The organism is Paraburkholderia sp. 32 (genome assembly GCF_050435345.1).
GTDB classification, from domain to species: Bacteria; Pseudomonadota; Gammaproteobacteria; order Burkholderiales; family Burkholderiaceae; genus Paraburkholderia; species Paraburkholderia tuberum.
Map to the genome: position 1 here is coordinate 1,544,783 of NZ_JBNDKD010000001.1, position 922,746 is coordinate 2,467,528.

The window sequence follows — 922,746 nt, forward strand, 5'->3', positions numbered from 1 at the left end:
GACGATGCCGCCCACCACCGCATCGCGCCACAGCACCCGAGCGTCGGGCAGAAACTTGAGCAGTCCGGCGAACGCGAAGATCAGCACGAACAGCCCGACGCCGAGCTGCAGCAGATTGCCGATTACGACATACGGCGAGTCGCCCCACAGCCAGTTGCCGATAAAGACGATCACCGTATCGAGCACCAGCGACACGATCAGCAGGAACGCGACGCCGAGCACGAGCCCGAACGAAATCAATCGCACCCGCACCAGCGCGAGCCAGCTGGAAGTGCGCGGCCCGCTGTACGGCCACACTATATTGAGCGCGCTGTTCAGCGACGAGAACGTCGCCGACGCGCCGATCGCCAGCAGCGAGAACGAGATGATCGTCGCGATGCCGCCTTTGGCGCCCGCGTGATGCGCGTTCTCGACGATCGTCTGCACGCCGGCCGCGGCCTGGTCGCCGATCAGGCCGTTGATGTGGCCGAACAGCTCGCCGCGCGCGGCCGCCGGGCCGAAGAACCAGCCGGCCACCGCGAGCACCATCACGAGCGTCGGCGCGAGCGAAAACGCCGCATAGAACGCGATGCTCGCCGCCAACGCAGGACAGCGGTTCTCCGCGAACTGCCGCAGTGCGCCCATCGCCCAATTGGCCTGATGACGCGCGGCCTGCTGGAGGTTCTCGCGAGAGAGCGTGTCGATGTCCATGATCGTGTCTGAATCGTGAGGGCGCCTTCAGGGTGTTTGCTTCATTGCCTTTCGCAAACCTCGTGCCCGTCACTATACAAGTTAAGCGGCGCGCTGCATGGCCTGCGTTCATGGCCTGTTTTGCGGCCCGTTTTGCGGCCCGTTTCGCGGCCGCCCGCGCGTACCGCTAGAATGCAGCGGGTTAATGTCACCTTTCCGCTCATCATGCATTCGCACGAACTCGTACAGCAACTGGACGTCATCGAGCGCGACCAGTGGAGCGCGCATCTGCCCGCGCACGTCATCGAACAATTGCCGGCGCGCGGGATCACGGTGTTCGCCGTCACCGACGACGCCTCCGACACCGCCGCATTCAGCGCTCGCTACGGCTTCGGTCTCGAAGACTGCGCGAACACGATCGTGATCCGCTACAGGAAAGAGGGTGGCGAGCACTATGCGGCGCTCGTGTCGCTCGGCTCGCGGCGGCTCGACGTCAACGGCGCGGTGAAGGCCGCGCTCGGCGCACAGCGGCTGTCATTCGCGAAGCGCGAGGCGGCGGTCGAGCATAGCCAGATGGAGTTCGGCGCAATTACCGGGTTCGGTCTGCCGGCCGACTGGCGCATCCTCGTTGACGCCGCCGTGATGGAGCGTGCGCAGATCGTGATGGGCGCCGGCGTGCGCGCGGCCAAGCTGCTGATGTCGCCCGACGTGCTGCGGCAATGGCCGCGCTGCGAGGTGGCGGCGCTGACCCTGCCTGCGGACGGAAACCCGCAACCTTGAAGCCGCACTGAAGTTTTCTTCCGTCGCGCCGTTAATCCCGACAACGACATGAAACGTTTGCGGCGTCCGTTCGCGCGGACAGCCGCCGACCACGACAAGGGATACGGAAGATGGAACGGTTTCGCCTGAAAGTGCGGCTGTGGCTCGCGCTCGCGGTGATGTGCATGGGCATTCTGGCGATCGGCCTGTGGGGGGCGTTCACGACACGAGACACGATGATCGCCGATCGCGAGGGCGAGCTGAAAAACGTGGTCAGCATCGCGTACAGCGTGCTCGATCGCTACAACGCGCTCGTCGCGGCCGGCACGATGCCGCTCGCCGATGCGCAGCGCGCCGCGATGGACGACCTGCGCGCAATGCGCTACGACGGTGCCGGCGGCTATCTCGTGCTCGAAGACAGCCAGGCGCACGTGCTGATGCATGCCACGCGCGCCGATCTCGTCGGCAAGGACATGACCAACGTCACCGATCCGGACGGCCGCCACGTGTTCAAGGAAGGTTCCGAGCAAACGCAGCGCGAAGGCGAGGCCTTCGTTCATCTGCAGTTCCCGAAGCCCGGCACCGACAGGCTTGCGCCGAAGATCAACTACATGCGGCTTTACAAGCCGTGGGACTGGACCATCGTCACCGGCGTCTTCACGGACGACATCGACGGCGTGTTCTACCGCACCCTCGTGCAATACCTGATCGCGGCGGTGGTGCTTTGCGCACTCGTGTCGCTGGTGATCGGCGTGATTCTGCGCAGCATTCTGCGTCAGCTTGGCGGCGAACCGGCGTACGCGCTGCAGATCGCGTCGCGTATCGCGGACGGCGACCTCGACGTGGTCGTCGACGCGAAGGCCGGCGACAGCACGAGCCTGCTCGCCGCGATGAAACGGATGCAGCAGCGTCTCGCGCAGGCGATCGAGCAGATTCGCGCCGGCGCGACGCTGATTTCGTCGGTGTCGAACGAGATCGCCGCGGGCAATTCGGACCTGTCGCGCCGCACCGAGCAGCAGGCGGCCGCGCTCGGCGAGACCGCGTCGAGCATGGAGCAGATCACCGCGACCGTGCGTCAGAACGCCGACAACGCGAAGCAGGCGAGCCAGCTCTCGCACAACGCGTCGGAGACCGCGGCGCGCGGCGGCGCGGTGGTCGGTCAGGTGATCGACACGATGCGCGGGATTTCACAGTCGTCGCACCGGATCGGCGACATCATCGGCGTGATCGAAGGGATTGCGTTCCAAACCAATATTCTCGCGTTGAACGCGGCCGTCGAGGCGGCGCGCGCGGGCGAGGAGGGCCGCGGTTTCGCGGTGGTCGCGGGCGAAGTGCGCACGCTCGCGCAACGCAGCGCGGCGGCCGCGAAGGAGATCAAGGCGCTGATCGAGGAATCGGCCGCGCAGATCGCGGGCGGTTCGGAGCACGTCGGACGCGCGGGTGACACGATGCAGGAAGTCGTGCAGGCGGTACGTCGTGTCAACGACATCATGGGCGAGATCAGCGCGGCGTCGGCCGAGCAGACCTCGGGCATCGAGCAGGTCAACATCGCGGTCGCGAGCATGGATCAGACGACGCAGCAGAATGCGGCGCTCGTCGAGGAGGCGAGCGCGGCGGCCGATGTGCTGAAGACGCAGACCGGGCAGTTGTCGGCGGCGATCGCGGTGTTCCGGTTGCCCGAGCAGCGCTAAGGCACCAGGCCGCGTTGTCGACGCGCGCGAGAATTCACCGCACGCGGGCTCGCAACGCGGTGCGTGTCTCACGCCAGGCCGATCCCCGCGCGGCTCAACAATTGGCGGTTGCGCTCCGACAGATTCTTCATGCGCAATTGCTTGCCCGCCTTGCGATAGCGCTCGGCCAGACCCTGCAACGCGGCGAGCGCCGAATGATCGGCGAGCAGCAGGTGACTGCAATCGACGGTCACGCTCGCCGGGTCGCGCGCCGGATCGAACAGCTCGTGAAAGCGCGTCGTCGACGCGAAAAACAGCGTGCCGCGCGGCACATAGGTCTTATGGCCCGCTCGATCCTCGGCATGCGTGTGAATTTCGCGCGCGTGCTGCCACGCGAAGTTGAGCGCGGCGATCACGATGCCGCACATCACCGCGATCGCGAGATCGGCAAACACCGTGATGACCGTGACCGCGACGATCACGAGCGCGTCGTTGCGCGGCACCTTGCCGAGCACGCGCAGCGATCCCCACGCGAAGGTTTGCTGCGCGACCACGAACATCACGCCCACCAGCGCCGCGAGCGGAATTCGCTCGATCAGCGGCGACAGGAACAGGATGTACAGCAGGATCATCACGCCGCTGACGATTCCCGACAGCCGCGAGCGTCCCCCCGAATTCAGGTTGATCATGGTCTGGCCGATCATCGCGCAACCGCCCATGCCGCCGAACAGCCCCGATGCGATGTTCGCCGCGCCGAGCGCGACGCATTCGCGATTCGGCTGACCGCGCGTTTCGGTGATTTCGTCGGTCAGGTTGAACGTCAGCAGCGTTTCGAGCAGACCGACGATCGCGATCAGCACGGCGTACGGCAGGATGATGCGAAGCGTCGCGAGATCGAGCGGCACGTCGGGCAGATGCAGCGTCGGCAGATTGCCGGCGACATGCGCCATGTCGCCGAGCGTGCGCGTCGGCAGATGCAGCAGCTGCGTGAAAAGGCCGATGCCGAGAATGGCCACGAGCGCCGGCGGCACGGCTCGCGTAAGTCGCGGCAGCAGATAGACGATCGCCATCGTCAGCGCGACGAGCGCGCACATCGTCGCGAGCGCGCTGCCGTGCAGCCAGGCTTCGCCGTGCGGCGTGACCGTTTTGAAGTGAGCGAGCTGCGCGGTCGCGATGACGATCGCGAGTCCGTTGACGAAGCCGAGCATGACCGGATGCGGCACCATGCGGATCAGTTTGCCGAGCCGCAATATGCCGAACAGCATCATCAGGAGGCCGCTCAGGATCACGGTCGCAAGCAGATACTGCGCGCCGTGCTCGACGACGAGCGCGACGATCACGACGGCCATCGAGCCCGCCGCGCCCGAAATCATGCCGGGACGTCCGCCAAATAGCGCGGTGACGGTGCAGATAAAGAATGCGCCGTACAGACCCATCAACGGATTCAGATGGGCGACGAGCGCAAAGGCGATGCATTCGGGCACCAGCGCGAACGACGAGGTCAAGCCTGCGAGCACGTTGCTGCGAATGCCGGACAGCCAGGCGGGCCGACCGCAAGCGGGACTAGCGGTGTTCATGTTCTACGAGGTGGCGCGCGAGCGCAATGCTGAGGCTTGTATGGGCTGCGCTGGACTGGCGTGGCAACGCGCGGCTGCGCGAAGGATTGCGTCCGCTGGGCGCGGACGGTTGACGAAAGGCGTGGATTCTACCGTAGCGCGACGAGCGGCGCTGGCGAAGCGGGCGGGAACGCTATGGCCCGAACGCGCGGCGCGGATCTGTCATGCGATCGCGCGACGCGCTCGCACCACAAATCCGCAAGAGGGAAAGCTCCGCTCGGATACTCAGATAATCAGCCGCGACACCTTCGTGCCCTCGAGCGACACGCCGGCCATCAAGCCGCCGTTGGTCAGCACGAAAGCCTGCACCGGGCTCGTCGCGGTCGACGAATCGACCGCGCCGTTCGCGCCGACTTTCAGCACGGCGACGGTCGCATTCGCGCCGACTGCCCAGCCCTGGCTGTGCATGAATTCGTCGAGCGCTTCCTGCGTCATGAACAGAAACACGAGCGCCTTCGACTGTGCGCCGATCTGCAACCCGAACGAGCCCGCGACCGTGCTGTAGTAGCCGACCGTGCGGCCGCCGATGCGCATCGCCCCTTCACCATACTGTCCGCCGACCCAGAAGCCGGCCGAGATCACCGATGGAAACACCAGCACGCCGCGCGCTTTCGCGACGAGCTCACGCGCCCCGTCGACGTTTTCGTAGAGACGCGCGAGCGTCGAGTCGACGCCGGCGTTGATCGTGTCGCGCTTGCCGGCGTTGGCAGACGGCGATGCGTTCGAGGACGGCGAAGTCGTCGTGCAACCGGTGAGGCTCAGGCCTGCGACGGCCAATGCAGCGCTGCCGGTCATGATGAATTGTCGTCTGCGCATGACGGTTTTCCTTTGCGTTTCTCACGCGTGTTGTACGTTTTGGAAGAGTGCGGCGAGTCGCCTGCTTTGCTTTGTTCTCATTTGCACGCTGGAGGTTCCGTGCGCGTGGTCATCGCAGCCGGGCGGCGGCGTGCCGCGACGTTCGCATCGCGGACATCCACCGCTCAAACAGCAGGTAGCGTGCCCAATGGCCGCGCCGCCTTGCGCGAGAGCGGCGCGGCCATTGCAGTTCGGGTTTTTGCGCCGCTTTCCGTCACGCGTCGTCGCTACGCCGTTGGGCGAATGTTCTGGTTATGGCGGAACAGGTTGCGCGGATCGTAGCGGTTCTTCACGGCGACGAGCCGCTCATAGTTGGGCCCATAGGCATCCGCGATACGGCCGCCTTCCTCCTGCGTCATGAAGTTGACGTACACGCTGCCTAGCGCAAAGGGGCGCGCCGCGTCGAAAAAGTCGCGCGCCCATTTGACACAGCGCTCGTCGTCGCGCGCATCGTCCCAGCGGCCGTGCACGTTCATCGCGTATTGCGTCTCGCGACTTGGGTAAGCGGTCGCATCGACCGCCACGCGCTGCGTTTGCGCGCCGATCAAGCCGAAGAAAATTTCGCATTGCGCGGACGGCAGTGTGTCGATCGCACGGATCAGCGCGTCGATCAGTCCATCGTCGATGGTGGCGAGGTTGTGCGACTTCCAGTAGTTGCGCGCGCCCGGCGTGAGCAGCGGATCGAAGGCCTGTTGCCAAACTTCATAAGGCATCGGACCGAGATGTTCGCCGAGCGGCTTGCCGAAGCCGCGCACGGCTTCCACCGCGGCTGGGCCTTTTTCGACCGGCCCGTTGTAGCACATCGCGAACACCAGCACGGGTTGGCCGTGCACGTCGGGCGGCAGGAACGGCAGCGGTGGCGCGAGCCGCGCGACGGCCCAGACGGCCAGCTCGTCGGGCATCGCGGGCACGGCATCGCGGTATTTGATCAGCGCTTCCTTCGCGTCGGCGAGCGGCAACACGACGAGGCCGCCGTACACGAGCGGGCCGACCTCATGCAGCGCGAACTCGAATAGCGTAACGACGCCGAAATTGCCGCCGCCGCCGCGAATCGCCCAGAACAGATCGTCGTGCGAAGTGGCGCTCAGGCGGCGCAATTCACCGTCCGCGGTGACGATGTCGGCCGCGACGAGGTTGTCGACCGTCATGCCGTAGCGGCGGCTCAACCAGCCGAAGCCGCCGCCGAGCGTCAGACCCGCGACGCCGGTCGTCGAGTTGATGCCGAGCGGCGTCGCGAGTCCGAATGCCTGCGCTTCGTGATCGAGATCGTGCAGCGTCGCGCCCGGTTCGACATAGGCGCGCCGCGCTTCCGGGTCGATGCGCACCGATTTCATCGTGGACAGATCGAGCACGAGGCCGTCGTCGCACACAGCGCTACCGCCGATGTTGTGGCCGCCGCCGCGAATTGCGAGCGGCAGTCCGTTGTCACGCGCGAAGGCGACGCCGCGGCGCACGTCGGCAACACCCGCGCAGCGCAGGATCATCGCGGGAGAACGGTCGATCATTGCGTTCCAGATGCTGCGCGCCGTGTCGAAGCCCGGCGTGTCGGGCAGCAGAAGCTGACCGCGAAGTCCGGATTTGAATTCGTCGACCGCGCTGCTGGAGATAGTAACCATGTTGTACCTCGTCGAAGAGGGGGAGGCGCTCGCAGAACGCTGCTCCGCAGACCAACCAAAAATGCGGGCGGTGAATGAAAGCGGATTGAGAGGTTCGGCTGCGTGCAGTAAACGGGGCGACGCGTCGAAGTCAAACAAAGGTTTACCCGCGTTCGTGGGCGATTCCGCGCGGTGGCTCGCGGGGACAGGCTTTTGCGGGCAGGGCAACGACGATACGCGGCGGTACTGCCGAAGATGGTGGGAATGCTCCGGGAAAAGCGTGCGCGCTGATGTGTTGGTTATCCGACGCGCTGGTGGTTGTGCCACGACACTTTGCATATGGGCGTGGCTCGTGATCGCGTGCGACCGAGGCACACGTTCGACGACTGTGCGAGGTAGCGCACATGGCGACAGCGATTTTCGCGACGCACGCGCATTGCCCGACGACGCGTAATGTTTCGCACGCGCGTTTCGGTGATTTTCATTGCATTGTCTATTGGGTTGCTCTCATTGGGTTTTTCCTATTTCTATTTTTATGTGCGAATGGCCACACGAATAAAACCAATGATGTGTAAATGGTCGGTATTTGTCCGATAAAACCAAAGGCTAATTTTCGTTTTTCTGATCAGATTGCATTGGGCGCGAGATTTTTTAACTTCCTGTCTGAAGAATGTGGAGTAGCGGATTTGGCGGGCGGATCGTCGTTTAACGCCGCCTGACGGGCCGTATCGGCAATATCGCATTGCGTGGTCTAGCGCACGGTCGAGCGATTGCGCTGCGAATAACTTCAACGTCCATCAAGCCTCGCTGTGCTGCTCTCACGATCACGTGCGCGCACGGCCAGCCGATTCTCTCGAAGCACGCCAAATCGGACCGGGGATTTTCCGTGAGAGAAGTGTTTAGTGCGAACGCATTTTTAATTCGCATAAAGCGAAGCTGCGCAAAGGCTTTGACTTTTCGTTTTTTTGACGAGCGGAGATTCACTCGTTAATTGGACCGGTCTTTTTGGTGAAATAATTCGGAGAGTGAAATGAAGAAGCAAAGCGGGGACGCGTGGATATTGGGAACGCGACGGGCGGCTTTGGCGGTCGCGGTCAGTCTTTATGCGGCGATGGCGGGTGCGCAGACGAATTCGGGGAGCACCGCCGCGCCGGCAACGAATCCCGCAGTGATGGTGCTCGCCGAGGCTAGCGTGAACGGCGGATGTCCGTCGGGCGGCGGGCCGGGCTGCACGTCGCAGGGATTCGGGCAGCTCGGGGCGGGCGCCTTCGGCGTCGCGGCGGCGGGGCTCGGCCCGACATCGCCCACCGGCTCGCCGGCGGGCAACGGGACGTCCTCGACGGGCACGGGCGCGGGAAGCGGTGGCGGGAATAGCTCGGCTAATTCCGGCCCGGGCGGGGTGGGCTCGGGAAATACCGGCGGCAACAACGGCAATGGCGGTGCCGGCGACAACGGTAACGGCGGCGCGGGTAGCGGTGGTGGCGGGAATGGCTCGGGGAATGGCGGCACGGGCGGCGATGGCGGCGGTACCGGAGGCGGTGATAACGGCGGGGACGGTGGTGGGGATGGTGGTCATGGTCATGGTCATGGTCATGGTCATGGTCATGGGCATGGTCATGGCCACGGCGGTGATGGTGACGGCGATGGCGGCCATGGTCATGGCCACGGCGGTGATGGTGACGGCGATGGCGGCCATGGTCATGGCCACGGCGGTGATGGTGACGGCGATGGCGGCCATGGTCATGGCCACGGCGGTGATGGTGACGGCGACGGCGGCCATGGCCATGGGCACGGCGGCGATGGTGACGGCGATGGCGGCCATGGTCATGGTCACGCTGGCGATGGTGACGGCGATGGCGGCCATGGTCATGGCCACGGTGGTGACGGTGACGGCGATGGCGGCCATGGTCATGGCCGCGGTGGTGACGGTGACGGCGATGGCGGTCACGGTCACGGTCATGGTCACGCTGGCGATGGTGACGGCGACGGCGGCCATGGACATGGCCACGGCGGTGATGGTGACGGCGACGGCGGCCATGGACATGGCCACGGCGGTGATGGTGACGGCGACGGCGGCCATGGACATGGCCACGGTGGCGATGGTGACGGCGACGGCGGCCATGGACATGGCCACGGCGGTGATGGTGACGGCGACGGCGGCCATGGACATGGCCACGGTGGCGATGGTGACGGCGATGGCGGTCACGGTCATGGTCACGCTGGCGATGGTGACGGCGATGGCGGTCACGGTCATGGTCACGCTGGCGATGGTGACGGCGATGGCGGCCATGGCCATGGGCACGGCGGTGATGGTGCCGGCGATGGCGGTCATGGCCATGGACAAGGTGGTGATGGTGATGGCGGTCGTGGCCACGGTGACGGCGGCCGCGGCGATGGCGGCCACGGCGCCAGCGGTCATGGCGATGGCGGTCATGGCGACGGCGGTCATGGCGACGGCGGCCACGGTGACGGCGGTCACGGTGACGGCGGTCACGGTAACGGCGGTCATGGTGACAGCGGTCACGGTGACGGCGGCCACGGTGACGGCGGTCATGGTGACGGCGGCCACGGCAGCAGCGGTGGCGAAGGCAAAGGCGGTTCCGGCAACGGTGGCCATGGCGGTGAAGGCGGTGGCGGCCAGGGCAACGGCGGCTCCGGACACGGCGGCCATGGCGGTGAAGGCGGCGGCCAGGGCAACGGCGGTTCCGGCAACGGCGGCCGTGGCGGTGAAGGCGGTGGCGGCCAGGGCAACGGCGGCTACGGCCACGGCGGCCATGGTGGTGAAGGCGGCGGCCAGGGCAAAGGCGGTTCCGGCAACGGTGGCCATGGCGGTGAAGGCGGTGGCGGCCAGGGCAACGGCGGCTACGGCCACGGCGGCCATGGTGGTGAAGGCGGCGGCCAGGGCAACGGCGGTTCCGGCAACGGTGGCCATGGCGGTGAAGGCGGTGGCGGCCAGGGCAACGGCGGCTCCGGACACGGCGGCCATGGTGGTGAAGGCGGCGGCCAGGGCAACGGCGGTTCCGGCAACGGCGGCCATGGCGGTGAAGGCGGCGGTGGCCAGGGCAACGGCGGCTCCGGCAACGGAGGCCACGGTGGCCGTGGCGGCAACGGCGGCAACGGCGGCAACGGCGGCAACGGCGGCAACGGCGGCGGTCAAGGCAGCGGCGGCCACGGTGGCGGCTACGGCGCCGGTGGCTCCGGCAATGGTGGCCACGGCGGCGGCAACCACTAACCAGTGGCAGGAGTCCCGCGAACCTTGCGGGGCTCCCGAGGGTGGAGGCCGGCGCCGCCCGGCCTCCACACCGACCGCGCTCGCGCGCCGCGGGGAGTTTGCAGCGAAAGAGCCAGCAAAAAACCCAGAAGTGGACGGCCCCCGTCGTCCACTCAACTCCTCAACTCGATCACTCTCTGCTGTACCACCAGAAAAACCCTCTCCCCCAGAACGCGCCCCGTCTCACGCGCGCCTCCGGTAAAACTACCGAACGCCGGCAGCACCCCCGATCGATCCCAAAGCGAAAGCACGGCACACGCACTGAATCGGTCCGCGTCGCGATCCGGAAAGACCGGATGCACATGCCCCGCTAGCACATACGCGTGATCGACCGCATGCGGGCGCTGGCACAGCGCCCAGGCCCCGATATGCCACGGCTCGCGCACGGACTCGACATCCAACGTAAGCGGTAACGCACCGGCATGCCGATCGTGATTGCCCTCGACGAGCACCACGCGCCTCGACGCATGCCGCGCGCGCCACGCGTGCAACGCATCGAGCGTGAGCGTCGACAGCGACTCGCGCGCATGCAGCAGATCGCCGAGAAACACCAGCGTCGCCGGCTCGAACTCGGTGATCAGACGTTCGATCCGCAGCAAATTCTCCGCGGTCGAACCCGTCGGCACTGGAATGCCGCGCGCGCGAAACACCGCATCCTTGCCGAAATGCGCATCGGGATAAAAAGCGCGCGCAGCGCCGGATCGAAACACGCGCGCAAGCTCGACAGCACGAGAGGTCGTCCGCCGACGTCGATCGCGAGCGAGGTCGGCTTCATCGTTGCGCCGCCCGTTCGAGCTCGGCCAGCATTCGCTCGACGCGATCGGCGAGCTTCTCGGTGCTGACTTTTTCGCGCAGGCGTCCGACGATCAACGGAAACGCGAACGGGGTCGGCTTCTTGGGCCGCGTGAGCGCGACGCGGTTCGCGGTCATTCGTTCGAGCGCAATACGAATGAATGCGCCGCACGTCGAGTTCCTGCAGCAGTACTTCGGTATCGGCCTGGCCCAGCAGCAGATTGCCGCGATCGTGCTGACGAAAGATCTGGTAGAAAAGCCCGCTCGATGCCTGCCATTGCCGCGCGCTCTTCTGCTGTCCCGGATGCGCCTGAAACACGAGTCCCGACACTCGTGCAATCTCGCGAAAACGTCGCAGGGGGAGTTCGGACGAATTGAGGCTCGCAAGAATGTCGTGATCGAGTTCGTCAGGTGAAAGCAGGCCATTCTCTAATTGCGCGGCCCAATCGAAAGCCTGCGCGCACAGCGATTCGAAACCGTAGTCGTTGATCGAAATCGAAAACGTGCCGGGCTTGTCGCGCGCGACTCGCCACGCGAGCAGAGCGCCAACTCCGATATGCGCAATGCGTCCCGCGAACGGATAGCAGAAGAAGTGGTGACCCTCGCGCGATTTGAGCAGCTCGACGACGAGTACGCCCGGCTCGGGCAACGCCGACCACTTCTGCTGCAATTCGAGCAGCGGCCGCACCGCGCGCAATTCCGGTTCGTCGTAGATGCCGTCGGCGGCGCGCGCGAGCATCGTCAATGTGGCGTCGGCGAGCTCGGACGATAGCGGCATGCGGCTACCGGCCCATTGCAGCGTCGCGCCGCCGCCTTCGACGAAACCCAGCGTCCAGTCGAACTCCTGCTGCGTCAGATCACGATATGCATAGGTATGCAGAAGTTCATCGTACAGCTCGAGCGCGTCGAAGCCACCGCCGATCGCAACGGTGACGAGGTGCTGCACCAGCACGTCGAACGGCTTTTGCGGCGTATCGCGGCTTTCGATCTGCCGCTTGTCGACGGCTTCACGCGCGGCCGCCGCTTCGATCAATTCGAGCGCATGCGTCGGCACGATCGTCACGCGAGACGGCAAACCGGGCGCATGTCCCGAGCGGCCCGCGCGCTGCATCAAGCGCGCGACGCCTTTTGGCGAGCCGATCTGGAACACGCGTTCCACCGGCAGAAAATCGACGCCGAGGTCGAGACTAGACGTACACACGACAACCTTTAGCAAGCCGTTCTTCAACCCACGTTCGACCCACTCGCGTACCTGCTGATCGAGCGAGCCGTGATGCAGCACGATCACTCCGGCCCACTCGGGGCGCGCCTCGAGCAGCGCCTGGTACCACACCTCGCATTGCGAGCGCGTGTTCGTGACGACGAGCGACGTGCGTGCTTCGTCGATCGCGCGCGCGACCGCATCGACCTGCCGCATGCCCATATGACCGCCCCACGGAAAGCGCTCGATCGTGTCGGGAATGATCGTGTCGACGATCAGTGCTTTCGGCAGCGCGCCGTGCACGCTGACGCGCGGCGTCGCGACCGGCGCGAGCAGTACCTCGGTCGCGAACGACAGATTGCCGAGCGTCGCCGACAGCCCCCACACCTGCAAGCCGGGCCGCCAATGGGTGAGACGCGCGAGCGCGAGTTTGTCGGCGAACGGGCGGCGCGCGTCGTCAGGTGAATACGAGGGGAACGGTAGCGGTTCGAACGCGGGTTCGCGCGCATCGAGCCGCGCGTGTTGCGCGCGGCTGCGCGGAATCCGGCGCGGCCTTGGCGCGCGAACGCGCTCGTCGGAAGGGGCTGGCGCTGCGGAGAGATCGTAAGCGGGGTCGTCGGAATGGGCCGGCTCGGTCATCGAAAACGCTCTCAACAAGTGTGGCGGATTCGCTCGCCGGCGACTCGCGCCGGACGTTCATGTGGACCGCGGGGTCGCGCGACGGTTCAGCGAGGTTGCTGATGGGCGCGCAACGACCCGCGGCATCGGGCAATATGTGGGAGCCTCGGCCGACACCCGATCCGTTACAATCAAACGGACTACCCCACTGGAGATTCGCTTTGAAATCACTCGTTGCTTTGCTGGCCGCAGCCGTTCTGTCCTCGACCGCGATGGCTGCCGCGCCGACCACGGAGAAGCTGCCGTCCGGCGTCATCGTCGAACATCTGACGCAAGGCACGGGCCCGCAACCGTCCGCGACCGACGTGGTAAAGGTCAACTATCGCGGCACGCTGCCCAACGGCACCGAATTCGATAGCTCGGCCAAGCATGGCGGGCCGGCCACGTTCCCGCTCAATCGCGTGATTCCGTGCTGGACGCAAGGCGTGCAGAAGATGAAAGTCGGCGGCAAGGCGCGACTCACGTGCCCGGCGGCGACCGCATACGGCGATCGCGGCGTCGGCCCGATTCCGCCGAATACCGATCTGACCTTCGAAGTCGAACTGGTCGACATCGTCAAATAAAGCACGCGAGCGGCGCTAAAGATGCACTGACACCCGAGCCTCGCTGCGCCAATCGCAGCGAGGTTTTTTTATGGGCGCCGAATGGCCTGCCAGGGGATTCACCATGAAACGTGACAAAAGTAGCGTGCAGGTGGCCAGCATTGGTTTTACCGGCAAGAGCGCCCAGAAATTCTTCAGTTTGCTGAAGGACGCCCATGTGCGCACGGTGCTCGACGTTCGCCTCAACAACACGTCGCAACTGGCGGGTTTTGCGAAAAAACAAGATCTGCCTTACTTTCTCGACCAGTTGTGCAATGCGGCGTACGTGGAAATACCGGAACTGGCTCCCGAGCCGGACCTGCTCAAACGCTACCAGGGCAAGCAATTGAGCTGGGAGAACTTTCGGGAGGAATATTTCGACCTCATCGCGCGCCGCCGCGTGGAAAGTAATCTGGATATCGCGCTATTCGAATCGGGTTGCCTGCTTTGCAGTGAACATTTACCACATCATTGCCACCGGATGTTTGCGCTCGAGTATCTGAACCAGCACTGGAATAGTCGTCTTTCCGTTACACATTTGACCTGACCGGCGCCGATCGGGTCGGGTTACGTTTTTCCGCCTCATTGGCCGGCGGCTTTTCGTGCCGGCAGGTTACATCTCGCCGGCTGCGCCCGCGTTTCCTTCAGTAGCCCGAATGGTTGCGTGGCGCGAAACGTGGAAAAGCGCGTCCAGTACGCATGTTTTTTCAATGCGTGTGCCGCTCGCTCGTCTACTATCTACTCACGCGCAGCTCCCTCTATTCGTCTCGCCCTATCGCGGGCCACGAACCGGCCGTGATTATGCGCGCCAGGAGCGCTTGCCATGAACATCGACTTTCATTACGGCGTGGTCTACATTGCCGCGCGCGTCGGCGGCATGACGGCCGGCGATGCGCAAACCATCGCGCATGCCTGCCAATATGTCGACGACGCAACGACGAGCGGAATACTGCGGTTCAAAGGCGGCGAGACATTCGAGCGATTCGCGACCGCGCACAAGTTGTTCGATTACGCCAATACCGAGAACGACCAGAACCGGCTCGTGTGGACGCCGTTCCATTTTCTGCCGGCTGGCGAGGGTGAAAGTCTCGAGGAAAAGGCGGTCTGCCGGCCCGACAGTGAAGTGGCGCGCGAAGTCGTGCGGCGCGCGATCCGGCAGCGCGATTCGGAGACCGCGTTGCACCGGCTCGGCGTGACGCTTCATACCTATGTCGATACGTGGGCGCACCAGGGATTCGCGGGCATCGAAAGCCCGTGGAATCGCGTGCATCTTCTCGAGGCACAGGATTGCACGCGCAAAGGCTGGCTCGCGAGCCTCGAACTAGCGGTCGCGCATCTGATCGAGCATGTCGAGGAGGACGTTCTGACGATCGCGTTGCCGGTCGGCCACGGCGCCGCGTTGCATTATCCCGACCAGCCATGGGCGCGCTGGCATTACATCGACGGCCGCAATCACTTCATCTCGCGACATAATTTGCCGGATTTCGTGCAGGCGGCGGACATGAGTTGTCGTGTCGTGCGAGCTTATCTGGCCGGGACGCGAAGATTTCGAAAACCATCCAGGCATGCCGGACGACGTTAAAGACGCACTGACCCGGCTGCTCGATACGAACCGCGAACCCGACGACAACCTGCGTCTGAGAACCGTTTGCGAATGGGTGAATGCAGGCCGTATTCCAGGTTTGAAAGAACCCGTGCCCGGCTATATCGCCAAAGGACAAGGATCGTGGAAGTACCAGGCCACCGGTTTGTTGTGCGATGACGACACCGGGGACAGACCGGAGTGGACGACCGCCTTCGAGAAGAGCGACTACCGGCTCTTTCACGACGCGGTCAAACAGCACCGTTTCGTGACCACTCAGGAGATCTTGCCCGCGCGCGGATTACGCATTGCCTAAGTGATCGGAGCAGGGCGCGTGCGAACGTTTGCGGCGGCGCCCGTATTCTCCAGTCACTGCATTCGGGCTTGCTGATGCGGCGCAGCCTGAGCCGCCGCCTGCTGTTCTTCGGCGTGCTTTTTGGCCATATGCCGTCCGACGATACAGCCGCCGACCGCGCCGACCACCGCATGATGTCCCGCGTAGTGCCCGGCGACGCCGCCCACTACCGCTCCTTTCAGGCAACCGGCCGCGTTCGCGGTGCCGGCCATTGCCAACGAGACTGCCATTGCCCCGAGGGCGATCTGAATAAAACCAGCTTTCATTGCAAGTACCATCGTGTTTGAGTGGATCGGAATTAGGGTGGCCCGGCGTCCATTTCAATAGCCGCCGCGAGCATGGCGGCTGACAAAGGACTCTCTATTGGCCATACGTCCGCCGCTGGGCACGGAGACGAAGTGTAAATGGACTTGGCCGGTACAGGAGCAACAGGTGCTGCAAGATCGTAACGGCACGTTACCGGAGCCGGGGCCGTGTCTTTGCACGCGTCGTCAGTGGCGTTTCGCGCATGCTTGAATCCGTTCGCTATAGCGGGCCACGAAAAAAGACCGTTTTCAAATAAAAAGTGGACTACTCTCCTTTGAATATCCAAAGGCCTGGCTATAGTAGAAGCGACTAATGCCAGAAAGCACGGCGGCGCCCCTTTCTGTCGCCGATGCGGATGACGGGGAAACACAAATGACGCCATCGAATGCAGCGATCTATCAGACCAGGACTTGCACGCCGGAGTCGTTGCGCACGCTCGCGAGCTTTCTCGAATTGGCGCTCGACGAGGGAAAAAGCGTGGTCGTGATGCGGATCGGCAAGCAGGCGCGCAGCGTTTATGTCGGAAATCCATCCGGGGCATTGGAGGATTTAACGGATTCCGGCGTCGTCGATGCTTTCCAGGCAGATGAAATGCTGGTACTGACCCGCCTGGGCCTGAACCGGATAACGGCGGACGGTCAACACTACCGCTTCATACGGAGTGTGAGGTACATTGCCGATCGCCAGGTCGTCGTTTTTACACCTATCTGAGTGGTCGTGGAACCGAAATGAAAAAGAAGAATCAGGAGGGAAGGAAAAGGAAGAAAGCTTCGATGACCCGGTAAAAAACCTGAAAGCTTCGTTATTTGAACGCCGCATCGGTGCTCGTATCGATGTATTGAAGCTCGGGATAGGTCAATACACTGCCTTTCTTCCGTCATTCATGGCATAGTTCGACGATTACCACATAAGGAGCAATCAAATGCCTTCGTTAGAGCAAATCCAAGCCAAGCTTAAGAAGCTCCAGGAGCAAGCTGACGTTCTCATTGCCAGAAAAGCACAAGCCGCGGTCGACCAGATTCGCGAATTGATGCTCAAGCACGGTCTCACGACTGCCGATATCGAAGCACAGGCGAAGGCACGACGTGCCGCGCAAGGTCTGAATGGCAATCCGGCGGGTCGCGGAAGACCTGCGGGCGCGAGCAAAGCCGCCAGGTCGGCGACCCCGGCGAAGTATCGCGACCACAAAACCGGCGCGACCTGGACGGGGCACGGCCGCGCGCCTGGCTGGATCGCCGGCGTGAAGGACCGCACGGCGTTCCTGATCGACGCTGCGAGCGCAAGCAAGCCCGCGGCTGCTCCCGCCGCGAAGGGCGGCAAAGGACAGCCGAAAGGCGCCCAGCCGCCGAAGTACCTGAATCCGAAAACCGGCGCGACCTGGAGCGGCCGCGGTCCGGCGCCGGCATGGCTCGCGGCCGTCAAGGACCGCAGCAAATTCCTGATCGATGGCGCGAGCATGGCTGCCGCTCCGAAAGCGGCGAAAACGGCGGCAAAGAGCAGCCAGGCGAAAGCGACCGCGAGTGCGGTAGGCAAGAAGACCGCGGCGAAAAAAGCAACGCGCAAGACGGCCGTGAAAAAGACCGCAGCCAGAAAGGCAACTCCGGCAAGCCGGAAAGCCGCGGTGAAGAAGACCGCCGGCCGCAAAAGCGTTGTGAAGGCGGCAAGAAAAGCACCGGCGCGCAAGGCTGCTGCAAAGAGTACGGCCGCACCCGTCGCGGCGGCTCCCCAAACGCCAGAGACGCAAGCAAGCGCGTAATAGCCGTGGAGTCGTGAAGTAGATGGTTAGCACGTTCGATGCACCCCGGCAGGAAGATCAGGTCTTCCTGCTGGACTCCGCTCCTCGTCCGGCAGCCGATGCCGCCGAACCATTCATCGTCGCCAGCGATCGCCGCGTGATCCTCACTTATCCGATCGCGGAGTCGGACTTTGAACGGTTCGGGCCATTCGATCCCGACGACGATCCTTTTTGCGCGGTGCTGTTCGCCGACTCCATCTTTCACCGTCTCGGGCCGCCGGGCGGTGACGATCTCGCCATTCATCCGCTCGCGGCCCAAGGTCTCGTCGGCTGCGCGGTGCATGAAGTCGTCAATTCGTCGTTGTGCGCCGAGATTGCCGCCGTGGCGACAGACTCCGTCGCCATTGCTCCCGAGGCACCGGCGCGGCGGCATTTCGTCATTACGTTTCAGGCATCGACGTTCGAATGCGTGGCGTCGGACTATACGGTCATCGGCGTATTCGGCGCGGGCGAAATCGCAAGCCGCGAGGCGTTTGCATTGGTCAGATAAAGCATTGGAACCAGAAAGCAAGGCGCGGTCCTGATCCGGGCACGCGCCGTGCATGACGTGCTGATAGTGAAAGCCAGGCACGAGTGCGGCATTCCCCCGTCGGATGCGGGAGTCGTATGCCGTGACCCGCCGCCTGCCATCGAGGCCACGCATGCTGACCATTTCTATTACCGCATTCGTCACGCTCGTGATCGTTCTCCTGATCGCCAATCTGTCGAGCGGCGAGAAGAAAATAGAACACAGAATCGAGCGGCTTTATAAGAGCGAAGATCCGCAATTCCTTCGTTCGATGGGTTTATTGCTCGGTCCACCCGTGGTGCCGGGTAATCGCTTCGAGATGCTGCTCAACGGCGACCAGATCTTTCCGTCGATGCTCGAGGGCATTCGGTCGGCGCGCGAAACCATCACATTTGAAACGTTCATTTACTGGTCTGGCGAGATCGGCGGACAGATTGCGCGTGCGCTGGCCGATAAGGCGCGCGAAGGTGTCGCCGTGCATGTACTGCTCGACTGGGTCGGTTCGTCGAAAATGGATCGGCACTATCTGCAACTGCTGCGGGAGGCCGGCGCCGAAGTGGTCAGGTATCACAAGCCGCATTGGACCGGACTCGGTCGCATGAACGACCGTACGCACCGCAAACTATTGGTGATCGACGGCCGGATCGGTTTTACCGGCGGGGTCGGCATAGCGCCGGAGTGGACTGGCAATGCGCAGGACGAAAAGCATTGGCGCGATACGCATTTTCGCGTGACGGGTCCAGTGGTCGGCCATATGCAGGCCGTGTTCATGGACAACTGGATCAAGGCGACCAGCAGCGTATTGCACGGTCCCGAGTATTTTCCGCACATCGATGCCGAGCCGAAAGGAGCGGGCCAGGGTCTCGCGCATATGTTCAGCAGTTCGCCGTCGGGCGGCAGTGACGACATGCAGTTGATGTATCTGATGGCCATCACCGCCGCCACGCGCAGTTTGCAGCTTGCGAGCGCGTACTTCGTGCCCGACAAGCTCACCATCAACGCGATCGTCGAAGCCGCGAAACGCGGCGTGAAAGTACAGATCGTCACGCCGGGCAAACGCATCGACACGCACACGGTGCGCGAAGCGTCGCGTGCGTGTTGGGGCGATCTACTGAAAGCGGGCGTCGAGATCTACGAGTACCAGCCGACCATGTTCCATTGCAAGTTGCTGGTAGTCGACGAGTATATGGTGTCGGTCGGCTCGACGAACTTCGATAGCCGCTCGTTCAAGCTGAACGACGAAGCGAACCTGAACATCTACGACCGTGATTTCGCCACGCAGCAGACCGCCGCGTTCGACGACGACATCGCGAAGTCGAAGCGCGTCACGCTCGAAGCATGGACGCGGCGTTCGTTCACCGAGAAGCTCGTCGAAAAATTCGTGCGGCTACTGGACACGCAGCTTTGAATGCCGGTGCGAACGAGACGAAGCGCCGACGGATCAGTGAACGGCGCTGCTCAGATACGCCTCGACGTCGGGGCGCACTGCTCGCTTGCCGTTGCGGCGTTCAACGGCAGCCACATCGACGAGGCGCGCCTTTGCGTGTTGATACGCATTGGCAAAGCCGCGCAGTTGTTGCGTGACCGGACGGTCGTCGAGCCGGCGTCGTGTGAGCGTTTGCGCGATGCTGCGTTCGATCAGCGCCAACTGGTGTCGATATAGTCGATGCACCGCTCACGGCAGCGCGAGGATATTGCACCAGCGCATCGAGATTGGGCGTGTTGATTTCGCCGCCGAACGCGTGGATGTCGGAGTAGCCGAGACTACCGCGCTAATTGCCCGGATTGAGCACGGGCTTGTCCGGGTCCGCCTGGGTGCGGTAAGGCAACTGCGCGGCGTGAGGATCGGTGATCGTGTTGTCGATCACGCGCTCGACGTCCGCCGTTTTGGCGAGTTCGGTGAGGAAAGTCTTCTTGTCGAAGCCCGGCGCGACGCAGCCTTCGACGTAGATAAAGCGGCGTTGCAGCGTGAGCCATAGCGTCGATTGCTCGCGCCAGTGCGTCGCGACGTTCAGATTCGCGAGACGCCGTTGCACGCTCTCGGCGATTTCCGCGTCGTACAGATACGCGTTCGGCAAACGGCAACGGCCTTCGATCCAGCAGCTATTGCCGCGTTCGATTCTGTAATGGCTCTCGTCGAGCCATTCCTTTTCGGTTTCGAATGGGCCAAGCGGAGTTGGGCAATCGGCGATCGCTTTGGATATCTGCAGGAATGGATCGTGGCCGCGATTGACGCGCGCCGGTTCGCCATCAACGCGAGCCGTGGCCACGCAAAACATCAGACCGGCAAGACTCAGTTCGAACACGCGCTTCATGCCGTGGTCGCTCCAGGTGTGGACCGCTCATTATCGCGCGCCCGCGAACCTCAACGCTTGTTGCGCCGGTTCTCGACCGCGAACTTGATCAACTCGGCCTGTCCTTCGATATCGAGCTTGCGCTTCAGATTCAGCCGATGCGTCTCCACGGTTCGCACCGACAGATCGTTGCGCTGCGCGATCTGCTTGCTCGACAGTCCCTCGGCAAGCGCATCGAGAATGTCGCGCTCGCGCGGCGTCAAGCGTTCGACCGGCGATTGCGTTGCCGACGCCTGGATCAGTCGAGCACCGATCTCCGCGCTGAAGAACGTCTTGCCGTCGAGTACCGCGCCGATCGCCTGAATGATTTCGAGCGCCGGCGAATCCTTCAGAACGTAGCCGCTCGCGCCCGCGCGCACCGCCTGCGTCACGTATTCGAGGTTGTCGTGCATCGATAGCATCAGCACACGAATCGCCGGAAAGCGCTCGTGAAAGAGGCCCGCCAACGCAATGCCGTTCATGCCGCTTTTCATGCCGACATCCATCAGCGCCAGATGCGGCGCCTGTCGTTCGGCCAGCGCGAGCGCTTGCTGCGCGTCGCCCGCTTCGCCGACCACTTCGAAGTGGCGCACTGCTTCGAGCCGTGCGCGCAGACCGTCGCGCACGAGCGGATGATCGTCGACGAGCAGCAGACGCGCGATGGAAGGAGAGGTCGTGTCGCTCATGATGAGAGTTCCTGCAGGGACGGCACCGTTGCATGCGTCGTGGGCAGCGGCACGCGCGCGGCGACGACGGTGTGCCCCGGCTGCGAGTTCAGCGACAGCGTGCCGCCGAGCGCTTCGAGCCGTTCGCGCATGTTGCGCAGGCCGACACCTTCACGTCCGCCGACGAATGCTTCGGTCACGTCGAAGCCGCGGCCGTTGTCGGAGATCGTCAGCGTGACCGCATCGCGCGAAACCTCGAGCGCAAGCGCCGCGCTCGACGCCTGCGCATGTCGCACGATGTTCGTCAGCGCTTCCTGGGCGATGCGAAACAGCACGGTGTTGACCGTGTCGGGCAACGTGGCGGCATGCGTATGCGCGATCTGCGTGAAGCCGATCGCGATGCCGGACTCGTCGCCGAGTTCGCGCGTCAGTTGTTCGAGGGCGGCCGCGACACCGAGATCGTCGAGCATGGACGGACGCAGCGCATGTGAAATGCGCCGGACTTCGCGCAGCGTATCGCCGAGCCGCGTGAGTCCGGTGGACAGGGCGGCCTCGGCGGCGGGCACGCGTGCGTCGCCGCGTTCGAGCCGCGCGAGCGCCGATTCGAGCAGCAGCTTCACGGACACCATCATCTGGCTGATGCCGTCGTGCAATTCGCGCGACAGGCGCGCTCGCTCGTTTTCCTGCGACTCGACGACCTGCTGCGCGAGCCGCTTCAGCTTCGCGTCGGCACTGCGATATTCGGTCACGTTCAGCACGAGTGCGCACAGCGCAATGACCGCGAGGCCGGCCACCGCGATCGCGTCGATCCACTTCATCGTGCGATCGATATTGGCCGCGGCCTCCCCGTCGATGTGCGCGAGCGTCGTGTCGACGTCGTCGAGATAGATGCCGGTGCCGAGCATCCAGCCCCAGCGTTCGAGCGGCACCACGTAGCCGAGTTTCGACTCCTCCTTGCCGGTCGACGGCCGATGCCACAGATAGCGCACATAGCCGCCGCCGCGCGCGGCTGCGGCGAGTAGCTGCTGGATCGTCGGCGTGCCCTGGCTATCGCGCAACGACCACAGATCCCGACCCACCAGATCCGGCTCGCGCGGATGCATCAGCGTGCGGCCGTGCAGGTCGTACACGAAGAAGTAGCCGTCCTCGCCGAAATTCATCTTTTCGAGCACCGCGAGCGCACGCGTGCGCAGCAGCGCGTCGTCGCGTGCGTTGTCGCCGCCGGCCTCGTAGAGTGGCGCGATCGCAGTCGTCGCGAGTTCGACGTAGTGCTTGAGCTCGATCTCCTTACTCGCCATGTACGCGGCCTGGGTGGTCGCGTGCTGCCGCTCGGCGAGTGCGGTCGCTTCGCGGCGCACGCCCGTCTCGATGCTGGCGATCGACGCCAGAAAGGGCACGATCGCGAGCAGCACAATCTTTGCTTTGAGTTTCATCGTTGAAAAAAGCCAGTCAACGGGCTACGTAATATTACGTAGACGGCTTACGTAGTTGCGCGCTTGAAAGCAAGCGCGCGAAGGCGAATACTACATGCCCGTCGCATGCCGCGCCGCGCGAGGCCTGGCGCTCGAGTGTGCGACGTTCCCCGATTTTCCGCCTGACCTCAGGCAACCGGGCATTTGCGCGTCGGGCCACGAGCCATCGCGCGCGCTGTCGATAATACTCAGGAGACGTTCGTGGAGACCTCCCCCTCGGCCGGCCGTTCATGGCTCTGGCTCATTTTGCTGATCCCTTATATCGCGCTGCTGTGGCTGCCGTTCTATAACGACACGCATCCGCCGCTCGCGGGCTTTCCGTTCTTCTACTGGTATCAGTTTCTGTGGGTGCCGTTGACCTCGCTGCTGATTTACATCGTGTATCGAGGTCTCAAATGAGCGATCTGAATCCTGTGAACCCGGTTGCGATGACGGTCTTCATCGCGTTCTTCGTGCTCGTCACGGTGATCGGCTTTTTTGCCGCGCGCTGGAAACGCGGCGATCTGACTCAACTGCACGAGTGGGGTCTCGGCGGACGGCAGTTCGGCACGGTCATTTCGTGGTTCCTCGTCGGCGGCGATTTCTATACCGCCTATACGGTGATCGCGGTGCCCGCGCTCGTTTATTCGGTGGGCGCGTATGGCTTCTTCGCGCTGCCGTACACGATCATCGTTTATCCGTTCGTGTTCGCAGTGATGCCGAAGCTGTGGAAGGTTGCGCATGCGAAGAACCACATCACCGCGGCCGACTACGTGCACGGCGAGTACGGCGGCAAGTGGTTCCCGGCGGCCATCGCGCTGACCGGCATCGTCGCGACGATGCCGTATATCGCGCTGCAGCTGGTGGGCATGCAGGTCGTGATTAAGGGGCTCGGCGTCAGCGGCGAATTGCCGTTGATCGTCGCGTTCGTGATCCTCGCGCTCTATACGTATGCAAGCGGCCTGCGCGCGCCGGCGATGATCGCGTTCGTCAAGGACATCATGATCTATATCGTCGTGATCGCGGCGGTATGGCTGATTCCGGTGAAGCTCGGCGGCTATGGGCACGTGTTCGCACTGGCCGATGCGCACTTCCAGGCGAAGGGCGGCGCGACCGGTATCCTGCTGAAGCCGAATCAGTACACGGCGTTCGCATCGCTCGCGCTCGGTTCGGCGCTCGCCGCGTTCATGTATCCGCATACGATGACGGCGGTGCTGTCGTCGGCGTCGGCAAAGACGGTGCGCAAGAACGCGATCTTCCTGCCTGCGTACACGGTGCTGCTCGGCCTGATCGCGCTGCTCGGCTATATGGCGATCGCCGCCGGCGTGAACGTGAAGTCGGCAAGCGACGTGGTGCCGACCCTGTTCGGCACGCTGTTCCCGTCGTGGTTCGTCGGTTTCGCGGCTGCCGCGATTGCGATCAGCGCGCTGGTGCCGGCCGCGATCATGTCGATCGGCGCGGCGAATCTGTTCACGCGTAATCTGTGGCGTCCGCTGGTGTCGCCGAACATCTCGCCCGAGGCGGAGGCAGCCAATGCGAAGATCGTTTCGCTGGTCGTCAAGTTCGGGGCGCTGCTGTTCATCGTGTTCCTGCCGACGCAGTATGCGATCGATCTGCAACTGCTCGGCGGCGTGTGGATTCTGCAGATTTTCCCGGCCATCGTGTTCACGCTGTACACGCGCCGTCTGAACACGCCGGGTCTGTTCGTCGGCTGGCTCGTCGGTATCGTGCTCGGCACGGGCCTCGCGATTTCGCAAGGGCTCAAGCCGGTGTATGGCCTGCATTTCGGGCACGAGAACTATCCGCTGTATATCGGCCTGATCGCGCTCGTCGCGAATATCGTCGTGAGCTTCGCGGTGTCGGCAGTGTCGCCGCGACGGGCTGCCGTGACGGCCTGATCGACGGTTGTCCGGCTCGATGAAGAACGCCGCGGGGCTGTTGGCCCGCGGCGTTTTTTATTGCTTCGACGGCTGGCGGCTTGGTTGGAGGCGTGCCATGAGGGTGGCTTTAGCCTGAGATGACGATAATTGCGCGATGAAAGCGGAGATTTCGAGCGGGCCTCAGACCATCCGGCTAAAACCGCTCGACTCGAAACGGCCGCGGATCGACCAGCGTCTGCTCGCCGGTCATCATCTCGGCGATCAACCGCCCCGTCACCGGTCCGAGCGTCAGACCATGATGCGCATGGCCGAACGCGAACCACAGTCCCTGATGTTTCGTCGCGGGCCCGATGATCGGCATCATGTCCGGCGTGCACGGGCGGCGTCCCATCCACGGTTCGGCATCCAGACGTTCGCCGAGCGGAAACAGCGTGCGCGCGATCGGCTCGACCGCGTCGAGTTGCACCGGCGTCTTGGCCGCCTCGGGTCGCGCGATTTCGGCGCCCGTGGTCAAACGGATGCCGCGCGCCATCGGCGCGAGCACATAGCCGTGTTCGACGTCGAGAATCGGATGGTTCAACCGCGCGCTCCGACGCGGCGCGTAGTGCATGTGATAGCCGCGCTTGACCGCGAGCGGCAGCCGATACCCGAGCCGCGTGCTCGCGCGATCCGACCACGGTCCGAGCGCGATCACCGCCGACTCGGCCGTGATCGCCCCGTCCCGCGTCTCGACCTGCCAGCCTTCACGCAGCGTATCGGCATCGCCGATGAAGAACCGTCCGCCGAGCGCTTCGAAGTACCGCGCGTATGCGGTGACGAGCGCGTTCGGATCGCTGACCGAATCGGATTGCGGATAGCGCAGTCCGCCTTGCAGACGCTTGTCGAGATCGGGTTCGAGCTGTTGCAGGCGCGGCGCGTCGAGCGTTTCGAACTCGACGCCGTACTCGCGATGCCACTGTTCGGCGAGGGTGGTTTCGGCGTCGCGCGCGGCGGCATGGCGAAACACCTTGATCCAGCCGATCGGCCGCAGCAGCGCGCTGGCACCGGCGTCCGCGGCAAGCGCGCGATGTTCGCTGACACAATGCTCGATCAGCGTCGCGTACGATTTCGCGATTTCCGCGTGCTTCGCCGGATGCGAGTTGCGCCAGTAGCGCCACAGGAACGGCGCAACCTGCAGCATCGCGTCGGCGTGATAGCGCACGTCGGGCGACTGGTTGCGCGCGTAGCGCAGCAGGGTGCCGAGCCCGCGCGGAAACGCGTACGGATAGACGCCTTCGCGCTGGATCAGCCCGGCGTTGCCGAACGAGGTCTCGTTGCCCGCCTGCTTACGGTCGATCAGCGCAACCGCGCGGCCGCGTTTCTGCAGATGCACGGCGACGCACACCCCGACAATGCCGGCGCCGAGCACCACGGTATCGAATTTCATGCTCCCTGTCCGCCTTGCGTGTGTTCTGTGTGTTGTCGACGCTCCGCCGTGTTCCAGTTCGCAGCGAGGCGCCAGCTTTCATCTTATACAGGGATAGGTCCGCTTCGCTATTGGCAAAAAAGCCGCGCTCGGGAAAACGCCCGAATGCCAGGTTCGATCGGGCAAAACCGTGTCTTTCGACGCACGATCGAGCGGGCGACTTCGGACTCGCTGGCGTCAGCGTGTAGACTGCTGACTTTTTTGCGTCCGGTGGTATGTTGCAAGCCCCTCAGCGCAGCGCCCTCACTGGGCCTGCGCTCGTTCGCTTACTGGCCCGTCTCGCCGAGGCCGACGTCGCCGAATCGCGACAATCGCTGGCGGATCGGCTGAGCCAGTGGCTCGGCTGGACCGACGCGATCGCGTTGTCGTCGGCGCTGGATGGCAAGCCGCCGTCCGTCGCTGGTGGCGCGCGCGCGTTCGGCCGTGCGGAAGAGGAAGAGTGCGCGTGCGTGCGCCGCTCGCTGGTGAGCGCAATCGCGAGCGATAGCGTGCTCGCCGGCTCACGGCGGCGTGGCCCGTCGCCGTCGTCCGCCCGGATGTCGGCGCCGCGCGTGGCGGTCGACACGCAGGCCGACTACGCGGTGTTCCGACAGCGCTATCTCGCGCTTCAGCAGTCGATGGAAACGGCGATCGGCACGTTGCGTGGCCGGCTGCGCGCGCTGCTGGCGACGCAGGCGCCGTCGCTCGCGCGGCTCGCGGTCGTCGATGCGGTGATGGAGCGTGCGCTCGGCGAGCGCGAGCGGAGTTTGCTCGGCGCGGTGCCCGGGTTGCTCGGCGGGCACTTCGAGCGCTTGCGCGAGGGTGAGAAGCGGAGGTTGGCGGAGGCGGAAGCAGCGGCCGAAGTTGCCGCCGATGCCGATCCCACGCGGCAGCAGTCGGCCGAAGTCGAAGCCGGCGCTGCAGCCATGCAGCTGGAAGCAGCCTTGGCTCACGTCAAAGCAAGCACCGCAGCCACGCGGCTCGCCAGGTCGACCGATGGCGGCAACGCTGCCGTGCCGCTCGCGTCCGAGGCGTGGCTCGACGTCTTCCGCAAGGACATGCAGAGCGTTTTGCTGGCCGAGCTGGAGGTTCGTTTTCAACCGGTCGAAGGGCTGCTCGCGGCTCTTCGTGCCTGCTAACTGGGACCCCATGTCCAGATATCGTATCGATCTCGTTGTATTTCTCGCGGGGCTCTCCGCGGCGTGCTGGATCGCCGTCGGTTATGCCGTTTCCAATCCGCTCGCGTTCGTCGTCACGCTGCTGATCGGCGTCTTCTACGTGCTAGGCGCGCTCGAATTGCGCCGCTATGGTCAGGCGACCGCCACGCTGACAGGCGCGCTCGCCGCGTTGTCCGGACCACCGCCGAGCCTCGCCGCGTTTCTCGAACCTGTCCATCCGAGTCTGCGCAATAGCGTGCGGCTGCGCGTCGAAGGCGAGCGCGTCGCGTTGCCGGGACCGGCGCTGACGCCGTATCTGGTCGGTCTGCTAGTGCTGCTCGGCATGCTCGGCACGCTGCTCGGCATGGTGATGACGCTGCGCGGCACCGGCCTTGCGCTGGAGAGCGCGAGCGACCTGCAGGCGATCCGCGCATCGCTGGCCGCGCCGGTCAAGGGGCTGGGCTTCGCGTTCGGCACGTCGATCGCGGGTGTCGCGACGTCCGCGATGCTCGGGCTGCTGTCCGCGCTGTCCCGCCGCGAGCGGCTCGAAGCGGCGCAACAGCTCGACGCGAAGATCGCGACGACTTTGCGCGTCTACTCGCAGAGCCATCAGCGCGAAGAAAGCTTCCGGCTGCTGCAACGCCAGGCCGAAGCGACGCCGCTGCTGGTCGAACGTCTGCAGACGATGATGAGCGCGCTCGAACAGCAGAGCGCCGCGTCGAACGAGCGGCAGATCGCGAGCCTCGACGCGTTTTACGGCCGCACCGAAGCCGCCTATCTGCGGCTCGCCGGTGTGATCGAGCAGTCGCTGAAGGACAGCGTGGCCGGCAGCGCGCAGGCCGCCGGCAAGGCCCTGCAGCCGGTCGTCGAAGCGACGATGGCCGGCCTCTCGCGCGAAACCGCCGCGTTGCACGACGCGGTCACCCAGGCCGTGCAGCGCCAGCTCGACGGCATGTCGAGCGGCTTCGCGGCGACCAGCGCGAACGTCGCCGAGATTTGCCACAGCGCGCTCGCCCGACATCGGCAGGCGAGCGACGAGTTGGCCGCGCAACAGCGCGCTTCGGTCGAACGCGTTGCCGAAGCGTTCGAACAGCGCTCGCTCGCGCTGCTCGACGGCGTATCCGCGCGGCTCGAAGCGACGGCGAGCGGCATGTCGCAGGCCTGGGGCGACGCGTTGGCTCAGCAGCAAAGCGCGGGCGACAAACTCGCCGCCAACAACGAACAGGCGTTGGCGCGCGCCGCCGCGACGTTCGAGCAGCATGCCGCGGCGTTGCTGAGCGCGGTCGGTAGCTCGCATGCGAACTTGCAGACCGAACTGAGCGCGCGCGACGAGCAGCGTTTGGGCGCATGGGCCGAGGCGCTCGACGCGATGGGTGCGAAGCTCAGCGAACAATGGCAGCAGAGGGGTGCGCAAGCCGCCAGCCATCAGCAGCAGATCTGCGACGCGCTTGCGCAAACGGCACGCGATATCTCCATGCAGACGCAAACGCATGCCAGCGCGACGATCGCGGAAATCGATCGACTGGTTCAAGCCGCGGCTGAAGCACCGAAGGCGGCGACAAACCTGCAAGCCGAACTCGCCGCGCGCGACGAACAGCGCTTCGCGGCATGGACCGAAGCGCTCGCCGCGATGACCGCAAAGCTCGACGAACAATGGCAGCAAACAGGTTCGCAAACCGCGACCCGTCAGCAGCAAATCTGCGACGCACTCGCGCAAACCGCACGCGATATCTCCACGCAGACGCAAACGCATGCCAGCGCGACGATCGCCGAAATCGGGCGCCTCGTGCAAGCGGCGTCGGAAGCGCCGAAGGCCGCTGCCGAAGTCGTCGCGGAGCTGCGCCAGAAGCTCTCCGACAGCATGGTCCGCGACACCGCGATGCTCGAAGAGCGCAGTCGCCTGCTCGCCACGCTGGAGACGCTGCTCGACGCAGTCACCCACGCGTCGACCGAGCAACGCACGGCCGTCGATGCCTTGGTCTCGACGTCGGCGGGTCTGCTCGAACGCGTCGGCAATCGCTTCACCGAACACCTCGAGCACGAGACCGGCAAGCTCGGCACGGTCGCCGCGCAGGTCACCGGTAGCGCGGTCGAAGTCGCGAGCCTCGGCGAAGCATTCGGCGTGGCCGTGCACACCTTCGGCGAAGCGAACGACAAGCTCGTCGCACATCTCGAACGCATCGAAGCAGCGCTCGACAAATCGCTCGCGCGCAGCGACGAACAGCTCGCCTACTACGTCGCGCAGGCGCGTGACGTAGTCGACCTCAGCGTGATGTCGCAGAAGCAGATCGTCGAAGACCTGCAGTTGCTGGCCGCGCAGCGCGCGAGCGCCGGAGCCGACGCGGTATGAGCGAGGACATCGACGGCGGCGTGGAAACCTCCGCGCCGATCTGGGCCGCGTTCGGCGATCTGATGTCGGTGCTGGTCGGCGCGTTCGTGCTGATTCTGGTCAGCGTGATCGGCGTGCAGCTCGAACTGTCGAGCAAGCTCGAGCAGGAGGTCAAGCAGCGCCAGGCTGAAACGCAGCGCCGCAAGACGCTCGAACAGGCACTCGCGGGACCGCTCGCGGCGGGGCGCGTGACGCTCGTCAATGGGCGCATCGGCATTAGCGGCAACGTGCTGTTCGCGCTGAACTCCGCCCAACTGCAGCCTGAGGGTCGCGCGCTGCTGAAGAGTCTCGCCGGGCCGCTGTCCGCGTATCTGCGCGCGAGCGATCAGATCCTGATGGTCAGCGGCTTCACCGACGATCAACGCCTGCGCGAAGGCAATCGACGCTTCGCCGATAACTGGGAGCTGTCGGCGCAGCGCGCGTTGACAGTTACGCGCACGCTGATCGACGAGGGCGTGTCGGCGTCGTCGGTGTTTGCGGCGGCGTTCGGCTCGGAGCAGCCGGTCAGTTCGAATGCCGACGAACCCGGCCGCGCGAAAAACCGCCGCGTCGAAATCGCGCCGGTGCCGCGGCCGTCGAGTGCGGCGGCAGCGGAGAAGTCCGGTGCTTGACGATGCGATCCACGCGGCTCGCGCGAGGCTCGATGCATGGCGCGCGAGCGGCGCGGCTCGGCTCGATCCGGTGCGCTTTCATCTGCTCGACGCGCTTACGCGGCGCGCGGCACAGCACAGCGGCGAGCCGCGACGAGTGCTCGAGCAACGATTGGCAGGACTGCTGGCCGACTATACGGCCGAGGTCGAGCGTGCCGCTGCGGACGAGAGCGCGTCGCAAGCCACGTCCGGTGAAGCCAACGCGGCCAACGACGCCACGCTCGCGGCGCTGATCGAACGCCTCGCCCGCCACCACGCGCGCGCCGATGCTCCGCACGCCGCCGCCTATCCCGATCTGCCCGCAGTCGACTACTTCCGCGAAGTCTGGTCCAAACTGCGCACCGAAAAGCAGTTGCGCCAGTCGCTCGCGCAGGTGCCAGGCAACGCGGGGCCGCTCAATTCGAGCAGCCTCGTACATCGCGCGCTGTCGTTGATGCGCGAGCTGTCGCCGGAATATCTGAAGCAATTTCTGTCGTATGTCGATACGCTGTCGTGGCTCGAGCAGATGAACGGCGGCGCACCGCTCGAGAAGGAAGCGCCGCGCGGCGCGACGACCGGCAAGGGCGTTCGCAAGAAGGTGCGCTGATAGGCGCGCTGATGCGCTAACGGCGGTTGGAATTTGCGTGCGCCAAGCCGCCGAAGCGTTCAGTCGAAGTCGAACACATCGAAAATCGAGCGCTTCTTTTGATAGCCGCGATGTTCGTCGCGACGCTCCTCGTAACGCTGCCGCTCGCTTTCCAGGGCACGCTCGCCGCGCCGCGAGCCGTCGCCGTCATCCTGCGCAATCAACTTGTCCAGTTCGCCGCGATCGAGCCATACGCCTCGGCAGTCCGGACAGTAATCGATTTCGATCGAGCGGCGCTCGGTCATCAGCAGATCGGTCGTTTTGCAGACTGGGCATTTCATCACGGCATCACTCCTCGCTGCTTGCCAGACGTTTCGTTTTCGCGCGCCGCGCGAGCATGTTCATCGCCTCGACGAACGCGGAAAACGCCATCGCCGCATAGATATACGCCTTCGGAACGTGCGAGCCGAAACCATCGGCGATCAGTGTCATGCCGATCACGAGCAGGAAGCTCAGCGCCAGCATCACGATGGTCGGATTGCGATCGATGAAGCGCGCGAGCGGCTGCGCCGCGAACAGCATCACCATGATCGACACGATCACCGCGACGAACATGATCGGCAGGTGCTCGGTCATGCCGACCGCGGTGATGATGCTGTCGACGGAAAACACGAGGTCGAGCAGGATGATCTGGCCGATCGCGGCCGCCAAGGTCAACTGCACGGTCGAGCTGGTTTTCGCGGCGAGTTCGTCAGCGGGGATCATGTGCTGACGGATTTCGGTGGTCGCCTTCCACACGAGGAACAGGCCGCCGCCGACGAGGATCAGATCGCGCCACGAAAAGCCATGATCGAACAGCGTGAACGCGACCGCGGTCAGCTTCGTGATCCACGCGATGGTGCTGAGCAGAAGCAGCCGCATCACCAGCGCGAGCAGGAGCCCGATGCGCTGCGCGCGCGGGCGTTGCGCTTCCGGCAAGCGGTTGCTGAGGATCGAAATGAAGATCAGGTTATCGATGCCGAGCACGATCTCCATCACGATCAGCGTGACGAGCGCGGCCCACGCGGCGGGATCGGCAACGAGTGCGAACAGGGAGTCCATGAGGTGGCGGAATCGAGTGCGCCGCGAGCGGCGGAACCGCCATCATGGGCTTATTCGCGGTTCGAATGAACCAGTGATAACCTGAACGACGTTTCGGATTTTTCGAAGTATCGGATTAGCATGCTCAACTATCGTCACCTGTACTACTTCTGGATCGTCGTGAAGGAGGGCGGCTTTGCGCGCGCGGCCGGGCGGCTCGACATGGCCGTGCAAACGATCAGCGCGCAGGTGCGCGAGCTCGAGAAAGCGCTTGGGCGCCAGCTGTTGAAGCCGGCCGGGCGCGGCGTCGCGATGACCGAGGCCGGCGAGCAGGCGTTCGATCGCGCGGAGCAAATCTTCCAGCTGGGCGAGGCGTTGCTCGACGAGATGCGCGAAGCGAGCGGCGCGGACTCGGTGCGGCTCGCGGTTGGGCTGTCGGATGGGATTTCCAAGCTCGCCGCGCATGCGTTGCTCGCGCCGGTGCTGGCCACGCCGTCGCTCAGGCTGCTGTGTCACGAGGGGGAGCCCGCGCAGCTGTTGTCGGAGCTTGCGCTGCATCGGCTCGATCTGGTGCTCGCCTGTCAGCCGGCGCCGCACGGCGCGGATCTGCGCGTGCTGAGCCAGCGCGTCGCGGGCTCGCCGGTCGACTGGTACGGGCCCGCGCAGGTCGTGCGCAAGTCGGCGCGCGACGGCTTTCCGCTCTGTCTCGCTGACCTGCCCGTGCTGCTGCCGACCCGTCACGGCGCGCTGCGCGCGCGGCTCGACCGATGGTTCGAGTCTCAGGGAATCAGGCCGCGCGTCGTCGGCGAATTCGAGGACAGCGCGTTGATGGCGGTGTTCGCGGCGCGCGGGCTCGGCGTGTTTCCGCTCGCCGAGCTCGGCGCCGAAGATCTCACGTTATCGAGGGGCTTGCGCTGGCTCGGCCGCGCGGACGGCGTGATCGAGGAGATTCACGCAATCCGCTCGCGACGCGGCCAGCATCATGCGCTCGCGTCGCAGGTGATCGCGGCGGCGCAGTCGTGAGGGCATCGCACTGTCGCGGCGCGCCACGCCTGCGCCGCGCGAGATCAGAACGCGTGACGCATGCCCACCGTGACCGCGACCCGCGATTCGTCGACGACGGCGGCAGCGTGTTGAGAGTCGCGTGCGACAACACCGAATCGGCCGGCGGGCCCTGCGCGTACGAAAGGCCGAAGCCGTACGAGCGGTGGTTCGCGAAGTTGCCGGCCTTGTTGCCGAACGAGTACATCGTCTCGAACGTGAGACCGTGGTAAAGCGAAATCGGGGCAAATACGCGCCCATCTGTGGGAATTTGCGCACATCGTGTAGAGACGCGTAAGCGTCGTCAAGGGCGACGAGCCGCCCTGGCCGTTTCATCGACACATGGCATAGTGATTGAACCCATCATCACCGGAGGCCGGCATGCGCATCCAGACATCCTTTCTTTTCGACCTCGACGGCACGCTCGTCGACAGCGTCTATCAGCACGTGCTGGCGTGGAAAGAGGCGCTCGACAGCGAAGGTATCCCGCTGTCCGTCTGGCGTATCCATCGCAAGATCGGCATGAGCGGTGGGCTGTTCACGGACCAGTTGCTGCGTGAGACACACGGCGAGATCAGCGTCGAACGCGCCGAACGGCTGCGGCACGCGCATGCGGCCGCCTATCAGCGGATGCGCGCCCAGGTCTGTCCGCTGCCGGGCGCGCGCGAACTGCTCGACGCGCTGACCCAGGGCGGCACGCCGTGGGCTGTCGCGACGAGCGGGCGGATGGAAACCGCCGCGCTGAATCTGGCGGCGCTCGGCGTCGATCCGGCAAAGGCGGTCGTCGTCACGCGCGACGACGTCAAATACGCGAAGCCCGATCCCGACCTGTTCCTCGCCGCGGCCGAGCGGCTCGGCGTATCGATCGAGCACACGGTCGTGGTCGGCGACAGCATCTGGGACATGCTTGCGGCCCGCCGCTGCCGCTCGCTCGGTGTCGGCCTGCTGTCGGGTGGCTATGGCACCGAGGAACTGGAGCGCGCGGGGGCGTTGCGCGTCTACGACGATCCGGCCGATCTGCTCGCGCACCTCGACGAGGTGGCGTCGCGGCCGTGAGCGCCGCGTCGCTCAGGGTTTGATGATGGGCGGCTCCGCGGCGGGCTGCGTCGGTCCCACCTTCGACGATTCGCGGACCAGCCGATCGGTCATCGCCGACGCGACCGGATTCGTGCCGCGGCCGCTACCCGCGCCAGCCCCCGGGGGATTGGCAGACTGCAACGGCACGGTGACGCCGGACGGCATCGGCAGCGACGGGTCGGGTTTCGCCGATTCCTTGACCAGTTGGTCCGTCAGCATCGCGGCGACCGGGTTGGCGCCATTCGGGTGCGTGTCGTCGCGCCGGCGGGCATGGGTCTGGTCGATGCGCGGCCCGTACTGCGGCCTCGGTTGAGCCTTTTGCTGTGCGTACGACTGCGACATCGAGGGGGCGTGCGCGCCTGCGGCCGGATTGGCCGCGGGCGGCGCCGCGTTATCGATGCGGCCGCTCGCGGTCTGGCTCGACTGGGGCGTGACGCTCGGCACGGGCGCGGCCGCTGTGGCGGGCAGGGACGGGGCGGGGGCGGGGGCGGGGGCGGGCGCCGCAGCAGGTGCCTGAGCGGCTCCCGGAGCCGGAGTGGCCGACTCCATCTGCGGCAGCGCCGATTGCGGCGCGGGCGGGCTCACGGGTTGCGCAGGCCTCACGCTGGCGCCAGCGGCACGCGTCGCATCGGTCTGCGGTTCCGATTCCACCGCGCCGGTGACGCTGCGGGTCACCGCGCCGGTCACGGCCGGCGCCTGATCGTCCCTGGGGTACAGCAGATAACCGGCGACGCCCGCATCGACCACGAGCAGCCCGACTATCATCATCTTGCCGGTATTCGTCATATCTAAGCGACAACCATTAAGCAACTGCGATTGACTGATGATAAACGACCATTTCGACATCGACGCTTCTTGTCGGCATATTGCGGCGCGTCACGATGATTGATGTCCGAACGGACCTGGCACGAACGGCGCGCGCTTGCCGGTAAAGCCATTCGCCGGCACGACGGAAGCGGACATTTTTTCCGCATGCCGCGATTTTCTTTTTCGACCAATTAGTCCCCCGCAATTGCGCGGCCGGCGCCTGCAGGAATGCGATTTAAGTTGTGCCGCCAATGCGTGGAGCCTGTACTATACGAACCAATGCAGACGACCGGCAGCCACGGTTCGATTATCCGACGTGTGAAAGCGACTTGCAGCGACTGGCTCGCAGCGCACATGCCGGCAGGCCCGCGCCAGGCTGCGGCACCCGAGACGCGCGAACAGCGACGGCAGACGGTCACCGGTAGTAGCGACAAGAACCCATTGATCATGCGGACCCGCGGGCGAGGCATCGCCCGGCATTCCTTGGGCAGTCGTTTGGCGAAACGTCAGATCGACCGACCGGTCGGTCGGGGGCATTCGCGGCGGCGTGAGAAACACGTGAAGATATGAACAACTTTATTCGACCTCCCGTTTTTTATCCGTCCACAGTGGTTTTCGTCGACGACAACGACAGCTACCTCGACGCGCTCCGCCGTTTCTTCCCGGGCACCTACACGAACCTGTTTTTCACGCGTCCGCAAGCGGCCCTCAACTATATCCGCCAGCACGCACGCGAGAATTCGCTCGAATTCGCGGCAGCGTCGGCGTGTCTGAGCGAACCGGGCGTCGAGCGCTTCGTCGAGACCTCGGCGGAGCGCGACATCGTCGCGCAGCCGTCGCGCTTCGAGGAAGTGGCGGCGGTCGTCGTCGACTACGACATGCCGGGCATCGGCGGCGTCGAGTTTTTGTCGTCGATCTCGCACCTGCGTTGCGCGAAGGTATTGCTCACCGGCGTCGCCGATGAAACCGTCGCGGTGAAGGCCTTCAACGCCGGCATCGTCGACCTGTACCTGCGCAAGACCGACGCGGATTCGGCCAATCGCCTCACGCACTTCCTGAAGGACGCCAAAAGCCGCCATTGCGCGGAGTCGGGCTGGCTCGCGCTCGGCGAAAACGGCATGACCTACTGCGATCCGCGCACGCGCAAGATGATCGACGAAGTGGTGGCCGCTCAGGGCATCGTCGAGTATTACTGGCGGCCCGAGCAGAACGTGATCCTGATGTTCGACGCCGCGGGCAACCCGAGCGTGTTCGTCGCGTGGGCCGAGAACGACTGGATCTCGCAGGGCGAGATCGTCGCCGACGAGGGTGGCCCGTCCGACCTGCTGCGCCAGCTCGCCACGCGCGAGGTAATGCCGCTGTTCTGGCCGGACCTCGCGTATCGTGGCGGCATGAAGTTCCGGTCGCTGATGCCCCAAAGCATTCCTGGCTGGGACGACGCGTTCTTCGGCTGGACCCCCATAGAGCCGGCCGAGGTCGGCCTCGATCTGGTCACGTTCGCGCAGTGGCGCGGCGACCGCCATCGCTGAGCCGCGATAACGCGCCGGGCGCGGCGGTGCATATCGCCGCGCTAATGGCGTGCGTTTTCGCGGAGAAATTCGCATACAGCCCTGTGCATGGCCTGCACGCCGGGGCTTGTTTCAAGCGCGCGCCAGCATCCATGCACGAGCCCCGTGCCGACCAGCAGCCGGGCATCTCCACCAGCTTCGCGAATCCGCTCGACGAACACGCGCGCGTCGTCGCGTAGGGGGTCGTGCTCGGCGCCGATGGCCAGCGTCGGCGGCAGCCCGTCGAAGCGGGTTGCGGCGAGCGGGATCGTCCACGCGGGGCCGGGCGTTGGGTCGGCTTCCTCTCCTTTTCCCCAGTAAGCGTCGCGAAACTTATGCACGTCCGCGAGCGTCAGCATCGGCGCATCGGACTCGGTGTCGCGCGCGGGCAATTGCGGCTCGGTGCCGAGCATCGGATAGACGAGCGCGATGCCGCGCACCCCGCTCGCACATTCGTCACGCAGGCGTAGCGCGACGCTTGCCGCGAGCGTGCCGCCGGCGCTATCGCCCGCGAGTTGCAATGCGGCGCGCTCTGGGAGGTCGAACGGCAGGCGGTGGTTCAACGCGGCACGCGTGATCTCGAGGCAGTCGTCGTGCGCGGCCGGCGCGCGATGCTCAGGCGCGAGCCGGTAGTCGACCGCGATCACGTCGAGGCCGGTGTCGGCGGCGAGGCGCGCCGTCACCATCTGATGACTGTTCAGCGAGCCGAGCACGAAGCCGCCGCCATGAAAATACAGCACCGTGCCGCGGATCGTGCCGTGTTCGCTTGCCTTCGCTGGATGCCGGTAGAGCCGTAGCGGGATCGCATGGCCCGCGTCGGTGCGAAAGCTTGCGTCCCGTGTGGTGAGTTCGCTGGGCAGTGGCGGCGTCAACGTCGCGGCGTAGCGGTCATACAGCTCGCGCTGCTCGTGCGGCGTCATCGCCGCGTGATGCGACGGATAGAGCGCGCTCGCTCGTTCGATAAAGGCGGCGATTTCCGGCTCGAGCATGGTCACTCCGTTTGAGTAGTGTTTCCCGTTTGCGCTGCGCATGGCAAAGCGATCACACGTCCCGCGAAACGCGCCGGCGGCAATGCCGCATGGGCTTGCGCGAGTTCGTGTACGCGCGCTTTGACGTCCGGATCGAAAGCAACGCCGCGCGGTCCGCTGGTATCGACGTGCAGCAGCATCTGCTCGCCCGCGGCGACGGGGCCGGTGCGTTGGCTTTGCGTCGTGTCCAGCGCAAACATTTCGACATACACGTGAATACGTTTCGCGTCGTAGCCGAGCACGCGCATGTCGACACGCACCTGCGTGCCTTGTTTGATTTCATGCAGATAGTTGAGATGCGCCTCGAGCGTGTAGATCGATCGATGCCGCTCTTTGCGCACCGCATCGGGCAGGCCGATCAGATCGATCAGCCCGTCGACCGCGAGACTGAAGATCAGCAGGTAGAACGCGTCGCGCATGTGGCCGTTGTAATCGACCCATTCGGCGCGCACGCCGTCGCGGTAAGAGGGCAGGGCAACGGGATGCGACATGAGCGTCTACCTCCTCGATCGAATGCGATGGCTGCGGCGCGTCGTTGGGCGTTATCAGTGTAGTGCATCGCGTTGAGGCTGCGCCGGAACGTTGTGGCCTCGAATTGTGGCCGCTATGGCAACAGTGAATTCATGGTTCAGGGCTTACTACGTGGCTCGACCGGCTTCTAAACTGCCTTAACCGCTGCGGATGGCCGATGGTCGCACCAGGCTCCGCGGCAATCGCATGAAGCCATCTCGGGAGGTTGGAAATCATGAAGTCCATCAGGTCGCTGATCGAAGCAGGGGCTATCGCCGCTCTCGTTGCCGCGCCGCTCGCGGCATTTGCCCAGTCGAATCCGGCCGATCAGCCGCTCGCGCGCGCTCAGGTCCGCACCGAACTGATTCAGCTCGAAAAGGCCGGTCATGATCCGTCCAATGCGAACGTGATCGACTATCCGGCCAATATCCAGGCGGCCGAAGCAAAGGTCGCGGCGCAAAACCAGGCTGCGCAGAATAGCGGCTACGGTGCGCCGTCGAATGGCTCGTCGCAGCGCAGTGGCCGCACCGATTTCGCGCCGACTTCGTATTCCGTGCCGGTGGTGAATTACACGCGTTGATTGCAGCGTGTACAACTAACGTCACTTGCGAAGTGCAGCAACGCGACACCGTCGAATCTGACGATTGGCGCGATCGACAGCACGGGCTGAGGCTTCAGTTCACCGTTCGTCGTGAGCCCGACGGGCGCGGGCACCGACCAGCAGCGCATCCTCGGTGCGGGCGCGACCTACGATTTCGGCTTCGTCAACCTGCTCGTCAGCGCCGAAAGGCGAGCGAGACGATGCCGCACGACACGAGCGCGATGCCGGGCGCGGCGAGCGGCTTCAGCACCTCGCCCGCGAACACGAGTGCGCCGACGAACACGAGCAGCGGCGAAAGACCGCGCGCAATCGGATAGACCTGACCGAAATCGCCGCTTCTGTACGCGCGAATCAGCGCGAGCAGATAGCCCCATTCGAGCACTGCCGACGCAACGATATACGGCCACGCGGCCACGCGGCCACGCGGTCACGCGGTCACGGTCAGCACCGGCAGCGGCAGCAACAAGGCTGGAATGGCGTTTTGAATCCGGCTGCTCAGTGCCGCGCGCGCGAACGCGCGCCATCCTCAGATCACCCGTTCACGCAGCCACGCCGAGCCGAGATCGATCACCGTCACGACCACGATCACCATGATCATCACCGCGGCCGTCTGCGCATAGTTGAACGAGCGGATCGCTTCGTACAGCACGACGCCGATGCCGCCCGCGCCGACCATGCCGACCACCATCGCCGAGCGCACGTTCGACTCGAAGCGATACAGCGCGTACGAGATCCACAGCGGCAGCACTTGCGGCAGCACCGCATAGACAATTTCGTCGAGGCGCGTCGCGCCGGTTGCGCGCACGCCTTCGGCCGGGCGCGGATCGATCGCCTCGACCGCTTCTGCGAACAGTTTGGCGAGCACGCCCGTCGTATGCACCCACAGCGCGAGCACGCCGGCGAACGGCCCGAGGCCGACCGCGACGATGAACAGCATCGCGAAGACCATCTCGTTGATCGCGCGGCATGCGTCCATCAGGCGGCGCATCGGCTGCACGACCCACTGCGGCGCGAGATTGTGCGCTGACATCAGGCCGCAAGGCACCGCGCAGACGAGGGAGAGCGCGGTACCCCAGATCGCGACCGCCAGCGTCACGTACATCTCGTGCACGTAGCTGCGCCACTCGGTGAAGTCGGGCGGGAAGAAGTCCGCGGCGAACTGGCCCATGTTGGCCGAGTCGCTGAGCAGATCGAGCGGCCGCATGTCGGCGCCGTGCCATGCGCCGCCGAGCACCGCGAGCACCGCGATCCAGCCGAGCAACGACCACCAGCTGCGCTTGCCGGCACGATCTTTATCTTGCGCCGTCCGCGCGGCGGCCGCTTCGCTCGCGCGCGCGGGCGACGTGCTCAGATCGGCGGAGTTCATTGCTTCGACTGTGCGTTGCTGAGCGCGCTCAGCTTCGCGTCGAGAGCGGCCAATTGCGTCTTGCGGTCGCTATCGGACAGATGCGCATCGTTCTCGATCTTCTGCTTCTGCTGGAACAGCACGATCTCGCGAATCGGCAGCAGTTGCCGATCCGACGATGCCTCGAAGCCGCTGTACTCGGTGATGCCGGCCATCACCGCTTTTTCGTGCAAATCGGTTTTCGCGTAGTTCAGGAAGAACTTGCGCAGCTTGTCCTTCGTCGCTTCCGGCAGATCCTTGCGCCACACGAGCGGGTCCGAAGGAATCAGCGGCGAGGTCCACAGCACGCGCACCTGCGCGAACTTGTCCGGATGCTCGCGCTTGAGCGTTTCCATCATCATGCTGTTGTTGGTCGCGATGTCGATCTTGTTGTTGACGACGGCCAGCAGATTCGCTTCGTGGCTCGACGGCAGCACGCTCTTGAACGACGTGTAGACCGGCGCGTTGTGCTTCGCGAACAGGTAGTAGCCAGGCACCAGCGTGCCCGACGTCGAGTTCGGATCGCCGAACCCGAGCGTCACGCTCTTCGTGTCCTTGAACACGTCGTCGAGCGTCTTGAAGCGGCTGTTCACGTTGGTGATCAGCAGCGAGTAGTAGCCGCTGTCGCCGTTCGCGTGCTGCGCTTTCGCGAATACTTCGCCACCCGAACGATCGACGGCTTCGATCGCCGACGCGTTGCCGAAATAGCCGACCTGCACCTTGTTGAAGCGCATGCCTTCGATGATGCCCGCGTAATCGGTCGCGAAGAATGCCTTCACGTTCAGGCCGGTCTGTTTCTTCATGTCATCGATCAGCGGTTCCCAGCGTTGCTTGAGCACCGCCGACGAATCGGTCGAGATGATCCCGAGGTTGATGTCCTCGGCGTGGGCCGCGGTGATGCAGGCAAAAGCGGCAGCGCCGGCCGCGAGCGTGATCAGGGAGCGCAGGAATTTCATCGGTTGAGATCCGGTTGAGTGGACGGAGAGAATCAAAAGCGCGCGACAGCGTGCGCGGTTCAGTTCGACGGCGCGGCGTTCAACGCGAACGCGTAGCGCGCGGCGGCGGTGTCGGGGGCGTCAGGCTCGTCGTGAGTTTCGTCTGCGTCGTGCGTCGCGTCGTCGAGCAGTTCGCGCGCATCGCCGCCGTAGAGTTTCTTTAGCAGCGCCGGTGTCAGCGCACTGGAAGGGCCGTCGTAGACCACCTTGCCGCGACGCAGCGCGACCGTGCGCGGGCAGTACTGCAGCGCGATGTCGACCTGATGCAGCGACACCAGCACCGTGATCCGGTGCTCGACGTTCAGCGCTTGCAGCATGTCCATCACGCGGCGCGACGACTCGGGATCGAGCGAGGCAATCGGCTCGTCGGCGAGCACGATTTGCGCACGTTGCACGAGCGCCCGTGCGAGCGCGGCACGTTGCTGTTGACCGCCCGACAGGTTCGCGGCCCGTTCGCGCGCATATTCGCCGATCCCGACCTCGTGCAGCGCGGCCCGCGACAGCGCGCGTTCCGCGCGCGGGAAGCGGCCGGAGAGACTCCGCCACCGCGGCAGGCGCGCGAGCGCGCCGATCAGCACGTTGGTTTCGACCGACAGCCGGTTCACCAGATTGAACTGCTGGAACACGAAGCCGATGTCGCGGCGAATGCTGCGCACCTCGCGCACGATGCGGCCGTTCTGCTGGATCGGCCGGCCGAGAATCTCGATTTGCGACGGCTGCGCGTCCGACGCGGTAAAGCCCGCGATATGCCGCAGCAACGTCGATTTTCCCGAGCCGGACGCGCCGATCAGCGCGACCATTTCACCGGGCGCGACGCGCAGATCGATTTCGTCGAGCGCTTTGCGGCCGTTACCGAACGTCTTGCTCAAACGCTCGATTCGAATAGCTTCTCGGATCGCTTCCATCTGTATTCCCTCTTGCATCCGGCCACTGCCGGCAGGTGTGGGCACATTCTAGGAAGCGACTGTGACGGTTGAGTGAAGGCATCGCAACGTCTAGACGACTACATCTTTGTGCGTCGCGTTTTCCGCTGTGTCATGTGTCGTCAGGATGGCAAAACGAAGTCATTGCGAAGTCAGTGATTCGAACGGAAAGTGACATACGGATGACACGATTCGCGTGCACACGTGCGCGCTCGCGCGTGCCGACACACAGCCAGGCTATAGTGCGGGTTTTCCGGCCGTCCTTAATAATCCCGACACTCCGGTCACGCCGTCATGCCGACTCCTTTGAGCTTTCTTCCGGACAGTTTTGCCGAATATGAAGATCTCAAGTCGATACTCGACCAGGGCAGGGCGAGCTTCGAAATCCGCGCGGTCTGCGAGACCGAGGTACGCGGCCGGCGCTTTTCCGTCTACACCGCGAGCATCGGTTCATCCGATCCGCTCGCGCCAGCCATTGGCTTTTTCGGCGGGATTCACGGGCTCGAGCGAATCGGCTCGCAACTCGTCCTCGACTATATGCGCGCGTTGCTCGCTCGGCTCGAATGGGACGAATTGCTGGTGCGGCAATTGCAGTCCATCCGGCTGATCTTTTTACCGATCGCGAATCCCGGCGGCATGTGGGCAGCGACGCGCGCGAATCCGCGCGGCGTCGACCTGATGCGCAACGCACCGCAAGACGCCGACGCGCGCGTGCCGCTGCTGGCGGGCGGCCAGCGGGTCGGCGCGTGGTTGCCCTGGTATCGCGGCCGCGCGGGCGAGCCGATGGAGGTCGAGGCGGCCGCGCTGCTGCATGTCGTCGAGACGCAGCTCGCCGCGCGGCCGTTGAGCATCGCGCTCGATTGCCATTCCGGCTACGGCTGGAGCGACAGCATCTGGTTTCCGTACGCCCGAACCCGCCGGCAGATGCCGCATCTGCCCGAAATGTACGTGTTGAAGAGCATGTTCGAACACGCGCATCCGCATCACGGCTACACGTTCGAGCCGCAAAGCCATCAGTATCTGCTGCACGGCGACCTGTGGGACTACGCGTATGACCGCACGCCGGCGCCGAACGTCTTTCTGCCGATGACGCTCGAACTCGGCTCGTGGCTGTGGATCAAGAAAAACCCGCGGCAGTTGTTTTCGCGGCAGGGCATGTTCAATCCGGTCATGGAGCATCGCACCGCGCGCGTGCTGCGGCGCCATGCGAACCTGTTCGACTTCCTCGCGCGCGCGGCGTTTTCGGCGCAGCGCTGGCTGCCGCAAGGCAACCGTCGCGAGCAGTTGCTGCAAAGCGCGCTCGATCACTGGTACGGGCCGGATCGCGTATGAGCACATGGATTTTGCTGCGCGGACTGACGCGGGAAACGCGGCATTGGGGGCGCTTGCCGGCGGCGTTGCGCGAAACCCTGGGTCAAATTTCGAGCGATCGCTTGCGCGATGCAACCCCAGCCGCAACGAGCACGACCGGCTTGCGTTTGCTGCTGCTCGATCTGCCTGGCAACGGTGAATACGTGCGGCGGCGCGCGCCCGCGAGCGTCGCGGGCATGGTCGCATTCGTGCGGCAGGCAGCGCTCGAAACGGGTGTGCCGGGCCCCTACAACGTGCTCGCGATGTCGCTCGGCGGCATGGTCGCGACCCACTGGGCACAGCGTCATCCCGGCGAGATCGAACGGCTCGTGCTGATCAATACGAGCATGCGGCCATTCAGCCGCATGCACGAGCGGCTGCGGCCGTCGGCGTGGCCTGGTCTGCTCGGCGTCGCGGCGCATTGGAGCGATGCCGCCGATGCCGAGAGCGGCATCCATCGACTCACGTGCAATAACCTCCGCACCTTGGGCGCGGATCTCGCTGCCTGGACCGCGATTCGCCGCAGCGCGCGGGTGAGCCGCGCGAATGCGCTGCGGCAATTGTGGGCGGCCGCGTGCTTTAGCGCGACGCCCGCCGCGCCGGAGTGTGCACTGCTGATTCTGTCGTCGGATGCCGATGGGCTCGTCAACCCGGTCTGTTCGGCGAAGCTCGCGGCGGCGTGGGGCGCGCCGCATCGCAAGCATCCGTGGGCCGGCCACGATCTACCGCATGACGATCCCGCGTGGACGGCCGCGCAGATTCGCGCGTGGCTCACCCAGCGCGCCGAGAATAGCGATGCGGCCGCGCCGGCACCGGCGCCCGCAAAGCCCGAGCGTTGAGCCGCGCACGGCGTTGCCGCGCCGCAGCGATGCTAGATGCTATGTGGGAGGGCGGCGATTCTTCGACGACCGGTCAGCGGGTATTACCTGACTGCGCGAAACGGCCGTATCGCGTACGGCAGGCGCATAATTCCAAGTCAGACGTTGCCTGCGAATCACGCGATACTCACCATTGCCGCCAGCCAGGGGAGTCGATCATGCAAGCAAAGAACGAAGAAGCCGTCACACACCTGCTGAACGATGTTGTCGAATTCGCGCGGGGGCGGTTGTCGGAGCCGGCCTTCAATATCGTCGAACCCTTCCTGCGGCATTACTACGATTTCGTCGACGCGGGCGATCTGCAAAGCCGCTCGATCGCCGATCTGTACGGCGCGGCGCTGGCCCACTGGCAGACCGCGCAGCGCTTCGTGCCGGGCGAGCAGCGGCTGCGCGTGTATAACCCGATCCTCGAACAGCATGGCTGGCATTCCGATCACACGGTGATCGAAATCGTCAACGACGACATGCCGTTCCTCGTCGATTCGGTCTCGATGTCGGTCAACCGGCATCGGCTCGCGCTGCATTCGGTCGTCCATCCGGTATTTCGGGTCTGGCGCGCGCCGGACGGCAGCATCGCGCGCGTGAGCCAAGGTGCCGAAGAAGCCGGCGATACGCGCTCGCATCTGACCTCGTGCATCCATTTCGAGGTCGATCGTTGTGGCGATGCCGCAAAACTCGATGCGTTGCGCGACGACATCGCGCGCGTGCTCGGCGACGTGCGCGCGGCGGTCGAGGATTGGCCGAAGATCATCGAACGCGCGAAGCAGACCATTCAAGATATGAAGGTGCGCGAAAGCGGTCCCGAGGGCGTCGAAGCGCGCGCGTTCGTCGAATGGATGGTCGCCGATCATTTCACGTTCCTCGGCCACCGTGATTACGAACTGGTGCAGCACGACGGCGGCTACGGTTTGCGGGCGGTCGCGGGCTCCGGTCTCGGCATTCTGCGCGATGCGCAGCAGCCGGGCGGCGCGGCGGAAGTCACGCCGTTGCCGCCGGCGGCCACGGAGATCATCTCCGGGTCGTCGCCGATCTTTCTGACCAAGGCCAATTCGCGCGCCACGGTGCACCGGCCCGGCTATCTCGACTATGTCGGCATCAAGCTGAGCGGCGCCGATGGCAAGGTGACGGGCGAGCGGCGCTTCATCGGCCTGTATACGTCGACCGCTTATTTCGTGTCGGCCGCGGAGATTCCGATCGTGAGGCGCAAATGCGCAAATATCGTCAGACGCGCCGCATTCCTGCCGAAAGGTCATCTGGCGAAATCGCTGGTGACGGTGCTCGAGACCTATCCGCGCGACGAATTGTTCCAGGCCGACGAGGACCAGCTGTACGACACCGCCCTCGGCGTGCTGCGTTTGCAGGAGCATCAGCGCACGCGGCTGTTCGTGCGGCGCGATCGCTTCGATCGCTTCGTATCGTGCCTCGTGTTCGTGTCGCGCGACAAGTACAACACCGATCTGCGGCAGCGCATCGCGAACCTGCTCGCCGACGCATTCAATGGTGAGAACGTCGAATTCACGCCGCTGCTGTCGGAGTCGACGCTCGCGCGAATTCATTTCGTCGTCCATGCCAAGGCGGGCGGCATGCCGAGCGTCGACACACGCGAGCTCGAAGCGCGCCTCGTGCAGGTCGCGCGACGCTGGCAGGACGATCTGGCCGACGCATTGCTCGACGCGTACGGAGAAGAGCAGGGCAACCGTTTGCTGCAGCACTACGCCGATTCGTTCCCGGCCGGCTATCGCGACGACTATCCGGCGCGCACGGCCGTGCGCGATATCGAACTGATCGAGCGCGTGCAGGGCAGCGAGCGGCTCGCGATGAACCTGTACAGGCCGATCGAATCGGGACCGCGCGCGTTCCGTTTCAAGGTGTATCGCGCGGGGCTGCCGATCGCACTGTCGCGCAGCTTGCCGATGCTCGAACATCTGGGCGTGCGCGTCGACGAAGAGCGGCCTTATCTGATCGAGGCGCCCGGTGCGATGCCCGCGTGGATCCACGACTTCGGCCTCGAACTCGCGGACGATACCGAGTTCGACATCGAGCGGGTCAAGGATCTGTTCGAACAGGCGTTCGAGCAGGTGTGGACCGGCACGATCGAAAGCGACGACTTCAACCGCCTCGTGCTGCGCGCGCAGCTCAATGCACGCGAGGTGACGATTCTGCGCGCTTACGCGAAGTATTTGCGGCAAGTCGGTTCGACGTTCAGCGACGCGTATATCGAACGCGCGGTGACCGGCAATCCGGCGATTGCGCGCATGCTCGTCGACCTGTTCATCGCGCGCTTCGATCCGGCGCTCGGCGCGGTACGCGAGGCCCGCGTCAACGCTTGTCTGGAGACGATCGACAGCGCGCTCGACCAGGTGCCTAATCTCGACGAAGACCGCATCCTGCGGCAGTTCCTCGGCGTGATCAAGGCGACCAAGCGCACCAACTACTACCGCCATGACGCTCTGGGCCAACCGAAGCCGTATCTGTCGTTCAAGTTCGATCCCGCCCAGGTGCCCGGCTTGCCCGAGCCGAAACCGATGTTCGAGATCTGGGTCTATTCGCCGCGCGTCGAGGGCGTCCATCTGCGAGGCGGGCGCGTCGCGCGCGGCGGCCTGCGCTGGTCTGATCGGCGCGAGGATTTCCGCACGGAAGTGCTCGGCCTGATGAAGGCGCAGATGGTGAAGAACGTGGTGATCGTGCCGGTCGGCTCGAAGGGCGGCTTCGTCGTCAAGAATCCGCCGCCGCAGAGCGAGCGCGATGCGTGGATGCGCGAAGGCGTCGCGTGCTATCAGACCTTCCTGCGCGGCTTGCTCGACGTGACCGACAATCTGGCGAGCACCGACGTCGTGCCACCGCCTGACGTGGTGCGCCACGATCCCGACGACCCGTATCTGGTCGTCGCCGCCGACAAGGGCACGGCCACGTTTTCCGACTACGCTAATGCGATCTCGCAGGAATACGGTTTCTGGCTCGACGACGCGTTCGCGTCGGGCGGCTCGGTCGGCTATGACCACAAGAAGATGGGCATCACCGCGCGCGGCGCGTGGGAGTCGGTCAAGCGGCACTTCCGCGAAATCGGCGTCGACACGCAGAGCGAGGACTTCACGGTGGTCGGTGTCGGCGACATGTCGGGCGACGTGTTCGGCAACGGCATGCTGCTGTCGCCGCATATCAAGCTGCTCGCCGCGTTCGATCACCGCCATATCTTTCTCGATCCGAATCCCGATCCCGCGGCGAGCATGGCGGAGCGCGCGCGGCTCTTCATGCTCGACCGTTCGAGCTGGGCCGATTACGATCCGTCGCTGATCTCGGCCGGCGGCGGCGTGTTCCCGCGCAGCGCAAAGACGATTCCGCTATCGACGGCGGTGCAGGCGGCGCTCGGGATCAGCGCGGCGGCGCTCTCGCCGGCCGAGCTGATGCGCGTGATTCTGCAGGCGCCGGTCGATCTGCTTTACAACGGCGGCATCGGCACCTATGCGAAGGCGAGCCGCGAGACCAATCAGCAGGCGGGCGATCGCGCGAACGACGCGATCCGCGTGAACGGCGCGGATCTGCGCTGCAAGGTCGTGGCCGAGGGCGGCAATCTCGGCTTGACGCAACTCGGGCGCATCGAGTTCGCGCAGCGCGGCGGCCGCATCAATACCGATGCGATCGATAATTCGGCCGGTGTCGATTGCTCGGATCACGAGGTCAACATCAAGATTCTGCTGGGCCTCGTCGTCGCCGACGGCGAGATGACGGAGAAGCAGCGCAATGCGTTGCTTGCCGAAATGACCGACGAAGTCGGTCTGCTCGTGCTGACGGACAACTACTATCAGACCCAGGCTTTGTCGATCGCGGGCCGTTTTGGCGTGGAGCTGCTCGATGCCGAAGCGCGCCTGATGCGCTATCTGGAGAAGGCGGGGCGGCTCAATCGCGTGATCGAGTTTCTGCCCACCGACGAGGACATCGCCGAGCGCGCGGCCGCGAAGCAGGGACTGACGACACCCGAGCGCGCGGTGCTGCTCGCGTACAGCAAGATGTGGCTCTATGACGCGCTGCTCGAATCGTCGATGCCGGAAGATCCGCTCGTCAGCGATATGTTGATCGAGTACTTTCCGAAACCTCTGCAGCAGCGTTTCCGCGAACCGATGCAGCGCCATCCGCTGCGCCGTGAAATCCTCGCGACGCATCTGACCAATGCGCTCGTGAATCGCGTCGGCTGCGAGTTCGTGCATCGGCTGATGGAGGAGACCGATGCAGAGCCCGGCGACATCGTGCGCGCGTGCATCATGGCGCGCGACGTGTTCGATCTCGATCAGATCTGGCGCAGCATCGACGCGCTCGACAACCGCGTTCCCGACGACGTGCAGGCACGCATGTTCGCGGAGGTCGCGCGGCTCGTCGAACGTTCGGCGCTGTGGTTCCTGCGGCATCTGCAAACGGGCGCGGCCGGCGACGACGTGACCGGCCTGCTCGCGCGCTGTCGCGACGCCGCGCAGCGTCTCGCGCCACAATGGCCGACGCTGTTGCCTGGTGCGGACCTCGAAGCGTTGTCGGAGCGGCAACGGGTGTTCGTCGATGCGGGTGTCGATAGCGATCTCGCGGTGCGGATCGCGAGCGGCGAGGTGTCGGCCGCTCTGCTCGATATCGCCGAAGTCGCGTCGACGTGCGGGCGCAATCTCGAACAGGTCGCGGGCGTCTACTTCGCGCTCGGCACGTTGCTGAATTACAGCTGGATCAGCGAGCGCGCCGCCTCGTTGCCGGCGCCGACGCATTGGGACATGCTCGCGCGCGCATCGGCGCTCGCCGAACTCGCGCGGCTCAAGCGCGCGCTGACCACGAGCGCATTGGCCGGCGCGACCGATGCATCGACGCCCGATTCGCTGGTGCAAGCGTGGCGCGACAAACGCGCGGCACAGCTCGAGCGTTATACGCGTCTGCTGACCGATCTGCGCGCGACGGGCGGCGCGAGTCTTTCGGTGCTGCTGGTTGTCGTACGGGAGATGGCGGCGCTCGAGAGGGCGTGAGCCGCACGAATGGTGCAAAGGACGCCTGGGGAACTGGCGGCACGACGGCACATCAGGTCCGATTCCTGCGACCGGGTGTGTCGTTGTCATCCATAATATCGAGTACTTGCCGATCACTTCGCTCGTGCAATACCCAACAATACCCAGCCCACTCACCGACCGCCGCCAGCAGATGAAAGAAGAATCGCCGAAAGCCATTTTCTACGCACTCGCCGCCAACTTCGGCATCGCCGTCTGCAAGTTCGCCGCGGCGGCGTTCACCGGCTCCGGATCGATGTTCGCCGAAGCGATTCACTCCACCGCCGACTGCGGCAATCAACTGCTGCTGCTATTCGGACTGCGCGAAGCGCGCAAGCCGGTGAGCCCTTTGCATCCGATGGGTAGCGGTCGCGAAATCAACTTCTATTCGCTGCTGGTTGCGTTGCTGCTGTTTTTCGTCGGCGGTGCGTTTTCGGTGTATGAGGGCGTGCATCGACTGATTGCGCGCGAGCCGTTGCAATATGCGTTCGTCGCGTTGGCGGTGCTCGGTGTGTCGGTGGTGCTCGAATCGCTATCGTTGTGGGGCGCGGTCAAGGAGATTCGCAAGACGCATCCGGATAAAAATCTGTGGCACTGGTTTCGCGAGACGCGCGAATCGGATCTGCTGGTCGTGGCCGGCGAAGATATCGCCGCGCTATTCGGTCTCGCGATCGCCTTCGTCGCGGTGCTATCGACGATGGTGACCGGCAGCCCCGTGTATGACGCGCTCGGCTCGGTGGGGATCGGTTTTCTGCTGATGACGATCGCGTGGCTCGTCGCGCGGGAAGTGAAGTCGATGCTCGTCGGCGAATCGGCGAGCCCGGAAGTGCGCAGCGCCATCGACGCGCATCTGCGCGCGCGTCCCGAGATTCGCGGCATCATCAACTTGATCACGCTGCAGTGGGGGCGTCACGTGGTGGTGGCGGTGCAGGCGGAAATGATCGACTACGCGAGCGGCCGCGCGATGGTCGATGCGATCAACGTCATCGAGGCCGATCTGCAGGCCACGTTTCCTCAGGTGCGCTGGGTGTTCTTCGAACCGGATGTGCCGCGCAATTAAAGAAGACTTCTCCACTCGGGCATGAATCGGGTCCGTGAACCCCGCGGACGAGCGGAGGCGAGAGGAGGCGAAGCGACGTGCGCTGCAATCGCGGGTCATTCCGCCCGTCCCGACTGGATGCCAGTACGCTTCACAGCGTTTATTTGAACCCCGCCACCGCATGCGGCACATACAGCTCTTCGAGCCGGCGAACTTCGTCGTCACTGAGCTTCAACGAGAGCGCCGCGACCGCATCGTCGAGATGATGCAGTTTGGTAGCACCGACAATCGGCGCGGTAATCGGCTTCTTCTGCAGCACCCACGCTAGCGCAACCTGCGCGCGCGGCACGTCGCGTTCTTTCGCGATCTCGCTGACCCGCTCGACGATACGCCGATCCGCTTCCTGCGTGTGCGCGTACAGCGTGCGGCCGAATTCATCGGTTTCCGAGCGCGCGCTTTCGGTGTCCCAGTCGCGCGTCAAGCGTCCGCGGGCAAGCGGACTCCACGGAATCACGCCGATGCCTTCGCTTTCGCACAGCGGCAGCATTTCGCGCTCTTCCTCGCGGTACAGCAGATTCACGTAGTTCTGCATCGTCACGAAGCGCGTCCAGCCATTGCGCTCAGCCACCTGCAGCGCCTTGGCAAACTGCCATGCGTACATCGACGACGCGCCGAGATAGCGCGCCTTGCCGGCTTTCACGACATCGTGCAGCGCTTCCATCGTTTCTTCGATTGGCGTGCCGTAGTCCCAGCGATGGATCTGATACAGGTCGACATAGTCGGTACCGAGCCGCCGCAGGCTGTTATCGATCTCCGCCATGATCGCCTTGCGCGACAGCCCCGCGCCGTTCGGGCCCGGATGCATGCGGCTATTGACCTTGGTGGCGAGCACGATCTCATCGCGCTTCGCAAAGTCCTTCAGCGCACGGCCGACGATTTCCTCGCTGGTGCCGTCCGAATAGACGTTGGCCGTGTCGAAGAAGTTGATGCCGTGATCGAGCGCCTGCTTGATGAAAGGCCGCGCGGCTTCGTCGTCGAGCGACCAGGGGTGCGTGCCGCGCGAGGGTACGCCATAACTCATACAGCCGAGACAGAGACGCGATACATCGAGGCCGGTGCGGCCGAGTTTCACATAATCCATCGTGTTGCTCCTATAGTGAAGCGCACAAACCCGCTGCGAGGGAAGGATATTCGATTATAGGGAAACGACGGCAAGCGCGTCGTCACAGGCCGCACCCGCTTTCGATCGCTTCAATGCGAATGCGCCCGCGAAGCCACTTCGCGGGCGCATGACGCCGAGTGCCGTGAACGACAGCCAACGCTCAATGCTGTATCGGGCGATACGGTGTCCACACGGGCGTGTCGGTATTCCAGTTGTCGAGTTCCGATGGTGTCATGATGTGCTCCTCGATGGAGAGGCGCGCAGTTTTGCGCCGCAAGCGCGCCGGGTTCTGAATCAACTTCTTCTAACTCGTTACTGGCCCTTCGCAACGCGCGTCACTTCGCCGTTCGTTCCTTCCTGCAACGCGATGCGCGCGGCTTGCGTCTGGCCGATCAGGCCTTTGTCCGGATACGAGGTGCGATTCAGTGAGGGCAGCGAGCCGTCGCGATACGCGGCGACCAGTTCGGCCTTGACCTCGGTGCGTGTCTTCGTGCTCGCGCTCGGCGCCGGTTGCGTGTCATACGTTCCCGCGCGGCCGATACCGCCGCCGCCTTGCGCAAATGCCGGAACGCTGACGAGCAGCGACAGAGCGAGGCCCGCCAACAGATTGCGTTTCATGATTCACTCCTGTCGATTCATTGGCAGCGCGATGGCGCTGCGACAGGGTGAAATGTAGACGTCGACGCGGTGTGGATAAATCGCGGTTTTGCGAAATGAATTGTCGCGATTCGGGAACAATCGCGAGCGAGGCTTCACCGGGGCCGTGCAATTGCACGGTTGCCGCGGCATTGGCGCCGCGGCTGGAATTCACTGTTTCACTTCGCGTACTTCATGCGACCCATTCGGTCATCACCGGCGTGTCGAGTGCCGGCGCGGACTCGCGCTGCTCGAATGTGCGCTTCGTGCAGGTGGCGTCGAGAGTGCCGCGTCCGCTCAGCAATGGGCAACGATCGAACAGCTCCGCGATCCAGTCTACGAAAACGCGGACTTTCGGCGACAGATGACGACTGTGCGGATAGACTGCCGAAATCGGCATCGGCAAGGGTTTCAAGTCCGGCAGTACTTCGACGAGCTGACCCGAGCCCAGATGCGGCAGCACCATGAAGCGCGCCGGCTGAATCAGGCCAAAGCCTTCGAGTCCGCAGGTCACGTAGGCATCCGCGTCGTTGACCGACACGATGCTTTTCATCTTCACTTCCACTTCGTTGCCGTTCACCAGGAACGCCCAGTCGAGCGTGCGTCCCGTGCGGCTCGAGAAGTAGTTGACGGCTTTGTGATTGTCGAGATCTTCGAGCGAAGCGGGCACGCCCGCGCGCTTGATGTAGTCGGGCGACGCGCAGGTCACGCCCTCGAACAGACCGATGCGGCGCGCGACCAGCGACGAATCCTGCAACGCGCCGACACGCACCACGCAATCGACACCTTCTTGCAGCAGATCGACGGGCCGGTCGGTCAGGCCCAGTTGCAGATCGATGTCCGGATAGCGCGTGTGGAATTCGCACAGCGACGGAATGACGAGCAGACGGCCAATCGAGCCCGGCATGTCGATGCGTAGCTTGCCGTGCGGCTTCTTGTTGCCGCTCTGGAAACTCGCCTCGGTCTCTTCGACATCCGCGAGGATGCGCACGCAGCGCTCGTAGTACGCGGCGCCATCGGGCGTCAGCGACAGACGGCGGGTGGTCCGGTGCATCAGCCGCGTGCCGAGAAACGCTTCGAGGTTCTGAATAATCGTAGTAACCGATGCGCGCGGCAGGTCGAGCGTTTCCGCTGCGCGGGTAAAGCTGTTGGTGTCGACGACGCGCGTGAACACTTGCATGGCCTGAAGCCGGTCCATTGCAAACCTCCAGAAGGGGCTGGTGCACAGGCGGGAATGGAGTCCGCGAAAACAATCGCATCGGGATTGTTCAAAGGCACCGAATTGTGTTGCCGGATTATAGGCATTTATTTGCGAGTCTGCCGAACCCACAATTCGCACCATTGAAGTTCTATGCGCATTTGCGCGGCTCGACATGGATGCATTCAAATCGCCGTACTCGCCTTTTTCCACCGGCGTTTCCGCCGAAGACACTGGCGCTGAGGCCAATGACGCAACGCTTGAAGTCACCGACGTGGATATCGATGGGTACGCTCAACCCATTACGTTGCGCCTGTATCGGCTGACGAAAAAAACCGCGTTGCCGGTACTGCTTTATTTTCACGGCGGCGGTTTTACGAAGGGTTCGATCGAGTGCGCGGACTTCGCCGCGCGGTATTTCGCAGAACACTTACCGGCGCTCGTGGTGTCGGTCGGCTATTCGCTCGCGCCGCGGTTTCCGTTTCCAGCCGCGCCGGAAGACGCGCATCGCGCGGCGCTGTGGGTGCAGACGCGAGCGCGGGCATTTGGTGGCAATAGCAGAAAGATCGGCGTGGCGGGCCACGACGCGGGCGGCCAACTCGCCAATTGTCTCGCGTTCATCGCGCGCGATCGTAACGACGTGCCGATCAGCGCGCAGGCGCTGTTCGGCCCGATGCTGGATCCGAGCCTGACGCGGCTCGGCGACGAGCAGCGGCTCGGTTCGGACATCACCGCGCGCGAGTGCGCCGCGTGTTATCGCGCGTATCTGCCGCAAGCGTCTCAGCGCATGCATCCGTATGCGGCGCCGCTCGAATCGTCGCGGCTCGCCGGCTTGCCGGCCACGCTGATCGCGACCGCGCAGAACGACGTGCTGCACGTCGAGGCCGAGAAGTATGCAAGCAATCTGATCGACGCGGGCGTACAGACCCAGGTGGTGCGCTTTCCGAGCGTGTCGCACGCGGCGCTCGCCGATCATCCGCCCGCTTTGCAGGAAGCGGTGCGCTTTTTCCAGTGGCGCTTCGACGCGCGCGCTCATCGATAAACAGAAATTCAATCAACGATACCGGGAGCTACACATGACTATCCTTCCTCTTTCCCGCCGCCGCGTGGCGTTAGCCGCCGTGGTCGTCGTCGTCCTTGCCGGGCTTGGCACGTTCGGCGCGATTCGTGTCGATGCGAGCTCGCCGGCCGCACCCACCATCGTGCCGGAAGTAGACGTGGCGACCGTCGTGCAGAAGACGATCACCGACTGGCAGTCTTATTCGGGCCGTCTCGAAGCCGTGCAGAAAGTGGACGTGCGTTCGCAGGTGCCGGGCACGATCGTGTCAGTCAACTTCAAGGACGGCGCGCTCGTGAAGCAGGGCGACACGCTGTTCGTGATCGATCCGCGTCCGTACGCGGCCGAAGTCGATCGCGCGCAAGCGCAGCTCGCGGCCGCGCAGGCACGCACCGGCTACACGCAAAGCGACTGGGAACGCGCGCAACGGCTGATCGTCGACAACGCGATCGCCAAACGCGACTACGACGAGAAGCAGAACGCCGCGCGCGAGGCGAGCGCGAACCTGAAGGCCGCGCAAGCCGCGCTGGAAACCGCGCGCATCAATCTCGGCTACACGAAGATCGTCGCGCCGGTGTCGGGCCGCGTGTCGCGCGCGGAGATCACGGTCGGCAACGTGGTGTCGGCGGGCGCCAGTTCGGTGCCGCTGACGACGCTCGTCTCGGTGTCGCCGATCTACGCGTCGTTCGACGCGGACGAGCAGACCTACCTGCAATACCTGAGCCGCGCGAAGGACGGCAGCAAGGTGCCGGTCGAACTCGGTCTCGCCGATGAATCCGGCTACTCGCGCAGCGGCACGATCGAGTCGGTCGACAACCGGCTCGACACGTCGTCGGGCACGATCCGCGTGCGCGCGAAGTTCGACAACGCGGACGGCACGCTGATTCCGGGCCTCTACGCGCGCCTCAAGGTGGGGGGCAGCGCACCGCATCCGGCGCTGTTGATCGACGATGCCGCGGTCGGCACCGACCAGGACAAGAAGTTCGTGCTGGTCGTCGATCAGGGCAACCACGTCGTTTATCGCGGGATCACGACGGGTTCGATGCAAGGCAATCTGCGCGTCGTCAAGGACGGCTTGAAGCCGGGCGACCGCATTGTCGTCAACGGCGTTCAGCGTGTGCGTCCCGGCGATACGGTCCGAGCGCACATGGTGCCGATGACGACCGACGACGACCCGAACAGCGCAGCGCTCGCGCAGTCGCGTGCCAAGGCCGAGGCCGGCGCGAAAGGCAATTCGTGAGCCGCATGCTCCAACGCGCATGCTCCAACGTTAAGAGCTTCCAATGAACATATCCAAATTCTTCATCGATCGCCCGATCTTCGCAGGCGTGCTATCGGTATTGATCCTGCTCGGGGGCATCATCTCGCTGTTCAAGCTGCCCATTTCCGAGTATCCGGAAGTGGTGCCGCCTTCGGTGGTGGTGCACGCGCAGTATCCGGGCGCGAATCCGAAGGTGATCGCCGAGGCGGTCGCCGCGCCGCTCGAAGAGCAGATCAATGGTGTCGAGAACATGTTGTACATGCAGTCGCAGGCGAATAGCGACGGCAATCTGACGCTGACCGTCACGTTCAAGCTCGGCACCAATCCCGACCTCGCGACGCAGCTCGTGCAGAACCGCGTCAATCAGGCGCTGCCGCGTCTGCCGGAAGACGTGCAGCGGCTCGGCGTGACGACGATCAAGAGTTCGCCGACGCTGACGATGGTCGTGCACCTGATCTCGCCGAACGATCGCTACGACATGACGTATCTGCGCAATTACGCGCTGCTCAACGTGAAGGATCGGCTCGCGCGGATTCAGGGCGTCGGCGAAGTGCAGCTGTGGGGCTCGGGCGATTACGCAATGCGTATCTGGCTCGATCCGCAGAAAGTCGCGCAACGCGGTCTCACGGCGACCGAAGTCGTCAACGCGATCCGCGAGCAGAACATCCAGGTCGCGGCCGGTGTGATCGGTGCGTCGCCGTCGGTACCGGGCACGCAATTGCAGTTGTCGGTGAATGCGCGCGGCCGTTTGAGGACCGAGGGCGAATTCGGCGACATCATCGTGAAGACCGCGCCCGACGGCGGCGTGACCTATCTGCGCGATATCGCCCGGATCGAGCTCGCGGCGTCGGAATATGGTCTGCGTTCGCTGCTCGACAACAAGCCCGCGGTTGCGCTCGCGATCAATCAGGCGCCGGGTGCGAACTCGCTCGCGATTTCAGAGCAGGTGCGCGCGGCGATGAAGGAACTCGCCGAAGACATGCCGGCCGGCGTCGAATACCGGATCGTCTACGACCCGACGCAGTTCGTGCGTTCGAGTATCGAGGCGGTGATCCATACGCTGCTCGAAGCGATTGCGCTGGTCGTGATCGTCGTGATCGTGTTCCTGCAGACGTGGCGCGCGTCGATCATTCCGTTGATCGCGGTGCCGGTGTCGATCGTCGGCACGTTCTCGCTGCTGCTTGCGTTCGGCTTCTCGATCAACGCGTTGTCGTTGTTCGGCATGGTGCTCGCGATCGGCATCGTGGTCGACGATGCGATCGTCGTGGTGGAGAACGTCGAGCGCAACATCGAAAGCGGGCTCAGTGCGCGCGAGGCGACCTACAAGGCGATGCGCGAAGTGAGCGGGCCGATCATCGCGATTGCGCTGACGCTCGTCGCCGTGTTCGTGCCGCTCGCGTTCATGACGGGTCTCACGGGCCAGTTCTACAAGCAGTTCGCGATGACCATCGCGATCTCGACGGTGATCTCGGCGTTCAATTCGCTGACGCTGTCGCCGGCGTTGTCCGCGCTGCTGCTGCGCAGCCACGGCGAGAAGGAAGACTGGCTGACGCGTGTGATGAACCGTGTGCTCGGCGGCTTCTTCAAGCGTTTCAACAAGGTCTTTCATCGTGGTTCGGAAGCCTACGGCCGTGGTGTGACCGGCGTGCTGCGCCGCAAGGGCGCGATGCTCGCGGTGTACGCAATCCTCATCGGTGCAACCGTATTGGTGGCGCGGGTCGTGCCGGGCGGCTTCGTGCCCGCGCAGGACAAGGAGTATCTGATCGCGTTCGCGCAGTTGCCGAACGGTGCGTCGCTCGATCGCACGGAAAAGGTGATCCGCGATATGAGCGCGATCGCGCTGAAGCAGCCGGGCGTCGAAAGCGCGGTGGCCTTCCCTGGTCTGTCGGTGAATGGCTTCACGAATAGTTCGAGCGCGGGCATCGTGTTCGTCACGCTGAAGCCGTTCAAGGAGCGCGGCAACAAGAAGCTCTCGGCAGGCGCGATTGCCGGTGCGCTGAACCAGCAGTACGGCGCGATCAAGGACTCGTTCGTCGCGGTGTTCCCGCCGCCGCCGGTGCTCGGGCTCGGCACGCTCGGCGGCTTCAAGATGCAGCTCGAAGATCACGGCGCGCTCGGTTACGCGGAACTCAACAAGGCTGCCGAAGCATTCGTGAAGCGCGCGGCGCAAACGCCCGAACTTGGGCCGACCTTCTCCAGCTATCAGATCAACGTGCCGCAGCTGAACGTCGATCTCGATCGCGTGAAGGCGAAGCAGCTCGGCGTGCCGGTCACGGACGTGTTCGACACGATGCAGATCTATCTGGGCTCGCTGTACGTGAACGACTTCAACCGCTTCGGTCGCGTGTATCAGGTGCGCGTGCAGGCGGATGCGCCGTTCCGTCAACGCGCCGACGACATCCTGCAACTGAAGACGCGCAACGCGGCGGGCGAGATGGTGCCGTTGTCGTCGCTCGTCACGGTGACGCCGACCTACGGACCGGAGATGGTGGTGCGCTACAACGGCTACACGGCGGCCGACATCAACGGCGGCCCGGCGCCCGGCTTTTCGTCGGGACAGGCGCAGGCCGCGGCCGAACGCGTGGCCGCCGAGGTGCTGCCGCGCGGCGTGAAGCTCGAGTGGACCGACCTCACGTATCAGCAGATCCTCGCCGGCAACGCGGGCATGTGGGTGTTCCCGATCAGCGTGCTGCTGGTGTTCCTCGTGCTCGCCGCGCTGTACGAAAGCCTGACGCTGCCGCTCGCCGTGATCCTGATCGTGCCGATGAGCGTGCTGTCCGCGCTGACCGGCGTGTGGCTCACCGGTGGTGACAACAACATCTTCACGCAGATCGGTTTGATGGTACTGGTGGGCTTGTCCGCGAAGAACGCGATCCTGATCGTCGAGTTTGCGCGTGAGCTCGAACACGACGGACGCAGTCCGCTGCAGGCCGCGATCGAAGCGAGCCGTCTGCGTCTGCGGCCGATTCTGATGACGTCGATCGCCTTCATCATGGGCGTGGTGCCGCTGGTGTTGTCGAGCGGCGCGGGCTCGGAGATGCGTCACGCGATGGGCGTCGCGGTGTTCTTCGGCATGCTCGGCGTCACGCTGTTCGGCCTGATGCTGACGCCGGTGTTCTATGTGGTGCTGCGCTCGCTCGCGGGCGGGACGATTCACGTCGCGCAGAAGGATGCGCCGCGCTACGGCGCGCCCGTTACGGACGCCTGAGGAGAAACAACAATGAAACGCTTTGAATCTCGCTTTGACTCTTTGCGCGGATGGGGCCGCGCGGCCGCGAGCGGTCTGCTGATCGCCCTGCTGGCCGCTTGTTCGGTCGAGCCGACGTACAAGCGTCCCGACGTCGATACGCCGGCGGCGTTCAAGGAAGCGCCCGCGATGGCGACGTCGGCTGAGGCGGCGTCGGGCGTGGCGGCTGGTTCGGCCGCGCCGGCGCAAAACACCGGCACGTGGAAGCCGGCCCAGCCCGCCGACGACGCCCTGCGTGGCGAATGGTGGAAGGTGTTCGGCGACCCGCAGCTCGACGCGCTCGAAGAGCAGGCCGCCGCCGCGAACCAGGACCTGAAGGCCGCAGCCGCGCGCGTGCAGCAGGCGCGCGCGGTCACGCAGGCGGCGAAGTCCGACTGGTTCCCGAAGCTCGACGCGGGCTTCGGCCCGACCCGGGAGCGTGCGTCGGCGGCGTCGCAATTCCTGCCGGACAGCGCGGGCGGCACGACCGGCACGATCTGGCGCGCGCAGGTCGGTGCGTCGTATGAGGCCGATCTGTTCGGGCGGGTCAGCTCGAATGTGAACGCGTCGCGCTCGGACGAGCAGCAGAGCGAAGCGCTGTTTCGCTCGGTGCAGCTGTCGTTGCAGGCCGATGTCGCGCAGAACTACTTCCAGTTGCGCGAGCTCGACACCGACCAGGATCTGTATCGCCGCACCGTCGCGTTGCGCGAGGACACGCTGAAGCTCGTCGAGCGGCGCTTCAAGGAAGGCGATATCAGCGAGCTGGATCTGTCGCGCTCGCGCAACGAGCTCGCGAGCGCGCGTGCCGATGCGGTCGGCGTCGCGCGGCAACGGGCGGCCTCGGAGCATAGCCTCGCGATTCTGCTCGGCAAGCCGCCCGCCGATTTCTCGTTCGCGGAACAACCGCTCGCGCCGGTGGCGGTGCGCGTGCCGCCGGGTTTGCCGTCGGCGCTGCTCGAACGCAGGCCGGACATCGCGGCAGCCGAACGCGCGATGCAGGCAGCGAATGCGCGCGTCGGGCTCGCGAAGTCGGCGTTTTTCCCGAAGCTCGACATCACGGGCGCGTTCGGCTTTGAATCGGCGACGCTCGGCGATCTGTTCATGTGGTCGAGCCGCGCGTTCATCCTCGGTCCGTTCGCGGGTACCGCGCTGACGGTGCCGATCTTCGACGGCGGCCGCCGCAAGGCCAATCTCGCGCAGGCCCGTTCGAAGTACGACGAGGACGTCGCGCAATATCGCCAGCAGGTGCTCGTGGCGTTCCGTGAAGTCGAGGACAATCTTGCCGATCTGCGCTTGCTCGACGATCAGATGCGCGAGCAGAACGACGCGGTCGATGCGTCGCAGCGCGCGGCGCATCTCTCGCGCACGCAGTACACGGAGGGCGCGGTCAGCTATCTCGACGTGATCGATGGCGAGCGGCAGGTGCTGCAGTCGCAATTGCAGGCGAGCCATCTGGCGGGCACGCAGGCGGTCGCGACCGTGAATCTGATTCGCGCGCTCGGTGGCGGTTGGGGCGATGTGACGGCGGGGGATACGGCGGTGGGGGCGGCGCCGGTGCCGGTTGGTGCTTCCGGCGGCGCGGCGGCTTCGCTGGCTGCGGCTTCCGGCTCTGCGGCCGGAGCCGCATCGGTTTCAGCGCAGCAGCAGGTGGCGAAGCGCTGAATTCCTAAGCCTGTTGGCAAGCGCTTCATCGACCTCATCAACGACGCTTGGCATTATCGGCGCGACGGTGATGCCGCATAACCTGTATCTGCACTCGTCGATCGTGCAGACCCGCGCGGTGAAGCGCGATCCGGCCAGCATCCGCTCGGCGATCGGCATGTCACGCATCGACACGATCGCATCGCTCGTGATCGCGGCGCTGATCAACATGGCGATCCTGATTCTCGCGGCCGCCGCGTTTTGCGCGACGGGCCACGACCAGGTCACGCAGATCTTCATCACGCGAGCGCTCGCGCTGATCCCGGCGCTGATCGGTGTGCGGATGCTCGGCAATGGCGCGGTTGGCCAACTGCTCGTCGCGAGTCAGGTCGTGCTGAGCCTGCAACTGCCGTTCGCGCTGTATCCGCTGATCCGCATGACGAGCGGCCGATCGCTGATGGGCGAATTCGCCAACACGCTGCCGACGCGCCTGCTCGTGTGGACGCTGTTTGTTGCGATCAGTGCGGCGAATCTGTGGCTCGTTGCCCAGACGGTGGGGCTGGCCGGTTGATCTGAACGACCGGTATTCGGCACGCCGGTTTGCCCGGCGCTAAGGCGAAAAAAATCCGCGCAGTTCAATCACTGCGCGGAATCATGTGAGCTTCGGTTTGAATCGGGTCGAGCGCGTCTCGCGACGGCGAATCGATCGGTCAAGCGGCCTGCGCAACCTGCGCCGCATCGAGCGCTTCCCGGCGCGCGGCTGCTGCCTTCTTCGTCTTGCCGGCACGCGACGGCGGCTGGCAGGCGCCGCACACGACGTTGTGCTGCAGGTCGTGCTTGTGCGCGACGAACTTGCCGGTACAGCGGCAGCATCTGGTCAACTGCAGGATGTCGGCGTCGAAGAAACGCACGAGCGTCCACGCGCGCGTCAGATCGAGCACCGGCTCGGTTTCGCTGTGCTGACAGTGTTCGAGATACAGCCGATAGCCCTTGGTCAGCGCATCCAGATGCGAGCAGCGCGCTTCGTTCTTGAGGAACAGGTACGTGTTGTAGAACAGCGACGCGTGAATGTTCGCGAGCCACGTCATGTACCAGTCCGCCGAGAACGGCAGCATGCCCTTGGGCGGCGATACGCCCTTGACCTCGCGATACAGGCGGATCATACGGTCGCGCGACAGCGTCAACTCGCTCTCGAGCACCTGCATGCGGGCGCCGAGCTCGATCAGTGCGATCGCGCGAAATACTTCCTGTGCATCTTCGGTCAGGCTTCGCTTGAGCATTGCAGTCACCTCGATCAGGCAAATTGCTCGGCGGGCTGGCCTGCAAGCAGGATCGCCGTGTGAGTCGGTGCAACTGCGGTGTGCTTCGTCGTTTGCGTCAACGCCGACAGCATCGCGTGGTCGTTGAAGCGGAAGAAGCACAAAAGCTGGTCGGAAGCGGCCAGCTTGACGATTTGCGCGAGCGACAGCCCGGCAAGCAAGTCAGCCAGTTCCGACGACAGTCCCAGCCGGAACATTCCGACCGGTTTGTCCTCGCGCAACATGCGTTGCGCGAGCATGATGTAAGACAAGTTGATCTCGCGGATTGAATCCAGCGTCTCGCTGCTACGGTCCATTTTGTCTGTTTCCGAAGCCCCGAATTACTATGTCGGCTTTGCGCCGTTATGTCTTTTCTGCCTCGCCGGCAACGTGACCTCCGGCTACATGTTGCTACTTGCTACAGCCAGCGAACATTTGATACAAGACGTTACATTTCGTAACAGCTCGGGACGAATTGTATGAAGGCTAAAAGCAGAAATCAATCCTTTCTCAAAAAAATATCTCAAAAAGCTACATCATTTTTCGGTAAGTTTTTCACGCCATTGTAATGAATGATGCCAAGTGAATTTATAGCCTTTCGACACTGGCCTCTAATCCATGAAAACCCTTGCTGGATGGGAATCCTACGCGATTGTCCGAGACGTGCGTCCGCACCGCGCGGCGATCGGTAAATTTGTTTTGGATTAGAAAGGAACAGAAAGCGATGGAATGGACGGTAATAAATACTCGTGCTGGGGGACGCGTGAGGGGCGGATGGAGCCTGTAACCGTATGAAGCGTCCCCCGTTACAAACTACGCAAACGAGGGCGGGATTTGTAACGGCTCGATGAGGAAGGGCAGCCGGTCTGTCGCACGCGTTCGACCCCGAGACCGAACAGCGGTCACAGACGCGTACCGATCACGTTGCGGACGGAGGCTGCGAGAAGCCAGTGCCGTGCAGGCTGTCTGACACGATGTCGGTGCAATAAGACGACATTACAACGTTGACGAGGCGCCGGGAATGGCCGCAAGGAGGCGTCGTCAATGATTCCCGGGGGCGCTACGCCAGGAATCGCGCCATCAGATCCTCGTCATGGAACACCCCGTCGACGTTCAAGGCGCCGACTTCGCACGGCTTTGTCCGAACGAAGCGGGGTGCGCCTTCAGCCCGCGCAGACGAAGCTGGAAATAGGCGTCCCGGTCGGCGGGTCCGAGTTGGCGGATCAGCAGGGTGTCGGCGTTGACGGACATCTCACTTATTCGTGGTGAGTGGAGTGGCGGTACGCGAGCGGCTAGCCGCGCTGATGTTCGGCAAATTCGCGCAGCGCCGACGCGGTTTGCCGATCCGCCGGAAAGAACGCCTCGATGGCGAGTTCCGACAGCGTAACGTCCACGGGCGTGCCGAACACCGTGGTGGTGCTGAAAAACGACAGCACGCCAAGCGGCGTACGCAGCCGCAATGGCACGGCGATCTGGTTGAGGACTGCATCGTCCAGCGTCGAGGCGTCTGCATACGGCGGCGCGGGGTAGCCGGCCAGTTCGTCGCGCAGTGCGCTCAGCGTGTCGTCGCCGCTGACGTCGATCTGCCGTTGCAGGCGGCCCAGCACATGCTCGCGCCACGCATGCCAGTTGACGATCGACGCCGCAATGCCTTGCGGATGCAGACTCAGGCGCAGTGCGTTGACCGGTGGCTTCAACAGTTTCGGGACTCGCGCCGCTCAACAACGGCGCAATCGCATTGTTGGTCGCGACGATGGTCCAGTGCCGGTCGATCGCGAGGGCCGGGTAGGGCTCATGTCCTCTGAGCACCAGTTCGACGGCTTCGCGTGCGGCGGCGAGCTGCGGGTCGGAGAGGGGACGTTCGCGAAACAGCGGCGCGTAACCGGCCGCGACGAGCAGAGCATTGCGCGCGCGCAACGGCACGTCGAGGCGCTCGGCGAGATGCATGACCATTTCCCGGCTCGGTAGCGCGCGCCCCGATTCGACAAAGCTCAGATGGCGGGTCGAAATGTCAGCCTCCGTGGCGAGCAGCAACTGGCTCATGCGCCGCCGCTGCCGCCATTCGCGGAGAAGTTCGCCGACCGCCCGAGTGCCGATCGGCGCGGATGATGGAGCCGCTTGTGCAATAGAGAGTGTGTTCATGCCACCGATCATAGTCAAAGCGTGCAAGCAATCGATTACCTGAGAGGTAATGCCCCGCCAATTTCAGTCAACGAGACGGGTGCCCGGCTCAGGCGGCAGCCAGGCGCAACGGCACGGCGGTGAATTTGACGCCGATCGCACTCGCCAGTTTGAGGACCGTGTCCATGCGTGGCTTGGAGCCGGGCGCGAGTGTCTTGTAGAGGCTCTCGCGCCCCAGGCCCGCTGCCGCGGCGATCTTCGTGATGCCGCGTGCCTTGGCGATATCCGCGATGGCGGCGAGCAGCAGATCGGAGTCGCCTTCGTCGAGGGCGGCGTTCAGATAGGCCGCGACCATTTCGTCGTTGTCGAGGTACTTCGATGCATCGAAGCGTGCCGTTTTGATCTTGCTCATGACCGTTCCTTTCTGATGGTTGTCCACATTGCTCCGGCATGCCTGATATCCGCCTGCTGCGTGGACTTGTTACCCCCGCAGAGCAGCAGATACATCATGCGTTCCTCGCGCGCGTAGTAGACCCGGTAACCCGGCCCGCAATCGATGCGCATCTCGAACACGCCGTTTTCCAGCAACTTCGCGTCGCCGAAAAGCCCGCGTTCCGCGCGGCGGATCCGCACGAGAATTTGCGCCTTCGCCTTGATGTCGGTGAGGCCGTGAAGCCAACGGTCGAACTCTTCGGTGCAGTTGATCGTGTACACGCGCGGTGTTTCGATCTGCGGATGATTGTATCTCCGGGGATACGGTCGTGCAAGCGAGAAAAGCGTCTCGATAAAGCGGTCCAAGCGGCCCTCCTGTTCATTGCATTGCCCGCCTCGCGATGTCGTCGGCGGGCTTCGATGAGTCACTTGAGGTTAGCGGTGCGAAGGTTTTTTGACGACTCGGCCGAATGACCTATTTGGCGAGAAAAACAGTGAAAGGCGCTGCGTGACAGCGAAGGCTGCATCCGCTTGATTACCTCTCACGTAATCGACGCAATGCACGCGAGCCGTCAATCTTCATTCCGAGCCCGCCGCATGCGATGCGTATGCCGCGCGAAGTGCTCAGTCCTGTCAATCGAGGAGTTCGAGATGAATGCGCATACCGATTTGATCGACCGTTATTTCGATACCTGGAACGAGACCGATGGCGCGCGTCGTCGCGAGTTGATCGCGGCAACGTGGAGCGCCGATGCCGACTATCGCGACCCGCTGCTGGCGGGCGCGGGCCACGATGGCATCGACGCCATGATCCGCGCGGTGCATGAGCGTTTTCCGCATCACACGTTTCGCCGTACGACCGACGTCGACGGCTTCGCGAATCGCCTGCGCTTCTCGTGGGCACTGACGACCCCCGCGGGCGAGGCGATCGTGAAGGGCTCGGACTTCGGCGTGGTGGACGCGCATGGGCGTCTGCAAGCGGTCACCGGTTTTCTCGACGAAACCCCCGGCGCCGCTTGAGGCGTCTTTCACGGAGACGATCATGCATGAGCCCGCCGCTGCCAAGCCCGTACAAGTCCATCTCGCGTTGCTGCGCGTCGCGGCCGCGCTCGATGCGTTATCGAGCGCGATCGCCGGTTTCGCGCTGCTCGGCGGCGCGCGGGCGTTCATGTTCATCGCACTGCTCGGTTGGCGCGAGCCGGTGCTCGGCGGCGCGGGGCTCGTGCTGCTCGCTCTGGTCGGATGGCTGCGCTGGCAATGCGGTGCGAGCGCAGCGCCGCAAGACGTCCGGCGCGCTTGCTACAATCGATCGTCGTGCGGATGAAGCGTGACACGCATCGTCTTGCGCAAAGCTCACGACCTCACCCCCTCAGCATGTTCCCAACCGAACGACCTGGAGACCCCGTGCTGAAAAATCTGGACCCGCTACTGAACGCCGATATCCTGCACGCGCTGCGCTCGATGGGCCACGGCGACGAACTCGTGATCTGCGACGCCAACTTCCCGGCCGACGCCGTCGCGCGCGATACCGTGCTCGGCAAGCCGCTGCGTCTCGACGGCGTCAGTTCGCCGCGCGCGATCCGCGCGGTGTTGTCGGTGCTGCCGCTCGACACCTTTATCGAGCATCCCGCGTCGCGCATGGAAGTGGTTGGCGAGCCGCACACGATTCCCGCGGTGCAGCGCGAAGCGCAAGCCGAGGTCAACGCGGGCGAGGGGCGCGAGGTGCCCTTCGTGTCGATCGAGCGGTTCGCGTTTTACGAGCGTGCGCGCCAGGCATACTGTGTGATCGCGACGGGCGAGGAGCGCGGCTACGGCTGCTTCGTATTCACGAAGGGCGTGTTGCTCGCGCCGGACGCGCCACGCGTATAGTCGCTACCACCTTTCTCGATTCATCACGACAAACCCATGAGCTTCCAGCTAGCCAGTCTCGATCATCTCGTTCTGAACGTCGCCGACGTCGAAGTGAGCGCGGCGTGGTACGCGCGGATGCTCGGCATGCAACGCACCGAGTTCGCGTCGCGCACCGGCACGCGCGTGGCGATGAACTACGGTAATCAGAAGATCAATCTGCGTCCCGCGTCGGCCGATACCGTCGCCTGGTTCACGTCGCGCGAGGTGGTGCCGGGCACCGCGGACCTGTGCTTCGTGACCACCGCAAGCCCGGACGACGTCAAGGCGCACTGGCTTGCGCAAGGCGTCGCTATCGAGGCGGGGCCGGTGGAGCGCGACGGCGCGCGCGGCAAGATGACCTCGGTGTATTGCCGCGACCCGGACGGCAACCTGATCGAGGTCGCCACGTATCCGTCAGCTTGAGCGGGCTTGGAAATCGCGGCCATTGCTCATATGCTCAGGGGCGAGGCGGGGAACTGAGCCCGTCCATTCGGGTCTGCTGCTTATTCATTACAGGAGTCCCCCCATGTCGCGTCCCGTCGATTTCGGCATTATTTTCATCGCCCGTCTTGCGCTTTCCGTGCTGTTCCTGTGGAGCGGGGTGATGAAACTGCTGGGCTATGCGGGCTTCGTCGGCTACCTGCATTCGAAAGGCGTGCCGTTCGTGCAGATCGCCGCGCCGATCGCAACCGCGATCGAGGTGCTCGGCGGCCTGCTGCTCGTGGTCGGCTTCAAGGTACGGCCGCTCGCGCTGGTCATGGCGGCGTATACGGTCGCGACGGCGGTGCTCGGCCACGACTTCTGGAATATCACCGACCCGGCCTTGCAGCACGACATGGTGATTCATTTCTGGAAGAACATCGGAATCGCGGGCGGTTTCCTGCTGCTGTTCGTTACCGGCGCGGGGCGTCTGAGCATCGACAACGCGCGCGCGCCGCGCGGCGGACTCGGCGGCCTGTAAAGCGGGCTGTAAAGCGTGAGCGCGCGCAGTCGGCGCGGCCCGCATCCTGCTACACAGCAGGATTTCCAACCCGCGCCAATCATGGGAGCAGATGATGATTCAGAACTTCGAGCAAATGATCGGCGGCAAGCTCACGCAACTGTGCGCGAGTCTCGGCGAAGGGCCGACGCCGCATCGTGTGATCATCAGCCTCGCCGAGTCGGCGAAGACGCTGGTGGTTCTGGATGCGTCCGGATTCATCGGCACGCTGAAGGCGGACATCGAGGACCCGGAAAAGCTGCTCGCGGATGCGATCGCCAAAGCGCGCAGCGAAGGCCTGATCGAGCGCGCAATCGCTACCGGCACGATTCAGGAGGCGTCGCTGTAGGCGCCTGCATTACACACCGCTTACTTACTCGCGGCGCTCGCGCCGCGCGCAGACGATGCCGCCGCGTGCGGCTCCGGATGCACGAAACACGCGAGCACGAGACCCAGCACCAGCAGTCCCACTGAAATAGCCGTCGCCGCTTGCATCCCCGGCACGATCTGCGTCGCGGCCGCACCGCCCGCGAGCGCGCCGAAGGCCGCCACACCCACCGCGCCGCCGGCCTGGCGCGCCGTGTTCAATACCGCCGACGCCGTGCCCGCGCGCCGCGCTTCGGTCGATGCGAGCACCGCCGTGGTCATCGCCGGCACCGCGAGTCCCATACCCGACGGAATCAGCAAAAACGGCAGCAGCAGGCCAATCAGCGGCGTCTCGGCGTCGACGAGATGCAGCAGGCCATAGCCGAGACCAGCCGTGATCGCGCCGAGGATCATCGGCACGCGCACTCCCAGGCGGCCGATCACCCAGCCGCTCGCGACGTTCGAGAGCAGGAAACCGCCCGTCAGCGGCAGGAACGCGAGGCCCGCCTGCAACGGTGTGTAGCCGCGCACGCGCTGCAGGTAAAGGCTCAGCACGAACACCATGCCGTAATAGGTCAGATTCACGCAGATGCCGAACAGCACTGCCGCGCTGAACGTGCGCGTGCCGAACAGCGACAGCGGCAGCATCGGGCGCGCGACGCGCGCTTCGACGAACACGAACGCACCCGCCGCCAGCAGCGCCAGCACGAAGCCGCCGGCGACCAGCGGATGCGCGAGCCCGAGCGGCCGCCATTCGATCACCGCGGCGACGAACGCGGTTAGCGCGACGATCGCGAGACACTGGCCGCCGAGATCGATGCCGCGTGGCGTCGCGCCGGTGTTGCCGCGAGCGGCGGCCGGGACGCCGCCTTGCGAGGTTTGCGGACGCGGAATCCACAGCAGTGTCGCGAGCAGGCCGGCCGCGCAGATCGGTAGATTGACGAGAAAGATGCTGCGCCAGCCGAACGCGGCGATCAGCAGGCCGCCAGCCACCGGCCCGGCCGCGATCGAAATCGCGCCGGAGGCGGTCCACAGGCCGACCGCGCGTGCCCGCAGCTTCGGTTCGTGGCCGAACGACTGATTGAGCAGCGCGAGCGAATTCGGCAGCATCGCTGCCGCGCCGATGCCTTGCACCGCGCGCGCGGCGATCAGCATCGGGGCATCGAGCGCGAGCCCGCAGGCCAGCGACGCGAGCGCGAACAGCACGATTCCGCACGCATACATGCGCCGCGCGCCGAAGCGGTCGCCGAGCGCGCCGGCCGACAGCATCAGCACCGCAAACGCGAGCGTGTATGCATCGACGACCCATTGCAGGCCCGCGACGTTCGCGTGCAGGTCCGCGCCGATTCGTGGCAACGCGATGTTGACGATGGTCACGTCGAGTTGCGTGACCACGAAGCCGACGCTGACGGTCGCGAGAACGCGACCGAGGGCGGGCGAAAAGGAGGGTGTGGATGAGTTCATGACTGCATCGTAAGCCCGATGCAGCGCGCCACGTTTCGGCGTGGCGTGAAGTATGGATGTCGCCGGATCAACGCGCCCGCGGCACATCCTTGATGAACAGCGCGGTCAGCGCGCCCAGCACGCAGATCGCCGCGACGTACAGCGGCGCGGCCAGCGGGTTCGACTTCATCATCAGCGATACGGCGATCGGCGTCAGACCGCCGAACACCGCATACGCGACGTTGTACGAGAACGAGATGCCCGAGAAGCGCACCACCGGCGGGAATCCGCGGACCATCACGAGCGGAATCGCGCCGATCACGCCGACGAAAAGTCCGGCCAGTGCATACAGCGGCAAGAGCAGGGACGTATCGACGGCCAACTGGCGAAACATCACGTAGTACGTGATCGCAAGCGCAACACCGCCGACGAAAATCGTGCGACCCGCGCCAATGCGTCCGGCGATCGAACCCGCCACCACGCAGCCGATCGTCAGGCACAGCGTCGCGACACAGTTCGCGAGCAGCGCGGTGGCCGGCTCGATGTGAAATTGCTTTTGCAGCAGCGTCGGCGTCATCAGGATCACGACGACGATCGCCGCCGACAGCATCCAGGTGAGCAGCATCGACACGATCACCGCGCGGCCGTGATCGCGCAGCACGGCCTTCAGCGGCACTTCCGCGGCGATCGCCTTGCGTTGCTTCAGTTCGGCGAACACCGGCGTCTCGTGCAGCCAGCGGCGCAGATAGACCGAGAACATACCGAACACGCCGCCGATGAGGAACGGAACACGCCACGCATATTCGGAAATATCGGCCGGCGTGAAATGGCGATTGACCGCCGACGCAATCAGCGAGCCGAGCAGAATGCCCGCCGTGAGGCCGGCCGTCAGCGTGCCGCACGCATAGCCGACGTGCCGCCCGGGCACATGCTCTGCGACGAACACCCATGCGCCCGGGACTTCGCCGCCGACCGCCGCGCCCTGCATCACGCGGAACAGCAATAGCAGCACCGGCGCGAGCACGCCGATGCTCGCGTAGGTGGGCATCAGGCCCATCAGCAGCGTCGGCACCGACATCAGCAGCACGCTCAGCGTGAACATGCGCTTGCGGCCGAACAGGTCGCCGAAGTGCGCCATGATGACGCCGCCGAGCGGCCGCGCCAGATAACCGGCCGCGAAAATGCCGAAGGTCTGCACCTGACGCAGCCAGTCCGGCATCGCCGCCGGGAAGAACAGCTGGCCGATCGCCGGCGCGAAGAAAACGAAGATGATGAAGTCGTAGAACTCGAGCGCTCCGCCGAGCGCGGCGAGACCGAGTGTCTTGTAATCGCTGTGCCCAAGCGGGCGGGGGGTGACAGCCTGCGCTCCACCCAGATTTGTCGCTTGCATTGCCATGTCTTTGATGAATTGTGAGCCACGCGGGAGACGCGTGGACATACGGCGGTCGTCGGGCGAGAAGTGCGGCAGGCGCTGGGTAGAGCACGGGACACGGGCGCGCCGTCCGGATAGGGCGGGCGCGCTGGCGACGGAGGCCGGCGCGGATTTTACAGGATGGAAGCGGAAGTCCTGCGGGAGCGCCCAGTTGGGCGAAGAAAGCGGCGGAAAATCGGAATGCTCCGAAGGGAGGGACCGGGGTGCGGCTCGGAGAATGGCCTGCATGTCCTTGTCGAGAGTCCTGCTGGCCGGAGTTTGTTTTGATCTGACAGGAGGCCTGATTTGACGGTCGAGCCGGTATTTGTTACCGAAACGGTTACTCGCTGGTGGCGCGTCGGAAGCCTGATTTGACAGACGGCCTGTGTGCCGGCCTCAAGACCATTCCTGGGCAATCGCTTACTGGACCACCCAAGGCCACGATGCTCCGTTGCAGGGGAGCGGCGCACGTACAACGGAACAATGGTCGTGTCTAATCAAGCCAGGTACGAGAAAACTTGCAATTTGCAAATTTGCTAACTAGTTTACCCGTAGCAGGCCTCAGACTTGTGTGAGCTCCGGAGACGTTCCTCTTACGCAAAGGATCGTCGGGGGGCGATTGGAGACAGGTTATGGAAAACGAGCGCGGGAAAAAGGAGTTTCGGTATCCTAATGAGGTCCTTTTGACGACAAATTCGTCAAGAGCCAGAAGGCCGACGACTGCAACAATCCGGGACGCTGGGCGCCAGGCGACGCAACCGCGACGCGCGCACACTATTTCACTGAGAAGCAACTTCGCGAGGCAACATCGCTATTAGCAATATTCTCCAAACCCCGCGCTGAGTACTCCTGGCCGTTCGGCGCGAAGACCTGCTAGGCGATGTCACTATCGACAGTGGCTTGAGTCAAGAGAAACGTTGCTAGAGCGGAGAAGTCGGGTGTCGATCCGCTAATTGTTCTTGCGCGGAACCACAAGGAATAGCGTTCTTCAGAGGAGTCGCTCGGTGATGGTCAACTCATCAATTGAGCGCTTTCGCCCGCAGACTGCTGACTTGACCATCTGTAGCAACGATTGGTCCGTTGCACGAGGGGTTCGATCGAAGACGGGAAATGACGGACGAGCCTGCAGAAATCGATCTAGGACCATTAAGGAAAATATTGCGAATCGGTCATTTTCCATGGTCGCGATGTCCCTGCGTGCGTTTATAGCGTTTTTCGTCTAGCAGCCGAAGCGCATCGGCCGCACATCAGGACGAGCCACGATCATCCCTCATCTGACCTTGGTTTATGGAAAATCGAGATGGCACCGAAGCTGAAATCAGAGTCCGAACTCAATACGCTTGAGGGCGCGGAACATTTTGCGTACGACACCTCGGTGCCGTATCACCGTCTGGACGAGACATCGATAAAGGCGGTGATGGATCGCAAAAATCTACCGGAAATCGGTAGAAGCCTGGTTACGGACATCCGCAATACACAGCCCCATTTCGCCCCGCAGGGCTCGTATGTTTTGGGCAACATCGTGGGCACTTATCCATCGCGTCTCATGCGGCTGCTCCTCCAGTTCGCGAGCTTTGGTGTCCAGTATCTAGCTCTGCTTATGCTCGAAAGCCCCATATTCAATCCACGTCTTATCGAGATTTGGAATAACGTGAGCATTCCCGGCGTACAACATAAAAGGACAAAGCGCGGACATCGCGTAACTGCGCTCTGTATCGAGCCAAGTGACATTTATTTCTTCGAGTACAGAACTGTCATAACGCTGCTGCGTCACACAAACCTCTATAAACGGGTAGATGGAAAATGGGACTCACCGAGACTACGCGAGGCAGCTGCGCAATATGGAATAGGCTATCGTCTTGTTACCGACGAACATCTCGGACGATACACAGTCGGAAACCTGAGTTATCTGTCGAAGGTGTATTTCGATACCTATCGCGCAGCATCAGATGAAATTCTCCTGTTTATCCTAGACATTGTGCAGAACAAGCGAGTCGTCGATTGTCGTGACCTTTATCAGTTAGGAATAGACGGCGAGGCAATTCGGTGCTTTGTGGCTCGGCAACTAGCCTACTATCCCATCAACGAAGAAGACCTGACGCTCGATATTGCCTTCCTTTACGCAACTCGGGAGGACTATCTCTCGCACCGGGCCGAGAGGGAGAGGCAGGGGGCAGTGCACCCGCTATCAATCAGACGCAGGCGTCCGACGACGGGCGAAGGATTTACATGGAGAGCACGCCTGTGGAAGGTTGAGGATGACGATGGGAGCATTCTGCGATTGAGTTCGAAGGGCCTTGACGACGAATTCGTCACCAGCCAGGAGGCCGACGAACACACCAATAGCGGACGCTGGGCGCTTGACGACTCAACAGCGATGCGCATATACGATTTGAGTGCGAAGCAACTTCGCGAAGGTATGTTGCTATTGGCATTATTCTCAGAAAATCGAGCTGAATATATCTGGCCGTTCGGCGCAAAGAGCCGCCAACCGATGTCATTGTCGACGGTGGCTCGGATCAAGAGAAAGCTTGCCAAAGCGCAGGAGTCGGGGGTCGATCCACTGATCGTGCTTGCGCGGAACCACAATGGAAATAGAACGAGCCAGACCCATGGGGAGAGACCAGTTTGGGATCGGGTGCTGGATGAGCATTTTACAACTCCTAATGGCCTGACAGTCGCCGCAATCATTGGGCCATACCGCAAAGGGTGCAGTGCTGCCGGCGCTTCGCCCGTCACTGAAAAGACAATACGAGATCGAATCCATGAGTTGAAAAAATACGACGTCATTGTTACGCGAAAGGGTAAACACATAGCCTATCGGTATCGAGGGCATGTTCCATTAGATAAGGTTAATCTCGTATCGAAAGGGAGGCTACCTGGTGAGGTCGGACATATCGACAGCACTCCGTTTCCCAACGTGACGTTGAACATGTTCACAGGTCTACCAGCGGCACGCAGGTCGACTTGGACAGTCATGCGAGATTCCTTTAACGACGAGAGCATTGAATCCCTGCTCTACTACGGAGCCCCTTCCTATAAGGCGATTTTTAGATTGATTGTGAATCTCGTCAAGCGCCGCGAGAAGCTCCCTCAGTATCTGGTCGTGGACGGCGGCCCGGAACATATAAAAGAGCAGTGGAGGACGGTTCTTGGAAGTTACGGAGTCGTGGTTCTGGACAGGAGCGGGAAACAGCCGCATACAGGGCAGCCGGCCGAGACCGGCTTTGGAACGAAAACGCGGGAGCTGTTGAGAAATCTTCCTGGCTACCGGGACGATAACGATGACTATCGTGCGCTTCCGAAAGATTTCCGCCCGCACAGCACCGCGTTACTCACTTTGGCCGATTTTCGCCGACGACTGGAAAGCGACTGCGATATCCGAAGAGGATTCCCCTCCACGAAGACGGGAGGGGAGTCTATTTCCCAGAACGCCGAAAGACTGGAGTTTCGGAAGGGCAGCGTTTGGTGTGACGTGAAATACACAGAACGATTTCGTTGGCTCATGATGCCTCTCGTCTCAAATCCTAGCGGAAAACTGACCGTGCAGGCCGGGGGTTATGTCGAACACGAGAGAGTGACTTATGCGGACAATAAGCTGATGAATGTTGTGGGACAAAAAGTCCTGGTCCATGAGGACCCCGACAACATAGGTCATGTTTTCATATTTATCGATGTAGGTCCCATTCATGAATGGGTTGAAGCGAAGTCGCTCTGGTATGAAAAACTCAGGTTCTTTACCGATGACGAACGTGACGAATACCAGGAGCATCGTAGACGTGTCGGCAAGAGTCCGCAAATGCAGGAGGCGCTGGCGGACGGGTTGACCGATTGGCGTAATACACCTACCGGTGCCGAGGCCTACGTCACCTGGAGCGAAAGTCGCGACATTAGCGTTCCTCGTGATTTCTTGATCGAGCATAAGGTCCTCGCGCCTGATGGTACCAATAACGTGGGACCGGCCGCCCACGCGCGCCGATCTCACGCGCAAGCCGCACCTTCCAGAGCAACGCAAGCCGCTGACACAGAAGCGCAATCCGCGACCGCGAAAGGGAACGGGACTGCTGGTAGAAACTCGGATGTTTCCCCCGCGTCGCGTCCCGCTGCTCCGACTACGCCACCACCGCAGCTGTCATCACCGCCCGCTAGTCCTGCGTCGGTCCGCGTACGCAAGATCAGACGGCTTGATGATTTCTGAAGCAGACGCGCAACTGCGTTTACCCGCAGAGGAGTATGCGATGAGAGACATTCGCGAGCTGATGAAACAGCGGCCAAAAGTCCCAAAGGAGATCAGGGAGCGGCTCAGAACCATACGCGATGATTGGGTCAAAAATCACCCCAAGTTTAAGAAAGCACATGAAGAGTTGGTCGTTCACACAGCGATACCAAACAAGCGTCGAATAGCGCTGATTATTGGACCTACCTCCGTTGGCAAGAGCACTCTTATGCGAGAGCGCGACGCTGAGCTGGTGCAGGAGGCGATTGATGACGGACGGCCGGTTCGCGGGTCGGCATACACGGAATTGAACCCACCCAACAACGGAAAAATCGAGGTCAATGCCCTATATACGGACGTCTGTAATCACTTTCTCCTGGAACTGGTTGACTACAAAATTGAATACAAGCCGCTGAAGGAAGGCGCGCCAGATGTTCGTGTAAACGGAGGTCAGAAGGCGACCCGAGCCGGTATGCTTTCGAGTATGGCAAAAGCCGCTCACGGTCTTCATCCCGCGATTTTTCTTGACGATGCGAGTTCGTGGGCGCTGCTGCTGAAGGCCGGTCGAGCAGTAGAAGCACCGTTTGTCTTCAATGAGATTGCAACGAAAACGAAGCAGACCGTCGTTGTGTCGGGTGGGCCGGAAGTAGCGTGCTTCCAGTGGATGACAGGCCAGATGGCTGCGAGATTCAGGCCGATATGGATGCCGCCGTACTACTGCGATAACGAAACAGATTGCGATGACTTTGCATCTCTTCTTTTTACGCTGGAAGAGGAGTTGGGTGCGGATCTGATCGTTCCGGGGACACTTCAAGGCGACAATGCCGATGAAATCATGCGGCTTACGTGGGGAACATTTGGCATAGCAATTGATGTCATTCTCGTTTGCGTGTTGGCATCGCAAATCGAAAGAAAAGTACTCGACTGGCCGATGTTGCATACTGACCTTCTCGAAAATTTCGACGCCCGTCGGCTTACGATGGAGACGGAGCATCGGTTCTTTCATGCTGCGCAAGACGAAGATCGTCGCGCAGAATATCTGGGATATCTGGCGCACTTCCAGAAGAGGCGTAAACAGGAAGTTGCCGGCGAAGTATCAATGCCAGAAATGTTCTATGGCTCGCCTTCCAGTGATGCCGTCTGCGATCCAATGGTATCCGAAAAACCAAAGAACGCACCGGGGTCGTTAGGCTCTGCAGATAGTTCATCTGCAGAGGCGCCGCAAAGAGGCGGGAAGGGCGGTAGGAGAGGTGGCCGCAAGCCAAAACGTCCCGCGCTCCAGGAGGATGCACAATGACGGTCCCGTCTCCGAATCCAAGGCGAGTGGGGACCTTTGAGTGCGAGTCGTTCAGCAGCTATCTCCACAGATGGGCCGAATTGCTTAATGTGTCAACAACGATCCTTATCAGGCATATTCTTAGACCGGCCGTGGATGCCATCGTCGGTCGTGCTTCATTTCCCAACGGACCACATCTTCAGGTCGATTTGGAGACAGGTACCGTTGAGCCATGGGTTCGCGCGACGGAGGAATTAACCGGGCGAAACTCTTTGTCCCAGATGACCTTGCGACATATGTCGAGCCTGTTTTTGAAAAGCCGGAAGGCTCGACGGTGTTACTTCTGGTGCCCACATTGTCTCGAGGAATTCGCGGGCGAAAATGTAAGTGGGGCCGGTCCTTTTGAGCAGGCGGCTTTCTCGCCTTTGATATGGCGAGTGCCTGAGTACTCTACCTGTATCCGGCACGAAGTCCGCATGCTGCGATGCTGTCCATATTGCGGTTGCGAGAAGGTTGCCGTTCTTTGGGCATTCGGCCGGGTAGGATGTTGTAGCAATTGTCGCAGTTGGCTTGGTCAGCCTGTTAGTGGAGATAGTCGGACTATTGATACGGAGGAGGTTTTGCGTTCTGTGTGCATATCCGAATGCTTTGACTTGCTTCGTTTTACAGGTAAAAACCTTGAGAATGTACTGTCATTTTTCCATGATGTTTGGCACGAGGGGCTCGACGAACGTACGGATGTTCTAACCGAAATTTTAGGCCTTAAAGATGTAACGACAAGAAAGCGCTGTGCGGTCTCTGGAAAATTCACTATGGAGGACTGTTATCGAATAGCGTGTGTCGCGCGTCTGAGTGTGACTGACTTAATGGCACACAGGCCACTTCCGCAAAACCTTGGCTTTTTGCTTACCGAGGCGACTGCAAGACTCCACGGGGGGCAACAGGAGACTGACCGTGATGTCAGATTGTGCGCTTTGGTCAAATCAGTTTTGGAGCGCGAACGGTCAAAGAGGGGGGCGCCTTCGCTATACAGTGTCGAGCTATTGACAGATATGCGAAAAACCACTTTGCAGAGGTTGGAGCCCAGTCTGATTACAAAGGTCGCTCGAGACTCAGTTCAACTACGTGCAATGACGCCTCTTCGGGAGGAGAGGATTCGGAGTGCGATGGACGAGCTTATCTTCGCCGGCGAATTTCCATCAGAAGAAAGGATGACGGAGGTAGGTGTGAAGGTGTTTGGTTCTGTGGATCATCGCGTTTTTAGGCAGGAGCGCATGCGTCACGGCCTTCCAATGGGTATCGGTCTGAAGCCTGCCCTTGCTCGAAAGGCGATGGAAGCCGAGATGGCTCGAATGATTAAGGAACGAACCAAAAGTTAAGGAAGGTCTGCACAACCCTCTTTGCAAGCGTTATCTTTCACATCCAGCGCGGCCTCTGCGTTCAGATCTTTGCTGGCGAGTCAATCGCCGGGGCTTTTTTCGCGCGCCGGAGCGCTTCAACCAGACATACGGACTTTATCGGCTCGGTGTTTCAAGCTTTGCGCAAAGCTCTACGCGCCATCCATAAATTGCCCAAAGCAAACAGCGTAGTGATCTGGGCGGTGTTCTTCATCAAACCACGATAGCGGGTCTTCATGTAACCGAACTGCCGCTTGAGGATGCGAAACGGGTGTTCGACCTTGGCTCGAATACCCGCCTTCAGGCGTTCGATCTGATCGTATATCGCGTCCACCGAATCACTCAGATCCAGTTTCCTGCGCTTTGCCGGTCGCATTGCAACATGCCAACGAACCGCGTCAGCCTCACAACGCTTTTCGATACCCTGATATCCGGCGTCCGCGTACACATCCGTTTCTTTACCATGCAGCAATGCCTGGGCTACGTTGATGTCGTGAACATTGGCCGCCGTTCCGATGACCGTATGGACCAGGCCCGAGTCGGCGTCCACGCCGATATGCATCTTCATCCCGAAGTACCAGTTGCCACCTTTCCGCGTTGATTGCATTTCCGGATCACGCGTGCCGGAGCCATTCTTTGTCGAACTGGGCGCGGCAATCAGAGTGGCGTCGACTGCCGATCCAGCCTTGAGCATCAGGTCTTTCTCCGTCAGGATTTCATTGACCAGCGCCAGCATTTGCACCGCCAGTCCGTGCGTTTCCAGCAGATGGCGGAACCGGAGAATCGTGCTTTTATCCGGCAAGCGAACCATCCCGCCGTCGAGACCCGCGAACTCGCGATACAGCGGAACGTCATAGAGTGCCTCTTCCATGGCAGGGTCTGACAGACCGAACCATTGCTGCATGAAATGAATCTGCAACATCGTTGCAATCGGGAACGGCGGCCGACCGGTTTTGCCCGTGGGATAGTGCGGCTCAATCAGCGCAATCAGCTTCAACCAGGGCACAACACGTCGCATCTCATCGAGAAATTCCCGTTTGCGCGTGCGCTTCGTTGACAGATCCAGACCAAGACCAAGTTGCGTCATCACACTGCTCCTCACCTAATTCGCTCTGTTTCCCGGATAGCTCAGCAGCAACGCAATGCCAGGACTTTTGCAGACCTTCCTTAACAAAAATGCGCGCCAGACGCGGAATGCGCTACAAGGGGAAGGCGGTACACGCAGATCGCGCGCAAACCATGTCGGAATTACAACCTGCTGGAGGCTCCATGTCCGGGCAGAGCTGTTGCTCAGAACCAACGCAGGCCCCTCAACCCCTCTGTTGAGCGCAGCACCTACGGGCGACGTCGTGCAGTGTTGATCGTCGACGACATCGGCATGGCAACGATCAAGTAGGACCTTTCGGCAACCGTATCTTGCTGGTCTGCGGGAGACATAGCGATAGGTAGGTGGCTTCGACGTAGGTACGAGAACCGGGTACTTCGACCCGAGTCGGCCCTGTCAGGTTTTGACCGCGCGGGGTGCGGCTCTCTTCCGTTTCAGAGGATCACGCTTTTCCGACGCGCCGGTCTCTGCCAACCCTGGGTTCATCACATCGCGGCGCGGGCGGCCTATTGGCCGGCGAGGACCTATCCGTTTTCCAGTGCGCGGCGCAAGCTGATCTGGCCCTTTGCGCCTTTTATCGCGAGTGATGATGCCTAGGTCAACTGGATTAGCCACATCTTTAAAAGGGACGGTCTCAAAGGTGACGCGGCACACAGGAGCCTCCCTGTCGCGTGTGTTCGCTTGCATTGCTGCAATGCACCGCAAAAAGAAGGAGAACTGGAACGATCCCCGATGGATTTTGGAGTAGAGCGATCCAGGATTCTCATGGAGGCCCGTCAAGGCAAGAAGCTCGGACAGATCTTCGATTGTCACACCGAGCTTATCCATCTGCTCTTTTAGTACGCGGCGTGCTTCATCATGAAAGTCAGTGGGCATGAAGTTCCTCGCTCAACTCGATCACGTCAGGACCCTTTATGTCAAAAGCTCGCGCGGCCCACCTTTAACAAATATATCGGTTAAGCGAGTTGATGCGGGGCTTTCGTGAACGACCTGATTGATCGATCGTCTAGGCTTGGTGTTGTTGCTGACATGAGGTAAAAATTACAACGGCAAACGCGTCACCCAGTGAAAGGCCCTCGGACGGTCCGCCTTGGTCCAAGAACTGTCACCGTCGGTGGCGCAAAAGCATTCAAAACCAATGACGCGCACATTGAGAGCCGGGAATATTTACAATTCAGCGCTCTAGCGGTGGGCGGCCGCAAACAGACGGGACGCCGATGAACAGGAGTTACGCAATTAAAGTTATCAAATAATTGAAAACAACCGCGCGCGACCTCCTGTTTGTAAACATTCGCGCCGAACTTGTCAATGACACCTTGGGTCCGACAACAGACATATCCGTGGGGAGGCAGGGAAAGAAAACTATGGAACGCCAACGATCAGCACTGCTTATTAGACTTGCACTGTCGATTCTCGATCAGGTCGCGATGCTGAACACTCACTGAATATTGAAAACCACATCGGCTGCCTGAAATTTATTGTTGCCGCTGAAAAGGGATGCTGTGCCGCACAATGCGTCCCAGCTAGCAGGATGATCAATTGAGTCTGAACTGCGAAGTGCGTGTTTTATAGTAAGGTATACCCCGATTGAATGATGTGTGTTTTATAGTAAGTTTTCTCCTGTGTTGCGTCTGATTTGGTCCGCCGAAGGAGGCTCAAATGAAACTGCATATCGTGTCGGACCTTCACATGCACCATATGTGTGACAGCAAACCGGACGCTAGGGTCCAACCTCTTGACGCAGATGTATTGATTCTGGCGGGCGATATCGACCGCATTGAGCATGTCCAGCAGCGGTATGCAGCTTGGCCTTACGACGTAGTCTACGTAAGGGGCAACCATGACACATACTTCGCTTGTTACGAATACGCAATCTCGAAGGCTGTAGAAGCCGCTCAAGAGACGGCTCGGTTCAAAATTCTTGAACGCCGAAGCGTCACATACTCGGACGTGCGAATTCTCGGCTGCTGTTTATGGACGGACTTTTGCCTTCTTGGGCGGCCCGAAGACGCACTCGTGCTGAACGCCTTTTCCGGAAGTGACTACAAAGCCACTGTCCGCACTGATGGGAAGCGCCTGACTCCGGAGGACACAGCATTAGAGCATCGACTCTCGGTTGAATGGTTGGACCGGACACTCAAGGAGCGATTCACGGGCGCTACTGTGGTGGTGACCCACCACGCACCACATGAGCGGTCTCTTGACCCGCAATATGGAGTCAACAGTTTTAGCACCGCATTCGCTAGCGATCTGAGTCGCTTGATGCGAAGAGTGTCCCTGTGGATTCATGGGCATATCCATTACTCGTCCGACTACAAAGTGAAGGGTTGTCGAATCATATGCAACCCCGCAGGACCCGCGTCCAACCCGAACCCCAGGTTTTCCCCAGACCTGATCGTGACAGTCTGACTCGCGCCTTCTGCGCATTCGAGGAGCTCAACCATGTGGCGCATGAAGATAGCAGGTTACGGCACCGGACGTATCGAACAGCTCTCGAGTTTCGCGGCGAGGGCGGCTGAAGAATGCAATGTGTTGTTCAGCGATCTCTATCGCTACGAGTTGTTCCCTCGGTTCGGACGCGTAGCACCAAACCCATCACGCATTTTCGTTCCAGGAAGGATTGTCATTGAGGCAGCCGGAAGCGTTGCAAGGCAATGGGCCGAGGCGTTGAGTGCACTGACCGGAGTCTCCGGACTCGAGCTGTGCACTGCGCTGCCATACGACGGACTTCTAACCGCGCATCGCCGATTCATCACAGAGCGGCGTCGCTGGTGTCCGGAGTGCCTCGAAGAGATGGCTGAGGGCACTGGTCCGGTTTACGAGCCGCTTGCCTGGAGATTATGTGAGTTTTCTTGTTGCCCACGCCACGACGCCGGACTGGTCGATACCTGCCCGCGATGCGGTCGGTCCGAACAAACGTCCCTGGTATCCAACTCAAGGGTCGCTTGCTGTAGATATTGCGGAACATGGCTTGGGCGATCGGCCAGTGCCGAGACTTCGCGGATCAAACAGTCAGAAATCGCCCGGGCGAAGATGTGCGAACAGTTCCTGCTGCTACCGCAACACTTGGCCATGGGAGAGTCAATCGCCTCTTCCAAGGTGGCGATCAGTGCGCTTCGCGCAAGTTTCTTCGGTGGGAGTGGCTCCAAAATGGCGCGAAGCATTGGAGTACCACCTGCGCATGTGAATGCATACGCGAGGGGTGATTGCCTCGCGGCACTAGACATATTTCTTCGAATTGCCCTCGTGACGAGCACCAGTATGCGCGACATCTTTGTAACGCGCGAATTCGAGGCGACTAACGTTGTTCTTCGGGAAGAGTCGTTTCCTGTTCGAACGATCAAACCAAAGACAGCGCAGGTATCCAGAGCCGCTGTGCGGGAATTGTGCTCCTCAATCGATGGCGGCGGACCAATCTCTGTCAGAGAGGCAGCAAGGCGAGCGAACATCGACCCATCAAATATTCGACGCTGGCATGCGGCCCTGACGCAACGCGCGTCTGCGCTGTACGAGCGCAGAGTCGCTACCGAAGCTCAAGCTAGAAAAGACGCTTTCGTCGACAAAGTCTTGATGGTAGTCCGGGAGCGCAAGATGTCCGGCGCTTCGACCCCAACGACAAGGGAAATGAGGGTGATTTTCGGACGAGGGGCAACCTTAAACCCATGGAAGCGAGATGTAATTGCAGAATGCGTCGCTGCGCAGTTTGCGACCTTCGGGAGGGTTGCAGCCAGCTAGCTGGATTCGAGGGGGCACTATGCGCGAGTCGAAGAAACGTCGGGTGCCGAACGGCCAGGCCAGCCTGAGTATTTCTGAGGTTGCACTGATGTTGGGTTGCGACCAGAGATACGTGGAATTGATGGTTGCGCAGGAAAGACTGAGGCCTGACCTTGAGTCAGGCTGTGCTACGCGTGTCGAACTTGAATCCGTGATAGAGATGCGTCGGCAGAGCTGGCATGAAATTGAGCGGGTTGTCGTGCAGGTCATTCGAGCGTTCGAACAGGAATCGGTCGCGAACCTTCTTGCCGAGTACGATGAGCTGCATTCCGAACGAAGCGCTCGTCCGGTACGAACTGCAAAAAGCAGAAAGACTTAAGGCGCTGTTCCACGGATGGACGCGCCTTATCATGGGTCTAAAAATCGGAGGCGCTTTCCTCATGTTGGAGGAGTCAGAATGAGTATCTATCGCGGGGACCCTGTCGAGGAAGAACCAGAGATTTTCCTGGAGTGTTGGTCGCTGCGGCGCACTGACGAAGGGGCGGTCCACTTCGTTGGATTCAACGGTCATGCACATGATGGTCGTGTGCGAGTACGAAGATTATCGAGATCGATCCAACGCGCCGCACTGGCGTGAGGAAAGTGGCTGCATCGGCGGGCGTGCGCATCATTCCAGTCATCCTTGACCGCGAATGCTTTTTCCAGGAGCGAAAATGCGAAGCGTTTTATTTCTCGATATTGACGGTGTGCTCCATCGCGGCGTTGCGCGCCGGTCCGGCACGGGTGTAGTGAGTAGTGCGCCAGGTCATATAGAGCTGTTCGAATATGCTCCGGTGCTCGAGAATTTGCTATGCCCGTATCCCAACGTCGAGATTGTAGTTTCCAGTGATTGGTCGCTGGTAATGGGATTGGAATTTACGCGTAACGCGATTCCCTCACCGCAGCTGCGCGAACGCATCATAGCCGCGACGTCTGACGGATGCACCTTTGACTGGGGGCTATGGCCCATGCTTTCGCGAGGCGATCAGGTGCTCGACTATGTCAAAAGGAATGCACCGCTCCGATGGTTGGCAGTCGATGACCGCTCGGACGGCTTCGAAGCGTTTCGTGATCAGCTTGTTCACTGCCAGACTGAGGTAGGACTCGGGGATCCTGTCATGGTAGAACAGTTTCGCCGCCGGCTCGCGCAGTATTTCGCAGACTCGCCTAAGTGCGATAGGAGTGAGTGAGGCGACTGTGGAGAAAAAGGAGCCTCGCAGGCCTGATAGGCAGAACGTAGCTGCGAAGCGCAAGAAAAGTCTGCGAAAAGAACTCAACGACGCTATTGACGCAGGTCTTGAACCCCTCATTGATGTGATAACCCCGCGCTGGTTCGTAGCCGTGGTGACTATGTCGAGCGCAGAGCTCGGCCGAGCGTTCAAATGTGCGTTGAGAGACGAGCTATACGAAGCTCGGCGCCGGATAAAGTCACTTAAATAGTAAGCGGGTGCCATACAAGTGGAGATGCGATGAGTCTATATATACATCCGCCAGGAGAGGGCTCAGAGGTTGTCTATCTGGAGCACTGGTCGATACGCGAATTCGAGAACGGGAAAAGGTTTTTTGTCGGATTCAGCCGAGAGTCTCGGGATGGTCGCGTAAGTACCGAGATTGTGGAGCTAGACGGGGTCGCCCGTAGAGGACGCACTGCGAGCGGTCGAATTTATGAACTCGTCGGTTTGAGTGGACACAGCGGAGATGCCGAGTACGTCTTCAATCGTGTCTCAAAGATTATCGGTGACGGCGGCGCGTGGCGCAACGTAACTGCTGAGTTGGTCCCCGATTGCGACGTAAGAGGCGGGGATGTTACCGACGGTTTTTCGCTCGAGGCCGCCGCCCAATTCTTGGGCGTGTCACGTTCGTTCGTCAGAAGCCTCATTGAGGACGACAAGCTTCCGTGTCGCATCGAGAAGATCGGTCATCGACGGATTCGACGCATACCGGCGGTGCCCCTGCATGCGTATCGAGAGAAAATGCGTGCGGAACAAAAAGGGGCACTACAGCAACTTATGGAAGCATCGGAGCGCGCGGGTCTCTACGACGCTGAGTTCGAGGATATCCCGAAGCGCCAACGGAATGGAAACGAAAAGGAATAAGGAGTTTTGTCACCCCGGACGAAGCCTGACCTTCGCGTCGATTCCCCGAAGCGTGGCGCATCCGACTCGAACCGATCCACATGCCGAGCTAAGGCGTATCTCGCTACGCCCGGCGCGCTAGAATATTCGCTAATTCCACCAAGACCAAACGGCGATGTTCGAAGTTACCCCAGATGACATTCAGCGACTGAACGACACCGATCTACGTGAGCTTGTTGCTCTGCTTTGTGAAGCCGAGCTTGCTGCGCAGGGTCTCTCGACGGCGGCGGTAACGTGGGGAGGAAGTCAGACGGCGGCCGATGGCGGATTGGATGCGCGGGTGGATCTGGCTGCGCAGCGCTTAGTAGAAGGGTACATTCCGCGACCGGCTACCGGTTTTCAGGTCAAGAAGCCGGATATGCCACGCGCCGCGATTCTCAAGGAAATGCGGCCGAACGCCATAATCCGGCCCGTCATCCAGGAGCTTGCTGACTCGGCAGGAGCCTATGTAATAGTGAGTTCGCAAGGCTCAACGGCTGACGTTGCCTTATGCAGCCGGCGCGAGGCGATGCGCGACGCACTTTCGGATGCGCCGAATTCGGAGAACTTGCACACTGACTTCTACGATCGTCGGCGCGTAGCAAGCTGGGTTCAATGCCATCCAGGACTGATCGCCTGGGTCCGCCAGAAGGTGGGGCGTGCGCTTAAGGGCTGGCGTCCCTATGGTGAATGGAGCGGCGCAGGTGAGGGAACGGAGGCGGAATACCTGCTGGATTCGAAACTTCGCGTGCATCCCGGCTGGCAGCAGAATTCCCCGGCCACTTCCGTCGATGACGCGATGGACACGCTTCGCGACGAACTCAGGAGCCCGGGAAGCATTGTGCGGTTGGTCGGCCTATCGGGCGTCGGGAAAACTAGGTTTGTTCAGGCGTTGTTCGATGCCCGCGTCGGCGAACGTGCGCTCTCGCCTTCACTGGCCGTTTACACGAACCTTTCGGACGACCCGGACCCGCAGCCGACGGCAATGGCAACTAATCTGATAGCAAGGCGGGCACGCGCTGTTCTGATCGTGGATAACTGCCCCCCTACGTTGCATCGTTCGCTCACTGAACTCTGCCGTGGTCCAGATAGCACGGTTAGCGTGCTCACGGTCGAGTATGACGTTCGCGATGATCAGCCCGAGGGCACACACGTCGTGAGCCTTGACACCTCGTCACTCGAACTCATTGGCAAGCTCGTACAGCGTCGGTACCCGCATTTGTCACTGGTGGACGCTCGAACCATTGCGGACGCTTCAGGCGGTAACGCCAGAATTGCGGTTGCCCTCGCCGAGACGGTTGGGCAGTCGGGCAGCATCACTGGGCTGTCGAGCGACGAACTTTTCGAACGGCTCTTCTGGCAACGACATAAGCTAGATGACACCCTGTTGCTCGCGGGGCAGGCCTGCTCGCTTGTGTATTCATTTGACGGTGAGAACCTCGACGGGGAAAACGCTGCCTTATCTCGCATCGCGTCACTTGTCGGCCAAACCGCCTTGATGTTGTACCGGCATGTTGGAGAGCTTCTCCGACGCGATCTCGTCCAGCAGCGAGGTGTTTGGCGAGCTGTGCTACCACACGCGCTCGCGAATCGCCTTGCAGCGCGTGCGCTTGAGGATATTCCGTATTCGCTGCTTGAGAAGACGCTAGTTGAGAGCGGCGACGAACATCTGGTGCGCTCGTTCTCTCGACGCCTGTCCTACCTGACAAGCGATCCGAAAGCCATTGAGATCGTCCGCAAGTGGCTGAGCGATGGCGGGTTGCTTGGCGACGTTACAGCTTTTAGTCCGCTTCAAACTGCGATGTTCAAGAACGTCGCGCCAGTCGATCCTGAGGCAACGCTCAAAGCGCTTGAACGCGCGACTTACGTTGGGCAGCAGGTCGCTCCTGACGTTTGGGTCGAAAATGCAGGGTTGTTGCGTTCCTTGGCATACGACGCACCTCTGTTCGGTCGAAGTGTCGCGATGCTGGCGCGTGCTGCGGCCGAAGGCCGCGATTCGCACAAAGCCGAGGAGGTAGGGAAGTCGTTTGCCTCGTTGTTCACGATTCATCTATCCGGAACACACGCTTCCATATCCCAGCGTCTTAGCGTGATCGAGCGGTTGTTGAAATCCGGTGAGAAGAAGCCCGTGGCACTGGGCATGGACGCACTTGGAAAGATACTGGTTGCAGACTACTTTACCTCTTCGAGACACTATGATTTCGGTGCGAGATCTCGAGACTTCGGCCACTCCGCAGATACTGTCGAGGAGGTTCAGTTGTGGTATCGCGCCGCACTGGCTCTCATCGAGAGGCTGGCGCTGGAGGAGAATGCCCTACGCGACGAACTTCGCGCGCTTGTCGCTGGCAACTTCCGAGGTCTGTGGGCGCACGCCGGGATGTTCGATGAACTGGAGCAGTTGAGTCGGAAATTTGCGGACGACGGATTTTGGCAAGATGGTTGGGCCGCTTGCATGCGCACCCTCAGCCTGGATGGCGAACAGCTTCGTATCGACATTGTCACCCGGCTGCGAGCCTTGGAAGAAGAGTTGCGCCCGCGCACGCTTATCGAACGTGTCCGTGCAGTGGTGTTTGAAGAAGTTTCGGGCGGTCTTGACCTCGAAGACATGTGCGTTGGGCAGGAGTCGGCTAACGAGTTTGAACGACTTGGAGCACTGGCTCGCGAGCTTGGCGTGATGGTCGCGTCTGATGACAATGCGTTTGCTGCGCTCGCGCCTGACTTCCTTTCAGGCGGGAGCCAGGCATGGAGTTTTGGCTCTGGCCTGGCTGCCGGGTCTGCAGATCCGGTCGCAACATGGTCGCGTATCGAAGGAGCGCTATCGCGAGCTTCGTCGCAGCAGTCAAACGCCCAAGTGTTGCGTGGCTATGTCGCCGAACTCTGGAAGACGAATCGAGATACAGCACAACGGATTCTGGATTCAGCCTACGAACATCCCGATCTTCAGCCTGTCTTCGTTCAGTTGCAGACCTCCATGCAACTGGATGAGAGGGGCGCCGCGAGACTGGTCGGTGCCGTCAGGGCGGAAATGAGCCCTATTTCGCAGTTCAGCTACCTGAAATTCGGCGGGGTGGCGGCGCAGTTGCCGGTGGACGCGCTGAAGGAATTGTTGCTTGTGATTGCCGCTGTGCCCGGTGGGTGGGAGGTGGCCGTGGAAATCCTGAACATGCGGATTTTCGCTAACGTCTCCGAGAAGCGCGCACTAGAGCGGGGAATCTTGGAGACCGCCTACGAACTCATGGCGGCGGCGACGTTTGTGTCGACAAATCGCAAGCGACTTGATTATGAACTAGCAGAGATTGCGAAAAGCTGTCTGGCGAGCGCTGATGCAGCGGGTGTCGCTGCGAGCCTTGCGGCAAAATTGAGGCAGGCAGGCGTCAACCACGTAATCGATTGGTCTGGACATGCAGACCTTCTATGTGTGTTGCTGGAGTTTCACGCGATTACTGTACTAGACGCTCTGTTCGACGGCCTTGAGGAAGATAGGTGGGTCGATACGTTCGAATTTCTTGTCGGCCACCGACGTAACCCTCTCGACGTAGTGCCACCTCAAGTTCTGGTTGAATGGTGTGACGCAGCTCCCGCTACCCGATACAAAATTGCCGCATCGCTCGTCCGGTTTTCGAGTCGTGCCGAGGCGAGTGGCCAGTTCGTCTGGTCCGAACAGGCCATCGCACTCCTAGAGGGCGTCAAAGACAAGAGGGCGGTCCTGGAGGCGTTCATCGCGAGGTTACGCCCCCGAAGCTGCAGCGGCTCACGTGCGGTACTTATTGAGGCGAATACTCAACTGCTGGATACCTTTGAACTTCACTTGTTGCCGGAGATGCGGTCATATGCCTCGGCAGAAAAGGCGCGCTTATTGGAGGACGCGGCTCGCGAACGGGCATGGGAGGCGGAGCACGACCGTCAGCGCGACGAGCGCTTCGAACCGTAGCCTCGCGGCAGAGACCATAGGTTTCGGGTCGGGAGGAGCGTCGACCGATTCGAGGTAAATCGGCACCTCATTCCAGTGTTCCCAATGTGAGTGATTTCGCCGTTTTAGGTTAGCACTTAGAGATTTGGCACTCATTTTTTCGCTGCGCTACCTGGGGGGCTACATGTTCTGACGAGCGAGTGGCGATGTCAGCAAGCGCGACGAAGTGGTGTGCGAGGCGCACATACAAGCCTCCATCTCACAACTTCGAAGACCTCTCAACGCTCTTAGTGATTGCAAGGAAACGTTCGCTGAGGCACGGACGTCAAAGTTCAATCCCAGCTATATATGATTATTGGGTTCAGATATCTTGACGCATCGCGGCGCACATTACTCGAAGGGCGTTATGTCATCGCGTTGTCGACCCCGTGCAAGTCGGGCGGCGAGCTCCAGGCTCCCCGAGTTGTGAACGGCTAGTCGAAGACAGTCTTTTCGGCACCATCTGCATGTGAGGTCTCCTGTTAGCGGAGGTTTGCTAATGAATGCCTGCGCAAGAGCGGTCGTCGCGGCCGCGATGCTCGCAAGTACCATCGGGAGGACGGCGAAAGCGGAAGATCCGTGGACCGTCTACGTCGTCAACGCAACGCCGCCGGTCGAGAGCGCGATCAAGCGCCTCATCACGCGCTGGAGGAGCGGGCCTGTGGGTGCACTTTCATCTGTCAGTTCATTAGATACAACAACGTTCTGCGCACGCCTAAAGGAATCGTCGCTTGCTCTCTATGTGGCGTCAGCATCGGTGTACAAAGGCTGCTATTCAGATGTATCTCTGCTTAGCGCGTTCGATTTTCCCTATTCGACCCGCGACTGGCGCACAAAAATCAGCATTGCGGACGGCCCGGTTGGGGCTGCGTACGCCGAGGGTCTTGGTAAGACCGGTGTACGTGTAATGGCGTTTTGGTCGGGAGAGCCCAGTGTCATTGTTTCCAGTGCACCGATCAAAGAATTGAAGGATTTCAAGGGGATGTCTCTGTACGTCCCCCAAAGCTTCTCCAGTCAGATCTTCGCTTCGACCTCGGGCGCAAAGGGCATTCCGAGCCCGGCGCTCGACAGGTTCAAGCTTCTAGGTTCGCCTTCGAATCTCGTAGCCACTCAGGTACCGTTAGGACTCTATGCAAACGCGCCGCAGCAGACTCGCAAGAGTGTACTGATTTCTGATACTTCGTTCGACCCAGTTGTCGTCGCTACCCCTGAGAAAGCGTGGGAATCACTACCGCCGGTAAAGCAGGGGCAACTCGAAGGTGTTATGCGTGAAGTCACAGAGGTGCAGCGCAGCGATGCAAGAGATTTCGAGGATGCTAACATTTTGACGCTACAGAAGCGTGGAACAGCTTTCTCAGAGTTATCGCGCGAAGAGCTCGCCATATTCAAGCTGCAGCCGCAAGAACTCATCCTGAACAAGGCGGCCGCGACATTTTCAGGCGCGTTGGATGAGGTCAGGCAGGCAAGCCTTGCACAAGCCGGAGGCCATGACCAGTCAACATACGCACATGTTTTTTTCGTAACAAACCGAGGTTTGAGCGACAAATTTCGTTCGCCAACAACGAGCAAAGCGCTGACTTATGGACAAGCAGACGTCGAGCTTGCTTATACCACACCGAATTTTGTCGCGAATACAGCAAACGGGGTTATCCGCTTCCTGTCCAGCGGTGGCGAACCGGTCAAAATAGACTGGAGCAAGGTTTCCGGCTCGCCGTTCGACGATAGCCTATTTGCAGTAAAACATCAGCTGCCGTCCACCGCGCCGCTGATCTTCGTCCATGGGTTCGCCAACAATTTTAATGATGCACTGCAAGGTGCCGCCTGGATTGCATGGAATTCGAAGCGGCCAGTCATAGTCTTCTCGTGGGCGTCGGAGGGCCACGTAACTCCCGCTGCATATCACGCCGACCAGAAGGCCGCTGATAAAGCGCAGGACGGGCTCGCTCAGTTTTTGAAGCAGGTGGCAAATGGCGCCAACGGGCAGACGGATGTTGATATCGTTGTGCACAGCATGGGGGCGCGTGTGCTTCTTGGTGCGCTGGACAAGCTCGCGACGAACAGCACTCAAGCCAAGCAACCGAGATTTCGACAACTCCTCCTGGTTGCCCCAGACGTCGCCCAAACACAGTTGCATGGCGATTGGCCGAAGCTCTATAGCTACTTTGAGAGGGTGGGCACGCTGTACTCTTCTGACCACGACCGCGCTTTGATTATCTCCAGAAAGGTTATGAATGAGCGAAATGAGCCACGTGCGGGATTGGCACCACCGCACGAGATAGAGGAAAATATGGAATCTGTGTTCGTGGGACACGACGAGTTCTCGGCGACCGGTCATTCCTATCTCACAGCGAACGGACCTCCCGCGACTGACATCATGGAACTGCTTCGCTATGCGACTCAGGCAATTGATCGCACGGGGATTGAGGCCGCTCCGAATGAAGCTGGCTACTACATTTTGCGGTCGGTCAAGATCCCGTAGCCTACGTACCCGTGGGGCGGAAGCACGCGGTTTAGTCGGCCCCGCTGGGTTCCAGTCAAAGAAGTCGTGGCAGCGTGTACGTCGCTGCAATCTTTGGCGCAAGGAAACGTCAAGTCCAAGTGAAATCGGCCCTTGCAACGGAAAGCTCGAACATGAGCTTCGCGAAACAGCGGCCGATTGGCCACCTGCTATATCAAAAATCGGTCACTCTTCCTGTTGAGCCGTCGCCGCGCCATTGATATGCTCAACGACTGCCGACGGCGCTGCGGTATTCGTCTCAACGTTCTTCGCCCGTGCATTCTTGGTCACCGCCTTCTTTGCGGATACTTTCTTTGCTGCCGCCTTCTTCGCGACCGTCTTTTTCGCCGTCACCTTCTCTGAGGCTGGTGCAGCGCGAACGGCCTTCTTTACGGCAGTCGCAGCCTTCGTTGTCGACGTCTTCGTCGTCGCGTTCTTAGCTGCAGCTCTCTTCGCGGTGGCTTTGCCTGACGAAATCGATGAGTTGGTCAAATCGCCAGTTTCTGCAATCAAAAACTTGGTGCGGTCCTTCGCAGTCGCAATCCACGCGGGGGCACGTCCACGCCCACTCCACGTCGCACCGCTCTTGGGATTACGGTACAGGGGTGGTTGTGAGCCTCGCACATAGTTTCCAACCTTGGCAACCGCCTTCAACTTCTTGGCTGGCGCGCTTGAACTGGCGGCGATCTCAAATTTGGTTCGGTCCTTTGCGCCAGCAATCCATGCAGGTGCGCGACCATGTCCTGACCAGGTTGCACCGGTCTTCGGATCGCGGTATTTAGCCGCTGCGGCGCTGCGCGCATTCGTAGGGTTAGCGCTCGGTTTGCGGCCACGCTTTTTCCCGACGGGTGCCTCAATGTCAGAAATCACAAGACCGTGTTGTTCCATCAAGTCACGAATCTTTTTGATAACACCTGAATTTTGCTTTGCAGCTACCGATGCCGCTTGGGCCTCAAGCTTTGCGATTCGTGCTCGAATGCTTTCGAGGTTTGCCATAGTTATCTCGTTAAAAGTTGATTGCCGCACTATGCCACAGTCATCGAAGAGCGTGGGTGTTACTTGAGCAATCTTATGCCAACAAATTGAAAACTCGTCGTCCCACTCATTACAGATTCTTCTTTCGAGACCATGATGGAGGTTGTCCTATCGGAAAACTACCTCATTGCCATTTCTTATGCATTTAAGAATCTGCTTGCGCGCGTCGCCAGGACGCGCGCATGGCAGGGTTAAAACTCTTTGACGCGACGCCATCGTTCCAGCCGACAAAACGTATCTGAGAGAGCAATAAAACTGGTCGCAATACCTGTTTCCTCTAACAGAAGTAGGAAACAGGATGTCCGAAAGCAACACCGCAAAACTTTATACCGCCGACCTCTTCGCCGGAGTCGGCGGATTCCGATTGGCGCTCGAGTCAGTCCACGGTACGCCGTTCGAATTCAGTCTAAGTTGCCAATGGGAGCCGTCGACGCGGGTCCAGCACGCGAGCATGGTCTACCAGAAGCACTGGGCAGGGGGAGTTCATCTCAATGACGATATCCGGTCGGTTTTGTCGTCCGAAGAGGGGCGCGCGCTGGTGAGGGATTCCAAAATTGACGTCATCTGTGCGGGATTTCCATGTCAAGACTATTCAGTCGCAAAGCCGCTATCGCACTCACAAGGGCTTGCTGGCAAGAAGGGCGCGTTGTGGTGGTCCATCGCACAACTCCTGCAGCAGCGGAACGACGACAATCGCCCTGTCCAGTATTTGGTGCTCGAAAACGTCGACCGACTGACTTCGAGCCCCGCTGGCAGCCGAGGGCGGGATTTCGCGGTGATTTTGTCGACGCTCAGGGCGTTGGGCTACGCGGCTGAGTGGCGTGTGCTCAACTCAGCGGAATACGGTGACGCACAGCGCCGCAAGCGCATTTATATCTGTGCATATCACGAGTCTACGGGGATTTACCAGAAGCTGCGTACGGCCGCGTCGATGTCAGGGCGAACGCCGCTCCCTCAAACTTTACTATACAGCGCATTCCCATGTAATTTGATGAACGCTTTGGACGCCATGCAACCTGCGTTGTCGGTCCTCCCGGAACCGCTGAACGAACAGTTAGCCTACCGGCCTCTCTCAAACGGGCGCTCGCGCTTTGGCAATATTGGCCTGATGCTCGAAGGGGCTGTTTACACGTGCGCTGCAAAGGCTGCCTCCATCACGGATTTCACGCAGTTCACGGGACACCACGACGCGCTCACGCTGGGTGATGTAGTCAGGCAGACTGGCCCGGTTCCGTCTGCGTTCTATATCAAGCCGGAGGACGAGTCGCGCTGGCTTCACGCAAAAGCTGCAAAAGTCGCGCCTCGGAATGCGAATGGCTTCGAGTACAACTATTCCGAGGGAGCGATGAGTTTCCCGGATTCGCTCGACCGGCCAAGTCGGACAATCATTACGTCGGAAGGGGGTACTACGCCGTCGCGTACAAAGCACTCAGTGCGAGACTCTTCCGGACAACTTCGACGCCTCACTCCGGAGGAGCTTGAGAGCTTGAACGGGTTTCCGCGCGGCTTTACAGAACTTCATGGTGTCAGTGATGCCACTCGAGCCCGGTTGATGGGTAACGCGCTCGTCGTGTCGATGATTCGCCGGATTGGTGAGGCCTTGAACTCAGAGCATCAGAAGTGCCTCTGCATTCGGTCGGTGTAGCGCGGCAATACTGCGGGCAACTGGGCAAACGGGATAACTGCCAAATCGCCGTGAGCCTGTCGATTGCGACGCAACGCGGGAGCCTGCCAATTGCCTGGCAGTTGTACGTCCCCAAGGAATGGATTGACGACTGGGAACGAGCGCGTCGTGCGGGCATTGCCGGTGATCTCACCTTCGAGTCCAAGCCACACATTGCGCTGGCCCAACCTCGCGAGACGATAGCATCCGACGTTGCACCGGGCGTCGTGCTGGCCGAGGCCGGGTACGGCGACGAAACCGCTTTGCGGGAGGCTGTAACTGGAGTGGGTTTGTTGTACGCAGTAGGGATCCGGCCGGGCACCTCAGTGTGGGCACCCGGTACGGCGCCGCTTCCGCCCAAACCCTGGAGCGGGCGCGGCAAGCCACCGACATTGTTGCGCCGTGCGCCCGACCACGAGCCGATCGCCGTGAAGGAACTGGCCATGCAATTGCCCATGAACGCCTGGCATCCGTAACCTGGCGCGAAGGCAGCAACGCAGCACTTTCCTCACGCTTTGCCGCCGTACGGGTTCGTCCCGCACATCGCGACTACTGGCGAAGCACCGTTTGCGACGAAGAATGGCTGCTTATTGAATGGCCCGATGGCAATACGGAGCCGCTCAAATACTTTCTCGCTGCCGCCCCCAAGGACGCAGCACTTGAGCAGCTTGGGTTCGTGACCAAAATGCGCAGGCGCATCGAGCGCGACTATCAGGACCTGAAACAGGAGTTCGGGCTTGGTCGTTATGAAGGGTGAGGCTGGCGTGGCTTTCATCACCACGCCACACAGAGTAACGCTGCGTATGGTTTTCTGATGGCTCAGCGACTCCGAATGCAATCAGATGGACGCGATAAAAAAACTTCCCTGAACGCGCGCTGCTTGCCCTTCCCCGGATTACATCCCCCGGGGTAGTCCAGCGGGCTCAACGCCACATTCCTGATTTCATCACTACTTTGCGCATCCTGCCTGGACTGAGGCTCATGCAACGATGGCTCCGGTGCACGGCGATAGGGCGCGCAACTAATTATGTGACACAGTAAGACTAGGCGGCGTTGCCGGTCCCGTCGAGCTCGCCGGGCCCACCCGGAATACGCTCTCGCTGCCTGCCATCGCCCTCGACGAAGCACCGCTTGTGGGAAATGTGCTGCGCGGAGTCGCCCCCGGTGACCGTGCTCGGCACGATGCGATGGAATTAAGCCAAGAGGAGTTACGTCAGATCATTGCGGGTGTGAACTATCGCGGCGACAGCGCTCACTTTACCGTGAAGGATTCCAGTGCGGGATTTGCCGGTTCTAACGCCGAACGCTTGCTTGATGCATCTTTCTGCGACGAAGCCGAATGGCATAAGCATCGGACTATCAGTTAGCGCCTGTGATCGTAGAAGCTCATGGCGGCTCATTGTTGCCAGCAAAATGCGGCGAGGGGGCGCGAGGTCCGGGTTCGGGGTCCGATGCCCAAACCGACTTTCAGAAGACGATTCAGGCTCGTATCCTGCAGAAGTATCAAATCCAACACTATAGACTCATAGACACGGCAGTCATCGAGGGCTACTTTGATGCTTTGAAGAGAGCAGTGCGGTATTCAAGGTTGCTGCGAAGCGACATTTCTTGGGCTGACCTGGAGCTGATGGTTGCTCCGGTGCTTCATGCGAGTACGCGATGACAACACGGCTACTTGTGTCCGTGGTCGACGACGACGAATCGGTACGTGAGGCTCTCCCTGATCTGGTACGAGAATTAGGGTTCGATTCGCGTGCGTTCGCGTCGGCGGAGGCGTTTCTAGATTCGGATTCCCTGGTGCAAACAGATTGCCTGATTCTGGATTTGATGATGCCAGGAATGGGTGGTCACGGCTTAGCAATCAAACTGAAGGAGCAGGGTTTTCAAATTCCGATCATTTTTATAACCGCTAACCGTACCGAAGCCGCGCGCGCTCAGATAGCTGGCAGCGGAGGGATAGCACGTCTTTACAAACCTTTCAGCGACGCCGAACTCTCGGATGCGCTAGTGCTGGCTGCCAAGGGATGCAGGAAGGTCTAGATTCTTGTGATTTGGAGAGGATCATGAACAGGATGTTGACAGGCGGACAAAGTGTACTGTCGTCCCGGCCCCAGACACCGCCGCCGACGGTGTACGTAGTGGATGACGATATTGCCATTCGAGAGTCGATTGAATCGCTCCTTAACGATGACGGATTCACAGTAAAGAGCTTCGTCAGTGCGAGCGCATTCCTTGAGCATCCTTACGTCTTTGGACCTGGATGCCTGTTGCTGGACATCGTTCTTCCAGGATTAAACGGCTTGGAGCTGCAGAAGTCGCTTGCTATGGAGCGGCCAGAAATGCCGATTATTTTTATCACGGGGTTGGGAGATGCTCCGACCGTTGTTAAGGCGATGAAGGCGGGCGCAGTCGAGTTTTTAACGAAGCCGTTCGACGATGTCACGCTACTTGGGGCGATCAGAGCTGCCATCGAGCGTAGCAAGACTATGGTACGGAGCGAGAGGCGAAAAGCGACCATTCGGGGACGATATCGTGAACTCACCCGTCGCGAGCGGGAGGTATTCCTGCTCGTCCTTGAGGGATTGTTAAATCGAGAAGTTGGTGAAATCTTAGGAATTAGCGAAATTACGGTAAAAGCGCATCGTGGTCAGGTAATGAGAAAGATGGAAGCCGATTCTCTTGCGGAACTGGTCCAGATGGCGGGAGATGCTGGGATATCGAAAGAGGAGGTTGCTTTTTGGCGCGAACCGGCTCACACATAAGAGCGTAAGCCGGCTAAAGAAATTTAACATAGCGATGCGGTACCGCTTGTGCTGTCTGGTTGATGACGATCTAAGGCCCCGCACCATTGTGGACCACATAATCGCCGATACTAATACAATGAGCGATGCCTCAAAGCGTTTCTGCATCGGCACCATCCGATAGACGGCGCTATTTTTTGGACTTCTAGTGGGAGCATTTGGCCTGAATTCTCCTTTCTGGGCTGCGCGACGTCCTATTGGCTTTCCACGTTGGACCACCCCAAGGAGCTCGAAACGCGCTGGGAATCCTCCGGAGAAGTCAAAGTTGAGAGTCCGCCGAAAGAATGCTCAACGGCGGATTCCAGTCGCGATGCCAAGCCCCACTTATGCCACTCCACACGACCACGGTGTCATATAGCGCTGCCGAGTTCAGGAGTTTCTGCCTCGCCGCGTCGCCAACGCCATCGAGTTCGAGATCTGTCGGAGCATTCCCGGTTGCAGGAGCTACACATCCCGGTAGGTCAGGCTCGTCGACAAGCGCGATGTCGCCACCTACGGCTTTCATTTTGTCCACCGCATCGGCGCGCCGGGCAACGTTAGCCGTCTTAATGTCGCGAGTTTTTGTTATCACGATTGCCGCGCGGCCGACAGACGAATTAGCAGCATTCTGTGTCAGCTAGTCTCCGGCATTGAGCTGCATGAATTTCGCCATAATCGAATTGGCAGTTGCAAGATTGATCCCGCGCATCGAGAGTTGATTGAGTTCGGTGTCTGGTAGCGGACGCAGATAATCTTCTTTCGCTTTCACCTGCTCAATCCATGAGCGTGTGACCACCGGAACGAGAGTGCGTTCACCTTCCGTCAGGTGTTCGATGTTGTGACCTTGGGCAGAAAAGCGTCCCACGCCTTGAGCGCCGGGAACATGCGGCAGCGAAGGCGGGTTGCCGTAAATTCTAGCGATCGCTTACGACGGGTCTACAAGATTGCGTCCGGTACATTTCGATACTTTGGTCCAATTGCACTGGGCGTGAACCCAGAGCTTAATAGGTTCAACAGCGTCGACTGCTGATGTCGACGGAGCTGTAAGGCCGCTAGTGTCCTGAGCTAGAAGTTCGCATGGAGGGCCTGCAAGATGGTACCCGCCGAAATGTCTTTGCATTGTCTTATCGAGAAATGGTTTGGGCCGACTTCGGCGATGCCAGTTCGTATAACCAGAGTCAGTCGAAACTCTACTAAAAGACGGTGCGTACGCGTCGAACGACCCCCGGTCTCCATAGTTTTCTTCCGTCATGGTGACGGTAACTGGTACCTGTTTCCACCTCCGGCTGAACGTCCAGCGATGCGCGTTTCGCTATTTGCGGCGTGAGTGAGATATCGGCGGGGCAAGAATGTGTCGGGGTTTCACGTGCAGGGCTTTTTTCATTCTCGCATCCAGTGAGGAGAATAACTGTAAGGGCAACGAAGCTGCTCTCGCGATAACAATGAACTTTTAACTCATGACACGTGAGCGTTGCTCGAGCACCGTTTGGACCGATGGCGCCCAAATAGACGCAGTGGAGCCCCAAAACGAGTGGGGGAGAATACGTTGCCACCTGAGATAGCAACAGCAGCGAGGCGAACGCGGAAAGGTACCCCCCAATCAAGCCATCGAGTTTCGGCGAGAACGCGAAAATCTGGCATGTGAACCAGGTGTCTTGATCTCTCGGCAGGCTCTGGAATACGGGCTCAATACGAACCTGTTGTTCGGATCGCGTCGTGCCCATCAAGCAGGACAGTATGAGCCGCGTACCAAGATTACCGCGAGAGAGTGCCTTCTTCGGTATTTGAGCAATCCTACGATCATGCTCGCTCAAGGCCTCCGCCGCGACTGGGAGGAGCGGCGATCTTACTTCTTCGAAGACATGGTCACAACGATGCACTTGTGAAGGACGGGACGGTAAATTGAAAAATTGCTCCACGAGGTAAATTAGCACTCGCCCACAGCCTGCCACAATGTGCATCGACAATCGATTGGCAGATCGATAGCCCCATTCCTAGACCTGAAGGCTTCGTAGTGTAAAAGGGAGTGAAGAGCTGTTCGAAGCTTTGAGGTGCAAAGCCTGTCCCTGAATCAGATACTGATACGAGCACGTGGTCAGCATCTGCTTTGTGTGCGCTAATACTCAACTGGCGATCGTCGTCGCTTACGTTCCTCACTGCCTCAAGCGCGTTGATAGTCAAGTTAAGAAGAACCTGCTGCAACTCAACGCGATCTCCCTCAATTAATGGCAAGTCTTCTCCGAACGTCGTCTTGACTGAAGCACCACTCTTGACTGCTTCCATCTGGATTAGTTCGACTACCTCGCTGATTGCGTCTGCGATGTTTACCATTTCCTTTCGATGAGGGGCCTTTTTGACAAGCTCGTGAACACGGCTAATCACATTGCCTGCCCGCTTACTGTCCCTGAGCATGCGGTTGATTGTTTGTCGAGCTGCCTCGAGGTCAGGAGGCTGCGCACTGAGTTTCCGCAATGCCGTGTTACCGTTTATCACAGTGGCGGTTATTGGTTGGTTCACTTCGTGAGCAATTGAAGCCGCAAGTTGTCCCATCGTAGCGACGCGGTTGGCGTGCGCCAACTCCGCAAGTACGTCTCGGTACCGCTGCTCATTGTGGCGTGCTTCTTCTTCTGCACGTTTGCGTTCAGTGAGATCAAGCACAAAGGCGATACATTCGTTTCGACTCGCCTCGAAGGTCGCAAAACCAACTATAACCGGCACACGGCTACCATCCTTCTTCATGAACTCGTCTTCAAAAGGCTGGACCGACCCTGATTTCCGAACGTCACTGAAGGCCCGTTCGTTGGCTTCGATCCGCTCCAACGGCGTGAGATCTCGCCAGCACATATGTCCCGAAGCCATATCCTCGCGATCGTACCCCACAATCTGGAGAAACGCGTCATTTGCCTCGAGCATGATTCCGCTTGTATCCCATACACAAATTCCGATGATGTTGGCGTCAACAAGACGGCGAATCTTCGATTCGCGTTCTGCGAGATCACGATACAGACGGGCATTTTCAAGCGCGATTGCAGCTTGCGAAACCACCAGCTTCAGTATGGCGATCCGTGATGGACTGAACACATGGGCGGTCAAACTATTTTCGAGATATAGCGCGCCAATTAGTTTTCCTTGGTTCATCAGTGGGAGACATAAAATCGAACGGGCGCTATGTTGGCAGATGTAAGGATCTGTAGCGAACGGAGACTCTGCTGACGCATCATCGAAGATCACGCTCTCCTTGGTCCGTAAAACATGAAATAAGACCGATTCAGGCAGCAGCGTCGCGCTCAAGGAGATATCCCGTAACTCTAGGCTGATTTCGCTTCCACCGGTGGTCGCCTGCGCTGCAACCCAATGTTCGCTGCGCTCGCATAATATCAACAGACCACGCTCGGCGCCGGCTTGCTCGAGAGCTGTACTCATAACCATACCGATCAGCTTTTCTAGCACTAATTCGCTCGAAACGGCCTGCGATACCTTCATCACGGTCGCTACGTCTAGGTGTTCAACTGGTGTCGCAATCGTGCTTGTCGGCGCCGTTGCGGACAGCTGTGTTCTAAGGTATGGGTAATCTCCTTCAAGTTGTCGAACTTTGCCGTCAGCGCGCCATCGCTGATATCCGTAATGGGCATCGCGTAAGTAGACACGAGCAATTTTTTCGAGGCCGAGATCTGCATAAAAACGCGCCGCTACTTCGTTCGCGAGGGATTCGTTGTGAAGAAATCCGCTTTGTTGCGCAGAGCGGATAGCCTCGTCGAAAAGCAACTCGGCGTCGGCAATGCGATTCTCAATGCGGGCAATCTCGGCACCCACCAACGCAGCACGGTCCGCGAAGTTCTCGGCGCAGTTCTGGGCCCAGATTTGCAATTGCCCGTGATGCGCGACAATCTCCCTCAACTGTTGCGCGCGCTCTTCAATTGGAGCAAGTCGCCATCGAGCGGCTAGAGCCAGGGCGCGATAGAAGTGGTATTCGACCTCCTCGAGGAAGCATGTGGAGCTCCAGAGCAGCGGCTGTGCTTTCGTGGCGGCGTCGATTGCCGCCGCATAGTCACCAGCGACATAGCGTGCTTGTAGCTTTCGAATCCAATACCAACACGCAGCGAGCGCGAATTCGGAGTTTTCCGATAAGCGGCGCTCGTTCGTGACTTCGTCGAACTGTCCATCGTCAAGGTGACCGAATTTTGACGTTAGGCCACGCAGCATGCGGATTAGCGCCAGCTGCGTGGAAATCAAATCAATTACCAAGCCGAACTTCACTTTTCGCGCGAACGCAAGACCGTGTTCAACTTCCTGCTGTGCGTCAATCAGAGGTTCTCCAGCGAAAATAAGATTCGATCCTCGATCGTTGCCTGTATAGGCCGCATACTGGAGGTCACCGATGCGGTTCGCTGCCTCGAATGCGCGGTCCTGCACGGCACGGCAGGTGCGCACGTGCTGCATCCAGCGCAGCACGAAGGTGGCAAAGGCAAGATACGTACTTGGTGCGAAACGCTTGAAACCCCGCTTTTCAACGAGGTCATAGCCCAACTGACCGTATTGGAATCCGGCGCGGTAGTCACCAAAACGCGGACCGGCGATTCTGTTGAGCATGACGTATGACAGACAAGAAGCATCACAGTTGCCGTGCTCGATACTAAGGCTGACTGCCTTGCAATTCACCATCGCAGCTAAGTTCGCATCTGTGAACATGGCTGGCGCAGAAAGCTTGCTCAGCACCTCGACAGTCGCGAGGGGAATCGCGCCTTCCATCAACGGCAAATTGATCAGATCTTTAATGGCTCGGCCGGCAATTAAAGAGCCAATTCGATCGTATTCACGTCGCACCTCCTCGTCACCCGGATGTGGTAACCAATCTATACCTACACGTCGCAAATACCCGAGGCACGCTGCAACGGCGCGCCCGCTCTCGTCTAGGGTCGTGCAGACGTCCGCATGGAGGCACGCGATACTTGCTTGTTCGATGGTGGCAATTGCCCTTTTCGATAGCGACTTTAATCGCTCGTCAGCGGCTCTCGGATTGCCGGTTAAGAGCTCGCAGGCCGCGCGATTGAGTTCGAGAGCAAACATCAGTTCATGCTGGGTGTCCCACCCCTCATCTGCGAGGAGTTCTGCGCCGGCGGCGAGGTAACCGAGTGCGAAGGTGTAAGCCGTTGACGCTCGCGCTCGCTCGCCTGCGAGCAGGTTGAATCTGGCCAGTTGCTCCCGCTCTTCGCGGTCCTCAATCAGTTGTGCGCCGCGATTGAGTTGGCCTACGATTTCGAAGATTGCTTCCTCTCGCTGCACCGGCGGCGTTGCTGCGGCGAGCAGTCGTCCGGTTCTCAGATGGGCCTCGGCGCGCAACTCTCGGGGAATCAGTGAGTAAGCGGCCTCCCGAATTCGGTCGTGAGCAAATCTATAAATATCGCCTCGGCGTTCAACCAATTCCTGCAAGATCGGTTCCCACAACGCCTCATGAACCCGGGCTTCGTGGATATCAAGGACCGTTGAAAGCGTATGGATGGATGCGGCACTGCCTAGGCAGGCAAGCTGCTGTAATGCGCGCTGCGCCTCGACTGGCAAGCGGCCTAGCTTTCCCAACATTAACGCAACGACGTTATCCGTGTAGCACTTGGCATGGATACGATCCGAATCCCATTGCCAGTGTCCCGTATCATGATCAAACGTAAGCAAATCCTCGTCGGCGAGCACATGAAGGAACTGGATAGCGAAGAATGGATTGCCTGCAGTCTTTCCTTGTATCAATTGTGCCAGTGGTTCGACATGTACCGGCTCGCTGTGAATAGCGTCAGCAATTAGTTGTCGTAGATGTGTAATAGTGAGCGGAGATAGCGTTATATCACTAACCTTGACGCCTCTCGAACGGATCAGCTGAAGCTTCTCTAAGAGGGGGTGCCTGATACCGACTTCACTGTCACGGTATGCGCCGATCACTAACAAGTAATGCAGGTCCAGGTTGGTCAACAGGTCCGCAAGCAAGTCAAGAGTTGCAGTGTCGAGCCAATGCAAATCGTCGAGAAAAAGCGCAAGTGGATGTTCGGCTCGAGCAAAAACACCGATGAAACGCCGGAACACCTCCCTGAAGCGGCGCTGCACTTGCTGCGCGCCTAGTTCCGGAAGTGGTGGTGGCTCGCCAATGATCAACTTCAGTTCCGGCACCAGATCGGTCACCAATCGGGCGTTGACATCCAGGGCCGTCAAAAACGCAGCTCGCCAGTCTTCCAGCTGCGTGTCGGGCAGGCCAAGAAGTGGTCTTATCAAGCCTTGAAATGCCTGCGCTAGCGTCGAATACGGGATTTCTCGTTTGTATTGATCGAACTTTCCGGCGGCGAAAAGGCCACGTGGCGGCACTAGCGTTCTGTGCAGCTCGTTAACAACTGAGGACTTTCCGATACCAGCATAGCCGGACACAAGCACCAACTCCGGCACACCGCTGCTGACCACCCGATCGAACGCGCCAAGCAGAATATCGACTTCACGCTCCCTCCCATAGAGCTTCTCATGGACTAACAATCGGTCGGGAGTGTCGCGCTCGCCCAGCGGGAAGGTCTCAATACGGCCTTGATACTGCCACATGGTGAGACACTTCAGCAGATCGTGCTCGACGCCTGCCGCCGTCTGGTAGCGGTCTTCCGGCGTCTTGGCCAGCAGCTTCATTATGATGTGGGAAACTGCGGCAGGAACTCCGTCGAAGCGCGTGCTAGGTGGAACCGGCCTCCTAGCTATATGGCAGTGGATCCACTCCATCGAGTCGATTGCAGAAAACGGGAGAGCGCCCGTCGACATCTGATAGAGCGTAACGCCAAAGGCATACAGGTCGCTACGTGAATCGATTGAGCGATTCATCCGGCCGGTCTGTTCGGGCGCCATATATGCCAGTGTGCCGGAAATGGTCTCGAGTGGATCAGGTGATTTGCGCTCACGCGGCAACCGCGAGGCGAGTCCGAAACCGGTTAGCCGCGCATGGCCGTCGACGCAATCCACCAAAATATGAGCCGGCTTCAGGTCTTTATGTACGAGACCGCGCTGGTGCAGTCGGTTTATCGTTGCAGCAACGCTTACGGCGATGCACAAAAATCGATGGATCTGCACAGGTGCATCGAGCATTTGCGCGAGTGGCATACCGCCTGGATCATCATATACGAGCGTGACAGGACCGCCTTGGCTCAGCAACTCAAGCGGACGGACCGCCCAATCATTGTCGAGCTCGCCACGCAGATCGTACTCGTGATTGAAGCGGTCAAGGCACGCGGGTGATGGGTGTTCGGCAGTGGGCCATGCAAACAACGCGGGTTGACAATCGCTGTTGCGCGAATAATAGCCTCGACCGAGGGCGCGCTCACCATCGTCCCACAGGATCTGGACCTTATTATCCATCGATGCTGGGGCTCCATTGGGACGAAGCATTACTACCTACCGCGACGGGGCAACATCTCGTCGCCGGTTTTGACGACATGTACGCCAATCCATACGACCCGACGCGACCGCTAAGGCGATGCGGACCACGTCCCGGAGACATGCGAGCACGCTTGCTTCAGTATATACAAACCGCGAACACGTGCTCTGCGTCGTCAATCGAGATGTGGTCGACCGAGCGCAACTGTTCTATCGGTTTTTGACTTGTGCAACAGACTAAATCAGTGGATTATGGGTGAAATCCATGCATCATCTAACCGCTAAATCTTATCGACTGCAAACGGGTCATCGCCGCGTGTACCCATGTCATACGCGAAAGCGCGCTAGATTGCCAGACCGACCGACGACAGAAGCCTTGCCGGGTCTAATATCACATGAATATGAAGGTGAGAGCGTGATTTTCCGTCTGACGCGAGTTCTTTCCCGTACAGCTAGGCCATAAGCGACGCCGGCTGGGCGTGGTTCGGGAGATGATTGCAGTGATTCGGCTGTCTGTTACGTTGGCTGCCGGTCCACGCGTAAGCCAACAGCATCAGCGCGACGAGCTCCGATGCTCGCCTGAAGCATAAAAACCTGCCACTGGCGAAGTCGCTGGCGCCCCGCAGGCGCGAGCTCCTCGTCGAACCGACTTCGCTTGCCTTTGACAAACTGTTGGTCGAGCTCAATCCAGTCGCGGTAGCCATATATCCGAGCAGTGACTGCATATGCGCAGGCGAGGGTAGCTGATGTAACTGGGCTTGAGCGAAACTCGGACCAGCGAGAGGCATCAGCCGTTGAAGGCGCGGTATTGGCTTTTCGTACCGCTAGGTAGCCACTGTGAATCAGCGCAAACTCGTCGCTTTCGCGCTCCGGTAGCGGCGCGCTATGATCCCAGCCGCTGAAATCGACCGGAGCTAAAGGGCGACGCGGATTGGCCGATAAACAGGGTATGAGCCAAACACGCACAGACTGGAATCGGGTGAACGTGGAACTGCAAGCCGTGGCGCGAGCTCTCGGATTGCGTACTCCCGTTCGAGGAATGAACATGTCGGAGGCGACAGGTGAATTTGAATCGTCTCTTCGTGTGCCGACAGACGAGCACATCACGCGGGAGACGATTGCTGATCTGCTCAGACTCCTAGGGAAGACCGAATCGAAGAAGGCGCACTGATCCTTGGCCGCAGTACGTCCTCTGGCACGAAGCACCTGGCTGGATGCTTCGCGCTCGAGTTGGCGCAGTTACGACCTGTCAACGCGCGCCGTCTGCGCGACTGAGGTCGTCTCCGAGCGTGAAGAGCGCACCTTCGATGCGTCGAAGGTCATCATCTCCTGCGCACCATGCGGCGCCTGGCGCGTCCCTGGCGGCCGCGACGACCCAGTTTGCCATTAGATTTACGCGCGCCCATTCGCCCGAACCATACGGGCCGTCCGTGAGCCGACCGAAGTTGTACGGTCCAGCGGGCGGATTCCTGAGTCTGCCGCTACCTTCGCGGGAAGCCCATCGGAAACGAAGTTTCTCAAGGACAAGGCCGGGCCGCTCATTCTCTGGCTTGCGCTCAAGGAACTTGCGCGCCAAACATCCCAAGCCGTCACCAACGCGCCCGTCGTAAATGAGGTGCTCGGGAAGCGCGATTACAGGCCCTAACAAAATGAGTCCGGGGGCTTTTTACTTTCGACGAGTCCTGTTAGCTTGATCGTTGTTTCGACGACGAAAAGGAAATGGCCAAACCCATATTCGACGACGAACTTTGGGCACTCGTCAAACCTTTGCTGCCGCCCCCCAAACCACGGCGCACTCGATATCCGGGGCGTAAGCCGCTCGACGATCGAGCTGTGCTCACGGGCATTCTTTTCATCCGGCAAACGGGCCTGCGTTGGGACCTGCTGCCACGCGAGATGGGCTGTGGCAGCGGCATGAGCTGCTGGCGCCGCCTGTGAGACTGGCAGGCAGCCGGGGTGTGGGACCGATTGCACGCAATTCTGCTTGCGCGGTTACGTGCAGCCGACCAGATCGACTGGGCTCGGGTCATCGTCGACTCATCGTCAATCCGCACCGTGGGCGCAGGTCAAAAACGGGACTGAATCCCACCGACTGCGCGCGATCCGGTTCAAAACGCCACCTCATTACCGAAGCGCAGGGCATCCCGCTCGCGGTGATCTTGACCGGCGCCAATCGCAATGACGTCGCCTAGTTACATGCGTTGGTCGACGCCATCCCGCCCATTGGCAGCAAGCGGGGCCGGCCACTATCGAAACCTGCGGTCGTCCAAGGCGACAGGGTTATCACCACGACAAATCCCGCCGCCCGCTACACGCAGCTGGCATCGCCACTGAAATAGCACGCCGAGGCGAGCCTCGCGGCAGCGGCCTTGGCAACGCGTTGGGTTGTGGAACGAATCGTCGCATGGCTACATAACTTCCGACGACTGCGCATCCGCTTTGAACGCCTCGCATCTATTCACGAAGCTTTCATGAAAATAGCCTGCTGCATCATCTGCTGGTGATGACTGAAGAACTCACTTTGTTAGCCCCTCTTAGTCCAACCTGCGTTCATTTTTGACCAGGGCACACCGTCTTCGTGCGTCCTCGAGAACACGTACAGATTCGGACAGACGGAACTCAATGCCTCCCCGCCGTTGTTGAGCACGTTTAGGAGTTGAGGTCCTAACTCGACTGCTGAGTTCATGTCCGGGACGTAGCTCCGACTCCCCTCGCGGAACGCTCAATGCATCGATCTACGGGCACGCGGTATGGGTGACTTCCATCGCGTTTTCATGCTGCTCGCAAGCTATCGCGGTGCAGTTCGCGCTCGGTGACGCCGTCAAGCTCTAGTTTGTTTCCGAAATTGTCACGTCGGTCGCCACAGCTTTTGCCCAGGAAATCGTGACGTAGCGTGACCCGGTACCGGCAGTACTGAGGGGAGGTGCTATCTCGAGTATGGTGTCGCCCTCAAATCTATCTATCAATAGATAAATAGATTTAACGCGGAAAGTTGTTTTTTTTGGTCGCAATGTCTACGCATGAGTAGATAGACAGCGCGATTGTGTATTGACACTGAATCAAGGAACTCCAACGTGCAGATCGAAAAAGTTCTCTACCGGGCTCACGCCCTTGCAACTGGAGGTCGGGACGGCCAAGTAGTCGTGCCCGCGAGCGGCCTCCAATTCAAGCTGACCACGCCTCGCGAACTGGGCGACGCCGGAGGTCAAGGCGCGAATCCCGAGCAACTCTTCGCGGCCGGCTATAGCGCCTGCTTCCTGGGTGCGATGAAGTTTGTCGCGGCGCGCGACAAGATCGCAATCTCGCCGGATGTTTCGGTTGAAGAGAGTGTCGGCATTGGCGTCATTCCCAACGGCTTCGGCATTGAAGTCGAACTGAAGATCTCGTTGCCCGGCATAGCACGCGATGCGGCACAAGCCCTTGTCGACAAGGCTCACGTCGTTTGCCCGTATTCGAATGCCACGCGCGGCAACATCGATGTAACGCTCACCATTGCTTAACCACTCTGACTAACCGAGGAAAGATCATGAAATCGCTCAAGCCGCTTACCATTGCCGTCCTGCTCGCAGCTCACACTGTCTTTGCCACAGCTGCTGCACCGACGACATCGCCGGGCCCGGACCAGACCACTGCAAACTTTCTCCATGCTTTGAACAGCGGCAAGGGTCCTGCAATCAATACGCTGCCGCCGGCCAAAACGCGTCAGGTACTGGTCGACGCGCAGGACAGCGTCAAGGTCGACCTTTCGGGCATTGACGTGTCGAATCGTACGATCGAAGAAGATGGCATCGGCGTACCGATCACGATCGTGCGCCCTGCAGGCGCGAGCGGCACGCTGCCCGTCTTCATGTTCTTCCACGGCGGCGGTTGGATTCTCGGCGACTTCCAGACACACGAGCGCCTCGTGCGCGATCTCGTCGTGCAATCTGGCGCCGTCGCGGTCTTCGCGAACTACACACCGTCGCCTGAAGCCCGTTACCCTGTTGCCATCAACCAGGCGTACGCTGCGACGAAGTGGATCGCAGAGCATGGCAGTGAAATCGGCGTCGATGGCGCACGGCTCGCCGTGGTCGGCAACAGCGTCGGCGGCAATATGGCAGCTGTCATCAGTCTGATGGCAAAGGACAAGCAAGGACCGAACATTCGCTTCCAGGGACTGATGTGGCCAGTCACCGACGCGAACTTCAATGACGCATCCTACCTCGCGTACAAGAATGGCCATTTCCTGACGCGCGATATGATGGAATGGTTCTGGAATGCTTATACGACAGATCCTGCGCAACGCGCGCAGATCTATGCTTCTCCGCTGCGCGCTTCGGAGGAAGAACTCAAGGGCTTGCCGCCCGCGTTAATCCAGGTCGCGCAATTCGATGTGCTGCGCGATGAAGGCGAGGCTTACGGCAAGAAACTCGACGCAGCAGGCAATGATGTCTCGACGGTCCGCTACAACGGCACGATTCACGACTTCGGCTTGCTCAATGTACTGGCCAATGATGTTCCGACAAAAGCTGCGACGAAACAGCTCGCTGATCAGTTGAAGCTTCGTCTGCAGTAAGCTCGGCAACGCGTATTCCGTGCGGCACATGTCGTACCGCACGGAAGTTGACAATTGGTTGCCTGTTTATGTCCTCATGAAGCGCGGAGCTCGCAAAGAAGACGACGTTGAACAGCAACGCGCCGATTATATGCGCCCCATGAAGCGGCGGGGAATCGCAAGGATTAGCGCGGCAGCACAAAAGAGTGTGAGGGCGAGCAGGGCCACGCCGATTTCAGTGCTTCCGGTCAACCCCTTCAGATACCCCATGATCGACGGCCCGACGAAGCCTGCTATTGCCGCGCCGATGTTCACGAGGCCTGCGCCGCCCGCAGTCGCCTCCCCGCCAAGAATGCGCGAGGGTAGGCTCCAGAACATCGCGAGTGTACTCATGATGCCGGCCACGCCGACAGTCAGGCAAGCGACCGCCAATACAGGATGCGTATGCATGCTCACGCTAGCCAGCAAAGCCACGCCGCCCACGATCACAGGCGCGGCGGTATGCCAGCGACGCTCGCCGCTGCGCACAGAATGCTGCGCGTTCAACAACATCGCCACTGAAGCGACGAGATAGGGAACGGCACTGATCATGCCGATTTCGAAGTTGCTAAGTGCTCCGAGCGCCTTGATCATAGTGGGCATCCAGAAAATCAGCCCATAGTTGCCCACGTTATAGAGGAACGAGGTCGCGAACAGTAGCCATAGCGTGGATTCGCGAAGTGCGGCATGGAGATTGACGCGCTTGCCATCGGCTTCACTGGCCATTTCCTCATGTACCATGCGTTTCTCGGCGCCGTTGAGCCAATGGGCATCGTCAATGCGTTCAGTTACCGTGGCCAGCAGATAGAGACCAAGTAACACCGCAGGCAGCCCTTCAATGAGAAACATCCATTGCCAGCCGCGCAGTCCGAAGCCGCCGTGAGTCGCGTCCATGATCCAGCCGGAGAGCGGGCCGCCGATAACCACGCCAAGCGGCATCGCGAGAAACAGCAGCGCCATTACCCGCGAAAGCCTCCGCGACGGAAACCAGACGCTAAAGTACGCGATCACGGCGGGAAAGAAGCTCGCTTCAGTTACACCGAGCAAGAACCTCAGCGCATAGAATGTGGTCTGGTCACGGGTGGCGAGCATCGCGATGGAGACGAGGCCCCACGCGATCATCGAACCGGCGATACATTTTTTCACGCCGATGGCGCGCACAAGCCAGCCGGCAGGAATCTGCAGCAGCAGATAGCCAACAAAGAAGAGTCCAGCGCCCACACCATATGCAGCATCGGACAGTTGCAGATCGGTCACCATTTGCAACTTCGCGAATCCGACGTTGACGCGATCGAGATAGCCAAAAAAATAGCAGACCAGGATGAGCGGAATGATGCGCAGCGTAAGCTTGTTGTAGAGCGCATCGATGTTTTCGACGATATCAGTGTCGGGCGTGGTGGCCGCTCCCGTATGGTTTGCGGTGCTAGTGGTCGTTATCATGTTTGTCTCCGCCAGGTAAAGTCGAAGGCTCGAGTCAGGCGTGCTCGGGCGAGGTGAACGAAGCGGACATGTTTGCTTTTACGGCATACATCATGTCCTGCGAACGGCGGAGCGCGCGGCCGGGGCGCGAGCCGGTGGGCTGTGCATGTGTCAATACGGCACGACCGTTCACGAACACATGAGCGATGCCTTCCGGGCGCAGTGTCGGCTCGGCGAAAGTTGCGCGGTCTATTACGCGCTCCGGATCGAACACAACGAGGTCAGCGTAATTCCCCACAACGAGATGGCCCCTTCCTTCAATACCAAACTGCTCTGCGGTGAGGCCCGTCATCTTGCGCACAGCTGTTTCGAGCGGAAACAGGCTTCGCGTTCGTGAGAATTCGCCCAGCACACGCGGGAACGTGCCCCACAGGCGCGGATGTGGGCGCGTATCGTTGGGCAGGCCGTCGGAGCCCACCATCGTCATCTCGTGCCGAAAGATGCGCTCGACGTCGCGCTCGTCCATGACGAAATAGATGGCGCCCGCTGGGCTCAGCGCCTCGATCGTAGAATCGACGGAACCTCCGAACATCGGCAGCAGTTCGTGGAAATCCCGTCCTGCAAGTTCCGGATGCGGCTTCGACCACGCGAGCATTACCCGTGATGACTGGTGGATACGATCCGCGCGCAGCATGGTCGATGTAGCTGGATAGGGATGGCAGTCGAGACACAAGGGCTGTTGCGTCCGCTGAACATCGATGCGTGCGAGCGTCTGTCTCGAACGGCCGTGATTCTCCTTGCCAGCAACCTTGTGATGCGAGAGGACAACTCGCACGTCGAGCGCGCGCCCAATAGCGAATGCTTCCTCTAGCGAATCCATGATCTGCGCGGTCTCGTCGCGCAGGTGCGTGGCAAACACGCCACCGGTTTCACGAAGTGGTGCGAACACATCGATGAGTTCCTGCTGGGTCGCGGCGGCAGCGGGCGGATAAAAGGTCCCTGACGACACGCCGTACGCGCCGGCGGCCATCGATTCGCGCACGTCGGCGGCCATCGCTGCAATTTCCTGCGCGTTGGCCTCCCGGCGCAGATCCGCCATGTGGCGCACACGTAGCGTGGAGTGGCCGACCAGCGGTACCGTGTTGACGGCGGCCGGCTCGGCATCGAGCGCGTCCAGATACGCAGCGAAGGAGGGGAAACGAAACGCTTGCCAGGCGCCCAGCAGATCGAGCGGCTGCGGCACTTCGCGGTCTGCGCACAACGGCGCGAGGCTGATACCGCAATTGCCTGCGATCACTGTAGTCACGCCCTGACAGATCTTCGGCTCGACGCTCGGGTCGCTCAGTACGAACGCGTCGTCGTGTGTATGGCTGTCGATGAAACCGGGCGCGACGATCTGCCCTTGGGCATCAATCACTGTGTCGGCTGTGTCGCGTGAGAGATCGCCGATCGCGGCGATGCGTTCACCGAGTACGCCGAGATCGGCGCTGTAACGCGCAGCGCCCGTGCCGTCGATAAGCTCGCCGTGGCGAAGGATGACGTCGTAATGCATGGAAGCTCCTGGCTCCCGCAGCACGATTGCGGCGGGGTGTGCCGGGCCGCGTGTCAGCCGCGCGCTGGATGCCGCGTACGAGCCCGATCAGTCATGCTCGTATCGTCGTTGGCCAAATTGCACGCGTCCAATGCCAGTTTGCTCGCTATTCATGCGCAATCGCTATCAACGTTGGCTGCTGCATCGCATCAATCTACGTCACGATGGCCTTCAGAAGACCACATAGATCGCTGGCCATGCTCGACATTGAGACCGTGCGATGACGTACTATGCCGACCGTCCTCGCGATGGCTGGGCTCGCAAGTGGCACAGCGCACACATCGGGTGAAGCAAGCGCGCCCGCTTTCCCGACCGCGCTCTCTGGCAGAATTGCGCAACCCACGCCAGCAGCCACTAGTGCAGCCACACAGGAAATGTGCTCGACTTCGTAGAACCAGCGTAGTCGCACCGACTCCTGGGCCATGAGCATCTCGAGCAGCAGGCGATTGCCGCTATCGCGCCCACCGATCACGAGCCTCGCGTGGCGCAGATCACCGAGCGTGAGCTGCCCAGCTTTTGCCAGAGGGTCTTCGCGATGCACTGCGAGTACGTAGCGATCCTCGAAAAGTGGCTCGAATTCGAGGTCTTCGTCGTCGCCGGGATGCAGGCTTACGCCGAACTCCGCAAGGCCTGCGCGTACCTGCGAGAGCACGAAATCGTGATTGCCATCGAGTATTTGCACGCCGATATGCGGATATTTGAGCGCGTAGCGCCGCAGCACGTCGGGCAGCAAGCGCGCTACCACGGTGGGAATGCTCGATACGCGCACCTTCCCGTAGCGCTTTTCCGCGATCTCCTGAATGGACGTAAGCATCATGCCGAGCTGCGCGATCTGCTCGCGCGCCATCGGCAGGAATTGTCGACCTACGCCGGTGAGTGCGACGCTGCGCGTGGTGCGGTGAAAGAGTTCGACGCCCAGAGCTTGCTCGAGCTTCTGGATGCGCCGGGACAGGCCTGGCTGGGTGAGGTGCAGCTTTTCTGCCGCACGATGAAACGTGCCGAGCTCCGCGACGGCGACGAAGGCTTCGAGTTCAGAGTTTTCCACTTTCATAGCGCTTTGGCATCAATTCCAAACTGGATGGCATTGGACACCGTATTTTGATCAACGGAATATTCTCGCCGAAAAACAATCCATACGGTGGATTTGCCATAGCAAAGCACACGCACGACAGTCGATCATTTTTCAAACCTGCGAGACCACAATTGGACGAAAGTATTGATTTTTCAACGACAACTTGAGAATTCAACCTAACTCGTCCGCTTTCGGATCGCAGTGTTAGTGTCGAAGACAAATCTGAGTGCAGCGACGACGGCTGCGAGAATGCGGTGCGAGTTTTTGCCGTCACGACGGTTACGATGCTGGCGAAATTTGTTACAGTGACGATGCGTTGACTCGTGAAGTTGAAGATAAACAGAACGAGAAATGCCGGATCGCCTCGCAGATTGCAGCGATCCAACGCCGCCATGTACGCATGCAGGCATCAGCCGGGTGTCTGGCGGCCTCGCTCAACAATCCGTCGAAGACAACGGTATCCCGAATGGCATCGGCAAGGCAGCTAGCTCAGGCCGGACAAACGTTTGGCGGACATCAACGTTCCTCCGCATGACATGCTACTTTTGCGTCTAGATTGAGCGCTGGGCTCATTTCAGGACAGGGGAAGCAGTAACGATGGAGGCAATCGTGCCGAAAGCATACCGGTTGCTTCGCCAGCGAGTCGAAACGTCGTGGATATCAGTTCAAGTATGATCCAGGTGATCGCAACTGTCCTGGTATGGTCAGAAGCAGAATGTTGAACGGGCACATTGTGGGGCCCAGTGTCAGTAGCGGTCGATTTTGTGGTGATGCCATGAAAACGATTTCTACACCTGCCAGTCCTCCTATGTCGACTCACGCGCCTGAGATCTGCTCCGCAGAACAGCATGCGGACCAGGATTGTCTATTCAGACGCTGGTGATACCCGCACCGACGATAAAATCTAAAGAAACGGCTAGTTTCTCAGAACAATGTCGTGTGGATGATGCTAGGAAGACCGGGACGAAAACCAAAAATCACTAGTATCAGCGGGAACATAACCGATCGCTGCAAATGACCGTGCAATGCTGAAAGAGCGCTCTGCACCGGAAGGATTGACTGGCGCGAGATTGATCGCGAGAAGTTCAGCGAGCTCGTTATACTCATGCCGTCCCCCGGATGCGGGCCGTCAGCAACTTGAGTCCGCGATGTACACCCACCTTTACTGCGGACTCGGATAAACCAGTCAATTGTGCCGTCTCTGCCACCGACATGCCCTGCAGCTTCACATGGACAATCGGCAAGCGCTGCTTCTCCGGGAGGTGCTCAAGCAGTTTTCCGATGTCGCGCCGTGCTTCGGATGGCTCGATATCGGAGACTGTGAAAATTCCAAGATGATCATCGAGAGGGTCGTTCAAAGATTCGTGACGAGCGTACGCCCTGAAAAAATCCATTAGCTTATAGCGTGCGATAGCATGCACCCACGCCGTCAACGGCATCTGTGATCTATAAGTGTGTCGTGCGTTATGCACGGCCAGTAAGATCTCCTGGACCAGATCTTCGACATCGTCTTGTAGCAGCGGGATCCGGTTGCGAAGATAAGCCCGCAAGTGGCGTGTTAGCTGATTCAAAAAATCTCTGTAAGCGGTTTCAACGCCGTCCAGTCCACCGATGAATGACTCTCTCAGGCGGGCTTCCATAGTATGCAAGATGACATCCTCGATCTCAAATTCTAACCACCGGAGCTATCTTTGTTCGATTATTTTATAATAATCAAAAGAAGATCTATCCACAGCACGAAGATTATACGCATACGCCACAAAACGAGGGCTTGCTGAGTCAAATTTTTTAGAGAGCGGTTCGGAAATTTCTCTATTTATCCGCCGGAGGATGGACGGGGGAGTTCCAATCATTTCGCACCGACGAAGTAGCGACAATGCGGTAGCCAATCGCGAGAGCGCGGTAGCAATACTAGGCCGGAAACTTGCTCGCAAAGTACTGTACGAGCATCGAGTGTCAGTCGCACTGAGCGGCCTGCTCGTGTCGCTGGTTGGACGCCTGATCGATTTCCACGGCGGGCGTGAATCCCCACGCGCCACTGCGCACGTCGCTGCAGTGATCGTTGATGGACTGGATTTGGCTGCTGATCCAGATGCAGAGACCCGGCCTGTAAGCAAATTCGAACAGGTTCCTGCTAGCCCAAAAAGCACAAGAAGCAGTCCCAGCAGTATTGGGTTGTGCCCTGTGGCACGATCAAATCATACCGAGAAGTAGCTGTAGATGATAAAAGTGCCGGTCTGTGCAAGCACAGTTGTGATTAGCGTTAACACAACGCGACTATCTGTAAGAGTGAAAGACGCTTTCGAAGTGAAATGGCTGGAGGCAGCGGGACCTCAGGCAACATAGCCCAGATACCGACAAAAGCGAGCGAACCAAGCGCGGCGACAAAAACCATTGTCCACTGCCACGAAGCCAATCCTCATAACAGCACCGATGGGCGCACCCAATGCGGTTGCCGTAGTCAGGCCAGCTACGATGAGCGACATTGCAAATCCGCGACGCTCCGGTGGCACCAGCATTGTGCTGGTACCACCAGCAGTAGGGGAAAACGCCGCTGCACCAAGACCAGCTAGCACTCGAGTCGCTAAAGCGAAACCGAGATTCGGAGCCACGATGGTTGCCAGATTGGCGACTACAAAAAGTCCAATACCTGTTAGCAGCAGTCTCTTCCGTGGTACCCCTGCAGCTAGTGCTGCGATTGTGGGGCCCGTCAAAGTGTAGGTCAACGCATACGCCGTGATCAGCTGACCGACAGCGCCAATACTTGCATGAAAGGAAAGCGCAAGCTCAGGCAGGATTCCTGCAAAAACAAAGCTATCTGTGCCTAACGCGAACATCCACTAGCGCGAGAGTTAGGAGACGACGGTCCATAATTTATCCATTGATGAAGATTTCGGAAACAGTCACTTCGTAGGAATATACGAATCTTAGTTGCATTATGCAACGGACTATCGTGGGAAACAGTTCCTCGAAAAATGGATAGATGGCGTGAAGCGAATCAACATACCGATCGCCGCCCTTGATAGCGCCACACGCGGGGTGATGCATCACTGGCAGCATCCTCGGCCGTTCATCGAGTGTGATATCAAATGTGTTTTTTTTATCCCACCACTTGATCGACAATTTTCCAGAAAACCAGACCAGCTTCCCGCCAATTCCAGCTTTGAACAAGGCACGTTGCCTTTGTTGTCAGAGGAGAATGCTCGAAACCGGATCGGAGATGGATTACGGTCGTGAGCATGCGTGCAAAGGAGGTAGCCAGCTACACACACTGGATAGGGCCGATCATGCTAAATGTGTTAGGTTGATTGCGTGCGGTCGATTACGCCATAGGTTGGGCGCATGCGCAATGTACGTAGGTATCGCTTTCCAGATTCGCTCCGCTCCAAAGTTGCGCTGGTTGAAAGGAGTGACGCAGCACACTTGCGTAGTCGTTAAGCAAATCGCAACGATCTGGCCCTGACGGCATGGACGTCCGACGAAGGCGACGTTATCCCCCCGGGGGAGGGGCGCGAATGTGACCGCGTCTCAAAAGGAATCGTGGACACGGTACCGAATTCACGGAAGTCAAGGGCCCTCGGAAGTATCGCCGATACACCGTGGAGCCGAAACACTAGATCGTCAAAGAGATGCTGTCCAGTGGACGTCCGATGGCGGAGGTTGACCGCAGCGATGATGTGCAGATTGTGGAATGCGTTCCGATTTAGCAGAGCGTACAGAGCGGGGCACGGCCGCAAAGAACCAGCTTGATCCATGAGAAATTATGGTTCTCGAGGAATGACGGATACCTACGCCTTTAGTCCAATCAAATAAATATTCGCGGGCGCAGTCTGGTGTGGCGAGAACAGAGGGATTGACCTCTGTCAGCGCTGTTGTGAGAGAGAACATAGGCGGAAACGCCTAAAGCGGCAAACCAGAGAGCGGCTGCTTGTCGCCAAAGTGCGTATCTTCGCTTGCAGAGATTGTGGACAACCCGGGGGGACGGTGGTCTCACGCTTACTTACACTGCACACGCGTGAGCTTCGTGTATATAGACGGCCTTTGCGGCTACGATCTCGACCTCAACAAGGAATTCCGAACGCACCAGAGCCGGCACAATCTGAAGCATGAATGCAGGTTCATAACCTTGCAGGAAATCCGCCCGAACCATTGCATATTCACGGATGTACTCTTCACTGGTGAGCGTGGTCGTCACCTTGACGATGTCCCGTATGCTCAGCCCCGAAGAATCGAGTAACGCAATGATGTTGTTCCACGCCTGTCTCGATTGGCCGACAATGTTGTCGGAAATGGTTCCATCGAGGGTAAGCCCCGGTGTACCCGCTGTGTAAAGCCAGCGTTGATTCGGCTGGACTTCAACAGCGTCGCTGTAAGCACCGATTTGGCTCGCAACGCCAATCTTGTGAAGTGTGTGTGACATGTTTGCATCTCGTGTGGGTTGATCGACAACGTTGTTCGGATAAAGTACGGCTCGTGGGAAAAGATCCCTCTTTAATACAGCAGGCCGCGAAATTTTTGGATCGAAGTCGCTAGGCCCTGACATCGCTGGCGGAAGCAACCGGCCTCGTGATTCGCGCTGTCCGTTCCATTGAGCGCTGCGTATGGAAATCAGTGAAAACGCAGGACTCAACTCGTCGGCCATCTCGCAAGACGCCGCCGCCAGCTTGGCGACGACAACCGTGAACTCGGCTTCCTCCGGTCGGCTAGCGATTTTCGAAATTCGTGACATATTGAAGCCGGCACAACATGGCTGGATGAGGGGCGCGTCGTGACAAGGGGATGGTAGGGACCACGCAAACGAAATTCGCTTATACTCTAGCTCAATTTGAGGTGAACGTGCGTAATCCTGTTGAGAGCGTGCAGAAAATTCGTGAGGTACATGGACTTGCGCTACAGGCCAAATGCAGAGCGCTAGACGCGGCAAACGGCACTTCGTGATACCTGCTTCAAAATCAGAAGATAGAGTGCGGCAGCGAGAGGTTTCCAGGTTTGATAGGACGGCTGCTCTGATGAAAAGATCTTCGTCCGAATTGAACGGTCGTCTGAACAAGACTAGGCGCATCAGAGCTTCCGCGCGTTTGACAATTTGTGTTATCTCAGCACTTTCCCAATATCTTTACAATTTACGACCCCGACGACGGCGGCGGCGACGCAGCTACGTTTACTTGAATATAGGTACATTGACATGCCGGTTATCACCATAGAAGGGCAGCCGCTGCACTATCAGATACGAGGCACGGGATTTCCTGTGCTGCTTGGGCACAGCTACTTGTGGGATTCATCGATGTGGGCACCCCAGATCGATGCGTTATCGGCCTCATTTCAGACTATTGCACCGGACCTCTGGGGGCACGGACGGTCCGGACAGATGCCTGCAGACACGCGCACGCTCGGTGATCTAGCGGGTCACGTGATCAAACTCCTCGACGCCCTCGATATCAAGCGATGCGCGGTCGTTGGTCTGTCGGTCGGCGGCATGTGGGGAGCTGAACTCGCTTTGCTGCAACCGGATCGGGTGCGTGCCCTTGTCATGATGGATACCGATCTCGGGGCCGAGCCTGACACAACTCGCGCGCGCTATTTTCAGATGCTCGACACAATCGAGACGCTCGGTAAAATTCCTCCACCGATGATCGATGCGATCGTGCCGTTGTTCTTTCGACCGGAAGCTGCTCTGGATGGCGATGTGCCGGTTTCATTTCGAGATGCGCTTGCACGGTTCTCCCCTGCTCAGCTGCGGCAGTCGATTGTTCCGCTGGGACGATTGATCTTTAGCAGGCCTGATGCGGTTTCTCGCCTTGCAAGTCTGGATAGCGTCCGTACCCTTCTGATGTGTGGTGCGCTCGATTTCACCCGCACGCCGGCCGAAACGATTCGGATGGCGGAAGTGATTGGATGTCAGCATGTGCTCGTGCCGGACGCGGGCCACATCTCAAATCTTGAGAATGTAGAGTTCGTTACGAACAACTTACTTCAATGGCTCAAGCAGCGTACCGATGAAAATCGGTAGCTGAAAAATCTCTTTTTGACATGAGTGAGTGCATGCTGGCAAGCGATGACACTTCGCAGTTATCCCTGATAAAGTAGCTCGTCCTGTTGACCAGCATGATTGAGACAGAAAGCCCACTATTGCAGTGAGCCTTCTGTCTTTTTAGTGCTCGCACAGAGGCGTCTCCCAGTAGAAAGTCTGGCCGATCTGGATGAGATCTCTGCTGGTGCCTTCGAGGAAACATCGGCCTCGTCGCCTGGAAAGCCCCCGACGTTCATGAAGCTGGTTACAGCATCGTCTCACGTTCACGCGATATCCCTTTCGGGGTATGGACCAATTTAAAAAAATCGTGATCGACGAAGATGCTCAAAAAATTCTTGGAGATGACATCTCACACAGGCCGTCGCTGCGCTCCTTAAATCTACGTTGGAGATACGCATATTGGGGGGACGATCTTGTCGCATTTGATAGAGCCGGCAACTTGGCATCGCTGCTAATCTAACAGCGGTGAAATATGCTCTAGCTACAGCTACGTAAGCGGTGACTGTAGCTCGGAGAGTGACATTGTGAATAGGAATACATATGTATCATCACGCAATTCTGCAGTGTTCGCAGGCGTTCCTTTCGACCGAGACCTTAATTGACAAGGCCGAGCGATACGCCGATCAAAAGAAATTTGATGTTAGTGTGCTACTGCATAGTCGTTTGGCTCCGGACATGGCACCGTTTATCTATCAGATTCAAAGCGCGTCAGACTATCTTAAGGCTGGGGCCGCATGGCTATCTGGCCAGACGCCGCCACGTTTCGAAGACAACGAACGGACGATTGATGAAGTACGCTCCCGCATTCGCAGAACGGTAGAGTTTGTGCAAGGTGTGGCGCCGGAGCTCTATGCTAGCGCGCCCGAGCAGCGTGTGAAAGTTTCATGGGTGCCGAACAAGGTCATCGAAGGGCAAAATTATCTGTTACAGATAACAATACCTAACGTCTATTTTCACATTGCAATGGCTTATGCGATTTTGCGCAAAGACGGCGTTGACGTCGGGAAACTGGATTTTCTCGGACCGATGAGCTTTGTAGAGCCCTGATCGAGCTCAAAAGACCAATCGTTGATCATGTTTGCTCAAAAACCCACCGTAGCCGTGACCTCTCCGCATCGAGTGTCATAGCATCTGCGCAGGCTGAACAACTCTTACCAGTGCGGAGGTCCGCGTCCAGCTGGAGCAGCGTGAAAAAGCAGGGCATACCTGGAAAACGATCAGACGGCGTATCCCACCAATATACAGGCCGCCCAAGCAAAACTTGATGCGTCTCATGCAAATGGTGGTTATGGAGGCACACCATCAAGCGGACAGACAAGCGTCGGCGCGTCCTGGCGAGCCAATGCTCTCAACCAAAGCCCATCCCCCTCAAGCAAACTTTTACGCGAGATGGAAATGGCGCTTGGCCTTTCTGGGTGGTCTGGGATACGAACGCGAAGGCTGGATGCAGCATCGTGTTCGGTCGATTCGGGCAGGTACCCCGGCGAGATTTTTCAGGCGGCGCCGGATACGCAGCAAGCACGCGCCGAGGATGGGTTTGAGTGGCGTTGTTGCGTAAATCAGGCGTAGAGACAACATGACCTCTGTGCTTTCAATCTCAGGCGATACGGACGGACTGCGGGCGAGCGAGGGCTACCATGCGGTTGAGGACACCTGCACGAATCGACACCTCGGTTGCCTGCGAGCCGGTCTGCCGCGCCCACAGGCAGGGACCCGTGAGCACCTTGAGCCGGTACATCAAGGTCTCGGCCAGCGAGCGCCGGTGGTAGCCGGTTGCCTGCTTCCATTCGCGCCTGCTGCTGCGCTCGATCGCATCGATAGCGGCATTGCGCCAAGCGGCACCGGGCGTGCTGGCAGGCCACGGTCTCGCTCCCTCACGTGGCGGAATCGATGGGATCGCGCCGCGCGCGGCGATCTGCGCGTGGCACGGCCTGGTGTCGTAGGCGCCGTCGCCACCGATGGTATCGATCAGCACGTCAGCCGGAATCTGGTCGAGCAGTTCGGGCAACACTTCGCCATCGCCTTCGTCCTGATGCGTCATCAGCGCGGCGCATATCTGGCCGGTGTTCGCGTTCATCGCGAGATGCACCATGCGCCATGTCCGGCGCTTCGAATAGACGACTTGAGTCCCCCGATTTCAGCCGTCTCGTGCATTCCCCGAAGGGAGGGCGGCGTTCATACCATCTATATGAACGCGTCCCGTTTGCAACAGTTTTCGTGTGCTTCGACAGACAGGATGGGCTGCAGCTCTATATCCGGCCTTGTTGCAGCCGAGATTGCCGCTGCGGGCCCCTATGAAATTCGCTGACTCGCACCTCATTCTCCTAGCGAGCTAGTAGCTCGTGATGGTATTCAGGTTTAGCGAGTCCCGGTCCTACCTGGCTTGTCATCACACTCGATTGCTGCGCAACCTTTCGACGTTCACCCTGTGTTAAACGTTGATCTTCAAAGTGGCACCCACCGGTCAGGCCGGCTTCACGCTCACGTAATCCCTTTGGTACGGCCGGTCATGGGCCAGTACTGCCCACATCGTCCGCGCCATCCTGTTGGCCAATGCGACGATCACCACGTTCGGCGGTCGGCGCTTTTTCATCTGCTCGACCCACTCACCGGGCTCTTTCGCATGCGTCAGCACGCTTCGTGCGCCGTGGATCAGTAGCGTGCGCAGATATCTTAGAACGCTGAGCCCTGCGGTCGACGACCGGCGAGTTTAGCGGAGCAAAACTCCTTGCTGCAAGCGTTTGCAGGGGGAAAATACGGCCTCGCTGCATGATATCTTTCGTCATGGTGTATTTGCGCATCTACAAGCCTGAGGTGATCATGCGGGCTGTCGCTTTCACATGACTTGAGGATGAAAGGTCAAAAATGAACTGTCGCTCGCTGATCGCGGTTTTCGGGACGGCGCCAAATGATCGCTACGCATGGAGCGCAGTTTCCGCGATGCTGGGCGTTGCGGAAGGATTGACGATGCATGACGCCGCTAGGTTCTCTTCGTCGCGACTGCAATGGACATCGGAATTCGGTCGTCCAGTAATACCTTTTGACAGTCATGTTTAGGAGTTGCTGCCAAGCCTCAGGGCGAAAAAACGGCGAAGCATGCGCCGGACGATTTAATTACGAATCTTTTCGGGGAAAAGCGCAGAGGCAGGCGTAGAAAAAAGGGCGCTTTCCGTTCCTATTGTGTCAGTACGCAGACGTTCGTGCCTTTAGCTATCCGCGAAGTGAACATTTCAACATACTTGCCGACGCACTAACAGGTTGCGTGTACTGGCTGTGCAAGTTGATAGCTTATCGGACAACGAATATCACGTCGGCTGATGACTCGCCGTTGAGCATCAAGATCTAGGCGACTGATCACCCAGCACATAGTCGATAGAAAACAGGCCCGGCCCCCAGGCTGCAATGGCAAGCGCCATCCCCACCCACGTCAGATGGATCGGCCAACCGTCCGGCACCGTCAGTTCGACGATGCAAGTCATCAGAATCAGGCCGACTGCGGCGAACCGGGTCCCGAGACCGAGCACGAGCAGTACCGGGAAAGTCACTTCACCGCAGCCGGATAGGAACGCAATAACCGCTGGATGAGGAAACGGATAAGGACCGCCTGGCAGATGCAACTGAAACTCCTGTGTGAACAGATCAATCGCGGTGTCACTGAGATGCAGAAATCCGTGCCATTTCAGAATCCCTGACTTCCAGAAAGGCACCGCCAGTGCAAACCGCAGTACAAGCTGAGCGAGCCACGGTTGTGCCAGCCTCTGGATCAACCTCTTCGTCATTCCGACTATTGCCGTGAGCGCGGCTGGAAACGCCAGTTTTATGCTTTGTTGTTCCGACATTCTGGTCAATCTCCGTGTTGAATGCCGGTAAGCGCACCGGCTGAAAGCATCCCTGCCAGGTTGGCCTGGATATCGAAGGAGGGTGTCTCCTGAAGTGCTGCTGCAACCGCTTCGCCTAGTGTTGCTCTGTCGAGAAGCAGAGCGAGGAAGGTTGCGCCACCCTGCGGAAGCCGGGAAACCAGCACGTCCTGCTCGGGTCGCGTCACTAGTGCGTCCTCCGCTTCACTTGAGCAAAGAGAAGTAACGGGACCTTCGCTGCGGTTCATCGCAAAGATCGACACGGCAGGGTAAGCCGATCGCACGATCTGCGCAGAAGGATGCGGTTTGAATCGTGCCTCAGCCAGACGCGCTGGGTCGACTTCCGCTAATGCCTCTGCCGTAAGGACAGGCAAGTCGGCCGCGTGATACGCATCCAGCCACGCGCGCTCAATGCGCGCAGTGTCTGCAAGCCACGGCATTTCGCGAGCATATTCATAAGTTTCAATGAATTCAGGGAAGTTTCGGCCATACTCGAACAGTAGCGGCGAAGTAGGCGGCCTGGCTCGGATATGAAATCGAGCCATCGCCCTGAAAAAATCGACGCCAGTGATACGCTGAATAGACGGGTAGATCGAGACCAGCGCATCGATAAGACTGACAGTGACGTTGTTGCGATAAACGTTGTAACGCTTGATTGCTCGCTTGCCGGGCGCGGCAATTACGTCTTCAGGAGTCGCTATCGATGGGTCCATCAATCCCATTGCAAACACGGTGGCGAACTGTCCTGAAGGATCATCAACCTGCACGACCAATCTCCTGGCTGCACAAGGTCATTTGTTCCGTCATGATTCTCCGTGCCGACAGCGCCTGATCGCGTAGGACTGACCACGCGGGGAGATTGCTGTCCCACTCTACCAATGTTGGCCTTGGGCCAATCCGGCCGACGATGTCTCGATAAAGGTGCCAGACCGAGTCCGAGATGACGCAGTCGTGACTATCAACTAGCAACATTTCGTCTTCGTCGTCGCGTTGTTCACTATGTCCCGCGAGATGGATTTCTCCCACACGCTCAAGCGGGAGCTCATCGAGGTACGTTTCGGCGGAAAACCTATGATTGACTGCCGAAACGAAAACGTTATTGATGTCCAGCAACAGACCGCAGCCAGTACGTTGCACAACTTCTCGAATGAACTCACTTTCGCTCATCGTGGACGACGCGAATGCTATATATGTCGACGGGTTCTCGAGAAGAATAGGGCGCCTGATTGCGTCTTGAACCTGGTCAATGTGTTCACAAACGGTATCGAGTGTCGCTTTCGTGTACGGCAAAGGCAGGAGATCGTTGAAGAATGCGCCACCGTGCGACGACCACGCCAGATGCTCGGACACCAGGACTGGCTCATAACGTATCACCAATTCCCGAAAACGCGCGAGATGCCTCGCATCCAGACGCGAAGGTGCGCCAATCGACATGCACACACCGTGAATGGAGAGCGGATACGCCTCCCGGACAGTCGCTAGTGTCCGATGCGGCGGGCCGCCGCCACCCATATAGTTTTCAGCGTGAACTTCGAAAAACCCATCTTCGAACCCATCCGCTAGAATCGCGGGAAGATGCTCATGCTTGAAACTTGTTCCGACGACCACCAGCGTATCAAGCGATATACCATGGGAACGGCGAGTCTCGTAGGCCGCCGGAGTCTTGACGAAAGCGTTCATGCCAATTCCCATTGCACCGTTCGATAAATTAGGACTTCAGCGGCGTGAGCGAACCGTGGCCGCCGCCAGGCACTTGAATGCTTGCGCACGTGCCACCTTGGACAAACTTCCACGAGTTACCTTGGAAATCCATCGCGGACGTCCCTTGACATGTCGTACCGGGGCCGGCGGCGCAATCGTTTTGTCCCTTCAATGCGACGCCGTAGCATTTTTCTTTGTGGGCAGCGACGGCAGCTTTAGCCTCAGCTGTCGTAAGCGGCGCTGCATGAGCGGCCGATGCAAGCAGACTCGCAACAACGCCGGCGAGGAGGGTAGAACTGACAGTGGTCTTCGTGGTCATCAAATTTCTCCGAGTTTGGGATGGAAGGTATCCGTTCTGGATACTGTTACTAATTCGCGGATCGCCGGGATCTGGTTACAGCCAAGCGGAAAAAATTTCGACCGAAGCTTCTAGCAGACCCCATTGATCTCCGTACATGATGATCTGGATTCTTCCTGTGTTGCCTTTCAAATACGGTAGGTTGCACTGTGTTCCCATTTGCGATATGGAGTACGTGTATAAACCTTTACTCACCGGATGGTCGAGATAGCGACGTCGTGCAGACGCTGACGTTATAGGGACTTTCGATTCTCGATCCCATAGGCTGCGCTGGGCAGAGATCAGGTATATCGATTACACGTCGTTCCGCGCGCGAAGTCGAACGGCGGCATAGGATAATCATGGAATGGCGCTTCGGGACCATTTGCATCAACTGGTTGCGCAATATGGGGCAGATATGATGCGCTATAAGGCGATCGTCGCTGTAGATGGGCTCGAAAATCGGCTGATAATCCAAGGTGTTCACATGGTGGTGAACGCTGATTTGGGATCGAATTGGGCGCTCGATGAACCGAGAGAGTCACGTTTCGTGTTCATCGGCCGAAATCTGCCGTTGCCGTCAATCGAGCGCACGCTTGAGCAATGCGCAACCGTTGATAAACTTGCGAAAGAACAAGTTTAAGTCGTCGGGAATCTACGTCAGACGGGATTGATAACACCGACGGTCGACGTAGAACCATAAGAGCACCAATCTCTGGTGTTCGCGCATGGCGGTGCGGTGCACCGCCATGCGTGCTATGCCAAAGTTATACTGAGCTATGAAACCCGTCGCGCAACGCAAAGTACCTCGGATTATAGGCATCAAGAATTGCTGTCGCCCTCTCATTGGGCGATCCGTAGACATCCAGTCCGATCTGGCGACAGGCCTGACTAAATCTCTCCGCAAACGTCGCGCCAAAGGTAGTCGCATGCGCAATCACTGCTTCTGAGTTGCGATAGCGTTCGTAGGTGTGGCAGATCGTATCGTCGGAGTTGAAATACCAGTCGTAGTCCAGCGTGCCGGGCTCCTGTCGACTCGATACGATGAGCTCACGAACGAGTGCTCGAAATTCCTCATGCTTGCCGGGAAGAATTTCGACTTCTATGCGCCAGAACGTTTCGTCCGGCTGTCGAGCAGAATTCGAAGATGCCTCTGACATAGTGTTCTCGCCTTTCGGATTAGTAGATTGTCTTCCTTACTCAATTTAGGGCTTGAGTATCGCTTTTCCGCTGTATTTCTCTGCGACAGAGATAGCGGCCAGATGCTGTTCAAAGCTGTATTCGCCCGCCACGGGAAACGTTAAGTCGCCGGCCGCGACCAAGGGAACAAGCTCTTCGTACATAGCCGAAACTTTTGTGGAATCTGGCGCGCGGAAGTAATTAAAAATCCAAAAGCCCCGGATAGTTTGATTGAAAAACAGAAGGCGAGGCCCCGATGCCGTGAAAGGCTGTCCGCTCATTCCGCTCCAGACCACGACCGTACCGTATAGCGTCACCGCGTTGAGCAGGTTTTGCGTGGCCGTATCACCCACGCCGTCCAGCCCCAGGACGATTTTCGCGTTTCCAGTTGCAGAAGAAACGCGTTCTGCGAGATCGGGCCCATCAACGAGTACGATGTCTCCGCCCAGCGCTTCAATTTCGCTGACAACTTCGGCTCGCCGCACTACGTTCACGGTCCTGATATTTTTTGCTTTTGCAATAGCGATGACAGCACGGCCTACCGACGAGTTTGCAGCGTTCTGGATGATCCAATCACCGGGTTTAAGCTGGACAAATTGCGTCAAGATCAAATACGCTGTTGCGGGATTTATGCCTAGCATGGCGAGCTGATTCACATCCGCCTGCGGCAGCGGGCTCAGCCAGGTGGCGCTCGTTTTACCCGCTCAACCCATGACGGTGCGAAAGGCGGGACCAACACCCGATCTCCTTCCTTCAGGTGCTTAACTTTGCTTCCTGCAGCGGAAACCCGCCCGACGCCCTGGATGCCAAGAATATGGGGGAGAGGAGGGAGATTCCCGTAAATTCCAGCGATCATGTAGAGATCTGATGGTTCAACCGGCGCGGCTTCGACGTCAATGACGATTTCGTCTGGCGCTGCTGCACCGACGTCCGGTACGTCGACGAGTTTTACCACGTCAGCGGGCGTACCGTATCCCGTTAGCTGAATGCTTTTCATCTCAAAACTCCTTTGCTGTTGAGGACAACGAGCGCACCGCCTTGTTCATTGAGGCGCTGCAATTTCAAACCCACGAAGCGACTATTTGCTAATGTGGCTCGCCCATTTCTTGCATTTTGGGGATCCCGGAACCCATCCAAGGCTGCGGACGAATACAGTCTTGTCGGCATGCCAGACACTTTGTGTCAGTTCACTTTCAGCGTATTGAGGTGTTCCATGCGGATGTCTGCGACGAGCTTGGCTTGAATCGGGGCGATGGCGGCATTGGCAGCGATGGCACCGAAGTCCGGTCCAACGACGACGCGCGCGAGCGATATGCGACGACGCTATCAGTAATTACATGATCTGTTGATTAGGGCAGTTGAGGCAGGTCGCCTGCTCTTTGTTCAACGGCATGCCAATAGTATTACGCCACATCGCGCAACAACCGACAATTAGACTAAGGGATCGCTTTTTCGAACTAAACACGGGACATCGATCCCGGGCCAAGGCGCAATGGTTCTTTTAGCGAATAGCCGGAATTTGCTCAACCCAGCTCAGCAAGTGAACCAATCTTGAAATAGCATTGCGAGAGATACGCGACCACTCAGTTTTCGGCGATCGGCAGTGAGGCAGGCGACTGGTTGTATTGAGAAATGAGTGCGCTCTGACGAATCAGCAGCACCGCAACAACGCATCGCCGACGCAGTCACGGTCGATCGCAAGATCCAGTATTCATGAAAAACTGATGAACCCGCACATCATGTGTTCCTACACAGCAAGAAGTATCTGCTAAAAAGACAACATCAATGACAGCGGCCAACATTGCCAACGTGGAGCAGGGGCAGCAGTCGGTGGTGCCCCCAGAAAGTGCCTTCAAACGCTATTCGGCGCGGAACCCAGCGTCGATTTCAGGGCGTGAAATGTGAGCAACCGTGTTGACCAATGTCTTGGCGGCTGCGGCTAGCGCAATGGCCACCATGGCACGATGATCAAAACCAGCAGCTTTCACTGCCATGATATCGCTGTCGGATACCTGAGTTCGGTTGGTAGCGATTGCTGCGGCAAACCGACGGACTGATTCTAGCTTTGGATCTGCGATTGAACCACACCGTGGCCTCTCCAAGTTCACCAAATAGCGCGGTGCCTTGAGCGGTGTCCAGAGTCTTGGCGAGAAACGCCCGGATGATTCCGGCGATCTCATCAAGATGCGTTTCCAGCGGGAAGTGACCTGCATCGACAAGATGAATTTCGGCAGCCGGGATATCGCAGCGATAGGCCTCGGCGCCGGCGGGCAGGAAGAACGGATCGTTTCTTCCCCACACTGCCAGAGTGGGCGGGCGATGAGTACGTAAGTATTCATGGAACTGAGGATATGCGGCTACGTTTGACTTGTAGTCTCCAAACAGGTCGAGCTGGATTTCCGCATTCGCTGGCCGGTCAAGGAAAATGCTGGTCGAGCGTATAAGTTTCGGGGGCGATCAGGGATACATCTGCTTCACCGTACGTATATTGCCATGACGTCGTTTCGGCCCTAAGGAATGCGCGCGGATTGTTCCGATTCGCCTCATTCGCAGCCTCCCAGTAAGCACGGATGGGATTCCAGCCGTCGCTGAGGCCGTCTTCATATGCGTTTCCGTTTTGCGAAATAAGGGCGGTCATTCTCTCAGGCCGCGAGATAGCAAGGCGAAAACCCACCGGCGCGCCGTAGTCAAACACATAAAGCGCATAACGCTTCAATTCAATTGCATCAGTGAAATCTTCGATGACCTCGGCGAGATGGTCGAAGGTGTGGTCGAACACTTTCGCGTCCGGCGCAGAAGAAAACCCGGAACCGGGTAGATCTGGAGCGACCACGCGATATTTGTCTGCCAGCCGGGCTATCAATCCACGATATTGATGGCTGGATGTCGGAAAGGCTTTGTCGCAATACGGGATCTGCTAAGCTGAAGGCCCGAGGACGAACGATCTGATCGATGAAGCAGAGCTTGAGTCCGGCTGTAGCGAAGGTGCTCAAGCGTCTGCACTATCCGCTTGATGTCATTCTTCTGTGCGTGCGCTGGTACGTTGCGTATCCGTTAAGTCTGCGCCACCTCGAGCAGATGATGGCCGAGCGGGGCATTTCGGTTGACCATTCGACCGTGCATCGCTGGGCGCTCAAACTGTTGCCGGTGCTGGAGAAAGCGTTCCGGCGCTGCAAGCGGGCAGTCGGCAAGAGCTGGCGTATGGAAGAAACGAACATTCGGGTCAGGGGCGAATGGAAATATCTGTATCGCGCCGTGGACAAGACTGGCAACACGATCGATTTCCTGCTGCGAGCCCATCGTGACAAGATTGCGGCCCGGCGCTACTTCGAAAAGGCAATCGCGCAGAACGGCGAGCTGGAGACCGTGACGATTGATAAGAGCGGATCAAATCTGGCGGCGCTACAGGCGCTCAATGTTGAACGTGAGACGCCGATCAGGATCCGCCAGAAGAAGTACCTGAACAATGTCATCGAGCAGGATCACCGTGCCATCAAGCGTCGCACCCGGCCGATGCTGGGGTTCAAGAGTTTTCGATGTGCACGCATCATACTCGGCGGCATCGAGTTCATGCACATGATCGTCAAAGCCCAGATGAAAGACGGCGGCATCGCGCTAACTCCCGCCCAGCAGTTCTACTCGTTGGCTGCATAAGTATTCCTCATCATCTCGGATTTGTTTGACTCGACTTCCTTATCGCGACAAAACCCTTTCCGCGCCTTCCCCCGCTCGCACTGAAGTGCTCGATTTTGCCATTGGCAATCACTGGTGGTCGACAGAAATCCCTTAATAGTATCTTTGAATGTGTAATTCGTCAGAGCGTCCATTCGCTCGAGCGCAAGTCCAGACAACATACCCGCACATTTTGCGCTTGTCTCATGACGATCTACGACGACAACAACATGTACCGCAGCCGGTAACGCATCCACGAGTTGGCCACAGCGTAGGAGTGCGACGTTCGCTGCGGCTGTTCCGTCTTAGAAACAACGTATTCGAGACTGGTTTCATCGTATTTCAAATCTTCGAAGGCGCGGCATGTCGTCGCGCCCACACCGCACAAATACAATCAGTTCTTCGACTGGTCCACCAGCTTGTTCTTGGCGATCCACGGCATCATCGCGCGCAGCTTCGCACCAACCTGTTCGATCTGATGCTCAGCCGTCAGGCGTCGGCGCGATTGCAGCGTCGGCGCGCCAGCCTTGTTTTCGATGATGAAGCTCTTTGCGTACTCGCCGGTCTGAATGTCGGTCAACACTGCCTTCATCGCCTTCTTTGTTTCGGCCGTAACGATACGCGGACCCGATACGTACTCGCCGTATTCGGCGTTGTTCGAGATTGAGTAATTCATGTTGGCGATGCCGCCTTCATAGATCAGGTCGACGATCAGCTTCAGTTCATGCAGGCATTCGAAGTACGCCATTTCCGGTGCGTAGCCGGCTTCCACCAGCGTTTCGAAGCCGGCCTTGATCAGGTCGATCGTACCGCCGCATAGCACAGCCTGTTCGCCGAATAGGTCAGTTTCGGTCTCTTCGCGAAAGTTCGTCTCGATAATACCGGCACGGCCACCGCCATTCGCTGCAGCGTATGACAGGGCAATGTCACGTGCTGCCCCCGACCTGTCCTGCGCTACAGCGACCAGATGGGGCACGCCGCCACCTTGCGTGTATGTACTGCGCACCGTGTGACCGGGAGCCTTCGGGGCGATCATGATGACGTCGAGGTCAGCACGCGGGATTACTTGGCCGTAGTGCACGTTGAAGCCGTGCGCGAAAGCCAGCGCCGCACCTTGCTTGGCGTTGGCGTGCACTTCCTTTGTGTACACGTCCGCGACGTGCTCGTCCGGCAGCAGCATCATGACGATGTCTGCGCCCTTCACCGCGTCGGCCACTTCCTTTACCTCCAGGCCAGCGCTTTCAGCCTTATTCCATGATGCGCCGCCCTTGCGCAGACCCACCGTCACACTCACGCCGCTTTCCTTCAGATTAAGCGCGTGAGCATGGCCTTGCGAGCCATAGCCTATGATAGTCACTTGCTTGCTCTTGATGAGTGAAACGTTTGCGTCTTTTTCGTAGAAAACTTTCATTTTCGATTCCTTAAGCAATATCGCGATGCTCGCTTGCGGCTTCGATAGCCGTGTCGAGCTGGACCAGTTCCATTAGCTAACTTCTTATAATTCGTAAAAAGGGGCTTGCTGGTTACAGAGGGATGAAAACTTTCGACGACGATCGGATGTGCTACATACACACCTCGGTGTTTGGGGCTCAATCGCAATCGAGTCGCCGACAGGTCCATCGCTCGTCGTGAACAGAAGTCGACTGGATGTCTGCCACTCCTGTCCGCATCCCGGTGCAAGGCCACTATCGTGCCCTCAAGCTAACAGCAAGAAAAAGCCGTTTTTCGTGCGGCTACGTGACGTAGCATTCATGCGGCGTGTAGAAGTGCGACGCATGAGCGCTGGCTTGCCGGCCCAAGCGGCTTGCGAAAGGACCACTGGTCGCGGCCGCAACGTCACGCATCTCAACAGGGACAACCAGTTGCCTTGCAAAACCAATCTGCATGTGCAGATTTGTGCATCTTGAAACGAACGGTGCATGCTTGGTACGGGGAATTCGCAGGTTCAATTCGAGTAGCTCGGATTCGCTGGGCGAGGTAAACATCGTTGCGCTTATAGTGATCGGTGGGGTAATCCGAAGATAGGCCAGCTGTGGTGATTGCCTGCGTTGGACGGAGATGATCGAGCCATATTTCCTCTTCCCGCCCACACCTAGAAAATTACAAGTAGCCTAGCATTCGCTATAGCGAACGACTGGCCGAAGCGGGCATCGAGCCCTCGGTTGGTAGCCGTGGCGACAGTTACGACAACGCACTGGCCGAGACAATCAACGGTTTGTACAAGGCCGAACTGATTCATCGCCGGACCTGGAAAACACGGGAGCCCGTCGAGTTGGCAACGCTGGAATGGGTGGCCTGGTTCAATCATCATCGATTGATGGGGCCACTCGGCTACATCCCGCCTGCCGAAGCTGAGGCAAACTACTATCGAGAACTTGAAACACCGGTCGCCGAAACCGCATTAACTTAAACCAACCAGCCTCAAGATTCCCGGGGCGGTTCAGACCGAGTCAGCCATTTGTTTCCCCACGACGTGAAGCGACGATTTGGTCACTCAGCACATGACCCACGGCATATACTGAACGCAATTCTTTGGGTCGTCATGCGGCGTGAAAAGTGGCACCGATTGCCGGCCTGCTTTCCGCCATCGCAGACGTGCTATATCAAATGGTTGCAATGGGAGCGCTCAGGTCTTATGGCGAGGGTACTCGATGCACTAGAAGACGCAGAGAACCGTGATGATCAATAACGTCATGGCCGTCGGGCAAGCCTTACGATTGCGGAGCACATGAATTGATTGGAAGTGGAGATCGGTCGTATGATTCTCCACTTTTATCTGCTGGTAGGTCGACAGCGTAAGCCAGAACTCGTATTGCACTCTAGCAAACATGTTCGGGCGTGGACAAAAGTTCCGTCAACTTGTGCCCATGACGGGCGATGACGCTCGGCGCAGAAATGCGCATACTCCAGCCGCGTCGCGATGCTTGTTTCGCTGCACCGGTGTTTGAGAGCCAGAGTTGCTCTCTCCACCGGGGCGCTATCTCGGAGAATCGCCTAACTTTCAATTTGGCTTAAAATGTTTGCCATTCTGCAGCTTCATCGGTGTTCTCAACTGCCGTCGTCTTGTCAGCGATGATGGTCGGAGCCGTCTTTCTCGTTGCTGAGCGGGAGATGGGCGCAGGGTAGGCGAGCGGTGCCGACAGAAGAGTTTTCCTCGACTTTGCAATTTGTACTGTCGTCGAAGACTCTGGGGCAGTCTTGAGTACGGCCACCGCACTTTGCAAGGCTTGTGCCTGTTCAGTCATCGATTGAGCTGCGGCTGAGGCTTCTTCAACCAACGCTGCATTTTGCTGGGTCACCTGATCCATCTGAATGACCGCCTGGTTGACCTGTTCGATACCCGTGCGCTGCTCTTCCGAGGCCGACGATATTTCGCCGATAATGTCGGCAACGCGTTTAACAGACTCAACGACTTCATTGATCGTGCTGCCAGCTTCTTCAACGAGCTTTGAGCCAGCGTTCGCCCGGCTTACCGATTCGCCGATCAGCTCCTTAATTTCTTTGGCTGCCGTCGCGCTTCGCTGGGCGAGAGTGCGTACCTCGCCTGCTACCACGGCAAAACCGCGTCCCTGTTCGCCGGCACGGGCAGCTTCGACTGCTGCGTTAAGCGCAAGGATATTGGTTTGGAATGCAATCCCTTCAATCACCGCGATGATCTCACCAACCTTGCTGGAGCTGTCGGAGATCCCATGCATCGTGTCAACCACCAGCCCGACCACCTCTCCGCCACGTAGCGCTACCTCAGACGCGGTATTCGCCAGCGTGGTAGCCTGCCTCGCATTATCCGCGTTCTGTCGGACGGTAGCCGTAAGCTCTTCCATGCTCGAAGCGGTTTCTTCCAGAGAAGCAGCCTGTTCTTCCGTACGCTGGGACAGGTCGGTGTTGCCCGTTGCGATTTGACGCGACGCAACGCTGACCGAGGTGGCCGAGAGCCCGACGTCGGCGACAACCTCCGCGACGCGAGCGAGCAATGCGTTGAATGCAGTGGCAGTAAGTCCGATCTCGTCCATTCGGACGACCTTCGCCCTACAGGTCAGGTCCAGTGATTGGCTTACTTGCTGTAAGGTCCGCTGGATGCCATTCAGGCCAGAGTTGATTGAGCGATAAAGCCGTAGACCCATAGTGCCACTAACCAGCAGTGCCAGCGCAATGCAGCTAAGCAACAGCCACAAGGCCTGTGAATATGCGTCGTCATTCGCAGCACGCAGATCATTGCTGAGCTTGCGATTATAGTCGATATGACTATTCAAAACTGCGTTCAGCTTAGCTCCATCGCGCGCCATATCGATGGTCAGCGACACTCTCGCGTCATTGAGGTCGCCACTTCGCACCTTCGCCTGGAAGCCTTGTAGGGTCGCCCGGAAGGCGGTCAGATTTGTCTTGTCGGTCTCGAGCATCTGACGGTCAGTGTCGTTCGAGACGTCGTCTCGCCCGTAGGTTGCAATATGCTGATCGATGCTTTTATTTAGTTCGTCAATGCTCTGTTGAGTTGTTGTCCTGCCGACGTCATCAGCAACCAGGAAGTACCGTGCGGACAACCGGGCGAGGTCGCTTGCCTCAAGTTTGACCTCGTTCAATTCCGTGATGCTCGGGAGAATGTTTTCCTGAACATACTCGAAGCGTTGCTGTGCTAGATAGATCCACCAAAGCCCGGTACACCCGACTAGAATGAGAGCGAGCAGAGTGATGGATAGCGTGAGAAGCAGGCGTCTGGAAAGGGTCATAGGGGATGTCCGTGGGTGACAATATCCTTTATCGACAAAATTTTTCTCAGATTTAGCTTGCGGAAGGGATTTATTCGCAGCCAAGGAAAATTTAACATTGGCCAACTTACAGGTTATGTCGCTGGCGTACGGCGATAAAACTATGTTGTATTAGAATAAAACAACAAAATATTTAAAAATTGAGATTTAATTTCAATTAAATCGAAGAATAACGATCGTTGCCCACGGCCGTTTCGCAATTTTTGGCGGCCGGATGAGTAGTCGCCGCCGCACGATTCTTTGGATGACGAAATGACAGCAATCTCACATGAAAATGCGGTATCGTTAGCGGCTCCACCCATCGCAGCAGACCGTTGACCCTGCGTTAAAAATGTTCCAGATAATCTCACGCCAATGCGATCCAGTTTTCTATCAACTTCTTGCCGACAGCTACATCCGGTTGGTAGGTCGTCCTCTCCTGCCGCAGGACATGCCGGCAAACGAGGCTGCCGAATGGCTATACGCAAGTGCACCTTTCACAGTGCTTGCGCACAACACCGATTCGGATCCAGTCTTTATCTACGCAAATCTGGCCGCTCAACGGCGCTTCGGATATGACTGGGACGAAATCACACGACTACCGTCCCGACTGTCAGCTGAGGCCCCGAATCGTGAGGAGCGGCAAGCATTCCTGTCCCGTGTACAGCTACGCGGCTACGAAGAAGGCTACCGAGGTGTGCGAGTAACGAAGACAGGGCAACGTTTCATGATCGAGGAAGCCACGCTTTGGCAGCTTCTCGATTCAACCGGTAAGCTGCACGGCCAGGCAGTTATCGTTCCGCGCACCCTAGACCTATGACATTTTGTGCGTCGTTGGCCCTCTGCACCAGAAGCAGCCGGACGAGAGTCCGGTGAGCCTTCGGGAAGCTGGTACTGCGCGTGCGAAGGTAATACCAGACGAACTTCAAAAATAGCCGAGAGCTCGACTGGACGAGCGGAGCGTAAAACCTGCGTAGCATTTGACGAGAACGAAACAAGCTGAACGGTGATTGGCGATCGCTCCCGCTTGCGCGTCCGGAACGTTTTCAATCGGCGTACTCAGAACATCTCTCGCAAATTAGTTATAGCTCTCGATGTGTCAAAAGGTAGGCTCCAACGTCAATCGGATTGATGGATGTCAGACGAACAGGTAAATATGATCGACCGCTCCTCGATTCAAGTTTACGCCTAGTTACGGCGTTGTTGCAGAAATCAGGCTGCTTCGCGGGGTCTTGACGTTTACGCGCAACGCTCGGGTTGACCAGGATGTTAACTTCACTTCGAACTGCGTAGATTCTTGCTTTTTTCGCCGAGAAGATGCGCAAGGACAAACGCAAGGCAAGCGAGCCCAAAGGGGCGTACCGCGTCAGGAACTGGCGAGAATACAACGCCGGTTTGATCGCGAGAGGCGACGTGACCATGTGGATTGATGAAAGCGTACTGACGCAGGTATCCGAGGCTGGCCCGACCAGGCGCGGCCGACCGCATGTTTACAGTGATGCGGCGATCCAGATGCTGCTCGGCCTCAAGCAGGTTTTTCAGCTGCCGCTGCGCGCTCTGCAGGGCTTCGCGATCAGCTGGGCAAACTCGCCTACCCGGGCTTGCCGGTACCGAATTACACGACCTTGAGCCGTCGCGCACAGATGCTGTGGGTTGTACTGCCCATTCAGCGCCCCGATGCTCCCTTGCACCTGGTGATCGACAGCACTGGACTGAAGGTGTACGGCGAAGGCGAGTGGAAGGTGCGCAAGCACGGCTATTCGAAGCGCCGGACATGGCGCAAGGTGCATCTCGCGATGAACGCGAACACCGGCTAGATATGCGCCGCGCTGATGACGCATCAGGACGAAGGCGATGGCGAAGTGTTGCCCGAACTGCTCGACCAGATTCCGGCTGACGTGCTGATCGATACCATCGGTGGCGACGGCGCCTACGACACCAGGCCGTGCCACGCGCAGATCGCCGCGCGCGGCGCGATCCCATCGATTCCGCCACGTGAGGGAGCGAGACCGTGGCCTGCCAGCACGCCCGGTGCCGCTTGGCGCAATGCCGCTATCGATGCGATCGAGCGCAGCAGCAGGCGCGAATGGAAGCAGGCAACCGGCTACCACCGGCGCTCGCTGGCCGAGACCTTGATGTACCGGCTCAAGGTGCTCACGGGTCCCTGCCTGTGGGCGCGGCAGACCGGCTCGCAGGCAACCGAGGTGTCGATTCGTGCAGGTGTCCTCAACCGCATGGTAGCCCTCGCTCGCCCGCAGTCCGTCCGTATCGCCTGAGATTGAAAGCACAGAGGTCATGTTGTCTCTACGCCTGATTTACGCAACAACGCCCATATGCTTGCATCGCTCTTGCGTGGTGACACCAAGATATCAATGCGTTATCTGGCGGCCATCTGTTTCAAGAGATTCGTGCAAGCATTGACTTCCCGTAGCACAGCTTTGTGATGCTCGGGGGCAGAAATCGGCCGTCCATGAAGGCCATCATTTGCTCGACGCTGGCCCAGAACCTTGAAGTAATTTGAAAGCACCGCTCAGGTATCGACGGCGGCAGTGTGACATTCGTCAAATTGGTAATATGATTTTGCATGGCCTTCACGGTCGCTTTTAGCAGCTCTTTATCGAGCATTGGCTACTTTTTTCCACTATCGGCTCGCGCCTCGGATATTTACGTGACGAAAAAACGTCTGCCGCGATTAACCGCGAACCTTTGGTTTATTGTCGACCGTCTCAAATATGCCGACTTCCGGACTGCAGCACCGCTACAACGACGGTACCAGTTCGTTAAATTGATGTACAGCGGAAGGAGCTGTTTGGGTACATTCTGACGAACTCGCACCGAAGCATTGATTGAACAGTCCTGCAGCCCATTCGACAAATACCCGAACTCTCCCAACAAGGTGCCTGTCAGGCGCATATTGAACAGAAATCGGAACTGGTAATGGCTTCCACTGCGGCAAAACTTCCACCAACCGGGCTTCATCCAGATGGCGTTGAACGAGAAACTTGGGCGCCTGAATGAGGCCGGCGCCTGCGAGCCCGCATGCCACATACGCTTCGATGTCACTTAACGACAGCGAGCTCTTCATCCTTATTTCTTCGGGCGCACCGTCAATAACAAAATTGTGGGCGACGACACGAGCTGCGATGCTCGATTGGTAGTACACAGCAGTGTGATTCTGTAATTCGTCAAGATCCGTGGGTTTACCGTAACGTTCGAGGTAATCAGGGCTTGCGACAGTAAGCATCCTTGCCTCGGCTAACGGTCTATGCCTGGAATTGGTATCGTGTAGATATCCCGAGCAGATAGCGCAGTCCACGGTTGACTGTGCAAGATTCATCGGTCTGTCAATGAAGCCGATGGTTAGATCGATATCGGGATAGCGACTTTTGAATTCCATAATTCGCGGCGCAACAATCAAGCGACCGATCGAGCCAGGCATATCGACCCTCAGCAATCCTTTCGGCCCACGGCCCGTTTTTACCAGCGCATCTTCACATTCCCGTATATCGGAAAGAATGCGAACACAGTGCTCGTAATACTGCGCTCCTTCTGGCGTTAGACTAAGCCGACGAGTGGTGCGTTGCAGCAGGTTAACCTTGAGATGTGCCTCGAGGTTCTTGATCGTGATCGTAGCAGATGCCCTAGGCATGCCGAGCGCATCCGCAGCCCGTGAAAAGCTGTTCATCTCGACAATCTTGAGGAAAGTCTGCATTGCCTGAAGCCGATCCATGCCACTCCTTGATTGATACCAAATCCACGCGCACGGAGCTCTAGCGTCACGATTGCTAGGCGCCGATTATTCGAAATCAATGTAACTATTCTGGATTATAACCACTTATCAGATTTGGCGTAGGACAGCCCAGCCGGCGGTTCGCTACCGAAAGATTCGAGTGAGATCGTGACCGTCGAGATGCGACGTTGGGCGAAAAGCAGGCTGGATAGACCAGTGGAGATCCGATCCCATATGTGAGACCTTGTAACGCTCCGTCGTGGTCTGAAACTGTGGCTGGAAGCAAGCTCCGCCTTGGACATCGACCGCCGCGAGGGTTGCGGAGAGGGCGGCAGCCCGACCGTATTTCGATAACTAACGTCCGAAGCTTTGATCGCGGAGACGGCGCCCAAGTATCACCACACGGGCGCGGCCGTAAATACCTTCCGGTCCCTTGAATTTCTGTGCAGTTGCACAGATAAGCGCGAACGGTTACTTGAAGATGGCCTTTGTTATGCGGCGGCGGCTCGTGACTTTTTCGCGGGGAAAAGGGAGATCAGCTCCGTCGCTGCTGCACTAAGAATCTGGCGGGATAACTTGGGATCTGCAACCGCGCGAGCCAACCCAATCGCGCCGATATAAGTGCTATAGATCAGTATCGCTTTCGCCCGGAGGTTTCCCTCGGTGCCCTCTGGCATCTGTTTTTCAAGAAGGGCAAGACTGGCCTCCAGACGCTGCGCATAAATCGCTTTCGCATCGTCGGTTGTTCGGGCGGTGTCGTTGACCAGCAAAGCTAGGGGACACCCGCTTTCAAGTTCATCCCGATGCGCTTCCGAGAGATACGTTTGGATACTTTTCTTCAGGGTTGGTTGCGCCGTCAACACGGAATGGTCCATTTCTTCGCAGGCAGCAGCCAGTGCCTCAACGACGAGGTCGTCACGTGACGCAAAATGCTTGTAAAAGCCGCCGACCGTTAAGCCGGCCTCGCTCATGATATCCGCAACGCTGATGGCTTCCAGGTCTAGTTCACGAAAGCGACGCGACGCCCACTATCCGCTGGTGCGTCTCGGCCTTTTCGGCTTGGGAATACCCCATAATTTGCTCTCCTCGACAAAAATTGTGATAGAGAAACATAATAATCCACATGACGCGTTTTCGTTAGCCAGCAATCACATCATTTGCAGCTGCCGGTTCTCACGACGCAGCTTCGTCAGCTCCTGCCGTTCGGCCGTGGTCAGCCCGTCATGACGCACACCAGCGTCACGATCGGCCTGCGCGACCCAGTTGTAGATGGTCTGCGCCGTCGGCTCGAACTCTTTTTCCAGGTCTTCCGGTCTGCGCCCGGCCCTCACCAGCTCGACCATGTGCGCCCGGAACTCTGCCGGGTATGGCGTACGATGTCTGCCCATTTTCGGCACCTCCTTCTCCAAAGAATAGGTGTCCGTTTTGCCGGGTCAATTTCACAGCAGGCGCGCCAGCATCCGTGCACCGGCAAATGGGAACTCCAGATGCAGTTCGTCGATCCGTCGCATCAGACGCTGATCGACTTCGCTGACAGGCCGCGCCCGGTAATACGCGCTCGATCTCGCGATACCAACAAGCCGGACTTGCTGCGAAACCGGCAACGCATGGCCACGGTCAATCATCGCTTTGCGCTCAGCAATCCCGCCTTGGTGAGCGCACCGCGTAAAAAATCATTTTCCAGGCTGAGTTGGCCGATCTTGGCGTGCAGGGTCTTCACGTCCACCGGTGGCTCGCTCGACACCGGGCCGGCCGCACCGAACACGTCAGCCGCACGCTCCTGCAACTGCCGTTTCCATTCCGTGATCTGGTTCGGATGCAAATCGAACTGCTGCGCCAGTTCGGCGAGCGTGCGGTCGCCCTTGACTGCCGCCAGGGCCACTTTCGCTTTGAACGCCGCTGAGTGCGTGCGTCGGGTTCGTTTCGTCATTTCCTCGGTTCCTTTGCCTGCATTATCGCTGGCTCAGGCCCCGGCCGTTCCACTTATCCCGCTGTCCGATTTTGCGCGACCAACTCTCTGCGCAGTGGCCCGAATTACCGGAAGAAGGGGCTGCGGCGACTGTTGCTGGATATTCTGCGGGGACGCGTCGTCCGCCTGGTGCTAGTCACGCAGGATCGGCTGCCAGAAGCGTGCTCTAGGTCCTGCAAAGACCGTGGGGATGTATTGAACTCATTCCGAACAGACGGAACAGCCCTGGTACCACCAATCGCGAGCTACGCCAGGCGGTCGCGCGACTTCTGATACCTTCGTGCAATGGACGGTCTGTTCACACAGTGACAATATGCGTCTATCAAAGTGGCATCCATAAGGATGCGTCACTTCAGGGTATGTCATTTGAAATGAAGGCGCAACGCATTGACGGAGGCAGCTGTGACTGTAGAACGTCGTCTCAAGATAACTAAGGTCACTCCGAACTACTGGTCTGTGTTGATCAACAATCCGCCAATCAATCTCTATGATCCAGAGATGTTTGCGGAGATCAATGTGTTGCTTGATGAACTGGAACGCGATAAGGATGTCCAGGTCATCGTGCTCGAGAGCGCCAATCCAGATTTTTGGGTCGCGCACTATGACTTCAATCGCGCTGATGTGATGCCGGACATGCCTGGTGCGGCGCCATATACCGAATGGCCACATATGGTGGCCCGTTTTGCACAGCAGCGAGTACTAAGTGTGGCAAAACTTCGTGGTCGGCTACGTGGCCAAGGTTCTGAGCTCGCGCTGGCGTGCGACATTCGGTTTGCATCAAAAGAAAAGACAATCCTTGGGCAACCTGAGGTCGGTGTCGGAGTAGTCCCTGGCGGCGGGGGCACTGAATGGCTTGCCACGCTCGTGGGTCGCTCGCGTGCGCTCGAGATTGTCTGTGGGGGCGATGACTTTGACGCGGACACGGCCGAACGATACGGTTGGATAAATCGATCTATCCCAGACGCCGAGCTTGACGCCTTTGTCGATAGGTTCGCGCGCCGCGTGGGTGGCTTCTTGAAGCGCCCGCTGGAGTTGGCAAAGAAGATTGTAAATGCGCAAGCAGTCTATCCCAACGAAGCCCAGCTTTGGAGCGGCACGCATGCGTTCCTGGGGACAACCGTCTGGCCAGAGAGTCAAGCGCGTCTCAAGCGGTTAATTGAGCTCGGATTCATGCAGCCGGGTGACATGGAAATGAACATGGGTGAACGTATCGCGCGTGAAGCCGATTTTAGTGATCTCCCCAGAAGCTGATGGTGGCGCTCGTCGAACATTGCATGTGCTGCTGCAACTATTTAACCGCTCTTATCGGGTTGCAGCAGTGCATGGCAAGATCGCTTGGTTGAGCAGGGTGAAGATTGAGCAGCCTATATTTTGAACGATCGCTACAGAAATCGATGCGGCACGAAATGTAAGGCCCTCTGCCCGCTTGTACTGGCAAGGGTCACAGAGAATTACTGGCTGGCCCCAACTAACTTGTAAGGTTGAAAGGAAACATCATGTCCAAGACGATTCTCATCACAGGCACGTCCAACGGCTTCGGCAATGACATTGCCAAAACTCTGGCTGCGGCCGGTCATCGTGTTTTCGCAACGATGCGCGATCTCAATGGCCGGCATAGCGAGGCTGCCCGAGATCTGAACTCGAAAGGTATCGAGACGATTGAACTCGACGTGACAGATGACGCGAGCGTTGATGCGGCGTTCAAGACGCTGTTCGATAAGACGGGGGGCATGCTGGATGTCCTGATCAACAATGCTGGTATCGCCGCTGGCGGGATTCAGGAGACATTCACTCCGGAACAAACGCGTGCAATGTTCGATGTCAACGTGTTCGGCATCCAGCGTGTGGTGCGCGCAGCGCTGCCGAGCATGCATAAGGTGAAAGCTGGTCTCATCGTCAATATTGGGTCCATTCTCGGTCGCGTGACGCTGCCGTTCTTCGCGTTGTATGGTGCATCGAAGCACGCAGTCGAAGCAGTGACGGAAGGTTACCGCTACGAGCTTTCGCAACAAGGCATTGATGTCGTGCTGATCCAGCCGGGTCCGTATCCGACGAAGCTGTACACGGCAATTCAAAAGCCGGCCGACGTCGGTCGTGCCGAAAGCTACGGTGATCTCCCCAAGCTTCAGACGGGTTTTGAGGAATTCCTGGGTGGTCTCTTCAGCTCTGAAGGCGCGCCCGATCCGCACGACGTCGCCAAGGCGATTGTCGAGTTGGTTGCGCAACCTAATGGCCAACGTCCCAACCGTGTCGTCGTCGGGCTGGACTTTGGTGCTATCGCTGTCAATACGGCGATTCAGCCGCTTCAAGCAAAGCTCGTCACGGACATCGGTATGCAACATCTCGATGCGCTGAAAAGCAACTGACGCTGAAATGACGTAGATGGACGCCAGGGCGGATGCCATAGCCATCTGTCCTGGCGGGTGGTTTAGATCGCTCGTCGTCGTGGACCCGTGAAGTGGAAGATGTATGACTCGTGATGTAACGGTCATCAGGCCATACGGGAAAAATGCGCAATGCGATGCCCAACGTAAGCAAAACTAGCAGGACGAGCAATGCTCTTTCGCTCCCCAGGCGACGCGCGAAACCGGGGGCGAGCGGCCCGAAGAGTCCAAAGCAAAGCGATGGCAAGGTAGTGAACAAGCTGGCGCCAGTGGGGGAGAGCCGTGTGTAGCGAACTGCCTCAAGCAGAATCGGGCCAACACTTGTAATAGGGGTTCGCAGCGAGAAAGCAATCAGGAAAAGGCTCACTGCCAATGCTACGCTGCGGGCGTGGGTACGCTGCTGCAGCGTACTACCGCCGGAGGTTTTGGCCGCGTCAACGCTATCACGCGTGGCTGCCGCTATCGTGGAAGCCGAGTGATGGGGCGGAGAAGGTTCGGTCGCTTTCATCAAGGGGGAGTGCCGCAGGATTGATGCGTTCAGATTCTGTCGAATGTATTAACGGTCAAACCAGCTACCGGACGCAACCGACCAGAAGACGGTGACGCCGTAGACAAACATCGCGGCAGCACCTATCGAGAAGAACAATGTTAGCGAGCCAGTGAGAGCAAGGGCAATCGACCCGACTCCGATATACAGTGCGAGTCGTAGCGCCCCTCCGATAAGCGGCCACTTTAGACGACCAGCGCCTTGTGCTGCGAAATACAGCGAAAAGCCAAGCCCCATGAAGCCATAGAATGGCCCAACGATACGCAGATAGGTTGAACCGGTATGTAGCATCTGTTCGTCCGTTCCGAACAAGCTCAACCAGGCATGAGGCCAGATGGCGGCAGTTACGCCAACGAGTTCCGATAGTGCAGCGGCCATCGCTCCGCCGACCATCCCGATGCGTCGGGAGCGTTCAAGATGCCCAGCGCCAATATTTGCGCCTACAAGAGCAACCATAGGTGCTCCAAGGCCAAAGCAGAGGGGCATCAGCAGGTACTCCAGGCGGGCAGCCGTTGCGTAACCAGCGAGGGCGGCTGTTCCAGCGTGAGCGCTGATTATGGCACTCACGAGTGCGATGAGTGAATTCGTCAGAATTGGGTTCAAGCAGGCGAGTCCGCCGACGGTCAAGATACGACGCATCGGGGCCCATTGAATCCTGCCGCGTTGGAGCGTCGCCGCATTTCGGCCGCTCGCACAGTACCAACCAAGAAGGAGCGCTCCGGCCGCATAGTACGCGATGAGCGCCCACGCGCCACCCGCTACGCCTAGATGTGGGAACGGTCCGAAGCCAAATATCAGAGCTGGTGAAAGCGGAATCAGGAGTACCGCTCCCCCGCAAATCACAGTACCAGGGACGATCATGTTGCCCGTCCCTCGTATGACGCTCGCGAAGGCGTTCATTGCCCACATCAGAGGCAGGCCGGCCAGCATTACGTGCCCGTAGGTAGTCGCTGCATCCAGTGCAGGCCCATGGGCGCCGAGCATATGGAAGAGCGGCCAAATGAAGGCTAGGAAGATGACGGAAAAGACGATGCCAATAGCAGCGTTGAGAGCTACGGCGTGAGGAGCAGTTTCTCGACGAGCTCGGCGTCTCCTGCGCCCAGCGCGCGTGCGACGGACGATGAGATACCCCCGCCCATTGCACCTTGCGACATATTCTGCATGAGCATCAAAATTGGTACCACGACGGCGATGCCGGCGAGAACGTCAGTTCCGAGCTTTGCAAGAAACCATGTCTCGACGAGACCAGTCGATGATTGCGCCAGCATCATCAGCATATTTGACCATCCCATGCTTGCTAGCAAGGGTGCGATCGGTGCCTCAAGCATGACCCGCAGGCGCGCGTTGCCGGAAAGTGATGCGGCGGATGCAGCCTGCGGGGGTACGGTGATCATCGTGCCTCGATCGATGAGGAAGAGTAATCAGGATTATGAACACAATTCCAGATTCGCGTGTCCGTTCATATATCAATATTTTCAAATAGCTTTCCATTCTGAGGGGGCATTCTTTTGCTATGTGATCTGCTCCTATCTTGTCATTGGATCTAATTGCATGACAGGGCGTTAGCTTGCGATGCGAGGGCCCCCCGTTGACTTTCAGACCTTCGTCGGAGACGTAGCTGGCAGCGTAGCTACAATAGAAGCAGGCCATAGTAGACACTTCTCTCCGACGACGACCGAGATGTTTCATGGGTTGAGGTCTGACGATGCCCTGCTTTTCAATTCGCGTGGCTCGGGGGCGCCGCAACCAATGTGTGAAATTGCCAAGGTACGTAGCTAGATTCCACGCTAGCGTGTCATAAGTCGGATCTTCGTCATGTGCGCGCGCGAGCCGCTTCCAGATCCAGTTCTCGGTCGACGCTTAACAGCCTCTCGCAGGGCGTAGACTTCTCATAATTGTGTATATACACAAAATTATGTGCATATATTTCCCATTGTTCATGCGGGTTCTCTGCAATTGGACCATCGCGTTGCGCGACATCAAGGAGTACATCTGCTATGGTCGATGTCTGATGAGACGGGATTATGACTGAACGCTACATGTGTAGTTACTCAAAGCGGGGTGCTTCAGATGGATTGCCACGGCGATTCGGGAAGATAGGGGGATCAGTAGTGGGGAAGAGCGAAGTGGATGTAGTAATTAGTTACCCATGTTAAACGAAGTGATGAAAATGATACGACTATGAGAAATCAAGTAAACAGACTGAGGACCGGTCAGGAGGTCGATGACCAACAGGATTACTCGGAGTACACGGACTTTATTGACAGGAGCGTATGCGATTTGGCGGAGTCGAAGATTGTTTTGGCCATTTCGACCGGAAGAAACGTAGAGCAGGCGCGATTGCGAGTCTATGGACAAGATTCGAGCGCGACGCTCGTAGCGATGGCCGTAGTGGATGGGGTCTTGGTTGACGAAATTGTGGGGCCGGTAGCATGTTACGAAATCATGGCTAAAGTTTTGGACGTGGATGATTTTGAATTTAAAAATTGTTTCCATATGAAAAACAATCGAAATGACGATTTGTAAGCCTAAGAAACCGTCAAGATGCTAGGCGCTGGTATCGTGAATTGCTTTGCGCTGTGGCGGAACGAAACAACTACGGAAGTACTTGCTGGACATTCAACACCTGAAGCAAATGGAGAAGCATCAATGCGATATATCCGACCTGACCGCGAGAATCCGGCTGTGCGCCAGCGTGACATGTACGATAGGTGGCCGCAACAAAATGTGAATGGACCATTTAATTCTTGGGCCGATCGACTGTATTTGCCGAGCGAACAGATACCATGGGGAGCTATCTTCAATTCAGTGGGAAGCTTCCTGAGCGCATCGATGCACTCGCGGCACTTATGACGGCGAAGCCTCCCTTGGCGTGGTCTCAGCTGCGAAGCTGAATGCCGAAATCCGACCGGTCATGCTCGAATACAAATGAATCGCATGGTGATTCTGCAATTCATCTGGGTCGCGGGATCACCGTGTCGGGCAAGATACGCAGGACTGACGGCTGTTAGCATATCGATTTGGGCTAGTGGCTATGCAATCCACAGTTGTTTGGGCAAGGTTTGCCTGCTCATCTGCGAAACTGATCGCGAGATCAATGTCGGGATATCGATTCCTGAATTCCACAACCTAAGGAGCGACAATATGGCGGCCGGTTGCGCTAGGCATATCAACCCGCAGTTGGCCCCCGTGGATCTCTGCCGACGGTCGTTAATGTAGATTCACTTTCTTCGATTTCTAACAGGATGCGAGTGCATAGCTCATAGTACTGAGCTCCTTCTAGGGTGAGGTGCAATCGACGAGTGGTCCGCTCTATCAGATTAACCTTGAGACGAGCTTCTTGATTCTTGATCGTGGTCGTGGCAGACGCACGAGGCATGCCAAGCGCGTCTGCAGCTCAAGAGAAGCTGCTCATCTCGACGACCGTGATGAAGATACGCATTGCCTGAAGCCGTTCCATACCATTTCCTAGATGATGCTAGGTCTACATCTCTGATTATCCTGTCGCATTGATGTGGCTCATTGTTTAGACCCAATCGAATTGATTCTGGACTATAACCACTTATCAGAATGCCTGGGATGGTGTGGTCTCGGCGACAGCGCGTCACATGGAGAGGACAGGCCCGTTCTCGACTGCGCATTGACAGTTCGTAACCCGAGTGGAGGTTAGAGACGCGGACCGGGGTGCACGGCTGCAAGGCTGGTTCGCCGTTGCATCGGCTGATGTGTTGGTAGGTGGCAGCGCGGGGTATCGGGGACGAGGATCGTTCTGATCAGAAGCGACGCGGGAGAGCCTTTCTGCACCGAATTACGGCGTACTGGTTGACGAAACGCACTCGATGGCTATGAAAAAGCCTTTCTGTGTAGTTACACAGAAAGGCTGGCAATTTTGCCCTCCAAAACGCCTTCGGGCTAGGCTGTGGCGGATTCCGGTTTTTTCACTGGGAAGAGGGATATCAACTCGGCTGCAACGCTGCTGAGAATCTGGCGTGACAGCTTGGGATCTGGAACGGCTCTAGACAGGCCCAATGCGCCGATATAAGCGCTATAAATCAATATCGCCTTCGCGCGACGGTTGCCTTTCGTTCCTTCCGGAATCTGGCTTTCAAGAAGTTTCAGGCTGCGTTCAAGGCGTTGAGTATAGACCTCACGGACGTCATCACTGCTGCGTGCTGCATCATTAACAAGCGCAGACAACGGACAGCCGCTATCGATCTCATCGCGATGTTCTTCTGACAGATACGCCTGAATGCTTTTTTTCAGCGTCGGCTGACTTGTCAAAACCGACCTGTCCATCTCTTGGCACGCGGCGGCCAGCGCTTCCACCACGAGTTCATCACGTGCTGCAAAGTGCTTGTAGAAACCGCCAACCGTCAGCCCTGCTTCTTTCATGATGTCTGCGACGCTGACTCCTTCCAGACCGAGCTCGCGGAAGCGCCGAGCAGCAACGTCGACTATTCGTTGGTGGCTCTCGGCCTTTTCCGCTTGGGAATAGCCCATGATGCATCCTCTCTTATGCGAAGATTGCTGTAGAAAATGACCGTAATCCACATTGTGGACAAGATTTTTGCTGGCTAGCAATAATGTAACAGTTTCGCGGCGGTCAAATGATAATTAGGGGCATATCATCACGCGATTTGCGCCAGTAAGTATTATAAGTGGTTGAGCAAAAGGCCTTCACGCTTTCACAAGGGTGAGGGTTTTCGGGAGGCCTTTGAGGCCTTAAGCCGTGACAGTCTCGGCTTTTGCCACGGTGTTCCGAAAGATGAGGCGACGGGATTGATGGCAGACATGCAACAAATGAAACCATCAAGTGGTTGGTTATGATTGCGGTGCTACAGGCCGCTGTCGATGACGACCACGTCGGAAAGTGCTTGAATTGCGCCTAGCTTGCTTGGGGTTGCAGGTATTTCACTGCACTCCGCGCTGACTGGATCGCCGCGAGTCAGCGCCTTCTTGTAGACACGCCGCGCTTTGCTGGAACGTTCGGTTCAGTGTTCGTTGGCATGCGTCAGGACATTTCTTGACTAGTCTGCTCCGGCGCTCCAGGTAGGGCGTCGGTGACTGAAAGACAAGGCGGATTCAACCGGTCGATGCAATAGTTTGCTGGAACCGTTCAGCCGGCGTTTCGTAATTCAGTGTCTTCCTCGGACGCTCATTCAGCCTCCTTGCCACAGCGTTGAATTTGGCCTGCGAGTAGACCGACAGGTCGATGCCTTTCGGGAAGTACTGTCTCAGCAGGCCGTTGGTATTTTCATTCGAACCGCGTTGCCAGGGGTGTTTCGGATCGCAGAAGTACACGGCGATGTCAGTGGCAATGGTGAACTGCTTGTGGTTCGCCATCTCTGTTCCCCGATCCCAGGTAAGCGATTTATAGAGTTCGTGCGGGGGCTTGCTGGCATGTTTGATCAGCGCATTGACTACCGTCTCACTGTCCTTGCTGGTGATCTTCACCAGCATTACATAACGCGTCTGGCGCTCTACAAGTGTTGCAATCTGGCTACCGCCACTGCCACACAGGAGACCGCCTTCCCAGTGTCCCGGCACCGCGCGGTCTTCCACTGTGGCAGGCCGTTCGCTGATTGATATCGCGTCGCGGATCCTGCCGTGATCGTCCGTCTTCTGCGTGTGATGCCGCGAGCGACGCATGGCTCGGGTGCGCCGTAAATGTTCCAGCAGCTCTTTCTTCAGGTCACCCCGTGCCTGAATGAAGAGACTGCGGTAGATCGTCTCGTGTGACACGTGGTGATCCTTGTCGCGCGGCCAGGCGCGTTTTAGCCATCCAGCAATCTGCTGAGGCGACCACTGCAACTGGAGCTTGTCGGCAACGATATGAGCCAGCACCCGATGCCTGACAAGTTTGCAGACCTTGGGCCGGGCGCCCGTTCCCATGCAAGCTGGGCCGCATCGCTCGCCCTGTAGCCTTTCTCTCCACTGTTGCGCTTGACCTCGCGACAGATCGTGGAAGGCGATCGCGACAGTCGCCGTGCGATTGACTGAATCGAGTCGCCCGCCACGAGGCCTCTTGAGGTCTCCTCGGGCTCAGCAAGTGTTAGCGCCAGCCTCGATCGTCGTCGTGGCGCGGGCTGGATTCCTCCAGTTTGCGCCAGAATTCCCTCTACCGACGAATGATTGCGATCAAAAAGCTCGGCGATATGCTGCAGCGACTCGCCTGCGCGCCACCGCTCCCACATCAACGCTTTCTGGGCCTCGCTGTAATAGATCCGGCGTCGCTGTTTCATCTGCAACACTCCCACTGCCTGAGCAGCTTCTAGTGTGTTGCATCCACCGGTTGAATCCGCCAATCGAAGCAGACGTTGGGAAGCTTGGATTGCTCGAACAATCCTTCAATTTCGGCTTCCGCCGAGGAGATGCAGGCAGCAGATGAATCTAACCTTTGCCTGCCGTCGTCGGTGAGTTGAAACAGCAGCCGCTTTTTATGTGCAGGGTCGGCCGTCGCCCGGAGGAGCTGCTGCTTTATCAAGGGCTGCAGCGTCCGTTGTACAGCGGACCGTTCCGCCATCAGGTCGTTCGTCACGTCTTGGAGCGTAACGGGGCCGAGCCGTCCAACCGCTTCAAGGATTCCATGTTGGCTGGCACTAAGGGAGACGTTCGCCAAGTGTCTATTGTATACGCGCGATATGTAGCGGGCTGTGCGCATGAAGACCAAGCCGTGTGTTTCATCCTTTAGCATTTTCTACCGCCAATCAAATATGTAACCAAGAGCGTACGAAGCTCGAAAGCACAGTGCGCACAGAGTGCATACTGTGTTCGTTGAAGCCTCGAGTAAATCGAGTGAGAAACGTCTATGAAGTCCCTGCTTTGAAGGCAGAGACTTCGTCGGGCCTTTCGATATTTAGCCGACTAAACTCTCCGGTGACGCAGAGTGCGGCTCATCCTGCGTGACTTGCACCACGTGTCTTGCAATCTGCGTTGAAGACGCGTTCTGTAGATGCTGGATTTTTCGCCAACTTTGCGGCCGGACGTCGTGGCCGGGCAACCAGCTCACCACCGCAATTTGGACATATGCCCCCTAGCACATTTTCCGTGCAATCACGGCAAAATGTGCATTCAAATGAGCAAATTCGTGCATCTGGCGATTCGGGCGGTAGGTCCTTGTCGCAACACTCGCACCCAGGGCGGAGTTGTAGCATGTTCGCGCTCCTCAACCAAGAATCGATTTATCTTCAAAACAACGACAACTATTACTCATTCTCTTAACGCGACTGGAGATGAGTCGTTCGTGACGTATTAGCGTGACGCATGTCTAGGGCCCTGCGTCTGATCTAGTATTCATCACGCCATGCCAGAATGCCTCGTATCGAAACCGGTAGTCGGCTAGTACGTCAGAATCCGGGTGAAAAAGCGAGATCCTCAGTTCAGGGGAAGATTGGCGAATAGACCCTGAATTTCAGAATAGGGCAGACCGTTGCTAAGGTTCCCGGACTGTCCGTGTTGTAGGAAGTCCTCCGCAAGTGTCTTCGCTTGAGCAAGAATGATTTGCGAAATCGCTCCTCCTGCGCTTAGTCTGCGAACTCCGAGTTTCCCGAGCGTCGCAGCGTCTGCGAGACCAGGAATTGCCATAACATTTAGCGGCAAACGAATCGTTTTGACTACTGCTTCGATGTCAGACGGAGCTTGGATCGCAGGAAGGAACAAACCGTCTGCACCTGCTGATGTGTACAGTTCACTGCGCGCAATCGACTCTGCGGATTGCTTCGGCTTCTCTACGAGGTTCGCCAGAAACACGTCGCAACGTGCATTGATGAAGAGATCTGCTCCAGAATTCACAACTGCGCTATGGATTGCTTCGATTTTCGACGCGAGGAGCGAGGGGGCATCCGATCCATCTTCGATGTTGATGCCTGCAATGCCGAGGTCAACCAGTTGCATTACGTTTTCTGCAACGGTTGCGGCGTCATCGGAATAGCCATTTTCAATGTCGACTGAAAGAGGAACCTTCAGCACTCGAATGATTCGCCTGACAGAGGCGATAACTTCCTGCATCGGCAGCTGCCGGCCGTCCTGATAGCCCAGTGCCCATGCGAAACCAGCGCTTGTTGTCGCTATTGCCGTCGCTCCAAGAGACTCGACGAGCCGAGCACTCCCAGCATCCCAGACGTTCGGTAGTCGAAGAGGCGTTGTGTTGTCGTGCAACTTACGGAATTCGTCAACGATAGACATACTTTTCTCCCTGCGTCGAAATTGAGAGGATTACGTCGCTGCTATGCTTGTTGCGTCGTGAACCCGTAGCTGATTCCTGCACGGCATGTAACGAGTTCAAATGTGGTGATAGTGGAAATCATTGCGCCGAGGCTAGAAGCCAATCTATGGCTGCCGACGCATAAGGAGATACCGGCAATTACGCCACGTCACATCACATTTAACAATTAGACTAAGGTATCAATTCCTCATGTTCCGGCCGCATTACGTCGTTTCAGTCACCACTATTGGCTGTAAGGCGAACGATGTTTCAGCAAGGTTAAGGCTGCAGTCCAGCCTCCCAACACGTCTTAAGTTAACGAGTGTCTTGGGCACGAGGTGCTACTTATGCCGCGACAGCGCTCTTAACGGCCGTGGCTTTTGCGACAGCGTTAATCCGATGGCTGGCTAGCTCTGAGATGCCGAGTGCGACGACGACCAAGGCGCTGGCCAGATAGCCCAAGTTATGGCTCCCGATGACTGGGATCATTGCTGCACCGACGGCACCCGCAATTGACACGCCAACATATGTCGCCGACGTGTTCAGGCCAACAAGTACAGCGGTCATCGGAGGATTCAGGCTAGCGAGGCGGTACTGCTGCGGTACAAGTACGCCCCAGCAACAGGCTCCCCAAATGGTGACCACAATCGCCGCGCTCCAGAGGTGCCCGCTGGTCAACGGCATTGTGAGGATAGTGGCCGCTACTGCGATGAGCATCCCGACGACAACCCTACGGGAACCGATCTTGTCTAGCACGCGACCAGTCATCAGATTCGAGACGGTCCCAGCCAGGCCCCAAAGCACAAGCAGTCCGCCCATTACAGTCGGGTTGTTATGCGTAGCATGTTCAAAAACGACCGAGAAGTAACAGAAGATGATGAAGGTACCAATCTGAGCTAGCACTGTGGTGGCTAACGTCAGTCCAACACGTGCGTCGGCGAGTGGTGCAAGGCGCTTGGATAGCGAGATAGCCGGCGGCGGTGCAACGTCTGGCATGAACATCCAGATTCCGATGAAAGCAGCACTGCCTAGCGCTGCTACAAAGACCATCGTCCAGTGCCAGCTTGCTAGACCTCCAATGATGGCGCCCATAGGAGAACCGAGCGCGGTGGCCGTAGTCAGCCCTGCCACGATAATGGACAGAGCGTATCCGCGACGTTCGGGTGCGACAAGCATTGCGCCCGTGCCGCTGGCTGTTGGCGAAAATGCTGCTGCGCCGACGCCAGCCAGGATGCGAGTCACGATCGCGATACCGAGCGTCGGTGCGACAATCGTCGCAAGATTGGCAACGACGAAGAGTCCGATGCCAGTGAGGAGCAGGCGTTTGCGGGACACTTCTGCCGCGAGCGCGGCGATCGTTGGGCCCAGCAGGGCGTAGGTCAAAGCATAGGCGGTGATTAGCTGACCAGCTGCCCCGATGCTCGTATGAAACGAATGTGAAATTTCCGGCAGGATGCCGGCGAAAACGAAGCTGTCAGTGCCCAGCGCGAACATACCTAACGCCAGTGTCAAGAGACGGCGATCCATATCAGTTCCTTTAGATGAACGCTAGTTGCGTGACAAAACTATAAAGAAGCTAGCACTTTTGCACTACTGGACGGAACTGGGAATCTGTTCGCCGAAAGTTGGGGAATTGAGCTGTGGTTTGCTCAAATGGAGGATTCCCGCGACGGTGAGTCGAAGTATCTAGTGAGAAAGGGCGATGGGAGAGTCTCTGAACTCAACCCAATGCTCGCCGAAGGTGGGAGTGTTGCTTCTGACGCGGACTCTCGCAACGGAGCAACGTTGCGCCCGTGTACGACAACGGGTACTTTAATGATATTGATTGTGATGTTGCACAATTAACCTGATGCACCAAAACACATGATGGGACTGTGCACAATATGACCGCGTGCTGATTACCGTCGTCGCCCGGGCTGCCCGGAGTCGACTACCGGCTTCAGTAGCAAAACGTCGGTTGCGTCTTCTTTCCGCGACCGACGTTCTAAGAAAGCTTCAAGAATAGACTGCATGAGGCGTATCAGCTTAAGTGCTGGCTGCGCAAAGCTGGTGGCAACGGATGGCGTGAACCGGAGAACGACGACGCCAACGGTGTGTTCGGACCGCTAGCTAGCTTCGCCCAGGCCTTCATCTGCGCGATGGGATCTTCACTTTCTACTACGTCGTATCCTGCGCTCGTCAAGCGGTACTCTGCGGCCGTTGTGCATTCCGTAACCAACCCCATGTCTTTCAGCAAGGCGAGGTGGAGCCTAACTTCCTGCCAGCTATGTCCCTCAGCTTGCGCCACACCATTTTCAATGTCCTTACAACATTGCGTTGGGTTCTTATGGCTCTCCATAAAAACAAGTATCGATTTGAGAAGCTCGCTGTTCCTGCGCATTTTCATCTCCGCTATGACTGTGTGGACTTTCAGATTAACAGCCTTGAGTCAAAGGTGCTCAAACCTGACGGAAAAATCTCTCCGAATCAGGGAAATCACTAGATTATGCGTGTACTCCAGATGAAATTTTCGAGATTGCACTCCGTGGGGCCCGCTGAAAGGATTGTTGGAGGCCGAGCGTTGCGATGACCCGCCGCTACATGAAGCCTAACGGCGGGCGGTTTCGGGACTCACTCCGTCTGGGCGACCTGCTGCTGTGGTGCATCCCACCCGCCACCAAGTGCGCGGAACGTCCTGACGGCTGCTCGCGCCGCGTCCGCCCTCGTTGCGTCGAGATCGTCGCGCGCTACGAGAAGCTGCCTGTCGGCGTCGAGCACATCGGTCAGCGTGATCGAGCCAGCTCGATATGCCTTCTCCGACAGGTCCCGTGCCCTCGTCAATGAGGTGACCTCCTCCTGTAGCTCCTGGGCGCGAATTTCCGTTTGCGAAAGTGACATAAACGCATCTTCAACGTCTTCCGTCGCGTTGAGTGCTGCTTCCTTGTACTGAGCGAGTGCTTCGGCGTAGCCACCGCGTGCCTGCTTGACCTCTGCGTCCACCTTACCAAAGTCGAATAGTCGCCATTGGATCGCACCGGTGCCCACCGGTTGGAACGACTTTGCAGTGAACAGCTTGTTGGCCGATATGCTGTCAAAGCCCAGCGCGCCGGACAATGAGATCTTGGGATAGTAATCAGCGATTGCGACCCCAATCTGCTCATTTGATGCCGCTAAGTGGCGTTCCGCCGCGATGATGTCTGGCCGCCGCCGCAGAACGTCCACAGGCTGGTCGCCCGTGCCGATGGCCGGTATATCGGGAATGATCGCGGCATTTGTTCCCAGCTCGACTGCGTACGTACCGGGCTGCGCCCCCATCAATACGTCAAGTCGGTTCAACTGCGCCTCGAGACCAACGCGAAGCAGTGGCATGACTCCACGCGCTTGGCGCAGCAACGCCTCGGCTTGTGCGACCTCACGTTCGTCGGCTGCGCCTGCCTGCTTGCGTGCCTTGACGAGTTCTAGAAGGTGCGCGTCCGTGTCGATCTGGTCTTGCGTAACTGCAAGTCTCGCCTGTAGACCTCTGATCTGCAGGTAAGCGTCCGCAGCATCCGCTGCAACGGTCACACGTGTTCCGAGTTGTTGTGCCTCTGCGGCTTGTTCCTCGTCGGTTGCCGCAGCATGGGCACGCCGGAGGCCGCCAGCCAGATCAATTTCCCAACTCGCGGTTGCCCCGACGACGTACTCCTTCTGGTCCCGGCTGTAGTTCGGGAAGGCGCTTGCCAAAGTTCCGAGCGGACTATTCGTGCTCTGGTGTAACGCCGTCGCGGATGCGCCTGCGTCAACCGTCGGCAAGAGCGCTGCACCAGCCGCCTGGGCCGCCGCCCGCGCTTGACTCACGCGTGCGATAGCGGCCTGGAGACTGAGGTTCTGGTCAAGCGCCCGCTGAACCACCTTTGCCAATTCCGGGTCATTGAACCCGGTCCACCAGCTGTCCAGTTTTGGCGCTGCCAAGGTGGTCTGTCGGTTCGCGACCGCTTCGGCATTGTGGAACGGCACCATCGACGTCTTGGGAGCGACGTAGTTAGGACCAACCGCACAACCAGCTAGCGCGGCTCCCACGATTAGACTGCCGATGATCGCCTTTGACGTCCTGGATATGAAGTGGCTCATTTTACATCTCCGCTGCTGAGTTTCCGGGGCAGAGGCGACATGTCCTTGATACCGAGCTTACGAACAAACGCGTAGAACGCCGGCGTGAACGCGAGACCAAAGATAGTCACACCGAGCATGCCAAAGAAGACCGTGGTTCCTAGTGATTGCCGCATTTCCGACCCCGCGCCGCTGGCTATGGCGAGCGGTGCAACACCTGCAATGAAGGCGAGTGAAGTCATCAGGATCGGGCGCAGACGGACGTGGGCGGCATGCACTGCTGCGTCCTCCGCGCTCACACCGTCCTCCTCCTGACGTTGCTTCGCAAATTCCACAATAAGAATCGCGTTTTTCGCAGCTAGCCCAACGAGCACCACGAATCCAATTTGCGCAAGAATATCGATTGGCATGCCGCGTATGTCCAAGCCGATCGCTGCAGCAAGCAGACACATCGGGACGATCAGCACGATCGCCAGAGGAGTCTTCCAGCTTTCATACTGTGCTGCAAGCACGAGGAACACGAACAATGCCGAAGCCGCGAAAATCACAAGCGGAGACATGGTTTGCTCTTTCTGCTGGTGAGCCAAGTCCGTCCATTCGTACGAGATACCGTTGGGGAGGACTTGTTCTGCAAGCTTTTCCATGTGATCAATCGCGTCGCCGGACGAATACCCCGCGCCAGCTGCACCCATGATCTCTGCTGCAGGGTACAAGTTGTAGCGCGGCACACGATACGGTTCGGTGACGTTCTTGAACGTTGCCACGCTGCTAATTGGTACCATGTCTCCCGTAGCGTTGCGCACCTTGAGTCGCCCGATATCCTCCGGCGTCTGACGGAATGCCTCGTCGCCCTGCACTCGCACTTGATATGTGCGGCCCAAGAAGTTGAAGTCATTCACGTATTGCGAGCCAAGGTAGAGATTCATAGTAGAGAACACGTCGGTCGGAGTAAGACCAACCTTCTCTGCTTTAAGGCGATCGATATCTGTGTAGACGGACGGTGCTCCTGCGTTATAGAGTGTGAACACGCCGCCGAAAACCTTATCCTTGTTTGCCGCAGCGACAAGCGCATTGGTTGCGTTCGCTAGTGCCTGAGGGCCAAGACCACCACGGTCTTCGAGCATCAACTTAAAACCACCAGCTGAACCGAGACCTTGCACAGGCGGTGGATTCACGACGACAACCACTGCATCCTTGATAACAGATACGCGCTTTCGCAAGGTCACGAGCATCGACGCTGCATTGACTCCTGGAACGTGTTTTCCATACAGCGAAGGCAGCCCATAGAAAAGCGTCCCCACGTTTGGTGCAGTTGTACCGGTAGTTACGTCAAAGCCAGATACTGGTGATGTGTGTGTAACGCCAACCAAGCCGGGAGTCGTGAGGACGATGTCGTTGATTTCCCGAATGACCTTGTCGGTTCGTTCGAGGCTGGACCCAGGCGGAAGAAAGGCGATAATTGCCTGGTACCCGATGTCCTGATCAGGAATGAACCCCGTCGGCATCCTCGACATTTGGAAGCCAGTCGCAGCGATCAGGCCGGCATAGACGATCAGCATGACTGTCGTTGCGCGGACGAAGCGACCGGTGAGCTTTCCATATTTCGAAGACAACCACTCGAATGACGTATTGAATCGACCAAAAATAGCATGATGAAGGCGCCCAAGCGCTGTCGATCCTCCATGAGACTTCTCCATCTCATGCGGCTTAAGAAGTGCTGCACACAGAGCCGGGCTTAGCGTCAGCGAGACAAAGCACGAGATGACCGTGGACGCGGCAATCGTGATCGCAAACTGCTTGAAGAACAGACCCGCGATGCCAGACATAAGCGCGGTCGGACCAAACACCGCACACAGCGTAAGCGCGATGGCGATGATTGCCGTCGAAACTTCGTTCATCGTTTGATGAGCGGCCTCGCGTGGAGACATGCCAAGTGCCATGTTCCGCTCGACATTTTCTACAACGACGATGGCGTCGTCTACGACAATCCCGACCGCTAGGACTAGTCCGAACAATGACAAGTTATTGATCGAAGCTCCAAACAACGACAGGATGGTGAACGTGCCGATCAAAGAGACCGGGATTGCGACAACCGGGATGATTGTGGCACGCCAGTTCTGAAGGAACAGATACACCACGCCGACTACTAGCAAAACCGCGATCGCGATAGTCTTGATCACTTCGTGGATCGATTGACTGACAAACGTAGTCGGGTCATAGATCTTGATGTAATCGATGCCGGGAGGGAAGCTCTTCTTCAATTCGGCCATTTTGGCCCAGACGGAATTCTCGACTTGCACCACGTTCGCATCGGGCGTTGCAACCACGAACCATGGAGTCGACGCATAGCGATCAGCATAGGCCTTGGTGCCGTAGTCCACCGAGCCAAGTTCCACACGACCGATGTCTCGGATTCGAGTGACACGGCCCTGCGAATCAGACTTAACGATGACGTCACCAAATTGCTCGGGCGTGTTGAGACGTCCAAGCGCATCGATGTTGATCTGGTATGCGCCTGTACCCTTACTCGAGATAGGCGGCTGATTGAGCACGCCGGCCGACAGGGGAGCGTTCTGAGCGCGAAGTGCGGCAAGAATTGCGCTGGCGCTGATGTTGTACGAAGCAGCTTTGTCCGGGTCAATCCAGATTCGCATTGCGTACTGGCGCTCACCGAACAGCTGGAAGTCGGCCACGCCTGGCAGACGCGCGATCTGATCGCGAATCTTGAGCATGTAGTTGGACATATACTCAGGACTGCGGGAACCGTCAGGCGAGTAGACATGCACCCCGAGGACAAGGGCTTGGATTGTCTTCTTGACCTGGACCCCTTGCAACTGAACGTCTGTTGGCAACCGCGATAGAGTATCCTCCACGCGGCTACGGGTGAGCAGGAGGGCAGTGTCCGCGTTTGTGCCGACCTTGAAGATGACAGTGATCGTCAACTGGCCGTTGCCGGTCGATTGGCTCGAAATGTAGTCCATGTTCTCAACGCCATTGATAGACTGCTCAATAGGCGTTGCAACTGTGCGCGCGATTGTGTCGGCAGATGCACCCGGGTATGAGGTGCTTATTTGAATGGTCGTAGGAACGATATTCGGATACTGGGCGATCGGTAGGGACGTCATTGTCGCTAGGCCGATAAGAACCACGAAAATGTTGAGCACCGCCGCGAAGCGCGGATGCTCAATGAAGAAGTGGGCCATTTTCATGATTTCGCTCCAGCGTCGCCTTCATCAGACTGATACTGGATCGCTCCCGAATGTGGGGAAACCTTCGAGTCCGGACGAACTGTCGGGATTCCGTCGATAATGACCTTGTCCGTCGGTGCGAGACCTGAACGAATAACCCTAAGGCCACCACGGAGATCGCCAATATCGACCTTCCTGGCGTTCGCGACGTTATCGGAGTTGACCACATAGACCATGTGATCTGTCTGATCTGCGAGAACTGCAGCATCGGGAACGAGTAGCGCGGTTTGCGGTGCGGAAACGGCCAACCGAACGCGTGCGAAGCCTCCTGGCGTCAATGACAGATCGCCGTTGGGCACTGTGGCTCGTGCGTGAATGGTTCCGCTTGAACGGTCCAGCGTGTTGTCGATAAAGTTGAGCGTCCCTTGTCGGGTAAAGCCGGTGGCTCCAGTCGGAGAAAGGTTCACCAAATCCGCAAGGGGGCCCTTCTGTTGTTCGCGAGTTTGTTGGAACGTCGCATAGTCGTTTTCGCTAATGTCGAAATTCAAATAGATCGGATCGAGCGAAACGATCGTCGCGAGTAGCGTCGTCGGGCTGCTGGCGGCGCGGCTTCCCGAGATAAGATTGCCGACCGACACAAGGTGAGTGCCCATGCGGCCCGTGAACGGCGCGTAGATTTGGCACCGTTCGAGGTCGAATCTTGCATCGCGAATTAGCGCAGTGGCGTTGTCAACTGCTGCCTCTGCTGCGCGTTGTTCGGCGACCTTTTGGTCGACGTTCTCCACAGTGCCAGCCTCAGCGCGCTGCAACTCTTGCGCGCGGGCAAGTTCACGCGTCGCGAGATTGAGTCGGGCTTTCGCAGATGCAAGCTCTGCGTTTGCTTCGCTCAGCTTGATTTGATAGGGCTCCGGGTCGATCTCGAACAGAAGATCGCCTTTATGGACTACATCGCCATCCTTAAAGCGAATCTGCGTGAGCGTGCCACCAACCTGAGCGCGGATGTCGACCTTCTCGACTGCCGAGAACTGTCCAAGGAAGCCAAGCCTACTTTCAATACTGTGTTGCAGTGGCACGCTGATTGCGACAGAGGGTGGGGGAGGAGCCGCGACTGGTGTGGAGCCCGATTTATGCATGTAATACGCCGTTGCCGCCACGGCGACAACGACTGCTAGTGCGATGGCCTTTCCTGCCCAACGCTTGCGGACGGGATTGGGAGAGCCTATGGGAAGAGGGACATCCGCCGCGATTTGGTCCAAACGATCATTCATGGTAATCCTCAGTAAATGAAAAAGCCAAATAAGGGTCGGGGTGACATGCCGAGTCCCGCTGCTTCATACGGTGGTTATTGATAACTTGTTGTTGCACGATCACATCTTTGTCGTGGAGCGCTTCCAAACAGCCGAATCTTGCAGCCAGATCACCGTCGCCCTTTCCTGATCTGAGAGCTACATTTCTGAAATGAAATCAGGCTGTAGCTGTGGCGCCGTGACCTTTGAAACGATTCGAAATCTCGCAAGTCTTGAGTTGATTGACGACGCTAAACAGCCGCATAACTTTCTCGATACGCCGCGTCCTCAGCTGGCCGATCACTCATTTGTGCGTGCCGATGCACCTTTCTGCGGCGATGTATTGGCGGTTTTCCCATTTTGATATTTCTTGTGACGCTCTGAATAATCGTCACCAGAACCCATGAATGTCTCACGAGTGACCAGATTCTCATGACCAACGACACTAAACTTTGCTGCCTTGTTAGCTTTCAGGATGCAGCTACCACTCTCCGCGAGAAATTCGTTTCGGTTGTCGGTCCGCACCGATGCTCTATGGTGCTTGTCGAGCTTCATCTCGGGGTTACGATGGTTAAATATGAACATTTTGAAGTTCCTCAAAATCAACAAGGCATCAATGGGAAGAAATCTTATTTTCAGTTCCTATCAAATGTACTGAATAAATAGATAAAGATCGTGGATGTCAGTTAGCCGAACATTTAAAAAATCGAACTCACCGAGCTGGAATACTCGTTGCGTTCGAGGTTGGTTACACGTCTTGCTGCTTAATTGAAAACGAAAACGGTCGACACCCTCCGAACGCTTCTCTGAAGCGAACCTATGGATGCCATCAATTACGCCACACGACGCTGACGACTACAATTGGACGAAGGTATTGCTTTGCAGATCTGTTTCAGTGGATTTTTCGCTAAAAGCTCGCGCTTTTAGTCATAGTAATTTTGCAACGAGAGACGCGACAATTTTACGAACGTGGTCTTGTTTCATGATCTCGACGCACGCGACCACTGCCATCGCTAAGCCCATCAAAGCATAGGTGAGCGCAAATACTGTCAACAAATAGCCTGTAAAACTGACCCATACACGAATCGACTGTTTGGCCCGAGCCAGCAAACTAGGAAACGCAGGACCATCGACGTCCTGGGCGGATACCTTCGACATCAGCATCGGGTGGCGACTCATGTTCATCTCTTTGTAGGCACATTTAGTTAAGGTGAGTTCACTATACTTGAGATCAGTTGCGTGATGCCACTATCAAAACCGGGAAACTCTTCGCCGGAAACTGGGGAAGTTGTGTGATGAAACTGGGTATAAGATGCGAGCCATGTACAGAAAACGCTTCGATGACATGAATTGCTCGATTGCTCGCGCCCTCGACGAGGTGGGCGAGTGGTGGACGTTGCTGATTGTCCGGGAATGCACTCAAGGAACGACGCGGTTCGACGAGTTTCAGCGTCAGCTCGGAATCGCGCGGAACATCCTCACCGCTCGGCTGGAGCGTTTGATTGAGCTGGAAATCATTGAACGCTACCCTCTGGCAAAGCGAGCCAATACGTTTGGATATCGGCTTACTGCGAAGGGAACCGATCTATGCCCCACGTTGGTGGCGCTTATGCAATGGGGGGACAGATGGCTTGCGACGAACGGTGAGGCACCAATCAGTTTGGTAGAGGACGTGAGCGGTCAGCCAATAGAGCCAATGGTGATTCGCGGGCCAAATGGGGGCGGTCTGACGTTCCAGGAAATACGATACGCCCCCGGACCTGGCGCGACGGAGACAACGAGCAAAACTATAGAGAGTCGCAATCAGCGTGTACTGGGTAGCGATGCTGAACGTTGAGAGTGCTCGCGTCGACCATCTGTTCAAGAGGTAGTTGGAGGGGCGCGGTAAAATCGACTAGTTCTTCTGCTTGCCGAACTTGGACAGCGACTCTCTAAGCTTGGGTGCGGAGAAGTCGATGAAATGCCGAAGCTTAACCGGCATAAGACTTCTGGAAACATGGACGAGATGGATCGGTACAGGCTCTACTTCGAATTTCGAAAGGAGCACCCGAAGCTTGTTGTGCCTTAGCGACTCGTCGGCATCGTGCTCAAAAACCAGGGTTACACCTGCGCCATCGACAGCAGCGGTCACCGCAGCGTCGGGTGCGGTGACTTCAAGCCTCGGTGCCACCTCGAGGGTGGCTACCTTCCCAGTCGCGGGGAGACGGAAACGCCATGGTGAAAGATAGGGGCTATTAAAAACAACGCAAGGATACGCCTTGAGTTCTTCGGGTTCATGGGGCGTTCCATGCTTTTCAAGAAGCTCTGGGCTGGCGCAGACGATTGGCCGCAACGAGCCAATTCGCGTTGCAATCATACTGCTATCAGGAAGTTCGCCAATTCTCACGGCGAGGTCTGCGTGTGAGTCGACTAGATCTATATTGCGATCCGAGAGCAGCAGACGAACGGTGATATCGGGATACTGCGACAGGAACTGGTTGATAACCGGCAGTACGTGAAGTCGTCCGAGCTGTACCGGTGCAGTGATGACTAGCTCTCCTCGAGCGGTTGTGAATTCGCCGGCTGCCTCGCGTTCCTGCTCCCGTACCAGGTCCAGAATGCGCCGTGCGGCCGCGATGTACGCCACACCAACGTCGGTCAGAGTCAGCTTTCGAGTTGTGCGCACCAGCAGACGAGTGCCGAGCATGTCCTCGAGTTCGGTGACTTTGCGAGTGAGAGTGCTAACTGGAATCTTCAGCTCACGGGCAGCCGCCGAGAGACTTCCCTTATCCACTGCGCTCAGCAGCATCTCCATAGCTTCCAGTCTATCCAACTCATCCCCCTATCTCCGATTAGTATAGATATTGTATTGGAATCGCTCTCCTCTGGGTTAGGACGTCAGCGCCACCTCAACTTGTGCGCTTGCGACGCGCGGCATGTTCCGCCCATCTGACTTGGGTCTTCGTATGGGAATGCCACGGTCAGCCGCACCCCGCCGTCAGGTAAGCGGATGAAACTCGCAGCCTGGCAGGTTGCGTCTCTCCTGTTACCTTGAACGACACTTCGTTCAGATCGTGCCGTACGGGATTCATCTCGCAAGCGCGCTCACACAACAACTTTGCATGCTTGTCCTTGGAGCGCCTGCTGATCCTTGTTCCCAGCCCGAGGCTCGTGCCAACCAAGGATAAAGAGACACGATGTCAACGATCGATAAAAAACACAAGACATATTCTGTGTATCTGCATAATTAGCAACGCGCCCGTGACCGGATTGATTGCCGGATACTTCGACATAACACGCAGGATCTTCTTTGGTCGATTGCCACTTAGCCAGTTGACGAGATCCTGCTGTTTCACTCGCTCCGAGATGTTCCATCGATCGGTGTCTCGATGGTCAGCGAGGGCTGAAAAGTCGAGGGACCTATGAAATGCTGACGCTTGCCGCTATGGCGTGCGCGATGCCTTGTCTAACGACGCTTGCATAGCATGATCTGGAAGTAGCATGGAATTCTCAAAAATGGCGACCGAGGGGGCTTTTGGAGGTGGCCTGATTGGTGGGACTTCAAGCTGAAAAGATGTGAGCAAGAAAGGTGCCTGACGAGAAAACCAAAAAACTTTCGAAGCATCGTAGGTAATATTGGCGATCAGGATTTCGGCTATACTCCAGAAAAACCCAGCATCGGGTCAGTGCACTACATTTCGTCGAGGAATTGTCTGCGCATGTGTGTCGCGAGCCGAAGTGTGGGCCAGCAATCCATGGTGGGCACAGCAATGGACACATGCGTCATGCTGAGGTTATCCGTAGGTCAACCGGCAATAGGGGCAGTAGAAGCTGCGAGCGCAGATACGCAGCAAGGCAGCCGATTGCATTTCAACCGAACCGATGAAATGTCGTCCGTTGCAAGTGCAACGCAAGAGTCATCGGGATTGCAGCGAGTGTTTGCCGCGAGTGGTGATCTCACTGAAGCAACTGCCGATGTTGGAGTAGCCGGATACCACGCTAGCAGTGCAGCTATATCAAAGCTAGCTCAAACGACATCCGCAGCGCAGCGGCGCGCCGAAGATGCTCGCGGAAGTGAATATCGGACAAGCAATTCCACGGACCCAACGTTGCGAAGACGCTTTCGTGGACAGTTGAACGAGGCGATAGAGAAGCAGGAATTCGTTCTACACTATCAGCCAAAATACGATCTTCGGCTCGACAAGATAACAGGTGTCGAAGCATTGATCAGGTGGCAGCACCCAGAGCAGGGATTGATAGCGCCGGGGGGCTTCATTCAGGTAGCAGAGCGAAGCGGCCTGATAGTGCCTATCGGTGACTGGGTTCTGAACACTGCCTGCAAGCAACTCGCTGAGTGGAGGCGTGACGGTCTGCATCTCAAAACGATGGCGATCAATCTGTCACCCGTGCAGCTTGCCCAGAAGAATTTTGTGGAGATAGTCGTGGACGCGATCTCGCGAAATGGACTCAATCCATCAGATATCGAACTCGAGCTCACCGAAGGCATCCTGCTGGGTGAGGAAGATGCCACAGTTTTGACGTTACACAGACTTAGCGATGCAGGTGTGAAACTGTCGCTGGATGATTTCGGGACAGGTTACTCGAGCCTAAGTTACTTGCGCTGGTTGCCCGTAGACCGTCTAAAGATTGAGCGGTCTTTCGTTCGCGACTTGGAAGAAAACGGTAATGTTGAGGCGATAGTGAAGACGATTATCCAGCTAAGCCAGAACCTGAACCTCTTGGTGACTGCAGAGGGTGTCGAGACGAAAACTCAAATGCATATGTTGGAACGGCTTGGATGTGATGAGATTCAGGGATTTCTCATTAGTCGCGCGGTTTCCCCAGCGGAAGTTGCGAGCCTGCTTGAGCAGCAGTTGCTGTGAGTTCGGTAAAGAAACAGCGGACGAAGATGTGCCACATCGAAGTAACGAAGGCACAAGTTATGAGAGCCGGTGGGACAAAGATTTTTGCTATATCAATCGTCTCCAAGCGGGTAGAAGACATGCTCTCCGTATTGCCTTCCATGATGTAGTCTGATTGATGGGATTGTCGTTGCCTGTTTGAGGAAGTTAAGCCTGGAGAAATCGATGTATGCACTGGCGATCGCAGAATGCACGCGGGCAGTGAAGTCTATCGAGACATATCTTGACAAGGCGGAGATCTACGCGCGTGAGAAGAAGTTTGATGTTGAAATTTTGATGGGAAGCCGTCTGGCTCCTGATATGACTCCCTTTGTCTACCAGGTGCAAAGCGCCTGTGACTATTTGAAGGCGGGAGCTGGGTGGTTGTCTGGACAGAAGCCGCCGCGCCATGAAGACAACGAGCGAACGATCGATGAGGTGCGTGCACGTATTCGCAAAACCGTCGAGTTCGTGGAGAGCGTCACGGCAGATCAGTACGCCAAGGCAGGAGACCAGAGAGTACGAGTATCCTGGTCGGCGACGCCGGAGATGGTGCTGGCAGGGGACTACTATCTGCAACAGATTACGATCCCGAATGTCTACTTTCACGTCATGGCGGCGTATGTGATTCTTCGGCACAACGGCGTAGACATCGGAAAGATGGATTTTCTTGGTGAGATCAACTGGATTAAAGCGTGATCGATCCTTTTCGAGTGCGATTTAGGCCTCTTGAAAGCTGGTGTGCGTTCTAGAACGAAACTCCCATGCTTGGTCTACTCACTCTTTAATCGTTGACGGCGATTTCAGATCGCCTTCGAATGCACTGAGGTACATGCAATGAATGAAGCAATCAAGCACATCACAGATGCGTCATTTGAAGAGGATGTTGTCAAATCGGACAAGCCCGTTCTGCTCGATTTTTGGGCGGAATGGTGCGGGCCTTGCAAGATGATCGCACCGATGCTGGAGGAGCTGGCGAAGGACTACGCTGTTAGCCTGCAGGTTGCAAAGATTAATGTGGACGATCATCAATCTACGCCAACGAAGTTCGGTGTGCGTGGAATTCCTACTCTGCTGTTCTTCAAGGATGGCGCCCTCGTCGGACAGAAGATCGGAGCGGTGTCCAAGTCGCAGTTGAAAGCTTTTATTGATGATAATTTGTAGTAAAGCTGGCAGAAACATGGTGAGCAGTGCATGTTGCGCGCCGCTCGCCGTGCGCGAAAATGTCTTGAATGGACTCCAGAGGTCATGGTGTTCCCGCGTTTCGATTGCGAGACTACGCGGATTTGGCAAAGAATCTGTCAAAAGAGCCGTCTTTGCGGCTTTGCTCCCCAAGTCGCGTCTTCAATAAGCAGGAGCGTCTCTTTGGCTGCTAGTCCCCCAGCGAAGCCAGTTAATTCTCCCGACGATCCGATAACACGATGGCAGGGCGCGATAATCGAAATCGGGTTGCGTCCATTCGCTGCGCCGACTGCTCTAACAGCCTTCGGATTTCCGACTTTGGCCGCAATCTCGGCATACGTGCGCGTTTCTCCGTACGGAATGTCAAGTAGAGCGTTCCACACTCTCTTCTGAAAATCCGAGCCTCTGAATTCGATCGGAACATCGAACTGGTTTCGCTCGCCGGCAAAGTACTGCTTCAATTGGCGCTCCACCTTCAGAAGAGTTGGATCATCATCTTTTTCATGCATAGCACCGAGTCGAACGCGCCCCGGACGCTCTTTCTCCCACAGGATTGCTACCAATGAAGACTCGTGTGAGACGAGGGTAAGCTTCCCTGCTGGGGAGGGGATAACCTTGTACAGAAATTGCGTTTCACGGTCCTGGGTCATGTATTCCTCTCTTTCCTCGTGATCGACTAATGCAAATCACGAGGTAAAGATGATTTCATCGAGCTAAGCTGCGGGTGCTTGTACTCCGACGGAAGGAGCGTCTGCCGCCGTCAAGCTGTTAGACTTGACTGGCGATAGGCAAAGTTACGTTGCCCACACTCCCGAGCTGCCGCGTCGGTGGCTGTCGAGAAGGTGTGTGTCGACTAGGCCAGCGGCTTCCATCAAAGCGAACATGGTCGTCGGCCCCACAAACTTGAAGCCTCGTTTGCGTAGCGCCTTGCTCAGCGCAACCGATTCATCCGACGAGGTCGGAATATCCGCTATCGTGCGTGGTGCCGGTGTACTCGTCGGCTTGAACGACCAAATGAACTCCGAAAGACCACCGTCTTCACGAAGTTTGATTGTTACCAGTGCATTATTGATCGTCGCGTCGATTTTTGCCCGATTTCGTATGATCTCGGTGTCTGACAACAGACGCTCGACGTCGTTCGACTTGAACTGTGCGACTACATCAGGTTCAAAATTTCTGAACGCCTTCCGGAGGGCGTCACGCTTCTGGAGGACAATCAGCCACGACAGCCCCGACTGAAACGCCTCGAGGCTAATCCGCTCGAACAAACCGCGCTCGTCACGGACAGGCATACCCCACTCGGAGTCGTAATACTCCCTCAGCAAAAGATTGCTAACGGCCCATGGCGGTCGGCGTAGCCCGTCATCGCAGACAATGGCGCCGGCTGCTGCCGTTTCGTGCACTACCTCGCTCATTTCGTTCTCTTTTAAACTCGCGCTTCCTGGTGGGAAGAAAACGTGGATTCATGTTTGACGCCGCCACTGCATCCATGCACTATGAGGCTCGTCGTGCCGGTTGCCCGTTGCAAGCGGAGATGTGCTTCCGACCTTAGGAGCACATGGTCTCCACCTTGAATTTACTACGTCAGATGATCTCGATTGCCAAAGCAATGCCCTGACCACCGCCGATGCAGAGCGTCACGATACCGCGCTTTAGGCCATCGCGACGCATCGAATGGATGAGGCGCGTCGTGAGAACCGCGCCTGTTGCGCCGATTGGATGACCATGGGCGATCGCACCACCTTCGACGTTGATGATGTCATGTGGCAGGCCCAGCTTTTTCGCGACCGCGAGTGGCACGGCGGCGAAGGCTTCGTTAATCTCGATGCGCTCGATGTCGGTCAACTTCCAGCCTGCTCGCTCAAGTGCGATCGGCACGGCCGGAACAGGCCCAAGGCCGAACATGCCGGGGTCGACCGCTGCCACGCCAAACGAAACTAGTCGCGCGGCGGCCTCGACATCATGGGCGTCAGCATACTCGCGACTCGCCACAATCATAGCTGATGCACCGCTATTGAGACCGGGCGCATTGCCTGCCGTTATCGCTCCATCAGGGCGAAAAGCGGGACGTAGCTTGGCGAGCACTTCGACAGTGGTATCGGGACGCGGTTGCTCATCCGCTTTGAAGGTGGATGTACCCTTGCGGCCCTGAATTTCGACAGGCACTAGCTCTGCATCGAAGACGCCGCGTTCTTGTGCGGCCGCAAATCGGATCTGTGACCGCGCCGCCCATTCGTCAAGATCAGTTCTGTTGAGTTCCGCCTTCGTCACCAGGTCCTCGGTATGCCAGCCGGAATGTTGATCCGAAAATGCATCAACCAGACCGTCACGGAGCACGCTGTCGTGGAGTTGCGCATTGCCCATGCGACTTCCCCAGCGTCCGGTTTGGAGCAGATAGGGGGCGCGATCCATGTTCTCCATGCCACCCGCAATGGCCGCTTCGCCAAGTCCGAGAGCGATTTCCTGCGCAGCAGTAGCAATCGCTTGAGCGCCGGAGCCGCAAACGCGGTTCACCGTCATCGCCGGGACTGATACGGGCAGGCCACCGCCGATCGACGCTTGCCGCGCGGGGTTCATCTTGTTTCCAGCTTGAATGACATTGCCTAGCACCACTGTGGACACGCTGGCTGCATCAAGCCCGCTACGCTTCAATGTCTCGCGCACTGCGATGGCGCCGAGAGTTGTGGCGGGTACATCCTTCAGAGAACCGCCGAATGACCCAATCGGCGTGCGAACGGGATGGGCAATCACGATTTCGCGGCTATTCATTTCCACTCCTACGATACGGTTATTTGCGGTTCGCCAAGTCCTGCCAGCGTCACACGTCACTACTCCTGCCGGAATTGCTTTCCGGCCGGACTAGGCTCGCTGCTAGAAAGCAGCACTTGCCACGCACGCCGCAGGGACAGCATCCCTCACTTCGCATGACCGCGCGAAGGCATCTTGCTAACCTAGATTATGCACGTAATGCAGAAGTTGGGTTGCCGTCTGCGCAGGCGCGAAGTCCCGTTGCAAGAATTATGTGGGGCGATGACTCCAGCGCGCCGTGTTTGGCTCATTGGAATCACGTAAGTCAAGACCGGGACGGCTTCGACTCTTGCGTGTTCGTTGAAGGAATGAGCGTCCACGGGACCGGGCCACAACGAGTCGCCGAGAAAGAGCCCTCGGGACGAACTGACTTATTTCGCGTTGTCCGCCCTTCCCAGTAGTGAGTTGTTTTCGGTTCGTACTGGCGTCGCCCGTTGCGGGCAGAAGTTGAGGGAACGCCTACCAGCTTCCGGCTCGGTTGTCCATGTTCAGTGCGAGGCAGTCATGCCCCCCGAGCTACCTGCAAGGAAAGGCCCGGATGCGCGTCTAGCTAATTCGCGAAGCTTGGGGAGAACTGCCTGCCTTGCCACCGCGCTTTGCATATTTATGCGAAGCTTGCCGCGCGGTCGCTTCTCACTTTTCAGAAAGGCCTATTCAGTTTCTTCAACTTCAGGAATAATCTGGACGCAAATGTTTATAGCATGCCGCGCCGTCCGTTGTGAGCGACAGGTTTCGTGTTGTGCGATTCAGAAGACGTGTACTGAGCAGATTCTCTAGATTCTGATGATTGTGGTTACAGTTGGCCGGTTCCGCCTCCGAGAGCTGCCGCAGCGCCCGTGAAGCTGCTGAAATCGACAATTCTCGTGAACACCTGCATGGCTTGAAGACGATCCATGATGCTCTCCTGCAAAGCTCGCAATAACGCCTAAAACTTAGCTCTCTCAAGCAGAGGTGGCTGCGATAGTTGCAGACTGGCAGTTCCAGCCTGCGGTCTTGACGATCATACGCATGCGCCAAAATGTTTGCTTGCTACCGAGGTGGCGTATGAAATGTGTAAATGCACAATAAAACTAGGATCTTGACGACTTATTTGCATATGGCAGGCGCTTGTCGCGCAAGTCGTGTGGGATGGACGCAGCTGCCTGCTACTGAGAAGCCCGCCTCGTTCCAAAAGTGTTCTCCGTCCGGGTGATGTCGCGGTGCTGATGCAGCACGGCATGTGAGGCAGGCGGCCAGCGCAGCTTGCGTTCGTGAGGCCGTGCTTATCGGAGGTGCGGACACGAGATGGCGTCCGTTGCTAAGGAGATGTGCTCGGTGGTTGCGGTGGGTCCCTGCGGCGCTGCCAAAACTGGTGCGAGGTCAACGGAGCGCCCATTACACCTTCCGTTCGCTTGCGTCGTGCTGCTTCGTGCATTCCCGCAGGATCTCGATGAACTCCGCTACATTACGCGAGCGCACCGAGAACTTCGGATAGATGAGGTTGATGCTGTACAAGATCGGCTTCTCGAGTGGTTTGACCACCAGTCCCGGCCAGAGGTCGGAGGAAGCAATGAATTCATCAACTAATGCAATGCCAAGGGACCGCAAGGCGAGCGCGCAGGCGAGCTCTGCACGGGGAATCTCGAAAGTCGGTGTTATGTCGTAGCCGTATCCCTCGAGAGTCGACCGGATTAATCTACCGAACGCGATACTGTATGACGGAAAGATGGTTTCGTGCTCCTGAAGGTCAGAAAGGCTTATCTTCTTGGAGCTTGCCAGCGGGTGAGCGTCCGTCATTGCACACACTATTCTGCCGGTACAGAGCGTCTCGACAGACAGGTTCGGATTATTTACGGGGAGCAATGTCACGGCGAGATCAGTTTTTTTGCTTAGCAGCTCGTTGGGAACATCAGCTGTAAGGGTGGTGTAAAAATTGATTCTGGTCTTAGCATTCTGTTTGTGAAACAGTTCAATAACTTGTGGGAGCAGACCCAAGCCAAGCGCCGGGCTACAGCTGACACTTATTTCGGTCGTAGTACGGCTGGCCAGGTTTTCGACGAATCGGTCTACGTTCATAGCCGCTTCATAGACCAGTTGTACTTCTTCGAAGAGTGTGAGCGCCTCTGAAGTAGGCAAAAGCTTTCCGCCCGCGCGCTCAAAGAGAGTGATGCCAAGACTAGATTCTGTGTGGGCTAGCAGTCGGCTGATAGCCGGCTGTGACACGTACAGCATTCGCGCAGCTCCGCTAACGGTGCCAGTTAGCATGACAGCTCGAAACACTTCCATTTGCCGCAACTTAAATTTCACTTTACACCTTCGTATTAGTTTGCCTGTTCGACCTTCTACGGGTTCCTGACCGCTTTCCTGCGATTCTCTTGTCTTGCGTTTCGGCCGAGGCCGTGGAAGGCCCACAGCCGACTTCCCCCAGCTTGCACCATAACACTTAGTCATAGGTGCATTCATTTTGGTATAACTATGTGGACACCGGACTGCTAATATTGGTGCTTATGAGAAGCCAGTCGTTGACACGAGTTCGGTTATGGTATGGGAGTGTTGGGCGGCACGTTGATACATAGTCGAGGTTATCCTATCTGTCAGAAGGTGTGAATTGTTGTCGCGAGCTACCACCGATGACGATTCATAGTTCGTGAGGATGAGACGAAGATTTGTGTGTATCAGTTTACATCGGACTTGACAGGTGAGATTGCGTGCATGAAGGCCGCAATAATCTCATCTTTATTGGAGTCGCGACCGCTTTAATTGTAAATACTCTATGTCTTGCAATTAAGAGGTCATCGAGTGACGACATAAGGTGTCCAATAAGCGAAATTGCGAGTCAATTCGTGCAATTCGAGTGGGTACACCGCAAAAATCTGTTCTAGAAACGTGGATGTAATGCTTGTTCGTCAATGAAAGGATCGAACAACGTCCGAACTTCGCACGAAAATCCATAAGTGACGCGATAGCACGCTAGGGCATCATTGTCGCTTGGTGATCTCGGAAGAACAGGGTCGGGGAAATTATCTGTGATCAGCAATCTTCGGCGGGGTGGTGCTTGTTCAGATGATGCGGCTGAGTGCGATCGATATATCCATTGTCCTGATCTAAAACCTCCGGGTCGACAATGGTATTGCGGTCAAATTGATGTCCAACGAAGGAGTCTGCGACCGTTTTTTGTCAGATGGAATCGATCATTTAGAGTCGCCGAGCAGTCGAACTTCTATGTCGCTTGGGACGTGTCCGATCGCCGAGGCGAGTATCAGCCAACCCTGATTAAAGGGGATCCCCATTCGCGTGGCTGTTGGCCTAAACGCGGTATCACCTGGATGAATGAGCGCGCCGGTGGCAGCGCAATGCGTATGCTTCTTCGATCGACACAATATCCAGATTTGCTCGCCGTAGTAGCCACTTCGCGGATCGCTCCATCGGACCGCAATGGTGCGAGACGTTGTGTGCTCTATCACCTCTGCAGGGTGAAGTCTGCGATGTACGCTGATATCGTCACTTTCTGGTTGCGCCATAGGAAGCTTTTTTTTCCCACTGACGCCGTTTGATGAACGTAATTGCAGTCTTTCTGCGATCTGCGTGGGAGGAAGCAGAAGATCCAGCAGGGCTTTCTCGAAAAGCTGTTGTTCAGTCATTTGCCTCATGGCCTATCTCGCTGGAATGTTGGGGCAGGGTTCAACGCGACGCCTCCGGCTGCACTCAATGACCATCTCAGGAGTGAGCGTCGGTCTGCCTCTGATTTCAGAAAATACCAACTCGTTGTCTTCCCAGTTTTGTCGAGCGAACAAAGTTGCGTTGATCGAGAACTGAACAATTGCGATAGAACTGCAACGCGTGCACGATCAGCTGCGTCTTTTCGCTATAAGCTTAACCAATTACGCCACAGGTCTGCCCGTCGAGCAATTGAACGAAAGTATTGGAAAATGTCTCTCGAGCTCCGACAAGATCTGAAAGGGCAGTCGTTGACATGTCCAGTCTATAAGGTGGTAAGCGGATGAAATCCAGAACGTGATATCCTATGCTATGGATAAGATGAGGTGTCGAGCCGAACGATGAGAGAAAACTAAAACGACCAGCTATGTAGTCGGGCATTGGAGCTTTGAGTCACGACAAAGTCGAACCCTTCGTGAATGTAATGTGAATCTCGGGGCGTTGTCGTATGCATTGGTGAGTGCGATCGCACATCCGGAGCAGCGGCGATGCTGACGATGTGTCGCGCGGGTGCCTGAAGAGGATATCAGTAGAGGTTGCGACCTCGATTGAGGCGGGATCTGCAACTGCTGCGGTAGGCGGTTGTGGGTGTTAGATGTTGGTGCCACGCGCGTGAGGGAACGTTTATTGTCGGGGTACGAAATGAAGCGGCCTGATAACGGCGAAGTTATGACTGGTTCCGGATATGGTAGTCAGTTGGAGACCGTCAGCGATATTCCGTTAAGCCCGGGTAGACATGCTAGTGCCCAGCGCGGTGGCTATTTCGTGCGGCAGATATCAAGTAACGTCCCCGAACCGCTGTTGCACATCTCGGACTTGCTCTTCGCACCCGCCACTCTGCAAGAACAATGCGGAAATTGGGGCTTAGACGTCCTCTTTCGCGCGTTGATCCAGGCGTTTGATCTCGATTTTATCCATGTGCACGTAGAAGACGAGACGCAAGCTACATGCGTTGAGGTGACGGAGCGCGCTCAATCGCGCGCTGACGGGAGTGCTGGCGATGTACTTTTGCCCCTTCTGGGTTATTTCACGCCCGCGAGTGCAGGCGAAGTAGCGGCGTTCCATGATGAATCGGAGCGCGCGTTAAAGTTTCAGCTAGCGATTGGGGCGATGAAAGGCCTGCTCGTAATTGGATCGTCTCGTGCGTGTTTTCCGAGCGAGGTGGAGCAACTGGCCTTGAGTTTTGCCGCTCGGCGAGTTGCATCAGACCTGAGAGAAGCGTTGTGCAAAGGTGCCAAGGAAGAATCGTCTTCGCGAGAGAAAGTGGCCGTTCACGCCGACGCAACAGCTGTCAGTGCTGACAGCCCATCGGGTATTCAAACGTTGTCTGGCGAAGACCTTACAACATCCTACGGAACAGGGCTAGTTGCAGGCTTGCCAGACCATCGGTTGCGCGAGATGTTTGATCGGATACCAATGGTAGCTTGGAGTAGTTTTGCCAACGGTGCTTGTGAGTTTCTAAACAAGGCTCACTCAGAATACACGGGGCTTTCAGCCGCCCAATCACGATATTGGGGGTGGCAGACAGCAATTCATCCTCAGGATCTGGGCCGGCGAATGGAATTGTGGGGCAAATCTCTCGCAACAGGACAGCCAAGTGAAGCGGAGGTAAGGATTCGTCGACATGATGGCGTGTATCGATGGTTTGTGCTTCGAATTGAGCCGTGGCGCGACAATACCGGCACCATAATTCGGTGGTACGGCGCTGCTGCAGACATCGAAGACCGCAAACATGCGGAGGAGAATTGGGCTGCTAGCGAGGCACGACTCAGCCGGCTGATTAATACAATCCCCATGCTCATATGGTCGAGCCTACCGGATGGTCTCGCCGAATTCTTCAACGCCCAGTGGTATCAATACACCGCGTTCACATCCGATCAGAGCGATGGTTGGGGGTGGACCGCTGCGCTGCACCGGGACGACTTGCGATGTGCGACCGAGTACTGGCGCACGATTATTAGCGCGGACGATCACGATGAATGTGGATTCGAGGCGCGAATTCGGCGACACGATGGGGAATACCGATGGTTCTGGTTGCGCGCCAACGCAATGCGAGACGAGATCGGTGCTGTCAAGCGATGGTATGTCATCGGCACTGATGTACATGATCGCAAGCTTGCCGAAGATGGCATACGACGCAGCGAGGCGCTTCTTGTGGAGGCGCAACGGCTCGCTGGCTTAGGGGTGTTCTCGTGGCGCGTCGGGTCAGAGACCATATCATGGTGTGGCCAGCTTTACACTATGTTCGGATTTGAGCAAGGAATTTCGATAACGCGCTCGATGATTGAGCAGCGTATTCATCCGGAAGACTCGCCTTTCATATTCGATAAAGTCAACCTGGAGAACGGGCGAGGGACGAGCTTCGACGAACAGATACGAATTCTGATGCCTGACGGCTCGCTCAGGTATCTCCGCTATTATGCATATGCGACCGCCGCGCTGACTGGTGAGGTCGAGTACATAGGTATGATCCAAGACATAACAGAGCAACACATCGCTTCCGAGGAACTGGAAGAAGCTCGAGCGGAGTTGGGTCGAGCAGCCAGGGCGAGCGGCTTGGGCGTATTGACTGCATCGGTAGCCCATGAGGTGAATCAGCCTCTTGCGGGCATCGTTACGAATGCGAATACGTGTCTTCGCATGCTCAATAGCGATCCGCCAAATATCGCTGGTGCTATCGAGACCGCGCGACGAACAATCCGGGACGGGAACAGGGCTGCGGATATCGTCTCGCGGCTGAGGAAGCTATTCAATCAAAAAGAGGTTAACGCGAGCTGGTTGGATTTGAACGCCGTCGTCCGAGAGGTGGTTGAACTTGTTCAGGCTGATCTTCACAGGAACCGAATCGCGTTGAAAGACATCTACGATCCCACGCTACCCCAAGTACTCGGCGACAGGATTCAGTTGCAACAGGTCGTCATGAACCTGATTCGCAACGCGGTTGACGCAATCAAGATGGCCGCGAAATATCCCCGAGTTATTGTTGTACGTGTTTCCTATCGTGAAGACTATGCGCAATTGAGCGTCAAGGACACGGGTGTCGGGTTCGACAACTCTGTGAAGGAGAAGATGTTCGATGCCTTCTTCACCACCAAGGGCGATGGCATGGGCATCGGTTTGTCAGTAAGCCGTTCAATTCTCGAGGCTCACAGGGGAAAGATGTGGGCGACAAATAATGAAGCACAGGGGGCGACTTTCGGGTTCTCCATTCCTTGTCAAGTTCCGCGATACGCCAACGACGACCAGGAAAGGTAACCGATGGAGGGAATTTCTTGCCAATATCACACTAACGGCTAATAGACATCGGTCACTAGAAAGGTTATTTTTATGCGTAGTCGCTGAAAAGAACGGTAGCGACTATTTACCTCAATAGAAAATCTCTTTGCTTTAACTGGAGAGTGAGTCGCTAGTCTCCGGTACTTCGTGTAGGAAGTACACGATGAAAACAAGACTGCTCGTGTCAGTGGTCGATGACGATGAGTCCGTTCGAGAGTCTCTGCCAGATCTCGTACGAGTGTTGGGCTTCACGGTGGAAGCCTTCGAGTCCGCTGAGGAGTTCCTTAAATCTGAGCACGCTGCTCGGACTGGGTGTCTGATTTTGGACTTGATGATGCCCGGAATGAGTGGGCAGGAGTTAGCTTCGGAGTTGAAAGCGAGGGGAATTCGTATCCCTATTATTTTCATAACCGCGAATCAGAGCGAAGTTGCTAGAAATCAGATGATGAACAGCGGGGCAATAGCCTGTCTCTATAAGCCTTTCAGCGACGTCGAACTTTCAGAAGCGTTGCTTTTGGCCGTTCGGAAACACTGAGAGATTTCATTCATAAGGGAGAGGACCAAGAGCATGGTGTACGCAGACTCCGCAACGCCGATATTGTCACGACCGCAGATTCATCCTCCAACGGTCTTCATTGTTGACGACGACGTTTCCATTCGAGAGTCGCTGGAGTCGCTCATTCGGCACGAAGGCTTCGATGTTAAATCTTTCGTAAGTGGCAATTCATTTCTCGAACATCCGAACGTCCTCGGACCGGGATGTATGCTGTTGGACGTTTCGCTTCCGGGGCTAAATGGACTTGAGTTGCAGAAGTCGCTCGTCGTCGAGCGGCCAGCAATGCCCATCATTTTCATCACTGCACGTGAGGACCCACCGACAATCGTGCAAGCCATGAAGGCAGGCGCAGTAGAGTTTCTAACGAAACCATTTAACGATGATACCCTGCTTGACGCTATCCGCGCTGCAATCCAGCGAAGTGAACTCTTGGTACGCAGCGAGGCTCGAAAGTTAGCGGTACAACGGCGATATGACGAGCTTACGCGTCGTGAAAGAGAGGTGCTCTCACTCATCGTCGAGGGGCTGCTGAATCGGGAGATTGGAGAGGAGCTAAATATTAGTGAAATCACGGTGAAGGCGCATCGTGGTCGCGTGATGCGAAAAATGGAGGCTTTGTCTCTCGCTGAGCTTGTTCACCTGGCGGCAGAGGTCGGGATCTAGCTACCGATTCCTCTAAGGATTGATAGAAGCGCGTGCCGTCTACGCGCGATCAGGTTTGCACAGCATCGTATTAGATCGTCGTAGCCAATGAGGGCTACGATGTGCTGCGATATGTGTACCTACACACGAAGCATCGTCACAGACAGACTAACGGTCTCTATCCATCTATGCCTAATGAGCAATTCATTGGCTTTTCGTCTTCCTCACGTTGGGATCCTTCGCAACTCGCGAGAAGTCGGCGGTGCTCCTGAGCGGAAACTCCCCGGCGCGAGAATCAAGTCCACTGCGTTGGTATTACGCATTGCCTACGTGAGTCAGCATCTGGCGAATTGAATTTGGTTGACGCAAAACCCCTTCAGACGATTCGGGTGCTTGATGCTTGATTGGCGACTTACAAGTTTCGCAAGAAAATCAGACCTCACGAGATCGGTATTATGTGAATGCTTCGGAGGGAGTGCTTTCCAGTAAGTTGATAGGAACAAATCGCTTTGTTTGAATGGTCTTAGGATGCTGAAGTATAAGACTGAACATTCAATTTTCGATACCTTCGTCTGATTGTCTTTCTCTGGTTACTATGGCTTAATTGTTCTTGTCGAATGGAGTGGTAATGTGATGTTTTTGCTGGATGGAAGGGAAGGGACCCTGTTATTCTCTATCTCTGTCTCCGGTGTCGAGGGCACGGAATGCCCGCCCGTGCCCTTTCTTTTTTGAATAGAAACCGAAGGCGATGAAAAACGTGATGAAATACAGTCGATTGGATTTTCTATAATATTTCACGCCTACGTCACCTAATGAACTTCAAAAAAATCGCCCGCAAGTATATTCAAAAGGTTTGCCATAACCACATCATGCGAATAGATTTACTTCGGAGAGATTCATTGATCGTTACGCGCACAAACCTAACGGGGGTACGCTTTTCTGCGATGGCGCAGCTATATCTCAACCAGGCCACGCTTACTTGACGTTCCCCCATCGTCTCTGCCGGTGGCCGTGGCGCGAGGCACGGGAGGGGCGTAGAGGGCCGCTTGCACGCGTCATCGGAGTTCGAAAATGGCTACTTTTGGCGCTTCAGGCGACCGTAAGATCGAAACAGTCGCTTCTAGGACCGGGTTAAACGACGGGGAGCCTCCTGCGATTTGGAATCTGGGTGATGTTTCGAACATCATCTCTCAGCACAGTGCGTCTGAGCTGAGTGCAATTGAGTCGGATGCGGCATTCTCGCCGCTTTCCAGCCGGCTACATCAAATGTTTCCGTCGTTGTCTGCACGGGAAATCGATAGAGCGCGTTGCTTCGGCTCGGTAGTTAGCTGGAAAGCAGGAGAAGTGATGTTCAAAATGGGGTACCCGAGTCCCGGCTTGATAATTATCCTCAGAGGTCTTGCTCGAGTATCGCGGGGAGACGCGATCGGAAGAGTTCATCGTGTCGTTGATCAGCATGCTGGACACTTCCTGGGCGAGATTGCGCAGTTGCTCGGTCATCCGTGCCTCGGTGACGGAGTAGCGGTCGAAGACACGGAAGGCATCGTCATTGAGCCAGCGAACTTGCGCAATCTGCTAGTCACGGAAGCGGAGATAGGTGAGAAGATCACGCGCGCGCTGATCATCCGACGCGTGGGGTTGATTGAGAACGGAAGTGGCCCCGTGCTCGTCGGTGATACGTTCGACTCGCGGATGATTGCGCTCCAGCGTCTTCTTCAAAGAAATTCATATCCGCACACGGTGATAGATGCGCGCGAATATCCTGAGACGTTGAGCTTGCTTGAGAAAATTTCTGCTTCGAAAGCGGATTTTCCAATCATGATTTGCCCGGACGGAACGATTTTAAAAGCACCGGATGAAAATGAGGTGGCAACGCATCTGGGTTGGTTGCCGAAATTTGAAGCGGGCAGTGTTTATGATGTACTTATCGTCGGCGCCGGCCCGGCGGGATTGGCAGCAGCGGTTTACGCAGCGTCCGAAGGGCTTTCCGTTGCTATTTTCGACAGCCGTGGTCCGGGTGGTCAAGCAAGCGCCAGTGCGCGGATCGAAAATTACCTTGGCTTTCCGACTGGCGTCTCCGGGCAAGCTCTAACTGGCAGAGCATTCGTACAAGCTCAAAAGTTCGGCGTGCATATCAGCATCCCATCGCATGCAAAATCTTTGCGATGTGAACGTACACCGTTGGAAATTGAGCTTGCGGACCAGCAGGTGATTGCGGCTCATACTGTTGTGATAGCATCCGGCGCAACATACCGTAAGCCGCCATTCGAAGGTCTCGAGCGTTTCATCGGTCGCGGTGTCTTCTTTGGCACCTCGCCGATTGAAGCTAAATTGTGCAAAGGACTCGACGTTGCAGTCGTGGGTGGTGGCAACTCTGCGGGACAGGGAGTCGTCTTTCTCGCGTCTCAAGCGAATCATGTGCACTTGCTCATTCGCGGGCAGGGGTTGGGGGCAAGTATGTCGCGGTATCTGATTGATCGGATAGCGCGGCTACCCAATGTGACCTTGCATGTGGAGACAGAAGTTACATTACTGTCTGGCGACGACATTGGCCTGAACAGAGTGGAGTGTGCGTCCAGCCAAGGGACCAGTTCGTTCTCCGTGAGACACCTTTTTCTGTTTACAGGAGCGATGCCGAACACAGCATGGCTCCAGGGCTGCAATGTCACGACCGATGAGCGTGGTTTCGTTTTGACTGGTTCGCGAGCTCACCGACGCCACGACGACAACGATCAGACACTGGAGACCAGCGTAGCCGGTGTTTTTGCGATCGGGGACGTCCGCTCAGGCTCGGTCAAACGTGTTGCCGCTGGGGTGGGGGAAGGGGCGGCGGTCGTGTCGCAAATCCACAGCGTGATCCGCGAGCGACAGCAGCTCGCTGTCGCTACACCTAACCTCGCACGAGGTGCCGGCTTGGGTTGATTAGAACGGCATCTCCTCCGTGGCGATCATCGAATTTCGTGTCTGGTCAATGTGCAGGTCTGCAAACAAATCTGAAAAGCAATACCTTCAGCTAATCGCGGAGTGTGGTTCGATGTGGTGTAATTCTCCCTGTCGGCTCTGAGTAGTGGCCCTTCTTGATCGATACCCGTTCAGTTTGAGAATGCGCAGGCTGCGTCACTTTGGGGCGTGACAGTAGTCGAGACTATGGAGGCGGGGCACTAGCTTGAGGCCTCGGATCATGTGACGGTGCACATCTTCGGTAACGCCGACAATCAGTCGGCTGCGTATAGAGCGCTTCGACTGAGATACCGACCAACTCGCCGAACAGGGTCAGCCGATGGAACAACGTACGGTTACCTGAAACTGGAACGAAAGGGCTGCAAAGAAAAAACACAAACATACCGCAAGAGGATTATAGTCATACGCTTCGCGATAGATAAAGAATTTTGAGGGCATCTGGCAGGCCTAGAAGTTCTTGCCTGCGCCTAGAATTGTGCCACCAGCGGGTGCCCGATTCTGATCGTTCATCAAGAGCGGCGAACAAACAGGCGAAGTGTGCTGGTACTTATCCGGTCGAGGCAGTCAACTAGCAACGTGCAACCACGAATGTGCAAATACACATCTACATTGCGCGCGACACGATACCCCGATCTGAAGGGCAGGTTGTTCGGTATATTTGCGAACATTATGTTGAAGGAGTTCGCCAGACATAGTGCATCATCGAATACCAGCGTGCTTGTCTAGAGGGAGTCGGGCAAGAAATGGATTCACGAATATTTTTCGCTACTTTTGCAGTCGTTGCCGTATTTTTGGTGATTCGTGGCCTTCGATATGTCGGCGCGAAGTGGCTTAACGGTCAACCAAGGTGGATCGTCTTCGGGCTGATCGTAGTCATTGCTGCGGGTATCTTCATGGTATCCAGCCACTTCAACATGGCAGCAATGATTGATTGCCTACAGGGGAGCACATTTGGTGAATGCGCTTCACTTGCAACGTCGGTCAAGCCGACGCAACCATAAGAGTCAAGAACGTGTTTTTCAAGCCCGCGCGCACGCGTGCTTTCCGTCAAGACAGCGCAATGCGTTGTCGTTGCTGACCCGCTGCGAGCAGCGACTGGAGACCGGTAATCGGTCGGGCCGGGGCCGTGCAAAAATTGCTTTTGGCATGGTCTTTCGAGCCAGAACGAGACACCTGCTGGCACGAATGGTCCAATCTTTAAACGGCATGGTTATAAAAAGTTGTTCCGCGCCTGCATCTTTGGACGCTCACTACTCAACTGTGAAAGGGAAGATCAATACCTTCGTCCTATTGAGCTAGCCACCACAGTGTGGCGTAATTGACTCCGAGCGAACTAGTCGACGTAGATCCCAGATGGATGTCAACTGACCAACGAAAGCGCGGTGCTTTTCAACCCGGTATTGCGCGGGTTAGGTTTATCCGATTGATTCGACAATATGGACGTAAGTCTGGCACGGGCGATGTTCGCTGAGTTTTGAGATGGTGATTTTTCACCAGAGGTGAGCATGCTGCGTGACACTTCACTTTCTTGAATAAGGTAGGTGCATTCAGAAGGTAGCGACTTTCACGTCAAGGTAGTTGGTGCCGATTCGTCGCGCTTTGTCCACTAAAAGGGGTAGGTCCATGTCACAGAATGTCGCTGTTTCCGCTTCCGATTCCGGTACTTTCGCTATCGGCGGCGATTTGATCGTTAACCGGCTGGGCTATGGCGCCATGCGTATCACCGGGCCCGGTATCTGGGGACCCCCGGCGAATCACGATGCGGCTATCGCGACGCTTATGCGTCTTCCCGAGCTTGGCGTCAACTTCATTGATACTGCGGACGCCTATGGGCCGTACGACAGCGAGGACCTCATCAAGGAAGCGCTATATCCGTATAAGAATCTGCTGGTAACGACAAAGGGTGGTCTTACGCGGCATGGCCCAGAAATTTGGTTGCCCCTCGGGCGACCCGAATATTTGCGACAGTGCGTCCTGACGAGTATGCGGCGCCTCGGGGTCGATCAGTTCGATCTTTGGCAACTCCACCGGGTTGACCCGAAAGTGCCGCGCGATGAGCAATTCGATGCTGTTGCAGCGATGCAACGTGAAGGCTTGATCAAGCACGTCGGTCTGAGCGAAGTCCCGGTCGATGATATCGAGGCTGCGCAAAAGTATTTCAAAGTTGCAACCGTACAGAACCAGTACAACTTGGTCGACAGAAAAAGCGAAGAAGTTCTCGACTTCTGCGAAAAGAATGGCATTGGATTTATTCCATGGTTTCCGCTGGCTGCGGGCGAACTCGCAAAGCCGGGTTCCATCGTCAGCACGATCGCGAAGGACCATGGCGTAACAACTGGCGCGGTTGCTCTCGCGTGGCTGCTAAAGCGCTCGAAGGTGATGCTGCCGATTCCGGGCACAGGCAGCGTTGAACATCTCATCGAGAACGTTGCAGGCGCGAGTGTGCGATTGACGGATGAACAGTTTGCCGAACTGGATCGCCAGGGCCGCGCTATCTTTACTAAGACTGCCGCTGCCGCTGCCGCTGCGGCCGCCGCTAACGCGACAAGCTGACCTCATGATGACGCGTGCCAGATTGAATGTGATTGGCAGCAATGCACGGGGGCGCGGCACACGGAACTAGGTTAGTGGGTGCCGGGGATGTTCATTGGCTAGGCTTACGAGCCTCAATTGCGAGCTGCTCCGTGGAGCGTAGAGCGCTGACGTGCTTCCCGGGCTTTCAGGGCCGATGCTATAACCGATGGGTGTGGCAGCGGCCGTCATTGCTTGCGCTGAACGCTTTAGCTTACCTTGAGGACAGGTTTTGCCTACGGCGCGCCCATTCCCACGCCGCTAGTGCTCTTTCTAGAGGAAGCACGCATGGAACTTCAACCTTAAGCTCGCTGCGCGCCATCAATGCCGCAATGTTTTCCAAAGCCATATCGTCCGGCTCTGCAACGAACGACAAGTCTCTTACACCGAAGCTCGCGACGGTTTCTTGACTCTCTGAGATGAGCGGAAGCTTTCGGGCACTGATAAGAAGACCTCCAGGGCGCAAGTCGAACATGGCTGATGCCGATTTAGTTTAGTTTACTTAGCTAAATCGTGATAGACTACGTGCTTGTCGACGGGAATGTAGGCCGGAGGGGGCAGGTCATGAGGAAGTCGAGAGCAGAGAAAGCCGAGACGCGCAAACAAATTGTCGAGATTGCATCCCAGATGTTCAAAGAGCAGGGAATCGGCGCGACTGGAGTCGGAGAGATCATGACGGCAGCGGGTCTGACACACAGCGCGTTTTATAGGCACTTTGCGTCCAAAGAAGAGTTGATAGCCGAAGCAAGCGCGACCAGCATGGACGTCTTTGTGGAGGCCGCGCAGGCAGCAATGGCGGATGGCCCCGAGGCATATGTGAAGTTTCTGGAGAATTATCTTTCGCCGGAATTTCGCGACGATCAGATGGGAGGATGTCCGGTCATTCTGATGGGGAGCGAGCTCGCTCGCACGGATAGTCAGACTCGTCAGGGTGTCTCGAGCGGCTTGGAGGAGCTGATAGAGATAGCTGTCGGGCAGACAGACGGTAGCTCGACGGCGGAAGCGGACGCGATTTTTACGATGTCCGCGTTAGTTGGCGCTGTAACTATTTCACGCCTCGTCAATGATCCTGCACTCGCGAAGCGCATTCTCGATGTAGCAAAAGGCCATCTGGCAAGTTTGCCTAAAAAGAAACGAAAGAACACGAAGGCTACGATGAAATTGGGGAATTCTGTAGATCAGGTATAAGCGTCGTCCCCCGAAGCAATCACGATGGCAATCGTTATGGTGCGCTGTCGGACGCTGCAACGTATTCAGACAAGGCGATTGCCGAATGGGCTTCTTCCGTGTGGATCGCGTTTGCGCACAGAAAATGCATCTCATGTGGCCGTGACGCACTACCTATAGTCTTGGTACCGAACGCACGTGCCCATCGCTGGAACGCGTGGGAAGAAACAAGCGAGCAACGCTGCAGCGCTACCGACAGCGACAATGGCGTTCGGACAATCGTATCAACGATACTCTTTCGCAGATGCGCGCTCCACCCGCCATGATAAGTCTGTCAAGAGGCTGGCGGATCGATTGGTGCACTCACGCACGATCCAAATTATCGCATTGAACATTTCGCGCAGCTCGTAGTGTCGTTGTAGCACGTCTTCGTACATTGGGCCAGGCACAAAGCTTATGAAGTACCTATCGTCCTGAATGCCATTTCCTCGCATGCGAGCTGGTCAGCGCCAAGTGGCCTACTCAGCCGGCGGATTACAAAAACAGGACGAGACGTTCGTCAAGCCCTGCGTCTTCCAATCCCGTTCAGCGTATGGGTAACAGCCGCTGCTATTCGAGGTATGGTTTGTTTTGCCGCAGGGCGTACTTCGACTACTGGTCCTTGCCCAATTTAGATAGAGTCGACATAAACAGTCGGAGCGACGCGTCTATATACATCGAATCGAAGCCAAGAAATAGGTTATTGGCCCCTAATCTCATAGCTTCCGCTGCCTGCGCCGGTGTTACTGCAAATAGTGTTAGCTCGAAACCCCTCGATTTAATCTTTTGTGTGATGACTTGAATGGCCTGCTTGACCTCATCGTGACCCGGCCCATCACTAAAACCCATGTTGACCGACAACAAAGGGAGCGGCAATCGCTCCAGTAAGCCCTTCTACTGCGAGAATAGCGTCGAGGTCACGCACTGCGTCTGGGTGCTCGATCAGCGCAATAACGCCTGTTTCGGAATTTGCGCGCTTTGCATAGTCGAGCATATCGGTTTGCGACTGGTATTGGGTGCGAAAAGGTCCCCATCCCCTTATGCCTTGCGGCGGGTACTTCGCGTACGAGACGGCGCGCTTCGCTTCCTCGCTGCCCGTTATCATAGGTACAACGATGTTCTTCGCGCCTGGGTCAAGCGCTAACTTGAACTGAGTTGGGTCGTTGTATGACACGCGAACCCACAGCTCGGCAGAAGTCCCTATTGTCGCAGTTATCATCCTGTAAGCCGTTTCGATTGAAATCGGCCCATGTTCCGTGTCGATCAGGATGTAATCGAAACCAGCGTTTGCACCCATCTGCACGAGCTCCGGCGAAGGAGATGTCGCACCTATCCCGATTCGCACGCCATCTGGCTTATCAAGAGAATTGTTTAAATAGGCAGTGGCATTGGATGGGCTATCTCGCATGAGCATCATCCTTGTGGGCAGAGAACAAAAACATACTATCGTCAGTCGATATATCTGCGTCTGAGATTTCGAGGCCGAACAACGTAAAAAATCCGACCTGAGTTAATCCGCTTGCCGCCTGCTGATTCGTGCACCAAGTAGTTTCATCAGACATCTTATGGGGGCTGTCCCGGGCAGTGCGGATGTGAGTCCGTTCGACTGGTCGTACTCCTTCGTTCGATCGGGCCGCTGATTCTGCAGCGTCGAGCGAACCGATCGTCTCGCAAACGACGAGGGTCAAATGCAGACATAAGGCCAGAACATCAACGTACCTGCGACTCTGCCGAATCCATCCTGCCGATAACGATGACCATGACAACGGCGAGTGCGAAGATTGCAGCTCCCGACCACATTGAAGCGTGAAGGCCGACGTGATCAACAACTAGACCACCAACCAGCGAACCAAGCGTAATGGATAGCTGGAATATCGATGTGTTTAGACTTTGCGCAGCCTCTGGTGCATGCTGTGTCGCACTGAAGAGCCAGAGTTGTGTGCCAACGGGCGCCACACCCCATGACAATGCCCACAGGAGCAAGCTAGTAATCGCGATGACTGAGTGGTGCGGGAAGGTGGCTATCGCAATCACCGAACCAAGAAGCAAGACGACATTTCCATAGACGGTTTTGTGCAAGTCGCGACCAGCAAGTGCACCACCTACAAATGTACCGATGACTGCCAAGACGCCATAAGCAAAGAGCAGTGCGCTAATTGTATTGGGGTCGAATCTTATGATTTTCTGGAGATAAGGCGTCACAAACGTGTAGCCCGAGAATTGACCAGAGACTATGAAAATAATAGTGAAATAGATTGCGACAATCTTGCGTGATCGTAGCAATCCAAAAAAATCTTTAACTGTTACTTCTTGCTGTACATCAATACGGGGCAATGCAAAGATCTGAAGGGCAAGCACGAGCACAGCTAACACACTTGCGACCACAAAGGCGATCCGCCAATCATAGTGTGTGGAGATGTACGAACCCATCGGAATACTTACGACGGAGGCGATCGAAATGCCGGAGAAGACTAAGGACGATGCTTTATGCACCTCGTTTTCCGGTACCAATCGCGCAGCAGCCGTAATCGAGATCGCCCAAAATCCGCCGACGCCGATACCAAGAAGTACGCGTGCGGCTAGCAGGATCGGAAAATTTGGTGCTATGGCGGACACCACTCCAGAGGTTAATACCAGAAGGGTAAAGCCTAGAAGCACGACACGTCGATCAATCCGTCCCACGGAGAGCGCGGCCACTGGCGCCGCAACGAAACCTAAAGCTGCCGTCACTGTGACCGTTAAACCGGCGGTTCCCTCTGAAATACCGAAGCCTTTGATAATCCCAGGGAGTAGTCCGATTGGGAGAAACTCGGTAACCACGAGGGAGAAGGCTCCCAACGCGATGGCTATCACGCCGAGCCACGAGAATTTCTGCGCAGCATCTGCGCTATGATGCGTTAGGGAGGTGGTCATGCTTTGCTCTTTGGATTGGGACCCAATAGCCATCCGATGATCGTTTTGTCGTCGTATCGAAGAAGCTCTTCTATCCTGTCAACGAATTCGACTTGCCATCACCACCGACCGAGTCTGGTGATTGGTGGTGCGCCACGTACCAGGCGATCATCGCCTCACTGGTACGTGGCCTGCACCTTTTGCACTGCGGATAGGCAGCGCGTTGCCTTTATGCCGTCAAGCCGCCATCGACGGTGAGCGACGCTCCGTTGATGTAGCTGGCGCCTTCGCTGGCAAGAAATGCGACAGCGTTCGCTATATCATTGCCAGTACCGTACTCACCGCTAGGAATCAACGGCTTGGTGAGCGAAGAAAAATCACCGTTTGCGGGGTTCATGTCAGTGTCGATCGCACCTGGCTGGACCAAATTGGCGGTGATCCCTTGAGGACCGAGCTCACGGGCGAGCCCTTTGGTAAACGAGATGAGAGCAGATTTGGTCGTCGCGTAGACGGTCAAACCAGGCCAATCGACATTGTTTGCGAAGAAGCTCCCGATCGTGATAATTCGACCGCCTTTCCCAAGGTGAGGGATAACCGTTTGGCTGGCGATGATGGGTGCGCGAACATTCACGTCGAGCATTGCGTCGATGTCTTCATGAGACATCTGATCAAACTGACCGACTCGAATGATGCCCGCGTTGTTGATCAAAATATCGATGCCACCCAAGAACTCTCGAGCCTCGGCAACGGAGCGCTTTACATCATTCGCGTCAGCGCTGTTAGCCTGAATTGCAGTTGCCTTCCCGCCACGCGATCGGATGTCTTCCACAACTTCGTTAGCTTTCTCTACACTCTTCTCGAAGGTAATAACTACGTTAGCACCTTCGGCTGCCAGCTTCTTTGCAATGGCTGCACCAATCCCACGACTCGCACCCGTGACTAAGGCACGCTTTCCGCTAAGCATCATGATGAAATTTCTCCAGTAAGTTGACGTGTTCAGTTTTAAGCAGCCGCAAGCGCCTTAATGCGCTTCACGGCTTCTTCGGTTGTCCAAAGGGCATTGGCCATGTAGCGGTAATTAACCATCGCGGCAAGATAGGCATCACCTTCTTCGTTTCGGCCACCTGCCACTGCATCTCGAACCATCGCCACCTCCATACCTTCTTCGATGATGTCGCGCATATGGCCTTCGAGGCAGATGTTCGCAACAGGCCCCGCCATAATCACTTTTTCGACGTGTCGCATCCGCAGTTGCTTGATCACATCGTTCGTGCGAGCCGACGCGCCTTTATGAGGCGAGGTATGAGCCGTATGTCCGTCCCGAAGATACTTCTTGTAGCGCTCGGGATAATCGGCGCCCGAGCCGACAAAACCTTCGAGATCGACAGGATCCTTGCGTCCGACGAAGCTAATTTCAGTGGCGAGATAATGTGAAATTGCGCCGCCCGGAGCGACCCACTGACGGTCAGTCGGATAGTAGTAGTGAGGCGAATGAATGACGAAGATATCAGCCTCCTTCGCGGCGAGCATGAGCTCCTCCAAATGATCGTGGACCTTGTTTGCTTTCAGGCTGTGTTCGATCATCGGATAGTAGCTGCCGTCCTCACTCAGAAATTCGTTTTGTATGTCGGTCAAGACCAACGCGGTGTGACCTTTCTCGAGTTGCATCTCCGGATTGCGGTGCGTGAACGTGAACATTTCTAAACTCCTCAAATATCGCCAGACGTTAAAGTTCCGAATTGCGTAGTGAAACGAACTGAGGCAACCCTGCAACTAGTTCAAATTGCTATTCTTTTTTACTGACAAACGATTGCTAACGAATAGCTATGACAGGGGCCAGCCAGGTACTTCTGCGGTTCTTCGTCAGCATCTAAAACACCCGTCTCCGCATCTACTCGCTCTAGTCGAGCCTGCCGTACCTCACCGCCCGGCGACCGTCCATGAAACGGTGCTCTGCGTCGCCACGATTTAGTGAAGTACACTTCACTAAACGAATAAGTTAAGTCTACTTCACTAAATTGTCAAGGGCTTTTTTCGGACTTCGCGGAGAGGAGGTGGGGCGTTGTTCAGCGCAGGATGATCCGAGAGACGGATCTCGAATCGGACAGTATTCGTCGTGCCGTTCAAGCTCACCTCGGCGGGAGACCGGATAAGCCATTTGACACTGCTCTAGCTGGGTAGAGCAATTGGACGAAGGTATTGCAGGCCACTATTCGTTTTTGCTCGTGCGTGGGCCCGCGCACTTCTGGATGACTTTCATACGTCTGACATTAAAGGGTTCTATGCGCGACGTTGGTCAGGAGTGCAGGCACGCACGAGTGCTCGTGGTGCGCTGCGCTCGGTGGCACTGAAAGCCGTTGCGGGTTGATGAGGCGTCGTTCAATGAGCCTCAGAGGAATAGATTGTTTGTGCGGCAAGCTAGTGGAATTCCGGCAGTAGGGACCAAAAGTCGATGCCGGCTGTCGGGAGGCTTGAATCGTTCACGCGTGCCTCTCTGGAATGTGGTCGGCGATGCGACCTCCGTGCTTGGCATAGCACGCGCACGTTAGGCGATGACTCGAGAAAGCCCCGCGTCCTTGATTCTTGCTGTTTGGCGCTGGACGTATCGAGATTGTAATTCGCGCGCTATCGTGCTGAGATCGAACAGGAGGGCGAGGCCTCAGGTATGAACGGCAAAACGGAATCCTGTCCCCCAAATCCCCGGGGGTTCGCCGTCAACTGGTAGACAACCCAAAAGTATTGCTTACGTGTGCTCGTCGCGAGGGGGACGGTTAGCTATTCAGATTTATAGCAACGAAACGCGAGGCTGATGCGAGGCCCGCATGTGCCGGAGAGCTTGGGAATGCCGTGTTCGTGAGTCAACTGGGATTCGTAACTCATTACAAGAAGGCTCGCGGCTTCGAGCTCAACGTGACGTACACGGGTTGACCCAGTCTTGTCACGCACTGACATACGGCGAGTAGCGCCCAGAGAAAGGATCGCGATTGGCTGCCCATGCACAAGCTGCACCACTTTGTCACTATGCGGAGCCACGCTGTCATTCTCGTCTCTGTAGAGGTTCAAGCCCACAATGTTAAAGGGCGCGGCCACTAATTCACGAACGATCGCGAACGCGTCGCCCAAAGGCTTTGCCAGACGGCATGATCCATCATCGGCATAATCTGCACTCAATCGAGGCACTGCGACGTCGCGTTCGTACATCATGCGGCGATGACCTCTCCAACTTGCATTCTGGAGTAACCAGTTGAACAAGTCTTCTGCGCGTTGCGTGCTGATTGCATTCGGTAGATAGCGGATGCCGCCCCCGATGTCTGTAACGAGAGATACGGGCGCTGGTTCGAAAAGATCTTGCTGAGACAGCATTCAGACCGTCCTTCCTTTGGCTTGCCTTGCAGATAGAAATAGGGTCATCAGAACGTATCTTCATTATACCTGTGTTTTTATACAGTATGGCGTGCGTAGCCATGCTAGGCGTTGAATGGGGTAAGGAGGGCTGCACAGGCTGCTTGTGTTCTGTCGGGCTGTCGGGCTTTCTTCATCCTGCGGGAGGTTCGACGACTATCGACACGGGGGAGTGTTACAAAAAAGTGTGCAAGTACACAATGGCCTCTGCCCTTTCCTATTCGAGAAGGCGCAACGGCGAGTCCATGTAACTATGTAAAGCTAAGATGTCTTTCGAGGAGGGTTGTTATGCGCAAGCCAATATCCGTAAAAGGGGCAGAAAATTTGGGGCGCGTCAGACTTTCAGAAACCTTCTTCATGCGTGACTTTCTCTACAGTGAAATCGCGAATGTGCATGGGCTTCAAAACCTGCCCGATGATCCCGACCTTGCGATCGCAGCGGGAAAGCAATTGTGTGGACAGTTGCTCGAGCCACTTCAGGCGACGTTCGGGCGACTCGCGATTCGATCGGCGTATCGCTCACCGGAAGTGAATTCATTCGGCAACGCACATGGCTATAACTGTGCGTCTAACGAGCGAAATCGGGCGCGCCATATATGGGACCAGCGCAGCTCAGACGGCGGCATTGGGGCAATGGCGACGATTGCGATTCCTTGGCTGGTCGACTACATCGAAACCGGCGGTAGCTGGCAGGCGATGGCGTGGTGGATTCACGATCAGTTCCCTTATAGCGAACTGCAGTTTTTCCCAAAGCTGGGTGCATTCAACATCGCGTGGCATGAATTCCCGAAGCGCGAGATTTCGAGTTACGCCAGACCGCGTGGCGTGCTGACCAAGCAAGGAATGCCAACGCACAATGAGGAGCATAGCGCTCATTACCGCAATTTCCCGCGACTTGCCCGCTCCAACGCGGGGCTAGCCAACTAGATGTTTTTTTCGAGCCGCGATCGCGTTCGCGGTTCAGTCCCGGTCTAGCAGGTTGTTGAAAGGCACCTCGTCATGAGGACCGAAGCGATGATCGGGAGTGTTTCGCGTGCAATTTCCAACTGAAATCCGGATACGCCGATCAGTTTGCGCAGGCAACACGCCTGCGCGGGAATGCCAGGTCTCGCGGACCGCGCGCATCGGCGGCTCATTGCACCGCTCCGGTATGCACTGCGTCCATTATTCGCGCCATGCGCGTGAGATTGCTCGCGACCATTGTCAGCTTGAAGTGCTGGTCGACCCGCTTGATACCGCGATACACCGTCTGCCGGATCCGACCGACCGTCTTGCCCCAGCCAAAATGCTCCTCGATACGCTTGCGGATGACCTGACTCATCCAGTATCCCGCGTGCCGGGATGTACGCTGGAGGGCGACAAATGGAATGAACGCCCCCACCCACCGAGCGGGACGCGTCGAAGGAGGCGGACCCTCACGGGCCGACGGCATCAGAGTGCCAAGATGGAAGATCATTGATGGTCTTCACAGGCAAAACCGGAGGGTCCAAATGAAGTATACGACGGTCGGTGTGGATAATTGCAAGGATAGAGACGCGCTTACGTCCGAACGGCGAGTCGCGACGCAAAGTCCAGGACCAGCGCTGCAGGTTGTGCCTGATAGAGCATCAGCGCATCGATCCCGGCGGATGTCGCTCCTCCGGTCGGTGTCAGGCGGAGGTGTCGTAGGGTCTCATCGCCAGATTCAACAGGGGGCATTTGTCACGGATGCTGAGTCTGCTGATGCCGGCGCCCCTGTAGGCGTTTGGTGAATTCCAGTCAACGTGTTTCCAGGAGCGTGGTTACGCATAAAGTCGGAAGCGTGAGGATCTGATCCGGGCTTCAATGCGAGGCCTACCTCTGGGCCCTGTTGGATTACCCTTGGTGGGCTGGACAACTACATGCCGAACGAGCGAAGTGTTCGTTCGCGGCCGAGGGCGTGTGAAAACGCCTGCCGAATGCAGTGTTTGAAAATCTCGACCCTCCAGATCGCGTGGTATTGGCTTCGTGGCGCCTTGGGAAGGGTAAAGCGACACCCGAAAACCGAGTGGATTCGCGTTTTCACACGCCCTCGGCCGTCAAGCGTCGCATGTCTCGCGATGCTTTCAATAGTCTCATGGCAGACCCCGGTTGCAGTTGCTTAAATGCGAATTGCATATTTGCGACTGTCTTCGCCGCCGACTGATGCTGGGACGTCGAGTTCATCAACAATGGGTGCAATGATTGTCGGAAAATTTGAGACATTAGCCACTCGGTTCGCAGGAGGCAAAAGAATATTTCGGCAACTTCGTTGGTAATTCCGCTTTTGTCTGCCAAATCGGAATATCATTTTTACCTTTTCACAGATGTGCTCAGCGGGAGGCGGTATCTGCCCGGTGGCCAATGTCCGCCTGCACGCAAGCGCGATCAGGCGTAATAGCGATTCACGCCGCGCGGGGAGCCGGGGTTCAGTCAAACCGGTCACGGATGTTGTACGCCCCCCGGGGGAAGACTCAGCGTTGATCAATCGGCAGGCGGGGACCGCTGCTCCGGGGATGGGTAACGAGAATGAAGGTCTTCTTCAGCTTTCACTTTGCCGAGGATAGCTGGCGTGCGTCGATGGTCCGTCAGATCGGGGCGCTGGAGGGTAACCAGCCTGTGTCCGGCAACGACTGGGAGCAGGTTAAGCGGGGCGGTGACGACTCTATCGCCAACTGGATCCGTGCCCAGATGGTAGGTCGCAAGTGCGCAATTGTTCTCGTTGGGGCACAAACGGCTAGACGGCCGTGGGTCAGATTTGAGATCGAGACTGCGTGGAACAAGGGGGTGGGGATCATGGGGGTTCGAATCAACGGCCTTGAAGATAGCAGCGGACGGACGTCGGCCGTCGGTGCCAATCCATTCGATTCTTTGACTCTAAACGGTCGACCCCTCTCGAACGTCGTTCGACTCTATACTCCCTCGGGCTTCTACAGCAAGGGCGTGTATGCCACTATCGCCAGCAACCTCGAAACGTGGGTTGACGAGGCAGTGAGAACTCGCTCGTCGTATTAAGGCATGCGGTCACCAGAAGAAATCGGAGTGGGAACGTGAGCATCTACGAAATTGGCATTGTCGGCAACGCTAGTGCAGCACAGCGCGACGCGCTGAGCGCGACACTCACGGAGCTTGTGGGCGAGTTTGGTCTCGAGGTCGGGCGCGATGTCATGATCCGCTGTGGTGTAGACGTAAGGGAGCGAAACCGTCACTCGGCGTTCGTCAGTGCATACTTCGGGGCGTCTGGTCAACCCGAACGGGAGATCGCGCAGGAGCTTGTGCGAGCGAGCGCGCCGGTAATCCCGGTCATCGGCGAGCATGACGACTTTAGTAGCTGTATCCCCGACATTCTGCGCCACGCCAACGCCTTTCGCCTTCGCGCCGGCGACAGGGCTTTGGAGGAAGTCGCCGCTGCAATGCTAGAGTGTGTGGGTCTGTTGCGTCGGCAAAGACGTGTGTTCGTGAGCTACCGTAGGGTTGAGGCCCGCGCTGCGGCGATGCAGCTGCATGATCTGCTAAGCGGTCGAGGCTTCGATGTTTTCCTGGATACGCACGACGTACGGCCAGGTGAGCCTTTCCAAGAGGTGCTTTGGCACCGGCTGTGCGATTCCGATGTCATGGTTATGCTTGACACGCCGACCTACTTTGAGCGGAAGTGGACGCGGCAAGAGCTCGGCCGTGCCCGAGCCAAGGAAATTCACGTGCTTCGCGTCGTCTGGCCGGATCATACGTCTCATAAGGCCATGGATCTTGCCGAGACTATTTACCTCGATGCAGCTGACCTGAATGGTGCCGACGGCCCTATAACCGAGGCGGCGGTGGAAGCTATCCTGAGCGCGGTTGAAAGCCTTCGGAGCCGGAGTATCGCCTCACGCTACATGTCGATCACCGGGAAGCTCCGCGTAGAGGTCGAGCGCGTCGGAGCGGAAATCACCGGGATTGGCGCCCACCGTGCGATTTCAATTCGGCTTGAAGATGGGCGGACGATATGGGCCTATCCTGTAGTCGGTATCCCCACCGCTGAACTGCTCAACGATGTAGCCACTAAAGCTCGCGAGGCGCATCAGGATGCGACCCCGATGCTCGTATACGATCATGTAGGCATCAGCAAGCCGTGGCGAGCCCATCTCGAGTGGCTCGACGAGAACATCGCCTCGGTCAGGGCAGTCTCGGCAGCTGAAGCTGGATTTAAGCTTCCGGAGTGGGAGGGGCAAGAATGAACGGCGCGATTTTTCTTTCAGCGGGCGTACCCGACCCGCGCCGTGGGCCCGAATTCGCGGCGACCGCAGACACCGTCGCTATTACGGCAGCGGTATCTGCTCTCGTTCATGTGACGCTCGGCCGACGTCTGCTCATCTGGGGCGGCCAGCCTGCGATTACGCCCATGATTTGGGTTGTTGCTGAGAGCCTCGGAGTCGACTACGCCGCATGGGTTCGACTGTATCAATCGAGCCACTTTAGGGATGAATATCCTGAAGATAACGAGCGCTTTAGCAACGTCGTTTATACGGAAGACATCGAGGGTGACCGGAATCGGAGTCTGTTGCATATGCGCGAGCGCATTTTTGGCGAAAACCAGTTTGATGCAGCCGTCTTCATCGGCGGAATGGGTGGCATCGTCGATGAATTTCATCTGCTCCAGCAGGTGCAACCCTTAGTCCAGATGATTCCGGTGGCGACAACCGGCGGTGCAGTCCTCAACGTTGCGAAGGAGTTGCCAGGGCTCAGCGAAGATCTGCATCAAGACTTCGACTATGTTTCGCTGTTTCACCGGCATCTCCAGATTTCCGTGAAAGAGCGCAGATACGAGAGACCAGGCCTGCAACCTGAGTCAGTAGCCGACCGCTTGTATTGAGCGGAACAAATAAGAACACATCAAATAGTTACCTCACATGCCGCTGTTGACTGAGCGCCTGGTCCGTGACAAGGCGCGTGATTTCATGATGCGTAAAGGCCTGTCCGCCGAGCGCTGTCTTGAACACGTAGGGAGGCAGGACCGACCTCGCTACGACATATTCCTCTCTCAAACGAAGCGCGATGCCGAGATTGTACTGGGGGTGTATGCGTATCTGACGTCTCTCGGATACAAAGTGTTCTGCGATTGGATCGAGATGCCGAAAGTGGATGGCTCTCCTGTCACGCCCGCAAATGCGGAGCTGGTCCGAACTTCGATGGAGCGCAGCGACACGATGCTCTTCATCGATTCCGAAGGTGCTGAACAGTCGCGCTGGATGTGCTGGGAGTTGGGATGGTTCGATGCGGCGAAGGGGTATGTGGCCATCCTGCCGCTGGCGAACGAGAGCAAAGACTACTACTACGGCCGCGAGTTCGTAGGACTATATCCATACGTCAGGCTGAGCGGCGACGGTGTCATGGAAATTGTCCGACCGGCCGCGAGGAACTCGCACGGCTTTGGGCTGCTTGAATATCCCAGTTCGTTGTCGTTCGCAAGCTGGCGGCAACGCGGTGGGGACTTCTACCGACCACGGCCCATAGAACACTTGAGATTTTTTTAGCGATACCGCGACGAACTTGTGATGTCGACAGCTGGGATTACTGGAGTTCGTGCGCGACAGGGCACAAGCAGAAGACAAATAGGAGATCCGGATGTACCGGGGATTTAATCTGAAGATAGAGAACAAGAGTCTGTATGCGCAATACGAAGCAATAGGGCGTCGATACCATGAGAACAACGAGGGCGAACTCAGGAAGAAGATGACCGCCTATCTCAAGGATGGAGTGATCGACGCAACAGCCATTCAAAATGACTGGTTCGGTGAGGTTTCGGCGGACGTTTTCATTTCCCACTCGCACGCCGACCGCGATCTTGCTCTTTCGATGTCGGGGTGGATGCGGGAGAAGTATGGACTCAGTTCGTTTGTTGATTCTTCTGTGTGGGGACATGCCGACGATCTTTTGCGTGAAATCGACAACGAATTTTGCTTGAACGCGAAAGGGGATATGTACGACTACGAGTCGCGTAACCGTTCGACGAGCCATGTGCACATGATGCTGTCTACGGCACTCTCCACGATGATTGATCGCGCGGAGTGCGTTATTTTCCTGAATACGCCGCAGTCAATTGTCGTCGAGAGTGCGATCAAGGGCCATGAAGGAAATCGCACAGGTTCACCGTGGATCTACGCCGAACTGGTAACGAGCCAGCTGATTCGTAAAAGGGCACCTCGGCGCGTCGTGCTCAAGGCGGCCCTTACAGAAGATTCGACACTGGAGAAACGCGCCGACAGTGCACCGCCGTTTCTCTATGAGGTTGACAAACAATTGGATCACTTGACGCCACTGGGCAGCACCGAACTGCTGCAGTGGGAAGTAGCGAAGAGCGTGGCGGGCGACATGCACGCCCTGGACGTCCTGTATCGGCTCAAGCCGGGAAAGTGACTCAGGCAGGATGCTTGGCAATGGCACTTGTGGGTACCAAGAACAAAGTTAGTGCGAGATAGAAGAGCATGAGCGGAAGCAGAAAGTTTTCCAAAGAAATCAGGGCGTTTGTTCAATCGTATGTCGAGGAACTCATCAACGACAACGCGGCGATATTTGCCGGTGCGGGTTTGTCCGCGTCTCTTGGCTACGTGAACTGGAAGGAGTTGCTTCGCGGAATCGCTGAAGGCCTGAACCTGGACGTGGATAGAGAGACAAACCTCGTCGCGCTCGCGCAGTATCACTTCAACGAAAGAAGGAACAGGACGGAACTGAGCCGTCGCATCGTCGCCGAGTTCAGCGATATCCGCGCACCTTCCAAAAATCACAGAATCCTGGCACGCCTGCCGATTTCCGCCTACTGGACGACGAATTACGACAAGTTGATCGAGACTGCGCTCAGAAGCGCAGGGAAGATCGTTGACGTCAAGTATGACGTCGCGCAACTCAAGACCACGGCGCCGAATCGGGACGTCGTACTCTATAAGATGCACGGAGACGTCGACCATCCCGATGACGCCGTCCTGACAAAGGACGACTACGAAGGGTATTTCCGTAAGCACGAACCGTTCGTCACTACACTGAGCGGGCACCTTACTTCTAAGACGTTCCTGTTCCTTGGATTCAGTTTCAGCGACCCCAACATCGACTACGTGATGAGTCGAGTGCGCGTGATGTTGCATAACGCCCCGAAGCAGCACTATTGCATCATGCGTCGCGAAAGGAGGAACGAGAGCGAGCAGGAGGAGAGCTTCGAGTATCGCAAGCATCAACAGTCGTTTTTGGTTAAAGACTTGTCGCGAATCGGAGTCCATACGCTCCTTGTGGACGAGTACGAGGACATCACGCTGATCCTCAAAGCGATAGAACGCGAATATAGGCAGCGAACAGTTTTCATCTCGGGAAGTGCTGATGAATTCAAAAAATGGGGAAATGCGGATGCGCACAAGTTCGTAGCGAGCCTGAGCCGTTCGTTGATCGAGAGACACTACTCAGTAGTTACGGGGTTTGGTCGTGGGGTAGGGCCGAGCGTGATTGCGGGCGCGTTGGAGCCTATCTTGCGGGAGCGTCTAAGGTATCGACAGTCGCAACTGATCGCCAGACCGTTTCCGATTGCAATCGAGGGCAGGCGGGAGCGCGAGAAGATCTACCGAGCCTATCGAAAGCAGATGGTCAAGATGAGCGGCATCGCGGTTTTCCTGTTTGGTAACAAGCAGGAGGACAAGCGCATCGATCGGGCTGACGGTGTCGAGAAGGAGTTTGAGCTGGCGGTCGAAAAGGGATTGAGGGTTGTCCCCGTCGGGGCCACTGGCTATGTTGCCGAAGAGTTGTGGACACATGTCAACGAGAACTTCGAGACCTACTATCCGGATGCTACCGAGGCCCTCAAGAACCTCTTTTCAGCGATTGGTCCGTCGGCCGACCGGAGTCCGGAGAAGTTGACGGAGGCGATCATGAAGGTCATCGAGCAGATTCGAAAGGACGACCGATAGTCTTGTTGTTGAGGGCTTACGTCGCCCGCTGAGATTTGAAGTGGAGTGTATCCAAGCAATGCACGCCACCAGGCCACGTTGACCATGTGGAGTGCCGGCCTCGCGGACCGCCGAAAAGACTAGGCGGTTGACGAAGCCGGCATGGAAGTATGTTGTTTTATTTTCGGGGATTTGCCATGGCAAAGAGGGTTTTTTTCAGCTTTCACTATCAAGACGTAATTGACTTCCGTGCGAATGTCGTACGTAGCCATTGGGTCACAAAAGACCGCGAGGATGCTGGCTTCTTTGATGCGTCGATCTGGGAGGAGAGCAAGAAGAAAGGCTCGGACGAACTCAAGAAGTTGATCAAGATCGGTCTTGAGAACACGTCGAACACGTGTGTTCTGATCGGCTCGGACACATATGCACGCCCGTGGGTCCGTTACGAAATCCTCTACAGCATCCGCCGTGGTAATCACGTCTTCGGTGTGCATATCAACAAGATCAAAGGAAAAGACGGGAAGGTCAAAGCGAACGGTCCGAACCCATTTGAGTACGTGGCGCTTAAGTACAGTTCCGACGGTACGTCTGTCGAGCCGATGGAATTCAAGAACGGAAAATGGATGGCATTCTCTGAGATGGGAGCCTACAAGCTGAAGAACGTCGCGTCGCGGGAGCGCTGGGGTAAAGCGATGAAGCTCTCGGACATCGGATACAAGACCTACTGCTGGTCGGACAACGATGGATACAACTCCTTCGCGAATTGGGTGAAGTAGTTATCGATACGGGTCGCGCCGCTGCGTTGGGGTATGAGAGCGTTGGAGTCAGGGCCCCACGCAGGGCGCGATGTCAAAAAGGGGCCGCGCTTAGGAAACCTGGCGACTTCGAACCGCTTAGTCGACAGTCTTTACTGAACGATCATGGACGACAAAAAGGCTGTATTCATCTCGTACGCTTGGGGCGGAACGCTTGACACAAGCGACGCGGTGCGAAGCGGAATTCTGAACGCGCTTTCACCAGATTTTTCGGTGTTCTGGGATCGTCGTAGCATCTCGCATGGCGAGTCTGCTGACGAGGCCGTAGCGAAAGCCTTGCGAAAGCGGCCAATCGACATATTTTGTGTATGCGATGAGGAGTATCTCGCCGCCGCATCGACAGTCGATTCGGGTGTTTATCGGGAACTAGGCGAATTGACCAGGATTGTGGCATCGGAAGACGTGCGCGTCATCCCAGTCATACTCGACCGCGAATGCCTTTCGAAATTGCCCGAGCCACTGAGGGGGCGTGTGCCGCTCGACGTTTCGGAAATGCATGTTAGGGGCCTCCCTTTTGGGCATGCGATGTGGGCTATCGCTTCAGGTGCGTCGCAGGAAGAGATGGATCAGTTAATGTCGGACGACCTTCGTCACGCAAATGTACGGGCCATGGCGATGGAGTATTTTCGCAACGTGCCCACAAGGCTCTTCGGCAATGGCCGCACTCACGTGGTGGAGGTCGGCGAGGGACGGAATTTGCTTCCGCCGCAGTGGATGTTAGAACGCACCGAATGGCAGCGCAGGCTATTAGAGGAGAGTGAGGACTTTTGGCCGATGAAGGGGATATGGCAGTGGCACTGGGGCACGGCTTCAACAGGGCTGTGTGCACTGGGGATATCAGCGTGCGCGGCGTTCTTCCCAAATGAAGCTGTCCCCGACAATCTGCGAGCGATTGAGCGTGCAGGCGTTCTGCTTGCTGAAGGATTTTTCTCATTCATTGACAAACGCGAGGCGTTTATCTTCGAACATGAAGATCTCGTCAATACGTTGATGAGCAAAGGCGGCATCGATATTCTCGAAAGACTGGTTTCGTCGGCGAATAGCACGCGCCAGAAGATATGTTGACGGCCCGATTTTTTGGTTCATCGATCATTACCGGGGAACGCGGCGCGGATTTTGAGGAAGAAATATTCCTCGTCGCGGTACCCATAAGCCCGAGGCTTAATGACCTCGATGGTGTTGTTGATGCCCTCGACGACGCTGGTATTTAGAGTCGGATCAGCTAACATTCGCCTTATTGGCTCGCACACCGGCAATCCACCCGAATACAACCGTCAAGGAAGCAAGCATTTGCTAATGGTGATAGAAGACCCCACTCTACGGCTCGCCTATGCGGACCACCCGAAGATGCTCCATCGTCTCGCCGAGTTTGTTGATAGGTACTTGCTGGAAGACAAGCCGGCGCTCGTTATTCAGGCGACTCCGACGAACGAAGACTTCGAAGCCGATGTGCTACTCCCTTCGTCCGTTGCGTCACTTCAAGGTGTCGGTTCCGATCAGAATTCCTGGTGGAATTGTTTCCGGACCAACTATCAACCCCGGCCAACGTTTCGGGGCGTGGCGGCGTTTGACGAGCGCGACGCAGCGAACTGGGCCTACGAGTTTCATCGGGACGGGCACCTGATCGCTGGCATCTGGAGGTTTCCGTCAATGCATAAGGTGAACGCCGAAGTGGTGTGCCTGCCGGATTTTTATGCTGAGATTTTCGAAGACTTCGCGAACAAAGCGCTGCGTCTTGCTGCACCGGAAGGCAATGGATTTCCGGCTCGGTTGACGGCTACCTTATTGAATGCGCCCGATCTTCATTTCGCAAAGAAGGCCGACTTCGGCAATATGCATGTAGTCGTGCCACCGTCGAGAACGCGACATCTCTGTTGGCGCGTTCGCCAAGTCGGTGATGTTGCGAGCTGGCAGTTGGCAGCCGAGCGTATGGGGGCTGAGTTGCTGGGAATCGGCGGGGTGAAGCCCGGGGTCTGATCTGTCGTATCAACCCAGTCATTCCCAGGCCCCAGCGATTTGCACTTATCGCAGGCGTTCAGTGAAAAGATCCCACAGCTTTTCCGCGACGCCTTCGTGAGTCAGCTTCTCACGGCCGCCGGACCAGTTGAGCATTCCCTTGAAAAACATGGATTGGTCGTCAGCGTCGACGCTCAAGGTTTCGTTGAAGCTATTGTCGTTCGCATCATCATTACCCGAATAGCCGATCTGGCGCGAGCGGCCGAACGCATTGGTGATGCGGATGTAGCAGCCGGCGACCTTTTCGCCGTTCCGGTAAATAGCCCCAGTGAAAGCCTGTTCCGAATGCGAGCGAAATTTTCCGTCGCAACCGGGATTGCGCGCGCCCAGTTCTTCGAGCGAATTCTCGAAATACGCTCGCACATACGCGAACCCCTCATCGAGGAAGGCATCCCGGTCAATGTCGCGAAACTCCTTGCGCAACGCGAGCGAACTCGCGCGAGGGCGCGCCGCTGCTACCCGTGCGTTCGCGGCAGGTGTGGTCGCCGGGGTGGTTTCGGCAGACGAACGCTTCGCCGTAGGGGTCGCAACAAGCTTTCGTAATGCTGTGACCACGTCCAGGAAAGCGTCATCCAGAGTTGGCCATTTCGTGATCGGCCTTGCATCGTTCGGTAGTGCTTTCAGAGCGCCAAGAGGCGAATTTTTCCAGTCACACGGACGGACAATGATGGCCACGACTTTTGCCGAACCCTCCCGATGACGCTCTAGGGCGCGCTTCATCTCCGTGCCATAACAATAGTCCGAAGCGATGAAATCCGAGCTCACGAGCAGGAGGATCAATTCTGCCGCCTCGAGCTCCGCGCTAATGTGCGAGTCGATTTCGCCGCCGGGAGGAATGCGATGGTCGCTCCAGACGTCAACCAAACCCTGCCGCTTCAGGAGCGACAGGTGTTTTTCCAGCTCTGCCCGATATTGTTCGTCGACGTGGCTGTAAGAGATAAAGGCTCGGGTCACGTTATTGTTGGTTCAGGTCGTCAGTTATGGAATTGTCCGAGATCGGCGCGACACCCGGTCGGTGTCAGGTGTCCGCATTCGGATTGAGATGCGCGTCGCGTTGTGATAAGACTCCGTCGTAATCTTATCAAAATTCGAAGAGCCAACGGGGGACGCGAGCATCCATTTGCGCTAGAAGCGTTCGTGGGACCCGGTCGGCATGTTGAGCCGGAGGGTCGCCTTGCGACTCTCCTATCCGGCCAGTTACATAACCGAACTCCGACTGGCGTCTGGATGTTCAGCCATGAACATCCTCGCGAGCTCGCAGCTGATCCTCTATGACTCAAGGTGGCGCGAATGCAAGGCCTCGCCAATCCGTCGAACAAGGCCGACGACAAGTGCATTACCCATCAACATGGCTCGCGCCACATCCGAAACACCGGGGCGAGCGGTGAACCCGCGTGGAAATCCGTTGAGCGCCTCGAGTTCTTCGGGCGTAAGGCGCCGGATGAGTCCGCTCGCTTCACGTATGGCGTGCTTTGTCCGGGAAGGAGAGCTTCCGCCCTCCGACGTGATAATTGTCCTCGACGGTTTGTCGAGCGGGTCCGGGAACGCCATCGACCCTTCCGAATACACGTAGTCGTATCCGTTCTTGCTACGCGGAACGGCTTTCGCAGCTTTTGCCACGTTCCACGCTTCTTCTTGCTCGGGCCTCACATAGAAGTTGGTCGGAACCGGTCCGGTTTTGCGTACGATGTCGCCCAGGGTCAGCGGCGCGACATGGCCGCAATATTCGCTGAAGTCCGCGATTTGGGCGGCACGGGCATTGCCGGTACTCACATCGCCAGCAATCATCAAGCCGCAGTTTGCAAATCGTGACTTGCCGTTCGATAGCGGTAGATACGACAGCTGTTCGTCAAATGGCTCGGCACGCAACTTCAGCGCAGGTTCGATAGCGCCGAGGGGATTCACCATCTCACAAGGAAATGCCGACGAGAGGATTGATGCCGTGTGCCAGTCTGAGGTGCCGACCCGAGATGCGGAACCGCTCAATCGTTTATAGATATCGGTATTCTCGTGATAACCGACGATGAATGTCCGCCTGCGCCGTTGTGCGTGACCGTAGTCCGCTGCGTTGATAACTCTCCATTCCGCTGCATAACCGAGGGAAAATAGCGTTGAGAGGATGACTGCGAAGTCCCGACCTCGGCACGATGCGGGCGAAGAGAGGATGCGGTCGACGTTTTCGAGAATGAGGTATTTGACTGGTGCACCGTCGTTCAGACGTTGCCTCAGCAGCTTCGCGATGGACCACCAGAGAACCCCTTTCTTGCCTGCGAGTCCGTCGGACGATGAGAGCGTTTTTGCGACGCTGTAGTCTTGACAGGGAAATCCGCCAACGAGGACATCCGGGCGCGCCTCGCGGATGGCACCACGACCGGACTCAGATTCGAGAACCTGAAAGATGTCTTCGTTGATGTGCGGGGACTCTGGCCAGTGCGACCGGTAAATCTCGCTTGCGTGCTGCTTTTTCTTCGATGGCTCAAACTGGTTACTCAATGTGACCCGGAACGGAGCGCCGTGCACGGCTTCCAGTCCCAGGCGGAAGCCTCCGACACCTGCGAAAAGTTCGATGACGTTGAGCTGTTCATTATCTTGTTGCTTCTGCGCTGACATCCTGTTTCCTTAAAGAGATGGAAACAAGTGCAGCGACCGGCTTTTAGCGGGGCATCAATAATCTTTGCGCGGTATCGGCTATCGAAAGTTGGTTCAGGAGCGGGGGAGTTCTCGGCCGTTGAAGATGCGGAAAAGTGCGTCTGCGACGTGCCAGCGGTGCTTGACACGTCGCTGCGCAAAACGTTCGTCGTGCCTCGCACCGGGCGGAAGTGGGTGCGGAAAGCTTCGCGTGACCGTGCCGTGCAGCGTGTTGGCTGCGCGTGGACGTGTCAACGGAGGCGAGGCTGTAACTGTCGATTTTCGCGGAGCCTACGGGCGACGTTCCACGCTCATGTCTGCGCCGCCACGACGGAGGAGCGCGCCAAAGTGAGTAGGGGCTACCCACCCAGATTGACGGTACCCATGGCCGGACTGCAGGATGAACACGGGATAGGCTGTGCTAAGGGATAAAAGTCGGTGCTTCACGTTGAATGCAAAAACATTCAACGTCGAATGCGGCGAGGCCGTTTCTCAAGTGGGTCGGTGGAAAGAGTCGGCTCCTTGAAAATCTTCTTCCGAAACTTCCTGATGGAAGCCGGTTAATTGAACCGTTCGTCGGTGGCGGGTCGGTCTTCCTCGGAGCCAACTACGAAAAATATGTGCTGGGCGACACAAACAGACATCTCATTGAACTCTATCAGGCTGTCTCGAAGAACCCCGACGCCTTTGTGGCGGAAGCGGAGAAACTGTTCGTTGAAGAGAACCGGTCACCCGAACGGTACAACGAGCTTCGAGAGGCGTTTAACGCCGAGTGTGATCCGCTCAAGCGAGGTGCACTATTTCTTTATTTGAACAAGCACGGATACAACGGGCTGTGTCGCTACAACAAGGCGGGGAGGTATAACGTGCCATTTGGGTGGCCAAATCGCGTCCCTCGTTTTCCTCGTGGGCAAATTCTTGCCTTTGCGCAGAAGGCGAGGGCGGCAACGTTCATGCACAAGGACTTTGCCGAGGTCATGATGTCGGCCAGATTGGGCGACGTCGTCTATTGCGATCCACCTTATCTGGACCGAGATAGCGCCTCATCGTTCAAGGCGTACAGTGCGAGCGGATTTGACCTCGCGCGGCATCGAGAGCTCGCCGAACGCGCGAAGGAACTCGCGGCTTGCGGCATTCCCGTCGCGATATCAAATCATGATTGTGCGGCTGCAAGAGAGCTTTATGCGGGCGCGGAAGTACATGTGTTCTATGCGCGCCGTTCGGTTAGCAGCACGGCTGCGCAACGTGGGGAAGTAGCTGAGATCCTTGCCATCTATCGACAGATGCATTGGCAGATGACAAAGTTCACAGGGCCTCGATACCAGAGGAGCGGCTTCAAGAATCCATAAGTAAGCGCGGGCAGGCTCGGGCTTTATGACATGGCTTTGTTATCAATTTTCTGATATTTGACGCCTTTAATTTTTCTATTAGAAAAAGAGGATTGTAGAGTTATCAATTCCTCGTTTCACTCGCGAAATATATCGTTGATATTACTGGCGACTTCTAAAAATGAAAACATTGCGTATACCAAACTATTGGAATACGATGCACGCCATGTCGTTTTTTGAGGTCGTAATTCAATGGAAGTTTATGCAACCGTTCTTCCCCCGTCATTTGGGGGAGAAGTCGGGAGCGAATATATGCCGCTTCCGTGGGCGATGCTCCGCCGTGCTGCTGACTTCGCTGGGTCTGTTCGTGGTGCGAGAGAGATGCGCACGCGTTCGCCGGTTCTGATCGCCGCAGTGGACCGTCGGAAGTTCGAAACGCATGCGAGTAGCGCCCTTGAGAGTTTCCGCTTGGGGGTAATCGAGGCGTCGCGATGCACGATTATGACGTTTCGCTTTCAGAAGGGAGAGGCACAGTTTGTCTGGCTCGCCGATGCCGCCGATCCTGATCTTTGGAAGGCTATGGACAACATGACGCGTAGCCGTCAGCTAGCGTTCGTGTTTCAGGAACAGGCTAATCTTTGGTTTCTTCCGTGGAACGTGCCGTCGACCTTGGGGCAATTCGGCGTCTACAGGAGAGAGGTTGCTCGCACCAATGTGAATTTTCTCGCTGCTGCAGGGGGCGCAATCGCAGATGGCAGCCTTGCAACGCATCTTTCAAGCGTGTTCCCAGGCGTGGACGTCAAATACCGATGCGTGAATATTCTGATGACCCCGCACCTCAAAAGGGTGTTGGACTCAATCCCGGGGACTGCGACGGTGTCACCCGACAGCGCGGCAGCGGTTGGCTTTGCGAGCATCGCTCCCTCGCCAGGCACCGTGCAATGATGCTCAACGTCTTGTTCGGCCGCGACCCCTCATAGACGGCGTACGGCGTCTGCTGGGCGAAAGAGGGCTCGTGTCGGGCTGAGAAGTCGTTGTTTCGATATAGTGGTCGAAGAGAGGCAATGGGCGCAGAGGATGTGTGGTCTGATTGGAGCGTAGAACAAAAGGCTGCGCTTGTTCAGATTCTTGGTCTAGGTCAGGCCGATACCGAGGCAGGGAGATTTCGCGACGCCGAGGAGTTCCTGACGGAACTGGAGCAGGAGCGGCCAGATAACTGAGTCCAAGACTTCCGGGCTTGAACCCTCCACTGCGTCAGCACATGGGATGCAGTCCGACCGTAGGCGCGGTGTCTGACGCAAATGCACTCGGCGGCGGTCCAGAGTCGTGCTGTGTATCGAAGGGACTGCCCTGAGCCCGAAGTGAAAGATATTATTGCTCGTGTCCTTCAGACCGTTGTAGAGCGGAATGAGCGGGATACTTGGAAAGGCAATCGATTCCCGATTGAGCATTTCATGGTTCCTTCACCTGCGAATGCGGATGAGTCAGTGCGGCACGGCTGCTGAAAGGAGAATGAGTTAGGTCCTCGAGAAGCCGGTTCACGTAGACGTGACGGGGGAGCCTGTCGCGGCGCAAGCTGTCCACACGTTGTTCAAATGACATGCCGTGGTTGACGTCGCTCTCCCAGCCCATCTGGAAGTTAGTCACTTCGGCGTAAAAATTGGCCGCAAATGCGAACGGCTGGAACGGATGTGTTGCCAGCACCGTCGCTACGCTGGAGACATACATTATCGGCAGCTGCGCACGGAGCCTGGCAAACACTCGTTCGCGCAGTGCTTCATAGTCGAACAGGATGCGTCCGCGCTCGAGGCCGACCATGAGCGGGATCGCTATCGTCCCATCGTCATACTCGACGACGAGTTCCCGGTAGATGGGCCGACCATCCTGGCAGTGAAAAATCCATGATGCGTCGGACTTGGCTTCGAGTGGCACAACGACGGCGACCTGCTCGTGCATATATTCCTGCAGAGATTGCGGCGCATCGTTTCGCGCGACAAGGAAGCAGGTGTCCCGTTGCGCAGTCGGCGCCAACTGGCGTACCGTCTGAAGCATCGGCGAGAGTTCCGGAACCATATATCGTTGAACTTGGGGCGCATGCTTGACCGCGCAGCCGCCGACCGCGTTGAATGAGCGCGAGCTGGTGAGCAGAATCGCAGCGTCGTTGATAGCGTCCTCGACGGTTTCTTCACTCCAGCGAGGAAGGGCGCGTTGGATGGCTGCCCGCACGTTCCTGCGCTTGCCTAGAGCGTCGACGTCGCGGTCCTTCGGCTTGCATTCGGCCTGTGCAAGATATCCCGAGAGTTCGTCACGCCGCTGCGCAAGCAAGAGGAAGCGCCCGAGACGATGTCCGAAGAGCTCAGTAGAGCCCGATTTGGCAAGTTCGGCAGACCAGTCCGGATGGTCTTCCATCAACCATGAGAGAAACGTGTCAACGTCCACTCGGGAATTTTGATAGTCACCGTTCTGGTTAAGCAATTCGTCGAGGAGCGCAACGGCGTGGCGCAGGCCGCTCTGAATGAGCGTCTCAACCGTGTCGTTCGGACTATGGAGGGGCATGAGCATCTTTTTCTGGATATCTAGGAAGTGCGTCGGTGGGTTGGCGCGGTAGTAGCAGATTTTAGCTGTCTGTGGTCGAAATTCGAAAATTCCGCACTTTCGATTATCCCAACTCTGGGATTGCCGTACTCTCCGTCTCATGAGGCGTAACTGTTATCGCTCTTCTGGCGACAAGCGGGACATAAAACGGACCTTGTGCTGTTTCCCCGAGCGGCTCATCATCGGAAAAGTGACGCGACTGCGCACTCATTTCATGCACCCAAATTTCCTCTCGCAGTTGCTCGGTGACAGTGATGAGGTCGAGCGATGCATTGTCCTCAAACAGGTAGAGCACCAGGTACCGACCATCACCTCTCAGCTCATCAGTTCGCAGCAAAACATTTCCTGCGCGCAATTGGAGGTATGCGTCGCCTTTTCCGTCGCATCGTTCCCTTAGGATGCTTGCGCTAGGCGACTCAGTCGTAGGGGGTACTTTGGCGGAAAGAATTCCAGGAAGAGGAACGGCAACGCAAGATTCGCCTGTCATCAGTTCGGAGCGGACAAACATTTCCTGTGTGTTCACTCTGTACGATGACAGCTCTCCAGAGCGTTGGCAGTCCTCGAAAATTTGGTCTGCCAGTTCGCGATTGAGGTCGTCCTGACCGAGGTTCAGGGTAGTGATTGTGGATTCTGCGACGGAGTTCATCGACTATTCAGTGTGTGGCGTTATAGCTATCTCCCGTCATCAACCGTTGTTCGACGATGACGAGAGCGCGAGGTGTAAATTGAAAATGTGGTTGGTCTACTTCGTGTAGAGCCGGTTTTTATTGGTTTCGCGGCTCGCGTGTTGCGAAGTGGAAGAGGGAATTCTCGGGCGTTCTATGTTTTGAAATTCCGTGTTTGGCCTCAGCAAGCGCGCTTTGCGGAAGGTTCAGAAGTTCACTTCGAATCTACCCCAGAATGAGACTTCCAACCGTGCCGGGCTTTGCGGTTTCCAGACCGCTGATGTGCCTGAATATGCGTTTGGTCGTCAAAATATTGACCTGAACGTCCGTAAGGGCAATTCCATCCAGGTCGCTTGTCGTTGTCCGTTCGATGGATCCGGTGGCAATCAGTCTGCGCGCAAGGTCGAGGAATTTTGCGGAATTGTCCCCTGCACCTTCCCGGCGGTACTTATCGATTTGGCTCTTCCCTCTATGGGACCGATGTACACAGCATCGAACACCGTCGCGCCCAGAGTAGATGTCGCCTCGCTCGAAAAATGCAACGTGAATCCACTCGCTCGCTCGCCACGCCTGAATAGCCCACCAGACGCCGGGGTCGCATGAGGCAGCCAACCAATAGTTCTGAATGGGTCCAAGCTGCTGCCGAATCGCGATGATATCTACGTCGGAGCCGGGTATGCAGTAAACTCCGAAACTGGCGCGTCCCGTTGCCATTGCGGCATCGATACGCTCGATATCGAAGTTTGCAGTCAGAACCGGGGTGGTCGGCGCTCCTGTCGGAGGGGCGCCGAAGCGCTCGCTGTAGGCCCTGGGTTGCATAAGAATCCCGTAATTTTCACTCGAAGCTGGTGAATCTTTGTTCGTCGAAGCTTTCATGTCCTTGGTCGCGCGTTGGATGTGTGGTTAAAGAACAAGCGTACTCGGATTGTCCGTAGATGGAGTCTCGCCGAGGGGGGTGAACTCAGTCAGGTTAACAATCTCGAACACCCCCATGTGGTCAGCCTCTGCCGCAACCTTCTTCCAAGCCTGTTGCTCTTCCGGGGTAAGGCATTTGTGGTCGTCCTCAATTGCGTTCGATTTTGTCATTTGCTCGAACACATCGTCAGAAATGTAGTACCGCGAAACGACCGGGATATCATCAAAAAGCCAGAGAACATTCAAGGCATCGTAGAGACTGGCGCCGGCCCAATGCGGAGCCATGTGCGTCAACGCAACTTCGTCATGAGCGAGCATTACGCACGCAATGCGGTCGCCATTGAGTCTAGGGTGGACCATGCTATGAAAGTACGGCTCCTCGTAGTCAATTTCGGAGGAATCCACGCCACTGAGGGGAACGACAACGATGTTGTCGGTAACCTCGGCCGAATCAGAAAGCACTGTATTTGATGGCACGACATAGCCCGTGAGTGATTCACGAGTCATCGCGTCGTTTTGGAGTTTGCGAAGCGCGTCGATATTGAAATCATCAATGTCGAGTTTCAGCGCGGCGGAACGGAAGCCGGGGAGACGTTGTTTGTTGCTCTTGACCATTGTTAAAAATCGGGAAGTTATAGATTAACTCTCGTCGCCGTCGCTTGATATGGCGTAGAAGAGATGTTGAAATCCGTATTTCTGAATCGCGTTGAGATGAATATTAGTGCGGGTTTTTTGCGTTGACAATGGGTTTTGAAAAATTTCCAAATATTTATACCGGGGGAAATTTAAATATTTATAAGGTTGAAGTATTCTCAAAAAAAATCAAGGGGATGGAGAAAGTGACGTGCGTGGTTGATCTCGAATGGAGAAGCCGTGAGCAACGAGGTGGGGAATCAGAAGCGAGTGCGTTGATATCGCGTTCCGCGAACGGGTCGAATCAGCAGAGCGGGTCTTGCTGGAAGGGCAGTACATCCCGATGCTCGGATATGCCCGGTTACCTTGTGGTGACGTGGTCGAAAGCCGCTTCCACAAACGAACGCAACTCGGACAGGTCCGACATTGCGTAGCCAATCGTCGTGGTTATAGCTGCATGGCCGAGGATCCGCTGAGCTATTGGCAGGGAAACCCGGTGCTCAACCACCATTGACCGGGCATAGCTGTGGCGGAACCGATGCGGCGACGCGAGATGCAGCATCACTACCCTTGGAGCCGATGGGCGTGCCCGGCCGGCTCGGTCAAGTTGCTGGGTAGTCCGGGCGGTATCGCGTGAGAAAGGGCCGGGAAGAGTGCGTCAGAGCGTCACGAAGCCGGGAATACGGGTGGCTTTCCGGTCGAAAGTACAAAAAGGAGCTTGACCGGCCATCCCCGCAAGCGCCGCGTCAAGGCAGTTCGCAAAATCGACGCTGCATGCCTTGTAATGATGCAGCGGAATTTCCACGGCCGATTCGCTCTCGAAGTTCAACTCCATTGTCCGAAGCAGACTTGTATAGATGTCGGACCCACCTTCTTGTCGAGTTTGTACCGGGCCCTGAGGACCCAGTCGAGCTCGAGGGCCACGGTAATCGGTATGTGCAGTGGCTGTCCCCCGTGAATCTGTTGTTCGATTAGTTGCTTCGGCTGTTCAAACCGACTCTCGTCATCACGAGCGAGATACAGAACGAGCACATTCGTATCTAGGGAGGCAATCAGCTACGCCAGGGATTCATGTCCTCGACGTCCACATGCTTGTCCGTTTTCACCGACCCAGCCAGCGCCAGAACCGACAGAGTTTTTGCGCGCACGATGACGTCGCTGTCTGGCGTCACATGCCACTCGAGCCGGGTGCCCGGTTCAGCGTGAAGTGCTGCTCTCACTTCTGCAGGGACGGTGGTCTGTCCTTTGGATGTAATAGTTGATTCGGCCATGCCACGCTCCTTACTTTTCCTGCGATTGTAAGGCGACATTCCGTCCACATGGAAGGCCGAACGCCGCCGGGCGCCAACTGCCGTATTTTGAAATAATTGGGTGAAGTCAATAACTTAGTACGGGATAAACTCGATGCCTATGAGCTTTCAGGAAAAATCTTTTGAAGGTAGCTTCGCAGACGAGCTCTAGGAGGCGCGGCAAGTTGACGGGGCACGGCTCCGAGAACACGTCGTCATTCTGGCTCATTTTTTGGGCGCAAGCGTCGGACGGACACCGCGCGCCGGAACTGAGCAGCGGCCGGGGGCGCTCGGAGCCCGCTTTCGGCGAGTAGTGCGTCGACGGCTGCCTTGATTTCAGCGGAGGAATTAATGGGAGTGCGGCTCATAGGCCGATTATCCACCCTTTAATGGCGAGAGGCACGGTGATTCAATCACACGGACTGCAATTCCCGATTCTATAACGCTAATTGCGGGATATTTGTAATTGATATGCGGGAATCTGTTTGGGTCTGCATGAGAACAATGATTCTCATGCGAGTTTGTGGGGTGTTTTCGTAGTGGTTGGACCTGAACTCGATAGCTCGAAAGGTATTGTGGATTAGGGATGTTCCGAGTTTTTCCCGAAATGGCAATTTCATTTTTTGTTGAAATTAGTCAAAACACCGAAATAGGCTATTTGGCAGTGACGGAAACGAATTCGGAACGGCAATTGCCGAATATATGTTGATTAGAGAGTAAGATTGAGGGAGTGAGATATGAATAGCAGGGCGCACGTGAGCAAGTTCATACCAACTGCTGAACAAGCGGCGAAAATTCAGCAGGCGCTGAAATCGCACCGCAGGGCACAGCGGCGCGGGCGTTACGCCCCTCGCAGGCTGATTGAACGTTGGAGTGCCGAAGCCGGGATCGAACCCCAAAATCCCGCTGAGCCGAACGCTGGCAGCGCGAGTGAGGAAGGTGAGTGGAAGTGCGGCGATGACGACTCCTGACGGACACGACAGAGAGAGCGGGCGGGTTGATGTTCAGTAAGAGCGCGGGAGGCGAAAAGTGGGGTTTCGCGAGCACGTTCGGCGGCAGGCATCCAAGGCGCGGCGCGAGATGGTCCGCAACGGGACTCTGCTTGGAGAGCCCGAATTTCGTGCGTTGCTCGGTGTAGGCGAAAGGCGGCTCGCCAGCCTGGTCGCGGCGGGAAGTTTGTTTTCGATCGATGTCGACGGGTTGCGGTACTTTCCGGCCGTCCTTGGCGACCCAGGGCGAGACTGCACGCGGTTGTATTCCCTCTGCCGGATTCTGGTTCCAGCCCCATCGGCGAGCCGACTCGATTTCCTGGAAAGCAGGCAAGGCTCCTTGGGCGGTCTTTCTCCGCTCGACGCGCTCGGCGACTCGCGACTCTATCGGTCTGTGCGGGCCGCAGCTCGTGCGTGGGCAGCCGAGTGCTCTCGGACCATCGTGAAGATATTCATCGGCCGCTATCTCGAAGAACCTGAAGATGTTGCGGCGGCACACATGGCGGTGGACGAGGTTGACCCGAGGACCGACCTTTGGAAGCGCGCACTAGGCGCCTTGCAAGCCGATGGCTACATCTCGCCACCCCGAATGTTGCCTCAGGCCTACGAAGCAACAGTTTTCATCACACGAAACGCTGTCGGCAATCGTCCGGCCGTGCTGGAAGCCCGCATTGCCTTGAAGGTCACTAGCCACCTTGCTCATATAGAGGTGTCTGTTCCCGGCATGGCGCGCGGCGACCTATCTGTCCCGTTAGCGGCAAGCGACAACGTCGTCGACGTCGTGCTGCAAACCGTCGAGGCGATTCGGAGGTCGGATGGACAACCGGATTGATGTGATCAGATAACTTGATCGGTTGGCCGCACAAAGACGCGGACCGGAGGATCCCAAGGAGACGACCGTGGAGGCACCTAAACGACGTCAAGATGTACCGGAAGAGAAGTCAGAAGAGCTCACGATTGAAGAGGCGGCTAGGCTGCTCTTTGTTTCACGAACGCATTTGAATAAGCTGCTGGACGACGGCAAATTGTCCGGCGTGCGAACGACCGAGGACGGCCAACGACGAATTCCGCGCACTACCGTGGTGGCGTACAGGGAACAAATGCGTGCAGCGCAAAAGGAGGGACTCAACCGCATGGTGGAATCGACTGATCGCATGGGTCTCTACGACGCTGAGCTTGAGGGGCTTCCCGAGCGCCGAAGGACGCCGCGATGAGCAGGATAGTCAGCCGTCGGCTCTGACAGTCCAGCCGGCGCGCCCATTTTTTGAGAGACGTAGGCATGCGCGTCTCCGGCACAAATTGGGTCGACGTAGCCTCGTTTCCAGCGCCGTTGCGGCCGCGCTGCAGCGGTGCACCAAACGCATGCCGTCGACTTGTGATCGCCTTATGAAGCAGCTGCTTTTTTAGACCTAGACCTTGTTGTCTTGGAAAACGTCTGTCGGGGCGGCGGCTCCTCCGTTGGAGTGGATTGAGAATGACTGTGCGTGAGCTGATAGCCCTACTGCAACGGGCCGACCTTGAAAGTACCGTGCTTTTTCTCGACGACTACGCCGATCTGTCGGAGTCCGACGAGGTGATCGACGTAATTATCCCAGTGGAGCCTTGGACCCACGAACGCGGAACGTGCGGCGGCGCTGAATACGGCGTGCGTTACCCTGATGCGTTTGAGCCGCGCGACGAGAGCTACAGTGACGTTACACACGACGCGCAACGTGTCGTGCTAATCACGAATGGGCCGACTAACTTCCGCCGTAGGGGACTCACTGAACGGCGGGACAACTGAGTCTTGTTTGTGCCGGTCCCGTCGAGGCGGGGTGTTTCTCCGTGCTCAACGAAATTAGAGTCCATCTGCGATACGTGGGGTGCAATCAGGCTGACGCTACACCTAGTAGGAGCCTTGGCGCGGCCATTCGTCGAGGTCGCGCGATCCGACAGTCCTTTGCATTAGGGCTACGACTCCGAACAAGTCGAGTATGACTGCGTCAAGATTGTGGTCCTGTCCATGGACGGGGAGTTCCTGCAGTATCGTCAATAGGTAGGCTCGCTGCATGGCTGACTGGCTGGAAGCTTTGATAAGCAGTGGCCCATCTCACGTCGATATTCGTGGCTCCTCGGCGCTAAGCGCCCCGTAGTCGGCAAGTGCGCTGGCAATAGCCTCTAGCAACAGCGGTCCATATGTGGCCGCGAAGCGTTGCTTCTCGTCCGAACTGCGACGGCTAGCGCGGCTATCACCTCATATCACGGACTTTGACACATATCGTCGACGCTGATACGACCGATTAGACGGAATGGTGCAGTCGGCGCTTTCGTGGTGCCCATCTCACGAAGGCGAAGTCAGCAAATTCCTGGTAGGCCAGACGTTTCTTGTCACCGGCGGTATAGCGGGGCGGTGTTGCCGATTTTTGAATAGATTTCGAGTCGAGAGCGCGAATTTGGTCGTTTTCTGAAAAATTCTCGAGTCAAGTGAAGAGATTTCGAGCTAGTGTTCACTCGATATGCTGTCTACGGGCGTACGTTGCGGCCCGTCCAATGCCGATCCAACTCTGCTGGGGCTGGCTTGACTGCTTGCTAGCAGGGTTGCTTTTCGTCTTGGAACTGCCTGTTGGCGTTGAGACGGGCAACTGCTCATGCCTGTCGGTGCGAGGCGGGGGCACAAATTGGTCTTAGCCAATTTTGTTGACCACTTGGAGCGAATTAGTGAAATTGTTCTATATTTTTATCTATGAACTTGTCGCTCTGTGCTCGCTTAAGACATTGTCGCGTACGAGGCGAAGTTCGTAATCTGAGAAATTCGGGGCAATGGAGATGTTCAATGTCTAATGTTAAGCAGGCGACTAATATCCCCCTCTTGGCAGGCGCATTGTATGTGAACAACGCCCCCATTTTGACAGCCCATGAGCGGCTGCTTAGACATTACATGTCCGAACGAAGCTGGCTCGTGCATCTTAGTTTTCAAGATCGGTTTGAAGTGGCAGAAGACGCACCTGGTTACCTTCGAACGTTTATAAAAACACGAGCGTATTACGTCCCTAATCATCTTGTGCCTCTTTTTCCGACTGTTGAAACTCTTGGGTTTATAGATCCACTAGTGGACTGCCTTCGACTAAACTCGGAAAGTTCATTCTGCTTAAGTGGTAGTGGGATGTTTCTTGGTCAGGTAATGGCCATCGCTGATCTCGATTTTTGTGAATACTACACCAGTAACAGAAATGCTCTCGAAAAAAATATTCTCACCAAGATCAAAGGCTCCAAAGTGGCGCCATTGGTTGTAGTCAAGGCAAATGGTAATCTTTATAGATTACCGTTTCTGGAGCTTAAGCAGTTGATCGATGAAGGGAAATTTCTAAGAAATATTGGCAAAAATGATATTCCAATGAAGTTTGACTTCATCGCATCGATGGATAATTTAGGGGGGATTGCGGCGTCCAATATTGTTCTCCCCGTAAATAAGAAAATAAATTCAAAAAATGTCGAACTCAGTTGGCAATTTCAGGAGGCAGTCATCTTTGACGACAAATCGAAACCGAAACGACAGCTCTTTGATCCCGCGCAGCTTGGGAAGTATATCGCCTGGCTGTTAGCACAGGCCCGTCACTATATTAACCTCTCTAAAGAGTCATCTCAAATCTCAACTCAAATTAGCCTTTGCGTAAAGGCTTTGAAGCGACTCATGTCGCTTTTTTTGGTCGTCGAGTTGCCAGCTCACTGGGACCAACTGCTAAAAACGTTGCAGCGATCTGAGATGATGCATATAGTTTTGCAAGCACGTGCTAATGCACTTGACGAACTCATTCATCCGCTCCCCAATGAAATAGGGGCAGAATTGATAAGGCTGTATGCTTAGTCTCTAGTTCCAAGTGCAACACCTTGAATGAGGTAGGGTGTTGCGATGAAGAAGAACTACAAGCATTTGAGTGCGGAAGAACGCGCGGCGATCATGATCGAACATCAAAAGGGCGGCAGCATAAGAACTATTGCGGGGCTGCTGGGGCGCAGCGCTTCGACGGTGTCGCGCGAACTGGCGCGTAATTGCAGCGTGGACGCGCCGCGCTACTGTGCGACGCAGGCGGCCTCGGCCTATCGGCTGCGTCGTCGGCGCTGCGTACGGCCGCGCAAGTTGATCGAAGGCAGCGCGCTTTATCGGCATGTGCATGATCACCTGGTCTACTGGCGCTGGTCGCCGCAGCAAATCGCTGCCAAACTGCGGGCCATGTATCCAGACGACCCAAGTCAGCACGTCAGCCACGAGACGGTCTATGCTGCCATTTACACGTATGCACGTGGCTCGCTGAAACCAGCCATGATCGCAGCCTTGCGCCAAGAAAAACCGGCGCGCGGAAATCGGCGCACGACGCTTGCTGGCGGCAGCTATGTTCCCGAGGATTTGCGCATCCAATATCGCCCCGAGCAGATCGAGCAACGGCTGTTGCCGGGGCACTGGGAGGGCGACTTCATCAAGGGTGCGTTTAATCGTTCCGCCGTGGGCACGCTGGTCGAACGCAAGACGCGCTTCGTGATTCTGTGCCGCATGGATGGCTGTACGGCCAGGAATGCGCTGGAAGGCTTCTCGCGGCAAATGAAGAAGTTGCCGGCCTTTCTTCGCGAGAGCCTGACCTACGATCGGGGAACGGAAATGGCCTGCCATGTCGAGCTCTCCAGGCGGCTCAATATCGATATCTGGTTTGCTGATCCGCATGCGCCCTGGCAGCGCGGCAGCAATGAGAACACCAACGGCTTGCTGCGTCAGTTTCTGCCAAAGGGCACAGACCTTTCGACGCTCTCGCAGACCCAACTCAATGACATCGCCAAATTGCTTAACGGGCGGCCTCGCCAGACGCTCGGCTGGGACTCCCCCGAGGAAGCAATGGCTAAAGAGTTAGAGAAGGCTGGATTAGCTAAACGTTGCACTTGACTCTTGAGACTGCCATGTTTCGAAGAAGAGTAAATTTCGCTTTACGAAGAAGCAAATGAAAATTTTTCTTGATGAAATAGTTTTTCTTGCCGAGAATTTGGCCGATGAAGCAGAGATGAGGCTACAAGCCGGTAATGGTTTGAAGGCGGCGCAGTCATGAATCGCGAAGATCTGATTTCTAGAATCTTGGAGCTTGCGCCCGATATACCGGGGGTGCCGTCTATTACTCGAGAAAAGCTACGGGATGTCGATCCTGCAATGCTCGCTCGGCATTGTTCGGTCTTAGAAGAAATGGTGAAAGAAGTCGGGTCTTTAGAACCTTTCAATTTTTCATTATCGGGCCCGGACAAAACCCGAATTTCCGAGTTAAGTGAAGCTCGTGCAAGCAGTTTGCATCGCCTTAATAAGCTGCTTGATTCTGCGACGGAACATACTCAGGATCAGGGCGAAGAGTCCAAGAGTCTCCGAAAAAACCACGAGTCGGTAGAGTCCCACGCGGTTGTCGCGCCAGTGGTTTCAGGTAAGAAGGTAGTGGCCAAGAAAGCCGTAGCTAAGAAAGTCGCAGCTAAGAGAGTCGCCGAGAAAGCTCCCGGCGCTCCGCCGCCGATCAAGGATACCTTTACGAAGGCCTCGTTGGCTGCACATGTCGCAGAACGTGCTGGTGTTGAGCCAAAGTCCGCCAAGGCTGTGCTTGCCGCGCTCGAAGATACGATCCTCGGCGCGGTCCACAAGAAGGGGGCCGGGGAATTCACGCTTTCGGGCCTTCTCAAGATTATCGTCCAAGCAGTCCCAGCGAAGAAGAAGCGCTTCGGGAAAGATCCGTTCACGGGCCAAGAGCGTTGGTTCCCCGCCAAGCCGGCGAGCACGCATGTCAAGGCGAAACCGTTGAAGAAGCTTAAGGAAGCTGTTAAATCATAGTCAGCGCGGGGCGAATGACGCATCAACCATTCGTGAAGGTTGACAATCGCTCCATCTCAGTCCGCAATATGAGAGGATTCGATGGAGCGAATGGGATGTCGGTTGAGATATTCGGCGAGTCCATTCCAGCGCGGCTCTTCGACAGATTTTGTGCTGGCTGTGCGAGACTCCAATACAAAGTCAGTTGTTTGAACGCTTGCCAGCGGTAAGGTCGAGAATGACCACGTCGATCAATGCACGTCGTGCCTCTGGAATACTATCGACAAGCATCTTCTGCATTTCGGCCGCAGACTTCGGTGACGCAGTGCCACTTGGAGGCACTTGCAATCTTCGCCCGGATTTCGAGGGCAAATCACCGAACCATAGGACACGGTAAATGCCTCGTCCATCCGAACGCCAATCGATTAGATAATCGCTGATCGAGCTGGTCGGTAGCGGCTTGCCACACCTTGGGATGCCACTGTCCCTTTACCTCCATCGGAAGCTGAAACTGACCACAAGCAAACGCGAGATCTGCACGCTTTGTGTTCGGCATGTCAGCCTCAGTGATTCGATGTACGCCGTACTGCATTAGGTTCGGGCCAATAATGGCGGCCAAGCGATCCCGGCAGCGATTTTCATTGAACGGAACTCCCGTGTCATTCCAGAAGTCGCGGACCTGGTCGACGTCGTCAGCGATGAGGATCTTCTGTGCGACAGCGAGCTCTTCTAGGACAAGTGCCTTAAGGTCGTCAGAGTTCGCGGAGCACCGTCGGTCAGCAGCCTGCCGAGCGCTGCCGCCGTCAATGGCTCGAATCTCTCTTCGGCCCGTTTCTGCGCTTGTTTTGCCGCCATGTGTCGGATCAGGTCGGAATAAGTATCCTGCGGCGCGAGCATTAGCTGCTGCATCGCTTGATGTTCCGCTGGGCTGGTATCGTTCGCTAGGCGACTGATCATAGCCCGCAGGAAGTCCGTCGCGTCGTAGGGGCTTGTGTGGCCTGAGCCTCTCGACGATGACGGGGCTTCCAGTAGCATGTGAGCTGTCCAGCAGCGGAGCGTTACCGCGCGCGTTCGCCTGAACATCGGCGTTCCGTGATGCTTCAGTGAAGCGTCGCTGCAGACGTGGCCTCTTCGCCTTGCGATTTGAAGCGGAGAAGAGCAAGTAAGGTCCGTTCGAAGCCGTCGGTTTCGGCGCCGTCTTTCATGTGTGCCGAGCGTCGACAACAGCCTGCGGGTTCAGGTCCTCTATTCAGCTTGATCGTCAGGAAGGATCGGCAAACCGCAAGAGGCGTCGTAGGGAAGGGCTTGAAGGAAGCGCGGAGCCACGCGACTACCTGACGAACCGAAACCAGTTATGAGGCTTGTCGATGGAAACAACTGGGCAGCGTGGGCCAGGATCACGCGCAGTTCAACACCTGATGCATATTTCGCGAGCCTGCTCCCTAGGGAGCGGCTCACGTCTCGCATGTCGGAAACAACATGCTGGCTGGTCCGGAAACGTGACTTTCATCCAGCTCTGCGAGTAGCTGCAAGGCGCTATCCGTCATTTGGGGGAGCGGCAATTATCGGTCCGAGCTCGTCCGCAAAATCGGGTGCCAAGAGTTCCACAACCTCGACATTGAGCGCACCTGCAATTTTGTCGAGGACGTCGAGCGTAAGGTCGGGACTTTTCCGTTCAATCTGACTCACGTAGCCCCACGGAAGTCCGGCACGCTTTGTCAATGCGTTTTGTGATAGCGCGCGCATCGTACGATGGCCTTGAATTTTTGCTGCAACCGACGCGCGGAACGTTTGAATGCGCTCCTTTGAAGGGCTCGAGTACCTGTCTCTTCCGAAAAAATGACACGGATCGACGTTCAGTGCTACTGCGAGGTTCATGATCGTGTCGAGCCTAGCGTTCCCGGACTTCTTTTCAATTAGGTAGAGCGTGTTCCTACCGATGTTTGCCCTTTGACATAGAGCATCTCCCGAGATCTTCTTTTCTTTTCGGGTCATGGAAACTGAACGCGCAAGCTTCTCCTTCGCGAGCAATAGAGTCTCGGGCATGTTGACAAGTCAATGTGAGGGACTTGGCGAATGATAACGCGAGAAGTTTCGTTCGCAGTCTGAGGTCGGATTTGGCGTCCTTGAAAACATCGGTTCTAGAAGGGGAGTGCACAATCCGTATCGCGTGTTTTCGATGAGATTTCGATAACCGGACGCCGCCGAGGCAGAAACTGGGCGATTAACATCGGCAACTTTGCACATCCAAGATCGTGGATGGCAGCTTTTTTAGTTTTTTCTACTGTTTTTTGCGCGGTGTCGGAGAATTTCACTCAAAGATAGAGCGGTGGAAGAGAGTCGGTAAAAATCGCACCCGGTCGTGGAAGTTAGATTTGACACCAAATCAAATCAACCTCCGGCCAGCAAGTCCATCCCATGCGCGTTGCAGTTCTTCAGCGTGACCCGGTCATGCGTCAGTCCATTGAATCAAGTCTGGTGAGAGCCGGCCATTTCTGCGCGGCCTATGACGACGGCGTTGCGATGTCGAGGTCGCTCGTGCGCTCCACGATGGATCTGCTGGTGCTCGACTGGCAGGAGATGCGGCCCGCCGGCGCGGACCTGTTGCGCTCGGTGCGCCGCGTGGCAGGCGAGCACGTGCCGATCATGTTCGTGTCGAACGACGGCTCGGAGGAAAGCATGGTGCGCGCGCTCGCCGGCGGTGCCGACGATTACCTCGCGTTGCCGCTGCGTGACGCCGAGTTTCGCGCGCGAGTCGCGGCGCTTCTGCGGCGCGCGTATCCGGAGCGTTTCAGCGCCGCGACCTGTTTCGAGATCGGCCCCTATTGCTTCGACACGATCCGCCGGGCGGTCACGCTGCGCGGCGAGCCGGTGCCGCTGTCGCCCACCCAGTACCGGATCGCGGCGCTGTTCTTTTCCAACGTCGATCGCGTGATGTCGCGCGACCATATCTTCGCGACGGTGTGGGGCCGCGAACTGCGCGAGTTCACGCGGACCATCGACAGTCATGTGTCACGGCTGCGTCTGCTGCTCGCGATCGAGCCGCACAATGGTTTCCGGCTGCAGCCGGTATACAGAAGCGGCTACCGGTTGCTGCGGCTTCACGACCATGTGCTCAGGGAGTGAAGATTCGCAGTCGGCGCGCACGGCATGAGGTCGCCACGGCCAGGTATATGCTGAAATCCGCGTTGCAGCCCGTCGCGCTCGCCAGCGGTGTTCATTCTCCTTACGTGTCTGTATCGGTTAGCCGGGTTGCCGCGTTTGCGCCGATGGTCGTCGACGCCGATACCGAATAGCGGGACGTTTCGCGCCCCGCGCGCGCGGCGTCTCACGCATCGCGCCGCTATGCCGAAATCGTCTCAATCCGCGCGCACGCGCACCAAGACCCACCGGCCCGCGATTCCTACCATGGGCGACATGAAAACCCTCAACATCATCGACTCGCACACCGGCGGTGAGCCCACCCGCCTCGTGGTGTCGGGTGGCCCGGATCTGGGCGGCGGCACGCTCGCGCAACGGCTCGAGGTGTTCCGCACCCGCTTCGACGACTGGCGCGCCGGCATCGTCACCGAACCGCGGGGCTCGGACGTGGTGGTCGGCGCGTTGCTCTGCGAGCCCGACGATCCGACTTGCGCGGCCGGCGTGATCTTCTTCAACAACGTCGGCTATCTCGGCATGTGCGGGCACGGCACCATCGGGCTCGTCGTGTCGCTCGCGCACATGGGGCGGATCGGGCCGGGACGACACCGCATCGAAACGCCGGTCGGCATGGTCGAGGCGACGCTGAACGAAGACGGCGGCGTCGCGGTGCGCAACGTGCCCGCGTATCGCCACCGCGAGGCGGTGCAGGTCGACGTGCCAGGCTATGGCGCACTGACCGGCGACATCGGCTGGGGCGGCAACTGGTTTTTCCTCGTCGCCGAGCATGGGCACGAGCTCGAAGCCGCGAACATCGCGAGCCTGACGGCTTTCAGCTCGGCGATTCGCGACGCGCTGATCGCACAGAACATCACCGGCGCGAACGGCGCGCTGATCGACCATATCGAGCTGTTCGGACCGGGTTCGCGCGAGGGCCTCGACAGCCGCAGCTTCGTGCTGTGTCCCGGCAATGCGTACGACCGCTCGCCGTGTGGCACCGGCACGAGCGCGAAAGTCGCGTGTCTCGCGGCCGACGGCAAGCTCGCCGAAGGCGCGGTGTGGCGCCAGGAGAGCATCATCGGCAGCGTGTTCGAGGCGAGCTATCGCACGGCGGGCGACGGCGTCCACGTGATTCCGACCATCACCGGTCACGCGCACATCATGGCCGAAGGGCGTCTGTGTTTCGACGAGCGCGATCCGTTCGCGTGGGGTATCCGGACCGCATGAGCCCGGACGTGCTGATTATCGGAGCCGGTATCGTCGGTGCCGCGTGCGCGGCGGAACTGGCCGCGCTCGGCATGCGCGTCGACGTGCTCGATGCGCAGCGCATCGGCGGCGGCGCGACGGCGGCCGGCATGGGCCATATCGTCGTGATGAACGACTCGCCTGCCGAATTCGCGCTGAGCCGCTATTCGCGCGAGCTATGGCTCGAGCTCGCGCCGCAGCTGCGCGCACGCGACGCGTTCGCGCGCTGCGGCACGCTGTGGGTCGCAGCCGACGACGAAGAACGGCAAGCCGCCCGCGCCATGCAGGCGGCGTTTGAGAGCCAAGGCGTCGCCGCGCAATTGCTGGACTCGGCCGAACTGCGCGCCTGCGAACCGGCGCTCGCACCATCGATGGCGGGCGGCTTGCGCATCGAGCACGACAGCATCGTGTATGCGCCGACCGCCGCCGAATGGCTGCTCACGCAGTCGCCGCATGCGGCGAATATCAGCGTGCGACCTGGAGCGCCGGTCGCGTCGGTCGGTGCGGCTGGCGTGACCCTGGCGTGCGGCGAGCGCACCAGCGCGGCGCACGTGGTCGTCGCGAACGGCCTCGGGGCGGCGCAATTGTTGCCGTGGCTGCCGTTGCAGCCGAAGAAAGGCCATCTGCTGATCACCGACCGCTACCCGGGGCTGATCCGTCATCAACTGCTCGAACTTGGCTATATCAAGAGCGCGCATCACGCGAGCGGCACGTCGGTCGCGTTCAACGCACAGCCGCGTCCGACTGGGCAACTGCTGATCGGCTCGTCGCGCCAGTTCGAAACAACCGATCCGGCCGTCGAGATGCCGGTGCTCGCCCAGATGCTGCAACGCGCCGCGCAGTATCTGCCGGGGTTGCCGGCGCTCAGCGGCATCCGCGCGTGGACGGGGTTTCGCGCGGCGTCGCCGGACGGCCTGCCGCTGATCGGACCGGCCGGCGAGTTCGCGCCCGACGTCGGCGCTGGCTCCGCATCCCGCCTATGGCTCGCGGTCGGCCACGAAGGGCTTGGCGTGACGACCTCGCTCGCGAGCGCGAAACTACTCGCGGCGCAGATCGCGGGCCATGCCGCGCCGATTCCGTGCGAACCTTATCTACCGATGCGTTTTGCAGAGCAGGTGGCCCATGACCGACACTGACGCGGCCCGTATCCGTTTGACCGTCGACGGCCGCAGCATCGAAGTGATGCCCGGCACGACCATAGCCGCGGCGCTCGCGATCGCGGGTGTGCGCGGCTCGCGGCTGTCGGTCAAGGGCGAGCCGCGCGAAGCCTTGTGCGGGATGGGCGTGTGCCAGGAGTGCCGCGTCACGATCGACGGTCGCGCGCACGCGCTCGCGTGCCAGACGCTATGCCGCGACGGCCAGCACGTGCAGACACGAAACGGGACAGTACACGCATGACGCAGCACTTCGACATCGTGGTGATCGGCGGTGGTCCGGCCGGGCTCAATGCCGCGCGGGCGGCGGCGCAGTCGGGCGCGACTGTCGCGCAGATCGATGACAATCCGCGCGCCGGCGGCCAGGTCTGGCGCCAGGGGCCCGCCTATCCGCCGCAAGCAGCGTTGCATGCGTTGCTCGCGGCGTTGCAATCGCAGCAAAACTTCACTTACTGGCCATCGACGCGCGTGATCGCGCCGCTCGGCGTGCAAGGCTTGCTGCTCGAATCCGCCGAACACGGCGGCGTGTCGATCACCTATGACAGACTGATTCTTGCGACCGGCGCGCGCGAGCGTCTTCTGCCGTTTCCCGGCTGGACCTTGCCCGGCGTGACCGGCGCGGGCGCGTTGCAGGCGCTGATCAAAGGCGGCATGCCGGTGCGCGACGAACGGATCGTGATCGCCGGCAGCGGCCCGCTGCTGATGGCCGCGCTCGCCACCGCGCGAGAGGCCGGCGCGCGCGTGATCGCGGTGGTCGAGCAGGCATCGGCGGCCGAGGTCGCGCGTTTCGGCGTATCGCTGCTGCGCGAGCCCGCGAAGCTGCGTCAGGCGATCAGCCTCACGCGCGGCTTCGCGGGACTGCGCTACTGGACCGGCAGCATCGTGAGCGAAGCCCGTGGCGCGCAGCGCGTGCAACAGGTGACGATCCGGCGCGGTGAACGCGAGGTGACGCTCGATTGCGACCGCGTCGCGTGCGGCTTCGGACTGCTGCCGAACGTCACGCTTGCCCAGGCGCTCGGCTGCGCGATCAACGACGCGGGCGAAATCGTCATCGACGACGGACAGCGCACCTCGCTCGAACGCGTTTATGCGGCGGGCGAGTGCACGGGCGTTGGCGGCGCTGAGCTCGCTGGCGCGGAAGGCGAGATCGCCGGTCTCGTGGCGAGCGGCGCGGCGAGCACGCAACGCGCCGCGCTGGCGGCGCTGGTCGCGCAACGCGCGCGCTGGCGGGGCTTTGGCGCGCGCGTCGCGGCGTCGTTCGCATTGGGCGAGGCCGCGCGCACGCCGCCCGCCGACGCGACGCTGTTGTGCCGTTGCGAGGACGTGAGCGTCGGCGAGGTGCGCCGCTGCGCCGACTGGCGTGACGCGAAACTGCAGACGCGCTGCGGTATGGGCCCTTGCCAGGGGCGCATCTGCGGCGCGGCCGCGAGCCTGTACTTCGGCTGGCCGACCGCCGCGGCGCGTCCGCCGTTCAGTCCGGCGCAAATCGGCACGCTGATGAGCGCCGCCGAACCGCCGACTGCGGCGCCATGACGGCTCCGCGCTTACCCTCGGTAGATATTGGCGGGCGACGCGCGGCTCTATAATCGACCGCAATCAACCGCACGAGCAGGCTGCCCGGCCGCACCGGCGCAGCGATCCGCGAACGCAACCTAACGCAATCAACCAGGCACGCACCCACGGAACCGCACGATGAACACGCTGGCGCATCCGCTCGAAACTGACGATACGACGCTGTCCGGCATGCTGTCGCATTTCAGGTTGCTCGAGCCGGTATTCGATGCAATGCCGGACGTCGTGTTCTTCGTCAAGGACGCCGACGCGCGGTATGCGCTCGTCAACCGCACGCTCGCTTCGCGTTGCGGCTTCAAGGAAAAGGCCGCGCTGCTCGGCAAGACCGCGGAAGACGTGTTTCCGCGCCGCTTCGGGCGCATCTATACCGCGCAGGACAAGGCGATCATCGGCGTCGGCAACCAGATGCTCGATCAGCTCGAACTGCATCTGTATCCGGGCCGTCAACCGGGCTGGTGCCTGACCTGCAAACAACCGTTGCGCGATGCGACGGGCAAGGTGGTCGGCCTCGCCGGCATCTCCCGCGATCTGAAAGCCGACGAAAGCAGCCATCCGGCCTACAGCCGGCTTGCCGCCGTCGTGCAGTCGATCCAGCAGAATTACGTGCAGCCGCTGAACCTGAAGCAGCTTGCGGCGATGGCGGACATGTCGGTCGCGCAGCTGGAGCGCTACTTTCACAAGGTGTTTCATCTGACGCCGCGCCAGGTGCTCCTGAAAACGCGACTCGACGCGGCGACCGCGCTGCTGGTGTCGCACGACAAGGTCACCGACGTCGCCGCGCGTTGCGGCTACACCGATCACAGCGCGTTCACACGGCAATTCAAGGCGACCGTCGGCGTCACACCGACCGAATACCGGATGTTGCTGCACGGTACGCTGCGCGGCTGAACGGCGTCGCACGTGTCATGGCGGGTCGCGTGCATCACTACTACGTGTACGTCGTCGCGCTCGACGACAAGGTGTGGAACGAGGCGCGCTTTCGTCGCGCGAATCCTGGTTACCGTTTCGACAAGCCGTGCGTGTACGTCGGCATGACGGGGCTCGACCCGGACTTGCGCTTCGATCGGCACAAGGCGGGCATTCAGGCGAATCGCTTTGTGCGCGACTACGGCCTGCGTCTGATGCCCGAACTGTACGACGTGTTCAACCCGATGCCTTATCGCGGCGCGCAGGATATGGAAGTGGAATTGGCGATCGGGCTGCGCGAGGCGGGGTATGGGGTATGGCAGGCTTGAAAGGCTTGACGCGGCCGAATTCCATTGTGACGAGCGTGCTCAATGTGCTCGCCGCCATGCGATGACGCTTGCCGGCACTACCAATGCGATGGCGACGATATATCCCGAAACGATCAGCACAAAGTTGCCCCAAGCTTCGACATCGTAGGCGTCGGGCTCCCAATTGGGATATAGGCAACGCAGTAGCCATCGAACGGAACCAGCGAACCATAACGGTATCTGGAACGATAGTTGTTGCGTGCCCCATGCGAGTGCAGTGCCTAATGCGACCCATATCCCAAGTGCACTGATGCACCATCGAAGCAATCGGGCGTCTCTCATCGCACTTCTACTCGCCCGTAAGCTCGCATGTTAGTTCCTGGTATTGGCAGCGTTGGCGAAGTCCGACGGATATAGCGCTGCAGCCGCTCAAAGCCAGCCAGATCTTTTACGGTAATGCAACCTTGGCTTAGATGCCTCGACCCTTCGGGATGAAGGCGGAATTGACCCCGCCGGATGCCTTGAATCATCGTCACGTCGCCGCCGTGAGGATTCCACAGCGTGAACCATTTGTGCCGATCACTACTTCCGAAGTGTTCACCGATAAAGTCCCTTAGTCCCCCGATGCGTCCGCCGGATTGGCGGTCAATCAGGTAGTACGTGCCGGGAGGTATCGGGCCGACATCCACATCCGCGACATTGTCGGGATTGTCCCTGCCGGCTCTCTGACCTGAATAGGCCTCGACCGCGCCAAAGCCTGAACAGACGAATCGTGAAGTTTCTTTCCGATTGAGCTCGAAGGTACAGCTTACAGTCATTGGTTTTTGCTCCAGAATTCCCTGAGGTGGCGGAGCAATGACTATTGCGTGTACGTCGGTGCCAGACAATCGGAGCGTTCTTAAAGATGCCTCGCATGTCTACGAAACTGATGCAGAAGCGCGGCGGTCTGATCTATCGCCAAAAACGTAGGCCACGCTCAATGGCTGTGCCTGAATAGAAAAAAGCCGCGTCAACGCAACGCGCTGACGCGGCCTCGGATGACCGGGTCGCGAGCCGATCTGCTTACTTCACCCCAAGCCCTCGCAACACCGCATTACCCTCGGACGTCAGACGGATATGCGGCGTGCCCGCATCGTTCGAAACGGTCTCGACGAGACCTGCTTCGTAAAGCTGCGGAATTTCGGGTTTTGCGGATGCATCGATCGGCGCGTGCAGCAGCAGCAGCAGCGTCGCGAGCTCGTGATGGCTCAACAGACGGCGCAGGATAGTAGGCCGTTTCGCCGGTGTTTCGTTGGTGTTGATTTCGGGCTGATTCATGGAGCGCACCTCGTGCGGGGACATGTCCGGGGATCTTGCGGACGAAGTCTTAAACGATTCTTAAGACTCCATTGTCCTGTAACACCGTGACATGAACGTTGCAATGGATCAGATTCCGGCGCCTGCAACGTCGCCTTTATGCGCCACAAAGCCTTATGGCGCGCAGGTTTTGCTTGCCGATTCGATCCACAGGTTGCTTACATGACGCTTGCCCGCATAGAAACGGTAAGTTGTCGCGCCGTTGTCGCTGCGTACCTTGACGACGTTCGAGTCGCCGAAGTCGAGCATCTGACCCTGCGGGATCCCGGTCGACTTGAACGCGGCGTTGTGATGATTGGCCATCTGCGTCAGACAGGCGACCACGTCGTCGACGGAACGCTGTGTCGTCGTGTCCGTGACGGGTTCGCCGGAATCCGGGTCTTTCTGGAAATACGCGCAAGCGCTGAGCAGTAGCGAAAGGGACAGGACTGCAGCGAACTTCTTCATATCTCTCCTGGCGTTGATTCGGCGATTCGGCTGAGCAGGCGCCATTATATCGAGACGGCGAGCCTGCCCGATCGGGGACGCAGCTCGCGTGCCTGAAAAGACGAAATCCGTATCGACGCGGCGACTTCCAATGACGAAGCCGCCGTCGTGCCTCCGGTGTCCGCCCGTTACTTGCGCCGCTGCGCCTGCGCCGCGAGCCGCACCGCCGCATTGGCCGCGCCGTAGCCGTCATAGCCGCCGCGCCGCTCGACGATCTCGAGGAAGAAGCGCTGGTCGAGTTGCTCCGTATAAGCGTGGAAAAACTCGCCGCCGCGTTCGTCGCGGTCGTACAGGATATTGTTCGCGCGCATCGCTTCGAGCAGCGTGTCGGACAGCGCGTAGCGGGCCGCGAGGTCGTCGTAGTAATTGCGCGGAATGCGCAGGATCGGCACGCCGTCGGCGACGAACTCGGGGAGAGCGCTGAAGATGTCGCCGGTACTGAACGCGACGTGGTTCAGTCCGGAGCCGTGATACGTGTGCAGCGCCTCGGCCACCGCCGTATGGCGATCCACCGATGCATTCAGCGCGATCCGCACCGAGCCGTCGGGGCTGCGCAGCGCGCGGCTGCGCACGAGGCCGTACGGATCGGGAACGAGCACCCCCGGCTCGGCCAGGAAGCCGAACGCGGTGCGCAGAAACAGCACCCACGTATCGAGCGCACTCGCCGGCACCGACAGACACACGTGATCGATGCGCTCGAGCGGTCCCACCTCGGTCGGGCCGTTGACGTCGGTCAGCACGAAATCGGCCTCGAACAGCGTGGGCTGATCGGGCGTTTCGTCGACGAAATAGTTGAGACTGCCATCCGGCGCCTGCACGGCCGGCAGCACGCGCTCGTTCGGCCCGATCTGGCCGGAGAACGGCGCGTAGCCAAAGCCGGCCGCGCGCTCGAATGCGTGGCTCGCGTCATCGACACGAAACGCCGATGCGCACAGCGACAACCCATGCTGCTGAAAAAACGCGTTCGCGAACGAATCGGGCTCGGCGTTCAGCACGATCGAGGCCGCGCCGTGCTGATACAGCGTGACGTCCTTCGAGCGATGCTGGCCGGCCTGGCGAAAGCGCAGCTTGCCGAGCCAGTCGGCTAGCTGCGTGCGCGTGGTGTGATCGACCGCGAATTCGAGGAACTGATAGCCGACGTGCGCGGGCGCGGCGGGCGAGCGGTACAGGCCGCCTGTCGTTTTGCGCGGCTGCTGTTGCTCTTCGAGCAACGCGCGAGTTTGCTCTTCGAGGAACAACAACGAGCGATGGCCATCGGCGGCCGTGATCGTGGTGGGGGCGGCGCGAAAGCCGTCGTTGAAGATTTCCAGCGAAAGCGGGCCCTTGTAGCCAGCTTTGACGACCTGCGCGGTGAAGTTCGCGAGATCGAAGTCGCCCTGGCCGGGGAAGCAGCGGTAGTGGCGGCTCCATTCGAGCACGTCCATCGCAAGCTTCGGCGCGTCCGCGATCTGCACGAACGCGATGCGCTCGCCAGGAATGTCGGCGATCGCGTCGGGCGTGTCGTTCAGCGACAGCGTATGAAAGCTGTCGAGCACGAGCCCGAGATTCGGATGATTCACGGCGTCGACAAGCTTCCACGCGTGGCGATAGGTCTTTACGTGCCTGCCCCAGGCGAGCGCTTCGTAACCGGCGAGCACGCCAGCCGCTTCGGCCGCGCGGGCGAGCGCGCCCAACTGGTCGATCATCAGCGAGTCGTCGCAGATCGTGTCCGGCGACACGTTGCTGCACACGAGGATGCGGTCCGTGCCTAGCTCGTGCATTACGTCGAACTTGCGCTTCGCGCGGTCGAGATTACGCTCGAGCCGTTCGGGACTGACACCGTCGAAATCGCGAAACGGCTGGAACAGCATGATCTTCAGGCCGAGGTCGTCGGCGATGCGGCGCACGTCGGCGGGCGAGCCGTCGAAATACAGCAGGTCGTTCTCGAAGATTTCGACACCTTCGAAACCCGCCGCGCGGATCGCGCTCAGCTTCTCGACGAGAGTGCCGCTAATCGACACGGTGGCAATCGAACGTTGCATGAACGGCTCCTGCAAAAACGGACAAACGAGGGGGAAACTCAGAGAAAAACCGCGGCGGCGCGCCTGGAGGCGCGGCCTGCCGGGCTTGCTGCAATGCGCAAAAACGAGCTAGTTCGTTACGCACTGAAGCAAGACGCAGGCCAGAATACCCCACACTACCCGGGAGTTTCGACAGTCTATACAAACTAACTAGATGGTACAAATTCGTAGAAACCCCGAATGACGACGACGGCCGATGCGCGCACACTTCGCCATGCGTCGAAGAACCGCCGCGGGTGCCGCGGTTCGAGTCGCGCCTTATTTTGCGGGAGTCGTTGTCATGAGCTTTGCCTCCGTACTGGTCCTGAACGGACCGAACCTCAATCTGCTCGGCACGCGCGAGCCGGCCATCTATGGCGCGCAAACGCTCGACGACGTCGCGAAGCTGTGCCGCGAGGCGGGCGAGCGCCTCGACCTCGCGATCGACTTCTGCCAGTCGAACGCCGAGCATCAGTTGATCGACTGGCTGCACGCGGCGCGCACCAAGGTCGACGGCATCGTGATCAATCCGGCCGCTTACACCCATACGTCGGTCGCGATCGCCGACGCATTGAGCGCGATCGAAAAGCCCGTCATCGAGGTGCATATCTCGAACGTGCATCGGCGCGAAGCGTTCCGGCATCACTCGTACGTGTCGGCGGTGGCGGACGCGATCATCGTTGGCTGTGGCACGCAGGGCTATGTGCTCGCGCTGGAACGGATGGCGACGATTCTTAAGAATAGGGCGGCGAAATGAACACTCAAGCGAACACTCAAGCGAACACTCGGGGAAATTCCCGGACCGATGCGCAGATCGCCGCGTTGGCCAATGCGCAGGCGAGCTTGCGGGCCACTCCCCACTCCTTTCTGGTCGGCCTGATCGGCTCGGGCATCAGCGGTTCGCTCACGCCCGCGATGCACGAGGAAGAGGGCAGCAAGCTCGGACTGCACTATGTCTATCGACGCATCGATCTCGATGCGCAGAAGCTCGACACCGCCGCGCTGCCGGAGCTGCTGACGGCGGCCGAACGGATGGGTTACAACGGCCTGAACATCACGTATCCGTGCAAGCAGGCGGTGATTCCGCTGCTCGACGAACTGTCCGACGACGCCCGCGCGCTCGGCGCGGTCAACACCGTGCTGTTCAAGGACGGCAAGCGCATCGGTCACAACACCGACTGGTCCGGCTTCGCGCGTGCGTTCCAGCGCGGCCTGCCGGACGTGTCGCTGGAACGCGTCGTGCAGCTTGGCGCCGGCGGCGCCGGCGCGGCGGTCGCGCATGCGGCGCTGAACATGGGCGCGCAGTCGCTGACGCTGTTCGACGTCGATGCCGCCCGCGCGCAGTCGCTCGCCGACGAGTTGCAGGCGCGTTTCCCGAAAGCCAAGGTCAGCGCGGGCACGTCGCTCGAAGATTCGCTCGGCGCGGCGCAAGGCCTGATTCACGCTACCCCGACCGGTATGGCTAAAATGCCGGGCCTGCCGCTGCCGGCCGAATTGCTGCACCGCGACCTGTGGGTCGCCGACATCGTCTATTTCCCGATTCGCACCGCGCTGCTGCAGGCGGCCGAGGCGCTTGGCTGCCGCACGCTGAGTGGCGGCGGCATGGCGGTCTACCAGGCGGTCGACGCCATGCGTATTTTCACGGGCCTCGAGCCGGACGCCGAGCGCGTCTACACCCACTTTCAATCGTTGTTGCAACGCTAACCGGCCGCGTAGAGACCGGCACCCAAGCTGATCGAGGAGACAAGCACGCCATGACGCAATCGTTCCAATCCAGCTCCGCGGGCTCGCCCGCGCAGAACAAGGCGGCGAGCCCCGCGCGCCGTTCGAAAGCCCGTTACAAGATCCTCGCGCTGCTCGCGGTCGGCACGATGATCAACTATCTCGACCGCACCGTGCTCGGCATCGCGGCACCGCAGCTGACGAAGGAGCTCGGCATCAACGCCGCGCTGATGGGCCTGCTGTTCTCCGTGTTTTCGTGGAGCTACGTGGCCTCGCAGATTCCGGGCGGCCTGTTTCTCGACCGCTTCGGCAGCAAGCTCACATACTTCCTGTCGATGACGTTCTGGTCGCTCTGCACGCTCGCGCAAGGGCTCGTGGGGAGCATCGGCGGGCTGTTCGCCTTCCGTCTCGGCCTTGGCGTTTCGGAGGCGCCATGCTTTCCGACCAATAGCCGCGTGGTCGCCACGTGGTTTCCGCAAAGCGAGCGCGCGATGGCGACCGGCACCTACACGGTCGGCGAATATATCGGCCTCGCGTTTTTCAGCCCGTTCCTGTTCATGCTGATGGGCGCATTCGGCTGGCGCTCGCTGTTCCTCGTGGTCGGCGGCGTCGGTATCGCGTTCGGCGTGGTGTGGTGGCTGCTGTATCGCGAGCCGCGCGATCATCCGTCGGCGAATCAGGAAGAGCTCGACTATATCGAGGCGGGCGGCGGTCTCACGCAACGCAACAAGGATGTCGCGGGTGCGGCCGCGGGTGCAGCCGCGGGTGCAGGCGATACGGCGGCATCGAAGAAGAGCGGCTTCCAATGGGGCACGATTGGCCAACTGCTCAAGCATCGCCAGTTGACCGGCATCTGCCTCGGCCAGTTCGCGGGCAATTCGACGCTGGTGTTCTTCCTCACGTGGTTCCCGACGTATCTCGCCACCGAACGTCATATGGCCTGGCTGAAGATCGGCTTCTTCGCGATCATGCCGTTCATCGCGGCTTCGATCGGCGTGATGTTCGGCGGCGTGTTCTCCGACTGGCTGCTGCGCCGTGGCAAATCGCCGAACGTCGCGCGCAAGCTGCCGATCATCGCGGGTCTGCTGCTCGCGTCGACGATCATTCTCGCCAACTATGTCGAGAGCAACGTCGTGGTGATCGCGATTCTGTCGGTGGCGTTCTTCGCGCAGGGCATGGCCGCGCTCGGCTGGACGCTGGTGTCGGATATCGCGCCCGAGGGCTTGCTCGGCGTGACCGGCGGCATCTTCAACTTCGCCGCGAACCTGGCGGGTATCGTGACGCCGCTCGTGGTGGGCCTGATCGTCGCGGCGACCGGTTCGTTCGTGGGCGCGCTGGTTTTTATCGGTGTCATCGCGTTGATCGGCGCGCTGTCGTATATCTTCGTCGTCGGCGATATCAAGCGGATCGTGCTGGTGGATTGAGTCTTCCCGCTGAGCCGTCGCTTCATGTGACGGTCGCAGTTCCCTTCGAATCCCCGGTTGTCGTCGCTGTGCGGCGGCAACCACGTCGACTGCCGTCACCGGTTTGCCGGGGCAGTAAGCCGCTGAACGCGCTGCGTTTCTCGAAGCGATAAAAAACGGGATGTGGCTTTCACCACATCCCGTTTCCATTTCAGCCGGTCGCCGCGCAACCGGGTCAATCGTCCTTCTTCACGAACCGCAAGATCGCATCGACGATCATCGCCCGATGCCGCGCCCGCAGCCGCGGATGCGACGGATCGCGCCCGAACGCGGTGCCGAACGTATGCCGGTTGCCCACGCGATGGAAACACAGCGAGCTGATCATCAGATGCAGATCGATCGGATCGATGTCGCTGCGGAACTGGCCCGCCGCGATGCCGCGCGCGAGCAGATCCTCGATCGTGTGAATCACGGTGACGTTGCGTCCTTTGAACGTCTTGACCTGCTCGACGTACTTCGCGCCGTGAATGTTTTCGATCGTCACGAGGCGCACGAAATCGCGCTGGCGGTCGTGGTAGTCGAACGTGAATTCGACCAGCGCGCGCATGCCTTCGACCGGATCGAGTTCGCTGATGTGCAGGTCCTGTTCGAGCGCGCGAATGTCTCCATACACCTTTTCCAGCACCGCCTGGTACAACCCTTCCTTGCTGCCGAAGTAGTAGTACAGCATGCGCTTGGTGGTGTTCGTGCGTTCCGCGATCGCGTCGACGCGGGCACCTGTCAGCCCCATCGCGGAGAACTCCTGGGTCGCGACGTCGAGGATGTTGCGCTTAGTCTGCTCGGGATCGTATTTGCGTGGGGCGTCCACACGCGGGGCGTCGGTACGCCTGGCGCCGGTACGTCGCGCGTCGGCGTGCGGCGTGCCAGACACGATGCCGTTGGTATCAGGCTCGGCGGCCTTGCTTCCCTTTTTCATTGTGGTTTCGAGCGGCAGTGACGGCGCATTCTAGCATGGCGAAACGGGCCTCTGGCGTGGGTCCCGGGCATCGACGAAGGCATCTCGAAGGAGCTTGCGTGACGCTTACGCGACCGGGCGCGTGGGCCGGCGGCGCGCGGCGAGTGCGTCGCGTGTTTGCATTGCGGTGTACGTGAGCTGCGCGGCCGCGAGGCCGAGCGCGCCGTACGTGCGCGTGAGGCCGAAGGTCGCGAACGCGTCGGGCACCGGCCGTTCACCGGAGATAGCCGCGGCCAGCAGTTCGCCCGACACCGTGGTCGGCGCCATGCCGTGTCCGCCGAAACCGACCGCGTACCAGACGCCGTCCGTGCTTTGGCCGATCTGCGGCATCTTGTGTCGCGCGTAGCTCATCAGGCCGCTCCATGCGTGCTCGATGCGCACGTCGCGCAGCTGCGGATAGACCTTCAGCAGGTCCTGTCGCAACAGACGCGCGATCGCCTCGGGCTCGCGGTCGCGCACGGAGATGCGGCCGCCCCACAGGATGCGCGTGTCGGGCAACGGGCGGTAGTAGTCGAACGCGAAGCGGGTGTCATAGATCGCGGCGCGTGTGGCGATTGCGTCGTGCAAGCGTTCGCCGAGCGGCTCCGTTGCCATCACGTAGGTGGCGATAGGCAGCACCGCGCGCTCGACGCGCGCGTACACGTTGCGTGCATAGCCGCCGCCCGCCATCACGACATGACGCGCGTCGAGCGCACCTTGCGGGGTCTCGACGACGAAGCCCGCGCCGTCGCGCCGCAAGCTGACGGCCGGCGAGCGCTCGTGTATCGTCACGCCCGCTTGCGCGGCCGCCGCCGCGGCGACGCCGACAACGTACTTGAGCGGATGAAAATGGAACGCGTTGCGCTCGAACAGGCCGCCGTGATAGCGGCTCGTTTTCAGTTGCGCGGCGAGTTGGCTGGCAGCGATCGGTTCCCAGTCGACGCCGAACGAATCGCGCATCAGACGCCGTTGCGCTTCGAGACGCGCAGGTTCGTCGAACCAGTTCGCGAGGATCACGCCGGCATCGGTCGCGTCGCAATCGATCCGATAGCGCGCAATTCGCTTGCGCATCAGCTCGACCGCGTCGGTGGTCAGCGCATAGAGTTCGCGCGCGCGAGTCGGCCCGAGCGTCTTCAGCAGGTCGGCGCAATCGAGGCTGTAGCCGCCGAACACGAAGCCGCCGTTGCGTCCCGATGCGCCGAAGCCGACCTGCTGCGCCTCGAGCACGACGACGTCTTCGACGCCGCGTTCGGCGAGTCCCAGCGCGGTGGAGAGTCCCGCAAGTCCGCCGCCGACGATGCAGACGTGCGCGCTGCGTCGGCCGTTGAGCGGCGCGTAGGCGCAGGAGCGGGTGACGGTGGCTTCGTAGAAACTTTGCATGAGGCCATAGGTTAGCGGCAATCGCGTGTGCCCGTCCAGCCCGCGTGAGCGCGCACGCCGACAGGCGCCCCGCCGCGCTTCGTTCTGCGCTATCGACCCCAGCGCAACACCAGCGGATCGAGCCGGCGTGCGATCTTCAACAGTCCTTCGCGCGTCGCCGGATGCATCTGCGGCAGCGGGTGACGCACCGCGTCCGAACCGATCACGCCGCCTTCTTTCATCAGCGCCTTGCACGATGCGAGGCCGCCCTGGCGATTCTCGTAGTTGATCAGCGGCAGCCACTGCTGATAGTGCGCGGCGGCGGCCTCGGTATCACCGGCCGCATAGGCGTCGACGATCAGGCGGATGCCATCGGCATAACCGCCGCCCGTCATCGAGCCGGTCGCGCCCGCATCGAGGTCGGCCATCAGCGTGATCGCTTCCTCGCCGTCCCACGGACCGACGATCGCGTCGCCGCCCAGTTCGATCAGCTCGCGCAGCTTGTTCGCGGCCTGCGGCGTTTCGATCTTGAAGTACGACACGTTGTCGATCTCGCGCGCCATGCGAGCGAGGAACGGCGCGGACAACGGCGTGCCGCTGACCGGCGCGTCCTGGATCATGATCGGAATCTGGATGGCATCGGACACCGTACGATAGAACTCGTAGATGCCGCGCTCGCCGATGCGGATCGTCGCGCCGTGATACGGCGGCATGACCATCACCATCGCGGCGCCCGCGGCCTGCGCTGCGCGGCTGCGCTCCGCGCACTGGTGCGAGCTGAAGTGCGTGGTCGTGACGATCACCGGCACGCGGCCCGCGACGTGTTCGAGCGCGAGATGCATCAGTGTGTTGCGCTCGTCGTCGGACAGCGCGAACTGCTCGGAGAAGTTCGCGAGAATGCACAGGCCGTTCGAGCCGGCGTCGATCATGAAATCGAGGCAGCGCTTCTGGCCTTCGAGGTCGAGACGCCCGGCGTCGTCGAAGATCGTCGGCACGACGGGGAAGACGCCGCGCAGGGCGGGAGAGTGTGACGCTTGGCTCATGGCGATGTGGTCCGTACGGGGATGGAAGGATTGCGCTCGAGCCCGCGAACGGGCGGCGCAACTGGATGAATGTCTCCTTCGGCGACTATACGGCGCTGGGCCTCGCGGGTATATTGAATTGTTTCCATATCGTGATCGCTTTTGCGACTCACCCCACCGATGAAAGACACGCTCAACGTCCTGCTGTCGAAGCTGCGCATGAAGCAGCTGCATCTGCTGATCGCGCTCGACGATCACAAATCGCTGCACAAAGCGGCCGGCGTGATGTCGATGACGCAATCGGCGGCGAGCAAGGCGCTGCAGGAGCTCGAATCGATGCTCGACGCGCCGCTTTTCGAGCGCTCGAAAAGCGGCATGATCCCGAACCAGCTCGGTCATTGCGTGATCCGATATGCGCGCGTCGTGACGTCGGACCTGACCGCGCTCTGCCAGGACGTCGCCGAAATTCGTTCGGGGCGCGGCGGGCGGCTCGCGGTCGGCGCGATCATGGGCGCGATTCCCGACTGCGTGGTGCCCGCGCTGAATCAATTGCATGCGGCGCAACCGGCTCTGTCGATCGAAGTGGTCGAGGACACCAGCGCACGAATGCTCGTGCAGCTCGACGACGGGCGGCTCGATCTGGTGGTCGGCCGAGCGGCGGTCGCGGCCGATCCGTCGAAGTATCAGTATCGGCCGCTCGGCGACGAGCCGTTGGCGGTGGTGGTCGGTTATCAGCATGCGCCGTTGCCGCGCCGCGAGATGATGTTGCGCGATCTCGCCGGGCATCGCTGGGTCATGTATCCGTCACACATGCCGCTGCATGCGCTGCTCGAACGCGAGATGGATCTCGCCGGCCTCGACATGCCCGACAATCCGATTTCGACGGCTTCCACATTCGTGACAGTTGCACTGCTGCAAAGCAGCGCCGAACTCGTTTCGCTGCTGCCGAGTGCAATTGCTGGGCCGTTCGTGCGGCACAAGATGCTGCGCGTCGTGCCGGTCAGGCTCAAATCGCCATCGCAGACGTTCGGCATCGTCACGCGCAAGGGCGGCGTGCTGTCGCCGCCGGCGGAACGGTTTATCGCGCTGTTGGGTGCACAGACGAAAGCGCGAATTTAGGCGCGGCGCAATCAAATTGCTCAGCCATCTGCCCGGTTGCCGGTAAGAATGCCAGCCACAAAGCGACTTTCTTTCGGCAAGGCCCGCCAGAAACGGCAAAACCGCCCGAAAAGGCGGTTTGTTGTTCGTGTGAAAAGAGCTTCAATATCTCATGCCGGTTCGCATTCTGTCATCCGACGCCAGCAGGTGTTGTAGCCGCGACACTGTCGCATCAATCCGAACCGATGAGGGTTTCTCGTTCCGAGCTACACTGCTTTGAATGAACTGAGCCAGGCTCGACCCCCTGGCCATCTCTCGGGGAGAGCAGCCATGAATCGGCCACCGCTTCGGTTTCCGCTTCGCGTGACCAGCACCGTGCCCGTGCGGAGTTGGCGTTGGCTCAAATGGGGGCTTGGCGCGTTTTTGCTGCTCGCGGTGGCGCTGATTGCACGGCTCGTGCAGATCGAGATCGAGACCTCGCGACTGCAGGCGCGGTACCTTTCCGAGCTGACCCGCGACGTCGCTTTTTCGGTCACCGACGGTCCCAGTCATTCCATCCGCTTTCCGCAAGCCGACAAGGGCCCGTACGACGCGCGCCTCGGCTACGCGCTGTTGCCGGCTATCCAGCAGCGTCTGTTGCAACATGGCTTCGAAATCAGCTCGCAGGCGCGCGATTCAGAACGCATGCTTTCGCTAGCCGATGACGGCCTGTTCCTGCCTTACGACGAAAAAGACACGGCCGGCCTGCAATTGTTCGACGGCACCGGCGTGCCGCTATACAGCGCTCAGTTTCCCGGTCGCGTGTACGACAGCTTCGGCGCGATTCCGCCGCTCGTGGTGAACTCGCTGCTGTTCATCGAAGACCGCTATCTGCTCGATCCGGATCAGCCGAACCGCAATCCGGCGATCGACTGGGGGCGCTTCAGCCGCGCGCTCGTCGACCAGGGCGCGCGCGTGTTCAATCGTCATCAGCAGGCGCCCGGCGGCAGCACGCTCGCGACGCAGATCGAGAAATTCCGTCACTCGGCGGGCGGCCGCACCGCGACGCCCCCGGAAAAGCTGCGGCAAATCGCGTCGGCGTCGGTGCGCGCTTATCTGAACGGACCGCAAACGCTGCCCGCGCGCGAACAGATCGTGGTCCATTATCTGAACTCGGTGCCGCTTGCCGCGCAGCCCGGCGTCGGCGAAATCAACGGTATCGGCGATGGGCTCGCCGCCTGGTATGGGCGCGATTTCCGCGAGACCAACCGGCTGCTGAAGGCGCCGTCGACCGATGCAAATCTGCCCGACCAGGGTCTGGCGTTTCGCGAAGTGCTGTCGCTGATGATCGCGCAGCGCGCGCCGTCGTTTTTTCTGCAGCGCGGCTATCCCGAGCTCGAACGGCTGACCGACAGCTACATGCGGCTGCTCGCGAGTGGCGGCGTGATCACCGAGCAGTTGCGCGACGCGGCGCTGGCGGCGCACGTCGAACTGCATCGCGCGCCGCGCAGCACACCGGATCTCGGTTCGTTCGTGTCGCGCAAGGCCGTCACGTCGATGCGCTCGCATCTGCTCGCCGCGCTCGGCGTGCGTAGTTTCTATGAACTGGACCGCCTCGACGTGCAGGCGACAGGCACGCTGAACAATGACGTGCAACAAGCCGTTGCCGAGCGCCTCGCCGCCGCCGCGACGAAAGACGGCGCGAAGGCCGCGGGTCTCGTCGGCTACGAAATGTTGCGCGGGTCCGACGATCCGTCGCATATCGCCTACAGCTTCACGCTGTTCGAGCGGCACGGCGACGCGAACCTCGTGCGCGTGCAGACCGATAGCGTGAACCAGCCGTTCGACATCAATTCCGGCGCGCGCCTGAACCTCGGCTCGACCGCGAAACTGCGCACCGTCATCACGTATCTGCAGATTGTCACCGATTTGCACACACGGTACGCATCGCTGAGCAATGCCGAGCTGAAGGCGATCACGCCCGATCCGAACGATCGGCTGACGCGCTGGGCGATCGACTATCTGCTGCACACGCGCGACCATTCGCTGCAGCCTATGCTCGACGCCGCCGTCGAGCGTAAATACTCGGCGAGCCCGGGCGAAACGTTCTTTACGGGCGGCGGCGCGCAGACCTTCACGAACTTCGAGTCCGACGACAACAGCCGCGTCCTGACCGTGCATCGCGCGTTCCAGCATTCGGTGAACCTCGTGTTCGTGCGGCTGATGCGCGATATCGTGCACTATGAAATGGTGCAGACCACCGGGCCGTCGTCGCAATGGCTCGGCGATCCGGCGACCCGCAAGATGTACCTGACGCGTTTCGCCGATCAGGAAAGCCGCGTGTACATGAAGCGTTTCTACACGAAGTACCACGGCAAGACGCCTGATCAGCAGATCACGCTATTGCTGCTAGGGGTGCGCAAGTCGCCCCCGAAAGTGGCGACCGCGTTGCGCAGCGTCGCGCCGGATCAATCGAACGCGTGGTTCAACAAGTTGATGTACGCGGCGTTGAAGAACACGCCGGCGGCTTCGATGCTCGACGACGAAGATCTCGCGAATCTGTACGACAAGTACGGCATCAACCGCTTCAACCTGAACGACCGCGGCTATATTTCGAGTGTGCATCCGCTCGAACTATGGACGCTGAACTACCTGCGCTCGCATCCGGATGCGACGCTTGCGCAGATCGAAGCCGCGAGCCAGGACGTGCGCCTGTCGACTTACTCGTGGCTCTTCAAGACGCGCTATCACGTGACCCAGGATCACCGCATCAAGCGCATGGTCGAGTTGCGCGCCTACGACGCGATCGGCAAATCCTGGCAGGCGCTCGGCTATCCGTTCGCGTCGCTGACGCCGTCGTATGCGGCGGCGATCGGCGCGTCGGGCGATCGTCCGGCGGCGCTCGCGCAATTGATCGGCGTGATCACGAACGGCGGCAACAAGGTGCCGACCGAAACGCTGACGCAAATCGACTTCGCGAAGGATACGCCGTACGAAACGCATTTCAGGCGCGCGGTGGTCGCGCCGCAGCAGCAGGTGTCGCCGGAGATTGCCGGGGAGGTGCGGATGCTGTTGCGCGACGTCGTGACGGGTGGCACCGCGAGGCGTCTCGCGCAAGGCATGACGTTCCCGAACGGCGAAACGCTCGAAGTCTATGGCAAGACCGGCACCGGCGATCAGCGCTTGAACGTGTACGCGAAGGGCGCGCGGTTGATCGAGTCGCGCAAGGTGAATCGCAGCGCGACCTTCGTGTTCGCGCTCGGCGACCGCTTCTATGGCACGTTGACCGCGTGGGTGCACGAGCCGTATGCCGCGCGTTACGACTTCACGAGTGCGCTGGCGGTGCAGTTGCTCAAGTCGATGGCGCCGGCGTTGCAGCCGTTGCTCGACGAGCCGGTTCAGAAAACCGTGACGGCGGCGCCGGCGGGATCGACGCCTGCGGCGACGAAAGTTGCCGCGCAGTGAATCGCTCACCGCTCGTCATAACCCGTCTCCGACGCCGCCGGCTTCAGGAACAGCTCATGCACCGGCGCGAAATGCGCATATAGCGGCAGAATCGCACCGCCCATCGCGCGGGCATCGGCGCCGATCGCGCCTTCGAGCAATTGCGGCCGCACCATCCCTTCCCATTCGAAACGATCGAGCACGCGCTCGGTGCGGCGAATGATCTCGCGCAGCAGTAGCCGGTCGAACTCGCCGTCGATCACGACGGCTTCGAGATCGAGCAACGCGGCCGCATTGGTTAGCGCATTCGCGATCGCCGGGCACGCGCTGTCGAGCCATCGCTCGGTATGCCGCCACAACTCGGGCGACAACGCGCGATGATCATGCGCCGCGGCCGCCGGCGCGCCCGCATCGCTGAACAGTCGTTCGAGCACGAAGCCCGATGCCGCGTGCAGCAACTGCCGCGCGGGTTTGCGTGCGCCGCCTTCGCGCAGCGGGATCGAACCGACCGCGCCCGCGTTGTCGTGTGGACCGTCATGCAGACGTCCGTCGATCACGAGACCCCCGCCGATGAACGTGCCAACGAACAGATACAGGAAGTTGTGGATGCCGCGGCCCTGGCCCATCACGAGTTCGGCCGCGCAGGCGGCCGTGGTGTCTTTGGCGAACTCGACGGGCAGGCCGGTTATCGTCGCGATGCGCGAGCGCAGATCGATGTCGTTCCAGGCGTCGAGCGCGTCGGGCGGCGCGCCGAGAAAGTCGCGCCAGCCGCCGAGCCACAACGGCGCCGCGACACCGACGCCGACCACCTTGCCCGCCTTCGCGCCGAGCGTCTGGTTCACGCGCGCGAGTTTGTTTTCGAGCGCGGGGAACAGCGCGCGCGGATCGGGATACGCATACTCGAATACGTCGCGGCATACGATGCGCCCGGCGAAGTCCATCGCGAGCACGTCGAGACTGCGGCGTCCGACCTTGATCCCGATCGTGTACGCGCCGTCCGCGCACAACGCGATCGGCACCGACGGCTGGCCGATCTTGCCGCGAACGCGCGCGTGCTTTTCGAGCAGGCCGTCGGCGATCAACCGGTCGACGATCATCGACACCGTCTGCATCGAAAGACGCGTGAGGCGGCCGACCTCGGCCTTCGGCAGTGGTCCATGCAAGCGGATCGTTTGCAGCACGATGCGCTCGTTGAATTGCCGCATGCCGACCTGATTCGAACCGACCGTGCGTTTGACCGGCGAACGCCTGCTGGTGCTGGGGGTGTCCATTGTCGTGTACCGGCCTCGTGGCTCAGCGGATTGGGCGGCGCGTCATGCGATCGCCTTCACGTCGGCTTCCTTCGCCCCGGTCATGATCGCGACCGCTTCCGACATGTGCACGTCCTTCGTATTGACGAGCGCCGCGCGCCGGCCGAGCCGCTGGATATGGATGCGGTCCGCGATCTCGAACACGTGCGGCATGTTGTGGCTGATCAGAATCACCGGCAGGCCACGCTCGCGCACGCGCCGGATCAGTTCGAGCACCATGTTGCCTTCCTTCACGCCGAGCGCGGCGGTGGGCTCGTCCAGAATCACCACGTGGCGCGCGAATGCCGCGCTGCGTGCAACGGCGACGCCCTGGCGCTGGCCGCCGGACAGCGTTTCGACCGCCTGGCGCATCGAGCGGATGCCGATTTGCAGATCCTTCATGGCGGCCGTCGCTTCGTCGAGCATGCGGCGCTTGTCGATCATCTTGAACAGCGAGCCGCGCCAGCCGGGTTTCAGCAATTCGCGGGCGAGAAACAGGTTTTCGGCGATGCTCATCGCCGGCGCGACGGCGAGTTCCTGGTACACGGTCTCGATGCCTTGTGCGCGCGCATCGAGCGGACTGCGAAACTTGACCGGTTTGCCGTCGAGCAGAATCTCGCCTTCGTCGGGCACCGTGGCGCCCGAGAGCGCCTTGATCAGCGACGATTTGCCCGCGCCGTTGTCGCCGATCACCGCGAGGATCTCGCCGGGCAGCACTTCGAAATCGCAACCGTCGAGCGCGGTCACGTTGCCGTAACGTTTGACGAGCCCGCGTGCCTGCAGAACCGGCATCGCAGCGGACGTGGAAGGGGAGGTGGAGGTCGACATGACAGGGCTCCTGTGCGGGATCAACGGCCGCGGTGCGAGAGTTTATCGGCGGCGACCGCGAGAATCACGAGGATGCCGGTGATCAATACCTGGTACACCGAGGAAACACCGATCAGCGTCAGGCCGTTACGGAATACGCCGACAATCAGCGCTCCAAGCAAGGTGCCGACGATCGAGCCGCGTCCACCGAACAGACTCGTGCCGCCGAGCACGACCGCGGTGATGCTGTCGAGGTTCTCGGTTTGCCCGGCCTGCGGATCGCCGACACCGGTGCGCGCTACCGACAGCAGCGCGGCGATGCCGTAGATCGCGCCGGCAAGCGTGTAGACGGTCAGCAGAATCCGCTGCGACGACAGGCCCATCAGTCGCGCGGCCTCGGCGTTGTTGCCGAGCGCGTACAGATGCCGGCCGGGCACCGTGTCGCGCAGCACGAACCACGTGCCCACATACATCAGCAGCGTCAGCACGGTGCCGTACGTGACTTCCGCCGGTCCGAGCCTGAACGTGCTGCCGAGGAACATGATCGCATCGGGCAGGTTCGACACGCTTTCCGCGTTCGAGTAGATCTGCGTGAGCGCAAACGCGATGTTCAGCGTACCCAGCGTGACGATGAACGCCGGCAACTTGATGCGCGTGATCAACAGACCGTTCAGTAAGCCGAACAAGGTGCTGGCGCCGATGCCGCACAGAATCGCGAGGATCGGCGGCACGCCGAGCACGACCGCGAACTTCGTCATGATGATCGAGCCGAAGGCCATTACCATGCCGCAGGACAGATCGATGCCACCGGTCAGCACGATCAGTGTCTGGCCGATCGCGATGACCGCGACGACCATTGTCTGTTGCAGGATCAGCGACAGGTTCTGGAACGATAGAAAGCGGCTGCTCTGCGAGACAAAGAATGCGCAGGCCAGCACCAGCGCGATCAGCGGTCCGATTTCGGACAGCGACGGCAGGTGCTCGGTGAAAGAGGGGCGCGGCCGGCCGGCGGGCGCGGAAGGGGTCGACATGATGGCAGTCCTCGGTACATGAGCGTGACATGAGGTCACGCTGCAAATCAATTGGCGGCCCGGTGCGACGCGCAACGGGCCGCTGTGCAATGCGCGTTACTTGTTGCCCCAGCAGTTGTCGAGGCCGAACTTCGTGTCTTTGCTGTCGATGCCGGACATCGGCTTGTCGGTGATCAGCGTGACGCCGGTGTCGTGATAACCGGACACCTTCTTGCCGGTCTTCGCGTAGTCGACGCCGGCGGTGACGCCGAGCGCGGCCATCTTCAGCGGATACTGCTGCGAGGTCGCCGCGATCGCGCCGGCCTTCACGTTGCGTACGCCTTCGCAACCGCCGTCGATCGACACGATCATCACGCCCTTGTCCTTACCCGCCGCCTTCAGCGCGCGATACGCGCCGGCCGCGGCCGGTTCGTTGATCGTGTAGACCACGTTGATGTCGGGCGCTTTCTGCAGGCAGTTTTCCATCGCCGTCTGACCTTTCGCCTGATCGCCGCGCGTGTCCTGGCTGCAGACGATCGACGGGTCGCCTTCCTTGATGCCGAAGCCTTCGAGGAAGCCGTTGTGGCGCAGCACGCCGACCGACACGCCCGGCGCGAGATCGAGCGTGGCGATCTTCGCGGGCTTGCCGTTCAACGCGGCCTTCGCGTATTTGCCGATCAGCACGCCGGCCTTGAAGTTGTCGGTGGCGAACAGGGCGTCGGTTGCGTCCTGCGGATCGGTCGGCGTATCGAGGGCGATGACCATCACACCGGCCGCGCGCGCCTTCTTGATGCTCGGCACGATCGCCTTGGTGTCGCTCGGCGTGATCAGGATTGCTTTCGCGCCGGCCGTCATCATGTTTTCGATCGCGGTGACCTGACTCGCATTGTCGCCGTCGAACTTGCCGGCGGCCGTGATCAGTTTCGCGCCGTCTTTCGACGCGGCCGCGTCCGCGCCCTGGCGCATCTTGACGAAGAACGGGTTCGTATCGGTCTTCGTGATCAGGCCGATGACGGGCTGGTCGGCGGCCTGACTCGCGCTTGCGCACCACAGCGCCGCGGCCGCGGCGCACATCGACGCGATTGTCCTGGCGACAGGACGCCTGTGGAAATTCAGATTCATGAGACGCTCCTCCGGTTATTGGCAACGACGTATGGGACTGCAGATAGATCGAAACTGCGAAGCTGCGGGCTTGACGTTTGGCGATGACGCTTCGATGCAATGTGGTCCGAAGGAAATCGCCTAAATCACTTTGGTTGATTTAGTACAGCAGGCCCGCGACTGCTCGTCAAGGAAATGTGAACGCGGAAATTCGCCGCGCCGCGAACCGCGTGCAGGCTGAGAGCCTTGTGTGGTAACGCTTTGGCGCTGTGCTGCAGTGCGAAGCGGCGCTTCTCGGCTTCGGGAAAGTCCTGGCCCGTCTGAAAGCGGGTTGAAATGTCAACGATGGTTTTTCAACGCAATTCGCGGTGCGTAACGCGCTTTTTCAGTGGGCGATGAATGTTTGCGGGAGGTTGCGGCGGAACAGCGCTTGCTCGCCTCGACAGAATGCGAACCTTTCGGAGAGACCCATGCCTTCGCACTGGTGGCAGCGACGACTCGGCTCCCGCGCATCGCTGATCGCCGCCGCCCTCGTGATCGGCGTTCTGTACGCGGGCAGCACGATGGTCACGCCGCTTTATCCGCTCTATCAACGCCGGTTCGGCTTGTCCGATCTGACGATCACGCTCGTGTACGCGACCTACGTGATCGGCAATCTCGGCGCTTTGTTTCTATTCGGTCGCGTGTCCGACCAGGCCGGGCGCCGATCGGTCAGTCTGCTCGTGCTCGCAGCCGCGATCGCGAGCACGATGTGTTTTCTGTTCGCCACGCATGCGACGTGGCTTTTCGTCGCCCGGGCGGCGAGCGGCCTTGCAATCGGCGTCGGTGCCGCCACGGCGACCGCGTGGATCGCGGAATTGCACGCCGGCGCCGACAAGGCGCCCGCCAGCCGTCTTGCCGCGGCGGTCAATCTGGCTGGGCTCGGAGTGGGACCGCTGCTGACTGGTCTGCTCGCGCAATTCGCGCCCTGGCCATTGCGCACGGTGTTCGTCGTTTATCTGTTGACGCTTCTGGTCACCGCGGCGTTGGCGGCGCTCGCATGCGAAACGGTCCAGGCGCGCGCCCGGACGTTTGCACAGGTGTCGTTCGCGCCACGCATCGGCGTGCCCGCGCAATTGCGCGTGGCATTCGTCGTGCCTGCCGTCACCGCATTCGCGACCTTCGCGCTGCTCGGCTTTTTTGCGGCGCTGTTGCCCAATCTGATCGCGAACAGCATGCATCTGCACAGCCCCGCGCTGAGCGGGGCGCTCGTCGCCGAACTGTTCGCCGCGAGCACGATCACCGTGATGGTCACGTCGAAACTCGCCGCTCGCACCGCGATGCTCGCCGGACTGTGGCTGTTGCCGCCGAGTCTCGCGTTGCTGCTGTCGGCGCAGGTCGTCGCGTCGATCGTAGTGCTGAGCGCGGCGACCGCGCTGTGCGGCGTCGCAGCCGCGCTCGGGTTTCGCGGCAGTTTGCAGGAGATCAACCGGATCGCGCCCGCGGACCAACGCGCCGAATTGCTATCGGCGTATCTGCTCTGCTGTTACACCGGCAACTCGTTGCCGGCGGTCGGCATAGCGCTGCTGTCGACCCGGGTCGGACATTTGTGGGCGAACGTCGCGTTCGCGGCGGTTTCCGCGGGATTGGCCTGCATTGCGTTGGCGGTCGGTGCGCGCCGGCCTCGTCACGCGAGTTGACGCGCGGCAAGCTGGCCGAGCCTGGTCCAACTGCTACGAACTGCAACGTTGCGGCGCGGCTGTCACCGTCACATCAACGCGAACGCGGTGCGGCCGTCGATGCGCGCACGATCAGATTCGGCTCGGACGAAATCCGCATCGGCACGGGCGCCGGCATGTCCCGCTCGACGCGTCCCGGCTGTCCGTACGAAGTCTCGATCAGCTCGCGCAGCAGTTCCACTGCAAGTCCGGCGACCTCGACCGTCGGCACCGCCACCGTCGTCAGTGCAGGGCGCGACTCGCGCGCGAGCTGGATGTCGGTGATGCCGATCACGGACAGATCGTCCGGCACGCGCAGGCCTAGATCCGCGGCCGCGTGCATCGCGCCGAGCGCAGGCAAATCGTTGGTCGCGAAGATCGCGCTGAGTTGCGGATCGGCTTCGAGCAGCGCGCGGGCCGCCAGGTAGCCGCCGTGGATCGTGTCGGCCGCGTGTCGCACGCGATTTCTCGTCACACCGGCCGCGCGCAACGCGTCGACGAAACCTTCGAAGCGCGCCACGTGAATGCCCGACACCTTGCTGCCGACGATCGCACCAAAGCGCCGATGCCCGAGCTCGAGCAGATGCTCGCCGGCCAGCTTGCCGGCCAGCCGGAAATCGACCGCGACGCACGGCAGCCCGGGCGGCTCGGTGGGCCGCTCCCACATGCACAGCACGATCGGCGTGCCGCGCGCTTCGGTCTCGTGCAGATCGGCGAAATCGAGGTTCGCGTTGGTCACGAGCACGCCTTCGGACAAGGTGCCGGCGATCTGGTCGAGGTACGCGCGGCCGCTTAGCGGATCGTCGTTGGTATTGCAGATGATCACGAAGTGGCCGCTCGTGCGCGCAGCGCGTTCGACCGCGAGCGCGAACTCCGGATAGAACGGATTCGCGATGCTCGACACCATCAGCGCGAGCGTCGGCGCGCGGCCCTCGGCGAGCGCGCGTGCGGCGAGATGCGGGCGATAGCCGAGCGCCGCGACTACCTCGAGCACGCGTTGCCGGGTCGTTTCGCCAACGCGGCCGCGCTTGCGCAGCACGTTGGACACCGTCGCTGGCGTGACGCCGGCATGACGCGCGACTTCGCTGAGTGTGGGCATGATATGGTCAGTATTTGGGATGGCTGTCCGACATTTGCGTCGCGGCGCGAGGCGCGGCAACATCTGTCATCGAACCAACGTACAAAACGATATCGGAGACAGACCAACGATCGCCTTGCGATCGATTTTTCGGTCATGCTGATTAAGCGCTTAATCTCCGACTTCGCACCGATTAAATCACGGAGTCGATGCAATGGCGAGCATTTCGTTACGAGGCGTGCAGAAGGCGTATGGCGACGGTGCGCCGGTGATTCGCAACGTCGATCTGGACATCGGCGAAAACGAGTTCTGCGTGTTTCTCGGCCCGTCGGGTTGCGGCAAGTCAACGCTGTTGCGCATGATCGCCGGGCTCGAGGATGTGACCGACGGCGACCTGTCGATTGGCGGGAAGATCGTCAACGACGTGCCGGCCGCGCAGCGTGGCGTAGCGATGGTGTTCCAGAGCTATGCGCTGTTTCCGCACATGAGCGTGTTCGAGAACATGGCGTTCGGCCTGAAACTCGCGAAGACCCCGAAGGATGAAATCGAACGCAAGGTGCGTGAAGCCGCGCGCATCCTGCAACTCGAGGCATTGCTCGAGCGCAAGCCGAAGGCGCTGTCGGGCGGGCAGCGGCAGCGCGTCGCGATCGGCCGCGCGATCGTTCGCGAGCCCGGCGTGTTTCTGTTCGACGAACCGCTGTCCAATCTCGATGCAACCTTGCGCGGACAAACGCGCGTCGAAATCGCACGTCTGCATAAGCAGTTTGCGAAGGCGAGCGTGGTCTACGTGACGCACGATCAGATCGAAGCGATGACGCTCGCCGACAAGATCGTGCTGCTGCATTCGGGCAAGGACACCGAGCGTTACGGCAGCATCGCGCAAATCGGCGCGCCGCTCGAGCTGTATCACCGCCCGAAAAGCCGCTTCGTGGCCGGCTTTATCGGCTCGCCGCGAATGAATTTCCTGCCGGGCAAGGTGGCGTCACTCGATGCGCAGGGCGCGCTCGTCACGCTCGATCACACCGGCGAGAACGTGCGTGTGCCGGTCGGCAGCGCCGGACTGCAGCCAGCGCAGCCGGTCACGCTGGGCGTGCGTCCCGAGCATCTCGAGTTCGTCGATGCATCGGCCACGACGAATGCGGCCGCGTCGCAAGACGGCGTGCTCGCGCGCACCGTATCGCTCGTCGAGCAGCTTGGCGAACACAGCTACGTGCACCTCGATCAACCCGGCGGCGCCGTTCTGATCGCCAAGGCGCCCGGCAACACGCGCCTCGCTCCAGGCGATCGCGCGAGCCTGCGGGTGTCGCGCACGGCCTGTCATCTGTTTACCGAGGACGGTTTCGCGGCCGCGTCGCTCGAATCCGTCGAACACTACGCTTGAAAAACACTGGGGACATAGGGATGCGTCTTGGAGTCTGTTATTACCCGGAGCACTGGCCCGAGTCGATGTGGGACGACGACGCGCGCCGGATGAAAGCGCTCGGCATCGAGCAGGTGCGGATTGCGGAATTCGCCTGGAGCCGGATCGAGCCGATTCCCGGCGAATACGACTGGGGCTGGCTCGATCGCGCCGTCGACGTGCTCGGCGCGGCTGGCCTGAAGGTCGTCATGTGTACGCCGACCGCGACGCCGCCGAAGTGGCTGATCGATCGTCATCCGGAGATCCTGCCGGTCGGCGCCGATGGACGGCCGCGCGGGTTCGGCTCGCGGCGTCATTACGACTTCTCGTCGCCCGCGTATTTCGAGGCGTCGCGTCGTATTTGCACGGCGGTGGCCGAGCGTTACGGCAAGCATCCGGCGGTCGCTTTCTGGCAGACCGATAACGAATTTGGCTGTCATCACACGGTGGTCAGCTATTCGCCGGCCGCGGTCGCGCGCTTTCGCGAGTGGCTGAAGGCGAGTTATCGCACGATCCAGGCGTTGAACGAGACGTGGGGCACAGTGTTCTGGAGCATGGAGTACCGCGGCTTCGAAGAAATCGATGCGCCGGTCGGCACCGTGACCGAGGCGCATCCTTCGCATCGTCTCGACTACCGGCGCTTCGCATCCGACGAAGTGGCGCGCTACAACCGCATGCAGGTCGAGATCATTCGCGCGCATTCGCCGGGGCGGCCGGTCGCGCACAACTTCATGCAGCTCTTCACCGAGTTCGATCACTACAAGGTCGCGGCCGATCTCGACGTCGCAACGTGGGACAGCTATCCGCTCGGCGCGCTCGAAGAGCAGTGGTTCGCGCCGGACATCAAGGCGCGCTGGTTGCGCACTGGTCATCCGGACTTCGCGTCGTTCAATCACGACGTCTATCGCGGCATGTCGAAGCTGCCGTTCTGGGTGATGGAGCAGCAGCCGGGACCGGTGAACTGGGCGCAGTGGAATCCGGCGCCGCTGCCGGGCATGGTGCGGCTGTGGAGCTGGGAAGCGTTCGCCCACGGCGCGGGCTGCGTGTCGTATTTCCGCTGGCGTCAGGCGCCGTTCGCGCAGGAGCAGATGCATGCGGGTCTCAATACGCCCGACAACCGGCTCGACGTCGGCGGCAATGAAGCATCGCGGGTGGCGTCGGAAATTCACGCGGTGCTCGCCGCGAACGCCGATGCCAATGCGTCGATCCGCTCGAAAGTCGCGCTCGTCTACGACTATGAAGCGAAGTGGTTGTTCGAGATTCATCCGCAGGGCGCGGACTTTCACTATCCGCGGTTCGCGTTCGAATACTACTCGGCTTTGCGCGCGCTTGGACTCGACGTCGATGTCGTGCCGGCCGATGCATCGTTCGATGGTTATAGCCTCGTCGTCGTGCCGCCGCTGCCGGTCGTGCCCGACGATTTCGCCGAACGTCTCGCGCGCTCGGGCGCGCAGGTCGTGCTCGGTCCACGCACCGGATCGAAGACGCGCGAGCTGCGGATTCCGGCGAATCTGCCGCCGGGCGCATTGACGTCGGTGCTGCCGCTGCGCGTGTGGCGCGTCGAATCGATGCGGCCGAACGTGACCGAAGCGGTGGTGCTCGAACAGCAGGGCGGTGCCGCCGAGGGCTTCGCGCGACACTGGCGCGATTTCATCGACAGCGATGCATCATCTTCATTCGACGTGCGCGCGCGTTTCGCGGACGATCATCCGGCGTACGTGCGAAGCGGCGCGTATCACTACTTCGCGAGCCTGTTCGACGACGCCTTGACCGTGCGCCTGTTAGCGCGCATCGCGCAGGAAGCGGGCCTCGAAACGCAGGCACTCGGCGACAGCGTGCGCATCAGCCGTCGCGGCGGACTGACGTATGTGTTCAACTATGGCGATCGAACCCACACGCTCGACGACATTTCCGACGACGCATTCGTGATCGGCTCCCGGGAGGTGGCGCCGCAAGGGGTAGCGGTCTACCGCTCGCAATAGAAGTCTGGCCTTGGCAATTCCACGCAGTCATTCGATATAGAAGCGACAACGACGTAAAAACCATGGAATGAAGGAGACAGTCAGGATGAAACTGAAACCACGCAAGATTCTGTTGGCGCTCGCGCTGGCCGCGGTTGCCGCGGGGACCTCGGTCGTCGGCACCGCGCAGGCGGCCACGCTCGCGATGAACATCGCGTACAAGGGCGCGAGCCAGCGCGCGGTTTGGCAGCAGGTGGTCGACGAGTTCAAGAAGGCGCATCCCGGGATCGACGTGAAGGTATCGTTCATCGACGAGGAAGCCTACAAGGTTCAGTTGCCGGGTTGGCTTTCGACTGTCGCGCCCGATATCGTCAACTGGCACGACGGCGAGCGTATGGCGTATTACGCGCAGCGTGGCCTGTTCGAGGATCTGACCGGCGACTGGCAGAAGAACGGCTGGAACGACATGTATGCGTCGACGAAGGAAGCATCGTCGTACAAGGGCAAGCAGTATGCCGCGCCGACCGTGTACTACTCGTGGGGGATGTTCTATCGCAAGGACTTGTTCGAGAAGGCAGGCATCAAGGGCGAGCCGAAAACGTGGGACGAGTTTCTCGACGCCGCGAAAAAGCTGAAGGCCGCCGGCATTGCGCCGATCGCGGTGGCGGGCCGCGATGCCTGGACGCTGGCCGGCTGGTTCGATTATCTCGATCTGCGCCTGAACGGCAATGCGTTTCACCAGAAGCTGATGGCCGGCGAAATTCCGTACACCGATCCGCGCGTGAAGAAGGTCTATACGACGTGGAAGCAACTGATCGACGACGGCTACTTCATCAACAATTCACTGTCCTACGATCTCGACGCGGTGCAGCCGTTCCTGTTCCAGGGCAAGGCTGCCATGATGCTGATGGGGACGTTCATTGCGGCGGGTTTCCCGGACAACGTGAAGCCGCAAATGGGGTACTTCCAGTTCCCGATCATCGACTCCAAGGTGCCGACCGCCGAGGATGGACCGGTCGAATCGCTGCATATTCCGTCGAAAGCGAAGAACAAGTCCGATGCGCACACGTTCCTTGCGTTCGTCGAGACGCCTCAGATCGGTGCGCAACTCGCAAAGGGACTCGGCTCGTTGTCGGCGAACAGCAAATCGCCGGAGCCTGAAGATCCGATTTCGAAGATCGGCTTCCAGATCCTGTCGAATACGAAGGGTGGTATCGCGCAGTTCTACGATCGCGACATGACGAAGGAAATGGCCGACGAAGGGATGAAGGGGATGCAGCAGTTCGTCTCCGATCCGTCGAAACTGGACGACATCCTCGCGCAGCTCGAGCAGACGCGTCAGCGTATCTACAAGAAGTGAGCGGCGGCGGCCGCAAGGCCGCTGTCCGATGCATCGGATTGGATCGGGAGATTGATCGTGTCGCATTCCGTCAGCCGTCGTAGCGTCGACGGTCCTGTTGAACCCGGCGGCCCGGGCTTGCCGGCGTCGAGCGGTGCGCTGAGCGGCGCGTCCGTCGCGTCGCGCCGGCGCGGCCCCACGCCGACCGCACGGCGGCAGCGGCGCGCCGCGTTCCTGTTTCTTGCGCCGGCCTGCTTCATGGTGGCCGTGTACGTGGTGTGGCCGATCCTCTCGACGATCCGTCTGAGCTTCTTCAACTGGGATGGGATGACCGAGCCGACCTTCGTCGGCCTCGCGAACTATATCGAGCTGGTCCATACGCCCACCTTCTATACGGCGCTCAAGAACAACCTGATCTGGCTCGTGCTGTTTTTGCTCGCACCGCCGATGGGCCTCGCCGTCGCGCTGTATCTGAATCAGGCGGTGGCGGGCATCCGCATCGTCAAGTCGCTGTTTTTCGCGCCATTCGTGTTGTCGGGGGTCGTGGTCGGACTGATCTTTTCATGGTTCTACGATCCGACCTTCGGCCTGCTCGCGATGATGCTCGGCCACGGCGTGCCGGTGCTCGGCGATCCGCGCTATGCGACGCTCGGCATCGTGTTCGCGGCGCTGTGGCCGCAAACCGCGTACTGCATGATTCTTTATCTGACCGGCTTGACCACGTTGAACGCCGAGCAGATCGAAGCTGCGCGAATGGAAGGCGCGCAGGGCTGGTCGATGCTCTGGCATGTCATCCTGCCGCAGTTGCGGCCCACGACGTTCATGGCGATCGTCGTGACGATCATCGGCGCGCTGCGCAGCTTCGATCTGATTTCGGTGATGACGGGCGGCGGTCCGTTCGAAAGCTCGACGGTGCTCGCCTATTTCATGTACGACCAGGCGATCAAGTACTACCGCATCGGCTATTCGGCGGCGATCGCGGTGGTGCTGTTCGGCATCATGCTCGTGTACATCGTCTATCACCTGCGGCGGATGCTGCGCGCCGAGCAATGAGGAGCCGCTGATGTTTCCGATTCCGATCGACAAATGGAAGCCGGCCACGCGCCGCGCATACAAACTGACATTGCCGATTGCACTCGTGATCTGGCTGTTGCCGATGATCGCGGTGCTGGTCACGTCCGTGCGTTCGACCGAAGAACTGAGCGAGGGCAACTACTGGGGATGGCCGAAGCACTTCGCGATGTTCGATAACTATCGCGAGGCATTGACGACGTCGCCGATGCTGCATTACTTCTGGAATAGCGTGCTGATTACGGTTCCTTCCGTAGTGGGCTCGATCGCACTCGCGGCGATGGCGGGCTTTGCCTTGGCGATCTATCGCTTTCGCGGCAATTCGACGTTGTTCGCGACGTTCGTCGCAGGCAACTTCGTGCCGATCCAGGTGTTGATGATTCCGGTGCGGGATCTGTCGTTGCAACTCGGTCTGTTCAATACCGTGAGCGCGCTGATTCTGTTTCATGTGTCGTTCCAGACCGGCTTTTGCGCGCTGTTTCTGCGCAACTTCATCAAGCAGCTGCCATTCGAGCTGGTCGAGGCGGCGCGCATCGAAGGGGCGAACGAGTGGACCGTGTTCTTCAGGATCGTGCTGCCGCTGATTCGTCCGGCGCTCGCGGCGTTGGCGATCCTCGTGTTCACGTTCGTGTGGAACGACTATTTCTGGGCCTTGTGTCTGACGCAAGGCGATGACGCCGCGCCAATCACGGTCGGCGTGGCCGCGCTGAAAGGGCAGTGGACGACCGCGTGGAATCTCGTTTCGGCGGGATCGATTCTGGCGGCGCTGCCATCGGTCATGATGTTCTTTGCGATGCAGAAGCATTTCGTCGCGGGTCTGACGTTTGGCGCGACGAAGGGGTGATGCTGTTCACGCGTGGCGCTGCTGCGTAGAGAAGGGTTGCCCGCGGAAGCGGGCTTTTTTTCGGTGTGGCGAACCGCTGCTCGCACGCGGACTTCTCGATCAACGCTTTTCAGCTGACGCCGGGCTGACCCGCTGCATAACGGCATTCAACGCCGCGCGCGCACTATCGAGAGGCCGCTTGCCTTCGCCGACTTGGCTCGCGAAGTCCAACTTCTGCTACGGGTATGGCTGCTACCCGTAGCAACCATCGAACGAGGCCTTCCTGCCTGAAAACAGGAAGGAAGGCGCCTGCCGCTATCAGGCCGGATCGGCGTACTTCAGCGTCCACGTCAGCGTACGGCTGGCGCCGCCCGTCAACGCGAACGGGTTGGTCGTACAGGCGAAGTACACCAGGTATCAGATGCGCGTGCCGATCCGTCGTGGCCACCCATTCGCCCGCTCGCCGCCCATCGGATAAGATACGGCCCGCCATGCATTTTTTAGAACGGAAGGAGTGGTTTCAATGATCGAACCGAGCAACGTTTTCAAGGAAAATCTCGCCAGAATGCCGGCGATCGACGGCATCGCACGCATCGATCTGGTCAATGGCAGCGGTACCGTGGCCGCTAGCATCGAGAACAAACCTGGCAAGCAGGGCTCGCTCGCGGTGTACAACTACCTGCGCGGCGCGTTCGGCACGCTCGACGCGAAGGCGGCCGAACACGGCCTCGCGCTGTTTGCCGAGCATACGGCCGACGCGCGCAACCGTCCGGGCGCGCATCCGAACGTCGACCACCTGCTGGCGATTGCCGCTGGCGGCGAGGCATTGCGCATCGATGTTGTTCCGGCAGCTTGAGGCCGCTCAAAGTCTTTTTCCGCGCCGGCAAGGTCGACGTTTTCCTGCCGCTGCCGCGAATTCCAACGCCCCGACGACGGGATTTGCGGCCCACCTGCGCTAATTGCTCGGTAAAAACCCTCGTTTTTCCCGAAGCCCCCGGATTGGCTTCAGATTCGGCTTCTGTTCGGTGAATTGAAACGCGGGGGGCGGCGCACACTGGGTTCGTCCCGTCGCGTATATCGCGCTTTTCCGTCAGGAGCCCCGGATGTCTTCCCGTCACAACAAACCCCACCGGTTCGACGCCGACCTGCCGGAACTCACCACCTCGGAACGGGATCAGCCGACGCCGGGTCCGGACGACCGCGCGATGCGCGAACTGCAACGCGGTTCCGAAGCCATCGTGCGTCTGGCCACGCAGGCACACGCGGCCGTCGCCCGGAGCGACGAAGCCGGCGCGCAAGCCGCGCGCCAATCGCTCGAAACGCAGCTGACGTTCACGACCGCCCTGATCGATGAGCTGCTGTTCGGTGCGCCCGAGCGGTCCACGCTGCATTGACAGCCTACGCGGCAGCATCACCGTACTATCCCGAAGTACCGGAAACTGACATGAGCGCTTTGACCGTCATTCTTTGCATCTGGGCCATGGTCGCGTTTTGCGCGGTCCTGTTCATCCGCGGCGCGAGTCCGCGCGTCGAGCGTGAGGCGGAGCAGCCGCGTGCTCGTCCGTCGCGCTATTCGATCGCAGAGTAACGCGCACGACCAACGACGCGGAACCAACGGGGTAACATGAGGAGCGCCGGCGCCACTGCCGGCCGGCACCGACGATGTTCCCCACGGAGGTTCCCGTATGGACACACATTCGATTCTCGGCATGCTGCATGCCGAAGAGGCTTTGCTGATCTCCATCGTGCGGTCGCTGCCCGACGATATCAAGCGCAGGATCGCCAACGACTTTCACGAGCAGGCGCAACTCGCCGAAAGCTCGCATCTGAATCCCACCACGAACCGCGAAACGAGCGACGCGTTCAAGGCCCATGTCCGACGGCTGTCGAACATGCTTGCTTCGTTGTCGTAACCCGGTCGACGTCCGCGCGGCCGAGTCGAATATTCCGGCTTGTTTCCTCGTCGGCGCAGCGCGATTGCGCCGGCACGCCCGTGCGTGCCGCCGCGCGCGGCGTAATCCGCTTTATCGGCCGTCAGGCCGGTTATGGCAACGTGGTCGTCATTCAGAACCCCGCACCGTTTTCTACGACGTTCGCGCATCTGTCGCACTTCGCGAAAGGACTGCGCGCCGGCAGCCGCGTAATGCGCGATCAGGTGATCGGCTATGTCGGCAAGACCGGTTGGGCAACCGGACCGCATCTGCATTTCGAGGTCCACGTGAACGGTGTGCCGCAGGATCCGCTCAAGGTTGACCTGCCGCAGAAGAGGTCGCTTGCCGGCGATGAATTACGGCAGTTCGAGTCGCGTGTCGCGCAATTGACCGCGCTGCTGTAAGCCGCTTGCCGTCTCAACTTTGCGACACGCCGGTCCGCATGATTCAGGCGCGCTTTCGTCGCATGACGTGTCGGCATGTTGACCGGTACGGGTCGCAAACCTTGGTCCGTCAATGCGCGTTCGGGTATTCCCGCGCGCGTGGAACGACGTGTACGAGCCAGCACGAAGGCGTCGGGGCATCCCCGCGGCGTCTCATTTCCGATGCATTGCGTGCGATCAGGCCCGCTTCGAAGTGCCCCGGCAGGCATTTCTCCATACGTAGCAGGCCTTCATTCCAGCATGGCATAGCCATTGCAATGACGAATGCACAAGAACTACACATGTTGCAGCCGGAATTTCACGCAGTGAACAAATGCCGACGGCAGCAAAAGTCTCGCGATTCGCGCTCGGGGAGCTTGGCGCAACTTGCGAGGTGCGGCGGGGCCAATAGCAAACGGATGTCGACAAACAACGACGACGCGAGCGGACGATACGGCTGCATCTATCGTCCGCTCGCGATCGTGACGGCGTGAAGCGATGACCCCGCCATTTTTTTCCGTGCTTGCGGGTGAAGCTGAATTCGCGGCGGGCCCCCGCTAAAGGGCGCTTGCGTGCGGGCCGGCGGGCTGCGAAGATCATGCTAACGACCGCCGCATCAGGGAATTTCATGTTAGCGTCGAGCCCGTTTCCCGCCTTGCTGCACCACGCGAGCCTATGGCTGCAAGCCTACGCGCTCGTGCTGGTCATGATGGGCGTCGGTGCGTTGCTCGAGCGTCGCTGGCCGGCCGCATTGCTGCAATCGCGCGCGGGGCAGCGTCTGAACATGGCGTATGCGGGCCTGTATCTGGCGTTGGCGGAAGCCACGAAGCCGCTGACGGCGGCCGCGAGCGTCGCGATCGTCAATGCACTCGGCGGCGGGATGGTGGTGCTGGTGTCGCGCGGGTGGGGCGCGCTCGCTTCGTTCGTGATCGTGCTGCTGACGATCGATTTCCTCGAATACGCGTTTCATCGCTTGCAGCACACATGGCCCATCCTGTGGAAGCTGCATTCGCTGCACCATAGCGCGGTGGATTTCAACGTGACGATCACGTTGCGGCATCATTGGATAGAAGTGCTGCTCAAGGGCTGCCTGCTTTATCCGCTCGTCGGCGTACTGTTCAAGGTCGAGCCGTGGATCGTCGGTGCGACCTCGATCGTGTTCATGTTCGGCAACTATTTCGCGCATCTGAATCTGCGCATGGACCTTGGGCGCTACGTCACGTGGGTCAACAATCCGCAGTATCACCGGCTGCATCACTCGATTCGCGCCGAGCATTTCAATCACAACTTCACGCAGCTATTGCCGATGTGGGATCACGTGTTCGGCACGCGTTGGGTGCCCGCGAAACACGAGTGGCCCGCCACCGGTCTCGACGATGGTACGCAGCCGAGCTCGTTGCTCGGCGCGTTCAGCTGGCCATTGGGTCAGCATGCGGCACGCGATGCGTTAGCCGTTCGCAAGCCGCTTGCCGTGCTCGACAAGAAAGCGAAATAACGCTCGCTACGCGGGTCGCGCGGCGCGCACCGCCTTGCCGCCCAGCAGCGACACGATCAGCGTGGCCATCACGAGCACGCCCAGCGCCGCGCGCAGGCCAACCACGCCGGCACCGAAACCAATCAGCGGCGGCCCGACCAGAAAGCGCGCATAGCCGAACGTGGCCGCCATCGACACGCCGATCGCCGGCGTCGCGCTCGAGCGACCCGCCGCGCTGAAAATCACCGGAACGATATTCGCGAGACCGATGCCGACCATCGCGAAGCCGACGCACGCGGTCAGCACCGTCGGCAGGCTCAGCACGAGCGCGAGTCCGGCGAGCGCGATCAGACCGCCGAGCGCGACGACCTTGCTCGAACCGAAGCGCCGCACCGATGCGTCGCCGGCGATCCGGCAGGCCGCCATCGAAAACGCGAACGCGGAGTAGCCGATCGCGGCGACGCTCGCTTCCTGGTTCAACGTGGAGCGCAGGTACACCGCGCTCCAGTCGGCCACCGCGCCTTCGACGAGCATGCACATGAACGCGAGCAGCGCCAGTTTCATCACGCTGCTGTGGGGCCATGCGAAGCCGCTCGACGCGGCGGCCGCGCGCGGACCGATATCGCGCAACGCAAACGACGCGGCGAAAATGATCAGGGCCGCGATCAACAGATCGGGCGCGAACAGCCCGCCCACGACGCCGACGCCGCTTTTCTGCAACATCGCGCCGCTCGCCGCGCCAAGCAGGCCGCCCGCGCTCCACGCGGCATGAAACGACGACATGATCGGCGCGCGCCAGCGTGTTTCGATCGCGCTCGCATGTCCGTTCATCGACACGTCGAGCGCGCCGTTCGACGCGCCAAGCGCAAACAGCACCACGCACAACGTCAGCATGCCCGGCGCGAGCGCGGGCAACGGCAGCGCGATCGCGAATGCCGCGCCGAGCAGCGCGGTGGCGCGGCCGCTGCCGAGGCGCGGCGCGAGCTGTCCCGCGAGCGGCATCGCAACGATGGCGCCGAGCGCGAAGCAGAACAGCGCGATGCCGAGCGAGGCGTCGCTGAGCGCCAGGCTTTCCTTGATGCGCGGCACCTCGACCGCCCATGCGCCGATGCCGAAACCGTTGGCGAGAAAGACGGCGAGCGTCGCGATGCGTTCCCTGACGAGTGAGTTCATGGGCGTGCCGCCATCACGTTATCGCAGACGGCCCGGAGGCTCGCGACACGCGCGTCCGGCACGTCCGCTTCGACGAACAGATAATCGACGGCCGAAACAGGCGCTACCGCGAACGGCGCCGCTGTCATGAGCTTTTCCGAGGTCAGTGCGATGGCGATCTGGCTACTCGCTTTGACCATCGCGCGTTTCAGTTCGGCGTCCTCTGCGTCGAATACGGCGACGCCTTCGTCGGGGTCGAAGGCGCAGGCGCCGAGAAAACAGAGGTCCGCGCGGATCTGCTGGATCTGCAGCAGCGCGGTCGCGCCGAGCGAGCCCGCCGCGCCGCCGGCGATGCGGCCGCCGATCAGGATCACGTCGATACCCGGGCGGTTCAGCAGCCGCGCGCAGGCCTCGGGCGAATTCGTGACGACGCTCAGGCCGGCGTTGTCGGGCAGCGCCGACGCGATCGCGACGTTCGTCGTGCCCGCGTCGAGCAGCACGATCTGCTTCGGACGAACGATCGATACGGCTGCCGCGGCAAGGCGTGCCTTGCGATCGACGGCCTCATGCATGCGCAGCGCCGCGGGTTTGTCGGCGGGCGACATCAGTAGCGCACCGCCGTACACGCGCTTGCAGTGCCCCTGATCCGCGAGATCGCGCAGATGACGGCGCACGGTGTGCTCGGAGATCTGCAGCTCGGCGGCCAGCTCGGCCGCGAGCACGCGACCATGCGTGCGCAATCGCTCCAGAATCAGTGCTTCGCGCTGCTCGGGCAGTAGCCCGTTGATCGCATCTTCCCGGGTTCGCTGCATGTCTCGTCTCCGTTTCGGCGTGAATCGATCATAAGCGAGCAAAATATATCGTAAACGCTCGTGAGGCGCAAGCGGTGCGCCCCGGCTCGTCTTGATCTCACGCGACGCCGTTCGGTTCCGGTCGTGGGTCACGGCCGAAAACCAGCCGGTCGAGCAGCCACACCGCGACGAGCGTTGCGCCCATCAGCGGGAAAACGATGCCGAGAAGCGCGAGGCCGGTTTTCCAGCCACGCATCGGCGGTGCGGCGCGCTCGCGCGACGGCGCGCCGAGCGAGCGTTGCGGCCGACGTTTCCACCACATCACGAAGCCGGTCACAGCGAGCGCGCCAAGGCCGAGCGAAATGGCTGCGCACAGTATCTGATTCGCGACGCCGAAGTAGCGACCCATATGCAGCGAGGTGCCGTACGACACGGCCTTCGCGATCGCGCCGTAATCGCCGTAGCGAATGTCCTTCAGGATCGCGCCGCTGTATTGGTCGACGTACAGCGTGCGTTCGTCTTTGGGATTCGCGGGGAAATAGGAGAGCGTGTAGACGCCGGCTGCGGAGTTCGGCAGCACGATGCGGTAGCCGTCCGCGATACCGAGCGACGCGGCGAGCGCGACGATATGCCCGAGCGACAGAGGCTGCGCCGCGTCGGTGGCCGCGGAAGAGGGCACGCTTGCGTTGCCCGCGGCCCACGGCGTCAGCGGCAACGGCAGGTCGTCCATGACCATGCCGGGCATCGAGTCCATGTCGGCGCGCGTGGCATGCGCGAGCGTGACGCTCGCGTGGTCCGGGTGGTCCGAGGGCGTTCCCGGCACGATGGAGCGCAACGGCAAACCGCCCCACGCGCCCGGCGGAGCGCCAAGCTGCGTCGCGGTCGCGAACGCCTTGAACTGTTTGCCCCACGAGCCGGTCCACGGCAGCCCCGTCAATACGAACGCAAGTGCGCCGAGGGCGAGCCAGATGCCGATCACCGCGTGAAGACTTTTCCATAGCGGACGTCCTTTCAGCGCCAGGCGCGGCAGCAGCACCGCGCGCGCGGTCGTTTTGCCGCGCGGCCACCATAGTGCGACGCCGGTGCCGATCATCACGAGCGTCCAGCATGCGGCCAGTTCCATCAGCAGTTCGCCGGGCTTGCCGAGCAGCAGCTTGCGATGAAGCATGCGATCCACCTGCATCAAGCGATGCTCGACGCTCAGCGTGCCCAGCACCTCGCCGCTATACGGATTCAGATAGATGCTCTGCTGCGAGCCGTCCGCGAGACGAAATACGAATTCGGCGCTGCGTTGCGGATCGCGCGTGATCACGGCGGTCGTCGCGATCGAGCCGGGCGGCATCGCCGCGCGCGTTTTCGCGAGCAGCGCGTTGTCGGCCAGCCTCCGGACGGCCTGCGGTGCGACGACCAGTTGCTGTCGATAAAGCAGCGGCTCGATCTGCGGCTGGAAGCAATACAGCGTGCCGGTGATGGCGAGCACGAGTAGAAAAGGCATCACGAAGAGGCCCGCGTAAAAGTGCCAGCGCCACAGGGTTCGATAGCCTGGATGTGTCGGGCCGCTCGTGGCGGCGGTTGTACCGTTCTGCGCGCGCGCGCGTTCGGCGGTTCGAGTCGTGGACATGAAATCCTCGTCGGGCAAATGGGTCGATGGTTCGTGTGCGACAAGCGGTTTGCCGCGTCTTGCATCAGGCTTAGATATGCAGCTTCGCTTCGACATAAAACGTGCGGCCCGGATACGGGTGGTAGACGAAGTAGCGCGCGTCGAACAGGTTGTCGACGCCGATGCCGAGTTCGCTGAGCTTCGTCGGCTTGAACGTGAACTTCGCGTCGACAACCGTGTAGGTGCTGGTGCCGCCGAACACGTTGGGGTTCGTGTCGGTATTCGTCAGCGTGTTGTACTGACGACCCGAGTAACGCGCGGCGAGCGTCAGCGCCGCGCGCGCGTCGAAGTGATACGTCGCGGCAAGATTCGCGCGCCACAGCGGAATGCGGTAGAAGTACTTGCCGACCGAGGCCGGATTCCGTGCGTTCTCGAGGATCTTCGACTGCGTGTACGCGACGCTCGCGAGCAGATCGAGCCCGCGCACGAACACGTCCTCGCCCGAATAGCTTGCTTCGACGCCGCGCGAGCGAACCTTGCCGATGTTCTGGAAGTTCGTCACGTTCGGAATCACGGTGGTGTCGGTCTGACTGAAGATCGTGTTCTTCACGTCGTCCTGAAACAGCGAGAAGCGGAACACGCCATTCCAATGCGCCCATTCGGCGCTCAGCTCTTTCGACAGATCGTCTTCGGGCTGCAAATATGGATTGTTGTTGACGATCGCGGAGCCGTTGATTTGCCCCTGGAACAGTTCGCTCGCGGTCGGAAAGCGATACGCGCGAGCGATCGACGCGCGCAAAGTCAGCTCGTCGCTGACATCGAACGATAGCGACGCCTTCGGCGAAAGGTGGCGCTGGCTGGCATCGCTGTACGCGATCGTCGTGCCGGGCAGCGACTGTGCGCCATCGTAGGCTTGCCAGTCTTCATAGCGCGCGCCGTAGACGAGCTTCCAGCGCGGCAGAAAGCGCCACGCGTCCTGCGCATAAAGAGCTTGCGTCTGCGTCTTGCCGGTGAACGCGTTGGCGAACGAGGTCGCGTCGCCGTCGCGCCAGTTCAGCGTGTTGTAGGTCTGGTTGTCGACGAAGTAGTTGTCGTAGTGGTAGCCGACGCTCAGTGCGTGATTGGCCAGTCCTGGCTGGTTCGTCGCGGGCGTATAGGTGCCGCGCAGGTCCAGCGTCTTCCAGCCGGTGCCGTCGTTGAACAGCACGGTGCCGGGGCCATTGCCCGGGCCGCCGGCATTCGCGGTGCGTGCGACGCCATTGCCGATGTCGTAATACGAGGCGATCGCCTCGCCGTTCCAGCCGGTCGCGTTGCGCGTTTTCAGCGACACGCCGTAGAGCCAGTTCTCGCTGTGCCCGACACCCGGCGCAAACGCGGCCGCCGGAATCGTGTAGTGGTAACCGTTGATCGATACGTTGCCGCTGTACACAGGGTTGCCGGCCGCGTCGCGCAGGAACGTCGATGTTTCGCTGTTGTACGTCTGGTGCCAGTAGCCGAGCGTGAAGCCGCCTTGCAGCGTCGGCGTGAAGTCGTACTGCATCTTCAGCTTGAACTGGTCCTGCACCGTGTGCTCGATGCCTTCGCCGTTCACACCGAGCACGGCCGTCGGCGCATTGGTCTGGTTGTTGTAGAAATAGGCGCCGGTGACGGGCGTGTCGCCGGCCTTGGCGGGCGTGGTCGATTTAGCGAGTGTTGCGAATTGCAGCGGCTGACTCGTGTTCTCGAGATGATTGACGCCGAGCCGGTACGAGAACTTGCCGATGCTATCGCCGATCGACGCGCTCGCTTCGCTGCCGTTGAAGCTCTGGTTCACGCCGAACAGGCTGAAGTGCTGCGTGAATGCCTTCACGTCGGCGTTGGCCTCGAACTGCTTTGGCATGCGCGTGCTGATCAGCACGGTCGCGCCGAGCGAATTGCCCGGATACAGCGCGGAAAACGGCCCGTAGATTACGTCGACCTGCTGGATTTCGTCGGGATACACCATCGACCAGCGCGGCGGAAACGAATAGCTATTGCCGAGCAGGTTGCTCAGCAGCAAGCCGTCCGCATAGACGAGGCCGCGCGCGCTCTGCGTATTGCTGGTGCCGCGCACCGCGATGATCGAATTCAGATCGCCGATAAAGCGCTTGCGTACCGCCAGGTTCGGCATGTACTTGAGCACGTCCTCGGTGTTGACGACGTTCCAGTTCGCGAACTGATCGCGCGTCACGGTTTCGACGGAGGCCGGCAGGTTCGGGTCGACGGCGCGCGGTGCGGCGCTCGCGCTTGCGCTCGCACTGACGCTGACGGCGGGCAGCGTCGCGTCGGTGTTTGCGTCGGCGGCATGCGTGGGTGTTGCAACGAAAGCCGGCACGAAGGCAGGCATGAGCGCGGGCCAAAGAACCGAACGACGAACCGCGCGATGAGCGGAAAAGACAGCGTCACGACGGACGCAATAAGAGAGCCTTCGCAGCGCGAAGTTGAACATGAGCGTTTCCTCGATGCATTGAACAGGCGATCGCAGGCCTCGTCGATGTGGGCGACGAAGGCGCGATCAGAACCGGTAGCGATCAGGAAACGGCAGGTGGGGCGCGCGGACGTCCCGACGGGAAGGCGCCAAGCGGGGTGAAGCGGGTGGACAGCGTGGGCGGCGCAGTGCCGGCCAGCGGCAGCGCGGCCGGCGGCTCGACGGCGGCGAGCGTCGGCATCGCGACGTGATGTTCGAGCAGATGACAGTAGCCGCAGGCGCCGAAGGCATCGTCGTGGCTCAGATGCACGGGCGCGGGGCTGGTTTGAGCGACGACGCTCGCATCGCTCACATTGCTTGCACCAGCCGGATGAAGCGCCGAACATAGCGCGGCAATCGGCTCGTGGGCACGGCCCGATTCGAGCAACTGACTCACGAGCGGCGCGAACACGACGAGCCACATGGCGACGAGGCCAAGCCATGCGGTCAGGTGGTTGCGCGAGTGTCGAGTCATGATCGTCGAAGAAAAGACGGGCGCGATTCTAGCATCACCGCGCGATCCTTTCATTCGCAATGACGGGCATAACGGCGGATTGGACGGTGAAAAAGCGCTTATTTCGGTGCGCTGAGGCCGAGGCGACAACCAGCGAGCCGTGGCGCTATGTTCGGCCGGGCAGTTCGCAGACGCGTTGCCCCTCGTCGCGCCGCTGCTCGACGATTCCGCCTTGCCGAACGGTCAGCGGGCCGAAGCGTTCAATACTGCCGGTGCGTGCTCGTTCGCGCTGGGTCAGTGGGCGAGCGCGTGCGGCAGGCGTGCGTCGAGCGATTCGGCGGCGCGCTATGACGCCTCTGTGAGCTGCATGTGATACAGGCCCCACGGCGACAATTCGAAGCGGTCCTTCAGTGGCTTGGCCGCGAGTTCGGGAATCTGATCGGCGTCGTAGATCGCCCATAACGGCCCCACGCCGCCGAGCGCCAGCGGCTTGCCGTCCATTTGTGTCGCGACGATGAAGTGATACTCGCGCACCTTGTCGAGCGTCGTCAACACCGCGTAGCCATCGACCGCGTGCATGACGATTTGCGTGCTGCCCGCGTCGGGCGCGCCGACGTTTGCGAGCACGTCGGTGAGCAGCGGGCCGCTAAACGTATGCATGTGCGCATCGTATTCGATCGTCGGATGGATCGTCACGGTCTTCATGCTGGCGAGCCACGGCAGATCGACGCCGTACGCTTGCGAAAACTTCACCTGGTGCTTCGCCAGCAGTTGATCGAAAGCGGGATTGAGCGCGCCGCGATTGCTGTGCTTGATCGCGCCGGAGATCGTCAGGACGACCGGAGACGGCCCGCATTCGGCGTGCTCGCGCTTCGCGCCGAATGCGGGCGCGACCGCCGCGCCCAGTGCCGCGGCGCTGGTCAGGAACTGGCGTTTGTTCATTACGTTTTCTCCGGGTGTCTTCGAGGCGCCGCGTGGTGAGGTGCGCGCTCTTCTATTGTCGGAGAATTGTCGCCGCACGTGATACGGCGATGCTTCATTAACGCGTCATTCGCTATGCTATTTCCGCTTGCGGTTCGTGCCGGAGCCGGCACGGTTCCATGCGCGGCGGTCCAATGCGGTGCGCGTCTTCGCAGGTTTATGACGAAGTCCTTTTCCAATGCCCATGGACGCACGAACCAGGCGCAACGCAAGAAGCCTCCACTCTTTGTCGCCCTAATCAATGGAAGTGCTCAGTTCGCGCCGATACTGACGGTGCGCGTCACATCGACGACCGACAGCCGGATCGCGTCGATCAATGCGCGCGCGGCCGGTGACGGCGTGCCCGCCGCGCGCATCGTCAGGCCGATCTCGCGCCGCGTGTTGTGCAGCGGTACATCGAGCACCACCAATTGCCCGGACTGAATCTCGTGATGCAGCTGCTGCGCCGACAAGGCCGCCGCCATGTCGGTACCGAGCAGCAGGCCGCGAATCACCGCGAGGTCGGCGGTTTCGACGGTCGGCAGAGGCGGCTTCACCTTCATCCGCTTGAATTGCGTTTCGAACAGCGCACGCGCCGGCGCGTTGCTGCGCGGCAGAATCCACTGCGCGTCGCACAGACCCATGATGGTCAGATCGTGCGCGTGAGTCAGCGGATGACCGCGGCGCACCAGCACCACCATGTCTTCCGACATCAGCCGCTCGTTTTTCAGGCCGCTCGTCGCGTCGTTGTCGCGCAGCGCGCCGAGAATGAAATCGATGTCGCCCGCTCGCAGACCGGCCACGAGCGTCTCGTATGCGCTTTCGTCGGTCACCACGCGCACGCCCGGATTCTCCGAGGTCATTCGCGCGATCGCCTTCGGCAGGATCAGCGTGCGCCCGAGCGGCAACGCGCCGACTGTCACCGAGCCCTGAATCTTGCCGTGCAATGCGGCGATATCGTCGGGGACGTGGCGCAGTTCGTTCAGCGCGCGGCGTACGTGAAGCAGGAACGTCTCGCCCTCGGCCGTCAGCAGAATGCCGCGCGGGCTGCGGTGAAACAGACTCAGTCCCGAGCCGCTTTCGAGTACCCGGATCGCGGTGCTCACCGCGGGCTGGCTGATGCCGAAGGTTTTTGCCGCGCTCGGCATATGCCGATGCCGCGCGAGCGCCGCGAATAGTTGCAACCGCCGCGTGTTGAGCAGATACGCGGGCAATGCGCCTTCCGCGACGGGCCGGCGGCGCGTCTGTCGCGCGGCGCACCATCGGGCGAGTTCTTCGAGTTCGGCGAAGATCCGCTCGCAGCGATGCAGCACCGCGCGGCCGACCGGAGTGGGCAGCATGCCCGAAGGACCGCGATCGAACAGCGGTTCGCCGAGCGCCGACTCGAGCTCCTGCACGGAGCGCGTGACCGCCGACTGCGCGCGAAACAACGCGGCCGCCGCGCGCGTCGCGCTGCCCATATCGGCGACGAGCCGGAATGCGCGCAGTTGCGCGAGATTGAGCAGGTCCTTGCTGCTGACCGACAGCGGCGCTTTGGCGCTCGCCTGGCTGGTGGCGGCGGAAAGCGTGTCGTTGCTCATGCCGCGCCCGCGATCAGATGCAACGACGGCAGCGACAGATTCAGACTTTCCTTCGAGATCTGCGTGTGCTCCTTCATCAACGCATCGACGCGCGCGCCTTCGCCTTTTTTCAGCGCGTCGACGATCGCGTGATGCTGGCGATGCGCGTACGTCAGCATCATGAATTGACGCTCGCGCGCGGATTCGTCGAACGCGATCGTGAACGGCGACACGAACGGCACCTTGTCGTTCAGACTGAGCGCGGCCGTGACCGCCTGGTTCTGCGCCGCTTCGACGATCAGCGCATGAAAGCGGCCGTTCATCTGCGCGTAGCGCACGTCGTCGCCTGGCTGCAGATGCTTTTGCTCGAAGATCGCGTCGCCTTCACGCAGGCAGTCGTCGAGCGCGGCGGCGAGCGCGGGGCTCACGCCGTTTTCGGCGACCGAGCGCGCGGCGAGTCCCTCGAGCACGCCGCGCACGTCGATCGCGTCGAGCACGTCGCGCACGCCGAAGCGGCGCACGACGTAACCGCGCGAGCCCGAACGATCGAGCAGGCCTTCCGACGACAGCACGCTCAACGCATAACGCAGCGGCGTGCGCGACACGCCGAGCCATTGCGCAAGCTGCGCTTCGACGAGCCGCTGCCCGGGCGACAGTTCGCCCGACAGGATCTTCTCGCGTAAGGTCTGCACAATCGCTTGCTGGGTGGTCTCGTTCATCGTTTCGTCGCGCGTCGGAAGCAGCGCAGTATAGCCACGCGTGCAGCACCGCTCCAAGCCTTAAAAATGGGCGTTGCGAGTTGTTTTCCGGGCCATCTGTTTTATTTATCGCGTGCCGAGATGCCAAGGCGTCGCGGAAGGCTTGCCTCACCGGCTTGGGATACCGAGGGAGCCCTGCGCGGCGTGGGTCGGGGTGCGCTTCATCCGCGCTTTGGCCGCGCAAATGCCGGGTTTTTACTCGTCAACCCGGCGCTGCCTGAGGTATACCCGTGCTTCCCGTATCGCGGCACAATTTCTATCTTTGTATCCCAAGACGGTCATGGTGACTAGCGCGGCAAACCTGCCGACTATCCGATTGGCAGCAGCACGAAGTGACGGAAGAGAACGAATATGGCAAGAATCATTGGTGGTATCGGCACGTCCCATGTACCCACGATCGGGTTGGCGTACGACAAGGGCAAGCAGAACGAACCGGCATGGGCGCCGATGTTCAAGGGTTATGAACCGGTGGCGCAGTGGCTGGCCGAGCACAAGCCCGACGTGATGGTGATGTTCTACAACGACCACGCGAACAGCTTCTTCTTCGACTGCTATCCCACGTTCGCGCTCGGCGTGTCGCCCAACCACGAGTTCGCCGATGAAGGCGCCGGCAAGCGTCCGCTGCCCGACATCGCCGGTCATCCGGATCTCGCGATCCATATCGTCGAGCAACTGGTCGCCGACGAATTCGATCTGACCGTCTTCCAGGACCGCCCGCTCGATCACGGCGTCAATTCGCCGCTGTCGCTGATGCTGCCGCATCAGGGCGGCTGGCCGCTGTCGCTGGTGCCGCTCGAAGTGAACGTGCTGCAGTATCCGCTGCCCACCGCGAATCGCTGCTACCGGCTCGGCCAGGCGCTGCGTCGCGCGATCGAATCGTTCGAGCAGGATCTGAAGGTCGTGGTGGTCGGCACGGGCGGCCTGTCGCACCAGGTGCATGGCGAACGCAGCGGCTTCAACAATACCGAATGGGACATGGAATTCCTCGACCTGATCGTCAGCGATCCGGAGCGTCTTGCCGCGATGAAGCACGTCGATTACGTGCGGCTCGGCGGCGCGGAAAGCGTCGAGACGATCATGTGGCTCGCGATGCGCGGCGCGCTGGGTCAGAAGGTCCGCGAACTGCATCGCAGCTACTACCTGGCGACCAGCACCGCGATGGCCGTGACGATCTACGAAGAAGAGGTGGCGTAATGAATCCGCAACTGGTTGGCGTCGAAGAACTGACCGGCACGTATCCGTTCGATATCCGCCAGAGCATGAAGGCGATGCGCCTGAACCGCTTTTTCTGGCAGATGCGCGAAGCGTCGTCGCGCGCGCTGTGGCTCGAAAACCGCACCGCCTCATACGATGCGGCCGGCCTGACGCCGGAAGAACGCACGCTGGTCGACAACACCGACTGGATCGGTCTGATCCGTTATGGGGTGTCTTTCTTCGTGCTCGAGAAGTTCGCGCGTGTGGTGAAGATCACCAATCTCGGCGTGTACGCGAGCATGCGCGGCGAAACGGTCGAAGCGTTTCTGAAGACTCGTCAGGTACCCGACGCCGTTTAAAGGCCGCGCATCAAGGCAGCGCTGTCCGCTGGGCAAGCCGATTTGACGCCCCCGCCAAGCCCCGCGACACGACGATTCTCGAACTCCGCGAGTTTTCCCGCCGGCTGGTCCGCGAACTCGGTTTCATGCGCACGACCATCGCCGACAGCGATCTGGCGCCATCGGCCGTGCATGCGGTGATCGAGATCGGCATGTCGCCGGGCATCAGCGCCAAAGATCTGGCGACCATCCTGCGGCTCGACGCGGCGCGTCATCTGTACGAGTCATTCGGCTTTCGGCTAAGTGAAGAATCGGAAGGCACGCAATGGGGAACACGCGTGGTCGAGCAGCGTTTCAACCGGCTTTGCGCAAGGGAAGGCGATAACGGTACTGCGTGATCGGCGCGGCAGCGAACTCGACGCCGTCGGTCAGTGCGCGAGGACCGACCCCGCGATCCGGTCGGCCAATTCGCCGAGAACGCGGCTCAACGCGGCCGCCTGCGCGAGCGCATCGTGTCCATCGATCGCGGAGTCGAGCGTCACCTGCTGCCGCAGCGACGCCTGATCCGAGTGCCCGGCCAGCAGCGTCCACTCCGCTTGCAGCGTCAGCGTGCCGCTCTCGTCGGCCGTGGCATTCAGCACGGTGACGACCAGCCTGCGCGTGCCGGGCGGCGCGGGTGCATCCGGAACGACGAACGATCCGGCGGGCAGCCGCGTGAGCAAGTCCTGTGCAAGCGTTTTGCGCATCATCAGAGCGAGCGGTGCGCCCCACAGGTCGCTATCGTCGATCGTCAGCCGGTTCTGCGAAGCCAGCGTGACGACTTCGAGCCGATCGAGCACCGCGGGAATATGCACGGCGGTCAGTTGAATCGGTGGGATCGGCGCCGTGGCGGGCGGCGCGTCGGCGGGCATCGGGTTCAACGTCACATAGCGTGTCGGTATGCTGTGTCCGCATCCGGCGAGCGTCATCGCCGCGACGGTTACGACAAACGCCGCCGTCCTGGCGCTCGTCGCGAGCAATGCCGCGACGGCGCGTCCGACGGGGAACGTGGACCTCGTAATCATTGAGCCTCCTGCTGCCTGCCATGGATCAGCGCCTCCGGATGGCGGTCGAGATAGTCGGCCAGTGCCCGAATCGAGCGTGCGGTGTCGGTCAACTCCTGCATGGCGGCGGGCAGGTCGTTCTGGCTCGACGCGTCGCCGCCTAGCGTACGGTTCGCCGCGGCAACGGTGCGATCGGCCGCGTTCGCGGTGTCGCGCAATTGCGCGACGAGCGGACCGATCTGTGGCGAGACCTGCTGCAACGTGTGATCGATCTGCGCGACCGAGTGGTCGATGTGCGTCAGGCTGTCCTTGATCTGAGGCGAGGAACTGAGGGCGTTGATATGCGCGGCGATACTGCGGACCTGTTCGCCGGTTTGCCGGATCGGAAGATCGTCGATTTTCTGGATCACCTCGTTGGCCTTGGCCATCGTCGTGTCGAGATTCGCGGCGGCGACACTCGGAATGACGGGCAGGCCGTCCTCGCTGGCGAGCGTCGCCACCGGCGCGCCTTGCACGAAGTCGAGGTTGATCTTGTCCGCGCCGACGAGCGGCGGATCTTGCGACAACCGCGCGCGCAAGCCTGTGGCGACGAGGCGGGTGAGCATGCCATCGACGAGCGGGCGCCAGTCCCCGTTGGCCGGTGGCGGCGCGCCGACGATGCCAAGCTGCGACGGGTTCAGCGCGATCTGCACCGGGGTGCTCAGCGCGCCCGTGCGTGCGTCGTAGTTCAGGCGCACGCTGATGACGGTGCCCACGTCGAAACCGCGCAATTGCACATCGGCACCGCTCTTCAGGTCGCCGACCGCACCGTCGAAGCGCACCAGATAGGTGACGATCGGGCCGTGCCCCGGCGCGAGCGCGGGGCGGCGATCGACACCGTTGAAACGCGATGCCGGCTCGCCGGGCCCGGGCTCCATCACGATCTCGGGGCCGGACAGCACTGCCTTGATCGACGCTGGATCGTTGAGATCCACGTGGGCGCCGCGCAGGAAAAACCTGGTCTCGCTGCGCAGATACTTTTTCTCGGCGCGATCTATCTTGAGTTCGGCTTTGACGTGTTGGCCATCGGGCGCGAGCGTAATCTCCGAGACGGCGCCGACCTTCACGCCGCGCAGCGTGACGATCGTGTCATCGGGCTTCATGCCGTACGCGTTGTCGAAGGTTACCGTGACCGTCTCGCCCTGATGCATCAACGCGCGAACGCCGAGCCATCCGGCCATCGCGAAGGCTGCGACCGGCACCGCCCAGATCCAGCCGGGCCACGCGCTGCGCCGCACCTGGGCCTGCGAACGACGGGGACGCGTGCCGCTCATCGCTTGCTCCGCGGGTGGACGTCCCACATCAGGCGCGGGTCGAATGCGCGCGAAGCGGCCATCGTCAGAAACACGACCAGCGCGAACGCGGTGGCGCCAATGGCGGGTCGCGCCGCGGCGATGCCGTCGAACCGGACCAGCGGCACGAACGCCGCGATCGTGAACACGTCGACGTACGACCATCGGCCGAGTTCGTCGATCAGGCGGTACAGATGCGCCTTGACCCGCAGATGCCGGCGCGAACGGCGCCGAACGGAGACGACGAACCATGCCATGCCGAGAATCTTCGCCACCGGAATGACGATGCTCGTACAGATGATCAGAATGCCGATCGGCCACAGGCCAGCGTGAAACAGCTGGTAGACGCCGTCGATGATCCGGGTTGAGTGGGTCCGCCCGAGTTGCATCGAAGTGGTCATCGGAAAGAAGTTGGCCGGGATCGTCAGAACGAGCGCGGCGAGCGACAGCGCAGCCGCGCGCACGACGGCGTCGGTTTTGCGAGCGCGCAACGTCAGTGCGCAGCGAGGGCAGGGGCGCCCCTCCTGCGACATCGGCACGACCAGATCGCAAACCGTGCAGGACAGCGGCGCTTCATGTTCCGGCAACTCGTTTTCCGCGGCGATCGCGCGCCACACGGTTCTCCGGTCGAGCGACGCGCGCGTGAGCATCGACAGCAGCGCCGCGGCGATGAAGCAGTAGCCGCCGGGGGCGATCGTGCCGGTCAGATTCTGCGTCACGCGCGCGTAACCGACGAAGCAGCCGACCAGATAGACATCGGGCATGGTCCAGATATCGAGCGAGGTGGTCCAGCGAAACAGCGCGCCGATTCCTCTGGTACGCCGACCGAGCCGTAGCGCGGCGAGGACGATCACGAGGCCGCCAAAGCGGATGAATGGCAGCACGATACCGAAGGTGCCGAGCAGTACCGCGAGAATGAACCAGCCATCGTTCCACATCTCCACGATGCCCGACGACAGTAGTGATGAGCGTTCGACGCCGAGCATGTGGACATACATCAGGGGCGCGAGGTTGGCCGGAAACAGCAATACGAAGGTCGCGCTCGCGCAGGCGAGCGCCGCGGTCTGGCTTCGGCCGCTACGCCGCTCGAGCGGAAAGTGACAGGCGCGGCAACGCGCGTAGGTATGGGCGGTGAGCGGCGGGATGTCTTCGAGCGCGCCGCATTCGGGGCAGCCGATCGTCATGCGACGTTCTCCATCGGCTGTCCGTTTTCAGGCGGGCAGCGCGTTGCGAATGAGGTTTCGCCGATCATCCCTCGACCCCCGGGCGCCGTTTGGCGCGTGCATGTACGGCAGACGCGCTGGCGCGCGCCAGCTCTTGTCCTGCACTAGCATGGCGCGTTCCCGGCCGGCCTCGGCGCGCCGGGCAGCGCGGACGGTCGGCGGCGGCGGTGTGGCGTCAGTCGGGTGAGCGGTTCCGATCCGCTTCGCTTCGCGAGCCGGGCGGCGTGCCCGGTTTGGTGTTCGGCGCCGCTGACGGAGCGGCGTCGGCAATGATCAGCAACCTCGAGGACAGCGCGTCGGGGTGGCCCGGCTTGAACCAGTTCATCTCGGGAATGCGTGAATCGGTCAGGTAGATCGTGCCGTCCGGCCCTTCCGCGAACGTATCCGGCCATCGCAGGCCGGGTTCGTGCAGCAACGTTGTCAGTGTCGCGCCGTCCCATACCTTCACCGCATGTTCTTCGACCGCGGTAATCAGCAGGCGTCCCGTCCGGTCGATGTGCAGCCCGTCGGCGGGGCGATGCTCGAGCACTTTCTCGACGCGGTTGCCGACTTCATCGGTCGCGAGCGTGGTATCGCGAAGCGCTTCGGTGGGCACGCGGTAAAGCGTTTTGCCCTTCACCGCCTGCCAGTACAGATACAGTCCATCGCGAGTGAGCGCGATGCCGTCGGCCGCCAATTCGACGCCGCGTCCATCGGGACGCCGCAATGGTGCGCCGCCTGCATGGACCGTGACGCCCGGATCCGTTTGCGTCGACGGATGCCCGTCGAGCACGCGGCGCGCTTGACCGGTGCCGAGATCGACCACCACGATCGCGCCGCGTGTTCCAGAGTCCGTGATGTAGGCGAAACGGCCGTCGGGACTGATGCGCACGTCGTTCAGATAGCTGCCCTGAGACGCGATGTCGAGCGTGAACGCAATGCAGCCGACGACGCTATCCGTCGCAAGATCGATGCGGACCAGTTTAGGGGCACCCGGCACGACGAACGCCTGGGCCGGCGCGCCGGGGTCGAGTACCCACAGGTTGTGTTGGGAATCGCACAGCATGGCCTGCACGCAGACCCAGCGATCCTGCGGGTTCAACTCGTCACGCCTGGCATTGCGCCAGCCGTTCCATCGATCGTCGGGATAAGGACGGACGTCGCCATCGGGCGTGAGTACGCCGACGGAGATCGGCGCGTCTTCTGTCCAGCGCGGGAAGTTGACGAAGATGCGTCCGTCCGCGGCGACGGCGACGCCGGTCACCTGGTGCCCGAACGACGCAATCTCGCGCAGATGCGGCAGCGAGCCGTCGTCACCGGCGCTCGATGCAGGCGCGGCGGTCAGTGGAACCCGATCCGCGGCGGTTGGCGTGGCGGTGTCTTTCATGGGCTGCCTCCGGGACAGGACGGAAATGTCCGTATTCAGTAAAGCGAATGCCGCGTGCAAAGATAAAGTGAATCGTAATCCGCGAATCTTTCGGAAGGTATTCAACGTGAATTGCGGACCGTCCTTTATGCGAATTGTTTGACTTTCGCGCGAGCAGAGAACGGTAGTGCGCGCAATAGGGAAAGCCGAGTTGTCGCGTAGCGCTTGATACGACATGGCGCGCTAAAAGGCCGCGTTGCTACTACGTCATTCAGGGCGAAAAGAATCGCGCCGCGGCGGCGTGCGGAGCCGCCGTACCAAACGGTCCATTTCGGCAACTCTGACTCTCAGGGTTTCTCCTGACTCGCCTTTGGCCCCGCCGTGTCACTCGTGCGCTACACCGCTCATTTGCAAAGAAAAAATAATGCCGACGTCAAAGGAATGTGCTAGAAAATAACAATTGCACGCGCAGACAAATAGCAACGCCTGCAAGTAAAAAATTCGGCTTTCAATACTCTTAATCGGCCGCGAGGTGGATCATGAGAACAACGACGCTTTGGGGGCTCGGGGTGACGACGGTCGCTTCGGTGCTAACGCTGCAGTGTTATCCAGCGTGGGCCGACGGGCCCGAAGCGGCCTATGCGTCCGACGACGAGGTGCCGGCCGGCTCGCTCAGTCCGAACGAGTACAAGGTCAATGCGGACGGCATGAAAGAAGATCCGAATGCGAAGATGTCGGACGTGGCCCGCGCGTATCGCAATGGCTATATCAACCGCGGCAAGCAGGATCAGGCCGATTACCAGGCAATGATCGACTCGCACAATCACGGTCAGCGGCAACCCGCCAGGACCGACGTCGCGCGGGTCGACGTGCCGCCGCTGCCGCCGGGCGTTCCCGAAGACGATAACTCGAAGTACACGAGTATTCCGCCGCAGCCTCAGAAGCCGCGGCCGGTCCAATACGCGCAGCGTCAGGTGCCGCAACCGCCGCCGCAACAGCAATATCAGCAGGTGTACCAGCAGCCGCAATACGCGCCGCCGCCAATGCAATACCAGCAGGCGCCGGCCTACGCGCAGATGCAGCCGGTCTACGACAACCAGCCGGTGTACGTGCGGCAGGACTATCCTCAGCCGCCCGTGCAGTACGTGCCGGTTTATCCGCAGGCGCAATACGATGAAATGCCGCAGGTCGTGGAAACGGTGGTTCAACCGGCCGCGCCTGTCGCTTATCAGGTTTATCGTCCGCCGGTCTATTGGGCGCAGCCGCGCGTGTATGCGTATCGCGCGCCGGTCTACAGCTATCGTATGTGGCGTTGAGGTATTGCGCGAGTCGTGGCGGCGTTGCGCAGCAATGGAACGCCGCGGCGAATACTCGCACGCATCGATTGATTGGCCGATAGAAAGTACTCAGCCCGCCGCATTCGTGGCGGGCTGAGTACTTTCTTTTATTCGTTTTGCGCTAGTGACCGCTGGCACCTCTCGTGCGCACATTCAAATGGTTATTCACCTGTCTGACCCCGCGCACCGATCTCGCGACACTGCCCGCGCGTTGCACCTGAGCGCGCTGCGGTACCCAACCGGTCAGCGTCACGATACCGCGGCGCGCCTGCACGTGAATCGACGTTGAATGCAGGTTCGGTGTGCGTGCGAGCGCGCGCCGCACGTCGCGCGCGAGTTCGCTATCGGGTCTGTTGCGAGCCGGCGATGCCGCGATGGATTGGCTTTGCGCGGAAGCATCGTTCGGCATGCCGCCACTGGTTTGCGCATTCGCACAGGTCGCAGTGCCGATCGCAATCGCTGCCGCGGCAATGGCGCCAATTAGGGTGCTCGCGCTGTCTTTTCTCACAGGTCCTCCTGTCCCACCTGATTGTGGCTCGCCGCGCAGCAGATCGACGTTGCGGCTATTGCGGTTGCCCGTTGCCCAATAGCGCGTCCGTCGTGACGACCGCGCAGTACTCGTGATCGAGATTGGCCAGTGACATCGCATGAACGTCGTCGGCGCTGCGCGGCGTTCCGTGCCAGTCGGTCCGTGCAAAAGTGAAACAGCCGTCGGCCACGAGATAGGTATCGAAGCCGAGGTTGCCGGCCATTCGCACCGTGGCCTCGACCGAGTTGTTGGTGATGACACCCGCCACGACCAGCGTCGTGTGGCCGGCGGCGCGCAGGCGGTCCTCGAGTCCCGTGCCGATGAACGCGTTATTCGTGCGTTTCGCAATCACCGGTTCGTCGGGCAACGGCACGTTGGACGCCTTGAATTCGTGTCCCGCCTGACCCGGCCGATAGTGCGACCCAGGCTCCGTCGAGTCGTGCCGCACATGCCACACCGGCCAGCCTCGGCTACGCCAATGCGCGAGCAAGCGGCTCACCTGCGTCTCGGCTGCGGGATTGTTGCGCTCGCCCCAGCTCGGATGATCGATCGCGCGTTGCAGATCGATCAACAACAATACGGCGCCGGCGGAAGGAGCGGGAGAGCGCATGGGTCGAATGAGTCTGTGTAGGTGTCGATATGGTTCTGGCAGACTTTACCGTATTGCCGCCATCAATAGCCATGTATGATGGCGGGCTCGCGCCCGGCAGGGCGCCCTGCGCGGGCGGCTTGCGCGGATCGCGCGCCGTCTGCCGCGCCCACCGGGCCGCAACGCATCCCTTCACGATGATCCAGAGGAAGACCGCCATGACGGCTGCAACGCAATTCGACCAGGTTTCTGTTGTCAAACGAGCCAACGTGTACTTCGACGGCAAGTGCGTGTCGCACACCGTGCTGTTCGCCGACGGCACGCGCAAGACGCTCGGCGTGATCCTGCCCGGCACGCTGAACTTCGGCACCGACGCGCCGGAGCTGATGGAAGTGCAGGCGGGCAAATGCCGCATCCGTCTCGACGGCAGCGATGAGTGGAAGACCTATGGCGCGGGCGAATCGTTCTCGGTGCCTGGCAAGAGCCGCTTCGATATCGATGTGGTTGAAACGCTGGACTACGTTTGCAGCTATCTGTAAGCGGCTTTAGGCGCGTGCAGTGGGATAAGAAAGAGCTGTTGCAAGCAGCCGGGACGGCTTGGACAATGGACCCAGGCTCTCGTTGCTCAGATGTGTTGAAGAGATAACACACAAGCATTCGCGAGTGCATGCCTGAGCCAGGTGCTCAGAATGGGCCGTCCATTACGCTTCGCTTCGACGATGAACCTTACGCTGTCTCTTTCGCCCCGATCTCCTCGATCACCTGCACGAATTGCTCGACCGGCTGGCCGCCGGTCACCAGATAGCGGCGGTTGAAAATGATCGACGGCACCGATTGAATGCCCATTTCCTGATTGTTCTTTTCCGCTTCGCGCACTTCATCGGCATACGCGCCGCTCGTCAGCACGTCGCGCGCTTCGTCGGCGTCGAGTCCTACCGACTGGGCCGCTTCGACCAGCACGTCATGGTTGCCCGGATTCTTGCCGTCGGCATGATACGCGCGCAATAGCGCGAGCTTCAGCGGTAACTGGTGGCCCTTCAGGCCGGCCCAATGCAGCAGGCGGTGCGCGTCGAACGTGTTGTAGGTGCGGATGCGCGGACCGAAATCGAAGCCGACGCTCGCGCCGCGTTCGCGGATCATCGCCTGCGTTTCGGCGATCTGCTCGGCCGTGCGGCCGTATTTCTTGCCGAGATACTCGACGATGTCTTCGCCGTCCGGTCCCATCTGCGGATTCAGTTCGAATGGATGCACGACGATGCGCGCGTCGATTTTGTCCTGAAGCCGCGCGAGCGCGAGCTGCAGCGACGACAGGCCGATCGCGCACCACGGGCAGGCGATGTCGGAAACAAAATCGATGGTGAGTTGCTGTTTCATGGTTGTCCTGGCGGAACGAAGTGCGATGCGGCGGCGGCAAGTGCGGCCGCAACGATACCGACAGCGTAGCGTGAATCGTCCGTCCGTGCAGTGCGGCTGAATTTGACCGCAAGACCCGGAGTGTTTTCCCGCCACCACACTCGTACACTAAGTTCATCGAGCTACCTACTTTGATGGCGCGGGCGACGAGCCCGCGCCGCCCACTCATCGACGATGAACGCAATCGCTCCCACCCAAACGATCGACCAACGCGTCGACGCACTCGACTGGCCGCGGATCGAACACGATCTCGATCAGTACGGCTGCGCCGCCGTGCCGCAACTGTTGACGCCGCGCGAATGCGACGCGCTGAGCGCGCTCTATACACGCGACGCGCTTTATCGCAGCCGCGTCGTCATGGCGCGCCACGGCTTCGGTCGCGGCGAATACAAGTACTTTGCGTATCCGCTGCCGTCGCTCGTCGGCGGCTTGCGCGGTGCCCTTTATCCGCACCTCGTGCCGGTCGCGAACCGCTGGAACATGGCGATGGGCATCGACGTGGGCTATCCGCCGAAACATGCGGATTTCATTCGACGCTGCCATGACGCCGGCCAGGTGCGTCCGACGCCGCTGATCCTGCAATACGGCGAGGGCGATTTCAACTGCCTGCATCAGGATCTGTACGGCGAACACGTGTTCCCGCTGCAGGTTGCGGTACTGCTGTCGGAGCCGGGGCGCGACTTCACAGGCGGCGAGTTCGTGATGACCGAGCAGCGTCCGCGCATGCAGTCGCGTGCCGAAGTCGTGCCGCTCGCGAAGGGCGACGCGGTCGTGTTCACCGTGAACAGCCGGCCCGTGCAGGGTACGCGCGGGCCGTATCGCGTAAATCTGCGGCACGGCGTGAGCCGCCTGCGCTCGGGACATCGGCATACGGTCGGCATCATCTTTCATGATGCGCTGTGAGGACCGCTGTCGGCGCAATGGCGCAACACCGCGTGCCGTGAGACGATAACGGCCACGATTCCAGCGATCTGCCGCCATTGTCGTAAGATCCGTCGCCTCGTCCCATGGAAAACCTGCTCAAGAAACTCGATCTGACTTCGCTGCGTCTGTTCGTCGCCGTTTGCCAGGAGCGCAATATCGCGCGCGCGGCGCAGCGCGAGTTCATCGCGTCGTCGGCGGTGAGCCGGCGCATCGCCGAGATCGAGGCGCTGATCGGCCTGCCGGTGATTCAACGGCAGTCGCGCGGCATTACCGTGACGCCGGTCGGCGAGACCGTGCTGCGCTACGCGCTCGCGATCATCGGCAATATCGAGCAGATGAGCGCGGAGTTGTCGCGCTTTTCGACAGGCGTCAAAGGGCGCGTGAGGGTGGTTGCGAATCTGTCGTCGATCGTGCAGTTTCTGCCTGAAGACGTGGCCGCGTTCGGCCGTGCGTTCCCGGATGTAGCGATCGAACTCGAAGAAGAAAACAGCGCGGACGTGCTGCGTATCGTCGACGAACACGGCGCGGACTTCGGCATCTGCAATCCGGTTGCTGGCAGCGAGGCGTTCGAGCAGGTGCCGTACCGGCAGGACCGGCTCGCGGTGCTCGTGCCGGGTGGGCATCGGCTCGCCGGCGCGGCGCGGGTGAACTTCGACGATCTGTTGCACGACAGCTTCGTCGGCTTGCGCAGCGAAAGCGCGCTCACACGCTTGCTCGCGCAGCAGGCGGCGAGCGCGGGCCGGCAGCTCGAGGTGCGGATGCGCGTGAGCAGTCTCGATGCGCTGTGCCGGATGGTGCATGCGGGGCTCGGCATCGCGATCGTGCCCGAGCCGGTCGGCCTGCTCTACGTGAACACGCTCGACGTGCGGCTGCTGCCGCTTGCCGATGCGTGGGCGGAGCGTCATCTGATCATCATCTTCAAGGCGCGCGAGCAGTTGAGCGCGAGCGCTGCCGCGCTGGTGTCGTTCCTCGGCAATCCGCCTTAGACGATTCCACCGCCCGCACTGCGCGCCGCGGCTCCGCCATCGAGCATTCGCGAAACGAGACGGCAGCGTTGCCGCACCGGCACTTCGGCATCCGCCTTGCGCACCGTATAGTGAGCGCAAGGAGAACGCAGTGATGAGCGATACGATTCGTTTGGACGGCCGCGTGCTGTACCTGTCGCAAGACCCGGCCGTGATCGAGGCGCAACTGGCCGGCGAAAACTTCACTCGCGACACGGCGGGGCAGTTGCGCGACAACGTGTCGACGGACGAGATCACGCCCGTCACCGTAATGCTCACCTACGACGAGCGCCTCGGCCAGTACCCGTACGTCGGCTTCAAGGCCGGCGAGCGTCTGCCGATCGGCCGCAATGCGGTGAAGGACGGCGGCTTTCGCGTGACGGTGGCCGGCAAGCGCTACGGCAAAGGCTCGTCGCGAGAATCGAGCCCGCTCGCGGAGTTGTCCGCAGGGATTCGCCTGATCGTGGCCGAGAGCTTCGAGCGTATCTATCAGCAGAACTGCGACAACATCGGCATTCTGACCACGACCGATTTTTCCGTGCTCGATCGCCTGCTTGCAGGCGAAGCGGTGCCGATCGACGAATTCCTCAAAGGCCGCGACTCGCTCACGCAGCAGATCATCCGCAGCGGCGGGCTGCTCGCGTATAGCCGGTTTGCGGAGTGGCCCGCGCCGGGCGGCCGCGCGAGCGATGCCCCGAACGAGGCGCCGGGCGCCGAGCCGAAAACGCTGGTCGAGAAGATCATCGACCGTCATCTGCATCCGGGCACCGCGAGCGCGCAGCGCGGCGACGGCGTGTTCATCGCCGCCGACTGGCGCTTCAGCCACGACTATTTCACCGGCATGTGCGCGCATCTGATGCATCGGGCGTTCGGCAAGCCCGCGCCGCTGCGTGCGCCGGATCACATCATCGCGTTCCAGGATCATCTGGTGCTCGCGCCGCAGAGCATCCCTCACGTGCGCGACGGTCTGTTGCCGGGCGTCGCGAATCTGATGGAAGGCCACACGACGTTTTCGCGCGACTACGCAGTGCGCTCGCACGGCGCGCTCGATGGTGTGCCCGGCTCCGAGGGCATCTGTCATGCGTTGATGGCCGAGCAATACGCGCTGCCGGGCCAGGTAGCATGCGGTACCGATTCGCACACGCCGCATTCGGGCGCGCTCGGCTGCCTCGCATTTGGCGCGGGCGCGACCGAGATCGCCAATAGCTGGGTCACGGGCTACGTGCGCTGCAAAGTGCCGGAGACGCTGCGCATCGAGATCGACGGCCAGTTGCGCGACGGCGTGACCGCGAAGGACGTCGTGCTGCATCTGCTGCGGATGGAGGCGATTCGCTCGGGCGGCGCGATCGGCCTCGTGTTCGAATACGGCGGCGCGGCGGTGCGCGCGATGTCGATCGACGAACGTGCGACGCTGACCAACATGGTCGCGGAACTCGGCGGCTTCACCGGCATCGTCGAACCGGACGAGCGCACGGTCGCGTTCCTGAAGGAGCGGCGCGGCGTCGATTTCGTGCTGGAAGGCTGGATGAAAAGCGACGCGGACGCGACCTATCGCGACACGATCCATATCGATGCGAACGCGATCGAACCGATGCTCGCGCGTCCGGGCGACCCCGGCAATGGCGTGCCGGCGCCGCGGCTCGAACAGGACGTCGCGATCGATATCGCGTACGGCGGCTCGTGCACCGCGGGCAAGCGCGAGGACTTCGATTTCTATCACGAGGTGCTGCGCTGGGGCGTCGAGCACGGCCTACGGGTGCCCGAGCGCACGCGTTTGTATCTGCAATTCGGCACGATGGCGGTGCGCGCGTATTGCGAGGAGCAGGGCTATCTGCCGGTGTTCGAGCGCGCGGGCGTGACGCTCGTGATGCCTGGCTGCGGCTCGTGCGCAAACTGCGGACCGGGACAATCGGCCAACCCGAACGACGTGACGATCAGCGCGATCAACCGCAATTTCCCCGGCCGTTCGGGACCAGGCGACGTCTGGCTCGCGAGCCCGTACACGGTCGCGGCGAGCGCGCTGGCCGGAAAAATCACCACGTTCGAACAATTGCAACGCGGGCACGGCTAGAATGCTGGCCGGACTCCGGCCGACCCATCGTGGCGAGTGCGACGCGCGACAGGACGCAAGGCCGGCATCGAACCGGCCGCGGTAAGCGATCAGCCCTGCCGTAAAAGCAGTCGCAACAGAAGGAGACAGACAACATGGCATTCCCCGATCCCGCGGGGTCCGTCGCGCGCAGCGGCGGTACCGTGGCGCATTCCACTGACGCGGCCGGCAGCGCCGAGCGCGGCGCGCCCGCGCAGGTGGCGGGCCACGCATCGCCCGACGCCGGCAGCATTTCGGCGCGCCTCGACCGCTTGCCCGCCACGCGCTCCGTCTGGAAGCTGGTGGTGCTGCTGAGCCTCGGCTTCTTCTTCGAACTCTATGACCTGCTGTACTCCGGCTATATCGCGCCGGGCCTCGTGAAAAGCGGCATGTTGACCGCGACCACGCATGGCCTGTTCGGCTCGACCGGCGTCGCGAGTTTCATCGCCGCGCTGTTTGGCGGCCTGTTTATCGGCACGATCGCGTGCGGTTTCCTCGCGGATCGCTTCGGGCGGCGCGCGGTGTTCACCTGGTCGCTGCTGTGGTACACCGCGGCGAACCTCGTGATGGCGTTTCAGGAGACCGCGACGGGCCTTAATTTCTGGCGCTTCGTCGCCGGTGTCGGCATCGGCGTCGAACTGGTGACGATCGGCACGTACATCTCCGAGCTGGTGCCGAAGCAGATCCGCGGCCGCGCGTTCGCGTGCGAGCAGGCGGTCGGCTTCACGGCCGTGCCGGTGGTCGCGTTTCTATCGTTTCTGCTGGTGCCGCGCACGCTGTTCGGTCTGGACGGCTGGCGCTGGGTCGTGCTGATCGGCGCGCATGGCGCGCTATTCGTCTGGTGGATTCGCCGCGCGTTGCCGGAAAGCCCGCGTTGGCTCGCGCAGCAAGGACGTCTCGCCGAAGCCGACCGCGTGATGAACGCGCTCGAGGCGACGGTACGTCACGAATATGGCCGCGAGTTGCCGCCGCCGGCGCCGCCGGTGCCGATCCCACCGCGCGGCAGCTTCCGCGACATGTGGGTACCGCCGTACCGCAGCCGCACGCTGATGATGACGATCTTCAACATCTTCCAGACGGTCGGCTTCTATGGCTTCGCGAACTGGGTGCCGACGCTGCTGATCAAGCAGGGCATCACGATCACGACGAGCCTGATGTATTCGAGCGTGATCGCATTGGCCGCGCCGCTCGGTCCGATCATCGGGCTGTTTATCGGCGACCGCTTCGAGCGCAAGACGGTGATCGTCGTGATGGCCGGCGTCAATATCGTGTGCGGGTTGTGGTTCAGTCAGGCATCGGGGGCGGTGCTCCTCGTGAGCCTCGGAGTGTGCCTGACGCTGGCCGGCAACATCATTTCGTACAGTTATCACGCGTACCAGGCCGAACTGTTTCCGACCAGCATCCGGGCGCGCGCGGTCGGCTTCGTCTACTCGTGGAGCCGCTTTTCCGCGATTTTCACGGCCTTTCTGATCGCGGCCGTGTTGCGCTACTTTGGCACGACCGGCGTGTTCGTGTTCATCGCGGGCGCGATGCTGATCGTGATGCTGGCGATTGGCTTGATGGGGCCGAAGACGAAAGGGCTCGAACTCGAGAAGATATCCGCATAGCGAAGGCCGGCTGTCGAGCCGGCCCGCCGCCATGTGCCGCATTGGCGATGCCCTCAATGGAATGCACGGTCAGAGCGCCGGCCTTCCTGCAAAGCGGGGTCCAGGACTGCTTCAGGTGCCCACAGGACGGATCGACAGCGCGTTCCTGACCGAAGTTACGCCAGGTACCCCTTTCGCCACCTCGGTTGCCCGGTCGCTTTCTGCCTGAAGCGGTACGCTGCCCTGCAGCGTGACAGCACCATCGCGGGCGCGAACTGTGATATTGGCCGTTGAGATGTTCCTGTCTTTCACCAGCGCATTTCGAACCTGACGCTGTAGCGCCCGGTTCGCTGCTTTCATTGACTTGTAATGCGATCGGGCTTCGGGCGTCGTGGTCGGGGCAGACGCAGGGGCGTTAGCGTTGCTCGCCTGCGCATAGGCGTGAATCGAACCCGAAATCAGAAGGGCGGTACCGACCAGTTTGACGGCGTGGATTGCTTTCATGCATCTTCTCCTGTCGTTGCAGATCGTTGGGGCTACAGATTCAGGGATATCAGACACACACCCCCACAATATTTCTGAGGCGGATCAAATGGCACTATAGGACAATAAAGGGTTAGGTCAAGCAGCAATGCAAACCGGCCAATTGCGCGGACAACCGAAGAAATTACAATACTTCAAATTATGATGGCGCTCTAATTCTATTGATAGGGTTGCAAATCAAAACCAGGGATTAGTTTTTTTCCGCCTTTAATCACGGATTACCGGTAGCGCGGAGCATGCGATACGCGACCCGCGGCAACTCGCTCTACCGCACCTTTGCTGTGCATAACACGCACTCCGATGAAGAGGCCGAGCCCCGTCCATGGTGAAGTAGGCAATTCGTCCATGCTCGCAGCCGCGCGTTCGCCGCCACGATCAGAACAACTGCTTCTGCCCCGACATCAGCGTCGTGAAATCGTCGCGTAGCAACGGCAGAATCGCGTCGGCAACCGGCTGCAATTGCCGCGTCAGATAGTGCTCGTAGTCGATCGCCGAGCGCAGCGTTTCGAGCGGCTCGGGGCCGGCCACCGTCATCACGTAGCTGATCCAGCCGCCGTTCTGATATTGCAGCGGACGTCCCTGCCGGCGATTGAACTCATCGGCGACGCGTGCCGCGCGCACATGCGGTGGCACGTTGCGCTCGTAAGCGTCGATCGGTCTGCGCAACTGCTTACGATAGACGAGCTGATCGTCGAGCCGGCCGGCGAGCGTATCGCGCACATAGTCGCGCACGTAATCCTGATACGGCTGCTGCTTGAAGATGCGCCGATACAGTTCCTGCTGAAACTGCTGCGCAAGCGGCGTCCAATCGGTGCGCACGGTTTCGAGCCCTTTGTAGACCACGTCCTCGCGGCCGTCCGGCAATACCATAAGTCCTGCGTAGCGTTTCTTGCTGCCTTCCTCGGCACCGCGCACCGTCGGCATGAAAAAGCGCCGGTAGTGCCGCTCGAATTGCAGTTCCAACGCACTGTCGATTCCGAAGCGCGCCTGCAGCTTCTGCCGCCACGCCGCGTTGATATGTTCGACGAGCGCGCGGCCGATGCGCGCGGCGTCTTCCTCGTCATGCGCGTGCCTGAGCCAGACGAAGGTCGAATCGGTGTCGCCGTAAATCACTTCGTAGCCTTGCGCCTCGATCAGCTCGCGTGTCGTGTGCATGATCTCGTGGCCGCGCATCGTGATCGACGACGCAAGCCGCGGATCGAAGAAGCGGCAGCCGGTCGAGCCTAGCACGCCATAGAACGCGTTCATGATGATCTTCAGCGCCTGCGACAGCGGCTTGTTGTGCTCGCGCTTGGCCGCTTCGCGTGCCTGCCACACCTGCGCGACGATCGACGGTAAGCAGTGACGCGTGCGTGAAAAGCGCGCGCCGAGAAAGCCCGGCACCGAGCTCGCGTCGTCGGGATGCAGCATGCCTTCGACCAGACCGAGCGGGTCGATCAGAAACGTGCGGATGATCGACGGATACAGGCTCTTGTAGTCGAGCACGAGCACCGAGTCGTAGAGCCCGGGCCGCGAATCCATCACGAAGCCGCCGGGGCTCGCGGCGCCGGCCACGTCGCCGAGATTCGGCGCGACATAGCCCTGCCGATGCATGCGCGGCATGTACAGATGCGTGAACGCCGCGACCGAGCCGCCGCTGCGATCGGCGGGCAGGCCGGTCACGGTCGCGCGTTCGAGCAGGAACGGCAGCAACTCGGTCTTCGCGAAGATACGCGTGACGAGCTCGCAGTCCTTCAGGTTGTAACGCGCGAGCGCGGGCTTGTCTTCGTCGAAGCGGCGCTGGATTTCGTCCATGCGCTGATACGGATTGTCGATCGCCTTGCCTTCGCCCAGCACCGAGCGCGACACGTATTCGAGGCTGAACGACGGGAAGCTCCACGTCGCCGAACGCAATGCCTCGATGCCGTCGATGACCCAACGACCCGCCACGCCCGCGAAAAAGTGATTGCGCGTGACGCCGTGTTCGCGCCACTCCATCACCGCGCCGCCTCGTCCGATGCGCAGCGGCACGCGATACTGCTCGGCATGGTGTTGCAGTACCTTCAGATCGAACTGCACGAGGTTCCAGCCGATGATCGCATCGGGATCGTGCCGCTCCATCCACTCGATCAGCTTTTCGAGCAGCCGTGCGCGGGTTTCGCAGTATTCGAGCTTGAAGTCGATGGCGTCGGTGACGTTGCCGATGTTGCCGTTGTTGCCGATGTTGCCATTCGGCGGCCCAAGCATATACACCTGCCGCTCGCCGCAGCCTTCGAGCGCGATCGAATATAGCTCGGCATGCGCGCTCGTTTCGATGTCGAGCGACACGAGCTTCAACGGCGGACGATAGTCGTTGGACGGTTTGAGTTCGCTGTCGAGCCAGGGGCCATCGAGCCCCGGACCATTCTGCTGCGGCACGCCGCTGAACCACACCGGCGCGGTGATGAAGCGCTCCATCATGTAGCGCTCGGGCGGCTGGATATCGGCTTCGTAGACATCGACACCGCCTTCTCTGAGGCGCTTCTCGAAGCCCTTCAATTGCCGGTATTGCGCACAGTAAAGCCCGCTGACCGGCCGATGCTGGAAGTCGCGCAATTCGAGCGAACGCAGATCGAGCGGCGCGTCGCGGCGCAGGATCGTTTCGGCGCGTTCGCGATGTTCGGCCGGAATGAAGGCGACGGACGGCTGAGGGCGCAGACGGATGTGGCGCGGCCCGCTGTGCGTGGCCAGCCAGAACTCGATTTCCGTGCCGGCGGGCGTGTCCCGCCAATGTCGGGTCAAAATGAAACCCTGCTCGAACTCAGTCAAACTTCCACCTTTAAAGCGGCGCAATCGCCTTGCGCGATTTTACCGCTGCAGGCAGGGACTGTTGAACGGGCAATGAAAAGGGCGCTTCGTACTGAAGCGCCCCAACCAGCACGGCTTTATCTCTTCAAAGCCGGTTCAGTTCGTTCCCGGTTCGCTCAAGCTTCGAGCGCCAGCGTCGCGAACGTGGCGAGCCAGTGCTCGCCCATGTAGTCGCCGGTCACATGCGGCAGCGCGCTGTGCAGATGACGCTCGGCCGCATCGAACAGCACGGTGCGACGCACGTCGCCGGCGGGCAGCGCGCGCGCGAGCGCACGCTGGCACCACGCGCGGCTCAGATTGAGGCCGTCCAGATGCGCGATCTTGCCGTCGCTGCGATCGGTCACGGTGACGGGCTCGAACAGCGTCGCCGGTTTTTTCGCGCCGAGGTCCGGCAGGAAGCGTCCGAACCAGTCGGCGAACTGCGCCGACGGCAACACACGCCGCATCAACTCCGCTTCCATCAGCGACGGCGACAGGAACTCGTCGCCGGCCGGCTCCCACGCCTGACACGCGACGTCGTCCAGATACCAGCGCTCCGCGGTGCTGACGATCAGCGCCTCGAGCGATTCGCGCGAGGTTTGCCGCGCGAAATCGAGCGTCAGCGCGAGCGCGAACGCCATGTTGAAGTGCGTGCCGACGCGCAGCGGATAGGTTGCCTTCGGCAGGAACTCCTCGAAGCGCTCGACGAACGCCTCGGTGAGCGGCGCGAACGTCTTCGCACAGCGCGCGGCTTCCGAGATTTTCATCGACTGCAACTGCGCACCGAGCGCGAGCAGCCACGCCCAGCCATACGGCCGCTCGAAGCCGCGGTTGTGCGGCAGCTCCAGATACGCGAGTTCGCCGGCGACGTTCGCCGCGGTGAAATGCTCGTCGACCACGGCGATGATGCGCGCGGCCTCGGGCAGATCGGGGAAGCGTTCGAGCAGATGCAGGATCAGCCAGTAACCGTGCACGCACGAATGCCAGTCGTAGCTGCCGTAGAAGATCGGATGCAAGGCGCGCGGACCCTGTACGTCCTGCGGTCCTCCAAGCGAGTGCGTGAGCTTGTTCGGATATTCGCGCGTGAGGTGGGCGAGCGCGACATTGGCGAATCTGGACGCGAATTCGCGGGTGAGCTGGGTGGTCATCGGCGGCTCCTCAGAAGCGGAATACGAACACGTACGACAGTATGGTGTTGACGATCAGCAATAGTAAAGCGGTCGGCCATTGCGCCTTGATCACGCCGTTCTGGTCCTTCGGTTCGAGCAGCGCGGCGGGGACGATGTTGAAGTTCGCCGCCATCGGCGTCATCAGCGTGCCGCAGAAACCAGATTCTTCGTTTCGACGAAGGGCGCGTACTTGAGCGTCAGCGTACCGACCAGCGTGATGAGAGCACGCGGCCGGTGGTGGCCGCATGCAGGCGCGAGATCAGATGCCGCGCCTGTTGCTTCAGACCGTTGCGTTCGAGCAGCGCGATGACCGGCAGCGTGAGCCAGATCAGGCCCATGTAGCGGTTATCCGCGAATGCCTTGCCGAACGCGCTGACGATCTCCACTGTCTGCAAGCCGCCGGCTATCCGGGTCGCGACGCCCGCGCTTGTCACCACCAGCAGCGCGTTGAAGTGCAATGCGAACCCGAGCACCACGATCGGCACGCCAATCAAAACCCCCATCCGGCTCTCCTTGCTTCGTTTCCTCGACGCATGGCGACGGAATCTAACGCGAGACTTTATTGATAAATAGTCGATAAAATCTACTTATCGGGTAAACGCCGAGAAAGTGGCAGCGTGTGCGGGAAACGATCAACCCGCGGTCATACCCTCCGCCGTCAACTGCCGCAACTGCTCCAGCAGCTTGACCGCCGGGCTCGGCAGAATCCCCTGGCGCCGCCGGAACGCGGTCAACGTGCGCCGCCCGACCACGCCTGGGACGCCGAGCGTATCGAACACGCCGGCCTTGCTTTCGGTCACGTACATCGTCGATGCCATCCAGCTCAGAAAGCCCGAACGCGCGACCAGGCTCTTCAGCGCCGTGACCGAGCGCGTTTCGACGACGACGTTCGGCAGTCCCAGCCCGCGCTCGGCAAACACGCTCTGCATGTGCTCGAACGGGCCGGTGCCGCGCGGCGGAATCGCCCAGCGTTGGCCCAGCGTGTCGGCGAGCGTGAGGTCGGGCTTGCGCCGCAGCGGATGATCGAGCGCGGCGACCACGTAGCTCGCGTCTTCCCAGCGGCAATCGGCGATCGCGGTGATCTCGTCGGTATCGGGCACGGCCATGCTGAGCGCGAGATCGATCTGACGTTTGACGAGCGCATCGGCGAGCCGGTCCCACACGCCCTCGATGATCTCCACGCGCAGGTTCGGCCACTTCGTCAACACGCCGCTCACCGCGAGCGGCAGCACGAGGCTCGCGATGCTGCCGACCGCGCCGACGCGGATCGTGCCGCGCGCGAGGCCGCGCATCGCGTCGATTTCCTCGCGCGCCTGTTCGGCTTCGCGTTGCAACTGGATCGCGTGCGGCAGCAGCGCCTCGCCGACCGCGGTCAAATGCATGCCGCGCGAATGCCGCTCGAACAGCGGCGCGCCGACCTGTTCCTCGAGACGGCGGATGGTCCGGCTCAAGGCCGGCTGTGTGATGTGCAGCGCTTCGGCGGCGCGTCCGAGGCTGCCGCTTTCGACGATCACCGCGAACGCCTGCAGTTGTTGCAGGTTGTAAGTCATGCCGAAAGGTAATGCCTTTTTGCGAATTGGGCAATTTTCGGTTACCCCGGCGGCCGTGATAATGGCCATTCGATTTTCCGCGCTCACCAGACAGGAGACTTCGCATGACAAGCAGCGCGCCGCAGCAGAATCAGGCACACGCAAAAGAACAGAGCACGCGGTGGACCGTACGCGACGCGGTCATCGACTTCGCGCGCCGCGTCGGCATGACGACGATCTTCGCGAACCCGGGCTCGACCGAGTTGCCGATGTTCCGCGATTTTCCCGCGGATTTCCGCTACGTGCTCGGTCTTCAGGAAGCGGTCGTGGTCGGCATGGCCGACGGCTACGCGCAGACCACCGGCAACGCGGCGCTCGTGAACCTGCATTCGGCGGCGGGCGTCGGCAATGCGATGGGCAATGTCTTCACGGCGTTTCGCAACCGCACGCCGCTCGTCGTCACCGCGGGTCAGCAGGCCCGCTCGATCCTGCCGTTCGAACCGTTCCTCGCCGCGACCCAGGCCACCGAATTGCCGAAGCCCTACGTGAAGTGGAGCATCGAGCCGGCTCGCGCGCAGGATGTGCCGCTCGCGATCGCGCGTGCGTACGCGATCGCGATGCAGGAGCCGCGCGGCCCGGTGTTCGTGTCGATTCCCGCCGACGACTGGGATCAGCCTGCCGAGCGCGTGGCCGACCGCGAGGTCGCGCACATCATGCGACCCGATCCGGCGATGCTCGAACGCATCGGCACGGTGCTCGACGCGTGCGAGCGGCCCGCGTTCGTGGTCGGTGGCGCGGTCGATCGCGCGGACGCGGCGGCTGAAGTCGTGCGCCTCGCGGAGCGGCATGCCGCGCGCGTCTACGTCGCGCCGATGACAGGACGTTGCAGCTTCCCCGAAACGCACCGCCTGTTCGCGGGCTTTTTGCCGGCGCTGCGTGAGCGCATCGTCGAGTTGCTCGGCGCGCACGACGCGATCTTCGTGATCGGCGCGCCAGCGTTCACGTATCACGTCGAAGGCAGTGGTCCGCATGTGCCCCCGGGCTCGCGGCTGTGTCAGTTGATCGACGATCCGGGCATTGCCGCATGGACGCCGCAGGGCATCGCCGCGGTCGGCAACGTGCGGCTCGGCGTGCAGGATCTGCTCGCGCGCGCCGCGCCCAAAGCGCGCGAGTTGCCCGCACCGCGCGCGGTGGCGCCGCGAGCGCTGCCGCCCGCGCGGGGCGAGCGGATGTCGGTCGCGTTCGCGTTGCAGACACTCGCCGAAGTGCGCGATCCCGATGGCATCGTCGTCGAGGAAGCGCCGAGCTCGCGGCCCATCATGCAGACCTATCTGCCCATCGCGCGCGCCGGCACGTTCCTGACGATGGACAGCGGCGGCCTCGGCTACGGCATGCCGGCGGCGCTCGGCGTTGCGCTTGCGCGGCCGGGCGAGCGCGTGATCGCGCTGATCGGCGACGGTTCGAGCATGTACTCGATTCAGGCGATCTGGAGCGCGGTGCAGATGCAGCTACCGATCACATTCGTGATCCTGAACAACACGCGCTACGCGGCGTTGCAGGATTTCGCGCCGGTGTTCGGTTTCGCGCCTGGCGAGACCGTGCAGGGCACGGACCTGCCGGGCCTCGACTTCGTGACGATCGCGGCGGGCATGGGTTGCCCTGGCGCGCGCGTCAGCGAGGCGGCTGAACTTGCCGACGTGTTGCGTCGCGCGCTGACCGAAGGTGGCGTGAAAAGCGGTCCCACGCTCGTCGAAGCGATCGTCGCGTAACGGCGCTTCCCATTCACGAACAGGAGAGAGACCTACGATGAAAAACGTATCGATGCTGATCGGCGGCGAGCAGACACAGGCGCGCAACGGCGCGACCTTCGAGCGCCGCAGTCCGCTCGACGGCGAAGTCGCGACGCGCGCGCCGGCCGCGACCGTCGAAGATGCCGTGGCCGCCGTCGATGCCGCCGCGGCCGCATTTCCGGTGTGGTCCGCGCTCGGACCGAGCGAGCGCCGCGCGTTGCTGACGAAGGCCGCGCACGCGCTCGAAGCGAAGGCCGAGGCCATCGCGGCCGCGATGGCCGCCGAGACCGGCGCGTCGGGCATCTGGGCCGGCTTCAACGTGCATCTCGCGGCGGCCGGGCTGATCGAGGCCGCCGCGCTGACCACGCAGATCGCCGGCGAACTGATCCCATCCGACGTTCCCGGCAGTCTCGCGATGGGCGTACGCCAGCCCGCGGGCGTCGTGCTCGGCATCGCGCCGTGGAACGCGCCGGTGATACTCGCGGTGCGCGCGATCGCGCTGCCGCTCGCGTGCGGCAACACGGTCGTGCTGAAGGGCTCGGAGATCTGCCCGGCCACGCACGGTCTCATCATCGAGGCGATGCAGGAGGCGGGTCTGCCACGCGGCACCGTGAACTTCGTGACCAATGCGCCGGCCGACGCCGCGCGCATCGTCGACGCGATGATCGGACACCCGGCCGTGCGTCGCGTGAACTTCACGGGCTCGACGCGCGTGGGCCGCCTGATCGCCGAAACGTGCGCGCGCAATCTGAAGCCCTGCGTGCTCGAACTAGGCGGCAAGGCGCCGCTCGTCGTGCTCGACGACGCCGACATCGGCGCCGCGGTCGATGCGGCCGTGTTCGGCGCGTTCGCGAACTCCGGGCAGATCTGCATGTCGACCGAGCGGATCATCGTCGACGACAGCATCGCCGATGCGTTCGTCGAGCGGCTCGCCGCGCGCTCGCGCGCGCTGCCACTCGGCGATCCGCGCAAGGCGCCGGTCGTGCTCGGCTCGGTAGTCGACATGAGCACGGTCGAGCGCTGCAACGCGCTGATCGACGACGCGCTCGCCAAAGGCGCGACGCTCGTGTGCGGCGGCAAGAGCGAAACCACGCTGATGCCCGCGACGCTGCTCGATCGCGTGACGCCGGACATGCGCATCTATCACGACGAATCGTTCGGGCCGGTCAAGCCGATCGTGCGCGTGCGTGGCGAGGAAGCCGCAATCGCGTGTGCGAACGACAACGAATACGGCCTGTCGGCGGCGGTGTTCAGCCGCGACACGGCGCGCGCGCTGAACGTCGCTAAATGCATCGAGTCGGGCATTTGTCACGTGAACGGCCCGACCGTGCACGACGAAGCACAAATGCCGTTCGGCGGCGTGAAGGCGAGTGGCTTCGGCCGCTTCGGCGGCAAGGCGGGGATCGCGGAATTCACCGATCTGCGCTGGGTCACGCTGCAAACGACGCCGCGTCACTATCCGTTCTGACGAAGAGCGTCGCGATGGGCTCGCTGTTCGGCGGCCAACTCGCCGAAGCGGGCCATCGCGTCGCACCGTACTGCCGACAGCAAAAAAAATCGAACAACGCGCGTGCAGCGCAAACAACGGAGACAGGCTCATGAGTTTCGTTCCTCCTGCTTCGGCCGCGGCCTCGACCGCGACCGCGCGCGACGACGCGGCGCTCGCCGGCATCGCGCGCGGCGGCAACACGGTCGACATCGGTCATGCACTCGACGACGGCCCCTACACGTTGCTGCAGAAAATCGCGGTGGTGCTCGCGGCGCTGTCGATCGTCGTCGACGGCTTCGACAGCCAGCTGATCGGCTTCGCGATTCCGATGCTGACCAAGGAGTGGGGCATCACGCGCAACGCATTTGCGCCGGTGGTTGCGTCGGGGCTGGTCGGCATGGGTATCGGCAGCGCGTTCGCGGGGCTGTTCGCCGATCGCTTCGGCCGCCGCTGGGCCGTGATCGGCAGCGTGTTCGTGTTCGGCCTGGCGACCTGCGCGATCAGTCTCGCGCCGAACGTCGCGGCCATTGCGGCGCTGCGCTTTATCGCGGGGCTCGGCATCGGCGGCGCGCTGCCGACGTCGACGACGCTGACCGCCGAGTTCACGCCCGCGCGTTTTCGTACCTTCGCGGTGACGGCGACCATTCTGTGCGTGCCGCTGGGCGGTATGGTCGCCGGATTGTTCGCCGGCCAGGTGCTGCCGGTTTATGGCTGGCGCGGTCTGTTCGTAGCGGGTGGTGTGCTGCCGCTCGTGCTCGCCCTCGTCCTGCTCGCGGCGCTGCCGGAATCGCCGCGTTTTCTGGCACGCCGTCCGCATCGCTGGCCCGAACTCGTGAAGCTGTTGCGGCGCATGGCGCGCGACGTGTCGGCCGATGCGAGCTTCACCGATGTGCGCGAACAAAGCGCTGAGAAACACGTCGGCTTTGCCGCGCTGTTCCGCGATGGCCGTTCGCGCGACACCGTCGCGATCTGGGGCGCGTTCTTCATATGCCTGCTCGCGGTGTATGCGGCGTTCAGCTGGCTGCCGTCGATGCTGACGAGTGAGGGCTTGAGCGTGTCGCTCGCGGGCTATGGCCTGAGCGCGTACAACCTCGGCGGCGTAATCGGCGCGGTGCTGTGCGCGCTGGCGATCGGGCGCTACGGCTCGCGCTGGCCGCTGCTGCTGTGCTGCGCGGGCGGCGTCGCGAGTGCGTGGATGCTGCTCGGCGTCGGCGCGACCCAGCATACGGCGTTGATGATCGTCGGTCTCGGCTTGCACGGGCTGTTCGTCAATGCGGTGCAATCGACGATGTACGCGCTGTGCGCATACGTCTATCCGACCAGCGTGCGGGCGACGGGCACCGCGTCGGCACTCGCGTTCGGCCGCGTCGGCGCGATTCTGAGCGCATTCGCCGGTGCCGCGGTGATCACGGCCGGTGGCGCTTCGGGCTATCTGCTGATGCTCGGTATCGCAATGGTCATCGTGCTGATCGCGCTGGCGGTGGTGCAGCGGCATATTCCGCGTCGAGGCGCCGCGAGCGCGCGCTGATCGACGCGACGTCTCTCGCGGTGCATTCGTATCGCGAGGGACTTTTGCGCGCGATCTGGTTTTCCCCTTTGCAAGAACCTGTTTCTCGCGCATCGCGGCGGTTTCCACTTGCCCCCATGCACGAGCGACGCTATCAACCTCGCTGAATATAAACGGGCAACGCCACTGCATTCGCCGCCGGATCGCCGGCCGCATTGGTCGGCAAATACTGTGTCTGAAACGCGGTAAACATCGCGGCAAACCCATCGGCGCGCTGCACGATCACCGCGCCGTCCTGGAACGCGCCGTTTTCGTTGTAATGCGGGCCGCGCGGATTGCCCTGATTCATGTGAGTCTCGTGAAGACCGTCCTTCTTCGGCAGAAACAGAAAGCCGAACCCATAGACCACGATGCCCGCGGTGGTCGGTGTCCAGAAATCGCGGTTGTGCAACTGGCCGCTGCCGTTGTCGTAGGGCAGACTTTTCGACGGTTTGCTTTCGTCGATGGTGAGGATTTCGTCGATGATGTCGTTGACGTCGGCGCGGTTGCCGTTTTGATCCTCGTAGGGGACCGGCCGCATGCGGTGAATGTCGAGCAGGCTGCTGTCCTGGAAGTAATCGAGCCGTGGAAAGCCGCTCGTGTAGAGGCCGAGGTTCAGGGGCTGCAGTTTCGCGGTGAGTGGATCGGCGAAGTTCAGATCGGCATAGAAGTACACGTTGTCGTTACCGCTTGCGCCCGGTTGCGTCGACGCCGAATTGACGACGATGTTGAATGGCGTGTTGTCGTTGCCAGTCACCGTGATCACATAGTGCGGACTGCCTATATACGAATCTTTGAAAGGCGCCGCGCGCAGCAGTTTTCCCTTGAACATGCAGTATTCGTTCATGACTGAATGACCTTCTCGAAGTTGACGAACGGAAAGCGACATATCCAAGCATACGGTGCTACAGGTCGATAAACAACCGCGCTCGCTGTCATACGCTTGCAATGTTTTTATCCCAACGCTATTGCGGTGGGCGAGCAATGGTCATCACGCGTGGCGCTACGGGTTGGAGACGCACAAGGACAAGGCGTGGCATTTCCTCGCGTCGGACGACGGCTGACGGCCAGGCGGCCGTCGAACAGATCAACGAGGGGTGCTCGACGGAACGAAGTCGCCCGGTCAATGCGCCCGCGATCGGCGACCTGTTCGATCTTTTCGACTTCGACCGGGACTCCGACACGCACGGGCATCATGACGGGTCGCACCCGGACCATGATGCAGGCAACGGCGGTAAGGGCTGGTGGCCTTTCTGACCATAACCTGGAACGCTCGCGCGACCGGTACAACGTAAAGTAGGACCGCCGCGCGTTCCGGCGGCGGTCACGGGGGGCAGATGATTGGTGCGATCCTGCGGCTGACCGGCGATTTGAAGGCTGTGCGGGCACTCGACGGCTGAGGGAAACTGAATCGCAACCACGCAGTGCTATCGGATGCCCACCTGTCGCGCGGTCGCATCGATCGCCGCTTTTGCCTTTGAGACGATTTCGTCGATTTCCGGCCGGCTGACCACGAGCGGCGGCGACAGCAACATCCGGTCGCCGCTCGCGCGCATGATCAGATTGCCGTTGAAGCAGAAGTCGCGGCACATCGTACCGACATCGCCGCCATTCGCGAAGCGCTTGCGCTCGAGCGGCTTCTCGGCGAGTTGCACGCCCGCCACGAGGCCCGCGCCGCTGATCTCGCCAACGATAGGATGACCGGCGAACGTCTCACGCAGTTTGTTCTGAAAGTACGGACCCGTATCCGCTTTGACGCGCTCCACGATCCTCTCATCGCGCAGCAGTTTCAGATTCGCAAGCGCGACGGCCGCCGCGACCGGATGCCCGGAGTAGGTGAGGCCATGATTGAAGTCACCGTTGTCGATCAGTGCGCGGGCGACGCGATCATGTAGACCGACAGCCCCCATCGGCACGTAACCGCTCGTCAGTCCCTTCGCGAGCGTGATCAGGTCCGGCTCGAAGCCGAAGTGCTGATGCGCAAACCATTCGCCGGTTCGGCCGAAGCCGCCGATCACTTCGTCCGCGACGAGCAGCACGTCGTACTTGCGGCAAATGCGCTCGATTTCCGGCCAATACGTCTCAGCCGGAAAAATCACGCCGCCCGCTCCCTGGAAAGGCTCACCGATAAATGCGGCGACATTGTCCGCACCGAGTTCGAGAATCTTCGCTTCGAGCTGCCGCGCGCGAGCCAGTGCGAATTCTTCCGCCGTCTGATCGCTTGCCGCTTCGCCGAAGAAATAGGGCTGATCGATATGCACGATGTTCTCGACTTTCGATGGCATCTGCTCATGCATATAAGCCATGCCGCCGAGCGTGCCGCCCGCGATCGTCGACCCGTGATAAGCGTTTTTGCGCGCGATGACGAACTTCCTCGCGGGCTGTCGTTGCGTCGCCCAGTATTGATGGACGATGCGCAGCACGGTGTCGTTGCCTTCCGAGCCGCTGTTGCAGTAGAAGAAGTGATTGAATGGCGCGGGCGTCAGTTCGGCGAGCAGGGCAGACAGTTCAATCACGGGCGGATGCGTCGTCTTGAAGAACGTGTTGTAGTACGGCAGTTCCCGCATTTGCCGGAATGCGGCGTCGGCCAGTTCCTGGCGGCCGTAGCCGACGTTCACGCACCACAGTCCCGCCATGCCGTCAATGATCTTGTTGCCCTCCGAGTCCCACAGGTACACCCCTTGCGCCTTGACGATCACGCGAGAACCCGCGCGATTGAGCGAGCCCATATCCGAGAACGGATGGATGTGATGCGCGGCATCGAGCGCGCGGTATTCGGCGGTGCTGCGCGATGTGGCTTGCGAGGTCGGCGCGTCCTTCGTGCCGCCATGCTGCGACGTTTCCTTTTGCGCATACATCACGTCTTCAGTCTTATAGCTCATACTGCCTCCGTCTTTTCAAGGTTTCATTGACCGATTGACCGATTGGCCCGCAGCACTCAAACGTGCAGCAGCAAGTGCCGGCGTTCCCACGAACTGATCACGCGGAAAAACGCTTCGTATTCGGTCTCTTTCAACGCGAGATACGCGCGGACGAACTGCTCGCCGAGTACTTCGGCAATCGGCTCGCACGCGCTCATCGACGTCAAGCCTTCTTCGAGATTGCGCGGTAATTGATAGGGCAGAGCATAGCCGTCGCTCGCCAGCGGTTCGGTTGCGGCGAGCCGCTGCGTGATGCCGAGATAGCCCGCCGCCAAGGTCGCGGCAATCGCCAGATACGGATTGCAATCGACACCCGGAATCCGGTTCTCGATGCGGCGCGCGACCGGCGCGGAATGCGGAACCCGGAAGCCGACCGTGCGATTGTCATAACCCCACGCGACATTGATCGGCGCGGCCATGAAACGCGACAGACGCCGGTACGAATTGATGTACGGCGCGAAGATCGGCATCAGCGCCGGCGTGTATTTCTGCAAGCCGGCGATATAGCCGGTGAACAGCGAGGTCGGCTCGCCGTCGGCGGCGGTGAAGAGGTTGCGGCCGGTTTCCATATCGACGAGGCTTTGATGCATGTGCATCGCCGAGCCCGGCTCACCTTCCATCGGCTTCGCCATGAAAGTCGCGTACATCTTGTGACGCAACGCCGCTTCGCGCACGGTGCGCTTGAAGAGAAACACACTGTCCGCGAGCTTGAGCGGATCGCCGTGCATGAAGTTGATTTCCATCTGCGCGGCGCCGACTTCGTGTATCAGCGTATCGACTTCGAGTTCCTGCACGTCGCAGTACTCGTAGATGTCTTCGAACAACGGGTCGAATTCGTTGACCGCTTCGATCGAATACGCCTGGCGTCCGGTTTCCGGGCGACCCGTACGTCCGACCGGCGGTTGCAACGGCAGATCGGGATCGCGGTTCATGTCGACCAGATAGAACTCGAGCTCCGGCGCGATCACCGGTTTCCAGCCGCGCGCCTTATATAGATCGAGCACGCGCCGCAACACACAGCGCGGCGAAATTTCGACCGGGGTACCGTCGAAATGCACGCAATCGTGAATCACCTGCGCGGTCGGGTCGACTGCCCACGGAATCATCCGGATCGTGCTCGCGTCGGGTACGCACACCATGTCGGGATCGGTGACGCCGGTCAGCGAATCGCTTTGCGGATAGTCGCCGGTGACGGTCTGGATCATCACCGCCTGCGGCAGACGCATCGATTCGCCCGATTCGAACTTGCTGCGCGGAATGATCTTGCCGCGCGCGATGCCGGCCATGTCCGGAATAATTGCTTCGATTTCGGTGACATGATGCTTTTTCAGAAATTCGTCGATGTCATGCATGATTGTTCTCTCTGTTTTGGTCCGCCACCTGGGTCATGTGTGCAGGGTTTCGTGTATTCATGCGCGGGCGACACGCGTCGCCGAAGGTGCGAAATATCGCGCGGCGAGGTGGGAAAACGCCAAGGCGAGTCGACGCCAAAGCGAATCCGCGCAATAACGCGCAGCGCTTACCCGATTAGAAGCGGTTCGATTGAATCCGTCGCGATGCGCGGTGATCAGTCAGTGCCGCGCGGACGCAAGCAGCCAGCTCGCGAAAACGCGAGCAAACGGACGAATCGAGCAGCGAAAAGAGATGAAAGAGGAGAGGCGCTACGGCAGCAGCGAAGCGACTTCGTCTGTGCGCACCGCGATGAACGCGCGCGCGGAGAGGACGTTGCGGCGTCGAACGGAACGACGCGACAGGACTGTGATGACGGACAGAAAGCGGCGAAACGCAAGGCTGCCGTTGCTGCCGTCGGCGCTGGCGCCGTCAGCGCAAGTACAACGCGCCTGACTGCGATTCCAATTCACCAAAGGGCCTCGGACTCTCACGATGACACTCGACTGGCGTAGTTGAGGGTATTGAACGGCCTGTTTCGAATCCACAGCGGATATTGAAGAAACAGGACACGGGTTGATCGAGAAGAAACGGTACTGGACGGTAGTAGCTCAATTCGCCGCGCCGCCCACGCGATCTACCAATAGCTAGGATATACGAGCTAAAAATGCCGTCAATTTATTTTTAGATTTTGGCAAAGCGGCATCGAGCGTGATGCCGCGTGTTTCGTCTACTGTTCATTCACTCCGCGAGACGTGCGGTGATCTTCGCGGCGGTTCTGGTCGGCTTTAGCATAGGTGGCGAGTCGGCGTCGTGAAAGAACGCCGACGAAATCGCGCGCGACCGACGAATGGGCGCCGCGCGGCAAGTGGATCAAACCGGTTTGAGAAGCATGATTTGCCTCGCTTCAGGCGAGGCGGTCCGGGAAGAGGCCCGTTGCCTCACGCATCCTCGGACGGATCATAGGGCACCACGCGCTCATGCTCGTCCGCGTGATTGCGCGCGACGATCGCGCGCGCCGCGGCGTTCGCGTCGAGATTGAACGGCTGATGCGGCACGCCCTGCGGAATGAACAGGAAGTCGCCCGGCTCGGTGATGACCGACTCGCGCAAACCCGGGCCGTAGCGCGTCTCGATCTTGCCTTCGAGCATATAGATCGCCGTCTCGTAGTCGGCGTGAAAGTGCGGCTCCGCATGGCCGCCAGGCGGGACCACGACCATGTACATCGACAGCCCGGTGCTGCCCGCGGTGCTCGCCGAAATGCCGACGAAATAGGGCAGCCGCTGCATCGTCGCCATTTCCCGTTCGGGCCGCACCTTGACCACCGGGGCCCGCGCGTCGTGCGTAACGTTTGACATGGTCGCTCCTTTCGTCGCCGCCGTGCCGGGCGGCTTCACGCATGCCGAACTGAAAGTCTAGACGATACGGGCGGCAATGTCGGACGTGATCGAGCGGAGCTGGTGAAGCGCGGGCGAGCGCGAAATCGCGTTGCTACAATGGTCGGCATACCCCGACAGAGATCACGGAGACAGCGCATGGCCACGCTTCAGCCCATCAGCCGCTACCCGGTGCCCGAGCCGAGCGAGTGGCCCGAAGACATCAGTGCCCGCATTCTCGAAGTGCAGGAGAAAGCGGGTTTCGTGCCGAACGTGTTTCTGACGCTCGTGCATCGGCCCGACGAATTCCGCGCGTTCTTCGCTTATCACGATGCGTTGATGCTGAAAGAGGGCGGTCTAACGAAAGGCGAGCGGGAGATGATCGTGGTCGCGACGAGCGCGGTCAACGATTGTCTTTACTGCGTGGTCGCCCACGGCGCGATTCTGCGCATCTACGAAAAAGCGCCGCTGCTCGCCGATCAGGTCGCGGTCAATCACCGCAAGGCCGACATCACCGTCCGCCAGAAGGCGATGCTCGATTTCGCGCTGAAGGTGTGCCGCGCGTCGGGCACGGTCGACGAAGAAGACTTCCAGACACTGCGCGGCCACGGCTTCACCGATGAAGACATCTGGGACATCGCGGCAATCACCGCGTTTTTCGGGCTGTCGAACCGGATGGCCAACGTGATCTCGATGCGTCCGAACGACGAGTTCTATCTGATGGGGCGTGTGCCGAAAGCCGCGGCGGATGCACCGAAAAAGTAGCCTCGACTGGAATCGCTTCAGCATCTCTATCGGCAATTCGCATCACGCCTGCGCGGGGCGAGATGAACGCCGCGCGGGCGTCATCACCACGGTGTCGTCGATCGGGAAATGCAGCAGTGCCGCGATCAATCCCGCCGCGACCGTCGCTACCCATAGCAGTGAGTACGAGCCCGTCAGATCGAACACGAGGCCACCGAGCCACGCGCCGAGAAACGAGCCGGGCGCGCGACTCATGCGGATCGCAAAGTCGAAGCCGTCGACCGGAAAGCCGACCTGGCGACGCGAGGTGTCCACGCTCACGACGACATGCGGCCAGCGCGCGCGAAAACCGGCGAGGGGCGGCAGCAGCCAGCGCGACGCGAAGGTCGGCGCGCAGCTGAGCGCGACCGGCCGATCCGCGCGATGATTGGGCAGACGTTGCGTGCCGATCGCGATCAGCGAAAACGCCTCGGAGACGTACGACAGATAATCCGCGCCAATCGCCGTTAGCGAGATGCCGCGCGGCTCGCGCACGAACAGTTCGACGCCGAGCGCTCCCTCGAGTCCGACGATGCCATGACTGATCGCGCTCGGCGTGACGTTCAGCTCGGCGGCGGCGAGCTTGAAACTTTGATGCCGGCCGGCCGCTTCGAAACAGCGAAGCGCAGGCAGGGGTGGCAGACGAAGCGGCATGTGCGTTCCCCAAGGCGCCGCGTCGTGCGTGGCGCGCGTGCCGGGTGGTGTTGGCGGGTGTAACGAGCTTGCTGTTTGGCGCAAGCATACCTTGCGCCGGCGCCTGGCGAGTGGATGGTCAAACCGCCGGCAAACTCGCCGCAAAAAGCCGCCGCTGCAAAATCATGGGGAGGCCTGTCGATTTTCCGCGGCCTCGTTCGTCGTCCCTACAGGAAGGGCGGCAAAGCGACGATGCCCGCTCGTCTTCCGTCCGTTTTTCTGACGATTTCTCACAAGGAGATGACTGATGAACGACGCAAACACTTCGATGCATACGCTGAAACCGGCCCGCGAACTGGCCGACTTGCCCTCGCGCTTTCCGGGCGAGAGCCCCGAATATCGACGCGCGCGCAACGCGTTGCTCGCCGAGGAGATCGAGCTGCGCCGCCAGATCGAGCGTGTCGCCGCGCAGCGTCGCGCGCTGCCGGCGGGCGGTGTCGTGCCGGAGGATTACCGCTTCGACGGCGAAGCGGGCCCGGTCACGCTATCGCAGATGTTCGGCGCGCACGACACGCTCGTGACCTACAACTGGATGTTCGGACCGCAACGCGCGCGGCCGTGCCCGATGTGCACGTCGCTACTGAGCGCGTGGGACGGCGAAATGCCCGATATCCTGCAGCGCGTCGCGTTCGCGGTGATCGGCCGCTCGCCGATCGACAGGCTCGTCGCGTTCAGGCAGGAGCGCGGCTGGCGGCATCTGCGGCTGTATTCGTCGGGCGGCAACACGTTCAATCGCGATTACGCGGCCGAAGATCCCGCCGGCGACGACCTTCCTGCGCTGAACGTATTCACGCGCACGGGCGGCGTCGTGCGGCACTTCTGGGCCGAGGAGATGGGGCCGTCGACGTCGGACCCCGGACAGGATCCGCGCGGCGCGCCCGATCCGATGCCGTTGTGGACGATCCTCGACATGACGCCGGGCGGCCGTGGTACCGACTGGTATCCGAAGCTGGCGTATTGAGCGGCGCTGCCATGGAGCGATTGGGCGCTACGAATGCGTCTGCGCCGCGTGGCTCTGGGCGAGCGCGGTCCACAGAAACGTGCCGACTGCGCTCGCCCGCATCGGCAGGCTGAACAGATAACCCTGCACCGCGCGCGCGCCGAGCGCCTTCACGACCTGGGCCTGCAACGGCGTTTCGAGTCCTTCGACCACGCATTCGAGCCCGAGGTTGCGGCATAGGTCGATCACGGATTTGATGATCTTCTTCGAGGCGCTATTGGTATCGACGTCGCTCACGAAGCTGCGGTCGATCTTGATCGCGTCGAATGGCAGCCGATGCACGTAGCTGAGGCTCGAATAGCCGGTGCCGAAATCGTCGAGCGACAGCCGGCAGCCGGCCTGCTTCAGCATCGTCATCGCGCTGTGCGCCTGCTCGAAATCGCGCGTCAACGCGGTTTCGGTCATTTCGAACGTCACGCGATGCGGCGACACGCCGCTTGCCGCGACAATGTCGATCAGGCGGCGCGCGCGCGCCGACGTCGAGATATCGATCGCGGACAGGTTGAACGACAGATACAGATCGGCGGGCCAGTGCGCGACCTCGGCGAGCGCCTGGCGCAGCAGCACGTCGGTGATGCCGAGGATCAGCTCGGTCCGCTCTGCAATCCGAATGAATTCCTCCGGCCTGACCATGCCGAGCCGCGCGTTGTGCCATCGACCGAGCGCTTCGAGGCCGATCGGCCGGCGCGTGAGCAGATCGTAGATCGGCTGGAACTCGAGGAACAGTTCCGCTTCGAGGTCCGCATGGCGCAGCTCCTGCGTGACGAGGCTTAGACGCCGCATCTGCGTTTCGTGTTCGGTCGAGAAAATCACCGGCATGCCGCGGCGGTTTTCCTTGCCGACATAGAGCGCGGCGTCGGCACGTTCGAACACCTGCGCGACCGTCGAGCCCGCGTCGGGAAACGCGGCCCAGCCGATCGTGCCCGACAGCTCCGCGACATTGTCGGCGACTTGATAAGGCTGGCTGAGCGCATCGCAGATACGCTGCCCCAACTCGACCAGCGCATCGTTCGACACCTTGTGGCGCACGAGCACGCCGAATTCATCGCCGCCCAGACGCGCGAACATCAGGCCCGTTTCGCCGATCGACACGAGCCGCGTGCCGACTTCCTGCAACACGAGGTCGCCGCTCGCGTGACCGTAAATGTCGTTGACCTGCTTGAAGCCGTCCAGATCGATGAGGCCGACGTTGAAGCCGCCACCGGTTTCGAGCGCCTGCTCCGATATCGCGCTCAGCGCCGCGAAGAAACTGCGCCGGTTCGGCAGGCCGGTCAGACTGTCGATGCTGGCGAGCCGGTAGTTGTCGTCGCTGAGCCGTTGGGTGTTGTGCTGGCTTGCCTGCAGTTCGCGTTGCGCGTGCACCGCGTCTGCAAACGTGCGCCAGTAAAGCTGGATGACCGCCGCGAGCGCGACGCCGACCAGCGCCATGTCGACGGCCATCGCGAAGAACACCGGCGAGCCGCTCGACACGAGGAAGCCGGAGAAACTCAGGATGACGATGCAAAGCAGCAGAAGCGCGGGCTTGCGCAGATGGATCAGGCAGAACATGCTGCCGACCAGCGTCGTCGCCATATAGAACGCGACCTGCGCCTGCTGGTAGGCGGTGCCGTACGGAAACAGCAGCACCGACCAGCCGCTGAACGCGACGCCGAACACGCCGACGATCCATGTCACGCTGCGCAATTCGCGGACCGCCTGAGCGTCCGTCATCTTATGGTTGCGTTTGCGCCACCAGCGCACGCAGCGAAACACACACAGCGCGCCGAGCGTGCCGGGCACATACATCGACAGCCAGGCCGGCGCGCTGTCCAGATGCGTCGCCGCCACCGCCGCCGTGTTGACGAGCAGGATGAAGTAGAGAAGCGGTACCTGGCGGCGGAACGCGTGCAACTGCGCACGCATCAGCTCCCGGTCACCCTCGGCGACCGACAGTACCCTCTTCAATCTCGCAAGCCAAGCCATCGCCATCCCTTTAACGTTTGCGCGCTAAACGCAGCTGTTTATATCGGCGCGAGGCTGATTAACTTGAGCGCTCAAAGGGGTAACGGAGCATCGCAGTCAAGGGTCCGTGAAACCGGCTGCGCGCTTACGGATAGTCGGGCGGTAAGTACTACCTGGCGGCGCGTGTTGGCAGCGCTGGAACCAGACGTTTGTGCCGGATGCCGATCGCGAGACTCGAGCAAAAGGCGGCCTTCGCGCATGCTCAAAGCGTGGGGCACGACAGCACCCGCTGCGGCCGCATGGCGGTGCCGGGCTGGCCGGCCGGCGCGGGCGTGCCACGCGGCGCGGCCGAGACGAGCCGGACCGCGTCGGCGCCAGCATTCGCGAGCACGTATTTTTCCGGGCTGTCATCCGGCTGCCAGTACGCGCGAAACACGTCGCCGTCGCTGAACACGAGCAGCTTGCCGTGCACGGTTTTTCCGCCGCCAACGAAGTCGACCGGTTCGCCGTCGCGTAGCGAAAAGCTCTGCGCGGCGCTGGAGTTCGTCGCACCGACGAGGGTCGCGCACGCGTTGTCGTCGGCCGCGGCCGCCGCCGACGACAACGCGGCGAGCAGCGCGCATGTTGCAAAGTGGCGAATTCTCACTTCTTTATGTCTTGCCGATAGTTAACTTGTGACATGTGTCGCAAATGGTGCGCCCGCGCATCGGGAAAAGGGCTATCGTCATCGGGAAGCCGGCGCGGGATCGCGTAACGCGACCTAAAGTACTGAAATTGCAACGGATTGTGATGCGCGGCGAATGCTCATGAGGCGGCGCGCGCGCATAAGCTCGCGATTCTTATGGCAGTTTGGGGCGCAAAAACGTCAAACCGGTGCCTTTGCCTTGATACAAGCCTTACACCAAGGGTTTGCGCGAAGGTGCGCCTATGCGTTAGTGTGTCGGTCCCGGCGCCTCAGAGGGCGCCGGTTCCATGATTACCATACGGGAAGTGCTATGAACAAACAGGAACTGATTGATGCAGTCGCCGCAGCGACGGGCGAAAGCAAAGCGGCAACCGGCCAGACCATCGACGCGATCGTCGAGGCAGTGACCAAGGCCGTGGTGAGCGGCGATACGGTGCAACTGGTCGGTTTCGGTTCGTTCTCGACCGGCGCGCGCGCGGCACGCGTGGGGCGCAATCCGTCGACGGGCGAAGAGATCCAGATCGCCGCGGCCAAGACGGTGAAGTTCACCGCAGGCAAGGCGTTCAAGGAAGCCGTCAACGCGTCGTAAGCAACGCGCTTCACGCCGGAGCATTCGCGATGCGCGCCGCAGCCCCGCTGTGAGGCGCGCGTGAGTGATGCGTCGGGCGTGAGGATCACGCGCTGCCCAACCCGGCCAGGCGATTCGCCGGCAGCTGGTGCGGCGCGTGTGTCTGGCTCCTTGAGCCAGGCGTTCGTGGGCTCGACCGGCTTCGATCGAGTCTAAAGCGGACCCGCCGCGGCCATCGCGATCGGGCGGTCCGTGCGTTGCCCTGTCAGCCCGCGCGACGCTTGCGGGTTGCCTCGGCGAGCGCGGCGAGCACCGGTTCGGTCTGCGCCCAGCTCACGCAGGCATCCGTGATCGACACGCCGTAACGCAACGGCACACCGGCCTTCAGATCCTGACGGCCTTCTTCCAGATGGCTTTCGAGCATCACACCGATGATGCGGCGCTCGCGCTCCGACAGTTGCCGCGCGATATCGTCCGCGACCTCGATCTGCCGCAAGTGCGATTTGTTCGAGTTCGCATGCGAGCAGTCGATCATCACCTGCTCGCGCAGACCCGCCGAACCCAGCGCTTCACAGGTCGCCTGCACCGACGCGCTGTCATAGTTCGGCCCTTTCTTGCCGCCGCGCAGGATCACGTGCGCGTCGTCGTTGCCGCGCGTTTCGAAGATCGCGGCCATGCCCATTTTCGTCATGCCCATGAACGCGTGGCTCGCACGCGCCGCGACGATGGCGTCGGCGGCGATCTGCACGCCGCCGTCGGTGCCGTTCTTGAAGCCGATCGGGCAGCTCAGTCCCGACGCGAGCTGACGATGACTCTGGCTCTCGGTCGTGCGCGCGCCGATCGCACCCCACGCGATCAGATCGGCGATGTATTGCGGGCTCAACAGGTCGAGAAACTCGGTCGCCGTGGGCAGGCCCAGACCGTTGATGTCGAGCAGCAATTGCCGGGCGAGACGCAGGCCTTCGTTGATGCGGAAGCTGCCGTCCAGACGCGGATCGTTGATGTAGCCTTTCCAGCCCACCGTCGTGCGCGGTTTCTCGAAGTACACGCGCATCACGATCAGCAGATCGTCCCGATAGTGATCGGCGGCGGCCTTCAGCTTGCGCGCGTATTCGATCGCCTGGTCGTGGTCGTGAATCGAACAGGGGCCGACGATCAGCACGAGCCGGTCGTCGCGGCTGTGCAGAATGTCGGCGATTTCGACGCGAGTCTTCTCGACCAGCGACTGCACCGCGGGCGGCACCGGCAGTTCGTCCTGCAGCAGCGCTGGGGAAATCAGCGGACGGACCGCGCCGATGCGCACGTCGTCGATGCGCGTGGTGTCCTGGGTGGCGTCGGCCGAGCCGACTTCCTGATCGTGCAGGGGATTGTCGAGGGCGCTCAAGATGTTCTCCGCAATCGGTTGATGAGGCGGCCTTGCCGCCTGATTATGCGAGCGCCGCCGCGATGAGGGCGTGCGGGCGCCGCGTGGGTTTGACGTGGACCGTGCGGGTTGGGTTACTGCGTGCCTCGGGCGAGGTTTGACGCAAGGTCTTGCGTCGGGCTTGACGCGAAGCCGACGCGACCGCGCACGGATGCGCTGGCGCGATTATGACACCGGCGCCGGCCTCATGGCAGGCGGACCGGCGGGTAGGCGGCGCGGCGGATTCAGAGCTTCTTGAGCAACGCCATCGCGGCGGCCGGATTGCGCTCCTTGAAGCCGCTGATCACATATAGATAGACGTCGCGCGTGGCGGCTTTCGCGGGCGGCTCCGCGCAGGTCTCGAGATCGTCGGGCGTGATGCCCGCGGCGAGCTGGCGCGCGCGTTCGGCCCATGCGTCGAGCGCTTTCGTCGAATAGCCATTGGCTTGCTTTTCGCTCGTGCCCATGATGCGCGCGTAGACGAACGGCGCGGTGATGTCGGCGATCTGCGGATACTCGCTGTCGGCCGCGAGCACGACCGCGACCTTGTACTTGCGCGCGAGCGCGATGAGTTCCGGTGTCCTGAACGAATCGTGACGAACCTCGACCGCGTGCCGCAGCTTCTGTCCTTCGATGCTCGCGGGCAGCAGCTTCAGAAAGGCCTCGAAATCGTCGGCGTCGAATTTTTTGGTCGGCGCGAACTGCCAGTTGATGGGCCCGAGCTTCTGCTTGAGCAGCAGCACGCCGCTTGCGAAGAATCGCTCGATCGTGTCGCCGGCTTCAGCGAGCACCTTGCGGTTGGTCGCGTAACGCGGCGCCTTTAGCGAGAACACGAAATCGTCGGGCGTCTCCTGATACCACTTCTCATAGCTGGCCGGTTTCTGCAAACCGTAGAACGTGCCGTTGATTTCGATCGACGTCAGATGCCGGCTCGCATATTCGAGTTCGCGGCTTTGCGTCAGGTCTTCCGGATAAAACGGCCCGCGCCACGGCGCATAGGTCCAGCCGCCGATGCCGATGCGAATGCGTGCGGCGGACGTGGATCTGGACGACGTTTCGGTTGATTTTTTCGTTGGCGCTTTCTTTGCGGCCTTCGGTTTGTCGCCGCGTTCTTCGTCAGACTTCTCGCTTCGCTTGTTGCTTTCCTTCGCGCTTGTCGCTGCGGGCACTTGGGCTCTCCTTCGGGCTGCGGCGGGAAAGCTCGTAGATTAGCCGCTTTTCTCGCGGCGCGCGGCGCTTGCCCGGCCGGGGGCCTCGGCCTTGCCTTCGCCGGCCGCGGCGCTGGCTTCGTCGAAACGACGGCTCGCTGCGGCCACTTCCACGCGAAAGCGCTGCAACGCGCCGAGCGCGAGGTCGGGCGGCGTCAGCGCGACCCACAGCACGTCGATCAGCTGATCGGCGGTGGCGTCGATATCGATCTGCCGGTTCGTCAGCGTCGCGTCCCACAGCACATGCTCCATCGGGCCGAACACCATCGAGCGCAACAGGCGCAGCGGCATGTCGGAGCGAATCTCGCCGCTTTGCTGGCCTTGCGCGAGCACGCGCATCAACGGCGCGGTGTAGCGGCGCTGCAGTTCGGTCAGCGCTTCGCTCAGTTCGTGATGCCGCGCGCGCCCTTCGGACAGCACCAGCGCGCACAGATCGGTGCCATTCACGAGCATCAGCCGCAGATGCATGCGCACGATGAACGCGAACTGCTGGCGCACGTTGCCGTCGCGCGGCAGGCCCGCTTCGATCGCGTCGATGATCTCGTCGTACCAATCGCCGATGACACGAGCGCACAACTCGCGCTTGCCGCGAAAGTAGCTGAACACCGTCGCCTCGGAAACGCCCAGGCGCTGCGCGATTTCCGCGGTCGTCGCGCGTTCGTAGCCCTTTTCGGAGAACACGTCGCGCCCCGCCTGAAGAATCTCCTTCACGCGCTGCTGCGACTTGCGCCCGGCCGGCTGGCGACGCGAGACAGGTAATCCGGCCTTCTCGGCAACCGTCATATGAGTAAAATTCAGATTTTTGATGCGGATTGGGGCTCGAGCTGGCGATTGAACGCTGCGTCTGTGCCCGATGAACGCGATCGTAGCACCGAATCCGCCGGCTCATGCGGGTCTGTAAATTTCTGAGTAACACTCAAAAATACCTATTGACGCTTACGTCAATCTGGCGTGAAATGCGCGTTGACATGCTTTCGCGTGCCGCTTCGCGCTCCACCAGCGGCCGCCCACGAACTCAGGAGACACCGCAATGCCCAATCTGCCCGGTTTGCAGTTCCCGCTCGGCGAAGAGATCGAAATGCTGCGCGACAGCATTGCGTCGTTCGCCGCCAAAGAAATCGCGCCGCGCGCCGGGGAGATCGATCGCACCGATCAGTTCCCGATGGACCTGTGGCGCAAGTTCGGCGACCTCGGCGTGCTCGGCATGACGGTTTCCGAAGAGTACGGCGGCGCGAACATGGGCTATACCGCGCACATGGTCGCGATGGAGGAAATTTCGCGTGCGTCGGCATCGGTTGGCCTGTCGTACGGCGCGCATTCGAACCTGTGCGTGAACCAGATTCATCGCAACGGCACCGACGCGCAGAAGCGCAAGTATCTGCCGAAGCTCGTGTCGGGCGAGCACGTCGGCGCGCTCGCGATGAGCGAGCCGAACGCGGGCTCGGACGTGGTCAGCATGAAGCTGCGCGCCCAGAAGAAGGGCGATCGTTACGTGCTGAACGGCACCAAGATGTGGATCACCAACGGCCCCGACTGCGACACCCTGGTCGTCTATGCAAAGACCGATCCCGAAGCGAATTCGCGCGGCATCACCGCGTTCATCGTCGAGAAGGGCATGAAGGGTTTCTCGGTCGCTCAGAAGCTCGACAAGCTCGGCATGCGCGGCTCGCACACCGGCGAGCTGGTGTTCCAGGACGTCGAAGTGCCGGAGGAAAACATCCTTGGCGCATTGAACGGCGGCGTCAAAGTGCTGATGAGCGGTCTCGACTACGAACGCGCGGTGCTCGCGGGCGGCCCGACCGGCATCATGGTCGCGGTGATGGACGCGGTCGTGCCGTATATCCACGACCGCAAGCAGTTCGGCCAGTCGATCGGCGAATTCCAGCTGATCCAGGGCAAGGTCGCCGATCTGTACACGACGCTGCAGGCATGCCGCGCGTATCTGTACGCGGTGGGCCGCCAACTCGACACGCTCGGCAACGACCATGTGCGCCAGCTCCGCAAGGACTGCGCGGGCGTGATTCTGTACACGGCCGAAAAGGCGACCTGGATGGCTGGCGAGGCGATCCAGATTCTCGGCGGCAATGGCTATATCAACGAGTATCCGGTCGGTCGTCTGTGGCGCGATGCGAAGCTCTATGAAATTGGCGCGGGCACGAGCGAAATTCGTCGCATGCTGATCGGCCGGGAGCTGTTTGCCGAAACGCTGTGATACAAGCGCGCGTGAGCCCCCTCAATACGCCGCACTCTGGAGAAGCGACGTCATGCCGATCATCGAATCGAAACTGAACCCACGCTCGGACGACTTTCGCGCGAACGCGGCGGCGCTCGAAGCGCTCGTCGCCGATCTGCGCGCGAAGATCGAGCAACTCGCGCAGGGCGGCGGCCAGGCCGCGCGCGACAAGCACACGAGCCGCGGCAAGCTGCTGCCGCGCGAGCGGATCGCGCAACTGCTCGATCCGGGCACGCCGTTTCTCGAACTGTCGCAACTCGCCGCGTACGGCATGTACAACGACGACGCGCCGGGCGCCGGCGTGATCACCGGCATCGGCCGCATCGCGGGACAGGAGTGCGTGATCGTCTGCAACGACGCGACCGTGAAGGGCGGCACCTACTATCCGGTCACCGTGAAGAAGCACGTGCGCGCGCAGGAAATCGCCAGCGAAAACCGCTTGCCGTGCGTGTACCTCGTCGACTCGGGTGGCGCGAATCTGCCGAATCAGGACGACGTGTTTCCCGATCGCGATCACTTCGGCCGCATCTTCTACAACCAGGCGAATCTGTCGGCCGCGGGTATTCCGCAGATCGCGGTCGTGATGGGCTCGTGCACCGCGGGCGGCGCGTATGTGCCGGCGATGAGCGACGAGTCGATCATCGTCAAGAACCAGGGGACGATTTTTCTCGGCGGCCCACCGCTCGTCAAAGCCGCGACCGGCGAAGTGGTCAGCGCCGAAGATCTCGGCGGCGGCGACGTGCATACGCGTCTGTCGGGCGTCGTCGATCATCTTGCGCAGAACGATGCGCATGCGCTCGGGATCGCGCGCAGCATCGTCGGCCATCTGAACCGCGTGAAGCCGGCGCCGCTCGTATTGCAGGAGCCGAAGCCGCCGCGCTACGACACCCAGAGCATCTACGGCGTGATTCCGCTCGACACGCGCAAGCCGTTCGATATCCGCGAAGTGATCGCGCGTATTGTCGACGATTCCGCGTTCGACGAATTCAAGGCGCGCTACGGCACCACGCTCGTCTGCGGCTTCGCGCATATCTGGGGGCATCCGGTCGGTATCGTCGCGAACAACGGCATTCTGTTTTCCGAGTCGGCGCTGAAGGGCACCCACTTCATCGAGCTGTGCTGCCAGCGCAAGATTCCGCTCGTGTTCCTGCAGAACATCACCGGCTTCATGGTCGGCCGCAAGTACGAAAACGAAGGCATTGCGAGGAACGGCGCGAAGATGGTCACCGCAGTGGCGACCGCTAAGGTGCCGAAGTTCACGGTGATCATCGGCGGCTCGTTCGGCGCGGGCAACTACGGCATGTGCGGCCGCGCGTATTCGCCGCGCTTCCTGTGGATGTGGCCGAACGCGCGCATCTCGGTGATGGGCGGCGAGCAGGCCGCGTCGGTGCTCGCCACCGTCAAGCGCGACGGCATCGAAGCGAAGGGCGGCAACTGGAGCGCGGAGGAAGAAGAGTCGTTCAAGCAGCCAATCCGCGAGCAATACGAGCGTCAGGGCCATCCGTACTACGCGAGCGCTCGGTTGTGGGACGACGGTGTGATCGACCCCGCGCAAACTCGCGACGTGCTTGGGCTGGGTTTGTCGGCGGCGATGAACGCGCCGATCGAAGACACGCGTTTCGGCGTGTTCAGAATGTGATGGCCCGCGTCACCGCGATGCGACCGCGTAAGGCAAAGGAGTGTTACGCATGCAATACGAAACGCTGAAGGTCGAGCTTGCCGGCCAGATCGCGACGGTCACGCTCAATCGTCCGGACGTGCGCAACGCGTTCAATGAAACGATGATTGCCGAGCTGACTGCCGCATTCACCGCGCTCGACACGCGCGACGACGTGCGCGCGGTCGTGCTCGCCGCGAACGGCAAGGCGTTCTGCGCGGGCGCCGACCTGAACTGGATGAAGAAAATGGCCGGCTACTCGGACGACGAGAACCGCGCCGACGCGATGCGGCTCGCCGGCATGCTGTCGGCGGTATATCGCTGCAACAAGCCGGTGATCGCGCGCGTGAGCGGCGACGCATACGCGGGCGGCATGGGCCTGATTGCCGCGTGCGACATCGTCGTCGCGGTCGAAAGCGCACACTTCTGCCTGTCCGAAGCGCGGCTCGGGCTGATTCCCGCGACGATCGCGCCATACGTGATTCGTGCGCTCGGCGAGCAGGCGTCGCGGCGCTACTTCCTCACCGCCGAGGCGTTCGACTGCGCGAGCGCGTTGCGGCTGGGTTTGGTCAGCGAAGCGGTGAGCGCCGAGCAGCTCGATGCGATGGTCGCGCAGCTCGCGCAGACGCTGTGCGCGAACGGCCCGCAAGCAGTGCGCGCCTGCAAGCGGCTCGTGCAGGACATCGCGGGCCGCGAGTTGAGCGACGCGCTGATCGAGGACACCGCCGTGCGGATTGCGAAAACGCGGGCCGGCGCAGAGGGCCGCGAAGGCGTGGCGTCGTTCCTCGAAAAGCGCACGCCGGGCTGGCGCAACTGACATGCTCCGCTAACAACCATCGTCCCGTACCGCCCATTTCATCGAGACACTCATGTTCAACAAGATCCTGATCGCCAACCGGGGTGAAATTGCGTGCCGCGTCGCGGCGACCTGCAAGCGGCTCGGCATCGCGAGCGTGGCCGTCTATTCGGACGCCGACGCCAACGCGAAACACGTCGCCGCCTGCGACGAAGCGGTGCATATCGGCGGTTCGACGGCGGCGCAAAGCTATCTGCGCATCGAGCGGATCATCGAAGCCGCGCGCGCGACCGGCGCGCAGGCCGTGCATCCGGGCTACGGCTTTCTTTCGGAAAACGAAGACTTCGCGCATGCGTGCGAGGCGGCCGGCATCGTCTTTATCGGACCGCCGGTCGAAGCGATTGCCGCGATGGGCTCGAAGGCCGCCGCGAAAGCGCTGATGCACGCGGCCGCGGTGCCGCTCGTGCCCGGCTATCACGGCGACGACCAGGAGCCGCAGCTGTTGCAGCGCGAGGCGGACACGATCGGCTATCCGGTGCTGCTGAAGGCGAGCGCAGGCGGCGGCGGCAAGGGCATGCGCGTGGTCGAGCGCAGCGCGGACTTCGCGGCCGCGCTGCTGTCGTGCAAGCGCGAGGCGGCGAGCAGCTTCGGCAACGATCGCGTGCTGATCGAGAAGTATCTGACCCGGCCGCGTCACGTCGAGGTCCAGGTGTTCGCCGATCGGCACGGCGGCGCCGTTTATCTGTTCGACCGCGACTGTTCGGTGCAGCGGCGTCATCAGAAAGTGCTCGAGGAAGCGCCCGCGCCGGGGCTGTCGGCCGAGGTCAAGCGCGCGATGGGCGAAGCGGCCGTGGCCGCCGCGCGCGCGGTCAACTACGTTGGCGCGGGTACGGTCGAGTTCATCATGACGCCGACCGGCGAGTTCTATTTCATGGAGATGAACACGCGGCTGCAGGTCGAGCATCCCGTCACCGAGATGGTGACGGGGCAGGACCTCGTCGAATGGCAGTTGCGCGTTGCCGCGGACGAGAGTTTGCCGCTCACCCAGCAGCAGTTGAAGCTCGACGGCCACGCGATCGAGGCGCGCATCTACGCAGAGCATCCGGCGCGCGGCTTCCTGCCGTCCACCGGCACGCTCAAGCATCTGCGCATGCCCGAAGGCGTCGAGTTCGCGATCGACGCGGCCGGGCTCGGCGAGCCGGGCCGCAAGGCGCCGGTGCGTATCGACAGCGGCGTGCGCGAGGGTGACACGATCACGCCGTTCTACGATCCGATGATCGCCAAGCTGATCGTGCACGGCGCGACGCGCGAGGAGGCATTGGCGCGCCTCGCGCGTGCGCTGCATGCTTGCGAGGTGGTCGGGCCGCATACGAACGTCGAGTTTCTGCGGCGCATCGTCGTGAGCGAGCCGTTCGCGAGCGGCGAGCTCGACACCGGTTTGATCGAGCGTCATCACGACGTGCTGTTCGCGCCGGCACAGAAGCCGTTCAAGGAAGCGCTCGCGCTCGCGTGCGCCGCGTTGTTGACGCGCGAGGGCGGCACCGCGCACGGCGCGTCGCCGTGGGACGCGCTGTCGCACTGGCGGCTCAATAGCGGCTACACGCAAACGCTCGGCTGGCGCGTGATCGACGACGGCGCCAACGACGACAGCCCCGACGCGTTCACGGTCGTTTTCGCGCGCAACGGGGACACGCAAGCGCTCGTGCAAACACTCGAACACGACGGCGTGCGCGAGGACTTCACATGGTCGGTCGGCGCGGGCGCCCATGAATTCCGCGCGACGATCGGCGATGCGCGCGTGACGGGGCGTGTATTCGTCGACGGCGACAGGTTCCACGTGTTCTGCCATGGCGAGACGCTCGCATTCGAATGGCAGAACCTGCTCGCGCATGCCGCGGATGCCGAGCACGGCGAAGGCCGTCTGACCGCGCCGATGCCGGGCAAAGTGATCGCGGTGCTGGTCGAACCAGGCGCGGTGGTCGAGAAGGGCGCGCCGCTGATCGTGATGGAAGCGATGAAGATGGAGCATACGATCGGCGCCCCGGCGGCGGGCACGGTCGCCGAGGTGCTGTATGCGGTCGGCGATCAGGTCGCCGACGGCGCGCAACTGCTGGTGCTGGAGGTGCAGCAGGCGGGTGAATAAGCGCGTCGAGTGGCAGATGAGCGAGTAGGTGAATCAAGCGAGCCGCTCGTAGCCCGCGGCGCGCGCTTCGCTTTCCAACTCGCCGATGCGCGCGTAGTCGGTCAGCGGCAACGTCGAAAAACCCCTTAAACGCAGGCGTTTTGCGCGCTCGGGGCGGACGCTCAGCGCCTCGTTCAACGCGTCGCGCAACGCGGCGATCGTGGCCGGCGGCACATTGGCCGCGGCGATCAGCGGCAAGCCCGGCGAGGCGGCGGTCATGCCGATCGCGCGCACGCGCCCCGCGAGTTCCGGCAGCACGTCGCAAACGAAGGCGAAGGTCACGCAGTCGATCGCGGCGACGTCCGCGCGATTGTCCGCGACCGCGCGCAGCGAGCCGACATGCGAGCCCGTGCGCAGCACCGCGCCGAAGAACATGCCGGCGCGCGCGAGCGGCGCGACCGCGTGACGAAATGCGTTCATGCCGCTGTTCGAATCGTCCTGGTTGTAGGCGGCGCGTGCGCCTCGGCACGAGGCGAGTGAGTCGAAGCGCGCGTCGGCGCGCGTGACCAGTACGCTCGAGTAATGCGCGCCGTCGCAGCCGGGCGCATCGAAACAGGGTGTCGCGACCAATTGCACCTGCGCGTGCAGCCCCTGCATCAGCGGATAACCGCAGGTCTGGGAAATCAGCAGATTCGGGCGCCGCCAGAAGCCGTGCAGTTCCTCGTCCGGTTCGACGATGCGGCACGCGGGCTTGACCCGGCGCAGCACGTCGTCGAGCCACTCGCGCCATTCGAGGTCGAGCGCGGGTGTCACGTTGTACATCGGCAGGGCGGCGATCCAGCTCATGAAGGCGTTTCTCGCGCCTAATGTCTGACCAATTTGAATTCATCGAGACCGAGCCGCACCGGCTCGCTCGGCGTGAACTGCCATCGCTGCGCGGCTACGGAGAGGATCTCGTCCTGCGCATCCTCGAACGCGACCAACAGGTCCTGCTTGCGACGGCTCACGGCGCCACAGAACTCGACCAGCGCGTCGGCGCTAACTTCAAAAATCTGCGCACGATCGTCGCAGCACACGCGGAACGCGACCGTCGCGCATTCCGTCACACAGGGCCGGAACCCTTCATCGACATAGACCGACATGGCGAACTCCTTCGGACGCCTGAATCGACAGAATGACAAACCGCGCCTGCCAGGTATGTGGGAGAACCGGCATTGACGGCCAAATGCCCGGGCCGCGGCAGGCGCGACGGTCCGGAAACTGGCGGAAAGTAAGCCAGAAACTGGCGGCGGACTCGTTGAAGTCCGAGCCAGGACCGCGGCGTGAACCGTGGCCGGAGGGAGACGGCGGCGGTTCGACTCGCCATCGGTCTCGCCTGCTGGTGGGCCGCCCCGGGTCAGAATCGCGGCGGCACTGCTCAGAAAACGCTTAAATCGGGCGCTCCAATCCAATCTCGAAATCGACGCGAGAGCCGCTCGCTCCGGTCTCGGACTGTGTTTGGATTTTCTCACCAATCTCGCGGTGCAGATCGGCGTAGGTATCCACTTTACGATTAGCGCGCGTTTTGTGCAGGCGATGAGTCCGGCGGGGCTGGCCGGGTTGCGTGAGCGGCCGGGATATTGAGCCGACGGATCAGCGGGCCCAATGTCGTCGCCTGAATCAGCAGGCTGAATACCACGACGAGATACGTGACGCCGATGAACATTTCGCGTCCGTGAAACTCCGGCAGCGACAGCGCGAGCGCAATCGAGATGCCGCCGCGCAGTCCGCCCCACGTCAGCACGACAGCCGAATGCGGACTGAGCCGCCGGAAGTTCTGCAGCGCGAGCAGCGGAATCGCGACGCTGACGCCGCGCGCGAACAGCACGACCGGAATCGCCGCCAGCCCGAGCCAAACGATCTCGACGCGCAGCGACAGCGCAATGATTTCGAGTCCGATCAGCCCGAACAGCACGAGATTGAGCAACTCGTCGAGCAGGTCCCAGAAGTTGAACAGATGCTCGCGCGTCTTCTCCGACATCGACGTCGACGCGCCGTGATTGCCGATCACGAGCCCCATGATCACGACCGCGAGAGGCGCTGACACGTGCAGCGCTTCGGCGAGACTATAGCCGCCGGTCGCGAGCGCGAGTGTGATCAGGATTTCGACCGGATAGCTGTCGATACCTCGCAGCAGCAGCGACGCGCCGAAGCCGAGCGCCGCGCCGAGCACGAGCGCTCCGGCGACTTCGCGCAGCAGATCGAATGCGATCGCGCCCGCGGAAAACTCGTTCGCGCCGGTTGCGAGTCCGACTAGCGTGACGAATGCGACGACGGCCGTGCCGTCGTTGAACAGCGATTCGCCGGTAATCTTGGTTTCGAGGCTTTCGGGCGCCGCCGCGCGCTTGAGCACGCTGAGTACCGCGATCGGATCGGTCGGCGAGATCAGCGCGCCGAACACGAGACACCACAGCAGGCTCACCGGCTGGCCGAGCCATTGCGCCGCGTAGTAAAAGCCGAAGCCGACCACCGCGATCGAAATCAATACGCCGATCGTCGCGAGCATCAGCACCGCGCGCCGCTGCGTGCGCATCTTCGACAGATCGACGTGCAGCGCGCCGGCGAACAGCAGCAGACTTAGCAGGCCGTGAAACACGATGTCGGCAAAATCGATCTGCACGACGATCTTGCGCGCGGCGATCGCCATCGCCGGATAGTAGAACCCGAGCGCAGAAATGCCGACGCAGACGACGAGCCCGACCGCGGTGATGCCGAGCGTGTCGGGCAACCTGATGAATCGATAATTGAGGACGCCGAACAGCGCGACGATGGCGAACAGCGCACCGGCAATCTGGAAGACGCTCATCGTGCACGCTCTCCCGCTTCGCGGCGGCGCGAACGCGTGATCAGGGTGGCACCGAGGTAACTCGCGCGACAAGGCATAAAACAGGCAGGCAGAGAATGCCGACACAATTGCGATATTGAACCAGCGAGATGTTTCACCAGCAATTCCTTATTCAGGCTCATTCAATCCGATAAGCGATCTGCGGTCTGTAATGACACGATCTTTGCCGCTGGCGATCGAGCGACGTACCGGGACGGACGCTTTATTCAAACGCAGCGGACGATGCGGCCAGACGCAGCGTGCTTTTTATCGGACCACGAGCGGATGACGGCGAACCGGGCGGAGCCAGGCTCGCCAGAGGGCACCACGATGGGCAATGGCAGTGTTCGGACTACTGAAGCGCCGGAGGAGTTCCGGTCTTTATTTTGAGATATAGCTTTTTATTTCGAGATGGTTCGCGGGGCTTGATTCGTCGAGGCTATTCAATCGAATCTGAATAAACGGTATGAATCTGTAATCCGAATTTGCCGGTCCGATGACTTCACATTGCATGGAGCCTTGTGGTTCATTGTTCCAAAATCTGTAAAGCATATATCTAATCTCACAGTAAAACTGTTTTGCTCGTCATTGAGCATCGTTGACGCCAGAATTGGCAGGTCGAGAGCAGGGAAAGCCCGAACCGGGAATTGCCCGGGATATGACAATTGTTGACAAACGCGAGTCGAGAATGATGCAGCATCGAAACATGGCGAAATGCTGTTGTGTAGCAATGGGTGAAGACGGAGAAGAGCATGGAGCAAACCTATCGTTATCGGGGATTCGACATCGTGGTCAACGCGTTGCGCGCGACCGATATGTCCACCCGTGTCGGCAGTGCCACGGCGCGGCGCGCGTACGTGGCGAGCGTCACGTTGAAGACGCGGTTGATCGGCGGCGAGTGGTCGACCGCTTTCCGGGTAGCTTCGGTGCCCGATCGTTCGTCGACCGATCTGCGGGAAGTGCTGGCGGCTGGTTTCGCGGCCGCCATTCGGGTCGTCGACGACGTGGTGAGCGTGATGGGCGACGGGTTCGCGCGCAAGGCGGCCTGAGTTCCACACGAGGCGCTCGGCGCCGCGGTGCCACGCGGCAGGCGTGATCGCGCACAGGGGTGCCCAAGCGGGCCCGGCATTTCAAAGCGCTCGCGATCGTTGACCGTCGACTACGGTTGTCGGTCGTGGCGAGCGTCGAAATAACGACGCGTATCCCTGCGGTGCGTGTGGGTTCCAGGCAGGGCGTGCTCGTCTCCTCAGCGTCCTGTTGTTTTAATCCCGCCCCCCTGTGCGGGATTTTTTTTGTCAGTCGACATTGCGGGCGCTCGGTAATGCACTGCCACATCCGCACGAAAAGAGCATGTTTAGCTCGCGATTTATATCGGCTGTGTGAAATGCGGGTGAAAAAGCAAGCGGAACAAATAATGCTTATTCGAAAATCCTTTCTGTTTGCCGTTATTGTCTCCGTGGCGGGGACGGCTCAGACCGATAGTCCCGATCCTCACGAACGGTCCGCGCGCATGAATGCGGCGGACGGCACACTGGCCACGTGATCGCTTGCTAACGGGGCAGCAAGGAAAAAAGCCTCGAACACGAGGCGTGATCGAGGCTGCCGAAGGACAGACTCAATGTCTGTCTGGGAAGGTCGATCGGACCCGTGATCGACCTTGCCTACTATAGCCAGTTATCCGCCGAGCAACTGTGAACAAATGTCGCGGTCGAATCGACCGGCGAATTCGCGAATAAATCTGAATCGTAGCGTCGGATCCGATTAGCAGCGCGCACAGGCTTTCCGGCGGGCGAGATCGCCGTAGTCGAATTCGATGATGATCCGGATTCCCTGGTCAATGCCACGGCGCCGACCTTGCGCACGACGTTCATGGGTCTTTACGGCGTCGACGCGGCGATGCCGTCGCACATGATCGACGAGATCGTGATGCGCGAGGAAGGGCACGAAGCGGTCGAGGCCTTTCTCGATCGGTTCAATCATCGTTTCGTCACGCTGCTGTATCGGGCGTGGAAGAAGTACCGCTATCCGGAAAGCTTTCGCGCGGGCGGCCGCGATGCGCATTCGCGCAATCTGTTGTGCCTCGCCGGCTTTCGCTGGGGCGACATGCCGCAACGCGCCGGCTTGTCCGATTCGCGGATGCTCGCGCTGCTCGGTCTGCTGATCCAGCGAACGCGCACACCTGAAGGGCTCGCGGGTGCGTCGGCAAGCCTGTCGCAGCCGATGCGGGCCGACACGAACTATGTGGCGGTCGTCGCGTTCTATCGCAATCCGGGTAGCGGGGATGGTTGGAAGTATGTGATAGGGAAGAAGAAGCTCGATGCGGACAAGCCGTTGAAGATCTCGTTGATGGATCAGTTTCTAGTGCCGGCGGGCAGTGCGGCCCACGATTAAGTGGGCCGCCGACTCAATCCGTGCGACCGAGATAGCCCGGTAGCCCCAATGCAGAGTCGCTCCTGGCCAGCTTCAAGGCTTCCTTGAGCAGAGCTGTGAACTTCTCGTCGCTATCGGGCCGCGGCAACGTCGCGCGAAAGAAGTCGGCCCAGCGAAATTCTTCCAGCGGGACACTGGTTTTTTCATAGCCGCCGGCATCGCGGACCGCTGCCGCGAGGCTTCGGTATTCATCGTCCTTCATTTCCCACACGTGCTCCGCCAATTCGGCAAACGGCCGGCGCATGCCTTGCGCGTCATACGGAAAGGTCCATCGTTGGTTTTCCATGCTGAGCCAGAACGACGCCCACGTGTACGACGAAAGATCCCGCACCAGCACGACCGGAACCGAGCGCACGCCCACCTGCCACAGCGCCGCCGCCACATGGTGATGATCGATCGCGAACGGTATGCCGTTGGGTCCGCAGACGACCGGTATCGGCTTTTCGGCGATCGCCATCTCCAGGTCATGGCTGCTCAGGGACCGGTATTGGCGGGCTTTTTCGCGGACCTCCCGCGCGCCGTGGGTCATTTGTGTGGGACGGAGCTCTTCGATTTGCCGCGTGTCCATGTCGGTCTCCTTGTCTGGATGCGTTGACGCGGCTCCCGCAAATTTCATGCCCCCGGGCGAGGCGTCGCCCACTTTCCGCCAGACGTCTACGGCGCATCGTCCACACACAGCACTGGATCGCTGACCAGACAATCCGCATCAGACGCGGCAGGCCTGCCGCCGCGCGTTTTCAACGACGTCTGCTGCGCGGCGATGCGCAATCCCTTGGGCAGCAGCACCCACATGCGCAGCCGCTCTTTGGTGTGGCTCGCCTGGGTCTGCGCGGTTTGACCGAAGCCGTAGAAGTAGTCGGCTCTGACGGCGCCCTGAATCGCACCGCCCGAATCCTGCGCGAGCATCAGGCGGTTGATCGCGCCGGGTGCCTGAGGGTCGTCACGCGTGGACACGAATACCGGCGCGCCGAGCGGCGTGGTGCGCGGATCGACGGCCACCGAGCGGCCCGCCGACAGCGGCACGCCCAACGCGCCCAGCGGACCGTTCGGTGAATCGGGGATCACACGAAAGAACACATAGCTCGGATCTGAAACCGCATACACGGGATGAGGTTTCGGCGTGGTCGTCGCCAGGGTGAAACCGCGCAGCAACGGCGACGTGGGTTCGTCATCGTCGCCGTCGGCGGGCGCCGCATTGCCTTCGTTGCTCGTAGCGGGCGCGCCCTCGCCACTGATGTCGACCTCGATCTCCATGCCGCGCACGACGAGCTTGCGCGCGCCGGCCGTCGCGTTGCCGCTGTGCGCGAGCGGCGGCAGGAACGGCCGGCCGTTCTGTTCCGCATAGGCGAAGCGGCGGATCGAGCCGTCGCTCATGCGGACCTTGCCCGCGCCTTGCAACTGCATCGAGTACAACATCACGGGGTCGTCGACATAGGCGAGGATCGGCGCCTTCAGTGCGCCGCGCTCGATCTCGGCGCGGGTGTAGTACGGCACGATGCGCCCGCCATCGAGCCGCAGTCGAATCTTCTTGTCGCGGATATCCGGCACGCTATCGCGCAGGTCCAGCGCGTAGACGCCTTTGAGGTCGCCACTCGTCGTATCGCTGAGGGGGATCACGTTACGTCCATCGATGCGAGCCGCGCTCACGTCACCTCGCGCGCGGTCCGGCAGGTGCCGCGCGTCGAGGTAGAGCATGTCGGCCGGCGTGCCATAGACCGGATAAAGGTAGGCGCCGCCGTACTGCTGGCTGCCATTGAGCAGCGGCTCGTAGTAGCCGGTCATCGTACCGTCGAGCGAGCGGTCGGGATTGCGGATCTGGTACGCGTTGAAATACGTTTCGAAGAATCGCCGGATCGCCGCGACGTCGCCAACGTCCACCGCTCGCGCGGCATTGCACGGTTCCGACCAGCCGCTGCGCGCGCCGAGCACGGTGCAACTGCGGCGAAACGCTTCCCATGACGCGGTGACGTCGTCCGTGTCCCACCCGGGCAGGTCGGCGAAAGCGATCGGCTCGTAGTAAGCGTGGCGCGTGGCGAAGCCGCCGCTCAACGCAGCCTTGGGACGCGGGTTATTGGAGCCGGTGGACGTGCCCGAGACCGTCGCGTGTGTCGTTAGGGGAGCCGGCGTCGGCCCAGGCATCGGCGGCGGCGCGGGTGGCGACGCTTGCGCCGTCGGCGCCGCCTGCTCGACCGGCGACGTCGCCGTGTGGCTCGTGTCCCCCAGGATGACGCTGGTCGCGGGCGTGTTGCTCGCGCAAGCCGCGAGCGTGGCTGTCAGCGCAAGCAGGAGAAGCTGAGCCCGTTGCATGCGGCCTCCTTGCGGACCATCGCGAACGTCGCGCGCGCTAGCCTGGCGGCTTGACGGCATCGATGGTGAACGTGGCGGCGCCGAACGCGCCGGCGCAATCCGCCGTGCCTGCCGGGCAACGCGGCTTGCCCGCGAACGGCGAGTAGCGCGGGCCGCGACGCGCGGCCGCTTGCTGCTGGGCATCAGCGGGGAATGACTGGAACGGCGCCGCGGACTTCAATCCACCGTCGGAAAAATCGCGCGGTGTCGTCGATACGAGCGTCAGAAAGTGGTTGGGACCGGGCGGGTTGCCCGCCAGCATCGGCCAGCTGGCGCGCGGCAACGACAGCGTCTGACCGGCGGCGATCCGGTTGTTGCGATCGAGTCCGTTCGGAAACAGCATCAGGTATTGACCGTCCGGATCGACCATGAACACATACACGTAGCCCGCGCGGTTGCTGTCGAGTTTGAACTGCAGATAATCCTTGCCGATCGTGGCGGACGTGCTGCGCGGTGTGGCGGTGATCTGAATCGATGGATCGGCCAGCGTCACGATTCGCTCGAGTTCGCTCGCGGGGGTGAAGGGCGCGAGGTCGTCGGCCTGCGCGGGTGGTGTGGCGGGCGCGGCAACCGTGGCGGGCGAGGCAGGAGCAACCGGGGCAACAGGGGCAACAGCAGCAACGGCTGCCGGTCTTTGAGCGGCATTGCCAGGCGTCGGCGCAGCCGTGTCGCGCGCATCCGTGCTTGCCGTGACAGCCGGGCGCGCGGCCGGTGGCGAACGCATGGCAAACCACGTACCGACCGCCGCGAGCGCCACGACGCAAACGGCACCTGCTGCGATCAAGCCCGTGCGTTTCTTTTGACTACCGCCAGCCGCAGGAACGGCCGCTGTGCCTGGCTCATTGCGCTTCGCCTCGACTGTCGCGGCCGTCGTTGTTCGCGGCGCACTGGTACCCGCTGTCTCGACGGAAGCGCGAGTCGTGGGTTCGATCGTCGCAGCGGCGTCATCACGCGTATCGATGGCAATGCCCAGTTCGTCCGCCAGCGCCTGAACGCTTTGCGGGCGCTGTTCGGGGCGGACCGCGAGCGCATGGTCGATCGCGCGCAGGAACCGCTCGCTATAGCGGCCGGCCGCCGCCGTGGCGAGCGGCACATACGTGTCGCTCATCAGTCTGCCGACCGACGGCGGCGGTGTCTTGCCCTGAATCGCGAAATAGATGACCGCGGCGAGTGCGTACACATCGGTCCACGGCCCCTGTTTCAAGGCGGCCACTTCGGCATATTGCTCGACGGGCGCATAGCCGGGCTTCAGGATCACCGTCAAGGCCTGGGTCATGTCGCCGATCACGCGCCGCGCCGCGCCGAAGTCCAGCAGCACGGGGCGGCCGCTGCCCTTGAGCAGCATGATGTTGTCCGGCGCGATGTCCCGGTGATAGCACTGCGCCGCATGCAATACCGCCAGCGCTTCGAGCAGCGGCGCGAGCAGGGCGCGCAGCCATGCTTCATCGGGTGGGGCACTCATGCGGCGCAAGCCGTCGCGCAGCGTCACGCCCTCGTAGTACGGCATCACCATGTACGCGGTGCCGTTGGCCTCCCAGAACCGGTACACCTTGACGAGCGAATGATGATCGAAGCGGGCGAGCAGCCGAGCCTCGTTGATGAAGCTTTTCAGGCCGGCGCGAAAGGTGTCTTCATGACGTTCCGAGCGGACCGACACTTCGGCCGCGCCGACGCGCGAGGCCAGCGCAGCGGGAATGTATTCCTTCAGCGCGACGTGACGTCCTAGCTGGGTGTCGTAGGCGAGATAGACGATACCGAAGCCGCCTTCGCCAATCAGATCGACGATCTCGAACTCGCCGAGCCGTGTGCCGGCGGGCAGCGCATGTTGCGCGTTCGAACCCTGCGCGGCGGGGCGGGTGACGACTGTGCGATCGGCGCCCGCCGCTTCGGCGGGGTTCTGCTGGCCGTCCGGTCCGGACGCCCGTTGCACGATCACGGTTTTGTCGTCGGGGCTGCTCATCGGCTTTGGCTCCCTGGAGGGTACGACGGCAGAGCCCGGCACACGCGAGCGCCACCCTCACGCGCAGGCGCGTCCGTCTTTAAGACGAACGAGCGGGTCATTTTTTGAAATCAGGCGGGCGCGCGTGCCTGAGCGGTGGTCCACGTGCGGCCGCCGGTTTCAAAATCGGCCGGCCGGATTCGTCTATACAGTGTTAGTCAACCGCTGCGTGCAGCTTGCGGGTCGTACGCGCATTCCATCCCAGCCGCTTCCTTTTGCCTTCTTGCAGGAAGTTGAAGTGAACGAGCGCCAAGGCTTATCGAGCGGGATGGGACACCGCGTCGTGCGACGCGACTCGCGGCGCGCGCTCGTCGCATGGGCGCACCGGATCGATGCCGCGTGGATCGCGGGCGCGCTCGTCATGGGCTCGATGCTGCTGGGCGCGGCGGGCAATACGCTGGCCGCTGGCACGTCCGCCGCCGCGGCGCGGCCCGCGAGCGCCGTGGCCCTCGCGCCCGAGTCGTTCGGCTTTCGTCAGGCCGATGAACGCGAACGCGACGCCGAAACGATCAACACGTTGACGTCCGAGGGACGTCTGCTGCTGTCGCGAGACCGCGTCAAACTCCCTGCCTACGACTATTGCAGCATGTCCGTCGCGGCCGCCGAGCGCGGCGACTTCCGCGACAGCGTCGATGCCGCGGCGCGCGCCCTCGTGGTGGCGGGGCAGACCAACAATGCGGATCTGGCGGCCCTGTCCAAACGCGATCTCGCGATCGCCTACAGCTATGCCGGCGACCTCGACAACGCCGAACGCTACGCCCGCGATGCGCTCGCTTCGACGCCGAAGGCGCCCGAGCAGGTCTTTGCTCCGGCCAACAAGGTGCTCGGCGATGTCGCGTTGCGCCGGGGCAAGCCGCAGCAGGCGCTGGCCGCCTACGAAGACGCGCTCACGACCGCCTCGCCGCGTTACAAACCGCTGGTGCTGATGTCGATCATCAACGCGCAGCTCGCCGAGGGCGATACGCCTGGCGCGCGCCAAACCTTCGATGCCGTCGGCGCACCGGCCACCGCGGAACTCGCGCCCGCCTACCGGCGCATCGAAGGCAATCTGCTGCTGGCCGAAGGCAAGCCCGAGGATGCGAAACACGCGTTCGAAGCGCTGTTGAGCCAAAGCGGCAATTCCAGCGACGCCAACTACGACCGCCTGTGGGCCCACGAAGGAATCGGCCGCGCCGACCTCGCGCTCGGCGACAAGCCGCATGCGCGCGAAGCCTACCTGCTGGCCGTCGACGACTCCGAGAAAATCCGCGCGCGGTTTCGCAGCGACGAGTTCAAGACGGCGCTGTTCGGCGACACGCAAACGGTATTCGAAGAGGCCATCGCGCTGACGGTCGAAGCCGGCGACTACGAGAGCGCCTGGAGTCTGTCCGAACGCAGCCGGGCGCGTGCGCTGCTCGACGTCGTGCGCAACCGCGTCGACGCCGGCGTCGACGACCGTCAATTGAACGGGCAGGTGCCGAGTCTTGCCGCGACGCGCGGCGCGCTCCGGCCCAACGAGGCGATCGTCGAATTTCACAGCCTGCCCAACGAGCTGATCGTCTGGGTGGTGCGCAACGATGGCCTGACCGGCCACACCTTGCCGATCGCGCGCGCGGACATGGAGGCCGCCGTGACCGACCTGCGCAATGCGATCGTGCGCCGGCGACCGGCCGCGCTGACCTATGGCGACAAGCTCGATGCGTTGCTGATCGCGCCGCTCGGCTTGCGCGCCAACGAGCGGCTCATCATCGTGCCGCACGGCGCGCTGCACTATCTGCCGTTTCAGGCGCTGCACGATGCCGACGGCTTTCTGATCGAGCGCCATGCGATCGCGCTCGAACCATCGGCGAGCGTCGCGGTACAACTCGCGCAACGCCAGCAGAAGATCGCGAGCGATCTGGTCGCGTTCGGCAATCCGACCATCACACCTGCCTATGCGCTGCCAGGGGCCGAGGCGGAAGTGCAGGGCATCGCGCCGCTGTTCGCGCGCAACGAGGTGTTTCTGCATAGCGACGCCACGCGCCTGAGCTTTCGCGACAACGCGCCCGCCGGACGCGTGTTGCACGTGGCGACGCACGCCCAGGCCGACACGATCGATCCGTTGCACTCGAGCATCCTGCTCGCGCCCGCGACGCAGCCGGCCGACGGCCCGGACGCGCTGCTGGCGAAAGACATCTACAACCTGAAGCTCAACGACGTCTCGCTCGTCACGCTGTCGGCCTGCGAGACGGGGCTTGGCCGGATCGCGCGCGGCGACGAAATTCTCGGCTTCACGCGCGCGTTCTTCTATGCGGGCGCCACCAGCCTGATCGTGTCGATGTGGCCGGTCGCGGACGAATCGAGCGCGCTGACGATGCGCACTTTCTACGCGCAACTCGCGCAAGGCCATGACGCGATCGACGCGATGCGCACCGCGCAACTGGCGGTTCTGCACACGCCGCGCTTCGCGCATCCGTTCTTCTGGGCGCCATTCGATCTGATGGGTGGCTGGCGTTTGACCATCGCGCGTCAGCAGCAGGGATGAACCAAACAAACCCTAGACCGATGAACAGACTCCGACTGATCGCCGCGGCGGTGTCCTGCAGTAGTGCGCTCGCGTGGGGCCAGACGCTGCCGAACGCGGGCAGCATCCTGAACCAGACGGCGCCGCGCGAGACCCGGCCGGCGCCGCCGGGCGGCACTCAGGCGTTACCCGCCGTGCCGCCGCCGGCAGCGCCCGTGACGGCGCCCGGCCCGACCTTCCTGCTGAAGAGCATCAGGTTGAAGGGCAACGACACGATCGCCAGCGACGCGCTGCTTGCGCCCGTTCAGGACAAGCTCGGCAAGCAAACCAGTTTTGCCGGGCTCGAAGAGATTGCCGCGCGCATTACGCAGATTTATCGCGATCACGGCTATCTGCTCGCCCAGGTGGTGATCCCGCCGCAGGACGTCACATCCGGCAACGTCGAAATGAGCGTGCTCGAAGGGCGCGTCGGCCATGTGCGGCTCGACATCGCGGCCGGCACGCCGATCCGCGAAGACCTGTTGCGCGCGCGGGTCGCGCAGATTCCGTTGGGCAAGCCGCTGCAGCAGCACGAACTCGAACGGACCATGCTGCTGCTGTCCGATCTGCCGGGTATTCAGGTCTCCTCGGCAATCGAAGCGGGCGAGGAGCCTGGCACGGTCGATCTGACCGTCAGCGTCGCGCCGGCCAAACGCTGGACCTTTGCGCTCGATGTCGACAACTTCGGGGCGGAGTCCAGCGGTACCTGGCGGCTCGGCGCGCTCGCGCGCCTGAACTCGCCGTTCATGATCGGCGACAACCTGGACCTGCGGCTGCTCGGCAGCGAACGCGGCGACACCCTTTACGGGCGCGTCGGCTACGAAGCGCCGATCAATGCGCAAGGCACGCGCGTCGGGGTCGCGGTGTCCCGCCTCAACTATGCGCTCGGCCAGGAATTCGCGTCGCTCGACGCGCAGGGCGAGGCGACCGTGGTGGACTTCACGCTCACGCATCCGCTCGTGCGAACACGCAATCAGAGCCTGTTGGGGCGCGTCAATCTGGAGTATCGCGACCTGATCGACAACGTCGGCATCGTCGATCAACACAATCCCAGATCTCTGGTGGAGGGCAGTATCGGCCTGAGCTATGAAAGCCGCGACGCGCTGTTCGGCGGCGGCTTCAATAGCGCGGATGTCGAGTTGTTGATCGGCAGTCTGCATTTCCGCAACGCGCAAGCCGAGGCGCTCGACGCCTCGCCGCTCGGGCGCGACACGCAAGGCACCGAAGTGCGCGCCACTTTGTTCGCCAACCGCCTGAACGCGATCACCGAGCGGCTCAGCGTATTCGCCGGCGTGTCTGGCCAGTGGGCCGGAACCACGCTCGACAGTTCGTCGCGCTTCCTGCTCGGCGGCCCGCACGCGGTGCGCGCTTATTCGCCGTCCGAGGCACTGGTCGACGAGGGGTTCGTCGCCACCCTCGAAGGGCGCTTCGCGATCGATGCGCGGGCGACCGTGTTCACGTTCTTCGACTTCGGTACCGGGTGGTACAACGCCACGCCGCGTCCGGGCCAAGGGTCGAACGTGATCACGCGCAGTGGCGCAGGTCTCGGCGCGTTCTGGGCCGCGCCGGGCGGCATTGCGCTGCAGGGCACGGTCGCATGGCGCACGACCGGACCCGATACGACCGGCAACGACAGGCTGCCGCGCTTTTATGTGCAACTGACCAAGACGTTCTAGCAGGCAGCCAAACGCAACGAAACGCAACGACAAGCAGCAGCAATCTGCACCGAGGTGTGCGATGAACAAGCCATGCAATGTGCGACCGGGGCATGTGAGCACGATCGCCGGCGCGGTCGCCGCGTTGTTCGCGGCGTCGTATATACCGCTCGTGCTCGCGAATCCGACCGGCGCCCAGGTGGTGGCCGGCACGGTCAGCATCAACTCGCCGGGCGCGGGACAGATGCACATCACGCAGGGCTCGTCCAATGCGATCGTCAACTGGAACACGTTTTCGATCGGTAGCGGCGAAGCGGTCAGGATCTCGCAGCCGTCGGCTTCCGCCGCGCTGCTCAACCGCGTGACGGGCAACGATCCCAGCGTGATCGCCGGACGCCTGCAGGCCAACGGCAAGGTGTTTCTCGTCAATCCGGCGGGGGTGATCTTTGCGCCGGGATCATCGGTGAACGTGGGGTCGATGATCGCCTCGACACTCAATATCTCCAATGCCGATTTCCTCGCCGGCAACTTCCATTTCGTTGGCGCGTCCGCGGCGGCGCTCAGCAACGCGGGGTCGCTGACGGCCGCCGCGGGCGGCACCATCGCGTTGCTCGGCGGCACGCTCAGCAATAGCGGCACGGTCAGCGCAAAACTGGGCAGCGTCGCGCTGGGCGCGGGCAACGACATCACCGTCGACTTTGCCGGCGACGGTTTGACCACCCTGAAGATCAACCAGGGCGCGGCGCACGCGCTGATCGGCAATACCGGCACGCTGGCCGCCGACGGCGGCACCGTGGTGATGAGCGCACAGACGGCCGCCGCGCTGGCGGGCACCGTCATCAACCAGCAAGGCATCGTGCGCGCGCAGAGCCTGAGCGAACACGACGGCCGTATTCTGCTCGACGGCGGCACGAACGGCGTGACACAGGTGGGCGGGACGCTCGACGCCAGTGGCGGCGCGGGGCAAACCGGCGGCAGGATCGACGTGACCGGCTACGACGTGGCGCTGCTGGCCGGAGCGTACGTCGATGCGAGCGGCGCCGCGGGCGGCGGAACCGTGCACTTCGGCGGCGGCCCGGCGGGTGCGGACCCCGCCGTTCGCAATGCCAATGCGATCTGGATGTCGCCGACCGCCAGCCTCCATGCGGATGCGCTCGTCGACGGCAATGGCGGCAACGTCGTGGCTTACAGCGAAACGGCCAGCCGCATTTACGGCACGTTGACCGCGAAGGGCGGGCCGCAGGGCGGCGTCGGCGGCTTGATCGAAACGTCCGGCCACACGCTCGACACGACCGGCATGAGCGTCGACGCATCGGCGGCGAAGGGTCAGGGCGGCAGGTGGCTGCTCGATCCGTTCGAGGTCGACATCGTGACGCAGGTGCCGGATGTCACCGCGGCGCCGGTCCCGACGCAGACCGCAGCCGATTCGAACACGATGACGTTCGGGCCGATCATGGGCAGCACGTTCATCCTGAACACGGCGCTTACCGGTCCGCTGAGCCTCGGCACGTCGGTGACAGTACTGACAGGGACCGATCCCAACTTCGGCGCGGGCGACATAGCCGTCGACGCGCCGCTCAACCTCACGACCGGCACGCTTCCCGCCACGCTGAAGCTGAGCGCGACGGGGTCGGTGCTGGTCAACAACACCATCACGTCGAGCGCGGGACCGCTCAGCCTCGTATTCGATGCGAACGTGGGCGGCACGAGTCCGCTCAGTCTGGTCTCGTTCCAGGGCGTCACGGTGAAGACCAACGGCGGCAGCGTGACGGTGGGAAGCGGTGGCGCGAGCCCGGTCCTGATCCAGAACTCGAACATCGACACCGCGGGCGGCGATCTGACGGTCACCGGCACGTTCCCGATCAATGGCGTGGCGATTGGCTATCTGATCACGTCGTCGTCGGGCATTTTCATCGACTCGTCGACCATTTCCACGGAGGGCGGCGTGTTCTCGCTGACGGGCGTCGCGCTAGGCCCGAACGCCAACGGTGTGGCGATCAACGGCACCAGCTCGCTCTCGACGACGAGCGGCGCGCTTCGCATCACCGGCACGGCTACCGCCGGCGGCGGAGGCAACGACGGCGTGATCGCGCAAGGTGACAATACGATTCAAACCGGCAGCGGCGCGCTCACCATCAGCGGCGCCGGCAGTTCGAATATCGAGGATCAGGGCATTGGCGTGCTCCTATCCGGCACTTCCGCCAGCACGACGAGCGGGGCACTGAGCGTGAACGGCAGTTCTTCTGGCAGCAGCGCGATGGGCGTGTTCCTGACCGGCGGCGCCACGGTGGGCGAGGGTCCCGCGCTGCAGCCCGGGCTCAGCAGTTCGGGCGGCGCGATCACGGTCAACGGTAGCGTGACGCAAAGCGCGCAAGGGGGCTTCGGCGTCGAGATTCAGAACACCACGATCTCCAACACGACCGGCTCGATCGGCGTGACGGGCAATGTCACCGGTACAGGCACCGGCGGCACCTTCGCGGACGGCGTCTATTTTTATGGCACCACGTTGAGCACCGGCAGCGGCGACATTTCCGCCGCCGGCAGCGTGTCGTCGAACATGAACGTCAGCATCGGCCTCGACATGCATGGGTCGTCGGTCCAGTCGACGAGCGGCAACCTCAAGTTCACCGGACAAAGCGTGGGAGCCGCGGTGAACGGCGACTCGGTGATCGGGCTGATGTTCGAGAACACGCTATGCGTGGACTGCATCCAGACAGCCCCCGTATCGGTGACGACCGGCACGGGCACGGTGAGCCTGTTCGGCAGCGGCACCGGTCCGTTCGTGCAGGGTGTGCTGATCACCGACGGCACGACGATCAGGTCGACCAACGGCGGGGCGATCGATATCCGCGGCGCGGTGAGCGGCCCGGCCGGCAGCAGTCCGAACCTGCAGAACGACTATGGCGTGCTGATCGCCAATGGCGCGATCAGCGCGACCGGGACGCGTACCACCACGATCGGCATTGCCGGTTCGACCACGACATCCGATCCGGGCGTCGCGATCGGCCTTGCGGTGCCCGAGACCGAGCAGAGCGAGTTTGGGCTGATCAATCCGACCTCCATTGTCACCGGCGGCAGCGTGACGAGCGCGGTCGCCAATGCCACCGCCGACAACGTGACGATCTCGACGACGAATCCCGCTTCGATCGTGTTGCGCGCATTCAACGACGGCACGGCGAGCAGCCTCGCCATCACGCAGGCGACGCTGTCGTCGCCGGGCGGCGTGCTGTCGATCATGCCGGCGTCGGTGGACCCGTCGAGCTTTACGATCACCGCTCAGAACGCGACGCCGATCACGCTGCTCGGCACGGGCGGCGGTCTCAGCATCGACGCCCCGACTTTCTCGACCTTCGCGTCGATTCCCAGCATCGTGCTCGGGTCCAGCACGCAAACCGGGCGCATCACCGTCGGCGGGCAGTGCGTATCGGGCGGCTCGACTTGCGTGCCGCCACGTCCAGGCTTCGCGAACAATCTCACGCTGTCCAACCCGGGCGCGGGCAGTCAAGGGATCGCGCTGACCTACGGCATCTCGACTCCGGGCCACACCTTGATGCTGCTGTCGGCCGGTCCCGTCACGGACCCTGGCGGCATCCAGGCCGCGGGGCTGATTCTCGCCGGCCCCGGTACCTTCACGCTGACCGATCCGCAAAACGACGTCGGCGTGCTGGCGATGGCCAACGCGGGGAGCGTCGACTTCTCGAACTCGCATGGCTTCGTGATCGGCCCGCAGACGAGCCAGACGTTCGACTCCGCCGCGAGCCAGTTGAGCCCGATGAGCGTGACGAACTCCACGCTGACCGGCAGCCTCGTCGCGACCGCTGCGACCGGCAATATCGGGCTGGGCGCGAGCACGCCGTCCGCGACGGCTCCGAATACGAATCTGAGCGCGGTCGGCTCGATCGATCTGGTGATGGAGAACGGCGTGTTCGTCGATGCGAACTCCGGCACACTTGGCGCCGGCAATGCATGGCGAGTCTGGGCCAGCACCTGGAACGGCGAGACACGCGGCAGCGTGCAGCCGAACACCGCGCAGCCCAATTTCTACGGCTGCCTGTTTGGCTCGGGCTGTAGTTGGGGCGGCACGGTGCCCACCACCGGCAATCATTTCGTCTATGTCGCACGGCCGACGGTCACGGTCAACGCGGATGGCGCGACGCGCTACGTTGGGGCGCCGAACCCGGCGTTCACCTACACGACGGCCGGTCTGATCAACGGCGATACCGCCGCGGGCACGTTGAGCGGCTCGGAGACGACCACGGCCACTCTGACTTCACCGGCGGGCGGCTATCCGATCGACCCCAACTTCACGTCCAGCGTGGGCTATATCGTCAACGAAGTGCCGGGCACGCTGACGGTGATTCCGTTTCAGAGCACGATCTCGAACCCGCAGGGCCCGATCCCCAATCCGGTCGCGCAAAGCGGTCTGCAGACGTTTTTCAGCAGCCAGGAGCAGACGTTCGTCTACGAAAACAATCTGCAGGGCACCAACATCTGCATCGGCTCGAACCAGCCGCTCTTCAGCACGACGCCGCCTGGCGAGAAACAGGACATCCTCGCGGTCGAATGGAAGCGGGTGCGTTCGCAGCCGAACCTGAATAGCTGCCTGCTGACGAACACCCAGCACGGCTGCGGTGACTTCTAGCGGGAGCCAGGCGAAGCGGGCGGGACGGGTGGCGCGGCGCCTGCGGGCGAATGCAGCGCGCGCAGTTGCGCGATGGCGGCCTCGGCGCTCGCGACGAACCGTTGCGAGCGCCGCCATGCTTCGACGACCTCCCGATGGACGGGCTGCTCCATCCCGAGGTGAATCCGGAAGAATCGTTCAGCGTGGATGGCCGGGTGGTAATGCTGGCGCACCCGCTTCGCGTCGATCAGCCGCCGGTTGCCGAACAGCCTGCTCAATGCCCACGAAAACGCGCCGTCTTCACCGCCGACGCGACGAAAGAACGCGTCGAGCGGAAACCCGCCCAGCGCGCGATACACCGCCCGCCGGATCACGAGACTGCTCGGCACGGTGTTGCTGAGGATTGCCGCGTACTTTTCGAAATCGGGATGCTCGACGATCGCGCGCGGAAAGCCCGCATAGTCGACATCGAGCCGCACCGATGCCTCGCCCGGACAACGCTGCAGATAGCCACTCGCCGCGGCCAGCGCGCCGGGCAGATATTCGTCGTCGGCGTCGATGAATCCGAGCAGATCCTCGGTCGCGTGCATCGCGGCCCAGTTGCGCGCGGCGGCGACGCCGCCATTCACGTACATGCGCAGTACTTCCACGCGCGCGTCGAGGCGGCCGTAATGTTGCGCGAGTTCGATCGAAGCATCGGTCGAGCCATCGTCGACGACGATGATTTGCGCGGCCTCCGGCTGGATCAGGCAGCTTTCCAGTGCGCGGCCAAGCGTTGCCGCCATCTGCAGACAGGGAATGATGATTGAGATCGGCATGATGCGAGCCCCGTTCCGATGCTGATCCGCTGCGTTATGCCTGTGCCGGGCCGGGCATCAATTGCGTCGCCTGGGCGTCGTCGTCGCCGACCCACACCGCGAACGCCGTGAAGTTGTCGTGATTCGTGCTGGCGCTCGCGCGCACCTGTTGCGCGAGCGCGTCGAGCCAGGCGCCGGGTGTCGCCGCATGGGCCAGCGCGTCGGCGATGCCGGCGTCGTCGGCGTACTCCCACAGGCCGTCCGTGCAGATCAGGAAAGCGTCGCCGTCATGCAGCGCGAAGGTACCGTCGAGGCCCGCAATGGAGAGTGCGTCGCGCGTGCCCAGCGCCGCATACAGCACGTTGCGGCGCGGATGATGACGCATCTCCTCCTCGGCGAGCAGCCGCGCGTCGACCATCTGCTGAACCATGCTGTGGTCGCGCGTGCGCGCGCAGATCTCGCCGTGGCGGAAACAGTAGAGGCGGGTGTCGCCGCAATGGGCCCACGCGGCCGTCGCGCATTCGCGGTCGATGGCGAGCACCACGGCCGTCGAGCGCATGTCTTTTTCATTGCCTTTGCCGCGCAACTGTTCTTCGACGATGTTCTCATTGGCATGCGTGAGCGCGCTGATCAGCCGGTCGCCCGTCGGCGGCAATTCGGCAACGGTCAGGTAGCGTAAATCCGCCAGCACCGAAGCGACGACGAGGCGCGAGGCGGTGTCGCCGCCGCCGTGTCCGCCGGCGCCGTCGGCGACGACGCAATAGTAGAGCCGTTCGCTCGACCAGTCGCCGAACGAATCTTCGTTGCGCGGGCGGTCGCCCCGATCGGTCAGGCTTGCGGTGGCAAGTTGCACCGTTGACCTCTCATATGCTCGCGGTCTGTCGAGCTCATTCCTGCGCGTGCGACTGCGCGGACAGAATGCCCAGAACCAGCAGGATGACGATGCGATTGCCCGGCGAGATGTCGATGCCGAGGCTGTGCTCGATCCATCGGCCGATTTGCGTGCGGGCGAAGTCGGCGGGTATCGAGCCTTTTTTCAGCGTGACGCCAAGCTTGCGCGCCCGGTAGTGATACGACGCGATGCCGTAACGCGCGGCCACCTGCGACAGACCGCCTTTCTCGTTCGACAGCCAGCCGAGACTGCCGGCGAGCAGCATGCGCTCGGCATCGTCGAGCGAAGCAATGAAATGCGACGCGGAGTCGCGTACCTCGGCTTCGTGCAGACCGTATTGCAACAGGACCGAGCCGATCGGATCGGGATGAAAAGCCGTTTGCCGGTCGATTTCGAGCATCACGTCGCCTTCGTCGAGCGACACGTTGCGCTGATGGCTCGCGCTGCGCAGACAGTCGATCAGATAGCGGCGGAAATAGGCGCACACGGCATGGCTGGTCGAAGGCGCGCTGTGCAGCGGGAAAGTGGGCAATGCCGTCGGCGCGGTATCGAGGCGGAACACCTTGAGATAGAGGAACTGCGAGATCAGTTCTTCCTTGTCCTCGCCCAGCGCCTGCAATTCCGACGGATGGTAGCCGGTCAGCGCGCGGCGCACGATCGTATAGATCGACGCCATTTCGTCGTGGCTGAGGCAGGTGCGGCGTTGCCACAGGTCGGGCAGTGCGCTTTCTCCAGCGTGGTCGGCAATTGCAGCGCTTTGGATATCTGCCACTTTTCACCCCGAGGTGGTGAGCCCCGCTTCTTAAGGGCGGAGCCCGGCTGCTGACACTACCCATTTCGCCGCGTGTGTGGTGCGCCGGTTTTCTGTCCCCAATGAATCCGGCACTCGCTTTGCCGCCATATCGGGCAGATTGCGTATGCCAAACGCTTGCAATACCGGCAATTCCGCCGTGCAACCGGCGCGTGATTGGAAAACAGACTTAGTCTATTGGCACGTTTTATTTATTACAAGGTAAAACTTAATATGTTATTCACCGCTCTGGCGACGGGTTCTATCGCTATCAGGACTAACCCTAAACGCAACGTAAGCGCTTACCGGCAATCCGGCAAGGTCAAATTTTTTAAAAAATCCGGGCACCTGATTCGTTTACCCAGATGTTGGGCGATCCCGCCAATCGACCGTCCTGAAAGGGCGCGCTGGTGAGGTCGTAAGACGACTGTCCGAGCTTGTGATTGTAATGGTGCCGGAACGAAAAGGTTAAAACTTCTTAAGTGTTTATGGAGTTGAATGGTATTACATATACTGTTTCGCTTAATTAAACAAAATCCGTTTCTATTGCTATCCGGCTTTGATTTTCCGGGCTGCGTGCTATTCTCATATCGGATTGCCGCCGAGAAAGGACAACGCTCGCTAAAAACATCGCAATAGCTGGCGAAGGCAATCTAATCAGAGTTAACACGTATTTCCGGGAACGTTGATTCCCGGCGGGCAAGGGCAACCCGTACCGGTCACTTACGGTGCGTCGAGACTACTCATCCGAGACCGATACCAGACATGGCCACGCTTCTCGCGGGCGAAATGCTTGCCGACATATCAGCTGCCAGTCCATGCGGGGACGACCTCGAGTACGACCCTGACTTCCTTGCGCTCGAGCAGGTCGTCCACGGCAAGCCGGACGTGCAGTTCGGCGAGACCATGGTCGCCGCCACGCCGCCTGACTGGAAAGTGGCCGAAGCGCTATCGCTCGATCTGCTCGCAAAAGGCCGCGACTTGCGCGTCGCGGTACACCTGGCGCGCGCGCTACTCAATCGCCGTCGTTTCGCCGGCTTCGCCGAGGGCCTCGCGCTCGTCGAAGGCCTGCTCGAACAGCGCTGGGACCATGTCTATCCACAGCTCGATCCCGACGACGACAACGATCCGACCGCCCGCGTCAACGCGCTCGCCGCCCTCGTCGAACCGTCCGGCATGCTGGTGGACGTGCGCGACGCACCGCTCGCGTCGTCGCGCGCGCACGGTGGCGTCAGCTTGCGCGACATCGAATATGCGACCGGCGAAGTGCCGCTGCCCAAGGGCGTCGAGGCGGCGTCGCTGAGCTCGATCGACGCGGTGATCGCCGACGCCCACGAAGACGCCGCCGAAGCGCACACGGCCTTGCTCGCGGCCACGCATAGCGCGATGCGCATCGAGACGGTATTGACCGAGCGTGTCGGCGCGGCGCGCTCCATCGATCTGTCGCCGCTATCGAGGCTGCTGCGCCGTGCAGCCGACTTTCTCGGCGAGCGTCTCGACGTCCCGGGCGGAGCGCCGCAAGCATCGCCGAACGGCGACGTGGCCCCGGGCGAAAGCGCCGGCGCGGCGCCGGCACCCGTGCCGCTGTCCGGCGACATCACGGACCGTCAGGACGTGATCCGCATGATCGACAAGATCTGCGCGTACTACGAGCGTCACGAACCCTCCAGCCCGTTGCCGCTGCTGCTGCTGCGCGCGCGCCGGCTGGTCGACAGGAACTTCATGGAAATTCTGCAGGACCTCGCGCCAGAAGGCGTGCGCCAGGCCAGGCAGGCCGGCGGTATCGAAAACGAGTAAGCAGTCAGGCGGGGATGGGCTTTTTCGCTTCTAGCAACGCCAGTCATGCGGCACGCTGCTCGCGGCCGTGCGGCGTCAACCAGGGGAATGGTCGTGGCCAAGGAAAGCAGCCAGAAATTCATCGCGCGCAATCGAGCGCCGCGAGTTCAGATCGAATATGACGTCGAAGTCTACGGGTCGGAGAAAAAGGTCAATCTGCCCTTCGTCATGGGCGTGCTGGCCGATCTCTCCGGTCAGCCGGCGGACCCGCTCGCGCCGGTGGCGGATCGAAAGTTTCTCGAGATCGACGTCGACAACTTCGACGAGCGTCTGAAGTCGATGAAACCGCGCGTCGCCGTGCAGGTGCCGAACGTGCTGACCGGTCAGGGCAACCTCGCGGTCGACATGACCTTCGAGAGCATGGACGACTTTTCGCCCGCGGCGGTCGCGCGCAAGGTGGACGCGTTGTCGAAGCTGCTGGAGGCGCGCGGCCAGTTGCAAAACCTGCTGACCTATATGGACGGCAAGACCGGCGCCGAGGAGCTGATCGCGAAACTGCTCAACGATCCCGCGTTGCTGCAGTCGTTGGCGTCCGCACCGAAGCCGCAGCAATGAGCGTGATCTACAGGGGAGTCTGACCATGGCTGAACCTAGCACCGAAGGGCAAGCGCAACCCGGCGAGGCGTCGCTTGAAACGAGCGATTTCGCGAATCTGCTGCAAAAGGAATTCAAGCCGAAGAGCGAGAAGGCGAAGGAAGCCGTCGAGACGGCGGTGCGCACGCTCGCCGAACAGGCGCTGCGCGATACGAACGTGATTTCGGGCGATGTGCTCGCGACGATCGAGTCGCTGATCGCGCAGATCGACGAGAAGCTGACCGCCCAGATCAATCAGATCATCCACTCGGAAGAGTTTCAGAAAGTCGAGAGCGCGTGGCGCGGCTTGCACTATCTGGTCAACAACACCGAGACGGACGAGACGTTGAAGATCCGCGTGATGAACGTATCGAAGGGCGATCTGTACAAGACGCTCAAGAAGTACAAGGGCACCGCGTGGGATCAAAGCCCGATCTTCAAGAAGCTCTACGAAGAGGAATACGGCCAGTTCGGCGGCGAGCCGTATGGCGCGCTGGTGGCTGATTATTACTTCGACAACGGCGGGCCCGACGTCGATCTGCTGACGCAGATATCCAGGATCTCGGCCGCCGCGCATGCGCCGTTCATCGCCGGCGCCGATCCCGCGGTGATGCTGATGGATTCATGGCAGGAGCTGGCCAATCCGCGCGACCTGACGAAAATCTTTCAGACGCCTGAGCATGCCGCGTGGCGCTCGCTGCGCGAATCCGAGGATGCGCGCTACGTCGGTCTCGCGATGCCGCGTTTTCTCGCGCGCGCGCCGTATGGCGCCAAGACCAATCCGGTCGAGGAATTCGATTTCGAGGAAGACACGGCCGGCGCGGACAGCGGCAAATACGCATGGGCCAATGCCGCCTATGCGATGGCGACCAATATCAACCGCTCGTTCAAGATGTACGGCTGGTGTTCGCGGATTCGCGGCATCGAGTCGGGGGGCGCCGTCGAGAACCTGCCGGTGCATGCGTTCCCCACCGACGACGGCGGCATCGACATGAAGTGCCCGACCGAAATCGCCATTAGCGATCGCCGCGAAGCCGAACTCGCGAAGAACGGCTTCATGCCGCTCGTGCACAAGAAGAACTCCGATTTCGCTGCCTTCATCGGCGCGCAGTCGCTGCACAAGCCCGCCGAGTTCGAAGACCCCGATGCCACCGCGAACGCGAACCTGGCCGCGCGTCTGCCCTACCTGTTCGCCTGCAGCCGCTTCGCTCACTACCTGAAGTGCATCGTGCGCGACAAGATCGGCAGTTTCAAGGAAAGGGACGACATGCAGCGCTGGCTGCAGAACTGGATCCTTCAGTACGTCGACGGCGATCCGGCGCACTCGACGGAAGAGTCCAAGGCACGACGCCCGCTCGCGGCCGCCGAGGTGGTCGTCGAGGAAGTCGAAGGCAATCCCGGTTATTACACGTCGAAGTTTTTCCTGCGTCCGCACTACCAGTTGGAAGGCCTGACCGTATCGCTACGGTTGGTTTCGAAGCTTCCGTCCGCCAAGGCGGCATGACGGAAATCCCCATTCAGTGACGAATTGCTTTGAGCGGAGAAGAAGATGGCCATCGACATGTTCATGAAGCTGGGCGATATCAAGGGCGAGTCTCAGGACAAGACCCACAAGGAAGAAATCGAAGTGCTCGCATGGAGCTGGGGCATGAGCCAGAGCGGCACGATGCACATGGGCACGGGCGGCGGCGCGGGCAAGGTGTCGGTGCAGGACCTGTCATTTACCAAATACAGCGACAAGGCGAGTCCGCCGATCATGGCAGCCTGCACCAAAGGCACGCACATCGACACGGCGTTGCTGACGGTGCGCAAGGCAGGTGGCGACAATCCGCTCGAGTACTACAAGATCACGTTGAACGGCGTGCTGATCAGCTCCTATTCGACCGGCGGCTCGGGCGGCGAAGAACGCTTCACCGAGAACGTCACGCTCAACTTCGAAAAATTCCATGTCGAGTACCAGCCGCAAAACGCGAAGGGCGAGAAGGAAGGCGGGGTGGTCGAAGTGAAGTGGAACATCCCCGCCAACGCGACTACCTGATCGGCTGACCGCAAAGGGCGACTGCACTGCGGCGGTCCTGCCGTCGCAGTGCGGCGGCGGGTGGGACGACTCGAGCCAGACCGGAGCGAACCGGCATGAACGCAGAAGAATGCTTGCGCGAAGGCGATCTCGACGGATGTCTGCGCGAATTGCAAAAACAGGTTCGCAAGGATCCGTCGAAAGCCGCCTATCGCGTCTTTCTATTCCAGTTGCTCGCGGTGACGGGCGCCTGGGATCGCGCATTGACGCAACTGAACGTTGTCGGCGAACTCGACGCGGCCGCGTTGCCGATGGTGCAAACCTATCGTGAAGCGTTGCAATGCGAGGCGCTGCGCGAAGCGGTTTTCAAAGGCGAGCGCGCGCCGCTGATCTTCGGCGAGCCGACCGGCTGGCTTGCGTTGCTCCTCGAGGCATTGCGGCTCGACACCGCGGGCGATAGCGGCGCGGCGGCCGCCGCGCGCGCGCGGGCGCTCGACGAGGCGCCCGCCACCGCCGGCGCATTGAATGGCGAACCGTTCAGGTGGCTCGCCGACGCCGACAACCGGCTCGGCCCGACACTCGAAGCCGTGCTGAACGGCCGCTATTACTGGATTCCTTTTTCGCGCATCAAACGGATCGAAATCGAGCCGCCGTCCGACCTGCGCGACCGCGTCTGGATACCGGCCGTTTTCACGTGGGCCAACGACGGCCAGGGCGCCGGTCTGATTCCCGTCCGCTATCCGGGCACGCTCGCCGAGCCGAATCGAGCGTTGTGGCTCGCGCGCCTGACCGAATGGATCGGTGACGATCCCGTGCTCGCGCGGCCGGTGGGACAGCGTATGTTCGCCTCCGATGCGAACGACTACGCGCTCTTCGACGTGCGCACCATCGAACTGACGAGCGGCGACGCGCCTCCCGAACAGGACGGCGCGGCCGCTCCGGATCATGGCTGAACTGACCGCGCGTGATCGCCTGCAACCGTCGCTGCTCGACCGGCTGACCGATCTCGAACCGGAGGCGAAGCAGGAAGCGCGCGAGCGGCGCGTTCTGTCGATGCGCGCGCTGCGCGAGAGCGTGCAGCGCGACCTCGGTTGGCTGCTGAACGCGAATGGCCTCGCGTCGGTGCAGGATCTGAGCGGCTATCCGTATGTCGCGACATCCGTGATCAATTTCGGCCTGCCGGACATTGCCGGCAAGACCGCCTCAGGCATCGATCCGTCGCGGCTCGAGCGGCTCGTGCGCGATGCGATCTGGGCGTTCGAGCCGCGCATTCTGCGCGACACCGTGCGGGTCAGTTCGATGCAACTCGAAGAGACGACCGGGCGCCACAACACCGTGTCGTTTCTGGTGCAGGGCGATCTGTGGGCGCAGCCGTATCCGGAGCGGCTCTACTTCAGGACCGAACTCGACCTGGAAGTCGGCGAAATCCGCGTGATCGACCAGGGCGGGCCGCGCTGAAGCCATGAATCCAGACCTGATCAAATACTACAGCCAGGAACTGCAGCATCTTCGGGAGATGGGCGGCGAGTTCGCGCGCGAATTTCCGAAGATCGCCGGGCGCCTCGGACTGGAAAACCTCGAATGCGCGGACCCCTACGTGGAGCGTCTGCTCGAAGGCTTCAGTTTCCTCGCGGCGCGCGTGCAACTGAAGATCGACGACGAGTTTCCGCGCTTCACCCAGCATCTCGCGGAGCTGGTGTACCCGCATTACCTCGCGCCCACGCCGTCGATGGCCGTGGTGCAGATCCAGCCGGACCTGACCAGCTCCAATCTCGCGGACGGCGTGCGGGTTCCACGCGGCAGTACGCTGCGCAGCGTGCTCGACAAGAACGGCTCGACGCGCTGCGAATACCGCAGCGCGCACGAACTGACGCTTTGGCCGCTCGAAATCACGGAAGCGCGGTTTTTTACGCACGCGGGCTCGCTCGGTGGCATCGACAGCGCGCTGCCGGCGAGCATGGCGGCGGGTGCCGCTATCAAGGCCGGCCTCAGGCTGCGCCTACGCGCCACCGCTGGTCTGAAAATCAACCAGTTGAAACTCGACCGGCTGACGCTGAATCTGCGCGGCGCGGACGGGATGGCCACGCGTATCCACGAGCGTCTGCTCGGTTCGGTGAGCGGCGTCGTCGTGATGCCGGCCAAACGTCCGGCGTCCTGGCATGTGCAGTTGCCGGCGAGCGCGCTGCGGCCGCTCGGGTTTGCCGACGATGAAGCATTGCTGCCGGTCAGCCGGCAGTCGTTCCAGGGCTACCGGCTGTTGCAGGAGTATTTCGCGTTTCCGCAGCGCTTCATGTTTCTCGCCATCGACGGTTTGCACGCGGCGTTGCGGCGTTGCGCGGACACCGAAATCGAAGTCATCGTGTTGCTCAAACGCGGTGATCCGCTGCTCGAACAATCGCTCGATGCCAATAATTTCGCGCTGCATTGCACGCCCGCGATCAATCTCTTTGCGCGGCGTACCGATCGCATCGCGCTGTCGGACGAACAGTTCGAATATCACGTGGTGGCCGAACGCACCCGGCCGATGGACTTCGAGATCTATCAGATCGAGAGTGCGACCGGCTATAGCGCGGGCGCCGGCGGCGAGCAGCGCTTCGAGCCGTTCTATCACGCGCGCGATCTCGGCGCCACCTATCGCGCCGGCGCGTACTACCAGGTGCGCCGCGAAAAACGTCTGCCGTCGGCGCGTCAGCATGAGCGCGGCCCGCGCACGAGCTACCTCGGCAGCGAGATGTTCATCGCGCTGGTGGACGCGAGCAATGCGCCGTTTCGCGCTGACCTGCGGCAACTCGGCTTGCAGGTGCTGTGCACGAATCGCGACCTGCCACTGACGATGCCGGTCGGCGTCGGCCCCGCCGATTTCACGCTCGATGTCGAAGCGCCGGTGCAGAGCGTGCGCTGCGTGAGCGGCCCGAGCCGGCCGCTGCCGTCGTATGCGCACGGGGCCGTGGCGTGGCGGCTGTTGAGTCACCTGTCGTTGAACTACTCGTCGCTGCTCGATAACGATGCACAGGAGGGCGCCCGCGCGCTGCGCGATCTGCTGAGTCTCTACTGTCCCGCCGACGAGATCGCGAGTCAGCGGCTGATCGAGGGCGTGCGCTCGATCGATTCGCGCTCGGTGACGCGACGCTTGCCGGGCGCGGGACCGATCGTATTCGGCCGCGGTCTCGAAGTGACGCTGACGCTCGACGAAGCCGCGTTCGAAGGCGCCGGCGCGTTTCTGCTCGGTGCCGTGCTCGCGCAATATTTCGCGCAATACGTATCGATCAACTCGTTCACCGAGACCGTCGTGAAGACGCTGTCGCGCGGCGAGATCATGCGCTGGCCAGCGAGGGTCGGACAATGCCGGACGCTCTGACACTGTTGCGCCGGCTCGAAGACGATGCGCGCCGCTTCGACTTCTTCCAGGTCGTGCGGCTGCTGGAGAATGCGTATGCGGACAAGCCGCGCGTCGGCGAGTCGATGCAGCCGCGCGACGATGCGATCCGTTTCGTGCAGGAGCCCGAACTGGTTTTCCATCCGACGACGCTCGGTGACTTCACGCCGGCCGGCGAGCATCACGCCGCGCGCCTCGCGGTCAAGTTCTTCGGCCTGCTCGGGCCGCATGGTCCGTTGCCCACCCATCTGACCGAGTACGCTCGCGACCGCGCCCGCAACGCGAACGATCCGACCTTCGCGCGCTTTCTCGATGTCTTTCACCACCGGATGGTGTCGCTGTTCTATCGCGCGTGGGCCAATGCGCAACCGGCCGTGAGTCTCGACCGTCCGGGACGCGATCGCTTTTCCTTTTATGTCGGCAGCGTGTTCGGGCTGGGCGAGCCGACGCTGCGCGAGCGCGACGCGGTGCCCGATTTCGCCAAATTGCACTTCGCCGGATTGCTGGGCGGGCCGACCCGTCCGGCCGCCGGTTTGAAACTCGTGCTGGCGCGTTTTTTCAACCTGCCGGTCGACATCGAACAGTGGGTCGGCCATTGGATGACGCTGCCCGCGAATTCGTTGTTGCGCCTGGGCGCAGCGGACGGTTCGGCCGCGCTCGGCGTGTCGACGCTGCTCGGCGCGCGGGTCTGGGATTGCCAGCATGAATTCCGCATCGTCATCGGACCGTTGAGCCGCGCTGATTACGAGCGCTTCCTGCCGGGCGGCGAGAGTCTGAAGCGCCTCGTCGACTGGGTGCGCAATTACGCGCGCGACGGGCTCGATTGGGATCTCCGGCTGGTGCTGAAACAGGAGGACGTGCCACGCCTGAAGCTCGGGCGCCACACGCGGCTCGGTTACACCACCTGGACGCTCGGCCACCCGGCGCGCGGCGATCAGCGGCAGCTGGTGTTGCGGCCGACCGGCCCGGACGGCCGTTCACGGATTGCCGCGGCGGCCCGCGAGGCGTCCGCGGGGGCGCCGCCATCGACATCATCGAGGGAATAGAAAAATGGCCGAGATCAAACGGGCAGCGTTGTTCGGCAAGCTGAACAAGCTCGGATTCCGCGCAATCGAGAGCGCGAACGTGTTTTGCAAGTTGCGCGGCAATCCTTATATCGAACTGTCGCACTGGTTCCACCAGATCCTGCAACTGCAGGACTCCGACCTGCACCGCATCGTCAAACACTACGGGCTCGAGCCTTCCGCGTTGGCGCGCGATCTGACCGAAGCGCTCGACCGTCTGCCGCGCGGTTCGGCTTCGGTGACCGACATCTCGTCGCAAGTCGAGGAGGCGGTCGAACGTGGCTGGGTGTTCGGCTCGCTGATGTTCGGCGAGTCGCAGGTGCGCACCGGCCATCTGGTGGTCGGCCTCCTGAAGACGCCGTCGCTGCGCAACGGGCTCTACGGCATCTCGCGTCAGTTCGAGCGCATCAAGCTCGATTCGCTCGTCGACGAATTTCACGGCCTGCTGCGCGAGTCGCCGGAAGCGGCGCTGAGCGCGAGCGATGGTTTTCGGGCGGGCGGCGCGCAGCGCGAAGGCGGCGACGCGGACACCACGGGCGGCCCGGTGCCGGCCGCCGCGCTGGGCAAGCAGGAAGCGCTGCGGCGCTTCACCACCGATCTGACCGAACAGGCGCGCAATGGCAAGCTCGACCCGATCGTCGGGCGCGACGAGGAAATTCGCCAGGTGATCGACATCCTGATGCGCCGCCGCCAGAACAACCCGATCCTGACGGGCGAAGCGGGCGTCGGCAAAACCGCGGTGGTCGAAGGCTTCGCGCAGCGCATCGCGGCGGGCGACGTGCCGCCGTCGCTGCACGACGTGCAGTTGCGCACGCTCGACGTCGGTCTGTTGCAGGCGGGCGCGAGCATGAAGGGCGAGTTCGAGAACCGCTTGCGGCAGGTGATCGAGGAAGTGCAGGCCTCGGAAAAGCCGATCATCCTGTTCATCGACGAAGCGCACACGCTGGTCGGCGCGGGCGGGGCGGCCGGCACCGGCGACGCGGCGAATCTGCTGAAGCCGGCGCTCGCGCGCGGCACGCTGCGCACGGTGGCCGCGACCACGTGGGCCGAATACAAGAAGCACATCGAGAAGGACCCCGCACTGACGCGGCGCTTCCAGGTCGTGCAGGTCAGCGAGCCGGACGAGACCCGCGCGATCCTGATGATGCGGGGCGTCACCTCGACGATGGAGCAGCACCACAAGGTGCAGGTGCTCGACGAAGCGCTCGAAGCCGCGGTACGTCTTTCGCATCGCTATATTCCGGCGCGGCAGTTGCCCGACAAGGCGGTCAGCCTGCTCGACACCGCCTGCGCGCGCGTGGCGGTCAGCCAGCATGCGACGCCCGCAGCGGTCGACGATTCGCGCAAGCGGATCGTCGCGCTCGAAACCGAACTGGCGATCATCGGCCGGGAAAACGCGGTGGGCGTCGACACGCGGGAGCGTGAAGCCGCCGCGGCGGAAAAGCTCGCCGCCGAACAGGCGCGTCTCGCCACGCTCGACACCCGCTGGCAGGCAGAAAAACAACTGGTGACGCGGATTCTCGCGCTGCGCGCGCAACTGCGCGGCGAGACCGGCAAGGTGGAAGGCGCGGCGCAAGCCAGCCGCACGAACGAAGCGAACGAAGCGAACGAAGCTGCGAACGGAACGGTAGACGAAACAGCGGCCACCGGCGCGACTGACAACCCCGCCAGCGACACCGCGACGCGCGAAGCGCGGCTCGCCGAACTGCGCGAGTTGCAGGCGCAGCTCGCGCAGCATCAAGGCGAAGATCCGCTGATCCTGCCGACCGTCGACCAGCAGGCGGTCGCCTCCGTCGTGCAGGACTGGACCGGCATACCGGTGGGCCGGATGGTCCGCAACGAAATCGAAAACGTCCTGAAGCTCGCGGAGAACCTGAACCGGCGCATCATCGGCCAGGCTCATGCGACGGAGATGATCGCGCGGCGCATCCAGACTTCGCGCGCGGGTCTCGACAATCCGAACAAGCCGATCGGCGTGTTCATGCTCGCCGGCACCTCCGGAGTCGGCAAGACCGAGACCGCGCTGGCGCTCGCCGAGGTGCTGTATGGCGGCGAGCAGAACGTCATCACGATCAACATGAGCGAGTATCAGGAAGCGCATACGGTGTCGTCGCTGAAGGGCGCGCCGCCCGGCTACGTCGGCTACGGCGAAGGCGGCGTGCTGACCGAGGCGGTGCGCCGCCGTCCATACAGCGTGGTGCTGCTCGACGAGGTCGAGAAGGCGCATCCCGACGTCCACGAGCTGTTCTTCCAGGTGTTCGACAAGGGCTGGATGGAAGACGGCGAGGGCCGCGTGATCGACTTCAAGAACACGCTGATCCTGTTGACCACCAATGTCGGCACGGATCTGATCACGAGCCTGTGCAAGGACCCGGAGCTGATGCCGGAGCCGGAGGGTATTGCGAAAGCGCTGCGCGAGCCGTTGCTGAAGGTGTTTCCGCCGGCCTTGCTCGGGCGCGTCGTGGTCATTCCGTACTTTCCGCTGTCCGACGAGATGCTCGGCGCGATCATCCGGCTGCAGCTCGGCCGGATCGAGAAACGCATCCGCGTGTCGCACAAGATTCCGTTCAGTTACGACGACGACGTCGTGAAGCTGATCGGCAGCCGCTGCACCGAACTCGAAAGCGGCGGACGCATGATCGACGCAATCCTGACCAACACGCTGTTGCCGCGTATCAGCACCGAGTTTCTGACGCGCATGATGAACGGCAGCCCGGTCACGAAAGTGCAGATCGGCGCGCGCGACGGTGAATTTCTCTATACGTTCGATTGATCGAAAGCGGAGGATGCCTTCTTATGCCGCAACAAGTCAGCATGGGCGCGACGCTGCAATGTTCGTTCGGCGCGGCGCCTTCGACGCTCGTGGTGTTGCCGGTCAACCGGGTGATGGGCGAAGGGCCGCCCGCGGCCAACATCATGGATCACATTCCGCTCGTCAACATCATGCCGTTCGGCGTGTGCAGCTCGCCCGCCAATCCGACCGTCGCCGCCGCGACGGCGGCGGCGTTGGGCGTGCTGACGCCGATGCCGTGCATTCCGGCCACCATGACGCCGTGGACGCCGGGCGCGCCGACCGTGCTGCTCGGCAACCAGCCGTCGCTCGACGACGTGTCGACCTGCATGTGCAACTGGGGTGGCGTGGTCACGATCGTCAATCCGGCGACAGTCAAGACGATGATTCCGTGACATGACCACGCAAAACCCGAACCGACACGTCACCGTCAGTTGCGCGCCTGCCGGCGAGGATCTGCTGTTTCTGCATCTGAGCGGCACCGAGGAGTTGGGGCGCCTGAGCGAATGGCGGCTCGATCTGCTTGGCAAGCGCAACGATCTGCAGGCCGGCGATCTGCTCGGGCATGACATCTCGATTGCGCTGTCGTTGCCAGAGGACGGCGAGCGGCAATTCAACGGGATCGTCACGGCGTTCCGGATCGTCGCACCGGGCGACAACACCCGCAACCGCATGGCGCGCTATGAAGCGGTGGTGCGTCCGCGGCTGTGGCTGCTCACGCGCGCGTCGCACAGCCGCTTTTTCCATGAAAAGAGCGTGCTCGATATCGTGACCGGCGTGCTGCAGGACTACAACATCGACGTCAGCAATAAATGCCAGGCGACCTATCCGCCGCTGCAGCACTGCGCGCAATACCGGGAGACCGATTTCGCCTTCGTGAGCCGCCTGATGGAGCACGAGGGCATGTACTACTACTTCGAGCACAAAGGGGGCAAGCACACGCTGGTGTTGACCGATTCGAGCGACGTTCACGGACCGATCGAACACTATGCGTCGATTTCGTACGATGCGTGGTACGAGCCTTCGAACGAGAAGGAATGCGTGTATGCGTGGAGTTCGGGCGCGGAATTGCAGACCGGCAAGTACGAAGTCAACGACTACGATTTCGAAAAGCCCACGTTGAGCAACCAGCAAGGCCTGCTGTCGCGCGCGACGCGGCCGAAAGTATACGATCCGCCGGTGTACGCGATGCAGGAACATTTGAGCGGCCACGCGCAGTCCAGCGATGGCGACCGCTATGCGAAGGTCGGCATCGAGATCCGTCAGGCGCGCAACGACAGCATTTCGGGCCGATCGAGCGCGCGCGGCATCTGGCCGGGCGGGCAGTTCAAGCTCGAGAATCACGCCTGCGATGCGCAGAACCACGAGTATCTGGTGGTCAGCGCCGCGTACGAGATCAATTCGGATGTCTATGTGTCGACGGTGCGCCACGATCCTTCGCTGCCGCTCTTCGACTGCGCGTTCAGCGCGTTGCGCAAGGAAAACCACTTCCGCTCCGAGCGGCTGACGCCGCAGCCGGTCGTGGCGGGCCCGCAGACCGCCATGGTGGTCGGCCCGGACGGCGAAGAAATCCTCACCGATAAATATGGCCGCATCAAGGTGCAGTTTCATTGGGAGCAGTTCGCTCCGCCGGCCGATGCCGACGCGCGCATGAAGCGGTGCTGGGTGCGCGTGTCGCAAAGCTGGGCCGGCAAACGCTGGGGCACGTTCTTCTTGCCGCGGATCGGTCAGGAGGTGGTCGTCGAGTTCATCGAGGGCGATCCGAACCGGCCGCTCGTGACCGGTTGCGTCTACAACGCGAACACGATGCCGCCGTACGAACTGCCGGCCAATCAGATGTTCTCGACGCTGAAGAGCAATTCGACCAAGGGCGGCAGCGGTTTCAACGAAATGCGTTTCGACGACGACAAGGGCAGCGAGCAACTGTTCTTCCACGCCGAGAAGGACCACGAGACCTGGGTCAAGAACGACATGCTGAGTAACGTCGGCAACGACCGGCATCTGAAAGTGACCGGCAACGAGTTCGTGGCGATCACCGGCGCGCGCCACGACGCCGTGACGGGCGACCAGAACGCCGAGGTCGATGGCAACGCGTCGCTGAAGGTCGGGCAGAAGTTGCAGGAAAAGGTCGGCATGGACTATGCGATCGACGCCGGCATGAATATCCACATCAAGGCCGGCATGAACATCGTGATCGAAGCGGGCGCGAGCATTACGCTGAAGGCGGGCGGCGCCTTCGTGGTGGTCGGGCCGGTCAGCGTGGCGGTGTCGGGCACACCGATCCTGCTCAACTCGGGCGGCTCGGCGGGCTCCGGCAGCGGCTCGTCACCGACCGCGCCGAGCGCGCCCAAAGACGCCGACGACGGAACCAAAAAAATCAAATCGTGAGTGATGCACCTGACCGCTCGTGGGGAGCCAAGTGAACTATCCGATTCTTTCGCTGCGGGTTGCGCGATTCAACGACGAGACGCTGGCCGAGCCGATCGCGATCGCGTTCGGCCCCGCCGGAGGCACGATCGGCCGGGCCAACGACTGCACGCTGGTGCTGCCCGATCAACAACGCGCGATCTCGCGCGTTCACGCGCGCGTCGAGTTTCGCGGCGGCGACTATCTGCTGTGCGATCTGGGCAGCAATCCGAGCGTGCTGAATCAGCGCGCGTTGGGCGGCACGCGCGAGGCGAGGCTCGCGGACGGCGACCGTCTGCTGATCGGTCCGTATCTGCTCGAGGTGTCGATCGGCGAGCAGGCGGCCGGCGTGCGCGGTCTGACGGGCGGGCGTGATCCGCTGAGTGCCGCGCAGGTGCTCAGTGGACCGTTGCCGGCCGATTCGCAAGGCGACGCGTTGCAGATGGGCGCGCTCGATCCGCTCGGGCAGCCGGGCTTCGGCGAACCGCAGCGGGTCTCGTCGGGTCCGGGCTTTGCGGGCTCGGAAAGCGATCATGTGTCGCCGGAGTTGCAGGCGTTTTCGGCGCCGCAAGCGTCCCAGCCCGATCCCGGCCGGCCTGCCACACCCACGGGGGGTATTCCGGCGGACTACGACCCGCTCGCGGATGCGTTGGCGCAATGGGAAACGCCCGGGCAGCCGGGCAGCGGCTCGCCGGCCGCGCCGCATCCTGCGCACGAGTTGCCGGGGTGGCCCACTGCGCCCGCGCCGGCGGCCGCGCCTTTGGGCGGCCCGACCGGCTTGCCGCCGGGATTGCTCGATCCCGGCGCGGCAGGGTCGGCGGCGACACCGTTCGATGATCTGTTCGGGATACCGACAACGCCGTCGACGCAGTTTGCGGCATCGACCCCTTTGGCTCCCGTGGTGCCGGTGGTCGTGCCGGTGGTCGCGCCGCAAGCCGCCACCGCGCGGGTGGCCGTACCTGGCGCGGCGCCGGGGCCGTCGTCCGCTGCGCAGCCCGCTTTGGAGCCCGCTTTGGAGCCCGTTGCGCAGCAGCTTCAGCAGCCGGCCGCGTCCGCGGGCCCGATCACGTCACCGCCTGCCGCGCCAGCGCCGACCGCCCAGCCGGCCCCGGTTCGCCACGCGGCCGCCGCCACTTCCGCGAGCCAGAACCCGGCCACCCTGCAGGCGCTGCTCGAAGGCCTCGGCCTCGATCCGTCGCGCGCGCCGAACCTGCCCGAAGCGGAGTTCGCGCGTCTGATCGGCACGATGCTGCGCGACGCGCTGCGCGGCACGATGGGCGTACTGCGCGCGCGCTCGATGACCAAACGCGAAGCCCGTCTCGACACGACGATGATCGTCGCGCGCGACAACAATCCGCTCAAGTTTTTCCCGGACGTCGACAGCGCGCTGGCGCAGATGCTGACTGGCCGCTCGGCCGGGTATCTGCCGCCCGACGAGGCGCTCAGGCGCGCCTTCGACGATATCGCGGCGCACGAGCTCGCGGTGCTCGCCGGCATGCGCGCGGCGCTCGCGCACGTGCTCGGACGCTTCGATCCCGCTTCGATCGAAGCGCAGCTGAAAGACTCCGGTGCGCTCGAAAAAGTGCTGTCCAACCGCAAGGCGAAACTGTGGGATCTGTTCGTCGCATTGCAGGGCGCCGTCGCGCGCGAAGCCGACGACGATTTCCAGAAGCTCTTCGGTCAGGCGTTCAATGACGCATACGAGGCCCAGATCGACGAACTGCGCGCGGCCCGCGAGCGTCAGCCGAAGCATCCCGTCGATCCCACCTAGAAACGTTTGAACGAGACAACATGTCCTGGAACAGCAAAGTCATCTGGTCGGAGGGGATGTTTCTGCAGCCCCAGCATTTGCAGCAGCACGACCGCTATCTGCAGCGGCAACTGGAGACGCGCGCCGCCGGTCTGCGTCCGTACAGTTGGGGCTTTACCGCGCTGGAGATCGACGAGTCGCTGCTCAAGCTCGGCAAGCTCGCGCTGCTGTCGTGCTCCGGCGTGATGCCGGATGGCACACCGTTCGATCTGCCCGCCGACGATGACTTGCCCGAGCCGCTCGAGATTCCCGAAGGCACCCGCAACATGCTGGTCCAACTGGCATTGCCGGTGCGCAGGCCGGGTGTCGCCGAAACCGGCAACGAAGCCAGCGAGGAGAACTTCGCGCGACACCGTGTCACCGAATTCGACGTCAGCGACAGCAACGATCCGAATGCCGGCGCGGCGTTGCTGCAGATCGGCAAACTGCGCGTGCGTCTCGCGCTCGCCCCCGAAGTGGCGAATGCCTACACCGCGCTCGGCGTCGCGCGCGTGCTCGAGCGTCTGCCCGACAACCGCGTCGTGCTCGAAAACGACTACGGCCCGCCGTGTCTCGACTATCGGGTGGCGCGCCGTCTCGCGGCGTTCGTCGACGACCTCGTGGGCCTTCTGCATCAGCGCGGCGAAGCGCTGGCCGCACGCCTTGCACAGCCCGGCGTGACGGGTGTCGCGGAAGTGGCCGATTTCCTGTTGCTGCAGTTGATCAATCGCCACGAGCCGCTGGCCGCGCATCTCTCGACGATGACCGGTCTGCATCCCGAGGCGCTGTACCAGGCGGCGGTGCAGTTGGCCGGCGAGCTGGCGACCTTCAGCCAGGCGTCGAAGCGGCCGCCGGCGTATCCGGTGTATCGCCATGAGTGGTTGCGCGAAACCTTCGCACCGGTGATCGACGACATTCGCGCGTCGCTGAGCATGGTGATGGACCCGCACGCCGTGGCGATCCCGCTCGAAGAGCGCAAGTTCGGCTTGCGCGTGGCGATCGTGCCGGACAAGACGCTGTTTGCCGGCGCCACCTTCGTGCTCGCGGTGCGCGCGCAAATGCCGGCCGAGCACATCCTGACCGGCTTCGCGCCACAGGTGAAGATCGGCCCGATCGAACGCATTCGCGATCTCGTCAATCTGCAATTGCCGGGCGTCGGCCTGCGCGCGTTGCCCGTGGCACCCCGGCAACTGCCGTTCCATGCGGGCTTTACCTACTTCGAACTCGATCGCGGCAACGAACTGTGGAAACAGTTCGCGAATTCCGCGGGCATGGCGTTGCACGTCGCCGGCGACTTTCCCGGACTGACGATGGAGTTCTGGGCAATTCGCCGCTGATGCATTGATTGAGGAAGTTCATCGTGAGTCCAGACGAACCGCGTGGCCCCGCCGACGATCCCGGCGCGACGATTCTGATTCCGACACCGGGCGGCGCGCGGGCGGCGTTCATGGCGGCCGCGGCAACGCCCGCGCCGATGCTGGCCGCCGGCGGCGGTCTGAATCCGCTGTTGCGCGCGGCCAACCCGCTGATCGAACTGGCGCTGCCGTTGCGGCAGTTGCCGACTCATCCGAATGTGGAAGACCTGCGCAACCAGCTGATGCAAATGGTGCGCAGCTTCGAGGCGCAAGGCCGCGCCAACGGCATCGACGACGAGAAGCTCGGCGCCTCGCGCTATTGCCTGTGCACGTTCCTCGACGAAGCGATCGCCAGCACGCCGTGGGGGGCGGGCTTGTGGGGCAGCCGCAGCTTGCTGGTGACGTTCCACAACGAGGCCTCGGGTGGCGAGCGCTTTTTCCTGATCCTGCAGCGTCTCGCGCAGAACCCCGCGGGCAATATCGATGTGCTCGAATTGATCTACGTGATTCTCGGCCTCGGTTTCGAAGGACGTTACCGTCTGATCGACGGTGGCCGCACGCAGCTCGACACGATCCGCGAACGCCTCGAACAGATGATTCGCGGCCAGCGCGGCGCGGCCGAACGCGATCTGTCGCCGCACTGGCTGCCGGTCAAGGTCGAACGCAAGCCGTTGCTGCAACTCGTGCCGTTGTGGGTGGCGGCGGCAATCGCCTGCCTCGTGCTGGTGATCGTCAATCTGGTGTTGAGCTTCAGACTCAACGACATGTCCGACCGCGTGTTCGAAGCGCTGCACGGCATCCGCGTCGCGCCGGCTCCCGTGCTTGCGTCGAAACTGGCGGCCGCGCCCAAACCTGCGCCGAAGCTAGCGCAGTTCCTCGCGCCTGAAATTGCCCAAGGCCTCGTGCGTGTCTCGGAGTTGCCCGACAGGACCGTCGTCACGATCAATGGCGACGGCCTGTTCGGCTCGGGCAGCGCCGATCTCGCCGCGGGTTTCGTCCCGCTCATCCAGCGTATCGGCGACGCGTTGAAGGAAGTGCCGGGCAACGTGGTGGTCGCGGGTCACACGGACAGCCAGCGAGTCTTGTCCGCGCGCTTCCCGTCGAACTGGCATCTGTCGCAGGCGCGCGCCGAAGCGGTGCGCGACATGCTCGTGTCGCGGGCCGGCAACCCCGCCCGCTTCAGCGCCGAAGGGCGCGGCGACGCCGAGCCGATCGCACCGAACGACACCGCCGCGAATCGCGCGCGCAACCGCCGCGTCGATATCACGGTGCTGGCGCCGGGAGCGGCATCGTGAAGGCCTACGGGATGAGTCCGTCGCGGGTGGCACAGAGGAGCCGGGTATGAAAATCTTTGGCTGGCTCAGACGAGCCATCGTGCTGTCGTTGCTCGGCGTGCTCGCACTGTCGCTGATCGTGTGGGTCGAGGGGCCGCTCGTCGCGTACGCGGGTCATGAGCCGCTCGAAAGCAACAGCAGCCGCTGGGCCGTGATCATCGTGTTGCTGCTGGTGTGGGCGGTGTACTGGAGCGTGCGCTGGATCGCGGTGCGTCTCGCCAACATCCAGTTCACTCGCGTGGTGGCAGAGGGACCGGCCGAGCCCGCGCCCGGCAAGAAAGAATCCGAGGCCGACATCGCCGCGTTGAAGCAGCGTTTCGAAGCCGCCATGGCGACCTTGCGCAAGGCGCGGGTCAAGGGGCGCTTCGGAAGTCAGTACGTGTACCAGTTGCCGTGGTACATGTTCGTCGGCGCGCCCGGCACGGGCAAAACCACCGCGCTGTTGAACTCCGGGCTCAAGTTTCCGCTCGCCGAGCGGCTCGGCAAGCAGTCGATCGGCGGCGTGGGCGGCACGCGCAATTGCGACTGGTGGTTCACCGACGATGCGGTGCTGCTCGATACCGCGGGCCGCTTCACCACCCAGGATAGTTTCGCCGAAGCCGATCAGGCCGCGTGGGCCGGCTTCCTGCAACTGCTGCGCAAGTATCGGCCACGCCGGCCGCTGAATGGCGTCATCGTGGCCTTGTCGACGCGCGACCTGCTGCAACTGTCCGACACGCAACGCGCGCAGCAGGCGCAAGCCGTGCGCGAGCGTCTCAGGGAACTGTACGGCAAGCTCGGCATGCGTTTTCCGGTCTACGTGATCGTGACCAAATGCGATCTGCTCGCGGGTTTCGCGGAATTCTTCGACGACCTCGGCCGCGACGAGCGCGAACAGGTCTGGGGCATGACGTTCCCGTTCACCGAGCGAGGCTCGCCGGACGACGCACTGGCCGCATTTCCCGCCGAATTCCACGTGCTGGAAAAGCAGCTGCAAGCCCGCGTGTTGAACCGTATGCAGCGCGAGACCGATGTGCGCCGGCGTGCGCTCGTCTATGGATTTCCGCAGCAGTTCGCGGGTCTGCAAGCCGTACTGAAAAGCTTTCTCGACGAAACCTTCAGTACCTCGCGCTTCGAGGAGTCCGCGTTGCTGCGCGGCGTGTATTTCACGAGCGGCACCCAGGAAGGCCGGCCGATCGATCGCGTGATGAGCGCGGTCGCCTCGGCGCTCGGCTTCCAGCAACAGGTCGTGTTGCCCGACCCGGCGAGCGGGCGCGCTTACTTCATCACGCGGCTGCTGCGCGGCGTGATCTTCGAGGAAGCCGGACTCGCGGGCGTGAACCAGAAGCTGGAGCGGCGCCGCGCCTGGTTTCAGCGCGCCGCGCTGGCGGCGATCGGCATCGTCACGGTGCTGGCGCTGGTTCTGTTCTTCGTCAGCTATCAACGCAATCGCGCTTACGTCGCCGATGTTCGACAGCACGTTGCCGAGTTGCAGAAGCTCGCGCAGACCACCCAGCCGGGCGACAACCCGCTTGCGCTGCTGCCGCTGCTCAATGCCGCGCGCGACCTTCCCGGCGGTTACGCGGACCGCGACAGGAGCGTGCCGTGGCTGTCGCGCCTCGGCCTTTATCAGGGCGACAAGCTCGGCCTCGAAGCGCAGACCAGTTATCGGCGGCTGTTGCGTCAGACGCTGTTGCCTCTGGTCGTGAGCCGCATGGAAGAAGAACTGCGCCGCGGTGACGCGAACAATCCCGACTTCCAGTATGAAGTCTTGCGCGCGTATCTGATGCTGGGCGATTCACTGCACTTCGACGCCGACTCGGTGCGCTTGTGGGCCGATGTCGATTGGCGCCGCGGGCCGTTGCGCGATGCCAGCGACGATCAGCGCAACGATCTCGACGGCCATCTCGCCGCGCTGTTCCAGCCGGCGCGCTTCGATGCGTCGCTGCCGCTCGACAAGGATCTGATCGCGCAGGCGCGCGCGACGCTCGCCAAAATGCCGCTGACGCAGCGTCTGTTCAACCGCGTCAAACGCGATCTCGAACAGAGCAGACTGCCGGAGTTCAGCGTCGCCAACGCGGCCGGGCGCAATGCCGCGCTGGTGCTCGTGCGCAAGAGCGGCGCGCCGTTGACGCGCGGTGTTTCAGGCGCGTACACGCGGGCCGGCTATCAGAAGTTCGGCCAGTTGCGCGACGCGGCGGTGATCGATATCGCAAAGGACGATTGGGTGCTCGGCCGTCAGGAATCGGTATTGACGCCGAACGGTATCGAGGATCTGAAGGCGGGCATCACCCGGCTTTACTACGACGAGTACATCCGCCAGTGGGACGCGTTGCTCAACGATATCGACGTGGTGCCGTTCGACGGCGTGCAGCAGGGGGCACGCGTGGCGAATGTGCTCGCGGCGCCCGACTCGCCGCTGCGCTCGCTGATGCTGGCCGCGGCGCAGGAAACCACGCTGGGCAGCACCAGAACGGGCGGTTCGCTGACGGAGCAGGGCGTTGCCGCGTTGACCAACAAGCTCGATGCGGCCAAAAAGCGCCTCGAGAGCGCGCTCGGCAACCAGCCGGAAGACGCGGCACCGCCCGCGCCGGCCGAACTCAATCCGGTCGACGCGCATTTCCAGGCGCTGCACGAACTGGCCGGCAAACCCGGCGCACCGGGCCCGGCTCCGCTGGACGCGCAACTCGCCGCGCTGAAGGACGCCGCGACCTATCTGGAGGCCGCGGACTCGGCGCGCCGTCAGGGCTTGCCGCCGCCGCCCGGCGATGCGTTGAACAAGCTCAAGCTGGTGGCCCAGGGGGCGCCGCCGCCGCTCGCGACGGTGGCCACCAGCGTCGCGAGCGGGGCGGGGTCGCTGATGGTGGGCGGCGAGCGGGCGCGCCTGAACGCGTTGTGGCAGGCGAACGTGGCGCAACTGTGCCGGCAGGCGCTCGACGGTCGCTATCCTCTCGTGCGCGGCTCGACGCGCGACGTCGCGCCCGACGATTTCGGCAGGCTGCTGAGCCCAGGCGGCCTGATCGACGATTTCTTCCAGAAGAATCTGGCAACGATGGTCGACATGTCGGGACCGCAGTGGAAATGGCGCAGCGGCGTCGATACGCTCGGCATCCCGGTCGACGTGCTCGGCCAGTTCCAGCGCGCCGCGCAGATCCGCGACGCGTTCTTCCGGGCCGGCGGCCGAGACGTGTCGGTGCGCTTCACGGTGAAGCCGCTCAGCATCGATCCATCGATTACCCAGTTCACGCTCGACATCGATGGGCAGCAAATGGTCGTCAAACCCGACACGCCGCAATCGATGGTGTTCCAGTGGCCGAGCGGCAAGGGCACCGGCCAGGCGCACGTCGAGTTCACGCCGGCGGGCAGCACACCGGCGGCGCGCGCCGACGGACCGTGGGCACTGCTGCATCTGATGGACGATGCGCGTCTGCAGCCCACCGCGCAACCCGACCGCTTTCGCCTGAGCTTCGACTCGGATGGCCGGCGCGCGGAGTTCGAACTGGCAGCCAGCAGCATCGTGAATCCGTTTCGCCGTGCCATGCTCGAGCAGTTTCGCTGTCCGGATCGGCTATGAGCGGCGAGCTTGCGCCGGAGCCGACATCCGGGCCCGGCTTCTTCGGCAAGGTGCGCACGCATGGCGACTTCGTGGGACGGCGCTTGCCAGTCGAGTTCGTCACGCGTTGGGATGAGCGCTTGCAGGAAGGCATGTTGCTCGCGCGGCAGCGCTTTGGCGCGCAGTGGCTGGAACTGTATCTGAATGCCCCGGTGTGGTGTTTCGCGCTGGGCGCGGGTCTGTATGGCCCGAGCGCGTGGGCGGGCGTTCTGACGCCGGGCGTGGACCGTGTGGGACGCTATTTTCCGTTCACGATCGCTGAGGCGATCGACGGCGCCGAACTCGCACGGCGACTGGCCGATGCGCAAGGATGGTATGACCGCTTGGTGGCGCTCGCATTGTCGACACTGACGCAGGAATTCGCCCTCGATGCTTTCGACGCGGCGTTGCGAGCCGAGAGCCTGTTCAATCGGGATCGCGCATCGATGCGGTGGCGGCTCGCCATCCCTGATGCAGCCGACGGCGGATTCGCCGCCTTGCTCGAACAGACCGTCGCCATGGGACACGCGCTCTGGTGGAGCGACGGATCACCGGCCGTGCCGGCTTCGGCGAGAGTTTCCGCGGGCACGACGACCGGCTTGCAGTTCGCGAGTCTGCTCGACGTCGGCACGCAAGAGTGGGATTCGGTGATCGACGTGATGTCGAACCCGGGCGCACAGCAACGGCATCACTGAGGTCGCGGCCGCGGGTAAGGGTAAGCGTTTCAAATTGACTTCCCATCATTCGTCTTTAAAGGATGAGGCTGTCATACGCCGGTTCCCGCCGGTGTTCGCCGACGGTCCGTAAAGGGGCGCTGGCGGCCTCACCGCAACTCCATTCTGCGGAGATCGCCGTATGTCACGCCTGACCCATCCGTCTTCCGCACGACGCATTCCGGGCGGCGTTCTGTCCGCCACGCTGTGCTTGCTCGCATTGCTGTGCACGGCCTCGCGCGCAGCCGAACCGGTCCTGAACGAGCAGGACATCAACGAGCAGTCGGTGACGCGCGCGCTCGAGCCCGACCAGTCGAGCGAGTCGGGCGAGAACGTCGTGACGCGCGGCTTCGTGCTGTCGAACAAGCCGCCGTCCGCCGCGCCGCGCCCCGCGCCCGCGAGAAAACCCGCCGCGCAAATCCTGATCACGTTCGCCACCAATTCGGCCACGCTCACCGACAGCGCGAAGGCCGCGCTCGACAAGGTCGCCGGTGCATTGCAGTCGGAGAAACTCGCGGCGTACCGGTTTCGCGTCGAAGGGCATGCCGATCCGCGCGGGTCGCCCGATGCCAACATGAAGCTGTCCGAAGACCGTGCGGCCGCGGTGGTCGAATATCTGACACGGAAAGACGGTATCTCGGCGGAGCGGCTATCGTCGCTCGGCAAAGGTTCTTCCGATCCGTTGAACAAGCGCAATCCGACGGCGCCCGAGAACCGTCGGGTGACGATCGTCACGGTCACGGATTAGGCGCTTTCGAGGTTGCCACCGATGACACGTTATCGCGTGTATTGCAACGTGGCGACGGGTGTGGCGCTGCTGTTCGCGTGCGTCACCACGATCGCGCTCGCCGCGGGTCCGCAGGACTCGAACAATGCCGCAGACAGACCCGCGGCCGTCGACGACGACAACGGAGCGGTGCGCTTGCCGCTTGCCCGGCTCGCCGTCGCGTTGGCCCCCGATGCGCGCCTGCAACTGTTCACCGTGACGGACCAACCCGGCCTCCATGTGATGCAGGCGGCCAGCCTCGAGCAACAGGGTGCGATGTTCGCGCGCGTGGTGGCATTGCTCGAACGCCGCGATATGCCGCGCGACCGCGTGGTGTCGGCGGCGGCCATCGCGGCTCACGCGCGGCGCTTTGGCACCGACCCCGCCGGGCTGACGGCGGGCAACAACTTCAGCACGGAGGAGTTGGCGCATTTTTTCGAACTCGCGCGCGAGCAGGGCGTGGTGCTGAACCAGGGCGAGCGCACGTTGCAGACGATTCTCGTGCGATGGCGTTTGATTCGCGAGGAGCAGGGGATCTGGAAAGCGGCGAGCGCACACGATTTTCTGATCACCATTCCCGGGCTGGGTCGCGCGCCAGGCGGCGAGATGATCGACGCCACCGTCAGGGCCGCGATCCTCAGTCACGAATTAGGCCATTGGCGGTACTTTTCGGACGGCGCATACGCACATGCGTGCCGCGCGTTCTGGTGGCAGGTATTGAGCTTCGAGGAACGCGCGGAGTTGACCCGGCAACTGGAGAATCTCGGCTACGACCCGAGCGACCGGATCGTGATCGATGAGATGCAGGCCTATTTGCTGCATACGCCTGCGCGCTATATGCCGATCATCGACACGCCGGGACCTGGCGGCGTCGATGTCGGCAAGGTGCGGCGGCGCTTGCAGGAGGCGGTCGCGAGAGCGGGCGGATAGCAAGGACGAAGCGAGCCGCGCGAACCGCGCGACACACGCTGTCGAGGTGACGCATGACGGATTACGCAGAACTCAACCGCATTTTGCCGCGCCTGTCGCACGCGCATGCGACCGCTGCGTTTAGCGACGAGGTGGCCCCGCTGCTGGTCGACCTGTGGGCTGATGATTATGTTCGGCGCGTGGCATCGTGCGAATTGCTCGAAACTTCCATGGGCCAGTTTTCATATCTGTTCGATATGACGACCGAGCGCCTCATTGCAGCGTGGGGAATCAGTCAGGGAAAGAGTACGGTGGCGCGCAAGGAAATCGCGACGCGGATGCGCGGACATCCGCTCGCCAACGGCGGGACCTATCACCGGGGGCACGCCATTCCGCACACGCTCGGCGGTTCGACCGATATCAACCTCGTGCCGCAGCTGGGCAAGATCAATTCGGGGCCGTTCCAGGCGTTGGAACGACTGGCGGTCAGCCATGCGGGAGCGCTTTACTTCACCTACTGGCTGTACGGGCCGGGCAATAGTCAGGTGCCCGTTGGCGTGGAGCAGGGGCTTCTGATGCCGGGGGCGACTGCATGCACGTTCAAGCTGGCGACGTTTGCGAATTGAGGCAAGCGCGGCGGTCCGCAAAAAACAACGCGATGCGCGTCTTTTTGAAAGCCGCGCGCCGCGATTGGGGAAATACGCCGTGTGTCGGCCTTCGTCGGTGAACCCCTCGACGAATCGGACCGTCTACGATAAACAGTACCGCAGACACCGACGTAACGGACCCCGATGATGCCATCCGCTCACCGTTTCCTCGTCATGCTGGCGTCAGCCTTCCTGCGCGCACGCGCGGGCGGCGCGCTGGCGCTGTTTGCGTCGGCGGTGCCGCTCGTCCACGCGGACGTCGTCGTCTCGTTCGCCGAGAGTCCCGTGTCGGTGATTCGCGGCGCCTCGCTGTATCGGACGGGCGAGGGCGCCAGGCTGCGCGACGACGACATCATCGAAACCGACGCCGGCAAATCCGCGCAACTCGAAGACGGCGCGGGGACGCTGATCGCGCTCGGGCCGCAAACGCAAATACTGCTCAAGACGCCGTCGACGTCGCAAAACGCCGCGGCGAGACCGCTGCGAATCACGATGCTGAGCGGCTGGCTCAAGGTTGGCTGCAAGGTGAGCGCAGGCGCGCAACCGCCGCTGTCGATCGAACTTCACGGCCTCGACATCAAACCTTCAGGCAATGGTCCGTGGTCGGTCGTCGCGATGACCACCGGCGAGCGCGCGGCAATCTTCGCGGAGTCCGGGGATGACGCGATCGTCGTCGTTCGCGCCCCTGCCCAGGCGCCCAGGCAAATCCTGCACGCGGGCCAGTACCTCGAGCGACTTGCCGACGGGCCCCTGCGCGCGCAAGCCCGGCCATCCGCGGAGTTCATCGGCACGATGCCGCCAGGCTTTCGGGACGCGCTGGTCGGGATGGCGGGACGGCTCGCGAGCAGGCACGAACTTGCCGCGCCACTTCGCGCCGTCGACTACGCCGACGTCTCCGACTGGCTCACGAGCAGCGTCAGCGAGCGTGCCACCTTCGTCAAACGCTTCGTGCCTCGCCTGAAAACTCCTGCCTTCCGCGCGCAGGTCGACACCCATCTGGACGTTTTGCCGGAATGGCGGCCGATATTGCATCCGCCGCCGCCACGCCCGGCGAGCGAGCCACACAAAAGGCCCGCGCAAGCGCCGCCGGCGGTGCGTCCCGAATCCGGCCCCAACTGGCTATACCGGCACTAACCTACGCCGGACGACGCCGACGCGCATTGACGTACCATGCACCACCGGGCGTTGACGCCCTTGCACACCATTCGCGTGGAGCAGCCATGAACCTGTCGTTGACTCTGAAATTCAATCTCGCCTTCCTCGTCGTGTTCGCCGCGGGATTCGCCGCGACGGGTTTCGTGGCCGACCGGGTGTTGCAGGAAAACGCGGTGCAGACGACCGTGCGCGACGCGAGCCTGATGATCGAAGCCGCTACCGCAGCGCAGAACTACACGTCCGAACAGGTGACGCCGCTGCTTGCCACGCAGATCAAATACGCGTTCGTCCCGCAGTCGATTCCCGCGTATTCCGCCGTCGAGAGCCTGCTCGCGATCCAGAAGAAGTTTCCGGGCTTCTCGTACAAGAGCGCGATGCTCGATCCGACCAACCCGCGCGACCGCGCCACGGACTGGGAGACCGATGTGATCCGGCGCCTGCATGACCACCCCGAATTGCCCGAACTGATTGGCGAACGCGCGACGCCGTCGGGCCCCAGCCTGTACATCGCGCGGCCCACCCGCATCGACTCGGCCGCGTGCCTCGAATGCCACAGCACGCCCAGCGCGGCGCCGCGCACGATGATCGACAAATACGGGCCGGCGAACGGCTTCAACTGGCCCCTGCATGAAACGATCGGCGCGCAGGTCGTGTCCGTGCCGATGTCGCTGCCGCTGGGACAGGCGCACAGCGTCTGGCGCACGTTCATGCTGTCGTTCGCCGCGGTGTTCGGATGCGTGCTGATCGCGCTGAACCTGATGGTGCATTTCCTCGTGACGAAGCGGCTCAAGGCTTTGTCGCGCGCGGCCGACGAAGTCAGCCTCGGCAAGCTCGACACCGCATCGTTTTCGACGCGCGGCGGCGACGAAATCGCCTCGCTCGCGGTCTCGTTCAACCGCATGAAAACGAGTCTCGTCGAAGCGCTGCGGATGCTGGGGGCGTAAGCTGGCGTGATCGGCCAGGCGCCCCTCGACCGGAACCCGAATGAGCAACGAAGCAACGCCTACGCGCATTGGCAAGTACCGCATCGACCGCGTGCTGGGGACGGGCGCCATGGGCGTCGTCTATCTCGCGTTCGACCCGCACCTCGAAAGACCGGTGGCGCTGAAAACCGTGCGTCGCGAACTGCTCGCCGGCGAGGACACGAGTGGCGACATGCTGCTGCGTTTTCGCAACGAGGCACGCGCGGCCGGTCGGCTCGCGCATCCGAACATCGTCACGGTCCACGATTTCGGCGAAGACGGCGATAGGGCTTATATCGTGATGGAATACCTCGCCGGGCATGGCCTCGATACATTGCTGGTGCCGGGCCACGCGTTGCCGCTGTCGGACGCTTTCCACTGGCTGGCGCAACTGCTCGCCGCGCTCGCGTATGCGCATGAGGCCGGCGTCGTGCACCGCGATATCAAGCCCGCGAATCTGCTCGTCACGGCGCCGGGGCTTCTGAAGGTCGCCGATTTTGGCGTCGCGCGCATCGGCTCGTCCGCAACCTCGTCCGGGTGGATGATCGGCACGCCGAGCTACATGTCGCCCGAGCAGTTCGAGGGCGAATCGGTCGATGCCCGCGCGGACCTGTTCTCGGCCGGCGTCGTGCTGTACCGGATGCTGACCGGCCGCCAGCCGTTCGTCGGCTCCCCGGCCACGATCAGGCAGAAGATCATCAAAGATGCGCCGGCCCGGCCATCGGAAATCGTCTCCGCGTTGCCGCCGGCGCTCGACGCGATGGTGGCGAAAGCACTCGCGAGGCGGCCGGACGACCGCTTCGGTTCGGCCGCGGAATGGCTCGCGAGCTTGAGGTCGTTGGCCGTCTCACCGGCGGCGGCCGACGATGACCGGACTATCGTGACGCCGTCCGCGTATTGGTCCGCGTCCGCTTCCTTGCCAGCGCATGCGACGGGCGTCGGCCCCGCACCTATGCCCGTGCCTTCGACGCCGCCGAGTTGGCCGCCTGAGATGCTCGCGCGCATCGAACGCCAACTCGCGACCCAGATGGGCCCGCTCGCGAGCCTTCTGGTGCGACGCGCGGCCACCCAGGCGAACGACCTGCCGACCCTCGGCGCGCAGCTGGCGGCGGCGTTGCCGGACACGGCGCGGCTCGAATTCGAGCAGGCCTTCGCGCGGCTGACGGCTGGCTTGCCCGATATGTCGATGATGACCTCGTCATCGCCGGGCTCACGCGTCGCGACGGCTGCCGCAAAGGTATCGGCTGTATCGCCCGCGAGCGCCGCAGGCACGACACCAGACAGTGCGATCGATCAGGCCGGCATCGATGCCGTCGCCGTTAAACTGGCCGTCTATCTGGGCCCGATCGCGAAGATGATCGCCAGTCGCGAGGCGCGGCACGCCGCGAATTTCGACGAGTTCGTCCAGCGGGTCGAGGACTGCATCACCGACCCCGCGCAACGCCGTCGATTCCGGCACGATGTCGATTCATCCCGTTAGCGCCGCGACCGGCAAGCCTCTCCCTGACCGGCTTCACTGCACGCAGGTAAACGAGCTCGCGCTATTCACGTCGCCCGCGCCGTTATAGCTGGGCCACGCCGGATACTGGCATAGCGGCCGCGTGCGTCCCGGCACACCCTCCGTGTCGGTGACCACCTGATGCGCCGGCGGTGTGCCGTGCTCGACCCAGTTCTCCAGCGTCGTCAGCGAGTCCCACGACGCATTGAACTCGGTGCCGACCGCGTGCTGCAGCCCCGGAATCTCATAGAAGCGCGCGAACGAGCCGACCGCGCCAAAGCCCATCGTCACCAGCATGCGCTGATAGTAGATCTCGGTTGCCCGCGTGCTGACGGTCTGATCGACGGTGCCGTGCGCCATCAGCAACTTGCCGCCGTGCCGCATGAAGGGCGTCAGGTTCGCATCGGTCGCGTCAAGCCCCGACAGCATGCTGACGCGGCCGGACCATCGACCGGCAATCGCGGGGTTGTACTGCAGCGAGTCTGCGTCCGGGTTGTCCATCACCGTGTAGCGGACGAAGTCGTCGGCGATCTGGCCGTCGAACATCGCGGTGCTTTGCAGCGGATACGACGGCTGCGTCGTGCCGAGCGCGAGCGTCGTGACGGTGCCTTCGAGCGGTGAACTGCTGCCCACCCCGAGATCGGCGCCATACACGTTATAGCCGGGATACAGCGTTTCGCCGCTTTCGAGCGGGTACGCAAACACGAGCGGCGTGTTCATCGTGTTCAGCGCCGCGATCTGCCGGTCCGACAGGCACGTGTCGCCGCGCGCGATACCGCCGGCGCAACGCAAAGGCTTGCCGTCGACGCTGGCCGTCGCCGGGTTGAACGTCGCATTGCACGCCTGCACGTTGCTGATGAGACCGTCGACCACGCCGTCGAGTCCGTCGCAAGCCTGCATGACCGCGTTGAGCAGCAGCGCGCGCTGCGCTGTGTCGAGATACGCGCCCGGCGCCGCGAAGCCTTCGGTCACGCGCAATTGCTGAAGGCTCAGCGTCGTAAAGTCGTACGCGGGATAGAACGCGATGATGCCGTCCCAGTCACGCGGCCAGCGCTGCGCGACGGTCAGCGCCTCGCGCCCGCCAGTTGAGCCGCCCGCGAAATACGCCCTGGAAGGATGTGTGCCGTAATGCGCGTCGATGATCACGAGCGAGGCGTCATGCGTTTTCTTCAGCGCTTCTCCCATGAAGTTGTCGTAGGCCTCGGCGTTGACGGAGAACGCGCCGTTCACCGAACCGTTGGTCGCCTCGTGCCCGGAATCGCTCGCGAACACCGCGTAGCCGCGCGACAACGGTCCCGGCAGAGCCGCCGGCGCGCTCGGCACGTTACCTGTGATGGCGGGAATCGAGCCGTCGAAACCCCCGCCGCCGAGCATCAGGATCTTGCCGTTCCACTGGTCCGGCAACGCGACGTTGAACAGGATGTCCGGCGCGGATGGATCGACCGGATGAATCGCGCCGGCCACGAGGCAGTACGATCCGGTAGCCGTCGCGCCGCTGCCGCTCGCCGCCGCCTGGGTCGTCGAGGTGACGACGGCGCCTGTCGTCGGCAGACCGATCTCACGGGCGCGGATGGTCAATCCATTCAGATTCGGACAGCTGAGTTTCGATCGGGGTGGTGGCTCGTGCCTTTTGCATGCCTCGCCCTGGCATTGTTCTGCTGACGAACCCGCGTACGCGCCGTGGCTCCACATGGCGCACAGCGCCAGCACACAGCACGCCCCCACCCACGACGGCACGCGCCCACGCGCGCGCCACGACTCTCTGCTCAAGTTCATCGCCGTGTCTCCTTCCAATGAGGCCTGGAGACGGCACCGGACGTCGCGGCATCAGCCCCCTATGCCATGACGTACCCATGACCTTTGACCTTTGTTGTTTTTGCCAACGGCGCGGCCAACGCGTGCGCAACGCCATGTCGCGTCTTGCGCGCAATACCGCCCGACACCGCATATCCGCACTTGCATTCGATCTGGTAGAAGTCTTTCATCGGCCTGTCGATGTGGTTCCGGTCGGCCAAAATCAACCAATCAATCATAGTCGCTAACTCACGCAACGCGCGCCGAATCGTCATCGCGGGCACGCCAGAGTGTCGTACTCGCTCGACACTGCGAAGCCGGTGCGATGTTGATGGCCAATTCGGCGAGCCTGTATGCGCAAGCTGCGTCGGAGCCCGAACCTCATCAAGTCACCCGCGCGGAAGTCATGCACGAACTCGAGGAGCTGGAAGCGGCCGGATATAACCCGTCGGTCGGCGACGATGGTTCGTATCCCGCCGACATTCAAGCTGCCGAAGCGAAGGTCGCTGCCATGCATCGAGCGGAAAGGGGCGCGGCGATGAGTGCGGGACAGAGCGGGCAACCGGTGCGCACGCATTGAGGGCAAAGGCGAGAACCGGAATGGGACCGGGTTGGCTGCGTCATCGTATGTAGGTCGAGGCCGCCAATCGCGGATTGCGCGCGGTCGTCGCGGAGCTGTTCGTCAGTGGGAGCAGTAGCTGGTTGCTCCCGCTGCGGACAAAGGCACGAAGCTTTCGCACTGAACCAGATTCTCCGCATTCATCGGCTTCGTCAAAAAGAACCCTTGCACGTAGTCGCAGCCTGCGTCGCGCAGCGCATGCAGCTGTTGATTCGTTTCGACACCTTCGGCCGTCACTTTGATGCCGAGTTCGTGCGACATCTGAATGATGCCCCGGACGATCGACGCGGCCGCCGCGTCGCGTCCCAGCGTTGCCGTAAACGAGCGGTCGATCTTGACGATGTCCGGCGAAAAATCGGCCAGATAACGCAGGCTCGAGTATCCCGTTCCGAAGTCGTCGATGGCGATGCGCACGCCAAGCCGCTTGAGCGCCATCAGCGTTGCCTGCGCGAGTGAGGGGTTTTCCATCAACGCGCTTTCGGTCAGTTCGATCTGGAGGCAGCGCGGCGGCACCCGATGTTTTCGCAGCGCCTGGTCGACTATGGCGACAAGCGAGTCATCCCTGAGCTGACGCGCGGACACGTTCACCGACATGGACAGCTCTTTTCTTCCGGCGGACTGCCAGACGGCCAGTTGAGCGAGGGCCGCGTCCACGACCCACGCCCCGACTTCGACGATGAACCCGCTTTCTTCGAGGATCGGAATGAAGCTGCCCGGACCCACCAGGCCTCGTGCCGGATGATTCCATCGAACCAGTGCTTCGACGCCTTTCACCGCCAGAGAGGCTGGCTCATGAATACCCTGGAAATGCAGCACGAATTGGTTCGACGCCAGCGCCGTGGGTAGATTGCACTCGAGTTCGAAATCGCCGAGCACATCGCTGGATGCTTCGTCGGCGAACCGGAAGCCGTTGCGACCGCCTTTTTTCGCCGCATACATCGCGATATCCGCGCTCGTCAGCAGCGCCTCGTGATCGCGGCCGTGCTCGGGAAAGATCGATATGCCGATCGACGCCGTGACGAATGGCGCGGCGTGGTCTTTTCGAACGTCGCTTGAAAACAGGTTCAGCAGAGACTGCGCCAGGCTCGCCAACGTGGCCTTGTCGCTCTCGCCCCTGACGATCACCGCGAACTCGTCTCCGCCGAGGCGCGCTACACAGGCATCCGGCGCAAGCGCTCCCTGAATGACTTTGGCGATGTCCTGCAACAGACGGTCAGCGGCCGTATGGCCCAGCGTATCGTTCAGGACCTTGAATCGGTCGAGATCGACGAACATCAGACTGAAGGCGACGTTCTGCCTGCAAAGCGTCTTCATCTGGCGGATCAGCGCGCCCCGGTTAGCCAAACCTGTCAGGCCATCGGTGTAGGCCAGACGGTCGAGCGCCGCGAGGCGTTCCTGTTCCAGCGTGATGTCTTCGCTGACACCGACGATGCGCACCACGTTCGCGGAGCCGTCGCACACGGGATAGGCCGTGCTTCTGATCCAGCGCAGGCAACCATCCGGACGGCGGATGCGGTATTCGACGCGACCTTCCGCCACCTCCGACGCGACGCGGTTCATCTCGGCGAGCAATGGCTCCAGATCCTCCGGCACCACGAGATCGAGCCACGCGGAAGGCCTGTTGCCAAGCTCTTGAGGCGTAATGCCGAACACGCTTTCGACACCTGCGCTGACATGATGACAGTGTTCAAAATGCGAGCTACACGAATAGAACACGAGCCGGACATGCAACTCCATCTCATGCATCAATTCATCGCGTTCGCGCAGTGTCTTCAACAGCTCGGATTGCTGGGTGACGTCCTCGGAAGCACAAAGCAGCGCGCTCACCGCACCGTCGTCGCCCGTCACTGGCGTGAGCGTGGAGTTCCACCACCTGGTACGCCCCCTCGTCGTCGCGCAGCTTCCAGTGAACGATGTGCTCTTGCCGGAAACGGCGCCCGCCAAAGCCTTCTCGGCCGCCGTGCGGTCCTCGCCGGTCCAGAAAGCGAGCCAGTCCGCGCCGGACAGTTGCTCCGGTGACTCCGCTTCCATCAACATCGCGCCATGCTCCGACACCCGCAGCATTTTTCCGTCGGTAGCCAGCACCTTCAGGCAGTCGCGATTCGCGTGCAGAAGCCCGCTCGCCAGTGCGGTGGCGGCGCTTTGCCGCGCGTAATCCAGGCCGAGCTTGCGACGAACGATCGCGAGGCCGGCAACGCCCGACACCATCGACAATGCGACACGTAGGGTAATCGCCGCTTCACCGGCCGCTTGATGCACAAGAGCACCGATGCCAACGCCGGCAACGACGGCAATGCAGAGACTCGACAACGGTATGGTCCTGCGTTGACCGTACCGCGACAGGAAATAGTAAAGAAACTGCTGGTTGCGAGCTGACCAGCCATTGGCATGTGCGTCGCTATCGACCCGGGACTCAATCGGTTTGGTTTCTTTAGGGCACGAAGCCGCTTTGAATCTCACGCTGTTCTCCGACTACCGGGTTGAGCGACGGCTCGAACGCTGCGAGCCGCCTCACTTTTATTATTACGGTAGGAAGTCACAAATCTTTAATGCGGGGAAACGCGCGGGAACCGCGGTTCGCATGAGATCGGGGGCGGATTGCGCGCCCATCAGCCTTGGTGGGGCTTGACCTGCGCGAACTGACGAATGCGCTCCGCAAGAGCGGGTATTCCCGAGTCGCGAGCCACGTAGTGAGCGACCTGCCGGGTGGCCAGATCGATGGTCACCTGATCGTCGGGGGTCTTCGTGTTGGGTCCGTCAACGGCGGGATGGTATTCGATACGCAGTTGCCTCGCGTTGGCGACGAGCCGTAAATAGCCGAAGTTGCGGTCGTCGTAGCTTTCGAGGACCACGGCATCCGTGTCTTTCGACGCGGCCTGGATCAGCTGCGGCGCGCGAAGGGGCGGCTGTCCGTTGGTGGTGAGTGGCTGCACGGCGTGACCGCCGTTCCCGCAAACGATGTAAGGGATGTGGGTGCCATCGGAACGGGTTCGCGTAAAGCGCTGGTAGTTGTGCGCGTGTCCCGCGAGGTCGGCATGCGGCCAGATACCGACCTCATTGCAAACCGTATCGATCTGCTGTTGCATTTCGACGCTCCAGCCATGACGGCCGCGCGCCACATAGGGCGGATGGTGATGCGCGAAAAGCAGGGCGCCTCGATAGTTCTCTTTCTTCACCCGCAATAACGCCGCTTTCAGGAACTTCAGCTGGCTGTTGCCGATGTGACGGTCCGCGATCACGCCTGGGTCCTCGAGCGTATTGCTGTACAACGCAATGATGCGCACGAACGGCGCCTCGAACGTGAAGAAAACGCCTGGCTGAATTTGCGCCGTCCGTGAAAGGTTGCCCGCATCGGGAGAGACCTGGAAGCAGTCGGAGCAGAAGTTCCTCAGAAACGCCTGCAGGCTCTTCTCATGCTGCAACGGCGAAACCATTCCATCGTGGTTGCCGGCAGCGGCGAGAATCGGCGCATGATAGTTGCGGTACGGCTCATAGAACTGATCGTAGTAGTACTGCGCTTCGCCAAAGCTGTAGACGATGTCGCCCAGCAGGAAGTTGAATTGCGGCACCTCGGCGGGATCGGCTTCGTCGAAGTCGCTGACCATCTTGTCCGAAACTTCATTCTGGGTGACCGGACCTTTCGTACTGCCGCAATCGCCGGTGGCGTGAAAGACGATCTGTCCGTTCGCGCTGATCGTATCGAGGAGCTTCTGGTTGTTGTCCACCACCTCCGCAAACGTCAGCCGGGGCTCGGCGCCGCCGCGCGGTGGCGGAAACGGCAGCGCCTTCAGCTTGTGCTCGCGGTTCAGTTCGTCGATGACCTTGTAGGCTGCGGCATCGGATGCGTGCCTGACCACGAAAGTTTGCGGGTCCGGCGTGGGTTGTGGCTGCGAGAAAACGGGCGCGGCGAGAATCCTGTCGCTGCGGTTGCCGCGTGCGGCTGACGATTCATCTGAACGCTTTTTCGGCATTTGCAATCCTCCTTGATCGGCGAACGGGAGCGGCCACGCTGTTGTCGGCAAACCGTCAGCATGTGACGGCGCTGGCGCTGGCCGGATGCACCGTTCAGACGAACCCGAAACGGGGAAGTTCAGATCCGCTTGCCGTTGCGCAACCCGTGCGGCCCGAATTGCGGCGCGCCGCTGTTCCGTGCGAAAGCCGGGTTTGCGGTGGCACGCGTCTGTTACGACGGCACGAACACGCCCACAGCCGCCAGCGCCATCGCGAGCGTTGCGAGCCATCCTCCCCAGGCCAGCACGCCCTTGACGGCGAACTGTCCCATGACCCGCCGGCTTCGCGCCATCAGCATCATGATGACCATGATCGGCACCGCGGTAACGCCATTGATCACCGCGCTCCAGTACAGCGCGCGGATCGGGTCGAAATGCATGAAGGTGATGGCCACACCGCCCAGGATGGCCAGTGCGATCACCGCATAGAATTCACGCGCGAGTGTCAGATGCAACGCGAGACTGCTGCGCCAGCGAAAGCTGCCCGCGGCGGCGTAGGCGGCCGAGCCGGCGAGGACCGGCAGCGCGAGCAGGCCGGTTCCGATGATGCCGAGCGCAAACAGGACGTAAGCGAAGCGCCCGGCAAACGGCTCGAGCGCGCGCGCGGCATCGGCCGAGGTTTTCACGTCGATGTGATGCAGATGCAGCGTAGCCGCCGCCGTCAATATGATGAAGAATGCAATGAAGTTGGACACCCCCATGCCAACCCACGTATCGAAACGTATCCTTCGCAACTGCGCGGGCGCCTGGTGCGGTACGCGGCGCAACGGCGCCTGTTCCGGTGCCGAGCGCATTTCTTCGACTTCCTGCGACGCCTGCCAGAAGAACAGGTACGGACTGATCGTCGTGCCCAGCACCGCGACGACCATGGTCAGATAGTCCGACGTCAGCGAGATGCGCGGCAACACAACGGCGCGCGCGACTTCACCCCAGCGGATCGGAACGATGAATGCGACCGCGACGTACGCGAGAAGCGAGAGGGCGGTCCACTTCAGAACGCGCGCATAACTGTCGTAGGGGACAAAAATCTGCAGAACGACGCAGAGCGTCCCGAGGCCGACGACATAAAGGTGCTGCGGACCTGGCAGCAGCAATCCGGCCGCGGCGCCCATCGCCGACAGATCGGCGGCGATGTTGATCACGTTCGCCACGACGAGCAGGGCGACCGCGCCGTACAGCAGCCATGCCGGATAATGCGCGCGTATGTTGGATGCGAGGCCCTTGCCGGTTACCCGGCCAATCTGCGCGCTCACCAGCTGTATTGCGGTCATCAATGGATACGTGATCAGGATCACCCACAGAAGGTTGAATCCGAACTGCGCGCCGGCCTGCGAATAGGTGCCGATTCCTGACGGATCGTCGTCCGCGGCGCCCGTGATCAGGCCAGGGCCCAGGCGTCTGATCCAGGATCGCTCCACGGAATCGCGTACGGCGGATTCCGGCTCGATCAATTTTTCGTCGTTCATATATGTGTCACCTCGCGGCAACGTTTAGCAAGTCGCGGGCCCGGGCGTTCGTGCCAGCGTCGCGCGGCTTCGGGAGGCGGGCATAGGAATCGGCTGCACATCATGGACGCGCTCGACGAGCGCACCGGCGAAGATGCGCAAGGCGCCTCCGCTGACAGTGCGCGGAAATGCGAGTTTCTAAACGGGAGTAACGAACTTTGGGCCGTGCCGGCGGACACCGTCACGCATGGTGTGCAAGAGGCTTCGTCCGCAAGTGGATCTCGTCGATCGCGTCAGGCAAGTCTTCGAGCACGATTGGCTTGGCGCGGCTCAGTCCAGTCTCGGCTTGAACGCATACTGCCCAATCTCGCCGCCGCGCGCGACCACCGCCGTGCTCTCGGGAATTTCCTCCCAAAAGCCCGGCAAGTCCGCGAGCGGTTCGGACAACACGAGGAACGCATTCTCGCCGGCCGTCTTGATGCGCTCGTCGTCGGGATACAACTCGCGCAGATGACGGAACGACGTGCTGTGAAACAGCGAGCGCGACTGTCCTTCGCTCGAATAGCGGACCGCGATGATCTGCTCGCCGTCGGTCGCGCACACGGTCATGTTCAGCGGTTCATCCACGCCATGCCGGCGGCCGGTGGCTTCGACGAATCCGACCATCCGTTCGAGCGCGGTGACGGGCGCGAGCTCCAGCCCGAAGGTCAGCGCGAGAAAAAACAGCACCTCGGAATCGGTCGAGCCTTCGATGGACGGGAACAGATCGGGGTCGATCTTCACCATCAGGTCGCGGCGCACCGCCGGATAGTTGCGCACCAGGCCGTTGTGCGCGAACAGCCAGCGGCCGTGGCGGAACGGATGACAGTTGGTTTCCTGCGACGGCGTGTCGGTCGCCGCGCGCACGTGCGCGACGAACAGCGGCGAGTGGATTGCCCGCGCGGCCTCGCGTAGATTGCGGTCGCTCCACGCGGGCTGGATGCAGCGGTAGCGAAACGGAATGTCAGTGGGATGTCCATACCAGCCGATCCCGAAACCGTCGCCATTGGTGGTGGTGGCGCCGAGCCGGGAATGCATGCTCTGATCGATCAGCGAATGCCGGGCGTTGAACAGCACGGTTTCGAGCTGAAGCGGATTGCCGGTATAAGCGAGCCAGCGGCACATGATTGCTCTCCTGTCGGTTGCGCGTGACAACCCTACACCACCCGCGGGCGGCGATTGTAGGACCAAAGTCCGATTGAGGCAGACACCGTACCTGTCACTATGCCAGATGGCGTTTAGGTGCTTGCGTGCCGGGCATCGCTTTGAGCTTGCACCGGCCTGATCTGACAGAGGCAGGACGCGCATGAGCCACTTTCTGGACAGGTTACGTTACTTTACGGCCCCCGGTCCCCAGTTCTCGGATGGTCATGGTGCTGTCACAGATGAACACCGGCAATGGGAGGATGCTTACCGCCAGCGCTGGCAGCACGACGAGATAGTTCGCTCCATGGGCGTCGTCACCGGGATCGTCTGGGTTTCGCTGATCCTGATCTACCTGTCGGAAGTGCGGCGCACACCGGTCGTGGGTTCCGTCGCTTAGCCGTGTTCGTGTTTGCTCCGCGCGAGTGGTCGACTGCGCCGTTGCCGCTCGACGGACCTCCCCCCGCAAACAGACGAGGCGGCAAATGTGCAGCACTGAGATTCGCGCAGGCTGCAGGCTCTGCCAGCCAGCCTGCTTTCTTGCTGATGGAGGTGCCGATGAAACGCCGTGAACTGTTGGTTGCGCTGGCCGCAGGCGCGCTCGCCGAAGGTTCTACCGGCCTCGCGCAGGCAAGCCAGGCGAAATTCACCGGTCAGATCGATCTGCCCAAGCCCAACCTCAAAGGCACGATGTCCCTCGAAGAAGCCATCGAGAAGCGCAGGTCCGTGCGCAGATTCGCGCCAAAGCCGCTGCCGGTCGAGGCCATTGGCCAACTGCTGTGGGCCGGGCAGGGCATCACCAGCTCGGACGGCAAGCGCGCGGCTCCGGCGGCCGGCGCTTTGTACGCGCTCGAACTTTACGTGGTGACCGCCACGGAGGTGATGCACTATCTGCCTGATGGCCACCGGGCCGAGACGCGGGCGACCCACGACCTGCGCCCCGAGCTGAGAGCACTGGCGGTCAACCAGGCGTCCGTCGAGGCGGCCCCGGCCTTGCTCGTGGTGGCCGCCGACCCCAGTCGGCTGAGCGCGAGGTATGGCGGGAGAGCGAATCTGTATGCCGATCTCGAGGTCGGGCACGCGACCCAGAACATGCTGCTCCAGGTCGTCACGCTTGGGCTCGTCGCGGTGACCGTGGGCGCCGTCGACGGAGCTCCGGCGGCGCGCAAGCTCGGCCTGCCTCACGCCCAGACCGTCGTCTATTTGGTCCCGGTAGGTTTTCCGGTCTAAGTCATTGCGTGAGAATGAAATGAACGCGCCCCACCCGCGAACGAAAGGTGCTCGATACTTTCAAACAGGACCTGGACCTCGCGTTCGATACGCTGACGGCAATAGAAGACACCTACAAGGCATCGCCCGCTCCCTGACACGCGGGTTCGAGGACTGGGGTCCTTCCCGGCGCGACGGCATGCGCGGACATCGATGCACCGGCCAGCAGTGCGGCAAACACGAACTTCGAAGGAGCGGGTATCGTGTGTGCCATGTCAACTCCGCGTGGTGCCTATGAAGCCGATTCTCGTGCGCTCGACCCTGGTGGAATATTCGAAGCGTCGTGCTGCCCGTTTCGCGATGACGGTGATCGCGACGATCATGGCCGGATGCGTTTCCTCCTCACAGCTGAGCGGTCCTGTCACACCTTCGCAAGCTTCCGAGGCGAAGGCGCTCGACCTGGCGGTCGCCAATCCGCAACGCAGTCAGACCGCCCGGGCGCGCGACGTCTATCGTCACCCGGCGCAGACGTTGCGCTTCTTCGATCTGAGTCCGACGCAAACCGTGCTGGAGATCGCGCCGGGCGGCGGGTGGTACACGGACATTCTGGCGCCCTATCTGCACGACGCGGGTCACCTGTACGAAGCGCAATATCTGAGCACGTCCGCGGACCTGGCCTCGGAAGACCGGTCAATCGATGCAGAGTATTTGCGCAAGCTCGCGGGCGCCCCCGCAATCTACGGAAACGTCGTGGTCGGCACATTGCACGCGGGCCAGTTTTTCGGCTTCGATGCACACGAGCGGTTCGATCGCGTGCTTACTTTTCGCAACATTCACAACTGGATCAAGGATGGGCAGCTCGATGCCAATCTGCGTGCGTTCCATGACGCGCTGAAGCACGGGGGCGAACTTGGTGTGGAAGAACATCGCGCCCGGCCCGGCTCGACGGTACAGCAGATGATCGAAACCGGATATGTGACTGAAGCTTTCGTGATTGACCGGGCACAGGCGGCGGGCTTCGTGCTCGCGCAACGCAGCGAAATCAACGCGAACGCGCGAGATACGAAAGATTATCCGCATGGCGTATGGTCGCTGCCGCCGGGCTACGCGGGCGGTGACGTCGACCGCTCGCGCTACGCCGCAATCGGTGAATCGGATCGCATGACGCTGAGATTCGTCAAGCCTTAGCGTGTTCTACGGGCGCCAGCCGCGGGCGGTAATCGGCCGACGCGTTGGGCTGCGCTCAGTTTGTTGCACGACCCGCAGTAGCGTATCGACACAGTCCAGCGCGTCCGACAGTCGCCCGAGCACGATCAGCGAGCGGGCCGCATCGAGACGACCGTGAAACATCGCGTCGCGCGGTCCGGCCCGTTCCACCATGTCGATGAGCTGCCTGATCTCGGCCTTGACCCGCGCGCAGTCGGCGGGGCAGTAGCGGTCAACCCAGTTGCGCAGTGCGCGGATCAGCACCACGCAATCGCCGTACTCGCACTGCACGCTATCCATTGTCACCCTCATTCGTATCCCGCTCTCCGAAGCTCGACCGTCCATCTGCGGCCCCATTGGGGGAAAACCACCCCCTCTCGCCTGCATCTGTGAACGCAGCAAGCGGCGCGCCACGTGTCGCCGGCGCTGCGCATCATTGCTAGAGCGGGGCGCGGCCATGTTCTCGCAGTTCGGGCTCGAAGAATATCCATCGTGCGGCTGGAAAACGCGCACGGTCCTCCCCGGAGGGAGGGCGGTGTCCATTCCATCTCGACCCGCTGCGGCCACTCACAGCAGCGGCGCGAGCGTCCGGTCGTGAGCGGCGGATTCAGCAGGACGGCCGGGTAGCTGCATCGTCGCGCTCGGAAACAAATCGTTCGATTCGAACGGGGTTCTCTCTTGCGATTCAGACTACCGCTTCGATGCGTACCGGCATTGCGCTCATTACCGGCATGGCGTTGATCGGATCAAGACCAACTGTAGTGCTGAGCAACTGGTTTGGATTGGCGCCGGCGTAGGTCTCGGGCTCCTCGTCGGGCATCGGTCCCCAGCCGTGCGGAATGGACACGACGCCTCGGCGCAGTGCGGCGTCCCCTTTGACGATAGCTCGAATGCGGCCATGCGGCGAAACAATGGCCACGCACTGGCCTTCGGTCAGTCCTTGAGCAGCCAGGTCATCGGGATGCACAAAGGCCGGATTGAACGGCATGCGTCGGCGCACCGCGGGCAGGTGGTGGTACATGGTGTTCTGCACGTCGCGCACGCGCCGCACCGCCAGGCGATGCGTGAACCCCGGCGGCGCCCCCGCTTCGTTCAGTACGCCCGCCAGTTCGCACTCGACGTCGTCCGGCATTACGTCGAAGCGCGCGGCGTTCCCTGGCTCGCCGGGCTGCACGATCATCGGTTCGATCTCGTAGACTTTCCCTTGTGGGTACAGCTTCAGTTCGTCAAATGAGATCGAGCCGTGGCGAACCAGGATCGCAAGCAGCTCTTCGGTGGTCGGCGCTGCGCGCATATCGAGCGGAACGTCGTCGAAATTGATGGTCTTGCCCAGGCGCCGCGCCAGATCCCAGAATACGAACCAGTCGTCCACGACTTCGGATCCCTCCGGCGGCGTCGCCACGGCGGCCGAGTATTGTGCGTAAGGCTGAAACATGATGTAGGACTCATAGTCGCGCGAATGCAGGTCGGCGCGCTCGAACATCAGCTTCGGTGGAATCACATAGTGCGCGAGCCGCGCAGTGTTAGTCATGAAAGGCTCGATGCATACCAGCAGTTGCAGTTGGCGCAGCGCATCGGCGATGCGGCGCTGGTCGGGCACGGCATCGACTGGATTGCCGCCGTCGACCAACAGCGCGCGGATCTGGCCGGCGCCAGGCGTAGTGATTTCCTGGGCCAGCGTGCCGCTCATCTTCTGGCCGAACAGCATGCCATAGCCGCCGACACGGCTCTTCCAGCCGGATTCCCAGGAACGGCGTGGCGCAATCACATCGGCCCGGCGCTGGTAGCGTGGGGCGACTACGCCGGGGTTCGGTACAGGGTCGCCGGGGCGAGCGAAGCGGCCACACACGACGTTGAGGCATTCGACCAGATGCTCGGCCAGATTGGAGTGCGGCGCCATGTTGGGCCCGGTTCCCGACGCGGCCGAGCCACGCTTGCGGCGCAGGCCGCCGGCCTCCCGCACGGGTTCCGCGAAGGCCGCAGCGGCGGCTTCGAGCCCTGCGACGCTGACGCCGGCGCGCTGGGCGACGTATTCGGGCGTGAACGGCTCGACCGCGTGCGCCAGTCGTCGCAGGTCCTTGACGTAGCGCGCGCAGAATTCGGCATCGTGCCAGCCGCGACACAGAATGATGCGCAGCAGGCCAGCCAGGACGGTCGGGTCCTCGCCCGGCAGCACCTGCAGGAAGACATCGGCATGGCGGGCGGTCTCGGTCTCTCGTGGATCGATCACCACCAGCTTAAGGCCGCGCTCCTTCGCTTCGTGGAGCTGCTTGACCGGATTCTGCAATGCAAAATTGAACGTGGATAGCGACACCAGCGGATTGGTGCCGACGAACAATAGCGCGTCGGCGAGCGCATACGGATCTTTGCCGGCAGCCCAGCCGCCCAGTCGCTCAAATGCCACCCATTTGGCCGACTGGTCGATGGTCATTGTGGAGAAAAACGAATTCGAACCCAGCGCCGCAAGGAAGGCGGGCAACATATGATTGGCGGCGAGGTTAGAGTAGTTCATGGTGCCGCGAAAGGCTGCGACCGCATCGGCGCCGTGGCGCTCGATCAGTGCCTGGAGTTGCGCCGCGATCTCGGCCAGCATCACGTCAAGCGGCATCTGCACGAAACTGCCATCGGGCTGCCGTTTCAGCGGGTGCAGGAGCCGCTCGGCGCTGTTATGCGCCTCATGCAGATACGCACCCTTGATGCAGGCGTAGCCGCGCGTGAGCGGATTGTCGCGGTCGCCCCGCGCGGCAACGACGCGTCCGGCGTCGTCCAGGGTCAAGCGCAGTGAACAGTTGCCGGCGCAGATGCGGCAGGCGGTGACGGCTTCGCGTGGCACGGCGAGCTCCTCGTGTAGTGTGGCCCACACCTCGTAACCACCCACAACTTTCGGCGTAAAGGTTGAAGCCGTGCCGGATACCTGCGCGATGACAGAGCACCCGCATACGACTAGCGTTAGATCGCCGCCAGGTTGCGGCCGTTCATTCGCTATTATAAACGACGTTCATATTTTGGCAAATAGCCCGGCGACCTGTTGCGAGCGCCGCTGCCCGACCGACACTGTCATCGAGAGGCCTCGCTGTTCTAGCGCCCTGCTGCTGTCTCACACGACTTTGGCGCGCCGTGCTTTCGCCCGTTGTCGGCCAGAGGGCGATGTCCGCGTCTCTCATATGAATGACGGCTGAGTCCGTGAAACCGGCCCGTCGCGCCTCACGTCTGCAGTACCGCCGGAGGGCCGAGCGAACGGGCGTAGTTCGCAATGGGCGCTTTGAGCTGCTTCATGCAAAATAGCCGCATCCAGGATGTGGAGGATGACTCGTGGGTATCAACTTCGACTTGAACGACTTGCAGGCGTTTCGAGCAGTAGTGGAACTGGGAAGCTTCCGCAAGGCCGCCGAGGCGGTGAGCATTTCGCAGCCGGCCTTGAGCCGCCGGATCGACAAGCTCGAGGAAGCACTCGGCGTGCGTCTATTCGAGCGCACCACGCGCAGCGTCACGCTCACCACCGTCGGCCGGGTATTCGCGCCGAGCGCCGAGCAGCTGCTTGATGATCTCGACGTCGCGTTGCTCGGCATCCGCGATGTTTCTTCGAGCCGACTGGGACGTGTCACCATCGCCTGCGTGCCTTCGGTGGCCTACTACTTCCTGCCGAGCGCCGTCGCGAGCTATCATCGCCGCTTCCCGCGCATCAGGGTCAAGATGCTGGATATGAGCGCGAATGAGGTGCTTGGCGCCGTCATCAGCGGAGAGGCGGATTTCGGCGTGAGCTTTCTGGGCAGCCAGGAGTCCGAGGTCGAGTTCAAGGTTCTGCTGCAGGAGCGCTTCGTGGCCGCCTGCCGCCGTGATCACCCGCTCGCCCGCAAAAAACGCGTGACTTGGAACGAGCTTTACGAGCACGAGTACGTCTCGGTGGACAAAACTTCCGGCAACCGACTGCTGCTCGATCAGGCGCTGTCGGCCGTGGCGCCGCATGCGCCGAGCGTCTGCGAGACGCGTCACGTAACGACCATGCTCGGTTTAATCGAAGCGGGGCTCGGTGTCGCCGCAGTGCCGTCGATGGCCATGCCCGGGCGCGATCACCCCATCCTCACGAGCGTGCCGCTCGTCGAACCGGTGGTGAAGCGGCGCGTGGGAATCGTGAGACGCCGTGGACGTCCACTTACACCGGCTGCGCAGGAGTTTCACAGAACGATTGTCGAGATGAAGCGCGGCGGCGTCGCATGCAGCGATGCCGTGGGCAATAACACGTCTCCAAAAGAGCGGCCAGGCAGGAAAACCGCATCATGAGGTTGGCAAGACCGCTTCGTTCGCTCTATCTGCAGGTTTTGCTGGGCATGATGCTCGGCATGGCGCTCGGTCACTTCTTGCCGCAAGCGAGCCCGCTGCTCAAGCCCTTGAGCGACGGGTTCATCGGCCTCGTGAGGATGATGATTGCGCCGATCGTTTTCTGCACGATCGTCTCGGGGATCACGTCGCTTGCTAGCGGGAAGGCCATCGGGCGCACAATTTTTCAGGCGCTGGGACTCTTCTATTTTTTGACAGCCGTGGCGCTTGCGCTTGGACTCGTCACGGCCTTCGTGCTGCGACCCGGCGCGGGCATGCACATCGACGCTAACCATCTGGACGCGAGCATCCTCGCGCAATATGCGAAGCACGCGCAGCCGGGCGGCCTTGTCGCATTCGCGTTGAGCGTCATCCCCGAGACGATGCTTGGCGCCTTCGACAAGGGCGAGGTCCTGCCGGTGCTGCTGCTCTCGCTGCTCTTCGGCTTTGCGCTAAATTCCTGTCCGGAGGCGGGCAGGCCGGTGCTCGCGCTCATCGACGGCATTGCCCAGGCCCTGTTCCGCATCCTCGCGATGATCATGCGACTCGCTCCGCTCGGGGCATTCGGCGCGATGGCTTTCACGGTGGGCCGCTTCGGCATCCGCTCGGTCGGATCGCTCGGGATGTTGATGGTGTCCTTCTACGTGGCATGCCTGCTGTTCATTGCGCTGGTGCTCGCTCCGCTTGCGCGGCTGCACGGCTTCGCACTTTGGCGGCTCTTGCGCTACATGCGCGAGGAGTTGCTCATCGTTCTCGCGACATCGTCGACGGAGCCGGTACTGCCGCGCCTGATCGCGAAGCTTGAGGCGCTCGGCTGCGACAAGGGCGTGGTGGGGCTTGTGCTGCCCGCAGGCTACTCGTTCAATCTCGACGGCACCGCGATCTATCTGACGCTCGCCTCGATGTTCATCGCGCAGGCGTGCGACGTGCCGCTTTCCGCGCCGCAGATCGCGATGATGCTCGCCGTTATGTTGCTCACGTCCAAGGGGGCGGCGGGTGTGTCGGGCAGCGGATTGGTGGCGCTCGTCGCGACGCTGACGGTGATTCCCGATCTGCCCGTCGCCGGGGTGGCGCTACTGGTGGGCATCGACCGCTTCATGTCCGAGGCGCGCGCCCTGACGAGCGTGATCAGCAACGCCTGCGCGGTGATCTTCGTTTCGATGTGGGAGGGTGCTTGCGATCGTACGCGTCTTGCGCGAATGCTCGGGGCGGCAGCGCCAGGCGGCGCGGACGGTGCGGGGGATCCCGCGAGAGATACCTCGGGGATGTGACAGGAAGGCCGCCTGAGGCAAGCCTTCATTCAGGTTTGCGTCAATGAGCGGAGACGGTATCCAGCCCTGTCGATTTGACGTCTGCCTGTACGCCAGGTGAAGCGAGGTAGTCGAGCAGGGCTTTCGCTTCCTTCGGATGCTGTGCGCTGACGGGAATGCCGGCGGCGAAACGCGTGACCGACTGCAGGGACTCAGGAATCTTTCCGACGAAGGTCGCCCCCTTGACGGGCAGCAACTCGCTCACCTGCTGGAAACCGATTTCGTAGTCGCCGTTCGCCACCACCGAGGCTACTGGAATCCGCGGGATCATCTTCGCCTTCGACTTGACCTGATCCTCGATGCCGAGCTTCCTGAACAACTCCCGCTCAATGTAGACACCGCTTGCGCTGTCCGAGTACGCGATCGACTTCGCATGCAGCAGGGTCTGCCGAAGGCCTTCTGCCGAACTGATATCGGGTTTCACCGCTCCTTCGCGCACGACCATGCCGATGCGCGAATCGGCCAGCTCGACCCGCGATCCGGGGATGACCTTGCCTTTCCGGATCAGTTCGTCAAGCGCATATCCGACCATGATAACGGCGTCGGCGGGCTCGCCACGCTCAAGCCGGTTGGGGATCGCTTCGGGCGATTTGCCCATCGACGGACCAAGCGCGGTGTCGAGCGTGTTGCCCGTTTCGGATGCGAACTTCGGGCCGAGCACCTTGTACGCTGCGGTAAAGCCACCCGAGCTCATGACGTGCAGGTCGGCGGCTTGCACGTTCGCCGCAACAGCCGAGGTTGCGACCAGTGCTGCGGCGCATAGTTTCAGAAACAGATTTCTCATGATCGGAGTCGTGTCAGGTTGTGTGTTTAGCCGCATGCGGAGCGAGACGCGAATCAGTGCGCCGGAGTCAGCGTCGCTGCGCGGCGGCGATAGAGTGCAAACGTCGCCATCAGGGCGCACGCTGCCGCGAAGCTCATCCAGTAGCCGGGTGCGGCCTTGTCGCCAGTCATGTGAATGAGCGCCGTGGAGATCGCCGGTGTGAAACCGCCGAATACGGCGGTCGCGAGGCTATAGGCGAGCGAGAAGCCCGCGACGCGTACCTGCGCCGGCATCACTTCCGTCAGTGCGACGATCATCGCGCCGTTATAGATGCCGTACATGAACGAGAGCCAAAGGAGGGCGAGCAGCATGTTGAGGAAGCTGGGCGCGTGAGCGAGCAGCGACAGGGCCGGGTGCGCGGTCGCGATGGCGAGCACCGTCATGGCGATGAGGAGCGGCCGGCGGCCGATCCTGTCGGAGAGGGCTCCGCCGATCGGCAGCCACACGAAGTTCGACACGGCCACACACAGCGTCACAAGCAAACTATCGGCGGTGCTGAGGTGCAGGACCGTCTTGCCGAAAGTCGGCGCGTAGACCGTGATGAGATAGAAGCTCGCGGTGGTCATCGCCACCAGCATCATGCCTGCAATCACGACGGTCCAGTTCTGGACCAGCGTCGTGAATACCTCCTTCATGCTCGGGCGATGCTGGCGAGCCTTGAACTCCTCGGTTTCCTGCAGATTACGACGCAGCACGAAGAGGAACGGCACGATCATGCAGCCGACGAAGAACGGCACGCGCCATCCCCACGCCGCGATGGTAGCGGCGTTCAGCGATTGGTTGAGCGCGAAGCCGAGGCCCGCGGCCACGACGATCGCCACCTGCTGGCTCGCGGACTGCCAGCTCGTGAAGAAGCCCTTGCGGCCGGGCGTGGCCATCTCGGCGAGATACACCGACACGCCGCCCAGCTCCGCACCCGCGGAGAAGCCCTGCAACAGCCGCCCGAGCAGCACAAGCGCGGGCGCCACGAGGCCAATGGTCGCGTAGCCCGGCACGAACGCAATGAGGATGGTGCCGCTCGCCATGATGGAGAGCGTGACGATGAGCCCCTTGCGGCGGCCGACGTCGTCGATGTACGCACCGAGCACGATCGCGCCGAGCGGGCGCATCAGAAAACCGGCACCGAAGACCGCGAACGTCATCATCAACGAGGCAAATTCGCTCCCGGCCGGAAAGAAGACGTTGGCGATCTGCGTCGCATAGAAGCCAAACAGAAAGAAGTCGAACTGCTCCAGAAAATTTCCGGCCGTCACGCGGAAAACCGCCGCGGCCTTTGAATGTCCCAGCGAAAGGGTAGAGGGCGAGGGGTGCATCAATGTGTCTCCTGAAATCCCGAGATATGCGGTGGTTCCGCTCTTTGTCTGTTCGGGAATTTTGGCCCGTGGCCAATCAAACGATAAGTGCAATCTTCCGAACGATTGATGTCGAATGGTTATCAATCGGCGCCTCTTTTTCGCCGCCGCGCGTTAGCTGTGCGCCAGCGCGTGGCGGCGACCATCAGAGGCCAGCGGTCAGGCCACGAAACGACACTGGGAAGCGGCCGTACGCGTGTCCATATTGCGTCCGCGGTTCAAATGATCGTCAATCTCCGCAGCGCAGCCCAGCATGCGCGGATAGAGGAAGATCGTGAACGCGGCCGTTTCAAGGTCCGCCTCGCTGAACTCCCCGCGCTTGAGCGGCTGCCACAGCATCTTCAACAGCAACGCGGCAATCACGGCATCGACATTGACGCAATAGACATTGCGCGAGACACCTGCGTCGAACAAAGCCTGCACCAGCACACGGTAAAACGCATGAAACGCGTTGTACTCGCCGCGGGCTTCATAAAGGTTGGCGATGAAGATTTCCCGCGGGTCGTGGTTCACCGGCTTGTCTTTGAAGACCGGATGATTAATACCCGGAAGTTTCGCAATATCGAGGCTCCCCAACTGCTTCTGGCGCGTCTTGTACTGCGCGTATCGCTCGACGGAGCGCCGGGCGAGCGCTTCGAGGTCCACGGTATGACGAGCATCGGTCGGATCTTCAAGGCCGCTGCTGCGGAACGCCTCGTTGAGGAACGCAATGCCTTCGTAGCCGTTGCCGCCATGCGTATATCCAGTGTGCGTGAGGAACCCCGCCAGAGCCTTGTTTAGCTGCACCCGTTCGGGACTTTCCGGGCCATCGGCAGATACTGCGCCCTTTGCGCCTTGCGCCGAAATGGCGCCGGGTCCGTTCGTGAGCAGCAAACCGACAAGGGTCTTGAACGCGAAAAGGTCGTCGGCAGTCGGTTTCAGGTTTAGCAGCGCTGCGAAGGCGATTTCCGTCAGAGTGCGTTCGCCGAGTAATTCTTCGGTGGCGAAGCCGCAAAATCCGTCCGGGCCGTGCCGCGAGGCGTCCGCTGAGGCGCCGATCATGGTGCCGAAGAGCTTTGTCCACCACGGCAAGCTTTCTGCGGTCAGGCGGGAGATCCGCTTGCGCATGAGCGGGCCCCAGGCGAGTGTCGTCGTGATCGCCGCGAGTACTGCTTCCGGGCGCGGATGGCCCGGGCCACACGACAGCCATCGGATGATTGCGGAACTTACGCCGCGCGAGGCGAGCCCGCCCAGCATGGCTTGCGCCTCTGGATCGGGTTCATCGCAGAACAGCGCTGCAGTGTCCGCGGTGTGGACTGCATTGACATCAAAGGTCTCGTCGAACGCGTCCGTGAGCTTGGCTGTCGCGAAGCCGTCGATCATCAGTGCTGCCGCCTCGCGCGCAGCACGCTGGCGATTCGGCCCGACGATCGCCGCCGCGGCCGCGAGCACGGCATTGGGCGCATTGCCCGCCTCGCGCGAAGCCTGCGCGGCCGCCAGTTCCGGTGTCCCGTGCAGATTCACTGCAGCGCCAACAGCCACGTCGATGAGCTTTGTGTCGTTTGCCCCGCCGAACTCCCGCAACAGCGCGAGGCAGATGTTCTCCTCGAGCGAGCGCGTCGCTGCTTCGAGCATGGATACCCCGTGCAGGCTGCTCACCTGCGTTTTTGCGTCCATCTGCGAGGCGCCCGAAGCGTCCTTCAAGGGTTGGCGCGGCGGGATTGCGCCGATCTGGCTGTTCGCCCGCGTAATCTGTTCGTTGTACGGCGCGACTGCTTCCACGACCGGCAGGGCGAGGTCGTCCGGCAGTTCGATCCCCTGATCCGAGCCAAACCACGGTTTGAGCGAGAGGCTGCCTTCCGGCTCAAAGTCGGGCATCGTCGCGTTCGCGCGCATCACTGCGGTGAGCGCGGCGGGAATGTGCGCGATGTTTGTCACAACGGCGCCCTTCGCCGAGCAGCATGGATCGTCCGGCGTAAAAAGACGCTCGACGCCGAACTTCTCCATGAACCAACGCTCCTTTGCAAGAGCATCGTCGGCGCCGCCCGCCATTGCGCCCGCATGCCCCACCGCGCGCGTCAGACGACTCTTCCAGCGGCCTACCACGCAGGCAACGACGGGTTTCGTAAATGTGGCGTCGGCCTCGTAGTAGCCGCCCGGCTCGCAGTACAGTACGGCAGCCTTGCTGCGCGCGTCGTTGGCGAGGGCAAAGGCGAACTCCGGCGCCGCATAGTGGATGTAGACGTCCTTGCCGCTGGATACGACGGTCGTTGTACCCCAGCCGCTCATGCGCAGATATTGCGCAATGGTGGTGCTAAACCCGCCCGAGTTGGAAAAGATCGCGATCGAGCCCCGCCGCAAAGTTGCGCCGGGATCATCGCCGCCGAGCGCACCCCCGATGCGCACCCGCTGCCAGGAGTCCGCGACGCCCAGCCCGTTCGCGCCAAAAATGTCGATGCCTGCTTGCTGGCCCATCGCGCGAATTTCCCGGGCGTCGTGCACGGAGATCTTCTCCGTAATGATAAAAATCTTGCGCAGATCGGGATTGACGCGGATCAGTTCGGCCACCCCATCGCGCGCGGCCGACGGCGGCAGATAGACGACGCCGCAATTGAAACGATGCCCGGCTTCGAGGCCTTCGCGCACGTTGTTATAGACGGGGATGTCGCCGGCAGGCGTCACGAGCACCTGCCCGCGCTTGCCAGGCGCAGTGCCGAATACGATATTCCCACCGGAAAACGCGTGGCTCACCGGCGTCACGTCCGACGACTCGCCTCCCAGAATGTTGAGCACACAAACGCGGTCCTCGCGCGTGACTATTTGTGCAAGCGACTGGATGCCGACGAAATACCTGAAATGATTATTGCCTTGCTTGACCATGTCGATCTCCTTACGCCTTTGCCGTATCCGCCTGCGGTTGCGTCTGACGCGCGCCGATGCGCGCTGCGACCTGCGCGCGTCCTCCCGATTGCATCCACGCATCGGCCTTCCGTGCGTACTGGATCACTTCGCTGATGTCGGAGTCAAAGCCGAACAGGCGATAGGGAAGACCGAGCGAATCACAGGTGTCGCGCAGTGCCGACATGCCACGAACAAGGTTTGGACCGCCGCGCCCAAGGACGACATAAAGCGGGGTGGGACCGTGCTCGCTGAAGTGCTCGCGTAGCGCATCGGCCATCGCGCGCAGTGTTTCGTAGATATCGGTGTTGTTGGACTTGCCGCCAATGATGAACAGTACGTTGGACTGCTTCAGCCAATGCCGGAAGCAGATGCGCGCCACTTCCTTCATTTTTTCGTAGGGAGGATTACCGCCGAAATCCGAAGAGATGATGGCTGCGTCGCCCAACATCTCCGTGACGAGCGAGTTGGCCCCGCCGCCGAACGTGGGCGCGAGGATCGTTCCCTTGTCATTGATCACATAGACATCGCTTTGACCCTGGTGCGTGCGAAGCTGGTTGATCTCCTGCTCGAAGTCCGAGTAGTCGGCAGCGAACAGGTGAGCAGGCAGGCCGAGGCGCGAGAAGCGCGGGTCGTCACGGTCGAACCCGCACTTGAAGTCGCAGGCCACGGGTGTGAGCCGACCGTTCTTGTCCTCGCGCATGCGGATCGGATTCAGCTCGAGCGTCGTCATGCCGAAGTCGTGAAAGAGCTCCCAGAGCTTCGGCAATTGCTGCACGAGCGGGGAAATGATTTCGCGCGGCGCGCCGATCTCGCTCAACGCATTCGCGACGACGAACGCCTTCAGGCCGGTCAATGCATCAAAGGGCACCATTGCGACGTGCTTTGGATCGACCTCTTCGATGTCCATGCCACCCGCGTGCGACAGCGTCATGGTGGGAGCGCGAAAGCGGGTGGAATCGGTGATCGAGAAGTAGACTTCATGTTTGGCCGGTACGCCTGCTTCGAACGTGACGCCGTTCGCCTTGGCCCTCACATGACCCACGACGTGCTCGGCGAAGTACAGCCGCTCTTTCTCGGCGAGCGCCGTCTTGAGATCTGTCGCGCGCCCGAGCAACCCGGCCTTGCCCTTCTTGCCCACGCCGCCCTTGAATACCGGCTTGATAAAGACCTGCCCGTGGCGGTCGATCAGCGACTTTATCTCCTCTTCGCTGGCGCTCGGCCCCAGCACTTCGCTGGCCGGGAATCCGACGAATTGCAATAGGCGCGCGCCGTGCAACATTCCGGTGATCTGCATATGAGTGTCTCCTGAAATTCAAGGCAATGACGATTGAAGCAGGTACTGAGTTCGCGTAGCTCGCTGTGCAAGGCGCGAAATGCTCGTCTGCCGTGGACTCGCTTGAAAGCGGCGGCAGGATTCACAACGCGAGGTGGGTCATGCGAGATCGGCATCGGCTACCGTTGGCGGCACCCGTGACCGGGTTGCACTGGAATGCGGCGAAACGCTGTTGTGCGTTTCGCGCCTGTCTCCGATGCGTTCTCTGTCGACGCGTTTATGAACTTCTTGAGCATCGATATTTGCTCAAGACGCCCCGAACGAGAAGTGCAATTTTCTGAAGCATTGATGTTCAACGGTTATCAATATCGTCGAACGCCGTTACGTTGTGGCGACAAGTGCTGCTTTCATGGTGGGCCTCACGGCGATGTTCAGGATTGCGCAGGGAACTGGCCGAGCTGAAGGAACACCGGTCGACTTCGCAACTCAACCCAGTCGCACGCGGCCAGCTTTACCGTCGGCATCGTTGGGCGCAACTTTCTTGATGTCACTTCCGACCCACCGCTCTTCAGAAGATTTCAGATGCGATCGCATCGCCGCTTCTGCAGCAATAGGGTCTCCTGCTTGCAGTGCATGCAGAACATTTTCGTGCTCCTCGACCGCAGCCATCCATGTGGCCGTATTTTCGACGAGTTCGCTAATCCTCGCCCCGATCGGATCGCGCCTCGCGTCAAACAGATCGGCCACATACCGGCTCAACACCGTATTGCCGGCCGTTTCCGCGATGATCAGGTGGAATTGCCGGTCCGGTTCCAGAGGAGATTTGCCGGCAGAGGCGAGGCGATGCATCGCATCCACGCTGCGCCGCAACCGGTCCAGAGAGCCGGCCGTAAGCCGCGTGCTGGCGAGCACGACGAGGCTACCTTCGATTACGGCCCGGGCCTGCATGATTTCCGTCGGACTTTCGCCTAATACAGCCAGTGACCCCTCACGTTCGTTTGCGGTTTCGAGCACATAGACGCCCGAACCCATGCGGGTCTCGACGCTGCCGCCGATTTCCAGTGCGATCAACGCCTCGCGCAGAGACGGGCGCGAAACACCCAGTTGCTGCGACAACTCGCGCTCCGGCGGCAGTCTCGACCCCGGCGGGAAATCCCCTCCGTGGATGAGGCCGCGAATCTGGTCGGCGACCAATTGGTAAAGCCGCTTTGGCTCGGTCTGTTTCATTTTGCTGCCGGAAGGATAAATGGCCCGGGTCGTCCGTCGACCAGCGATCAAAGTCTACCACGCAAGCCTGACAAGGTTTTCAGCGCATTTCGCAGGAACAGTTCGGGTTTGCCCTTGGTAAGGCCAGAAGAAGTATCTTGCAAATTGGCTTGACCAAAATCGCCATTTATTCTTTAATCTGCATCAGATTGGCCTGACCGACGGCAGCGCCTCTACACAAAAGAAGGAGACACGTGTGACAGATCTGAGCACTGACCTGGCCCCGCGCGTGGTGGACGGCTTCGCGTTAAAGGAATCCCCGGAGCTATTGAAACTGAGCGGACTGGGCAAGCGGTTTCCCGGTGTCGTTGCACTGGAGGACGTGCACTTCCAATTGCGCCGCGGCGAAGTGCACGCAATTTGTGGCGAAAACGGCGCGGGCAAGTCGACCCTGATGAAAATCGTCAGCGGGCAATACCAGCCGGATGCCGGCACGATCGTTTTTCGCGGCATGCAAAGGCGGTTCGCGTCGTCACTCGAGGCACAGGAAGCAGGCATTGCGATCATTCACCAGGAACTGAACCTGGTGCCCCACCTGTCGATTGCGGAAAACATCTACCTGGCACGCGAGCCCAAACGCGGGCCGTTCATCGATCGCGCACGACTGAATGGGAACGCCCAGCGCGCGCTCGCCCGCATTGGATTGTCGTTGCCGCCCACGAGGCTGGTGGGGACGCTGTCGATCGCCCAGCAACAGATGGTCGAAATCGCCAAGGCGCTCTCGCTCGACGCCCAGGTGCTGATCATGGACGAACCCACTTCGTCGCTCACGGAATCCGAAACCATGCACCTGTTCCGGATCATCAAGGAGTTGCGCGAGAGCGGGGTCGGCATTGTCTACATCTCTCATCGTCTCGATGAAATGAAGCAGATTGTCGACCGCGTGACGGTGCTGCGCGACGGGCACCACATTTCAACCGACGATTTCGCGGCGACCAGCATGGATGAAATCGTTGCGCGAATGGTCGGCCGGGCGCTGAACGATGCGTACCCGCCGCGCCGCTCGGTCCCGTCGCAGGACGTGCTGCTGCGCGTCGACAATCTGTCGCGCGCACCGGCATTTGGGCCGGTTTCGTTCGAACTGAGGCGAGGCGAGATTCTCGGCTTCGCCGGTTTGATGGGCGCAGGCCGGACCGAAGTGGCACGGGCGATTTTCGGCGCTGACCAACCGGACGGCGGCGAGATTCATATCGGGAGCGAGCGCGTCTCGATCCGCTCGCCTATCGATGCGATTCGCCACGGTATCGCGTATCTGTCGGAAGACCGCAAAAGCGACGGTCTCGCGCTGAAGATGCCGGTCGCGACCAACATCACGCTGGCCAATATCGAGGCGGTGTCGGGTCGCGCCGGCTTCATTCGTTTCGCCGAAGAAGCGGCCATCGCACAGCGTTACGTCGAAACGCTCGGGATCCGCACGCCAACGGTCCATCAACTCACGCGCAACCTGTCCGGCGGCAATCAGCAGAAGGTTGTCATCGGCAAATGGCTGTTTCGCAAATCGAAGATTCTGTTTTTCGACGAGCCCACGCGCGGGATCGATGTCGGCGCGAAATACGCGATCTACACGCTGATGGACCAGCTCGCCGCGCAGGGCATCGGCGTTGTGCTGATCAGTTCGGAATTGCCTGAAATTCTCGGCATGTCCGATCGCGTCGCGGTATTCCACGAAGGCCGGATCGCCACGATCCTGGAGACGCGCCACACCAATCAGGAAGAAATCATGCACTTCGCATCGGGACGAAATCATGCTTGAAATAACATCCGAACAGACCACTACTGTCGACACCAGCGCGAAGCTCCGGCGTCGCGACCTGATTCAGAAATTTGCCGCGCTCGGCAGTCTGATCATGCTGGTGGCCGTCTTTTCATTGACCAGTTCGGCTTTCTTCTCGGTCGACAATGGCATGACAGTGGCCTTGCAGGTGACGTCGATTGCCTATCTCGGCGTGGCGGCAACCTGCGTGATCATTACGGGCGGAATCGACCTGTCCGTGGGTTCCGTACTCGCGCTGTCCGGTGTGGTCGCCGCGTTGCTCGTCAAGGCTGGCGTGCCGATTCCTCTCGGCATGCTCGGCGGCGTCGTGGTGGGCGGCCTGTGCGGATTCGTCAATGGCCTGTGCGTCACGCGTATGGGTCTGCCGCCTTTTATCGCCACGCTCGGCATGATGCTGGTCGCGCGTGGTCTCGCGCTTCAGATCACTGGCGCACGCCCGGTTTCGGGACTCGGCGACGCGTTCGGCGAACTCGGAAACGGCGCGTTGTTCCGCATCTCGCATATCGGGGCAGACGGGTTCCCCGATACGGTATTTCCGGGGATCCCGTATCCCGTGATCATCATGGTCGTGCTGGCGGTGGCCGTGTCGATCATGCTGACGCGCACCTCGCTTGGCCGCCACATCTACGCAGTCGGATCGAATGCCGAAGCCGCGCGGCTCTCCGGCGTCAATGTCCGCCGCGTCACCTTGTTTACCTATGTTCTGTCCGGCGTGCTCGCCGGTCTGACGGGTTGTGTGCTGATGTCGCGGCTCGTCACGGCGCAACCGAACGAAGGCGTCATGTACGAACTCGATGCGATCGCCAGCGCCGTGATTGGCGGGACGTCCCTGATGGGCGGTGTCGGCACGATCTCCGGTACGGCCATCGGTGCGTTTGTGATCGGGGTGCTGCGCAATGGCCTGAACATGAACGGCGTATCGAGTTTCATCCAGCAAATCATCATCGGACTGGTCATTCTCGGCACGGTCTGGATCGACCAGGTCAGAAACCGTCGATGAAGCACATCGAATGAAGCCATTCGAGAAGTCCAACAAAGCAGTGCAATCACCAACCCAAGGAGTGAGACATGAGAAAGATGTATCTGGCATTGGCCGCCGCACTTTTGACCGCAGCGACGGCGCACGCGAATGCGGCGGGCGGAGAGATCGCCGTGATCGTCAAGACGGCCAACTCGAATTACTGGCAGAACGTGCAAAAGGGCGCAACAGAGGGCATGAAAGGGCTGAACGGCTACACGATGACGTTTCAGGGACCGGCGACCGAGTCAGCCGTGGCGGACGAGGTCAATATGGTCGAGAACGCGGTGAACCGGCATGTCGCGGCGATCGTGCTCGCGCCGTCCGATCCCGACGCGCTGATCCCGGCAATGAAGAAGGCCTGGGAGGCAAAAATTCCGGTCGTCCTGATCGATTCGCTCGTGTCCGATTCCGGCAAGCAGTATTACCAGTCGTTTCTCTCGACCGATAACGCCAAGGCCGGTGAGTTGTGCGCGAAAGCGATGATCGACCGTGTCGGACAGACGGGGAAAGTCGCTGTGATGTCGTACGTCGCCGGCGCCGGTTCCGAGATTGGCCGCGTGGGTGGGTTCCGGAAGTATCTCGCGCAGCACTCGAAGCTGCAGATCGTCGGACCGTTCTACTCGCAGTCGCAGATGGCGACCGCGCTCAATCAGACGACCGACGTGCTGTCGGCCAATCCGGATCTGAAGGGCATCTTCGGTGCAAATGAACCGACTGCTGTGGGAATGGGGCGCGCGTTGGCGCAGTCCGGGAAAGCCGGCAAGGTCGTCGCGATCGGCTTTGACGGCAACCAGGACCTCCAGGGCTTCATCAAGGACGGAACCATCCAGGCCATCGCTGTCCAGGGCTCGTACCAGATGGGCTACAAGGGTGTCAAAACGGCGGTGGATGTCATCGAACACAAGCCGGTTACGAAGCAACTGGATACCGGTGTCGTGATGGTCGAGAAGGACAACATCGATCAGCCCGCCGCGAAGAATGTCTTGTATTGAAGCGCGATGCGGACGACGCCAGACGGCGTTGTCCGCCCTTGAGCCCAGCGCTACTCAAGACGCGCGGTGAAGCGTTGAACATCCAGCAATGAATCCCTGGGAACGGAATTCCTGATGAAAGCAAGTGATCTGCGTGAGGTATCGCGTGCCGGGGTGCAACTGAGCGCACTGGGTATGGGCTGTTCGCAACTTGGCGGCTTGTATCGCACGATGCCGCCGGAACAGGCGCGCGCGCTGATGGACGAAGCATGGTCGCTCGGTCTGCGCTATTTCGACACTGCGCCGTTCTACGGCTACACGCTTTCGGAACGCCGCGTGGGCAACGCGTTGTCAGCGCGGCCACGCGACGAGTTCGTGCTGAGTACGAAAGTCGGCAGGCTTCTTCGGCCGGATCCGACTGTTCAATGCGGCGACGACGGCTGGGCTGAGCCGCTTCCTTTCCGGCCGCACTACGACTACAGCTTCGACGGCGTCATGCGGTCTTTCGAAGACAGCCAGCAGCGTCTCGGTATTGCGCAGATCGATCTGCTGTATGTGCATGACATCGGTCGAATGACACATGGGGATGCAAACGTCGAATTCTGGAAACAGCTTACAGAAGGGGGCGGTTTCCGCGCGCTCGACACGCTGCGCAATGCGGGGGTGGTCAAAGCTATCGGCCTCGGCGTGAACGAGTGGCAGGTCGCGCATGAAGCCATGCAGGAATTACAACTCGATGTGACGTTACTGGCGGGCCGCTATACCCTCCTCGAGCAGGATTGTCTCGCGCCGTTTCTCGACAATTGCGTACGGTATGGGAATTCGATCGTGGTCGGCGGTGTGTTCAATTCTGGCGTGCTGGCAGGTAACGGCAAGTTCAATTACGGGGACGCCCCCGCCGGTGTCGTGTCGCGCGTCAACCGGCTGGCTGAGGTTTGCCGCGAATTCGAGGTTCCGCTACCCGCCGCGGCACTGCAGTTTCCGCTTGCGCATCCTGCGGTTGTGTCGTGCGTGGTGGGCGCGCGCAGTGTCGAACAACTCCAGCAGAACGTCGCGTGGTTTGAGCAGGCGCTGCCAGCCGGATTGTGGCAGGAGCTGAAGTCGGACGGTCTGATCGCGGACACCGCACCTGTGCCCGAGGTGGTCGAGTGAGCCTGTGTATCGACGCACATCACCATTAATAGGGAGAACGTAGTGCAACGAATGGGAATGGTCATCGGTATCGATCCGCAGCACATCGACGAATACAAACGCTTGCATGCGCAGGTGTGGCCGACGGTGCTCGATCGCCTGAAACGCTCGAATGTCACCCGCTACTCGATTTTCCTGCGGGAGCCCGAGAACCTGTTGTTTGGTTACTGGGAATACGTCGGAACCGACTATGAAAGCGATATGGCCGAGATTGCGAGCGACCCGGAAACACAACGTTGGTGGAGCCTGTGCAGCCCGTGCCAGAAACCGTTGGTGAGTCGTGCGCCGTCGGAACACTGGGCACAGATGGAAGAGGTCTTTTACCTCGAATAGCGTTGTCTCGACACGGCACTCGTTTGACCTCGCCATGAAGAAACAAATTAACCGGGCTCGCATCGAAACCGCACTATGGCTTCGCGGGTTCTGTAGCTGAAAAAGGAAACCTCATGCTCACTATTATTTGTGAAACTCCCGGCGTACTACGCGCTGAGACGCGCTCACGGCCACCGCGCGATCGCGGCGAAGTGTTGCTACGCGTGCGACGCGTCGGCGTATGCGGCACCGACCTGCACATCTTTACCGGCAATCAGCCATTTCTCGCCTACCCCCGCGTGATGGGACACGAACTGTCGGGCACGGTCGAAGAAGCCGACACGGATTCCGGCCTGGACGCCGGCGACCCGGTCTACGTGATGCCCTACCTGTCATGCGGTCAGTGCATTGCCTGCAGGAACGGAAAAACGAACTGCTGCGTGAACATTCAGGTATTGGGCGTGCATCGTGATGGCGCATTGACGGAGTATCTAAGTTTGCCGCGTCAGTTCGTTCACAAGGCTGAAGGAATCACGCTCGATCAGGCGGCAATGATCGAGTTTCTCGCCATTGGCGCGCACGCCGTTCGTCGCGCGGACGTTCAGGCGGGACAGCGCGTGCTGGTGGTCGGTGCAGGTCCGATCGGTATGGCCGCAATGATCTTTTCACGTCTGCGCGGGGCCACGGTGACGGCGCTCGATACACGGCTCGATCGTCTCAACTTCTGCGCTGAGAAAATTGAAGTGGCGGCTACTGTGCAAATCGGTGATACCGACGTCGACGAGCTGGCGAAACTCACCGACGGCGAATTCTTCGATGTGGTCTTCGATGCGACGGGTAATCCGGCTGCCATGGAGCGCGGCTTTGAGTTTATTGCGCACGGCGCGAAATACGTGTTGATTTCCGTGGTGAGAGACAAGATCACTTTCTCCGATCCGGAGTTCCACAAGCGCGAAGCCACCTTGATCGGAAGCCGCAATGCGACTGCGGAAGATTTCGAAACTGTGCTCAGGGCCATGCGTGCCGGTCAGGTGCCCGATGCGGCACTCAACACGCACCGGATGAAGCTTGCCGATGTTCCTGCCGAATTTTCGAAACTGCTCGAACCGTCCGCAGGTGTAGTGAAAGCCATCATCGAATGCTGACTCTGACGCATATCGGATATTTGCCATGAGCCAGCCAATTCTCCAGTTCGGCACTAGCCGCTTTCTTCAGGCGCATGTCGACCTGTTTGTTTCGGAAGCCATGACGCGGGGTGCCGCGCTCGGTGGCATTACAGTCGTGCAGACCACCAGCAGCCAGTCCAGTCAGAAGCGTATTGCAGCGCTGGCAGAGGGCGGGCGATATCCGGTACGGGTTCGAGGTATGCGTCACGGCGTGCTGGTGGACGAGATGCTGAGCGGCAACGCGGTGCGCGCAGCATGGCACGCCGAGTCTCATTGGGCACAAGTGCGAGACGCCGTGGCAGAGCACGTCGAAGTGATTGTTTCCAATACGGGAGACAGGGGGTTCCGGCTTGATGACCGAGATACCGCGACGCTCGTGAATCATCCGGAGCGCGTGCCACAGAGCTTTCCGGCCAAGCTGCTGGTGTTGCTTCATGCCCGTTGGGAACGAAACCCTGATGCGCCGCTCTCCCTTTTTCCATGCGAACTCGTGGTCAATAACGGCGATACGTTGCGCGAACTTGTCGTGACTCTCGCGGTAAAGTGGCGGCTGCCGGAGCCGTTCACTACCTACCTTCGAACGCATTGCATATGGGCCAATTCGCTCGTCGACCGCATCGTTTCGCAGGCGATCGAACCGGTGGGCGCCGTTGCCGAACCGTATGCGCTCTGGGCGATTGAGCAGCAGCCGGGGCTGGTTCTACCCTGCACTCATGAAAACATCGTTTTGACTGACGATCTGCAGCACTTCGAGCGCCTGAAGTTGTTCCTGCTCAATCTCGGTCACAGCTATCTGGCGGAGCGGTGGCTAGAGGACCGCAGACCGGTTGACGAGACCGTATGTCAGGCAATGAACGACCCGATACTACGCGCCAGCCTGGAAACTGTCTGGGCGGAAGATGTGCTCCCGACATTTGCGGTCCTCGGTCAGCGCGAGCAGGCTCTCGCCTATCTCGTCGAGTTACGCGAGCGCCTACTCAATCCGTTTCTTGAGCACCGGATAGCGGACATCGCGCAGAATCACACAGAAAAATTGCAGCGGCGTTTTCTGCCGCTCGTGCAACTTGCCGACAAACTCGGCGTGAAGCCTGGACCGCTGCGAATACGAGCGATGCTGGAGCGCGTCGCATGTCGTTTGCCTTGACGTTCTTCACGTCCTGATAGACGTACGATGCGATTATCGACCGGTCCCGCGTTACATTTCCGACGTCGGCCCTCGTAACGCGGCGTCCGACGGACTGGATGTCGTCGACTGCACGAAAGAGCTGAAGTCGTTCGACGAGTCGGCGGCGCTCGTCGGCAATTTCGATCTGGTCATTACCGTATGCACGTCGGTTGCTCATCTGTCGGGCACGCTCGGTGTGACGACACGGCTGCTGCTCGACGTCGACCCGCATTGGGGTGTGGATGCTCGGGCGCGACGACAGTCCGTAACACCACGGCGCGCTTTTCAAAACCGATTCCCAGCGCAAATTCGGGAATAATCGGACGCCCAATAAAAAGCAAACGTTTGACTGACCATATTTAACAATTAAAACGCTTAACTTTGCTCTGGAATAGCCGATATATAGATAGGAATTGTTTGGGTCCACGCATTAAGTTCCGCTGTACAATACGCGCCGCTCGTCCTGAGCGCAACGGTATCTCATGAGTTACACGCTCGTACCGCAGCGGCGGGGCCCTCGGTTGCCTTGGCTGAAAAATAAGGCTTGCGCGCGGCTCTCATGAAGAGGTCTCTAAAGGGCGAGTGTATCAACGGTGCCGCCTCACGATTTGGGAATTATTATGGCGGACGCGATGATGTAACGGAAATAATGGTTATCCTTATTCCTAAGTAAAAATTACAGCAAATTGCCCGACCGGTACGCGGTGCAGTCTGCAACAAACAATATGGCCAGTTCGACGGGGATGGCGTATGAGCAGTGCATCAGACATTTCGAATCTCTTCCAGATGTTGGGCGTGAGCCCGTCGCATTATCAAGAAATAGAAAGAATAGAGCAGGGGCAAGGTTCGCGTGGGCGTTGGTCCATGCAGACCACCTCGTCGCCAGGGGACACGACCCGGGACGACTCGGCTCGCGAGGCTGAAGCCGTTCTTCCCACCGATGTGACTGAAGTGGCCCCCGCCGCGCCGCCGCAGCTGATTGCGCCAGCCGTCCCCGCTGCCGTGTCCGGATCTCTTCCGGTATTGCAAGCCGCCCCCGAACAGCCGGTCCTTCAGTTCGATCCCGAACCTGTCATCGCTCCTCAGCAGCCGGACTCTCTGAGCGCCGTGTTTGCGCGCCTGCGGGAACGGAGTGAGCCTCAAGAAGGTGTTCCGCAACGCCAGACGTCATGAACTTCGTCACAGTCTTTTCCGTCAATGACGGCCTGGTTAAAACCACGGTGGCCGCGAACCTGCGCGTCGTGCCGAACCGGCGCACGCGCTAGAAGACCTTTCCATGGCACAGATCAAACGCAGGCTGAGCAAGACGGAGCAGCGGCGGCAAACGCGCAACACGGACCAGAGTGACGATGCCGGAAGTTGGGACGACAAACTTCTGGAAGCGGGGACACCGCTATGGGCGTCGAACTGGCTGCGGCTGGCAGTGACGCTATTGGCCGCGCTGTTGTTCACTTCTGCCATGACGGTCAATCTGGCCGTGTCGAAGCAATGGACGTTTGGCATCCTTTGCATGGTCGTCGCGGTTCTGCTGAACCGCATTCGCGGCAGGATCATCACGGTGTCCCTGGTGGCATTGTCGGTGTTTATGTCCTTGCGCTACCTGTACTGGCGCCTGACGCAGACGCTGTCCTTTACCACCTCGCTCGACATGACCTTTGGCTGCCTTCTGCTGCTGGCCGAAGGGTACGCGGTGCTCATGCTGTTGTGCAGCTACTTTCAGACGCTCTGGCCTCTGCATCGCCGGCCTGCGCGCTTGCCGGCCGATAGCTCGGCATGGCCGACGGTGGATGTGTACATTCCCACGTTCAATGAGCCGCTGCAGGTCGTGCGGCAGTCGGTGCTGGCCGCCACGCTGCTCGACTGGCCGGCCGACAAGCTGCGCGTGTATGTGCTGGACGACGGCCGTCGTGACGAATTCCGGCAATTCTGCGAGCAGGCTGGCGTGGATTATCTGACCCGGCCGGACAACGCGCATGCCAAAGCAGGCAATCTCAACGCGGCACTCTCCAGGACGAGCGGCGAGTACATCGCAGTGTTCGACTGCGATCACGTTACGACGCGCTCGTTCCTGCAGGTCTGCATGGGTTGGTTCCTGAAAGATCCGAAGATGGCCATGGTGCAGACGCCGCACGTCTTCTACTCGCCCGATCCGTTCGAGCGCAACCTCGAAACCTTCCGCAAGGTGCCCAACGAGGGTGACCTGTTTTACGGCGTGCTGCAAAACGGCAACGACTTGTGGAATGCCGCTTTTTTCTGCGGTTCCTGCGCGGTGCTGCGGCGTTCGGCACTGGAGGATGTAGGCGGCGTGGCGACGGAAAGTGTCACGGAAGATGCGCTCACCGCGCTCAAGATGAGCACGAGGGGCTACAACACGGCCTATCTCGCCATCCCTCAGGCAGCTGGTCTCGCCACCGAGAGTCTGGGGCGTCACGTCGGTCAGCGCATACGCTGGGCACGAGGCATGGCGGAAATATTCCGTCGCTTCAACCCGCTGTTGATCGCAGGGCTAACACTGCCTCAGCGTCTGTGTTACCTGAGCGCGATGATGCACTTTTTCTTCGGCTTGCCGCGCATCGTGTTTCTGATCACACCGATGGCGTATCTGTTCTTTGGCGCGCACGTCTTTCATGCTTCCGCGCTGATGGTGCTGGCCTATGTCGTGCCGCACCTCGTCATTTCGAGCCTCGGCGCCTCGCGCATTCAAGGGCGTTTCCGACATTCGTTCTGGAGCGAAGTCTACGAAACGGTACTGGCCTGGTACGTGATTCTGCCCGCGTTGCAAGCCGTACTCTTTCCAGGCAGCAAAGGCTTCAACGTGACGTCCAAGGGCGGGGTGATCCGTCAGTCCTTCCTGGACTGGGCGATGGCCCGGCCCTACATCGTTCTGCTGCTCATCAATCTGACCGGATTCATGGTGGGTGTCGCAGGTCTGATCCGCAGTCCGGGCTGGCCCGAAGCGACGAGCATTCTGTTCAACCTGGTATGGGTAACCTACAACATCATGAACCTCAGCGCGGCCGCGGGGGTAGCGAGCGAATCGAGACAGTTGCGTCTCGCTCCGCGGGTCCAGATCGAACTGCCGGCCGCCGTGATCCACGCCGACGGAACTCGCATCGACTGTCAGACCAGCGACTATTCGCATGGTGGTCTGGGGCTGGTGCTGCCTGAGGGCGCACCGTTGCCGGAGCACGGCGATCGCATCACGGTGGCGGTGTTGCGCGACGACTACGAGGACGTTTTCCCGGCCGAAGTGCAGGTGTGCCGCGGACGCACCATCGGCGTGAGTTTTCCGACCCTGACGATCGCTCAGGAGCGCGCCTGGATAGGGGCGACGTTTTCGCGCGCCGACAGCTGGATCGCCTCATGGGGCAGCTATCGTCCCGACAGGCCGCTGCGAAGCCTGTTCGAGGTGCTCGGCGTCGGCATGCGCGGCTTCGGGGAGTTGTTCCGGCATCTGTTCCTGGGTGGGCGTGAGCGCCTTGGCCGTTCGTCCGCAGATCCGGCGAGCGACTTGGGAACAAAGCAATCGTGAGTGTCGGCTACCTGTCGCTTTTGCGCTCCTTGACGAGCGCGCGCCGGTTGGGCGCGGTGTTGTGTTCGGTCCTGTTGCTCGGAGCGGGCGACGTGCTGGCCGCGACGATGCCCGCGTCGGCTGTCCCGGTCGATGCCGTGCGGCAAAGCCCGCACCCGGAACTCGGCGCGGCGGCGCCGGCCGACGCGTATACCTACCGGATCCCGCTGCTGCGGCAAAACGCGGAGCAGGGATTGACCTTGCTCGGCGAGGATGCCTATGCGGGCATGGACTTCGGTTTGCGCCGCGACGAGCGCGTGGTCAGCGCGCGGCTCGTGCTGGACTACAGTTACTCGTCCACATTGCTGCCTACGCTCTCGCATCTCAAGGTGTTGCTCAACAGCGTTGTAGGGGCGACCGTAGCGTTGCCCGAACCGGCGCCGCGGACGCCGGCGCATATCAGTGTGGATCTGCCGGTGTCGCTGCTGTCCGGGTTCAACCAGCTCACGCTCGAGTTGATCGCGCATAGCAAGGCGAGCGATCAGGGCAACAATCCGCTGAGTTCCGACCTGTGGCTGAAGCCCGGGCCGGACAGTGCGCTGGAACTGACCGTGGTTCCGGCGACCCTGTCCAGTGACCTGTCGCAACTGCCCGCGCCGTTCCTCGACGTGCGCGATGTGCGCAGGGTGGACCTGCCCGTCGTGCTGCCGCCAGCGCCTCGCGCGCAGCGCCTCGAATCGGCCGGTATCGTGACCTCGTGGCTGGGTGCGCAGGGGGGCTATCGCGGTGCGCACTTCTCCGCGAGCCTGGGTGCGATACCCGCGCATGGACATGCGGTGGTGCTCGCGCTGCCGGGCGAGGTGCCGGGCTTGACCCTGCCTGCGGTGGAAGGGCCGATGCTGGCCATCGTGCCCAACCCCAATGACGCTAACGGCAAGCTGCTGCTGGTCATGGGCCGCAACGACGCGCAGATCCGCGAGGCCGCGACCGCGCTGGTGCTTGGCGCGAAGACGCTGTCGGGCTCTCGGGTCAAGATCGACGCCCCGGTTTCCGTTGTGCCGCGCAAGCCTTATGACGCACCCAACTGGCTGCCGGGTGACCGCCCGGTGCAGTTGGGCGAGATGCTAGCGGCGGACCGCTTGACGGTGCAGGGCTTTCGCCCTGGGGCGATCAATGTGGACCTGCGTCTGCCGCCGGGTCTGTTCGGTTTTGACAACAGCGGCGCGGTGCTGAACCTGCATTACCGTTATACGGCCCGTCCGGAGTCAACGCGCTCGGAGCTCGGTGTGCTGGCCGGCAACACGCCCCTGCAGACCTTGCCGCTGACAGGCGACGCGTCGGACGGTTATGCGGTGATACGGGTTCCGACCTATCTGCTGCCGCCGTTGACGACGCTGCAATTCGACTATCGCTACGAGTCCGTGGCGCTGCAAGACCACGTCGAGGATGTGCCCGGCGGCCCGCTCCTGAGCGCCATCGATCCGACTTCGACGATCGACATTTCCCACCTGCCGCGTTACGCAGCCATGCCGGATCTGCGCGTCTTCGCAGACGCAGGCTTTCCGTTCACGCGGATGGCCGATCTGTCCGAGACGGCGGTGATCCTGCCCGCACAGCCGGTCGCTGGCGACTATTCCGCTTACCTGACGCTGATGGGCAGCATGGGTCAAACCACGGGTTATCCGGTGCTCGGCGTGACGGTGGGCGATCCAGCGCAGGTTGACGCGCTGCGTCGCAAGGACCTGCTCGTGCTGGCGTCGGGCGATAACCAGCCCTTGCTCAAAGCATGGCGTGATGATCTGCCGCGCGGCTTCTTCGCTCCGGTTGCCTCATCGGACCGCTGGATCGCCGCGTGGTGGGAAAAGCTGACGGGTGGGCATGCGCAGGCTGAACGCGAGGCCGCCATCGCCGCACTGTATGGCAGCGACGACCATGACGGCATGTTGGCGGGACTCGAGTCGCCGCTGGCTCGCGGCCGCAGCGCGGTGGTCGTATCGGGCAATACGCCGGACGGTCTCGACGCTGTCGTGGACGTGCTGCAAGCCAACCGCTACCTCATCAGCAAGCGTCCGGACGACAAGATCAGCGGCAGCCTCGTGGTCGTGCATGACGGCACGCTCACCACGCTGAGCAACGATCAAAGCTATTTCATCGGGTCCTTGCCGCCTGGGCTCGCGCTCGAATGGTTCTTCGCGAGCCACATCCTGCTGCTGCTCGTGGCGACGCTCGCCAGCGTCGTGCTCATAGGTTTGCTCGGCGGCGTGTTTCTGCACCGGCGTGCCCTGAATCGATTAGACCTGGATATTCCCCAGACATCGCAACGTGAAGAAGGACGAAGAGGTTCTCATGCTTAGAAGACGGCCTGACATCTCCCGGGCACGCCTTGCGCGTTGCATGACTGCGCAACCAGTATGGCCGGCACTGTTGCTCGGTTGTGTGTTTGTCACATCGACGGTAACCCAGGCCGCGCAACCAGCGGCGGCTGCCGCCGCTGCGCGGCAGGATGCGTCGGCTTCGGCCGGCGGCGCGGCCAACCCGTCCGCGCGGCCGGCAACGGCAGATAGCAACGCGGCGCCGCTGCAGTCCGCGCCGGACGCCGGAGCCGCTACCGCGGCTTCTTCGACGGTGACCTATTCGCTGCAGCAACTCGGCGCGCAATACGCGCTCAACCTGCGCGGCGTCGACGGCAGCAATACGCTGCCGGTCGGCGTGCGCGACGATCGGGTGGTCACAGGTGCGCGACTGAACCTGCGCTATGCCTATTCGCCGGCGCTGCTGCCCGATCTGTCGCACATCAATGTGCTGGTCAACGATCAGGTGGCGGCATCGATCGACGTGCCCAAAAACACGTCCGGCACCAACCTGCAGCGCACTATCACGCTGCCGCCGTATCTGTTCACCGCGAACAGCAAGCTGCGTCTGCAACTGATCGGCCACTACACCAACCAGTGCGAAGACCCGCTGCATTCGAGCCTGTGGGCCAACATCAGCAACGACAGTACGCTGAGCATCGACACCCAGCCGCTGGCGCAGGCCGGCGATCTGGCTCGCCTGCCGCGACCCTTCTTCGACGAGCACGATATTCGCCGGTTGGACCTGCCGTTCGTGTTCGCCGGCAATCCTGATACGGCCGCGCTGGAAGCGGCCGGCGCTGTGTCGTCGTGGTTCGGCGCATTCGCGAAATATCGCGGCGCGCAATTCCCGGCATCGATCTCTACCGTGCCTGCCAGGGGCAACGCGGTCGTCATCGTCGACAGCGCGGCGCAAGCGAGCCTGGCGGACTCGCCGCTGCAAGGTCCGACTCTCGCCGTCGTGACCAACCCCAACGATCCCAACGGCAAGCTGTTGCTGGTGATGGGCCGTGACGGCAAGGAACTCAAGCAGGCCGCCGACGCGCTGGTCACGGGCAGCCGGACGCTGTCGGGTTCGAGCGCGCTCATCACGCGGTTCGCCGACCTCGCGCCGCGCAAGCCGTACGATGCGCCGCGCTGGCTGCGCACCGACCGTCCGACGTCGTTGGGCGAACTCGTCGACGCCAAACAATTGCAGGTGTCGGGCTACAGCCCCGATCTGATCCGTATCAATATGCGCGTGCCGCCCGACCTGTTCGGCTGGCACGCGCCCAACGTGCCGATCGACCTGCATTACCGCTATACGCCGCAGCCTTATATGGTCAATTCGTCGCTGCTGTTCAGCGTCAGTGACCAGTTCATGAAGTCGATTCCGCTGCTCTCGCTCGAACGGCTCGAGGGCGGCAGCAAGCTGCGGGGCGAAGTTTTGCCCGACAGCAGCCTGCCGCGCCAGGCGAAACTGGAAGTGCCGCTGGAGGCGCTGTTGCAGCCGAATACCCAGTTGCAGTTCCGCTACATGTACGACTACATCAAGCAGGGCGAGTGCCGGGACATCATCATCGACAACGTGCGCGGCGCGGTCGATCCCGAATCGACGATCGATCTGTCGCAGTATCCGCACTACATCGCCATGCCGAACCTGGCCTCGTTCGCCCAGGCGGGCTTCCCGTTCACGCGCATGGCCGACCTGTCCGGAACGGACGTCGTATTGGGCCCCAACGCGGGCACACCGGAATACAGCACGTATCTGGCGGTGATGGGCCGCATGGGCGATTCGACCGGCTATCCGGCGCGCGGCGTCACCGTGCTGCGCGGTCAGCGCATCGACGCGATGCCGTCCGACAAGGATCTGCTCGTGATCGCCTCGGGTGCGGATCAAGCCTGGCTCAAGGACTGGGCGCGGACCATGCCCGCGGCGTATGACCACAGCGCGCAGTTCGCCGTATCGGATCTGCCGGGTCGCGTGCTGGGCTGGTTCCATGCCAACCCGCGCCTCGACGCCGAACCCCGCCGCCTGTCGCTGGCCTGGTCGGGGCAGGGCGTGAGCGCCGTGCTCGCAGGCTTCGAATCGCCGAAGCAACCGGGCCGCAGCGTGGTCATGCTGGCCAGCAATCAGCCCGACGGCCTGACGGATGCGGTCTCCGCGTTGCTGGATGCGCCGAACTCGGGCAAGCAGCCCATCCAGGGAAGCCTCGTGTCCATCCGCGGCACGGAAGTCGATTCGCTCGTGAGCGAGCATACCTACTACGTCGGGCATCTCGGCATCTGGCGCGGCCTCGACTGGTGGCTGGCTTCATTCGGCCTGTCGCTCGCGTGGGTGCTGAAGGCGCTGGGCATCATCGCGCTCGTGCTGATCGCGGTTGGTCTGTTTTCGTTCTTGCGGCGCCGCCAGGCCCGGCGCGACGCTGAAGCCCGTGAGCGGCTGCGGGCATCGCGGCAGCAACAATCATAAGCAAGGAAAGTCATGGTAGTCAGACGCAGCCGCAACCGGGCCTGGATTCTCGGACTGATGGTCGCATCGGTCGGCCACCCGGGCTGGGCGCAGGATGCTACGTCCAACATGCTGCTGGAACAGGGCCGCTACTGGCAAACGCATGACAAGCCCGATCTGGCCGCGCAGTCCTGGTCGAAACTGCTGCTGAGCGACCCGAAGCAGCCCGAGGCGCTGTATGGGATGGGCACGATCGCCGTCGGCAAGCAGCAGTTCGCGGCGGCGAACGGGTATCTGGCCAGACTTCGCGCGGCCGCGCCGGGCAGCCGCTTCGTGCCGCTGCTCGAGCAGAGCTTGCGCCTCGCGGTCGAACCGGGTAAGTCCACGTTCGCCAAGGCGCGCCAGATGGCGCAAGACGCCGTCAACCAGAAGGATCAGGCCGCGTTGTTGGCGGCCATCGCCGAATATAACAAGGCCTTGGGCGGTAAAGCGCCGCAGGGCAGTGTGGCGCGAGAGTATTACAGCTACCTCGGCTATACGGATGGCGGTGTGGATCGGGCCATCCAGGGCCTCGAGCGCCTGAATGCCGAGACGCCGAACGATCCGAACACCATGTTGCCGCTGGCCCAGCATATGGTGCGCGACGAACAGGATCGCGCGGCGGGTGTCGCCCTTCTGGAAAAGCTTGCCGCTCGTCCGGACATCGGCGGCGAAGCGACGGAAGTCTGGCGCTCCGTGCTGACTTGGGTCACGCCCACGCCGAAAAACAGATCGTGGTTTGAGGACTATCTGAAGCTGCATCCGGACGACGACGAAATACGCCATCAGATGCTGGCGCCGCATCCGCTCGCAGCGGCCGGTCCGGTCGTGGATGCACGACTGACACGCGGTTTCGCCGCGTTCAAGTCAGGCGACATCACCACGGCCGAGCAGTCCTTTTCCGCTGTGCTGCGTGACAAACCCGACAGCACGGATGCGCTGGGGGGACTGGGCCTCGTGCGCATGCAGCAAGGCGACCTGGCGCAGGCGCAGGCGCTGCTGTCGCGGGCGGTGTCGCGTCCGGGCGCGGGCGCGAACTGGGCCAAGGCCCTCAATTCCGCGCGCTACTGGCTGCTGGTGAACCAGGCCGAGGGCGCGCAAAACGTGGGCGACTTCGCCGCCGCGCGACGCGAACTCGATCAGGCGCTGCGTCTGGATCCAGCCGAGCCGGGCGGGCGCAATGCGTCGGCCCGGTTGGATGCGGCGCAGGGCGATCTGCCGCGTGCTGAAAAGGGCTACCGCGACGTGCTGGCGACAAGCCCCGATAACCGCGAGGCGGCGAGCGGCCTCATCGATATCCTGGCGCAGACGGGACGCGCCGATGAGGCCCAGAAGTTGATCGACGGCATGTCACCCGAACAGAAGGCCGGCATCGGCGGGCTCGATCGGCTGCGCGCCGCCGTCGCCGCCGCTCGGGCCGATGCCGCCGCGCAGCGTGGCGATCTGAGCACGGCCCGGCACATTCTGGAAGACGCCCAGCGCAGCGCACCCGACAACCCGTGGATTCGTCTGGAACTGGCGCGCTACGATCTCGAACAGGGTCATGCCGACGAAGCGAAGCAACTCGTCGACGGCCTGCTCGTCACGAACCCGGACAATCCCGAAGCGCTCTATGCGAGCGCGCTGCTGGCCATGCAGATGGGCGACTGGACGCGCGCGCAGGACACGATGACGCGCATCTCCACCGCCTCGCGCACCCCGAACATGGTTGCGACGGCGCAGCAGATCGATTTTCAGAGGGTCGTGGCGCAAGCCTCGCAAACGGCGCTCGAAGGCAATCTGGAGGATGCGCGCAGTATGCTGGCGCGGCTCGAACCCGCAGCGGGTCAAGACCCGGCCAAGGTGGGCGCGTTGGCGCAGGCGTATATCGACGCGGGCAACACGCCGCGCGCCATGAGCCTGATGCACGGGCTGATGCCTAACGGTCTGAAGGGCAGCGGCCCGGATGTGCAACTGGCTTATCTGGGCCTGTTGCTCAAGACCGGCCAGTATGTCCAGGCCGGGCTCGCGATGCGCGAGTTGCAGGGCCAGACGCTGACCGCGGACCAGCGCCGGCAACTGGACGAACTGAACTACCTCTACACCGTGCGACTGGCTGACCAGCAACGTCAGCAAGGTGACCTCGCGCAGGCCTACGACACGCTGGCGCCGATCCTCGCGAAGCGGCCCAACGACAGCCTCGCCACGGCCGCGCTCGCGCGCATGTACGCCGCCGATGACAAGTATGACCAGGCACTGTCGCTTTACCAGAAGGCGCTCGTCAACGACCCCAACAATCCGGGTTTGCAACTGGGCGTCGCGATGGCGGCAGTGCAGGCCGGAAAGAACAGCGTTGCCGATGCGGCATTGAAAGAGGCCGTTGCGAAGGCGCCCAACGATCCCGACGTGCTGGCCGGCGCCGCGCGCATTTACGTCATGCAGGGCAAGACCCGCGAAGCGCAGTCGCTGCTGGAATCCGCCATTGCCGCCAAGGAAAAGCGGCTCGGCGTGCAGGCGCAAGACGTCCACGTGGCGGGCAATCCCTTTGTCCACCACGACGACGCTCACCGTCGTCAGGTCCGCCACAGTCGCCAGCCCGCCGCCGAAACGTTCGCCCCGCAACCCGCGGCGCCGGACAGCGTGCTGGCGAACCAGAAGCCTGGTTTCGGGCCCGCTGCTGCTCCGGCTGCTACCGCGGCGAGCGCGACTGCCTCGACCGTGACATCCACGGCTGTGCGCGAGCGCTCGTCCTCTGCTCCATCCGCTCTGCCAACCGTGGCGGGCACGCCGGTCGGCGGCCTGGCGCCGCAAGACACGGTCGCGGTGAGCGAGCCTCAGGACGGTTCGCCGTCGCTCGAGGAAATGCGTAACGAACTCAGCGACCTCCGTGCGCAGCGTTCACCGGAAGTCAGGGGTGGGCTGTTCGTCTCGTCGAACAACGCAGCACCCGGTACGGGTCAGTTAACGAGCGTGCAGCAAGCTCTGGAAGGGGTGCTGCCGGTCGACAACGGCAAGCTTTCCATTCGCGTGACGCCGGTTGAACTCGAGGGCGGCACGTTGGGTACCGACGTCTTCAGCGCCAGTCAGTTCGGCGGCGGCCCGGCCGCCACCCGGGCGCAGCAGGCCGGCAAGGTCGCCGCACCGGGCAAACAGACCGCCTACGGCGTCGGTCTGGGTCTCGGCTACGAGACTGGGAACTGGATGGCCGACATCGGCACCACGCCTTTGGGTTTCAAGTACACCAATGTCGTTGGCGGCGTGATGTTCAGGAACTCCATCGATGCCGGGCAGGGCAGTTGGTTCAACGTGGGCGTATCGCGCCGCGCCGTGACGGACAGCATCACGTCTTTTGCTGGCTCGACCGATTCGCGATCCGGCTTGAGCTGGGGTGGCGTGACTGCCAGCGGCGTGCATGGTGCGATCGGCCTCGACAATCAGGACTACGGCGTCTACGGCTACGGTTCCGCGAAATACCTGGACGGTCATAACGTCCAGTCCAACGTCGGTGCCGAGGTCGGCGCCGGGACGTACTGGTACCTGCTGCGCACGGAGAACAGCATGCTGAGCGCGGGCGTGAACCTGAGCGGCATGATCTACGACCACAACGAAAACAACTTCACCTACGGCAACGGCGGCTACTTCAGCCCGCAGCGGTTCTATGCGTTCAACCTGCCGCTCACGTGGGCGCAGCGTTCGGAGCGCTGGACCTACAAGCTGCAAGCGGCCGTCGGTGTGCAGTACTACCACCAGGCCGGCTCGGCGTATTTCCCGACCGACAGCGGGTTGCAGGCCGCAGCAGTCTCAGCGGCTTCGACCATTGGCCTCGCCGACGGCGCGATCCATCCCGACCAGTCCTCGACCGGCTTCGGCTACAACCTGCTGGCCACGGCCGAATACCGCTTCACCAATCATCTGACTGGCGGAGCCTCGGTGGGCGCCAACAACGCGTCCAGCTACCGGCAGTGGGCGGCGGGCCTGTATCTGCGCTATACCCTTGCGCCACAGACGAAGGCACTGGATATGCCGGTCATCCCTTACCAGTCGCATTACAGCGATCAGTAGCCCGCCATACTGATCGATCGGACATTGATTATTTTTCAGGAGTCGAAGAGTCATGCTTGCTTCCGTACTTGCTGGTCTCAGCATTCTCATAGTTGGCGATAGCCATCTGAGCGAACCCGGTTATCTCATCGATACGTTGCAGGATCAGTTGATCGCCGCTGGCGCGCAGGTGCATACCTACAGCGTCTGCGGCAGTATTCCCGGCGATTGGGTGAAGTCCGTGCCCGGCACATGCGGTGGCGCCGAGCGTAACGGCAAGGCGCCCCTGGTCATCGACCACAACGCGAAGACCCAACCCGTCGATCAATTGATCGCCGCGAACAAGGCCAAGCTCGTCATCATCGTCCAGGGCGACACGATCGGGCGGATACAGCAAGGACGATCTCCCGAAGGCCTGGGCCTGGCAGCAGGTCACGGCGCTGACGCAAGACCTGGCCGCCAACAAGACGGCTTGCGTCTGGGTAGGGCCGGTCTGGGGCACGGAGGGCGGCAAGTATCAGAAGAGCTTCGCCCGTGTGAAGCAGCTGTCGTCTTTCCTCGCCGCCAATGTCGCGCCGTGTCAGTACATCGACTCGCTCACGTTTTCCAGGCCGGGCGAATGGGCGACGGTCGATGGTCAGCATTTGACGACGACCGGCTACAAGTACTGGGGCACGGACATCATGAAGGCACTGGTCAAGCTGCCTGTCGTTCCGCAGAAATGACGCGCCGGGCTTCGAGTTGCGCCTGCCCAGGTTTCCCGTTCGAGAAAAGAATGAAAAATTTCCTCTCCTCCCTGTTGTTGTCCGGCTTCGCTCTGTCCGGTCTCGGTTTGTCCGTGCAGCCGGCCATGGCCGCAGAAATTCCGCTATACCCGACCGGTCCCGCGGAGGACTCGTCGTTCGTGCGTTTTGTCGATGGCGGTTCGGGTCCGGTCGACGTGAGCGCGGCGGGGTCGAAAGCGCGTCTGACGCTCGACGCCTCGAACCCGGCCACTCACTTCCTTCCGATCGCCGCCGGCAAACCGGTGGCCGGCACACTGAGAGCCGGTAGCGCGCACCAGGACGTATCGGCGACGGTGCAGCCTGGCGAGTTCGTCAGCATCGTTGCGCTCGATGGCGCGGATAAAGCGGGTGGCCTGCATACGGTGACGGTCCGCGAAAAACCCGACGACTTCAATGCGCTCAAAGCTTCGGTGGCTTTCTACAACCTCGACGCTGGCTGCGCGACACCCACGCTGAAAGTGCCGGGTCGCGACATCGTGCTGCTCGACGGCGTGGCTGTGGGACAAGCCAGGCGGCGCCAGGTCAACCCGGTCGCCCTCTCGGTGCAGCTGGTCTGCGGCGGCCAGCCTGTGGGGCAGCCGCTCAGCCTGGGTACGCTCGCGGCGGGGCAGCGTTATACGGTGTTGCTCGTGCCGGGCGGAGCGCATTCGCGCATCTTCATGGCGAACGACGCGGTGAGCCACTGATCGCATTTGCGCCTCCTCCTTGAAAGCGACGCCGCTCATCGCCGATTTCCGGCTGTTCCCCGTTTGTCATCTGGTTACGACGGGCAGAGCGGGGTTCGGTGTGTTTCGCGATGGCGCGTCGGTCCAGATATCTTTTTCGATTGAGAACGATGCATGGTTTTCGCGTCCCTCGAATTCCTGACGCTGTTTCTGCCGGCCTTTCTGGCGATCTACGTCGCGTTGCCCGCGCGTTGGCGCAATGGCGTGCTGCTGTTTTGCAGCTGGCTTTTCTACGGCTGGTGGAGCCCGGTCTTTCTGCTGCTGTTCATCGCGCTGACCTTCTGGGGCTGGTTCGGCGGCATGGTCATAGACAGGGCGCCGAGCCAGCGTGCACGCGGTGGCTGGCTGGCCGTGTTCATCGTCGTCAACGTCCTGATATTGGGCTGGTACAAGTACGCCAACATCGTGGTCGATAGTCTCGACAGTGTGCTGGGGGCAGGCCATGCAGGGTCCATCCCCTGGCGACACGTCGTGCTGCCCATCGGGCTTTCGTTCATCGTGCTGCAATCCATCTCCTATCTGATCGACGTGCAGCGCGGCACGGTGGCGGCCGATCGCAGCATGATCCGTTACGGCGCCTATCAGGGGATGTTCGTGCATCTGATCGCGGGGCCGATCATTCGCTATGCGTGGGTGAGGCGCGAGCTGGTGTCGCGCGAGGTCGACTGGGACGGTTTTGCAGCCGGCGCAAGGCGGCTCATGGTGGGCATGAGCATGAAGGTGCTCGTGGCCGACACACTCTCGCCGATGGTCGACGCGATCTTCTCGTCGCACGCGCCCACGCTGGCCGACGCCTGGCTGGGCTGCGGTTTCTACACGCTGCAGTTGTTCTTCGATTTCGCGGGCTACAGCGCCATGGCCATCGGGTTGGGGCAGATGCTGGGCTTTCGCTTTCCCGAGAACTTCAACCGTCCGTACCTTGCCAGCAGCATTCAGGATTTCTGGCGCCGTTGGCACCTGTCGTTGTCGAGCTGGATACGCGATTACCTGTACATCCCGCTAGGCGGCAACCGCCACGGTGAGTGGCAAGCCTGCCGCAATCTGTTGCTGACCATGGCGATCGCCGGCCTGTGGCACGGCGGCGATAGCTGGAACTTCCTGCTGTGGGGCCTCGTTCATGGCATCGCCCTGATGGTCGCGCGCCTCTGGCGCCGGTTCGACATGCCGACCATGCCGTCCTGGATATCGCACGTGCTGACGCTGGTTTTCGTCATGCTCGCGTGGACACTCTTTCGCGCGGCGGGTTTCCCTGCCGCGCTCGCCATGTATCGCGGCCAGTTCGGTTTGAATGGCATCGGCTTGAGCGACGCGACGCTCGTGCTGCTGCGGCCCGTGCACGCTCTGGCTGCCGGGTTGGGCATCGTGTGCGTGCTGCTGCCGCTCTGGCAACAGCGTTGGGATAGCCTTCCCGACACGGCGCTGCGGCAGCTATGGCAGGCGGGGTGGCCGCTAGCGGGTTTTCTGTTGTCGTTCGGTCTGATCGTCGCGCGCGGCGCGGTGCCTTTCCTCTACTTCCAGTTCTGACGCCATGGAAGATCCCAAGCCGCTACCTCAATTACCCGCCTCGCGCGCCAGCAAGATCGCTGCCGTCATCCTGATGGTCTTCCTGTTCGCGGGCCTGCTTTCCAATCTCAGGTTCGCGTCGACGACCGAATCGGTGTTGCCTCATGCCGTGACCCGGGCCGGCATTCTGGACGGTGCGGTATCGAAAGAACTCGCCAATCGCATGGCCGATACGCCGATCGCCGCCGACGCGGCGCGCGCGCAGCGTGCGCTGGGCTGGCTGACGCTGCACGATCTGGGGCCGCGCGTGCGGCAGGGCTGCCCGGGCTGGTTGTTCCTGCGCGACGAACTCAGCGTGTATGCCGATAGCGACAGTCATCTCGCCACGCGCGCGGACACGGTGGCCGCCGTGCAGCGCGAGCTGGCGAGGCACGGTATCGCGTTGCTGGTCGTCGTGGTGCCCGACAAGTCGCGTATCGAGCCGCAACATCTGTGCAGTCTGTATCGTCCGGTTTCGTTGGGTGCGCGTCTCGCTGACTGGACCTCGCGTCTGACCGCTGACGGCGTGCAGGTGCTGGATCTCAGTGCGGCGCTGCGTGGCGCGCCGGGCGGCGCTTTTTTTCGGACTGACACGCACTGGACCGAGGACGGCGCGGGTGCCGCGGCGCAGGCCGTGGCGCAGCGCATCCGTGCGATGGGGGTCCCGCTGGGTTCGAGTAAGCCCGACTATCGCGTCACAGACAAGCCTCCCGGCCGGCGGCCCGGCGATCTTGTGCGTCTGGCCGGCCTGGATGATTTGCCGCCGTCCTGGCAGCCGAGGCCTGAGATTGCGGCCAGCCGTGACTACATTCCTCAGGCTCAGGCGGCCGCGTCAGCCGACGATCTGTTCGGCGATGCCGATCTGCCTGGCATCGCGGTGATCGGCACTTCTTATTCGACGACGTCCGATTTCGTGCCTCAGCTCGCTTTGGCACTCGGAACAGGCGTGGGTAATTTCGCACGCGAGGGCGGCAAGTTCGGCGGCTCGGCGCGCGCCTATTTCGCGAGTCCGGCTTATGCTCAGACACCGCCCAGGCTCGTCGTTTGGGAATTGGACGAACGGGATCTGCAGTCGCCGCTCGAAGCGGAAGATACGGTCGTCGTGCCGAAATCCAGCGCCCTAGACTCACGGACTCCGCATGTCGAAGCCAGCACACTTTAACTGCCACAGCTTGATGGCGATGATGCTAGGGGCGGGCGCGCTGCTCTACGCCGATCTGCCCATGGCTGCGCCGCTGCCGGTGATCATTACGGTGGATGCCGCGGCCAACCGGCATCCAATCAGCCCGCTCATCTATGGCTTGAACTTCGGGACGGCGGAAATCCTGCGGGATCTGCGCGTGCCGATCAACCGCTCGGGCGGCAACACCGCTTCGGCTTACAACTGGCGGCTCGACGCTCACAACACGGGCCAGGACTGGTTTTTCGAAAGCCTGCCGACCGATCCAAAAGACATCTACCAATACAACGACCGTTTCGCGGCGCTTACCCGTGACGGACACGCTTTACCGATGCTGACCATCCCGATGATCGGCAGGGTAGCGCGACTCGATAAGGACGGTAAGCCGCTCGTCAGTTTTTCGGTCAACAGGTACGGCAAGCAGCAGAGTGTCGACGCTCACGGTTTGTCTGACGCGGGCAACGGCATCGCACCCGACGGCACCCCTATCAGGAACGACCCGGACGATGCTTCGTTGCTGGACGATCCGCAGAGCCAGCAGGAGCGCGTCAGGCAACTCATGCGTGGATCCGGTAGTGCCGGCTCGGACGGTGTGCATTACTACCTGATGGACAATGAGCCGAGTCTGTGGCAACTCAACCATCGCGACATGCATCCCATCGGCGCCCATGCCAGCGAGGTAGCGAACAAGGTGATCGCCTATTCGCACGCCGTGAAGGCGGCAGACCCGGGCGCGCGGGTCGTGGCGCCGGAAGAGTGGGGTTGGACCGGGTATCGCTTTAGCGGCTTCGATCAGCAGTACTTCGCCGCGCACGGTCAGGGCAATCCGCCGGACAGGGAAAACGAAACGCGAGGCATGGACTACGTCCCATGGCTGCTCACGCAATGGAAGCAGGCCGGCCGCCCTGTCGACGTTTTCAGCCTGCACTTTTACCCGCAGGGCGGAGAATTCAAGGAAAACCAGAATGCGGCCACGGCTGAAACGCCTGCCATCGAACTCGCCCGTAACCGCTCCACGCGCGACCTGTGGGATACGAGCTACAAGGATCCGACCTGGATCAATAGCGTGGTGGCCCTGATTCCGTTGATGCGGCGGTGGGTCGACAGCTATTACTACGCTGGTACGCCGATCGCGCTGACGGAATACAGTTGGGGCGGCGATACGACCATGAACGGCGCCACGGCCCAAGCCGACGTGCTGGGCATCTTTGGCCGGGAAGGGTTGGACATTGCTACGCGCTGGGGCACATTGAATCGGGACATGCCGGTCTACAAGGCGATCAAGCTCTATCGCAACTACGATGGCCAGGGCTCGGGCTTTGGCACCACCAGCATCGCCGACACGCAGCCCGACCCGGATCGGGTCTCGTCTTTTGCCGCCGTGCGTGATCACGACCGCGTCATGACCATCGTGGTGATCAACAAGCAGCTTGATCAACCGGCTGACGCCACCATTGCGATCAACAACTTTGATGTGACTCAAGGCAAAGCCCAGACCTGGCAACTCATGGACAATGCCTTATCCCGTCTGCACGACACCGACTATGCGAGCGGCCAATTGCACCTTACTCTGCCGCCGAAAACCGTAACCTTGCTGGTTTTGCACGGCGCGGGCCGGCAATGACACCGTTGCTCGCATGCTGGTGCGGGCCAATTCTGCGGGTTCGGCAAACGCTCAATGATCGTCCGCGACGCGGCACGCGTGATCGAGCAGCCCTTCGGCCGTGCCGCTGCCGCCTTCGATGTCGATGCCGCTGTTGACGATCAGCCAGCCATCCCGAGCCGCGGACGGTCCCGCGCCGGTAACCAGGACGGTTTGCGTGGCCATCGTCGCCGGATCGGGATTGTCGCGGGCGACGATCCGGAACGGGTTGTCGGCGCCGCTCAGCGAGTTCACCCGCATGATCCTGTAGCGCTCGCCATCGAGCGTCTGCCAACGCCACTCGCCGGGCGTGTCGTGAGCGTGATCGGCGAGCGCGGCGCTGACTTCACGCCGCATGCAGTCGATGTGGATATGCAGCTGGTTTTGCGAGCGACGAGATTCGGAGTTGATTTCGAGGCCGAACTGATCGTCGGGCAACTCGCGTTTGACCGCTTGCTGCACGTAATGACGCGAATCCCACGCGTCACGCCAGTAGTCCTTCGCATCGGGCGCGAGGATCAGCGGACTTTCGATGCCGGTGATGCGATCGGTCGGCATCAGCAGAAACTGCGAGCGGCCGAGAATGTCCTTCAGGACGACGTAGCGTTTGTCGAGATCGACGAGCGTGCATTGACCCGGTGTGCCCGTGGCCTGCTGCGACGGCACGCAGCGGATGTCGACGATCTTCCACAGCGCGTTGGAATCGACCGTCGCGAGGCGCGCGCAGGCGCCGGCGGCGAAAGCGACCGCGAGCACGGCGCTCAAGTGAACGGCGCGGCGTACGAGGCCGCGAGATGAGAGGGCGGTGGCGGGGTTCGTCATCGTCGCTTAGGGGGAGGTTCGGGCGGGCAAAGCGTCGGAATGCGGGCTGCAACGCGCAGGCATTAAAGCACAAACCTGATGGCGCGCATGTGAAACACGGGCTTCAAAGCACCGGCGCGGGCAACGTTCCCAGTACCTGTTCGAACGCGACACCGATGGCCAGCAGGCGCCTGTCCGAGCCGAGCGGTCCATCGAGTTCGAGGCCGACCGGCAGCCCGCTTGCGCTGATACCCGCCGGCAGCGACAGCCCCGGAATGCCGGATGTGCTGGCCGGGTCGGTATTACGCAGGAACGCTTCCATCGTATCGATCGGTGGGCCGCCGTCGATCGTGACCGTCGACGAGCCGTTCAGATCGTCGATCGGTACCGCGACGAGCCGCGTCGTCGGAAACAGCAACGCGTCGAGACCGGCATTCGCGAACGTCGCGGCGACGTAGTTCCGCAGCCGCGGTCGCCAGTAGTTGAGCGCCGCCGAGTAGTGCGAGCCGAGCACGTCGGCGAGCACGTCGTCGTAGATCGCGCGCACATCCGGGCTCGCGATGCGCACGGCCAGTGCGGCGACGGTTTGCACCGGCGCCCGATTCGCGATCAACCACGCGAGCACGTCGTCGCGCGCTTCGTGAATGGCGAGCGGACCGCCGACCATCCCGTTCAGATACTCCAACTCATTCATCGCGACCGGCACGAACGTGACGCCCGCCGCTTCGAGCTTTTGCAGTGCGGCGCGCGCGACGTCCTCGACCTGTCGCTCGAGAGCATCCCACAGCGGCGCGGGCAAGCCGATGCGCAAGCCGTCGAGCGCAATCGCAGGCAACGCGCCGTCGCCGGTGATCACGCCGTCGAGCAGCGCCAGGTCGGCGACGCTGCGTGCCATCGGCCCGACGGTATCGCGCGTATGGCTGATCGGCACCACCGCGTTGGGATCGTGATAGCGCCGCTCGGCACCGCCATTGCCGACCGATGGACGCAAACCTGCGGTGCCGGTCAGCGCGGCCGGGATGCGGGTCGAGCCGCCGGTGTCGGTGCCGAGTCCGGCGGGCGCGATGCGCGCGGCGATCGCCACCGCGGTGCCGCCCGACGAGCCGCCCGGTATCAGCGACGGATCGTACGGATTGCGCACCGGCCCCGCGTGCGCGGACAGGTTGGTACTCGTGATGCCGAACGCGAGTTCGTGCATGTTGGCCTTGCCGAGCACGATCGCGCCCGCGTCGACGAGGCGTTGCACCGATGGGGCGTTGGTGTTCGGCACGAAGCCCGCGAGCGCGGGCGTGCCGGCCGTCGTCGGTAGACCTGCGGTGTTGATGTTGTCCTTGACGACGATCGGCAAACCGGCGAGCGGCAGACGTGCCCGCTCAGCCGGCGGCAATGCGTCGATGCGCTGCGCCGCGGCGAGCGCGCCGTGGAAGTCGAGCGTGGTGAGCGCATTCAGGTGCGTGAGCGCGGCGGCGCGCGCGAGCAGGGTGGCGACGTAGTCGGCGGCTTTGAGGCGGCCCGATTGCAGCGCCTCGACCGCTTGTGTCGCGCTGAGCGCGAGCTGTGCGTCGACGGTCCATGTCATGACCGGCGTCTCCGTATCGATGGGTGCGTCGCGGGCGGCGCGAGTTTCGACTGCATCCGTCGAAGTAGCGGACAGGTCACGCGGGCAGACAGCGAACGCAAGGGTTCACCTATTCTGGCACATCCGCCTGAAACCCGATGCCGGGCGATGCGCAACGCTTGTCGTGCTCGCTGTCATCGACATCGATGCGCTCCGGGATCGCCTTATTGGTGATTATCGATCCACATACGCCCCCAGTCCGACGCGTAGGCGAGCGCATGCTCTTCGTCGAAGAAGTAGTCGAGCGCGTCGAACGAATAAGCCTTGCGGGTATTCTCGTCGCGCTGCTCGATCGTCAGATTGGCGGCGAATAATCCGTTGGGGAGCAGTTGCGTTGCCGCTTCGACCTCGTAGCCCTTGTAGCGGATGTGTGAGTTCATGATCTTGACTTGTCTGTGTGCCCGCGAATGTCGTGCGGAATACCAATGCGTGCGGCGCGGCCCTGTCGTTGCCATAGGTGAGTGAAGCGGCGGGCAGGTCAAGCGTAGGGCGCGCTCTGCAGCGGTTGAACCAATCTTTCGTCGAAAGCAAATCAGCGCGGGGCCGCAGTGGTAATCAGAAGCCCGGATTGGATCGAAGTCGCTGTTTCCGGTGACTCTATTCGCGTGGAGGCGCGGTGTCTGTTATGTGGCGCACGGTCGCTCGGCGCAAAGCGTGGCGCCGCGCGCGATTGCGGCGGCGTCACGGTGCCCGGGGAGTATTCAGACCGCGTGCAGGACGCGCGCGGGACGACCGTCAGCGGCGATGGAGGTGGCGGGGCTCGGTGCGCAGGCCAGGCTCGCAGTCGCATGGCTCGACGCGGCGGGCGCTTTGCAATGCACTTGAGCGCGCGGCCGATAAGCATATGGCGAACCGTTGGTTGGGCGCGTGCGGGTCTGACGATAAGATGGGCTCGTCTCCTCCATGACATCTCCTTAGACATGGGACTCGGCCTCGCTACGCAAGTGGTGGGGCCTTTTTTTCGTGGGCCGTTGGAGGACGATCTGCCGCCGTGCCATCGCGGCAATGCCGGCATGCGCGTGCTTGCGTGGAGGCCGGGTCACGATGACGCCGCTTTTAGCATGCTACGATGCCCGCAGTGATTTTTCGCGAGATCGAGTCCAGCATGGCAACCCTGTATGAGACGCTCGGCGTGCCCGCGCACGCCACCGACGACGAAATCAAGCGGGCCTACCGGAAAGCCGCGATGAAGTGGCATCCGGACCGCAACCACGGTGCCGAGGACGTGGCGCGCGCGGCGTTCCAGGAAATCAAGGACGCGTACGCGATCCTGTCCGATGCCGAGCAGCGCAACGTCTACGACGCGGTCTACACCGAGCAGATGCGCGAGTGGGAGGCGCAGCACACGCGTCGGCAACGCGCGCAGGCGAAGCGCGAGGCAGCGGCGCGCGCGGCCGACGAAGCCGCGTATGCCGAGATGGTGTCGATCGCGATCCGCTTCGCCGACCAGGGCCACAATCGCGACGTGCTGTTCGGCGTGCTGCTCGGGCGGCAATGCGAACCGCAGCGCGCCGCGCAGATCGCCGACAGCGTCGCGGCGTTGCAGGCCGCGCGCCGCGACGAGGCGGACGCCGCGCAAAACGCCCAGCGCGCGGGAAAGACCGCGAACAGCGCGCAAGCGGCGCAAGCCGAGGCGTCCGAGCCCGAACTGGCGGACCGCGCGCAAGACACCGGCGCGGCCTCGCAAACCGCCCCTCGCGACACGCAGCCTTCCAGACGCGAGAACCATGCGAAGCGCGACGAAACCGTCAGCGACATGCATCCGGCCGGCGCGCTCGGCAACCTGTGGTTTCAGTTCCTCAACAGCCTGAAGTTCTGACCCGCCGCCGACGGCGACCGGGCCAAGCCCCTCGTGCCGGACCGGCGGACCGGCGGCAGCGTCGGTTGATCTGGCAAATATTGACAGGGTGCTGAAACAGTGGGCCGGACACTGGTACACTGCCCATCGTTCGCAAAGTTGTGCTCTGTGCCCGTGAGTCGAGATACCTGGTGCGAATCCCGAGGCGCAAATAATAAAGACGCCGTAGTGTCACGGGGGCGCAAGACTGGAGCGGCACAATTCCGCCCAGAGGCCAATAAAAAAACATCGGTACGGGGTAAGCGTGTCCAGAAAATATAAGGTGTTGTTTCTCTGCCGCGATAATTCGATCCGCAGCATCATTGCCGAAGCTTTACTGCGCGAACTGGCGGGGCACCGGTTCGACGCGTTCAGCGCGGGCCCTGAACCGGCCGCGCGCCTTCATCCACTCGCGGTCGCGCAATTGCGGCCCGGCATTTCCGGGCGCGCGGTGCTGAGCCCTAAAAGCTGGCTCGAATTCACCGGCGAATGGGCGCCGCGCATGGATATCGTGATCGCGCTCGACGAATTCGTCGGCGGACTGCACGCGCCGGTATTTCCCGGCGCACCGGCGTTCGTCTATTGGACCATTACCGATCCGCTCGCGGGCGGCCACGGCTCCGCTGACGAGCAGGCCTGTCTTTTCGACAAGACCTTCTGGCAGATCGTGCGGCAGGTCAGCGCGCTTATCGAGCTGCCGCAATATGCGCAGCCTGCCTCGAATCACGCGAATCTCGTCGATGCGGCGAATGCCGTCAATGCGGGGAATACGGTGAATGCCGTCAATGTGGCAAGCGGTGGCGCAAAACCGGTGCGTGGCACGGCGGTTCGTTTCGAAGCCGCAGCCATTGTGCCCGCGCCTTCGAGCGCGGCGGCCTGCACCTAGCGGTTATTCGGGCGCCCGAGCCGCGTGCCGGCGAACGGGTCGTTCGACCAGTCCACCTGTTTTTTCGGTTGGGGCGGGGGCGCCGGTTTTGCGGCCAATTCGAAATGCTCAATGCTCTGGCCGGCACTAATAGCCTGCTTCAACCATTGCGGCATTTCGCCATTGCCGTCCCAGCTGTCTCCGGTCGCATTGCGATAGCGCTCAGCCTTTTTGGCCAATGACTCGGTCGCCAGCGCTGCGGCAAGGTCTTCTGGTCTGATACCAAATTCTTCCATACGATGGCGGAGATAGGCAATCATGCTATCTCGCTTCCTTTCGTCCATAGGATATTCGTCCTTCTAAAACGTGCAGCGTGCTGTCGAAGACAGATTGCGGGGAAAAAGCTGCGAAGCATCGAGCCCGACTGAATGGGGCCGCCCCGCGGTGGGGTTGTCGATTGACGGAAATGCCATGTGCCGGGTTAAAAAACGTTGCTCCCTGAATTGCAATACGGCCTCGGACAAAGACGGCCGCTGGAACAACCGACCCTCGAACCGAGAGTCTCGATCAGCAAATATTTCAGCATGTCGCAACGCGACGAACGAGGCCGGTAAGCCTGACGTTCGCTATGAAAAACTCTGTGTCTCGATGCAATGATTGCGAATGGATGGAGTCATTCCACGCTGTCCGTCTTTCACCGGACTCTCGTCGACGTGCGGGTTCGCTTTTTGTGCGTTGTAGCAACATGATAGCGCAATGCGCGAGCAAAGCACGCTTAGTTCACGTTGAATTTGTCGGTGAATGCGGTTTATCGAACGGTGTGGACGATTGGCGACACTGCTGGAAGCTCCTGGATTGAATTCCGGGGTGCGCGAACTATAAAAGAAGGACGACAAGCTGCGAATGCAGACTTACAGCCGCCTTGTGCGCGCCGATTCCGCCGACGCTCGGGAACGCGTCGAGTATCGGTTGCAAGCGCGGTAATTCTTCATCTGTTTAGTTCGGTGACCCGTCGCAGCAGTAGCGCATTGGCATCGACCCGTTCCTCGGCCCGATTGGGCAGGTTGGCTGTTCGCGGATCAATTCTTGTGGAGGACGAACGCTGCTGCGCCGGATTCGAGGAGTCCGGAAATGAGAGTACGTATATTGATGATTGCCGCGACCGCCGTTCTGTTTCTCGCGCCGAGAACGGCCATCGCCGAGGAGTTGAGCGGCCAGGCGGAGCACGCCGTGTCGGGTCGCGCGATGATGGAGCACGATGCGGACGAATCGGCGCAGGCGACGACCGACATGTCGTTCGGTCAGAACTGGGACCCGCGTGAGCAGGGCATACGCAACGCGTCGTATGGTGGTGTTCCGGCGGGCGAGTCGCAAGCGGGAGGCCGGCGCAGCCAGTCATGCTCGTTCAGCACGGAGTGCAAGACTTATTTCGGTCAATGACCAGAGTTCGCGAGCGGCAGCGGGGCGCCGGGAACGACCCCGGATCGCGAGGCAACGAACAGGTGCCGAGCGCTGCCGCCGCCGCCTTTCACGCGCTTGATCGCAAGCGCATGCCATTTCACGCGAATGCCGATTCCCGCTGGGCATCAGCGCAGCGCTCGCCGAGGCGAGCGACGATATCGTCGACGCCGCGCGCCGCGTCGTTCTCCGCCGCTTCGTAGTAGCCGCGGAACTCCTCGAGCAGAGCGCGCCATGACCCATGCCAGCGCGTTTCTCTTAGACAGGCGCCGGACGAATCGGCAATACGCAACACGCCGTTGTCCGGATAGAACGTCAGCGTGACGAGGAGGCCGTCGATGACGCAGGCGGCGGTGCAGGGGCGAGTCGTGACCATGTGTGGTGTCCTTTCGATAAATCAATGTGTGTGCGTTAGACGGTGACGCGAGCTTCGGCAAAGGCTGTGCCTGTGATGCCCACATGACTGTGGCCATCGGCTCAGGCGTTCTTTTTCGTTGCCTTGACGGCAAAATTCGCTCGATCAATACAGCCGTGTTCGCAGTATTCCAATGATTGACGACAATTTTTTGTATTCGTCGTGCAGCGATGCGTAATCGCTTCAGTATCATCCATTAAGGGTTTGTGCGGAGTCGTTCGGCGATTGCCAATCTGCCGCGCGCCCACCGCTTTTCAATGCATATCGAATGCGCCGATTCGACGGTTGTCAGGCAACCGGACAGAGTCAGAGCGAGGACGGCGTCGCCGGGCATCTGAGCTCAGCGAATTGCAGCGATCATATTTTTATGGCAAATGAATCGCCCACTGTCATAAAAGATTTGACGCGGCAAACCCGATTAATCGGGAATGGCGATGCGCAGCCACTTGTCTTGCCATTCCTTTGCGCGTTTGCTAGCATCCCCGAAACCGTTTGAAATAGTCATAACGTTCGGCAATTTCCGGACCCGCTCACGTTGGGTCGCCCGGTAGTCCATCTCGTTACGAGGAATATGTTATGGCTAGCTCTCTACCCCTCCGCTGACGCTCGCGGGAACGCATGCGCAAAGCCGCGCGGCTCCTTGCGCAAGCTCATCCGCCACGACTCCGCATACCGATTGCATCGCATGGAGAAGCACGCGCTTTTCGCGATTGGCTCTCCGGGACAAATCGACGCATTAGAAAGGGACCGCCATTGGTTTCAGAAAGCGTAACCCCGTCCGCTAAAAGCGATTAATAGTCCGTTTTTTCTTTTTATTCGAAGCGACTGCACTTGCCGGTGCTAAGCGTAGTACGCGATCTGCGGCAAAACATTTGCCGTAACATCGACGCAATCAAAAGGAGCATTTCATGGCTTGTAATTCAACGGACTCCGGGCTCATGCAGGTGAAGGCGATCGCGGTTGCGTTGGTGGTTTGCGTCGCCGCGGCGGGTCCGGCGCTGGCACAGGACAACGCGGGCCGCGTCCGCGCCGGAACAGCGGGCAATTGGCGCCGCCGCGCTGCTGCACGTACAGGCGCGCGTCGTCGCGATCGATCCCGCGACGAACAGCGTGACGCTGCGCGGCCCGCAAGGCGGCGAGGAAGCTTTCGACGTGAATCCGCAAGCCGCCGACGTCAGCAAGCTGCATGTCGGCGACGTCGTGACGATTGCGTACAAGAAGGCGGTGCTGGTCGGCGTCGACAAACTCGCGCCGAACGGAATCCGCCAGCGCATCGATACCGAAGTCACGCAGCCTGCGGCCAACGGTGTCGTTGCATCGGCGCGGCGCATCGAGGTCGTCGCGACGGTGCGCAAGATCGATCGCAAGAAGCGCACGATCACGCTGCGCGGGCCGTCGCGCACGGAAACGCTCGACGTGGCGCCGGACATTGCGCTCGAGAAACTGAAGGTCGGCGATTCGGTGCGCGCGGTATTCGTCTCGGCCATCGCGGCGTCGGTGTCGCGCAATGGCGCGGACGTCAAATAACGGCGATCGAGAAGGCTTAAATAAACTACGCTGAAGCGTATCGAGGTGCACGGCGTAGAACCGCAACCGGCGGTTCGACGTCGCGCCGGCCATTGCGGCTCAGGTTTCACGATGGTCATCGCGTCGCGCGCGAAGGAGCGGGGAATGGAACAGAGCGAAACGGAAACCACTGCCGAATCGGAGCGCAAACGGCTGGTCCGCAGCAAGATACACGTGGGCCTCGCGGCGCTCGGCACGTTGTCGTCGGTGTTCGGGATCGGCATTGCGATCATCGGCGGGATCAACTTCGACCAGACCAAGGTGCTGCTCGGCGTCGGCATCATCGTCGTGTCGACCATTCTGTATGTCTCGATGCTTTTCGTCGCTGCCGATGATTAGCCGCTTCGCTTCCCTTTAGCGCCCGCTCCCGCTGCCGATCCACTTTTGCTATCGCCCCCGCGAATAGTCGAATTGTTGGCGCATCGCGCCGCCCGTATATTGACTGCAGCGATATACAACAACTCGATGGCACGCCGCACGGCGGCCTACAGGAGCACAGCAATGAATCGGATCGATCTGGAGGGGCGCACGGTCGTCATCACCGGCGGCGCGCGTGGCATCGGCTACGCGGTCGCGCAGCGGGCGTTGCGCTCGGGCGCGTCGGTCGCGTTGTGGGACGTCGATAGCGAACGGCTCGCGCGCAGTCAGCGCGAGCTGAGCGAACTCGGCAAGGTCAGCGCCATCACGGTCGAGCTGACCGACGACGCCGCGGTCCAGCAGGCCGCCGCGCAAACGGTCGCCGGGCACGGCTCGATCGACGTGCTGATCAACTGCGCGGGCATCACCGGCGGCAACGGCACGACCTGGGAGCTTGCGCCCGACATGTGGCGCCGCGTGATCGACGTGAATCTGATCGGCCCGTACCTGACCTGCCGCGCGGTCGTGCCGCAGATGCTGAAGCAGGGCTACGGCCGCATCGTCAATATCGCGTCGGTGGCGGGCAAGGAGGGCAATCCGAATGCTTCGCACTACAGCGCATCGAAAGCGGGGTTGATCGGGCTCACCAAGTCGCTCGGCAAGGAACTCGCGACCAGAAACATCCTCGTCAATGCGGTCACGCCGGCCGCGGCCAAGACCGAAATCTTCGATTCGATGTCGCAGCAGCACATCGACTACATGCTGTCGAAGATTCCGATGAACCGTTTCCTGCTGCCGGAAGAAGCGGCGTCGCTGATCCTGTGGCTGTCTTCCGAAGACTGCGCGTTCAGCACCGGCTCGGTATTCGACCTGTCGGGCGGCCGCGCCACCTATTGAGCGCGCTGCTCGCGCATTGCTCACGCAGTGCTCACGTCCCGCAGCGTATTGCACACGCGTCGAACGCGCGTTGTCGAGCCGCTTCGACGCCTCTCTCACGGAGCCCTTTCATGGCCATGCCTACCATCCGGCACGTGCGTGCCTTCATCGTTCGCGGCGGCGGCGCGGACTATCACGACCAGGCCGGCGGACACTGGATCGACGATCACATCGCGACGCCGATGGCGCGTTACCCCGAGTACCGCCAGAGCCGCCAATCGTTCGGCATCAATGTGCTCGGCACGCTGGTCGTCGAGATCGAAGCGAGCGACGGCACCGTGGGCTTCGCGGTGACGACCGGCGGCGAGATCGGCGCGTTCATCGTCGAGAAGCATCTCGCGCGTTTTCTCGAAGGGCAACTGGTGACCGACATCGAGAAGATGTGGGATCAGATGTACTTCGCGACGCTGTACTACGGGCGCAAGGGCGTCGTGCTGAACACGATTTCCGGTGTCGATCTCGCGCTGTGGGATCTGCTCGCGAAGGTTCGCAAGGAGCCCGTGTATCAGCTCTTGGGCGGCCCGGTGCGCGACGAGCTGGTGTTCTATGCGACCGGCGCGCGGCCCGATCTCGCGAAGGAGATGGGCTTCATCGGCGGCAAGCTGCCGTTGCAGCATGGTCCCGCGGAAGGCGAAGACGGACTCCGGCAAAACCTCGACAAGCTCGCCGACATGCGCTCGCGCGTCGGCGACGACTTCTGGCTGATGTACGACTGCTGGATGAGCCTCGACCTGCGCTACGCGACGCGGCTCGCGCAAGGCGCGCACCAATACGGCCTCAAATGGGTCGAGGAATGTCTTCCTCCCGACGATTACTGGGGTTACGCCGAACTGCGCCGCAACGTGCCACGCGGCATGATGGTGTCGACCGGCGAGCACGAGGCGACGCGCTGGGGCTTCCGGATGCTGCTGGAGATGCAGTGCTGCGATCTGATCCAGCCCGACGTCGGCTGGTGCGGCGGCATCACCGAGCTGATCAAGATTTCCGCGCTCGCCGATGCGCACAACGTGATGGTGGTGCCGCATGGGTCGTCGGTGTACAGCTATCACTTCGTCGTTACGCGCCATAACTCGCCGTTCTCCGAGTTTCTGATGATGGCGCCGAAAGCCGACGAGGTCGTGCCGATGTTCAATCCGCTGCTGCTCGACGAGCCGGTGCCGGTGAACGGGCGTATGAAGGTGCCGGACACGCCGGGCTTTGGCGTGCGGCTCAATCCGGAATGCGCGCTGGTGCGGCCTTATCCGCATTGAACGTGTCGAACGTTTTGAACCTGTGCCGAACGGCGAACCGCCGCAAAGGAGATTAGGGTGCTGCTCAAGGACAAAGTCGTGATCGTCACCGGCGGCTCGCGCGGCATCGGACGCGCGATCGCGGTGGCCAGCGCGCGCGAAGGCGCGGACGTGGCGATCAACTACTGGGGCGACAACGACGCATCGTATGGCCGGCGCTCGGCGGTCGAGGAAGTCGTCGGCGAAATCGAGGCGTTGGGGCGGCGCGCGATCGCGGTGGAAGGCAACGTCGCGGCGCGCGACACCGGCCAGGAGCTGGTGCGACGGACGCTCGACGCGTTCGGCAAGCTCGACGTGCTCGCGAGCAATGCCGGCATCTGCCCGTTTCACGCGTTTCTCGACATGCCGGCGGACGTGCTCGAATCGACGGTCGCGGTCAATCTGAACGGCGCGTTCTTCGTCACGCAGGCTGCCGCGCAGCAGATGAAAAAGCAGGGCACCGGCGGCGCGATCGTCGCGACGAGTTCGATCAGCGCGTTGGTGGGCGGCGGCATGCAAACGCATTACACGCCGACCAAGGCCGGCGTGCATTCGCTGATGCAGTCGTGCGCGATCGCGTTGGGGCCGTTCGGCATCCGCTGCAACTCTGTCATGCCGGGCACGATCGCGACCGATCTGAACGCCGAAGATCTCGCCGACGAAGCGAAGAAGGCCTACTTCGAAAAGCGCATTCCGCTCGGCCGCCTCGGGCGTCCCGACGACGTCGCCGATTGCGTCGTGTTTCTCGCGTCGGACCGCGCGCGCTATGTGACGGGCGCCGCGCTGCTCGTCGACGGCGGCCTGTTCGTGAACCTGCAATAAGCGACGCGCGATGCGGGCGTCAATTGACCGTGACGGGCGTAGTCGGCGTGCCGGGTGCGGCGGCCGGATCGTCGCGCGCGAGGTCGCGCGAGAAGCCGCGCAGCAGTTCGATGAAGCGCAGCGCCGGCTCGGCGAGCTGCTCTTCCTTGCGCGTGAGAATGCCGAAACCCGCGAGACTCTTGCCGATTTCGAGTGGCAGCGCGACCAGCAGCCCGCCGCGCACATGATCGCGCACGACCGACTCCGGCAGCATCGCGACCGCATCGTAATTCTCGAGCAATTGCAGCGTCGCGAAGATCGACGCGCATTCGGTCAGATTGACTGGCGTGGCGAGCCCGGCACGCGCGAGTTCTTCCTCGAACAGCACGCGCGCCGGACTCGTGACGGGTTGCGCAACCCACGGCCACGCGACCAGTTCGCGCAACGTGATGCGCGTGCGCCGCGCGAGCGGATGCACGGCGCGAACGACGAGCAGCAGCGTTTCGCGCGCGAGCGGCTCGAAGCTGAAGTCGTTGTGCTGCAGAGGGTTGGTCAGGCGCCCCAGCGCGAGATCGACCTCGCGCCGATGCAGCAATTGCACGACCTGATCGCTTGTTTCACCGAGGATGCGCACGCTGAGCAGCGGGCTTTCGGTCTTCAGCGCGGCGACCGACATCGCCAGCAGATCGGGCGCGGCGCCCATGATCGCGCCGACGGTCAACTGGCCGTGACCGCCGCGGCGTTTGACATCGAGGTCTTCGGCGAAGCGTGTGAGCTCGGCGAGCGCACGGCGCGCGTAAGCGAGCGTGACGACGCCGAGCGGCGTCGGCGTCATGCCGCGCGCGTTGCGCTCGAACAGCAGGAAGCCGAACGCTTCCTCGATGTCGCCGAGCATGCGGCTCGCGCTCGGTTGCGCGACGTTGACGGCCTCGGCGGCCTGATGCAGGTTGCGGGTGTCGTCGAGTGCGACGAGCAGGGCGAGATGCTTGAACTTGAGACGATTGATGAGTGCGACGGCGGCTGAATGTTGGCTCATGGTGCCAGTAGGAGTGCCCGTGCGATTCGGTTTGTGGATCGACCAATCCCAACAACGGATTGAGAGGCTATCGATGCAGGAATTATAGTCGTTCGAAGAGGTCGACAGGAGACAGGCCGCCATGGAGACAATCGCTTTTCGGATGGTGCTGAACCCCGGCATGCGCGAAGAATACGAACGGCGTCATACGCAGATCTGGCCCGAGCTCGTTGACGCGCTGCACAACGCCGGCGTGCGCGACTACCGGATTTTCTTCGATCCCGACACGCATCATCTTTTCGCGGTGCTCTCGCGCACCAGCGATCACACGATGGACCAGTTGACGCAACTCGACGTGATGCGCAAATGGTGGGATTACATGGCCGACATCATGCAGACCGCGCCCGATCACACGCCGCTGTCGCAGACGCTCGAACCGGTCTTTCGTCTCAGTCATTGAGTCGAGCTGAACCCAACTGAACCCCGCAACGACGCACGAACCTCGAAACGCTTTTCACCGGACGAAGGTGCCGCATGCAGGTTGTCGATTCGCATATCCATCTGTGGGATCTGAAGACGCATCGCTATCCGTGGCTGGAGAACCCGGGCGTGTCGTTCGTCGGCGATGCGCGCGATCTGAAGCACGACTATCTGCTCGACGATCTGCTCGGTGAAGCGGGCGACGTCGACGTGCTGAAGCTCGTGCACGTCGAAGCGAATCACGATCCGGCCGATCCCGTCGAGGAAACGCGCTGGTTGCAGTCGATCGCGGATCGCGACGCCTCGCGCGGCATGCCGAATGCGATCGTCGCCGCCGTGGACCTGTCCGCGCAAAATGCGCCCGCGTTGCTCGAAGCGCATGCGTCGTTCGCGAATACGCGCGGCATCCGGCAGATTCTCAACGTGCACGACAACAAACTGTTCGATTACGTCGGCCGTCATTACATGCGCGAGCCGCGGTGGCGCGAGCATTTCGCGTTGCTGCGCCGTTACGACCTGTCGTTCGATCTGCAACTGTATCCGTCGCAAATGGAGGAGGCTGCCGCCTTGGCGCGTGCGCATGCGGACACGCTTCTGGTCGTCAATCATGCGGGCATGTTCGTCGATCGTAATAGCGTGGCCGGTTACCGCGCGTGGCGCGAAGGCATGCGTCTGCTCGCGGCGTGTCCGAACGTCGCGGTGAAGATCAGCGGGCTCGCGATGTTCGATCATCACTGGACCGTCGAAAGCCTGCGGCCTTATGTGCTCGAAACGATCGATACGTTCGGCGTCGAACGTGCGATGTTCGCGTCGAATTTTCCCGTCGACCGGCTGTTTGGTTCGTATACGGATTTGTGGCGCGCGTATGCGGCGATCATTGGCGATGCGAGCGAGGCTGAGAAGGACGCGCTGTTTCGGCGCAACGCGCAACGGTACTACCGGATTTGACGCGCGGCGCGTCGAAGAGAAGACAGCCGCAAAAAAGGAGACACGCAGTGCAGCCATCCCCTTCCACGGTGCCGCGACTCGAATTGCGGCACGCGAGCAAATCCTTCGGCCGGGTGCGCGCGCTGTCCGACGGCGACCTCGTGCTGTGGCCCGGCGAGGTGCATGCGCTGCTCGGCGAGAACGGCGCGGGCAAATCGACGCTCGTGAAAATTCTCGCCGGGGTGCATCAGCCCGACGCCGGCGAGCTTCTGGTGAACGGCGAGCCACGTCGCTTCGCGACGCCGGCCGAAGCGCGCGACGCCGGGCTCGCGGTCATCTATCAGGAGCCGACGCTGTTCTTCGATCTGTCGATCGCGGAGAACATCTTCATGGGCCGGCAGCCGGTCGACCGCTTCGGCCGCATCCAGTACGACGCGATGCATCGCGAAGTGGACGGACTGCTCGCGTCGCTCGGCGTCGAGTTGCGCGCGGATCAACTGGTGCGTGGTCTGTCGATCGCGGATCAGCAGGTGATCGAAATCGCGAAGGCGTTGTCGCTGAACGCGAGCGTGCTGATCATGGATGAACCGACGGCCGCATTGTCGCTGCCCGAAGTCGAGCGGCTCTTCGCGATCGTGCGTAAGCTGCGCGAACGCGACGTCGCGATTCTGTTCATCACGCACCGGCTCGACGAAGTATTCGCGCTGACGCAGCGCGTGACGATCATGCGCGACGGCGCGAAAGTCTTCGACGCGCTGACCGCCGATCTGAGCACCGACGCGATCGTCGCCAGGATGGTCGGCCGCGATCTGCAAACCTTCTATCCGAAGGCCGATTGCACACCGGGCGACGTGCGTCTGTCGGTGCGCGGCTTGACGCGCATCGGCGTGTTCAAGGATGTCTCGTTCGACGTGCGCGCCGGCGAGATCGTCGCGCTCGCGGGCCTCGTCGGCGCGGGACGCAGCGAGGTCGCGCGGGCGATCTTCGGTATCGATCCGCTCGATTCGGGCGAAGTGTGGCTGACCGGCAAGCGGCTCGACACCGGCAAGCCCGCGGCCGCGGTGCGCGCCGGGCTCGCGCTGGTGCCGGAGGATCGCCGCCAGCAAGGGCTCGCGCTCGAACTGAGCATCGCGCGCAATGCGTCGATGACGGTGCTCGGACGGCTCGTTCGGCATGGGCTCATTTCGACGCGCAGCGAAACGCAGCTCGCCAACAAGTGGGGCACGCGTCTGCGCCTGAAGGCGAGCGACCCGGGGGCGCCGGTCGGTACGCTGTCGGGCGGCAACCAGCAGAAGGTCGTGCTCGGCAAGTGGCTCGCGACCGGCCCGAAAGTGCTGATCATCGACGAACCGACGCGCGGCATCGACGTTGGCGCGAAAGCCGAGGTGTATGGCGCGCTCGCCGAACTCGTGCGCGATGGCATGGCCGTGCTGATGATTTCGAGCGAGCTGCCCGAGGTGCTCGGTATGGCCGATCGCGTGCTCGTGATGCACGAAGGCCGCATCAGCGCGGAGCTCGCGCGCGCCGACGCGAACGAGGAGCGCATCATGGGCGCCGCGCTCGGTCAGGGACTTTCACCATTGGGACGTGCAGCATGATGCGCCATTCCACCCATCCCGCGCCGGTGCGGCAGTCGCTGCCGAAGCGTTCCGCCGCTTCATCGGGCGGCCTCGTCGCGAGCGTCGCGAAGAGCCGCGAAACCACGTTGTTCGTCGTGCTGATCCTGCTGATCGCGGGGACCGGGCTCGCGAAGCCGCAGTTCCTGAATCTGCAGAATTTGCGCGACGTGCTGCTGAACGTGTCGATCATCGGTCTGCTGACGGCTGGGATGACCGTCGTGATCCTGATGCGGCATATCGATCTGTCGGTCGGCTCGACGGTGGGTATCAGCGCGTACGCGGTGGGCAGCCTGTACGTTGCGTTCCCGCATATGCCGGTGCTCGTCGCGCTGGCCGCGGGGCTCGCGATCGGGCTCGTCGCGGGTGGCATCAATGCGCTGCTCGTCGCGGTGGGGCGCGTGCCTTCGCTGGTGGCGACGCTGTCGACGCTGTACATCTTTCGCGGCGCCGATTACGCATGGGTGCACGGCGGCCAGATCAACGCGACCAGTCTGCCCGACGCGTACTCGCGGCTCGCGACCGGCACGCTGCTCGGCATCCCGACGCTCGCGCTGATCGCGATCGTCGTACTCGCCGGCCTGTCGGTGTATCTGAAGCAGTATCGCGGCGGTCGCGAGCACTATGCGATCGGCTCGAATCCGGAAGCCGCGCGGCTCGCGGGCGTGAACGTCGAGCGTCGCGTGATGTCGGGCTTTTTGTTGTCCGGGGCGATTGCGGGCTTTGCGGGCGCGTTGTGGCTCGCGCGCTTCGGCACCGTCGATGCCAGCACCGCGAAGGGCATCGAATTGCAGGTCGTCGCGGCGGCGGTGGTCGGCAGTGTCGCGATTACGGGCGGCGTCGGCACGATCCTCGGCGCGACGCTAGGTGCGCTCGTGCTCGGCGTGATCAGCATCGCGCTCGTCGTGCTGCACGTGTCGCCATTCTGGGAGCAGGCGATCCAGGGCGCGCTGATCGTCGCCGCGATCGCCGCCGATACGCTGCTGGCCCGCTCCGTCGCCAAACGCATGATGAGGAAACGCGATCATGGCTAAACCCGATTCCGCGCTGCTCACGCGCAAGCGCGAAACGCCGCTGCAATGGGAAGTGTTGCTGGTGATCGTGCTGATCGTGTCGCTGGTGTTGGGCCGCTGGCTGTCGCCGGTGTTTCTGACCGGCGCGAACCTGAGCAACGTGCTCGCCGATCTGACCGAGATCGCGCTGATGGCGCTGCCGATGACGCTGATCATCGTCGCCGCCGAAATCGATCTGTCGGTCGCGTCGGTGCTGGGCGCGTCGAGCGCGCTGATGGGCGTGCTGTGGCACATGGGGCTGCCGATGCCGGTCGTGATCGTCGTGGTGCTGATCGCCGGCGCGCTGGCGGGCCTGCTGAACGGCCTCGTGATCGTCAAGCTGAACCTGCCGTCGCTCGCGGTCACGATCGGTACGCTCGCGCTGTTTCGCGGTCTCGCGTATGTGCTGCTCGGCGATCGGGCGGTCGCGGATTTTCCGGCCGCGTATACGGCGTTCGGCATGAACACGCTTGGCCCCACGTTCATTCCGTTGCCGTTCGTGATCGTGATCGTCGCCGCCGTGCTGTTCACGGTTCTGCTGCAAGCCACCGCGTTCGGCCGCAGTCTCTATGCGATCGGCGCGAATCCGACCGCCGCCGCGTTCTCCGGCATCGAGGTCGCGAAGATCCGCTTGCGCCTGTTCGTGCTGTCGGGTCTCGTCAGCGCGCTTGCGGGCATCGTCTATACGCTGCGCTTCACGAGCGCGCGCGGCGATAACGGCGAGGGCTTCGAGCTGTCGGTGATCGCCGCGGTGCTGTTCGGCGGCGTCAGCATTTTCGGCGGACGCGGCTCGATGGTCGGCGTGCTGCTGTCGCTGCTGATCATCGGCGTGCTCAAGAACGCGCTGACACTCGACGACGTATCGAGCGAAACGCTGACCATCGTGACCGGCGTGCTGCTGCTCGCGTCGGTGCTGATTCCGAACCTCGTCGCGCGCTGGCGGGCGGCACGCGACCGGCGTTTCATCGCGAAGTCCGCCGCCACGTCTTCTTCATCCGCAACCTAGCTTCCCCTCTCTGTCCAACAACAACGCAGGAGACACTTCATGTTCAAACCTCTACGTCACACCGGCATGGCCGCGCTCTGCGCCGCGTTGCTCGCGATCAGCTGCGGCGGCGCGTTCGCCGCGGAACTGAAAAGCGGGCTGAAGATCGCGTTCGTGCCGAAGCAGATCAACAACCCGTACGAAGTGATCGCCGACGACGGCGGCCTCGCCGCGATCAAGGAATTCGGCGGCGTGGGCAAGGCGGTCGGGCCGTCGGATGCGGGCGCGTCGTCGCAGGTGTCGTACATCAACACGCTGATCACGCAGCACCAGGATGCGATCGTGATTGCCGCCAACGATGCGAACGCGGTCGTGCCGTATCTGAAGAAGGCGATGGGTCAGGGCATCAAGGTCGTCACGTTCGACTCCGATACCGCGCCCGAGGGCCGCCAGTTGTTCGTCAATCAGGCGAACGCCGAAGGCATCGGCCGCGGCCAGGTGCAACTGGTCGCGAAGCTGATGGGCGGTGAGGGCGAGTTCGCGATTCTGTCGGCGACGCCGAACGCGACGAACCAGAACACCTGGATCAAGTGGATGCAGGAGGAGTTGAAGAAACCGGAGTACTCGAAGATCAAGCTCGTCAAGATCGCGTACGGCAACGACGACGATCAGAAGTCCTTCGTCGAAACGCAGGGCTTGCTGCAGGCGTATCCGAACCTGAAGGCGATCGTCGCGCCGACGACGGTCGGCATCGCGGCGGCGGCGCGCTATATCTCGTCGTCGTCGAGCAAGGGCAAGGTGGCGGTGACGGGCCTCGGCACGCCGAACCAGATGCGCGCGTTCGTGAAGAACGGCACCGTGACCGCGTTCCAGTTGTGGGATCCGAGCGAGCTCGGCTATCTGGCCGCGTACGCGGCGGCGTCGCTCGCGTCGGGCACGATCACGGGCAAGGAGGGCGAAACGTTCGACGCCGGCAAGCTCGGCAAGCGCACGATTGGCGCGCACGGCGAAATCATTCTCGGGCCGCCGACCACGTTCGATGCGAGCAACATCGACAAGTACAACTTCTGAGCTTCGGCAACGCCGACTGTCCACCTGATCGCCGTTGGCGGTTCGTGGGCAGTCGGCGCAGCGGATCTCGGGGCTTTCGCGTGCGGTCCGCTCAGCGGCGGATCGCAAAACGCCGCGCATAAGCGGCGGATGGTGTGCCGCTTCCCCACAGCGCGCCATCGATCAGTTCCCTTGTGACGTCCTCGCCGGGCACCGGCACGTTCACGCGTGCGGCGGCCTCGCGATACAACTGCGTCTGGTTGATGCGCGCGGCGACCGCGTCGTAGTCGTTGTGCGCATCGATGATCCCCCAGCGCTCGAACTGCGTGAGGAACCACGCGCCTTCGAATGGATGCGGATAGTTGACCGCGCCGTCGTCGAAGAAACGCATCGGCAGGCGGCGCGGGTTCGCCGTGTCGAGGTGGTCGCCGAGCCGCGCCGCGATCAGCGTCTCGTCGATACCGATGTAATCGGGCCGCGCGAGCCAGCGGGCGATCTCGTCGCGATGCCCGGCGCCGTCGAGCCAGCGGCACGCTTCGAGCACGGTCTGCACGAGCGCGCGCGTCGTGCGCGGATGCGCATCGACGAAATCGCGTCGGCAGGCGAGCACTTTCTCGGGATGCTCGGGCCACACCTCGCTCGAATAAGCGATCGTTTTGCCGACACCATGCGCCTCGGCCATTTCATTCCACGGCTCGCCGACGCACAGACCGTCGAGCCGGTCTTCGGCAAGCGCGGCGACCATTTGCGGCGGCGGAATCGCGACACTGTCGATGTCGCGCAACGGATCGACGCCTTGCGCCGCGAGCCAGTAGTACAGCCACATCGCATGCGTGCCGGTCGGGAAGGTGTGCGCGAACACCGGCTTGCGGCCGAGCGTCGCGAGCGCCTCGCGCAAGGTCCCATGCTTCGCGAGCGCATCGGCGAGCCGATTCGACAGCGTGATCGCCTGGCCGTTGCGATTCAGCACCATCAGCACGGCCATGTCGGTGCGCGGGCCGCCGAGGCCGAGCTGCACGCCATACACGAGCCCGTAAAGCGCGTGCGCGGCGTCGAGATCGCCGGCTAGCAGCTTGTCGCGCACGGCGGCCCACGACGGCTGGCGGCACAGTTCGAGCGTGAGCCCGTGCGCATGGCCGAACTCGAGCAGCTTCGCCGCGATCAGCGGCGCCGCGTCGGACAACGCGACGAAGCCGAGCCGCAGATGGGTCTTTTCAGGCGGCTCCGCAAAGGCCGCGGCGGTGACGGAAGTGGCTGGATTCATGAGCGCATCATTTGAGCGAGCCGGCCGACGCGACGACCTCGCGCGCCACCTCGGCGAGTTTGACGCCCTGGTTCATCGCGCGTTTGCGCAGACTCGCGTAGGCGGCCGGTTCGGTGAGTTTCTGCTGATCCATGAGCAGGCGTTTCGCGCGATCGATCAGCTTGCGCTCGGCCAGTTCGTTTTCGGCCTGCGCGAGCCGCTCGCGCAATTGCGACTCCTGCGCGAAACGCGCGAGCGCGACTTCGAGAATCGGCGCGAGCCGCTCGGTCGCGAGGCCTTCGACCAGATACGCGGTGACGCCCGCGTTGACTGCTTGGCGGATCAGTTGCTGGTTCGCGTCGTGGCTGAACATCAGCACGGGGCGCGGCGCGGTCGCGTGCATCACGGCGAGCTGTTCGAGCGTATCGCGCGACGGCGACTCCGTATCGATGATGATGACGTCGGGCCGCTCGTCCTGAACCGCGCGATGCAGCGCCTGCGGCGTCGCGGTGCCGGAGAGCATTTCGCAGCCGAGACAGGCGAGCGCATCGCGCAGATCGCCGATGGGTTTGTCGGTGTCGGTGACAAGGAGAACACGCAGCATGGAGTCAGGGGAAGGGACATCTGACTATCGGTAAAGCAATGGACATGCCAGCCTTCGCGCGACGGGGCTTGGCGAGGTGTGTGAGCGCATTCGCGCGAATGGCGGGGATCGATTGGGGTTTTTTGCGGGCGATCGCTGCGAATCGTCCGCGAAAGAGGTGACGCGGCCACGCCGGTCGCGTTGCACCGGCGAAGGGCATGCAGGACAGCGGACGCCCGATGCACCGAAGCGGCGCATCGCGTTCGTCGCGGCCACCGGCAGACTGGTCAGCAATGACGCGCCGTAGAAGCTCAAGCCGGTCGCGTCGCGAATCGTCGTCATCAACGGGCTGATCGAGGTCAGCAGCGGGCGCAGATGGAGCTGGAGGAGCGGGTGGTCGAGCAGGTGCGCAAAAGCGCGGGGGGGTGCCCCTATGTGATTCGTCAAGCATTAGGGGCGGATTTAGGTTGATATAGGGTGCCGTCCCGCAGCATGGCGAACAGCACGTCACAGCGTCGTCGGGCCAGAGCGATGAGCGCCTGATTGTGGCGCTTACCCTGCTGGACCTTGCGCGAGTAATAGTCTCTTGAGATTGGATCGCGCAGAGCTGCGAAGGCGGAGAGGAAGAGCGCTCTCTTGAGCACCTTGTTGCCCCGCCGGGATGGATGTTCGCCCCGTATCGACGAGCCCGAGCGCCGGGTGACCGGGGCGAGGCCGGCGTAGGCAGCCAGATGCGCGGCTGAGGCGAACGCCTTGTGAGCGACTTCAGTGAGGAGTCTGGCGGCAGTCCTGACGCCGACTCCCGGCATGCTGGTCAGGACCGGCCAAAGAGGGTGTGCTTGCACCAGACGCTCGACTTCGCTGGCAACCTCATCGCGCTGCTTGCGCAAGGACGCGAGTTGCTGTGCAAGACGCGGCATGACGATGGTTGCTGCCTGAGTACCGGGCACGATCACAGCCTGTTCGCGGAGCGCCTGAACGATCTCGGCCGCGAGGCTCTTGCCCATGCGAGGCGCGAGTTTGGTGAGGCGGTTGGCAAGCGTTTTCTCGCTGGTCGCGGCAAGTTCTGCGGGCGATGGATACCGCTCAAGCAGATCGAGCACGGCCGGATGGTCGAGGCGCGGCCCCAGAACGCGTTCCAGCGCTGGATGGATCTGGGTGAGCAAACCTCGAATGCGGTTGCTGGTCTGCGTGATCTGTGCCGCGAGATCGTCGTCGAAGCCGCACAGCATGGTGAGTTCGGCGAGCGGTTCGTCAACCAGTCGAAGTGAGCGCAGCGCATGTGGCATCGAGCGCGCGGCTTCAGCAATGATGGCGGCATCGCGAGCATCGGTCTTGGCTTCCCCTGCGTGCAGGTCAGCGATGCGGCGCATAGCCAGACCCGGTAGATACGCGACCAGGACTCCTTCATCACGGGCGACTGCCAGGGGCAATGCACCGACGGTGGCGGGCTGATCGACGACGAACAGGAGCTGGCCGTGCGTCTTGAGTTCGGTGATGACGGCGCGCAGCTTGGCCTCATCGTTGGGCAGTGCCTTGTTGTACAGGCGCTTTCCGGTCCGATCGAGGGCGACGGCGTGATGGTGGCCTTTGCCGACATCGACGCCGACGAATACATCGACAGAGCTATGTTGTTGGTTTTCTTGCATCGAAGGCTTTGCAGGTTGAACGGTTTGGCCTGCAACATCGGTGGCAAGTCTCGGCATCCACGTTACGGACGGCCTCAAGATATCCTGGCCGAGCCCCTATTAGCGATCACCAGCCACCCACCAGGCCCGGTGACAACACCCCCCGGATCATGACTGCGACTGGGGGCGAGAATCATGCCGGGCCTAGCTGGCCAAATCCTCGATTGTCGAGGAGTGAAGATAGTAACGGGGGGAGGATTTGGGGGCGGTGTTTGGAGTTTAGCGAGACGTGCTGCGACGTGCGTGGTCGCCGAAGCGGCGTGCCGCCAGATTCCAATCAAGACGCCGCGCGTGTTGCGGCGTACGACGTTCGCGCATGCGCTGGAGAGCATCCCGAATGTCAGGGAAGACGTCTATTTCACGCGCTTGGGCGGCGAGGCTGACGTAGCGCGTTCAAGCAGAACGCGGAGTCGGAAGGTATGGCGCGAGTCTGTCGGGCCTCGCGCTTTCGCATGGGTTCGGGCGGGCTGCCCGCATCGCCTGCACAACATCACAGGTACGCAGGGCGGCGCCGTGACCCCTGCTTACCTCCGCCGCGCCGCGTGCCGTGGCGCACCGCCGCCACTCGCACGCTCGTCCTTGTGGCGGAAATTGATCCGCCCCTTGGTCAGGTCGTAGACCGACAATTCGAGCGTTACGCGATCGCCCGCGAGAATACGGATATGGTTCTTGCGCATGCGCCCGGACGCGTAGGCGCCGACCACGACGCCGTTGTCGAGCGTCACGCGGTAGCGGCTATCCGGAAGCACTTCGTCGACGATACCGTCAAGTTCAAGCAGTTCTTCTTTCGCCATGCATAACTCCTGGTCGATGGGATAAAGGGGAAACCGGCCGCAGGCATTGCGAGCGGCGCGACTGTGGATTCGTTTGAAAAGCAGCGGCGCCCGAAAGCACGCTGCGCGACATGAGTGACGCGCCGATGACGCCGCTCAAAGATCGGTGACCGACTGACCGCTCACCTGGCCGTCGATCAGCCGTTCCGCATGCGCCATGCACGCGATGCGCGCCTTGCCCATGCCGTCGAACGGAAACAGATACTGCAGGCGAAATACCCGGCCGTCGGCCGCCGCATTGGCGCCGACGCGGCAGATGCGCACCGAAGCGTCGTAACCGGCGCCCGGATTGCGGGTCGCTTGCGCGCCCGCGGGGCGGCGCGGATAAACGAGCGGGTGAATTTCGTAACCCTTGTAGGTCCTGACAGCTGAATTCATGAGAAACATGTCCTGTATTGCGTGGTCCACGCGCCGCGTGCGGGGCGCTGCTTCCGGCAACGCTCCTTTGACGCGTCACGGCGCGGACCGGCGGCGCAGCACCGATGGGCGCGCCGGCGATAAAAATGGTTGGCACAGACCTGCTAGACCCGGCGGGCTCAATGACAATGGCCCGAGCGGTCGCGCAAAAACGCGGATTCGACCGAAAAAACGCTGAAGCGGCGCGTCAATTCGGGCGCCGGACGCATGATGCTGAACCGCTCGGTGTACTTCTCGCGACGGCGAATGCGGGCGGCGCATTGCCGGAGTGACGGGATCGCAGATAAGGGCGGTCGAACAGTCGGGGGTGGTGCGGAGATGCCGGGTTGAGACTGCCTGGTGCTGCCAGTGCTATATGGGTGCGAGGTACAACAATTGCAACATGATGCCTGAAATAGGGCTGATTGGATAGTGCAAACTTCAGCGCACGACCGGAACGCCCGACTGGCAGGGCTTCGCGGGCGGTTGGCGAAGTCGTGTCGGAGGCGGGACGGGCGACGGAGGCGCGAATTGCGCGAGTGGCGCGCGCGAGGCTCCTATCCGAACGCGTGCGTCAGCGCGACGTCTCGGCGACGCGCTTCTGCAATTCGCGCGCGGCCGCCAGCGGCAGGCGCGCATCGTCCCAGCCGGTCAACCATTCGACTTCCTTGGCCGTGAAGACCTGACCATGGTTGCGCAGCGCGTACTGCAGCGAATCGATGATGTGGTTGCGAATGATCTCCGGCGTGCGCTTGTCGTCGAGCACGGCGCGAAGCGCTTCGAGTGTGGCCATCGGTTGGCTCCGTTCGGTTGGGTGTCGGCGGATCAGTGTTTATCGCACGAAAAAAATGTGCTCGCGAGGTAGACAAAATTGCCGTCCGGCGTCGAGTCGCGGCGCCAGCGCGAGGCCGCTACAATGGCGACTTCCTGAATTGCGGACCGAGCGGGCGCGCCGGCGTCCACTGCGGGCATCTGGCTTCGTCGTCATCCGCTATCGCGCGCCGCCTCCTTCGAACCTCGCGTTTTTTCCATGCGCAACCCGAACGTGTCTCCTGTCAAAGACCTGCTGCTGAAGCGCTACGCGCCGATCGCCGACGGCATCGCCGCGCTGCTCTATCCGTGCGCCGAGGTGGTGATTCACGATCTGCGCGATCAGACCATCGCGTATCTGGTGAACAATCTGTCGCGGCTCGATGTGGGCGCGCCGTCGGTGCTCGACGACGCGCACTTCGCGGCGCGCGGCCAGACCATCGGCCCCTACGAGAAACTGAACTGGGACGGCCGCCGCATGCGCTGCGTGAGCAACATCCTGTTCGACGACGACGGCAAGCCCGCCGGCATCCTGTGCGTGAACTTCAACATCGCGGTGTTCGAGGATGTGCGCTCGACGCTCGATCTGTTCATCAAGGGCGGCGCGATGACGGACGCGCCTGCCGACGATCTGTTCCGCGACGACTGGCAGGACCGCATCAACACGTATCTGCACACGTGGCTGCGCGACCGGCAGATCGGCATCAATGCGCTGACGCGCGAGCACAAGCGTGAAATCGTCGAGGCGCTGCACGCGCAGGGCGCGTTTCGCGGCCGCAGCTCGGCGAATTACGTGGCCGCGGTGCTGACGATGGGCCGCGCGACCGTCTACAAGATCCTGAAGCAGATGAAAGAGGGCGGCTGAGCTCACGCGCGCCGTGCTCGAAAATGCTTCGACGACGCCCAAAATAAGGTCACACACCATGCGCTACCGACACTACAAAGGCGGCATTTACGAACTGGTCTGCGAGGCCACGCTCGAATCGGATCCGACGGTCACGATGATCGTCTACAAGGCGGCCAATGGTACGATCTGGACCCGTCCAGCGACGGTGTTTTTCGAGCTGGTAGAGCAGGAAGGCGTCGAGGTGCCGCGTTTTGCGCCGCTCGATGAGTTCAACAACGAGGCAGATGCGTCCCCCGCGGACTCACCCATGCTGCCGTAATCACAGGAACAGGAAAACCGAATGCGTCTTTTGCTTGCCATCATTCTGCCGTGGCTGCAGTTTTTCACGATCGGCCGTCCGTTTGCGGGCATCATCTGCCTGATTCTGCAAATCACGCTGATCGGCTGGGTGCCGGCGGCCATCTGGTCGGTGTATTCGCTGAGCCAGTACAATACGGACAAGAAAATCGCCCGCGCAATGGGCAACGGGCGGTAAGACACAGCGCGTGAAAGCGTCGGCGAGCGGGGCGCCAGGCCCCTACGCTCCCGCTCATCGTGCCGGTATCGCGACCGCATCCGGCACTTCGATCACCACGTCGGTTTCCGCGACCGCCACGCACGGCAGGATATAACCGTCCGCCTTTTCCTCGCGGCTCACGCCGGGCCATTCAATCGAGTAGCGCACACGCCCAGACGTCATCCGGCACAAGCATGTTCGGCACGTGCCGTTGCGGCACGAACGCGGCAAACGCAGATTGGCGAAAGCGGCGGCTTCGAGAATCGTCAGCGAATCGGGCGCTTCGAAGCTCTGGCCGAGCGGTTCGACGCGAACCACAGGCGGGCGGGTGGGGGCGGACATCGTGCAGGTCAAAGACTAGGTGCGCGACACTTTACACGGGATCGGACAGCGCTTTATGCCGCGCCGCAACATCGGCGCGTCAGTCGCGCCTTCAAGAAAAAATCGGGGAAATCTTGCACCTGGGCCGAACTCGTCTAAAGTGAATCAATTCACCTCCGCGTGGCGCGAACTGACGATGCCGCGTCGAGGCGACGGCCCGCGCCGGCTGCATGGGACCAGGAGGAACGAGCGGCGGACGCGATAGCAAGCAATCAGCGCGTGCATTACCCGAGCGCATCGTGCGCGCACTCTTCCAGGTGACTCCCATGCAGATCCAATTCCCGAACGAAGCCCCTGAATATTCAGGTCGCGAACTTACTTTGGCGTTTCCGGCAATGGTCGATGGGCAGAGGGTGGAGTGCATGATCACCGCGGAAGCGCTCGAAGATCACTTCGGCGCCGCGTCCCCCCGGCTGGAGGACATGATCGTCGCGTTCGACGCGCACCGGCCGCGCATCGAGGCCGCCACGCGCCGGCTGTTGTCGGAAACGCGCGCGCAGTGTCTCGTGCTCAGAAGCGGTTACGTGCGGTTTTACGAGGCGAACTGGCGTAACTGACCGATCTGAAACTATCGGCTGGCTACCGGTACCGAAGCTTCGGCAAGCGCGACTGCTGCCGAAGCGCGAAGTTCGGATTCACCCGTGCCGCTGCCGCTGGCTGGCCTGCGCGCAAGCCGCGACCGCGTGCAATGCATCGGCGGCACGCAGCCAGCTCCATTACTTTCAAATGATCCGCCGCAGCGCCCGATCCTTGAACACCACATGGTGCGCGATCGCCGCGAGCGCGTGCAGTCCGATCACCCAATAGAACACGTTGCCGAGCCACTCGTGCGCGTCCTTCAACAGCGGCCGCGCGATCGCATCCGCACGCACCAGCGTGAAGCTGATGTCCGTCCATGCGAGCGACACCGGCCGCCCGCCCGCATTGACCATCAGCATGCCGAGCAGCGGCTGCGCGAAGATGAACACATAGAGCGCGAGGTGCGCGGAGCGCCCGAGGAAAGCGAGCAGCCGATTGCTTTCAAGCTCCTCCGGCGCGCCGGCCCACAATCTCCACAGCAGCCGCAACACGGCCAGCCCGAGCACCAGCGTGCCGGCCCAAAAATGCACGCCGGTCCAGAACGCGCGGCTGTCGGAGCCGCGCGGGCCGCGGATTTCGATGGCCAGATAGGCCAGCGCGACCAGCAGAAAAATCATCCAGTGAAAGAAAATCGCGGGCTTCGTGTAGCGGTCCGTCGTGCGGTTATATGAGGACATCGAGGCTCCTGGGGTGGCGACCCGTGCCGCTGCGACCGGGTCGATCATCATTCGAAACATCGGATGATAAACGGTCCCCGAACCCGACGACACATTCGACCCCCCGGCCGCGCAACCTCCTCATTCGCTGCCGAGATAGAAATACCGGAACAGGAAAATCGCCGCGATGATCCACACGACCAGCTTCACCTGGCGCGCCTGGCCCGTCAGCAGCTTGAGTCCCGCGTACGAGATGAAGCCGAATGCGACGCCGTTCGCGATCGAGTAGGTGAACGGCATCAGCAGCGCGGTCAGCGCGGCCGGCACGACTTCGGTCGCGTCGTCCCACGGCAGGTCGACCAGTTCGCGCAGCATCAGGCACGACACGTACAGCAGCGCGGGCGCGGTCGCATACGGCGGCACCACTTCGGCGAGCGGCGCGAAAAACAGCGCCGCGACGAACAGCACGGCGACCGTGATCGCGGTCATGCCGGTACGGCCGCCGGCCTGCACGCCCGATGCGCTTTCGATATACGCCGTCGTCGACGAAGTACCGAGCATCGAGCCGGCGAGAATCGCGGTGCTGTCCGCGAGCAGCGCGCGGTTCAGCCGATGCATCTTGCCTTCCACCAGCAGCCCCGCGCGGTTCGCGACGCCCATCAGCGTGCCGGTCGCATCGAACAGCTCGACGAGGAAGAACACCAGCACCACGTTCAGCACGCCGCTCGACAGCGCGCTGCGGATATCGAGCTGCAACAGCGTCGGCGCGATCGAGGGCGGCGCGGACACGATGCCGTGAAACTGGTTGCCGCCAAAGAAAAAGCTCAGGATCGTCACGCCGACGATACCGATCAGGATCGCCCCGCGCACGCGCATATGATCCAGCGTGACGATGCCGAAGAAGCCGACCGCCGCGAGCACGACGTGCGGGTCATGCAGATTGCCGAGCGTGACGAGCGTGGCCGGATTGCCGACCACCACGCCGGCCGACTTCAGCGAAATGATCGCGAGAAAGAGACCGATGCCGCCGGTGATCGCGATGCGGATCGAATGCGGAATGCCCTTGACGATCACCTCGCGCACGCGGAACAGCGTGACGATCAGGAACAGGCACCCGGAGATGAACACCGCGCCGAGCGCGGCCTGCCACGTGTAGCCCATGCCCTTGACGACCGTGTATGCGAAGTACGCGTTCAGGCCCATGCCGGGCGCGAGCGCGATCGGGTAGTTCGCGTACAGGCCCATGATCAGCGACGCGAGCGCGGCCACGAGGCAGGTCGCGACGAACACCGCGCTCTTCGGCATGCCGGCGTCGCCGAGAATCGCCGGGTTCACGAAGATGATGTAGGCCATCGTCAGGAAAGTGGTCACGCCGGCTAGCACTTCGGTGCGCAGGTTGGTGTCGACGGCGTCGAAGCCGAAGTAGCGTTTGATCGAGTCCATGTGGCGGGTTTCCTCTCTTTCGTCGTTCAGACAGTGTTTTTGTCATCGAGGCGGTGACAGCGCGGCGCGGCAAGGCAGGCCGCGCGGCGGCGTTACGGCGGAATTGTAATCACGAACGGCAGCGCCCCGGCGCCTGCGGCGGCGCCAGCACGCCGCCCGGGCCCGTCAGGCGGGCGGTTTGCCGTGCGACTGTGGCGCCTCCTCATCACCGCGAGGTGCCTGACGCGCGAGCCAGCGATCGAGTTCGCCAGCAAACGTCTTGCCATCGCGCGCGCTGAAGGCGGCCGGCCCGCCCGTGTCGACGCCGCTCGAGCGCAACTGGTCGAGCATCGAGCGCATGCGCAGCCGTTCTTCGATCGTGCCGGGCGAGTACCAGTTGCCGCGCGGATCGAGCGCGTGGGCATTTTTTGCCAGCACGGCGGCGGCGAGCGGGATGTCGGCGGTGATCACGAGGTCGCCCGCGACGACGCGCTCGACGATCAACTGATCGGCGGCGTCGAAGCCGGCCGGCACCTGGATCGCGCGGATCAGCGGCGACGGCGGCACGCGCAGGAACGAATTGGCGACCAGCGTCAGCGGCATGCCGGTCCGGCGCGCCGCGCGATAAAGCATGTCCTTGACGACGGCCGGGCAGGCGTCGGCATCGACCCAGATTGGCATGGTGCGGGTTCCGGCTGTGTGCGGCTGGTTTGCTGCGTGAGGGATGGCGGGACCGGATGATACCTTGGCGCGACGCAAGCCGTGCCATGCCGCTCGCGGCGGGCGGCATTCAGGCTGCAACTACGCAAGCCGCGACCGCTTTACTGCACGGCCGTCGGGGCGTTGCCTTGCTGCTGCTCGCGGTGTTGCGCGACGATGCGGCCCGCGCGCTGCGCGTTCTCCGGATAGTCGATCCAGTCGAACGGGTCGTAGCCGGCGGCGAGCCATTCCGCGAGGTCAGCGCGGACCTGGGCGCGCGTTTTCGGCGCCGACGGGTCGGCGGGCTGCGTCACCGCTTGCGCGTAGACGGTGCTGATACCCACGGCGGCCAACAGCGCGCCGAGTCCAATGCGGGAAGACAGTTTCATGGCGGGCTCCTGCGGAGCGGAAAAACGGCCGGACCTGGTGGTTTTTCGGTGCGCCGGGTAAGGCGGTACAAGCAACGCACCATTTCTGCCGGCAAATCGAACCCGCCGCGAGCCTCGTTCGCCACGTCGGCGCAAGCAACGCGCAAGCGGGTAGGAATGCCGAAACGTCGACGCTAATCCGCGCCGAATGGATGTCCTGACAAATATCGTCCTATCACGCCGATGGCATGTTGAAGCGTTCCAGCCCCGCACTCACGAGGTCGATCGGCAGCGGAAACACGATCGTCGAGTTCTTGTCGGCGGCGATCGTCACCAGCGTCTGCAGATAGCGCAACTGCATCGCCTGCGGTTGCCGCGCGAGCGTCTGGGCCGCCTCCAGCAATTGCTTCGATGCCTGCAACTCGCCTTCCGCGTGAATCACCTTCGCGCGCCGTTCGCGCTCGGCTTCGGCCTGACGCGCAATCGCGCGGATCATCGTTTCATTGATATCGACGTGCTTGATCTCGACGATCGATACCTTGATGCCCCACGCGTCGGTTTGCGAGTCGAGCACTTTCTGGATGTCGGTGTTCAGCTGCTCGCGCTCGGACAGCAGCTGGTCGAGGTCGTGCTTGCCGAGCACCGCGCGCAGCGTCGTCTGCGCCAGCTGGCTGGTCGCCTCGAAGTAGCGCGCGACCTGGATCACCGCCTTCTCCGGATCGACGACGCGGAAATACACGACCGCGTTGACCTTGACCGACACGTTGTCGCGCGTGATCACGTCTTGCGTCGGCACGTCGAACACGATGGTGCGCAAATCCATGCGCACCGCCTGCTGCACGATCGGAATGATCAATACGAGCCCTGGCCCCTTGACCTTCCAGAAGCGGCCGAGCATGAACACGACGCCGCGTTCGTACTCGCGAAAAATCCGCACCGACGACGCAATCAGCGCGACGACGAGCAGGATCAGGATGCTGCCGAAGCCGAATGTGAAGCCGATCATGAGCGTTCTCCTTGTAAGGCGTCGACCGACGTGACGGGCACCACGGTCAGTGTGAGGCCGTTGCGCGCCGTCACGCGCACGCTCTGACCCGGCGCGGCCGGCGTGGTGCTCGAGACGCGCCAGCGCTCGCCGTGCACGCGCGCCCAGCCGGCCAGCGGGCCGCCCGCCGTGTGTTCGGGTTCGGGCAGCAAGCCGCCGTCCAGCACCACGCCGACGCAGCCGATCAGCGCCTCCGAACCCGTCACGACCGGCCGCCGCCGCGCGCGCAGCGCGAGCCGCGACACGCCGAGCACGAACGCGACGCTGAACACGACGACCGCGGCGATCAGCGGCAGCGGGATGCCATAGCCGGGCACGTCGGTATCCATCAGCATCGTTGCGCCGACCACGAACGCGACCACGCCGCCGAAGCCGAGCGAGCCGAAGGTCGGCAGGAACGCTTCGCCGATCAGGAAGGCGATGCCGAGAAAGATCAGCCCGAGGCCGACGTAGCTGATGGGCAGCATCTGCATCGCGAACAGGCCGAGCAGCAGGCTGATCGCGCCGACCACGCCGGGCAGCACGAAGCCCGGATTGGCGAATTCGAAGAACAGGCCATACATGCCGAGCATCAGCAGAATCAGCGCGACGCTCGGATCGGTGATCACGGCGAGAAAGCGGCTGCGCCAGTCGGGTTCGAGCGTGATCAGCGGCGCATGCGCGGTATGCAGCGTGACGCTGCCCGCGCTCGTGACGTACGTGCGGCCGTCCAGCTGGCGCAGCAGGTCCGGCACGTCGCGCGCGACGATATCGACGACGTGCTGCGCGAGCGCTTCCTCATCGGACAGGCTCACCGCTTCGCGGACGGCGCGCTCGGCCCAGTCGGCGTTGCGGCCGCGCATCTGCGCGAGGCCGCGGATGTAGGCGGCGGCATCGTGAACCTGCTTGCGCAGTTCGGTCGATTGGGTGTCGAGCGGCAGTGCGCTGGCGGCTTCGGATGATGCGCCGGGTGACGCAGGCGCAGGCGCGGACGCGCCGCCAGGCAGCGTGCGCATGTCCGGCAGCCCCGGCGTGCCTGGGGTGGCTGGCGTTACCGGCGGGCCGCCGGCGGGCGGCTCGTTGCCGCCGATGCCCATCTGGATCGGCGTCGCGGCGCCGAGATTGGTGCCCGGCGCCATCGCCGCGATATGGCTCGCGTAGACGATGTAGGTGCCGGCGCTGGCCGCGCGCGCGCCGCTCGGCGCGATGAAGGTCGCGACCGGCACCGGCGAGGCGAGGATCGCCTTGATGATCTGCCGCATCGACGTATCGAGGCCGCCGGGCGTATCGAGTTGCAGGACCGCGAGCTGTGCGCGCTGGCTGGCCGCGCGCTGCAAACCACGCACGATGAAATCGGCGGTGGCCGGTCCGATCGCGCCATTCACCGGAATCACGACGACGCTGTTGGCGGTCGCGGCGGCGACGTTCGCCGCGCTCGCCGCATTGGCCGCTTGCAGCGGCGCCAGCGCTTCGCGCGTCGCGAAGCCGAACGCGCATAGCACGCCGAGCACGGCGATGCCGCGCATCAAACGGCCCACGATGCCGCCGCGGATAAGCGGCCTGCGCGGACCGGACTGCCGGAGCGGGAGACGCGGAGTCGTGTTCATCGCTGACGGCCGTCGCGCCAGCCGGTGCGAACCGGCGGCGCGGGCCCCTACCCTCGATCAAGGCTGGCCTGTTGCCGCTTAAAGCTTAGTCCGATTCGGCGCGTCGCGTGAGATCGAGCCCCGCGGCCCGGGCCGGCCGATAGTCGGTCGGGCGCATGCCGGTCCATTTGCGGAACGCCCGATGAAACGCGCTCGGCTCCGCGAAGCCGACGGCGTTGGCGATATCGGCGATGGTGCGCTGCGTGCGCTGCAGTTCGGCGATCGCGATGTCGCGCCGCAGCGCGTCCTTGATCGACTGATACGTGTGGCCCTCCTGCTTCAGGTGCCGCCGCATCGTCGCCTCGGCGACGTGCAGGCGCGCGGCCATCTGATCGGCCGCGGGCCAGCCCGACATCGGCAGCGCGCGCAGCGTCTTGCGCACGCGCGCGGCGAGCGAACCCGGATTGCGGTACTTGACGATGAAGCTGCCCGGCGCATCGCGCAGAAACGGCCGCGCCGAGCGCGAAGTCTGGATCACCGGCAGTTCCAGAAACGCAGGGTCGAGATCGACGGACGACTCCGGCTCGTCGAAATACATCTCTTCGCAGAACATCAGCCGGTATTCGTGCGCGGCCGGCGGCGCGGCGCAGCGAAAGCGCGCTTCGAGCAACGGAATGCGCCGGCCGACGAGCCAGCACACGAGCCCGTACACGAGGATGAAATACGTCGCGTAAGCGAACATCGCCGGCTTGCGCGTGCCCGCGCGCTCGACGAACTTCAGGCGCACGCGCTGCGCGTCGGTGTCGATCGTCGCGCCGAGATCGTCGAGCACGAGCCGCATGAAGCCGACCGCGCGCGCAAGCGCCTGCGCGCCGTTGCGCGCGCCCAGCGCCGTCTGCGTCATCGCGATGAAGCTGCCGCTTTTCATCGGATGCGAGTCCTGGCCGAAGAATTCGTCGTCGAGCGCGCGTGCGATGCCGGCCCACAGCGCGCCGTATTGCGCCGACGATACGCGGCTTTTCGGCGACGCGAGCATCGCCGCGGCAATGCCGGCCGCTTCGGCGAGCGCTCGCGCGTCGAGGCCGCGCGCCGTCGCGAGCGCGAGCGTTTCCTCGACGAGACTGACGGAGATCGTGCCTTTGTCGCTTTTCATCGGGATTCGGCTTTTCTGGCAAAAGCGCTCAGCATAGGCTGCGTCGTGGATCATGAAGCCCCTGAAATGGCGAGGCTCCATGCACGTGCATGGTAGCAGTATGGCAAAAGCGCTCAGCAAGAATGAGCGGAGCGAGCATCGAACGGCGCGGGCCGCTTGCCTACACTTGCCGCATCACCGCGATCGCCAGCACGGCCGTCAGCACCAACGAGGACGCAGTCATGGACAGCTTCTACACCGACGAACAACGGATGATCCGCGACGCTGCGCGCGACTTCGCGACCGAATGTCTCGCGCCGCACGCGGCGCAATGGGATCGCGACGCGCAACTGCCGGCCGGGGTCGTCGCGCAGTTGGGCGAACTCGGCTTTCTGGGCATGATGGTGCCGGCCGAGTGGGGCGGCTCCTACACCGATTACGTCGCCTATGCGCTCGCGCTCGAAGAGATCGCGGCCGGTTGCGCCGCCTGCGCGACGCTGATGAGCGTGCACAACTCGGTCGGCTGCGCGCCGATCCTGAACTTCGGCAGCGCCGCGCAGAAAGACCGCTATCTGCGCGAGCTCGCCATCGGCCGGACGATCGGCGCGTTTTGCCTGACCGAGCCGCAGGCGGGCTCCGAGGCGAACAATCTGCGCACGCGCGCGCAGCGGCGCGACGGGCAGTGGATTCTGAACGGCAGCAAGCAGTTCGTGACCAACGGCGCGCGCGCCGGTGTCGCGATCGTGTTCGCGGTCACCGATCCCGAGCGCGGTAAGCGCGGCCTGTCCGCCTTCATCGTGCCGACCTCGACGCCGGGTTTCGACGTCGGTCGGCCGGAGCACAAGCTCGGCATTCGCGCGTCCGACACCTGTCCGATCTCGCTCGATCAGTGCGCGGTGCCCGAGGCCAATCTGCTCGGCGAGCCGGGCGAGGGTCTGCGCATCGCGCTGTCGAATCTCGAAGGCGGGCGCATCGGCATCGCCGCGCAGGCAGTCGGCATTGCGCGCGCCGCGTTCGACGCCGCGCGCCGCTACGCGAACGAGCGCGAACAGTTCGGCAAGCCGCTGAAAGACCACCAGACGATCGCGAACATGCTTGCCGACATGGCGACCCGCCTGAATGCCGCGCGCCTGCTCGTACATCACGCGGCACGGCTGCGCTCGGCGGGGCGGCCGTGTCTGTCGGAGGCGTCGCAGGCGAAGCTTTTTGCGTCGGAGCTTGCGGAGGAGATCTGTTCGAACGCGATCCAGATTCATGGCGGCTACGGCTATCTGGAGGACTATGCGGTCGAGCGCCACTACCGGGATGCACGGATCACGCAGATTTATGAAGGGACGAGCGAAGTGCAGCGGATGGTGATCGCGCGCCATGTTTGAGGGCGGCGTTTGAGCGCACAATAGCCTGGCCGTGGATGCTCGCCTGGATCACCGCGGCGAAAAAAAACCGAGCGCGCCCCGCGCCACTCGCAACTACGTTGCATGGGACCGGAGTAAGCGCTAAAGCGCTAACTCTGGTCGACAGGAGACGACGATGACAGCAGCGAAAGCCTTTCTCGACGCGCGCGATCTGCTAGTGCGCCATCGCACCGACTACGAGCGCGCGTACCGCGAATTCGCGTGGCCCGCGCTCGGCGAGTTCAACTGGGCGCTCGACTACTTCGACGCGATCGCGCATGACAACGACAACCCCGCGCTGTGGATCGTCGACGATCCTTCCAGCGACGGCCTGCGTCTGTCGTACGCGCAGATGTCGGAGCGCTCGTCGCGGATGGCGAACTTTCTGCGCGGCGCGGGCGTCGGCCGCGGCGACCGTGTGCTGCTGATGCTGCCGAACCGCGTCGAGCTATGGGACGTCATGCTCGCCGCGATGAAGCTCGGCGCGATCGTGCTGCCCGCCACCACGCAGCTATCCGCCGAGGACGTGCGCGAGCGCGTGCAGATCGGCGGCGCGAAGTTCGTCGTGGTCGACAGCGCGGAGCTGGGCAAATTCGATGCGCTCGACGTGCCGCTCACCCGCCTGTCGGTCGGTGCGCCGCGCGACGGCTGGATCGATGTTGCCGCCGCGTACGAGGCTTCGCCGCATTTCACGCCGGACGGCGTCACCCACGCCAGCGATCCGCTGTTGCTGTACTTCACGTCCGGCACCACCTCGAAGCCGAAGCTGGTCGAGCATACGCACCAGAGCTATCCGGTCGGGCATCTGTCGACGATGTACTGGATCGGCCTGCAACCCGGCGACATCCATTGGAACATCAGCTCGCCGGGCTGGGCCAAGCACGCGTGGAGCTGCTTCTTCGCGCCGTGGAACGCGCAGGCCTGCGTGTTCGTGTTCAACGTCCCGCGCTTCGTGCCGAAAGACACACTCGCCGCGCTCGTGCGCTTCAACGTCACCACGCTGTGCGCGCCGCCGACCGTCTGGCGCATGCTCGTGCAGGAGCCGCTCGGCGACTATCCGGTGAAGCTGCGCGAAATCGTCGGCGCCGGCGAGCCGCTGAATCCGGAGGTCATCGAGCGCGTCAAGCACGCGTGGGGCATTACGATTCGCGATGGCTACGGCCAGACCGAAACGACCTGCCAGATCGGCAATTCGCCGGGCCAGCCGGTCGTGGCCGGCTCGATGGGGCGTCCGCTGCCGGGCTACCGGGTCGAGCTGCTCGACGCCGACGACCAACCGGTCGGCGAAGGCGAAATCGCGCTGCCGCTCGCCGAACGGCCGCTCGGCCTGATGACGGGTTATGCGAACAACGCCAACGCGACCGCGCAGTCGATGCGCAACGGCCTCTATCGCACCTCGGATGTCGCGCTGCGTCGCGACGACGGCTACTACGTGTACGTCGGCCGCTCGGACGACGTGTTCAAGTCGTCCGACTATCGCCTGAGTCCGTTCGAACTCGAAAGCGTGCTGATCGAACACGAGGCGATCGGCGAGGCGGCCGTCGTGCCGAGCGCGGACGCGTTGCGTCTGGCGGTGCCGAAGGCGTTCGTCACCGTGCGTCACGGCTACGAAGCCGGTCCCGAACTCGCGCGCGCGGTGTTCGCGTTCTCGCGTGAAAAACTCGCGCCGTACAAACGGATTCGCCGTCTGCAATTCAGCGAACTGCCGAAGACGATCTCCGGCAAGATCCGCCGCGTCGAATTGCGGCGCCGCGAAATGGAGCGCGCGGCCGAGCCCGCGCGTCTGCCGGACGAGTATTGGGAAGAGGATTTTCCCGACTTGCGGTGACTGTCTTTATTCCTCGCCATTGCTGGTTTGCAGCCCCGGTTTGAATCGCACGCGTTGAATTCGAGCTTCGGATTCGACACGGTGGGGCACTGTTTTCTAAATCACAGGAGTTTCAGCATGAGCACCCTTGCTTCGAACGAGACCGGCCGCGACGTTGCCGGCGCCGTGGCCACCGTCAAACTGCTGATCAACGGCGAGTTCGTCGAATCGAAGACGACCGAGTGGCGCGACATCGTGAACCCGGCCACGCAGGCGGTCCTCGCGCGCGTGCCGTTCGCGACCGTCGCGGAAGTCGACGCGGCGGTGCGCAGCGCGCACGCCGCGTTCAAAACGTGGAAGGACACGCCGATCGGCGCGCGCATGCGCATCATGCTGAAGTACCAGGCGCTGATTCGCGAGCATATGCCGCGCATCGCGAAGACGCTGTCGGCCGAGCAGGGCAAGACGATTCCCGATGCCGAGGGCGACATCTTCCGCGGTCTGGAAGTCGTCGAGCACGCGTGTTCGATCGGCACGTTGCAGCAGGGGGAGTTCGCCGAGAACGTCGCCGGTGGTGTGGACACTTACACGCTGCGCCAGCCGCTCGGCGTATGCGTCGGCATCACGCCGTTCAATTTCCCCGCGATGATCCCGCTGTGGATGTTCCCGATGGCGCTCGTGTGCGGCAATACCTTCGTGCTGAAGCCATCCGAGCAGGACCCGCTGTCGACGATGCAGCTCGTCGAACTCGCGCTCCAAGCCGGCGTGCCGAAGGGCGTGCTGAACGTCGTGCACGGCGGCAAGGAAGTCGTCGATGCGCTGTGCACGCATGAACTGGTGAAGGCGATTTCGTTCGTCGGCTCGACGGCGGTCGGCACGCACGTGTATCGCCTCGGCAGCGAACACGGCAAGCGAGTGCAGTCGATGATGGGCGCGAAGAACCACGCGGTCGTGCTGCCCGACGCGAATCGCGAACAGACCCTCAACGCGCTCGCCGGCGCCGCGTTCGGCGCCGCCGGTCAGCGCTGCATGGCGAGTTCGGTGGCGGTGCTGGTCGGTGCCGCGCGCGAGTGGTTGCCCGAGCTCGTCGCGAAGGCGAAGACGCTGAAGGTCAACGCGGGTCACGAGCCGGGCACCGATGTCGGGCCGGTCGTGTCGCGCGCCGCGAAGCAGCGCATTCTCGGTCTGATCGACGCTGGCGTGAAAGAGGGCGCGACGCTCGTGCTCGACGGCCGCAATGTGAACGTGCACGGCTACGAGCAGGGCAACTTCATCGGCCCGACGGTGTTCGCCGACGTGACGGCCGACATGGAAATCTACCGCACCGAAATCTTCGGGCCGGTGCTCGCGGTGCTGAACGTCGCGACGCTCGACGATGCTATCGCGCTCGTCAACGCCAACCCGTTCGGCAACGGCGTCGGCCTCTTCACGCAAAGCGGCGCGGCGGCGCGCAAGTTCCAGAGCGAGATCGATATCGGCCAGGTCGGTATTAACATTCCTATCCCGGTGCCGGTGCCGTTTTTCAGCTTCACCGGTTCGCGCGGCTCGAAGCTTGGCGATCTCGGTCCCTACGGCAAGCAGGTCGTGCAGTTTTACACGCAGACCAAGACGGTCACCGCGCGCTGGTTCGACGACGACACCGTCAACGATGGCGTCAACACGACGATCCGCCTGCGTTGAAGGCACTGAGGGCACACCCGGAGACGACACCATGAAAATAGGCTTTATCGGACTCGGCAATATGGGCGCGCCGATGGCGCTGAACCTGCTGAAGGCGGGCCACGCGCTCACCGTGTTCGACCTCAGCGCGCAAGCTGTGCGCGCGCTCGTCGACGCGGGCGCGCAGCCGGCCCGCTCACCGCAAGCCGCCGCGAGCGACGTCGAATGCGTGATCACGATGCTGCCCGCCGCGGTTCACGTGCGCAGCGTGCTCGTCGCGGACGATGGCATCCTCGCCGGCATCGCGCCGGGCGTGCCGATCATCGATTCGAGCACGATCGATCCCGCCAGCGTGAAAGCGTTTGCCGAACTCGCCGCGGCTCACGGCAACTGCTTCGTCGATGCACCGGTCTCGGGCGGCACCGGCGGCGCGGCGGCGGGCACGCTGACCTTCATGGTCGGCGGCAGTGCGAGCGCGTACGAGCAGGTCAAGCCAGTGCTGTCGGCGATGGGAAAAAACATCGTGCATTGCGGCGACACCGGCACGGGCCAGGTCGCGAAGATCTGCAACAACCTCGTGCTCGGCATCTCGATGGCGGGCGTCGCCGAGGCGATGTCGCTCGGCGAGGCGCTCGGTATCGACACGAAGGTGCTCGGTAGCATCATCAATACGTCGACCGGGCGCTGCTGGAGTTCGGACACGTATAACCCGATGCCGGGCGTGATCGAGACCGCGCCGTCCTCGCGCGGCTATACCGGCGGCTTCGGCACCGACCTGATGCTGAAAGACCTCGGCCTCGCCACCGATGCCGCGCGCGGCGTGCGTCAACCGGTCTATCTCGGCGCGCTCGCGCAGCAGCTTTATCAAACGATGAGCGCGAACGGCGCAGGGCGCCTGGACTTTTCGGCGGTGATCAAGCTGTATCGCTCGCGTGAGCGCGGCGGTAACGGCCAGGGAGGCACGCAATGATCGACCTCGATTACGCACATGACGGCGCCGTTGCTTTGATCACGTTGAAACGGCCCCCCGCGAACGCTTTCACGCCCGAAGGTCTGCTGCAATTGCAACGCACCGTCGAGCAGTTGAACGCCGATGCGCGCGTGCGCGCGCTCGTGATCACCGGCGACGGTCCGAAGTTTTTCAGCGCGGGCGCCGATCTGAACACGTTCGCCGACGGCGATCGCGAAGTCGCGCGCACCGCGGCCGCGCGTTTCGGCGCGGCCTTCGAATCGCTGCAGAACGCGCGGCCCGTCGTCATCGCGGCGCTCAACGGCTTTGCGATGGGCGGCGGTCTCGAATGCGCGCTCGCCTGCGATATCCGCATCGCCGAGCAGCATGCGGTGCTGGCGCTCCCCGAGACGGCGGTCGGTCTGCTGCCATGCGGCTGCGGCACGCAGACGCTGCCGTGGCTCGTCGGCGAAGGCTGGGCCAAGCGGATGATTCTGACCGGCGAGCGCGTCGATGCGGCGACCGCGCTCGGCATCGGTCTCGTCGAAGAAGTGGTGGAGCGCGGCGCCGCGCGTGAAGCCGCATTGAACATGGCGCAGCGCGTCACCGGTTTGAGCCCGCAGGCGGTCAGCTTCAGCAAGGAGCTGATCCATCAGGCGCGGCATGGCGTGCCGCGCGCCGCCGCGCTCGCGCTAGAACGCGAGCGCTTCGTCGATCTGTTCGATTGTGCCGATCAGCGCGAGGGCGTCAACGCGTTCCTCGAAAAACGCGCGCCGCGCTGGCAGACGAGCCGTGCATCGCGGGAGACGCAGCGATGAGCACTTTGCACGGCTTTGCGGTCGAAATGCGCGCCGCGACGAACCCGCAAGCCGAACCCGACGTGCTGTTTCGCGTCGTCAACCGCGTGGCGATCATCACGCTGAACCGGCCTGCCGCGCTCAACGCGCTGTCGCACGCGATGGTGCGCGAACTCGCGGTGCTGGTCGAGCATTGCCGCACCGATGCCAGGATCGTCGCGCTGGTGCTGAAGGGCGCCGGCGACAAGGGCTTTTGCGCGGGCGGCGACGTGCGCGAGGTCCATCGGCTCGCGACGCGGGGCGACCCACGCTGGCTCGCGTTTTTCGTCGACGAATACCGGCTCGATTACGCGTTGCACACGTTTCCGAAGCCGGTGGTCGCGCTGCTCGACGGCATCGCGATGGGCGGCGGCATGGGCCTCGGCCAGGCTGCGCGGCTGCGCATCGTGACCGAACGCAGCCGCATCGCGATGCCGGAGACTCGCATCGGCTTCGTGCCCGACGTCGGCGCGAGCCGCTTTCTGAGCGTGATGCCGGCCGAGCTTGCGCTGTATGTCGGGCTGACCGGCGCGACGCTAGCGGGCGCCGACGCGGTGCGCCTGCAACTGGCCGACCTGTGCGTGCCGGCCGACTGGCTCGCGAGCTTCGAGGAACGTTTGCAGCGCATGTCGCACGACGGCGAGCGCATCGACGCGCTGCGCGCCGTGTTCGAGCCGCCGTGCAATATCGTGCCGCACGCACCGCTCGGCGCGCTGACGCAACTGATCCTGCGCCACTTCGACCGGCGTTCGGGCGTCGAGCGCATCGTCGCGACACTGCGTCAGGATCTCGAACGCGAACCGCCGCGCGAGGTGCGGCAATGGCTGCAAGCGACCTACGACGCACTGACCGCCCATTCGCCGACGATGCTGCACGTGACGCGCGAAGCGCTGCTGCGCGGCCGGCAGATGACGCTTGCCGATTGCTTCCGGATGGAGCTCGGCATCGTGAAGCGCTCGATCGAGGAAGGCGATTTCCGCGAGGGCGTGCGCGCGCAACTGATCGACAAGGACCGTCGGCCGCGCTGGTCACCGGCGACTCTCGCCGATGTGCAACCCGAGCGCGTGCGGCATTTCCTGAGTTCGCCGTGGCATGGCGACGCGCATCCACTGGCGGCGCTGGGCGCGGAGCATGGCGACTGACTTGCGCGGCGTATCGCATGCCGCGCGGGGCGCGCGGCCCGGCGCACCCGCGCCCGCCCTTAGGTCTGCTTGGCATGTCCCGCCCATCAGCCGCCGGTGCCAATTGTGGTCTGGCGGACACAGACTACGCGCGCCAATTGACATCTTTCCGGGCGCAATCTTAGATAGATAGTTCAGCCCCGTCCCGACCGGCAAAGCCTGCTCGCAGCCCTCATCACGGCGCTCGTCCGACCTACGGTGCGTTTATACGTCACCGCTTCCCGCATTTCCGTGCTCTTGATCGATCAGGAGGCAATGCGTATGGAAAAGCCGTCAGATGAGAATCGCCGCTCCAAACCCTTCGGCGACAAACCCGCTTCCCACCTCGAGCAGGGCCCTCATGCAAAAAAGCTCGCCCTCACCGCGCTAGGCGGCATTGCGGTTCTGGTGGGCAGCGGTATCTACTGGGTGGTGACCTTTTCGCATCGCGTGCCGGATGCGGATTGCTTTCCTCCCGGCATCGAGTGCGTTAAAAAGATCGCCGCGGTGATGAAGGAAGTCAGCGACGCGGATCGCGCAACCAGCATGGGCGAGAGCTGGCTGCTTGCGTTGCTGGTCACGGCCTTCACGTTCCTCGTGTTTTATGTCCACATTTGCCGTGGAGAAGAAGAACGGGCGCGGACCATCGCGGAACGCGAGTTCGAGGAGAAGAAGCGTATCGCGGAAGAGGAAGGCGAGGCCGCTCCCGACGTCGACTCCCGCTCGAAGGGTGTAGTCGGCATCCTGCGAAGCTGGTTCGCGTCGCGCTGGTGCATTCCGGTGTTCTGCTACGTCCCGGCGGTATTGCTGTTCGGCGGAGAGATATGGGAAGGCTATACCGATGCGGTCGTACTCGCATTGGCGCTCGCCGCCATTTACGTGGCCGCCGAACACTATTGCGCGCTCGAGCAGCAACGCAAGCTCGTCGACGAGCAGGAAGCGGTGCTCGAGACCATCCGCAAGGAGCTCAGCGACAAGGTGGCCAGCATCGATAACGCGATGGGAACCCGCTATGGTCTTCGCGTGATTTACGACGCCTATCGCGACCCGAACCACGACCGGTCCCGCGCAGAGGAGAGGAAGCGCTTGCAGCCGGGCGCGGCGCACCAGGCTCACGGCGGCGCGGCGAACGTTCAGGAGTCTGAAAAAGGCATTTTTTCGATCTATCGTTTCTTCGATATCGACAAGCAATGGTGGGCGCGCGAGTCCTGGGACGGCTATCGCAGCAGCCCCGCGGCGACGCTCTATCGGACCTTGAAGGAAGGCGCGCGCACGAAGATGACGCTGGTGACGCCCCTCGAATATCCCGAGTTCGACGACGGCTCGATGCAGGACAAGGCACTCTTCTTCGGCAAGTTCATTGGACTCGTATGGCATTACGTCGTGCTGTGGCACGTACGGCGCGCGCTCGAGGCCGACTCGAAAGACGTCGTGTGCGAGCACAAGATCCGCATTGCGCAGACTTCGCTGTGGCTGCATGTGGTCGACCGGACCGTCTATCAGATTCTCGGCGACGATCGCGGCAAGGACGTCAAGGTGCGCAACCTGACGCACGACATGGATGAGATCTCGGTATCGCTCGCCCGCTGGGCCAAGCGTGAAATTCAAACGCTGGCGGCGCGTGGCCCGACCGTCGAGGAGTACATCTGCACCTGCCTGACCGATGCCCATCAGGCCATACCCGCGGACGGCGCGGCCACCTTCGGACAGAACGAGGATCACGTACTCGAAAGACTCGGATTCAAGGAATGGGCGAACGAAGGAGACGCGCCATCGGGAATTCGCAAGCGAGTGTTGGCCGCGCGCTGCAAGGGATTGATCCGGGATGCCGTGGCGATCATCGCCACGTCCGAGCCGAGGCAGACGGCGACCATCGACGGCCAATACGATCCGTCGATCGAAGAGATAGCAGCGGAGGTCGAGTGATGACTACTTCCATCGATGCGATGCTGGCCGACCTGGAGATCATCAGCGACCTGGTGATGTCCATCGTGGTGCCGACGAAAAACACGGACCGCTCGAACTTCACGACGCCGATCTCGCTGATGGTCAGACACCACCTGGTCGGCGGGCAGTCGCCGCTTGCCGGTCGCGACGTGCGCGGTCTCGTCGACCGGCTCAAGCACTGCGCCGGCGCGCTGTGCAAGGTCGGATCGGGCAAGAAGCTGCTCGCCGATTCGCAGTTGATGCGGGGCATTCCTGCGGCGCCATATCAGGCGAATCAGTTCTACGTCGAGTTGCTGACGGCGGTGTCGCTCGGTCTTTACTTTCTCGGCGTGCCGATTGGCGAGCCGTGGGACCTGGTGCAGACCTGGGCCGACGAGGAGGGCGGCGGGCTACCGAACGGCATCTGCGTGGCGAAGGCGATCGGCGATATCGTGCGCTCGTCGCGCAAGTGGCATCCCACGCTGCCGGTGGAAGCCGACGCGAACGAGCGCGCCAAACGCAGGGCGTCGACGGATCTGATCGTCCATTCGTTCCTGCCGATGATCCTGTTTCGCGATCTGATCCTGTGGGGCGGCGGACAGCCGGAACCGGAGAATTCCGGGCTGCCGGAACATCCGTCGATCCGCAGTCAGACGGCGACCGGACCCACCGAAGGCGACGAGTCGGATGAACGGTCTTTGCTCGTGCCGTCGATCCATGCGTTGGGCCGCTGTTACGAAGTGTTGCAACTGCAACTTTACCTGAGGGCCGGTTATCCGATTTACTATGCCGTGCCACAGGCCATTCTGAAGACCGAAATTTTGCGGTCCTGCGCGGCGGGAAAATCCACCGAGGAGTGCTGGGAAGAAATGTGCACGTTCCTGCGTGACAAGATCTTCCGCGGCAAACTGCCCGACGCCGGCAATCTGCAGAAGCAGTGCGTCTACGTGATCGACCGGACCAAGCCTCCCGCGTGCTTCATCAATCACGATGCGGGGCTGCTGACCTTCGAAGGCATCGATCTCGACGTGGGCAGCCGCGAACTGCCGCTACCGGCGAGTTACATGCTCGATGAACGCAGGGAGCGCTACCGCAAGAGAGTGCTTTCGTTCAAGCCGGCCGATGAGGAAGCCGCGCTGCGAAACCTCTTGAATGGCGCAAAGAACAAGGAACTTTTCAAGCATATCTTTCATGGCGCGAAAGATGATCATCCTGATCCGGCTCACGGCAAGGATGCCGCCAACGACGCCGCGAAGGACACCGTCACGGTGAGGTGACGATGCGCGGCGCACTGGGTATCGGGAACGCCGGATGCTAGGAATTTTATGGTTGCTCCGACGCGGATCGCCTCTGGCGAAGCGATCCGCGCCATAACGAGGCGCGTCGCGCCGTACGTTGGCTGTTTCGTTGCAACACCAGCAGGCAACTCCACAGTCAAACCTAGCAGGAAGGCACCATGGACAGGAATCGTGTAGAAGGTACAGCGAAGGAGCTCAAGGGCTCGGTCAAGGAAGCGATTGGCAAGGTCACCGGCAATCGCGCGAAACAGGCCGAAGGAGCGGCCGAAAAAATAGCCGGCAGGATACAGGCGAGAATCGGCGAAGAAACCGAACAGGTACCAGAGCGTGTGAAGAGTTAGCGAGCCGAAACTTCACGTACCCGCAGCTTCATTTATCCCGCCCCCCGGTTTCGGGCGCATCAAGTCAGGCACGCAAGCCGTGCAATGACGCACCGCGTGCGTAGCGCCTCGCACGCTGCCGGTGCTCGCCGCGTCGCGCCCTCGCGGCGCGGCGTTCGACACACGGAACGTGTAAATTTCTGTTACGGTCCAGAGTCAGCCGGCGCACTCGTCGCGCCGGCGCCGCATCGCCCATTCGAGGACGCTTCATGCTGGGATTCGACGTCGGCGCGGCCAGGAAAGTCTGGACCGCGTCTCTGCTCGCGCTGCTATTTTTCCTCATCTATATCGCGTCGACGACGGTGCTCGTCGTCGTGTTCGCGGTGTTTTTCAGCTATCTGATCTACCCGATGGTGGTGCTGGTCGAACGCGTGAGGCCGCGCCGCATGCCGCGCGTCGTGTCGATCGCGGTCGTGTTCATCGTCGTGGTCGCGCTGCTCGCGGTGGTTGGCTCACTGTTCGGCGTGGAATTGCAGGATCAGGCGACGCGCCTCTTCACGCAACTGCCCGCGCTGCTGCGCACCGATGTGCCGAACCGTTTTCCGCTTCCGCATTTTCTCGAACCGCTGCGCGAGCGGATCGTCGATTTCGTGCGCAGCCAGATCGAGACCGGCTCGGACAACGCCGTGCCGTTGGCGCGCAGCCTCGGGCTCGGCGTCGTCCACGCGGCGAGCAACCTGATCTACCTGGTGCTGATTCCGATCCTGAGCTTCCTGCTGATCAAGGACGGCGAACGGATGCGCGACGCGTTTCTGGCGTTGCTGAACAGCCGGCATCGCGTGCTGTGGAACGAGATCGTCGACGATCTGAACGTGCTGCTGTCGAAGTACGTGCGCGCGCTGCTGTTTCTGTCGCTCGCCACGCTGTTTAGCTACGGCGTCGTGTTCTCGCTGCTCGGCGTGCCGTACGCGTTTCTGCTCGCGGTCAGCGCCGGGCTGCTCGAATTCGTGCCGTTCGCGGGGCCGCTTGCCGCGGTCGCGATCACGCTCGTGGTCGCCGTGTTCAGCGGCTATCCGCACCTGTTGTGGCTCGTGATTTTTATCGGGCTGTACCGGCTGTTCCAGGACTACGTGCTCAATCCGTATCTGATGAGCGAAGGCGTCGAGGTCAGTCCGTTTCTGGTGATCGTCGGACTGCTCGCGGGCGATCAGCTTGGCGGCGTCGCTGGGATTTTTCTCGCGGTGCCCGTCATCGCGACGCTGAAAATCGTGATCGGCCGGGCGCGCGTGTTTTACTCGGCGTCGCACGGGCAGGGCGAGGCCGCGCGGCGCGCGCTGACGGGCAGCACCGACGACGAGGCGTAGCGCGCGGCTCGCAGTTGGCGCAGCGACACCGCGCGCTGCCTGGCATCGCTAACCTTCTCCAGCGATGTGAGCTTCGATGCCGGCGCGAGGCATCGTCGCGCCAGCGGCGCTGGCCGCCGCCACTTCGCGCGGCACGCCCTTCACGCGCGAGACCCACAGCACCGCCGCGCATGCGACCGCCACCGCCGCCCAGCCGACGGTTCCATACCCGGCGATGCGGCCATCAGCCGACGTGCTCAGCATCAAGCCGCCGAGCCACGCGCCAGTGCCGGTGCCGAGCGCCTGCAGCGCGCTGTTCGCGCTCAGGAACGCACCGCGTCGCGCGGGCTCGGGGACCGTGGTCAGCAGTGCCTGCATCGGCACCATGCGGCCGTTCATCAACACGAGGAAGCACGGGAAGAACAGCACGAGCGCGTAGAACGGCAGGTTCGGCAGATGCGTGATGAACAGCACCGGCACGAACGACAGCAGCGCCGCGCAGCGGAACACGCGCTGCGTGCCGAAGCGGTCGGCGAATCTGCCGACGAGGCGCGACGTGAAGAAGGTCGCCGCGCCGCCGGCCATGTACAGCCACGACAGCTGTCGCGGCGCGACGCCGTGATTGGCGACCAGCATCGGCGCAATGAACGGGATCACCAGCATGTGCGCGATCATCATCATGAACGTCAGCGCGAACGCGTTCAGATGGCTTCGGTTGCTCAGCAGGCGCCACAGCTCGGGCAGTACTTCCGCGAGCGGCGGCTGCCGGCGGCTCAGATGCGCGGCCAGCGACGGCACCTGTTGCGAGGCTGCGAACCACACCAGCAGCGACAACGCGACCAGCAGGAAGAACGGCGCCGCCCAGCCGAACTGCGCGCCGAGCATCACGCCGGCCGGCACGCCGGCGATCGCCGCGAGCGAGAACGCGGTCATGATCGTGCCGGTCGCGGCGCCGCGCCGTTGCAGCGGGATCACGTCGCCGACGATCGCCATGATCACGGAGCCGAGCACGCCGCCGGTGATGCCCGCGAACGCGCGCGCGGCGAGCAGCAGCGCGAACGTCGACGCGAGCGCGCACGCGAGGTTCGACAGCGCGAACAGCGCGTAAATGGTGAGCAGCAGACGGCGCCGGTCGAAGCGGTCGATATAGGTCGCCGCGAACAGGCCCGACAGCCCGGAGCACCACGAATACGCGGATACGGCCGTCGCGAACGCGGCCGGCGCGATCTGGAACGCGCTCATGATCTGCGGGCCGAGCGGCATCATCACCATGAAGTCCATGATGATCGTGAACTGCGTGAGCGCGAGCAGCCACAACAAACGACGCTCGTGCCGTGCAGTGATTGAGTACATCGGTTGATTTCCTTTTGTCGTTGTTCGAAGTACGCCGCTAATGCCGCGCGCCACGCGAGCAGAAGCTCAGTCGTCGATCGTTTCGTGGACCGCGACCGCGCCCTGTTTCCAGTAGCTGGCCGCGCGAATCCGCGTTTTGTCGACGCCGCGCTCGCCGCATAGATGCTGACGCACCGCGCGGATCGTCGCCGCTTCGCCGGCGGCCCACACATAGCCTTCACCGTTCACCGGCAGCCAGGTATCGCGCACCGCGTGCAACAGCGCTTCGCTGCGCGCGCCGTTTTGCGTGTTGGCTTCGTTGCGATAGCACCAGACCAGATGCACCTCGGCCTGCGTCGTGAACTCGATGCGCGCCGACGGATCGGCGACCTCGATCACCGCGGCGACGCGCGTGCCGGCCGGCAACTCTTCGAGACGGCGCGCGATCGCGGGCAGCGCGGTGTCGTCGCCGATCAGCAGATGCCAGTCGAAGCCGGTCGGAATCACCAGCGAACCGCGCGGGCCGCCGACGCCCAGATACTGGCCCGCCTGCGCCTGCGCGGCCCACGTCGCCGCGGGGCCCGCGTCGTGCATCGCGAACTCGATGTCGAGCTCGCGGGCGTCGCGATCGAAACGGCGCGGCGTGAAATCGCGCGCGGTCGGCCGCTTGCCTTCCGGGAACACCGGGCCGTCGGGGCCGGCTTGCGGCAGCGTAGGTTTGTCGGCGCCGGGGTCGGGGAAGAAGACCTTGATGTGATCGTCGAACGAGGCTGAGACGAAGTCGTCCAGATCGGCGCCGGTGACGGTCACGCGAATCAGGTGCGGCGTCAGCGCGCGCACCTGCTTGACCTGCAGCAGACGAAACTTCAACGGATGCCGTACGCGATGCACGGCGAGATCAGGGCGAGTGGGTTGCTCTTGCATGTGGGCGATGCTCCAGTTCGGTTCGGGAGGACGCGCGGGTCGCCTCGTGGACGGGCGCGTGTTGTCAGGCGGTCGGCTCGCTGTCGTTGCCGGGCTTTGCGATGTCGCCACGGTTGCCGCCTTCGATTTCTTTGGCCGCGCGCATCAGGATCGCTGCGATGCGGCGCTGTTCGTCGGCCGGCGCGTTGTCGCGGCGCAGCAGCGCGTTCTTCAGCGTGCGGCGCGCTTCATTCAGCTCGGGCACCCAGCCGCCTTCGCTGACGTCGGCCGGCTCCTCGCCGGCAAACGCGCGGCGCACCGAATCCATCTTGCGTGCGATATGCGAGAGTCGCGCGAGCATCAGCTCGACGCGCTCGCGGTTCGCGGCCAGATATTCGCGGCCCGCATCCGCCAGCTCATAGCGCTTGCGGTTGCCTTCGAGCTGCACGGTGACGTAGCCGAGTTCTTCGAGATAGGTCAGCGCTGGATAGACCATGCCGGGACTCGGGCTGTAGAAGCCGTTCGAGCGCGTTTCGAGCGCCTTGATCAACTCGTAGCCGTGACTCGGCTGCGCTTCGATCAGCGATAGCAGCAGCAGTTGCAGATCGTCGGAGCTGAATTTGCGGCCACGCGGGAAACCATCGCCGTCGCCGCCGAAGCCGCCGGGGCCGCCGCCGAAACCACCGTATGCGCCCGGACCACCGAAACCACCGCCGAAGCGCGAGCCACGGCCGCCCAAGCGCCACTCGTGATGGCGGCCAAAGGCGTGACGCAAAACGTGCAGCAGGTAGTGGTGGCGGGCGCGGGAGGAAGCGCATGCTTCGGAGGCGCCCAGGTCGGCGACTTCGCTCGCCTGCGGCGACGGAAGGCGGAAACCGGCATGAAAACGGTCGCGCGCGCCGCGCGGACCGGAAAAATGATGAGGATGACGCATCTGGGACTCTCCTATGAGTGTCGTAAGATGCATCTTAAGATATATATCTTAAGATTGTCTGTCAAACTCTTTTTGCGATCTTATCGGCGCACAACAAAGTCTGCGGCATACGAAAACCCCGCTTTCAGAGACAACAAAGTCTGCAGCAAGTCCAAAAAGCGCATTGCAATGCAGCATTTTCTGCCGGGGTTAGCAGGGTTTGAACGCCTGAAAGTAGGGCGGAAGCAATGGCGATTTTTCGGTCGCTTAAATAGGGATGGATTGAAGTGATCCCGTGCCTCGGATCAAGCAGACGTCTTCGACTCATGACTTTCGGACTCTTGCTCATGCGGAGATTGCCGCTCTTGCCGAAGACGCGCAACGTCCACTGGTCGGCCTCGTCGACATTGATCCGCGGCAGCGCCAGATCCTCATTCCACACCAGCTCCGCCACGGAATGCATGCTGGCGCTCGGAGATGGTATGGCTGACTACATGAGGGTGCGCATTCGTCCCGCCGGAGGCGGCGCTCCACGAATGTTTCGATGCGCTTTCATGCCGGTGGCCTTCTTAAGGCGGGAAGGAGGTGCGGGCCAGGCTCGTGACTAGCCCATCGCCCGAATCGGGCGACATTCGCGGGCAGTTTCGAGTGGCGCAATGTCGGCCAATGCCGACGTTGGAGAGGACTGGATTCTACGTCGGCAGTGGGACGGATTGCCGACGGTGGCGGTATCGAGGGGCCGGGCGGCAGCTTCCTGCATCAGCGAACTCACACTCCCGACCCACTTCAGCCGATCGGCCTGGCGCTATCCGGATGGCTGCTTCCAATGCACAACAGTCCGTAGCACTCGCTTGCTAGTTGACGGGTGTTCGCCGGTCACAGGTGTTTGTACGATCGTCCGCGACTGCTCGACGTGGGGAAACTCGTCGTTCATTTCCCAATGAAGGCACGTCTTTCAGCTGAAAGAATTTACTGAAGTTACTGGCTTTCAGCTCGATTTTTGTGGGCCACATCCGCTGACGCTTCGTCACTGTTGTTGTTCGAGCGAGGATATATCAAGAATGACTTCGAACTCTTTGAGCAGATCGGGATGGTGATTGTCGAGGTAATCACATACCGCGGTGTTTTCTAGCAGTTTCGCAAGGTATCCACGGGCCAGCACCAGATTGAGTACATCTTGCCCATACGTTTGCTCGACGAGCTTGTATTGCCCCTGAAGGTTCGTCATTTCCCGCTCCATCTTCGCTATCTGTTCCTGGCTCATCCCAGCGACCCTCGACGGCTTTTTTCCATCGACGAGACAACCACCGGGCGAGGCAAGCAGAAGTGCGTTTGCGTACGACGAAGTTACACAGTTGGCCGCCAGCATCAATTCAACGCATTCGACTTGGCGGGTGGGCCTCATTTTGCGAAGGACTCTCGAGAGAGCCGGAGAAAACTGTTGGTCCTTGAGCAGGCTGATTGCCTCCTGGCATATTCCTTCGAGCAGCGTTACCCTCGCCACGATGTGATTTATGTCCACTCCGAGTGCTTTTGCGAGGCGGGTCGGCGGCACCCCTCGCTCAATGGCTCTACGAATCATGTAGTGCTCCTGAATCGTGGCCAGACGGTTCAGGCGGTTGTTGTATGTGTAAGCTTCGTCGTCGGTAGCTACGAGGCACGATGCTTCCTCATGTCCGAGATTTCGCAAAGCTAACAGACGGAGATGCCCGTCTAGAAGCGTATATTTGTGTGACGCCGGATCGCGTTCGGTGACCGATAGTGGCTCGATCAATCCAACTTCGGCGATCGAGGAGACTATCTGTTTGAATTTCCGGCTCTGGGTCACTCCAACAACCATTCGGTGTGATGGCAGGATGTCGCTGAGAGGAATCGACAGCGGCTCCGGCACAAATCCGAGCACTACTCCAGTCATATCAAACTCCCAGCGGGCCATACCCGTTCCGCGAGATACTTGGGCAACGTGGCGAGCGATTCAGCGCGCAAGAGATTAACGGGGTCTTCGCGGAAAAGAGTGATGAAAAATCTCCATTTTTCAGATTCGAGGCAGCATGCAAGTGAGGATCTTCAGGCGCAGATACTGCTCATCTCGCAATCCGTACGCGCGTCGTTGGATGACCCGAATCTTGTTATTGAGTCCCTCAACGAAGCCGAGCGGCACCTTGTTTTCTGGCTTGCAATAGGAAGCAATCCCCTCCCAATGACGCTCGACCATCGCGGCAAACTTCTCATAGGGCTTCAAACGCTGCCACCTCAGGCTGGATTTCCAGTTCTCGAAGAAGCGACGTGCCCAGCCTTCGCGCTCGTAGTCCCACAACTGCCCGAACGACTCCTTGAGCAGGTACGCGGTATTCAGCCGTCGGTTCGCTGCGAGAAGCGTCTTCAACGAGTTCCTGCCTTCCATCGACAGGTTTTCGCGATGACTAAGCAGAACGTACTTCTGGCCTTTGATGTAGCGCCGCTGCTCGCCTTGCAGGCGAGCGTATTCGCTCTTGCGCACTTCATCCAGGGCTTCGTTGAGCTGCTTTATGACGTGGAATTTGTCGTACAGGATGGCCGCATGCGGCACGCGTTCCTGCGCGACGTTGTAAAACGGCCGCCACATGTCCATCACGACAAGCCGGATGCCGCGGGCCTTTTTCTCGCCCAGCCAGTCATAGAACTGATGCATGCTGGCCTCCTTTCGATCTTCGCCACCGAACCAGATCGCACGGCCCCGTATCAGGTCGCTCACAACAATGCGGTACGTCTGTCCCCTGCCAATCGAAATCTCGTCGATGCCGATGACCTTCGGCCCAGGCGTGCCGAACCGCTCCAGTTGCGCCCGCATGTACTGCATCTCGAGGTCCTTGACCGTGTGCCAGTGCAATCGCAGTTCGTCGGCCACGTCCTTGATCGTGCTCTCGCGACAGCGACGACCGACGTACCACGCGAAGCGCTTCGTGTAGTGAGGGTTGTCCGCCAGAAAGCTCAGTCGTTCGCCTTTCACGCTGCCATCGCATCGACAGCGGACCCGACGAGCTTCGAGTTCCAGGTAAATCCGTACGTCGCCGTTCGGCAGATCTCGAACGCGACGCACTGTGCGATCGTGGATCGAGCACCGTCGACCACATCCCTTGCAGGCCGTTTTTTTGAGCGCCGAACCAGCGTGACTACGCGTGCCATGCGATCACCGAAGACACCGCGCAGCGCTTCGCAAGGACGGAATCCGTCGAACCGGTATGCGTCAGAAAGACGCTTGAGTTTGCGTGAAGTAGCCATCGCGAAATCATGCCCGATTTCGCGAGGCCATCAAGACGCGCGAACCCTTACCCAGATTGGCTCTCCGACGTTTTCATCATGAAAAACCATCACACTTTTCCGCGAAGATCCGATTAACGAAGTTCTCGTCGGCCAGGAGTTGACGAAGAGCCCCCACGATGAGCAATAGTCGCTGCTGCGAGAACTCCGCTTTACGCACCAGCGCCGTCTGCCGTTTTACTTCGTTTTGGTACGTTCGTACGAGGGTCACGGTAGAAACGTCCGTTCGCCTTCCTGTCGAAGTGCGGGCCGCAGATCGCCCCAGCCTCTGCCGCTTTTCAATTACGCGACGGGCCATGAGCAACTGCCTGCCACGCAGGGTCCCACTTTCATACGCTTCCTGCAAGGCAGCCTGCACGGCTTTGTCATCGTCGCCGGCACCGGCGATTGTCGTCGCAACATTCAAGGGAATTGATCCGCTCTCGACTGCTATCAGTAACCGCTCCTCTCCCTGACGTAATAGGTTGCAGATTGCCTGTACATACGAATTGGTGAGACCTGTCTTTTCCGCGATTATTTTTGTCGTATAGCCTTTGTCCAACAGTTGTCGGATGCCAACCAGCAGTTCGAGAGGACGATGCTGCCGCCGCGCAATGTTTTCTGCCAGACTCATGATGAAAGCGTCCTCGTCCGACACCTGGACGATCAGCGCTGGAATCTCGTTTTCCCCAAGCACTCGGTACGCTTTTAGTCTCCCTTCACCACACACGAGCAGGTACTTTTGCTCTCCTCGCGAATCCACTCGCGGGGTGACACAGATGGGTTTCTTGAGTCCTATAGTCTTGATGTTCCCGACAATTTCGTCGAATGCCCGGCTTCCTCGTTCACGCGGATTTAGAACCTCGATCTTATCGAGAGGAACCAACCGTATCTCCATGGCTGTCTTCGTGTTCATCCCGCCCTCCTTAGCCGGGCACGCTCGGCCATGTGGTACAGGTACTCAAGCGTTTCAAAGCGATAGCTCTCAAATTCGATCGGGTTGTGATCTGCAAGCCTGATGCCAGGCTGACCGAAATCGAGGCGCGGCAGCAGATAGTAGTCAAGTGGCGCCTCGTTTCGCTCGTTGAGCCGCACGGCAACAGTGATATCGGGCAGCAACCCTGTGTCGAATCTCACTTTCCACTGATTCCGGCCGCTGCTCCTGACCTGGCAGCGGGACAACACGAGAGAGGCTGTGAATTCCCGATTCACGTGAAGAAGGTCGGTAGCGGCGTCTCGCACGATTTCGCCTCCGAGATCGCCGATAATCCGCTCAGTGTCGCTCACAATTTGGGGATGAAGACGTCGTAGAAACCGGTTGATTTCGACGTATCGATAATCGCGGTCCGGGGTGAAACCCACGGCCTGATATGCTCGGATGAGACTTCCGAACCGATATGCGTAAACTGAGGAAGACGGCATACCCTCCGTCTCGTCGATTACGACGCCGGAAAGGTAGCCTCGATTCCTGTACAACGCCCGCAAACGCTCGATCAGATCTTCGCTCGTGTAGCGGCGAGCGCGGGCGCGGATAATCCCTTGCGCGGTGTAAAAAATCTCGCTCGACACAATCGGCGGAAACGCCCCATCCCTGCGGATCCACATGTCAGGCGTATTCACCACACGTAGTAGTTTCAGCTTGAACGAAACCCGGTTGTACACGTTGTTGCCAATATACTTCTCGTTCGTCAGGACTTCGTGGACCGTTGATCTGCTCCACTGTCGGTCCAGATCGGTGCGCACTTTCATGGCGTTCAGCCGCGCAGCTATCTCTTGCTCGCTCAGAGACTCGTCGACAAACCACCTGTAGATGAGTGTAATGATGCGGATTTCGCTTTCTGGCCCCGGCATCAGGACAACGCGATCTGTTTGAAGACTCTTGTGCTCGCCGCGTTGCAACTCCGCCTTCACCAGTCCATCCTGGCCGAGCAATACGCGCCGCAAGCCGTAACCCGCCGGACCGCCCTGACGAAAGCCAAGCTCTATCAGACGGCACTGGCCGGCAAATACCTTCGCGGACAGTTCACGGCTGTATTCGCCAGCCATCGCCCGCTTTACACCCTTCACGATGGTTGATACGGGCGACCCATCATTCTCGAACTGCTCAGCGCAATAGCACACCTGTATACCGGCACGCCGGCAGATGTACTCGTAATATGCACTTTCGTCGGCATCCTGAAACCGACCCCATCGGCTCACGTCGTACACTAGGATGACCTGAAAGTCGGCCTTCCGACTCTCGACATCACGGATTAATCGTTGAAGTGCCTCCCGCCCGTCGATTCGCAGGCCGCTCTTCCCTTCATCGGCATATGTCCTGACAATCGCCAAACCACGGCTGGCCGCGTATTCCCGAATCCGGTCTCGTTGGTTTGCGGTCGAATATTGCTGATGTTCCGTTGACATACGGACGTATTCGACGGCGCGGAGCGTCGGTTCGCATGGGGGTAGTAGTCCGTCATTTCTATCGACCGACATGGGATCACCAGCCAACGCGCAATGTAACTTGAGCTGCGTGATTAGAACGCAGGCTCCAATGGACGGTGGCGTGGGTAGCGGTCCGCACGCTATGACCTGGCTCCTTCGTCCGTGTCTTCTGCCAGATATGCCAAACGTTATCAGCAACTGAGACTTCTTCGTGCAAGTCATATCTTTGCAACGGAGTGCCTGGCGCCCTTCGACGCTGACAGGACAGTCAGTTGCACCGTCCAGACATCCATTTTTGCAACGACCCTGCGGCGCAACAGCCGCAGGGTGTATTGGCCTGAATGCAAAGGCGCAGCGCGGGCCGACTCGTCCATCTTTGCAATTTCTGCCCGCTGCTGATAACGCATTCGTTGCAGCTGACGGTTGCGCTCGGTGTAATCCGCATGTTCCTGCCTGTATCTGCGCCAGTAGTCCGGGTTGCGTTCAAGCCAGTGAGCTTGTGCCTTAGCCTGGTTGTCCCGATAGTCGGGATCCAAGCGCATTTTCTGTTGCTGCCAACGCGATTTCCGCACCCGCTGACATTGACGTGCGGGACAAAACTGCTGCCCGGGGGTCTGGGGACGGGGCTCAAAGAGCTGACCGCAAGCGGCACATCGTCGGAATTGATTCATTCACGCCCCTTTGATAGTGCCCATGCCGGTCTGAAGGCCGTTGTCGCACGCTTTAGAAGCCGGCGTGGATCGTAAGCAGGCTAGGGAGGACAAGTGATCGTCGACCGCGCGGCAACACATTTTGCCTGGCGCAGTATATGCGGGCCAGATTGCGGAATGGCCATCTAGCCGAAAGGGCGCGTTCTGTCGCGGGGGGCGTCAGCGGCGGATGTAGTCGGTAATGAGATAGACATCGTCGCTTTTCGAACGGCCGTTGGCTGGGCTGAGTCGACGTTTGAATGGCTCTATAGAAGCGCGGGACAGCGTCCGCAGCTGGCCGACCCCTGCCTGACGGCGATCGGCGCCACCCTGAACTGCCGTTCGGGCATATTTCCCGAACGTCCGGAGCATTGCGAAAACCGGTCAACGGCCGCCAATCGGGTACAGTCGCCAACTGAACGCGCCTTGGCGAAAAATGGACGTATTGAATGCCCGTCGTCGCAATACCGTTTCAACCCTTGAGCTTCGACTGGATCGTGGATCAGCGGGCCGCGATGACGTCCGCCACCAGCAGCGCCGTCATATTGACGATCCGGCGCACCGTCGCCGAAGCCGTCAGCACATGCACGGGCTGAGCCGCGCCCAGCAGCATCGGGCCAATCGCGATGTTGTTGCCCGCCGCCGTCTTCAGCAGGTTGTACGAGATGTTGGCCGCGTCGATGTTCGGCAGCACCAGCAGGTTCGCGTCGCCTTCGAGCGTCGAGTCGGGCATCACTTCGCGGCGCAGGTTCGCGTCGAGCGCGACGTCGCCGTGCATTTCGCCGTCCACCTGCAGGTCCGGCGCACGCTCGCGCAGTATCTCCAGCGTGTCGCGCATCTTCTGCGCGGTCGGCGCGTTGCTCGAACCGAAGTTCGAGTGCGACACGAGTGCAACCTTCGGCTCGATACCGAAACGGCGCACTTCCTCGGCGGCCATGATAGTGATCTCGGCCAGCTGCTCGGGCGTGGGATCGACGTTCACGTGCGTGTCGACCAGGAAAATCTGCCGGTTCGGCAGCACCAGCGCGTTCATTGCGGCGTACACCGCGCAGCCTTCGCGCTTGCCGATCACCTGGTCGATGAAGTGCAGATGCCGGTGCGTCGTGCTGATCGTGCCGCAGATCATGCCGTCCGCCTCGCCCTTCTTCACCAGCATGGCGCCGATCAGCGTGGTGCGGCGGCGCATCTCGAGCTTCGCCATCTGCGCCGTGATGCCCTTGCGCGACATCATCTTTGCGTATTCCTGCCAGAAATCGCGGTAACGTTCGTCATGGTCGGTGTTGACGACCATGTAGTCCTGCCCCGTGGCCAGGCGCAGACCGTAGCGCGCAATGCGCTGCTCGATCACCGCCGGGCGCCCGATCAGGATCGGCTTCGCCAGCTTTTCGTCGACGACGATCTGGATTGCGCGCAACACGCGCTCTTCCTCGCCTTCCGCGAACACGATGCGCTTCTTCTCGAGCTCGACGCCGCGCGCCAGCTGGAAAATCGGCTTCATGGTCGTGCCGCTGTGATACACGAACTGCTGCAGATGCTGCTGGTACGCTTCCATGTCCTCGATCGGACGCTCGGCGACAGCTGAATCCATCGCGGCCTTCGCCACCGCGGGCGCGACCTTGACGATCAGACGCGGATCGAACGGCTTCGGAATCAGATATTCCGGCCCGAACGACAGATCCTGGATGCCGTACGCGGTCGCGACGATGTCGCTCTGCTCCTGGCGCGCCAGCTCGGCAATCGCATTGACCGCCGCGATTTCCATTTCCCGCGTGACCGTCGTCGCGCCCGCATCCAGCGCGCCGCGGAACAGGAACGGGAATACGAGCACGTTGTTCACCTGGTTCGGATAGTCGGTGCGGCCCGTGCACAGCACGGCGTCCGGGCGCACTTCGAGCGCCAGTTCCGGCAGGATTTCCGGCGTCGGATTGGCCAGCGCGAGAATCAGCGGCTTGTCCGCCATCTGCTTGACCATGTCCTGCTTGAGCACGCCGCCAGCCGAGAGACCGAGGAAAACGTCGGCGCCGCCGATCGCCTCGGCGAGCGTGCGGGCGTGGGTTTCTCGCGCGAAGCGCTCCTTGTCCGGGTCCATCAGTTCGACGCGGCCCTTGTAGACCACGCCGGCGAGATCCGTGACCAGGATGTTTTCGAGCGGCAAGCCGAGATCGACCAGCAGGTCCAGACACGCGAGCGCCGCCGCGCCCGCGCCCGACGCGACCAGCTTGACTTCCTTGATGTCCTTGCCGACGACCTTCAGGCCGTTGGTGACCGCCGCCGCGACGACGATCGCGGTGCCGTGCTGGTCGTCGTGGAAGACCGGAATCTTCATGCGCTTGCGGCATTCGCGTTCGACGATGAAGCAGTCCGGCGCCTTGATGTCTTCGAGGTTGATGCCGCCGAAGGTCGGTTCGAGCGCGGCAATCACCTCGACCAGCTTGTGCGGATCGTTCTCGTTGATCTCGATATCGAACACGTCGATGCCGGCGAACTTCTTGAACAGGACGGCCTTGCCTTCCATGACCGGCTTCGACGCGAGCGGCCCGATGTTGCCGAGGCCCAGCACCGCGGTCCCGTTCGTGACGACGCCAACGAGGTTGCTGCGCGCGGTGAAGCGCGCGGCGTTCAGCGGGCTCTCGACGATTTCCTCGCACGCGAACGCGACGCCAGGCGAATACGCCAGCGCGAGGTCGCGCTGGTTGATCATCTGCTTGGTCGGGGCGATCGCGAACTTCCCCGGGGTGGGGAACTCGTGGTAATCGAGGGCGGCCGTCTTGAGATCGATGGTCATGGTTGTTCAGGAAAAGGGATTGTGCGTCGCCATTTGTGGCCTAACAGGCTGTTGAAATACCTCGTTTCTCCGTCATCCGGGACGAAGTGGTAAACGTTGAAGGTAATGTCATGAATGTGAGCGGGATGAAACGGATGCGCGGTGCCGATGGTTTTACGGAGTCGATGTTCACGGTGTTGAAGCTGGATGATTTTGTGCCGAAAGACCATCCGTTGCGTCCGATTCGCACGTGGCTCAACGATGCGCTCAAACGCATGGACGACGTGTTTGCCCGGATGTACGAGGCTGATGCGAAAGGTGGGCGGCCGAGCATTGCACCGGAGAAGCTGGTGCGAGCGTTACTGCTTCAGGTGCTGTACTCGATTCGCAGCGAGCGCATGTTGATGGAACAGATTTCCTACAACATGCTCTTTCGCTGGTTCGTCGGCTTGCCGATGGATGGGACGGTGTGGGACCACTCGACATTCAGCAAGAACCGCGACCGACTGCTTGAACACGATGTGCTGGTATTGCTCTTCAACGAGACGGTTGAGACTGCGCGCGAGCGTGGGCATCTGTCGGGTGAGCACTTTAGCGTTGACGGCACGCTGATTCAGGCCTGGGCGGGACACAAGAGCTTTGTGCCGAAGGCAAGTCCGGACGAAGACGATACGCCGCCCGACGAACCGCCGGCGCCCAACGACAACTGGCACGGTCAGAAGCGCAGTAACGCGACGCATCAGTCCACGACCGACGAACAGGCGCGCCTGTTTCGCAAGAGCAAAGGAACCGGTGCGATGCTTTGCTACATGGGCCATGTACTGACTGACAACCGGCACGGCCTGGTAGTCAACGCGCAGGTGACGCTGGCGACGGGCACCGCCGAGCGCGACTGCGCCGCGCAAATGCTTGCTGACGCCGCGAAGGTGGCCCCGGGCGGCATTACGGTCGGAGCAGACAAGAACTACGACACAGCCGGCTTTGTCGCCACCTGTCGAGCAAATCGCGTCACGCCTCATGTCGCGCAAAACGATGGGCGTCCAGGAGGCTCAGCGATTGACGAGCGAACCACGCGTTGTCCGGGTTACGCGGTCAGCCAGCAAAAACGTAAGCGGATTGAGCAGGTGTTCGGATGGGGCAAGACAGTCGGACGAATTCGACAGGCGATGTATCGAGGACTTGAACGCGTAGACCAGCTCTTCGTGCTGACGCAGGTCGGCTACAACTTGACGCGTATGCGCACACTTGCCCGTTGAGGGCCGGGATGCAATGGATAACATCGATATGGTGAAACCGTTAGCAGCCTCGAACGCCCGGAAACGTGTTCCGCGTTTCAGAAGTGCGAACTCAGCATCCGTCGCAATGCACCTGAGTGCATCAACGACGGATATTTCAACAGCCTGTTAGGAGTCGATCAAAGCGATAGAGTGAGCGACCGATAATCGCGCTGCTGCGGACATTGAAATCACGTGAAGTCAATGACGATGGTGGCGATGCTTGTGTGTTACGGGTTCACGCTTATGTGGGGGTATGTGGTTCCTGCCCGTCCCACGGGAAGTCATGAACGTGCTGATGGTGCTCGTCATGGCGACCTCGGTGGTTTGGTTCCGGTGTCTCGTGCGTGTGAGCGTGCTCGTGGCGCTCCCGCAAATGTAGCCAGGTCGCTCCGAACACCGCTTCCACGTCGCGGCCGCGTGGCGGGACTGCTACTCAGGTGAGCTTTTTACCCCAGGGCGCCGACCGCCTATGTATTGTTCACGACATCGCGAGTGTCGCTCGGCCCGGATCAGGCGACAGGCAAGATTGTCGATCGCACCGTGGAGTTTGGCCAGTTTTCAGCGGTTGCGCTTTTTCGTGAAGCAGTGTATCAGGCGCTGGGCGATCTGCTGCCTGCTTCATATTGAACGTATGGGGGCGTTCGGGCCGAGTAATATTGGCTGCGTGTTCGAACCCTGCTCGCGCCTCGCATCCCTGCAACTAAAAAGTGATCGCGCCCGATCTTCGATTCAGGAGATCGTGTACCTGATCTGCGGGCCACCCTTATATCACGTTTTGGCCAGTTCCAGTATCCGGTCGCGATTACGATCGAACGCCGCGAGCAGGTCGGTTTCCTCGCTACGGATTCCGGGGTTGAGCTTCGTCAGCATTTGACCATCGACGAGAAACGCGATCTCGCGAGAATTGTCGTAGCCCCAGAAACATACACGATGCCTAGGAGGTGTCGTAAGAGCGACTGGGATTTGGGAAGCTGAGCACGATCTTGCTTTTTGCCATCTAATCTCTCGAAGAGACGTAGCGCCACTTCGCGGCGTTGATATCGATGCGCGCATCATCGTCGAGCCGCTTCTGGGCGCGGTCGGACTCCGCCTGCCGCAAGGCTTCGACGCGAGCTTTCTGGGTCGCCACATAGTCTTGCGGTCTGCCCGACATGATCGGGCTCATTGGGGTTCGCTTCAGCATCTGGACGCCTGCAAAAAGAGTGTGCAACTTCAAGGCAGTGGCCTGAGGCCAGAAAGCACGCTTGAGCACGGCGACGCGCCACATCAAGGTCGCAATGCTCATTCGCGTGCGAGATTCAACGCGTATTCCCGCCGGTACTGGCGAGCCGAACACGAGTGGCGAGTCGATGAAAGCCGCTTGCGCACTCAAGTTGGCTATCCGAGAGTGCGCCGCATGGCGCGACAAAGCAAGAACAATCGGCAAACCGGCGGCTGGGTGCATGAAGAGAGCACGCACTATCAGCAAACTTGTGCACTTACCCCTTAAGGTGTGTGATCGGGTCTTTTAAGTAGATCGCGACAGTAATTAAAAATGCGCCCAGAATGAGTCGCAGAGCGGCCCCTTCCGTGGGCGCCTAAATGGGGAGCGAAATGGCAAAAGGTCAACTGCGTAGTAATCGCGAGGCAAAGAAGCCTAAACAACCTAAAAAGTTACCATCTCCCGGAGCAGGTCTGTTCAAGACGTCTACCCCGAAGACTTCTGTGTCGAGCGGCGTGACGAAGAAGTAACCGACACGCGCATGTGACGCGCGGTCGTTTCACTTTGCTTGTGCGCACTTTCGACGAAGGTGTAGCAGCGGCCCGGTAGAAAGAGCGTCATTGTAATTCGGGCTGCACCTTGTTGCCTCTCATTGCTGATCGTTTTCAGCGCGTGTCTGAGTCGTGACCGATTGCCGCCCCGGTTCGTGCTGTCGCGGTGGGCTTTCCTTTTGGGGGCGAAATGGTGAGCAAGTTTGTTCGCGGCGAAACGCAATGAGCGCGCCGCAACGTCTAACCGTGCGGCACCAGAGCGTCTACCACTACTTGGAGCCAGTACGCTTCGGCGAGCATCGCATGATGTTCCGCCCGCGCGCGAGTCATGATCTGCGGCTTCTCACCGCGCAGTTGCTGATCACGCCCACACCTGAACGGCTGTATTGGTTGCACGATGTCTTCGACAACTCGGTCGCAGTCGCCACGTTTTCGGTCGAAGCATCCGAGCTGCTCTTCAGAAGCGAGGTGACGCTCGAACATTACGAGGCGCCGCTGCCTGACTATTCGCTGGAAGCCTATGCGTCGACCTGGCCCTTCGCGTATACGAGCGAGGAAGCCTCTGATCTGGTGAACGCGCGAAGCCGACAGTTTCCGAACGACGATGTCGACCTGTGGGCGCGACGCTTTATCGACCCCGGCGGCACGACGGGCACGATGACGTTGTTGCGCAGCATGACGCTCGAGATCAAGAACAACTTCATGTACGTGCGGCGCGTCGAGAAGGGCGTCAATCGTCCTGCCGACACGCTACGCCTGCGCAGCGGCAGTTGCCGCGATTTCGCGGTGCTGATGATGGATGCCGTCCGCTCGCTTGGCCTCGCGGCCCGGTTTGTCAGCGGCTATATCTTCGTGCCGGACCACGACACCACCCTGGGCGGCGGCGCGACCCACGCATGGCTGCAGATCTATCTTCCCGGTGCAGGCTGGGTCGATTTCGATCCGACCAACAGCATCGTCGGCAACCGGCATCTGATTCGTGTGGCGGTAGCGTGGAATTACGATCAGGCGCTGCCGCTCTGGGGCACATGGCACGGCGCGATGCATTCGTTCCGCAGTCTTGAGGTCGACGTGAGCGTGACCGAAGACGCCTGAGCGCTCAGCGCGTTACGACTTTATCAATGGAAGGATGGTCAGATGAAACTTCGCGTGGGCTATGAACTGATCTACGAGTGCGCGCAGCCGACACCAATGATGTTGATGTTGAACACGCATTTTTCCCGCGTGCAGGATGTCCTGTCTGCCGATCTGCTGGTGGTCGATCCGCCGGTGGCGATCACGCAGTATCGCGATAGCTTCGGCAATCTGTGCAGCCGCATCGTCGCGCCGCAGGGGCTGATTTCGCTTTCCACAAGCGCGCTGCTCAACATCTCCGATCAACCCGAGACGCGCGAGCCGTTCGACTATCAGCATGCCGTCGAAACGCTTCCGGATGAATGTCTGGTGTTCCTGCTCGGCAGCCGCTATTGCGAAACCGATCTGCTGTCCGACATTGCCTGGAAACTGTTTTCCAATACGCCTCCGGGCCGCCACCGGGTGCAGGCGATTTGCGACTACGTGCATCGCCATGTCACGTTCGGATACGAATTTGCACGGCCGACCAAGACCGCGTTTCAGGCGTGGCAGGAACGCAAGGGCGTGTGTCGCGACTTCGCTCATCTGGCCGTGGCGCTATGCCGCGCGATGAATATTCCGGCGCGCTACTGCACGGGCTACATCAGTGACGTCGGTGTGCCGCCGCCGTGGAGCACGATGGATTTCGCGGCATGGTTCGAAGCCTATGTGGGCGGCTCCTGGCAGACCTTCGATCCGCGCAACAACGTGCCGCGTATCGGTCGTGTGCTGATGGCGCGCGGCCGCGATGCCGCCGACGTTGCGCTCAGCAACACATTCGGTCCGACGAAGCTCATCAAATTCGACGTCCACTGCGCGCCTGAATGATGACGAGTGGTCATTCGTTGGTGGTGTCGTAGAGGACGGGTTTGGGTCGGGATGCATCAGATGCATCAGGCAGCGGTCGGCCAGGAACGGCCATTCGAACTGGTAGCCGAAAGCGGTCAGTCGCCGTTACACTCGGAAAGGAAACAGCCGACCGAGGCGCTATCCCCTAGGGAAACACTGATTTATCAGGCTCGGCCGTCATCGCTGACGTGTTCGAGTACGTTATAGAAGGAAGCTCACGGAACGGACCAGTAGTGATGAAGCGGCAAATCAGCTTTGCAGAAGCGGAGAGTGCGGGCAAGAAACGGGTGACCAGGCGCCAGCGCTTCCTGACAGAGATGGAGAGGGTCGTACCGTGGCCGCGGTTGCTGTCGGCGATCGAGCCGTATTACCCGAAGGGTGAGCGTGGCCGTCCGCCGATTGGTCTGGAGCGCATGCTTCGAATCTACTTTCTGCAGCAGTGGTACGGCCTGTCGGACGAAGGTCTGGAAGACGCGCTGTACGATAGCATTGCGATGCGCGCCTTCGCCGGCATCGATCTGGCCGTCGAGAACGCGCCGGATGCGACCACGCTGTTGAAGTTCCGCCGCCTGCTGGTCGAGCACGATCTGACGCGAAAGTTGTTCGACGAGATCGGCATCTCGCTGTGTGAGCGCGGACTGATGATGAAGGAAGGCACGTTGGTCGACGCGACGATCATCGAAGCGCCGCCGTCGACCAAGAACGCGGAGAAGAGCCGAGACCCGGAGATGCATCAGACGAAGAAGGGCAACGAGTGGCACTTCGCGATGAAGGCCCACATCGGAGTCGACGCCGATTCGGGTCTGGTGCATAGCGTGGTCGGCACGTCCGCCAACGTGTCGGATGTCTCGCAAGCCCACGCGCTGCTGCACGGGCACGAAGAGGAAGCGTTCGGCGACGCGGGCTACATCGGCGTAGACAAACGCGACGAAATGAAGGGCAAGTCGGTGAAGTGGCGCGTGGCGGCCAAGCGCGGAAAGATCAAGGCGATGCAGGATGGTCCGCTGAAGGATCTGGTGATCGCGGTCGAGCGGACCAAGGCGCAAATTCGTGCTCGGGTCGAGCATCCGTTTCATATCGTCAAGAATCTGTTCCGTCATCGCAAGGTGCGCTACAAGGGGCTGGCCAAGAACACGGCGCAACTGTTCAGCCTGTTCGCCTTGGCGAACCTGGTAATCGCCCGAAACCGGTTGCGGTCAGTTCACGGGAGTAGTCCGTCATGTGCATGAAAAATGCGAGGAGGGGGCCCCGAATCCGGGCAAACTCCGCCTCGCTTGCGACCGAATTCCTTCGACATTCTGATAATTGCAAGCTGACTCGTCGGCAACGCCGGCGACGAGCTTATTGATCAGTGTTTCCCTAGTTCGAGCGCCACCTGCGCTATCGACCCTGCGAGATCTTCAGCCCGGACCTCTACAATTGCCGGGCGCATACGATCGTTGCGCTGCGGGCGACTGTCACGCCACGGAGGGAGCAATGCTCAAAGGTCGCTGTTTTTGCGGAGAAGTCCGTTATGAAGTGTTGGATACACCCTTCAACTCCACAGTTTGTCACTGCGCAGACTGTCGCCGCGCATCTGCGGCCCCGTTCGTCGCCTGGTTTAGCGTCAAGCGATCCGAGTTTCGGTTCGTCCATGGCGAACCAAGGAGCTTCGCAAGCAGTAAAGCGGTTTTGCGAACTTTCTGCCCGGACTGTGGCACGCAATTGACCTATCAACACGACGATTTCCCCGACGAGATTGACATTACGACATGCAGTCTCGACGTGCCGGACCTGGTTCCTCCCGAGCATCACACTTGGACATCGAGCAAGTTACCGTGGGTTCATGTATCTGACGCCCTGCCGAAACACGAGGGCAGCTACTCCAAGGGCTGAATTCAAATGGCAGGGCTGCACCTTTGTGATGGTTACCGAAACGAGTTGCGCGCGGCCTGGGCCGCCACCTAGTGGTTGGCTCATGCTCAGACACACAAGGCTCGCAGGAAGACGGTTCTTCGTGGCTTTTATCCTCGAACGTTGAACGGCCGCTTTCGGCAATGGGTAACGTCAGCTTCTATGGGGACTTGTATGTCAAGCCGTTTTTGATCACGTGAAGGGCTTGGATTTCATGGTGGCTCCTGTAGGTTGTTGAGCGCGTGATGCCTTGGCGCGACATGGCTGTGCCATCCTGGTCCGGGGTCGGGGTGTGATGAGCGTTCGAGCCAGTGCCCGAACGAACTTCTATCCGTGCAGGGCGCCAACACCCTGCACCTCATGCAGCATGCGCGCAAGGCGCGCTGGCAAACCCCGGTTATGGGCGCGCCCCATCTCTGCGAGACGGTCACGGGGTGCCGTGACCCGCCGACGTTCCGGGCGCGTCGACCCTGGATCATGATGACGTGTTGCGTGCGAAGGCGTTGCGTGGTACCCGTGCTGCCCGGAATTTCAGGCAGCTGCCGGCTTGAGCGAGGCTCCGGCCGGAATCTCGCCGTGCTCGAGGTAGTGCCACAGCGCGATAGCCAGGCGCCGCGCCACCGCCACGATGCCCACGCGCCGCATGCGCTTGCCGCCGCCGGCAAAGCGCCGGTTGAACCACTGGGTCAGGAGGCTGTCGGGCTGCAGCTGCAGCCAGCGCCAGGCGAGTTCGACCAGCATCGTGCGCGCTCGCTTGTTGCCCGCCTTGCTGATGCCTTGCTCGATCTGACTGCCGCCACTGTCGTAGGGTGTCGGCGTGAGCCCCAGGCTGCCGGCCAGCTCGCGCCGGTTGGCGAAACGTCGCCAGCCAAACACTTCCTTGACCAGCACCCAGGCGCCCTTGGGGCCGATCGCGCGCAGCCGTGCCAGTTGCGCCACCAGCGGATGCTTGCCCTCGGCCAGTTCCTGGCGCCGCGCCGCTTCCAGCACCTTGAGCTGCTGCCTGACCAGCGCCAGCCGCGCGCTCTCGCGCTCGATCTCGCCGCGCAACACCGGCGGCACCTGCTCGCGATGGCGCTCCCACCACGCCGCCCAGTCGCGCCCGCCGACGATGACCGGCACACGCAGGTTGTGCAGCACCAGCAGGGAGCGGATGCGGTTCGTGTGGGCGGTACGCTCCTGGCTCAGCCGGGCCAGTTCACGGTGCGTGCGGCGCGCGTCTTCCTGCTCGGGCGTGGGCTCGTGCACCACCGACCAGATGCGCTCGCCAGCGTGGTGGCGCCTGAGCATCACCAGCAGCTTATCGCCGTCGAGCCGGTCGGTCTTGGCCCGTCTGGCGCGTCGGTTCACTTCGATGCTCGCCGGGTCGACCACGAGGTTGTCAATGCCTTGCCCGCTCAACCAGCGATGCAGCCACCAGCCATCGCGGCCGGCCTCATAGCACGAATGCACCGGGGCCTGCGGTTCGAGCTGGCAGCGCTCCTTGGCGCGGCGCACGCAGTCGAGCACCGCAGCCGTGTCGCCGGCGTGCACGCTGAAACGGCTCGGGCCGCGCCGGCCATCGCTGGCCGTCAACTTCCACGACTTGTCGCCGAGTTCGAAGCTCATGTAGAGCTGGACTTGGATCGCCGTATCATTGCCTTGTGGGACTGTCTGGGTCGCCGACATTTCCGTCTCCTTTGCACAGGGTTGGAAATTCCGTTTTAGCTAAACGGGTCTGGCTTGGGTAGTCCCACATAGCATCTCTGGGTCGACGGCTGCCCGATCGCGATCAACGGCGGACCACACGGCCTGATCTATGTCGGTGACCGCACCTGCCTAGCAGGGAGCGTAACGTCCTCCGTGGGCTCAAATAGCTTGGTAGCGTTTGGTTGTTGCTGCGGAAGGAACCATTGAGGTGCCGGGAACGTCGTCGTTCTATTGGCCCACACCCTGATGTGCTGCCGCTATGGCAGCATCACGCTCTTTTTTGGCTGCTGCCTTTTTCTCATCGAAAACTTTTTGTGCAGCGGCTACGTGCTTGTTATAGACACGATTGGCTGCGGCCACCTGTTGGTGCATCCTCACGATCTCGTCGGGATGCTCTGCAGCCGCCGGCGCACTGGTTGCGGAATTGCCTTGAGCCCAAACGGACGGGTTTGAAAGCACTGCAACGAAAATGGCCGACGCGGTAACCACAAGAAATTTCATGATGAACTCCCGGGGATATTGCGGATATGTCGCCGTCCAAACGTCGACGTATTTTTCAGCCTAGTCGGCCAGGCGGGTGAGACCAATGGGACCAAAGTCCGATAGCGGCCCCGGAACTCCGTATTCCCACCGCACTGGACCCCCGCCCCATTGAAACCATATGCGCAGCGAGCGGCCGACAACGCTCACGTCATAGGCGAGTGTGCAGCCCCCTCGTGGCATGGTCCTTGCATGACTGCGCGAACGCCTGTTTTCCGGGACCTGTCAGCCGGCGGACTGGCAGCGGGCTAACCTGCCATTAGCGACAGTTCAGAAGCCACAGGCGTGGAATATCATGGCGGCGAAAGATCACACAAAGGAGAAAATCGGTGCCGGCAAGAACGATTAGTAAGGGCAAACACACCTACCGTATTGAACCGAACCGACTGGCTGAAGGCGGGTACACATTTGAGATCGTCCATATTGACCATACTGGAGACGCGATCAAAGAAGTGCGGCACGAACCGGGAATCGCTTACGCGACAGAAGAGGCCGCCATGGACACTGGACTTCATGTGGCGGCAGAAATGGCTGAACAGCAGGACGACTGAACTCCGTAAGTTGTCGAGCCTGGCGGCGGGACACCCGCCCGCCGCCCCACGGATGGAATTCAGGAATGCTTCCTCTCGCCCTTGAAGTGACCGGGCCGTGCCGCTCGTTGAATACGATGTTCGGCTCGCCCGTACGCGTGGCCGCTCCACATCCGGTAACGGACGATCAGCGAGCGAGTTGCTAGGGCCGAGTGGGGTCGGACAGCGACCGCTGCCTTCGAATCTGTAGGACTGGCACAATCGAGATGAACTTCTACCCGCTCGGGAATCCTCATGCCAGACGCTGTCCCGCCTTCGCCGCCTTCGCCGCCTTCGCGGGCTATAGGCCCCCTGTTTGCCCTGTTTCCCTTCATGCGCCCGTATGCCGGGCGCTGGGCGCTCGCGTTCCTGGCGCTGGTGACGTCGGCGGGCGCCACACTGGCGTTGCCGGTGGCGTTCAAATACCTGATTGACCGTGGCTTTGCTGCGGGTGACCGTACGCATATCGATCGCTATTTCCTCGCGTTATTCGCCGTTTCGCTGGTACTGGCCGGCGCCACGGCACTGCGCTTCTACCTCGTGTCGTGGCTGGGCGAGCGGGTCACGGCCGATTTGCGAAGTGCGGTCTACGACCACGTGCTGGAGATGAGCCCGCAGTTCTTCGAAACCACGCAGACCGGAGAGGTGCTGTCGCGGCTCACCACCGACACCACCTTGATTCAGACGGTGGTGGGCACCAGCCTGTCGTTGGGGTTACGCAACTTCTTTCTGCTTACCGGTGGCGTGGCGATGCTGGCAGTGACCAGCCCTGTACTGTCAGGCTACGTCATCGCTACGCTGGTGGTGGTGGTCGCTCCCATCGTTGTCTTCGGTCGGCGCGTGCGCCGCCTCTCGCGCGCCAGCCAGGACAAGGTAGCGAACGCGAGCGCGCTGGCGGGCGAGGTCCTCAATGCCATGCCGACCGTCCAGTCGTACACGCAGGAGTCCTTTGAGGCGCGGCGGTTTGCCGGCGCGGTGGAGGTGGCCTTTGAGACCGCGCTCAAGCGCATTCGGGCGCGTGCCTGGTTGACCGCCGTGGTTATCGTGCTGGTATTCGCCGCCGTCGTGTTCGTCCTCTGGCTTGGGGCGCAGGCTGTGCTAGCCGGGCGGATGACGGCCGGCCAGTTGTCCCAGTTCATCCTCTACGCGGTGTTCACCGCCGGCGCTGTGGGAGCTGTCGCCGAAGTGTGGGGCGATCTGCAGCGTGCTGCCGGCGCCACCGAACGTTTGTTGCAACTGCTGGTGGCACGCTCGCCGGTGGTGCAGGCCGAGGCGACGGTCGCGCTGCCGGCGCGCGGGGACGGCATCCGCTTCGACAATGTTAGCTTTTCGTATCCGTCCCGCCCCGGCATCGCTGCACTCGCCGGGCTCTCGCTCGACGTCCGCGCGGGCGAACATGTCGCGCTGGTTGGACCGTCCGGCGCCGGCAAGACCACGCTGTTCCAACTGCTGCTGCGATTTTACGACCCGCAGGCCGGCAACATTCTGATCAACGGCGTCCCGACGCGACAGGTGCCGCTCCTCGAGTTGCGCAAGGGAATCGGGGCAGTGCTGCAGGAATCGGTGATCTTTTCGGGCAGCGTGCTCGACAACATCCGCTACGGCGCGCACGAGGCCACACTCCCGCAAGTGCAGCGGGCTGCCGAAATGGCCGCTGCGGTCGGCTTTATCGAAGAACTGCCGCAAGGCTACGACACGTTTCTAGGGGAGCGCGGAGTACGACTGTCTGGCGGACAGCGCCAACGCATTGCGATCGCCCGCGCGATCCTGAAGAATCCGCCCGTCCTGCTGCTGGACGAGGCCACCAGCGCGCTCGACGCTGCCAGCGAACGCCTCGTACAGAAGGCGCTTGACAATGCCGCGCAGAACCGCACCACGCTGGTCATCGCGCACCGCCTCGCGACCGTACAGCAAGCGGACCGCATTGTCGTGCTGGAGCAAGGCCGCATCGTCGCGCAGGGCCGTCACGCCGACTTGCTTCTGAGCTCGCCGCTCTATGCCCAGCTTGCCGCCCTGCAGTTTGGCGAGCAGGTTGCGCATACGGGACAGCGCGACGCTGAGTGCGATCGCGTCGACTCGGCGTGAAGACACGATCCAGGTCGGCACGGGCAACCGCAGGGCTCCCAACGGATCGACATGACGCGGTAGCGTAAGGCAATAAGCGGCCACAAACGGACAGTGCCGAGCATGAAGCCAATGTCCGCAGCCCGCGCGGTTCCGGTCACAGAATCACTCGATTGCCACCGGGCAACTGTAGTTGACGCGGCTGTTTGCCATCAGGTGACGAGCCGATGGCCTGGAGATGAAATGGGACTCGCATCGGCCATGCACACCACCAGAAGGCTTCGCCCATGGTGGGGGCTTGGAGACGCGAGCGAGTCGCGCCATTTCTCTCGTTTAGTAGTGCACGTACGCATACGTCCACCACCCTTTATGCGCTGGCGCCACCTTTAAATCTAGCGGACGCAATGGTTAGAGGCGGGCACCGCCCGTCGCGTCGATCACCTGTCCCGTAGTCCAGCGTGCCTCATTCGATGCAAGGAAGGCGATGACGTCAGCCACATCGGCAGGTTGACCCACTCGCGAGAACACCGACATGGCCTCCGCGCCGGCGCGCGCCTCCGGTACCGTTATCCACGCCGCATTCATGTCAGTCTCCGTCACGCCCGGCATGACCGTATTCACCGTGATGCCGCGAGGACCGAACTCAGGGGCAAGCGCCAGTGTGAGGGTTTCAAGGGCTCCTTTCGACGCGGCGTAGGCAGGATGCGTTGGAGCCGCGACACGCGTAAAGCCCGTCGAAACGTTGATGATTCGCCCATTGTCTCGGATGTGATCTGCAACAGCCTGAATCAGGAAGAACGGTGCCTTGAAGTTGACGGTCATGACCTCGTCGAAGACGGATTCACTGGTCTGAGTCAGGGGAATCGCCGGTGCCACGCCAGCATTGTTGACGAGAATGTCAAGCCGAGGTTCGCCCGTGGCGGCGATCGCGGCTGCCCTGAACTGCTCCCAGATACTGTCCGTTGCTTCTTTCCCGCGACCCAAGTCCGCATTGATGGCGACGGCTTTTGATCCGAGCGCCTCGATCTCGCGGATGGTGGCGTGAGCAGCATCCGCGTTGCTGGCGTAGTGCACACCGATGAGCGCGGCCCCTTCTCTCGCAAAGGCCAGTGCTACAGCACGGCCGATACCACGCGAGCTTCCTGTTATAAGGGCCACCTTGCTTGAAAGTTTTTCAGACATCGATCACTCCTTCTCGATAAAATTTATAGTGATCACTAGCATATTTATACTGGAAGCCACCGTCAACGATTTTTGTAGGACTCGATATAAAAATGAGCGAACCCGCCCGGAAACGTGGCAGACCGAGGTTGCTGGACCGCGATGTGGGGCTCGATGTCGCCGCGCGGCTGTTCTGGGAGCGTGGATACGAGGGCACGTCGATCGCCGACCTGACTCAAGCCATGGGTATTCCGCCGCCGTCCCTCTATGCAACGTTCGGTTCGAAGGAGGACCTTTACAGACAGGCGCTCGACCATATCAGCGAGCGTGAGAACAAGCAGTGGCTGGAAGCGTTGCAAGGGAAGATGCCGGCCTACGATGCGATAGCGTTCTACCTGCACGACGCCGCGGCACGCTTTACTGACCCGGGACGGCCGCGCGGTTGCATGATTTCGAATGCTGTTCTTCAACATGCCGAAAAGAGCGAGTCTGTCGCCCAGACGGTCGCCGCGCGGCGCGAGCTTGGGCTACAGGCCATCAAGGCACGCCTCGACCGTGCCGTCGCCGAGGGCGAGCTTGCCCCTGAGACCGACACCGAAGCTCTCGCACGCTTCTATTGCGCAGTTGTGCAAGGCATGTCGGCGCAAGCCTGTGACCGTGCATGCAGGGCGACACTGAAGCGGCTGGCTGATATTGCGTTGTCGGCATGGCCTTGGCCCCAAGGTCATCGCCGGAACCCGGTTCCGTGAGTGCATTGGTTTTCACCAAAGACGACACGGCTGTACCGCTGAGGTTTGGCCACAAGGAGTCAAGCGAGATCGATACGCGAACGACTACCTTCGCGCGCATGCCGGACCTTAGAAAGAGGTCGCAAAACGTCCGCTACGGGGCGGGAGTGTGAGTTCGCTGATGCAGGAAGCTGCCGCCCGGCCGCTCGATGCCGCCACCGTCGGCAATCTGTCCCACTGCCGACCTAGAACCCAGTACTCTCCAACGTCGGCATTGGCCGACTTGCCGTCCTCCCGGATTATCGCCGGCTGCCCGACCGCTCAGCTAGCCGTCCGCTGAAATGCCGCTTCGTCGCCGGCGGAGAGTGGGTTGGCGGGGCGATGTGCCCATTCCGAGACGGGCTCTTCGAGCACGTTATGGTTCGGGCTTTCCCCGCATCGACGGACGCCACCCAGCTGAGCAGGCAGGAGCAGCGCTGGCGCTCTCGCGCATAGGTACAGGCCGCAGCGGCCCCGATTCTCCTTTCCAGCTAAGAAGTGCTAAAGATAGTGCCGCGTTCCCGAGAATCAAAACCGATTCGTTGGTGTACGCAACTAACGGTCAGGCCCTCGCAGCGGCCGGCTTGGCTCCGCCACAACAGCATTGCCCAAAAAAGGGCCGCCGGCCCGATTATTCATGCTTCGAGAAGCGTGCCCGATTCACCCGCGCTGTTCAGGGGCGCTCGAAGTCATCGGGTGTCAGTTTCAGGCTTCCGCACGGATGCGCAAGTAGCTTCCGTTCGGCGATCGCGCGGATGCGGCTGTACCCGTCCCGGAAAATCCTCAGGATCCGGGCGTCCCCGGCCCGCGGCTCAAGCCAGAAATGGGCCTCCAGCGCTGCAATCGTGACGATGCATTCGACGGTGGTGTTTCCGCGGACGAGCCAGAACGACACACCCTGTCGATTTGCCAGAATCTGCGGCTCGAATTCAGGTTTTTCCATGGCTCGTTCCGGGCGTCATCTCGTAGGCGAGTGAGCAGGCTGTCGATCGCTTCGATGATGCCAGCGATGGTCGCCGGCATGGGGCCACTGGCTGCCTGACATCACTAAAGTGGGCGGAGGATTGCGCGCTCCGCTTGCCGGTTTGTACCAGCGATCGAACCGTCATCAGGAAACGGTCAACCACCGTGCCGGTCGGTCATGCAGGTTGTCGCGCTCACTTCCGGGTCGTAAACGCCTCACTGATCTGCCGCGCGCGCTTAACCTCGTCACTGTGCAGGTAGATCGAGGTGGTCGATACCGAGGCGTGCCGCAGGTTGTCGCGCACCGTGGTAAGTTCGGCGCCGTGACCGAGCGCGTAGGTAGCGTGGGTGTGCCGCAACCAGTGGGGGCTGGCGCGGCGCAGCTTCTCCGCGAGCGGTGGGTGATCGGTTTCGATGGCACTGGCGGCAAGGACGAGAAAGCGCTCAAGCACGCTCCACAGGCGCACGCTGCTGATGGCCGCACTACTGTCCGCGTCCAGGCTGCCGATGACCGGTGTGTCCGGCCGCCAGCGCGCCGTAGAAGTCGGCAGCTGGCGCCCGGCCAGATAGCGGGTTAGTGCGTCCCACGCGAGCGGCGGCAGCGCCACCCGCGCGACCTTGCCGCCTTTGCCGGTGACCCGCAGCCAGTGCTCGCCGCGTGCGTCCGTCTCGACGTGGCCGAGCGTCGCGCCGACCAGCTCACTCGCGCGCAAACCCGTCGCAAAGCCGAAATCGAGCAGGAACCGTAAGCGCTGCGCGGCCGGAACCGTCCAGCCGTGAGACCATTCCAGCCCCTCGGCCATCGTACGCACCAGCGCCCATTCCCCGTCGGTAAAGGCGCGCGACGCATCGAGCGTCGATGCCGTCTTGCCGCCGCGCACCTTGATGCCGGCAAACGGATTGGCCAGCACGTAGCGCTGTTCGACCAGCCAGCGGAACAGGGCGCCGAGAATTGACAGCGCGTGCGCGACCGAGCGCGCCGAGAGGGTGCCGTTAAACGGCCGCCAGTCCGGTGACGTGCGGGGGCGCACCGGGCCGATCCAGCGTCCCCGCGGCGCCGGATGGCGCAGGAACGTCCGGTACGCAATCGCGTCTTCGGTCGTGAGCGACGACAGCGCGCGGCCGCGTTCGACGATGGCCCAGAGGATCAGCCGCTCGGCTTCCTTGCGGTAGGTCCGTTGCGTGGCGGGCGACTCGTGCAGGGACAGCCACGTCTGCACGGCCTCGTAGTCGTTGGACGCGTCGAGCGTGCAGGTGGCGGGCGGTGCGCGGAACGTGCCGGCGGAGCCGTCGACCTCGTGCGGCAATTTGAGGGTTTCCCACGGCACGATGTCGCCGCGCTGGCTCGCGACCACCAGCCCACGCGCCCTGTCCGTGAGCGCGGGCCAGGCGGCGAAGAACGCCTCGATCGAACGGGCGCTCGCCGTGCCGAGCCCCGGCACGGCCTTCCACCACTGGCGCCGGCGCGGAATGCGCACGGTGAGATCGGCGAGCGTCGTGATGCCGTACGCGTGCAGTACGCGCACCGCGCGCGGGGAAAACCACTGCGCGATGTCGTCGGCGATCTGCGGTTCCCGCGGGCGTGCGGTGCGCAAAGCGTCGATCGCCAGCGCGGCACCTTTCGCATGCTGTTGACGTCCTGCCGCCGGATGAGTGAGGAGTGCGACAAGGTCGTCGCGATGGGCCGCGCGCGCGATGTCCACCAGCCTGCGCCGGATGCGCCCGAGGACGCCGCGCGCCGATTTCCCGTCACCGAGTGCGGAGGGCAGGTAACGCGCCACGGCCTGCCGCACGGACACGCCGGCGTACCACGCGCGGAGCACGGCAAGCTCGTCGGCACCGGGAAAACCGGATGCAGAGGATTCAGCGTCAGCAGCAGGCGCGCAGGGCAGGGTGAGGCGCGTTTTCATACCCCGGAGTTTAGCGTAAAAACAGGTACCTTTAGATAAGAAAACTTTATCTTTATAGATTTGTTTCGCGATACGTTTTTTGCAAATGCATCGGCGTTGTTGCAGAAATCACGGCGGTCGGCGATGACGTTTACGCACAACGCTGGGGTTGACCAGGATGTTAACTTCACTCTGAACTGCGTAGATTCTCGACTTTTTCACCGAGAAGATGCGCAAGGACGAACGCAAGGCAAGCGAGCCCAAAGGAACGTACCGCGTCAAGAACTGGCGTGAATACAACGCGGGCTTGATTGCGAGAGGCGATGTGACCATGTGGATTGATGAAAGCGTACTGACGCAGCTGCCCGAGGCTGGCTTTGCCAGACGCGGCCGACCGCGCACCTACAGTGATGCGGCGATCCAGATGCTGCTCGGCCTCAAGCAGGTTTTTCATCTGCCGCTGCGCGCTGTGCAGGGCTTCGCGCTCAGTCTGCGCAAACTCGGCTACCCGGGCTTGCCGGTGCCGAACTACACGACCTTGAGCCGCCGCGCACAGACACTGAAGGTTGTACTGCCAACGCGGCGCGCCAACGAGCCCTTGCACCTGGTAGTCGACAGCACCGGCCTGAAGGTCTACGGCGAAGGCGAGTGGAAGGTACGCAAGCACGGCTGGTCCAAACGTCGCACGTGGCGCAAGGTGCACCTGGCGATGGATGCGAACACGGGCCAGATTTGCGCCGCGCTTATGACCCATCAAGACGAAGGCGATGGCGAAGTTCTGCCCGATTTGCTCGACCAGATTCCTGCAGATGTGGCAATCCATACCATCGGCGGCGACGGTGCCTACGACACCAAGGCATGCCATGCGCGAATTGCGGCGCGCACAGCGGTCCCTTCGATTCCGCCACGTGAAGGCGCGACGCCGTGGCCAGTGAGCACGCCGGGCGCGGCGTGGCGCAACGCTGCCATCGACGCGATCGCGGCAAGCAGCAGACGTGAATGGAAGCAGGCGAGTGGCTACCATCGTCGCTCGCTGGCAGAGGCCCCGATGTACCGGCTCAAGATCCTCACGGGCTCCTGCCTGTGGGCTCGCGAGATTGGCTCCCAGGCAACCGAAGTCTCGATTCGTGCAGGCGTGCTCAACCGCATGGCGGCCATCGCACGCCCGCAGTCCGTCCGTATCGCCTGAGATCGACATCACAGAGGGCATGTTGTCTCTACGCCTGATTTACGCAACAACGCGAAATGCATCCGTCGCTCACACAACTAAATCTGTTAATAGGGTTCACCTATTTTTCAGCGCTCCCGCCTCTTGCCATCGCGTGCATGCCTTTCATGCGTATGCGCCAGAAGAAGGCTTTCGGCTTGTGCGCCATGATCGCATCTGGCCGTCCGGCCGCCCATTCCTTTACAACATTGGTTGAAATCGCTCAGCGAATAACAAATTTAATTGCCGGCGCGACTGCGATGCTTACAAATTTAGTTGAAGTCGGATCTGCGTTCTGGGCCTCATGCAGCGGTATGCAGGCGATGCTGCGGTCGCAAAAGGATGATTACAAAATTAGTTGCGTGAGCGGCCACTTCAGTCTTGTCGCATGCGCGCAACCAATGCGAGCAAGCGCGAATTCATTTCCTCGGCTGGCAATTGCGCGAACCAACCGTGACCGGGAAGCAACCATTCGAAGCGATACGTGGCCAGCCTGCTCAGCGAATCGGTGAGCTCCGTCCATGAGTACCAGCACGCGTCCCTGAACGCGACGAGGTCCTTCTTGAGTGGGCTCCAGGCAAGTGAATCACCCGAGAACATCACGCAATCATCAAGCAGGTACACGACGCTACCCCGAGTGTGTCCGGGTACAGGGATCGCGCGAACGTTGACCGCAATGTTCATTGCTGACCCGTCGTCGAGCAGATCCGTAGCATATGGGGCGGCCGACGCGTCCTCCCGATGAATCCAGACGCGAGCACCGAATCGACGCGCGTATTTGTCAGCGTCCGCGACGTCGTCACTATGCGACAGCAGAATGTGCGCAATACCGCCGGCGCCGTCAAACCATTTCACCAGCTCCGCCGCATAGCGAGGCGAGTCGATCAGCAGATTGCCTTCCGGACGCGATGCAAAATAAGAATGTGCTCCGAACGACGACCGCGCGTTGAATCCACAGCGCCACACGTCCGAGGTGATCTGCTGTGGAAAAATCGCTGCGTTCGGGCGAGGCTGTTTTGTTTCACTGCGTACCGATGCCGTAGGACACACAAGCATCGCACGCCAGGCATCAAGTTGCTCTTCTGGCGTCGCCGGCTGCCGAACGAAGACACTCTTGTCGTTTCGTTCAACAATCAGCTCTGGCGCGACGTGACGCGATGCACCGCAATTGATGCACGCAGTATCGATGTACCACTCGCCTGAAACAGAGTCGGTATTACGTATGGGCTTCATTTGGTGCTCCCTGGCCGATGTGCACATCAGCCGGCTCGACGTTCGTCCGCGTGTCGCGGTTCTCGGAGGGTTGTTACGACCATTAGGCTACGATGACCCGCATAGTCCATGCCTAGTTTCTGCAGCCGTGTTGGTGAGTAGAGCGGAGACGCCTGCCGTCTACGCGCGGGCTGACCCTGTATGCAGTCCGCGCCCGGATCGAACTCGCCCCGACACCCTGGTCACCGATGCGGATGTAACGGGCGCTCATGCTCGTGGTCCTCCGTTCTCGAATCAAGCCTCACACGGTGTCGTCAACGTGGCCCATCGTTCGACAATTTTCCGGTTCGCAAACCGCCTCAGGACAAAGCCGTGAAACTCGATCTTTTTCCCGGAGATAACGTCGGTGGCGCGCCACGTGTTTCTGACCATCACCTTGTCACCTTCGGAAATGATGTCTTCGATCGTGACGTGCAAGTCCGGCCACTTTTGATAAGCCGCCTTCATCATGGCCATCGCGGCTTCGGGGCCGACCTGAGGACCCGACGGTTCGTCGTGGTCGAGGAAATCCGCGCTGAAGTTCGCCGATGCGACTTCCGGTTTCTTCCGGTTGACGAAGTCTTCGAAGTGATCGGCCACGAATCGCTTCATCTCTTCCAGCGTCAGACCGGGATCACCCTTCAGCGGTACTTGAAGCGGCTCCATCGCTTCTGCTTAGTTCGTCAGCATCTTGAACGCATGCTGCCAGTCGTTCCTGAGGAATCCCGGCAGGCACCACAGCATGCATAGCGGCTCGATCGCGCGTGCCGATACGATGCTTCCGCAGTCGTAGGGCTCCCATCCGAACTGCCGGGCGATTGCGCCAACCCGGGCCTTCGCATCGTCGCTGTTGCCGCACAAAAACATGGTCGGCGTGCCTTGAGAAAAATGGGGATTCACCATGAGCGCGTTGCCGACGCTGTTGAAAGCCTTGACCACGTGGGCGAGGTGAACCTTCGCCTGAATCCTCTCGCCGAGCGACTCGTTCGGTCCCGTCGTATATTTCAGGACCCCGTTGACCGGCGACTCGTCGGCGAGCGGGTTGGTTGCATCGATGACGGTCTTGCCGGCGAGATTCTCCGGCCCCGCAAGCTCGATCACGCTCTCAGCGATGCGGCCGAGCACGGCTAGCACGACGATCTCGCCAAACCGAGCGGCTTCGTCGAACGTCCCGGCCCTGGCTCCGGTTGTATTGCGGACCCAGTCCTGTATCTCCTTCTTGTGCGGATCTCGGGTGCCCAGCATCGTGTCGTGGCCATGCTTGACGAAGCCGGCGCCCAGTGCTCGGCCGACATCACCTGATCCCAATACGCCTACGTTCATCTCATCCTCCTCGGTTGGTCATAGCCAGCCCTACGTCAATACTCAGGCACGCGGGTCATGAGGCACGCTCGCCGCTTTCTCGTGGAGTAACGACAGCCCGATCCTGATGCCGAACCCGTGTGCGTAAGCCAGTTGCACCAGCAGCATGGCCGCCGGTTCCGCGTAGCGCGCAAGGGCGAGCGGTCCCGCATCGACCGGCTCGGCGTCGAAGTGTTGCGACCACGGCCCGCGCATCGCTGTCATCGCCGCACACGAACACGCCCGCGCGGTTGCCACCTATCAGCATGCTGGGCGAATGCATCAGCTCCGCAAAAGGCGGGATGGCCTTGACCAACTTCGCCCATGGCGCGAGCCTGGCGATCTCTTCGGCGCCCGAGATGGTTGTCCCGACGAGCAAGCCACTCATGTCGGGCTTCAGTACCTGCATTTCCAGAGTCATGATGCGCCCGCGCTTTGCCACGGCCCGCGGAGTAGTTCTTTACGTGATCGATGAACGCACGCAGCTTCGGCATGATCTGCAGACGGCTTGGATAGTAGAGAAACACACCCGGTATCACCGGCGCGAACGGCTCCAGCACTTGCACCAGTTTTCCCGCTCTCAGCCGTTCGGCGGCCATCGGTTCAGGTAGCTGGGCAAGGCCTACACCTTCGATTGCCGCACCCAGCATGGTAGGAAAATCATGGGCGATGAGCGGGCCCGACACGGCAAACTCGATCGCGCGGCCGTTGTCGTTGAATGACCACGGCGCGAGCGCACCGTTGGAGCGCCGCCATCGCAAACATGCATGTTCGCGCAAATCGTCGATGCGTTCGGGACGGCTGCGGTCTGAGAAGTAGGCAGGACTGCCGATGATGACGAAACGAAACGGAGGCGTCAGCGATATCGCGACCATGTCGGCGGCGACGAACTGACCTAGCCGCATGCCGGCGTCGAATCCTTCCGCTGCGAGATCGATGAGCTTCTCGCTTGCGTCGATCTCCACTTCGACCTCGGGATAAGCCTTGCAGAACGATGCAATCAGGGGTTCCAGCAGAATCGGCACCGCCGCGCGCGGCACTGAAAGACGCAACAATCCGGCGGGCCGCTGGCCGAGTCCGCGCGCAACCTCACTGGCGGCGACAAGCTCTTCGAAGGCAGGCTTTGCACGCGAACGAAACCGTTCGCCCGCTTCTGTCAGACCCACACTGCGCGTGGTGCGTATGAACAGCGCTACGCCAATGCGCGCTTCAAGTACGCGCTCAGCCTGGCTGACGGCCGACGGCGTCACGCCGAGTTCGGCGGCTGCCCGGCGAAAACTGCGATGCCGGGCAACGCTGAGGAACGCCTCCACGCCATCGAGCGCGCCCTGCCTGACTGTGAAGTTCTGCTTCATAGCCCGTCAACATTGTGATGAATAGTCGCTCGCGAGATGCCATGGTACACCTACGCCTGCGGATGAGGCGTCGCGCAGATCCCGACGCGCGAGCCCGGAACAATCCGCTGGAGACCGTGGAGGAACCTCGCAATGAACGATGTGCTTGATGGCGTGCGCGATCACTATCGCGCGACCGGCCTGACCGAGCGACTGAAAGCCGCACTCGCAGTCCTTGGACGGGAGGATCAGCTGCTCACACCGCAGCAACTGGACGCCCTCGACCAGTTTCACATCCGTGGGCTCGCTGCCACCGCCGAGCTTGCCCAATTGGCCGGGATCACTGCCGACACGTCGGTGCTGGACGTCGGTTCGGGCATCGGCGGGCCGGCCCGTGTTCTGGCTTCAACCCATGGCTGCCGGGTTACGGGTATTGACCTCAGTGAACCGTTCGTGGATGCCGCGCGCTATCTCACCCAGCGCACTGGGCAGAGCGAACAGGTGTCGTTTCGTACCGCCAGCGCGCTGGAAGTTCCCTTCGAAGACAGCCGTTTTGATGTCGTGTTGCTGCAGCATGTGGCGATGAACATCGCCGATCGCGCGCGGCTTTACAGAGAGATCCGGCGTGTCCTGAAGCCGGGCGGCAAATTTGCGACGTTCGACGTCGTCGCAAACGGCAGCAAACTGCACTATCCGGTTCCGTGGGCGCGAACCCCGGCCACAAGCTTTCTCCTGACGGCCGATGCAACACACGAAGCAATCGAGAAAGCAGGTTTCCGCACGCTGGCATGGCAAGACGACACCGAGGCCGCAAAGGCCTGGATCATCCAACGGCGTGCGTCCGGGCCGCCGCCCTCGCCAAATCTCAGCGTGGTGCTGGGGCCAGACTTCGCGCAACTTTTCACCAACTTGGGACGCAATCTCATGGAAGGCCGACTCGGCATTCTCACTGCGGTATTCGAGGCCGCCTCCACGAAGACCCGGAATCACATGGAGAACCGCTCATGATCGCCGCCCCCGTTCCTGTTGGTATCGTCCCGCCGCGTCCCGCTTGGCGCGGCCTGCTTTGGATCGCACCGCTGACGGTCCTGTGGACTGGCTTGATCTACTGGCTGCCGATAATCCCGGCTAGCGGCGTTCCAACCACCGCACACCAGCTGACGGCCCATGCAGTTATCGCGGTCGGTTTATGGCTCGGCCTCGAAAGCACCGACCTGACGCCGGGCCAACGCCGCACGACCTGGCTTGCGGTCACGATTCCATACACACTTTGGTTTGCTGTCGTCTGGAGCGCGGCCATCAATGGCGTCTTCCGCACCGGCACGTCGCCGTCACCGGTGCCGTTGCTGCCGTTGGCGATCTTTCTACCGGTGCTGATCGGTGCACCACTGTTGCTGTTGTCGAGGCGGGCGGGTCAGGTGCTCGATGCGATGCCGGTAACCTGGCTCGTTGCCATTCAGCTCTATCGCGTATTCGGCAGTTGGGCGCTCGCTGCCTCGCTGCGTGGGGAGATGCCCAGCGCGTTCGCTTTGCCGGCGGGAATCGGCGATGTGCTGACCGGCGTGTTCGCTGTACCGGCGGCAATCGCCGTCGCGACCGGCACGGCCGAGGGTCGGAAAGCGGCAATCATCTGGAACATCTTCGGCCTCGCGGATTTCGCCATTGCAGTCACCGTGGGGTTGATCACTTCGCCAGGTCCGTTCCAGCTAATCGTTCCGAATGTGCCAAGCATCGGTGCCGGCGCTTATCCAGATGTGTTGACCCCGGCATTCGTGGTGCCAAGCTCGATCCTGCTGCACTCGCTGTCGCTGCGCCAACTGTTCCGACGATCCGCCGGCTGATCTCGTTCCTGCTCCTTACCGAGGATCCTGACCCGTCTGCGAAAGGCTCTCCATTCCGCACGATCAAGGTCGGCCTGTAGACGCGATTGAGCCCTTACTCTAGTTTTGTCCCGTTCATGCACCTTCTGAAGGAAGAGGCTGCAACAGACAAACTCAGCCTGCAGGCAATTGCGAACTGCCGTTCAAGCACCCTCGACCCGGCCGGCAGCAGTGAGTCGGCTACGGAAGTTGGCGGCGATGCTGCGGCGCAACCGCAGCAACACAGGTCGACCGTCCGGGCCCGGGCCAGCTGCGGTCGCCCATCGGCCGTAGACGGCAGTCATTCGATGGGCTGTAGCGGTCTCGATAGCGGACATTCCTGGTGAGTGCGGATCGAATAGGGACGCGCGTCCAGATCTGAGAACAGCCTATTTGAGCCGCCTCATGCGCCGTTCGCGACCGCCTGCTCCTCGCGCGCATACTGCGTGGGCGGCCGACCGACGTGCCGCGTGAAGGCGACGCTGAAGGTGCTGGCTGAACTGTAGCCGACGCGCTGCGCAATCTCAGCGATGCGGCCTTCATTGCGACGCAGCAGGTCCTTCGCGAGTGCCATGCGCCAGGTGAGCAGATATTCCATCGGCGCGATGCCGACCGTGCGGCTGAAGCGCTCGAAAAAGGTCGAGCGCGAGAGCGCGGCCTCCTTGGCGAGCTCAGCAACGGTCCACGCGCGCGTCGGACGTTCGTGCATCCTGCGGATCGCGGCCGCGAGGCGGCCGTCGGAAAGCCCGCGCACCAGGCCCGGCGACGCTTTGGTCTGTGCCGCGGACCGCAGCGCTTCGATGAGCAGCACTTCCAGCAGTCGTGAGAGCAAGACCTCGCGCGCAGGCCGCTGCTCGCGTGTTTCCTCTCGCACCAGTTGCACGAGCGTGGCCAACCGCTGTTCTCCGCGGACATGCACGAACTGCGGTAGCAGCGAAACCAGCAGGGACGCATCCGGTGAGCCGAAGCTGCAGTAGCCGGCCACCATGCGCGCGTCGATGGGGCTACCGGGGTCGCCGATTCTGAATTCACCGTTGCCCAGCGCGATGGGCGTCAGCGTCTCGACACCCGGTGGTGGCGGTTCGATGCTCGACATCGCGATGCCGTAGGCCGCGGGAATCAGGACAAAGTCACCCGACAGGAGCTCGATGGGCTCATGTCCGTCGATCGCGATGCGGCACCCGCCTTCGAGGATCACGCAATAGAACGGCTGGCCGGCGTCCGAGCGGCTGACGCGCCAGGGACTAGCGCCTTGGACGAGCTTGGAGAACCGGGCACCCGGCTGCAGCAGCGTCACGACTTCCGCCAACGGGTCGATCATCGCCGGACTCCTGCAAATGAAATTCGGATGATTGATTGTAGCAAGTACGACTCTGGCGATCTACCTTATGGACTCGAACCCCCACAGGAGTCTCCATGAAAACAGTACTGATCACCGGCTGCTCTTCCGGATTCGGCCTCGAGATCGCCCGCTACTTCCTGGCGCGCGACTGGCAGGTCATCGCCACGATGCGCACGCCGCGTGCCGACGTGCTGCAGCCTTCAGACCACCTGCGCGTGCTGGCGCTCGACGTCACGAATCCGGAGAGCATTCGCGAGACTGTCGCGGCCGCCGGCCCGATCGACGTGCTCGTCAATAACGCGGGGTTCGGCGCGGCGTCCCCAGCCGAGTTCGTCCCGATCGCAACGGTACGCGAAATTTTCGAAACCAATACCTTCGGCACGATCGCATTGACGCAAGCGGTGCTGCCCCAGTTTCGCCAGCGCAGGGCCGGCGTGATCGTGAACGTCACGTCGAGCGTGACGCTGAAGGCCCTGCCCCTGATTGCCGCGTACCGTGCAAGCAAGGCGGCGGTGAATGCGTTCACCGAGTCGATGGCGCTGGAGCTCGAACAGTTCGGCATCCGGGCGCGCCTGGTGCTGCCGGGACGTGCGCCCGACACCCGCTTCGGAGACAACGCGCGCGCCCACATGCACGGCCTCGATCACGATGCCTATGCCGATCTCGTCAAGGCGGTCTTCGCGCGGCTGGGGGATACGTCTGCCCCGGTCACCCGGGCGCAGGACGTCGCCGAAGCGGTGTGGCGCGCGACGACCGATCCGTCAGCGCCGATGCGCATCCCGGCCGGCGCCGACGCCGAAGCCTGGGCGGCCGAGGCTCACTAACCAGCCAGTGGCATCGCCCTGAGCTGAACTGAAAAACGGAACTGGCTTTTGCGCGCTACAGCGCAACACCGCAAGGAGATTGCCATGCAGGACAAACCCGTTGCCCTGATCACCGGGGCTAATCGAGGCATAGGCCTTCAGATCGCCAGGGATCTCGCGGTGCACGGCTTCACTGTGCTGGTCGGGTCGCGCAATCTCGAGCGCGGCGAGGCTGCGGCCAAGGAGGTGGGGCCGGACGGGCACGCGCTCCAACTCGACGTGACGGATCAGGCTTCGGTCATAGCCGCGGCGGAGCGCGTACGCAACGAGTTCGGCCGCCTCGACGTGCTCATCCAGAACGCCGCGATTTCGAACACGAAAAAGCGGTCCGGTCAGTCCGTCGAGGAGTACGCGAAGACGACCCGCCCAAGCAACGTGTCCCTCGATGAGATGCGCGCGGTGTGGGACACCAACGTGTTCGGCGTGCTCGCCGTTTATCAGGCGATGCTGCCGCTTCTGCGCGCGACGCCGGGCGCCCGCATCGTCAACGTGTCGAGCGGCGTTGGGTCGCTAACGACGAACTCGGACCCGGCCTTCGCGTACCGTGCGATTTTCGGCCCCGTCTATCCGGCGTCCAAAACGGCTCTCAACGCCTTGACAGTCGCCATGGCGATCGAGCTGGAGGTGGACGGGATCAGGGTCAACGCTGTCTCCCCGGGCTTTACCAGGACGAACCTCAATGGATATGCGGGCACCGAGACCGTCGAGGAAGGCGCTCGCGAAGCGGTGCGCGTCGCGCTGCTGGGCTCGGACAGCCCCACAGGGACATTCACGCGCTGGGAGAATGAAACGATCCCGTGGTGAGGGAGTCGCGGGCGCGCGATCGAAGGGATCGATGGATTGGGCCGGGGCGGATGCAAATCGGCCCGTTCGCCTGAACAATCGGTCACTGCGTTGTGTTTTGCTTTCATCGGATTGATGCCGGCTGACCGGCCACTCGGCAAATTCGATGAGGCGACCGGCAGTTGCACCTCGGAGCCAGCCGTTGCTGTCGCGCGAGTTCGAGCGGCGCCTTCACGCCCTGAGTCCGTCCGTCAAGTATTTCGAGGGGGAAGTGCGAGGCTTCCGAGGAGAGGCGAGCCGCGCTTCCTCAATGCATTCAGATAGACACTCTCGTCGTACAGTGTCCGTGTTTGCCAGCAGCGGTAGAGGATCCGTATCCACTTGAATGCCAAAGCCCTGACGGCGGACTGATACGAACTGCCCTTCGCTCGCTGTTGCCGGTAGTAAGCGCCCGCCCAGAACGATTTGTTGATGGTCTGGCCGGCCCATTCCACGAATGTCTGGCGCAGGAACGTCGGACATTGCCAGCGCCAGTGCACCCAGCATTTCTTGCCACTGCGCTCAGTGACCGGCGCAATGCCGGAATACTTCTGCAGTTCAGCAGCGTGCCTGAAGCGCTCACGCTGCTCGCCGAATGCGGCAAGCAGCCGCGGTGTCAGATGTGGGCCCGCTCCCGGCAGGCATTCAAACAGGGCGAAGTCAGGTAGCGTTCGCGCGACCGTCGCAATCTCCCTGTCGAACACATCGATCCCAGCGAGAGCCGTTCGCAGTTGTGCCACCAGCGCCAGCGCGTGCAGCCGGCAGGGTGAGAGGATGCCGGGATCCTCGGTCAGAGGGATGGCCGAGCGGATGGACTCCAGACGCATTTCGATCACCCTGGGGCGGCGGCAATTGTGCGCATGGAAGAACGCCTCAAGGGTACTGCGGTGGGCGCGTTTGACGGATGAAAGCGTCGGCCAGCGCGCGATGAAGTCGCAGAACAGTACCGTGTCGATGTGCGCGAACCATTCCAGTGCCTGCGGATAATACTGCTTGAGCGTATTGCATAGGCGGTTAGTGAATCGCGTCTTGTCGCCGACCATTTCACGGCGCTGCTCGATGAGGCTCGTCAGACAACGCATGCCCGCGCTTTGCGGCCTCAGTGGAGCGAACCGTTCGGGATGGCGAAGCAGCAGATCGAGTGCCAGCTCGGCATCGGTGGGATCGTCTTTGGCCCGACCCGGTTTGAACGCCTCGCGGTATTTTGCGAGCGTCGATGGATTAATCGGAAAGAGGACCAGGAAATCATACTTCTGAAGCGCGGAAACGATTGGTCCCCTTGCCAGCTCGAGGGCAACTGCGATCATGCCGTCAAAGCGCTGATGCAATCCCTTTGCCCACTCATCAATGCATGCGACCTGATGAGGAACACAACTGAACTCTCGCCTGGTGTCGTCGGCAGCCTGCAGGCAGATATCGTGTTTCGTATCCGCCCAGTCGATGCCAACATACGCTGCAAACTGCTGATCCGATAGAGGCGACATGTGAACCTCTGCAAGTGATAGATTGTCTGGCAGGGACATGCATGCTTGCGCTCTGCGAAGCCAATATAGTGAGCCGGTGCGACGGCGAACCCTGAGTATTCGTTGACGAGCGCAAGCGCACCCGCGGACTCGAAGCTAAAGCCGCAAACGTCCAGGCGTTTGGGTCGAGATATTCGTAGCCCGCGGGTGCATGTTCCGCTTGCGCTGGCAGCAAGCTGCCAGTGCTACCAGTATCAGTGAAAGCGGAACGGACTATCTATACAGGGTCGATTTTCGCCGCCCGAGACGGCCGTACGAGACCAGGTTTTATGTAAATCGATGCGTGTTCGCTGTGATGGTGGAGAGCGTCAAGCAGGAAGTCCGGCGCATTGACTCAGGATTTTTGCTACCAAGCAGCGGCTGTTGCCTCATGTAATTTGCTACCCGTCAGAATGCTGGCGGGAGCGACTTATGACGAGGCGGCTCAGCATGACAACACGACGGGAATTGACTGAGGCAGTCGGTGAGCGGTACCGCCGTTCCGACCGGAACGAGAAGCGCGAGATACTCGACGAGTTTGTTGAGGTGAGCGGTTATCATCGCAAGCACGCTATCCGTGTGCTGTGCCGGGAGGCTCAGCCTTCAGAAGCGAAGCCCGGGCCGCAGCGACGCTACGACGACCAGGTGCAGGCTGCGCTGATCACGCTGTGGGAGGCTGCCGACCGGAACTGCGGCAAACGACTGAAAGCGCTCATCCCCGCGCTGATCGATTCGATGACCCGGCACGGCCATCTGACGCTATCGAAGCAGCTGCGCCAACGGCTGAACCAGATCAGCGCCGCCACCATCGACCGGCTGCTGCGCGAGGTCCGGGAGCAGGCCTTCGCCGGCCAGCGCCGGCGCGCCGGCGGAGTCGGCAATGCGATTCGCCGTGCGGTGCCGATCCGGACCTTCTCCGACTGGAAAGATCCGCTACCCGGCTATCTCGAGGTGGATTTCGTCGAGCATTGCGGTGGCACCAGGATCGACGGTGACTTCGTGCACAGCTTTGCGATGACAGACGTTGCGACCGGCTGGACCGAATGCCTGGCGATGCCGTATCGCAGCGGTGCACTCGTTCTTCAACACATTGAGCGGGTGAGCCGTGCGCTGCCGTTTCCGCTACGCGGTCTGGATTGCGATAACGATACCGCCTTCATGAACGAGGCCGTATTCGACTTCTGCAAGGCGACGGGTATCGAGCTGACACGTTCACGTGCCTACAGGAAAAACGACCAGGCCTGGGTCGAGCAGAAGAATGGATCAGTCGTGCGCCGTCTTGTAGGGTATGGCCGGTTGCGTGGACTTGCCGCTACCGGAACCCTCGCGTCCCTCTACGAGGTGTCGCGGCTGTACATCAACTTCTTCCAGCCGTCATTCAAGCTGAAATCGAAAACACGCCACGGTGCACGGGTGACGAAGCACTACGAAGCGCCTCTGACGCCCCTCGAGCGGGTTCTGCGATCGCCGTCGATACCCGAGCCGATCAAACGGCGGTTGCGTGCGCGGTTCCGCGCGCTCGATCCACTCGATCTGTCGCGCCGCATGCGCGAAGCACAGCAGCACGTCGCGCAATGCAGTGCATCCGGCACGGCGCCGGCAGAAACACAAACGGCTGGTCCGATTCCCCTCGCTGACTTCCTGGCGAGTCTTGGAACAGCATGGCACGACGGAGAGGTTCGAGCGACGCATCCCCGAAAGGCGCGCGTCGCACACACCTGACGCAGCCGCGAAGATCCGTTCGAGCATACATGGTCGACCATACAGCAATGGCTTGAAAACGAGCCCGGTATTACGGCCAGAAAGCTGCATGAAAGTGTCGTCGCCATGGCTCCCGCGATGTACTCCAGTGCCCAGTTGCGCACCCTGCAGCGCCGCGTGAAGGCATGGCGCTCGAACCGCGCGAGAGAACTGGTGACGATGATCCTCGGTGGTGCGGACGCGGTGAAGGCTGGTGCCGCTACGCAGCACCAGCCTTCACCGCAAAACAATCAGGAGCGACAATCACCCGGGAGTAACATCATCCCATGAGGCAACACGACCGGACGAAATCATTGTCGCCCCACAGTCCGGAGCGACCGGCCGCAGGACGAGCAGCTGACGCGCCAGAGTGCCGTGTTGTATGTGGAGCAGTTTGCGTGTTGCCGCAATTGCTGTTGCAAACTGACGCGGTGGCACTGGTACCAACACGCATGCTGGAGCGGCTGCAGACTCAATGCCACCTGCATGTCGTAGGGCCGGCCCTCCCGCCGTTTGACATTGCTCTGGCTTGGGGGCCCATGGCTGAAAAGGATGCCGGACATCGCTGGTTCAGGGGACTCTTCGCCCGCCTTGCTCTTTGAGGTCATGGCGCGACACTTCCGTGGGGCGTTCGAGAAATGGCTGTTATTTGACGATCAACCCAGTACCGGACATCGGCGAGCGGCACTCGAAAACGCATTTGTTTGGCGGCGCCGATTCGCCGGAGTCCAACGCAGACAAACGAGCGTGCTGCGGCGCGCTCTTTCTTAAGTTTTTGTTGACCGATTGGTCGAGATTACGGCGAAGTTTGACGGCGCATGATGTCGGAATGGAGTCAACCGCACCGGCGCGTTCGACGGCGCGAAAGAGCAGTGCCTGACGCTGGCGCGCGAGCGGGCGCGCTGGAGCTGACGCACCGGGTCGACCAATTCGGCGATGGGCATGCGCAAGGGTCGACAGCGTTCAAGACCCGATGCACGCGGCCTTCGGCAGCGCGTTCATCGCCTAGGGCGAATTCTTCAAATCGCGACAGCGCCGACACCCGGCTGACAAGACCACGCAGGATTTTTGCGCTCACGGTGGACATCCATTTTCCCGACGCGCGCAAATCCTGCGCACCTGCGGACAATTGTGTTCAAATATGCACACGATACCAACGGTGCATCTATGGAACAAAATTCTCAGCTCGTTGCACGTATTCATCGGGCCGCATTCGAGCTTTTCGCCGAGAAGGGCGAGACTCAGGTAACTATCAGTGAGCTGGCCCAGGCGGCCGGAATCGCACGAGGGACCGTCTATAACCATGTTCCGTCGCCCCAGGCGCTGTTCGAAACCGTCGCCACCCGGATGGCGGAAGAAATGCACGTGCGGGTCGTTGCAAGCTTCGCGGATGTCCCGGACCCGGTACAGCGACTGGCAAACGGTATCCGCTACTTCATCCGTCGCGCCCACGAAGAGCCGCAATGGGGCCGCTTCCTGAGCCGCTTCGCCTTCAGTCGCGGCGCACTACAGACGCAGACCATGTGGACCGGACCGACGATACGGGACGTGCTCGACGATGGGCTGGAGCAGCATCGGTATGACTTCCGGCCAGACCAACTGCATTCGGCAATCGCCCTGGTCGCTGGAGCCGTGTTCGCCTCGATCGTTCTCGTCCTCGACGGCCATCGCACGTGGCGCGACGCTGGTTCTGATACCGCAGAGCTGGTCCTGCGCGGTCTCGGCGTGGAGGTCGCCGCTGCCCGACGCTACGCGGCGGCCGAATTGCCGCCTCTGCCCGAATGCGTGTAACGGACCGTGTTCGTTTTTCTCTGCGCCAGTGAACAAGGTGCCCGTCCTTGAGGCGCCCCGCGAAACATCAGCGTCAGAAACTGCATCTTCCGCCGGACATCCCGGTCCACTTCCGCTTTGACGTTCAGTCATTAGAATCCTCGGCGACGTCCAAGCGCTTGATCCGTCGGAGCTGCCCCTGTCGAGACGACTCTGGCGTCGAACGTCGGTCAGCAGGGCACGGCGTCCGCGGTCCAGAACGACTGCACCAGCATGCCCGCCATCCCAGGCGGGACCTTGTGAACTGAGCTTCCGGCAGCGCGGTGTCGCTCAATTGACCCGTGCTGCGGGTGATCGGGCAGGCGAACCGGTACCCAGCCTAGGCTGCGTTCGCGCGCCCCGTGGTGCGGCGTACCAAGGGGTATCGCGTCTGTTCTGCAGACCCGCAAGCATGGACCGGGGACTACGGGCGGTTCCCGCGATCATTTCCCGAACGACACGATCAACGGCCGCGGCGGTTACGACTATGCGAGCTACAACAATATGACCGGACGATCAGCGTAGAAACGTAGAAACGGGCTCCGGCACGGCGATCCCGATAAACGTCAGTGCGCACGACCTGCCGCGCCATGTCGATGCGCACGCCTGCACCGCGTTCGCCGTCATGCATTGCCACCGGCTTCGTCGGTCGCGGGCTACCGCAAAGCCTTCGGCTAATTGCTTAAGGTTTCCACGCCGCTTGCGGCCAAGAGCGTATCGCGACCTTGAGCGCGACCAGGTACCGGGCGGGCGACTACCGGTGCCTCGGTTTCCTTTACCCGACGCTCGCCCGCGCGATATCCATCCTTGCCGACGAACTTTAGCGGGGCCGTCTGGTTGCCGCTATCGCGGCCGGGGGAGCGCTCGCTCCGACAAGTTCATGGAGCCGGCGCCTCGAGAGCCACCAACTTGTTCACTAATGCGAAAACGGTGTGACAGCGAGGGAACCAAGGGTAATCGATGATGAACATTACTAGCTTGCCGTGTACACTTGTGTTCAACAGTGATCTTAAACGTCAACACTCCAGGCAGCGACGTACCGTCAGCCCGACCTCCCATGAGCCCCATCGAAACTCCGACTCACGTCACCTGCCCACTGCGGCCAGGAGCACCGCTGATTCGTCTCTGCGTTGCGCGCGAGAGTTCACCGGCGGTGCAGCTGCATGTCGGCGCGAGATGTTCGTTGCGCGCTTACCACCCCCAACGCAGTGAGCCGACGCCTGCTTCGCGCTTGCGCGTCCTGGTGCGCGACGTGCCGGGCGATGGCCGGCCAACGAGGCGCCTGAGCAGTACGGACGGCTGGGCCGAGCCCCGTCCGTTCATTGGCGGGCACGCCGCACGCGCGATACCGCCATACATGGGCCAGGGTGGGGGTCACGCAATGCGCGACGCGGCTAACCGCGCCTGGAATCTACCGCTATTGCCGTGCGGCACCGCTGACGGGTGGCTGATAGGCACGTACGAGCCCAGGCAGCCGGCTCGGCGCAGAACGGACGCATTCATGCCGGCTCGCACGCGCCGTCAACTTCATCGTCCATGCAGCAGCAGTTGTTTTCACTGACAGAGCTAATTCAAGCAAAGGAGATCCCATGTCCACCAATGTCGAGCAAGCAGCCGTCTTTCCCGTTACACACCGACCAGGGCTGCCGTTCCCGGACGTGCCGAGGTTTCAGGGCTGGATCCGTCCGTCGCGGATCGAGGGCGACATCTTCGACCTCGAGGTAGTGCAGGGCTCCGTCCCGCGTGAGCTGAACGGTCGCTTCTACACGATGGCGGCCGACACGCAGTTCTCGCCCCGCCTCGGCGACGACGTCTTCTTCAACGGTGACGGGATGATCCGGATGTTCACCATCGCAGACGGCCACGTCGACTACCGCAGCCGCTACGTGATGACGGAAAAGCTGCGCGCGGAGCGGAGCGCACGCCGCGCGCTGTTTGGCGCCTACCGGAACCCGTTCACCGACGACCCGTCGGTGGCCGGTGTCAATCGGGGCAATGCCAACACGGCGTTCGTCTTTAGTGGTGGGAAGCTGCTAACCCTCAAGGAGGACGCACGCCCGGTCGCCGTCGATCCGGTCACCCTGGAGACGCAGGGGGAATGGGCCTTCAACGGCAAGCTGACAAGCAAGACGTTCACTGCGCACCCGAAGATCGACCAGCGAACCGGTGAGATGTTCTTCTTCGGCTACGAGGCTAAAGGACTGGCCACCCGCGACATCGCCTACTACGTCGCCGGCCCGGACGGCCAGATTACCCACGAAGCCTGGCTGCAGGCCCCGTACGTTGGGTTCATGCACGACTTTGTGGTCAGCGACGACTACGTGATCTTCACAGTGTTCCCTGCAACCGCCGACCTCGACCGGCTAAAGGCGGGCGGCCAGCATTGGCGCTGGGACCCGAAATGCGACACCTATCTGGGCGTCATGCCACGCCGAGGGACGGCCGCCGACGTGCGCTGGTTCACCGGCCCCCCGCGCTGGGCCTACCACTTCTTTAATTCCAGTAACGACGGCACGGCGATCACTATCGACGCGTGCGTGGGCGAGGCGATCAGCGCTCCGTGCTTCTACCCCGACACGTACGGCAGTCCGATCGACCCGCCAAAGACCGTCACCCGTATCACCCGCTGGACACTGGACTACAACAATCCCGACGCCGGCTTCCAGGAACACATCCTCGACAACAACTACGCCGATTACCCGAGTGTCGACCCCCGGAAACAGACCGCCCGCCACCGTGTTGGCTTTGCCGCCATTGTCCATCCGCACGACGGCGAGCTCGACCTGGACAGCTCCGATAGCAATCTGAGGGCGATGGGCCTGAATGCCGTCATCCGCTACGACTTCGTCGAAAACCGTGTGGTCTCGCGGTTCGTTCCCGGCCGACAGTCAAGCATCCAGGAGCCGCTCTTCATCCCGCGCGGCCCCGATGCTCCCGAAGGCGACGGCTGGCTGATCATGCTCGTTGACCGCTGGAACACCATGCTGAACGACCTTGTCATCGTCGACACCGCCGACCTTGGCGCCGGTCCCGTCGCCACGGTGAGCCTGCCGATGCGCCTGCCGACCGGGGTGCACACCCTCTGGCTCGACAACGCGGAACTGACAAAGGCTTCCCGATAAGCAGCACTAGCCCGGGTCAGGCCGTGACTCAGGGCTGCCTGGCCGTGACGGCCGGCCTGAGTATGAGCGGGTGCGTCCGTCCGGCAAAGCGCACCTGCAGCACGCCGTCGAACTGGCGCTATCGGTGCTGGACGGCGCACGACAACGAAGCGCAGACCGCGGGCGGCAGTCCCAACGAAGCGGAGCACGGCAACACGCTTCGCTCTAACCCAACGCAGGAATGAAACCCATGTTATTCGAACCCTTCACCAGTCCCTCGCTGTCCCTGAAGAACCGTGTCGTGATGGCGCCGCTGACGCGCAACCGCGCGGTCGACGCGAACACGCCCAATGATCTGGCGGCCGAGTACTACACACAGCGCGCCGGTGCCGGCCTGATCATTGCCGAGGGCACGTCGCCTTCGCCCAACGGCCTCGGCTATCCGCGCATGCCGGGTCTGTTCAATGCGGCTCACGTCGCCGGCTGGCACAAGGTCACGGACGGCGTGCACACGCAGGGCGCCAGGATCTTCGTGCAACTGATGCACGCCGGGCGCGTATCACACGTGGCCAACCTGCCCGCCGGCGCCGAGGTGGTCGGCCCGGTCGCCCTGGCGCTCGAGGGCGAGATCTACACCGACACGCACGGCATGCAGCCGCACAGCAAACCGCGCGCGATGACCGAGGCCGACCTCGCCCACGCCGTGAGCGAGTACGTGAACGCGGCCAGGCTGGCGCTCGAAGCGGGCTTCGACGGTATCGAGCTGCACGCGGCCAACGGCTACCTGCTGGACCAGTTCCTGAACGCCAATGTCAACACCCGCACCGACGCCTACGGCGGCTCAGCTGGGAACCGCAACCGTTTTGTGCTCGAAGTGGCGCGCGCCACGGCGGCCGAGATCGGCGCCGCGCGCGTCGGCATCCGCTTGTCGCCGTATGGCGTATTCAATAACACCGGCGCGTTCAACGGCCTGGAGGAGCAGTACCTGACGCTGGCGCGCGAACTGGGCGCGCTGAAGCTGGCGTACCTGCATCTGGTCGACCATTCTGCGATGGGCGCGCCGGAAGTGCCGGCAGCGTTCAAGACCGGCCTGCGCGCTGCCTTCGGCGGCACGTTCATCGCCTCGGGCGGGTTCTTCGATCGCGACAGCGCGGAGAAGGCGCTGCGCGAGGGCCACGGCGACCTGGTGGCCTTCGGCCGCGCCTGGCTGGCAAATCCGGACCTGATTGAGCGCATGAAGGCCGGCATCAAGCTTAACGACCCGGACCCTTCGACCTTCTATACGCCCGGGGCGAAGGGCTACACCGACTACCCGCGCGCCGATGCGGGCAACGCGGCGTAAGGCAGCTCGTCGCGGGGCCGCGCCCCGCACCGGCCGGCGGTAGCACAACAACGTGAGAAGACGAGTCAGCATGACAACACCTAGGGAGAGTGGGATGACAGTCGATGTGGACGTGGTCATCGTGGGGTTTGGGCCGGGCGGGGAAGTCGCCGCCTCGCTCATTGGCCAGGCCGGGCACCGGGTGCTGGCGATCGACAAGGCGCTCGCGCCCTATGGCCAGCCCCGCATGAGTACGCTGGACGGGGAAATCGCCCGGGTATTGCAGCATGCGGCCAATCCGGTCGAGGCGATGCAGGACGCCATCAAGGCGCCGAACATCCTGCTGTTCGGCGCCGACGGAGAGCCGGTGCCGCCGATCGACTGGGACTACACGATCGGCGGTCACCCATCGCACTACTCGCTGCACCAGCCCAACATCGAGGCCGCAATGGAGCGGCGGATCGCCGGGTGCCCGTCGGTGGAGGTTCGGTGGGGCAGTCGGGCGACGGCCATAGAGCAGTGCGACGGTGGAGTGCGCGTCACCATCGAGATCGCCGCGCAGGACGGTGTGCCGCCCCGCACGGAGATTGTCTCGGCCCGCTACCTGCTCGGCTTCGACGGCGCGAGCAGCTTCGTCCGTGAGGCGGTCGGCATCGAGCTCGACGTGATTCACCAGCACGACGAGCGCTGGATCATGACCGACTTCGACGCGCTGCGCCCCCTGCCGGAGATCGTCACGCGAAGCCACTTCCGGATGGACCCGGTGCGCCCCTTCTATGCAGGGCCGAACGGCGCCAATCGCTGCCGCACCGACGTGCGGCTGCTGCCGGAGGAGGACCTCGATGAGTTGTTGTCCGAAGAGCATGGCTACGCGTTCATTGAGGAGCGATTCGGCCTCACCCCGGCGGACGTGCGGTTGACGCGCCGGATCGCCTACCGGTTCCGCTCGCAGCTGGCGCGCTCCTTCCGGGTCGGCCGCGTGTTCATCGGCGGGGACGCCGCACACGCGATGACCCCATACATGGGGCAGGGCGCGTGTTGCGCGATGCGCGATGCCGCCAACCTTGCCTGGAAGCTCCGGCTCGTGCTCCGCGGCGCGGCCGACGAGTCGCTGATGGACACGTACGAGCCCGAGCGCCTGCCGCACTCGGCGTTCTTCGTCCACGGCTCGTTGGCGACGTTCCAGTACGTCAACGAACTCGACCCGCAGAAGGCCGCGGAGCGCGACGCCGCGACCCGCGCCGGGCTCATTAAATTCCCGCCGATCGAGGGCCTGGTGGCCGGCGTACTGCACCGCGACTCCGCGGGCGCGCTGGCATCCCACGCCGGGCAGCTGGCACCGCAAGGGTTGGTCCGTCGGGGGCAGGGCGAAGGCCGGCTGGACGACCTGACCGGGTACGGCGGGCAGCTGATCAGTTCGCTGCCGGTCGCCGAAGTGCTCGGCCGGGAGCGGCTGAACCGACTCGGCGAACTCGGCGTTCACGTGCTGCGCGTGGCCGACGACGATAGCGCCGAGCTGGTCGACCTGGACGGCACCTATCGGAATTTCTGGGCGACCACGGGCGCGACCACGCTGCTGGCGCGCCCGGACCATTACCTGTTCGGCGTGGCCGCCGACGAGGATGACGTCCGTGCGCTGATCGATGACTTTCTCGCGCAGATCCCCCGGCCAGCCGCGGAGGCGCCAAAGGCTGCGGCGACCGGCCGTACTCACCCGTCAGTCGCAGCTGTTGATTTGAACTGAGACGGTCGGCGCAGCAAACCCAAACAATCATCGCGACGGGAGACAAGCCCATGACTACCAATCACACCGCCTTCTTCATCGGCGGAGAGTGGCGCGCACCGGCCTCGAGCAAGCGCGTCGACCTGGTCGACGCGTCGACGCAACTGCCGCTCGGCAGCATCCCCGAGGCGACGCCCTCCGACATCGATCGTGCGGTCGAGGCGGCCCGTCAAGCCTTCGACCACTCCGGCTGGGCCACCACCACCCCGGCCGTGCGCGCGGCGGCGATGCACCGCTTCGCCGATGCGTTGCAGGCGCGAGCCGCAGACCTGGCAACGACCGTGAGCAGGCAAAACGGCATGCCAATTAACCTCGCAGAGGCCTTCGAGGGCGGTTTCGCGATCGGCATGCTGCGCTACTACGCCGACCTGGCGGCCCGTCGTGAGATCGAGGAGACGCGGCCGTCGCAACTGGGCCGCGAGACCATCGTTCGGCGCAATCCGATCGGCGTCTGCGCGGCCATCGTGCCGTGGAACTATCCGGTCGTGCTGGCCATCAGCAAGATCGCGCCGGCATTGGCCGCGGGTTGCACTCTGGTAGTAAAACCGTCGCCGAACACTGCGCTGGACAGTTACCTGCTTGCCGACGCTGCACTGGAGGCCGGACTGCCGGCCGGGGTCATTAACTGCGTACCGGGGGATCGCACCGTCGGCGGGTACCTGGTCGGCCATCCGGGCATTGACAAGGTGGCGTTCACCGGATCGACCGCCGCGGGGCGTGAGGTCGGCCGGGTTTGCGCGGAGATGCTTCGCCCCGTGAGCCTGGAGCTGGGCGGCAAGTCGGCGGCAATCGTGCTCGACGATGCCGACCTCGACACGATCATGCCGAACCTGCAGTTCATCACGATGATGAACCAGGGCCAAACCTGCGTTGCGTGCAGCCGTGTGCTTGCGCCGCGCAGCCGCTACAAGCAGGTGGTTGATGCGGTGGCGACGATGGCCGCGTCGCAGACGGTCGGTCCAGCGCTCGAGCGGACGACGCAGATCGGTCCGATGGCCACCGCCGAACACCGCGAACGGGTCGAAGGCTTCATCGCGCGCGGCCGTACCGAGGGCCGGCTTGTCACGGGCGGAGGCCGACCGGCGGGACTGGATTGCGGTTGGTTCGTAGAGCCGACCGTGTTCGCAGACGTCGACAATACCGCCACGATCGCACGCGAGGAGATCTTCGGCCCGGTGCTGGCGGTGATTCCCTACGACGACGAGGACGACGCGGTGCGCATCGCCAATGACTCCATCTACGGTCTCGGCGGCAGTGTGTTCAGCGCCGATGTGGAGCGTGCCAAGCGTGTCGCCCGCCGCGTGCGCACTGGCACCGTCGGCATCAACGGTTATCCGCTGGCCATCGGCTCGCCCTTCGGCGGCATCAAGGCTAGCGGGCAGGGCCGGGAGTTCGGGCCAGAAGCAATGTCTGCATACGAGTACCTGACCTCGATGTATGTCGGCGCTTGAAGAGCCTTCAACCTTAGCAATGAAAAGGAACACAGCAATGTCTGAAATCACGAACCCGAATACACCTGAACGATTGGCACGGCGCGAGCACAACCTCGCTGTGGTCCAACGCTTCTATGGCGCTGCGGCCACCCACGATACGTCCAACGTCTTGCCGGTGCTGACGGATGACTTTATCGGCACAGCCACCGAAGGCCTGCCACATGGCCTTGGCGGCGTCTATCACGGCAACGAAAAGGCGGTCACCGAGATCTGGGGTCGCATCTGGACCCTGTTCAATATGACAGGGGAAGTGACCGAATTCATTCCGTTTGACGACGATCGGGTGCTGGTGCTCGGCCGCTACGTGGGCGAGGCCCGCGAGGGCGCCGCGCCGGTGTACGCGGCATTCGCCCACATCTTCACCGTGCGAGGCGCTCGGGTGGCGGCGCTGCAGCAGGTCACCGACTCCGCACAGTGGCATCAGTTCAGGACGCGCGAAAGTCACTAGTCGCCAACTGGCGATGCTTCGTCTGGGAGCACGGGAGCAGGAGCGCTTCCCCTCGATAAGCGATGGAAAACACGTTGCGAAGGGGCCGCGCTTCCCCATCAGGGGTCGACCTCGTCCGGCTAACCACATCGGTAAGCCCCTTCGGACGACGAACAGAATCGAAATAGATAGTGAATCAAATGGAGACCCGAATGCGAACGACGATCGAGTTCAAGCGCCCCGACGGCGACATCGTCCAGGGCTACCTCGTCGAACCCGAAGCCGCCGCTGGCGCGCCCGCTGTCGTCGTCATCCAGGAATGGTGGGGGCTGAACCGTCAGATCCGCGGCGTTGCCGACAGGCTCGCCGCCGCCGGCTACCGCGCGCTGGTCCCCGACCTGTATCGCGGCAAGTCGACTGTCGAGGCGGAGGAGGCGCACCACCTGATGTCGGGGCTGAACTTCAGCGACGCCGCGGCGCAGGATGTGCGCGGTGCATTGCAGTACCTGAAGGCCACGGGCAGCGCAAAGGTCGGGGTCACCGGATATTGCATGGGAGGTGGGCTGACTGTGCTCGCGCTGTCGATGGCGCCGGAGGCTGACGCCGGCGTCGTCTGGTACGGCTACCCGCCGCTCGAACTGGTCAACGCGTCGAGTATCCACGCGCCCCTGCTCGCGCACTGGGCGACACAGGACGGCGCGTTCGCGATCGCTGGCGTCGACGCGCTCGAGCAGAAGCTCCGGGCAGCAAAGGTCGCCTACACCGGCCACCGCTACCTCGCGCAGCACGGCTTCGCGAACGAGACAGCGCAGGGTCCCGGGCGGGACGCGATCGCGCAGTACGACGCCGCGTGGGCGCAGATGGCCTGGGACCGCACCCTGCGCTTCTTCGGCCACCACCTCGGGTGAGCGATGGGCGCCCAGGTTGTACCAGTCGCGCGCGCGTTGCAGATCCATGACTCGATGGCCGCGACGTGGTCTTCCCGATAGAGCGCGTGCTGCGGGCACCCGCGCAGCGCGTTGCAGTCTGCAGCAGCTCCCGGTCGTTGGCCGGGTTCTCTGACGGGCAGCCTTAGCTCGACGGGTCAATCGTCCAGTCGTTCTTAATAGCACGTCTTTTTGAAAAAGGTAGGAATCCAGATGAAACTTATATCGTTTACTAAGGGCAACGTTCCCGGGTATGGCGCAGTACGAGGCGAAGGGGTAGTTGACCTGGGCAAGCGATACGGCGAACTCGCCCCGACACTACGTGATGCGCTCGCAGGCGTAGCGCTCAAGGAAATCGAGCGAATTGTCGCTCAAAGCGAACCGGACTTTTTACTGGCGGACCTGACGCTTGCGCCGGTAATTCCCAATCCCGACAAGATCATCTGCGTTGGACTCAATTACCGCGATCATGTGGCAGAGACAGGCAGGGCTCAAACAGAGCACCCAGTTCTGTTCGCGCGGTGGCCGGGAAGTCAGGTTGCGCACGGTGAAGCTCTGATCCGTCCGAAAGTCTCTGAACGTTTCGACTACGAAGGCGAGCTTGCCGTGGTGATCGGGAAAGGAGGGAGGCATATCTCAAGCGCTGACGCACTGTCTCACGTCGCAGGCTATAGCTGCTACAACGATGGAAGCGTTCGTGACTGGCAGAGTCACACAAGCCAATTCCTTCCAGGCAAGACATTCGCCGGCACAGGAGCCTTTGGCCCCTGGCTTGTAACAGCGGACGAAATACCCGACCCGACTGATTTGACGCTAACTACCCGCCTCAATGGCGCTGTCGTCCAGCAGACAAGAACGGATTTGATGATCACCGATATTCCGTCTCTGATCGCGTACTGCTCCACCATATTGCCGCTTACTCCAGGCGACGTATTGGTGACCGGAACGCCGGGGGGCGTCGGCGCTAAGCGCTCACCACCCCTCTGGATGAAGCCAGGAGATGTAGCCGAAGTGGAGATTTCAGGTGTCGGGGTATTGCGAAACGTCGTGAGAGACGAGCCCAAATAATCGTTCCATCCGTCCTGCCACCTTGTCCCCTCTGCTGGAAAAAACATGGAACTTACATCCCTAGGATACGTCGGATTGCGCTCGTCAAAGATCGAGCAATGGAGAGGACTGGCCACCCGGATATTAGGTCTGCAGGAAGTTGACAAGGGAGGTGGGACGCGGCTGTTCCGGATGGACGACCAGACGCAGCGTGTCATTCTCACGGAAAGCACGCATGACGAGCTTGGCTTTATCGGTTGGGAGGTGGCGCACGCTGCCGACCTCGAATCGCTCGCAACCCGCCTCGACTCCAGGAACATAAACGTCGAATGGGGTGACCGTGCCCTATGTGGGGAACGGCATGTCGAAAGGCTGATTGTCTTCACAGATCCGGGAGGCAATCGCCTTGAGGCGTTCTGGAGGCCGGCTATGGCTGATGAGCCATTCGTGCCCGGACGACCATTGTCAGGATTCCGAACAGGGCCTCTTGGTATGGGCCACGTCGTGCTGCACGTCGACGATGTTGACTCGCTGCTGCCTTTTTACCGCGATGTACTCGGGTTTCGCATTACCGACTACGGTCTATCACCATACAAACTGTACTTCTTCCATCTGAATGGACGTCATCACAGTCTTGCCATGGTCGGATCCGGCAGAAAAGGTTTTCACCACTTCATGCTCGAGCTATGCAGCCTGGACGACGTGGGGCAAGCCTACGACCTTGCACAGCAGGAGAGCGGACTCGTGGCCTACACGATGGGACGGCACCTGAACGATCAGGTGATGTCGTTCTATGTGAACACGCCGTCGGACTTTTTCGTGGAATACGGGTGGGGAGGACTGGTCATTGATCCCGCTACCTGGCAGCCGCAGGAGACCGTTGCTGGTCCAAGCTCCTGGGGACATGATCGGCTGTACACAATCGCACCGGAACAGCGCGCGCGACTGTTGGCAATGCGGTTGCGAGCCGCTGAGGAGGGCATCCGGGCTCCCAATCCAGTGCTTACCCGGTAGTAAAGCGCAGCAAATGAAGCGCCGCGGGTTCGTGCGGAAGAGCCCGAACCCGACAATGTTGTCTATGCGACGACGTACGATTGCACGCCACAGAACCGGCAACGACGACGATTGCTGTGCAAAGGTGACGGCGGTTGCCTGCCGCAATCGGCGCGGCAACACGACATGACATCGACAAAATCAGGAGACTATTCATGGCATCGACACATCGCCGGGCCCGTATCACCGCATTCGCCAGTCTGTTGCTCGGTGGCATGGAAATAAATGCCCACGCACAAAGCAGCGTCACGCTATACGGGATCCTCGACAGTGCGATTCTCTATACGAGCAGGACGGTCAATCCCACTACGGGAGCCAATGCCGGCCATCAGCTCTCCTTCATTACGGGTGGACAGGGGACATCGGTCTTCGGATTGACGGGAAAGGAAGACCTCGGCAGCGGCGTGCAAGCGATTTTTGCGCTCGAAAGCGGCATCGATCTCTCCAATGGGGGCTTCGCTGACTCGAACGGCAATTTCTTCGGCCGTCAGGCCTGGGTCGGGGTCGCGGGCGCTTTTGGCACCGCGAAGGCCGGGCTCCAGTATTCGCCCTTTGTGTTGTCATTAATCGCGACGGATCCGCGCAACGTCTCCACCTTTGGTAGCGGCATACCCATCCACGTCGGCAACGTGTCCGTGACGGGTATCTTCACTTCGAACGCCATTTCATACACTACGCCGACTATCGCAGGCTTTCAGGGCAGCGTACTCTTCGCGCCCGGAGGCACACCCGGCAACTTCCAGGCGGGTCAGCAGTATGCGGCCAGCCTGAACTACGTCATTGGTCCATTCATGGTTAGTGCCGCGATGGTTAGCTGCAACGCAGGGGGCACAGCCGTCTCGACGCCAATTCCGAGCAACGTGCCGTTCTCGGGACGAACCATCGGCGGCAGTTATCGCGTGGGCGACCTGACCTTGAAGGCGGACTTTGTCAATTACAAGGTCTCTGGTTCGTTCGACAACCGCGTGTACGGCGCGGGGGCAAGCTATTACGTCACGCCTGCAGCCAACGTCGATGCCGGCGTGTGGTACACCAGCGACGGAAATGATACGCGCAACCATTCGGTCATGGCAGCTGCAGGCTTGACGTACAACCTGTCCAAAGCCACGTTGTTGTATACGCAGGCGGGGTTCGTCAACAATCGCGGAAAAATGGACACCGGACTGTCGCTTCATGGCGCGCTCTTCGGCGTGCAGGGAACAACCGTCGGTGCCAATGTCGGCATCCGCCACAGGTTCTGAACGGCACAGGTCCCGGATGGATGTGCCCCGGACTCGGGCTAGACGGGTGGAAATGCTCGAACGGGCCAGCGTCGCAACGATGCAGCGTTGACCCGACATTCAACAGTGACAGTGCGAGCCACACGGAGCGACCAAATGATCTGCCTGCCCGAAATGGTGTTTGTGCGTCGTCAGGTCCCGTACATCAAGCTGCAATCTGTTTGTCTAGTGATTCGGGACTAGCAATCTTGAAGCAGATCGACAATATCCCATTGACTAACCACCAACACAAGGAACGAGCATGAACGGGCTCATGCAGCAGCGTCAGCTACTGATTTCTGATCTGATTGAACACGCTTGCGCTCATCACGGTGAACGCGAGGTTGTTTCCCATCTCGTCGACGGGAGCGTATATCGTTATACATGGCACGATGTGCATGCCCGCGCAAAGCGCGTCGCAAACGCCGTGGGTGGCTTGGGCGTTGCTCCCGGAGAACGTGTATCGTCGTTGGCATGGAATACGCATCGACACCTGGAACTGTATTTCGGTGTTACTGGCAGCGGCGCGGTGCTCACTACGGTGAATCCGCGTCTGTTCGCCGAACAGATCAGCTATATCATCAATCACTCGGAGAGTCGTTACGTCTTCTTTGACACGAGTTTCTCAGCGACAGTCGAGGAGATCGCGAAGGCTTGCCCGAACGTGCAGGGGTTCATTGCGATGTGCGGGCGGGACCAGATGCCGGACATCGCCATACGGGGCCTGCGGTGTTATGAGGAACTTATCGAAGCGGCCGATACGAAATTCGATTGGCCGAGGTTCGACGAGAATCGCGCCTCGACACTATGCTACACCTCGGGGACCACCGGGAACCCAAAGGGCGTTTTGTACAGCCACCGCTCGACTGTCTTACACTCATTCGGTACATGTACGGCAGACGGCTTCGCAATTGCGGCGAGAGACAGCATCTTGCTGGTCGTGCCGATGTTCCATGTCAACGCGTGGGGAGTGCCTTACGCCGCAGCGATGTCAGGTGCGAAGCTCGTGCTCCCCGGGCCATGGCTCGATGGGGAAAACATATACCGGATGCTAAGAAACGAACGATGCACCATTACGCTGGGCGTGCCAACCGTATGGCTTTCGCTATTCGATTACGTAGAGAAGAACGTCGACGACACCAGGCGCCGTGAAGAAACCCAGCTCACTCGAGTCGTAGTAGGCGGCTCTGCAGCGCCGCGCATCGTCATCGAGAAGTTCGAACGGTATTTTGGCGCATTTGTGATTCAGGCGTGGGGTATGAGCGAGACAAGTCCGGTAGCGACCGTCTGCACGCTATTGGCAAAACATCAGTCGCTGACATCAGATCAGCGTTTTGACCTCCAGACCCTTCAAGGGCGGGCCATGTACGGGGTTGAAATCGCCTTGTTCGACGATGACTTGCGAAGAATTCCGCACGATGGCAAGACTGCCGGACAGCTCAAAGTCAGGGGCCCGTGGATTGCGTCCGCGTACTACAAGAATGAGGATGACTCGGCCTGGGGGGCCGACGGATGGTTTGCCACGGGTGATGTCGCCATGATCGATCCCGACGGGTACCTGAGAATTACGGATCGCTCCAAGGATGTGATCAAGTCGGGGGGCGAGTGGATTTCCTCCATCGATCTGGAAAACGTTGCTCTAAGCCATCCCGCTGTTCAAGAGGCAGCGGTGATCGGCCTTGCCCATAGCCGGTGGCAGGAGAGGCCGTTACTGGTTGTAGTGAAAAAGCGGGGCAACGATGTTACGTCCGAGGACATCATCGAGTTTATGCGCGGAAGGATAGCGAAATGGTGGCTGCCCGACGACGTCGTCTTCGTAGAGTCCTTGCCTCACTCGGCAACAGGCAAACTTCAAAAGGTCGTCTTGCGTCAAAAGTTTAGCGGACACCGGTTCTCGACCGACCTCTCTGACTTGACTTCAATAAGCCGACCTTGAAGGCAGGCGTCTCGTGAATCAGGCAAGGTCAAAGCACGGCAACACTGTACAGACTCCCGGAATGAAAGGAATAGCCATGGCAGATCCAAGGGGCGACGTTCGCGCGACCGTCGCGACAATGCAGGCGCGATGCCTGATCCGGGGGGTCGATTTCTCGGATTTCCAGCAGTTGTCCGCGAAGGTGGCCAGCTGGAACGACTGGTGGGACCAGTGGACAGCGATGGGGGAGCGCTACCTGGCTCTGGCCGACCGGTACCGGGCAGAGGGGTGGCAGGAAAGCGCCGGATCTGCCCGGGTCCGGGCCGGTGTTGCCTTCCACTTCGGCAAATCCATGGCGGTCGAGGACGATGCCCGCTACCGCGAGTTGACCAAACGCAGCGTGGAAGCGGTCACCACGGGGCTGCGGCTTCTGGACCCCACCTTCGAGAGGATCGAAGTGCCCTTCGACGGACACCGGGTGGTCGGCAACCTCCGCCGTCCTCGGGGGGTGGAGCGCCCGCCGCTGGCGCTGCTGGTCCCGGGTACCGATTCGGTCAAGGAGGAGTTCCCGCGGTGGGAAGAAGAGTTCCTCGCGCGCGGTATCGCCACGTTGAGCATGGACGGGCCGGGGCAAGGCGAGGTCGGGTTCGAGCTTCTGATCCAGCACGACTACGAGCGGCCGATCGGCGCGCTGCTCGACGCCGTAGCGGGCCGAAACGACCTCGACCTGAGCCGCATCGCCGTGGCCGGCGCCAGCCTGGGCGGCTATTACGCGATCCGCGCTGCGGCGTTCGAGCCGCGCATCACCGCGGTGTTGGCCAACGGGGGCCCCTGGAGCCTGGCCGATGCGTGGTCCGGGTTCTCACCCCTCTACGTCGCCAAGTACACGTGGAACCTCGGCGGCGGCAGCCTCGAGACGGCCCGCCAGCGTGCGGGGTGCATGACGCTGGAAGGCGTTGCCGATCACGTTGCGGTGCCGGCCCTGGTGATCTTCGGGACAGAGGACGCGTTGCTGGACGCTGACGGGCACGGTCGGCGGACCGCTAGCGCGATACCCAAGGGAGAGCTGTGGATGTTCGGGGGCGGCAACCACGGCGTCAGCAACTTCGCGGCTGAGCACCTTGGCCCCGGCGCCGACTGGCTTCTGACCCACATGTAGCCTTCCCACCCGGCGGGTCGATCGAGCGCAATGAAGCGGTCGCCAGACGGGAAGGTTCCGGCGTACTGCCGATGCCGATTTTATAAACGGTTCTAACCTGGCCGGCCCTGCCGAGTCAGCTTTGGACTCCGATAGAGACAAGCGTTCTTGCGAGGGAACAGCGTGCCCATCAGAAAACGAAAATTTGACCCTAGTGTGCGGATCGCCGTCCGCCGCAGGCCCGTCCAGGGACGATCGGTAATGACAGTTGATGCCATCCTTGAGGCTGCGCGACGGCTCTTCATAAGTGACGGATTTGAAGGCACAAGTACCACGCGAATAGCAGAAGCAGCTGGCGTCAGCGTTGGGTCGCTATATGAGTACTTCACCAGCAAGGAAGCGCTCGTGGCGAAGCTTATCAAGCTTCACTGCGACAACTTGCTCGACACTTATGCACTCGCGTTCAGGGCGGTGGAAGGAAAGGGGATTGCGGCACTAGCGGATGCTTGGGTCAATACGACCGTAGACGCATACGCAGGTGACCTCGATCTGCACAGGGTCCTGCTGGACCAGATGGGCAAGGTGAGCAAGACCCGTCATCTCAGCCGCGTTTCGCTCGCGATCACCGATCTTCTCGAGCAGGGTCTGCGCAGTTGCGGAGAGCCTTTGCCCCGCGCAAACCTCCGCCTGGCTGCCTTTGTCGTTGAGTCGGCAGGAGAGGCGTTGGTTCACCGCGCGATCCTGTATGCGGAGGACCTGTTCGGCTACGAGTTGCGGCGCGAACTGAAGCTGATGACTCGCGCGTACCTGTCGAGCACCGACGCGGTTGCCCCGGAAACCTGAACTCTTCATGCCGCCGTCTGAAATTTCGGGAATAGTACAGACCGCGAAACCGAATGATTTGCGATCCGTTGACGCGGGAGTCTTCGGATCCAAGACCTGGCGGGCTAAGCGACGACCCGACCTCGCGTCAGAAATCCGAATAGAGACGACGCAATAAGCCTCATATCATGACCACTGCAGTACGAGAGTGACAGTGTAGGCGCTGATGTAGCAGGCATGAGGGAGCCAGTATGAAAACTCGGATAACCGAACTCTTCCAGATCAAATACCCCATTATTCAGGGAGGGATGCATTACGTCGGATTGGCAGAACTTGCATCTGCGGTGTCCAACGCGGGCGGACTAGGTGTAATAACCGCGCTAACGCAGAAGACCCCCGAACTTCTGGCAAAGGAAATCGCGCGATGCCGCGAGATGACAGACCAGCCGTTCGGCGTAAACCTTACTTTTCTGCCTACGTTCTCGGCTCCGCCGTACCTCGAATATATCGACGCTATCAGGCAGGCGGGTGTGCGTATCGTTGAGACGGCGGGTCGAAACCCGGAGCCCTACATCAGCAGTCTGAAAGAGGCGGGAATCAAAATCTTTCATAAGTGCACGTCCATTCGGCATGCACTTAAGGCGCAGCAGATAGGGTGTGATGCGGTTACCGTTGATGGTTTCGAATGCGGGGGACATCCTGGCGAAGACGACATTCCGAACATGATCCTGCTTCCAGGTGCAGCGGACGAACTTTCTGTTCCGATGATCGCCTCGGGAGGTATGGCGGACGGACGCAGCCTTGTTGCTGCACTCGCCTTAGGCGCCGAGGGAATCAGCATGGGCACACGGTTTCTTGCCACGAGAGAAGCGCCGGTCCATGAAAACGTCAAGAAAGCCATTGTCGATGCCTCAGAACGGGATACGAGGCTGGTCATGCGCGGCCTGAGAAATACGGAGCGCGTCCTGAACAACGCGGGCGTGGAACGGCTGCTAGAAATCGAGCGCGAGAAAGGAAAGGATCTTCTCATCGAAGACATCATTGAACACGTCGCGGGCGTCTATCCAAAGGTTATGCGCGATGGACTGCTCGATTCCGGTGCCTGGAGTTGCGGCATGGTCGCGGGCCTGATTCATGATGTGCCAACGGTAAAGGAGCTTATTGGAACAATCGTGGACGATGCCAATACGTTGATCAGGTCACGGCTGCGATGCATGGTTGACGGCGCAGGCATATATAAAGATTTGTGGTCCTTAGCGCAACGGGGGTAGGGAGAGGTCGATGAGTAGAATGAACCGGTCCTTGCGGTTGGTGATCGAAAAATGGCTTGGATTGACTCCGACAATGCCGGTGCGGGTGACCCGGTCCGGTCGAACGGGTCGAAATCGGCGACGCTATGTATATGTCGAGGCGTTGGGGCCAACGGGCACGTTGGCAATTTACTTCTTCCTCCACGATGACGGTGGGTGGTGCGTGTTTCCGCCTGCGACCGAACGTCCTGCGATGCGCTCGTCATTTATAGCGGGATTATGAGGGGTTGACCATTTAAGCGAACTGACAATCAAGGTTACTTCCTGGTCATCGAGCAGTGCTTGGAACGACGCGGCTTGCGCCGCCCGAATTGGACGAGACGGTGCGGCAAGTACCAGGCAGGGCCGCGAAATACCCGTGATACTGGGCCGCAAGTTTTCAGCCGATTGGCACTGGCAGTCGGCCGACACAGTGGCCAAGAAACTTTGGCGACGTCGAAATCGTCTCCCGCTGCATCGACGGCGACATGCATCGTTATACCTACCGGGACTGCCACAGTCGCGCGACGAAGTTAGCCAATGCATTGGCTAACTGCGGAGTCTTTAATGGCGCCGCTCATCGTTGTTGCGCGGGGCAATAGACTTACCGCAGTTCGGCGGGCATATTCCAAGAAAGACGCACGGCGTAGTCGTCGACGGTCTGCGTGAGCGGCAGGCATCGGAGCAGCCAGGTCAGATATCGATATGGATCGATACCGTTGGCTTTTGGCGACTGAACCAACGAGTAAAGATTCGCGCTGGCATGTTGCGCCGGCAACAGTATCGGCAAACAGCAAGCCCTTTCGTGCAGCATAGATTGGCATGCCGAACCGATATGCGATGGCCTAGAATAAATCTGACGGCGGTCGGCTTCTCGCGCCGATGCGCGTTGGCGGGGAGGGCGTAGCCCGAAGCAGTAACGCGCGCGACGAACTGCAAGGAATCCACCATGGCTCAGGAACAGGAAGTCATCCGTGCCAAGGTCGGTATGCTCGAACTGTCGCGGCGACCGGGCAACGTCAGTCAGGCTTGCCGTGTAATGGGCTGTTCCCGTGACAGCTTCTACCGCTCGATTGACTGCTGTTTTTGACGCGTTTTCAATTCGCTTTCCATCATCTAGATGACTAATGCGACCGATAGATCATCCGCAACGGATGCCGGTTTTTTTAACGAGAAGTTATCCTTCGCAAGCTTCGAAAGCGAGTGATGAAAATGATGCTTTGCGCCCGGCGAATGGTCTCATGGTACGCAACCCCGGAACGATGAAATTTTTTGTGAAGGAGGCTATGGTTCGAGGTAGGTTTGTTCGCGTGACGCTTGCCAGCCTTCGGCACTGTAACACCGGACTATCAATTGAAGCCCTCAGAGCTGTTGCAGTTTCGCGGAAGCAACGCGCCTCTTCTGAATACGTCGGCACGCCTCGGTGACCTGACGCTTTCGAGCGCATTTCAGCCCATATTCAGCCTGTCGCATCGTCGCTCAATTGGATATGAGGCGTTGCTCCGGGTACGCGACCCTACCGGAAAGGACGTTCATCCGCTTGCAGTATTGGGGCGCACCGCTGAACAGGGGCGTTGGGATAATCTTGAGCGCGGTGTCCAGTTGCTACATGCATCAAACTTTGCGCAGATGGCGAATGCCCGTGACCGGCTTTTTCTCAATGTCCGGCCAGACGGCTTCATCGTGTCAGAGACCTATCGCCGCCTGGTAGCGGACAGCATGAGGCGCTTGCAGCTGACGCCTGACCGAGTTGTCCTAGAAGTGCTGGAGATGCCGAACGGAAATCTTCAGCAACTCATCGACGGAGTTGCCTCATTTCGGCAACTGGGGTTCCAGATAGCCCTGGATGACTTCGGGGCCGGTCATTCCAATATTGACCGGGTCTGGCAACTCCGGCCCGATATCGTCAAACTGGACCGCACGGTCATCGAGCAGGCTGCTCAGAGCCCGCGTCTCGCGCGTCAGCTTCCGCGACTGGTGTCGCTGTTGCATGGAACTGGTGCTTTGGTCGTAGTCGAGGGGGTGGAAACCCAGCGCGAGGCGTTGCTCGCGACGGAGTGCGATTCGGATTTCGTTCAGGGATTTTACTTCGCCCGCCCGACTGCAGATCGCGCCGACGAGGCCGCATACCGTACTGTCATGGATTCGCTATGGCAGCTGTTTCGTGTCCGCGTTGAGGAGAACGCGCGGAAGGAGTCCGTCCTTCTGTCGACTTACACCGGTGCTGTGCAGGCAGCAGCTGAGCGCTTTGAAGCCGGCATCGACATTGCCCAGACGTGCGCAGACTTTCTGCGCCTGGAGGGTGCTGAACGCTGCTTCCTGTTAAACGCTCAGGGCGAGCAGATGGGCGGCGATATTATTGTGGCGCGACGGTGCGGGTCGCCATCGGATCGCGTTCGCGCCAGGGAAGACGCGTTGGGCGCCTGCTGGGAGAGGCGGCCCTACTTTCGCAATGCAATCGGCCAGCCCGGCAAGATGCAGATTACCCGGCCCTATCTGTCGATCAACGGAGCGCATCTATGCGTCACTCTTTCAATCGCCATCCGCGTTATGGGCACACTGTGGATCTTATGCGCGGATATTGACTGGCAACATGTGGTAGATCAATGCGGCGCTGACAATCCGGCAGGCCACGATGAGGCATGAAGAAGCCGTATGTGCGGCAGCAATACGGTGGCTTCTCCTATGAGTATGGCTCCGGGGGGCGAGTCAGCGATGTTCGTGGCGCGCATGGCGATGCTGAACCCGGCACGCGCAGCCGCACTGGCCGGCCCGTCCTTGAGTCTGTGCTTTAGGTAAGCCTCATCTGGTGGTCGTTGGCGTGTCGTCCCGGCACCGTGGCCTCCGTGGCATGGAAGGCTCGTTGATACCCGATCCACCGCGACCACCGACAAAGCTCTCCACTGGCGAGAACTTCTCCGGTGCGGCGTGGCGGCAGCGGGTCTGGGCTACGCCCGTTCCCGCTGTCGCCACGCCACTACTTTCATTCTGATTGACGCGCTGTTCTCATCTTGATTGCCGCGGCAGGTGTGAGCATGCCAATGCCCGCTACGTACGAACGGCCGCTCCTACTGACAGGCGCGCCTTCCTGCGGGTATGGGTCGCGAGTATCGATGTATGGTCGGGAAGTGATATCCCCAGGGATCCTCGCTGATGCGTGACCAGCGGCGCGCCCAGTCGTCACATCGTGGCGGGAGCCTGTACGATCACACCGTACCATCCCAGCCCGCGATAGGTCTCGTAGCCGGGTGTCAGCGCGAAGGCCACTGTCGAGCCGTCCGGGGCCTGGTAGAAGCCGCTGGTCCTGCCGCCCGCTTTTAACGGGAAGCGTTCTTCCAGCAGGCCCTTCCCGTCCGAACTTGCGATCACGCGGCACGATGCGTCGATGATCAGGCAACGTGTCCGTTTCCATTCTTCATCGGTAAGCCGCACGCCGTTCACCACGGCTGCGGCCTGCGGCGACCAGTCGAAGAAAATTGCCAGCACACCCAGCACGCGGCCGTCTGCCGCACCGCCTTTGCGGATCGCGGTCGCATACGTTGCGACGTGCGCGCCGTTCAGATACGAAACCGGTTCGATGTCGCACGCGACGTAATCAGCACCGGAAGTAGTCTTGAGCGCGGCCTTGCACCAGTTCGCGTCGCCGACCTTTCTGCCGCGCACTGGATAGGCGTTCTGCCGGCCGGTGGCGACGACAGTGCCGGATGCATCGATCACCCATAGATCGCGATAGACCGTGTAGCTGCTCAGGATGACGGCGAGCCGCTCCGATGCGTAATCCGCCGCGCCGGGATTCGTATCCGAGAGACAGTCCACCACGGCGGAATCCGTTGCCCACCAGCGCACATCGCATGATCTTTCGTAAAGGTTCCGATCGACGATGTCGATCATGTTGAGCGCGAGATCGGCGCAGCGCTGGCCGTCATGAGAGCGCAGGCGCTCGATCATGCTGTCGCCTAGATCCGTGAGTCTTGAAAGCGAACCGGCCAGCTCCTTGTTCAGCACGCCCGTGATGTCAGAGATTCTGGCCGACACGTGCTTGACCTGGTTCGCGACCACGGCGAAACCTCTGCCTGCGTTCCCGGCGCGGGCGGTTTCGATCAGCGCATTGAGTGCGAGAAATGTGGTTTCCCGGTTAATGTCGTTGATGTCCGAAATTTTGCTGGTGGCGAGGCGTTTCACCTCGTGCGTCAGATCGACGATGGCTTGCGGGTTTGACATGTCGAATCCTGATTGGCTGTTTCCGAGACGAAGGAGCAAAAATCGCGCCGGTCCGATGCCAGCTTTGAATGACATTCGCAAACGTTTGGTGCGCCGCGACGGTTCTTGTCGTCCGTCGGTGGCGGTTCAGCTGCACCATATCGGCACCAACGCATGTCGAGCGACGAACGACTGACGCATATGATCGGGAAGGGCCAATGAAAGATGCTGGCGCAGAGCGGACCGCTGCCGAGCAATTCCATCCGCTCGTAATGTAAGTAGTCCTGACCATTTGGGACTTGCTTATCCTGACGCCCTTATCGCGACACAACCCTTTTATGGTCCTCATCGAGCTTTCAGTCCTTCTTGTCGTTCAGCACATCATAGCGGACCGCCTTACTGCAACAGGACCTGGCACAGGTACCGGCGCCACCTTCCGGCAGATCTCGAATAATCACAGTCTGCGGCGTCGCCAATGTAATGGCCGCTGCTCGCAACCGCTTGAGAATGTCGAACAGCAGGTCGCTCTTCGTATCGCCTGCTATTCTTGGGCTGCGAACATACCCGGTGACAATCAATGTGATGCCGTCGGCGGAGAGCTGACTGAAGACGACCGACGGTGCGGGATGATCCAGTATCGACGGGTGCGCTTCGTACGCCGCGAGCAGCAGATCGCGCACCTGTTCGGGATCGATATTGAGCGGCAAGGTGAGAGTGACAGTCGCGACACCCTGGGTCCGGTTTCCCATCGTCACGTTGCGCACGTTCTGCGAGATCAGGTGGGAATTGGGAACGATGACCGTGGACCGGTCGGCGAGCTGGATTTCGGTAGCGCGAACGTTAATGCGGCGGATGTCGCCCTCGACGCCCGCAATACTGACGATATCCCCGACCTTGACCGGGCGCTCGGTCAGCAGGATCAGCCCGGAGACGAAATTCTTGACGATTTCCTGAAGCCCGAAGCCGATGCCAACCGACAGCGCGCTGACGATCCATGCGACGCTGGTCCACCGCGCACCCAGTATCGACAGCGTCAGCAGCGCGATAAGCACGCAGCCCGTGTTGACGAATAGCGCGAGGAGCGTGGCTCGCATGCCAACGCTCATACCGGTTTTCGGCAGCAACTCCTGGTCCAGCCATTTGCGCACGGACCGAAGCAGGTACAGGCCGACACCCAGCGTGAGAACCGCGTTGAGGATGTGATCCGGGACGATGTGCAGCCCGCGCAGCCGGTTGCCGCCGACGATCTCGAGGATGCTGCTAGCCAGGTCCGCAGGCGTGGTGCCGAAGCCGCCGGTCAGCAGCGCGACGACCGCGACCGCCAGCAGCAGGCTGCGCCCAAGCGCGGACATGACCGTCGACGCCTGTTCCAGGTGGACGTCGTCGAGTCCGAATAGCTGCTTGATCGTTTGCCCGCTGGCGTGGCGCGGCGAGAAGAGGTTTTCGCAGATGTCCTGGGTGAGCGTGCCCAGCAGGTAGAAGCTGCACAGGACCAGCTGGAACCAGACGAGCTCATAGGTCAGGAATCGTGCAACCGAAATGTAGCCGGTGAGCAGCGAAAACAGCGCGCCGACGACGGCGATCGTGACACCGGCGTGGACCAACCCGGCGACGGTCGAACGGGCCTCCGGCGGTTCTCCTGCGACGGCCAGTGCATTACGCACGCGGTTTGCCCGCAGCAGGGCGGCGCCGATGGTCAGTGCGACCGCCAGCGAGACCACCCCGCGTCCGAGCAGAGTCACCTGCAGACTGGTATCGACTATTCTGTTGAACTGCTCCACCGTGCCGGAGAGCATGAGCAGGGCCGCAAGTATCCTGGGGAATGGCTGGAGGGCGCGCGCCACTGGATCGGCCATGACTATCAGGCGCCACGAGGGTCGGTCACTGCACAGCAGCGCCCGGCCCAGTCCCGCAATCATTGCGCAGGTCAGGGCAAGCGTAATCAGTTCGCTGGCGAAATCCTGCAAGTTGGCGTTTAGTGGCTGCTGACGAGTCAGGGCAAGATAGATGAGCCGGACTGCGCATGCAGCGGACGCCACGCTGGTGAGCGTGGTCGACAGCGCGATCGCGCTGCGTCGCAAACGGCCCTCGGGAAGGCGGTGCAGGCAGAACCATGCCAGTGCCCGTTCGAGCAGAGGGGCGCCTGCTATCCATGTTGCGAGCGCGAGCAGCAGCATGAGTACGATCGTGAATCGCTCGCCCGGTTGCCACGCCGACTGCAGTTGACCGGTAATCAGTAAATTGAATACCTTGAGCCGTTCAAGGTCTGTCGGTTCGGTCTGTAACAGCGGTGCCCAGAACCGAGCGCCCAGAATGCTTCCTGAGCGAAAGGCGAGCTGGTTCTTCAGATGGTCATGCTGCAGCCGGCCAATCTGGGTAGTCAGCTTCGGCAGGTTCTCCCTGATGTTTTCCGCCTGCCTGAATTCGGCGTCGAGCCGCGCCCGCTGTGCCGCAAGAGCGACGCGCTGCTCGGCGACCGCCGGTGTTTCGACACTGGTGCCCGCAGCCGGCGCAGGACCGAGCACGTCAAGCTGGGCCTGTAACTTCGCGCGCCCGGGCACCAATGACGTGGCCAGGAGGTTGTCCACCCGGGCTGAAAGCTGCTGGATTGCTGTCTGCAGCTCGACGAACTGCGCGTCGCCTGTCGCCGTCGATGCCCGCTGCTTGATCCGGTCCTGTTGAGTCTGCAGCTCCCCCAGAATTGCCAGGGTCTGAGTGTCATCGCCAGGCGATGCCAGAGGCGCAATTGCGATGGATTCCGAGGGAGTGGCTGCCCAGACTGTCGGGGGAATCAGGCTGAATAATGCCAGCAGGGCGAGACGAAAGACGAAGTCCGGTACTTTGCGCATGATGGTGGACCCGGCAAGGGCACGTAATTGCGTATGGGGTGTGATGGCTCAGGCCTGTGGCGTGCAGCCACGCTGTCGCGACTGCGCCCAGCCTCGCGCATCCTCCGTGATGCGGCCGGCCAGGCTCGCAATGGCGAGTTGCTGCGCGCGCACCAGGTCCGCGTAACCACCCGGCGCCGCCTGCTGCAGCTGCGTATGGCAGCTCAGGCGGACACCGTTGGGGTCCTGCGCGAAACCGAGGCTCCAGTCAGCCTCGAGCTGCACCGCGTGCCCCGGCCACGCGTCGAGGCGCCGGATCTGCAGCCTGATGCCCAGCACCGGTTGATTGATCGGCCGGGCGAGACCGGCCACATCCTGGGTGCCCAGGCGGCGCACCAGTTCGGTGGATAGCGCGGCGCGCAGTTGATCGCCCAGCGGGGCGACCCAGCGCTCGTCGTCGAGCACCGCAACGCCGCTGTCGCCCTGCCGTACGACCATCGCCTGCTGGTCGAGCTCGGCGGGAACGCCCACTGGCAGCACGTCGATCGCGAACGGCGCGGCTGGCTGGGCCGAAGCGGGCTGTGCTACCGGGGAAACCAGCGTGTAGTAGTGCACCGGCGCGGATGCGCAGGCGCTCAGGGCCAGCGCGACGGTGAACGTGACTGCGCGCAGGCTGGCGCGGGCTGAAAAACTCATTGTTTGGACTCCTGTGAAGCAGAGGGGCTGGCCGCGGTGACCGGGGCCACGGCTGACTGATCCGCTGCATGGCCGCGCAGCAGCGCTTCCGGATGGCGGCCGAGCAGATCAGTGAGCGTGCGCAGCGAGCGGGCAGTGCGCTGCACTTCCTGCAGCGTCTGGCCCAGGTTTTCCTGGAGCGGCCCGTCTTCGGCCAGCATGCCCTGCGCGGCGCCGAAGGTCTGGCGAGCCTGCTGCAGGGTTTGCGTGGTCGCCGGCAGCACCTGGCCGTTGATCTGCTTCAGGGTGCTGTCCAGGTCCGCCAGACCCGTGTCGAGATGGCGTGCGATTGAGTCGAGCGGCAATTTGTCAATCTTGCCGACGATGCTCGCCATCTGCTCCTGCAACTGGTCGAAGCCGCCGCTCGCGGTGGGCAGCGTAAGCGGTCGCGCCTCCGCGTCGTATGAGACCTTAGGGGCGTTCGGTACGAAGTCGAGCGAAATATAGAGCTGTCCGGTCAGCAGATTGCCGGAGCGCGCCTGTCCGCGCAGACCGTGCGCGACCATGGTGGACAGGAATTGCGCTACCTTTCCGATATCGCCATTTATTCTGGGCAGCTTGTCGAGCACCGGTCCAAGCCGCTGCGGATAGACCTCGACGCCGACGATCATCGGGAAACGCTGCGTGGCCGGGTCGTAATCGAGTTTCATGGAAACCACCCGCCCGAAGTTGATTCCCGAAAACACCACGGGAGCACCCATAGACAGGCCGCGCAGCGACTGTGCGAAGCGCAGCTCGATGTACTGGGCCGGACCGTCTGGCGGCGCCATCGCCGTCTCTTCATCTTTCGCCAGATTGAACCGGCTGCCGCCTGGGCTGGTGGTCGTGCTACCGACGGGCGTGGCGAACGCAATTCCGCCGCCAACGATCGCGGCCACGGATTGCGTCTTGAGCTTGAAACCGTCGGCGCCCAGCGAGAGGTCGACCCCGCTCGCATTCCAGAAGCGGGTATCCGCCGTGACAAACCGGTCATACGGTGAATCGATGAAGATCTGTTCGCTGACGCCGTGGCCATCGGCGTCGAGCCGATACGACGCGACGCGGCCGACCTGAATGCGCCGGTAGTAAACGGGCGAGCCGATGTCGAGCGAACCGAGGTCGTCCGCATGAATCGTGAAACTCGTTCCCGGCGTCCCACTGATGACGGCGGGAGGCGTCTCCAGCCCCGTGAACGCTGTGCGCGCGGCCTCCGAAGTGCCGGTGTCCACGCCGATATAGGCGCCGGACAGCAGCGTGTCCATACCCGAGACACCGGTCATGCCCAAACGAGGCCGGACGACCCAGAAGCGGCTGTCCGCGCGCGCCAGGCTCCGCGCGCTCCTGGCAAGCGAAACAGAGGCGACCACGTGTGAGCCATCGTCGCTGAGCCCGACCGCAGATACGGTTCCGACCGTCACGTCCTTGTATTTGACAGGGGTCTTGCCGGCCTCCAGCCCCGCAGCGGTCCTGAACGAGATGGCGATTTCCGGGCCCGCCGAGAGCCACGCGTGGATCACCATCGACAGCCCGATCAGCGCGGCCACGAGAGGTACGAGCCAGACGGGCGATACCCGCCAGCGGCGGTAGGTGACGACAGGGTCATGGGGTTCGGGTAGCGGCTTGTTTGATACAGGATTCATGTTTCCTCAGCGTCCCAGATGAGTCGGGGATCGAAGTTCATGGCGCAGAGCATGGTGAGAATCACCACAAGGCCGAAAAAGAGAATGCCGATGCGCGGCTCGCTGTCGGACAGCGCCTGGAAGCTGACCAGCGCACAGACGATTGCCACCACCATCACGTCGAGCATCGACCAGTAGCCAACCGCTTCGACGAGCCGGTACAAACGGGCACGCTCGCTCATTGCCGAGCGACTGCGCCGCTGGGTGGTCGCGAGCAGCATGCTGAGGATCAGGAACTTGGCGCACGGCACGACTACGCTTGCAATAAAGATCACCGACGCAATGCCCCAGGACCCTGCTTTCCAGAACTCCACGACGCCGTAGAGAATCGTGCTGTCGCTGCCGTGTCCCAGAAGGCTCGTGTGCATGACCGGCAGCACATTGGCGGGGATGTAGAAAATCAGGGAAGCGATCAGGAACGCCCACGACCGTGCGATGCTGTCAGGGCGTCGCCGATGCAGGGCTCGTTTGCAGCGCGGGCATTGGGCGTGTCCGTTCACGCGCGGCATATGTGCGCAAACCAGTCCGCATCCATGGCAGGCAATCAGGCCTAGCTGTCCCGCGCGAGGAGGTGGCTTCATGCTGTCTCCGCGTCGGTCCATTCCCACAGCAAGTGGACATCGCGACTGGCGATGATGGTGATTAGTACCATCAGCGTTGCCGTGGCCCAAATGCCGGGACCAGCTGCCACCTGCACGAAGCTGGAAAGTTTGATGATCGCCACGAGCATGCCAAGTACGCCGACCTCGACGATGCTCCACGGGCGCAGCATCGCAAGCAGCGCCATGCTCCACGCGAAACCCGGTGCCCGGCGTGCGGCGCGGGTAAATGCCAGCACCCAGCCGAGCAGCGCGATCTGGAGAAGCGGCACCACGACGATCATCATCGCAGTGGCGAGCGCAATCGGTGCAACCGCGCCGTGCGCCAGCGCTGCCGCGGACTGCCAGAGCGTCGTCTCGCTGTGCAGGCCCTGCAGGGAAATCCGGATCACCGGGCAGACGTTGGCGATCACGAAAACGATGGCTGCGGCGACGGTTAGCGCGAGCCACCGATCGATATCGAGCTGGCTCGCGCGATACAGGACCGCCGAACATTGCCGGCAGCGCGCCACCTCGCGCGTGGCCAGCGCGCGGCGATGGTACACGCCGTCACAATGCTCGCAGACGACGAGAGTAGGGAAGGTTTGCATGAGCATCTGGCGATCAGGACGGCCTGTCACTACCGGTGGCCACCGTCTTCGGCCGCTGCTGCGCGTGGTCCCTCTGAGCAGCGCGCGCGTCGAAGTACGACGTCACATAGTCGATGAACGCCCGGACCTTCGCCGTCATCAGGCTCCGGTCCCGATAGGCGAGCCTGAGTTCGGCGTCCCCGCTCATGAGCTCGAAGTCGGGCAGCAGCTGGACCAGCCGGCCATCGTCCAGCTCCTTGCCGACCATCGTCAGCGGCAACGCGCCGAGACCCGCACCGCTCATCACCAGTTTCTTGTTCAACGCGGCGTTGTTGGTCGACACGTCGTGTTCCAGTGGCACGGCAATCTGTTCGCCCCCGCGCCGGAACCGCAACTGTGGTTCGCTGATCGATGCCAGCATTGTGACGAAGCGGAATGCGGCGAGATCGTTGGGCCTTTGCGGTAGCTGGCGCCCCTGCAGGTAGCTGGGCGAGCCCACCACGGCGAGGGGCAGGCGGCACAACGCACGGGTGATCGTGAGCTCGCTCGTCAGCATGAACGGCAGCACGATGCCGAGATCGAAGGCTTCCTTGATCAGATCGACTGGCCGTTCCGCCAGCGTCAACTCGAGCTGCACGGCCGGGTACCGGGCACGGAACCCGGCGATCAGCGGGGGCAGCTCTATCAGCGCCGCGGTGGTGTGGGCGACGAGCCGCAGTACCCCCGCAGGCTCCCGTGCGCGCTCCCCGGTACCGGCCTCGAGCACGTCCAGTTCAGCAACCACGCGCGAGCAGCCGCCGTAAAACTCCTCCCCGGATTCAGTAAGTGCGAGGTGTCGGGTCGTGCGCTGAAAAAGACGCACACCGAGCCTGGTTTCGAGCCCCGTTATCGCGCGCGAGACGACTGTCTTTGAGATGCCCAACGCATGCGCGGCGTGCGTGAAGCTCTGCATTTCGACGACGGTACAAAAGGTCCGCAGCGTTTCGAGATGGTCCATAAGTGTTCGCAATCCAAAGTAGATCTAAATTGAAACCATACGGTTCAGTATAGGGAAACATACTGTTGCTGTCAACGTAAATAAACCGGTCAGTTCAGTATGTTAAAGTGACGGGCAGTGAAGATGGAAGATCGGTCAGGTGCGTTGCCGCCGGCGACGTCGTCGACCGATCTCATAAACAAAAGGAGAGCCCGAGATGAGGGGGAAAACGGAACAAAAGCGGCAGGCGATTGTTGACGCCGCGTTTGAGGTGTTCAGTGAGGTGGGATTCGAGCAGGCGTCGATGTCCGAAATTGCGGCACGGGCAGGTGGATCAAAAGCCACGCTGTACAGCTATTTCCAGTCGAAGGAAGAGATGTTCGCTGAGTTCATGAGCGTCGCCGCGCAACAGGAAATCAGGGCGGCGTTTGAGCTGCTCCAGACGTCGGTGCCGGTTCGCGACGCACTGGCGAGCTTCGGCACGCACTATCTGGTTGCGGTCCTAAAACCGCAACTGCTCGCGGTGCGCCGTCTCGCGCATCGTGAAGGCGGCCGGTCGAATGTCGGCGCCCTGTTTTATGAGCGCGGGCCGAAGCTCGGCTGGCAAACGGTGGCGGTCTTCCTGCGGCAATTGATTGACGCCGGGCAGCTGCGCAGCTGTAACGCAGCCATCGCGACAGCGCATCTGCGCACGCTGTATGAAGCGGAGTTGATGGAGCTCTGCCTGTTTGGCGTGCCGGCCGATACCAGCCCCCGCAACATCGCGAAGGTCGTCCAGCGAGCGGTCGACGTGTTCATGGCCGCATACGGGCCGACGCACGCCGCACCAACCACGCACTGATTATCCGGCTGCCGCCCGCATTGTCCGGGCGGCAGATCGACATCCGGGGGCAAACCGGCGGTCAATCCTTATAGAGCGCACTGGCCACATAGCGGCGTCGCAGGTCGCCCAGCAACGCTGCAAGGATCGCACTGACCGGCAGTGCGAGCAGCACGCCAAAAAAGCCAAAAAGCTCGCCGAACGCAAGCAGAGCGAAGATCACCGCGAGCGGGTGCAGACCGATGCGGTCACCCACGAGCTTGGGAACAAGAAAACAGCTTTCGAGAACCTGCCCAGTTCCGTACACGGCGGCGACTACGCCGATGCCGTACCAGCCGCCGAACTGCAGAAGCGCGGCAAGAAGGGCAAGGGTGAGTCCCAGGGCGAAACCCACGTAGGGGATGAACACCGCGAAGCCGGTGAACAGTCCGATGGGCAGCGCGATGTCGAGGCCGGCCAGAGTCAACGCTATCGGGTAGAACACGGCGAGCACGCCCATCACCAGCAACTGGCCGCGCAGGTATTGCGACAGCATGTGGTCCATCTCGGCCACGAGTGTCCGGACCTTGCCGACCCAGCGCCGCGGCACAAAGCTTTCTAGCCGCGCGAATAGCTGGTGCCTATCGTAAAGCTGATAGAAAAGGACAAGCGGCACCAGTATGACGTTGCTGACAACCGGAAGCACGACGTTGCTGCCGGTACGCATATACTGCCAGGCGGCGAGTATGACGGTCTGGCCATCGTCGATCGTGTCGCCGGTCAGCAGGTGGCGGACCTCGGCCAGATCGAGTGAGTAGCGGACACCCAGCAGTGCCAGCCTGGGTTGCAGCCACGCGTTCAGGCCGGTGATGAAAACGGGAAGGTTCTTCGCGAGTGCCGGTCCTTCCTTGTGCATCACGGCGAACGCAAGCAGGGGCAGCAGCGTGAGGAGCGATGCAAACAGGAGCATCATCAGGAGCACGGCCAGCGTACGCGGCACACGCTGGCGCACCAGCCACTCGACGCCCGGCTGCAGCATGTACGCGATGAGCGCGCCGAGCAGGAATGGCGTGAGAACCGGGCGCAAGATCCATAGAAGGATACCGAGGCCAGCCGCGATGGCGCACCAGACGAGGGTCTGGCGCTGATAGGAAGTCAGGATCATGGTCGGGAGTGGTATTCAGGTGACCCGCACGTGACAGGCAAAAAAGCGGCGGGGTATCGAGGAGGTCATCCGTAGTCGTCATTCAGCATCGGCGAAAGCGGGGCGCGCGCGCCCCGCGTTGGCCTTCAATGCGCCTGTGACGTATCGGCGACACGCGTCGGTCTGGGCGCAAGCCAGATCGCCAGCGCGCCGACGACGAAGCAGCATGCGATGTTAAAGAAAAGCTGGTTGGTGGCGAGCATCACCGCCTGCGACTCGACCATGCTGCTGATCTGCGCCTGCGCCTGATCCGCACTCCAGCCGGAACCGGTCAGCGAGGACATGAAGTGGCCGGCCTGATCGACCAGGCCCGACAGCTCCGCGCGGTTGAACTTGGTCTTGTCCTCCCACAACGTGTTGACGACCGACGTGGCAATCGCCCCGCTGAAGGTCCGGCAGAAGCTCATCAGTCCCGCCGCCGACGCCGTTTCGGGCTCGTCGACACTGCTCAGGCCGATGCTCGTCGTCGGCACGAAGAAGAACGGCAGGCCGATGCCTTGCAGCAGCAGCGGCAGTGCCACCTGCCAGAAGTCCATGTCCGAATTCGCATGGGTGCGGAACAGCGTCACCGAGCCGAGCAACATCACGCCGGCAAACACCAGCCAGCGACCATCGAACTTCGTCGACAGCCTGGCTGCAAACGGCGCGGCGACCACCGCGAAGATGCCCGTCGTCGCCTGGGCATACCCGGCCCACGTGGCCGTGTACCCCATATTGTTCTGCAGCCACAGGGGCGTGAGCACCGTCGCGCCGAAGTACGCGCCGAACGCCAGCGACATGGTGACCACACTCGCGGCAAAGCCGCGATGACGGAACACGCGCAGATCGACGATGGGATTTCGCTCGGTCAGCTCCCAGATGAGGAAGGCGAGGAAGCCAATCACCGCAACGATCGCGAGGACGCGAATTTCCATCGAGCTGAACCAGTCCTTGTCCTTGCCATCATCGACCATGATCTGCAGCGCAGAGACCCAGATGATCAGCAGCACGAGCCCGACCGTGTCGATCCGCATCCGGATCTTCTCCGATTCGAAGCGCTTGAGCATCATCCATCCGGCGTATCCGCAGATCAGCGACACAGGCACGTTGATGAAGAAGATGTAGGACCAGTGGTAGTCGTCGCAGATGACGCCGCCCAGCACGGGGCCCATCACCGGCGCAATCAGGGTCGTCATGCTCCACAGGCCAAGCGCCGCGGCGGCCTTCTCCTTCGGAAAGATGCGCAGCAGCAGGGTTTGCGAGAGCGGCATGAGCGGGCCGCCCGCGAGCCCCTGAAACACACGGTACAGGATCAGCGTGCCGAGGGAAGTCGCCATCCCGCACAATGCCGAACACAGTCCGAACATGATCAGCGCCGTGATGAACACGCGCACCGTCCCGAAGCGGCTCGCAAGCCAGCCGGTCAGCGGCACGGTGATCGCTTCGGCCACCGCATAGGACGTGATGACGTACGTGCCCTGGCTGGTCGAGGAGCCGAGTGCACCCGAAATGGTCGACAGCGACACGTTCGCGATGGTGCTGTCGAGCACCGCGACAAAGTTGGCGGCGGCGATCATCACCGCCGCGAGAATCAGCATGGGGCCGGACAGCGGCGGCAATGCGATGTCATTGACCTGACTGGAAGACATGGCGGCGCATCCTTAGTGTGCGGGCGCGTCGTTGCCGCCGCGCGTGTCGACCGTCGCTTCCATCGACAGGTTGATGCCGAGAGGATGGGCGCGAAGCTCGGCCGGATCGATCCTGACGCGCACCGGCAGGCGCTGCACGACCTTGATCCAGTTGCCGGTCGCGTTCTGCGCGGGGATCATCGCGAACGCGGAACCTGAACCGCCCGAGAAACCAACGACCTTGCCGTGATAGACGACCTTGCTGCCGTACAGATCCGACTCCAGTTCGACCGGCTGACCGATGCGCACCTTGCCGAGTTGGGTTTCCTTGTAATTCGCATCGACGTAGACGGATTCGACCGGCACGACTTTCATCAGTGTGGTGCCGGTCTGAACGCGCTGACCTATCTGAACCTGGCGGCTCGCGACGACACCGTCGACCGGCGCGCGCAGCACGGTGCGCTCGAGATCGACGCGTGCCTGGTCGCGCTTCGCGCGTGCGAGCAGGACTTCCGGATTGGTATCGACCGTCGTGTCCGCAATCAGCACCCTGTTCGCCTCGAGCGAGCCGACGGCGGCATCGCGGCTTGCCTTCGCCTGCAAGGCCGCAGCGCGGGCTGCGTCGAGCGCCGCCCTGGCGGTGGCAAACGCCGCGCGCGCGTTGCTCAGCTCTTCGCCCGATACGCTGCCGGTGCGGGTGAGCACTTCGCGACGCTGCAGGTCGATCGCCGCGCGGTCAAAGTCGGCCTGGGCCGACGCGATCTGCGCGGCCATGCGGGATTCGTCCGCTGCGCGCGCATTGACTTGCGCGCTCAGCTGCGTATCCGTCGCGACATAGCCGCGCACCTTGCGTTCGGCGCGGCCCAGATCGGCTTCGGCCTGCGCCAGCGCGATCTTTGCGTCGGTGTCGTCGACTACGGCCAGTACGTCGCCCTTGTGGACCTGCTCCGTATTCACGACCGGCACGCTTTTGACGATGCCGCTGACCGCCGGCGTGATCGATGCGACTTCGGCTGCAGTGTAGGCGTTGTCGGTCGACACGTAATGCGACGCGACGAAGTGCCAGTAGCTCGCGTACCCGAGACCGGCGACGAGAATGGCGCCGCCGAGCAGCGCGAACAGCTTCTTGCGGTTCGAAGGGGGAGCGCCGGCCGCAGCGCCGGTATCGGCGGGAGCAGCGGGAGCAGCGGAAGCAGCGGAAGCAGCGGAAGCGGGCGAGTCCGGCATCAGCGACTCGCTGGTTTTGACGAATTGGGTTTCAGACATGATCGGGATCCTTGAAATCAGCTTTGCTTGTTAAGATGGGTTGCGTCGGTCGCGGCCGGCGTGCTGGCCTGATAGCCGCCGCCGAGTGCGCGCACGAGCGCGACATCGAGCGAGAAGGTGCGCGACTGGATATCGGCGAGCTGGCGCTGCGCGGAAGTCATCGTGTCGGCGGCGTTCAGCACTTCGAGATAACCGGCAAGGCCGGCGCGATAGCGATCGAGTGCGACCTGGTGCGCCTGGGCGGCGTCGTCGTAGGCGGCCTGCGTCGCTTGCAGCCGATCCGCCAGCGCGCGTTTGCTTGCGGCAACGTCGGCCACGTCGTGCAGCGCCTTCGTCAGCGTTTCGTCGTAGTTCGCGACCGCCTCGTCGTAGGTCGCCCGCTTGCCGCGCAGTTCGCCGCGCAAACGTCCGCCGTTGAAGATAGGCAGCGTGACCGCCGGCCCGAAGTTGCCGGCCAGCGAAGCCGCGTTCGTCAGCATGTTCAGGCCAAGCGACTGGAAGCCGATCGACGCGCCGAGCGTGATGTCCGGGTAAAACCCGGCGCGCGCGACGTCGATCCGCTTCGCCGCCGCCTCTACGCGCAGGCGTGCAATGACCACGTCCGGGCGACGGCCAAGCAGGCCGAGTCCAAGGTTGGCGGGCATGCCGGCAGGCTGGGTCAGATCGACGGCCGGACGCTCGATACGCAAGCCGCGGTCGGGACCGGCACCCATCAATGCGGCGATCTGGTTGCGCTCGAGTGCAATCGATTCATCCAGCGCGAGCAGGTCGGCCTGCGCGCTTTGCTGCTTTGACTCGGCCTGCTTCACGCCGGCCTGCGTTTCGAGGCCGTTCGCGAAACGCTCCCTGAACAGCTGCGCGGATTGCGTGCGGACCTGCAGTGCCGCCTGTGCACTGTCGCGCTCGGCGAACAGACGCGCGAGGTCGGCATACGCTGCGGCGATCGACGCAGAGAGAACCATGCGGGCCTGTGCCGCATCGGCGCGCGCCGCGTCGAGCTCCGACGTAGCGGCGGCCAGCGCCGCGCGATTCTTGCCCCAGAAGTCGATTTCGTAGCTGAAGTTGAGCTCGGCGGTGCCGTAGGGGCGCCATCCGTGAGGAACGAAAGCGGAGGGAGTGCCGTTGTTGTAGCTCTGCTTCTGCTTTTCGACCGAGCCCTGCGCGCTGACTTCGGGCAGCAGCGCCGCGCCTGCCACCTGCGCCGACGCCTCCGCGTTATGCAGCCGCGCCTGGGCGGCCGCCAGCGTCGGCTCATCCTTGAGCGCTTCCGCGATCAGCCCGTTCAATTGTGGATCGTTATAGCCGAGCCACCACTGATCGGTGGGCCAGGCAGATGCGGTGGCGGCCTGCTTGCCGCCGCCCGCGCCAAGACTCTGTGCCGTCTCATACCTGCTGATGTCCTTCGTTACCGGCTTTTGCGGCATGTCAGGCAGTTGCGCGCAGGCGCTCGCCACCATGGCGAAGGCGAACGCGACGGCCAGCCTCACTGGTTTGTGCTGCATCCCAACCTCGGTGCTCTCTTGCATGATCCCTGCTCCCTTTTACAATACTGCACAGTCTAGTTATCGAAATCGGAGATGTCAACAACAAATAAACTGTACGGTTCAGGTATGGTAAAATTGCAACGTTGAAGGTCGAAGGCCGGCCACGGGCGTGCCGCCGGCCATGTCATTGATCGGTCGTGCAGACCGGAGGAGCGCATCAAAGATGAGGGTGAAAACAGAAGCAAAGCGGCAGGTGATCGTTGACGCCGCGTTTGAGGTGTTCAGTGAATTGGGGTTCGAGCTTGCGTCGATGTCCGAGATTGCGGCGCGGGCAGGCGTGTCAAAGGCCACGCTCTACAACTACTTCAGGTCGAAGGACGAGATGTTCGCCGAGTTCATGGGCTCCGCCGCGCAACAGGGAGTAGAAGCTGCACTCGAGCAACTGAATACCACCGTGCCGGTTCGTAACGCACTGGTGAGCTTCGGCAAGCACTGTCTGGTTGCGGTGCTGACACCGCAACTGCTCGCGGTGCGCCGTCTCGCGCATTTTGAAGGTGGCCGGTCGAACGTCGGCGTCCTGTTCTATGAGCGCGGGCCGAAGCCCGGGTGGCAAGTGGTGACTGACTTCCTGCAGCAATCGATTGACGCCGGGAAGCTGCGCAGCTGTAACGCAGCCATTGCGACAGCGCATCTGCGCGGGCTGTATGAAGCGGAGTTGCTGGAGCTCTGCCTGCTGGGTGTACCGGCGGATACCAGTTCCCGCAACATCGCCAAAGTCGTTCAAAGAGCGGCCGACGTGTTCCTCGCCGCATATGGGCCGACGGACAGGACTGACGCCGCATAGGCCAGGCGTCTGGACGGTCGCAGACCGTCGGAGACGGCAGGCGAACCGCCATCGTGTCGCCAGGTGGACGGTTCACCCTGCCCAGCGTCGGCAAAATCCGCCGTTTGCAACGCGTGACATGGGTAATCAGCCCGTTGCGGAGCCAATCGTCACGATGAATGGGCCGTGGACGGCTAGTCCGGGATCATGCCCGGATGGCGGGGTACGCCGATCGCGGTCCATGCGATCGCCGAAACCCGCAGGCACCCGGCGAAGACGCAGCGCCTCATCGAATTGCTGAGGAATTGCTGAGGAAGGTTGAGAGCAGTCTATTGCCCAACCAGCCAGGATCTCGCGGCCAGCGATTTGCCGACGTCATGAACGAATCGCCGCAAACGCCGTCGTGCATCGCATGCGCCTACGGCGATGAACAGAATCCGGATAACCGCGACGATGGCCGGGCTCCCACGTATGGCTGCGCGGGCTGTGCAGCCACAGGGGGGTTATTTCGGAAGCTGGGTCGGGACTTGCGCCGAGGCTTGTGTCGGAGGTTGCGGAAGCTGCGGCCCACCCGGTGAAAACTGCTTCGTGGAGGGTTGTCCTGCGGACGCTGGCTGCTGCGAGGGCAATCGCTGAGGCAGATTGCTTTGCGCAAGAACGGATGTGATAGTAAGGAACGCGAATAGTACGAAAAACGTCCTTTTAATTTCAATTCTCTACAGTTGGTTGTGTTGATTTTGATGCGATTAGCAGCCGCAGGCCGTATCAACGCACGGCCAGGGTCGCCTTGTAACGCCAGGATGCTGTTGCGGTACTGAAGTCGATGGGGCTACCCGACGCGACGTTGTCTGACCGGAGGGGAGCGGACGAACTATTCGCTCCGCCGTAGTTGTTGAACGCCTGTCGTTGGACTTCCACGCGGGCTAACACCGCCTGAAAGTCCATTGCATGTTGTGTAGTGGCGCTCGTGCGGTCATGGTAGTCGACCGTTTGACGCTGAACCGGTTGCGCAGCCGCTTGCTCATACGCTTGCGGACCATTGTTGTTAGCGAATGCGACGGTCGAGAACGACAGGATCGACGCGACAACAGGGACGGGGATGAAGCTCTTCGACTTTGGCATGATCAGACTCCATATCGAGCGTCGGATGCAGAGACGCGGTGTTTGGGGAACAACGGTCTGGCGAGGCATGAGTGCTGTTTGCCAGTTCGTTGATGCCAGTTTAGTCACTTACCGTCCGCTTACAAGCATCTCCGGGGGAACGGATAGTTGCCGTCGCTGTGAGGTTGTAGCCGATTGCCCTGGAGCGGTGCGCAGTTCTTTAGTGTGTCCGGAGGCAGGGGCCGTGCGGACCATCTGAATGACGACGCGGCACATTTGCTTCGACGGTATCCAGCCGGGGCGTTACGCTAGTGGAATCAGCCGTCGAGCGTAACGCTTCAATCGAAGTTCGTTGCCAGACGCTACGTGAATATCGCAATACCTTCCGCTTGTTGTTCTGATGCCAGCGAATCGCGGTTCACACAGACCCGTTTGTCGGAGATCTCGCAACTCATAGTTGCGAGCGTCAAATGAGGGGCGCGGTTTGCTTATACTGCATCTATCTGACACACACTTCGCCATTTACGAAGGAATACTTATGGCACATCAACTTACGTTCCACGCCGGATCATCGAACACAGACGTCATTCACGACATCGTTCAGCAGGCGTTGCGCAGCGCTGCTACGGCCTCCACCACGAATGGAGCTATCGATGTGTTGGGTCAGGCGCTACTCGAGGTCGAGCGCCTGGCCGCGCATCCGAGCGTCCTGACGCACTGAGCCCTCTTGCGCAATGACGAAGGCCACTCGATCACTCGTCAACTGGGGCGCTTATGACGGTTCTGTTGGCTGGTAGAGATGCCGCCATTCCCCCTTGACGCGGATCAAGCAACCGACGCGGCCCATGCTGGGGTTCAACACTCGGTGTGCCGGACCCTTGACGGACATCGGGTCGGCAACTTTTTTGCACGATCCATTGCCGGTTTCGCCTTCGTGACCATTTGCCCGCGCTTCTATAACGGCACGCTTCGGAGATCGTGACGTTCGCTTTCGCAGGGGGCAGATTTGACCTGACGTTCTTACAGGCTGGCTGGACACGTAGCGCGCCGTCCACCCAAGCTCCGTTCGACACCCTCAAGCTACAAACTAAACGCTTCGAGTCGTTCGCGCAAGATTCGCAATCGTCCCTTGCATACCTGTTAAGCGACATTCGCACGCATCGGCGACGTCCGGGAAGTATCAACAGCGAAAAACGACCGCGAAAACTAACAAGTTGGATCGGTAAATGCGAGTTCGACTAACGTTGCGAGCATCATGGCAGCCGCGTTTGCCGGAGGCGGCTCGACCTTTGCGGGGCGGTAGATTACATCGCCTGCGGCGATGCCTTGTCCGCTCAAAGCGCATATACCCGATCGTTTCGCTGTAGCAACGCGCCAAAGCTGTTCGCCGTACTTGCAATATCGAGGGTCGCTCCACGATACCGTGGCCGTTCGTGGACTGGGTCGATCGAGCAGCGCGATCGCAAGGTCGCCATTCTTGACCGGCAGACGGCTCGATCCACGCGAATCGACTATATGCCTGACCCGAGCCGCCAATTGTTGCGCGCATCCCCAATCGAGTTGGCCCACTGTGCGCTGCCATGCAGTGTCGGCCGTCACGCATTGATCCATGGCAGTACTCCCGTCAAAAGTGAGGTGGCGTTCAGCTCAGCCGTATCTTCGGCTGCACGAAGCCGTTAATCCGCTCGGCAGTCCACAGCATCATGGCCTTGCCGAAACCGTGCAAAGCCTGCTGATGTTGTCGATAGAGCATGGCGTGACTGAGCTGCGCGAATCGGCCCTTGATAAACCCGCCGCGGAAAAATCCGAACTGCCCGAGTGTCCCAAAAGCGTTGTAGTCGCTCAGCGACACGAGCGCGCCGAGGTCGTGAAATGCAAAGTCGGGCAATGAACCACCGCCGAGCCAGTCCGGCAAGTGCTTTGCAAGGTGTTGTGCCTGTTGCGTAGCGACTTGCGCCGTGGGTGCGAGAGGACGTTCATTGCCGGCGAGCGTCAACGTCGAGCAGTCGCCGAGGGCGAATAGTGCGTCGTCACCCTGCGCCTGCAGGGTTGGCCTGACGATGATCTGGTTGGAACGATTGCTATCTATGCCATCCAGTTTGCTTAAAAAATCAGAAGCCTTGACGCCCGCCGCCCATACCATCAAATCCGCCGGTTGCTTGCTGCCGTCGGCCAACCGGAATCCATCGGATTCGGCGGCGGTCACTCGCGTGCCCGTTCGTACCGTGAAACCGATATGCCGTAACTGTGCCTCGCTGGACTCCGACACCGCCGGCGGAAATGCCGCCAGTACGCGCGGTGCGCTTTCATAAAGGGTGAGGTTCAGACGTGAGCGGATGCCGGGGTCGCCGTAACTCGACGCCACTTCGAGTAAGCGGCTCAATTCCGCTGCCAGTTCGACGCCGGTCGCTCCGGCGCCGACGATAGACACGCGCAACGGGCTATTCGTCACAACGCTCTGGAATATGCGGATTCGCAATGCTTCGTTGAAGACTTCAGCCTGTGCCTGGCTGTCAATGAAATGGCAATGATCAAGTACACCGGGTGTGCCGAAGTCGTTGGCGCGACTCCCTAACGCAAGAATCAGCACATCGTATTCGACTGTGCGGGGTCCGATCACGACCTTCCCCGACGGCAAACGCAGCGCAGCCAGCTCCACGATGCGCGCATTGCGGTCCAGGCCTTCCATTTCGCCTGGCTGATAGTTGAAGCCGTGGTCGCGGGCGTGCGCGAGATAGATGACCTGCTGTTGCTGGACATCGCGAGTGCCTGCCGCGATGGTGTGCAGCATGGGCTTCCAGATATGGGTTGCACTTTTATCGATCAACGTGACCTGAGCGCGGCCGCTGCGGCCAAGCGTGTTGCCCAGCCTGGTCGCGAGCAGAAGTCCAGCGATGCCACCGCCGACGATAACGATCCGGGTCGTCTGGCGCATTGTCAAATATTTCTCTTGCATGATCTCCTGCTCCCTTACGTCTTTTGCAATACTGCTCAGTCTAGTTATCTAGATCGCCCGTGTCAACACAGATAAACTGTACGGTTCAGGTATGATAAGATCACGACATTAAAAATCGTAGGCCAGTCACGGGGCGTCGCCGCGCTGGCCACGTTGCGCGTACACCGAGATATCGGGAAACTCGACTTCGATCGGATAGGCGTCCATGCTCGTGTCTGCGCTCATTCGAGATTGCCGTGGCAGAGGTATTTGATCGACAGGTAGTCGTCCAGGCCGTACTTCGAGCCTTCGCGTCCGTAGCCCGATTCCTTGACGCCGCCGAATGGTGCCGCCTCGCTCGAGACCGCGCCTTCGTTGATGCCGACGATCCCGGCTTCGAGCGCGCGCGACACGCGGTCGATGCGCTTGACGTTCTCGCTGTAGAAATACGCGGCGAGCCCAAACGGCGTGTCGTTCGCAGCGGCAACGGCTTCGGCTTCGTTGTCGAAACGGAACAGCGGCACGATCGGACCGAAGGTTTCCTCGCTGTTCAGCTGCATTTCGGCGGTGGCGTCGGCGAGCACGGTCGGCGCATAGTAGTGCGGGCCAAGTTCCTTGAGATGCTTGCCGCCGGTCAGCACGCGCGCGCCGTGCAAGATGGCGTCGTCCACGTGGCGGGCGATCTTGTCGAGCGCGCGGTTGTTGATCATCGGGCCGATCTGCGCGGCGGGGTCCGTGGCGGGCGCCACTTTCAATGCGCCGACCCGCTCGGCCAGCATGGCGCCGAAGCGCTCATACACGCCTGTCTGTACATAGACGCGATTCGGGCACACGCAGGTCTGGCCTCCGTTGCGGAATTTCGCGGCCAGCAAGCCGGTGACGGCGGCGTCGAGGTCGGCGTCGTCGAACACGAGGAAGGGCGCGTTGCCCCCCAGTTCCAGCGAGAGTTTCTTCAGTGTCTCAGCGGATTCCCGCGCGAGATACTTGCCGACCGGCGTCGAGCCGGTGAAGGTAATCTTGCGCACGCGCGCATCGTGCAGCCAGTCGGCGACGGTGGCGACCGCGTGATCACGCGAGGCCGTGATCAGGTTCAGCACGCCCGCTGGTACACCGGCTTCATGCGCGAGCAGCACGAGCGCCGAGGCGGTGAGCGGCGTGTCTTCAGCGGGTTTGGCGACCACCGTGCAGCCGGCGGCGAGCGCCGGCGCGATCTTGCGCGCGATCATAGCCAGCGGAAAATTCCACGGCGTGATCGCCGCGACGATGCCGATCGGTTCCTTCAACGCTGTCATGCGTTTGCCGCGCTGCTGCTGCGGAATCAGATCGCCGTAGATGCGCGTGGCTTCTTCCGCGAACCATGCGACATACGAAGCGCCGTACGCCACTTCGCCTTTGCCTTCCGCGAGTGGCTTGCCCTGTTCGAGCGAAATCAGCGTGCCGAGCGCGTCCTGATTCGCGACGATCAGCGCATGCCAGCGGTGCAGTACGGCGGCCCGTTCCTTTGGCAGTCGCGCCCGCCATGAGGGCAGGGTACGCGCGGCTGCATCGGTGGCGGCGCGGGCGTCGGCGGGACTGCTGTCGGCGACTTCGGCGATGACCTCGCCGGTGGCCGGGTCGGTCACGGCAAAGCGCGCGTCGTCTTGCGCGGGCGTCCAGTCGCCGTCGATGAAGTTGTCGGAGCGAATGAGTTCGCTCAGTTCGAATGTGCGTGCCATATGGCCTCCTGTTGCCTGAACGCAATTAAACGAGTGAAGCGAATCTCGCGGCGATCGACTGACCGACTTCGGTAGTGGTCGCTTTGCCACCGAGGTCGCCGGTATGCGGGCCCTCGACCAGCGTTGCTTCGATCGCGGCGAGAATCGCGTCGTGCGCCTCGCGTTCCGTGCCCTCGTGATTGCCGAGGAAGTCGAGCATCATCGCGGCCGACCAGATCATCGCGATCGGATTGGCGATGTTCTTGCCCGCGATGTCCGGTGCCGAGCCGTGCACCGGCTCGAACAGCGAAGGAAACTTGCGGTCTGGGTTCAGATTGCCCGACGGCGCGAGACCGATCGTGCCGGTGCAGGCGGGGCCGAGATCGGACAGGATGTCGCCGAACAGATTAGTGGCCACCACCACGTCGAAGCGATCCGGGTTCAGCACGAAGCGCGCGCAGAGAATGTCGATGTGCTGCTTGTCCCACGTCACGTCGGGATACTGCGCCGCGATGCCGGCCGCGCATTTGTCCCACCACGGCATGCTGATCGCGATGCCGTTGCTCTTCGTGGCCACGGTGATCTTCTTGCGCTCGCGCCGTTGCGCGAGGTCGAACGCGAACTTCAGCACGCGCTCGCTGCCCTGCCGCGTGAACACGGATTCCTGCAGCACGAATTCGCGCTCCGTGCCTTCGAACATCACGCCGCCCACCGACGAATATTCGCCCTCGGTGTTTTCTCGCACGATCCAGAAATCGATGTCGCCCGCCTTGCGTCCCGCGAGCGGCGACGGCACGCCGGCGAAAAGCCGGGCCGGGCGCAGGTTGATGTACTGATCGAATTCGCGCCGGAACTTCAGCAGCGAGCCCCACAGCGAGATATGGTCAGGCACTGTGTCCGGCCAGCCCACCGCGCCGAACAGAATCGCGTCCGCGGACTGCAATTGGGCTTTCCAGTCGTCCGGCATCATCTTGCCGTGCTTTGCGTAGTACTCGCAGCTCGCCCATTCAATGTGCTGATATTCCAGTTCGATGCCGAAGCGTTTCTTCACCGTGTCCAGCACGCGAATGGCTTCCGGCATCACCTCGATACCGATGCCGTCGCCGGGTATGACTGCAATGCGATATTTCTTCGACATGTTGTGCTCCTCCGTTGGGCTTCTGGACGATTCGATAACGGCTATTTTATTCCTGCTGTTTGAGACTAAAATGATCGCTTTAGTTAAGCCACTGTGCACGATTCGTGTACAATCGTGTTGGCGACCAGGCGACCAATGAATATCAACCCGTCACCCGATCTCGGCGATTTGCGTGTGTTTTGCGAAGTGGCGCGCAAATCGAGCTTCAGCGCAGCGGCAGAGGCTTTGTCGGTGTCCGCGGCGTACGTCAGTAAACGGATCAACGTGCTCGAGACTACGCTCGGTACGCGCCTGTTGCACCGTTCCACTCGCCGCGTCGCGATTACGGAAGCGGGCGAGCGTGTCTACACGTGGGCCGAAAAGATTCTCGACAATGTCGATCAACTGGTGGAAGACGTCTCTACCACGCGCCGCATTCCCGGCGGGAAGCTGCGCATTTCCAGCAGCTTCGGCTTTGGCCGCCGTTTTGTCGCGCCCGCGCTGGCGCGCTTCTCCGAGCACTATCCGCAATTGAGCGTGCGGCTCGATCTGTTCGACCGTCTCGTCGATGTCGGCGGCGAGGGCTTCGACCTCGATATTCGCATCGGCGACGAGATCGCCCCGCATCTGATTGCGAAGCGGCTCGCGTCAAATCATCGTGTACTGTGCGCTTCGCCGGAATACCTCGCGCGGCACGGCGCGCCGCGGCAACTCGCCGATCTGTGCTCGCACGCATGTCTCGCAATCAAGGAGCGCGATCATCCATTCGGTCTATGGCGCTTGACGGTGCGCGGCGAAACGGCGTCGATCAAGGTCATGGGACCATTGTCGACCAATCACGGCGAGGTGGCGGTGCAATGGGCATTGGCCGGGCGTGGCATCGTGTTGCGTTCGATGTGGGACGTGCGGCCCTTGCTCGACAGCGGCCAGTTGCAGCAGGTTCTTCCCGAAGTCGCGCAACCCGCGAACCTGTGGGCGGTGTACCCGGCGCGGCTCGCTCAGTCGGCAAAAGTGCGGGTATGCGTCGACTTTCTAAGCGAGGAATTCGCGCAATGGAGACCTCCGGCTGACGATGCGGCCGGCGTGAACATGGCCGGAGCTGCCGCGCGTTAAGCGGCAAGCTCCAGGAGATCACGGGTAAAGCACCGCCTAGTGATGGTTCTGCGAGAACAGTGCTTCGAGCGGGTAGTGACTCTTCACAAATGGCGACTTGATAATCACGTAGCTGAAGTATTTGTCGATGCCGACATCGCGCTCCAGCAGACCTTCGACGATGCTTTGATAATGGCTCACGCTGCGCGTGACGAACTTCAGCAAATAGTCATAACCGCCGCTCGCTAGATGACACTCGACGATCTCGTCGACGTCTTTGATCGCGTTCACGAACTTGATGAAGTCTTCCCGCCGATGATCGGCGAGCGTGACCTCGGTAAACACAAGCTGCACCTCGCCGAGTTTTTCGAGCTGGATCTGCGCACCGTACCCGATGATGTAGCCGGCGTTCTCCAGACGCTTGACCCGGATCAGGCACGGACTGGGCGAAAGGCCGACCGCGTCGGCAAGCTCGACGTTGGTTATGCGGCCTTCCTTCTGCAACTGGGAAAGTATGCGCAGGTCAATCCGGTCCAGCTTGCAGTCGCTACTCATCGTAACGTTGTCGCTCCGGCGAAAGGTGAAAGGGACTCGAAGGGCCCTCTACTCTAGCACGCAGTGGCATGAGTTTTGACCTTCAGCGCGGCCCGTACATCGGCTTGTCCGAGAACGTCGTCGAGGGTTTTTTCGAGGCGCTCAAACATCAGATCGAACTCCGCTTCCGTGTACGACAGCGCCGGCGCAAAGCCGAGAATGTTGTCGCCGAACGCGCGGAAAATCAGGCGGTTTTCATACGCCGCGGCGGCGATCCGTTCTGACAGTTTCAGCGACGGGTCGAATCCGGCCTTGCTGTCTTTGTCCGACACCAGCTCGAGTGCACCGAGCAGGCCGCGATGGCGCGAGTCGCCCACCAGCGGATGCGCGAGCAACGCGTCGAGGCCGCGTGCGAAGCGCGGGCCGCGGGCGACGCCGTTCGCGAGCAGGCCGCCTTCGTGATAGAGGCGCATTACCTCGAGACCGATCGCCGCGCTCACCGGATGCGCCGAGTACGTATGGCCGTGGCCGACAACCGCTTCGGCGTCGCCGTCGGCAATGCCTTGATAGATTTCGTCTGACATCAGCACGGCGCCCATCGGCGCATAGCCGGCGGTCAAGCCTTTTGCCACGGTCATCAGATCCGGCTCGACGTTCTCACCCTGGCAGGCGAATAGCGGACCGGTACGGCCGAAACCGGTGATGACTTCATCGGCGACGAACAGAATACCGAGCTGACGGCAACTGTCGCGCATCGCTTTTAGCCAGCCGACCGGCGGCACGATCACGCCGCCCGAACCCTGGATCGGTTCGCAGAAGAAGGCCGCGACGTTGTCCACGCCCAGTTCGGCCACTTTCGCTTCGAGTGCAGCCACCGAAGCGGCGATCAACGCGGCGTCGTCGGCGAAATCGTTACGGTACGCATACGGCGACGGCAGATGATGCTGGTTCGGCAACGGCAGATCAAAGTTGCGGTGAAACGCGGGCAACGCGGTGAGCCCCGCGCCCATCGTCGACGAACCGTGGTAGCCACGTTGCAGCGCGATGACGTGTTTCTTCGCCGGCCGCCCGGTTGCGTTGAAGTAGTGCGTGATGAAACGGATGGCCGAATCGACTGCATCGGACCCGCCGAGTGTGAAATACACATGTTGCAGCGAAACGGGCGACACTTCCACCAGCTTTTGTGCGAGTTCGATTGCCGGGGCCGAGCCGAAATGGAAATAGCCGGTCGCGTAGGGCAGTTTCTTCATCTGCTCGGTGGCCACATCGACAATGCTTTGCTGGCCGTAACCCACGTTCACGCACCACAGACCTGAGAAGGCGTCGAGCAGCTCGTTGCCGGCCGCGTCGCGCAGGAACGCGCCGTGGGCGGACTCGAGGACGGTGACGCCGCGCGCCTCGTGCGCGCGGTAGCTGATAACCGGGTGAATCAGATGTTTGCGGTCGGCTTCAATGAGCGAATGAATCGGCATGATGGTTTCTCGTCGCGGAAAGGGGCTGTTGACCGCTCCATACTACTGACCTACGACGATCACGTGCTCACCTAAACAACCGTCCGAAAAGCGCGTCCGACGCGTTTTGATACCTGGTCTCGGCATTTTCTGCTGCGGACGCAGAAAAGCCGCGACGGGCGGGCGTTTCAGGCAGCGGCGCGTTCAATATCCCTGTGTCCGATCAATCTGACCGACCATCGGCCGGCCTTCGCGATGGCGGCGCAGATTCTCGAGCACCACGTTGACGGCGCTCTCCGGCCGTGTCGCACTGGCAATATGGGGTGTGATACGCACACGCGGATGCGTCCACAACGGGTGGCCGGAGGGCAGCGGCTCGGGATCGGTGACGTCGAGAATGGCACTGTGCAACTGGCCGCTGTCCAGCGCCACCAGCAGATCGTCCTGATTCAGATGCGGACCGCGCCCGGTTTGAATCAGCGATGCGCCGCGCGGCAGCTTCGCGAACAGTTCGGCATCGAGCAGGCCGCGTGTCGCCGGTGTGAGCGGCAACAGGCAGATCAGGATGTCGGTGCGAGCGAGAAACTTATCAAGCGCGGCTTCGCCCGCACAGCATTCGACGCCTTCGATCTCGCGCGGCGATCGGCTCCAACCTGCGCAGGCGAAACCGAATAGCCGCAACTTGTCCAGCACCGCCGTGCCCAGCACGCCGAGCCCCAGCACGCCAACGCGGCGCTCGCCGGCCGGCTTGAGCGGCAGTTCACGCCAGATCTGTTGTTGCTGCTGGAGACCGTAGTCGAACAGATCGCGATGAATCGTCAGCACCGCTTGTGTGACGTATTCGACCATTCCTTCGATAATCCCCGGCTCGATCATCCGCGCCACCGGTATATGCGCCGGCACGCCCGACAGGTCGAACTGATCGATGCCCGCGCCGACCGAGAAAACGATTTCCAGGTTCGGGAAGGTGCGGGTGGGATCTTGCGGCGGTTGCCAGGCGGCGAGGTAGCGGATCGCGGCCGGGTCGCCGAGATCGGGCCAGACGTGAAACGGCAGGTCCGGTGCTTTCTGCGCGAAGAGTCTGGCCCATTGCGCGCCACGCGCCGGGTCGGCCTTATAAAGGAAGGTCATGGTGGATCAGCAGATCGCCTGGTTGATGATGCCGTATTGCAGATAGGGGCCGCTTTTGCCCGCACCTGCAAGATCAGCCGGCGTGGCGGGTCGAACCATTTTGACGGCCGTATCAACGCGCGGAACTCCCAACTGTGTCAGCCATTCGGTCAGCCCGCTCTCGCCTGGCGTATCGATGCGTACGAACACGCCTTCGTTGAGCGCCAGCCAGTGGCTGATCAACGCCTTGGCGCGGCTCGAATCCTCCGACGCGGGCGCGACCACGGGCCCGATCGCAAAGCCTGTCCCGAAGCGGCGAAACAGCGCGAAGCCGACCAGTTCGCCGTCGCGATCGAGGGCGATGCCGTCGGCGGTATTCAGCAGCGCGGGCAGGACTTCGCCCCTGTCGAGGCCGCTTGCCTGCGATGCCAGTTCGACGATCCGCGCAGTATCGCTCGACCCGAGCGGACGCAGCCGCTCCCCGGGCGGCAAGGAAACGAGCGGCGGCTGGAATGCCGCGCCTTGATGCTGGTCGAGCATGCCGACCGCGCGAAAACCGAGCTTCTCGTACAAAGGTTGCCCCGCCGGTGTGGCATGCAGAAACGTGATCCGGCTGCCGAGTTCCTCCAGCACCAGATCCATCAGGTTGCTGCCGATGCCGCGCCCTTGCTGTTCCGAGGACACGATCACCATGCCGAGCGATGCCCGGTCGGCACCGTATTTCCAGCACAACGCCGTGCCGATCACGCCGCTCGCGTCTTCCGCGACGAAACCCGCACCCAGTTGCGCGACGAAACGCCAGTCGTCCGCGCGATGCGGCCATTTGAACTCAACACTCAGCGCATGCGCGGCGGCGATATCGTCGTGGGTGAAAGGTCGATAGGTAATCGAACCGGTATTCGAATCGGACACGCCGTACTCCCTGAATGGCTGAAAGCTTACGTCGTCACTCTGTCATCCGGTGCGCGGTGTGACTAGGACGATCGTTCTATCTTTGGCACTCGAAATGGCCGAATCTCGAATCAATACAAAACGCCGCGTTTGATGGCTCATTACAGGCGCGTTCTGCTGCGCGAGGATTTTTATCGGCGACATATGCCGCGCCTACGGCTCTATGATTTTGTCATAGCGGCGGCATCTAAAGACGCGCCGAGAGAGACCGACAGCCAGTCACACAGGAAACCTTCTCATGGACAGCTTCAATCCGGACGACGTCGCGATTCGCAGCGGACATTACATCGGCGGTGAGTATGTGGATGGTGACCTGCGCAGTGGCGGGCGCTGCATCGAGGTGGCGCGGCCCTCTGACGGCGCGATCTATGCCTGCGTGCCGCTTGCGGACGCCGGGGTGGTGGATCGCGCGGTGGAGAACGCGTGGCAGGCTTTCAGAACCAGCGGTTGGGCGCGCATGGCGCCGCGTGAGCGCGCAAAGATCTTGCGTCGTTTCGCTGAACTGATCGAAGCCGATGCGTCTTATTTAGGCCGTCTGGAGGCGCTCGGCTCGACCCGCCCGATTGTTCAAGCAATGGGCTGGGACGTGCCTTTCACCGCTGAAGGCATCCGCTTCTACGCCGAATTCGCCGACAAGCTAGGCGGCGACGTGGCGGCGACCGACCATGACCACCTCGGTATGACGATCGCCGAGCCGTACGGCGTGATCGGCGCGATTGCGCCATGGAATTTCCCACTGGTGATGGCTTCGTGGAAGATCGCGCCCGCTCTCGCCGCGGGGAACGCGGTGGTGCTGAAGCCTTCGGAGATGACACCGTTCTCGGCGTTGCGGCTTGCCGAACTGGCTGTGCAGGCGGGCGTGCCGGCGGGCATCCTGAACGTGGTGCAAGGCGACGGCCGCGTCACCGGCGACGAACTGGTGCGCCATCCGAAGATCAGCAAAGTCACCTTCACGGGCTCCACGCGCACCGGCGCCGCGATCATGGCGGCGTGCGCAAACAGCGGTACGAAGCCGGTCACGTTGGAGCTGGGCGGCAAGAGTCCGCAGATCGTGTTCGCCGACGCGTCGCGTCTCGACGACGTCGCACGGCGGATCGCAGGCGCCATCACTGGTAACGCCGGTCAGGTGTGTGTGGCGGGCTCGCGGCTGCTGGTCGAGCGAACCCTTGTCGAACCGCTGGCAGAGCGCATCGGCAAGGTCTTCGCCGAGTTGAAACCGGGCGCGACCTGGACCGCAAGCACCACGTTGTCGCCAATCATCTCCGCGCCCCAGGCAGCGCGCATTGAAGCGATCGTCGGCCGCACGCTGGATGCGGGCGCGACGCTGCGCTATGGCGGCGTCAGGACCGACGGTGGCGCTCACGGCGCGTTCTACACCCCCACCTTGCTCGCGGACGTCACGGCTGATTCCGAAGCAGTACGCGAAGAGGTTTTCGGCCCGGTTCTGACGCTGCAGCCCTTCGATACCGAAGAAGAAGCGCTCGCGCTTGCGCAGCACCCCGAGTACGGGCTCGCTGCTGGCGTGCACACCGCCGACCTTGGCCGGGCGCTGCGCTTCGTGCGCGGGCTCGAGGCGGGCACGGTCTGGGTCAACCGCTACGGCCGCACCTCCGACTTCATGATCCCGACAGGAGGCTTCAAGCGCTCCGGCATCGGCAAGGACCTCGGGCGCCAGGCCTATGAGGCGAATCTGCGTTTCAAGAGCGTGCTGATCGACCTACTGGCCTGAACACCTGCCATGCGGATGGCGTGCGGCCGCAAACCGAGCAGGGAAAAGGCTTTCAGCCCGAGCGCCGCATTGTGTGCTGTCAGTGACCTCAAAACGCATGGTTTGTATCACCGGCAGTGCGCGAATCAGGAACATCTATGTTTTTGCGCTGGTTAAATCTTTTACAGGAATGAGATTTCCCTGTCGCTGGCGTTTGCGCTTTGACGCGTTACTCCGGCCCCTTGAAGTTAGTTGCTGTTTTCGCCAATGAACTCCAATGCGGGTTCCCCATCACGATAGGACTGCACCATGATCGACTTCGAACCGAAATACATCACCTTCGACTGCTACGGCACGCTCACCAAATTCCGCATGGCCGACATGACGCGCGAAATGTTTGGCCATCTGCTGAACGCCGAAGACCTCGAAAAGCTCGTCGCGTTCTATTCGGGCTATCGCCGCGACGAAGTGCTCGGTGCATGGAAGCCATATCGCGATGTGGTGGTCAACGCATTGCGCCGTGCCTGCAAGCGCATGAACGTCGAGTTCAATGAAGTGGAAGCAGAAAAGATTTATACGGCCGTGCCGACCTGGGGTCCGCATCCGGACGTGCCGGAAGGTCTCTCGCGTCTGGCGAAGAAATACAAGCTGGTGATTCTGTCGAACGCGTCGAACAACCAGATCCAGAGCAACGTCGACAAACTCGGCGCGCCGTTCCACGCGGTCTTCACGGCCGAGCAGGCGCGGTCGTACAAGCCGCGTATGCAGGGCTTCGAATACATGTTCGACCAACTGAACTGCAATCCGGAAGACGTGCTGCACGTGTCGTCGAGCCTGCGCTACGACCTGATGACTGTGCATGACATGGGCGTCAAGCACAAGGCATTCGTCAATCGCGGGCACGAGCCTTCAACGCCGTACTACCAGTACTACGAAGTCAGCGACATTCCGCATCTGGCTTCGGAACTTGGTCTGTAGGCGCCGCTTGCATACGCTGAAAACAGCCAATCCCCTCGCTCATTGCTGCGCTCAAGGACAGACCCGATGAAGCTCGATTCCTACTGGCTCGACACGGCACCGCCCTTGCTCTCGGCGTGCGAGGGTCCGCTCGAAGGTCAGACCGATGTGGTGGTAATCGGCGGCGGCTTCACCGGGCTGTCGGCGGCGCAGGCGTTGGGCAAGCGCGGCGCGTCGGTGACGGTGGTCGACGCCGGCCGCATCGGCGGTGGCGCGTCCGGGCGCAACGGAGGACAGGTCAACACTGGTGTCGCGCAGGATTTCGTCGCACTGGTCGCGCAACTCGGTCTGGAGCGGGCGAGCGCCTGCTACCGCGCGTTTTCCGATGCGGTCGACACAGTCGAGCGTCTGATCCGCGAGGAAAACATCGACTGCAACTACATCGCGACCGGCAAGCTGAAACTGGCGTCCAAGCCGCACCACCTCGCACGTCTCGAGAAAACGGCAGAGGCGATAAGGCGTGAAGTCGATACGAACATCGAACTGATCGATCGCAGCGGTATCCGCAGTGAAATCCAGTCGGACAGTTTTCACGGTGGATTGCTGCACCGGCACGGCGGCCAGATGCATATGGGCAAGTTCGTCGTCGGTCTCGCGGAGGCCGCGGTGCGCCGCGGCGCCAGGCTGTATGAAAATGCGGCGGTCACCGCGATCGTGAGAGACGGTGGCGGCTTTCGCATCACCACGGCGCGCGGCGACGTGCGCGCGAAGCAGGTGCTGATCGCAACGGGTCCGTCGCGGCATGGACCGTTCGGCTGGTACCGGCGGCGTCTCGCGCCGGTCGGTTCATTCATCGTCGTGACGGAGCCCGTGTCACCGCAGTTGCTGGCACAAGTATTCCCGAACCAGCGCGCGTACACCACCACGCGGCTGATGCACAACTACTTTCGTGTGACACCCGATTCGCGTTTGCTGTTCGGCGGCCGGGCGCGTTTCACCGCGTCCGAACGGCCGTCCGATGCGAAGAGCGGACGCATCCTGCAGGAGGGTCTCGCCGGGATGTTCCCGGCGCTGGCCAACGCCCGCATCGACTATTGCTGGGGCGGTCTGGTGGACATGAGCGCTGACCGTCTGCCGCATGCCGGGCAGCACGATGGCATCTATTTTTCGATGGGATACAGCGGCCACGGCACGCAGATGTCGACGCATATGGGTCAGGTGATGGCCGACGTAATGGATGGTCACGACGACAGAAACCCGTGGGGCGACTCCGCATGGTCTGCTATTCCGGGCCACACCGGGAAGCCCTGGTTCCTTCCGCTCGTAGGGACGTATTACCGTATCAAAGACATTTTTTATTGATTCTTCGTTGTTCCTTTTGCCATTAAAAACCACGCAGCTAGCCCTATCACCCCCGCGGAGAAGCTCGATGAATAAGGAAACCTCGCAACATGGCGCTCTTGAACTCGGCACCGGGTTGGAGCGATTGACGGCCAAGGGCGCGTCGCGGCGCGACGTGCTGCGCGCGATGGCGGCGGCCGGGATGATGTCGGTGACGGGTGCAGGCCTCCTGAGCGCGAGCGGCGCGGCGTTCGCGCAGGCGAAGCCGAAGCAGGGCGGCAAGATCCGGGTGGCGACGCAGTCCGCTTCTGCCGCCGACACGCTCGACCCGGCCAAAGGCGCGCTTGCCACTGACTATGTCCGCGGCTTCATGTTCTACAACTGTCTGACCGAACTCGATTCGCATCTCGGCGCGAAGATGGCGCTCGCCACCTCGCTGGATACGAAAGACGCGACCGTGTGGGTCGTCAAGCTGCGTTCCGGCGTGCAGTTCCACGACGGCAAGGCGCTCGCGCCGGCCGACGTGGTGTATTCGATCATGCGTCACAAGGATCCGGCGACCGCATCGAAAGCGAAGACGCTGGCCGACCAGATCAAGGAAGTGAAGGCGACCGGTCCGAACGAAGTGACGATTACCCTGGACGGCCCGAATGCCGATCTGCCGGTGATTCTCGCCACCTCGCATTTCCAGATCATCAAGGACGGCACCAAAGATTTCAAAACCGCGGTCGGCACCGGCCCATTCAAGCTCAAGGAATTCTCGCCAGGCGTGCGTACGGTCGGCGTGAGGAACGAGAAGTACTGGAAGCCGGGCCTGCCGCATCTGGACGAAATCGAACTAGTCGGCATTGGCGACGAATCGGCGCGTGTGAACGCGCTGCTCTCGGGCGACGTGCAGCTGATCAACGCGGTGCATCCACGGTCGACCACGCAGATCAAGGGCGCCGGCGGTTTTTCCGTGCTGGAGACGAAGACCGGCCAGTACACCGACCTGATTGTTCGCGACGAAGCCGGCATCACCGGCAACGACGATTTCCGGCGTGGCATGATGTACCTGCAGGATCGCGAGCAGATGCGCCGGGCGATCTTCCAGGGCTACGGCGCGATCGGCAACGATCAGCCGATCGACCCGACGAATAAATACTATCTGGCGGGCCTGCCGCAGCGACCCTTCGATCCTGACAAGGCGAAGTTTTATTTCCAGAAGGCAAAGCTCGGCAGCGCGCCGCTGCAGATCTTCGCGTCGCCGGCCGCAGACGGGTCGGTAGAAATGGCGATGCTGCTTCAGCAGGTTGCGCCGCAGGCGGGCCTCAACCTGCAGGTAAGCCGCGTCCCGGCCGACGGCTACTGGTCGAATCACTGGATGAAGCATCCGTTGGGCTTCGGCAATGTCAACGCGCGTCCCAGCGCTGACGTGATCTTCACCCAGTTTTTCAAGTCCGACGCACCATGGAACGAAGCGAACTGGAAGAGTCCCAAGTTCGACCAGATGCTGCTTGCGGCGCGTGGTGAGCCGGACGACGCGAAGCGCAAGAAGATCTACGGCGATATGCAGGTGCTGGTGCATGAAACCGGCGGCATCGGCATTCCGATGTTCCAGAGTTCGCTCGACGCCCATACCGACAAGCTCAAGGGGCTCGGCTCGATTCCGCTGGCCGGCCTGATGGGCTTCATGTTCTCGGAAAATGTCTGGCTGGAAACGTAACCTGAAAAGCTTTCGAGCCCGACCGGCTGGAAAGCCAAACGGAGCGAATCGGTCAACATCCGCGATATCAGGTACGCCGCTTCGAAGCGGCGCCCGGGTTCATAATAGGAGGAGACATTTCGATGAAAACACCTGTGCAACGACTCGTCGTCGCCCGCCTCGGCCTCGCGCTGCTCACGCTGCTGCTGGTGTCGGCGGTCGTGTTCGGCATCACGGGGTTGCTTCCCGGCGACGCGGCCCAACAGGCGCTCGGCCAGGCGGCAACCCCCGAAGCCGTCGCCGCCCTGCGGCATCAGTTCGGTCTCGACCAGCCCGCGCTGCAACGCTACTTCGAGTGGCTCCTTCATGTGGTCAGCGGCAACTTCGGCACGTCGTTGTCGAACAATCTGCCCGTCAGCCAGCTGATCGCGACGCGTCTGCCGAACTCGCTGGTACTGGCGGGTCTGACGGCGCTGGTCTCGGTGCCGATAGCGCTGTTGATCGGTATTTCATCGGCGATGTTCCGCGGCTCTCTACTCGATCGCACGCTCAACGTGCTGACGCTCTCCACGGTCGCCGTGCCCGAGTTTCTGATCGCCACCATCGCCGTGCTGATCTTCGCCGTCAAGCTGCGCTGGCTGCCCGCGTTGTCGTATCTCTCGGAGGTCCATTCGTTCGGTGCGCTGCTGCGCATCTACGCAATGCCGGTGATGACGCTGTGCTGCGTGCTCGTCGCGCAGATGGCGCGCATGACGCGCGCCGCAGTGCTCGATCAGCTCAGTTCGTCGTACGTGGAAATGGCGGTGCTCAAGGGCGCCTCACCGGCGCGTGTGGTGCTACGGCATGTGTTGCCCAACACCATCGGACCGATTGCCAATGCGGTGGCATTGAGCCTGTCGTATCTGTTTGGCGGCGTGGTGATCGTCGAGTCGATTTTCAATTATCCCGGGCTCGCGAGCCTGATGGTGGACGCGGTGACCAACCGCGACATGCCGCTCGTGCAGGGGTGCGTGATGGTGTTCTGCGCGGCGTATCTCGCCCTCGTGCTGATCGCCGATCTCTGTCAAATCGTCTCCAACCCGAGGCTACGTCGATGATGAGCCAACCTACCAATCCCCCCCCCATTCCGCACGCGGACACGGAACTGTACGACGTGCAGCGCGACGAACTGGTCGTCGAGCCCGCACCCGTCGAAGCGGTCGCGTTGAAGCAGGGCATGTTCAAACGTCTGGTGCAGCGCTTCTCCGTACTCGGACTGATCGGTCTGACGGTGGTCGCATTCTGGCTGCTGGTCGCGTTTGTCGGACCGCTGGTCGCGCCGTATAAAGGCGGTGCGCTGACGTCCACGGAAATTTTCGGCCGCTACAGCGCAGCGTATCCGCTCGGCACTGACTATCTGGGTCGCGACATGCTGAGCCGGATCCTCTACGGCGCGCGCTACACGGTCGGCCTCGCGCTCGCCGCGGCGGTGCTCGCCAGCGTAATCGGCACGTTCTTCGGACTGCTCGCGGCGGTGTCGGGCCGCTGGGTCGACGAAATCCTGAGCCGTCTGTTCGACGCGCTCATTTCGATTCCGAGCAAGGTGCTCGCGCTCGTCGTGATCGCCGCGTTCGGTTCGTCGATTCCGATGCTCACGACCGTGGCTGCCCTGGCTTATATCCCCGGCGCGTTCCGCATTTCGCGCTCGCTCGCGGTGAACCTGATGGGCCTCGAATATGTGCAGGTCGCGAGAGCGCGCGGCGAACGCATCTTCTATATTGCGCGGGTCGAGGTGCTGCCCAACATGATTCATCCGATGCTCGCCGATTTCGGCCTGCGTTTCGTGTTCATCGTACTGCTGCTGAGCGGGCTGAGTTTTCTTGGTCTCGGCGTGCAGCCGCCGAATGCCGACTGGGGTTCGCTCGTGCGCGAGAACATTGGCGGCCTGTCGGAAGGCGCGCCTGCCGTGCTGATGCCGGCTGTCGCGATCGCGACGCTGACCATCGGCATGAATCTGCTGATCGACAACATGCGGCGTCGCCGCCATAGCCACGGAGGTGCATGATGGCTGATCGTGCTGAGCGGGACATGATTGAGGTGAAGGGACTGCGGGTTACCGCGGGTGTGGCACCGTGGCCGGTAAGCGAGATCGTCAAGGGCGTCGATTTTTCGGTGAAGAAGGGTGAGGTGCTGGCGCTGATCGGCGAATCGGGTTCGGGCAAGACGACCATCGCATTGTCGCTGCTCGGCTATGCGCGGGCGGGCTGTTCGATCAGCAGCGGCTCGGTGCGGATCGGCGAGGTCGACGTGTTGTCGCTCGATGCCAAAGGACGCCGCGCTTTGCGCGCGCGTACTGTCGCATATGTCGCGCAGAGCGCCGCGGCGGGTTTCAATCCGGCGCGCACGATCATGGATCAGGTGACGGAGCCGGCGCTGCTGCATCAATTGATGACGAAGGAGGCCGCGCGGAACAAAGCGGTTGGCCTCTTTCGCGCGCTTGCGCTGCCTGCACCCGATACGATTGGCGACCGTTATCCGCATCAGGTATCCGGCGGGCAGTTGCAGCGCCTGATGGCCGCAATGGCGTTGATCACCGATCCAGCTGTCGTCGTGTTCGACGAACCGACTACCGCGCTCGACGTGACCACGCAGATCGAAGTGCTCGCGGCCTTCAAGAAAGTGATCCGCGAACTCGGCACGACCGCCGTGTACGTGTCGCACGATCTGGCTGTGGTCGCGCAGATGGCGGACCGCATCGTGGTGCTGAACGGCGGTGCCGTCAAGGAGAACGGCGTGGTCGCGCAGGTGCTCGACGCACCTGTCGATGCCTACACACGTCAGTTGCTGGCCGCGAGGCGCCACCCGGAGTCGTCGTCAGAAATGCCACAGCAGGCCGGCAAGCCCGTTCCGCCGGTGCTCGAAATTCGGGGACTGGCCGCAGGCTATGGCCGCATCGACCGATCAGGCGTACCCGCCGTGTGTGTGCTCCACGACGTAGGCCTCTCCATTCCTCGCGGTAGCGCGCTCGGGGTGATCGGCGAATCGGGTTCTGGGAAGACCACGCTCGCGCGCGTAGTGGCGGGCCTCGTCGACCGTACACGCGGCGAAGTACTTTTCAACGGTGAGCCATTGCCCGCACAGATGTCGCGCCGCACGCCCGAGCAGTACCGGCAGATCCAGATCGTGTTCCAGAACGCGGACACGGCGCTAAACCCGAGCCATTCGATCGCCGACATCCTGGGTCGTCCACTCGCGTTCTATCATCATCTGCGCGGCGCTGCCGCGAATAAGCGCATGCTTGCGTTGCTCGATCTGGTGAAACTGCCCGCCTCGATCGCCACGCGCACACCTGCCGGTTTGTCCGGCGGCCAGAAGCAGCGCGTGAATCTCGCGCGCGCGCTCGCCGCCGATCCCTCGCTGATTCTCTGCGACGAGGTGACGTCCGCGCTCGATACGGTGGTCGGCGCGGCGATCCTCGACCTGCTCGCGGAATTGCGGCGCGAGCTGGCCGTGTCATACATGTTCATCAGCCACGACATTTCAACCGTACGCGCCATCTGCGACGAAGTAATCGTGCTGTACGCGGGACAGCGAGTGGAAGCGGGACAGCGCGACGTGCTCGCCGCGCCACCCTATCATCCGTACACGGGTTTGCTGGTCGATTCGGTGCCTGAGTTGAAACCGGGCTGGCTCGACGCGCGTCGCCATGTCGCTGCCTGCGCACTACCGGCGATGGGCGAAAGCGCCGCTGTCTCCGCGCTGTGCTCATTTCGCGCGCGCTGCCCGGTGCGCATCGACGGTATGTGCAATACGACGACGCCGCCGGTCAGAAAGTTACCTTCCGGTGCTGAGATTCTTTGCCACCATTCGGCCGCCGAGCTCAGCCGTTTGCAGGCGCTGGAGACGATCCCGGCATGAACCAGCGATTTGTACGGCTCGCGGAAACGGACCGCAAGACCTTCCCTATCATCGTGGACGGCGTCGTGCGCGAGGCCGCCGAAGGCGACACGCTGATGGTCGCGTTGCTCACCAGCGCGAGCGCGTTGCGCGATTCCGAATTCGGCGATGGCCGCCGCGCCGGTTTCTGTCTGATGGGCGCCTGCCAGGATTGCTGGGTGTGGTCCGCGCAAGGCGAGCGCGTGCGTGCGTGCAGTACGCCCGCGACGCCCGGCATGTCGATTGTCACGAAGCTGGCTGAAGCCGGGGAGGGCGTATGGCCCCGCGTGTAGTCATCATCGGGGCCGGGCCGGCGGGCGTGCGCGCGGCGCAGGCGCTGGTCGAGGCGGGGCTGCGGCCCACCGTCATCGACGAAGGGCGCCGTGACGGCGGGCAGATTTATCGGCGTCAGCCGGAAGGGTTTTCGCGCAGCTACGCGACGCTCTATGGCACCGAGGCCGAGCGCGCCGCGTCGCTGCATCAGAGCTTCGATGCGTTGAAGAGCCGGATCGACTATCTGCCGGACACACTCGTCTGGAACATCTCGCCGAACACCGTGCATCTGGTGAGCGGCACGCGTTACCGGACGCTCGCGTTCGATTCGCTGATCGTCTGCAGCGGCGCGACGGACCGGCTGATGCCAGTCAAGGGCTGGCACCGGGCCGGCACTTACAGCCTTGGCGGCGCGCAGGTCGCGCTGAAGTCACAAGGCTGCGCGATCGGTTCGCGCGTCGTTATGATGGGCAGCGGTCCGCTTCTGTATCTGGTGGCCGCGCAGTACGTGAAAGCGGGCGCGCGGGTTGCCGCGGTGCTCGACACCTCGACGTTCATGCAGCGCGTGGCCGCGTTGCCGCGCCTGCTGGCGATTCCCGCCGCGCTCAGAAAAGGCATCGCGTTGACCCGCGTGCTGGCCGGCGCGCGCGTGCCGGTTCATCGTGGCGTGCAGCCGCTCGAAATCAAAGGCTCGCCGCAGGACGGCGTGAACGCGGTCGAGGTCGTGCTGTCCGGTGGCAAGCGCCTCGAATTGGCATGCGATGCCGTCGCGCTCGGTTATCACCTGCGGCCCGAGACGCAACTCGCGGACCTTGCCGGCTGTCGTTTTTCGTTCGACGGGAACACGCAACAGTGGCTGCCGCAAATCGACGCCGACGGTCGTAGCAGCATCAAGGGCATCTATCTGGCGGGCGACGGCGCGCGCGTGCGCGGCGCCGACGCGGCGGAACGCTCCGGCCGTCTGGCGGCGCTGGCCGCTTTGCAGGATCACGGCATGCCGGTCGACGGCGTGGAGCGCTTGCGTGCCGAACTCGTGCGCTTCACGCGTTTTGCCGCGGGCTTGCGTGAGGCCTTTCCGTGGCCGTCGAAATTCGCAGCGTTGCTGCCGGACGAAACGATTGTCTGCCGTTGCGAAGCGATCACGGCGGGCGAACTGCGTCGCGTGGTGCGCGCGACCGGCGCGAAGGAAGCCAATCGCGCCAAGGCGTTTTCCCGCGTCGGCATGGGCCGCTGCCAGGGGCGCTATTGCGGGCATGCGGGTGCCGAAATCATTGCCGCAGCAGCTTCTGTGCCGCTGTCGTCCGTGGGACGGCTGCGCGGCCAGGCACCCGTCAAACCGCTGCCAGTCGCACTGACCGAGGAGGCTGGCGAATGAGCACGACAAGCAAAAACGAAGCCGATGTGATCGTGATCGGCGGCGGCATCGTGGGGACGACGACGACCTTCTTCCTGCGCCAGCGCAATCGCTCGGTCATCCTGCTCGAACGCGGCTTGACGGGCCAGCAGGCGAGCGGCGTGAACTACGGCGGCATTCGGCGGCAAGGCCGCGCATTGCCGCAACTGGCAATGGCGAACCGCGCGCTGCGTACGTGGCAACGCTCGGCGGAACTGCTCGGCGAGGACATCGAGTTTATGGCGTCGGGCCATACGCGCGTGTGCTATCACCAGAAGGACGTCGAGAATTTCGATCAGTACGCAATCGACGCGCGCGCCTGTGGTCTCGAACTCGAAGTGCTGCACGGCGAAGCGACGTTCAGGCGTTTTCCGTTTCTCGGCCGCGAGGTGCTGGCGGCCTCGATCTCGCCGCTCGACGGCCATGCCAATCCACGCCTTGCCGCGCCCGCGTTCGGCCGCGCGGCAGCGCGGCTAGGCGCACATGTGATCGAGGACACGGAAATCGTGCGCGTGGAAAAAGATGGCGGGCGGTTTCGCGTGGAAAGTGCGCGCGGCGATGTTTACTGGGCGGCGCAGCTCGTGATCTGCGCTGGCGTGTGGGCAACGCGTCTTACCGAACAGTTTTGCGAAACGGCGCCCATCACCGCGCGGGGTCCTCAAATGTGCGTGACTGAGCCGGTGCCGTACGTATTCAGGTCGTCAATGGGTGTGTTCACGTCGATCAAGGAAGAGAGCATTTACTTCCGCCAGATTCCGCGCGGCAACATCATTGTCGGCGGCGGTCCTGCCGGTCCGGCCGATGCCGTGACGAGCCGCGCCTCCGTGTTGCCAATCAACACGGTGCGGCAACTGGCGCAGATGCGCCGGCTTGTGCCCGCGTTGGCACCGCTGAACGTGATTCGGGTGTGGAGTGGCGTGGAAGGCTACCTACCCGACGGAGAGCCGGTGATCGGTCCGAGCAGTCAGGTCGGCGGTCTGTTCTACGCGTTCGGCTTCAGTGGGGCCGGTTTTCAGATCGGTCCGGGCGTCGGCGAAACGCTGGCGGAACTCGTCGATACGGGCAGCACGGCCATTCCCCTCGACGCGTTTTCCATCCGGCGTTTCGAGAACCAACCGGCGGCCCGCTCGACCATCGTGACGTCATGAAACAGTCCATCAGCCTCACTGCCGCCCGCGCTTTCATCGAAGCCCATTTCGACGAACCGGTGACGCTCGCTCAACTCGCCGCGTTGTCCGCACTCAGCGTGTCACGCTTCGCCACGTTGTTCAGGCAGCAATACGGATCGTCGCCGTATCGCTATCTCTGCGGCCTGCGGATTCAGCGCGCTCAGACGCTCTTGCTCGAAGGCGTGCCGGGATCGATTGTCGCGACGGAGGTCGGCTTCTTCGATCAGAGCCATTTCGGCCGCCATTTCAAGCGATGCTGCGGCATGACGCCCAGCATGTTCGCTCGGCGCACCGCGACTCACGGCCGCCGCCTTGTCGGAAGGTGAGCTTAAGCAGATGGGCGCAAAGCCTGCCGCGGCCGAAGCCCGGCGATTCAACGAGGTCGCCTCTCACTGGGACCGGATATTTTTACGGGCATGGATCGTTGGAGATCGAGAACGAATGCTTTATCAGGAAGGCCAGGTTTCGGCCATGCTCGACCCTGCCAGCACTGCAGGACGCTTTGGCTGAATGCGAAGAAACGTTCCGCGGCGGCACGGTGGCGTAAAGCGGCACCTTCGATGAGATCGGCGGCCGGCGTCAATGCCGCTATGCCTGCGCTTGTCACATGAGCCAACGTTGGAACCACACAGTGATTTTCGATCGCAGCATTACTGTCGCGCAATGCGGTGCACGCGCCGATCGAAAGGCTGGAGAGGGATGGGTTCATTCGCGGACATGCGAGCAAAAAGGGTACACCCGCCTGCCGATTCGAGTGCGTGCCACGAGCGGCATTTTCTTCTGTTCGGGATGCGATAAACAGTTACACAAGCTGACGAACAGCGACTACGATCTGGCGGCTGAATGCAGAGGCGTGCGCCAACAAAGCGTTAGAACTGAAAGCCGAATCACGTCACACCCAATTTCCGCCACAGTAGTTCCAGTTGCGGCCCAACACAACCTGCATCTGGCAAAAAGAATCTGAACGACTGGAACACAACATGTCCAAATTGCAGCAAGCAGTATCGGAGCATTGCAGCTCCCGATCGTTTGTCGATCTCCGGAAGTTCGCGTCGGATAAAAGCCAGGGGATTGAGGCGACTGGTTCGGCCGACGAGAGCCGGTTCCTTTCTAGTCGCCGCGTGCTAGATGGGCCGCCGGGCCCCGTGAGCGTGGGCGTGATAGCGCTCGACGCCGGATGCGGTAAGGTGCCGCCCCAGCCGGTAGATGAATTCATCATCGTTGCGGAAGGCGAGATCACGTTGACGCAGGCAGAGCATGCGCTAACGCTGGGGCCAGGCGACAGCGCGGTGTTGGGTCATGGCGCAGAGTTTTCCTGGTCGGCGCGAGGGCCCGTATCGATCATCTTCATGCGTTACCACGGCAGTCAGTATGCTGACGGGAAGATTGTCCCGATCGAGCACGCGCCGCAGCTGGAGCCGTCCGGAACGCCGCCTGCGGAATTGCTACTCACGCCCGCGCCGGTCTGCCGCAACTTCACGGACTACCGCTCTGCGGATGGAGAATTTGTCTGCGGCACCTGGGATTCAACACCCTATCACCGGAGTGCAATGTTTTATCGCCATTGCGAGCTGATGTATCTCCTGGAAGGCAGTGTCACATTCGTGGACGAATCCGGCAGGACTGGGACCTTCGAGCGCGGTGACATTTTCCTCGTCGAGCAAGGCGCGCAGTGCAGTTGGGATAGTCGTGAGCACGTCGCAAAGGTATACGCGATTTATCGTCCGGCATAACGACGCCAATCGTCCGCGGATCACGCCCCTGATGTAGCTTCGCCCGCAGGCAGTCCATGTCTGCGGGCTTTTTTTGACGCGCCAGCGTGGGTGCACTCGCGCAAATGCAAGTTCAGTCATAAGAGGAGTAGACCCTACGATGCTTTCCCTGCGGTGACGGCACGTGCACCACGTGCCTGCGGTCGCGCTCGCCGCGCAGCCACGCGCGCAGGCTGATCACCAGCCTGATTGCATCAAGCCGGTCAGTCTTGGCACGCCGCTTGTGGCGCTCGACCGGAATGCTCGCTGCATCGACCACATGACACTCGATACCGCGTGCCCGTAGCGCCCGATTGATCCAGAACGCGTCCTGGCCGGCTTCATAACTCACGACAAGGTGCACGCCCGCGGGCAGCGACCACTTCAGCTTCTGTTGTTCGATCACTTCCAGCACGGCCTGTAGGCGCGCGGGGGCTTGCGGTTGAGCTACGGTGTACACCGCCGGCTGCTCCCGCTGCCCGTCGTGCAACGCTACCTTCCACTTCGCCGCGCGAGTTCGAGCGACACCGCCAGCGCCGGTTCCTCAGTACGCGTGTATCCCTGACCTGTACGCATGATGCTCTCCCGTGAGCAAACCTCGGTACGCCGATTTTAGGCGTTAGCGAGTCGACGACTTGGATGCTTCATAGAGGATCTTTTTTCAGCGCGGTTGTTCACGCGCGCGCAGGCCTTGACGAAAACGTGCTTCACATTCGCTAGCCCAGGGATCTCTGCTTTCGCGGCCGGGTAGCTTCGCAATTGGTCAGTGACGATTTTCTTCGGCGCGACAGAACAGGCCGCCAACACCCGTTTGAAGAAGCGTTTGGCCGCCGCCTTGTCGCGGCGCTTCTGAAGCAGGATGTCGAGCTCAATGCCGTGCTCATCGACTGCACGCCACGGCAGCCAGGGGCTCGCCGCGTAGTGTCACGAACAGCTCGTCGAGGTGCCATGTGCTGCCCGGCTTGCGCCGGGCAGTCTTGATCTGACGCGCAAAACCGGCACCGAACTTGTCCGTCCACCGCCGGATCGCTTCATGGCTGACAACCACGCCGCGCTCGAACAGTAGCTCCTCGATGTCGCGAAGGCTGAGTTGAAAGCGGAAAAACCACCGAACCGCGTGGCTGATGACTGACGCCAGAATCGATGCCATGGTAGAGCGATTTCGTCTTCTTCATCACGTCATCTTTGCTGACCAGCGCGCGAACGTGACGACGCCGTATCACTGATTGACGCGATCCTCGGTGGTCTGAAGCATCTTAAATGAACGACCCGGCATTCAGTATGTCGATGGCTAAGACGCATAACACCGCAATCGCAGTGATGGTAAGGCGCGCGCCAAGCCGATATGAGCGGATCTTCTCAGCCCGGACAAGGATGGCCAAGCGGTTCGGATCTTCTGCGACGGAGCAACCATCGTGCAGAACGCTGCTTCGACATGCGAAGCAATTGAGCAGACGTAAATGACCTTGCACGGGAAAATAGCTCAATGAGGCGACTCGATAAAGTCGACGTGAGGGAATCACCGACTTGTCCTGGGTATAAACGCCATTGCACGTGTCGCGAAGTTCGATGCGAGACGTCGATCGATGAGTGGCCCGCAGACACGACAAGAGTACGGTCCGCCGGTCACGCCGCCACCCGGTAAGGACGCATTGACGGAGTAACCCCCATAGGAGGGAAGACGTTCCAGGAACCGTCATCGTGTCGAAAGAAAACGATAGTTAGCGATCCCTCCGGCCGTGCCACGCCGACGCGCACGAAGCGCCTTCGGTCGGAAGCAGTGCGACTGAACTCCACCACGCGTACAGGCGTTGCGATAGCAGGTCCGAACCACTTGCCGACGAGCAGACGCAACGACTTCTCACCGAAACTCATATGAATCTCCTATCACCGGGCTACGTCGTTTTCATGCCATTCAAGGGTGCCTAGACGCTTCTGTTCAGGCGCTCAGCCATCCCTTCCATTATAGGTTGAGCAACCTATTGAGCCGAAGTGTTTACCCATTTTCAGGGTAAACACTGCGCTTCTTGGCCGTTCGATGGCGCCGAATTACCAGTGTATTCAACAGATTACCTATCCAACGACGCATATGGGCCTATACTACGTCTAGGTTATTTAACCGAGACAGTCGTTGACCAGACACTGGCGCACGCTGAACTAGCAGGCTATGAGGTATGGCCGCCTGAAGCGTTCGTTGTCTCGACTCGCGTCAATGGCCCCACGAGCGAAAAGTCGCGCCGGTAGCGAGGCGACGTGCAAGATGGAGTAGTGGTGAAGAAATTGACACTCAGTTCGGCAGTGATGCTTGAACGACGGGGTACTGACCCCATCAAGCGGCGGGGCAGCCGTCAGAGCCGAATTCCCGAAATCATCGATGTATCGATCAATGTGCTCGTCGCGGCGGGCTACGCTGGGTACACAATCAACCGCGTTGCCAATGACGCAGGCATTCGCTTGAGCACGTTACAGCACTATTTTTCGACCCGCGAAACGCTGCTGCGCGCCACGATCGAAGAGATCGCCAAGCGGTATCTCCAGCGATTCCGACACTTTGCGGACAACAAAAGCCACTCCCCGCAGGCACGGCTTGAGGCAATCGTCGACGATGCCTTTGTCCAGCTAACCAAACCGGGTCCCCCCGCGGCTATATTAGAGAGTTGGGGCTTGGCGTTGCATGAACCGTTCGCACGGGACGTCGTGCTGGAGATGCAAAAGCAGTTCACGCAGCTTTTCGCGGACCTCGTGGGGGAGATCAATCCTGGCTTATCAAGTGCCGAATGCGAGTTGCGCGGCGCACTGATCGTGTCAAGCTTGGAAGGTTTGGTCGTCTTCCTTCAGTGGAGCAACGACACCGCTTTAAAACTGGAGGTTTACCGTAATGCTGTAAAAGTCGTATGGAGCGGACTGAGCAGGGCTGGTGACTGACGCATCAGCCAATCGCTTGGCCTGAGTTGTGTCTGTGCGCTTAAGTTTGATTTCATGTGTCCTGTTGGCTTTAGCGACGCCGACGTGGCGTTGTTCGAAGCCGTGCGATGCGAGTGCGTCCATCAACTGAAGACCGCCCATGCTCGCATTGGCGCTCGGCGGTGATCCGACCGCGTTGCCGTCAGCGCTCGGACTTCACCGTTCAGCACACATGGGCGCATAATTGAGCGCCGCTCTGTCGGCGATAGCTCTACGCCGCAAACTGGCGGTGTCGGAGCGGCTAAAAGCCCGCCTTACGTGCGCCCACAGATGCGTCGCTATGATCGAGATACGATCCCTGTATGCGGGTCGCCGGCAGTCTTCACAAGGCAGTCGAAGCGTTTAGCGGCAAGAATTCGGCATAAAAGGCGGCAAATGCGGCGTGCAGGTGCGCGCGGCGTCCACCGGAACCCGTGTGCGTGGACGTCTCTCGGAAAAAAGCCTTATTTGCCCTTCTGCCGGCAATTATGAAAGGTCGGATAGTTTTGGGTATCCGACCTTCGTTCGCGGAAATCGGGGCGAAGGATGACCGGCTGAACCGCGCGCCCGACAGCGCTCTCTCGCCTGCCTGCTGATCGATAGGGAAGTGACGGGCGTCCAGCCAATCATTCAAGCGGCGAGTGCCGAACCGCGACCGCGAGATAGGGACGGTCTGCGATTGAACCAACGCCCGGGAGCCAGCCAGTATGACTGAGCGCATGCAATTTGACATAAATATAATGAACAACAATCATAAGTAGTCCGAACCTAACAGATGGACTCGCCAAATGGATGGGGGCGCTACCTGCCGTTCACAGCGTGTGATTGCCGATCAGGGTATCAATGCCGGCTGCGGTGGCACGGCGCTGCACCATCGCGTACGCGTTGGCCTGCGGCAGCGGCGTGATGCTCAGTTGCCCGGTGCCACGCACGATCGTGCGGAACAGGGTCCCTTTGGATCGGCGCCGATGCCGGTGCCGTTCAGGTGCTCCAGATACGCGTGCAGGTACGTCTCGGGCGTGTGGTGACGGGGTAGCGGCAAGGTAAGCGCTTATGCGCTGCAGCGCATAAGCGCTTACCTTGTTCGCCCCCCTCTACTCGGTGTCTATCGCGTGTGGCAGCGCGAGGATGAGGTTCATCACTTGGTGGCGCAGAGACTTCGTGACTTGTCGGATCTACTGGGCAACTTGTATCTGGCGAGCAGAGACTTTTGCTTATGGATGCAACGTGCATAGACTCAGATCGCCGTTAGGCAAGTCACTATAAAGCGATCAGGCTCAGCCTGAAGCGGTCAGGCCGAGCCGTTTCCTTGGCTTGTGTCCGGGGAGTTATTGGACCGTTTCTACCGGCCCGTGGTCGTCGCAGTGACCACCATGCGGATGATGCAGGTGACCGTCGACGAGATAGTCCACGTGATCCCCGTGCGGGACGGCTTCATGTCCGCAACCCGGGCCATGCACGTGCCCGGGCTCATGCCCGCCGCATTGGTGATCGGGCGTGCAGCGATCGGGGTTGGTGGCGTTGACTTCCAGCCGGTGTTCATCCACATGGTCGGCATGCGGATGATGCAGGTGGCCGTCATGCAGATAGTCGATATGGCCATCATGGCGGATCGCCGTGTGGCCGCAGGCGGGACCGTGCTGGTGATCGTGATGGGCGTGGTGAGGTTCGTTGCAGGTGCTCATGGTGCTTTTCTCCGTCAGGATGAGGCGGGCTGGATCGGTTCGGCCGCATGCGCCAGGACGCTGTTGAGCAGCGTCAGGACATGGTCGTCCGAGATGGCATAGAAGACATGTTTCGCCGCACGCCGACGCTTGACCAGCCGCGCCCCATGCAGGACTTTCAGCCGGGCCGAGATGCTGCCAAGCTTCGCCTGCTCGGCGTCCACCAGTTCGGTCACGCAGCGTTCGCCTTGTGACAGCAGTATCAGCAGCCGTAGCCGTGCCGGGTCGCGCAGGGCATGGAACATTTCTCCTGCTGCCTCCAGCTGGGAGGCGGACACGGTTACGGCGGGCAGGTTTAGCGGAGCGTGAGTGCAGGCCGGTTTCATCATCTGTCATTCTATTGTTTGATTGAATGATAGGGGCTTCTTCCTCACTGGTCAACGCCCTTGTGAAATCTCCGGCGCAGCGTCACTGACGTGGACGTCCTGGCCCCGCAAAAGCAGGTTCCGTTCGACCACTGGCGCAATCGTGATGCGTCGGATAACGGCACACCGGCGGCCGCTGGACCCGTTGTTGCCGCGTCTCGCCAGCTCCTGCGTCAGGAACGGCTTGGTGGGGGACGTAATCCTGCCGAGCGACATGGCTTCGCGGTGTTCTCTTCGCTCCTGATGTAATAATATAACGTTTCAAATTCGGCGTAAGTCGATCGCCCGGTCCAGTGCTCAGGGCCAGCCCGATCGAGACGCCCTGCAAGCGGTGCCGTCTCGTTCGCGGTAAACGCAGGGGCACGTTTCGGGTAGCGGCGCAGGCGAATCGAAACAGAACATACCTTGCCCCGGCGTCGGTGCCAGAGCCGGCCGTATCTTTTTCGGAGGTCCTTCCATGAGTACCGACACCCGCATTCCCGTCACTGTCCTGACCGGCTTTCTCGGCTCGGGCAAGACCACCTTGCTCAACCACATCCTGAGCCGGCAGCACGGCATGCGTGTGGCCGTCATTGAAAACGAGTTCGGCGAGATCGGCATCGACAATGCGCTTGTCATCAATGCCGACGAAGAAGTGTTCGAGATGAACAACGGCTGTATCTGCTGCACGGTGCGCGGCGACCTGATCCGCATCCTGGGCAACCTGATGCGCCGGCGCGACAAGTTCGATCATATCCTCGTGGAAACCACCGGCATGGCCGATCCCGGTCCCGTGTCACAGACCTTCTTCGTCGACGACGAAGTGCAGTCCTCCCTGCGCCTCGACGGCATCGTCACTGTGGTGGATGCCAGGCATGTCTGGCAACACCTCGAGGACAGCAACGAGGTGCGCGAGCAGATCGCCTTCGCCGACGTGGTCTTGCTCAACAAATGTGATCTCGTCGAGCAGGCGCAACTCGATGAACTCGAACACCGCCTGCGCAGCATGAACGCACTGGCACGCATCCATCGCACGGTCAACGCCGAGATCGATATTCCGACTGTGCTCGACGTCGGCGGCTTCGACCTCCAGCGCGTGCTGCAGGAGCGGCCGCAATTCCTCGAACCCGAGTACCCGTTCGAGTGGGCGGGTGTCTACCACCTCAAGCCCGGTATCGTGGAGCTTCGTTATGGCAACGGACCGGACCCGGAGATCGGGGCTTTGTTGACTCAGGTTCAAGGCAGTGACGATGCAGCCTTCGAGCGCTTGATCGGGCATGCGGACAAGGCCTTCGCGCGAGACCGCAAGCGTGGCCGGGCCAGCAGCAAACTGACGCCCGGTCCTCAGGCGATGGCCTTGCGCGTGCCCGAGTCGGGCAAGGCCACGGTTAGCCTGCTGATCCCGGCCGAGGGCGATTACGCCCTGGTCACGGAACACGGCCCGGAGGAATTCGACCTGCACCTGAGCCGCAATGGGGTAACGCTGGAGCCGCTGGCTGCGCGCGCGTTCAGTGCCGCACACACCCACGACGAGGAGATCACGTCGGTGGGCATCACGTTGACCGGCGCGTTGTCCGAGCGCAAGTTCCAGAACTGGTTGCAGCCTTTGCTGGCTGAGCGAGGGCAGGACATCTTTCGCTCCAAGGGTATCCTTCACCTCGCCGGTGAGCCGCGCCGGGTGGTGTTTCAGGGCGTCCACATGCTGATCGACGTCAACGCCGACCGGCCGTGGAAGCCCGGCGAAACCCGGCAAAGCGAAATCGTCTTCATCGGCCGCAATCTCGACCGGCAGGCGCTCACCAAGGGCCTGCAAGGATGTCTCGCATGAACCGTCCGCTGCGCGAGCTTCCGGCCCTTGCCACTGTGTGGACGGCCACTGCGGGCGACTATGTGAACCAGCTGTGCTGGTCGCCCGATGGCCGGCTACTGGCCGTGGCGACGGCCGACGGCGCTGTCGCGGTCCATGACGCCAGCGACGCACGACAGCACTGGCGACGCGACGTCCACGGTCTTGGGACCACCGCACTGGCATGGTCGCCGGATGGCAAGACGCTGGCGAGCGGCGGGCAGGATAACCGCCTGTGCCTGTGGTCGGCCGATGGCAGGGAACTGCAACGGCAGCCAGCGGGCCGCGGCTGGGTCGCGGCGTTGGCATGGTCGGCCGGCGGCGCACTGGCCAGCATCGCGGGTCGGGAGTTGAAGCTGTGGGATGTACAGGGACGGCTGCAGCAGTCGTTCGGGGCAGCCGACAGCACGCTGACGGGCCTTCAGTGGCTCGCCGACGGGCAGTTGCTGACCGCCTGCTACGGTGTGGTTGCCCGCTGGCAACCCGGCCGCGACGAGCCGGTGCGGCGTTATCCGTGGAAGGCGTCATTGCTGAATCTGGCGGTGAGTCCGGATGAACGGATCATCACGGCGGGCTGCCAGGAAGGCGCCATCCATCTCTGGTATGCGAACACAGGCGACGACTTCCAGATGAGCGGCTATCCGACCAAGGTCCTCCATACGGCGTGGAGCGTGGACAGCCGCTACTTCGCAACCGGCGGTGGTGAAGCCCTGATCATCTGGGACTGCGCCGGTGGTGGTCCGCAGAACACGGAACCCGATTATCAGGCCGTCCATCGCGCACCGGTCAGTGCCATCGCCTTCAGCCACGGCGACGGGCGTGTCGCCAGCGGCGGCGAGGACGGCCGGGTCTTCGTCTACGATGCAAGGGCGCGCGCGCAGCTGGGCGGCCTGACCGGCGAACCGGCGATCAGCGCTTTGGCCTGGCAGCCGGGCGATGCGTTGCTGGCGCTGGGGGATGCAGAGGGCGGTGTACGCGTCTGCGTGGCACCGACGACGGAATGAAGCAACCGTAGCGGCGGATCTGCAGAGCCTCGTTCTGCCCGGTCTTTTCAGTTACGCCTTCGGCATGCCCCCGTCCAGGAACGTTGCGATCGTCGTACCGACGTCCTGCGCGTATTCCTCATGAACGGCCAGCTTCCCCTGCGCAAGCCGCGCCGCCTCGACATCCGGCAATGCGGCCAGTGCCTCCATTTCGCCGCGCGATTTTGGCGGCGTCTGGTCGCCATAGACAACCAGGATCGGTACGTTCGCACGGCGGGCGAGGTCGAGAAAACAGGCCCGGCTTTCCACGCGGTCGAGCGCACCAGTGACAAAGCGTACCGACGCGTGCCGGGCCCCGGCCGCGCGGGTAACGGCGAGCTTTTCCTGCAGGCAATCTCCGGTAAGCCAGCGGGGATCGCTGTAGACGTGCTCGCGCGCCATCCTGCGCACGACTGGCGCACTGACGTTCAGGTGGTAGAGCAGCGGGCCGGCCATCGCATTGTCGACCGCGGCGCGGACGCGACCGAACCAAGGCCGCACTCCGCCCATCATGGTCGGAAACGGTCCGCGCCAGGTCGGCGCGATCAGTACCAGGCGTTCGATCGTCCCGGGGTGATGAGCGGCATGATGGAGCGCGTAGGTAGCCGCATGGCCGGCGGCAACCACGATGTGCGGGCCAGGCCCGATTTCGCGCAGAAACCAGTCGAGGAATGCCGAAAGGATCGTCGGCGACCAGTCGATACGTGGCCTGGGCAAATCGCCGAATCCTGGCCAGTCGACAGTCGTGACGTGCGCAAGGGATGCCAGCGTGCTGAAAAGCGGACGCATCTCCGCGCGCGTGGAAATCGAACTCAGGGCGGGCAGCAGAACGACCGGGCGGCCGTGACCCGCTTCGTCCAAGCCGAACGCGACTTCGGTGCCTTCGTGCCGGTAGCGCAGGATTCTGCTGGTCATGCGGCTTATGTCGCTCAAGGTGTCGGCGTACTGGACGCCTGTTCACTCGCCCGCGAAGGCAGCAGACGAGCCGAATTGAGCATGAAGGCCAGCTCCGAGGTCACATGGATGAAAGCCGCAACGAGCGGGTGCAGTAGCCCCGCTGCCGCCAGGACGATGCCCAGCAGGTCGACCCCGATGGTGCCGGTGAAGTTGGCCCAGATGATGCGGCGCGTGCGGCGTGCGATGGACAGTGTCTGGGCAAATTTCACCAGGTCATTACCAAGCAGGACGACATCGGCGCTTTCGCGCGCCACGTCGGTTCCCGATCCCATCGCCACACCGACGCTCGCTTCGATAAGTGCGGGCGCATCGTTTACGCCATCACCGATCATGGCAACGGTGAGCCCCTGGCTGACCAGTGCCTTGACACGTGCCTGCTTGTCTTCCGGCATGAGATCCCCTGCAACCTCCGGGATGCCCAATTCTCTGGCAATCGCCTCGGCGACGGGCTGACCATCACCGGTCAGCAGCATGGTGCGAATACCCATTGCCTGAATGTCCGCGATGGCTTGCCGGGCTTCGGCACGCACCGTATCGGCAATCACGATCGAACCAAGCAGTTCGTTGCCCTGGGCGACATAGACTTCCGATGCTTCCGGATGCGTGGCACGGTTCTCCGGAATGGCAATGCCGGTTTCGCGCATCAGCGCCAGGTTGCCGACCACGACGCGATCGCCGGCGATGATGGCCTCGATACCACGACCGGGCGTAGAGCCGAAGTGCGCCGGCTCCCGGGGCATGGCACCCTGGGAACGGGCGTAGGCGACGATGGTTTTTCCCAATGGATGTTCGCTGCGCAGCTCGGCTGAGGCTGCGAGGTAAACCAGAGTCGTCGCCTCGACGTCGGCGACAGGGTGGACGGCGCGCACTTCCGGTTGACCGAGCGTCAGTGTGCCGGTTTTGTCCAGCACGACGGTATCGACCCTGCCAAGCTGCTCCAGGAACAGGCCCCCCTTGACGATAGCCCCGGCGCGCGCAGCGCGGCCGATGGCCCCGAGGATGGCGAGCGGCGTGCCTGCCGCGATACCGCATGCGCCGGCGACGATCACGACCGAAATGGTCGCCCGGATATCGCGCGTGATGAGGTAGGTCAGGAGTGACGCAGCCAGGGCGAAATAGACGAGATAACCGGCAAGCCGGTCAGCCAGGCGTTGCACCGGCGCGCGGGAACGTTCAGCCCGTTCGACGGCCTCAATGATCTTGCCGAAGCTGGTATCGCGGCCGATGCGTTCGGCACGGATTTCGAGGGCACCCGACTGGTTGATGGACCCTGCGAAGACGGCCGAACCGGCAGTTTTTTCCACGGGCAGCGATTCGCCCGTGATGCGCGACTGATCCACGAAGGAGTGACCGGTGAGCACGGAACCGTCCACAGGAATGCGGCCGCCCGGATTGACCAGCACCGCATCGCCGACCGAAAGCGCGTCGGTGTCGACCTCCGACACGGTACCGGCGCGGCGCACGGAAACGGCATGAGGCAGGAAGTCGAGCAGATCGCGAATCGCCCGCCGTCCGCGCGACACGGTCATGCCTTCGAGCACTTCCGCAGCCAGCACGAACAGGGTGATGACCAGCGCCGTGAAGAACTCGGAGATGGCAGCGGCCGCCACGATCGCAATGGACATGGACAGCTCCATCGTCATGCGGCGCGCAGCCAGATTCCCGAAGGCTTCCCTGAAGATCGGCCAGCCGCCGCTCAGCAGTCCTGCGATGCCGATCACGCTGACCCTGGCGAATGGCTCCCAGAGCCGGAACCAGACGGCTGCGGCCGCGATGGCCACCACGGCGATGCGAACGCCCTCGACCCAGTCGAACGCGTGGTCGTGGTCGTGATGTCCATCATCGTGCTCAGGATCATGGTCGCGATGGCGTTCATGGCGATGCGCTTGCACTGCAGGGGCGGTCGTGCACGCATGTGCCCCGTCTGCCAGGCCGTCCACGCGGGTAGTGCTGTCACTCGTCATTGTCGATGCCGTCGTTACTTGAGGTACGCGCGAACGACATCGACCAACTCGCTGGCGCCTTCCTGGCGCTGTTGCGCAGAGAGTTTGTCGGCAGCGACATGCATGTGGATGTGGTCTTCGATGATCTCGCCCATCAGTCCGTTGATCGCGCCGCGAGCGCCCGCGATGAGCTGAAGCACGGCGGCACAGCCTTGTTGTTCTTCGAGCGCGCGCTCGACGGCTTCCATCTGTCCTCGAATGCGACGGACACGGTTCAGGAGCTTGGTTTTCTCGCGGATCGTGTGTGCCATGTTTATCTCCGTCGTTGATACATAAATAGTATATCCCCCTATATTAAATGACACGCGATGGATCGGTGGAAAGGATCGCTGTAGCTTGGGTCGTTGGGCGTTTGTCAGCGGCAGCGAGGAGAGGGGCCACGTTTTTCCCGGACGGTTCCGGCGCTTGCTTTGCCCCGGGCGCGACAATGAGATTTGCTGGACGCTATTTATGGAATGTTATATCGTTTCATGTATGGCCGAGCTTATGTCGTCCTAGACTTGGGAATCCACATGAACAAAAACGATGTCGTTACTCCCGCCCGGTTGCATTCTGGTTCCGGAGCGTTCGTCGCGAGGAACCGCGCAAAGCGTCCCCGTCGCTCCCTTCTCACAATGCTGGCGCTGGCAACGACAGCGGGCAGTGCGATGGCTGCGTCGCCGGGCGTGATCCATGCCATTGGCGTCGAGAACCAATACGCGGACGTCATCTCTCAGATTGGCGGACAGTATGTGCAGGTCGGCGCGATCGAAACCGATCCCAATACCGATCCGCACACCTTCGAGGTGAATCCAAAGGTGGCAAGCGAGATTGCCGGCGCCAACCTCGTGGTCAAGAACGGCATCGGCTACGACGCCTGGGCGGACAAGATCATTGCGGCCGCACCGAACGCCGCGCGTAAGGTCATTGACGTCCAGCATCTGCTGGGGCTACCCGACAATACCCCGAATCCGCATCTCTGGTACGACCCGAAGACGATGCCTGCTGTGGCGAAGGCGGTGGCGGCTGATCTCTCCGCCCTGGACCCGGCCCATGCCGCCTACTTTCAGGCCAATGCGACGAAGTTCGATGCGTCGCTCAAGCCATGGCTCGCCGCGATCGCGTCGTTCAAGGCCCATCATCACGGCACGCCGGTTGCCGTGACCGAGCCGGTGGCTGACTACATGCTGGAAGCCGCCGGCACCGACATTGCCACGCCGTACAGCCTGCAGGCAGCCATCATGAATGGCACCGACCCTTCGCCGCAGGACGTGACGAAACAGAACAGCCTGTTTGCGGATCACCGGGTGAAGGTGTTCGTCTACAACCAGCAGGTCACGGACACCCTGACCCAGTCCTTCCTCGCGCTCGCGAAGAAGAACGGCATCCCCGTCGTGGGCGTCTACGAGACCATGCCGACGCCGGGATTCACGTACCAGTCCTGGATGCTTGCCGAAGTGAAGGCGCTGGACAGCGCGGTGACCGGCGGGGTTTCGACTGAAGTCCTGCGGGCCGGGAAGTAGGCGGCATGGGCGAGGGCGAGCAAGTCCTGGTCGTTGACGGCGTGTGCGTATCGTTCTCCGGTCGCCCGGTTCTCGACAGCGTGAGCTTCAGTGTGCGGGCCGGTGAGTTCTGCGGGCTGATCGGCTCGAACGGCTCGGGCAAGACGACGCTTCTGCGGACGATCCTCGGATTCCAGACGACTGTCGCCGGCAGTATCCGCATCAGCGGCGAAGGAAAGAAGGCTCTGGTGGGCTACGTGCCCCAGAAGATCCTGCTCGACCCGTACCTGCCCCTGCGCGCGCGGGACGTGGTTTCGCTCGGACTGGACGGCCACCGGCTGGGCCTGCCGCTCTTTTCCGGAAGACAGCGGCACACGGTGGACAGGGTGCTGAAGGCGGTCGAAGCAGAAGGCTTTGCCGATCGGCGTGTCGGAGAGCTGTCGGGCGGCCAGCAGCAGCGGGTATTGATCGCCCATGCGCTCGTGCGCGATCCGGAACTGCTGCTGCTGGACGAACCGCTTGCGAACCTCGACATGCGCAGCGCGGCCGGGATCGTCGCGCTGCTGCGCCGGCTGTGCGTCGAGCATCGCATTGCGGTCCTGCTTTCGGCTCATGACATGAATCCGCTGCTGCCGGTCATGGACCGGATCGTGTACCTGGCGAATGGGCACGCAGCCAGCGGATCGACGGACGAAGTGGTGCGCTCCGAGGTCCTGAGCCGCTTGTACGGGTACCACATCGACGTTGTCCGTGTGCATGGCCGGATACTGGTCGTCGCCGCCGGTAGTCAGGACGAAATCCGCACGGCGATCGGACAGGATCCCGCTCACGCGTCGCAAATACCCTGAGTAGACCATGTTGATAACAGCCGTCGCCGCAGCCGGATTCTTCGCCAGCGAACCCGTGCGCACCGCGCTCGTCGTGGGCGGCGGGGCGGCGCTGGTGTCGGCCGTGACCGGCGTGTTCACCGTCATGCGGGGGCAGTCGTTCGCCGGCCACGCGCTGGCCGACGTGAGCAGTGCGGGCGGCGCGGCGTCGTTCCTGCTCGGCATCAATCCGCTGACCGGATTTCTGGTCATGGCTGCAATCGCCGCGGGCGCTATGGAACTGGTGAAGGTTCACCGCGCACGCGAGCGCGATCTCGTCACCGGCGTGGTGATGGGGGCGGGGCTGGGCTTCGCGGCGCTGTTTCTCTATCTCGATGTGACCTCGCATAGCACGACCGGTGCAGCGGTGACGGTGATGTTCGGCTCGATGTTCGCGATTTCGCCATCGATCATCCTGCCCGCGCTGGCGGTCGGGGCAGCCGCATTGGCGATCGTCGCCGTGCTTTACCGGCCGCTGCTTCTTGTGTCGCTCGATCCAGAACTGGCCGCTGTGCGCGGCGTTCGTGTCCGGCTGACGGGGCTTGCGTATCTGCTGACGCTTGCGATGGCCGTGTCGTTGTCGGCGATGACCGTTGGCGCGATCCTTTCGACCGCATTGCTGGTCGGACCGCCCGCCATTGCGTTACGGGTGACGGCCCGCCCGGCCCGCGCGCTCGCCGTGGCTGCATTGACCGGTATCGGTGTTACGTGGCTCAGCGTTGCCCTGGCTTACGCGAGTTATTACTGGACACCCGGACACGGGTGGCCGGTCAGTTTCTTCGTGGTTACGCTCATTTTCGTGCTGTACGTCGCGGCTGGCAGTGTGGGGCGAAAGCCGGCGCGTGCAGGCAGTTCGCGCGCGGTTGGGGAGAGCGTGTGAGCATGTTCTCCAGTTTCATGGTCAACACATGGATCGTCGCCAGCCTGGTCGCGGTCGTCGCAGGAGTCGTTGGCTTCTTCGTCGTGATCCGGGGCGCCTCGTTCGCCGCGCATACGCTGCCGCTGGGCGCCTTCCCCGGCGCGGCCGCAGCGAGTCTGGTCGGCGTTGATCCGCTTGTCGGCCTGATCGTGTTCGCCAGCATCGGCGTGATTGGTGTCAGCTGGCTCGGGCGACAGGGCCGCCGCGAAGTTGCGACGGCCCTCAGTCTCGTGATGCTGCTCGGTCTGGGGGCCCTTTTCCTGAGCATGACGACCGAGTACTCGCAGGCGGTCTATTCGCTACTCTTCGGCGAAGTGCTGGGCGTCAGCAGCGCCGATATCGTGCCGGTCGCGGTGATCAGCATCGTCGTCGTCGCACTTATCTCATTGAATTTCCGTCCACTGCTGCTCAGTTCGCTCTCATCCGACCTTGCGACGGCAAGAGGCGTTGCGTGCGGCCGCATGGAACTATGTTTCCTCGCCATCCTCGCGCTCGCGACCGCCATGGCACTTCCCGTCGTTGGCGCGCTGCTGGTGTTCAGCCTGATGATCGGACCGGCTTCTGCTGCCCGTCTGCTCAGTGACCGGCCCGTGCCCGCGATACTGCTCTCGGTATGCCTCTCTGTCGTTACCGTGTGGACGGCGATCGCGCTGTCCGGGATATCGGACTGGCCGGTGGGCTTCTTCGTCGGCGGGCTCGGCGCCGCGTGGTATGGCTTCGGACGCTTGTGGACGCGTATGCGCACCCGACAGCGGTCGCATACGGTGGCCGTTGTCCGTAACTGACGTGGCAAAGGCCGGGATGCAGCAGCGTGCGTTTCAGGAGAGGTCGATCGTGAGCGTGATGCAGGCGGATGCGGCCGAGATCGAAGTGCGGCTTGCACGGGCTCGCTCGTTCTGCGAAGCGCGGGGCGTGCGGTTCACGCCCGTGCGTGCCCTCGTGCTGAGGCTGCTTCTGCAGCAGAACCGGTTCTTCACGGCCTATGAACTGCTGGAGCGGATGCGGGAGGTTCGCTGCAGTCCTACTCCGGCAACGGTCTATCGGACGCTGGATTTCCTGATCGGGCAGGGACTCGCTCACCGGCTCGATAGTGTGAACGGATATGTCGCATGTCGTCATGTCTCGCACGAGGGACGTTATGCGCTGGCCGTCTGCACGCGTTGCGGCAGAGTGTTGGAAGTCCAGGAAGCGGGCATGAGCGCGCAACTGGAGTCGCGGATCACGGGGGCTGGCTTCAGGCTGGATGGCGAGTGTGTCGAGTTACGGGTCGTCTGCGGCACCTGTCCTTCTTAGCGTGTCTGGGGATTGCGCCGCCCCCGTCTTCGCAAGGAATGGCGGTGCAACCCCGCAGGATCGACGCTCTGCGAGGTCCTGTTGTACGTCCAGCATCCGTGCCCTCTGCGGGGTGACCGCGCCGCGTCGCGCAGGGTGACAGGTGCTATCGGCGAGGAGCTGCTCACCGACTTTCGATCTGATGCAACAAGGTTGCTTTAACTGGTATATTGCAACTATGTTGCGATAATCGAGGCGGCCCGATCGACATGAACAAATCGACGACAGCGGAAAATCCGGCTGTGGAACCTGCGGCGATGGTGCGCACGCTTGTCCGTGAACTTTCCACGATCCGGGATCCCGGCCAGGCCCTCGCGTTTGTACTGCGCTCCGACGAGTCCGCGCCCCTCGGATATGTTGAGGCGATCGCCGCGTCCGGAATTACGGGTTCCCAATGGACAGCGGAGGGGGGAGCAACTGACGGCCAGACGTCCGGCCTCATTCGCGACGAAGCGGGGCTCCAATGTATTCCCACGCGGGCCATTGCACTACTGAAGGGCGGACGCTGGCCAGGTTCTGGCCCGCAGGGGCGATTCATCGCTCGCCGGCAATGTCGCCCGGCACGGGCGTGCGCGTGATGGTCGCCATCGATCTCCCCTGAATATCCGCCGATACACACAAGGAGTCATTCCATGGATGCACGACTGCCGGTCACGGTCCTTTCAGGCTTTCTCGGCGCGGGCAAGACCACACTGCTGAACCACATCCTGAACAACCGCGAGGGGCGGCGCGTGGCCGTCATCGTCAACGACATGAGCGAGGTGAACATCGACGCGGCGCTGGTGCGCGACGGTGGCGCGCAGCTCTCCCGCACCGACGAGAAGCTCGTCGAAATGAGCAACGGTTGCATCTGCTGCACGCTGCGGGAGGACCTGCTGCTGGAGGTCAACCGCCTGGCGAAGGCGGGCCGCTTCGATCAGCTCGTGATCGAATCGACCGGCATCTCCGAGCCGCTGCCCGTCGCGGAAACGTTCACGTTCGCGGACGAAAGCGGTCAAAGCCTCGCCGACGTCGCACGGCTCGACACGATGGTGACGGTCGTCGATGCGTTCAACTTCCTGCGCGATTACAGCTCGCAGGACAGCCTGCAGTCGCGCGGCGAATCGCTTGGCGATGAAGACAACCGCACGGTGGTCGACCTGCTGATCGAGCAGATCGAGTTCTGCGACGTCATCGTGCTTAACAAGGTCGATTTGATCGACAAAGCGGACCGCGAGCGCCTGATGGCGATCCTGCACAGCCTGAATCCCCGGGCCCGGACCGAAATCTCCGAATTCGGTCGCGTGCCGCTCGATCGTGTACTGGACACGAAGCTCTTCGAGTTCGAGGAGGCCTCGAAGGCGCCGGGCTGGTTGCAGGAACTGCGCGGCGAACACACGCCCGAAACCGAGGAGTATGGCATCCGCAGCTTCGTGTGGCGCGCACGCCGCCCGATGCATCCGAAGCGTTTCTGGGATCTCGTGAACAGCGAATGGCCGGGCGTCGTGCGCTCAAAGGGGTTCTTCTGGCTCGCGAGCCGTCCGACCCACGCCGGCTCGTGGTCGCAGGCGGGCGCCGTGTGTCGCCACGGCATGGCGGGCCTCTGGTGGGCTGCAGTGCCGAAGTCGCACTGGCCGACCGATCCCGAATCGCTCGAACTCATCGACCGTAGCTGGGAGCCCAATGTCGGCGATGCACGCCAGGAACTGGTGCTGATCGGTGTCGACATGGACGAGCCGGCACTGCGCCAACGCCTGGATGTCTGCCTGCTCGCCGATGCGGAAATGGCGGAAGGCCCGCAGGCGTGGACGCAGTATGACGACCCGTTCCCGGCGTGGGGCGGCCGGGTGCCCGAGGAAGAAGGCGCGGCATGAGCCCGCGCGCGGCGACACACCGTTCGCAGCGTGGCGGGCAACGCCCGCCGCGACGCGGGCGCGGGTCCCGTGCCGGTAAGCCGGCACCACCGCTGGCTTTCGGAAAGCTGGACAAACGACACGGGGAGGGCGCAATGGACCTGATTCCGGTAACCCTGCTGACGGGTTTTCTCGGCAGCGGCAAGACGACGGTACTGAACCGGCTGGTGCAGCAGCCGGAATTGGCGGATGCGCTGGTGCTCATCAACGAGTTCGGCGAAATCGGGCTCGACCACATGCTGGTCGCCCACGGCCGCGAGGATATCGTGGTGGAGATGAGCAGCGGTTGCCTGTGCTGCACGATCCGCGGCGATCTGGTCCGCACGCTCAAGGACATTCACTGGCGGTTCGCGCGCGAAGGCCAACGGCAGTTCAACAGGGTCTTGATCGAGACGACAGGACTGGCCGATCCTGCGCCGATCGTGCATACGCTTGCGACGCACCGCGACTTGAAGGACCGCTACCGGCTGGATGGACTGGTCGCGACGATCGATGCCCGCAACGGCGAAGCAACACTCGACGCGCACGTCGAGGCGGTCAAGCAGGCGGCGATGGCAGACAGGCTGCTGGTGACGAAGACGGATCTTGCGGACGTGGATGCGCTGGAACGGCTCGCCGGCCGGCTGCATGCAATCAATCCGGCCGCTGGCGTCATCCGCGTCAGTCACGGCGAACTGGCAGCGAGCCGGATACTGGAGCTGGGCCTGTTCAGGGCGGACGGCAAGATCGCGGACGTCGAACGTTGGCTCGCCGAGGAGCAGTATCGTTCCGACGACCACGGCCATCATCATGGAGAAGCGGGTCACGGCGACGATCATGACCATGACGAACAGCATGCGCATGATGGTCATGCCGGTGAGGAGCATGACCATGGAGAGGCGCAGGCGCATCACGGCCACGACGACCATCGTGACCATTTGCACGACGTCAACCGTCACGACGACCAGATCCGCGCGTTCTGCTTCACGGTCGACGACCCCATTCCGGAACAGGTGCTGACCGACTGGCTCGACGTGCTGCTGTCGCTGATGGGCCCGTCGATGTTGCGCATCAAGGGGATCCTGAACGTGGAAGGCGAGGACAGGCCGATCGTCATTCACGGCGTGCAGCACGTGTTCCATCCGCCAGTGCCGCTCGATGCATGGCCGGGTGACGATCGCCGCTCGCGGATTGTGTTCATTACCCGCGGGGTCGAACGTGAAACGGTCGAATCCACTTTCCGGCTGTTCAGCGAGGTGCGCGCGATCCGTGCGCAGGAGGCGCATTCCGGATGACGATGCCTCCCATTGCGCTCTACAACACGCTGACCCGCCGCAGGGAGCCGCTGCAGACGGGCGTGCCGGATGCGGTCACGCTGTACGTGTGCGGTCCCACCGTGTACAACTACGCGCACATCGGCAACGCGCGGCCAGCCGTCGTGTTTGACGTGCTCGTCCGTCTGCTGCGCCGACGTTGCCGGATCGTGCTCTATGCGCGCAACCTCACCGATGTCGACGACCGGATCAATGAAATGGCGCGCCGCGAGGGCGTGCCGATCGGTGACGTCACGTCGCGGTATATCGACGCATACCACCAGGACATGCAGTCGCTCGGCGTCCTTCCACCGGATATCGAACCGCGGGTGACGGAGCATATCCCGGACATCGTCGAACTCATCGGTGCCCTGATCGAGCGGAATCACGCGTATGTTGCGCAAGGACACGTACTGTTCCACGTGCCATCCTTTCCGGCATACGGCCGGCTGTCGGGGCGCCGCACCCAGGACATGATTGCCGGGGCGCGGGTGGAAGTGGCGCCATACAAGCGCGATCCGCTCGACTTCGTGCTCTGGAAACCTTCGACCGACGACATCTCTGGCTGGGACAGTCCATGGGGGCGCGGCCGCCCGGGATGGCACATCGAATGTTCAGCGATGATCGGGCGACATCTGGGACGTACCATCGACGTCCACGGTGGCGGCCAGGACCTGATCTTCCCGCATCACGAGAACGAGATCGCGCAGGGCGTCTGCGCGCACGATGGTGAGCCGTACTGCCGGATGTGGGTACATAACAGCTTCGTCACCGTGGACGGGCAGAAGATGTCGAAGTCGCTCGGCAACGTGCTGCTGGTGCGCGATCTGCTCGCGCACGCGCCCGGCGAGGCGGTCAGGCTGGCGCTGCTTTCGACCCACTACCGTCATCCGCTCGACTGGAGCGTGCAGCGGCTACAGGCGGCATGCCGGACACTGCAGCGGGCCTATATGGCGCTCGATGCCGTGTCGGGACTTCCGCATCTGGGGACCCGACCCGACAACGAGGTGGAGGCGGCCCTCTCGAACGACCTGAACGTACCGCGCGCGCTCGCCCGTCTGTATCGGCTGCTGGAGGATCTTGAGCAGGCTTCCCAGGGACCGTCGCAGCAATGGGCGAAGGCGCGCCTGCTGGCGTCCGCACAACTGCTCGGCCTGTTGCAGCAGGATCCTGCTCAGGCACTGGTCGCACTGCGCGGCCGTATCGACGCGACATCCGTCACGGACGACGCGTGGGTGGAATCAATCGTGGCCCGCCGCGCCGAGGCACGCCGGCAGTACGCGTTTGGGGAGGCCGATGCGCTGCGCGACGAGCTGCTGCGCGCCGGTATCCAGATCGAGGACACGCTGGAAGGGACAGTCTGGCACCGAAGTCACGGGGTCCTGGCATGATCCGCAAAAATCCACGTGGGGACCTGCCTGTGGTCCACGAAAGCGCGTTTGTTGATCCGACCGCCATCCTGTGCGGACGGGTCATCGTCGGCGAGAATGTATTCATCGGCCCATACGCGGTGATCCGTGCCGACGAGACGGATGCGCAGGGCGGCATTGAACCGATCCATATCGGCGCGCACTCGAACATCCAGGATGGCGTTGTGATCCACTCGAAGTCGGGCGCTGCGGTAACGGTCGGCAGCCATACATCGATCGCTCACCGCGCGATTGTGCATGGTCCCTGCGAAGTCGGCGACCGTGTGTTTATCGGCTTTAACAGTGTGCTGTTCAACTGCACCGTCGGTGAAGGCTGTGTGGTCCGCCACAATGCCGTAGTTGACGGCTGCAACCTTCCCGCAGGCTTTTACGTGCCGTCGACCCAGCGCATCGGGCCGGGCACCGACCTGTCGACGATTCCGAAGGTGACTGCCAGTGCGTCGGAGTTCTCCGAGGACGTCGCGCAGACCAATGTGAGGCTCGTTCAGGGATACCGCCGCATCGCGAACGAATTGTGACCGTAGGGGATGACTGATGTTGATCCGCAAGCAGTTTTCGTTTGAAGGTGCGCATGTCGTGCGGCATGCGTCATCGCATCGTTGTGCATGGTCGATCCACGGCCATTCCTATCGCGTGGAGATCATTCTCGAGGCCGATGCGCTCGATCACGGCCAGATGGTTTATGACTTCGGCCTCCTCAAGGGGGAGGTCCGGGAGATCGTGGACGCGTTCGACCATACGCTCGTGTTCTGGAACTGCGACGACCCGGCGTACATGGAGATGTGCCGCAGCCATTCGCAGCGCTGGATTGCCCTGCCGGTGTCGCCCAGCGCGGAGCAGCTCTCGCGCGTGTTCTTCGTGCTGGTCGATGTGGTGATGCGTGCGATGCCGATGCGTAACGGCGAGGCGGATGTCAGGGTCCAGTCGGTGATCGTGCATGAGACGGCGACCGGCTACGCACAGTGCTTCCGGCGCGATGCCTACAATCCGCGCATGGGGCTGGTCACTCCCGCTCTGATCGGATTCTCGGATGCCGTGCGCCGGGAGGCGACGACCGGTATCCTGGATGAACTGACCAGCGCTGTGGCGTGCGCACCGGCATGCTGACGTCGAAGGGCGCCGCCAGCCGTCATGCCGACCTGCTCGTGCGCGGCGGTACCGTGGTCAGGTTGGAAGGAAGTGAGCAGGCGGACATTGCCTGCGTTGACGGCCGGATCGTTTCGATCGACGCGGGCGGCTGGAGCGCTGACCAGGTCGTGGATGCACACGGCCTGCACGTGCTGCCTGGCATGATCGACTCACAGGTCCATTTCCGCGAACCGGGCCTCGAGCACAAGGAGAATCTCGAAGCGGGCACGCGAGGCGCGGTGCTCGGTGGCGTGACGGCCGTTTTCGAGATGCCCAACACCAGTCCGTTGACGCTGCGCCGCGACGACCTCGAACGGAAGATCGCGGCAGCGTCAGGACGCGCGTGGTGTGATATCGCGTTCTACATCGGTGGCTCGTCCGTCAACGCTGGTGAGCTGGGCTACCTGGAAGCGTTGCCGGGCTGCGCCGGCATCAAGGTTTTTATGGGCAGCTCGTTTGGCGATCTGCTCGCGGATGACGACGTTGTACTACGGCGCATCCTCGAGCACGGCCGGCGGCGGGTGGCCGTGCATGCGGAGGACGAGGCGAGACTGCGCGAGCGCCGGTTAATCGCAGAAGCATCGGGCGACGTGCGCGACCATCCACGCTGGCGTGACGTGGATAGCGCGCTCAATGCGACGCGCAGGATCGTCGGCATGGCGCGCGAAACAGGACGGCCGCTGCATATCCTGCACGTTTCGACGGCGGAAGAAATCGCGTTGCTGGCGTCGCACCGCAGCCGGGTGACAGTCGAGGTACTGCCGCACCACCTGACCCTGTGTGCGCCCGAATGTTATGAGCGGTTGGGCACGCTTGCGCAGATGAACCCGCCGGTCCGTGAGGCCCGGCACAGGGAGGCGCTGTGGCGCGCGCTTCGGGAGGGGCGCGTGGACACGCTGGGCAGTGATCACGCTCCGCATACGCTGGAAGAGAAGGGCCGCCCGTACCCGCAGTCACCCAGCGGCATGCCGGGCGTACAGACGTTATTGCCGGTCATGCTCGATCACGTCAGCGAGGGACGGCTGTCGCTGCAGCGTCTGGTGGAACTGACGAGCGCGGGTCCGGCGCGGGTGTTCGGGATAGCGGAAAAGGGACGCATCAACGTGGGCTACGACGCCGACCTGACGCTCGTCGATCTCAAGGCAAGGCGCGAAATCACGAACCGCTGGATCGAAAGCGTCTGTGGCTGGACGCCCTACGATGGCATGCGGGTGACGGGGTGGCCGGTCGCCACAATCATTCGTGGCCATGTGGTGATGCGCGATGACGCCGTGCAGGGATACCCGGTGGGACAGCCGGTCCGCTTCGACAGGGCGATGGCGATCACGCCGGCATGACGCCCGGAAGCTGTCAGAGCTGCGTGGGATTGGGCGCGTCGCCGTACACGGCGACGGGGTCAAACGTCTTCGCACCTTCCGTGAACCGCAAGGTTGCTTCGGGCAGGTCGACCGCGCGGTAAAAACAGCTGCGATAACCGACGTGGCAACTCGCGCCGCTGCCCGCCACCTCGACGCGGATCCACAGCGCGTCCTGGTCGTCGTCGATGCGCATCTCGACTACGCGCTGGGTCAGTCCGCTCGTCGCACCCTTGGACCAGAGCGTCTGGCGGCTGCGGCTCCAGTAGTGGGCGATACCGGTCTCGATCGTCCGCGCAAGGGCTTCCCGGTTCATGTAGCCGACCATCGGGACGTCGTCCCGGCCCGCATCACTGACGACGCAGGGAATCAGTCCATCAGGGCCAAATCTGGGCGAGAGCGAGCGACCTTCCTCGACTTCGGTGACGGATGTGCGAGGAGCGAATTGAAGCGACGCAGTCATGATGGGAAGATTCTCCTGGGGGGCGGTCAGCAGACGAGGGAATTGGTTCACACCCGATGCGTCATGCCCGAAGTGGCGTGTTTTCCAGCGCGGCAGCAAACCAGTCCAGTACCCGTTGCAGGTGCACTTCGCCGTAGAGCCGCGCAAACCGCTGCGTCCCGGCATTGTCGGGGTCGCCGAGTACGGCCAGCCGTGCCTGGATGAACGCCGGTGTCAGCGTGATGCCGCACTCGTGCTCAATGCAGTGCTGCCAGTCATCGAAGCTCTGGGGAATCGGCGAGATCATGGGTACGGCGGGCGCCAGCAGAAAACCCCATGGTAGCAGGGTTGGTTATTAATGCAACAAAGTGGCGTTAATAACCTGCTTTCGGACCCGCCGAATCAGGTGCAATGATCCTGCGTGCTCACACGCCGTGGGTCGAGCAGTCGTGGCAGGTACCGTGAATCGTGACGGCAGAGTTCGTGCTATGAACGCCGCGGCGGCTAAGCTTGCGCTCGATCCGGGCGAGCACACCGGCCAGTTCCGGATCTTCCGGAAGCGCAGAAATGTTGTGGCAATGATCGCACTCGAAATAACCAGTGGAGGTCTCGTGCTTTGCGATTGCATGGCGCCAGGCGCGGTCAGATCCCTGGATTCGGGTGAGCAGGCCAACGGCAGTCAGCCGGTCGAGGATCCGGTAGAGGGTCACGCGATCCACTTTTCCCGCACCTGTAGCGGCGCCCAGATCGCGGGCGAGCTCTTCGTGCGAACGGGGCTGATCGGCGCCCTCCAGGCGTTCGAGCACGGCAACGGTAAGCGCAGTGGAGCGCAGCCCCGCCTCGCGCAGGCGCGATGGCCAGTCGGTAGGAGCGTGTGGTGGATGTTTGCGCGGAGAGTGGCGGGTAGGCATGGATGACCGTGGATGCAACTGTCCAATAATGGAATGATACATCGTCCTGCGCGGGCAAGGCCACGCGTGTCGTATGGTCGTCGTCATGGACCTGGCGGCATGCCCTGGTCGAACAGCGGTTGCAGGCCATCCTTCGCAGCGATGGCCATCGGACGCCCGACTGCCGTCTGCCGGCCGCCTGCCCAGCGCTCGAGCCGGTACAACGCGCCGAAGGCGAAGGACGGCGGTTGCATTCCGGCACCGAACACAGCCTCGCCACCGCGTCGCACGCTGTCCGCGAGCCATGACATCAGGCGCAGGTGATAGGGGTTGCGGGCAATTTCACCACGGTGGAAGGTCAGCGCCTCGATCATGGTCACGACGCTTGAGCTGTCGAGTTCGACGAGCGTGTTGGGCTGCTCCAGGGTACCCCAGAATTCTGTTCTGCGCAAGCCAGACGGCGTGGGTATGGTGCTGCAGGGCGTCACATACGAGCCAGTGGACACCGATGTGCGTCGCAGAGCCATCACGCTCGTGCGGGCAGAAGACGATGCGCGGCCGATAGTCGTCGAACAGCGCAGCGAGGCGGTCGACGTCACGGGCCCAGCCTGCCGGGTCGGCGCGGCGTCGCGCCGGCGTGACCGGCTGGCGACCGTCGAAGGCTGGATCCAGCAGCGCAAAATCAAGCCGGGTACAGGCATGGCACAGCTCGTTCCATCGTTCACTGCGGCGGCCCGGGTTACTGCCTAGCGTAGCGACGATGTTCAGTACCTCAAAGCCTGCTTCCTGCTGCAGTCTGAGCGCAAGTCCGCCGGTCAGGCATTCATCATCGGGGTGGGGTGAAACGATCAGCGCAAGCGGCCGCGTGCGGTCCACGCTTCTCGGCGTCGCTGTGCTCTGTGAGATGTCCGGAAGGGGTATCGGCTCGCCCAGCAGTGCGGCGAACGTATCGACGTACGACGTGATGACCTGCGCTCGTGTAGGGTCCCGGTTTGCGCTCCTGTTCATCGACAAAGTTTCCGGGGGGTGGCGATGCCGTCCACCTCAACCGTCGCCAGCATCGTACGGCGGCAGTTCCATGAGCGGCAGCGGCACAGGTAGTTGCGACGGTCTTCGTCAGTGGCGGGATGATCGAACTGAAGGCTGTAGTCGAAGCTCAGTTCCTCGCCTGCGTGGATCAGGCGTTTCGCATGGAGGTACACGCGCAGGATCCCCTGGCGGTCGTAGTCTTCAACCGCCTCGCAGTTCGGTGCGCAACGATGATTGATCCAGCGGGCGGCGTTCCCGCCGGTGCCCGCATCAATGCAGTAGCGTCCGTCACCCAGCGCAAACAGAAAGGTGTGAAACGGGTCTTCAGCGTTGACGGGATGCTGGCGTCGTGCTGCCGCGTGGGTAATGCGCGCCCCCCTGTATTCGATGATGCGCATGCCGCGCGGAATGTCGGCAACGGCAAAGACACCCTTGCCATGGATGGGACTGCGTCGGATCTGGATCAGGCGGGGCATGAATGCAGGAATGTATGCGGTGAAGCAGACTCAAGTATAGCGTTCCCCTTTCTAACTATCGCAACTATGTTGCGTTTACGATGCGGGTTAGGTATCGTTCTGCCGGAATCGCGGGCGATCCGACCGCTGGCGCGATGACCCAGAAGCTGGTGCAAATCCAGCGCGGTCGCGCCACTGTGACCGGTTTCCTGAAACCGGGAGTCAGACCTGGGCCTTGTCTTCCTTCACCTGTCATGGGGCGCGAAACCCCAGGAGAACCGTCATGACCTGCATCCTCAGTGTCCACCGGGCATCGGCTGCCCGTTGCTTCCTCTTTTTCTCCCGTCGTCTGTGTTGACCCGGTAAGTGTCGCCGGTCAGCACGGCATGCCTGGTTCGTGTTTCCGGCAATCGTGCGGCGTTTCACTGCGTCGATGACATGGTGGATCGGCACGTGTGTCGAGCGCATAAAAAACAGGCGCACCGCATACGGTAGCGCCAGAGAAAAAAGAAAAGAGAGCAGGACAATGAAGAAAACCTCGATCCTTTCGCCGTCGCGAGCGCAGCGACGCCGCAGACGTCAGCTCACAGCGGGGATGCTCGGCTGCGCGTGGCTGATCGGCGCGTCGTCCGCGTTTGCTGATGACGGCAGCGGCCCGGCCGCAGAGAGCAAGCAATCTGCGCAGGAGCCGGCACAGACGCTGCCGGCTGTTAAGGTCCAGGCATCGGGCCATACGGATACACCGGACCTGAGCACGCCGATCCGTACCGGCAGCCGGCTTGGACTGTCGAGCCTCGATACGCCGGCGAGCGTCGAGACGCTCACCGGTGAGCAGATTCAGGTGCGCGGCGACACCACGGTCAACGAGGCCATTACGCGTGCGGCCGGCTTTGCCACCGACGCGGCACCCGGCAATGGCGGCACGTCGGTCTCGGTGCGCGGCTTCAGCGGGCCGGAGTCGATCACGACGCTCTATGACGGCACGCGCATGTATCCTGGCGCAGGCACGGTGACCTTTCCGTTCGATACGTGGTCGGTCGACCGGATCGAGGTGCTGCGCGGTCCGGCGTCGGTGCTCTATGGCGAGGGTGGCATCGGCGGCGTGATCAACGTCGTGCCGAAGGCGCCGCAGCGCGACTACGCGACCACGGTCCAGCTCGGCGCGGGCGCCTATGGCGAGAAGCGCGTGGCGCTCGATACGACGGGCGCGCTCGGGCCCATGCTGTCATACCGCTTTTACGTGAGCGATGACCGCTCGAACGGCTGGGTACCGCGCGGCGATTCGCATACCACGGCGCTCGGCGGCGCATTGCGCCTCGACGTCGATCCGACCTTGTCATTCACACTCGACTACGACTACGGGCGCCAGAAGCCCGCGCGCTATTTCGGCATTCCGGTGCTCGACGGTGCGCTCAATCCGGCGTTCCGGTACCAGAACTACAACGTCGCCGATTCCGCGATCTCCTATTACGACCAGTGGACGCGGCTGAACGCGAAGTGGCACGCCATGCCTGGCATCACGGTGCGCAACCAGCTCTATTATTTGCTGACCAACCGCCACTGGCACGATAGCGAGAGCTACGCCCTGCAGCCGGATGGCGATGTGTTGCGCAGTGATTACATCGAGATCCTCCATCATCAGCGGCAGATCGGTGACCAGCTCGACGCGACGATCGACGGGCATGCATGGGGCCATCAGAACCGGCTGGTCGTCGGCGCGGACTTCAATGTGATCTCGTTTGTCGATACAAGCAATTCACCATACGGCGGCTCGTCGATCGTGCCGGCATCCGGTTTCGATCCGGGCGTGTTCGACAGTCCCGATCCGACCGTGCCCGCGTTTCGCACCGTCACGCATCAGGCGTCCCTTTTTGCAGAGGACCGGTTCGAGCTGACCGACCGGCTCGCGTGGGTGAGTGGCCTGCGTTACGACCATATCGACTTCCATCGCGACACGTTCGCGACTGCCACGACTGCGGCGGCGTCGTTCGACAGGACGTTCGCCCATACCGGATGGCGCACGGGCCTTGTGTTCGCGCTTACGCCGACGCTGTCCGTGTATGGACAGTACACCACCGGCACCGACGGCGTCAGTTCGCTGATTACGCTGTCGCAATCGAACAGTCAGTTCACGCTGTCGACCGGTCAGCAGTGGGAGGCGGGTATCAAGCAGGAAGTGCTGGGCGGCCGCGGCTCCTGGACCTTCGCGGTGTACCAGATCGTGAAGCGCAACCTCGTGAGCACCGATCCGCTGAACCCGGATCTGAGCGAGCAGGTCGGCCGGCAGTCGTCGCGCGGCGTCGAATGGTCGGGCGCGCTGCGGCTGGGCGGCGGCTGGTCGGTCGAGGCGAACGCGGCGCTGCTGCGCGCGCGGTACGACGATTTCGACGAGGCGGTCGATGGTCAGAGCGTGTCGCGCGCGGGCAACGTGCCCTACAACATCCCCGAGCAGACCGCGAACGTGTGGCTCGACTGGGCGTTCGCGCCTGGCTGGCGCGCGGGAGCCGGGGTGCAGTATGTCGGACGGCGCTTCGGCGACAACGCGAACAGCGTGTCGATTCCGTCGTACACACTGGTCGATGCGTCCGCGTCGTGGCGCGCAACGCGCAACCTGACGCTCGCGCTCTATCTGCGCAACCTGACCAACCGGACCTATGCGGTCTCCACGCAGAACGACGGCACCGAATGGCTGCTCGGCGCGCCGCGCTCGGGGTGGGTCACCGCGACGATGACTTTCTAGCCTCATTGATCGGCAAAGCCATGACCTCACTGCATATCGAAGGGCTGGGCTGGTCGCCGCCGTCGCGGGATGCGAGACGCCCGGACGACGGCGAGAGCCTGTTGCGGCGGATCGTGCTCGAAGTGCAGCCGGGCGAATTCGTCGGCCTGATCGGACCCAACGGCAGCGGCAAGACGAGCCTGCTGCGGTGTGCGTTCCGTTACGCAAGGCCGCACAGCGGCGCCGTCAGGCTGGACGGCGACGACGTCTGGGTCAAGTCCGGGCGCCGGGCGGCGCAACGCATCGCGGTGGTACAGCAGGACCCGCCCGACGACTTCGGCCTGACGGTGGAAGAGGTCGTCGCGATGGGCCGTACGCCGCACAAGGGGCTGCTCGACGGCGACACCGCCGTGGACACCGCGCTCGTCGACGCCGCGCTGCACGATGTCGAACTCGATGCGCACCGGCAGCGGCCGTTCGCTTCGCTGTCGGGCGGCGAACGGCAACGCGCGCTGCTGGCCCGTGCACTGGTGCAGCAGCCGCGTGTGCTGATGCTCGACGAGCCGACCAATCATCTCGATCCGCGGCATCAGATCGAACTGCTCGGCCTCGTGCGTCGGCAGCGGATCACCACGTTGGCCACGATTCATGACCTGAATCTCGCCGCTGCGTTCTGCGACCGGCTGTATGTGATTGCCTCGGGAGAGATCGTCGCGTGCGGCACGCCGCAGGCGGTACTAACCGAGCCCTTGCTCAAGACGGTGTATGGCGTCGATGCGCTTGTCGACCGGCACCCGGTGACGGGACGTCCGCGCATCACGCTGATTACAGGACCGGAGTCCGGGACATGACGAAAATGAAACCTTTTGTCTGGCGCGCAACGGCGGCCACCATTCTCTGCGCAGCCGCATCGTATGCACAGGCTGGCCATTATCCGGTTACCGTGCGCAGCTGCAACCGCGATGTGACGTTCGCGCGTGCGCCGGCCAGGGCGGTCAGCAACGATTCGAACCTGACGGAGATGATGCTTGCACTGGGGCTCAGGACACGGATGGCGGGGTTCACGGGAATCGGCGGCTGGAAGACGGACGATCCGTCTCTGCGCGTACGCCTTGCGGCGATCCCGGAACTGGCGCGCCGCTATCCGTCCATCGAGACGCTCGTCGGCGCCGGTGCGGATTTCTATCTGGCCGGCTGGAACTATGGCATGCGCGTCGGCGGTCCCGTCACGCCTGAGGCGCTTGCACGCTTCGGCATCGCGTCTTACGAGCTCACGGAGTCCTGCGCACACGTCATGCCGATGCCGGCGGCGTCGCTCGACGACGTTTATCGCGACCTGCGCAACCTCGGCGCGATCTTCAATGTAGACGCGCGTGCGGCGAGCGTTGTCGCGTCGATGCAGGCGCGTATCGCGACGGTGTCGCGTGCCCTGGGACCGGACCCGGTGCGCCCGCGCGTGTTCGTCTACGACAGCGGCGAGGACAAGCCGTTTACGGCCGGGGCGCTGGCGATGCCGACCGCCCTGATCGACGCGGCAGGCGGTCGCAATGTGATGGATGACGTTCAGCAGAGCTGGACGCAGGTCAGTTGGGAGAGCGTCGTCGCACGCAATCCGCAGGCCATCGTCATCGTCGACTATGGCGCCGTGACCGCCACACAGAAAATCCGCTTTCTCACCGGCAATCCGGTGCTCGCAAAAGTCGACGCGGTGCGCGCACGCCGTTTCATCGTCGTGCCTTACGATGCGGCGACGCCGGGCGTGCGTAACGCCGGCGCCGTCGAGACCCTCGCGCGGGGGCTGCATCCGGAGGTGTTCGGCGCACTGGCCGGTGCCGTTACCGGGGAGGCGCGCTGAGCATGGATACGCTATCGGGCGGCAGGCCGGCGTCGCGAACACGTCGTGGCGCGCTCATTCCCTTCACCTTGCTGGGTCTGGTGCTCGCCGGGTCGATCATGGTCGCAACAGGGCTCGGACCGGTGCCGGTTTCGCCGGGCGTGACCGTCCGCATTCTCCTCCATCATCTGTCGGGCGATGTAGCCGGAGCCGTGCCGGCTGATGCGCAGGATGCGATCGTCTGGATGATCCGACTGCCGCGCGTATTGCTCGGTGTGATCGTCGGCGCGGCGCTTGCGGTGGTCGGCGTGGCGCTGCAGGCTGCCACGGCTAACCGGCTGGCCGATCCGCATCTGCTCGGCGTGAGTTCGGGCGCGACGCTCGGCGCGGTGACCGCAACGCTGTGGCTCGGCGCCGTGTTCGGCCCGCTGACGCTGCCAGCCACGGCGTTCGCCGGCGCGCTCGCGGCGATGTCGCTCGCAGTCGCGCTGGGTGCGCGCGCCGGCCGGCTCGATTCGCAACGCCTGCTGCTGTCGGGGGTATCCGTGTCGTTCGTGATGATGGCGCTGGCGAACCTGCTGCTCTATCTTGGGGACCAGCGCGCCGCGTCGTCGGTGCTGTTCTGGATGCTGGGTGGTCTTGGACTGGCGCGATGGGACCTGCTGGGCGCGCCAGCCGCGTTCGCCGCCGGCGGCATGGTGCTGCTGGCCGCACGCCGGCGTGAGCTCGACGCGCTGATGAGTGGCGATGTCGCCGCCGCAACGCTCGGCGTGGATGTCGCGCGGGTGCGTCGCGAAGTGTTCGTCGTGAGTTCGCTCGTCACGGCCGCGATGGTCGCGGTGAGCGGTGCAATTGGATTCGTCGGGCTGGTTGCGCCGCATGTGTGCCGACGGCTGCTCGGTGCCGGCCACGCTCGGCTGTTGCCCGCGTCGGCGCTCTTCGGCGCGGTGCTGCTGGTCTGGTCGGACGTGGCCGCGCGCATGCTCGCCGCGCCCGACGATCTGCCCATCGGCGTCGTTACTTCGCTCTTTGGCGGTGCGTGCCTTGTGTGGCTGATACGGGGCGAACGGGCGTAGCTCCCGTTCGCCGATGTCGCCAGTGTGGAACCGCTGGTTACGTCGCAGCCGGCCAGCCTACAGGCAACCGTCCAGCCCCGCCCTGAAGACGTCTGCGGGGGGCGTTGTCACGGTAACTGGTCGGGCTGGTAGAGTGATGCGATGAAGACAACCATGTCGCTGTACCATCGCCATCGATTCCCGGGCGCCGTTATCAGTTGCGCCGTTCGCTGGTATTTCGGTTTCAATTGAGCCTGCGCGACATTGAAGAGTTGCTGTTCGAGCGCGGCGTAATCGTCAGCTATGAAACAGTGCGGCGCTGGTGCGACAAATTCAGCGCTGGCTTCTCGCATCGCGTCAAGGCTGCTCGTCGCAAGCCCGGCACCGTGGCATCTGGATGAGGTGTTTGTGACGCTACGCGGTGAGCCTTATCTACTTTGGCGGGCAGTCGATCAGCATGGCGCCGAACTTGATATCCTGCTGCAGAAGCGGCGCGACAAGGCTGCGGCGAAACGATTCTTCAAACGTGTACTGGCGGCTTGTCCTGAGGTGCCGCGCAAGATTGTCACTGACCAGTTGCGCAGCTATCCGGCGGCGAAGGCCGAGATCCCTGAACTGGCAAACGTGAAGCACGTTTTCGTCAAAGCCAGCGCCCGAGTGAACAACCTGGCCGAAAATAGTCATCAACCCACGCGAGAACGCGAGCGCCGCATGCGTGGTTTCCGCGATCCTGAACGCACGCAAGCATTCCTGTCGAATTTTGGACCGATCCGGCAGCACTTCGCACTGAAGCGACACCTACTACGTGCCTCGCTCCACCGCAAACAACTCGGCGATCGCTTTGCCGCATGGCATCGTTTCACCGAGCTTAGCCAAAATCCGTCCGCTTTTTGAGAAAAGCTCCGTTCATCGCACTACTGCGACGCGAACACTTTAATGTGACAACGCCGTTCGAGTCGGTGCTGGGTCGCTGCATGTCCGAAGGTCTCGTAAAGGGCGAAGGTTTCGCGATTGACGCAAGCATCATCAGGGCCGATGCAAGCCCTGCACGCGGTGTCCCAGGTACTGAGTCCATCAACTGGGGTTGCGTCAAGGGCCAAAGCCGCGCAGTACGGGAATATCTAAAAGCATTGGAGGAAGCGAATCCGGCCGGCGCAGACGCGGTCGAGGAGGCAGAGACATCGACACCTCCAAAGAAGATATCCCTGACTGATCCTGCTGCGAGCTGGACAGCCGCCAAGGGTAGTCCAGCGTTCTTCGCCTACTCGACCAATTATCTGATTGACCTGCAGGCAGGAATCATCGTTGACGTCGAGGCGACGCCCGCGAACCGCTCGCACGAAGTGGAATCAACCAGGACGATGATTGACCGCGTTGAGCGGCGGCATGATCTCAAACCTCGACGTCTTGCAGGCGACACCGCGTATGGCTCGGCAGCTATGCTTGCCTGGATGATCGACGAGAAGGAAATTGCAGCACATGTTCCCGTCTGGGACAAAACGACGCGCAAGGACAATACATTGTCCAGCAGCGAGTTCCAATGGGATGAACTGGCCAATGAATACCGCTGTCCCACCGGTCACGCACTACGCAGTGATCGGTGCAAGTCCAGAAATCCGCGCTCACGCGTCACGAAGGCTGACACGATCATCTATCGGGCAAGGCAGTTCGACTGCGAAAGCTGTTCGATGAAGGATAGCTGCTGTCCGAATACACCATTCCGCAAGATCGTCCGCAGCATCCATGAAGCTGCGCGTGACGAAACGAGGCGTATTGCGAAGACGCCTGAATACAAGCGATCTTGCCGTGAGCGAAAGAAGGTGGGAATGCTCTTTGCCCATCTTAAACGCATTTTGAAGCTGGACCGTCTGCGACTGCGGGGTCCACGTGGCGCCCACGACGAATTCCCGATGGCAGCGACTGCGCAAAACCTGCGAAGAATGGCCAAGCGGCTCATGCCAGGAAGCAAGCAGATGAACCAGGCAGTTGCATGACGAGCAACGGGGACCGTTGCCTCGTTCAAGTTTGCCGCTTCGCCGATCGCCACCACTCGAAAACATGCCGCCAACTGCGGCGTCTCCGACCAAAACAAGACTTTTTCAACACAGTCTGCGGATAACCGGCCGCCCAATCCAGACCAGAACTGAGATCGAGTGCCAGCGCTAAAACCGGCATGGGTTTGTGCCTGGCGCCCACGTCTGGCGGCCAACTCGCCACCAGGCTGCTGATGTGCTCATTGTCCTGCCGCGTTTTTCACAGCGCACTGCGCCTGAATTTTCTCGCCGTTGTTGAACGCAAATGTCACGGGAATTGTCGAGCCGACCGCAAGTGGCTTCCTGGCCTTTTCGAACATGACGTGATAGCCGCCCGGCGCGAATGCAAGCGTCCCGTTGGCGGGTACAGTGACCTTATTCACCATGATCATCTTCGATGTGCTTCCGCTGGTTTGCGTCTCATGCAGCATCGACATTCCAAAGGCGTCCGTGGAGACGCCCGTGAGTTCGACAGGCTTGTCGCTCATGTTCATCAGCTTGAAATAGCCACCCGACGGCACATCGCCGGGCATCGAGCGAATCCAGCAATCCGAGACCATCATGGCGTCGGGTGCAGCCGCTGCGGCGAGCGACATCGCGGAAAGAGGCAGGGCAATCGCGATCGGGCGAAGAATGCGGTGCATGGTTTATCTCCTGTTTGGGATTTGAGAGGGAATCAGGGCAACATCCGTTGTCGCCGACGCACGCGAGATTTCATGGTGTCGCCGGAACAGTCACGAAGCCGATCTTCGTGAGCCCACCAAGCTGGGCCGCCGACATGAGCTGGGCGACCTTTTCATACGCGACCCGGCGATCCGCGCGCAGATACAGTTCCGGCTGCGGCTGAGCCTGCGCAGCCATCGCGATCTTCCCACGCAATGCGTTTTCGTCGACGCGCGTACCGTTCCACAACACCGTGCCGTCCGCCTCGATCGAGACATCAACGTGGGCGGGTTTCGTGTCTTCCGTCTGACTGCCCGCACGAGGCAGATCGATTCTCACGGCATGACGAATCACGGGTATCGTCACCATGAACACGATCAGCAGAACCAGCATGACGTCGACTAGCGGCGTCATGTTGATTTCACTCATCAAGCCATCGTCTTCATCGTTGGTAAAGGGATTCGTTGCCATTGCAAACCTCTGTCTACGTTGTCATTGTCCCTGCGCGGCCACACGCAAGCCGCCCTTTGCCGGCGATAGTCGTTCGCCTGTCACGAAGAATGCATGCAGACTATGCGCAAACCGGTTCAACCGGGTCACGATGCTCCGGTTTGCGCGCGTGAGCGCGTTATAGCCGAGTACCGCTGGAATGGCGACGAAAAGTCCGAATGCCGTCATGATCAGCGCTTCTCCGACCGGTCCGGCGACCGCGCCAATAGAGGTCTGGCCTGTCTCGCCGATGGTCAGAAGCGCGTGATAGATGCCCCATACCGTGCCGAACAGGCCAACGAACGGGGCAGTGCTGCCGATCGAGGCGAGGACGGCGAGACCGCTCTGCATTTTCGCAACCGAATCGTCCATGCTGTCCTTGAGACAGCGCGTTATCCAGTCCGAGACGTCCATGCGGTCGCGCAACTGCTGCTGCGTCTGGCGATGATGTCTCGCAGCTTCCTGGCCCGAGCGCGCCAGCGTGAGGAACGGATTGTCGCCGCGCGTGTCGCCGTCAAGTTTCCCGATACCTTCGTCGAAGTCGCCCGAATACCAGAACGATTGTTCGGCGCTCCTTGTCAGTCGCTTCAGGGCGACGACATTCCATGTTTTTACGGCGATCACGCTCCATGAAAGGATCGACATGATCAGGAGCGCGAGCGCGATGGCGCGCGTCACGAGATCGCCTTGTGCCCACACATGGGCAATTCCATAGCTTTGCATTGCAACTCCTTTTGCCAACGGTCTGTTGGCTTCAATCACCTAAAGCGAAATCGAAGGGCTGGGTATAGGCCGCGCGCACGGGCACGCCGTTCTCCAGGTAGGGTTTGCACGCGCTCGCGCGCATCGCATCGAGCGCGGCGGCGTCGAGGCGGTCGAAGCCACTGCTCTTCTTCAGTTCAATGTCTTCGATCTGCCCGGTGAGGCCGACCACGAAACGAACGTATGCTGTGCCGGTTTCACCGAGTCGCTTCGAGCGGGTCGGGTAGTCGGGGGCGACGATCCGGCAGTCGAGGTGCGACACATTCCTGGGGGTGCTCAGCGCCATCACGGGTTTGCCTGTCGACGGCGTCGCGGATGCCGGCGCCACCGACGGCGCCGATGCTGTCGCCGATGCCACCGGCGACAGTGGCGAAGCGGCGGGTGTCTGAATTTGCACCTGCTGGTGCGGTGGAACCGGCGTGGCCGGTACCGGGGCCGGGGCGGGACCCGGTTTCGGTTCGCTTCGTTTCTCCGGTTTCACACGCGTGACGACTGGCACTGGCTTCGGCGCAACGGCGGGCATCGACTGAATCGGCGTGGCGGGGGCAACCGGTGCCGACTGCAGAAGCTCAGCGGTGATCACATGGGATTGCGGTGCGACGACAGGGATTCGCTCGCGCTTCGTCAGAAAGAACGCCGCGAGCGCCAGATGCAGCGCCGCGACAATGACCGTTGCATAGGCCACGCGATAACGCGCGCTGGGCGCCATTGAAGGAAGCGCGTCTTGCGATGCGGAGTTCACTTTCGTGTTCCAGCCCAGGCGGCAAGCCGGCGAAAGTCCACCGCTCCCGTGATGGTCTGCAACTTGCCAGCCGGCGAAACGAGCAATGTAAATGGGATTTCCCCGCCCCAGTGACGATCGATCGCATAGCGTTGGGCGGCGTCGAAACCGTCCGCGCTTAGCCACTGATCGCTGCCGGCGAGCCCGGCCTGAGCGAGCGCCGACTGTACCTCGGGCGGCGCGGCCTGCTCGACTTCGATGAACGTGACCTGGGTTCCCGGATGGTCATGCACGAATCGGCCCCAGGCCGGCATTTCCTTGCGGCACGGATCGCAGCTCATTCCCCACAGATGGACGATCCAGGGGCGCGACGCATGCGCATGCTTCATCGCGTTCCAGCTGTCCGCGTCATACCACTGCAGCTCAGTGGCTCCCGCGAATTTGCAGATCGACAGGCACAACAGCGCGAGCAGGACTTGACGGCGCTTCATTGCAGGTCCTTCAGTTCGATGAGTTGATAGCCGTGCTCGTTGCTGAGCCACGACAGGAAGACATGATCCTTGTTGCCGATCAGCAGCGGATGGTCCGAGCGGCCCACGGCGCTGTCGATGACGGACGGCGCGCTCCAGTCGCGGCCATTGTTGCGCGAATGCTGGATCAGCACCTGCGAAGCGTGGCCATCGAATGCCTTCCAGACTCGCCATACCTGATCGCCGTGCGCGAACACGAGCGGGCGCGAGGTGACGTCGTCCGGCTTGCCGAGACGCTGCGGATCGCCGAAGGCCGATCCGTCGCCGTTCGATCTTGCGTAGAACAAGCCCTGGCGCGCCTTGCCCTGGGTGTACCAGACGACGTGTATCGTCCCGTTTCCCGAAACCGCGATCGACGGTCCCTGATGCGGACAAGCGTCGGTCACCCAGTCATCGACCGATACCCGCTGCGGCTTGCCTGGGAGTCCAGAAGGCAGGAAACGAAGGACCACATGGTCGCGCACCTCGCCGGGGAATATGGTCCGGAACGCCAGAATTGGCGCCCCGTCGGGACCGTTCGTCACGCCGATGCGGCAGCACTCGCAGCTGACATCCGCCGCGAGGGCCGACTGCGAAAACGTTCTGCCGCCGTCGTCGGACCACGCGTACGCGATGGAAGCGCCAGGAAGCTTTTGCGGCCCGCTCAGCCGCTTGTCCTGCCAGACCATCAGGATCTTGCCGGATGCCGCCACATCGAGCACCGGCATCCGCTGGCTCACGGCCGCCGGCTCGAACGCGCGTGGCGCGTCGAAATGCGCGCCGCCGTCGGACGATGAGGCGAGCCAGATCTGCGCGTTCCAATGCTGGTCCTTGAAGGTGTCGTACGCGATCAGCACGTGCCCCGCCGCGTCGGCGACCAGTTGCGGCCGCGCGTCGCCGCCGCCGTCGAAGCCCGAGCTGACATCGCCGACTCGGAGGGGCAGTGTCCAGCTCTGCCCAAGATCTTTCGAGCGGGCGAACCAGACCTGCTGGTTCTGCGTCCAGGTCAGCAGCACCGTGCCGTCCGGTGCCAATGCCGGGGTCGCCGCATCGGCACACCCGAGCGGCTGCGCCGACTCGCAGGGGCGGGCCGCCATGTGATGCATCATGGACATGCCGGGCATCGTCTGCGCGTCGGCGCGGCTCGCCAGCAGCAGTGCGAGCGTGAGCGCGACAGCCGTCGCGATGAAGGTCCGGAAGATTGGTGGCAGAAACATCGTGTTCTCCGTGCTATGCGTGTGGTCAGAACGCGGCCCGCATGCCGACGAAGGCCATACGGGGAGGCGACAGCGTCTGCGTGTACGGCTGGTTATACGTCCAGGTGCTGTCCGTATAGGTGCGATTGAACAGATTGTTTACGGCCAGCGTCAGATCGATGGCAGGCGTGATCTGATAGCGGCAGCCGATGTCGAAGACCGTGTTCGAGCCTTGCGAATGCGTGCCGGCCGTCACCGAACTGTAGTAGTTCATCCGCCCGATGTAATGCGCCTGAGCCTGGAGGGTGAGCTTGCGGAGCGGACTCCAGGTGACGCCGAAGTTGCCGACCAGTTTCGGAATACCGGCAATCTGGACGTTAGTCGGCGTGTTCGTCGACGTGCTGGTGAGGACGGCGTCGGTAAACGTGAACGATCCGTTGAAGCTCAGCCAAGGCGAGACCTTGTACGAACCGATCAGCTCAACGCCCTGGGATCGCTCGTTGCCCGCATTGCTGTAGAAGTTGCAGGATGTGCTCGATGAGCCCGCGAGGAAGTCTTCGCACAACTGCTGCTGGTAAGCGGACGGCGCGCCCGATGCGGGGCTGGTCGTCGACAGGATCGTGTTGCGGATCGAGTAGAGGAAGTAGGTCGCGCTCAGATCCAGGCCGCCGCGCTCGTAGTCGAGGCCGATCTCCCGCTCCAGCATGTCCTGCGGAACGAGCGAAGGATCTGCGATCGACGGCGTCGACGCTGCGCTGCCGTAGGAGCGCAAGGTGTTGTTCAGACCGGGGCCGCGAAACGTCTGGTTCACCGATGCGCGCAGCGACAGGTCGTCGGTGACGAAGTAGCGTGCCGAAATACTCGGATCGAAGCGCGTTTCCGTGGTGCCGCCGCCGAGTTGCGGATTGTCACCCTCCGTGGACGTGATACTGCTGGAGAAATGATCCAGCCGCCCGGCGAGTGTGATGAGGAGCGAGTCGATCGGGGCGATCCGGGTTTGCAGGAACAGGCCGCCGTAGTTCTGCACGCCACTGCCGGACACTGACGCCGCCAATGACCCTGTCGGCAGGCCATAAACGGTAGGTGCGTTGTAGATCGACTCGCTGTCGGACGCGCTAAGGCGCCGATAATCGACCCCGACCTGGACATCCCGCCATATCTTGCCGATCGTTCTCGAATACGTCGTCGAAAACCCGCTCTCGTGGTAGCTCTGGTCTCCGTACTGGGTGTAGTACTGGTCGACGGGGTCGTCCGCCGCCGAGGCCGGCAAGCCAGTAAGCGTGGAGGACAACGACAGGCAGCCGCCCGTGGTTTTCCAGTAACAGGTCGCTCCGTTGTGCTTGTCAAACGACACTTCCTGGGCCCAGGCGGTCGCGGTCAGCGAGCTTTGCTTGTCGAGCGTCTTGGTGAGGCTTGCCGCGAAATCCGGGCTGGTCTGCTTGTTCTGGCCGTACTGATACGAGATCTCTTCGTTGTTGACGTGGTAGCCGAAACGCAGGTAACCCTGCAGGTCAGCCGAAGGATGCAGATAAGCCGTCAACTGGGCATTAGTCTGGCGGGTCCAGACCGGCCCCTTGTCCGGATAGCGCCAGAGGTACGACGACGGTGTCAGCTGATAGCCCGGCGAGTCGGACTGGCTGACGAAAAAGTGGAAAGCCAGTGCGTCGTTGACCTTGAGGTTCTGGTTCAGCGATACGTTCTTCGTGCCGAAACTGCCGTAACTTGCCGACACCGTCGTGCGGTTGTCCGTCGGTTTCGGGGTAATGATGTTGATCACGCCGCCGACGGCCATATTGCCCCACACGACCGAGCCGCCGCGCACGATCTCGATGCGTTCGATATTGTCGAGCGGCACCTTGAACCACTGCACGGTTCCATAGAACGGGTCCATGATCGGCACGCCGTCCAGCAGGACGAGCACGGTCGAGTTGCCGAGTCCTCGCATGCCGAGCGACTGCCCGGTTGGATCTTTGGAGGCCGTGGGGACGCTACTGAGGTTGACGCCGGCGACGTTGCGCAGCAACTGGTCAAGCGATTGCGCGGGGCTGTTGTCGATTTGCTGCCGGGTGATGATGGTCGTGCTCTGGGGCATTTCCGCGAGGGTTGCCTCGTCGCGGCTGGCGCTGACGACGATCTGCGGCAGTTCGACGGGTGTGCCCGAACTGTCGGCGAAAGCCAGCTGGGCAGGCAACATCAACGCCACCGAAGTGGCGAGCAGAGGGCGCTTCATTTGCTGTGTTTTCTCGAGTCGTGACTGGTCGCGCCGCATGGCGGCTCGATGCGCCCACGACGTGCCGGTCGGGCGTCGCGTGGGCCGGGAATTACGATCGGGAAAAGACGGGTGGTGCGCGTGGTCTTCCGGACGGAAAACCGCCGAGAGGCGTGAAGCGGGTGGATAGAACGGGCAGCGCAACCAGCGTCACGAGCATGACGAGAACCGGCAGCGGCGGGTCAATGGTCGGCAAGGCGGCGTGATCCACCAACAGATCGCAATAGCCGCAGGCGATCATTCCATTGCCATGAGCGGGCCGCGTTTCGGCGGACGGCGTACTCACCGTACACATTGCGGCGACGGGTTCAGCGTTTCTGGCCGCAACGAGCAACTGGCTGGCGACAGGCACCAGCACGATCAGCCATATGGCGATCATGCCGAGCCAGGCAGTCAGTCGACGGTGTGCGTGCGAATTCATCCGGTTTACATAAATTTTTTGCGGTGCGACTTTAGCATCTTTAGGTTTCGTGTGCAGCGGGGGCCGTCCGGGATAGAGTGAAGCGCCTCGCGCAACCAGAACACCTAATTGCCAGCCTGAACGATTTGGCGGCGGAAACCGAGCATATTGTTGGTGCGTGCACCAGTATGGTTTTTCACTTTGTAAATGAGATAACGTTCGCTCCGCAGCTCACCGACGAGAACGAGGCGATGAACGGAATCGTGAGCGAGTTTGCAACCAGGTCTTTGTTCGGTACTGTTCCACCATTCACGCAAACTTCAAGTTCGTCAGGGGGCGGCGTCGATGAGGACGAGGGATCCCGATCGACCAGCGAGGTAGCCAAAGCCGTATTTCGCGAAATCAAGGCGATGGTGCCCACCCCGATGGCGGAAGACTTTTTTTGATGACGTTGACGCAGTAAGCAAATCCCGCGCTGTGTCACTCGAGCGTCCCCATTAATTCATGAAGCGGTTATCTATCGGCGGCGCACTCAGATGACTGTGGTAGGCCGAATTTGAGCCACTTACCATCCGTGTTGCGTTTCGTGCCGGTCGCGCAGGTGATTGACTTGATCTACGCCGAACTGCTTGATGCTCCGTATGTCGTGGACCCGGCCGTGTTGACGGATGACCGCCCGGTGTCGTTCCGGTTTGACCGCGATCAGGGCGACATACGGCAGTTCGCGGCGCAGTTCCTTGCGTCGCTCGGGTGTCGCGTCGATGTGCGTGATGGTGTGTCGTTCGTGAGCAAGGCGAAGGACGCACCGGAGAAGCGCAACGTGCGGACGCTGGTGTACATGCACAGGCATCGGCGTGCCGATTACCTTGCGCGGCTGTTGCAGGCGCTGCTGTCGGCTCGCATGACCTCGGACAAGCCGTTGGCTGCGCCGGTCGGTGAGAAGGTCTCTGTTCAGGTTCCTGCCGCGTCGGCGGCCGGGCAGATCGATCAGTCCACGGATCAGCTAGTGCTGTCCGGCTCCGCTGACGAGTTGCAGCGTGCTCGCAAGGTTCTGGCGGAACTGTATACGGCGACGGGGGAGGCGGTAGTACGCGGGCGGGCGTATGAGGTGGACGGTACCGATTCGGCCAACTCCGGGTTTTCTATCGCGGTGAAGGCATTCGGCGGGACCGTCGGCGTTGGCTCCGGTTCGACGGATTCGGATGCGAATGCGTTCAAGCTGAGCGTTCCGGCCGTGAACCTGGCCATATGGTCGCTTCGGACGGTGGCCGACATGAAAGACGGTGAGGTCATCGTGCTCGGTGGGCTGATTCAAGATCAGACCTCGACGGCCAATGATGGGCAGCGCTTTCTGCCGTGGTTTCTGGATGGGCACAACAGGTCGAGGTCCCGCTCTGAGATCGTGCTGGTGCTTCAGGTCCAGAAAATCTAATGTGTGATGTGCAGCGCGTCAAACGCTACTACGAGGATTTTGGTCGAAAATCGGGCGAGACCTGCAAAGGTCACAAACGCGCAGCATCGAACAAACCATACCTGACTGTCACGCCGGGCGACGCGGATGCGTTTCCGGCGTAGGTAGACGATCCAGGCGTGTAGTTCAATAGTGGTCAGGTAAAGCCACTGCCGTACGGTGTACATGCGCGAGCCCTTTTTGATTTTGCGCGCGCTTATACCACGGCCCGGCGTCTAGCGTCAGGAGTGTCAGACCGTATCGGGGCTGCGGATGACATCGGCGTATCTGCGGAGTGTGGCGGTTGTCGCGCGGCTCAGCGCGGCCCGTCTGACTGAGTAGCGGGTATCGGCACGGGTGCCAAACGTAGGCGCTACGGCGAAACGCAGCCCCCTCGTTGCAAAACTGCTTTTTGCGGCCATCGCTTGGCGGCACGATTGTTCGTGCGGCTAGCTAAAGTTGCGGCCTTTCGTGACGCAAACCAATACTTAAAAACGCCTGCTCGTAGCAGGCGTTTCAAATCGCGAGTTTTGGACTTGTGAGGCTGCTACCGTTTGGGCGCTGTCGCGAAAAAATCTGTCTTGATTGTTCGCATCGCATGGCGCATGCTTCGCCATCCAATTTGACATAAAAGAAAAGAGCGAAATTTATATTTAGTATGCTTAACTAAATAACACAGAGAGCATTCATGTAGAGATGGACGTAAGACATGACCTGAATGTTGTGGCCTGTAGATTTCCCGGCGAGCTTCTTCGCGGCAGCAGGATCGGTGCCGCGTCGTCACTAGCTACTTCTGACGATTGAGGCTCATTTGATGTCTACACGAGACGGGAGGTAAATAGGGCATCGCTCTGAACTGCAATCGATCGATTCAATTTCGCCTCAAAGACCAGCGCTTTTGAAAAGTTTCGACGGTGGAATGTGTAGGGCGTCAGCAATTCGAATGAGGTTTAGAACAGATAGGTTGCGTTCCCCTCGCTCGATTCGCCCCATATGGCTGCGGTCAATTCCCGTCGCATGCGCAAGGGCCTCCTGTGAGACACCGAATTCCTGCCGACGAGCGCGAACCGTCGCGCCTATGGCGGCTAGGTGTCCCGCATCGTCCATTTTGACCGATACCCTTTGCATCCCATGATGGTCGCGGTATGATGGTCGTTTGGCCACGGCATTTACGACCCATTTTTGAGGGCGATGGTCTTTTTACTTTTGGGTCACGTTTCTAATGTCGGGTTGAAAGCGTCCTCCGCCTCAGTCGGCAACGGCTGGCGCAGTGCGGGCGTGGCGGCGAGCGTAGACGCGGGATAAGTGAATAAGGTGGCGGGAATTTTGTCGGTCGTCTGTCTGTGGGTTCTTTTTCGTCGACTCTTGTCGCGAAGACCACATGCTCGGCGAGCAGTTCGTTGGTAATGAAAGCGTTTGAGGTCGTAGCTGTATGTTTGTAACAAGTGAAATTAACCGTGTGCCTGCGTTGAACGTGCCTTTCGGCGGGTTGCCGGGCAGGGGGGTATGGTCAGCGGTTCAGCAACTGTTACCGCGGGACGTCCTGATTCTCAGGGTGTCGCGGGCGCGCTCGCGGGCCGTCCCGACGATCGTGATGCTGGACCTGCCCGCAACCGCTGCGACGCTCGAGCAGTTCGTCGGAGGGGATGTCGTTCTGCGCGACGCGGCCGTACTGAGTACGCGGCTGGCACGGGAGGTCGGCCAGTGGACGCTCGAACCGCTTTGCGAGATCCGGGTGGGCGCAACCGAGTACGAACATCGCGGCCAGGGCAAGCAACTGCTCACGGTGACCCGGTTCACGACCGCTGCGGGGCGGACGTTGTCGGTGCCGTATGCGCTGGCGACACAGCCCGCGCGCGGCAGGCGGCTCTGGCGCGCGAAGGCGCCAGCCGCACCGGCTAGTGCCTAATCCTGGCTCGCAGGGCGATGCACCGGTGAGGAGAGGGGGCGCCGTGATAATCCGCCTCCGGGGTGTCCATTTAACCGGAGTTGAGCGTAGACAGGGGCAATGGAAGGTCCCACGCCAGCACCCAATACCTTGGGTTCCTTGGGAGTTTCAGGCTTGTTCCCGACTGATGCAGGCTGCTGGACTGGAATGGCTGCGATGGCCTTGCGGCTTCGTCAGCCCGTCCTGTGGTCATCCGGGAGGACGGCGGAGGCAACGCGGATATCCGCCCAGCTTAGAGCGACCTTCCTGAGCCGCCCGCAGAGGCAAATCGCTAACTCCGGTTAAATGGACACCCCAGATCCGCCTTATCGCGGCCAGCGCACCACAGGCGCATCGGCTGCGGCTTCAAAAAGGGATCGACATGAGCAGACGCAAGCGGGCGATAGCGCTTCCAGACGAGACCTCCGAAACGCTGCGCGCGCGGCTACGGCGCTTCGTGCGTGCGACCCGCGACGACGTGACCGGGGCGACCGGGGCCGTCCCGATCCCGTTTCCCACCCACGTGACGGTGCTCGCCGGGCCGCTGCGGCGGATCCGCGGCGCGCGCGAACACCGCATGGTGTCGGTGCCGGAGGTGCAGGCCGGGTTAGACGCGCGCAGGGAAGACGGCGACAAGCCCTGATCAGCCCCGGGCGGGGTCGCGCTGGATGACACCGGGCGAGCCGACGGCAAAATGACGAAGTAGCGGACATGACGGATACACACTTTCACGGCGCAATGCGCTGGCCACTGCCGGCTGAACCCGAGCCGCAGGCCGGCTGGAACAACCGGTATTTCCTCGACACGGAATTCACCGACTTCCGGCAGTGCCAGCTGCTCAGTCTCGCCCTCGTGGGCGAGCACGGGTACGAGTTCTACGGCGAGCGGACCGATTTCGATCCGGCGCTGTGCAGCGACTTTGTCCGCGCCGTGGTACTGCCGCAGCTCGGCCAGTCCGAGGGGCGCGCGATGCCGTTTGCAGCGCTGCGCGAGGCACTGCGCGCATGGCTCGTGGCGGTGCCGGGCGACTCCGGGCCGGTGCTGTGCTACGACTACGAGACGGACCTGGCCCTGTTGCGGTTCCTGCTGGGCGGCCCGCTGCCGCGTGGCTGGCGGCTCGAGAACATCGCAGGCACGCGCAACCCGGAGCGACGCGCCGCCTACTACGCGCGCCATGGCGGCGAGCACCATGCGCTGCATGACGCGCGCGCCAATGCCTATGCGTGTACCGGTTGAAGCCGGGCGGCTGCCGGCCGGGCCGTCGTCCGGTCTGCGGACGTGCGGACGCATTTCTTCGCTCAGACAGAAACAGCCTCATGAAGGGGATCAGGATGGCCGGGATGCGTGTGTGGATTCCACGATCAGATGTACCGCGGATTGCACAGCGCCTGCGGGACCGACGCAAGGCGTCAGCGATGACACAGGACGATCTGGCGGTCAGGGCGGGGGTGGCGAAACCGGCCCTGGTGCACCGGGAGAAGGGAAGGTGGCCGCACACCGTCGCAGCCGTCACCGTGAACGCGCTGGAGGCGGCCCTGCAGGTGCCGCCGGGATGGCTACCCGGTCCTGAAACGCAACCGTTGCCGGACCCCGTGTTCAATGCAGCGGATGCCGTCGCCCGCGCAGACGGCGATCCTCAGTCACGGATCCCCGCCGCCCGGTGCCGCGAGATCGGCCCTCACGCGCGGCGGCTGCGCAGTGAACTGGGCCTGTGCGTTGCGGAGGTGGCGCGCGCCTGCCATGTGTCCCGTCCCACGCTGTTGCAGTGGGAGCAGGGGACGTTTCCGAAGGCGCTCACCGTGGCGCGCCTTCGCACCTGGGAGCGCGCCCTGCTGCTCGCGCCCGGGCACCTGCTGGCGCCGCCGGCGTCGCATCCCGGGGTAGGCGATGGCCGCTGGCGCGTGACGATAGGCACGGAAACGCTCGAGGCTGCCATCCATCGCGTCGCGGCGTGCCTCGCCACCCGCGGACGCAACCTGCTCCAACCGGAGCAGCCGCTCGATGCAACGGCCGCGCGCGATGCCGACCTGCTGGCCCACCGCTATGGGGTGGGCGCGCATCGCTGGCCACTGGTCGACCTCGCCGTCTCATACGGGATCGATCCGTCGCACGCACGCCAGACCGTCGCGCGCATGGTCGCGCGCGCAGCCGGGTTCGCCTTCAGGATTCCGGTGCTGGATGCCATGCTGGCGGTGGGCGCGGCGGGCTTTTCGTTCACGACCGCCGTTTCTGATGGCCGCATGCGTGACCTGCTGGGGCCTTCGCTGTCCATGGAGCACGCTGCGGCATTCGCCGGCGAAATACTGTCGCGGCGGATCACCGGTGCGGATCCTGGCAAGGCGGTGGCCGGCACCCGCAGGCCGGCGAAAGCGGCGAACCTTTCGCTGGCCGCGGACGTCGTCTGTATTGCGATGGAACATCGCCTCGACGGGTCGTAAGCGGCCCAACGGGGCGTATGCAGCGTCGCGCCCGGGCGGCAGGGCGGGGTATCGCGGAAGGAGAACGCGAAAGCCATCGAAAGCGAGAACGCCTGCGTGGCGCAGCAGGGGCTTCCACTCGACGGGTACAGGAAGTTCTGACGGAGCGTTCTGCTGTCCGGGCGGAGCCACCGGGACGGAGGCATTCGCCGGGGGCGCAGGCGATCGCAGCGCAGGTTCGGGACCTCGACGCGATGCGCGTCCGCGCAACTGCGGTACCGGATGACAAGATCACAAGGAAAGGCGAATGCTTCGAATCACCATTGAATTGCTGCCCGGTGGACGGGAAGACGGAAAGCGCGTCATCGCGACGGCGGACATTGCGCGCGTGAGGTCCGGGGCTCTTGCGGACTACAGGGTGGCCCTGGACGATGCGGTGCTCCGGCAGGTCGGCGAGCGGGCCACGGTGCGCGGCTATCCGAGATGGGCGGGCAGCGTATGGGATCTCGTTGCGCGCTGTGTTGCCGCTGCGCTGAATCAGGGCCGCGAAGCCCTGCCACCGCGACCCGCGCCACCGCAGGTGACGGTTCACGTGAATGACGCAGGCTACCGTTACGTGCGTCTGGATGAGATTCCCGAGCCGGCCAGAACGTACTTCGACAGGAAACTGGCCGGTTCGGGCATTCCTGACCACGGCTGTGCCTTTGCGCACGACTGGTTCGACTTTCTCAACGGCCAGCGCTGATGCCAGAGCGGTGCGCCGTGCTTTGTAGCAAGTTGCAGCCTCGCACAACATGTCGACCAGATCAACCAGCCGTCGCCGCACTCGAAACCCCACAGGGAGAAAACCGTCGGGATTGCATCCAGATCATCAGCGACTGTCGGGTTGACGTCGAAGATGAGCGGGTATTTTGCCCGCAGGATGCCTGACAGTTCTCACGCACCGTTCTCTCGCTTCCATTCCTGTACCGCCATTGCAGCAACGGGATCGATTGTCCCGTAGTGAAAGGCTCTCCGGAACCCGAGTGCGGTGCACGGTCAGTGATGAGCGATGATGGCGTTCTGGAATGCGCTGTAAATTTTATAAGCGTCAGGCAGCACGGCCGCTCGGCCAACCTGCTTCTCGCCATACACCCTATACGCCGGGCATCGGAGATTGCGACAATGGCGCTCCCTGGAGCATATTGTGGTCATCAAGTAGAGTCTGTCACGGCCGCGTTCAGATCCGTTGCTTCATCCGGAAGAATGGATAAGGCTGGACGACCTGCGAACCTTTCTGGCCAACCGGGATCGCATGATGAACAGTGAAATGAGAGGCGGCTGTCAGTGACGCCGCGGACCGCATCCAGTATCTGCGCGATTGGCCACCGACAATCAGGGCATCGGCTAAACGCTCGCAAAAAGGGACAGGGATTCATGAGTACCAGGAACCACATCAGGTATCAGGCGAAAGAGGATGATCAGCCCGGCTGGGATCTCTACACCGAGATTCTTGAGCCGGAGGACGTCGTGTATCTCGAGCTCAACGGAGTAGCCGCTGAGGTCACGATGCTCGGCAACATGGAGCGCGGCCCGGGCGCGGTGCTGTTGCGCCTGCCGGTCGACACCGCGAAGCAGCTCGGTCTCGTGCCGCCGGACTGGGAAAAGTCGGACTGGGCAAAAGGATAGGTCATGCGCGAATACCGGGACAGGACGGTGCAGGAGGTCGCGGCATGCACATGCGACCGCTGCGGCCGGCGCATGACGCCGGTTGACGATCAGTGGGAGTGGTACGAAAAGATGTCGCTCGATTGGCGTGGCGGCTTTGGCTCGATTTTCGGCGACGGCGCCCATGTGAGCCTTGACCTTTGCCAGCAGTGTGTCCGCGATACGCTGGGGCGTTGGCTTCGCGTCGATCCGCCGTCCGGACCGGATGGCTCAATGCAAGCCCTGAAGGGCGTCGTGCCCCGACCCAATGCGCCGGTATCTGTCGACAGGATGAATCCCGGGGAATTTCACGAGCGCGACTAGAGGGCTTACCGCCCATGCGGCTCCGCGCGTCGCTCAGACTGCCGATCATGGATTGCCGTTTCTCACGGGGCATCCCGAACTCACCGTCGCGACACTCAGGCGGCTCGTTACCTTCGGTTAAACGGTTGAACAAGTTAGCCTTATCGCTGAACGAGACTTGTCGACCGCATCGCCGCCGGTGCGACGTTGGGAGTTCAAGCGCAGATAACAAGATGGACCGGTCGTTCATGACGGCGCCTCAGAGGCAGCAGCTCGGCCTTTGCCGACGTTCGACGAGGCTCCCTTGGACGTCAGCAATATGACGGGTTACCGACGGTGACGGCGTCGTGCAGCGGGACGACCGCTTCCGGCATCCGCCAACTTGCAGTTTCGACCCGTTGCTGCCAGTCGATCCGTCGGACTCGCAAGGGCCGATATCAGTTCAGTATCGTTGGCGACCGCGTGCACGCTCGTCGCGATTGTGTGTGCTGATTTTACTAAGTTCGAAAATTGTTGAAATAAAGGGCCGGTTATTCGCGGCTCGCGTACTGAACGATCGGACGCCTCAAATAGCCGAGGATGCTGACGTAATTTAAACGTAACCGGTCCATATCTGTATGAAGTCGTTATTCACCAAGTCGAAGGTAACCAAGTAAAACTCAAGGTAAATTATTGCGGCGGTAAAGACAAGTGACGGGATTATTTCACTGTTTCCCGTAGGATTCGCTGTCTGACTCGATGAATGACGCGTCGGATCCGTCGCGTGGGCTTCCAATCAGCAGTGCGACCGTGTACTTGCCGATGAAGAATCTCTGTAATCATCCTTAGCGGCGACTTCTCGGTTGATATTAGCGGATTGGCGTCTATACTCAATGCAGAAATTATTGCAAATCCAATACCTTTCCGGGAGCGGAAGATGCCAGAAGTTAAACCTGTATCACCACACGGCGGCCTCGGGGACGTAAAAGCGCGAAATAGCCACAGCTCCTCGAAAGCTCACCCCACGGCGGTGCTGCCGCCAAAGGTTGAACAACGATCCAAGCCGGCACTGCTAAAGAGGGCATCCGGCACGGCCAAGGCGCCGTCTCGTCCCTAAACTAAATGAGAGATTAAAATGGCGCTTTACTTCAATAATCAATATGCCGATACGGTCTGGATTGCCTTCGTGTACCTTGACCCAAACTGTTCGCCAACTCACTTTAGAAAAATTGGTTGGTGGCAGGTAAACAGCGGGGACAATTTCAACGCGTGGGATACCAATCTTCGCACTGTTAACCAATATGCTGCCTTTTATGCGGAGGAGTATAGGGACGAGGGAGGTGCTACTTGGGGCGGTAACGGCAATAACTGGTATTTAATCCCAGAGCTAGGATTCGATCAGTGTTACGACGACAATACAAATTGCACCCGGCAGCCGAATTTCGCTTTGCTCGACTTCAATGGAGCCCCCAATTGCACAGTTACGATTGGGCGCGCAGCGGGACATTTCGATGTCGAAGCGTGGATCAGCGTCGATCCAGGCTGAAAACTGAACATCGCGGCTTCCCGGGGGGTCTCGTGATTGGCGGGCGGAAGTTCGCTGTCTCGGGAAGCGGCCGTTCGAGTGTCTGCATGGACGCACAGGTGAATGGCAGCAACTGGCCGAAGTGGTCGCTTGGAATCGTTACAATGGTCCAGATTCACCCCACCTTAACAGCATCGAGTGCGAGACATGCTGACTTCCTTTTTCTGGAGTGGCGACATCATCCGCAGTCGACGCGTGAGTGACATCGTGCTATCAGGCTCGGTTGACGTGCCCGTGCCCCCTGCGCGCCTGCTCGCAGATTGGGAAAGAGAGACATCGTCGCGCCTGGTCCTGGAGCCCGGGGACGTCGAGGCAATGCCTTTGGCGCGAGCGCAGGCGCGCTGGCCGGACTACACGCGCTGTGTGCAGGCACTGTCCGATTGGACGTGCGCGCTTGGACTGCCTAAGGTGCTCGCCTCCAGTGACGTAGCCCTCATGGCCTGCCGCGGCGCGAAGTACCACCATGACGGTGCGCAATATGGCGGTGCGGCCTTTTGCAATCTCTTCCTGAGCGAGGACAGGGGTCTGGACTTGCATTTTCCCTCTACGGGCCATCGCATTCCCCTAACCCGGGGAACGGCTGTGATATTCGATACTGGTCAGCCTCATGGCGTCATTCAACGCAGCAGCAGCGGTTTTAACGTGGCCGACTTCGCGCCGGACCAGGATTGCATCCAAATATTTCTGACCTGGGAGCTTCCCATCGAAGATGCCCATGTTGGGCACGCCCTCAAGGTTGCCTTCGACATCGCGCCTTCAACCTCGTTGCAACTGGACGCAGAGGAAGTCTGGCTGAACGGCGCACGGGCCATTGTGTGCCCGGATTCTGGTCGTTGGTGCCAGGTTGACTAATCGTCTGCGTGACACCGCGGTGTTGCCATGACAGGCTCAGGTTCAGCGCGATAGCGGCGTGCAGCGTGCGCCGTTTGCGCTAGGGTCAACGATTTCAGGCTTCGCTATCAGACCCGTCACGCAGCGGCACAAAGCCGCAAAGTCAGGCTCCATCTTAAAAGCTTGGCACAATGACCGCTGTTCGCAGCCTGGCGCCTATGCTTGATCGGCGGCGCACGACCCAGATGGAATGGACACCGCCCTCCCTTCGGGGACGTGGGCATGATTGAGGGCCTCGGCACACGCTACCGTTCCTGACTTGGTGGTGAGGCAATTTTACGCCCGTACAAGTCTTCGCCAATCAATCTGTTCGCTTCTCTCAGCAGATTTTCAAGAGCGTCATACTCGGGACCGACGTCCATCTTCCGTGCCGCAAGGTCCATGCAATTTGACCTTAGCTGCGTGGTCAAATCGCGTAGCGCAGCAATCACTTCGTCGTCACACGCAGACTCTTCCAACGCCTTGCGGCCGATCAAATATGCCTCGCGATACGCCGCAGCACGAACCATCTCTCGTACGCGCTGTGAGTTTAAGCTCATGGGTAATCTGTCCTCTGTCGGTTCAAGTCAGCAATTTTCAGCAATTTCGACGGCGACGTCGACCGACCGCACATGGCCGACTCTTGCCGAACTGCCATCCGGCAGAGCGCGACCCACAGCAGTCGACCGGATTTCTCCAAAGTAGCCGTTCGAACCGGGACCAACGATCTGGATCGGTCCCGATCCGCGGGTCCTGCTGTGACTGCTAGCGAGTCCGAGCGTTGCATATCATCGCCGCAAGGTGTTGCTGTTAACCGTTTCTGCTAATAGGTTTCTGCTAATAGTTCACCGTTTGTGGCGAGAACGGGTGTCCCGTGCGAGGTAAGGCCAGGAGGCCAGATTGACAATTCTGTCACCCCTAGCGTTGCAGTTAGGAATGAGCGACAGGATGTCCATTGATTTTGGTAGCGTTCGGCGTGTCCTCGAATTTGGCTAGTGCGGCTGTCGAGGCGCGCGATTAGCGCATCGGCCTGAGGCGGCAGCAAGCGCAAATACCGGAGGTCATTTTTTTGATCTCGGACCGAGGACATCTCAGCGCGCAGACCAAAAAACGCCAGGCAGTTTGGCACTTTGGATGTTTCTTAGGCGGCCTCCACCACTGTTCGCATTGATGGCGGTGAGAGTGTTATCGTGCTGCGCTTTGTCAGTCGTTCCGGGCAGTGAGTTCGTGCTCCGGGGGCAAAGCGACGCTAGCGGAAAAAACGGACAGCGTCAGCGCTTCAATGGACACCGCTAGCAACATTCGCGATCTGCAACAGCAACTGCACTTGGTGACGGATAATAGCGGCTACATCATTTTGAGCACAATTTTTGGAATTTCCCCATGGAAATTAAAGTCAATTTTCTCGATAAGCTGCGTCTTGAAGCCAAGTTCGATGACTTCACGGTAGTGGCCGACCAGCCTATCCGTTATAAGGGCGATGGCTCGGCGCCTGGTCCGTTCGATTATCTTCTGGCCTCATCGGCTTTGTGTGCAGCTTACTTTGTGAAGTTGTACTGCGTAAATCGCAATATTCCTACTGAAAATATTCACCTGTCGCAGAATAATATCGTTGATCCGGAAAACCGGTACCAACAGATTTTCAAGATTCAGGTTGAGTTGCCGTCGGATATCTCGGAAGTGGACCGCCGAGGTATTTTGCGCTTCATCGACCGTTGTACGGTGAAAAAAGTGGTGCAAGCCGGGCCCGAGTTTGTGATTGAAGAGGTAGAAAACCTGGATGCCGATGCTCAGTCGTTGCTGACGTTGAAGTCGGCTTCTGATGCCAGCACCTATATTGCGGGCAAGGATTTGCCGTTGGAGCAAACCATCGCCAATATGTCGGGCTTTCTGGCGGGCTTGGGCATGAAGATAGAGATCGCTTCGTGGCGCAATATCGTTCCAAATGTGTGGTCGCTTCATATTCGCGATGCGCACTCGCCGATGTGTTTTACCAATGGCAAGGGAGCGACCAAAGAAAGCGCGTTGGCGTCAGCGTTGGGAGAGTTTATCGAGCGACTGAATTGCAACCATTTCTATGGCGGTGCATTTTGGGGCGAAGACATCGCCAATGCGGAGTTTGTGCATTACCCGAATGAGCGCTGGTTCAAGCCTGGCCCTAAGGATTTGCTGCCGGCTGAAATTCTGGATGAGTACTGCCTCGAAATTTATAATCCTGATGGCGAGTTGTATGGCTCGCGTCTATACGACACCAACTCCGGCAATGTGGAGCGCGGCATCTGTTCGCTGCCGTTTGTGCGGCAGTCGGACGGCGAAGTGGTGTATTTTCCGTCCAACCTGATCGAGAACCTGTTCGTCAGCAATGGCATGAGTGCCGGTAATACGCTGGCCGAAGCACAGGTGCAATGTCTGTCCGAAATTTTCGAACGGGCGGTAAAGCGCGAAATTCTGGAAGGCGAAATCGCTTTGCCTGATGTGCCGCACGAAGTGCTGGCGAAATACCCTGGCATTCTGGCCGGAATTCATGGATTGGAAGAGCAGGGCTTTCCGGTGCTGGTAAAGGATGCGTCGCTGGGTGGGACCTACCCGGTGATGTGCGTCACCTTGATGAACCCCCGCACAGGCGGTGTCTTTGCCTCGTTCGGCGCGCACCCAAGCTTCGAGGTGGCGCTGGAACGGAGTCTGACGGAATTACTGCAGGGGCGTAGTTTTGAAGGCCTGAACGATTTACCTCAGCCCACCTTTGTCAGTAACGCCGTGACTGAACCAAACAATTTTGTTGAGCACTTCATTGATTCCAGCGGTGTGGTGTCGTGGCGCTTTTTCAGCGCCAAAGCGAATTACGAGTTTGTTGAGTGGGATTTTTCGGGCCAGTGTGAAAACTCCAATGCCGAGGAAGCAGCAACCTTGTTCGCCATTCTCGAAGACATGGGCAAAGAGGTGTACACGGCGGTGTATGACCAACTGGGTGCCGTAGCCTGTCGGATTTTGGTGCCCGATTATTCGGAAGTTTACCCGGTAGAGGATTTGATCTGGGATAACACAAACAAGGCGCTATTGTTCCGCGCGGATATTTTGAACTTGCATCGACTGGACAATGCCTCCCTGGCAGCACTGCTTGAGCGGTTGGAGAACAGTGAGCTGGACGAGCACTCCGATATTGCCACTTTGATCGGCATCGAATTTGACGAGAATACGGACTGGGGGCAGCTAACAGTTCTCGAGTTGAAACTGTTGATTCATCTCGCCTTGAAGCAATTTGAGGAAGGGCAGGAGCTGGTCGGAGCTTTTCTGCAGTACAACGACAATACGGTCGAGCGCGGATTGTTTTACCAGGCCTTGAATGTGGTCCTGGAGGTGATGCTCGATGACGACCTTGAACTGGACGACTACGTGGTCAACTTCCGTCGAATGTTTGGCAACGCCCGGATGGACGCGGTACTTGGGACAGTGGACGGCAGCGTGCGCTTCTTTGGGCTAACGCCAACGAGTATGAAGCTGGAGGGTCTCGACAGGCACCACCGCCTGATCGACAGCTACAAAAAATTGCATAAGGCGCGGGCCAATGCGGCGGCTACTGGGAAGTAGGGTTGCGAGTCATGGCTGGACGCGATGATACCGCTCATCCACCGCTCAAAAAACACCCGTTCGATACCTGAGCGACCATCTGTGCCGGCGTGCATCAATGTTGATGCCGCCGACGTTGATGGCCAGATACAAAGGCAGATCGAGGGCCTTCGGTAGTCCCCCGTTTTTAACGGCGCTCAGAAGTAGAGCTTTCCGCTTCGGGCAACGATGTAATGTCGCTATTTCGGGCGGGCAGTATGACCGACCATAGTCCGCTATCTCATCGAATAAACCTAAACGACTACGGAAGTTCGACCGGGCGATGCGACCGGCGATCGCCTGCGGCTGCGGACTTCCGGGTTCGGCCAAGAAGCGTCACTCGCCCACATGATCGTTCGGCCGTTCAGACGTCCGATTCACCCGGCAAGCGGCCATTCCATTCGCGAGGATGAACGTTGCTTCATCGGCCATTCCGGACACTCGTGCGTGGTTGCTAATGTGCGTGGTCGCTAATCGCACTCTCTTGTCGGCTTTGCGGAACCGCCAGCCTATTCGAGCGATCGAGCGATCGGCCCGGACGAGACTCTCGGTCTCGACACGCCGAAGTGGACGATGGTGGATGATCTGACTTACGTTGTTCAGGCGAATCATCTGCCATGGAGCAACGGTGCGCGGGCAATCTGTGGTTCCTCGGTTGGGCCACGTTCGCCGTGACGCAAGGACAGTTGCTTGCCAAGGTCCCTTGCTCCTGAGAGCCGATAGGCGTTCGGATTCGGCAAGATAAATTACGGAAGAGATGTTGCTTTATCTGGAAATGCCTCTATTTTTAAAATGGCCGATCGGTCGGAGATGGTTCCGGGCAGTCATCGTGCTTGGAACACCCATGAGTGCGTCTCTGTTGCGACGACTACAAAGTGGCGCGCGTCTTACCTGTAATAACTCTCGTCCAGTTCAAGGTTATGACGCTGGAGCGTTAGGGTGTGGGTGACCGTTTAACACATCTACCACCGGCCGGGAGCACGACGTGAAGGCACCCTGCAGCATGTCCAGTCAGGTCCTCGCGCTCATCGAGCGGACCAGGTCAGGACCAGTGAGAAAGAAGGCTAGTGCTGCTCATCTCGGCAACGCGCTGTCAAGGCGGAGTCGTTTCGTGGCGATGCTGTTCTGCCAACTTGGCCGAGTCCATTCCCTGCATGAAAACGAAGCGAAGGCCCGTCGAGTCACGTTGGTGCTTGCGGCTTGCCGGACAGTGCTGGCGTGCACGATCCCCAATTTCGTCTCCCATCTACCTCACAACCGCATCAGATCAGGCCATGGCTGTAGGGACTTCGGCGGCTTTGGAGACCAATGACCTGAAACGAGACTGCAGGAGGTCATGAAATGGAAGTCAAGTCACTCATCGCTTATCAAGGGCCCAATATTCATGCCCATTTCCCGGTCATTCGGTACACCATCGATCTGGGGGTGCTTGAAGAGTGGCCAACCGGGCGCCTCGGCCAAGGCTTCATCGAACGTCTCCTTGGCTATCTGCCCGGCCTTCGGGAACATGGCTGTTCCTATCAAGCCCCCGGTGGGTTCGTGCGGCGCATGGTCGAAGGCGAAGGAACGTGGCTGGGCCATGTCATGGAGCACGTAGCGATCGAACTGCAGAAGGTGGCAGGCTCGGATGTGAGTTTTGGCAAGACGCGCGCCGCTGGGCCGCGCGGGCATTACGACATAGTCTACGAATACCTGGACGAGGATGTCGGTCGGCAAGCCGGAGACCTTTCCCTGGCCCTGCTTGAGCACCTGCTTCCTGAAGACCTGAAGCTGAAGCCGGAGCGGAACTTCGATGACGCTTTCGACTTTGAACATGAACTGGATGAACTCATCCGTTATGCGCGGGGTTGCGACGTGGGACCTAGCACTGCCGCATTGGTGAGCGCCGCCATGAAGCGCTCGATTCCATGGACGCGCCTAAACCGCGGCAGCCTGATACGGCTCGGCTACGGCCGCTTCCAGAAAAGCATCAAGGCGACGCTCACCAGCGAGACCCGTCAGATCGCGGTAGACCTGGCTTCGGACAAGGCGGAGACCAACCGGATCCTGCGGGACGCGGGCCTGCCGGTGCCGAGGCAGCGCAAGGTCTATAGCGCCCGCGACGCCGTCCATAGTGCCGAACAGATCGGCTATCCCGTTGTGATCAAGCCATTGGACTCTAATCACGGGCAGGGTGTATCGGTTCAGGTTACAACCCCGGAGCGGGTGCAGCTCGCTTTTGAGAGGGCTCAGGAGTACAGCGAGGCAGTGCTCGTCGAAAGCTATATACCGGGGTCTGATTACCGCATGCTGGTCGTCAATGATCAATTGTTGGCGGTTGCCAGACGCATCCCCGCACATGTGTCAGGTGACGGTGTTCACACCATCGAGGAGTTGGTGGACGAGGTTAACAAGGATCCACGCCGGGGTGCGGGACATGAAAACGTGCTCACGCGCGTGGAGCTCGACGGCGTGGCAGAACGCTTCCTTGCTGACAAGGGTTATGGTCCCACGACGGTGCCTGTGGCGGGCGAGATAGTCTACTTGTGCGCCACCGCCAACCTTTCCACCGGCGGCACCGCCATCGATGTTACCGATAGCGTGCACCCGGACAACCGGGAGATGGCGGTCCGGGCCATCAGGGCCATCGGCCTGGACGTCGGGGGAGCTGATTTCATTACCACGGATATCTCCGCGCCATATCGTGAGACCGGCGGGGCCATGTGCGAGGTGAATGCTTGCCCGGGTCTACGGATGCATCTGGCGCCCACTGAAGGAACGCCCAGGGACGTTGCCGGTCCCATCATCGATATGCTGTTTCCATCTGGTGCTCCAAGCACCATTCCCATTGCCAGCATTACCGGCACCAATGGCAAGACCACCACCTCGCGCATGCTCGCTCATATCTTGAAACTGGCGGGGTACACGGTGGGTTTGGGCACCACCGACGGCATCTATGTCGACGGACGGTTGACTGTGAAGGGTGACATGACCGGAATGACGTCCGCCCGCATGATTCTTGCGGACCCCGCCGTGGATGCCGCCGTACTGGAGACGGCCCGGGGCGGCCTGCTGCGGCGGGGTCTGGGCTATCCGGAATGCAGCGTGGCGGGCTGCCTCAATGTGACCGCCGATCACCTGGGCCTGCGCGGGGTCGAAACGGTGGAGCAAATGGCGGAGGTCAAGCGCATCGTCGTCGAGGTGGCGAAGGAGATGGCCGTCCTCAACGCTGACGACGCCTTGTGCCTGAAGATGGCGGATCATAGTCACGCAAACCGCCTGGGCTACGTGACCATGGACGCGGCTCACCCCTTGGTAAATGAGCACGTCCAGGCGGGCGGCGTGGCGGTGGTGCTGGAGGAAGAGATAAACGGCCACATGGTCTGCCTGTGGGACAGCGGTCACCGTTTTCCTTTGTTGTGGACTCACGTGATCCCGGCCACGGTGCAGGGGCTCGCATTCCACAATGTGCAGAACGCGATGTTCGCTGCGGCCCTCGCCCACGGCCTCGGGATCGATCTCGAGAGCATCCGCCGTGGCCTGCGCACCTTTGATAACACCTTCCTCCAGACCCCCGGCCGCCTGAACATCTACGATCAGCATCCCTTCAGGGTGATTTTGGACTATGCCCATAACCCCGCAGCCGTGAAAACCATGTGCGGTCTGGTAGACCGGTTGGGAGCCGAGCGTGCGAAGATCGTTTCGCTGACGGTTCCCGGCGACCGCCGTGACGAGGACATCCTGGAGATCGGCCGTATCGCGGCGGGACACTTTGAGCACTACATTTGTCACAGGGACAGTGACTCGCGTGGGCGGGATCACCTTGAAGTGCCGGAAATGCTGCGAGAGTCACTACGCAAGAATGGAGTCGGGGCAGAGCAGATCGAGGTCATAGCCGATGAGCAGACGGCGAATCAATCGGCGCTCGAAATGGCCGGGCCTGGCGACTTGCTCCTCTTGTTGAGCGAAGACTACACACGTGCCTGGGAGCAGATCGTGCGTTTCAGGCCAGACGCGCAAACAGGGCACGCCATTGAGAGAAGGCCGACCCCAGTCAAGATCCGTCAAGACGACCTGGGCGGGTTCGGGTGGGACAGTAGTAGCATGGAGATCATTCGTGACGGGCGCGGCGTGCGGTTGGCGCGAGAGATTGAAGACTGAATGACTGTTCGCCGTGGTTACGACGACCTGCCAGGCGGTCGCAAGCGGACCTGGTGACAGGGCTCCAGGGCGGGTGAAGCGTGAGGTCCATCCTTCGTGGAGTTCAATACCTTGGAGAGTCAAAATGGATGAGAAACAGAAATTTCTTCTCTACAACGATAACGACGCCACGCTGGATGCCTCCTCGAAGCGGAGGATGGCCGTCGAAATCGCCCTGGACCTGATACGTCATGAAGCAATGAGCGGGTCTTCGCGCAATCCCCTGGATTCAAATCTAAGGCATCTCTCGGACTTTGCCGATTTTATTCAAGAGGCCTTGAGAGGTGGTGAGCAAGAAGACTTGAGAGGCAGTGAGCGAGAGGACCTGAGAGACAGGGAGCGAGAGGACCTGAGAGACAGGGAGCGGGAAAACGTGAGAGGCAGGGAGCGGGAAACGTCGAGAGGCCGACAGCATTAGCGGTCTTGGTGCGCTTGTGCGCAGAACGCGCAGCGCACACCCTCAAGGAGCTCTGTTGCGGTTTCAAGCGCCGCCTCCGACAAGACTTGGAGAGAATGGGTCGGGCGTATGCCCGGCCCATGCCTCACCGATCAGAATGATCCGGGGGATTTGTGATCACCTCGATAAAACCGCTCTTTGCAAAGAACATCACCTCTATAGATAGCAATGAGGAAGATGCGATCTTCGTCGTAGATCCGGAGCTTGGAGCTCTTGGCAAAATTGACGTTCGGACGGGATTCTTTCAAGGAGTTGTCAACTTCAAAAGCTTCAACGAATTCAAGGGGGCAGGTGCCATATGTATGCGACCGGATGGCATTATAAATTATTCGCGTTTTAATAGAATCTATGCGCTCGGGATAGAAAATGGGATGGTCTATGAAGTTATGGACACCGTCACAATCAATGACGCAAAAGATGTTGTCGGTCTATATTGGAAAGGCGGTAGATATTACGTGGCTGACAGTAGCGGGATCCTGTTCATTCTGGATGGGGATCGGCCAATACGGTCAGTGGATGTGGGCAATAGAATAAACGACATTACCTTGCATGGGGATCGCCTCTTCATATTGAGTGACATTAGTCGGGCCATTTATATATACAGTCTTGACGGGACTCATTTGGCATCGCTGACGACACCCCATGAGGGGGCGTCTGGAATAGCTTCAGTTAAAACATCAGATATAGAAAGATCTGGCATCTATATATACTACAATCAGAAAAGTTGGGACGTCTTTGATGATGCGGGCGCGAAGGCGGATGTCGACAGCAGTCCAAATATAAAACTCAACAGGAACATTTCAGATGGCTTTATAGAGAAACTTGATTATAAAATAATGGGGCTTGGTATGGCTGGAAATTTCGGGCTTTCGGATGGTTACGAAGTGGAATTTTCTTATGCCGAAATGCTCAAGCCTGTCCATGATATTCTGGAAAGGATCAAGGGCGTCAAGATGTACGTCAGGTTGTCGATTCCGGTCGAGACGCGAAGGCAGAAGGTGAAATCAGTAAAAATTATTGGAGATATTCCTGGGACTATAAGAAGGGACGAAAGCGGCAACGAGATTGCGGAATTCGATTTCAGGGGCGTTGAGCTTGATAAAGAACGCCGTTACTTCGGCTACAGCGCCGTAATTGAACTATATGGGATAAGGTTCAAGTTGAATGCCCCGGATTCAGGTTATCCAGACGAAATTAAGACGCGATTTCTTAAGAGAGAGCTCAGGTACGATATGGATAGGCAAGAGTTAAGGCGCATTGCTGCGGACCTGATTTCGGCGATCCCGAGAAAAGAGCGCGGAAATGTAGTCAAGATTGCGAAAACCGTGCGTGAATATGTTTATAGCAGATTGGGGTACCGCTACAACAACACGTATACAAGTCCCGTTGAGACCTTGAGAAGCGGCGAAGGGACTTGCGGAAAGTACATGGAGCTGTTGATAGGATTAATGAGGCTTTGCGGGGTGGCATGCAGGCCGGTCGGGGATTTCAAGGTTCCCGAGTACAAACTGAGATATGCAAGGGTCAACTCGGTCTGTGTGCCGGATTATGATCATGCGTGGGTAGAGTTCTATGTCCCCGCGGTAGGATGGGTGCCTATGGAAAGCTCATCGGACAATCTGCCGGAAAGGCACGAAAGGTTTTTTGGCGCTCTGTCGTGGATCTATATAGAAAACAGCAGGACGGAAAAGATGTGCGAGATATGCAGGCCCGACTCCTGGGAAAAGGTCGGTAACGATCTGATGTATTCGGACTTTTTTGTACCTGACATTCAGATCAAGATTCTCCGGGAGGCCTCGTTGCATAGTCGCCCCCTGACGGGATGAATGCGAAATTAGCGCCCTATGCTCGCCATATGCGCTGTTAAATCATACAGGTTGCCTTCAACCAGTATGTCCAGGTGCAGGCCAACTACGCTTACTGGGGCATGGCGGCGATCCGGATGTATGGCGGAGTGTTGCAGTTGGGAGGGGTCCACAATGGTGATGCCGCCGCTGCCCAGGACCTGCAGCCTATGATCCGGACCGATAAAGGCGGCGGTGTCTTCATCCAGGCCGATGCCGATGGCAAGTGGGTTGTAAGTCAAGGCCATGAGCAGACGCCCGAGCCGGTCCTGGTGGCGAAAGTGCTGATCGATGATCAACCGCTCGATCAGGCCCAAGCCCGGCGCTAATTGAACAATGTCAGCACGCGGCGTAGTGCCACTCTCACCTGCCGCAATCATCTGCCCGGGCAGGAACGCTGCGCCAGCGGAGGTGCCGGCCACGTGCATACCGTGTGCATTCCGGTTGCGAATTTTCTGCGCCATCGAAGTACCACCTAGCGTCTCGGAAAGATGGACCGGGTCGCTCCCCGTGAGGAAAAGCCCGTCGACAATATCGAGCATGTCCAGGTTTCGCTTCGCCTCGCAGTCGGTTCGGGTCTCAAATTTGAGGGCACTGACCCGATCCCCCCCCAGATCACGGAACGCCCTTTCATAACGGCGGCCGGCGTCCTTGGTCGCGGAGCCCGTAAGGATGATGCCGATATGCGCGCGGGAGCCGCCGCAAATCTCGATGAAGCGGCGCAGGATGGCAGCGTTTCGTATTAGCCTTCCATCGCCCCCGATGGGGACGATAAAGCCTCGTGTACCGCCAATGGGCGCCTTTGCACGACTCAACTTTCACTCCGATAGAGTGGCCAAATCTTGAAGTAGCCCAAGTCTCGTGCAGCCACCACGTAACCCACTTTTCCGGCCGGAGCTTTGTTGCTGCCGGGCTCGAATCAGCTGACGTCTTATCTTCACGTCTTCGAGGGGTTGACGCATGATATGCGATTTTATATCGGCAAGCGGAACGTGGAGCGGGGCAGCACAGATACGCGCTGCCCCGCTTCGTGGATGATCCGGCTTTTGCCTCTTCTAGCCGATCAGATCAGAGCAGTAGCGTTCGATCCACTGGGGACGTAACTCCGCGCAGACAACGTACCGCCTACCAAGCTATGCGTCCCGAGATGATACATATTGCCATCAACCAGGATATGCAGACGTATTCCGGTCAAGCCTACCGGGTCGTCATGGCGAACGGAGTCAGCTGCAGAGTTGCGCAGATTCGACCCGTCGATGATGGTGACGCCGCCGCTGCCTACCACCTCCAGCATTTCGTCTGGACCGATGAACGCAGCCGTATCCTCGTCCAGCCCAATGCCCACCCCAAACGGGATGGAAGCCACTGCCGTGAGCAGGCGTCCGAGCCGATCCCGCTGGCCGAAGTGTTGGTCGATAACAAAACGGCTGATGAGCCCCAAGCCTGGTGCCAGGTCGACCATCCCGGCGCGGGGCGTGGCCCCGCTCTTTCCCCCGGCAATCATGGCAGCTGACATGGCGGAGGCCCCGGCCGAGGTCCCGGCTACGTGCATGCCGTGTGCGTTTCGGCTATGAAGCTTCTCCGCCGCCGGCGTGTCGCTCAGCATCTCGGCGAGGCGTACCTGGTCGCCCCCGGTCATGAAGACCCCGTCGGCGCGATCGAGCACCTTCAGGTATCTGTCCGATTCGCAGTCGCGGCGTGTCTTGAATGGCAGGATACTGACTCGGTCAGCGCCGAGATCGCGGAACACCGACTCATAGAGATCCCCCGTGTCATCCAGCGAGGAGGCAGTGGGGATGACCGCAATGTGCGCGCGCGACCCACCGCAAAGTTTCACGAAACGGCGCAGAATAACCGGGTTCTGAACCCGATTTTCCGCGCCGCCAATAGGGATAATAAAGCCTCGCGCGGCACCCTTCGGCGATCTTCCGGAACGCATACCATTCACTCCTTCTCAAAGCTTGACCGGCGACCTGGCGGTCCGCCCTAGGCACGACAATCGCAGCTCTCTGCCCGATGATTCGAGCACGCCACAACCGTGCTGAATCAGTCGGGCAGCACCTTCGTGGGCGCTGTGCAGCAACCCGCGACCCTGAAGCCTGCAGCAATAGTGGACAGGTAGGGTTTGCATCTTCCTCGCGTCACCACAAGATCTGCACCTGCCCACACCTTACAATATTTTAAAGCAAAAAATGCACCAACGTTTTTGTCCGCATGGGTTGGTGCGAACCCTTGGCGCAGATCGCGATTGCGAACCAGCTCGCGAGAACTTCGGCCCGCCGCGGAAGCGCATCAATAGCATATGCACGCAATAAGTGCATATTTGAACCGATGTGGTGCGATGCTGCGCATCGACTCAAGTATTGGAGGTGGCGCTTGGCGCCGGAGCGGTCGCAATTCGTCTGTTACCAGATCAGTCAAACGCCTGCCACCCGGGGCAAATCCTCTGTACACATTCGGCCGCTGCTCTTTTCGGCAAACGTGACTGTTATTGGGTCGGGAGTGCTCCCTCAGTATTTTCGGAAGTGGACGTCGACGTCACGGCGCCGGTCGATCGTTGCCGGCGATCCGCAACCGTTCGGAAAGGAAAGGCATACTTGCCCGCCGACGCAAAGGCGCGGATGACCGTTGAATCCGCCCCTGGAAGCTGCCGTTGAAGGGGCGAGGGATCCAGTAGCCGGATCGGGTCGAAAGTACGCGTTCGTTGAACTCGGTAGCGGCTGTTCGCCGCCGTTCCTCGATGAACGACCGGTGAGCAGCGGTAAGCAGGCTCGTCCGCGTCGACACACGAACGGCAGCTGTGGCCGAATTTTTGTCATTAAAGTGGCGGTACCTGGCGACTGCCGGACTCTGATACCCGGTGCCTGATCTCCGGCGTCCCGAGCGGCCGCAGTGGGTCCGTTATCTGCCTGATCAGTCCGGAGAAGAGGGGGATGCCCCCGTCGCCCCGCGCCGACGCCCGGCCAACAAAAAAAGGCCCGCGCGCGGCGGGCCGGAATCCATGTGGAGACATGGAGGAGACGGATTCAGTATAAACCCTGGTGCGATCCTGTGCACGCCCGACGCGGGAAGCCGCACACCGGACCCGGCCGGCGGCGTCAGGGCCGGGCAGAGCGGCGCAACGAAGGGAGAACGGGGGAGAGTCCCTGCTGCCAGCGCGGCCTGGCCGTGATAAGCGGCGTCTGGGGTGTCCATTTAACCGGAGTTGAGCGTAGACAGGGGCAATGGAAGGTCCCACGCCAGCACCCAATACCCTAGGTTCCTTGGGAGTATCAGGCTTGGTTCCCGACTGATGCAGGCTGCTGGACTGGAATGGCTGCGATGGCCTTGCGGCTTCGTCAGCCCATCCTGTGGTCATCCGAGAGGATGGCGGAGGCAACGCGGATATCCGCCCAGCTTAGAGCGACCTTCCTGAGCCGCCCGCAGAGGCAAAGCGCTAACTCCGGTTAAATGGACACCCCAGAGCGGCGTTATCGTGGCCCACCGGCCACATCAGGCCGCCGGTCGCGGCAGCGTCCACCTCACGAAATGCGCGGCTGGATCCTGCGGCACCGGGTCTGTCCGGCCTTGGCTGACAGCCCGGGACCGCGAGACATGAGGGTCCGTCGGTCCGGGCGACCGTCGCGTGAACCGTTGCCGCTCACGTCCGGGCGCGTGGGCGGAATTGCCTGTCTTGGCTGCATGTGGCCTTGGGGCGGGCCGCCGTGTGGCCGGGATCCGTTATCCTAATTAAGAATATGCCTAAAAATTGTCCGGACTGTTGCAGAAAAGGAATAAATTTCTTTGGTCGCTAACACGGGTCTTCCGGTCGATTTCCAGTTATCTATTCCGTACATCTACCCATCCAGTTTGCTTCGTTGTCCGAACAATATGATCAACCGGACCGAATTAACCGCCATAGGAAAAGCCCGCAATTTAGGTCATAAAATTAAACACGTGTTGAATTGTCAACGGGTTTCGACTACCACTGGCGAGCGCCCCGGCATCGGACACGTCTGTTTCTCCTGACAAATTTCCGTTGAGAATGATTACGCTCGAGGGATGGCTGGCCGCCTAAACCAGGCTTGAAATGACCGCATAGTTGAATACACTGCGCTCGACGGACGGCTGACTCATGCACCGGAGAGAGTTGGACAACGGACGGACTAAAAGCGGGGACGGTGTGTTGCGAGGCCGGCGCGCGCGTGCGCAGCAGTTCGCGCGGCAAAGACCACCGCTTGGCGCGTCATGACTGCAGGCCCTGCTACGGCGACAAGCCACAAATACGTCGGGTGTCTGGACGGCGATGAAGGGAAGGCTTGCCGCTTGGAATGGCTTTTCGTCGGGAAAGGGGGCGCTGCAAGAACTGACTGTAGATAAAAACTGGACTGCTGAACGGTCGATCGCGCAGGGCGTTGACTCGAACGGCCCTTCAAGAGGCGCTGTTTCAGCAACCCCTGAAATATTTGTCACCCTTGAATTTCAAGGCATCCAGCTATGAAACAGGATCCTAGGAAACCAGTAAAACATTGAAAAAACGGGCCCCGGTTTGCAGACCGGGGGCCCGTTTGTCTCGGCCTGATTGGCAGAGTGGACAACCTACAAAGTCATACTCCGCCCAATCTGGTCTCTTGTCAAGAGCCCTGAAAATGGAGGCAGGTATGAACTCGTCCATGCATTTCATCCAACCCGAACAAGCCGCGAGTGCCCGGATCCCATACGGCGCTAACAGGTGTGAGTTTGATCCAGAAGTGGTGGCGGATAAGCGTTACTTGCATCGGCCAGCCACACACGCGGAAAGAGCATGGCTGGACGCACGCTGTACGCTGACCGCCGTGCGACGAGCGGTCACCGCCCGGTTTGCGCTGGGCGAGCACGGACTTCCGCACCTCCCGCATTTTGTCGCGGACAGCGATCACGAGCCGCGCGTGATCCGGTTCGTCGAGGGGCCAGACTCGCCCATCCGGACGAGGGCGTTGGAAGCACGTGTGAGCCAACTCGGTGGTCCGCGAGGACGAAAGCTGTTTGTCCGGTGCAAGCAGGGGGAACTCGACAAGCAACTCGTTTGCGCCAGGGCGCGGGCGGCAGAACTGTGCGCTCAGGCGCCCCTGCGACCGGTCGTGCTGGGCATCGACGGAGCTGACCAATGGCTGACATCAGCGACCGCTGCCGCCTTTCAAGTGCAGGCGATACTCGATGCCGGTGCCGGGGTCGTATGCGCAGTCGACCCAAGATATGGTGACTCCCGCTTACTGACGTTTCACCTGCGCACTCTCGGGATCATGGTGATCCGCGAGCCGCATCTCCCGGACCGGTCCGGCACGACCCCGGCTGTACCGACGACGCCGCGCCTGTCGCCTGACGCTGGGACTGGGGTGCCGCCGCGGCGTTTCCCCAGTGTCAGCACCGCGGCGCTGGCTGCATACGTGGCCGAACTTTCCAACCCCGGCGCCCAACTGGCGCGGAATAACCCGGCCAGCCAGCGTGAGCCGGATCCGTGCTGGGCCGGCGAAGGCGAGGTTCCTTCCGCTCCTTGCGAGTACGAACGGGCATACCGGAACGACTTTGCCATCCATCGCCTTCTGCGCGAGCGAAATGGCTTTTAGGCGCGACGCCATCGAAGCGACGCCGGACTGCTGAACAAGAGTTCATTGCGACCGGCACGGGGGCATGTGCAGCCAGTGTGCACGGCCCCCGGTTCAGGAGCAACGGTCAACCGCGGTTGCATGTAAGGGCGCCGCTTCGCTTGCGTCGCGGATAGGGGCGGCAGGGAGCGTTCGCATTCCCAATCGAGATTTCCACGGGATCCTGCGGGAAGTGGATTGCGCATTGGAGGGTGACATGACGAAACATACGGTGCGGACCCGAAAGGGAACGCTGGTGCGCAAACTGAAGGAGCAGGCGCTGGCCAGGGAGACAGGATCCCATCAGCGCTGGCAGCATACCCGGGACAAACCAGGCTCCGGAATCAAGACACGGCTTGCATGCAACAAGGCGGCAGGTGAGGAACTGCACCTGTTATCCGAGGCAGAGCATGCCGAATTCCTGGAGGGGTGGTACCGGCGTGATGTGAAGATTATCTACGATCAGGTCGCTCTTGACCGCGACAAGACCCAGAGAGCGGCGGCGTCAATCAATGTTGCCCATCCGTTCTATCGGCACCTCGGCGAGCCAGCGGTACTTAGCACGGCCCTGGTTTACATCACGGCGCGGGGAGCGACTCGCAACCGGGAGGCGCGGTCGGTCAGGTCGACCCGCCGTGGCCAGGAAGACAAACTGACGCGCGCGCAGCTCATTGAGCGGAAAACCTGGGAAGACGATGGAGCGTCGTACTCCGTGGTCAGGGCTAAAGGCATGCATGCGCACCGTTCGAGAAATCTGGCCTGGCTCTTTCGGGCGCACAACGATACGGTCGATCGAAAACTGTCTGACGCCGAGTTGGCGGCGCAGCGCGAGTTGCTCCGCCTTGTCCGGGTGCAGAAAGAGATGCGGGTCCTTGACGCATGCCGCCGCGTTGATGGGATGCTGGGGCTTCCACCGGGTTCGGGCGTACGGGCCTTCCGGCAACTCGCTGGCGCCAGACGGTTAGCGTTTGACCTCGACGTTTCCGACCCGCTCAAGATCCGGCTCGACGAGATCTGGCGGCCAAAGCCCTAGAGACAGCAGCTGCCCGGCGCCTATCACAACGGAGGCTCGAATGGTCGTCCAATCAACGTGTCCCAGCGAAATCACTGTTGGTGACGTACTCAAGGAGCGCAACGGTGACCACATCTATATCGTCCTGAAAACAGGGAGGAACTCCAGATGGACCCATCTTATCGATATTGAGCACAAGGCCAAATCGGCATCCTGCCGGCGAGCATCACCGTTCAAGGAGAAAACGGACGCTCTGCTGTTGCGACTGTCGACCAATGTGGAGCCTGAGCTTGCTCTCGAAAAACTTGCCAGGCTGCCGGGTAATGTGTCAGAGCGCAGGGGGGTTTTAGCGTTCGGCCTGTCCCGTCGGTCCAGAAAATATCAGGAAATCGCGGATGATCCGACCAAATCTGAAGGGTGGAGGCTTATTGCAGGACTGTTGACTTTCGATCTGCCGCCCGGCGACGACGGAACGCCACAAGAACCTTCGATCTACGGCGATGAGTTCGAGGCGTTGCTTCACCGGGAAACCCGCAGGAAGCGGATCATGCGATATTGCGCATTCTCGCGCATATCAGAGTCCACTGTTTACAGAACATTCCGGCGTTTTTGCCAGCAAGGGATGACGCCCGCGGCGGCTTCTGATGATTACGACCGGTGCGGAGGAAGAGGCCAGCAGCGGAATTGGGAAGATGCCCCCGGGAGGATGCCGAAACGCAGGACATTGAAGGGCTCGGCTCGCAACCAGGAGGTACAGCGCCTGCTCGAGATGGCGGCCGACTATTACTTTTCGTTCGAATATACGAAAGGGGAAAGGGCACAAAAAACCCTGAAGCAGGCTCTCAGCTGGATTCGCGCCAAGTTTCTGCGCGATAGGGTCGTCTGCAACGAGAATGGAGAAATGATCGAGCTGAAACTCGATCGCCGTATCGTCCTGACGGACCGGCAACTTCAATACCATATCTACCGGAACTACAGCTATGAAGAGCGTCGCATCCGCAAGGTTGGTCTCAGGCAGTATCTGCTGCATGAACGGCCTCTGACCGGTCGACTCAGAACGTCACGTGGACCCGGCGAGCGCTTTCACATTGACGCGACGGTCGCTGATGTCTACCTGGTGGGCCAGGTCCTGCGGACGAAGGTCATCGGCCGGCCGGTTCTCTATCTTGTTATCGACGACTACACGGCGATGGTTGTTGGTTTCTATCTGACATTCGAGCCACCGTCCTGGGATGGGGCAATGATGGCGCTTGCGAACGCAGTCAGTCCCAAAGTGCCGTTCTGCAGGTCAATCGGCATCGTCATTGGAGTCGAACAGTGGCCAGCGTGTCGCCTGTGTGAAGTCCTTTACGCGGATCAGGGCGAGGTAAGCAGCGTACACAAGGGGCATCCCCTCATCACGCATTTCCGGATTGAAATGAAGAACGCGCCGGCCTATCGTCCCGACCTGCGGGCCGTGATGGAGCGGCGGTTCGGCATCATACCGGCAATCTGGAACGCGCTTGTACCTGGGGTGGTCGAGAAAGGGTCGTTTGACCGCGGCGTTGAACACCCCGCATATCATGCGGCCCTTGACATCGCGGAATTTCGTCGGATAGTTTGCTACGCGGTACTAAGCTATAACACCCGTCTCATCCGCGGTTACCCCACGCCTCCAGAAATGGTGGAGCGCGGACTTGCGCCAACGCCACTCAATCTCTGGAGGTACGGCACGGAGATCAATGGTTGCGGAAGACATGTCGATGTCGATGAATTCCGGGCGAAAGCGATGCCTACAACGACAGTTCGAATAGATGGTAAGGGAATCTTTCACAACGGGATGCACTATGACTGTCCCACGCTTTCGCTCATTGAGCGTCAGGCAATGTTTCGTGGCCAGAAAGTCGAGTCCAGCGTCGAAATCGGGTACGACTCCGCGGATAACAGCAGCATTCAACTTTACGGCCTCGGTGAGCCCGTATCGTGTTCGATGTCTGACCATGAAAGGGACGACCTGCGTGGGCTGACTTACCAGGAACAGGAGCTCTATACGGAGCACGATGCGACTAACCGGGGCATGAGCGAGGAAGCTTGCGAGTCCGACCGCGCAATGACGGACCACAACATTGCGAAGATTGCCAGGAACGCTGTCTCCAAGACTTCAAGAGCCCTGGAAGATGCAGGAATGATGCGGCCGGACATCAGTGATATGGATGAAATGCGTCACATCGAGCAGTCCGCTGAATCGACGTTGCGGACCGCGGATGGTCCGAAGAATGCCGGAAGACCCCGGCGGCGCAACAGGGCTGGCACGTCGTTCAGGAAGCTCATCAGGAAGGTTCAAAAAGAAACTAGCCTGGACGATCCGGTACCCCAGGATACGTACGACCACGAAGGAGACGCCCATGAAGAGTCGGTAAGTCAGGAAAATGCGATCTCCGCCGAGGCTGGTCGCATGACCGCGAAGGACCTTCGAGAGAAGCGTGCGAGGGACTTGCTCGCCGCAATGGATGCATAGGAGCGCATTATGACCATCAAGAAATCCGTCGACAAACCAGTGGCAGCTAGGAAATCGAATCAACCCGAACCGGTGAGGCAGTGTATCGAAGCAGTGGAGGCACAGTACTACAGCGGCGACGACCTGCTGCCCGAGTACCGGAGCAATCCGCTGATCTCTGCGTTGGGACCTGTTTGGGACCAGAAATCGATTCTGAAGGCGCTCGACGTGCCGGTTGCCTTTTCTGAAAGCGAACGCACAAAGCCTGAAGAGTATCGCCTGCATGCCATTGGGCGACTTTCGCGCCTTGTCGTCGCACTTCCCGCTCATCTTGACGTCGTCAGCACGATCCAGATCATCGTTCGTCAGCATTACATTGGAAGCGAACTACGAGACGATTACGCACAAGGCCTCAACGACCGTTATAGGGCGAGCCAGGGCGGGCAGCTTTCTCCCGTCTACCCGCACCGGCGTTCACATGCATATTGTGCAGGAGTCTTCGGGCTTTCGGGAGGCGGAAAATCCACGGCACTGGAATCTGCGCTACGTCTGTTCCCTCAGGTGGTCCTTCACAGGGAATACGGACTTAGCCAGGTTGTTTGGATCAAGGTTGATTGTCCAAAGAGTGCCAGTCTCAAAGACACACTCAAGCTTCTCATATTGAAATTCGACGACCTGCTCGGAACAGACTATACGGGGGAGGTTGGGCCGAGGGCCACGTTGGCCGACTACGCAAACAAGCTCCACCGAATCTGTCAACGGCATCACACAGGCCTCATTGTTATTGATGAGATGCAGAACGCGTTGCAGGCGGTGGCAAGGAACGACCCGCTCTTTGACTTCTTTGTCAATCTTACTAACGTAGTTGGAATTCCGGTCATCGTGAGCGGCACTCCGAAGGCAGCTCAGCTGTTCCGGAAGACATTGCGGTCCGCGCGGCGCATTAGCAGTCAAGGCGTTACCGTGTGGAACGGGATGAGGAATGAGGACGACTGGAAGCGGTTCTGCAATCAACTGCAGAAATACCAGTGGCTTGCGGAACCGGTGCCTCTGTCGGAGAGCTTGCGGAAGTATCTGTATTTCCTGACCCAGGGGCTGCCGGGGATTGCAATCCCGCTTTTTCAGCTGGCACAGATCGCGGCAATTGCCTCGGGAGCGGAGAGGTTGTCCCGAAAAATCGTCAGGGATGTATTCGATGAAAAGATGGCTTCATTGAGACCGATGATGAACGCGGTGCGCTCGGGGAATAAGGCAAGGATGGTTGAATACGATGACCTGTTGGGCGACACGCTGGACGACATCGTTGAGTCGATGGAGGCGGAGGCGAAGCGACACGGCTACCATGAGGTGGCGATGGAGCATGACAGGAACGAGTCAGCGATCAGTGCCGTATCCAGACTGATGCTGCTGGGCGTACCGCAAGAGTTGGCGTCGTCGCTCGTTTGTACAGTCCAGAAAGAGTACCCGGCGGCCTCATCGCAAGACCTGAGTAACGAGGCAGCGCGCCGTTTCTACCAAAAAAAAGCTCCTGCGGAATCTCTGAAGAAAAGCGTCAACGAGTCAAAGGAGGAGGTTAACTGACAACTACAAAGCTGGAGGCGGCCCCCGGTGGCCTCCAGCTTGGAGTTCAGTTGCAGCGGGCAATGTGATTTGCCCATGCCGGTTTCGTGCGATTCGCGCCTGACTGTGAGCATATCCCCCCGCGTCACAATGGTTGTCGCCTGGATAAAATTGGAATCTGGGGGCGATAAAGAGAGAACAAGTTGGCGCGTTACGGAAAGACATTCAAGGACAGGGCAGTGGCGCGGTTGCTGCCGCCGGAGAGCGCATCAGTGGAAGAGGTTGCGCGAGAGATCGGTGTGGGCGCGCAGACGCTGGAGCGCTGGCGCAGTGATGCGCTGTCCATGCCCGCTCGCGAGCGGGCCTGGACAGCGGCCGCGCGTTTCGAAGCGGTGTTGAGCACGGCAGCGATGGACGAGACGGCCCGCAATGCGTGGTGCCGCGAGCATGGCGTGTATCCGCAGGAACTGGCGCAGTGGCGGCAAGCGGCCACGCAGGCGCTGGCCGAGCCCGAAGAGGCCCGTGCGAGTCCACAGCAGACGAAGCAGGACCAGCGTCGCATCAAGGAACTGGAACGCGAACTGCGGCGCAAGGAGAAAGCACTGGCCGAGGCAGCCGCATTGCTGGTTCTTTCAAAAAAACTCGGGGCGATCTTCAACACGGACAAGGGCGAGGACGAATGATCGGCCTCGAAGATCGCCAGTTCCTGGCCCGGGAAATCGATTCGGCAAGACTGGCTGGCGCACGGTTGCGCCTGGCCTGCGAGGTGGCCGGAATCGACGTGCGTACCCTGCAGCGCTGGAGGGCCAATCAAGGGCTCGTCACTGGCGACGCCAGGCCCGGCGCGATGCGCCTGCTGCCCGCGCACACCTTGAGCCCGGAGGAGCGGGAAAACGTGCTGCGCGTAGCCAGCGAGCCGCGCTTTGCCGACATGCCACCGGCGCGCATCGTGCCGATGCTGGCTGACGAAGGCGTGTATATCGCCAGCGAATCGACCTTTGCACGCGTGCTGCGCGAGCATGGGCAGATGAGGCGCCGTGGCCGTGCCAGAACGCCTTCGAGCGGCCGGCCGCCGACCACGCACGTTGCAACCGCGCCGCGCCAGGTGTGGTGCTGGGACATGACCTATTTGCCGGCAACGGTCACAGGGCGATGGTTCCACCTGTACCTGATTCTGGACCTGTACAGCCGCAAGATTGTCGGCTGGGAGGTGCACGACAGCGACGCGGCCGAACACGCTGCTCATCTCGTACGTCGTACGGCGCTCTCCGAAGGCATTGCCGCCCTTGAGGCCCGGCCGGTGCTGCACGGCGATAACGGGGCGACGCTGAAGGCCACTACCGTGCTGGCGATGCTGCACTGGCTGGGCATCAAGCCGTCGTACTCGCGCCCCCGGGTCAGCGACGACAACGCCTATGCCGAGGCGCTGTTCCGAACCGCGAAGTACCGGCCGGAGTTTCCGGTCACAGGCTTCGAGGACCTGAGCGCTGCTCGCACCTGGGCTGCCGGCTTCGTGCAGTGGTACAACTTCGAGCATCGTCATAGTGGCATCCGCTACGTGACGCCTGCGCAGCGTCACGCCGGTGACGATCGTGCGCTTCTCGCCGCTCGGCATGCACTGTACGAGAGGGCCCGCGAGCGCAATCCGGCCCGCTGGTCGCGCCACACGCGCAACTGGACACCGGTTGGTGCCGTGACGCTTAACCCCGAACGCGACTCAGTCGTCGAGATGGCGTCGATCAGCGCAAATAAACAGCCTCTGGCTGCATGAGTGAGGCGACAACTTGCTTGACGCGCGCCGATATCTTGCGTTGTCAGTTCAATCGCGCTGCGTTGCTCGATGAAGCGACCTGTGAGCGTTGGAATCTGATGGGAGCGGGAAGAGAGTCAGTCGAGGGTGCGCGGCGTCTGGATTCGGTCGTGAGAACACGGGGAGATGCTATGGCTATCGCGTTGTTTCCTCTTTTAGATGGTGAGACCATTGGCAGCAATCTGGGGCGCTATGGAGACTTCATTGGTCTTGGAACTACGCTATCGCTCAGGCGGCGTCTCTTCGGCTATGCCTGTAAGCCGGATACGAGACTCCCGAGCGGACTCGCTCATCTCGCCGAGGAAACCATGGACTATTGGGGCCTGGACGCAAAGGCAATCATAAGTGATCACACTGAGTTCCACTACGCGACCTTGACGGTACCAGAGACAAAGCGAGAATCGATGCGCTCGGATATGCTCGGTCAACCTGCTGGGAGATGTTCACGAAGAAGCGTGTGTGGCTGGAGTGGGGAGCGCGTCACAAGGTTTCGATATTGCGAAGATTGCCTGCTGGAGTGGAAAGCGAATGGGATCCCCGCCCATTGGATGGTGGATCATCAACTTCCGGGCGCGTATGTCTGTTGCACGCATTCACGCATGCTGAAAATGACGAACCCGGGTCTTTCTGAAAGTTTCACGGACCTGACGGTTTCGGCATTGAAGGGGCGTGCCGACGAAGAAGTTTTGACTCGGCTGTCATTTTCAGAAAGGAGCGCGATTGAGGATGTAGCTAAACGTAGCGCGCGGTACAGGATGGCGAACGATGGTCTCCCATCGGCGTCGACCTATTGCGAACTGCTTCGGGACGCGGGGTTTGTGTGGCCTGACGGAAGGACGGACAGTCGTGCCTTTATTGCATCTGCCTTAGGACATTTTGGCCACGAGTATTGCCGGCTGACCGGTCTCGATTGGCAAAAGATGACCGTTTGGGTGCGAAACATCGCAGATCAAGGGAGAGGCAGGGATGCATCCCATCCGTTTATGTTCATCGCAGCGGAATCGTTACTGAACCGTCACTTCGCGTTGCCAGGATCGTTTGTGCCGGCGACACGAAACACAGTGATAGCTCATGGCGCAGAATCGCTGGATAGCTGCGGTGATGCTGTCGGTAAAACCGTAGGCGAACTGTCATGCGTCGGCATCCTTCATCGGAAGAGTGACACCTGGAAAGAATGCTCGAGAGAGGGTGCCGGATGGAAGCTTGCATGTTCCTGCGGAGTTTCGTATCGGGCGTCCGAGGTGTCGTCCTCTGAAAAGGCGCAGTTGACCGTGGAGGCCTATGGAGCGCGTTATCAAAGCCTCATTTCCATGCGGTTCGCTGATAGTGTCAGCGCTCGAACTCCGTCACAAGGACCCCATACAGCAAATGCGAGGTTCCTGCGTTGGGCGCGTTACGCGGGATTTTCTAAAGACAGGGTTTTGTCCAAAGAGGCCATTCAACGCATGCGCGACCGCTGGTGCTCGCTGGTCAAGAGCGCTCAGCCGGATAAACGAATCACTTCGGCCCATCGTATTGATTCAAACCTGTATAGGACATTGTGCCGATACGACCGTGATTGGTTTGTGGCATTCAACCTGGCAAATCGGACACGTCCCAAGCGTTCGTTGCTCACCCGGCAAGGGAGCAAAATCCGCGATTGATTCGACGAGGGAATCGACGCAACTCTTTGGTGATGAGCATCTCTGCGACGGGCAGACATCTCTGCGGTGTGAGACCGAGTTTCACACGGGTTCTGCTGGGCGCCCGTGGAAAGATTAGTTTTTTGAGGCTCACCAGGTTCGAATTGAGCGACGGGCGAGATGGGTGAGTGCCGTTACTGCTGTGGACGTTTTTAGATTGTCACGTGACACGCGCTATCAACTCAGAGTTTACCAAAAGCTGGTTTTTGGTAGTTGCGAGTATCCGTCACTCTATTATCGAGACAAGGAGCGATTCGATGGCCATCGCGCTGCTTCCGCTAAAGAAAGGTGAGACTCTCGGAAGTAATTTCGGACGCTATGCAGAGTTAATGGGATTGAAATCCACTTGGAGACTTCGGCGATCGCTTTTCGGCTGTGACTCTGAGCCACAGTCGCGGCTTCCGACTGCCATTGATCATCTTGCGAAGCAAGCGTGCGATTACTGGAACCAGGGGGCAGAGGATATAGTTAAAGAGCATACGGAATTCCAATACGCAACAATGATGGCTTCGCAATCCGTACGGGAAAAAATACTTCAGGTGATGCTGGCGTCTCATGCGGGTGAAAAATTTTCATGCCCGCTGAGAATTTTTGGATTGAAAGGCGAGCGCACCGCGACATTGCGATATTGTGACGGGTGTCTGGCGGAATGGATTGAGAAACAGCAGGCGCCCTATTGGAGGATCGACCATCAGTTAGCTGGAGTGTATTGCTGCGTGAAGCACGCGTGTATATTGAAATCAGTGAAAAGGATGCGATCTGAACGTTATTTTGACCAAACTGTTTTACGCCTCATTAACACTTCTGATGAGAGGATTCTACAACGGGTCACTCCTTCAGAACAGCGGGCTATCGAGGATGTTGCTAAGAGAAGCGGCCTACAGAGAGCGGAGGGTAGGATTTGCACGTCAACGAAGATATATCGCGACATGTTGAGAGAGGCAGGGTTTTTACACAAAAATTCTCATATAAAGCATGATAGGATGATTTCCGCTTGGTTCGATTATTTCGGGCAAGAATATTGTCATGTGACAGGCATGACTGCCGGAAAAATTTCGAAATGGCTTGATCGTTTGTCAGAACACTCTGTGCGTTCCGAGTGCCCGCACCCGTTTATGTTCATCGCGGCGGAATCGTTTCTTGAACATCACGTCGAATTGCCAGGATCATATTTGCCGCAGATCAGCTGTAATGCTCGAAACTTCGCCAGTGAGAGGGAGGCGGTGGGTTCGGTTTGGGAAGCATACTCATGTAAGGGGGCGTTGCATCGAAGTGCTGACGTCCTTGAATTTACCTCAATGCGAAGAGACAGATGGAAGCTTGTATGTACGTGCGGGGTGTCATACCGAGTGCGGAAAACGGCTCAATGTGATGCTGCACAACTGGTTCCGATCGGATATGGCGATCGCTACCGGAAACGGTATCGCGGGTTGATTGCTAAAGGAGACACCGTATGGTCTGCGGCACGAAAATTACATTTGTCTTATTGTTGGGCGTACAGTGAGAGGGTGAGCAATATTAATTCCGGAGAGCTAAGAAAGTTGCACGCGACATGGCGCCGGTTGGTTAAGAACGCCCCACCGGAAAGGCGCATTACCGCGGCGGCTGAAGCCGATCCAGCCGTTCATAAAATGCTATTGAAGAATGACCCGGATTGGCTGCGCACCTTTAATCGGAGCCACCGGTCACCGGGGCGAACGAAAGGCGCGGTCCGGCGGAAGGAACCAACCTCTGGCCAGATTCGGGAGGCGTGGCGTGAACTAATGTCGGCCGAGCCCCCGATCATGGCGACCCGAAGGGCCATCCTCGAAAGAGCAGGTTTTCTTCGAGCGATGGGCCGGAACAGATCTTTTGAGGCCGTTTTGGTGGAACTGGTTGAATGCCGTCCGGCCTATCTTGAGCGGGTCATTTCTTGGCTTGCCAACTTGGCATCGGGACAACGGCTGGGCGACTGCGATGAAGCTCTACGGACGGCTGGGTTGCGAAGAAGTAGCTTTACTAGGGAGCAGCGAGGGCGAATTCGGGGAATCGAATTGACGGGTGCTGCCGAAGATCATTCCGCTCGCAAGTGTTAGCTAGGAGTTGGACCACTCTCGTTGAACCTGTTGGGGGCTCCGGTCCTCGTAGCACAGCCGCGGGAAATTTTTCTTGAACCTATCTGATCTGTTATTGCCGCCGTGGGGGGCGACCGACATTGGCTCGTAAGACCCGACATTCGCACAGTGTTATCGCTTCTGTCGTTACCGGGACATCTTGGCTATAGCTTTTGGTTGAAATGTTCGGAGATGAAAAGCGCAGTCGCGTGCGTTGTTACGGATGGGGATGAATTCAGGCGGGCTGCCGGCGTTGAGGCTCGGATCGCTGTGGCCGGTGAAAATCCATGTATTACGTGTCGGCTACACATTGGAGCCTAATGGTGCGTCCCTATTTAATGCGGTGCAGCATGATTTCGATGCGGCACTTTTTGTTGTCGCTTTCGCAAGAGTTGTTGGTGGGCGATCCCGCAGACTTTGCGCAGCTGGAATCGATGCAGTCTCAGAAATCGCAATTGCTGCTGCGAACTTTGACCCTGTCTCATGATTAAGACTTCAACGGTGGTAGGGCCTTCCGATCAACTTTTCCCCGCAAACTTTGATGTTTCTCCATAGATCTTATCGGCGCACAACAAAGTCTGCGGCATACGAAAACCCCGCTTTCAGAGACAACAAAGTCTGCAGCAAGTCCAAAAAGCGCATTGCAATGCAGCATTTTCTGCCGGGGTTAGCAGGGTTTGAACGCCTGAAAGTAGGGCGGAAGCAATGGCGATTTTTCGGTCGCTTAAATAGGGATGGATTGAAGTGATCCCGTGCCTCGGATCAAGCAGACGTCTTCGACTCATGACTTTCGGACTCTTGCTCATGCGGAGATTGTCGCCCTTGCCGAAGACGCGCAACGTCCACTGGTCGGCCTCGTCGACATTGATCCGCGGCAGCGCCAGATTCTCATTCCACACCAGCTCCGCCACGGAATGCATGCTGGCGCTCGGAGATGGTATGGCTGACTACATGAGGGTGCGCATTCGTCCCGCCGGAGGCGGCGCTCCACGAATGTTTCGATGCGCTTTCATGCCGGTGGCCTTCTTAAGGCGGGAAGGAGGTGCGGGCCAGGCTCGTGACTAGCCCATCGCCGGAATCGGGCGACATTCGCGGGCAGTTTCGAGTGGCGCAATGTCGGCCATTGCCGACGGTCAGCTATTGGCTGTGGTCGGTCGGCTTCACGACACTCTCCGGCCGTTCACACCCTCAGCGGTCGTGAGCGACGCGTCTCGCCATCCCCAACGCGTACTTACGACCCACAACAGCCCGTTGACGCCCTTAGGAACGGACACTCGCGACGGGCAACGCGGGCCTAGATTTTCGGGGTAGAACAACCGATTAGTCGTGACATGCGCAAAGTTCGAACTCATGGCCATCAGGGCTAACGAACACAATGCTCTTCATGGCTTCATTGTTTAGCCCGTCGAGAGCGACTGTTGCCCCAAAAGCCTTGGCGCGATCCAGAAATATATGCAAGGCGGATACGTCAAATTCGAACACAGGAACGCATCCGCTCCCGACGAACTCATCGCCAAAATCATTTAGCAGCAACCCGAAGCGGACTTCACCGAGCGAGAATTCGGTCCACTTATCCGACCTGCGGATCGGCGCGCGTTCCAACAGGTTTTCCCAGAAAGCAGAACTGCGTTCCATGTCCGACACTTTCAAATAGGTGGTTCTAATCCGCATTGAATGCTCCAAGAACGTTTTCGGAAAGACGCAACAGATAATAGAGGTTTCAAAAGTTTCACGTGAACAATTAATTGTCCGCGATCTATGCACGAATATAGACTGGCCGAGCACCCCCCGCGTCACAATGGTTGTCGCCTGGATAAAATTGGAATCTGGGGGCGATAAAGAGAGAACAAGTTGGCGCGTTACGGAAAGACATTCAAGGACAGAGCAGTGGCGCGGTTGCTGCCGCCGGAGAGCGCATCAGTGGAAGAGGTTGCGCGAGAGATCGGTGTGGGCGCGCAGACGCTGGAGCGCTGGCGCAGTGATGCGCTGTCCAGGCCCGCTCGCGAGCGGGCATGGACAGCGGCCGCGCGTTTCGAAGCGGTGTTGAGCACGGCAGCGATGGACGAGACGGCCCGCAATGCGTGGTGCCGCGAGCATGGCGTGTATCCGCAGGAACTGGCGCAGTGGCGGCAAGCGGCCACGCAGGCGCTGGCCGAGCCCGAAGAGGCCCGTGCGAGTCCACAGCAGACGAAGCAGGACCAGCGTCGCATCAAGGAACTGGAACGCGAACTGCGGCGCAAGGAGAAAGCACTGGCCGAGGCAGCCGCATTGCTGGTTCTTTCAAAAAAACTCGGGGCGATCTTCAACACGGACAAGGGCGAGGACGAATGATCGGCCTCGAAGATCGCCAGTTCCTGGCCCGGGAAATCGATTCGGCAAGACTGGCTGGCGCACGGTTGCGCCTGGCCTGCGAGGTGGCCGGAATCGACGTGCGTACCCTGCAGCGCTGGAGGGCCAATCAAGGGCTCGTCACTGGCGACGCCAGGCCCGGCGCGATGCGCCTGCTGCCCGCGCACACCTTGAGCCCGCAGGAGCGGGAAAACGTGCTGCGCGTAGCCAGCGAGCCGCGCTTTGCCGACATGCCACCGGCGCGCATCGTGCCGATGCTGGCTGACGAAGGCGTGTATATCGCCAGCGAATCGACCTTTGCACGCGTGCTGCGCGAGCATGGGCAGATGAGGCGCCGTGGCCGTGCCAGAACTCCTTCGAGCGGCCGGCCGCCGACCACGCACGTTGCAACCGCGCCGCGCCAGGTGTGGTGCTGGGACATGACCTATTTGCCGGCAACGGTCACAGGGCGATGGTTCCACCTGTACCTGATTCTGGACCTGTACAGCCGCAAGATTGTCGGCTGGGAGGTGCACGACAGCGACGCGGCCGAACACGCTGCTCATCTCGTACGTCGTACGGCGCTCTCCGAAGGCATTGCCGCCCTTGAGGCCCGGCCGGTGCTGCACGGCGATAACGGGGCGACGCTGAAGGCCACTACCGTGCTGGCGATGCTGCACTGGCTGGGCATCAAGCCGTCGTACTCGCGCCCCCGGGTCAGCGACGACAACGCCTATGCCGAGGCGCTGTTCCGAACCGCGAAGTACCGGCCGGAGTTTCCGGTCACAGGCTTCGAGGACCTGAACGCTGCTCGCACCTGGGCTGCCGGCTTCGTGCAGTGGTACAACTTCGAGCATCGTCATAGTGGCATCCGCTACGTGACGCCTGCGCAGCGTCACGCCGGTGACGATCGTGCGCTTCTCGCCGCTCGGCATGCACTGTACGAGAGGGCCCGCGAGCGCAATCCGGCCCGCTGGTCGCGCCACACGCGCAACTGGACACCGGTTGGTGCCGTGACGCTTAACCCCGAACGCGACTCAGTCGTCGAGATGGCGTCGATCAGCGCAAATAAACAGCCTCTGGCTGCATGAGTGAGGCGACAACTTGCTTGACGCGCGCCGAGCATCGCCTCATGCGACTGGCATATCCCCAGCAATAGGCAGTTGCTTTCCCATCTCGAACGCACGAAGCTCGTAGCCAAGTTCCTGATACAAATCGACCGCCTGTTCATTAAACGCCCAAACGGTCAGCCTCATGTCGTTGGCACCGTTTTTTCGTGCCCACTCTTCAGCAAGTTTCATCAGCGTGCTCCCGACGCCGCGTCCCCGCAGTCGTTCCAAAACAGCGACTGAGCCAATGCGGCCAACGGTCAACGGTTGCAACAGTGGACTTGTCGGCTGCATCACTTGAACGGTGATAAAGCCGACCGCCGTGCTGCCATGCTCGGCGAGAAACATGGCTCGATCTTCTCCCTGAAGGCTTGATAGCCAGTGCGGCTTGTCTCGAGCGAACTCTTCAGTGGCGTTTGCATAGACGTCAGGACGTGCCTGATGGTGGATCGCGTTCAAGATTTGACCCAACTCGCAAATTTTCAAAATGTCGTCCACGGTTGCGCGGCGATAGCTTATCGAGTCGGTCATCTTCAGCTCTTGATGGTGGGGAAATAAAAAAAGGCGCCTTAAGCGCCTTGGTCGTTTGCACATGGAATGGACCGTGAGGTCGAATTCCTTGCTATGGACGTAACGACCCACGGCGCAGCGGATAGCGACCGTGATGATGGTGGTGAGCCTTGCTCGGGACGTTACGAAGTTCCATGCTGTTAATATTGGCACAAAAACAATTTCTGCGTGAGCACATTATTTTTTTGAGTGGCGGCTGTGTCTAACCGGGCATATCGGCCAGCAACGCCCATCGCTCGTGGTCGCGCCATTCGCCATTTACGCGGAGATAGCGAGGAGAAAAACCTTCCTGTTTAAAACCCAACCGCCGCACAAGTGCGATCGACGCGATATTCCCTGGTTGAATATTTGCCTCCACCCGATGCAATCCAAGTTCGCTGAAAGCATAGATCACAGCTGCCCGTACCGCGTCCGTCATCAACCCTGCCCGGGCGAAGTTCGACATTCCGTAATACCCGAGATAGGCGCTGCGAAAAGCGCCCATTACTATTTCGTTAATGTTCACCACACCGACAATTTGAATCGATGCCACTTCACGCGCAATGAGGCCGACGTTCGACCCGGTGAGACCACCTGAAAACCAGTTATCGAAGCCCGTTTGATCGGTAAAGGATGGGGGGCCTCGGCTACATGCTCGTTGCAACCTCAAACTAAAGCGTCACCTGTTGGACGCTCGAAAGTGACATTCAAGCCGCTTCCTCTGCTTTCCGTGTACACCGCGCGCAACGCCGTGGCTACAGGGTTCATCGGGTCTCTTGCGCTGCAACTCCCGCAACTCAATGCGCGAGTGAGCCTGGTGACACTCACGTTCGCTCTGGATTGCTGTGACCGTGAAGCGTAAGCACCTCGCGACGGCCGTCCGCAACGCGGCGCCCGCGTGAGGCATGATCGGGAATCGGGTTACGTGTCTGCAGACGCCGATGAGCCAGACTGCCGAGGCAGCTTCGTGGCCACGTTCCAGGGCAACAGTTCGTCGATACGGTTGATGGGATGGTCAGCGATATGGGTCAGTACGTATTCGAGGTAGGCGCGCGGGTTGATCCCGTTGAGCTTGCATGTGCCGATCAGACCGTACATCGCGGCTGCCCGCTCGCCTCCGCTGTCGGAGCCGGCGAACAGGAAGTTCTTGCGGCCCAGACTCACACAGCGCAGCGCGTTTTCGGCCAGGGCGTTGCTGATCTCAGCACGGCCCTCTTCGCAGTACAGCGCGAGCGCGTCCCACTGGTTTGAGCGAGTAACGGATCGCTTTGGCAAGGTCGGATTTCTTCGACAGCGTCGCGAGCTTGTCCGTCATCCACGTCTTGATGGTCGCGAGCAGCGGCACGCTTTTCTCCTGCCGCACGCGCAGCCGTTCAGCAGCGGGTTTGCCACGGATATCCGCCTCGATGCCGTAAAGTCCACCGATCAGTTCGAGCACCTCTCGGGTCGCCTCGGTAGGCGTTCGGGCATGCACGTCGTATATGTACCGTCTCGCGTGGTCCCAGCATGCAGCTTCACGGATCTTGCCGCTCTCGTACAGTTCGTTGAAGCCACTGTAGGCGTCGGCCTGCAGGATGCCCTCGAATCCAGCGAGATGGGTCTGGGGGTGGATGCTTTTGCGGTCGGGCGAGTAAGCAAACCACACCGCGGCCGGTTCGGTCGAGCCCGAACGGGTGTCATCGCGCACATACACCCACAGTCGCCCGGTCCTTGTCTTCTTCTTGCCCGGCTCGAGCACCGGGATCGGCGTGTCATCCGCGTGCAGCTTCGACGGTGCCATCGTGTGGCGGCGCAGTGCCTCGGTCAGTGCATCGCAAAGGGCCTCGCACTGGCCGACCCAGCGGCCCATGCTGGCCGGATCGAGCTTCACGCCGTCGCGCGCGGCAATCTGCGACTGCCGGTACAACGGGGCGTGGTCAGCGTACTTCGAGACGACGATGTCGGCCAGCAGGCTCGGATGGGCGATGCTGCGCGTAATCGGCAGGCCGGGCATCGGCGGCTGCGAGAAGTGGTGGCCGCACGGACAGACCGTCTTGCGCCGGATCTCGCGCTGCCGCATTTCGGACACGTTGCGTCGGCGTCGAGTACGCGTTCTTCGCGTGGCAGATGCGGCGGCAGCGCTTCTTTCGGCGATGCGTTGCCCACAGGCGTGCTCGCGCTTGATTGGCGGGCGCGCCGCATATCAGAGACGCCGCGCTCGCCCGTCAAGTCCTCGAGCGCGGTTTCGAGCCGTGCAACCTCCCGGTCCAACTGCTCGGACTTGCGCCCGAATTGCATGCGCCTGAGCTTGTCGAGCTGCGCCTTGAGCTGCTCGATCTCCAGATCGCGCTCGGCAAGCTGGGCACGAGCCTCGACCAGCAAGGCTCGCAGAGTTTCAACATCGTCAGGAAGTTCGGCGCCGTTCGACATGCGGCGCAGTTTACGAGTCTTCTGCTCGGTTTACAACATCGACAGTGCAGCGGTGCGACGCGGCTGCCGCCAATCGATGCCTTCGAGCAACATCGACAATTGCGCCGCCGTCAGATGATCGGCCTGCGGCCAGACGAAGCGGCCCCGCTCAAGCCGCTTCGCAAGAAGCCAGAGCCCGTCCTCGGTCGCCCACATGACCTTCACCAGATCGCCGCGCCGGCCCCGGAAGATGAACACGTTGCCACCCAGCGGATTGTCCTCGAGCGCCGTCTGCACCTTCGCCGCCAGCCCCTGGAACCCGCAGCGCATGTCGGTGACGCCTGCCACCAGCCAGACGCGTGTACCCGTGGGAACAGAGATCACGATCGCATGCTCCCCAGTACGACCCGTAGCGTATCGGCGTCGACGATGCCGTCCACCTTGACTACCACGTCACCGAACTTGGATCTCGATCGTCCCGGCTCGTGCAGTCCGGTTGCCGACGTCCCTTGCATCTGGGGGCATCGCCACTGCGGCGGCGTTTCATGGACCACCGCCACGGGAATCAGCGACGTCGTTTCCGCCTGCAATTGCTCGCGATAGCGACGCCGCCAGGTGAACAGCATATTTGCATTGATGCCATTGTCCCGCGCCAGCTTCGCGACCGATGCACCAGGCTCGCATGCAGCGGCCGCAAGCCGGCGTCGAAACTCGCGATCATAATTCAGGCGTCCCTTGCGGCTACCCGGCTTGGCTTCCGACTCTGTCACAGTGATGTCCATCAAATCGAAAATGATGGGCACCACTTTGATGTCGCTTCTCGCCGCCGTCAACGACGGTCGTCGTGAGGTGCTTACCGTGAAGCGATGAGCTGGGTGGCGACAACTGGTGGCCACAGTGGCGACGTGGTGCGTGACGTCATGCTGGCAGCCGTCGAGAAGCGCTTTGGCAACGTCTCGAAGGCACCGGCTGAAATTGAATGGCTGACGGACAACGGCTCAGGCTACACAGCCGGAGAAAACCAGGACCTTTGCGTCTGACATTGGTTTGAAACCGTTGACCACACCGGTGTTCAGTCCGCAAAGTAACGGCATGGCAGAAAGCTTCGTGGAAACGATGAAGCGTGACGATGTCGCCTTCATGCCGAAGCCAGATGCCGCAACCGCAAATCGGGGAGCCGGTGGATCGGGATTTCGTCGACGTAGCAGCGCACGACGCTCGCCCGCACCATGCCGATAACTTCGCACAACGACACAACAACACACATCGTCGAATCGCACGCCTGGCTGTCGCGATTCCTTCCCATCCCATGGGCTTGTCCCACCGCGCTGCGCCGAGCCTGCTCGAAACGCGCAACCAGTTGGCAAGCGCCTTTCAATGGGTGACAGTACCTGCTCGGTTATTGCGCCGCTGCGCTGGCTTCGTCGAGCAGCTTCATGTCTTCGGAAGAAAGCTGCAAGTGAGTTGCTGCAGCCAACCCTTTCAGTTGCTCGACGGACGTCGCACTGGCAATCGGCGCCGTCACGCTCGGCCGCGCGATGATCCAAGCGATTGCCACCGTTGCAGGTGTCGTGTTGTTGCGCTTCGCGACTTCAACAAGAGCATCGATGATCCGTAACCCGCGGTCGTTGAAATACTTGTCCACAAGCGCGCTGCGCGCACCCTTCGCGGCGTCGGCCTTCGAACTGTACTTTCCGCTCAGGAAACCGCTTGCCAAGCTGAAGTAAGTAACCACCGCCAATTTGTGCGCCTGCACGACTGGCTCGAGATCGGTTTCGTAGCCCTCCCGATCGTAAAGGTTGTACTCCGGCTCAAGAACCTGATACGCCGGCAACCCCGATTCCTTTGATACCTTCAGTGCTGCCTCGAGCCGCTCGCCGCTGAAGTTCGACGCTCCGATCACGCGCACTTTCCCCGCCTCGATCAACCTCTGATATGCGCCGAGCGTCTCTTCGAGCGGCGTCTTGTCGTCGTCGATGTGGGAGAAATAGACGTCGATGTAATCGGTTTGTAGCCGGCGCAGCGACTCGTTGACGGCTGCCTCGATGTTCGCCGCCGACAGCCCTGACCGCTTCTTCCACATGCCTACCTTGGTCGCGAGCACGATCTTTTCCCGCTTGCCGCTTTGCCTGAACCACTTGCCGATGATGGTCTCGGACTCGCCGCCCTGATTGCCCTTGGCCCAGTGCGAATAGCTGTCGGCGGTATCAATGAAGTTCAAGCCAAGGTCGACAAAGGCGTCGAGGATGGAAAACGACGTGCGCTCATCGGCCGTCCAGCCGAACACGTTGCCGCCAAAGACGAGGGGTGCGATTCGAAGATCCGACGTTCCAATGGTGTGTTGTTGCATTTTTTCTCTACTCTGAGACGTGGGTTGGAAACACTAAGGGTTCTGTCGCGGTAAGGCGATTTGGGTGAACGATAGCGATATGATGAGGCTTACTTACATCGCCAGCGAGTAGAATTGCCGGGCGGCCGATGGCTTGAGTTTGCGTGCGTCTTTCATCTGCCCTTTGGCGATCATATGCATGAGTTCGATGCCGCTCAACAAGATGCGGGCACAAGGGAAATCATGGAATCCCAACATGGGCCGGGTACGGCGCTTGATCGCCCGATGGCCTTGTTCCACGATATTTTTCAGATACTTGGCCTGGCGGATCTTGATGGGCGTCTCACGCTCGGCATTCACGGCATGTAGGCCGGCCAGATTGGCACCGCTCTCTTCACATAGGTTTCGTCCATCCGCCAGCGCTTGCCGACCGGGCGCTTGCAGCGGCGGAACGCCCTTTCAAGCACCGGCAGAAGCTTGATGGCCCACCGGTGCACGGTCGAATGATCGACCGCGCACCCCGTTCGGCCATCATCTTCTAGAGATTGCGCAAGCTGAGCGGGTAGGCCACGCACCAACGCACGCACACCAACATTATCTCGAGCTGATAGTGCAACCGCTTCAGCACTTTGGCTACCGTCGGACTCAGCGCTTTCATTGTCGTTCACATCATTCCGTAAGGTCCCGCAGCATGCCCGCCTCCGCTATTGCAACAGAACCTTCGAGAGCGCCCGGGCATGGAAATATGACCGACTTTTCTACAGCCGACGATAGCCGTGTAGACCTGCGATCCTTCAGGACGGCCGCAGGTCGATGTCGCCGCATCACCGCGACGCCTTGAGATAGGGCCCCAGCAGTGACAGGTCCGCAACTGAAAGACGATCGTGTGCGGTCTGCACCTGATGCCAGTACGGGTAGAGCAGGGGCGGCGCGCTCACCTTGTCGAGCCGTTCGCGCGTTTCGGCGCTCAGCCTGAGATTCGCCGCGCCGAGGTTGTCGAGCAGTTGCTTCTCGTTGCGCCCGCCGATGATGACCGACGTGACGGCGGGGCGCCCGAGCGTCCATGCGAGCGCGACCTGAGCGGCGGAGACGTTCTGCTCGCTGGCGATCTCGACAAGTGTATCGACAATCGACCACAGTCGTTCGGCGTCGCGAATCGGCGGCTCCGTCCAGCCCGCGAGCTGACGCGTGCCCTCGGGTGTCGAGTCGCGGCGGTGCTTACCCGACAGCAAGCCGCCTGCGAGCGGGCTCCAGACGAGAATGCCCAAGCCTTGATCGAGCGCGATAGGCGCGAGTTCGTACTCCGCTTCACGTGCTTCGAGCGTGTAATGGATCTGCTGGCTCACGAAGCGCGACAGGCGATCGCGTTCGCTTACATGCAACGCTTTCATCAGGTGCCAGCCTGAGTAGTTCGAGCAGCCGACATATCGGACCTTGCCATGCCGGACCAGCAGCTCGAGCGCTTCAAGCGTTTCTTCGAGCGGTGTGAGTCCGTCCCATTCGTGCACCTGGTAGAGGTCGATCACATCGGTCTTGAGACGGCGCAAGCTCGCCTCGCAGGCTTCTATCAAATGATGCCGCGACAGGCCCCGGTCATTCGGGCCGTCACCCATGGGAAAGCGGGCTTTCGTCGCGATCAGCACGCCGCCTTTGCGCTTGCCGCCGAGCGCCTGGCCGACGATTTCCTCCGACGCACCGTTCGAATAGACGTCCGCCGTATCGATCAGGTTGACGCCCGCGTCGATGCACATGTCGATCTGGCGGCGCGCCTCGTCGAGGCTGACCTCCCCGACGCTGGCGAATTTGCCTTTGCCGCCCATCGTCATCGTGCCTAGCGTGATGGTCGACACCTTGAGGCCCGAACGGCCGAGTTGACGGTAGTCCATGATGAAGCAATCTCCATGTATGTTGCAAGGATTCACAGCCGGCGGGCGGTAGTTCAGTCCGATGGCGCCCGCATTGGGTGCCCAGTGTTCTTTGACGTGCCCAAGGATCCCACGATAACGGAGACTGAATTATCATGCCAATAGAAAGATGTGATTCAATCGTGCAATTTTTGTGATTAATCGTCTCTGCAAGAAAGAGTGCAAACGTGGATTTGAAGCAGCTGGAACATTTCGTGGCGGTCGCGGAAGAGCGACATTTCACGCGCGCGGCGCGGCGTCTGAACCTCGTGCAGTCCGGCTTGTCTGCGTCGATCCGCTCGCTGGAAGAAGACTTGGGCGGACCGTTGTTCAATCGCAGCACGAGGCGAGTCGCTTTGACGCCTGCCGGCGAAGTGCTGTTCGCCGAGGCGCAGCGGGTACTGGCTGCCGCGCGCGACGCGCGGCACGCCGTAACGCAGGTCCACGGGCTTGCACGCGGCAGGCTGAGTATCGGTGCGATTCACGGTCTCGCGCCTTTCGTCGACCTGCCCGCTTCTCTAGGACAGTTTCGGGCCGCGTTCGGTGGGATCGATATCGAATTGACACTGGACGGATCGCGCGCATTGATCGACGGGGTGCGGGAAGGGCGCCTAGACCTCGCGTTCACACAGCCACCGGATACGCCGCTCGACGACCTCGGATCGCACATGTTCGCATGCGAAGGAATGGTCGTCGTCTGCGCGACACATCATCGGCTTGCGGGCGCCAGCGGGCTGGCGCTGGCCGATCTCGTCGACGAAACATTCGCCGACCTGCGCCCGGAGTGGAGCGTGCGGCGGCTCGTCGATCGGAGTTTTGCGGCGGCAGGACTGCAGCGCCAGACCAGCTTCGAGGTCAACGACATGCCGATGTTGCTTGAACTGGCCGCGCACGGGCTTGCGATCAGTATGGTGCCCGAATCGGTGGCCGCCGCAAGGGGGAGCAACACGCGCGGGGCGCCGGTCGCAACGGCGAGCCTGCGCGAAGCCGATGAGCCCTGCTGGGAACTCGCGGCGGTTTTTAGGGGAAGCGCCGGAGAACCGCTCATACCCGTCGCCCGTGCTTTCCTGGACTTGCTCAAATTGCCCGAGGTGGCGAACTGACGCTTGACTGGCACCGCGCGGTACCGCGCGGTACCGCGCATGCTTCGGACCACTCATCAGCGGAAGCGCCGTCGGTCACGCAAAAAAGTTCATGCTAGGATCGCCGACTCACTGTTCCAACGGATCGCGATCGCAGTCGCTGGTTGGCGTCGCGAATCCGGCACGCATCAACGAGGATTCTGATGACTCATTCTGCCCTGACCCCCGGCGCCGTCGCCGTGATCACCGGCGCCGCCGCCGGCATCGGCCTGGCTGCTGCCAAACGCTTTGCGCAGCTTGGGCTGCGCATCTGCATTGCCGACCTCGGCGCCGACCGCCTCGCGCGGGCGGTGGAGGAAATCGCCGCGCTGAGCGCAAACGGTACGCAAGACGTCTTTGCGGTTGAGACCGACGTCATTGTCGCCGACGATGTTCGCCGCCTGCACGCAACCGTCGTCGAACGCTTCGGCGGAACAGATGTATTGATGAACAATGCCGGCATTCAGCCCGGCAGCGGCATGTTCGGTCCAACCGCGAACTGGGAGCGCGTGCTGGGTGTCAACCTGTGGGGCGTGATCCACGGCACGCAGGTCTTCGTGCCGGGCATGATCAAGCGCGGCCGTCCGGGGCTCGTGATCAATACCGGTTCAAAGCAAGGCATCACGACGCCGCCGGGCGACCCCGCATACAACGTTGCGAAGGCCGGTCTGAAAGCGTTCACCGAAGCGCTGCAGCACGAACTGCGCAATACCGCCGACGGCCGGATCAGCGCTCATCTGCTGATTCCCGGCTTCGTGTTCACGGAACTCACACGGAACGGCCGTGTGGAAAAGCCCGCCGCCGCATGGACGCCCGAGCAGACCGTCGATTTCATGTTCGAGCGTCTCGACGCCGGCGACTTCTACATACTGTGTCCCGATAACGACGTGCCGCGTTCGCTCGACGAACGGCGCATTCTATGGGCGGCGGGCGATATCGTCGAGAACCGGCCCGCGTTGTCGCGCTGGCATCCGGACTACGCCACGGCATTCGAAGCGTTCGTCAAGCAGCCCCGCTGACTCAAGGGCCAGCACCATGTGGCAGCAAAGCGAAACCTATCCCGATCCCGCAGTGGAAGTGCTCGATCCGCGCTTCCTCAAATACCGGATCACGAGCGCGGCGGTCGAGCGGCTTGCGACCGGCATGCGCTTCGGCGAAGGACCGGTGTGGTTCGGCGACGGCCGCTTCCTGCTGTGGAGCGACATTCCGAACAACCGCATCATGCGGTGGGACGAGGAATCCGGCGCGACTTCGATATTTCGCAAGCCCTCCGGGTACGCGAACGGCAATACACGGGACCGCCAGGGGCGGCTCATCACCTGCGAGCACGGCAACCGGCGCGTGACGCGCACCGAATACAACGGCACGCTGACCGTGTTGCTCGACCGCTTCGACGGCAAGCGGCTGAACTCGCCAAACGACGTGGTCGTGAAGAGCGACGGCAGCATCTGGTTTACCGATCCGCCGTTCGGCATCTCTAACAACTATGAGGGTGTCAAGGCTGAGCCCGAGCTGCCGACCAACGTCTACCGCCTCGATCCGGCCACCGGCCGGGCGGAGGTGGTCGCCGGCGACATCGTCAATCCGAACGGCATCTGCTTCTCGCCCGACGAACGCCGCCTCTACATCGTCGAATCGGGCTCGAAGCCAAGGCGCATCCGTGTGTACGATGTCGAGGACGGTCGGCGCCTCGTGCACGGACGCGTATTCGTCGATGCGGGCGAGAACGGCGCGCCAGACGGTTTCCGTTGCGACACGGACGGTAACCTGTGGGCCGGTTGGGGCACCGGCCCGGGACTGAACGGTGTGATGGTATTCGCGCCGGACGGCAGCGCGATTGGCCGCATCGCCCTGCCCGAACGCTGCGCGAACGTCTGCTTCGGCGGCGCAGCGCACAACCGGCTGTTCATGGCGGCCGGGCAGTCACTGTATGCGCTATACGTCGATACGGCTGCGGCGGTCGCAACCTGAGCGCGCCGGCGGATTACGTCCGCGCCCGGTCGGCGGTGCCACCGCGCACGGGGCGGTGATGATGTGGATTCGTGCGAATTAGGACGTGCGCTGGCGCTCGCTGAACGGAATGCCGCCTCTTGACTTGGAGTCTGCTGGAGATTCCACGATCTGCACGACAACCTGTTCAGCGAGGACACCGAGGCTGTCAACCACAGCTTTGGTAATCCCCGTCATCAGCGCTTTCTTTTGCTCGGGTGAGCGCCCTGCTACTGCGTAAACAACGACTTCCGGCATGACGTACTCCAGTGGATTGGCAAGGAACTGCAGGCGCAATCATAGCGTCACTGGACGGCGTGTGCTCAAGCCTGGCCGCCGAAGCCAACATACGCCTGAAACTGATTCCCGCCGATTTTTCAGCGGCTCAAGCGGCCGCGGTCGGTGGCAAGTTCCAGCTGATCTTGCAGCCGTGGTCAGGACGCGTCGAGGTATTGTCAAGTTGGCGCCGGGGTCGACGAATATATGGGGCATCAAGAAAGCTTCCGTTTCCGTTTTGCTGTCGGCCGAGGCGCCGATCTCGTTCAAGGGCTATCGATTTCCGCCGGACATCATCAGCTACGCGGTGTGGCTGTACTACCGGTTCCCGCTCAGCCGGCGCATGGTTGAGGAGATGCTGGCGGCACGGGGAATCGAGCTTATGTACGAAACGGTGCGGTGCTGGGCGACGAAGTTCGGTCTGGCGGTCGCGAAGCGTCAAGTTGACAATACCGCTCGTACATATCGCGGATCATTGACCGACTCAACTCTGTTAGCTCGTTGTGTTCGTCGTCAATAATCGCCGGAAGCTGCTGCCGTACTTTCAACGCTGTTTGTGCAATGACCGCACCGTATTCGGCCACCGCTTTCCGGCTGCAGTCATCAGTTGCGCAGTGCGTTGGCATTTCCGCCTTCAACGGGAAGTTTTCCAGCTAGTTGTCGCCTCGACGTTTGGAATTCAGGCTGCTTTTAACTCCTGGTTATGAGATTGTCGAATGTCGACGGTCGGCTCAGCCCGATCGGGATTGAGGTGCACGACATGAACGCGCGCTGCCAGTCCCGCGTGGCACCTTTCCATCGTAGCGGATGACGTTCGCGCGAACCTCGTAGAGCGCTGTGCGGCGCTCGAGGATGTCCTGAGCAAGATTGGCATGGCGCTGGGCCGGTGTCACGAAGCGGATCGCACTGTGGCGGTGTTCGTGGTTGTACCAGTGCACCAGTTCTCCAACCCAGGTGCGGGCTGCGAACGGGGTATCGAATGCCTCTAACGGATACCCACACAGCTAATCACATTGATGTCTCAACCCCTGGACATTGGCCTGGTACCGACGGTTTTCTGGTGCTCCACGTGAGCCAGGGGCGAAGGCCAGGACACCGGCATCCGCCCAGCTTGGAGCGACCTTCGCCGAGTCGCCCGTGGAGGCAAATCCCTAACTCCGGTTAAATGGACAGCCCAGAGTCACGTAATTGCGCCGCCCCGGCCCGGTCGCTGTAGGCTTTTTTCGACTGTTGCGTCACATCCGACCTACTTTTTCAGGTTCAGTCAGAACCAATGCGCTGCCCGCCAATTCTGTGGCTGACGACGCGGCCTTGGGCGGGCATAGTTGGGCCGGGAGGATTCCGGTTGCGAACTCGTGAGACTGTTCCTGCCTGATCGACGCAAATTCTCGAGCGCCTGATTTGCCAGCGAGAGCCCTTGATTAGAGTGGATGGTCGGACCCAACATATCCAACAAAACCAACAAAACCAATAAAACGCGCTTGACACCAGTTTTTGTCCAACCTGTAATGCATCCAACCAGCCAATGCGCTGTCCCATTCAGGATTTAGGATGAAATACGAGTCAAAATGCGTCTCTGCGCCGACGGTTCTTGATGCCGCTGATCGGATCAGGAACGGCAGCCTGACGCCGGGTGAGTTGATAGCGCACAGCCTGAAAGCGATAGAAACCCACAATCCCACATTGAACGCATTCGGCGACATCTACGCCGAAACGGCGGCGGCTGAGGCCGAAACGTTGACGCTCGAAGCCTCCCGCGGCTGTTTTAGAGGGCCACTGCATGGCATTCCGTTCGGCGTCAAGGACCTGTTTTCGACCGCTGGTCTGCGGACGACGCGGGGTTCGCTGACCGCGCTCGACTATGTGCCGTCGGATGATGCGCCGATTATCCGACGCCTGAAGGATGCGGGGGCGATCATCGTCGGCAAGACCGCGACGACTGAGTTCGGTTGGAGCGGCGCGAGCCTGTCGCGCGTATTCGGCAACGGCCGCAATCCCTGGAACCCACAACTCACGAGCGGCGGCTCCAGTTCGGGTTCGGCAATCGCGGTCGCCGCACGGATGGTGCCCGCGTCGCTCGGTTCGGACGGTGGCGGTTCGGTAAGGATTCCCAGTGCGTTTTGTGGCACGTTCGCGCTCAAGGGCTCGCTCGGCCGGATTCCGACGTGGCCTTGGTCGGCGACCGAAATGCTCAGCCATGCCGGTCCGATCACACGGACGGTGCGCGACAGCGCGCTGCTGTTCGACGTGCTATCCGGTCCCGACCCACGCGATCACCAAGCGTTGCCAGCACCGACTGAAACGTTCCTCGCGCGTTGCGATTCGCCGCTGCGGCCGCTGCGCGTCGCGTTTTGTCCGACGCTGTTCAACGTTGACGTCGATCCGGCTGTTGCGGCAGCAGTTGAAGCGGCGGTCAATCAGATTGCGCGGACGCTGCCAGTCACGATTGATATGCCCGCGCTCGAATGGCATGACCCGTTGCCGACGTTCGAGGCCCTATGGGTCGGCGGCCGCGGAATCGTGTACGGCAAGTCGCTTGCCAATCGCAAGGAGGAGCTCGAACCGGGCTTCGCGACGCTAATCGAACGTTCTGCGGACTACGATCTGGCCGGCTATCTGACCGCGGTCCAGCAGCGCGCGGCGTTCGCTTGCAAAGTCCACAAGCTGTTCGAGCGCTTCGATCTGCTGCTGACGCCAACGCTGCCAATTCTTCCGTTCGACGCGGACCGGATTGCGCCATCTGACCTCGATGGCGTCGACGACACCGCGGTGCCGTGGGCGCGCTGGACACCGTTCACGTACCCATTCAATCTGTCCGGCAACCCAGCGGCGAGCGTGCCGTGCGGCTGGAGTCCGTCAGGTTTGCCAATCGGCTTGCAGGTCATCGGGCCGCGCTTCGCAGATGGCGACGTGCTGCAGTTCTGCGCGGCGTTCGAGGCAATTGCGCCGTGGGAACATCGGCTGCCGCCGTTGCTCGTCGGCTAGGAGCGTACCGTGACGATCTGCCATTTCGACGCACATCAAGTCGGTGCCTGGCCAGAACGGCGCGCGCTGATGGCGCCGCCGAGACCTGTGCTCCAGCAACAGACGAAGTTGCGAGTGGCGCAACGTCTCGACGCGGACGATGCCACGCCGACGCACCACCGCCTGTTGGCACAATCCGGGCGCTGCCACCGCGTGATCCGAACGCGCGGCAAACCTCGTTACACTGGTTGCTTCCCTGTACGCCGGACTCATCTACCTATGCTGAATCAGCCTCGCCTCGAAGAAATCATGCGTTTTCTGAGCCAGCAGAAACGCGTGAAGGCCGCCGACCTCGCTACGCAGCTGGTCGTCTCCGAAGAAACGATTCGCCGCGACTTCAAATATCTCGAAGAACTCGGCAAGTTGCGTCGCGTTCACGGCGGCGCGATCCTGCCGCGGCTTAACGAGGAGCAACCGCTGCAGGTCCGCAACCGGATCAGGACACAGGCGAAAGCGAAGATTGCCGAATGCGCAAGCGGCCTCGTGCAGGAGGGAATGGCGCTGTTCCTCGACACCGGCACGACAACACTCGCACTCGCGCATCAGCTGACAAGCTTCAGCCAGTTGCGAGTCGTCACGAACTCGCTCGACATTGCGCAACTGTTGACGCAGCAGAGCGACAACCACGTGCTCGTCACACCAGGCGACGTCCGTCGTAACGACAACGCATTGATCGGCCCGCACACGCTCGAATTCGCCCGTCAGTTCCATTACGACATCGCCTTTATGGGCATTGGCGCGGTCGATCTGAAGCTCGGGCTGATGGATTACGAAGAATCCGAAGCCATGCTGCGCAGAACGCTTGTTGTGCATTGCGTGCGTAGCGTCGTGCTCGCCGACGATGGCAAGTTTGGCCATCGCACGTTCATCAACACACTACCGTTCGACGCGATCGCGACGCTCGTCACAAACCGCCCGCTGTCGGCCGACTACATAGACCGCCTGGAACAAGCTCATGTCGATATCGTCCATCCCTGAACTGGTTCAACCCAACGCCGATGAGTTGCGCGCGTTCGACGCGCTGTTCAGCGCAAGCTCCGCGATTGGCGCGACGCCGGCCGGCGGTCTGCATCGGCTCGCGGCGTCGGCCCAGGACGGACAGGTTCGTGATCTGTTCCGCATCTGGCTCGACGAGCACGGTTTCGATGTGCACATCGATGCAATCGGCAACGTCTTCGGGCTTGTGACTTTGACGCCGGGCGCGCCGTACGTGTTGTGCGGGTCGCATCTCGACAGCCAGCCGAGCGCCGGCCGCTTTGACGGTGTATACGGCGTGCTTGCCGGCGCGACCGCGATCGTCGGCATCGCGCAGAGGCTTCGCGCGAGTGGTCACCGTGCGCCATGCAATCTGGCGGTCGTTGACTGGACCAACGAAGAAGGCGCGCGTTTCCAGCCGAGCCTGACGGGTAGCAGCGTGTTCACCGGCGCGATGTCGCTCGACGACGCGTGGGCATGCGAGGACCGGCAAGGCGTCACGCTGAAGAGTGCGTTGGAGCAGATTGGCTATCTCGGCGATGCGATGCTCGATCTGCCTATTGCCGCATATGTCGAGATGCACGTCGAGCAGGCGTCGAATCTCGAGCGCGAGGGGCTCGCAATTGGCGTGGTCCGCGAGACGTGGGCCGCATTGAAATGGCGAGTGCGCTTCGACGGCGAGCAGAATCACACCGGCCCTACACCGATGGCCGACCGGCGCGATGCATTGCTGGCGGCAGCGCACACGATCGCCGCGGTCCATGCGGAAGCCGTGCGGCACGGCGCGCAAATGCACAGTTCGGTTGGCCGCCTCGACGTATATCCGAATTCGCCGAACGTCGTGCCGTCGAGGACGATACTACACATTGAATTCCGTTCGCCGTCCACTGCGCTGCTGGACGGCACTGCAACATGCTTCGAGGCGACGTTGCGGAATATCGCTGAACAGACCGGCACGCGCATCGAGATCGAAAGCCGCCAGCTTCGCGCCCCGCTGAAGCTGCATGATGGCCTGTCGCGACTTGCCCACGACGTCAGCCTCGAACTCGACTTGCCAGCGGGCGATAGCGTCACCGTCGCCGGCCACGATGCGATTAGCATGAGTCGCGTCACGCCGACGTGCCTGCTGTTCGTACCTAGTCGCGGGGGCGTCTCGCACAACGAAGCCGAGTACACCGCTGATGCCGATCTGCACAACGGCCTGCGTCTGTTGAGCGCGTTGCTGGAGCGCATCTGCACTGAATCGTCGAGCTACCTTTGAGGACGATGATGCTGACGGAATCGCCTGAATCCCTTCGATTGCTCGACGCGCTGCATGCAGTAGGGCTAGGCAACGACGCGCAGGTTGGGCACGGTACCGGAGCAGTCGCGTCGCCGACGCGGCTCGCGACCGAATGGGCCGGCTTCGTCGTCGCGGTGGGCGCTCAATCGTGGTATGCGAAAGTGCTGCACGACGATATGAAAGAATTGATCGACGTTGCGCGGACCGTCGACGCGAGCCGCTGTGCGGCACAAGCGGAAGCAACGGTCGCGCTGCGCATCGTTGATTTGCAGCGCGGCGTGCTGCTGTTCGATCGATTGGAGGCCTCCGAATGGCGCTGGGCGCGCGTTGACGATCTGGCGTCACCCGAGCGTCTCGACGCGCTGTGGGCGGCGAAGCGGCAAGTGCATGACGGTCCAGCGCCCATGTTTGTCTCGTCTCCGATGGACGACATCGCCCGACTTCGGGCGCTGTGTCGACGTGATGCGGTGGAATTGCCGATCGACGGGTTGCGGACCGATGACTGCATAGATCGTGCATGGAATGCGTTGCAGGCATCGGACGTAGAGGTCGTGCCACTGCACGGTGACGGCCTTGCGAGCAACGTGATGGTTGGCCCGCAAGGCGAACTCAAGCTGATCGATTTCGATTACGGTGGCTGCGGCGACCCTTGGTACGACGTGGCTATCACGCTGAACGAGTTGTATCAGTTCGAGCCGCAATGGCGGGAGGGTATCGTGCGCTGGGCTGGCCGTTGCGACGAAGCCGACTACGCGCGTTGCCGTCTGTATGCGCTTGTCAACGACTGGTACTGGACACTGTGGGGATTGTGGCTAGGCACGACGTCACCGCGCCGTCTCGAATTCACGAAACTCGCTCAATGGACTTCGTTGCGCTGCCGACAAGTCATTCAGGACGCGCGCTTCGAAGGCTGGCTTCGTCTGCTGAAGGGATGATTCGATGAAAGCACTCGGTCAGGCTCAGACCCATCATGAACACGAGATTGAAGCTGCGATTCGTGAATTGCCTGCATGGAAAGGGTACGATATTCGCTACGCACCGGTAGGTGGCGGCATCTCGAACACGAACTGGCGCGTCGAAGTCGACGGCGCGCAGACTGCGTATTTTTTCAAAGTGCCGGGTCAGGGCACAGAGATGTTTATCGACCGCCGCACTGCACACGAAGCGAGCGTGAAGGCCGCGATAACCGGCTACGGCGCGCCGGTGTTCGCGTTCCTCGAGGACCTGGGCGTCGAGGTGTTCGAGTTCATGGAAGGCTGGCGCGCGTCGTCAAACCTCGACTTCCTCGAGCGTGAGGTCCGGCACAACGCATTGCGTGCACTGAAGGCGTTCAATGATCAGCCGGTGCTCGCTCAGACGAAGACCATGTTTGACATGATCGACGAACATCAGCAGCAGGTCGAAGCGTTGCACGCGGTTAAACCCCCGGATCACGACTGGCTGTGCCAGCAATACCGTCGTGCCCGTGCGGCGCTCGAAGCGTCGGGTCTGGATCTCGCGCCCTGCATGAACGATACCCTCGCCGGCAACTTCATGCTGAACGATGCGCGCGAGATTCGCTTGGTCGATTTCGAGTACGCGTCGAACAACGACCGGCATTACGAGCTCGCCCTGTGGTTCGGCGAGATGTTCTTCGCGCCTAGGATGGAACTCGCGTTGCTCGAGGACTATTTCGGTCGCGTGACGCCCCAGGTCGTCGCGCGTGTGCAGTTGAACAAGGCGCTCGCCGATCTGAAATGGTCGACGTGGGCGATGGTGCAGCGTGCGGTGTCGCGGCTCGATTTCGATTTCTATAAGTACGGGTTCTGGAAACAGATGCGCGCTCGCATCGTCTTTCAGGATCCGCAGTGGGAAACATGGCTGAGGCAGGCGTGAAGAGACTAGGCGCTTGAAAACAGCTCCGTGCATAAACTGGTTCTGCGCCGACGCTTGAGCTCGACGACCTATTGAGAACCCGATTTCATTTTCAGGATGGGAAGGCATTATGGTTATTAAGGAATCCAGAGCGAAATTAAAAGCGATTGGCCGCGTCCGGGCGGATCTGACGCCATCTTCGGTCCGGCACGCCGAAGGCGGTGCCTATCGGCTGGGCGCGCGAGATGACAGCGCGTTCCATTCGTGTCCCTCAACCCGCCGCTCGCGAGGAGCCGATCATGGCTGAATCGATCCAAAGCTCGATGCCGAATTCGAAGAAGATTGTATTCGGCATCTATTTCTTCCTGCTTCTTCTGATGGCGCTGTGTCCGCCGTTCTATCTAGGCGTCAGCGGCAGTAAGCAACTCGTGCTCGGCGTACCGCTGCCGATCTTCTACTGGATCGCGAACGCGGTCCTGGTCGGGCTCGGCATATGGGCGCTGTACGTGGCCGAAGGCGTGTCCGGCGAACTCGCCAACGAAGGAGAACCGACATGACCCACTTCACGAATCCCGGCAACCCGGTCGTCACGTTCGGCATGATCGTCGTGTTTCTCGTTGCGATGATCGCGGTTCTGTATGCGACCAACCGCCGGAGCACAAGCTTCTCCGACTATGCCGTCGGCGGCCGCTCGTACGGCCCGTGGTTCGTCGCGATGAGCTACACGAACTCGTGGTGGCCCGGCTCGACGTTCACCGCGTTCTTCGCACTGTCGGTCGGCGGCGTGCTCGGTTTCTACGGGATGGTCTACGCGACGCTCGGCGTGACCGCGATGTATCTGATGGCAAACCGGGCGTGGTCGTGGGGCCGGCAGTTCAACCTGACGACGCAGCCGGACCTCCTCGGCATGCGCTACAACAGCCCGGTCGTCAAGCGAATCGCGTCGATCATCGGGATCATCTCGGTGTTTCCGTGGGTCGTGATGGGGATCCAGGCGCTCGCGACGTTATTCCAGTTCGCAACGTTCGGCCAGTGGACCGTGACGGCTTGCCTGACTGCTGGTGTTGTGATTGTACTGATCCGCCAGTACTGGACCGTCAGCATGGGGATGCGGGGGCTGATCATGACCGACATGTTCCAGGGGCTGATTGCGTACGTGCTGTGCGCGGTGCTGTGCATCCTGTTGCTATTCGGCAACCACGCGTCATTCTCGCACCTGTCGCAACTGCCGGCGAAGATGCTGCTGATTCCCGGCGACGCGCGTACCGGTTACGGTCCTTGGTACATGTTCAGCCTGATCTTCACCGGTGTGATCGGCTCAATGTGCTGGCCGATGAGCTTCCAGCGGATCTATACGGCGAGCGGCGTAAGGGCCGTCAAGAAGGGCACGCTGCTGACGATGCTGCTGGTTGGCGGCTTCTATTGCATCCTGATGCTGTTCGCGGCTGCCGCGAGTCAGGACCCGAACGTAGCCGCACAGCCGCAGCACGGTTGGTTCGTCGCACTCGCCGATATCGGCGGCTCGTGGCTTCTCGCGGTGGCAATCGTGATTGTGCTTGCGGCGAGCATCGGCCATGTCGACGGTTGTGTGCAGGTCTGCGGCACGCAGTTCGCCAACGACCTCGCGACGTGGAATACGCCGCGCACCGATCGCCAGTTGATGGTGTTGTCCAAGGCGGGCATGGTCGTGTTCATCGTCGCAGCGGCGATCCTTGCATATCTGACTTTCGACTACAGCCGACTGCAATTACTCGCGCAGATTTCATATCAAGGGATCATCCAGCTTGCGGTCCCGCTGTTCTTCGGCATCTTCACGCGGCGTGGCAACAAGCAGGGCGCGATTGCGGGAATGCTGGTGGGCATTGCAATCGCGATCGTGCTGACTTCCGTCTATCCGGACGACATCCGCGCGCTCGGTTCGCTGACCAGCGGGATTGTCGGGCTCGCAGCGAACTTCGTCGTGTTCGTCGTGTTTGCGTTAGCGATCAAGCCGTCGACCGACGAGATCGCCCGGCTCGACCGGCTGTTCGCGAAGCCTGTGCGCGGCCGCGCACCTTCGACGGTCGCCGTACCGGTAACACATTAAGGAAAAGCGGCCGCGGCGGCCGGCATGGATCTCGCATTTTGATGCTGCCGCGGCATCGAGAATTTGACTCAACGGAGGCCGGATGACTTTAGCGATTTTCGATCTTGACGACACGATTATCAATGGAGATTGCGCGAATTTGTGGAGCAGCGAGATGGCACGCCTGGGATGGGTCGGCGACGCCGATGCATTTGTACGGCAAAACGACGAGATGATGCGTGCCTACGGCGAAGGGTTGCTTACGATGGACGATTACATGAAAGCAACACTCGCACCGCTCGCCCGTCGCCGCGTCGTTGATGTGCGCCATCAGATCGATGCGTTTGTTGAACAGGTGATCGAGCCGAGGATTCGGGCCGACGCGCGGAATGTGATCGACGCCCATCGCCAGCGTGGCGACACCCTGCTGGTGATCTCGGCGTCGAGCGCGCATCTGGTCGAGCCAATTGCGGCGCGAGTCAGTATCAATCATGTTCTGGCGATTGATATCCAGACGGAGGACGGTGTCTATACGGGACGCACCTCCGGCGTACTGACGTATCGGGAAGGCAAGGTAGTTCGGCTGCGCGCATGGCTAAAGGCGCACGACGAAAGCCTGGCCGGTGCCAGCTTCTATTCCGACTCGCGAAACGATTTACCTCTGCTGTGCGAGGTCGACAGGCCGCACGTGGTCAATCCGGACCGGGTGCTGGCAGCGCACGCGAAGGAGTGTGGGTGGCCTGTGTTGACATGGCACTAACGTGCGCGGCACTCTGGAGCAACGCGAGATGAGCTATACCGAAGCGATCGGCACACGCACCTACCGGTTCGACGATCTCAAAACGTTGCTGGCGAAGGCGAGCCCGCTGCGCTCGGGCGATCAGCTCGCCGGCACCGCGGCGGCCAGTGAGGAAGAACGCGTCGCAGCCAAGATGGCACTCGCGCAGGTGCCGTTGCGCACCTTCCTCAACGAGGCATTGATTCCGTACGAAAGCGATGAAGTCACGCGCCTTGTCATAGACGATCACTCGCCCGAAGCTTTCGCCGAGATATCCCATCTGACGGTCGGCGATTTCCGCAACTGGCTACTCAGCAGCGAGACGGATGCCGATGCACTCACGCGTATCTCCGCCGGCCTCACACCGGAGATGGTCGCCGCGGTGTCGAAGCTGATGCGTAACCAGGACCTGATCGCGGCGGCGCGCAAGCGTCCGGTGATCACACGCTTTCGCAACACCGTGGGATTGTCTGGCCACATGTCAGTGCGCTTGCAACCGAATCATCCGACCGACGATGTCAAGGGCATCGCCGCCTCGATGCTCGACGGCCTGATGTACGGCTGCGGTGACGCGATGATCGGCATCAATCCGGCTACCGACAGCCTGGCCGCGATCACCACGCTGCTGCTGATGGTCGACGATTTCCGGCAACGCTATCAGGTGCCGACGCAATCATGCGTACTGACGCACGTCACCAACACGATTGCCGCAATCGGCAAGGGCGCGCCGGTCGATCTGGTGTTTCAGTCGATTGCCGGTACGGAAAAAGCGAATGCCGGCTTCGGCATTTCGCTTGCGTTGCTGCAGGAAGCCTATGAAGCGGCGCTCTCGCTCAATCGCGGCACAGTCGGCAACAACGTGATGTATTTCGAAACGGGGCAGGGCAGCGCGTTGTCGGCGAATGCGCATCATGGCGTCGACCAGCAGACCTGCGAAGTGCGCGCCTATGCGGTGGCACGAAAGTTCAATCCGTTTCTCGTCAATACGGTGGTCGGTTTCATCGGACCGGAATACCTCTATGACGGCAAGCAGATCACGCGCGCGGGTCTCGAAGATCACTTCTGCGGCAAGCTGCTCGGCGTGCCGATGGGTTGCGACATTTGCTACACGAACCACGCGGAAGCCGATCAGGACGATATGGACAACCTGTTGACGCTGCTCGGCGTCGCGGGAATCAACTTCATCATGGGCGTCCCCGGCGCGGACGATGTGATGCTGAACTACCAGAGCACCTCATTCCACGATGCGCTTTATGTGCGCGACGTATTGGGCCTAAGGCGTGCGCCGGAATTCGAAGAGTGGCTGGAGTCGATGCAGGTCGCCGACGCGCTCGGCGTGTTGCTCAATGGCGCGATACGGCAACCATTGCTGGAAGGTGCGCGCGAATGGATGGGGATCGCATGAGCAACGACTTCCTCGAAAAGAACCCCTGGAGCGCATTGCGTCAGTTCACCAATGCGCGTATCGCATTGGGTCGTGCCGGCAACAGCCTGCCGACTGGGCCGCTGCTCGCGTTCAATCTATCGCACGCGCAGGCACGCGATGCGGTGCATCATCCGCTCGACGCTGATTCGCTGCATGAGCAGTTGCGCGCGAACGGCTTCACCACGCTCGATGTGCATAGTGCTGCGCCGGACCGTCAGCATTACTTGCGGCGTCCGGATCTGGGGAGACGCCTGTCGGAGGAGAGCCGCGAGGCGCTTGCGCAAGCCTCCATCGAAGCGCCGGAAGTGGTGTTCGTGATTGCCGATGGGCTGTCGGCCTGTGCTGCTGCAAAGCAATCCATTCCGCTTTTGAGGGCCGTCTCTTCACGCCTTGCGGATTGGAGAATCGGTCCGGTGGTGGTCGCTCGGCAAGCACGGGTGGCGCTTGGCGATGAGATCGGCGAAATTCTGCGGACCAGGCTCGTCGTGATGCTGATCGGCGAACGTCCCGGGCTGAGCTCGCCGGATAGCCTCGGCATCTACCTGACGTACGCGCCTAAAGTAGGGTGCGCCGATGCGCAACGCAATTGCATTTCGAACGTGCGCCCCGAAGGATTGAGTCACGGCGCAGCCGCGCACAAGCTGCACTATCTGCTGACGCATGCGCGCCGCTTGGGCCTCACTGGCGTGGGACTTAAAGACGAGAGCGATGCATTGCTGGAAAAGGCGGCCAAAGACGCGTCTACGGCGATCGCAGCACCGGACGCCAACTAACTTCGATGTTGTGGAGGTTGTCATGGTCATCCAGTCCAATCAGACAGCACTGCCTCTTTCGTTCGAACTCGACCTGCGCGCATGGACAAACGCCGTGTACGAAGAAGCCTTCGGAGAGGGATTCATTCGCGTGCCTTGGGAACCTGACGACGCGTTCGTCCGGCGATTGCAGTCTTTTTTCCGCGCCGGCCTGTCGCCTGCTGAAGCTGTGAGCGCGTGCTTCTGTCTGAACCACTAATGCCGAACCGGCCTGAGTATGAAAGTCGAGGTCCGCGATCGACAGGCCGGACAGATTGACAGACACGGTAGCCGATCAATCGCACGGTCCGCGTTCCAAGGAAGTTGCTTAGGGACAGATAGACTCACGTGCCGTGAAGCGCTTCACCAAGCGCATGAATGGCGGCCGAGCCTCGCAAGCGGCGGGTCGCCACCTGCGAGGCCCATGCACTCTGAACAGCACGGCTGCCGAATCAGAACCCGGCAGCCAGTCCGTCGCGCCGGCTGTCGCTCGCGGCGACATAACCGCGCTCGGGGTCGTTGCGATCGAGCTTGCAGATGTACTGCCCGGAGCCGAAGTCCATATACGGATCCTCGACCGACTTGATCGTATGGCCGAGACCCTCGAGCGCGCGCACCGTGTCCTCATCGAGCGTCGCCTCGACGTCGACCGAGAAGTCGCGATTGACCTTCCAGCGCGGCGCGTCGCAGGCGGCCTGCGGTTGCTGGCCGTAGTCGAGCATGCGCACGATCGATTGCAAATGCCCCTGCGGCTGCATGTCACCGCCCATCACGCCGAAGCTCATCACCGCTTCCTGCCTGCCGTCCGCCTGCTGGGTCAGGAAAGCAGGGATGATCGTGTGGAACGGGCGCTTGCCGCCCTCGACCACGTTCGCCGACTTCGGATCCATTGAGAACCCGTAGCCGCGGTTCTGTAGCGAAATGCCGGAATCCGGCACCACGATGCCCGAGCCGAAACCCATGTAGTTCGACTGGATGAAGCTGACCATCATGCCGCGCTCGTCGGCCACCGACATGTAGATCGTGCCACCCGCCTTCGGCATGCCGAAGTCGAATTGCGTGGCACGCTTCGGGTCGATCAGCTTCGCGCGCGACTTCAGGTACGCGTCGTCGAGCATCTGTTCGGGCGTGACCTCCATCGAACGCGGATCGGCGACGTACTGGTAGACGTCGGCGAACGCGAGCTTCATGGCTTCGATCTGCAGGTGCTGCGAGTCGATGCCGTCAACCGGCAGCGAGCCCACGTCGAACTGTTCGAGAATGCCGAGCGCGATCAACGCGGCAATGCCCTGACCGTTCGGCGGAATTTCGTGCACCGTGTGGCCGCGATAGTCCTTGCTGATCGGTTCGACCCAGTCGACGCGGTAGTTGCGCAGGTCGTCCATCGTGAGCGCGCCGCCGCCCTGGCGCGAGAACGCGGCGAGCTCTTCTGCGATCTCGCCTTCGTAGTACGCACGCGGGCCTTGTTCAGCGAGCTTGCGCAGCGTCTTCGCGTGACCGGGAAAGCGCACGAGTTCACTGACTTCCGGCGCCCGGCCGTGCGGCATAAACGTGTCGGCGAAACCGGGCTGGTTCCTCAGTTCGGGCACGGCCGCCGCCCACTTGTACGCAACGATGCTCGCCACCGCATGGCCCCGCTCGGCGATCTCGATGGCCGGCTCCATCAGATCGGCGAACGGCAGCGAGCCGAACTTCTGATGCAACGCCTCCCAGCCGGCGATCACGCCCGGCACCGTCACTGCATCCCAGCCGCGCTTGGGGTGCTTCGCGAGACCGTTTTCCTCACCGTACTTACGCTTGAAGTAATCGACGTTCCATGCCGCCGGCGATACGCCGGAAGCATTCAGGCCATGCAGCTTTTTGCCGTCCCAGACGAGCGCAAACGCGTCGCTGCCGAGGCCGTTAGAGACTGGCTCGACGACCGTGATTGCCGCGGCCGCGGCAATCGCCGCATCGATGGCATTTCCGCCTTTCCACAACATGCGCAGGCCGGCTTGTGCGGCAAGCGGATGGGACGTCGAAACGATGTTGCGCGCGAACACGGGCAAGCGGGGCGTTGGATACGGGTTTTGCCAATTGAAACGTGTCATTGAAAACTCAAACGAAAGTGATGGGAGGGCAGTCGGCCGATTGAAGCGGTGATGGAATCCGGTTACGACTCGCGCGGATCGAGCGCATCACGCAGACCGTCGCCAAGCAGGTTGAAACCGAGCACGGCCAGGAAGATCGCGATGCCCGGGAAAATCGACATCCACGGCGCCTGGCTGACAAAATCCTTCGCGGTGTTGAGCATCGAACCCCACGACGGCGCGGGCGGCAGCTGGCCGAGCCCGAGGAACGACAGGCTCGCTTCGGCGATGATCGCGGTCGCGATCGTCAGGCTGGTCTGCACGATGATCGGCGGCAGCACGTTCGGCAGGATGTACCGCACGATGATCCGTGCGTGGCCAAGGCCGATTGCCCGCGCGCCTTCGACGTATTCCTCGGCCTTCACGGTGATCGCCTGGCCGCGCGTCAGCCGGACGAAGCGCGGCATCGCGGAGATGCCGATCGCGGCCATCGCGTTGGTCAGGCTCGGTCCGAGGAACGCGGCGAACGCGATGGCGAGGATCAGGAACGGAATCGACAGCAACGCATCGGCGATTCGCGAGATCACGCCGTCGACGAGCTTGCCGAAATAGCCCGCCAGCAAGCCGAGCGGCACGCCGATCACGACCGCGATGCAGACCGACACGACGCCCGCCAGCAGCGACGCGCGCGCGCCCCATAGCAGACGGCTCAGCACGTCGCGGCCGAGTTCGTCAGTGCCGAACCAGTGCGCGGCCGAAGGCGCCTGCCGCACGGTCATGAAGCTGGCCTGCACCGGGTCGTAGTGTGACAGCCACGGCGCGAATACCGCCATGAAGACGATGAGCAGCACGAGCGCCGCGCCAAACACGGCGGCGCGATTGCGCATGAATTTCACGAGTCCGCGGCGCTTGCGGCGCGGCAGTACCGTCGTCTGCGACGCAGCGGCCGATGCGTGAACGGGGGTGGCGGGAGTAGCCATCAGCTGCGTCTCAGTCGGGGATTGAGAAGGACGTACAACACGTCGGCGCACAGGTTCACGACGATGAAGCACAGCGCGGTGACGAGCACCACACCCTGCACGACCGCGTAGTCGCGATTGAACACGGCATCCACGATGAGCTTGCCGAAGCCGGGGATCGTGAAAACCTGCTCGGTCAGCACCGCACCCGCAAGCAGTTCGCCGAACAGCAGCGCGAGCACGGTGACGATCGGAACCAGCGCGTTGCGAAAAGCGTGCTTGATGACGACGGTGCCGCGCAGCAGCCCTTTGGCACGCGCGGTCCGGATATAGTCGGTGCGCAGCACGCTCAGCATCGCGCTGCGCGTGTGGCGCATCAATTGCGCGCCGAGCGAGGCGCCGAGCACGAAAGCGGGCATCAGCATGGTCTTGATGCTGAGCCAGAAGTTTTCGGTCGGCGACACGTAGCCGGACGACGGCAACAGATGCCAGCGCACCGACACAATGAAGATCAGCATGATGCCGAGCCAGAAGTTCGGAATCGACATGCCGGATAGCGCGAAGATATTCGCGCCGTAATCGAGCGCGCCGCCGCGGCTTGCGGCGGAGATGACGCCCGCCGGAATACCGATACCGATCGCGAAGGTCATCGCCATCGCCGCGAGCTGTAGTGTGACCGGCAGCTTCTGCGCGATCAGCGACGTCACCGGCACGTCGGTGCGCAGCGACGCGCCGAGATCGCCATGCACGACGTCACGGACCCACAGCGCGTACTGCGTCGGCACCGGCTCGTCGAGGTGGTACTTGACGCGCAGCGACGCGATCAACTGCGGATCCTGATCTTCGCCGGCCATGGCCGTCACCGGATCGCCAGGCAGCAGCTTTTGCAGGCCAAAGATCAGCATCGACACGAGAATCAGCGTCGGAATGGCGACCAGCACGCGATTTGCAATGATCGGCAGCATGATCGGTCAGCCCTTGATACTGACGCCGCGCAGGCGGATCAGGCCGTCGGGATAGGGCGTGAAGCCTTGCACCTTCTTCGACAGCTCGAACGGCCACGGCTGGTTATAGACATAGATGATCGGATCATCGTCGGCGAGCAGCTTCGACGCCGCGTCGTACTCTGTTTTGCGGTCCGCGGTGGTCAGTTTCACGCGCGCGGCGTCGAGCAACTGGTCGACTCCGGGGTTGCAGTAACGCGCGTAATTGAGGTTGCCGGCGCACGTGTTGAACTGATGCAGGTTGCCGTCCGGATCGACACGGCCCGACCAGCCGAGATACATCGCCTCGAAGTCGCCGGTGTGCGCGGCATTGAGTTCGGTCGCATAGTCGGTCGGCCGCAGCTTCAGGTTGAAGCCGGCTTCGCTGACCATCGCCTGCATCATCTGCACGATCTGGCTCGACACCGTGTTGTTCGGGTAAGTGAACTCGATGTCGACGTGCTCGTGGCCCGCCGCCTTCAGCAGCGCCTTCGCCTTCGCGATGTCGCGATGCTGCATTGGGAGCGACGCGTTGTAGTACGGGCTCGACTTCGGCACCGCCTGATTCGCCGGCGCGAAGATACCCGCGCCGATCACCTGGTTGATCGCGTCGCGGTCGATCGCGAGTTCGAATGCCTGCCGCACGCGCTTGTCCCTCAGCACCGCGTTGCTGCGCTTGCCGTTACCGATGTTGAACGTAACGTAGTAGTAGCCGAAGCCGCTGACCGGCGCGAACTTGAAGTTGGTGTCGCTCTTGACCGACGCCACATCGGACGGCGCGAGGCGCTCGAGCATGTCGAGCGAACCCGAACGCAGATTGGCGAGGCGCACGGTGCTGTCCGGAATCGGCAAGAAGATCACGCGCTGGATCGGGTATTTGTCGGCGTCCCAGTAGCCAGGGAATTTCTCGAGCACGACGCGATCGTTCTGCACGCGCTGAACGAACTTGTACGGACCCGAACACACCGGATGCGCGGCAACGCCGGCCGGATCGGCGAACGTCTTCGGCGCGAGCATCATGCCGGCGCGGTCGGTCAGCGTCGCGAGCAGCGCGGCGTCCGGCTGCTTCAACACGATTGCAACCGTGTAGTCGTCGATCACGTCGACGTGATCGACCGACGCGAGTTCGCTCTTGCGGTTGCTCGTCTGCAGCGTGCGGTCGCGGTCGAGGTTTGCCTTGACGGCGGCCGCATTGAACGGCTCGTCGTCCTGGAACTTCACCCCTTGACGCAGCTTGAACGTCAGCGTCTTGCCGTCGGCGCTCGTCGTCCACGACGTTGCCAGCATCGGGACGATCTTCAGATCGGGCGTGATATCAACCAGCGCGTTGCACATCGACGCAAACACGATCCGGTCGACGAGCTGCACGCTGCGAGCGGGGTCGAGCGAACCGATGTCGTCCTGCAAGCCGATCCGTATCGTCTGACCGGTCTGGGCCATCGCGGCGCTGGCGGTGAGTGCGAGCGCTGCGGCAATCAACATTCTTCGCATGAGGAGTTCCCTTTGTTTCCAATTCATAAAATGGTTTGGTGAAGGGGCAGCGGCGCGGCGCGCGGCTCGATTCTTCACTGGAATTTCATCTCGACCACCGGCTCAGTCGCCACCGGCCGCGGCCAGCGTCGTTTGGCGGTTGCGGTAGATCGCGAGCCGCTCGATCAATTTCGGGCTGACGCTCGTGGCCAGCGGCGCGCCGCCGCCGGCGTTCTGGATCTCGCGCCAGAAGTGGCACGCGACCTGCCGTCCGTCCTCGAGTCGTTCGCTGGTTGGCCGCGCTTGCGCGCAGTACGGCTTCGCATGCGGACAGCGCGTATGGAAACGGCAACCGGAAGGCGGCGCGGTCGGACTCGGCAGATCGCCGGACAACGAAGGCGTCGCACGCCGCTCGTGCGGGCTACTCGCCGGAATCGCGCGCAGCAGTGCTTGCGTGTACGGATGCAGCGGCGCGTCGAACAGTGCATCGACATCGGCCAGTTCGACGATCTCGCCGAGATACATCACGGCGACGCGGTCGCTCATATGGCGGATCACCGCGAGGTCATGCGCAACCATGATCAGCGTGAGGCCGAGGTCCTGTTTCAGTGTCTCGAGAAGATTGATCACCTGCGCCTGCACCGAGACGTCGAGCGCCGACACCGGCTCGTCGCCGACGATCAGCTTCGGCTCACCGGCCAATGCGCGCGCGATGCCGATCCGTTGTCGCTGGCCGCCGGAGAATTCGTGCGGGTAACGGTCCGCGTAGGCCGGTTGCAGGCCGACCGTGCGCAGCAGTTGGGCGACGCGCTCGCGGTGCTCGGCGTTGTTGCGCGCGAGCCCGTGCAATGCGATCGGCTCGCCGACGATCTGGCCGATGGTCATGCCCGGATTCAGCGACGCGAACGGATCCTGAAAGATGATCTGCATTTCGCGGCGCAGCCGCCGCAGCGGCGCGCCTTGCTGATGCGTGATGTCCTTGCCTTGATAGAAGACGCGGCCGTCTGTCGAGTTGATCAAACGGAGCAGCAAGCGGCCCAGCGTGGACTTGCCACAGCCAGATTCGCCGACGATCGCGAACGTCTCGCCGGGGTGGACCGCGAACGACACGTCGTTGAGTGCATAGACGGTTGGCGTGCGCGTGAAGAGCTGCCGCGTACCGCCAAAATGCTTTGTCAGTGAGCGCGCCTCGATGATCGGCGTCGGCGAATTCGAGGCCGGGTGTGCGTGCGGCGTCGGTTTAGTGGGCGTCGTCATGCAATTTCCTTGCGCAATAGCGGCGCGGCGATCTGTTCGACCGGAGCGAGCCAGCACGCGACGCGATGCACGCCGGCGATCACCCTGTCGGGCGGCGCGGCGTCAATACAGCGTTGCTCGGCGAACGGGCAGCGCGGCGCGAAGCGGCAGCCGTGCGGCATCAACTCGGGCGACGGCACTGAACCGCGGATCGTCGCGAGCGCGCCTTCGCGCTTGCCGACCGACGGAATTGCGCCCATCAGGCCGATCGTGTAAGGATGCTGCGGGTCGTCGAACAGATCGGCGACGGTACCGTATTCGACGATGCGTCCCGCGTACATCACCGCCACGTGGTCGGCGACTTCCGCGACGACGCCGAGGTCGTGCGTGATCAACACCATCGCAGTGCCGGTCTCGGCTTGCAGATGTTTCACGAGCGCCAGCACCTGCGCCTGGATCGTCACGTCGAGCGCGGTCGTCGGCTCGTCGGCGATCAACAGGCGCGGGCGGTTCGCGAGCGCCATCGCGATCATCACGCGTTGGCGCATGCCGCCGGAAAGCTGATGCGGGTACGCATCGAGCCGGGTTTCCGGCGCCGGGATCCGCACTAGCCGCAGCATCTCGAGCGCCTGCTCGCGCGCCTGCCCGCGCCCGATATCGCGATGCCGCCGGATGCTTTCGCCGATCTGCTCGCCGACCGTGAACGCCGGGTTCAGCGACGTCATCGGCTCCTGAAAGATCATCGACAGCCGGTTGCCACGAATGTCGGCCAGTTCGCGCTCCGACAGTGAGAACAGGTCCTTGCCTTCGAAGTGCGCGGTGCCGGCGACGCGTTGCGCAGGCGGACTCGCGAGCAGCCCCATCAGTGCGAGCGACGTCACGCTCTTGCCGCAGCCCGATTCACCAACGATGCATAGCGTCTCGCCAGTGCCGACTGAGAACGACACGTCGTGGACGAGGTTCGGCACCTCGGCGGCGCGCGAGAACTTCAACGAAAAGCCGCGGACCTCCAGAACCGGTCGGCGGGCGGCATCGGTCATGCTGGGAAACTCCATATCGTGCTGCTAGTCCTGTTCAAAGGCTGTGCTGGCGGAAAGTATGTGGTGCGCTTCACGATGGAAAATATTAATATTTCTTACCGATACTTAACTTTTCCTTGAGCATGAGCGATGCCGACCCTCCGCATGTTAAGAACCTTTCGAGCCGTCGCGCGGACCGGATCATTCGCGGCAGCGGCCGGGAGCGTCGCGCTGACCCAAGCGGCGGTCAGCTTGCAGATGCGCGGGCTCGAACAGGCGCTGGGCCGGCAGCTGTTCGACCGCAGCGGTCGGCAGATTGCGCTGAGCCGCCACGGACAAGAGATCTGGCCGAAAGTCGAGCAGATTTTCGACCTGCTGGCCGAACTCGAGGCGACGCCGGCGGGTTCGATGGTCGGGCCGGTGACCATCGGCGCGATGGTGTCGGTGATCGGCGCGCTGTCGCTGGTCGTCGCGCATTTGAAGGCCGCGCATCCGCAACTGGACGTGCGGCTGCTGTCGTCACGCTCCGACGAACTGGCGCGGATGGTGGAGGCGGGTGAGGTCGATATCGCGGCGATCGTCGCGCATGCCGACACGACGCTATCCGACACGCTGAAGTGGACGACGCTATACACGGAGCCGCTGATGCTGGTGGTTAGCCGCGAAATCGGCGACAACGATCCGCAGAGGGTCCTGCGCAGCCACCCCTTTCTGCGCTTCGACCGGCGGGTGCGCACCGGGCGCGTCGTCGAGCATGCACTGCAGACAGCCGGCGTGACGGTCAACGAATTCCTCGAACTCAACTCGATCGAGACGATCGTCGCGCTGGTGCGCGAAAATGTCGGCGTCACGGTGCTGCCGCTTCTGCATCGCGGCAACTGGCAAAACGATCCGTTACTACGCGTGCTGTCGATTTCGGATCCGCCGGTGTTGCGCACGGTCGGCATGATCCAGCGCGCGTCATATGACCGGCCCGGCATCACGCAGGCGATTATCGATGCGCTGCACAGCGACTGGGCGCTTGACCCTTCGATATCCAGGCCGCTTGCGGATCCGTGAAGGACTAACTTTACTCTGTCGATAAATTCATGCCATTGCAGAAACTCCTTCAGACGTGGCATGAGGAAGCGATGGTCGGGAAATTGTCGTTCGATGAGTACCTGGAGCATCTTTGCGAGGCACTCGGGCACAGCGATCGCAACGCTGGGCTGGTGGGATACTGCCAAGGCTTGATGTTGCCGTTGCGGCGTAAAAGCGTGGAGCCGCTGGCCGCCCACCTCGAACCTGAACGTGTCAGCGCGCGGCACCAGTCGTTGCATCACTTCGTTTTGAAATCAGAGTGGTCAAATACTGCTCTGCTTTAGCGAGTAAGACGCTGGGTGTTGCCGCATATGAATCCTGCCAACGGGCTGTTCTGATAGCTTATGAAACCAACGAGTAAAATTGCTAGGCGGCAGACAGCGGGCTGTTGCCAGAACATTGCAGCTGTCCTTTCTTGATCATGTGCATTAATTCGACGCTACTCAGAATGACACGCGCACAGTTGAGATCCTTGAATCCGAGCATCGGTCGGGTTCGGCGTTTGATGGCCCGATGGTACTGGTCGGGTAGCCGTACCGCATTGCTGCGGTACGGCCCCCTAAGAACCGTACGTGCGCCTTTAGGAGCATACGGCTCAAGCCTCTACAAAGGCATCTGTCAATACCCGGTGGTGCAACTGCTTTTTCAGGCGTATTGCGGAGTTCTACGGCAATTGGGATGGTGCACCTGGAGGTTGCTTGCTGCATCCGTCCCGCCGTCAGTTCGCTTCACAATGTGCATGACATCCCAGCGGATGTTCATTGTGAGGGGCTGCTGACAGTGGGGACATATGCCGTCTTGCCTTGACCAGACACGGTACATCTTGCGGCGACCTCGCGCGGAGTTCAGCATCTTCTGGCCCCATCGGGATTCGAAGTACCGCGCCCATTGCGGGTCGTGCGGATTGGCACCCGCCTTGATCTTGACATGCCGTTTTATTGGCGTGTCCGATGCCTTCAGCAAGGTGACCTCTCTCGTTGTGCCATCCTCTTCTTTTTCTGTGGCGGCAAAGACCCAGTCCCGGAGACCCTTGGCCTTGAAGTATTTGATTTTTATCCATCGGGCGCCTTTTTTAGGGTGCCGTCTTGCCGCCCATCGCCATAGCATTGACCAGACCTCGTGATCAACCCGATTGAAGGCTTTCTTGGCGACTACATGGCTGTGGTAATTCGCCCATCCTCGTAAGACAGGATTGAGCAGCCTTATCAGGTTCGCCTGTTTAGCCGTCCTGTTGGCCTTGATGATTTCACGGACTTTGTCAAGATGTGCTTTGACGTTCGCTTTCGACGGTTTCATCAAGAGCTTGCCGTTGTACTTGCGAATGTTCCATCCGAGGAAATCAAACCCGTCCTTGATATGCGTTATCCTGGTCTTTTCTGGCGATAAGACCAGCCCGCGTTCCGCCAGAAATTCAGCTACTGCCGGCCTGACCTCATGTTCCAGCCACTCTTTCGAATGGCCGGTGATAACGAAATCGTCCGCGTAACGCACCATGTTCACTTTCAGTCCTCTCTGCCGGGCTCGCGGGAATCTCTCCGCGAGCATCGCTTCGAGGCCATCAAGCGTCATGTTGGCTGCCACCGGTGAGATGATTCCCCCTTGCGGGGTGCCGGCGTCAGTGGGGAAGAGTTCGTTTTGATACACGTAGCCCGCTTTGAGCCACTTCTTTAGGATCACCTTGTCCGTAGGGATATTGGCGAGCATCCAGTCGTGGGAAATTTTGTCGAAACAGCCCTGGATGTCGGCCTCCAGCACCCACTCCGCACTCGCCTTTTTCGCCAGAGAGATGAAGCATTGTCCTCCCGCGTCAGCAGTTGAGCGTTCCGGCCGGAACCCGTAAGAGTTCAGATCGGCGGTGGTTTCCGCAACAGGTTCCAGCGCCAGCAGATGTAACGCCTGCATGGCGCGACATTTCATCACGGGGATGCCGAGCGGCCTCGTCTTGCCGTTTTTCTTCAGAATAAAAACCCTCCGAAGCGGAAGGGGCGAATAACCCCGCCTCTTCAACGACGCAATCGCGTTGGCCTTTGCCGCCGGTGTGTTCCACGTTACCTTGTCCACACCGGGGGTGTTCCTGCCTTTGTTTTCAGTCACCCGTTTCACGGCTAATGCACGGCCGCTAAACGAGTGGGTCAGCAGCCATTGCAGGGCTTTCACCCTGTTATGGCGACCGGCCTGCACAGCCTTCACCATACGCGACTGCAGCCTTCTTACCTGACGTTGAACATCGGCCCAATTGATGCCGTCCCACGCCACGCCAGAAGGTGCACGCGCCCGTGTTGCTGCACTCATTTGCTTTCCTTCCGTATAGATGGTTCTGCAAGCTCTCTGGTGAAGAGAGACCACGAGGAAGTCTGCCCGCTTTCGCGTCGGGTGATGTTGCAACCCGTATCCCGTCCATTACAGCCGGGCATTCGCTTTTTCCCCGATCCTGTGCCCGCACCGCCATGAGCAGACCTCGCAGCCTGCTGTCCCCGAAGGGAGCGATACGGGGTTCCCACGTTCCGCTTATGGAAGTACGTCGGGTTAGGTGCCGGCTCTGGGCCGGGAGGTATATGGATCACGAAAGCGTAATAGAAAGACGCTGTTCCCACCTCCGGTACCGTTTTGGTTCGAGCGCGATAGCCATTTCCGCTCGTTCAACATAACGACCCTATTGCAGATTCAAATGTTTTCACCATACCGACTATCTGGCACTCATCCGGCTTATGGCTGCCAGAAGGGTACGCCTCTCGCGATTGATACCCCACGCCTTGCAGCGTTTCGTTACGTTGTCAGAGCCGCTCTTGATTCAGGCTCCTAGATTCACCGGGTGACACCGGTGGTTCACTCCTTCTATACGGCGAGAAGGGTGAACAACTTCTGTAAGCGACTTCGTGTCGCACCTCCACGATGTTGTTCAAATACTTGATCTGAAGAACCTTGACGGGCATCTCGCGCTCGGCATTCACCGCGCTAAGCGCGGGGCCGCTTTTGTCGATGGTCACCGTCTCGTGCGAACCGTTCTGACCGATTGCCTTTTTGAAGAAACGCCGCGCAGCAGGCTTATCCCGCCTTGCTCTGAACAGAAAGTCAATGGTATTGCCCGCCTTATCCACTGCGCGGTAAAGATATTTCCACGAGCCCTTGACCTTGATATAGGTTTCATCAACCCGCCAGCTCTTGCCGACCGGACGCTTGTACTTGCGAAACGTCTTTCAAACAGCGGCACCAGCTTGATGACCCAGCGATGTACCGTCGAATGGTCGACCTCAATGTCGCGCTCAGCCAGCATTTTCCGCAGGGTTCCGAAGACTCAGCGAGTAGGCCACGTACCACCGCACGCACAACAGCATCACTTCAAGGGGATAGTGCAGCCGCTTCAGAACCTTGGCGACGGCCGGAGCATGCATAGTTCGTGGTGTCAGTGTCTTCTTCATTGTGCGAACGAAGCGTTTTCATCAGCCTCGAAGTTTACCTCCCCCGCGTTAATGCGACAAAGCCCGTATTCTTCGTGCTGACACTAAAACGTCAGCGCTCCGAAAGAGGGGTTATGCAGACCTTCCTTAACAGCCCCTTCGTTCATTTTGTTAAGGGTTCTAAGTCTGGCCTTTTAATGCAACAACCCATACGTGCAGGCGGCGGCTCGTCAGCGGTTCAATCCGTCCCTTCTCAGGGACGGAGACACTGGCCTGACCGGCGACAACTGCACGCGCCTATCGCCCGCGCTGGCGCGAAAATGCGCGATGTGGACAATTGAGAGCGCATGGCTTGAAGTGCTAGACACGCGAGGCAGGGCCGCGCGAGCCCCCGGACTTCGAGGCGGATAATCAAAGCGGCAACAGCGTCTTGCGCCGCCGGGGCTTCGCCGGATCGGGTCGCGCGCAAGGCAGGAACTGGCCTCGTCCCGATTCCCCGCAAGGCTTCTGCCCGTCCCATACTACCTCTCCGCGCGCCATCGTGAGGGCGGGCCACGCGCTCAGTTGGATGCCTTCGTATGGGGTGTAATCGACGTTATGATGAAGGTTTTCATTCTTGATCTCGAATTCAAGCCCTTCGTCCCAGATGACGAGGTCGGCGTCGGCGCCGATCGCGATACTCCCCTTGCGCGGATACAGCCCATACAGTTTTGCTGCATTCGTCGACGTCAGCGCGACAAAGCTTTGCGGCGTGATGCGGCCTTGACGCACGCCTTCGGACCACAGCAAAGCCATGCGCGTCTCGACACCGGGAATACCGTTGGCGACTTGATCGAACGAAACGTTCTCGCCGTGCGCTTTCTTGCCATCTGGGCCGTCGTAGCGAAACGGCGCGTGGTCGGACGAGAAGACTTCAAACGAACCGTTTTCGAGGCCGTCCCAAATCACCTGCTGGTTCGCCTTGTCACGCGGTGGCGGACTGCAGATGCACTTGGCGCCTTCGAAACTGTCGTCGCAGCCAAGCGAGTCGGCGGTGAGAAATAGATATTGCGGACACGTTTCGCCGTAGACCTTCAGACCGTGGCTTTGAGCCCAGCGAATCTGCTCGACGGCCTCCCGGCCCGACACGTGCACGATCAAAATCGGCACGTCGACCAGTTCGGCGAAGGCGATTGCGCGATGGGTGGCTTCGCGCTCGACGAGCATCGGTCGCGACGTCGCGTGATAGCGTGGCGCGGTATGACCCGCTTCGAGCAGGCGCTCCGTCAGCCAGGCAATGCAGTCGGCGTTTTCCGCGTGGATCATCACCATCGCACCCTCATTGCGCGCCACCGACAGCGTATCGAGCATTTGCCGGTCGCTCAGCTTGAGCGCGTCGTACGTCATGTAGATCTTGAAGGAGGTATAGCCTTCGGCGATCAGCGCGGGCAGTTCCTCCTTGAGGATGTGAGGCGTCGGGTCCGTAATGATCATGTGGAAGGAGTAATCGATCACGGCTTTCGCGCCGGCGCAGTGGTGGTAATCGTCGATCGCTTCGCGCAACGTGTGTCCCTTCTGCTGACAGGCAAACGGAATCACCGTGGTCGTGCCCCCGCACGCTGCGGATGTCGTGCCGGACAGGAAGTCATCGGCCATGATGGAGCCGTCCCCGGTTGGCTGGTCGAAGTGCACGTGGCTATCGACGCCGCCCGGTGTCACGTGACGGCCGGCGGCGTCGATTTCACGCTCGCCGCTGTCCAGGCTGAGTCCGAGGGCGACGATCCGGCCATCGCGGATGCCAATGTCGCTGCTGAAGATGTCCGCGGCCGTGACCACGCGTGCGTTGCGAATGACAGTATCGAAGGCAGGCATATCAGATTTCCCGAAAAAGTCGGCCCCAGCCGTCGATGCGGCGAGTGTCCACGTTAAGGCGGCGAAGCATGTCCCAAACGACGGTCGTCACAGTGTCGAGCACCGGCACGCCGTGCTGCTGTTCCCAATGAACGACACGGTGCGCGGCATACAGATTGGTACAGAAAGTCGTTACGGCTTCTGCGCCGGCAGCGACCACGTCGGCCACCTGGCGGTCCAACGTCGGTTCGTCCACCAGAGCGAAGGCGAAATTGTCCTGAATGCCGAGATGGCTTTCGCACGACGCATCGATGCCGCGTGCCGCGTAGTTCGCGATGATCTTCTGCTGAACGTCGGCGAGGTACGGCGACACGAGCCCGAGCCGGCGGATCTTGAGGGCACCGAGCGCGCGGTTTAGCGCGAGGACCGAGGTGCTCGCCGGCACGCCGGTGGCCTCGGTGATTGCCTCGCACAGTGCTTCGTCCTGGTCGAAGCCAAGCCAGCCTGCAGACGTGCCGCTCCAGCCGATCATGTCGACATGCGCGTCGGCGAGCAGCCGTGCGGCATCGAGGATATGGTCGCGCTGGAACTGGGCGAGCGCGTCGGGGCTAAGTGCGATCTGCGTAACCGGAAAGCGGGCGAAATGAACGCTGACGCCGGGAAGGGCGGCCACAACTGCCTGCGTAAGCGGTTCAAGCGAAGTATTGGAAGAGGGCGTGAGAATACCCAGCCGGATGCGTTGACTCATGAGTGGATACCTGAAGCAGGTGGATAGGGACGCCGTGGGGTGTCGCAGCGTCGCCAGACGGCCTCGCAGACGCCTTGGGCTTCCGCGCGAACGGCGTCTTCATCGACAAACAGAGCGTGCCCGTCGCTGACGGCGAACTCGCCATTGACGATGACGCTTTCGACGTCGGCACCGCTCGCGTTGTGAACGAGATTGCCGAGCGCATCGACGCACGGGGTGAGATGTGAGCGGCGAAAATCGAGAATGACCAGATCAGCGAGACGGCCGAGCGCGATCTCGCCGAGGCGATCGCCCCAGCCGAGCGCCAACGCACCGTGACGCGTAGCGATCGAGAAGACATCGTGAGGTTGCCAGTCACTGTCCACGCCGCCTCCCTGAAGGCGGCCCATAGCGAGCGCCCAGCGCATGGCTTCGATCATGTCGCCATGCATGGTGTCGGTGGCGAGGCACAGGGACGCGCCTGCTTCCATCAGGCGGCGCGTCGGCGCAAGGCGTCCAGATATCGCGTTGCCCAGTGGAATATGGACGATGTGTGCGCCGCTCTTGCCAAGCAGTGCGATGTCCGTGTCATTGACGTGTATGCAGTGGGCGGCCAGCAGGCGCTCATTGAGCAGTCCGAGTTCATCGAGCAGTTCGACCGGCGAGCGGTCATACTGCGCTCGAACCCACGCCACTTCTTCTGCGCTTTGCGCGAGGTGCGTGCTGACCTGCAGATTCAGGCGGCGGGCTAGCGCATCGACATCCTTCAGCATGTCGATCGAACAGGTATCGGGCGCGTGAGCAGTCAGGTGGGTCTGGATTCGTCCGTTGGCGCAGCCCGCCCATCGTGCAACGAACGCTTCGGCGCGTTCGAGCTGACGCTCGCCACGGGCGCGTTCAAACCGCCGCTCGCCCGCCAATAACGACGTGAAATCGACGTCGGCCAGACGCTGGCTCGCGAAGACGCGCACGCCTGTCTGGGCGATGCCTTCGACCGTGGCCTCGGCATGCACGAAACTATCGACGAGCGTTGTACATCCCGCTTGCAACGCTTCGAGCGCGCCGAACCGCGACAGCACGCACGCTTCGTCGGGCGTGAGCCAGGACGCCTGCGGTAAGCCGGGCGTGTACGACGGCGCAAACCCGCAGTCCGCCGCGACGCCGCGCACGAAGTTCAGCCCCGCATGGTAGTGCGTATTGATGAATCCGGGCGTGATGACGCGTCCCGGAAGCGGCACTACGCGCCGAGCGGCGGGCGGCGCCGCGCCGGCCGCTCTTCCGATATACGCGATCTGTGCGCCTCGAATACCGAGCGACGCCCGCTGCGCCTGGCCATTTGCGAGCAGCAGCGTGGCATCGGTGATCAGCAGATCGAGTGGAGCGTGCAGATCGTCGTGTGCGCTCATGCGGCCATCCAGCCACCGTCGACCATCAGCGTGGTGCCGGTCGTGAACGTGGAGAGATCGCTTGCCAGGAAAAGAACGGCGCGCGCAATGTCGTCCGGGTGACCGAGGCGCGGCCACGGCGTTCGCCGGGTCGCGCGATCGAGCACCACGGGATCCATTGCGCGGCCGCTAGCACCGGTTTGAATCTTGCCGGGTGCGACGGCATTGCAGACAATGCCGTGGGGTGCGTAGTCGGTTGCGATCTGCCGCGTCATGTAGTCGATCGCGGCTTTCGCGGTGCCGTAAGCGAGATCCCCCGGCGCCGCGATCATGCCGTGTTGCGACGACAGATTAACGATGCGACCGCGCACTTCATCTACCGGCGGCTGGCCGGTCATCTGCCGCACGGCGGCGCGGCTGCAGCGAAAGACGCCAGTCAGATTCACGTCGAGCACGCGCTGCCAGTCGGCCTCTTCCATGTCGAGCAGGGGGCGCGCATGCCGGATGCAGGCATTGTTCACCAGCACGTCCAGCCGGCCAAAACGCGCGACTGTCTGCGCAACGAGTGCATCGACCTGGGCCGTGTCGCTCACGTCGGTAAAAATAAAGTGTGCTATGCCGCCGTCGCGAACAATCAATGTCGCAGTCGGCTCACCGCCTTCGATGACGTCGGTCGTTATGTCCGCAATCACGACAACCGCACCGTTCGCGGCGAGCTGACGCGCGATGGCGCGTCCGATGCCGGACGCGGCGCCCGTCACGATACAGACCTTGCCTTCCATGCTCAGGCTTGCAGTCAAATGCGGTTTGGCGTTCATGGAATCAGCGTTTTATCCATCGATCGAAGTCCGCTTCCGCGGCAGCGAGGTCGTATTGCGGGACGAATGGGGTGTCGTTTAGAAGGCGGGTAATATCCATCGACGCGCGATCGTAGTCCGCGTAGTAATCGATGTTGGGCACGTCGCCTTCGCGGGCGATCCGCCAATCGAAGCCGGAATACCTTGCTGCAAGCCGGTCGCACCAGTCGGCAACGCTCCATTCGAAACCTGCTGCCACGTTGTATGCGACGTGCGCAAGCGCTGACTGCGCGAGCAATGCAGCCAGCGCTGCCGCCGCATCGCGCACGTACAGCCAGTCGCGGCGATGAGTGCGCGGCAGCACGACCGTCTCGCCTCTGCGTGCCCGTTCCAGTACCTGGAGCGGTGCGCTAAGCGTGTCGCGCACGCCCGAGTCGGCTTCCCAGGGTCCAAAGCATGTGCCGATACGGCCAATGGTCAGCGAGAGCCCATGCAGCCGTGCAAGCCGCAGCACGGCTTCTTCAGCGGTTCGCTTAGAGATGCCGTAAAGCGCCTCGGGTAACAGCGGCGTCAGATCTTCGCTAAGCTGATGCGTGTTCTGCCGGCCGCTGGCACCGTAGACTGAGCCGGAGCTGCCATGCACCATCCTTTCGACGCCCACTGCCGCTGCCGCAGCGAGCGCGGCAAGTGCGCCGCCGACGTTGACGTCAAAGATGGTCTGCGGCATGGCGCGCTCGCGGGCGGCATCCGCAGTGATCGCTGCCAGCGTGACCAGACGCGATGGCCCGTGCGTACGCATCGCATCTGTCAGCGCACGGATGTCGCGGGTATCGCCGGTCAGGGCAACAAAGCGGCCGGGCAGGGCGGCGAACGCGCGCAACGCGGCATCGCGCGGCGCGCTGCAATCAAAGCCGATGACCGTTTCGCCCTCGGCCAGCAACCGCTCGGTCAGCGCCAGTCCGACAAAGCCGCTGCTTCCTGTGACAAAGGTTGTCATCAAACCAGCTCCGCCACGGTTTCGGGACGCAGCAAGGACAGGATGTGGCGCTTGTAGTCGTTGAATGTCGCGCTGGTCGGATCGCGAGGCCGTTCCAGCTCGATGGGCAGCAGTTCGCGGATGCGTCCCGGCCGCGCCGACATCACTGCGACATGCGTGCCGAGTGCAAGCGATTCGTCGATTCCGTGCGTCACAAAAACAATCGTGCTGCGGCTCTCGCGCCAGATCCGGATCAGTTCGGCATGCATATCCATCTTGGTCTGCTCGTCGAGCGCGCCGAATGGCTCGTCCATCAGAATCACTTCCGGATTCATCAGGAGCGCACGCGCGATGCCGACCCGCTGGTTCATACCTCCCGACAACTCGCTCGGGAAATGGTTTTCGAAGCCTTTCAGCCCCACCATTTCAATGTATCGCTGTGCACGCTCGCGTCGCTCGGACTTCCCCACGTTACGCATCTTCAGATGGAAGGCGACGTTTTCCCACACGGGTAGCCATGGCATCAGGTTGGCTTGCTGAAAGACGACGCCACGGTCGGCGCCGGGCTCCTCGACGACCGAACCGCCTACGCTGACGGTGCCCGCAGTAGGCTTGTCGAAGCCCGCAATCATGTTGAGCAACGTCGACTTGCCGCAGCCACTTGGGCCGAGCAGACACAGCAATTCGTTGCGCTCGACGCTCAGGCTGACGTTATCGAGCGCGGTAACGGTCTGCTTGCGTTTTGTGTCTTCGAAGGTGCGCGAGACGCGATCGATTGTGATAAGTGCCATGTTTTCAGCGCTCCCGTGCCTGCAGTGTGGAACCCCGTTGCCAGCGCAGGACGCGCGCGGAGATTGCCTTGATCACGTAGTCGCTCAGGAAGCCCAGCAGGCCGATGCTGACCATCGACGCGATGACGACGTCGTATCGAAGGAAGTAGTAGGCGTCCCAGAGTACATAGCCGACGCCGCTTTTGACCGCGACCATCTCAGCGGTCACCGTCAGCATCCACGCGGAGCCAATGGCGATGCGCAGACCGGAGAAGATGCTGGGAAGTGCCGCCGGGAAGACGATGTGACGCAGCAGCATGGAGCCCGTGCCGCCCGTCATCGCGCCCGCTCTCAGCAGGTTACGGTCGCACGTTTTGACGCCATGGATCGTCGACAGCAGTACGGGGAAGAACGAGCCCATGAACACCAGGAAGATCGCCGGTTTGTTGGCGATGCCGAACCAGATGATCGCGAGCGGAATCCATGAAACAGGCGGAACCGGGCGCAGCGTCTGCAATGTCGGCTCGACGAGCGACTCGACCGATCGCGACCACCCGATCGCCATGCCAATTGCGACACCCATTACCGTGGCGATTCCAAACCCCGCGAACACGCGGCCGGCGCTCGCCGCAATGTCGAAGATCCAGTGGCCCGAATAGGTCTGAGTGTTGCCATCGGTCGAAAAGATCCAGTCAGCCCAGGCGATCAGCACCTGCGAAGGCGCGGGCAGCAGCGCCGCCGGTAGGATGCCTGAGCGTGAGAACGCTTCCCAGCCGGCGATCAGCAGTACCGGGACAATGCCCCGCTCGATGTGCCGGTAGAAACGCGATGAAGTTATCGATGTCATCACGCGATCCGAATTAATAGCCGAGTTGAGCCTTGGGCTTGCCGGTCACCTTCTCCAGGAAGCTGTAGTCGAGGTTCTTCTGGACCGCGTCGCTCACGTCCGAGTTCACGTACCTCAGGTCGTGCATCATTTTGGCAATGGCCACTGCCGAGGTGCGATACATCTTGTAGTCCGGATCAAGGTTCTGTACCGCACCCGTCGCGATCTCCTTGTCGAGACCGGTCACTTTCTGGATCGTGTCGATAAAAAGCGGCTTGTTACCCGCCATCAGTTCATCGACCTTGACGATGGCACGGACTGTTTCGAGCACACCCTGGGGGTTGGTCTCGATCACGTCCGGGCGCGTGACGATCAGGTTGGTCAGCTTGCCCGCAGCCTGGTCGTACGGAAAGGCGAAGAACTTGCCGGCTTTCACGGCACTGATCTGCGTCGCGAACGGCTCGACCGACGTGATCAGTTCGACCTCACCACGGCGGAGCGCTGAAGCGTGATCGGACGGATTCGGAATGTTGATGAACTGAACGTCCTTGTTGATATCGATGCCGTGCGTTAGAAACGCGCCACGCATATGGATATCCTGCGCATTGCCGCGGGAGGCGGCGACGCGGAAAGGCTTGCCTTCCTTCTTGTATTCCATGATGAGCTTTTTAAGGCCGTCCCAGTCGCCCGGCTGAACCGGAAGGCTGTTCGCTACCAGAATGCGCGATCCGCCGTTGATCTGGCCGGAGACAGCCACGACCTTGAACCCCTTGTCGAGTGCGGTCACGTAATGGAGGTAGGTGACCTGCGCGATGTCGATGCTCTTCGACAGTAGCGCGGTAAGCACGTCGTTGCCCGTGTTGAACGGCACCGCGGTTAATTTCACGCCAGTTGCGTACTGGGGAGTCAGCGACAGTGGCGTGCAATGCGCGCACTTCGCGTATCCAAGCTGTACCGGATCGGCGTCCGTCGCATGGCCGGCGGTCGGGGCGAGCGCGACGGCCATCATGACGGGTGCGACGAGCGCCCGGGCGGCACGCCTCAGCGTAGAGAAAGACAGACGGGCAAGCTGCATCAGGAGATTCCTTTTTTGTCACAAAATAGATTGTCGTTGTGACAGACAAAGCAACTCATGTGCCAATCTTCGTCTGGTTTAGTCGTCTCGGCGGTCTGAATTGCGGGTGAGCCGCGACCGGCGCAGTATCTGCCAGTTCGTGATCCTCGCGTGGCCGCCTTGGCGGAAGTCAAGCGTTGACGCGTCGGCGGCACTCTTCAGGTGCGGCCGAGTATTGTTAAGCGCGCACATGGTGCTGCTGAACAATGGCAGTGCACAGTTGAACAATTCCAATTTGTTTTGTAACAATCTACAATTGCATCGACACAAACATGCTTGACGAGGGTGCCCGAAGTGTTGACCGAGAAAGAGCCACGCTCGCGCAAGGCGCGCAGCACCGAACAGATACTGGGCGTCGATGACGACAAGCTCGATGCCATTTACAGGCGCATCCTGACGGCCGTGATGGAGCACCGGCTCGTCCCGGGTACGAAGCTGGTGGAAGAGAAGCTGGCAGGCGTATTCAAGGTGAACCGCACGCAAATTCGTAAGGTGCTTGCCCGGCTGACGCACGAAGGCATCGTGACGACTATTCCGAATCGCGGCGCTTATATCGCCAGTCCATCGGTGCATGACGCACGTCATATCTTCCAGGCTCGCCGCATTCTGGAGCCAGCGCTGATTCGCACATTGGTCGAGCGCGCGGACAAGGACGATTTCCGCCGGCTGCACGCGCATATTGCGAAGGAGAGGGCGGCTCGCGACAAGGGCGACAAGCACGCCGTCATTCGCCTGTCTGGCGAATTTCATCTCCTGATCGCCGAGATGGTCGGCAGCCCGCCGCTGACCAAATTGATGCGGGAACTCGCGTCACTGACGTGTCTGATCATCCTGCTGTTCGATTCCCCGAACGTGCCCGCGTGTCCGAATCACGAACACACGGAAATCGTCGAACTGATGCAGAGGGGCGATCTGACTGCGGCGGTAGCAGCAGCGATCACGCATCTCGATCATATCGAGGCAACTCTTGATCTCTCTCTGCCGGAAGACACGGAAGTCGATCTTTCCGCGATCTTCGGCTAGTCGCCGCCTCGTGGCTGCGCCTGGACAGTCATCCTTCGAGAGTGAACATGAAACTGTTGATCATCAACCCGAATATATCTATCGGCGTGACCGACTTGATCGAGGCCGAAGCGCGGCATGTTGCCGCCAGCGAGACGCAAATTGAAATGGCAACGGCGGCGAGTGGGGTCGCCTATATCGAAACGCGGTTTGAAGCGCTGCTCGGTGCTCACGCGGCAGCAACCATCGCAGGTGAGCGCATTGGACAACACGACGCAGTGATGATCGCGGCGTTCGGCGATCCGGGTCTCCTCGAACTGCGCGAAGTGCTCGACGTGCCGGTGGTCGGCATGACCGAGGCTGCGCTGATGACGGCTGCGCAAATGGGCCAGCGCATCGGCATCATCGCCATCTCGCGGCGCATCACCGCCTGGTATCGCGAGTCCGTCGATCGATACGGCATGCTGAGCAGACTGGCAGGTATTCGCCATCTCGATCGTCCACTGCGCAACGCCTCAACGGTCCAGGATGACCATGCGTCCATGTTGCTGGATCTGTGCGATCAGGCCGTTCAGGAAGACGGGGCTGACGTGCTAATCCTTGCCGGTGCGCCGCTCGCGGGTCTCGCGCGAACGGTCGCGGACAGGCTTCCGGTACCTGTCATCGATGGCGTATCCAGCGCGGTTTGCCAGGCAGAGACGCTTTGCCGCTTGCGCCCGGTCAGCCCGAAAATCGGCAGCTTTGCCAAGCCACCTGAAAAGCCTGATGCGGGGTTGTCGGCCGCGATCCGCGGGTTGCTTCGGTCGTAGAGCGGGATAGGTTGAATCGACGGGGTTGATCGTCGGTCCGCATGCCGTGCATTGGTTGCAATCTATCAATCGCAGTTCGTAGCCAGGAAGAAGGCCGCTACCATGTCAGTAAGCTCCGTTATTGTCGTAGCGGTAGGCGCTGCAGCGGGCGGCTTTGTTCAGGGGCTCTCTGGCTTTGCTTTTGGCCTTGTCGCAATGTCCGTATGGGTATGGAGCCTCGACCCACAGCTCGCAGCCCCGCTAGCGATTTTTGGAGCCTTGACCGGCCAGATCATGTCGGTTATCACCGTGCGTCGAAGGATCTGCTGGCGGGATCTTTTGCCGTTCATACTGGGCGGCTTGATTGGGATTCCGGTCGGCGCTGCGCTCCTTCCGGTGTTGGACGTCAACCGGTTCAAGGCCTTCCTTGGCGCCCTACTGGTGCTATGGTGCCCAATCATGTTTTTCGCCACCAGATTGCCGCGAATCTCACGCGGCGGTCCCATGGCCGACGGCGTGGTTGGCCTGTTGGGTGGCGTCATGAGCGGCCTCGGGGGATTTGCAGGTGTATTTCCGAACCTGTGGTGCGTACTTCGTGGATTCGATAAAGATCATCAGCGCGGGCTCGTTCAAAACTTCAATCTCACGATACTTTCGGTAACCATGGTCACGTACGCTTTCAGCGGAACGATTACGGCAACGGACCTTCCAATGTTTGCCGTAGTGGCGCCGGCAATGGTCGTCCCATCCGTAATCGGCGCACGGCTTTACATTGGCATGAGTGAAGTCGCGTTCCGGAAAATCGTGCTTGGACTGCTAACAGTGTCGGGGGCGGCCTCTCTCGCGTCTGCTATTCCTTGGCTCATCGCGTGGGGTCGATGAATTCATCGATGTCCGAAAGACTTCGTCGCTAGCTCGAGCGTCGCATTGGTGCATGCCTTCACTTAAATCAGACGGGTGGAAGGCCTTACTGCGACAGAACCCTCACCAAAACGTGCGAACACGGTGCGCAATGCTCCGACGACGGCTTCGTCGGGGTGCAGCCTGACCTCGCCGTCGGCTTCGCCCCACACCCATCCCGGTGGGCAGGCCGCGGCGCAATTCGCCACGGGCGGCCTTGTTGCGAATATCCCGTCCAGCCGGGCACGCAGGAGATGCAGTTCGGCCTCGCTCATGGTGGCCTTCAATCCGAGCAACAGCCGCTATCGATCGTGGCCGGCCTCGCGTGTCTTGAGACGGTTCAGGAAGACACCGGCGACTCGACCACCCATGGCAAGCGCGCTGCGAACGCGTTCGGCTATTCCAGGCGCGTTTGTGAGCCGGACTCCGCGTCACGGTTCGAAGGCGCGCGATCGGTACGCTTTTCGCCGAGATCGAATTGCCGTCGCGCCGATTCCATTTCCGTCATATGCGCTTCCACCCAGTCCCAGATCCCACAGATCTTGTCGAGCAGACTGCGTCCTAGCGGCGTCAACTGATAGTCGACACGAGGCGGTATCACGGGATGCACATAGCGCGTGACGAGACCGTCGCGTTCGAGTTGCCGCAAGGTCTTCGTGAGCATCTTCTGACTGACGCCCCCCACCTCGTCGCGTAGCCGCGAGAAACGCATCTCGCCATGGGTGCCCAGCGCATCGATCACGAGGATCGTCCACTTGTCGGCGATCTGCTCGATGACGTTGCGCGCGAGGTCATCGGTTTTCTTCTGCGGGTTCTCGGCGGCGTGAGGGCCGTCGTAGCAATTTGTTTCCATGGGGAAAGTATGGAACCTTCAGGTGCCTTCTTGTGATCGCCGGATGCGGCTGAAATAATCGACTCGCTTGCCCGTCCTTTTGGCACGTCGCATTTTCTCGGACCGTATTCGACATGGATGCGGCGCTTTAACCAGAGAGCATCGCATGACTATTGAAACAATTGAAGTTGAGGGTTTATCGACGCCTGTATCGCGTATCGGCCTGGGCACGTGGGCGATCGGCGGATGGATGTGGGGCGGCACTGATGAGAAGGACTCGATTGCGGTGATCCGCCGGGCGCTCGACAGCGGCGTGAACCTTATCGACACGGCGCCGGCGTACGGCTTCGGCGCGTCGGAGGAAATCGTCGGCAAAGCGCTGGCCGATGGATATCGCCATAAGGCAGTCATCGCGACGAAAGTCGCTCTCGAATGGCAGGATGGCAAGGTATTTCGCAATGCTTCGCCGGAGCGTATTCGTCATGAAGTAGAGGATACACTTCGGCGCTTGCGGACAGATTACATCGATCTGTACCAGGTTCACTGGCCCGATCCGCTCGTGCCAATCGAAGAGACCGCCGCGGTGCTGGACGACCTGCGCAAGGAAGGCAACGGTTCGCGCGCTTGGCGTCAGCAATTTCTCTGCGGCGCAAATGGACGCGTTCCGTCGCGTGGCGCCGCTGTCCGCCACCCAGCCGCCTTATAACCTGTTTGAACGCGACATCGACCGCGACGTGCTGCCTTATGTGAAACAGCATGGGCTGGTTGCACTCGCCTATGGCGCACTGTGCCGCGGATTGCTGGCAGGGCGCATCGGCGCCGAAACGCGTTTCGAGGGCGACGATCTGCGTCAACATGACCCGAAGTTCCGTGCGCCGCGTCGTCAGCAGTATGTCGACGCTGTGAAAGCACTGAACGTCTTCGCGCGCGATAACTTCGACAAGTCGGTGCTTGCGCTTGCCGTGCGCTGGGTGCTGGACCGCGGCCCGACGATCGCGCTGTGGGGTGCGCGCCGTCCGTCGCAACTGGACGGACTCGAAGCCGCGTTCGGCTGGCGACTCGACGACGAGGCCTTTGCGCAAATCGACGCGATCGTCTCGCAATTCGTCAAGGACCCGGTAGGTCCGGAGTTTATGGCACCGCCGCAACGTGTTCTGGTGTCGTGAAAGGAGTGTATTGAACATGCGAACCAATCGACGAAACTTCATTGTGCATACCGTTGGCGCCGCGGCGCTGGCAATGACCGGCGGCACTGCGTGGGCCGCGCCCACGCAGCTTCAGGAAGGCGATCCGGCCGCGCAGGCGCTCGGCTACCGGACCGACGCATCGCGTGTCGATCACGCGGAATATCCGCGCTTCAGCGCCAACCAGCACTGCTCGAATTGCCAGTTTTATCAGGGCAAGCCAGCCGACACGAGCGCGCTTTGCGCGCTGTTCGGTGCGAAGCAGGTGAGCGGCGCGGGATGGTGCAACGCCTATCAGGCGAGAGCCTGATCGGCTTGTGCGGGTAAAGCGATACGGCGCATGACGACGTTGGGCCGTTCGCGTCGACTACGAGGAATCAGTTGATGGAACTCATTGTGAACGGCGTGCATCACAACGTCGATGCGGATGCGAATATGCCGCTGCTGTGGGCAGTCCGTGATCTGCTCGGGCTGCACGGGACCAAGTTCGGTTGCGGGGTCGGTGCGTGCGGCGCATGCACGGTCCATCTGGACGGTGTCGCTGTGCGTTCGTGTGTGACCGCACTGGCGGATGTTCAGGGCAAGCCCGTAACGACCATCGAGGGACTCGGCAAAGGCGGCGATCACCCGGTGCAGCGCGCGTGGAAGGCCGCCAATGTGCCGCAGTGCGGTTACTGCCAGCCGGGACAGATCATGCAGGCCGCGTCGTTGCTCAAGCAGACGCCGAAGCCGAGTGACGAGCAGATCGTCGAAGCGATGTCCGGCAATGTTTGCCGCTGTGGCACCTATCAACGCATCAAGGCCGCCATCAAGGCGGCAGCGTCGGAGGCGTGATGGGCGAAATCGTCAATCTGAGCCGGCGCGGGGTGTTGAAAGGGACCTTGGCGGGTGGGGTTGTGCTGGGCTTGCAAATCGGCGGCGCGGGCACCGCGCTCGCGGCGAGCGTGCTGTCATCCGCGAATGGCGCGAAAGGGGCTTTCGCACCGAACGTGTATGTCTCGGTCGCGCCGTCCGGCGAGATCATTCTGGTCGTGCATCGTTCGGAGATGGGGACCGGTATCCGCACCAGTCTCGCGATGATTCTTGCCGACGAGCTCGACGCCGACTGGAACGCCGTCAAGGTCGTGCAGGCGCAAGGCGATGCGAAGTATGGCGACCAGAATACCGATGGCTCGCGCAGCATCCGCCAGTTCTTCCAGCCATTGCGCGAAGCAGGGGGCACGGCCCGGCAGATGCTCGTGGCGGCGGCCGCCGTGCAATGGCGCGTGGCGCCAGCGACCTGTCACACCGAGCCGGGTCATGTCGTGCATGCGGCGAGCGGGCGGCGCGTCGCCTACGGCGCGCTCGCAACGGCGGCGGCGCGTCAGCCGGTGCCAAGCCGTGACACGCTGCATCTGAAAGACGAGGGTACATGGCGCTATATCGGCAAGTCGCTGCCGATCGTCGATCTCGACGACATCGTCCACGGCCGGGCGACGTACGGTATCGATGTCGTGTTGCCCCGAATGACGTACGCGTCGATCGAACATTCGGCGGTCTATGGCGCGACGCTCAAGAGCGTCGATTCGACCGAAACGATGAAAGTGCCCGGCGTGCTGCATGTGGTCCGCATTCCCGCTGCGCCGTTGCCCGCCGGTTTCCAGCCGCTGGGCGGCATCGCGGTGGTGGCAACCAGCACCTGGTCTGCGATGCAAGGGCGGCGGAAATTGAGGCTCGACTGGGACCTTGGGCCGAATGCATCGTATGACAGTCAGGCTTATCGCAAGGCGCTCGAGGACACCGCGCGGCAGCCGGGCAAAATCGTTCGCAACAACGGCGACACAGCGGCTGCGCTAAAGAGCGCCGCCCACCATGTCTCGGCGGACTACTACGTGCCGCACCTGGCGCATGCGGCGATGGAGCCGCTCGCCGCGACCGCGTCCTATGCGAACGGTGCGGTTGAAGTCTGGACCGCGACGCAGAATCCACAGCAGGCTCGCACGACCGTGGCACAGGTGCTCGGCGTGCAGGAGCGGGCCGTGACGATCAATGTCACGTTATTGGGCGGCGGCTTCGGCCGTAAGTCCAAGCCTGACTACGTGGCCGAGGCGGCGTTCCTGTCACGCGAGGTCGGCGCGCCCGTGAAGCTCACGTGGACTCGCGAAGACGATGTGCACAATGACTATTTCCATGCGGTGTGCGCCCAGCACATGGAAGGCGGGCTCGATGCGCAAGGCAAGACGGTCGCGTGGTTGCACCGCACGGTGTTTCCGTCGATCAGTTCGACATTCAAGGCTGATGTCCGTTACGGGGCGGCGGGTGAACTGGGGCAGGGCGTGACCGACATGCCTTACGACATCGCCAACGTGCGGTGTGAGAACGGCGCCGCCTCTGCACACACGCGCATCGGCTGGTATCGATCGGTATACAACATTCCCCACGGCTTCGCATTAGGGGCGTTCGTCGATGAACTTGCCGCGGCCGCGCGGCAGGATCCGGTGCAGCACCTGCTCACGCTGCTCGGCACGCCGCGGCATGTCGATCTGCATGCACTAGGGGTCGATTACCCGAACTACGGCGCGTCGATCGACGAGTATCCGATCGACATCGCCCGCCATGCGGCCGTGGTTCGCGCGGCCGCCGTGCGCTCCGGGTGGTCGACCGTATTGCCGGCGCGGCATGGGCGCGGGATTGCGGTACATCGCAGCTTTCTGAGTTACGTGGCGGCGGTCGCGCATGTGCAGGTGGCCGACGACGGTTCGGTGCGTGTGACACGCGTCGATCTGGCCGTCGACTGCGGGCGCATCGTCAATCCCGATCGGGTTATTGCGCAGTTCGAGGGCGCGGTGGTGATGGCGCTCGGCAACACGTTATACAGTGAACTCACTTTCCGGAACGGCGCGTCGGAGCAATCGAACTTCACGGACTACCAGGTTGCCCGTATCGATTCCGTTCCCGAGACACACGTGTATATCGTGCCGAGCGATGCGCCGCCGGGCGGTGTTGGCGAGCCGGGCGTGCCGCCGACTTCAGCGGCCATCTGCAACGCGATCTTCAATGCGACCGGCCAGCGCATTCGTGCGTTGCCGGTGGATACGTCGCTGTTGAAACGGACGTAGCGGCAAAATGCAACGGAGTTCGAGCGGCTGCCTACCGTGAGAATGAAATCAGCGTTAAACGATAGAGCTGTCGCGTCAACGGAACGCTGTGCGCGGGCGGCGGTGTTCAGTGCGCTTCGGTGCGCGCCAGTTCTTTCGAAATCGTTTTGCGAACCCGCCGTTGGGTCATCTGCGGCCTGGCAATGACGCAACGGCCGCCGGCTTGCCGTAAAGCCACCCTTGCGCAAGTTCGATGCCGCAGTTCTGCAATGCGTCGTGCTGGGCTGCCGTTTCGACACCTTCAGCAAGCACCTTGCAGCCGAGCTTACAGAACTGTTCAGCCGACGCGCGAATAGCGGCTGCGAAGGGCGCACCCTTATCGGCATTGCGGATCACTGGGCGCGCGTGATCGATGCGGGCAACAAGGCCACGCCGTTTATCGACGAGGTAGTTGCACGGCAAACCTCCGGCGACACCGAAGGGGCGCGCACCGTGCTGCTCCAGCAAGCGCGCCCCGCGCTGGTCGAGTGGCTCGCGGCAATCAACCAGTTGATCGACTTTCAGGAAGCGCTGAACCGGCAGGGCGGTGCCGAGGCACGTCAGATAAGCGTCGATTTCCGCTGGATGATGCTTGCGCTATCCGGACTTGCGTGCGTGATCGGTGGTGGCGTTGCGGTGCTTGTCGTGCGCAACATCGGCCCCTCGCTCGGCGCGGAGCCGCGTGAGCTGATCGCGTTCGCCGATGCGATTCGGCGCGGCGATCTTTCTCAGCGCGCCGGGTTGCGCACCGGCGATAGGGCTAGGGTGATGGCGACTGTCGTGCGGATGAGAGAAGCGCTCGCGGACATCGTGGGACAGGTGCGCGATGGCGCCGATGCAGTCGCCGGCATGAGTCACGCGATTGCCGCCGGCAATGCCGATCTTGGCGCGCGCACCGAGCTCCAGGCCAGCGCGCTCGAGCAGGCAACCGGCGCGCTCTACCGCGCAGCGTATTGCGAGCGTGATCGCTCGCGTGCCGGGAGCCGCCGACGCGCAAGCGCGACAGACGGTCGGCCAGCCGTACTTGCGCATCATCGTGAACCGGGATGCGGTGGCGCGCTACGGCCTCAATGCGAGCTAGGTGCTCGACGTGGTGCAGGCGCTTGGAGGCCGCACCGTTGGCTCGATTTCGAATAACGATGGCCGCTTCGACATACGCGTTCGTCTGACGCCGCAAGACCGCACTGATGTGGCGCGAGTCGGCGCGCTACGCGTGAGCAACGGCGCGGGCAAGGCCGTGCCGCTCGCCGAAGTCGCCGACATCCGGATGGAGCCCGGTCCTTCGACGATCGAGCGCGAACAGGGGCAGCGCGTGATCATGGTGCAGGCCAACGTGCGCGGCCGCGATTTCGCCGGGTTCGTGCTCGCTGCGCAACATGCCGTGGCCACGCAGGTCAAGCTTCCGCTCGGGTACCGCCGCTCGAAAAGCAACGGGCGCTGCAGTGCGATGCGCTTCAGCCGATCTTTCAGGGCGGGGCGCTGCTGCACCGCCAGCGCGCCGCACAGGCGGTCTACGAGCAGGCCGGGGCAGTACCGCCTGACGCTCATCAACGCGTTCCAGAACGTTGCCGATGTCTTGCAAAGTGTGCAAGCCGATGCGAAGACGCTGGAAGCGTCCGTGGCCGCCGAACAGGCTGCATCGCGCAGCCTCGATATCGCTCGCCGGAAGCTGCAGACGGGGGAGATCGCTTACCTGTCCGTGCTGACGGCACAGCAAAGCTATGAAACGGCGCACGTTGCCGCGATCCAGGCGAGGGCTGCGAGGCTCGCGGACACGGCGGCGCTCTTTCAGGCCGTCGGCGGCGGTTGGTGGAACAGGTCGGATGCGCTGGTCTCGAGCGCGGCGCTAAAAGAAGCTCATTGAGTCGGATCACGCGACACATTCCTCATGATACGAACTCTCGTTGGCCTGATCTTCGTCGCTCTGCTGAACGGCTGCGCCTATTCGTCGGCACAGGCTCACCGTGCGCCGCTTGCGCAGACTGCGACAACCCGGACCGTCGACTATGCGGGCCTGCCCGGTGGCAATCAGCAAGTGCACGTCAAATCGCCGGCGTGCTACTTCCCGCGCGAAGCGCAAATACCTGCCGCCACGCTGCAGGCGGGGACGGCGTCATCGCATTGAGTACGACGCATTGCGCCCGGCAGTCGAAGCGTCCAGCTTGCCGGGCGCGCTGCCGACTCGACTGGCCGTGCGACAGCATCGACCCGCTCGCGGCGCTGATGTCCTGCTTCGCGCCCGTGCAAGCATTTGGGCGCGCTGGAACAAGTCCACGGAATTTCGTTCACCTACCCTTGGCCTCGTGCGATGCAACGAGGCGTACATAGGGTGGGCCTTTGACATCTGCCGTTCAGGAGTATGGGGATGAACACAAATATTGTCGGTCATGGACGTGGCATGCCGCGCGCAGGCGGTTTTGGCCGCCGATGCGGTGCCGCTTCCACCGCATAGGTGATGGCGCCGGGCATTTCTCCGCCGACGCAAAAACCCTGGAGCATGCGAAGCATGATCAACAGGATCGACGCGGTCATGCCCCAACTCTGGTAGTTGGGCAGCAGCCCCAGACAGATGGTCGCGGTCGTGACCACAATGATCGAGCCAAGGAATACCGGACGCCGGCCATAACGGTCGCCCCAGCTACTGAGCACAATCCCGCCGAGCGGCCGGATCACGTACCCGATCGCAAGCAGGGAGAAAGTCGCGAGCATGCTGATCAGCGACGACGCATTCGGGAAAAACTGGGCCGCGATGTTATGCGCAAAGAAGCCGTAGACGATGAAATCGTAAAACTCCAGCGAGCCGCCAAGGCTCGCGATGAGAATCATCTTCCACTGCGACCATGTCAGGCCGGGGGGCTGCGGGTGGTCGGCGCCGCCGACCGGATTACGGGTTGTCTCCATGACTCCTCCAGTGATTGTTGGCTTCTTTGTCCAATGATTTGCGTGCGTTGGTGACGATGTCTCTCGCGCTTCAACGCGTTTTGCGGACTTACCCGGTCATGCGCTCTCTGTCTGCGAGCCAGGTAATGCGTGTTCAAGCAGACAGCACAAGGATTCCGCCTCCTGAGCGACGCCATACACATACCGGTCGGGACGTATAAGCACAGCTGAAGCGCCGGTTGAAGCTAACCACTCACGGACGGCAGCCCCTTCGCAGGCGACGATCTCGACGCCAGCCTGCGCGGCGCGACTAGAAATGTCGCTACATTCAGCGAGCAACTCCGGTAGCACGACGAGTGCAAAGCGATAGCCGACCACGTCGTCCAGCAGGCGTCCGTCCGCCAGACGGGGTTGGGGTGCGATTTGTCCAACAACGCCTGATGGTTCATCGAGACCGGCTCCCGGGCCGAGCTTCGGTTGCGGGGTGACGAAATTGCGAATCGCTGCGCTCATTTCGCTGTCACGGCTGCTGGCAAGTTCCGGACGGGTCGTCTGAATCACGGACCCGAGCTGCACCGCTGTTTTGATAAATTCGCGCACGTGCGGCGAACGCTCGGATTCGTAGGTATCGAGCAGGGTATCAGGCGCCTCTGCGCGGATGACGGCACCCAGCTTCCATGCGAGATTCGAAGCGTCGCGGATACCGGCCGCCATTCCCTGGCCCATGAAAGGCGGCGTCTGATGCGCGGCATCTCCGGCAAGCAGAAGTCGCCCACGGCGCCAGCCGTTGGCCACCACCGAGTGAAAGGTGTAGATGGCGGAACGTTCGAGGCGTGCGTCGGCCGGCGAAATCCAGCGAGCGAGCTTGCCCCACAGCCACTCATGAGAACCGAGTTGTGCCGCATCATCGCCGGGCATCACCATGATCTCCCAGCGGCGGCGATTGCCGGGGCCGCGCGTGTAGGTGGTCGGGCGCACCGGGTCGCAGTATTGAATCGAGTAATCGCCGAGGTCTGGCCGCGGTGCATCGAGCAATACGTCGACGACCACCCAACGTTCATGCGATTTCAGATCGGTGAGTTCAGTGCCCATGAAGCGCCGCGCAATCGAGCGCGCGCCGTCGCAGCCGACGACGTAACGGGCAGTGGCATGGCCGAGCTTGCCGCAACTCGTGTCTTCGAAGCGGAGTCGGACGCCATTGCTCGTCTCGTCTAGCGCGAACACTTCGTGACGCAGGCGCACATCGACATTCGGCTGGCCGGCCAGGCGTTCACGTAACGCGTTCTCGAGATCGGGCTGATGAAACTTGTAACTCGCGCACCAGCCATGCGGCCCGATGCAAGTGGGGCGCTGCCAGTCGATCAGCAACGTGCCCTCGGCGTTCACGAATTTCATGCCGGGACCGACAAACAGCTTGGGAAGCAGTGAGTCCGCGATGCCGACGGTCTGGAACACGCGCATGCATTCGCCATCGAAGTGCACTGCGCGGGGTAGCGCGAAAATGTCCTTGTCTCGCTCCAGCACCAGCACCCGCAAGCCTTCGATTGCGAGCAGGTTGGCCAGCGTCGCTCCGGTGGGCCCGAGGCCGATGACTGCCACGTCGTAATCACACGCGTGCGTCGAAATGGTTTTATCTGACATGTCTGAGTCCGTCTGGAAGACGCCGGGCGCACGCACAGCGTGAGTCCGGCGCTGGGTGTTACTCGTCGGCGACCGGGTTGGACAGCACACCGATCCCGTCTACCTCCACTTCCGTCACGTCGCCCGGCTTCATGAAGAGCGGCGGGTTGCGCTTCGCGCCGACGCCGCCGGGCGTGCCGGTCACGATCACATCTCCTGGAGAGAGCGGGGTGAAGGTCGACAGGTAGGCGATCTGTTTGGCGATGCCGTGGATCAGCATCTGCGTCGTCGCGCGTTGTACTTCCTGGCCGTTCAGGCGGGTGACGAGCGTCATCACCGCGTTGGGTTCGATCTCGTCGCTCGTCACCATCCACGGCCCGAATGCGCCGGTGCGATAGAAATTTTTGCCCGGGCCCCATTGGCCTGTATGAAGCTGCCAGTCGCGCACGGAGCCGTCGTTGTAACAGGCGTAGCCAGCGATGTGATTCCACGCGTCGGCTTCGGCAATGCGCCGTCCGCCGCGCCCGATGACGACGGCAATCTCACCCTCATAGTCGAACTTGTGCGACTCAGGCGGACGCAGCATCGGCTGGCCGTGGCCAACCTGCGAAGCCGGCACCCGCATGAAGATGACTGGATGCTCGGTGGTTTCGCGATTGGTTTCCTTGACATGGTCTGCGTAGTTGAGTCCCACGCAAAAGATTTGTTCAGGGCTCGGAATCACCGGCAGCAGCGTGACTTCCGACAGCGGGTAGTCGCCCTTCGTGTCTTCGGCCGCCTGGGTAGCCTCGCCGAATGCGTCGGCGGCAATCAGCGCTTTCAGATCCGCATAGCGGCCGCCAAGACGCTTGCCGAGGTCGAATACAGTTGCGTCGCGAACGATGCCGAACGAGGGGCCTTGATGGGTAGAAAAGCTGGCGAGTTTCATTGATGCTCCGGTGGATAAAAAGTCGATGCGATCAGCGCTTCGATCCTTCAAAAAGTTGTACATTTATCTTATTTTGAGAATAAACTAAATTATTACAAAGGACACAACGTCTTTTTTGTTAGGGTTTATCACTACGTGGAGACAAGCATGAACGGTATGAAGCAAGCGCGAGCGGGCCTGTCGCTGAGTCACATGGGTTTTTATGTGAGCGACATGGCACGGGTGGAGGACTTTTATTCCCGGGTGCTGGAGTTCACCGTGACGGATCGGGGCACGCTGCAGACGCCGCACGGCACTGTGCGACTCGTGTTCTTGAGCCGCGATCCCGCGGTGCATCACCAGATCGTGCTCGCGAGCGGCCGCCCCGAACACTTGACGTTCAATCCGATCAACCAGATTTCGTTCGAAGCGGACAGCCTTGCCACGCTGAGGCAGTTTTACCAGCGGTTCGTCGCGGAAGGCCTGGAGGAAATCAACCCCGTCACTCACGGCAATGCGATCTCGATCTATGCGCGCGATCCCGAAGGCAACCGCCTCGAACTCTTCATCGACACGCCGTGGTATGTCGATCAGCCAATGCGGGTGCCTGTCGACTTCAACTTGCCCGATGCTGAACTGATCGCGGCCGTTGAACACCATGCGCGCGCGCTATCGGGGTTCAGGCCGCGCAGCGTCTGGCGGGCAGAAATGGCCGAGCGGATGGGGCTTGCATAAGCGCGGATATAATCCGTTCACACACGAGGAGCCCTGCACAGAGATGTCGAGCATCACGAGACTGTTATCCATACTCGAGCTGTTTTCGGAGGCGAAGCCGTTCCTGTCCGTCGAAGACGTTGCCACCGAACTCGACTGCTCGATTCCAACGGCTTACCGCTATGTGCGCGAGCTCGTGGACGCCGGCTTGCTCATCCGCTTTGCAGGCGGGGACTATGGTCTCGGCCCTCGCATCATCAAGCTTGATTACCATCTGCGCGTGTCGGATCCGCTGCTTGCGATCGGCCAGCCGATCATGCGCGAGTTGAGCGAACACTCGGGCTTCGATGTGGTGATGTCGCGCTGGTACGGGAGCGAGCTCGTTGACACGCATCGCGAAACGCACGAGGCGGCGCTTGACCTCCGATACGGCCGAGGCCGTCCGCGGCCCCTGTTTCTCGGCGCCGCTCCAAAAGCGATCCTGTCCACGTTTCCGAAGGCCAAGTTGGCGGTCCTGTTCGATCAGTATGCCGAAGAGATCGCGCAAAGCGGCTTGGGGACGACACTCGACGAGTTCCGCGCGTCGCTGCTCAAAATCCGACGCGCGGGCTTTTACCTGTCGAGGGACGAACTGGAAAACGGCGTTTCTGCACTGGCGTCGCCGCTGTTCACGGACGATTCGGGCGAAGCAGTCGGATCGCTTGCGGTGATCGTACCGACGCAGCGACTCGAATTTGCGAATCTGGACCGGCTCGTAGAATCGATCCGGGAGGCAGCGGCGCGAACCTCTCAGCGCACGCGCGCGGTCATCGAAAGTAGGGGAGCCGGGGCCGCAGTTTCGTCGCACACGATATCGCGAGCCAAGCGGTCCGCTTAGTCACAAGCTGAAGGCCATTCATCAGCGGTCCAAGGATGGCGACCTCGCCTCCAGTGTCAACGGGGCATTCAGTTGATGTCGTGGCCGACCCGCAAATTCTTTCCGATAGGCCGCGGGAGTCGTCTTTTTCAGCGCGCGAAATTGACGGTTGAAATTGGCAACGTTGGGAAATCCCGAATGCGCGGCGATAACCGACACGGGCCATGAGGTGTCTGCGAGCATTCGACATGCGTGACCGATTCGCACGCGGCTCACATACTTCCCGACACTTTCGCCGATATGCTGAACAAAATATCGATTGAGTGTGCGCTCTGAAAGGGTCGCGGCGGCGGCTAATTCCGTGAGTGTCAGCCGTTCGGCAAACCTTGCCTCGATAACCGCTAACGCCCGATTTATCCGCTCCGGCTCGTGGCCGGACGGCCGCCCCACGTTGTTCTGATCGAATGCGTTGGGGGACGCGAGTGGCCGTGCTTCCTCATCGGCCAATGTGCACAGGATGTCCAGCGCAACGCTGAGTCTCTCTCTGGGAGACACAGACAAAAGACCCTCGAGTCGGCTACGCACCGTTGCCCCGGCTTCCGCTCTGAACGCAAGGCCGCAGGCAGCGCGTCGCAGAAGCCGATGAAGTGCTTCGTACTCGGGGCAGCAATCTGCCAGTCGTCGCGCCCAGTCGCCTTCGAACCAGATGACGATAGCGACCTGCGGGGCGCTGCCGTCGATCGAACGGTTCGACGACCAGGTATGAGGCAAGTCCGGCGGGACGAGCACCAGGTCATCGCCCTCGTACCCGGCGATCGAGTCACCGATGTAGCGTTTGCCACGGCTATTCATCGTCAAGGTGAGTTCATATTCCGGGTGATGGTGCCATTCGAACGGAATACGCGGAAGCTTCCGGTGATAAACCCGCACGGAGCATCCGGCGCTCATCTCGACATGTTCGTATAGAGGCTTCATGGCTGGAATCGCAAAGAAGTTGACCTTATTGTATCACCCGTCCATCCTGGCCCAGGCTAAGCTTCAGTCATCAAAGAACACCAGGAGACGCCACCATGGAATCCCTTCACATCGACGATTTGCCGACCGCTATTCGGGCGGTCAAAAAGCTGTTGCGCGCCGGCCTTCCGAACTATAAGGAAGTATTCCAGCAGGTCGAAGCTGAAATTCAGCGCAACGTCGCTACCATCGTGGAGCAGCGTGCCCGCGGTGAGTCCGTCATTCCTGAAATCCAGTATGCGGATATCGCGGCTGACCGGGTGAGCGCCGCGCAGATCGCATCGATCAAGGATCGAGGAGCCTGCGTCGTCCGGGACGTGTTCAGCCGCGAGCGCGCTGAACGGTGGGACGCGCAGGTCGCTGAGTATGTCGAGTCCAATGACCTCGATGAAAAACTCGCGCATCGTGCAGAAGACAGGTACTTCGGCAACCTCGCTTCGAGCAAGCCCCAGATCTATGGCATTTACTGGTCGAAGCCTCAGGTCGAAGCGCGCCAGGCGCCCGAACTCACTCAGACGCGCGTCTTTCTGAACCGCCTCTGGAAACACGACAGCGAAGGGCGCGTTCATTTCGATCCGGACCGCGTTCCGGTGTACGCGGACCGGCTGCGGCGTCGCCCCCCCGGCTCGGAGTCGCTCGGGCTGTCTGCTCATTGCGACGGTGGGTCAGTCGAACGTTGGCTTGACGACAATTTCCGGCGTGTTTATCGACACGTGTTTAGTGGCGACTGGCGCCGCTACGACGCGTTCGATGCCGCGTATCGCCCCGAGGCGAGAGAGATTCCGTCACCGACTGTCTGTTCGATGTTCCGTACTTTCCAGGGCTGGACAGCGCTCACTGCGCAAGGTCCGGGAGACGGCACGCTTCAGCTTGTGCCAATTGCCAACGCCATGGTGTATGTGTTGTTGCGCGCTCTCCAGGATGACGTGCCAGATGACGACCTGTGCGGCGCATTACCTGGCCGCGCACTTTCGATCAAGCGGGAGTGGCATGGTCCGCTTCAAGAAGCGTTGTCCTCCATTCCACTGATGCAGGCAGGGGACACCGTCTTCTGGCATAGCGACGTGATTCACGCGGTCGAAGATGCCCATCGTGGCAAGGGCTACAGCAACGTCATGTACATATCGGCTGCGCCAGCGTGTGCAAAGAACGACGCCTACCTTAAACGCCAACTGCCGACCTTTCTCAACGGAGATAGCCCGCCGGACTTTCCTGCGGACAATTTTGAAGTCGACTTTGTCGGACGTGCGGCGGAGACAGACCTGACTGAACTCGGCAAGGACCAGATGGGCTTTACGCTGTGAACCGCGATCGCTGGGGGCCGAAAGGCAATCCACCGATTCGTAGGCGGGTCGCCTGGTCGGTTCGGGGTTAGCCAGACGGCCCGCCACGATCCGGCCAGCCCCTCTGGCTGACGCGCGATGGATCAAGGGGGCAGAAGTCTATTGCCGCTGGCCTGCAACGCGACGTTCTGTGCGGGTGGGATCGACGGAAAGATGCGGGTGGCGCCCCGCGGAGCCCACGCTTGATTCCCTGACGACCAGCTGCGGAATGGCGAAGTACTGCACGGGTGGTTCTTTTCCGTCCGCCGCTGGATCGAGCCTGGCCAGCAGCGTCTCACTCGCGATCGTGCCGAGTTTGTCCGCTCCAGCGGAAAGAGTAGTGAGCGGCGGATTGGTATGTTCTGCCGCCACCACATTGTCACAGCCAACGACCGCGAGCGCCTTGCCCGCACGTTTGCCCATTCGGTCCAGCTCATGCAACACGCCAAACGCAACCTGGTCGTTATAGCAAACCACCGCCGTCGGACGAGGCCGCATCTCGAAGATGGAGCGGACAGCCTTGCGACCGCCCTCCGGAGTCAGTTCAACGTCGATGATCCACTCGTCGGCGACAGGCAGGGCATGACTGGCCATCGCCGTGAGGTAGCCCTGCCTGCGCTGGTTCGCAACCGCATACCCCGTTCGATTGCCGGCGAATGCGATACGTGTGTGGCCCTGAGCAACCAGATGTTCCGTCGCGAGAGCGAATCCAAAGCTGTTGTCGACTCCGACCGTGTCGACATCCGTGCCCATCGGTCGCATGACAAGGACAAGTGGAATTCCCCAGGACTTGATCTCGTCCGGCAGTTGCTCAGGTGTTCCCAGCGCAGGAGACATGATCAGGCCGGCCACATTCTGCTCACGCATCGATTGCAGAACACGGGTCTGGGTCGCGACGTTTTCGGCAGTATGCGCCATCAGCGTCGTGTATCCGGACTGCGCGAGTACCCGCTCGATGGCGACGAGCAACTCGACAAAGAAGGGGTTAGTCAGATCATTAATGACCATCCCGACGATGGTACTTCGGGTCCCGCGCAGATTTGCTGCGCCGCGGTTATAGACGTAGCCGAGGAGCTGTGCCGCCGCCCGAACTTTGTCGGCCGTCTCCGCCTTGATTTTTGGGCTCTGTTGAAGGACCAGCGAGACCGTCGACTTGGATACCCCCGCAGCCGCTGCAATGTCCTGAATCGTCGGAACTGTTTTCATGTTGCTTTGCACAATTGGAACGTTCCAAAAAGTATTTGACACGGTGAAATGAGTCTACTACAGTTTGTTGGAACGATCCAATAAACGCTGGTTGGAACGTTCCAACGGAGAGAGACAATGACTTCCAAGATTCGCTGGGCGCTAATCGGCGCCAGCACGATAGCCGACGAGTGGATGGTCAACGCGATCCGGTCGCAGCCGGACGGCACGATCGAAGCGGTCGTCAGCGGCAGCGCCGGGCGCGTCCGCGAGTTCGCCGACAAGCATCGGATTTCAAAGTCCGGCACGAACCTCGATGAGATCCTCGCCGATCGCGACATCGACGCGGTCTACATCAGCAGCACGAACGAAAAACACCTGCCTCAGGTACTGGCGGCTGCCGCTGCCGGCAAACACGTGCTCTGCGAAAAGCCGCTTGCGCTCTCAGAGGCTGACGCGAGCCAGATGATCGAGGCGTGCGCCGCCCACCAGGTTGTCCTTGGCACGAACCATCACCTGCGGTGTGCAGCGACACACCGCCGTCTGCGTGAACTCATCCTTTCCGGTGCGGTTGGCACGCCGCTTTACGTGCGAGTCTTCCACGCGGTCTCACTACCGCCGCACCTCCGCGGCTGGCGAATCGAGCGCCCTGATGCGGGCGGCGGCGTCGTGCTCGACATCTCCGTGCACGACGCCGACACCCTTCGCTTCATTCTGGATGCAGAACCCGTCGAAGTGAGCGCGATGACCTCGTCCGGAAGCATCGGTACCCAAGGCCTCGCCGACGGCGTGATGGGAATCATCCGGTTCAGTAACGGCGTGCTTGCCCAGATTCACGACGCGTTCACCGTGCCGTACGCGCCGACCGGCTTCGAGGTCCACGGGACCGAAGGCTCGCTCATCGCACGTGACGTGATGACCCAGCGCGCCGTCGGAGAAATCGAGCTGCGTTCAGCAGCAGGTTTCGAAATCATCGAGGTCGTCCATCAGGACCTTTATGTCAACGCGGTCGCCCAGTTCCATCGCGCTGTTCTCCTCGGTGAGGATCCCGCAGCCACTGGCCGGGACGGATACCGGTCACTGGTTACCGCGCTTGCGCTTGAAGAGTCGGCTTCAACCGGTGCACACGTCGCCGTCCCGCAGCAGTTCGTGCGCTGAGTCAGTTTGAGGAGATCTATTGTGGGTTCCAGCAAAGTTATTTCGATGGCGACTGCCGCAGGCCTGATCAACGATGGTGACGTTGTGACCGTCAGTTCGTCGAGTGGCCTTGGCTGCCCCGACGCCATGCTGGCGGCGATCGGGACGCGCTTTGAAACCGAAGGCCATCCCCGACAACTTTCGCTGCTGCATCCGATAGCAGCTGGCGACATGTATGGCGTCAAAGGCGTTGATCATCTGGCGAAGCACGGTCTTATCAAGTCGATCATCGCCGGTTCGTTTCCCAGCGGCCCATCGAGTCTACCGATGCCCGACATCTGGCGGATGGTGGTCGACAATGAAATCCGCGCATACAACCTGCCGAGCGGTGTGATGTTTGACATGCATCGGGACGCGGCCGCGAAGCGCCCCGGCGTCCTCACCAAGGTGGGGCTCGACACTTTCGTCGATCCGGACCGGCAGGGCGGCGCAATGAACAGTCTCTCGGAATCCGAGCCGATCGTGGACAAGGTCACGTTCGCGGGCGAGGAGTGGCTCTTCTTTCCGAATATCGTGCCGCGCGTCGCTATCGTGCGTGCCACCACAGCGGATGAGCGGGGCAACCTGTCTTACGAACACGAAGGCGCGCTGCTCGGCGGCCGCGACCAGGCGCTTGCAGTGCGTAACAACGGCGGCATTGTCATCGCCCAGGTCAAGCGAGTCGTGAAGGCAGGGTCGCTCGGTACGCAGCAGGTGCATATTCCGTGCAACCTCGTTGACTACGTGGTCGTGGACCCCGAGCAGAAACAGACGACGCAGATCGAATACGACCCGGAGATCAGCGGCGAAATCAAGGTTCCGGACAGCGAATTTGCATTTGCCGACTGGAACGCGGAAAAGGTAATCGCGCGCCGCGCGGCGATGGAAATCGCGGACGGAGACGCGGTGAATCTCGGCTTCGGCATTTCGGCCAACGTTCCGCGCATTCTCCTTGAAGAAGGACTCAACGGCCGTGTGACGTGGGCCATCGAGCAGGGTGCGGTGGGCGGTATGCCGCTGCTCGGCTTCGCCTTCGGTTGCTCGGCAAACGCCGACGCGATCATGCCGTCGCCTTCGCAGTTCATCTACTTCCAGGGAGGCGGCTTCGATGTTTCGCTGCTGTCGTTTCTGCAGATCGACCGCAACGGCCACGTGAACGTGTCGAAGCTGCCCAGCAAGCCGTATCTGACTGCCGGATGTGGCGGCTTCATCGACATTACGACGCACGCGAAGAAGCTCGTCTTCTCGGGTTTTTTCACGGCCGGCGCGAAGCTGGAGGTCGGTCACGGACGGCTGACGATCCTTCAGGAAGGCAAATCGAAGAAGTTCATCGGCGACGTCGACCACGTCACGTTCAGCGGCCGCATGGCGCAGCAGCGTGGTCAGCAGGTGCTGTATGTGACCGAACGCTGTGTGTTGCAGCTTACGAAGCAAGGTCTTGAAGTGATCGAGGTGGCGCCCGGCATCGACCTGAACAGGGACGTGCTTGAGCAGGCGGACTTTCCTTTGATTGTTTCATCGGAACTGAAGACCATGAATGCCGCGATTTTCAGCGAATCGCCGTACGGCCTGCAACTCAGGGAGGCACTTCGTGGCTGATATCGATGGAATCCAGTTTGAGCGCAGCGGCGCAGTCGCTGTTGTCACGTTGAACCGCCCCGAGAAGCTCAATGCCTTGACCCCACTGATGCTGATGCGTCTGGAGGCGGTCGCCGCTGAACTTGATACGTGGACCGATGTGCGCGCCGTGGTCCTGACGGGTTCGGGAACGAAGGCTTTCTGCGTGGGTGCGGACATCAATGAATGGTCCGCGCTGACGCCACTTGATATGTGGCGTCAGTGGGTACCGCGCGGTCACAGGGTCTTTGATCGTTGGGCTGCGCTTCGTGCACCGGTCATCGCCGCGATCAATGGACACGCACTCGGAGGCGGGCTGGAGCTCGCCGCGGTCGCGGACATCCGGATTGCAGAACCTGCCGCGACCTTCGCCCTGCCAGAGGCGGGTATAGCGACGTGCCCGGGCTGGTCTGGCACACAACGGCTTGTCTCGGTCATTGGGGCGAGCAGGGTAAAGATGCTCGCGCTCACCGGCAGGCGCATCGACGCCGCGCGCGCTCACGAAATTGGTCTGATCGACGAAGTGGCGTCAGCGGGCGGCGCATTGAACGCCGCGCTGGAGATGGCCGAACAGATCGCACGTCTCGCGCCCGTGTCGGTGCAACTGACCAAGCAACTGGTGAACGCGGCAAACGGCGAGGGTGCTGCGGCCACCCTCGAGGCGATGGCGGGTGCATTGGCGGCAACCACTGCGGATGCGCGTGAGGGAATGCTGAGTTTTCGCGAAAAGCGGCCGGCGAACTTTGAGGGTAACTGACATGACGACTGCAAACATGAATCCGGAACTGGCGCCCTTGCTTGTGGCGTCTCATAAGACTGACTTCGAGGTGTATCACGGTCGCCTCTACATCGACGGGCAGTGGCGCGAGGCTGGTGGCGGCGAACGTGTCGAGCGGCTCAGTCCGGCTCACGGCGAGCTGGTCAGCACCTATGCCGTGGCGACGCCCGAGGACGTCGACGCGGCAATTGATGCGGCCCATCGTGCATTTCACCACGGCCCCTGGCCGAAGATGAAGGGAGCGGAGCGTGCCCGCGTGCTGCTGGCGATCGCGGATGGCATCCAGGCCCAGATTGAGCGTCTTGCGCTAATCGAATCGCTGGAGAACGGTAAGCCGCTCACCCAGGCGCGCGCGGAGGTCGCCGGCTGCGTCGATCTGTGGCAGTACGCCGCGAGCCTTGCTCGCACCACCGGCGGTGACGCCTACAACACCTTGGGCGAGGACATGCTTGGACTGGTGTTGCGTCAGCCGATCGGGGTGGTCGGCATCATCACGCCGTGGAATTTTCCGCTGTGGATTTTGTGCCAGAAACTGCCATTCGCGATGGCAGCGGGCTGCACATGCGTGATCAAGCCCAGCGAACTGACGTCCGGCACGACCGTCATGTTGATGGAGATCCTTGAAAAGGCAGGCGTGCCAGCCGGGGTCGCGAATGTCGTAACGGGCAAGGGCTCACGCGTCGGTCAGCCTCTCGCCGAGAGTCCACGGGTCGACATGCTCTCGTTCACGGGTTCGACCCATGTGGGGTCGATGCTCGCCGGGGTGGCCTCAAAGAAACTCAAGAAAGTCGCCCTGGAACTGGGCGGCAAGAATCCTCAGATCGTTTTCCCGGACTGCGACTGGGATGCAATGGTCGACGCGGTCGTGTTCGGCGTGTACTTCAACGCTGGGGAATGCTGCAACAGCGGTAGCCGGGTTCTCGTGCATGAGTCCATCGTGGAGCGGTTTGCCGCTGTTGTTATCGAGCGTGCCCGCGAAGTGCCTGTCGGCGACCCGCTTCATCCTGATGCAAAGGTAGGCGCGATCGTCAGCGAACAGCAGATGAACGACATCCTCGGTCATATCGAGACCGGTGTCTCGGCAGGTGCGAAGGTGCGTCTTGGCGGCGCGCGTTACGTAAGCGCTAACGGCCTTTATCTGCAGCCGACTGTCCTGACCGATGTCACGGCAGACATGGGTGTCGCTAGAGAGGAAATTTTCGGCCCTGTCTTGAGTGTCATCGCGTTCCGCGATCTGGATCATGCCATCGAAATCGCAAACGACACCGCGTACGGGTTGTCAGCCGCGGTGTGGAGCAGCGATATCGATACTTGCCTGAAGGTCGCACGCGGTGTCGACGCAGGGACGATCTGGGTGAACACCTTCCTCGACGGATATCCGGAACTCCCGTTTGGCGGATTCAAGGCGAGCGGCGTCGGCCGCGAACTCGGCAAGCAGGCGGTTGAGGACTATACGGAGACGAAGACAATTCAACTGCATATCGGAGAACGCAAGAACCTTTGGCTACCGGCGAAGAAATAGCAGGCAAGAAACAAGCCTCGGGCGGAAGGGTCCGCCGGGAAAAAGACTGAAAACCCTCTCCATCAGAGAGAGCAACCCATCTGGAGTGAGACATGTTGAGGAAAACACTTTTTGCACTCGTGGCAGCCATCGCTGTCAGTGGCAGCAGCACGACGTTTGCGGCCGACACCAAATCCGTCGAAGTGATGCACTGGTGGACCTCGGGCGGCGAAGCCAAAGCGCTGGAGGTATTAAAGGACGGTTTGAAGCAGCGCGGATACGCCTGGAAGGACGCGCCGATTGCAGGGGGAGGCGGTGAAGCAGCGCGCACGGTACTGAAAGCTCGCGTTGCATCCGGCAATCCGCCTGACGCCATCCAGATGCTCGGCTTTACCATTCCTGAATACGCGTCGCAGGATTTTCTGGCCAACCTCGATCCGATCGCGGCAAAAGAAGGATGGGACAAGCTCGTGCCGGGTCCGATTCAACGTTTCTCGAAGGTCGATGGTCATTGGGTCGCGGTGCCGGTCGACATTCACCGGACCAACTGGATCTGGGCGAACAAGAAGATCTTCGATCAGTTGCATCTGACTCCGCCGCAGACGTTCGACCAGCTGGTTGCCGATGCCGCCGTGATTCGCAAGGCTGGCTACACGCCGCTCGCCCACGGCGGGCAGCCGTGGCAGGAAGCGACGATTTTCGACAGCGCGGTGATGTCTGCCGGCGGTCCGAAGTTCTATACCCAGGCGCTCGTCAATCTTGACCCTGCCGCGCTCGGCTCAAAGACGATGGAAAAGGCATTCGACCAGATGCGCGCGCTGCGCGGTATGGTCGATCCGAATTTCCCGGGTCGTGACTGGAACCTCGCAACATCGATGGTCATCAACGGCAAGGCCGCGATGCAGATCATGGGGGACTGGGCGAAGGGCGAGTTCGTGAACGCCGGCAAGAAGGCCAATGTCGACTACCTGTGCTTCCAGTACCCCGGCACCGAGGGCGACTTCATCTTCAATACGGATCAGTTTGCGACGTTCAAGAAGGGCGACGCCAGCCTGCCTGGTGAATATGCGTTCGCGTCGACGGTGATGGACAAGGGCGTGCAGGCGAAATTCAACCAGATCAAGGGAGCGATTCCAGCGCGTCTCGATGTGCCGTCCGATGGGTTCGACGAGTGCGGCCAGAAGTCGATGGCTGATCTTCGCACTGCGCTGAAGAGCGGCACGATGGTAGGCAGCTTCGCGCATGGACACGCAATGCCCGATGGGCCGAAGAACGCGGTCTATGACGTCGTCACGCATTTCTTCAACTCTAACGAGTCATCTGCCGATGCGGTGAAACAGCTGGTCGACGCCGTCAACAACGCGAAGTAGGCCGTACACCGTCCTAGAGCTCACGGGGGTGTTCCAGAGTGCCCCTGCGAGACCCGATGCTCCCGAAGTAGAGGTGGTTGCCATGCACACTACACACCGGACCGCTCATACCTCGTCACGAGGTACGGCGGACGAATCCCATCTTCACGACAAACGCCGGTCAAGCCTCAGAAACCGGTTCGAGCAGGTATTGCCAAAGCTTGTGTTGTCGCCCACGTTGATTACGACGCTGATCTTCGTCTACGGTTTTATCGTCTGGACCACGGTCCTGTCGTTCACACGCTCACGCGCGTTTGCCAATCTGCACTGGGGCGGCCTGATGCAGTACGGACGCGTCTGGGCACATCCGCGCTGGCATGTTGCGGTCACCAACCTGGGAATCTATGCATCGCTGTATGTCGTCCTGTGCATGGGGATCGGGCTGGCCCTCGCCATTCTTCTCGATCAACGCATCAGGGCGGAAGGCGGGCTGCGCGCGATCTTCCTTTATCCCATGGCGATCTCCTTCATCGTCACGGGGACGGCCTGGAAATGGATACTGAATCCCGGTCTCGGGCTAACGAAGCTTTTCCACGACTGGGGTTGGACCGGTTTCAGGTTCGACTGGATCATCGATGATCGAATGGCCATTTATACCGTGGTCATCGCCGCGGTGTGGCAGGCGTCCGGCTTCGTCATGGCGATGTTCCTCGCAGGCTTGCGGGGTATCGATCAGGACATGGTCAAGGCCGCGTCGATCGATGGGGCAAGAATGCCGGCTATTTATCGACGCATCATCATTCCGCAACTGCGTCCGGCTTTCGTTTCCGCATTCGTCATTCTCGTTCACCTCGCGGTCAAGAGCTATGAACTGGTGGTGGCCTTGACAGGCGCAGGTCCCGGCTATTCGACGGAGTTGCCCTCGACGTTCATGTACTCATTCACCTTCACGCGAAACGAATTGGGAATGGGAGCGGCGAGTGCGGTCATGATGCTGTGCACGGTCGCGGCGATCATGGTCCCGTATCTCTATTCAGAGCTTCGTCCGCGCAGCGGCAGCGGCTCGCATTAGTCCGGCTGATGCAAGGGATCGGAGTAAGCGCTGAAGCGCTAACTCGGATCGACACAGGAGATCGTCATGTTGAAAAAAGGCTGGGACTCGCCGCAAATGGTGATGGGTAAGCATAACTACGTATCGAGGATCGTGATCTATGGACTGCTGGCGCTTTTTGCCGTCGTCTATCTGATCCCGCTCGCGGTAATGATGCTGACGTCGTTCAAACCTCTTTCGGAGGTGTACAGCGGAAACATTCTCGCGTTGCCACGTGCGTGGACACTGGAGCCCTGGCTTAAAGCCTGGGGGGAAGCCTGCGTTGGCCTTGATTGTTCCGGCGTGAAGGGGTTTTTCTGGAACTCGACAAGGATGGTCATTTCCGCCGTTGCGATTTCTACCTTCCTTGGCGCACTCAACGGTTACGTGCTGACCAAATGGAGATTCAAGGGCGACAACATCCTGTTTGGGCTCGTTCTGTTCGGATGCTTCATCCCGTTCCAGATCGTGCTCATTCCAATGGCGACCTTCCTCGGGAAAATCGGGCTGGCCCAGTCCATTACGGGTCTCGTGTTCGTGCACATTGTCTACGGTCTGTGCTTTACGACGCTGTACTTCCGTAACTTCTATGTCGCGTTTCCCGATGAACTGGTGAAGGCCGCGATGATCGATGGAGCGCGCTTCTTCAGGATCTTCCTGCGCATCCTGTTGCCGTGTTCCGGCGCCATCATCACTGTAACGGTGATCTGGCAGTTCACCAATATCTGGAACGACTTCCTCTTCGGTGCTTCATTTACGACGGGCAGCACGGCGCCTATTACGGTCGCACTAAACAACATCGTGAATACGTCGACGGGCGTGCGTGAGTACAACGTTCAGATGGCAGCGGCCGTGATTACCGCGCTGCCCACTCTTCTGGTCTATGTGATCGGCGGCCGCTATTTCGTGCGCGGTATGATGACTGGTTCGGTAAAGGGGTAAGGAAATGGCTTCTCTGCATATTTCAAATGTCCGCAAGGCGTACGGCCCGACGGAAATCCTGAAAAACATCAACATCGATGTGACCGATGGCGATTTCCTCGTACTTGTCGGGCCGTCCGGTTGCGGAAAATCGACCCTGCTGTCGCTGATCGCGGGACTCGACACTATCTCCGGTGGGGAGATCCGGATCGACAACGACCGTGTGAACGACCTGCATCCCAGCGAGCGGGATATCGCGATGGTCTTTCAGAGCTACGCGCTGTATCCGAACATGACGGTCGGCCAGAACATCAGCTTCGGTCTGGAGATGCGCAAAGTGTCGAAAGTGGAGAGGGATAAGGCCGTCGCGGACGCTGCAAGACTGCTTCAGATCGAGCACCTGATCAAGCGCCGCCCGGGCCAACTCTCGGGCGGTCAACGGCAGCGTGTCGCCATGGGACGGGCGCTGGTGCGGGACCCGAAAATCTTCCTGTTCGACGAGCCGCTGTCCAATCTTGACGCAAAACTGCGCGTTGACATGCGCACCGAAATCAAGAAGCTGCATCAACGGCTCGGCGCAACCATCGTGTACGTGACTCACGATCAGATCGAAGCGATGACACTCGCGACCCGGATTGCGGTGATGAAGAGTGGCGTGATCCAGCAGTTCGGCACGCCAGCCGAAATCTACGGTACGCCGGCCAATACCTTTGTCGCGACGTTCATGGGCTCGCCGTCGATGAACCTCATTCCGGCAGTGCTCTCCACCCGAAACGACACACTCGTTTTAACGATGGGCGAGGGCAGTGCGGCGGTTTGCCTTGATCTGCCGGCCCAGCCCGCGGCGGTCGCGCGATACGCGGGCAAGAAGGTGATTGCCGGCCTTCGACCAGAAGCGATTGGTGTGGAATCCTCGCGGGTCCCGGATGCGGTGCGCGAGGTAGCGGTGAAGGTGCTGGTCATGGAGCCCACGGGACCGGATACGCTGGCGGCGCTTGAAATGGGCGGGGTCGAAGTTGCGGCCCGGCTTGGTGCCGACATTCCGCATAGCCCTGGCGAGCACTGCAACCTGCGGGTCGATCTGTCGAAGCTGGTCCTCTTCGATGCGCAAACGGAAGAAAGGATAGCGTGATGCATGCCGATGTCGTCATCGTTGGTTCGGGCGTCGGCGGCAGCGCGATTGCCCTGCAACTCGTGGGTACGGGTGCCAGTGTCGTAGTGATCGAGCGGGGCGACAATCTTCCCCGCGAACTGCAGAACTGGGACGCGGAAGCCGTATTCGGCCAGCTCCGGTATCGCACGCGCGACACTTGGCTCAACGGCGCTGGCGAGCGCTATCGCCCTGGCCAGTACTACTTTGTCGGCGGGCATACGAAGTTCTTCGGTACCGCGATGTTCCGGCTGCGCGAAGCCGACTTCGAAGAACTCGCGCATGAGGAAGGCGTGTCGCCCGCTTGGCCCATCAAGTACCAGGACCTCGAAAAATACTACGACCAGGCCGAGGAACTGTTCGGTGTGAGAGGGTCCGCTGGTCAGGATCCGACCGAGCCGCCGAGATCCGTCAATTATCGTCATGGACCGATACCGGACGAACCTGTGATTGCAAGGCTCCGGGAGAAGCTTCGGCAGCAGGGCCTGCATCCGTTCTTTATGCCGGCTTCGGTCGATTTCGGCGACGGCGGCACGTGCGTGCGCTGCGGCACATGTGACGCTTTTCCTTGCCGCATTGACGCGAAAGGAGACGCCGAGATGTGCCTGTTGCGCCCCGCGCTGAAACAAGGAGGCGTGTCCCTGCTGACGGGCGCACGTGCGACACGACTCGTGACCGACCCGACAGGGCGAAGAATTTCGAGCCTCGAAGTTCAGACGCGGGACGGTCCGCTTACGGTCACTGGCGACACGTTTGTGCTGTCGGCAGGGGCGATCAATAGCGCCGTTCTGCTACTTGCCTCGGCTAACGACAAGTTTCCGAACGGGCTTGCGAACACGTCCGGAGCGGTCGGGCGGTACTACATGAATCATAACTGCACCGCGATTCTGGCAATCGACCCGAGGACGGTCAACGACACCCGTTTTCCGAAGACGCTTTCGGTCAACGACTTCTACTTTGGCGGCGTGCATGACCGGTGGCCGCTGGGCAATCTGCAAATGCTGGGAAAGATCCGCGAACCGATGCTTCGTGGCGCGCTTCCGTACGTGCCGAGGAAGCTTCTGGAATACATAGGCCGTCACAGTGTCGATCTTTACGCGATGTCGGAAGACTTGCCGAGCGCAGATAGCCGCGTAGAGCTAACGTCGGCCGGTGAGATCCAGCTGACGTGGAATCGCACCAATCTGAAACCTCATGAACGCTTCGTTCAGAAAGTGAAGCGTCTGCTCAAGGACGCGGGCTATCCGCTGGTGGTCAGCAGACGCTTTGGCGAGGACACGCCGTCCCATCAATGTGGGACGGTCCGGTTCGGCAATGACGCTGGCGCCGCGCCGCTCGATCCGTTCTGCAAGGCTTATGACCACCAGAACCTGTACGTCGTTGATGCGAGCTTTTTCCCATCATCTGCTGCCGTCAATCCAGCACTGACGGTAGCCGCCCAGGCGCTACGGGTCGGCGAACACCTTCGTTCGGAGCTGACGCGCAGCTGCGCGGCTAGCGGAGACCACGCTTTTGACGGAGGCCGACATGCCTGATGACGCAATGCAACCTCTCGCAGCGCTCGTCACGGGCGGCCGCCGCGGAATCGGGCGCGCGATCGCTGTCGAGTTGGCCTCGCGCGGCTATGACGTGGCCATTACCGACGTGGTCGATGACGAAGATACCGCTCTGACGCTAAGGGCGATTGAGGACCAGGGACGGCGGTCTCTCTTCGTTATGGCGAATCTGCAGGATGTAGCGTCCCACGCGCGAGTGCTCGAAGGTGTGCTGGCGTGGTGCGGCGATCTGGATTGCCTGGTGAACAACGCGGGAATCGGCTCGCCCGCGCGCGGTGATCTGCTGGATGTGACTTCTGAGGCGTTCGACACTGTGCTTGGAGTGAATTTGCGCGGAACCTTCTTCATGACTCAGGCGGTTGCTCGCCATATGTTGAGCGGAGAGTCAGGTCGCCCTCGCGCGATTATCACAGTCTCGTCGGTATCAGCCACGATGGCGTCCCCTGAGCGGGCCGAGTATTGCCTCTCGAAGTCCGCTTTGCCGATGATGACAAAGCTGTTCGCACTACGACTTGCTCATGCCGGCATCCCGGTTTTTGAGGTACGACCGGGGACTATCCGGACGCCGATGACCGCAGGGGTTGCGCAGAAGTATGAGGCACGTTTCAAGGAGGGGCTCGTTCCCATGAACCGTTGGGGTGAGGCTGACGATGTCGCGAAGGCGGTCGGCCAACTGGCGGGCGGCGCGTTGCAGTTTGCCACAGGCAGCGTGCTCCAGATTGACGGTGGCCTCTCGATTTCTGCCTTTTGAAGGTGAGCAGCATGAAGACCGATAGCTACGACTACATTATTACGGGCGGAGGATCGGCCGGTTGCGTACTGGCGAATCGCCTGAGCGCCGATTCTTCCGTGACGGTTTTGCTACTTGAGGCTGGCGGCGGCGACCGCAACCCGCTTTTTCACATGCCCGCTGGTTTCGCGAAGATGACCAAGGGCATCGGTTCATGGGGCTGGCATACCGTGCCTCAAAAGCATCTGAAGGACCGTGTCTTGCGCTTCACACAAGCGAAAGTCATCGGTGGCGGCTCGTCGATCAACGCGCAGATTTACACGCGTGGCGTGCCGGCCGACTACGACGAATGGGAGAGCATGGGTGGCGCAACGGGTTGGAGTTACCGGGATGTACTGCCTTATTTCAAACGATCCGAGAACAATCAGCGCTTCGCAAATGAATACCATGCCTACGGTGGTCCGCTAGGAGTGTCAAACCCGATCAGTCCTCTGCCGATCTGCGAAGCGTTCTTTCAGGCGGGTCAGGAGATGGGCATGCCTTTTAACGCGGACTTCAACGGCGCTGAACAGCAAGGTCTCGGCTACTATCAGCTGACGCAGTTCAACGCACGGCGCGCATCGGCATCCGTCGGGTTCCTTGACCCGATCCTCGGGCGGCCTAACCTCACGGTCAGGTTACAGTCACAGGCGCTACGCGTGATCGTCGAAGGAGGGCGCGCAGTCGGCGTAGAACTGGTCAGTGGAACCGACCGCACGCCAGTTGTTGTGCGAGCGAGGCGCGAAGTGATCGTGTCGTCTGGAGCCATTGGATCACCCAAGCTGCTGATGCAATCAGGCATCGGCCCGGCTGATCATTTGAGGTCAACGGGTGTACGCGTCGTGCAGGACATGCCGGGCGTCGGCTCTAATCTGCAGGATCATCTCGACCTGTTTGTCATCGCCGAATGTACAGGCGATCACACTTACGACAAGTACAACAAACTCCGGCATGCAGCGTGGGCAGGCCTGCAGTACCTGCTCCTGAAGAAGGGCCCGGTTGCGTCGAGCCTGTTCGAGACAGGCGGCTTCTGGTATGCGGACGGCGTCGCAGCGACTCAGGCCGGATCGCCCGACATCCAGTTCCATCTCGGCCTGGGTTCAGGAATAGAAGCGGGCATGGCGAAACTTCGCCATGGGGGCGTCACCTTGAATACCGCATATCTTCGGCCCAAATCGCGCGGCAGCGTACGCCTTGCCAGTGCTGATCCGGCGGCAGCGCCGCTGATTGATCCCAACTACTGGTCGGAGCGCGAAGACCGCGATGCAGCGCTAAAGGGTTTGCGCCTTGCGCGTGAATTGATGAATCAGCCAGCGCTGAAGCGGTTTGTGCAGACGGAGATCCTGCCGGGTGCGAAGGTCAGCACAGACGACGAACTGTTTGATTACGCATGTGCCAACGCGAAGACTGATCATCATCCGGTCGGTACGTGCCGGATGGGGCGCCCGGAGGACGAACATAGCGTAGTCACGCCTGACTTGCGAGTGGTTGGTATTGACGGACTTCGCGTTGTCGATGCTTCAGTGATGCCGCTCATTCCGTCGTGTAACACCAATGCACCGACGATCATGATCGCGGAGAAGGCAGCCGATCATATCCTCGGCCGCATCCCGGCGCCAGACACTGCGCGTGCCGAACGAGGTGCTCACAAGATTCCGACATCGACCGCTTTCTGAGAGGTAGCCATGAAAATCCTTCTGCCAACCCGTAATGGCGAATTGAATCCGTATACGTTGAAGACCTTGGAGGAGAACATCACGCTGGAGTCGAAATGTGAGTTCAATCGCGTGGCATACGCTGCTGCCCATGTCGTGGTTGATCCCGCTCTCGACTATGAGCCGTGGTCGGACGCGCCGGCGATCGATTGGGACAGGACGCTCGCATTCCGGAGCTATCTGTATGGCCTCGGGTTCAAGGTCGCCGAAGCCATGGACACCGCACAAAGAGGCATGGGTCTGGGCTGGCAGACGGCCTCTGAACTCATTCGCCGAAGCATCGCGCACGCGAGAACTATCCCAGGAGCGGATCTAGCCTGCGGTGCTGGCACCGATCATCTGGACGACCGGCAGCGGCATAGCCTGTCGGATGTGATCCAGGCCTACAAGGAGCAATTCGAAGTCGTGGAAGCGTCCGGTGGCCGGGCCATCATGATGGCGAGTCGTGCATTGTGCGCCGCAGTCCGATCGCCTGATGACTACAAGAAGGTGTATGACGCTGTACTTGCCGAGAGTCGCAAGAAGGTCGTGCTTCACTGGCTCGGCGAAGCATTCGACGCTTCGCTCGCGGGATACTGGGGCAGTCGTGACGTTCGCGCCGCAATGGCAACTGTACTCGACATCATCCACCTGCATGCGGGCAAGATCGAGGGCATCAAGATTTCGTTGCTGAACGCTGAGTATGAGCGCGAGCTTCGCGCCCAGTTGCCGGACGGCGTGCGGATGTATACCGGTGACGATTTCAACTACGGCGATCTGATCGCAGGTGATAGCACGGGCATATCGCACGCGTTACTGGGCATATTTGATCCGATTGCACCAGTCGCGGCGAAAGCGCTGGGCCAGTTGGCCAGAAACGATATCGCGGCCTACCACAACACGATGCGACCCACGGTGGCGCTGTCGCGTGAGCTCTTCAGTTCGCCGACACAGTACTACAAGGCGGGCGTTGTCTTCCTCGCGTGGCTCAACGGTCATCAGGACCATTTCTCGATGGCCGGAGGCATGGAGTCGGCGCGGTCGGTGCTGCATTTCGCCGAAGTGTTCCGGAAAGCGGACGCCTGTGGCGTGTTGATCAGGCCCGAACTCGCCCTGCAGCGAATGAAAACCTTCTTGCAGGTGCGGGCAGGAATCGTCCAATGAACTGGATCGCAATGGCTGCGGACCGGATTGCGCGGTGAGAGGGTGAGATGCCGAGTAGAGCCTTGAGTTTGAAGGATGAGACATTCGATCAACAGGCGATGCGAACGATGTTGCCTGCTTTCAACGCGGAAGTCGCGCGCAAGCTTGGAGAGATCGTTGTGAATATCGCCTCCCGTCGCAGCCTTCCTGTCGCCGTAAGTGTGATTCATCCGCGCAGTGCGCTCTTCTATTGCGCGCTGGAAGGAAGCTGTGCAGACAACGGCCAATGGATTCGCCGCAAGGAGAATACGGTCTTCCACTTCGGAAGGAGTTCTCTTGAGGTGGGCCTGATGTTCGCGCATGAGGGGTGGTCGCTGACATCACATGGGCTGTCCGGGCGGGACTACACGCTGTTCGGCGGGGGCGTACCTCTTCGCGTGGCCAATGTGGGTGTCGTCGGCGCCATGTCAGTGTCCGGACTGGATCACGTTAAGGATCATGAACTGGTCATCGAAGCTTTGTGCTGGCACCTCGGAATTCCGCATATAGATTGCGTGCTGTCGTATCCGCGGACTGCCCCGCATGCAATCGAGTGAGCCAACGCACGCTTGACTGTTGAGAGAAAAACTGTAAAGGAGACCCCCTTATGAAAACTGACACGATGGGCCAGGTGGCTGCCGGCCCACATGCCGCGGAGACAAGCGGTATAGCGGATCTTCGCCGTGTGATCGCGGCGAGCACAGCCGGCAGTGCAATGGAGTGGTACGACTTCAGCATTTATGGAACGGCATCCGCCTTGATTTTTGCTGACCTGTTTTTCCCTGGGCTAAGCAAGGCGGCCGGGCTCCTTGCCATCTTTGGCGCGTATGCGGCGGGCTTCTTCGCACGTCCCTTTGGAGGATTATTCTTCGGATGGCTGGGCGACAAACTGGGACGGAAAGTCGTACTTGTTGCTACGGTTCTGCTGATGGGCGGATCAACGTTTTTTATCGGGTTGTTGCCGACGTATGCAACAGCGGGCGTATGGTCAACCGTGCTGCTTGTGGCACTGCGGCTGCTTCAGGGGTTTGGCGCGGGAGCGGAGCAGGCGGGCGCTTCACTGATTGTGTCGGAGTTTGCGCCGCCAGCCCGGCGAGGTTTCTATGCAGCCCTGCCATTCGCCGGTTGTATTCTTGGAATATTGCTTGCCGGTGCGATGTTCACGCTTGTACAACGCTTGCCGAAGGATGAGTTCATGTCGTACGGCTGGCGGATTCCCTTCCTCTTTAGTGCTCTGGTGGTTTTCGCCGGCATCATTATCAGGATGCGGGTGAAAGAGAGTCCCGTGTTCCAGGAAATCCGCCGATCTGGCCAGGTAAGCGAACGTCCGGTGAGGGACTTGCTTTCCGAGTCGCCTCGAACGCTGCTCGTCGCATTCGGGCTACGCGTTGGGGAGAATGGTTCATCCTATCTGTACCAGGTGTTCGCCCTCAGTTATCTCACGAAGATACTGCTTGTCGACAAGTCGGTTGGAACGCTCGGGATTACGGTTGCAGCAGGCTTGGCGATTGTGACGATTCCGCTGATGGGCTGGTTGTCGGATCGGTTTGGACGTCGCTTGATGTACCGGCTTGCGGCGCTGTTCACCTGTGCCTGGGCCTTTCCCGCATTCTGGCTGTTCGAGACAAGGGATCCGTTGTTGATCATCGTAAGTATGGCTCTGGCGATAGGCGTTGGCGTTTTCGGGATGTACGGTATCCAGGGAGCGTACTTTCCGGAGTTGTTCAGCGCGCGCTTCCGGTATACAGGTGTTGCTGTGAGCAAGGAGTTCGCTGCCGTCGCGTCGGGAGGCGTGGCGCCCTTCATTGCCGCTGCACTGATTGGCTGGTCACACGGTGCCTATTGGCCGATAGCGCTGTATGTCATGGTTCTAGCGGGCATCACGTTCCTTGCGACATTTTTTGCACCGGAAACGCGCGGGGTCGATCTGAACAGCTAGTGTTCTGCTGTTGTGCTGCGGGTCGACACACGTCGGGAGTTGCAAGGAGAACGTTAAGGACGTCCGCTCAGGACTCGGCGCCTCCGCTCACAGTTCTGTCTCGCATATGAAGCGCCAGAGCACGACCGACTTTCTCGCTGGCGACGAACTTTTTATATCCTGGAACCGGCGGTAGTGTCGCCCAGTCGCCGCCGGCGTTCGAACAGTTGTCCCGCTTGGTAGCGTCACTGACGCCCCGGCGGGGGCCGGTACGGCGTCTGCGCGTAATCAGGACAAAGCGCCTGCAACATCTGGTACGCGAATCTACCTAAAGCCATCCGAAATTTGCAAAAACGAGCTTTGTGATCGTCCGGACGCAATTCGGTGGGCTCACATGGGAACTTTACGTGCGAGCACTGCGTTGGATCCGGAAGTTGGTTGCTTAGTCGCCGCCCGTGTGATTTTACATAAAAGGAATGATCGAATTTTTAATTAATCAGAATGTCTAAACGTACGTTCAAGCTTTTCTAGCGACCGTGGTGCCTTGCGTCTGCGTCACGCGGCAAGCTCACCCGGCATCGATGGCAAGCGTTTCGCCCGGCTGTGCTCCTTCGCGTCGTGCATCGCCCGGTCCACCATTTAGCAACAGGAACGTTTACATTGACGCGGAGGCGATTTGCCAGACGGCCTCGCGTCCCGCGATGCGCTTCATTGAACCACAGACAGAAGCAGAACAGCTTCAGGCGGCATTGTGCGGGGCCCGCGAAGGGCTGATCACCGAACGCTCGGCCACCATCAACTGGCCCCACACCAGCCTGCCCGAATTCGGCGCAGTCGTTCCCCTGGCGAGGGCCACGCTATGCTGGTTGGCCGACGTTCTCGCGATGCACGATCGGCCGCCGAAGCTAGTCCAACTGATCCACCGGCTCTATGCCCACGATCGTTAACTGGCCCAGCGGGTCGACGATATTGAACGAGATCTGACGCTGCAGCCTCTTCACTTCTTGGGAGATGTGACGAGCGGCACGGGCGCCAAGAAGTGGAGGCAAGTGGACTCGCTAGCGTGCAGGCTAATCGGATGAACCTCGTCCCCGCTCTGAGGCCGCGAAATCCTGTCCTTCACTTGGAGAGCAGGGATGCTGGTTTAGCTGCTGCGCCGGGACCGCCGGTGTGAGCGATCGGTCGCCTCGCTGTCACGCGAATGGTCGGTGGCAGTTGTCACGCGCCTTTTGACCGCATTCGGCGCTTTCTTGGTCGAGCGACGAGATTTTCTGAGCTTCCGTTCGACTTCGGCGAGAAGTTCACTGGGCGAGCATTTCAAAGCGGCAGCAAGCGCGAACAGCATAGTCAGAGTTGGCTGGTGCTGGCCAAGTTCCAGCATGCTGACGTAATTGCGCCGTATATCCGCTTCAAAAGCGAACTGCTCCTGTGTTAGCTCGGCGCGGATACGGTGCTCGCGCAGGACCGCCCCGAAGACTTCGGCCAACTCCAAATTTTTCTCCCAGTGAAATGGGAGCACTCTCCAGTTGGCGCTATAATTTGTCTTCCCAGTACACTGGGAATAAAACGGGAAATATCAGGCTGAAACCTATATGCAGTCTGGGTTTGGCGGATTTTTCGTGGTGGTGATTTGTTCGCGGGAGGGTGTTTGATCCTCTTGGGGAGGCTGGCGCGGCCACAGGCGGCTAGTTGATAGAGAAAGCAATGAGGTAGTTGGCAGTATGTTTGTGACGAGTGAAAGAAACCGTTTGCCGCCGTACGCGCTGCCGTTCGGCGAGTCCGAAGGCGCGACCGCGTGGACGGCGATCGAGCAGCTGATTCCGCGGGACGTGCTGATCCTGCGGGTGTCGCCGGCACGCTCGCGGGTGGTCCCCACGATCGTGATGCTCGATTTGTCCACAACGGCGCCGCACTTGGAGCAGTTTGTCGGCGGGGATGTCGTTCTCCGTGGCGCCGCCGTGCTGAGCACAAAATTCGCGCGCGAGGTCGACCGGTGGAGGCTCGATCCGCTGAGCGAGATCCGGGTGGGCGTCACCGAGCCCGAACAGTACAGCCAGGGCGAGCGGCTGGTGACGGTGACCCGGTTCACGACCGCGGCGGGGCGCACGTTCTCCGTGCCGGTTGCCCTGGCGACGCGTCCGGCGCGCGGCAGGCGGCTCTGGCGCGCGAAGGCACCAGCCGCTGCCGGTCGCTGACCTTGGCTCGCAGTGGACGCCGTCCGGACGTGGGGCCGGGCACGACTATCACCGCGATGCACCGCGGCCGGACGAAGGCTGGCCGTGATAATCCGCCTTATCGCGGCCAGCGCACCACCGGCGCATCGGCTGCGGCTTCAAACAGGGATCGGTATGAGCAGACGCAAGCGGGCGATCGAGCTTCCCGACGAAACCTCCGAAACACTGCGCGCGCGGCTGCGGCGCTTCGTGCGTGCGACCCGCGACGACGTAACCGGGGCCGTGCCGATCCCGTTTCCCGCACACGTGACGGTGCTTGCCGGGCCGCTGCGGCGGATCCGCGGCGCGCGCGAACACCGCATGGTGCCCGTGCCGGAGGTGCGGGCCGGGTCAGACGCGCGCAGGGAAGACGGCGACAAAACCCGATCAGCCCCGGGCGGGTTCGCGCTGGATGACACGGGGCGAGCCGACGGCCAAATGACGACGTAACGGACATGACGGATACACACTTTCACGGCGCATTGCGCTGGCCACTGCCGGCTGAACCCGAGCCGCAGGCCGGCTGGAACAACCGGTATTTCCTCGACACGGAATTCACCGACTTCCGGCAGTGCCAGCTGCTCAGTCTCGCCCTCGTGGGGGAGAACGGGTACGAGTTCTACGGCGAGCGGACCGATTTCGATCCGGCGCTGTGCAGCGACTTTGTCCGCGCCGTGGTACTGCCGCAGCTCGGCCAGTCCGAGGGGCGCGCGATGCCGTTTGCAGCGCTGCGCGAGGCACTGCGCGCATGGCTCATGGCGGTGCCGGGCGACTCCGGGCCGGTGCTGTGCTACGACTACGAGACGGACCTGGCCCTGTTGCGGTTCCTGCTGGGCGGCCCGCTGCCGCGTGGCTGGCGGCTCGAGAACATCGCAGGCACGCGCAACCCGGAGCGACGCGCCGCCTACTACGCGCGCCACGGCGGCGAGCACCATGCGCTGCATGACGCGCGCGCCAATGCCTATGCGTGCACCGGTTGAAGCCGGGCGGCTGCCGGCCGGGCGAGCGTCCGGTCTCCGGACGTGCGGACGCATTTCTTCGCTCAAACATAAACAGCCTCATGAAGGGGATCAGGATGGCCGGGATGCGTGTGTGGATTCCACGATCCGACGTACCGCGGATGGCACAGCGCCTGCGGGACCGACGCAAGGCGTCAGCGATGACACAGGGCGATCTCGCGGTCAGGGTGGGAGTGGCAAGAGTGACCCTGGTGCGCAGGGAGAAGGGAAGGTGGCCGCGCACCGTCGCAGCCGCCACCGTGAACGCGCTGGAGGCGGCCCTGCAGGTGCCGCCGGGTTGGCTGCTCGGTCCCGGGACGCAACCGTTGCCGGACCCCGGGTCGCCTGCGGCGGATGCCGCCGCCCGCGCAGACGGCGATCCCCAGTCACGGATCCCCGCCGCCCGGTGCCGCGAGATCGGCCCCCACGCGCGGCGGCTGCGCAGTGAACTGGGCCTGTGCGTTGCGGAGGTGGCGCGCGCCTGTCACGTGTCCCGTCCCACGCTGTTGCAGTGGGAGCAGGGGACGTTTCCGAAGGCGCTCACCGTGGCGCGCCTTCGCACCTGGGAGCACGCCCTGCTGCTCGCGCCGGGGCAACTGCTGGCGCCGTCGGCATCGCATCCCGGGGTAGGCGATGGCCGCTGGCGCGTGACGATCGGCACGGAAACGCTCGAGGCTGCCATCCATCGCGTCGCGGCGTGCCTCGCCACCCGCGGACGCAACCTGCTCCAACCGGAGCAGCCGCTGGATGGCCGGGCCGCGCGCGATGCCGACCTGCTGGCCCACCGCTATGGGGTGGGCGCGCATCGCTGGCCACTGGTCGACGTGGCCGTCTCATACGGGATCGATCCGTCGCACGCACGCCAGACCGTCGCGCGCATGGTCGCGCGCGCGGCCGGGTTCGCCTTCAGGATTCCGGTGCTGGATGACATGCTCGCGGTGGGCGCGGCGGGCTTTTCGTTCACGACCGCCGTTGCCGATGGCCGCATGCGTGACCTGCTGGGGCCCTCGCTGTCCATGGAACGCGCTGCGGCATTCGCCGGCGAAATACTGTCCCGGCGGATCACCGGTGCGGATCCTGGCAACGCGGTGGCCGGCACCCGCATGCCGGCGAAAGCGGCGAACCCTTCGCTGGCCGCGGACGTCGTCTGTGTTGCGAAGGAACATCGCCTCGACAGGTCGCAAGTGCGCAAGGGGGCGTAGCCAGCCTCGCGCCCGGCCGGCAGGGCGGGGTATGGCGGAAGGAGAACGCGAAAGCCATCGAAAGCGAGAACGCTTGCGTGGCGCAGCAGGGGCTTCCACTCGACGGCTACTGGAAGTTCTGAGGGGGCGTTCAGCTGTCCGGGCGAAGCCACCGGGACGGCCTGATTTGCTGGGGGGCAGGCGATCGCGGCGCAGGTTCGGGACCTCGACCCGATGCGCGTCCGCGCAACTGCGGCACCGGATGACAAGATCACAAGGAAAGGCGAATGCTTCGAATCACCATTGAATTGCTGCCCGGTGGACGGGAAGACGGAAAGCGGGTCATCGCGACGGCGGACATCGCGCGCGTGAGTGGCGGCGCACTCGCGGACTACAGGGTGGCCCTGGACGATGCGGTGCTCGGGCAGGTTGGCGCGCGGGCCACGGTGCGCGGCTATCCGAGATGGGCGGGCAGCGTATGGGACCTCGTTGCGCGCTGTGTTGCCGCTGCGCTGAATCAGGGCCGCGAAGCCCTGCCACCGCGACCCGCGCCACCGCAGGTGACGGTTCACATGAATGACGCCGGCTACCGTTACGTGCGTCTGGATGAGATTCCCGAGCCGGCCAGAACGTACTTCGACAGGAAGCTGGCCGGTTCGGGCATTCCTGACCACGGCTGTGCTTTCGCGCACGACTGGTTCGACTTTCTCAACGGCCAGCGCTGATGCCAGAGCGGTGCACCGTGCTTTGTAGCAAGTTGCAGCCTCGCGCACAACATGTCGATCAGATCGAACCAGCCGTCGCCGCACTCGACACCCCACAGGGAGAAAACCGTTGGGACGGTATCCAGATCATCAGCGACTGTCGGGTTGACGTCGAAGATGAGCGGGTATTTTGCCCGCAGGATGCCTGACCGTTCTCCCGCACCGTTCTCCCGCGCCCATTCCTGTACCGCCATTGCAGCAACGGGATCGATTGTCCCATCGTCAAAGGCTCTCCGGAACCCGAGTGCGGTGCACGGTCAGTGATGGGCGATGATGGCGTTCTGGAATGCGCTGTAAATTTTATAAGCGTCAGGCAGCACGGCCGCCCGGCCAACCTGCTTCTCGCCAGACACCCTATACGCCGGGCATCGGAGATTGCGACAATGGCGCTCCCTGAAGCATATTGCGGTTATCGACTCGAGTCTGTCATGGCCGCATGCAGATCGGCTGCTTCATCCGGAAGAAGGGATAAGGCTGGACCACCTGCGAACCTGTCTGGCCAACCGGGATCGCATGATGAACAGTGAAATGAGAGGCGGCTGTCAGTGACGCCGCGGACCGCATCCAGTATCTGCAGCGATTGGCCGCCGACAATCAGGGCATCGGCGAAACGCTCGCAAAAGGGACAGGGATTCATGAGTACCAGGAACCACATCAGGTATCAGGCGAAAGAGGGTGATCAGCCCGGCTGGGATCTCTACACCGAGATTTTTGAGCCGGAGGACGTCGTGTATCTCGAGCTCAACGGAGTAGCCGCTGAAGTCACGATGCTCGGCAACATGGAGCGAGGCCCGGGCACGGTGCTGTTGCGCCTGCCGGTCGACACCGCGAAGCAGCTTGGTCTCGTGCCGCCGGAGTGGGAAAATTCAGACTGGGGAAAAGGATAGGTCATGCGCGAATACCGGGACAGGACGGTGCAGGAGGTCGCGGCATGCACATGCGACCGCTGCGGCCGGCGCATGACGCCGGTTGACGATCAGTGGGAGTGGTACGAAAAGATGTCGCTCGATTGGCGTGGCGGCTTTGGCTCGATTTTCGGCGACGGCGCCCATGTGAGCCTTGACCTTTGCCAGCAGTGTGTCCGCGATACGCTGGGGCGTTGGCTTCGCGTCGATCCGCCGTCCGGACCGGATGGCTCAATGCAAGCCCTGAAGGGCGTCGTGCCCCGACCCAATGCGCCGGTATCTGTCGACAGGATGAATCCCTGGGAATTTCACGAGCGCGACTAGAGGGCTTACCGCCCCATGCGGCTCCGCGCGTCGCTCAGACTGCCGATCATGGATTGCCGTTTCTCATGGGGCATCCCGAACTCACCGTCGCGACACTCAGGCGGCTCGTTACCTTCGGATGAACAGGTTAGCCTTATCGCTGAACGAGTCTTGTCGACCGCATCGCCGCCGGTGCGACGTTGGGAGTTCAAGCGCAGGTAACAAGATGGACCGGTCGTTCATGACGGCGCCTCAGAGGCAGCAGCTCGGCCTGAGCCGTCATTCGAGCATCGGTGCCGGTCAGACGGGTATGGGGCGCTTTCCTGTCGTTCACAGGTCGGTGGTCGCGAATGACTCGTCCCGCGGAAAGCGAATGAGTACTTGCGACCCGTTGCGGACATTCAGATGTCGGTGCTGGCGAGGCGGCTATGGGTGTGCTTTCCGGCCGTTCGCAATGCAGCCGCCGCGATTGTCAGTCGGCCGCATGCGACCCAGAGTGTGTTAAAACCTGCGCCGCGACCGGTGATCGGGAAACCGAGGGGTAAAGTGACACTCGAAAACCGAGGGATTTCGAGTTTTGACACACTCTGGGCCGACTGCTGTCCGACGTGGTCCGCTGAAACTCAACCCTTAGCCGACACGTAGGTCGAGTGGCGCACCCGTGGAGCGGGCCACTCGAATTGCCTAGCTCTGGTTCGGGCTTGCGTCCCGTCAGGAGCTGATGAATTTGAGAAGGTCGGGGTTGAGGACGTCCGCGTGGGTAGTCAGCATGCCGTGCGGGAAGCCAGAGTATGTCTTCAGGACACCGTTCGCAAGCAGGTCAACCGCGCGGGGCACCGAACTGGCGAACGGGACGATCTGGTCGTCTTCGCCATGCATGACCATTACCGGCACAGTGATCTTCTTCAGATCGTCGGTGTAGTCCTCCAGCTAGGAGGATACGGTCTCGTAATGGGCCTGGGCGCTGCCGGCCATGCCCTGGCGCCACCAGTTCGCGATCACCGCCTCAGACGGCTTGGCGCCCGGACGGTTGAATCCATAGAACGGACCCTCCGGGACTGCCCGGTAAAACTCCGACCGGTTGCCAAGCACGCCTGCCTTAACCGCGTCGAACCACTCCCGCGGCTGACCGCCAGGGTTCGCGTCGGTTTTCACCATGTTCGGCGTCAACGAGGCCACCAGCACTGCCTTGGCGACCCGCTCCTGGTGACGAGCGACGTAGCGGGCCACCTCGCCGCCGCCGGTGGAGTGCCCGATGTGGATCGCGTCGCGGACGCCGAGGTGTTCGGTCAGTGCAGCGAGGTCGGCGACCCAGTGGTCCATGTCGTTGCCGGTGCCGACTTGCTCGGACCGACCGTGCCCACGCCGGTCATGGGCGATTACCCGGTAGCCGTGGTGAAGGAAAAACATCATCTGGGCGTCCCAGTCGTCGGCCGACAGGGGCCAGCCATGGCTGAAGATGATCGGCTGACCGGACCCCCAGTCCTTGTAGAAGATCTTTACGCCGTCCGGAGTGGTGATCGTAGGCATTGCTGGTACCTCCTTTGAAAGATTGATTGAAGCGTTGGTGCTCCGCGAGGCATCGAGAACGCTGCCAGCGGCTTCTTTCGCAGTCAAATTTCACAATGCGCATCTGAAAACTGCGAGCGGAGCTCACTCCGACAACGCCGCGATGGACTGCCGTGGCAGAACACGATGCTAAGCTTGGAATCTATGGACATCGCCCTCTCCGTCCCGGATGCGACTGGTTTGACCGTGGTGCCTCCGTCGATGCATAGACGGAAGCTACTGCAAAGATTAGGCATCCCTTTCCCTGAGGACAAAGACTTTGTAAGACTCTTACCTATACCTTGAAGGCATATCGGAGATCCGATGGAACTTCGACATTTGCGATATTTCGTTGCCGTTGCGGAGGAAGGCAGCCTATTGACGGCCGCTCAGCGGAGACTGCACACGTCGCAGCCGTCGTTGAGCCGGCAGATTCGCGACCTGGAATCCGAAGTCGGTGTGAAGTTGCTGGAGCGCCAGGCACGTGGCGTGGCGCTCACCGCCGCCGGGAGAGTTTTCCTTGATCACGCGCGCCTGGCGCTGTTGCAAGTTGAAGCGGCTACTGACGGCGCGCGGCGGGCGGAACAGCCGGAAAAGCCTGTCTTGTCCATGGGTTTCCTTGCCGGGCAGGAAGTTGTGTGGCTACCCCATGCGTTACGGATCCTCCGGGAGGAGGCACCGCAGGCCGAGATCACGTTGTGCAGTCAGTCTTCCCCAGAACTTGCTCTCGGGCTGATGCGGGGGAAGCTAGACGTTGCGTTTCTTCGCCGTGAGCGACAGACGGATGGCCTGTCTTTCAAGGTCTTGGCAAAGGAGCCTCTGATCGCCGTGCTGCCCGCAGACCATCGCCTGACGTCACGCAAAAAAATCCGGCCGCAAGATCTTGCCCGCGAAATCTACGTCAGTTCAGCCAGGACTTCGCCTGTATTGGAGTCCGTGATTCAGGATTACGCATCGAGAGTCGGAATCACGCTCAAGGCGGGGTACGAAGGCGAGAACCTCCCGTCGGCACTGTCGCTTGTCACATCCACCGGTGGCGTTACGCTTATCCCGCTATATGCGCAAAATATGCTGACACCGAATGTTGTTGCGCGGGCGCTTGACGGCGTGCCGCCGACGATTGATCTCGCCATGGGATACAACAATGCGAATACAAACCCCTTGCTTCTTCGACTTTTATCTCGTGCCGATGAGTTGGTCGCAAACGTTCAAGATCAGAGCATCATCCGATATGCCGTCTAGATAATGGGTGCCTGCCCGTTCGCTTCGAGATCGAATGGCCGCTTTGCCGGGGCGGATTCAACCGGTCGATGCAACACACTGAAGACTGCGCAAGCAGCAGGAGTGTTGCAAATGAAGCAGAGACGCCGGATTTATTACAGTGAGACGCAGAAAGCGCTGATGTGGGAACGTTGGCGCAACGGCGAATCTCTGCAGAAGATCGCCCAGCTCTTTGATCGTAACCACTCGTCGGTTCAGGGGATTCTGGCTGAGACAGGCGGGATCCAGCCGCCACAAAGGCACCGCTCGGGATTGGCGTTGACGCTGGAGGAGCGCGAAGAGATCTCGCGAGGGCTTGTGGCTGACGATTCGATCCAGTCAATTGCAAAACGACTTTCGCGAGCGCCTTCCACCATCTGTCGTGAGATCAAACGTAACAGCGGACCAGACGGTTATCGGGCGACCTACGCCGATCAGCTTGCATGGGATCGGGCACAGCGTCCCAAAGCCTGTAAACTGGTTGAGCACCGGATGCTGGCGCAGATGGTTGCAGGCAAGCTCCAGTTACAGTGGTCACCGCAGCAGATTGCCGGATGGCTCAGGCGGGCGTATCCAGATGACGAGGACCACCACGTGTCTCACGAGACGATCTATCGCAGTCTCTTCATCCAGGCCCGTGGTGCCCTGAAGAAGGAGTTGCTGGTGCATTTACGGCGTACCCGTGCCATGCGCCGGTCGCGCCACCACACACAGAAGACGGACGATCACGGCAGGATTCGGGACACCGTATCAATCAGCGAACGCCCCGCGAGTGTTAAAGACCGCGCGGTACCCGGGCATTGGGAAGGTGATCTGCTGTGCGGCAGCGGAAGCAGCCAGATAGCAACGCTTGTCGAGCGTCAGACACGCTATGTCATGCTGGTCAGGATCCCCTGCAAGGATAGCGAAACGGTCATCAATGCACTCATCAAACATGCCAGCAAGTTGCCCCAGGAACTCTATAGATCGCTGACATGGGATCGGGGAACAGAGATGGCCGGGCACAAACGCTTCACCGTCGCCACTGATATCCAGGTCTACTTCTGCGACCCCCAGCATCCATGGCAACGTGGATCGAACGAAAATACAAACGGGCTGTTAAGGCAGTACTTCCCGAAAGGCACCGACCTGTCAGCGTATTCGCAGGCTAAACTCAATGCCGTGGCAAGACGATTGAACGAGCGTCCGAGAAAGACACTGGGCTACGAAACGCCTGCCGAACGGTTCCAGCAAACTATTGCATCGACCGGTTGAATCCGCCCGGACCGGGCGGCCGTCTAAATGTCAGCGTGGCACGAAACACGAATGACCCTTCCTGGCCGCACAGCGACGGATGGCCGCTCACACCCTTGGCTACGCCTCATCCAAATCGCATCAGACTCATGTCGACCCTGTATAGATAGTCCGTTCCGCTTTCACTGATACTGGTAGCACTGGCAGCTTGCTGCCAGCGCAAGCGGAACATGCACCCGCGGGCTACGAATATCTCGACCCAAACGCCTGGACGTTTGCGGCTTTAGCTTCGAGTCCGCGGGTGCGCTTGCGCTCGTCAACGAATACTCAGGGTTCGCCGTCGCACCGGCTCACTATATTGGCTTCGCAGAGCGCAAGCATGCATGTCCCTGCCAGACAATCTATCACTTGCAGAGGTTCACATGTCGCCTCTATCGGATCAGCAGTTTGCAGCGTATGTTGGCATCGACTGGGCGGATACGAAACACGATATCTGCCTGCAGGCTGCCGACGACACCAGGCGAGAGTTCAGTTGTGTTCCTCATCAGGTCGCATGCATTGATGAGTGGGCAAAGGGATTGCATCAGCGCTTTGACGGCATGATCGCAGTTGCCCTCGAGCTGGCAAGGGGACCAATCGTTTCCGCGCTTCAGAAGTATGATTTCCTGGTCCTCTTTCCGATTAATCCATCGACGCTCGCAAAATACCGCGAGGCGTTCAAACCGAGTCGGGCCAAAGACGATCCCACCGATGCCGAGCTGGCACTCGATCTGCTGCTTCGCCATCCCGAACGGTTCGCTCCACTGAGGCCGCAAAGCGCGGGCATGCGTTGTCTGACGAGCCTCATCGAGCAGCGCCGTGAAATGGTCGGCGACAAGACGCGATTCACTAACCGCCTATGCAATACGCTCAAGCAGTATTATCCGCAGGCACTGGAATGGTTCGCGCACATCGACACGGTACTGTTCTGCGACTTCATCGCGCGCTGGCCGACGCTTTCATCCGTCAAACGCGCCCACCGCAGTACCCTTGAGGCGTTCTTCCATGCGCACAATTGCCGCCGCCCCAGGGTGATCGAAATGCGTCTGGAGTCCATCCGCTCGGCCATCCCTCTGACCGAGGATCCCGGCATCCTCTCACCCTGCCGGCTGCACGCGCTGGCGCTGGTGGCACAACTGCGAACGGCTCTCGCTGGGATCGATGTGTTCGACAGGGAGATTGCGACGGTCGCGCGAACGCTACCTGACTTCGCCCTGTTTGAATGCCTGCCGGGAGCGGGCCCACATCTGACACCGCGGCTGCTTGCCGCATTCGGCGAGCAGCGTGAGCGCTTCAGGCACGCTGCTGAACTGCAGAAGTATTCCGGCATTGCGCCGGTCACTGAGCGCAGTGGCAAGAAATGCTGGGTGCACTGGCGCTGGCAATGTCCGACGTTCCTGCGCCAGACATTCGTGGAATGGGCCGGCCAGACCATCAACAAATCGTTCTGGGCGGGCGCTTACTACCGGCAACAGCGAGCGAAGGGCAGTTCGTATCAGTCCGCCGTCAGGGCTTTGGCATTCAAGTGGATACGGATCCTCTACCGCTGCTGGCAAACACGGACACTGTACGACGAGAGTGTCTATCTGAATGCATTGAGGAAGCGCGGCTCGCCTCTCCTCGGAAGCCTCGCACTTCCCCCTCGAAATACTTGACGGACGGACTCAGGGCGTGAAGCCGCCCCTCGAGCAGGCGCAGACTGAGCGGCAGCTTTCAAGGATAGAACGGCCACCGCTCCACTGGAGCAGGCGGCAACCGTTGCGGTGGTTGCACTCATTTGCTATCGCCGTTGGTCCAAGGAAAGTTGGCCGCACTGGGACCGCTTCGGTTGAGACGAATGTCGATCACCGAGCGGCCATCGCGGAAAGCGTCGACCTGGGAGATTAGTGCCTCAGTTTTCACCTTGTCTCGAAGAATCTCTTCCGGAACCGCGGCGAACCGGTACAGCGAATCAAACTCGAAACGTTTAACGAAGCTATTCGCGAGGAATCCGACTCGTAGCTTCGCTTTACGGCACCGACACGAGCGACTACGCTGCTATGAGAGCCGCGCTGGTCGGCCCTGAAGTTATCGCAACACGTTGCGCCTTGCCTTCGAGGAGAGCACGCGGCGGACGCCGAACAACTCTATTCAAGCTGGAGCTTCGTCGATGAACCCCGAAATCTATCAGCCGTCTATTGAAGCCTGCGATGCTTGTGCCGCTGCCTGCGATCGCTGCGCATCCGCCTGCCTCGATGAACCGGGCCGGGTTAACATGGCCAAATGTATTCGCCTCAACGCCGATTGCGCTTCGCTATGCCGCCTCACATCTGCGGCCTTGGCTCGACAAAGCCATTTCGCACCCGAGTTTTGCGAACTCTGCGCACGGATCTGTGACGAGTGCGCCGATGAATGTGCGCGGCACGTACCCGAGCACTGCGGAACATGCAGCGATGCGTGCCGGAGATGCGCGGAAGCCTGCCGGGCAATCTAGTGTCTTGCTCAGCAACAGCGCGCCCGCCGACGGCCAGCGCGTCGCGTATCGGGTCGGAAATGCCCCACCCGGTTTGAGGATGTCATGGAACCTAGGCTCCAATTGCAGGAAGTCACCATTCCGGTGGAGGACGCCTCCCTGATGGGCACACTCGCGCTGCCACAGGACGCTCAATCACTGGTTCTACTCGCGCACGGCAGCGGCAGTTCACGATTCAGCCCCCGTAACCAGTACGTGGCCACCGAACTCAATCGGGCCAAGATCGGAACGCTGCTGATGGACTTGCTCTCCGAGCAGGAAGACACCGGTCCCGCTGCCCGCTTCGACATCAAGCTGCTGGCGATGCGTCTCGCGCAAGCAACGGCCTGGATCGCGGCGAAGCAGACGACACGCCTCTCTTTCGGCTACTTCGGCGCGAGCACGGGCGCGGCTGCGGCGATCCGCGCGGCGCACGTGTCGTCGGTCCCGGTTGAGGCGATCGTTTCGCGAGGCGGCAGGCCCGATCTCGCCGGACGCGACGTCCTCGCCGCGGCGCAGGCGCCTACGTTGCTCGTGGTAGGCGGGCTCGACGTCAATGTCATCGAAGTCAACCGGGAGGCCTTCGCTCTGCTCGAATGTCCGAAGGATCTTGTGATCGTCCCCGGCGCCACCCACCTGTTCGAAGAACCCGGCACACTGGAAGCCGTTTCACGGTACGCGGTGCAGTGGTTCAAGCGTTATCTCGGCGCCTAAGCGCCCGAACGCAGCACGAGCGTGTCGTTAGCGCGGCGCTCCACAGTGGCGCCCAATGGCTGACTCTCCCGATTCAGCGTTTCGTGTAACCATCGAATGCCTTCTTCAGGCGCCCGGTTGATCTGGAAGTGGCGTGTCTGCGTCGGCGTCATCGACAGTTCGGTCAGCGTGCCCGTTTCAAGGTCGAGCGTTGGAAAATACATCAGCGCAAGGTCGCTGCGAAACGCTACCTGACCGCCGATACCTTCATAGTCGTTGATGAAGTCCCCGGCGCCGTACAGGACGAGTTTGCCTCGATACAGCTCGATGCCCTTCACGTGATGCGACGAATGGCCGTGTACGAGATCCACGCCCGCCGAATCGATGAGTTCGTGCGCGAAGTATCGCTGCGAAGCAGGTATGTCGAAATCGAAGTTCTCGCCCCAATGGATCGAGACGATGACAATGTCGGCTGCCTGCCTGACCGCTCGCACCTGCGCCGCGATCGTGCATACGGTGTCAGCCGAAAGATCAGGGAGCCGGTTCACGCCGGCTCGGCCCCAACCGGCGGCCCAGTCCGCGCCCACGCCGCTGCATTCCGTGGCAAAGGCGAAGATCATCACTCTGCCGCCGCCCGCCAGTTCGATCAAGGCAGGCGCGGCGGCCTCGACGTCGTCCTGCCCCGCGCCAGCCGTATGAATGCCGGCTGAACGCAAGGCATTCAGAGTTTCCGTCAACCCGCGAAAGCCCCAATCGAGCACATGATTATTCGCGAGCGCGCAGCAGTCAATTTTCGCGGCGCTCAAGACGGGCGCGTTGGCGGGATGCATGCGGTAGTGGATGCCCTTTCCGGGCCATGCGTCCTCGCTGGATGTGACGGCCGTCTCGAGGTTGATGATGCGCGTGGCAGGACTCATGCGCTCCAGTTCGAGCAGCGCATCGCCCCACACGTAGCTGAACGGGACACACTCCGGTAACGAGCCGGTTTTCGCTTCAGCGAGGCGCACATAGCCTCTCGCCGAACGCATATGGGGTTCGAAGAGATGGGGCAGGTTCGGATGCGGCAGTATCTGATCGATACCGCGTCCCAACATCACGTCACCGCACAGAAACAGCTTGATGCAGTTCATCCTTCTGGAAAAAACCAATGTTCCCGGTGCGGTAAGCCGCCCAGAACGCCTTCAAGATAGTTTGCTGGCACTTCGGCGTCTAGCGTTCGGGGCCCGCGACGCAGTTTCTACAATCGTCCCGCTCTCTCGCTCACGACCGACGATGCGATCGCGTACCGGGCGTTGCTGCGACGGCCGCGCCGGCCGGGCCGGCCACAGCCGCGCGATTCCGCCGAATAGCGGGCGTTCGCACGCGGCCAGACGGTCCGCTCGCCGCGTATGCGCTCGCCGTGCTGCGCGCGCTCTTTGCGTGGCTCGTCGGCCAGCACTACGTGATCATCAATCCGTTTGCCGGCGTCATGGTGCGCGGCGACACTCCGAACTCTTGAGCGTTCGTGGAAAACGGGATTGCGGTCCATGCTAACGTTCAATGTGCGCATCGACCGCGTCGTGCGAATCTTGATGCACAGTGCAGCCCATTCTCAGGTGATTTTGGACGCAGCGGGCCGGGGCACCATATCGCATGGCGCCTCCTGAATTGCTAGCCCTCCTCGTTCACTGAGCGCCTGGGAGCGGACTCCTCATCAGCGTCTCGTGATGTTGACGGCCACGATTTCGTATCCGGGGTCGGCGTGCTCGTTCGCGACTTTGTTCGCATCCTCATACGAGAGAAAGGACGTGGCTTCCTTAATCTCCGGTGCCATGCCGATATCGCCGTCCTCTGCGGTGCAGAGGAAGTTCTCGCCAGTCTTCACAACGTAGCCGGTCGTCATGTCTCCCTCCATGGCTTGCAGGGGAACTTCCAGTCTAGCAGGCCGGATGGGTTGCACACGTATCGCTGCCGAATTCCTGACGGCCTGCGTATCGCGCGCGAGAAGCAAGGTACTGGTGCTCGATCTTTAGCCGAGATGTTCGATTAGACTCGCGATGCAGCGGTAGCCTCTCGAGCGCAACGGGCCGTTGTCGGATATGAAGCCGACCTTCGTATGTCTCTTCTCACGCACGGACGAAAGGCTGATGATGGCCGGGTTCTGCCTCATGAGCCCGACGACTCCGCACAACACCACCAACGAGCATGCAAAAGGCATATTGGTCCTGGAGCGGCCCTTCGAATTGCCACTGATCACTTCTTATCCGGGGTAAATCTGAAGACAGGTGGCGCATGGCGCAATATACGCCCCGTCCGCACTCGCGACCACAATATGGGCCGGTATGCTTTCGGCGAAAATCGTTTCCGGAAAGGGAATGACGCTTATCTCTTTGAGAGTGACCTTTCTCAAATACATGTTCGAGACAATCTTCTTCTCGGCGCAGCCTTTATTGAAGCTCGCTTTCCCGACGATATCAGTGGACACTTTTCGAGAAAGATCGAATTTCACGCCAGTGTACGCCTCGAGGCCTCTACCAAGTCGAAAGTGCCCGTTCAACGCCGACCCGCCAGCTTCGTCAATCATCTGCGTCATGACAGCCTTTTGCAAGGCGGGGGATAGCCCGAGATAATGATACTTATCCGAGCCGATCGCAACGGCAATCACGCCCGCCGCTGAGATCGCGTTTTCTTTGAAAAAATCCGCAACTTTTTCGGCTAGTGCGTAGGTTTCTTCTGTGGGACCTGGATAGTTGCCATAATATTTTTTGGGGTCTTCGCGGAAAAGAGTGATGAAAAATCTCCATTTTTCAGATTCGAGGCAGCATGCAAGTGAGGATCTTCAGGCGCAGATACTGCTCATCTCGCAATCCGTACGCGCGTCGTTGGATGACCCGAATCTTGTTATTGAGTCCCTCAACGAAGCCGAGCGGCACCTTGTTTTCTGGCTTGCAATAGGAAGCAATCCCCTCCCAATGACGCTCGACCATCGCGGCAAACTTCTCATAGGGCTTCAAACGCTGCCACCTCAGGCTGGATTTCCAGTTCTCGAAGAAGCGACGTGCCCAGCCTTCGCGCTCGTAGTCCCACAACTGCCCGAACGACTCCTTGAGCAGGTACGCGGTATTCAGCCGTCGGTTCGCTGCGAGAAGCGTCTTCAACGAGTTCCTGCCTTCCATCGACAGGTTTTCGCGATGACTAAGCAGAACGTACTTCTGGCCTTTGATGTAGCGCCGCTGCTCGCCTTGCAGGCGAGCGTATTCGCTCTTGCGCACTTCATCCAGGGCTTCGTTGAGCTGCTTTATGACGTGGAATTTGTCGTACAGGATGGCCGCATGCGGCACGCGTTCCTGCGCGACGTTGTAAAACGGCCGCCACATGTCCATCACGACAAGCCGGATGCCGCGGGCCTTTTTCTCGCCCAGCCAGTCATAGAACTGATGCATGCTGGCCTCCTTTCGATCTTCGCCACCGAACCAGATCGCACGGCCCCGTATCAGGTCGCTCACAACAATGCGGTACGTCTGTCCCCTGCCAATCGAAATCTCGTCGATGCCGATGACCTTCGGCCCAGGCGTGCCGAACCGCTCCAGTTGCGCCCGCATGTACTGCATCTCGAGGTCCTTGACCGTGTGCCAGTGCAATCGCAGTTCGTCGGCCACGTCCTTGATCGTGCTCTCGCGACAGCGACGACCGACGTACCACGCGAAGCGCTTCGTGTAGTGAGGGTTGTCCGCCAGAAAGCTCAGTCGTTCGCCTTTCACGCTGCCATCGCATCGACAGCGGACCCGACGAGCTTCGAGTTCCAGGTAAATCCGTACGTCGCCGTTCGGCAGATCTCGAACGCGACGCACCGTGCGATCGTGGATCGAGCACCGTCGACCACATCCCTTGCAGGCCGTTTTTTTGAGCGCCGAACCAGCGTGACTACGCGTGCCATGCGATCACCGAAGACACCGCGCAGCGCTTCGCAAGGACGGAATCCGTCGAACCGGTATGCGTCAGAAAGACGCTTGAGTTTGCGTGAAGTAGCCATCGCGAAATCATGCCCGATTTCGCGAGGCCATCAAGACGCGCGAACCCTTACCCAGATTGGCTCTCCGACGTTTTCATCATGAAAAACCATCACACTTTTCCGCGAAGATCCATTTTTTGGTTAGTTCTATTGCTGTTTTGAAGCTCATATCCTTCTCCCCGACAGCAGTGACAGAGGCAATGATTCAAGATAGCACAACTTTGAAGACCTGCTGGTTCTTGAGTGCCGACGTTCGGCTGGAAGCGGATGAGACTTGCCCGCCGACCAAGCGCGACGATCGTCACGCGCGTGTCCTCTCAACCTTCACCGATGCTCACGAGCGGCGCATAGGGCGATCTGAGAGGCCGACTTTTCGGGTGCCGGTCCGGTTGCGCAGGAAAGGGAGTTTTTCAACACATTACGAGTGGATCTGTCATACGCTGGGCGCATCCATCGACAGCATGTCGACTTTGCTGACGTTCAGTGAACGACAGTGGTGATGCGCTATGGGTTGGCCATGCGATACCAAACAATTTCATCACCTCCCGGGCTGAGAAATCGATGCAGGCGTAGGGCGCCAGAGTCAGTGCAACCGTGCACGCCGAAATTAAGACTTACCTCCAGTCGCGCCAGACTTGTAGCGTTTCGCCGGACGCAATTGGCTGTAGCCGACCCTTCTCGGCCGCTCGGGCTGTCGCCGACTGAATGGCGGTTCGCAGAGTATATCGGCCTTCCAATTGATCGGTGTCAGGCGGATCGTTGGCCGGATGTGCTTCGCCAACGAACGTTCGCGATTCCCGGCCATGCGTACGGGTAGCAAGACGGCTTTCGGTCGTACGCTCTGCGTGAATCGGTGCATGTCATCCGCCGGGAAGAACGACCACGGCAGGGCGAAACTCGCGAAAAATCTGTCTGCCGCGTCTCGCGACGCGGCAGACGCTCATGCAAGCGTCGGTACGGTGGCTAAGGTTCAGTGCCCGGTGACTTGCCAGGTCAGAACGGGGTGCGTCGCTCCGGGCGGCATCGTCCATGCGCCGTTCGGCCCGAAGTCCCAGCCAACAAAACTGGCCGGGTCGCTCATCTGGGCCGTAGTGAGCCCGTTCGACGCTGGCAGGTTGCCGCCGCTCGACGACTGTCCGGTTGTCTGTACGTTCCAGTAAACGTCGCTCCCAATGATGCCACCGCAAGCGGGTGCGCAGATGCCGCCGGTCGTGGTCGAACCGCCGGTCGTGCCCGAACTCACGGGACCCGCAACGAAAGACTGAGTGATCGTTCCTTGGTTGATCGTTTCTCCGTGTCCCACGTACGTTGCGCTTTCATTGTCCAACACAAGTCCTCCCGCGGAGACGTAGGAACGTTCAGATCCGGTGACCGATCCGGTTGTGTATGACTCAGTGATCGTGCCTCCGTTAGTGAGGGCCAGCCCGGCGGCACTGCCCCCCTGGAGGGTTGCGCTGCTGCCCGAGCGCGCGATCAGCCCGTCGTTCTCAGCGACAAGTCCGGCGATCTCGGTGTATGAATTGCTGACCTGTGTGCCAAAGGCCCCGGAGGTAAAGACGTTGGCGATCGTTCCGTAGTTATAAAAGGCCAGTATCCCGGCGCCGAGGGGTAAGGTTTCAAAGGGAGCCGTGAGGCTCACGTTCGAGTTGACGTTCACGTCGCGCACGACACCGGTTGCGCCAATATCACCAAATATCGCGACATCGCTTGGCAAGACGTTGGAAATCGTATGCCACATACCGTCGAACTGGCCCGTGAACATAACCGGAATGAACATAACCGGACTCCCAGGGAAGGGAGGACCAGCGAGCGTTACGAACGCGAAATTGCTCCCATCGATGTCCTTGCCGAGTGCGTAATTGCCGGCCAGATTGTTCTGGATGTTCTGCAAGTCCGTGATCGAATTGACGAGTTGATAACCAGTTATCTGTGTCACGAGCCCGCTGTAAAGCGGTGCGCTCCATACCGGATTGGCGACAAGCGTGCCGGGGCTGTAACTACCGTTCATATCGTAGAGCGCGCTGACGATGCCCGTACTCTTCGACCAGTCGATCGTGCCGTTGTTGATGACGCTGCCACCGTTGTCAGTTCCCGACGCGTCGGCGCGCAACGTCAGGTTGCCCGCACCGGAGTTCGCGATGGTCGTACCCGTCGCTACCGAGACATCGTGGTACGCGGCAAGCGTGAGCGAAGCCGGACCGGACCAGCGCAGGCTCGACGCGACGCCGAGGTCGCCCGTTGCGCCGTTCGCGCCCGTCGTGGTCACGTCGACCGAAGTGCCCGCGTTCAGACTGCGCTGCAACGCATGCGCTGCGACATCATCGATGGTGAAAGCGGGCGTCGAGAGATTCCATTGGCCTGCATCGACCACCGCGTGCCTGCCGAACGCCAGTTGTGCCGCGTCGGTATCGACCGTCCCGCCGCTGCCGTCGGCGTTCCTGGCCGTGATCACGCCCGACCGCTCGACCCGGCCGCTGTCGGCGACGAGCCACACATGTCCGTCGCGGTTCGCCGTGCCCGTCGCGCGGATGCGCGCGCCACCGCCGGCGAGCGCATACACGTTGCCATCGGCGGCCTGGAGGCTGATCTGGGCGGCTGCGATGCGTCCCCCGTTGACGACCAAACCATCGCTGCCCGTCTGCACGAAAACCTGTCTGCTGCTGGTCGAGTCCTGCAACAGCACCTGACCGCCTGCCGCCAGTTCCACCGTGCCGGCAGGCGCTTTGATAGTGCCCGCGTTGACGACCGCCTGTCGCGCGATCAGGAACACATCGCCGCCGCTCGAACTGATTTTGCCCAGGTTGATCACGCTCGCATTGGAATCTCCCGACAGCGTGAGCGCGCCACCCTTCATGAACGCACAGTTGCAGACATCGAGTGTAGACGCGACGAATCGGCCTCCCGTGCTGATCACGCCCGATGGCCCCACGACGATGCCCTGCGGATTGATCACATACACGCTGCCTGTTGCGCCGAGTCTGCCGAGGATGGCCGACGGCGAGCCGCCCGTGACCCTGTTCAAGGTCGCGCCCGTGCCGTTGACGAACGTAACGCTGTTGTTCCCGCCGACCGAAAAGCTGTTCCAGTCGATCACACCGCGGGTCGAACCGGGTTGGGTGATCACGAGGCTGTTGCCCGCGCCCGCTATCGTGCCCGTGCCGGCGACGTAACGGCCGCCCTGCGGCAGGCTGCCCGCCGCGAACGCCACGGGTGTCAGGCAAAGTCCAGTCAGCGAAATGCCAATGGCGAGCCAGATGCGTCCGTTTGACTGTTGACGATGCGGTGCGCGTCGCGCGGACCGCGGTGGTTCTGCACGTGACATACAGCCCCCTTTCCGCATGCATGCGGAATGGCCGCCAACGACCCGCGGAGCCGACCGGAGACGCGTGAGTCGCCGTGTCTGAAGAATAGCAGTTGGCGTCGCGCATGCATGCCGATATCTCAGCGTTTGGCACCTTCTTATGGGGACTTTTGTGCCACTTCGCCAGGTCAGAACGCGGTAACCATAAGGGAAACAAGGGAAGGTCCAAACCAAGGCTGTAGATATACCGAACCCGAAGAAGGCGGACCAGGAAGATCAGTTGTGTTCCGGTGGCCAATGGCCGCTGGCGGCTGCAGAACCGACGTCTAAATGTCTGGTCAACAGTAGCGGCGAATGACACTTCCTGGCCGGCAGTACGCGTTCACACCATCAACCCGAAAGCCGCCGTTGAGGACTCCAATGTCGGCTCTGTAAAATGTTCATCGAACTGGTGCTATCGGCCAATTTCTGCCGTTGGGTAAGCGCGTTTGGCGGTCCGTTCTTGTCCAGGGAGCGGACGATGGCACAAAAACACTGCAACTTCGCCCATTCTAATATGACATGTACGCCTCTAGCTGGTTCAGCTGCTCCGCTCCTGTAGCAGTGCCACCATGCGTTGGGCAAGCGGAGAGAGGTAAGCCCCGGTCCGGAACACTACGCCAATACGTCGACGCAAGTCGAGTTCCTCCATGTCGAGATTGAGCGCGCGCAACCCCTCGAGACTCTCGAACGATTCGGTGCCTGCTATGCAGAGCATCGTCGTGCCGCGCAGCAGATGTAGTAGCGAGGTGCTACCGAAATCGGTTTCCACGCGAAGCTTCGGCGGCCCGAGCCCCTGCCGCTCGAAGGCCGCGTCGACCTGCTGCCGCAGCAGAATGTTCGGTCCAGGCAGCAACCATTCCTGACCTGCCAGATCCGCTAGCCGTAGATTGCGCTTGCGATGTAGTGCATGCGCCTCATCGGCTAGCACGGAGAGCGAGTCGCGAAAGAGCTCGACGAAGGTCACGTCGCCTACGCTGCGAGTCGGCTCGGGCGCCACGACCAGATCGAGTTCGCCCGCCATGAGGAGGTCGATCAGATCGCGCGCGAGCCGGCGCCGCAGTCGCAGACGCGCGGCCGGGCGTTCGTTCAACAACTGCCGGCAGGCGCCCAGTACCAGCGCGTTTGGCACCGTTGGCGAATAACCGATGCGAAGCACGCCCTGTTCGCCGCTCCGAATCGCATGCATTTCCTTCAGCGCGTCTTCGTATTCGAGCGCAATGCGCTGCGCACGTACGATGAACAGCGCCCCTGCCTGGGTCGGCACGATACCGGTGGCCGTGCGCTCGAACAGTCCCAGGCCAACCTGCGCCTCCACGCGTTGAATCGCCTTGGTCAAAGCCGGCTGGCTCATGCCTAGTACCTCGGCGGCACGGCCAATGCCCCCGTGCTTCTCGACGGCAAGCAGATATTCCAGGTCCCGTGTCTCCATTGTCATTCCTAGCGGCTATGACTTTATAGCCAACGCGTCATTGTGGTGATCCCCTGCATCTTACAGACTAAGAGCCAGATCGATAACGGGAGACACCGATTGGGCTTTGCTTATTTTCTGCGCCGCGCCGCGCGTTGTTGGGGCGACACCGTAGCGGTCATGCATCGCGAGCGCGAGCTGACGTACCGCCAACTCGACGAACGCTCAAGCCGGCTCGCGAATGCATTACTCGGTCTTGGACTGACGAAAGGCGACCGGGTCGCGGTTCAGGCCCGAAACTGCACGCAACTGGTGGAGATCGAATGCGCGCTCTACAAGGCGGGGCTCGTCAAGGCCGCGTTGAATCCGCGCTTCACGGCGCACGAAGCCGCTGACGTAGTCGAGAATTGCGCACCGCGCGTGATGATCGCGGGAGCGGGATACACGACTTACGATCGCAACTCGTCAGGTTTCCGTTCAGTCGAAACATTCATTTCTCTTGGCGAAGCGGCGAACGGCTATGCCGACTACGAGACACTGATTTCGCGGGCCAGCGCGAACCTGCTGGACGTCACTCTGTCGCCCGACGACCTCGCCGTGCTGCACTTCTCGTCCGGTTCGACCGGCAAGATCAAGGCGGCCATGCAGACCTACGGCAATCGCCTCGCGTCGCTGCGCAAAATCCTGCTGGGCATGGACCGTCCCGCGAAACCCGGCGACCGCCTGGCGCTCATCGGACCAGTCACGCACGCGTCGGGCATGTTGATGCAGCCGTACCTCTATTCGGGCGCCACACTCGTGCTGTTCGACACATTCGAGCCAGCGCACTTTCTTTCGGAAATCGAACGACTGCGCATTACTCACGTGTTCATGGTGCCCGCGATGATCAACATGCTGCTCAACGACGCTGCGCTGGACACCGCCAATCTCAAGAGCCTGAAGATGCTCGGCTACGGCGCCGCGCCAATGGCGCCGGCGCGCATCGAGGAAGCATGGACGCGGATTGGGCCGGTGCTGTCGCAAGGTTACGGCGCGAGCGAGTCGACCTCGGGCGTCACGCGCCTGAGCATCGCCGATCATGCCGACGCAATCGCGCACCGTCCCGAAAGGCTGGCATCGTGCGGTCGGCCGACCGGCGAGACTGAAGTCCTGGTGGTTGACGAACACGGCCGCGAAGTCATGGGCGATGCGATCGGTGAGGTCATCATGCGCGGCGCCGACGTGTTCCAAGGCTACTGGGGCGAGCCGGAACTCACGCGCGAAGTGCTCGTCGACGGCTGGCTGCGCACCGGCGATCTGGCGCGCGTCGACGAAGAGGGCTTTATCTACCTCGTCGATCGCCAGAAAGACATGATCATTTCCGGCGGCTTCAACGTGTATCCCAGCGAAATCGAAGCCTCGCTGTATCAGCATTCCGATGTGATGGAAGTATGCGTGGTCGGCGTGCCCGACGAGAAGTGGGGCGAAAGTGTCAAGGCGGTGGTCGTGCTGAAGTCCGGACGCAATACGTCTGCCGAAGAAATCATCGCGCATTGCCGCGCCCGCCTTGCTGACTACAAGCTCCCTCGCACGGTGAGCTTCGTCGCCAATCTGCCCAAGAACGCGAGCGGCAAGGTCGCCCGCAAGCTGGTTCGCGAGCAGTACTGGCAAGGCATCTCGCGTCGTGTCAACTGAAGGGGACAACCATGTTCGATCACCTGAGCAATCCGGTATTCGTTGAAACGCGTGAGGGCATTCGCCGTTTCATCGCGGAAGAATTGTTGCCGCTGGAGCAGGAACTCGGCATCGGCAGCGAAGACATCTGGCCGCGCGACACGCTACGCCGTGTCTGGCGCCGCTCCGCGCAGCTCGGCTTCTACGCGGCATGTCTGCCCGTCAAGCTCGGCGGCCGGGGGCTGTCGATCATTGAACAGTGCGCACTCAAGGCAGATCTGGCCGCCTCCGGATCCGCGCTCGCGCCTCACGTGCTCGGCGACCTGGGCGGTCCGCCGCGCGTCGGCAATATGCTCAAGTACGCGACGCCGGATCAGCTCGTGCGCTATTTCGAACCGGTGGTCCGTGGGGAGAAATCGACCTGCTTCGCGCTGACCGAACCCCACTCGGGCTCGGATGCGCAGAGCATCACCACCTCGGCCGTGGTGGACGGCGACGACCTCGTGATCGACGGCGTCAAGCACTACATCAGCGGCGCGCCGTTTGCCGATTTCGCGATTGTCATGTGCGTAACCGATGCCAGCACCACGCCACCTGCCATTACTGCGGTGCTCGTCGATCTCGACCGGCCCGGCGTGACGGTCGAACAGCAATATGTGCCGATGTCTGGACAGCACATCGACGCGGACATCCGCTTCGTCGACGTGCGCGTGCCTCGCGCAAACGTGTTCGGCGGAGAGGGCAATGGCTTCAAGCTCGGCATGTCGCGTATCAACGTGAACCGCCTGCTGCATTGCCCGACGATGCTCGGCCTCGCCACGGCGGCCTACGAAGCGTCGCTCGACTATGCGCGTACGCGCCGGCAGTTCGGCGGCCCGATCGCGCGCTTTCAGGCAATCCAGCACATGCTCGCCGACATGGCCGCCGCGCTGTGGGCATGCGAAAGCATGATCGCCCAGACAGCAGCGCTCGCGGACGCCGGTGCCGATCTGCGGATGAAGGCCGCGGCCTGCAAGCTGTTCGTGTCGGAACGTTGCTTCGAAGTCGCGGACAAGGCCGTGCAGATTCATGGCAACGTCGGCGTGACGCGCCATCACCCGATCGAGCAGACGTTCCGGAAACTGCGGATGTTCCGCATCTTCACGGGCACGAGCGAGATCCAGCGCAATACAATCGCCCGCGTCATTCTCGACCCGGCCGGCTCGCCGGCATAAAAGAAGAATGCAGCACGCACGCGGCTGCCGCATACCGTGAAGAGGTACCGATGAAACCGGAATGGTCCTGCCTGAACGGCGTCAAGATTGTCGATTTGAGTCAACTGCTGCCCGGGCCACACGCCACCTCGATGCTAATGCATCTGGGGGCGGACGTGGTCAAGGTCGAGCCGCCCGGCACCGGCGATCCGGCGCGCCAACTCGGACGCGAGATATTCGCCCAGCTCAACCGGGGCAAACGGTCCATCGCGCTCGACTTGAAAAGTTCCGCCGGACAGGCTGCGATGCTCGAACTGGTGCGTGACGCGGATGCGGTGGTCGAAGGTTTCCGGCCAGGCATCATGAAACGCCTTGGACTCGACTATTCGACGCTCGCCGAAGTGAATCCGCGCATCGTGATGTGTTCGATTTCCGGATTCGGGCAGACCGGCCCGTACGCGGCCCGGCCTGGCCACGATCTCAATTACCTGGCGCTCGGCGGTTTCTGGTCGATTCCGGTTCAGGTCGACGACCGGGTCACGCGCCCACGTGTGCGGCTTGCGGACTACGCCGGGTCGAGTCACGCCGCGCTCGCGCTGGCGGTTGCTGTTATGAGCGCGCGTCAGAACGGTCGCGGCCAGCATCTTGACGTATCGATTCACGACTGTGTGTTGGCCTGGACTGCATCGGCCGCGTGGACCTCGCGCGAGTATGCGGACCGCCCGCTGGCATCGCCCAACGTCATGCCCGAGAACGATCTTTTCGCGACGCGAGACGGCCGGCATCTTGCGTTGGGGATTCTGGAGAACAAGTTCTGGTTGAACCTGTGCGAAGCGCTCGGCGCCGACTATCCCGCGTTGACTGACGATCGCTTCGCGTCACGCCTTGGCAGGCAGCAGTTCAAGCGCGAGGTCAACGCGCTGCTCACGCAGATGTTCTTGCAGCGCACGCTTGCGGAATGGCTCGACACGCTCACGTCTTTCGATCTACCGGTGTCGCCGCTGCTCGACGCGCACGAGTTATTCGACGATCCGCACGTGCGCGAACGCGGCATGATCCGCGAGCTCGCTAACGAGGCAACCATGGCGGTGCGCTTTCCCGTGAAATTTTCGGCGGGGTTGCCCGATGCCGGGGACACCGTCCCGCTGCTCGGCCAGCACGACGGCTGAAGCCGTCCGACAGCAACAGCAATAGCAGGAACGCAGAAGACGTCCCCACCATTACGGAGACAACCCGAATGACAAACGAACACAACCGGTACCGACCGGCGCGCGCATGGTCTATCGCAATCATGCTCGCGCTGATGATGCTGGTGAATTTTCTGGACAAGGTCGTGCTCGGCCTCGTGTCCATCCCGATGATGCGTGAGCTTCACCTGTCGCCCACGCAGTTCGGGTTGATTGGCGGGAGCCTCAACTGGTTGTTTTCGATTTCCGCTGTGCTGGGCGGCCTCGCGGCGAATCGCGCTTCGACAAAATGGCTGTTGCTGCTGATGGCTGGCTCATGGGCCCTGCTGCAATTGCCGATGCTGGTCGCCGGTTCGATCTGGAGCATCATCGCGTGCCGTGTGCTGCTCGGCGCCGGCGAAGGACCGACCTCGCCGGTTGCGGTGCATGCGCTTTATAAGTGGTTTCCGGACGCCAGGCGCAACCTGCCTGTCGCCGTGCTGCATCAGGGGAGCGCGCTCGGTCTGCTGGTCGCCGGGCTGAGCATTCCGGCCATCACCGCACACTGGGGCTGGCGGGCAAACTTTCTCGTGCTGTCCGCGCTGGGCTGCCTCTGGTGCATCGCGTGGCTCGTATTCGGCGCGGAAGGTCGTTTGTCGAGCCCCGTGCGTAAGGGTCGCACGGCGCGCGTCCCGTACGCTCTGCTGCTGACCGATCGGACCGTACTGGGCGTTTTTGCCGGGCACTTCGCCGCCAACTGGATTCTTGCCATGACGCTCACCTGGACGCCAACCTGGCTGCAACTGGGAATGGGTTATGAACCGCATGTCGCGGGCAGAATGTTTGCGTTATTCGTCGCCATTACGGCGCCCCTTAGCCTCGGGCTTGCCGGGCTGTCGCAGCGCCTGTTGGCGAACGGGGTGCCGTCGAGAGTCGGGCGCGGCGGCTTCCTAGCCGTGACGCTGATCGTGGCGGGCGCACTGATCGCGTTGCTTGCGTGGCCAGGCGTCTCGCCCATGGTGAAGTTCATCCTGCTGACGCTCGGCAGTGGCATGACGCTTGCCATGTATTCGATCGGGCCTGCCATGTTGGGCGAAGTCACCCCCGATTCGCAACGGGGCGGCGTCCTCGCATTGAGCAACGGATTTTCATCGCTCGCCGGACTCGCCGCGCCGATCGTCACCGGGCTGCTGATCGACGGCGCCAGCCGGTCCACCGCGCGCGGCTTCGAGCAGGCGTGCGTCGCCTGCGGCGTGGTACTGCTGGGATGCGGCCTGCTTTGCGGATTCTGCCTCGACCCGCAGCGCTCGCAACGGCGCCTCGCCGGTGGCGTGTCCCGCGCCCCGGCGCCGCGTAGCGTCGCCGATCCTGGCTGAAACTCTGCGCATCACCGTCTTTGAGTGCGTTCCGCGACACGTCTGGACGGACGCCATCCATTAGTTATCCGTAATAATACCAATAGAAAACAAAGGAAACGTATGAAGAAGGTTCTTGGTGCGACGCTGATAAGCCTGCTATCTGGAGGGGCCTGTGCGCAATCAACCGTGACGTTGTATGGCAATGTCGGCGGCGGTCTTCGCTGGACGAACGGCGCCAAGGGCGGCAGCGTGGTCGGTTACAACAACAATATCATTGCCGGCAACCAGTTCGGCTTTACCGGCAAAGAAGACCTCGGTGCCGGCCTGAAGGCCATCTTCAAGCTGGAGGGCGCGTTCAACAGCGGTACCGGCGCGGTGAAGACCTCGGGCACCTTGTTTTCGCAGGCTGCGTTCGTCGGTTTGACTGGCAATTTTGGCCGCCTGACCTTTGGCCGGCAACTGAACGCAAACGAAGACCTTGGCATTCTCATCGATCCGGCGGGTGGGCGCGGACAGTCCATTGCGATCGAACCAGGCGTGGTATATAGCGCTAACTATTTCACACTGGACTCGCGTTTCAATAACACTGTCAAATATATCGGACAGGTAGGCGGCTTTCGCATGGCCGCGAGCTATTCTCCCGGCGGCGTCGCGGGCAATCCCCGCGCGGCGACAAACTTCTCGGGCGCGGCCTTGTATCAGTGGGGACCAGCGCTCGGCGGCGTGTCGTATCAAAAGACGTGGAACGCGACGGCGACACAATGGGCGCAGACGTTCCAGACCGGCGGTACGCTCCAGATCGGACCAGCGCGGCTTTACCTGAACTATGCCGATCTCACCGTTACTGGCGCTAAGCCCACTGCACCCCGGCGCCGCGACAGAATTCCGGGCGGTGGAGTCGTCTGGTCGGTCACGCCAGCGTTACAGTTCACGGCGGCTTTCATTGATGATATTGCCAGTAATCTTGGCAATGTCGCGTCGGCCAGCGGCCGTAAAGTCACAACGTTTGCAATTGCCGAGTATTTTCTGTCGAAGCAGACCGAACTCTACGCGGAGTTCGATCGGAATGGATTTTCGGGCGCCTATCGTTACGATCCCGCCAACATCACGGCACTCGGCCTGAATCCCGGTGCCCATACGATGACCGGCGTGTCACTCGGTCTCATGACACGTTTCTAGAAGGGAGGCGCCAGCCTACGCCTGGCCGATCCCACCCATTCACTTTATTGAAGAAATCGCATGACGATCCGTATTCGAATTCCCCGCGCTATGCTCATGGCTGCGCTTATCGGCGCGTCCGCCGGCGCATTTGCCCAGTCCGGGGCCGCATCCGCGGGCGGCTCCACCACCGCCTCTGACGCGACGTCCGTCAAGGCAAGGAAGGCCGCGGACAGGAAGCTCGCTCGCCGGGTATCGACTGCACTAGCTCGCACTCGAGGGCTCAACGCCGCACGCATCTTCGTGAAGGCACAAAGCGGCCACGTCACGCTTTCCGGCTCGGTGTCGGATAACGAGCAGATTCCACTGGCCGTCGAAGCGGCAAAGCAGGTCGTCGGCGTCTCAAGCGTGGAGAATTTTATCCACCTCTCCGGGCCATCTCTGTAATGCCTGCCTTCCGGGAAAAAACATGAAAAGCACTCGAAATCGTGACCTCACCACTGGCCCTGTCGCGACCGCCGTGGCGCTTGTCATTGGCGCACTGCTGCCGCTGTCCACGCATGCTCAGGAGGTCGGGGTATCTCGCGACCCCGTCGAACTCGGCATCATGCAGGGCTTTCCTCCGCCTGCGGACAAGCTTGTGACCAAGGCCAACTCGCTGCGCTACCCGAACCTTGCCTGGGCGCTCCGCAATACCCGTCTGATGACTCCTACTGCAAATGTCGAGCACGCGCACACGCCGTTGCCACTACCTGCCGGTGCCGCGCTCGACCCCGACATGGTGCAGTTCACTGTCGACGGAACGACGCTAACCCTGACCGATTATCTGCGACGCACCTATACCGACGGTTTCATCGTCGTTCACGACGGCAAGGTGGTGCTTGAGCGCTACTTCAATTCCTTTACGCCCCGGCAGACGCACGCGTGGGCATCGATGACCAAATCCGTGACTGGGCTCGTCGCGGCGCAACTGATCGACGAAGGCCGACTGGACCCACAAGCGACACTCTCGACGTACGTTCCCGAACTGGCGGGCACGCCGTTCGGCGACGCGACGGTCCAGCAAAATCTGGATATGGAGGTGCCGGTCAGCTACCCGGCCGATCTTCCACCAGATCTGGGACTCTTCGGCGCAGTGGGCATCACTCCGCGCCGCAGCGGCGCGCCGGACAGCATCTACGACTTCCTGAAAGTGGCACGCCCCACGCCCGCCGCGACGGCGGGAAACGTGTGGTTCTACCAGAATGGCTCGCCCGAAGCTGTCGCATGGGCGATACGGCGCGTGTCTGGCCTGTCGTGGAGCGAACTGGTCTCCCGCACGATGTGGCAGAAGATCGCCGAAGACGACGGCGACGTCGTGGTCGATCGTTTAGGTACCGAGATGGCAAGCGGTGGTTTCAACACGACGCTTCGCGACGCCGCACGTTTCGGTGAGTTAGTGCGGTTGGGCGAAGCGGGACGGACGACTTTGCTCCCGGCTTCTACCGCCCACATCACATTTATGCCTGCGGATAACGCCCGCGCCTTCGCGAAGGGCAATCTGGCGTCCGGCCGCCCGGGCTACTCATATCGGGACTACTGGTATCAGGTGAACGATGGGCACGGCTCGTTCGCGGCCGGCGGCCGGTTCGGGCAATCGATCCTGGTCGATCCTAAGACGAAGCTCACCATCGTCAAGTTCTCGTCATCGCCTGATCAGGCCGCGCGACCGACCAGTGCGGCAGCGGGGCGCTCGATCCCACGGGCGTCGCTCGATACTGCCGCTGCGCTTAACCAGGCCGCACGTGCCATCAGTGCCGCGATCAGATAACGCATTGCAGTGCGAGCGGGGAGCGGTAACGCGACGCGCCGCCCGGTTATCGGGCGGGCGACGTCGCGGCCGCGCCGAGACACAATGTGCCGGCCGACGTAAGGGTTAGGTGCGACCGTACGCGCTGTTTAAGTGCTAATCGCCCGGCGGACAGCTAGCCTTCGTCTGCGACCGTCCGATTTGTAGTTGCTCAGGGGACATTCGCGGTCAGGGTGCGACGGGCGGCTCCGGGTCGGAAGTACGCGTTCGCCCGCAGCGAGTGCGACATCCGCAAACCTCTTCATTCGAAAGTCGGGAATGGGACGGAAAGCTGCCTTGCAAACGCCGACAACCGAACGTCGGGTATGGCCGACGAAGCAACATTCGCCTTCGCCAATCGAACGACTGTTTACTGGGGCGGACCCGACGTCTGAACGTCCGAGCGACGCGACGGGCGAATGACGCTTCCTGGCCGACAGTACTCATCCACAGAAGCCGCCCGAAAGCGGCCGTCGACGATTTTCAACGGTCGCTCTACAGGACCTTCATTGAACTGGTGCTCTCGGCCACAACTTGCCGTTCAGCGAGCCGGGAAATCTGCCGTTGGAGCGGCCGCATTACTCCGGAACCTGACGGACGAGCTACCCGCACAATTCGGCCAAAGCCGACGATCGCCAATCGGATGGCGTGCGGCTGCTGCCCGTCCCATTGCTGACACTCGCATCCGATGCAACGTCTCGCCCTGGCCGGAGCGCTTCCCTCTCTGTTGAGTTATTCCAGACATCAGACGCCCTATGCAGTCGCCTACCTGGGAATGGCAGACGAAGGCGAGGTCGTATGAATCGAACAAATCAGGATTGATCCCGGCTGCCTTGCTCGCCTGCATCATCGCGCGGTCAAGCGAGCCATTATCGAGCGACTCCACGAGAAGTAGTCCGGCGAATTCACCTTCTGAACTTCGCCGCATTGACTTTTCCTGCGTGGCAATGGCTGTCGCCTCGTTTTTCACGGCCATGATCTGCGCGTTCACAACCCAGTCGCCTTTCGCGAGCGCATCAACGATTGCCTGCCCTTGCTGGGCTATCAGGCATTCCGGTAGTGCGTCTTCAAATCGTGCGATGGCGAGGTGACCGCCGTGTCCGGCCGAGTTCGCACCCCGGGCGAGAATAGTTCCGCCGCCTCGGCGAAACTGCTCGAGGGTCGGCATTATTCGGCGCGTCCACGCAGTCGGGTTATTCAACCGTTCCAGATAGCCAGAACTCGCCATCACGTCCGCGTTGTCCAGTTCGTACAGCATCATGTACTCCGAGGGCCGGTTGTTGCGTCGCTTGAAGACCCTGCGATGAAGCTCTACGGACGGCTGGGTTGCGAAGAAGTAACTTTACCAGGGAGCAGCGAGGGCGAATTCGGGGAATCGAATTGACGGGTGCTGCCGAGGATCATTCCGCTCGCAAGTGTTAGCTAGGAGTTGGACCACTCTCGTTGAACCTGTTGGGGGCTCCGGTCCTCGTAGCACAGCCGCGGGAAATTTTTCTTGAACCTATCTGATCTGTTATTGCCGCCGTGGGGGGCGACCGACATTGGCTCGTAAGACCCGACATCCGCACAGTGTTATCGCTTCTGTCGTTACCGGGACATCTTGGCTATAGCTTTTGGTTGAAATGTTCGGAGATGAAAAGCGCAGTCGCGTGCGTTGTTACGGATGGGGGTGAATTCGGGCGGGCTGCCGGCGTTGAGGCTCGGATGGCTGTGGCGGGTGAAAATCCATGCACTCCGTGTCGGCTACACATTGCGAGTCGCAATGGTGCGTCCCTATTTGTTGCGGAGCAGCATGATTTCGATGTGGCACTTTTTGTTGTCGCTTTCGCAAGGGTTGTTGGTGGGCGATCCCGCAGACTTTGCGCAGCTGGAATCGATGCAGTCTCAGAAATCGCAATTGCTGCTGCGAACTTTGACCCTGTCTCATGATTAAGACTTCAACGGTGGTAGGGCCTTCCGATCAACTTTTCCCCGCAAACTTTGATGTTTCTCCATAGATCTCGTGAGCGCACAACAAAGTCTGCGGGATCGCGAAAGGTCGTTCGGTAGCGGACGAAACGCCGCTACGCCTGTGCTACCTGGCGCGCGGTCGGCGACGATGACACACCGGTTGAGGAACGCCGTCAGCGGCTGGTCGCGCTGCGCGAAATCGGTCTGGTCGGCAAGCCGATTTTCCGCCACTGCTCTCGTGTTCTGGATTCCATCGTGCAATCGCAACGGCCGCAAATGATGTATGACATCATGTAACATAGTTAACTATTTGTCTATATGAATTTGGCGTGACGGCACAGAACGCCACTTAATGACAATAAGCTACTCATTATGGGTACGTGGACAGATTTAAGGTTCTCGCGCGTTCTTATGAAGATCGGAACTTCCCATGTCCATTCATTAATATAGCGACGGCCTGTTTGATGTCCGCTTTGTCGGTTTCGGTCAATTGATTGGTCGCCCGCAAAGGTTCTTGAGGGATGTTGCGTAGTACGTACGCCATGTTGCCATTACGAGCTCGCGAGAGACGGGCAGGGGCAGACACCACTGCCTGACGCATTTCGGCAGGCGTGCGCCCTATCCGTTCTTCCGACCAGGGAGGTGGGAATGTGTCGGCCCTATTTTGAAGCAAAGGCCGATTCTCCGAAACCCTGAGTTCACTTCGCGCCTGAAGGCGAGCAAAAGATAGGAATTAACATTATTTGTACAAATGGCTGCGCGAAATGTGAGAATTAAGTTGTCAACATATTTGTCCGCTTTACAATTCACATTTGACGTCGAAAGCGTTTAATTAAACGTCGGCGCTGCGCACGTCGCGCTGCTCTAAGAATTTGCGACGCATCGTAATGTCATCATACGTCATATGAGTAGCGTAACGTCGGCGTTGGTGTCTCGCGAAATCGCCAATTGCGGCGAAGCCTCCGGGACGATGCGGCGAGACACCCATACCCGACTTAAAGACGGGGTTGGCACCCGAGATTTTGCGCACGGCGCAATCTTTTCACGACAATAGAACCTGCGACCGGTATGAAGATCAGTGACAACAAAATCGGCTATGCCCGAGTATCAACCGATGAACAGCACTTGGACCTGCAGTTACAAGCGCTCGCCGCCTACGGCTGCGATGCGACGTTTTCAGACCGGGGAATTTCGGGTGCCAAGTTCGACCGCCCCGGCTTGAACGAAGCGTTGGCCACAGCTGTCTCTGGCAGCACTATTGTTGTGTGGCGGCTGGACCGCCTCGGGCGGTCAATGAGGCACCTCGCGGCAATAATCGGAGACCTGGATATGCGCGGAGTGCGAGTCGTTTCATTGACCGAGTACATTGATACGCGCTCGTCAAGCGGACGCTTCACATTTCACATGCTAGCGGCGCTTGCGGAGTTCGAGCGCGGACTGATCAGTGAACGGACTCGCGCGGGTATTGCTGCGGCACGTGCGCGGGGCAGCAATATCGGTAGGCCGGCCGCATTGAACGAGGCACAGCGGCAACGAGCTCGCGAATTGCTAGAGGAACATCCTGCCAAGGTCGTTGCGGAGACCTTAAATATCGACAGGCGCACGTTGAGGCGATATATGAATCAGCCAGGAGCACGGGCTTTAACTACTGCCGATATGGAATAGCGATTGCCGCTGCGACCGCCGATAGATCGGTTGGTGGTTCGGTGGAACCGTGAGTCACCACGGGACCGTCTCGGTAAGACCCACGTGTGCGTCCGGATGCCACTCAGTGCCGCTAGCAACCGGCATCTTTCAAAACGACGCTGCGCACCTGAGCCGCCTCTGTTCAATACGGAGGTTCATTGACCTCGTTGCGCAGACGGCTTCGTTCGTTGCCGTATCGCATTTGCGTCCAAGCTGATCGCCCGTTTCAGTGTGCGTGGATGCACATTGAATTTCCGTGCGATCTCGGCTATCGAGGTCGTTTCCAATAGTGCGACCGCCTGGCGGCGCTGTGCCGGGCTTAGTAGCGGCTTACGGCCGAAGTTCTTGCCGCGTACACGCGCCGCCACCATTCCTGCACGAGTGCGTTCGCTAATGAGTCGCCGCTCGAACTCGGACAGTGCGGCCATCATGTGGAACATCAGCATGCCGCCGGCTGATGTTGTGTCGATTGACTCGGTCAGCGAGATAAAGTCGATACTGTTGTTGCCAAGATAGTTCACCAGTTCAATTAGTTTCCCGATTGATCGGCCAAGCCGGTCCAACCTCCATACGACAAGCGTATCGCCGGCCGATATCTTTGCGAGCGCGTTGTTCAGTCCTGTCCTGGAAAAGGACGCGCCGGATATGCCATGGTCCGTGTACAACACTTCACATCCTGCACGCAGCAATGCGTCTTGCTGTAGCGATAGGTTTTGTTCTTCTGTTGAGACGCGCGCGTATCCGATTTTCATAGTGTGCTCCTCCGCTGAGCGGCCCCGTTGCGGTACCGCAGGCCGCCTGCATCTCTGAGAAAAGTGCCGACAGCTGGCAAACCCAGCGAAAAAAGGCGTACTTCATCCATCTGTCAGTCAATAAGAAATCCACAAAGCTTTTGGTGCGAGCGCACAGCTTTGCCATTGCGGTTGCTCTGTACTTGTCTATGTTCGCGTGAGCCGCAGAAGTGTCAGGCATTGCAAGATCTGATCGCATTCTACTGGACAAAAAGGAACCCTTTTGTCCGCCCCAGTTTGCTGCTTGTAATCCTCGCCTGACGTGCCTGTAGGGCTTACCTGACGCGGCCGTAGGGAAGCTGGAAGAACTTTTTTAGCAATTTGGCACAAAGGTTCCTTTTTGACCGCCTCCAGGCGAAGGGTTGACAGTGTTTCGCAAATTGAAGTCGACGACCGTGTGACCGATAGTTCGGGGCGATCTGTGCGTGCGGGGTCCGCCCGAAAAAGAATCAGAATTTTCAACACTTAAACCTGTGGTTCGAGTGCTGTCCGCTCAAAAAAAGAAGTACGGAATTGACCGGTCCGGAGAAGAAGATGGACGACAAGGGTTTGGCGGGGGAAGTGTTTAGCGCGATGATCGACTCGCGTGTGAAGTTGCACCGTGAACCGGTGTGCAACGTCACAGGCAGCGAAAACGTGCTCTATCACGAGTGTTCCGCGACAGCGACTGATGCACGCGGCAACGAATTGAATCCGGCTCTTTTCATGTCGGCGCTTGAGCGCATGTCGCTCATCCGTCTGTTCGACCGGTACGTCGTCAAACAAGCCATAGCGGCCTTGCGCGGTTCTGCCACTCTGAAGCTCGGCATCAACATTTCCGTTCAGAGCGCGGTCGCAGATGTCGTGTGGCATGCGATTTTTCATCTGCTCGAAGAAGCGCCCGAAGTGGCGCAACGGCTGGTGATCGAATTTCCGGAGCCCGCCTGGTTCGACGCCCACGACAACGCACAGCATTTCGCATATCGCCTCAAGCAGGCCGGTTGCAGGATCGCGATAGACAACTTCGGAATCGAAACCGCTATCGGCATCCATACGCCTGACATCATCAAGATCGATGCGTCCTTCGTCGCCGCTGCCCGCCACGGCGAAAAACACGTTGCACGCCTCGCGCGGTTAGTACGCCTCGCAGCAGAGCAGGCTGACGATGTAGTAATTCAAGGCGTTGATGAGCCGATGGATTTACTACATGTCCACGAGTGCACGACGAAATGGGTTCAGGGTCATTTCGTCAAGGCACCTGACGCCCTGAATTGGGTTGCCAGTAATTTGCAATTGTAGTTTTCGATTTAACAAATACTACTAATCGCATCGGCGAGGGATGTCCCCTGCGCAGGAGATGTGCGTGTGTTTGACGATGTTTAAAGAAAAACCTTTGAAAGAGGCGGGCTGAAAATGAACATAAGTTATCGGACGATCTGGAATGAATCGTTAGGGGCTTTCGTCGCTGTCTCTGAACTAGACACGGCGCACGGAAAAGGGAAGGGCGCAGGCGGCGTTGTGAGTGACGCAGCGCACGCGCCTTATCAGGTAAATGGCGTGCCGCTTACGCTCATGGCCGTTGCAATGACCGTCATGTTCGGCGGCTCGCTGATGACGCCAGATGAGGCTGAAGCACAAACCGCTTTATATCCCGGCACCGGATGCAGTCAGTCATCGACAGCCGGAGCACTGCTGACTGTTGCTGTCGGCTGCGGTGTAACTGCCTCGGGTTCCGGGTCAACTGCTCTCGGTGCAAATACCACGACTTCAGGCGTAAATTCGACAGCGGTCGGATATCTTGCAGTCGCTGCGGCGCAAGGTGCTGCCGCTGTCGGCACAGCGGCGCGCGCGAATAACGTGGGCGCTGTTGCGGTCGGTTCTAATTCGCGATCAAGCGGAGTTAGCAGCGCGGCACTCGGATCGACGGCGAGCGCGGGAGGCGACGGCAGTGCTGCAATTGGCGTTGCCTCATCGTCGGACGGCGATTATTCGCTTGCATTAGGTGCGAGTACGGAAGCGTCGCAAACGGGTGCAATCGCGCTCGGGCACAACGCGACTGCTAGCGGTTCGGCAAGTATGGCTTTGGGGATGAATTCTTCAGCGATTAGGAATAACGCAGTCGCTGTGGGCTTGAACGCAACAGCGAACGGGAACAATTCTTTTGCGGGCGGCACAAATTCGGTCGCGGGGGTGGCAGGCGACGCGACAGTCGTGAATGACATTGTGCTCGGCACGAACGCTAGCGCAACTGGCGGTAATTCGATAGCCCTCGGAGCAGCAACGACGGCTTCGGGAAGCGCGAGTATGGCGATGGGCGCGGCAGCGGTGGCAACCGTACCGGATGCAGTCGCGCTCGGCCACTCGGCGACCGCTAACGCTTCGGCAAGTATGGCGCTCGGTTCAGCCGCGACAGCTTCCGGAATCGGGAGTGCGGCGCTCGGTTCAACCGCGTTAGCAACCGGGGGAAATGCGGTCGCGATCGGGTCTACGGCTTTGGCTGCAGGGAACCGGGCCGTTGCAGTTGGTTATGGTTCGACAGCTTCAGGCATCAATTCTTTTGCCTTCCTGGGAACTGCGTCGGGCACAGGCTCTATGGCGTTCGGCAATAGTTCTACAGCGTCGGGCGCAATGGCAGCACTGTCGTTGGGTAATTTCTCTACGTCGTCCAATACGAATGCGTCTGCATTTGGCGTGTTCGCCACCGCATCAGGTGCAGCCTCGACCGTCGCAGGGTCAGGTGCGAACGCAACCGGCGATTACACAACAGCAGTGGGCGCTAATGCGGCGGCTGCCGGATTGGACAGTACAGCCGTAGGCAAAAGAGCGCGGAGTGTCGGTGATGACTCGACAGCCTTGGGCGAAAACGCCACGGCTTCAGGTGCCGGTTCGCTTGCAGCTGGTTTCGGCTCAATGGCAAACGGGGCGAATTCTTTTGCAGGTAGCACAAACGCAGTCGCAGGCGTAGCAGGTGACACGACAATCGCTAACGATATCGCGCTTGGCAATGGCGCTTCGGCTGTCGGCGGAAATTCGGTTGCAGTCGGCACCTCGTCTACGGCAAGCGGTGCGGGCGCGATGGCAATCGGTCAGGGCGCAATCAGCAGCAACACGAATTCCGTCGCTATTTCCAATGGCGGGGCGGCGACTGGTATCAATGCGGTGGTCATCGGCACGAATTCCACGGCAGCAGGCACGAACGCCACCGCAATCGGCGCGGCAGCGGTTTCGGCAGGCGCGCATTCGGTGACTGTCGGCTCGGGCGCTAAAGCAAACGGCAACGATTCTTTCGCGGCAGGAACCAACTCAGTTGCGGGCATCGACAGCAACACAACGATTATCAATGATCTTGCGCTCGGCAATGCCGCATCGGCTGTCGGCGGAAATTCCGTAGCAATTGGCGCGGCGTCGGTCGCTTCAGGTGCTAGTGCAATGGCACTCGGTCAGGGCGCAACCGCTGCGAACGCCAACAGCGTTGCATTGGGGACCGGCTCGGTTACTGCCGCTGCGAACCCCACGCCAACAGGCACGATTGGCGGCAAGTCGTATGCATTTGCCGGACCCGCGCCGACGAGCGTTGTCAGCGTAGGCGCTAAAGGCACCGAACGTCAAATCACGAATGTGGCCGCAGGCCGGATCAGTGATACGAGCACGGATGCAATCAATGGCTCGCAACTCAACGCGACAAACCTCGCCGTCAATGATCTTTCAACAAGCACATCGACGGGAATTTCCTCGCTCAGTACCGGCGTTTCCAGTTTGTCCACGGGTCTGTCCACGACAAACAGCAACGTGTCCTCATTGTCCACGGCGATTTCGACTTTGAAACCGTCGCATTACATGAGCATCAATGACAACGGCACTCCGCAGGGCAATTATGCGAACGACGGAGCAAGCGGCGTAAATGCACTTGCCATAGGTACAAATACCACGGCGGCGGGCGCAAGCGCGGTGGCTCTCGGCGATGCAGCGAACGGCGCAGCAGCAAATTCCGTCGCGATTGGTCAGAAGGCGACGGCAACAAATGCAGGCGATGTGGCTTTGGGTTCGGGCTCAGTAACTGCAGCAGCGAATCCGACTGCGAGCGCAACTATCGGCGGAAAATCGTACAGCTTTGCAGGAGCAACCCCGAAAAGCGTCGTCAGCGTTGGCGATAAAGGTGCTGAACGACAAATCACGAACGTGGCCGCTGGCCAACTGAACGCAAATTCGACGGATGCCGTCAACGGTTCGCAGCTTGACGCCACGAACCAGGCTGTCGAATCGCTTTCGACAAGCACATCGACGGGAATTTCGAGCCTTAGCACTGGCGTGTCGTCGCTTTCAACGGGCGTCAGTTCCTTATCCACAGGCGTGTCGTCGTTGAGCACCGGCCTTTCCTCGTTGAGCACTTCCACGAGCACGGGAATTTCGAGCCTTTCGACTTCGGCAAGCACCGGCCTTAGCTCGCTTTCGACTTCCGCATCCACCGGTTTGTCTACCGTGACGAGCGGCATCGGTTCGCTTTCGACCGGCTTGTCCACGACAAACAGTAATGTGTCGTCGCTCAGCACTATCGTTTCGGCGAGCAAATCACACTACGTCAGCATCAACGATAACGGCACGCAACAAGGCAATTACGCGAACGACGGCGCAAGCGGCGTAAATGCAATTGCTGTCGGCACGAACGCTACAGCGGCAGGCGCGAGCGGTGTGGCGTTGGGCGACACAGCAAATAGTACGGGCGCGAATTCGGTCGCAGTGGGCGCAAAAGCGGTTGCGACAAATGACGGCGATGTCGCGCTTGGTTCCGGCTCGATCACTGGCGCAGCGAATCCGACAGCAAACGCCACCATCGGCGGAAACACTTACGCGTTCGCAGGCGCAAAACCGGCGAGCGTCGTGAGCGTCGGCGCAAAGGACGCGGAGCGTCAGATTACGAATGTTGCAGCGGGGCGGCTTACCGCAGACAGCACGGATGCCGTGAACGGTTCGCAATTGAACGCAACGAATCAAGCTGTTGATTCGCTCAGCACGTCCACGAGTTCCGGAGTTTCTAGCCTGAGCACGGGCGTATCGTCGCTTTCGACGGGCGTGTCGTCGCTCAGCACGGGTCTTTCGACAACGAACAGCAACGTCACAAGCCTTTCGATTTCCGCTTCGACTGTTGCCAGTTCACTTTCGACCGGCGTATCGTCACTATCAACCGGCGTGAGTTCCTTATCGACTGTCGCAAGCTCACTTTCAACGGGCGTCAGCTCGCTCTCGACGGGTCTGTCGTCGCTGAGCACATCGGCTTCGACCGGAATTTCGTCCCTCAGTACCGGCGCATCGCAATTGTCGGGTTCTATTTCGACCGTCGCGAGCGGGCTGAATTCGTTGAGCACTTCGACATCCACGGTGAACAGTTCACTGTCTACCGGACTTTCGTCGCTCTCGACTTCTGCTTCGACGGGAAATTCGAGCCTCAGCACGAGCGCATCCACCGGCATCGGCAGTCTGTCCACGGGTCTTTCAACGACGAACAGTAACGTCTCGTCGCTAAGCACCGTTGTCGATGCGAACAAAACGCACTACTACAGTGTGAACGACGGCGGCACGCAAGGTTCGAATTACAACAACGATGGTGCGACCGGTGCAAATGCCCTTGCGGCAGGCGTTGGCGCATCCGCTTCGGGCGCGAGCGCAACAGCAGTCGGCAACAATTCGCAGGCGCTGGCCGCTTCGAGCGTGGCTGTAGGCGACAGCAATACGGTCGCGGCAACTGCGGGACCTGGTTCCGTAGCGATGGGCTATAAATCGCAGGCGCTCAACGGTAGTGCAGTCGCAATCGGAAATCAGCAAACCGCAAACGGCGATGGTGCAGTTGCAATCGGCGATCCGGGTTCGGTTTCAGGTACGGGCGCGGTGGGGATTGGCGCAAACAATACAGCGAATGGAACAGGCGCAGTCGCACTCGGTAATTCGAACAGCGCAACCGGAGCCGGCTCGCTTGCCCTCGGCAGCACTTCGACTGCGGCGGCGGATGGCGGGATCGCATTGGGCTCGGCTGCTGTCGCAACAAATGCAGGGGACGTTGCACTTGGCAGCGGTTCGAGCACTGCTGCTGCAAATCCGACTCCGAATGCAACCATCGGCGGAAAGTCCTATGACTTCGCCGGTGCGGCTCCGACGAGTGTCGTCAGTGTCGGCGCGAAAAATGCGGAAAGACAAATCACGAACGTTGCGGCAGGGCAACTCAGTACAGACAGCACGGATGCCGTAAATGGTTCGCAGCTTAACGCAACGAATCAAGCTGTTGATTCGCTTTCGACAAGTACATCGACGGGAATTTCGTCATTGAGCACGGGCGTTTCTAGCCTGTCCACAGTTGCTTCGTCACTTTCGACCGGCGTGTCATCGCTGAGTACCGGCGTTTCGTCGCTCTCGACCTCTGCATCGACCGGAATTTCGTCGTTGTCGAATTCGCTGTCCACAGTCGCAAGTAGCGTCGATTCGCTGTCTACTGGTGTGTCTTCGTTGAGCACCGGCGTTTCCTCATTGAGCACGAGCGCATCGACGGGGATTTCCAGTCTGTCCACGGTCGCTTCGTCACTTTCAACGGGCGTAAGCTCGCTCTCGACTTCGGCTTCGACCGGCATCAGTTCGTTGTCGAATTCCGTCTCGACGATCGCAAGCAATGTCGGCTCACTTTCGACCGGCGTATCGTCGTTGAGCACCGGCCTGTCTTCGCTGAGCACATCGGCATCGACCGGCCTCAGCTCTTTGAGCACTTCCACATCGACGGCAAATAGCTCGCTGTCTACCGGCTTGTCCGGTGCCGTCAGCAACATCAGTTCGTTGAGCACGGGCGCATCGTCCCTCAGCACGGGACTTTCCTCGCTCTCGACTTCCGCGAGCACGGGGCTCAGTTCCCTTTCGACCGGCGTGTCGAATTCGATCAGTTCGTTGAGCACTTCGACATCGACGGCAAATAGTTCGCTCTCGACGGGCCTGTCCGGCGCGGTCAGCAATATCGCATCGCTCAGCACGAGTGCATCGACCGGCATCGGTTCACTTTCGACGGGCGTCGGCAGTCTGAGCACGGGCGTTTCGTCGCTGAGCACTTCGGCTTCGACAGCAGCAAGCTCGCTGTCTACTGCGATTTCCGCAAGCAAAACGCATTACTACAGCGTGAACGACAACGGCGTTCAGGGAGGGAATTACAACAACGACGGTGCAACCGGCGTAAATGCAATCGCTGCGGGTGTCGGTGCTGTAGCACAAGGAAATGCATCGGCGGCAATCGGCTACAACACGAGCGCGCTTGGTGATGGCGCAGTTGCAGTCGGAAGCAGTGCGCAAGCAAACGGAACCGGTGGTGTTGCAATCGGACAGAATTCGGTTTCAAGCGGCAACGACTCGACCGCGTTGGGCCATGGCGCGACAGCATCCGGCGATGGCGATGCAGCCTTCGGAAATAACGCATCGACATCCGGAAACAATTCGGTTGCAGTCGGCAGCGGCGCGGTTGCTTCGACCGATGGCGCAATAGCGTTTGGCGGCAACGCGCAGGCAAAGACGCAAAATTCAATTGCTATCGGAAATGGCGCAACCGCATCGACTGCAAATTCTATTGCGCTCGGCAACGGAGCTTTGACGAAAAATGCCGTTGCGACTTCGAGCGGGACGGTCGGTGGCAATACATACCAATACGCAGGCGCGAACCCCACGGGCGTTGTAAGCGTCGGCACGAAGGACCTGGAGCGCCAGATCACAAACGTTGCAGCAGGCCAGGTGAACGCGAGCAGCACAGACGCGATTAACGGCTCGCAACTGAATGCAACTAATCTCGCTGTTGATGCGCTCTCGACCTCGACATCGACCGGCATTTCGAGCCTCAGCACCGGCGTATCGTCGCTGTCCACGAGCACGAGCACGGCAGTTTCGAGCCTCAGCACGGGCGTTTCGTCGTTGAGCACGGGTGTCTCTTCGCTTTCGACCGGCGTATCGTCTTTGAGCACTGGCGTTTCCTCGCTCTCGACCGGTTTGTCGTCGCTTAGCACGTCCGCATCGACGGGAATTTCGTCGTTGAGCACTTCTGCATCGACCGGCTTGTCCACTGTCACGAGCGGAATCAATTCGCTCTCGACCGGGCTTTCGACAACCGACAGCAATGTCGCATCGTTGTCTACGTCTGCATCGACGGGCCTGTCGTCGCTGAGCACGGGTGTTTCTTCGTTGAGCACGAGCGCATCGACGGGAATTTCGTCGTTGAGCACAGGTGTATCGAGCCTGAGCACTTCGGCTTCGACGGGAATTTCTAGCCTCAGCACTAGCGTGTCGTCGCTTTCGACGGGTGTTTCTTCGTTGAGCACTGGCGTGTCGTCCCTTTCGACCGGCGTGTCCTCGCTCTCGACTTCCACAAGCACCGGTATTTCTTCGTTGAGCGCTTCGACAAGCACTGGTCTTTCGACGGTCGCGAGCAATGTCGCCTCGTTGAGCACAGGCGTAAGCTCACTTTCGACTGGCGTGTCGTCGCTCAGTACCGGCGTTTCGAGTTTGAGCACTTCGGCTTCGACCGGCCTGTCGTCACTGAGCACTGCAACTTCGGCCAGCCTGTCCACGATCACGAGCGGCATCGGTTCCGTGTCGGCATCGACTTCGACGGGCCTGTCTACCGTGACGAGCGGCATCGGTTCGCTTTCGACTGGCCTGTCTAGTGCAACGAGTTCGCTGTCTACAGCGATTTCGGCAAGCAAGACGCACTATTACAGCGTCAACGACAACGGCGTCCAGGGCGCGAATTACGAAAATGACGGCGCGACAGGCATCAATGCACTCGCGGCAGGCGTAGGCGCAACCGCAGCTGGTGCGGCAGGCGTTGCAGTCGGAAATACTGCGAATGCGACGGGCACAAACTCTGTGGCCGTTGGTTCGGGAGCTGTTGCGAAAAATACCGGCGATGTGGCTTTGGGTTCCGGTTCCATCACGGACGTTTCGCATCCGACTGCAAGCGGTACGGTCGGCGGTGCGACCTATCAATATGCAGGTGCAAGTCCTTCGAGTGTCGTTAGCGTCGGCGGTCCGAATGCCGAACGTCAGATTACCAATGTCGCGGCAGGCCAGGTTACGCAAAACAGCACGGACGCAATCAATGGTTCGCAACTGTACGCGACGAACACGGCAATCGATGCGGTCAGCACGTCTACGAGCACTGCGGTTTCTTCGCTGAGCACGGGTATTTCGTCGCTTTCGACTTCCACGAGTACCGGTTTGTCCACGGTAACGAGCGGCATCGGCTCACTCAGCACGGGCGTTTCTTCGTTGAGCACGTCCGCTTCGACAGGTCTGTCAACGGTGGCGAGCAATGTCGGTTCGCTTTCGACTTCGACTTCGGCGGCGGTATCGAGTTTGAGCACCGGAATTTCGGGCGCTACAAGCAGCATCGGTTCGCTGAGCACGGGTATTTCGTCGCTCTCGACCTCGGCATCGACCGGAATTTCGAGCGTCAGCGCAAGTGTGTCCACCGTCGCGAGCGCCGTTGATTCGTTGAGCACGTCCACCAGTACCGGTTTGTCCACGGTAACGAGCGGCATCGGTTCGTTGAGCACGGGCATTTCATCGCTGAGCACATCGGCATCGACGGGTCTTTCGACGGTCATGAGCAACGTCACTTCGTTGAGCACTTCGACATCGGCAAGCGTTTCGAGCTTGAGCACGGGCCTTTCGACAACGGATAGCAATGTGGCTTCGCTGTCCACTTCGGCAAGTACCGGCCTGTCGTCGCTCAGCACGTCTGCTTCGACCGGTCTGTCTACGGTCACGAGCAGCGTTGATTCGCTCAGCACGAGCGCATCGACGGGCCTCAGCACTGTGACGAGCAATATCGGTTCGTTGAGCACGGGCGTAAGTTCCCTTTCGACCGGTATGTCATCGTTGAGCACGTCGGCATCGACGGGAATTTCGTCGCTCTCGACTTCGGCCTCGACTGTCGCAAGTTCGCTTTCGACAGGCGTAAGTTCGTTATCGACGGGTCTTTCGACTGCGGTCAGCGACATTTCTTCGTTGAGCAGTTCGACTTCGACGGGGCTCAGCACTGTGACAAGCAGTGTCGGTTCGTTGAGTACGGGCGTGTCGTCGTTGAGCACGTCTGCATCGACGGGCATCAGTTCTTTGTCCACATCGACTTCGACTGCAATCGAAGCCGCAAAGACGCATTACTACAGCGTCAACGATAACGGCGTGCAGCAAGGCAATTACGCGAACGATGGCGCGACAGGTCTGAACGCAATTGCGGCAGGTACGAACGCCACAGCAGCGGGCGCAAGCAGCGTTGCGATTGGCGACGGCGCAAATGCTGCAAACGATAATTCGGTTGCACTTGGCGCAGGCTCGATTACCGACGTTTCGCATCCGACTCCGAGCGCCGTTATCGGCGGCGCAACGTATCAGTTCGCCGGTGCAAATCCTGTCGGCGTAGTGAGTGTTGGTGCGCCGGGTTCGGAACGTCAAATCACGAACGTCGCGGCGGGTCAAATCAACGCGAACAGCACGGATGCAATCAATGGTTCGCAGCTTTATCAAACGAACCAGGCGATTGATTCGCTGAGCACGTCCACGAGCACGGGAATTATTTCGCTCTCGACAAGCACATCGACGGCTGTATCGAGCCTGAGCACGGGCGTATCGTCGCTGTCCACCTCGACTTCGACGGGCTTGTCCAGTTTGAGCACCGGCCTTTCGACAGTCGTCAGTGACGTAAATTCGTTGAGCACTTCGACTTCGACAGGCTTGTCGTCGCTCTCGACATCCACGAGCACGGGACTTTCGTCGTTGAGCACGTCCACGAGTACGGGCCTCGGTTCGTTGAGCACGGGCCTTTCGACGGTCGTCAGCAACGTCGATTCCCTCAGCACGTCCACGAGCACGGCAATCGGTTCGCTCTCGACTTCGACTTCGACGGGACTGTCTTCGCTCAGCACCGGCGTTTCGTCACTGAGCACGGGTCTTTCAACTGTGACGAGCAGCGTCGATTCCCTGAGCACTTCCACGTCAAGCGGCATCAGCAGCTTGAGCACCGGGGTGTCGTCGCTTTCAACGGGTCTTTCGACCGTGACGAGTAACGTCGATTCGCTCAGCACTTCGACTTCAACAGCAGTTTCGTCGTTGAGCACTTCGACTTCGACGGGCCTGTCATCGCTGAGCACGGGCGTTTCGAGCCTTTCGACTTCGACATCCACGGGAATCAGCAGTTTGAGCACCGGCGTGTCGTCGTTGAGCACTTCCACTTCGACGGCTGTATCGAGTTTGAGTACCGGCCTGTCCACAGTCACGAGCAGCGTTGATTCGCTTTCGACATCGACTTCGACAGCGGTATCCAGTCTGAGCACCGGCGTTTCGTCGTTGTCTACTTCGACTTCGACCGGAATTAGCAGTCTTAGCACGGGCGTTTCGTCGCTCAGCACTTCGACTTCGACGGCTGTTTCGAGCCTGAGCACTGGCATTTCGAGTTTGAGCACGGGCGTTTCGTCGCTGTCGACTTCGACATCGACAGGGATTAGCAGCCTCAGTACGGGCCTGTCTACTGTCACGAGCAGCGTTGATTCGCTTTCAACTTCGACTTCGACGGGTCTCTCGACTGTGACAAGCAGCGTCGATTCGCTCAGTACGTCCACGTCAACCGGCATCGGCTCTCTGTCAACCGGTCTGAGTTCGCTCTCGACAGGTCTGTCCACCGTGACAAGTGGAATCGATTCGTTGAGCACTTCGACTTCGACCGGGATCAGCAGCTTGAGCACCGGTGTGTCGTCGCTTTCGACGGGTCTTTCGACTGTAACGAGCAACGTGGATTCGTTGAGCACGTCCACGAGCACGGCAATCGGTTCGCTCTCGACTTCCACGAGCACGGGCATTTCGAGTTTGAGTACCGGTATTTCGTCGCTGTCCACTTCGACTTCGACAGGTATTTCGAGCTTGAGCACCGGACTTTCGACGGTCACGAGCAATGTGGATTCGCTTTCGATTTCGACTTCGACTGCAACGAGTTCGCTCTCTACTGCAACGAGTTCGCTTTCGACTGGCTTGTCGTCGCTCAGCACGTCCACGAGCACCGGTTTGTCGTCGTTGAGCACTTCGACTTCGAGCGGACTTTCGACTGTGACGAGCAGCGTCAATTCGCTTTCGACGGGCCTGTCCACGACGAACAGCAATGTGTCTTCGCTGTCCACGGTGATTTCGACCCTGAAACCGTCGCACTACCTGAGCATCAACGACAACGGCATCCAGGGCAGCAATTACAACAACGATGGTGCAACGGGCTTTAATGCCATCGCTGTGGGCGTGAACGCCACTGCCGGGGGCACGAATTCTTCGGCATTTGGCAACAACGCAAACGCCGCTGGGGCCGCTGCAACGGCGGTCGGCTACAACGCGAATGCCACCGGTGTGAATTCGAGCGCTATGGGTGTCGGTTCGACTGCATCCGGAGATAACTCGACCGCGTTGGGTGTGGGTTCGGTTGCAAGCGGGCGCGATTCGGTTGCGCTTGGCAAGGGCTCGGTCGCGGACGAGGACAACACCGTTTCCCTCGGTTCGGCTGGTAACGAACGTCGCCTGACGAACGTCGCGCCGGGTATCAACCCGACTGATGGCGTGAACATGTCCCAACTGCAAGGCGTGCAGAACAGCCTGAACAACAGCATCAATTCCGTTGCCCGCAAGGCATACGGCGGCGTTGCTGCGGCTACGGCTCTCACGATGATTCCGGATGTCGATCAAGGCAAGACGCTTTCGGTCGGAATTGGCGGGGCGAGCTATCAGGGCTACGGTGCGACCGCAATCGGCTTCACCGCACGCATTACGAGCAACTTGAAGGTTCGGGGCGGTGTGGGCATCAGCAGCGCCGGCAGTTCGTACGGCGTAGGCGCGTCGTATCAGTGGTAACGGCTGCTTGCGCATAACGCGTTGAAACCTGCGCGGGATGGATTTCACAAGTCTGTCCCGCGCAGAAAAAAGCCGATCCAAAAAACCGAGGAAAAAATGTCAACAAAACTTCTGCTTGTTGCTTTCACCGCCGTGTTGCTCGCGGCCTGTTCGACTTCGCAGGCTCCCCATTGGAATGCATATTCGGTCGGTCTGCCGAACGGTCAGCAGGCATTCCGCGTCGATTGTCACGGTCTCTTCGAAGGCCAGGACGCCTGTTTTTCACAGGCGAAAGAAATCTGCGGCAAAAAGCAGATGCAGCCTATCGAGCAGGTTGCGCCTTTGGGCGACGATCAAAACCCGCGTGACGTGCGCAGTCTCACTTTCCAATGCGCGACGCCGCCGCAGCCTGCGCAACCCATTGTAGCGAAGCCCGCGCCTGTTCCTGCGCCTGTTGTTGCACCGGTTGCTCCACCGAAACGCATCACGCTCGACAGTGACGCGAATTTCGACACGGATAAATCGACGCTGAAAGCAGAGGCGCGCGAAAAACTTGATGTTCTCATTGAAGCTGCGAATGGGACGGTTTTCAGGGCGATCACGATTAACGGCTACACGGATTCGACTGGCTCCGTTGAACACAACCAGGACCTATCCGAAAGGCGTGCGCAGTCGGTAGAGAAGTATCTGCGCGATCACGGCCTGAAGGCGGAGAAATTCAACGTGCACGGCTACGGCGAAAGCAGTCCGGTCGCGAGCAATGCGACAGCCGCAGGCCGTGCGAAAAATCGGCGGGTGGACATCACGCTCGAGTAAAAAATTGCTGCACAGGTACTACCGCAAATGCGCTGTTCGCGCGAGCGTTCGAATGAACAACGACGCTCGCGCATAAAAAGAAATGAGCACGCTTTAGCGCGAAAGGACCAACAGACTAAAAAGAGGGAAAACGGGAAATGAAGATCGGGATTTCTGTGCTCACGCACGCGGGGCAGAGCATATGGGAAAACGGGTTAGGGCAGAACATCTTTTACTTTGTGCAACTGCTGCGCGAGTTGCCTTTTGTGGCAGATATTGTGCTTCTGAACTGCGGCGATCAGCCGTGTTTGCCGCCAGAAGCGGAAGCACTTGCAAACGGCGTGCCGCTCGTCGCTCCGCGTGAGCTGGCCGAACTGCCGGATGTGATTTTCGAAATGGGCGGGGGCCTCGATGTCGAATGGCTCGACTACGCTCGCGCGCGCGGTTCGAAAGTCGTCTTTTTCTGCTGCGGTCAGCCGTATGTGGGCCTGATCGAACCAAGCGTTTTCAAACGTGACGGCTATTTCTCGCGCGCCACACGTTGCGATGAAATCTGGATTCTCGGCAAGGATCGTGCGTTGATTCCGATGATGCGCACGCTGCATCGCTGTCCGGTTGTCGAAGTGCCGTTTCTGTGGGACAGCACATTTATCGAGCAGCGAATCACGGCTGTCGAAAAAGCCGGACTCAAGTTCGGCTACGAATCGCGGCCTGCCCTTGGCGAACCGATACGTCGCAGTCTGAGCGTGGCCGTGTTTGAGCCGAACATTTCAGTCGTCAAATGCTGCGTGATTCCAATGTTGATCGCTGAAGCAGCCTTCCGCGCGGAACCGGATGCCGTCACATCCCTGCACGTCTTGAACAGCGTGAAGATGCAGGATCATCCGTCGTTCTCCTTTCTGCTCGGCTCGATGGATTTGAACCGGCAGGCGCGTGTGCGGCTCGATGGCCGGCACGATTTCGCCGGTTTCATGAGTCAGCACGCCGATGCCGTGATCGCGCATCAATGGCAGAACGATCAGAACATTTTGTACCTCGATGCGCTGTACGGTGGGTATCCGCTTATCCACAATTCGCCGTGGCTCGAAAGATACGGCTACTACTATCCGGATTCAGACATCGAAGCCGGCGCGGCGCAGCTTCTTCGCGCCCGCTCACACGACGCGCACCACAAATATTACCTGCAGCGTTCGCGCAGCTTCCTCGCGTCGCTGTCACCACATGCAGCGCCCAACGCTTCAGCGTACGCGCGGCTGCTGCTCGCCCTGACTGCCAGAAAGGCGGGGGTGGCAGTATGAAAAAGCTAAAGGTCGGCGTGACCATTTATCTGCGTCAAGGCCAGCAGTCCATTTGGGAAAACGGCATTTTTCAGAACTGCTATTTCCTGGCGATGCTGCTCAAGCATTCGCCCAACGTCGAAGCCGCATACCTGGTCAACGGCGGTGACGGCGATCCGGCAGCAGCAGCACAATTTCTCGAATTCGCACCTGTGCCCGTGATCGACCTCGATTCGGCGCGAGAAAAGCTCGACGTGATTGTCGAACTGAGCGCGCAGCTTAATCCGGATTGGGCCCGCAGTTTCTGCGAGAAAGGTCGTCATGTCATCGGCATGCGCGTAGCAAATGATTACGTGATCGACATAGAGCGAATGATGTTCGGTCTGCCACATGGAATGCTCGTGTCAGGCACGCCCTACAGCGCAATCTGGACGTTGCCCGCGTTCGAAAAAACCTGCGCGAGCTATTACGAAACGGCACTGCGTGCGCCAGTGAAGGCGATGCAACACCTGTGGAGCCCTGCGCTCGTTGAGCGTGCGGCAAATGGTGCGTTCGGATACACGCCGGGTCGGTCGAATTGGCGGCTCGCCGTGCTCGAACCGAATATCTGCATGGTGAAAACGTCGCATATTCCGATGCTACTCGCAGACCTTGCGCATCGGCAGCAACCGGGCCTGATCGACTACGCGCGTTTCTTCAACACGATGCATCTGAAAAATGATGCGCAGTTCGTCGGTTTTGCTCGCAGCCTCGATCTCGTCACGCAAGGCCGCGCGACATTCGAGCCGCGTTTGCCGGTCCACGAAATTCTCACGCAGCAAGCGGACGCCATCGTTTCGCACACGTGGGAGAACACACAGAACTACGTCTATTACGAAGCGCTGCACGGCGGTTATCCGCTGATCCACAACTCGGATTTGTTGGGTGGCTGCGGCTATCGGTACGGGGATTTCGATTGCGAAGGGGGAGCCCTCGCGCTGCGTGAAGCGTTCGCCGTTCACGACGCAAGCCTCGATGACTACAGGGCGAAAGCACAGGCATTTCTCGCGACGCTCGATCCGCTTGCGCCCGCAAATATCGAACAGTACAGCGCGGCAATCGCGGCGGTCGTCACTGCCTGAACCGTTTGACCTTATAAAAAGTAGGAGGGAAGTATGAATCGAAAATTACGAATCGGTATCACGATTGGGCTTCACCACGAAGCTGAAAGTCTGTGGGTCAACGGCATCAAGCAGAACGCGCTGTATCTGGCGAAGCTGTTTCGGCATTCGCCGCTGCGTCACGAGGTAACGCTCGTCAACACAACGAACGTGGCCGTTACTTCCGCGCTGCCGTGGGATTTGAACCGCTTCCCGACACGTGCGTTCGCGGATGCAAAAGACAGTCTCGATGTGTTGATCGAACTGGGCGGCCAGATCAGCAACGAGCAGACGGCCTATCTCAAAACACGTGGTACGAAGATCGTTAGCTACTGCTGCGGGCCTGAATGCGTGCAGATGACTGAGGCGATGATTTTCGGGCGGCGTCTGACCGATCACGTTTTCATCAACCAGAACTATGACCAGGTTTGGGCGATTCCCCAGGTGATGGAGACAAGCGCAGGCTTTCTCGGCGTGCTGCGGCGTCATAAAGTCGTCCCTGTGCCTTTCGTGTGGGACTCGATGTGCAACAACATGCGTACGAACGAAATGCCGTTCGCAGGCGAATACAGGCCGGGTAAGGGGCCTGCACGCATATCGATCATGGAACCGAATATCGACGTGCTGAAGTTCTGCCTGAATCCGCTGCTGATTGCAGAAAGTGCATATCGACAGGTTGGCGAAAAACTCGGCTACGTGCACGTGACGAACGCTGAACATCTGGCGCGCTCGTGTCCTGAATTTATCGGCATCGCGCATTACCTGGACCTGGTGCGCGACAGCAAGGTCAGCTTCGTTGGCCGTCATGACACGCCGCAATTTCTGGCTGAGCACACGGATATCGTCGTGTCGCATCAATGGGGCCTCGCGCTGAACTATTTCTATTTCGATGCGGCCTGGAACGGATATGCGCTCGTGCATAACGCGCATCTGTGCAAGGAAGTCGGGTACTTCTATCCGGAAAGCGATCTGGATGCAGGTACGCAGCAGCTTGTGCAGGCGATCAAAAACCATAACGGCAATTGGGAAACGTATCGCACCCGTCAGCGCGCAGCGATCAAACCTTTCCTTGCCACGCACGAACCGCTTATTGCCCGTTACGACGAATTGCTCGCGGCGCTAGTCGCGGCCTAACCAGAAAACCACACGTGAAAAAAACACAGATGAGGAAAACACACATGCAAAACGTACGTACTCCGCGCGTGACGGGTTTGATGGTTCTGGCAATCGTCGCGGCTGGACTTCACGTGCCGACGGCGCTCGCAGCTTCTGATGATGCCGTGGCGACGGTCAACGGCGTGGCCGTCCATCGCGTCGAATTAGAGGAAGCGATGACAGGCCGTCCCGAAACGATGCGACCGGAAATTCTGCAAGGGCTCGTTGCGCGTGAATTGCTGCGTCAGGCAGCGGAGCGCGAAGGCTTGGGCAACACGGAACCGGTTCGCGCCGCAATGCAGAAAGCGAAAATCGATACCGAAAATCGGCTGTACGTTGCGCGGCATCTGTCTGCTGAACCGGTCACGGATGCCGAGGTGCGCCAACGCTATAACGAAATCATCAGCGAACTTGGGCCGTATCAGTATCAGGTAAGTCAGATGGTGTTTGCCGATGAGCCGACAGCACGATTCGCGTTGATGCTGCTTCAGAGCGGCGATTCGTTTGATCAGGTCGCTGCACGCACGCAGGCGAGTGCTGCGCAAACGGCATGGGTCAGCTTCAAAACTCCGATCACAGAAGGTCACACGCAAGGTGTGCCGGTGCCGCTCGCGCATGTTATCGCGACGTTGAAGACCGGCGAAATCACGCGCACGCCTGTTCGCGTCGGCGACAGCTTTATCGTTGCGCGCCTCAATGATCGACGCGCTACGGTGGTTCCGTCTTATGACGAAGCGCGCGAACCGATGCGCAAAGCGATGCAGGGCAAAAAGAACGATGACGCTTTTGCAGGGCTGATTGGTCGGCTTGCGGAGAAATCGGCCATCCGTCCGCAACAGACTTTCCGGAGCGCATCGAAATGACGCTGACACAAGTGACGGGGAAGCAAATGACGGACGCGCAAATGAAATGGCTCGGTGATGTCGAAAATAAAATCACGCGCAGCGATCTGATTGGCGCGTCACGACTGCTCGATGCGCAGCGCGCGATGGAGTCAGATGAGCCGATAGTGTTGATCGCGTGCAGCCGCTTGATGATTCTGCGTGGGCGGCTCATGCAAGCACAGCAACTGCTCGATAAGGCACTCAGCATCAAACCGGACAACGTAGACGCGCTTGTCGAACGTGCGCGCGTGGCGATCAGGCTCGGCAACGATGCCGATGCGCAGGAATGGTTTCAGCGCGCGTGGAATACCGGCGCACGCGGCGACGTGTGGCTCATCGACTGGTTCGATTCTTCATCGCGCATGGGGCGGGGCGATGACGCCATCAATATCGCGATCATTCTTTGTGAGCATTTCGGCGCCGATGCCGGGAACTGGTTTCGGCTCGGGCTCGCGTATCAGCAGACGCGACGCCATGCGCAGGCGCTCGATGCATACCAGAAGGCCCTCAGCCTGAACACGAAATTGCCGATGCTGCGCAACAACCTCGGCGCTGCCTATCTCGAATTGACCCGGTACGACGAGGCGCGTCAGCTTTTCGAAGCGACACTTGCTGAAGACGCGGATCACGCCTTGGCGTGGACAAATCTTGCGTCTGTGCTGCTCAAAACCGGCAAGCTCAATGACAGCCTGGTCGCAGCCGAACGGGCATGCGCGCTCGCGCCGAATCTCGTCAGCGCGTTGCAGACATATTCGTACGTGCTGCGCGAGTTGCAACAGTTCTCCGGCGCACTCGAAATCGCGCAGCGGGCGCTGAGCTTCAATCCGGAAAATCCTTCGCTGATCTGGACTATCGCCATGCTGCAATTGCTGCTCGGCGACTACGAAAACGGCTGGCGAAATCACGAGGCGCGCTGGAGCGGTTCGCCGGAACTGCGTGATGTCGTGCCGAATATCCCCGCGCCACGTTGGAACGGCGAAGCGCTGAAGGGTAAAACGATTTTCGTTTGGGGCGAGCAGGGGCACGGCGATGCATTGCAGTTTGTGCGTTTTGTCCCGGCTGTCGCTGAATTCGTGGAACAGCAGGGCGGCAAGCTGGTTTATTGCTGTTTCAGCAGTCTGCAAATGCTTTTTGCACGCAGCCTCGGTGATGAAGTGCCGACAATCATTCCGCACGACCAGCGTCCGCTGCCGCATTTCGATTTTCATTTGCCCGTGGGCAGTCTGCCTTTTCTACTCGGTGTGACGCTCAACGATTTGCCCGACGAACCGTATCTGAAAGCCGATCCGCAGAAGGTCCAGACGTGGAGCAAGTATCTGCCGAACGACCGGAAATTGCGTGTTGGCCTCGTGTGGAGCGGCAGCAAAACCCATCAGCGCAACGGACTGCGTTCGGTCGATCCGCTGAATTACGCACGCGCCTTTGCAGGCATGAGCCATGTCACGTTCGTGAATCTGCAGATGGACGCGGAAACGGACGTGCAGCATCTGCGCGGCGCGGGCCTGACTGTCGCAAATCCGGCTGCGGAATTGTCATCGTTTGACGACACAGCAGCAGTCGTCAGCGGCCTCGATCTCGTCATCACTGTGTGCACGTCGATTGCGCATCTGGCGGGCGGCCTGGGCGTGCCTACGTGGGTCCTGCTCGACGTTAATCCGCATTGGGTCTGGATGACGGACCGCACGGATAGTCCGTGGTACGCAAACACGCGCCTTTACCGCCAATCCACATACGGCGACTGGACGCCTGTTTTCGAAGCGCTGACGCGCGATCTTGCCCTGCTCGCGTTCAGTCACGAAACGCAGGTTGAGCAAACAGAAAAGGCAACGGGGAGCCTGCATTGAAACGGATCAATCTTTCCACCGCACTGGGTGCGTGCGCTGACGATATCGTTCGTGAAAAAATCGCGATGAAAGTCGGATTGCCTGCGCCCGCAATCGCGGACGTTTTCAGCCGTGCCGGATCGATTCTGATTGCCGCGCTTGCTGCGCGATCATCGGAAGGGCGCGAGGAAACTGTCATGGTATTCGGCGCGTTGATGTCGCGCGATATCAACCCGCGCATTGACGACGAGTGCGCAAAGCTGGTCGATACGACCGGTCAACTGAAAGAGCTTGAACACGCGGGCTTCACGTTCGTGGCTCGCGCGACCGGCAGAGATGCGAGCGTGCTGAGTGATCACGTCGCCACGCAAATTGGCGTACCGGCGCAGGCTACGTGCGCATTGACATGCATTTGCGCCGCGATTCTCGGCGGATTAATCAAACATCACGTGCTGATCGAGCAGGCCGATATTTCGGAATTGCCGGGGCTGTTCGCGTCGCAGCTTGCGACGATTGCGGACCATCTGAACGAAGGATCGATAGATGCGCTCGGCTACCTGCAACCAGATGTGCAGGTTTTTCTCGACAGGGTATCGGTGCGGCTCGCGGTTGTAGCTGCGGACTTCGAACCGCAGCGGCCACGCGTGAGCGCAGAAGCAAAACCGGCGCAGCAACTGGCGCAAATTCCGTCGCACAACCGCTTCGAAGCCGGAAAGGTATTCGTCAACGATATCCGCTTCACGAGCACGATCAAACCGTCTTCATCAATTGCCGCAGCACTCGCTGCTGCGAAAGACGAAAAACCGCGACCACGGCGCACGTGGAAAGTGTTCGCGCTGACTACGGCGTCGGTACTGATCGCGGCTTTCGCGTGGGCGAAATTCTATCACTGGCCGGAAGTCGTTTCCTTCGTGAATCAGCTGGCAAATTCGACGCAGCACGGTAGTTCGGGGGTATCCGGTCCTGTCTCGTCAGGCGTGCGCGTCGCGAGCAGCAAGTAATTTTTTAATCAAGGTTTGGCCCTCCTGTCCCGGCGACCCTCGTAAAGCCGGGGCATTTTCGGTCGGCGAGGTTTGTTCGCCTCGCCGACTCTTTTTTGGATCAATCGTCAGGCGTCTGTTCTCCAGGCTCCTGCAATCTTTTTGGTGGTTTGGCGCGCTCGATTAGCTGGCGCAGCCAGGATAGGCCGTATGCATCGACTTTTGCCCACTGTGAGGCGGTCAGCCGGATCGAACGCTGAACGAGTTTCCGCTCAGCAGGAAGCGGCGGTCTTCCGCCTTGGTTTTTTGGTTTGGAACCTCGATCGATCTTTCGTCCATTGAAGCCAACATGCTTTGGCATCTCCCGAGATTGCTTCGGAAGGCAAAACGAACACCGACAGACCGTAGCTGATCCGGGCGCCTGTCCCGCCGCCAAAAATAGCAGGTAGCCGCTCGCGAATCAGATGACGCCCTGCCTTTTCTATGGCCTGCGCCGCTTCGCTGGCATCACGCGGCAAGCCTCCCGACAGCACACGGAAACACGCAGAGCAATGTCCGTCGACATCAGAACGATATCGGTCAATTACCTCATGCTGAGCCAGCAATCGCTTTAGCAAAGCCGTTGCTTCCTCGCCGAACTGAGTGAGAGCCTGTTGAGTCGATTCCTCGCCGAATATGTGGGTCAGACGCGTGATATCCGCAATCCTGACGCTGACTACGGCGGTTATTTCCGTCATTGAAGGCAACCCCGTCGTATTCTTCTTACGCTCTTCGAAAAATGGTTCTGCCAAACTCGCTCGGGACCTTCCGGAAAGCTGATCGCATCCCTCCACATTACTGCGTAGCGCCGACCTGGCGCAGCGTGAGATGCGCAGCGGTGAGCGGCGTACCCGGGTCATTCTGCACGGACTCTCTCTGTTTAATTTGGACCGGTAGCCGTCAATGCGCTCGATACAATTTCCGCACTACTGCGATGCGGCTTGCGCATGGCCGCTAACCTCGCAGCCGGCGTCGGGTTCGATGCCGATAAAGTAGAGTATGGAGATCAGTACCAACGCCGCGACAAGCAGAAACGCGACCCGGAAGTCAGCGAGCGAAAGCTGCGCGTGGCCGCCATGTATCAGGACTGCAGCATGCAGCGCGATCGCACCGAATGCGATGCCTAGACCGATGGTCATCTGCTGGACCATGCTGAAAAACGTGCTCGCCGAACTCATCCGCGCTGGCGGCACATCCGCGAATGCGAGCGTGTTGATGCTGGTGAACTGCATCGATCGGCATAGCCCGCCGATCAGCAGCACCAGCATGATCAGCGTGCGTGGCGTGTCCGGCGAGAGTAGGGCGCACAGGGCGATGGTGGCGGCAGTGAGCAGGCCATTCACGATCATTACCTTGCGAAAACCAAAGCGCTTGAGAATGGGCGTGGTGACGGTCTTCATGGCCAGATTGCCGGCCGCGTAAGCGAGCACGAGCAAACCGGCGGCGAACGCGTTCAGCCCGAAACCGAGTTGGAAGAACAGCGGCAACAGGAAGGGCGAAACGCTGACCGAGACGACATACAACGAACCTCCTTCGAGGGTGACGCGAAAGGTCGGGATTCGCCACGGCGCAAGATCGATCAGCGGATGTTCGGCACGCCGGAAATGCCGTACCGCGAAGGCCGCGGCGACCACGCCACCCGTCAGGGCCGCGACCGTGATGTGCCAGTCGCCATATGGTTGCCCAACGAGTTCCATGCCATACATGAGGCAGGTTAGCGCGACTCCGCTAAGCACGAATCCGGGCACATCGAACGGCCGGCGGCTGGATTCGCGGTAGTTCGGAATGAACGTGGCGGTCAGCACCAGACCCAGCAGACCGATCGGTACGTTCAGCAAAAAGATCCACCGCCAGCTGAAATAGGTCGATATAAAGCCGCCCAGCGCTGGACCCAGCACCGGTGCGGCCAACCCGGGCCACGTAATGTAGGCGATCGAGCGCATCAGGTGACGCTTCTCAGTGCTGCGCAGCACCGCGAGCCGGCCTACCGGCACCATCATTGCACCGCCGAGTCCCTGCAGGATCCGCGCGACTGTGAATTCGACGAGACCGTTGCTGAGTCCGCAAAGTATCGAGGCGCCCGTGAACACGACGATGGCGCTACCGAACACAGAGCGTTGCCCAAAGCGATCCGCTACCCAGCCGCTGATCGGGATGAAAACCGCGAGCGCGAGCAGATAGGCGGTCATGCCGATACTCAACCTCACGGGCGTGACGCCGAACGTAGCGGCCATGTGGGGCAGCGCCGTCGCAATCACCGTAGCGTCCAGGTTCTCCATGAAATAGGCACTGGCGACGATCAACGCAATGACGACCGATTGACGGCTTGACAAAGACATGAGCGGAGAACCGATACGGGTTGAGTGGCAGACTCGCAAACGCCCTGGCGCGGGTGTTTGCCGATGCCGGCAGTCACAGATGAAGCTCGCTTCGCGATGGCACTGAGATAGTGCATGGCTAGACCGGGAGCATGGCGACACCGGTTCATGCTTGCGGACGATGTACTCTATCAAATCATAAGTCGTCATGTGAAGACGTATTTGAAAAACCCGTTCACAAGGGAGGGGCATGAAGGCAGGGATGGCGCCGATCAAACGGCCGATAAAAAAACGCCACATCGCGATTTCCCTTACAAACAGGCAAATACACGAGCTTGCATGCTGGATCGACGTCGAGCCTGTTCATGGAAATGTAGTCGTCAATTGACGATTTAATTTATCGGCGATATCCTCGTTGCCAATGCGATGGCTGAAGCAGTAGCTATCCAACGGGGTGAACAGCGCCGCACGCGCGGCTGGAGCGACTCATGAGCAGCGTCAAGCGAATCGGGAATGGCCGACGTCGATTGCCTCGGTTACCGGCGGACGGGGGCTGTCGCGGGTTGCCGGTCTTCGCCCGGAATTGCGGCCTGAGTCCGCGGGCGCAAGGCATATGAAACCCGCCGCATTTTCGTATCACCGGCCGAGCACGCTCGACGACGCGCTGTCGCTTCTTGCTCTTCACGGTTTTGACGCCAAGCTGATCGCCGGAGGACAAAGCCTCGCGCCGATGATGAATATGCGCTTCGCGCAACCGGCGCACCTGGTCGATCTGAATGCGCTGCCTCAACTCAAGGGCGTCACGCTTGAACCCGATACGCTAGCGGTCGGCGCCATGACGCGCCATCACGAGCTGGCCACCAGCAACACAGTACGCGCTGCTTGCCCGCTACTGGCTGAAGCGGCGGCGACGATCGGACATTACGCCATCCGACAGCGCGGGACACTCGGCGGCAGTCTCGCGCATGCGGACCCCGCGGCGCAATTACCGCTCATTGCGAGCACGCTAGGCGCACGCATCGAGATTGTCGGGCCGGCCGGCAGCCGGGAGGTGTCGGCGGCACAGTTTCTGATCGCGGTGATGACCACCGATCTGGCGGTTGACGAAATCATTCGCACGGTGCGCTTTCCGACGGCGTTGTCCGGCGAGCGGCATGCCTTCGAAGCATTTAGCCGACGGCACGGCGATTTCGCGATCGCGGCTTGCGCTGTCACCGCCGTGCTCGCGGATGACAGGTTCGCCTCGTTGCGGATCGGCGTAGGCGGTGTGGCAGATGTGCCGCTGGTGCTTGACGACCTCGCTGCGGGATTCGTCGGCGAAACCGCCGATGCGCCGAGCGTCGGCAGGATTGCCGAGGCAGTCGCAAACGCCGTCGAGGTGCACGATCAGCCAGGTATTAGCGCCGCGTATCGGCGCGATCTCGTCAAGGCGCTCATCGCGCGAGCATTGCAGCGGATAACCGCCGGCGTTACGCAACCCGATTAGGCCGTTCATGGAAAAGACAGCAATTTATCTGAGTGTGAACGGTGCGCGCCATGATGTGCATTGCGAGCCTCGCAAGCTATTGTCCGATGTGCTGCGCGAAGATTGCCGGCTGACGGGCACGCATGTCGGATGCGAGCACGGTGTGTGCGGCGCATGCACCGTGTTGATCGATGGCCGCCCGGCACGCTCATGTCTGGCTTACGCCGTGCAGATGGATGAAGCGCAGATCACGACCATCGAGGCGGTAGCGCAAGACGGTCGTCTGTCGCCGCTCCAACAGGCGCTGCATGAGTGCCACGGTCTGCAGTGCGGTTTCTGCACGGCCGGCATCGTCATGACATTTGAAGCGTACCTGCGCGAGAACCCGTGGCCATCCGAGGCCCAGGTGCGCGAGGTGCTGTCGGGCAATCTGTGCCGCTGTACCGGATATCAGAACATCGTGCGGGCGATCCTGCTCGCGGCCGAGCGGATGCGCGCGGAGACGGTCGATGGCTGAGCAGACGTTTCGTTACTTCAACAAAGCGACGCCTCGCACCGAAGACTATCGGCTGCTGACCGGCTATGGCCGGTATCTCGACGACATCGAGATACCCGGTGTCCTTCACGTGTGCTTTGTCCGCTCGCCGCACGCGCATGCGCGGATCGTCTCCATCGATATTCACGGCGCCGCCGCAATGCCCGGCGTCGTCACCGTCATCACGGGCCTGGAGCTCGCGCAGTGGACGACGCCGTTCCGTGTCGCACCACCCGTCGAAGGACTGAAGCCCGTCGAATTTGCGACGATGCCAGTGGACATAGTGCGTTTTCAGGGCGATCTGGTGGCTTGCGTCGTCGCGACGGATCGGTACCTCGCTGAAGACGCCGCCGAGCAGGTGCTCGTCGAGTTCGAACCGCTGCCCGTGGTGACAGACATGTGGCGGGCGCTTGCACCCAACGCGGCGCAAGTCGACCCGGCCGTGCCAGGCAACCTGGTCTCGCACCAGACCTACGTGCATGGCGACCCTGAGCGCGCCAACAGCCGGGCCTTCCGGGTAGTCGAAGCGACCTTCCAGCAGCAGCGCCAGACCCATGTGCCGATCGAAACCCGCGGCTGTGCAGCGGTCTGGGACGCCGGACGGAACCACCTGACGTTCCATATTGGAACGCAGGTGCCACATCCTTTGCGCACTCAACTGGCGCAGCGCCTCAAGCTCGACGAGTCTCAGGTGACCGTGATTTCGCCCGATGTCGGTGGAGCGTTCGGACAGAAAATCGCCTTGTACCGCGAAGAGTTGACGGTTGCTGCGCTGGCTCGCCAATTGAAACGGCCCGTGCGCTGGCGTGAGGATCGCCTCGAGAACCTGACGGCCGCCGCCAATTCACGTGAGGACTTCTGCCGCACCCGCGCGGCGGTCGATGAGCGCGGCACGCTGCTCGCTCTCGAACTCGAACTCCGCGAAGACTTTGGCGCCTATTGCTTCTTTCCTGCCAACTATCTGGCGCGCGTCGTTGCGATGATCCTGAGCGGACCGTACCGGCTGCAGGACTACGCTTTCGATGTGAAGGTCGTGCTCAGTCATAAATGTGGCAATGCACCGATGCGCGCGCCGATGTCCGTCACCAGCTGGGTGATGGACGGCACGCTGGATGCAATCGCGCGGGAACTGGCACTCGACCCGGTCGAGGTACGCCGGCGCAACCTGCTGAGTCCGGCAGAACTGCCGTACCGCACTGCTACGGGAGAATGTCTGGACGACATCACGCCGACCCAGACGTTCGAGGCCTTGCTGTCGGCGCTCGACTACGCGGGCTTTCGCGAGCGCCAGCGGGCGGCGCGCGCAGATGGCCATTACCTGGGGCTTGGCCTGTGCAACGTGGTCGAACCGACCACGTATGGTTCGCGCTTCTATAAGGCTGCGGGAATTCCCGGTTCGGGGCACGAGGCAAGCTGGATCCGTATCGAACCAGGCGGGGTGGTGAACGCGTCGGTCGGTCTAGGGCCCAGTGGTCAGGGCTATGAAAGCGCGATGGCCAACGCGGTGGCGGAGGGCTTGGGCGTGCCGCCGTCGAGCGTGCGCATTCATATGGGCCACACTGATATCGCACCATACGGTATGGGCAGTCGTGGCGCCCGCAGCGGCACGGCAGGCGGCGGCGCGCTTTACCTGTGCGCACTCGACGCACGCCGCAAGGTTCTCGCGATCGCCGCCGGTTGCCTTGGTTTGCCTGACGAGCAGTCGCTGCGCCTGATCGACGCGAGAATCGAGCGTCGTCGCGCGGACGAGTGGATCGACACGGGGTTGACGCTCGCCGACGTCGCCCGCCGTGCGTATCTGGATCCCACCGCGTTGCCGCAAGGTTTGACGCCGGGCCTCGAATTTCACCTGACTTACGACCCTCCGGCCATGACCTATTCGAATGCGGCTCATGGATGCGAGATCGAGGTGGACGTCTTGACCGGCGCAATCCGTATCGCGCGTTACGTCATCGCGGAAGACTGCGGCACGCTGCTCAATCCCACCGTGGTGGAAGGGCAGCAGCATGGCGCCGTGGCGATGGGACTGTCGGGCGCGCTGTTCGAGCAGATGCGTTACGACGACTCAGGACAGAACGTGACCGGCTCACTCGCCGACTACCTGATCGCTACTTCAACTGAATTGCCCAACTTCGAGATCATCCCGCTGCATACGCCTGGCAAGTCGACGGCGGCCGGCATCAAGGGGATGGCCGAAGGCGGGGTGATGGGAGCGATCGGCGCATTGACCAACGCGGTCAATGATGCGCTTGCGCCATTTGGCGTCGTTGCCGACCGTCATCCACTGACTCCCATGCTATTGCGCGACTTGCTGCGCGACAAACTCTGAAGGGACCAACCATCATGAATCAATCTACAGGCAAACCCGCGATTGGCTTTATCGGCCTTGGCATCATGGGTTTCTCGATGGCCTCGCGGCTCGCCGCCGCCGGCTATCCGCTGCATGTCTATAACCGTACGCGTGCGAAGGCTGAGCCGCTCATCGAGGCCGGCGCGACATGGCAAGCGACCCCGCGGGCGCTCGCCGAAGTATCGGACGTCGTGTTCACGATTGTCGGCACCCCCGCGGACGTCCGCACCCTATATCTGGGCGACGACGGTCTGGTCGCGCATGCGCGGCGCGATGCGGTGCTGGTCGACATGACGACGTCGAGTCCAAAACTGGCCGAAGAGTTGGCCGCGCTCGCCGCTGAGCGCGGGGTGCACATGCTGGATGCGCCGGTATCGGGCGGCGACATCGGTGCGCGCGAAGGGCGCCTGTCGATCATGGTCGGCGGCGCACGCGCTGTGCTCGCACGCGTGGAACCGATGTTGCGCTGCCTCGGCACCAACATCGTCCTGCAAGGCGGCCCGGGTGCGGGTCAGCACACGAAGCTGTGCAATCAGATCGTCATTGCATCGACAATGGTGGGCGTGTGCGAAGGGCTCGCCTATGCGCACAGCGCCGGGCTGGACGCCGACACCGTATTGAGCGCGATTGGCGGAGGCGCGGCGGGTGGATTCCAGCTGAACAACCTGGGGCCGCGCATTGCCAAGGGCGATTTTGCACCCGGTTTCTTCATCGAGCATTTCATCAAGGACATGCGGATTGCGCACGAGGAAGCGCGGAGCATGGGACGTGAATTGCCGGGTCTGGAACTGGTGCGCGTAATGTACCAGGAGTTGGCCGAGCGGGGCTGCGCGCGCAACGGCACGCAGGCGCTGTTCAAACTCTACGAGCGCTGAGCGGCGGCGATGAAGCTGACAGATCAAACCATCCTGCCCGTGCCCCCTGAAGCCGCATGGCGCGCATTGAACGATCCCGTAGTACTCGAAGCATGCCTGCCTGGCTGCAAAGCGCTGAAGAGACTCGACGACCTGCATTTCGAATCGACCGTGCAGATTCGCGTCGGCCCGATGGCGGCGACCTTCAAAAGCAACGTCGAATTGTCGGATCTCGATCCGCCCAGGGCCTATACGATTGCCGGTATGGGCAGTGCAGGTGCGCTGGGCTTCGCCAAAGTCACTGCGCGCCTGCAACTTGAAGCGCAAGGCAATACGACCGTGCTGGTGTACGACGCTGACGTCGAGATTGGCGGGAAGCTGATGAGCGTGGGGTCGCGCCTGATTCAGTCCGCCGCGAGCAAGAATCTCGATGAGTTCTTCAGCGCGCTGAAGGCGCATGTCGAAAGCCACGCGGTCTGACGACGGTGTGCTGCGAGAGAGTACCGATCGAAACAGAGGGAACCATGTTGGTAGAAATGCGTACATATCAGATTACGGCGGGAAAGACAGGCGAGTTCCTGGACATCTACGAGCGCGAAGGGCTCGGCATCATCAGTCAGTACGCCCGGCTCAAGGGTTGCTGGACGAAGGACTCAGGCACGTTGAACTCGATCGTGTTCTGCTGGGGCTACGAGGACTACGCGCATCGGGCAGCGCAGCGCGCGAAACTCGCAGCCGATCCACGCTGGCAAGCTTTCACGCCGCGCATCCTGCCGTATCTCGTCCATCAGGAATCGGTGTTCCTGTCGCCAGTGCCGTTTTGCCCGATGGACTGAGGTGAGTGACGAATTTCCCGGCCGCGCGACCTGTCGACGTACCTGCCGTTTGGCGGTCTGCTTGTGAGGTGGCGGGCCGACGTTTTATGACGTATCAGAAAGGACTATTGATGACACACTTTACTTTCACTCCCGGCGCCGTCGCCGTCGTGACAGGCGGCGCTGCCGGCATTGGACTCGCTGCTGCGAAGCGGTTCGCGCAGCTCGGGCTTCGCGTGTGCATTGCGGATCTGGGTGAGGACCGCCTGGCGCATGCGGCGCAGGCGATTGCCAGCGTGGCTGCTGAAGGCGCGAAGGAGGTACTGGCCGTCGAGACGGACGTCAGCCGCATCGAAGACCTGGTCCGCCTCGAAGCAGCCGTTCGGGATCGCTTCGGCGGCACGGATATCCTCATGAACAATGCGGGGATTCAACCGGGTAGCGCCATGTTCGGCGCGGCCGCTAACTGGGAGCGGGTGCTCGACGTCAACCTATGGGGTGTCATTCGTGGCACTCGGACCTTCGTGCCCGCGATGATCGCGCGCGGACGCCCGGGGCTCGTCATTAACACCGGTTCGAAGCAGGGCATCACGACGCCGCCCGGCGACCCGGCTTATAACGTCTCCAAGGCCGGCCTGAAGGCGTTTACCGAAGCACTGCAGCACGAGTTGCGCAATACGCCGGGCTGCCGGATCAGCGCGCATTTGCTGATCCCTGGCTTTGTGTTTACGGAGCTTGCCGCTCAAGGTCGTACCGAGAAACCGGCCGCCGCCTGGACGCCCGAGCAGACTGTCGATTTCATGATCGAGCGACTGGGTGCCGGCGATTTCTACATTCTGTGCCCCGACAACGATGTGCCTCGCTCCCTCGACGAGCGACGCATCCTTTGGGCTGCGGGAGACATTGTAGAGAATCGCCCGGCGCTATCGCGTTGGCATCCGGACTACGAGCAGGCGTTCGCAGCGTATATCCGGAAGAACGACTGACTTGCCCGCCCCGCAAATCGTAAGTGGAAGATGGGAGATGGTAGAGATTCCAGGGTGGCGACAGAGCGAAACCTATCCCGATCCGTCGGTGGAGGTCCTCGATCCGCGCTTTCTGAAATATCGCATTACCCATGCCGCAGTGGAGCGCCTCGCGACTGGAATGCGCTTTGGTGAAGGGCCCGTGTGGGTTCGGCGACGGCCGCTACCTTCTATGGAGCGATATTCCGAACAACCGCATCATGCGATGGGATGAAGAAACCGGTGCGGTTGCGGTGTTTCGCAGGTCGTCAGGTCTCGCCAACGGCAACACGCGTGACCGCCAGGGGCGGTTGATCACTTGCGAGCATGGCAACCGCCGGGTGACGCGCACCGAGTACAACGGCATCCTGACCATTCTCATGGACCGTTTCGACGGCAAGCGGCTCAACTCGCCCAATGACGTCGTCGTCAAGAGCGCCGACAGCATCTGGTTCACTGACCCGACCTTTGGAATTCTGAGTGATTACGGGGGTGTCAGGGGGGAGGCCGAACTGCCAACCCAGGTCTACCGCCTGGACCCGCGCTCCGGCGAAGCAGAGATCGTCGCTGGCGACATCGCCAATCCGAACGGCCTTTGTTTTTCGCCGGATGAAAGCCGCCTCTACATTGTCGAGTCCGGATCCACGCCAAGACGCGTCCGGGCGTACGACGTCGAGGATGGCCGACGCCTCGTCAACGGCCGCATCTTTGTCGACGGCGGCGAGCACGGCGCGCCGGATGGCTTCCGCTGCGACACCGACGGCAACCTGTGGGCCGGCTGGGGTACAGGACCGACATTGAACGGCGTGATGGTGTTCGCACCGGACGGCGAGGCCATCGGCCGCATCGCGCTGCCTGAACGCTGTGCGAACCTGTGCTTTGGCGGCGCTGCGCACAACCGCCTGTTCATGGCCGCCGGCCAGTCGCTCTACGCGCTTGACGTGGATGCCAAGACGGCCGTCCCAACATGAGCCAGTGTTGAGGCAGCCAGCTTCAGCATTGCGACTGCCCTCGATGCTCATCGACGACGAATGGCGTCCACTTGCGATGCCCGTGACCACCTCGTCAATCAAGAATCTGTTCGATCTGCCGCTCCATTACAACGTCTACTCCGCGCTCGATTGAAACGCTCGGTGTTTGTTGTCGGTCGCTGTCATGGTCTTGTCATTCCGGTCGGGTGAAATGAATTCGCAGTCATGCATGGTAGAGCGCGGGCCGTGATGAACCCATTACGGTCGTGCTCGCGGAATCGGCTGGTTGGATCTTTCCCTAAACATCTAGACGTTTAGACGAAGACACCACTAGCAAGCGCTTTCTGGGCCGGCAGGAAACGCCCATGAAGCACGAGCGTCGCTTTCTGCCGGGCGGAGCGCCGAGATCGCAAACGCAACAGCACGACTCATCGCGTCGAATCACGACCAACGCTGCGTCGTACAGCAGCACGCTAAAGCCGACACACATACGGAGCATGTCGATGCTGATCAGGAACGCTCGCGTCGTCACGCGGGACGAGGAATTTACGGGAACCTTGCGGATTGAAAACGGCGTCATTGTCGATCTTGAACGGGGCACGACGTCGGCGGCCGAAGCCGAAGACTGGAACGGTGACTATCTGTTGCCGGGCCTGGTCGAACTACACACAGACAATCTCGAGAAGCATCTGGCGCCGCGGCCGGGCGTGAGATGGAATATCGACGCGGCGTTGGTGATTCATGACGCACAGGTGGCCGCGGCGGGCATCACAACCGTATTCGACTCGCTCAGGATCGGCGCGCGTTCGGACGTCGACATGCACAGCCGGGATCTTCAGACGCAGTGCGTGGAGGCACTCGCGCGCCTGTCCGCGTGCGAGTTGCTGCGTGCCGAGCATTTCCTCCACCTGCGCTGCGAAATCGCCGCCCCCGACGTCGTGAATGTATTCGATTCGCTGTGCACACATCCATTGCTGCGGCTCGCTTCGGTGATGGATCACACGCCGGGCCAGCGCCAATGGCACGATCGGGATCAATGGCGTCGCTGGCAGGAACGGCACGGCAAATTGACCGACGAACACTTCGCCGCAGTGATTGCTGAGCTTTCAGACGGACAGGAACGTTTCGCCGACCGGCACCGTCGCGAGATCGTTGCGCGCTGCATGGAGCTCGGCGTGCCGGTGGCGAGCCACGACGACACCGTAATCGAGCATGTTGAACAGGCAGCGGCCGAAGGCATCGTCCTGGCGGAATTCCCAACCACCCGCATCGCCGCGCAAGCCGCGCGCGAACACGGCATTGCAACGATTATGGGCGCGCCCAACGTCGTAAGAGGCGGATCGCACTCGGGCAACGTCTCGGCAATCGAACTTGCGCAAGCCGGACTGCTCGACATCCTGTCATCGGACTACGTGCCCTCGAGCCTGTTGACTGCCGCCTTCGAACTGGTCGGCAAGGCCGGCTGGACGCTGCCGCGCGCGATGGCAACGGTATCCGCGCAACCCGCGCGCGCAGTGGGGTTGGACGACCGCGGCGCCATCGCCCCCGGTTTGCGTGCCGATTTTGTGCGCGTGCGGATGCACGATGCGCTGCCTGTCCCCCGCGCGACGTATCGGGCAGGCGAGCGCGTTGTCTGATGCCCGGAACAAAGCAATCCGTTGTTGAGTCGCCTGGTCTGTACGAAACATAAATTGAGGAAAATATGAAGGTATCCAACTTTTTATCTGCAGCAGCTCTGGCCGTGAGTTTTGTCTCCGTTACCGCACATGCAGCGGGTACGTGTCCGAACGATGGTGTGATTCGCTTTGGTGTCGAACCTTACGAATCGGCTCAGCGCATGCTGCCGGTCTATACAGATCTCGCCAGGATGATCGGCGACAAGCTCGGCTGCACGGTGCAACTCTACGTCGCGACCAGCTACAACGCCGAGATCGAGGCAATGCGCAACAACAAGCTCGAATTCGGCGAATTCGGTCCCCTCGGCTACGTGCTCGCGCACCAGGTCGCGCACGCTGAAGCCGTCGCCACGTTCGCCGGCGAGCAGGGCAAGCCGGCCACTTACTACGCCTCCATCGTCACGTGGCCCGGCTCGGGCATCAAGACGCTGGACGACACCAAGGGTCGCTCGTTCGCTTACGCCGATCCGGCGTCGACGTCCGGCCATCTGTTTCCCGCCTTCGGACTGAGCAAGAACGGCATCGATCCGGACAAGGGCGTAAAAGCGGTCTACGCGGGCAGCCACACGGCGTCGTTCGAGGCGCTGCGCAACCACAAGGTCGAAGCGGGGGAGCTGAACAGCGAAGAAATCGCCAGCGCCAAGCTACACAACGAATTCGATCCTGCGGCTTACGTGACGCTGTGGAAATCGGAACCGATTCCGCTCGACCCGCTGGCCGTGCGCGGAGATTTGCCGGTGGATTTCAAGGCCCGTCTGGCCAGTGTGCTGAGTTCGCTCGATCTACGCCAATTACCGGAAGCCGATCAGAAGTTCCTGGCATCGAACCAGAACCCGGAGCTGAAGACGGTGCCGCAAACGGACGCCGCTTATAACCAGATCCGCGATCTGGTTTCGACTCTTCACATCGACCTGGCAAAACTGTGAGCACTCTGTCCAGCACCTCGGGTGGCGTCCCGATAGATTCGGCGAGCCGGTTTTCAGCCGGCGTGTCGAGCCTACCCGGAACAGCACTCCATACGACGCGTGGGCCCGGCGTAAAGCTGGCTGTCCGTGATCTGACGATGCGTTACGCAAATGGCCACACTGCGCTGCGCGGCATGAATGTGTCGGTCCGCGCCGGTGAGCTGGTCGTGGTGCTGGGCAGCAATGGCAGCGGCAAGTCGACCTTCATGAAGTGCGTGGTCGGACTGAATCGGCCGACCGCCGGGTCGGTCGAGGTGGCTGGGCGCGATCTCGCCGCACTGTCCGGCAAAGCTTTGCGTGAGGCTCGTCTGCCGCTTGCGTTGATCTCGCAGAACGCCAATCTCGTGAAGCGGCGCAGCGTGCTGGCGAACGTCTGCTGCGGCGCGCTCGGCCGACACCGGACGCTGGCAACCGCGCTGGGCCGGGTGCCTCGCGAGGAGATCGATCCGGCGCTGTCCTATCTGGACGAGGTCGGCTTGCTGCATCTGGCGCGCCAGCGCGCCGGCACGCTTTCGGGCGGACAGGCGCAACGCGTGGCGGTGGCCCGTGCGCTGGCCCAACGTCCTCACGTCTTGCTCGCCGACGAGCCGGTCGCCAGTCTGGACCCCGAAGCGGCCGACGAAGTCATGCGGCTGCTGCGCCGCCTCGCCGACGAGGACGGTCTCGCGGTGGTGTGCGTACTGCACCAGCCCGAACTGGCGACGCGATATGCCGACAGACTGATCGGTCTGCGCGGCGGCCTGCTTGAATTCGATCGGACGGCGTCGGCCGTCTCCCGTCAACAGATCGCGAGCCTTTATTTGGCCGAGGCGTCATGAGCAAGGTTCTTGAAATGCGCGCATCGACGGGCTCGTCGGGCGGCCGGACCATCTGGTCGGTGTGTGCCGCCGTCGTGCTGTTCGCGCTGTTTGTGCAGGCGTGGATCGTCGTCCAGGCCCGTCCGCAGGATCTGGTCACCGGTGCCCACGGTATGGTCGACATTATTTTGCGCGCCTTGCCGCCGGCGTTCGATCAGTTCGTCCCGAACTTGTGGCCGGTTCTCGAAACGATTGACCTGGCGATTTTCGGCACGGTGTTCGGGGTGCTGCTCGCCTTTCCGCTGTCGATTCTGGCGGCCGCGAATGTCACACCGGCGCTGCCCCTGTACTACGCCGCGCGCGCGCTGATCGGCGTCACCCGGGCAGTGCCCGATCTGGTCTGGGCACTGTTGTTCGTCACGGCGGTCGGGCTGGGGCCGTTTCCGGGCGCACTTGCGCTTGCGGTCCATTCGGTCGGCATGCTTGGGCGGCTGTTCGCGGAAGTAATCGAAGACATGGATATGGGCCCCGTCGAAGCGTTGACGCTGACCGGTGCGGGGCGCCTGCAGGTGTTAAGCCATGCTGTCGTGCCGGGCGTGTTGCCCTCGCTGCTCGGCATTGGGCTGTTCCGCTTCGACGAAAACCTGCGCTCGTCGCTCGTGCTCGGCTTTGTTGGAGCAGGCGGAATCGGCTTCCAGTTGCTGACTGCAATGAACCTGTTCCAGTACCAGACGGTGTCGTTCCTGTTGATCGCCACCTTCGTCCTGGTCGTCTGTGCCGAACGCGTTTCCGCTTACCTGCGCAGCCGTGTCACCTGAACGCGGGCCGCTCACCTGCGTCGCCGTCGCTCTACATGCCCTGGCGCGATCGTCATGGGAAGTGCGCAGCCGGCGGCCCAAGGCTCTCCTTATCATTGAAGCACGAGAATCGATATGTTGATCAATCATGGCGTCGGCGTCGATCCGTGGGCGCTCGGTCGCGTTCTGTCGGAGCATCCGGAAATCCACCCAACGGCGGTAGTTCGCGCCAGCGACTTTGGCCGTTACACCTATCTCGGTCCGCGCAGCCATGTCGCCGAATCCGTCATCGGCGACTACGGCTATGCGATGGGTGACAATCAGATCGCCCACGCACTCATTGGCAAGTTCGCCAATATCGCCACCGGCGTACGCATCAACCCGCCCAATCATCCTTCGTGGCGTGCGACCCACCATCACTTTACCTATCGCTCACGATCGTACGGATTGTCTCTCGACGACGACGTCGACATCTTCCAGTGGCGGGCCCAGGAGCCGGTCGAGATTGGTCACGACGTGTGGCTCGGCCACGATGCCATCATCATGCCCGGCGTGACGATCGGCACTGGCGCCGCGGTCGGCTCAGGAGCCGTTGTGACCAAGGACGTACCGCCGTTCGCCATCGTCGTCGGGGTGCCGGCGCGGGTGCTGCGTTTTCGCGTCGACGCGCGCACCTCGGAGCGCATGCAGCAGATAGCCTGGTGGGACTGGAGCGCCGAGCGCATTGACGCGGCATTGGCCGATTTTCGTGGGCTCACGGCGGCCGAGTTCGTGGAGAAGTACGACGGGCAAAAGTGAATGAATGGCCAAGCGGCCGTTTCTCCGCGACGGGTCGCCAAGCCTTGCACGCCTCTAATGTGGCGTGCACAGACCAAGGCGCCAACTGTCCTTGCTTCAATCACCTGGTCTCGACGTGCCCGTATCTATGGATGTGTCACGTGGAATTCCCAGGTTAGATCCTTCAAATTGACGGAACAGTCTCATATGGAATTTCGCCAACTTGGCCGCTGCGGCCTCAAGGTTTCGACGCTGACGCTTGGGACGATGCTGTTCGGCGATCCGACCGACGAAGCAACCGCGGCACGCATCGTCGACCAGGCGCATGAACAAGGCGTCAACTCGATCGATACCGCCGACGTCTACGCTGGCGGTGAATCGGAGCGTGTCGTCGGGCGTTGCATCGCCGCCCGGCGCGATCGCTGGGTGCTGGGGACCAAATTTGCCAGTCCATTCGGCGATGGTGACGTCAATGCGCGCGGCGCGTCGCGCAAACACATGGTGCGAGCCGTTGAGGCCAGCCTCAAGCGCCTGAAGACGGACTACATCGATCTGCTTTACCTCCACGCTGAAGATCACGACACGCCGGTCGATGAAACGGTGCGCGCGCTAAATGATCTGGTCCAGGCCGGCAAATTGCGCTACTACGGCCTGTCGAACCATCGCGCATGGAAGATCGCCGAATTCAGTCATACCGCCCAGGCACTGGGTCTCGCTGCCCCGGTAGCCAGTCAGCCGCTCTACAACCTCGCGAATCGGCAGGCCGAGGCCGAACAGCTGACAGCCGCGCACCGTTACGGCCTCGGCGTGATTTCGTACAGCCCACTCGCTCGCGGCGTGCTGACCGGCAAATACGAATTGGGCGTGACGCCCGCGGCCGATACGCGGGCAGGGCGCGGCGACCGCCGCTTGCAGCAGGCCGAATGGCGGCCCGAGTCATTGGAGCTGGCACGGCGCGTTCGCGAGCATGCAGAGGCGCGTGGATTGAGTGCGGGACAATTCGCACTCGCGTGGGTGCTCAACAGCAGCTATATCAGTTCAACCATCGCCGGACCACGCACCGCGGCGCAATGGGACGATTATCTGCCAGCCTTGAGCTATCGCCTGAGCGCCGAAGACGAAAACTTCGTCGACTCGCTCGTCACTACGGGCCACCCTTCGACGCCCGGGTTCAATGATCCCAAGCATCTTTTCTTTGGGCGGATTCCCCGTCACGGTTCGTAAGCCGGACACGCGCAGGGGAATTTCCAGAGTCGCGGCATTCCGAAGAGGTTCCGCCATATCGGACTGCTACGCGTGCTTTCGACAGCGTGCGCAACCGGGTCACCCCTCCCGGTTGTGCCCTGTGCAGGCCTTCAATTTGCGCCGTGCGCCATCGTTGTCGCGACGAGTGCCGGCGTAGCAGCCACTTGGGCGAGTTCATCGCTCGACCATCCGCCGCCCAGCGCATGCAGCAGTTGCACGTTGGCACTTAGCTGGCGTGTCTGGATATCGAGCACGCTGCGTTGTGCTTTGAGTGCGACGGTCTGCGCCTGCACGACATCGAGGTAACCTACAGTCATATCGTTCAGGATGATCGTCACTTACCTCTCGATGAAGATCGCTTTAGGTCGAGAGTCAAGCGACGATTCACGATGACATGCACATGAAGTTGCATCAGCGACCAAAGTAGATCGAGCGAGTACCTGCGGGCGTCGACGGCGCACCCGACTGCGAGGAGCCGTTCATTGACACTCCGCCAACTGCCATGCTGCTCGGCGTCGTGGCATCCTGCGCGTGAATGCGGGCCTCCGCAGCCTGAATATCGGTTGGATAGTGCAAGTCATTGGCGCTCGGGCGATACCAGGCCTGTTCGACTTGCATCAGGTCCGCGCGCACTTCGGCGCGCGTCAGCGGGGCAGTGACGTCCTGTGCAAAGGAGACTGCGGGGACGACGAGTGCGCTGGCAACCAACGCTGCATAGATCAGAGTCTTCACGGTGAAATCGGCAAACGTACGCAAACGCGGCTATGATTTCACGCGGCGATCGGCGCCGAAACAGAAAAGGAGAAGTACCCGGATGATCCATGTCATTGCCACAATTACCGCACAGCCCGGTCAACGCGAAGCCGTGCTGGCACTTTTCAACAAGAACCGGCCGGCGGTGTTGGCCGAAGAGGGGTGCATCAGCTACGAGGCCGTCATCGACGTACCTGAGTTCGGGACGATTCAGACACCGCTCGGCAAGGACACGTTCGCTGTCATCGAGCGCTGGGAAAGCGCGGAAGCGTTGAGGGCGCACGGGGCCTCCGCGCATATGGCCGAATATGGACACAATACGCGCCCGTTGCTCGTGAGCCGCGTCATCAACGTGCTTCAGGCTTGCTAAAGAGAGCGTTCGTGGCGACCCGCCATCGGCTGGGCGGGATTCGATGCCAATGCGGGCGCCGTCACGCCGACTCCCATCACGATGCCTCCGTGGCAACGCGGACATGGACGAACATCCGGTTCCAGGTTAGTTGGCAGCAGCAAGGACGACGCTCGCTTCGCAACGGCTGAGATAATGCGAGGGTCACGCAGGGCAGCGCGGGACTGCCGCCCACGTCCGGGGCGTATACTTTATCAAAACGTAAATCGTCAGGTGATGATAACAGCTATGATCCGAGAGCGTAGGGAGCTATGAAGACCAAAGGGACTATCGAGAAGCCGAGCCGTGGAACCGGCGTCGACCGCGTGGCGGTCAAGCGGCCGATGAAAAAAGCGCCGCAGCGTTTGCCGCGTGCCGAGCGTCAGGCGCGCGTGCTGGAGAAGGCCGCGGAATATTTCGCGGAGCATGGTCTCGGCGCACAGACCCGCGCCATCGCGGAAGCCTGCGGCGTATCGCAACGCTTGTTATATAGCCTGTTCCCGAGCAAGGCCGCTTTGATTGATGAAGTCTACAAGCGGGAAGTCGTCGGAATCTTCGACGCAATCTGGTTTGTTCAATTGCAAGACCGAAGTGTGCCGATTGAAAGCCGACTCAACCGCTTTTATTGCGAGTACTATGACACGCTCCTGACGCGCCGCTGGCTGAGGCTCTTCCTTTATTCGTCGCTCGAGGGCCTGCACACGGCGCCGGCCTATACGAACGCGATCGTCAGCCATGCGCTCGAGATCATCGTCACGGAGACCGCGTATGAATTGGGTCTACGCGTGCCCGCCGACCCGGCTCAACTGGGCGAAGTGGGTTGGCTGTTACATGGCGCCGTGTCTCATCTGGCGATTCGCCGCCGCATCTATTCGAATGAAAACAGCATGCCCGCCGAAGCGGTGATTGCCATGCACGTGCGCGCCTTCCTGACGAGCCTGCCGAGCCTGCTGCCTGCGCTATAAACGCATTGCGAGTCGGCGCCGGGCGGCTCGCCGGTGTTATCGCTGCGATCGTCCGAGTCGTCTCCAGCGCAACTCGTCAGGTGACGATATAAACCTACGAAATTGAACTGCGTTGCCGCGCAGGCGCCGTGGCGGTTGCTCATTTCAACTTGCGGCGGATTATGACGAGGCGGCAAAGCCGCTTGCCGTCGTCTACGCGCAGCGCACCGACATCACCGCAGCCGAGCGCGCTATCTATTCGCGCGTGATCGAGGCGGGCAACAAGGCCACGCCGTTTATCGACGAGGTGATTGCACGGCAAACCTCCGGCGACACCGAAGGGGCACGCGGAGCGAAATCCATGACGCGCGTCAGCAGCAAGCGCTTCAGATCGGCGAGGTCCGCGAGATGATCGCAAGCCTGGAGCACGGCATGCAACAGAACGTCGCGCTCGTCCAGCAATCGGGCGCCGCCGTGGACGCCTTGAACCGGCAAGCACGAAACCTCCTGGGAGCGGTCAATCTTTTCTCCGTTGGGTCCGAACGCGGCTCGGAACTGAAATCGCCCAACCCACAGCAGCGCGATGCCACTGCGCGCAACCCGGCGCTTTCGCTCGCCAGCAGCTACTCGAGAGCGCGTGGCGGCATAACCCGATTTTCAATTCAATCGAAATCGTCCGCGCTGCAGGCGCGCGGACATCGATACGTTTCTGTCGGCTGTAAAGGCGTATTTCGCTCGCGGCTGATGTCCGTGCGATGCCGGTTTTTTCATCGCGTGTTGACATGGCGCGTTCGGGTCGGACAATAATCTCAGCCCCGAAACTCGCCAACTCAGGTTCCAAGCGTGAACGACATCACCGGCATTCCCCCCTCGCGGGCTGATCATGTCTATGTCAGTGTCCGCGAAGATATCTTCGATATGCGCCTGCTGCCCGGCGACCGCGTGACGGAAGGCAGCATCGCCGAGCGCTTCGGCGTGTCCCGCACGCCTGCGCGCGAGGCCTTGCAGCGCCTGCAAAGTGACGGCCTGATGCGCGGCTATGTGCGCGGCGGCTGGGAAGTCGTGCCGGTCGATTTCAAGCGCTTCGAAGACCTGTACGAAATGCGCAAGCTGATTGAAACCTTTGCGGTCTCGAAGCTTGCGAGTGCCGAAGGAGAGCTTTCCGAAGGCGTCGCACAGATGCTCGGTCAGCTCGAGCAAATCTGGAAGATCCCGCCTGCTCATCGTCGGCGTGACGGCCGCGAGATGGTCGCGCTCGACGAAGCATTTCATCACGCCCTCGTGCAGGCCGCCGATAACGCCGAGCTGACCAATGCGATGCAGCGCGTGACCGATCGCATCCGGGTCGTGCGGCGGCTCGATCTCGTGTACGGCGACTGCATCGACGAAACCTACGACGAACATGTCGCGATCCTCGATGCGATTCGTTGTCGCGAAACGGATCGTAGCGTTGCGTTGATCGCGCGCCATATCGAGGGTAGCCGCGTTGCGGTGCGCACCTTGACGGGCGAGCGCCTGCAACGCGCCCGCACTGCAATGGGGCCGAATGCGGTCCCCTATGCACCACCCAGGTTGCGGGGCACCAGGTAGCGACATCGCCGCGCGTACCGGGCCGTGCGAAACCCTATCTGGCGCGCATGAGCGGGCGACTCGCGTGCTGGCATGCTTTTCGCATTAGTGATCGACGATCTGCAGTCCGAGAAGCATTACTAGTCCGAGCGGACCGCGTGAGTTGGACGCACTATGCCGCCGGATTTTTCGACGAAAACGCGCTGATCCCGCCTGGTTTCTTGACCTCCGGCTCGTTCCTGCTCCGGGGGACGCTAGACCGATAAGCTGGTTGTGGCAAAGGCGGCGCGACTCTGGTCATCCAGATTCCCGACCATAACGGTTTGCGGCTTCGACAGTGGGATCTTCGCCGCACGTAATCGCTTGAGGATTTCGAACAGCAGATCGCTCTTGATATCCCCTGTGATCCGGGGGCTGCGGACATAACCGGTGACGCTCAGCGTAATGCCGTCGGGCGTCAGTTGACTGAACATGACGGATGGCGCCGGATGGTCGAGAATCGACGGGTGCGCCTGATAGGCACGCAGCATAAGTTCGCGAACCTGTTCAGGATCGGTGTCCAGGCTTACCCCGAGATGGACGGCAAGATAGGGATCTGCGTCAATCCGGCAAGCGCCCGGAATGGAGATGCAGCAGTTTCCAGCCGCCCTCGCGTTTGACCCAGATTTCAGTTATGAGCGCGCGAATGTTGAGCTCAGATCCATCGGTCCTGCGCACCAGGGATTGCTCGAGATGGCCCGTCGTGATCACGGTGTCTGGCAGGAACCTATACGCGAGCGGTTGCGGACGCACGATTTGACGCACCTTGATCTTCTCGGTAAGGAAGGACAGATACTCCGACTTGCCATGAACGTAGCCAGCTGAATGGACGAACGTCAGATCGTCGTCGAGTAGCGACGCGAGTTTGAGCAGGTCTCCAGCCACCGTGGCGTCGCAGCGCTGTTGTTCCAGCGCCTCGACGGCGGCCTGAATGGACGCATCTTTCATCGTAAATCCCCCAAAAATACTGCATGGATACCTCTTGTCGGAGACGGTGCCGGCCGCGTCGTGGCTCGATTCGGCTCAACGCAACAGTTCGCCGCTCAGTCCATCTGTCTTCGAAGGCGACCCGGCCCGAGACTTTCCCGTCGGCAACCCATAGCTCGCAAGCAGCGCGACCGTGCATGCGGCGATGACATACCAGGCTGGCGCTGCCAAGGAGCCGGTCATGCGAATCAGCATGGTCGCCAGCAAGGGCGCAAAGCCGCTGAATACGACAACGGCCAGGTTGTAAGCCAGCGCGATTCCGCTGAATCTGACCTGGACAGGGAATTGGTCGGCGAGCACCGACGCCCATGTCCCGCTTGCCAGTGAAAAAACCAGGCCGGCAAGCACAAACAGCACCACCGGATTGACGGTATGACTCGCCAGCGCTTCATAGAACGGGTAGCTCAATGCGATCAGCAGCGCCGCTGACGCTCGAAGCAGGTACCGGCGTGGAATCTTGTCCCCGAGCCAGCCTGCGGCGAGGAGGCCGAGGGAACTGACGATCAGATAAGCGTTCTGGGCAATTGCCGCGGTCCGTGGTGCATAGTGCAACTGCTGGACGAGGTAGGCGGGCATGTGGCCATAAAGTATGCCGTTGACGCCGGCCATCACGGCGATCGCCAGTGCCCCCGTCACGACCGCTTTGCCATGACGTCGCAAGGTCTCGCGAAACGGCTGTTTGACGACAGCTCCTTGCATCTTCTTGAACTCGGGCGACTCGTCCAGATTACGGCGCATCAGGTAGGAAGCGATCCCGCAAACGCCGCCGAAAAGAAACGCGATCCTCCAGCCATACGCCGCCGCGTCCGTGGCGGACAGGTAGGTCTGGATGCCGAGGTTGACGAATGTGGCCAGCAAAACACCCAGGTTCACCGCGCAGATAATAATGCCCGCGGCGAGCCCCGCCCGATGCGGCGCGGCTTCCACTGCATAGGTAATCGCGCCGGGCATTTCTCCGCCGACGCAAAAACCCTGAAGCATGCGCAGCAGGATCAACAGGATCGATGCGGTCATGCCCCAGCTCTGAAAGTTGGGCAGCAGACCAAGACAGATCGTCGCGGTCGTGACCACAATGATTGAGCCGAGAAACACTGGACGCCGGCCATACCGGTCGCCCCAGCTACTGAGCACAATTCCGCCGAGCGGTCGGATCACGTACCCGATTGCGAGCACGGAGAAAGTAGCCAGCATGCTGACCAGCGACGACGAGTTCGGGAAAAACTGGGCCGCGATGTTATGGGCAAAAAAGCCGTAGACGATGAAATCGTAAAACTCCAGCGAGCCGCCAAGGCTTGCGATGAGAATCATCTTCCACTGCGACGGGGACAAGCCGGATGGCTGTGAACGGTCGGCGCCGCCGACCGGGTTGTGGGATATTCCCATGACTCCTCCAATTTGATTATCGGATTCTTTGTCCGATGGTCTACGTGCGTCGACCGCGAGACATCTCGCGTGACAACGGGGGTTGCGGGCTCACATGGCCACAGCACCTTCGGTTTGCAAGCCGGGTACGGCGTGGTGCAGAAGGTTTTGCAAGGATTCACCGTCCTGCGCGACGCCGTACACATACCGGTCGGGGCGTACAAGCACCGCTGGAGCGTTGATCGACTCCAACCACTCGCGAACAGCCGCTCCATCGCTGGCCACAATCCCGACGCCCGCTTGCGCAGCGCTCTTGGCGACGTCGGGGCATTCACGGAGCAATTCGGGTCGCGCAAGCAGCGCAAACCGATAGCCGACCACGTCGTCCACGAGTTGTCCGTCCAGCAGGCGGGGTTGCGGTGCAATATGCCCGGCCACGCCCGATGGTTCATCGATCCATGCGCCCGGGCCAAGCCTGGGTTGTGGGGTCACAAAATTGCGAATCGCTGCGCTCATTTCTTCATCACGGACTTCGGCCAGGTCTGACCTCGTCGTTTGAATGACTGAGCCGAGCTGTACCGCCGTTTCGATAAATAAGCGCACGTGCGGCGAGCGTTCGGATTCGTAGCTGTCGAGGAGGGTATCGGGCGCTTCGCCATGAATGACGGCAGCAAGCTTCCACGCGAGATTCGACGCGTCGCGAATGCCGGCTCCCATCCCCTGGCCCATAAAGGGTGGCGTCTGATGTGCGGCATCGCCTGCAAGCAGGAGTCGGCCACGGCGCCAACCGTTCGCCACGACCGAGTGAAATGTATATATGGCAGAACGTTCGAGGCGCGCATCGGCCGGAGAAATCCAGCGAGCGAGTTTGTCCCACAGCCATTCGGGGGACGTGAGTTGCGTCACATCATCACCGGGCATCACCATGATTTCCCAGCGGCGCCGATTTCCGGGACCACGCGTGTAAGTGGTCGGGCGCGCCGGGTCGCAGTATTGGACCGAGTAGTCGCCAAGATCGGGCCGCGGTGCATCGAGCAATACGTCGACCACAACCCAGCGTTCATGCGATTTCAGATCGCTCAATTCGGTGCCCATGAAGCGTCGCGCAATCGAGCGCGCACCGTCGCAGCCGACTACATATCGCGCGGTGGTACGTCCAAGTTTGCCGCAGCACGTATCCTCGAAGCGCAACTGGACGCCATCGCTCGCCTCGTCAAGCGCGAACACTTCGTGGCGCAACCGGACGTCAACGCTCGATTGCTGCGCAAGACGCTCGCGTAACGCATTCTCGAGATCGGGCTGATGGAACTTGTAACTCGCGCACCACCCCTGTGGTCCGATACAGGTTGGCCGTTGCCAGTCGATCAGCAACTTGCCTTCCCCGTTCACGAATTTCATGCCGGGACCCACGAACAGCTTGGGTAGCAGCTTGTCGGTTAAACCGAGGGTTTGGAACACGCGCATGCATTCACCGTCGAAATGCACCGCGCGAGGAAGCGCGAAAATCTCCTTGTCTCGCTCCAGCACCAGGACCCGCAAGCCTTCGATTGCCAGCAGGTTCGCGAGCGTCGCCCCGGTGGGCCCGAGACCGATAACGGCCGCGTCGTAGTCGCACGCGTGCGTCGAAATAGTTTTCTCTAACATGTCTTGTTCCGCCAGATAAGACGCCGAGCGCACACGAACGCGCCCGGCTACGACTTTTACGCTTCGTCGGCGATTGGATTGGACAGAACGCCGATCCGATCAACCTCCACTTCCGCCACGTCGCCGGCCTTCATGAACAGCGGCGGATTGCGCTTCGCGCCGACGCCGCCAGGCGTGCCGGTCACGATCACGTCTCCCGGAGAGAGCGGGGTGAACGTCGACAGGTAGGCAATCTGTTTGGCAATGCCGTGAATCAGCATCTGCGTCGTCGCGCGTTGCACTTCCTGTCCATTCAGGCGGGTGACGAGCGTCATCACCGCATTGGGTTCGATCTCGTCGCTCGTCACCATCCACGGTCCGAACGCGCCGGTGCGATAGAAATTTTTGCCCGGGCCCCACTGGCCCGTATGAAGCTGCCAGTCGCGCACGGAACCGTCGTTGTAGCAGGCGTAGCCAGCGATGTGATTCCACGCGTCGGCCTCGTCGATGCGTCGTCCACCGCGCCCGATGATGACGGCAATCTCACCCTCATAGTCGAACTTCTGCGACTCAGGCGGACGCAGCATCGGCTGGCCATGGCCAACCTGGGAAGCCGGCACCCGCATGAAGATGACCGGATGCTCGGTGGTTTCGCGGTTGGTTTCCTTGACGTGGTCTGCGTAGTTGAGTCCCACGCAAAAGATTTGTTCGGGGTTCGGGATCACAGGCAGCAGCGTGACTTCCGACAGCGGGTAGTCGCCCTGCGTGCCATCGGCGGCCTGTGCGGCCTCGCGGAATGCGTCGGCGGCAATCAGTGCCTTCAGATCGGCATAGCGGCCGCCGAGACGCTTGCCAAGGTCGAACACGGTTTCATCGCGAACGATGCCGAACGATGAGCCAAGGTGGGTGGAGAAGCTGGCGAGTTTCATTGATGCTCCGGATAGATAAAAAGTAGATTGGATCAACGCCTGGATTCGTAAAAAACCCGTGCATTTATCTTATGGTGAGAATAGACTAACTTTAGCAAATGTCACAACGTGTTTTTTGCTAGGGTTTATCACTACTTGGAGACAGGCATGAACGGTATGAAGAAAGCGAGGGCAGGGCTGTCCCTCAGTCACATGGGCTTCTATGTGAGCGACATGGCGCGCGTGGAGGACTTTTATACGCGGGTGATGGAATTCACCGTGACGGATCGGGGTTCGCTGCAGACGCCGCACGGCGCTGTGCAGTTGGTATTCTTGAGCCGCGATCCCGCGGTGCATCACCAGATCGTGCTCGCGAGCGGCCGCCCCGAGCACTTGGCGTTCAATCCGATCAACCAGATTTCGTTCACAGCTGACAGCCTTGCCACGTTGAGGCGGTTTCATCGGCAGTTCATTGCGGAAGGCCTGCAGGAAATCAACCCCGTCACCCACGGCAATTCGGTTTCGATCTATGCCCGCGATCCCGAGGGCAATCGCCTCGAGCTCTACATCGACACGCCGTGGTACGTCGACCAGCCGATGCGGGTGCCGGTGGACTTCGGCTTGCCCGATGCTGAACTGATGGCGGCTGTCGAACGCCACGCAAGAACGCTATCGGGATTCAGGCCGCGAAGTGTCTGGCAAACCGAAATGGCCGAGCGCATGGGGCTTGCATAAGCGTGGCGCTGCGTGGCTCGCGTGCGACTGTTTCCGCGCGGTGGTCGTTGAAGGCGTCAATGGCGATCTTGCCAGTGCATATAATTCCGTTCACACACGAGGAGGCGCAGCGCAATAGATGTCGAGCATTACGAGACTTTTATCCATACTCGAGCTGTTTTCGGAGGCGAAGCCGTTCCTGTCCGTCGAAGACGTTGCCGCCGAACTCGATTGCTCAACCCCAACGGCTTATCGCTATGTACGCGAGCTCCTGGATGCTGGCTTGCTCATCCGGTATGCAGGAGGAGACTATGGTCTCGGCCCTCGCATCATCAAGCTTGATTACCACCTGCGCATGTCGGATCCGCTGCTTGCGGTCGGGCAGCCGATCATGCGTGAGTTGAGTGAACACTCCGGCTTCGATGTGGTGATGTCGCGCTGGTACGGTAACGAACTCGTGGACACGCATCGTGAGACTCACGGCGCGGCGCTTGACCTCCGGTACGGCCGGGGCCGTCCTCGCCCCCTGTTTCTCGGCGCCGCTCCAAAAGCGATCCTGTCCACCTTTCCGAAGGCCAAGCTCGCGGTCCTGTTCGATCAGTATGCTGACGAGATCGCGCAAAGCGGCCTTGGGGCGACACTCGACGAGTTTCGCGCGTCGCTGCTCAAAATCCGGCGTGCCGGTTTTTATCTGTCGAGGGGCGAACTGGAAAGCAGCGTTTCTGCACTGGCGTCGCCGCTATTTACGGACGACTCCAGTGAAGCAGTCGGTTCGCTTGCGGTGATCGTGCCGACCCAGCGACTCGAATTTGCCAATCTGGACCGTCTTGTCGAATCGATCCGGGAGGCAGCGGCGCGAATCTCGCAGCGTACGCGTGCGTTGGTTGAAAGTCGGAGGACCGGAGCCATCACGTCGTCGCACACCGTTGCGCGAGGCAAGCGGTCCGCATGATGGCCGTCACGTGAACGTCATTCGATCGCGCTCGCGCACTTGAACCTCGGTGGGTTCGGGGGAAGCTGCACTTGCGACGAACGAACTGGTAGCACGAACGCGTAGACCGACGTCGTCAGGAGAGGGCCGTCTTGAAGCCGCAAAAAGGCGGTTGGTCACTTGCGACCCTGCGGGCTCTGAAGTGTCGACAGACAAGACGTGCAATCCGGAGCGCCGTCGGAGCGAAAACGCGATCTCCGCCTTCGATTCAAATTTCTTTACCCAATCGCCTGGCCGCTTCACAAAACAATCCCAAATGAGAAGACCTTTCTTGCCGCCCCGCGTACTGAAAAGCCTGCTTGGCTTCAACGACGGCCCGTGGCGGTGGTCGGCCGGCGTCGGAGGGGGCGTCGCCATGGGCGTGCCTCTGAGCGCGTTCATGCTGGCCGGCCACCAGTCACTCGGGCTCATCACTTCTCTCGGCGCCTTCACGGCTCTCTACGGCTCGACGCTGCGCCTGGGCGACCGGCTCCAGGCCTTGCCGTTCGTCGCGGCGGGGTTCGTGGCCGCCTCCACGCTGGGCGTACTGTGCGCGACGAATGCGTGGCTGACCATCGCCTGCCTCGTCGCCGTGGCTGCGCTCGCCAGCATCATTCTGCTCGGTGTCGGAATGGGTCCGCCCGGGCCGATGCAGTTCGTGCTGGTCGCCGGAGTCAGCGGTCATCTGGCCGCTTCCGCGCGTTTCAGCGGTTCGCCCCTTGGCGTCTTTATGATCCCCTCTCTGGTCGCGGTCGGCGCGCTCAGTGCGTACTTGCTCGTGATCGCACCCCTCGCGCTGCCGCTTGTGCACCAGCGCAAGGGCGAAGCGTCCAGCTTGCGCATGCGGTTTCCTCCCAGCTCGCTCGACGGGGAAAAGGCCACGATCGCCGCGAGGGTGATCGTTGCGGTTGCCAGCGCCGGCTTGCTGAGCCTGTCTTTTGGGGAGCACCGTGCCTACTGGACGGTTATGGTCGCGGGTGCGGTGCTGCAGGGCAGCCACGTCTCGCGCTCAAGTGCCATTCGGGCCGTGCACCGCGTTGTGGGCACGGTCTTGGGCGCGGCTGTCTTCGGCTTGATCCAGCTCGTCGACCCGAAAGGCCTCTGGCTCGTCGGGGTCCTCGCGCTGCTCCAGTTCGCGATCGAAGTCGTGGCCGCGCGGCACTACGCGCTGGCCCTGACCTTCATTACCCCAACCGCGTTGACCATCTCAGCGGTGGGCGGGACGAGCGCTCCCCTCGCGCTCGTCGGCGAGCGGATCGTGGACACGTTCCTTGGGGCGGTCATCGCCATGGTAGTTCTCTTGGGCAGCGAATGCGTCAGGGGACGACGCGCACTATAAGCAGGTGGAGGATTCCGGGCTTGTCGCGAAGGGCATTGGGTCTTGCTGATTACTTTCCGATCATGTTCAGCGCCGTGTCCCGCACCGCGCGCTTGAACCTGGTCTGATCTTCAGGAAGTGACGAGAAAACCCGAAGCATATGGTGGTAAGCCACGGTATTGCTGATGGCGTTCATCAGCATGGAAAACATGACTTCGGGGTGGTGCGGTTTCAATTCCTTCGCCCTCGATGCATCTTCGAGCAAAGGCACGAACACGTCGTGATAGGGGCGCACCAGACGCCCGATGAGTATGTTGAAGCGCTCGCCTTCTTCGGTCGCGGCAGTCGAAAAAAACATACCAAGGTCGGGTTCGTCGAAAACCTGATCGATGAAAAGAACCACTGCGTGTTCGACACGCTCACGCGCACCTAGCGTGGCTGAGCGCAACCTGGCTGTGGCGTCGATCATTGGCGCAGCCTGATCCGCGATCTGCTCTACCACCGCAACCCATAGCGCTTCTTTCGACCCGAAATGATGCGCGATCAGCGCCGGGTCGACACCCGCGTCGCGCGCGATTTCCCGCACGCTGGTAGCGTCGAATCCACGCTTTGCGAAGGTGCGCCGGGCATGTCGCAGGAGGACGTCGGCACCGACGGAAGCGCTGTACGCGGGTCGTCCGCGGGTACGCTTTTTCTCGATCAGCTTGGCAGGTCCTGACATTACGTCGTTCATTTGGGTGTGAGTTGTGGATCGTCAATTCAGCCGAAGTTTAACTGACGGCGCGTGAGACGCTGAGGAGGGCCGCGGTTTGACGGAGCTCGTGCTTTAGGCTACGATGTGACTTATTCATCACGCGTTGAATTTATTATGTCACAACCAATACGGATTGTCATCGTCGGCGGCGGGATTGCGGGAATTTTGCTGGCTACCCGACTCGGCGACCTGTTAGGGCGCAGCGGCCGGGCCAGCGTCACGCTGATCGACAGCAGCCCGACGCACATATGGAAGCCGATGCTGCACACTATTGCAGCCGGCACGCGCGATGTTCAGCAGCAGCAGGTGATCTACCTCGCCCATGCCCGCGATCACGGCTTCACCTATCAGCCCGGCGCAATGAACGGGCTCGATCGAAGCCGGCGGCTGGTCCAGCTCGACGAGCTCAGGACGCCGGAAGGTGAAGTAGTGCTCGGTCCGCGAACGGTCGGGTACGACGTGCTCGTGCTGTCGCTGGGTAGCCGGGCGAACGATTTCGGCGTGCCGGGCGTGAAAGAGCACTGCCATTTCATCGACAGTCAAAAACAGGCCGAAGCGTTCAACGCCGCGTTGCGAGCGCGCGTATTTCGAAGCGTCGTGAAGGACGAACCACTGCGTGTGGCGATCGTCGGCGCGGGTGCAACGGGTGTTGAGCTGTCCGCTGAACTGAGCCGCTTGCTTGACGTTGCGTCGAGTTACGGAGACCCGACTGTGCGAGAGCGGCTGAGTCTGACGCTGCTCGAAAGCGGCCCGCGCGTGCTCGGGGCGTTTGCGCCGGAGATATCGGCATCGAGCCAGTCGCAGCTCGAGCATATCGGTTTTCGCGTGCTGACTTCGGCGCGTGTTACCGCGGCAGAGGCGAGTGGTTTTCGCCACGGCGACGGCACGCTTGCCGAGGCCGATCTGATGGTCTGGGCAGCCGGCGTCAAGGCGCCGGATTTCATGAACAATCTCGACGGACTCGAAACGAACCGGTCCAACCAGATCGTCGTCGGAGCGAGTCTGCAGTCTTCGCGTGACGATCACGTGTTCGCGCTTGGCGATTGCGCAAGCCTGACACTTGCCGGTCACGAACGGCAACTTGCACCGACCGCGCAGGTCGCCACGCAGCAGGCCGAGCATCTCGCGCGTCACCTTCCGGGGTGGCTTGCAGGCAAGCCACTTGCCGATTTCCGTTTCCGCGATTTCGGTTCGCTCGTCTCGCTGAGCGACTACAACGCGTTCGGCACGCTTGGGCGCTTCGGACTCTTTCGTGGCGGTTTCGTGCGCGGACGTTTCGCTCAACTGAGTCACGCCATGCTCTACCGGCGCCATCAGCAGGCTCTCCATGGCTTTCGAAAGGCGACGCTGCTGTGGACAGCGGAACAGATCAATGGTCTCGTCCAACCGAAGATCCGCCTGACCTGAAAGCGGCGCCGAACCCTTTGCAGACCCGGTCGGTTTCCTGGTGCGATTCGTGCAGCGGTCGCTGTGATTACCAGCCCTGACGGGTGTTCATCGCGAAGGGGCCAGGGACGTGCGTGTTGAGCGGTCATCCGATTGAGGCGGGCGACGCCGTGTACTCTCCCAGAGCAGGCGATCCGCCGCCGCGAAACGCAGGCGCAATGATGGTCGCGGCTTCCGTTAATGTCCAACTGTGACCTTGCACGCGTTTATATTCTCGGGGACGCGGTTTCGAATCGACATGCCTGAAGCAAGCGAGGCATCGGGGACGAAACAACGAGCCATGTGGCAATTAATACGTACGCCTATATGTGCGACATTGCCTATCACGAAGCGACATCGCTACACGCGGCGTTTCGCCGATGAGAAGCGGGCGCGCACAAGGATCGAACCAATTGTTGCGGCGAGGGGGACAGTGTTTTACGGCCAGCAAGGACACCGATGCATGGACCAAGGCGCTACTATTGCCCGTGCTCTGTACAACGATGCAAAGCACAGGGCCACTCGAATCCGACACGCTGTGATAAGGCAGAGGCGCGGTGTGCAGCACAGCACCTCTGGTGCGCATGCGTGGGCTTTAAAGACGCGACGTCATTTGACGTCACTACTGGAGAGATAGTTGAAAATCGAAAAAATCCGCAAAGATGCTTTTGCGATGCCCGTCCACAATCCTTCCTACCCCCGCCCGCCGTTTCGCTTCCTTGATCGCGAGTACTTCATCATTTCGTACGAGACCGACATGGACGCTTTGCGCGCCGTGGTGCCGGAACCACTGACAGTCGCAAGCCCCCTCGTGCATTACGAATTCATTCGCATGCCAGACTCGTCGGGATTCGGCGATTACACGGAAAGCGGCCAGGTTATCTCGGTAAGAGATGATGCCGGCGCGCCAGGCAGCTACACACACGCGATGTACCTCGACGACGAAGGCCCGATTGCAGGCGGTCGTGAGATTTGGGGTTTCCCCAAGAAGCTGGCGAGTCCGAAATTGCGTGTTGACGGCAACGACACGCTGCTTGGAACGCTCGACTATGGCACCCAGCGCATTGCCACGGGCACGATGGGCTACAAGTACGAGCCACTTGACCTCGAGGTCGAGCGCAAGAAGCTGGCGGACACGCCGAACTATCTACTGAAAGTCATTCCGCACGTCGACGGTTCAGCCCGCATCTGCGAGCTCGTGCGCTACTTCCTGCGGGATGTCACGGTGCTCGGCGCGTGGGGCGGTCCGGCCGCGCTTGAGCTGCACCCCCATGCCTTGGCTCCGGTGGCGGATTTGCCGGTGCGCAAAATCGTCGGCGCGCGGCACGTCATCGCCAATCTCACGCTCGACATCGGGGAGGTGGCTTTCGATTACCTCGCCGAGGCGCCGGCACTCAAGCTTGCCGCGAATCAGTAAGCACCCTCTGACATATTAAGGAAAAGGCATGTCCGTAACAGATAAGGTCGCGCTCGTGACGGGCGCTGCAAGTGGTATCGGTGAACAGTGCGCACGCAAGCTCGCGGCGCTCGGCGCGTCGGTGGTAATCGCGGACCTGAACCTCAAGGCTGCTGAGAGCGTGGCCGAGAGCATCCGCAAGGAGGGTGGCAAAGCGCTGCCTGTATCAATGGACGTGACGAGCGAAGAAGCGGTCAACGCCGGCATCCAGCAGGCTGTAGACAGGCTTGGCAGCATTGATGTGCTGGTCTCGAACGCGGGCATCCAGATTGTCAACCCGATTGAAGATTATGCTTTCTCCGACTGGAAAAAAATGCTCGCAATCCATCTGGACGGCGCGTTCCTCACGACCAAAGCTGCTGTCAGGCACATGTACGCTGCGGGCAACGGTGGGTCGATTATCTATATGGGCTCGGTCCACTCGCACGAAGCGTCGAAGCTGAAGGCTGCCTACGTGACGGCCAAACATGGACTGCTCGGTCTCGCACGCGTGGTAGCCAAGGAAGGTGGTTCGCGCGGTGTACGGGCCAATGTCGTGTGTCCGGGGTTCGTGCGCACGCCGCTTGTCGACAGGCAGATTCCGGAGCAGGCGATAGCGTTGGGCATTTCGGAAGCAGACGTCGTCAAGAACGTGATGTTGAAGGAAACGGTCGACGGCGAATTCACGACGGTGGAAGACGTCGCCAACACCGTGGCATTCCTCGCCGGCTTCGAATCGTCCGCATTGACGGGCCAGTCCATTATCGTCAGCCACGGCTGGTCGATGCACTAAGGAGCCGCCCAGTGCGTCAAGATCAAGAAACATCAGGCACACCTCGCAAGACTTTCAAGCTTCCGGCCTATGACGAGGTCGCTCTCGTGCTACAGGGTGGCGGCGCGCTGGGCTCCTATCAGGCCGGCGTCTACGAAGGCCTCGAGGAAGCTGGCATTCATCCGGACTGGATTTCCGGCATCTCCATCGGCGCGCTTAACACAGCCATCATCGCGGGCAACGCTCCGGGCAAGCGTACCGAGGCATTGCATGGATTCTGGAACACCATCTGCCAGCCGGCGGACATGCTTGGGAACCTTGGCGCGTGGCTACCCCGCGCCGCGGGCATGCACGACCTGTCGCGCAAGTGGTCGAGCTGCTGGGCGGCAGGCCGCGCACTCACCGAAGGGCAGCGAGGCTTTTTCTCGCCGCGCCTTCCGGTGCCCATCCCAGGGATGGGCAAGCGCTCGCCAGAAGAAGTGAGCTTTTACGATACCACCGCGCTTCGGGCGACCCTTCTGCAATTCGCCGATTTCGACAGAATCAACGACGGCGATATTCGCGTCTCCGTCGGCGCGGTCAACGTGCGCACGGGTAACCTGGTCTACTTCGACAACACCCAGATGCGCCTTTCGCCAGAGCACTTCATGGCCTCGGGTGCGCTCCCTCCGGGCTTTCCTGCCGTCGAGATTGATGGCGAATATTACTGGGACGGCGGTCTGGTGTCGAACACGCCATTGACCGAGGTTGTAAGCGACCCGCAGCACAAGGACACCCTGGTCTTCCAGGTTGACCTCTGGAGTGCGAGCGGTGGCCTCCCGGGCGACATGCTGGATGTGTCCGAGCGCGCCAAGGACATCCAGTATTCCAGCCGGACCCGCGCTATCACCGCGATGCTCGGGTCGACCCAGCGTCATGCACAGCTCATCAAGGAGCTACTGAAGCATGTGCCGCCGGGCCTGGAGAAGCAGCATCCGCTCATCCGGGAGGCACGGGAAGTTGCCGATGGCAGTACGGTCAATGTTGTGCACCTCATATACAAGAACAAGGCGTATGAGGGGCACTATAAGGATTACGAATTCAGCATCGACACGATGAGCGAGCACTGGCAGACGGGCCTGGACGACATTCGCGCATCGTTTGAGCATCCGGACTGGTTTGCGATACCGGATCACGATTCGGGATTCGTGACGCACGACGTGCATCGTCCCGGGGGCGCGCCTCACGCGACGCGACTGGAGGGTGCTAGCAAGCCAGCGCATTACTCGCGCAGGCGCCATAAAGCGGGCGTCGCGCAACCACATCTCGAAGTGGCAGCGCCGAAGTCCGCCCCACCTGGGGAAACCACGAAGGAAGCTGTGCAGGATGCGACAGGCCGCTAGCCATCGTGGGGCCGGCCGGGTTCAGTTTGGCCGGTCCCTTTCCACGCCAGCCAAAGGGGCGCTGCCGCAGGTGAGTTCGTCCGCCTGTGGTGTTACCGGCAACCAAGGTACATGACATGCAGAATCCCAGGTTTATGTAGAAGAAATCGCTGTATCGGGTCAAGTGCGCACGGTCAATCTGATACCGTCAAACGGTTTTGCGTTGCCGCAGGCCGCGTTATGCCGCTCGGCGCATTCGGCCTGCTCGGCGGATGCAGCATGACTTCATTCAATCCCAAGGGCGACATCGGTGCACAGGAGAAGCGTCTGATCCTGCTTGCGTTGGGTCTGATGCCTTCGAAGAGGTTCATCGAAAAACCGACATCACATACAACGCGGCGACGCTTGAAACGATCCTAACCGACAGGGAGGTCACTTCATGGAAAAAGTCCAACGATGAATCGCCTCCGGGCCGAAGCCATCTTTGGGAGACGCCCCGAGCCCCCTTGAGATCGCAAGAGGTTCAATCATACTCGGCGAATTAAGCCAAATCGCGGGCCGCCACAACAATGCCGTTGACACTTCGTTGACAGTCGGAAAAGAAAAAGGGCCTAGCGCGAACGCTAAGCCCTTGAATCTTTTGGTAGGCCGTACTGGATTCGAACCAGTGACCAACGGATTAAAAGTCCGCTGCTCTACCAGCTGAGCTAACGGCCCGTCTCGCCCGATGTTCACCGCGACCAGCGCACTTCTTGCCTGTTTGGCCTAGCCGATACCGATCGTGCGGCTAGTGGATCGCGCCGGCTCCGATTTCGGCACGGTCAACGTGAGCACACCGTTATCAAATTTTGCCAATGCGTGATCGGGGTCGGCGTTTTCCGGCATCGGGATTGTGCGCATGAAGCTTCCATAGGCGCGCTCGAGCCGGTAGCAGCCGTCTTCCTCGCTGCGCACGTCCTGTTTCTTTTCGCCGCGCAACACGATCGCCCCGTCCTCGACGCTCACACTCAGGTCTTCGCGCTCCATCCCGGGCAGCTCGGCGGTCACGCGCAACACCTTTCCTTCGTCGACCACGTCGATGCGCGGCTGGAAGCGCGATGAACTGAAGTCGCCAAACCATCGTTCGAGGGCGCCGCGACCTGCAAACGGGTCATGGAAGAACTCTTCCAAAGCACGCCACGGTTCGCGTGTGAACAATCGCGGAATGTCAGGCCACGAGTCACGCCACTGTTCGCTCGCCGGGGGGCTTTCCGAGGTGTCCGCATCGGACTTGCGAGCCGCCCCGCGTAGGAACTTGAAGGGATTCCACTTTTTCGGATCCGTATTCATCGTATCCTCCTCTACAGTCTGGCCGGAGAACCGGATTCCTGTCATTGCGCTGAAGTCGCGACTCTGCCCTCGACGTTCCCGACTGCATCTGCGGAACGCCGCCACGGCCGCCTCGCGATCGGCGGCGCGTCCTGAGCTCACGTACCGGCACCGCGCCGTATGCTGAGCGTGCGTCCGCGCCAGCATTCATGTATGACGTCCGCATCCAGGTCTCCGCAGTCAGTAGGTGGCGGCCAGACGACCGCCACCGGTTTTCTCCCTGTCGTTGCCGCCCACCTGCCGACTTCAGTCCGTCCGCACCTCGATCCGGCGCGGCCGGGCTTCGTCGCGGCGCGGTATCGTCAGTTTCAGCACGCCGTCTTTCAGGTTCGCATCGATTTTCGTTGCGTCGAAGTCAGCCCCAAGAGCGAACGCCCGCGCGAAATGCGGCTGGCGGATCTCCGCATGTTGCAGGCGCAGCCCCGCCGGCGTGGGCACCACCGCCTCGGCCTCGATGTACAGGTTGCCATCGTGTACCTTCACATCAAGGCGGTCTTTTGTAACGCCGGGCAGATCGGCCCACAGGGTGATGCCCTGGCTGTCCTCGAAGATGTCTACGGGCGGCGTTAGCGTGATCGGGCGTTGCGACTGCTCGTCTTCGCGACGGGCCACCGCAGTTTCGTCTTTCCTGGCAAGTTCTGTCGTGTCGTTCATGATGTCCTCCTCAGTTCTGCGATCGGTTTCATTGAACAGTGATGGCCCGCGGCTTCGACGTCTCCCGTTTGCCGATGCTCACGGTCAGGCACCCATTGGTGTACTGCGCCGTGACCTTGTCAGGGTCCGCATGCTGCGGCAGTTCAATGACGCGCCGGAAGGTGCCGACGAACCGCTCCTGCGCATAAGTACGCACGTCGTCGCCGGCCGCTTCCGGCCGTACGGTCTGGCGCTCGCCGCTGATGGTCAGCAGCCCTTTGTCGATGGATACGTCGAGATGCGCCGGATCGATACCGGGCGCGAACGCAACGATCTCGATAGAGTCGTCGGTCGAACCGATGTTGACCTGCGGGAATGCGCACAGGCGCCCCGAGCGGATGCTGGACGGGAAACCGCCGAAGAGACTCGCCATCTGCCGTTGCAGACGGTCGAACTCGCTGAAAAGGTCGGTTCCGAAGTAGAGATCACTCATGATCGTTTCCTCCTTGGATGCAGCAGGGAAACGAACCGGCATACGCGCTCCAGTCCGTCTGCCATGCTGCGGCAAACAAATCGAAACACGCAGCGCGCCGGAATGCCGGCGCGACTGCCTGAGCGATATTCAAGATAGGACTGAAAACAGAAATTTCAAGTGGGCGATGGCGACTTTTTGTTCTTGAATTTGGATTGTCACACCCCTACGTTCACGACACTCTGCAACACCGTGCGAGGACACCATGGAATTCGAATACGATTGGCTCACTCTTGGGCGTCACCGTATCCGGTTGCGCTCAACAAAGGGGTTCCCGACTGAGACGATGCGCACGGCGGTCGAAGTCATCCGGCTGGCGATCGACAGCAACATGAGCGCCCGGGCGCGGCTGGTTGAAGTGGTGTTCCGGCAGGAGTCCGCTTACGAGATTGCGGTCGGCACCACGTTCGCCGATGACCGGCTATGCGCGCCCCAGTTGGAAGCGGCGATCGCGACGGTGCTGGGCCTGCAGCCCGCGCAGATCACTATTTTCGTGACCGTGGTCACCCAGGAAGAGGTCGATCTGCACTTTGGTGTCTACGAAAGGATGCTGGCTGAAAAGCTCGGCGTGGTGCCGCTGATCCAGTGACGTCGCGGCAGGCAAGGAGCGGGGGATCGGCAAGCGGCGAACTGCGCGCCTGCCGGTGCGGGCGGCGGCGCCGCCTTTGCTGCAATGCAATGAGGAGTACCCGACCGGATTCGGCCGCCCTCATTGCGGAGCATCCTGCAGCCGGATGCGGGAGGGTCTCGAAGAGCGTGTCATATCCCTGATAGCGCATTCGAACGCAGATTGTTCGCCGCCTGGATTCGATCAATCGGCTTCCGGAACGGCGCGACACAACTGATAAGACGCCCGCATGCGTCAAATTTATGGCGATTGTCGACGATGTAGCCTACGTCGTCGAGGGTTCCCTTGTGGCCGGTCAGCCTCGCCGACTTCGTCCAGGATGTTCAGCGCGCCATCAACGAGGGGCTCGACGACGCGCCGCACTTTATCAATATCGTGATCGGCGCCAATGCGTTCCAAGGCGCGTTGCCCTACACGCCCCGGCTGTTGCAGATGATGATCGATCATCTGCCCCGCAATGGCGTCTTCAACGTCAGCGCTATCGGCGCGGCGCAGTTGCCTGCCGCGATGAACTCGCCGTTGCTGGGAGGGGACGTGCGCGTCGGACTCGAAGACAACTTCTACTAACAGACAAGGTCAGTTGGCCACTAATGTTCACCTGGTCGAGCGGCTTGTTCGCCTGGTCCGCGAGATGGGTTACGAGCCGGCCACGCCGGCTGAAGCACGGAAGATCATTGGGCTGCGGCCGTTGCGCGAAACAATCCACGCTGCCTGCCAGGAGGGCTAACCGATGACAACGCGAGCCGTCAACGTCGCCGTCGTCGGCACTGATGTCATTGGCGCGGGTTGGGGGCACACTTCCTGGCTCATGGTTTCGCCGTCACGGCGACCGATCCCAGCCAGGGGGCCGCGTCGCGCCTGCGCAACTGGATCGACGATAGTTGGCCTGTAGTGGAGAGGCGCGGGCTTGCAGACGGCGCCTCGCGGGACAAGTTGACGTTCACGCCTGACGTGGGCTTGGCGGTGGCCGGGAGGAACGATGCTTGCTGCTCCCGCGGCGAATCAACCGAAGGAGCGTAATAGGGCCGAAGGGCACAAACCGGGCGAGAAGGTTCAGACGCGTGGCATCTACAAGGTGGTGAGAAGGCGACGCCGGCTCCGGCTTCGAAGTGACATGCGTCGAAGGCGGGCATTTTCACCCGCAGCGGCAACGGTGCGCACTACGAGTTGGTTCACGGCGCGGCGCAGGGAAGGAGACGTACTATGAGAAATCGGCCTGGAACACAGTCAATACTTCCCGCTCTGGTGATTTTGCTCACCGGCTGTGTCGCTGGTGGCATGCCGTATACCGGGCCGCACCTCACTCCGACAGAGTGCCGCGACCTGGCCGCGCTCAAGACAAACGCGCCCCCTACGATGGCGCAGCACCAAAGCGAACTCGCTGCCTTGAGGAAAGCGGGCTACGACCCGTCACCGTGGTTTGATGATCCGTATTACCCGGATGATCTACAAGCGGCACAGCGCCTGGTCGACTATTGGTTCCAAACGGAGTGCCAGCACCTTCAACCCGGCTGAGATAGAGAGATCGAGGACTGACCCGGATGTCACCGTGCGGCCAGAAGCGGCCGATCGATCAAGTGCGGTAATGGCCATTCGACTGTCGGCTCCAGTCAGCTTTCCGCCGTCCGGTTCGAATCCCCGGGGCTTTCCTGGTAGGAAAGTATGCGTCGGCGATCTGATTCAACACGTTGCCTTCTCGACATCGTTGCTCGACCGGTTTGTCAGGATGGCGCTCGTAATAATGTGAAAGAGATGATCCCCGCGTGGCGCGAATCCGGGTTGGCCGTCGAGCCAGCCGAGCGCCGACATCAGGGCGAACAGGTCGACCCCATCCATATCGGCGCGCGCCGTTCCCTCGGCCTGAGCACGGCGCAGTAGTCGCGCGCCCGCTGAACGCAGCGCTGTGCTCGAAGCGTGAAGCGCGGAGTCAGGGTCCGCGTGCGCGGTCGCGAACAAGGCGCAAATGCCGCTATAGCTACGAACGAATGCAACCCCTTCGCGAAACCAGGACACCAGCGCTTCGTCAGGCGGATTCGACGTTTCTAGTTTGGCTGCCTGCTGTATCAGTTCGTCCACGTTCATACGCAGCAACGCTTCGAACAAGGCTTCTCGTGTTGGGAAATGGCGAAACAGTGTGGCCAACCCGACGTCGGCCCGGCGGGCGATATCTCGCATGGACGCATCGGCGCCATGCTCGGTGACTACGTCACGCGCGACCGCAAGTAGATGGCTGTAATTTTTTCTGGCGTCGGCTCGCATAAATCGCCTTGACAATCGGATCGGTGATCCGTATAAAATGAACCTGTATCTGGATCAGTGATCCACAAGATACAGCACATCCGTGCAAATGGGAACCGAGACGCTGTCCGACACCACGAAAGGAGATGTCATGGGAAAGCTTGAGGGTAAGGTTGCAGTCATCACGGGGGGATCGAGCGGCATGGCGCTGGCGAGCGCCAAGCGGTTCGTCGAAGAAGGCGCCTATGTTTTCATCACGGGCCGGAGGCAGGAGGTGCTCGACGAAGCCGTCAAGCAGATTGGCCGGAACGTGACCGGCGTGCGCGGCGACGCGGCCAATCTCGACGACCTCGACCGCCTGTTCGATACAGTCAGGCGTGAAAAGGGCAAGATCGACATCCTGTTCGCGAGCGCTGGCATGGGCAAAGCCGTCCCATTGGGCGAGATTACCGAGCAGCACTTCGATGCGGAATTCGGCCTGAATACGCGCGGCACGCTGTTTACGGTTCAGAAGGCGTTGCCGTTGTTTAACGATGGCGGATCGATCTTCATGACCGGGTCAGTTGCTTCGGTGAAAGGTTTTCCCGGTTACGGCGTGTATGCGGCGAGCAAGGCGGCGTTGCGCTCATTCGCACGCACTTGGCTCAACGAACTGAAGGGCAGGAATATCCGGGTGAACGTGCTGAGCCCGGGGCCGATCGCCACACCGATGCAGGACCAGGTTCTCACCGAGGAGGCGAAGCGGATGTTCGAATCCCTGATCCCGCGGGGAAAGATGGGTCGTCCTGAGGAAATTGCGACGGTCGCGCTGTTTCTTGCTTCAGATGATTCGAGCTTCGTGAATGGGGTGGAATTGTCTGTCGACGGCGGCTTCTCGGCTATCTGAAATCGCGCCGAAAAGCGTGTAGGGGCCTGTCAACTTGACGAAGATGGTCCGTGTTGCGTCTATAAATATGAAATCCTGATCAATAACCTTGGATTGGTTTCGGTGATTGTCCAGCGGGTATTGTCACGTCTGCTCGCGCTGTCGTCGCTGCAAACGGCGTCGAAGGCGCTCGGCTCCGCGTGTCTGCTGTGGCTCGCATGGCGCATCGCGCGCAGCGGGCCGCCTAACGCGGGCAACGCTCCCGCGCGCCCGGTTGCCAATAATCACCATGGATCCGTGGTTGATCAAAACGTCACCTGAATGGAGAGTTCGCATGAGCTATTCGATTATTGGCTTTGGCGCGGTAGGCCAGGCACTCGCTCGAGCGTTTGCAAGAAAGAACATCGACGTAACGGTCGCCAGCCGGCGCCCTCCCGAGACGTTGATGCAGCAGGCACGAGCGATTGGCCCTACCGTCGTCCCCAGGACGCTGCAAGATGCAATCGCGTCCGACACGATCTTCCTGGCGGTTCCTTTCTGGGAGCACCGCGAGGTCGCGAAGCAGATCAAGAGTTGGAAGGGCAAGACGGTCATCGACGCGACAAATGCTTACGGCGTTCCCGTCGAAGAGCTACAAGGTCTGCCGTCCTCCGCAGTTGTCGCCAAAGCGTTTACCGGGTCCAGATTCGTCAAGGGTTTTAACCATCTGCCCGCCGCCGTTCTGGCCGCTGATCCGAGTGTGAATGGCGGCAGCCGCGTCGTGTTTCTGTCGAGCGACGACGAAAGTGCGGTGGCACCGGTCGCGGCTCTGGCTGAACAACTCGGTTTCGCGCCGATTGCGCTAGGACCGCTCAAGGATGGCGGTTCGCTCTTCCAGGCCAAGGGGAATACCTGGGCTCAACTGATCTTCAAGGATCTCGTCAAGTTCAAATAGCGGCGCGTCACGGCAAAGTCACGTCCGCCCAGCATTTCCGAGCGAGTCCAGCTACCGAACTCGAGCCTTCGGTAGGCGCGCCGGTGCATCCCTTGAGGCGGTATTTCCGGGTTCAATTCGAACGGAAGATAACGAACGTCTAATTCGGGAAGATCGTCAAGGGCCTTGCCGGCCTCCAGATTTCGATGTCCGATCCAGCACCATGGACAAATGAAGTCGTAGGCGATCGTGATTTTTGCGCGTTCCATGGCATGCCCCGTGGGCAAGTTGCGATGCTCACCAAGCAAAACAACACGAGCTCCCAGCTGAATATACTCAGCGCGCGAGCTCGTGTTGCGCGTGGTGCAATGGCCCATTCGGCGATCAGGCTCGTGGCGATCCCGGCAGCGTGAGCAGCGTTGCCGGGATCGCGCCATTTGTCAACCTTGTTCAGGCTCTGATTACGGCTGGCCCGATGGACGAAGGGGCTCGTTGTTCAGGTGCTCAAGGCTAACGGCTTGCCGAGAAAGTTAACATCGCCTTCGAGAGATTTTTGAGCTGCCCGCTCTAGGCGGGATGCGCTCACGGTGGCCGGACCCTGTTAGCCCGCCTCGCAGCCGGGCCCCGCGCGCGTGCTAATCTTGCTCCCTTCGCGGACGTCCCGCGTCAGAGCAGACACCATGACGGAAGCCTTCGATCCGGACGGCATCGAGCAAGCGGTCTTCGTGGTCGGCGAGCGCCATGCGACGCTGGACGAGCCGTGGCGCGCGTATCGGCGCGCGCGTCTGATTTACGTTAGCGAAGGCGTGCTGACCGTGCGCACGGCATCCGGCCGTTGGGTCGTCCCGCCCGCCCGCGCGCTGTGGATCGCCGCGAATACGCTGCACTGCCTGCACGCGACGCGGCCGGTGCAGTCGTATTCGCTCTACGTCGCAACCGATGCCGCAATGGACGCCACCGACGACTCCGCCGCCGACTCCGCCGCGCCGCTGCCCGCGCAGACCGGCGCGCTGATCCCCGACACACTGGTGCAGGCGCTGCTCGCCGCCGCGGCCGATCTGCCGCACGATCACACGCCCGATGAACCCGCCCGCCGTCTGCTGCAGGTGCTGCTGGATCGCGTCGCCGGCTTGCCCGCCGCGCCGCTTGGCTTGAACTGGCCGGGCGATCCGCGCGCGCGGCGCATCGCCGAGGCGCTCAGCGCGAATCCCGCGCAATCGCTTGTGCTGGAGGAACTCGCCGCGGCCGCGGGCGTGACCGCGCGCACGGCCGCGCGTTTGTTCGCGAAGGAAACGGGGCAGACCTTCGGTCAATGGCGCCAGCAGTTGCGTCTGCTGGCCGCGCTCGAACATCTGGGTGCCGGTGAGAGCGTCACGCAGGTGGCGCTCGAAGTCGGCTATAACGACGTGTCGTCGTTTATCGCGGTGTTTCGCGATGCGTTCGGCGACACGCCGGCGCGCTATTTCCGCTGACGCCGCTTCGTGGCCACCGCGCGAGCGTCGCCGTCGCGCGAAAACGAATCTGCCTCAATGGGCGCCGGCCGCATCCGGTCCACCTCCGCCCTTGGCCGGCCGCGTGATCCAGATCAGCGGAATGATCAGCACGAAGATTATCGCCGACACAAAGAAGACGTCGTTCAGGCCCATCATCGCGGCCTGCGTGTTCACGGTGAAATCGAACAGCGCATTCGCCGATTGTGGATTCAGATGCAGCACCGACTGCGTGTTGTCGATCTGCTGCGCGAACAACGGGTTGTCGACCGACGCCTGCTCGGTGAGCCGCACATGATGCAGTATCGTGCGGTTGTTCCACGCGGTACCCGCGATCGACGTGCCCACCGCGCCGCAGAACACCCGCACGAAATTCGACAGCCCCGCCGCCGCCGGAATCCGGCTCTGCGGCTGGCCGGACAGGATGATCGCCGTTAGCGGCACGAAGAACAGCGCCATCGGAATGCCTTGCAGCAGCGTCGGCAGCACGAGGTGCCACGTGTCGATCTCGATCACGTACTTCGAGCGCATATAGAACACGATCGCGAAGCCGACGAACGCGACCGTCGAGATCACGCGCGCGTCCGAGTGCGGCAGCACACGGCCGAGTATCGGCGCAAGAATGATCGCGAAGATGCCGAGCGGTGCGGTGACGAGGCCGGCGTCGATCGAACGGTAGTTCAGGTACTCCTGCATCCATTGCGGCAGCAGCACGAGATTGCCGAAAAATACCCCGTAGGCGATCGAAATCGCGATCGTGCCGCCGAGAAAATTGCGCTGCTGAAAGAGCCGCAGATCGACGATCGGGTGCTCCTCGGTCAGCTCCCATACGAGGAAAAACGCAAAGCTGATCAGCGCGACGAGGCCGAGAATCGCGATCACCGGCGACGAGAACCAGTCGAGATCCTTGCCCTTGTCGAGCATGATCTGCAGCGACGCGACCCACGTGATCAGCAGGCCGAGGCCGACCACGTCGATCGGCGGCTTGCGCGTCGGCGATTCGCGGGTGCGGTAGATCATCCACGTGACGCCGGCGGCGAACAGGCCGACCGGGATGTTGATGTAGAAGATCCACGACCAGCTGTAACTGTCGGTGATCCAGCCGCCTAGCGCCGGGCCCGCGATCGGGCCGACGGTGGCGGTCATCGCCCACAGCGCGAGCGCGGTCGACGACTTCTCCTTCGGATACGAGCCGAGCAGGATCGCCTGCGACAACGGAATCAGCGGCCCGGCCACCGCGCCCTGGAATACCCGCGCGAGCAGCAGGATCGGCAGCGTCGGCGCGATGCCGCACAGCCATGACGCGAGCGTGAAGGACAGGATCGCGCCGACGAACAGCTTCACCTGGCCGATGCGCTGCGTGAGCCAGCCGGTCAGCGGAATCGCCACCGCGTTGGAGGCCGCGAACACGGTGATCACCCACGTGCCTTCGTCGACCGAGACGCCGAGGTTGCCGGAAATGGTCGGAATCGCGACGTTCGCGATCGACGTGTCGAGCACGTTCATGAACGTGGCGAGCGCGACGGCGATCGTCGCGAGAACCAGCCGGCCGCCTTCGAGAGGCGCGGGCGGCGACGGTGGCGCGGGTGGCTGAGGCGGCGGCGACGCGGAATCAGGCGCGGCGTTGGGCTGGCTCAAAAGGCGTTCTCCGGAGGTTTTGCGGCGGACGGCGCGAACGGCGTGAGGACGGACGGCGAGGGCGCGCGATTCGCAATGCATGGTCGGCGCAGGATGCCGTGGACCGTGCACCGCGGCGGCGGGTCCGTCGATGCGCAAAAGCATACCCGCAATCGCCGGGCGCCGCCGGCCACGGCAGCAGCCGATGCGGCGCCCGACGGCGCGAACGCGGCACGCGGCGTATGCTCGCGGCTGAGGTTGCGTCAGCAAAGGCCGAAACGTACACCCAATCCCACGGAAAAAAGGACCCCACCATGAGCTGGCAACAATTCGAACACGGCTGGCGGCGCGCGCCGCAAAACGCGCCCGCGACGAGCCTCGTCGTGCTGATGCACGGCGTCGGCAGCAACGCGCGCGATCTGATGCCGCTCGCCGACATCTGGAGCGAGGAGCTGCCCGGCACGGCGTTCGTGTCGCTCGACGGCACCGATCCGTTCGACGGCGGCTTCGGCGGCCGCCAGTGGTTCAGCCTGCGCGACGTCGGCGCGGCGAACCGCGAGGCGCGCGTCGCCGCCGCCTATCCGGCGCTGCGCCGCGTGCTCGACGCCGAGCTCGCGCATTGGCAGCTGTCTTTCGATCAGCTTGCGCTGGTCGGCTTCTCGCAAGGTTCGATCATGGCGCTGCATCACGTCGCGTCGAGCGTTGAGGGCGCGGCCGGCGTCGTCGCGTATTCGGGGCGGCTCGCCTCGCCGATCGTGTCGTCGAACCGCGCGACGCCGCTCACGCTCGTCCACGGCGAGAACGACGAGGTGATCCCGGTGCGCGAACTCGAATCCGCGGCCGACGCTTTCAACTCCGCCGGCTATGCGGTCGACGCCTACGTGCTGCCCGGCGTCGGCCACACGATCACCGCCGACGGCGTCGCGCTCGGCCGTGATGCGCTGGAACGCGCGCTGGGCGAGCTGTCGCGCGATTGACACAAACCCACTAGAAAGTGGCCCTAAAGATTCTGACGGGCTTGCCGTCATACGGGCAATAGCTTGAAAATCACCCCCGCCGTGCGGGAAGCGCAACGCCCAGCGGTGCGTGTCGCGCGGCTTCGGGGTACCGGGGGCGCATTTCCAGACCGCCTTGGACGGCGCATAACGACACATCAGAGCCTGCATATGGCCAGACCGACGCCGCATTACCCGCTCTTTGAGCGACTGTTCCGCCACGCCGTGGCGGTGGATCTCGGCACGGCCAACACCCTTATCTATACCGACGACGGCGGCATCGTGCTGAACCAGCCGTCCGTCGTGTGCTTCGAGACGCAGCCCACGAGCGGGTCGAAGCGGATCGCCGCGATCGGCGCCGAGGCGCGCCAGCTGCTCGGCCGCGTGCCGCGCAATCTCGAAGCGGTGCGGCCGATGCGCCACGGCGTCATCGCCAATTTCTCCGCCGCCGAACACATGATCAAGCAATTCGTCGACATGGCGCGGCCGCGCTCGCTCTTCAGCCGGCGCGCGGCATTCACGCTGTGCGTGCCGGCCTCCGCGACCCACGTCGAGCGCCGCGCGATCCGCGAAGCGGCCGAGGCGGCTGGCGCGTGGAAGGTCAGCCTGATCGGCGAATCGCTCGCGTCGGCGCTCGGCGCGGGCCTGCCGGTGGGCGATCCGACCGGCTCGATGGTGGTCGACATCGGCGGCGGCACCACCGAGGTCGGCGTGATCGCGCTGGGCGGCACCGCGTATAGCGGCTCGGTGCGCGTCGGCGGCGACAATTTCGACGCGGCGATCATCGGCTACGTGCGCAATCTGTATGGCGTGCTGCTCGGCGAGCAGACCGCCGAGCACGTCAAGAGAGCCATCGGCTCGGCCGTGCACGACGTGCCGCTCGAGCAGATGAACGCAACCGGCCGCAGCGTCGACGATGGGCTACCGCGCACGGTGCAGTTGAGCAACCGCGATATTTCGGAGGCGATCGAAGGGCCGCTGAGCCAGGTGATCGGCGCGGTGAAGCGCGGGCTCGAATTGGCTCCCGCTGAACTCGTGACGGACATCGCGCACAAGGGCATCGTGCTGACCGGTGGCGGCGCGCTGCTGCGCAATCTGGGGCGGCGTTTGAGCCGGGAAATCGGCCTCGACGTGCACGTCGCCGACGAACCGCTGACCTGCGCGGTGCGCGGCGCGGGCGCGGCGGCCGCGGCAGGGTGGGTGGACGAAGCCGGGGACGCGTGAGCGGTGGATAAGGGCTTCACTACAGCTCGGCAAAAACCCGGCATTCGGTGGCAGGGTAACCGGGCTGCTGCTCACCCTTGGCAAGGCGGGCTGCAAATGGACGCTCCGCTTTACCGGCCCTGTGACGGGCAAGCGACGCGATGCGGGCCCGGCGTGTCTCCCGAGGTCTCTATTGCGGACGCACGTGAAGGCGCTTGCGATGGGCCGTTCGATCGACGCTGGCAAACACTCAATTAACGAACGCGACCGCGAACAGGAAGCGGCCAGCGTTGCCGCCGCAGCGCTCCCGTTTCAGAATGCCGCGCACGCGCTTCCCAGTGAACTGAGACCCTCCGACGCGGACAAATATTGACATTTCGTTAACCGAAGCGGAATCCAAAAATCATCCATCGCCCATTCCATACCCCTGTGGATGCCTGCTAGCGTAGCAGCCCTAACAACTACAGAGGACACCGGAATGTCGTATCAACAGGAGTCGGACGGCGTGCGGGTGGTGCTCAGTGCGCCGCAACTGGCGGCAGTGCTCTCCCGCCAGTCGATCAGCCCCACGGAGATGCTTTCCAACCGGCTATGGGGCGGTTTGCAGGTGGTCGGCGGGGTGCTGGAAATGGTCGGGGCGGCGGCTCTGCGTGTGCTGCCGGAACCGACGATGGCCAGCAAGGCCGCGTGTGTCGTGTTCGGCGTGCACGGATCAGATACGGCGTCGGCCGGTCTACGCCAAATCTGGACAGGCCGGGATACGGCCACGCTGATACAGCAAGGTACGACGAAACTGGCCGAGGCGATGAAAGCCAGTCCTGACTTGGCGAACAACATCGGCCTGTCAGTTGATATGGTCGTGCCGTTCGGCTTTGCCGGTTCGATCAGGGCGTTACGCGCCGCCAGCGTTACGATGGGCGGGGATCAATCTGATTGAGCATGAGGCGCAAGCTGGCAGCCGAATTGGTGGGCATACAATCGCAAAGCATGTGGGACGAATCGAGGCGCAATTGCGCGCCAGGCTGGCTGCTGAAAGTCGCATTGACATCGCATCCTCATTTACGAATTTGCGCGCCGCTGAAAGTGCAGTTTCAAAGGTTATGCAATTCAACTCTGCGAGGGTGAAGGCATGGGCGGCGACAAATGACATACGTCTATGTCTGATTCATGACGTAGGGTCATAGCGTTATACACATTTCGTTGTCCGCGCCGCCCGCGCCAGCAAGCCGTTTACATTCAATGACTTGGAGGCTGGGCTTGTAAACTTTGGCCGAATCGCGTCTACTCTTGCAATTTGGGCGGGCGCGTGACGAAGGCTGCACAGCAGTGGATCGAGCAGGAATTTGCGGGGCTGGACCTTGGCGACGCCCGCCTGGACAGGAGGGCAAAGAAATTGATGGAACGACTTGCGGCCAATCCGACGGCCAGTATCCCGCAGGCGTGCGATAGCTGGAGCGAGACGTGCGCAGCGTACCGTTTTTTGCGCAATACGGATGTGGCCTGGGAAGCCATACTGGAGCCGCATTGGGCGAGCACGCAGGAACGCATGCGCAGCCAGTCGGTGGTGCTGTGCATCTAGGACACGACCGAGCTTGATTTCAACGGCCAGGACATCGACGGGCTGGGGCCGTTGAACTACGAAGCAAGGCGCGGGCTGTACTTGCACCCCACCTATGCGGTGACGACCGAACGCGAACCGCTGGGCGTGCTCGACGCGTGGATGTGGGCGCGTGAGGAGCTTGATGCCGATGGCGTTCGTCCTGGTCCGAAAGAAAGCACACGCTGGGTCGAAGGCTACGAGCGCGTGGCGGAAATGGCGCCGGACATGCCGCACACGCGACTGGTGTACGTGGCCGACCGCGAGGCCGACATGGTGCAAATGATGCGCCGGGCCAGCGAGCTGGGCACGCCGGCGGACTGGCTGGTGCGCGCCAAACATGACCGCTGTTTGCCCGGCGGCGACGGCGCCAGGCTGTGGGCGAGTACAACCAGCGCTGAGCCCTTGGGTGAAATCACCTTCGTGACCGGCGCCCGCGAGACTCAGAAGAGTCGCACCGTGCGCCAGCAACTGTGGGCTCGCGAAGTCGAGATCGCGGACGGCGAGCGCGGCAAGATCAAGGTTCACTGCGTAATCGCACGCGAAGTCGGGGCGCCCGCTGGCATCAAGCCGATTGAGTGGCGTTTGCTGACCAACCGAGCCGTCGCAACCCAGGAAGAAGCGGTCGAACTGATCAATTGGTACCGGGCGAGATGGGAAATCGAAATCTATTTCCATGTCCTCAAGAATGGCTGCGAAGTCGAGACCCTGCAATTGGCCGCTGTCGACCGGATTGAGCGCGCGCTGGCCTTGTTCCTGGTGGTGGCTTGGCGCGTGACGTATTTGATGCGCAAAGGCCGAACCTGCCCGGATCTGGATGCCGCCTTGTTCTTCGATCCGGACGAAATTCGTGGCGCCCATCTGCTGGCAAAAAAGAAGATGCCGGCGACGCCGCCCACTGTGAATGAGGTCGTGCGGCTGATTGCGCAAATCGGTGGTTTCCTCGGCCGAAAGAGTGACGGTGAGCCGGGCGCCAAGACCATCTGGCGAGGGCTCGATCAGGTACTCGCTGCCGCTGACACGCTACGCGCGCTCCGCGAAGGGCTCGGCTAATGACTTCTGTATAACGCTATGACGTAGGGTCCCCTGCAGGGTATGGAATGACTCGATAAACAGGGAAACTCGTGCCGTTGAGCAAGGTTAAAATGTTTATAAAGCGCGAACCCCACAATGGCATGCCGTACTACATTCTCACAGCGTATCTTGAGCTTTGATGCCAAAATTTTTGACCGGCAGGAGAAGTTAATGAAAGTAATTGTGAGCCACCATATCGACTCCAGTGACCGCGATGAAAATGGAATGTATGAATATTATTACGAGTACGATATCTATGAATTTGTCGAGGGAAATGTCAGTTATATAGTCAGGGCCTATATGGACGAACCAGGCGACGCACACTTCTTAAAGACGAAAGGAGACGGCGACCAGGATTGGCGAATAATGATGGAGCCAGACAAAGATGAGCCTCTGTTTAAAGAGGTCGTCGAACATCTAAAAAATATCGGGAAACCTAATATACGGTGCTTTATGGGGCGCACCGGTTATGTTGTTTTTTTAGGAAACGGCCTGACTGATGAAGTTCTCTCCAGGCGAGTAATATCCTTGTCGCCACGCGTCAGTGGTTTGATGAAGACGCCTGCCCGACGCGTCGCTGACGCTTATGTGACAATACGCATCGCGTCCCGTTTTCAGGGACACCGGTACGCTCATTTCCCAATGCCTGTTGCCGGCTCCGCGCGCATTCGCGCGCCGATGCCGCGCCGCCCGTAGCTCATCCGTGAATCAATCCGTTTCCGCTTCGTCGCTGTCGTCATCGCCATCCTTCATCGGACTACGCAGCGGCTTGCGCGTGCCTTACGTCGAGGCCGGCGACGGCGACTTGCTGCTGTTCGTGCACGGTTCGTTGTGCGACTACCGCTACTGGCAGCCGCAACTGGCCGGCCTGTCGAAGCGCTATCGCTGCGTCGCGGTCAGTCTCACGCATTACTGGCCAGTGACCGATAGCGCGCGGGTGGACCTGCCGTTCAGTTGGAGCAGCCACGCCGATGAAGTGGCGGAGTTCATCGCGCGTTTCGGCGCGGGGCCCGCGCATTCGCGCGGCGGCTGCGTCGCCTATCATTTCGCGCGACGCCATCCCGAACACGTGCGCACGCTGACGCTCGCCGATCCGGGCGGCCCGCTGCAGATCGCCGGACGTCCACCCGCGAGCGTGCCGGAGACGGTCAACGCATTGCGTGCGAAAGCGGCTCGGTTGATCGAAAGCGGCGAGATCGAAGCAGGCTTGCAACTGTTCGTCGATTCGGTGAGCCGCCCCGGCTTCTGGGCGCTGAGCACCCCGGGTTTTCGCCGCATGGCGACGGACAACGCGCACACGCTCGCGCGGCAATTCCGCGATCCGCTGCCCGCCTACATGCCCGAGGACGCGGCCGATCTGCGCTGCCCGGCCCTGCTGATCGACGGCGAGAAGAGTCCCGACATGTTCCACCGCACGGTGACGGCGTTGCAGGGATGGTTGCCCGATGCGCGCCGCGAAACGGTACGCGGTGCGTCGCATGGCATGAACCTCGCGCACCCGTCCGCGTTCAATCGTTACGTGGATGATTTCATTCAGGCGATGAGCGCGCGCTGAGCAAGTGAAGCGAAGACCAAGGGCGATCGGCCGGCGCGCGCCGCCGATCGCCCGTTACTGCATCAGGCCTTGCGATGCGCGTCCTTGTCGAGCGCGCGTTCGGCCGCCTCGCCGACGAGCCCGTGATAGTACAGATGTACGCCGATCGCGAGCGAGTCGTTGCGGATTTCGTGGAACACCCTCCACGCCTTCACCGGGTCCTTGAACAGTAGATAGTGCGCTTCCTGCGCGATCAGATCCGCGACTTCATGCAGGCCGTGTCCATGCAGCACGTCGACGAGCGTGTCGAGACTGCGATGCGTGCGCGCGTCGGTGCGCGGATAGAGCATGTGCAGCACCGCGACGTCCTGCGTCTTCAGCGCCGCCGACAACGCGACGACGATATCCTGATGATTCAGCGCGGTGACCGTGTGGTCTTCGGTATGGACGTGATCCGGAAACAGCGTTTCGAGAGAGACATTCATTTGTATTCGTCCTGCTTTTCTGTGTGATCAAAAAAACCCGCTTCGAATCGCGGGCCGCAAGCATCAATGCACGGACTGAGTATCGCAGATGGATCCCGCCCGACGCAGTGTGCTGGCAGCAAAACATTGTTGCGGCTGGTGTTCCGACTTTCGTGCAACTTTCAACGGCATCGCGATGCACCCGCCGCGTGCCGACAACGAATGTTGCGCCCAAGGAGATGGACTGTTGCGATCAATCGACGCAATCAACGACACGCCGACCCGTAGAATGCGCAGCGGAGCCTGAGCATGCCCGTCTTCGGGAGCGCCGATGTCGCGCCTCGCCGTACGAACGCGATGCATGCCGGCGCGAGTGCGGTATCAAGCAAAAGGAAGACGTACATGAACTCGAAGTCACACGCAACGCTGAGCTTTTCCGACAGCGACCAGACCATCGATCTGCCGATCTATCAGGGCTCGCTGGGCCCCGACGTCATCGACATCCGCAAGCTGTACGGCCAGACCGGCAAATTCACGTACGATCCTGGCTTCATGTCGACGGCGGCGTGCAACTCCGAGATCACATATATCGACGGCGACAAGGGCGAACTGCTCTACCGCGGCTACCCGATCGACAACCTCGCGCAGAACGCCGACTTCCTCGAAACCTGCTACCTGCTGCTGAAGGGCGAACTGCCGAACGCCCAGCAGAAAGCCGAGTTCGAGAACACCGTCACGCAGCACACGATGGTGCACGAGCAGATGCACTTCTTTTTCCGCGGCTTCCGTCGCGACGCGCACCCGATGGCGATTCTGGTTGCGGCGGTCGGCGCGCTGTCGGCGTTCTATCACGACTCGCTCGACATCACGAACCAGCAGCATCGCGACGTATCGGCGATCCGCATGATCGCGAAGCTGCCCACGCTGGTCGCGATGGCGTACAAGTACAGCGTCGGTCAACCGTTCGTGTATCCGAAGAACGATCTGTCGTACAGCGCGAACTTCATGCGCATGATGTTCTCGAATCCGGCCGAGGAGTACGAGGTCAATGACGTGCTGGTGCGCGCGCTCGACCGCATTCTGATCCTGCACGCGGACCACGAGCAGAACGCGTCGACGTCGACCGTGCGGCTCGCCGGTTCGTCGGGCGCGAATCCGTTCGCGTGTATCGCGGCGGGTATCGCGTGTCTGTGGGGCCCGGCACACGGCGGCGCGAACGAAGCCGCGCTGAACATGCTGGAAGAGATCGGCTCGGTCGACAACATTCCCGACTTCATCGCGAAGGTGAAGGACAAGAATTCGGGCGTGAAGCTGATGGGCTTCGGCCACCGCGTGTACAAGAACTACGATCCGCGCGCGAAGCTGATGCGCGAAACCTGCCACGAAGTGCTCGAAGAGCTGGGCCTGCACGACGACCCGCTGTTCAAGCTCGCGATGGCGCTGGAAAAGATCGCGCTCGAAGACGAATATTTCGTGTCGCGCAAGCTGTACCCGAACGTCGACTTCTACTCGGGCATCGTGCAGCGCGCGCTGGGCATTCCGACGTCGATGTTCACGTGTATCTTCGCGATGGCACGCACGGTCGGCTGGATCGCGCAGTGGAACGAAATGATCGCCGATCCCGAGCAGAAGATCGGCCGTCCGCGTCAGCTGTTCATCGGCGAGACGCTGCGCGAGGCGAAGCCGGTCGCGAAGCGGTAACAGGCCGGATAGACGCCCGACAACGCGTTCAACGACGGTCGCCAACCCACGGCTCACGAGGCCGTGGGTTTTTTTTACGTTCCGCGTATCCTGCCGCCTGCACGTCCCGTGCCACCGGAAACGCCGTCAAAAAACGGCGCAAAAAGCCGAAACTCCGAGGCGATAAGCTCGTCTCACGCGGAAAGAGCCTCTACAATCGGATGGGCCGGCCCACCGGGGGGCCGGCCAACCGGGGCTCGGGTGACGGGGCAACCGGGCAATCCGGCGGCCGATCCGAGGCGAGACCCGAAGTGCAACCAAACGCAGCAGCGAATCCATAGGAGCGACCTTGATACAGCAGCCAGAAGCCCTCGGCGGGCTGACCCACTCCGGCGGCGTCGATCATCGCGAGCCCGAGCAGGACGGCGTTTTCATCCCGACGGAAAACCTCAACGTCGCGAGCGTTACGCAGCACGTGCTCAAGTCGGGCGACACTTTCGTCGTCAACGATCCGCTCGGCGATATCACCGGCCACGACGATGGCCTGTTCGTCAACGATACGCGCGTGATGTCGCAACTGCGGCTGACCTTCGGCGGCCGCGCGCCGTCGCTGCTGTCGGGCAGCGTCAGCAGCGACAACACCAGTTTCACCGCGCATCTGACCAACCGCCCGCTGCCGCCGCTTGGCGGCGACAGCACGCCCGAAGGCGTGATCCACGTCGAGCGTGTGCGTGTGCTGTCGGGCACCGTGCTCAACGAGGCGATCGAGCTCACGAACTACGGCACGCACGATGCGACCGTGCCGCTGTCGATTTCGTTTTCCAGCGATTTCCGCGACATGTTCGAAGTGCGCGGCCTGAAGCGCGACAAACAGGGTCGCGTGCAGCCCGCGCGCATCGAGAATCAGGAGGTGCTGCTCGGCTACATCGGTCTCGACGACGTGGCGCGCAACGTACGGATCGCGTTCTCGCCGCAGCCGGACAAGCTGTTCGCCGACCGCGCCGACTACACCGTCAAGCTGCCCGCGCAGGCATGCGTGTCGATCTATCTGTCGATAGCGGTGCATGTCGTGCCGATGACCGGCAAGCCCGGCGCCGACGTGTCGCAGCCGATGCATGCGTTGAGCGAAGCGCATCTCTCGCAGATCGATGCGGAGCGCCCGCGCGTCGGCCGCACGGCGGTACGCGCGGCAATGGTGGATGCGCACCTGGTGATGCGCGAGCGACGCAACGCGAGCGCGCGCGTGCGTTCGAGCAATCCGCTGTTCAACGCGTGGATCGACCGCTCGTTCGCCGACCTCGGCCTGCTGACGACGGATCTCGCGACCGGCCCGTACCCGTACGCGGGCATCCCATGGTTTTCGACCCCGTTCGGCCGCGACGCGGTGATCACGTCGCTGCAGACGCTGTGGCTGCAACCGCATCTCGCAGCCGGCGTGCTGCGTTTTCTCGCCGAGCATCAGGCGCGCGAGAACTCGCCGTTTCGCGACGCCGCGCCGGGCAAGATCATGCACGAGATGCGCAAGGGCGAAATGGCCGCGGCCGGCGAAGTGCCGTTCGCGCTGTACTACGGCGGTGTCGACACCACGCCGCTGTTCATCGTGCTGGCCGGCGCCTACGCGGCCCGCACCGGCGACGTCGGCTTGATCGACGAACTATGGCCCTCGCTCGAACGCGCGGCGCAGTGGGTCGCGGGCGTGTGCGACAAAAACCGGCACGGGCTGCTCGATTACCAGCGCGAATCGGATGGCGGCCTCGCGAACCAGGGCTGGAAAGACAGTCACGATTCGGTGTTCCATGCGGACGGGCGCTTCCCTGACGGCCCGATCGCGCTCGTCGAAGTGCAGGCCTATGCGAGCGCCGCGTTCGACACGATGGCTCACTACGCGAAGCTGCGCGGCCTGCGCGACGCGGCCGCGCAATACGCGGAGCGCGCGAAGAAGATCCGCCGCTGCGTCGAAGAAAAGTACTGGATGGACGAGGTCGGCTTTTACGGCATCGCGCTCGACGGTCATGGCGAGTTGTGTCGCGTGATGGCATCGAACGCGGGGCATCTGCTGGCGTTCGGCCTGCCCACGCGCGAGCGCGGCGAGGCGGTGGTGCGGGCGCTCGACTCGACGCTGTTCCACACCGGCTGGGGCGTGCGCACACTGGCCGCGAGCCAGGCGCGCTTCAATCCGATGGCATATCACAACGGCTCGGTCTGGCCGCACGACAACGCGCTGTGCGCGCGAGGGCTGTCACGCTATGGCGGCAAGGCGTCGGCCGTGAAGCTGCTGCAGGCGCTGTTCCAGGCCGCGGTCAATTTCGACATGCGCTTGCCCGAGCTGTTTTGCGGCTTCCCGCGACGCCGCGGCGAGCCGCCCACGGCCTATCCGGTCGCGTGTTTGCCGCAGGCATGGGCGGCGGGCTCGCCGTTCATGATGCTCGAGGCGTGTCTGGGCATCACGATCGACGCCGAACGCCGCGAAGTGCTGATCGAACAACCGATGCTGCCCGAAGGTATCGACTGGCTCGAGGTCAGCGATCTGCGGGTCGGGGATGCGTCGGTGTCGATCACGTTCCGCCGGATCGGCGAGAAGGTGGTGGCGTCGGCGGAGCAGGGCGATGTGAGGGTGGTGGCGCTGCTTTGACGCCGACCACGGCAGCGGGCATCGATGTTGGCGGCGACCGGAAGGGAAACCATCTGGTCGTCCTGCGCGGCACCGAGATCGTGAGCCATCTCGGCAACGCGACCCCCGAACACATGCTCGAACGGTGTCGCGCACTCGAGGTGGCGGCGGTCGGCATCGATGCGCCGTGTCGTTGGCGAACAGGCACCGCGGGACGACTAGCCGAGAAGGCGCTCGCGCGGCAGCGAATCTTTTCGTTTGCGACGCCGGCTCGCGAAACGGCGATTGCCAGCAAAAGCGGCTTCTATGGATGGATGTTCAACGGCGAGCGCGTCTACGACGCATTCGTCGCGCACTTTCCGCTTTTCAGCGGCGGCGAAAAAATCAATGGTCGCGTGTGCTTCGAGACATTCCCCCACGCGATCACGTGCGCTTTCCTCGGGACGGACGTCGCATCCGCGAAGCAAAAGGGGCCGCAGCGCCGGGCAATCCTCGAACGGGAAGGTATCGCAACAGCGTCGCTGACTTCGATCGACGACGTCGACGCGGCGCTATGCGCGTTGGCGGCACGTTATCTGCTGGAAGGCAGAGTCGAAACATACGGTGACGAGCCAGGCGGATTCATCGTGGTGCCTGGACTTTGACACTCACATTCTGGGAGGACGGGTGCACCTGGCACGACGATTCGGAATATTGCTGCTATCCATGGCGGCGTTGGGTTCGACCGCGGCATCGGCGAACGACATTCAGTGTGCAACCTCGCAGCAACCCGCTGAGCGCGTCATTTGCGATCACGCGATCCTGAACAACGAGTACGACGACATCTTCGCGCAGCAACAGGCTCTTCTGAGCAGCGGGAAACTCTCGTCCGCGCAACTGGCGAAGTGGCGGCAGGCGCGAAACGCCTGTATCGATGTGCACTGCGTGGACGGCGTGTTCGCGCAGTGGAAGGCGATGGCCCGGTCCGTCGACGTCGCTCCTCAGGCGGCCGCGCCTCAGCCGGCCGCGCCTGTCGTGACGGCCTCGGAAGCGGCGATGGCACCTGTCGGTCCCAATCCCGAAGCGCCTCCAGCCGTATCCGCCTCTGATGCATCTCAGGTGTCCCAGGCCTCGCCGACATCGGAGGCTTCTCTGGTGCGTCAAGGGAGTGCCGCCGGTGTGGCGCTTCCGCAGCCCGTCGCGGCGGAGGCTTCCGCGCCCGTGGCTGCCTCGGCGGCGCCCAGCCAGAGCGAATCTCGTGGCATGACCGGCATGAGCGACATCAGTGGCGGCCTGATCGTGGTTCTGCTCGTCGCGCTCGGAGCCGGTGTGTTCTTCGCGCTTCGGAACCGAAGCAGAGCGACCGCAAAGAAGACGCAAGGCAAGAACGGGCGATGAGGTGATGCCAACGCGCTGGCCTCGCGCACGAAACCGCGCTTTGACCTACCGGTCGGGCCGCTCGATTCGCCAATCAAACAACGCGGAATGCCTGTCACGGCGTTCCGCGCTAAAAGCGACTGCAAGGAACCGATTATCGGACGAGGAAACCGTAAGCCAGCGGGTCACGCTCGTCCACGATCCAGGTTGCGAAACCGCAAACGTATGCGTTGCCCTGGACCTCGGGGACGACGGCCTTGAAGTCGCCGACGGTCGTCTCACTGAGTACACGCCCCTTGAAGACCGTGCCGATGATGGACTCATTGACGAGCGTCTCGTTGCTCGCCAGTTCGCCGCGCAGATAGAGTTGCGCGACGCGTCCGCCCGTCCCTGAGCCGGTGGGCGAACGGTCCACTTCACGGTCGGCGAACACGCAACAGTTGGCTTGCGTCGAGCCTTCGTGCCGCGGTGCGTTGGCAATGATGGTCCCGTAGATGTGGTTGATTTCCGGGATATCGGGATGCTCAACCGGGTAGGCGTCGTTTGCAGCTTTTTTGACCTCGGCGCCAAACTTGATCAGTTCCTCGACAGAAGACTCCCGGACTGCGAGACCGTGCGGCGCACCGTCCGTGTAGAAGTAGAAGGCACCGCCGAAGGCAATGTCACCCTTTACCGTGCCAAACGACGGCGTCTCGACCGTGACATCCCGTTTCCAGATGAACGACGGAACGTTGACGAAGCGTACGTTGCCGGCGTGTTCACCATCCCATTGCACGAACGCCTCGATGAAGCCACATGGAGCGTCGATGCCGATTCGCGTCTCGGGAATCTGGCGCTGAACCCAGCCCAACTCGACCGCCGCGGTAGACAGCGCGATCACGCCGTGTCCGCAGTGGTCGCTATAACCCTCGTTGTGGACGAAGATGATTCCGAAGTCTGCCGTGGGACTAACGGGTTCGGTCAGGTATCCACCGTACATGTCAGCATGACCACGCGGTTCGAACATCAGCGCGGTACGAATTTCGTCGGCGTTCTCCTTCAGCCACGCTCGACGCTTGACGATGGTGTCACCGGGAAGACGAGGAAGCCCGCTCGTCACGATACGGAACGCTTCGCCGCCGGTATGGACCTCGACCGTCGAAATAGTGCGAGTGATTTTCATGTGTGCGTTGGGGGTTATTCGATTGAACGTCACTGCCCGTAGGGCACCGGAAGGCCGTTTCTGATCACATAGACGGTCGTGGGTGCGCCCTTCAGATCGCCGTTTTCATCGAAAGAGTAGGTGCCTGCCACGCCCTTATAGTTGGTTTTTGCCAATTGGGCGGTGAGCTTTGCCTTGTCGGTCGTGGTTCCCGCTTTGACCATCGCATCGGCCAGCAGTTTTACGCCGTCGTAGTAGCTGACCGCATAAACCTGCGTGTCGGTGTTGAACGCGGCCTTGTATTTCTGCAGAAACTCACGGCCGGCTGGGGTCTTGTCGAGCGCGATGCCGCCCTGGGCGCAATACACGATAGAGGCCGCGTCACCGGCAACCCTGCCCATGTCGGCCGAGCAAATGCCATCACCGCCAAGCAGCTTGGCTCGCAGTCCGCGTGCGCGCATCTGCCTGGCCATCGGCGCGCCTTGAGCAGCGTATCCGCCGAAGAAGACGACATCCGGATTTTTGGCCTTGATGCTGGTGAGAATGCCGAGGAAGTCAGTCGCCGACGAGTTCGTGAACTGTTGGTCCACGATTTGAATTCCATTTGCCTTTGCCTCTTTGACGAACTGCTCGGCCACACCTTGCCCATATGCCGTGCGGTCGTCGATCACCGCGGCGGTCTTGGCCTTCAATGTTTTGGCCGCAAACTGACCCATCGTTCCGCCTAGCTGCTCGTCACTCGCGCCGATACGGAAGATGTTCCTGAAGCCTTGCTTCGTCAGCGCCGGATTGGAGGCAACCGGCAGCATCGGTACCCCGCCGGTGTTATAGACGCGCGATGCCGGAATAGCCACACCTGAGTTGTAGGGGCCGAGGACAGCGATCACGCCGCTGTCGACGAGTTTCTGCGCGACCTGAACGCCAACCTTCGGATCTGCCTGGTCGTCCTCGGAGTCCAGTTTGAAAGTTACCTTCTGGCCAGCAACCGTGACGCCGCTCTTGTTGAGTTCATCGATAGCAAGGCGGGCGCCGTTCTCGTTGTCCTTTCCGTTCGGCGCCTGGGGGCCCGTAAGCGGAGCCGAGTGACCGAGGGTGACCACCGATTGAGCATTGGCAGATGCGGTGATGCCGGCGGCTGTTAAGACAGCCATTGTTAGGACGAGGTGGCGCATATAGTCTCCAGGTATTGGATCCGTGTTTGACCAGATTAGCTGCGCTTCGGCATGGGTTCAACCTTTGAGCACGCCATCCGACAGGAGGAGTAGTGAAACTGACCGATTTCGATACACTGACTTTTGACTGCTACGGCACCTTGATCGACTGGGAGAGTGGCATCCTTGAAGGCCTGAGGCCTCTGCTGGAGCGAGCCAGGACGCCGCTCACGCGTGACGAGGTTCTCGAAGCGCACGCTCGCCACGAGTCGTCGCAGCAGAACTTCACCCCTGCAAAGCGCTATCAGGAACTGCTTCCCATCGTATATAAGCGCATGGCTGAAGAGTGGGGCCTGTCCTATACACACGAAGAATGCGTGGCGTACGGCCAGTCGATCGGAAACTGGCCGGCATTCGCCGACTCCGCGCTCGCGCTGCAATATCTGAAGAAGCATTACAAGCTGGTCATCCTGTCGAACATCGACAACGAAAGTTTCACCTTCAGCAACGCCAGGCTGCAGGTTGAGTTCGACGCCGTCATCACAGCGGAGGACGTCGGGTCCTACAAGCCGTCGCCGCGCAACTTCGAGTACATGCTTCAGAAGCTCGATCAGCGCGGCATCAAGAAGGAAAAAATCCTTCACACGGCAGAAAGCCTCTTCCATGACCACAAGCCCGCAAACGAGTTCGGCCTGGCGTCGTGCTGGATTTACCGCCGTCATTCGCAGCCGGGCTTTGGCGCGACGATGAACCCGGGCTCGCAGCCTGACATCGACTTCCGCTTCGACAGCATGGCGGACTTCGTCGACGCGCATCGGGAAGCGCTGGTGAACCGAGCATCTTCGCGCCGTTGAAACGCGCCTGCCCGGTGGTAACATTTGTTGTCATCTCTCACCTCGGCGCCGACCCACCTCACCATGCCAGACAGCTTCGATCAGCTCGTCGCCCTGATTCGGGCGCGCTTTCCCGAACTGAGCCCGCAGTTCCAGATGGGAGCGGGCTTCCTGCTCGATCATCCCGACGAGGTCGCGGTGTCGTCGATGCGCAAGGTGGCCGAGCGCGCGCAGGTGCAGCCCGCGTCGCTGGTGCGGCTGTCGCAGCAACTGGGGTTTCCCGGCTGGAACGAATTGCGCGATCTGTTCGTCGCGCGTGTGCGCACGCGGCCGGAGCCGTTGACGAGCCGGGCGCGCTCGATGGTCAAATCGAAAGATGCGCTCGCGAACGATCTTCTCGTCGCGCAGCAGCACAATCTCGAAACGACCGCCGCGCATAACGGCCGCGTGATCGTCGAGGCCGCGCGCGTGTTGCGGCGTGCGTCGCACGTGCACGTGGCGGGCTTCCGCTCGTGTTACGCGGTGGCGTTCGGTCTCGTCTATGGCTACCGGCTGTTTCGTCCGTCGGTGTCGCTGCTCAACGGCGAGGCCGGCACGCTGGAAATGCAACTGCGCACGATCGAGCGCGACAGCGCGACCATCGTCATCAGCTTCGCGCCGTATTCGGTCGAAGCCGCGCGCGTCGCCGAGGCCGCGCTCGAAAAAGGCAGCAAACTGATCGCCCTCACCGACAGCGCCGTGTCGCCGATCGCGTTGAATGCCGACAAGGTACTGATCTTCTCGCACGAAAGCCCGTCGTTCTTTCCGTCGCTGGTGGCCGCCACCGCGATCGCCGAAGCGCTGGTCGCGCATTTGCTCGCGCTCGAAGGCGCGGATGCGCTCGAGCAGCTTGCGCTCGCCGAACAATCGTTGCATGCGAAGGGCGCGTACGTGCCTTGAGCGATTGCGTGAGGCACGCCGCGCTCCGCTCGATATCGTTCAACGGCATTTGACAACAAATGTTGTATTGGCGTATAAATACGTACCGATTGTTGAATATGGTGCGACCCGTGGCGTCGATGCAGGAATTCAGTGTTTTTCAGATCAGCGGCGAGCCGTACGACATCGGCTACCGGCTCGGCGAAATCGCCTCGCCGTGGCCGGCCCGCTGCAACCGGCGGCCTTGCTCGACGTACTGCACGATCGCGCGCCGGCGGGCTTGCCGATCTACCGCGACGATCCTCACGATACCGATGACGAAAACACCCTCGCCACCGCGCTGTTCGAAATCGGCAACGCTGGTGTGTCGATGAAAGCGTATCGCCAGAGGCAATGCGCGTTCGACACTTTCGTCGCGTGCGCGACGCCCGAACCGGCCCGCGTTTCAGCGCCCGCCGCCCTCACCTGGAACTGAACATCATGTCCACCGTTTTTCATCGCTCTCCGAAGCAATCCTTGCCGGTGGCCGTCGCGGGCGACGGCATCGAAATCATCGACTCCACGGGCAAGCGTTATATCGACGCGTCGGGCGGCGCAGCCGTGTCGTGCCTCGGTCACAGCAACCAGCGCGTGATCGACGCGATCAAGCGGCAAGCCCAACGGTTGCCGTACGCGCACACGTCGTTCTTCACGACGGAGCCGGCCGAACAACTGGCCGACCGGCTCGTCGCGAGTGCGCCGGCCGGACTCGAGCACGTGTACTTCGTGTCGGGTGGCTCGGAGGCGATCGAGGCGGCGCTCAAGCTCGCGCGTCAGTATTTCGTCGAGAAGGGCGAGACGCAGCGGCGCCATTTCATCGCGCGTCGGCAGAGCTATCACGGCAACACCCTCGGCGCACTCGCGATCGGCGGCAATGCATGGCGCCGCGAGCCGTTCCTGCCGATCCTGATCGAAGCGCATCACGTGAGCCCGTGCTACGCATATCGCGAGCAGCGCGCGGACGAAACCGAAGAAGCGTTCGCTCAGCGTCTCGCCGATGAACTCGAGCAGAAGATTCTCGCGCTCGGTGCGGACACGGTCGCGGCGTTCGTCGCGGAAACGGTGGTCGGCGCCACGGCGGGCGCGGTGCCGCCGGTGCGCGAATACTTCCGCAAGATCCGCGCGGTGTGCGACCGCTACGGCGTGCTGCTGATTCTCGACGAGATCATGTCGGGCATGGGCCGCACCGGCTATCTGTACGCGTGCGACGAAGACGGGGTGGCGCCCGATATGCTGACCATCGCCAAGGGCCTTGGCGCGGGTTATCAGGCGATTGGCGCGACGCTGGTCAGCGACCGCATCTATCAGACCATCGTCGGCGGCTCCGGCTTCTTCCAGCATGGCCATACCTATATCGGCCATGCGACCGCGTGCGCGGCCGCGCTCGAAGTGCAGCGCGTGATCGCGGAAGACGATCTGCTGGCGAACGTGCAGGCGCGCGGCGAGCAGTTGCGCGGCCGGCTGCGCGAGCACTATGCGCAACATGCGCATATCGGCGACGTGCGCGGGCGCGGCTTGTTCGTCGGCGTCGAACTCGTCAAGGATCGCGTTACCAAAGAGCCGTTCGACGCCAAACTGAAACTGCACGCGACGATCAAACGCGAAGCGTTCGCGCGCGGCCTGATGGTGTATCCGATGGGCGGGACCGTCGACGGCAAGAGCGGCGACCACGTGCTGCTCGCGCCGCCGTTCATCTGCACGGAGCGCGACATCGACGAGATCGTCAGCCGCCTCAGCGATGCGATCGGCGCGTCGCTCGCCGCCCGCTGAGATTCGACCCACCGACTTTTGCGAGAACGACGATGACCGAGCGCTTGCCTCACTTCGACATGTCCACTGCCACGCCCGAACAGAAGGCGGTGCTCGACGAAATCCTGTCCGGCCCGCGCGGCAACCTGAATGGGCCGTTCCTCGGCTGGATTCACAGCCCCGATCTCGCGCAGCACGCGCAACGCCTCGGCGCGTTTTGCCGCTACCAGACCGGGCTGCCGCTGCGGCTGTCGGAACTCGCGATTCTGGTGACCGCTTCGCGCTGGCAGGCCCAGGCGGAGTGGTACATCCACTATCCGATCGCGCTGCAGGCGGGCGTCGGCGAAGCGGACGCCGAGGCGATCCGCCAGGGGCGCCGCCCCGAGTTCGCCGATGCCGACGACGCGCTGATCTACGACTTCGCGAGCGAACTGTACGAGACGAAGCGCGTGACGGCCGCGACGTATGCGCAGACGGTCGGGCGTTTCGGGCATCAGGTCGTGATCAACCTGGTCGGCCTGCTCGGCTACTACGCGCTGGTCGCGATGACGCTGAACGTGTTCGACATGCGCGCATTGGGGCAGCAAAGCCTGCCGTTTCCCGAATAGCGCTTTTGCCAACGAGCGGCTGCGCAGCAGCGCCGCGCGCGCCAACGAAAAGCCCCGGTTGCCGAACTTCGCAACCGGGGCTTTTTTACTGCGCGCTACATTAACGACTTGCGCGCTCAGTTATCACGATCAGTTACCACGCTCAGTTACCGCGATACGTCGAAAAGAGACGTTGCTGCACCGTCGCCGGCGCGCCCGCGTCCGACGAACTGGCCTTCGCGCCGCCGACGTCTTGCGAACCTTGCGCCGAAGCGGTGACGATCGTCGAGTCCTGGGGCACGGCCTTCGGATAGGTGGTGTCGTTCTGGTTCAGGAGGCCTGCTTTTTGCGCGGCTACGAGATCGGCGCGCACCTGAGCGCGCGTGACCGGACCGTTTGCCTGCTGGGCGAACGACAGTGCCGGAACGATAAGAGCGGATGCGACGACGACTGCGGAAAGAAGCGATTTCATGACGACCTCCAATTGATTGTGTGGTGGATCGGTGTGAACCGCTTTCCCGATCCGTTGAACGCAGTCTATTTCTTACGAGGTCAGCAAAAAAGCGGCTTTCTGGCGAAATATTATTGCCAGTTTTGAGATAGTGAAAAAGGCGCTTTTCCGCGCCGGGACGCGGAAGCGCCTATGATGAAATGCGGTCCACGCCCGCGCCTGCGAGCCGCGCGGCACCTGCGACCGATGCCCAGGCGCGGACACATCCGGGCGGACCGCCGCGGCGGGCATCATCTTTGGTCGAGCAGCGTGCGCGGCAAGGCACAAACAGGAGAGAGCAATGAAGCGCAAGGCATCGGCAGTCTGGCAAGGCGGCCTGCAGAACGGCAAGGGCTCGATTTCCACCGACAGCGGCGTCCTGAAGGACACCCAGTACTCGTTCGCGACGCGCTTCGCGGACGGCATCGGCACGAATCCGGAAGAGCTGATCGCGGCTGCGCATGCGGGATGTTTCTCGATGGCGTTGTCGGCGGAGCTGGGCAAGGCCAACATCACGCCGGAGCGCATCGGCACCACGGCCACCGTCACGCTCGACAAGGACGGTGGCGGCTTCGCGATCACCGCGGTGCATCTCGACGTGACCGTGAAGATTCCGGGCGGAGACAAGGCCGCGTTCGACAAAGCCACCGCGGACGCGAAGGCCGGCTGCCCAGTGTCGAAGGTGCTGAATGCAACGATTACGATGGATGCGAAGCTCGAGACCTGAGCCCCTGCTGTGACTGTGAGCGCGCAACGAAGCCGGCGACGGGCCATGTCCGCCGCCGGTTTTTTGATGGCGGTTGTCGAATGAACGGATGACCCCGACGCGAGTAGGCCTTCCGAATGTCATCCTTGATTTATTGAACATCCAGTCATAATATCAACGGACCGACGCAACCAGGCAACAAGGTCATCGCAATTGAGTCATTCAAAGCAAGCCGCGAAAAAAGCTGGCGAAACATGTCAGCGCGGCCGTCCGCGCGAGTTCGACACGGCCACCGTGCTGGCGAACGCGAGCCAGGTGTTCTGGGATCACGGCTACCACGCGACGTCGATCGACGATCTGTGCAAGGCCACCGGTCTGCTGCGCGGCAGCCTGTACGGCGTGTTCGGCGACAAGCACGGCATCATGCTCGCCGCGCTGGATCATTACTCGGAAGGCGCGGTCGCGCGTCTTGCGCAGCGACTGAGCGCGACGGCCGAGCCGGAGCAGGCGCTGCGCGACGCGCTGCTGCACTACGCGAGGGTGTCCTGCGCATTGAGCGGCCGGCGCAGCTGTTTCATTACGAATACGACGCTCGAAATGCAGCCCGATGACGAAGTGCTGCGCGCGCGCGTCGCCGCGATTCAGCGCCGCATGGCGACTTTGCTCGCGGCGGCGGTGATCCGCGGTCAGGCGAGCGGCGCATTCGATTCGACGCTCGACGAACAAGCCGTCGGCGATTTCCTGCTGTGCGTGATGCAGGGCTTGCGGGTCATGGGGCGGGTCGCGCATCAGCAAGATGCGCTGATCGGTATCGTCGATGTGGCGATGCGCGCGCTGGTGTAACGCCTCGTCCGCGAGCAGTGGCGCAAAAATTTTTTAACCAATTTTTGAACGATCGGTCATGAAACGTGAGGCAATCAAGTCCGCTCCGGCGGCATTCGGTGGATCCGTCAGCTGCGCGGCGAGCGCGGCCGTGACCGGTCCCGGCCCGGCGATGGCCGGCATGGCTGTCGCCGCCAACGCGTCGGCGCCCGGCTTTCAGCGCCAGGCGCTCGCGCTCGCCGTGCTGTTCGTCGGCGCCTTTCTCGCGCCGCTCGATTACTTCATCGTCAATCTGGCGCTGCCGTCGATTCACACGGGCCTCAACGCGAGCGACGCGCAACTGCAACTCGTCGTGTCGGCTTATGCGTCCGCCTACGCGGTGCTGCTGATCACGGGGGGCCGCCTTGGCGATCTGTTCGGCCGCCGTCGCATGTTCATGACGGGCATGGCGGCTTTCGTGATCGCGTCGGCGTTGTGCGGCTTCGCGACGAGCGGCCACATGCTCGTGATCTCGCGCATCGTGCAAGGCATCGCGGCCGCGGTGATGGCGCCGCAAGTGCTCGCGACGATTCGTGCGGTCGTGCCGTTGCATCAGCAGACGCGCGTGATGAGTCTGTATGGCTTCGTGTTCGGCTTGTCGTCGATCGTCGGGCAACTCGGCGGCGGCGCGCTGATCACGTATCACCCGTTCGGGCTCGACTGGCGCGTGATCTTCCTGATCAACATCCCGATCGGCATCGCGGCGTTCGTCGGCACATGGAAGTTCGTGCCGGAGAACCAGCCAGCCACGCATACCGGCGTCGATCTGAAGGGCGTCGCGCTGCTGTCGGCGGTGCTGCTGCTCGTCATCTATCCGATGACGCATGGCCGTGAAGCGGGCTGGCCCCGCGTGGACCTTCGCCATGTTCGCACTCGCGGTGCCGGTGTTCGCGCTGTTCGTCGCGACCGAGCGGCGCGTCGAGCGCGCTGGCGGCCATCCGCTCGTCGACCTGCAACTGTTCCGCAATCGCGCGTTCGCGCTCGGTCTCGTGCTCGCGTTCCTGTTCTATTGCAATAGCGCGTTCTTCCTGACCTACGGCATCTTTCTGCAAACCGGCCTGCACTGGACGCCGCTCGCGTCGGGCATCGCGATCATGCCGTTCGCGCTCGGCTTCGTGATCGGGCCGTTGACGTCGCCGGCCGTGGTCAAGCGCATCGGCGCCCATGTGCTGACGCTCGGTTTCTCGATGATGACGTTGGGCTTCACGGTGACAGGCTGGTCCGCTACCCAATCCGCGACGCCCGATCTGCTGTTCTACTGCGGGCTAGTGTGCGCGGGCGTCGGACATGGTCTGCTGTTGCCGTCGATCATGCGCATCGTGCTGCAGGAGGTGGTGCCCGAGAAGGCCGGGCTTGCATCGGGTGTGGTCTCGTCGACGTTGCAGATCGGCTCCGCGTTCGGCACCGCGGCGATCAGCGGCGCGTTCTTCGGGGCGCTCGGCGGCAGTTCGGCACCCGCCTCTTATGCGCACGCGTTCCAGCTGAGCCTCGCTATCAATGCCGTGCTGATGTTCGTGTGTATCGGCCTTAGCGTGCTGCTGGTACGTCATCAGCAAGGCGTGTGGCGCTCGGTGGCCCCCGCAGTTTGAAATTAATCCGCTGGTAATCGTTTTCATTTGTTAGCTTGCTGAAAAAATCGTTCAATTTGAACGAAGCGGTATAACGAACTGCATCGTATTTACCGGCGATCTACTCGTTCACAGGTAATTCTGATTTAGATCAGACTGGCTCATTCCGATTAACGGCTCGACGACATCGCGTCAGCTTTCTCTAATCAGACGAAACCGGCCTCGCATTTTCTACCGGCCTGCAAACGGCCTGCAGTAAGTGTTGCGTTTGTGCGGTAGCGCACATAGGGTTAGCCGCAAGCTGTCGCGATGATTGTTTTCGGTAATGCCGGGAACTTTAGCCAGCGAGCATGGACTGCGGGTCTAATGGAAACGGTATCAATAAAAAAGCGCTTGCCGCGTTTAAATTCGATTGTTAATCTGTCTTAACTTTAGAGTGTACGTTCAACAGGTCGGAGTCGATAAAGCCGGGCTCAAGTTAATAACGCTCAAGATAGGGGGACCCAATATGCTGACCGCTACCATTGACGCATTCCAGACAGCATCCGCCGCCGCCTTCAATGTGGGCGACGTCGTCAAGTTAAAAGAAGGGGGCCCGCGCATGACCGTGACGTACGCAGGTCCGGTCGCGCTGAATCCCGGCGACTGGGTGATCTGCGAGTGGTTCGACGAACACGGCGAACTGCGCCACGAAAGCTTTGCGGCGCAAGCCGTGCGGGCGGAGCCGCGCTCCATTCCGGCGGGCTCGGTACAGTGGAGTCGCATCGGGCGCGCGGCCTGAGTGACGCCCCTGACTGACGCCCCTGAGTGACGCCCGTGCAAGTCAATCAATCGGTTTCCTGTTGTTCGTTTGTTGCTCGTATTGCTCGAGCCGCCCGAATCGTTTCAGCGCTCGGGCCGGTCGCGCGCGGCCTGGCGTCGCCGCACGCGCAGCGTCAGCGCCGATGAAAACGCGCGCAAGGTCGACACCTTGCGTGTCTCCACGACGTCCCGCGCGAGGCTCTCCGCCGGATTCGGCTGTAGCGCCCAATACAGCGCGAGCACCCAGCCGAGCACGGTCCAGCCGAGGCAGGCATTGAAGAGCGCGAGCGTCAGCACGTCGCGGCGCTTGCGCCGGTCCGCGATGATCGCCGGCAGAAAATACAGCGCCAGCGCGAACGCCGCGCCGATGGCCTGAACGGCCACGTTGCCACCCATACAAGCTCCTGATGCGCGATGCATGTAGCGATTGTCGCGCGAATGGCGGCCGCGCGCCTCGCACCTGCGCGTTCCAGTCTCCACCCCAATCACCGCAAGGGGTTCAGCCCGACACGCATCGGGACTATCATGATCGTTTCGACCGAACAGTACTTCACGGACCCGATCATGATCACCGACGACACGACCCAGCAGGCTCAACTCAACCCGGACACGCTACGAGAATTCGTCGAGCGCAAGTGGAACGACGAGATCGTGCCCGCGCTGACGGACTACATCGCGGTGCCGGCCAAGAGTCCGGCGTTCGATCCCGACTGGGCGAAACACGGTTATCTGGAGCGCGTGATCACCGACGCCGCGCAATGGGCCGAGCAGCAACCGGTGCGGGGCCTGAAGCTCGAGGTGATCCGCCTGCCGGGCCGCACGCCGGTGATCTTCTTCGAGACGGCCGCGACGCGCTCGGGCAGCGACGAAACCGTCGTGCTCTATGGCCACCTCGACAAGCAGCCCGAGTTCGATGGCTGGCGCAACGACCTCGGTCCGTGGACGCCGAAGTTCGAAGACGGCAAGCTCTACGGCCGCGGCGGCGCGGACGACGGCTACGCGATCTATGCGAGCCTGACGGCGCTCGCCGCGCTCGATGCACAGGGTGTCGAGCGTCCGCGCTGCGTCGGGCTGATCGAAACCTGCGAGGAGTCGGGCAGCTACGATCTGCTGCCCTACGTCGACGCGCTGCGCGAGCGGCTCGGCAACGTCGGGCTGGTCGTGTGTCTCGATTCGGGCGCGGGCAATTACGACCAGTTGTGGCTGACCACGTCGCTGCGCGGACTCGTCGGCGGCGATCTCGAAGTGCAGGTGCTCGACGAAGGGATTCACTCGGGCGTCTACGGCGGCATCGTGCCGTCGAGCTTCCGCATCATGCGGCAACTGTTCGACCGTCTCGAAGACTCCGCCAACGGCACGCTGCTGCCGAAGGGCTTCCACTGCACGGTGCCGGCCGATCGTCTGCGCGAAGCGGAGGCCGCCGCAAAGGTTCTCGGCGATGACGTCTGGAAGAAGATGCCGTGGGCGTGCGGCCAGGACGGCCGTCAGGTGCTGCCCACCACGACGGATCCGCGCGAGGCGCTGCTCAATTCGACGTGGCGTCCGTCGCTGTCGGTGACGGGCGCGGCTGGCTTGCCCGCGCTCGCCGACGCCGGCAACGTGCTGCGTCCGCGCACGGCGTTCAAGCTGTCGCTGCGGCTGCCGCCGACCATCGAAGCGGAGAAGGCGGTCGCCGAACTGAAGGCGCTGCTCGAATTCGATCCGCCGTACAACGCCAAGGTCACGTTCAAGCCGGATGCGGGCGCGGCGAGCGGCTGGAACGCACCGGAGGTCGCGCCGTGGCTCGCCACCGCGCTCAACGATGCGTCGCGTCAGCACTTCGGCGCCGACGCGGCCTACATGGGTCTCGGCGGCACGATCCCGTTGATGAACGTGCTGAAGGCGGGCTTCCCGAAGTCGCAGTTCATGGTGTGCGGCGTGCTCGGGCCGAAGTCGAACGCACATGGGCCGAACGAGTTCCTGCACGTGCCGTACGGCAAGAAGCTGACGGCCGCGGTTGCCGAAGTGATTGCCGCGGCGCCGTGAGTTCTGGTTTCGTTTGAGTGGGGCTCGGGCGTGACCCGGGCCCGCTGTTTATCGATGCTGCTTTGATGCAGCTGTTTTTCCCGCCGTTTCATTCCTTCCGTTCGAACCTCACCGACACGCTGAATGACCGACTCCCAGACTGTCCAAACCACCACGCCCCGGATTCCGGCCGATCAACTGCATGCCTACGTCAGGGCGATCTGGGAGCGAGCGGGCAGTACGCCGCGCGAAGCGGAGCTGGTGGCCGATCATCTGGTGGCCGCGAATCTGACCGGGCACGACTCGCACGGCGTCGGCATGATCCCGCGCTATGTCGAATCGCTCGCCGACCAGCAACTGCAACTGAATCGACACGCCGACGTCGTGAAGGACGCGGGCGCGGTACTGACCGTCGAAGGCGGCAAGGGCTTCGGTCAGGTGATCGCGTTCGAGGCGATGGAGCGGGGCATCGAGCGCGCGCGGCGGCTCGGCGTCTGCGCGGTGGGCCTGCGCGGCGCGCATCATATCGGCCGCATCGGGCATTGGGCCGAGCAGTGCGCGCGCGCCGGGCTGGTGTCGTTTCACTTCGTCAACGTGGCGGGCGATCCGCTCGTCGCGCCATTCGGCGGCGCGGACCGGCGCATCGGCACGAATCCGTTCTGCGCCGCTTATCCGCGGCCCGGCAAACCGCCGCTGGTGCTCGACTTCGCGACCAGCACGATCGCGTTCGGCAAGACGCGCGTCGCTTATAACCAGGGCAAGTACACACCACCCGGCGCGCTGATCGATCACGAAGGCATGCCGACGCTCGAACCGAAAGTCATGCACGAAGCGCCGTTCGGCGCGCTGACGCCGTTCGGCGGCTACAAGGGTTTCGGGCTCGCGGCGATCTGCGAGATTTTCGGCGGCGCGCTGTCGGGCGGCTTCACGACGCATGCGGACACGCTCGGTACCACGCACGCGATCATCAACTGCATGCTATCGGTGATCATCGATCCCACCGCATTCGACGCGCCCGATGCGCAAGCCGAAGCCGATGCGTTCCTCGCGTGGGTGAAGGCGTCGCCGCTCGCGGCGGGCGCGGAGCGCATCTACGAACCCGGCGAGCCCGAGCGCGTGACGCGCGCGCAGCGCGAGGCCGCCGGCATTCCGATCGACGCGGCTACGTGGACGCAAATCCACTGCGCGGCGCGCGCCGTCGGGATGGATGAAGACGAAGTGGGTGGTTGGTCCGCGCGCCTCGGCTGAAGCGCGCGACAGCAGGGCTCAGGCGATCAGCCTGAGCTTGCTGCGCCTATCGAGCAGCCAGCGCTCGAACTCGGTGGCGGGCATCGGCTTCGCGTACAGGAAGCCCTGCACGTAATCGACGCCGAGCCCCTTCATGAAGGCTTCTTCCGCCTCGGTTTCGATCCCTTCGGCGACCACCTGGAAATCGAGCTCCTGCGCGACGGCGACCATCGAGCGCACCAGCGCCTGTGCCTTCATATCCGCGTGGATCGAGCCCGTGAAGCTGCGGTCGAGCTTGATCACGTCGAGCGGAATACGGCCGAGTTGCGACAGCGACGAGTAGCCGGTGCCGAAGTCGTCGAGATGCACCTGCGCGCCGAGTTGGCGGAACTGCTTGATCAGCTCGATCGCGGCCGCTTCGTTTTCGATCAGGCAGCTTTCGGTCAGTTCGAGGTCGACGAGGCATGGATCGAGACTCGCGTGCTGCAATGCCTCGGTGAAATGGCGGACCACGGCTGTATCCGTGAGCTGTCGCGCCGACACGTTGATCGCGACGCGCAGGTCATAGCCGGCCGCTTTCCAGCGGGCCGCCTGTTTCGCTGCGGTTTCCATCACCCAGCGGCCGAGCACGCCGATCAGTCCGGATTCCTCGGCATAACGGATGAATTCCGCCGGCATGATCTGGCCGCGCTCCGGCGAATTCCAGCGCACCAGCGCTTCGGCGCCTTGCACGGCGCCCGTCGCGAGGTTCAGCTTCGGCTGATAGTGCAGCGCCAACTGGCCTTCCTCGAGTCCGCGGCGCAGATTCGTGTCGAGCCACATGAACTCCGCGACGCGGCGATTCATGTCCGGCGAGAACACGCGATGCGTGCGCTTGCCTTCGTCCTTCGCGACGTACATCGCCGTGTCGGCCGAACGGATCAGCGATTCGAGGGTTTCGCCATGCTCGGGCGAACGCGCGATGCCGATCGAGCAGCCGGTATAGACCTCGACGAGCCCGACAGCGAACGGCATGCGCATACGATCGAGAATGCGCTGCGCGGTGTTTTCCAGCTCATGCGCGGAGCCCTTCGCCGCGAGCACGATGAATTCGTCGCCGCCCAGACGCGCGAGCGAGTCGCCCGGATTCAGGCAGTCGCGGATCGCGTCCGACACGTCGCAGATCAGGCGGTCGCCGAACACGTGGCCGTAGTGATCGTTGACCTTCTTGAAGTTGTCGAGATCGAGAAACAGGATGCCGACGGTTTCGCCCGGCGCGGCCAGTTCGATCGCGATCTGGATGCGCTCCTGGATCGCGTTGCGATTGGCGAGGCCTGTGAGCGGGTCGGTGGTGGCCTGCTCGATCAGGCGGTCCTGCGCGAGCCGTTGTTCGGTGATGTCGGTGCCCGAGCAGATCAGGAACTGCTCTTCGATGCCGCTGCCGCTGCGCACGAATTTGTTGCGAAACAGGAACAGCCGTTCGCCGTGCACCGTTTTGATGCGCCGTTCGATCTCGTACGGTTCGCCACGATTGAAAAAATTCGCGCTCACCTCGTTCGAGACCCGGTCGTCGTCGGACGACATGAACAACGTCCAGACGCTGCGGCCGATGATGTCCTCTTCCCTGAGCCCGGTCAGCTCCTCGGCTAGCCGGTTGAAGCGCTGTATCCGGCCGTTCCGGTCGACGATCACGACGACCGAATTGACCTCCGAGACGACCTGTTCAGCGAACGACAGACCGTGCAGCAGCGCTCGCGCGACCGATTCGGTGTCGCCATCGGCCGACGCGGTGCCGCCCCAGCGATGACAATCGAGTTTCTTGCCGACCAGATGCAGCCGCAGCGGCGCGGCGTCCAACTGAACGTCGACGACGACGTGGGAGGTCACGCCGCTCAGCGCGCGGACCTGGGAAGCTTGAGAAGAGGTGAGGGAAATGGCGACGCCGACAGCCGCGTGGCCGTGCGCAGGCACGAGTTCCAGTATGTTGCTGGCCGCCGCCAGGCCCCAGCGAGGGCTGCTCGTGCCGAACCGCGCGTGAAGCACCTGGTCGTGTAGCTGGTCGCTCATGGAATCCCCGGAGTGTGCCGGCGGTCCCTATCAAGGCGGGCGGCGGCAGACAGTCTTCCTCATACTAAAATGAAACTGCCTCATTGTATCTAAGCGTGACAATTCGAGCGAAGAATCATTAACGTTTTGCTAAGCATGAGTATGGGCCTGCGCGGCCGCGCGCGGCGCGATTATTACCCGCCAGAACGACGCCACGATGACGTCGCTAGAGGCGGCGCGCCAGCAGCGCGCGGGCGCGTTCGCGTTCGGGCGGGTTGGCGTCGAGCGCCGCGTCGAACCGGAACTTGCCGGCCACCAGCGTGGCCGCCACCACGCCGTCGCGATACAGCACGCGGTTTCCGGTCACGGCCGGCACCTTGTCGCCGACCAGCAGCGTGCCGACGAGATTCAGCGGATCGGTCCCAGCAACGCAGATAAGAGCACCGTCGTTCGGCTGCCGGCGCACCTCGCGCAGCAGCGGAATCGCCTCGGGCAGCGCGAACTGCTCGCCCGCGAGTCCGTTGACGAACCGCCCGCCGCGGATCACGCCGCGCGCCTCGAGCCGCTGCAGAACGCGCAGCAGATCGCGCCACGGCGGAAGCCATTCGGCCTCGCGTTCGAGCACGCGCCAGAACACGACACCGTAGCGGCGCAGCAACGTCATTGCGACGTGTTCGAGCGCCTCGGGCGGCAACTGGCGCCGCCGTTCGGGGGGATTTTCCGGCGCGACGGCGGACGGACGGCTTACGAGCGCCCAGCGCCCCGCGTCGTCCATGCCGCCGATCAGCGCGCTCGCTCGCGCGCGCCGGCTGCTGGAAAACGCGTTGCGTTTGGCGACTGGCTTCAGCAACGCGCGCAAGCCCGCGAAGCTGTCGGAGTTCGCGAGGCCGGCCGCGACCAGCTCGCCGAGCGCGTTTTCGAGCTCCATGCGCAGCACGCGCACCTCGGCGAGCAGTTCGTCGAAGAACATCGCGCCGTGTTGCGCGAGGGTGTCGTGCACGCTTTGCGCGAGCGCCGACAACTCGACCTGGCGCGCCGGATCGAGCAGCGCGCGCCACGCACGCAGCTGGACGCGCGGCAGCAGCACGATCGGCGTGCCGCGGACCGGACCGGCGGCGCCGCGCGCCCGCTCGGTCAGGCGGGTCCAGACGATCTTGCCGGCGCGGCATAGCTCATCGAGCGAACTGCTGGTGTAGGCACGCACGCGCGCGGGCAGGATGTCTTCCTCCCACGCGCCGGCCGCGGCCTGGAAGCCTTCGAGCTGGTCGAGCGCGGCGGCGAGCGCGTCGCGGCCTTCGGCGCGTGTGGTCGGCGTCAGATGCTGCCATTCGAACAGGAAGCGCATGAAGTCGTGCCGCTCGACCGGCTCGATCTCACGCCGCAGCCGCCTCACCGTGTAGCGGTGGATGCGTGCGAGCAGGTGTCGTTCGCACCATTCCTCGTCGCTCGTGTGCGGCGTGAAGCGGCCGCGCAACAGATAGCCTTCGGCTTCGAGCCGGATCAGCGCCTGTTCGATCCGGTCGGCCGGCAAACCGAGCGGGCGCGCGATCGCCTCGACCGTCAGCGGGCCGAAGCCGGTCAGCCGCGCGCGCAACACGTCGACGAGCGCGTCGTCGGCGCTCCAGTTCTCGGTGTAGCCCTTCGGGGCGCTCAGCGGCGGCATGTAGCGATTGCGCGCGATGCCGGGGTACAGCGCTTCGAAACAGGTGAGGCGTTCGGCGGGCAGCCACAGTGCGCTGTCGCTGGCGTTGTCGTTGCCCGTGCTCGCGTTGGCTTGCGCGGCCAGCGGCAAGCGCGTCGCCCGGCCGGCTTTCGCCAACGCCGCAAGCAGCGTCGGCCAATCCTCGTGCGCGAGCGCCTCGGCCCCGGTGATGCACGCGAGGCCCGTCAGCGCTTCGTGCATTTCGTCGGCGTTGCGCGCCTGCGGCCACGCCTCGTCGCGCACGCTGTCGATCGCGGCGGTGTCGAGCGCGCCAAGATCGTCGGCGCTTTCAGGGTCCGTCCAGCGGCGGTTCAGCACCGCCTGGGTGCGGCGCTCCTCGATCGGCGCGTCGTCGAGATACGCGTAGGGCTTCGCGGTCAGGATTTCGGCGGCGAGCGGTGACGGAGCCGGCAGATCACGCGCGACGAGCCGCAACTCGCCGCGCTCGATGCGGCGCAGCAGCGCGAGCCAGCGTTCGCTGTCCATCGCGTCGTGCAGACAGTCGTCGATGGTTTGGTCGACTAAGGGATGGCGCGGCACCTCGCGTTCGCCGACGACGTTCTCCAGACACGCGGCCTGCTCGGGAAACACGCTCGCGAGCAGATCCTCGCTGCGCATGCGCTGCAGTTGCGGCGCGGTCTTGCGGCCGCCCGTGTAGCGCGGCAGGCCGAGCGCGGTCGTCGCGTTCCAGCGCCAGCGCACGCCGAACAACGGCGCATCGAGCAGTGCCTGGATCAGCAGATGTTCGGCGCTGTTCGAGTGCAGATAGCGCCAGACCTCGTCGAGCACGAACGAGTGGCTGCCGGTCAGCGACAGCACGATCGCGTCTTCGGTGGCGGCGGCCTGCAACTCGAAGTTGAAGCCGCGGCAGAAGCGCTTGCGCAGCGCGAGCCCCCACGCGCGGTTCACGCGGCTGCCGAACGGCGAGTGGATCACGAGCTGGGTGCCGCCCGATTCGTCGAAGAAGCGCTCCATCACCAGCGTGCTCTGCGTCGGCAGTACGCCGAGCGTGGCGCGCGCACGCGCCAGGTATTCGACGATCTGGCGCGCGGCGGACTCGTCGAGCGCGAGCTCGTCGGCGAGCCAGGCGATGGCGCGGTCGAGGCGCGCGGCCGTGGGTTCGGCTTCGCTCGCGGGCAGCGTGGCTGCGGCGGTTGCGGACGCCGTTGCGGTCTGCGTCGCGCTCTGCGCCACGGCAGCTTTCGCTTTGCGTCCTCTCTTTGCCGCGGTTTTCGCGGGCGTTGCGGCTGCTTCGAATTGCGCCGCGGCGATTGGCACCGACGCAACCGCCTGTGACGCCGGCTCGCCCTCCGTCAGCAAACGCTCGACCTGCTGCCGCAATCTCGCGACCGCGAATGACAGCTCGTCGCTGCGCCCCGGCGCCTCGCCGAGCCAGAACGGAATGTTCGGCGGTTGCCCTTGTGCGTCCTCGACCCGCACCCGCCCACTCTCGATTCGCAGAATCCGATACGACGCGTTGCCGAGCTGGAACACGTCGCCGGCGAGGCTTTCGACCGCGAAGTCCTCGTTGACGGTGCCGATATTGATCGCCTGCGGTTCGAGCACGACGGCGTAATCGGCGTTTTCGGGGATCGTGCCGCCCGACGTTACGGCGACCAGCTTGCCGCCGCGCCGGCCGCGCAGCGTGCCGCTTACCGCATCGCGATGCACGTACGCGGCGCGCGGACCGTGGCGGCTCGTGTAGCCCTCGGCGAGCATGCGCAGCACCGCGTCGTATTGCTCGCGCGACAGATCCGCGTACGGCGCTGCGCGCCGCAGCATGTCGAACAGCGCATCCTCGCTCCACTCGGCGCTCGACACTTCCGCGACGATCTGTTGCGCGAGCACGTCGAGCGGCGCGCGCGGGATGCGTAACGCATCGAGTTCGCCACGCCGCACGCAATCGAGCAGCGCCGCGCATTCGAGCAGGTCGTCGCGCGAGGCGGGAAAGAGCCGCCCCTTCGGCATGCCGCCGACGTGGTGGCCCGAGCGGCCGACGCGTTGCAGGAACGGCGCGATCGCGCGTGGCGAACCCATCTGGCAGACGAGGTCGACGTCGCCGATATCGATGCCGAGTTCGAGCGACGCGGTCGCGATCAGAACGCGCAGTTCGCCGCGTTTCAGGCGCTGTTCGGCGTCGAAACGATGTTCTTTCGCGAGACTGCCGTGATGCGCGGCGACCGCGTCCTTGCCGAGCCGCTCGGTCAGATGACGCGCGGCGCGCTCGGCCATCCGGCGCGTGTTGACGAAGATCAGCGTCGTGCGGTGCTGCGCGACCAGTTCGGCGAGCCGGTCGTAGACGCGCTCCCACACTTCGTTGGCCATCACCGCTTCGAGCGGCACCGGCGGGATCTCGAGCGCGAGGTCGCGCGCGCGGACGTGGCCGACGTCGATCACCGCGCACTCGGCCGGTATGTCGCTCTCGAGGCTCGCGCCGCCGACCAGAAACCGCGCGACCGCGCTGACCGGCTTTTGCGTCGCCGACAGCCCGATGCGCGGCAGGCGCCGGGCGCAGAGGGCGTCGAGCCGTTCGAGGCTCAGCGCGAGATGACTGCCGCGCTTGCTGCCGGCGAGCGCATGAATCTCATCGACGATCACCGTGCGCACCGTCGCCAGCATGCGGCGGCCAGAATCCGAGCCGAGCAGCACGTACAGCGACTCGGGCGTCGTCACGAGAATGTGCGGCGCGCGCTTTTTCAACGCGTTGCGTTCCTGCTGCGTGGTATCGCCGGTGCGCACCGCGGTGCGAATGTCGAGCGGCGGCAGGCCGAGCCTGTCGAGTTCGGCGGCGATGCCTTGCAGCGGCAGTTGCAGATTCAGGCGGATGTCGTTCGAAAGCGCCTTCAGCGGCGACACGTAGACGACCAGCGTTTCGTCGGGCAGCGTGCCGCCGTTCGCGAGGCCTTGCGAGACCAGGTCGTTCAGCGCGGACAGGAACGCGGTCAGCGTCTTGCCGGAGCCCGTCGGCGCGGCGACCAGCGTCGAGCGGCCGCTACGGATCTGCGGCCACGCGGCGGCTTGTGCGTCGGTCGGGGCGGCGAAGGTTTGCTGGAACCAGTTGGCGACGGCTGGGTGAAAACTGTCGAGCGCCTGCTGGGCTCGCGGTAAGGCTGGCGCGGCGGCGCGCGCCGCGCTCGCGGTGGAGCGGGCCTTGCGGGAGCGGGGCGCCGCGTCGAGTGCGGCGGAAGTCTTTGCCGAAGTCATGCTTGTGCAGATGAGGGCGGCGCGGGGGATATCCAGTCGGTACCGGGCAATGTCGACCGTTTTGGCGGTTGTGGGTCATTCCACGCTGACGGCGCAATAGCCGTCAGTCTCGCAGGTTTTCGCCGCTCGTGCGCGGCGCATCGGGCGTCGCGCCGCTGCTGGAATTCGTAGTCTTTTGCGGCGTGTGCGCCACTCCTACCAACCTCCGCCAATTGCAGTACGCTTGACGACTCTTCCTGCACCCACGATGGAGCGTCGACAATGAGATATAACCAGTTGGGCCGTACCGGTGTGTTTGTTTCAGAGTTGTGTTTGGGCACGATGACCTTCGGCGGTGGCGAAGGCATCTGGCGGCAGATCGGCGATCTGCAGCAGAACGACGCGGAGCGGCTGGTCGGCCGGGCGCTCGACGCGGGCATCAATTTCATCGACACCGCCGACGTTTACGCGGGCGGCCTGTCCGAGCAGATCACCGGCCAGGCGCTGAAGAATCTGCAAGTACCGCGCGACAAGGTCGTGATCGCGACCAAGGTGTTCGGCCAGACCGGCGAGTTCACAAACGCGCGCGGCGCGTCGCGCTATCACATCCTCGACGGCATCAAGGCGAGCCTGAAGCGTCTGCAACTCGATCACGTCGACCTGTATCAGATCCACGGTTTCGATCCGGCCACGCCGATCGAAGAAACCGTGCGCGCGCTCGATACGCTCGTGCAGCACGGCCACGTGCGCTACGTCGGCGTATCGAACTGGGCCGCGTGGCAGATCGCGAAGGCGCTCGGCATCGCCGAGCGGCTCGGCACCGCGCGCTTCGAAACGCTGCAGGCGTATTACACGCTCGCGGGCCGCGATCTGGAACGCGAACTCGTGCCGATGCTGCAAAGCGAAGGCCTCGGCCTGATGGTGTGGAGTCCGCTCGCGGGTGGTTTGCTGAGCGGCAAATACGGACGCGAGCAGCAGGCCGAAGCGGGCAGCCGTCGCACGAACTTCGATTTTCCGCCTGTCGATCGCGAGCGCGCGTATGACTGCATCGACGTGATGCGCGAAATCGCTGCAGCGAAAAACGTCTCGGTCGCGCAGATCGCGCTGGCGTGGCTGCTGCATCAGCGTGTCGTCAGCACGGTCATCGTCGGCGCGAAGAAAATCGAGCAGCTCGACGACAACATCGCGGCGACCAACGTCGCGCTATCCGCCGATGAGCTCGCGAAGCTGGCCGAAGTCAGCGCGCTGCCGGCGGAGTACCCCGGCTGGATGCTGGAGCGGCAGGGCGAGCAACGCCGGCAGCAGCTGGCCGAGGTTCGGCACGTCGTGCAGCGATAACGCGACGGCGTACTCGCGTTCGCCCTGGAAGCCCGAATCTTCATCGATGGGCCGCGCGAGTTTCATGCTCGCGCGCGGGCCTGAGGCGGTCGACTGGAAAAACCGCCGACTCGTGAAGACGATCCACCGCTCTCAGGTTCTCCGCGGCCATTTCGTTTCGGCACTCGCTCAGGTCTCGACGTCCGCAAGACTGAAAGTCTCCGTCTTGTCGTTGTACGAGAAGATTTCCGCGTAACGACCCCAGTCGATCACCGCATCGAGTGTCTCCTGCGCCGCGCTGTCGGACAGCAGGTCCTCGAGTTCCTGCTCGAAGCGCACGCGCGGCGCGCGATGTCCGGGCCGTTCGTTGAGCACCTTTCTGATTCGCGCGGCGAGCGGCACGCGCTGCAATAGATGATCGGCGAACATGATCTTGCGCTCCTGCGTGCTGCCCTCGGCGAATCGATGCGCGGGTGGCGTCAGGAACACGTCACCCTCGCTGACTTCGGCAAAGCCGAGGTACTGCAGCATCTCCGCGATCGGGAACAGTTCGTCGACTTCCAGCTGCAGTGTGCGCGCGATCTCGGGCATGTCGGCGCGGCCGTTGTAGGGCGCTGCAGCGAGCGTTTCGAGCAGACCGGCCATCAGGTTGGTCGACACGTTCGGCAACCAGCTGCCGGGTTCGAGTTCGCGTTTGGCCGCGGTGTCGCTGGGGCGCGCGGTCATCTTCGCGTAGATTTCGTCGACGAGCGCGCGAAAATCCGGGTCGAGCCGGTTGCGCGGATGCGCGAACGGCACTACGGTCTCGGCCACCACGCGCCCGGGGTTCGACGACAGCACGAGAATGCGATCGCACATGAACACGGCTTCCTCGATGTTGTGCGTGACGATCAGCACCGACTTGATCGGCATGCGGTCCTGGTTCCACAGGTCGAGCAGGTCGGTGCGCAGCGTTTCGGCGGTCAGCACGTCGAGCGCGGAGAACGGCTCGTCCATCAGCAGGATGGTCGGATCGACGACGAGCGCGCGCGCGAAGCCGACGCGCTGCCTCATGCCGCCCGACAGTTCGCGCGGATACGCATTTTCGAAACCATCGAGGCCGATCAGATCGATCGCGGCGAGCGCGCGCGTGCGCCGCTCCTCGACGCCGACGCCGAGCGCCTCCAGCCCCGCTTCGACGTTCTGCAGCACCGTCAGCCACGGAAACAGCGCGAAGGTCTGGAACACCATCGCGACACCCTCGGCGGGACCGTCGAGCGGCTTGCCCAGGTAGGTCACATTGCCGCTCGTCGGCCGGATCAGACCGGCGATGATGCGCAACAGCGTCGACTTGCCCGAGCCCGAGCGGCCGAGCAGTCCGACGATTTCGCCCTCGTGCAGCGTCAGATTGACGTCGTCGAGTACCAGCAGGTCGCTCTGGTTTTTATGGAAGCCGCGGCTCACGTGCTCGATGTTCAGCACTTGCGCGCCCACGGGCGGCGGCGACTGGAGCCGGTCGGCGGGAATGGCTTGAATGACGTTTTGCATGGGTTCACTCCTAGTCGAGTCGCAGCCTGATTTCGGCAAAGGCATACAGGGGGCGCCACAGCGCGCGGTTGAATAGCGTGACGAATAGCGACATCACGGCGACGCCAAGGATGATCTTCGGAAAGTCGCCCGCGGCGGTCGTCTCGGCGATATAGGCGCCGAGGCCGTGCGCGACCACATTGGTATCGCCCCACTGGACGAACTCGGACACGATGCTCGCGTTCCACGCGCCGCCCGATGCGGTGATCGCGCCAGTTACGTAGTAAGGGAATACGCCCGGCAGCATCAGCTGGCGCCACCATTGCCAGCCCCGGATGCGGAAATTGATGGCCGCCTCGCGGTAGTCGTTCGGATAGGCGGTCGCGCCCGCGATCACGTTGAACAGGATGTACCACTGCGTGCCGAGCACGATCAGCGGCGACAGCCAGATATCCGGATTCAGATGAAAGCGCACGATCACGATCACGAACACCGGGAACAGCAGGTTCGCGGGGAACGCGGCGAGAAACTGCGCGAGCGGCTGGACCTTCTCGGCGAGCGCCGGACGCAGGCCGATCAACACGCCAATCGGTACCCAGATCACCGAGGAGATCGCGATCAGCACGGCGACCCGCAGTAGTGTGATGAGCCCGAGCACGAACACGTGACCGACCTCGTCGAGCGTGACGCCGGCACGCACATAGGCGACGACGCGATAGATCGCATAGACCGTCAGCACGAATACGAGCACGCCGCACACGATGTCCCCCACGCGCGTCGATTTCTCGCCGCGCGGTCCGCTGGCGCGTCGCGCGCTCGCGAAAGGCACACGGAACGGAATGCGTGCGGTGGTCGCGAGCATCACGCCCGCCGGCGTCAGCAACTGATGAATCAGACGTGTGCGCCGCATCGTGTCGAGCAGCCAGGACTGCGGCGCGTTGCCCGAAGTCGTGGTCTCCATGCGGAACTTGTCGGCCCACGCGACGAGCGGACGGAACAGCAACTGGTCATAGGCGAGAATCACGACCGTCATCGCGAGGATGACCCAGCCGATCGCGTGCAGGTTCTTGTCGCTGATCGCCTGCGCCAGGTAGGCGCCGATGCCCGGCAGCGTAACCGTATGATTGCCGACCGTGATCGCTTCGGAAGCCACGACGAAGAACCAGCCGCCCGACATCGACATCATCATGTTCCAGATCAGGCCGGGCATCGAGAACGGCACTTCGAGTTTCCAGAAGCGCTGCCATGAAGTCAGATGAAAGCCGCGCGAGACTTCGTCGAGATCGCGCGGCACCGTGCGCAGCGACTGATAGAAGCTGAACGTCATGTTCCACGCCTGGCTCGTGAAGATCGCGAAGATCGCGGCGAGTTCGGCGCCGAGCACGCGGCCCGGGAACATCGCGAGGAAGAACGTCACCGTGAACGAGATGTAGCCGAGCACCGGCACCGACTGCAGGATGTCGAGAATCGGCACCAGCACGAGACCGGCGCGGCGGCTCTTGGCGGCCAGCGTCCCGTAGACCAGCGTGAAGATCAGCGACGCGACCATCGCCGCGAGCATGCGCAGCGTGGTGCGCATCGCGTACTCGGGCAGGTTGGCCGGATCGAGCGAGATCGCCTGCGTCTTTAGCGTCGACATCGGCGCGAGCGTCTCGTGAAAGCCGATCGACGCCATCGCGATCAGGCAGATGATCAGCGGGAACGCGACGAAGTCCCATCCGTTTGGACGCAGCCGTCGTGCGGATGCATTGGCGGTGCGGTTCAGGTTGAAACCGAACTCCATCAGTAACCTCCGGGGCCGTGGGTATTTGCGCACAGCGAAGTCGTGCCGCCGTACAGGGCGGCGACACATGCATCGATTCGCGAGGGATTGTTGAGTTGGAACATGACGAATCGCAAGTTGATGAAAGGGCACATTCAGCAAGCAACGGCCACGACGAGGCAACGCCACAATCTTTCGATAATGGCGTTGATTCGTGACAGAAACCTGGCAGGACTTAAGAGAGCAGCGACCCGATTCGGCGCCACAGCGTGACAAGCCGATTCGATTGGACCGGATCGAGCGACAGAAGCGACTCGTAGTGAGCGCGCGACTCGTTGCGATAGGGCAGATGCGGCAAAAGCAGAGCGAAATACATGACGTTTCTCCGCGCGTCGTATGTGACGCGGCAAGCGGAAAGCGGGCAGACGGTCCAACGTCGCACGCTTGGCGCGGCGTCAGATTGCTAGCTGCTTTCCTTCTCTAAGGCTGAAGGGAAGGGGCATAAACAACAACTGTCACTGTCGGGCATGGGGCTCCTCGTCGGGTTGAACTGCGCTCAGGCACGCAGCGTGGTTTTACCGGCCTCGCCAGAACCCGCGACCAGGCGCGGGTATCGGCGAGCGTCGGCCGCAAACCCGAAGGCTTGCGAGGGCGTGCCAGTGTGGACGAGCGAAGGCCGCGTCCACATGGCGCTCATGATCGAGGTGCACGAAGAAGATTTGCTACGGCGCGCACCGTTCTGCCTGCTGGCGGAACGGCGGCGCGGGGAAGGGGCGCGGACGTTCTGCCGGTCAGGCAGTGAAACTGTTCGAAGATCGACTACTGCAGGTGTCCAAGGCATCAGCCCCATTTGAGAAGACGGGCGAATTCTAGACGCGGTAAAAACCCGGAGTCAACCAGATTCTGTAAGCAGAGCCAACATTTATCGACGAAGGCTTGCGCAACGAGTTCGAGAATCATTGCGTGCGGCCCCGAGAACCCGACGTTGTCTTTATGCGTTTTTTTACTTGCGCTTTTTCGGGCGACGTCAATACAATTCGCCCCAACGTATCGAAGGAGTCACCCATGGACGCATGTTCAGGCAGTGGAAGTCCGATGCCGGCCAGCGCCGGCAACACAACCGCGAGATAGTCGCCGCAGGTTCACTCCTTCGCCGCTAACTCGCCCCATTCGGGTTAGCGCGCTTCAATTCTGACCGGCCTTTGCTGCCGGTTTTCCGTAGCACGCTTCCTCTTTTCTGACCGTCGTCTGCAACCTCTGCTTGCAGAGGCGGTTGCGCTTTCGCATTGCGCTCGTTGTGCGCCGGAGTGCGTCACGGTAACGTCGCTGGCTCGCGCGAGCTTGCATGCCGGCAATGAATTGAACACACGTTTGCCATCTGCGTGTGCGAACAACAACGGAGCGATCCGCCTATAACTTCAACCCCAGATACGTGATGGAAAATATCTACAAGCGCAGACCGCAGAGCTCCGGCGGTGCCATCGCCGTGAGCGCGGTTCTTTCTCTCGGCCTCGTTCCTTGCGCGTTCGCGCAGACACCCGGCGAAGCCGCGCCGACGCAAGCGGCGCCATCGACCGCCCCGGCCGCCCCGGCTCCCGGCGCCACGGACAATGCGGCGCCCGCCGATCAGAGCGTCGCCGCGCCCACGGGATTGTGGGAGCGCCCGAACCTGCTCGGCGACATGGGCGGTTTGCGTCCGTGGCTCGGCAACTACGGTGTGACTTTCAATCTGCAGGAGACCGGCGAGTACATGGGCAACCTCTCGGGCGGGACGAATCGCGGCGGTGCTTATCAAGGCTTGACCGAGTTCGGACTCGTCGTCGATACGCAAAAGGCGTTTGGATTGCCAGGCGGCACTTTCAACGTGTCCGGTCTGCAGATTCACGGCACGAGCCTGACCGCCAGAAATCTGCAAACGCTGCAAACCGCGAGCGGCATCGAAGCCGACGCCGTGACCCGTCTGTGGGAACTGTGGTATCAGCAGTCGCTCGGCAACGTCGACGTCAAGATCGGTCAGCAGAGTCTCGATCAGGAGTTCATGGTCAGCCAGTACGCGGCCACCTTCATGAACGCGACGTTCGGTTGGCCAGTGCTGCCGTCCGTCGATCTGCCGGCGGGCGGCCCGGCCTATCCGCTGTCGTCGCTCGGCGTGAGGGCGCGGGCGTCGTTCGCGAACGGAGTAACCGTGTTGGGCGGCGTATTCGACGGCAATCCGGCGCCAGGCGTCGGCGATCCGCAAAAGCTCAACGCGAGCGGCACGAACTTCAATCTCGGCAACGGCGTGCTCGTGATCGGCGAACTGCAGTACGCGATCAACCAGCCGTCGGCGAATGCGTCCGATCCGAAGCCGGCCGGCCTGCCGGGCACCTACAAGCTCGGCTTCTGGTACAACAGCAACCACTTCGCGGATCAGGGTTTCGACACGAGCGGCCTGTCGCTAGCGAATCCGGCGAGCAACGGCGTGCCGACGAGTCATCGTGGCAACTACAGCTTCTACGCGGTCGCCGATCAGATGGTGTGGCGCGCGGGCTCCGACAGTCCGCGGTCGCTCGGTGTGTTCGCGCGCATCATGGGTGCGCCGGGCGATCGGAATCTGGTCGATCTCGGCGTGAATGCGGGCGTGACGCTCAAGGCGCCGTTCAAGGGGCGCGACAACGACGTGGTCGGGCTCGCACTCGGCTATGCGAAGATCGGCTCGCACGCGCAGGATCTTGCGAGCGCGCAGCCGCTGTACACGCCGGGCTATCCGTCGCGCAGCGCGGAGACGATGCTCGAAGCCACCTATCAGTATCAGGTCGCGCCGTGGTGGATGCTGCAAGCGGACTTCCAGTACTTCTGGCGGCCGGGCGGCGGAATTCCGCATCCGGACGATTCGTCCCAGCGCATCGAGAACGAAGCGGTTCTCGGTTTGCGCACGACGATTCAGTTCTGAGGAACGGTCACCAGGCTGGTAGGCGTTTGATCGATCGCTGCAACAAGGGCCGCGCGCCGCATCGCCGGACATGATCGGTCGATGCGGCACGTAAGGACGGACGACGACTTGGCGATCGCTGCGTCTAAACATCAACCTCGCTTACCCCTGCGTGTGCGCGGCGACCGCGTCCAGCGTGCGCGCCGAGTACACCAGCGTCGCGCCCGCGTTGATCGCCATCGCGACGCCGAGCGCTTCGGCGATTTCCTCGCGGGTCGCGCCGTGCTTCAGCGCCTCGGCCGTATGGACCGTGATACAGCCGTCACAGCGCAGGCTGACCGCTACCGCGAGCGCAATCAGCTCGCGCGTTTTCGCGCCGAGCAGATCGGTCTTCTGACCGGCGCTCGACATCGCCTGATACGCCTTCACGCTTTCGGGCGCGAGCTTTGACATTTCGCCGATACGGCCGAACAGTTCCTTGCGGTAATCGATCCAGTTCAACATGGCAGTGCTCCTTGGTCCATTGCGCGCCGGCGGTTGCCGGCGTCGTGGGACAAAGTATTGCGCCGCGCCGCGATATCCTGAATACTGATTCGACTCAACTTTTAGCGCGCTCGTCTCATGGACACGCTCAGTCGCCTGATCGACCTTGCCCGGCCGCAAGCGAGTCTCGATCTTCGCTGCCTGCTATCAGGCGCATTCGACATCGATCACGCGCCGCTGGAGGCGGGCGTCGCGCCGTTTCATCTGGTGCTCGACGGCAGCTGTGTGATCGAGACCGCCGCCGGCGTGCCGCTCGAATTGCAGGCCGGCGATTTCATGCTGTTTCCGCGTGGCGCCCGCGCATCGCATGCGCGACGTAAAGCGCTCGGCGGGTGGCCTGCCGTTGACGCTCGGGCATGACGGCATGCTGCCGGTGCGGCGCAACGATGGCCACGAAACCACTGCCACGGCCGCGCACGCGCCCAACGACAGCGCGATTCATGACGGCGTCGATCTGCTGTGCGGCCGCTTCGTCTATGCACCCGGTTCATCGGCGTTGCTGCTCAATGTGCTGCCCGATCCGCTGCACGTATCGCTCGGGGATGCGCAAACGCTCGATGCGTTGCAGGCGGTGATCACTCTGATGCGCGGCGAAGCGGAGCGGCGTCAGCCTGGCGCGCTCGCGATCGTGACGGCCTTGAGCCACGCGCTGTTCGCGATGGCACTGCGCGTGCACGGCGAGCGCAATGCGAACGGCACCGGGATGCTCGCGTTGCTGACGGACGCACGCCTCGGCGCATCGGTGCAGGCCATGCTCGACGCGCCCGAACGCGCATGGACGATCTCTGAACTCGGCGAGCGCGCGGCGATGTCGCGCGCGACCTACGCGCGCCACTTCAACGAGCGCGCGGGCGTGACCGTGATGGATTTTCTGACGCAGATCCGCATGGCGATCGCCAGCGATCTGCTGTTGCGCACACAACGCAGCGCGGCGGACATCGGCGAGGCGGTCGGCTATCAATCGGAGGCGGCGTTCGGCAAGGCGTTCGCGCAAAGCGTCGGTGTGACGCCGGGACGTTACCGGCGCCGCACGCCAACGGACGATGCTCTGGATGACTGACTAAAGACTCAACGCGTGGGCGATTCTATCTGGGCGGTCCGCCCTTGCTGAACGCGCGCTTTTCGAACGACGCCATCAGTCGCGCGACCACGAGCGCGCAGACCGTGCCGAGCGTCACTTCGGCAAGCCGCAGCAAGGCCTTGTCCCACGCCGGGCCGACGCCTGGCGCCAGCAGCATGATCGTCGCGGTGATGCCGCCGAGGCGCGCTGCGCTGCCGACGTTGACGACCCAGCAGATCAGGATCGCGACCGCCACGGTCGCCGCGTACGCGGCAAAATGGCCGCCGCCCGCGAGCGTGCCGATCAGCCCGCAAATACCGCCGACCATCGCACCGATGAACTGGTCGCGCGACAGCTTGCGGGTGTCGATATAACTATGCTGGCTCACCGCGATCGCGGTGATCGCGGCCCAGAACGCCTGCTCGGTGTGCAGCGCGCGAGCGATGCCGAACGCGAGACTCGCGCCCGCCACGGCCTGCACGGCCATGAAGCCGCCCTCGATCAAGCGGTCGCCGAGCGGCAGCGTCTTCAGGAAAGCGAACAGCGCATCGGCGGCGTGCGTGCGCGAGGAAGGGCTTGAATCGTCGGACGGAGTCATCGGATGAAGGCGGCTCGGCTGGGCAGAGGGTGCCGTATTCTAGCGGCTCCGCTTTACGCTTCCACTGCTAGCTAGATCGTGCCGAACAGCGCACGCGGCCGGTCGCGCAGCGTGTGCGCGAGAATCAGCAGGCCACGCGTCAACTGCTCGCGCGACTCGGCGCAAGCGAGGTCGATGCGCACGCCGTGCTCGACCGTCGAGCGATCGACCGCGAACGCGGATGCGGGCATCGTGTTGACCCCGCGCGCGAGCGCGTTTGCCGCGAAGTCGTCCGAGCGCCACGGCGGCGGCACGCGCAACCACACGAACATGCATGCGGGGTCGCTCTTCAGATGCTCGGCGGGCAATAGTTCGCGCGCGATCTCCTGGCGCGCGCGCAACTCGGCGCGCTGCGCGTCGAGGATCGTCTGCGCGGTGCCGTCCTCGATCCAGCGCGTTGCGATCAGCGTCGACAGCGGCGCAGGCATCGACATCCGACGATGCGATCGCGGCGATCAAGGACGGCCGCGTGCAACCGGGCAAGGTCGTCGTGATGCGCGGCGCGGGCGTGCGCCCGACCGATGCCGTCAATTTTAGGCAATTGACTTCGTTGTCGACGTCGACCTCAACTGACATCAGCACGCACAAAGCGACGTAACGTCGCTTCCCACCGCGCTGATCACGACCAACAGCAGCCTCGCTTCCCTGTCCACCGGCCTCGGCGACGCGGTCCAGTACGACGACCCCATCCCACACGAAAGTCACGCTCGGCGGCGCGGGTTCGTCGGCGCTCGGCGCGAATGCGGTTGCGGCCGCGCCCAACTCGGTCGCGCTCGGTGCGGGCTCCGCCGCCAGCGACGCGAACTCGGTGTCGATCGGCTCGCTCGGTCACGAACGGACGATCTCGAACGTCGCGCCGGGCGTCAGTCCGACCGACGCGATCAACATGCAGCAGTTGGACTCGGTTCAGCAGGGGGGGAACGCGGCGGCGCGCCAGGCCTATTCAGGCATCGCCGGCGCGACCGCGTTGACGATGATCCCGGACGTCGACCCCGGCAAGACCCTCGCGGTTGGAATCGGCTCGGGCAACTACAAGGGCTACACGGCCGTTGCAATCGGCTTTTCCGCGCGCGTGACCGCCAACCTGAAGGTCAAGGGCGGCGTCGGTACGAGCGCGACGGGGAAACCGGCTGTATGTCCGCGACGATCCCGATCCATTACCGCCGCCGACGCGCGGCCGGATGCTCGCGCGCCAGATCGAATCGCTGATAAGGGGGGTGATCGTGCAATATGAGCCCCCCTTCGAAAACACCATCCCCCCCTCCGAAAGGGGGGGATTTGAAAAGCGACTGGCTCTATCTTTCTTCTCGAAATTCACAACGCATACGGAGCCGGCGCCGCTGGCCGCTCACGCCGACCTGGTGCCGTATGCGATTTTTTATGTTGGCTTTTTCGTCCTGTTTGAACTGCTTGCTCGTGTGAGTGGAATTCCAGATGCGAATGTCTTTCGCAGCATCTGTCGAGCGGGCCGGTCTTCAAGTCGCCAGGGCGAAAGAAAAAAGGTGATAGATGAATATCCTGTTGGTGGAAGACGATCCCGCGCAAGCTGATTCGGTCGAAAGGGAAATCGGGCAATCCGGGCATCGAATAAACAAGGTCGAGCGGGGCAAGGACGCAATCAGTTTTCTTCAGGCCAACGAGGTCGATCTCGTGGTGCTCGACTGGGAATTGCCGGGCATGAGCGGTTTCGAGGTGCTGTACTGGATACGCCGTCACCTGGGCCGCGAACCCGCGGTGCTGTTCGTGACCAGCCGACTTCTGGAAGTCGACATCGTGCAGGCGCTGGACGCCGGCGCGGATGACTACGTCGTCAAGCCGTTCCGGGCCAAAGAGCTGGGGGCACGGGTAGGCGCGCTGTTGCGTCGCACAAGACGCAGCATCAAGGTGGAAAGTGCAATCGCGGTTGGGCCGTACGTATTCGACGTCACGCAGCGCAGTGTTTTTCTGCACGGCGAATCGATCTTGTTGACGGAAAAGGAATTCGACGTGGCGGCCTATTTCTTCGCGAACGTCGGACGGGTCGTTTCCAAGCGGCTTCTGGCGAAGCTTGCGTGGGGCCGCGAGCTGGATAGTACGTCGCGCACGATCGACACGCATATCTACCGGCTGCGACGCAAGCTGGCCCTGCATCCGGACAACGGCGTGCGATTGACGACCGTCTATACGCACGGCTACCGCCTTGACGAGGCCGATGCTGGCAGCGCGGAAGCGCAAGCGCCGGCGAGCACCGAGCCGGAAGACGCTGTCGCGAAGAACGACGGGTCCGAGCAGGGCGCGCAAAGCGATCTCCGCCAGAGATCCGACACGAGACCATGAGCGACCTGAAGCGGATTGCGCTGGTCGCGCCTCGTTGCGCGGCTCCTCATTGAGTCGTCACACGGTTCGGCGTATCTTGAAAACAAATTCACAACGATCCTCCATGCCTCTCACGGATAGCCGGTGAGAGGACAACTCATGAATACAACCGCTGATAGTTTCGAGCGTGAATGGATCGTGTCGCTGATCCAGACCAAGATGATGCCGCCGCGTCTTCCCGCGGGTTGCGTGCAACGGCCGGGATTGCTCCGGCGACTCGATGAACGGCGTCCGGGTCACATTACGCTCGTGACCGCGCCCGCGGGTTTCGGCAAAACGACCTTGCTTGCCGCGTGGAGCGAAGCGCAAACGAGAAAGAAGCGTCCCGTTGCGTGGCTCAGTCTCGATGGAGAAGACGACGATCCGCAGCAACTCGGGGCCTATCTGGTGGCGGCGCTTTGTCGCGCGTCGAAGGAGATCGCGTGGCAGGCACAGCAACTTCTCGATAACGATGCACACACACCGGTCAGAACGGTCATTTCAGTGCTGATCAATGGCATTGCCGCATACGGCCGCGGTGTTTTCCTGGTGCTCGACGACGTCGACCGTCTGAGCGCGAAACCCGTTCTCGCGATCGTGTCGCGCCTGCTGCGCTACGCGCCCGACAACCTGCACGTGCTGCTCGGCGCGCGCGGTGAACCGGCGCTGTCGCTGAGCGGGCTGCGCTCGCCCGACAAACTTTCGCGTGTGAATGTCGACGATCTGCGCTTTTCGCTCGACGATGCTCAGGCGTTTTTCGACCACACCGGTAACGCGCTGCTCAACCGCAACAGCGTCGAGTTGTTGAACAGCGCGACCGAAGGCTGGGTGGCCGGTTTGCAGCTGGCTTCGCTCGGACTGAACCGGATCGATGACGTGGCCGCGCTCGCCAGTCATCTCGCCGGTTCCCGCTTCGGCATCGATCGCTACCTGAACGATACGGTGTTTGCGCATTTGCCGCCGCCCATGCTGACGTTTTTGCTTTACACGTCGATTCTCGAGCGGCTTACGGCGACGCTGTGCGACGATGTCATGGGCGGTGAGGGTGAAAGCGGAGAAAAGCTGGACTGGCTCGAGCGGCATAACGTGTTCATCCGGCCGCTCGATGAGACGCAGAACTGGTATCGCTATCACGCATTGCTGAGCGATGCGCTTCGCCGCCGTCTCATGCGTCAGACGCCACGACAGGTTCCGTTGCTGCATCGCCGGGCCAGCCTGTGGTTCGCGCGGGCTCGCCTGTGGCGCGAAGCCGTGCGACATGCGCTGGCAGCGGGCGACATCGGGCAGGCGGTGCAGTGGGCCGAAAACTGTGCGATGGAGATGCTCCAACGCGGCGACCCGTTCATGCTGCCGGGCTGGATTCGCAAACTGCCGCCGGACGTGATCGCGGGTCGACTGCGCTTGCGTCTGGTGAAAGCCTGGGCTCTCGCGATGTCGCTTGAGACCGCGCGCGCGTCGAAGGAGATCGGCGAGATTGCCGACGAGTTCGAACGAATGGCCCGTGATGATCGGTCGGTAGCCGACGAGGTCGCATGGGCGGAGATCAACGCGATCCACGCGGTGATCGCTTGCGTGAACGACGACAGCGAACATGCGCTGGAACTCGGGCGTGCCGTTGAGGCATCGACGGCGCCTGCGGAACCGTGGGTACGCCATTACGGGCAAAGCGCGGAGATTTTTGGCTTGATGTATAGAGGGCAGTTCGCCTACATCTCCCGCGTATGGAGAGCGCGGGTCGATCAGGTGGGACTCAGCCGGAAACCGAACAGCGCGGATATGTTGCGCGACGCGGTGTACGGCATCGCCGCGCTGATACACGGCGAACTTCCCGATGCGAGGCGGGTGATGGAGGTCGCGATGCGGTACTCCGAAGACAAGCTAGGAGAGTGGTCGGCGGGCGCGGCCGCGGTAGCCGGTTGCCTTGCGTCGATTTACTACGAGTGCAACGAGCTGTCCAAGGCGCGCAAGTTGATCGACGGTCGCATGACCATCGCGCTGGAGACTTCGCCGCTCGCCGCATTGATGCGCTATATGCTTACCGCGTCGCGCCTGCTGTGGCGGGATGGCAAAAAAGGGCCGGCACTCGCCGTTCTCGAGGACGGTCGACAGCTCGCGATAACCCGTCGATGGCTGCGTCTGAAGCTCGCGTGCGATGCGGAAACCGTCAGACAGCTGCTTGCCGACGGTAGGGTAGTCGAGGCGCGACAGGTCACCGACGAACTGAGCGCGAGCGTACCGATGATGTGCGAAGGGCGACGGGGTTCGGCGATGGAAACGTGGGCAAGCTACTGCGTGCTGCAAGCCCGCGTTCTGCTCGCTGAAAATGCCGCCGGCGACGCGGTTGGTTTTCTCTCGCGCTCACTCGACAATCTGGTTGCACTGGGCTGGCGCTATGCCGAGGCCGTCGTTTCGCTGCTGCTTTCTCTCGCGCATGAGCAGAACGGTGCTTCGGAACAGGCGTTCGCCGCGCTGGGAAACGCGGTGCGGATCGGCGGCGCGATGGGGATGATCAATAGCTTCGTGGACGAGGGGCCACCGATGCGTGCGTTACTGGAACGCTTTCGCCGCACGCCATCGGAAATCGCGACCGGGCACGCCACGTATATCGGCACGGTGCTGTCGGCTTTCGACGAGGCGGATAACGCGCCATCTTCTTCGTCGAGCTATGCCAACACGAAGATAACGCCGGGCACACTGAGCGCGCGAGAACTCGAAATACTGGGCTACGTCGCTCGCGGGCTGTCCAACAAGGAAATCGGACGATCATTGAATCTGGCACCCGAGACGGTCAAATGGCACATGAAGAACGTGTTCGAAAAACTGAACGTCAATTCGCGGTACGAGGCCGTGCAGAGTGCCTTCGGCATTCAGCCTGGAGCCGACTGAAGCGCCGTGCCGCGTGATGGCGCCGTCATCCGGTCACCTCACCGCGGCTCTCGTCCAAACGCTTCGCGCAGCTTGCGCTTGGCCCGCTGCAACGTATCGCGCCGCTCCTTCGGCAGGTTTCGGCCCGCTCGATTGATGTAGAAATTGAGCATCGACATCGCCGATTGAAACGGCGTGCCCTTGCGTCGGCGGCTCGCCGTCGACGAGTGCTTCAACGATTGCGCGATGGACTCCGCGCTGCCGGTTTTGAAAATATCCTTCTGGATGTCCATCGCGTCGCTCGTTTCCATTACGTGATGCGACCATCTCTTCGCGCCGGATGCGCCGCTCGACTTCGCGGTTTTGGCGCGATGTGCGGCATGCGCCTGCGCGTGGCGCTGACGCGCTGGCCGTCCCGCGACTTGCCACGAGACACAGGGCGTTTCGATTTGCTGCTGGTCTTTCGGGTCGCCATTGTGTTGTCTCCTGAAGCGGAATGTCGGACTCGCCACACGTCGAAAATGGTCGATTTGGCGATCAGAGCTTCACGCCACCGGCCTCGGGCGCATCCGACGAACCCGCGGGAATGTCACCGACACCGAGGTCGTCGCGCCTCGTATAGACGTCGCCCCAGTACGGTTCGCTGCCGTAGTACTGATGCACGGTGGTGGCCCACGTCTGATCCGCCATCGATGGCCAGTGATCCTTATCAAATCCCGGTGCGTTCTTCACGCTCTCGGCCACCATGTTCAGCACGAAGCATTTTTCCTGCGTATCGAGTGTCAGCGCACTCCACGGAATCGCGAGCAGCTTGTCGCCGATGCCGAGAAAACCGCCGCTCGACAGCACCGCATACGCGACGCGGCCCGAACGCACGTCGAGCATGATGTCCTTGATCTTGCCGATGTGCTCGCCGTCGCTGCTGATAACCTTGTTGCCGTCGAGCGTAGCCGCTGCCATAACATCCGGACCTGGGCCTTCCGCGGTCGCGGCGCCTTTACCGACGATGTTCGCACCTTGTGTCTGGGTCTGCATCACCATGATGGGCTCCTTTTTGAAGGGGTGAATGTACCGAGGCATTTAGCAACGGCCGTTCCATCTAGCCATGCGGCGCCGTTACGCCGTGGCGCGCGGCGCATCCGCGCGACGAGGCACCGCGTGCGTAAAGGATGCGAGCGCGTTTGCAATTATTTCGTCAGTGCCGACGCCAGCGCTGATCAGCAAAGCGCGATGCGCGCATGCGACGACTGCATCGCGCGGCATAGGCCTTGCTCGATTCTCAGTGATGGCAGCAGGGAACCGAAGGATCGCACCCGTCCTTTTACTTCAGGGAGAACCCAGATGAGCAAGTATCCGAAGGCATGGCTGTTCGCGGCATGTATGGTCGCGTCGGGCGCCGTCGCGTCGGGCGCCGCGTTCGCGCAGGCGGGCGGCGGTAACGGCAATAGCGGCACCGGCGGCGGCAACGCGCATGGCGCGGCGACCGCGGCGCCGACGGCGGGCAACGAGCCCGCGTCGAATGTCACGGGCAGCACCATGGGATCGACTTCGTCGATGAAACATCATCACAAGAAGTCGAAGGCAAACAAGCCGATGACCGATACGACGAACACGCCCGGCGCCAATGCCAGCAGCGATACGAAGGGACAGTAACGCTGGATCGATGCGGGCGCGGCCAGGCACCTGTGCGTTCATCGTAACGCGCGGGCGATATCGCGCTCCCCATCGAGGGAGAAAATCGTGACTAAGAAAATTCATTATCAGGCGAACAGCTGTGGCGGGGACCTCGCGCAATGCCGATGCGCTGGCGGCGGAGATACGCGACGGCGAACGCGACGTTTGGCTCGTGATGGCGGCGTTCGAGGAAGACGTTTGAGCCGGGGTCGATTCAGCGCTGAGCCCGTCACTGGGCCGGCGGTTCCGGTTCGGAGGCCATTTCCCGCGCAGCGCGCCGCGTACGCACGCGTGCCGTGGCTCGCAAATGTGCCGCGGCGCTTTGGTCTTTCGCGGCGGTGGCTTTCTTGCGCACCACGCGCGACTTTTTTAGCAGACTCGTCAACGAACCGTTGATACTGTCGTCGACCGACGACTCCCGCGTCTTGCGTCCTTTGGCACCGGATGCGCGCGCGAGTTTCGCCGCACGCTTTTCCGCCTGCGCGAGCAGCACCGCAAAGGCCACTTCATCTACCTTGAGTCCGCGGCGCGATTGGCTTGGCGCGAGGCTCTGCAACTCGTCGGCCTCGAACGCGCTGATGATCGCTGGGTGGATATAACAGCGCCGGCAGACGGCGGGCGTATTGCGTAGCAGCGTCGCCACTTCTTTCACGATCGCGACGATATGACGACGCGCTTCGGCCGCGCTGCTGCACATCAAGCGGCGCGATGCCGCGAGCGCGTACACGCTGCCGGCCCACGTGCGGTAGTCCTTGGCGGTGAAGTCCGCGCCGCTTACGCGGCGCAGGTAGTCGTTGATATCCGTCGAGCCGACGCTGTGGCGCGTGCCGTCTTCGTCGAGATACTGGAACAGGTCGTGACCGGGCAGCTCCGCGCAACGTCGCACGATGCGCTTGATGTTCGGATTGTCCACTGTCACGTCGTGCTCGATGCCGCTCTTGCCGCGAAACTGGAAGCGCAATTGACCGGCCCTGATCTTCACGTGCTTCTTGCCCAGCGTCGTCAATCCGTACGAGTGGTTATCGCGCGCGTATTCTGCGCTGCCGATGCGGATCAGCGTCGTGTCGAGCAACTGCACGATGGCCGCGACGACCTTGTCGAGCGGCATGCCGGGCAGCTTCAGATCACGCGCCACGCGCGCGCGGATTTTGGGCAATGCGCGGCCGAACTCGGCCATCCGTTCGTACTTGTCGGCGTCGCGCGTTTCGCGCCAGCGGGGGTGATAGCGGTACTGCTTGCGGCCGCGCGCGTCGCGGCCGGTCGCCTGCAGATGACCGCGCGGATCGGGGCAGATCCACACGTTTTCGTACGCGGGTGGAATCGCGAGCGAATTGATGCGTTGAATCTCGTCCTCATCGACGATGCGCTTGCCGTCGACGTCGAAATAGATGAAGCCGTTCCGCTCGCGCTTGCGTGTGTAGCCGGGCCTCGTGTCGTCGGCGTGGCGCAGTCCCGGCGGCATCGGTTGGGGTGCGGTGTTGCCGTTCGTGGTGGTCGGGCTGCGTGACGTCGTCGTGGAATGAGTCGCGGTAGCCATTGTTGCAGGTAGAAGTTTCAAACCCGGTTCGAACCGGTTCGCCGAGTAGGTGCGATGTGTGCCGTGTGATCGGCGGGAAGCAAGGGCGATGCCACTGGTAGGTGACCAGCGCGCTGAGGCGGAACGGTCCTTGCGGAAAAGTCGACGTGACCAACCGGAAAGGAGCTTTCATGAGCAGCACACTCAACCCCGATGAAGAGCCGCAGCAGACCGTCAAGCAAACGTCCGGCACGACGGGCGCGCTGGGTCCCAGCGACTCGTCCGATAGCGGCAGCGACGTGGCGGGCGCGAGGCGTCACGATTTCGACGTCGATACGGAGCTCGACAATCACGCGCTCGAAGCCGGCGACGCCGCACTCGGCAGCGATACCGATCGCTCAGGTACGGGCGAGCGCGCGTCGGCCGATGGCGATTCGACGTTGGAGATGGACCGCGATATCGACACCGACCACGTCGTCGATCCGCAAGTGCCGCCGGGCGCGGAACGCTCCGACGAAGACGAAACCGACGTCTGACCACGGCGCTTTTGCGCACGCGGCGGCTCGAGCTGAACGGCGCAACCGCAGCGTCGGTGCATCGCCAACGTAATGTCAGCCCCCTGAACACTGCCTCAACCAGGCACGTGTTTTGCGTAACCACGCTTAGCGAAGGCGCAGACCTATGCACATGCCTCACGGGCAAGTGCATGAGCGCGGCGCCGCATGAAGGAGAGCACGCATGACTGATGCACTGAATGGCTACAAGGTAGCGGTACTCGCCGTAGATGGTTTCGAGCAGGCAGAACTCATGGAGCCGAAACGCGCGCTCACCGAGGAGGGCGCGACGGTCCATGTGATCTCGGCGAAGCCGGGCAAGATCCAGGGCTTCAAACACGTCGACAAGGGCGATACCGTCGACGTCGATGCGACCTTCGACAAGGCCAGTCCCGACGACTATGACGCGCTGGTGTTGCCGGGCGGCGTCGTGAACGGCGACGCGCTGCGACTGCTGCCGCAGGCGCAGGCGTTCGTCAAAGCGGTCGACAACGCGAAGAAGCCGATCGCGGTGATCTGTCACGGCACGTGGCTGCCGGTATCGGCGGGGATCGTCAAGGGGCGCAGGGTGACGAGCTGGCCTAGCCTGCAGGACGATATTCGCAACGCGGGCGGCACGTGGGTCGATCAGGAAGTGGTCGAGGACGGCAATCTTATTTCGAGCCGCAAACCCGACGACCTTCCCGCGTTCAACAAGGCGCTGATCGCGCAACTGACGAAGCGCAAGGCGGCTTGATCGCGGGCGGCGCGTTGGCTTCGGAGCCTGCGCATCGGTGATTCGACAGGGAGAAAATGCATGAAATTCCGGTATTCCCTACAAGTGTTGACTGCCGCGCTGGCCGTGTTGGGCGTGAGCGCGGCATCGATCGACACGGCCTGCGCGCAGGCGAGCGATGCGCCCGCGAGCGCAGCGCCGACCGGCGGCACGACGCTGTCACCCGCGGATCAGCAGTTCGTGCTCGAAGCGTCGAAGTCGGACGCCACTGAAATCGCCGCTGGCAAGGTCGCGCTGAAGAACTCCAACGATCCGCATGTCAGGAAGTTCGCTCAACAGATGATCGCCGACCACACGAAGCTGTCGCACGCAATGGCCGGGCTGGTCGCTAAGAAGGGCTTCAAGCCGACGCCGTCCGCGGATTCCGCGCTGGTCGGCAAACTGCAGACGTTGAAGGGCACCGAGTTCGATCAGGCCTATGTCGAGCAGGTCGGCGTGGAAGCGCATCAGCGCGCGGTCGACCTGTTCCAGCAGCAAAGCGAGAGCGGCACCGACTCGCAACTGAAGGCCGCGGCCGCGCAAGCGCTGCCAACCATCAAGCATCACCTCGAGATGGCGGAGCAACTGGCCGGCAAATTGAAGGGCTCGTCATGAACGCGATCCTGCCACGGCCTGCTTATGAGGACTCTCTGATGCAGATCACTTTCCCCGATGACGAAGCGGCCTTCGACGGCGCCAATCTGACCGTGCGCTTTCTTGCGCGCGTCGATGGCGAGCCAGTGGTTTGCGCGATCACTGCCGAGGCTCTGGAAGATCATTTCGGCGCGGAGTCCGCGCTTGAAGCGGCGTTGATGGCCGCTTTCGACAGAGGCCGTCAGCGCATCCGCTCGGTCTGCGCGGAAGCGCTCGACCAGAACGACGGAGAAGGCGTAGTGTTGCATAGCGGACTGTTCAGAGTGGAAGGCATGGAACCGGATCGCGGCGCCGCGGCGTAGCGCCGCTGCGTGTCGCATTGACTGGGCGCGCTGCTTCCGACTCGCGCCACCGGCGACAGGATCGTCCGCGAGCGGCAATCAACGATAAGGAGGCCGTATGTCACTCATCGTCGCAGCACGCTTCACGACTTTTCCCGCTGCGGAAAGCGCGGCGCAAAAACTGTTCGATGCGGGTTTCGTGGAAGAGGACGTCACGCTGTTTTTCGTCAATCCGCGCGGCCAGCATGCGCGTTTCCCGATCGGCGGCGACACCGATACCGACCCCGGCGCGCGAGAAGCGCCTAAAGGCGCGGGCATGGGCGTGACGATCGGCGCGGTGATTGGCGCGGTGATTGGCGTGGCGATCTTCGCGGTGTTTTCCGCGCCGCTGCTGGTGTCGCTGATCGCGGCCGGCGTCGGCGCGTATGTCGGCTCGCTGGTCGGCGCGATGTCGCGCACCACGGAGCGCGGCAAATCGGACCATCGCGTGCCGTATCACGAGGAGTCGCGCGATTCGGGCGTGCTCGTCGCCGTGCACGTGTCGCCCGACAATCAGCTGGACGCCGCGCGTGTGCTGCGTGAAGCGGGCGGCGTGTCGATCGAGAAGGCGACCGGCCGCTGGCAGCAGGGACGCTGGGCCGATTTCGATCCGCTGAAGACGCCCGAGCCGATCAAGGAATTCGCGGAGAAGCGCGCGTGATATGAGCGACGTGGCATACCAACAAAAAACGGCCCGATGACGATCATCGGGCCGTTTTCCGTTTTCCGTTTTCCGTTTTCCGCGCTGTTTCGACGTCGCGCGACACCCGCGGTTGCCGCGCATCGCGCGGCGGCTGCGATCGTTCGAGCTGCCTTTCGCTACGCATCGGCTCGCGCGAGGTGCCGGGCACGCGTGATGCGTGCTATCAAATGCAGCCCGCCGCGCGTCGAACCGCTTCATCGCGAGGCACATAAAAAGGCCCGCGCGGCGGATTCCGCGATGAACGAAACCCTTGGAGGTATTGAATGGCTACCAACGTTGTTTCCGTATTGAATGATCTGGTCGAAACGTCGAAGGATGGCGAAAAGGGCTTTATGAAGGCAGCCGAGGATGCGCACGACGACCAGCTGAAGATGCTGTTCCGTTCGAGTGCCGAGGACTGCTCGCGCGGCGCGCGTGAGTTGCAGGATGCCGTTCAGACCCTGGGCGGCAAGCCCGAAACCGGCGGCAGCATGAGCGGTGCGCTGCATCGCGGCTGGGTCGACGTGAAATCGGCGGTAGCGAATCGCAGCGACCATGCGATTCTTGCCGAGTGCGAAAAAGGCGAGGACGTCGCGAAGAAACGCTATCACGACGCGCTGGAGAAGGATTTGCCGGCGGACGTGCGGGCAATCGTCGAGCGGCAGTACCAGGGCGTGCTGCAAACGCATGACCGGGTGCGCGATCTGCGCGACCAGTATGCGGCGATGAAGCATTGATCGACGCGTCAGTGCAATAAGGAAGAGCCGGCTCTGCCAGCCGGCTCTGTTACGTTCTGTTCAGTCGAATCGGTGCGACCCGATCGCGCGGATATCAGTCAGCCGCGACCTTCAGATGGTTCTTCACGCTGGTTACGCCCTTCACGCTTTGCACGACATCTTCGGCGGCGGACTTGTCGTCGGCCGACGGCACCGAACCCGTGAGCCACACGACGCCCTTGCGGGTCTTCACGTGGATATGCGTCGATTTGACGTTCTTGGCGGCAAGCAGATCAGCCTTGACCTTGGTCGTGATGGTGCCATCGTCGATATGCTGGCCGATGCTTTCCGACGCCGCTGGCGGGGCCGAAGCGCTGGTCTGGGCGTTCGCGTTCAGCGCGAACGCGACGACGGCGATGCTGCCTGCGGTCTTCAGAAGCTGGATCGTCTTCATGGTTCTCTCCATCAGGTGGTAATGAAAATGGCGGTCTTGTTGGCCGGTGGCCGATCGCGGCCGAAGCCGCTGATGAGACACGTGGGGTCGTCGCCGCTACGGTACCGTCAGGGGCCCGTTTCTCGACACCGGACGCTGTACTCGCATCCGCGCTCGATCGAGGTGTTTGCGAAGGGCGGTGTCCGTCCACACACCGTCGCTCCGCAACCATCGTGCCTGCCGGCTGCGAGCCAATCCATGTCGCTCGCGAAAGCCGCATGCACCGCGGAGTTTCGACTGACGAATAGGGCTGCGGCGCGGCCATGCGCGAGGTCGACGGAGAGGTGAAGAAAGGGACCGGAAATTGCCTGCCGTTTGTAAAAACCGGCGCGCCCGGTCAGGGCAATTCATCCGCCTGAATAAACAAAGCGCAATCAAAACAGCGTCTTGCGCGATCTGGTACGGACGTTGCGTTGGTCAGTGAACTCGGCTCGTTGAGTCTGAGGCTATTAACGAACGGGATCACTCCAATGCCTTCAATCGAACTTCGTACAAGGCAGTCTCTCGCACTGACGCCTCGTCTTCAGCAGTCGGTGCGGCTCTTGCAATTGTCGGCGCTCGAGTTCCAGCAGGAATTGCGCACGGCGCTCGATACCAATCCGTTCCTCGAATACGACTCATCCGAAGCTGAGGACGTCGCGCTCGCCGGCACGACGCCAGGCGAAGGTGAAGACGCCAACGCGCCGCCCGCCGTCGATACGCTTGCCGCCGCCGAGCCGGACGGAGTGCCGGCGGAAGGCGCCGGTAGCGATACGCTCGAAAGCGCGGGCCAGGACGACATGCCCGCCGATTTTTCCGGCGACTACGGTTCGCGCAACTCGATGCGCCAGAACGGCGATGCGGACGGCAGCGACCCGGCCGATTGGGCTCGCTCGCAACCCACGCTGCGCGAACAGTTGCATGACGCGTTGCGCCTGTACCGGCTAGACGACCGCGATCGCGCGGTGGCCCGTTTCATCATCGAGGCGCTCGACGACGACGGCTATCTGCGGCAGTCGCTGGCCGACCTGGCCGATAGCGTCGATCTGGAACCCACGCTGACCGAGGAAGAACTGCTGGTGGCGTTGCGCCTCGTGCAGGCGCTCGATCGTCCGGGGCTCGGCGCGCGTTCGCTATCGGAATGCCTCGCGCTGCAGATCAATGCGCTACCCGCCAATACGCCGGGACGTGACGTCGCGCGGCAGATCGCCGAGCATCATCTGGAAAGGCTCGCGCGCCGCGAGCAGGCCGAGTTGCAAAAACAGATCGGCTGCAGCGCGGAGGAATTGCGTGTGGCTTGCGCGTTGGTGCGCAAGCTCGATCCGAAACCCGGCAATTGCTACGGCCGCACCGAGGACAACTATGTCGTGCCCGACGTGATCGTGCGTCAGGTGCGCAACAAGTGGGTCGTGTCGATCAATCCGGCGGTGCAGCCGCGGGCGCGAATCCATCGCATGTATGCGCAGCTGTTCGCGCAGTCGGCCGGCGCGAGCCGTTCGCCGCTCGCGCAGCAGCTGCAGGAGGCGCGCTGGCTGATCCGCAACGCGCAACAGCGCTTCGATACGATCCAGCGGGTTGCCGAATGCATCGTCGCGCATCAGAAGGCGTTCTTCCTGTACGGCGAGATCGCGCTGAAGCCGATGGTGCTGCGTGACGTGGCTGACGAGCTGGGTCTGCACGAATCCACGATCTCGCGCGCGACGGGCAACAAATATATGGCGACGCCGCGCGGCATCTTCGAGTTCAAGCATTTCTTCCCGCGCGAGCTCGGCACCGAAAGCGGCGGAACCTGCTCGGCCGCCGCGGTGCGCGCGCTGCTCAAGGAGATGATCGCCGCGGAAAATACGCGTGATCCACTGTCGGACGTGACGCTCGCGAAGATGCTCGCGGATCAGGGCGTGCTGGTCGCGCGACGCACGGTGGCGAAATACCGGCATCTGATGAAGGTGCCGCCGGCTGAACTGCGCCGGCAGCTTTGACGCGCCGAAGTTTTAACGGGGGTTTGAAATAAAACCTGGCGGGGGTTTGAAGCAAAGCAGTCATGCAAACAGCAGTACATTGCGCACAGGGTCATGCGAGGTTATCCGCTCGCATGACCCTTTTTCGTATCTGGACGTTTCGCCGGCGTGCCTTTACATTGGCGGGTCGAATGGAAAGAGATCGGCGGAACGGACCGCACAACAACGGGTGAGCGCAATGAAGTATTCGAATCTGGTCGAGCGACTGCAAGGGCGGCGCACGTCGGCGTGGGAAATTCATCGGGTCGCGCAGCAGGCGGCTGCCAGGGGCGAAGACGTGATCGTGCTGAGCGTTGGCGATCCCGAGTTCTCGACGCCCGCGCCGATCGTCGAGCGCGCCATCGATGCGTTGCGGGCCGGCGATACGCACTATACGGCGATGGCCGGTCGCGAGCCGCTGCGCGCCGCGATTGCCGCCGAGCACGCGCGCACGACGGGCTGCGACGTGAGCGCCACCAACGTGGTGCTGACCGCCGGCGCGCAAAACGGCGTGTTCGCGGTGTCGCTGTGCCTGCTCGAAGCGGGCGACGAAGTGATCGTTCCCGAGCCGATGTACCTGACCTACGAGGCTTGCGTGCGCGCGGCGGGTGCGACGCTCGTCGCGGTGCCGGTCGATCCGGCGCGCGCGTTTCACGTCGACTGCGACGCGCTCGAAGCGGCGATCACGCCGCGCACGAAGGCAATTTTCTTCGCGACGCCGTGCAACCCGACCGGCGTGGTGATGCAGCGCGCCGATCTCGAGCGCATCGCGCGGCTCGCGTGCGAGCACGACCTGTGGGTGCTGTCCGACGAGGTGTACGCGGAACTCACGTTCGAACGCGATCACGTGAGCATTGCGTCGCTGTCCGGCATGGCGGAGCGCACGGTCACGCTCGGCAGTCTGTCGAAGTCGCATGCGATGGCGGGGTGGCGCGTCGGCTGGGCAATCGGGCCCGCGACGCTGATCGAGCACATGGCGCGGCTCGCGCTCGCGATGCTGTACGGCCTGCCGGGTTTCATCCAGCAGGCCGCGTTGACGGCTTTGGAGAACAGGGCGGAGATCGTCGCCGATATTCGCGAGATCTACCGGCGGCGGCGCGACGTCGTGTTCGAGCGTTTGCATCGTGTGCCGGGCTTGCGGTGCCTGTTGCCCGAAGCGGGCATGTTCATGATGGTCGACGTCAGCGGGACCGGGCTCGATACGACCGAGTTCACATGGCAGCTGTTTCGCGCACAAGGCGTGGCCGTGCTCGACGCGAGTGCGTTCGGGGAGACGGCGAACGGCTTCGTGAGGTTGGGGCTGGTGGTGGGCGAGGATCGATTGATCGAGGCGTGCGAGAGGATCGCGCGGTTCGTGGAAGGGGGGCGGGGCCGAGAGGGCGGTGGGTTGTAGATTGCGAAGATCCGGTCGGTGGGCACCACGGCCAGCCGAAGGTGGCTGGGCAGTGCGTTCGGCGCGGCTTACTTTTTCCTGCGCACGAATTTCAAGCCGAAGCGCACCAGCCGAGGCATCGTTTCGGGCCGCAACAGCCGTGGGTCATACCCAGCAAATCGCCGCTCATTCTCCTGAAGACACAGTTGCATCAATTCGGGCACGCTGATATCGACATCCGTTACCGACTGCGCGCCGTTTACCGTGAAGTTGTTATCGTGCTCCTGGACGTTGCCCTCAGCATCCATCGCACGTGCGAGCCCAATGCGCTCCCACACCAGAAACGCCCACACGCCCGCCACCTTGAGCTCGAAGCGGATGCGCTGCCACCATGAAAGCTGCGCGCGATGCCAGGCGACCCAGTTCGCGAACAGCAGAATATGGCGGCACTCTTCCTGCATCACCGGCTCGAATGTCTCGGTCAGTGCCGGCGGGAACAGGCCCGAGCGCCGCGCCACCTCGAACAGGCCGAACGCGAAGAAGCTGTCGATACATTCGCTATAGCCGGTCACGAGGTAAGCCCGTTCCGTGTCTTTCGGATAGACGTACGACGGCTCGCTCGCGAGCGCGATGCCATACGCATGCACCATGCGCGACAGCACTTCCTTATGGCGGTTCTCTTCCCACGCGTTCAGCGCAAGTGCGTCGCGCAGCTCCGGGCTGTCGAGCGAGGCCGCGTAGGCGGCCATGCGCAGCCGCGCCCTGCCTTCGGTTTGCACGGCGATGTCCCAGATCGGCAGATCGACGATGCGCTTGAGCGTCGCGGCTTCGAGCTGCGGCCATGCGAGCACGGACGGGCGATACGGATTGAAGGTCTCGCGAAACATGCGGCACATTTCCTGCCGGTGCACGTCGGAGCCGGGCGCCAGCGGGCCGCTGACGGTGCTAGTCCAGTGCCGCATCGCGTGGTCGGCGGCGTCGAGGGTCGAGGGGTCGGGCTGCTCGTGCGGCAGTTGCGGCGCGCGAAAGCCGGGGATCAGCGCGGCAGCGTCGAATGCATCCAGTACCAGTTGGTCCATTGGGTATTCTCGACAAGGCGACGAAGGCGCTGTCGATTCTGCCATGACTGCGCAGGTCTGCGCCACGTCGAGGAAAAAGCGCTTTGTAATGTTGGGCGTGCGGTGACGCCGACGGTTGACGCCGCGCAAACTTGCGTCAAGAATCGAGCGCCGGGTGTGCTCCCGAACCCGGCTAGCCCGATTCCAGCGCGTTTCGACTCGTCGCGGAAAACTTCATGATCCATCGCTTCTCTTCTTCATTGCGCCGCTTGCGGACAGCCGGATTACCGGCCGCCGCGCTGACGGTGACGCTTTCTGTCGCTGGTGTGGTGCCGTTCGGCGAACGGTGCATGGCAGCCGAACAGGCCGATGCGTCGAGCACTTCGGAAAGCACGGCAACGGGGGGAAGCACGGACGCCGCCGCATTCGCGCCGATCGCACCACGCCAGGGGCCGGAGGCGAACGCGTCGCCGGTCGGCGAATCGAGCGAGCCGCACGCGATGACGGCGCGCCCGAACGGCGAGCCGCGCAAGCGGACGGCTGCGCGTGGCGACACGCAGGCTGCATCGAATGCACCGGACTCGGCCGACGCGACGGCAACGCCTCGCAACGACAGGGCCTCGACGCCCGCGATTCCCGTGCCGCCCGAAACCGCCAGCGTCACCACGCATTCGCTTCGCCTGAACGGCCGCAAGCTCGACTACACGGCGAGCGCGGGCAATCTGTTGCTGCACGACAAGACCGGCGCGCCGAACGCGAGCGTGTTCTATGTCGCGTACACGGTGCCGACCAGGACGCCTGCGACGCGTCCGATCACCTTTCTGTTCAACGGCGGCCCAGGCGCCGGCAGCGTATTCCTGATGATGGGCTCGGTCGGCCCGAAACGCGTGCGCACCGCGAGCCCCGCGAGCACGCCGCCCGCGCCGTACACGCTCGACGACAACCCCGATAGCCTGCTCGATACCAGCGACCTCGTGTTCATCGACGCCGTCGGCGCGGGCCTGTCGAGACCGGTCGGGCATGGCACGGGCAAGGACTTCTGGGGCGTCGATCAGGACGTCCGTGCGTTTGCGCAATTCATCGACCGTTATCTGACGGTGAATCAGCGCTGGAATTCGCCGAAGTACCTGCTCGGCGAATCGTATGGCACCGCGCGCGCCGCGATGCTCGCTTATCAGTTGGGGCAGAACAATATCGCGCTGAACGGCGTGATCCTGCTGTCGTCGGTGCTCAATTCCGCGGCGTTCGCGCCCGGCAACGATTTCAGGAGCGAGAGTTATCTGCCGAGTTTCGCGGCGATCGCGTGGTATCACGACAAGGTCACGCCGAAGCCCGCGAGCCTGCCGGCCTTTCTCGACGAAGCACGCGCGTTCGCCCGCGGACCTTATGCGCAGGCGCTCGAACAGGGCGATGCGCTGCCCGACGATCAGCGCGACGCGATCGCCGCGCGCATCGCGTACTTCACCGGATTGGACGTGGGGTTCGTGAAGCGTAACCGTCTGCGTCTTTATCCGTCGCGTTTTCGAAACGAGTTGCTGCGCAACGAGTCGCGCAGCGTGGGCCGCTACGATGCGCGTTTCGAAGGCCTGAACTACGACGATGCATCGGAGGATCCGGACTTCGATGCGTCGGTGAGCAGCGTGTCGAATGCGTTCGATGCGGCGCTTCATCAGCATCTGTCGGACGACCTGCACTACACGCCAACCGACCGTTACGTGGTGTTCAGCGACGACGCGTTGAAGCAATGGGACTGGAAACATCGCGAATGGTGGGGCGAACGGCTGGAGCTGCCCTACGCGGGCGGCGATCTGGCCGAAGCGATGCGGCAGAATCCGCAGTTGCGGGTGTTATCGCTGAACGGCTACTTCGATCTCGCCACGCCGTTCTATGCGACCGAATATGCGCTCGCGCATCTCGGCCTCGATCGGTCGCTGCGCGAGAACGTGCGCATCGCCTACTATCCGACCGGCCATATGGTGTATCTCGACGATGCCGCGCTGCACGCGATGAAGCGTGACCTCGTGAGCTTTTATACGGGGCAGCCGCGTTGAGGTCGGCGAATCGTCGCATGGTGTCGAACGGTATAATTCCCGCACCGTGAAGTAGCCGCGCGCTCTGTCAACCGGCTTCATCGTTCGCCGCTTATGCCATTCACCCCGATTCCGTCCTTCGCGCGCAAGCGCATTTCCGACGTGGTGTCCGACCAGATCAAGCAACTGATCTCGGAGGGCACGCTGATGCCCGGCGACCGTCTGCCGGCCGAGCGCGATCTCGCGGCGCAGCTCGGCGTGTCGCGACCATCGCTGCGCGAGGCGCTGATCCGACTGGAGGCGGACGGTTACATCGAAACGTCGGGGCGCGGCGGTTTCACTGTGGTCGACGTGACCGCGCCCATCATCTCGAAGCCGCTTGCCGAACTGTTGCTGCAGAATCCGCGCACCAGTGCCGACATTCTGGAGTTGCGCCAGGGGCTCGAAGCGATTTCGTCGGTCTATGCCGCGCAGCGCGCAACCGCCACCGATCTGAAGAAAATCCGCGCGGCGTTCGAGGCGTTGAAGGCCGCGTCGCTCTCGCGCGATCGCGCGAATCTCGCCGAACTCGATGCCGCGTTTCATCTCGCGATCGCCGACCACACCGGTCAACAGACATCGTTCCCGCCGCTTTTCCTGAAGAGCCTATGAAAGTCGCGCTGTTTATCCCGTGCTTTATCGACGCGTTCTATCCGGAGGTCGGTATCGCGACGCTCGAACTGCTCGAACGTTTCGGCATCGAGGTCGACTATCCGCAGCAGCAGACCTGCTGCGGCCAGCCGATGGCCAATAGTGGCGCGCATGCGGACGCCGCCGCCACGGAGCGACTATTCGCGCGCAACTTCGCGGGTTACGACTACATCGTCGGGCCGTCCGCGAGTTGCATTCATCACGTGCGCGAACATCTGAGCGCGCTCGAGCAGACCGACGAAGTGAAGAAAGTACGCGCAGGCGCTTACGAACTGGTCGAGTTTCTGCACGACGTGATCGGCGCGCGCGAATTTCCTTGGGCCGAATTTCCGCATCGTGTCGGTCTACACACCAGTTGCAGCGCGCTGCGTCATCTGAAGCAGGCGTCGGCGTCGGAAATCGCCGGCACGCCGTTTTCGAAGCCGCGCGCGTTGCTCGAAGGCGTGAAGGGAATCGAGTTCGTCAAGCCGGCGAGGCCCGACGAATGTTGCGGTTTTGGCGGCACGTTCTCGGTCACCGAAGAGGCGGTGTCGGTGCGCATGGGGCAGGACAAGGTGCGCGACCATCTGAATGCGGGCGCCGAGTACATCGTTTCGGGCGACATGTCGTGCCTGATGCACCAGCAGGGTTGCGCGGAACGCATGAAAGCCGACGCGCGCTTCATTCATATCGCGCAGGTTCTCAATGGAGCACGCGCATGAGCGGCGACCATCACCGCATCGATCACGCCAAAGCCGCGGGTTCTTTCATCAGCAAGACCGAGCATGTCGCGTTTCACGACAAGCGTCTGTGGGACCTGCGCGAGAAGCGCGACGCGCAGGCGCACGGCATTGCCGAATGGGAAACGTTGCGCTCGCTGGCGTCGGGCATCAAGGAACACACGCTGTCGCATCTGGCCGACTACCTGGAGCAGTTCGCGGCGGCGGCCGAGGCCAATGGCGTGGTCGTGCATTGGGCAGCGAGCGCGGAAGAGCACAACGCGATCGTCCACAAGCTGATGTCCGAGCGCGGCATGACGACGCTCGTGAAGAGCAAGTCGATGCTGACCGACGAATGCCGGATGCGCGAGTATCTCGAACCGCGCGGCATTACCGTGATGGAAACGGACCTCGGCGAGCGCATCCAGCAGCTCGATCATCAGGACCCGAGTCATATGGTCGTGCCGGCCGTGCACAAGCTGCGCGCGGACGTGGCCGAGCTGTTCGGCCGGACCATCGGCACCGATCCGAAGAATAGCGATATCCACTATCTGGCCGAGAGTCAGCGCATGAATACGCGGCCGTATTTCGTGCGCCAGAAAACGGCTGGCATGACCGGCTGCAATTTCGCGGTGGCGGAAACGGGCACGGTCGTCGTCTGCACGAACGAAGGCAATGCCGATCTTTCGGCGAACGTGCCGCCGCTGCATATCGCATCGATCGGAATCGAGAAGCTGATACCGAAGGTGTCGGATCTCGGCGTGTTCGTGCGCATGCTGTCGCGCAGCGCATTGGGTTCGCCGATCACGCAGTACACGTCGCATTTTCGTGCGCCGCGGCCGGGCACCGAGATGCATTTCATCCTCGTCGATCATGGCCGCTCCGAACGGCTCGCGATGGAGGACTTCTGGTACTCGCTCAAATGCATACGCTGCGGCGCGTGCATGAATACGTGTCCGGTCTATCGGCGCAGCGGCGGCCTGTCGTATGGCGGCACCTATTCGGGGCCGATCGGCGCGATCATCAATCCGACGTTCGATCTGAAACGCTATAGCGCGTTGCCGTTCGCATCGACACTCAATGGCAGTTGCACGAATGTGTGTCCGGTGAAGATCAACATTCACGAGCAGATCTATAAGTGGCGCGCGGTGATCGCGGAGCAGCACGAAGTGCCGTTCGTGAAGCAGGAAGTCCTGAAGATGGCGGGACGTCTGCTATCGAGTCCGACCTTGTATCGCGCGACGGTGTCGTCGATGGGCAGCGCGTTGCGGCGGCTGCCGAATTTCGTGCTGTACAACCCTCTGAATATCTGGGGCCGGCAGCGCGAATTGCCGGAGGCGCCGAAGATGACCTTTCATGCCTGGTACAAAAAGAATCGCGGAGGCGGCGATGACAACGCGTGAGGCTTTTCTCGCCAAGGTGCGCGCCGCGCAACCGGCCGCGCGGCCGCGTCCCGACGTGCCGCTGTTCGAAGCGGTTGGCGGCGATCTGCGGGCGCGCTTCACGGCGGCGTTGCAAACGATGGGCGGCACGTGCGTCGAAGCGGCCAGCGTGAGCGACGTCAGCGATCTGATTCGCGAGCGTTTTGGCGCGGCGGCATCGATCGCATCGGCGAGCGCCGAAGTGCCGGGCGCGCGCGTGGTCGGCGCGGATACGGACCCCGCATCGCTGCAGGACGTCGACGTCGGTTTGGTCCGTGCGCGCTTTGGCGTCGCCGAAACCGGCTCGGTGTGGTTCAGCGAGCGCGAATATGTGGTCAATGCATTGGGCTACATCGTCCAGCATCTGGTCGTGCTGCTCGATCCGGCGCACTTGCTCGATGGACTGCAAGACGTCTATCGTCGCGACGATTTCCGCAGGGCGCGTTACGCGGCGCTCGTTACCGGCCCTTCGGCCACCGCCGATATCGAGGGCGTACTGATTCGCGGCGCGCAGGGCGTGCGCTCGCTGACGGTCGTGTGGCTCGCGGGCTGATGCGCGGCGGTCGCAGCGCCGGACTTTGCTATCATCACTGTATAAACATACAGGTCCCGCACAAAGTCCGTGGCAACCGATGCTCGCTCAGAGATCCGCTCTGAAGCCCCTTACTACCTGCTGAATTTCGAGCGCGCGCTTGCGTGGCTCGCCGCGCGTTACGACGATCTGCTCGACGACGAAGAGCACGCTTTTCTGGAAACTTTCGCGACGTTGCCGCAGGCATCGCGGGCGCTGCTGGTGCGCATGCTGATGCGCAAAGGCATGCTGTTCCGCGCGAGCCGCCTGGCTTACGACGAAATCGGCTGTCCGTTGCAGGCGGCGATGCCGATGACGGTGCATCGCTGGATCGACACCGAGCCGGCCCTGTCTCTCGACGACCTGTTTGCGCTCAGCACGCGTGCGCAATTGCTGGACATCTTCGCGGACGCGATCGCGCGGATTCCCGGCGCAAAGGCTTTGCGCAAACCGGATCTGCTCGAAACGCTGCGCGAGTTTTACGAAACCGCAAGCGGCGACGCGCAAGCGTGCACATCACGTCCGCTCGCCGCCTGGCACGACGCTTCTACGGACCGCGTGCTGCACGTCGCGATCGCGCCGTTGTGCGATCGCTTGCGCCTGATGTTCTTCGGCAATCTGCATCAGGACTGGTCGGAGTTCGTGCTCGCCGATCTTGGCGTGTTCCAGTACGAGAAGGTCGCGTTCGGGCCTTGGTCGCGCGCGTTCCAGCAACGCGCGGACGTCGACGTTTATCTCGCGCTGCACGCGTGCCGCGAAGCGCTCGAATGGCTACCGGTCGGCACCGGCACCCCCACCCTTCACGAACTGATCGCGACCGTCCGCTCGATCGGCACCGCGAATCCGTGGCTCGAAATGCGTCGCGCGAAACTACTGTTCCGGATCGGCCAGGATTGCGAGCGGCGCGGGCAGTGGGACACCGCGCTCGCGGTGTACGACGCGTGCGCTTGGCCCGGCGCGCGTCTTCGACGCATGCGCGTGCTCGAGCGCAGCGAGCGTCACGGCGAAGCGCTGGCGCTGGCCTCGCAGGCCGATGCCGCGCCTGAGAGCGAAGAAGAGGCGCAGCGCGTCGCCCGGATGTTGCCGCGCTTGCGGCGCAAGTGCGGCGAGCCGGTGCCGCGCGCAGCAGCGGCGAGGCCTGTGGAGCGCGGCACGCTGGTGCTGCCGAAGCCTGATACGCCGGTGGCCGTCGAGTACCTTGTGCGCGATCATTTGAACAGCGACGCCGCGCCGGTGCACTACGTCGAGAACGCGCTGATCAATTCGCTGTTCGGCCTGCTGTGCTGGGAGCCGGTGTTCACGGCGTTGCCCGGCGCGTTTTTTCATCCGTTCCAACGCGGACCGGCCGATCTGCACGCGCCGGACTTTCACGCGCGTCGCGCCACGCAGTTCGCCGCGTGCTTCGCGCAGCTCGATAGCGGCGTCTATCGCGACACGATTCTGCGGCATCTGCACGACAAGGCCGGCATGCAGTCGCCGTTCGTGTTCTGGGGACTGCTGACGCCCGAGCTGATCGCGCTCGCGCTCGACTGTCTGCCCGCCGCGCATCTGAAGCTGTGCTTCGAGCGCTTGCTGCGCGACATTCGCGGCAATCGTTCGGGCTTGCCCGACCTGATCCGGTTCTGGCCGGCCGAGCGTCGCTATGAACTGATCGAGGTGAAAGGCCCCGGCGATCGTCTGCAGGACAACCAGATCCGCTGGCTCGCGTACTGCGCGCAGCACGGCATGCCGGTGCGCGTCCTCGACGTGCGCTGGGCCGGGCAAGAGGCGCAGAGCGAAGCGGACGCCGCGACGCAAGCCGCAGCGGAGCGCGTCGTATGAGCTACGTGGTGGCCGTCCGCGCGATGTGCGAATTCACCGCTCGGCGCGGCGATCTCGATCTGCGCTTCACGCCCGCGCCGACTTCGCTCGAAGGCATCGCGGGTCATCAGATGGTCGCCGGCCGTCGCGCGAGCGGCTACGAAACCGAACTCACGCTGACGGGCTCGCATCGCAGTCTGACCGTGCGTGGCCGCGCGGACGGCTACGACGGAATCGCGAACCGGCTCGAAGAAGTGAAGACGTATCGCGGCGATCTCGCGCGTATGCCCGCGAATCATCGCGTGCTGCATTGGGCGCAGGCACTCGTGTATGGGCATCTGCTGTGCCGGGCGCGCGGGCTCGGCGAGCTGACGATCGCGCTCGTGTACTTCGATATCGGCAGTCAGAAGGAAACCGTGCTGACGCAGCAGCACAGCGCGCGCGAACTCGAAATCTTCTTCGTCGACCAGTGTGAACGATTTCTCGATTGGGCCGTGCAGGAAGACGCGCATCGCGTCGCGCGCAACGCGGCGCTCGTCGCGTTGCAGTTTCCGTATGGGCGGTTTCGGCGCGGGCAGCGCGAGCTCGCGGTGGCCGTGTATCGCGCGGCACGCGACGGCAAGCCGTTGATGGCGCAGGCGCCGACCGGTATCGGTAAGACGCTGGCGACGATTTTTCCGTTGCTGAAAGCCTGCGGCGAAGACCGGCTCGATCGCGTGTTCTTTCTGACCGCGAAGACGCCGGGCCGCGCGCTCGCGTTCGATGCGATCGACTCGCTGCACCGGAGCGCGCCGTTGCCGCTCAGAACGCTCGAACTCGTCGCGCGCGACAAAGCCTGCGAGCATCCGGACAAAGCCTGCAACGGCGAGTCCTGTCCGCTCGCGCGCGGCTTTTACGACCGTCTCGATGCGGCGCGCGCCGCCGCGTTGGCGACGCCACGGCTCGATCGCGCGGCGGTGCGCGAGGCTGCGCTCACGCAGAATATCTGTCCGTACTATCTGTCGCAGGAGCTCGCGCGCTGGGCCGATGTGATCGTCGGCGATTACAACTACTACTACGACGGGAGCGCGATGCTGCATGCGCTCACGCAGGTCAACCAGTGGCGCGCCGGCGTGCTGGTCGACGAAGCGCACAATCTGCTCGAACGCGCGCGGCGCATGTATACCGCGTCGCTAGATCAAAGCGCGTTCCGGCTCGCGCGCAAGAGCGCGCCGGCGGCGCTGAAGAAGCCGCTCGAACGCTTGCAGCGCGAGTGGAATGCGGTGAAGCGCACGCAGACGTCCAGCTATCAGGTGTACGCGGAGGTGCCAGGCAAATTGCTGTCCGCCGCGCAGAATCTGATCGGCGCGGTAACGGATCAACTCGCCGACGCGCCGTTGTCGATCGACGAACATGCGCTGCGCGTTTTCTTCGACGCGATGCACTTCGTGGCGCTCGCCGAGCAGTTCGGTGAGCACTCGATGTTCGACGTGACATTGAGCGCCGACCGCTACGCGCCGCGCGACAAAACCAGTGCGACGCTCTGCGTGCGCAACGTGATCCCCGCGCCGTTCCTCGCGCCACGCTATGCGGCCGCGCGTACCACGGTGATGTTCTCCGGCACGCTGAATCCGCAGCATTTCTATCGCGACACACTTGGGCTAGCCGAGGACACGCAATGGCTCGACGTCGAGGGACCGTTTCGCGCGGAGCAGTTGCAGGTGCACGTGGCCGCTCATGTGTCGACGCGCTGGCGTGACCGCGAACGCTCGCTCGCGCCGATCGTGGAGCTGATCGCGAAGCAGTACGACATGCAGCCCGGCAATTATCTCGGGTTCCTGAGCAGTTTCGACTATCTGCAACGCGTGGTCGCGCTGCTGCGCGAGCGGCATCCCGGCTTGCCGGTGTGGGCGCAGGAACCCGGCATGGACGAAGCCGCGCGCGATGCGTTTCTCGCGCGCTTCAGGACGATGAATCAGGGCATCGGCTTCGCGGTGCTCGGCGGCGCGTTTTCGGAGGGTGTCGATCTGACCGGGCAGCAACTGATCGGCGCGTTCGTCGCGACGCTCGGTCTGCCGCAGATCAACGACGTCAACGAGCAGATGCGCCGCGCGCTCGATGCGCGCTTCGGCAATGGCTACGACTACATGTACCTGTATCCGGGTTTGCAGAAAGTCGTGCAGGCGGCGGGGCGCGTGATCCGCACCGAAGAGGACCGCGGCGTCGTGCATCTGATCGACGACCGCTTTCGCAGGCCGGAAGTGCGGCGCCTGTTGCCGCGCTGGTGGCAGGTTCGCTAGCGCCGCGCCGCTAGCGAACCTTTTTACGCGCGCGACGCGCGACGCGTCACGCGTGCGGCGAGGTCGAGCCCGGATTGCCGGGCGTACCAGGGCCGCCGGCCGGGCTCGGATCAACCGGGATCTGGTCGTCGAGCGGCGCGTCGCCCTTGTGCGGAGCGTGGCCGTCCCCCGCGGCGTCGCCGTCCGGCCGGTCGCCATGGCGTTCGCGCGGCAGGCCCGTATCGAACCTGGCCTTGCTCGCCGGGTCCCACGTGAGCAGATGACGCTGCGGATTCGCGATCTCGATGCCGAGTTCGCTGAAGCGTTCGAGGATGCGTCGGTTGAATTCGCGTTGCACGCCCCAGCGCGACGTATCGCGGCATTGCATCTGGCCGGCCAGCGTGATCGCCGAACCGTCGACCGCATCGACGCCCCAGAACGAGAAGTCCGCCAGGATGCCGTCCTTGAAGTTGTCGTCCGTGCGCAGCGATGCGCCGATTTCCTTCAGCGTCTCGATCGCGCGCTCGACGTCCTGGCCGAACACGATATTCACGCGCACCGCCGCGTTGCCGATGCCGCGATTCGTGTTGTTCACGGTCGACACCGAACTGAACGGCACCGTAAACAGCGAGCCGTCCCCGCCGCGCAGCCGCACGGTGCGAATCGACAGATATTCGACGGTGCCCGACACGCCCGCGAGCGTGACCCAGTCGCCGACCTGCATCGCATTTTCCATCAGCAGAAAGATGCCGGTGATGAAGTCCTGCACGAGCTTCTGCGAGCCGAAGCCGAGCGCGACGCCGAAGATGCTCGCGCCCGCGAGCAGCGGGCCGATGTTCACGCCGAGTTGGCTCAGGCCGGTCAGCGCGACGACGAGCGCGATCACGCAGAACAGCGCGGTGCGCAGCATCGGCATCAAGGTGCGCAGACGCGCGGCGCGCACCAGATCGCCGCTGCTCGTCCAGTTATCGAGGCGACGTTCGGCCGACACGTTGACGATCTCCCACACCACCAGCGCGATGATCGCGGCGACGGCGATCGTCGCGAGCGCCGAGGCGAGCCGGTGGCCGATCGTGCCGCTGCGGAACAGATCGACGACGTCGACGCCCCACGCCTGCAACAGCACCAGCGCGGTGACGCTGCCGATGATCCAGCCGATCACGCGCCGCAGCGCCGGATAGTATCGGTAGGCGTGCTGATGCACGAGCGAGTGTGACGCATCGTCCTGCACATTGAAGATGCGCGCGAGCGCGCCGAAGATCACGATCGACACGAGCCGCGCGCCGATCAGTATCGCGAGCGTCATGCCGCCGATATTCACGAGCGCGTGATAGCCGTTCCGTACGTCGAAAGCCCACACGAACCACAGGCCCATCACGATGACCACGGTCACCACGGCCCACGCGTCCGCGAACGCGTTGCCGAACATCTCCAACGACTCGTGAGCGGCGAAGCGATTGCGGATCCTGTTGGCGACCGGTTTCGCGCAGTGCAGCACGAGGATCGAGATCATCACGTGACCGGCGAGTGCGACCACTTTCAGCAGCGCGAGATGCGCGGCGTCGTTCATGCCAAGCGCCTGCGCGACTTCGGCTAGCGCGACGCCTGCGCCGACCACGCTGACGATTCGCACGATCCAGCCGAGCACGAACGCGGCCCACGCATCGCCCATGCGCAGCAGCCGCAGACGCGGTGCGCTCGGCTGCAGGAAGAATGCGCCGACGATCACGACGCAGCGGCACACCACATAGACGTCGATCAGAGAATCGAGCGCGCGATCCTGCGGCGTGCCGTTGCCGGTGAAGATCGACATCAGCGCGCTCGCCGCGCCGAGGAACACCGCGATCGGCACGAGCCGCACCAGCGTGATCAGCAACGCGCGCGGCAGACGTTGCAGCAGCGTCCAGTGGTGCGTCGCGTTGCGCTTGCCTTCGGCTTCGATGGCGCGGCCTTTGGCGGATGGCGTCGCGTACGGCGCGGCCGGGCCAGTCGTGACGGCTTGCGCCTCCGCTTCGAGCACTGACAGCGCTGATGACAGCGGGGGCAGCGGCGGCGTGCTGGTCGGCGGATGACCGGCCGGCGCGGCGCCGGCGGCGTGCGCGGGCGGCGGTGAGTTGTCGTTGTCATCCTGCAGCGCGGCTTCGCGGCGCGCGGCGATCACCCGATAGACGCGCCGCAGCAGCCGCCGCGTCAGCCATTCGAGCACCAGAGCGGGGATCAGCGCGGCCAGCAGCGACCACAGCACCTCGAACAGCACCGCGCGCGCGTGCGGATTGGCGAACTGCCAGTTCCACCATGCGCGCACCGACGCGACGTCGAGCAGCGCGGCGATCGAGCCGCGCAGCGAGGTCGCGAGATGGCCGGCGTAATGCGCGCCCTCGCGCGCGAGTTGCGAGGCGAGGCCATTGGATTTGAACGCGTCCGGCACGAGCGCGGCTGCGCCGCTTGCGGCGGCCGGCGCCGACGCCGCCGCCGGCGCGGATGCGGGCGGCGCGCTCAACGCGCCGGCCGCGGCGATCGCTTGCAGCGTATCGGCGACTTGCGCGCGGCGTTTGGGGTCGTTCAGGACAGCGAGCGCGTCGCGGGCCTGCTGAGGTGTCAGCGTGACGGCGGCGGAAGCGGGTGTCGCGGGCGTGGGATGGGCAGGCTCAGGCGCGGCGGCGAAGACGGGCGCCGCGCCTGCGAGCAGAAAAATGAAAAAATAGATACGCAGAAATTTTTGCATAGGGTGTAAAGCGGGATGAAGCAAGTGCGGACGATTGTGCCGGAACATGGGCTGTCTCAGCGGGGTGACCCGGGACCGACACGGGGCGGGGCGCTGAAGTTCCTGCGGCGCAGGCCCGCCGGACGGGCGAAAGCGCCGCGAGAGCGGCGCCCGTCGGGCGGGGCGTTGACCCGACAGGATAGCCGATGATGGCCGGCAGGCCTGTCGAAGGCAGCAGAAAGCTTGCCCGGAAAGCCCCGTGGGCGGGGCGGCGCAGGAGGTAGGAGGCCGCTTGCCGGGTGGCAATGCTGGCGGCGGCGCGAGGATGTTCTCGACGACCACGCTACGTGCGGGCAGAGCGCGGAAAGTCGGGAATGCTCAATCGCCCTGACCGTGCGCTGCTAAGCGTTCACTACAAAAAACGCTTAAATCCGCGCTTATGCCACTGAAGAGGTCTGCCGCTCTGCTTCGTCATCGGCATGGGGGCCGCTGCTCGCGCCGCGTCCGGCCGGCTCCTGATGCAGCCGGTTCGCGTGCATCAGCCGGTACAGCGTCGCGCGCGAAATGCCGAGTTCGGCCGCCGCATCGGACAGCTTGTAGCCGTGCCGCAGCAGCGCGTTCTCGATCGCATCCTTTTCGGCCTTGCTGCGGATTTCCGCCAGCGTGACCGCCGGGCCATTGTCAGCTTCGGGCAGGCCGAGGTCGCTCGCGGTGATGAAGCGGCCCTCGCTCATCACGACCGCGCGGCGCACGCAGTTGATCAGCTCGCGCACGTTGCCGGGCCACGGATAGTTCGACATCGCGACGATCGCGTCGCTCGACAGGCCGCGCAGCTTACGCGCGCCGTCCTGCTTGTACATGCTGAGCGCGTAATTGGCGAGTAGCTTGATGTCGCCGCCGCGCTCGCGCAATGGCGGCTCGACGAGGCGCAGCACGCACAGCCGGTGATAGAGGTCGGAACGGAAACGCCCGTCTTCGACGGCGCGCTCCAGATCGACGTGGGTGGCCGAGATCACACGCACGTCGACGCTGATCGGACCGTTGCCGCCAAGCCGCTCGATCGTGCCTTCCTGCAGGAAGCGCAGCAGCACCGCCTGGCATTCGTGCGGCATGTCGCCGATTTCGTCGAGAAACAGCGTGCCTTCATGCGCGCTCTCGATCCGGCCGAGCTTGCGTTGCACCGCGCCGGTAAAAGCGCCGCGCTCGTGGCCGAACAGTTCGGCCTGCAACAGGCTCGGCGGAATCGCCGCGCAATTGATCGCGACGAACGTGCGGCCCGCGCGCGGCGAGCGGTCGTGAATAGCACGAGCGGTCAGCTCCTTGCCGGTGCCCGATTCGCCCGCGATGAACACCGGCGCATCGGTCACGCCGCATTTGTCGATGCGCCGGTAGAGCTGCTGCATCGGCTCGCATTGCCCGACCATGCCGTGGCGGCCGAGCGACGGCTCCGGCGCGACGCGCGGCTGACGCAGGCTCGACAGCCCATGCGCGTGGCCGAGCGCGAACACGAGCCGCTCGTTGAGCCACGGCTGCGTGACGAAGTCGAAGCAGTAATCGAGGATGAAACGGCTGACCAGCTCGTTGTTGGCCTGGCCCGGCACGATCTGCGCGACCCAGTTGGTTTCGACGCGGCGCATGCACAGCGCGAGCGCGGAAAGCTGCTGTGACGTGCAATCTTCGGGCAACTGAACGAGACCGACCTTGATGTTGCCGCGTTCGATCATGCGTTCCGCCACGGCCGTGCTTTTTGCGTGCACGGCTTGCCATCCCGACGCGGCCAGAAACTCGACGAGTATCTGGTCGGGCGCGTTCGCCACGTACAGAACCGTGCGTTCCATATCGGCCGGCGTGCAAGTCGTAGTCATGGTTCCCCCCGTTCGATCCTCAGGACTGCCGTGCGACGTTGTGAGATTCAGGCGGCCAGTTGCTGCACTCCGGCTGCGACGCATTCACGACAGCAGCAATCACGAACAAGGGACACGCTTCAAGCGCGGCGCGAACCGGAACGCGCTGCATGGCGGACCGATTCATGCAATGGCGGCGACCTTGTCGTTCATTGCTGAAACTGCCCGGCGATTTTTTCCCCGAACCGTGAAAACCACTTGAACCGTGGCTTGCCTCGTTGACCTGATAGAAGCGCTCTGATTGGCGCATGGCCTAACGATAAGCGAAAGCGCCTGAAAGCGCCAGACAAAGAAACATGGATGAAGAATGCGGGTTGGATTTTCGGATTAACACGGATCACTAATGAATAAGCGGTCAAGGCCGGTTATGCGCGCAATCGCACATTGCGTAGCAATTGTCCTGGTATTAAGGCGTGACTAAAACGGACGGAGCGCGAGCAGTCGTGTTTCACAGTTGCGACAGATTGGACAGCGCGAGTCGAATGCGCTTTGCCGCGCCGGGTGGGGCGCTTTGCCAGTCGGAAGGAGCGGCGAAGCCGCGTGCGGCCGGCCCCGCGGCCTGTCAGCAGGCTGGCGAGACGGAGCGGGAGGCGCGCTTTGCGGCCAGCGTGCAGCGATTTTGGCGTGTCAGAAACGAATCAATGCGCGCCACGCCAAAAATCGGGCCGGTTCGCACTGCGTCAAAAGCAAACCGATTTCTCGCCAGAGTGAAGCTTTGGCGGGTGCCTTACAAATTCGAATGCGTGTTGGCATAACCATTGCAATAAGATCTGCACAGAAAAATGTTTTGCCGCCAGGTCGACGGTACGGGGAAAACCGGATTAAAAAAGACCGGCGGTAAAAAAGTCACTCGCAGACATGGTCGGGGAAGCCATCAGGTGTTTGCGGGAGCGCGGCGGGGCCTTCTAAATACGTTAGCAAACGGGTGAGTGGCGGACCGGTTTGGCGGCCATTCAAAACCGGACGAAAAAGGGCAACGACTTCGCCGTTTTTCCTTTTCGACTTTTTGTCCTCACGACGCGAAAAGGGTGGCGATAACGACAGGCAACGCGCTGGCAACGTTCGCGAGCGACGCGCCGCAAAGGGAAGGGGCAGCGCCGGATCAGGATCGGCCGGCGCGATGAAGCGGGGAGAGACGCTAGTCTCCACAGAGAGACGAATGTACGAGGTGAACCAGGGGCCGTGTCCGTGGGTTGGCACGGGCACGGCGACCTGGCCCAACGGCCGGGGCGCTGAGACCAGACGGCGTGACCTGGCGCAAATCTGCTCGACATCGGGGGCTGACATGAAACCACAACTGATTCGCAGGCCGGCCGCTTCGGGAGGAACCAGAAGCACTTACCGGCGGTATGTCGCGGCATCGCGCGCGCGCTTTTTCGCGCAGGCGGCGGGCTCGTCGGTCGATCTGCTGACGCTCGTCGTCGCCGAGGCGCTCGAGCGCCGAGCGCAAGCCGAGATCCGCCGCGACCTGCTGCGCGACGCGCTGTACGCCATGCCGGTGCGCGCTGAACGCAGCGCGGCGCAGCGGCGCGACGACGATGAAACCGACGTCTGACGCTTGCCGCTCGTCGGCTCGCAGCGACCGCGCAGGAATTCGATAACACCGTTTGCCGGCTCATGGTTTTCACGGGGGAGCGTCGCGGTAAGGAACTCGCGCCGAAGCCTGCGTCGTCGATCGTGAACAGACGACTGGAATAAAAGCCCGCGCATGACGCGCCAAGCGCCGCAGAGCTGCCATGATCGACATCTTCCTGATTGCCGCGAGCATCGAAAACGCGCAGCGAATCGTCGTGCGGCTCGAAGAGAGCGGCGTGCGTTACCGGCTGCGCACCGCGTTCGGCCCGGCCCGGCAACTGCCGATGCACGCGCGCGTGGTCCGCGGCGCCGACCTGCTGATCGTCGACGACGCCAATCTGAGCGTCCGCGGACTAGACGGCATCGAGGAAACGCTCGCCTGCGCGCCGACGCTCCATTGCATGCTGGTGACGCCGGCGCCGTCCACCGCGCTGATCGGCGCGGCGCTGCGCGTCGGCGTGCGCCAGGTGCTGTCGTGGCCGCTCGATCGTCAGGCCGTCGTCGATGCGTTTGCGCAGATCGAAGCGCGGCGCCGCGAGCCCGAGCGGCGCCACGCGCGCGTGGTCACCCTGGCGTCGAGCAAGGGCGGTAGCGGCACCACGCTGATCGCGGTCAACCTCGCGTGCGCGCTCGCCGCGCGGCGTGAGCGGCGCGTGCTGCTGATCGACCTGAGCCAGCAATTCGCCGACGCGAGCCTGCTGATGGCGAATCGCCCCCCGCCCATGACGCTCGTCGATCTGTGCTCGCGCAACGAGCAACTCGACCCGGCGCTGTTCGACGCGTGCGCGATGCACGTGTGCCCGAACCTGGATCTGCTCGCCGGCGCCGGCGATCCGTTGAAGGCCGCCGAACTGCTGCCCGCTCAGCTGGACCGGATTCTGACGCTGGTGCGCGAGCGCTACGACGCGGTGCTGATCGACGTCGGCCCGAGCCTGAATCCGTCGACGATCCGCGCGCTCGCGCATAGCGACGCGATCTGCATGGTGGTGCGGCAGAACCCGCTGTACCTGCATGGCGCGCGCCGCATGCTCGATATCTTTCGCGAACTGGGGCATCCGTCCAGCAAGGTGCGGGTCGTCGTCAACCAGTACGACAAGGACGCGCAGATCAATCTGCCGATGCTCGAACGCACGCTCGGCGCGAGGGTCGCGCATCAACTGCCGCGCGACGATCAGCACGTCAACGATGCGCTCAGCCGCGGCGTGCCGCTCGTCGCGTGCGCGCGCGACAGCGGGCTCGCGCAAGGTATCGTGCTGCTCGCGAACATGCTGTGGCCCGCGAGTGCGGAGCGCCGCAGGAGCATGCTCGGCAGGTTGCTCGCGACGTGGCCGAATCTGCCGCCGCAATTGAAGCCGGGGGGCTAGGACGACGTCTACTCGCTGCTCTAGCCCGGTCTTCTACTGGTGAACCTCGAGATCCGGAGGATGATTGTCTGCGGCTGGAGTTGGCGCTGCGGGCCAGACTCATCCTGCGCGAAGAGAAGCTGCAGTCCGACGACGAGCGCTATCGCGCATACCGTAGTAAGGTGAGATACAGGGTCATCCCCGGCATAGTCTGTAGGCGTAGAGCCGCGGCCTCAGAGTTTCGAAAGCGTCGGGCAGGCTCGCGCCGTCCGGTCACTCCAGCGAGAAAATCACGTGAGCGCAGCACCGTCCATGCAAAACGCGCAGGGTTTCAGCGACCTCGCGTCGATCCTCTCCAATCCGATTCTGAATACGGATTCGTACAAGGCATCGCACTATCTGCAATATCCGCCCGACGCGACGGCGATGTTCTCGTACATCGAATCGCGCGGCGGACGTTACGGCCGCACGCTGTTCTTCGGCTTGCAGATGCTGCTGAAGGAGTACCTGTGCCGGCCGGTTACCGGCGCGATGATCGACCAGGCGCGGACCTTCTTCAGCGCGCACGGCGAGCCGTTCAACGAGGCGGGCTGGCGCTACGTCGTGCAGCGATACGGCGGCCATCTGCCGGTGCGGATTCGCGCGGCGCCCGAAGGCTCGGTCGTGCCCACGCACAACGTGCTCGTCACCGTCGAATGCGACGATCCGCAGGTGTTCTGGCTCACGTCGTATCTGGAGACGATGCTGATGCGCGTGTGGTATCCGATCACGGTCGCGACGCAAAGCTGGCATCTGCGCCAGACGATCCGCGCGTATCTGCTGAAAAGCAGCGACGATCTCTCGCAGCTACCGTTCAAGCTGCACGATTTCGGCGCGCGCGGCGTGTCGAGCGCGGAGTCGGCGGCGATCGGCGGCGCGGCACATCTCGTCAGCTTCATGGGCTCGGATACGGTGCTCGGCGTGGTTGCGGCGAATCACTACTACCGCGACCGCATGGCCGCGTTCTCGGTGCCGGCGGCCGAGCACAGCACGATCACGTCGTGGGGCCGCGAGCGCGAAGTCGACGCGTATCGCAACATGATCGCCCGCTTCGGCAAGCCGGGCGCGATCGTTTCGGTGGTGTCCGACTCTTACGACCTGTTCGCCGCGCTGAACGCATGGGGCGGCGAGCTGAAGCAGGCCGTGCTCGATTCCGGCGGCATGCTCGTGATTCGCCCGGACTCCGGCGATCCGTGCACGATCGTCCTGCACACGCTGCGCTCGCTGGAGGCTTCGTTCGGGTCGCAGACCAACAGCAAGGGGCGGCGCGTGCTCGACCATGTGCGCGTGATTCAGGGTGACGGCGTGAACCCGGATTCGATCGTCGCGATCCTCGCCGCGATGGACGAGGCCGGCTTCGCCACCGACAACATCGTGTTCGGTATGGGCGGTGCGCTGTTGCAGCAGATCAACCGCGATACGCAGCGCTTCGCGATGAAGTGCTCGGCGATCCGGCTAGGCGACACGTGGCACGATGTGTCGAAGGATCCAGTCACGGATCACGCCAAGCGCTCGATGAAGGGCCGGCTCACCTTGCTGCGCCATCGCCGCACCGGCGAGTACCGGACGGTCACGTTGCCGATCGCGTGGGACGGGAGCACGGTGGAGGGCGAGTGGGACGAAGCGCTCGAGACGGTGTTCGATGCGGGCCGCTTGCTGGTCGATACGTCGCTGGCCGAGATTCGAGGCCGCGCCTATGCGGACGAAGGTTGATCCAGCTTTCTGACGCATCGGCATGGTAACGAGCGGGTGGGTCGTCAGCGCCCAGTGCTGCATGAAGTGCAGACCTACCGCAATATCCGACAGGACGCCGACCCCGGTCAACGTAGCGACGCTGCCGTCAGCGTGAATGTTTACCATCGCGCGCGAAGCGCAGGAACGCCTTGACGGCTGGCGCTCGCTCGTGCCGACGAAACGCGAGCGCGATTTTGGACCCAATCGCCCGACCGGCGATGTCACGGTAGACGACGCCCGGCAGCGCGATGCAATCGGCGAGCGTATGCGGCACGACCGACACACATAACCGCCGAGCGACACGCAGGCGAGCACGGCCGCGAGCGTACCCGGACGCGGCCCGAGCCGAAGTGAGAAGCGCCCGCGCCGCGCGACTTCGAAGGTGCCTTCGCCGCGGGTTTTGCGGCGGCGCTGGGGGTAGCGGCGCTCGTCGCGGCGTCGGTGGCGGCGGTAGTGTGGAAGCTCGCCGGGCGGGCGGAGGTGGTGCGCTTCAAGGGAGCGGTATCGGGAGGGTAAAAGCCGTCGTCGGCTCGCGCCGGCCCCCGTTTCACGCCGTTTTCCGATATCGTGTGCGCCATCCCCGCCGCCTACCGCGCGCGGGCTGTTTTTCCGGAGCGCGGCGCGACGCTGCGCGTGCATGACGCGCTCCCGCAATACACCATACGACATCAATGAGCCATCCCAACACCGAGCTGATCGAACGTTTCTACACCGCCTTCCAGCAACGCGACGCCGAGACCATGGTCGCCTGTTATGCCGACGACGTCGTCTTCAGCGACCCCGCTTTCGGCGAGCTGGTCGGCGACGAAGCGCGCGACATGTGGCGCATGCTCGTCAAGCATGCGCAAGACTTCACGCTGAGCTTCAGCGACATCGAGGCGGACGACCATACCGGCCGCGCGCAGTGGGTGGCGCGCTACCGTTTCGTCCAGACGGGGCGCGACGTCGTGAACCGGATCGAGGCGCGTTTCGTGTTCCGCGATGGGCTCATCGTCGAGCATCGCGACCGCTTCGATTTGTGGCTGTGGATGCGCCAGGCGATGGGCGTGCGCGGCACGCTGTTCGGCTGGTCGCCGTTCGTGCAGCGGATGCTCCGGCAGCAGGCGCGCCGAGGGCTGCTGCACTATCGCGGGCAGTTGACGCGCGACTAGGTGCGTGCGGGCGGCGCGGTGTATTTCTGCTACATGAATGGCCAGCGCCAGCTCGATCCGTCGACTCTGCACGGCGGCGCGCCGGTGCTTGCCGGCGATAAGTGGATCATGACGAAGTGGATGCGCGAGCGCGCGTACGGCTGAGGCTGGGTCACATCAGTGGGAGGCGTGCCGAGGCGGGGCCTATTCGGCCACTTTGTAAACATCCGGTCGATGCAGCTCCATATACCGCTCGGGGTTCTCGAGCGACGTGAACCCATGCGGCGCATAGACGTGATGCGCGTCGGTCGTGACCAACATGATTCTGCGCAGCGTGACGAGCGAAGGGCTCGCAAAGATATGTTTCATCAACGCCGACGCATAGCCCTGGCCGCGATACGCGGGCAGCACGAACACGTCGCATAGGTAGGCGAAGGTCGCCTCGTCGGTGACGAGGCGCGCGAACGCCATCTGCTTGCCGTCGACAAACCCGCCGAAGCACAGCGACCCGGCGACGGCGCGCTTGAAGGTCGCGCGTGGCATGCCTCGCGCCCACGGCGTTTCCTGCGACAGGAATGTGTAGACGAGGTCGAGGTCGAGATCGTCGATGCGGCTGAAAATCGTCAGTTCGCCTGCTTGCACGGCACGTCTCCTTTTGATCGCGCTGCGCTTGCGCGTCCCATAGGGTCTGTTCACGCTAATAACGGGCCCTTCTGGCGGCCAGCCCCTTGAAGGTTTTTTAAAACAGGGGAACGTGCCTTTCCGCCCGTATTGCGGCGTCGGTCGTCGCTTGTTTGGCTCGGCCAAACGGCGCTCCTCTCTCCTTGCACTACGCGCGCAAAGGCACGTTCGCAAGCCCGTTATTAGCGTGAACAGACCCTAGCTCTTCGCCGGAGTTTCGCCGCCGCGCGAACCCCCACCGATACTCTGCCCGGCATTGCGGGCGAGCCGCATATATCCAAGCACGGACAGCAGCGTCAGCACGCCCGCGAACAGGAACGCGAGGCGGAAATCGTCGAGCGTGAACACGTGGCCGGTCGTCTCGCCGTTGAACAGCGCCGCGACGCGCAGCGACACCGCGCCGAACGCGATGCCGAGACCGATCGTCATCTGCGCGGCCGCGCTCCACAGCGTACTCGCCGCGCTCATCTGCGGCTGCGGGATGTCGGCATAGGCGAGCGTCGCGAGCGTCGAGAACTGCATCGAGCGCGCGACGCCGTACACGAACACGACGATCAGCACGAACACGAGCGGCACGTCCGGCGTCAGCAGTCCGCACGCGATGATGAAAATGCCGGCCACCGCCACGTCGACGATCGACACCATCCGGAAGCCATAGCGCTGCAGGATGCGCGTGGTCAGCGCCTTCATGCCGAGATTGCCGAGCGCGCTCGCGAGCAGCAGCAGCCCCGAGCGGAACGCCGACAGCCCGAAACCGACCTGGAACAGCAGCGGCATCAGATAGGGCACCGCGCCGATGCCAATGCGCGTGAACGAACCGGTGATGACCGTCACGGAAAACGTCGGCACCTTCAGCGTCGATACGTCGACGAGCGGATACGAATGACGCTTCGCATGCTGGAACGCGAGCGCGCCGACCAGCAGGCCGCCCGCCACGATCGAGACCGCGAGCCACGGATTGGTGGCCGGCTGGCTCGCGAGTTCCGCGCCGTACAGAATCGCGGTCAGCGCGACGCCGCTCAGCAGCAGGCCGACGACGTCGAGCGGCTTGCGTTCGGTGCCGCGCAGGTTCGGCACGATGGCGAGCGCGATGGCAATCGCCGCGAGGCCGAACGGCACGTTCAGCAGGAAGATCCAGCGCCACGACGCGTAGGTCGTGATGAAGCCGCCGATCGGCGGGCCGACCACCGGCGCCGCGATGGCCGGCCATGTGATCGTCGAGATCGCCTGCATCATGCGAGCTTTCTCGGTGCTGCGGACCACGATGAGACGGCCGACCGGCACCATCATCGCGCCGCCGATGCCTTGCAGCAGCCGCGCGGCCGTGAACTCGGGCACGTTCTGCGACAGTCCGCACAGCACCGACGCGACCGTGAACACGCCGATCGCGCTGACGAACACAGTGCGCGCGCCGCAGCGGTCGGCGACCCAGCCGCTCGCCGGGATGAAGATCGCGAGCGCGAGCATGTAGGCGGTCATGCCGAGACTCAGGCTGTTCGGGCCGACGCCGAACGAACGCGCCATCTGCGGCAGCGCGGTGGCGATCACCGTGGTGTCGAGGTACTCCATGAAGAAGGTAGCCGCGACGATGTACGGCAGCCAGCCGACGTGCGCGGTGCGGGTGCCGCTGCAGCTCATCGGGCGAGCTCCCGTGCTGCGCGCGTGCGCGCTGAAAGACAATTGACGAGCCCGCGCGGGGCGCGTGAAGAGTTTGACTTCATGGTGCTTGCGACTACCTTTCGTTTGCGTTTTCGTGCTTCTGCCGGCAGCCGGGAGAACGGCCCCGCGGACGAGGCCGGCGCCGCGAACATCAGCTTGCCTGATTGCCAGCCCTGAATCCTAACGCAATAAAGGGTCCCATATCGCGCAGGCATGCAGCGCGTCGCACCGCCGCGCCGCCGCCCGAGCGTCAGTCCTTCCCCGCGTACTCCTTGTCCAGCCGGTCATACAGCGGCTTGTTGACGAGCCGCTGGCGCTCGCTGAACGGCGCGACGATCGCCGCGTCCTCGTCGAGGCGGCCGTTGCTTTGCAACGTGCCGAGCGCGCGCTGCATGCCGAGCACCGCGCCCTGCAGCGCCGCATTCGCGTACAGCACGATGCCGTAGCCGAGCTTCGCGAGCGCGTCGCGCGACTGCACCGGCGTCTTGCCGCCGATCACGATGTTGATCAGCTGCGGCACATTGAACAGCCCCGGCAGACGCTCGATGTCGGCGAGCGATTCGGTCGCCTCGATGAACAGGATGTCGGCGCCCGCCTCGATGAAGCGATGACCGCGCTCGATCGCGTCCTCGATGCCGTGGACCGCGGCCGCGTCCGTGCGCGCCATGATCTGCAGGTTCGCGTCTTCGCGCGCGTCGACAGCCGCGCGGATCTTGCCGACCATCTCGCTCGCCGCGACGACTTCCTTGCCCGAGAAGTGGCCGCATTTTTTCGGCATCACCTGATCTTCGAACTGGATCACGTCGGCGCCGCTGCGCTCGAGCACGCGCACGGTCTGGCGCACGTTCAGCGCGTTGCCGAAGCCGGTGTCGGCATCGACGATCAGCGGCAGCGCGACCGCGTCGCGGATGCGCGCGGTGTGCTCTGCGACTTCGGCAAGGCCGATGAAGCCCAGGTCGGGTAGACCGAGCGACATGTTGGTGACGCCCGCGCCGGTGATGTAGACCGCCTCGAAGCCGGCGTCCTCGATCACGCGCGCGCTCATCGCGTTGAACGCGCCGGGCACGAGCAGGCCCTGACGCTGATTGACCTTGGCGCGGAACGCGGCGCGGCGGGTGGCGGAAGTGGTGGTCATGATGCAGGTCTCCAGAAGGGAAATCGGTAAGGGAACGCGGCCGACATTCTGCAGGAAGCGTGCCATTGAACGGCATTGAACGGCAGTTCGCCGGTCGTGCCGCTGGAACAAGGGTTTGCGCGATATGACCTCCTGCCTGGACGTTCATGGCACAATCGGTGAAACGTTTCATGAAACGTTTCGAGGAACGTTTCAATCAAGGAGAGCCGCGTGTCCACGTTCACCCCATTTGTCGCGAATCCTGGCTCCGCCGTCGATGCCGGGCGGCCCGGTGTCGCACTCGTCAGTATCAGCCGACTGCAGTCGCTTTGCGAGGCGGTGGCGCCGCGCTACGCGGGCCGGGCGAAGTTCTTCTCGGTGCGGGAGGGCTACGGCGCGGCCGTCGCCGCGCTGCAGGCTTACGTGGACGCAGGTTCGGTCGACGTCGTACTGTCCGCCGGCTCGAACGGCGCATACCTGCGCGAGAACCTCAGCGTGCCGGTGGTAATGGTCAAGGTGAATGGCTTCGACGTGTTGAGCGCGATCACGCGCGCGACCGCCACATGGCCGCAGGCGCGCATCGGGCTCGTGCTGCACGAAGCAATCGCGCAGGAGCTGGCCGACCTGAGCCCGCTCTTGAACGTCGATCTGCGGCAGCGCGCGTATCGGTCGCTCGACGAAGTGCGGCTCGCAGTCGATGAACTCGCCGTGCAGGGCTGCCGCGTGGTGGTCGGCGCTGGCATGGCCTGCGATCTGGCGCAGGAGGCCGGCATGGAAAGCGTGTTCCTGTATTCGCTTGCCGCGGTCGAGGAAGCGTTCGAGCGCTCGGTCGAACTGGCGCGGGTGAGCCGCCAGAAGGAATCGAAGCGGGTGCGCCTGAACACGATCGTCGCGCATCTGCGCGACGGCGTCGCCGCGTTCGACGAAGCCGCCCAGCTCGAAGCCGTCAACCCGGCAATGCTCGAACTGCTCGGTCTAGGCGCCGCGCAGGCGGTCCCAAACGACGACGAGGACACCCCCGCACGAGTCGCGCGCGCGCTCGCGCCGCTGCTGCGCGAGACGCGCGCCGCCGACCAGCCGGTCGACGAACGCATCGAACAGATCGGCGGCCGCGCACTGATCGTCGGCTGTGTGCCGATCGTCGAGCAGGGCGCACGCGCCGGTTTCGTCGTGACGGCGCAGGACGCGCTCGTTGCGCAGCGGATCGACCGTTCCCTGCGCACCAGCCAGCGGCCGAGGCATCTGGTCGCGCGGCACCGGCTCGACGATCTGATCGGCGCTTCGGCGGCGCTCGAGCGCGTGCGCCGGCTCGCGCGCGCCGGCGCCGCGCACGACGCGACCGTGCTCCTGAGCGGCGAAAGCGGCACCGGCAAGGAACTGGTCGCACAGGGCATCCACAACGCGAGCCGGCGGCGCGGCAATCCGTTCGTCGCGTTCAACTGCGCGGCGGTGCCCGAGGGGCTGATCGAAAGCGAACTGTTCGGACACGAGGAAGGGGCGTTCACGGGTGCGCGGCGCGGCGGCAAGCCGGGGTTGTTTGAAATCGCGCACACCGGCACTATTTTTCTCGATGAGATCGGCGAAATGCCGGCCGCGCTGCAAAGCCGGCTATTGCGCGTGCTGCAGGAGCGCGAGGTGATGAAGCTCGGCGCCGGCCGCGCGACGCCGGTCGACGTGAGGGTGATCGCCGCGACGCACCGCGATCTGCACGCGCTCGTCGAGGAGGGCGCGTTTCGCGCGGACCTGTATTTCAGATTAAATCTGCTTCAGATAAAATTGCCGCCGCTGCGCGAACGCCGTGCCGACATCGCGCCGCTGGCGCGGCATCTGCTGGAGCGCGGCGCGCTGCAGTACGGCTTGTCGGCGGCGGGGCTCGAGCGGGTGCTCGTGTTTCTCGCCCCGCTTTTTGCGGATTACGCGTGGCCCGGTAACGTCCGTGAACTGGAAAATCTCCTGGCCCGCGCGGCGATTTATATCGGTGAGCCAATCAACGAGATGTCTGGGAACTTGACTGCCGACGCCTTGCCAGACCGGCAGGCCGTGTTTCCCGAGTTCTTCCGGATCAGGGCGGTCGAGGTCGAGCAGATCACACAGGCGCCTCCGGGCCCTGCGCCCGGCAGTACGGCGCCCCGCGCTACCCCCAGCCGTGAGGCTGCGCTGCGCGCTCTCGAACAATCGGGCGGCAATCGCGCCGCCGCGAGCCGAGCGCTCGGCATCGGCAGAACCACGCTGTGGCGGCTTCTGAAGGGCTGAAACGCCCGGCAAATCGTCCGATAGTTTCAACCGACGACATGAATAGTGTGGGACTATCGAACTCATTAACACAATCCACTTTACCTATTAAGCGCAGTCTGACATACTGGCTCCACTTTCCAACCCCCTCAAAGAGAGGATTTAGCAAATGCCGATCATCAACAGTCAAGTCAAACCGTTCAAAGCACAGGCTTTTCACAACGGCGATTTCCAGACCGTCACTGAAGAAAGCCTGAAGGGCAAGTGGTCGGTTTTCGTGTTCTACCCGGCCGACTTCACGTTCGTGTGCCCGACCGAACTCGGTGACCTGGCCGATCGTTATGAAGATTTCAAGAAGCTGGGCGTGGAAATCTACAGCGTGTCGACCGATACGCACTTCACGCACAAGGCCTGGCACGACACGTCGGATACGATCCGCAAGATCAAGTACCCGATGCTGGCTGACCCGACGCTCGCTATCTCGCGCAACTTCGACGTGCTGATCGAAGAAGAAGGCCTCGCGCTGCGTGGCACGTTCGTGATCAACCCGGAAGGCGAGATCAAGCTGTGCGAAATCCACGACAACGGCATCGGCCGTGACGCTGGCGAACTGCTGCGCAAGGTTCAGGCCGCTCAGTACATCGCCAAGCACCCGGGCGAAGTGTGCCCCGCCAAGTGGACGCCGGGCGCGCAAACGCTGACCCCGTCGCTCGACCTGATCGGCAAGATCTAAGGTCCGCGCAACTCACGCTGCACCCGCAGTCTGCATCTGCCGGGATCTTCCCGGCGCTTCACCGCGCGAATCGCCTGATACGGCGCTTCGTGCGTCCCCGGGCCCAACACGTCCTATCCGGATGCGTGCGGCGCCGGGACACCCACACCCCTCGTCACGGAATCGCAACGCCATGCTCGACGTCAATCTCAAGACTCAACTGAAGTCGTACCTCGAAAAAGTTAGCAAGCCTATCGAGCTCGTCGCGTCGATCGATGACAGCGCGAAGTCCCAGGAGCTGCTGGCCCTGCTGAACGACATCGCGACCTTGTCGGAGCGCGTCACGGTGATCGAGCGTCGCGGCGACGACGAACGCAAGCCGTCGTTCTCGATTGGCGAAGCGGGCAAGGAAACCGGCATCCGTTTCGCCGGCATTCCGATGGGGCATGAATTCACGTCGCTCGTCCTCGCACTGCTGCAGGTCGGCGGCCACCCGGTCAAACTCGACGATGCGGTGATCGAACAGATCCGCAGCCTCGACGGCGACTATCAATTCGAAACGTATTTCTCGCTGTCGTGCCAGAACTGCCCGGAAGTCGTGCAGGCGCTGAACGTGATGGCGTTGATCAATCCGCGCATCCGTCACGTCGCGATCGACGGCGCGCTGTTCCAGAACGAAGTCGACGCGCGCCAGATCATGGCGGTACCGACGATGTTCCTGAACGGCGAAACCTTCGGCCAGGGCCGCAGCGGCGTGAAGGAAATCCTCGCGAAGCTCGATACCAACGCCGGTGCGCGCGCCGCGAAGCAACTGGAGAACAAGCCGGTGTTCGACACGCTGATCGTCGGCGGCGGCCCGGCGGGCGCGGCGGCGGCGATCTACTCGGCGCGCAAGGGCATTGCGACCGGTGTCGTGGCCGAGCGTTTCGGTGGCCAGGTGCTCGACACGCTGGCGATCGAGAACTTCGTCTCCGTGACCGAAACCGAAGGACCGAAGTTCGCGACCGCGCTCGAACAGCACGTGAAGACCTATGACGTCGACATCATGGACGTGCAGCGCGCCGAAGCGCTGATTCCGGGGCGCATCATCGAAGTACGTCTGGCCAACGGCGCGGTGCTGAAGGCGAAGACGATCATCCTCGCGACCGGTGCGCGCTGGCGCGAAATCAACGTGCCGGGCGAGCGCGAGTATCGCAATCATGGCGTCGCGTACTGCCCGCACTGCGATGGCCCCTTGTTCAAGGGCAAGCGCGTCGCGGTGATCGGCGGCGGCAACTCGGGCGTCGAGGCCGCGATCGACCTCGCGGGTCTCGTGCGCGAAGCGACGCTGCTCGAATTCGGTGCGACGCTGCGTGCCGACGAGGTGCTGCAACGCAAGCTGCGCAGCCTGCCGAACGTGACGGTGCTCACGCAGGCGCAGACCACGGAAATCACCGGCGACGGCAAGAAGGTCAACGGTCTGGTCTACAAGGACCTCGCTTCGGGAGAAGTGAAGAACGTCGAACTCGAAGGCGTGTTCGTGCAGATCGGTCTCGTGCCGAACACCGAATGGCTGAAGGGCACGGTCGAGCTGTCGAAGCATGGCGAGATCGTCGTCGATGCGCGCGGCGCGACGTCGGTGCCGGGCGTGTTCGCCGCCGGCGACGTGACCACGGTGCCGTTCAAGCAGATCGTGATCGCGATGGGCGAGGGTGCGAAGGCATCGCTGTCCGCATTCGATCACCTGATCCGCAACAGCGAAGAAGTCGCGGCGGTCAGCGAAGCGGAAGCGGAAGCCGAAGCAGCGGTTTGATTCGGTAGCTCAGAGAGGCAAACGGCGGCCCGCGGGCCGCCGTTTCAGTTTGCGCATGCAACAAAGGCCCGCATTCGTGCGGGCCTTTTTCCTTAAAGCACGGGAATCGGTATCACCGCCGGTCGAACGAATACTTGCCGGGGCCGGTCACGCACAACAGCAGCAACCCGCCGATGATGCCGATGTTCTTGTAGAAATGGATCATATTGTCGTACTGCATCGCGCCCGTCATGTTCCAGTAGTGATGGCCGATGATCGCGGTGCCGAGCGTATACACCGCAAGCAGCAGCGCCAGCGGTCGCGTGAAAAATCCCACTAACAGCGCGACGCCCACCACAAGCTCCATCACCACCGCGATAACAGCCGAGAACGCCGGCACGGGCGCGCCGGTCGACGTCATATAAGCGACGGTGCCGGCAAAGCCGGTCAGCTTCGACCAGCCGAACATCACGAACAGCACCATCAGCAGGATTCGAGCGACGAGAACGACGACGTCTTTCTGGTTTTCAAACAGTGTGTAGCGCATGATTTTTCCCGATAGGGTGGAGGGATGAAGCTCGCTGGAAATCGTCGTCCAGCGAGCCGCGTTCAGGTTGAGTCAATAGCGGCGCAAGCGGAGCGCTTATGCCCACAACGCCGAGGTTTCGATATTACGCAGGTCGAAAACGAGCACTTCCGCATCGCGGCCCTGCGTGAACGTCAGCGCTTCTTCACCCCGCACCCGCGCGCCGTCACCCTCGCCAAGCTCGACGCCATTCACCGTGACGCTGCCGCGCGCCACCTGAACATATGCATAGCGGTCCTTCGCGAGTTCGAGCCGCGCGGTTTCCTCACCGTCGAACAGACCGGCATACACGCGCGCATCCTGTTGCAACTGCAGCGAACCGTTCGCACCGTCCGGCGACAGCACGAGCCGCAGCACACCGCGCTTGTCGGCCGCGCCGAAGTGCTGTTGCTGATAGCGCGGCTTCGTGCCTTGCTGGGCCGGCGCGATCCAGATCTGCAGGAAGTGCACCGGTTCGCTCTTCGAATGGTTGTATTCGCTGTGCGCCACACCGGTGCCCGCGCTCATCAACTGGATGTCGCCCGGCACGATCACCGAGCCCGTGTCCATCGTGTCCTTGTGTTCGAGCGCGCCTTCGAGCACGTACGAAAGGATCTCCATGTCGCGATGGGGATGCTTGCCGAAGCCCTGCGCCGGCGCCACACGGTCGTCGTTGATCACGAGCAGGTCGGAGAAGCCGTTCTGCTTCGGATCGTGATAGTTCGCGAACGAAAACGTATGACGCGAGCTGAGCCAGCCATGTTCCGCGCGGCCACGTTGGTTGGCGTGTCTGATTTCGAGCATGCTCTTTCTCCTTGAGTTTTGTCGTGCGATCCGGGCCAGATGTTTGGCTGCGATCCATGAACGACAGTGTAGGTCAATCCGGATGGCTATAATCATGATAAAACCGGAAACACTGTCGCATTGGAGTGGACAATACGATGCAACTCGATGACATGCGCATCTTCGTCGCGACCGTCGACGCCCACAATTTCACCCGCCGCGGCCAACCGGCTGTCGCTGTCGAAACAGTTCGTGAGCCGCCGTGTGATGGCGCTCGAGGAAGCACTCGGTGTGCAACTGCTGATCCGCAACACGCGCAAGCTGGCGGTGACCGATCTGGGTCAGGAGTTCTACGAGCGCGCGAAGCGCATCCTCGGCGAGGTCGAGGACGCCGAGCAGGCCATGTCGCTGCGCCGCGCCGGGCCGCGCGGGCTGCTACGCGTGAGCGCGCCGATGTCGTTCGGCATGATGCATCTGTCGCCGCTCGTCGCGGCGTTTCTGCGCGAGCATCGCGACGTGCGCTTCGACATGGAACTGAGCGACCGCGCCGTCGATGTGGTCGGCGAAGGCTTCGATATGGCGATCCGTATCGGCACGCTGGCGGATTCGTCGCTGATCGCGCAAAAGCTGATCGATGTGAAGATGGTGGCGTGCTGCAGCCCCGGTTATCTGCGCCGGCGTGGCAGCCCGGCCGTGCCTGGCGATCTCGCGAACCACGAATGTCTGCTGTACGGCCACGGCGGCGCGGTGAGCTGGGACTTCAGCGTCGAGGGCGTGGTGAAGAGCGTCGAGGTGCGCGGGCCGTTACGCGCCAATAACGGCGATCTGATTCGCGATGCGGCCGTCGCGGGACTTGGAATCGTTCGGCTGCCGGATTTCATCGTCGCCGATGCGCTCGCAAGCGGACAACTCGTGCCCGTGCTCGAAGCGTTCCTGCCGGCGGCGACGGGCGTCTATGCCGTGTATCCGCAGCATCGGCAAAGCTCGGTCACGATCCGGGCATTCGTCGAGTTTCTGCGCAGGCATCTGAGGAAGAAGCTCGCGACCGAACCGCGGACGCCCGTCGGCTAATCCCCTAAACCCTATCAACCGTTGCGGAAGATAAAGCTATACGCGCTCAACGCCGGCACGCCGCCCAGGTGCGCATAAAGTACGCGCGAGCCGGCCGGAAATTCGCCGTTACGCACCTTGTCGATCATGCCGTGCATCGACTTTCCCTCGTACACCGGATCGGTCAGCATGCCTTCGAGCCGCGCGCACAGACGGATCGCCTCGAGCGTGCCGTCGTTCGGCAGACCGTATTCCGGGCCGCCGTAGCGCTCGTCGAGCACGATGTCCTTCGCGGTGATGTCGCGGCCCAGTTCGACGCTCTCGGCGGTCCGCTTCGCGATGCGCGTGATCTGCTCGCGTGTCTGCGCCGGTTTCGCCGATGCGTCGATGCCGATAACCCGATCGGCGCGGCCGTCGGCGGCGAAACCGACGACCATGCCAGCCTGCGTGCTGCCCGTCACCGAGCACACGACGATGTAGTCGAACCTGAAGCCTAGTTCGGCTTCCTGCTGACGCACCTCTTCGGCAAAGCCGACGAAGCCGAGGCCGCCGAGCGGATGGTCCGAGCAGCCGGCCGGAATCGCGTACGGCTTGCCGCCGGCCGCGCGCACGCTGTCGAGCGCGTCTTCCCAGCTCTTGCGAAAGCCGATGTCGAAGCCGTCCGGCACGAGCCGCACGTCGGCGCCCATCATGCGCGACATCTGAATGTTGCCGACGCGGTCGTACACCGCATCCGAGTAGTTGACCCAGTTCTCCTGCACGAGCACGCACTTCAGGCCGAGATGCGCGGCAACCGCCGCGACCTGGCGCGTCTGGTTCGACTGGATGCCGCCGATCGACACGAGCGTGTCGCAGCCCTGCGCGAGCGCGTCGGGGATCAGATATTCGAGCTTGCGGGTCTTGTTGCCGCCGAACGCGAGGCCGCTATTGCAGTCCTCGCGCTTGGCATACAGCTCGACCTTGCCGCCGAGATGCTCGCTCAGACGCTTGAGCTGTTGAATTGGCGTCGGTCCGAAGGTGAGCGGGTAGCGGGGGAATCGTTGCAGGTTCATCGCGGCTCCGTGGTGGGGTGATTTCCATGAGTTCATGTTAGGAAAAACCGCCAGAAATGAGCTTGCGAAAAAAATCGCTTAGACGTATTTTTCGAAATCAAAGAATGTCCACCTCGTAATAAAACTTCGTACATATGGTCATGAGCGCAACGAAAGTTCGTACTGGAGCGCCACCTTCGGGCATCGGCGCGATTCACCACCCGCTCGATCGCATCGATCGCGCAATCCTGCGGCAGTTGCAAACCGACGCGTCGATTTCGAACGTGGGGCTCGCCGCGAAAGTGAAGCTGAGCGCGCCGGCGTGTTTGCGGCGCGTCGAACGCTTGAAGGAATCGGGGCTGATTCGCGGCGTGGTCGCGCTGCTCGATCCAAAGGCGGCCGGCGCGGGCATGCTCGTGATCATCGGCGTGGTACTGGATCGCTCGACGCCCGAGTCGTTCGCCGAGTTCGAGAAGGCCGCGCAGAAAGTGGCCGGCTGCATGGAGTGCCACGTGGTGACCGGCGAGTTCGACTATTTCATGGTGATCCGCACGCGCGACAGCGACAGCTTCAATCGACTGCACGCCGAGCAGTTGCTGTATCTGCCGGGCGTACGGCAGATCCGCTCATTCATGGTGCTGAAGGAAATCCTGTCGACCACGAAATTTCCGCTGTGAGCCGCGCGGCCGCGCCGCCGCCCGCGAAAGCGCGCATGCTGTCATAAACGCCGCGCCCGCGCGACCAAGCTTCGGCGCACCCGCATGCGGCCGTGGCAGCACCGTGCCAACGCGGGCGGGCGCCGGCACTTTTCCGGAGCGACCATCATGACTCGCAACAGACCGCAATTCCTTACATCGTTCGGCGGCACCTCGAAACGCACACGCGCGGCCGTGTTGTCGTTGCTGCTAGGCGCGGCCGCGCTCGCGTTGCCGCTCGCGCAGCGCGTCGCGTTCGCGGCGGAGAGCGCCGTCGTGATCGCGCCGCCCGCGCTCGACGAGCCGATCGCGGCCAGCACCGCGCACGAGGAAACCGCGGTGTTCGCGGGTGGCTGCTTCTGGGGCGTCCAGGGGGTGTTCCAGCATGTGCGCGGTGTCACACGGGCGGTGTCCGGCTACTCGGGCGGCTCACGCGACACCGCGCAGTACGAGACCGTCAGCGGCGGCGAGACGGGGCACGCCGAATCGGTGCAGGTCACGTTCGATCCTGGCAAGGTCACCTACGGCCGGTTGCTGCAGGTGTATTTCTCGGTGGTTCAGGACCCGACCGAGCTGAATCGTCAGGGGCCCGACAGCGGCACGCAATACCGCTCCGCGATCTTTCCGCTGAACGACGCGCAACGGCACGTCGCGCAAAGCTACATTGCGCAGCTCGACAAGTCGCACGTGTTCCCCGCGCCGATCGTCACGAAGACGGAGCCCTACAAGGGCTTCTATCCGGCCGAGTCGTATCACCAGAACTATCTGACCTTGCATCCCGATTCGGCCTACATCGTGTTCAATGACATGCCGAAAATCGCCAACCTGAAACGCCTGTTCCCCAACCTGTATCGCGACAAGCCGGTGCTCGTCGAAGCAGGGCAATAATCCCTCTGAACGGCGGCGCCAGCGGCGCCGCCGCAGCGCCGGACCGTCTTCGGGTTACGCCTTGGGTCGCGCTCGTCACCAATCTTCCACAGAGTTGGCGCATATCTTGCGCAGCAATGTTCCGTTGGCCATTGTCCACGTCACCGCGGCGCGCAAGGACTATGCGCAGTGGCCACACGAGCGCGGGGGTCATGCGGGCTCGCCGCGCCTCGTGCACATCGCGCTGCCCGCTTCATCGATTGGAAAAATTACACGCCGTAAGTAACAGCGCGGCGGTCGTCCGCGTTTTTGGGTCCGCGCTGGACCCCGGGCGCAAACCTAACCTCATCGCGACGAGCGAAATTGGAGGCTTCCGGTGGTCAACAGACGTAGAAAGAAGCGGGGCGCCATGCCTCGCCATAAACAAACCGGCATCGCGGCGGGCTCGCTCGTCGCCGCGACCTTGGGCGCGATGGCCTGCGTGCCGGGTGTGGTCTTCGCGCAGACGCCGTCGCCGCTCGGCGAATGGCAATATTCGGTGGGCATTCCGCTGCAGAAGATGTGGCAGCCGAACATTCCCGACTGGCAACTGCGCTTCGGCGTGGCCACGTCGTTCCAGCCGCGCTTCGAAGGATCGGACCGCTATCACCTGGTGACCGGCCCGAGCATCGACGTGCGCTACAAGGATCTGTTCTTTCTGTCGAGCGGCGAAGGCTTCGGCGTGAATTTCGCACAGGGCGAGAACTGGCGCATGAGTCTCGCCGCGGTCTACGACCTCGGGCGACGCGGCCAGGACGATCCGCAGGAACTCAACGGGCTCGGCAACATCAACCCGGCGCCCGGTCTGAAGCTTTCGGGCGAGTACGTCGTGTCGAAGGATTTTCCGCTCGTCCTGCGCGCCGATATCCGCCGCTATTTCGGCGGATCGAACGGCTGGATCGGTGATCTCGGCGCCTATATGCCGATGCCCGGCAGCACGAAGCAGTTCATTTGGTTCGCCGGCCCGAACGTGGTGCTCGCGGACTCCAATTACATGAACAGCTGGTTCGGAGTCAATCAGGAGCAGGCCGCGCACTCGCAGTATCCGCAGTATCACGCGAGCGCGGGCTTCAAGTCGGTGGGTTTCGGCGTCAGCGCGATCTGGCTGTTCAGCAAGCACTGGTTCGCGACCGCCGACGGCGCGTTCGAGCAGCTCGTCGGCAGCGCGGGCAACAGTCCGATCACGCGCAGCCGCGCGAACGGCGTCGCCGACATATCGATCAACTACCGGTTCTGACGCACCGCCGCGTCGCAGCCACTGCGCCGTGACTTCGTGGGTATAGCCCTTGCTGACTCCGTGATCGTGCGCCGCGACGCCTCCGTCGCCGCGCGCCCGAACAGAAGGAGTGATCCCCATGGCAGGTAAAGCGAACACCCAGGAGCCCGCGGCCCAGGCAAACGGGGCAGCGCAGTCGAACGACGCGAAATCGAACGATCTCGAACGCAATCGCGTGAAGCCGCAAGGCGAGGCCCTGAGGACCAATCAGGGCGTCAAGATTGCCGACAACCAGAACACGTTGCGGGCGGGACCGCGCGGTCCATCGCTGCTCGAAGATTTCATCATGCGTGAAAAGATCACGCACTTCGACCACGAGCGGATTCCCGAACGGATCGTGCACGCGCGTGGCTCGGCCGCGCATGGTGTATTCAAGGTCTACGAATCGATGCGCGAGTACACCAAGGCCGCGTTTTTGCAGGACCCGGCCGCCGAAACGCCGGTCTATGTGCGTTTCTCGACCGTGCAAGGTCCGCGCGGCTCTGCCGACACCGTGCGCGACGTGCGCGGCTTCGCGACGAAGTTCTACACGCAGGAAGGCAATTTCGATCTGGTCGGCAACAACATGCCGGTGTTCTTCATTCAGGACGCGATCAAGTTTCCTGACTTCGTGCACGCGGTGAAACCGGAAGCACCGAACGAAATGCCGACCGGCGGGTCCGCGCACGACACGTTCTGGGACTTCGTCTCGCTCGTGCCCGAATCGGCGCACATGGTGCTGTGGACGATGTCGGACCGCGCGATTCCGCGCAGCTTTCGAACGATGGAAGGCTTCGGCGTTCACACTTTCCGCTTCGTCAATGCGCAGGGCAAAGCTCGTTTCGTCAAGTTCCACTGGCGTCCCGTGCTCGGCTCGTATTCGCTGCTGTGGGACGAAGCGCAGAAGCTCGCGGGCAAGGACCCGGACTTTCACCGCCGCGACCTATGGGAAGCGATCGAGCGCGGCGATTATCCGGAGTACGAACTGGGCGTGCAGATCGTCGAGGAAGCCGACGAGCACAAGTTCGATTTCGACCTGCTCGATCCGACCAAGCTGATTCCGGAAGAGCTGGTGCCGGTGAAACTCATCGGCAAGATGACGCTCAATCGCAATCCGGACAACTTCTTCGCCGAGACCGAACAGGCCGCGTTCCATCCGGGGCATATCGTGCCGGGCATCGATTTCACCAACGATCCGTTGCTGCAGGGGCGTTTGTTTTCGTACACGGACACTCAGATCAGCCGCCTCGGTGGCCCGAACTTTCACGAGATTCCGATCAACCGGCCGGTCTGTCCATCCGTCAACAATCAGCGCGATGCGATGCATCGGCAGGCGATCCATGTCGGCCAGGCGTCGTACGAGCCGAACTCGCTGAACGATGGCTGGCCGAATGAAACCGATCCGGCCGCTGAAGATGGCGGCTTCGACAGCCATCACGAACGCGTCGAGGGCACGAAGATTCGCGTGCGCAGCGACTCGTTCGCCGATCATTTCTCGCAGGCCGCGTTGTTCTACAACAGTATGTCGCAGCCGGAAAAAGACCATATCGCGGCGGCCTATCAGTTCGAGCTCGGCAAGGTGACAAAGCCCGAGATTCGCGCGCGCCAGGTCAACGAGATTCTCGCGAACTTCGACGCCGATCTCGCCGCGAAGGTCGCCGAAGGACTCGGCTTGCCGGCGCCGAAACAGGGCACGGCGAAACTCGTCGGGCCGAAGACGTCGCCGGCGTTGAGTCTGCTCAATCGCGTGAAGCCCGGCATCAAGACCCGCAAGATCGCGCTGCTCGCCGCACCCGGCTCCAATAGCGCGGCGATCAAACAGTTGCAGCAGGCGCTCACGGGCGAAGGCGCGACGCCGATGCTGATCGCGCCG

General features: G+C 61.7%; 773 protein-coding genes, 1 tRNA gene, 65 pseudogenes and 1 riboswitch (2 of these 840 only partly in view). Of the genes and pseudogenes, 485 read left to right on the forward strand and 354 right to left on the reverse strand.

The genetic code is table 11. From position 1 onward, the window contains the following. On the reverse strand, positions 1 to 690 hold the 5' portion of the coding sequence (locus OKW26_RS07340; protein ID WP_090807133.1) for a YihY/virulence factor BrkB family protein. The gene continues 579 nt to the left of window position 1, outside the view; only the first 690 of its 1,269 coding nucleotides appear in the window; the start codon lies at positions 688 to 690; its stop codon lies beyond the left edge, outside the window. A gap of 204 nt (positions 691 to 894) precedes the next feature. Between OKW26_RS07340 and OKW26_RS07345 the strand changes: the two genes are divergently transcribed. Further along, positions 895 to 1,449, forward strand: coding sequence for a YbaK/EbsC family protein (locus OKW26_RS07345; protein ID WP_429353119.1), 555 nt, complete (start codon positions 895 to 897; stop codon positions 1,447 to 1,449). Between the two features lie 110 nt (positions 1,450 to 1,559). Continuing rightward, positions 1,560 to 3,119, forward strand: a complete 1,560-nt coding sequence (locus OKW26_RS07350) for a methyl-accepting chemotaxis protein (RefSeq protein ID WP_429353120.1) — start codon at positions 1,560 to 1,562, stop codon at positions 3,117 to 3,119. A gap of 68 nt (positions 3,120 to 3,187) precedes the next feature. On the opposite strand, the gene OKW26_RS07355 is transcribed toward OKW26_RS07350, so the two are convergent. From OKW26_RS07355 to OKW26_RS07380, 6 genes and pseudogenes are all read right to left on the reverse strand, one after another. Continuing rightward, positions 3,188 to 4,675 (reverse strand): SulP family inorganic anion transporter, encoded by a 1,488-nt coding sequence (locus tag OKW26_RS07355; protein WP_429353121.1) that lies wholly within the window; start codon positions 4,673 to 4,675, stop codon positions 3,188 to 3,190. 264 nt (positions 4,676 to 4,939) lie between these two features. Next, entirely contained in the window at positions 4,940 to 5,530 is a 591-nt protein-coding gene (locus OKW26_RS07360; RefSeq protein ID WP_184007138.1) for a BPSL1445 family SYLF domain-containing lipoprotein, read from the reverse strand. A gap of 266 nt (positions 5,531 to 5,796) precedes the next feature. Continuing rightward, complete coding sequence (locus tag OKW26_RS07365) at positions 5,797 to 7,185, reverse strand: FAD-binding oxidoreductase (protein ID WP_429353122.1); 1,389 nt, start codon at positions 7,183 to 7,185, stop codon at positions 5,797 to 5,799. A gap of 895 nt (positions 7,186 to 8,080) precedes the next feature. After that, positions 8,081 to 10,378 carry a hypothetical protein gene (locus OKW26_RS07370; protein WP_429353123.1) on the reverse strand — a complete coding sequence of 766 codons (2,298 nt, stop codon included), beginning with the start codon at positions 10,376 to 10,378 and terminating at the stop codon, positions 8,081 to 8,083. A gap of 170 nt (positions 10,379 to 10,548) precedes the next feature. Beyond that, the gene (gene pdeM / locus OKW26_RS07375) at positions 10,549 to 11,145 is read right to left on the reverse strand and encodes a ligase-associated DNA damage response endonuclease PdeM (protein ID WP_429353124.1); all 597 of its coding nucleotides are present in this window, start codon (positions 11,143 to 11,145) and stop codon (positions 10,549 to 10,551) included. A 61-nt stretch (positions 11,146 to 11,206) separates the two neighbouring features. Then, positions 11,207 to 13,067 (reverse strand): annotated as a pseudogene (locus OKW26_RS07380) (helicase-related protein). 251 nt (positions 13,068 to 13,318) lie between these two features. Here OKW26_RS07380 and OKW26_RS07385 point away from each other — a divergent pair. The 3 genes and pseudogenes from OKW26_RS07385 to OKW26_RS07395 all read left to right on the forward strand — a co-directional run bounded on the left by OKW26_RS07385 (position 13,319) and on the right by OKW26_RS07395 (position 15,585). Beyond that, positions 13,319 to 13,669 (forward strand): FKBP-type peptidyl-prolyl cis-trans isomerase, encoded by a 351-nt coding sequence (locus OKW26_RS07385; RefSeq protein ID WP_373685682.1) that lies wholly within the window; start codon positions 13,319 to 13,321, stop codon positions 13,667 to 13,669. A 103-nt stretch (positions 13,670 to 13,772) separates the two neighbouring features. Continuing rightward, entirely contained in the window at positions 13,773 to 14,234 is a 462-nt protein-coding gene (locus tag OKW26_RS07390) for a DUF488 family protein (RefSeq protein ID WP_184025218.1), read from the forward strand. Between the two features lie 276 nt (positions 14,235 to 14,510). Continuing rightward, a pseudogene (locus tag OKW26_RS07395) lies at positions 14,511 to 15,585 on the forward strand (DUF6765 family protein). Positions 15,586 to 15,638: 53 nt separating this feature from the next. Here OKW26_RS07395 and OKW26_RS07400 read toward each other — a convergent pair. Further along, on the reverse strand, positions 15,639 to 15,890 hold the full coding sequence (locus OKW26_RS07400; RefSeq protein WP_429353125.1) for a hypothetical protein: 252 nt from the start codon (positions 15,888 to 15,890) through the stop codon (positions 15,639 to 15,641). A gap of 412 nt (positions 15,891 to 16,302) precedes the next feature. Between OKW26_RS07400 and OKW26_RS07405 the strand changes: the two genes are divergently transcribed. The 4 genes from OKW26_RS07405 (at position 16,303) to cls (ending at position 19,641) form a co-directional block, all read left to right on the forward strand. Then, a complete protein-coding gene (locus OKW26_RS07405; protein WP_090807114.1) occupies positions 16,303 to 16,641 on the forward strand; it encodes a hypothetical protein in 339 nt (112 codons plus the stop codon). 211 nt (positions 16,642 to 16,852) lie between these two features. Continuing rightward, positions 16,853 to 17,686: an H-NS family nucleoid-associated regulatory protein gene (locus OKW26_RS07410; protein ID WP_429353126.1), complete on the forward strand. Its 834-nt coding sequence runs from the start codon at positions 16,853 to 16,855 to the stop codon at positions 17,684 to 17,686. 22 nt (positions 17,687 to 17,708) lie between these two features. Next, positions 17,709 to 18,215, forward strand: a complete 507-nt coding sequence (locus tag OKW26_RS07415; protein ID WP_429353127.1) for a hypothetical protein — start codon at positions 17,709 to 17,711, stop codon at positions 18,213 to 18,215. 151 nt (positions 18,216 to 18,366) lie between these two features. Next, on the forward strand, positions 18,367 to 19,641 hold the full coding sequence (gene cls, locus OKW26_RS07420; protein ID WP_429353128.1) for a cardiolipin synthase: 1,275 nt from the start codon (positions 18,367 to 18,369) through the stop codon (positions 19,639 to 19,641). Positions 19,642 to 19,674: 33 nt separating this feature from the next. Here the strand turns inward: cls and OKW26_RS07425 are convergent, their stop codons facing one another. From OKW26_RS07425 to OKW26_RS07440, 4 genes are all read right to left on the reverse strand, one after another. Then, entirely contained in the window at positions 19,675 to 19,881 is a 207-nt protein-coding gene (locus tag OKW26_RS07425) for a hypothetical protein (protein WP_429353129.1), read from the reverse strand. A 124-nt stretch (positions 19,882 to 20,005) separates the two neighbouring features. Beyond that, the gene (locus OKW26_RS07430) at positions 20,006 to 20,548 is read right to left on the reverse strand and encodes a hypothetical protein (RefSeq protein ID WP_429353130.1); all 543 of its coding nucleotides are present in this window, start codon (positions 20,546 to 20,548) and stop codon (positions 20,006 to 20,008) included. A gap of 50 nt (positions 20,549 to 20,598) precedes the next feature. Beyond that, a complete protein-coding gene (locus tag OKW26_RS07435) occupies positions 20,599 to 21,252 on the reverse strand; it encodes a response regulator (protein ID WP_429353131.1) in 654 nt (217 codons plus the stop codon). Next, on the reverse strand, positions 21,249 to 22,664 hold the full coding sequence (locus OKW26_RS07440) for a cache domain-containing protein (RefSeq protein ID WP_429353132.1): 1,416 nt from the start codon (positions 22,662 to 22,664) through the stop codon (positions 21,249 to 21,251). The genes OKW26_RS07435 and OKW26_RS07440 overlap by 4 nt, the downstream gene beginning before the upstream one ends. Before the next feature lie 240 nt (positions 22,665 to 22,904). On the opposite strand from OKW26_RS07440, the gene OKW26_RS07445 reads away from it, so the two are divergent. Both OKW26_RS07445 and mctP read left to right on the forward strand, forming a co-directional pair. Beyond that, positions 22,905 to 23,102: a DUF3311 domain-containing protein gene (locus OKW26_RS07445; RefSeq protein WP_090807102.1), complete on the forward strand. Its 198-nt coding sequence runs from the start codon at positions 22,905 to 22,907 to the stop codon at positions 23,100 to 23,102. Then, the gene (gene mctP / locus OKW26_RS07450; protein WP_184064201.1) at positions 23,099 to 24,580 is read left to right on the forward strand and encodes a monocarboxylate uptake permease MctP; all 1,482 of its coding nucleotides are present in this window, start codon (positions 23,099 to 23,101) and stop codon (positions 24,578 to 24,580) included. The genes OKW26_RS07445 and mctP overlap by 4 nt, the downstream gene beginning before the upstream one ends. Positions 24,581 to 24,755: 175 nt before the next feature. Here mctP and OKW26_RS07455 read toward each other — a convergent pair whose 3' ends face one another. After that, entirely contained in the window at positions 24,756 to 25,988 is a 1,233-nt protein-coding gene (locus OKW26_RS07455; protein ID WP_187611200.1) for an NAD(P)/FAD-dependent oxidoreductase, read from the reverse strand. A 254-nt stretch (positions 25,989 to 26,242) separates the two neighbouring features. Here OKW26_RS07455 and OKW26_RS07460 point away from each other — a divergent pair, with 254 nt between their 5' ends. From OKW26_RS07460 to OKW26_RS07475, 4 genes are read left to right on the forward strand one after another with little or no spacing between them, the layout of a single operon-like run. Further along, positions 26,243 to 27,145, forward strand: coding sequence for a DUF3348 domain-containing protein (locus OKW26_RS07460; protein ID WP_429353133.1), 903 nt, complete (start codon positions 26,243 to 26,245; stop codon positions 27,143 to 27,145). 10 nt (positions 27,146 to 27,155) lie between these two features. Beyond that, positions 27,156 to 29,513: a DUF802 domain-containing protein gene (locus OKW26_RS07465; protein WP_429353134.1), complete on the forward strand. Its 2,358-nt coding sequence runs from the start codon at positions 27,156 to 27,158 to the stop codon at positions 29,511 to 29,513. Further along, positions 29,510 to 30,163: an OmpA family protein gene (locus OKW26_RS07470; RefSeq protein WP_090807091.1), complete on the forward strand. Its 654-nt coding sequence runs from the start codon at positions 29,510 to 29,512 to the stop codon at positions 30,161 to 30,163. The genes OKW26_RS07465 and OKW26_RS07470 overlap by 4 nt, the downstream gene beginning before the upstream one ends. Next, a complete protein-coding gene (locus OKW26_RS07475) occupies positions 30,156 to 30,788 on the forward strand; it encodes a DUF2894 domain-containing protein (protein WP_429353135.1) in 633 nt (210 codons plus the stop codon). The genes OKW26_RS07470 and OKW26_RS07475 overlap by 8 nt, the downstream gene beginning before the upstream one ends. Before the next feature lie 59 nt (positions 30,789 to 30,847). On the opposite strand, the gene OKW26_RS07480 is transcribed toward OKW26_RS07475, so the two are convergent. Both OKW26_RS07480 and OKW26_RS07485 read right to left on the reverse strand, forming a co-directional pair. Continuing rightward, positions 30,848 to 31,108, reverse strand: a complete 261-nt coding sequence (locus tag OKW26_RS07480; RefSeq protein WP_090807087.1) for a zf-TFIIB domain-containing protein — start codon at positions 31,106 to 31,108, stop codon at positions 30,848 to 30,850. Positions 31,109 to 31,115: 7 nt separating this feature from the next. Beyond that, a complete protein-coding gene (locus OKW26_RS07485; RefSeq protein WP_090807084.1) occupies positions 31,116 to 31,868 on the reverse strand; it encodes a TerC family protein in 753 nt (250 codons plus the stop codon). A 120-nt stretch (positions 31,869 to 31,988) separates the two neighbouring features. Here OKW26_RS07485 and OKW26_RS07490 point away from each other — a divergent pair, with 120 nt between their 5' ends. After that, positions 31,989 to 32,870: a LysR family transcriptional regulator gene (locus OKW26_RS07490; protein WP_187611205.1), complete on the forward strand. Its 882-nt coding sequence runs from the start codon at positions 31,989 to 31,991 to the stop codon at positions 32,868 to 32,870. 44 nt (positions 32,871 to 32,914) lie between these two features. Here OKW26_RS07490 and OKW26_RS07495 read toward each other — a convergent pair. Next, positions 32,915 to 33,120 (reverse strand): annotated as a pseudogene (locus tag OKW26_RS07495) (hypothetical protein); the annotation flags it as partial. 149 nt (positions 33,121 to 33,269) lie between these two features. Here OKW26_RS07495 and OKW26_RS07500 point away from each other — a divergent pair. Beyond that, entirely contained in the window at positions 33,270 to 33,944 is a 675-nt protein-coding gene (locus OKW26_RS07500; protein ID WP_429353136.1) for an HAD family hydrolase, read from the forward strand. 12 nt (positions 33,945 to 33,956) lie between these two features. Here OKW26_RS07500 and OKW26_RS07505 read toward each other — a convergent pair whose 3' ends face one another. Continuing rightward, positions 33,957 to 34,733 (reverse strand): hypothetical protein, encoded by a 777-nt coding sequence (locus tag OKW26_RS07505; protein WP_429353137.1) that lies wholly within the window; start codon positions 34,731 to 34,733, stop codon positions 33,957 to 33,959. 605 nt (positions 34,734 to 35,338) lie between these two features. Here OKW26_RS07505 and OKW26_RS07510 point away from each other — a divergent pair. After that, positions 35,339 to 36,301, forward strand: a complete 963-nt coding sequence (locus tag OKW26_RS07510; protein ID WP_429353138.1) for a response regulator — start codon at positions 35,339 to 35,341, stop codon at positions 36,299 to 36,301. 41 nt (positions 36,302 to 36,342) lie between these two features. Here the strand turns inward: OKW26_RS07510 and OKW26_RS07515 are convergent, their stop codons facing one another. Both OKW26_RS07515 and OKW26_RS07520 read right to left on the reverse strand, forming a co-directional pair. Continuing rightward, entirely contained in the window at positions 36,343 to 37,308 is a 966-nt protein-coding gene (locus OKW26_RS07515; RefSeq protein WP_429353139.1) for an alpha/beta hydrolase, read from the reverse strand. Between the two features lie 2 nt (positions 37,309 to 37,310). Beyond that, a complete protein-coding gene (locus tag OKW26_RS07520; RefSeq protein ID WP_187611210.1) occupies positions 37,311 to 37,838 on the reverse strand; it encodes a thioesterase family protein in 528 nt (175 codons plus the stop codon). 254 nt (positions 37,839 to 38,092) lie between these two features. Here OKW26_RS07520 and OKW26_RS07525 point away from each other — a divergent pair, with 254 nt between their 5' ends. Beyond that, positions 38,093 to 38,437: a DUF4148 domain-containing protein gene (locus tag OKW26_RS07525; protein ID WP_429353140.1), complete on the forward strand. Its 345-nt coding sequence runs from the start codon at positions 38,093 to 38,095 to the stop codon at positions 38,435 to 38,437. Positions 38,438 to 38,636: 199 nt separating this feature from the next. Here OKW26_RS07525 and OKW26_RS07530 read toward each other — a convergent pair. From OKW26_RS07530 to phnC, 4 genes and pseudogenes are all read right to left on the reverse strand, one after another. Further along, positions 38,637 to 38,870 (reverse strand): annotated as a pseudogene (locus OKW26_RS07530) (EamA family transporter); the annotation flags it as partial. A gap of 114 nt (positions 38,871 to 38,984) precedes the next feature. Further along, positions 38,985 to 39,824: a phosphonate ABC transporter, permease protein PhnE gene (gene phnE / locus OKW26_RS07535; RefSeq protein WP_184064237.1), complete on the reverse strand. Its 840-nt coding sequence runs from the start codon at positions 39,822 to 39,824 to the stop codon at positions 38,985 to 38,987. Next, complete coding sequence (phnD, locus tag OKW26_RS07540; protein ID WP_429353141.1) at positions 39,821 to 40,798, reverse strand: phosphonate ABC transporter substrate-binding protein; 978 nt, start codon at positions 40,796 to 40,798, stop codon at positions 39,821 to 39,823. Before phnD ends, phnE (OKW26_RS07535) begins: the two co-directional genes overlap by 4 nt. Before the next feature lie 59 nt (positions 40,799 to 40,857). Further along, positions 40,858 to 41,742 carry a phosphonate ABC transporter ATP-binding protein gene (gene phnC / locus OKW26_RS07545; protein ID WP_429353142.1) on the reverse strand — a complete coding sequence of 295 codons (885 nt, stop codon included), beginning with the start codon at positions 41,740 to 41,742 and terminating at the stop codon, positions 40,858 to 40,860. Between the two features lie 312 nt (positions 41,743 to 42,054). Between phnC and OKW26_RS07550 the strand changes: the two genes are divergently transcribed. From OKW26_RS07550 to OKW26_RS07565, 4 genes are all read left to right on the forward strand, one after another. Then, entirely contained in the window at positions 42,055 to 43,092 is a 1,038-nt protein-coding gene (locus OKW26_RS07550) for a M14 family zinc carboxypeptidase (RefSeq protein WP_187611215.1), read from the forward strand. After that, complete coding sequence (locus OKW26_RS07555) at positions 43,089 to 43,949, forward strand: alpha/beta fold hydrolase (RefSeq protein ID WP_429353143.1); 861 nt, start codon at positions 43,089 to 43,091, stop codon at positions 43,947 to 43,949. The genes OKW26_RS07550 and OKW26_RS07555 overlap by 4 nt, the downstream gene beginning before the upstream one ends. Positions 43,950 to 44,146: 197 nt before the next feature. After that, complete coding sequence (locus OKW26_RS07560; protein WP_429353144.1) at positions 44,147 to 48,985, forward strand: NAD-glutamate dehydrogenase; 4,839 nt, start codon at positions 44,147 to 44,149, stop codon at positions 48,983 to 48,985. A gap of 172 nt (positions 48,986 to 49,157) precedes the next feature. Then, positions 49,158 to 50,063, forward strand: a complete 906-nt coding sequence (locus OKW26_RS07565) for a cation diffusion facilitator family transporter (protein ID WP_090807058.1) — start codon at positions 49,158 to 49,160, stop codon at positions 50,061 to 50,063. A gap of 139 nt (positions 50,064 to 50,202) precedes the next feature. Here OKW26_RS07565 and OKW26_RS07570 read toward each other — a convergent pair whose 3' ends face one another. The 3 genes from OKW26_RS07570 to OKW26_RS07580 form a co-directional block, all read right to left on the reverse strand. Further along, complete coding sequence (locus OKW26_RS07570) at positions 50,203 to 51,183, reverse strand: aldo/keto reductase (protein ID WP_429353145.1); 981 nt, start codon at positions 51,181 to 51,183, stop codon at positions 50,203 to 50,205. 333 nt (positions 51,184 to 51,516) lie between these two features. Further along, a complete protein-coding gene (locus OKW26_RS07575; RefSeq protein WP_429353146.1) occupies positions 51,517 to 51,822 on the reverse strand; it encodes a DUF4148 domain-containing protein in 306 nt (101 codons plus the stop codon). Between the two features lie 211 nt (positions 51,823 to 52,033). Beyond that, entirely contained in the window at positions 52,034 to 53,038 is a 1,005-nt protein-coding gene (locus tag OKW26_RS07580; RefSeq protein ID WP_018423444.1) for a LysR family transcriptional regulator, read from the reverse strand. Between the two features lie 175 nt (positions 53,039 to 53,213). On the opposite strand from OKW26_RS07580, the gene OKW26_RS07585 reads away from it, so the two are divergent. The 5 genes from OKW26_RS07585 to OKW26_RS07605 are packed head-to-tail and all read left to right on the forward strand — an operon-like array spanning position 53,214 to position 60,794. Next, positions 53,214 to 54,080 (forward strand): alpha/beta hydrolase, encoded by an 867-nt coding sequence (locus tag OKW26_RS07585; protein ID WP_184064262.1) that lies wholly within the window; start codon positions 53,214 to 53,216, stop codon positions 54,078 to 54,080. A 34-nt stretch (positions 54,081 to 54,114) separates the two neighbouring features. Beyond that, entirely contained in the window at positions 54,115 to 55,335 is a 1,221-nt protein-coding gene (locus OKW26_RS07590; RefSeq protein ID WP_429353147.1) for an efflux RND transporter periplasmic adaptor subunit, read from the forward strand. Positions 55,336 to 55,378: 43 nt separating this feature from the next. Beyond that, positions 55,379 to 58,564 (forward strand): efflux RND transporter permease subunit, encoded by a 3,186-nt coding sequence (locus OKW26_RS07595; protein WP_429353148.1) that lies wholly within the window; start codon positions 55,379 to 55,381, stop codon positions 58,562 to 58,564. A 12-nt stretch (positions 58,565 to 58,576) separates the two neighbouring features. Next, positions 58,577 to 60,244: an efflux transporter outer membrane subunit gene (locus tag OKW26_RS07600; protein WP_429353149.1), complete on the forward strand. Its 1,668-nt coding sequence runs from the start codon at positions 58,577 to 58,579 to the stop codon at positions 60,242 to 60,244. Further along, complete coding sequence (locus OKW26_RS07605; RefSeq protein ID WP_429353150.1) at positions 60,147 to 60,794, forward strand: divalent metal cation transporter; 648 nt, start codon at positions 60,147 to 60,149, stop codon at positions 60,792 to 60,794. Before OKW26_RS07600 ends, OKW26_RS07605 begins: the two co-directional genes overlap by 98 nt. Positions 60,795 to 60,933: 139 nt before the next feature. Here the strand turns inward: OKW26_RS07605 and flhC are convergent, their stop codons facing one another. The 6 genes and pseudogenes from flhC to OKW26_RS07635 form a co-directional block, all read right to left on the reverse strand. Then, positions 60,934 to 61,503, reverse strand: coding sequence for a flagellar transcriptional regulator FlhC (flhC, locus tag OKW26_RS07610; RefSeq protein WP_018423439.1), 570 nt, complete (start codon positions 61,501 to 61,503; stop codon positions 60,934 to 60,936). 14 nt (positions 61,504 to 61,517) lie between these two features. Continuing rightward, entirely contained in the window at positions 61,518 to 61,838 is a 321-nt protein-coding gene (gene flhD, locus OKW26_RS07615; RefSeq protein ID WP_184007179.1) for a flagellar transcriptional regulator FlhD, read from the reverse strand. 796 nt (positions 61,839 to 62,634) lie between these two features. Next, on the reverse strand, positions 62,635 to 62,772 hold the full coding sequence (locus tag OKW26_RS07620; protein WP_260321367.1) for a hypothetical protein: 138 nt from the start codon (positions 62,770 to 62,772) through the stop codon (positions 62,635 to 62,637). Positions 62,773 to 62,813: 41 nt separating this feature from the next. Then, a pseudogene (locus tag OKW26_RS07625) lies at positions 62,814 to 63,663 on the reverse strand (helix-turn-helix domain-containing protein). Between the two features lie 88 nt (positions 63,664 to 63,751). Next, positions 63,752 to 64,054 carry an addiction module antidote protein gene (locus tag OKW26_RS07630; protein ID WP_018423436.1) on the reverse strand — a complete coding sequence of 101 codons (303 nt, stop codon included), beginning with the start codon at positions 64,052 to 64,054 and terminating at the stop codon, positions 63,752 to 63,754. Further along, a complete protein-coding gene (locus tag OKW26_RS07635; RefSeq protein ID WP_221312187.1) occupies positions 64,051 to 64,440 on the reverse strand; it encodes a type II toxin-antitoxin system RelE/ParE family toxin in 390 nt (129 codons plus the stop codon). The genes OKW26_RS07630 and OKW26_RS07635 overlap by 4 nt, the downstream gene beginning before the upstream one ends. Before the next feature lie 285 nt (positions 64,441 to 64,725). Here OKW26_RS07635 and OKW26_RS07640 point away from each other — a divergent pair, with 285 nt between their 5' ends. The 6 genes from OKW26_RS07640 (at position 64,726) to OKW26_RS07665 (ending at position 67,292) form a co-directional block, all read left to right on the forward strand. Then, on the forward strand, positions 64,726 to 65,094 hold the full coding sequence (locus tag OKW26_RS07640; RefSeq protein ID WP_176379337.1) for a nuclear transport factor 2 family protein: 369 nt from the start codon (positions 64,726 to 64,728) through the stop codon (positions 65,092 to 65,094). Positions 65,095 to 65,116: 22 nt separating this feature from the next. Next, positions 65,117 to 65,398, forward strand: coding sequence for a hypothetical protein (locus tag OKW26_RS07645; protein ID WP_429353151.1), 282 nt, complete (start codon positions 65,117 to 65,119; stop codon positions 65,396 to 65,398). Positions 65,399 to 65,478: 80 nt separating this feature from the next. Next, positions 65,479 to 65,943 carry an RbsD/FucU family protein gene (locus tag OKW26_RS07650; RefSeq protein WP_090806945.1) on the forward strand — a complete coding sequence of 155 codons (465 nt, stop codon included), beginning with the start codon at positions 65,479 to 65,481 and terminating at the stop codon, positions 65,941 to 65,943. 36 nt (positions 65,944 to 65,979) lie between these two features. Beyond that, positions 65,980 to 66,387: a VOC family protein gene (locus tag OKW26_RS07655; RefSeq protein WP_184064276.1), complete on the forward strand. Its 408-nt coding sequence runs from the start codon at positions 65,980 to 65,982 to the stop codon at positions 66,385 to 66,387. Positions 66,388 to 66,490: 103 nt separating this feature from the next. Then, a complete protein-coding gene (locus OKW26_RS07660) occupies positions 66,491 to 66,925 on the forward strand; it encodes a DoxX family protein (protein WP_184054217.1) in 435 nt (144 codons plus the stop codon). 94 nt (positions 66,926 to 67,019) lie between these two features. Then, complete coding sequence (locus OKW26_RS07665; protein ID WP_429353152.1) at positions 67,020 to 67,292, forward strand: hypothetical protein; 273 nt, start codon at positions 67,020 to 67,022, stop codon at positions 67,290 to 67,292. Positions 67,293 to 67,312: 20 nt separating this feature from the next. Here OKW26_RS07665 and OKW26_RS07670 read toward each other — a convergent pair whose 3' ends face one another. Both OKW26_RS07670 and OKW26_RS07675 read right to left on the reverse strand, forming a co-directional pair. Then, positions 67,313 to 68,773: an MFS transporter gene (locus tag OKW26_RS07670; RefSeq protein ID WP_429353153.1), complete on the reverse strand. Its 1,461-nt coding sequence runs from the start codon at positions 68,771 to 68,773 to the stop codon at positions 67,313 to 67,315. Between the two features lie 67 nt (positions 68,774 to 68,840). Next, positions 68,841 to 70,142: an MFS transporter gene (locus tag OKW26_RS07675; protein ID WP_429353154.1), complete on the reverse strand. Its 1,302-nt coding sequence runs from the start codon at positions 70,140 to 70,142 to the stop codon at positions 68,841 to 68,843. 1,321 nt (positions 70,143 to 71,463) lie between these two features. Between OKW26_RS07675 and OKW26_RS07680 the strand changes: the two genes are divergently transcribed. From OKW26_RS07680 to OKW26_RS07695, 4 genes and pseudogenes are all read left to right on the forward strand, one after another. Further along, positions 71,464 to 74,361, forward strand: coding sequence for a Mu transposase C-terminal domain-containing protein (locus OKW26_RS07680; protein ID WP_429353155.1), 2,898 nt, complete (start codon positions 71,464 to 71,466; stop codon positions 74,359 to 74,361). Beyond that, on the forward strand, positions 74,351 to 75,676 hold the full coding sequence (locus OKW26_RS07685) for a hypothetical protein (RefSeq protein ID WP_429353156.1): 1,326 nt from the start codon (positions 74,351 to 74,353) through the stop codon (positions 75,674 to 75,676). The genes OKW26_RS07680 and OKW26_RS07685 overlap by 11 nt, the downstream gene beginning before the upstream one ends. Continuing rightward, a pseudogene (locus OKW26_RS07690) lies at positions 75,673 to 76,119 on the forward strand (TniQ family protein); the annotation flags it as partial. The gene OKW26_RS07685 and the pseudogene OKW26_RS07690, both read left to right, overlap by 4 nt. Positions 76,120 to 76,821: 702 nt before the next feature. Continuing rightward, positions 76,822 to 77,034 (forward strand): hypothetical protein, encoded by a 213-nt coding sequence (locus OKW26_RS07695; protein WP_429354254.1) that lies wholly within the window; start codon positions 76,822 to 76,824, stop codon positions 77,032 to 77,034. Positions 77,035 to 77,185: 151 nt separating this feature from the next. Here the strand turns inward: OKW26_RS07695 and OKW26_RS07700 are convergent, their stop codons facing one another. Continuing rightward, the gene (locus tag OKW26_RS07700; RefSeq protein ID WP_429353157.1) at positions 77,186 to 78,139 is read right to left on the reverse strand and encodes an IS5 family transposase; all 954 of its coding nucleotides are present in this window, start codon (positions 78,137 to 78,139) and stop codon (positions 77,186 to 77,188) included. Between the two features lie 414 nt (positions 78,140 to 78,553). Continuing rightward, positions 78,554 to 79,033, reverse strand: a complete 480-nt coding sequence (locus tag OKW26_RS07705) for a DUF6471 domain-containing protein (RefSeq protein WP_429353158.1) — start codon at positions 79,031 to 79,033, stop codon at positions 78,554 to 78,556. A gap of 783 nt (positions 79,034 to 79,816) precedes the next feature. On the opposite strand from OKW26_RS07705, the gene OKW26_RS07710 reads away from it, so the two are divergent. Then, positions 79,817 to 80,566 carry a metallophosphoesterase gene (locus OKW26_RS07710; RefSeq protein ID WP_429353159.1) on the forward strand — a complete coding sequence of 250 codons (750 nt, stop codon included), beginning with the start codon at positions 79,817 to 79,819 and terminating at the stop codon, positions 80,564 to 80,566. Between the two features lie 42 nt (positions 80,567 to 80,608). Then, complete coding sequence (locus tag OKW26_RS07715; RefSeq protein ID WP_429354191.1) at positions 80,609 to 81,892, forward strand: TniQ family protein; 1,284 nt, start codon at positions 80,609 to 80,611, stop codon at positions 81,890 to 81,892. Between the two features lie 157 nt (positions 81,893 to 82,049). On the opposite strand, the gene OKW26_RS07720 is transcribed toward OKW26_RS07715, so the two are convergent. After that, the gene (locus tag OKW26_RS07720) at positions 82,050 to 82,442 is read right to left on the reverse strand and encodes a hypothetical protein (protein ID WP_429353160.1); all 393 of its coding nucleotides are present in this window, start codon (positions 82,440 to 82,442) and stop codon (positions 82,050 to 82,052) included. Positions 82,443 to 82,584: 142 nt separating this feature from the next. On the opposite strand from OKW26_RS07720, the gene OKW26_RS07725 reads away from it, so the two are divergent. The 4 genes from OKW26_RS07725 (at position 82,585) to dctP (ending at position 90,452) form a co-directional block, all read left to right on the forward strand. Continuing rightward, positions 82,585 to 83,100 carry an HAD domain-containing protein gene (locus OKW26_RS07725; protein WP_429353161.1) on the forward strand — a complete coding sequence of 172 codons (516 nt, stop codon included), beginning with the start codon at positions 82,585 to 82,587 and terminating at the stop codon, positions 83,098 to 83,100. A 279-nt stretch (positions 83,101 to 83,379) separates the two neighbouring features. Next, a complete protein-coding gene (locus OKW26_RS07730) occupies positions 83,380 to 84,006 on the forward strand; it encodes a helix-turn-helix domain-containing protein (protein ID WP_429353162.1) in 627 nt (208 codons plus the stop codon). Between the two features lie 154 nt (positions 84,007 to 84,160). Beyond that, positions 84,161 to 87,955 (forward strand): hypothetical protein, encoded by a 3,795-nt coding sequence (locus tag OKW26_RS07735; RefSeq protein ID WP_429353163.1) that lies wholly within the window; start codon positions 84,161 to 84,163, stop codon positions 87,953 to 87,955. Between the two features lie 517 nt (positions 87,956 to 88,472). Then, a complete protein-coding gene (dctP, locus tag OKW26_RS07740) occupies positions 88,473 to 90,452 on the forward strand; it encodes a TRAP transporter substrate-binding protein DctP (RefSeq protein WP_429353164.1) in 1,980 nt (659 codons plus the stop codon). A gap of 204 nt (positions 90,453 to 90,656) precedes the next feature. Here dctP and OKW26_RS07745 read toward each other — a convergent pair whose 3' ends face one another. Further along, on the reverse strand, positions 90,657 to 91,466 hold the full coding sequence (locus OKW26_RS07745; protein WP_429353165.1) for an H-NS family nucleoid-associated regulatory protein: 810 nt from the start codon (positions 91,464 to 91,466) through the stop codon (positions 90,657 to 90,659). 337 nt (positions 91,467 to 91,803) lie between these two features. Between OKW26_RS07745 and dcm (OKW26_RS07750) the strand changes: the two genes are divergently transcribed. The 5 genes and pseudogenes from dcm (OKW26_RS07750) (at position 91,804) to OKW26_RS07770 (ending at position 95,930) form a co-directional block, all read left to right on the forward strand. Further along, the gene (gene dcm / locus OKW26_RS07750; RefSeq protein WP_429353166.1) at positions 91,804 to 93,150 is read left to right on the forward strand and encodes a DNA (cytosine-5-)-methyltransferase; all 1,347 of its coding nucleotides are present in this window, start codon (positions 91,804 to 91,806) and stop codon (positions 93,148 to 93,150) included. After that, positions 93,135 to 94,109, forward strand: a pseudogene (locus tag OKW26_RS07755) (IS701 family transposase); the annotation flags it as partial. The gene dcm (OKW26_RS07750) and the pseudogene OKW26_RS07755, both read left to right, overlap by 16 nt. Before the next feature lie 246 nt (positions 94,110 to 94,355). Then, entirely contained in the window at positions 94,356 to 94,535 is a 180-nt protein-coding gene (locus OKW26_RS07760) for a hypothetical protein (RefSeq protein ID WP_429353167.1), read from the forward strand. Between the two features lie 292 nt (positions 94,536 to 94,827). Then, complete coding sequence (locus OKW26_RS07765; protein ID WP_429353168.1) at positions 94,828 to 95,208, forward strand: response regulator; 381 nt, start codon at positions 94,828 to 94,830, stop codon at positions 95,206 to 95,208. 23 nt (positions 95,209 to 95,231) lie between these two features. Beyond that, positions 95,232 to 95,930, forward strand: a complete 699-nt coding sequence (locus OKW26_RS07770) for a response regulator transcription factor (RefSeq protein ID WP_429353169.1) — start codon at positions 95,232 to 95,234, stop codon at positions 95,928 to 95,930. Between the two features lie 655 nt (positions 95,931 to 96,585). Here OKW26_RS07770 and OKW26_RS07775 read toward each other — a convergent pair. Both OKW26_RS07775 and OKW26_RS07780 read right to left on the reverse strand, forming a co-directional pair. After that, entirely contained in the window at positions 96,586 to 96,813 is a 228-nt protein-coding gene (locus OKW26_RS07775) for a hypothetical protein (RefSeq protein ID WP_429353170.1), read from the reverse strand. A 1,001-nt stretch (positions 96,814 to 97,814) separates the two neighbouring features. Continuing rightward, entirely contained in the window at positions 97,815 to 103,322 is a 5,508-nt protein-coding gene (locus tag OKW26_RS07780) for a trifunctional serine/threonine-protein kinase/ATP-binding protein/sensor histidine kinase (RefSeq protein WP_429353171.1), read from the reverse strand. 1,737 nt (positions 103,323 to 105,059) lie between these two features. Between OKW26_RS07780 and OKW26_RS07785 the strand changes: the two are divergent. From OKW26_RS07785 to OKW26_RS07795, 3 genes and pseudogenes are all read left to right on the forward strand, one after another. After that, positions 105,060 to 105,844, forward strand: a pseudogene (locus OKW26_RS07785) (IS5 family transposase). Between the two features lie 570 nt (positions 105,845 to 106,414). Continuing rightward, positions 106,415 to 106,840: an organic hydroperoxide resistance protein gene (locus OKW26_RS07790; protein WP_429353172.1), complete on the forward strand. Its 426-nt coding sequence runs from the start codon at positions 106,415 to 106,417 to the stop codon at positions 106,838 to 106,840. 26 nt (positions 106,841 to 106,866) lie between these two features. After that, positions 106,867 to 107,895 (forward strand): alpha/beta hydrolase, encoded by a 1,029-nt coding sequence (locus tag OKW26_RS07795; RefSeq protein ID WP_429353173.1) that lies wholly within the window; start codon positions 106,867 to 106,869, stop codon positions 107,893 to 107,895. Positions 107,896 to 108,021: 126 nt separating this feature from the next. Here the strand turns inward: OKW26_RS07795 and OKW26_RS07800 are convergent, their stop codons facing one another. From OKW26_RS07800 to OKW26_RS07825, 6 genes are all read right to left on the reverse strand, one after another. Next, entirely contained in the window at positions 108,022 to 109,353 is a 1,332-nt protein-coding gene (locus OKW26_RS07800) for an MFS transporter (protein ID WP_429353174.1), read from the reverse strand. Between the two features lie 34 nt (positions 109,354 to 109,387). Next, entirely contained in the window at positions 109,388 to 110,884 is a 1,497-nt protein-coding gene (locus OKW26_RS07805; RefSeq protein WP_429354192.1) for an N-acyl-D-amino-acid deacylase family protein, read from the reverse strand. 193 nt (positions 110,885 to 111,077) lie between these two features. Further along, positions 111,078 to 111,974 carry a LysR family transcriptional regulator gene (locus tag OKW26_RS07810; protein WP_429353175.1) on the reverse strand — a complete coding sequence of 299 codons (897 nt, stop codon included), beginning with the start codon at positions 111,972 to 111,974 and terminating at the stop codon, positions 111,078 to 111,080. Then, positions 111,955 to 112,389: a hypothetical protein gene (locus OKW26_RS07815; protein WP_429353176.1), complete on the reverse strand. Its 435-nt coding sequence runs from the start codon at positions 112,387 to 112,389 to the stop codon at positions 111,955 to 111,957. Before OKW26_RS07815 ends, OKW26_RS07810 begins: the two co-directional genes overlap by 20 nt. A gap of 709 nt (positions 112,390 to 113,098) precedes the next feature. Continuing rightward, entirely contained in the window at positions 113,099 to 113,644 is a 546-nt protein-coding gene (locus tag OKW26_RS07820) for a sigma-70 family RNA polymerase sigma factor (protein WP_429353177.1), read from the reverse strand. A gap of 684 nt (positions 113,645 to 114,328) precedes the next feature. Next, positions 114,329 to 114,832: an MFS transporter gene (locus tag OKW26_RS07825; protein ID WP_429353178.1), complete on the reverse strand. Its 504-nt coding sequence runs from the start codon at positions 114,830 to 114,832 to the stop codon at positions 114,329 to 114,331. Positions 114,833 to 114,983: 151 nt separating this feature from the next. Here OKW26_RS07825 and OKW26_RS07830 point away from each other — a divergent pair, with 151 nt between their 5' ends. After that, positions 114,984 to 115,232, forward strand: a complete 249-nt coding sequence (locus tag OKW26_RS07830) for a hypothetical protein (protein WP_429353179.1) — start codon at positions 114,984 to 114,986, stop codon at positions 115,230 to 115,232. A 763-nt stretch (positions 115,233 to 115,995) separates the two neighbouring features. Here the strand turns inward: OKW26_RS07830 and OKW26_RS07835 are convergent. After that, entirely contained in the window at positions 115,996 to 116,724 is a 729-nt protein-coding gene (locus OKW26_RS07835) for a RidA family protein (protein ID WP_429353180.1), read from the reverse strand. A gap of 456 nt (positions 116,725 to 117,180) precedes the next feature. Between OKW26_RS07835 and OKW26_RS07840 the strand changes: the two genes are divergently transcribed. Then, complete coding sequence (locus OKW26_RS07840) at positions 117,181 to 118,005, forward strand: alpha/beta fold hydrolase (RefSeq protein ID WP_429353181.1); 825 nt, start codon at positions 117,181 to 117,183, stop codon at positions 118,003 to 118,005. A gap of 561 nt (positions 118,006 to 118,566) precedes the next feature. After that, positions 118,567 to 119,073, forward strand: a complete 507-nt coding sequence (locus OKW26_RS07845; protein WP_429353182.1) for a DUF1993 domain-containing protein — start codon at positions 118,567 to 118,569, stop codon at positions 119,071 to 119,073. A 550-nt stretch (positions 119,074 to 119,623) separates the two neighbouring features. Here OKW26_RS07845 and OKW26_RS07850 read toward each other — a convergent pair. From OKW26_RS07850 to OKW26_RS07875, 6 genes and pseudogenes are all read right to left on the reverse strand, one after another. Beyond that, positions 119,624 to 120,142: pseudogene (locus OKW26_RS07850) on the reverse strand (IS5 family transposase); the annotation flags it as partial. Between the two features lie 348 nt (positions 120,143 to 120,490). Continuing rightward, positions 120,491 to 120,697, reverse strand: a pseudogene (locus tag OKW26_RS07855) (IS110 family transposase); the annotation flags it as partial. Positions 120,698 to 121,361: 664 nt separating this feature from the next. After that, the gene (locus OKW26_RS07860) at positions 121,362 to 121,865 is read right to left on the reverse strand and encodes a DoxX family protein (protein WP_429353183.1); all 504 of its coding nucleotides are present in this window, start codon (positions 121,863 to 121,865) and stop codon (positions 121,362 to 121,364) included. Positions 121,866 to 121,870: 5 nt separating this feature from the next. Further along, complete coding sequence (locus OKW26_RS07865) at positions 121,871 to 122,650, reverse strand: HvfC/BufC family peptide modification chaperone (protein WP_429353184.1); 780 nt, start codon at positions 122,648 to 122,650, stop codon at positions 121,871 to 121,873. After that, positions 122,640 to 123,563: an MNIO family bufferin maturase gene (gene bufB / locus OKW26_RS07870; protein ID WP_429353185.1), complete on the reverse strand. Its 924-nt coding sequence runs from the start codon at positions 123,561 to 123,563 to the stop codon at positions 122,640 to 122,642. The genes OKW26_RS07865 and bufB overlap by 11 nt, the downstream gene beginning before the upstream one ends. A gap of 28 nt (positions 123,564 to 123,591) precedes the next feature. Next, complete coding sequence (locus OKW26_RS07875; protein WP_429353186.1) at positions 123,592 to 123,903, reverse strand: BufA1 family periplasmic bufferin-type metallophore; 312 nt, start codon at positions 123,901 to 123,903, stop codon at positions 123,592 to 123,594. Positions 123,904 to 124,288: 385 nt separating this feature from the next. Here OKW26_RS07875 and OKW26_RS07880 point away from each other — a divergent pair, with 385 nt between their 5' ends. Next, positions 124,289 to 124,564, forward strand: coding sequence for a GTP-binding protein (locus OKW26_RS07880; protein WP_429353187.1), 276 nt, complete (start codon positions 124,289 to 124,291; stop codon positions 124,562 to 124,564). A 124-nt stretch (positions 124,565 to 124,688) separates the two neighbouring features. Here the strand turns inward: OKW26_RS07880 and OKW26_RS07885 are convergent, their stop codons facing one another. The 5 genes from OKW26_RS07885 to OKW26_RS07905 all read right to left on the reverse strand — a co-directional run bounded on the left by OKW26_RS07885 (position 124,689) and on the right by OKW26_RS07905 (position 127,933). After that, entirely contained in the window at positions 124,689 to 125,081 is a 393-nt protein-coding gene (locus tag OKW26_RS07885; protein ID WP_429353188.1) for a putative quinol monooxygenase, read from the reverse strand. Between the two features lie 45 nt (positions 125,082 to 125,126). After that, on the reverse strand, positions 125,127 to 125,756 hold the full coding sequence (locus OKW26_RS07890; protein WP_429353189.1) for a zinc-binding dehydrogenase: 630 nt from the start codon (positions 125,754 to 125,756) through the stop codon (positions 125,127 to 125,129). Between the two features lie 20 nt (positions 125,757 to 125,776). Next, positions 125,777 to 126,097 carry an alcohol dehydrogenase catalytic domain-containing protein gene (locus tag OKW26_RS07895; protein WP_429353190.1) on the reverse strand — a complete coding sequence of 107 codons (321 nt, stop codon included), beginning with the start codon at positions 126,095 to 126,097 and terminating at the stop codon, positions 125,777 to 125,779. A 971-nt stretch (positions 126,098 to 127,068) separates the two neighbouring features. Further along, positions 127,069 to 127,401: an alpha/beta fold hydrolase gene (locus OKW26_RS07900; protein WP_429353191.1), complete on the reverse strand. Its 333-nt coding sequence runs from the start codon at positions 127,399 to 127,401 to the stop codon at positions 127,069 to 127,071. 115 nt (positions 127,402 to 127,516) lie between these two features. Continuing rightward, positions 127,517 to 127,933 carry an alpha/beta fold hydrolase gene (locus OKW26_RS07905; protein WP_429353192.1) on the reverse strand — a complete coding sequence of 139 codons (417 nt, stop codon included), beginning with the start codon at positions 127,931 to 127,933 and terminating at the stop codon, positions 127,517 to 127,519. Between the two features lie 119 nt (positions 127,934 to 128,052). On the opposite strand from OKW26_RS07905, the gene OKW26_RS07910 reads away from it, so the two are divergent. After that, complete coding sequence (locus tag OKW26_RS07910; RefSeq protein ID WP_429353193.1) at positions 128,053 to 128,754, forward strand: IS6 family transposase; 702 nt, start codon at positions 128,053 to 128,055, stop codon at positions 128,752 to 128,754. Positions 128,755 to 129,166: 412 nt separating this feature from the next. Here OKW26_RS07910 and ilvC read toward each other — a convergent pair whose 3' ends face one another. Continuing rightward, positions 129,167 to 130,183: a ketol-acid reductoisomerase gene (gene ilvC / locus OKW26_RS07915; RefSeq protein WP_429353194.1), complete on the reverse strand. Its 1,017-nt coding sequence runs from the start codon at positions 130,181 to 130,183 to the stop codon at positions 129,167 to 129,169. Between the two features lie 702 nt (positions 130,184 to 130,885). On the opposite strand from ilvC, the pseudogene OKW26_RS07920 reads away from it, so the two are divergent. Further along, positions 130,886 to 131,182, forward strand: a pseudogene (locus OKW26_RS07920) (integrase core domain-containing protein); the annotation flags it as partial. A 48-nt stretch (positions 131,183 to 131,230) separates the two neighbouring features. Continuing rightward, complete coding sequence (locus OKW26_RS07925) at positions 131,231 to 131,461, forward strand: transposase (RefSeq protein ID WP_429353195.1); 231 nt, start codon at positions 131,231 to 131,233, stop codon at positions 131,459 to 131,461. Positions 131,462 to 131,783: 322 nt separating this feature from the next. Here OKW26_RS07925 and OKW26_RS07930 read toward each other — a convergent pair whose 3' ends face one another. Beyond that, a complete protein-coding gene (locus tag OKW26_RS07930) occupies positions 131,784 to 133,496 on the reverse strand; it encodes a methyl-accepting chemotaxis protein (RefSeq protein ID WP_429353196.1) in 1,713 nt (570 codons plus the stop codon). A gap of 370 nt (positions 133,497 to 133,866) precedes the next feature. Between OKW26_RS07930 and OKW26_RS07935 the strand changes: the two genes are divergently transcribed. From OKW26_RS07935 to OKW26_RS07945, 3 genes and pseudogenes are all read left to right on the forward strand, one after another. Further along, positions 133,867 to 134,334 (forward strand): MEKHLA domain-containing protein, encoded by a 468-nt coding sequence (locus OKW26_RS07935; protein WP_429353197.1) that lies wholly within the window; start codon positions 133,867 to 133,869, stop codon positions 134,332 to 134,334. A gap of 599 nt (positions 134,335 to 134,933) precedes the next feature. Then, positions 134,934 to 135,184: pseudogene (locus tag OKW26_RS07940) on the forward strand (transposase); the annotation flags it as partial. Continuing rightward, positions 135,158 to 135,790, forward strand: a pseudogene (locus OKW26_RS07945) (IS5 family transposase). The pseudogenes OKW26_RS07940 and OKW26_RS07945, both read left to right, overlap by 27 nt. 482 nt (positions 135,791 to 136,272) lie before the next feature. Here OKW26_RS07945 and OKW26_RS07950 read toward each other — a convergent pair. From OKW26_RS07950 to OKW26_RS07965, 4 genes and pseudogenes are all read right to left on the reverse strand, one after another. Further along, positions 136,273 to 137,244 carry a LysR family transcriptional regulator gene (locus tag OKW26_RS07950; RefSeq protein WP_429353198.1) on the reverse strand — a complete coding sequence of 324 codons (972 nt, stop codon included), beginning with the start codon at positions 137,242 to 137,244 and terminating at the stop codon, positions 136,273 to 136,275. A gap of 491 nt (positions 137,245 to 137,735) precedes the next feature. Then, on the reverse strand, positions 137,736 to 138,215 hold the full coding sequence (locus tag OKW26_RS07955) for a TetR/AcrR family transcriptional regulator (protein WP_429353199.1): 480 nt from the start codon (positions 138,213 to 138,215) through the stop codon (positions 137,736 to 137,738). A gap of 177 nt (positions 138,216 to 138,392) precedes the next feature. Next, positions 138,393 to 138,632 (reverse strand): transposase, encoded by a 240-nt coding sequence (locus tag OKW26_RS07960; protein WP_429354193.1) that lies wholly within the window; start codon positions 138,630 to 138,632, stop codon positions 138,393 to 138,395. A 54-nt stretch (positions 138,633 to 138,686) separates the two neighbouring features. Beyond that, positions 138,687 to 139,174, reverse strand: a pseudogene (locus OKW26_RS07965) (transposase); the annotation flags it as partial. Positions 139,175 to 139,615: 441 nt separating this feature from the next. Between OKW26_RS07965 and OKW26_RS07970 the strand changes: the two are divergent. Together OKW26_RS07970 and OKW26_RS07975 are read left to right on the forward strand one after the other, a co-directional pair. Further along, a complete protein-coding gene (locus OKW26_RS07970; RefSeq protein ID WP_429353200.1) occupies positions 139,616 to 140,464 on the forward strand; it encodes an enoyl-CoA hydratase/isomerase family protein in 849 nt (282 codons plus the stop codon). Positions 140,465 to 140,709: 245 nt separating this feature from the next. Continuing rightward, complete coding sequence (locus OKW26_RS07975; RefSeq protein WP_429353201.1) at positions 140,710 to 141,579, forward strand: SDR family oxidoreductase; 870 nt, start codon at positions 140,710 to 140,712, stop codon at positions 141,577 to 141,579. 574 nt (positions 141,580 to 142,153) lie between these two features. On the opposite strand, the gene OKW26_RS07980 is transcribed toward OKW26_RS07975, so the two are convergent. Together OKW26_RS07980 and OKW26_RS07985 are read right to left on the reverse strand one after the other, a co-directional pair. Beyond that, entirely contained in the window at positions 142,154 to 143,005 is an 852-nt protein-coding gene (locus tag OKW26_RS07980) for an MATE family efflux transporter (RefSeq protein ID WP_429354194.1), read from the reverse strand. Further along, positions 143,006 to 143,538, reverse strand: a pseudogene (locus OKW26_RS07985) (MATE family efflux transporter); the annotation flags it as partial. It abuts the gene before it with no gap. Between the two features lie 787 nt (positions 143,539 to 144,325). Between OKW26_RS07985 and OKW26_RS07990 the strand changes: the two are divergent. Continuing rightward, positions 144,326 to 144,670, forward strand: coding sequence for a hypothetical protein (locus tag OKW26_RS07990; protein ID WP_429353202.1), 345 nt, complete (start codon positions 144,326 to 144,328; stop codon positions 144,668 to 144,670). Between the two features lie 643 nt (positions 144,671 to 145,313). On the opposite strand, the pseudogene OKW26_RS07995 reads toward OKW26_RS07990, so the two are convergent. The 13 genes and pseudogenes from OKW26_RS07995 to OKW26_RS08055 all read right to left on the reverse strand — a co-directional run. Then, positions 145,314 to 145,529, reverse strand: a pseudogene (locus OKW26_RS07995) (LysR family transcriptional regulator); the annotation flags it as partial. Positions 145,530 to 146,056: 527 nt separating this feature from the next. Then, positions 146,057 to 146,644 (reverse strand): TetR/AcrR family transcriptional regulator, encoded by a 588-nt coding sequence (locus OKW26_RS08000; RefSeq protein WP_429353203.1) that lies wholly within the window; start codon positions 146,642 to 146,644, stop codon positions 146,057 to 146,059. 582 nt (positions 146,645 to 147,226) lie between these two features. Then, positions 147,227 to 148,386: pseudogene (locus tag OKW26_RS08005) on the reverse strand (IS30 family transposase). A gap of 29 nt (positions 148,387 to 148,415) precedes the next feature. Then, complete coding sequence (locus OKW26_RS08010) at positions 148,416 to 148,838, reverse strand: MarR family winged helix-turn-helix transcriptional regulator (protein ID WP_429353204.1); 423 nt, start codon at positions 148,836 to 148,838, stop codon at positions 148,416 to 148,418. Between the two features lie 199 nt (positions 148,839 to 149,037). Further along, positions 149,038 to 149,298, reverse strand: coding sequence for a DUF1272 domain-containing protein (locus tag OKW26_RS08015; RefSeq protein ID WP_429353205.1), 261 nt, complete (start codon positions 149,296 to 149,298; stop codon positions 149,038 to 149,040). Between the two features lie 220 nt (positions 149,299 to 149,518). Further along, complete coding sequence (locus OKW26_RS08020; RefSeq protein ID WP_429353206.1) at positions 149,519 to 150,328, reverse strand: isocitrate lyase/PEP mutase family protein; 810 nt, start codon at positions 150,326 to 150,328, stop codon at positions 149,519 to 149,521. A 364-nt stretch (positions 150,329 to 150,692) separates the two neighbouring features. Continuing rightward, positions 150,693 to 151,874 (reverse strand): MFS transporter, encoded by a 1,182-nt coding sequence (locus OKW26_RS08025; RefSeq protein ID WP_429353207.1) that lies wholly within the window; start codon positions 151,872 to 151,874, stop codon positions 150,693 to 150,695. Between the two features lie 493 nt (positions 151,875 to 152,367). Next, the gene (locus tag OKW26_RS08030; protein WP_429353208.1) at positions 152,368 to 152,727 is read right to left on the reverse strand and encodes a hypothetical protein; all 360 of its coding nucleotides are present in this window, start codon (positions 152,725 to 152,727) and stop codon (positions 152,368 to 152,370) included. A gap of 230 nt (positions 152,728 to 152,957) precedes the next feature. Next, entirely contained in the window at positions 152,958 to 154,436 is a 1,479-nt protein-coding gene (locus tag OKW26_RS08035) for an efflux transporter outer membrane subunit (protein WP_429353209.1), read from the reverse strand. Next, a complete protein-coding gene (locus OKW26_RS08040) occupies positions 154,433 to 157,624 on the reverse strand; it encodes an efflux RND transporter permease subunit (RefSeq protein ID WP_429353210.1) in 3,192 nt (1,063 codons plus the stop codon). The genes OKW26_RS08035 and OKW26_RS08040 overlap by 4 nt, the downstream gene beginning before the upstream one ends. Next, positions 157,621 to 158,871: an efflux RND transporter periplasmic adaptor subunit gene (locus OKW26_RS08045; protein ID WP_429353211.1), complete on the reverse strand. Its 1,251-nt coding sequence runs from the start codon at positions 158,869 to 158,871 to the stop codon at positions 157,621 to 157,623. Before OKW26_RS08045 ends, OKW26_RS08040 begins: the two co-directional genes overlap by 4 nt. Positions 158,872 to 159,189: 318 nt before the next feature. Beyond that, positions 159,190 to 159,474 carry a hypothetical protein gene (locus tag OKW26_RS08050; protein WP_429353212.1) on the reverse strand — a complete coding sequence of 95 codons (285 nt, stop codon included), beginning with the start codon at positions 159,472 to 159,474 and terminating at the stop codon, positions 159,190 to 159,192. Between the two features lie 342 nt (positions 159,475 to 159,816). Next, positions 159,817 to 160,068: a hypothetical protein gene (locus tag OKW26_RS08055; RefSeq protein ID WP_429353213.1), complete on the reverse strand. Its 252-nt coding sequence runs from the start codon at positions 160,066 to 160,068 to the stop codon at positions 159,817 to 159,819. A 142-nt stretch (positions 160,069 to 160,210) separates the two neighbouring features. Between OKW26_RS08055 and OKW26_RS08060 the strand changes: the two genes are divergently transcribed. Continuing rightward, a complete protein-coding gene (locus OKW26_RS08060; protein ID WP_429353214.1) occupies positions 160,211 to 160,726 on the forward strand; it encodes a winged helix-turn-helix transcriptional regulator in 516 nt (171 codons plus the stop codon). 57 nt (positions 160,727 to 160,783) lie between these two features. Here OKW26_RS08060 and OKW26_RS08065 read toward each other — a convergent pair whose 3' ends face one another. Next, complete coding sequence (locus tag OKW26_RS08065) at positions 160,784 to 161,683, reverse strand: LysR family transcriptional regulator (RefSeq protein WP_429353215.1); 900 nt, start codon at positions 161,681 to 161,683, stop codon at positions 160,784 to 160,786. A 970-nt stretch (positions 161,684 to 162,653) separates the two neighbouring features. Here OKW26_RS08065 and OKW26_RS08070 point away from each other — a divergent pair. The 3 genes from OKW26_RS08070 to trxA all read left to right on the forward strand — a co-directional run bounded on the left by OKW26_RS08070 (position 162,654) and on the right by trxA (position 164,933). After that, a complete protein-coding gene (locus OKW26_RS08070; RefSeq protein ID WP_429353216.1) occupies positions 162,654 to 163,751 on the forward strand; it encodes a putative bifunctional diguanylate cyclase/phosphodiesterase in 1,098 nt (365 codons plus the stop codon). A gap of 204 nt (positions 163,752 to 163,955) precedes the next feature. Then, on the forward strand, positions 163,956 to 164,468 hold the full coding sequence (locus tag OKW26_RS08075) for a DUF1993 domain-containing protein (protein ID WP_429353217.1): 513 nt from the start codon (positions 163,956 to 163,958) through the stop codon (positions 164,466 to 164,468). A 138-nt stretch (positions 164,469 to 164,606) separates the two neighbouring features. Continuing rightward, positions 164,607 to 164,933 (forward strand): thioredoxin TrxA, encoded by a 327-nt coding sequence (gene trxA / locus OKW26_RS08080; RefSeq protein WP_429353218.1) that lies wholly within the window; start codon positions 164,607 to 164,609, stop codon positions 164,931 to 164,933. Positions 164,934 to 165,070: 137 nt separating this feature from the next. Here the strand turns inward: trxA and OKW26_RS08085 are convergent, their stop codons facing one another. From OKW26_RS08085 to OKW26_RS08105, 5 genes are all read right to left on the reverse strand, one after another. Beyond that, entirely contained in the window at positions 165,071 to 165,601 is a 531-nt protein-coding gene (locus OKW26_RS08085; RefSeq protein ID WP_429353219.1) for a methylated-DNA--[protein]-cysteine S-methyltransferase, read from the reverse strand. Positions 165,602 to 165,745: 144 nt separating this feature from the next. Then, positions 165,746 to 166,366 (reverse strand): DNA-3-methyladenine glycosylase I, encoded by a 621-nt coding sequence (locus tag OKW26_RS08090; protein WP_429353220.1) that lies wholly within the window; start codon positions 166,364 to 166,366, stop codon positions 165,746 to 165,748. Between the two features lie 169 nt (positions 166,367 to 166,535). Further along, entirely contained in the window at positions 166,536 to 167,720 is a 1,185-nt protein-coding gene (locus OKW26_RS08095; protein WP_429353221.1) for a thiolase family protein, read from the reverse strand. A 1,413-nt stretch (positions 167,721 to 169,133) separates the two neighbouring features. Beyond that, the gene (locus tag OKW26_RS08100; RefSeq protein WP_429353222.1) at positions 169,134 to 170,201 is read right to left on the reverse strand and encodes a LysR family transcriptional regulator; all 1,068 of its coding nucleotides are present in this window, start codon (positions 170,199 to 170,201) and stop codon (positions 169,134 to 169,136) included. 728 nt (positions 170,202 to 170,929) lie between these two features. Next, positions 170,930 to 171,379, reverse strand: coding sequence for a DUF3331 domain-containing protein (locus OKW26_RS08105; RefSeq protein WP_429353223.1), 450 nt, complete (start codon positions 171,377 to 171,379; stop codon positions 170,930 to 170,932). A 718-nt stretch (positions 171,380 to 172,097) separates the two neighbouring features. Here OKW26_RS08105 and OKW26_RS08110 point away from each other — a divergent pair. From OKW26_RS08110 to OKW26_RS08140, 7 genes are all read left to right on the forward strand, one after another. Beyond that, positions 172,098 to 174,710, forward strand: coding sequence for a PAS domain-containing sensor histidine kinase (locus tag OKW26_RS08110; protein ID WP_429353224.1), 2,613 nt, complete (start codon positions 172,098 to 172,100; stop codon positions 174,708 to 174,710). A 184-nt stretch (positions 174,711 to 174,894) separates the two neighbouring features. Next, positions 174,895 to 175,266, forward strand: a complete 372-nt coding sequence (locus OKW26_RS08115) for a response regulator transcription factor (protein WP_429353225.1) — start codon at positions 174,895 to 174,897, stop codon at positions 175,264 to 175,266. Between the two features lie 33 nt (positions 175,267 to 175,299). Next, on the forward strand, positions 175,300 to 175,950 hold the full coding sequence (locus OKW26_RS08120) for a response regulator transcription factor (RefSeq protein ID WP_429353226.1): 651 nt from the start codon (positions 175,300 to 175,302) through the stop codon (positions 175,948 to 175,950). 1,050 nt (positions 175,951 to 177,000) lie between these two features. After that, on the forward strand, positions 177,001 to 178,851 hold the full coding sequence (locus OKW26_RS08125; RefSeq protein WP_429353227.1) for an FAD-dependent oxidoreductase: 1,851 nt from the start codon (positions 177,001 to 177,003) through the stop codon (positions 178,849 to 178,851). Positions 178,852 to 179,633: 782 nt separating this feature from the next. After that, positions 179,634 to 179,891: a hypothetical protein gene (locus OKW26_RS08130; RefSeq protein WP_429353228.1), complete on the forward strand. Its 258-nt coding sequence runs from the start codon at positions 179,634 to 179,636 to the stop codon at positions 179,889 to 179,891. A gap of 622 nt (positions 179,892 to 180,513) precedes the next feature. Then, on the forward strand, positions 180,514 to 181,443 hold the full coding sequence (locus OKW26_RS08135) for an aldo/keto reductase (protein ID WP_429353229.1): 930 nt from the start codon (positions 180,514 to 180,516) through the stop codon (positions 181,441 to 181,443). 582 nt (positions 181,444 to 182,025) lie between these two features. Then, positions 182,026 to 182,649 (forward strand): TetR/AcrR family transcriptional regulator, encoded by a 624-nt coding sequence (locus OKW26_RS08140; RefSeq protein WP_429353230.1) that lies wholly within the window; start codon positions 182,026 to 182,028, stop codon positions 182,647 to 182,649. Between the two features lie 856 nt (positions 182,650 to 183,505). Here the strand turns inward: OKW26_RS08140 and OKW26_RS08145 are convergent. From OKW26_RS08145 to OKW26_RS08165, 5 genes are all read right to left on the reverse strand, one after another. Further along, on the reverse strand, positions 183,506 to 184,075 hold the full coding sequence (locus tag OKW26_RS08145; protein WP_429353231.1) for an HpcH/HpaI aldolase family protein: 570 nt from the start codon (positions 184,073 to 184,075) through the stop codon (positions 183,506 to 183,508). Between the two features lie 302 nt (positions 184,076 to 184,377). Then, complete coding sequence (locus tag OKW26_RS08150; RefSeq protein WP_429353232.1) at positions 184,378 to 185,580, reverse strand: MFS transporter; 1,203 nt, start codon at positions 185,578 to 185,580, stop codon at positions 184,378 to 184,380. Between the two features lie 208 nt (positions 185,581 to 185,788). Further along, positions 185,789 to 186,529 (reverse strand): 3-oxoacyl-ACP reductase family protein, encoded by a 741-nt coding sequence (locus tag OKW26_RS08155; protein ID WP_429354195.1) that lies wholly within the window; start codon positions 186,527 to 186,529, stop codon positions 185,789 to 185,791. 32 nt (positions 186,530 to 186,561) lie between these two features. Continuing rightward, complete coding sequence (locus OKW26_RS08160) at positions 186,562 to 187,257, reverse strand: cysteine hydrolase family protein (protein ID WP_429353233.1); 696 nt, start codon at positions 187,255 to 187,257, stop codon at positions 186,562 to 186,564. A 1,077-nt stretch (positions 187,258 to 188,334) separates the two neighbouring features. Further along, on the reverse strand, positions 188,335 to 188,922 hold the full coding sequence (locus OKW26_RS08165) for an alpha-ketoglutarate-dependent dioxygenase AlkB family protein (protein ID WP_429353234.1): 588 nt from the start codon (positions 188,920 to 188,922) through the stop codon (positions 188,335 to 188,337). A gap of 327 nt (positions 188,923 to 189,249) precedes the next feature. On the opposite strand from OKW26_RS08165, the gene OKW26_RS08170 reads away from it, so the two are divergent. Continuing rightward, positions 189,250 to 189,888 (forward strand): hypothetical protein, encoded by a 639-nt coding sequence (locus OKW26_RS08170; protein WP_429353235.1) that lies wholly within the window; start codon positions 189,250 to 189,252, stop codon positions 189,886 to 189,888. A gap of 205 nt (positions 189,889 to 190,093) precedes the next feature. On the opposite strand, the pseudogene OKW26_RS08175 reads toward OKW26_RS08170, so the two are convergent. Continuing rightward, positions 190,094 to 190,309 (reverse strand): annotated as a pseudogene (locus OKW26_RS08175) (transposase); the annotation flags it as partial. Between the two features lie 1,178 nt (positions 190,310 to 191,487). On the opposite strand from OKW26_RS08175, the gene OKW26_RS08180 reads away from it, so the two are divergent. From OKW26_RS08180 to OKW26_RS08215, 8 genes are all read left to right on the forward strand, one after another. Beyond that, positions 191,488 to 191,973 (forward strand): TIR domain-containing protein, encoded by a 486-nt coding sequence (locus OKW26_RS08180; protein WP_429353236.1) that lies wholly within the window; start codon positions 191,488 to 191,490, stop codon positions 191,971 to 191,973. 35 nt (positions 191,974 to 192,008) lie between these two features. Further along, entirely contained in the window at positions 192,009 to 193,175 is a 1,167-nt protein-coding gene (locus OKW26_RS08185; protein ID WP_429353237.1) for a toll/interleukin-1 receptor domain-containing protein, read from the forward strand. Next, positions 193,172 to 193,810: a hypothetical protein gene (locus tag OKW26_RS08190; protein ID WP_429353238.1), complete on the forward strand. Its 639-nt coding sequence runs from the start codon at positions 193,172 to 193,174 to the stop codon at positions 193,808 to 193,810. Before OKW26_RS08185 ends, OKW26_RS08190 begins: the two co-directional genes overlap by 4 nt. A 37-nt stretch (positions 193,811 to 193,847) precedes the next feature. Next, the gene (locus OKW26_RS08195) at positions 193,848 to 194,471 is read left to right on the forward strand and encodes a hypothetical protein (protein ID WP_429353239.1); all 624 of its coding nucleotides are present in this window, start codon (positions 193,848 to 193,850) and stop codon (positions 194,469 to 194,471) included. Positions 194,472 to 194,562: 91 nt separating this feature from the next. Then, on the forward strand, positions 194,563 to 195,354 hold the full coding sequence (locus OKW26_RS08200) for a hypothetical protein (protein ID WP_429353240.1): 792 nt from the start codon (positions 194,563 to 194,565) through the stop codon (positions 195,352 to 195,354). Between the two features lie 68 nt (positions 195,355 to 195,422). After that, entirely contained in the window at positions 195,423 to 196,886 is a 1,464-nt protein-coding gene (locus tag OKW26_RS08205) for an SIR2 family protein (RefSeq protein ID WP_429353241.1), read from the forward strand. Positions 196,887 to 197,062: 176 nt separating this feature from the next. After that, on the forward strand, positions 197,063 to 197,641 hold the full coding sequence (locus tag OKW26_RS08210) for a TIR domain-containing protein (protein ID WP_429353242.1): 579 nt from the start codon (positions 197,063 to 197,065) through the stop codon (positions 197,639 to 197,641). A gap of 144 nt (positions 197,642 to 197,785) precedes the next feature. Further along, on the forward strand, positions 197,786 to 198,745 hold the full coding sequence (locus tag OKW26_RS08215; protein WP_429353243.1) for a TIR domain-containing protein: 960 nt from the start codon (positions 197,786 to 197,788) through the stop codon (positions 198,743 to 198,745). Between the two features lie 17 nt (positions 198,746 to 198,762). Here OKW26_RS08215 and OKW26_RS08220 read toward each other — a convergent pair. Beyond that, a pseudogene (locus tag OKW26_RS08220) lies at positions 198,763 to 198,891 on the reverse strand (transposase); the annotation flags it as partial. Here OKW26_RS08220 and OKW26_RS08225 point away from each other — a divergent pair. Then, positions 198,845 to 199,657: a hypothetical protein gene (locus tag OKW26_RS08225; RefSeq protein WP_429354255.1), complete on the forward strand. Its 813-nt coding sequence runs from the start codon at positions 198,845 to 198,847 to the stop codon at positions 199,655 to 199,657. The pseudogene OKW26_RS08220 and the gene OKW26_RS08225 sit on opposite strands and share 47 nt — an antisense overlap. Before the next feature lie 45 nt (positions 199,658 to 199,702). Here OKW26_RS08225 and OKW26_RS08230 read toward each other — a convergent pair whose 3' ends face one another. Both OKW26_RS08230 and dcm (OKW26_RS08235) read right to left on the reverse strand, forming a co-directional pair. Continuing rightward, entirely contained in the window at positions 199,703 to 200,650 is a 948-nt protein-coding gene (locus OKW26_RS08230; protein ID WP_429353244.1) for a TIR domain-containing protein, read from the reverse strand. Between the two features lie 315 nt (positions 200,651 to 200,965). Beyond that, on the reverse strand, positions 200,966 to 202,306 hold the full coding sequence (gene dcm, locus OKW26_RS08235) for a DNA (cytosine-5-)-methyltransferase (RefSeq protein WP_429353245.1): 1,341 nt from the start codon (positions 202,304 to 202,306) through the stop codon (positions 200,966 to 200,968). Positions 202,307 to 202,776: 470 nt separating this feature from the next. Between dcm (OKW26_RS08235) and OKW26_RS08240 the strand changes: the two genes are divergently transcribed. From OKW26_RS08240 to OKW26_RS08250, 3 genes are all read left to right on the forward strand, one after another. Beyond that, positions 202,777 to 203,673 carry a DNA adenine methylase gene (locus OKW26_RS08240; RefSeq protein ID WP_429353246.1) on the forward strand — a complete coding sequence of 299 codons (897 nt, stop codon included), beginning with the start codon at positions 202,777 to 202,779 and terminating at the stop codon, positions 203,671 to 203,673. A gap of 231 nt (positions 203,674 to 203,904) precedes the next feature. Then, on the forward strand, positions 203,905 to 204,597 hold the full coding sequence (locus OKW26_RS08245) for a hypothetical protein (RefSeq protein WP_429353247.1): 693 nt from the start codon (positions 203,905 to 203,907) through the stop codon (positions 204,595 to 204,597). Positions 204,598 to 204,716: 119 nt separating this feature from the next. After that, positions 204,717 to 204,872, forward strand: coding sequence for a hypothetical protein (locus tag OKW26_RS08250; protein WP_429353248.1), 156 nt, complete (start codon positions 204,717 to 204,719; stop codon positions 204,870 to 204,872). 232 nt (positions 204,873 to 205,104) lie between these two features. On the opposite strand, the gene OKW26_RS08255 is transcribed toward OKW26_RS08250, so the two are convergent. The 7 genes from OKW26_RS08255 to OKW26_RS08285 form a co-directional block, all read right to left on the reverse strand. Beyond that, a complete protein-coding gene (locus OKW26_RS08255) occupies positions 205,105 to 206,214 on the reverse strand; it encodes a hypothetical protein (RefSeq protein ID WP_429353249.1) in 1,110 nt (369 codons plus the stop codon). Between the two features lie 97 nt (positions 206,215 to 206,311). Then, positions 206,312 to 206,893, reverse strand: a complete 582-nt coding sequence (locus OKW26_RS08260; RefSeq protein WP_429353250.1) for a hypothetical protein — start codon at positions 206,891 to 206,893, stop codon at positions 206,312 to 206,314. Between the two features lie 244 nt (positions 206,894 to 207,137). Further along, the gene (locus tag OKW26_RS08265; RefSeq protein WP_429353251.1) at positions 207,138 to 207,788 is read right to left on the reverse strand and encodes a hypothetical protein; all 651 of its coding nucleotides are present in this window, start codon (positions 207,786 to 207,788) and stop codon (positions 207,138 to 207,140) included. A gap of 27 nt (positions 207,789 to 207,815) precedes the next feature. Next, a complete protein-coding gene (locus OKW26_RS08270) occupies positions 207,816 to 208,442 on the reverse strand; it encodes a hypothetical protein (RefSeq protein ID WP_429353252.1) in 627 nt (208 codons plus the stop codon). A gap of 379 nt (positions 208,443 to 208,821) precedes the next feature. Beyond that, on the reverse strand, positions 208,822 to 209,022 hold the full coding sequence (locus tag OKW26_RS08275) for a tyrosine-type recombinase/integrase (RefSeq protein WP_429353253.1): 201 nt from the start codon (positions 209,020 to 209,022) through the stop codon (positions 208,822 to 208,824). A 96-nt stretch (positions 209,023 to 209,118) separates the two neighbouring features. Continuing rightward, a complete protein-coding gene (locus tag OKW26_RS08280) occupies positions 209,119 to 209,289 on the reverse strand; it encodes a hypothetical protein (protein WP_429353254.1) in 171 nt (56 codons plus the stop codon). A 223-nt stretch (positions 209,290 to 209,512) separates the two neighbouring features. Then, positions 209,513 to 209,731, reverse strand: coding sequence for an AbrB/MazE/SpoVT family DNA-binding domain-containing protein (locus OKW26_RS08285; protein ID WP_429353255.1), 219 nt, complete (start codon positions 209,729 to 209,731; stop codon positions 209,513 to 209,515). Between the two features lie 1,047 nt (positions 209,732 to 210,778). On the opposite strand from OKW26_RS08285, the gene OKW26_RS08290 reads away from it, so the two are divergent. The 6 genes from OKW26_RS08290 (at position 210,779) to OKW26_RS08315 (ending at position 216,568) form a co-directional block, all read left to right on the forward strand. Then, positions 210,779 to 211,570 carry a hypothetical protein gene (locus OKW26_RS08290; protein WP_429353256.1) on the forward strand — a complete coding sequence of 264 codons (792 nt, stop codon included), beginning with the start codon at positions 210,779 to 210,781 and terminating at the stop codon, positions 211,568 to 211,570. Between the two features lie 67 nt (positions 211,571 to 211,637). After that, positions 211,638 to 211,952: an excisionase family DNA-binding protein gene (locus OKW26_RS08295; protein ID WP_429353257.1), complete on the forward strand. Its 315-nt coding sequence runs from the start codon at positions 211,638 to 211,640 to the stop codon at positions 211,950 to 211,952. 260 nt (positions 211,953 to 212,212) lie between these two features. Continuing rightward, the gene (locus OKW26_RS08300; RefSeq protein ID WP_429353258.1) at positions 212,213 to 212,521 is read left to right on the forward strand and encodes a hypothetical protein; all 309 of its coding nucleotides are present in this window, start codon (positions 212,213 to 212,215) and stop codon (positions 212,519 to 212,521) included. Positions 212,522 to 213,550: 1,029 nt separating this feature from the next. Then, the gene (locus OKW26_RS08305) at positions 213,551 to 214,582 is read left to right on the forward strand and encodes a hypothetical protein (protein WP_429353259.1); all 1,032 of its coding nucleotides are present in this window, start codon (positions 213,551 to 213,553) and stop codon (positions 214,580 to 214,582) included. Positions 214,583 to 214,627: 45 nt separating this feature from the next. After that, a complete protein-coding gene (locus tag OKW26_RS08310; protein ID WP_429352295.1) occupies positions 214,628 to 215,650 on the forward strand; it encodes an IS30 family transposase in 1,023 nt (340 codons plus the stop codon). A 510-nt stretch (positions 215,651 to 216,160) separates the two neighbouring features. Then, a complete protein-coding gene (locus OKW26_RS08315) occupies positions 216,161 to 216,568 on the forward strand; it encodes an HU family DNA-binding protein (protein WP_429354196.1) in 408 nt (135 codons plus the stop codon). A 1,515-nt stretch (positions 216,569 to 218,083) separates the two neighbouring features. On the opposite strand, the gene OKW26_RS08320 is transcribed toward OKW26_RS08315, so the two are convergent. Further along, complete coding sequence (locus OKW26_RS08320; protein WP_429353260.1) at positions 218,084 to 218,593, reverse strand: helix-turn-helix domain-containing protein; 510 nt, start codon at positions 218,591 to 218,593, stop codon at positions 218,084 to 218,086. Between the two features lie 372 nt (positions 218,594 to 218,965). Here OKW26_RS08320 and OKW26_RS08325 point away from each other — a divergent pair, with 372 nt between their 5' ends. From OKW26_RS08325 to OKW26_RS08355, 7 genes are all read left to right on the forward strand, one after another. Next, on the forward strand, positions 218,966 to 219,673 hold the full coding sequence (locus OKW26_RS08325) for a response regulator transcription factor (RefSeq protein ID WP_184025343.1): 708 nt from the start codon (positions 218,966 to 218,968) through the stop codon (positions 219,671 to 219,673). 282 nt (positions 219,674 to 219,955) lie between these two features. Beyond that, on the forward strand, positions 219,956 to 220,912 hold the full coding sequence (locus tag OKW26_RS08330; RefSeq protein WP_429353261.1) for a 4-hydroxyproline epimerase: 957 nt from the start codon (positions 219,956 to 219,958) through the stop codon (positions 220,910 to 220,912). Continuing rightward, positions 220,909 to 222,066 (forward strand): NAD(P)/FAD-dependent oxidoreductase, encoded by a 1,158-nt coding sequence (locus OKW26_RS08335; protein WP_429353262.1) that lies wholly within the window; start codon positions 220,909 to 220,911, stop codon positions 222,064 to 222,066. The genes OKW26_RS08330 and OKW26_RS08335 overlap by 4 nt, the downstream gene beginning before the upstream one ends. Continuing rightward, entirely contained in the window at positions 222,053 to 222,328 is a 276-nt protein-coding gene (locus tag OKW26_RS08340) for a 2Fe-2S iron-sulfur cluster-binding protein (protein WP_429353263.1), read from the forward strand. The genes OKW26_RS08335 and OKW26_RS08340 overlap by 14 nt, the downstream gene beginning before the upstream one ends. Beyond that, a complete protein-coding gene (locus OKW26_RS08345) occupies positions 222,325 to 223,617 on the forward strand; it encodes an FAD-dependent oxidoreductase (RefSeq protein ID WP_429353264.1) in 1,293 nt (430 codons plus the stop codon). The genes OKW26_RS08340 and OKW26_RS08345 overlap by 4 nt, the downstream gene beginning before the upstream one ends. 159 nt (positions 223,618 to 223,776) lie before the next feature. Continuing rightward, positions 223,777 to 224,544: an AraC family transcriptional regulator gene (locus tag OKW26_RS08350; RefSeq protein ID WP_090806925.1), complete on the forward strand. Its 768-nt coding sequence runs from the start codon at positions 223,777 to 223,779 to the stop codon at positions 224,542 to 224,544. A gap of 17 nt (positions 224,545 to 224,561) precedes the next feature. Continuing rightward, positions 224,562 to 224,891, forward strand: coding sequence for a hypothetical protein (locus tag OKW26_RS08355; protein WP_429353265.1), 330 nt, complete (start codon positions 224,562 to 224,564; stop codon positions 224,889 to 224,891). 317 nt (positions 224,892 to 225,208) lie between these two features. On the opposite strand, the gene OKW26_RS08360 is transcribed toward OKW26_RS08355, so the two are convergent. From OKW26_RS08360 to OKW26_RS08375, 4 genes are all read right to left on the reverse strand, one after another. Further along, positions 225,209 to 225,688, reverse strand: a complete 480-nt coding sequence (locus OKW26_RS08360; RefSeq protein ID WP_429353266.1) for a DUF2778 domain-containing protein — start codon at positions 225,686 to 225,688, stop codon at positions 225,209 to 225,211. 244 nt (positions 225,689 to 225,932) lie between these two features. Then, complete coding sequence (locus OKW26_RS08365; RefSeq protein ID WP_090810191.1) at positions 225,933 to 226,187, reverse strand: hypothetical protein; 255 nt, start codon at positions 226,185 to 226,187, stop codon at positions 225,933 to 225,935. Between the two features lie 153 nt (positions 226,188 to 226,340). Next, positions 226,341 to 226,673, reverse strand: a complete 333-nt coding sequence (locus tag OKW26_RS08370) for a hypothetical protein (RefSeq protein WP_090806920.1) — start codon at positions 226,671 to 226,673, stop codon at positions 226,341 to 226,343. A 167-nt stretch (positions 226,674 to 226,840) separates the two neighbouring features. Continuing rightward, the gene (locus OKW26_RS08375; protein WP_090806918.1) at positions 226,841 to 228,733 is read right to left on the reverse strand and encodes a bifunctional sugar phosphate isomerase/epimerase/4-hydroxyphenylpyruvate dioxygenase family protein; all 1,893 of its coding nucleotides are present in this window, start codon (positions 228,731 to 228,733) and stop codon (positions 226,841 to 226,843) included. Positions 228,734 to 229,052: 319 nt separating this feature from the next. Between OKW26_RS08375 and aroQ the strand changes: the two genes are divergently transcribed. Genes aroQ through OKW26_RS08390 form a run of 3 tightly spaced genes read left to right on the forward strand, consistent with a single transcriptional unit; the run spans position 229,053 to position 231,897 of the window. Then, positions 229,053 to 229,508: a type II 3-dehydroquinate dehydratase gene (aroQ, locus tag OKW26_RS08380; protein WP_429353267.1), complete on the forward strand. Its 456-nt coding sequence runs from the start codon at positions 229,053 to 229,055 to the stop codon at positions 229,506 to 229,508. Beyond that, positions 229,505 to 230,455 carry a shikimate dehydrogenase gene (locus OKW26_RS08385; protein ID WP_429353268.1) on the forward strand — a complete coding sequence of 317 codons (951 nt, stop codon included), beginning with the start codon at positions 229,505 to 229,507 and terminating at the stop codon, positions 230,453 to 230,455. Before aroQ ends, OKW26_RS08385 begins: the two co-directional genes overlap by 4 nt. A 50-nt stretch (positions 230,456 to 230,505) precedes the next feature. Beyond that, a complete protein-coding gene (locus OKW26_RS08390) occupies positions 230,506 to 231,897 on the forward strand; it encodes an MFS transporter (RefSeq protein ID WP_429353269.1) in 1,392 nt (463 codons plus the stop codon). 214 nt (positions 231,898 to 232,111) lie between these two features. Here the strand turns inward: OKW26_RS08390 and OKW26_RS08395 are convergent, their stop codons facing one another. From OKW26_RS08395 to OKW26_RS08405, 3 genes are all read right to left on the reverse strand, one after another. Beyond that, positions 232,112 to 232,852: a TetR/AcrR family transcriptional regulator gene (locus OKW26_RS08395; RefSeq protein WP_090806910.1), complete on the reverse strand. Its 741-nt coding sequence runs from the start codon at positions 232,850 to 232,852 to the stop codon at positions 232,112 to 232,114. Positions 232,853 to 232,957: 105 nt separating this feature from the next. Continuing rightward, positions 232,958 to 234,250, reverse strand: a complete 1,293-nt coding sequence (locus OKW26_RS08400) for an NAD(P)/FAD-dependent oxidoreductase (RefSeq protein ID WP_429353270.1) — start codon at positions 234,248 to 234,250, stop codon at positions 232,958 to 232,960. A gap of 89 nt (positions 234,251 to 234,339) precedes the next feature. Further along, positions 234,340 to 235,272, reverse strand: coding sequence for a dihydrodipicolinate synthase family protein (locus tag OKW26_RS08405; protein WP_429353271.1), 933 nt, complete (start codon positions 235,270 to 235,272; stop codon positions 234,340 to 234,342). Positions 235,273 to 235,431: 159 nt separating this feature from the next. On the opposite strand from OKW26_RS08405, the gene OKW26_RS08410 reads away from it, so the two are divergent. Together OKW26_RS08410 and OKW26_RS08415 are read left to right on the forward strand one after the other, a co-directional pair. Continuing rightward, positions 235,432 to 236,370, forward strand: coding sequence for a LysR family transcriptional regulator (locus tag OKW26_RS08410; RefSeq protein ID WP_429353272.1), 939 nt, complete (start codon positions 235,432 to 235,434; stop codon positions 236,368 to 236,370). Positions 236,371 to 236,679: 309 nt separating this feature from the next. Next, entirely contained in the window at positions 236,680 to 239,793 is a 3,114-nt protein-coding gene (locus tag OKW26_RS08415) for a transglycosylase domain-containing protein (RefSeq protein WP_429353273.1), read from the forward strand. Between the two features lie 5 nt (positions 239,794 to 239,798). On the opposite strand, the gene OKW26_RS08420 is transcribed toward OKW26_RS08415, so the two are convergent. The 4 genes from OKW26_RS08420 to OKW26_RS08435 all read right to left on the reverse strand — a co-directional run bounded on the left by OKW26_RS08420 (position 239,799) and on the right by OKW26_RS08435 (position 244,000). Next, the gene (locus OKW26_RS08420) at positions 239,799 to 241,043 is read right to left on the reverse strand and encodes an ROK family transcriptional regulator (protein ID WP_429353274.1); all 1,245 of its coding nucleotides are present in this window, start codon (positions 241,041 to 241,043) and stop codon (positions 239,799 to 239,801) included. A 42-nt stretch (positions 241,044 to 241,085) separates the two neighbouring features. Beyond that, entirely contained in the window at positions 241,086 to 241,889 is an 804-nt protein-coding gene (locus tag OKW26_RS08425) for an ATP-binding cassette domain-containing protein (protein ID WP_429353275.1), read from the reverse strand. A 20-nt stretch (positions 241,890 to 241,909) separates the two neighbouring features. After that, complete coding sequence (locus tag OKW26_RS08430) at positions 241,910 to 242,899, reverse strand: ABC transporter permease (RefSeq protein ID WP_184064339.1); 990 nt, start codon at positions 242,897 to 242,899, stop codon at positions 241,910 to 241,912. Positions 242,900 to 242,995: 96 nt separating this feature from the next. Beyond that, on the reverse strand, positions 242,996 to 244,000 hold the full coding sequence (locus OKW26_RS08435; protein WP_184064342.1) for a sugar ABC transporter substrate-binding protein: 1,005 nt from the start codon (positions 243,998 to 244,000) through the stop codon (positions 242,996 to 242,998). A gap of 449 nt (positions 244,001 to 244,449) precedes the next feature. On the opposite strand from OKW26_RS08435, the gene OKW26_RS08440 reads away from it, so the two are divergent. Beyond that, positions 244,450 to 245,658, forward strand: coding sequence for an MFS transporter (locus tag OKW26_RS08440; protein ID WP_429353276.1), 1,209 nt, complete (start codon positions 244,450 to 244,452; stop codon positions 245,656 to 245,658). A 73-nt stretch (positions 245,659 to 245,731) separates the two neighbouring features. Here the strand turns inward: OKW26_RS08440 and OKW26_RS08445 are convergent, their stop codons facing one another. Continuing rightward, on the reverse strand, positions 245,732 to 246,775 hold the full coding sequence (locus OKW26_RS08445; RefSeq protein ID WP_429353277.1) for a LacI family DNA-binding transcriptional regulator: 1,044 nt from the start codon (positions 246,773 to 246,775) through the stop codon (positions 245,732 to 245,734). A gap of 193 nt (positions 246,776 to 246,968) precedes the next feature. Between OKW26_RS08445 and OKW26_RS08450 the strand changes: the two genes are divergently transcribed. The 11 genes from OKW26_RS08450 (at position 246,969) to OKW26_RS08500 (ending at position 257,195) form a co-directional block, all read left to right on the forward strand. Next, on the forward strand, positions 246,969 to 248,135 hold the full coding sequence (locus OKW26_RS08450; RefSeq protein ID WP_429353278.1) for an ABC transporter ATP-binding protein: 1,167 nt from the start codon (positions 246,969 to 246,971) through the stop codon (positions 248,133 to 248,135). Between the two features lie 20 nt (positions 248,136 to 248,155). After that, complete coding sequence (locus tag OKW26_RS08455; RefSeq protein ID WP_429353279.1) at positions 248,156 to 250,135, forward strand: beta-galactosidase; 1,980 nt, start codon at positions 248,156 to 248,158, stop codon at positions 250,133 to 250,135. An 85-nt stretch (positions 250,136 to 250,220) separates the two neighbouring features. Beyond that, positions 250,221 to 251,474, forward strand: coding sequence for an ABC transporter substrate-binding protein (locus OKW26_RS08460; protein WP_090806886.1), 1,254 nt, complete (start codon positions 250,221 to 250,223; stop codon positions 251,472 to 251,474). A 57-nt stretch (positions 251,475 to 251,531) separates the two neighbouring features. After that, positions 251,532 to 252,506, forward strand: a complete 975-nt coding sequence (locus OKW26_RS08465; protein ID WP_184064375.1) for a carbohydrate ABC transporter permease — start codon at positions 251,532 to 251,534, stop codon at positions 252,504 to 252,506. Positions 252,507 to 252,516: 10 nt separating this feature from the next. Continuing rightward, positions 252,517 to 253,368 carry a carbohydrate ABC transporter permease gene (locus OKW26_RS08470; RefSeq protein WP_018423397.1) on the forward strand — a complete coding sequence of 284 codons (852 nt, stop codon included), beginning with the start codon at positions 252,517 to 252,519 and terminating at the stop codon, positions 253,366 to 253,368. A 502-nt stretch (positions 253,369 to 253,870) separates the two neighbouring features. Continuing rightward, positions 253,871 to 254,203 carry a DUF2322 family protein gene (locus OKW26_RS08475; RefSeq protein WP_429353280.1) on the forward strand — a complete coding sequence of 111 codons (333 nt, stop codon included), beginning with the start codon at positions 253,871 to 253,873 and terminating at the stop codon, positions 254,201 to 254,203. Positions 254,204 to 254,450: 247 nt separating this feature from the next. Then, positions 254,451 to 254,741, forward strand: a complete 291-nt coding sequence (locus OKW26_RS08480; protein WP_429353281.1) for a hypothetical protein — start codon at positions 254,451 to 254,453, stop codon at positions 254,739 to 254,741. Positions 254,742 to 254,791: 50 nt separating this feature from the next. Beyond that, positions 254,792 to 254,935, forward strand: coding sequence for a hypothetical protein (locus OKW26_RS08485; protein ID WP_167368704.1), 144 nt, complete (start codon positions 254,792 to 254,794; stop codon positions 254,933 to 254,935). A 97-nt stretch (positions 254,936 to 255,032) separates the two neighbouring features. After that, entirely contained in the window at positions 255,033 to 255,260 is a 228-nt protein-coding gene (locus tag OKW26_RS08490) for a hypothetical protein (RefSeq protein ID WP_429333565.1), read from the forward strand. An 80-nt stretch (positions 255,261 to 255,340) separates the two neighbouring features. Continuing rightward, positions 255,341 to 255,682 carry a M23 family metallopeptidase gene (locus OKW26_RS08495; RefSeq protein ID WP_429353282.1) on the forward strand — a complete coding sequence of 114 codons (342 nt, stop codon included), beginning with the start codon at positions 255,341 to 255,343 and terminating at the stop codon, positions 255,680 to 255,682. A 646-nt stretch (positions 255,683 to 256,328) separates the two neighbouring features. Further along, positions 256,329 to 257,195 (forward strand): sterol desaturase family protein, encoded by an 867-nt coding sequence (locus tag OKW26_RS08500; RefSeq protein ID WP_429353283.1) that lies wholly within the window; start codon positions 256,329 to 256,331, stop codon positions 257,193 to 257,195. Positions 257,196 to 257,201: 6 nt separating this feature from the next. Here OKW26_RS08500 and OKW26_RS08505 read toward each other — a convergent pair whose 3' ends face one another. From OKW26_RS08505 to OKW26_RS08540, 8 genes are all read right to left on the reverse strand, one after another. Next, on the reverse strand, positions 257,202 to 258,347 hold the full coding sequence (locus tag OKW26_RS08505; RefSeq protein ID WP_429353284.1) for an MFS transporter: 1,146 nt from the start codon (positions 258,345 to 258,347) through the stop codon (positions 257,202 to 257,204). Beyond that, entirely contained in the window at positions 258,344 to 259,138 is a 795-nt protein-coding gene (locus tag OKW26_RS08510) for a DeoR/GlpR family DNA-binding transcription regulator (RefSeq protein WP_429333568.1), read from the reverse strand. Before OKW26_RS08510 ends, OKW26_RS08505 begins: the two co-directional genes overlap by 4 nt. A 97-nt stretch (positions 259,139 to 259,235) precedes the next feature. Then, on the reverse strand, positions 259,236 to 260,738 hold the full coding sequence (locus OKW26_RS08515) for a PepSY-associated TM helix domain-containing protein (protein WP_429353285.1): 1,503 nt from the start codon (positions 260,736 to 260,738) through the stop codon (positions 259,236 to 259,238). A gap of 70 nt (positions 260,739 to 260,808) precedes the next feature. Beyond that, entirely contained in the window at positions 260,809 to 263,082 is a 2,274-nt protein-coding gene (locus OKW26_RS08520) for a TonB-dependent receptor (protein ID WP_429353286.1), read from the reverse strand. 184 nt (positions 263,083 to 263,266) lie between these two features. Continuing rightward, entirely contained in the window at positions 263,267 to 263,677 is a 411-nt protein-coding gene (locus OKW26_RS08525) for a DUF2946 domain-containing protein (protein WP_018423374.1), read from the reverse strand. A 324-nt stretch (positions 263,678 to 264,001) separates the two neighbouring features. Further along, positions 264,002 to 264,598 carry a molybdopterin-dependent oxidoreductase gene (locus OKW26_RS08530; RefSeq protein ID WP_184064395.1) on the reverse strand — a complete coding sequence of 199 codons (597 nt, stop codon included), beginning with the start codon at positions 264,596 to 264,598 and terminating at the stop codon, positions 264,002 to 264,004. A gap of 290 nt (positions 264,599 to 264,888) precedes the next feature. Next, the gene (locus tag OKW26_RS08535) at positions 264,889 to 266,196 is read right to left on the reverse strand and encodes a LysR family transcriptional regulator (RefSeq protein ID WP_429353287.1); all 1,308 of its coding nucleotides are present in this window, start codon (positions 266,194 to 266,196) and stop codon (positions 264,889 to 264,891) included. After that, on the reverse strand, positions 266,193 to 266,894 hold the full coding sequence (locus OKW26_RS08540; RefSeq protein WP_429353288.1) for a GntR family transcriptional regulator: 702 nt from the start codon (positions 266,892 to 266,894) through the stop codon (positions 266,193 to 266,195). Before OKW26_RS08540 ends, OKW26_RS08535 begins: the two co-directional genes overlap by 4 nt. A gap of 390 nt (positions 266,895 to 267,284) precedes the next feature. Here OKW26_RS08540 and OKW26_RS08545 point away from each other — a divergent pair, with 390 nt between their 5' ends. The 3 genes and pseudogenes from OKW26_RS08545 to OKW26_RS08555 all read left to right on the forward strand — a co-directional run. Continuing rightward, positions 267,285 to 268,127, forward strand: coding sequence for a gallate dioxygenase (locus OKW26_RS08545; RefSeq protein WP_090806864.1), 843 nt, complete (start codon positions 267,285 to 267,287; stop codon positions 268,125 to 268,127). Next, the gene (locus OKW26_RS08550) at positions 268,127 to 268,486 is read left to right on the forward strand and encodes a protocatechuate 3,4-dioxygenase (protein WP_429353289.1); all 360 of its coding nucleotides are present in this window, start codon (positions 268,127 to 268,129) and stop codon (positions 268,484 to 268,486) included. Before OKW26_RS08545 ends, OKW26_RS08550 begins: the two co-directional genes overlap by 1 nt. Before the next feature lie 74 nt (positions 268,487 to 268,560). Then, positions 268,561 to 268,728 (forward strand): annotated as a pseudogene (locus OKW26_RS08555) (MarR family transcriptional regulator); the annotation flags it as partial. A 165-nt stretch (positions 268,729 to 268,893) separates the two neighbouring features. Here the strand turns inward: OKW26_RS08555 and OKW26_RS08560 are convergent. From OKW26_RS08560 to OKW26_RS08575, 4 genes are all read right to left on the reverse strand, one after another. Next, positions 268,894 to 269,529 (reverse strand): PqiC family protein, encoded by a 636-nt coding sequence (locus OKW26_RS08560; protein WP_429353290.1) that lies wholly within the window; start codon positions 269,527 to 269,529, stop codon positions 268,894 to 268,896. Further along, positions 269,526 to 270,821 (reverse strand): MlaD family protein, encoded by a 1,296-nt coding sequence (locus tag OKW26_RS08565; protein ID WP_429353291.1) that lies wholly within the window; start codon positions 270,819 to 270,821, stop codon positions 269,526 to 269,528. Before OKW26_RS08565 ends, OKW26_RS08560 begins: the two co-directional genes overlap by 4 nt. Continuing rightward, on the reverse strand, positions 270,818 to 272,023 hold the full coding sequence (locus OKW26_RS08570) for a paraquat-inducible protein A (RefSeq protein ID WP_429353292.1): 1,206 nt from the start codon (positions 272,021 to 272,023) through the stop codon (positions 270,818 to 270,820). Before OKW26_RS08570 ends, OKW26_RS08565 begins: the two co-directional genes overlap by 4 nt. 214 nt (positions 272,024 to 272,237) lie before the next feature. Beyond that, on the reverse strand, positions 272,238 to 273,428 hold the full coding sequence (locus OKW26_RS08575) for an L-dopachrome tautomerase-related protein (protein ID WP_429353293.1): 1,191 nt from the start codon (positions 273,426 to 273,428) through the stop codon (positions 272,238 to 272,240). Between the two features lie 518 nt (positions 273,429 to 273,946). On the opposite strand from OKW26_RS08575, the gene OKW26_RS08580 reads away from it, so the two are divergent. After that, positions 273,947 to 274,723 (forward strand): hypothetical protein, encoded by a 777-nt coding sequence (locus OKW26_RS08580; protein ID WP_035471695.1) that lies wholly within the window; start codon positions 273,947 to 273,949, stop codon positions 274,721 to 274,723. A gap of 142 nt (positions 274,724 to 274,865) precedes the next feature. On the opposite strand, the gene OKW26_RS08585 is transcribed toward OKW26_RS08580, so the two are convergent. Continuing rightward, positions 274,866 to 275,252, reverse strand: coding sequence for a BON domain-containing protein (locus tag OKW26_RS08585; RefSeq protein ID WP_090806852.1), 387 nt, complete (start codon positions 275,250 to 275,252; stop codon positions 274,866 to 274,868). 55 nt (positions 275,253 to 275,307) lie between these two features. Beyond that, on the reverse strand, positions 275,308 to 275,850 hold the full coding sequence (locus tag OKW26_RS08590) for a cysteine hydrolase family protein (RefSeq protein WP_429353294.1): 543 nt from the start codon (positions 275,848 to 275,850) through the stop codon (positions 275,308 to 275,310). 230 nt (positions 275,851 to 276,080) lie between these two features. On the opposite strand from OKW26_RS08590, the gene OKW26_RS08595 reads away from it, so the two are divergent. After that, positions 276,081 to 276,401 (forward strand): pyrimidine/purine nucleoside phosphorylase, encoded by a 321-nt coding sequence (locus OKW26_RS08595; RefSeq protein WP_008917257.1) that lies wholly within the window; start codon positions 276,081 to 276,083, stop codon positions 276,399 to 276,401. A gap of 187 nt (positions 276,402 to 276,588) precedes the next feature. Here OKW26_RS08595 and OKW26_RS08600 read toward each other — a convergent pair whose 3' ends face one another. After that, positions 276,589 to 277,236 (reverse strand): DsbA family oxidoreductase, encoded by a 648-nt coding sequence (locus tag OKW26_RS08600; protein WP_429353295.1) that lies wholly within the window; start codon positions 277,234 to 277,236, stop codon positions 276,589 to 276,591. Between the two features lie 213 nt (positions 277,237 to 277,449). Between OKW26_RS08600 and OKW26_RS08605 the strand changes: the two genes are divergently transcribed. From OKW26_RS08605 to OKW26_RS08620, 4 genes are all read left to right on the forward strand, one after another. Next, positions 277,450 to 278,178 (forward strand): 2OG-Fe(II) oxygenase, encoded by a 729-nt coding sequence (locus tag OKW26_RS08605; protein WP_429353296.1) that lies wholly within the window; start codon positions 277,450 to 277,452, stop codon positions 278,176 to 278,178. 104 nt (positions 278,179 to 278,282) lie between these two features. Beyond that, complete coding sequence (locus tag OKW26_RS08610; RefSeq protein WP_429353297.1) at positions 278,283 to 279,185, forward strand: LysR family transcriptional regulator; 903 nt, start codon at positions 278,283 to 278,285, stop codon at positions 279,183 to 279,185. A gap of 133 nt (positions 279,186 to 279,318) precedes the next feature. Further along, positions 279,319 to 281,274, forward strand: a complete 1,956-nt coding sequence (locus OKW26_RS08615; RefSeq protein ID WP_429353298.1) for an aconitase family protein — start codon at positions 279,319 to 279,321, stop codon at positions 281,272 to 281,274. Positions 281,275 to 281,408: 134 nt separating this feature from the next. Further along, entirely contained in the window at positions 281,409 to 282,899 is a 1,491-nt protein-coding gene (locus OKW26_RS08620) for an MFS transporter (protein WP_429353299.1), read from the forward strand. 111 nt (positions 282,900 to 283,010) lie between these two features. Here OKW26_RS08620 and OKW26_RS08625 read toward each other — a convergent pair whose 3' ends face one another. The 6 genes and pseudogenes from OKW26_RS08625 to OKW26_RS08650 all read right to left on the reverse strand — a co-directional run bounded on the left by OKW26_RS08625 (position 283,011) and on the right by OKW26_RS08650 (position 288,945). Beyond that, on the reverse strand, positions 283,011 to 283,382 hold the full coding sequence (locus OKW26_RS08625) for a BON domain-containing protein (RefSeq protein WP_184064654.1): 372 nt from the start codon (positions 283,380 to 283,382) through the stop codon (positions 283,011 to 283,013). 414 nt (positions 283,383 to 283,796) lie between these two features. After that, on the reverse strand, positions 283,797 to 286,208 hold the full coding sequence (locus tag OKW26_RS08630; protein ID WP_429353300.1) for a DNA polymerase II: 2,412 nt from the start codon (positions 286,206 to 286,208) through the stop codon (positions 283,797 to 283,799). A gap of 155 nt (positions 286,209 to 286,363) precedes the next feature. After that, positions 286,364 to 287,374 (reverse strand): DUF2891 domain-containing protein, encoded by a 1,011-nt coding sequence (locus tag OKW26_RS08635; RefSeq protein ID WP_429353301.1) that lies wholly within the window; start codon positions 287,372 to 287,374, stop codon positions 286,364 to 286,366. A 10-nt stretch (positions 287,375 to 287,384) separates the two neighbouring features. Next, positions 287,385 to 287,558: pseudogene (locus OKW26_RS08640) on the reverse strand (5-oxoproline transporter, DUF979 family subunit); the annotation flags it as partial. Between the two features lie 58 nt (positions 287,559 to 287,616). Then, positions 287,617 to 287,898 (reverse strand): annotated as a pseudogene (locus OKW26_RS08645) (5-oxoproline transporter, DUF969 family subunit); the annotation flags it as partial. 129 nt (positions 287,899 to 288,027) lie between these two features. Further along, positions 288,028 to 288,945 carry a LysR family transcriptional regulator gene (locus tag OKW26_RS08650; RefSeq protein ID WP_429353302.1) on the reverse strand — a complete coding sequence of 306 codons (918 nt, stop codon included), beginning with the start codon at positions 288,943 to 288,945 and terminating at the stop codon, positions 288,028 to 288,030. A gap of 104 nt (positions 288,946 to 289,049) precedes the next feature. Between OKW26_RS08650 and mdlC the strand changes: the two genes are divergently transcribed. From mdlC to OKW26_RS08665, 3 genes are all read left to right on the forward strand, one after another. Then, entirely contained in the window at positions 289,050 to 290,693 is a 1,644-nt protein-coding gene (mdlC, locus tag OKW26_RS08655) for a benzoylformate decarboxylase (RefSeq protein ID WP_429353303.1), read from the forward strand. 37 nt (positions 290,694 to 290,730) lie between these two features. Beyond that, positions 290,731 to 292,182 (forward strand): aldehyde dehydrogenase, encoded by a 1,452-nt coding sequence (locus OKW26_RS08660; protein ID WP_429353304.1) that lies wholly within the window; start codon positions 290,731 to 290,733, stop codon positions 292,180 to 292,182. A 130-nt stretch (positions 292,183 to 292,312) separates the two neighbouring features. Continuing rightward, the gene (locus OKW26_RS08665; protein ID WP_429353305.1) at positions 292,313 to 293,731 is read left to right on the forward strand and encodes an MFS transporter; all 1,419 of its coding nucleotides are present in this window, start codon (positions 292,313 to 292,315) and stop codon (positions 293,729 to 293,731) included. 133 nt (positions 293,732 to 293,864) lie between these two features. Here the strand turns inward: OKW26_RS08665 and OKW26_RS08670 are convergent, their stop codons facing one another. From OKW26_RS08670 to OKW26_RS08690, 5 genes are all read right to left on the reverse strand, one after another. Beyond that, complete coding sequence (locus OKW26_RS08670; RefSeq protein WP_429353306.1) at positions 293,865 to 294,596, reverse strand: DUF2278 family protein; 732 nt, start codon at positions 294,594 to 294,596, stop codon at positions 293,865 to 293,867. Between the two features lie 580 nt (positions 294,597 to 295,176). Beyond that, on the reverse strand, positions 295,177 to 296,631 hold the full coding sequence (locus OKW26_RS08675) for an aspartate aminotransferase family protein (protein ID WP_429353307.1): 1,455 nt from the start codon (positions 296,629 to 296,631) through the stop codon (positions 295,177 to 295,179). A 56-nt stretch (positions 296,632 to 296,687) separates the two neighbouring features. Then, positions 296,688 to 298,022 carry a glutamine synthetase family protein gene (locus OKW26_RS08680; RefSeq protein WP_429353308.1) on the reverse strand — a complete coding sequence of 445 codons (1,335 nt, stop codon included), beginning with the start codon at positions 298,020 to 298,022 and terminating at the stop codon, positions 296,688 to 296,690. Positions 298,023 to 298,331: 309 nt separating this feature from the next. Then, positions 298,332 to 298,553 (reverse strand): hypothetical protein, encoded by a 222-nt coding sequence (locus OKW26_RS08685; protein ID WP_026226309.1) that lies wholly within the window; start codon positions 298,551 to 298,553, stop codon positions 298,332 to 298,334. 447 nt (positions 298,554 to 299,000) lie between these two features. Further along, positions 299,001 to 299,417, reverse strand: coding sequence for a cupin domain-containing protein (locus OKW26_RS08690; protein WP_429353309.1), 417 nt, complete (start codon positions 299,415 to 299,417; stop codon positions 299,001 to 299,003). Positions 299,418 to 299,594: 177 nt separating this feature from the next. Here OKW26_RS08690 and OKW26_RS08695 point away from each other — a divergent pair, with 177 nt between their 5' ends. Beyond that, entirely contained in the window at positions 299,595 to 300,200 is a 606-nt protein-coding gene (locus OKW26_RS08695) for a peroxidase-related enzyme (protein WP_429353310.1), read from the forward strand. A 219-nt stretch (positions 300,201 to 300,419) separates the two neighbouring features. Here the strand turns inward: OKW26_RS08695 and OKW26_RS08700 are convergent. After that, positions 300,420 to 300,872, reverse strand: a pseudogene (locus OKW26_RS08700) (LysR family transcriptional regulator); the annotation flags it as partial. Positions 300,873 to 301,158: 286 nt separating this feature from the next. On the opposite strand from OKW26_RS08700, the gene OKW26_RS08705 reads away from it, so the two are divergent. Then, complete coding sequence (locus OKW26_RS08705; protein ID WP_429353311.1) at positions 301,159 to 301,872, forward strand: DUF899 family protein; 714 nt, start codon at positions 301,159 to 301,161, stop codon at positions 301,870 to 301,872. Between the two features lie 27 nt (positions 301,873 to 301,899). On the opposite strand, the gene OKW26_RS08710 is transcribed toward OKW26_RS08705, so the two are convergent. Together OKW26_RS08710 and OKW26_RS08715 are read right to left on the reverse strand one after the other, a co-directional pair. Then, positions 301,900 to 303,873, reverse strand: a complete 1,974-nt coding sequence (locus OKW26_RS08710) for a putative bifunctional diguanylate cyclase/phosphodiesterase (protein WP_429353312.1) — start codon at positions 303,871 to 303,873, stop codon at positions 301,900 to 301,902. 241 nt (positions 303,874 to 304,114) lie between these two features. After that, positions 304,115 to 304,498, reverse strand: coding sequence for a hypothetical protein (locus tag OKW26_RS08715; protein WP_176078989.1), 384 nt, complete (start codon positions 304,496 to 304,498; stop codon positions 304,115 to 304,117). A 349-nt stretch (positions 304,499 to 304,847) separates the two neighbouring features. Between OKW26_RS08715 and OKW26_RS08720 the strand changes: the two genes are divergently transcribed. Next, the gene (locus OKW26_RS08720; protein ID WP_013092091.1) at positions 304,848 to 305,126 is read left to right on the forward strand and encodes an HU family DNA-binding protein; all 279 of its coding nucleotides are present in this window, start codon (positions 304,848 to 304,850) and stop codon (positions 305,124 to 305,126) included. 244 nt (positions 305,127 to 305,370) lie between these two features. On the opposite strand, the gene OKW26_RS08725 is transcribed toward OKW26_RS08720, so the two are convergent. The 3 genes from OKW26_RS08725 to OKW26_RS08735 all read right to left on the reverse strand — a co-directional run bounded on the left by OKW26_RS08725 (position 305,371) and on the right by OKW26_RS08735 (position 308,498). Next, positions 305,371 to 306,489, reverse strand: coding sequence for a 3-deoxy-7-phosphoheptulonate synthase (locus tag OKW26_RS08725; RefSeq protein ID WP_429353313.1), 1,119 nt, complete (start codon positions 306,487 to 306,489; stop codon positions 305,371 to 305,373). Between the two features lie 263 nt (positions 306,490 to 306,752). After that, entirely contained in the window at positions 306,753 to 307,676 is a 924-nt protein-coding gene (locus OKW26_RS08730; protein ID WP_429353314.1) for a DUF72 domain-containing protein, read from the reverse strand. A gap of 39 nt (positions 307,677 to 307,715) precedes the next feature. Beyond that, a complete protein-coding gene (locus OKW26_RS08735; RefSeq protein WP_429353315.1) occupies positions 307,716 to 308,498 on the reverse strand; it encodes a TetR/AcrR family transcriptional regulator in 783 nt (260 codons plus the stop codon). Between the two features lie 247 nt (positions 308,499 to 308,745). On the opposite strand from OKW26_RS08735, the gene OKW26_RS08740 reads away from it, so the two are divergent. Genes OKW26_RS08740 through OKW26_RS08755 form a run of 4 tightly spaced genes read left to right on the forward strand, consistent with a single transcriptional unit; the run spans position 308,746 to position 314,544 of the window. Continuing rightward, a complete protein-coding gene (locus OKW26_RS08740; RefSeq protein WP_184064705.1) occupies positions 308,746 to 309,927 on the forward strand; it encodes an isovaleryl-CoA dehydrogenase in 1,182 nt (393 codons plus the stop codon). Positions 309,928 to 309,979: 52 nt separating this feature from the next. Then, positions 309,980 to 311,587, forward strand: coding sequence for a carboxyl transferase domain-containing protein (locus OKW26_RS08745; protein ID WP_429353316.1), 1,608 nt, complete (start codon positions 309,980 to 309,982; stop codon positions 311,585 to 311,587). Positions 311,588 to 311,636: 49 nt separating this feature from the next. Further along, a complete protein-coding gene (locus tag OKW26_RS08750) occupies positions 311,637 to 312,422 on the forward strand; it encodes an enoyl-CoA hydratase/isomerase family protein (RefSeq protein ID WP_429353317.1) in 786 nt (261 codons plus the stop codon). Between the two features lie 52 nt (positions 312,423 to 312,474). After that, a complete protein-coding gene (locus tag OKW26_RS08755) occupies positions 312,475 to 314,544 on the forward strand; it encodes an acetyl/propionyl/methylcrotonyl-CoA carboxylase subunit alpha (RefSeq protein ID WP_429353318.1) in 2,070 nt (689 codons plus the stop codon). 33 nt (positions 314,545 to 314,577) lie between these two features. Here the strand turns inward: OKW26_RS08755 and OKW26_RS08760 are convergent, their stop codons facing one another. From OKW26_RS08760 to OKW26_RS08770, 3 genes are all read right to left on the reverse strand, one after another. After that, complete coding sequence (locus OKW26_RS08760) at positions 314,578 to 315,369, reverse strand: phosphate/phosphite/phosphonate ABC transporter substrate-binding protein (protein WP_429353319.1); 792 nt, start codon at positions 315,367 to 315,369, stop codon at positions 314,578 to 314,580. A gap of 17 nt (positions 315,370 to 315,386) precedes the next feature. Continuing rightward, the gene (locus OKW26_RS08765) at positions 315,387 to 315,665 is read right to left on the reverse strand and encodes a DUF1488 family protein (protein ID WP_018423012.1); all 279 of its coding nucleotides are present in this window, start codon (positions 315,663 to 315,665) and stop codon (positions 315,387 to 315,389) included. 410 nt (positions 315,666 to 316,075) lie between these two features. Continuing rightward, complete coding sequence (locus tag OKW26_RS08770) at positions 316,076 to 317,368, reverse strand: cation:proton antiporter (RefSeq protein WP_184064721.1); 1,293 nt, start codon at positions 317,366 to 317,368, stop codon at positions 316,076 to 316,078. A 770-nt stretch (positions 317,369 to 318,138) separates the two neighbouring features. Here OKW26_RS08770 and OKW26_RS08775 point away from each other — a divergent pair. Both OKW26_RS08775 and OKW26_RS08780 read left to right on the forward strand, forming a co-directional pair. Continuing rightward, positions 318,139 to 318,435 (forward strand): hypothetical protein, encoded by a 297-nt coding sequence (locus OKW26_RS08775; protein ID WP_429353320.1) that lies wholly within the window; start codon positions 318,139 to 318,141, stop codon positions 318,433 to 318,435. A gap of 718 nt (positions 318,436 to 319,153) precedes the next feature. Further along, positions 319,154 to 319,591: pseudogene (locus OKW26_RS08780) on the forward strand (type VI secretion system baseplate subunit TssG); the annotation flags it as partial. Between the two features lie 199 nt (positions 319,592 to 319,790). Here the strand turns inward: OKW26_RS08780 and OKW26_RS08785 are convergent. The 3 genes from OKW26_RS08785 to OKW26_RS08795 form a co-directional block, all read right to left on the reverse strand. Further along, positions 319,791 to 320,384: a ParB-like protein gene (locus tag OKW26_RS08785; RefSeq protein WP_429353321.1), complete on the reverse strand. Its 594-nt coding sequence runs from the start codon at positions 320,382 to 320,384 to the stop codon at positions 319,791 to 319,793. A gap of 86 nt (positions 320,385 to 320,470) precedes the next feature. Next, positions 320,471 to 322,123 (reverse strand): murein transglycosylase A, encoded by a 1,653-nt coding sequence (gene mltA, locus OKW26_RS08790; protein WP_429353322.1) that lies wholly within the window; start codon positions 322,121 to 322,123, stop codon positions 320,471 to 320,473. A gap of 37 nt (positions 322,124 to 322,160) precedes the next feature. Next, the gene (locus OKW26_RS08795) at positions 322,161 to 324,122 is read right to left on the reverse strand and encodes a protein kinase domain-containing protein (RefSeq protein WP_429353323.1); all 1,962 of its coding nucleotides are present in this window, start codon (positions 324,120 to 324,122) and stop codon (positions 322,161 to 322,163) included. Between the two features lie 277 nt (positions 324,123 to 324,399). Between OKW26_RS08795 and OKW26_RS08800 the strand changes: the two genes are divergently transcribed. The 3 genes from OKW26_RS08800 to OKW26_RS08810 all read left to right on the forward strand — a co-directional run bounded on the left by OKW26_RS08800 (position 324,400) and on the right by OKW26_RS08810 (position 332,979). After that, positions 324,400 to 326,664, forward strand: coding sequence for a CHAT domain-containing protein (locus OKW26_RS08800; RefSeq protein ID WP_429353324.1), 2,265 nt, complete (start codon positions 324,400 to 324,402; stop codon positions 326,662 to 326,664). Between the two features lie 20 nt (positions 326,665 to 326,684). Further along, entirely contained in the window at positions 326,685 to 328,358 is a 1,674-nt protein-coding gene (locus OKW26_RS08805; RefSeq protein ID WP_429353325.1) for a ShlB/FhaC/HecB family hemolysin secretion/activation protein, read from the forward strand. A gap of 61 nt (positions 328,359 to 328,419) precedes the next feature. Further along, the gene (locus OKW26_RS08810) at positions 328,420 to 332,979 is read left to right on the forward strand and encodes a beta strand repeat-containing protein (RefSeq protein ID WP_429353326.1); all 4,560 of its coding nucleotides are present in this window, start codon (positions 328,420 to 328,422) and stop codon (positions 332,977 to 332,979) included. Here OKW26_RS08810 and OKW26_RS08815 read toward each other — a convergent pair. From OKW26_RS08815 to OKW26_RS08825, 3 genes are read right to left on the reverse strand one after another with little or no spacing between them, the layout of a single operon-like run. Further along, positions 332,976 to 333,776 (reverse strand): glycosyltransferase family 2 protein, encoded by an 801-nt coding sequence (locus OKW26_RS08815; RefSeq protein ID WP_429353327.1) that lies wholly within the window; start codon positions 333,774 to 333,776, stop codon positions 332,976 to 332,978. The two genes, OKW26_RS08810 and OKW26_RS08815, sit on opposite strands and share 4 nt — an antisense overlap. 34 nt (positions 333,777 to 333,810) lie before the next feature. Continuing rightward, a complete protein-coding gene (locus OKW26_RS08820) occupies positions 333,811 to 334,608 on the reverse strand; it encodes a PP2C family protein-serine/threonine phosphatase (RefSeq protein WP_429353328.1) in 798 nt (265 codons plus the stop codon). A 34-nt stretch (positions 334,609 to 334,642) separates the two neighbouring features. After that, positions 334,643 to 335,419, reverse strand: coding sequence for a hypothetical protein (locus tag OKW26_RS08825; RefSeq protein ID WP_429353329.1), 777 nt, complete (start codon positions 335,417 to 335,419; stop codon positions 334,643 to 334,645). Positions 335,420 to 336,202: 783 nt separating this feature from the next. Here OKW26_RS08825 and tssA point away from each other — a divergent pair. From tssA to OKW26_RS08935, 22 genes are all read left to right on the forward strand, one after another. Then, the gene (gene tssA / locus OKW26_RS08830) at positions 336,203 to 337,234 is read left to right on the forward strand and encodes a type VI secretion system protein TssA (RefSeq protein ID WP_429353330.1); all 1,032 of its coding nucleotides are present in this window, start codon (positions 336,203 to 336,205) and stop codon (positions 337,232 to 337,234) included. Positions 337,235 to 337,321: 87 nt separating this feature from the next. Then, complete coding sequence (gene tssB / locus OKW26_RS08835) at positions 337,322 to 337,828, forward strand: type VI secretion system contractile sheath small subunit (RefSeq protein ID WP_018422997.1); 507 nt, start codon at positions 337,322 to 337,324, stop codon at positions 337,826 to 337,828. 25 nt (positions 337,829 to 337,853) lie between these two features. Continuing rightward, positions 337,854 to 339,350 carry a type VI secretion system contractile sheath large subunit gene (tssC, locus tag OKW26_RS08840; RefSeq protein WP_184031803.1) on the forward strand — a complete coding sequence of 499 codons (1,497 nt, stop codon included), beginning with the start codon at positions 337,854 to 337,856 and terminating at the stop codon, positions 339,348 to 339,350. Between the two features lie 45 nt (positions 339,351 to 339,395). Next, positions 339,396 to 339,884 carry an Hcp family type VI secretion system effector gene (locus OKW26_RS08845; RefSeq protein WP_184031795.1) on the forward strand — a complete coding sequence of 163 codons (489 nt, stop codon included), beginning with the start codon at positions 339,396 to 339,398 and terminating at the stop codon, positions 339,882 to 339,884. 95 nt (positions 339,885 to 339,979) lie between these two features. Continuing rightward, positions 339,980 to 340,816: a type VI secretion system accessory protein TagJ gene (locus OKW26_RS08850; RefSeq protein WP_429353331.1), complete on the forward strand. Its 837-nt coding sequence runs from the start codon at positions 339,980 to 339,982 to the stop codon at positions 340,814 to 340,816. Continuing rightward, positions 340,809 to 341,321, forward strand: a complete 513-nt coding sequence (gene tssE / locus OKW26_RS08855; protein WP_429353332.1) for a type VI secretion system baseplate subunit TssE — start codon at positions 340,809 to 340,811, stop codon at positions 341,319 to 341,321. Before OKW26_RS08850 ends, tssE begins: the two co-directional genes overlap by 8 nt. Positions 341,322 to 341,325: 4 nt before the next feature. Then, positions 341,326 to 343,221, forward strand: a complete 1,896-nt coding sequence (gene tssF, locus OKW26_RS08860; RefSeq protein WP_429353333.1) for a type VI secretion system baseplate subunit TssF — start codon at positions 341,326 to 341,328, stop codon at positions 343,219 to 343,221. Further along, positions 343,206 to 344,285 (forward strand): type VI secretion system baseplate subunit TssG, encoded by a 1,080-nt coding sequence (tssG, locus tag OKW26_RS08865; protein ID WP_429353334.1) that lies wholly within the window; start codon positions 343,206 to 343,208, stop codon positions 344,283 to 344,285. Before tssF ends, tssG begins: the two co-directional genes overlap by 16 nt. A gap of 4 nt (positions 344,286 to 344,289) precedes the next feature. Then, a complete protein-coding gene (gene tssH, locus OKW26_RS08870; RefSeq protein ID WP_429353335.1) occupies positions 344,290 to 347,076 on the forward strand; it encodes a type VI secretion system ATPase TssH in 2,787 nt (928 codons plus the stop codon). Between the two features lie 23 nt (positions 347,077 to 347,099). Continuing rightward, a complete protein-coding gene (locus OKW26_RS08875; RefSeq protein WP_429353336.1) occupies positions 347,100 to 347,489 on the forward strand; it encodes a DUF4280 domain-containing protein in 390 nt (129 codons plus the stop codon). 1 nt (position 347,490) lies between these two features. After that, on the forward strand, positions 347,491 to 349,482 hold the full coding sequence (locus OKW26_RS08880; RefSeq protein WP_429353337.1) for a type VI secretion system Vgr family protein: 1,992 nt from the start codon (positions 347,491 to 347,493) through the stop codon (positions 349,480 to 349,482). A gap of 31 nt (positions 349,483 to 349,513) precedes the next feature. Further along, on the forward strand, positions 349,514 to 351,271 hold the full coding sequence (gene tagH, locus OKW26_RS08885) for a type VI secretion system-associated FHA domain protein TagH (protein WP_429353338.1): 1,758 nt from the start codon (positions 349,514 to 349,516) through the stop codon (positions 351,269 to 351,271). 20 nt (positions 351,272 to 351,291) lie between these two features. After that, positions 351,292 to 352,626, forward strand: coding sequence for a type VI secretion system baseplate subunit TssK (gene tssK, locus OKW26_RS08890; protein ID WP_184066333.1), 1,335 nt, complete (start codon positions 351,292 to 351,294; stop codon positions 352,624 to 352,626). A 23-nt stretch (positions 352,627 to 352,649) separates the two neighbouring features. Next, on the forward strand, positions 352,650 to 353,939 hold the full coding sequence (locus tag OKW26_RS08895) for a DotU family type VI secretion system protein (RefSeq protein WP_429353339.1): 1,290 nt from the start codon (positions 352,650 to 352,652) through the stop codon (positions 353,937 to 353,939). A gap of 46 nt (positions 353,940 to 353,985) precedes the next feature. After that, a complete protein-coding gene (gene tssM / locus OKW26_RS08900; RefSeq protein WP_429353340.1) occupies positions 353,986 to 357,531 on the forward strand; it encodes a type VI secretion system membrane subunit TssM in 3,546 nt (1,181 codons plus the stop codon). Beyond that, entirely contained in the window at positions 357,528 to 358,244 is a 717-nt protein-coding gene (gene tagF, locus OKW26_RS08905) for a type VI secretion system-associated protein TagF (RefSeq protein ID WP_429353341.1), read from the forward strand. The genes tssM and tagF overlap by 4 nt, the downstream gene beginning before the upstream one ends. A gap of 160 nt (positions 358,245 to 358,404) precedes the next feature. Continuing rightward, entirely contained in the window at positions 358,405 to 359,010 is a 606-nt protein-coding gene (locus tag OKW26_RS08910; protein WP_429353342.1) for an OmpA family protein, read from the forward strand. Between the two features lie 21 nt (positions 359,011 to 359,031). Continuing rightward, a complete protein-coding gene (locus OKW26_RS08915) occupies positions 359,032 to 359,958 on the forward strand; it encodes a hypothetical protein (RefSeq protein WP_429353343.1) in 927 nt (308 codons plus the stop codon). Positions 359,959 to 360,011: 53 nt separating this feature from the next. Further along, entirely contained in the window at positions 360,012 to 360,563 is a 552-nt protein-coding gene (locus tag OKW26_RS08920) for a hypothetical protein (protein ID WP_429353344.1), read from the forward strand. Between the two features lie 168 nt (positions 360,564 to 360,731). Then, positions 360,732 to 361,718, forward strand: a complete 987-nt coding sequence (locus OKW26_RS08925; protein ID WP_429353345.1) for a hypothetical protein — start codon at positions 360,732 to 360,734, stop codon at positions 361,716 to 361,718. An 86-nt stretch (positions 361,719 to 361,804) separates the two neighbouring features. After that, entirely contained in the window at positions 361,805 to 362,683 is an 879-nt protein-coding gene (locus OKW26_RS08930; protein ID WP_129959255.1) for a c-type heme family protein, read from the forward strand. Between the two features lie 40 nt (positions 362,684 to 362,723). Then, positions 362,724 to 364,181, forward strand: coding sequence for a protein kinase domain-containing protein (locus OKW26_RS08935; RefSeq protein WP_429353346.1), 1,458 nt, complete (start codon positions 362,724 to 362,726; stop codon positions 364,179 to 364,181). Between the two features lie 33 nt (positions 364,182 to 364,214). Here OKW26_RS08935 and OKW26_RS08940 read toward each other — a convergent pair whose 3' ends face one another. Both OKW26_RS08940 and OKW26_RS08945 read right to left on the reverse strand, forming a co-directional pair. Next, positions 364,215 to 365,975: a tannase/feruloyl esterase family alpha/beta hydrolase gene (locus OKW26_RS08940; protein WP_429353347.1), complete on the reverse strand. Its 1,761-nt coding sequence runs from the start codon at positions 365,973 to 365,975 to the stop codon at positions 364,215 to 364,217. Between the two features lie 59 nt (positions 365,976 to 366,034). Then, a complete protein-coding gene (locus tag OKW26_RS08945) occupies positions 366,035 to 366,268 on the reverse strand; it encodes a hypothetical protein (protein ID WP_429353348.1) in 234 nt (77 codons plus the stop codon). A gap of 50 nt (positions 366,269 to 366,318) precedes the next feature. Between OKW26_RS08945 and OKW26_RS08950 the strand changes: the two genes are divergently transcribed. Further along, the gene (locus tag OKW26_RS08950; protein ID WP_429353349.1) at positions 366,319 to 366,573 is read left to right on the forward strand and encodes a DUF4148 domain-containing protein; all 255 of its coding nucleotides are present in this window, start codon (positions 366,319 to 366,321) and stop codon (positions 366,571 to 366,573) included. 102 nt (positions 366,574 to 366,675) lie between these two features. Here OKW26_RS08950 and OKW26_RS08955 read toward each other — a convergent pair whose 3' ends face one another. The 4 genes from OKW26_RS08955 to OKW26_RS08970 form a co-directional block, all read right to left on the reverse strand. Then, the gene (locus tag OKW26_RS08955; protein ID WP_429353350.1) at positions 366,676 to 368,922 is read right to left on the reverse strand and encodes a sensor domain-containing protein; all 2,247 of its coding nucleotides are present in this window, start codon (positions 368,920 to 368,922) and stop codon (positions 366,676 to 366,678) included. A 299-nt stretch (positions 368,923 to 369,221) separates the two neighbouring features. After that, positions 369,222 to 370,583: a metallophosphoesterase family protein gene (locus OKW26_RS08960; protein WP_429353351.1), complete on the reverse strand. Its 1,362-nt coding sequence runs from the start codon at positions 370,581 to 370,583 to the stop codon at positions 369,222 to 369,224. 212 nt (positions 370,584 to 370,795) lie between these two features. Next, positions 370,796 to 372,088, reverse strand: a complete 1,293-nt coding sequence (locus OKW26_RS08965; protein WP_429353352.1) for an NRAMP family divalent metal transporter — start codon at positions 372,086 to 372,088, stop codon at positions 370,796 to 370,798. 309 nt (positions 372,089 to 372,397) lie between these two features. Beyond that, complete coding sequence (locus OKW26_RS08970) at positions 372,398 to 373,231, reverse strand: class II glutamine amidotransferase (RefSeq protein WP_018422973.1); 834 nt, start codon at positions 373,229 to 373,231, stop codon at positions 372,398 to 372,400. A gap of 181 nt (positions 373,232 to 373,412) precedes the next feature. Here OKW26_RS08970 and OKW26_RS08975 point away from each other — a divergent pair. The 3 genes and pseudogenes from OKW26_RS08975 to OKW26_RS08985 form a co-directional block, all read left to right on the forward strand. Next, positions 373,413 to 373,556, forward strand: a pseudogene (locus OKW26_RS08975) (nitrate reductase); the annotation flags it as partial. A 251-nt stretch (positions 373,557 to 373,807) separates the two neighbouring features. Next, positions 373,808 to 374,479 (forward strand): SagB/ThcOx family dehydrogenase, encoded by a 672-nt coding sequence (locus tag OKW26_RS08980; protein WP_184066259.1) that lies wholly within the window; start codon positions 373,808 to 373,810, stop codon positions 374,477 to 374,479. Between the two features lie 273 nt (positions 374,480 to 374,752). After that, entirely contained in the window at positions 374,753 to 375,646 is an 894-nt protein-coding gene (locus OKW26_RS08985) for a class I SAM-dependent methyltransferase (RefSeq protein WP_429353353.1), read from the forward strand. A 6-nt stretch (positions 375,647 to 375,652) separates the two neighbouring features. On the opposite strand, the gene OKW26_RS08990 is transcribed toward OKW26_RS08985, so the two are convergent. Continuing rightward, positions 375,653 to 375,964 carry a hypothetical protein gene (locus tag OKW26_RS08990; RefSeq protein ID WP_429353354.1) on the reverse strand — a complete coding sequence of 104 codons (312 nt, stop codon included), beginning with the start codon at positions 375,962 to 375,964 and terminating at the stop codon, positions 375,653 to 375,655. A 385-nt stretch (positions 375,965 to 376,349) separates the two neighbouring features. Continuing rightward, entirely contained in the window at positions 376,350 to 378,497 is a 2,148-nt protein-coding gene (locus OKW26_RS08995) for a molybdopterin-containing oxidoreductase family protein (RefSeq protein WP_429353355.1), read from the reverse strand. A 479-nt stretch (positions 378,498 to 378,976) separates the two neighbouring features. On the opposite strand from OKW26_RS08995, the gene OKW26_RS09000 reads away from it, so the two are divergent. Both OKW26_RS09000 and dctA read left to right on the forward strand, forming a co-directional pair. After that, positions 378,977 to 379,945 (forward strand): LysR family transcriptional regulator, encoded by a 969-nt coding sequence (locus tag OKW26_RS09000; protein WP_429353356.1) that lies wholly within the window; start codon positions 378,977 to 378,979, stop codon positions 379,943 to 379,945. Further along, on the forward strand, positions 379,942 to 381,252 hold the full coding sequence (gene dctA, locus OKW26_RS09005; RefSeq protein WP_429353357.1) for a C4-dicarboxylate transporter DctA: 1,311 nt from the start codon (positions 379,942 to 379,944) through the stop codon (positions 381,250 to 381,252). Before OKW26_RS09000 ends, dctA begins: the two co-directional genes overlap by 4 nt. 40 nt (positions 381,253 to 381,292) lie before the next feature. On the opposite strand, the gene OKW26_RS09010 is transcribed toward dctA, so the two are convergent. The 5 genes from OKW26_RS09010 to OKW26_RS09030 all read right to left on the reverse strand — a co-directional run bounded on the left by OKW26_RS09010 (position 381,293) and on the right by OKW26_RS09030 (position 388,846). Then, positions 381,293 to 382,075 (reverse strand): substrate-binding domain-containing protein, encoded by a 783-nt coding sequence (locus OKW26_RS09010; RefSeq protein ID WP_429353358.1) that lies wholly within the window; start codon positions 382,073 to 382,075, stop codon positions 381,293 to 381,295. 53 nt (positions 382,076 to 382,128) lie between these two features. Further along, positions 382,129 to 383,427 carry an MFS transporter gene (locus OKW26_RS09015; RefSeq protein ID WP_184066240.1) on the reverse strand — a complete coding sequence of 433 codons (1,299 nt, stop codon included), beginning with the start codon at positions 383,425 to 383,427 and terminating at the stop codon, positions 382,129 to 382,131. Positions 383,428 to 383,625: 198 nt separating this feature from the next. Beyond that, positions 383,626 to 386,325: a CoA-binding protein gene (locus tag OKW26_RS09020; protein ID WP_429353359.1), complete on the reverse strand. Its 2,700-nt coding sequence runs from the start codon at positions 386,323 to 386,325 to the stop codon at positions 383,626 to 383,628. Positions 386,326 to 386,335: 10 nt separating this feature from the next. Further along, entirely contained in the window at positions 386,336 to 387,640 is a 1,305-nt protein-coding gene (locus OKW26_RS09025; RefSeq protein WP_090806627.1) for an ATP-grasp domain-containing protein, read from the reverse strand. Between the two features lie 465 nt (positions 387,641 to 388,105). Continuing rightward, entirely contained in the window at positions 388,106 to 388,846 is a 741-nt protein-coding gene (locus OKW26_RS09030; protein ID WP_429353360.1) for a FadR/GntR family transcriptional regulator, read from the reverse strand. A 244-nt stretch (positions 388,847 to 389,090) separates the two neighbouring features. Here OKW26_RS09030 and OKW26_RS09035 point away from each other — a divergent pair, with 244 nt between their 5' ends. The 13 genes and pseudogenes from OKW26_RS09035 (at position 389,091) to OKW26_RS09095 (ending at position 408,858) form a co-directional block, all read left to right on the forward strand. Continuing rightward, positions 389,091 to 390,638, forward strand: a complete 1,548-nt coding sequence (locus OKW26_RS09035; protein WP_429354197.1) for a sugar ABC transporter ATP-binding protein — start codon at positions 389,091 to 389,093, stop codon at positions 390,636 to 390,638. Beyond that, complete coding sequence (locus tag OKW26_RS09040; RefSeq protein WP_184031637.1) at positions 390,631 to 391,659, forward strand: ABC transporter permease; 1,029 nt, start codon at positions 390,631 to 390,633, stop codon at positions 391,657 to 391,659. Before OKW26_RS09035 ends, OKW26_RS09040 begins: the two co-directional genes overlap by 8 nt. 68 nt (positions 391,660 to 391,727) lie before the next feature. Next, positions 391,728 to 392,672: an ABC transporter substrate-binding protein gene (locus OKW26_RS09045; RefSeq protein WP_429353361.1), complete on the forward strand. Its 945-nt coding sequence runs from the start codon at positions 391,728 to 391,730 to the stop codon at positions 392,670 to 392,672. A gap of 114 nt (positions 392,673 to 392,786) precedes the next feature. Then, on the forward strand, positions 392,787 to 393,803 hold the full coding sequence (locus OKW26_RS09050; RefSeq protein WP_187610742.1) for an aldo/keto reductase: 1,017 nt from the start codon (positions 392,787 to 392,789) through the stop codon (positions 393,801 to 393,803). Between the two features lie 57 nt (positions 393,804 to 393,860). Further along, positions 393,861 to 394,175, forward strand: a complete 315-nt coding sequence (locus tag OKW26_RS09055; protein WP_090806617.1) for an L-rhamnose mutarotase — start codon at positions 393,861 to 393,863, stop codon at positions 394,173 to 394,175. Between the two features lie 113 nt (positions 394,176 to 394,288). Beyond that, a complete protein-coding gene (locus OKW26_RS09060) occupies positions 394,289 to 395,299 on the forward strand; it encodes a zinc-binding alcohol dehydrogenase family protein (protein ID WP_184066226.1) in 1,011 nt (336 codons plus the stop codon). A gap of 25 nt (positions 395,300 to 395,324) precedes the next feature. Continuing rightward, entirely contained in the window at positions 395,325 to 396,464 is a 1,140-nt protein-coding gene (locus tag OKW26_RS09065; protein ID WP_429353362.1) for a mannitol dehydrogenase family protein, read from the forward strand. A gap of 91 nt (positions 396,465 to 396,555) precedes the next feature. Continuing rightward, positions 396,556 to 396,751 (forward strand): annotated as a pseudogene (locus OKW26_RS09070) (tetratricopeptide repeat protein); the annotation flags it as partial. 484 nt (positions 396,752 to 397,235) lie between these two features. Beyond that, positions 397,236 to 397,658, forward strand: coding sequence for a BcsR/BcsP family cellulose biosynthesis protein (bcsR, locus tag OKW26_RS09075; protein ID WP_429353363.1), 423 nt, complete (start codon positions 397,236 to 397,238; stop codon positions 397,656 to 397,658). Positions 397,659 to 397,761: 103 nt separating this feature from the next. Next, positions 397,762 to 400,017 carry a UDP-forming cellulose synthase catalytic subunit gene (gene bcsA / locus OKW26_RS09080; RefSeq protein ID WP_429353364.1) on the forward strand — a complete coding sequence of 752 codons (2,256 nt, stop codon included), beginning with the start codon at positions 397,762 to 397,764 and terminating at the stop codon, positions 400,015 to 400,017. After that, positions 400,014 to 402,350 carry a cellulose biosynthesis cyclic di-GMP-binding regulatory protein BcsB gene (gene bcsB, locus OKW26_RS09085; RefSeq protein WP_429353365.1) on the forward strand — a complete coding sequence of 779 codons (2,337 nt, stop codon included), beginning with the start codon at positions 400,014 to 400,016 and terminating at the stop codon, positions 402,348 to 402,350. The genes bcsA and bcsB (OKW26_RS09085) overlap by 4 nt, the downstream gene beginning before the upstream one ends. 40 nt (positions 402,351 to 402,390) lie before the next feature. Next, positions 402,391 to 404,799, forward strand: coding sequence for a cellulose biosynthesis cyclic di-GMP-binding regulatory protein BcsB (gene bcsB, locus OKW26_RS09090; RefSeq protein ID WP_429353366.1), 2,409 nt, complete (start codon positions 402,391 to 402,393; stop codon positions 404,797 to 404,799). 57 nt (positions 404,800 to 404,856) lie between these two features. Beyond that, complete coding sequence (locus OKW26_RS09095; protein ID WP_429353367.1) at positions 404,857 to 408,858, forward strand: cellulose synthase subunit BcsC-related outer membrane protein; 4,002 nt, start codon at positions 404,857 to 404,859, stop codon at positions 408,856 to 408,858. 28 nt (positions 408,859 to 408,886) lie between these two features. Here OKW26_RS09095 and OKW26_RS09100 read toward each other — a convergent pair whose 3' ends face one another. Then, positions 408,887 to 409,234 carry a hypothetical protein gene (locus OKW26_RS09100; protein WP_429353368.1) on the reverse strand — a complete coding sequence of 116 codons (348 nt, stop codon included), beginning with the start codon at positions 409,232 to 409,234 and terminating at the stop codon, positions 408,887 to 408,889. 139 nt (positions 409,235 to 409,373) lie between these two features. Here OKW26_RS09100 and OKW26_RS09105 point away from each other — a divergent pair, with 139 nt between their 5' ends. The 5 genes from OKW26_RS09105 (at position 409,374) to OKW26_RS09125 (ending at position 414,693) form a co-directional block, all read left to right on the forward strand. Next, positions 409,374 to 409,562 (forward strand): hypothetical protein, encoded by a 189-nt coding sequence (locus tag OKW26_RS09105; protein WP_429353369.1) that lies wholly within the window; start codon positions 409,374 to 409,376, stop codon positions 409,560 to 409,562. A gap of 50 nt (positions 409,563 to 409,612) precedes the next feature. Continuing rightward, positions 409,613 to 410,308 (forward strand): cell division protein FtsQ, encoded by a 696-nt coding sequence (locus tag OKW26_RS09110; RefSeq protein ID WP_429353370.1) that lies wholly within the window; start codon positions 409,613 to 409,615, stop codon positions 410,306 to 410,308. Positions 410,309 to 410,461: 153 nt separating this feature from the next. Further along, positions 410,462 to 411,871, forward strand: a complete 1,410-nt coding sequence (locus OKW26_RS09115) for an MBOAT family O-acyltransferase (RefSeq protein WP_429353371.1) — start codon at positions 410,462 to 410,464, stop codon at positions 411,869 to 411,871. A gap of 4 nt (positions 411,872 to 411,875) precedes the next feature. After that, positions 411,876 to 413,051, forward strand: coding sequence for an alginate O-acetyltransferase AlgX-related protein (locus OKW26_RS09120; protein WP_429353372.1), 1,176 nt, complete (start codon positions 411,876 to 411,878; stop codon positions 413,049 to 413,051). After that, positions 413,029 to 414,693 (forward strand): glycoside hydrolase family 44 protein, encoded by a 1,665-nt coding sequence (locus tag OKW26_RS09125; protein ID WP_429353373.1) that lies wholly within the window; start codon positions 413,029 to 413,031, stop codon positions 414,691 to 414,693. The genes OKW26_RS09120 and OKW26_RS09125 overlap by 23 nt, the downstream gene beginning before the upstream one ends. Positions 414,694 to 414,744: 51 nt before the next feature. Here OKW26_RS09125 and OKW26_RS09130 read toward each other — a convergent pair whose 3' ends face one another. The 3 genes from OKW26_RS09130 to OKW26_RS09140 form a co-directional block, all read right to left on the reverse strand. Beyond that, positions 414,745 to 415,533: a CDP-diacylglycerol diphosphatase gene (locus OKW26_RS09130; RefSeq protein WP_429353374.1), complete on the reverse strand. Its 789-nt coding sequence runs from the start codon at positions 415,531 to 415,533 to the stop codon at positions 414,745 to 414,747. A gap of 103 nt (positions 415,534 to 415,636) precedes the next feature. Further along, positions 415,637 to 417,091, reverse strand: a complete 1,455-nt coding sequence (gene iaaH, locus OKW26_RS09135) for an indoleacetamide hydrolase (protein ID WP_429353375.1) — start codon at positions 417,089 to 417,091, stop codon at positions 415,637 to 415,639. Positions 417,092 to 417,294: 203 nt separating this feature from the next. Further along, a complete protein-coding gene (locus OKW26_RS09140; protein WP_008917353.1) occupies positions 417,295 to 417,510 on the reverse strand; it encodes a hypothetical protein in 216 nt (71 codons plus the stop codon). 725 nt (positions 417,511 to 418,235) lie between these two features. On the opposite strand from OKW26_RS09140, the gene OKW26_RS09145 reads away from it, so the two are divergent. Together OKW26_RS09145 and OKW26_RS09150 are read left to right on the forward strand one after the other, a co-directional pair. After that, positions 418,236 to 418,949, forward strand: a complete 714-nt coding sequence (locus OKW26_RS09145) for a J domain-containing protein (protein ID WP_429353376.1) — start codon at positions 418,236 to 418,238, stop codon at positions 418,947 to 418,949. A 283-nt stretch (positions 418,950 to 419,232) separates the two neighbouring features. Continuing rightward, the gene (locus OKW26_RS09150) at positions 419,233 to 419,853 is read left to right on the forward strand and encodes an arsenate reductase ArsC (protein ID WP_184062752.1); all 621 of its coding nucleotides are present in this window, start codon (positions 419,233 to 419,235) and stop codon (positions 419,851 to 419,853) included. Here the strand turns inward: OKW26_RS09150 and OKW26_RS09155 are convergent. Further along, positions 419,850 to 420,176: an H-NS family nucleoid-associated regulatory protein gene (locus OKW26_RS09155; protein ID WP_184066186.1), complete on the reverse strand. Its 327-nt coding sequence runs from the start codon at positions 420,174 to 420,176 to the stop codon at positions 419,850 to 419,852. The genes OKW26_RS09150 and OKW26_RS09155 overlap by 4 nt on opposite strands. Before the next feature lie 787 nt (positions 420,177 to 420,963). Between OKW26_RS09155 and OKW26_RS09160 the strand changes: the two genes are divergently transcribed. Beyond that, entirely contained in the window at positions 420,964 to 421,272 is a 309-nt protein-coding gene (locus OKW26_RS09160; RefSeq protein ID WP_167368698.1) for a hypothetical protein, read from the forward strand. 118 nt (positions 421,273 to 421,390) lie between these two features. Here OKW26_RS09160 and OKW26_RS09165 read toward each other — a convergent pair whose 3' ends face one another. Continuing rightward, a complete protein-coding gene (locus OKW26_RS09165; protein ID WP_429353377.1) occupies positions 421,391 to 421,666 on the reverse strand; it encodes a hypothetical protein in 276 nt (91 codons plus the stop codon). Between the two features lie 999 nt (positions 421,667 to 422,665). Between OKW26_RS09165 and OKW26_RS09170 the strand changes: the two genes are divergently transcribed. The 5 genes from OKW26_RS09170 (at position 422,666) to OKW26_RS09190 (ending at position 426,654) form a co-directional block, all read left to right on the forward strand. Continuing rightward, positions 422,666 to 423,232, forward strand: a complete 567-nt coding sequence (locus tag OKW26_RS09170) for a copper-binding protein (protein WP_429353378.1) — start codon at positions 422,666 to 422,668, stop codon at positions 423,230 to 423,232. Positions 423,233 to 423,376: 144 nt separating this feature from the next. Beyond that, positions 423,377 to 423,610: a hypothetical protein gene (locus OKW26_RS09175; RefSeq protein ID WP_184066177.1), complete on the forward strand. Its 234-nt coding sequence runs from the start codon at positions 423,377 to 423,379 to the stop codon at positions 423,608 to 423,610. Positions 423,611 to 423,772: 162 nt separating this feature from the next. Next, the gene (locus tag OKW26_RS09180; protein WP_429353379.1) at positions 423,773 to 424,525 is read left to right on the forward strand and encodes an SDR family NAD(P)-dependent oxidoreductase; all 753 of its coding nucleotides are present in this window, start codon (positions 423,773 to 423,775) and stop codon (positions 424,523 to 424,525) included. A gap of 110 nt (positions 424,526 to 424,635) precedes the next feature. Further along, positions 424,636 to 425,814, forward strand: coding sequence for an L-rhamnonate dehydratase (gene rhmD, locus OKW26_RS09185; RefSeq protein WP_429353380.1), 1,179 nt, complete (start codon positions 424,636 to 424,638; stop codon positions 425,812 to 425,814). Positions 425,815 to 425,871: 57 nt separating this feature from the next. After that, a complete protein-coding gene (locus OKW26_RS09190; protein WP_429353381.1) occupies positions 425,872 to 426,654 on the forward strand; it encodes an SDR family NAD(P)-dependent oxidoreductase in 783 nt (260 codons plus the stop codon). Between the two features lie 19 nt (positions 426,655 to 426,673). Here OKW26_RS09190 and OKW26_RS09195 read toward each other — a convergent pair whose 3' ends face one another. Next, complete coding sequence (locus OKW26_RS09195; protein WP_429353382.1) at positions 426,674 to 427,669, reverse strand: LysR family transcriptional regulator; 996 nt, start codon at positions 427,667 to 427,669, stop codon at positions 426,674 to 426,676. Between the two features lie 121 nt (positions 427,670 to 427,790). On the opposite strand from OKW26_RS09195, the gene rhaM reads away from it, so the two are divergent. From rhaM to rhaS, 6 genes are all read left to right on the forward strand, one after another. Next, a complete protein-coding gene (gene rhaM, locus OKW26_RS09200) occupies positions 427,791 to 428,108 on the forward strand; it encodes an L-rhamnose mutarotase (protein ID WP_429353383.1) in 318 nt (105 codons plus the stop codon). Positions 428,109 to 428,182: 74 nt separating this feature from the next. After that, on the forward strand, positions 428,183 to 429,076 hold the full coding sequence (locus tag OKW26_RS09205; protein ID WP_429353384.1) for an amidohydrolase family protein: 894 nt from the start codon (positions 428,183 to 428,185) through the stop codon (positions 429,074 to 429,076). 47 nt (positions 429,077 to 429,123) lie between these two features. Continuing rightward, a complete protein-coding gene (locus OKW26_RS09210; protein WP_184062735.1) occupies positions 429,124 to 430,653 on the forward strand; it encodes a sugar ABC transporter ATP-binding protein in 1,530 nt (509 codons plus the stop codon). Continuing rightward, on the forward strand, positions 430,650 to 431,705 hold the full coding sequence (locus OKW26_RS09215) for an ABC transporter permease (protein ID WP_429353385.1): 1,056 nt from the start codon (positions 430,650 to 430,652) through the stop codon (positions 431,703 to 431,705). Before OKW26_RS09210 ends, OKW26_RS09215 begins: the two co-directional genes overlap by 4 nt. Next, a complete protein-coding gene (locus tag OKW26_RS09220; RefSeq protein ID WP_429353386.1) occupies positions 431,698 to 432,729 on the forward strand; it encodes an ABC transporter permease in 1,032 nt (343 codons plus the stop codon). Before OKW26_RS09215 ends, OKW26_RS09220 begins: the two co-directional genes overlap by 8 nt. Before the next feature lie 39 nt (positions 432,730 to 432,768). Beyond that, positions 432,769 to 433,779, forward strand: a complete 1,011-nt coding sequence (rhaS, locus tag OKW26_RS09225) for a rhamnose ABC transporter substrate-binding protein (protein WP_184066155.1) — start codon at positions 432,769 to 432,771, stop codon at positions 433,777 to 433,779. A gap of 91 nt (positions 433,780 to 433,870) precedes the next feature. Here the strand turns inward: rhaS and OKW26_RS09230 are convergent, their stop codons facing one another. The 7 genes and pseudogenes from OKW26_RS09230 to OKW26_RS09260 form a co-directional block, all read right to left on the reverse strand. After that, positions 433,871 to 435,022, reverse strand: a complete 1,152-nt coding sequence (locus tag OKW26_RS09230; RefSeq protein ID WP_429353387.1) for a CmpA/NrtA family ABC transporter substrate-binding protein — start codon at positions 435,020 to 435,022, stop codon at positions 433,871 to 433,873. Between the two features lie 7 nt (positions 435,023 to 435,029). Further along, entirely contained in the window at positions 435,030 to 435,605 is a 576-nt protein-coding gene (locus OKW26_RS09235; RefSeq protein ID WP_090806551.1) for an ANTAR domain-containing response regulator, read from the reverse strand. Positions 435,606 to 435,815: 210 nt separating this feature from the next. After that, a pseudogene (locus OKW26_RS09240) lies at positions 435,816 to 436,019 on the reverse strand (hypothetical protein); the annotation flags it as partial. A gap of 8 nt (positions 436,020 to 436,027) precedes the next feature. After that, the gene (locus tag OKW26_RS09245; RefSeq protein WP_429353388.1) at positions 436,028 to 437,233 is read right to left on the reverse strand and encodes an IS110 family transposase; all 1,206 of its coding nucleotides are present in this window, start codon (positions 437,231 to 437,233) and stop codon (positions 436,028 to 436,030) included. Between the two features lie 563 nt (positions 437,234 to 437,796). Beyond that, on the reverse strand, positions 437,797 to 438,066 hold the full coding sequence (infA, locus tag OKW26_RS09250) for a translation initiation factor IF-1 (RefSeq protein WP_090806547.1): 270 nt from the start codon (positions 438,064 to 438,066) through the stop codon (positions 437,797 to 437,799). A gap of 135 nt (positions 438,067 to 438,201) precedes the next feature. Next, on the reverse strand, positions 438,202 to 438,483 hold the full coding sequence (locus OKW26_RS09255; RefSeq protein ID WP_090810142.1) for a hypothetical protein: 282 nt from the start codon (positions 438,481 to 438,483) through the stop codon (positions 438,202 to 438,204). Between the two features lie 592 nt (positions 438,484 to 439,075). Beyond that, positions 439,076 to 439,294 (reverse strand): hypothetical protein, encoded by a 219-nt coding sequence (locus OKW26_RS09260; protein WP_184054544.1) that lies wholly within the window; start codon positions 439,292 to 439,294, stop codon positions 439,076 to 439,078. A 237-nt stretch (positions 439,295 to 439,531) separates the two neighbouring features. On the opposite strand from OKW26_RS09260, the gene OKW26_RS09265 reads away from it, so the two are divergent. From OKW26_RS09265 to OKW26_RS09275, 3 genes are read left to right on the forward strand one after another with little or no spacing between them, the layout of a single operon-like run. Next, positions 439,532 to 440,176: a helix-turn-helix transcriptional regulator gene (locus tag OKW26_RS09265; RefSeq protein WP_187610762.1), complete on the forward strand. Its 645-nt coding sequence runs from the start codon at positions 439,532 to 439,534 to the stop codon at positions 440,174 to 440,176. Between the two features lie 58 nt (positions 440,177 to 440,234). Beyond that, positions 440,235 to 440,477: a DUF1653 domain-containing protein gene (locus OKW26_RS09270; RefSeq protein ID WP_184066150.1), complete on the forward strand. Its 243-nt coding sequence runs from the start codon at positions 440,235 to 440,237 to the stop codon at positions 440,475 to 440,477. A 21-nt stretch (positions 440,478 to 440,498) separates the two neighbouring features. Further along, the gene (locus OKW26_RS09275) at positions 440,499 to 440,693 is read left to right on the forward strand and encodes a YqaE/Pmp3 family membrane protein (RefSeq protein WP_090806541.1); all 195 of its coding nucleotides are present in this window, start codon (positions 440,499 to 440,501) and stop codon (positions 440,691 to 440,693) included. Between the two features lie 54 nt (positions 440,694 to 440,747). On the opposite strand, the gene OKW26_RS09280 is transcribed toward OKW26_RS09275, so the two are convergent. Then, positions 440,748 to 441,056 carry a 2Fe-2S iron-sulfur cluster-binding protein gene (locus OKW26_RS09280; RefSeq protein WP_184062727.1) on the reverse strand — a complete coding sequence of 103 codons (309 nt, stop codon included), beginning with the start codon at positions 441,054 to 441,056 and terminating at the stop codon, positions 440,748 to 440,750. Between the two features lie 305 nt (positions 441,057 to 441,361). On the opposite strand from OKW26_RS09280, the gene OKW26_RS09285 reads away from it, so the two are divergent. Continuing rightward, positions 441,362 to 441,652: a DUF1488 domain-containing protein gene (locus tag OKW26_RS09285; protein ID WP_026226687.1), complete on the forward strand. Its 291-nt coding sequence runs from the start codon at positions 441,362 to 441,364 to the stop codon at positions 441,650 to 441,652. A gap of 165 nt (positions 441,653 to 441,817) precedes the next feature. Here OKW26_RS09285 and OKW26_RS09290 read toward each other — a convergent pair whose 3' ends face one another. The 7 genes from OKW26_RS09290 to OKW26_RS09320 form a co-directional block, all read right to left on the reverse strand. Next, a complete protein-coding gene (locus OKW26_RS09290; protein ID WP_090810140.1) occupies positions 441,818 to 442,351 on the reverse strand; it encodes a cytochrome b in 534 nt (177 codons plus the stop codon). Between the two features lie 120 nt (positions 442,352 to 442,471). After that, positions 442,472 to 443,773 carry an NCS2 family permease gene (locus tag OKW26_RS09295; RefSeq protein ID WP_184054534.1) on the reverse strand — a complete coding sequence of 434 codons (1,302 nt, stop codon included), beginning with the start codon at positions 443,771 to 443,773 and terminating at the stop codon, positions 442,472 to 442,474. 165 nt (positions 443,774 to 443,938) lie between these two features. Next, a complete protein-coding gene (locus OKW26_RS09300) occupies positions 443,939 to 444,433 on the reverse strand; it encodes a YaiI/YqxD family protein (protein WP_429353389.1) in 495 nt (164 codons plus the stop codon). Positions 444,434 to 444,573: 140 nt separating this feature from the next. Continuing rightward, on the reverse strand, positions 444,574 to 444,840 hold the full coding sequence (locus OKW26_RS09305; protein ID WP_429353390.1) for a DUF4148 domain-containing protein: 267 nt from the start codon (positions 444,838 to 444,840) through the stop codon (positions 444,574 to 444,576). Between the two features lie 214 nt (positions 444,841 to 445,054). Next, positions 445,055 to 445,825, reverse strand: coding sequence for a slipin family protein (locus OKW26_RS09310; RefSeq protein ID WP_429353391.1), 771 nt, complete (start codon positions 445,823 to 445,825; stop codon positions 445,055 to 445,057). Beyond that, positions 445,822 to 447,450 carry an NfeD family protein gene (locus tag OKW26_RS09315; RefSeq protein ID WP_429353392.1) on the reverse strand — a complete coding sequence of 543 codons (1,629 nt, stop codon included), beginning with the start codon at positions 447,448 to 447,450 and terminating at the stop codon, positions 445,822 to 445,824. The genes OKW26_RS09310 and OKW26_RS09315 overlap by 4 nt, the downstream gene beginning before the upstream one ends. Before the next feature lie 85 nt (positions 447,451 to 447,535). After that, a complete protein-coding gene (locus OKW26_RS09320) occupies positions 447,536 to 448,582 on the reverse strand; it encodes an AraC family transcriptional regulator ligand-binding domain-containing protein (protein ID WP_429353393.1) in 1,047 nt (348 codons plus the stop codon). Positions 448,583 to 448,803: 221 nt separating this feature from the next. Between OKW26_RS09320 and OKW26_RS09325 the strand changes: the two genes are divergently transcribed. From OKW26_RS09325 to OKW26_RS09370, 10 genes are all read left to right on the forward strand, one after another. Further along, a complete protein-coding gene (locus tag OKW26_RS09325) occupies positions 448,804 to 449,937 on the forward strand; it encodes an acyl-CoA dehydrogenase family protein (RefSeq protein WP_429354198.1) in 1,134 nt (377 codons plus the stop codon). A gap of 154 nt (positions 449,938 to 450,091) precedes the next feature. Then, positions 450,092 to 451,783, forward strand: coding sequence for an AMP-binding protein (locus OKW26_RS09330; protein WP_429353394.1), 1,692 nt, complete (start codon positions 450,092 to 450,094; stop codon positions 451,781 to 451,783). 117 nt (positions 451,784 to 451,900) lie between these two features. Beyond that, positions 451,901 to 453,442, forward strand: coding sequence for a CoA-acylating methylmalonate-semialdehyde dehydrogenase (locus tag OKW26_RS09335; protein WP_429353395.1), 1,542 nt, complete (start codon positions 451,901 to 451,903; stop codon positions 453,440 to 453,442). Positions 453,443 to 453,473: 31 nt separating this feature from the next. Then, on the forward strand, positions 453,474 to 454,391 hold the full coding sequence (gene mmsB, locus OKW26_RS09340) for a 3-hydroxyisobutyrate dehydrogenase (RefSeq protein ID WP_429353396.1): 918 nt from the start codon (positions 453,474 to 453,476) through the stop codon (positions 454,389 to 454,391). Continuing rightward, complete coding sequence (locus tag OKW26_RS09345; RefSeq protein WP_429353397.1) at positions 454,388 to 455,188, forward strand: enoyl-CoA hydratase; 801 nt, start codon at positions 454,388 to 454,390, stop codon at positions 455,186 to 455,188. Before mmsB ends, OKW26_RS09345 begins: the two co-directional genes overlap by 4 nt. After that, positions 455,185 to 456,348: an enoyl-CoA hydratase/isomerase family protein gene (locus OKW26_RS09350; protein WP_429353398.1), complete on the forward strand. Its 1,164-nt coding sequence runs from the start codon at positions 455,185 to 455,187 to the stop codon at positions 456,346 to 456,348. The genes OKW26_RS09345 and OKW26_RS09350 overlap by 4 nt, the downstream gene beginning before the upstream one ends. A 300-nt stretch (positions 456,349 to 456,648) precedes the next feature. Continuing rightward, positions 456,649 to 458,292, forward strand: a complete 1,644-nt coding sequence (locus OKW26_RS09355) for a hypothetical protein (protein ID WP_429353399.1) — start codon at positions 456,649 to 456,651, stop codon at positions 458,290 to 458,292. Continuing rightward, positions 458,292 to 459,569 carry a hypothetical protein gene (locus tag OKW26_RS09360; protein ID WP_429353400.1) on the forward strand — a complete coding sequence of 426 codons (1,278 nt, stop codon included), beginning with the start codon at positions 458,292 to 458,294 and terminating at the stop codon, positions 459,567 to 459,569. The genes OKW26_RS09355 and OKW26_RS09360 overlap by 1 nt, the downstream gene beginning before the upstream one ends. Positions 459,570 to 459,748: 179 nt before the next feature. Beyond that, positions 459,749 to 459,931 (forward strand): CsbD family protein, encoded by a 183-nt coding sequence (locus OKW26_RS09365; RefSeq protein ID WP_184066114.1) that lies wholly within the window; start codon positions 459,749 to 459,751, stop codon positions 459,929 to 459,931. A gap of 248 nt (positions 459,932 to 460,179) precedes the next feature. Continuing rightward, complete coding sequence (locus OKW26_RS09370) at positions 460,180 to 461,274, forward strand: AI-2E family transporter (RefSeq protein WP_184066111.1); 1,095 nt, start codon at positions 460,180 to 460,182, stop codon at positions 461,272 to 461,274. A 48-nt stretch (positions 461,275 to 461,322) separates the two neighbouring features. Here the strand turns inward: OKW26_RS09370 and OKW26_RS09375 are convergent, their stop codons facing one another. The 11 genes from OKW26_RS09375 to OKW26_RS09425 all read right to left on the reverse strand — a co-directional run bounded on the left by OKW26_RS09375 (position 461,323) and on the right by OKW26_RS09425 (position 473,581). Beyond that, positions 461,323 to 462,606 (reverse strand): MFS transporter, encoded by a 1,284-nt coding sequence (locus tag OKW26_RS09375; protein ID WP_429353401.1) that lies wholly within the window; start codon positions 462,604 to 462,606, stop codon positions 461,323 to 461,325. A gap of 66 nt (positions 462,607 to 462,672) precedes the next feature. Then, positions 462,673 to 463,509, reverse strand: a complete 837-nt coding sequence (locus tag OKW26_RS09380) for a siderophore-interacting protein (protein ID WP_429353402.1) — start codon at positions 463,507 to 463,509, stop codon at positions 462,673 to 462,675. Between the two features lie 64 nt (positions 463,510 to 463,573). Further along, positions 463,574 to 464,422: a PadR family transcriptional regulator gene (locus OKW26_RS09385; RefSeq protein ID WP_429353403.1), complete on the reverse strand. Its 849-nt coding sequence runs from the start codon at positions 464,420 to 464,422 to the stop codon at positions 463,574 to 463,576. A gap of 124 nt (positions 464,423 to 464,546) precedes the next feature. Then, on the reverse strand, positions 464,547 to 464,864 hold the full coding sequence (locus OKW26_RS09390) for a hypothetical protein (RefSeq protein ID WP_429353404.1): 318 nt from the start codon (positions 464,862 to 464,864) through the stop codon (positions 464,547 to 464,549). Positions 464,865 to 465,428: 564 nt separating this feature from the next. Then, positions 465,429 to 466,316: a plasmid partitioning protein RepB C-terminal domain-containing protein gene (locus tag OKW26_RS09395; RefSeq protein WP_429354199.1), complete on the reverse strand. Its 888-nt coding sequence runs from the start codon at positions 466,314 to 466,316 to the stop codon at positions 465,429 to 465,431. 120 nt (positions 466,317 to 466,436) lie between these two features. Further along, positions 466,437 to 467,480 carry an ISL3 family transposase gene (locus OKW26_RS09400; RefSeq protein WP_429353405.1) on the reverse strand — a complete coding sequence of 348 codons (1,044 nt, stop codon included), beginning with the start codon at positions 467,478 to 467,480 and terminating at the stop codon, positions 466,437 to 466,439. Further along, complete coding sequence (locus tag OKW26_RS09405; protein ID WP_429354256.1) at positions 467,387 to 467,662, reverse strand: hypothetical protein; 276 nt, start codon at positions 467,660 to 467,662, stop codon at positions 467,387 to 467,389. Before OKW26_RS09405 ends, OKW26_RS09400 begins: the two co-directional genes overlap by 94 nt. 76 nt (positions 467,663 to 467,738) lie before the next feature. Further along, the gene (locus OKW26_RS09410; RefSeq protein ID WP_429353406.1) at positions 467,739 to 468,596 is read right to left on the reverse strand and encodes a ParB/RepB/Spo0J family partition protein; all 858 of its coding nucleotides are present in this window, start codon (positions 468,594 to 468,596) and stop codon (positions 467,739 to 467,741) included. Then, on the reverse strand, positions 468,593 to 470,158 hold the full coding sequence (locus tag OKW26_RS09415) for a recombinase family protein (protein WP_429353407.1): 1,566 nt from the start codon (positions 470,156 to 470,158) through the stop codon (positions 468,593 to 468,595). The genes OKW26_RS09410 and OKW26_RS09415 overlap by 4 nt, the downstream gene beginning before the upstream one ends. Before the next feature lie 167 nt (positions 470,159 to 470,325). Further along, positions 470,326 to 470,643, reverse strand: coding sequence for a hypothetical protein (locus OKW26_RS09420; protein ID WP_429353408.1), 318 nt, complete (start codon positions 470,641 to 470,643; stop codon positions 470,326 to 470,328). 655 nt (positions 470,644 to 471,298) lie between these two features. Further along, on the reverse strand, positions 471,299 to 473,581 hold the full coding sequence (locus OKW26_RS09425; RefSeq protein ID WP_429353409.1) for an NADP-dependent malic enzyme: 2,283 nt from the start codon (positions 473,579 to 473,581) through the stop codon (positions 471,299 to 471,301). A gap of 134 nt (positions 473,582 to 473,715) precedes the next feature. Here OKW26_RS09425 and OKW26_RS09430 point away from each other — a divergent pair, with 134 nt between their 5' ends. Then, positions 473,716 to 474,816, forward strand: coding sequence for an IS5 family transposase (locus OKW26_RS09430; RefSeq protein ID WP_429354200.1), 1,101 nt, complete (start codon positions 473,716 to 473,718; stop codon positions 474,814 to 474,816). A 219-nt stretch (positions 474,817 to 475,035) separates the two neighbouring features. Here the strand turns inward: OKW26_RS09430 and OKW26_RS09435 are convergent. After that, positions 475,036 to 475,219 (reverse strand): annotated as a pseudogene (locus OKW26_RS09435) (EamA family transporter); the annotation flags it as partial. A gap of 110 nt (positions 475,220 to 475,329) precedes the next feature. Here OKW26_RS09435 and OKW26_RS09440 point away from each other — a divergent pair. Then, complete coding sequence (locus OKW26_RS09440) at positions 475,330 to 475,464, forward strand: hypothetical protein (RefSeq protein ID WP_262421748.1); 135 nt, start codon at positions 475,330 to 475,332, stop codon at positions 475,462 to 475,464. Between the two features lie 141 nt (positions 475,465 to 475,605). Here OKW26_RS09440 and OKW26_RS09445 read toward each other — a convergent pair. Beyond that, positions 475,606 to 475,834: pseudogene (locus OKW26_RS09445) on the reverse strand (DUF1488 domain-containing protein). Then, positions 475,835 to 476,122, reverse strand: a complete 288-nt coding sequence (locus OKW26_RS09450) for a hypothetical protein (RefSeq protein WP_429348329.1) — start codon at positions 476,120 to 476,122, stop codon at positions 475,835 to 475,837. Positions 476,123 to 476,811: 689 nt separating this feature from the next. Between OKW26_RS09450 and OKW26_RS09455 the strand changes: the two genes are divergently transcribed. The 4 genes from OKW26_RS09455 (at position 476,812) to OKW26_RS09470 (ending at position 480,426) form a co-directional block, all read left to right on the forward strand. Continuing rightward, positions 476,812 to 477,684 (forward strand): transglutaminase family protein, encoded by an 873-nt coding sequence (locus OKW26_RS09455; RefSeq protein WP_429353410.1) that lies wholly within the window; start codon positions 476,812 to 476,814, stop codon positions 477,682 to 477,684. A gap of 42 nt (positions 477,685 to 477,726) precedes the next feature. Beyond that, a complete protein-coding gene (locus OKW26_RS09460) occupies positions 477,727 to 478,530 on the forward strand; it encodes a transglutaminase-like domain-containing protein (protein WP_429353411.1) in 804 nt (267 codons plus the stop codon). 257 nt (positions 478,531 to 478,787) lie between these two features. After that, complete coding sequence (locus OKW26_RS09465; protein WP_429353412.1) at positions 478,788 to 479,780, forward strand: IS5 family transposase; 993 nt, start codon at positions 478,788 to 478,790, stop codon at positions 479,778 to 479,780. 247 nt (positions 479,781 to 480,027) lie between these two features. After that, complete coding sequence (locus OKW26_RS09470; RefSeq protein WP_184040516.1) at positions 480,028 to 480,426, forward strand: GFA family protein; 399 nt, start codon at positions 480,028 to 480,030, stop codon at positions 480,424 to 480,426. Between the two features lie 549 nt (positions 480,427 to 480,975). Here OKW26_RS09470 and OKW26_RS09475 read toward each other — a convergent pair. After that, positions 480,976 to 482,112, reverse strand: coding sequence for an IS110 family transposase (locus tag OKW26_RS09475; RefSeq protein WP_429353413.1), 1,137 nt, complete (start codon positions 482,110 to 482,112; stop codon positions 480,976 to 480,978). 249 nt (positions 482,113 to 482,361) lie between these two features. Next, positions 482,362 to 482,634: a hypothetical protein gene (locus tag OKW26_RS09480; RefSeq protein WP_429353414.1), complete on the reverse strand. Its 273-nt coding sequence runs from the start codon at positions 482,632 to 482,634 to the stop codon at positions 482,362 to 482,364. A 368-nt stretch (positions 482,635 to 483,002) separates the two neighbouring features. On the opposite strand from OKW26_RS09480, the gene OKW26_RS09485 reads away from it, so the two are divergent. Both OKW26_RS09485 and OKW26_RS09490 read left to right on the forward strand, forming a co-directional pair. Beyond that, positions 483,003 to 483,224: a hypothetical protein gene (locus tag OKW26_RS09485; protein WP_429353415.1), complete on the forward strand. Its 222-nt coding sequence runs from the start codon at positions 483,003 to 483,005 to the stop codon at positions 483,222 to 483,224. A gap of 273 nt (positions 483,225 to 483,497) precedes the next feature. Further along, complete coding sequence (locus tag OKW26_RS09490; protein ID WP_429353416.1) at positions 483,498 to 485,327, forward strand: ABC transporter transmembrane domain-containing protein; 1,830 nt, start codon at positions 483,498 to 483,500, stop codon at positions 485,325 to 485,327. Between the two features lie 387 nt (positions 485,328 to 485,714). On the opposite strand, the gene OKW26_RS09495 is transcribed toward OKW26_RS09490, so the two are convergent. Next, positions 485,715 to 486,488 carry an SDR family oxidoreductase gene (locus OKW26_RS09495; RefSeq protein ID WP_429353417.1) on the reverse strand — a complete coding sequence of 258 codons (774 nt, stop codon included), beginning with the start codon at positions 486,486 to 486,488 and terminating at the stop codon, positions 485,715 to 485,717. A gap of 92 nt (positions 486,489 to 486,580) precedes the next feature. Here OKW26_RS09495 and OKW26_RS09500 point away from each other — a divergent pair, with 92 nt between their 5' ends. Continuing rightward, the gene (locus OKW26_RS09500) at positions 486,581 to 487,216 is read left to right on the forward strand and encodes a TetR/AcrR family transcriptional regulator (protein WP_429353418.1); all 636 of its coding nucleotides are present in this window, start codon (positions 486,581 to 486,583) and stop codon (positions 487,214 to 487,216) included. Positions 487,217 to 487,907: 691 nt separating this feature from the next. Here the strand turns inward: OKW26_RS09500 and OKW26_RS09505 are convergent. Further along, on the reverse strand, positions 487,908 to 488,177 hold the full coding sequence (locus OKW26_RS09505; protein WP_429353419.1) for a DUF1488 family protein: 270 nt from the start codon (positions 488,175 to 488,177) through the stop codon (positions 487,908 to 487,910). 214 nt (positions 488,178 to 488,391) lie between these two features. Beyond that, a complete protein-coding gene (locus OKW26_RS09510) occupies positions 488,392 to 490,107 on the reverse strand; it encodes a phage integrase family protein (RefSeq protein ID WP_429353420.1) in 1,716 nt (571 codons plus the stop codon). 208 nt (positions 490,108 to 490,315) lie between these two features. Here OKW26_RS09510 and OKW26_RS09515 point away from each other — a divergent pair, with 208 nt between their 5' ends. Beyond that, positions 490,316 to 491,275: an IS5 family transposase gene (locus OKW26_RS09515; protein WP_429353421.1), complete on the forward strand. Its 960-nt coding sequence runs from the start codon at positions 490,316 to 490,318 to the stop codon at positions 491,273 to 491,275. Positions 491,276 to 491,668: 393 nt separating this feature from the next. Here the strand turns inward: OKW26_RS09515 and OKW26_RS09520 are convergent, their stop codons facing one another. The 5 genes and pseudogenes from OKW26_RS09520 to OKW26_RS09540 all read right to left on the reverse strand — a co-directional run. Further along, positions 491,669 to 492,526 (reverse strand): MBL fold metallo-hydrolase, encoded by an 858-nt coding sequence (locus tag OKW26_RS09520; protein ID WP_429353422.1) that lies wholly within the window; start codon positions 492,524 to 492,526, stop codon positions 491,669 to 491,671. Positions 492,527 to 492,799: 273 nt separating this feature from the next. Continuing rightward, on the reverse strand, positions 492,800 to 493,210 hold the full coding sequence (locus OKW26_RS09525) for an ester cyclase (protein ID WP_429353423.1): 411 nt from the start codon (positions 493,208 to 493,210) through the stop codon (positions 492,800 to 492,802). 9 nt (positions 493,211 to 493,219) lie between these two features. Next, positions 493,220 to 493,867 carry an NADPH-dependent F420 reductase gene (locus OKW26_RS09530; protein WP_429291275.1) on the reverse strand — a complete coding sequence of 216 codons (648 nt, stop codon included), beginning with the start codon at positions 493,865 to 493,867 and terminating at the stop codon, positions 493,220 to 493,222. A gap of 42 nt (positions 493,868 to 493,909) precedes the next feature. Beyond that, on the reverse strand, positions 493,910 to 494,110 hold the full coding sequence (locus OKW26_RS09535; RefSeq protein ID WP_090812297.1) for a hypothetical protein: 201 nt from the start codon (positions 494,108 to 494,110) through the stop codon (positions 493,910 to 493,912). Positions 494,111 to 494,328: 218 nt separating this feature from the next. Beyond that, positions 494,329 to 495,240: pseudogene (locus OKW26_RS09540) on the reverse strand (LysR family transcriptional regulator); the annotation flags it as partial. A 132-nt stretch (positions 495,241 to 495,372) separates the two neighbouring features. Between OKW26_RS09540 and OKW26_RS09545 the strand changes: the two are divergent. Further along, positions 495,373 to 496,227 (forward strand): class I SAM-dependent methyltransferase, encoded by an 855-nt coding sequence (locus OKW26_RS09545; RefSeq protein WP_429353424.1) that lies wholly within the window; start codon positions 495,373 to 495,375, stop codon positions 496,225 to 496,227. Beyond that, positions 496,224 to 497,060 carry an MFS transporter gene (locus OKW26_RS09550; protein ID WP_429353425.1) on the forward strand — a complete coding sequence of 279 codons (837 nt, stop codon included), beginning with the start codon at positions 496,224 to 496,226 and terminating at the stop codon, positions 497,058 to 497,060. Before OKW26_RS09545 ends, OKW26_RS09550 begins: the two co-directional genes overlap by 4 nt. A gap of 421 nt (positions 497,061 to 497,481) precedes the next feature. On the opposite strand, the gene OKW26_RS09555 is transcribed toward OKW26_RS09550, so the two are convergent. Continuing rightward, positions 497,482 to 498,399 carry an AraC family transcriptional regulator gene (locus OKW26_RS09555; RefSeq protein WP_429353426.1) on the reverse strand — a complete coding sequence of 306 codons (918 nt, stop codon included), beginning with the start codon at positions 498,397 to 498,399 and terminating at the stop codon, positions 497,482 to 497,484. 95 nt (positions 498,400 to 498,494) lie between these two features. Here OKW26_RS09555 and OKW26_RS09560 point away from each other — a divergent pair, with 95 nt between their 5' ends. Then, positions 498,495 to 499,244: an SDR family oxidoreductase gene (locus tag OKW26_RS09560; protein ID WP_429353427.1), complete on the forward strand. Its 750-nt coding sequence runs from the start codon at positions 498,495 to 498,497 to the stop codon at positions 499,242 to 499,244. 84 nt (positions 499,245 to 499,328) lie between these two features. Continuing rightward, the gene (locus tag OKW26_RS09565; protein WP_429353428.1) at positions 499,329 to 500,087 is read left to right on the forward strand and encodes an SDR family oxidoreductase; all 759 of its coding nucleotides are present in this window, start codon (positions 499,329 to 499,331) and stop codon (positions 500,085 to 500,087) included. A gap of 230 nt (positions 500,088 to 500,317) precedes the next feature. On the opposite strand, the gene OKW26_RS09570 is transcribed toward OKW26_RS09565, so the two are convergent. Further along, on the reverse strand, positions 500,318 to 501,589 hold the full coding sequence (locus OKW26_RS09570; protein ID WP_429354201.1) for an IS110 family transposase: 1,272 nt from the start codon (positions 501,587 to 501,589) through the stop codon (positions 500,318 to 500,320). A gap of 468 nt (positions 501,590 to 502,057) precedes the next feature. On the opposite strand from OKW26_RS09570, the gene OKW26_RS09575 reads away from it, so the two are divergent. The 16 genes from OKW26_RS09575 (at position 502,058) to OKW26_RS09650 (ending at position 522,712) form a co-directional block, all read left to right on the forward strand. After that, complete coding sequence (locus OKW26_RS09575) at positions 502,058 to 503,329, forward strand: integrase catalytic domain-containing protein (protein ID WP_429353429.1); 1,272 nt, start codon at positions 502,058 to 502,060, stop codon at positions 503,327 to 503,329. A 1,185-nt stretch (positions 503,330 to 504,514) separates the two neighbouring features. Continuing rightward, positions 504,515 to 505,138 carry a TetR/AcrR family transcriptional regulator gene (locus tag OKW26_RS09580; RefSeq protein ID WP_429353430.1) on the forward strand — a complete coding sequence of 208 codons (624 nt, stop codon included), beginning with the start codon at positions 504,515 to 504,517 and terminating at the stop codon, positions 505,136 to 505,138. 1,075 nt (positions 505,139 to 506,213) lie between these two features. Further along, positions 506,214 to 506,717, forward strand: coding sequence for an FAD-dependent monooxygenase (locus tag OKW26_RS09585; RefSeq protein ID WP_429353431.1), 504 nt, complete (start codon positions 506,214 to 506,216; stop codon positions 506,715 to 506,717). A 28-nt stretch (positions 506,718 to 506,745) separates the two neighbouring features. Continuing rightward, on the forward strand, positions 506,746 to 508,278 hold the full coding sequence (locus tag OKW26_RS09590; protein WP_429353432.1) for a carotenoid oxygenase family protein: 1,533 nt from the start codon (positions 506,746 to 506,748) through the stop codon (positions 508,276 to 508,278). A gap of 229 nt (positions 508,279 to 508,507) precedes the next feature. After that, complete coding sequence (locus tag OKW26_RS09595; protein ID WP_429353433.1) at positions 508,508 to 509,599, forward strand: alkene reductase; 1,092 nt, start codon at positions 508,508 to 508,510, stop codon at positions 509,597 to 509,599. Positions 509,600 to 509,693: 94 nt separating this feature from the next. Next, a complete protein-coding gene (locus OKW26_RS09600) occupies positions 509,694 to 511,322 on the forward strand; it encodes a bifunctional 3-(3-hydroxy-phenyl)propionate/3-hydroxycinnamic acid hydroxylase (RefSeq protein WP_187619112.1) in 1,629 nt (542 codons plus the stop codon). A gap of 50 nt (positions 511,323 to 511,372) precedes the next feature. Continuing rightward, positions 511,373 to 512,812 (forward strand): aldehyde dehydrogenase, encoded by a 1,440-nt coding sequence (locus OKW26_RS09605; protein WP_429353434.1) that lies wholly within the window; start codon positions 511,373 to 511,375, stop codon positions 512,810 to 512,812. A gap of 37 nt (positions 512,813 to 512,849) precedes the next feature. Next, positions 512,850 to 513,302: a nuclear transport factor 2 family protein gene (locus tag OKW26_RS09610; protein WP_187619110.1), complete on the forward strand. Its 453-nt coding sequence runs from the start codon at positions 512,850 to 512,852 to the stop codon at positions 513,300 to 513,302. A 191-nt stretch (positions 513,303 to 513,493) separates the two neighbouring features. After that, a complete protein-coding gene (locus OKW26_RS09615; RefSeq protein ID WP_429353435.1) occupies positions 513,494 to 514,189 on the forward strand; it encodes a dienelactone hydrolase family protein in 696 nt (231 codons plus the stop codon). 231 nt (positions 514,190 to 514,420) lie between these two features. Next, positions 514,421 to 515,275, forward strand: a complete 855-nt coding sequence (locus OKW26_RS09620; protein WP_187619108.1) for a fumarylacetoacetate hydrolase family protein — start codon at positions 514,421 to 514,423, stop codon at positions 515,273 to 515,275. 45 nt (positions 515,276 to 515,320) lie between these two features. Next, positions 515,321 to 516,268, forward strand: a complete 948-nt coding sequence (locus OKW26_RS09625; RefSeq protein WP_429353436.1) for a VOC family protein — start codon at positions 515,321 to 515,323, stop codon at positions 516,266 to 516,268. A gap of 254 nt (positions 516,269 to 516,522) precedes the next feature. Beyond that, entirely contained in the window at positions 516,523 to 517,548 is a 1,026-nt protein-coding gene (locus tag OKW26_RS09630) for a porin (RefSeq protein WP_429354202.1), read from the forward strand. 280 nt (positions 517,549 to 517,828) lie between these two features. Continuing rightward, positions 517,829 to 519,502, forward strand: coding sequence for a long-chain-fatty-acid--CoA ligase (locus OKW26_RS09635; protein ID WP_429353437.1), 1,674 nt, complete (start codon positions 517,829 to 517,831; stop codon positions 519,500 to 519,502). A gap of 76 nt (positions 519,503 to 519,578) precedes the next feature. Continuing rightward, positions 519,579 to 520,640 (forward strand): alpha/beta hydrolase family protein, encoded by a 1,062-nt coding sequence (locus OKW26_RS09640; protein WP_429353438.1) that lies wholly within the window; start codon positions 519,579 to 519,581, stop codon positions 520,638 to 520,640. Between the two features lie 240 nt (positions 520,641 to 520,880). After that, positions 520,881 to 521,462 (forward strand): TetR/AcrR family transcriptional regulator, encoded by a 582-nt coding sequence (locus OKW26_RS09645; RefSeq protein WP_429353439.1) that lies wholly within the window; start codon positions 520,881 to 520,883, stop codon positions 521,460 to 521,462. Positions 521,463 to 521,692: 230 nt separating this feature from the next. Continuing rightward, on the forward strand, positions 521,693 to 522,712 hold the full coding sequence (locus OKW26_RS09650; RefSeq protein ID WP_429353440.1) for an NAD(P)H-dependent flavin oxidoreductase: 1,020 nt from the start codon (positions 521,693 to 521,695) through the stop codon (positions 522,710 to 522,712). A 622-nt stretch (positions 522,713 to 523,334) separates the two neighbouring features. On the opposite strand, the pseudogene OKW26_RS09655 reads toward OKW26_RS09650, so the two are convergent. Next, positions 523,335 to 523,536, reverse strand: a pseudogene (locus OKW26_RS09655) (transposase domain-containing protein); the annotation flags it as partial. Between the two features lie 143 nt (positions 523,537 to 523,679). Here OKW26_RS09655 and OKW26_RS09660 point away from each other — a divergent pair. Together OKW26_RS09660 and OKW26_RS09665 are read left to right on the forward strand one after the other, a co-directional pair. Continuing rightward, positions 523,680 to 523,799, forward strand: a pseudogene (locus tag OKW26_RS09660) (helix-turn-helix domain-containing protein); the annotation flags it as partial. Positions 523,800 to 524,083: 284 nt separating this feature from the next. After that, the gene (locus tag OKW26_RS09665) at positions 524,084 to 525,376 is read left to right on the forward strand and encodes an EAL domain-containing protein (RefSeq protein WP_429353441.1); all 1,293 of its coding nucleotides are present in this window, start codon (positions 524,084 to 524,086) and stop codon (positions 525,374 to 525,376) included. A 534-nt stretch (positions 525,377 to 525,910) separates the two neighbouring features. Here the strand turns inward: OKW26_RS09665 and OKW26_RS09670 are convergent. The 7 genes from OKW26_RS09670 to OKW26_RS09700 form a co-directional block, all read right to left on the reverse strand. Next, entirely contained in the window at positions 525,911 to 526,951 is a 1,041-nt protein-coding gene (locus tag OKW26_RS09670; protein WP_429353442.1) for a methyl-accepting chemotaxis protein, read from the reverse strand. A gap of 335 nt (positions 526,952 to 527,286) precedes the next feature. After that, positions 527,287 to 529,779: a DUF3772 domain-containing protein gene (locus tag OKW26_RS09675; RefSeq protein WP_429353443.1), complete on the reverse strand. Its 2,493-nt coding sequence runs from the start codon at positions 529,777 to 529,779 to the stop codon at positions 527,287 to 527,289. 48 nt (positions 529,780 to 529,827) lie between these two features. Then, the gene (locus OKW26_RS09680) at positions 529,828 to 530,454 is read right to left on the reverse strand and encodes a PqiC family protein (protein WP_429353444.1); all 627 of its coding nucleotides are present in this window, start codon (positions 530,452 to 530,454) and stop codon (positions 529,828 to 529,830) included. Beyond that, on the reverse strand, positions 530,451 to 532,112 hold the full coding sequence (locus OKW26_RS09685) for an intermembrane transport protein PqiB (RefSeq protein WP_429353445.1): 1,662 nt from the start codon (positions 532,110 to 532,112) through the stop codon (positions 530,451 to 530,453). Before OKW26_RS09685 ends, OKW26_RS09680 begins: the two co-directional genes overlap by 4 nt. Continuing rightward, entirely contained in the window at positions 532,109 to 532,660 is a 552-nt protein-coding gene (locus OKW26_RS09690; RefSeq protein WP_429353446.1) for a paraquat-inducible protein A, read from the reverse strand. Before OKW26_RS09690 ends, OKW26_RS09685 begins: the two co-directional genes overlap by 4 nt. A gap of 68 nt (positions 532,661 to 532,728) precedes the next feature. Then, entirely contained in the window at positions 532,729 to 533,340 is a 612-nt protein-coding gene (locus OKW26_RS09695; protein ID WP_429353447.1) for a paraquat-inducible protein A, read from the reverse strand. Positions 533,341 to 533,353: 13 nt separating this feature from the next. Beyond that, positions 533,354 to 534,316, reverse strand: coding sequence for a LysR family transcriptional regulator (locus OKW26_RS09700; RefSeq protein WP_429353448.1), 963 nt, complete (start codon positions 534,314 to 534,316; stop codon positions 533,354 to 533,356). Between the two features lie 196 nt (positions 534,317 to 534,512). Between OKW26_RS09700 and OKW26_RS09705 the strand changes: the two genes are divergently transcribed. Beyond that, positions 534,513 to 535,136 (forward strand): TetR/AcrR family transcriptional regulator, encoded by a 624-nt coding sequence (locus tag OKW26_RS09705; protein ID WP_429353449.1) that lies wholly within the window; start codon positions 534,513 to 534,515, stop codon positions 535,134 to 535,136. A gap of 61 nt (positions 535,137 to 535,197) precedes the next feature. On the opposite strand, the gene OKW26_RS09710 is transcribed toward OKW26_RS09705, so the two are convergent. From OKW26_RS09710 to OKW26_RS09725, 4 genes are all read right to left on the reverse strand, one after another. Further along, positions 535,198 to 536,259, reverse strand: a complete 1,062-nt coding sequence (locus OKW26_RS09710) for an AI-2E family transporter (RefSeq protein WP_429353450.1) — start codon at positions 536,257 to 536,259, stop codon at positions 535,198 to 535,200. Positions 536,260 to 536,384: 125 nt separating this feature from the next. Further along, a complete protein-coding gene (locus OKW26_RS09715; protein WP_429353451.1) occupies positions 536,385 to 537,926 on the reverse strand; it encodes a DHA2 family efflux MFS transporter permease subunit in 1,542 nt (513 codons plus the stop codon). Positions 537,927 to 537,938: 12 nt separating this feature from the next. Beyond that, on the reverse strand, positions 537,939 to 539,171 hold the full coding sequence (locus tag OKW26_RS09720) for an HlyD family efflux transporter periplasmic adaptor subunit (protein WP_429353452.1): 1,233 nt from the start codon (positions 539,169 to 539,171) through the stop codon (positions 537,939 to 537,941). A gap of 17 nt (positions 539,172 to 539,188) precedes the next feature. Continuing rightward, a complete protein-coding gene (locus tag OKW26_RS09725) occupies positions 539,189 to 540,697 on the reverse strand; it encodes an efflux transporter outer membrane subunit (protein WP_429353453.1) in 1,509 nt (502 codons plus the stop codon). Positions 540,698 to 540,878: 181 nt separating this feature from the next. On the opposite strand from OKW26_RS09725, the gene OKW26_RS09730 reads away from it, so the two are divergent. Continuing rightward, entirely contained in the window at positions 540,879 to 541,499 is a 621-nt protein-coding gene (locus OKW26_RS09730) for a TetR/AcrR family transcriptional regulator (RefSeq protein WP_429353454.1), read from the forward strand. A 744-nt stretch (positions 541,500 to 542,243) separates the two neighbouring features. Here OKW26_RS09730 and OKW26_RS09735 read toward each other — a convergent pair. After that, the gene (locus tag OKW26_RS09735) at positions 542,244 to 542,600 is read right to left on the reverse strand and encodes a hypothetical protein (RefSeq protein ID WP_429353455.1); all 357 of its coding nucleotides are present in this window, start codon (positions 542,598 to 542,600) and stop codon (positions 542,244 to 542,246) included. Positions 542,601 to 543,117: 517 nt separating this feature from the next. On the opposite strand from OKW26_RS09735, the gene OKW26_RS09740 reads away from it, so the two are divergent. Further along, positions 543,118 to 543,300, forward strand: coding sequence for a hypothetical protein (locus OKW26_RS09740; protein ID WP_187619388.1), 183 nt, complete (start codon positions 543,118 to 543,120; stop codon positions 543,298 to 543,300). A gap of 485 nt (positions 543,301 to 543,785) precedes the next feature. Here the strand turns inward: OKW26_RS09740 and OKW26_RS09745 are convergent, their stop codons facing one another. The 4 genes from OKW26_RS09745 to OKW26_RS09760 form a co-directional block, all read right to left on the reverse strand. After that, on the reverse strand, positions 543,786 to 544,190 hold the full coding sequence (locus tag OKW26_RS09745; protein ID WP_429353456.1) for a DUF3331 domain-containing protein: 405 nt from the start codon (positions 544,188 to 544,190) through the stop codon (positions 543,786 to 543,788). A gap of 31 nt (positions 544,191 to 544,221) precedes the next feature. Then, on the reverse strand, positions 544,222 to 545,514 hold the full coding sequence (locus OKW26_RS09750; RefSeq protein WP_429354203.1) for an NAD(P)/FAD-dependent oxidoreductase: 1,293 nt from the start codon (positions 545,512 to 545,514) through the stop codon (positions 544,222 to 544,224). A 242-nt stretch (positions 545,515 to 545,756) separates the two neighbouring features. Further along, positions 545,757 to 547,229: an NAD-dependent succinate-semialdehyde dehydrogenase gene (locus OKW26_RS09755; protein ID WP_187619387.1), complete on the reverse strand. Its 1,473-nt coding sequence runs from the start codon at positions 547,227 to 547,229 to the stop codon at positions 545,757 to 545,759. Between the two features lie 25 nt (positions 547,230 to 547,254). Beyond that, the gene (locus OKW26_RS09760) at positions 547,255 to 548,346 is read right to left on the reverse strand and encodes a tartrate dehydrogenase (RefSeq protein ID WP_429353457.1); all 1,092 of its coding nucleotides are present in this window, start codon (positions 548,344 to 548,346) and stop codon (positions 547,255 to 547,257) included. Positions 548,347 to 548,481: 135 nt separating this feature from the next. On the opposite strand from OKW26_RS09760, the gene OKW26_RS09765 reads away from it, so the two are divergent. Next, positions 548,482 to 549,438 (forward strand): LysR substrate-binding domain-containing protein, encoded by a 957-nt coding sequence (locus tag OKW26_RS09765; RefSeq protein ID WP_429353458.1) that lies wholly within the window; start codon positions 548,482 to 548,484, stop codon positions 549,436 to 549,438. A gap of 36 nt (positions 549,439 to 549,474) precedes the next feature. On the opposite strand, the gene OKW26_RS09770 is transcribed toward OKW26_RS09765, so the two are convergent. From OKW26_RS09770 to OKW26_RS09785, 4 genes are all read right to left on the reverse strand, one after another. Next, positions 549,475 to 549,972: an Lrp/AsnC family transcriptional regulator gene (locus OKW26_RS09770; RefSeq protein ID WP_429353459.1), complete on the reverse strand. Its 498-nt coding sequence runs from the start codon at positions 549,970 to 549,972 to the stop codon at positions 549,475 to 549,477. Between the two features lie 53 nt (positions 549,973 to 550,025). Then, complete coding sequence (locus OKW26_RS09775) at positions 550,026 to 551,423, reverse strand: aspartate aminotransferase family protein (RefSeq protein WP_429353460.1); 1,398 nt, start codon at positions 551,421 to 551,423, stop codon at positions 550,026 to 550,028. Between the two features lie 183 nt (positions 551,424 to 551,606). Then, complete coding sequence (locus OKW26_RS09780) at positions 551,607 to 552,533, reverse strand: 2-hydroxyacid dehydrogenase (RefSeq protein ID WP_429353461.1); 927 nt, start codon at positions 552,531 to 552,533, stop codon at positions 551,607 to 551,609. A 6-nt stretch (positions 552,534 to 552,539) separates the two neighbouring features. Continuing rightward, positions 552,540 to 553,424 carry a GNAT family N-acetyltransferase gene (locus OKW26_RS09785; protein ID WP_429353462.1) on the reverse strand — a complete coding sequence of 295 codons (885 nt, stop codon included), beginning with the start codon at positions 553,422 to 553,424 and terminating at the stop codon, positions 552,540 to 552,542. A 277-nt stretch (positions 553,425 to 553,701) separates the two neighbouring features. On the opposite strand from OKW26_RS09785, the gene OKW26_RS09790 reads away from it, so the two are divergent. The 13 genes from OKW26_RS09790 (at position 553,702) to OKW26_RS09850 (ending at position 567,636) form a co-directional block, all read left to right on the forward strand. Beyond that, complete coding sequence (locus tag OKW26_RS09790) at positions 553,702 to 555,192, forward strand: aldehyde dehydrogenase family protein (RefSeq protein WP_187619380.1); 1,491 nt, start codon at positions 553,702 to 553,704, stop codon at positions 555,190 to 555,192. Positions 555,193 to 555,480: 288 nt separating this feature from the next. Then, a complete protein-coding gene (locus OKW26_RS09795) occupies positions 555,481 to 556,149 on the forward strand; it encodes a haloacid dehalogenase type II (RefSeq protein ID WP_429353463.1) in 669 nt (222 codons plus the stop codon). Between the two features lie 66 nt (positions 556,150 to 556,215). After that, a complete protein-coding gene (locus tag OKW26_RS09800) occupies positions 556,216 to 557,490 on the forward strand; it encodes an NAD(P)/FAD-dependent oxidoreductase (protein ID WP_187619378.1) in 1,275 nt (424 codons plus the stop codon). Positions 557,491 to 557,557: 67 nt separating this feature from the next. Next, positions 557,558 to 559,174, forward strand: a complete 1,617-nt coding sequence (locus OKW26_RS09805; protein WP_187619377.1) for an ABC transporter substrate-binding protein — start codon at positions 557,558 to 557,560, stop codon at positions 559,172 to 559,174. Between the two features lie 122 nt (positions 559,175 to 559,296). Beyond that, entirely contained in the window at positions 559,297 to 560,250 is a 954-nt protein-coding gene (locus OKW26_RS09810; protein ID WP_187619376.1) for an ABC transporter permease, read from the forward strand. Continuing rightward, positions 560,247 to 561,197: an ABC transporter permease gene (locus OKW26_RS09815; RefSeq protein ID WP_187619375.1), complete on the forward strand. Its 951-nt coding sequence runs from the start codon at positions 560,247 to 560,249 to the stop codon at positions 561,195 to 561,197. Before OKW26_RS09810 ends, OKW26_RS09815 begins: the two co-directional genes overlap by 4 nt. Next, a complete protein-coding gene (locus OKW26_RS09820) occupies positions 561,197 to 563,050 on the forward strand; it encodes an ABC transporter ATP-binding protein (protein WP_429353464.1) in 1,854 nt (617 codons plus the stop codon). The genes OKW26_RS09815 and OKW26_RS09820 overlap by 1 nt, the downstream gene beginning before the upstream one ends. After that, the gene (locus OKW26_RS09825) at positions 563,047 to 563,361 is read left to right on the forward strand and encodes a (2Fe-2S)-binding protein (protein WP_187619373.1); all 315 of its coding nucleotides are present in this window, start codon (positions 563,047 to 563,049) and stop codon (positions 563,359 to 563,361) included. The genes OKW26_RS09820 and OKW26_RS09825 overlap by 4 nt, the downstream gene beginning before the upstream one ends. Further along, positions 563,346 to 564,716, forward strand: coding sequence for an FAD-dependent oxidoreductase (locus tag OKW26_RS09830; RefSeq protein ID WP_429353465.1), 1,371 nt, complete (start codon positions 563,346 to 563,348; stop codon positions 564,714 to 564,716). Before OKW26_RS09825 ends, OKW26_RS09830 begins: the two co-directional genes overlap by 16 nt. Then, positions 564,713 to 565,882, forward strand: a complete 1,170-nt coding sequence (locus OKW26_RS09835) for an NAD(P)/FAD-dependent oxidoreductase (RefSeq protein ID WP_187619371.1) — start codon at positions 564,713 to 564,715, stop codon at positions 565,880 to 565,882. Before OKW26_RS09830 ends, OKW26_RS09835 begins: the two co-directional genes overlap by 4 nt. Next, positions 565,879 to 566,229 carry a helix-turn-helix domain-containing protein gene (locus tag OKW26_RS09840; RefSeq protein WP_187619370.1) on the forward strand — a complete coding sequence of 117 codons (351 nt, stop codon included), beginning with the start codon at positions 565,879 to 565,881 and terminating at the stop codon, positions 566,227 to 566,229. The genes OKW26_RS09835 and OKW26_RS09840 overlap by 4 nt, the downstream gene beginning before the upstream one ends. Positions 566,230 to 566,239: 10 nt before the next feature. After that, positions 566,240 to 566,413 (forward strand): DUF2848 family protein, encoded by a 174-nt coding sequence (locus OKW26_RS09845; RefSeq protein WP_429353466.1) that lies wholly within the window; start codon positions 566,240 to 566,242, stop codon positions 566,411 to 566,413. Between the two features lie 470 nt (positions 566,414 to 566,883). Next, on the forward strand, positions 566,884 to 567,636 hold the full coding sequence (locus tag OKW26_RS09850; protein ID WP_429353467.1) for a cupin domain-containing protein: 753 nt from the start codon (positions 566,884 to 566,886) through the stop codon (positions 567,634 to 567,636). 133 nt (positions 567,637 to 567,769) lie between these two features. Here the strand turns inward: OKW26_RS09850 and OKW26_RS09855 are convergent. Beyond that, positions 567,770 to 568,230, reverse strand: a pseudogene (locus OKW26_RS09855) (IS110 family transposase); the annotation flags it as partial. An 84-nt stretch (positions 568,231 to 568,314) separates the two neighbouring features. Continuing rightward, positions 568,315 to 568,829 (reverse strand): annotated as a pseudogene (locus OKW26_RS09860) (IS6 family transposase); the annotation flags it as partial. A 1,096-nt stretch (positions 568,830 to 569,925) separates the two neighbouring features. On the opposite strand from OKW26_RS09860, the gene OKW26_RS09865 reads away from it, so the two are divergent. Further along, positions 569,926 to 570,579 (forward strand): TetR/AcrR family transcriptional regulator, encoded by a 654-nt coding sequence (locus OKW26_RS09865; protein WP_429353468.1) that lies wholly within the window; start codon positions 569,926 to 569,928, stop codon positions 570,577 to 570,579. Positions 570,580 to 571,925: 1,346 nt separating this feature from the next. Here the strand turns inward: OKW26_RS09865 and OKW26_RS09870 are convergent. Both OKW26_RS09870 and OKW26_RS09875 read right to left on the reverse strand, forming a co-directional pair. Continuing rightward, positions 571,926 to 572,282 carry a hypothetical protein gene (locus OKW26_RS09870; protein ID WP_429353469.1) on the reverse strand — a complete coding sequence of 119 codons (357 nt, stop codon included), beginning with the start codon at positions 572,280 to 572,282 and terminating at the stop codon, positions 571,926 to 571,928. 14 nt (positions 572,283 to 572,296) lie between these two features. Next, complete coding sequence (locus tag OKW26_RS09875; protein WP_429353470.1) at positions 572,297 to 572,566, reverse strand: ArsR/SmtB family transcription factor; 270 nt, start codon at positions 572,564 to 572,566, stop codon at positions 572,297 to 572,299. 577 nt (positions 572,567 to 573,143) lie between these two features. On the opposite strand from OKW26_RS09875, the gene OKW26_RS09880 reads away from it, so the two are divergent. Together OKW26_RS09880 and OKW26_RS09885 are read left to right on the forward strand one after the other, a co-directional pair. Further along, the gene (locus OKW26_RS09880; protein WP_429353471.1) at positions 573,144 to 574,493 is read left to right on the forward strand and encodes a CobW family GTP-binding protein; all 1,350 of its coding nucleotides are present in this window, start codon (positions 573,144 to 573,146) and stop codon (positions 574,491 to 574,493) included. After that, positions 574,490 to 575,515 (forward strand): WD40 repeat domain-containing protein, encoded by a 1,026-nt coding sequence (locus tag OKW26_RS09885; RefSeq protein ID WP_429353472.1) that lies wholly within the window; start codon positions 574,490 to 574,492, stop codon positions 575,513 to 575,515. Before OKW26_RS09880 ends, OKW26_RS09885 begins: the two co-directional genes overlap by 4 nt. 51 nt (positions 575,516 to 575,566) lie before the next feature. On the opposite strand, the gene OKW26_RS09890 is transcribed toward OKW26_RS09885, so the two are convergent. The 3 genes from OKW26_RS09890 to OKW26_RS09900 all read right to left on the reverse strand — a co-directional run bounded on the left by OKW26_RS09890 (position 575,567) and on the right by OKW26_RS09900 (position 578,744). Further along, positions 575,567 to 576,448, reverse strand: a complete 882-nt coding sequence (locus OKW26_RS09890; protein WP_429353473.1) for an alpha/beta fold hydrolase — start codon at positions 576,446 to 576,448, stop codon at positions 575,567 to 575,569. Between the two features lie 14 nt (positions 576,449 to 576,462). After that, a complete protein-coding gene (locus OKW26_RS09895; RefSeq protein ID WP_429353474.1) occupies positions 576,463 to 578,382 on the reverse strand; it encodes a heavy metal translocating P-type ATPase in 1,920 nt (639 codons plus the stop codon). 86 nt (positions 578,383 to 578,468) lie between these two features. Continuing rightward, complete coding sequence (locus tag OKW26_RS09900; RefSeq protein WP_429353475.1) at positions 578,469 to 578,744, reverse strand: metal/formaldehyde-sensitive transcriptional repressor; 276 nt, start codon at positions 578,742 to 578,744, stop codon at positions 578,469 to 578,471. Positions 578,745 to 579,005: 261 nt separating this feature from the next. Here OKW26_RS09900 and OKW26_RS09905 point away from each other — a divergent pair, with 261 nt between their 5' ends. The 11 genes from OKW26_RS09905 to OKW26_RS09955 all read left to right on the forward strand — a co-directional run bounded on the left by OKW26_RS09905 (position 579,006) and on the right by OKW26_RS09955 (position 590,170). Next, positions 579,006 to 579,995 carry a metal ABC transporter solute-binding protein, Zn/Mn family gene (locus OKW26_RS09905; protein WP_429353476.1) on the forward strand — a complete coding sequence of 330 codons (990 nt, stop codon included), beginning with the start codon at positions 579,006 to 579,008 and terminating at the stop codon, positions 579,993 to 579,995. A gap of 5 nt (positions 579,996 to 580,000) precedes the next feature. Continuing rightward, positions 580,001 to 580,822: a metal ABC transporter ATP-binding protein gene (locus tag OKW26_RS09910; RefSeq protein ID WP_429353477.1), complete on the forward strand. Its 822-nt coding sequence runs from the start codon at positions 580,001 to 580,003 to the stop codon at positions 580,820 to 580,822. 55 nt (positions 580,823 to 580,877) lie between these two features. Next, entirely contained in the window at positions 580,878 to 581,720 is an 843-nt protein-coding gene (locus tag OKW26_RS09915; protein WP_429353478.1) for a metal ABC transporter permease, read from the forward strand. Positions 581,721 to 581,722: 2 nt separating this feature from the next. Continuing rightward, entirely contained in the window at positions 581,723 to 582,544 is an 822-nt protein-coding gene (locus OKW26_RS09920; protein WP_429354204.1) for a metal ABC transporter permease, read from the forward strand. Between the two features lie 58 nt (positions 582,545 to 582,602). Then, positions 582,603 to 583,052, forward strand: coding sequence for a transcriptional repressor (locus OKW26_RS09925; protein ID WP_429354205.1), 450 nt, complete (start codon positions 582,603 to 582,605; stop codon positions 583,050 to 583,052). A gap of 671 nt (positions 583,053 to 583,723) precedes the next feature. Next, positions 583,724 to 584,944 carry a zinc metallochaperone GTPase ZigA gene (gene zigA, locus OKW26_RS09930; protein WP_429353479.1) on the forward strand — a complete coding sequence of 407 codons (1,221 nt, stop codon included), beginning with the start codon at positions 583,724 to 583,726 and terminating at the stop codon, positions 584,942 to 584,944. Positions 584,945 to 585,078: 134 nt separating this feature from the next. Further along, positions 585,079 to 586,257 (forward strand): GTP-binding protein, encoded by a 1,179-nt coding sequence (locus tag OKW26_RS09935; RefSeq protein ID WP_429354206.1) that lies wholly within the window; start codon positions 585,079 to 585,081, stop codon positions 586,255 to 586,257. Further along, on the forward strand, positions 586,254 to 587,666 hold the full coding sequence (cysS, locus tag OKW26_RS09940; protein ID WP_429353480.1) for a cysteine--tRNA ligase: 1,413 nt from the start codon (positions 586,254 to 586,256) through the stop codon (positions 587,664 to 587,666). The genes OKW26_RS09935 and cysS overlap by 4 nt, the downstream gene beginning before the upstream one ends. Beyond that, positions 587,663 to 588,223, forward strand: a complete 561-nt coding sequence (locus OKW26_RS09945) for a carbonate dehydratase (protein WP_187610324.1) — start codon at positions 587,663 to 587,665, stop codon at positions 588,221 to 588,223. The genes cysS and OKW26_RS09945 overlap by 4 nt, the downstream gene beginning before the upstream one ends. Positions 588,224 to 588,239: 16 nt before the next feature. Then, entirely contained in the window at positions 588,240 to 588,812 is a 573-nt protein-coding gene (locus tag OKW26_RS09950) for a 6-pyruvoyl trahydropterin synthase family protein (RefSeq protein ID WP_429353481.1), read from the forward strand. Next, complete coding sequence (locus tag OKW26_RS09955; RefSeq protein WP_429353482.1) at positions 588,806 to 590,170, forward strand: dihydroorotase; 1,365 nt, start codon at positions 588,806 to 588,808, stop codon at positions 590,168 to 590,170. Before OKW26_RS09950 ends, OKW26_RS09955 begins: the two co-directional genes overlap by 7 nt. A gap of 13 nt (positions 590,171 to 590,183) precedes the next feature. Here the strand turns inward: OKW26_RS09955 and hisI are convergent, their stop codons facing one another. From hisI to OKW26_RS09985, 6 genes are all read right to left on the reverse strand, one after another. After that, positions 590,184 to 590,651 carry a phosphoribosyl-AMP cyclohydrolase gene (hisI, locus tag OKW26_RS09960; RefSeq protein ID WP_429353483.1) on the reverse strand — a complete coding sequence of 156 codons (468 nt, stop codon included), beginning with the start codon at positions 590,649 to 590,651 and terminating at the stop codon, positions 590,184 to 590,186. Between the two features lie 61 nt (positions 590,652 to 590,712). Then, positions 590,713 to 590,937 carry a hypothetical protein gene (locus OKW26_RS09965; RefSeq protein ID WP_429353484.1) on the reverse strand — a complete coding sequence of 75 codons (225 nt, stop codon included), beginning with the start codon at positions 590,935 to 590,937 and terminating at the stop codon, positions 590,713 to 590,715. Positions 590,938 to 591,055: 118 nt separating this feature from the next. Then, positions 591,056 to 591,583, reverse strand: coding sequence for a Fur family transcriptional regulator (locus OKW26_RS09970; RefSeq protein ID WP_429353485.1), 528 nt, complete (start codon positions 591,581 to 591,583; stop codon positions 591,056 to 591,058). A 41-nt stretch (positions 591,584 to 591,624) separates the two neighbouring features. Further along, entirely contained in the window at positions 591,625 to 591,894 is a 270-nt protein-coding gene (locus OKW26_RS09975; RefSeq protein WP_429353486.1) for a hypothetical protein, read from the reverse strand. Further along, positions 591,863 to 592,528 (reverse strand): PIG-L deacetylase family protein, encoded by a 666-nt coding sequence (locus OKW26_RS09980; RefSeq protein ID WP_429353487.1) that lies wholly within the window; start codon positions 592,526 to 592,528, stop codon positions 591,863 to 591,865. The genes OKW26_RS09975 and OKW26_RS09980 overlap by 32 nt, the downstream gene beginning before the upstream one ends. Continuing rightward, positions 592,525 to 593,025, reverse strand: coding sequence for an SET domain-containing protein (locus tag OKW26_RS09985; RefSeq protein ID WP_429353488.1), 501 nt, complete (start codon positions 593,023 to 593,025; stop codon positions 592,525 to 592,527). The genes OKW26_RS09980 and OKW26_RS09985 overlap by 4 nt, the downstream gene beginning before the upstream one ends. 72 nt (positions 593,026 to 593,097) lie before the next feature. Continuing rightward, positions 593,098 to 593,256, forward strand: a riboswitch (cobalamin riboswitch). A 274-nt stretch (positions 593,257 to 593,530) separates the two neighbouring features. Here OKW26_RS09985 and OKW26_RS09990 point away from each other — a divergent pair. The 6 genes and pseudogenes from OKW26_RS09990 to OKW26_RS10015 form a co-directional block, all read left to right on the forward strand. Continuing rightward, positions 593,531 to 595,744: a TonB-dependent receptor gene (locus OKW26_RS09990; RefSeq protein WP_429353489.1), complete on the forward strand. Its 2,214-nt coding sequence runs from the start codon at positions 593,531 to 593,533 to the stop codon at positions 595,742 to 595,744. A gap of 20 nt (positions 595,745 to 595,764) precedes the next feature. After that, the gene (locus tag OKW26_RS09995) at positions 595,765 to 596,574 is read left to right on the forward strand and encodes an ABC transporter ATP-binding protein (protein ID WP_429353490.1); all 810 of its coding nucleotides are present in this window, start codon (positions 595,765 to 595,767) and stop codon (positions 596,572 to 596,574) included. After that, positions 596,571 to 597,578, forward strand: coding sequence for an ABC transporter substrate-binding protein (locus OKW26_RS10000; RefSeq protein ID WP_429353491.1), 1,008 nt, complete (start codon positions 596,571 to 596,573; stop codon positions 597,576 to 597,578). The genes OKW26_RS09995 and OKW26_RS10000 overlap by 4 nt, the downstream gene beginning before the upstream one ends. A gap of 2 nt (positions 597,579 to 597,580) precedes the next feature. After that, entirely contained in the window at positions 597,581 to 598,633 is a 1,053-nt protein-coding gene (locus OKW26_RS10005; protein WP_429353492.1) for a FecCD family ABC transporter permease, read from the forward strand. Between the two features lie 141 nt (positions 598,634 to 598,774). Then, positions 598,775 to 599,506 (forward strand): annotated as a pseudogene (locus OKW26_RS10010) (IS6 family transposase). A gap of 56 nt (positions 599,507 to 599,562) precedes the next feature. Beyond that, positions 599,563 to 600,606, forward strand: a pseudogene (locus tag OKW26_RS10015) (transposase); the annotation flags it as partial. A gap of 239 nt (positions 600,607 to 600,845) precedes the next feature. On the opposite strand, the gene OKW26_RS10020 reads toward OKW26_RS10015, so the two are convergent. From OKW26_RS10020 to OKW26_RS10055, 8 genes are all read right to left on the reverse strand, one after another. Then, the gene (locus OKW26_RS10020; protein ID WP_429353493.1) at positions 600,846 to 601,289 is read right to left on the reverse strand and encodes a copper chaperone PCu(A)C; all 444 of its coding nucleotides are present in this window, start codon (positions 601,287 to 601,289) and stop codon (positions 600,846 to 600,848) included. Between the two features lie 70 nt (positions 601,290 to 601,359). Then, complete coding sequence (locus tag OKW26_RS10025; protein ID WP_429353494.1) at positions 601,360 to 601,779, reverse strand: ExbD/TolR family protein; 420 nt, start codon at positions 601,777 to 601,779, stop codon at positions 601,360 to 601,362. A 21-nt stretch (positions 601,780 to 601,800) separates the two neighbouring features. Then, positions 601,801 to 602,520: a MotA/TolQ/ExbB proton channel family protein gene (locus OKW26_RS10030; protein WP_429353495.1), complete on the reverse strand. Its 720-nt coding sequence runs from the start codon at positions 602,518 to 602,520 to the stop codon at positions 601,801 to 601,803. 31 nt (positions 602,521 to 602,551) lie between these two features. Next, positions 602,552 to 603,268 carry an energy transducer TonB gene (locus tag OKW26_RS10035; protein WP_429354207.1) on the reverse strand — a complete coding sequence of 239 codons (717 nt, stop codon included), beginning with the start codon at positions 603,266 to 603,268 and terminating at the stop codon, positions 602,552 to 602,554. Positions 603,269 to 603,297: 29 nt separating this feature from the next. Next, complete coding sequence (locus OKW26_RS10040) at positions 603,298 to 603,771, reverse strand: TlpA family protein disulfide reductase (protein ID WP_429353496.1); 474 nt, start codon at positions 603,769 to 603,771, stop codon at positions 603,298 to 603,300. Further along, the gene (locus OKW26_RS10045) at positions 603,768 to 605,006 is read right to left on the reverse strand and encodes a sialidase family protein (RefSeq protein ID WP_429353497.1); all 1,239 of its coding nucleotides are present in this window, start codon (positions 605,004 to 605,006) and stop codon (positions 603,768 to 603,770) included. The genes OKW26_RS10040 and OKW26_RS10045 overlap by 4 nt, the downstream gene beginning before the upstream one ends. Positions 605,007 to 605,031: 25 nt before the next feature. After that, the gene (locus OKW26_RS10050; protein ID WP_429353498.1) at positions 605,032 to 607,215 is read right to left on the reverse strand and encodes a TonB-dependent receptor; all 2,184 of its coding nucleotides are present in this window, start codon (positions 607,213 to 607,215) and stop codon (positions 605,032 to 605,034) included. A 91-nt stretch (positions 607,216 to 607,306) separates the two neighbouring features. After that, on the reverse strand, positions 607,307 to 607,675 hold the full coding sequence (locus OKW26_RS10055; protein ID WP_429353499.1) for a DUF2946 domain-containing protein: 369 nt from the start codon (positions 607,673 to 607,675) through the stop codon (positions 607,307 to 607,309). Positions 607,676 to 607,752: 77 nt separating this feature from the next. On the opposite strand from OKW26_RS10055, the gene OKW26_RS10060 reads away from it, so the two are divergent. Both OKW26_RS10060 and OKW26_RS10065 read left to right on the forward strand, forming a co-directional pair. Then, positions 607,753 to 608,100 (forward strand): hypothetical protein, encoded by a 348-nt coding sequence (locus OKW26_RS10060; protein ID WP_429353500.1) that lies wholly within the window; start codon positions 607,753 to 607,755, stop codon positions 608,098 to 608,100. Positions 608,101 to 608,264: 164 nt separating this feature from the next. Then, entirely contained in the window at positions 608,265 to 609,086 is an 822-nt protein-coding gene (locus tag OKW26_RS10065; protein WP_429353501.1) for a hypothetical protein, read from the forward strand. Positions 609,087 to 609,986: 900 nt separating this feature from the next. Here OKW26_RS10065 and OKW26_RS10070 read toward each other — a convergent pair. Next, positions 609,987 to 610,232: a helix-turn-helix domain-containing protein gene (locus OKW26_RS10070; protein ID WP_187620005.1), complete on the reverse strand. Its 246-nt coding sequence runs from the start codon at positions 610,230 to 610,232 to the stop codon at positions 609,987 to 609,989. A 466-nt stretch (positions 610,233 to 610,698) separates the two neighbouring features. Between OKW26_RS10070 and OKW26_RS10075 the strand changes: the two genes are divergently transcribed. The 10 genes and pseudogenes from OKW26_RS10075 to OKW26_RS10120 all read left to right on the forward strand — a co-directional run bounded on the left by OKW26_RS10075 (position 610,699) and on the right by OKW26_RS10120 (position 617,853). Beyond that, the gene (locus OKW26_RS10075) at positions 610,699 to 611,013 is read left to right on the forward strand and encodes a hypothetical protein (RefSeq protein ID WP_429353502.1); all 315 of its coding nucleotides are present in this window, start codon (positions 610,699 to 610,701) and stop codon (positions 611,011 to 611,013) included. 400 nt (positions 611,014 to 611,413) lie between these two features. Next, complete coding sequence (locus OKW26_RS10080) at positions 611,414 to 611,674, forward strand: hypothetical protein (RefSeq protein WP_429353503.1); 261 nt, start codon at positions 611,414 to 611,416, stop codon at positions 611,672 to 611,674. 68 nt (positions 611,675 to 611,742) lie between these two features. Beyond that, a complete protein-coding gene (locus tag OKW26_RS10085; RefSeq protein ID WP_429353504.1) occupies positions 611,743 to 612,267 on the forward strand; it encodes a hypothetical protein in 525 nt (174 codons plus the stop codon). 104 nt (positions 612,268 to 612,371) lie between these two features. Then, positions 612,372 to 613,469, forward strand: coding sequence for a helix-turn-helix domain-containing protein (locus tag OKW26_RS10090; protein ID WP_429354208.1), 1,098 nt, complete (start codon positions 612,372 to 612,374; stop codon positions 613,467 to 613,469). Between the two features lie 66 nt (positions 613,470 to 613,535). Then, positions 613,536 to 613,610, forward strand: a pseudogene (locus OKW26_RS10095) (hypothetical protein); the annotation flags it as partial. Positions 613,611 to 613,755: 145 nt separating this feature from the next. Continuing rightward, on the forward strand, positions 613,756 to 614,193 hold the full coding sequence (locus tag OKW26_RS10100) for a hypothetical protein (RefSeq protein WP_429353505.1): 438 nt from the start codon (positions 613,756 to 613,758) through the stop codon (positions 614,191 to 614,193). Between the two features lie 671 nt (positions 614,194 to 614,864). After that, positions 614,865 to 615,116: a hypothetical protein gene (locus OKW26_RS10105; RefSeq protein ID WP_429353506.1), complete on the forward strand. Its 252-nt coding sequence runs from the start codon at positions 614,865 to 614,867 to the stop codon at positions 615,114 to 615,116. Positions 615,117 to 615,188: 72 nt separating this feature from the next. Next, positions 615,189 to 615,458 (forward strand): hypothetical protein, encoded by a 270-nt coding sequence (locus OKW26_RS10110; RefSeq protein WP_429353507.1) that lies wholly within the window; start codon positions 615,189 to 615,191, stop codon positions 615,456 to 615,458. A gap of 1,093 nt (positions 615,459 to 616,551) precedes the next feature. Next, positions 616,552 to 616,962, forward strand: a complete 411-nt coding sequence (locus tag OKW26_RS10115) for a hypothetical protein (protein ID WP_429353508.1) — start codon at positions 616,552 to 616,554, stop codon at positions 616,960 to 616,962. A 186-nt stretch (positions 616,963 to 617,148) separates the two neighbouring features. Further along, the gene (locus tag OKW26_RS10120) at positions 617,149 to 617,853 is read left to right on the forward strand and encodes a hypothetical protein (RefSeq protein ID WP_429353509.1); all 705 of its coding nucleotides are present in this window, start codon (positions 617,149 to 617,151) and stop codon (positions 617,851 to 617,853) included. 284 nt (positions 617,854 to 618,137) lie between these two features. Here OKW26_RS10120 and OKW26_RS10125 read toward each other — a convergent pair whose 3' ends face one another. Continuing rightward, complete coding sequence (locus tag OKW26_RS10125; RefSeq protein ID WP_429353510.1) at positions 618,138 to 618,431, reverse strand: hypothetical protein; 294 nt, start codon at positions 618,429 to 618,431, stop codon at positions 618,138 to 618,140. Between the two features lie 823 nt (positions 618,432 to 619,254). On the opposite strand from OKW26_RS10125, the gene OKW26_RS10130 reads away from it, so the two are divergent. From OKW26_RS10130 to OKW26_RS10145, 4 genes are all read left to right on the forward strand, one after another. Further along, positions 619,255 to 621,459 carry an OsmC domain/YcaO domain-containing protein gene (locus tag OKW26_RS10130; protein ID WP_429353511.1) on the forward strand — a complete coding sequence of 735 codons (2,205 nt, stop codon included), beginning with the start codon at positions 619,255 to 619,257 and terminating at the stop codon, positions 621,457 to 621,459. Positions 621,460 to 622,818: 1,359 nt separating this feature from the next. Beyond that, positions 622,819 to 625,617, forward strand: a complete 2,799-nt coding sequence (gene cphA, locus OKW26_RS10135; protein ID WP_429353512.1) for a cyanophycin synthetase — start codon at positions 622,819 to 622,821, stop codon at positions 625,615 to 625,617. Positions 625,618 to 625,741: 124 nt separating this feature from the next. Then, positions 625,742 to 626,074: a hypothetical protein gene (locus tag OKW26_RS10140; protein ID WP_429353513.1), complete on the forward strand. Its 333-nt coding sequence runs from the start codon at positions 625,742 to 625,744 to the stop codon at positions 626,072 to 626,074. A gap of 152 nt (positions 626,075 to 626,226) precedes the next feature. Then, on the forward strand, positions 626,227 to 627,939 hold the full coding sequence (locus OKW26_RS10145) for a transglutaminase domain-containing protein (RefSeq protein WP_429353514.1): 1,713 nt from the start codon (positions 626,227 to 626,229) through the stop codon (positions 627,937 to 627,939). Between the two features lie 8 nt (positions 627,940 to 627,947). On the opposite strand, the gene OKW26_RS10150 is transcribed toward OKW26_RS10145, so the two are convergent. Both OKW26_RS10150 and OKW26_RS10155 read right to left on the reverse strand, forming a co-directional pair. Beyond that, the gene (locus tag OKW26_RS10150; RefSeq protein WP_429353515.1) at positions 627,948 to 628,772 is read right to left on the reverse strand and encodes a cyanophycinase; all 825 of its coding nucleotides are present in this window, start codon (positions 628,770 to 628,772) and stop codon (positions 627,948 to 627,950) included. A 248-nt stretch (positions 628,773 to 629,020) separates the two neighbouring features. Further along, positions 629,021 to 629,896, reverse strand: coding sequence for a cyanophycinase (locus OKW26_RS10155; protein WP_429332387.1), 876 nt, complete (start codon positions 629,894 to 629,896; stop codon positions 629,021 to 629,023). Positions 629,897 to 632,242: 2,346 nt separating this feature from the next. Between OKW26_RS10155 and OKW26_RS10160 the strand changes: the two genes are divergently transcribed. The 9 genes from OKW26_RS10160 to OKW26_RS10200 all read left to right on the forward strand — a co-directional run bounded on the left by OKW26_RS10160 (position 632,243) and on the right by OKW26_RS10200 (position 644,680). After that, entirely contained in the window at positions 632,243 to 632,437 is a 195-nt protein-coding gene (locus OKW26_RS10160; protein ID WP_429353516.1) for a hypothetical protein, read from the forward strand. 160 nt (positions 632,438 to 632,597) lie between these two features. Beyond that, positions 632,598 to 633,542, forward strand: a complete 945-nt coding sequence (locus OKW26_RS10165; protein WP_429353517.1) for a hypothetical protein — start codon at positions 632,598 to 632,600, stop codon at positions 633,540 to 633,542. A 235-nt stretch (positions 633,543 to 633,777) separates the two neighbouring features. Next, positions 633,778 to 634,593: a TnsA endonuclease C-terminal domain-containing protein gene (locus tag OKW26_RS10170; protein WP_429353518.1), complete on the forward strand. Its 816-nt coding sequence runs from the start codon at positions 633,778 to 633,780 to the stop codon at positions 634,591 to 634,593. A 40-nt stretch (positions 634,594 to 634,633) separates the two neighbouring features. Further along, positions 634,634 to 637,069, forward strand: coding sequence for an integrase (locus OKW26_RS10175; protein WP_429353519.1), 2,436 nt, complete (start codon positions 634,634 to 634,636; stop codon positions 637,067 to 637,069). Positions 637,070 to 637,078: 9 nt separating this feature from the next. After that, positions 637,079 to 638,629 carry an ATP-binding protein gene (locus OKW26_RS10180; protein ID WP_429353520.1) on the forward strand — a complete coding sequence of 517 codons (1,551 nt, stop codon included), beginning with the start codon at positions 637,079 to 637,081 and terminating at the stop codon, positions 638,627 to 638,629. Between the two features lie 182 nt (positions 638,630 to 638,811). Further along, positions 638,812 to 640,379 (forward strand): IS3 family transposase gene (locus tag OKW26_RS10185; protein ID WP_429353521.1). Its coding sequence is split into 2 segments (ribosomal slippage): positions 638,812 to 639,250 and positions 639,250 to 640,379, totalling 1,569 coding nucleotides; the frame shifts between segments, so codons are not numbered across the junction. Positions 640,380 to 640,549: 170 nt separating this feature from the next. Next, positions 640,550 to 642,061: a TniQ family protein gene (locus tag OKW26_RS10190; protein WP_429353522.1), complete on the forward strand. Its 1,512-nt coding sequence runs from the start codon at positions 640,550 to 640,552 to the stop codon at positions 642,059 to 642,061. Positions 642,062 to 642,357: 296 nt separating this feature from the next. Continuing rightward, the gene (locus tag OKW26_RS10195; protein WP_429353523.1) at positions 642,358 to 644,175 is read left to right on the forward strand and encodes a TnsD family Tn7-like transposition protein; all 1,818 of its coding nucleotides are present in this window, start codon (positions 642,358 to 642,360) and stop codon (positions 644,173 to 644,175) included. A 295-nt stretch (positions 644,176 to 644,470) separates the two neighbouring features. Then, positions 644,471 to 644,680, forward strand: coding sequence for a hypothetical protein (locus OKW26_RS10200; RefSeq protein WP_429353524.1), 210 nt, complete (start codon positions 644,471 to 644,473; stop codon positions 644,678 to 644,680). Between the two features lie 115 nt (positions 644,681 to 644,795). Here the strand turns inward: OKW26_RS10200 and OKW26_RS10205 are convergent, their stop codons facing one another. Next, positions 644,796 to 645,113 carry a hypothetical protein gene (locus OKW26_RS10205; protein ID WP_429353525.1) on the reverse strand — a complete coding sequence of 106 codons (318 nt, stop codon included), beginning with the start codon at positions 645,111 to 645,113 and terminating at the stop codon, positions 644,796 to 644,798. A gap of 400 nt (positions 645,114 to 645,513) precedes the next feature. Beyond that, the gene (locus OKW26_RS10210) at positions 645,514 to 645,864 is read right to left on the reverse strand and encodes a VOC family protein (RefSeq protein WP_429353526.1); all 351 of its coding nucleotides are present in this window, start codon (positions 645,862 to 645,864) and stop codon (positions 645,514 to 645,516) included. A gap of 180 nt (positions 645,865 to 646,044) precedes the next feature. Between OKW26_RS10210 and OKW26_RS10215 the strand changes: the two genes are divergently transcribed. Next, positions 646,045 to 647,612, forward strand: a protein-coding gene (locus OKW26_RS10215) for an IS3 family transposase (RefSeq protein WP_429353101.1) whose coding sequence is annotated in 2 segments (ribosomal slippage) — positions 646,045 to 646,483 and positions 646,483 to 647,612 — 1,569 coding nt in all. Because the reading frame shifts where the segments join, the coding sequence is not laid out codon by codon here. A 39-nt stretch (positions 647,613 to 647,651) separates the two neighbouring features. On the opposite strand, the gene OKW26_RS10220 is transcribed toward OKW26_RS10215, so the two are convergent. The 5 genes and pseudogenes from OKW26_RS10220 to tnpA form a co-directional block, all read right to left on the reverse strand. Further along, on the reverse strand, positions 647,652 to 648,161 hold the full coding sequence (locus OKW26_RS10220; protein ID WP_187619027.1) for a GNAT family N-acetyltransferase: 510 nt from the start codon (positions 648,159 to 648,161) through the stop codon (positions 647,652 to 647,654). A 241-nt stretch (positions 648,162 to 648,402) separates the two neighbouring features. Then, positions 648,403 to 648,849, reverse strand: coding sequence for a GNAT family N-acetyltransferase (locus tag OKW26_RS10225; RefSeq protein WP_429353527.1), 447 nt, complete (start codon positions 648,847 to 648,849; stop codon positions 648,403 to 648,405). A gap of 251 nt (positions 648,850 to 649,100) precedes the next feature. Further along, positions 649,101 to 650,588 (reverse strand): annotated as a pseudogene (gene tnpC / locus OKW26_RS10230) (IS66 family transposase). 30 nt (positions 650,589 to 650,618) lie between these two features. Next, a complete protein-coding gene (tnpB, locus tag OKW26_RS10235; RefSeq protein ID WP_184068849.1) occupies positions 650,619 to 650,951 on the reverse strand; it encodes an IS66 family insertion sequence element accessory protein TnpB in 333 nt (110 codons plus the stop codon). Next, complete coding sequence (tnpA, locus tag OKW26_RS10240; RefSeq protein WP_429353528.1) at positions 650,948 to 651,400, reverse strand: IS66-like element accessory protein TnpA; 453 nt, start codon at positions 651,398 to 651,400, stop codon at positions 650,948 to 650,950. Before tnpA ends, tnpB begins: the two co-directional genes overlap by 4 nt. Positions 651,401 to 651,424: 24 nt before the next feature. Here tnpA and OKW26_RS10245 point away from each other — a divergent pair. After that, positions 651,425 to 651,740, forward strand: a pseudogene (locus tag OKW26_RS10245) (IS3 family transposase); the annotation flags it as partial. Between the two features lie 226 nt (positions 651,741 to 651,966). Here the strand turns inward: OKW26_RS10245 and OKW26_RS10250 are convergent. From OKW26_RS10250 to OKW26_RS10260, 3 genes and pseudogenes are all read right to left on the reverse strand, one after another. Beyond that, positions 651,967 to 652,917, reverse strand: a complete 951-nt coding sequence (locus OKW26_RS10250) for an aldo/keto reductase (RefSeq protein ID WP_429353529.1) — start codon at positions 652,915 to 652,917, stop codon at positions 651,967 to 651,969. Between the two features lie 93 nt (positions 652,918 to 653,010). Then, positions 653,011 to 653,554: pseudogene (locus tag OKW26_RS10255) on the reverse strand (IS6 family transposase). A gap of 166 nt (positions 653,555 to 653,720) precedes the next feature. Next, a complete protein-coding gene (locus OKW26_RS10260) occupies positions 653,721 to 654,782 on the reverse strand; it encodes an aldo/keto reductase (protein WP_184068846.1) in 1,062 nt (353 codons plus the stop codon). A 206-nt stretch (positions 654,783 to 654,988) separates the two neighbouring features. Between OKW26_RS10260 and OKW26_RS10265 the strand changes: the two genes are divergently transcribed. From OKW26_RS10265 to OKW26_RS10275, 3 genes are all read left to right on the forward strand, one after another. Beyond that, entirely contained in the window at positions 654,989 to 655,903 is a 915-nt protein-coding gene (locus OKW26_RS10265; protein WP_184068843.1) for a LysR family transcriptional regulator, read from the forward strand. Between the two features lie 182 nt (positions 655,904 to 656,085). Beyond that, positions 656,086 to 656,940: an SDR family NAD(P)-dependent oxidoreductase gene (locus OKW26_RS10270; protein ID WP_184068840.1), complete on the forward strand. Its 855-nt coding sequence runs from the start codon at positions 656,086 to 656,088 to the stop codon at positions 656,938 to 656,940. 16 nt (positions 656,941 to 656,956) lie between these two features. Beyond that, on the forward strand, positions 656,957 to 657,892 hold the full coding sequence (locus OKW26_RS10275) for an SMP-30/gluconolactonase/LRE family protein (protein ID WP_184068837.1): 936 nt from the start codon (positions 656,957 to 656,959) through the stop codon (positions 657,890 to 657,892). A 78-nt stretch (positions 657,893 to 657,970) separates the two neighbouring features. Here OKW26_RS10275 and OKW26_RS10280 read toward each other — a convergent pair whose 3' ends face one another. Further along, on the reverse strand, positions 657,971 to 658,168 hold the full coding sequence (locus tag OKW26_RS10280) for a tautomerase family protein (protein ID WP_184068834.1): 198 nt from the start codon (positions 658,166 to 658,168) through the stop codon (positions 657,971 to 657,973). A gap of 256 nt (positions 658,169 to 658,424) precedes the next feature. On the opposite strand from OKW26_RS10280, the pseudogene OKW26_RS10285 reads away from it, so the two are divergent. The 12 genes and pseudogenes from OKW26_RS10285 to OKW26_RS10340 all read left to right on the forward strand — a co-directional run. Then, a pseudogene (locus OKW26_RS10285) lies at positions 658,425 to 658,625 on the forward strand (IS6 family transposase); the annotation flags it as partial. 1,112 nt (positions 658,626 to 659,737) lie between these two features. Further along, positions 659,738 to 661,171, forward strand: a complete 1,434-nt coding sequence (locus OKW26_RS10290; protein ID WP_429353530.1) for an amidase — start codon at positions 659,738 to 659,740, stop codon at positions 661,169 to 661,171. 258 nt (positions 661,172 to 661,429) lie between these two features. After that, the gene (locus tag OKW26_RS10295; RefSeq protein ID WP_429291300.1) at positions 661,430 to 662,188 is read left to right on the forward strand and encodes a DeoR/GlpR family DNA-binding transcription regulator; all 759 of its coding nucleotides are present in this window, start codon (positions 661,430 to 661,432) and stop codon (positions 662,186 to 662,188) included. Further along, positions 662,166 to 663,446: a Zn-dependent hydrolase gene (locus tag OKW26_RS10300; protein ID WP_429353531.1), complete on the forward strand. Its 1,281-nt coding sequence runs from the start codon at positions 662,166 to 662,168 to the stop codon at positions 663,444 to 663,446. Before OKW26_RS10295 ends, OKW26_RS10300 begins: the two co-directional genes overlap by 23 nt. Positions 663,447 to 663,454: 8 nt before the next feature. Then, positions 663,455 to 664,402 (forward strand): phosphotransferase, encoded by a 948-nt coding sequence (locus OKW26_RS10305; protein ID WP_429353532.1) that lies wholly within the window; start codon positions 663,455 to 663,457, stop codon positions 664,400 to 664,402. A gap of 4 nt (positions 664,403 to 664,406) precedes the next feature. Then, on the forward strand, positions 664,407 to 665,342 hold the full coding sequence (locus OKW26_RS10310; RefSeq protein WP_184068822.1) for a choline kinase family protein: 936 nt from the start codon (positions 664,407 to 664,409) through the stop codon (positions 665,340 to 665,342). A 278-nt stretch (positions 665,343 to 665,620) separates the two neighbouring features. Then, positions 665,621 to 665,878 carry a hypothetical protein gene (locus tag OKW26_RS10315; RefSeq protein ID WP_184068819.1) on the forward strand — a complete coding sequence of 86 codons (258 nt, stop codon included), beginning with the start codon at positions 665,621 to 665,623 and terminating at the stop codon, positions 665,876 to 665,878. Beyond that, positions 665,875 to 667,407: a sodium:solute symporter family protein gene (locus tag OKW26_RS10320; protein WP_184068816.1), complete on the forward strand. Its 1,533-nt coding sequence runs from the start codon at positions 665,875 to 665,877 to the stop codon at positions 667,405 to 667,407. The genes OKW26_RS10315 and OKW26_RS10320 overlap by 4 nt, the downstream gene beginning before the upstream one ends. Before the next feature lie 82 nt (positions 667,408 to 667,489). Beyond that, the gene (locus OKW26_RS10325) at positions 667,490 to 668,146 is read left to right on the forward strand and encodes an HAD family hydrolase (protein ID WP_184068813.1); all 657 of its coding nucleotides are present in this window, start codon (positions 667,490 to 667,492) and stop codon (positions 668,144 to 668,146) included. A gap of 28 nt (positions 668,147 to 668,174) precedes the next feature. Next, positions 668,175 to 669,569 carry an ethanolamine ammonia-lyase subunit EutB gene (locus tag OKW26_RS10330; RefSeq protein WP_184068810.1) on the forward strand — a complete coding sequence of 465 codons (1,395 nt, stop codon included), beginning with the start codon at positions 668,175 to 668,177 and terminating at the stop codon, positions 669,567 to 669,569. Next, positions 669,566 to 670,363, forward strand: a complete 798-nt coding sequence (eutC, locus tag OKW26_RS10335; protein ID WP_260321468.1) for an ethanolamine ammonia-lyase subunit EutC — start codon at positions 669,566 to 669,568, stop codon at positions 670,361 to 670,363. The genes OKW26_RS10330 and eutC overlap by 4 nt, the downstream gene beginning before the upstream one ends. A gap of 22 nt (positions 670,364 to 670,385) precedes the next feature. Beyond that, complete coding sequence (locus OKW26_RS10340; protein ID WP_184068804.1) at positions 670,386 to 670,601, forward strand: hypothetical protein; 216 nt, start codon at positions 670,386 to 670,388, stop codon at positions 670,599 to 670,601. A 232-nt stretch (positions 670,602 to 670,833) separates the two neighbouring features. Here the strand turns inward: OKW26_RS10340 and OKW26_RS10345 are convergent, their stop codons facing one another. The 6 genes from OKW26_RS10345 to OKW26_RS10370 all read right to left on the reverse strand — a co-directional run bounded on the left by OKW26_RS10345 (position 670,834) and on the right by OKW26_RS10370 (position 678,138). After that, positions 670,834 to 672,471, reverse strand: coding sequence for a gamma-glutamyltransferase family protein (locus tag OKW26_RS10345; RefSeq protein ID WP_184068801.1), 1,638 nt, complete (start codon positions 672,469 to 672,471; stop codon positions 670,834 to 670,836). 62 nt (positions 672,472 to 672,533) lie between these two features. Next, positions 672,534 to 673,430 carry an ABC transporter permease gene (locus OKW26_RS10350; RefSeq protein WP_184068798.1) on the reverse strand — a complete coding sequence of 299 codons (897 nt, stop codon included), beginning with the start codon at positions 673,428 to 673,430 and terminating at the stop codon, positions 672,534 to 672,536. Then, the gene (locus tag OKW26_RS10355; protein WP_184068795.1) at positions 673,430 to 674,374 is read right to left on the reverse strand and encodes an ABC transporter permease; all 945 of its coding nucleotides are present in this window, start codon (positions 674,372 to 674,374) and stop codon (positions 673,430 to 673,432) included. The genes OKW26_RS10350 and OKW26_RS10355 overlap by 1 nt, the downstream gene beginning before the upstream one ends. A 6-nt stretch (positions 674,375 to 674,380) precedes the next feature. After that, a complete protein-coding gene (locus OKW26_RS10360; RefSeq protein ID WP_429353533.1) occupies positions 674,381 to 675,883 on the reverse strand; it encodes an ABC transporter substrate-binding protein in 1,503 nt (500 codons plus the stop codon). Between the two features lie 102 nt (positions 675,884 to 675,985). Next, complete coding sequence (locus OKW26_RS10365; RefSeq protein WP_429353534.1) at positions 675,986 to 677,119, reverse strand: ABC transporter ATP-binding protein; 1,134 nt, start codon at positions 677,117 to 677,119, stop codon at positions 675,986 to 675,988. Continuing rightward, positions 677,116 to 678,138, reverse strand: a complete 1,023-nt coding sequence (locus OKW26_RS10370) for an ABC transporter ATP-binding protein (RefSeq protein ID WP_184068787.1) — start codon at positions 678,136 to 678,138, stop codon at positions 677,116 to 677,118. The genes OKW26_RS10365 and OKW26_RS10370 overlap by 4 nt, the downstream gene beginning before the upstream one ends. 129 nt (positions 678,139 to 678,267) lie before the next feature. Here OKW26_RS10370 and OKW26_RS10375 point away from each other — a divergent pair, with 129 nt between their 5' ends. Both OKW26_RS10375 and OKW26_RS10380 read left to right on the forward strand, forming a co-directional pair. Next, positions 678,268 to 679,176 carry a LysR substrate-binding domain-containing protein gene (locus tag OKW26_RS10375; protein WP_429353535.1) on the forward strand — a complete coding sequence of 303 codons (909 nt, stop codon included), beginning with the start codon at positions 678,268 to 678,270 and terminating at the stop codon, positions 679,174 to 679,176. Positions 679,177 to 679,247: 71 nt separating this feature from the next. Then, a pseudogene (locus OKW26_RS10380) lies at positions 679,248 to 679,478 on the forward strand (transposase); the annotation flags it as partial. 85 nt (positions 679,479 to 679,563) lie between these two features. Here OKW26_RS10380 and OKW26_RS10385 read toward each other — a convergent pair. From OKW26_RS10385 to OKW26_RS10435, 11 genes and pseudogenes are all read right to left on the reverse strand, one after another. After that, positions 679,564 to 679,749 (reverse strand): annotated as a pseudogene (locus tag OKW26_RS10385) (IS6 family transposase); the annotation flags it as partial. Positions 679,750 to 679,842: 93 nt separating this feature from the next. Then, the gene (gene ltrA / locus OKW26_RS10390; RefSeq protein ID WP_429353536.1) at positions 679,843 to 681,489 is read right to left on the reverse strand and encodes a group II intron reverse transcriptase/maturase; all 1,647 of its coding nucleotides are present in this window, start codon (positions 681,487 to 681,489) and stop codon (positions 679,843 to 679,845) included. Between the two features lie 542 nt (positions 681,490 to 682,031). After that, positions 682,032 to 682,616, reverse strand: a pseudogene (locus tag OKW26_RS10395) (IS6 family transposase); the annotation flags it as partial. Positions 682,617 to 683,006: 390 nt separating this feature from the next. Beyond that, positions 683,007 to 684,446, reverse strand: coding sequence for a dihydropyrimidinase (hydA, locus tag OKW26_RS10400; RefSeq protein ID WP_429353537.1), 1,440 nt, complete (start codon positions 684,444 to 684,446; stop codon positions 683,007 to 683,009). Position 684,447: 1 nt separating this feature from the next. Next, positions 684,448 to 685,173 (reverse strand): maleate cis-trans isomerase family protein, encoded by a 726-nt coding sequence (locus tag OKW26_RS10405; RefSeq protein ID WP_184050461.1) that lies wholly within the window; start codon positions 685,171 to 685,173, stop codon positions 684,448 to 684,450. Then, a complete protein-coding gene (locus tag OKW26_RS10410; protein ID WP_429353538.1) occupies positions 685,170 to 686,558 on the reverse strand; it encodes an amidohydrolase family protein in 1,389 nt (462 codons plus the stop codon). The genes OKW26_RS10405 and OKW26_RS10410 overlap by 4 nt, the downstream gene beginning before the upstream one ends. Then, a complete protein-coding gene (locus tag OKW26_RS10415) occupies positions 686,555 to 687,355 on the reverse strand; it encodes an SDR family NAD(P)-dependent oxidoreductase (protein ID WP_260334937.1) in 801 nt (266 codons plus the stop codon). The genes OKW26_RS10410 and OKW26_RS10415 overlap by 4 nt, the downstream gene beginning before the upstream one ends. A gap of 4 nt (positions 687,356 to 687,359) precedes the next feature. After that, complete coding sequence (locus OKW26_RS10420) at positions 687,360 to 688,331, reverse strand: NAD-dependent epimerase/dehydratase family protein (protein ID WP_429353539.1); 972 nt, start codon at positions 688,329 to 688,331, stop codon at positions 687,360 to 687,362. Continuing rightward, positions 688,331 to 689,101 (reverse strand): ABC transporter ATP-binding protein, encoded by a 771-nt coding sequence (locus tag OKW26_RS10425; protein WP_184050455.1) that lies wholly within the window; start codon positions 689,099 to 689,101, stop codon positions 688,331 to 688,333. The genes OKW26_RS10420 and OKW26_RS10425 overlap by 1 nt, the downstream gene beginning before the upstream one ends. Before the next feature lie 4 nt (positions 689,102 to 689,105). Continuing rightward, the gene (locus tag OKW26_RS10430; RefSeq protein ID WP_184050453.1) at positions 689,106 to 689,927 is read right to left on the reverse strand and encodes an ABC transporter permease; all 822 of its coding nucleotides are present in this window, start codon (positions 689,925 to 689,927) and stop codon (positions 689,106 to 689,108) included. Positions 689,928 to 689,940: 13 nt separating this feature from the next. Beyond that, positions 689,941 to 690,981, reverse strand: coding sequence for an ABC transporter substrate-binding protein (locus OKW26_RS10435; RefSeq protein WP_429353540.1), 1,041 nt, complete (start codon positions 690,979 to 690,981; stop codon positions 689,941 to 689,943). 333 nt (positions 690,982 to 691,314) lie between these two features. Here OKW26_RS10435 and OKW26_RS10440 point away from each other — a divergent pair, with 333 nt between their 5' ends. From OKW26_RS10440 to OKW26_RS10450, 3 genes are all read left to right on the forward strand, one after another. Further along, positions 691,315 to 692,043 (forward strand): GntR family transcriptional regulator, encoded by a 729-nt coding sequence (locus OKW26_RS10440; RefSeq protein ID WP_429353541.1) that lies wholly within the window; start codon positions 691,315 to 691,317, stop codon positions 692,041 to 692,043. A 47-nt stretch (positions 692,044 to 692,090) separates the two neighbouring features. Continuing rightward, entirely contained in the window at positions 692,091 to 692,831 is a 741-nt protein-coding gene (locus OKW26_RS10445; RefSeq protein WP_429353542.1) for an aspartate/glutamate racemase family protein, read from the forward strand. A gap of 102 nt (positions 692,832 to 692,933) precedes the next feature. Then, positions 692,934 to 693,692: a sulfite exporter TauE/SafE family protein gene (locus OKW26_RS10450; protein WP_429353543.1), complete on the forward strand. Its 759-nt coding sequence runs from the start codon at positions 692,934 to 692,936 to the stop codon at positions 693,690 to 693,692. 62 nt (positions 693,693 to 693,754) lie between these two features. Here OKW26_RS10450 and OKW26_RS10455 read toward each other — a convergent pair whose 3' ends face one another. Beyond that, complete coding sequence (locus tag OKW26_RS10455) at positions 693,755 to 693,985, reverse strand: hypothetical protein (RefSeq protein WP_221309100.1); 231 nt, start codon at positions 693,983 to 693,985, stop codon at positions 693,755 to 693,757. Between the two features lie 122 nt (positions 693,986 to 694,107). Continuing rightward, positions 694,108 to 694,563, reverse strand: coding sequence for a winged helix-turn-helix transcriptional regulator (locus OKW26_RS10460; protein WP_184050443.1), 456 nt, complete (start codon positions 694,561 to 694,563; stop codon positions 694,108 to 694,110). Positions 694,564 to 694,708: 145 nt separating this feature from the next. Between OKW26_RS10460 and OKW26_RS10465 the strand changes: the two genes are divergently transcribed. From OKW26_RS10465 to OKW26_RS10485, 5 genes are all read left to right on the forward strand, one after another. Beyond that, on the forward strand, positions 694,709 to 695,248 hold the full coding sequence (locus tag OKW26_RS10465; RefSeq protein ID WP_429353544.1) for an aldo/keto reductase: 540 nt from the start codon (positions 694,709 to 694,711) through the stop codon (positions 695,246 to 695,248). Then, a complete protein-coding gene (locus tag OKW26_RS10470) occupies positions 695,214 to 695,708 on the forward strand; it encodes an aldo/keto reductase (protein WP_429353545.1) in 495 nt (164 codons plus the stop codon). The genes OKW26_RS10465 and OKW26_RS10470 overlap by 35 nt, the downstream gene beginning before the upstream one ends. 16 nt (positions 695,709 to 695,724) lie before the next feature. Beyond that, positions 695,725 to 696,036 carry a high-potential iron-sulfur protein gene (locus OKW26_RS10475; RefSeq protein WP_184059819.1) on the forward strand — a complete coding sequence of 104 codons (312 nt, stop codon included), beginning with the start codon at positions 695,725 to 695,727 and terminating at the stop codon, positions 696,034 to 696,036. A gap of 71 nt (positions 696,037 to 696,107) precedes the next feature. Beyond that, complete coding sequence (locus tag OKW26_RS10480) at positions 696,108 to 696,560, forward strand: (2Fe-2S)-binding protein (RefSeq protein ID WP_026226223.1); 453 nt, start codon at positions 696,108 to 696,110, stop codon at positions 696,558 to 696,560. Beyond that, positions 696,560 to 698,824, forward strand: coding sequence for a molybdopterin cofactor-binding domain-containing protein (locus tag OKW26_RS10485; protein WP_429353546.1), 2,265 nt, complete (start codon positions 696,560 to 696,562; stop codon positions 698,822 to 698,824). The genes OKW26_RS10480 and OKW26_RS10485 overlap by 1 nt, the downstream gene beginning before the upstream one ends. 165 nt (positions 698,825 to 698,989) lie before the next feature. Here OKW26_RS10485 and OKW26_RS10490 read toward each other — a convergent pair whose 3' ends face one another. Then, the gene (locus OKW26_RS10490) at positions 698,990 to 699,199 is read right to left on the reverse strand and encodes an EAL domain-containing protein (protein WP_429353547.1); all 210 of its coding nucleotides are present in this window, start codon (positions 699,197 to 699,199) and stop codon (positions 698,990 to 698,992) included. A gap of 9 nt (positions 699,200 to 699,208) precedes the next feature. On the opposite strand from OKW26_RS10490, the gene OKW26_RS10495 reads away from it, so the two are divergent. From OKW26_RS10495 to OKW26_RS10505, 3 genes are read left to right on the forward strand one after another with little or no spacing between them, the layout of a single operon-like run. Beyond that, positions 699,209 to 699,979, forward strand: coding sequence for a hypothetical protein (locus OKW26_RS10495; protein ID WP_429353548.1), 771 nt, complete (start codon positions 699,209 to 699,211; stop codon positions 699,977 to 699,979). Continuing rightward, entirely contained in the window at positions 699,936 to 700,706 is a 771-nt protein-coding gene (locus OKW26_RS10500; RefSeq protein ID WP_429354209.1) for an efflux RND transporter permease subunit, read from the forward strand. The genes OKW26_RS10495 and OKW26_RS10500 overlap by 44 nt, the downstream gene beginning before the upstream one ends. 24 nt (positions 700,707 to 700,730) lie before the next feature. After that, entirely contained in the window at positions 700,731 to 700,967 is a 237-nt protein-coding gene (locus OKW26_RS10505) for a hypothetical protein (RefSeq protein ID WP_184050433.1), read from the forward strand. A 260-nt stretch (positions 700,968 to 701,227) separates the two neighbouring features. On the opposite strand, the gene OKW26_RS10510 is transcribed toward OKW26_RS10505, so the two are convergent. From OKW26_RS10510 to OKW26_RS10520, 3 genes are all read right to left on the reverse strand, one after another. Then, positions 701,228 to 701,668 carry an MFS transporter gene (locus tag OKW26_RS10510; protein ID WP_429353549.1) on the reverse strand — a complete coding sequence of 147 codons (441 nt, stop codon included), beginning with the start codon at positions 701,666 to 701,668 and terminating at the stop codon, positions 701,228 to 701,230. Positions 701,669 to 701,839: 171 nt separating this feature from the next. Continuing rightward, the gene (locus tag OKW26_RS10515) at positions 701,840 to 703,363 is read right to left on the reverse strand and encodes a bifunctional 3-(3-hydroxy-phenyl)propionate/3-hydroxycinnamic acid hydroxylase (RefSeq protein WP_429353550.1); all 1,524 of its coding nucleotides are present in this window, start codon (positions 703,361 to 703,363) and stop codon (positions 701,840 to 701,842) included. Positions 703,364 to 703,421: 58 nt separating this feature from the next. After that, on the reverse strand, positions 703,422 to 704,270 hold the full coding sequence (locus OKW26_RS10520; protein ID WP_429353551.1) for a fumarylacetoacetate hydrolase family protein: 849 nt from the start codon (positions 704,268 to 704,270) through the stop codon (positions 703,422 to 703,424). A 147-nt stretch (positions 704,271 to 704,417) separates the two neighbouring features. Between OKW26_RS10520 and OKW26_RS10525 the strand changes: the two genes are divergently transcribed. Beyond that, positions 704,418 to 704,984: a VOC family protein gene (locus tag OKW26_RS10525; protein ID WP_429353552.1), complete on the forward strand. Its 567-nt coding sequence runs from the start codon at positions 704,418 to 704,420 to the stop codon at positions 704,982 to 704,984. A 43-nt stretch (positions 704,985 to 705,027) separates the two neighbouring features. Then, positions 705,028 to 705,840 carry an IclR family transcriptional regulator gene (locus tag OKW26_RS10530; RefSeq protein WP_429353553.1) on the forward strand — a complete coding sequence of 271 codons (813 nt, stop codon included), beginning with the start codon at positions 705,028 to 705,030 and terminating at the stop codon, positions 705,838 to 705,840. Between the two features lie 21 nt (positions 705,841 to 705,861). Here the strand turns inward: OKW26_RS10530 and OKW26_RS10535 are convergent, their stop codons facing one another. Next, positions 705,862 to 706,794: a helix-turn-helix domain-containing protein gene (locus tag OKW26_RS10535; protein ID WP_429353554.1), complete on the reverse strand. Its 933-nt coding sequence runs from the start codon at positions 706,792 to 706,794 to the stop codon at positions 705,862 to 705,864. A 95-nt stretch (positions 706,795 to 706,889) separates the two neighbouring features. Here OKW26_RS10535 and OKW26_RS10540 point away from each other — a divergent pair, with 95 nt between their 5' ends. Beyond that, entirely contained in the window at positions 706,890 to 708,137 is a 1,248-nt protein-coding gene (locus OKW26_RS10540) for a DUF1479 domain-containing protein (protein ID WP_429353555.1), read from the forward strand. Positions 708,138 to 708,275: 138 nt separating this feature from the next. Here OKW26_RS10540 and OKW26_RS10545 read toward each other — a convergent pair whose 3' ends face one another. Continuing rightward, the gene (locus OKW26_RS10545; RefSeq protein WP_429353556.1) at positions 708,276 to 709,361 is read right to left on the reverse strand and encodes a LacI family DNA-binding transcriptional regulator; all 1,086 of its coding nucleotides are present in this window, start codon (positions 709,359 to 709,361) and stop codon (positions 708,276 to 708,278) included. A 117-nt stretch (positions 709,362 to 709,478) separates the two neighbouring features. Here OKW26_RS10545 and OKW26_RS10550 point away from each other — a divergent pair, with 117 nt between their 5' ends. From OKW26_RS10550 to OKW26_RS10620, 15 genes are all read left to right on the forward strand, one after another. Next, the gene (locus OKW26_RS10550; RefSeq protein WP_429353557.1) at positions 709,479 to 710,498 is read left to right on the forward strand and encodes a Gfo/Idh/MocA family protein; all 1,020 of its coding nucleotides are present in this window, start codon (positions 709,479 to 709,481) and stop codon (positions 710,496 to 710,498) included. 45 nt (positions 710,499 to 710,543) lie between these two features. Further along, positions 710,544 to 712,115, forward strand: a complete 1,572-nt coding sequence (locus tag OKW26_RS10555) for an acyl CoA:acetate/3-ketoacid CoA transferase (protein ID WP_429353558.1) — start codon at positions 710,544 to 710,546, stop codon at positions 712,113 to 712,115. Then, positions 712,108 to 712,890 carry an enoyl-CoA hydratase/isomerase family protein gene (locus tag OKW26_RS10560; RefSeq protein WP_429353559.1) on the forward strand — a complete coding sequence of 261 codons (783 nt, stop codon included), beginning with the start codon at positions 712,108 to 712,110 and terminating at the stop codon, positions 712,888 to 712,890. Before OKW26_RS10555 ends, OKW26_RS10560 begins: the two co-directional genes overlap by 8 nt. A gap of 16 nt (positions 712,891 to 712,906) precedes the next feature. Continuing rightward, positions 712,907 to 714,433, forward strand: a complete 1,527-nt coding sequence (locus OKW26_RS10565; RefSeq protein ID WP_429353560.1) for an aldehyde dehydrogenase family protein — start codon at positions 712,907 to 712,909, stop codon at positions 714,431 to 714,433. A 92-nt stretch (positions 714,434 to 714,525) separates the two neighbouring features. Further along, positions 714,526 to 715,782: an ABC transporter substrate-binding protein gene (locus tag OKW26_RS10570; protein WP_429353561.1), complete on the forward strand. Its 1,257-nt coding sequence runs from the start codon at positions 714,526 to 714,528 to the stop codon at positions 715,780 to 715,782. 82 nt (positions 715,783 to 715,864) lie between these two features. Continuing rightward, positions 715,865 to 716,833, forward strand: a complete 969-nt coding sequence (locus tag OKW26_RS10575; RefSeq protein ID WP_429353562.1) for a carbohydrate ABC transporter permease — start codon at positions 715,865 to 715,867, stop codon at positions 716,831 to 716,833. A gap of 102 nt (positions 716,834 to 716,935) precedes the next feature. Continuing rightward, positions 716,936 to 717,793 (forward strand): carbohydrate ABC transporter permease, encoded by an 858-nt coding sequence (locus tag OKW26_RS10580; RefSeq protein ID WP_429354210.1) that lies wholly within the window; start codon positions 716,936 to 716,938, stop codon positions 717,791 to 717,793. Between the two features lie 4 nt (positions 717,794 to 717,797). Then, positions 717,798 to 718,904 (forward strand): ABC transporter ATP-binding protein, encoded by a 1,107-nt coding sequence (locus OKW26_RS10585; protein ID WP_429353563.1) that lies wholly within the window; start codon positions 717,798 to 717,800, stop codon positions 718,902 to 718,904. Further along, positions 718,904 to 720,457 carry a GMC oxidoreductase gene (locus OKW26_RS10590; RefSeq protein ID WP_429353564.1) on the forward strand — a complete coding sequence of 518 codons (1,554 nt, stop codon included), beginning with the start codon at positions 718,904 to 718,906 and terminating at the stop codon, positions 720,455 to 720,457. Before OKW26_RS10585 ends, OKW26_RS10590 begins: the two co-directional genes overlap by 1 nt. After that, the gene (locus OKW26_RS10595) at positions 720,450 to 721,229 is read left to right on the forward strand and encodes a 3-ketoacyl-ACP reductase (protein WP_429353565.1); all 780 of its coding nucleotides are present in this window, start codon (positions 720,450 to 720,452) and stop codon (positions 721,227 to 721,229) included. The genes OKW26_RS10590 and OKW26_RS10595 overlap by 8 nt, the downstream gene beginning before the upstream one ends. A gap of 11 nt (positions 721,230 to 721,240) precedes the next feature. Beyond that, positions 721,241 to 722,923: a GMC family oxidoreductase gene (locus tag OKW26_RS10600; RefSeq protein ID WP_429353566.1), complete on the forward strand. Its 1,683-nt coding sequence runs from the start codon at positions 721,241 to 721,243 to the stop codon at positions 722,921 to 722,923. Positions 722,924 to 722,932: 9 nt separating this feature from the next. Then, positions 722,933 to 724,105 (forward strand): dihydrodipicolinate synthase family protein, encoded by a 1,173-nt coding sequence (locus OKW26_RS10605; protein WP_429353567.1) that lies wholly within the window; start codon positions 722,933 to 722,935, stop codon positions 724,103 to 724,105. Between the two features lie 47 nt (positions 724,106 to 724,152). Then, entirely contained in the window at positions 724,153 to 724,680 is a 528-nt protein-coding gene (locus OKW26_RS10610; protein WP_429353568.1) for a heme-degrading domain-containing protein, read from the forward strand. Positions 724,681 to 724,730: 50 nt separating this feature from the next. Then, on the forward strand, positions 724,731 to 726,062 hold the full coding sequence (locus OKW26_RS10615) for an MFS transporter (RefSeq protein WP_429353569.1): 1,332 nt from the start codon (positions 724,731 to 724,733) through the stop codon (positions 726,060 to 726,062). Between the two features lie 680 nt (positions 726,063 to 726,742). Continuing rightward, positions 726,743 to 726,988, forward strand: a complete 246-nt coding sequence (locus tag OKW26_RS10620) for a hypothetical protein (RefSeq protein ID WP_429353570.1) — start codon at positions 726,743 to 726,745, stop codon at positions 726,986 to 726,988. Positions 726,989 to 727,185: 197 nt separating this feature from the next. On the opposite strand, the gene OKW26_RS10625 is transcribed toward OKW26_RS10620, so the two are convergent. Further along, on the reverse strand, positions 727,186 to 727,533 hold the full coding sequence (locus tag OKW26_RS10625) for a helix-turn-helix domain-containing protein (RefSeq protein WP_429353571.1): 348 nt from the start codon (positions 727,531 to 727,533) through the stop codon (positions 727,186 to 727,188). A 229-nt stretch (positions 727,534 to 727,762) separates the two neighbouring features. Here OKW26_RS10625 and OKW26_RS10630 point away from each other — a divergent pair, with 229 nt between their 5' ends. The 8 genes from OKW26_RS10630 (at position 727,763) to OKW26_RS10665 (ending at position 732,426) form a co-directional block, all read left to right on the forward strand. After that, the gene (locus OKW26_RS10630) at positions 727,763 to 728,236 is read left to right on the forward strand and encodes a hypothetical protein (protein ID WP_429353572.1); all 474 of its coding nucleotides are present in this window, start codon (positions 727,763 to 727,765) and stop codon (positions 728,234 to 728,236) included. Positions 728,237 to 728,389: 153 nt separating this feature from the next. Next, entirely contained in the window at positions 728,390 to 728,704 is a 315-nt protein-coding gene (locus tag OKW26_RS10635; protein WP_429353573.1) for a hypothetical protein, read from the forward strand. 5 nt (positions 728,705 to 728,709) lie between these two features. Next, positions 728,710 to 729,234 (forward strand): hypothetical protein, encoded by a 525-nt coding sequence (locus OKW26_RS10640; protein ID WP_429353574.1) that lies wholly within the window; start codon positions 728,710 to 728,712, stop codon positions 729,232 to 729,234. 140 nt (positions 729,235 to 729,374) lie between these two features. Then, complete coding sequence (locus OKW26_RS10645) at positions 729,375 to 730,454, forward strand: helix-turn-helix domain-containing protein (RefSeq protein WP_429353575.1); 1,080 nt, start codon at positions 729,375 to 729,377, stop codon at positions 730,452 to 730,454. Next, the gene (locus OKW26_RS10650) at positions 730,400 to 730,576 is read left to right on the forward strand and encodes a type II toxin-antitoxin system CcdA family antitoxin (protein ID WP_429354211.1); all 177 of its coding nucleotides are present in this window, start codon (positions 730,400 to 730,402) and stop codon (positions 730,574 to 730,576) included. Before OKW26_RS10645 ends, OKW26_RS10650 begins: the two co-directional genes overlap by 55 nt. Before the next feature lie 144 nt (positions 730,577 to 730,720). Beyond that, positions 730,721 to 731,158 carry a hypothetical protein gene (locus tag OKW26_RS10655; RefSeq protein WP_429353576.1) on the forward strand — a complete coding sequence of 146 codons (438 nt, stop codon included), beginning with the start codon at positions 730,721 to 730,723 and terminating at the stop codon, positions 731,156 to 731,158. A gap of 674 nt (positions 731,159 to 731,832) precedes the next feature. Continuing rightward, entirely contained in the window at positions 731,833 to 732,084 is a 252-nt protein-coding gene (locus OKW26_RS10660; RefSeq protein WP_187619362.1) for a hypothetical protein, read from the forward strand. Between the two features lie 3 nt (positions 732,085 to 732,087). After that, on the forward strand, positions 732,088 to 732,426 hold the full coding sequence (locus tag OKW26_RS10665; RefSeq protein WP_429353577.1) for a hypothetical protein: 339 nt from the start codon (positions 732,088 to 732,090) through the stop codon (positions 732,424 to 732,426). Positions 732,427 to 733,116: 690 nt separating this feature from the next. Here OKW26_RS10665 and OKW26_RS10670 read toward each other — a convergent pair. Next, positions 733,117 to 733,935 (reverse strand): annotated as a pseudogene (locus OKW26_RS10670) (alpha/beta fold hydrolase). A gap of 342 nt (positions 733,936 to 734,277) precedes the next feature. On the opposite strand from OKW26_RS10670, the gene OKW26_RS10675 reads away from it, so the two are divergent. From OKW26_RS10675 to OKW26_RS10695, 5 genes are all read left to right on the forward strand, one after another. Next, positions 734,278 to 735,195, forward strand: coding sequence for a LysR family transcriptional regulator (locus OKW26_RS10675; RefSeq protein WP_429353578.1), 918 nt, complete (start codon positions 734,278 to 734,280; stop codon positions 735,193 to 735,195). A 111-nt stretch (positions 735,196 to 735,306) separates the two neighbouring features. Beyond that, the gene (locus tag OKW26_RS10680; RefSeq protein WP_429353579.1) at positions 735,307 to 736,467 is read left to right on the forward strand and encodes an IS30 family transposase; all 1,161 of its coding nucleotides are present in this window, start codon (positions 735,307 to 735,309) and stop codon (positions 736,465 to 736,467) included. A gap of 401 nt (positions 736,468 to 736,868) precedes the next feature. Beyond that, positions 736,869 to 738,140 (forward strand): IS110 family transposase, encoded by a 1,272-nt coding sequence (locus OKW26_RS10685; protein ID WP_429354212.1) that lies wholly within the window; start codon positions 736,869 to 736,871, stop codon positions 738,138 to 738,140. A gap of 599 nt (positions 738,141 to 738,739) precedes the next feature. Next, the gene (locus OKW26_RS10690) at positions 738,740 to 738,958 is read left to right on the forward strand and encodes a four-helix bundle copper-binding protein (protein ID WP_409259127.1); all 219 of its coding nucleotides are present in this window, start codon (positions 738,740 to 738,742) and stop codon (positions 738,956 to 738,958) included. A gap of 84 nt (positions 738,959 to 739,042) precedes the next feature. Next, positions 739,043 to 739,690 (forward strand): dienelactone hydrolase family protein, encoded by a 648-nt coding sequence (locus OKW26_RS10695; protein ID WP_184041157.1) that lies wholly within the window; start codon positions 739,043 to 739,045, stop codon positions 739,688 to 739,690. Here OKW26_RS10695 and OKW26_RS10700 read toward each other — a convergent pair. Next, entirely contained in the window at positions 739,687 to 740,799 is a 1,113-nt protein-coding gene (locus tag OKW26_RS10700) for a CapA family protein (RefSeq protein ID WP_429353580.1), read from the reverse strand. The two genes, OKW26_RS10695 and OKW26_RS10700, sit on opposite strands and share 4 nt — an antisense overlap. A 114-nt stretch (positions 740,800 to 740,913) precedes the next feature. Between OKW26_RS10700 and OKW26_RS10705 the strand changes: the two are divergent. After that, positions 740,914 to 741,149 (forward strand): annotated as a pseudogene (locus OKW26_RS10705) (integrase); the annotation flags it as partial. A gap of 213 nt (positions 741,150 to 741,362) precedes the next feature. Here OKW26_RS10705 and OKW26_RS10710 read toward each other — a convergent pair. The 5 genes and pseudogenes from OKW26_RS10710 to OKW26_RS10730 form a co-directional block, all read right to left on the reverse strand. Beyond that, positions 741,363 to 741,551, reverse strand: a complete 189-nt coding sequence (locus OKW26_RS10710) for a hypothetical protein (RefSeq protein WP_429353581.1) — start codon at positions 741,549 to 741,551, stop codon at positions 741,363 to 741,365. Between the two features lie 357 nt (positions 741,552 to 741,908). Further along, on the reverse strand, positions 741,909 to 742,241 hold the full coding sequence (locus OKW26_RS10715) for a hypothetical protein (protein WP_429353582.1): 333 nt from the start codon (positions 742,239 to 742,241) through the stop codon (positions 741,909 to 741,911). Between the two features lie 214 nt (positions 742,242 to 742,455). Continuing rightward, positions 742,456 to 743,547 (reverse strand): annotated as a pseudogene (locus OKW26_RS10720) (ISL3 family transposase); the annotation flags it as partial. Positions 743,548 to 744,630: 1,083 nt separating this feature from the next. Next, entirely contained in the window at positions 744,631 to 746,982 is a 2,352-nt protein-coding gene (locus tag OKW26_RS10725; RefSeq protein ID WP_429353583.1) for a filamentous hemagglutinin N-terminal domain-containing protein, read from the reverse strand. A gap of 559 nt (positions 746,983 to 747,541) precedes the next feature. Next, positions 747,542 to 748,432, reverse strand: a complete 891-nt coding sequence (locus tag OKW26_RS10730; protein WP_429353584.1) for a LysR family transcriptional regulator — start codon at positions 748,430 to 748,432, stop codon at positions 747,542 to 747,544. Positions 748,433 to 748,531: 99 nt separating this feature from the next. Between OKW26_RS10730 and OKW26_RS10735 the strand changes: the two genes are divergently transcribed. The 7 genes from OKW26_RS10735 to OKW26_RS10765 all read left to right on the forward strand — a co-directional run bounded on the left by OKW26_RS10735 (position 748,532) and on the right by OKW26_RS10765 (position 756,749). After that, the gene (locus OKW26_RS10735; RefSeq protein WP_429353585.1) at positions 748,532 to 750,085 is read left to right on the forward strand and encodes an AMP-binding protein; all 1,554 of its coding nucleotides are present in this window, start codon (positions 748,532 to 748,534) and stop codon (positions 750,083 to 750,085) included. An 11-nt stretch (positions 750,086 to 750,096) separates the two neighbouring features. After that, positions 750,097 to 751,278, forward strand: a complete 1,182-nt coding sequence (locus tag OKW26_RS10740; protein WP_429353586.1) for an acyl-CoA dehydrogenase family protein — start codon at positions 750,097 to 750,099, stop codon at positions 751,276 to 751,278. A 50-nt stretch (positions 751,279 to 751,328) separates the two neighbouring features. Further along, positions 751,329 to 752,426 carry a CaiB/BaiF CoA transferase family protein gene (locus tag OKW26_RS10745; RefSeq protein WP_429353587.1) on the forward strand — a complete coding sequence of 366 codons (1,098 nt, stop codon included), beginning with the start codon at positions 751,329 to 751,331 and terminating at the stop codon, positions 752,424 to 752,426. 122 nt (positions 752,427 to 752,548) lie between these two features. Further along, the gene (locus tag OKW26_RS10750) at positions 752,549 to 753,799 is read left to right on the forward strand and encodes an MFS transporter (protein ID WP_260321225.1); all 1,251 of its coding nucleotides are present in this window, start codon (positions 752,549 to 752,551) and stop codon (positions 753,797 to 753,799) included. A 102-nt stretch (positions 753,800 to 753,901) separates the two neighbouring features. Then, entirely contained in the window at positions 753,902 to 754,960 is a 1,059-nt protein-coding gene (locus OKW26_RS10755; RefSeq protein WP_429353588.1) for a porin, read from the forward strand. 60 nt (positions 754,961 to 755,020) lie between these two features. Further along, entirely contained in the window at positions 755,021 to 755,386 is a 366-nt protein-coding gene (locus tag OKW26_RS10760) for a BON domain-containing protein (RefSeq protein ID WP_260321224.1), read from the forward strand. Positions 755,387 to 755,408: 22 nt separating this feature from the next. Continuing rightward, complete coding sequence (locus OKW26_RS10765; RefSeq protein ID WP_429353589.1) at positions 755,409 to 756,749, forward strand: serine hydrolase domain-containing protein; 1,341 nt, start codon at positions 755,409 to 755,411, stop codon at positions 756,747 to 756,749. A 559-nt stretch (positions 756,750 to 757,308) separates the two neighbouring features. Here the strand turns inward: OKW26_RS10765 and OKW26_RS10770 are convergent. Further along, positions 757,309 to 758,025 (reverse strand): hypothetical protein, encoded by a 717-nt coding sequence (locus OKW26_RS10770; RefSeq protein ID WP_429353590.1) that lies wholly within the window; start codon positions 758,023 to 758,025, stop codon positions 757,309 to 757,311. Positions 758,026 to 759,785: 1,760 nt separating this feature from the next. Here OKW26_RS10770 and OKW26_RS10775 point away from each other — a divergent pair. Beyond that, positions 759,786 to 760,382 carry a recombinase family protein gene (locus OKW26_RS10775; RefSeq protein ID WP_429353591.1) on the forward strand — a complete coding sequence of 199 codons (597 nt, stop codon included), beginning with the start codon at positions 759,786 to 759,788 and terminating at the stop codon, positions 760,380 to 760,382. Positions 760,383 to 760,558: 176 nt separating this feature from the next. Here the strand turns inward: OKW26_RS10775 and OKW26_RS10780 are convergent, their stop codons facing one another. Beyond that, the gene (locus OKW26_RS10780; RefSeq protein WP_184031423.1) at positions 760,559 to 761,155 is read right to left on the reverse strand and encodes a recombinase family protein; all 597 of its coding nucleotides are present in this window, start codon (positions 761,153 to 761,155) and stop codon (positions 760,559 to 760,561) included. A 573-nt stretch (positions 761,156 to 761,728) separates the two neighbouring features. Here OKW26_RS10780 and OKW26_RS10785 point away from each other — a divergent pair. The 4 genes and pseudogenes from OKW26_RS10785 to OKW26_RS10800 all read left to right on the forward strand — a co-directional run. After that, positions 761,729 to 762,472 (forward strand): EAL domain-containing protein, encoded by a 744-nt coding sequence (locus tag OKW26_RS10785; protein WP_429353592.1) that lies wholly within the window; start codon positions 761,729 to 761,731, stop codon positions 762,470 to 762,472. A gap of 114 nt (positions 762,473 to 762,586) precedes the next feature. After that, a pseudogene (locus OKW26_RS10790) lies at positions 762,587 to 764,653 on the forward strand (ESPR-type extended signal peptide-containing protein); the annotation flags it as partial. A 96-nt stretch (positions 764,654 to 764,749) separates the two neighbouring features. Further along, positions 764,750 to 767,752: pseudogene (locus OKW26_RS10795) on the forward strand (YadA family autotransporter adhesin); the annotation flags it as partial. A gap of 735 nt (positions 767,753 to 768,487) precedes the next feature. After that, a pseudogene (locus tag OKW26_RS10800) lies at positions 768,488 to 771,712 on the forward strand (beta strand repeat-containing protein); the annotation flags it as partial. Here the strand turns inward: OKW26_RS10800 and OKW26_RS10805 are convergent. After that, positions 771,712 to 773,241, reverse strand: a complete 1,530-nt coding sequence (locus OKW26_RS10805; RefSeq protein ID WP_429353593.1) for a hypothetical protein — start codon at positions 773,239 to 773,241, stop codon at positions 771,712 to 771,714. The pseudogene OKW26_RS10800 and the gene OKW26_RS10805 sit on opposite strands and share 1 nt — an antisense overlap. Positions 773,242 to 773,254: 13 nt before the next feature. Here OKW26_RS10805 and OKW26_RS10810 point away from each other — a divergent pair, with 13 nt between their 5' ends. The 8 genes from OKW26_RS10810 to OKW26_RS10845 all read left to right on the forward strand — a co-directional run bounded on the left by OKW26_RS10810 (position 773,255) and on the right by OKW26_RS10845 (position 782,126). After that, positions 773,255 to 774,073 carry a YadA family autotransporter adhesin gene (locus OKW26_RS10810; protein WP_429354213.1) on the forward strand — a complete coding sequence of 273 codons (819 nt, stop codon included), beginning with the start codon at positions 773,255 to 773,257 and terminating at the stop codon, positions 774,071 to 774,073. Between the two features lie 96 nt (positions 774,074 to 774,169). Further along, positions 774,170 to 774,868: an OmpA family protein gene (locus OKW26_RS10815; RefSeq protein ID WP_429353594.1), complete on the forward strand. Its 699-nt coding sequence runs from the start codon at positions 774,170 to 774,172 to the stop codon at positions 774,866 to 774,868. A gap of 137 nt (positions 774,869 to 775,005) precedes the next feature. After that, entirely contained in the window at positions 775,006 to 776,145 is a 1,140-nt protein-coding gene (locus OKW26_RS10820) for a DUF2827 family protein (protein WP_429353595.1), read from the forward strand. Beyond that, positions 776,142 to 777,245 carry a DUF2827 domain-containing protein gene (locus tag OKW26_RS10825; protein ID WP_429353596.1) on the forward strand — a complete coding sequence of 368 codons (1,104 nt, stop codon included), beginning with the start codon at positions 776,142 to 776,144 and terminating at the stop codon, positions 777,243 to 777,245. Before OKW26_RS10820 ends, OKW26_RS10825 begins: the two co-directional genes overlap by 4 nt. A gap of 33 nt (positions 777,246 to 777,278) precedes the next feature. Continuing rightward, positions 777,279 to 778,397, forward strand: coding sequence for a DUF2827 domain-containing protein (locus tag OKW26_RS10830; RefSeq protein WP_429353597.1), 1,119 nt, complete (start codon positions 777,279 to 777,281; stop codon positions 778,395 to 778,397). Continuing rightward, positions 778,286 to 779,281: a peptidylprolyl isomerase gene (locus OKW26_RS10835; protein WP_429353598.1), complete on the forward strand. Its 996-nt coding sequence runs from the start codon at positions 778,286 to 778,288 to the stop codon at positions 779,279 to 779,281. The genes OKW26_RS10830 and OKW26_RS10835 overlap by 112 nt, the downstream gene beginning before the upstream one ends. Continuing rightward, positions 779,278 to 781,146: a tetratricopeptide repeat protein gene (locus OKW26_RS10840; protein ID WP_429353599.1), complete on the forward strand. Its 1,869-nt coding sequence runs from the start codon at positions 779,278 to 779,280 to the stop codon at positions 781,144 to 781,146. The genes OKW26_RS10835 and OKW26_RS10840 overlap by 4 nt, the downstream gene beginning before the upstream one ends. Before the next feature lie 176 nt (positions 781,147 to 781,322). Continuing rightward, the gene (locus OKW26_RS10845) at positions 781,323 to 782,126 is read left to right on the forward strand and encodes a hypothetical protein (protein ID WP_429353600.1); all 804 of its coding nucleotides are present in this window, start codon (positions 781,323 to 781,325) and stop codon (positions 782,124 to 782,126) included. A 251-nt stretch (positions 782,127 to 782,377) separates the two neighbouring features. Here the strand turns inward: OKW26_RS10845 and OKW26_RS10850 are convergent, their stop codons facing one another. Beyond that, positions 782,378 to 782,896 (reverse strand): hypothetical protein, encoded by a 519-nt coding sequence (locus OKW26_RS10850; protein WP_429353601.1) that lies wholly within the window; start codon positions 782,894 to 782,896, stop codon positions 782,378 to 782,380. 174 nt (positions 782,897 to 783,070) lie between these two features. Continuing rightward, positions 783,071 to 784,483, reverse strand: coding sequence for a DHA2 family efflux MFS transporter permease subunit (locus tag OKW26_RS10855; protein ID WP_429354214.1), 1,413 nt, complete (start codon positions 784,481 to 784,483; stop codon positions 783,071 to 783,073). Between the two features lie 592 nt (positions 784,484 to 785,075). On the opposite strand from OKW26_RS10855, the gene OKW26_RS10860 reads away from it, so the two are divergent. The 14 genes and pseudogenes from OKW26_RS10860 (at position 785,076) to OKW26_RS10925 (ending at position 798,692) form a co-directional block, all read left to right on the forward strand. Continuing rightward, entirely contained in the window at positions 785,076 to 785,948 is an 873-nt protein-coding gene (locus OKW26_RS10860; protein WP_429353602.1) for an FAD binding domain-containing protein, read from the forward strand. A 7-nt stretch (positions 785,949 to 785,955) separates the two neighbouring features. Then, positions 785,956 to 786,444, forward strand: coding sequence for a (2Fe-2S)-binding protein (locus OKW26_RS10865; RefSeq protein ID WP_429353603.1), 489 nt, complete (start codon positions 785,956 to 785,958; stop codon positions 786,442 to 786,444). Next, complete coding sequence (locus OKW26_RS10870; RefSeq protein ID WP_429353604.1) at positions 786,437 to 788,791, forward strand: xanthine dehydrogenase family protein molybdopterin-binding subunit; 2,355 nt, start codon at positions 786,437 to 786,439, stop codon at positions 788,789 to 788,791. The genes OKW26_RS10865 and OKW26_RS10870 overlap by 8 nt, the downstream gene beginning before the upstream one ends. A gap of 14 nt (positions 788,792 to 788,805) precedes the next feature. After that, a complete protein-coding gene (locus tag OKW26_RS10875) occupies positions 788,806 to 789,687 on the forward strand; it encodes an NAD(P)-dependent oxidoreductase (protein WP_429353605.1) in 882 nt (293 codons plus the stop codon). A gap of 9 nt (positions 789,688 to 789,696) precedes the next feature. After that, entirely contained in the window at positions 789,697 to 790,146 is a 450-nt protein-coding gene (locus tag OKW26_RS10880) for a CoxG family protein (protein ID WP_429353606.1), read from the forward strand. A 56-nt stretch (positions 790,147 to 790,202) separates the two neighbouring features. After that, positions 790,203 to 790,502: an NIPSNAP family protein gene (locus tag OKW26_RS10885; protein WP_429353607.1), complete on the forward strand. Its 300-nt coding sequence runs from the start codon at positions 790,203 to 790,205 to the stop codon at positions 790,500 to 790,502. An 86-nt stretch (positions 790,503 to 790,588) separates the two neighbouring features. Next, entirely contained in the window at positions 790,589 to 791,467 is an 879-nt protein-coding gene (locus tag OKW26_RS10890) for an SDR family NAD(P)-dependent oxidoreductase (RefSeq protein WP_429353608.1), read from the forward strand. Positions 791,468 to 791,504: 37 nt separating this feature from the next. Next, a pseudogene (locus tag OKW26_RS10895) lies at positions 791,505 to 792,456 on the forward strand (SMP-30/gluconolactonase/LRE family protein). Between the two features lie 503 nt (positions 792,457 to 792,959). Then, complete coding sequence (locus OKW26_RS10900; RefSeq protein ID WP_429290595.1) at positions 792,960 to 794,093, forward strand: alpha-D-ribose 1-methylphosphonate 5-triphosphate diphosphatase; 1,134 nt, start codon at positions 792,960 to 792,962, stop codon at positions 794,091 to 794,093. Positions 794,094 to 794,158: 65 nt separating this feature from the next. Beyond that, on the forward strand, positions 794,159 to 795,058 hold the full coding sequence (locus tag OKW26_RS10905) for a phosphate/phosphite/phosphonate ABC transporter substrate-binding protein (RefSeq protein WP_429353609.1): 900 nt from the start codon (positions 794,159 to 794,161) through the stop codon (positions 795,056 to 795,058). Between the two features lie 173 nt (positions 795,059 to 795,231). Further along, entirely contained in the window at positions 795,232 to 795,915 is a 684-nt protein-coding gene (locus OKW26_RS10910; protein ID WP_429353610.1) for a phosphonate ABC transporter ATP-binding protein, read from the forward strand. A gap of 14 nt (positions 795,916 to 795,929) precedes the next feature. Then, entirely contained in the window at positions 795,930 to 796,712 is a 783-nt protein-coding gene (gene phnE, locus OKW26_RS10915) for a phosphonate ABC transporter, permease protein PhnE (RefSeq protein ID WP_429354215.1), read from the forward strand. Between the two features lie 114 nt (positions 796,713 to 796,826). Continuing rightward, positions 796,827 to 797,489, forward strand: a complete 663-nt coding sequence (locus OKW26_RS10920) for a DapH/DapD/GlmU-related protein (RefSeq protein ID WP_429353611.1) — start codon at positions 796,827 to 796,829, stop codon at positions 797,487 to 797,489. Between the two features lie 186 nt (positions 797,490 to 797,675). Continuing rightward, positions 797,676 to 798,692: an aldo/keto reductase gene (locus OKW26_RS10925; RefSeq protein ID WP_429353612.1), complete on the forward strand. Its 1,017-nt coding sequence runs from the start codon at positions 797,676 to 797,678 to the stop codon at positions 798,690 to 798,692. 131 nt (positions 798,693 to 798,823) lie between these two features. Here the strand turns inward: OKW26_RS10925 and OKW26_RS10930 are convergent, their stop codons facing one another. Together OKW26_RS10930 and OKW26_RS10935 are read right to left on the reverse strand one after the other, a co-directional pair. After that, entirely contained in the window at positions 798,824 to 799,051 is a 228-nt protein-coding gene (locus OKW26_RS10930; protein WP_429353613.1) for a hypothetical protein, read from the reverse strand. A gap of 73 nt (positions 799,052 to 799,124) precedes the next feature. After that, positions 799,125 to 799,445 carry a DUF4148 domain-containing protein gene (locus OKW26_RS10935; protein WP_429353614.1) on the reverse strand — a complete coding sequence of 107 codons (321 nt, stop codon included), beginning with the start codon at positions 799,443 to 799,445 and terminating at the stop codon, positions 799,125 to 799,127. Between the two features lies 1 nt (position 799,446). On the opposite strand from OKW26_RS10935, the gene OKW26_RS10940 reads away from it, so the two are divergent. From OKW26_RS10940 to OKW26_RS10960, 5 genes are all read left to right on the forward strand, one after another. Further along, positions 799,447 to 799,836, forward strand: coding sequence for a putative quinol monooxygenase (locus tag OKW26_RS10940; RefSeq protein ID WP_429353615.1), 390 nt, complete (start codon positions 799,447 to 799,449; stop codon positions 799,834 to 799,836). Between the two features lie 383 nt (positions 799,837 to 800,219). Further along, positions 800,220 to 800,819, forward strand: coding sequence for a TetR/AcrR family transcriptional regulator (locus OKW26_RS10945; RefSeq protein ID WP_429353616.1), 600 nt, complete (start codon positions 800,220 to 800,222; stop codon positions 800,817 to 800,819). 112 nt (positions 800,820 to 800,931) lie between these two features. Continuing rightward, positions 800,932 to 801,210: a hypothetical protein gene (locus tag OKW26_RS10950; RefSeq protein ID WP_429353617.1), complete on the forward strand. Its 279-nt coding sequence runs from the start codon at positions 800,932 to 800,934 to the stop codon at positions 801,208 to 801,210. Between the two features lie 20 nt (positions 801,211 to 801,230). After that, the gene (locus OKW26_RS10955; protein WP_429353618.1) at positions 801,231 to 801,605 is read left to right on the forward strand and encodes a hypothetical protein; all 375 of its coding nucleotides are present in this window, start codon (positions 801,231 to 801,233) and stop codon (positions 801,603 to 801,605) included. 36 nt (positions 801,606 to 801,641) lie between these two features. Next, positions 801,642 to 802,388 (forward strand): GntR family transcriptional regulator, encoded by a 747-nt coding sequence (locus OKW26_RS10960; RefSeq protein ID WP_429353619.1) that lies wholly within the window; start codon positions 801,642 to 801,644, stop codon positions 802,386 to 802,388. A gap of 233 nt (positions 802,389 to 802,621) precedes the next feature. On the opposite strand, the pseudogene OKW26_RS10965 reads toward OKW26_RS10960, so the two are convergent. From OKW26_RS10965 to OKW26_RS10985, 5 genes and pseudogenes are all read right to left on the reverse strand, one after another. After that, positions 802,622 to 802,930 (reverse strand): annotated as a pseudogene (locus OKW26_RS10965) (DUF3772 domain-containing protein); the annotation flags it as partial. A gap of 37 nt (positions 802,931 to 802,967) precedes the next feature. Then, positions 802,968 to 803,354 carry a nuclear transport factor 2 family protein gene (locus OKW26_RS10970; protein ID WP_184059839.1) on the reverse strand — a complete coding sequence of 129 codons (387 nt, stop codon included), beginning with the start codon at positions 803,352 to 803,354 and terminating at the stop codon, positions 802,968 to 802,970. Between the two features lie 75 nt (positions 803,355 to 803,429). Continuing rightward, the gene (locus OKW26_RS10975; protein WP_184059841.1) at positions 803,430 to 804,776 is read right to left on the reverse strand and encodes an MFS transporter; all 1,347 of its coding nucleotides are present in this window, start codon (positions 804,774 to 804,776) and stop codon (positions 803,430 to 803,432) included. 90 nt (positions 804,777 to 804,866) lie between these two features. Beyond that, positions 804,867 to 806,399, reverse strand: coding sequence for a bifunctional 3-(3-hydroxy-phenyl)propionate/3-hydroxycinnamic acid hydroxylase (locus OKW26_RS10980; protein ID WP_429354216.1), 1,533 nt, complete (start codon positions 806,397 to 806,399; stop codon positions 804,867 to 804,869). Positions 806,400 to 806,455: 56 nt separating this feature from the next. Next, complete coding sequence (locus OKW26_RS10985; RefSeq protein WP_429353620.1) at positions 806,456 to 807,307, reverse strand: fumarylacetoacetate hydrolase family protein; 852 nt, start codon at positions 807,305 to 807,307, stop codon at positions 806,456 to 806,458. Between the two features lie 147 nt (positions 807,308 to 807,454). Here OKW26_RS10985 and OKW26_RS10990 point away from each other — a divergent pair, with 147 nt between their 5' ends. The 3 genes from OKW26_RS10990 to OKW26_RS11000 all read left to right on the forward strand — a co-directional run bounded on the left by OKW26_RS10990 (position 807,455) and on the right by OKW26_RS11000 (position 810,309). After that, positions 807,455 to 808,021 carry a VOC family protein gene (locus OKW26_RS10990; RefSeq protein ID WP_184059845.1) on the forward strand — a complete coding sequence of 189 codons (567 nt, stop codon included), beginning with the start codon at positions 807,455 to 807,457 and terminating at the stop codon, positions 808,019 to 808,021. Positions 808,022 to 808,139: 118 nt separating this feature from the next. Beyond that, the gene (locus OKW26_RS10995) at positions 808,140 to 808,952 is read left to right on the forward strand and encodes an IclR family transcriptional regulator (RefSeq protein ID WP_429353621.1); all 813 of its coding nucleotides are present in this window, start codon (positions 808,140 to 808,142) and stop codon (positions 808,950 to 808,952) included. Between the two features lie 310 nt (positions 808,953 to 809,262). Then, positions 809,263 to 810,309: an FUSC family protein gene (locus OKW26_RS11000; RefSeq protein ID WP_429353622.1), complete on the forward strand. Its 1,047-nt coding sequence runs from the start codon at positions 809,263 to 809,265 to the stop codon at positions 810,307 to 810,309. A gap of 49 nt (positions 810,310 to 810,358) precedes the next feature. Here the strand turns inward: OKW26_RS11000 and OKW26_RS11005 are convergent, their stop codons facing one another. Further along, positions 810,359 to 811,021 (reverse strand): TetR/AcrR family transcriptional regulator, encoded by a 663-nt coding sequence (locus tag OKW26_RS11005; RefSeq protein WP_429353623.1) that lies wholly within the window; start codon positions 811,019 to 811,021, stop codon positions 810,359 to 810,361. A 135-nt stretch (positions 811,022 to 811,156) separates the two neighbouring features. Here OKW26_RS11005 and OKW26_RS11010 point away from each other — a divergent pair, with 135 nt between their 5' ends. The 6 genes and pseudogenes from OKW26_RS11010 to OKW26_RS11035 form a co-directional block, all read left to right on the forward strand. Further along, positions 811,157 to 812,449: an NAD(P)/FAD-dependent oxidoreductase gene (locus OKW26_RS11010; protein WP_429353624.1), complete on the forward strand. Its 1,293-nt coding sequence runs from the start codon at positions 811,157 to 811,159 to the stop codon at positions 812,447 to 812,449. Positions 812,450 to 812,532: 83 nt separating this feature from the next. After that, positions 812,533 to 812,682, forward strand: coding sequence for a DUF3331 domain-containing protein (locus tag OKW26_RS11015; protein ID WP_090809656.1), 150 nt, complete (start codon positions 812,533 to 812,535; stop codon positions 812,680 to 812,682). A 422-nt stretch (positions 812,683 to 813,104) separates the two neighbouring features. Next, complete coding sequence (locus OKW26_RS11020; RefSeq protein WP_184059853.1) at positions 813,105 to 813,884, forward strand: acetoacetate decarboxylase; 780 nt, start codon at positions 813,105 to 813,107, stop codon at positions 813,882 to 813,884. 28 nt (positions 813,885 to 813,912) lie between these two features. After that, the gene (locus OKW26_RS11025; protein ID WP_184059855.1) at positions 813,913 to 814,695 is read left to right on the forward strand and encodes a 3-hydroxybutyrate dehydrogenase; all 783 of its coding nucleotides are present in this window, start codon (positions 813,913 to 813,915) and stop codon (positions 814,693 to 814,695) included. An 11-nt stretch (positions 814,696 to 814,706) separates the two neighbouring features. Continuing rightward, positions 814,707 to 816,056: a DUF3734 domain-containing protein gene (locus tag OKW26_RS11030; protein ID WP_429353625.1), complete on the forward strand. Its 1,350-nt coding sequence runs from the start codon at positions 814,707 to 814,709 to the stop codon at positions 816,054 to 816,056. A 219-nt stretch (positions 816,057 to 816,275) separates the two neighbouring features. Next, positions 816,276 to 816,389 (forward strand): annotated as a pseudogene (locus tag OKW26_RS11035) (ubiquinol oxidase subunit II); the annotation flags it as partial. A gap of 287 nt (positions 816,390 to 816,676) precedes the next feature. On the opposite strand, the gene OKW26_RS11040 reads toward OKW26_RS11035, so the two are convergent. The 4 genes from OKW26_RS11040 to OKW26_RS11055 form a co-directional block, all read right to left on the reverse strand. Further along, positions 816,677 to 816,752 (reverse strand) — tRNA-Lys (locus tag OKW26_RS11040). Positions 816,753 to 816,800: 48 nt separating this feature from the next. Next, positions 816,801 to 817,364 carry an Hsp20/alpha crystallin family protein gene (locus OKW26_RS11045; RefSeq protein ID WP_184060297.1) on the reverse strand — a complete coding sequence of 188 codons (564 nt, stop codon included), beginning with the start codon at positions 817,362 to 817,364 and terminating at the stop codon, positions 816,801 to 816,803. Between the two features lie 285 nt (positions 817,365 to 817,649). Further along, a complete protein-coding gene (locus tag OKW26_RS11050) occupies positions 817,650 to 818,057 on the reverse strand; it encodes an Hsp20/alpha crystallin family protein (protein WP_184031351.1) in 408 nt (135 codons plus the stop codon). Between the two features lie 28 nt (positions 818,058 to 818,085). Further along, the gene (locus tag OKW26_RS11055; protein ID WP_429354217.1) at positions 818,086 to 818,529 is read right to left on the reverse strand and encodes an Hsp20/alpha crystallin family protein; all 444 of its coding nucleotides are present in this window, start codon (positions 818,527 to 818,529) and stop codon (positions 818,086 to 818,088) included. 244 nt (positions 818,530 to 818,773) lie between these two features. Between OKW26_RS11055 and OKW26_RS11060 the strand changes: the two genes are divergently transcribed. The 3 genes and pseudogenes from OKW26_RS11060 to OKW26_RS11070 all read left to right on the forward strand — a co-directional run bounded on the left by OKW26_RS11060 (position 818,774) and on the right by OKW26_RS11070 (position 820,711). Beyond that, entirely contained in the window at positions 818,774 to 819,157 is a 384-nt protein-coding gene (locus OKW26_RS11060) for a hypothetical protein (RefSeq protein ID WP_090809669.1), read from the forward strand. A 321-nt stretch (positions 819,158 to 819,478) separates the two neighbouring features. Beyond that, positions 819,479 to 819,923: pseudogene (locus tag OKW26_RS11065) on the forward strand (3-keto-5-aminohexanoate cleavage protein); the annotation flags it as partial. 476 nt (positions 819,924 to 820,399) lie between these two features. Then, positions 820,400 to 820,711, forward strand: a complete 312-nt coding sequence (locus OKW26_RS11070; RefSeq protein ID WP_184059863.1) for a DUF4148 domain-containing protein — start codon at positions 820,400 to 820,402, stop codon at positions 820,709 to 820,711. A 165-nt stretch (positions 820,712 to 820,876) separates the two neighbouring features. Here the strand turns inward: OKW26_RS11070 and OKW26_RS11075 are convergent, their stop codons facing one another. After that, the gene (locus OKW26_RS11075) at positions 820,877 to 821,455 is read right to left on the reverse strand and encodes a TetR/AcrR family transcriptional regulator (RefSeq protein ID WP_090809671.1); all 579 of its coding nucleotides are present in this window, start codon (positions 821,453 to 821,455) and stop codon (positions 820,877 to 820,879) included. A gap of 130 nt (positions 821,456 to 821,585) precedes the next feature. On the opposite strand from OKW26_RS11075, the gene OKW26_RS11080 reads away from it, so the two are divergent. Both OKW26_RS11080 and OKW26_RS11085 read left to right on the forward strand, forming a co-directional pair. Next, a complete protein-coding gene (locus OKW26_RS11080; RefSeq protein WP_429353626.1) occupies positions 821,586 to 822,320 on the forward strand; it encodes an SDR family NAD(P)-dependent oxidoreductase in 735 nt (244 codons plus the stop codon). Positions 822,321 to 822,633: 313 nt separating this feature from the next. Then, complete coding sequence (locus OKW26_RS11085) at positions 822,634 to 823,233, forward strand: NADPH-dependent F420 reductase (protein WP_429353627.1); 600 nt, start codon at positions 822,634 to 822,636, stop codon at positions 823,231 to 823,233. On the opposite strand, the gene OKW26_RS11090 is transcribed toward OKW26_RS11085, so the two are convergent. Next, the gene (locus OKW26_RS11090; protein WP_187610789.1) at positions 823,197 to 823,481 is read right to left on the reverse strand and encodes a DsbA family protein; all 285 of its coding nucleotides are present in this window, start codon (positions 823,479 to 823,481) and stop codon (positions 823,197 to 823,199) included. The two genes, OKW26_RS11085 and OKW26_RS11090, sit on opposite strands and share 37 nt — an antisense overlap. A gap of 411 nt (positions 823,482 to 823,892) precedes the next feature. On the opposite strand from OKW26_RS11090, the gene OKW26_RS11095 reads away from it, so the two are divergent. Continuing rightward, positions 823,893 to 824,684 (forward strand): AraC family transcriptional regulator, encoded by a 792-nt coding sequence (locus OKW26_RS11095; RefSeq protein ID WP_429353628.1) that lies wholly within the window; start codon positions 823,893 to 823,895, stop codon positions 824,682 to 824,684. Between the two features lie 54 nt (positions 824,685 to 824,738). Here the strand turns inward: OKW26_RS11095 and OKW26_RS11100 are convergent, their stop codons facing one another. Then, positions 824,739 to 826,340 (reverse strand): DHA2 family efflux MFS transporter permease subunit, encoded by a 1,602-nt coding sequence (locus OKW26_RS11100; protein WP_018425335.1) that lies wholly within the window; start codon positions 826,338 to 826,340, stop codon positions 824,739 to 824,741. 293 nt (positions 826,341 to 826,633) lie between these two features. Here OKW26_RS11100 and OKW26_RS11105 point away from each other — a divergent pair, with 293 nt between their 5' ends. From OKW26_RS11105 to OKW26_RS11135, 7 genes and pseudogenes are all read left to right on the forward strand, one after another. Then, complete coding sequence (locus tag OKW26_RS11105) at positions 826,634 to 827,296, forward strand: alpha/beta hydrolase (protein WP_429353629.1); 663 nt, start codon at positions 826,634 to 826,636, stop codon at positions 827,294 to 827,296. Between the two features lie 189 nt (positions 827,297 to 827,485). Further along, on the forward strand, positions 827,486 to 828,538 hold the full coding sequence (locus OKW26_RS11110; RefSeq protein WP_184047321.1) for a rod shape-determining protein: 1,053 nt from the start codon (positions 827,486 to 827,488) through the stop codon (positions 828,536 to 828,538). Positions 828,539 to 828,737: 199 nt separating this feature from the next. Next, positions 828,738 to 828,890 carry a hypothetical protein gene (locus OKW26_RS11115; RefSeq protein WP_184059881.1) on the forward strand — a complete coding sequence of 51 codons (153 nt, stop codon included), beginning with the start codon at positions 828,738 to 828,740 and terminating at the stop codon, positions 828,888 to 828,890. A 105-nt stretch (positions 828,891 to 828,995) separates the two neighbouring features. Continuing rightward, a pseudogene (locus OKW26_RS11120) lies at positions 828,996 to 829,695 on the forward strand (RNase A-like domain-containing protein); the annotation flags it as partial. A 128-nt stretch (positions 829,696 to 829,823) separates the two neighbouring features. Next, positions 829,824 to 831,167 (forward strand): annotated as a pseudogene (locus OKW26_RS11125) (IS4 family transposase). Positions 831,168 to 831,359: 192 nt separating this feature from the next. Next, positions 831,360 to 831,884: a hypothetical protein gene (locus OKW26_RS11130; RefSeq protein ID WP_429353630.1), complete on the forward strand. Its 525-nt coding sequence runs from the start codon at positions 831,360 to 831,362 to the stop codon at positions 831,882 to 831,884. A gap of 7 nt (positions 831,885 to 831,891) precedes the next feature. Then, on the forward strand, positions 831,892 to 832,743 hold the full coding sequence (locus tag OKW26_RS11135) for an alpha/beta fold hydrolase (RefSeq protein ID WP_429353631.1): 852 nt from the start codon (positions 831,892 to 831,894) through the stop codon (positions 832,741 to 832,743). A 62-nt stretch (positions 832,744 to 832,805) separates the two neighbouring features. On the opposite strand, the gene OKW26_RS11140 is transcribed toward OKW26_RS11135, so the two are convergent. Continuing rightward, positions 832,806 to 833,207: a hypothetical protein gene (locus tag OKW26_RS11140; protein WP_184059890.1), complete on the reverse strand. Its 402-nt coding sequence runs from the start codon at positions 833,205 to 833,207 to the stop codon at positions 832,806 to 832,808. 381 nt (positions 833,208 to 833,588) lie between these two features. Here OKW26_RS11140 and gltA point away from each other — a divergent pair, with 381 nt between their 5' ends. The 4 genes from gltA to OKW26_RS11160 all read left to right on the forward strand — a co-directional run bounded on the left by gltA (position 833,589) and on the right by OKW26_RS11160 (position 838,854). Continuing rightward, entirely contained in the window at positions 833,589 to 834,887 is a 1,299-nt protein-coding gene (gltA, locus tag OKW26_RS11145) for a citrate synthase (protein WP_184059892.1), read from the forward strand. A 331-nt stretch (positions 834,888 to 835,218) separates the two neighbouring features. Next, positions 835,219 to 837,498, forward strand: coding sequence for an amylo-alpha-1,6-glucosidase (locus OKW26_RS11150; RefSeq protein WP_429354218.1), 2,280 nt, complete (start codon positions 835,219 to 835,221; stop codon positions 837,496 to 837,498). Beyond that, entirely contained in the window at positions 837,495 to 838,121 is a 627-nt protein-coding gene (locus tag OKW26_RS11155) for a DUF429 domain-containing protein (protein ID WP_429353632.1), read from the forward strand. Before OKW26_RS11150 ends, OKW26_RS11155 begins: the two co-directional genes overlap by 4 nt. Before the next feature lie 61 nt (positions 838,122 to 838,182). Further along, positions 838,183 to 838,854, forward strand: coding sequence for a hypothetical protein (locus tag OKW26_RS11160; protein WP_429353633.1), 672 nt, complete (start codon positions 838,183 to 838,185; stop codon positions 838,852 to 838,854). A gap of 133 nt (positions 838,855 to 838,987) precedes the next feature. Here the strand turns inward: OKW26_RS11160 and lhpH are convergent, their stop codons facing one another. Both lhpH and OKW26_RS11170 read right to left on the reverse strand, forming a co-directional pair. Continuing rightward, positions 838,988 to 839,995 (reverse strand): trans-3-hydroxy-L-proline dehydratase, encoded by a 1,008-nt coding sequence (gene lhpH / locus OKW26_RS11165; protein ID WP_184059898.1) that lies wholly within the window; start codon positions 839,993 to 839,995, stop codon positions 838,988 to 838,990. 29 nt (positions 839,996 to 840,024) lie between these two features. Beyond that, positions 840,025 to 841,146 (reverse strand): branched-chain amino acid ABC transporter substrate-binding protein, encoded by a 1,122-nt coding sequence (locus OKW26_RS11170; RefSeq protein WP_184039676.1) that lies wholly within the window; start codon positions 841,144 to 841,146, stop codon positions 840,025 to 840,027. Positions 841,147 to 841,238: 92 nt separating this feature from the next. On the opposite strand from OKW26_RS11170, the gene OKW26_RS11175 reads away from it, so the two are divergent. From OKW26_RS11175 to OKW26_RS11195, 5 genes are all read left to right on the forward strand, one after another. Further along, positions 841,239 to 841,979: a haloacid dehalogenase type II gene (locus OKW26_RS11175; RefSeq protein ID WP_429353634.1), complete on the forward strand. Its 741-nt coding sequence runs from the start codon at positions 841,239 to 841,241 to the stop codon at positions 841,977 to 841,979. Positions 841,980 to 842,042: 63 nt separating this feature from the next. After that, positions 842,043 to 842,897, forward strand: a complete 855-nt coding sequence (locus OKW26_RS11180; protein WP_429354219.1) for a MurR/RpiR family transcriptional regulator — start codon at positions 842,043 to 842,045, stop codon at positions 842,895 to 842,897. Positions 842,898 to 842,901: 4 nt separating this feature from the next. Continuing rightward, complete coding sequence (locus OKW26_RS11185) at positions 842,902 to 843,351, forward strand: hypothetical protein (protein ID WP_429353635.1); 450 nt, start codon at positions 842,902 to 842,904, stop codon at positions 843,349 to 843,351. Positions 843,352 to 843,356: 5 nt separating this feature from the next. Beyond that, positions 843,357 to 844,685 carry an aspartate aminotransferase family protein gene (locus tag OKW26_RS11190; RefSeq protein WP_184059906.1) on the forward strand — a complete coding sequence of 443 codons (1,329 nt, stop codon included), beginning with the start codon at positions 843,357 to 843,359 and terminating at the stop codon, positions 844,683 to 844,685. Positions 844,686 to 844,717: 32 nt separating this feature from the next. After that, entirely contained in the window at positions 844,718 to 845,272 is a 555-nt protein-coding gene (locus tag OKW26_RS11195; RefSeq protein WP_429353636.1) for a carboxymuconolactone decarboxylase family protein, read from the forward strand. Positions 845,273 to 845,414: 142 nt separating this feature from the next. Here the strand turns inward: OKW26_RS11195 and OKW26_RS11200 are convergent, their stop codons facing one another. Then, positions 845,415 to 845,723 (reverse strand): DUF4148 domain-containing protein, encoded by a 309-nt coding sequence (locus OKW26_RS11200; protein ID WP_429353637.1) that lies wholly within the window; start codon positions 845,721 to 845,723, stop codon positions 845,415 to 845,417. A gap of 319 nt (positions 845,724 to 846,042) precedes the next feature. Here OKW26_RS11200 and OKW26_RS11205 point away from each other — a divergent pair, with 319 nt between their 5' ends. The 4 genes and pseudogenes from OKW26_RS11205 (at position 846,043) to OKW26_RS11220 (ending at position 849,657) form a co-directional block, all read left to right on the forward strand. Beyond that, positions 846,043 to 846,468 carry an OsmC family protein gene (locus OKW26_RS11205; protein WP_184039692.1) on the forward strand — a complete coding sequence of 142 codons (426 nt, stop codon included), beginning with the start codon at positions 846,043 to 846,045 and terminating at the stop codon, positions 846,466 to 846,468. Positions 846,469 to 846,660: 192 nt separating this feature from the next. Then, a complete protein-coding gene (locus OKW26_RS11210) occupies positions 846,661 to 847,290 on the forward strand; it encodes a TetR/AcrR family transcriptional regulator (protein ID WP_187630725.1) in 630 nt (209 codons plus the stop codon). A 58-nt stretch (positions 847,291 to 847,348) separates the two neighbouring features. Continuing rightward, positions 847,349 to 848,897, forward strand: a pseudogene (locus OKW26_RS11215) (MFS transporter). Between the two features lie 487 nt (positions 848,898 to 849,384). Continuing rightward, positions 849,385 to 849,657, forward strand: a complete 273-nt coding sequence (locus OKW26_RS11220; RefSeq protein ID WP_429353638.1) for a YodC family protein — start codon at positions 849,385 to 849,387, stop codon at positions 849,655 to 849,657. A 104-nt stretch (positions 849,658 to 849,761) separates the two neighbouring features. On the opposite strand, the gene OKW26_RS11225 is transcribed toward OKW26_RS11220, so the two are convergent. Continuing rightward, positions 849,762 to 850,073: a superinfection immunity protein gene (locus tag OKW26_RS11225; protein WP_184047290.1), complete on the reverse strand. Its 312-nt coding sequence runs from the start codon at positions 850,071 to 850,073 to the stop codon at positions 849,762 to 849,764. Positions 850,074 to 850,241: 168 nt separating this feature from the next. Here OKW26_RS11225 and OKW26_RS11230 point away from each other — a divergent pair, with 168 nt between their 5' ends. Both OKW26_RS11230 and OKW26_RS11235 read left to right on the forward strand, forming a co-directional pair. Further along, a complete protein-coding gene (locus OKW26_RS11230; RefSeq protein ID WP_187610817.1) occupies positions 850,242 to 851,702 on the forward strand; it encodes a M20 family metallopeptidase in 1,461 nt (486 codons plus the stop codon). Between the two features lie 123 nt (positions 851,703 to 851,825). Beyond that, complete coding sequence (locus tag OKW26_RS11235; RefSeq protein ID WP_429353639.1) at positions 851,826 to 852,929, forward strand: malate/lactate/ureidoglycolate dehydrogenase; 1,104 nt, start codon at positions 851,826 to 851,828, stop codon at positions 852,927 to 852,929. 18 nt (positions 852,930 to 852,947) lie between these two features. On the opposite strand, the gene pdeR is transcribed toward OKW26_RS11235, so the two are convergent. Together pdeR and OKW26_RS11245 are read right to left on the reverse strand one after the other, a co-directional pair. Continuing rightward, positions 852,948 to 854,954, reverse strand: coding sequence for a cyclic di-GMP phosphodiesterase (gene pdeR, locus OKW26_RS11240; RefSeq protein ID WP_429353640.1), 2,007 nt, complete (start codon positions 854,952 to 854,954; stop codon positions 852,948 to 852,950). 205 nt (positions 854,955 to 855,159) lie between these two features. Beyond that, positions 855,160 to 859,839, reverse strand: a complete 4,680-nt coding sequence (locus tag OKW26_RS11245) for a DEAD/DEAH box helicase (protein ID WP_429353641.1) — start codon at positions 859,837 to 859,839, stop codon at positions 855,160 to 855,162. A 261-nt stretch (positions 859,840 to 860,100) separates the two neighbouring features. Between OKW26_RS11245 and OKW26_RS11250 the strand changes: the two genes are divergently transcribed. After that, positions 860,101 to 861,156: an aldo/keto reductase gene (locus OKW26_RS11250; protein WP_429353642.1), complete on the forward strand. Its 1,056-nt coding sequence runs from the start codon at positions 860,101 to 860,103 to the stop codon at positions 861,154 to 861,156. Positions 861,157 to 861,324: 168 nt separating this feature from the next. Here OKW26_RS11250 and OKW26_RS11255 read toward each other — a convergent pair whose 3' ends face one another. The 3 genes from OKW26_RS11255 to OKW26_RS11265 all read right to left on the reverse strand — a co-directional run bounded on the left by OKW26_RS11255 (position 861,325) and on the right by OKW26_RS11265 (position 864,779). After that, a complete protein-coding gene (locus tag OKW26_RS11255) occupies positions 861,325 to 862,662 on the reverse strand; it encodes an AAA-associated domain-containing protein (RefSeq protein ID WP_184059924.1) in 1,338 nt (445 codons plus the stop codon). Between the two features lie 10 nt (positions 862,663 to 862,672). Beyond that, positions 862,673 to 864,424: an ABC transporter permease gene (locus tag OKW26_RS11260; RefSeq protein ID WP_429353643.1), complete on the reverse strand. Its 1,752-nt coding sequence runs from the start codon at positions 864,422 to 864,424 to the stop codon at positions 862,673 to 862,675. A gap of 214 nt (positions 864,425 to 864,638) precedes the next feature. After that, positions 864,639 to 864,779 (reverse strand): hypothetical protein, encoded by a 141-nt coding sequence (locus OKW26_RS11265; protein ID WP_184009884.1) that lies wholly within the window; start codon positions 864,777 to 864,779, stop codon positions 864,639 to 864,641. Positions 864,780 to 865,838: 1,059 nt separating this feature from the next. Between OKW26_RS11265 and OKW26_RS11270 the strand changes: the two genes are divergently transcribed. Next, the gene (locus OKW26_RS11270) at positions 865,839 to 867,335 is read left to right on the forward strand and encodes a carbohydrate porin (RefSeq protein WP_429353644.1); all 1,497 of its coding nucleotides are present in this window, start codon (positions 865,839 to 865,841) and stop codon (positions 867,333 to 867,335) included. 141 nt (positions 867,336 to 867,476) lie between these two features. Here the strand turns inward: OKW26_RS11270 and OKW26_RS11275 are convergent, their stop codons facing one another. Beyond that, positions 867,477 to 867,818, reverse strand: a complete 342-nt coding sequence (locus tag OKW26_RS11275) for a carboxymuconolactone decarboxylase family protein (protein WP_184009880.1) — start codon at positions 867,816 to 867,818, stop codon at positions 867,477 to 867,479. Between the two features lie 117 nt (positions 867,819 to 867,935). Here OKW26_RS11275 and OKW26_RS11280 point away from each other — a divergent pair. After that, positions 867,936 to 868,917: pseudogene (locus tag OKW26_RS11280) on the forward strand (cupin domain-containing protein). A gap of 25 nt (positions 868,918 to 868,942) precedes the next feature. Here OKW26_RS11280 and OKW26_RS11285 read toward each other — a convergent pair. Both OKW26_RS11285 and OKW26_RS11290 read right to left on the reverse strand, forming a co-directional pair. After that, on the reverse strand, positions 868,943 to 869,515 hold the full coding sequence (locus OKW26_RS11285; protein WP_429353645.1) for an FUSC family protein: 573 nt from the start codon (positions 869,513 to 869,515) through the stop codon (positions 868,943 to 868,945). Between the two features lie 71 nt (positions 869,516 to 869,586). Continuing rightward, positions 869,587 to 869,982: pseudogene (locus tag OKW26_RS11290) on the reverse strand (PLP-dependent aminotransferase family protein); the annotation flags it as partial. 65 nt (positions 869,983 to 870,047) lie between these two features. Between OKW26_RS11290 and OKW26_RS11295 the strand changes: the two are divergent. The 4 genes and pseudogenes from OKW26_RS11295 to OKW26_RS11310 all read left to right on the forward strand — a co-directional run bounded on the left by OKW26_RS11295 (position 870,048) and on the right by OKW26_RS11310 (position 874,774). Then, entirely contained in the window at positions 870,048 to 870,152 is a 105-nt protein-coding gene (locus OKW26_RS11295; protein ID WP_429354220.1) for a hypothetical protein, read from the forward strand. Between the two features lie 114 nt (positions 870,153 to 870,266). Beyond that, a pseudogene (locus OKW26_RS11300) lies at positions 870,267 to 870,674 on the forward strand (YadA-like family protein); the annotation flags it as partial. A 389-nt stretch (positions 870,675 to 871,063) separates the two neighbouring features. Further along, complete coding sequence (locus OKW26_RS11305; protein WP_429353646.1) at positions 871,064 to 871,870, forward strand: response regulator transcription factor; 807 nt, start codon at positions 871,064 to 871,066, stop codon at positions 871,868 to 871,870. 138 nt (positions 871,871 to 872,008) lie between these two features. Beyond that, on the forward strand, positions 872,009 to 874,774 hold the full coding sequence (locus tag OKW26_RS11310; protein WP_429353647.1) for a LuxR C-terminal-related transcriptional regulator: 2,766 nt from the start codon (positions 872,009 to 872,011) through the stop codon (positions 874,772 to 874,774). A 38-nt stretch (positions 874,775 to 874,812) separates the two neighbouring features. Here OKW26_RS11310 and OKW26_RS11315 read toward each other — a convergent pair. Both OKW26_RS11315 and OKW26_RS11320 read right to left on the reverse strand, forming a co-directional pair. After that, positions 874,813 to 875,228 (reverse strand): annotated as a pseudogene (locus OKW26_RS11315) (DUF3175 domain-containing protein). 62 nt (positions 875,229 to 875,290) lie between these two features. Then, positions 875,291 to 875,794, reverse strand: a complete 504-nt coding sequence (locus tag OKW26_RS11320; protein ID WP_429353648.1) for a PRC-barrel domain-containing protein — start codon at positions 875,792 to 875,794, stop codon at positions 875,291 to 875,293. A 300-nt stretch (positions 875,795 to 876,094) separates the two neighbouring features. On the opposite strand from OKW26_RS11320, the gene OKW26_RS11325 reads away from it, so the two are divergent. Beyond that, positions 876,095 to 876,406, forward strand: coding sequence for a hypothetical protein (locus OKW26_RS11325; RefSeq protein ID WP_090809736.1), 312 nt, complete (start codon positions 876,095 to 876,097; stop codon positions 876,404 to 876,406). A gap of 250 nt (positions 876,407 to 876,656) precedes the next feature. Here the strand turns inward: OKW26_RS11325 and OKW26_RS11330 are convergent, their stop codons facing one another. Next, positions 876,657 to 877,964 (reverse strand): DNA topoisomerase IB, encoded by a 1,308-nt coding sequence (locus OKW26_RS11330; protein WP_429353649.1) that lies wholly within the window; start codon positions 877,962 to 877,964, stop codon positions 876,657 to 876,659. A 170-nt stretch (positions 877,965 to 878,134) separates the two neighbouring features. On the opposite strand from OKW26_RS11330, the gene OKW26_RS11335 reads away from it, so the two are divergent. The 6 genes from OKW26_RS11335 to OKW26_RS11360 all read left to right on the forward strand — a co-directional run bounded on the left by OKW26_RS11335 (position 878,135) and on the right by OKW26_RS11360 (position 881,644). Continuing rightward, positions 878,135 to 878,479, forward strand: a complete 345-nt coding sequence (locus OKW26_RS11335; protein WP_090809741.1) for a chemotaxis protein — start codon at positions 878,135 to 878,137, stop codon at positions 878,477 to 878,479. Between the two features lie 202 nt (positions 878,480 to 878,681). Next, complete coding sequence (locus OKW26_RS11340) at positions 878,682 to 879,233, forward strand: type 1 glutamine amidotransferase domain-containing protein (protein WP_429353650.1); 552 nt, start codon at positions 878,682 to 878,684, stop codon at positions 879,231 to 879,233. 60 nt (positions 879,234 to 879,293) lie between these two features. Continuing rightward, the gene (locus tag OKW26_RS11345) at positions 879,294 to 879,866 is read left to right on the forward strand and encodes a DUF4142 domain-containing protein (protein WP_184059952.1); all 573 of its coding nucleotides are present in this window, start codon (positions 879,294 to 879,296) and stop codon (positions 879,864 to 879,866) included. After that, the gene (locus tag OKW26_RS11350; protein WP_429290500.1) at positions 879,863 to 880,207 is read left to right on the forward strand and encodes a DUF1488 domain-containing protein; all 345 of its coding nucleotides are present in this window, start codon (positions 879,863 to 879,865) and stop codon (positions 880,205 to 880,207) included. The genes OKW26_RS11345 and OKW26_RS11350 overlap by 4 nt, the downstream gene beginning before the upstream one ends. Positions 880,208 to 880,304: 97 nt before the next feature. Beyond that, positions 880,305 to 880,886, forward strand: coding sequence for a hypothetical protein (locus OKW26_RS11355; RefSeq protein WP_184039756.1), 582 nt, complete (start codon positions 880,305 to 880,307; stop codon positions 880,884 to 880,886). Positions 880,887 to 881,191: 305 nt separating this feature from the next. Beyond that, a complete protein-coding gene (locus OKW26_RS11360) occupies positions 881,192 to 881,644 on the forward strand; it encodes a PA2169 family four-helix-bundle protein (protein WP_187613572.1) in 453 nt (150 codons plus the stop codon). 94 nt (positions 881,645 to 881,738) lie between these two features. On the opposite strand, the gene OKW26_RS11365 is transcribed toward OKW26_RS11360, so the two are convergent. Further along, positions 881,739 to 882,077 (reverse strand): BON domain-containing protein, encoded by a 339-nt coding sequence (locus tag OKW26_RS11365; protein ID WP_429353651.1) that lies wholly within the window; start codon positions 882,075 to 882,077, stop codon positions 881,739 to 881,741. 509 nt (positions 882,078 to 882,586) lie between these two features. Between OKW26_RS11365 and OKW26_RS11370 the strand changes: the two genes are divergently transcribed. Both OKW26_RS11370 and OKW26_RS11375 read left to right on the forward strand, forming a co-directional pair. Beyond that, on the forward strand, positions 882,587 to 884,074 hold the full coding sequence (locus tag OKW26_RS11370; protein WP_429353652.1) for an RNA polymerase factor sigma-54: 1,488 nt from the start codon (positions 882,587 to 882,589) through the stop codon (positions 884,072 to 884,074). A 217-nt stretch (positions 884,075 to 884,291) separates the two neighbouring features. Further along, a complete protein-coding gene (locus OKW26_RS11375; RefSeq protein ID WP_429353653.1) occupies positions 884,292 to 885,485 on the forward strand; it encodes a pyridoxal phosphate-dependent aminotransferase in 1,194 nt (397 codons plus the stop codon). A gap of 68 nt (positions 885,486 to 885,553) precedes the next feature. Here the strand turns inward: OKW26_RS11375 and OKW26_RS11380 are convergent, their stop codons facing one another. Continuing rightward, positions 885,554 to 886,543, reverse strand: coding sequence for a ferritin-like domain-containing protein (locus OKW26_RS11380; RefSeq protein WP_429353654.1), 990 nt, complete (start codon positions 886,541 to 886,543; stop codon positions 885,554 to 885,556). A gap of 215 nt (positions 886,544 to 886,758) precedes the next feature. Between OKW26_RS11380 and OKW26_RS11385 the strand changes: the two genes are divergently transcribed. From OKW26_RS11385 to OKW26_RS11415, 7 genes and pseudogenes are all read left to right on the forward strand, one after another. Then, positions 886,759 to 888,573 (forward strand): S10 family peptidase, encoded by a 1,815-nt coding sequence (locus OKW26_RS11385; protein ID WP_429353655.1) that lies wholly within the window; start codon positions 886,759 to 886,761, stop codon positions 888,571 to 888,573. 93 nt (positions 888,574 to 888,666) lie between these two features. Beyond that, positions 888,667 to 889,158 (forward strand): annotated as a pseudogene (locus OKW26_RS11390) (FadR/GntR family transcriptional regulator); the annotation flags it as partial. Positions 889,159 to 889,199: 41 nt separating this feature from the next. Continuing rightward, a complete protein-coding gene (locus OKW26_RS11395; protein ID WP_184047202.1) occupies positions 889,200 to 889,943 on the forward strand; it encodes a (Fe-S)-binding protein in 744 nt (247 codons plus the stop codon). After that, complete coding sequence (locus OKW26_RS11400; protein ID WP_429353656.1) at positions 889,940 to 891,343, forward strand: lactate utilization protein B; 1,404 nt, start codon at positions 889,940 to 889,942, stop codon at positions 891,341 to 891,343. The genes OKW26_RS11395 and OKW26_RS11400 overlap by 4 nt, the downstream gene beginning before the upstream one ends. Further along, entirely contained in the window at positions 891,330 to 891,914 is a 585-nt protein-coding gene (locus tag OKW26_RS11405; protein ID WP_429353657.1) for a LutC/YkgG family protein, read from the forward strand. Before OKW26_RS11400 ends, OKW26_RS11405 begins: the two co-directional genes overlap by 14 nt. Before the next feature lie 69 nt (positions 891,915 to 891,983). Beyond that, positions 891,984 to 893,753 (forward strand): VRR-NUC domain-containing protein, encoded by a 1,770-nt coding sequence (locus OKW26_RS11410; protein WP_429353658.1) that lies wholly within the window; start codon positions 891,984 to 891,986, stop codon positions 893,751 to 893,753. Further along, entirely contained in the window at positions 893,750 to 896,011 is a 2,262-nt protein-coding gene (locus OKW26_RS11415) for an ATP-dependent DNA helicase (RefSeq protein WP_429353659.1), read from the forward strand. Before OKW26_RS11410 ends, OKW26_RS11415 begins: the two co-directional genes overlap by 4 nt. 46 nt (positions 896,012 to 896,057) lie before the next feature. Here the strand turns inward: OKW26_RS11415 and OKW26_RS11420 are convergent, their stop codons facing one another. The 3 genes from OKW26_RS11420 to OKW26_RS11430 form a co-directional block, all read right to left on the reverse strand. Further along, the gene (locus tag OKW26_RS11420) at positions 896,058 to 898,715 is read right to left on the reverse strand and encodes a mechanosensitive ion channel domain-containing protein (RefSeq protein WP_429353660.1); all 2,658 of its coding nucleotides are present in this window, start codon (positions 898,713 to 898,715) and stop codon (positions 896,058 to 896,060) included. Between the two features lie 416 nt (positions 898,716 to 899,131). Further along, positions 899,132 to 900,559, reverse strand: coding sequence for a sigma 54-interacting transcriptional regulator (locus tag OKW26_RS11425; RefSeq protein ID WP_429353661.1), 1,428 nt, complete (start codon positions 900,557 to 900,559; stop codon positions 899,132 to 899,134). A 19-nt stretch (positions 900,560 to 900,578) separates the two neighbouring features. Then, entirely contained in the window at positions 900,579 to 900,848 is a 270-nt protein-coding gene (locus OKW26_RS11430; RefSeq protein WP_143037282.1) for a hypothetical protein, read from the reverse strand. 1,035 nt (positions 900,849 to 901,883) lie between these two features. Between OKW26_RS11430 and OKW26_RS11435 the strand changes: the two genes are divergently transcribed. The 3 genes from OKW26_RS11435 (at position 901,884) to OKW26_RS11445 (ending at position 905,268) form a co-directional block, all read left to right on the forward strand. Beyond that, a complete protein-coding gene (locus OKW26_RS11435) occupies positions 901,884 to 902,153 on the forward strand; it encodes a hypothetical protein (protein WP_184059979.1) in 270 nt (89 codons plus the stop codon). A 181-nt stretch (positions 902,154 to 902,334) separates the two neighbouring features. After that, a complete protein-coding gene (locus OKW26_RS11440) occupies positions 902,335 to 903,537 on the forward strand; it encodes an AAA family ATPase (protein ID WP_429353662.1) in 1,203 nt (400 codons plus the stop codon). Positions 903,538 to 903,828: 291 nt separating this feature from the next. Next, positions 903,829 to 905,268 (forward strand): nicotinate phosphoribosyltransferase, encoded by a 1,440-nt coding sequence (locus OKW26_RS11445; protein WP_429353663.1) that lies wholly within the window; start codon positions 903,829 to 903,831, stop codon positions 905,266 to 905,268. A gap of 127 nt (positions 905,269 to 905,395) precedes the next feature. On the opposite strand, the pseudogene OKW26_RS11450 reads toward OKW26_RS11445, so the two are convergent. Next, positions 905,396 to 905,676: pseudogene (locus tag OKW26_RS11450) on the reverse strand (LysR substrate-binding domain-containing protein); the annotation flags it as partial. A gap of 284 nt (positions 905,677 to 905,960) precedes the next feature. Here OKW26_RS11450 and OKW26_RS11455 point away from each other — a divergent pair. Together OKW26_RS11455 and OKW26_RS11460 are read left to right on the forward strand one after the other, a co-directional pair. Further along, the gene (locus tag OKW26_RS11455) at positions 905,961 to 906,440 is read left to right on the forward strand and encodes a nuclear transport factor 2 family protein (RefSeq protein ID WP_090809781.1); all 480 of its coding nucleotides are present in this window, start codon (positions 905,961 to 905,963) and stop codon (positions 906,438 to 906,440) included. 3 nt (positions 906,441 to 906,443) lie between these two features. Then, a pseudogene (locus OKW26_RS11460) lies at positions 906,444 to 906,584 on the forward strand (2-oxoglutarate-dependent dioxygenase); the annotation flags it as partial. A gap of 39 nt (positions 906,585 to 906,623) precedes the next feature. On the opposite strand, the gene OKW26_RS11465 reads toward OKW26_RS11460, so the two are convergent. From OKW26_RS11465 to OKW26_RS11475, 3 genes are all read right to left on the reverse strand, one after another. After that, the gene (locus OKW26_RS11465) at positions 906,624 to 907,061 is read right to left on the reverse strand and encodes a GNAT family N-acetyltransferase (RefSeq protein WP_429353664.1); all 438 of its coding nucleotides are present in this window, start codon (positions 907,059 to 907,061) and stop codon (positions 906,624 to 906,626) included. A gap of 237 nt (positions 907,062 to 907,298) precedes the next feature. After that, positions 907,299 to 908,738, reverse strand: coding sequence for an MFS transporter (locus OKW26_RS11470; RefSeq protein WP_184059988.1), 1,440 nt, complete (start codon positions 908,736 to 908,738; stop codon positions 907,299 to 907,301). 271 nt (positions 908,739 to 909,009) lie between these two features. Next, complete coding sequence (locus OKW26_RS11475) at positions 909,010 to 909,894, reverse strand: isocitrate lyase/PEP mutase family protein (RefSeq protein WP_429353665.1); 885 nt, start codon at positions 909,892 to 909,894, stop codon at positions 909,010 to 909,012. 210 nt (positions 909,895 to 910,104) lie between these two features. On the opposite strand from OKW26_RS11475, the gene prpR reads away from it, so the two are divergent. The 3 genes from prpR to ahpF all read left to right on the forward strand — a co-directional run bounded on the left by prpR (position 910,105) and on the right by ahpF (position 914,609). Then, complete coding sequence (prpR, locus tag OKW26_RS11480; RefSeq protein WP_429353666.1) at positions 910,105 to 912,126, forward strand: propionate catabolism operon regulatory protein PrpR; 2,022 nt, start codon at positions 910,105 to 910,107, stop codon at positions 912,124 to 912,126. A 148-nt stretch (positions 912,127 to 912,274) separates the two neighbouring features. Next, complete coding sequence (gene ahpC / locus OKW26_RS11485; RefSeq protein WP_090809789.1) at positions 912,275 to 912,838, forward strand: alkyl hydroperoxide reductase subunit C; 564 nt, start codon at positions 912,275 to 912,277, stop codon at positions 912,836 to 912,838. A gap of 172 nt (positions 912,839 to 913,010) precedes the next feature. Further along, positions 913,011 to 914,609: an alkyl hydroperoxide reductase subunit F gene (gene ahpF, locus OKW26_RS11490; RefSeq protein ID WP_429353667.1), complete on the forward strand. Its 1,599-nt coding sequence runs from the start codon at positions 913,011 to 913,013 to the stop codon at positions 914,607 to 914,609. Positions 914,610 to 914,721: 112 nt separating this feature from the next. Here the strand turns inward: ahpF and OKW26_RS11495 are convergent, their stop codons facing one another. Then, positions 914,722 to 915,135, reverse strand: coding sequence for a DoxX family protein (locus OKW26_RS11495; RefSeq protein WP_018425254.1), 414 nt, complete (start codon positions 915,133 to 915,135; stop codon positions 914,722 to 914,724). A gap of 96 nt (positions 915,136 to 915,231) precedes the next feature. After that, positions 915,232 to 915,957 (reverse strand): pirin family protein, encoded by a 726-nt coding sequence (locus OKW26_RS11500; RefSeq protein ID WP_429353668.1) that lies wholly within the window; start codon positions 915,955 to 915,957, stop codon positions 915,232 to 915,234. A 137-nt stretch (positions 915,958 to 916,094) separates the two neighbouring features. Between OKW26_RS11500 and OKW26_RS11505 the strand changes: the two are divergent. After that, positions 916,095 to 917,007: pseudogene (locus OKW26_RS11505) on the forward strand (LysR family transcriptional regulator). 14 nt (positions 917,008 to 917,021) lie between these two features. Here the strand turns inward: OKW26_RS11505 and OKW26_RS11510 are convergent. Further along, positions 917,022 to 918,038, reverse strand: coding sequence for a 1-aminocyclopropane-1-carboxylate deaminase (locus OKW26_RS11510; protein ID WP_429353669.1), 1,017 nt, complete (start codon positions 918,036 to 918,038; stop codon positions 917,022 to 917,024). A gap of 140 nt (positions 918,039 to 918,178) precedes the next feature. Here OKW26_RS11510 and OKW26_RS11515 point away from each other — a divergent pair, with 140 nt between their 5' ends. The 4 genes from OKW26_RS11515 to katE all read left to right on the forward strand — a co-directional run. Next, positions 918,179 to 918,694, forward strand: coding sequence for an Lrp/AsnC family transcriptional regulator (locus OKW26_RS11515; protein ID WP_429353670.1), 516 nt, complete (start codon positions 918,179 to 918,181; stop codon positions 918,692 to 918,694). 147 nt (positions 918,695 to 918,841) lie between these two features. Continuing rightward, positions 918,842 to 919,600, forward strand: coding sequence for a peptide-methionine (S)-S-oxide reductase MsrA (gene msrA, locus OKW26_RS11520; protein WP_429353671.1), 759 nt, complete (start codon positions 918,842 to 918,844; stop codon positions 919,598 to 919,600). Positions 919,601 to 919,955: 355 nt separating this feature from the next. Further along, positions 919,956 to 920,855 carry a MipA/OmpV family protein gene (locus OKW26_RS11525; RefSeq protein ID WP_429353672.1) on the forward strand — a complete coding sequence of 300 codons (900 nt, stop codon included), beginning with the start codon at positions 919,956 to 919,958 and terminating at the stop codon, positions 920,853 to 920,855. A 118-nt stretch (positions 920,856 to 920,973) separates the two neighbouring features. After that, positions 920,974 to 922,746: the 5' portion of a catalase HPII gene (gene katE / locus OKW26_RS11530; protein ID WP_429353673.1), read on the forward strand. 348 nt of this gene lie beyond the right edge of the window; 1,773 of the gene's 2,121 nt are visible here — the first part of the coding sequence; it begins with the start codon at positions 920,974 to 920,976; its stop codon lies off the right edge, out of view.

What these genes read in the sequence shown, in the direction of transcription:
- OKW26_RS07345 (WP_429353119.1), top strand. Translation starts at nt 895, where the DNA reads ATGCATTCGCACGAACTCGTACAGCAACTGGACGTCATCGAGCGCGAC.
- OKW26_RS07350 (WP_429353120.1), top strand. Translation starts at nt 1,560, where the DNA reads ATGGAACGGTTTCGCCTGAAAGTGCGGCTGTGGCTCGCGCTCGCGGTG.
- OKW26_RS07355 (WP_429353121.1), bottom strand. Translation starts at nt 4,675, where the DNA reads ATGAACACCGCTAGTCCCGCTTGCGGTCGGCCCGCCTGGCTGTCCGGC.
- OKW26_RS07360 (WP_184007138.1), bottom strand. Translation starts at nt 5,530, where the DNA reads ATGCGCAGACGACAATTCATCATGACCGGCAGCGCTGCATTGGCCGTC.
- OKW26_RS07365 (WP_429353122.1), bottom strand. Translation starts at nt 7,185, where the DNA reads ATGGTTACTATCTCCAGCAGCGCGGTCGACGAATTCAAATCCGGACTT.
- OKW26_RS07385 (WP_373685682.1), top strand. Translation starts at nt 13,319, where the DNA reads ATGGCTGCCGCGCCGACCACGGAGAAGCTGCCGTCCGGCGTCATCGTC.
- OKW26_RS07390 (WP_184025218.1), top strand. Translation starts at nt 13,773, where the DNA reads ATGAAACGTGACAAAAGTAGCGTGCAGGTGGCCAGCATTGGTTTTACC.
- OKW26_RS07400 (WP_429353125.1), bottom strand. Translation starts at nt 15,890, where the DNA reads ATGAAAGCTGGTTTTATTCAGATCGCCCTCGGGGCAATGGCAGTCTCG.
- OKW26_RS07405 (WP_090807114.1), top strand. Translation starts at nt 16,303, where the DNA reads ATGACGCCATCGAATGCAGCGATCTATCAGACCAGGACTTGCACGCCG.
- OKW26_RS07410 (WP_429353126.1), top strand. Translation starts at nt 16,853, where the DNA reads ATGCCTTCGTTAGAGCAAATCCAAGCCAAGCTTAAGAAGCTCCAGGAG.
- OKW26_RS07415 (WP_429353127.1), top strand. Translation starts at nt 17,709, where the DNA reads ATGGTTAGCACGTTCGATGCACCCCGGCAGGAAGATCAGGTCTTCCTG.
- cls (WP_429353128.1), top strand. Translation starts at nt 18,367, where the DNA reads ATGCTGACCATTTCTATTACCGCATTCGTCACGCTCGTGATCGTTCTC.
- OKW26_RS07430 (WP_429353130.1), bottom strand. Translation starts at nt 20,548, where the DNA reads ATGAAGCGCGTGTTCGAACTGAGTCTTGCCGGTCTGATGTTTTGCGTG.
- OKW26_RS07435 (WP_429353131.1), bottom strand. Translation starts at nt 21,252, where the DNA reads ATGAGCGACACGACCTCTCCTTCCATCGCGCGTCTGCTGCTCGTCGAC.
- OKW26_RS07440 (WP_429353132.1), bottom strand. Translation starts at nt 22,664, where the DNA reads ATGAAACTCAAAGCAAAGATTGTGCTGCTCGCGATCGTGCCCTTTCTG.
- mctP (WP_184064201.1), top strand. Translation starts at nt 23,099, where the DNA reads ATGAGCGATCTGAATCCTGTGAACCCGGTTGCGATGACGGTCTTCATC.
- OKW26_RS07455 (WP_187611200.1), bottom strand. Translation starts at nt 25,988, where the DNA reads ATGAAATTCGATACCGTGGTGCTCGGCGCCGGCATTGTCGGGGTGTGC.
- OKW26_RS07460 (WP_429353133.1), top strand. Translation starts at nt 26,243, where the DNA reads ATGTTGCAAGCCCCTCAGCGCAGCGCCCTCACTGGGCCTGCGCTCGTT.
- OKW26_RS07465 (WP_429353134.1), top strand. Translation starts at nt 27,156, where the DNA reads ATGTCCAGATATCGTATCGATCTCGTTGTATTTCTCGCGGGGCTCTCC.
- OKW26_RS07470 (WP_090807091.1), top strand. Translation starts at nt 29,510, where the DNA reads ATGAGCGAGGACATCGACGGCGGCGTGGAAACCTCCGCGCCGATCTGG.
- OKW26_RS07480 (WP_090807087.1), bottom strand. Translation starts at nt 31,108, where the DNA reads ATGAAATGCCCAGTCTGCAAAACGACCGATCTGCTGATGACCGAGCGC.
- OKW26_RS07485 (WP_090807084.1), bottom strand. Translation starts at nt 31,868, where the DNA reads ATGGACTCCCTGTTCGCACTCGTTGCCGATCCCGCCGCGTGGGCCGCG.
- OKW26_RS07490 (WP_187611205.1), top strand. Translation starts at nt 31,989, where the DNA reads ATGCTCAACTATCGTCACCTGTACTACTTCTGGATCGTCGTGAAGGAG.
- OKW26_RS07500 (WP_429353136.1), top strand. Translation starts at nt 33,270, where the DNA reads ATGCGCATCCAGACATCCTTTCTTTTCGACCTCGACGGCACGCTCGTC.
- OKW26_RS07505 (WP_429353137.1), bottom strand. Translation starts at nt 34,733, where the DNA reads ATGATGATAGTCGGGCTGCTCGTGGTCGATGCGGGCGTCGCCGGTTAT.
- OKW26_RS07510 (WP_429353138.1), top strand. Translation starts at nt 35,339, where the DNA reads ATGAACAACTTTATTCGACCTCCCGTTTTTTATCCGTCCACAGTGGTT.
- OKW26_RS07515 (WP_429353139.1), bottom strand. Translation starts at nt 37,308, where the DNA reads ATGCTCGAGCCGGAAATCGCCGCCTTTATCGAACGAGCGAGCGCGCTC.
- OKW26_RS07520 (WP_187611210.1), bottom strand. Translation starts at nt 37,838, where the DNA reads ATGTCGCATCCCGTTGCCCTGCCCTCTTACCGCGACGGCGTGCGCGCC.
- OKW26_RS07525 (WP_429353140.1), top strand. Translation starts at nt 38,093, where the DNA reads ATGAAGTCCATCAGGTCGCTGATCGAAGCAGGGGCTATCGCCGCTCTC.
- phnE (WP_184064237.1), bottom strand. Translation starts at nt 39,824, where the DNA reads ATGAACTCCGCCGATCTGAGCACGTCGCCCGCGCGCGCGAGCGAAGCG.
- phnD (WP_429353141.1), bottom strand. Translation starts at nt 40,798, where the DNA reads ATGAAATTCCTGCGCTCCCTGATCACGCTCGCGGCCGGCGCTGCCGCT.
- phnC (WP_429353142.1), bottom strand. Translation starts at nt 41,742, where the DNA reads ATGGAAGCGATCCGAGAAGCTATTCGAATCGAGCGTTTGAGCAAGACG.
- OKW26_RS07550 (WP_187611215.1), top strand. Translation starts at nt 42,055, where the DNA reads ATGCCGACTCCTTTGAGCTTTCTTCCGGACAGTTTTGCCGAATATGAA.
- OKW26_RS07555 (WP_429353143.1), top strand. Translation starts at nt 43,089, where the DNA reads ATGAGCACATGGATTTTGCTGCGCGGACTGACGCGGGAAACGCGGCAT.
- OKW26_RS07560 (WP_429353144.1), top strand. Translation starts at nt 44,147, where the DNA reads ATGCAAGCAAAGAACGAAGAAGCCGTCACACACCTGCTGAACGATGTT.
- OKW26_RS07565 (WP_090807058.1), top strand. Translation starts at nt 49,158, where the DNA reads ATGAAAGAAGAATCGCCGAAAGCCATTTTCTACGCACTCGCCGCCAAC.
- OKW26_RS07570 (WP_429353145.1), bottom strand. Translation starts at nt 51,183, where the DNA reads ATGGATTATGTGAAACTCGGCCGCACCGGCCTCGATGTATCGCGTCTC.
- OKW26_RS07575 (WP_429353146.1), bottom strand. Translation starts at nt 51,822, where the DNA reads ATGAAACGCAATCTGTTGGCGGGCCTCGCTCTGTCGCTGCTCGTCAGC.
- OKW26_RS07580 (WP_018423444.1), bottom strand. Translation starts at nt 53,038, where the DNA reads ATGGACCGGCTTCAGGCCATGCAAGTGTTCACGCGCGTCGTCGACACC.
- OKW26_RS07585 (WP_184064262.1), top strand. Translation starts at nt 53,214, where the DNA reads ATGGATGCATTCAAATCGCCGTACTCGCCTTTTTCCACCGGCGTTTCC.
- OKW26_RS07590 (WP_429353147.1), top strand. Translation starts at nt 54,115, where the DNA reads ATGACTATCCTTCCTCTTTCCCGCCGCCGCGTGGCGTTAGCCGCCGTG.
- OKW26_RS07595 (WP_429353148.1), top strand. Translation starts at nt 55,379, where the DNA reads ATGAACATATCCAAATTCTTCATCGATCGCCCGATCTTCGCAGGCGTG.
- OKW26_RS07600 (WP_429353149.1), top strand. Translation starts at nt 58,577, where the DNA reads ATGAAACGCTTTGAATCTCGCTTTGACTCTTTGCGCGGATGGGGCCGC.
- flhC (WP_018423439.1), bottom strand. Translation starts at nt 61,503, where the DNA reads ATGCTCAAGCGAAGCCTGACCGAAGATGCACAGGAAGTATTTCGCGCG.
- flhD (WP_184007179.1), bottom strand. Translation starts at nt 61,838, where the DNA reads ATGGACCGTAGCAGCGAGACGCTGGATTCAATCCGCGAGATCAACTTG.
- OKW26_RS07620 (WP_260321367.1), bottom strand. Translation starts at nt 62,772, where the DNA reads ATGTCCGTCAACGCCGACACCCTGCTGATCCGCCAACTCGGACCCGCC.
- OKW26_RS07630 (WP_018423436.1), bottom strand. Translation starts at nt 64,054, where the DNA reads ATGAGCAAGATCAAAACGGCACGCTTCGATGCATCGAAGTACCTCGAC.
- OKW26_RS07640 (WP_176379337.1), top strand. Translation starts at nt 64,726, where the DNA reads ATGAATGCGCATACCGATTTGATCGACCGTTATTTCGATACCTGGAAC.
- OKW26_RS07645 (WP_429353151.1), top strand. Translation starts at nt 65,117, where the DNA reads ATGCATGAGCCCGCCGCTGCCAAGCCCGTACAAGTCCATCTCGCGTTG.
- OKW26_RS07655 (WP_184064276.1), top strand. Translation starts at nt 65,980, where the DNA reads ATGAGCTTCCAGCTAGCCAGTCTCGATCATCTCGTTCTGAACGTCGCC.
- OKW26_RS07660 (WP_184054217.1), top strand. Translation starts at nt 66,491, where the DNA reads ATGTCGCGTCCCGTCGATTTCGGCATTATTTTCATCGCCCGTCTTGCG.
- OKW26_RS07665 (WP_429353152.1), top strand. Translation starts at nt 67,020, where the DNA reads ATGATTCAGAACTTCGAGCAAATGATCGGCGGCAAGCTCACGCAACTG.
- OKW26_RS07670 (WP_429353153.1), bottom strand. Translation starts at nt 68,773, where the DNA reads ATGAACTCATCCACACCCTCCTTTTCGCCCGCCCTCGGTCGCGTTCTC.
- OKW26_RS07675 (WP_429353154.1), bottom strand. Translation starts at nt 70,142, where the DNA reads ATGCAAGCGACAAATCTGGGTGGAGCGCAGGCTGTCACCCCCCGCCCG.
- OKW26_RS07680 (WP_429353155.1), top strand. Translation starts at nt 71,464, where the DNA reads ATGGCACCGAAGCTGAAATCAGAGTCCGAACTCAATACGCTTGAGGGC.
- OKW26_RS07685 (WP_429353156.1), top strand. Translation starts at nt 74,351, where the DNA reads ATGATTTCTGAAGCAGACGCGCAACTGCGTTTACCCGCAGAGGAGTAT.
- OKW26_RS07695 (WP_429354254.1), top strand. Translation starts at nt 76,822, where the DNA reads ATGGACGAGCTTATCTTCGCCGGCGAATTTCCATCAGAAGAAAGGATG.
- OKW26_RS07700 (WP_429353157.1), bottom strand. Translation starts at nt 78,139, where the DNA reads ATGACGCAACTTGGTCTTGGTCTGGATCTGTCAACGAAGCGCACGCGC.
- OKW26_RS07705 (WP_429353158.1), bottom strand. Translation starts at nt 79,033, where the DNA reads ATGCCCACTGACTTTCATGATGAAGCACGCCGCGTACTAAAAGAGCAG.
- OKW26_RS07710 (WP_429353159.1), top strand. Translation starts at nt 79,817, where the DNA reads ATGAAACTGCATATCGTGTCGGACCTTCACATGCACCATATGTGTGAC.
- OKW26_RS07715 (WP_429354191.1), top strand. Translation starts at nt 80,609, where the DNA reads ATGAAGATAGCAGGTTACGGCACCGGACGTATCGAACAGCTCTCGAGT.
- OKW26_RS07720 (WP_429353160.1), bottom strand. Translation starts at nt 82,442, where the DNA reads ATGACCGTTGAATCCAACGAAGTGGACCGCCCCTTCGTCAGTGCGCCG.
- OKW26_RS07725 (WP_429353161.1), top strand. Translation starts at nt 82,585, where the DNA reads ATGCGAAGCGTTTTATTTCTCGATATTGACGGTGTGCTCCATCGCGGC.
- OKW26_RS07730 (WP_429353162.1), top strand. Translation starts at nt 83,380, where the DNA reads ATGAGTCTATATATACATCCGCCAGGAGAGGGCTCAGAGGTTGTCTAT.
- OKW26_RS07735 (WP_429353163.1), top strand. Translation starts at nt 84,161, where the DNA reads ATGTTCGAAGTTACCCCAGATGACATTCAGCGACTGAACGACACCGAT.
- dctP (WP_429353164.1), top strand. Translation starts at nt 88,473, where the DNA reads ATGAATGCCTGCGCAAGAGCGGTCGTCGCGGCCGCGATGCTCGCAAGT.
- OKW26_RS07745 (WP_429353165.1), bottom strand. Translation starts at nt 91,466, where the DNA reads ATGGCAAACCTCGAAAGCATTCGAGCACGAATCGCAAAGCTTGAGGCC.
- dcm (WP_429353166.1), top strand. Translation starts at nt 91,804, where the DNA reads ATGTCCGAAAGCAACACCGCAAAACTTTATACCGCCGACCTCTTCGCC.
- OKW26_RS07760 (WP_429353167.1), top strand. Translation starts at nt 94,356, where the DNA reads ATGGAATTAAGCCAAGAGGAGTTACGTCAGATCATTGCGGGTGTGAAC.
- OKW26_RS07765 (WP_429353168.1), top strand. Translation starts at nt 94,828, where the DNA reads ATGACAACACGGCTACTTGTGTCCGTGGTCGACGACGACGAATCGGTA.
- OKW26_RS07770 (WP_429353169.1), top strand. Translation starts at nt 95,232, where the DNA reads ATGAACAGGATGTTGACAGGCGGACAAAGTGTACTGTCGTCCCGGCCC.
- OKW26_RS07780 (WP_429353171.1), bottom strand. Translation starts at nt 103,322, where the DNA reads ATGGATAATAAGGTCCAGATCCTGTGGGACGATGGTGAGCGCGCCCTC.
- OKW26_RS07795 (WP_429353173.1), top strand. Translation starts at nt 106,867, where the DNA reads ATGAAATCGCTCAAGCCGCTTACCATTGCCGTCCTGCTCGCAGCTCAC.
- OKW26_RS07800 (WP_429353174.1), bottom strand. Translation starts at nt 109,353, where the DNA reads ATGATAACGACCACTAGCACCGCAAACCATACGGGAGCGGCCACCACG.
- OKW26_RS07805 (WP_429354192.1), bottom strand. Translation starts at nt 110,884, where the DNA reads ATGCATTACGACGTCATCCTTCGCCACGGCGAGCTTATCGACGGCACG.
- OKW26_RS07810 (WP_429353175.1), bottom strand. Translation starts at nt 111,974, where the DNA reads ATGAAAGTGGAAAACTCTGAACTCGAAGCCTTCGTCGCCGTCGCGGAG.
- OKW26_RS07815 (WP_429353176.1), bottom strand. Translation starts at nt 112,389, where the DNA reads ATGGCGGCGTTGGATCGCTGCAATCTGCGAGGCGATCCGGCATTTCTC.
- OKW26_RS07825 (WP_429353178.1), bottom strand. Translation starts at nt 114,832, where the DNA reads ATGTTCGCGTTAGGCACAGATAGCTTTGTTTTTGCAGGAATCCTGCCT.
- OKW26_RS07835 (WP_429353180.1), bottom strand. Translation starts at nt 116,724, where the DNA reads ATGTCACGAATTTCGAAAATCGCTAGCCGACCGGAGGAAGCCGAGTTC.
- OKW26_RS07840 (WP_429353181.1), top strand. Translation starts at nt 117,181, where the DNA reads ATGCCGGTTATCACCATAGAAGGGCAGCCGCTGCACTATCAGATACGA.
- OKW26_RS07845 (WP_429353182.1), top strand. Translation starts at nt 118,567, where the DNA reads ATGTATCATCACGCAATTCTGCAGTGTTCGCAGGCGTTCCTTTCGACC.
- OKW26_RS07860 (WP_429353183.1), bottom strand. Translation starts at nt 121,865, where the DNA reads ATGTCGGAACAACAAAGCATAAAACTGGCGTTTCCAGCCGCGCTCACG.
- bufB (WP_429353185.1), bottom strand. Translation starts at nt 123,563, where the DNA reads ATGAACGCTTTCGTCAAGACTCCGGCGGCCTACGAGACTCGCCGTTCC.
- OKW26_RS07875 (WP_429353186.1), bottom strand. Translation starts at nt 123,903, where the DNA reads ATGACCACGAAGACCACTGTCAGTTCTACCCTCCTCGCCGGCGTTGTT.
- OKW26_RS07880 (WP_429353187.1), top strand. Translation starts at nt 124,289, where the DNA reads ATGGCGCTTCGGGACCATTTGCATCAACTGGTTGCGCAATATGGGGCA.
- OKW26_RS07885 (WP_429353188.1), bottom strand. Translation starts at nt 125,081, where the DNA reads ATGTCAGAGGCATCTTCGAATTCTGCTCGACAGCCGGACGAAACGTTC.
- OKW26_RS07895 (WP_429353190.1), bottom strand. Translation starts at nt 126,097, where the DNA reads ATGAAAAGCATTCAGCTAACGGGATACGGTACGCCCGCTGACGTGGTA.
- OKW26_RS07910 (WP_429353193.1), top strand. Translation starts at nt 128,053, where the DNA reads ATGAAGCAGAGCTTGAGTCCGGCTGTAGCGAAGGTGCTCAAGCGTCTG.
- ilvC (WP_429353194.1), bottom strand. Translation starts at nt 130,183, where the DNA reads ATGAAAGTTTTCTACGAAAAAGACGCAAACGTTTCACTCATCAAGAGC.
- OKW26_RS07930 (WP_429353196.1), bottom strand. Translation starts at nt 133,496, where the DNA reads ATGACCCTTTCCAGACGCCTGCTTCTCACGCTATCCATCACTCTGCTC.
- OKW26_RS07935 (WP_429353197.1), top strand. Translation starts at nt 133,867, where the DNA reads ATGTTCCAGATAATCTCACGCCAATGCGATCCAGTTTTCTATCAACTT.
- OKW26_RS07950 (WP_429353198.1), bottom strand. Translation starts at nt 137,244, where the DNA reads ATGGATCGGCTTCAGGCAATGCAGACTTTCCTCAAGATTGTCGAGATG.
- OKW26_RS07955 (WP_429353199.1), bottom strand. Translation starts at nt 138,215, where the DNA reads ATGAGCGAGGCCGGCTTAACGGTCGGCGGCTTTTACAAGCATTTTGCG.
- OKW26_RS07960 (WP_429354193.1), bottom strand. Translation starts at nt 138,632, where the DNA reads ATGGGCAGACATCGTACGCCATACCCGGCAGAGTTCCGGGCGCACATG.
- OKW26_RS07975 (WP_429353201.1), top strand. Translation starts at nt 140,710, where the DNA reads ATGTCCAAGACGATTCTCATCACAGGCACGTCCAACGGCTTCGGCAAT.
- OKW26_RS07980 (WP_429354194.1), bottom strand. Translation starts at nt 143,005, where the DNA reads ATGATCGTCCCTGGTACTGTGATTTGCGGGGGAGCGGTACTCCTGATT.
- OKW26_RS07990 (WP_429353202.1), top strand. Translation starts at nt 144,326, where the DNA reads ATGAGAAATCAAGTAAACAGACTGAGGACCGGTCAGGAGGTCGATGAC.
- OKW26_RS08000 (WP_429353203.1), bottom strand. Translation starts at nt 146,644, where the DNA reads ATGGGCTATTCCCAAGCGGAAAAGGCCGAGAGCCACCAACGAATAGTC.
- OKW26_RS08010 (WP_429353204.1), bottom strand. Translation starts at nt 148,838, where the DNA reads ATGCTAAAGGATGAAACACACGGCTTGGTCTTCATGCGCACAGCCCGC.
- OKW26_RS08015 (WP_429353205.1), bottom strand. Translation starts at nt 149,298, where the DNA reads ATGCTACAACTCCGCCCTGGGTGCGAGTGTTGCGACAAGGACCTACCG.
- OKW26_RS08020 (WP_429353206.1), bottom strand. Translation starts at nt 150,328, where the DNA reads ATGTCTATCGTTGACGAATTCCGTAAGTTGCACGACAACACAACGCCT.
- OKW26_RS08025 (WP_429353207.1), bottom strand. Translation starts at nt 151,874, where the DNA reads ATGGATCGCCGTCTCTTGACACTGGCGTTAGGTATGTTCGCGCTGGGC.
- OKW26_RS08030 (WP_429353208.1), bottom strand. Translation starts at nt 152,727, where the DNA reads ATGCGCAGGAACAGCGAGCTTCTCAAATCGATACTTGTTTTTATGGAG.
- OKW26_RS08035 (WP_429353209.1), bottom strand. Translation starts at nt 154,436, where the DNA reads ATGAGCCACTTCATATCCAGGACGTCAAAGGCGATCATCGGCAGTCTA.
- OKW26_RS08040 (WP_429353210.1), bottom strand. Translation starts at nt 157,624, where the DNA reads ATGAAAATGGCCCACTTCTTCATTGAGCATCCGCGCTTCGCGGCGGTG.
- OKW26_RS08045 (WP_429353211.1), bottom strand. Translation starts at nt 158,871, where the DNA reads ATGAATGATCGTTTGGACCAAATCGCGGCGGATGTCCCTCTTCCCATA.
- OKW26_RS08050 (WP_429353212.1), bottom strand. Translation starts at nt 159,474, where the DNA reads ATGTTCATATTTAACCATCGTAACCCCGAGATGAAGCTCGACAAGCAC.
- OKW26_RS08055 (WP_429353213.1), bottom strand. Translation starts at nt 160,068, where the DNA reads ATGAGTCGCCACCCGATGCTGATGTCGAAGGTATCCGCCCAGGACGTC.
- OKW26_RS08060 (WP_429353214.1), top strand. Translation starts at nt 160,211, where the DNA reads ATGTACAGAAAACGCTTCGATGACATGAATTGCTCGATTGCTCGCGCC.
- OKW26_RS08065 (WP_429353215.1), bottom strand. Translation starts at nt 161,683, where the DNA reads ATGGAGATGCTGCTGAGCGCAGTGGATAAGGGAAGTCTCTCGGCGGCT.
- OKW26_RS08070 (WP_429353216.1), top strand. Translation starts at nt 162,654, where the DNA reads ATGCTGAGGTTATCCGTAGGTCAACCGGCAATAGGGGCAGTAGAAGCT.
- OKW26_RS08075 (WP_429353217.1), top strand. Translation starts at nt 163,956, where the DNA reads ATGTATGCACTGGCGATCGCAGAATGCACGCGGGCAGTGAAGTCTATC.
- trxA (WP_429353218.1), top strand. Translation starts at nt 164,607, where the DNA reads ATGAATGAAGCAATCAAGCACATCACAGATGCGTCATTTGAAGAGGAT.
- OKW26_RS08085 (WP_429353219.1), bottom strand. Translation starts at nt 165,601, where the DNA reads ATGACCCAGGACCGTGAAACGCAATTTCTGTACAAGGTTATCCCCTCC.
- OKW26_RS08090 (WP_429353220.1), bottom strand. Translation starts at nt 166,366, where the DNA reads ATGAGCGAGGTAGTGCACGAAACGGCAGCAGCCGGCGCCATTGTCTGC.
- OKW26_RS08095 (WP_429353221.1), bottom strand. Translation starts at nt 167,720, where the DNA reads ATGAATAGCCGCGAAATCGTGATTGCCCATCCCGTTCGCACGCCGATT.
- OKW26_RS08100 (WP_429353222.1), bottom strand. Translation starts at nt 170,201, where the DNA reads ATGAATGCACCTATGACTAAGTGTTATGGTGCAAGCTGGGGGAAGTCG.
- OKW26_RS08105 (WP_429353223.1), bottom strand. Translation starts at nt 171,379, where the DNA reads ATGACTGAACAACAGCTTTTCGAGAAAGCCCTGCTGGATCTTCTGCTT.
- OKW26_RS08110 (WP_429353224.1), top strand. Translation starts at nt 172,098, where the DNA reads ATGAAGCGGCCTGATAACGGCGAAGTTATGACTGGTTCCGGATATGGT.
- OKW26_RS08115 (WP_429353225.1), top strand. Translation starts at nt 174,895, where the DNA reads ATGAAAACAAGACTGCTCGTGTCAGTGGTCGATGACGATGAGTCCGTT.
- OKW26_RS08120 (WP_429353226.1), top strand. Translation starts at nt 175,300, where the DNA reads ATGGTGTACGCAGACTCCGCAACGCCGATATTGTCACGACCGCAGATT.
- OKW26_RS08125 (WP_429353227.1), top strand. Translation starts at nt 177,001, where the DNA reads ATGGCTACTTTTGGCGCTTCAGGCGACCGTAAGATCGAAACAGTCGCT.
- OKW26_RS08130 (WP_429353228.1), top strand. Translation starts at nt 179,634, where the DNA reads ATGGATTCACGAATATTTTTCGCTACTTTTGCAGTCGTTGCCGTATTT.
- OKW26_RS08135 (WP_429353229.1), top strand. Translation starts at nt 180,514, where the DNA reads ATGTCACAGAATGTCGCTGTTTCCGCTTCCGATTCCGGTACTTTCGCT.
- OKW26_RS08140 (WP_429353230.1), top strand. Translation starts at nt 182,026, where the DNA reads ATGAGGAAGTCGAGAGCAGAGAAAGCCGAGACGCGCAAACAAATTGTC.
- OKW26_RS08145 (WP_429353231.1), bottom strand. Translation starts at nt 184,075, where the DNA reads ATGCGAGATAGCCCATCCAATGCCACTGCCTATTTAAACAATTCTCTT.
- OKW26_RS08150 (WP_429353232.1), bottom strand. Translation starts at nt 185,580, where the DNA reads ATGACCACCTCCCTAACGCATCATAGCGCAGATGCTGCGCAGAAATTC.
- OKW26_RS08160 (WP_429353233.1), bottom strand. Translation starts at nt 187,257, where the DNA reads ATGTTCACGTTCACGCACCGCAATCCGGAGATGCAACTCGAGAAAGGT.
- OKW26_RS08165 (WP_429353234.1), bottom strand. Translation starts at nt 188,922, where the DNA reads ATGCTGTCTCAGCAAGATCTTTTCGAACCAGCGCCCGTATCTCTCGTT.
- OKW26_RS08170 (WP_429353235.1), top strand. Translation starts at nt 189,250, where the DNA reads ATGCGCAAGCCAATATCCGTAAAAGGGGCAGAAAATTTGGGGCGCGTC.
- OKW26_RS08180 (WP_429353236.1), top strand. Translation starts at nt 191,488, where the DNA reads ATGAAGGTCTTCTTCAGCTTTCACTTTGCCGAGGATAGCTGGCGTGCG.
- OKW26_RS08190 (WP_429353238.1), top strand. Translation starts at nt 193,172, where the DNA reads ATGAACGGCGCGATTTTTCTTTCAGCGGGCGTACCCGACCCGCGCCGT.
- OKW26_RS08195 (WP_429353239.1), top strand. Translation starts at nt 193,848, where the DNA reads ATGCCGCTGTTGACTGAGCGCCTGGTCCGTGACAAGGCGCGTGATTTC.
- OKW26_RS08200 (WP_429353240.1), top strand. Translation starts at nt 194,563, where the DNA reads ATGTACCGGGGATTTAATCTGAAGATAGAGAACAAGAGTCTGTATGCG.
- OKW26_RS08205 (WP_429353241.1), top strand. Translation starts at nt 195,423, where the DNA reads ATGAGCGGAAGCAGAAAGTTTTCCAAAGAAATCAGGGCGTTTGTTCAA.
- OKW26_RS08210 (WP_429353242.1), top strand. Translation starts at nt 197,063, where the DNA reads ATGGCAAAGAGGGTTTTTTTCAGCTTTCACTATCAAGACGTAATTGAC.
- OKW26_RS08215 (WP_429353243.1), top strand. Translation starts at nt 197,786, where the DNA reads ATGGACGACAAAAAGGCTGTATTCATCTCGTACGCTTGGGGCGGAACG.
- OKW26_RS08225 (WP_429354255.1), top strand. Translation starts at nt 198,845, where the DNA reads ATGACCTCGATGGTGTTGTTGATGCCCTCGACGACGCTGGTATTTAGA.
- dcm (WP_429353245.1), bottom strand. Translation starts at nt 202,306, where the DNA reads ATGTCAGCGCAGAAGCAACAAGATAATGAACAGCTCAACGTCATCGAA.
- OKW26_RS08240 (WP_429353246.1), top strand. Translation starts at nt 202,777, where the DNA reads ATGCAAAAACATTCAACGTCGAATGCGGCGAGGCCGTTTCTCAAGTGG.
- OKW26_RS08245 (WP_429353247.1), top strand. Translation starts at nt 203,905, where the DNA reads ATGGAAGTTTATGCAACCGTTCTTCCCCCGTCATTTGGGGGAGAAGTC.
- OKW26_RS08250 (WP_429353248.1), top strand. Translation starts at nt 204,717, where the DNA reads ATGGGCGCAGAGGATGTGTGGTCTGATTGGAGCGTAGAACAAAAGGCT.
- OKW26_RS08255 (WP_429353249.1), bottom strand. Translation starts at nt 206,214, where the DNA reads ATGCTCATGCCCCTCCATAGTCCGAACGACACGGTTGAGACGCTCATT.
- OKW26_RS08260 (WP_429353250.1), bottom strand. Translation starts at nt 206,893, where the DNA reads ATGAACTCCGTCGCAGAATCCACAATCACTACCCTGAACCTCGGTCAG.
- OKW26_RS08265 (WP_429353251.1), bottom strand. Translation starts at nt 207,788, where the DNA reads ATGAAAGCTTCGACGAACAAAGATTCACCAGCTTCGAGTGAAAATTAC.
- OKW26_RS08270 (WP_429353252.1), bottom strand. Translation starts at nt 208,442, where the DNA reads ATGGTCAAGAGCAACAAACAACGTCTCCCCGGCTTCCGTTCCGCCGCG.
- OKW26_RS08275 (WP_429353253.1), bottom strand. Translation starts at nt 209,022, where the DNA reads ATGCTGCATCTCGCGTCGCCGCATCGGTTCCGCCACAGCTATGCCCGG.
- OKW26_RS08285 (WP_429353255.1), bottom strand. Translation starts at nt 209,731, where the DNA reads ATGGCCGAATCAACTATTACATCCAAAGGACAGACCACCGTCCCTGCA.
- OKW26_RS08300 (WP_429353258.1), top strand. Translation starts at nt 212,213, where the DNA reads ATGACTGTGCGTGAGCTGATAGCCCTACTGCAACGGGCCGACCTTGAA.
- OKW26_RS08305 (WP_429353259.1), top strand. Translation starts at nt 213,551, where the DNA reads ATGTCTAATGTTAAGCAGGCGACTAATATCCCCCTCTTGGCAGGCGCA.
- OKW26_RS08310 (WP_429352295.1), top strand. Translation starts at nt 214,628, where the DNA reads ATGAAGAAGAACTACAAGCATTTGAGTGCGGAAGAACGCGCGGCGATC.
- OKW26_RS08320 (WP_429353260.1), bottom strand. Translation starts at nt 218,593, where the DNA reads ATGCCCGAGACTCTATTGCTCGCGAAGGAGAAGCTTGCGCGTTCAGTT.
- OKW26_RS08325 (WP_184025343.1), top strand. Translation starts at nt 218,966, where the DNA reads ATGCGCGTTGCAGTTCTTCAGCGTGACCCGGTCATGCGTCAGTCCATT.
- OKW26_RS08330 (WP_429353261.1), top strand. Translation starts at nt 219,956, where the DNA reads ATGGGCGACATGAAAACCCTCAACATCATCGACTCGCACACCGGCGGT.
- OKW26_RS08335 (WP_429353262.1), top strand. Translation starts at nt 220,909, where the DNA reads ATGAGCCCGGACGTGCTGATTATCGGAGCCGGTATCGTCGGTGCCGCG.
- OKW26_RS08340 (WP_429353263.1), top strand. Translation starts at nt 222,053, where the DNA reads ATGACCGACACTGACGCGGCCCGTATCCGTTTGACCGTCGACGGCCGC.
- OKW26_RS08345 (WP_429353264.1), top strand. Translation starts at nt 222,325, where the DNA reads ATGACGCAGCACTTCGACATCGTGGTGATCGGCGGTGGTCCGGCCGGG.
- OKW26_RS08350 (WP_090806925.1), top strand. Translation starts at nt 223,777, where the DNA reads ATGAACACGCTGGCGCATCCGCTCGAAACTGACGATACGACGCTGTCC.
- OKW26_RS08355 (WP_429353265.1), top strand. Translation starts at nt 224,562, where the DNA reads ATGGCGGGTCGCGTGCATCACTACTACGTGTACGTCGTCGCGCTCGAC.
- OKW26_RS08360 (WP_429353266.1), bottom strand. Translation starts at nt 225,688, where the DNA reads ATGACTGTAAGCTGTACCTTCGAGCTCAATCGGAAAGAAACTTCACGA.
- OKW26_RS08365 (WP_090810191.1), bottom strand. Translation starts at nt 226,187, where the DNA reads ATGAATCAGCCCGAAATCAACACCAACGAAACACCGGCGAAACGGCCT.
- OKW26_RS08370 (WP_090806920.1), bottom strand. Translation starts at nt 226,673, where the DNA reads ATGAAGAAGTTCGCTGCAGTCCTGTCCCTTTCGCTACTGCTCAGCGCT.
- OKW26_RS08375 (WP_090806918.1), bottom strand. Translation starts at nt 228,733, where the DNA reads ATGCAACGTTCGATTGCCACCGTGTCGATTAGCGGCACTCTCGTCGAG.
- aroQ (WP_429353267.1), top strand. Translation starts at nt 229,053, where the DNA reads ATGAGCTTTGCCTCCGTACTGGTCCTGAACGGACCGAACCTCAATCTG.
- OKW26_RS08385 (WP_429353268.1), top strand. Translation starts at nt 229,505, where the DNA reads ATGAACACTCAAGCGAACACTCAAGCGAACACTCGGGGAAATTCCCGG.
- OKW26_RS08390 (WP_429353269.1), top strand. Translation starts at nt 230,506, where the DNA reads ATGACGCAATCGTTCCAATCCAGCTCCGCGGGCTCGCCCGCGCAGAAC.
- OKW26_RS08395 (WP_090806910.1), bottom strand. Translation starts at nt 232,852, where the DNA reads ATGAAAAAGGGAAGCAAGGCCGCCGAGCCTGATACCAACGGCATCGTG.
- OKW26_RS08400 (WP_429353270.1), bottom strand. Translation starts at nt 234,250, where the DNA reads ATGCAAAGTTTCTACGAAGCCACCGTCACCCGCTCCTGCGCCTACGCG.
- OKW26_RS08405 (WP_429353271.1), bottom strand. Translation starts at nt 235,272, where the DNA reads ATGAGCCAAGCGTCACACTCTCCCGCCCTGCGCGGCGTCTTCCCCGTC.
- OKW26_RS08410 (WP_429353272.1), top strand. Translation starts at nt 235,432, where the DNA reads ATGAAAGACACGCTCAACGTCCTGCTGTCGAAGCTGCGCATGAAGCAG.
- OKW26_RS08415 (WP_429353273.1), top strand. Translation starts at nt 236,680, where the DNA reads ATGAATCGGCCACCGCTTCGGTTTCCGCTTCGCGTGACCAGCACCGTG.
- OKW26_RS08420 (WP_429353274.1), bottom strand. Translation starts at nt 241,043, where the DNA reads ATGGACACCCCCAGCACCAGCAGGCGTTCGCCGGTCAAACGCACGGTC.
- OKW26_RS08425 (WP_429353275.1), bottom strand. Translation starts at nt 241,889, where the DNA reads ATGTCGACCTCCACCTCCCCTTCCACGTCCGCTGCGATGCCGGTTCTG.
- OKW26_RS08430 (WP_184064339.1), bottom strand. Translation starts at nt 242,899, where the DNA reads ATGTCGACCCCTTCCGCGCCCGCCGGCCGGCCGCGCCCCTCTTTCACC.
- OKW26_RS08435 (WP_184064342.1), bottom strand. Translation starts at nt 244,000, where the DNA reads ATGAATCTGAATTTCCACAGGCGTCCTGTCGCCAGGACAATCGCGTCG.
- OKW26_RS08440 (WP_429353276.1), top strand. Translation starts at nt 244,450, where the DNA reads ATGCCTTCGCACTGGTGGCAGCGACGACTCGGCTCCCGCGCATCGCTG.
- OKW26_RS08445 (WP_429353277.1), bottom strand. Translation starts at nt 246,775, where the DNA reads ATGCCCACACTCAGCGAAGTCGCGCGTCATGCCGGCGTCACGCCAGCG.
- OKW26_RS08450 (WP_429353278.1), top strand. Translation starts at nt 246,969, where the DNA reads ATGGCGAGCATTTCGTTACGAGGCGTGCAGAAGGCGTATGGCGACGGT.
- OKW26_RS08455 (WP_429353279.1), top strand. Translation starts at nt 248,156, where the DNA reads ATGCGTCTTGGAGTCTGTTATTACCCGGAGCACTGGCCCGAGTCGATG.
- OKW26_RS08460 (WP_090806886.1), top strand. Translation starts at nt 250,221, where the DNA reads ATGAAACTGAAACCACGCAAGATTCTGTTGGCGCTCGCGCTGGCCGCG.
- OKW26_RS08470 (WP_018423397.1), top strand. Translation starts at nt 252,517, where the DNA reads ATGTTTCCGATTCCGATCGACAAATGGAAGCCGGCCACGCGCCGCGCA.
- OKW26_RS08475 (WP_429353280.1), top strand. Translation starts at nt 253,871, where the DNA reads ATGATCGAACCGAGCAACGTTTTCAAGGAAAATCTCGCCAGAATGCCG.
- OKW26_RS08480 (WP_429353281.1), top strand. Translation starts at nt 254,451, where the DNA reads ATGTCTTCCCGTCACAACAAACCCCACCGGTTCGACGCCGACCTGCCG.
- OKW26_RS08485 (WP_167368704.1), top strand. Translation starts at nt 254,792, where the DNA reads ATGAGCGCTTTGACCGTCATTCTTTGCATCTGGGCCATGGTCGCGTTT.
- OKW26_RS08490 (WP_429333565.1), top strand. Translation starts at nt 255,033, where the DNA reads ATGGACACACATTCGATTCTCGGCATGCTGCATGCCGAAGAGGCTTTG.
- OKW26_RS08500 (WP_429353283.1), top strand. Translation starts at nt 256,329, where the DNA reads ATGTTAGCGTCGAGCCCGTTTCCCGCCTTGCTGCACCACGCGAGCCTA.
- OKW26_RS08505 (WP_429353284.1), bottom strand. Translation starts at nt 258,347, where the DNA reads ATGAACTCACTCGTCAGGGAACGCATCGCGACGCTCGCCGTCTTTCTC.
- OKW26_RS08510 (WP_429333568.1), bottom strand. Translation starts at nt 259,138, where the DNA reads ATGCAGCGAACCCGGGAAGATGCGATCAACGGGCTACTGCCCGAGCAG.
- OKW26_RS08515 (WP_429353285.1), bottom strand. Translation starts at nt 260,738, where the DNA reads ATGTCCACGACTCGAACCGCCGAACGCGCGCGCGCGCAGAACGGTACA.
- OKW26_RS08520 (WP_429353286.1), bottom strand. Translation starts at nt 263,082, where the DNA reads ATGCCTGCCTTCGTGCCGGCTTTCGTTGCAACACCCACGCATGCCGCC.
- OKW26_RS08525 (WP_018423374.1), bottom strand. Translation starts at nt 263,677, where the DNA reads ATGACTCGACACTCGCGCAACCACCTGACCGCATGGCTTGGCCTCGTC.
- OKW26_RS08530 (WP_184064395.1), bottom strand. Translation starts at nt 264,598, where the DNA reads ATGAACAAACGCCAGTTCCTGACCAGCGCCGCGGCACTGGGCGCGGCG.
- OKW26_RS08535 (WP_429353287.1), bottom strand. Translation starts at nt 266,196, where the DNA reads ATGAGCAACGACACGCTTTCCGCCGCCACCAGCCAGGCGAGCGCCAAA.
- OKW26_RS08540 (WP_429353288.1), bottom strand. Translation starts at nt 266,894, where the DNA reads ATGAACGAGACCACCCAGCAAGCGATTGTGCAGACCTTACGCGAGAAG.
- OKW26_RS08545 (WP_090806864.1), top strand. Translation starts at nt 267,285, where the DNA reads ATGGCAAGAATCATTGGTGGTATCGGCACGTCCCATGTACCCACGATC.
- OKW26_RS08550 (WP_429353289.1), top strand. Translation starts at nt 268,127, where the DNA reads ATGAATCCGCAACTGGTTGGCGTCGAAGAACTGACCGGCACGTATCCG.
- OKW26_RS08560 (WP_429353290.1), bottom strand. Translation starts at nt 269,529, where the DNA reads ATGATTACGAGGTCCACGTTCCCCGTCGGACGCGCCGTCGCGGCATTG.
- OKW26_RS08565 (WP_429353291.1), bottom strand. Translation starts at nt 270,821, where the DNA reads ATGAGCGGCACGCGTCCCCGTCGTTCGCAGGCCCAGGTGCGGCGCAGC.
- OKW26_RS08570 (WP_429353292.1), bottom strand. Translation starts at nt 272,023, where the DNA reads ATGACGATCGGCTGCCCCGAATGCGGCGCGCTCGAAGACATCCCGCCG.
- OKW26_RS08575 (WP_429353293.1), bottom strand. Translation starts at nt 273,428, where the DNA reads ATGAAAGACACCGCCACGCCAACCGCCGCGGATCGGGTTCCACTGACC.
- OKW26_RS08580 (WP_035471695.1), top strand. Translation starts at nt 273,947, where the DNA reads ATGAGAACAACGACGCTTTGGGGGCTCGGGGTGACGACGGTCGCTTCG.
- OKW26_RS08595 (WP_008917257.1), top strand. Translation starts at nt 276,081, where the DNA reads ATGACGGCTGCAACGCAATTCGACCAGGTTTCTGTTGTCAAACGAGCC.
- OKW26_RS08600 (WP_429353295.1), bottom strand. Translation starts at nt 277,236, where the DNA reads ATGAAACAGCAACTCACCATCGATTTTGTTTCCGACATCGCCTGCCCG.
- OKW26_RS08605 (WP_429353296.1), top strand. Translation starts at nt 277,450, where the DNA reads ATGAACGCAATCGCTCCCACCCAAACGATCGACCAACGCGTCGACGCA.
- OKW26_RS08610 (WP_429353297.1), top strand. Translation starts at nt 278,283, where the DNA reads ATGGAAAACCTGCTCAAGAAACTCGATCTGACTTCGCTGCGTCTGTTC.
- OKW26_RS08615 (WP_429353298.1), top strand. Translation starts at nt 279,319, where the DNA reads ATGAGCGATACGATTCGTTTGGACGGCCGCGTGCTGTACCTGTCGCAA.
- OKW26_RS08620 (WP_429353299.1), top strand. Translation starts at nt 281,409, where the DNA reads ATGGCATTCCCCGATCCCGCGGGGTCCGTCGCGCGCAGCGGCGGTACC.
- OKW26_RS08625 (WP_184064654.1), bottom strand. Translation starts at nt 283,382, where the DNA reads ATGAAAGCAATCCACGCCGTCAAACTGGTCGGTACCGCCCTTCTGATT.
- OKW26_RS08635 (WP_429353301.1), bottom strand. Translation starts at nt 287,374, where the DNA reads ATGACCACCCAGCTCACCCGCGAATTCGCGTCCAGATTCGCCAATGTC.
- OKW26_RS08650 (WP_429353302.1), bottom strand. Translation starts at nt 288,945, where the DNA reads ATGACTTACAACCTGCAACAACTGCAGGCGTTCGCGGTGATCGTCGAA.
- mdlC (WP_429353303.1), top strand. Translation starts at nt 289,050, where the DNA reads ATGACAAGCAGCGCGCCGCAGCAGAATCAGGCACACGCAAAAGAACAG.
- OKW26_RS08660 (WP_429353304.1), top strand. Translation starts at nt 290,731, where the DNA reads ATGAAAAACGTATCGATGCTGATCGGCGGCGAGCAGACACAGGCGCGC.
- OKW26_RS08665 (WP_429353305.1), top strand. Translation starts at nt 292,313, where the DNA reads ATGAGTTTCGTTCCTCCTGCTTCGGCCGCGGCCTCGACCGCGACCGCG.
- OKW26_RS08670 (WP_429353306.1), bottom strand. Translation starts at nt 294,596, where the DNA reads ATGAACGAATACTGCATGTTCAAGGGAAAACTGCTGCGCGCGGCGCCT.
- OKW26_RS08675 (WP_429353307.1), bottom strand. Translation starts at nt 296,631, where the DNA reads ATGAGCTATAAGACTGAAGACGTGATGTATGCGCAAAAGGAAACGTCG.
- OKW26_RS08680 (WP_429353308.1), bottom strand. Translation starts at nt 298,022, where the DNA reads ATGCATGACATCGACGAATTTCTGAAAAAGCATCATGTCACCGAAATC.
- OKW26_RS08690 (WP_429353309.1), bottom strand. Translation starts at nt 299,417, where the DNA reads ATGTCAAACGTTACGCACGACGCGCGGGCCCCGGTGGTCAAGGTGCGG.
- OKW26_RS08695 (WP_429353310.1), top strand. Translation starts at nt 299,595, where the DNA reads ATGGCCACGCTTCAGCCCATCAGCCGCTACCCGGTGCCCGAGCCGAGC.
- OKW26_RS08705 (WP_429353311.1), top strand. Translation starts at nt 301,159, where the DNA reads ATGAACGACGCAAACACTTCGATGCATACGCTGAAACCGGCCCGCGAA.
- OKW26_RS08710 (WP_429353312.1), bottom strand. Translation starts at nt 303,873, where the DNA reads ATGGCTTGGCTTGCGAGATTGAAGAGGGTACTGTCGGTCGCCGAGGGT.
- OKW26_RS08720 (WP_013092091.1), top strand. Translation starts at nt 304,848, where the DNA reads ATGAACAAACAGGAACTGATTGATGCAGTCGCCGCAGCGACGGGCGAA.
- OKW26_RS08735 (WP_429353315.1), bottom strand. Translation starts at nt 308,498, where the DNA reads ATGACGGTTGCCGAGAAGGCCGGATTACCTGTCTCGCGTCGCCAGCCG.
- OKW26_RS08740 (WP_184064705.1), top strand. Translation starts at nt 308,746, where the DNA reads ATGCCCAATCTGCCCGGTTTGCAGTTCCCGCTCGGCGAAGAGATCGAA.
- OKW26_RS08745 (WP_429353316.1), top strand. Translation starts at nt 309,980, where the DNA reads ATGCCGATCATCGAATCGAAACTGAACCCACGCTCGGACGACTTTCGC.
- OKW26_RS08750 (WP_429353317.1), top strand. Translation starts at nt 311,637, where the DNA reads ATGCAATACGAAACGCTGAAGGTCGAGCTTGCCGGCCAGATCGCGACG.
- OKW26_RS08755 (WP_429353318.1), top strand. Translation starts at nt 312,475, where the DNA reads ATGTTCAACAAGATCCTGATCGCCAACCGGGGTGAAATTGCGTGCCGC.
- OKW26_RS08760 (WP_429353319.1), bottom strand. Translation starts at nt 315,369, where the DNA reads ATGAGCTGGATCGCCGCCCTGCCGATGTACAACGTGACACCCGCGCTC.
- OKW26_RS08765 (WP_018423012.1), bottom strand. Translation starts at nt 315,665, where the DNA reads ATGTCGGTCTATGTCGATGAAGGGTTCCGGCCCTGTGTGACGGAATGC.
- OKW26_RS08770 (WP_184064721.1), bottom strand. Translation starts at nt 317,368, where the DNA reads ATGAGCGTCTTCCAGATTGCCGGTGCGCTGTTCGCCATCGTCGCGCTG.
- OKW26_RS08775 (WP_429353320.1), top strand. Translation starts at nt 318,139, where the DNA reads ATGGAGCAAACCTATCGTTATCGGGGATTCGACATCGTGGTCAACGCG.
- OKW26_RS08785 (WP_429353321.1), bottom strand. Translation starts at nt 320,384, where the DNA reads ATGGACACGCGGCAAATCGAAGAGCTCCGTCCCACACAAATGACCCAC.
- mltA (WP_429353322.1), bottom strand. Translation starts at nt 322,123, where the DNA reads ATGCAACGGGCTCAGCTTCTCCTGCTTGCGCTGACAGCCACGCTCGCG.
- OKW26_RS08795 (WP_429353323.1), bottom strand. Translation starts at nt 324,122, where the DNA reads ATGAGCAGCCCCGACGACAAAACCGTGATCGTGCAACGGGCGTCCGGA.
- OKW26_RS08805 (WP_429353325.1), top strand. Translation starts at nt 326,685, where the DNA reads ATGAACAGACTCCGACTGATCGCCGCGGCGGTGTCCTGCAGTAGTGCG.
- OKW26_RS08810 (WP_429353326.1), top strand. Translation starts at nt 328,420, where the DNA reads ATGAACAAGCCATGCAATGTGCGACCGGGGCATGTGAGCACGATCGCC.
- OKW26_RS08815 (WP_429353327.1), bottom strand. Translation starts at nt 333,776, where the DNA reads ATGCCGATCTCAATCATCATTCCCTGTCTGCAGATGGCGGCAACGCTT.
- tssA (WP_429353330.1), top strand. Translation starts at nt 336,203, where the DNA reads ATGGCCACGCTTCTCGCGGGCGAAATGCTTGCCGACATATCAGCTGCC.
- tssB (WP_018422997.1), top strand. Translation starts at nt 337,322, where the DNA reads ATGGTCGTGGCCAAGGAAAGCAGCCAGAAATTCATCGCGCGCAATCGA.
- tssC (WP_184031803.1), top strand. Translation starts at nt 337,854, where the DNA reads ATGGCTGAACCTAGCACCGAAGGGCAAGCGCAACCCGGCGAGGCGTCG.
- OKW26_RS08845 (WP_184031795.1), top strand. Translation starts at nt 339,396, where the DNA reads ATGGCCATCGACATGTTCATGAAGCTGGGCGATATCAAGGGCGAGTCT.
- OKW26_RS08850 (WP_429353331.1), top strand. Translation starts at nt 339,980, where the DNA reads ATGAACGCAGAAGAATGCTTGCGCGAAGGCGATCTCGACGGATGTCTG.
- tssE (WP_429353332.1), top strand. Translation starts at nt 340,809, where the DNA reads ATGGCTGAACTGACCGCGCGTGATCGCCTGCAACCGTCGCTGCTCGAC.
- tssF (WP_429353333.1), top strand. Translation starts at nt 341,326, where the DNA reads ATGAATCCAGACCTGATCAAATACTACAGCCAGGAACTGCAGCATCTT.
- tssG (WP_429353334.1), top strand. Translation starts at nt 343,206, where the DNA reads ATGCCGGACGCTCTGACACTGTTGCGCCGGCTCGAAGACGATGCGCGC.
- tssH (WP_429353335.1), top strand. Translation starts at nt 344,290, where the DNA reads ATGGCCGAGATCAAACGGGCAGCGTTGTTCGGCAAGCTGAACAAGCTC.
- OKW26_RS08875 (WP_429353336.1), top strand. Translation starts at nt 347,100, where the DNA reads ATGCCGCAACAAGTCAGCATGGGCGCGACGCTGCAATGTTCGTTCGGC.
- OKW26_RS08880 (WP_429353337.1), top strand. Translation starts at nt 347,491, where the DNA reads ATGACCACGCAAAACCCGAACCGACACGTCACCGTCAGTTGCGCGCCT.
- tssK (WP_184066333.1), top strand. Translation starts at nt 351,292, where the DNA reads ATGTCCTGGAACAGCAAAGTCATCTGGTCGGAGGGGATGTTTCTGCAG.
- tssM (WP_429353340.1), top strand. Translation starts at nt 353,986, where the DNA reads ATGAAAATCTTTGGCTGGCTCAGACGAGCCATCGTGCTGTCGTTGCTC.
- tagF (WP_429353341.1), top strand. Translation starts at nt 357,528, where the DNA reads ATGAGCGGCGAGCTTGCGCCGGAGCCGACATCCGGGCCCGGCTTCTTC.
- OKW26_RS08910 (WP_429353342.1), top strand. Translation starts at nt 358,405, where the DNA reads ATGTCACGCCTGACCCATCCGTCTTCCGCACGACGCATTCCGGGCGGC.
- OKW26_RS08915 (WP_429353343.1), top strand. Translation starts at nt 359,032, where the DNA reads ATGACACGTTATCGCGTGTATTGCAACGTGGCGACGGGTGTGGCGCTG.
- OKW26_RS08920 (WP_429353344.1), top strand. Translation starts at nt 360,012, where the DNA reads ATGACGGATTACGCAGAACTCAACCGCATTTTGCCGCGCCTGTCGCAC.
- OKW26_RS08925 (WP_429353345.1), top strand. Translation starts at nt 360,732, where the DNA reads ATGCCATCCGCTCACCGTTTCCTCGTCATGCTGGCGTCAGCCTTCCTG.
- OKW26_RS08930 (WP_129959255.1), top strand. Translation starts at nt 361,805, where the DNA reads ATGAACCTGTCGTTGACTCTGAAATTCAATCTCGCCTTCCTCGTCGTG.
- OKW26_RS08935 (WP_429353346.1), top strand. Translation starts at nt 362,724, where the DNA reads ATGAGCAACGAAGCAACGCCTACGCGCATTGGCAAGTACCGCATCGAC.
- OKW26_RS08940 (WP_429353347.1), bottom strand. Translation starts at nt 365,975, where the DNA reads ATGAACTTGAGCAGAGAGTCGTGGCGCGCGCGTGGGCGCGTGCCGTCG.
- OKW26_RS08945 (WP_429353348.1), bottom strand. Translation starts at nt 366,268, where the DNA reads ATGACGATTCGGCGCGCGTTGCGTGAGTTAGCGACTATGATTGATTGG.
- OKW26_RS08950 (WP_429353349.1), top strand. Translation starts at nt 366,319, where the DNA reads ATGTTGATGGCCAATTCGGCGAGCCTGTATGCGCAAGCTGCGTCGGAG.
- OKW26_RS08960 (WP_429353351.1), bottom strand. Translation starts at nt 370,583, where the DNA reads ATGCCGAAAAAGCGTTCAGATGAATCGTCAGCCGCACGCGGCAACCGC.
- OKW26_RS08965 (WP_429353352.1), bottom strand. Translation starts at nt 372,088, where the DNA reads ATGAACGACGAAAAATTGATCGAGCCGGAATCCGCCGTACGCGATTCC.
- OKW26_RS08970 (WP_018422973.1), bottom strand. Translation starts at nt 373,231, where the DNA reads ATGTGCCGCTGGCTCGCTTATACCGGCAATCCGCTTCAGCTCGAAACC.
- OKW26_RS08980 (WP_184066259.1), top strand. Translation starts at nt 373,808, where the DNA reads ATGAAACGCCGTGAACTGTTGGTTGCGCTGGCCGCAGGCGCGCTCGCC.
- OKW26_RS08985 (WP_429353353.1), top strand. Translation starts at nt 374,753, where the DNA reads ATGAAGCCGATTCTCGTGCGCTCGACCCTGGTGGAATATTCGAAGCGT.
- OKW26_RS08990 (WP_429353354.1), bottom strand. Translation starts at nt 375,964, where the DNA reads ATGGATAGCGTGCAGTGCGAGTACGGCGATTGCGTGGTGCTGATCCGC.
- dctA (WP_429353357.1), top strand. Translation starts at nt 379,942, where the DNA reads ATGAGGTTGGCAAGACCGCTTCGTTCGCTCTATCTGCAGGTTTTGCTG.
- OKW26_RS09010 (WP_429353358.1), bottom strand. Translation starts at nt 382,075, where the DNA reads ATGAGAAATCTGTTTCTGAAACTATGCGCCGCAGCACTGGTCGCAACC.
- OKW26_RS09015 (WP_184066240.1), bottom strand. Translation starts at nt 383,427, where the DNA reads ATGCACCCCTCGCCCTCTACCCTTTCGCTGGGACATTCAAAGGCCGCG.
- OKW26_RS09020 (WP_429353359.1), bottom strand. Translation starts at nt 386,325, where the DNA reads ATGGTCAAGCAAGGCAATAATCATTTCAGGTATTTCGTCGGCATCCAG.
- OKW26_RS09025 (WP_090806627.1), bottom strand. Translation starts at nt 387,640, where the DNA reads ATGCAGATCACCGGAATGTTGCACGGCGCGCGCCTATTGCAATTCGTC.
- OKW26_RS09030 (WP_429353360.1), bottom strand. Translation starts at nt 388,846, where the DNA reads ATGAAACAGACCGAGCCAAAGCGGCTTTACCAATTGGTCGCCGACCAG.
- OKW26_RS09040 (WP_184031637.1), top strand. Translation starts at nt 390,631, where the DNA reads ATGCTTGAAATAACATCCGAACAGACCACTACTGTCGACACCAGCGCG.
- OKW26_RS09045 (WP_429353361.1), top strand. Translation starts at nt 391,728, where the DNA reads ATGAGAAAGATGTATCTGGCATTGGCCGCCGCACTTTTGACCGCAGCG.
- OKW26_RS09050 (WP_187610742.1), top strand. Translation starts at nt 392,787, where the DNA reads ATGAAAGCAAGTGATCTGCGTGAGGTATCGCGTGCCGGGGTGCAACTG.
- OKW26_RS09055 (WP_090806617.1), top strand. Translation starts at nt 393,861, where the DNA reads ATGGTCATCGGTATCGATCCGCAGCACATCGACGAATACAAACGCTTG.
- OKW26_RS09060 (WP_184066226.1), top strand. Translation starts at nt 394,289, where the DNA reads ATGCTCACTATTATTTGTGAAACTCCCGGCGTACTACGCGCTGAGACG.
- OKW26_RS09065 (WP_429353362.1), top strand. Translation starts at nt 395,325, where the DNA reads ATGAGCCAGCCAATTCTCCAGTTCGGCACTAGCCGCTTTCTTCAGGCG.
- bcsR (WP_429353363.1), top strand. Translation starts at nt 397,236, where the DNA reads ATGAGCAGTGCATCAGACATTTCGAATCTCTTCCAGATGTTGGGCGTG.
- bcsA (WP_429353364.1), top strand. Translation starts at nt 397,762, where the DNA reads ATGGCACAGATCAAACGCAGGCTGAGCAAGACGGAGCAGCGGCGGCAA.
- bcsB (WP_429353366.1), top strand. Translation starts at nt 402,391, where the DNA reads ATGACTGCGCAACCAGTATGGCCGGCACTGTTGCTCGGTTGTGTGTTT.
- OKW26_RS09095 (WP_429353367.1), top strand. Translation starts at nt 404,857, where the DNA reads ATGGTCGCATCGGTCGGCCACCCGGGCTGGGCGCAGGATGCTACGTCC.
- OKW26_RS09110 (WP_429353370.1), top strand. Translation starts at nt 409,613, where the DNA reads ATGAAAAATTTCCTCTCCTCCCTGTTGTTGTCCGGCTTCGCTCTGTCC.
- OKW26_RS09115 (WP_429353371.1), top strand. Translation starts at nt 410,462, where the DNA reads ATGGTTTTCGCGTCCCTCGAATTCCTGACGCTGTTTCTGCCGGCCTTT.
- OKW26_RS09120 (WP_429353372.1), top strand. Translation starts at nt 411,876, where the DNA reads ATGGAAGATCCCAAGCCGCTACCTCAATTACCCGCCTCGCGCGCCAGC.
- OKW26_RS09125 (WP_429353373.1), top strand. Translation starts at nt 413,029, where the DNA reads ATGTCGAAGCCAGCACACTTTAACTGCCACAGCTTGATGGCGATGATG.
- OKW26_RS09130 (WP_429353374.1), bottom strand. Translation starts at nt 415,533, where the DNA reads ATGACGAACCCCGCCACCGCCCTCTCATCTCGCGGCCTCGTACGCCGC.
- iaaH (WP_429353375.1), bottom strand. Translation starts at nt 417,091, where the DNA reads ATGACATGGACCGTCGACGCACAGCTCGCGCTCAGCGCGACACAAGCG.
- OKW26_RS09140 (WP_008917353.1), bottom strand. Translation starts at nt 417,510, where the DNA reads ATGAACTCACACATCCGCTACAAGGGCTACGAGGTCGAAGCGGCAACG.
- OKW26_RS09145 (WP_429353376.1), top strand. Translation starts at nt 418,236, where the DNA reads ATGGCAACCCTGTATGAGACGCTCGGCGTGCCCGCGCACGCCACCGAC.
- OKW26_RS09155 (WP_184066186.1), bottom strand. Translation starts at nt 420,176, where the DNA reads ATGGACGAAAGGAAGCGAGATAGCATGATTGCCTATCTCCGCCATCGT.
- OKW26_RS09160 (WP_167368698.1), top strand. Translation starts at nt 420,964, where the DNA reads ATGAGAGTACGTATATTGATGATTGCCGCGACCGCCGTTCTGTTTCTC.
- OKW26_RS09165 (WP_429353377.1), bottom strand. Translation starts at nt 421,666, where the DNA reads ATGGTCACGACTCGCCCCTGCACCGCCGCCTGCGTCATCGACGGCCTC.
- OKW26_RS09175 (WP_184066177.1), top strand. Translation starts at nt 423,377, where the DNA reads ATGGAACAGAGCGAAACGGAAACCACTGCCGAATCGGAGCGCAAACGG.
- OKW26_RS09180 (WP_429353379.1), top strand. Translation starts at nt 423,773, where the DNA reads ATGAATCGGATCGATCTGGAGGGGCGCACGGTCGTCATCACCGGCGGC.
- rhmD (WP_429353380.1), top strand. Translation starts at nt 424,636, where the DNA reads ATGGCCATGCCTACCATCCGGCACGTGCGTGCCTTCATCGTTCGCGGC.
- OKW26_RS09195 (WP_429353382.1), bottom strand. Translation starts at nt 427,669, where the DNA reads ATGAGCCAACATTCAGCCGCCGTCGCACTCATCAATCGTCTCAAGTTC.
- rhaM (WP_429353383.1), top strand. Translation starts at nt 427,791, where the DNA reads ATGGAGACAATCGCTTTTCGGATGGTGCTGAACCCCGGCATGCGCGAA.
- OKW26_RS09205 (WP_429353384.1), top strand. Translation starts at nt 428,183, where the DNA reads ATGCAGGTTGTCGATTCGCATATCCATCTGTGGGATCTGAAGACGCAT.
- OKW26_RS09215 (WP_429353385.1), top strand. Translation starts at nt 430,650, where the DNA reads ATGATGCGCCATTCCACCCATCCCGCGCCGGTGCGGCAGTCGCTGCCG.
- OKW26_RS09220 (WP_429353386.1), top strand. Translation starts at nt 431,698, where the DNA reads ATGGCTAAACCCGATTCCGCGCTGCTCACGCGCAAGCGCGAAACGCCG.
- rhaS (WP_184066155.1), top strand. Translation starts at nt 432,769, where the DNA reads ATGTTCAAACCTCTACGTCACACCGGCATGGCCGCGCTCTGCGCCGCG.
- OKW26_RS09230 (WP_429353387.1), bottom strand. Translation starts at nt 435,022, where the DNA reads ATGAATCCAGCCACTTCCGTCACCGCCGCGGCCTTTGCGGAGCCGCCT.
- OKW26_RS09235 (WP_090806551.1), bottom strand. Translation starts at nt 435,605, where the DNA reads ATGCTGCGTGTTCTCCTTGTCACCGACACCGACAAACCCATCGGCGAT.
- OKW26_RS09245 (WP_429353388.1), bottom strand. Translation starts at nt 437,233, where the DNA reads ATGCAAGAAAACCAACAACATAGCTCTGTCGATGTATTCGTCGGCGTC.
- infA (WP_090806547.1), bottom strand. Translation starts at nt 438,066, where the DNA reads ATGGCGAAAGAAGAACTGCTTGAACTTGACGGTATCGTCGACGAAGTG.
- OKW26_RS09255 (WP_090810142.1), bottom strand. Translation starts at nt 438,483, where the DNA reads ATGAATTCAGCTGTCAGGACCTACAAGGGTTACGAAATTCACCCGCTC.
- OKW26_RS09260 (WP_184054544.1), bottom strand. Translation starts at nt 439,294, where the DNA reads ATGGCCACACTCGAAGCGCTTCGCGCCGTGCTCGACGACAAGCGCACG.
- OKW26_RS09265 (WP_187610762.1), top strand. Translation starts at nt 439,532, where the DNA reads ATGCGCAACCCGAACGTGTCTCCTGTCAAAGACCTGCTGCTGAAGCGC.
- OKW26_RS09270 (WP_184066150.1), top strand. Translation starts at nt 440,235, where the DNA reads ATGCGCTACCGACACTACAAAGGCGGCATTTACGAACTGGTCTGCGAG.
- OKW26_RS09275 (WP_090806541.1), top strand. Translation starts at nt 440,499, where the DNA reads ATGCGTCTTTTGCTTGCCATCATTCTGCCGTGGCTGCAGTTTTTCACG.
- OKW26_RS09280 (WP_184062727.1), bottom strand. Translation starts at nt 441,056, where the DNA reads ATGTCCGCCCCCACCCGCCCGCCTGTGGTTCGCGTCGAACCGCTCGGC.
- OKW26_RS09285 (WP_026226687.1), top strand. Translation starts at nt 441,362, where the DNA reads ATGCAGATCCAATTCCCGAACGAAGCCCCTGAATATTCAGGTCGCGAA.
- OKW26_RS09290 (WP_090810140.1), bottom strand. Translation starts at nt 442,351, where the DNA reads ATGTCCTCATATAACCGCACGACGGACCGCTACACGAAGCCCGCGATT.
- OKW26_RS09295 (WP_184054534.1), bottom strand. Translation starts at nt 443,773, where the DNA reads ATGGACTCGATCAAACGCTACTTCGGCTTCGACGCCGTCGACACCAAC.
- OKW26_RS09300 (WP_429353389.1), bottom strand. Translation starts at nt 444,433, where the DNA reads ATGCCAATCTGGGTCGATGCCGACGCCTGCCCGGCCGTCGTCAAGGAC.
- OKW26_RS09305 (WP_429353390.1), bottom strand. Translation starts at nt 444,840, where the DNA reads ATGAAACTGTCTTCCCGCATTGGACTCGGCGCGCTGTTGGCCGCCGTG.
- OKW26_RS09310 (WP_429353391.1), bottom strand. Translation starts at nt 445,825, where the DNA reads ATGATCGGCTTCACATTCGGCTTCGGCAGCATCCTGATCCTGCTCGTC.
- OKW26_RS09315 (WP_429353392.1), bottom strand. Translation starts at nt 447,450, where the DNA reads ATGAACACGACTCCGCGTCTCCCGCTCCGGCAGTCCGGTCCGCGCAGG.
- OKW26_RS09320 (WP_429353393.1), bottom strand. Translation starts at nt 448,582, where the DNA reads ATGAAAAGCGACAAAGGCACGATCTCCGTCAGTCTCGTCGAGGAAACG.
- OKW26_RS09325 (WP_429354198.1), top strand. Translation starts at nt 448,804, where the DNA reads ATGGACAGCTTCTACACCGACGAACAACGGATGATCCGCGACGCTGCG.
- OKW26_RS09330 (WP_429353394.1), top strand. Translation starts at nt 450,092, where the DNA reads ATGACAGCAGCGAAAGCCTTTCTCGACGCGCGCGATCTGCTAGTGCGC.
- OKW26_RS09335 (WP_429353395.1), top strand. Translation starts at nt 451,901, where the DNA reads ATGAGCACCCTTGCTTCGAACGAGACCGGCCGCGACGTTGCCGGCGCC.
- mmsB (WP_429353396.1), top strand. Translation starts at nt 453,474, where the DNA reads ATGAAAATAGGCTTTATCGGACTCGGCAATATGGGCGCGCCGATGGCG.
- OKW26_RS09345 (WP_429353397.1), top strand. Translation starts at nt 454,388, where the DNA reads ATGATCGACCTCGATTACGCACATGACGGCGCCGTTGCTTTGATCACG.
- OKW26_RS09350 (WP_429353398.1), top strand. Translation starts at nt 455,185, where the DNA reads ATGAGCACTTTGCACGGCTTTGCGGTCGAAATGCGCGCCGCGACGAAC.
- OKW26_RS09355 (WP_429353399.1), top strand. Translation starts at nt 456,649, where the DNA reads ATGGAAAAGCCGTCAGATGAGAATCGCCGCTCCAAACCCTTCGGCGAC.
- OKW26_RS09360 (WP_429353400.1), top strand. Translation starts at nt 458,292, where the DNA reads ATGACTACTTCCATCGATGCGATGCTGGCCGACCTGGAGATCATCAGC.
- OKW26_RS09365 (WP_184066114.1), top strand. Translation starts at nt 459,749, where the DNA reads ATGGACAGGAATCGTGTAGAAGGTACAGCGAAGGAGCTCAAGGGCTCG.
- OKW26_RS09370 (WP_184066111.1), top strand. Translation starts at nt 460,180, where the DNA reads ATGCTGGGATTCGACGTCGGCGCGGCCAGGAAAGTCTGGACCGCGTCT.
- OKW26_RS09375 (WP_429353401.1), bottom strand. Translation starts at nt 462,606, where the DNA reads ATGTACTCAATCACTGCACGGCACGAGCGTCGTTTGTTGTGGCTGCTC.
- OKW26_RS09380 (WP_429353402.1), bottom strand. Translation starts at nt 463,509, where the DNA reads ATGCAAGAGCAACCCACTCGCCCTGATCTCGCCGTGCATCGCGTACGG.
- OKW26_RS09385 (WP_429353403.1), bottom strand. Translation starts at nt 464,422, where the DNA reads ATGCGTCATCCTCATCATTTTTCCGGTCCGCGCGGCGCGCGCGACCGT.
- OKW26_RS09390 (WP_429353404.1), bottom strand. Translation starts at nt 464,864, where the DNA reads ATGCATTCCGTGGCGGAGCTGGTGTGGAATGAGGATCTGGCGCTGCCG.
- OKW26_RS09395 (WP_429354199.1), bottom strand. Translation starts at nt 466,316, where the DNA reads ATGACTGGAGTAGTGCTCGGATTTGTGCCGGAGCCGCTGTCGATTCCT.
- OKW26_RS09405 (WP_429354256.1), bottom strand. Translation starts at nt 467,662, where the DNA reads ATGGCTACTTCACGCAAACTCAAGCGTCTTTCTGACGCATACCGGTTC.
- OKW26_RS09410 (WP_429353406.1), bottom strand. Translation starts at nt 468,596, where the DNA reads ATGAACACGAAGACAGCCATGGAGATACGGTTGGTTCCTCTCGATAAG.
- OKW26_RS09415 (WP_429353407.1), bottom strand. Translation starts at nt 470,158, where the DNA reads ATGTCGGTCGATAGAAATGACGGACTACTACCCCCATGCGAACCGACG.
- OKW26_RS09425 (WP_429353409.1), bottom strand. Translation starts at nt 473,581, where the DNA reads ATGACCATCGATCTCAAGACGGCCGCCCTCGATTACCACGAGTTCCCC.
- OKW26_RS09430 (WP_429354200.1), top strand. Translation starts at nt 473,716, where the DNA reads ATGCGCGGTGCCGATGGTTTTACGGAGTCGATGTTCACGGTGTTGAAG.
- OKW26_RS09450 (WP_429348329.1), bottom strand. Translation starts at nt 476,122, where the DNA reads ATGAGCATTGCGACCTTGATGTGGCGCGTCGCCGTGCTCAAGCGTGCT.
- OKW26_RS09455 (WP_429353410.1), top strand. Translation starts at nt 476,812, where the DNA reads ATGAGCGCGCCGCAACGTCTAACCGTGCGGCACCAGAGCGTCTACCAC.
- OKW26_RS09460 (WP_429353411.1), top strand. Translation starts at nt 477,727, where the DNA reads ATGAAACTTCGCGTGGGCTATGAACTGATCTACGAGTGCGCGCAGCCG.
- OKW26_RS09465 (WP_429353412.1), top strand. Translation starts at nt 478,788, where the DNA reads ATGAAGCGGCAAATCAGCTTTGCAGAAGCGGAGAGTGCGGGCAAGAAA.
- OKW26_RS09470 (WP_184040516.1), top strand. Translation starts at nt 480,028, where the DNA reads ATGCTCAAAGGTCGCTGTTTTTGCGGAGAAGTCCGTTATGAAGTGTTG.
- OKW26_RS09475 (WP_429353413.1), bottom strand. Translation starts at nt 482,112, where the DNA reads ATGTCGGCGACCCAGACAGTCCCACAAGGCAATGATACGGCGATCCAA.
- OKW26_RS09480 (WP_429353414.1), bottom strand. Translation starts at nt 482,634, where the DNA reads ATGAAATTTCTTGTGGTTACCGCGTCGGCCATTTTCGTTGCAGTGCTT.
- OKW26_RS09490 (WP_429353416.1), top strand. Translation starts at nt 483,498, where the DNA reads ATGCCAGACGCTGTCCCGCCTTCGCCGCCTTCGCCGCCTTCGCGGGCT.
- OKW26_RS09495 (WP_429353417.1), bottom strand. Translation starts at nt 486,488, where the DNA reads ATGTCTGAAAAACTTTCAAGCAAGGTGGCCCTTATAACAGGAAGCTCG.
- OKW26_RS09500 (WP_429353418.1), top strand. Translation starts at nt 486,581, where the DNA reads ATGAGCGAACCCGCCCGGAAACGTGGCAGACCGAGGTTGCTGGACCGC.
- OKW26_RS09505 (WP_429353419.1), bottom strand. Translation starts at nt 488,177, where the DNA reads ATGGAAAAACCTGAATTCGAGCCGCAGATTCTGGCAAATCGACAGGGT.
- OKW26_RS09510 (WP_429353420.1), bottom strand. Translation starts at nt 490,107, where the DNA reads ATGAAAACGCGCCTCACCCTGCCCTGCGCGCCTGCTGCTGACGCTGAA.
- OKW26_RS09515 (WP_429353421.1), top strand. Translation starts at nt 490,316, where the DNA reads ATGCGCAAGGACGAACGCAAGGCAAGCGAGCCCAAAGGAACGTACCGC.
- OKW26_RS09520 (WP_429353422.1), bottom strand. Translation starts at nt 492,526, where the DNA reads ATGAAGCCCATACGTAATACCGACTCTGTTTCAGGCGAGTGGTACATC.
- OKW26_RS09525 (WP_429353423.1), bottom strand. Translation starts at nt 493,210, where the DNA reads ATGGAGCCGCTTCAAGTACCGCTGAAGGGTGATCCCGGTCTGACGCTG.
- OKW26_RS09530 (WP_429291275.1), bottom strand. Translation starts at nt 493,867, where the DNA reads ATGAACGTAGGCGTATTGGGATCAGGTGATGTCGGCCGAGCACTGGGC.
- OKW26_RS09535 (WP_090812297.1), bottom strand. Translation starts at nt 494,110, where the DNA reads ATGACAGCGATGCGCGGGCCGTGGTCGCAACACTTCGACGCCGAGCCG.
- OKW26_RS09545 (WP_429353424.1), top strand. Translation starts at nt 495,373, where the DNA reads ATGAACGATGTGCTTGATGGCGTGCGCGATCACTATCGCGCGACCGGC.
- OKW26_RS09550 (WP_429353425.1), top strand. Translation starts at nt 496,224, where the DNA reads ATGATCGCCGCCCCCGTTCCTGTTGGTATCGTCCCGCCGCGTCCCGCT.
- OKW26_RS09555 (WP_429353426.1), bottom strand. Translation starts at nt 498,399, where the DNA reads ATGATCGACCCGTTGGCGGAAGTCGTGACGCTGCTGCAGCCGGGTGCC.
- OKW26_RS09560 (WP_429353427.1), top strand. Translation starts at nt 498,495, where the DNA reads ATGAAAACAGTACTGATCACCGGCTGCTCTTCCGGATTCGGCCTCGAG.
- OKW26_RS09565 (WP_429353428.1), top strand. Translation starts at nt 499,329, where the DNA reads ATGCAGGACAAACCCGTTGCCCTGATCACCGGGGCTAATCGAGGCATA.
- OKW26_RS09570 (WP_429354201.1), bottom strand. Translation starts at nt 501,589, where the DNA reads ATGTCGCCTCTATCGGATCAGCAGTTTGCAGCGTATGTTGGCATCGAC.
- OKW26_RS09575 (WP_429353429.1), top strand. Translation starts at nt 502,058, where the DNA reads ATGACAACACGACGGGAATTGACTGAGGCAGTCGGTGAGCGGTACCGC.
- OKW26_RS09580 (WP_429353430.1), top strand. Translation starts at nt 504,515, where the DNA reads ATGGAACAAAATTCTCAGCTCGTTGCACGTATTCATCGGGCCGCATTC.
- OKW26_RS09585 (WP_429353431.1), top strand. Translation starts at nt 506,214, where the DNA reads ATGAGCCCCATCGAAACTCCGACTCACGTCACCTGCCCACTGCGGCCA.
- OKW26_RS09590 (WP_429353432.1), top strand. Translation starts at nt 506,746, where the DNA reads ATGTCCACCAATGTCGAGCAAGCAGCCGTCTTTCCCGTTACACACCGA.
- OKW26_RS09595 (WP_429353433.1), top strand. Translation starts at nt 508,508, where the DNA reads ATGTTATTCGAACCCTTCACCAGTCCCTCGCTGTCCCTGAAGAACCGT.
- OKW26_RS09600 (WP_187619112.1), top strand. Translation starts at nt 509,694, where the DNA reads ATGACAGTCGATGTGGACGTGGTCATCGTGGGGTTTGGGCCGGGCGGG.
- OKW26_RS09605 (WP_429353434.1), top strand. Translation starts at nt 511,373, where the DNA reads ATGACTACCAATCACACCGCCTTCTTCATCGGCGGAGAGTGGCGCGCA.
- OKW26_RS09610 (WP_187619110.1), top strand. Translation starts at nt 512,850, where the DNA reads ATGTCTGAAATCACGAACCCGAATACACCTGAACGATTGGCACGGCGC.
- OKW26_RS09615 (WP_429353435.1), top strand. Translation starts at nt 513,494, where the DNA reads ATGCGAACGACGATCGAGTTCAAGCGCCCCGACGGCGACATCGTCCAG.
- OKW26_RS09620 (WP_187619108.1), top strand. Translation starts at nt 514,421, where the DNA reads ATGAAACTTATATCGTTTACTAAGGGCAACGTTCCCGGGTATGGCGCA.
- OKW26_RS09625 (WP_429353436.1), top strand. Translation starts at nt 515,321, where the DNA reads ATGGAACTTACATCCCTAGGATACGTCGGATTGCGCTCGTCAAAGATC.
- OKW26_RS09630 (WP_429354202.1), top strand. Translation starts at nt 516,523, where the DNA reads ATGGAAATAAATGCCCACGCACAAAGCAGCGTCACGCTATACGGGATC.
- OKW26_RS09635 (WP_429353437.1), top strand. Translation starts at nt 517,829, where the DNA reads ATGAACGGGCTCATGCAGCAGCGTCAGCTACTGATTTCTGATCTGATT.
- OKW26_RS09640 (WP_429353438.1), top strand. Translation starts at nt 519,579, where the DNA reads ATGGCAGATCCAAGGGGCGACGTTCGCGCGACCGTCGCGACAATGCAG.
- OKW26_RS09645 (WP_429353439.1), top strand. Translation starts at nt 520,881, where the DNA reads ATGACAGTTGATGCCATCCTTGAGGCTGCGCGACGGCTCTTCATAAGT.
- OKW26_RS09650 (WP_429353440.1), top strand. Translation starts at nt 521,693, where the DNA reads ATGAAAACTCGGATAACCGAACTCTTCCAGATCAAATACCCCATTATT.
- OKW26_RS09670 (WP_429353442.1), bottom strand. Translation starts at nt 526,951, where the DNA reads ATGTCAAACCCGCAAGCCATCGTCGATCTGACGCACGAGGTGAAACGC.
- OKW26_RS09675 (WP_429353443.1), bottom strand. Translation starts at nt 529,779, where the DNA reads ATGCGCAAAGTACCGGACTTCGTCTTTCGTCTCGCCCTGCTGGCATTA.
- OKW26_RS09680 (WP_429353444.1), bottom strand. Translation starts at nt 530,454, where the DNA reads ATGAGTTTTTCAGCCCGCGCCAGCCTGCGCGCAGTCACGTTCACCGTC.
- OKW26_RS09685 (WP_429353445.1), bottom strand. Translation starts at nt 532,112, where the DNA reads ATGAATCCTGTATCAAACAAGCCGCTACCCGAACCCCATGACCCTGTC.
- OKW26_RS09690 (WP_429353446.1), bottom strand. Translation starts at nt 532,660, where the DNA reads ATGCCGCGCGTGAACGGACACGCCCAATGCCCGCGCTGCAAACGAGCC.
- OKW26_RS09695 (WP_429353447.1), bottom strand. Translation starts at nt 533,340, where the DNA reads ATGCAAACCTTCCCTACTCTCGTCGTCTGCGAGCATTGTGACGGCGTG.
- OKW26_RS09700 (WP_429353448.1), bottom strand. Translation starts at nt 534,316, where the DNA reads ATGGACCATCTCGAAACGCTGCGGACCTTTTGTACCGTCGTCGAAATG.
- OKW26_RS09705 (WP_429353449.1), top strand. Translation starts at nt 534,513, where the DNA reads ATGAGGGGGAAAACGGAACAAAAGCGGCAGGCGATTGTTGACGCCGCG.
- OKW26_RS09710 (WP_429353450.1), bottom strand. Translation starts at nt 536,259, where the DNA reads ATGATCCTGACTTCCTATCAGCGCCAGACCCTCGTCTGGTGCGCCATC.
- OKW26_RS09715 (WP_429353451.1), bottom strand. Translation starts at nt 537,926, where the DNA reads ATGTCTTCCAGTCAGGTCAATGACATCGCATTGCCGCCGCTGTCCGGC.
- OKW26_RS09720 (WP_429353452.1), bottom strand. Translation starts at nt 539,171, where the DNA reads ATGTCTGAAACCCAATTCGTCAAAACCAGCGAGTCGCTGATGCCGGAC.
- OKW26_RS09725 (WP_429353453.1), bottom strand. Translation starts at nt 540,697, where the DNA reads ATGCAAGAGAGCACCGAGGTTGGGATGCAGCACAAACCAGTGAGGCTG.
- OKW26_RS09730 (WP_429353454.1), top strand. Translation starts at nt 540,879, where the DNA reads ATGAGGGTGAAAACAGAAGCAAAGCGGCAGGTGATCGTTGACGCCGCG.
- OKW26_RS09735 (WP_429353455.1), bottom strand. Translation starts at nt 542,600, where the DNA reads ATGCCAAAGTCGAAGAGCTTCATCCCCGTCCCTGTTGTCGCGTCGATC.
- OKW26_RS09740 (WP_187619388.1), top strand. Translation starts at nt 543,118, where the DNA reads ATGGCACATCAACTTACGTTCCACGCCGGATCATCGAACACAGACGTC.
- OKW26_RS09745 (WP_429353456.1), bottom strand. Translation starts at nt 544,190, where the DNA reads ATGGATCAATGCGTGACGGCCGACACTGCATGGCAGCGCACAGTGGGC.
- OKW26_RS09750 (WP_429354203.1), bottom strand. Translation starts at nt 545,514, where the DNA reads ATGCGCCAGACGACCCGGATCGTTATCGTCGGCGGTGGCATCGCTGGA.
- OKW26_RS09755 (WP_187619387.1), bottom strand. Translation starts at nt 547,229, where the DNA reads ATGGCACGCACATTCGAACTGAGCGAACTCATTCGCTCCGACAACTTC.
- OKW26_RS09760 (WP_429353457.1), bottom strand. Translation starts at nt 548,346, where the DNA reads ATGTCGAAGAAATATCGCATTGCAGTCATACCCGGCGACGGCATCGGT.
- OKW26_RS09765 (WP_429353458.1), top strand. Translation starts at nt 548,482, where the DNA reads ATGAATATCAACCCGTCACCCGATCTCGGCGATTTGCGTGTGTTTTGC.
- OKW26_RS09770 (WP_429353459.1), bottom strand. Translation starts at nt 549,972, where the DNA reads ATGAGTAGCGACTGCAAGCTGGACCGGATTGACCTGCGCATACTTTCC.
- OKW26_RS09775 (WP_429353460.1), bottom strand. Translation starts at nt 551,423, where the DNA reads ATGCCGATTCATTCGCTCATTGAAGCCGACCGCAAACATCTGATTCAC.
- OKW26_RS09780 (WP_429353461.1), bottom strand. Translation starts at nt 552,533, where the DNA reads ATGACCTTCCTTTATAAGGCCGACCCGGCGCGTGGCGCGCAATGGGCC.
- OKW26_RS09790 (WP_187619380.1), top strand. Translation starts at nt 553,702, where the DNA reads ATGGACAGCTTCAATCCGGACGACGTCGCGATTCGCAGCGGACATTAC.
- OKW26_RS09795 (WP_429353463.1), top strand. Translation starts at nt 555,481, where the DNA reads ATGATCGACTTCGAACCGAAATACATCACCTTCGACTGCTACGGCACG.
- OKW26_RS09800 (WP_187619378.1), top strand. Translation starts at nt 556,216, where the DNA reads ATGAAGCTCGATTCCTACTGGCTCGACACGGCACCGCCCTTGCTCTCG.
- OKW26_RS09805 (WP_187619377.1), top strand. Translation starts at nt 557,558, where the DNA reads ATGAATAAGGAAACCTCGCAACATGGCGCTCTTGAACTCGGCACCGGG.
- OKW26_RS09810 (WP_187619376.1), top strand. Translation starts at nt 559,297, where the DNA reads ATGAAAACACCTGTGCAACGACTCGTCGTCGCCCGCCTCGGCCTCGCG.
- OKW26_RS09815 (WP_187619375.1), top strand. Translation starts at nt 560,247, where the DNA reads ATGATGAGCCAACCTACCAATCCCCCCCCCATTCCGCACGCGGACACG.
- OKW26_RS09820 (WP_429353464.1), top strand. Translation starts at nt 561,197, where the DNA reads ATGGCTGATCGTGCTGAGCGGGACATGATTGAGGTGAAGGGACTGCGG.
- OKW26_RS09825 (WP_187619373.1), top strand. Translation starts at nt 563,047, where the DNA reads ATGAACCAGCGATTTGTACGGCTCGCGGAAACGGACCGCAAGACCTTC.
- OKW26_RS09830 (WP_429353465.1), top strand. Translation starts at nt 563,346, where the DNA reads ATGGCCCCGCGTGTAGTCATCATCGGGGCCGGGCCGGCGGGCGTGCGC.
- OKW26_RS09835 (WP_187619371.1), top strand. Translation starts at nt 564,713, where the DNA reads ATGAGCACGACAAGCAAAAACGAAGCCGATGTGATCGTGATCGGCGGC.
- OKW26_RS09840 (WP_187619370.1), top strand. Translation starts at nt 565,879, where the DNA reads ATGAAACAGTCCATCAGCCTCACTGCCGCCCGCGCTTTCATCGAAGCC.
- OKW26_RS09845 (WP_429353466.1), top strand. Translation starts at nt 566,240, where the DNA reads ATGGGCGCAAAGCCTGCCGCGGCCGAAGCCCGGCGATTCAACGAGGTC.
- OKW26_RS09850 (WP_429353467.1), top strand. Translation starts at nt 566,884, where the DNA reads ATGTCCAAATTGCAGCAAGCAGTATCGGAGCATTGCAGCTCCCGATCG.
- OKW26_RS09870 (WP_429353469.1), bottom strand. Translation starts at nt 572,282, where the DNA reads ATGAGCACCTGCAACGAACCTCACCACGCCCATCACGATCACCAGCAC.
- OKW26_RS09875 (WP_429353470.1), bottom strand. Translation starts at nt 572,566, where the DNA reads ATGTTCCATGCCCTGCGCGACCCGGCACGGCTACGGCTGCTGATACTG.
- OKW26_RS09880 (WP_429353471.1), top strand. Translation starts at nt 573,144, where the DNA reads ATGAGTACCGACACCCGCATTCCCGTCACTGTCCTGACCGGCTTTCTC.
- OKW26_RS09885 (WP_429353472.1), top strand. Translation starts at nt 574,490, where the DNA reads ATGAACCGTCCGCTGCGCGAGCTTCCGGCCCTTGCCACTGTGTGGACG.
- OKW26_RS09890 (WP_429353473.1), bottom strand. Translation starts at nt 576,448, where the DNA reads ATGACCAGCAGAATCCTGCGCTACCGGCACGAAGGCACCGAAGTCGCG.
- OKW26_RS09900 (WP_429353475.1), bottom strand. Translation starts at nt 578,744, where the DNA reads ATGGCACACACGATCCGCGAGAAAACCAAGCTCCTGAACCGTGTCCGT.
- OKW26_RS09905 (WP_429353476.1), top strand. Translation starts at nt 579,006, where the DNA reads ATGAACAAAAACGATGTCGTTACTCCCGCCCGGTTGCATTCTGGTTCC.
- OKW26_RS09910 (WP_429353477.1), top strand. Translation starts at nt 580,001, where the DNA reads ATGGGCGAGGGCGAGCAAGTCCTGGTCGTTGACGGCGTGTGCGTATCG.
- OKW26_RS09920 (WP_429354204.1), top strand. Translation starts at nt 581,723, where the DNA reads ATGTTCTCCAGTTTCATGGTCAACACATGGATCGTCGCCAGCCTGGTC.
- OKW26_RS09925 (WP_429354205.1), top strand. Translation starts at nt 582,603, where the DNA reads ATGCAGGCGGATGCGGCCGAGATCGAAGTGCGGCTTGCACGGGCTCGC.
- zigA (WP_429353479.1), top strand. Translation starts at nt 583,724, where the DNA reads ATGGATGCACGACTGCCGGTCACGGTCCTTTCAGGCTTTCTCGGCGCG.
- OKW26_RS09935 (WP_429354206.1), top strand. Translation starts at nt 585,079, where the DNA reads ATGGACCTGATTCCGGTAACCCTGCTGACGGGTTTTCTCGGCAGCGGC.
- cysS (WP_429353480.1), top strand. Translation starts at nt 586,254, where the DNA reads ATGACGATGCCTCCCATTGCGCTCTACAACACGCTGACCCGCCGCAGG.
- OKW26_RS09945 (WP_187610324.1), top strand. Translation starts at nt 587,663, where the DNA reads ATGATCCGCAAAAATCCACGTGGGGACCTGCCTGTGGTCCACGAAAGC.
- OKW26_RS09950 (WP_429353481.1), top strand. Translation starts at nt 588,240, where the DNA reads ATGTTGATCCGCAAGCAGTTTTCGTTTGAAGGTGCGCATGTCGTGCGG.
- OKW26_RS09955 (WP_429353482.1), top strand. Translation starts at nt 588,806, where the DNA reads ATGCTGACGTCGAAGGGCGCCGCCAGCCGTCATGCCGACCTGCTCGTG.
- hisI (WP_429353483.1), bottom strand. Translation starts at nt 590,651, where the DNA reads ATGACTGCGTCGCTTCAATTCGCTCCTCGCACATCCGTCACCGAAGTC.
- OKW26_RS09965 (WP_429353484.1), bottom strand. Translation starts at nt 590,937, where the DNA reads ATGATCTCGCCGATTCCCCAGAGCTTCGATGACTGGCAGCACTGCATT.
- OKW26_RS09970 (WP_429353485.1), bottom strand. Translation starts at nt 591,583, where the DNA reads ATGTATCATTCCATTATTGGACAGTTGCATCCACGGTCATCCATGCCT.
- OKW26_RS09975 (WP_429353486.1), bottom strand. Translation starts at nt 591,894, where the DNA reads ATGATCGAGGCGCTGACCTTCCACCGTGGTGAAATTGCCCGCAACCCC.
- OKW26_RS09980 (WP_429353487.1), bottom strand. Translation starts at nt 592,528, where the DNA reads ATGAACAGGAGCGCAAACCGGGACCCTACACGAGCGCAGGTCATCACG.
- OKW26_RS09985 (WP_429353488.1), bottom strand. Translation starts at nt 593,025, where the DNA reads ATGCCCCGCCTGATCCAGATCCGACGCAGTCCCATCCATGGCAAGGGT.
- OKW26_RS09990 (WP_429353489.1), top strand. Translation starts at nt 593,531, where the DNA reads ATGAAGAAAACCTCGATCCTTTCGCCGTCGCGAGCGCAGCGACGCCGC.
- OKW26_RS09995 (WP_429353490.1), top strand. Translation starts at nt 595,765, where the DNA reads ATGACCTCACTGCATATCGAAGGGCTGGGCTGGTCGCCGCCGTCGCGG.
- OKW26_RS10000 (WP_429353491.1), top strand. Translation starts at nt 596,571, where the DNA reads ATGACGAAAATGAAACCTTTTGTCTGGCGCGCAACGGCGGCCACCATT.
- OKW26_RS10005 (WP_429353492.1), top strand. Translation starts at nt 597,581, where the DNA reads ATGGATACGCTATCGGGCGGCAGGCCGGCGTCGCGAACACGTCGTGGC.
- OKW26_RS10020 (WP_429353493.1), bottom strand. Translation starts at nt 601,289, where the DNA reads ATGCACCGCATTCTTCGCCCGATCGCGATTGCCCTGCCTCTTTCCGCG.
- OKW26_RS10025 (WP_429353494.1), bottom strand. Translation starts at nt 601,779, where the DNA reads ATGGCAACGAATCCCTTTACCAACGATGAAGACGATGGCTTGATGAGT.
- OKW26_RS10030 (WP_429353495.1), bottom strand. Translation starts at nt 602,520, where the DNA reads ATGCAAAGCTATGGAATTGCCCATGTGTGGGCACAAGGCGATCTCGTG.
- OKW26_RS10035 (WP_429354207.1), bottom strand. Translation starts at nt 603,268, where the DNA reads ATGGCGCCCAGCGCGCGTTATCGCGTGGCCTATGCAACGGTCATTGTC.
- OKW26_RS10040 (WP_429353496.1), bottom strand. Translation starts at nt 603,771, where the DNA reads ATGAAGCGCCGTCAAGTCCTGCTCGCGCTGTTGTGCCTGTCGATCTGC.
- OKW26_RS10045 (WP_429353497.1), bottom strand. Translation starts at nt 605,006, where the DNA reads ATGTTTCTGCCACCAATCTTCCGGACCTTCATCGCGACGGCTGTCGCG.
- OKW26_RS10050 (WP_429353498.1), bottom strand. Translation starts at nt 607,215, where the DNA reads ATGAAGCGCCCTCTGCTCGCCACTTCGGTGGCGTTGATGTTGCCTGCC.
- OKW26_RS10055 (WP_429353499.1), bottom strand. Translation starts at nt 607,675, where the DNA reads ATGAATTCGCACGCACACCGTCGACTGACTGCCTGGCTCGGCATGATC.
- OKW26_RS10070 (WP_187620005.1), bottom strand. Translation starts at nt 610,232, where the DNA reads ATGCAAAGGGTATCGGTCAAAATGGACGATGCGGGACACCTAGCCGCC.
- OKW26_RS10075 (WP_429353502.1), top strand. Translation starts at nt 610,699, where the DNA reads ATGCTGGACCTGCCCGCAACCGCTGCGACGCTCGAGCAGTTCGTCGGA.
- OKW26_RS10080 (WP_429353503.1), top strand. Translation starts at nt 611,414, where the DNA reads ATGAGCAGACGCAAGCGGGCGATAGCGCTTCCAGACGAGACCTCCGAA.
- OKW26_RS10085 (WP_429353504.1), top strand. Translation starts at nt 611,743, where the DNA reads ATGACGGATACACACTTTCACGGCGCAATGCGCTGGCCACTGCCGGCT.
- OKW26_RS10090 (WP_429354208.1), top strand. Translation starts at nt 612,372, where the DNA reads ATGCGTGTGTGGATTCCACGATCAGATGTACCGCGGATTGCACAGCGC.
- OKW26_RS10100 (WP_429353505.1), top strand. Translation starts at nt 613,756, where the DNA reads ATGCTTCGAATCACCATTGAATTGCTGCCCGGTGGACGGGAAGACGGA.
- OKW26_RS10105 (WP_429353506.1), top strand. Translation starts at nt 614,865, where the DNA reads ATGAGTACCAGGAACCACATCAGGTATCAGGCGAAAGAGGATGATCAG.
- OKW26_RS10110 (WP_429353507.1), top strand. Translation starts at nt 615,189, where the DNA reads ATGACGCCGGTTGACGATCAGTGGGAGTGGTACGAAAAGATGTCGCTC.
- OKW26_RS10115 (WP_429353508.1), top strand. Translation starts at nt 616,552, where the DNA reads ATGGCGCTTTACTTCAATAATCAATATGCCGATACGGTCTGGATTGCC.
- OKW26_RS10120 (WP_429353509.1), top strand. Translation starts at nt 617,149, where the DNA reads ATGCTGACTTCCTTTTTCTGGAGTGGCGACATCATCCGCAGTCGACGC.
- OKW26_RS10125 (WP_429353510.1), bottom strand. Translation starts at nt 618,431, where the DNA reads ATGAGCTTAAACTCACAGCGCGTACGAGAGATGGTTCGTGCTGCGGCG.
- OKW26_RS10130 (WP_429353511.1), top strand. Translation starts at nt 619,255, where the DNA reads ATGGAAATTAAAGTCAATTTTCTCGATAAGCTGCGTCTTGAAGCCAAG.
- cphA (WP_429353512.1), top strand. Translation starts at nt 622,819, where the DNA reads ATGGAAGTCAAGTCACTCATCGCTTATCAAGGGCCCAATATTCATGCC.
- OKW26_RS10140 (WP_429353513.1), top strand. Translation starts at nt 625,742, where the DNA reads ATGGATGAGAAACAGAAATTTCTTCTCTACAACGATAACGACGCCACG.
- OKW26_RS10155 (WP_429332387.1), bottom strand. Translation starts at nt 629,896, where the DNA reads ATGCGTTCCGGAAGATCGCCGAAGGGTGCCGCGCGAGGCTTTATTATC.
- OKW26_RS10160 (WP_429353516.1), top strand. Translation starts at nt 632,243, where the DNA reads ATGAAGGGAAGGCTTGCCGCTTGGAATGGCTTTTCGTCGGGAAAGGGG.
- OKW26_RS10165 (WP_429353517.1), top strand. Translation starts at nt 632,598, where the DNA reads ATGAACTCGTCCATGCATTTCATCCAACCCGAACAAGCCGCGAGTGCC.
- OKW26_RS10170 (WP_429353518.1), top strand. Translation starts at nt 633,778, where the DNA reads ATGACGAAACATACGGTGCGGACCCGAAAGGGAACGCTGGTGCGCAAA.
- OKW26_RS10175 (WP_429353519.1), top strand. Translation starts at nt 634,634, where the DNA reads ATGGTCGTCCAATCAACGTGTCCCAGCGAAATCACTGTTGGTGACGTA.
- OKW26_RS10180 (WP_429353520.1), top strand. Translation starts at nt 637,079, where the DNA reads ATGACCATCAAGAAATCCGTCGACAAACCAGTGGCAGCTAGGAAATCG.
- OKW26_RS10190 (WP_429353522.1), top strand. Translation starts at nt 640,550, where the DNA reads ATGGCTATCGCGTTGTTTCCTCTTTTAGATGGTGAGACCATTGGCAGC.
- OKW26_RS10195 (WP_429353523.1), top strand. Translation starts at nt 642,358, where the DNA reads ATGGCCATCGCGCTGCTTCCGCTAAAGAAAGGTGAGACTCTCGGAAGT.
- OKW26_RS10205 (WP_429353525.1), bottom strand. Translation starts at nt 645,113, where the DNA reads ATGCATTCCGTGGCGGAGCTGGTGTGGAATGAGAATCTGGCGCTGCCG.
- OKW26_RS10210 (WP_429353526.1), bottom strand. Translation starts at nt 645,864, where the DNA reads ATGCGGATTAGAACCACCTATTTGAAAGTGTCGGACATGGAACGCAGT.
- OKW26_RS10220 (WP_187619027.1), bottom strand. Translation starts at nt 648,161, where the DNA reads ATGACCGACTCGATAAGCTATCGCCGCGCAACCGTGGACGACATTTTG.
- OKW26_RS10250 (WP_429353529.1), bottom strand. Translation starts at nt 652,917, where the DNA reads ATGCAACAACACACCATTGGAACGTCGGATCTTCGAATCGCACCCCTC.
- OKW26_RS10260 (WP_184068846.1), bottom strand. Translation starts at nt 654,782, where the DNA reads ATGGACTACCGTCAACTCGGCCGTTCGGGCCTCAAGGTGTCGACCATC.
- OKW26_RS10270 (WP_184068840.1), top strand. Translation starts at nt 656,086, where the DNA reads ATGACTCATTCTGCCCTGACCCCCGGCGCCGTCGCCGTGATCACCGGC.
- OKW26_RS10275 (WP_184068837.1), top strand. Translation starts at nt 656,957, where the DNA reads ATGTGGCAGCAAAGCGAAACCTATCCCGATCCCGCAGTGGAAGTGCTC.
- OKW26_RS10280 (WP_184068834.1), bottom strand. Translation starts at nt 658,168, where the DNA reads ATGCCGGAAGTCGTTGTTTACGCAGTAGCAGGGCGCTCACCCGAGCAA.
- OKW26_RS10290 (WP_429353530.1), top strand. Translation starts at nt 659,738, where the DNA reads ATGAAATACGAGTCAAAATGCGTCTCTGCGCCGACGGTTCTTGATGCC.
- OKW26_RS10295 (WP_429291300.1), top strand. Translation starts at nt 661,430, where the DNA reads ATGCTGAATCAGCCTCGCCTCGAAGAAATCATGCGTTTTCTGAGCCAG.
- OKW26_RS10300 (WP_429353531.1), top strand. Translation starts at nt 662,166, where the DNA reads ATGTCGATATCGTCCATCCCTGAACTGGTTCAACCCAACGCCGATGAG.
- OKW26_RS10305 (WP_429353532.1), top strand. Translation starts at nt 663,455, where the DNA reads ATGCTGACGGAATCGCCTGAATCCCTTCGATTGCTCGACGCGCTGCAT.
- OKW26_RS10310 (WP_184068822.1), top strand. Translation starts at nt 664,407, where the DNA reads ATGAAAGCACTCGGTCAGGCTCAGACCCATCATGAACACGAGATTGAA.
- OKW26_RS10315 (WP_184068819.1), top strand. Translation starts at nt 665,621, where the DNA reads ATGGCTGAATCGATCCAAAGCTCGATGCCGAATTCGAAGAAGATTGTA.
- OKW26_RS10320 (WP_184068816.1), top strand. Translation starts at nt 665,875, where the DNA reads ATGACCCACTTCACGAATCCCGGCAACCCGGTCGTCACGTTCGGCATG.
- OKW26_RS10325 (WP_184068813.1), top strand. Translation starts at nt 667,490, where the DNA reads ATGACTTTAGCGATTTTCGATCTTGACGACACGATTATCAATGGAGAT.
- OKW26_RS10330 (WP_184068810.1), top strand. Translation starts at nt 668,175, where the DNA reads ATGAGCTATACCGAAGCGATCGGCACACGCACCTACCGGTTCGACGAT.
- eutC (WP_260321468.1), top strand. Translation starts at nt 669,566, where the DNA reads ATGAGCAACGACTTCCTCGAAAAGAACCCCTGGAGCGCATTGCGTCAG.
- OKW26_RS10340 (WP_184068804.1), top strand. Translation starts at nt 670,386, where the DNA reads ATGGTCATCCAGTCCAATCAGACAGCACTGCCTCTTTCGTTCGAACTC.
- OKW26_RS10345 (WP_184068801.1), bottom strand. Translation starts at nt 672,471, where the DNA reads ATGACACGTTTCAATTGGCAAAACCCGTATCCAACGCCCCGCTTGCCC.
- OKW26_RS10350 (WP_184068798.1), bottom strand. Translation starts at nt 673,430, where the DNA reads ATGGCTACTCCCGCCACCCCCGTTCACGCATCGGCCGCTGCGTCGCAG.
- OKW26_RS10355 (WP_184068795.1), bottom strand. Translation starts at nt 674,374, where the DNA reads ATGCTGCCGATCATTGCAAATCGCGTGCTGGTCGCCATTCCGACGCTG.
- OKW26_RS10360 (WP_429353533.1), bottom strand. Translation starts at nt 675,883, where the DNA reads ATGCGAAGAATGTTGATTGCCGCAGCGCTCGCACTCACCGCCAGCGCC.
- OKW26_RS10365 (WP_429353534.1), bottom strand. Translation starts at nt 677,119, where the DNA reads ATGACGACGCCCACTAAACCGACGCCGCACGCACACCCGGCCTCGAAT.
- OKW26_RS10370 (WP_184068787.1), bottom strand. Translation starts at nt 678,138, where the DNA reads ATGACCGATGCCGCCCGCCGACCGGTTCTGGAGGTCCGCGGCTTTTCG.
- OKW26_RS10375 (WP_429353535.1), top strand. Translation starts at nt 678,268, where the DNA reads ATGCCGACCCTCCGCATGTTAAGAACCTTTCGAGCCGTCGCGCGGACC.
- ltrA (WP_429353536.1), bottom strand. Translation starts at nt 681,489, where the DNA reads ATGAGTGCAGCAACACGGGCGCGTGCACCTTCTGGCGTGGCGTGGGAC.
- hydA (WP_429353537.1), bottom strand. Translation starts at nt 684,446, where the DNA reads ATGCCTGCCTTCGATACTGTCATTCGCAACGCACGCGTGGTCACGGCC.
- OKW26_RS10405 (WP_184050461.1), bottom strand. Translation starts at nt 685,173, where the DNA reads ATGAGTCAACGCATCCGGCTGGGTATTCTCACGCCCTCTTCCAATACT.
- OKW26_RS10410 (WP_429353538.1), bottom strand. Translation starts at nt 686,558, where the DNA reads ATGAGCGCACACGACGATCTGCACGCTCCACTCGATCTGCTGATCACC.
- OKW26_RS10415 (WP_260334937.1), bottom strand. Translation starts at nt 687,355, where the DNA reads ATGAACGCCAAACCGCATTTGACTGCAAGCCTGAGCATGGAAGGCAAG.
- OKW26_RS10420 (WP_429353539.1), bottom strand. Translation starts at nt 688,331, where the DNA reads ATGACAACCTTTGTCACAGGAAGCAGCGGCTTTGTCGGACTGGCGCTG.
- OKW26_RS10425 (WP_184050455.1), bottom strand. Translation starts at nt 689,101, where the DNA reads ATGGCACTTATCACAATCGATCGCGTCTCGCGCACCTTCGAAGACACA.
- OKW26_RS10430 (WP_184050453.1), bottom strand. Translation starts at nt 689,927, where the DNA reads ATGACATCGATAACTTCATCGCGTTTCTACCGGCACATCGAGCGGGGC.
- OKW26_RS10435 (WP_429353540.1), bottom strand. Translation starts at nt 690,981, where the DNA reads ATGCAGCTTGCCCGTCTGTCTTTCTCTACGCTGAGGCGTGCCGCCCGG.
- OKW26_RS10445 (WP_429353542.1), top strand. Translation starts at nt 692,091, where the DNA reads ATGAAACTGTTGATCATCAACCCGAATATATCTATCGGCGTGACCGAC.
- OKW26_RS10450 (WP_429353543.1), top strand. Translation starts at nt 692,934, where the DNA reads ATGTCAGTAAGCTCCGTTATTGTCGTAGCGGTAGGCGCTGCAGCGGGC.
- OKW26_RS10455 (WP_221309100.1), bottom strand. Translation starts at nt 693,985, where the DNA reads ATGAGCGAGGCCGAACTGCATCTCCTGCGTGCCCGGCTGGACGGGATA.
- OKW26_RS10460 (WP_184050443.1), bottom strand. Translation starts at nt 694,563, where the DNA reads ATGGAAACAAATTGCTACGACGGCCCTCACGCCGCCGAGAACCCGCAG.
- OKW26_RS10465 (WP_429353544.1), top strand. Translation starts at nt 694,709, where the DNA reads ATGACTATTGAAACAATTGAAGTTGAGGGTTTATCGACGCCTGTATCG.
- OKW26_RS10475 (WP_184059819.1), top strand. Translation starts at nt 695,725, where the DNA reads ATGCGAACCAATCGACGAAACTTCATTGTGCATACCGTTGGCGCCGCG.
- OKW26_RS10485 (WP_429353546.1), top strand. Translation starts at nt 696,560, where the DNA reads ATGGGCGAAATCGTCAATCTGAGCCGGCGCGGGGTGTTGAAAGGGACC.
- OKW26_RS10505 (WP_184050433.1), top strand. Translation starts at nt 700,731, where the DNA reads ATGATACGAACTCTCGTTGGCCTGATCTTCGTCGCTCTGCTGAACGGC.
- OKW26_RS10510 (WP_429353549.1), bottom strand. Translation starts at nt 701,668, where the DNA reads ATGATTCTCATCGCGAGCCTTGGCGGCTCGCTGGAGTTTTACGATTTC.
- OKW26_RS10515 (WP_429353550.1), bottom strand. Translation starts at nt 703,363, where the DNA reads ATGTCAGATAAAACCATTTCGACGCACGCGTGTGATTACGACGTGGCA.
- OKW26_RS10520 (WP_429353551.1), bottom strand. Translation starts at nt 704,270, where the DNA reads ATGAAACTCGCCAGCTTTTCTACCCATCAAGGCCCCTCGTTCGGCATC.
- OKW26_RS10525 (WP_429353552.1), top strand. Translation starts at nt 704,418, where the DNA reads ATGAACGGTATGAAGCAAGCGCGAGCGGGCCTGTCGCTGAGTCACATG.
- OKW26_RS10530 (WP_429353553.1), top strand. Translation starts at nt 705,028, where the DNA reads ATGTCGAGCATCACGAGACTGTTATCCATACTCGAGCTGTTTTCGGAG.
- OKW26_RS10535 (WP_429353554.1), bottom strand. Translation starts at nt 706,794, where the DNA reads ATGAAGCCTCTATACGAACATGTCGAGATGAGCGCCGGATGCTCCGTG.
- OKW26_RS10540 (WP_429353555.1), top strand. Translation starts at nt 706,890, where the DNA reads ATGGAATCCCTTCACATCGACGATTTGCCGACCGCTATTCGGGCGGTC.
- OKW26_RS10545 (WP_429353556.1), bottom strand. Translation starts at nt 709,361, where the DNA reads ATGAAAACAGTTCCGACGATTCAGGACATTGCAGCGGCTGCGGGGGTA.
- OKW26_RS10550 (WP_429353557.1), top strand. Translation starts at nt 709,479, where the DNA reads ATGACTTCCAAGATTCGCTGGGCGCTAATCGGCGCCAGCACGATAGCC.
- OKW26_RS10555 (WP_429353558.1), top strand. Translation starts at nt 710,544, where the DNA reads ATGGCGACTGCCGCAGGCCTGATCAACGATGGTGACGTTGTGACCGTC.
- OKW26_RS10565 (WP_429353560.1), top strand. Translation starts at nt 712,907, where the DNA reads ATGAATCCGGAACTGGCGCCCTTGCTTGTGGCGTCTCATAAGACTGAC.
- OKW26_RS10570 (WP_429353561.1), top strand. Translation starts at nt 714,526, where the DNA reads ATGTTGAGGAAAACACTTTTTGCACTCGTGGCAGCCATCGCTGTCAGT.
- OKW26_RS10575 (WP_429353562.1), top strand. Translation starts at nt 715,865, where the DNA reads ATGCACACTACACACCGGACCGCTCATACCTCGTCACGAGGTACGGCG.
- OKW26_RS10580 (WP_429354210.1), top strand. Translation starts at nt 716,936, where the DNA reads ATGGGTAAGCATAACTACGTATCGAGGATCGTGATCTATGGACTGCTG.
- OKW26_RS10585 (WP_429353563.1), top strand. Translation starts at nt 717,798, where the DNA reads ATGGCTTCTCTGCATATTTCAAATGTCCGCAAGGCGTACGGCCCGACG.
- OKW26_RS10590 (WP_429353564.1), top strand. Translation starts at nt 718,904, where the DNA reads ATGCATGCCGATGTCGTCATCGTTGGTTCGGGCGTCGGCGGCAGCGCG.
- OKW26_RS10595 (WP_429353565.1), top strand. Translation starts at nt 720,450, where the DNA reads ATGCCTGATGACGCAATGCAACCTCTCGCAGCGCTCGTCACGGGCGGC.
- OKW26_RS10600 (WP_429353566.1), top strand. Translation starts at nt 721,241, where the DNA reads ATGAAGACCGATAGCTACGACTACATTATTACGGGCGGAGGATCGGCC.
- OKW26_RS10605 (WP_429353567.1), top strand. Translation starts at nt 722,933, where the DNA reads ATGAAAATCCTTCTGCCAACCCGTAATGGCGAATTGAATCCGTATACG.
- OKW26_RS10610 (WP_429353568.1), top strand. Translation starts at nt 724,153, where the DNA reads ATGCCGAGTAGAGCCTTGAGTTTGAAGGATGAGACATTCGATCAACAG.
- OKW26_RS10615 (WP_429353569.1), top strand. Translation starts at nt 724,731, where the DNA reads ATGAAAACTGACACGATGGGCCAGGTGGCTGCCGGCCCACATGCCGCG.
- OKW26_RS10620 (WP_429353570.1), top strand. Translation starts at nt 726,743, where the DNA reads ATGCGCTTCATTGAACCACAGACAGAAGCAGAACAGCTTCAGGCGGCA.
- OKW26_RS10630 (WP_429353572.1), top strand. Translation starts at nt 727,763, where the DNA reads ATGTTTGTGACGAGTGAAAGAAACCGTTTGCCGCCGTACGCGCTGCCG.
- OKW26_RS10635 (WP_429353573.1), top strand. Translation starts at nt 728,390, where the DNA reads ATGAGCAGACGCAAGCGGGCGATCGAGCTTCCCGACGAAACCTCCGAA.
- OKW26_RS10640 (WP_429353574.1), top strand. Translation starts at nt 728,710, where the DNA reads ATGACGGATACACACTTTCACGGCGCATTGCGCTGGCCACTGCCGGCT.
- OKW26_RS10645 (WP_429353575.1), top strand. Translation starts at nt 729,375, where the DNA reads ATGGCACAGCGCCTGCGGGACCGACGCAAGGCGTCAGCGATGACACAG.
- OKW26_RS10655 (WP_429353576.1), top strand. Translation starts at nt 730,721, where the DNA reads ATGCTTCGAATCACCATTGAATTGCTGCCCGGTGGACGGGAAGACGGA.
- OKW26_RS10660 (WP_187619362.1), top strand. Translation starts at nt 731,833, where the DNA reads ATGAGTACCAGGAACCACATCAGGTATCAGGCGAAAGAGGGTGATCAG.
- OKW26_RS10665 (WP_429353577.1), top strand. Translation starts at nt 732,088, where the DNA reads ATGCGCGAATACCGGGACAGGACGGTGCAGGAGGTCGCGGCATGCACA.
- OKW26_RS10675 (WP_429353578.1), top strand. Translation starts at nt 734,278, where the DNA reads ATGGAACTTCGACATTTGCGATATTTCGTTGCCGTTGCGGAGGAAGGC.
- OKW26_RS10680 (WP_429353579.1), top strand. Translation starts at nt 735,307, where the DNA reads ATGAAGCAGAGACGCCGGATTTATTACAGTGAGACGCAGAAAGCGCTG.
- OKW26_RS10685 (WP_429354212.1), top strand. Translation starts at nt 736,869, where the DNA reads ATGTCGCCTCTATCGGATCAGCAGTTTGCAGCGTATGTTGGCATCGAC.
- OKW26_RS10690 (WP_409259127.1), top strand. Translation starts at nt 738,740, where the DNA reads ATGGCCAAATGTATTCGCCTCAACGCCGATTGCGCTTCGCTATGCCGC.
- OKW26_RS10695 (WP_184041157.1), top strand. Translation starts at nt 739,043, where the DNA reads ATGGAACCTAGGCTCCAATTGCAGGAAGTCACCATTCCGGTGGAGGAC.
- OKW26_RS10700 (WP_429353580.1), bottom strand. Translation starts at nt 740,799, where the DNA reads ATGAACTGCATCAAGCTGTTTCTGTGCGGTGACGTGATGTTGGGACGC.
- OKW26_RS10710 (WP_429353581.1), bottom strand. Translation starts at nt 741,551, where the DNA reads ATGACGACCGGCTACGTTGTGAAGACTGGCGAGAACTTCCTCTGCACC.
- OKW26_RS10715 (WP_429353582.1), bottom strand. Translation starts at nt 742,241, where the DNA reads ATGACGCAGATGATTGACGAAGCTGGCGGGTCGGCGTTGAACGGGCAC.
- OKW26_RS10725 (WP_429353583.1), bottom strand. Translation starts at nt 746,982, where the DNA reads ATGTCACGTGCAGAACCACCGCGGTCCGCGCGACGCGCACCGCATCGT.
- OKW26_RS10730 (WP_429353584.1), bottom strand. Translation starts at nt 748,432, where the DNA reads ATGGAGACACGGGACCTGGAATATCTGCTTGCCGTCGAGAAGCACGGG.
- OKW26_RS10740 (WP_429353586.1), top strand. Translation starts at nt 750,097, where the DNA reads ATGTTCGATCACCTGAGCAATCCGGTATTCGTTGAAACGCGTGAGGGC.
- OKW26_RS10745 (WP_429353587.1), top strand. Translation starts at nt 751,329, where the DNA reads ATGAAACCGGAATGGTCCTGCCTGAACGGCGTCAAGATTGTCGATTTG.
- OKW26_RS10750 (WP_260321225.1), top strand. Translation starts at nt 752,549, where the DNA reads ATGCTCGCGCTGATGATGCTGGTGAATTTTCTGGACAAGGTCGTGCTC.
- OKW26_RS10755 (WP_429353588.1), top strand. Translation starts at nt 753,902, where the DNA reads ATGAAGAAGGTTCTTGGTGCGACGCTGATAAGCCTGCTATCTGGAGGG.
- OKW26_RS10760 (WP_260321224.1), top strand. Translation starts at nt 755,021, where the DNA reads ATGACGATCCGTATTCGAATTCCCCGCGCTATGCTCATGGCTGCGCTT.
- OKW26_RS10765 (WP_429353589.1), top strand. Translation starts at nt 755,409, where the DNA reads ATGAAAAGCACTCGAAATCGTGACCTCACCACTGGCCCTGTCGCGACC.
- OKW26_RS10770 (WP_429353590.1), bottom strand. Translation starts at nt 758,025, where the DNA reads ATGCTGTACGAACTGGACAACGCGGACGTGATGGCGAGTTCTGGCTAT.
- OKW26_RS10775 (WP_429353591.1), top strand. Translation starts at nt 759,786, where the DNA reads ATGAAGATCAGTGACAACAAAATCGGCTATGCCCGAGTATCAACCGAT.
- OKW26_RS10780 (WP_184031423.1), bottom strand. Translation starts at nt 761,155, where the DNA reads ATGAAAATCGGATACGCGCGCGTCTCAACAGAAGAACAAAACCTATCG.
- OKW26_RS10785 (WP_429353592.1), top strand. Translation starts at nt 761,729, where the DNA reads ATGGACGACAAGGGTTTGGCGGGGGAAGTGTTTAGCGCGATGATCGAC.
- OKW26_RS10815 (WP_429353594.1), top strand. Translation starts at nt 774,170, where the DNA reads ATGTCAACAAAACTTCTGCTTGTTGCTTTCACCGCCGTGTTGCTCGCG.
- OKW26_RS10820 (WP_429353595.1), top strand. Translation starts at nt 775,006, where the DNA reads ATGAAGATCGGGATTTCTGTGCTCACGCACGCGGGGCAGAGCATATGG.
- OKW26_RS10825 (WP_429353596.1), top strand. Translation starts at nt 776,142, where the DNA reads ATGAAAAAGCTAAAGGTCGGCGTGACCATTTATCTGCGTCAAGGCCAG.
- OKW26_RS10830 (WP_429353597.1), top strand. Translation starts at nt 777,279, where the DNA reads ATGAATCGAAAATTACGAATCGGTATCACGATTGGGCTTCACCACGAA.
- OKW26_RS10840 (WP_429353599.1), top strand. Translation starts at nt 779,278, where the DNA reads ATGACGCTGACACAAGTGACGGGGAAGCAAATGACGGACGCGCAAATG.
- OKW26_RS10845 (WP_429353600.1), top strand. Translation starts at nt 781,323, where the DNA reads ATGGTATTCGGCGCGTTGATGTCGCGCGATATCAACCCGCGCATTGAC.
- OKW26_RS10855 (WP_429354214.1), bottom strand. Translation starts at nt 784,483, where the DNA reads ATGTCTTTGTCAAGCCGTCAATCGGTCGTCATTGCGTTGATCGTCGCC.
- OKW26_RS10860 (WP_429353602.1), top strand. Translation starts at nt 785,076, where the DNA reads ATGAAACCCGCCGCATTTTCGTATCACCGGCCGAGCACGCTCGACGAC.
- OKW26_RS10865 (WP_429353603.1), top strand. Translation starts at nt 785,956, where the DNA reads ATGGAAAAGACAGCAATTTATCTGAGTGTGAACGGTGCGCGCCATGAT.
- OKW26_RS10870 (WP_429353604.1), top strand. Translation starts at nt 786,437, where the DNA reads ATGGCTGAGCAGACGTTTCGTTACTTCAACAAAGCGACGCCTCGCACC.
- OKW26_RS10875 (WP_429353605.1), top strand. Translation starts at nt 788,806, where the DNA reads ATGAATCAATCTACAGGCAAACCCGCGATTGGCTTTATCGGCCTTGGC.
- OKW26_RS10880 (WP_429353606.1), top strand. Translation starts at nt 789,697, where the DNA reads ATGAAGCTGACAGATCAAACCATCCTGCCCGTGCCCCCTGAAGCCGCA.
- OKW26_RS10885 (WP_429353607.1), top strand. Translation starts at nt 790,203, where the DNA reads ATGCGTACATATCAGATTACGGCGGGAAAGACAGGCGAGTTCCTGGAC.
- OKW26_RS10890 (WP_429353608.1), top strand. Translation starts at nt 790,589, where the DNA reads ATGACGTATCAGAAAGGACTATTGATGACACACTTTACTTTCACTCCC.
- OKW26_RS10900 (WP_429290595.1), top strand. Translation starts at nt 792,960, where the DNA reads ATGCTGATCAGGAACGCTCGCGTCGTCACGCGGGACGAGGAATTTACG.
- OKW26_RS10905 (WP_429353609.1), top strand. Translation starts at nt 794,159, where the DNA reads ATGAAGGTATCCAACTTTTTATCTGCAGCAGCTCTGGCCGTGAGTTTT.
- OKW26_RS10910 (WP_429353610.1), top strand. Translation starts at nt 795,232, where the DNA reads ATGAATGTGTCGGTCCGCGCCGGTGAGCTGGTCGTGGTGCTGGGCAGC.
- phnE (WP_429354215.1), top strand. Translation starts at nt 795,930, where the DNA reads ATGCGCGCATCGACGGGCTCGTCGGGCGGCCGGACCATCTGGTCGGTG.
- OKW26_RS10920 (WP_429353611.1), top strand. Translation starts at nt 796,827, where the DNA reads ATGTTGATCAATCATGGCGTCGGCGTCGATCCGTGGGCGCTCGGTCGC.
- OKW26_RS10925 (WP_429353612.1), top strand. Translation starts at nt 797,676, where the DNA reads ATGGAATTTCGCCAACTTGGCCGCTGCGGCCTCAAGGTTTCGACGCTG.
- OKW26_RS10955 (WP_429353618.1), top strand. Translation starts at nt 801,231, where the DNA reads ATGCAACAGAACGTCGCGCTCGTCCAGCAATCGGGCGCCGCCGTGGAC.
- OKW26_RS10970 (WP_184059839.1), bottom strand. Translation starts at nt 803,354, where the DNA reads ATGAAAGATGCGTCCATTCAGGCCGCCGTCGAGGCGCTGGAACAACAG.
- OKW26_RS10975 (WP_184059841.1), bottom strand. Translation starts at nt 804,776, where the DNA reads ATGGGAATATCCCACAACCCGGTCGGCGGCGCCGACCGTTCACAGCCA.
- OKW26_RS10980 (WP_429354216.1), bottom strand. Translation starts at nt 806,399, where the DNA reads ATGTTAGAGAAAACTATTTCGACGCACGCGTGCGACTACGACGCGGCC.
- OKW26_RS10985 (WP_429353620.1), bottom strand. Translation starts at nt 807,307, where the DNA reads ATGAAACTCGCCAGCTTCTCCACCCACCTTGGCTCATCGTTCGGCATC.
- OKW26_RS10990 (WP_184059845.1), top strand. Translation starts at nt 807,455, where the DNA reads ATGAACGGTATGAAGAAAGCGAGGGCAGGGCTGTCCCTCAGTCACATG.
- OKW26_RS10995 (WP_429353621.1), top strand. Translation starts at nt 808,140, where the DNA reads ATGTCGAGCATTACGAGACTTTTATCCATACTCGAGCTGTTTTCGGAG.
- OKW26_RS11005 (WP_429353623.1), bottom strand. Translation starts at nt 811,021, where the DNA reads ATGAACGACGTAATGTCAGGACCTGCCAAGCTGATCGAGAAAAAGCGT.
- OKW26_RS11010 (WP_429353624.1), top strand. Translation starts at nt 811,157, where the DNA reads ATGTCACAACCAATACGGATTGTCATCGTCGGCGGCGGGATTGCGGGA.
- OKW26_RS11025 (WP_184059855.1), top strand. Translation starts at nt 813,913, where the DNA reads ATGTCCGTAACAGATAAGGTCGCGCTCGTGACGGGCGCTGCAAGTGGT.
- OKW26_RS11045 (WP_184060297.1), bottom strand. Translation starts at nt 817,364, where the DNA reads ATGAATACGGATCCGAAAAAGTGGAATCCCTTCAAGTTCCTACGCGGG.
- OKW26_RS11050 (WP_184031351.1), bottom strand. Translation starts at nt 818,057, where the DNA reads ATGAACGACACGACAGAACTTGCCAGGAAAGACGAAACTGCGGTGGCC.
- OKW26_RS11055 (WP_429354217.1), bottom strand. Translation starts at nt 818,529, where the DNA reads ATGAGTGATCTCTACTTCGGAACCGACCTTTTCAGCGAGTTCGACCGT.
- OKW26_RS11060 (WP_090809669.1), top strand. Translation starts at nt 818,774, where the DNA reads ATGGAATTCGAATACGATTGGCTCACTCTTGGGCGTCACCGTATCCGG.
- OKW26_RS11070 (WP_184059863.1), top strand. Translation starts at nt 820,400, where the DNA reads ATGAGAAATCGGCCTGGAACACAGTCAATACTTCCCGCTCTGGTGATT.
- OKW26_RS11075 (WP_090809671.1), bottom strand. Translation starts at nt 821,455, where the DNA reads ATGCGAGCCGACGCCAGAAAAAATTACAGCCATCTACTTGCGGTCGCG.
- OKW26_RS11080 (WP_429353626.1), top strand. Translation starts at nt 821,586, where the DNA reads ATGGGAAAGCTTGAGGGTAAGGTTGCAGTCATCACGGGGGGATCGAGC.
- OKW26_RS11085 (WP_429353627.1), top strand. Translation starts at nt 822,634, where the DNA reads ATGAGCTATTCGATTATTGGCTTTGGCGCGGTAGGCCAGGCACTCGCT.
- OKW26_RS11090 (WP_187610789.1), bottom strand. Translation starts at nt 823,481, where the DNA reads ATGGAACGCGCAAAAATCACGATCGCCTACGACTTCATTTGTCCATGG.
- OKW26_RS11095 (WP_429353628.1), top strand. Translation starts at nt 823,893, where the DNA reads ATGACGGAAGCCTTCGATCCGGACGGCATCGAGCAAGCGGTCTTCGTG.
- OKW26_RS11105 (WP_429353629.1), top strand. Translation starts at nt 826,634, where the DNA reads ATGAGCTGGCAACAATTCGAACACGGCTGGCGGCGCGCGCCGCAAAAC.
- OKW26_RS11110 (WP_184047321.1), top strand. Translation starts at nt 827,486, where the DNA reads ATGGCCAGACCGACGCCGCATTACCCGCTCTTTGAGCGACTGTTCCGC.
- OKW26_RS11115 (WP_184059881.1), top strand. Translation starts at nt 828,738, where the DNA reads ATGGGCCGTTCGATCGACGCTGGCAAACACTCAATTAACGAACGCGAC.
- OKW26_RS11130 (WP_429353630.1), top strand. Translation starts at nt 831,360, where the DNA reads ATGAAAGTAATTGTGAGCCACCATATCGACTCCAGTGACCGCGATGAA.
- OKW26_RS11140 (WP_184059890.1), bottom strand. Translation starts at nt 833,207, where the DNA reads ATGAATGTCTCTCTCGAAACGCTGTTTCCGGATCACGTCCATACCGAA.
- gltA (WP_184059892.1), top strand. Translation starts at nt 833,589, where the DNA reads ATGAACTCGAAGTCACACGCAACGCTGAGCTTTTCCGACAGCGACCAG.
- OKW26_RS11160 (WP_429353633.1), top strand. Translation starts at nt 838,183, where the DNA reads ATGGCGGCGTTGGGTTCGACCGCGGCATCGGCGAACGACATTCAGTGT.
- lhpH (WP_184059898.1), bottom strand. Translation starts at nt 839,995, where the DNA reads ATGAAAATCACTCGCACTATTTCGACGGTCGAGGTCCATACCGGCGGC.
- OKW26_RS11170 (WP_184039676.1), bottom strand. Translation starts at nt 841,146, where the DNA reads ATGCGCCACCTCGTCCTAACAATGGCTGTCTTAACAGCCGCCGGCATC.
- OKW26_RS11180 (WP_429354219.1), top strand. Translation starts at nt 842,043, where the DNA reads ATGCCAGACAGCTTCGATCAGCTCGTCGCCCTGATTCGGGCGCGCTTT.
- OKW26_RS11190 (WP_184059906.1), top strand. Translation starts at nt 843,357, where the DNA reads ATGTCCACCGTTTTTCATCGCTCTCCGAAGCAATCCTTGCCGGTGGCC.
- OKW26_RS11195 (WP_429353636.1), top strand. Translation starts at nt 844,718, where the DNA reads ATGACCGAGCGCTTGCCTCACTTCGACATGTCCACTGCCACGCCCGAA.
- OKW26_RS11200 (WP_429353637.1), bottom strand. Translation starts at nt 845,723, where the DNA reads ATGAAATCGCTTCTTTCCGCAGTCGTCGTCGCATCCGCTCTTATCGTT.
- OKW26_RS11205 (WP_184039692.1), top strand. Translation starts at nt 846,043, where the DNA reads ATGAAGCGCAAGGCATCGGCAGTCTGGCAAGGCGGCCTGCAGAACGGC.
- OKW26_RS11220 (WP_429353638.1), top strand. Translation starts at nt 849,385, where the DNA reads ATGCTGACCGCTACCATTGACGCATTCCAGACAGCATCCGCCGCCGCC.
- OKW26_RS11225 (WP_184047290.1), bottom strand. Translation starts at nt 850,073, where the DNA reads ATGGGTGGCAACGTGGCCGTTCAGGCCATCGGCGCGGCGTTCGCGCTG.
- OKW26_RS11230 (WP_187610817.1), top strand. Translation starts at nt 850,242, where the DNA reads ATGATCACCGACGACACGACCCAGCAGGCTCAACTCAACCCGGACACG.
- OKW26_RS11235 (WP_429353639.1), top strand. Translation starts at nt 851,826, where the DNA reads ATGACCGACTCCCAGACTGTCCAAACCACCACGCCCCGGATTCCGGCC.
- pdeR (WP_429353640.1), bottom strand. Translation starts at nt 854,954, where the DNA reads ATGAGCGACCAGCTACACGACCAGGTGCTTCACGCGCGGTTCGGCACG.
- OKW26_RS11245 (WP_429353641.1), bottom strand. Translation starts at nt 859,839, where the DNA reads ATGACTTCGGCAAAGACTTCCGCCGCACTCGACGCGGCGCCCCGCTCC.
- OKW26_RS11250 (WP_429353642.1), top strand. Translation starts at nt 860,101, where the DNA reads ATGAGATATAACCAGTTGGGCCGTACCGGTGTGTTTGTTTCAGAGTTG.
- OKW26_RS11255 (WP_184059924.1), bottom strand. Translation starts at nt 862,662, where the DNA reads ATGCAAAACGTCATTCAAGCCATTCCCGCCGACCGGCTCCAGTCGCCG.
- OKW26_RS11260 (WP_429353643.1), bottom strand. Translation starts at nt 864,424, where the DNA reads ATGGAGTTCGGTTTCAACCTGAACCGCACCGCCAATGCATCCGCACGA.
- OKW26_RS11265 (WP_184009884.1), bottom strand. Translation starts at nt 864,779, where the DNA reads ATGTATTTCGCTCTGCTTTTGCCGCATCTGCCCTATCGCAACGAGTCG.
- OKW26_RS11270 (WP_429353644.1), top strand. Translation starts at nt 865,839, where the DNA reads ATGGAAAATATCTACAAGCGCAGACCGCAGAGCTCCGGCGGTGCCATC.
- OKW26_RS11275 (WP_184009880.1), bottom strand. Translation starts at nt 867,818, where the DNA reads ATGTTGAACTGGATCGATTACCGCAAGGAACTGTTCGGCCGTATCGGC.
- OKW26_RS11285 (WP_429353645.1), bottom strand. Translation starts at nt 869,515, where the DNA reads ATGACTCCGTCCGACGATTCAAGCCCTTCCTCGCGCACGCACGCCGCC.
- OKW26_RS11295 (WP_429354220.1), top strand. Translation starts at nt 870,048, where the DNA reads ATGCGCGGCGCGGGCGTGCGCCCGACCGATGCCGTCAATTTTAGGCAA.
- OKW26_RS11305 (WP_429353646.1), top strand. Translation starts at nt 871,064, where the DNA reads ATGAATATCCTGTTGGTGGAAGACGATCCCGCGCAAGCTGATTCGGTC.
- OKW26_RS11310 (WP_429353647.1), top strand. Translation starts at nt 872,009, where the DNA reads ATGAATACAACCGCTGATAGTTTCGAGCGTGAATGGATCGTGTCGCTG.
- OKW26_RS11320 (WP_429353648.1), bottom strand. Translation starts at nt 875,794, where the DNA reads ATGGTGATGCAGACCCAGACACAAGGTGCGAACATCGTCGGTAAAGGC.
- OKW26_RS11325 (WP_090809736.1), top strand. Translation starts at nt 876,095, where the DNA reads ATGAGCAAGTATCCGAAGGCATGGCTGTTCGCGGCATGTATGGTCGCG.
- OKW26_RS11330 (WP_429353649.1), bottom strand. Translation starts at nt 877,964, where the DNA reads ATGGCTACCGCGACTCATTCCACGACGACGTCACGCAGCCCGACCACC.
- OKW26_RS11335 (WP_090809741.1), top strand. Translation starts at nt 878,135, where the DNA reads ATGAGCAGCACACTCAACCCCGATGAAGAGCCGCAGCAGACCGTCAAG.
- OKW26_RS11340 (WP_429353650.1), top strand. Translation starts at nt 878,682, where the DNA reads ATGACTGATGCACTGAATGGCTACAAGGTAGCGGTACTCGCCGTAGAT.
- OKW26_RS11345 (WP_184059952.1), top strand. Translation starts at nt 879,294, where the DNA reads ATGAAATTCCGGTATTCCCTACAAGTGTTGACTGCCGCGCTGGCCGTG.
- OKW26_RS11350 (WP_429290500.1), top strand. Translation starts at nt 879,863, where the DNA reads ATGAACGCGATCCTGCCACGGCCTGCTTATGAGGACTCTCTGATGCAG.
- OKW26_RS11355 (WP_184039756.1), top strand. Translation starts at nt 880,305, where the DNA reads ATGTCACTCATCGTCGCAGCACGCTTCACGACTTTTCCCGCTGCGGAA.
- OKW26_RS11360 (WP_187613572.1), top strand. Translation starts at nt 881,192, where the DNA reads ATGGCTACCAACGTTGTTTCCGTATTGAATGATCTGGTCGAAACGTCG.
- OKW26_RS11365 (WP_429353651.1), bottom strand. Translation starts at nt 882,077, where the DNA reads ATGAAGACGATCCAGCTTCTGAAGACCGCAGGCAGCATCGCCGTCGTC.
- OKW26_RS11370 (WP_429353652.1), top strand. Translation starts at nt 882,587, where the DNA reads ATGCCTTCAATCGAACTTCGTACAAGGCAGTCTCTCGCACTGACGCCT.
- OKW26_RS11375 (WP_429353653.1), top strand. Translation starts at nt 884,292, where the DNA reads ATGAAGTATTCGAATCTGGTCGAGCGACTGCAAGGGCGGCGCACGTCG.
- OKW26_RS11380 (WP_429353654.1), bottom strand. Translation starts at nt 886,543, where the DNA reads ATGGACCAACTGGTACTGGATGCATTCGACGCTGCCGCGCTGATCCCC.
- OKW26_RS11385 (WP_429353655.1), top strand. Translation starts at nt 886,759, where the DNA reads ATGATCCATCGCTTCTCTTCTTCATTGCGCCGCTTGCGGACAGCCGGA.
- OKW26_RS11395 (WP_184047202.1), top strand. Translation starts at nt 889,200, where the DNA reads ATGAAAGTCGCGCTGTTTATCCCGTGCTTTATCGACGCGTTCTATCCG.
- OKW26_RS11400 (WP_429353656.1), top strand. Translation starts at nt 889,940, where the DNA reads ATGAGCGGCGACCATCACCGCATCGATCACGCCAAAGCCGCGGGTTCT.
- OKW26_RS11405 (WP_429353657.1), top strand. Translation starts at nt 891,330, where the DNA reads ATGACAACGCGTGAGGCTTTTCTCGCCAAGGTGCGCGCCGCGCAACCG.
- OKW26_RS11415 (WP_429353659.1), top strand. Translation starts at nt 893,750, where the DNA reads ATGAGCTACGTGGTGGCCGTCCGCGCGATGTGCGAATTCACCGCTCGG.
- OKW26_RS11420 (WP_429353660.1), bottom strand. Translation starts at nt 898,715, where the DNA reads ATGCAAAAATTTCTGCGTATCTATTTTTTCATTTTTCTGCTCGCAGGC.
- OKW26_RS11425 (WP_429353661.1), bottom strand. Translation starts at nt 900,559, where the DNA reads ATGACTACGACTTGCACGCCGGCCGATATGGAACGCACGGTTCTGTAC.
- OKW26_RS11430 (WP_143037282.1), bottom strand. Translation starts at nt 900,848, where the DNA reads ATGCGCCAATCAGAGCGCTTCTATCAGGTCAACGAGGCAAGCCACGGT.
- OKW26_RS11435 (WP_184059979.1), top strand. Translation starts at nt 901,884, where the DNA reads ATGAAACCACAACTGATTCGCAGGCCGGCCGCTTCGGGAGGAACCAGA.
- OKW26_RS11440 (WP_429353662.1), top strand. Translation starts at nt 902,335, where the DNA reads ATGATCGACATCTTCCTGATTGCCGCGAGCATCGAAAACGCGCAGCGA.
- OKW26_RS11445 (WP_429353663.1), top strand. Translation starts at nt 903,829, where the DNA reads ATGCAAAACGCGCAGGGTTTCAGCGACCTCGCGTCGATCCTCTCCAAT.
- OKW26_RS11455 (WP_090809781.1), top strand. Translation starts at nt 905,961, where the DNA reads ATGAGCCATCCCAACACCGAGCTGATCGAACGTTTCTACACCGCCTTC.
- OKW26_RS11470 (WP_184059988.1), bottom strand. Translation starts at nt 908,738, where the DNA reads ATGAGCTGCAGCGGCACCCGCACCGCGCACGTCGGCTGGCTGCCGTAC.
- OKW26_RS11475 (WP_429353665.1), bottom strand. Translation starts at nt 909,894, where the DNA reads ATGACCACCACTTCCGCCACCCGCCGCGCCGCGTTCCGCGCCAAGGTC.
- ahpC (WP_090809789.1), top strand. Translation starts at nt 912,275, where the DNA reads ATGCCGATCATCAACAGTCAAGTCAAACCGTTCAAAGCACAGGCTTTT.
- ahpF (WP_429353667.1), top strand. Translation starts at nt 913,011, where the DNA reads ATGCTCGACGTCAATCTCAAGACTCAACTGAAGTCGTACCTCGAAAAA.
- OKW26_RS11495 (WP_018425254.1), bottom strand. Translation starts at nt 915,135, where the DNA reads ATGCGCTACACACTGTTTGAAAACCAGAAAGACGTCGTCGTTCTCGTC.
- OKW26_RS11500 (WP_429353668.1), bottom strand. Translation starts at nt 915,957, where the DNA reads ATGCTCGAAATCAGACACGCCAACCAACGTGGCCGCGCGGAACATGGC.
- OKW26_RS11510 (WP_429353669.1), bottom strand. Translation starts at nt 918,038, where the DNA reads ATGAACCTGCAACGATTCCCCCGCTACCCGCTCACCTTCGGACCGACG.
- OKW26_RS11515 (WP_429353670.1), top strand. Translation starts at nt 918,179, where the DNA reads ATGAGCGCAACGAAAGTTCGTACTGGAGCGCCACCTTCGGGCATCGGC.
- msrA (WP_429353671.1), top strand. Translation starts at nt 918,842, where the DNA reads ATGACTCGCAACAGACCGCAATTCCTTACATCGTTCGGCGGCACCTCG.